Origin of the sequence: Amycolatopsis sulphurea, from assembly GCF_002564045.1 — a bacterium.
Classification (GTDB): Bacteria; Actinomycetota; Actinomycetes; order Mycobacteriales; family Pseudonocardiaceae; genus Amycolatopsis; species Amycolatopsis sulphurea.
Window position 1 is genome coordinate 4,529,317 of sequence record NZ_PDJK01000002.1, and the last position, 922,746, is coordinate 5,452,062.

General features: G+C 70.1%; 796 protein-coding genes, 5 tRNA genes, 3 rRNA genes, 30 pseudogenes, 2 CRISPR repeat arrays and 4 riboswitches (2 of these 840 cut by a window edge). Of the genes and pseudogenes, 518 read left to right on the forward strand and 316 right to left on the reverse strand.

Annotated features, from left to right (window positions below; translation table 11 throughout):
* From ATK36_RS26830 to ATK36_RS26840, 3 genes are all read right to left on the reverse strand, one after another.
* Positions 1-393: the 5' portion of an FAD-binding oxidoreductase gene (locus tag ATK36_RS26830; protein ID WP_098514010.1), read on the reverse strand. Its footprint begins 1,053 nt before the window's first position; only the first 393 of its 1,446 coding nucleotides appear in the window; it begins with the start codon at positions 391-393; its stop codon lies off the left edge, out of view.
* Between the two features lie 29 nt (positions 394-422).
* Entirely contained in the window at positions 423-1,205 is a 783-nt protein-coding gene (locus ATK36_RS26835; protein WP_170069919.1) for an SDR family oxidoreductase, read from the reverse strand.
* 793 nt (positions 1,206-1,998) lie between these two features.
* Complete coding sequence (locus ATK36_RS26840) at positions 1,999-2,796, reverse strand: MerR family transcriptional regulator (RefSeq protein ID WP_098514012.1); 798 nt, start codon at positions 2,794-2,796, stop codon at positions 1,999-2,001.
* 149 nt (positions 2,797-2,945) lie between these two features.
* Here ATK36_RS26840 and ATK36_RS26845 point away from each other — a divergent pair, with 149 nt between their 5' ends.
* Positions 2,946-4,853 carry a S9 family peptidase gene (locus ATK36_RS26845; RefSeq protein WP_098514013.1) on the forward strand — a complete coding sequence of 636 codons (1,908 nt, stop codon included), beginning with the start codon at positions 2,946-2,948 and terminating at the stop codon, positions 4,851-4,853.
* Between the two features lie 112 nt (positions 4,854-4,965).
* On the opposite strand, the gene ATK36_RS26850 is transcribed toward ATK36_RS26845, so the two are convergent.
* The 11 genes from ATK36_RS26850 to ATK36_RS34865 form a co-directional block, all read right to left on the reverse strand.
* Positions 4,966-5,730 carry a maleate cis-trans isomerase family protein gene (locus ATK36_RS26850; protein ID WP_098514014.1) on the reverse strand — a complete coding sequence of 255 codons (765 nt, stop codon included), beginning with the start codon at positions 5,728-5,730 and terminating at the stop codon, positions 4,966-4,968.
* Positions 5,727-6,773, reverse strand: a complete 1,047-nt coding sequence (locus ATK36_RS26855) for a 2,5-dihydroxypyridine 5,6-dioxygenase NicX family protein (protein ID WP_098514015.1) — start codon at positions 6,771-6,773, stop codon at positions 5,727-5,729. The genes ATK36_RS26850 and ATK36_RS26855 overlap by 4 nt, the downstream gene beginning before the upstream one ends.
* Positions 6,774-6,802: 29 nt before the next feature.
* Positions 6,803-8,305, reverse strand: a complete 1,503-nt coding sequence (locus tag ATK36_RS26860; RefSeq protein ID WP_098514016.1) for an isochorismatase family protein — start codon at positions 8,303-8,305, stop codon at positions 6,803-6,805.
* Positions 8,295-8,942, reverse strand: coding sequence for an SRPBCC family protein (locus ATK36_RS26865; protein ID WP_098514017.1), 648 nt, complete (start codon positions 8,940-8,942; stop codon positions 8,295-8,297). The genes ATK36_RS26860 and ATK36_RS26865 overlap by 11 nt, the downstream gene beginning before the upstream one ends.
* On the reverse strand, positions 8,939-9,445 hold the full coding sequence (locus ATK36_RS26870) for a (2Fe-2S)-binding protein (protein ID WP_098514018.1): 507 nt from the start codon (positions 9,443-9,445) through the stop codon (positions 8,939-8,941). The genes ATK36_RS26865 and ATK36_RS26870 overlap by 4 nt, the downstream gene beginning before the upstream one ends.
* Complete coding sequence (locus ATK36_RS26875; protein ID WP_098514019.1) at positions 9,442-11,838, reverse strand: xanthine dehydrogenase family protein molybdopterin-binding subunit; 2,397 nt, start codon at positions 11,836-11,838, stop codon at positions 9,442-9,444. The genes ATK36_RS26870 and ATK36_RS26875 overlap by 4 nt, the downstream gene beginning before the upstream one ends.
* Before the next feature lie 37 nt (positions 11,839-11,875).
* Positions 11,876-12,733 (reverse strand): FAD binding domain-containing protein, encoded by an 858-nt coding sequence (locus ATK36_RS26880; protein ID WP_098514020.1) that lies wholly within the window; start codon positions 12,731-12,733, stop codon positions 11,876-11,878.
* On the reverse strand, positions 12,730-14,121 hold the full coding sequence (locus ATK36_RS26885; protein ID WP_098514021.1) for an MFS transporter: 1,392 nt from the start codon (positions 14,119-14,121) through the stop codon (positions 12,730-12,732). The genes ATK36_RS26880 and ATK36_RS26885 overlap by 4 nt, the downstream gene beginning before the upstream one ends.
* Before the next feature lie 39 nt (positions 14,122-14,160).
* Positions 14,161-15,429 carry an FAD-dependent monooxygenase gene (locus ATK36_RS26890; protein WP_098515208.1) on the reverse strand — a complete coding sequence of 423 codons (1,269 nt, stop codon included), beginning with the start codon at positions 15,427-15,429 and terminating at the stop codon, positions 14,161-14,163.
* A gap of 450 nt (positions 15,430-15,879) precedes the next feature.
* Positions 15,880-16,380 carry a MarR family winged helix-turn-helix transcriptional regulator gene (locus tag ATK36_RS26895; RefSeq protein ID WP_387000202.1) on the reverse strand — a complete coding sequence of 167 codons (501 nt, stop codon included), beginning with the start codon at positions 16,378-16,380 and terminating at the stop codon, positions 15,880-15,882.
* A gap of 26 nt (positions 16,381-16,406) precedes the next feature.
* Positions 16,407-16,736, reverse strand: coding sequence for a sulfatase-like hydrolase/transferase (locus ATK36_RS34865; RefSeq protein ID WP_141544590.1), 330 nt, complete (start codon positions 16,734-16,736; stop codon positions 16,407-16,409).
* Between the two features lie 257 nt (positions 16,737-16,993).
* On the opposite strand from ATK36_RS34865, the gene ATK36_RS26900 reads away from it, so the two are divergent.
* From ATK36_RS26900 to ATK36_RS26915, 3 genes are all read left to right on the forward strand, one after another.
* On the forward strand, positions 16,994-18,025 hold the full coding sequence (locus tag ATK36_RS26900; protein ID WP_245915216.1) for a LacI family DNA-binding transcriptional regulator: 1,032 nt from the start codon (positions 16,994-16,996) through the stop codon (positions 18,023-18,025).
* Entirely contained in the window at positions 18,022-19,821 is a 1,800-nt protein-coding gene (locus ATK36_RS26905) for a glycoside hydrolase family 2 protein (RefSeq protein WP_245915217.1), read from the forward strand. Before ATK36_RS26900 ends, ATK36_RS26905 begins: the two co-directional genes overlap by 4 nt.
* A 283-nt stretch (positions 19,822-20,104) precedes the next feature.
* Positions 20,105-20,644: a phospholipase D-like domain-containing protein gene (locus ATK36_RS26915; RefSeq protein ID WP_170069921.1), complete on the forward strand. Its 540-nt coding sequence runs from the start codon at positions 20,105-20,107 to the stop codon at positions 20,642-20,644.
* Positions 20,645-20,657: 13 nt separating this feature from the next.
* Here ATK36_RS26915 and ATK36_RS26920 read toward each other — a convergent pair whose 3' ends face one another.
* Positions 20,658-21,401, reverse strand: coding sequence for a lysozyme family protein (locus tag ATK36_RS26920; protein WP_098514026.1), 744 nt, complete (start codon positions 21,399-21,401; stop codon positions 20,658-20,660).
* Positions 21,402-21,804: 403 nt separating this feature from the next.
* On the opposite strand from ATK36_RS26920, the gene ATK36_RS26925 reads away from it, so the two are divergent.
* The 4 genes from ATK36_RS26925 to ATK36_RS26940 all read left to right on the forward strand — a co-directional run bounded on the left by ATK36_RS26925 (position 21,805) and on the right by ATK36_RS26940 (position 27,273).
* A complete protein-coding gene (locus tag ATK36_RS26925; protein WP_098514027.1) occupies positions 21,805-23,337 on the forward strand; it encodes an acyl-CoA synthetase in 1,533 nt (510 codons plus the stop codon).
* Between the two features lie 32 nt (positions 23,338-23,369).
* Entirely contained in the window at positions 23,370-24,362 is a 993-nt protein-coding gene (locus tag ATK36_RS26930; protein WP_098514028.1) for an LLM class flavin-dependent oxidoreductase, read from the forward strand.
* 20 nt (positions 24,363-24,382) lie between these two features.
* Positions 24,383-25,138, forward strand: coding sequence for an SDR family NAD(P)-dependent oxidoreductase (locus tag ATK36_RS26935; RefSeq protein WP_098514029.1), 756 nt, complete (start codon positions 24,383-24,385; stop codon positions 25,136-25,138).
* Between the two features lie 188 nt (positions 25,139-25,326).
* On the forward strand, positions 25,327-27,273 hold the full coding sequence (locus tag ATK36_RS26940) for a potassium transporter Kup (protein WP_098514030.1): 1,947 nt from the start codon (positions 25,327-25,329) through the stop codon (positions 27,271-27,273).
* Between the two features lie 34 nt (positions 27,274-27,307).
* Here the strand turns inward: ATK36_RS26940 and ATK36_RS26945 are convergent, their stop codons facing one another.
* The 5 genes from ATK36_RS26945 to ATK36_RS26965 form a co-directional block, all read right to left on the reverse strand.
* Positions 27,308-27,634 carry a hypothetical protein gene (locus ATK36_RS26945; protein WP_098514031.1) on the reverse strand — a complete coding sequence of 109 codons (327 nt, stop codon included), beginning with the start codon at positions 27,632-27,634 and terminating at the stop codon, positions 27,308-27,310.
* Between the two features lie 13 nt (positions 27,635-27,647).
* Entirely contained in the window at positions 27,648-28,388 is a 741-nt protein-coding gene (locus tag ATK36_RS26950; protein ID WP_098514032.1) for a hypothetical protein, read from the reverse strand.
* Positions 28,389-28,514: 126 nt separating this feature from the next.
* Positions 28,515-29,201, reverse strand: coding sequence for a Crp/Fnr family transcriptional regulator (locus ATK36_RS26955; protein ID WP_098514033.1), 687 nt, complete (start codon positions 29,199-29,201; stop codon positions 28,515-28,517).
* 49 nt (positions 29,202-29,250) lie between these two features.
* Positions 29,251-29,796, reverse strand: coding sequence for a hypothetical protein (locus ATK36_RS33940; RefSeq protein ID WP_245915218.1), 546 nt, complete (start codon positions 29,794-29,796; stop codon positions 29,251-29,253).
* 1,835 nt (positions 29,797-31,631) lie between these two features.
* A complete protein-coding gene (locus tag ATK36_RS26965) occupies positions 31,632-31,892 on the reverse strand; it encodes a hypothetical protein (protein WP_141544548.1) in 261 nt (86 codons plus the stop codon).
* A 1,694-nt stretch (positions 31,893-33,586) separates the two neighbouring features.
* Here ATK36_RS26965 and ATK36_RS26970 point away from each other — a divergent pair.
* The 5 genes from ATK36_RS26970 (at position 33,587) to ATK36_RS31735 (ending at position 44,526) form a co-directional block, all read left to right on the forward strand.
* Positions 33,587-34,864: a pyridoxal phosphate-dependent decarboxylase family protein gene (locus ATK36_RS26970; protein ID WP_170069922.1), complete on the forward strand. Its 1,278-nt coding sequence runs from the start codon at positions 33,587-33,589 to the stop codon at positions 34,862-34,864.
* Between the two features lie 49 nt (positions 34,865-34,913).
* The gene (locus tag ATK36_RS26975) at positions 34,914-35,528 is read left to right on the forward strand and encodes a GNAT family N-acetyltransferase (protein WP_098514036.1); all 615 of its coding nucleotides are present in this window, start codon (positions 34,914-34,916) and stop codon (positions 35,526-35,528) included.
* A 54-nt stretch (positions 35,529-35,582) separates the two neighbouring features.
* Positions 35,583-35,846 carry a hypothetical protein gene (locus ATK36_RS26980; RefSeq protein WP_098514037.1) on the forward strand — a complete coding sequence of 88 codons (264 nt, stop codon included), beginning with the start codon at positions 35,583-35,585 and terminating at the stop codon, positions 35,844-35,846.
* 992 nt (positions 35,847-36,838) lie between these two features.
* Entirely contained in the window at positions 36,839-44,083 is a 7,245-nt protein-coding gene (locus tag ATK36_RS26990) for an RHS repeat-associated core domain-containing protein (RefSeq protein ID WP_170069923.1), read from the forward strand.
* A complete protein-coding gene (locus tag ATK36_RS31735) occupies positions 44,071-44,526 on the forward strand; it encodes a hypothetical protein (RefSeq protein ID WP_141544549.1) in 456 nt (151 codons plus the stop codon). Before ATK36_RS26990 ends, ATK36_RS31735 begins: the two co-directional genes overlap by 13 nt.
* Positions 44,527-45,677: 1,151 nt before the next feature.
* Here ATK36_RS31735 and ATK36_RS26995 read toward each other — a convergent pair.
* Entirely contained in the window at positions 45,678-46,502 is an 825-nt protein-coding gene (locus ATK36_RS26995) for an IS630 family transposase (protein WP_211292082.1), read from the reverse strand.
* Between the two features lie 165 nt (positions 46,503-46,667).
* On the opposite strand from ATK36_RS26995, the gene ATK36_RS27000 reads away from it, so the two are divergent.
* Positions 46,668-47,762 carry an IS701 family transposase gene (locus ATK36_RS27000; protein WP_170070059.1) on the forward strand — a complete coding sequence of 365 codons (1,095 nt, stop codon included), beginning with the start codon at positions 46,668-46,670 and terminating at the stop codon, positions 47,760-47,762.
* 5 nt (positions 47,763-47,767) lie between these two features.
* Here the strand turns inward: ATK36_RS27000 and ATK36_RS33945 are convergent, their stop codons facing one another.
* From ATK36_RS33945 to ATK36_RS27015, 3 genes are all read right to left on the reverse strand, one after another.
* On the reverse strand, positions 47,768-48,238 hold the full coding sequence (locus tag ATK36_RS33945) for a COG3415 family protein (protein WP_245915219.1): 471 nt from the start codon (positions 48,236-48,238) through the stop codon (positions 47,768-47,770).
* A gap of 136 nt (positions 48,239-48,374) precedes the next feature.
* Positions 48,375-48,965: a transposase gene (locus ATK36_RS27010; protein WP_098514040.1), complete on the reverse strand. Its 591-nt coding sequence runs from the start codon at positions 48,963-48,965 to the stop codon at positions 48,375-48,377.
* Positions 48,908-49,357: a winged helix-turn-helix domain-containing protein gene (locus tag ATK36_RS27015; protein WP_098514041.1), complete on the reverse strand. Its 450-nt coding sequence runs from the start codon at positions 49,355-49,357 to the stop codon at positions 48,908-48,910. Before ATK36_RS27015 ends, ATK36_RS27010 begins: the two co-directional genes overlap by 58 nt.
* Before the next feature lie 107 nt (positions 49,358-49,464).
* Here ATK36_RS27015 and ATK36_RS27020 point away from each other — a divergent pair, with 107 nt between their 5' ends.
* The 5 genes and pseudogenes from ATK36_RS27020 (at position 49,465) to ATK36_RS27035 (ending at position 53,645) form a co-directional block, all read left to right on the forward strand.
* On the forward strand, positions 49,465-50,427 hold the full coding sequence (locus tag ATK36_RS27020) for an RHS repeat-associated core domain-containing protein (RefSeq protein WP_098514042.1): 963 nt from the start codon (positions 49,465-49,467) through the stop codon (positions 50,425-50,427).
* Position 50,428: 1 nt separating this feature from the next.
* Positions 50,429-50,839, forward strand: coding sequence for a hypothetical protein (locus ATK36_RS31745; protein WP_141544550.1), 411 nt, complete (start codon positions 50,429-50,431; stop codon positions 50,837-50,839).
* A gap of 291 nt (positions 50,840-51,130) precedes the next feature.
* Positions 51,131-51,271, forward strand: a pseudogene (locus tag ATK36_RS27025) (IS5/IS1182 family transposase); the annotation flags it as partial.
* Positions 51,272-51,733: 462 nt separating this feature from the next.
* Entirely contained in the window at positions 51,734-52,486 is a 753-nt protein-coding gene (locus ATK36_RS27030) for a transposase family protein (protein ID WP_245914325.1), read from the forward strand.
* 10 nt (positions 52,487-52,496) lie between these two features.
* A complete protein-coding gene (locus ATK36_RS27035; protein WP_098514043.1) occupies positions 52,497-53,645 on the forward strand; it encodes a Dyp-type peroxidase in 1,149 nt (382 codons plus the stop codon).
* 128 nt (positions 53,646-53,773) lie between these two features.
* Here ATK36_RS27035 and ATK36_RS27040 read toward each other — a convergent pair whose 3' ends face one another.
* Complete coding sequence (locus tag ATK36_RS27040; RefSeq protein ID WP_170069925.1) at positions 53,774-54,229, reverse strand: MarR family transcriptional regulator; 456 nt, start codon at positions 54,227-54,229, stop codon at positions 53,774-53,776.
* A gap of 355 nt (positions 54,230-54,584) precedes the next feature.
* Here ATK36_RS27040 and ATK36_RS27045 point away from each other — a divergent pair, with 355 nt between their 5' ends.
* The gene (locus tag ATK36_RS27045; RefSeq protein WP_098514045.1) at positions 54,585-55,997 is read left to right on the forward strand and encodes an FAD-binding oxidoreductase; all 1,413 of its coding nucleotides are present in this window, start codon (positions 54,585-54,587) and stop codon (positions 55,995-55,997) included.
* On the forward strand, positions 55,994-56,491 hold the full coding sequence (locus ATK36_RS27050) for a DUF1059 domain-containing protein (RefSeq protein ID WP_098514046.1): 498 nt from the start codon (positions 55,994-55,996) through the stop codon (positions 56,489-56,491). Before ATK36_RS27045 ends, ATK36_RS27050 begins: the two co-directional genes overlap by 4 nt.
* Positions 56,492-56,623: 132 nt before the next feature.
* Here the strand turns inward: ATK36_RS27050 and ATK36_RS27055 are convergent.
* Positions 56,624-56,697 (reverse strand) — tRNA-Pro (locus ATK36_RS27055).
* Positions 56,698-56,782: 85 nt separating this feature from the next.
* Between ATK36_RS27055 and ATK36_RS27060 the strand changes: the two genes are divergently transcribed.
* Positions 56,783-56,856: transfer RNA gene (locus ATK36_RS27060), tRNA-Gly, on the forward strand.
* Here ATK36_RS27060 and ATK36_RS27065 read toward each other — a convergent pair.
* Entirely contained in the window at positions 56,808-61,322 is a 4,515-nt protein-coding gene (locus ATK36_RS27065) for a HAMP domain-containing protein (protein WP_245915397.1), read from the reverse strand. The two genes, ATK36_RS27060 and ATK36_RS27065, sit on opposite strands and share 49 nt — an antisense overlap.
* 383 nt (positions 61,323-61,705) lie before the next feature.
* On the opposite strand from ATK36_RS27065, the gene ATK36_RS27070 reads away from it, so the two are divergent.
* The 4 genes from ATK36_RS27070 to ATK36_RS27080 all read left to right on the forward strand — a co-directional run bounded on the left by ATK36_RS27070 (position 61,706) and on the right by ATK36_RS27080 (position 67,330).
* Positions 61,706-63,241, forward strand: coding sequence for a SpoIIE family protein phosphatase (locus tag ATK36_RS27070; protein WP_098514047.1), 1,536 nt, complete (start codon positions 61,706-61,708; stop codon positions 63,239-63,241).
* 418 nt (positions 63,242-63,659) lie between these two features.
* Positions 63,660-63,821, forward strand: coding sequence for a hypothetical protein (locus tag ATK36_RS32530; protein WP_170069926.1), 162 nt, complete (start codon positions 63,660-63,662; stop codon positions 63,819-63,821).
* Between the two features lie 1,494 nt (positions 63,822-65,315).
* Complete coding sequence (locus tag ATK36_RS27075) at positions 65,316-66,395, forward strand: sialidase family protein (RefSeq protein ID WP_098514048.1); 1,080 nt, start codon at positions 65,316-65,318, stop codon at positions 66,393-66,395.
* Positions 66,396-66,547: 152 nt separating this feature from the next.
* The gene (locus ATK36_RS27080) at positions 66,548-67,330 is read left to right on the forward strand and encodes an SAM-dependent methyltransferase (RefSeq protein ID WP_245915220.1); all 783 of its coding nucleotides are present in this window, start codon (positions 66,548-66,550) and stop codon (positions 67,328-67,330) included.
* A gap of 95 nt (positions 67,331-67,425) precedes the next feature.
* Here the strand turns inward: ATK36_RS27080 and ATK36_RS34305 are convergent, their stop codons facing one another.
* Positions 67,426-67,545 carry an amino acid--tRNA ligase-related protein gene (locus ATK36_RS34305; RefSeq protein WP_281259094.1) on the reverse strand — a complete coding sequence of 40 codons (120 nt, stop codon included), beginning with the start codon at positions 67,543-67,545 and terminating at the stop codon, positions 67,426-67,428.
* Positions 67,546-67,654: 109 nt separating this feature from the next.
* Here ATK36_RS34305 and ATK36_RS27085 point away from each other — a divergent pair, with 109 nt between their 5' ends.
* Entirely contained in the window at positions 67,655-69,115 is a 1,461-nt protein-coding gene (locus tag ATK36_RS27085) for an amidohydrolase (RefSeq protein ID WP_098514050.1), read from the forward strand.
* A gap of 17 nt (positions 69,116-69,132) precedes the next feature.
* On the opposite strand, the gene ATK36_RS27090 is transcribed toward ATK36_RS27085, so the two are convergent.
* Positions 69,133-69,681 carry a phosphoribosyltransferase family protein gene (locus ATK36_RS27090; protein ID WP_098514051.1) on the reverse strand — a complete coding sequence of 183 codons (549 nt, stop codon included), beginning with the start codon at positions 69,679-69,681 and terminating at the stop codon, positions 69,133-69,135.
* A gap of 158 nt (positions 69,682-69,839) precedes the next feature.
* Between ATK36_RS27090 and ATK36_RS27095 the strand changes: the two genes are divergently transcribed.
* From ATK36_RS27095 to ATK36_RS27110, 4 genes are all read left to right on the forward strand, one after another.
* Complete coding sequence (locus ATK36_RS27095; RefSeq protein ID WP_098514052.1) at positions 69,840-70,463, forward strand: maleylpyruvate isomerase family mycothiol-dependent enzyme; 624 nt, start codon at positions 69,840-69,842, stop codon at positions 70,461-70,463.
* 334 nt (positions 70,464-70,797) lie between these two features.
* On the forward strand, positions 70,798-70,992 hold the full coding sequence (locus ATK36_RS27100; RefSeq protein ID WP_098514053.1) for an HC3 family zinc finger protein: 195 nt from the start codon (positions 70,798-70,800) through the stop codon (positions 70,990-70,992).
* Positions 70,989-71,399, forward strand: coding sequence for a hypothetical protein (locus tag ATK36_RS27105; RefSeq protein ID WP_098514054.1), 411 nt, complete (start codon positions 70,989-70,991; stop codon positions 71,397-71,399). Before ATK36_RS27100 ends, ATK36_RS27105 begins: the two co-directional genes overlap by 4 nt.
* Positions 71,400-71,426: 27 nt before the next feature.
* Positions 71,427-71,927, forward strand: a complete 501-nt coding sequence (locus tag ATK36_RS27110) for a DUF2127 domain-containing protein (RefSeq protein WP_098514055.1) — start codon at positions 71,427-71,429, stop codon at positions 71,925-71,927.
* A 271-nt stretch (positions 71,928-72,198) separates the two neighbouring features.
* Here the strand turns inward: ATK36_RS27110 and ATK36_RS27115 are convergent, their stop codons facing one another.
* The 5 genes from ATK36_RS27115 to ATK36_RS27135 all read right to left on the reverse strand — a co-directional run bounded on the left by ATK36_RS27115 (position 72,199) and on the right by ATK36_RS27135 (position 79,751).
* Positions 72,199-72,906, reverse strand: a complete 708-nt coding sequence (locus tag ATK36_RS27115) for a PP2C family protein-serine/threonine phosphatase (protein WP_098514056.1) — start codon at positions 72,904-72,906, stop codon at positions 72,199-72,201.
* Positions 72,907-73,030: 124 nt separating this feature from the next.
* On the reverse strand, positions 73,031-74,875 hold the full coding sequence (locus tag ATK36_RS27120; protein ID WP_098514057.1) for a glycosyltransferase family 39 protein: 1,845 nt from the start codon (positions 74,873-74,875) through the stop codon (positions 73,031-73,033).
* Positions 74,875-76,158: a bifunctional glycosyltransferase family 2/GtrA family protein gene (locus ATK36_RS27125; protein WP_098514058.1), complete on the reverse strand. Its 1,284-nt coding sequence runs from the start codon at positions 76,156-76,158 to the stop codon at positions 74,875-74,877. Before ATK36_RS27125 ends, ATK36_RS27120 begins: the two co-directional genes overlap by 1 nt.
* Before the next feature lie 147 nt (positions 76,159-76,305).
* A complete protein-coding gene (locus ATK36_RS27130; RefSeq protein WP_098514059.1) occupies positions 76,306-78,177 on the reverse strand; it encodes a glycosyltransferase family 39 protein in 1,872 nt (623 codons plus the stop codon).
* A gap of 65 nt (positions 78,178-78,242) precedes the next feature.
* Positions 78,243-79,751, reverse strand: a complete 1,509-nt coding sequence (locus ATK36_RS27135) for a sensor histidine kinase (protein ID WP_098514060.1) — start codon at positions 79,749-79,751, stop codon at positions 78,243-78,245.
* A 179-nt stretch (positions 79,752-79,930) separates the two neighbouring features.
* On the opposite strand from ATK36_RS27135, the gene ATK36_RS27140 reads away from it, so the two are divergent.
* Positions 79,931-80,488: a hypothetical protein gene (locus ATK36_RS27140; protein WP_098514061.1), complete on the forward strand. Its 558-nt coding sequence runs from the start codon at positions 79,931-79,933 to the stop codon at positions 80,486-80,488.
* Positions 80,489-80,492: 4 nt separating this feature from the next.
* Here ATK36_RS27140 and ATK36_RS27145 read toward each other — a convergent pair whose 3' ends face one another.
* Positions 80,493-81,233: a fructosamine kinase family protein gene (locus ATK36_RS27145; protein WP_098515213.1), complete on the reverse strand. Its 741-nt coding sequence runs from the start codon at positions 81,231-81,233 to the stop codon at positions 80,493-80,495.
* A 281-nt stretch (positions 81,234-81,514) separates the two neighbouring features.
* Between ATK36_RS27145 and tig the strand changes: the two genes are divergently transcribed.
* The 5 genes from tig to ATK36_RS27170 all read left to right on the forward strand — a co-directional run bounded on the left by tig (position 81,515) and on the right by ATK36_RS27170 (position 86,323).
* Entirely contained in the window at positions 81,515-82,891 is a 1,377-nt protein-coding gene (gene tig, locus ATK36_RS27150) for a trigger factor (RefSeq protein WP_098514062.1), read from the forward strand.
* A 141-nt stretch (positions 82,892-83,032) separates the two neighbouring features.
* The gene (locus tag ATK36_RS27155; RefSeq protein ID WP_098514063.1) at positions 83,033-83,638 is read left to right on the forward strand and encodes a ClpP family protease; all 606 of its coding nucleotides are present in this window, start codon (positions 83,033-83,035) and stop codon (positions 83,636-83,638) included.
* Between the two features lie 25 nt (positions 83,639-83,663).
* A complete protein-coding gene (locus ATK36_RS27160) occupies positions 83,664-84,317 on the forward strand; it encodes an ATP-dependent Clp protease proteolytic subunit (protein WP_098514064.1) in 654 nt (217 codons plus the stop codon).
* A gap of 225 nt (positions 84,318-84,542) precedes the next feature.
* Complete coding sequence (gene clpX, locus ATK36_RS27165; RefSeq protein WP_098514065.1) at positions 84,543-85,838, forward strand: ATP-dependent Clp protease ATP-binding subunit ClpX; 1,296 nt, start codon at positions 84,543-84,545, stop codon at positions 85,836-85,838.
* 86 nt (positions 85,839-85,924) lie between these two features.
* Positions 85,925-86,323 carry a hypothetical protein gene (locus ATK36_RS27170; protein ID WP_245915222.1) on the forward strand — a complete coding sequence of 133 codons (399 nt, stop codon included), beginning with the start codon at positions 85,925-85,927 and terminating at the stop codon, positions 86,321-86,323.
* Between the two features lie 157 nt (positions 86,324-86,480).
* Here the strand turns inward: ATK36_RS27170 and ATK36_RS27175 are convergent, their stop codons facing one another.
* Complete coding sequence (locus ATK36_RS27175; RefSeq protein ID WP_245915224.1) at positions 86,481-87,392, reverse strand: alpha/beta hydrolase; 912 nt, start codon at positions 87,390-87,392, stop codon at positions 86,481-86,483.
* A gap of 385 nt (positions 87,393-87,777) precedes the next feature.
* Between ATK36_RS27175 and ATK36_RS27180 the strand changes: the two genes are divergently transcribed.
* Both ATK36_RS27180 and ATK36_RS32535 read left to right on the forward strand, forming a co-directional pair.
* On the forward strand, positions 87,778-89,136 hold the full coding sequence (locus ATK36_RS27180; protein ID WP_098514067.1) for an L-lactate MFS transporter: 1,359 nt from the start codon (positions 87,778-87,780) through the stop codon (positions 89,134-89,136).
* Positions 89,133-89,273 carry an MFS transporter small subunit gene (locus tag ATK36_RS32535; RefSeq protein WP_170069927.1) on the forward strand — a complete coding sequence of 47 codons (141 nt, stop codon included), beginning with the start codon at positions 89,133-89,135 and terminating at the stop codon, positions 89,271-89,273. The genes ATK36_RS27180 and ATK36_RS32535 overlap by 4 nt, the downstream gene beginning before the upstream one ends.
* A gap of 583 nt (positions 89,274-89,856) precedes the next feature.
* Here ATK36_RS32535 and ATK36_RS27185 read toward each other — a convergent pair.
* On the reverse strand, positions 89,857-90,531 hold the full coding sequence (locus ATK36_RS27185; RefSeq protein ID WP_098514068.1) for a GntR family transcriptional regulator: 675 nt from the start codon (positions 90,529-90,531) through the stop codon (positions 89,857-89,859).
* Positions 90,532-90,600: 69 nt separating this feature from the next.
* On the opposite strand from ATK36_RS27185, the gene ATK36_RS27190 reads away from it, so the two are divergent.
* Both ATK36_RS27190 and ATK36_RS27195 read left to right on the forward strand, forming a co-directional pair.
* A complete protein-coding gene (locus tag ATK36_RS27190) occupies positions 90,601-91,023 on the forward strand; it encodes a VOC family protein (protein WP_098514069.1) in 423 nt (140 codons plus the stop codon).
* On the forward strand, positions 91,020-91,763 hold the full coding sequence (locus tag ATK36_RS27195; protein WP_098514070.1) for an SDR family NAD(P)-dependent oxidoreductase: 744 nt from the start codon (positions 91,020-91,022) through the stop codon (positions 91,761-91,763). Before ATK36_RS27190 ends, ATK36_RS27195 begins: the two co-directional genes overlap by 4 nt.
* A 7-nt stretch (positions 91,764-91,770) precedes the next feature.
* Here the strand turns inward: ATK36_RS27195 and ATK36_RS27200 are convergent, their stop codons facing one another.
* On the reverse strand, positions 91,771-94,083 hold the full coding sequence (locus ATK36_RS27200) for an FdhF/YdeP family oxidoreductase (protein ID WP_098514071.1): 2,313 nt from the start codon (positions 94,081-94,083) through the stop codon (positions 91,771-91,773).
* A gap of 468 nt (positions 94,084-94,551) precedes the next feature.
* Positions 94,552-94,869, reverse strand: coding sequence for a hypothetical protein (locus ATK36_RS27210; RefSeq protein ID WP_098514073.1), 318 nt, complete (start codon positions 94,867-94,869; stop codon positions 94,552-94,554).
* Between the two features lie 60 nt (positions 94,870-94,929).
* On the opposite strand from ATK36_RS27210, the gene ATK36_RS27215 reads away from it, so the two are divergent.
* Positions 94,930-97,557, forward strand: a complete 2,628-nt coding sequence (locus ATK36_RS27215; protein ID WP_098514074.1) for a valine--tRNA ligase — start codon at positions 94,930-94,932, stop codon at positions 97,555-97,557.
* A gap of 149 nt (positions 97,558-97,706) precedes the next feature.
* Here ATK36_RS27215 and ATK36_RS27220 read toward each other — a convergent pair whose 3' ends face one another.
* Together ATK36_RS27220 and ATK36_RS27225 are read right to left on the reverse strand one after the other, a co-directional pair.
* Positions 97,707-98,582 carry an SGNH/GDSL hydrolase family protein gene (locus ATK36_RS27220; protein ID WP_098515215.1) on the reverse strand — a complete coding sequence of 292 codons (876 nt, stop codon included), beginning with the start codon at positions 98,580-98,582 and terminating at the stop codon, positions 97,707-97,709.
* A gap of 94 nt (positions 98,583-98,676) precedes the next feature.
* On the reverse strand, positions 98,677-99,318 hold the full coding sequence (locus ATK36_RS27225) for a class I SAM-dependent methyltransferase (RefSeq protein WP_098514075.1): 642 nt from the start codon (positions 99,316-99,318) through the stop codon (positions 98,677-98,679).
* A gap of 140 nt (positions 99,319-99,458) precedes the next feature.
* Between ATK36_RS27225 and folC the strand changes: the two genes are divergently transcribed.
* Positions 99,459-101,171, forward strand: coding sequence for a bifunctional tetrahydrofolate synthase/dihydrofolate synthase (folC, locus tag ATK36_RS27230; protein WP_098514076.1), 1,713 nt, complete (start codon positions 99,459-99,461; stop codon positions 101,169-101,171).
* Positions 101,168-101,584, forward strand: a complete 417-nt coding sequence (locus ATK36_RS27235) for a DUF4233 domain-containing protein (protein WP_098514077.1) — start codon at positions 101,168-101,170, stop codon at positions 101,582-101,584. Before folC ends, ATK36_RS27235 begins: the two co-directional genes overlap by 4 nt.
* A 370-nt stretch (positions 101,585-101,954) precedes the next feature.
* Here ATK36_RS27235 and ATK36_RS27240 read toward each other — a convergent pair whose 3' ends face one another.
* Together ATK36_RS27240 and ATK36_RS34870 are read right to left on the reverse strand one after the other, a co-directional pair.
* Positions 101,955-102,647, reverse strand: coding sequence for a GNAT family N-acetyltransferase (locus tag ATK36_RS27240; RefSeq protein ID WP_098514078.1), 693 nt, complete (start codon positions 102,645-102,647; stop codon positions 101,955-101,957).
* Positions 102,648-102,707: 60 nt separating this feature from the next.
* A pseudogene (locus ATK36_RS34870) lies at positions 102,708-103,470 on the reverse strand (enoyl-CoA hydratase/isomerase family protein).
* Between ATK36_RS34870 and ATK36_RS27255 the strand changes: the two are divergent.
* Together ATK36_RS27255 and ndk are read left to right on the forward strand one after the other, a co-directional pair.
* Positions 103,367-103,597 (forward strand): hypothetical protein, encoded by a 231-nt coding sequence (locus tag ATK36_RS27255; protein ID WP_281259095.1) that lies wholly within the window; start codon positions 103,367-103,369, stop codon positions 103,595-103,597. The pseudogene ATK36_RS34870 and the gene ATK36_RS27255 sit on opposite strands and share 104 nt — an antisense overlap.
* A 177-nt stretch (positions 103,598-103,774) precedes the next feature.
* Entirely contained in the window at positions 103,775-104,185 is a 411-nt protein-coding gene (gene ndk, locus ATK36_RS27260) for a nucleoside-diphosphate kinase (RefSeq protein WP_098514081.1), read from the forward strand.
* Between the two features lie 42 nt (positions 104,186-104,227).
* On the opposite strand, the gene ATK36_RS33950 is transcribed toward ndk, so the two are convergent.
* Together ATK36_RS33950 and ATK36_RS33955 are read right to left on the reverse strand one after the other, a co-directional pair.
* Positions 104,228-104,407: an SDR family oxidoreductase gene (locus ATK36_RS33950; RefSeq protein WP_245915226.1), complete on the reverse strand. Its 180-nt coding sequence runs from the start codon at positions 104,405-104,407 to the stop codon at positions 104,228-104,230.
* Between the two features lie 37 nt (positions 104,408-104,444).
* A pseudogene (locus ATK36_RS33955) lies at positions 104,445-104,833 on the reverse strand (SDR family oxidoreductase); the annotation flags it as partial.
* Here ATK36_RS33955 and ATK36_RS33960 point away from each other — a divergent pair.
* From ATK36_RS33960 to proB, 11 genes are all read left to right on the forward strand, one after another.
* Complete coding sequence (locus ATK36_RS33960; RefSeq protein WP_281259118.1) at positions 104,729-105,118, forward strand: MmyB family transcriptional regulator; 390 nt, start codon at positions 104,729-104,731, stop codon at positions 105,116-105,118. The pseudogene ATK36_RS33955 and the gene ATK36_RS33960 overlap by 105 nt on opposite strands.
* A 9-nt stretch (positions 105,119-105,127) precedes the next feature.
* Positions 105,128-105,859, forward strand: a complete 732-nt coding sequence (locus ATK36_RS27270; protein ID WP_098514082.1) for a maleylpyruvate isomerase family mycothiol-dependent enzyme — start codon at positions 105,128-105,130, stop codon at positions 105,857-105,859.
* Positions 105,860-105,979: 120 nt separating this feature from the next.
* The gene (locus tag ATK36_RS27275; protein ID WP_170069930.1) at positions 105,980-109,303 is read left to right on the forward strand and encodes a phosphodiester glycosidase family protein; all 3,324 of its coding nucleotides are present in this window, start codon (positions 105,980-105,982) and stop codon (positions 109,301-109,303) included.
* A 354-nt stretch (positions 109,304-109,657) separates the two neighbouring features.
* Positions 109,658-110,593, forward strand: a complete 936-nt coding sequence (locus ATK36_RS27280) for an ABC transporter ATP-binding protein (RefSeq protein ID WP_098514083.1) — start codon at positions 109,658-109,660, stop codon at positions 110,591-110,593.
* Positions 110,593-111,396: an ABC transporter permease gene (locus ATK36_RS27285; protein WP_098514084.1), complete on the forward strand. Its 804-nt coding sequence runs from the start codon at positions 110,593-110,595 to the stop codon at positions 111,394-111,396. The genes ATK36_RS27280 and ATK36_RS27285 overlap by 1 nt, the downstream gene beginning before the upstream one ends.
* On the forward strand, positions 111,396-112,205 hold the full coding sequence (locus ATK36_RS27290; RefSeq protein ID WP_098514085.1) for an ABC transporter permease: 810 nt from the start codon (positions 111,396-111,398) through the stop codon (positions 112,203-112,205). The genes ATK36_RS27285 and ATK36_RS27290 overlap by 1 nt, the downstream gene beginning before the upstream one ends.
* A 576-nt stretch (positions 112,206-112,781) precedes the next feature.
* Positions 112,782-116,090: a translation initiation factor IF-2 N-terminal domain-containing protein gene (locus ATK36_RS27295; RefSeq protein ID WP_098514086.1), complete on the forward strand. Its 3,309-nt coding sequence runs from the start codon at positions 112,782-112,784 to the stop codon at positions 116,088-116,090.
* Between the two features lie 163 nt (positions 116,091-116,253).
* Positions 116,254-116,568 carry a 50S ribosomal protein L21 gene (rplU, locus tag ATK36_RS27300; protein ID WP_098515217.1) on the forward strand — a complete coding sequence of 105 codons (315 nt, stop codon included), beginning with the start codon at positions 116,254-116,256 and terminating at the stop codon, positions 116,566-116,568.
* A 40-nt stretch (positions 116,569-116,608) separates the two neighbouring features.
* Complete coding sequence (gene rpmA, locus ATK36_RS27305) at positions 116,609-116,857, forward strand: 50S ribosomal protein L27 (RefSeq protein ID WP_098514087.1); 249 nt, start codon at positions 116,609-116,611, stop codon at positions 116,855-116,857.
* A 163-nt stretch (positions 116,858-117,020) separates the two neighbouring features.
* Entirely contained in the window at positions 117,021-118,547 is a 1,527-nt protein-coding gene (gene obgE / locus ATK36_RS27310; protein ID WP_098514088.1) for a GTPase ObgE, read from the forward strand.
* Positions 118,544-119,650 carry a glutamate 5-kinase gene (proB, locus tag ATK36_RS27315; protein ID WP_098514089.1) on the forward strand — a complete coding sequence of 369 codons (1,107 nt, stop codon included), beginning with the start codon at positions 118,544-118,546 and terminating at the stop codon, positions 119,648-119,650. Before obgE ends, proB begins: the two co-directional genes overlap by 4 nt.
* Before the next feature lie 136 nt (positions 119,651-119,786).
* On the opposite strand, the pseudogene argS reads toward proB, so the two are convergent.
* The 3 genes and pseudogenes from argS to ATK36_RS27330 all read right to left on the reverse strand — a co-directional run.
* A pseudogene (gene argS, locus ATK36_RS27320) lies at positions 119,787-120,791 on the reverse strand (arginine--tRNA ligase domain-containing protein); the annotation flags it as partial.
* A gap of 212 nt (positions 120,792-121,003) precedes the next feature.
* On the reverse strand, positions 121,004-122,296 hold the full coding sequence (locus tag ATK36_RS27325) for an MFS transporter (RefSeq protein WP_098514090.1): 1,293 nt from the start codon (positions 122,294-122,296) through the stop codon (positions 121,004-121,006).
* Positions 122,297-123,373: 1,077 nt separating this feature from the next.
* A complete protein-coding gene (locus ATK36_RS27330; RefSeq protein ID WP_098514091.1) occupies positions 123,374-125,482 on the reverse strand; it encodes a RecQ family ATP-dependent DNA helicase in 2,109 nt (702 codons plus the stop codon).
* A gap of 180 nt (positions 125,483-125,662) precedes the next feature.
* Between ATK36_RS27330 and nadD the strand changes: the two genes are divergently transcribed.
* Genes nadD through ATK36_RS27355 form a run of 5 tightly spaced genes read left to right on the forward strand, consistent with a single transcriptional unit; the run spans position 125,663 to position 128,920 of the window.
* On the forward strand, positions 125,663-126,262 hold the full coding sequence (nadD, locus tag ATK36_RS27335) for a nicotinate-nucleotide adenylyltransferase (protein WP_098514092.1): 600 nt from the start codon (positions 125,663-125,665) through the stop codon (positions 126,260-126,262).
* Positions 126,263-126,306: 44 nt separating this feature from the next.
* Positions 126,307-126,717, forward strand: coding sequence for a ribosome silencing factor (gene rsfS, locus ATK36_RS27340; protein ID WP_098514093.1), 411 nt, complete (start codon positions 126,307-126,309; stop codon positions 126,715-126,717).
* Complete coding sequence (locus tag ATK36_RS27345; RefSeq protein WP_098514094.1) at positions 126,714-127,328, forward strand: histidine phosphatase family protein; 615 nt, start codon at positions 126,714-126,716, stop codon at positions 127,326-127,328. Before rsfS ends, ATK36_RS27345 begins: the two co-directional genes overlap by 4 nt.
* Positions 127,329-127,332: 4 nt before the next feature.
* Positions 127,333-128,061 (forward strand): diglucosylglycerate octanoyltransferase, encoded by a 729-nt coding sequence (octT, locus tag ATK36_RS27350; RefSeq protein WP_098514095.1) that lies wholly within the window; start codon positions 127,333-127,335, stop codon positions 128,059-128,061.
* 4 nt (positions 128,062-128,065) lie between these two features.
* On the forward strand, positions 128,066-128,920 hold the full coding sequence (locus ATK36_RS27355; protein WP_098514096.1) for a DegV family protein: 855 nt from the start codon (positions 128,066-128,068) through the stop codon (positions 128,918-128,920).
* A gap of 107 nt (positions 128,921-129,027) precedes the next feature.
* On the opposite strand, the pseudogene ATK36_RS27360 reads toward ATK36_RS27355, so the two are convergent.
* Positions 129,028-129,753 (reverse strand): annotated as a pseudogene (locus tag ATK36_RS27360) (DUF3626 domain-containing protein); the annotation flags it as partial.
* A 141-nt stretch (positions 129,754-129,894) separates the two neighbouring features.
* Between ATK36_RS27360 and ATK36_RS27365 the strand changes: the two are divergent.
* Positions 129,895-130,647, forward strand: coding sequence for a ComEA family DNA-binding protein (locus ATK36_RS27365; RefSeq protein WP_098514097.1), 753 nt, complete (start codon positions 129,895-129,897; stop codon positions 130,645-130,647).
* A complete protein-coding gene (locus ATK36_RS27370) occupies positions 130,644-133,034 on the forward strand; it encodes a ComEC/Rec2 family competence protein (RefSeq protein ID WP_386998826.1) in 2,391 nt (796 codons plus the stop codon). Before ATK36_RS27365 ends, ATK36_RS27370 begins: the two co-directional genes overlap by 4 nt.
* A gap of 81 nt (positions 133,035-133,115) precedes the next feature.
* Here the strand turns inward: ATK36_RS27370 and thrC are convergent, their stop codons facing one another.
* Positions 133,116-134,381 (reverse strand): threonine synthase, encoded by a 1,266-nt coding sequence (gene thrC, locus ATK36_RS27375; RefSeq protein WP_098514098.1) that lies wholly within the window; start codon positions 134,379-134,381, stop codon positions 133,116-133,118.
* Between the two features lie 13 nt (positions 134,382-134,394).
* Positions 134,395-134,528, reverse strand: a riboswitch (SAM riboswitch).
* Between the two features lie 133 nt (positions 134,529-134,661).
* Here thrC and holA point away from each other — a divergent pair.
* Complete coding sequence (gene holA, locus ATK36_RS27380; RefSeq protein WP_098514099.1) at positions 134,662-135,633, forward strand: DNA polymerase III subunit delta; 972 nt, start codon at positions 134,662-134,664, stop codon at positions 135,631-135,633.
* A gap of 423 nt (positions 135,634-136,056) precedes the next feature.
* On the opposite strand, the gene rpsT is transcribed toward holA, so the two are convergent.
* Entirely contained in the window at positions 136,057-136,317 is a 261-nt protein-coding gene (gene rpsT / locus ATK36_RS27385; RefSeq protein ID WP_098514100.1) for a 30S ribosomal protein S20, read from the reverse strand.
* A gap of 387 nt (positions 136,318-136,704) precedes the next feature.
* Here rpsT and ATK36_RS27390 point away from each other — a divergent pair.
* Together ATK36_RS27390 and ATK36_RS27395 are read left to right on the forward strand one after the other, a co-directional pair.
* Positions 136,705-137,594 (forward strand): annotated as a pseudogene (locus tag ATK36_RS27390) (DMT family transporter).
* A 23-nt stretch (positions 137,595-137,617) separates the two neighbouring features.
* Positions 137,618-137,992: a VOC family protein gene (locus tag ATK36_RS27395; protein ID WP_098514101.1), complete on the forward strand. Its 375-nt coding sequence runs from the start codon at positions 137,618-137,620 to the stop codon at positions 137,990-137,992.
* Here the strand turns inward: ATK36_RS27395 and ATK36_RS27400 are convergent.
* Positions 137,989-138,576: a class I SAM-dependent methyltransferase gene (locus ATK36_RS27400; RefSeq protein ID WP_098514102.1), complete on the reverse strand. Its 588-nt coding sequence runs from the start codon at positions 138,574-138,576 to the stop codon at positions 137,989-137,991. The genes ATK36_RS27395 and ATK36_RS27400 overlap by 4 nt on opposite strands.
* Positions 138,577-138,692: 116 nt before the next feature.
* Here ATK36_RS27400 and lepA point away from each other — a divergent pair, with 116 nt between their 5' ends.
* Positions 138,693-140,543, forward strand: coding sequence for a translation elongation factor 4 (gene lepA / locus ATK36_RS27405; RefSeq protein WP_098514103.1), 1,851 nt, complete (start codon positions 138,693-138,695; stop codon positions 140,541-140,543).
* A 403-nt stretch (positions 140,544-140,946) separates the two neighbouring features.
* The gene (locus ATK36_RS33965) at positions 140,947-141,228 is read left to right on the forward strand and encodes a Uma2 family endonuclease (RefSeq protein WP_245915229.1); all 282 of its coding nucleotides are present in this window, start codon (positions 140,947-140,949) and stop codon (positions 141,226-141,228) included.
* A 612-nt stretch (positions 141,229-141,840) separates the two neighbouring features.
* On the opposite strand, the gene ATK36_RS27415 is transcribed toward ATK36_RS33965, so the two are convergent.
* Positions 141,841-142,287 (reverse strand): pyridoxamine 5'-phosphate oxidase family protein, encoded by a 447-nt coding sequence (locus tag ATK36_RS27415; RefSeq protein WP_098514104.1) that lies wholly within the window; start codon positions 142,285-142,287, stop codon positions 141,841-141,843.
* 53 nt (positions 142,288-142,340) lie between these two features.
* Between ATK36_RS27415 and ATK36_RS27420 the strand changes: the two genes are divergently transcribed.
* On the forward strand, positions 142,341-143,390 hold the full coding sequence (locus ATK36_RS27420) for an NAD(P)H-dependent flavin oxidoreductase (protein WP_098514105.1): 1,050 nt from the start codon (positions 142,341-142,343) through the stop codon (positions 143,388-143,390).
* Positions 143,391-144,119: 729 nt separating this feature from the next.
* Here the strand turns inward: ATK36_RS27420 and ATK36_RS27425 are convergent.
* The 3 genes from ATK36_RS27425 to ATK36_RS27435 all read right to left on the reverse strand — a co-directional run bounded on the left by ATK36_RS27425 (position 144,120) and on the right by ATK36_RS27435 (position 147,823).
* Positions 144,120-145,580, reverse strand: a complete 1,461-nt coding sequence (locus ATK36_RS27425; RefSeq protein ID WP_098514106.1) for an amino acid permease — start codon at positions 145,578-145,580, stop codon at positions 144,120-144,122.
* Positions 145,581-145,694: 114 nt separating this feature from the next.
* Positions 145,695-146,702, reverse strand: coding sequence for an alpha/beta fold hydrolase (locus ATK36_RS27430; RefSeq protein ID WP_098514107.1), 1,008 nt, complete (start codon positions 146,700-146,702; stop codon positions 145,695-145,697).
* Positions 146,703-146,857: 155 nt separating this feature from the next.
* Positions 146,858-147,823: a zinc-binding dehydrogenase gene (locus ATK36_RS27435; protein WP_098514108.1), complete on the reverse strand. Its 966-nt coding sequence runs from the start codon at positions 147,821-147,823 to the stop codon at positions 146,858-146,860.
* 59 nt (positions 147,824-147,882) lie between these two features.
* Here ATK36_RS27435 and ATK36_RS27440 point away from each other — a divergent pair, with 59 nt between their 5' ends.
* Genes ATK36_RS27440 through ATK36_RS27450 form a run of 3 tightly spaced genes read left to right on the forward strand, consistent with a single transcriptional unit; the run spans position 147,883 to position 148,897 of the window.
* Complete coding sequence (locus ATK36_RS27440) at positions 147,883-148,083, forward strand: hypothetical protein (protein WP_098514109.1); 201 nt, start codon at positions 147,883-147,885, stop codon at positions 148,081-148,083.
* Positions 148,084-148,094: 11 nt separating this feature from the next.
* The gene (locus ATK36_RS27445) at positions 148,095-148,532 is read left to right on the forward strand and encodes a guanyl-specific ribonuclease (RefSeq protein WP_098514110.1); all 438 of its coding nucleotides are present in this window, start codon (positions 148,095-148,097) and stop codon (positions 148,530-148,532) included.
* The gene (locus ATK36_RS27450) at positions 148,529-148,897 is read left to right on the forward strand and encodes a barstar family protein (protein WP_098514111.1); all 369 of its coding nucleotides are present in this window, start codon (positions 148,529-148,531) and stop codon (positions 148,895-148,897) included. Before ATK36_RS27445 ends, ATK36_RS27450 begins: the two co-directional genes overlap by 4 nt.
* 50 nt (positions 148,898-148,947) lie before the next feature.
* Here ATK36_RS27450 and ATK36_RS27455 read toward each other — a convergent pair whose 3' ends face one another.
* The 8 genes from ATK36_RS27455 to ATK36_RS34875 form a co-directional block, all read right to left on the reverse strand.
* Positions 148,948-149,721: an enoyl-CoA hydratase-related protein gene (locus ATK36_RS27455; protein ID WP_098514112.1), complete on the reverse strand. Its 774-nt coding sequence runs from the start codon at positions 149,719-149,721 to the stop codon at positions 148,948-148,950.
* Between the two features lie 142 nt (positions 149,722-149,863).
* Entirely contained in the window at positions 149,864-150,607 is a 744-nt protein-coding gene (locus ATK36_RS27460) for a sirohydrochlorin chelatase (RefSeq protein WP_098514113.1), read from the reverse strand.
* Positions 150,604-151,866, reverse strand: a complete 1,263-nt coding sequence (locus ATK36_RS27465; RefSeq protein ID WP_098514114.1) for a sulfate adenylyltransferase subunit 1 — start codon at positions 151,864-151,866, stop codon at positions 150,604-150,606. Before ATK36_RS27465 ends, ATK36_RS27460 begins: the two co-directional genes overlap by 4 nt.
* A complete protein-coding gene (gene cysD, locus ATK36_RS27470; RefSeq protein ID WP_245915232.1) occupies positions 151,866-152,849 on the reverse strand; it encodes a sulfate adenylyltransferase subunit CysD in 984 nt (327 codons plus the stop codon). Before cysD ends, ATK36_RS27465 begins: the two co-directional genes overlap by 1 nt.
* Before the next feature lie 10 nt (positions 152,850-152,859).
* Entirely contained in the window at positions 152,860-153,555 is a 696-nt protein-coding gene (locus tag ATK36_RS27475; protein ID WP_098514115.1) for a phosphoadenylyl-sulfate reductase, read from the reverse strand.
* The gene (locus ATK36_RS27480) at positions 153,552-153,710 is read right to left on the reverse strand and encodes an eL43 family ribosomal protein (RefSeq protein ID WP_098514116.1); all 159 of its coding nucleotides are present in this window, start codon (positions 153,708-153,710) and stop codon (positions 153,552-153,554) included. Before ATK36_RS27480 ends, ATK36_RS27475 begins: the two co-directional genes overlap by 4 nt.
* Positions 153,707-155,398, reverse strand: coding sequence for a nitrite/sulfite reductase (locus ATK36_RS27485; protein ID WP_098514117.1), 1,692 nt, complete (start codon positions 155,396-155,398; stop codon positions 153,707-153,709). Before ATK36_RS27485 ends, ATK36_RS27480 begins: the two co-directional genes overlap by 4 nt.
* Before the next feature lie 105 nt (positions 155,399-155,503).
* Positions 155,504-155,686 (reverse strand): putative leader peptide, encoded by a 183-nt coding sequence (locus tag ATK36_RS34875; RefSeq protein WP_098515220.1) that lies wholly within the window; start codon positions 155,684-155,686, stop codon positions 155,504-155,506.
* Positions 155,687-155,868: 182 nt separating this feature from the next.
* Between ATK36_RS34875 and hemW the strand changes: the two genes are divergently transcribed.
* Both hemW and ATK36_RS27500 read left to right on the forward strand, forming a co-directional pair.
* Entirely contained in the window at positions 155,869-157,077 is a 1,209-nt protein-coding gene (hemW, locus tag ATK36_RS27495) for a radical SAM family heme chaperone HemW (protein WP_098515221.1), read from the forward strand.
* A gap of 69 nt (positions 157,078-157,146) precedes the next feature.
* Positions 157,147-158,067, forward strand: a complete 921-nt coding sequence (locus tag ATK36_RS27500) for an NADP-dependent oxidoreductase (RefSeq protein ID WP_098514118.1) — start codon at positions 157,147-157,149, stop codon at positions 158,065-158,067.
* Here ATK36_RS27500 and ATK36_RS34485 read toward each other — a convergent pair.
* From ATK36_RS34485 to ATK36_RS34495, 3 genes and pseudogenes are all read right to left on the reverse strand, one after another.
* Entirely contained in the window at positions 158,057-158,206 is a 150-nt protein-coding gene (locus ATK36_RS34485) for a hypothetical protein (RefSeq protein ID WP_342752067.1), read from the reverse strand. The two genes, ATK36_RS27500 and ATK36_RS34485, sit on opposite strands and share 11 nt — an antisense overlap.
* A 24-nt stretch (positions 158,207-158,230) precedes the next feature.
* On the reverse strand, positions 158,231-158,392 hold the full coding sequence (locus tag ATK36_RS34490; RefSeq protein ID WP_342752104.1) for a hypothetical protein: 162 nt from the start codon (positions 158,390-158,392) through the stop codon (positions 158,231-158,233).
* A gap of 118 nt (positions 158,393-158,510) precedes the next feature.
* Positions 158,511-158,573: pseudogene (locus ATK36_RS34495) on the reverse strand (hypothetical protein); the annotation flags it as partial.
* 286 nt (positions 158,574-158,859) lie between these two features.
* On the opposite strand from ATK36_RS34495, the gene ATK36_RS27510 reads away from it, so the two are divergent.
* Together ATK36_RS27510 and ATK36_RS27515 are read left to right on the forward strand one after the other, a co-directional pair.
* A complete protein-coding gene (locus tag ATK36_RS27510) occupies positions 158,860-159,678 on the forward strand; it encodes a siderophore-interacting protein (RefSeq protein ID WP_098514119.1) in 819 nt (272 codons plus the stop codon).
* Between the two features lie 10 nt (positions 159,679-159,688).
* Complete coding sequence (locus tag ATK36_RS27515; RefSeq protein WP_098514120.1) at positions 159,689-160,918, forward strand: serine hydrolase domain-containing protein; 1,230 nt, start codon at positions 159,689-159,691, stop codon at positions 160,916-160,918.
* Positions 160,919-160,925: 7 nt separating this feature from the next.
* On the opposite strand, the gene ATK36_RS27520 is transcribed toward ATK36_RS27515, so the two are convergent.
* The 6 genes from ATK36_RS27520 to ATK36_RS27545 form a co-directional block, all read right to left on the reverse strand.
* Positions 160,926-161,924 carry a TIGR03842 family LLM class F420-dependent oxidoreductase gene (locus ATK36_RS27520; protein ID WP_098514121.1) on the reverse strand — a complete coding sequence of 333 codons (999 nt, stop codon included), beginning with the start codon at positions 161,922-161,924 and terminating at the stop codon, positions 160,926-160,928.
* A gap of 9 nt (positions 161,925-161,933) precedes the next feature.
* Positions 161,934-163,316 (reverse strand): dihydropyrimidinase, encoded by a 1,383-nt coding sequence (hydA, locus tag ATK36_RS27525; protein ID WP_098514122.1) that lies wholly within the window; start codon positions 163,314-163,316, stop codon positions 161,934-161,936.
* Positions 163,316-164,158 (reverse strand): nitrilase-related carbon-nitrogen hydrolase, encoded by an 843-nt coding sequence (locus ATK36_RS27530; protein WP_098514123.1) that lies wholly within the window; start codon positions 164,156-164,158, stop codon positions 163,316-163,318. The genes hydA (ATK36_RS27525) and ATK36_RS27530 overlap by 1 nt, the downstream gene beginning before the upstream one ends.
* Positions 164,109-165,635, reverse strand: coding sequence for an NCS1 family nucleobase:cation symporter-1 (locus ATK36_RS27535; protein ID WP_098514124.1), 1,527 nt, complete (start codon positions 165,633-165,635; stop codon positions 164,109-164,111). Before ATK36_RS27535 ends, ATK36_RS27530 begins: the two co-directional genes overlap by 50 nt.
* Positions 165,636-165,976: 341 nt before the next feature.
* Positions 165,977-166,348 (reverse strand): SSI family serine proteinase inhibitor, encoded by a 372-nt coding sequence (locus ATK36_RS27540; RefSeq protein WP_098514125.1) that lies wholly within the window; start codon positions 166,346-166,348, stop codon positions 165,977-165,979.
* Positions 166,349-166,375: 27 nt separating this feature from the next.
* A complete protein-coding gene (locus ATK36_RS27545) occupies positions 166,376-168,031 on the reverse strand; it encodes a PucR family transcriptional regulator (protein ID WP_098514126.1) in 1,656 nt (551 codons plus the stop codon).
* Between the two features lie 139 nt (positions 168,032-168,170).
* Here ATK36_RS27545 and ATK36_RS27550 point away from each other — a divergent pair, with 139 nt between their 5' ends.
* Positions 168,171-169,667: a CoA-acylating methylmalonate-semialdehyde dehydrogenase gene (locus ATK36_RS27550; protein WP_098514127.1), complete on the forward strand. Its 1,497-nt coding sequence runs from the start codon at positions 168,171-168,173 to the stop codon at positions 169,665-169,667.
* 618 nt (positions 169,668-170,285) lie between these two features.
* Here ATK36_RS27550 and ATK36_RS32550 read toward each other — a convergent pair.
* Entirely contained in the window at positions 170,286-170,432 is a 147-nt protein-coding gene (locus ATK36_RS32550) for a hypothetical protein (RefSeq protein ID WP_170069931.1), read from the reverse strand.
* A gap of 152 nt (positions 170,433-170,584) precedes the next feature.
* Entirely contained in the window at positions 170,585-170,854 is a 270-nt protein-coding gene (locus tag ATK36_RS33970) for a YbaB/EbfC family nucleoid-associated protein (protein ID WP_245915235.1), read from the reverse strand.
* Between the two features lie 168 nt (positions 170,855-171,022).
* Between ATK36_RS33970 and ATK36_RS32555 the strand changes: the two genes are divergently transcribed.
* The 20 genes and pseudogenes from ATK36_RS32555 to ATK36_RS27645 all read left to right on the forward strand — a co-directional run.
* Positions 171,023-171,169 (forward strand): hypothetical protein, encoded by a 147-nt coding sequence (locus tag ATK36_RS32555; protein ID WP_170069932.1) that lies wholly within the window; start codon positions 171,023-171,025, stop codon positions 171,167-171,169.
* Positions 171,170-171,354: 185 nt separating this feature from the next.
* A complete protein-coding gene (gene hrcA / locus ATK36_RS27565) occupies positions 171,355-172,380 on the forward strand; it encodes a heat-inducible transcriptional repressor HrcA (protein WP_098515222.1) in 1,026 nt (341 codons plus the stop codon).
* Between the two features lie 41 nt (positions 172,381-172,421).
* Positions 172,422-173,582: a molecular chaperone DnaJ gene (dnaJ, locus tag ATK36_RS27570; RefSeq protein WP_098514129.1), complete on the forward strand. Its 1,161-nt coding sequence runs from the start codon at positions 172,422-172,424 to the stop codon at positions 173,580-173,582.
* A 2-nt stretch (positions 173,583-173,584) separates the two neighbouring features.
* Complete coding sequence (locus tag ATK36_RS27575) at positions 173,585-174,337, forward strand: 16S rRNA (uracil(1498)-N(3))-methyltransferase (protein WP_098514130.1); 753 nt, start codon at positions 173,585-173,587, stop codon at positions 174,335-174,337.
* Between the two features lie 965 nt (positions 174,338-175,302).
* Entirely contained in the window at positions 175,303-175,659 is a 357-nt protein-coding gene (locus tag ATK36_RS27580; protein WP_098514131.1) for a histidine triad nucleotide-binding protein, read from the forward strand.
* 102 nt (positions 175,660-175,761) lie between these two features.
* Positions 175,762-176,487: pseudogene (locus ATK36_RS33975) on the forward strand (PhoH family protein); the annotation flags it as partial.
* Between the two features lie 342 nt (positions 176,488-176,829).
* Positions 176,830-177,246 (forward strand): annotated as a pseudogene (locus ATK36_RS33980) (LAGLIDADG family homing endonuclease); the annotation flags it as partial.
* Positions 177,247-177,498: 252 nt separating this feature from the next.
* Positions 177,499-177,831: pseudogene (locus tag ATK36_RS33985) on the forward strand (PhoH family protein); the annotation flags it as partial.
* Entirely contained in the window at positions 177,828-178,379 is a 552-nt protein-coding gene (gene ybeY, locus ATK36_RS27590) for an rRNA maturation RNase YbeY (RefSeq protein WP_098514133.1), read from the forward strand. The pseudogene ATK36_RS33985 and the gene ybeY, both read left to right, overlap by 4 nt.
* A gap of 9 nt (positions 178,380-178,388) precedes the next feature.
* Positions 178,389-179,720, forward strand: coding sequence for a hemolysin family protein (locus tag ATK36_RS27595; RefSeq protein ID WP_098514134.1), 1,332 nt, complete (start codon positions 178,389-178,391; stop codon positions 179,718-179,720).
* Complete coding sequence (locus ATK36_RS27600; RefSeq protein WP_098514135.1) at positions 179,713-180,051, forward strand: cytidine deaminase; 339 nt, start codon at positions 179,713-179,715, stop codon at positions 180,049-180,051. The genes ATK36_RS27595 and ATK36_RS27600 overlap by 8 nt, the downstream gene beginning before the upstream one ends.
* Positions 180,048-180,947 (forward strand): GTPase Era, encoded by a 900-nt coding sequence (era, locus tag ATK36_RS27605; protein ID WP_098514136.1) that lies wholly within the window; start codon positions 180,048-180,050, stop codon positions 180,945-180,947. The genes ATK36_RS27600 and era overlap by 4 nt, the downstream gene beginning before the upstream one ends.
* A 107-nt stretch (positions 180,948-181,054) precedes the next feature.
* Positions 181,055-181,504, forward strand: a complete 450-nt coding sequence (locus tag ATK36_RS27610; protein ID WP_098514137.1) for a DUF2752 domain-containing protein — start codon at positions 181,055-181,057, stop codon at positions 181,502-181,504.
* Between the two features lie 164 nt (positions 181,505-181,668).
* Complete coding sequence (locus tag ATK36_RS27615; RefSeq protein ID WP_098514138.1) at positions 181,669-183,111, forward strand: RDD family protein; 1,443 nt, start codon at positions 181,669-181,671, stop codon at positions 183,109-183,111.
* Between the two features lie 126 nt (positions 183,112-183,237).
* On the forward strand, positions 183,238-184,014 hold the full coding sequence (recO, locus tag ATK36_RS27620; protein ID WP_098514139.1) for a DNA repair protein RecO: 777 nt from the start codon (positions 183,238-183,240) through the stop codon (positions 184,012-184,014).
* A gap of 29 nt (positions 184,015-184,043) precedes the next feature.
* A complete protein-coding gene (locus tag ATK36_RS27625) occupies positions 184,044-184,865 on the forward strand; it encodes an isoprenyl transferase (protein WP_098514140.1) in 822 nt (273 codons plus the stop codon).
* On the forward strand, positions 184,862-185,281 hold the full coding sequence (locus ATK36_RS27630) for a YbjN domain-containing protein (protein ID WP_098514141.1): 420 nt from the start codon (positions 184,862-184,864) through the stop codon (positions 185,279-185,281). The genes ATK36_RS27625 and ATK36_RS27630 overlap by 4 nt, the downstream gene beginning before the upstream one ends.
* Before the next feature lie 803 nt (positions 185,282-186,084).
* Complete coding sequence (locus ATK36_RS27635; protein ID WP_098515223.1) at positions 186,085-187,101, forward strand: permease; 1,017 nt, start codon at positions 186,085-186,087, stop codon at positions 187,099-187,101.
* Positions 187,101-187,289, forward strand: a pseudogene (locus ATK36_RS27640) (TIGR03943 family putative permease subunit); the annotation flags it as partial. The gene ATK36_RS27635 and the pseudogene ATK36_RS27640, both read left to right, overlap by 1 nt.
* Before the next feature lie 282 nt (positions 187,290-187,571).
* Positions 187,572-188,105 (forward strand): annotated as a pseudogene (locus ATK36_RS27645) (TIGR03943 family putative permease subunit); the annotation flags it as partial.
* 518 nt (positions 188,106-188,623) lie between these two features.
* Here ATK36_RS27645 and ATK36_RS27650 read toward each other — a convergent pair.
* Both ATK36_RS27650 and ATK36_RS34880 read right to left on the reverse strand, forming a co-directional pair.
* Positions 188,624-189,046: a Fur family transcriptional regulator gene (locus ATK36_RS27650; protein WP_098514142.1), complete on the reverse strand. Its 423-nt coding sequence runs from the start codon at positions 189,044-189,046 to the stop codon at positions 188,624-188,626.
* Entirely contained in the window at positions 189,043-189,537 is a 495-nt protein-coding gene (locus ATK36_RS34880) for an ArsR/SmtB family transcription factor (RefSeq protein ID WP_170069933.1), read from the reverse strand. The genes ATK36_RS27650 and ATK36_RS34880 overlap by 4 nt, the downstream gene beginning before the upstream one ends.
* Before the next feature lie 1,189 nt (positions 189,538-190,726).
* On the opposite strand from ATK36_RS34880, the gene ATK36_RS27660 reads away from it, so the two are divergent.
* The 10 genes from ATK36_RS27660 to ATK36_RS27705 all read left to right on the forward strand — a co-directional run bounded on the left by ATK36_RS27660 (position 190,727) and on the right by ATK36_RS27705 (position 201,553).
* Positions 190,727-192,115 carry a glycine--tRNA ligase gene (locus tag ATK36_RS27660; RefSeq protein WP_098514143.1) on the forward strand — a complete coding sequence of 463 codons (1,389 nt, stop codon included), beginning with the start codon at positions 190,727-190,729 and terminating at the stop codon, positions 192,113-192,115.
* Positions 192,116-192,258: 143 nt separating this feature from the next.
* On the forward strand, positions 192,259-193,185 hold the full coding sequence (locus ATK36_RS27665) for an ABC transporter ATP-binding protein (RefSeq protein WP_098514144.1): 927 nt from the start codon (positions 192,259-192,261) through the stop codon (positions 193,183-193,185).
* The gene (locus ATK36_RS27670) at positions 193,182-193,922 is read left to right on the forward strand and encodes an ABC transporter permease (protein WP_098514145.1); all 741 of its coding nucleotides are present in this window, start codon (positions 193,182-193,184) and stop codon (positions 193,920-193,922) included. The genes ATK36_RS27665 and ATK36_RS27670 overlap by 4 nt, the downstream gene beginning before the upstream one ends.
* Positions 193,923-194,020: 98 nt before the next feature.
* The gene (locus tag ATK36_RS27675; protein ID WP_098515224.1) at positions 194,021-195,154 is read left to right on the forward strand and encodes a sensor histidine kinase; all 1,134 of its coding nucleotides are present in this window, start codon (positions 194,021-194,023) and stop codon (positions 195,152-195,154) included.
* On the forward strand, positions 195,151-195,756 hold the full coding sequence (locus ATK36_RS27680) for a response regulator transcription factor (protein WP_098515225.1): 606 nt from the start codon (positions 195,151-195,153) through the stop codon (positions 195,754-195,756). Before ATK36_RS27675 ends, ATK36_RS27680 begins: the two co-directional genes overlap by 4 nt.
* Before the next feature lie 194 nt (positions 195,757-195,950).
* Complete coding sequence (locus tag ATK36_RS27685) at positions 195,951-196,604, forward strand: YdcF family protein (protein ID WP_098514146.1); 654 nt, start codon at positions 195,951-195,953, stop codon at positions 196,602-196,604.
* Positions 196,605-196,645: 41 nt separating this feature from the next.
* Positions 196,646-197,941, forward strand: a complete 1,296-nt coding sequence (locus ATK36_RS27690) for a deoxyguanosinetriphosphate triphosphohydrolase (protein ID WP_098514147.1) — start codon at positions 196,646-196,648, stop codon at positions 197,939-197,941.
* Between the two features lie 112 nt (positions 197,942-198,053).
* On the forward strand, positions 198,054-199,127 hold the full coding sequence (locus tag ATK36_RS27695) for a serpin family protein (RefSeq protein WP_098514148.1): 1,074 nt from the start codon (positions 198,054-198,056) through the stop codon (positions 199,125-199,127).
* Positions 199,124-200,917, forward strand: coding sequence for a glycosyl transferase (locus ATK36_RS27700; protein WP_386998786.1), 1,794 nt, complete (start codon positions 199,124-199,126; stop codon positions 200,915-200,917). Before ATK36_RS27695 ends, ATK36_RS27700 begins: the two co-directional genes overlap by 4 nt.
* A gap of 69 nt (positions 200,918-200,986) precedes the next feature.
* Positions 200,987-201,553 carry a carboxymuconolactone decarboxylase family protein gene (locus ATK36_RS27705; RefSeq protein ID WP_098514149.1) on the forward strand — a complete coding sequence of 189 codons (567 nt, stop codon included), beginning with the start codon at positions 200,987-200,989 and terminating at the stop codon, positions 201,551-201,553.
* Between the two features lie 20 nt (positions 201,554-201,573).
* Here the strand turns inward: ATK36_RS27705 and ATK36_RS27710 are convergent, their stop codons facing one another.
* Positions 201,574-202,512 (reverse strand): sigma-70 family RNA polymerase sigma factor, encoded by a 939-nt coding sequence (locus ATK36_RS27710; protein ID WP_098514150.1) that lies wholly within the window; start codon positions 202,510-202,512, stop codon positions 201,574-201,576.
* 51 nt (positions 202,513-202,563) lie between these two features.
* On the opposite strand from ATK36_RS27710, the gene dnaG reads away from it, so the two are divergent.
* The 3 genes from dnaG to ATK36_RS27725 are packed head-to-tail and all read left to right on the forward strand — an operon-like array spanning position 202,564 to position 205,821.
* Complete coding sequence (dnaG, locus tag ATK36_RS27715) at positions 202,564-204,474, forward strand: DNA primase (protein WP_098514151.1); 1,911 nt, start codon at positions 202,564-202,566, stop codon at positions 204,472-204,474.
* Between the two features lies 1 nt (position 204,475).
* Complete coding sequence (locus tag ATK36_RS27720) at positions 204,476-204,997, forward strand: hypothetical protein (protein ID WP_098514152.1); 522 nt, start codon at positions 204,476-204,478, stop codon at positions 204,995-204,997.
* Between the two features lie 56 nt (positions 204,998-205,053).
* Positions 205,054-205,821: a trans-aconitate 2-methyltransferase gene (locus tag ATK36_RS27725; RefSeq protein ID WP_098514153.1), complete on the forward strand. Its 768-nt coding sequence runs from the start codon at positions 205,054-205,056 to the stop codon at positions 205,819-205,821.
* 103 nt (positions 205,822-205,924) lie between these two features.
* On the opposite strand, the gene ATK36_RS27730 is transcribed toward ATK36_RS27725, so the two are convergent.
* Positions 205,925-205,997, reverse strand: a tRNA-Asn gene (locus ATK36_RS27730).
* Between the two features lie 161 nt (positions 205,998-206,158).
* Here ATK36_RS27730 and ATK36_RS27735 point away from each other — a divergent pair.
* From ATK36_RS27735 to ATK36_RS27745, 3 genes are all read left to right on the forward strand, one after another.
* A complete protein-coding gene (locus tag ATK36_RS27735) occupies positions 206,159-206,341 on the forward strand; it encodes a hypothetical protein (protein WP_098515227.1) in 183 nt (60 codons plus the stop codon).
* 131 nt (positions 206,342-206,472) lie between these two features.
* Positions 206,473-206,549: transfer RNA gene (locus ATK36_RS27740), tRNA-Ile, on the forward strand.
* A 177-nt stretch (positions 206,550-206,726) separates the two neighbouring features.
* Positions 206,727-207,449 carry a MerR family transcriptional regulator gene (locus ATK36_RS27745; RefSeq protein ID WP_098514154.1) on the forward strand — a complete coding sequence of 241 codons (723 nt, stop codon included), beginning with the start codon at positions 206,727-206,729 and terminating at the stop codon, positions 207,447-207,449.
* Between the two features lie 74 nt (positions 207,450-207,523).
* On the opposite strand, the gene ATK36_RS27750 is transcribed toward ATK36_RS27745, so the two are convergent.
* On the reverse strand, positions 207,524-209,473 hold the full coding sequence (locus ATK36_RS27750; RefSeq protein WP_245915237.1) for an MFS transporter: 1,950 nt from the start codon (positions 209,471-209,473) through the stop codon (positions 207,524-207,526).
* Positions 209,474-209,564: 91 nt separating this feature from the next.
* Between ATK36_RS27750 and ATK36_RS27755 the strand changes: the two genes are divergently transcribed.
* Positions 209,565-210,032: a MarR family winged helix-turn-helix transcriptional regulator gene (locus tag ATK36_RS27755; protein WP_245915240.1), complete on the forward strand. Its 468-nt coding sequence runs from the start codon at positions 209,565-209,567 to the stop codon at positions 210,030-210,032.
* Positions 210,033-210,138: 106 nt separating this feature from the next.
* On the opposite strand, the gene mftR is transcribed toward ATK36_RS27755, so the two are convergent.
* Positions 210,139-210,759, reverse strand: coding sequence for a mycofactocin system transcriptional regulator (gene mftR / locus ATK36_RS27760; protein WP_098514157.1), 621 nt, complete (start codon positions 210,757-210,759; stop codon positions 210,139-210,141).
* 107 nt (positions 210,760-210,866) lie between these two features.
* On the opposite strand from mftR, the gene mftA reads away from it, so the two are divergent.
* From mftA to ATK36_RS27805, 8 genes are all read left to right on the forward strand, one after another.
* Positions 210,867-210,995, forward strand: a complete 129-nt coding sequence (gene mftA / locus ATK36_RS27765) for a mycofactocin precursor MftA (protein ID WP_098514158.1) — start codon at positions 210,867-210,869, stop codon at positions 210,993-210,995.
* On the forward strand, positions 210,985-211,284 hold the full coding sequence (gene mftB, locus ATK36_RS27770; RefSeq protein WP_098514159.1) for a mycofactocin biosynthesis chaperone MftB: 300 nt from the start codon (positions 210,985-210,987) through the stop codon (positions 211,282-211,284). Before mftA ends, mftB begins: the two co-directional genes overlap by 11 nt.
* Positions 211,284-212,468 carry a mycofactocin radical SAM maturase gene (mftC, locus tag ATK36_RS27775; RefSeq protein ID WP_098514160.1) on the forward strand — a complete coding sequence of 395 codons (1,185 nt, stop codon included), beginning with the start codon at positions 211,284-211,286 and terminating at the stop codon, positions 212,466-212,468. Before mftB ends, mftC begins: the two co-directional genes overlap by 1 nt.
* Before the next feature lie 5 nt (positions 212,469-212,473).
* The gene (mftE, locus tag ATK36_RS27780; protein WP_098515228.1) at positions 212,474-213,154 is read left to right on the forward strand and encodes a mycofactocin biosynthesis peptidyl-dipeptidase MftE; all 681 of its coding nucleotides are present in this window, start codon (positions 212,474-212,476) and stop codon (positions 213,152-213,154) included.
* Entirely contained in the window at positions 213,142-213,945 is an 804-nt protein-coding gene (locus ATK36_RS27785) for a mycofactocin-coupled SDR family oxidoreductase (protein WP_245915242.1), read from the forward strand. The genes mftE and ATK36_RS27785 overlap by 13 nt, the downstream gene beginning before the upstream one ends.
* A complete protein-coding gene (gene mftF / locus ATK36_RS27790; protein ID WP_098514161.1) occupies positions 213,942-215,360 on the forward strand; it encodes a mycofactocin biosynthesis glycosyltransferase MftF in 1,419 nt (472 codons plus the stop codon). The genes ATK36_RS27785 and mftF overlap by 4 nt, the downstream gene beginning before the upstream one ends.
* Positions 215,357-216,544 carry a pre-mycofactocin synthase MftD gene (mftD, locus tag ATK36_RS27795; RefSeq protein WP_098514162.1) on the forward strand — a complete coding sequence of 396 codons (1,188 nt, stop codon included), beginning with the start codon at positions 215,357-215,359 and terminating at the stop codon, positions 216,542-216,544. Before mftF ends, mftD begins: the two co-directional genes overlap by 4 nt.
* A 144-nt stretch (positions 216,545-216,688) precedes the next feature.
* On the forward strand, positions 216,689-217,378 hold the full coding sequence (locus tag ATK36_RS27805) for an AAA family ATPase (RefSeq protein WP_098514164.1): 690 nt from the start codon (positions 216,689-216,691) through the stop codon (positions 217,376-217,378).
* 36 nt (positions 217,379-217,414) lie between these two features.
* Here the strand turns inward: ATK36_RS27805 and ATK36_RS27810 are convergent, their stop codons facing one another.
* Entirely contained in the window at positions 217,415-219,034 is a 1,620-nt protein-coding gene (locus ATK36_RS27810) for a DUF2079 domain-containing protein (protein WP_098514165.1), read from the reverse strand.
* A 673-nt stretch (positions 219,035-219,707) separates the two neighbouring features.
* On the opposite strand from ATK36_RS27810, the pseudogene ATK36_RS27815 reads away from it, so the two are divergent.
* Positions 219,708-219,941, forward strand: a pseudogene (locus ATK36_RS27815) (NAD(P)/FAD-dependent oxidoreductase); the annotation flags it as partial.
* Positions 219,942-220,212: 271 nt separating this feature from the next.
* On the opposite strand, the gene ATK36_RS27820 reads toward ATK36_RS27815, so the two are convergent.
* From ATK36_RS27820 to ATK36_RS27860, 9 genes are all read right to left on the reverse strand, one after another.
* Positions 220,213-220,995 (reverse strand): enoyl-CoA hydratase/isomerase family protein, encoded by a 783-nt coding sequence (locus tag ATK36_RS27820; protein ID WP_098514166.1) that lies wholly within the window; start codon positions 220,993-220,995, stop codon positions 220,213-220,215.
* Positions 220,995-222,242 (reverse strand): CaiB/BaiF CoA transferase family protein, encoded by a 1,248-nt coding sequence (locus ATK36_RS27825; protein ID WP_098514167.1) that lies wholly within the window; start codon positions 222,240-222,242, stop codon positions 220,995-220,997. Before ATK36_RS27825 ends, ATK36_RS27820 begins: the two co-directional genes overlap by 1 nt.
* Positions 222,243-222,275: 33 nt before the next feature.
* Positions 222,276-224,420 (reverse strand): hydantoinase B/oxoprolinase family protein, encoded by a 2,145-nt coding sequence (locus ATK36_RS27830; protein ID WP_098514168.1) that lies wholly within the window; start codon positions 224,418-224,420, stop codon positions 222,276-222,278.
* A gap of 25 nt (positions 224,421-224,445) precedes the next feature.
* Complete coding sequence (locus tag ATK36_RS27835; RefSeq protein WP_098514169.1) at positions 224,446-226,503, reverse strand: hydantoinase/oxoprolinase family protein; 2,058 nt, start codon at positions 226,501-226,503, stop codon at positions 224,446-224,448.
* Positions 226,504-226,579: 76 nt separating this feature from the next.
* Positions 226,580-227,521, reverse strand: coding sequence for a hydroxymethylglutaryl-CoA lyase (locus tag ATK36_RS27840; protein WP_211291968.1), 942 nt, complete (start codon positions 227,519-227,521; stop codon positions 226,580-226,582).
* A 4-nt stretch (positions 227,522-227,525) separates the two neighbouring features.
* The gene (locus tag ATK36_RS27845; protein ID WP_342752101.1) at positions 227,526-228,941 is read right to left on the reverse strand and encodes a hydroxymethylglutaryl-CoA reductase, degradative; all 1,416 of its coding nucleotides are present in this window, start codon (positions 228,939-228,941) and stop codon (positions 227,526-227,528) included.
* The gene (locus ATK36_RS27850; protein ID WP_098514171.1) at positions 228,901-230,736 is read right to left on the reverse strand and encodes a helix-turn-helix domain-containing protein; all 1,836 of its coding nucleotides are present in this window, start codon (positions 230,734-230,736) and stop codon (positions 228,901-228,903) included. Before ATK36_RS27850 ends, ATK36_RS27845 begins: the two co-directional genes overlap by 41 nt.
* A 76-nt stretch (positions 230,737-230,812) precedes the next feature.
* Positions 230,813-231,313: a hypothetical protein gene (locus tag ATK36_RS27855; protein WP_245915245.1), complete on the reverse strand. Its 501-nt coding sequence runs from the start codon at positions 231,311-231,313 to the stop codon at positions 230,813-230,815.
* Positions 231,314-231,471: 158 nt separating this feature from the next.
* The gene (locus tag ATK36_RS27860; RefSeq protein WP_211291969.1) at positions 231,472-232,497 is read right to left on the reverse strand and encodes a bile acid:sodium symporter family protein; all 1,026 of its coding nucleotides are present in this window, start codon (positions 232,495-232,497) and stop codon (positions 231,472-231,474) included.
* 97 nt (positions 232,498-232,594) lie between these two features.
* Here ATK36_RS27860 and ATK36_RS27865 point away from each other — a divergent pair, with 97 nt between their 5' ends.
* The gene (locus tag ATK36_RS27865; RefSeq protein WP_098514172.1) at positions 232,595-233,458 is read left to right on the forward strand and encodes a LysR substrate-binding domain-containing protein; all 864 of its coding nucleotides are present in this window, start codon (positions 232,595-232,597) and stop codon (positions 233,456-233,458) included.
* Between the two features lie 641 nt (positions 233,459-234,099).
* Positions 234,100-234,372, forward strand: a complete 273-nt coding sequence (locus ATK36_RS27870) for a WhiB family transcriptional regulator (RefSeq protein ID WP_098514173.1) — start codon at positions 234,100-234,102, stop codon at positions 234,370-234,372.
* 132 nt (positions 234,373-234,504) lie between these two features.
* Here the strand turns inward: ATK36_RS27870 and ATK36_RS27875 are convergent, their stop codons facing one another.
* Both ATK36_RS27875 and ATK36_RS27880 read right to left on the reverse strand, forming a co-directional pair.
* Entirely contained in the window at positions 234,505-236,016 is a 1,512-nt protein-coding gene (locus ATK36_RS27875) for an MDR family MFS transporter (protein ID WP_211292086.1), read from the reverse strand.
* Positions 236,017-236,098: 82 nt separating this feature from the next.
* Positions 236,099-236,716, reverse strand: a complete 618-nt coding sequence (locus ATK36_RS27880; protein ID WP_098514174.1) for a TetR/AcrR family transcriptional regulator — start codon at positions 236,714-236,716, stop codon at positions 236,099-236,101.
* A 394-nt stretch (positions 236,717-237,110) separates the two neighbouring features.
* Here ATK36_RS27880 and dprE2 point away from each other — a divergent pair, with 394 nt between their 5' ends.
* From dprE2 to ATK36_RS27900, 4 genes are all read left to right on the forward strand, one after another.
* Entirely contained in the window at positions 237,111-237,797 is a 687-nt protein-coding gene (gene dprE2 / locus ATK36_RS27885) for a decaprenylphospho-beta-D-erythro-pentofuranosid-2-ulose 2-reductase (RefSeq protein ID WP_098515233.1), read from the forward strand.
* Positions 237,798-237,966: 169 nt separating this feature from the next.
* Positions 237,967-239,172 (forward strand): LCP family protein, encoded by a 1,206-nt coding sequence (locus ATK36_RS27890; protein ID WP_098514175.1) that lies wholly within the window; start codon positions 237,967-237,969, stop codon positions 239,170-239,172.
* 159 nt (positions 239,173-239,331) lie between these two features.
* Positions 239,332-239,703, forward strand: a complete 372-nt coding sequence (locus ATK36_RS27895; protein WP_098514176.1) for a winged helix-turn-helix transcriptional regulator — start codon at positions 239,332-239,334, stop codon at positions 239,701-239,703.
* A 317-nt stretch (positions 239,704-240,020) separates the two neighbouring features.
* Complete coding sequence (locus ATK36_RS27900) at positions 240,021-240,683, forward strand: pentapeptide repeat-containing protein (RefSeq protein ID WP_098514177.1); 663 nt, start codon at positions 240,021-240,023, stop codon at positions 240,681-240,683.
* A 7-nt stretch (positions 240,684-240,690) separates the two neighbouring features.
* Here ATK36_RS27900 and amcA read toward each other — a convergent pair whose 3' ends face one another.
* The 8 genes from amcA to ATK36_RS27935 form a co-directional block, all read right to left on the reverse strand.
* Complete coding sequence (gene amcA, locus ATK36_RS34310; RefSeq protein WP_281259096.1) at positions 240,691-240,816, reverse strand: multiple cyclophane-containing RiPP AmcA; 126 nt, start codon at positions 240,814-240,816, stop codon at positions 240,691-240,693.
* A 4-nt stretch (positions 240,817-240,820) separates the two neighbouring features.
* Positions 240,821-241,942, reverse strand: a complete 1,122-nt coding sequence (amcB, locus tag ATK36_RS27905) for a cyclophane-forming radical SAM peptide maturase AmcB (RefSeq protein ID WP_098514178.1) — start codon at positions 241,940-241,942, stop codon at positions 240,821-240,823.
* A 139-nt stretch (positions 241,943-242,081) separates the two neighbouring features.
* On the reverse strand, positions 242,082-242,360 hold the full coding sequence (locus ATK36_RS27910; RefSeq protein WP_141544552.1) for a hypothetical protein: 279 nt from the start codon (positions 242,358-242,360) through the stop codon (positions 242,082-242,084).
* A 359-nt stretch (positions 242,361-242,719) separates the two neighbouring features.
* Positions 242,720-243,073, reverse strand: a complete 354-nt coding sequence (locus ATK36_RS27915) for a hypothetical protein (RefSeq protein WP_211291970.1) — start codon at positions 243,071-243,073, stop codon at positions 242,720-242,722.
* A 33-nt stretch (positions 243,074-243,106) separates the two neighbouring features.
* Positions 243,107-243,316, reverse strand: a complete 210-nt coding sequence (locus tag ATK36_RS27920; RefSeq protein WP_245915249.1) for a DUF397 domain-containing protein — start codon at positions 243,314-243,316, stop codon at positions 243,107-243,109.
* A 28-nt stretch (positions 243,317-243,344) separates the two neighbouring features.
* Entirely contained in the window at positions 243,345-243,605 is a 261-nt protein-coding gene (locus ATK36_RS27925) for a hypothetical protein (protein ID WP_098514180.1), read from the reverse strand.
* The gene (locus ATK36_RS27930; protein WP_141544553.1) at positions 243,602-243,898 is read right to left on the reverse strand and encodes a helix-turn-helix domain-containing protein; all 297 of its coding nucleotides are present in this window, start codon (positions 243,896-243,898) and stop codon (positions 243,602-243,604) included. Before ATK36_RS27930 ends, ATK36_RS27925 begins: the two co-directional genes overlap by 4 nt.
* Before the next feature lie 2 nt (positions 243,899-243,900).
* A complete protein-coding gene (locus tag ATK36_RS27935; RefSeq protein ID WP_141544554.1) occupies positions 243,901-244,491 on the reverse strand; it encodes a hypothetical protein in 591 nt (196 codons plus the stop codon).
* 639 nt (positions 244,492-245,130) lie between these two features.
* On the opposite strand from ATK36_RS27935, the gene ATK36_RS27940 reads away from it, so the two are divergent.
* Together ATK36_RS27940 and ATK36_RS27945 are read left to right on the forward strand one after the other, a co-directional pair.
* Complete coding sequence (locus tag ATK36_RS27940; protein ID WP_479722929.1) at positions 245,131-246,450, forward strand: NsdA family TPR-like regulatory protein; 1,320 nt, start codon at positions 245,131-245,133, stop codon at positions 246,448-246,450.
* A 13-nt stretch (positions 246,451-246,463) separates the two neighbouring features.
* On the forward strand, positions 246,464-247,351 hold the full coding sequence (locus tag ATK36_RS27945; protein WP_098514183.1) for a phosphotransferase: 888 nt from the start codon (positions 246,464-246,466) through the stop codon (positions 247,349-247,351).
* A gap of 231 nt (positions 247,352-247,582) precedes the next feature.
* Here ATK36_RS27945 and ATK36_RS27950 read toward each other — a convergent pair whose 3' ends face one another.
* Positions 247,583-248,374: an IclR family transcriptional regulator gene (locus ATK36_RS27950; RefSeq protein ID WP_098514184.1), complete on the reverse strand. Its 792-nt coding sequence runs from the start codon at positions 248,372-248,374 to the stop codon at positions 247,583-247,585.
* Positions 248,375-248,542: 168 nt separating this feature from the next.
* On the opposite strand from ATK36_RS27950, the gene ATK36_RS27955 reads away from it, so the two are divergent.
* The gene (locus tag ATK36_RS27955) at positions 248,543-249,253 is read left to right on the forward strand and encodes a CoA transferase subunit A (RefSeq protein WP_098514185.1); all 711 of its coding nucleotides are present in this window, start codon (positions 248,543-248,545) and stop codon (positions 249,251-249,253) included.
* Positions 249,250-249,876, forward strand: a complete 627-nt coding sequence (locus ATK36_RS27960; RefSeq protein WP_098514186.1) for a CoA transferase subunit B — start codon at positions 249,250-249,252, stop codon at positions 249,874-249,876. Before ATK36_RS27955 ends, ATK36_RS27960 begins: the two co-directional genes overlap by 4 nt.
* A gap of 66 nt (positions 249,877-249,942) precedes the next feature.
* Here ATK36_RS27960 and fahA read toward each other — a convergent pair whose 3' ends face one another.
* The 9 genes from fahA to ATK36_RS28005 all read right to left on the reverse strand — a co-directional run bounded on the left by fahA (position 249,943) and on the right by ATK36_RS28005 (position 258,664).
* A complete protein-coding gene (fahA, locus tag ATK36_RS27965) occupies positions 249,943-251,109 on the reverse strand; it encodes a fumarylacetoacetase (RefSeq protein ID WP_098514187.1) in 1,167 nt (388 codons plus the stop codon).
* On the reverse strand, positions 251,106-251,939 hold the full coding sequence (locus ATK36_RS27970; RefSeq protein ID WP_098515235.1) for a hypothetical protein: 834 nt from the start codon (positions 251,937-251,939) through the stop codon (positions 251,106-251,108). The genes fahA and ATK36_RS27970 overlap by 4 nt, the downstream gene beginning before the upstream one ends.
* Complete coding sequence (locus ATK36_RS27975; RefSeq protein WP_098514188.1) at positions 251,939-253,138, reverse strand: homogentisate 1,2-dioxygenase; 1,200 nt, start codon at positions 253,136-253,138, stop codon at positions 251,939-251,941. Before ATK36_RS27975 ends, ATK36_RS27970 begins: the two co-directional genes overlap by 1 nt.
* A 113-nt stretch (positions 253,139-253,251) precedes the next feature.
* Positions 253,252-253,785, reverse strand: coding sequence for a MarR family winged helix-turn-helix transcriptional regulator (locus tag ATK36_RS27980; protein ID WP_098515236.1), 534 nt, complete (start codon positions 253,783-253,785; stop codon positions 253,252-253,254).
* A gap of 43 nt (positions 253,786-253,828) precedes the next feature.
* The gene (locus ATK36_RS27985; RefSeq protein ID WP_098514189.1) at positions 253,829-255,148 is read right to left on the reverse strand and encodes an MFS transporter; all 1,320 of its coding nucleotides are present in this window, start codon (positions 255,146-255,148) and stop codon (positions 253,829-253,831) included.
* A 9-nt stretch (positions 255,149-255,157) separates the two neighbouring features.
* The gene (locus tag ATK36_RS27990; RefSeq protein WP_098514190.1) at positions 255,158-256,594 is read right to left on the reverse strand and encodes an FAD-dependent oxidoreductase; all 1,437 of its coding nucleotides are present in this window, start codon (positions 256,592-256,594) and stop codon (positions 255,158-255,160) included.
* Complete coding sequence (locus ATK36_RS27995; protein ID WP_098514191.1) at positions 256,591-257,385, reverse strand: SDR family NAD(P)-dependent oxidoreductase; 795 nt, start codon at positions 257,383-257,385, stop codon at positions 256,591-256,593. The genes ATK36_RS27990 and ATK36_RS27995 overlap by 4 nt, the downstream gene beginning before the upstream one ends.
* Entirely contained in the window at positions 257,378-258,202 is an 825-nt protein-coding gene (locus ATK36_RS28000; RefSeq protein ID WP_098514192.1) for an SDR family NAD(P)-dependent oxidoreductase, read from the reverse strand. The genes ATK36_RS27995 and ATK36_RS28000 overlap by 8 nt, the downstream gene beginning before the upstream one ends.
* 27 nt (positions 258,203-258,229) lie before the next feature.
* The gene (locus tag ATK36_RS28005) at positions 258,230-258,664 is read right to left on the reverse strand and encodes a nuclear transport factor 2 family protein (protein WP_098514193.1); all 435 of its coding nucleotides are present in this window, start codon (positions 258,662-258,664) and stop codon (positions 258,230-258,232) included.
* Positions 258,665-258,770: 106 nt separating this feature from the next.
* Here ATK36_RS28005 and ATK36_RS28010 point away from each other — a divergent pair, with 106 nt between their 5' ends.
* From ATK36_RS28010 to ATK36_RS28020, 3 genes are all read left to right on the forward strand, one after another.
* Positions 258,771-259,493 carry an IclR family transcriptional regulator gene (locus tag ATK36_RS28010; protein ID WP_245915254.1) on the forward strand — a complete coding sequence of 241 codons (723 nt, stop codon included), beginning with the start codon at positions 258,771-258,773 and terminating at the stop codon, positions 259,491-259,493.
* A 301-nt stretch (positions 259,494-259,794) separates the two neighbouring features.
* Complete coding sequence (locus ATK36_RS28015) at positions 259,795-260,802, forward strand: aminotransferase class V-fold PLP-dependent enzyme (RefSeq protein ID WP_098514195.1); 1,008 nt, start codon at positions 259,795-259,797, stop codon at positions 260,800-260,802.
* An 86-nt stretch (positions 260,803-260,888) separates the two neighbouring features.
* Entirely contained in the window at positions 260,889-261,503 is a 615-nt protein-coding gene (locus tag ATK36_RS28020) for a hypothetical protein (protein ID WP_170070066.1), read from the forward strand.
* Positions 261,504-261,506: 3 nt separating this feature from the next.
* On the opposite strand, the gene ATK36_RS28025 is transcribed toward ATK36_RS28020, so the two are convergent.
* On the reverse strand, positions 261,507-262,430 hold the full coding sequence (locus tag ATK36_RS28025; RefSeq protein WP_098514197.1) for a ferritin-like domain-containing protein: 924 nt from the start codon (positions 262,428-262,430) through the stop codon (positions 261,507-261,509).
* A 135-nt stretch (positions 262,431-262,565) separates the two neighbouring features.
* On the opposite strand from ATK36_RS28025, the gene rimP reads away from it, so the two are divergent.
* The 10 genes from rimP to ATK36_RS28075 all read left to right on the forward strand — a co-directional run bounded on the left by rimP (position 262,566) and on the right by ATK36_RS28075 (position 273,393).
* Entirely contained in the window at positions 262,566-263,081 is a 516-nt protein-coding gene (rimP, locus tag ATK36_RS28030) for a ribosome maturation factor RimP (RefSeq protein ID WP_098514198.1), read from the forward strand.
* A complete protein-coding gene (gene nusA, locus ATK36_RS28035) occupies positions 263,078-264,124 on the forward strand; it encodes a transcription termination factor NusA (RefSeq protein WP_098514199.1) in 1,047 nt (348 codons plus the stop codon). The genes rimP and nusA overlap by 4 nt, the downstream gene beginning before the upstream one ends.
* Before the next feature lie 89 nt (positions 264,125-264,213).
* Positions 264,214-264,516: a YlxR family protein gene (locus ATK36_RS28040; protein WP_211291971.1), complete on the forward strand. Its 303-nt coding sequence runs from the start codon at positions 264,214-264,216 to the stop codon at positions 264,514-264,516.
* An 88-nt stretch (positions 264,517-264,604) separates the two neighbouring features.
* Entirely contained in the window at positions 264,605-267,565 is a 2,961-nt protein-coding gene (gene infB / locus ATK36_RS28045; protein WP_098514201.1) for a translation initiation factor IF-2, read from the forward strand.
* 409 nt (positions 267,566-267,974) lie between these two features.
* The gene (locus tag ATK36_RS28050; RefSeq protein WP_098514202.1) at positions 267,975-268,274 is read left to right on the forward strand and encodes a DUF503 domain-containing protein; all 300 of its coding nucleotides are present in this window, start codon (positions 267,975-267,977) and stop codon (positions 268,272-268,274) included.
* Positions 268,275-268,300: 26 nt separating this feature from the next.
* Complete coding sequence (gene rbfA, locus ATK36_RS28055) at positions 268,301-268,771, forward strand: 30S ribosome-binding factor RbfA (RefSeq protein WP_098514203.1); 471 nt, start codon at positions 268,301-268,303, stop codon at positions 268,769-268,771.
* 1,606 nt (positions 268,772-270,377) lie between these two features.
* Positions 270,378-270,518, forward strand: a complete 141-nt coding sequence (locus tag ATK36_RS32565; protein ID WP_170069637.1) for a hypothetical protein — start codon at positions 270,378-270,380, stop codon at positions 270,516-270,518.
* Between the two features lie 130 nt (positions 270,519-270,648).
* Complete coding sequence (locus tag ATK36_RS33035) at positions 270,649-270,837, forward strand: SAM-dependent methyltransferase (RefSeq protein ID WP_211291972.1); 189 nt, start codon at positions 270,649-270,651, stop codon at positions 270,835-270,837.
* Between the two features lie 67 nt (positions 270,838-270,904).
* On the forward strand, positions 270,905-272,542 hold the full coding sequence (locus ATK36_RS28070) for an FAD-dependent monooxygenase (protein WP_098514205.1): 1,638 nt from the start codon (positions 270,905-270,907) through the stop codon (positions 272,540-272,542).
* A 377-nt stretch (positions 272,543-272,919) separates the two neighbouring features.
* Positions 272,920-273,393 (forward strand): tellurite resistance TerB family protein, encoded by a 474-nt coding sequence (locus ATK36_RS28075; RefSeq protein WP_141544556.1) that lies wholly within the window; start codon positions 272,920-272,922, stop codon positions 273,391-273,393.
* Positions 273,394-273,400: 7 nt separating this feature from the next.
* Here ATK36_RS28075 and ATK36_RS28080 read toward each other — a convergent pair whose 3' ends face one another.
* On the reverse strand, positions 273,401-274,441 hold the full coding sequence (locus tag ATK36_RS28080) for a TRM11 family SAM-dependent methyltransferase (protein ID WP_170069934.1): 1,041 nt from the start codon (positions 274,439-274,441) through the stop codon (positions 273,401-273,403).
* 25 nt (positions 274,442-274,466) lie between these two features.
* On the opposite strand from ATK36_RS28080, the gene ATK36_RS28085 reads away from it, so the two are divergent.
* The 12 genes from ATK36_RS28085 to ATK36_RS28140 all read left to right on the forward strand — a co-directional run bounded on the left by ATK36_RS28085 (position 274,467) and on the right by ATK36_RS28140 (position 286,973).
* Positions 274,467-275,465 carry a DHH family phosphoesterase gene (locus ATK36_RS28085; RefSeq protein WP_098514207.1) on the forward strand — a complete coding sequence of 333 codons (999 nt, stop codon included), beginning with the start codon at positions 274,467-274,469 and terminating at the stop codon, positions 275,463-275,465.
* A gap of 73 nt (positions 275,466-275,538) precedes the next feature.
* Positions 275,539-276,876 carry an MATE family efflux transporter gene (locus tag ATK36_RS28090; RefSeq protein WP_098514208.1) on the forward strand — a complete coding sequence of 446 codons (1,338 nt, stop codon included), beginning with the start codon at positions 275,539-275,541 and terminating at the stop codon, positions 276,874-276,876.
* A gap of 140 nt (positions 276,877-277,016) precedes the next feature.
* Positions 277,017-278,324, forward strand: a complete 1,308-nt coding sequence (locus ATK36_RS28095) for an MFS transporter (protein WP_098514209.1) — start codon at positions 277,017-277,019, stop codon at positions 278,322-278,324.
* A 23-nt stretch (positions 278,325-278,347) separates the two neighbouring features.
* Positions 278,348-279,262 carry a tRNA pseudouridine(55) synthase TruB gene (gene truB / locus ATK36_RS28100; protein ID WP_098514210.1) on the forward strand — a complete coding sequence of 305 codons (915 nt, stop codon included), beginning with the start codon at positions 278,348-278,350 and terminating at the stop codon, positions 279,260-279,262.
* Positions 279,263-279,305: 43 nt separating this feature from the next.
* Entirely contained in the window at positions 279,306-280,274 is a 969-nt protein-coding gene (locus ATK36_RS28105) for a bifunctional riboflavin kinase/FAD synthetase (protein WP_098514211.1), read from the forward strand.
* Positions 280,275-280,400: 126 nt separating this feature from the next.
* Positions 280,401-280,868 (forward strand): helix-turn-helix domain-containing protein, encoded by a 468-nt coding sequence (locus ATK36_RS28110; protein WP_098515238.1) that lies wholly within the window; start codon positions 280,401-280,403, stop codon positions 280,866-280,868.
* Positions 280,869-280,876: 8 nt separating this feature from the next.
* Positions 280,877-281,386 (forward strand): 2'-5' RNA ligase family protein, encoded by a 510-nt coding sequence (locus ATK36_RS28115; protein WP_098514212.1) that lies wholly within the window; start codon positions 280,877-280,879, stop codon positions 281,384-281,386.
* Positions 281,387-281,546: 160 nt separating this feature from the next.
* The gene (rpsO, locus tag ATK36_RS28120) at positions 281,547-281,816 is read left to right on the forward strand and encodes a 30S ribosomal protein S15 (protein ID WP_098514213.1); all 270 of its coding nucleotides are present in this window, start codon (positions 281,547-281,549) and stop codon (positions 281,814-281,816) included.
* A gap of 234 nt (positions 281,817-282,050) precedes the next feature.
* A complete protein-coding gene (locus ATK36_RS28125) occupies positions 282,051-284,303 on the forward strand; it encodes a polyribonucleotide nucleotidyltransferase (protein ID WP_098514214.1) in 2,253 nt (750 codons plus the stop codon).
* Between the two features lie 95 nt (positions 284,304-284,398).
* Positions 284,399-285,763 carry a M16 family metallopeptidase gene (locus ATK36_RS28130; RefSeq protein ID WP_098514215.1) on the forward strand — a complete coding sequence of 455 codons (1,365 nt, stop codon included), beginning with the start codon at positions 284,399-284,401 and terminating at the stop codon, positions 285,761-285,763.
* The gene (gene dapB / locus ATK36_RS28135) at positions 285,760-286,509 is read left to right on the forward strand and encodes a 4-hydroxy-tetrahydrodipicolinate reductase (protein WP_098514216.1); all 750 of its coding nucleotides are present in this window, start codon (positions 285,760-285,762) and stop codon (positions 286,507-286,509) included. Before ATK36_RS28130 ends, dapB begins: the two co-directional genes overlap by 4 nt.
* Positions 286,506-286,973, forward strand: a complete 468-nt coding sequence (locus ATK36_RS28140; protein WP_170069935.1) for a hypothetical protein — start codon at positions 286,506-286,508, stop codon at positions 286,971-286,973. Before dapB ends, ATK36_RS28140 begins: the two co-directional genes overlap by 4 nt.
* 142 nt (positions 286,974-287,115) lie before the next feature.
* Here the strand turns inward: ATK36_RS28140 and ATK36_RS28145 are convergent, their stop codons facing one another.
* Positions 287,116-287,631 carry a YqaA family protein gene (locus ATK36_RS28145; RefSeq protein WP_098514217.1) on the reverse strand — a complete coding sequence of 172 codons (516 nt, stop codon included), beginning with the start codon at positions 287,629-287,631 and terminating at the stop codon, positions 287,116-287,118.
* A gap of 438 nt (positions 287,632-288,069) precedes the next feature.
* Between ATK36_RS28145 and ATK36_RS28150 the strand changes: the two genes are divergently transcribed.
* On the forward strand, positions 288,070-288,546 hold the full coding sequence (locus tag ATK36_RS28150; RefSeq protein ID WP_211291973.1) for a GtrA family protein: 477 nt from the start codon (positions 288,070-288,072) through the stop codon (positions 288,544-288,546).
* Here the strand turns inward: ATK36_RS28150 and ATK36_RS28155 are convergent.
* The gene (locus ATK36_RS28155) at positions 288,536-289,087 is read right to left on the reverse strand and encodes a GNAT family N-acetyltransferase (protein ID WP_098514218.1); all 552 of its coding nucleotides are present in this window, start codon (positions 289,085-289,087) and stop codon (positions 288,536-288,538) included. The two genes, ATK36_RS28150 and ATK36_RS28155, sit on opposite strands and share 11 nt — an antisense overlap.
* Before the next feature lie 51 nt (positions 289,088-289,138).
* Between ATK36_RS28155 and ATK36_RS28160 the strand changes: the two genes are divergently transcribed.
* Complete coding sequence (locus tag ATK36_RS28160; RefSeq protein ID WP_098514219.1) at positions 289,139-290,365, forward strand: winged helix-turn-helix domain-containing protein; 1,227 nt, start codon at positions 289,139-289,141, stop codon at positions 290,363-290,365.
* Positions 290,366-291,224: 859 nt separating this feature from the next.
* Here the strand turns inward: ATK36_RS28160 and ATK36_RS28165 are convergent.
* A complete protein-coding gene (locus tag ATK36_RS28165; protein ID WP_098515241.1) occupies positions 291,225-292,103 on the reverse strand; it encodes a DUF4097 family beta strand repeat-containing protein in 879 nt (292 codons plus the stop codon).
* Positions 292,104-292,540: 437 nt separating this feature from the next.
* Positions 292,541-293,062: a toxin-antitoxin system HicB family antitoxin gene (locus ATK36_RS28170; protein ID WP_098514220.1), complete on the reverse strand. Its 522-nt coding sequence runs from the start codon at positions 293,060-293,062 to the stop codon at positions 292,541-292,543.
* A 134-nt stretch (positions 293,063-293,196) separates the two neighbouring features.
* On the opposite strand from ATK36_RS28170, the gene thyX reads away from it, so the two are divergent.
* The 7 genes from thyX (at position 293,197) to ATK36_RS28205 (ending at position 300,906) form a co-directional block, all read left to right on the forward strand.
* Positions 293,197-293,949, forward strand: a complete 753-nt coding sequence (gene thyX, locus ATK36_RS28175; RefSeq protein ID WP_098514221.1) for an FAD-dependent thymidylate synthase — start codon at positions 293,197-293,199, stop codon at positions 293,947-293,949.
* Positions 293,949-294,344: an ACT domain-containing protein gene (locus ATK36_RS28180; protein WP_098514222.1), complete on the forward strand. Its 396-nt coding sequence runs from the start codon at positions 293,949-293,951 to the stop codon at positions 294,342-294,344. The genes thyX and ATK36_RS28180 overlap by 1 nt, the downstream gene beginning before the upstream one ends.
* Before the next feature lie 96 nt (positions 294,345-294,440).
* Entirely contained in the window at positions 294,441-295,682 is a 1,242-nt protein-coding gene (locus tag ATK36_RS28185; protein WP_170069936.1) for an Nramp family divalent metal transporter, read from the forward strand.
* A gap of 387 nt (positions 295,683-296,069) precedes the next feature.
* Positions 296,070-297,536 (forward strand): serine/threonine-protein kinase, encoded by a 1,467-nt coding sequence (locus ATK36_RS28190; RefSeq protein ID WP_098514223.1) that lies wholly within the window; start codon positions 296,070-296,072, stop codon positions 297,534-297,536.
* A gap of 103 nt (positions 297,537-297,639) precedes the next feature.
* Complete coding sequence (dapA, locus tag ATK36_RS28195; RefSeq protein WP_098514224.1) at positions 297,640-298,653, forward strand: 4-hydroxy-tetrahydrodipicolinate synthase; 1,014 nt, start codon at positions 297,640-297,642, stop codon at positions 298,651-298,653.
* Complete coding sequence (locus ATK36_RS28200; protein ID WP_170069937.1) at positions 298,650-300,347, forward strand: ribonuclease J; 1,698 nt, start codon at positions 298,650-298,652, stop codon at positions 300,345-300,347. The genes dapA and ATK36_RS28200 overlap by 4 nt, the downstream gene beginning before the upstream one ends.
* Before the next feature lie 49 nt (positions 300,348-300,396).
* Positions 300,397-300,906, forward strand: coding sequence for an amidohydrolase family protein (locus ATK36_RS28205; RefSeq protein WP_098514225.1), 510 nt, complete (start codon positions 300,397-300,399; stop codon positions 300,904-300,906).
* Between the two features lie 158 nt (positions 300,907-301,064).
* Here the strand turns inward: ATK36_RS28205 and ATK36_RS34315 are convergent, their stop codons facing one another.
* From ATK36_RS34315 to ATK36_RS28215, 3 genes are all read right to left on the reverse strand, one after another.
* Entirely contained in the window at positions 301,065-301,196 is a 132-nt protein-coding gene (locus ATK36_RS34315; RefSeq protein ID WP_281259097.1) for a hypothetical protein, read from the reverse strand.
* 197 nt (positions 301,197-301,393) lie between these two features.
* Entirely contained in the window at positions 301,394-302,014 is a 621-nt protein-coding gene (gene wrbA, locus ATK36_RS28210) for an NAD(P)H:quinone oxidoreductase (RefSeq protein ID WP_098514226.1), read from the reverse strand.
* A gap of 34 nt (positions 302,015-302,048) precedes the next feature.
* On the reverse strand, positions 302,049-302,870 hold the full coding sequence (locus ATK36_RS28215) for a lysophospholipid acyltransferase family protein (RefSeq protein ID WP_098514227.1): 822 nt from the start codon (positions 302,868-302,870) through the stop codon (positions 302,049-302,051).
* Between the two features lie 433 nt (positions 302,871-303,303).
* Here ATK36_RS28215 and ATK36_RS28220 point away from each other — a divergent pair, with 433 nt between their 5' ends.
* Complete coding sequence (locus ATK36_RS28220) at positions 303,304-305,649, forward strand: DNA translocase FtsK (protein WP_245915256.1); 2,346 nt, start codon at positions 303,304-303,306, stop codon at positions 305,647-305,649.
* 670 nt (positions 305,650-306,319) lie between these two features.
* Here the strand turns inward: ATK36_RS28220 and ATK36_RS28225 are convergent.
* Entirely contained in the window at positions 306,320-306,916 is a 597-nt protein-coding gene (locus ATK36_RS28225; RefSeq protein ID WP_098514229.1) for a class I SAM-dependent methyltransferase, read from the reverse strand.
* Between the two features lie 265 nt (positions 306,917-307,181).
* On the reverse strand, positions 307,182-307,721 hold the full coding sequence (locus ATK36_RS28230; RefSeq protein WP_098515244.1) for an amino-acid N-acetyltransferase: 540 nt from the start codon (positions 307,719-307,721) through the stop codon (positions 307,182-307,184).
* Between the two features lie 131 nt (positions 307,722-307,852).
* Between ATK36_RS28230 and ATK36_RS28235 the strand changes: the two genes are divergently transcribed.
* The 8 genes from ATK36_RS28235 (at position 307,853) to atzF (ending at position 317,367) form a co-directional block, all read left to right on the forward strand.
* Positions 307,853-309,898 carry an acyltransferase family protein gene (locus ATK36_RS28235; RefSeq protein ID WP_098514230.1) on the forward strand — a complete coding sequence of 682 codons (2,046 nt, stop codon included), beginning with the start codon at positions 307,853-307,855 and terminating at the stop codon, positions 309,896-309,898.
* 186 nt (positions 309,899-310,084) lie between these two features.
* On the forward strand, positions 310,085-311,524 hold the full coding sequence (rimO, locus tag ATK36_RS28240) for a 30S ribosomal protein S12 methylthiotransferase RimO (RefSeq protein WP_098515245.1): 1,440 nt from the start codon (positions 310,085-310,087) through the stop codon (positions 311,522-311,524).
* Positions 311,521-312,171: a CDP-diacylglycerol--glycerol-3-phosphate 3-phosphatidyltransferase gene (gene pgsA, locus ATK36_RS28245; protein WP_098514231.1), complete on the forward strand. Its 651-nt coding sequence runs from the start codon at positions 311,521-311,523 to the stop codon at positions 312,169-312,171. Before rimO ends, pgsA begins: the two co-directional genes overlap by 4 nt.
* Entirely contained in the window at positions 312,168-312,632 is a 465-nt protein-coding gene (locus ATK36_RS28250; RefSeq protein ID WP_098514232.1) for a CinA family protein, read from the forward strand. Before pgsA ends, ATK36_RS28250 begins: the two co-directional genes overlap by 4 nt.
* A gap of 100 nt (positions 312,633-312,732) precedes the next feature.
* Positions 312,733-313,173: a helix-turn-helix domain-containing protein gene (locus tag ATK36_RS28255; RefSeq protein ID WP_170069938.1), complete on the forward strand. Its 441-nt coding sequence runs from the start codon at positions 312,733-312,735 to the stop codon at positions 313,171-313,173.
* A gap of 264 nt (positions 313,174-313,437) precedes the next feature.
* Complete coding sequence (locus tag ATK36_RS28260; protein WP_098514234.1) at positions 313,438-314,292, forward strand: PspA/IM30 family protein; 855 nt, start codon at positions 313,438-313,440, stop codon at positions 314,290-314,292.
* Between the two features lie 31 nt (positions 314,293-314,323).
* Entirely contained in the window at positions 314,324-315,310 is a 987-nt protein-coding gene (gene pspM, locus ATK36_RS28265) for a phage shock envelope stress response protein PspM (RefSeq protein ID WP_098514235.1), read from the forward strand.
* A 308-nt stretch (positions 315,311-315,618) separates the two neighbouring features.
* Complete coding sequence (gene atzF / locus ATK36_RS28270; RefSeq protein WP_211291975.1) at positions 315,619-317,367, forward strand: allophanate hydrolase; 1,749 nt, start codon at positions 315,619-315,621, stop codon at positions 317,365-317,367.
* A 789-nt stretch (positions 317,368-318,156) separates the two neighbouring features.
* On the opposite strand, the gene ATK36_RS28280 is transcribed toward atzF, so the two are convergent.
* The 3 genes from ATK36_RS28280 to ATK36_RS28290 all read right to left on the reverse strand — a co-directional run bounded on the left by ATK36_RS28280 (position 318,157) and on the right by ATK36_RS28290 (position 321,831).
* Positions 318,157-319,188 (reverse strand): quinone-dependent dihydroorotate dehydrogenase, encoded by a 1,032-nt coding sequence (locus ATK36_RS28280; protein ID WP_098515247.1) that lies wholly within the window; start codon positions 319,186-319,188, stop codon positions 318,157-318,159.
* Positions 319,189-320,178: 990 nt separating this feature from the next.
* Complete coding sequence (locus tag ATK36_RS28285) at positions 320,179-320,979, reverse strand: Fpg/Nei family DNA glycosylase (protein WP_098514236.1); 801 nt, start codon at positions 320,977-320,979, stop codon at positions 320,179-320,181.
* A 3-nt stretch (positions 320,980-320,982) separates the two neighbouring features.
* Positions 320,983-321,831 (reverse strand): ParA family protein, encoded by an 849-nt coding sequence (locus ATK36_RS28290; RefSeq protein ID WP_098514237.1) that lies wholly within the window; start codon positions 321,829-321,831, stop codon positions 320,983-320,985.
* A gap of 112 nt (positions 321,832-321,943) precedes the next feature.
* On the opposite strand from ATK36_RS28290, the gene ATK36_RS28295 reads away from it, so the two are divergent.
* From ATK36_RS28295 to ATK36_RS28305, 3 genes are all read left to right on the forward strand, one after another.
* The gene (locus ATK36_RS28295; RefSeq protein WP_098514238.1) at positions 321,944-322,675 is read left to right on the forward strand and encodes a methyltransferase domain-containing protein; all 732 of its coding nucleotides are present in this window, start codon (positions 321,944-321,946) and stop codon (positions 322,673-322,675) included.
* Between the two features lie 99 nt (positions 322,676-322,774).
* Positions 322,775-324,091 (forward strand): DNA polymerase IV, encoded by a 1,317-nt coding sequence (dinB, locus tag ATK36_RS28300; RefSeq protein ID WP_098515248.1) that lies wholly within the window; start codon positions 322,775-322,777, stop codon positions 324,089-324,091.
* A gap of 478 nt (positions 324,092-324,569) precedes the next feature.
* Positions 324,570-324,980 carry a DUF3040 domain-containing protein gene (locus ATK36_RS28305; RefSeq protein ID WP_098514239.1) on the forward strand — a complete coding sequence of 137 codons (411 nt, stop codon included), beginning with the start codon at positions 324,570-324,572 and terminating at the stop codon, positions 324,978-324,980.
* Positions 324,981-325,432: 452 nt separating this feature from the next.
* Here ATK36_RS28305 and ATK36_RS28310 read toward each other — a convergent pair whose 3' ends face one another.
* The 3 genes from ATK36_RS28310 to ATK36_RS28320 form a co-directional block, all read right to left on the reverse strand.
* A complete protein-coding gene (locus ATK36_RS28310) occupies positions 325,433-327,964 on the reverse strand; it encodes a transglutaminase TgpA family protein (protein WP_098514240.1) in 2,532 nt (843 codons plus the stop codon).
* 679 nt (positions 327,965-328,643) lie between these two features.
* Positions 328,644-329,915 (reverse strand): DUF58 domain-containing protein, encoded by a 1,272-nt coding sequence (locus ATK36_RS28315; protein WP_098514241.1) that lies wholly within the window; start codon positions 329,913-329,915, stop codon positions 328,644-328,646.
* 30 nt (positions 329,916-329,945) lie between these two features.
* Positions 329,946-330,947 carry an AAA family ATPase gene (locus ATK36_RS28320; protein WP_211292088.1) on the reverse strand — a complete coding sequence of 334 codons (1,002 nt, stop codon included), beginning with the start codon at positions 330,945-330,947 and terminating at the stop codon, positions 329,946-329,948.
* 305 nt (positions 330,948-331,252) lie between these two features.
* Here ATK36_RS28320 and ATK36_RS28325 point away from each other — a divergent pair, with 305 nt between their 5' ends.
* From ATK36_RS28325 to ATK36_RS28405, 18 genes are all read left to right on the forward strand, one after another.
* A complete protein-coding gene (locus ATK36_RS28325; protein WP_098514242.1) occupies positions 331,253-331,612 on the forward strand; it encodes a hypothetical protein in 360 nt (119 codons plus the stop codon).
* Positions 331,605-332,150 carry a DUF3558 family protein gene (locus ATK36_RS28330; RefSeq protein ID WP_098514243.1) on the forward strand — a complete coding sequence of 182 codons (546 nt, stop codon included), beginning with the start codon at positions 331,605-331,607 and terminating at the stop codon, positions 332,148-332,150. The genes ATK36_RS28325 and ATK36_RS28330 overlap by 8 nt, the downstream gene beginning before the upstream one ends.
* Positions 332,151-332,221: 71 nt before the next feature.
* On the forward strand, positions 332,222-332,746 hold the full coding sequence (locus tag ATK36_RS28335) for a PPE domain-containing protein (protein WP_098515250.1): 525 nt from the start codon (positions 332,222-332,224) through the stop codon (positions 332,744-332,746).
* A complete protein-coding gene (locus ATK36_RS28340; protein WP_098514244.1) occupies positions 332,743-333,447 on the forward strand; it encodes an ESX secretion-associated protein EspG in 705 nt (234 codons plus the stop codon). Before ATK36_RS28335 ends, ATK36_RS28340 begins: the two co-directional genes overlap by 4 nt.
* Positions 333,448-333,984: 537 nt before the next feature.
* Positions 333,985-334,416 carry a division/cell wall cluster transcriptional repressor MraZ gene (gene mraZ / locus ATK36_RS28345; RefSeq protein WP_098514245.1) on the forward strand — a complete coding sequence of 144 codons (432 nt, stop codon included), beginning with the start codon at positions 333,985-333,987 and terminating at the stop codon, positions 334,414-334,416.
* Positions 334,417-334,600: 184 nt separating this feature from the next.
* A complete protein-coding gene (gene rsmH, locus ATK36_RS28350; protein ID WP_098514246.1) occupies positions 334,601-335,551 on the forward strand; it encodes a 16S rRNA (cytosine(1402)-N(4))-methyltransferase RsmH in 951 nt (316 codons plus the stop codon).
* The gene (ftsL, locus tag ATK36_RS28355; RefSeq protein WP_098514247.1) at positions 335,548-336,234 is read left to right on the forward strand and encodes a cell division protein FtsL; all 687 of its coding nucleotides are present in this window, start codon (positions 335,548-335,550) and stop codon (positions 336,232-336,234) included. Before rsmH ends, ftsL begins: the two co-directional genes overlap by 4 nt.
* Entirely contained in the window at positions 336,234-338,153 is a 1,920-nt protein-coding gene (locus ATK36_RS28360) for a peptidoglycan D,D-transpeptidase FtsI family protein (RefSeq protein WP_098514248.1), read from the forward strand. Before ftsL ends, ATK36_RS28360 begins: the two co-directional genes overlap by 1 nt.
* A 59-nt stretch (positions 338,154-338,212) precedes the next feature.
* The gene (locus ATK36_RS32575) at positions 338,213-338,359 is read left to right on the forward strand and encodes a hypothetical protein (RefSeq protein WP_170069940.1); all 147 of its coding nucleotides are present in this window, start codon (positions 338,213-338,215) and stop codon (positions 338,357-338,359) included.
* 344 nt (positions 338,360-338,703) lie between these two features.
* Positions 338,704-340,257, forward strand: a complete 1,554-nt coding sequence (locus ATK36_RS28365; protein WP_098515251.1) for a UDP-N-acetylmuramoyl-L-alanyl-D-glutamate--2,6-diaminopimelate ligase — start codon at positions 338,704-338,706, stop codon at positions 340,255-340,257.
* Positions 340,254-341,771, forward strand: coding sequence for a UDP-N-acetylmuramoyl-tripeptide--D-alanyl-D-alanine ligase (locus tag ATK36_RS28370; RefSeq protein WP_098514249.1), 1,518 nt, complete (start codon positions 340,254-340,256; stop codon positions 341,769-341,771). The genes ATK36_RS28365 and ATK36_RS28370 overlap by 4 nt, the downstream gene beginning before the upstream one ends.
* Positions 341,768-342,850, forward strand: coding sequence for a phospho-N-acetylmuramoyl-pentapeptide-transferase (gene mraY / locus ATK36_RS28375; RefSeq protein WP_098514250.1), 1,083 nt, complete (start codon positions 341,768-341,770; stop codon positions 342,848-342,850). The genes ATK36_RS28370 and mraY overlap by 4 nt, the downstream gene beginning before the upstream one ends.
* Positions 342,851-342,964: 114 nt before the next feature.
* Positions 342,965-344,368 carry a UDP-N-acetylmuramoyl-L-alanine--D-glutamate ligase gene (murD, locus tag ATK36_RS28380; RefSeq protein WP_098514251.1) on the forward strand — a complete coding sequence of 468 codons (1,404 nt, stop codon included), beginning with the start codon at positions 342,965-342,967 and terminating at the stop codon, positions 344,366-344,368.
* Complete coding sequence (ftsW, locus tag ATK36_RS28385; RefSeq protein WP_098515252.1) at positions 344,355-345,824, forward strand: putative lipid II flippase FtsW; 1,470 nt, start codon at positions 344,355-344,357, stop codon at positions 345,822-345,824. Before murD ends, ftsW begins: the two co-directional genes overlap by 14 nt.
* Complete coding sequence (murG, locus tag ATK36_RS28390; RefSeq protein ID WP_098514252.1) at positions 345,821-346,942, forward strand: undecaprenyldiphospho-muramoylpentapeptide beta-N-acetylglucosaminyltransferase; 1,122 nt, start codon at positions 345,821-345,823, stop codon at positions 346,940-346,942. Before ftsW ends, murG begins: the two co-directional genes overlap by 4 nt.
* Positions 346,935-348,371 (forward strand): UDP-N-acetylmuramate--L-alanine ligase, encoded by a 1,437-nt coding sequence (murC, locus tag ATK36_RS28395; RefSeq protein WP_281259098.1) that lies wholly within the window; start codon positions 346,935-346,937, stop codon positions 348,369-348,371. The genes murG and murC overlap by 8 nt, the downstream gene beginning before the upstream one ends.
* Entirely contained in the window at positions 348,368-349,249 is an 882-nt protein-coding gene (locus tag ATK36_RS28400) for a cell division protein FtsQ/DivIB (protein ID WP_098514253.1), read from the forward strand. The genes murC and ATK36_RS28400 overlap by 4 nt, the downstream gene beginning before the upstream one ends.
* Positions 349,250-349,412: 163 nt before the next feature.
* Positions 349,413-350,240, forward strand: a complete 828-nt coding sequence (locus ATK36_RS28405; RefSeq protein WP_098514254.1) for an NAD(P)H-binding protein — start codon at positions 349,413-349,415, stop codon at positions 350,238-350,240.
* A 138-nt stretch (positions 350,241-350,378) separates the two neighbouring features.
* Here the strand turns inward: ATK36_RS28405 and ATK36_RS28410 are convergent, their stop codons facing one another.
* Entirely contained in the window at positions 350,379-350,813 is a 435-nt protein-coding gene (locus ATK36_RS28410) for an OsmC family peroxiredoxin (RefSeq protein ID WP_098514255.1), read from the reverse strand.
* A 141-nt stretch (positions 350,814-350,954) separates the two neighbouring features.
* Between ATK36_RS28410 and ATK36_RS33995 the strand changes: the two genes are divergently transcribed.
* The 15 genes from ATK36_RS33995 (at position 350,955) to ATK36_RS28485 (ending at position 366,887) form a co-directional block, all read left to right on the forward strand.
* Positions 350,955-351,140: a hypothetical protein gene (locus tag ATK36_RS33995; RefSeq protein WP_098514256.1), complete on the forward strand. Its 186-nt coding sequence runs from the start codon at positions 350,955-350,957 to the stop codon at positions 351,138-351,140.
* A 303-nt stretch (positions 351,141-351,443) separates the two neighbouring features.
* Positions 351,444-352,754: a cell division protein FtsZ gene (gene ftsZ / locus ATK36_RS28420; RefSeq protein WP_098515254.1), complete on the forward strand. Its 1,311-nt coding sequence runs from the start codon at positions 351,444-351,446 to the stop codon at positions 352,752-352,754.
* Between the two features lie 27 nt (positions 352,755-352,781).
* Entirely contained in the window at positions 352,782-353,495 is a 714-nt protein-coding gene (gene pgeF, locus ATK36_RS28425; RefSeq protein WP_098514257.1) for a peptidoglycan editing factor PgeF, read from the forward strand.
* Between the two features lie 466 nt (positions 353,496-353,961).
* Positions 353,962-354,699, forward strand: a complete 738-nt coding sequence (locus ATK36_RS28430) for a YggS family pyridoxal phosphate-dependent enzyme (protein WP_098514258.1) — start codon at positions 353,962-353,964, stop codon at positions 354,697-354,699.
* Between the two features lie 74 nt (positions 354,700-354,773).
* On the forward strand, positions 354,774-355,361 hold the full coding sequence (locus tag ATK36_RS28435) for a cell division protein SepF (RefSeq protein ID WP_098514259.1): 588 nt from the start codon (positions 354,774-354,776) through the stop codon (positions 355,359-355,361).
* A 115-nt stretch (positions 355,362-355,476) separates the two neighbouring features.
* Complete coding sequence (locus tag ATK36_RS28440) at positions 355,477-355,752, forward strand: YggT family protein (protein WP_098515255.1); 276 nt, start codon at positions 355,477-355,479, stop codon at positions 355,750-355,752.
* 52 nt (positions 355,753-355,804) lie between these two features.
* Complete coding sequence (gene wag31 / locus ATK36_RS28445; RefSeq protein ID WP_098514260.1) at positions 355,805-356,656, forward strand: DivIVA-like cell division protein Wag31; 852 nt, start codon at positions 355,805-355,807, stop codon at positions 356,654-356,656.
* Between the two features lie 159 nt (positions 356,657-356,815).
* Entirely contained in the window at positions 356,816-357,373 is a 558-nt protein-coding gene (locus ATK36_RS28450; protein WP_098514261.1) for a hypothetical protein, read from the forward strand.
* A gap of 107 nt (positions 357,374-357,480) precedes the next feature.
* Positions 357,481-357,645 carry a hypothetical protein gene (locus ATK36_RS34885; protein WP_211291977.1) on the forward strand — a complete coding sequence of 55 codons (165 nt, stop codon included), beginning with the start codon at positions 357,481-357,483 and terminating at the stop codon, positions 357,643-357,645.
* 444 nt (positions 357,646-358,089) lie between these two features.
* Positions 358,090-361,260, forward strand: coding sequence for an isoleucine--tRNA ligase (ileS, locus tag ATK36_RS28460; RefSeq protein WP_098514262.1), 3,171 nt, complete (start codon positions 358,090-358,092; stop codon positions 361,258-361,260).
* Positions 361,261-361,394: 134 nt separating this feature from the next.
* A complete protein-coding gene (locus tag ATK36_RS28465) occupies positions 361,395-361,634 on the forward strand; it encodes a hypothetical protein (RefSeq protein WP_098514263.1) in 240 nt (79 codons plus the stop codon).
* Between the two features lie 536 nt (positions 361,635-362,170).
* Positions 362,171-363,649, forward strand: coding sequence for a potassium/proton antiporter (locus tag ATK36_RS28470; RefSeq protein WP_098515256.1), 1,479 nt, complete (start codon positions 362,171-362,173; stop codon positions 363,647-363,649).
* A 97-nt stretch (positions 363,650-363,746) separates the two neighbouring features.
* Positions 363,747-363,861, forward strand: a riboswitch (SAM riboswitch).
* A 38-nt stretch (positions 363,862-363,899) separates the two neighbouring features.
* Entirely contained in the window at positions 363,900-365,267 is a 1,368-nt protein-coding gene (locus ATK36_RS28475; RefSeq protein WP_098514264.1) for an aminotransferase class V-fold PLP-dependent enzyme, read from the forward strand.
* Between the two features lie 46 nt (positions 365,268-365,313).
* Positions 365,314-365,961 carry a signal peptidase II gene (gene lspA / locus ATK36_RS28480; RefSeq protein WP_098514265.1) on the forward strand — a complete coding sequence of 216 codons (648 nt, stop codon included), beginning with the start codon at positions 365,314-365,316 and terminating at the stop codon, positions 365,959-365,961.
* A complete protein-coding gene (locus ATK36_RS28485; RefSeq protein ID WP_098514266.1) occupies positions 365,958-366,887 on the forward strand; it encodes an RluA family pseudouridine synthase in 930 nt (309 codons plus the stop codon). Before lspA ends, ATK36_RS28485 begins: the two co-directional genes overlap by 4 nt.
* A gap of 7 nt (positions 366,888-366,894) precedes the next feature.
* Here the strand turns inward: ATK36_RS28485 and ATK36_RS28490 are convergent.
* Positions 366,895-367,725 (reverse strand): annotated as a pseudogene (locus tag ATK36_RS28490) (AsnC family protein); the annotation flags it as partial.
* Between the two features lie 972 nt (positions 367,726-368,697).
* Positions 368,698-368,916, reverse strand: a pseudogene (locus ATK36_RS34000) (AsnC family protein); the annotation flags it as partial.
* Between the two features lie 228 nt (positions 368,917-369,144).
* Between ATK36_RS34000 and ATK36_RS28500 the strand changes: the two are divergent.
* From ATK36_RS28500 to ATK36_RS28515, 4 genes are all read left to right on the forward strand, one after another.
* Positions 369,145-372,474, forward strand: coding sequence for a DUF885 domain-containing protein (locus ATK36_RS28500; protein WP_098514267.1), 3,330 nt, complete (start codon positions 369,145-369,147; stop codon positions 372,472-372,474).
* A 470-nt stretch (positions 372,475-372,944) separates the two neighbouring features.
* Positions 372,945-373,985: an LLM class F420-dependent oxidoreductase gene (locus ATK36_RS28505; RefSeq protein ID WP_098514268.1), complete on the forward strand. Its 1,041-nt coding sequence runs from the start codon at positions 372,945-372,947 to the stop codon at positions 373,983-373,985.
* Between the two features lie 130 nt (positions 373,986-374,115).
* A complete protein-coding gene (locus tag ATK36_RS28510) occupies positions 374,116-375,060 on the forward strand; it encodes a Ppx/GppA phosphatase family protein (protein ID WP_141544557.1) in 945 nt (314 codons plus the stop codon).
* 501 nt (positions 375,061-375,561) lie between these two features.
* Positions 375,562-375,864, forward strand: a complete 303-nt coding sequence (locus ATK36_RS28515; RefSeq protein ID WP_098514270.1) for a hypothetical protein — start codon at positions 375,562-375,564, stop codon at positions 375,862-375,864.
* A 571-nt stretch (positions 375,865-376,435) separates the two neighbouring features.
* On the opposite strand, the gene ATK36_RS28520 is transcribed toward ATK36_RS28515, so the two are convergent.
* From ATK36_RS28520 to ATK36_RS28535, 4 genes are all read right to left on the reverse strand, one after another.
* Positions 376,436-378,814, reverse strand: coding sequence for a glycoside hydrolase family 65 protein (locus ATK36_RS28520; RefSeq protein ID WP_098515257.1), 2,379 nt, complete (start codon positions 378,812-378,814; stop codon positions 376,436-376,438).
* Positions 378,815-378,849: 35 nt separating this feature from the next.
* The gene (locus ATK36_RS28525; protein WP_098514271.1) at positions 378,850-379,602 is read right to left on the reverse strand and encodes an HAD family hydrolase; all 753 of its coding nucleotides are present in this window, start codon (positions 379,600-379,602) and stop codon (positions 378,850-378,852) included.
* A gap of 160 nt (positions 379,603-379,762) precedes the next feature.
* Entirely contained in the window at positions 379,763-381,067 is a 1,305-nt protein-coding gene (locus ATK36_RS28530; protein WP_098514272.1) for a carotenoid oxygenase family protein, read from the reverse strand.
* A gap of 4 nt (positions 381,068-381,071) precedes the next feature.
* Entirely contained in the window at positions 381,072-381,650 is a 579-nt protein-coding gene (locus ATK36_RS28535; RefSeq protein WP_245915262.1) for a hypothetical protein, read from the reverse strand.
* A gap of 72 nt (positions 381,651-381,722) precedes the next feature.
* Here ATK36_RS28535 and ATK36_RS28540 point away from each other — a divergent pair, with 72 nt between their 5' ends.
* Positions 381,723-382,247 carry a PadR family transcriptional regulator gene (locus tag ATK36_RS28540; protein ID WP_098514274.1) on the forward strand — a complete coding sequence of 175 codons (525 nt, stop codon included), beginning with the start codon at positions 381,723-381,725 and terminating at the stop codon, positions 382,245-382,247.
* A 76-nt stretch (positions 382,248-382,323) separates the two neighbouring features.
* On the opposite strand, the gene mgrA is transcribed toward ATK36_RS28540, so the two are convergent.
* The gene (gene mgrA, locus ATK36_RS28545; protein WP_098514275.1) at positions 382,324-383,322 is read right to left on the reverse strand and encodes an L-glyceraldehyde 3-phosphate reductase; all 999 of its coding nucleotides are present in this window, start codon (positions 383,320-383,322) and stop codon (positions 382,324-382,326) included.
* Between the two features lie 77 nt (positions 383,323-383,399).
* Between mgrA and ATK36_RS28550 the strand changes: the two genes are divergently transcribed.
* Positions 383,400-384,281, forward strand: a complete 882-nt coding sequence (locus ATK36_RS28550) for an AAA family ATPase (protein ID WP_098514276.1) — start codon at positions 383,400-383,402, stop codon at positions 384,279-384,281.
* On the forward strand, positions 384,278-385,642 hold the full coding sequence (locus tag ATK36_RS28555) for a vWA domain-containing protein (protein WP_098514277.1): 1,365 nt from the start codon (positions 384,278-384,280) through the stop codon (positions 385,640-385,642). Before ATK36_RS28550 ends, ATK36_RS28555 begins: the two co-directional genes overlap by 4 nt.
* On the opposite strand, the pseudogene add reads toward ATK36_RS28555, so the two are convergent.
* A pseudogene (gene add / locus ATK36_RS28560) lies at positions 385,620-386,602 on the reverse strand (adenosine deaminase). The gene ATK36_RS28555 and the pseudogene add sit on opposite strands and share 23 nt — an antisense overlap.
* 134 nt (positions 386,603-386,736) lie before the next feature.
* Between add and ATK36_RS28565 the strand changes: the two are divergent.
* Complete coding sequence (locus tag ATK36_RS28565) at positions 386,737-386,937, forward strand: antitoxin (protein ID WP_098514278.1); 201 nt, start codon at positions 386,737-386,739, stop codon at positions 386,935-386,937.
* Between the two features lie 994 nt (positions 386,938-387,931).
* Here ATK36_RS28565 and recQ read toward each other — a convergent pair.
* Positions 387,932-389,773, reverse strand: coding sequence for a DNA helicase RecQ (recQ, locus tag ATK36_RS28570; RefSeq protein WP_098514279.1), 1,842 nt, complete (start codon positions 389,771-389,773; stop codon positions 387,932-387,934).
* Positions 389,774-390,709: 936 nt separating this feature from the next.
* Between recQ and ATK36_RS28580 the strand changes: the two genes are divergently transcribed.
* Positions 390,710-391,144, forward strand: coding sequence for a DUF6314 family protein (locus ATK36_RS28580; protein ID WP_245915266.1), 435 nt, complete (start codon positions 390,710-390,712; stop codon positions 391,142-391,144).
* A gap of 7 nt (positions 391,145-391,151) precedes the next feature.
* On the opposite strand, the gene ATK36_RS32580 is transcribed toward ATK36_RS28580, so the two are convergent.
* Positions 391,152-391,301: a hypothetical protein gene (locus tag ATK36_RS32580; protein WP_170069941.1), complete on the reverse strand. Its 150-nt coding sequence runs from the start codon at positions 391,299-391,301 to the stop codon at positions 391,152-391,154.
* 300 nt (positions 391,302-391,601) lie between these two features.
* Here ATK36_RS32580 and ATK36_RS28585 point away from each other — a divergent pair, with 300 nt between their 5' ends.
* Positions 391,602-392,108 carry a mycothiol transferase gene (locus ATK36_RS28585; protein ID WP_098514281.1) on the forward strand — a complete coding sequence of 169 codons (507 nt, stop codon included), beginning with the start codon at positions 391,602-391,604 and terminating at the stop codon, positions 392,106-392,108.
* Between the two features lie 202 nt (positions 392,109-392,310).
* Here the strand turns inward: ATK36_RS28585 and ATK36_RS28590 are convergent, their stop codons facing one another.
* Genes ATK36_RS28590 through ATK36_RS28600 form a run of 3 tightly spaced genes read right to left on the reverse strand, consistent with a single transcriptional unit; the run spans position 392,311 to position 394,909 of the window.
* Positions 392,311-392,814 (reverse strand): hypothetical protein, encoded by a 504-nt coding sequence (locus ATK36_RS28590; protein ID WP_098514282.1) that lies wholly within the window; start codon positions 392,812-392,814, stop codon positions 392,311-392,313.
* Positions 392,811-394,169 carry a sensor histidine kinase gene (locus ATK36_RS28595; RefSeq protein WP_098515258.1) on the reverse strand — a complete coding sequence of 453 codons (1,359 nt, stop codon included), beginning with the start codon at positions 394,167-394,169 and terminating at the stop codon, positions 392,811-392,813. Before ATK36_RS28595 ends, ATK36_RS28590 begins: the two co-directional genes overlap by 4 nt.
* 53 nt (positions 394,170-394,222) lie before the next feature.
* Complete coding sequence (locus tag ATK36_RS28600) at positions 394,223-394,909, reverse strand: response regulator transcription factor (RefSeq protein WP_098515259.1); 687 nt, start codon at positions 394,907-394,909, stop codon at positions 394,223-394,225.
* Positions 394,910-395,020: 111 nt separating this feature from the next.
* Between ATK36_RS28600 and ATK36_RS28605 the strand changes: the two genes are divergently transcribed.
* Complete coding sequence (locus ATK36_RS28605) at positions 395,021-395,950, forward strand: phosphatase PAP2 family protein (protein ID WP_098514283.1); 930 nt, start codon at positions 395,021-395,023, stop codon at positions 395,948-395,950.
* A gap of 96 nt (positions 395,951-396,046) precedes the next feature.
* Here the strand turns inward: ATK36_RS28605 and ATK36_RS28610 are convergent, their stop codons facing one another.
* Both ATK36_RS28610 and ATK36_RS28615 read right to left on the reverse strand, forming a co-directional pair.
* Complete coding sequence (locus tag ATK36_RS28610; RefSeq protein ID WP_098514284.1) at positions 396,047-397,021, reverse strand: pirin family protein; 975 nt, start codon at positions 397,019-397,021, stop codon at positions 396,047-396,049.
* A 24-nt stretch (positions 397,022-397,045) separates the two neighbouring features.
* On the reverse strand, positions 397,046-398,092 hold the full coding sequence (locus tag ATK36_RS28615; RefSeq protein ID WP_098514285.1) for a zinc-binding metallopeptidase family protein: 1,047 nt from the start codon (positions 398,090-398,092) through the stop codon (positions 397,046-397,048).
* Between the two features lie 97 nt (positions 398,093-398,189).
* Between ATK36_RS28615 and ATK36_RS28620 the strand changes: the two genes are divergently transcribed.
* Positions 398,190-399,086 carry a hypothetical protein gene (locus ATK36_RS28620; RefSeq protein ID WP_098514286.1) on the forward strand — a complete coding sequence of 299 codons (897 nt, stop codon included), beginning with the start codon at positions 398,190-398,192 and terminating at the stop codon, positions 399,084-399,086.
* 10 nt (positions 399,087-399,096) lie between these two features.
* On the opposite strand, the gene ATK36_RS28625 is transcribed toward ATK36_RS28620, so the two are convergent.
* Entirely contained in the window at positions 399,097-399,576 is a 480-nt protein-coding gene (locus tag ATK36_RS28625) for a MarR family winged helix-turn-helix transcriptional regulator (protein ID WP_245915276.1), read from the reverse strand.
* A gap of 167 nt (positions 399,577-399,743) precedes the next feature.
* Between ATK36_RS28625 and ATK36_RS28630 the strand changes: the two genes are divergently transcribed.
* The 3 genes from ATK36_RS28630 (at position 399,744) to ATK36_RS33045 (ending at position 402,505) form a co-directional block, all read left to right on the forward strand.
* A complete protein-coding gene (locus ATK36_RS28630; protein ID WP_098514287.1) occupies positions 399,744-401,723 on the forward strand; it encodes an FUSC family protein in 1,980 nt (659 codons plus the stop codon).
* Between the two features lie 269 nt (positions 401,724-401,992).
* Positions 401,993-402,118 carry a hypothetical protein gene (locus tag ATK36_RS34320; RefSeq protein ID WP_281259100.1) on the forward strand — a complete coding sequence of 42 codons (126 nt, stop codon included), beginning with the start codon at positions 401,993-401,995 and terminating at the stop codon, positions 402,116-402,118.
* A 3-nt stretch (positions 402,119-402,121) separates the two neighbouring features.
* The gene (locus ATK36_RS33045) at positions 402,122-402,505 is read left to right on the forward strand and encodes an SDR family NAD(P)-dependent oxidoreductase (RefSeq protein ID WP_281259120.1); all 384 of its coding nucleotides are present in this window, start codon (positions 402,122-402,124) and stop codon (positions 402,503-402,505) included.
* A 50-nt stretch (positions 402,506-402,555) separates the two neighbouring features.
* Here ATK36_RS33045 and ATK36_RS28640 read toward each other — a convergent pair whose 3' ends face one another.
* The gene (locus tag ATK36_RS28640) at positions 402,556-403,851 is read right to left on the reverse strand and encodes an aspartate aminotransferase family protein (RefSeq protein WP_098514288.1); all 1,296 of its coding nucleotides are present in this window, start codon (positions 403,849-403,851) and stop codon (positions 402,556-402,558) included.
* Positions 403,852-403,934: 83 nt separating this feature from the next.
* Here ATK36_RS28640 and ATK36_RS28645 point away from each other — a divergent pair, with 83 nt between their 5' ends.
* Positions 403,935-404,867 carry a LysR family transcriptional regulator gene (locus ATK36_RS28645; RefSeq protein WP_098514289.1) on the forward strand — a complete coding sequence of 311 codons (933 nt, stop codon included), beginning with the start codon at positions 403,935-403,937 and terminating at the stop codon, positions 404,865-404,867.
* A 382-nt stretch (positions 404,868-405,249) separates the two neighbouring features.
* Here ATK36_RS28645 and ATK36_RS28650 read toward each other — a convergent pair whose 3' ends face one another.
* Together ATK36_RS28650 and ATK36_RS28655 are read right to left on the reverse strand one after the other, a co-directional pair.
* Positions 405,250-406,233, reverse strand: a complete 984-nt coding sequence (locus tag ATK36_RS28650; RefSeq protein ID WP_342752069.1) for an LLM class flavin-dependent oxidoreductase — start codon at positions 406,231-406,233, stop codon at positions 405,250-405,252.
* 14 nt (positions 406,234-406,247) lie between these two features.
* Positions 406,248-406,949, reverse strand: coding sequence for an MBL fold metallo-hydrolase (locus tag ATK36_RS28655; RefSeq protein ID WP_245915279.1), 702 nt, complete (start codon positions 406,947-406,949; stop codon positions 406,248-406,250).
* A 164-nt stretch (positions 406,950-407,113) separates the two neighbouring features.
* On the opposite strand from ATK36_RS28655, the gene ATK36_RS28660 reads away from it, so the two are divergent.
* Together ATK36_RS28660 and ATK36_RS28665 are read left to right on the forward strand one after the other, a co-directional pair.
* Positions 407,114-407,614, forward strand: coding sequence for a TetR-like C-terminal domain-containing protein (locus ATK36_RS28660; protein ID WP_098514291.1), 501 nt, complete (start codon positions 407,114-407,116; stop codon positions 407,612-407,614).
* Between the two features lie 53 nt (positions 407,615-407,667).
* A complete protein-coding gene (locus ATK36_RS28665; RefSeq protein ID WP_098514292.1) occupies positions 407,668-409,128 on the forward strand; it encodes an alpha/beta hydrolase in 1,461 nt (486 codons plus the stop codon).
* 186 nt (positions 409,129-409,314) lie between these two features.
* Here the strand turns inward: ATK36_RS28665 and ATK36_RS28670 are convergent, their stop codons facing one another.
* The gene (locus ATK36_RS28670; RefSeq protein ID WP_098514293.1) at positions 409,315-410,619 is read right to left on the reverse strand and encodes an aminotransferase class I/II-fold pyridoxal phosphate-dependent enzyme; all 1,305 of its coding nucleotides are present in this window, start codon (positions 410,617-410,619) and stop codon (positions 409,315-409,317) included.
* Positions 410,620-410,697: 78 nt separating this feature from the next.
* On the opposite strand from ATK36_RS28670, the gene ATK36_RS28675 reads away from it, so the two are divergent.
* On the forward strand, positions 410,698-411,327 hold the full coding sequence (locus ATK36_RS28675; RefSeq protein WP_211291978.1) for an FMN-binding negative transcriptional regulator: 630 nt from the start codon (positions 410,698-410,700) through the stop codon (positions 411,325-411,327).
* Positions 411,328-411,733: 406 nt separating this feature from the next.
* Here ATK36_RS28675 and ATK36_RS28680 read toward each other — a convergent pair whose 3' ends face one another.
* From ATK36_RS28680 to ATK36_RS28700, 5 genes are all read right to left on the reverse strand, one after another.
* Entirely contained in the window at positions 411,734-413,305 is a 1,572-nt protein-coding gene (locus ATK36_RS28680) for an IS4 family transposase (protein ID WP_141544558.1), read from the reverse strand.
* Between the two features lie 175 nt (positions 413,306-413,480).
* Positions 413,481-414,374 carry a pyridoxal-phosphate dependent enzyme gene (locus ATK36_RS28685; RefSeq protein ID WP_245915281.1) on the reverse strand — a complete coding sequence of 298 codons (894 nt, stop codon included), beginning with the start codon at positions 414,372-414,374 and terminating at the stop codon, positions 413,481-413,483.
* A gap of 13 nt (positions 414,375-414,387) precedes the next feature.
* Entirely contained in the window at positions 414,388-421,194 is a 6,807-nt protein-coding gene (locus ATK36_RS28690) for a non-ribosomal peptide synthetase/MFS transporter (protein ID WP_098514297.1), read from the reverse strand.
* A 16-nt stretch (positions 421,195-421,210) separates the two neighbouring features.
* Complete coding sequence (locus ATK36_RS28695) at positions 421,211-422,194, reverse strand: aldo/keto reductase (RefSeq protein ID WP_098514298.1); 984 nt, start codon at positions 422,192-422,194, stop codon at positions 421,211-421,213.
* Positions 422,195-422,222: 28 nt separating this feature from the next.
* A complete protein-coding gene (locus ATK36_RS28700) occupies positions 422,223-425,468 on the reverse strand; it encodes a non-ribosomal peptide synthetase (protein WP_098514299.1) in 3,246 nt (1,081 codons plus the stop codon).
* Between the two features lie 123 nt (positions 425,469-425,591).
* On the opposite strand from ATK36_RS28700, the gene ATK36_RS28705 reads away from it, so the two are divergent.
* On the forward strand, positions 425,592-426,449 hold the full coding sequence (locus ATK36_RS28705; RefSeq protein WP_098515261.1) for a hypothetical protein: 858 nt from the start codon (positions 425,592-425,594) through the stop codon (positions 426,447-426,449).
* A complete protein-coding gene (menC, locus tag ATK36_RS28710) occupies positions 426,446-427,561 on the forward strand; it encodes an o-succinylbenzoate synthase (RefSeq protein WP_098514300.1) in 1,116 nt (371 codons plus the stop codon). Before ATK36_RS28705 ends, menC begins: the two co-directional genes overlap by 4 nt.
* 19 nt (positions 427,562-427,580) lie before the next feature.
* Here the strand turns inward: menC and ATK36_RS31785 are convergent.
* Positions 427,581-427,796: pseudogene (locus ATK36_RS31785) on the reverse strand (hypothetical protein); the annotation flags it as partial.
* Between the two features lie 64 nt (positions 427,797-427,860).
* On the opposite strand from ATK36_RS31785, the pseudogene ATK36_RS34005 reads away from it, so the two are divergent.
* Positions 427,861-428,016 (forward strand): annotated as a pseudogene (locus ATK36_RS34005) (helix-turn-helix domain-containing protein); the annotation flags it as partial.
* Positions 428,017-428,250: 234 nt separating this feature from the next.
* Here ATK36_RS34005 and ATK36_RS34010 read toward each other — a convergent pair.
* Both ATK36_RS34010 and ATK36_RS28725 read right to left on the reverse strand, forming a co-directional pair.
* Positions 428,251-428,658 (reverse strand): aegerolysin family protein, encoded by a 408-nt coding sequence (locus tag ATK36_RS34010; RefSeq protein WP_098514302.1) that lies wholly within the window; start codon positions 428,656-428,658, stop codon positions 428,251-428,253.
* Between the two features lie 299 nt (positions 428,659-428,957).
* The gene (locus ATK36_RS28725) at positions 428,958-429,398 is read right to left on the reverse strand and encodes an aegerolysin family protein (RefSeq protein WP_098514303.1); all 441 of its coding nucleotides are present in this window, start codon (positions 429,396-429,398) and stop codon (positions 428,958-428,960) included.
* A gap of 753 nt (positions 429,399-430,151) precedes the next feature.
* On the opposite strand from ATK36_RS28725, the gene ATK36_RS28730 reads away from it, so the two are divergent.
* The 3 genes from ATK36_RS28730 (at position 430,152) to ATK36_RS28740 (ending at position 433,286) form a co-directional block, all read left to right on the forward strand.
* Positions 430,152-431,309, forward strand: a complete 1,158-nt coding sequence (locus tag ATK36_RS28730) for an NAD(P)/FAD-dependent oxidoreductase (RefSeq protein ID WP_098514304.1) — start codon at positions 430,152-430,154, stop codon at positions 431,307-431,309.
* A complete protein-coding gene (locus ATK36_RS28735; protein ID WP_098514305.1) occupies positions 431,306-431,575 on the forward strand; it encodes a (2Fe-2S)-binding protein in 270 nt (89 codons plus the stop codon). Before ATK36_RS28730 ends, ATK36_RS28735 begins: the two co-directional genes overlap by 4 nt.
* Positions 431,576-431,672: 97 nt before the next feature.
* A complete protein-coding gene (locus ATK36_RS28740; RefSeq protein WP_098514306.1) occupies positions 431,673-433,286 on the forward strand; it encodes an FAD-dependent oxidoreductase in 1,614 nt (537 codons plus the stop codon).
* A 772-nt stretch (positions 433,287-434,058) separates the two neighbouring features.
* Here ATK36_RS28740 and ATK36_RS28745 read toward each other — a convergent pair.
* The 3 genes from ATK36_RS28745 to ATK36_RS28755 form a co-directional block, all read right to left on the reverse strand.
* Positions 434,059-434,331, reverse strand: coding sequence for a GlsB/YeaQ/YmgE family stress response membrane protein (locus tag ATK36_RS28745; RefSeq protein WP_098514307.1), 273 nt, complete (start codon positions 434,329-434,331; stop codon positions 434,059-434,061).
* Between the two features lie 224 nt (positions 434,332-434,555).
* Positions 434,556-436,403, reverse strand: a complete 1,848-nt coding sequence (locus tag ATK36_RS28750) for a glycoside hydrolase family 5 protein (protein ID WP_098514308.1) — start codon at positions 436,401-436,403, stop codon at positions 434,556-434,558.
* 222 nt (positions 436,404-436,625) lie between these two features.
* The gene (locus tag ATK36_RS28755) at positions 436,626-437,024 is read right to left on the reverse strand and encodes a VOC family protein (RefSeq protein WP_098514309.1); all 399 of its coding nucleotides are present in this window, start codon (positions 437,022-437,024) and stop codon (positions 436,626-436,628) included.
* A 362-nt stretch (positions 437,025-437,386) separates the two neighbouring features.
* Here ATK36_RS28755 and ATK36_RS34325 point away from each other — a divergent pair, with 362 nt between their 5' ends.
* Positions 437,387-439,591, forward strand: coding sequence for a TfuA-like protein (locus ATK36_RS34325; protein WP_098514310.1), 2,205 nt, complete (start codon positions 437,387-437,389; stop codon positions 439,589-439,591).
* The gene (locus tag ATK36_RS28765; protein WP_098514311.1) at positions 439,588-440,736 is read left to right on the forward strand and encodes a YcaO-like family protein; all 1,149 of its coding nucleotides are present in this window, start codon (positions 439,588-439,590) and stop codon (positions 440,734-440,736) included. Before ATK36_RS34325 ends, ATK36_RS28765 begins: the two co-directional genes overlap by 4 nt.
* Before the next feature lie 129 nt (positions 440,737-440,865).
* On the opposite strand, the gene ATK36_RS28770 is transcribed toward ATK36_RS28765, so the two are convergent.
* Positions 440,866-444,114 (reverse strand): AfsR/SARP family transcriptional regulator, encoded by a 3,249-nt coding sequence (locus ATK36_RS28770; RefSeq protein ID WP_141544560.1) that lies wholly within the window; start codon positions 444,112-444,114, stop codon positions 440,866-440,868.
* 41 nt (positions 444,115-444,155) lie between these two features.
* Entirely contained in the window at positions 444,156-445,193 is a 1,038-nt protein-coding gene (locus ATK36_RS28775; RefSeq protein WP_098514313.1) for an amidohydrolase family protein, read from the reverse strand.
* A gap of 1,186 nt (positions 445,194-446,379) precedes the next feature.
* Here ATK36_RS28775 and ATK36_RS28785 point away from each other — a divergent pair.
* From ATK36_RS28785 to groL, 9 genes are all read left to right on the forward strand, one after another.
* Positions 446,380-448,143, forward strand: a complete 1,764-nt coding sequence (locus tag ATK36_RS28785) for a sigma-54-dependent Fis family transcriptional regulator (RefSeq protein ID WP_098514315.1) — start codon at positions 446,380-446,382, stop codon at positions 448,141-448,143.
* Positions 448,144-448,251: 108 nt separating this feature from the next.
* Complete coding sequence (locus ATK36_RS28790) at positions 448,252-449,889, forward strand: ferritin family protein (protein ID WP_098514316.1); 1,638 nt, start codon at positions 448,252-448,254, stop codon at positions 449,887-449,889.
* Between the two features lie 59 nt (positions 449,890-449,948).
* Positions 449,949-450,992: a 2Fe-2S iron-sulfur cluster-binding protein gene (locus ATK36_RS28795; RefSeq protein ID WP_098514317.1), complete on the forward strand. Its 1,044-nt coding sequence runs from the start codon at positions 449,949-449,951 to the stop codon at positions 450,990-450,992.
* Positions 450,993-451,047: 55 nt separating this feature from the next.
* Positions 451,048-452,151: a ferritin family protein gene (locus ATK36_RS28800; RefSeq protein WP_098514318.1), complete on the forward strand. Its 1,104-nt coding sequence runs from the start codon at positions 451,048-451,050 to the stop codon at positions 452,149-452,151.
* A complete protein-coding gene (gene mimD, locus ATK36_RS28805) occupies positions 452,148-452,498 on the forward strand; it encodes a propane 2-monooxygenase effector subunit MimD (protein ID WP_386998654.1) in 351 nt (116 codons plus the stop codon). Before ATK36_RS28800 ends, mimD begins: the two co-directional genes overlap by 4 nt.
* Positions 452,499-452,567: 69 nt before the next feature.
* Positions 452,568-453,575 (forward strand): amidohydrolase family protein, encoded by a 1,008-nt coding sequence (locus tag ATK36_RS28810; RefSeq protein ID WP_098514319.1) that lies wholly within the window; start codon positions 452,568-452,570, stop codon positions 453,573-453,575.
* A complete protein-coding gene (locus ATK36_RS28815; RefSeq protein WP_098514320.1) occupies positions 453,572-454,303 on the forward strand; it encodes a metal-sulfur cluster assembly factor in 732 nt (243 codons plus the stop codon). The genes ATK36_RS28810 and ATK36_RS28815 overlap by 4 nt, the downstream gene beginning before the upstream one ends.
* Positions 454,300-455,325 (forward strand): NAD(P)-dependent alcohol dehydrogenase, encoded by a 1,026-nt coding sequence (locus ATK36_RS28820; RefSeq protein ID WP_098514321.1) that lies wholly within the window; start codon positions 454,300-454,302, stop codon positions 455,323-455,325. The genes ATK36_RS28815 and ATK36_RS28820 overlap by 4 nt, the downstream gene beginning before the upstream one ends.
* Positions 455,326-455,352: 27 nt before the next feature.
* Positions 455,353-456,999, forward strand: a complete 1,647-nt coding sequence (gene groL, locus ATK36_RS28825; protein WP_098514322.1) for a chaperonin GroEL — start codon at positions 455,353-455,355, stop codon at positions 456,997-456,999.
* Between the two features lie 206 nt (positions 457,000-457,205).
* Here the strand turns inward: groL and ATK36_RS28830 are convergent, their stop codons facing one another.
* Positions 457,206-459,434 (reverse strand): MMPL family transporter, encoded by a 2,229-nt coding sequence (locus tag ATK36_RS28830; RefSeq protein ID WP_170069942.1) that lies wholly within the window; start codon positions 459,432-459,434, stop codon positions 457,206-457,208.
* 300 nt (positions 459,435-459,734) lie between these two features.
* Here ATK36_RS28830 and ATK36_RS28835 point away from each other — a divergent pair, with 300 nt between their 5' ends.
* Both ATK36_RS28835 and ATK36_RS28840 read left to right on the forward strand, forming a co-directional pair.
* On the forward strand, positions 459,735-460,877 hold the full coding sequence (locus ATK36_RS28835) for a DUF418 domain-containing protein (RefSeq protein ID WP_170069943.1): 1,143 nt from the start codon (positions 459,735-459,737) through the stop codon (positions 460,875-460,877).
* A gap of 63 nt (positions 460,878-460,940) precedes the next feature.
* A complete protein-coding gene (locus tag ATK36_RS28840; RefSeq protein ID WP_245915284.1) occupies positions 460,941-462,824 on the forward strand; it encodes a S9 family peptidase in 1,884 nt (627 codons plus the stop codon).
* Here the strand turns inward: ATK36_RS28840 and ATK36_RS28845 are convergent.
* From ATK36_RS28845 to ATK36_RS28860, 4 genes are all read right to left on the reverse strand, one after another.
* The gene (locus ATK36_RS28845; protein WP_098514326.1) at positions 462,821-463,258 is read right to left on the reverse strand and encodes an SRPBCC family protein; all 438 of its coding nucleotides are present in this window, start codon (positions 463,256-463,258) and stop codon (positions 462,821-462,823) included. The genes ATK36_RS28840 and ATK36_RS28845 overlap by 4 nt on opposite strands.
* A 106-nt stretch (positions 463,259-463,364) precedes the next feature.
* A complete protein-coding gene (locus ATK36_RS28850; protein ID WP_098514327.1) occupies positions 463,365-463,901 on the reverse strand; it encodes a TetR/AcrR family transcriptional regulator in 537 nt (178 codons plus the stop codon).
* Positions 463,898-464,215 (reverse strand): DMT family transporter, encoded by a 318-nt coding sequence (locus ATK36_RS28855; protein ID WP_170069944.1) that lies wholly within the window; start codon positions 464,213-464,215, stop codon positions 463,898-463,900. Before ATK36_RS28855 ends, ATK36_RS28850 begins: the two co-directional genes overlap by 4 nt.
* On the reverse strand, positions 464,212-464,562 hold the full coding sequence (locus ATK36_RS28860) for a DMT family transporter (RefSeq protein ID WP_098514329.1): 351 nt from the start codon (positions 464,560-464,562) through the stop codon (positions 464,212-464,214). The genes ATK36_RS28855 and ATK36_RS28860 overlap by 4 nt, the downstream gene beginning before the upstream one ends.
* A gap of 398 nt (positions 464,563-464,960) precedes the next feature.
* Here ATK36_RS28860 and ATK36_RS28865 point away from each other — a divergent pair, with 398 nt between their 5' ends.
* The 6 genes from ATK36_RS28865 (at position 464,961) to ATK36_RS28890 (ending at position 471,095) form a co-directional block, all read left to right on the forward strand.
* Positions 464,961-465,899, forward strand: coding sequence for a PLP-dependent cysteine synthase family protein (locus ATK36_RS28865; protein WP_098514330.1), 939 nt, complete (start codon positions 464,961-464,963; stop codon positions 465,897-465,899).
* Positions 465,900-466,083: 184 nt separating this feature from the next.
* Entirely contained in the window at positions 466,084-467,343 is a 1,260-nt protein-coding gene (locus ATK36_RS28870) for a CaiB/BaiF CoA transferase family protein (protein WP_098514331.1), read from the forward strand.
* A complete protein-coding gene (locus ATK36_RS28875) occupies positions 467,340-468,461 on the forward strand; it encodes an acyl-CoA dehydrogenase family protein (RefSeq protein WP_098514332.1) in 1,122 nt (373 codons plus the stop codon). The genes ATK36_RS28870 and ATK36_RS28875 overlap by 4 nt, the downstream gene beginning before the upstream one ends.
* A complete protein-coding gene (locus tag ATK36_RS28880) occupies positions 468,458-469,516 on the forward strand; it encodes an acyl-CoA dehydrogenase family protein (RefSeq protein WP_098514333.1) in 1,059 nt (352 codons plus the stop codon). Before ATK36_RS28875 ends, ATK36_RS28880 begins: the two co-directional genes overlap by 4 nt.
* Entirely contained in the window at positions 469,513-470,304 is a 792-nt protein-coding gene (locus tag ATK36_RS28885) for an enoyl-CoA hydratase-related protein (RefSeq protein WP_245915286.1), read from the forward strand. Before ATK36_RS28880 ends, ATK36_RS28885 begins: the two co-directional genes overlap by 4 nt.
* On the forward strand, positions 470,301-471,095 hold the full coding sequence (locus ATK36_RS28890; RefSeq protein WP_098514334.1) for an SDR family NAD(P)-dependent oxidoreductase: 795 nt from the start codon (positions 470,301-470,303) through the stop codon (positions 471,093-471,095). Before ATK36_RS28885 ends, ATK36_RS28890 begins: the two co-directional genes overlap by 4 nt.
* Before the next feature lie 244 nt (positions 471,096-471,339).
* Here the strand turns inward: ATK36_RS28890 and ATK36_RS28895 are convergent, their stop codons facing one another.
* Positions 471,340-472,032 carry a GntR family transcriptional regulator gene (locus ATK36_RS28895; protein ID WP_098514335.1) on the reverse strand — a complete coding sequence of 231 codons (693 nt, stop codon included), beginning with the start codon at positions 472,030-472,032 and terminating at the stop codon, positions 471,340-471,342.
* A 275-nt stretch (positions 472,033-472,307) separates the two neighbouring features.
* Between ATK36_RS28895 and ATK36_RS28900 the strand changes: the two genes are divergently transcribed.
* The 16 genes and pseudogenes from ATK36_RS28900 (at position 472,308) to ATK36_RS28975 (ending at position 491,096) form a co-directional block, all read left to right on the forward strand.
* Positions 472,308-474,425 carry a hydantoinase/oxoprolinase family protein gene (locus tag ATK36_RS28900; RefSeq protein ID WP_098514336.1) on the forward strand — a complete coding sequence of 706 codons (2,118 nt, stop codon included), beginning with the start codon at positions 472,308-472,310 and terminating at the stop codon, positions 474,423-474,425.
* Positions 474,422-476,158 (forward strand): hydantoinase B/oxoprolinase family protein, encoded by a 1,737-nt coding sequence (locus ATK36_RS28905; RefSeq protein WP_098514337.1) that lies wholly within the window; start codon positions 474,422-474,424, stop codon positions 476,156-476,158. The genes ATK36_RS28900 and ATK36_RS28905 overlap by 4 nt, the downstream gene beginning before the upstream one ends.
* Positions 476,155-477,306, forward strand: a complete 1,152-nt coding sequence (locus ATK36_RS28910) for a pyridoxal phosphate-dependent aminotransferase (protein WP_098514338.1) — start codon at positions 476,155-476,157, stop codon at positions 477,304-477,306. The genes ATK36_RS28905 and ATK36_RS28910 overlap by 4 nt, the downstream gene beginning before the upstream one ends.
* Before the next feature lie 47 nt (positions 477,307-477,353).
* Positions 477,354-477,740 (forward strand): RidA family protein, encoded by a 387-nt coding sequence (locus ATK36_RS28915; RefSeq protein WP_098514339.1) that lies wholly within the window; start codon positions 477,354-477,356, stop codon positions 477,738-477,740.
* Complete coding sequence (locus ATK36_RS28920) at positions 477,737-479,353, forward strand: thiamine pyrophosphate-binding protein (RefSeq protein WP_211291979.1); 1,617 nt, start codon at positions 477,737-477,739, stop codon at positions 479,351-479,353. Before ATK36_RS28915 ends, ATK36_RS28920 begins: the two co-directional genes overlap by 4 nt.
* A 178-nt stretch (positions 479,354-479,531) precedes the next feature.
* A complete protein-coding gene (locus ATK36_RS28925; protein WP_098515264.1) occupies positions 479,532-480,515 on the forward strand; it encodes an alpha/beta hydrolase in 984 nt (327 codons plus the stop codon).
* 72 nt (positions 480,516-480,587) lie between these two features.
* Positions 480,588-482,165 carry an ABC transporter substrate-binding protein gene (locus ATK36_RS28930; protein WP_170069945.1) on the forward strand — a complete coding sequence of 526 codons (1,578 nt, stop codon included), beginning with the start codon at positions 480,588-480,590 and terminating at the stop codon, positions 482,163-482,165.
* Positions 482,166-482,263: 98 nt separating this feature from the next.
* Positions 482,264-483,199 (forward strand): ABC transporter permease, encoded by a 936-nt coding sequence (locus tag ATK36_RS28935; protein WP_098514342.1) that lies wholly within the window; start codon positions 482,264-482,266, stop codon positions 483,197-483,199.
* Complete coding sequence (locus ATK36_RS28940) at positions 483,196-484,047, forward strand: ABC transporter permease (RefSeq protein WP_098514343.1); 852 nt, start codon at positions 483,196-483,198, stop codon at positions 484,045-484,047. Before ATK36_RS28935 ends, ATK36_RS28940 begins: the two co-directional genes overlap by 4 nt.
* Positions 484,031-485,029, forward strand: a complete 999-nt coding sequence (locus ATK36_RS28945) for an ABC transporter ATP-binding protein (protein WP_098514344.1) — start codon at positions 484,031-484,033, stop codon at positions 485,027-485,029. The genes ATK36_RS28940 and ATK36_RS28945 overlap by 17 nt, the downstream gene beginning before the upstream one ends.
* Positions 485,016-485,789, forward strand: coding sequence for an ABC transporter ATP-binding protein (locus tag ATK36_RS28950; RefSeq protein ID WP_170069946.1), 774 nt, complete (start codon positions 485,016-485,018; stop codon positions 485,787-485,789). Before ATK36_RS28945 ends, ATK36_RS28950 begins: the two co-directional genes overlap by 14 nt.
* Positions 485,790-485,989: 200 nt before the next feature.
* The gene (locus ATK36_RS28955; RefSeq protein ID WP_170069947.1) at positions 485,990-487,024 is read left to right on the forward strand and encodes a sugar ABC transporter substrate-binding protein; all 1,035 of its coding nucleotides are present in this window, start codon (positions 485,990-485,992) and stop codon (positions 487,022-487,024) included.
* 22 nt (positions 487,025-487,046) lie between these two features.
* Positions 487,047-488,600 carry a sugar ABC transporter ATP-binding protein gene (locus tag ATK36_RS28960; protein WP_098514347.1) on the forward strand — a complete coding sequence of 518 codons (1,554 nt, stop codon included), beginning with the start codon at positions 487,047-487,049 and terminating at the stop codon, positions 488,598-488,600.
* 101 nt (positions 488,601-488,701) lie between these two features.
* Positions 488,702-489,400, forward strand: coding sequence for a FadR/GntR family transcriptional regulator (locus ATK36_RS28965; protein ID WP_170069948.1), 699 nt, complete (start codon positions 488,702-488,704; stop codon positions 489,398-489,400).
* Positions 489,401-490,309: 909 nt separating this feature from the next.
* Positions 490,310-490,683 (forward strand): annotated as a pseudogene (locus ATK36_RS34025) (DddA-like double-stranded DNA deaminase toxin).
* Positions 490,671-491,096: an Imm1 family immunity protein gene (locus ATK36_RS28975; RefSeq protein ID WP_098514349.1), complete on the forward strand. Its 426-nt coding sequence runs from the start codon at positions 490,671-490,673 to the stop codon at positions 491,094-491,096. Before ATK36_RS34025 ends, ATK36_RS28975 begins: the two are co-directional and overlap by 13 nt.
* Positions 491,097-491,200: 104 nt before the next feature.
* Here the strand turns inward: ATK36_RS28975 and ATK36_RS28980 are convergent, their stop codons facing one another.
* Positions 491,201-492,052 carry an FAD binding domain-containing protein gene (locus ATK36_RS28980; protein ID WP_098514350.1) on the reverse strand — a complete coding sequence of 284 codons (852 nt, stop codon included), beginning with the start codon at positions 492,050-492,052 and terminating at the stop codon, positions 491,201-491,203.
* A 180-nt stretch (positions 492,053-492,232) separates the two neighbouring features.
* On the opposite strand from ATK36_RS28980, the gene ATK36_RS28985 reads away from it, so the two are divergent.
* From ATK36_RS28985 to ATK36_RS29020, 8 genes and pseudogenes are all read left to right on the forward strand, one after another.
* Entirely contained in the window at positions 492,233-493,258 is a 1,026-nt protein-coding gene (locus tag ATK36_RS28985; RefSeq protein ID WP_170069949.1) for an ABC transporter permease, read from the forward strand.
* Complete coding sequence (gene hydA, locus ATK36_RS28990; protein ID WP_098514352.1) at positions 493,255-494,652, forward strand: dihydropyrimidinase; 1,398 nt, start codon at positions 493,255-493,257, stop codon at positions 494,650-494,652. Before ATK36_RS28985 ends, hydA (ATK36_RS28990) begins: the two co-directional genes overlap by 4 nt.
* On the forward strand, positions 494,645-495,526 hold the full coding sequence (locus ATK36_RS28995; protein WP_170069950.1) for a carbon-nitrogen hydrolase family protein: 882 nt from the start codon (positions 494,645-494,647) through the stop codon (positions 495,524-495,526). Before hydA (ATK36_RS28990) ends, ATK36_RS28995 begins: the two co-directional genes overlap by 8 nt.
* Before the next feature lie 19 nt (positions 495,527-495,545).
* Positions 495,546-497,231: a thiamine pyrophosphate-binding protein gene (locus ATK36_RS29000; protein WP_098514354.1), complete on the forward strand. Its 1,686-nt coding sequence runs from the start codon at positions 495,546-495,548 to the stop codon at positions 497,229-497,231.
* A gap of 22 nt (positions 497,232-497,253) precedes the next feature.
* Positions 497,254-497,730: a (2Fe-2S)-binding protein gene (locus ATK36_RS29005; RefSeq protein WP_098514355.1), complete on the forward strand. Its 477-nt coding sequence runs from the start codon at positions 497,254-497,256 to the stop codon at positions 497,728-497,730.
* Positions 497,727-500,084, forward strand: a complete 2,358-nt coding sequence (locus tag ATK36_RS29010; RefSeq protein WP_098514356.1) for a xanthine dehydrogenase family protein molybdopterin-binding subunit — start codon at positions 497,727-497,729, stop codon at positions 500,082-500,084. The genes ATK36_RS29005 and ATK36_RS29010 overlap by 4 nt, the downstream gene beginning before the upstream one ends.
* Positions 500,081-500,716 (forward strand): SRPBCC family protein, encoded by a 636-nt coding sequence (locus tag ATK36_RS29015; protein ID WP_170069951.1) that lies wholly within the window; start codon positions 500,081-500,083, stop codon positions 500,714-500,716. The genes ATK36_RS29010 and ATK36_RS29015 overlap by 4 nt, the downstream gene beginning before the upstream one ends.
* 86 nt (positions 500,717-500,802) lie before the next feature.
* Positions 500,803-501,138: pseudogene (locus tag ATK36_RS29020) on the forward strand (aldehyde dehydrogenase family protein); the annotation flags it as partial.
* Between the two features lie 60 nt (positions 501,139-501,198).
* On the opposite strand, the pseudogene ATK36_RS34890 reads toward ATK36_RS29020, so the two are convergent.
* From ATK36_RS34890 to ATK36_RS29040, 4 genes and pseudogenes are all read right to left on the reverse strand, one after another.
* Positions 501,199-501,291: pseudogene (locus tag ATK36_RS34890) on the reverse strand (hypothetical protein); the annotation flags it as partial.
* Positions 501,270-502,115: an endo alpha-1,4 polygalactosaminidase gene (locus tag ATK36_RS29030; RefSeq protein WP_098514357.1), complete on the reverse strand. Its 846-nt coding sequence runs from the start codon at positions 502,113-502,115 to the stop codon at positions 501,270-501,272. The pseudogene ATK36_RS34890 and the gene ATK36_RS29030, both read right to left, overlap by 22 nt.
* A 25-nt stretch (positions 502,116-502,140) precedes the next feature.
* On the reverse strand, positions 502,141-503,028 hold the full coding sequence (gene folP / locus ATK36_RS29035) for a dihydropteroate synthase (protein WP_098514358.1): 888 nt from the start codon (positions 503,026-503,028) through the stop codon (positions 502,141-502,143).
* Positions 503,029-503,088: 60 nt separating this feature from the next.
* A complete protein-coding gene (locus tag ATK36_RS29040; protein WP_245915287.1) occupies positions 503,089-503,592 on the reverse strand; it encodes a DUF2165 domain-containing protein in 504 nt (167 codons plus the stop codon).
* Between the two features lie 619 nt (positions 503,593-504,211).
* Here ATK36_RS29040 and ATK36_RS29045 point away from each other — a divergent pair.
* Complete coding sequence (locus tag ATK36_RS29045) at positions 504,212-507,064, forward strand: ATP-binding protein (RefSeq protein ID WP_170069952.1); 2,853 nt, start codon at positions 504,212-504,214, stop codon at positions 507,062-507,064.
* A gap of 310 nt (positions 507,065-507,374) precedes the next feature.
* Here ATK36_RS29045 and ATK36_RS29050 read toward each other — a convergent pair whose 3' ends face one another.
* The gene (locus ATK36_RS29050; RefSeq protein WP_098510205.1) at positions 507,375-508,805 is read right to left on the reverse strand and encodes an NF041680 family putative transposase; all 1,431 of its coding nucleotides are present in this window, start codon (positions 508,803-508,805) and stop codon (positions 507,375-507,377) included.
* A 238-nt stretch (positions 508,806-509,043) separates the two neighbouring features.
* Between ATK36_RS29050 and ATK36_RS33050 the strand changes: the two genes are divergently transcribed.
* The 21 genes from ATK36_RS33050 to ATK36_RS34035 all read left to right on the forward strand — a co-directional run bounded on the left by ATK36_RS33050 (position 509,044) and on the right by ATK36_RS34035 (position 534,276).
* Positions 509,044-510,501, forward strand: a complete 1,458-nt coding sequence (locus ATK36_RS33050) for an eCIS core domain-containing protein (RefSeq protein WP_098514360.1) — start codon at positions 509,044-509,046, stop codon at positions 510,499-510,501.
* A 75-nt stretch (positions 510,502-510,576) separates the two neighbouring features.
* The gene (locus tag ATK36_RS29060) at positions 510,577-511,338 is read left to right on the forward strand and encodes an AfsR/SARP family transcriptional regulator (RefSeq protein ID WP_141544562.1); all 762 of its coding nucleotides are present in this window, start codon (positions 510,577-510,579) and stop codon (positions 511,336-511,338) included.
* 65 nt (positions 511,339-511,403) lie between these two features.
* A complete protein-coding gene (locus tag ATK36_RS29065; RefSeq protein WP_098514362.1) occupies positions 511,404-511,622 on the forward strand; it encodes a hypothetical protein in 219 nt (72 codons plus the stop codon).
* A gap of 54 nt (positions 511,623-511,676) precedes the next feature.
* Positions 511,677-513,311: a phage tail sheath family protein gene (locus ATK36_RS29070; RefSeq protein ID WP_098514363.1), complete on the forward strand. Its 1,635-nt coding sequence runs from the start codon at positions 511,677-511,679 to the stop codon at positions 513,309-513,311.
* A gap of 12 nt (positions 513,312-513,323) precedes the next feature.
* Positions 513,324-513,845, forward strand: coding sequence for a phage tail protein (locus ATK36_RS29075; protein ID WP_098514364.1), 522 nt, complete (start codon positions 513,324-513,326; stop codon positions 513,843-513,845).
* A 4-nt stretch (positions 513,846-513,849) separates the two neighbouring features.
* Positions 513,850-514,572: a T4 family baseplate hub assembly chaperone gene (locus ATK36_RS29080; RefSeq protein WP_141544563.1), complete on the forward strand. Its 723-nt coding sequence runs from the start codon at positions 513,850-513,852 to the stop codon at positions 514,570-514,572.
* Entirely contained in the window at positions 514,569-515,297 is a 729-nt protein-coding gene (locus ATK36_RS32585; RefSeq protein WP_098514366.1) for a hypothetical protein, read from the forward strand. Before ATK36_RS29080 ends, ATK36_RS32585 begins: the two co-directional genes overlap by 4 nt.
* Positions 515,294-516,559: a Pvc16 family protein gene (locus ATK36_RS29090; RefSeq protein WP_098514367.1), complete on the forward strand. Its 1,266-nt coding sequence runs from the start codon at positions 515,294-515,296 to the stop codon at positions 516,557-516,559. The genes ATK36_RS32585 and ATK36_RS29090 overlap by 4 nt, the downstream gene beginning before the upstream one ends.
* Positions 516,556-518,490: an ATP-binding protein gene (locus ATK36_RS29095; protein ID WP_098514368.1), complete on the forward strand. Its 1,935-nt coding sequence runs from the start codon at positions 516,556-516,558 to the stop codon at positions 518,488-518,490. The genes ATK36_RS29090 and ATK36_RS29095 overlap by 4 nt, the downstream gene beginning before the upstream one ends.
* Complete coding sequence (locus tag ATK36_RS32590) at positions 518,487-518,756, forward strand: hypothetical protein (protein WP_170069953.1); 270 nt, start codon at positions 518,487-518,489, stop codon at positions 518,754-518,756. The genes ATK36_RS29095 and ATK36_RS32590 overlap by 4 nt, the downstream gene beginning before the upstream one ends.
* Complete coding sequence (locus tag ATK36_RS29100) at positions 518,753-519,994, forward strand: eCIS core domain-containing protein (protein ID WP_170069954.1); 1,242 nt, start codon at positions 518,753-518,755, stop codon at positions 519,992-519,994. The genes ATK36_RS32590 and ATK36_RS29100 overlap by 4 nt, the downstream gene beginning before the upstream one ends.
* Positions 519,991-520,620 carry a hypothetical protein gene (locus ATK36_RS29105; protein WP_098514370.1) on the forward strand — a complete coding sequence of 210 codons (630 nt, stop codon included), beginning with the start codon at positions 519,991-519,993 and terminating at the stop codon, positions 520,618-520,620. The genes ATK36_RS29100 and ATK36_RS29105 overlap by 4 nt, the downstream gene beginning before the upstream one ends.
* A 136-nt stretch (positions 520,621-520,756) precedes the next feature.
* Positions 520,757-521,074: a LysM peptidoglycan-binding domain-containing protein gene (locus ATK36_RS29110; RefSeq protein WP_098514371.1), complete on the forward strand. Its 318-nt coding sequence runs from the start codon at positions 520,757-520,759 to the stop codon at positions 521,072-521,074.
* Entirely contained in the window at positions 521,067-522,191 is a 1,125-nt protein-coding gene (locus tag ATK36_RS29115; RefSeq protein WP_098514372.1) for a hypothetical protein, read from the forward strand. The genes ATK36_RS29110 and ATK36_RS29115 overlap by 8 nt, the downstream gene beginning before the upstream one ends.
* A complete protein-coding gene (locus ATK36_RS29120; protein WP_098514373.1) occupies positions 522,188-522,724 on the forward strand; it encodes a phage baseplate assembly protein V in 537 nt (178 codons plus the stop codon). Before ATK36_RS29115 ends, ATK36_RS29120 begins: the two co-directional genes overlap by 4 nt.
* Before the next feature lie 15 nt (positions 522,725-522,739).
* Entirely contained in the window at positions 522,740-523,066 is a 327-nt protein-coding gene (locus ATK36_RS29125; protein ID WP_098514374.1) for a hypothetical protein, read from the forward strand.
* Between the two features lie 5 nt (positions 523,067-523,071).
* Positions 523,072-523,431 carry a GPW/gp25 family protein gene (locus tag ATK36_RS29130; protein ID WP_098515267.1) on the forward strand — a complete coding sequence of 120 codons (360 nt, stop codon included), beginning with the start codon at positions 523,072-523,074 and terminating at the stop codon, positions 523,429-523,431.
* Entirely contained in the window at positions 523,428-526,259 is a 2,832-nt protein-coding gene (locus ATK36_RS29135; RefSeq protein ID WP_098514375.1) for a putative baseplate assembly protein, read from the forward strand. Before ATK36_RS29130 ends, ATK36_RS29135 begins: the two co-directional genes overlap by 4 nt.
* A complete protein-coding gene (locus tag ATK36_RS29140; RefSeq protein WP_098514376.1) occupies positions 526,256-529,558 on the forward strand; it encodes a putative baseplate assembly protein in 3,303 nt (1,100 codons plus the stop codon). Before ATK36_RS29135 ends, ATK36_RS29140 begins: the two co-directional genes overlap by 4 nt.
* Positions 529,555-531,687, forward strand: coding sequence for a hypothetical protein (locus tag ATK36_RS29145; RefSeq protein WP_098514377.1), 2,133 nt, complete (start codon positions 529,555-529,557; stop codon positions 531,685-531,687). The genes ATK36_RS29140 and ATK36_RS29145 overlap by 4 nt, the downstream gene beginning before the upstream one ends.
* Before the next feature lie 9 nt (positions 531,688-531,696).
* A complete protein-coding gene (locus ATK36_RS34035; RefSeq protein ID WP_245915288.1) occupies positions 531,697-534,276 on the forward strand; it encodes a DUF6519 domain-containing protein in 2,580 nt (859 codons plus the stop codon).
* Positions 534,277-534,380: 104 nt separating this feature from the next.
* Here ATK36_RS34035 and ATK36_RS29160 read toward each other — a convergent pair whose 3' ends face one another.
* Positions 534,381-535,319 carry a glycoside hydrolase domain-containing protein gene (locus ATK36_RS29160; RefSeq protein WP_098514378.1) on the reverse strand — a complete coding sequence of 313 codons (939 nt, stop codon included), beginning with the start codon at positions 535,317-535,319 and terminating at the stop codon, positions 534,381-534,383.
* A gap of 472 nt (positions 535,320-535,791) precedes the next feature.
* Between ATK36_RS29160 and ATK36_RS29165 the strand changes: the two genes are divergently transcribed.
* Positions 535,792-536,733, forward strand: a complete 942-nt coding sequence (locus ATK36_RS29165) for a PLL family lectin (RefSeq protein WP_245915289.1) — start codon at positions 535,792-535,794, stop codon at positions 536,731-536,733.
* Between the two features lie 81 nt (positions 536,734-536,814).
* Here the strand turns inward: ATK36_RS29165 and ATK36_RS33055 are convergent, their stop codons facing one another.
* Together ATK36_RS33055 and ATK36_RS33060 are read right to left on the reverse strand one after the other, a co-directional pair.
* Positions 536,815-537,300 (reverse strand): hypothetical protein, encoded by a 486-nt coding sequence (locus ATK36_RS33055; RefSeq protein ID WP_211291981.1) that lies wholly within the window; start codon positions 537,298-537,300, stop codon positions 536,815-536,817.
* Positions 537,254-538,696: a hypothetical protein gene (locus ATK36_RS33060; protein ID WP_211291982.1), complete on the reverse strand. Its 1,443-nt coding sequence runs from the start codon at positions 538,694-538,696 to the stop codon at positions 537,254-537,256. The genes ATK36_RS33055 and ATK36_RS33060 overlap by 47 nt, the downstream gene beginning before the upstream one ends.
* A gap of 383 nt (positions 538,697-539,079) precedes the next feature.
* Between ATK36_RS33060 and ATK36_RS29180 the strand changes: the two genes are divergently transcribed.
* Complete coding sequence (locus ATK36_RS29180; RefSeq protein ID WP_098514381.1) at positions 539,080-540,447, forward strand: cytochrome P450; 1,368 nt, start codon at positions 539,080-539,082, stop codon at positions 540,445-540,447.
* Complete coding sequence (locus ATK36_RS29185; protein WP_141544567.1) at positions 540,447-541,544, forward strand: terpene synthase family protein; 1,098 nt, start codon at positions 540,447-540,449, stop codon at positions 541,542-541,544. The genes ATK36_RS29180 and ATK36_RS29185 overlap by 1 nt, the downstream gene beginning before the upstream one ends.
* On the opposite strand, the gene ATK36_RS34330 is transcribed toward ATK36_RS29185, so the two are convergent.
* From ATK36_RS34330 to ATK36_RS29200, 3 genes are all read right to left on the reverse strand, one after another.
* A complete protein-coding gene (locus tag ATK36_RS34330; protein WP_098514383.1) occupies positions 541,477-542,151 on the reverse strand; it encodes an ATP-binding cassette domain-containing protein in 675 nt (224 codons plus the stop codon). The genes ATK36_RS29185 and ATK36_RS34330 overlap by 68 nt on opposite strands.
* Positions 542,152-542,154: 3 nt before the next feature.
* The gene (locus ATK36_RS29195) at positions 542,155-543,264 is read right to left on the reverse strand and encodes a sugar ABC transporter substrate-binding protein (protein WP_170069955.1); all 1,110 of its coding nucleotides are present in this window, start codon (positions 543,262-543,264) and stop codon (positions 542,155-542,157) included.
* Positions 543,265-543,434: 170 nt separating this feature from the next.
* Positions 543,435-544,208 carry an IclR family transcriptional regulator domain-containing protein gene (locus ATK36_RS29200; protein WP_098514385.1) on the reverse strand — a complete coding sequence of 258 codons (774 nt, stop codon included), beginning with the start codon at positions 544,206-544,208 and terminating at the stop codon, positions 543,435-543,437.
* Positions 544,209-544,383: 175 nt separating this feature from the next.
* Here ATK36_RS29200 and ATK36_RS29205 point away from each other — a divergent pair, with 175 nt between their 5' ends.
* The 9 genes from ATK36_RS29205 to ATK36_RS29245 are packed head-to-tail and all read left to right on the forward strand — an operon-like array spanning position 544,384 to position 553,207.
* Positions 544,384-544,905 (forward strand): nuclear transport factor 2 family protein, encoded by a 522-nt coding sequence (locus tag ATK36_RS29205; protein WP_211291983.1) that lies wholly within the window; start codon positions 544,384-544,386, stop codon positions 544,903-544,905.
* Positions 544,906-544,950: 45 nt separating this feature from the next.
* Positions 544,951-546,126 carry a serine hydrolase domain-containing protein gene (locus ATK36_RS29210; RefSeq protein ID WP_098514387.1) on the forward strand — a complete coding sequence of 392 codons (1,176 nt, stop codon included), beginning with the start codon at positions 544,951-544,953 and terminating at the stop codon, positions 546,124-546,126.
* Between the two features lie 18 nt (positions 546,127-546,144).
* A complete protein-coding gene (locus ATK36_RS29215) occupies positions 546,145-546,975 on the forward strand; it encodes a mycofactocin-coupled SDR family oxidoreductase (protein ID WP_098514388.1) in 831 nt (276 codons plus the stop codon).
* A 24-nt stretch (positions 546,976-546,999) separates the two neighbouring features.
* Positions 547,000-547,824, forward strand: a complete 825-nt coding sequence (locus ATK36_RS29220; protein WP_098514389.1) for a cupin domain-containing protein — start codon at positions 547,000-547,002, stop codon at positions 547,822-547,824.
* Positions 547,821-548,795 (forward strand): fumarylacetoacetate hydrolase family protein, encoded by a 975-nt coding sequence (locus ATK36_RS29225; protein ID WP_098514390.1) that lies wholly within the window; start codon positions 547,821-547,823, stop codon positions 548,793-548,795. Before ATK36_RS29220 ends, ATK36_RS29225 begins: the two co-directional genes overlap by 4 nt.
* 20 nt (positions 548,796-548,815) lie before the next feature.
* On the forward strand, positions 548,816-549,652 hold the full coding sequence (locus ATK36_RS29230) for a mycofactocin-coupled SDR family oxidoreductase (protein ID WP_098514391.1): 837 nt from the start codon (positions 548,816-548,818) through the stop codon (positions 549,650-549,652).
* The gene (locus ATK36_RS29235; RefSeq protein ID WP_098514392.1) at positions 549,649-551,631 is read left to right on the forward strand and encodes an acetoacetate--CoA ligase; all 1,983 of its coding nucleotides are present in this window, start codon (positions 549,649-549,651) and stop codon (positions 551,629-551,631) included. Before ATK36_RS29230 ends, ATK36_RS29235 begins: the two co-directional genes overlap by 4 nt.
* The gene (locus tag ATK36_RS29240) at positions 551,628-552,398 is read left to right on the forward strand and encodes an SDR family NAD(P)-dependent oxidoreductase (protein WP_170069956.1); all 771 of its coding nucleotides are present in this window, start codon (positions 551,628-551,630) and stop codon (positions 552,396-552,398) included. The genes ATK36_RS29235 and ATK36_RS29240 overlap by 4 nt, the downstream gene beginning before the upstream one ends.
* On the forward strand, positions 552,398-553,207 hold the full coding sequence (locus ATK36_RS29245; protein ID WP_098514394.1) for an SDR family NAD(P)-dependent oxidoreductase: 810 nt from the start codon (positions 552,398-552,400) through the stop codon (positions 553,205-553,207). The genes ATK36_RS29240 and ATK36_RS29245 overlap by 1 nt, the downstream gene beginning before the upstream one ends.
* A 116-nt stretch (positions 553,208-553,323) precedes the next feature.
* Here ATK36_RS29245 and ATK36_RS29250 read toward each other — a convergent pair whose 3' ends face one another.
* On the reverse strand, positions 553,324-556,356 hold the full coding sequence (locus ATK36_RS29250) for an RICIN domain-containing protein (protein ID WP_098514395.1): 3,033 nt from the start codon (positions 556,354-556,356) through the stop codon (positions 553,324-553,326).
* A 538-nt stretch (positions 556,357-556,894) separates the two neighbouring features.
* Here ATK36_RS29250 and ATK36_RS29255 point away from each other — a divergent pair.
* The 4 genes from ATK36_RS29255 (at position 556,895) to ATK36_RS31820 (ending at position 563,395) form a co-directional block, all read left to right on the forward strand.
* Positions 556,895-557,761 (forward strand): hypothetical protein, encoded by an 867-nt coding sequence (locus ATK36_RS29255; protein WP_245915292.1) that lies wholly within the window; start codon positions 556,895-556,897, stop codon positions 557,759-557,761.
* 79 nt (positions 557,762-557,840) lie between these two features.
* Positions 557,841-562,148, forward strand: coding sequence for a DNA/RNA non-specific endonuclease (locus ATK36_RS29260; protein WP_245915293.1), 4,308 nt, complete (start codon positions 557,841-557,843; stop codon positions 562,146-562,148).
* A gap of 43 nt (positions 562,149-562,191) precedes the next feature.
* On the forward strand, positions 562,192-562,791 hold the full coding sequence (locus tag ATK36_RS29265) for an SMI1/KNR4 family protein (RefSeq protein ID WP_170069957.1): 600 nt from the start codon (positions 562,192-562,194) through the stop codon (positions 562,789-562,791).
* 385 nt (positions 562,792-563,176) lie between these two features.
* On the forward strand, positions 563,177-563,395 hold the full coding sequence (locus tag ATK36_RS31820; RefSeq protein ID WP_141544569.1) for an SMI1/KNR4 family protein: 219 nt from the start codon (positions 563,177-563,179) through the stop codon (positions 563,393-563,395).
* Positions 563,396-563,584: 189 nt separating this feature from the next.
* Here ATK36_RS31820 and ATK36_RS29275 read toward each other — a convergent pair whose 3' ends face one another.
* The 9 genes from ATK36_RS29275 to ATK36_RS29315 form a co-directional block, all read right to left on the reverse strand.
* Positions 563,585-564,349 carry a transposase family protein gene (locus ATK36_RS29275; RefSeq protein WP_098514400.1) on the reverse strand — a complete coding sequence of 255 codons (765 nt, stop codon included), beginning with the start codon at positions 564,347-564,349 and terminating at the stop codon, positions 563,585-563,587.
* 634 nt (positions 564,350-564,983) lie between these two features.
* Positions 564,984-565,280: an antibiotic biosynthesis monooxygenase family protein gene (locus ATK36_RS29280; RefSeq protein WP_245915294.1), complete on the reverse strand. Its 297-nt coding sequence runs from the start codon at positions 565,278-565,280 to the stop codon at positions 564,984-564,986.
* A gap of 80 nt (positions 565,281-565,360) precedes the next feature.
* Positions 565,361-566,395: a sugar ABC transporter substrate-binding protein gene (locus tag ATK36_RS29285; RefSeq protein ID WP_098514401.1), complete on the reverse strand. Its 1,035-nt coding sequence runs from the start codon at positions 566,393-566,395 to the stop codon at positions 565,361-565,363.
* Positions 566,396-566,403: 8 nt separating this feature from the next.
* Positions 566,404-567,402: an ABC transporter permease gene (locus tag ATK36_RS29290; RefSeq protein ID WP_170069958.1), complete on the reverse strand. Its 999-nt coding sequence runs from the start codon at positions 567,400-567,402 to the stop codon at positions 566,404-566,406.
* On the reverse strand, positions 567,392-568,936 hold the full coding sequence (locus ATK36_RS29295; RefSeq protein ID WP_098514403.1) for a sugar ABC transporter ATP-binding protein: 1,545 nt from the start codon (positions 568,934-568,936) through the stop codon (positions 567,392-567,394). Before ATK36_RS29295 ends, ATK36_RS29290 begins: the two co-directional genes overlap by 11 nt.
* Positions 568,937-569,172: 236 nt before the next feature.
* Entirely contained in the window at positions 569,173-569,784 is a 612-nt protein-coding gene (locus ATK36_RS29300) for a TetR/AcrR family transcriptional regulator (RefSeq protein WP_170069959.1), read from the reverse strand.
* Positions 569,785-569,794: 10 nt separating this feature from the next.
* Positions 569,795-570,373 carry a carboxymuconolactone decarboxylase family protein gene (locus tag ATK36_RS29305; RefSeq protein ID WP_098514405.1) on the reverse strand — a complete coding sequence of 193 codons (579 nt, stop codon included), beginning with the start codon at positions 570,371-570,373 and terminating at the stop codon, positions 569,795-569,797.
* On the reverse strand, positions 570,370-571,026 hold the full coding sequence (locus tag ATK36_RS29310) for a CoA transferase subunit B (protein ID WP_098514406.1): 657 nt from the start codon (positions 571,024-571,026) through the stop codon (positions 570,370-570,372). The genes ATK36_RS29305 and ATK36_RS29310 overlap by 4 nt, the downstream gene beginning before the upstream one ends.
* Positions 571,026-571,775 carry a CoA transferase subunit A gene (locus ATK36_RS29315; RefSeq protein ID WP_245915295.1) on the reverse strand — a complete coding sequence of 250 codons (750 nt, stop codon included), beginning with the start codon at positions 571,773-571,775 and terminating at the stop codon, positions 571,026-571,028. Before ATK36_RS29315 ends, ATK36_RS29310 begins: the two co-directional genes overlap by 1 nt.
* 167 nt (positions 571,776-571,942) lie before the next feature.
* Between ATK36_RS29315 and ATK36_RS29320 the strand changes: the two genes are divergently transcribed.
* From ATK36_RS29320 to ATK36_RS29360, 9 genes are all read left to right on the forward strand, one after another.
* Entirely contained in the window at positions 571,943-573,052 is a 1,110-nt protein-coding gene (locus ATK36_RS29320) for a 3-hydroxyacyl-CoA dehydrogenase family protein (RefSeq protein WP_098514408.1), read from the forward strand.
* A complete protein-coding gene (locus tag ATK36_RS29325; protein WP_098514409.1) occupies positions 573,049-574,479 on the forward strand; it encodes an aldehyde dehydrogenase family protein in 1,431 nt (476 codons plus the stop codon). The genes ATK36_RS29320 and ATK36_RS29325 overlap by 4 nt, the downstream gene beginning before the upstream one ends.
* The gene (locus tag ATK36_RS29330; RefSeq protein WP_098514410.1) at positions 574,476-574,949 is read left to right on the forward strand and encodes a nuclear transport factor 2 family protein; all 474 of its coding nucleotides are present in this window, start codon (positions 574,476-574,478) and stop codon (positions 574,947-574,949) included. The genes ATK36_RS29325 and ATK36_RS29330 overlap by 4 nt, the downstream gene beginning before the upstream one ends.
* Positions 574,937-575,743, forward strand: a complete 807-nt coding sequence (locus tag ATK36_RS29335; RefSeq protein ID WP_245915296.1) for an enoyl-CoA hydratase/isomerase family protein — start codon at positions 574,937-574,939, stop codon at positions 575,741-575,743. Before ATK36_RS29330 ends, ATK36_RS29335 begins: the two co-directional genes overlap by 13 nt.
* Positions 575,744-575,769: 26 nt before the next feature.
* Complete coding sequence (locus ATK36_RS29340; protein WP_098514411.1) at positions 575,770-576,567, forward strand: cyclase family protein; 798 nt, start codon at positions 575,770-575,772, stop codon at positions 576,565-576,567.
* Positions 576,568-576,583: 16 nt separating this feature from the next.
* Positions 576,584-577,531, forward strand: a complete 948-nt coding sequence (locus tag ATK36_RS29345) for a fumarylacetoacetate hydrolase family protein (RefSeq protein ID WP_098514412.1) — start codon at positions 576,584-576,586, stop codon at positions 577,529-577,531.
* Between the two features lie 125 nt (positions 577,532-577,656).
* On the forward strand, positions 577,657-580,065 hold the full coding sequence (locus tag ATK36_RS29350; RefSeq protein ID WP_170069960.1) for a xanthine dehydrogenase family protein molybdopterin-binding subunit: 2,409 nt from the start codon (positions 577,657-577,659) through the stop codon (positions 580,063-580,065).
* Positions 580,062-580,889: an FAD binding domain-containing protein gene (locus tag ATK36_RS29355; RefSeq protein WP_170069961.1), complete on the forward strand. Its 828-nt coding sequence runs from the start codon at positions 580,062-580,064 to the stop codon at positions 580,887-580,889. Before ATK36_RS29350 ends, ATK36_RS29355 begins: the two co-directional genes overlap by 4 nt.
* Positions 580,886-581,380, forward strand: coding sequence for a (2Fe-2S)-binding protein (locus tag ATK36_RS29360; RefSeq protein ID WP_098514415.1), 495 nt, complete (start codon positions 580,886-580,888; stop codon positions 581,378-581,380). Before ATK36_RS29355 ends, ATK36_RS29360 begins: the two co-directional genes overlap by 4 nt.
* A 113-nt stretch (positions 581,381-581,493) precedes the next feature.
* Here the strand turns inward: ATK36_RS29360 and ATK36_RS29365 are convergent, their stop codons facing one another.
* A complete protein-coding gene (locus ATK36_RS29365; protein ID WP_141544571.1) occupies positions 581,494-581,835 on the reverse strand; it encodes a hypothetical protein in 342 nt (113 codons plus the stop codon).
* Positions 581,825-582,037 carry a hypothetical protein gene (locus ATK36_RS31830; protein WP_141544572.1) on the reverse strand — a complete coding sequence of 71 codons (213 nt, stop codon included), beginning with the start codon at positions 582,035-582,037 and terminating at the stop codon, positions 581,825-581,827. The genes ATK36_RS29365 and ATK36_RS31830 overlap by 11 nt, the downstream gene beginning before the upstream one ends.
* Positions 582,038-582,075: 38 nt before the next feature.
* Here ATK36_RS31830 and ATK36_RS29370 point away from each other — a divergent pair.
* Positions 582,076-582,264: pseudogene (locus tag ATK36_RS29370) on the forward strand (tyrosine-type recombinase/integrase); the annotation flags it as partial.
* A gap of 123 nt (positions 582,265-582,387) precedes the next feature.
* On the opposite strand, the gene ATK36_RS29375 reads toward ATK36_RS29370, so the two are convergent.
* A tRNA-Leu gene (locus ATK36_RS29375) sits at positions 582,388-582,461 on the reverse strand.
* Positions 582,462-582,642: 181 nt separating this feature from the next.
* On the opposite strand from ATK36_RS29375, the gene ATK36_RS29380 reads away from it, so the two are divergent.
* The 6 genes from ATK36_RS29380 to ATK36_RS29405 all read left to right on the forward strand — a co-directional run bounded on the left by ATK36_RS29380 (position 582,643) and on the right by ATK36_RS29405 (position 588,729).
* On the forward strand, positions 582,643-583,245 hold the full coding sequence (locus tag ATK36_RS29380; protein WP_098514417.1) for an ANTAR domain-containing response regulator: 603 nt from the start codon (positions 582,643-582,645) through the stop codon (positions 583,243-583,245).
* Positions 583,246-583,681: 436 nt separating this feature from the next.
* Positions 583,682-584,857, forward strand: a complete 1,176-nt coding sequence (locus tag ATK36_RS29385; RefSeq protein ID WP_098515271.1) for a branched-chain amino acid ABC transporter substrate-binding protein — start codon at positions 583,682-583,684, stop codon at positions 584,855-584,857.
* Positions 584,858-584,950: 93 nt separating this feature from the next.
* Complete coding sequence (locus tag ATK36_RS29390; RefSeq protein ID WP_098514418.1) at positions 584,951-585,961, forward strand: branched-chain amino acid ABC transporter permease; 1,011 nt, start codon at positions 584,951-584,953, stop codon at positions 585,959-585,961.
* Positions 585,958-587,103, forward strand: coding sequence for a branched-chain amino acid ABC transporter permease (locus ATK36_RS29395; protein ID WP_098514419.1), 1,146 nt, complete (start codon positions 585,958-585,960; stop codon positions 587,101-587,103). The genes ATK36_RS29390 and ATK36_RS29395 overlap by 4 nt, the downstream gene beginning before the upstream one ends.
* Positions 587,100-588,029 carry an ABC transporter ATP-binding protein gene (locus tag ATK36_RS29400; RefSeq protein ID WP_098514420.1) on the forward strand — a complete coding sequence of 310 codons (930 nt, stop codon included), beginning with the start codon at positions 587,100-587,102 and terminating at the stop codon, positions 588,027-588,029. The genes ATK36_RS29395 and ATK36_RS29400 overlap by 4 nt, the downstream gene beginning before the upstream one ends.
* Positions 588,016-588,729, forward strand: coding sequence for an ABC transporter ATP-binding protein (locus ATK36_RS29405; RefSeq protein ID WP_098514421.1), 714 nt, complete (start codon positions 588,016-588,018; stop codon positions 588,727-588,729). Before ATK36_RS29400 ends, ATK36_RS29405 begins: the two co-directional genes overlap by 14 nt.
* Before the next feature lie 76 nt (positions 588,730-588,805).
* Here ATK36_RS29405 and ATK36_RS29410 read toward each other — a convergent pair whose 3' ends face one another.
* Positions 588,806-589,246, reverse strand: coding sequence for a PaaI family thioesterase (locus ATK36_RS29410; protein ID WP_098514422.1), 441 nt, complete (start codon positions 589,244-589,246; stop codon positions 588,806-588,808).
* Positions 589,247-589,308: 62 nt separating this feature from the next.
* Here ATK36_RS29410 and polA point away from each other — a divergent pair, with 62 nt between their 5' ends.
* A complete protein-coding gene (gene polA, locus ATK36_RS29415) occupies positions 589,309-592,044 on the forward strand; it encodes a DNA polymerase I (RefSeq protein WP_170069962.1) in 2,736 nt (911 codons plus the stop codon).
* A gap of 524 nt (positions 592,045-592,568) precedes the next feature.
* On the opposite strand, the gene ATK36_RS29420 is transcribed toward polA, so the two are convergent.
* The 5 genes from ATK36_RS29420 to ATK36_RS29440 form a co-directional block, all read right to left on the reverse strand.
* On the reverse strand, positions 592,569-593,141 hold the full coding sequence (locus tag ATK36_RS29420) for a TetR/AcrR family transcriptional regulator (RefSeq protein ID WP_098514424.1): 573 nt from the start codon (positions 593,139-593,141) through the stop codon (positions 592,569-592,571).
* A complete protein-coding gene (locus ATK36_RS29425) occupies positions 593,138-595,033 on the reverse strand; it encodes a YhgE/Pip family protein (RefSeq protein ID WP_098515272.1) in 1,896 nt (631 codons plus the stop codon). Before ATK36_RS29425 ends, ATK36_RS29420 begins: the two co-directional genes overlap by 4 nt.
* A 26-nt stretch (positions 595,034-595,059) precedes the next feature.
* Complete coding sequence (locus ATK36_RS29430; protein ID WP_098514425.1) at positions 595,060-595,764, reverse strand: P-loop NTPase family protein; 705 nt, start codon at positions 595,762-595,764, stop codon at positions 595,060-595,062.
* Between the two features lie 111 nt (positions 595,765-595,875).
* Positions 595,876-596,772, reverse strand: a complete 897-nt coding sequence (locus ATK36_RS29435; RefSeq protein WP_098514426.1) for a GNAT family N-acetyltransferase — start codon at positions 596,770-596,772, stop codon at positions 595,876-595,878.
* An 18-nt stretch (positions 596,773-596,790) separates the two neighbouring features.
* Complete coding sequence (locus tag ATK36_RS29440) at positions 596,791-597,642, reverse strand: class I SAM-dependent methyltransferase (protein WP_098514427.1); 852 nt, start codon at positions 597,640-597,642, stop codon at positions 596,791-596,793.
* Between the two features lie 406 nt (positions 597,643-598,048).
* Between ATK36_RS29440 and rpsA the strand changes: the two genes are divergently transcribed.
* Positions 598,049-599,542, forward strand: coding sequence for a 30S ribosomal protein S1 (gene rpsA, locus ATK36_RS29445; RefSeq protein WP_098514428.1), 1,494 nt, complete (start codon positions 598,049-598,051; stop codon positions 599,540-599,542).
* A gap of 680 nt (positions 599,543-600,222) precedes the next feature.
* Here rpsA and ATK36_RS29450 read toward each other — a convergent pair.
* A complete protein-coding gene (locus tag ATK36_RS29450) occupies positions 600,223-600,882 on the reverse strand; it encodes a TetR/AcrR family transcriptional regulator (RefSeq protein WP_245915297.1) in 660 nt (219 codons plus the stop codon).
* Between the two features lie 140 nt (positions 600,883-601,022).
* Here ATK36_RS29450 and ATK36_RS29455 point away from each other — a divergent pair, with 140 nt between their 5' ends.
* A complete protein-coding gene (locus tag ATK36_RS29455; RefSeq protein WP_098514429.1) occupies positions 601,023-601,463 on the forward strand; it encodes an OsmC family protein in 441 nt (146 codons plus the stop codon).
* A 50-nt stretch (positions 601,464-601,513) separates the two neighbouring features.
* Here ATK36_RS29455 and ATK36_RS29460 read toward each other — a convergent pair whose 3' ends face one another.
* Entirely contained in the window at positions 601,514-601,729 is a 216-nt protein-coding gene (locus ATK36_RS29460) for a hypothetical protein (protein ID WP_098514430.1), read from the reverse strand.
* A gap of 221 nt (positions 601,730-601,950) precedes the next feature.
* Here ATK36_RS29460 and coaE point away from each other — a divergent pair, with 221 nt between their 5' ends.
* Both coaE and ATK36_RS34510 read left to right on the forward strand, forming a co-directional pair.
* A complete protein-coding gene (coaE, locus tag ATK36_RS29465; protein WP_098515274.1) occupies positions 601,951-603,135 on the forward strand; it encodes a dephospho-CoA kinase in 1,185 nt (394 codons plus the stop codon).
* Positions 603,123-603,803 carry an aminoacyl--tRNA ligase-related protein gene (locus tag ATK36_RS34510; protein WP_342752074.1) on the forward strand — a complete coding sequence of 227 codons (681 nt, stop codon included), beginning with the start codon at positions 603,123-603,125 and terminating at the stop codon, positions 603,801-603,803. The genes coaE and ATK36_RS34510 overlap by 13 nt, the downstream gene beginning before the upstream one ends.
* Here the strand turns inward: ATK36_RS34510 and ATK36_RS29470 are convergent.
* The 3 genes from ATK36_RS29470 to ATK36_RS29480 all read right to left on the reverse strand — a co-directional run bounded on the left by ATK36_RS29470 (position 603,793) and on the right by ATK36_RS29480 (position 606,235).
* Positions 603,793-604,419 (reverse strand): response regulator, encoded by a 627-nt coding sequence (locus tag ATK36_RS29470; RefSeq protein WP_098514431.1) that lies wholly within the window; start codon positions 604,417-604,419, stop codon positions 603,793-603,795. The two genes, ATK36_RS34510 and ATK36_RS29470, sit on opposite strands and share 11 nt — an antisense overlap.
* Positions 604,420-604,964: 545 nt before the next feature.
* Entirely contained in the window at positions 604,965-605,420 is a 456-nt protein-coding gene (locus ATK36_RS34045; protein ID WP_245915298.1) for a class I SAM-dependent methyltransferase, read from the reverse strand.
* Between the two features lie 290 nt (positions 605,421-605,710).
* Positions 605,711-606,235 (reverse strand): DUF402 domain-containing protein, encoded by a 525-nt coding sequence (locus ATK36_RS29480; protein WP_098514432.1) that lies wholly within the window; start codon positions 606,233-606,235, stop codon positions 605,711-605,713.
* A gap of 102 nt (positions 606,236-606,337) precedes the next feature.
* Here ATK36_RS29480 and uvrB point away from each other — a divergent pair, with 102 nt between their 5' ends.
* From uvrB to ATK36_RS29495, 3 genes are read left to right on the forward strand one after another with little or no spacing between them, the layout of a single operon-like run.
* Positions 606,338-608,497: an excinuclease ABC subunit UvrB gene (uvrB, locus tag ATK36_RS29485; RefSeq protein ID WP_098514433.1), complete on the forward strand. Its 2,160-nt coding sequence runs from the start codon at positions 606,338-606,340 to the stop codon at positions 608,495-608,497.
* Positions 608,498-608,526: 29 nt separating this feature from the next.
* On the forward strand, positions 608,527-608,799 hold the full coding sequence (locus ATK36_RS29490; protein WP_098514434.1) for a type II toxin-antitoxin system VapB family antitoxin: 273 nt from the start codon (positions 608,527-608,529) through the stop codon (positions 608,797-608,799).
* The gene (locus tag ATK36_RS29495) at positions 608,796-609,197 is read left to right on the forward strand and encodes a type II toxin-antitoxin system VapC family toxin (protein ID WP_098514435.1); all 402 of its coding nucleotides are present in this window, start codon (positions 608,796-608,798) and stop codon (positions 609,195-609,197) included. Before ATK36_RS29490 ends, ATK36_RS29495 begins: the two co-directional genes overlap by 4 nt.
* A 31-nt stretch (positions 609,198-609,228) precedes the next feature.
* On the opposite strand, the gene ATK36_RS29500 is transcribed toward ATK36_RS29495, so the two are convergent.
* The 4 genes from ATK36_RS29500 to ATK36_RS29515 all read right to left on the reverse strand — a co-directional run bounded on the left by ATK36_RS29500 (position 609,229) and on the right by ATK36_RS29515 (position 615,395).
* Positions 609,229-610,632, reverse strand: a complete 1,404-nt coding sequence (locus ATK36_RS29500) for a S28 family serine protease (protein ID WP_098514436.1) — start codon at positions 610,630-610,632, stop codon at positions 609,229-609,231.
* Positions 610,633-610,747: 115 nt separating this feature from the next.
* Positions 610,748-611,464: an enoyl-CoA hydratase/isomerase family protein gene (locus tag ATK36_RS29505; RefSeq protein ID WP_245915299.1), complete on the reverse strand. Its 717-nt coding sequence runs from the start codon at positions 611,462-611,464 to the stop codon at positions 610,748-610,750.
* 45 nt (positions 611,465-611,509) lie between these two features.
* Positions 611,510-612,448 carry an ABC transporter permease gene (locus tag ATK36_RS29510; RefSeq protein ID WP_098514437.1) on the reverse strand — a complete coding sequence of 313 codons (939 nt, stop codon included), beginning with the start codon at positions 612,446-612,448 and terminating at the stop codon, positions 611,510-611,512.
* A 97-nt stretch (positions 612,449-612,545) separates the two neighbouring features.
* Entirely contained in the window at positions 612,546-615,395 is a 2,850-nt protein-coding gene (locus tag ATK36_RS29515) for an alpha/beta fold hydrolase (protein ID WP_098514438.1), read from the reverse strand.
* A gap of 326 nt (positions 615,396-615,721) precedes the next feature.
* On the opposite strand from ATK36_RS29515, the gene ATK36_RS29520 reads away from it, so the two are divergent.
* Both ATK36_RS29520 and ATK36_RS29525 read left to right on the forward strand, forming a co-directional pair.
* Complete coding sequence (locus tag ATK36_RS29520) at positions 615,722-616,687, forward strand: TerC family protein (protein WP_098514439.1); 966 nt, start codon at positions 615,722-615,724, stop codon at positions 616,685-616,687.
* A gap of 40 nt (positions 616,688-616,727) precedes the next feature.
* On the forward strand, positions 616,728-618,647 hold the full coding sequence (locus ATK36_RS29525) for a S9 family peptidase (RefSeq protein ID WP_098514440.1): 1,920 nt from the start codon (positions 616,728-616,730) through the stop codon (positions 618,645-618,647).
* Here ATK36_RS29525 and ATK36_RS29530 read toward each other — a convergent pair.
* Both ATK36_RS29530 and ATK36_RS29535 read right to left on the reverse strand, forming a co-directional pair.
* Positions 618,640-619,296, reverse strand: coding sequence for an RES family NAD+ phosphorylase (locus tag ATK36_RS29530; protein ID WP_098514441.1), 657 nt, complete (start codon positions 619,294-619,296; stop codon positions 618,640-618,642). The two genes, ATK36_RS29525 and ATK36_RS29530, sit on opposite strands and share 8 nt — an antisense overlap.
* Before the next feature lie 46 nt (positions 619,297-619,342).
* A complete protein-coding gene (locus ATK36_RS29535) occupies positions 619,343-619,924 on the reverse strand; it encodes a DNA-binding protein (protein WP_098514442.1) in 582 nt (193 codons plus the stop codon).
* Between the two features lie 923 nt (positions 619,925-620,847).
* On the opposite strand from ATK36_RS29535, the gene ATK36_RS32595 reads away from it, so the two are divergent.
* Complete coding sequence (locus tag ATK36_RS32595) at positions 620,848-621,222, forward strand: hypothetical protein (RefSeq protein ID WP_170069963.1); 375 nt, start codon at positions 620,848-620,850, stop codon at positions 621,220-621,222.
* A gap of 99 nt (positions 621,223-621,321) precedes the next feature.
* On the opposite strand, the gene ATK36_RS29545 is transcribed toward ATK36_RS32595, so the two are convergent.
* Entirely contained in the window at positions 621,322-622,299 is a 978-nt protein-coding gene (locus tag ATK36_RS29545; RefSeq protein ID WP_098514443.1) for a LacI family DNA-binding transcriptional regulator, read from the reverse strand.
* 94 nt (positions 622,300-622,393) lie between these two features.
* Here ATK36_RS29545 and ATK36_RS29550 point away from each other — a divergent pair, with 94 nt between their 5' ends.
* Positions 622,394-623,887, forward strand: coding sequence for an FGGY-family carbohydrate kinase (locus ATK36_RS29550; RefSeq protein WP_098514444.1), 1,494 nt, complete (start codon positions 622,394-622,396; stop codon positions 623,885-623,887).
* 324 nt (positions 623,888-624,211) lie between these two features.
* On the opposite strand, the gene ATK36_RS29555 is transcribed toward ATK36_RS29550, so the two are convergent.
* On the reverse strand, positions 624,212-624,958 hold the full coding sequence (locus ATK36_RS29555) for a helix-turn-helix domain-containing protein (RefSeq protein ID WP_098514445.1): 747 nt from the start codon (positions 624,956-624,958) through the stop codon (positions 624,212-624,214).
* A 39-nt stretch (positions 624,959-624,997) separates the two neighbouring features.
* Between ATK36_RS29555 and ATK36_RS29560 the strand changes: the two genes are divergently transcribed.
* From ATK36_RS29560 to ATK36_RS29570, 3 genes are all read left to right on the forward strand, one after another.
* Positions 624,998-625,396, forward strand: coding sequence for an NUDIX hydrolase (locus ATK36_RS29560; protein WP_098514446.1), 399 nt, complete (start codon positions 624,998-625,000; stop codon positions 625,394-625,396).
* A gap of 176 nt (positions 625,397-625,572) precedes the next feature.
* A complete protein-coding gene (locus tag ATK36_RS29565; protein ID WP_211291984.1) occupies positions 625,573-626,106 on the forward strand; it encodes an MmpS family transport accessory protein in 534 nt (177 codons plus the stop codon).
* Positions 626,107-626,131: 25 nt separating this feature from the next.
* On the forward strand, positions 626,132-626,890 hold the full coding sequence (locus ATK36_RS29570; RefSeq protein WP_098514448.1) for an ABC transporter permease: 759 nt from the start codon (positions 626,132-626,134) through the stop codon (positions 626,888-626,890).
* A gap of 59 nt (positions 626,891-626,949) precedes the next feature.
* Here the strand turns inward: ATK36_RS29570 and ATK36_RS29575 are convergent, their stop codons facing one another.
* Together ATK36_RS29575 and ATK36_RS29580 are read right to left on the reverse strand one after the other, a co-directional pair.
* Positions 626,950-627,639 (reverse strand): histidine phosphatase family protein, encoded by a 690-nt coding sequence (locus tag ATK36_RS29575; protein WP_098514449.1) that lies wholly within the window; start codon positions 627,637-627,639, stop codon positions 626,950-626,952.
* Positions 627,640-627,667: 28 nt separating this feature from the next.
* Positions 627,668-629,545, reverse strand: coding sequence for a Na+/H+ antiporter (locus ATK36_RS29580; protein ID WP_098514450.1), 1,878 nt, complete (start codon positions 629,543-629,545; stop codon positions 627,668-627,670).
* Between the two features lie 59 nt (positions 629,546-629,604).
* Here ATK36_RS29580 and ATK36_RS29585 point away from each other — a divergent pair, with 59 nt between their 5' ends.
* The gene (locus tag ATK36_RS29585) at positions 629,605-631,035 is read left to right on the forward strand and encodes a carboxylesterase/lipase family protein (RefSeq protein ID WP_098514451.1); all 1,431 of its coding nucleotides are present in this window, start codon (positions 629,605-629,607) and stop codon (positions 631,033-631,035) included.
* Here ATK36_RS29585 and ATK36_RS29590 read toward each other — a convergent pair.
* Both ATK36_RS29590 and rnhA read right to left on the reverse strand, forming a co-directional pair.
* Positions 631,017-631,388, reverse strand: coding sequence for a YchJ family protein (locus ATK36_RS29590; RefSeq protein ID WP_098514452.1), 372 nt, complete (start codon positions 631,386-631,388; stop codon positions 631,017-631,019). The two genes, ATK36_RS29585 and ATK36_RS29590, sit on opposite strands and share 19 nt — an antisense overlap.
* On the reverse strand, positions 631,381-631,857 hold the full coding sequence (gene rnhA, locus ATK36_RS29595) for a ribonuclease HI (protein WP_098514453.1): 477 nt from the start codon (positions 631,855-631,857) through the stop codon (positions 631,381-631,383). Before rnhA ends, ATK36_RS29590 begins: the two co-directional genes overlap by 8 nt.
* A gap of 92 nt (positions 631,858-631,949) precedes the next feature.
* Between rnhA and ATK36_RS29600 the strand changes: the two genes are divergently transcribed.
* The 4 genes from ATK36_RS29600 (at position 631,950) to ATK36_RS29615 (ending at position 634,801) form a co-directional block, all read left to right on the forward strand.
* Positions 631,950-632,732 carry a DUF1684 domain-containing protein gene (locus ATK36_RS29600; protein WP_098514454.1) on the forward strand — a complete coding sequence of 261 codons (783 nt, stop codon included), beginning with the start codon at positions 631,950-631,952 and terminating at the stop codon, positions 632,730-632,732.
* Positions 632,733-632,866: 134 nt separating this feature from the next.
* A complete protein-coding gene (locus ATK36_RS29605) occupies positions 632,867-633,145 on the forward strand; it encodes a type II toxin-antitoxin system Phd/YefM family antitoxin (protein ID WP_098515275.1) in 279 nt (92 codons plus the stop codon).
* The gene (locus tag ATK36_RS29610) at positions 633,138-633,542 is read left to right on the forward strand and encodes a type II toxin-antitoxin system VapC family toxin (protein ID WP_098514455.1); all 405 of its coding nucleotides are present in this window, start codon (positions 633,138-633,140) and stop codon (positions 633,540-633,542) included. The genes ATK36_RS29605 and ATK36_RS29610 overlap by 8 nt, the downstream gene beginning before the upstream one ends.
* 506 nt (positions 633,543-634,048) lie before the next feature.
* Positions 634,049-634,801, forward strand: a complete 753-nt coding sequence (locus tag ATK36_RS29615; protein WP_245914325.1) for a transposase family protein — start codon at positions 634,049-634,051, stop codon at positions 634,799-634,801.
* Here ATK36_RS29615 and ATK36_RS29620 read toward each other — a convergent pair.
* From ATK36_RS29620 to ATK36_RS29660, 9 genes and pseudogenes are all read right to left on the reverse strand, one after another.
* Entirely contained in the window at positions 634,786-635,721 is a 936-nt protein-coding gene (locus ATK36_RS29620) for an ALF repeat-containing protein (RefSeq protein ID WP_098514456.1), read from the reverse strand. The two genes, ATK36_RS29615 and ATK36_RS29620, sit on opposite strands and share 16 nt — an antisense overlap.
* Positions 635,722-635,768: 47 nt before the next feature.
* Positions 635,769-636,050, reverse strand: a pseudogene (locus ATK36_RS32600) (ALF repeat-containing protein); the annotation flags it as partial.
* A gap of 130 nt (positions 636,051-636,180) precedes the next feature.
* A pseudogene (locus tag ATK36_RS34050) lies at positions 636,181-636,876 on the reverse strand (IS3 family transposase); the annotation flags it as partial.
* A 216-nt stretch (positions 636,877-637,092) separates the two neighbouring features.
* Entirely contained in the window at positions 637,093-637,902 is an 810-nt protein-coding gene (locus ATK36_RS29640; RefSeq protein WP_245915301.1) for a Rossmann-fold NAD(P)-binding domain-containing protein, read from the reverse strand.
* A gap of 34 nt (positions 637,903-637,936) precedes the next feature.
* A complete protein-coding gene (locus tag ATK36_RS32605) occupies positions 637,937-638,098 on the reverse strand; it encodes a DUF6307 family protein (protein ID WP_098514459.1) in 162 nt (53 codons plus the stop codon).
* Positions 638,095-638,262, reverse strand: a pseudogene (locus ATK36_RS33070) (RGCVC family protein); the annotation flags it as partial. The gene ATK36_RS32605 and the pseudogene ATK36_RS33070, both read right to left, overlap by 4 nt.
* Positions 638,263-638,292: 30 nt before the next feature.
* Positions 638,293-639,120, reverse strand: coding sequence for a slipin family protein (locus ATK36_RS29650; protein WP_098514460.1), 828 nt, complete (start codon positions 639,118-639,120; stop codon positions 638,293-638,295).
* A 190-nt stretch (positions 639,121-639,310) separates the two neighbouring features.
* Complete coding sequence (locus ATK36_RS29655) at positions 639,311-639,709, reverse strand: DUF5994 family protein (RefSeq protein WP_141544574.1); 399 nt, start codon at positions 639,707-639,709, stop codon at positions 639,311-639,313.
* 67 nt (positions 639,710-639,776) lie between these two features.
* Complete coding sequence (locus ATK36_RS29660) at positions 639,777-640,829, reverse strand: fatty acid desaturase family protein (protein WP_098514462.1); 1,053 nt, start codon at positions 640,827-640,829, stop codon at positions 639,777-639,779.
* Between the two features lie 892 nt (positions 640,830-641,721).
* Here ATK36_RS29660 and ATK36_RS29670 point away from each other — a divergent pair.
* From ATK36_RS29670 to ATK36_RS29680, 3 genes are read left to right on the forward strand one after another with little or no spacing between them, the layout of a single operon-like run.
* The gene (locus tag ATK36_RS29670; protein WP_098514464.1) at positions 641,722-642,186 is read left to right on the forward strand and encodes a DUF5994 family protein; all 465 of its coding nucleotides are present in this window, start codon (positions 641,722-641,724) and stop codon (positions 642,184-642,186) included.
* Between the two features lie 45 nt (positions 642,187-642,231).
* Positions 642,232-642,474 carry a helix-turn-helix domain-containing protein gene (locus ATK36_RS29675; RefSeq protein WP_098514465.1) on the forward strand — a complete coding sequence of 81 codons (243 nt, stop codon included), beginning with the start codon at positions 642,232-642,234 and terminating at the stop codon, positions 642,472-642,474.
* A gap of 27 nt (positions 642,475-642,501) precedes the next feature.
* Complete coding sequence (locus tag ATK36_RS29680; protein WP_098514466.1) at positions 642,502-643,581, forward strand: IS630 family transposase; 1,080 nt, start codon at positions 642,502-642,504, stop codon at positions 643,579-643,581.
* A 73-nt stretch (positions 643,582-643,654) separates the two neighbouring features.
* Here the strand turns inward: ATK36_RS29680 and ATK36_RS29685 are convergent, their stop codons facing one another.
* The gene (locus ATK36_RS29685) at positions 643,655-644,332 is read right to left on the reverse strand and encodes an MBL fold metallo-hydrolase (protein ID WP_098515276.1); all 678 of its coding nucleotides are present in this window, start codon (positions 644,330-644,332) and stop codon (positions 643,655-643,657) included.
* A 274-nt stretch (positions 644,333-644,606) separates the two neighbouring features.
* Here ATK36_RS29685 and uvrA point away from each other — a divergent pair, with 274 nt between their 5' ends.
* Positions 644,607-647,468 carry an excinuclease ABC subunit UvrA gene (uvrA, locus tag ATK36_RS29690; protein ID WP_098515277.1) on the forward strand — a complete coding sequence of 954 codons (2,862 nt, stop codon included), beginning with the start codon at positions 644,607-644,609 and terminating at the stop codon, positions 647,466-647,468.
* Positions 647,469-648,000: 532 nt separating this feature from the next.
* Positions 648,001-648,468, forward strand: coding sequence for an SRPBCC family protein (locus tag ATK36_RS29695; RefSeq protein WP_098514467.1), 468 nt, complete (start codon positions 648,001-648,003; stop codon positions 648,466-648,468).
* Between the two features lie 273 nt (positions 648,469-648,741).
* Here ATK36_RS29695 and ATK36_RS29700 read toward each other — a convergent pair whose 3' ends face one another.
* The gene (locus ATK36_RS29700) at positions 648,742-650,121 is read right to left on the reverse strand and encodes a cation:dicarboxylate symporter family transporter (protein WP_098514468.1); all 1,380 of its coding nucleotides are present in this window, start codon (positions 650,119-650,121) and stop codon (positions 648,742-648,744) included.
* Positions 650,122-650,267: 146 nt separating this feature from the next.
* Here ATK36_RS29700 and ATK36_RS29705 point away from each other — a divergent pair, with 146 nt between their 5' ends.
* The 3 genes from ATK36_RS29705 (at position 650,268) to ATK36_RS31845 (ending at position 653,079) form a co-directional block, all read left to right on the forward strand.
* A complete protein-coding gene (locus ATK36_RS29705; RefSeq protein ID WP_098515278.1) occupies positions 650,268-651,890 on the forward strand; it encodes a sensor histidine kinase in 1,623 nt (540 codons plus the stop codon).
* Positions 651,887-652,555 carry a response regulator gene (locus tag ATK36_RS29710; protein WP_098514469.1) on the forward strand — a complete coding sequence of 223 codons (669 nt, stop codon included), beginning with the start codon at positions 651,887-651,889 and terminating at the stop codon, positions 652,553-652,555. Before ATK36_RS29705 ends, ATK36_RS29710 begins: the two co-directional genes overlap by 4 nt.
* Before the next feature lie 212 nt (positions 652,556-652,767).
* Positions 652,768-653,079 carry a hypothetical protein gene (locus ATK36_RS31845; RefSeq protein WP_170069964.1) on the forward strand — a complete coding sequence of 104 codons (312 nt, stop codon included), beginning with the start codon at positions 652,768-652,770 and terminating at the stop codon, positions 653,077-653,079.
* A 105-nt stretch (positions 653,080-653,184) separates the two neighbouring features.
* Here the strand turns inward: ATK36_RS31845 and ATK36_RS29715 are convergent, their stop codons facing one another.
* The 5 genes from ATK36_RS29715 to ATK36_RS29735 are packed head-to-tail and all read right to left on the reverse strand — an operon-like array spanning position 653,185 to position 660,038.
* Positions 653,185-654,564 carry a beta-N-acetylhexosaminidase gene (locus tag ATK36_RS29715; RefSeq protein ID WP_098514470.1) on the reverse strand — a complete coding sequence of 460 codons (1,380 nt, stop codon included), beginning with the start codon at positions 654,562-654,564 and terminating at the stop codon, positions 653,185-653,187.
* Positions 654,565-654,579: 15 nt separating this feature from the next.
* On the reverse strand, positions 654,580-655,704 hold the full coding sequence (locus tag ATK36_RS29720; protein ID WP_098514471.1) for a lactonase family protein: 1,125 nt from the start codon (positions 655,702-655,704) through the stop codon (positions 654,580-654,582).
* 31 nt (positions 655,705-655,735) lie between these two features.
* Positions 655,736-657,127, reverse strand: coding sequence for a GntP family permease (locus ATK36_RS29725; RefSeq protein ID WP_098514472.1), 1,392 nt, complete (start codon positions 657,125-657,127; stop codon positions 655,736-655,738).
* Positions 657,124-658,719 (reverse strand): N-acyl-D-amino-acid deacylase family protein, encoded by a 1,596-nt coding sequence (locus ATK36_RS29730; RefSeq protein ID WP_098515279.1) that lies wholly within the window; start codon positions 658,717-658,719, stop codon positions 657,124-657,126. Before ATK36_RS29730 ends, ATK36_RS29725 begins: the two co-directional genes overlap by 4 nt.
* Before the next feature lie 14 nt (positions 658,720-658,733).
* A complete protein-coding gene (locus ATK36_RS29735) occupies positions 658,734-660,038 on the reverse strand; it encodes an amino acid deaminase (protein ID WP_098514473.1) in 1,305 nt (434 codons plus the stop codon).
* A gap of 94 nt (positions 660,039-660,132) precedes the next feature.
* Here ATK36_RS29735 and ATK36_RS29740 point away from each other — a divergent pair, with 94 nt between their 5' ends.
* From ATK36_RS29740 to ATK36_RS29750, 3 genes are read left to right on the forward strand one after another with little or no spacing between them, the layout of a single operon-like run.
* Entirely contained in the window at positions 660,133-661,149 is a 1,017-nt protein-coding gene (locus tag ATK36_RS29740) for a sugar kinase (RefSeq protein ID WP_098514474.1), read from the forward strand.
* Positions 661,146-661,904 (forward strand): IclR family transcriptional regulator, encoded by a 759-nt coding sequence (locus ATK36_RS29745; RefSeq protein WP_098514475.1) that lies wholly within the window; start codon positions 661,146-661,148, stop codon positions 661,902-661,904. The genes ATK36_RS29740 and ATK36_RS29745 overlap by 4 nt, the downstream gene beginning before the upstream one ends.
* Positions 661,904-662,287: a RidA family protein gene (locus ATK36_RS29750; RefSeq protein WP_098514476.1), complete on the forward strand. Its 384-nt coding sequence runs from the start codon at positions 661,904-661,906 to the stop codon at positions 662,285-662,287. Before ATK36_RS29745 ends, ATK36_RS29750 begins: the two co-directional genes overlap by 1 nt.
* 47 nt (positions 662,288-662,334) lie before the next feature.
* Here ATK36_RS29750 and ATK36_RS29755 read toward each other — a convergent pair whose 3' ends face one another.
* The 3 genes from ATK36_RS29755 to ATK36_RS29765 form a co-directional block, all read right to left on the reverse strand.
* Positions 662,335-663,333: a 1-aminocyclopropane-1-carboxylate deaminase gene (locus ATK36_RS29755; protein ID WP_098514477.1), complete on the reverse strand. Its 999-nt coding sequence runs from the start codon at positions 663,331-663,333 to the stop codon at positions 662,335-662,337.
* Positions 663,330-663,977, reverse strand: a complete 648-nt coding sequence (locus tag ATK36_RS29760; RefSeq protein WP_387001331.1) for a GntR family transcriptional regulator — start codon at positions 663,975-663,977, stop codon at positions 663,330-663,332. Before ATK36_RS29760 ends, ATK36_RS29755 begins: the two co-directional genes overlap by 4 nt.
* Before the next feature lie 189 nt (positions 663,978-664,166).
* Positions 664,167-664,526 carry a DUF1844 domain-containing protein gene (locus ATK36_RS29765; RefSeq protein ID WP_098514479.1) on the reverse strand — a complete coding sequence of 120 codons (360 nt, stop codon included), beginning with the start codon at positions 664,524-664,526 and terminating at the stop codon, positions 664,167-664,169.
* A gap of 291 nt (positions 664,527-664,817) precedes the next feature.
* Between ATK36_RS29765 and infC the strand changes: the two genes are divergently transcribed.
* From infC to pheT, 6 genes are all read left to right on the forward strand, one after another.
* On the forward strand, positions 664,818-665,336 hold the full coding sequence (gene infC / locus ATK36_RS29770; protein ID WP_245915303.1) for a translation initiation factor IF-3: 519 nt from the start codon (positions 664,818-664,820) through the stop codon (positions 665,334-665,336).
* A 61-nt stretch (positions 665,337-665,397) separates the two neighbouring features.
* The gene (rpmI, locus tag ATK36_RS29775; protein ID WP_098514481.1) at positions 665,398-665,592 is read left to right on the forward strand and encodes a 50S ribosomal protein L35; all 195 of its coding nucleotides are present in this window, start codon (positions 665,398-665,400) and stop codon (positions 665,590-665,592) included.
* Positions 665,593-665,663: 71 nt separating this feature from the next.
* Entirely contained in the window at positions 665,664-666,041 is a 378-nt protein-coding gene (rplT, locus tag ATK36_RS29780) for a 50S ribosomal protein L20 (RefSeq protein WP_098515280.1), read from the forward strand.
* A complete protein-coding gene (locus ATK36_RS29785) occupies positions 666,038-666,850 on the forward strand; it encodes a TrmH family RNA methyltransferase (RefSeq protein ID WP_098515281.1) in 813 nt (270 codons plus the stop codon). The genes rplT and ATK36_RS29785 overlap by 4 nt, the downstream gene beginning before the upstream one ends.
* Positions 666,851-667,899: 1,049 nt before the next feature.
* Positions 667,900-668,955 (forward strand): phenylalanine--tRNA ligase subunit alpha, encoded by a 1,056-nt coding sequence (pheS, locus tag ATK36_RS29790; protein ID WP_098514482.1) that lies wholly within the window; start codon positions 667,900-667,902, stop codon positions 668,953-668,955.
* Entirely contained in the window at positions 668,955-671,507 is a 2,553-nt protein-coding gene (gene pheT, locus ATK36_RS29795; protein ID WP_098514483.1) for a phenylalanine--tRNA ligase subunit beta, read from the forward strand. The genes pheS and pheT overlap by 1 nt, the downstream gene beginning before the upstream one ends.
* A 56-nt stretch (positions 671,508-671,563) precedes the next feature.
* On the opposite strand, the gene ATK36_RS29800 is transcribed toward pheT, so the two are convergent.
* On the reverse strand, positions 671,564-672,253 hold the full coding sequence (locus tag ATK36_RS29800; RefSeq protein WP_098514484.1) for a DNA alkylation repair protein: 690 nt from the start codon (positions 672,251-672,253) through the stop codon (positions 671,564-671,566).
* 130 nt (positions 672,254-672,383) lie between these two features.
* Between ATK36_RS29800 and ATK36_RS29805 the strand changes: the two genes are divergently transcribed.
* From ATK36_RS29805 to rrf, 15 genes are all read left to right on the forward strand, one after another.
* Positions 672,384-673,961: an alpha/beta hydrolase gene (locus ATK36_RS29805; RefSeq protein ID WP_211291985.1), complete on the forward strand. Its 1,578-nt coding sequence runs from the start codon at positions 672,384-672,386 to the stop codon at positions 673,959-673,961.
* Positions 673,962-674,153: 192 nt separating this feature from the next.
* On the forward strand, positions 674,154-674,636 hold the full coding sequence (locus ATK36_RS29810; RefSeq protein ID WP_098514485.1) for a helix-turn-helix domain containing protein: 483 nt from the start codon (positions 674,154-674,156) through the stop codon (positions 674,634-674,636).
* A gap of 132 nt (positions 674,637-674,768) precedes the next feature.
* Positions 674,769-675,797: an N-acetyl-gamma-glutamyl-phosphate reductase gene (argC, locus tag ATK36_RS29815; protein WP_098514486.1), complete on the forward strand. Its 1,029-nt coding sequence runs from the start codon at positions 674,769-674,771 to the stop codon at positions 675,795-675,797.
* Positions 675,794-676,954: a bifunctional glutamate N-acetyltransferase/amino-acid acetyltransferase ArgJ gene (gene argJ / locus ATK36_RS29820; protein ID WP_098514487.1), complete on the forward strand. Its 1,161-nt coding sequence runs from the start codon at positions 675,794-675,796 to the stop codon at positions 676,952-676,954. The genes argC and argJ overlap by 4 nt, the downstream gene beginning before the upstream one ends.
* The gene (gene argB / locus ATK36_RS29825; RefSeq protein ID WP_387001324.1) at positions 676,951-677,886 is read left to right on the forward strand and encodes an acetylglutamate kinase; all 936 of its coding nucleotides are present in this window, start codon (positions 676,951-676,953) and stop codon (positions 677,884-677,886) included. Before argJ ends, argB begins: the two co-directional genes overlap by 4 nt.
* Entirely contained in the window at positions 677,883-679,088 is a 1,206-nt protein-coding gene (locus ATK36_RS29830) for an acetylornithine transaminase (RefSeq protein WP_098514489.1), read from the forward strand. The genes argB and ATK36_RS29830 overlap by 4 nt, the downstream gene beginning before the upstream one ends.
* Positions 679,088-680,014 carry an ornithine carbamoyltransferase gene (gene argF / locus ATK36_RS29835; RefSeq protein WP_098514490.1) on the forward strand — a complete coding sequence of 309 codons (927 nt, stop codon included), beginning with the start codon at positions 679,088-679,090 and terminating at the stop codon, positions 680,012-680,014. The genes ATK36_RS29830 and argF overlap by 1 nt, the downstream gene beginning before the upstream one ends.
* Positions 680,011-680,520, forward strand: a complete 510-nt coding sequence (locus ATK36_RS29840) for an arginine repressor (protein ID WP_098514491.1) — start codon at positions 680,011-680,013, stop codon at positions 680,518-680,520. Before argF ends, ATK36_RS29840 begins: the two co-directional genes overlap by 4 nt.
* Positions 680,517-681,599, forward strand: a complete 1,083-nt coding sequence (locus ATK36_RS29845) for an argininosuccinate synthase domain-containing protein (protein WP_098514492.1) — start codon at positions 680,517-680,519, stop codon at positions 681,597-681,599. Before ATK36_RS29840 ends, ATK36_RS29845 begins: the two co-directional genes overlap by 4 nt.
* Before the next feature lie 25 nt (positions 681,600-681,624).
* The gene (gene argH / locus ATK36_RS29850; protein WP_098514493.1) at positions 681,625-683,040 is read left to right on the forward strand and encodes an argininosuccinate lyase; all 1,416 of its coding nucleotides are present in this window, start codon (positions 681,625-681,627) and stop codon (positions 683,038-683,040) included.
* A gap of 44 nt (positions 683,041-683,084) precedes the next feature.
* A complete protein-coding gene (locus ATK36_RS29855) occupies positions 683,085-683,720 on the forward strand; it encodes a DNA-3-methyladenine glycosylase (RefSeq protein ID WP_098514494.1) in 636 nt (211 codons plus the stop codon).
* Between the two features lie 32 nt (positions 683,721-683,752).
* A complete protein-coding gene (tyrS, locus tag ATK36_RS29860) occupies positions 683,753-685,027 on the forward strand; it encodes a tyrosine--tRNA ligase (RefSeq protein WP_098515283.1) in 1,275 nt (424 codons plus the stop codon).
* A 360-nt stretch (positions 685,028-685,387) separates the two neighbouring features.
* A 16S ribosomal RNA gene (locus ATK36_RS29865) occupies positions 685,388-686,909 on the forward strand.
* Positions 686,910-687,192: 283 nt separating this feature from the next.
* A 23S ribosomal RNA gene (locus tag ATK36_RS29870) occupies positions 687,193-690,319 on the forward strand.
* Positions 690,320-690,411: 92 nt separating this feature from the next.
* Positions 690,412-690,528 (forward strand): 5S ribosomal RNA (gene rrf, locus ATK36_RS29875).
* Together the 16S, 23S and 5S rRNA genes form the textbook arrangement of a ribosomal RNA operon.
* Before the next feature lie 235 nt (positions 690,529-690,763).
* On the opposite strand, the gene ATK36_RS32610 is transcribed toward rrf, so the two are convergent.
* Positions 690,764-691,024: a hypothetical protein gene (locus ATK36_RS32610; RefSeq protein ID WP_170069638.1), complete on the reverse strand. Its 261-nt coding sequence runs from the start codon at positions 691,022-691,024 to the stop codon at positions 690,764-690,766.
* Positions 691,025-691,118: 94 nt separating this feature from the next.
* On the opposite strand from ATK36_RS32610, the gene ATK36_RS33075 reads away from it, so the two are divergent.
* The 12 genes from ATK36_RS33075 (at position 691,119) to ATK36_RS29930 (ending at position 704,352) form a co-directional block, all read left to right on the forward strand.
* Positions 691,119-692,993: a hypothetical protein gene (locus ATK36_RS33075; RefSeq protein ID WP_211291987.1), complete on the forward strand. Its 1,875-nt coding sequence runs from the start codon at positions 691,119-691,121 to the stop codon at positions 692,991-692,993.
* Entirely contained in the window at positions 692,951-693,592 is a 642-nt protein-coding gene (locus ATK36_RS29880; RefSeq protein ID WP_245915304.1) for a tetratricopeptide repeat protein, read from the forward strand. The genes ATK36_RS33075 and ATK36_RS29880 overlap by 43 nt, the downstream gene beginning before the upstream one ends.
* The gene (locus tag ATK36_RS29885; RefSeq protein ID WP_098514495.1) at positions 693,585-694,562 is read left to right on the forward strand and encodes an HAD-IIA family hydrolase; all 978 of its coding nucleotides are present in this window, start codon (positions 693,585-693,587) and stop codon (positions 694,560-694,562) included. The genes ATK36_RS29880 and ATK36_RS29885 overlap by 8 nt, the downstream gene beginning before the upstream one ends.
* 16 nt (positions 694,563-694,578) lie before the next feature.
* Positions 694,579-694,779 carry a hypothetical protein gene (locus ATK36_RS29890; RefSeq protein ID WP_098514496.1) on the forward strand — a complete coding sequence of 67 codons (201 nt, stop codon included), beginning with the start codon at positions 694,579-694,581 and terminating at the stop codon, positions 694,777-694,779.
* Between the two features lie 19 nt (positions 694,780-694,798).
* Positions 694,799-695,620 (forward strand): TlyA family RNA methyltransferase, encoded by an 822-nt coding sequence (locus ATK36_RS29895; RefSeq protein ID WP_098514497.1) that lies wholly within the window; start codon positions 694,799-694,801, stop codon positions 695,618-695,620.
* On the forward strand, positions 695,617-696,543 hold the full coding sequence (locus ATK36_RS29900; protein WP_098514498.1) for an NAD kinase: 927 nt from the start codon (positions 695,617-695,619) through the stop codon (positions 696,541-696,543). Before ATK36_RS29895 ends, ATK36_RS29900 begins: the two co-directional genes overlap by 4 nt.
* A gap of 102 nt (positions 696,544-696,645) precedes the next feature.
* Positions 696,646-698,457: a DNA repair protein RecN gene (gene recN, locus ATK36_RS29905; protein WP_170069965.1), complete on the forward strand. Its 1,812-nt coding sequence runs from the start codon at positions 696,646-696,648 to the stop codon at positions 698,455-698,457.
* A 391-nt stretch (positions 698,458-698,848) separates the two neighbouring features.
* Positions 698,849-699,982, forward strand: a complete 1,134-nt coding sequence (locus tag ATK36_RS29910) for a DUF1266 domain-containing protein (RefSeq protein ID WP_098514499.1) — start codon at positions 698,849-698,851, stop codon at positions 699,980-699,982.
* A gap of 96 nt (positions 699,983-700,078) precedes the next feature.
* The gene (steA, locus tag ATK36_RS29915; RefSeq protein ID WP_098514500.1) at positions 700,079-701,263 is read left to right on the forward strand and encodes a putative cytokinetic ring protein SteA; all 1,185 of its coding nucleotides are present in this window, start codon (positions 700,079-700,081) and stop codon (positions 701,261-701,263) included.
* Positions 701,260-702,207 carry a copper transporter gene (locus tag ATK36_RS29920; protein ID WP_098514501.1) on the forward strand — a complete coding sequence of 316 codons (948 nt, stop codon included), beginning with the start codon at positions 701,260-701,262 and terminating at the stop codon, positions 702,205-702,207. Before steA ends, ATK36_RS29920 begins: the two co-directional genes overlap by 4 nt.
* A 243-nt stretch (positions 702,208-702,450) precedes the next feature.
* Complete coding sequence (locus ATK36_RS29925) at positions 702,451-703,623, forward strand: acyltransferase (RefSeq protein WP_098514502.1); 1,173 nt, start codon at positions 702,451-702,453, stop codon at positions 703,621-703,623.
* Between the two features lie 57 nt (positions 703,624-703,680).
* Positions 703,681-704,352, forward strand: coding sequence for a GntR family transcriptional regulator (locus ATK36_RS29930; RefSeq protein WP_098514503.1), 672 nt, complete (start codon positions 703,681-703,683; stop codon positions 704,350-704,352).
* A 404-nt stretch (positions 704,353-704,756) separates the two neighbouring features.
* On the opposite strand, the gene aroA is transcribed toward ATK36_RS29930, so the two are convergent.
* The gene (gene aroA / locus ATK36_RS29935) at positions 704,757-706,043 is read right to left on the reverse strand and encodes a 3-phosphoshikimate 1-carboxyvinyltransferase (RefSeq protein ID WP_098514504.1); all 1,287 of its coding nucleotides are present in this window, start codon (positions 706,041-706,043) and stop codon (positions 704,757-704,759) included.
* 76 nt (positions 706,044-706,119) lie between these two features.
* On the opposite strand from aroA, the gene ATK36_RS29940 reads away from it, so the two are divergent.
* The 9 genes from ATK36_RS29940 (at position 706,120) to ATK36_RS29980 (ending at position 715,987) form a co-directional block, all read left to right on the forward strand.
* The gene (locus ATK36_RS29940) at positions 706,120-707,820 is read left to right on the forward strand and encodes a CTP synthase (RefSeq protein WP_098514505.1); all 1,701 of its coding nucleotides are present in this window, start codon (positions 706,120-706,122) and stop codon (positions 707,818-707,820) included.
* Positions 707,817-708,449: an NUDIX domain-containing protein gene (locus ATK36_RS29945; RefSeq protein WP_098514506.1), complete on the forward strand. Its 633-nt coding sequence runs from the start codon at positions 707,817-707,819 to the stop codon at positions 708,447-708,449. Before ATK36_RS29940 ends, ATK36_RS29945 begins: the two co-directional genes overlap by 4 nt.
* A 132-nt stretch (positions 708,450-708,581) precedes the next feature.
* On the forward strand, positions 708,582-709,484 hold the full coding sequence (gene xerD / locus ATK36_RS29950) for a site-specific tyrosine recombinase XerD (protein WP_098515285.1): 903 nt from the start codon (positions 708,582-708,584) through the stop codon (positions 709,482-709,484).
* Between the two features lie 121 nt (positions 709,485-709,605).
* Positions 709,606-710,607 (forward strand): ParA family protein, encoded by a 1,002-nt coding sequence (locus ATK36_RS29955; RefSeq protein WP_098514507.1) that lies wholly within the window; start codon positions 709,606-709,608, stop codon positions 710,605-710,607.
* Entirely contained in the window at positions 710,604-711,011 is a 408-nt protein-coding gene (locus ATK36_RS29960; RefSeq protein ID WP_098514508.1) for a cobyrinic acid a,c-diamide synthase, read from the forward strand. Before ATK36_RS29955 ends, ATK36_RS29960 begins: the two co-directional genes overlap by 4 nt.
* A 269-nt stretch (positions 711,012-711,280) precedes the next feature.
* Positions 711,281-712,099, forward strand: a complete 819-nt coding sequence (locus ATK36_RS29965) for a segregation and condensation protein A (protein ID WP_170070074.1) — start codon at positions 711,281-711,283, stop codon at positions 712,097-712,099.
* Positions 712,096-712,824, forward strand: coding sequence for an SMC-Scp complex subunit ScpB (gene scpB / locus ATK36_RS29970; protein ID WP_098514509.1), 729 nt, complete (start codon positions 712,096-712,098; stop codon positions 712,822-712,824). Before ATK36_RS29965 ends, scpB begins: the two co-directional genes overlap by 4 nt.
* Positions 712,814-713,566 carry a pseudouridine synthase gene (locus ATK36_RS29975; protein WP_098514510.1) on the forward strand — a complete coding sequence of 251 codons (753 nt, stop codon included), beginning with the start codon at positions 712,814-712,816 and terminating at the stop codon, positions 713,564-713,566. The genes scpB and ATK36_RS29975 overlap by 11 nt, the downstream gene beginning before the upstream one ends.
* A gap of 519 nt (positions 713,567-714,085) precedes the next feature.
* A complete protein-coding gene (locus tag ATK36_RS29980) occupies positions 714,086-715,987 on the forward strand; it encodes a Xaa-Pro dipeptidyl-peptidase (RefSeq protein WP_098514511.1) in 1,902 nt (633 codons plus the stop codon).
* Positions 715,988-716,010: 23 nt separating this feature from the next.
* Here ATK36_RS29980 and ATK36_RS29985 read toward each other — a convergent pair whose 3' ends face one another.
* On the reverse strand, positions 716,011-717,225 hold the full coding sequence (locus ATK36_RS29985; RefSeq protein WP_098514512.1) for a cation:proton antiporter: 1,215 nt from the start codon (positions 717,223-717,225) through the stop codon (positions 716,011-716,013).
* Complete coding sequence (locus ATK36_RS29990) at positions 717,225-717,707, reverse strand: cation:proton antiporter regulatory subunit (RefSeq protein ID WP_098515287.1); 483 nt, start codon at positions 717,705-717,707, stop codon at positions 717,225-717,227. The genes ATK36_RS29985 and ATK36_RS29990 overlap by 1 nt, the downstream gene beginning before the upstream one ends.
* A 480-nt stretch (positions 717,708-718,187) precedes the next feature.
* Between ATK36_RS29990 and ATK36_RS32615 the strand changes: the two genes are divergently transcribed.
* The 6 genes from ATK36_RS32615 (at position 718,188) to ATK36_RS30015 (ending at position 726,925) form a co-directional block, all read left to right on the forward strand.
* Entirely contained in the window at positions 718,188-718,355 is a 168-nt protein-coding gene (locus ATK36_RS32615) for a hypothetical protein (RefSeq protein ID WP_170069966.1), read from the forward strand.
* 89 nt (positions 718,356-718,444) lie between these two features.
* Positions 718,445-719,155 (forward strand): (d)CMP kinase, encoded by a 711-nt coding sequence (gene cmk / locus ATK36_RS29995; protein WP_098514513.1) that lies wholly within the window; start codon positions 718,445-718,447, stop codon positions 719,153-719,155.
* Entirely contained in the window at positions 719,152-719,808 is a 657-nt protein-coding gene (locus ATK36_RS30000; protein ID WP_211291989.1) for a lysophospholipid acyltransferase family protein, read from the forward strand. The genes cmk and ATK36_RS30000 overlap by 4 nt, the downstream gene beginning before the upstream one ends.
* A 15-nt stretch (positions 719,809-719,823) precedes the next feature.
* Positions 719,824-721,305, forward strand: a complete 1,482-nt coding sequence (gene der / locus ATK36_RS30005) for a ribosome biogenesis GTPase Der (RefSeq protein WP_098515289.1) — start codon at positions 719,824-719,826, stop codon at positions 721,303-721,305.
* Between the two features lie 278 nt (positions 721,306-721,583).
* Entirely contained in the window at positions 721,584-725,474 is a 3,891-nt protein-coding gene (locus ATK36_RS30010; protein ID WP_098514514.1) for a Pls/PosA family non-ribosomal peptide synthetase, read from the forward strand.
* Positions 725,475-725,566: 92 nt separating this feature from the next.
* Positions 725,567-726,925, forward strand: a complete 1,359-nt coding sequence (locus ATK36_RS30015; protein WP_098514515.1) for a M1 family metallopeptidase — start codon at positions 725,567-725,569, stop codon at positions 726,923-726,925.
* 6 nt (positions 726,926-726,931) lie between these two features.
* Here the strand turns inward: ATK36_RS30015 and ATK36_RS30020 are convergent.
* The 5 genes and pseudogenes from ATK36_RS30020 to ATK36_RS32620 form a co-directional block, all read right to left on the reverse strand.
* A pseudogene (locus ATK36_RS30020) lies at positions 726,932-727,345 on the reverse strand (DinB family protein); the annotation flags it as partial.
* Positions 727,346-727,434: 89 nt separating this feature from the next.
* Positions 727,435-729,345, reverse strand: coding sequence for a maleylacetate reductase and hydroxyquinol 1,2-dioxygenase domain-containing protein (locus ATK36_RS30025; protein WP_098514516.1), 1,911 nt, complete (start codon positions 729,343-729,345; stop codon positions 727,435-727,437).
* A gap of 679 nt (positions 729,346-730,024) precedes the next feature.
* Entirely contained in the window at positions 730,025-730,843 is an 819-nt protein-coding gene (locus ATK36_RS30030) for an NAD-dependent epimerase/dehydratase family protein (protein WP_098514517.1), read from the reverse strand.
* Positions 730,844-730,867: 24 nt separating this feature from the next.
* On the reverse strand, positions 730,868-731,680 hold the full coding sequence (locus tag ATK36_RS30035; protein WP_098514518.1) for an IclR family transcriptional regulator: 813 nt from the start codon (positions 731,678-731,680) through the stop codon (positions 730,868-730,870).
* Positions 731,681-731,778: 98 nt separating this feature from the next.
* Positions 731,779-731,925, reverse strand: coding sequence for a hypothetical protein (locus tag ATK36_RS32620; RefSeq protein WP_170069639.1), 147 nt, complete (start codon positions 731,923-731,925; stop codon positions 731,779-731,781).
* Positions 731,926-731,929: 4 nt separating this feature from the next.
* Between ATK36_RS32620 and ATK36_RS30040 the strand changes: the two genes are divergently transcribed.
* The 3 genes and pseudogenes from ATK36_RS30040 (at position 731,930) to ATK36_RS30050 (ending at position 735,812) form a co-directional block, all read left to right on the forward strand.
* Positions 731,930-733,186, forward strand: coding sequence for a glucarate dehydratase family protein (locus ATK36_RS30040; protein WP_098514519.1), 1,257 nt, complete (start codon positions 731,930-731,932; stop codon positions 733,184-733,186).
* 4 nt (positions 733,187-733,190) lie between these two features.
* A pseudogene (locus ATK36_RS30045) lies at positions 733,191-734,346 on the forward strand (hypothetical protein).
* 11 nt (positions 734,347-734,357) lie between these two features.
* Positions 734,358-735,812: an aldehyde dehydrogenase (NADP(+)) gene (locus tag ATK36_RS30050; protein ID WP_098514520.1), complete on the forward strand. Its 1,455-nt coding sequence runs from the start codon at positions 734,358-734,360 to the stop codon at positions 735,810-735,812.
* A gap of 227 nt (positions 735,813-736,039) precedes the next feature.
* Here ATK36_RS30050 and ATK36_RS30055 read toward each other — a convergent pair whose 3' ends face one another.
* The 6 genes from ATK36_RS30055 to ATK36_RS30085 all read right to left on the reverse strand — a co-directional run bounded on the left by ATK36_RS30055 (position 736,040) and on the right by ATK36_RS30085 (position 745,204).
* Positions 736,040-737,179, reverse strand: a complete 1,140-nt coding sequence (locus tag ATK36_RS30055; protein ID WP_098514521.1) for a VWA domain-containing protein — start codon at positions 737,177-737,179, stop codon at positions 736,040-736,042.
* Complete coding sequence (locus tag ATK36_RS30060) at positions 737,176-739,359, reverse strand: DUF5682 family protein (RefSeq protein ID WP_098514522.1); 2,184 nt, start codon at positions 739,357-739,359, stop codon at positions 737,176-737,178. Before ATK36_RS30060 ends, ATK36_RS30055 begins: the two co-directional genes overlap by 4 nt.
* Entirely contained in the window at positions 739,356-740,441 is a 1,086-nt protein-coding gene (locus ATK36_RS30065; protein WP_098514523.1) for an ATP-binding protein, read from the reverse strand. Before ATK36_RS30065 ends, ATK36_RS30060 begins: the two co-directional genes overlap by 4 nt.
* Positions 740,438-741,877, reverse strand: coding sequence for a DUF5691 domain-containing protein (locus ATK36_RS30070; protein WP_098514524.1), 1,440 nt, complete (start codon positions 741,875-741,877; stop codon positions 740,438-740,440). Before ATK36_RS30070 ends, ATK36_RS30065 begins: the two co-directional genes overlap by 4 nt.
* Before the next feature lie 31 nt (positions 741,878-741,908).
* Positions 741,909-743,924, reverse strand: coding sequence for an SWIM zinc finger family protein (locus tag ATK36_RS34055; protein WP_245915305.1), 2,016 nt, complete (start codon positions 743,922-743,924; stop codon positions 741,909-741,911).
* Between the two features lie 125 nt (positions 743,925-744,049).
* Positions 744,050-745,204: an NAD-dependent epimerase/dehydratase family protein gene (locus ATK36_RS30085; protein ID WP_098515290.1), complete on the reverse strand. Its 1,155-nt coding sequence runs from the start codon at positions 745,202-745,204 to the stop codon at positions 744,050-744,052.
* A gap of 180 nt (positions 745,205-745,384) precedes the next feature.
* Between ATK36_RS30085 and ATK36_RS30090 the strand changes: the two genes are divergently transcribed.
* A complete protein-coding gene (locus ATK36_RS30090) occupies positions 745,385-745,888 on the forward strand; it encodes a GtrA family protein (RefSeq protein ID WP_098514525.1) in 504 nt (167 codons plus the stop codon).
* Here ATK36_RS30090 and ATK36_RS30095 read toward each other — a convergent pair.
* Positions 745,818-747,992: a glycosyltransferase family 2 protein gene (locus tag ATK36_RS30095; RefSeq protein WP_098514526.1), complete on the reverse strand. Its 2,175-nt coding sequence runs from the start codon at positions 747,990-747,992 to the stop codon at positions 745,818-745,820. The two genes, ATK36_RS30090 and ATK36_RS30095, sit on opposite strands and share 71 nt — an antisense overlap.
* Entirely contained in the window at positions 747,989-748,930 is a 942-nt protein-coding gene (locus ATK36_RS30100; protein ID WP_098514527.1) for an NAD-dependent epimerase/dehydratase family protein, read from the reverse strand. The genes ATK36_RS30095 and ATK36_RS30100 overlap by 4 nt, the downstream gene beginning before the upstream one ends.
* Positions 748,931-749,139: 209 nt before the next feature.
* On the opposite strand from ATK36_RS30100, the gene ATK36_RS30105 reads away from it, so the two are divergent.
* From ATK36_RS30105 to ATK36_RS30115, 3 genes are read left to right on the forward strand one after another with little or no spacing between them, the layout of a single operon-like run.
* A complete protein-coding gene (locus ATK36_RS30105; RefSeq protein ID WP_098514528.1) occupies positions 749,140-749,583 on the forward strand; it encodes a transcriptional regulator in 444 nt (147 codons plus the stop codon).
* Entirely contained in the window at positions 749,580-750,188 is a 609-nt protein-coding gene (locus tag ATK36_RS30110) for a hypothetical protein (protein WP_245915306.1), read from the forward strand. Before ATK36_RS30105 ends, ATK36_RS30110 begins: the two co-directional genes overlap by 4 nt.
* A complete protein-coding gene (locus ATK36_RS30115) occupies positions 750,185-751,261 on the forward strand; it encodes a hypothetical protein (RefSeq protein ID WP_098514529.1) in 1,077 nt (358 codons plus the stop codon). The genes ATK36_RS30110 and ATK36_RS30115 overlap by 4 nt, the downstream gene beginning before the upstream one ends.
* Here the strand turns inward: ATK36_RS30115 and ATK36_RS30120 are convergent.
* Complete coding sequence (locus ATK36_RS30120; RefSeq protein WP_098514530.1) at positions 751,203-751,724, reverse strand: 2'-5' RNA ligase family protein; 522 nt, start codon at positions 751,722-751,724, stop codon at positions 751,203-751,205. The two genes, ATK36_RS30115 and ATK36_RS30120, sit on opposite strands and share 59 nt — an antisense overlap.
* Positions 751,725-752,676: 952 nt before the next feature.
* On the opposite strand from ATK36_RS30120, the gene ATK36_RS32625 reads away from it, so the two are divergent.
* The 3 genes from ATK36_RS32625 (at position 752,677) to ATK36_RS30130 (ending at position 755,658) form a co-directional block, all read left to right on the forward strand.
* Positions 752,677-752,838, forward strand: a complete 162-nt coding sequence (locus tag ATK36_RS32625) for a hypothetical protein (protein ID WP_170069968.1) — start codon at positions 752,677-752,679, stop codon at positions 752,836-752,838.
* Positions 752,839-753,233: 395 nt separating this feature from the next.
* Positions 753,234-754,748, forward strand: a complete 1,515-nt coding sequence (locus ATK36_RS30125) for a CehA/McbA family metallohydrolase (protein WP_098514531.1) — start codon at positions 753,234-753,236, stop codon at positions 754,746-754,748.
* Positions 754,749-754,827: 79 nt separating this feature from the next.
* Complete coding sequence (locus ATK36_RS30130; protein ID WP_245915307.1) at positions 754,828-755,658, forward strand: hypothetical protein; 831 nt, start codon at positions 754,828-754,830, stop codon at positions 755,656-755,658.
* A gap of 6 nt (positions 755,659-755,664) precedes the next feature.
* On the opposite strand, the pseudogene ATK36_RS30135 reads toward ATK36_RS30130, so the two are convergent.
* The 3 genes and pseudogenes from ATK36_RS30135 to ATK36_RS30150 all read right to left on the reverse strand — a co-directional run.
* Positions 755,665-755,907 (reverse strand): annotated as a pseudogene (locus ATK36_RS30135) (hypothetical protein); the annotation flags it as partial.
* Positions 755,908-756,014: 107 nt separating this feature from the next.
* Positions 756,015-756,776 (reverse strand): trypsin-like serine peptidase, encoded by a 762-nt coding sequence (locus ATK36_RS30140; protein WP_387000543.1) that lies wholly within the window; start codon positions 756,774-756,776, stop codon positions 756,015-756,017.
* Positions 756,777-756,978: 202 nt separating this feature from the next.
* Positions 756,979-759,252 carry a transketolase-like TK C-terminal-containing protein gene (locus tag ATK36_RS30150; protein WP_425427413.1) on the reverse strand — a complete coding sequence of 758 codons (2,274 nt, stop codon included), beginning with the start codon at positions 759,250-759,252 and terminating at the stop codon, positions 756,979-756,981.
* A gap of 174 nt (positions 759,253-759,426) precedes the next feature.
* On the opposite strand from ATK36_RS30150, the gene ATK36_RS30155 reads away from it, so the two are divergent.
* Positions 759,427-759,906, forward strand: a complete 480-nt coding sequence (locus ATK36_RS30155) for an Lrp/AsnC family transcriptional regulator (RefSeq protein ID WP_098514536.1) — start codon at positions 759,427-759,429, stop codon at positions 759,904-759,906.
* 57 nt (positions 759,907-759,963) lie between these two features.
* Here ATK36_RS30155 and ATK36_RS30160 read toward each other — a convergent pair whose 3' ends face one another.
* The gene (locus ATK36_RS30160; RefSeq protein WP_098514537.1) at positions 759,964-760,257 is read right to left on the reverse strand and encodes a DUF3040 domain-containing protein; all 294 of its coding nucleotides are present in this window, start codon (positions 760,255-760,257) and stop codon (positions 759,964-759,966) included.
* Between the two features lie 1,289 nt (positions 760,258-761,546).
* On the opposite strand from ATK36_RS30160, the gene malQ reads away from it, so the two are divergent.
* From malQ to ATK36_RS30210, 10 genes are all read left to right on the forward strand, one after another.
* Positions 761,547-763,523 carry a 4-alpha-glucanotransferase gene (gene malQ / locus ATK36_RS30165; protein ID WP_245915308.1) on the forward strand — a complete coding sequence of 659 codons (1,977 nt, stop codon included), beginning with the start codon at positions 761,547-761,549 and terminating at the stop codon, positions 763,521-763,523.
* A 30-nt stretch (positions 763,524-763,553) separates the two neighbouring features.
* Positions 763,554-765,683, forward strand: a complete 2,130-nt coding sequence (gene glgX / locus ATK36_RS30170) for a glycogen debranching protein GlgX (RefSeq protein WP_098514539.1) — start codon at positions 763,554-763,556, stop codon at positions 765,681-765,683.
* A gap of 68 nt (positions 765,684-765,751) precedes the next feature.
* Positions 765,752-768,034, forward strand: coding sequence for a malto-oligosyltrehalose synthase (gene treY / locus ATK36_RS30175; protein WP_098514540.1), 2,283 nt, complete (start codon positions 765,752-765,754; stop codon positions 768,032-768,034).
* Positions 768,031-769,749, forward strand: a complete 1,719-nt coding sequence (treZ, locus tag ATK36_RS30180) for a malto-oligosyltrehalose trehalohydrolase (protein ID WP_098515292.1) — start codon at positions 768,031-768,033, stop codon at positions 769,747-769,749. Before treY ends, treZ begins: the two co-directional genes overlap by 4 nt.
* A 168-nt stretch (positions 769,750-769,917) precedes the next feature.
* Positions 769,918-772,062 carry a glycogen debranching protein GlgX gene (glgX, locus tag ATK36_RS30185; protein WP_098515293.1) on the forward strand — a complete coding sequence of 715 codons (2,145 nt, stop codon included), beginning with the start codon at positions 769,918-769,920 and terminating at the stop codon, positions 772,060-772,062.
* A 210-nt stretch (positions 772,063-772,272) separates the two neighbouring features.
* On the forward strand, positions 772,273-774,252 hold the full coding sequence (locus tag ATK36_RS30190; protein WP_098514541.1) for an alpha-1,4-glucan--maltose-1-phosphate maltosyltransferase: 1,980 nt from the start codon (positions 772,273-772,275) through the stop codon (positions 774,250-774,252).
* A gap of 87 nt (positions 774,253-774,339) precedes the next feature.
* A complete protein-coding gene (gene treS / locus ATK36_RS30195) occupies positions 774,340-776,136 on the forward strand; it encodes a maltose alpha-D-glucosyltransferase (RefSeq protein ID WP_098514542.1) in 1,797 nt (598 codons plus the stop codon).
* Complete coding sequence (locus ATK36_RS30200; RefSeq protein WP_098514543.1) at positions 776,133-777,518, forward strand: maltokinase N-terminal cap-like domain-containing protein; 1,386 nt, start codon at positions 776,133-776,135, stop codon at positions 777,516-777,518. The genes treS and ATK36_RS30200 overlap by 4 nt, the downstream gene beginning before the upstream one ends.
* Positions 777,519-777,522: 4 nt before the next feature.
* Positions 777,523-779,703: a 1,4-alpha-glucan branching protein GlgB gene (gene glgB / locus ATK36_RS30205; protein WP_098515294.1), complete on the forward strand. Its 2,181-nt coding sequence runs from the start codon at positions 777,523-777,525 to the stop codon at positions 779,701-779,703.
* Positions 779,704-779,896: 193 nt separating this feature from the next.
* Positions 779,897-780,658 (forward strand): glycoside hydrolase family 16 protein, encoded by a 762-nt coding sequence (locus ATK36_RS30210; protein WP_245915309.1) that lies wholly within the window; start codon positions 779,897-779,899, stop codon positions 780,656-780,658.
* Between the two features lie 1,066 nt (positions 780,659-781,724).
* Here the strand turns inward: ATK36_RS30210 and ATK36_RS30215 are convergent.
* Positions 781,725-782,435 carry a S1 family peptidase gene (locus tag ATK36_RS30215; RefSeq protein WP_098514544.1) on the reverse strand — a complete coding sequence of 237 codons (711 nt, stop codon included), beginning with the start codon at positions 782,433-782,435 and terminating at the stop codon, positions 781,725-781,727.
* A 205-nt stretch (positions 782,436-782,640) separates the two neighbouring features.
* Here ATK36_RS30215 and ATK36_RS30220 point away from each other — a divergent pair, with 205 nt between their 5' ends.
* Positions 782,641-783,057 (forward strand): STAS domain-containing protein, encoded by a 417-nt coding sequence (locus ATK36_RS30220; RefSeq protein ID WP_098514545.1) that lies wholly within the window; start codon positions 782,641-782,643, stop codon positions 783,055-783,057.
* A gap of 773 nt (positions 783,058-783,830) precedes the next feature.
* On the opposite strand, the gene ATK36_RS30230 is transcribed toward ATK36_RS30220, so the two are convergent.
* Both ATK36_RS30230 and ATK36_RS30235 read right to left on the reverse strand, forming a co-directional pair.
* Positions 783,831-784,514 (reverse strand): DUF4232 domain-containing protein, encoded by a 684-nt coding sequence (locus tag ATK36_RS30230; RefSeq protein WP_098514546.1) that lies wholly within the window; start codon positions 784,512-784,514, stop codon positions 783,831-783,833.
* A 192-nt stretch (positions 784,515-784,706) separates the two neighbouring features.
* Positions 784,707-784,916 (reverse strand): CsbD family protein, encoded by a 210-nt coding sequence (locus ATK36_RS30235; RefSeq protein WP_098514547.1) that lies wholly within the window; start codon positions 784,914-784,916, stop codon positions 784,707-784,709.
* 197 nt (positions 784,917-785,113) lie between these two features.
* On the opposite strand from ATK36_RS30235, the gene ATK36_RS30240 reads away from it, so the two are divergent.
* From ATK36_RS30240 to ATK36_RS30270, 7 genes are all read left to right on the forward strand, one after another.
* Complete coding sequence (locus tag ATK36_RS30240; RefSeq protein WP_098514548.1) at positions 785,114-785,575, forward strand: Asp23/Gls24 family envelope stress response protein; 462 nt, start codon at positions 785,114-785,116, stop codon at positions 785,573-785,575.
* The gene (locus tag ATK36_RS30245; protein ID WP_098514549.1) at positions 785,572-785,871 is read left to right on the forward strand and encodes a hypothetical protein; all 300 of its coding nucleotides are present in this window, start codon (positions 785,572-785,574) and stop codon (positions 785,869-785,871) included. Before ATK36_RS30240 ends, ATK36_RS30245 begins: the two co-directional genes overlap by 4 nt.
* Positions 785,871-786,047 carry a hypothetical protein gene (locus tag ATK36_RS32630; protein ID WP_098514550.1) on the forward strand — a complete coding sequence of 59 codons (177 nt, stop codon included), beginning with the start codon at positions 785,871-785,873 and terminating at the stop codon, positions 786,045-786,047. The genes ATK36_RS30245 and ATK36_RS32630 overlap by 1 nt, the downstream gene beginning before the upstream one ends.
* Positions 786,034-786,435 carry an Asp23/Gls24 family envelope stress response protein gene (locus ATK36_RS30255; RefSeq protein WP_245915310.1) on the forward strand — a complete coding sequence of 134 codons (402 nt, stop codon included), beginning with the start codon at positions 786,034-786,036 and terminating at the stop codon, positions 786,433-786,435. Before ATK36_RS32630 ends, ATK36_RS30255 begins: the two co-directional genes overlap by 14 nt.
* Positions 786,432-786,956 (forward strand): DUF6286 domain-containing protein, encoded by a 525-nt coding sequence (locus ATK36_RS30260; protein ID WP_098514551.1) that lies wholly within the window; start codon positions 786,432-786,434, stop codon positions 786,954-786,956. The genes ATK36_RS30255 and ATK36_RS30260 overlap by 4 nt, the downstream gene beginning before the upstream one ends.
* The gene (locus ATK36_RS30265; protein ID WP_098514552.1) at positions 786,956-787,528 is read left to right on the forward strand and encodes an alkaline shock response membrane anchor protein AmaP; all 573 of its coding nucleotides are present in this window, start codon (positions 786,956-786,958) and stop codon (positions 787,526-787,528) included. Before ATK36_RS30260 ends, ATK36_RS30265 begins: the two co-directional genes overlap by 1 nt.
* 526 nt (positions 787,529-788,054) lie before the next feature.
* On the forward strand, positions 788,055-789,182 hold the full coding sequence (locus ATK36_RS30270; protein ID WP_098514553.1) for a S1 family peptidase: 1,128 nt from the start codon (positions 788,055-788,057) through the stop codon (positions 789,180-789,182).
* 477 nt (positions 789,183-789,659) lie between these two features.
* On the opposite strand, the gene ATK36_RS30275 is transcribed toward ATK36_RS30270, so the two are convergent.
* Both ATK36_RS30275 and ATK36_RS30280 read right to left on the reverse strand, forming a co-directional pair.
* Complete coding sequence (locus ATK36_RS30275) at positions 789,660-790,757, reverse strand: calcium:cation antiporter (protein WP_098514554.1); 1,098 nt, start codon at positions 790,755-790,757, stop codon at positions 789,660-789,662.
* An 87-nt stretch (positions 790,758-790,844) separates the two neighbouring features.
* Positions 790,845-791,210 carry an RNA-binding S4 domain-containing protein gene (locus ATK36_RS30280; protein ID WP_098515297.1) on the reverse strand — a complete coding sequence of 122 codons (366 nt, stop codon included), beginning with the start codon at positions 791,208-791,210 and terminating at the stop codon, positions 790,845-790,847.
* 984 nt (positions 791,211-792,194) lie between these two features.
* Between ATK36_RS30280 and ATK36_RS30285 the strand changes: the two genes are divergently transcribed.
* The 7 genes from ATK36_RS30285 (at position 792,195) to ATK36_RS30315 (ending at position 800,112) form a co-directional block, all read left to right on the forward strand.
* On the forward strand, positions 792,195-793,838 hold the full coding sequence (locus ATK36_RS30285; RefSeq protein WP_245915311.1) for a fatty acyl-AMP ligase: 1,644 nt from the start codon (positions 792,195-792,197) through the stop codon (positions 793,836-793,838).
* Complete coding sequence (locus ATK36_RS30290; RefSeq protein WP_098515299.1) at positions 793,831-794,091, forward strand: acyl carrier protein; 261 nt, start codon at positions 793,831-793,833, stop codon at positions 794,089-794,091. Before ATK36_RS30285 ends, ATK36_RS30290 begins: the two co-directional genes overlap by 8 nt.
* A 13-nt stretch (positions 794,092-794,104) precedes the next feature.
* Positions 794,105-794,422: a type VII secretion target gene (locus ATK36_RS30295; protein ID WP_098514555.1), complete on the forward strand. Its 318-nt coding sequence runs from the start codon at positions 794,105-794,107 to the stop codon at positions 794,420-794,422.
* Positions 794,422-797,577 (forward strand): WXG100 family type VII secretion target, encoded by a 3,156-nt coding sequence (locus ATK36_RS30300; protein ID WP_245915312.1) that lies wholly within the window; start codon positions 794,422-794,424, stop codon positions 797,575-797,577. The genes ATK36_RS30295 and ATK36_RS30300 overlap by 1 nt, the downstream gene beginning before the upstream one ends.
* 7 nt (positions 797,578-797,584) lie before the next feature.
* Complete coding sequence (locus tag ATK36_RS30305) at positions 797,585-798,013, forward strand: hypothetical protein (protein ID WP_245915313.1); 429 nt, start codon at positions 797,585-797,587, stop codon at positions 798,011-798,013.
* 177 nt (positions 798,014-798,190) lie between these two features.
* Positions 798,191-799,519 (forward strand): PepSY-associated TM helix domain-containing protein, encoded by a 1,329-nt coding sequence (locus ATK36_RS30310; protein ID WP_098514557.1) that lies wholly within the window; start codon positions 798,191-798,193, stop codon positions 799,517-799,519.
* Positions 799,516-800,112, forward strand: a complete 597-nt coding sequence (locus ATK36_RS30315) for a DUF5134 domain-containing protein (protein ID WP_098514558.1) — start codon at positions 799,516-799,518, stop codon at positions 800,110-800,112. Before ATK36_RS30310 ends, ATK36_RS30315 begins: the two co-directional genes overlap by 4 nt.
* A 15-nt stretch (positions 800,113-800,127) precedes the next feature.
* Here the strand turns inward: ATK36_RS30315 and ATK36_RS30320 are convergent, their stop codons facing one another.
* Positions 800,128-800,874 carry a zf-HC2 domain-containing protein gene (locus ATK36_RS30320; RefSeq protein ID WP_098514559.1) on the reverse strand — a complete coding sequence of 249 codons (747 nt, stop codon included), beginning with the start codon at positions 800,872-800,874 and terminating at the stop codon, positions 800,128-800,130.
* Between the two features lie 98 nt (positions 800,875-800,972).
* Here ATK36_RS30320 and ATK36_RS30325 point away from each other — a divergent pair, with 98 nt between their 5' ends.
* The gene (locus ATK36_RS30325) at positions 800,973-801,542 is read left to right on the forward strand and encodes a sigma-70 family RNA polymerase sigma factor (protein ID WP_387000496.1); all 570 of its coding nucleotides are present in this window, start codon (positions 800,973-800,975) and stop codon (positions 801,540-801,542) included.
* 5 nt (positions 801,543-801,547) lie between these two features.
* Here the strand turns inward: ATK36_RS30325 and ATK36_RS30330 are convergent, their stop codons facing one another.
* Positions 801,548-801,754, reverse strand: coding sequence for a hypothetical protein (locus ATK36_RS30330; RefSeq protein ID WP_098514561.1), 207 nt, complete (start codon positions 801,752-801,754; stop codon positions 801,548-801,550).
* Between the two features lie 475 nt (positions 801,755-802,229).
* On the opposite strand from ATK36_RS30330, the gene ATK36_RS30335 reads away from it, so the two are divergent.
* Positions 802,230-802,481, forward strand: a complete 252-nt coding sequence (locus ATK36_RS30335; RefSeq protein WP_098514562.1) for a hypothetical protein — start codon at positions 802,230-802,232, stop codon at positions 802,479-802,481.
* On the forward strand, positions 802,478-802,750 hold the full coding sequence (locus tag ATK36_RS30340) for a hypothetical protein (RefSeq protein ID WP_141544575.1): 273 nt from the start codon (positions 802,478-802,480) through the stop codon (positions 802,748-802,750). Before ATK36_RS30335 ends, ATK36_RS30340 begins: the two co-directional genes overlap by 4 nt.
* A gap of 145 nt (positions 802,751-802,895) precedes the next feature.
* Here ATK36_RS30340 and ATK36_RS34060 read toward each other — a convergent pair whose 3' ends face one another.
* From ATK36_RS34060 to iolC, 8 genes are all read right to left on the reverse strand, one after another.
* Positions 802,896-804,086: an ASCH domain-containing protein gene (locus ATK36_RS34060; RefSeq protein WP_245915314.1), complete on the reverse strand. Its 1,191-nt coding sequence runs from the start codon at positions 804,084-804,086 to the stop codon at positions 802,896-802,898.
* 16 nt (positions 804,087-804,102) lie between these two features.
* Positions 804,103-804,375 carry a hypothetical protein gene (locus tag ATK36_RS32640; protein WP_170069640.1) on the reverse strand — a complete coding sequence of 91 codons (273 nt, stop codon included), beginning with the start codon at positions 804,373-804,375 and terminating at the stop codon, positions 804,103-804,105.
* A gap of 6 nt (positions 804,376-804,381) precedes the next feature.
* A complete protein-coding gene (locus tag ATK36_RS30350) occupies positions 804,382-804,993 on the reverse strand; it encodes an AAA family ATPase (RefSeq protein WP_170069969.1) in 612 nt (203 codons plus the stop codon).
* Positions 804,990-805,835, reverse strand: a complete 846-nt coding sequence (locus ATK36_RS30355) for a hypothetical protein (protein WP_141544576.1) — start codon at positions 805,833-805,835, stop codon at positions 804,990-804,992. The genes ATK36_RS30350 and ATK36_RS30355 overlap by 4 nt, the downstream gene beginning before the upstream one ends.
* Before the next feature lie 294 nt (positions 805,836-806,129).
* Positions 806,130-808,004 carry a 3D-(3,5/4)-trihydroxycyclohexane-1,2-dione acylhydrolase (decyclizing) gene (gene iolD / locus ATK36_RS30365; RefSeq protein WP_098514566.1) on the reverse strand — a complete coding sequence of 625 codons (1,875 nt, stop codon included), beginning with the start codon at positions 808,002-808,004 and terminating at the stop codon, positions 806,130-806,132.
* Entirely contained in the window at positions 808,001-808,840 is an 840-nt protein-coding gene (gene iolB, locus ATK36_RS30370; protein WP_098514567.1) for a 5-deoxy-glucuronate isomerase, read from the reverse strand. The genes iolD and iolB overlap by 4 nt, the downstream gene beginning before the upstream one ends.
* The gene (locus tag ATK36_RS30375) at positions 808,837-809,706 is read right to left on the reverse strand and encodes a Cgl0159 family (beta/alpha)8-fold protein (protein WP_098514568.1); all 870 of its coding nucleotides are present in this window, start codon (positions 809,704-809,706) and stop codon (positions 808,837-808,839) included. The genes iolB and ATK36_RS30375 overlap by 4 nt, the downstream gene beginning before the upstream one ends.
* Entirely contained in the window at positions 809,703-810,662 is a 960-nt protein-coding gene (gene iolC / locus ATK36_RS30380) for a 5-dehydro-2-deoxygluconokinase (protein ID WP_387000487.1), read from the reverse strand. Before iolC ends, ATK36_RS30375 begins: the two co-directional genes overlap by 4 nt.
* A gap of 127 nt (positions 810,663-810,789) precedes the next feature.
* On the opposite strand from iolC, the gene ATK36_RS30385 reads away from it, so the two are divergent.
* A complete protein-coding gene (locus tag ATK36_RS30385) occupies positions 810,790-811,554 on the forward strand; it encodes a GntR family transcriptional regulator (protein WP_170069970.1) in 765 nt (254 codons plus the stop codon).
* On the opposite strand, the gene ATK36_RS30390 is transcribed toward ATK36_RS30385, so the two are convergent.
* Complete coding sequence (locus ATK36_RS30390) at positions 811,555-812,361, reverse strand: SDR family NAD(P)-dependent oxidoreductase (RefSeq protein ID WP_170069971.1); 807 nt, start codon at positions 812,359-812,361, stop codon at positions 811,555-811,557. It lies immediately after the preceding gene.
* 93 nt (positions 812,362-812,454) lie between these two features.
* Here ATK36_RS30390 and ATK36_RS30395 point away from each other — a divergent pair, with 93 nt between their 5' ends.
* From ATK36_RS30395 to ATK36_RS30450, 12 genes are all read left to right on the forward strand, one after another.
* The gene (locus ATK36_RS30395) at positions 812,455-813,156 is read left to right on the forward strand and encodes a TetR/AcrR family transcriptional regulator (RefSeq protein WP_098514571.1); all 702 of its coding nucleotides are present in this window, start codon (positions 812,455-812,457) and stop codon (positions 813,154-813,156) included.
* 375 nt (positions 813,157-813,531) lie between these two features.
* Positions 813,532-819,942 carry a type I polyketide synthase gene (locus ATK36_RS30400; RefSeq protein ID WP_245915315.1) on the forward strand — a complete coding sequence of 2,137 codons (6,411 nt, stop codon included), beginning with the start codon at positions 813,532-813,534 and terminating at the stop codon, positions 819,940-819,942.
* Between the two features lie 3 nt (positions 819,943-819,945).
* On the forward strand, positions 819,946-823,806 hold the full coding sequence (locus tag ATK36_RS30405; protein WP_098514572.1) for a beta-ketoacyl synthase N-terminal-like domain-containing protein: 3,861 nt from the start codon (positions 819,946-819,948) through the stop codon (positions 823,804-823,806).
* Positions 823,796-824,083 carry an acyl carrier protein gene (locus tag ATK36_RS30410; protein WP_098514573.1) on the forward strand — a complete coding sequence of 96 codons (288 nt, stop codon included), beginning with the start codon at positions 823,796-823,798 and terminating at the stop codon, positions 824,081-824,083. Before ATK36_RS30405 ends, ATK36_RS30410 begins: the two co-directional genes overlap by 11 nt.
* Positions 824,080-824,883 carry an alpha/beta fold hydrolase gene (locus tag ATK36_RS30415; RefSeq protein WP_387000480.1) on the forward strand — a complete coding sequence of 268 codons (804 nt, stop codon included), beginning with the start codon at positions 824,080-824,082 and terminating at the stop codon, positions 824,881-824,883. The genes ATK36_RS30410 and ATK36_RS30415 overlap by 4 nt, the downstream gene beginning before the upstream one ends.
* Complete coding sequence (locus ATK36_RS30420; RefSeq protein WP_098514575.1) at positions 824,877-825,134, forward strand: hypothetical protein; 258 nt, start codon at positions 824,877-824,879, stop codon at positions 825,132-825,134. The genes ATK36_RS30415 and ATK36_RS30420 overlap by 7 nt, the downstream gene beginning before the upstream one ends.
* Positions 825,131-826,252, forward strand: coding sequence for a glycosyltransferase (locus ATK36_RS30425; protein ID WP_245915316.1), 1,122 nt, complete (start codon positions 825,131-825,133; stop codon positions 826,250-826,252). The genes ATK36_RS30420 and ATK36_RS30425 overlap by 4 nt, the downstream gene beginning before the upstream one ends.
* 648 nt (positions 826,253-826,900) lie before the next feature.
* Complete coding sequence (locus ATK36_RS30430; RefSeq protein ID WP_141544577.1) at positions 826,901-827,143, forward strand: hypothetical protein; 243 nt, start codon at positions 826,901-826,903, stop codon at positions 827,141-827,143.
* Between the two features lie 119 nt (positions 827,144-827,262).
* The gene (locus ATK36_RS30435) at positions 827,263-828,810 is read left to right on the forward strand and encodes a cytochrome c oxidase assembly protein (protein WP_245915317.1); all 1,548 of its coding nucleotides are present in this window, start codon (positions 827,263-827,265) and stop codon (positions 828,808-828,810) included.
* Positions 828,811-828,829: 19 nt separating this feature from the next.
* Positions 828,830-831,073 carry a heavy metal translocating P-type ATPase gene (locus ATK36_RS30440; protein ID WP_098515304.1) on the forward strand — a complete coding sequence of 748 codons (2,244 nt, stop codon included), beginning with the start codon at positions 828,830-828,832 and terminating at the stop codon, positions 831,071-831,073.
* Positions 831,074-831,229: 156 nt separating this feature from the next.
* Positions 831,230-831,664 carry a hypothetical protein gene (locus ATK36_RS30445; protein WP_098515305.1) on the forward strand — a complete coding sequence of 145 codons (435 nt, stop codon included), beginning with the start codon at positions 831,230-831,232 and terminating at the stop codon, positions 831,662-831,664.
* Entirely contained in the window at positions 831,661-831,948 is a 288-nt protein-coding gene (locus tag ATK36_RS30450; protein WP_141544578.1) for a hypothetical protein, read from the forward strand. The genes ATK36_RS30445 and ATK36_RS30450 overlap by 4 nt, the downstream gene beginning before the upstream one ends.
* A gap of 132 nt (positions 831,949-832,080) precedes the next feature.
* Here ATK36_RS30450 and ATK36_RS30455 read toward each other — a convergent pair whose 3' ends face one another.
* From ATK36_RS30455 to ATK36_RS34070, 5 genes are read right to left on the reverse strand one after another with little or no spacing between them, the layout of a single operon-like run.
* Positions 832,081-832,926 (reverse strand): ATP-binding cassette domain-containing protein, encoded by an 846-nt coding sequence (locus ATK36_RS30455; RefSeq protein WP_098514579.1) that lies wholly within the window; start codon positions 832,924-832,926, stop codon positions 832,081-832,083.
* A gap of 28 nt (positions 832,927-832,954) precedes the next feature.
* Positions 832,955-833,335, reverse strand: a complete 381-nt coding sequence (locus ATK36_RS30460) for a GntR family transcriptional regulator (protein ID WP_211291990.1) — start codon at positions 833,333-833,335, stop codon at positions 832,955-832,957.
* A 49-nt stretch (positions 833,336-833,384) separates the two neighbouring features.
* Positions 833,385-834,365 carry an ABC transporter permease gene (locus ATK36_RS30465; RefSeq protein WP_098514581.1) on the reverse strand — a complete coding sequence of 327 codons (981 nt, stop codon included), beginning with the start codon at positions 834,363-834,365 and terminating at the stop codon, positions 833,385-833,387.
* Positions 834,362-834,805 carry an ATP-binding cassette domain-containing protein gene (locus ATK36_RS34065; RefSeq protein ID WP_245915318.1) on the reverse strand — a complete coding sequence of 148 codons (444 nt, stop codon included), beginning with the start codon at positions 834,803-834,805 and terminating at the stop codon, positions 834,362-834,364. The genes ATK36_RS30465 and ATK36_RS34065 overlap by 4 nt, the downstream gene beginning before the upstream one ends.
* Positions 834,806-834,817: 12 nt before the next feature.
* A complete protein-coding gene (locus tag ATK36_RS34070; RefSeq protein ID WP_245915319.1) occupies positions 834,818-835,252 on the reverse strand; it encodes an ATP-binding cassette domain-containing protein in 435 nt (144 codons plus the stop codon).
* A 566-nt stretch (positions 835,253-835,818) separates the two neighbouring features.
* Positions 835,819-835,877, forward strand: a riboswitch (cobalamin riboswitch).
* 58 nt (positions 835,878-835,935) lie between these two features.
* Here ATK36_RS34070 and ATK36_RS30480 point away from each other — a divergent pair.
* The 3 genes from ATK36_RS30480 to ATK36_RS30490 are packed head-to-tail and all read left to right on the forward strand — an operon-like array spanning position 835,936 to position 837,693.
* Positions 835,936-836,145, forward strand: a complete 210-nt coding sequence (locus ATK36_RS30480; protein ID WP_098514583.1) for a CbtB domain-containing protein — start codon at positions 835,936-835,938, stop codon at positions 836,143-836,145.
* Positions 836,146-836,152: 7 nt separating this feature from the next.
* Positions 836,153-836,998, forward strand: coding sequence for a CbtA family protein (locus ATK36_RS30485; protein WP_098514584.1), 846 nt, complete (start codon positions 836,153-836,155; stop codon positions 836,996-836,998).
* Positions 836,995-837,693 (forward strand): (2Fe-2S)-binding protein, encoded by a 699-nt coding sequence (locus ATK36_RS30490; protein WP_211291991.1) that lies wholly within the window; start codon positions 836,995-836,997, stop codon positions 837,691-837,693. Before ATK36_RS30485 ends, ATK36_RS30490 begins: the two co-directional genes overlap by 4 nt.
* A 64-nt stretch (positions 837,694-837,757) precedes the next feature.
* Here the strand turns inward: ATK36_RS30490 and ATK36_RS30495 are convergent, their stop codons facing one another.
* Genes ATK36_RS30495 through ATK36_RS30505 form a run of 3 tightly spaced genes read right to left on the reverse strand, consistent with a single transcriptional unit; the run spans position 837,758 to position 841,285 of the window.
* Positions 837,758-838,873 carry a bifunctional 2-methylcitrate synthase/citrate synthase gene (locus tag ATK36_RS30495; protein ID WP_098514586.1) on the reverse strand — a complete coding sequence of 372 codons (1,116 nt, stop codon included), beginning with the start codon at positions 838,871-838,873 and terminating at the stop codon, positions 837,758-837,760.
* Positions 838,874-838,910: 37 nt separating this feature from the next.
* Complete coding sequence (gene prpB / locus ATK36_RS30500; protein WP_098514587.1) at positions 838,911-839,804, reverse strand: methylisocitrate lyase; 894 nt, start codon at positions 839,802-839,804, stop codon at positions 838,911-838,913.
* On the reverse strand, positions 839,804-841,285 hold the full coding sequence (locus tag ATK36_RS30505) for an MmgE/PrpD family protein (RefSeq protein WP_098514588.1): 1,482 nt from the start codon (positions 841,283-841,285) through the stop codon (positions 839,804-839,806). Before ATK36_RS30505 ends, prpB begins: the two co-directional genes overlap by 1 nt.
* Before the next feature lie 168 nt (positions 841,286-841,453).
* Between ATK36_RS30505 and ATK36_RS30510 the strand changes: the two genes are divergently transcribed.
* The 7 genes from ATK36_RS30510 to ATK36_RS30540 all read left to right on the forward strand — a co-directional run bounded on the left by ATK36_RS30510 (position 841,454) and on the right by ATK36_RS30540 (position 850,128).
* Positions 841,454-842,641, forward strand: coding sequence for an IS701 family transposase (locus ATK36_RS30510; protein ID WP_211291895.1), 1,188 nt, complete (start codon positions 841,454-841,456; stop codon positions 842,639-842,641).
* A 244-nt stretch (positions 842,642-842,885) separates the two neighbouring features.
* Entirely contained in the window at positions 842,886-844,286 is a 1,401-nt protein-coding gene (locus tag ATK36_RS30515; RefSeq protein WP_098514589.1) for a short-chain fatty acyl-CoA regulator family protein, read from the forward strand.
* A gap of 34 nt (positions 844,287-844,320) precedes the next feature.
* Positions 844,321-844,504, forward strand: a riboswitch (cobalamin riboswitch).
* Between the two features lie 303 nt (positions 844,505-844,807).
* Positions 844,808-846,307 (forward strand): CoA-acylating methylmalonate-semialdehyde dehydrogenase, encoded by a 1,500-nt coding sequence (locus ATK36_RS30520; protein ID WP_098515306.1) that lies wholly within the window; start codon positions 844,808-844,810, stop codon positions 846,305-846,307.
* Between the two features lie 8 nt (positions 846,308-846,315).
* On the forward strand, positions 846,316-847,455 hold the full coding sequence (locus tag ATK36_RS30525) for an acyl-CoA dehydrogenase family protein (RefSeq protein WP_098514590.1): 1,140 nt from the start codon (positions 846,316-846,318) through the stop codon (positions 847,453-847,455).
* A complete protein-coding gene (locus ATK36_RS30530; RefSeq protein WP_098514591.1) occupies positions 847,452-848,489 on the forward strand; it encodes an enoyl-CoA hydratase/isomerase family protein in 1,038 nt (345 codons plus the stop codon). The genes ATK36_RS30525 and ATK36_RS30530 overlap by 4 nt, the downstream gene beginning before the upstream one ends.
* Entirely contained in the window at positions 848,486-849,364 is an 879-nt protein-coding gene (gene mmsB, locus ATK36_RS30535) for a 3-hydroxyisobutyrate dehydrogenase (protein WP_098514592.1), read from the forward strand. The genes ATK36_RS30530 and mmsB overlap by 4 nt, the downstream gene beginning before the upstream one ends.
* Positions 849,361-850,128, forward strand: coding sequence for an enoyl-CoA hydratase (locus ATK36_RS30540; protein ID WP_098514593.1), 768 nt, complete (start codon positions 849,361-849,363; stop codon positions 850,126-850,128). Before mmsB ends, ATK36_RS30540 begins: the two co-directional genes overlap by 4 nt.
* Before the next feature lie 234 nt (positions 850,129-850,362).
* A CRISPR array of direct repeats spans positions 850,363-852,406; the repeat unit is 28 nt; unit sequence GGACCATCCCCGCTCGCGCGGGGAAGAC.
* 159 nt (positions 852,407-852,565) lie between these two features.
* On the opposite strand, the gene ATK36_RS30545 is transcribed toward ATK36_RS30540, so the two are convergent.
* Positions 852,566-853,465: an AraC family transcriptional regulator gene (locus ATK36_RS30545; RefSeq protein WP_098514594.1), complete on the reverse strand. Its 900-nt coding sequence runs from the start codon at positions 853,463-853,465 to the stop codon at positions 852,566-852,568.
* Positions 853,466-853,557: 92 nt separating this feature from the next.
* Here ATK36_RS30545 and ATK36_RS30550 point away from each other — a divergent pair, with 92 nt between their 5' ends.
* From ATK36_RS30550 to ATK36_RS34515, 5 genes are all read left to right on the forward strand, one after another.
* Positions 853,558-854,319, forward strand: a complete 762-nt coding sequence (locus ATK36_RS30550; protein ID WP_245915320.1) for an acyl-CoA dehydrogenase family protein — start codon at positions 853,558-853,560, stop codon at positions 854,317-854,319.
* Entirely contained in the window at positions 854,319-854,597 is a 279-nt protein-coding gene (locus tag ATK36_RS34075) for an acyl-CoA dehydrogenase family protein (RefSeq protein ID WP_245915321.1), read from the forward strand. Before ATK36_RS30550 ends, ATK36_RS34075 begins: the two co-directional genes overlap by 1 nt.
* 12 nt (positions 854,598-854,609) lie before the next feature.
* Positions 854,610-855,407 carry a class I SAM-dependent methyltransferase gene (locus tag ATK36_RS30555; protein ID WP_098514595.1) on the forward strand — a complete coding sequence of 266 codons (798 nt, stop codon included), beginning with the start codon at positions 854,610-854,612 and terminating at the stop codon, positions 855,405-855,407.
* 343 nt (positions 855,408-855,750) lie between these two features.
* Positions 855,751-855,975, forward strand: coding sequence for a ribbon-helix-helix domain-containing protein (locus tag ATK36_RS30560; protein WP_245915322.1), 225 nt, complete (start codon positions 855,751-855,753; stop codon positions 855,973-855,975).
* Positions 855,976-856,161: 186 nt separating this feature from the next.
* A complete protein-coding gene (locus ATK36_RS34515; RefSeq protein WP_342752079.1) occupies positions 856,162-856,326 on the forward strand; it encodes a type II toxin-antitoxin system PemK/MazF family toxin in 165 nt (54 codons plus the stop codon).
* Positions 856,327-856,465: 139 nt separating this feature from the next.
* Positions 856,466-857,842: a CRISPR direct-repeat array (repeat unit 28 nt; unit sequence GGACCACCCCCGCACGCGCGGGGACGAC).
* 105 nt (positions 857,843-857,947) lie between these two features.
* On the opposite strand, the gene cas2e is transcribed toward ATK36_RS34515, so the two are convergent.
* The 9 genes from cas2e to ATK36_RS30610 all read right to left on the reverse strand — a co-directional run bounded on the left by cas2e (position 857,948) and on the right by ATK36_RS30610 (position 867,177).
* Positions 857,948-858,316 (reverse strand): type I-E CRISPR-associated endoribonuclease Cas2e, encoded by a 369-nt coding sequence (cas2e, locus tag ATK36_RS30570; RefSeq protein ID WP_098514596.1) that lies wholly within the window; start codon positions 858,314-858,316, stop codon positions 857,948-857,950.
* Positions 858,313-859,278, reverse strand: a complete 966-nt coding sequence (cas1e, locus tag ATK36_RS30575) for a type I-E CRISPR-associated endonuclease Cas1e (RefSeq protein ID WP_098514597.1) — start codon at positions 859,276-859,278, stop codon at positions 858,313-858,315. The genes cas2e and cas1e overlap by 4 nt, the downstream gene beginning before the upstream one ends.
* Positions 859,271-859,933: a type I-E CRISPR-associated protein Cas6/Cse3/CasE gene (gene cas6e / locus ATK36_RS30580; protein ID WP_098514598.1), complete on the reverse strand. Its 663-nt coding sequence runs from the start codon at positions 859,931-859,933 to the stop codon at positions 859,271-859,273. The genes cas1e and cas6e overlap by 8 nt, the downstream gene beginning before the upstream one ends.
* Positions 859,933-860,652, reverse strand: a complete 720-nt coding sequence (gene cas5e, locus ATK36_RS30585; protein ID WP_098514599.1) for a type I-E CRISPR-associated protein Cas5/CasD — start codon at positions 860,650-860,652, stop codon at positions 859,933-859,935. Before cas5e ends, cas6e begins: the two co-directional genes overlap by 1 nt.
* The gene (cas7e, locus tag ATK36_RS30590) at positions 860,649-861,770 is read right to left on the reverse strand and encodes a type I-E CRISPR-associated protein Cas7/Cse4/CasC (RefSeq protein ID WP_098514600.1); all 1,122 of its coding nucleotides are present in this window, start codon (positions 861,768-861,770) and stop codon (positions 860,649-860,651) included. The genes cas5e and cas7e overlap by 4 nt, the downstream gene beginning before the upstream one ends.
* Positions 861,771-861,799: 29 nt before the next feature.
* On the reverse strand, positions 861,800-862,423 hold the full coding sequence (gene casB / locus ATK36_RS30595) for a type I-E CRISPR-associated protein Cse2/CasB (protein ID WP_245915323.1): 624 nt from the start codon (positions 862,421-862,423) through the stop codon (positions 861,800-861,802).
* Positions 862,420-864,057, reverse strand: coding sequence for a type I-E CRISPR-associated protein Cse1/CasA (gene casA, locus ATK36_RS30600; RefSeq protein WP_098514602.1), 1,638 nt, complete (start codon positions 864,055-864,057; stop codon positions 862,420-862,422). The genes casB and casA overlap by 4 nt, the downstream gene beginning before the upstream one ends.
* A complete protein-coding gene (cas3, locus tag ATK36_RS30605) occupies positions 864,044-866,779 on the reverse strand; it encodes a CRISPR-associated helicase Cas3' (protein ID WP_245915324.1) in 2,736 nt (911 codons plus the stop codon). Before cas3 ends, casA begins: the two co-directional genes overlap by 14 nt.
* Positions 866,780-866,919: 140 nt before the next feature.
* A complete protein-coding gene (locus ATK36_RS30610; RefSeq protein WP_098514604.1) occupies positions 866,920-867,177 on the reverse strand; it encodes a hypothetical protein in 258 nt (85 codons plus the stop codon).
* A gap of 349 nt (positions 867,178-867,526) precedes the next feature.
* Here ATK36_RS30610 and ATK36_RS33080 point away from each other — a divergent pair, with 349 nt between their 5' ends.
* The 7 genes from ATK36_RS33080 to ATK36_RS30635 all read left to right on the forward strand — a co-directional run bounded on the left by ATK36_RS33080 (position 867,527) and on the right by ATK36_RS30635 (position 873,481).
* Positions 867,527-867,844, forward strand: coding sequence for a transposase (locus ATK36_RS33080; RefSeq protein WP_211291993.1), 318 nt, complete (start codon positions 867,527-867,529; stop codon positions 867,842-867,844).
* A 76-nt stretch (positions 867,845-867,920) separates the two neighbouring features.
* Entirely contained in the window at positions 867,921-868,190 is a 270-nt protein-coding gene (locus ATK36_RS33085; RefSeq protein ID WP_245915325.1) for a hypothetical protein, read from the forward strand.
* A gap of 259 nt (positions 868,191-868,449) precedes the next feature.
* Entirely contained in the window at positions 868,450-868,584 is a 135-nt protein-coding gene (locus tag ATK36_RS34335; protein WP_281259104.1) for a hypothetical protein, read from the forward strand.
* A complete protein-coding gene (locus tag ATK36_RS30620; protein WP_098514605.1) occupies positions 868,581-869,798 on the forward strand; it encodes a sarcosine oxidase subunit beta family protein in 1,218 nt (405 codons plus the stop codon). Before ATK36_RS34335 ends, ATK36_RS30620 begins: the two co-directional genes overlap by 4 nt.
* A 17-nt stretch (positions 869,799-869,815) precedes the next feature.
* Positions 869,816-870,118, forward strand: a complete 303-nt coding sequence (locus tag ATK36_RS30625) for a sarcosine oxidase subunit delta (protein WP_098514606.1) — start codon at positions 869,816-869,818, stop codon at positions 870,116-870,118.
* Positions 870,115-872,895: a 2Fe-2S iron-sulfur cluster-binding protein gene (locus ATK36_RS30630; RefSeq protein WP_098514607.1), complete on the forward strand. Its 2,781-nt coding sequence runs from the start codon at positions 870,115-870,117 to the stop codon at positions 872,893-872,895. Before ATK36_RS30625 ends, ATK36_RS30630 begins: the two co-directional genes overlap by 4 nt.
* On the forward strand, positions 872,888-873,481 hold the full coding sequence (locus ATK36_RS30635; protein WP_098514608.1) for a sarcosine oxidase subunit gamma: 594 nt from the start codon (positions 872,888-872,890) through the stop codon (positions 873,479-873,481). The genes ATK36_RS30630 and ATK36_RS30635 overlap by 8 nt, the downstream gene beginning before the upstream one ends.
* Positions 873,482-873,922: 441 nt before the next feature.
* Here ATK36_RS30635 and ATK36_RS30640 read toward each other — a convergent pair whose 3' ends face one another.
* Entirely contained in the window at positions 873,923-874,591 is a 669-nt protein-coding gene (locus ATK36_RS30640) for a GntR family transcriptional regulator (protein WP_245915326.1), read from the reverse strand.
* Between the two features lie 174 nt (positions 874,592-874,765).
* On the reverse strand, positions 874,766-875,341 hold the full coding sequence (locus ATK36_RS30645) for a TetR/AcrR family transcriptional regulator (RefSeq protein ID WP_098514609.1): 576 nt from the start codon (positions 875,339-875,341) through the stop codon (positions 874,766-874,768).
* 143 nt (positions 875,342-875,484) lie between these two features.
* On the opposite strand from ATK36_RS30645, the gene ATK36_RS30650 reads away from it, so the two are divergent.
* The gene (locus ATK36_RS30650; protein ID WP_098515309.1) at positions 875,485-876,948 is read left to right on the forward strand and encodes an aldehyde dehydrogenase family protein; all 1,464 of its coding nucleotides are present in this window, start codon (positions 875,485-875,487) and stop codon (positions 876,946-876,948) included.
* A 34-nt stretch (positions 876,949-876,982) separates the two neighbouring features.
* Positions 876,983-878,638, forward strand: a complete 1,656-nt coding sequence (betA, locus tag ATK36_RS30655) for a choline dehydrogenase (RefSeq protein ID WP_098514610.1) — start codon at positions 876,983-876,985, stop codon at positions 878,636-878,638.
* Between the two features lie 222 nt (positions 878,639-878,860).
* Here betA and ATK36_RS30660 read toward each other — a convergent pair whose 3' ends face one another.
* Positions 878,861-879,037 (reverse strand): hypothetical protein, encoded by a 177-nt coding sequence (locus ATK36_RS30660; RefSeq protein ID WP_245915327.1) that lies wholly within the window; start codon positions 879,035-879,037, stop codon positions 878,861-878,863.
* 76 nt (positions 879,038-879,113) lie between these two features.
* Positions 879,114-880,247 carry a M48 family metalloprotease gene (locus tag ATK36_RS30665; protein ID WP_098514611.1) on the reverse strand — a complete coding sequence of 378 codons (1,134 nt, stop codon included), beginning with the start codon at positions 880,245-880,247 and terminating at the stop codon, positions 879,114-879,116.
* Positions 880,248-880,749: 502 nt separating this feature from the next.
* Between ATK36_RS30665 and ATK36_RS30675 the strand changes: the two genes are divergently transcribed.
* Positions 880,750-881,106: a hypothetical protein gene (locus ATK36_RS30675; protein ID WP_098514612.1), complete on the forward strand. Its 357-nt coding sequence runs from the start codon at positions 880,750-880,752 to the stop codon at positions 881,104-881,106.
* Positions 881,107-881,135: 29 nt separating this feature from the next.
* Here the strand turns inward: ATK36_RS30675 and ATK36_RS30680 are convergent, their stop codons facing one another.
* Positions 881,136-882,566: an NF041680 family putative transposase gene (locus ATK36_RS30680; protein WP_098514613.1), complete on the reverse strand. Its 1,431-nt coding sequence runs from the start codon at positions 882,564-882,566 to the stop codon at positions 881,136-881,138.
* A gap of 305 nt (positions 882,567-882,871) precedes the next feature.
* On the reverse strand, positions 882,872-883,027 hold the full coding sequence (locus tag ATK36_RS32645; protein WP_170069974.1) for a hypothetical protein: 156 nt from the start codon (positions 883,025-883,027) through the stop codon (positions 882,872-882,874).
* Between ATK36_RS32645 and ATK36_RS32650 the strand changes: the two genes are divergently transcribed.
* From ATK36_RS32650 to ATK36_RS34340, 11 genes and pseudogenes are all read left to right on the forward strand, one after another.
* Positions 883,026-883,169 carry a hypothetical protein gene (locus tag ATK36_RS32650; RefSeq protein WP_170069975.1) on the forward strand — a complete coding sequence of 48 codons (144 nt, stop codon included), beginning with the start codon at positions 883,026-883,028 and terminating at the stop codon, positions 883,167-883,169. The genes ATK36_RS32645 and ATK36_RS32650 overlap by 2 nt on opposite strands.
* A gap of 41 nt (positions 883,170-883,210) precedes the next feature.
* The gene (locus ATK36_RS30685) at positions 883,211-887,368 is read left to right on the forward strand and encodes a tetratricopeptide repeat protein (RefSeq protein ID WP_098514614.1); all 4,158 of its coding nucleotides are present in this window, start codon (positions 883,211-883,213) and stop codon (positions 887,366-887,368) included.
* The gene (locus ATK36_RS30690; RefSeq protein WP_098514615.1) at positions 887,361-887,828 is read left to right on the forward strand and encodes a hypothetical protein; all 468 of its coding nucleotides are present in this window, start codon (positions 887,361-887,363) and stop codon (positions 887,826-887,828) included. The genes ATK36_RS30685 and ATK36_RS30690 overlap by 8 nt, the downstream gene beginning before the upstream one ends.
* A 1-nt stretch (position 887,829) precedes the next feature.
* Positions 887,830-887,988 (forward strand): hypothetical protein, encoded by a 159-nt coding sequence (locus ATK36_RS32655; RefSeq protein WP_170069976.1) that lies wholly within the window; start codon positions 887,830-887,832, stop codon positions 887,986-887,988.
* Positions 887,981-888,118, forward strand: a complete 138-nt coding sequence (locus tag ATK36_RS32660; protein ID WP_170069977.1) for a hypothetical protein — start codon at positions 887,981-887,983, stop codon at positions 888,116-888,118. The genes ATK36_RS32655 and ATK36_RS32660 overlap by 8 nt, the downstream gene beginning before the upstream one ends.
* A gap of 1,083 nt (positions 888,119-889,201) precedes the next feature.
* A complete protein-coding gene (locus ATK36_RS30695) occupies positions 889,202-890,041 on the forward strand; it encodes a geranyl diphosphate 2-C-methyltransferase (RefSeq protein ID WP_098514616.1) in 840 nt (279 codons plus the stop codon).
* 14 nt (positions 890,042-890,055) lie between these two features.
* Positions 890,056-891,174 (forward strand): family 2 encapsulin nanocompartment cargo protein terpene cyclase, encoded by a 1,119-nt coding sequence (locus ATK36_RS30700; RefSeq protein ID WP_245915328.1) that lies wholly within the window; start codon positions 890,056-890,058, stop codon positions 891,172-891,174.
* Positions 891,175-891,385: 211 nt separating this feature from the next.
* Positions 891,386-891,634, forward strand: a pseudogene (locus ATK36_RS34900) (ATP-binding cassette domain-containing protein); the annotation flags it as partial.
* A pseudogene (locus ATK36_RS34905) lies at positions 891,616-891,837 on the forward strand (hypothetical protein); the annotation flags it as partial. The pseudogenes ATK36_RS34900 and ATK36_RS34905, both read left to right, overlap by 19 nt.
* A 21-nt stretch (positions 891,838-891,858) precedes the next feature.
* Positions 891,859-892,008 (forward strand): hypothetical protein, encoded by a 150-nt coding sequence (locus ATK36_RS34085; protein WP_245915416.1) that lies wholly within the window; start codon positions 891,859-891,861, stop codon positions 892,006-892,008.
* On the forward strand, positions 892,009-892,140 hold the full coding sequence (locus ATK36_RS34340; protein WP_281259107.1) for a hypothetical protein: 132 nt from the start codon (positions 892,009-892,011) through the stop codon (positions 892,138-892,140).
* A gap of 8 nt (positions 892,141-892,148) precedes the next feature.
* On the opposite strand, the gene ATK36_RS30710 is transcribed toward ATK36_RS34340, so the two are convergent.
* The 6 genes from ATK36_RS30710 to ATK36_RS30735 all read right to left on the reverse strand — a co-directional run bounded on the left by ATK36_RS30710 (position 892,149) and on the right by ATK36_RS30735 (position 896,683).
* Complete coding sequence (locus ATK36_RS30710; protein ID WP_098514618.1) at positions 892,149-892,373, reverse strand: hypothetical protein; 225 nt, start codon at positions 892,371-892,373, stop codon at positions 892,149-892,151.
* Positions 892,370-893,155 (reverse strand): hypothetical protein, encoded by a 786-nt coding sequence (locus ATK36_RS30715; protein WP_098514619.1) that lies wholly within the window; start codon positions 893,153-893,155, stop codon positions 892,370-892,372. The genes ATK36_RS30710 and ATK36_RS30715 overlap by 4 nt, the downstream gene beginning before the upstream one ends.
* 187 nt (positions 893,156-893,342) lie before the next feature.
* Positions 893,343-893,684: an ArsR/SmtB family transcription factor gene (locus ATK36_RS30720; protein WP_098514620.1), complete on the reverse strand. Its 342-nt coding sequence runs from the start codon at positions 893,682-893,684 to the stop codon at positions 893,343-893,345.
* 114 nt (positions 893,685-893,798) lie between these two features.
* Positions 893,799-894,545: a hypothetical protein gene (locus tag ATK36_RS30725; protein ID WP_245915329.1), complete on the reverse strand. Its 747-nt coding sequence runs from the start codon at positions 894,543-894,545 to the stop codon at positions 893,799-893,801.
* Positions 894,546-894,654: 109 nt separating this feature from the next.
* Entirely contained in the window at positions 894,655-895,149 is a 495-nt protein-coding gene (locus tag ATK36_RS30730) for a pyridoxamine 5'-phosphate oxidase family protein (RefSeq protein ID WP_098514621.1), read from the reverse strand.
* A gap of 85 nt (positions 895,150-895,234) precedes the next feature.
* Positions 895,235-896,683 carry a CocE/NonD family hydrolase gene (locus ATK36_RS30735; RefSeq protein WP_245915330.1) on the reverse strand — a complete coding sequence of 483 codons (1,449 nt, stop codon included), beginning with the start codon at positions 896,681-896,683 and terminating at the stop codon, positions 895,235-895,237.
* 133 nt (positions 896,684-896,816) lie between these two features.
* On the opposite strand from ATK36_RS30735, the gene ATK36_RS30740 reads away from it, so the two are divergent.
* Complete coding sequence (locus ATK36_RS30740; protein ID WP_245915331.1) at positions 896,817-897,503, forward strand: TetR/AcrR family transcriptional regulator; 687 nt, start codon at positions 896,817-896,819, stop codon at positions 897,501-897,503.
* 64 nt (positions 897,504-897,567) lie between these two features.
* Here ATK36_RS30740 and ATK36_RS30745 read toward each other — a convergent pair whose 3' ends face one another.
* The 4 genes from ATK36_RS30745 to ATK36_RS30760 form a co-directional block, all read right to left on the reverse strand.
* Complete coding sequence (locus ATK36_RS30745; protein WP_098514623.1) at positions 897,568-898,566, reverse strand: helix-turn-helix domain-containing protein; 999 nt, start codon at positions 898,564-898,566, stop codon at positions 897,568-897,570.
* Positions 898,567-898,726: 160 nt separating this feature from the next.
* Positions 898,727-898,957, reverse strand: a complete 231-nt coding sequence (locus tag ATK36_RS30750) for a DUF397 domain-containing protein (protein WP_098514624.1) — start codon at positions 898,955-898,957, stop codon at positions 898,727-898,729.
* A 521-nt stretch (positions 898,958-899,478) separates the two neighbouring features.
* Positions 899,479-899,658 carry a hypothetical protein gene (locus tag ATK36_RS31860; RefSeq protein ID WP_141544579.1) on the reverse strand — a complete coding sequence of 60 codons (180 nt, stop codon included), beginning with the start codon at positions 899,656-899,658 and terminating at the stop codon, positions 899,479-899,481.
* A 2,310-nt stretch (positions 899,659-901,968) separates the two neighbouring features.
* Positions 901,969-903,135: a cytochrome P450 gene (locus ATK36_RS30760; RefSeq protein WP_098514626.1), complete on the reverse strand. Its 1,167-nt coding sequence runs from the start codon at positions 903,133-903,135 to the stop codon at positions 901,969-901,971.
* 375 nt (positions 903,136-903,510) lie between these two features.
* Here ATK36_RS30760 and ATK36_RS30765 point away from each other — a divergent pair, with 375 nt between their 5' ends.
* Complete coding sequence (locus ATK36_RS30765; protein ID WP_098514627.1) at positions 903,511-904,155, forward strand: phosphatase PAP2 family protein; 645 nt, start codon at positions 903,511-903,513, stop codon at positions 904,153-904,155.
* Between the two features lie 95 nt (positions 904,156-904,250).
* Here ATK36_RS30765 and ATK36_RS33095 read toward each other — a convergent pair whose 3' ends face one another.
* From ATK36_RS33095 to ATK36_RS32665, 6 genes are all read right to left on the reverse strand, one after another.
* Complete coding sequence (locus ATK36_RS33095) at positions 904,251-904,388, reverse strand: hypothetical protein (protein WP_211291994.1); 138 nt, start codon at positions 904,386-904,388, stop codon at positions 904,251-904,253.
* 97 nt (positions 904,389-904,485) lie between these two features.
* Positions 904,486-905,151 carry a CoA transferase gene (locus ATK36_RS30775; protein WP_098514628.1) on the reverse strand — a complete coding sequence of 222 codons (666 nt, stop codon included), beginning with the start codon at positions 905,149-905,151 and terminating at the stop codon, positions 904,486-904,488.
* Positions 905,152-905,184: 33 nt separating this feature from the next.
* Positions 905,185-905,781, reverse strand: a complete 597-nt coding sequence (locus ATK36_RS30780; RefSeq protein WP_170069979.1) for an LppA family lipoprotein — start codon at positions 905,779-905,781, stop codon at positions 905,185-905,187.
* A 20-nt stretch (positions 905,782-905,801) separates the two neighbouring features.
* On the reverse strand, positions 905,802-907,520 hold the full coding sequence (locus ATK36_RS30785; RefSeq protein ID WP_098514630.1) for an alpha/beta hydrolase: 1,719 nt from the start codon (positions 907,518-907,520) through the stop codon (positions 905,802-905,804).
* Positions 907,520-907,828 (reverse strand): type VII secretion target, encoded by a 309-nt coding sequence (locus tag ATK36_RS30790; RefSeq protein ID WP_098514631.1) that lies wholly within the window; start codon positions 907,826-907,828, stop codon positions 907,520-907,522. The genes ATK36_RS30785 and ATK36_RS30790 overlap by 1 nt, the downstream gene beginning before the upstream one ends.
* A gap of 131 nt (positions 907,829-907,959) precedes the next feature.
* Positions 907,960-908,112, reverse strand: coding sequence for a hypothetical protein (locus tag ATK36_RS32665; RefSeq protein ID WP_170069980.1), 153 nt, complete (start codon positions 908,110-908,112; stop codon positions 907,960-907,962).
* 57 nt (positions 908,113-908,169) lie between these two features.
* On the opposite strand from ATK36_RS32665, the gene ATK36_RS30795 reads away from it, so the two are divergent.
* On the forward strand, positions 908,170-908,571 hold the full coding sequence (locus tag ATK36_RS30795; protein WP_170069981.1) for a zinc-binding dehydrogenase: 402 nt from the start codon (positions 908,170-908,172) through the stop codon (positions 908,569-908,571).
* A gap of 152 nt (positions 908,572-908,723) precedes the next feature.
* Here ATK36_RS30795 and ATK36_RS30800 read toward each other — a convergent pair whose 3' ends face one another.
* Positions 908,724-909,686 carry a 2-hydroxyacid dehydrogenase gene (locus ATK36_RS30800; RefSeq protein WP_098515311.1) on the reverse strand — a complete coding sequence of 321 codons (963 nt, stop codon included), beginning with the start codon at positions 909,684-909,686 and terminating at the stop codon, positions 908,724-908,726.
* A 223-nt stretch (positions 909,687-909,909) separates the two neighbouring features.
* Here ATK36_RS30800 and ATK36_RS30805 point away from each other — a divergent pair, with 223 nt between their 5' ends.
* Genes ATK36_RS30805 through ATK36_RS30845 form a run of 9 tightly spaced genes read left to right on the forward strand, consistent with a single transcriptional unit; the run spans position 909,910 to position 917,533 of the window.
* Positions 909,910-910,653, forward strand: a complete 744-nt coding sequence (locus ATK36_RS30805) for an SDR family oxidoreductase (RefSeq protein WP_098514633.1) — start codon at positions 909,910-909,912, stop codon at positions 910,651-910,653.
* Between the two features lies 1 nt (position 910,654).
* Complete coding sequence (locus ATK36_RS30810) at positions 910,655-911,659, forward strand: 2-hydroxyacid dehydrogenase (protein WP_098514634.1); 1,005 nt, start codon at positions 910,655-910,657, stop codon at positions 911,657-911,659.
* Positions 911,656-912,405, forward strand: coding sequence for an SDR family NAD(P)-dependent oxidoreductase (locus ATK36_RS30815; protein ID WP_098514635.1), 750 nt, complete (start codon positions 911,656-911,658; stop codon positions 912,403-912,405). Before ATK36_RS30810 ends, ATK36_RS30815 begins: the two co-directional genes overlap by 4 nt.
* The gene (locus ATK36_RS30820) at positions 912,398-913,387 is read left to right on the forward strand and encodes a sugar phosphate isomerase/epimerase family protein (protein WP_211291995.1); all 990 of its coding nucleotides are present in this window, start codon (positions 912,398-912,400) and stop codon (positions 913,385-913,387) included. The genes ATK36_RS30815 and ATK36_RS30820 overlap by 8 nt, the downstream gene beginning before the upstream one ends.
* 10 nt (positions 913,388-913,397) lie before the next feature.
* Entirely contained in the window at positions 913,398-914,177 is a 780-nt protein-coding gene (locus tag ATK36_RS30825; RefSeq protein ID WP_098514636.1) for an SDR family NAD(P)-dependent oxidoreductase, read from the forward strand.
* Entirely contained in the window at positions 914,174-914,941 is a 768-nt protein-coding gene (locus ATK36_RS30830) for an SDR family NAD(P)-dependent oxidoreductase (RefSeq protein WP_245915332.1), read from the forward strand. Before ATK36_RS30825 ends, ATK36_RS30830 begins: the two co-directional genes overlap by 4 nt.
* Positions 914,942-914,966: 25 nt before the next feature.
* A complete protein-coding gene (locus ATK36_RS30835) occupies positions 914,967-916,001 on the forward strand; it encodes an alcohol dehydrogenase catalytic domain-containing protein (protein WP_098514637.1) in 1,035 nt (344 codons plus the stop codon).
* 9 nt (positions 916,002-916,010) lie between these two features.
* Positions 916,011-916,688, forward strand: a complete 678-nt coding sequence (locus ATK36_RS30840; RefSeq protein WP_098514638.1) for a 4-carboxy-4-hydroxy-2-oxoadipate aldolase/oxaloacetate decarboxylase — start codon at positions 916,011-916,013, stop codon at positions 916,686-916,688.
* The gene (locus ATK36_RS30845) at positions 916,685-917,533 is read left to right on the forward strand and encodes an NAD(P)-dependent oxidoreductase (protein WP_098514639.1); all 849 of its coding nucleotides are present in this window, start codon (positions 916,685-916,687) and stop codon (positions 917,531-917,533) included. The genes ATK36_RS30840 and ATK36_RS30845 overlap by 4 nt, the downstream gene beginning before the upstream one ends.
* Before the next feature lie 481 nt (positions 917,534-918,014).
* Here ATK36_RS30845 and ATK36_RS31865 read toward each other — a convergent pair whose 3' ends face one another.
* Entirely contained in the window at positions 918,015-918,959 is a 945-nt protein-coding gene (locus ATK36_RS31865) for a LysR substrate-binding domain-containing protein (RefSeq protein WP_170069982.1), read from the reverse strand.
* Between the two features lie 133 nt (positions 918,960-919,092).
* Here ATK36_RS31865 and ATK36_RS30860 point away from each other — a divergent pair, with 133 nt between their 5' ends.
* The 4 genes in view from ATK36_RS30860 to ATK36_RS30875 are tightly spaced (at most 6 nt apart) and all read left to right on the forward strand, a layout consistent with a single transcriptional unit that may run on beyond the window.
* Positions 919,093-919,875 (forward strand): LamB/YcsF family protein, encoded by a 783-nt coding sequence (locus tag ATK36_RS30860; protein WP_098514640.1) that lies wholly within the window; start codon positions 919,093-919,095, stop codon positions 919,873-919,875.
* Positions 919,872-920,594 (forward strand): 5-oxoprolinase subunit B family protein, encoded by a 723-nt coding sequence (locus ATK36_RS30865; RefSeq protein WP_098514641.1) that lies wholly within the window; start codon positions 919,872-919,874, stop codon positions 920,592-920,594. The genes ATK36_RS30860 and ATK36_RS30865 overlap by 4 nt, the downstream gene beginning before the upstream one ends.
* A complete protein-coding gene (locus ATK36_RS30870; protein WP_211291996.1) occupies positions 920,587-921,570 on the forward strand; it encodes a 5-oxoprolinase subunit C family protein in 984 nt (327 codons plus the stop codon). Before ATK36_RS30865 ends, ATK36_RS30870 begins: the two co-directional genes overlap by 8 nt.
* 6 nt (positions 921,571-921,576) lie before the next feature.
* On the forward strand, positions 921,577-922,746 hold the 5' portion of the coding sequence (locus ATK36_RS30875) for an aminotransferase class I/II-fold pyridoxal phosphate-dependent enzyme (protein ID WP_098514643.1). It continues 54 nt past the right edge of the window; the window shows 1,170 of its 1,224 coding nt (coding positions 1-1,170); it begins with the start codon at positions 921,577-921,579; its stop codon lies off the right edge, out of view.

The following is a 922,746-nucleotide window of genomic DNA, read 5'->3' on the forward strand; positions in this document are numbered from 1 at the left end:
CGCGCGTTCCTCCAGCATCCGCAGCGGAACCCCGCACTGCGCGGTCGCCAGCATGTCGACCGGATCGAGGTGCACGATCTCGTCCATTTCGGACCCATCGAGCACCACCGTGCGGTCGAAACTGGTCTCCAGCCCGCCTTCGGTGCCAGTGCGGCCGGTGCGCGGCACGATGTTGACGCCGTGCTCGTTCGCGAACGCCAGCACCGCGGCGACCTGTTCGGTGCTGCCCGCGCGCACGACGGCGATCGGGAACGGGCCGTCGTAGATGCCGTGCACCGCGGTGTATTTCTTGAACCGGTCGACGCTCGCCTCGCGCAGCAGCTGTTCGTCGGTGTCCACGCGGTCCGCGCCCACGAGGTCGCGCACCTGGTCGAGGATGGCGGTGGTGTCCATGATTTCCTTTGCTCCGTCAGGGTTTCGGTTCATCGGGTGAGGTAGCCGCCGTCGACGGTGAGGACGTGCCCGTTCACGTAGTCGGAGGCGCGGCCGGCCAGGAAGACCACCGCGCCCATCAGGTCGCCCAGCTCGCCCCAGCGCCCGGCCGGGATGTGCTCGAGCACGCGCTGGTTGGCGACCGGGTCCGCGCGGGTCTGCGCGGTGATCGGGGTGGCGAAATAGCCGGGCGCGATCGCGTTGCACTGCACGTTGTGGGCGCCGAGTTCGTCCGCGTAGGCGCGGGTGAAGCCGACGATGCCGTGTTTGGCCGCGGCATAGGCGGGGGAGCCCCGGCCGCCGAGGAAAGAGAACAGCGAGGCGATGTTGATGATCTTTCCGTGGCCCTGCGCGACCATGCGCGCTCCGGCCAGCCGGCCGAGTTCGAACGGCGCGGTGAGGTTCAGTGCGAGCATCGGATCCCAGTGCTCCCGGCCGAATTCGGCGACCGGCGCGAGCTTCGAGATACCCGCGGAGTTGACCAGGATGTCGACCGAACCGAGCCGGTCCACACAGGACGCGACGACCTCGGCGGGCGCGCCGGGGGCGGTCAGGTCGATCTCCAGCGTCTCCAGCCGGGCGCCGGCCTTCTCGACCAGCTCGCGGGTCTCGCCGTCGTCGTCGGTCACGGTCGGCGCGAAGACGTTCGCCCCGGCCTTGGCCAAGGCCACGGTGAAGGCGCGGCCGAGGCCGGTGTTGCCCCCGGTGACCACGGCAGTGCGGCCGTGCAGGGAGAACAGGTCGAGGGAGAAGTCCCGGATTTCCAACGCCAATCGTGCCTTTCTGCTCGACGCGCCCCGGAACGGTTTCTCGCCGCGGGTATTCCGGGAACAAAAAAAGAGAACAGTTTCCCCGTTTGTGCCAAGGGGTTACTGTTCTCTGCGTCTCTAGTAACATGATTTTCAGTTGTGGTCGGCAGCGTAACCACGGTCGCCGCCGAGTGTCAAGACGGCGCCGTGATTTCCGGGCGGTCGCACCGGCCTGGCCGGGCCAGGGGTCCCCCGGCCGTCTCGCCGCCTGCGCCTGCGGCCCGTTCGCGGGCCGACCGGGTGGGCGGGATGCTCGGGTGGTCCGCGCAGTTCGCGTTCGCAGTTGCTCGTGCCCCTGCGCCTGGTGCCCGCCTGGGGTGGTCGGCTCAACCCGGTGACGTCGATGGTCAGCGAGTACGCCTGGACTCCGGCGCCCGGCTGTGGGACATCGCGCTGGTGCTGGCCGGGGCGGGTTCGTTCGCGCTGCTGGTGCCGTTGCGGCGCAACGGGATCGGTCGCCGTCGCGGCCTTCGCACTGTGGTCTGTGAGCATTCTCGCGGTCGCGGTGTTCACCACGGCCCCGGCAAAGTTGGTCGAGGGTCCGTGATCAGCAGAGAGAGCCGTGGCTGCCCGACCGGTTTCGGGTCCGTGAAGGGGCCCTTCACAGCCCGCCGCAGCGGCGCAGGGCCTTGCGGCAGAGTGCCCCCGGTGCGCAGCCGGGAGGACGGGACGATGGCCGTGGCGGTGGTCGTGCTGCTCGCCCTGGCCGGCTACGGCTGGCACACCTTGCTGACCCGGGTGGAGGTGGCCCCAGTGCTCAGCAGGGCGGTGCTTCCGGGATTGCCTTCGGGACCGGGCGCGCGGCATCCGCTTCGGCTGAGTGCAGCGGGTCCGTCTGCTCGATCACCTTCTCCATCCGGCGGAGCACGTCGAGCTGGGCCGGACGGTAGAGGTCCTTGATCGCGCGCTCCACGGTCTGGGCGGCGAACGGGCCGCCGTGGGGCGGCTCGCGCCCGATCTCCCGCAGCTTCGGATGCCGTTCGACCAGTTCGCGGGTGACGAGGGCCATCCGCTCGGCGAGCGCCTGCCGGGTCGCTTCGTCCGCGTCCTCGGGCAGACTCTCGAACTCTGCCCGGGTGGGGTCCTCCGCGGTGTCCTGCAGCAGCCGGGCGAAGGCCTCCATGGCATGCTGGCCCAGTACCCGGGACAGGACCACGAGCAACGAGCGGTCGGCGTCGCTGAGGTCGGCGTCGAGGGCGGCGATGGCCAGCTCCGGGGGCAGGTCCGGGGCGGTCGACTCGCGCAGGAGGAACCCCAGCTCGACCCGGGCGCGCTGCAGCCGGGTGATGGTCGCGGAGAGCTCCGCGTCGAGTGCGTTCAGTGCTTCCTGCGGATGTTCGTCGTCTTCGCCCATCTCCGCGATCTGGGTGAGGGAGAAGCCGAGTTCGCTGAGCCGCTTGATCCGCAGCACCCGGACCAGGTGCGCGACGCCGTACTGTTTGTACCCATTGGGCCGCCGGGACGGCTCGGCGAGCAGGCCTACGTCATGGTAGTGCCGTACCGTACGCAGGCTCGTCCCGGCGAGTTCGGCTATCTCGCGGGTGCTCCAAGCCATGATCGTCCTCTCGTTCCGGTCATCCGGCCCCAGTGAAAACCATGCCGTTGCGGCATAGTCAACATGTGACCTCCGTCACGATAGGTTTCTCTTGAGTGTGCCCCGACGGCATGGACTCTGCTGTAAGCACCCAGCGGAGGGGAGACCGGATGACCGTGCAGACCTTGCCGAGGCTCATCGACGTCGCGGAGTTCTTCGCCGACCCGGTGTTCTCCACCGCGCAGCTGTCCCCGGACGGGGCGCGGGTCGCCTACCTCGCGCCGGCGCACGGCCGGATGAACGTGTGGGTGCGCGGGATCGGCGAGGAGCACGGGGACGCGCGATGCGTGACCGACGACGCCCGGCGGGGGATCACGGCGTTCTGCTGGAGCGACGATCCGGGCAGCCTGCTCTACCGCGGGGATGCCGACGGCAATGAGGGCTGGCACCTCTACCGCGTCGATCTGGACGTGCCCGGGGCGGAGCCGGTGGATCTGACCCCGCTGCCGCCCGGCTGCCGGGTCTCGGCCTTCACGCTGCTGCCGGGCCTGCCGGGCATTCTGCTGGTCGCGATGAACGGCGGCGCGCTCGCCTTCGGCTACTACCGGGTCGACATCGCCACCGGGGAAACCGTGCTGCACCAAGAGATCCGGGAGCCACGGAGCACGTTCCTGTTCGACGCCGCGGGCACGCCGGTCTTCCGGGAGGCGCTGACCGAAGAGGGCGTGCGCGAGTACTACGCGATCGACCGGGTGAGTGGCGCGGAGCGGTTGCTCCGGCGGGCCGGCGGGGCGGAACACCCGCTCGGCGTGCACCCCGTGCTCGCCGAGCCGGACGGGACGGGGCTGCTGCTGGGCAGCTACCAGGACACCGACGATCTGCGGCTGGTCCGCGTCGACGCGGAGACCGGCGAGGAGACCGTGGTCGCCGCGGTAGCCGGGCACAGCCTGTGCGAGCTGGGCACGGTCGCGGCCGGTGTCGCTCATCCGCCGTCGGTGCTCACCAGCCGGCACACCGGGAAGGTTCTCGCGGCACGGTTCGTCGGCGACCGGCCGCGGATCGAGGCGCTGGACCCGCATTTCGCCGAGGTGTACGCGGAGCTGGCGAAGCTGTCCGACGGGGTGCTGGCCGCGGTGTCCTCGGACCGTGCGGAACAACGATGGGTCGCGACGTTCAGCCACGACCGCGCACCGGACCTGACCTACTTCTACGACCATCGCACCGGTGAAAGCCGGTTGCTGTTCCGCCCGTACCCGCATCTGGATCCGGCGGAGCTGGCGCCGATGACCGCGGTCTCCTTCCCCGCCCGCGACGGCCTGCCCCTGCACGGATTCCTGACTCTGCCGGTCGGGGTCGAGCCCACCGCGTTGCCGTTCGTGCTGCTGGTGCACGGCGGCCCGTGGACGCACGACAGCTGGCGGTACGACCGCGAAGCGCAAGTGCTGGCCAACCGCGGTTACGGTGTGCTGCAAGTGAATTTCCGAGGTTCGACCGGGTACGGCCGCCGCCACCTGACCGCCGCGGTCGGCGAACTGGGCGGGAAGATGCACGACGACCTGATCGATGCCACCGAATGGGCCGTCGACCAGGGATACGCGGACCCGGACCGCCTCGGCATCTACGGCGGTTCTTACGGCGGCTACGCGGCTTTGGTCGGTGTCACGGTCACTCCCGATCATTTCGCCGCCGCGGTCGACCACGTCGGCATGGCCAACCTGGTGTCGTTCACCGACGCGATGCCGTCGATCCTGCGCCCTTACCTGTGCGCGAACTGGCACCGTTATGCGGGCGACTCGGCCGACCCGGTGCAGAAGAAGGAACTGCTGTCCCGCTCGCCGAGCACGATGGTCGACCGGATCCGCACCCCGCTGCTGGTCGTCCAGGGCGCGCGCGACGCCCGGGTGCCGAAAGCGGAATCCGACCGCATCGTCGGCTCACTGCGTGCCCGCGGGGTCCCGGTCGACTATCTGGTCGCCGATGACGAGGGACACGACTTCCGGAACCCGGAGAACCTGATCCGGATGTTCCGCGCGATCGAACGGCATTTCGCGGATCACCTCGGCGGCCGTTCCGGCTGAGCCGAACCGCGCGTTCTCACCCGCTCCAGCTGAAGTCTGTGAAGGGGCCCTTCACGGACTCAGAGTCTGTGAAGGGCCCCTTCACAGCATTTCCGGGCGGCTGGGGAGGGGCTTACGCCGGGAGAGTCTTGCCGCTGAGGAGCCGGCCCGCCCCGGGGACCTCCGGCCGGAGCCCGAGTTCGCTCAGGATCCGGAACGTCGTGGCCGTCGCCGCGGAGAGTACCGGGATCCCGACCGCGTCCTCGACCGGCTGGATCGAGGGCAGCGACGGCATCTGCACGCACGCCGAGAGCACCAGCGCGTCCGCCCGGGCGAGGTCGAGCTTCCGGTAGTGCTCCCGCAGATCGGCCGGATCGAGCCGGGCCACCGCGAGGTTGTCCGGCACTTCGAGGGACAGCGAATCGACCACCTCGACCCCGGCGTCCTCCAGGTACGCGACGACAGCCTGGGTGAGCGGCTTGAGATACGGCGTGATGATCGCGACCCGTTTCGCGCCGAGAGCGGCGATTCCGGCCAGCAGCGCGCCCGCGGACGAGATGACCGGCGCGCCGGCGCCCTCCGCTCGCAACGCAGCCGTGATCGCATCCTCGGCGGTGCAGTGATAACCGGGTCCCTGCGCCATGATCGCGACCAGGCACGCGGTGGCCACCACGTCGGGCCGGGCGTCGGCGAGTTCGGCCGCCGCGCGTTCGGACTGCGCGTTCATCGCCTTCAGCTGCTCGGGCGTGACGTGCTGCATCCGCGCCCGCGCCGCGTGGAACACGAAACGGTCCTCCGGGTACCGCTCCTCGCGCGCCCGCAGCATCCGTGGCAGCTCGGTCTCCATGGTGAGGTTCGAGCTGGGCACGATCAGCCCGACGTGGTGGTCCCGGCTCATCGCTGCGCCACCGGCCGCATCTCGGGCACGGTCAGCGCGCCCGCGTCCACGATCAGCTCTTCGTCGAGGTACAGGCTGTTGCCCCGCATCGGGATGTCGAAGTGGCAGGCGGTGTCGTTCGGCCCGCCCAGCTCGTTGTTCGGGCCGATGGAGAACATCACGTTGCCGTAGAAGCTGCGCAGCTCCATGCCCATCCCGCCGGGGAACTGGGTCAGCCCGTGCCAGTGCGCCCGCTCGTCGAGACCCCAGCCGACGTGCGACATGCCGTAGCCGCGCGGGTCGTGGAAGGACTCGATGTAGCTGCGCAGCAGATCCGCGTCCAGCCCGGAGGATCCGGCGCCACCGCGGATGTCGCGGATGAAACCCTGCTCGATGGTCAGCTCGACCGGGGTCTGCACATAGGTGTTGAACGGCAGCAGCACGTCACCCGGGGCGAGCACGATCTTGCCGTCCACCCCCTCGTCGGAACCGCCGGTGAAAACGAACGCGGCGGGCCAGTGGTCCCACCGGCCCGGCTGGTCGGTGTAGCCGTACTCGCTCAGTGTCGGGTAGACGCCCAGCTGGTAGGTGACGTCGGTGCCGTGCGGGCTGGTGATCCGCATGGTCTTCGCCTTCGCCAGCAGCTCCGCGCCGATCTCGACGCGCTCGCGCAGCTCCTTGGTCGGCATCAGCCGGGCCAGCAGCTCGGGCGGTTCGATCGCGGTCAGGATCCGGGTGCCCGCGGCCTGGATCGCGAACTGTTCCTCGCTGAAGAGCAGGAAAGTGCAGTCCACCACCATGTCCGCGGCCTTCAGCGCATCGACCGCGAGCGGCAGCCGGGCCAGCCCCGAGTCGCCGACCGCCCACGCGCCGGACGCGCTCGCGGGCGAGGGTAGCCGCACGTGATAGGTGGCTGCGCCGAGCTGCTGCGCGGCCCAGAGGAACGCGTCCGCGTACTCGGCGCGTTCGCCGCCGCGGGTCAGGACGACCACGGTCTCGCCCTCATGTACCGCGGAAAGCCGCAACTGCTGCAGGCAGATGTCGTTGAACAGGTTCTGATCCATTTCGGCCTCCAAGGTTATCCGAACACGTACTATTGGGCCGGCAGCAGCGCGCGGAGGGCGCGCAGGGCTGCCGAGGGCTGATCCCAGAACACCATGTGCCCGGCGCCTGCCACGCCGATCAGCCGGTGGCGCGGGTTGCTGCGGCCGAGTTCGGCCACGTCCGTCTCGGTAACGACCGGGCTTTGCGTGCCGAACAGCAGGGTCGTGGGCAGCGTGAGCTTTGTCCACAGTGGAAGGAACTGCTCGGACTCGAACCCGGCGTGCGTGCCCGCGATCGCGGCGGGGGAGCAGGAGGCCAGCCAGCGCGCCCGCAATTCCTGCTCCCGGCGGGGCCAGGTGGGCCAGTGCGTGGCCACCTCGTCCGCGTCCGTGCCCCGGCGGGCCTGTTCGAGCTGGGACAGGAACGTCGCCAGCGTGGTCGGGTAGGGCCGGTCCGGGCCGCTCATCGGCGGGTCCACCAGGATCAGGCCGCCGAGCGCGGGCCGGCCGGACACCGCGACCTGCGCAGCGATCCGCGCGCCCATCGAATGCCCGAGCAGGATCGGCCGCTGCAGGCCGAGTTCGTCGAGCACGGCCTCGACGTCCGCCGCGTACGAGGCGAGGTCGTACCCGTCCGGCGGGCCGTCGTCGGAAAGCCCGCGGCCCCGCAGGTCCAGGACCAGCGGCCGGACCAAATCGGTCAGCTCGCGGGCGACGAAATCCATGGTCACGGCCGGGCTGGTGATCCCGGGCAGGATGACCAGCGGTGTCGCGTGGTCCGGGCCGTAGTCGAGCAGATGCAGCCGCAGATCGCCGGATCGGACCCACACGCTGGTCGCTTCGAGGTCGGCCAGCGCAGAGGGCGTGAGCAGCCGTTCGTTGCCGGCGAACGCTATCCGGGCCGGCCTTTCGGGAGCGAGCACGGACCGGCCTTCGGCCAGCGAGACGACGTCGGCGTACTTGGCCTGCAGATCGAACAGCGCGGCGTCGTGTGGCCCCTGCGCGCGATCTCCGCAGGCCTCCGCGACGACGAGCGTGTCGAAGCCGGACTGCACGCTGTCCACCGCCGTCGCGCGGACGCAGCCGGACGTGGTGGCGCCGCAGACCACCACGGTGTCCACATGCAACGCGCTGAGCAGCGCGGCCAATCCGGTGCCGTGGAAGGCTGACGCGCCCTTCTTGACGATCAGCTGGTCCGAGTCCCGTCGTTCGAGCCGGGGGTCCAGGGCGACCTCTTCGCTGCCGTCGAGCAGGCTGCGCATGCCGGGTGCTTTGCGCAGCCAGGCAATCGAGTCCACTTCGGACGGTGCGTAGCCGATCGCGGTGTAGATCACCGGCACCCCGCTCGCGTGTGCGGCCCGGACGAGTTCACCCGCAGCGGCGACCTCGGCGGAAAGGTCCGCTCCGGTAGGGAAATCCGGTTCGGTGAAGCCGCGGGTCAGATCGACCACGACGAGCGCCGGCCGATCCCCGCGGGGTACCTTCGCGCCGAAGCCCGCGCGGGCGTATGTGCGGTCGGTCTCGGCTCCGTGGAGTCCTGGGTCATCGGTCACGGCGCAGCTCCTCGATCAGCTTGTCCTGGGTGCGGATCCGCCCGAGCAGCCAGCCCTGGAACAGCCCGAGCGCACCTGCCGCGGCTATGGCGAGATAGCGTTTCGCCTGCGGTGAAAGGAACATCGCCAGACCGTCGAGCGCTTCCGGGGCCGCGGTCGGTGCGGGGGCGGTGGTCGCCTGGGCCGGGCCGCCGCCGGGGTGCAACAGCCCGGCGAGGTTCCGCGCGAACTGGTCGAGGATCCGGTTCGACACCGCGCTGATCGCGCCCTTGCCGAACTGCGCGATCTTCCCGCGGATGACCAGATCGGTGTGCAGCTTCAGCACCGAACCGCCCGGCGCCGCCTCGATGGTGACGGTGACGTCCGCCTCGGCGTCACCGCTGCCGTGGCTGTCCGCACCGCGCGCGGACAGGCGCAGCCGGCGTTCGTCCCGGGCGACCTCGGTGAACCGGACCTTGCCCGAGTACGCCGCGCTGACCGGGCCGACCTTCACCTTCACCTTGCCGAGGTAAGCGTCGCCGTCCTGGCCGTCGAGCGTCGCGCCGGGCAGGCAGCCGGCCATGCGCTCGACGTCGTTGAGCAACGCGAACACGGTGTCCGGATCGCCCGGCAGGTCGAGGGTGTTCTCCAGGATCATCGGACTGCCTCCGGTTCGGGATCGGGCCGGTCCGCGCGGCGGCGGGCGGTCGCTTCGATCGCGTCGACGATGGTCTGATACCCGGTGCAGCGGCAGAGATTCGCCGACACCGCTTCCCGGATCTCTTCGCGCGAGGGTGCGGGCTGCTGGGCGAGGAACCCTTCGGCCAGCATCAGGAACCCCGGCGTGCAGAACCCGCACTGCAGGCCGTGTCGCGCGGAGAATTCCTGCTGCAGATCGCTGGGTTCGGCCGGCGTGCCGAGCGATTCGACGGTCCGGATCGCGTAACCCTCGGCCTGCACGGCGAACATCAGGCAGGCCCGCGCCGGTTCCTCGTCGAGGAGGATTGTGCACGCGCCGCACACCCCGTGCTCGCAGCCGACGTGCGTGCCGGTGAGTTCCACTTGGTGCCGCAGCACGTCCAGCAGCGTCCACCGTGGCTCGACGAGCAGCTCGTGTTCTTCGCCGTTGACGTTCAGGACGATCAAGTGCTTGCCGCTCATACCGGGGTGCCCGCCTTCTCCGTCCGGTCCGCGCCGGTGAGCGCCGTCAGCACCGATTCCGGGTGGATCGGTGTGCTCTCCAGCTGGACACCGGTGTGCCACAACAGATCGTTGACCGCGTTCAGCACGGCCGCGGGGGCGCCGATGGTGCCGCCCTCGCCCGCGCCCTTGGCACCGCTCTCGGTGAACGCGCACGGGGTTTCGAGATGGTCCACGGAGATGTCCGGGATCTCCGCCGCGGTCGGCACCAGGTAGTCGATGAAGCTCGCCGCGGAAGGCTCGCCGTTCTCGGCGTACCCGACCTCCTCGAACAGCGCGCCCGCGATGCCCTGGGCGATCCCGCCGCGCGCCTGTCCATCCACGACCTGGGGGTTGATCACCACCCCGCAGTCCTCGACACAGGCGTAGCGCAGGATCCTCACTCCGCCGGTGCCCGGATCGGCCTCGACCACCACGGCGTGCGTGGCGTTGGAGAACGTGCCGTCACCCGGGACGTCGAACGCGGCGGTGGCGGTCAGCGTCGGCGGGGTCTCCTTGGGCAGCAGGTGGCTGCGCAGGTAGGCGACGTCGGCGAGCTCCTCGAAGGTCATCCGCTGGGCGGGGTCGTCGAGCCGGATCACGCCGCCGTCGCCGTCGAGTTCCACGTTCTCCACGCGGGTGCCCAGCAGATGCGCGGCGATCACGCACAGCTGTTCGCCGAGCCGGGTGGCCGCGGTCGCCACCGCCGAACCGCCGATGGTCACCGACCGCGAGGCGAAGGTGCCCCAGCCGTAGGGGATCCGCTCGGTGTCGCCCTGGCGCAGCTTGACCTTGGCGATGTCGATACCGAGCCGTTCGGCGACGAGCTGGGCGAACGTCGTCTCGTGCGACTGGCCGTGGTTCATCGTGCCGCTGGTGACCACGACCGAACCGGTGAGGTCCATCCGGATCTCGGACAGGTCGAACCCCGGGACGACGGACATCTTGCGCTTGGCGAACGCTTCCGAACCGTAGCCGGTCCGCTCGGAGAAGCAGCTGTAGCCGATGCCGATGTGACGGCCCTCGGCGGCGGCCTGCTCACGCAGCTCGTACCAGCCCTCGTCGCGCAGGATCTTTTCGCCCAGTTCCAGGGATTCCAGGTAGCTGCCCGGGTCATAGGTGACGTTGTTGACGCCGTGGTAAGGGAATTCGGTGATCAGGTTGCGGCGGCGGATCTCCACCGGGTCGAGCCCGAGCCTGCGCCCGGCCAGATCCATGATCCGTTCCATCACCATCACGTACTGCGGCCGGCTGACCCCGCGGTACGGCGCGGTCGGCGCCTTGGTGCTGGTGATCGCCCGCGCACGCACCCGGTAGGCCGGAATCCGGTACACCGACGGCATTTCCGCCGCCGCCATCAGCGGCTCGATGCCGACGGTGAACGGGTAGCAGGAGTAGGCGCCCATGTCGCAGACGATGTCCGCGTCGAGTGCGATCAGCCTGCCCTCGGCGGTGAACGCCGCACGCGTGCGGTATCGCTGTTCACGCGCGAGGAAACCCGCGGTGAGCGCGTCTCGCCGGTCTTCGATCCATTTCACCGGACGGCCGAGCCGCTTGGCGGCCGCGGCCACCGCGACTTCTTCCCGCCCGACAACGCATTTCTGGCCGAAACCCCCGCCCATGTCCGGCACGGTGACCCGCACCGACTGCTCCGGAACGCGCATGGACCGCGCCACCACCGTGCGGACCTGGTGCGGTACCTGAGTGCAGGTCTGGACCAGCAGCTGCTCGTCGCGGTCGTCCCAGGAGGCGATCGCGCCGCGTGTCTCCAGCGGCAGGGCGTTCTGCCGGGCGCTGGTGGTGACGAGTTCGATCACGCAATCGCTGTCCTCGAACGCTTCGTCGACGCCCGGAGTGTCGAATGAGGTCACGTCGAGCAGCACGTTGCTCGCTGCCTCTTCGTGCACCAGGGGAGCATCCGGTGCCAACGCGGCTTCTTCGGTGACCACTGCGTCGAGTACGTCGTAGTGCACGCGCGCGGCTTCGATGCCGTCCTCGACCGCGTATGGATCCTTCGCGACGACGATGGCGACCGGCTCACCGACGAAGCGCACCTTGTCCCGGGCGAGGATCGGCATCGTGGTCGGCGTGAACTCCTCGGGCGGCCGTTCGAGGAGCGCGACGATATCACCGAGTTCGAGGTCGTCCGCCGAGTACGCAGCGACCACGCCTTCGACCTCGCGTACCGCGGTGAGGTCGATCTCGCGGAGCCGGCCGTGTGCGACGGTGGCCCGCACGAACCCGGCGTGCAGCAACCCGGGCAGGTGGATGTCGTCGAGGAATCGCCCGCGGCCGGTGACCAGACGCGGGTCCTCGCGTCGCCGCACCGGCGCGCCGATCCAACGGCCACGGCGGCCGTCGAACTCCGCGTTCACGTCGCCACCTCCGAAAGGAGGACGGACATGATGCTTTTCATGCGTTCCCTCCGTTCTGCCAGGCTCGGGTGAGGCTGCGCGTGACCAGTGTTCTCGTCAGTGCGCGGCGGTAATCCGCGCTGCCCGCCGCGTCGCTGGGCGGGTCGATCGCCTCGGCCGCGGCCCGTCCGCACGCGGCGAACAGGTCCGGCCCCGGCTCCGCCCCGGCGAGTACCTCTTCCGCTTCGGGCACCCGGATCGGCGCGGGTGCGACCCCGCCGAGCACCACCCGTCCGTCATCCAGCGACACCGCGGCCGCGACCGTGGCGAAATCCCCGGCCCGGCGGGCGAACTCGGTCAGCTCCGCCCGGGGCGACGGCCGGGTGAACCGCACCTGCGTGACCACTTCGTCCGGCTCGACGGCGGTGGTGTAGAAGCCGTGGAACATCTCGCTCGCCGGGATCTCTCTGCGTCTGCCCGGGCCTTCGGCGACCACCACCGCGTCCAGCAGCAGGGCGAGCAGGCACCACTCCGCGGTCGCGTCGCCGTGCACGAGACTGCCGCCGACCGTGCCGCGGGACCGGATCGGCAGGTGCCCGACGTAACGCATGGCCCGGCTCAGCACCGCGAACCCCGCTCCGAGCCCGGCCAGCTCGACCTGACGATGGGTGACCATCGCGCCGAGCCGCAGCCGCGCCCCGGTTTGCTCGATCGCGGTCAGCTCCGGCAGCTCCCGCAGCCGGCCGAGATCGACCAGATCGCTGGGCCGGGCCAGCCGGAAGTTCATCATCGGCAGCAGGCTCTGCCCGCCGGCGAGCAGCTTCGGCTCCCGCCCCCGCGCGGCGAGCCCGGCGAGCAGGCCCAGCGCGTCGGCGACGTCGTGCGCCCGGTGGTACTCGAAAGCGGCAGGTTTCACGGATTGACCTCGAGGACCGGGGCCGCCGGCTCGGCTTCGGTGGTGATCCGGTCCAGTTCGCGGCCGCGCGTTTCCGGCGCGGCGAAGAGCATGAACAGCACCGCTGCGACGACCAGCACACCCAGGAGCGCGAAGGTCAGCGGCAGCCCGAGCACCGGCCACAGCACACTGCCGAACAACAGCGGGGCGAATCCGGTTACCGCCCGGCTGGCCGAGGAGGCCCAGCCGAACCCGGACGCGCGCAGCTCCGTCGGGTACAGCTCGGAAACGTAGGCGTACATCACCGGGATCACCACCAGCGAGAATAAGCCGAACGCGGCGATCGCCGCCACCGCCGCCCCGGCCGAACCCAGCACCAGGGAGAAGATCACCAGCGTGACCGCGGTGAGCGGGCCGGCCACGGCGATGATCCGCTTGCGGCCCACCCGGTCCACCAGCAGGATCGCGATCGCCACACCGACCACTCCGAGCGCGTTCATCAGCGTGGTCGAGCCGAACGCGGCGATCTCGCCGAACCCCTGCGCCCGCAGGATCGAGGGCATCCAGCTCAGCGCGGCGTAGTAGACCAGCATGACCGAGACGAACAGCGCCCAGGCGACCCCGGTGATCCGCGGATTGAACGTCCACACGCGACGGAGCTGGTCGACCGCGGCGAACAGGCCGCGGCCACGGGTGTCCTCGACGACCGGCGGCGGGATCCGGTACGGCTCCGGCTTCGCACCGGTGCGGGCGACCAGATCGTTGATCACCAGCCGGGCCTCCGCCTCGCGGCCCTTGCGCACCAAGTACAACGGTGACTCCGGCACCCCGCGGCGCGCCCAGAACAACAGCAGCGCGGGCAGGATCATCAGCACCAGCATCCAGCGCCAGTTCCCGGAGACCGGCAGCAGCAGCGTCGCCGACGCACCGGCCAATGTGGTCCCGATCGGCCACCATCCGTCCATTGCGGACAGTACCCGGCCACGCTGGCGCCGTGGCGAGAATTCGCTGACGATCGCGTAGTCCACCGGAATACAGCCACCGAGCCCGACCCCGGCGAGGAACCGCAGGGCCAGGAACACCTCGATGTTCGGCGAGAGCGCGGCGAGCACCGAGAAGAAGGCGAACAGCAGCAGCGTGATGCTGAACGCGCGCTTGCGGCCGATCCGGTCCGCGACCGTGCCCCAGGCCACGGCGCCGACCGCCATGCCGATCAGGTTGGCCGTGGCGACCAATCCCTTTCCCCCGGCGGACAGGCCGAATTCAGTGCCCACCAACGGGGTCAGGAACCCGTTGAGGGCGACGTCCCAGGCATCGAACATGTAGCCGAGGCCACCGATCAGGAAGATCTTCCCTTGTACCCGCCATCTCCATGGCAGGTCCTGGACGACCTGGTCTCCGGTACGCATGGCTTGCTCCTTTGCGAAGTGTGCGTGGCCGTTTGCCGGTCAGCGGGCGAATTGGTAGTGGATGGATTCGTTGTCGGGGTCGCGCAGCGGGGTGCCGTTCCACAGCCAGTCGTAGGACACATCGGACTCGCCGTCGAAACTGCGCAGCTTCTCGTCGCGCTCGCGTTGCTCGGGACCGTCGGGCAGATGGTAGAAACGCATGTTCTGCAGGGAGGCGTCCTGCACCATCCCGGCGTGCTTGGCCCGGCGGTGCACGTAGCGCGCGAGTGCCGCGTCGATGCCGTCCCGGGTGACCTGGCCCAGCTCCTCGGCGAGCACGGCCGCGTCCTCCATCGCCTGCGAGGCACCTTGTGCCTGGTAGGGGAGCATCGCATGGCACGCGTCGCCGAGCAATGCCACGCGCTCGTCCACCCAGACCGGATCGCGCCGGCGCCGGTACATCGCCCAGACCGAGACGTCGTCCTTGGCCTTGACGAGCATGGTGGGCACCCGGTCGTCCCAGTCGGCGTACTCGGCGGCCAGCTGCTCCGCGGTGGCCGGCGCGCTCCAGTCCCGGGCGACGTTTTCGGTGCAGGGCACGATCGCGACCACGTTCAGGTACTCGCCGCCGCGGATCATGTAGTGCACGAGATGCTTGCCCGGCCCGTACCAGATCGTGGAGTGGTAGCGGTCGAGCAGGAACCGGGTGGCCGGGTCGGCGGCGATCAGATCGCCCGGGATCAGCGCGCGGTAGGCCATTTCCCCGGAGAACGCGAGCGTATCCTCGAAACCGGCGAGATCCCTTACCGCGGAACGGATCCCGTCCGCGCCCACCACGACGTCGCCGGCGAACCGCCGCCCGTCGGCCGTGCACACCGCGGGCCGCTGCGGGTCGGTCCGGTCCAGCCCGGTCACCCGGGCGTCGGTCGCCAGCTGCACCACCGGTCCCGGTCCGTCCGGGTCGACGCAGGCGTCCAGCAGCACGCTGTGCAGATCCGCGCGGTGGTAGTGCCAGTAGGGTGCGCCGTACTGCTCGACGACCCGCTGCCCGAGCGGCAGCTGCGCGATGATGCTGCCGTCCGCCCAGCGGCGCCGGACCTGGTCCTGCGGTTCGCACCGGATCCGCTCCAGCCGCGCCCGCAGCCCGAGCCCGAGCAGGATCCGGCTCGCGTTCGGCGCGGTCTGGATACCCGCGCCGATCTCGCCCAGCTGGGGCGCCGCCTCCACGACGGTGGTCCGCAGACCCCGCTGCCGCAAGGACAACGCCGCACAGAGACCGCCGAGCCCACCCCCGGCGATCACCACCTCGAAGGACTGCTTGGCCGTCACGAGCACCTCCCGTTCGCCGCCGTTACGCGGATAATCCGAACACGTATTATCCGGATGCGCAATAGTTGACGGGAAGTTTCCGGTGGGGCGGGCAGGTGGGGGATGTCCGGAGTGGAGGGCCTGCGCAGGTGCCGGGGGGGGGCTGTGAAGGGCCCCTTCACGGACTCTGAGTCCGTCAGGGGCACCTTCACGGACCCGAAACCGGTCGGGCAGCCACGGCTCTGTCTGCTGATCACGGGTCCTCGACCGACTTTGCCGGGGCCCTGGACTCTGAGTCCGTGAAGGGGCCCTTCACGGACTTGCCCGCGAGAGGTGGCTGGCGAGCTGCGTCGGGTCAAGGCTTTCGGGGCAACCGCGCTCGCCGGTGGCGGTGCGGGGGCGGGGCAGCACCACCGGGACCCTGGCCCGTCGGCCCCAGCCCCGCCGACCCCCCGGCCGCTCAGACCCCGGTCAGAGTTCAGGCTGTTCGGCGACCGCTTCCCACAGTTGCCCGAGGTCGTTGAGCAGTTCGGCGACCTCCTCGCGCCGGCCGGGCGGGCAGTGGCCGAGGAGGACCTCGTCCAGCCGGCGGGTGCGGTGGGTGACCTCGCGGAACGCCTCGGCGCCCTGGTCGGTGAGGGTGAGGACCTTCGCGCGGGCGTCGTGCGGGGCGGGGCCGCGGGCGATCAGGCCGCGTTTTTCCAGGCGGCGGCATACGTCGGCCATGGTCGAGGTGTCCAGGGCGACGGCGTTGGCCAGGGAGGTCTGGTCGTGGCCGGGGTAGGCGCGCACCGCGGAGAGCACCGCGAACTGCGGGCCGGTCAGCACCGGGTCGACATGGCGGTTCCACGCCGCGAGGTAGGCCTGGTACATCCGCCGGGCGCCGTAGCCGGGCGCGGTGGCAAGGTCGGGCGGCACCGGGGGACTGGCCCGGCGCCGTGGCCGCGCTCCGTGTTTCGCCGATCCGCCCACTGCTGTTGACATTCCTCGAACCCCCGTCACTCGCTGCGAACGCGCCCCTGACCGCTCCAATGGTACGCCTCCGGATCAACTGGCCGGATCCACCCGGTCACCGCTGGTATGTCCACATCGGACTTCCAAGGGTGCGGCCCGCATGGCAAGGGCCGGCGGGCGGGCCGGTACGGATACCGTGTCCGATCACCTGGGCTGCGGATGGTCAGCGGGACCCGGCAGAGCACCTCGGGAACCTCCGGCCCCTTGCGTACCAAGCCGTATTCGCCCACGGAATCCCCGTGGTCGGCAGTGGTTACCAGCAGCGTGTCGTCGAGCAGGCCGCGCTCGGCGAGGAACACCGTGAACCGCTGGATCTAGAGGCCGAAGTCGACCACTCGAAGGTCGCGCCGATGAAACCGGCGACGGCCACCCGTCGCAGGGGAGCGCCGGAGGCCGGGCCGTCCGCCGCGGCGGCGCGCCTCCAGCCGAGTGGAGAGCGGGGCGGCGGACCCACCACCGATTACAACGTTGTAAGCCGAACGGCGCCGAGAGTCAACCGTCCAGCAAAGATTTCCCGGGATGGTAGATGGTGTGTTGCGATCAGGTGGTACAACGTTGTAACCTTCCCGGCGTGGGTGGACGAGTCACGTTGCAGGACGTCGCCTCGCGGGCCGGGGTCTCGATCAAGACCGTGTCCAATGTGGTCAACGATTTCTACCGGGTGGCCCCCGGGACGCGGCTGCGCGTGCAGGCGGTGATCGACGAGCTGGGCTACCGGCCGAACCTGTCCGCGCGGCAGCTGCGGGCGGGGCGCACCGGCGTGATCGCGCTCGCCGTGCCCGATCTGACCGCACGATACTTCGCCGAGCTGGCGACCGCAGTCATCGCGCAGGCCCGGCGGCACGGCATGACAGTGCTGATCGAGCTCACGAATGGCGAACGCAGTGTCGAGCTGGCTATGGCGCGCGGCCTCGGGTCCACCTTGCTCGACGGCGTGATCCTCAGCCCGCTGGCGTTGAGCCAGGCGGATCTGTCCGGCAAGCCCGGCCGGGTTCCGGTGGTGCTGCTGGGCGAACGGGACTATGCGCACACCTTCGACCACGTGCTGATCGACAACGTCATGGCCGCTCGGGAAGCCACTGCGCACCTGCTGGCGACCGGCCGGAAACGGGTCGCGGCGATCGGCGCGCAGCAAGGCCCCGCTTCGGCGACCGCGCATCTGCGGCTGCGCGGCTACCGGGAGGCGGTGCAGGCGGCCGGCACGCCCGAGCTGGTCGCCCCGGCCGCGCAGTTCTCCCCGCAGGCAGGCTCCGACGCGATGCGTCGGCTGCTTGCGTTGCCGGAGCCGCCGGACGCAGTGTTCTGTTTCAGCGACATGCTCGCGCTCGGTGCGCTGCGGGCGGCGCACGAAGCCGGCGTCCGAGTGCCGCAAGACCTCGCGGTGGTCGGCTTCGACGACACCGAGGAGGGCCGTTACGGCGTGCCTTCGCTGACCTCGGTCTCGCCGGACAAGCCGGAGATCGCCCGGCAGGCCGTGGCCCTGCTGGCCGATCGCATCGAAACCGACGGCCCGGCGCGCAAACCCGTGCGCACCGAGGTCGGCTACGAACTCGTGGTGCGGGAAAGCTCCGCGCCCGCCCGGACGGCGAAAGGAACTCTGTGACTGACCCGGTGCACCCCCGCCCGCAGCTCGTCCGCGCGCACTGGACCGACCTTTGTGGACAGTGGCGGTTCGGCTACGACGACGCCGGCGAGGGGTGGGACGGGCACTGGTGGCGAGACCCGGCGCACTTCGATCGGACGATCACCGTGCCGTTTCCGCCGGAATCGCCGGCGAGTGGCATCGGGGACCGCGCCGAGCATCCGATCCTGTGGTACCGCAGGGAGTTCCGGGTCGCGCCGGGACTGGGGGAGCGGGTGCTGCTGCACTTCGGTGCGGTCGACTACCGGGCCACGGTGTGGGTCAACGGCCAGGTCGTGGTCTCGCACGAGGGTGGGCACGTCGGCTTCCACGCCGACATCACCGCCGCGTTGCAACCGGCCGACGAGGAACAGGTCGTGGTCGTGCGGGCTGAGGACGAGCCCCGTGATCCGGCACAGCCACGAGGAAAGCAGCACTCCGGCGACGCGCCGACCGACATCTGGTACCACCGTACGAGCGGGATCTGGCAGCCGGTGTGGCTGGAGACCGTGCCCGCCCGGCGGGTCGAATCCCTTCGCTGGACGCCCGAAGTGAGCGAAGGCAGTGTCGCATTGCGACTGTGCGCGCGGGGGAAGCGGAACGACCTGTTGGCGGCCCGGGTGGTACTCCGCCTCGGCGAGGAAATCCTGGCGGACAGCACGTTCCGGGTGCCCGAAGGCGGTGAGCTGACCGAACGTATCGCGTTGCCCGCGGCGAGGGACAGCAGGCGGAGCGGCCGGTTGCTGTGGAGTCCCGAGCATCCGGCGCTGATCGATGCCGAGATCACCCTGCTGCACGACGGCGCCGCCGCCGACACGGTGCGCAGCTACTTCGGTTTCCGCGAGGTCGGCACCGGAGACGGGCATTTCCTGCTCAACGGCCGCCCGTACTTTCTGCGCATGGTGTTGGAACAGGGCTACTGGCCGGAAAGTCACTTGAGCGCACCGAGCGCGGAGGCGTTACGCGAAGAGGTCGAGCTGATCAAATCGCTCGGCTTCAACGGGGTCCGCATCCACCAGAAGGTCGAGGATCCGAGGTTCCTGTACTGGTGCGATCGTCTCGGTCTGGCCGTGTGGGGGGAGATGCCGAGCAGCTTCGCCTTCTCGCCGGCCGCCATCGGCCGGTTCGGTCGCGAGTGGACGGAAGCCGTCGAACGCGATGCGAGCCATCCGTCGATCGTTACCTGGGTCCCGGTGAACGAGAGCTGGGGAGTGTCCGAAGTGGCCACTCGTGCGGACCAGCAGGACTATGTGGCCGCGCTGTACCGGCTCACCCGTGCTCTCGACCCGAGCCGCCCGGTCATCTCCAACGACGGCTGGGAGCACGTCAGCAGCGACATCTGGACCGTGCACGACTACGCGCCGACCGGGAATGTCCTCAAGCGACGCTACGCCGACCCGGCCACGATCGACGAGGTGCTGCGGACGATCCGGCCCGGCGGGCGGCGCCTCCACCTCGGCGACGTCCGGCGTACCGGACAGCCCATCATGCTCAGCGAATACGGCGGTGTCAGCTACGCGGCCGACGACGAGCTTTGGTACGGCTACAGCACCGCGCGCTCGTCCGAAGACCTCGTCGAGCGTTACCGCGACCTCACCGGCGCGCTGCTGGATTGCGCTGCGGTGGCCGGGTTCTGCTACACGCAGCTGACCGATACCGAGCAGGAGACCAACGGTCTGCTCACCGCCGCTCGCGAGCCGAAGGCCGATCCCGCCGTGCTGCGGGAGATCACGTCGCGGCCCGCGGTGGTCCGTGAAGGGCCCCTTCACGGACTCTGAGTCTGTGAAGGGCCCCTTCACAGACCCGAGACAGGTCCGGCGCACAGCGCGAGGTGGTCGCGTATCTCGAACGCCTCCGCTTCGCCCGCTGCCGGGCGCAATCGATCGAGAGGGCAGGTGTCGTCGACTATGACGCGCGGCAGCCACGGCTCACTCTGCTGATCACGGGGCCTCGACCCAACTTTGCCGGGACCCTGGGGAGCCGGATGAGAAGATCACGGGTACTGCTGCTCTTGTTCACCGTCCCGTTGTTCAGCACTTCGGTTCCGGTCGTGACTTCGGCGTGACCGACCACGATTCCGCGGAGGTCGCGGCGATCGAGAAAGTGTTCGGCGCGGATTTCACCGATACCGTGATCACCCCGCCTGCCGGAGCCGATCTGGTCTGGTCGCCGACGAACTCCCAGTCCGCGCTGCTCGCCCTGATCCACGGCGCCAGGACGAGCCTGGCCGTGGAGAACGAGGAAATGGCGGACCCGGACGTGGTGCAGGCTCTCGGCGACGCGGCGAAACGCGGGGTCGGCGTCGCCATCACGATGACCACCAGCGCCAGTTCGACCGAGAACTTCGACATCCTGGCCGCGGCCGGCGCGGACCTCGGCGTCTACGCGCGGTCCGCCGAGCTCTACATCCACGCCAAGGTGATCATCGCCGACGCCGGGCAAGCCGGCGCCTCCGCGTTCGTCGGTTCGGAGAACTTCTCCAACGCCTCGCTCAACGGCAACCGCGAACTCGGCCTGATCACCACCGACCCTGGCATCCTCGGCCCGCTGACCACCACGCTGAAGGCCGGCCACGCCGGTGCCACACCGTGGAAATCCTGACCGCCGGGGCGGTTCAGCCCCCGAGATTCGCGGTCGCACGGGCGTACCGGTCGGCCGCGGTGAAGACTTTCCGCGCGAACTCGACCGAATCGTCGTAGGAGAGCACCGCGGACCACCAGCCGGCCGCGGTGCTCAGATCGTGGCCGCCCGCGCACAGGTAGCGGGCCGCGGCCAGCGCCGCATTGTCGATCTGCTGCGGATCGCCGGTGCCCCAATGGGACCAGGTGCCGGGCATGAACTGCATCGGGCCGAGCGCACGGGCGTGGGTGCGGCCTTGGCTGCCCAGCGCGCCGGGCGATGGGGTGCCGACGATCGGGACGGTCGGACGGCCGTCCGAACCGAGCTTCGCCCCGCCGTACTGACCGTGGTCGGATTCGATGCGGCCGAGGCCCGCGAGGGTCGCCCAGGACAGTCGGCAGTCCGGGCGCGTCGCGCGGATTCGCAGCTCGCCGTTGCCGTAGGCCTCCAGCGCGCGAGCCGGGACTCCGGTCACCCGCGCCACCCGATGCGCCCAGCCGGCCAGACCCGCCAGGGTGGACGGCCGGGTCCCGGCGCTGTCCGCGGAGGCGGGCGTCGCCGAACCCGGTGCGACGCTCGCCGCGCTCACCTGCATAGGGGGCACCCTCGTGGTCGTCGAGCTCTTCAGCGGCTGCGTCAGTCGCGAGGCGAGCAGGACCCACCCGGCGGCCAGGACCAGAACTGCGAGCAAACCGGCGAACCGGAACGCCAGCGTCCGCCGCCGGGCATTGCCGGTCATTTCACGCACGGGATCCTCCGCCGCTGAGCGCGGAAAGCCCAGCCGTAGCCGGTCAGGGCGAGCGCCGGCGCCGCGGCCATGGCCGACGAAACCCGCCCGGCGAGCCTCGTCCGCCGCACGCGGGGCAGCCGCCCCGATCGATCGACTCTCACGCCCCCACCGTCGCGGATCGGCGCTGTGGGCAGGCTGAGAGCCGTTCACTGGAATGGGGGATCGAGGGGCTTTTCACCCTGCTGCCGGGTCTGCTCCGGTCCGAAATGGACAGACGGCGCCAGGTGGCGCGGCGGGCAGCGCCATCGGGCGGGTTCTGACCACTCGTCCAAGAAAATCTTGACATTCGTCCAAAAGGCGGTCAGGGTCGTCACCAGCCAGGGTGCGCTTGCCGGAACGCCGGAGGACGACGATGTCACTGTTCTTCTACCTGGAAAAGGGCGCCTCCCTCGACCCCGCCGCGCCCTGCCTGACCCTCGACGGGGTCTCCCGCTCCTACCGGGAAGTCCTCGGTCTGGCCGAGTCGGTCGCCCGCGCGCTGCGCCGCTCGGGGGTCGCGCCGGGGGACAAGGTCGGCATCCTGTCCGCCAACGACTCGACGGCGTTCACCTGCGTCTTCGGCATCTCCCGCGCGGGCGCGGTGTGGTGCCCGATCAATCCGCGCAACGCGGCGGGGGAGAACGCGGAGCTGCTCGACCTGTTCGACTGCTCGACCTTGTTCTATCAACCGGCGTTCGACGATCTGATCGCCCGGATCGCGCCGGACCTGCCGAAGCTGACCACGCTGATCCGGTTCGGCGAGGGTGACGAGCTCGCCCAGGGCTTCGACGAATGGCTCGCGTCCGCCCGCGACGATCCCGCGCTCGCCGCGGAACAACCCGGGGACGTGGCCGCGCTGGTCGGCACCGGCGGCACCACCGGACGGCCCAAAGGGGTCATGCTCACCGGGCGCAATCTGGAGACGATGTCGGCGATCACGCTGATGAGCTACCCGTTCGACGGCGCGCCGGTGTTCCTCGCGCTCGCCCCGCTGACACACGCGGCCGGGGTGCTGTGCCTGCCGGTCCTCGCCCGCGGCGGCGAGATCGTGATCATGCCCAAGCCGGACGTCGGCCGGTTCCTTGACCTGATCGAGCGGCATCGCGTCACGCACACTTTCCTGCCGCCGACGCTGATCTACCTGGTGCTCGGCCACGAAGCGCTGGACCGCACGGATCTGTCCTCCCTGCAGTGCTTCTGGTACGGCGCGGCGCCGATGTCGGTCACCCGGCTGGCCGAGGCGCTTGAGCGGATCGGCCCGATGGCGCAGCTGTTCGGGCAGTCCGAGGCACCGATGATGATCTCGACGATGTCGCCCGCCGAGCACCGCCACCCGGACGGCACCGTCCACACCGGACGGTTGTCCTCGGCGGGACGGCCCTCGCCGCTGGTCACGGTGGCGATTCTGGACGAGCGGGGTCAGCCGGTACCCGGCGGCGAACGTGGCGAGATCGGGGTGCGCGGCTCGCTGGTGATGGCCGGCTACTACCGCGATCCCGCGGCCACCGCCGAGGCTTCCGCGCACGGCTGGCACCACACCGGCGACATCGGTTTTCTCGACGGCGAAGGCTATCTGCACATCGTGGACCGCGCCAAGGACATGGTGATCACCGGCGGGTTCAACGTCTACTCCGCCGAGGTCGAGCAGGCGCTGCTGGCCCACGAGGCGGTCCGCGACTGCGCGGTGATCGGCCTGCCGGACGAGAAATGGGGCGAGCGCGTTACCGCGGTCGTCGAGCTGCGGCCGGGTGCCGGGCTGGACGCCGCCGAGCTGATCGCGTTCGTCAAGGAGCGCATCGGCAGCGTCAAGGCACCCAAGCAGATCGAGGTCTGGGCCGAGCTGCCCCGTTCCACGATCGGCAAGGTGCTCAAGGCCGACATCCGCCGGACGTTCTCCGGCACCTGAAAGACAACCCGCGACAAGGAGGCAGCCCCACCATGAAACTCGCGCTCTATCTGCCCAACTTCCGGGACAAGGTGACCGTGGCCGAGCTGGAGCAGCTCACCGCGCAAGCCGAGGACCTGGACTTCGATTCGGTCTGGACGCTCGACCGGATCATCGTGCCGGAGGCCTCCGACCGCGGCGAGCTGCAGTACGCCTTCGGCATGATTCCCGGCTTCCCCAAAGGACTTCCGGTCAGCTCGCGCGGGGAGTTCCTGCAGGGCATGCCCCTCATCCCGTGGCTGGCCGCGAAGACCTCGAAGGTCCGCATCGGGATGAGCGTGATCGACACGCCCTACCGTTCGCCCGGCGTGCTCGCCGCCGAGCTGGCCACCATCGATCACCTCGCGGGCGGGCGGCTCAACGTGGCCGTCGGGGCGGGCTGGATGCCCGAGGAGTTCGCGGCGGCCAGTGCTTCGCACATCTTTCCCAAGCGCAACAAGCACGTCCGCGAGACCCTGGAGATCCTGCAGGGCATCTGGACCAACGAGGTGTTCGAGTACCACGGCGAGTTCGCCGACTTCGGGCCCAGCGGGTTCGGTGCCAAGCCGGTGCAGCGGCCGCATCCGCCGATCTTCTTCAGCGGCCTCAAGGATCCGAAGCGCGCGGCCACCCGGATCGCGAAGTACGGCCTGTCCGGCTGGATCGGCATCCAGGACTCGCCCGAGGACATCCGGACCTGGCGCACCGAGATCCAGCGCGAGCTGGCCGAGCTGGACACCCCACGCTCGGTGGACGAGCTGGAGATCTCCAGCATGATCTGGTTCGTGATCACCGAGGAGGACGCCGACCAGAGCCCGCTGGGCAAGGGCAGCAACCTGCTGGTGGGCTCGGCCGGGCAGCTCACCGACCAGCTCAAACGCTACCGCGAGGCGGGGCTGACCATGCCGTTCCTCTGGCCGCCGTTCCAGGACGTGCCGGTGTCGAAGACGCTGGACGACATGAAGCGCCTCAAAGAAGAGATCCTGCCCAAGGTCGACGAGACCTGACCGAGCGAGAGGAATGCGACATGCCCGAACTTGACGGAAAACGGGTCTTCGTCACCGGATCCGGCGCCGGGATCGGCAAGGCGATCGCCGCGCTGTGCACCGAGCGCGGCGCGCGGGTCGTGGTGAGCGACAGGAACGCCGAAGCGGCCAAGCAGACGGCCGGGGAGATCGGCGCGGCCGGCGTCGCGAACTGCGACGTGACCGACGAGGCACAGGTCCAGTCCGCGGTGGCACAGGCGGCCGAACTGCTGGGCGGTCTCGATGTCCTGGTCAACAACGCCGGGATCGAGGTCTCGTCGCCGCTGCTGCAGCAGTCCACGGAGAGCTTCGACAAGATCTTCACGGTCAACGTGCGCGGCACCTTCGTGGCGATGAAGGCCGCGACCCCGTATCTGATGGAGTCCCAGGGAAACATCGTCAACATGTCCTCGGTCGCCGGGCTGGGCGGCAGCCCGCTGCTGGGGTCCTACTGCGCCACGAAGGCCGCGGTCGTCCAGCTGACCCGGGTCGCCGCGGTGGAGATGCGCCCGGCGGGCATCCGGGTCAACGCGGTCTGTCCCGGTTTCGCCGACACCGCGATGGTCGAGCGCCTGGTCCCCGATTTCGAGGCGGTGACCCAGGCCCCGTTCGGCGATCTCGTCGCGGCGAAGCAGGGCCGGCTGGGCACCCCGCGGGACATCGCCGAGGTGGTGGTCTTCCTGGCCTCCGACCGCGCTTCCTGGGTCACCGGCAGCCACTACGTCCTCGACGGCGGGCTGAGCGCTTCGCTCGTTTGACCGCCTATACACCCGAAACTCCTGGATGGGGACGGCCATCAGGCGTAGTCCACCCGGACGGAGCATTAAAAAAACGTCAAGAACCCACGATGCCCTTGGCGTCATACCCGGGCGGCGGGTGGTGATCGTCGGTATCGTCCGGCCCGAGGTGGGGTGCTGGCCCCGCCCGGGATCCGGGAGGACCGGGAGTGGCCGAAGTGCGTCAGGAAAGCGTGTCCGGTGGGCACGTGCGGGACGGCCGGAAGAAGGCGGTCCGGCTCGCGGTGATCATCGGCGCGCTCGGCGTCGTGTTCGGCGATATCGGGACCAGCCCGATCTACACGCTGCAGACCGTGTTCAACCCGTCCGACCCGCATCCGGTGCCGGTGAGCCCGGACAACGTGCTCGGCGTGGTTTCGCTGATCTTCTGGTCGGTGATGATCATCGTGACGGTCACCTACGTCCTGCTGGCCATGCGCGCCGACAACGACGGCGAGGGCGGCATCATGGCGCTGATCACGCTGCTGCGCCGGTTGCGCGGCCGGGGCGGGGCCAAGGCCGCGGCCTTCCTCGCCGGGCTGGGGATCTTCGGTGCCTCGCTGTTCTTCGGCGACAGCATGATCACCCCGGCGATCTCGGTGCTGTCCGCGATCGAGGGCCTCAAGGTGGTCTCCAGCGATCTGGACGATCTGATCGTGCCGATCACCGCGATGATCATCGTCGTGCTGTTCCTGGTGCAGCGCCGGGGGACCGCGGCGGTCGGCCGGGTCTTCGGCCCGGTGATGATCGCCTGGTTCACGGTGATCGGCTTGTGCGGCATCGGCGGAATCTCCCACGATCCGGGCATCCTCAAGGCACTGTCGCCGACTTACGCGCTGAGCTTCATCGCCGGAAACACCGACATCGCCTTCTTCGCGCTCGCCGCGATCGTCCTGTCGGTCACCGGCGCCGAGGCGCTGTACGCCGACATGGGGCATTTCGGCCGCCGGGCCATCACCCGCGGCTGGCTGTTCCTGGTCCTGCCCGCGTGCACGCTCAGCTACCTCGGCCAGGGCGCGCTGATCCTCGAAGACAATGCGAACATCAGCAGCCCGTTCTTCCTGCTCGTACCGTCCTGGGCCCGGTTGCCGCTGGTGCTGCTCGCGACCGCCGCCACGGTGATCGCGTCGCAGGCCGTCATCACCGGCGCGTACTCGGTGGCGGCTCAGGCCGCGCGGCTGGGGTACCTGCCGCGGTTGCGGGTCGTGCACACCAACGAGTCCGAGGCGGGCCAGATCTACGTGCCGTGGATCAACTGGCTGCTCATGGTCTCGGTGTTGACGCTGGTGTTCGCGTTCCGCAGTTCGGCCGCGCTGGCGTTCGCCTTCGGCATGGCGGTGACCGGCACGATCACCATCACCACGGCGTTGTTCTTCTTCGTCGCCGCTCGCCGGTGGCAGGTCCCGCGCTGGCTGCTGATCTCGGGTGCCGCGGTGCTGCTGCTGGTGGATCTGGTGTTCGTGGCGGCGAACCTGACCAAGCTGGTGCACGGGGCGTGGCTGCCGCTGCTGATCGGGCTCACCGCGTTCACCGTGATGAAGACCTGGGAGCGCGGCCGTGCCGTGGTGACCGCGCAGCGGGACCGGGAGGAGGGTCCGTTGCAGGCGTTCGTCGACGACCTCCGCTCCGGCAAGCTGGAGACGGTCCCGGTGCCCGGCACCGCGATCTTCCTCAACCGCGGCGTCGAGACGGCGCCGCTGGCCTTCCGCGCCAACGCCGAGCACAATCACGTCCGCCACGAGCACATCGTGGTGATGTCCGTTGTGACCGTGCAGGTGCCGCGGGTCCCGGACGCGGAGCGGTTCGTGGTCGACGGCCTCGGCCACGTGGACGACCGGATCACCCACGTCAGCGCGAACTTCGGGTACATGGAGAGCACCGACGTGCCGCGCGCGCTCGCCTTGCTGAAGCCCGCGGACACCGAGGGGCCGCTGGATCTGGAGGGGGCGTCCTACTTCCTGTCGAAGATCGAGCTGCGCCGCGGACCCGAGCCCACCATGGCCGGCTGGCGGAAGCGGTTGTTCATCGCGACCTCCTACATCACCGCCGACGCCGCCGAGCACTTCGCCCTGCCCCGGGACCGGACCGTGGTGATGGGTTCGCACATCGAGGTGTGACGCTCACCCGGACGTCCACTGTGGATGGCTGGGCTCAGTCACTCCGGTACCGCTGGAGTTCGGCCGTGAGCGCACGGCCGAGGCTGCGCAGGAAATCTCCGCGACAGCCCGGATCGCGGAGTTCCTGCCAGACCGCGAGGAAGATCTCGATGACGATGCGGTCGGTGTCCTCGGCTTCGGGGACCATCCGCTGCACCAGGTGGTGGACTGCGGAGGAATAGCGGCCCACCAGGACGCCGAAGGCCGCGCGGTCGCCCCGCGCCGCGCGGCCGGCGATCAGCTCGTCGTGGATCTGGACCTGGTCCGGGGGCGTACTCCGGAGTGGTTCGTGCGGTATCAGCTGCTTGCACTCGATGCGCATGGGGAATCCGGGCCTAGGTACCGGAGCTGAGCCGGGTGCCGTTGCGCGCGGGCTCGGCGAAACCGGGCGGCTCGCTCTGCGCAGGTTCGACGACCGCCGGGCGGGTGGCCGGCCGCGATCGCGGCCGGCTGCGCGCGAGCGTGTCCTCGGCGTCGAGGCCGGGCAGGTGGATCCAGGCTTCGCCGGTGAAATCCGGGGTGACCACTTCGATCCGCGTGCAGCGCGCGGGCGGTACCAGCGCGACGTTGAACGGTTCGATCACTGCCTGCCACAGGCTTTTCGAGATCACCAGCCCGGCCCCGAACCGCTCGCCGTCCGGGTCGATCTCGCACCAGTGCCGCACCACCTCGCCGAAGGGCGCCGCGTTCAGCAGGCGGGTCAGGGTGATGTAGGTGCGGTGGTAACGGTGGTGCTCGGCCATCGGCCCCAGATGCGCCGCGACGCGGGCGCGCATCGGGACGCGGTGGTACCGGTTGCGCGAACGCAGCAGGTGATCCAGGTAGAACACGGTCTCGGCGACCTGCCCGGCCTGGTGGTCGGGGTAGGCGAGCATCGAGCCGTCGCCGGTCTCCCGCACGTGGGCCGCCGCGTCCCAGGACAGGCCCACTGTGTCGAGCGCCTGGGACAGCAGGGATTCCATCTCGGTCTTCATCGGGTCCAGCAGGTCGTCACTGGCCTGCGAGGACCCGATGATGTCGACGGCGAGCACCGCCATGGTCCGGGCGTTGTACCGACTGGCCGTGAGCGTGGTCATACCGCTGTCCCCCTGCACTGGATGCACTGATCAGTGACAGACAGGAGTCTCGCGAGCACCGGACCGAGGTTCTGTTCACCCGCGAACAGAACCAGCGGCCGAACGGGCACGGCACAGTGAGATGGATCACATATCGGCCAGGATGAGCAGGCGTTTCAGGTCGAGAACGGCTAATGCGCGACGGCCGGTGCTGATGATGCCCTGCTCGCGCAGCCGGTCCAGCACGGTCGCCAGCGTGGTCCGGCCGAGCGGGATGAACGCGGCCAGTTCCTCCTGGCTGAGCGGGGCGTCCAGGCGCCAGCCGTGCCGGGTCTCGGTGGCGCAGACGTCCACCAGATAGGCCAGCCTGCGGGCGATCCGGGTGACGGCGTCGGGCACGCGGGTGTAGGTGCGTTCCTGCTGGGCGTCGAACAGCCGGCAGGACTGGAGCACGAGCAGTTCCAGCGTGACCGACGGGCGTTCGTGGAGGAAACGCCGGAAACTGCCGGCATCGATCCGGCGCACGGACAGCTCGTCCAGCGCCACCACGTCGGCCATCCGCGGCCGCCCGGAGAGCACCGCCGCCTCGCCGTAGATGTCACCCGGCCCGCCGACGTCGAGAATCACCTGCCGGGCCTGGAGATCGGCCGAGGCCACCTTGACGTGACCGGATTCGAGCACCACCACGTCGGTGCCGGGTTTTCCCACCGCCAGCACCGGTTCCCGCACGCCGAGGCGCTGGGGGCGGCCCAGTGCCAGCAGTGCGGCGCGGTCCCGTTCCGGCAGCCTGCCCAGGAACGACGGTTTCCGCCCGCCGCCCGCCTCGAACTCCAACGGATCCCTCCCGGCCGGTCGATCGTCCCCGAAGCGTAACCGTCCGTGATCACGGTGTCGCGGCGGTCGCCGGGTCGGTGAACACTCGCAGGCGGATCAGTTCTTCCCGGGTCCAGGTGGCCAGCCGGTCCAGGCTTGATTCGGCCCGTCGGCGGATCGGCGTGCAACGGGTCCCGTGGCGGGCCGCGAAGCACAGCGCTTCCCGGACCTCCCGCGCGGTCAACGGCACGATGTGCCTTCCCGGACCCGGCCGCACCATCGGCTTGGCCGCCATCACGGCCGCAGTGGCCTCGTCGAGGGTGAACTGGTGTTCCACGGACACCGCCACGAACTCGTACGGGTGCGGCCGCGGCACGGCCGCCGGGTCGGAGAACAGCCGGATCCGGACAAGCTCGGCCTGTACGTCGTCGGCGAGCCGGTGCCGGCGTGCGCCCGGCCGTTCCCTCGCCCGCCCGCTCACGACGTCCCGCAGCGCCGCGCGGACCCGGCGGACGGACAACTCGCCGATACCCCGGAGCGGGTCACCGTACCCGGCCGCAAGTACTCCGGTGACCGCTTCCTCCAAGGTGAACCGGTGTTCCACCCGCACTGCCACTCGCTCTGCACCATCGACCACCCGTCGCGCGAAGACCACGGATCGAGAGGACCACAACGGGCCGGGAGGTTCCGTTCACCGCTGAACGCACACCGTGCCCCTGCGTCGAGCGTTTCGCCATCGAATGGTCGCGCCGGCCGAAAATGTTCCTCTCTCGTGTCCGTCGCCGCGTAACCGGCAAAGCCGTCACCATGCCGTGCTGGTGGCCCAGCCGTCTGCGGCGCGACGGCCTCACTGCCACCAAACGGCTCGCTCGACGCCTGCAAGCCGTGCTCAGCCGAGACGAATCTGCCGCCCACGCTGCTCCACAGGTCGCCCACCCGGCTCGATTCGATGACCGGCGACTTCACCGGCCGAATCCTCTGTGCTGCCTTGCACAACGCTGTCTTCGCCATAAGCACTGCTTCGGCCGGCTGCCGTATCACCTGGCCATCCGCAGAGTGTCGGCAAAGTCGGTGTGAGGGGCCCTGCGCAGACCGCGAAGGCCCGTGAAGGTCTGTGAAGGGCCCCTTCACAGACTCGAAAACGGTCCGGAACACACCACGAGGTGGTCGCGCGAACACCTTCGCATCGCCCGCTGCCGAGCGAAATCGATGAAGAGGGCAGGTACCGCCGATAATGACGCGGCAGCCACGGCACTCTGCTGATCACGGGTCCTCGACCGACTTTGCCGGGACCCTGTGGCCATCCGGTCCGAGGATGCCGACCGCACGAGCGCCGAAGCGCACGAATCCGAGCCGACGTTCCTGGCCTGTCCTGTACCAACGTCTTCGTCCGCGAAGTACTACGTGTGCATCCTCCGGACTGATTGCTCGGCGGCAACACCACCACGGTCTCCCATCCCAGGAAATACCACCGCATTCTTCAGCCCATACCTCGTACGCTCGGACACCCGCTGGTGGTGCCGCCCAAACGATTCGACCCCGGCCGCGCTGGCTGACCTCACGCCTGCCGCACGCCCCGCCTGTCTTCCGTCCGGGGCGGGCTTTTGTGGCTGCCCAAGTGTCGTTATAAGACAGGGCGCGCATCTGGGGCGGGGGCGTTCTCAAAGCCGCCGGGACGCTTCATGTGTGTCGGATTTCTCGACGATGATGGCGGGCAGATATGGCTCGCGTCGGCGCAGAAGAGAGCTATCGAGGCTATTTCACGCGCCGTCGGCTGATCGAGTTCATCGAGGGCTCGATTTCACGGCATTGAGAATCCGGGCAGCGGTCCGGCAGGTCGACGGAATAGTTTTGATATTCCTTGAGAGGGGTGATGCCCGGTCAGTCGATCCGCGAGAGCTGGGCCTTCAGTGTTGCGTAGAGATCATAGAATTCGCGTGCCTGGCGCCGGGTGAACCTGATGCTCATAGGTTCCGACTCTCTGATGTGGACCTCGAATTCACCCTTGAACCATGCGTGTGGTGCGCGTGTGCATACCTGGACGATATCCCGCAGGGGAATGATGATCTCTTTTCGAGGCGCGGATATTCGCTGGATCGTGATACTGCCGCCATTGAGGACTATAGTGCAGCGGTGCCCTGCGGCATCGGTTCGATCTGTCATTGCCTCCGCTCCCACGTGTCAGGGGTCAGGGGTCGGCATTGAGAGGTGCGGCTAGCACCGATTCATGTCCGATTGATGCGCCATGTGGGTATTTAAGATGGTTTCGCCCGGAGGATTCCCTTGATCACCTGGTGTGCCGTGCTCGGTGTGCTCTGCGCACCGGCCCGGCGCCTCGGCCGGTCGCTGAACGCCGAGCGCGGGGCAGGCCGCCGTCGCGGTCGCGCGTTGACCCTGCTCACCCGTCTCGAACGCGGCCGCCTGAACCGAAAGCCGGCGAGATCACTTTGGTCAGTCCTCGGCGCCAGGGGGAACATAGGGAACGTTCTCCAGGGAAATTTTCAAGGAAGGTACGGTCCTCAGGTCTATCGGCACACCATCAGCGTTGGTAACCCGGATGTTGCCGATAACGTCGATGTTGATTCCCTTGTTGTCCGGAGTGGCGTCGTATACCGAGGGGGTCGGCGTGTCTGCGATAGCGAGGGCGGGACTGGAAAAGAGTCCGGCGACCGTGAATGCCGCCGCCGTGGCAAACCAGCGAGTGTGGCTCATGTCTACTTCTCCGATCGTCGACTTCTCCGATCTGATTTTGTCAAAGAAATGTATCACGCGGGTGGGGCAGCCAAGTTCACTCGTTTGGGTAATTATCGACGGTAGGTGATTATTCGCGTTCGGGCGGGATGGACTGCGCCGGATTTCGTCGGCACACTGTCCTGGGATGTACATCGAGTGGAATCGGCTGGAGCACGGTCGCGTCGCGGCAGAAACGTGAGCGAAACAATGAATTGTTCGTGTTGTGGATGGTGTCTCGGAACCCGCCGCCCAGGGCGGGCGGATACGTTCGGTAACGAGTTATTACGGGATGTGACGACATAGCGGGCTCGCTTCCCCATCGGACAAGGAGTAACGCATCAGAAAGGGAGAAAGAACAGGTGGCTCCTGGTGACGAGGACGACGGCATCGACGGGTTGCGTGAGCGGTGAAGGACGGTGCGCGTGGTAGCGGGGCGGAGGGACGATACGCACCGGTGTTCCCGTACTGGATCTGCAGGATCGGGGCGACACTCTGGAACTCACCCTGCCGGGGAGACTCTGGCCGCGACTCATGTGGTCCCGACCATTCCGATTCCGTTATTACGCGCGCTCGCCGGCGAATGGCTCACCGAGAGGATGCCTGCCCCCGGCCTGGCCTACCAGGGCGTAGTCACCGTGCTCTGCTTCCTGTGCCGTCAGCCCTCACCGGGTCGTCCGGCTACGGGTGGCCGCACCTTGCCTACCTGTCGCGGTACACAGGCAGCGATTCGGCGCTGTATACCGGGGACGGCCAGGCCATCGCCGAGCTGTCGCGATTCTGCTTGCCCGCCGCGGCGAGAGCCGGCGTTCGATGCTCCGACCGGTCGGGCCAGGTGTCCGGCCGCCGGGGGGAATCGCCGGCGCGGCCGGAGTCAGGATTTCCACAGCAAGCCTCGCATTCGCCGGCACAGACGACCATCCGACGCGATGACAACGCCAATGTTCCTTGCTGAAGCAATAGGCCGTTGGTGTTGTCCGACGCCAGGTTCTTTACTGCGCCGAGTCACCAGGCCCTCGACAGGGGATGTCCATTGGGGTGAAGTTGCCTGTGCACGGTCACCTGAAACGGCGAAATGGGATCCGAGCTCTTGGATAAGGCGCCGGCCGCCCCGAAACTCGATGATATTCGCCTCCGGCAGTGCGGAGACGGCACCGGCCTTGAGGCGGTGAGGCAGCGTGAGACAGGGTCGAACCCGCACCGTGGCCTGAGTATCGCATGGACCGCGCGCGAGTTGACGGCGTTCATATTTGCGGTTCCGAGAGGAATCGGACATTGATCGCACTACGGGATTGTGCGGAACTCCCGCCGATCAAGGATATTTCAGCGGACAGAGCGGAGGGTGAATCGCGCTGCTCGTAACCAAACTCGGGTGATCACTACATGCGCCGAAGCGCGGGCGTGCGAACCGGTGCTCGGATTCAGTGTGATCATCACACCAAAGTCGGCGCCCACCGTGGGGCGAATCACCGTGGCGTGGTCAAGGATGTGATCGTATTCCTCCGAACATCCCTCTCAACGATGTCTACCGGCGGCTCCTGACGGTTGCGCTCGACGGCGCGCTGCGCCACCTCGCCGACCTGCCTGATCAACCCGTCACCGTGCCCACCTCCGACACCATGCTCAGGCAGCTTCTTGGCGGGCCGGCTCCGTCAGCTCCCACGGAGCCGGAAGCTGTGTTGGACACGCTCCTGCGCGCGGCCGAACTCGGGCTCGGCCCGACCGGCAGCAGCCGCTACTTCGGCTATGTGGTCGGTGGTGTGTTTCCCGTCGCTCTGGCCGCCGACTGGCTTACCAGCGCATGGGATCAGGTCACTGCGACGTACGACACGTCGCCACTCGCCGCGGTCCTGGAGGACATCTGTCGTGGGTGGCTCGTCGAGATGTTCGGCCTCCCGGTGGGCACGTCCGCTTCCTTCACGTCGAGCTGCACACTGGCGAACCTGATCTGTTTGGCGACCGCCCGCGCCGCGCTGCTCGACCGGGTGGGCTGGGACCTCGTGACCCGAGGGCTCAACGGCGCTCCACCGATCACCGTCCTGGTGAACGAGCACGTACACGCCTCGGTGCTGCGGTCACTGCGGCTGCTCGGACTGGGCGGAGATATCCGCCCGTTGGTCACCGACGGCCAAGGGCGCGTGAAACTCGGCCCGCTGGAGAAGGAGATCTCGCGAACCAACGGTGGGCCGGTCATCGCGTGCGGCCAGGTCGGCGAACTCCACACCGGTGCCGTGGACCCGCTGCGGCCGCTGTGCGAGCAGATCCATGCCATCGGGGGGTGGGCTCACTTCGACGCGGCGTTCGGTTTGTGGGCCGCCACGACCGAGCTGCGGCACGGCTTGCTCGACGGCCTTGACCTGGCGGACTCGTGGTCCACTGACGCCCACAAATGGCTTAACGTCCCGTACGAGAGCGGTATGGCACTGGTGGCCGACGCCGAGGCGCATCGCCGTGCGATGGCCATCCACCCTGACTACCTGAACCAGGACGCCGGCCGGGTTCGTCATCCGATTCAGTGGGGCGTCGCCTTCTCCCAGCGTGCACGTGTCATTCCACTGTGGGCAACGCTGACCCAGCTCGGTAAGACCGGCATCGCCGAACTCGTCGGCCGGCACTGCGCGCTCGCCCGTCGTCTCGCGGCGTGTCTTCGGCGAGAGCCGGGAGTCGTGATCCTCAACGACGTCACCCTGAATCAGGTGCTCGTCCGTTTCGAACATCCCGGCGGCGATGGCGACCGGCACACGATGGCTGTGACGCAGGCGTTTCAGCGCGCCGGTGTCGCGTGGGCCTCCGGCAGCGGGTGGGGCGGCCGTGCCGTGCTCAGGTTCTCCTTTGTCAACTGGACGACAACCGGCGAGGACGTTGATCGGGCCGCGGCCTCGCTTCTCGAATGCCACCGGGCCCTGCGTTCCGCCCCCCTGCCCGGAGTCTACCGAGGTGGCGGTCACCGGTGAAACCAGAAGGTGGTCTCCGTGACCATCAGAAAGAAAGGATGCCGGAACCATGCTCGGTGATGCTCCGTCCGGTGAGATTCGCGTTGCTACCCGCGCCGACGAGGACCACGTCGTTGACGCGCTGACCTTCGGGTTCGCCGAGGATCCCATCCTCGCGGGCACGATGTTCCCTGATGACGAGCTGTACCCGACCTTCGCTCGCCGCTACTTCGGCGTGTGGACCGATCTGGCACTCGACCTGGGAACCATCTGGACGACTGGTGACACGGTGGGGGCACTTCTGACCTTTCCGTCGGAGTCCCTGCCCGCCCTCGACAACGAGTCGGACCTGCACGCCCGACTCATCGAGGCGTGTGGGCCCTACGCTGAGCGTGTCCTGTCCGTCCACAACGTACTCGACCTCCAGCACCCCGAACAGCCACCGCACCACTACGCGTTGTTCATGGGCGTCGCCCCCGGCCGTCGAAGCCGGGGACTGGGAACGCGGCTGGCCCACGAACTGTTCGCACTCGCGGACAGCGAAGGACGAGCTGTCTACGGTGAGGCCAGTTGCGAGCGCAACAGCCGACTCTATATCCGCATGGGGTTGCGACCGACTGGCGAGCGCATCACCGTTTTCGCCCACGACATCCTCCCGCTCTGGCGCCCATCGACACGGAGGTGATCCCGAATCACGGAAATCGATCGGACGAGAGCGAAGAGAAAGAGAGGCGGAGTCGTGCCGGGCGCAACCCTTGGTCGCGATCACCTCGCCCGTGACCTCGTCGACCTCCCGCCGTGGCAGCTCGGCGTGACGTTCATGAAACCTTGTGCCCGCAAGCTGTTCGCGGTGGCCGCGGTCCGCTTCGCGCACTCGGTGAAGTCGTTGGTGGGGCCGGTGAACACCTTCTCCCAGCTGCCTCGGGTAGGAGACTTCCTTTGCTCATGGCGTTTATGCCTCTTTCGCGTCTCGGTAAGCGGGGAGCGGGCGGCGGCCGGGTAGCGCCCCCGCTGTGGATCCTGCCTGCGAGGAGCGCCTCGCGGTACTGTTCAGCGGTCGTCGCTCCGGCCAATTGCCCCGTCGAAGCCGCGGCCCCTCGCCCACGCACTTGCGTTGAGCGTCGATATTGCCTGCATTGAAAATGCGGCGGGAAGCCAACGATCATCGGCGAAGATGAGACTGACGATGCGATCGTTTCAGGCGATCAGGAGTGCCGCTGTCGTAGGTGGGTGAGCCGATCGTGGTGCTGCCGCCGAGGGTCGGCACAAGCGGATGCGGGCGAAGCTGGCAGTGGTGAACGACCAACTCAAGCGACGCCGGCATCTGTCCATCCCCGAGCAAGGGCAATGGCTGGGAAGTTGTGGTGCGCGGGCACCTCGCCTACTACGCCGTGCCCGGCAATACCGACGCGGTAGCGGCATTCCGCACCCAGGCGACGCGGCATCGGTATAAGGCGCTGCGGTGCCGCAGCCAGCGCACGCGGATCAACTGGGGACGGATGAACCGTATCGCGAACCGGCGGCTACCGCCCGCCCGCGTGATGCATCCCTTCCCAGAGATGCGCTTCGCCGCTAGAACCTGAGACAGGAGCCCAGTGCGGTAGTTCCGCACGCTGGGAACTGCGCGGGGGCGTCCGCAAGGGCGGTCCCTACCGCGACCTCCCCGTGCTGTTGGTCAAGAACTGAAATTGCGGACTTCATGTCAATCGTGAACTGCGACCTTGGTTGTGGTTCGGTCAGGTGATTACTTCCGCTGCGCCGTCGTCTTTGTCCGGTTTTGCCGCCTCGGTGGCCCGTTGATACCTATCGCAGTGCCCGTTCGTACTCCGGAGCCCTGTGGGTGATCTTGTGCGTTTTGCGCCGGTTGATCTAGCGTCCTGATTCGGTGAGTTCGCCGTTTCAGGTGAGCCACGCCGTTCTTGCGGTTCGGTCGTGCGTTTCCTGTTCCATTCTGAGCTGTTCACCTGGTGTTTCTTTGGGGGGATCGTGCCTGCCTTGCGGCGTGCGTTCGTGCTGGGCTTGTCGGCGCTTCTGGTGTTGTCCGGTGTGCAGGTTCCGGCAGCGGGTGCGGCCGGGCCGGCCGCCGCTGCCGTTCCGTCGAATCCGGTCGACTATTCCTACGACGCCGCGGGACAGCTCAAGGGCGTGACCCAAGCGGGCGGGTCGACGGGCCGGTACAACTATGACGCCTCCGGCAACCTTGCCTCGATCGATCGGTACGCCTCGTCGTCGGTGTCGATCACCAGTGTGGTGCCCGCTCATGCGCCCGCGGGCGCGGCGGTCACGGTGTCCGGCACCGGATTCGCCACCACGGCCGGCGGGAACACCGTCTCCTTCAACGGAAAAGCTGCGACGGTCACGTCTGCGAGCGCCACGTCGTTGACTGTGACGGTGCCGGCCGGTGCGACGAACGGCGCGGTGACGGTCGCGACGCCGGCCGGGTCGGCGGGCAGCCAGCAGGCGTTCACGGTGGATGCCCCGGCGGGAGTTCCGGTGGTGACCGGCTTCAGCCCCGCAGTGGTGGCGGGCGGCGCGACGCTGACGATTTCCGGTTCCGGTTTCGACACCGTCGCCGCGAATGATGTGGTGTCCGTCGGTTCGGTGCGGGCGAAGGTGAAAACGGCCACGGCGTCGTCGCTGGCAGTCGAGTTGCCTGATTACGCGGCGCCGGGACCGGTGACGGTGGAAACGCCCGGCGGGACGGGCACGAGCACGGACGACCTGGTCGTGGCGCCGCACGGGTTCGCTGCGTCCGCGGTCGCGACGACGCCGAAGCTGAATGTCGACGGCGCGGCGACGGTCGTCACGATTGCGAACGCGGGCAAGATCGCGTTGCTGCGTTTTGCGGGGAAGAAGGACCAGCGGCTCACCCTGGGGTTGACGGGGTCGACCTTTCCCACGGATTTCGGCGTCGGTGCGTTCACTCCGTACGGGGCCAAGTTCGCGCGTGCGCAATATGATCAGTTCTGGACGGCTTCGAAGCTGAACGGGGGATACGAGCTTCCGCCGTTGCCCAGCACGGGCATCTATCAGATCGCGTTGACGCCCCCTGCCGCCGGCGCGGGTTCGGTGACGGCCACGCTTTCGAGCCGGATCGCCGGTTCGCTGAGCATGACCGGTGCGGGCACGAAGGTGAACCTGGCCAAGCCGGGCCAGCAGGCGGAACTGTCGTTCCCCGCGGTGGCGGGCCAGCATCTGGACCTGGGTTTCAGCGGTTCCACGTTCGCGCCGGGCTCGGCGGTGACGGCGGCGATCCGCGAGCCGTACGGGGTCGCGCTGCAGTGGTCGCCAGGCACCACGCGTGGTCAGATCCGGTTGGACGGGAACGGGAATCTCGATTTCACGGCGGCGGAGACCGGTACGTATTCAGTGTTGTTCGGTGCCGCGGATCAAAGCACCGGGTCGATCACCGTCACGGCTTCGGTCGCCGCGGAAGCGGGTCCGCTCGAAGCCGGTGTGGACAAGACGGTACAGATCGATCGTCCGGGCCAGGACGCGCGGCTGACCTATGCCGGTACCGCGGGGACGGCGCTGAGTCTCGATTTGACCGGCTATGGATTCGATTATCTTCCCACTCTCACGGTCACCGCACCGGACGGTTCGGTCGTGTCCTCGGGAATCGTCGCGGATTTCCACGTGGAAGTCCCGGCGCTCCCGGTCACCGGCAATTACACGATCACGCTGGACACGTATTCCGGTACCGGCGCGTTCAAGCTGCGGCTCACCACCATCCAATCGGCGGGAACGCTCAGCGCGACCGATGCCGCCACGACGGTCACGCTGGCTCAGCCGGGACATACCGCGGTGTCGTCCTTCTCGGCGACCTCGGGTCAGCCGGTGTCCTTGGCGTTCTCCGGCTGGACCTTCCCCGCGTCGTCGTCGTTGTGGGCGCAAGTGATCGGCCCGGACGGCAAAGTCGCGGCCCGCATCTCCGAGACCAGTTCACTGAGTTCGTTCTTCTTCACCCCGGCCGCCACCGGCACTTTCCGGCTGGAGTTCTCCCTGAACGACCCCACGAGCACCGGCGCGGTCACGGTGACGCTGTCGAACGAGAAGTCCGGCGGCGCACTCGCGGTGGGGGACACCAAGCAGGCCGTCGCCGGACGGGCGGGCCAGGGCACGAGGTTCACCATCGCGGGTACCGCCGGGCAGCACCTGAGCCTGGGTTTCGCCGCCATGGCGTTCGCCCACACCTTCCGTGTCCAGGTGATCGGTCCGGACGGCTCGGTCCTGCGTGACGGGAACCTGACCGAGTCCCAGGTCGACCTGGATCCGTTGCCTGCCAACGGGACTTACCAGGTCGTCGTCCACCCGTACGCGGAGACCGGCAGCACCCAGCTGACGCTGGAACAGCGCGTCGACGCAGGCGCCATCGCCGTCGGTGGCGCGGCCAAGATCCTCACGATGGGCAGCCGGGCGCAGCTCGGCGAGACCGCGTTCACCGCGGTCGCCGGTCGTCGGCTCAATCTCGCCCTGACCGGCTCGATGTTCCCGGCCGGGACCGCGCTGCGGGTCCGGGTGCTCGGCCCGACCGGGGCCGCGATTTTCGACGACCGGATCGAACAGGGCGGCGTGGGGGTCATCGTCCCGCCGACCGCGGGGCAGCACCGGATCGTCGTCACTCCCGAAGGGTTCGTCACCGGTTCGGTCACCGCGACCCTGTCCGAGCCGATCGACGCGGGCGCGCTCCAGCTCAACGCGGCCAAGACGCTGTCGTTCCCGCGGGTCGGCCAGGAAAACCGCCTCCGCTATTCCGGGACCGCGGGGCAGCGGCTCTCGCTCAACGTCACCGGCGGCACGCTGCCCTACTATCCGTACTACACAGTGTCCAAACCGGACGGTGCGATTCTCGCTTCCGGTCCGAGCGCGGCGTCGACCCCGCTGCCCGCGCTGCCGGTGACCGGCAGTTACGAGATCCTGCTCAGCCCGTACTCCGCCACCGGCACCGCCACGATCGTGCTCGCCCCGGCCACTGCCGCGGCTCGATCCTCGGCGCAACCCCGCGCTCCGGCACCGCCTGCTGCGACGCCGTCGCCCGGACCTGGCGCGCCGCTTCAGCGGCTCAACGCCGACGTGCTGCCGCACCGCGCACCGGGCGTGCCGTCCGGTTTCCAGCAGCCCGTGCCGGCCGCGGAAGCCGGCGGGCCGAGCTGGACCCCGGACAAGGCGAATCTGTCCGGCAAGGACTGGACCACTCATCGTGCCGCGGTGTCCACCGGACAGCCCGCCGCGCTGAACGCACCGGCCGGCACCACAGCGTTGTCCGGTCGCGTGCAGAGCCTGGACGGCCGCGGCCTGCCCGGCGTCACGGTCTCGATCGACGGCACGCGCGGCACCAGCGATTCCACCGGCAGGTTCCTGCTTTCCGGTGTCGGGGCCGGGCACCGCGTCCTGCGTGTGGACGGCAGCAGCGCGAACGGCCCGAAGGCGTCGTTCGGCCTGTACGACATCGGGGTCGACGTGGCGGAGGGCCGCACCACCGTGCTGTCCCACCCGATCTGGCTGACCGCGCTCGACACGGCGCACACCGTCAAGCTCGAATCGCCGGCCAAGCGGGAAACGGTCGTCACCAACCCCGCGATCCCCGGGCTCGAAGTGCGCCTGCCCGCCGGGGCGGTGGTCCGCGATGTGGCTGGGAAACCGGTGACCGAGCTGGGCATCACCGCGATCCCGATCGACCGTCCGCCGTTCCCGCTGCCGAACTCGCACGTCCCGGTGTACTTCACCGTCCAGCCCGGCAGCGCGTACGTGTTCCCGACCGGCGCCCGCGTGGTGTATCCGAACTACACCAACGCCGTGCCCGGCACGGTGATGGACTTCTGGCACTACGACCCGGCCGGGCGCGGCTGGTTCGTCTACGGCCACGGCAAGGTCACCGCGGACCGCAAGCAGGTCGTGCCCGACGCCGGCACCGAGGTCTACCAGTTCACCGGCGCCATGCTGATCCAGCCCGGCACCGCGCCGCCGCCCCCGGTCGCGTCGAAGCCCGGCGGCATCGTCAGCGCCGCCGACCCGGTCGACCTGGCCACCGGCCTGCTCACCGGCACCCGCACCGACCTCGCCGTCCAGGACACCCTGCCGCTGGCGATCAACCGCACCTACCAGCAGGGCGACACCGCGCCGCGCACCTTCGGCGTGGGCGGCGACTTCGACTACAACATGTACCTCTACTCCGACCGGCAATGGCTGGACGGGCAGCTGATCCTGCCCGACGGAGGGCGGGTGCGGTACCACCGGATCACCCCCGGCGGCACGGGTTCCACCGACTTTGTGGACGCGGTGTTCGCTGCGGACCCGACGCCGACGAAGTTCAGCGGATCCGTGCTTGCCTGGAACGGCAACGGTCTCGACGTCCGGCTCCGCGACGGCACCACCTACGTCTTCGGTGAAGAAGCGCCGCTGCAGGCGATCCGCGACAAGTTCGGCAACACGATCACCATCCACCGCGCGGCCGCGGCGGCCGATCCCGACGGCAAGGTCCGGAACAAGGGCCCGATCACCCAGGTCACCTCGCCGAACGGCAAATGGCTCGACCTGTCCTACAACAACGACCACGAACTCGCCCTGATCGGCGACAACACCGGCCGCAAAGTCTTCTACGGCTACGACTCTTCGGGCCACCTGAACCAATTCGTCGACGCGGACGGCAACAGCACCACCTACGGCTACGACGCGCAGGGCAGGCTGGCCACGAGCAAGGACGCGCGCGGCACCGTCTTCTCCACCAACACCTACGACGCGAACGGACGCGTCACCAAGCAAGCGAACGCCGACGGCACGTTCTTCAAGATCGACTACACCGCCGGCGCCGCAGGCAATGTCACCGAAACCCGGCTGACCGACCCACGCGGCACCGTTCGCCGCCTGACGTTCAACGCCGCCGGTTTCACCACCAGCGACACCGCGGCGTTCGGTACCCCACTGGCCCAGACCACCACGATCGCGCGCGACCCGGCCAGCAACGTCGTCACCAGCACCACCGACCCACTCGGCCGCCGGACCGACTTCGGCCGCGATCCCTACGGCAACCTCACCAGCGTCACCCAGCTCGCCGGCACCGGCAACGCCCGCACCGCGACCTTCACCCGCGACGGCCCGTTCGACCAGATCAGCCGCCGCACCGACTGGCAGAACGCCGCCACCGTCTACGGCTACCTGCCTAACGGCGCCCTGCACACCGTCACCGATCCGACGGCGCGCACCACCACCGTCGACACCCTGGAAAGCGGCCAGGTCAGCAAGGTCACCGACAACCTCGGCCACGCCACGCTGTACGGCTACACCCTCGGCGAGCCCACCAGCGTCACCGACCCACTGGGCCGGACCTCGAAACAGGCGCTCGACGGCCTCGGCCGCGTCACCAGCAGCCGAGACCCCACCGGTGCCGCCACGGTGGTCGGCTATGACCGTCTAGACCGGATCGCCGCTGTTACTGACCCACTGGGCCGCACGACCTCCTACAGCTACGACCCCAACGGCAACCTCCACACCGTCACCGACCCGCGCCAGCACACCACCACTTTCGAGTACGACCCGCTCGACCGGATCAAGTCCCATACCGACCCGCTGGGCCGCCAAACCACCTTCGGCTACGACGCCGGCGGCAACCTGTCCACCACCACGGACCCCCGTGGCAAGACAACGACGGCCGACCACGACGCCCTCAACCGCACCACCAACGTCCGCTACGGCGTCACCCCTTCCGGCGCGGAAAGCCAGACCACCTACGCCTTCGACGCCGCCAACCGCGTCACGTCAGTCACCGACTCGGCCACGACCACGTTCACCCCGAACGACCTCGACCAGCTCACCCAGACCAGCTCACCGCAGGGCCAGATCAGCTACACCTACGACGGCGCCGGCCGCCGCAAGACCATGACCGTGGCCGGCCAGCCACAGACCGCGTACGCCTACGACAACTCCGGCCGCCCCACCAGCGTCACCCAGGGCAGCAACAAGGCCTCCACCACCTACGACGGCGCTGGCCGCCGCGACACCGTGACTCTGCCGAACGGCGTTGTCGAAACCTACGGCTACGACAACGGCGACCAGCTCACTTCCATCGGCTATACCCGCGGCACAGCTATCCTGGGCGACCTCACGTATGCGTACGACAACTCCGGCCGCCCCACACACGTTGGCGGCAGCTACGCCCGCGCCACCATTCCCTCTGCGTACGGCCCAGCCACCTACGACGACGCCAACCAGCTCACCAGCCACACTTACGACAACGCCGGCAATCTCACCTCCGATGGCAGCACTGCGTACACCTGGAATGCCCGGGGCCAGCTCGTCGCTTCGGCCCGTTCCGGCCAGACCACCACCTACGCGTACGACGGCCTTGGTCGGCGTACGTCCAAGACCGCCGGTGGGAGCACGAAGGGCTATCTCTACGACGGTCTTAATACTGCTGCCGAGCTGTCTGGCTCCACCGTCACTGCTACGACCCTTACCGGTGGCCTGGATCAGGTCTTTGCGCGGACTGCTGGGGGTGGCACGCAGTCGCTGCTGACTGATCGTCTCGGCAGCACCGTCGCTGTATCGGATGGCAATGGCGCGGTGACGGGGGAGTATACGTATCAGCCCTTTGGCGGTACTACGCTCACCGGGACCGATGGTGCGAACCCGACTCGGTTCGCCGGCCGCGAGGATGAGGGGGGTGGGCTTTACTACAACCGCGCCCGGTATTACTCGACTGGTGAGCAGCGGTTCCTCAGCCGTGACCCGCTGGGGTTCGGTGGGGGCGATAGCAACCTCTACGCGTACGTTACGAACCGGCCGACTGATCTGGTCGATCCCTTCGGGACGAAGCCCCGGGACGGCCGGATCCCCATCTATCGGGGGACGAAGCTGTACTCGGAAAATTGGATCGCTGGCGATACTGGACTGATCATGAGCGAAGCAGCTAGGCAAGTCTTCTACTCGGGAGAAGGCTCGGTTGGTGACGCTCTGCGGGCTTCGGAATCGGCTCATGCGGCGGCGCTATCCGAATGGGGTGGCGTGGAGAACCTCGCTCACGCGCACGCCGAGTTTGGAACAGAAATGCGGAAGGCTTTCGGGCCCAGATCGATTATATCCTTCACCACCGACCCGGACCTTGCGAAATACTTCGCAGATGGCGGCTCGGTGTACCGCGCCATGATCCATCCGGGCGAAGGGATGTGGCAGACCTTGCCCGGCGCTGGCGAAAGTGAAGTTCTGATCCCGAATATAATCAAGGTGGAGCTGTGGGTGGAGTAAAGATAAGATTTCAAAAGTGGGAAGTCTTCTATTTTCCGGCTGGCCAATTGATCCAGCTTGAGGAGCCGATCGTCAACTTTGTTGAAGCTGAGGATCGCTTGCTTGTGGCGCATCCACGTCTGCGTCGATTTGTTATCAGGGTCGTGCCGAAAGCGCCGCTTGCTTGTTTCTATCTGCATTGGAGCGATGGGAGCGACCTAGCTGTAGCCGACGAACGCATCGTATCTGGTGCGGCCGGTGATTCAGACTTCGCCGGCGCCGTCGTTGGCGAAGCTGTCGGTAGCAGCCATCCGGCGTGCGGGGCACCGTTTAGGGTGGTGGACCTGAATCCGGACCTACAGTTGTTCTCCGACACACGTGCCCGCTGGGGCGCCCATGCATACCAGGAGACATGTCCTTCGTGTGGCAAGAAAATTTACGCAAGTATACTTGAATTCATTTGATTCCGATCTCTAATCGGTAGTCGGGGCAGTTCAGTGAGGCCGTGGAACTATGGAAGCGTTGAAGCTGAGATTTCTTGAGCGGGAAGTTAGGTACTTCCCAGCGGGGGCAGCTTATTCGGCCGGGCGAGCCGATCGGAAACTTCAATGAATCAGATGATCGGCTGCTTGTGAATCATCCCCGGCTGCGTCGTTTCTTGATCAGGATCTTGCCGAACCGGCCACTAGGATGCTTCTACCTTCATTGGAGCGATGGGACGGATCTGGCTGCGCTCGATGGCCGCATCCTTTCGGGTTCTGTGGAAGATTCTGACTTCGCTGGTGCCGTCGTCGGAGAAGCCGTTGGTAGCAGCCATATGGCGTGTGGAGTACAGTTTCGAATAGTCGAGAACAATTCGGTGGTGCCGCTGTTCGCTGACACTCTTTCCCGGTCTCGCGCTCATGCATACAACAAAGTCTGCCCGGCCTGTGGCAAGCAAATATACGCTAGCATACTGGAATTTATTGGGTCTTGATCCCAAGGGGTTCAGTGGGGGGGGCGGAAAGCAGATTATCTTTGCGTGAGGCAGGCCTCAAGAGTGGTCTCGGTGGAGAGGTTTTCTTGAGAGGTGAGATAATGGCACTGGGCGCTGTGGAAAAGCAGCACTCGTCAGCCATTTTGGTAGACGATGTCAGTAACCGGGATTCACGGTGAGCTTTAGTGGAGAACCAACAACTACTATGATCGCCTTCTGTCGTCACGACTCGGCGGCATACTGATGCAGAGAGAATCCATTGCTGGTGAGGTTCTTTTCGTTATTGAGTCGATCACAGGGGTTGTGTACATTGATCTGGCGATCGCGCACGGTGTCGAGGCCTATATTCCGGGAATTCGAGACAAGATCGTCCATTTTCTGCGGTTCTTCGCGGAGTAGGACCAATGGAGAAATTTCGTAAAACTCAGCAATCTTGCAGTTCATTTTAACCCGGAAGGTTTCGGTGATACCTTGGCCGCACCTCTGCGCCGCGAGGACATTGATGGTGATCTTGAAGATCTGGTGGATATACTTGGCGATCTTCGGTATGCGCCGGCCGACTATGCGGTTTTCAGCTATCTGAAGAGAGTTGTTCTACGGGAGTACTCGCCGTACTGCAGTACTAGTAGATCGTCGCCGTTAGGTCTTGGGGTATAGGTGGCGGTGTTTGATGCGGGCGTCGGTGGTGGTGAACTGCCAGTGGACTTGGCGTTGGTCGGTGTTGGTGGCGGTCTGCCATGCGGTGAGTTCGGTGTTGAGGGTGTCGAGGTCGTTGATGCGGCGGTCGAGGCATTGGCGGGCCTGTGCGGAGAGTTCGATTTCGGCGATGTTGAGCCAGGACCTGTGTTTGGGGGTGTGGTGGATCTCCAGGCGTTGGGCCAGCGCGAAGGCCTCGTCGGGTTCGAAGGCCTCGTAGAGTGATCCGATCGAATGGGTGTTGAGGTTGTCCATGACCAGCACCATGGTCTTGGCGTCGGGGTAGTCCACGGTCAGTAGGTGCTTGACCTGCCCGGCCCAGTCGATCTTGGTTCGCTGGGACAGGGCGTGGACGCGGCGCCATCCGCGCAGGGGTTCGACCCACACGAAGATCGAGCAGGTGCCGCATCGGACGTACTCGTTGTCTTCCTTGTGGTCATGTCCGGGCTCGGCGGGGATGGGGTCGCGGACCTGGCCGAGGAGTTGGTAGGGCTTCTCGTCCATGCAGACCACTGGCCTGGCTGGGTCGTAGGGCCGGGCGTAGACCGCGAGGACGTTTTCCATCGCTGCGGCGAAGGCCGCGTTCGCCTTCGGTGGGATGGTCCAGCACTTCTTCAGATGAGGACGCAGTTCCGTTTTTTTTAGGACCCGGCCGATGGTGGAGTGGTCCAGGTCAGGGATGTCCTCGGTGAGCACGGCGTGCTTTTCCAGCAGTCGTAGCGACCACCGGGCATAACCCTCGGGTGGCTGCGAGCACGCCAGGGCGATTAGTACGGCAGCCGCAGTGTGTGACCTTGCGGCGTGTCGTGGTCATGAAAGCGGCCACCGCGTGATCGGCTTCAAGGTGTGTTGGATCTCGAAGAGGACGCGGTGGCCGCGTCGTGGACTGTATCTGATGATCGTCTTGCTTGGTGGCGGGCTGGGTTTGATGACGTGTTCGCGCTGGTGGCCGGGCGTTTCGCTCAGGCGGACTCGCGGCGGCGGGCGCGGATGTATGTGCTGGGGCTGTTGTCTGGGGCTGAGCGGAAGAATTCCTGGACGCTCGCGGAGCAGGCCGGTGACCTGACTCCTGACGGGATGCAGCGTCTGCTGAACTTCTACCGCTGGGACGCCGATGCCACGCGAGACGACATTCGCTCCTACGTGCTGCGGCATCTCGGTGATCCCGGCGGCGTGGTGGTGGCCGACGAGACCGGTTTTCTGAAGAAGGGCACCAAATCTGCCGGGGTGCAGCGGGAGTACTCCGGCACCGCCGGGCGGATCGAGAACTGCCAGCTCGGGGTGTTCCTGACCTACGTATCCCCGCGGGGACGGGCGTTGATCGACCGTGAACTCTACCTTCCCAAGTCCTGGACCGACGATCGGACACGCTGCGAGGAAGCCGGAATCGGTGATGCGGTCGACTTCGCGACCAAACCCGAGCTTGCTCAGCGGATGCTGGAACGGCTGCTCGACGCCGGCGCTGACGTCGAGTGGTTCACCGCCGATGAAGCCTACGGCGACAACCCCGGCCTGCGTTCCTGGTGCGAGCAGGCAGGGCTGAACTACGTCATGGCGATCTCCCGCGGCCATCGTTTCGACACCACAGCAGGGAAAGCGCGAGCCGATGACCTCGCCGCCGCCGCGCCCCGCAAAGGCTGGCAACGACTGTCCGCCGGTGAAGGCAGCAAAGGACACCGGCTCTACGACTGGCTGCTGATCGACCCCGCCACCCCCGGTGGACAGCAGCTACTGGTCCGCCGCTCGATCAGCAAACCCACCGAACTGGCCTACTACATCTGCCACACCACCTACCCGGCCCCGATCGCCGAACTCGTCCGCGTCGCCGGAAGCCGGTGGGCAGTCGAGGAAACGTTCCAGTTCGCCAAGAACGAGACCGGCCTGGACCACTACCAGGTCCGCAAATACCACGCCTGGTACCGGCACATCACCCTGTCCATGCTCGCTGCCGCGTTCCTCACCGCCACCGCCCACGCCGAACGTCTCCGTGACGAAAAAGGGGCAGCGCAGCGCAGGAAGAACACCTAATCCCCTTATCCTGCAATGAACTCAGACGACTCTGGGCCACTCTCACCGACCCCGCCCACCCCGAAGCCCACACCGATCACTGGTCGCTGTGGCGACGACGCCACCAAACCCGCGCCCGCCACAGCCACTACCAGCGACAACGCACCAAACATCCCACACTGCGGCTGCCGTATTAGCCGGGCCTCGACCTCACCGGTGATCACCGAAGCCACCGGCGGATGCTCACGCTGCTTGCGCCCGATCGTGGCCAGCGCGTCGCCGTTGGTCTCGTCGAACCGCTTCGCGATCGCCAACACGGTGTTCACCGAGATCCCGACCCGATCCGCGATCACCGCCCGATCAGCCACCGAGCCTGCGTTCTCATCCAGTTCCAGCAACACCCGAGCCCGCATGATCATCCGTGCTGGGTGAGCACCGGACGTGGTCAGCTTGATCAGGAACTCACGATCAGCAGCCGACAAACCGATCGTGAACACCTTCGGACGAGGCATCGTGAGGACATCCTCTCAGCAGCAGTCGTGAACTGCTGAGAACTCCTACACCAAATACATCCAGACTTAGCAGCGACACACTACTAGTGTTAAAGATCTTTCGGTTTTTGGGTGATCTTGGTCAGAGGGAAGGGCCGGTATGGTCAAGGAAAGCGAAGCACAGCTCATAGCTGCTGCCCACCCGCTCCAGGCCGGTCACGGCGGCGGCCTGGGCCTCATCGATCGTGTCCGGGCACAGGTTGGCCAACTCGATCGCTTTCACGTTGCCCCACATCATTTCCATCGGGTTGAGGTCGTGCGCGTATCCGGGCGGTGGCTCGACCCGCAACCATCGCGGCTGGGTGGCCAGCCACGCCGTCATGGCCGCCGAGCGGTGCGCGGGCAGCCCGTCCCAGATCAACGTGGCCGGTTGCCCGCCCAGATGCTCCCGCAGGTCGGTGAGGAACTCGATCAACGATTCGGTGTTGTAGGCGCCGTGGCGGGTCTGGAACACGAACGTGGCCTGGCTGCGGTCGGGCTGGTAGGCCAGCACGCCGGCCATCGACATCCGCTTCCAGGAAAACCGGTGGGTCAACACCGGAGTCTGGCCGCGTGGCGCCCAGGTCGACCTGACCACCGGCAACAGCGAGAACCCGCTCTCGTCCTGAAAGCAGATCACGGCTCCCCGGCGCCGGGCGCTTTTTTTATGCGCGGCCACTCGGTCCTCGCCCATTTATCGATGGCTTCGTCATCGCGTTCGACCGCGCGGCGAGCAGGGCGCTGGCTGCTCCAGCCCAACCGTTCACGCAGGATGGCCCAGGTCTGGGTGATGGAGTACCGCACCCCGGTGACCTGTTCGATCACCTCGACTACCCGCGCCAACGTCCACATGTCGGTGGAAAACCCGTTGTCCTTCGGTCCTTTCTTCAGTGCGACGGCCACCTCGGCTATCTGCTTGTCGGAGAGCCTGGGCAACCGTCCGGCACGACCGGTGCCAGCCAGCGCTGGGCGCCCACCCCCGGCCCATGCCCGGTACCAGCGGGAGGCCGTTTGTGCCGAGACTCCCAGTTCCGTCACCACGTCGACCTGCCGCTGGCCGCGATCGAACATCGCCGCAGCCCGCATGCGGCGCTCTCGCAATGCCTCGAAGTCACGGCGGGCAGCTACTTTTCTGCTGCGGCGGGGTTTGTGGTCTCGGCTTGCTGAGCGTGAAGGTTCTGACACGTCCGTGATTGTCCTACCAGGCAAGAGAGATCACCCGCAACGACTCACCCTATTACCGAAAGATCTTTAATACTGCTGCCGAGCTGTCTGGCTCCACCGTCACTGCTACGACCCTTACCGGTGGCCTGGATCAGGTCTTTGCGCGGACTGCTGGGGGTGGCACGCAGTCGCTGCTGACTGATCGTCTCGGCAGCACCGTCGCTGTATCGGATGGCAATGGCGCGGTGACGGGGGAGTATACGTATCAGCCCTTTGGCGGTACTACGCTCACCGGGACCGATGGTGCGAACCCGACTCGGTTCGCCGGCCGCGAGGATGAGGGGGGTGGGCTTTACTACAACCGCGCCCGGTATTACTCGACTGGTGAGCAGCGGTTCCTCAGCCGTGACCCGCTGGGGTTCGGTGGGGGCGATAGCAACCTCTACGCGTACGTTACGAACCGGCCGACTGATCTGGTCGATCCCCTCGGGACGAAGCCCCGGGACCAATCGCTCTCCGGCGCAGGGCGATCCAGCATGGGGGGCTGGGATCCCACCGATGGTTTCGACGCAGGGCCGGCCGACAACTACACTGCGGCAGGGCACGGGGTCCGGTACGGAGCTGGCAAAACTGCAGTAGGGAGTGACCGTGCGACCATGAACAACTTTGCCAATGTCCGCAATATCGGAATGCACGACGTCTTCGGTCACGGTACGAGAAATGGGTTCTCGAGATTTGACGGAGAGACGACCAATGCTGGACAGTTTGTCGACGCTATTCGGGCGAACCCTTCCTATCAAAGCGGTCAATCATGTCGTCTAATCGTTTGTCATTCCGGTGTATCGGGCGTTGGACAGCAGGTATCCGACGAGCTCGGTGTCCCGGTGCTCGCGCCGAATGGCCGGGTCGGGATCAGTAAAGTAAGTGAGGCAGGGGTCGAGCCGCAGGTGCAATACAATGCTGGTTGGACGTGGATTTTCCCGAAAGGATGAAATGATGATACTGAAACCGGTTGGCTTTTTTTCCGAGCTAGAGGAGCAAGCTGAATTCGAGACCTTTTCAGGATCGATTTTCGAGGCCGTCCGCGATCGTTTGCAGCCGCATGAAACGAAGATCATCAATTACCTTAAACGGGGCATTGGCCTATTTGATATCATGGAAGGAACCGATGATCCAGTTGCAGACGATGGATCTGGTGTTTCAGGTGGATCGTCACTGTTGACTGATGGAGTGTGGGTATGGCGACTCGATCTCCCGTATCTTGTCGAAAAGCATCACCTGGCGCTGGACGGTGAGTTCATTTCTCATGCGAGAAGTATGAACTATGCCATTCCGGAAATTCCGGACGAGGTTGCCTGTGATTTAGCGATAGAAGCTGCTAGAGAGATATATCACATGTCCTAAGGAATCTGGTTTCGGCTGAATGGCCGGGTCCGGTGCGCTGGTACGCGGCCGTCGAACTTGAGATCGAAGAGGAGCTGGGTTTCTACGAGGAAGCCATGCTACGTGACACAAGCACATGACAGAGTGAGTCGTCGTGATCGTGAGGGCTTGCGTCGCTTACGCGGGTTGTCCCCAGGGGAGTGCTGTGGCGGACCTTGCTCGGTGCGGCCGGGAGTGAGGTTCTGATTCTGAACATGATTAAGAGCGTGATCTTACGTGGTGATCAACGGTTGATATACGACGATCTTGGTCGTGGTTGATCGTTTATCGGTGCGCCTGGTGCCGGGCGAGTTGTGGGAGCTGGTGGAGCCGTTGATTCCGGTGTTCGCGGTGCGTCCGCAGGGCGGGGGGACCGCGCCGCTGGAGCCGCGGCAGGTGTTCACCGCGATCGTGTAGGTGCTGACCAGCGGGTGTGCGTGGCGGGTCTGCCGCCGTCGTTCGGGGTGCCGTTCCATGTCGCGCGAATGCTGAAACGGGTTTCCATCAGGATCGAACGCTTCGTAGTGATACGATGCCAGAATTCCGGCAGGTGTTTGATGAGCTGACGTCCTGGGCTGCGCAGGGTAAAAGTGTAGAGCGGCCGCTCGAGAGTAAGTGGCGCAACTGTGGTTGAGTTCGGTGTCCGGCCGCGGGTCTGACCCAGTAATCTGCCGAGGGTCGCTCGAGAAATGTGGTGATCGAGTTATCACCAAAGCGAGGGGGTCGCCGGGGTAAAGTCATGAGCAACTTCGATGCCATGAGGCTTATTCACGGCACCTGAGATTGCCGTTTCCGGCGTGTCAACATGAACGGCGGCCCGTTTATTGAGAGAATTGGGTTTCCACACTCAGTACTCACAAAAACGGACCGCCTAACATGTATCATACCACTGGACTTACCATCGAGCAGATCACCGACCTGTGCGGGTTGGTCGACATGGATACCACAGCTGAGCAGCGTAGGTGGCCACCGATTCTGGGCCTGTTCAACTCGGCGGTGATCGCGCTGACATACATGCGATGCAATCGGGTTCAGGCCGAACTGGCGGAAGCGTACGAGGTATCTCAACCGACAATCAGTCGTGCGATCACCGGAATGACGCCTCTGATAGAACGTGTTCTCAGGAAGTTCGTGCCGACGGCGGACGAATTGGACGACCAGACGCAGTACATCGTGGACGGAACCCTGCTGCCGTGCTGGTCATGGGCCGATCGCCCGGAGCTGTACTCCGGCAAGCACAAGACGACCGGCATGAACGTACAGATCGCTTGCACCCTTGACGGACGACTCGCGTGGATCTCCGATCCCATCGAAGGACGCCGGCACGACACGTACTGCCTGAAGGAATCCGGGGCGCTTCTGACTCTGAATCCGGACAACTGGATGGGCGACAAAGGATACGTGGGAAATTATATGCTCACCCCGATCAAGAAGCCGAAGCACCGCAAGCTCTTGGACTGGGAGAAGGAATTCAACACCCAGATCAACAAGATTCGCTACGTCATCGAGCAGACCATCGCCAACGTCAAAACCTGGAGGATCCTGCACGCCGACTACCGACGGCCCATTGAGACCTTCGCGGAAACCATCTCAACGGTAATCGCTCTGCACTTCTATGCGGCTGCCTGAATAACCCTCCATGGCTTGGATTGCCGGGGAGCGTACCGTGTGGTGGAAGACCAAAATCTCGCGAAGAACCCTCCTGGGATCCTCGCTCACGGCGACTGCCGCCAGCGGGGCGGCGTGTTCACAGGCCGCGGTCGAGCCGCGCCAACGGCGGGTACGGGGGCAGGGTGGTGTGGTCACTCCTCCTCCCAAAGCGACAGTGCTCTCGGCCTTTGATCTGCAAGTGCCGGACAAGGCGGGTTTGGCAGAGCTGTTCGAGCGTATGAGCCGAGTACCGGCGACGAACGCAGAAGTGACCCTGGCAGTCGGCGCATCGCTGTTCGACGGCCGGTTCGGGCTCAGTAAACAGAAGCCGCGTCGGCTGAGTGAAATGCCGGGGTTTCCCAACGACGTCCTCGATCCTGCGCGGTGCGGCGGCGACTTGCTCGTGCAAGTGTGCGCCACGGACGCACAGACGGCGCGCGAAGCGGCCGAGCACATCAAGATGGCGGCAGGCGTGAGTCCGAAGTGGAGCATCAACGGATTCCGCGACGAGAACTCGAACACCGCCGACGGGCGGCCGTCGACACGTGACCTCTTCGGGTTCCGTGAGGGGGCGGGGAATCCGGATCCCCGAGACACTGAGCTGATGGACCGGCTCGTCTGGGTGCAGCCGGGCGGGGACGAGCCGGCTTGGGCGGTCGGTGGCACGTATCAAGTCGTGCGGCTGATCCGGTTCGCGCCGTCGTTGTGGGATGCGGAGTCGGTGGCGCGGCAGGAAGCGGTGATCGGCCGGCGGAGGAGTGACGGGGCGCCGCTGGGGCAAGCGGGGGAGACCGCGGCGTTCGACTACGCGAATGACCAGAGTGGACAGACGATCGCGCTGGACGCGCACATCCGGCGGGCCAACCCCCGGACGCCGGGCACCGAAGAACATCGCATCCTGCGCCGCGGGTACTCCTACCGTCTGGACGGCGCGGAGCGTGACGAAGGGCTGGTCTTCATTTGCTTTCAGCAAGACCTGGAACGGGGGTTCGCCACCGTGCAGCGGCGCTTGAGCGGGCAGGCGCTCGACAAATACGTCCTGCCGTTCGGCGGTGGCTACTTCTTCGTGCTGCCCGGCGCGTCCGGGCGGGACGGTGACCACCTGGGCAAGGCGCTCCTTGCCGCCGCCGACGCCTGAGGCGGGCAGGATCAGCCGATCAAAAGGCCCGCAGCTCGCGGCAGACGCCCCGCCTCGGTTGCGTGATACACAGGCGCGCGCGGACCGGGCGGAAAATCGTTGACAGCAAGCCTGCGGCGAGTGCCTGGTCACGAGGCGATGTCGTCGTGCGGTTCGGGTTCGGGGTCGAGCAGGCGGGTGCTGGCCGCCTGAACGAACTGCATGATCGCGGTGCGCTGGCGCAGGTTGAGCTGTTCGGCGATGGGTTCGAGCCGGGTGGCGAACTCGTCGAGGATGCCGGTGATCCGCGCGGTGCCGGCGTCGGTGAGTTCGATGCGCAGCATCCGGCGGTCTCGGGGGTGCGGCAAGCGCGTGATCAGGCCGAGGTGACTGAGCTTGTCGAGCAGTTCGGTCATCGACGCGGTGGTGATTTCGAGCAGCGCGGCGAGTTCGGTCGGGCTTTGCGGGCCTGCCAGCCGCAGCGAGGCGAGAGTGGTCAGGGCGCTGGGGCTCAGTCCATGCCGGCGACTGGCGCGGGCCCGGAACCGTTCGCCCGCCAGCACGAGGTTCCGCACCGCCAGGGTGAACTCCGGGTGCTCTTCCATGATCATGAGGTTACCACGTTGCATGGCTACCATGTGATCGGGAAGCCATGCTATAGTCGCACAAGCTTGGGTCGTCATTCGTGGCGGCAGCCGACGTACACGAGGTCGTCCGCCGGCATGACCGCGGTCATGCCCATTCGGCGAGGAGACGGTCGTGTGCGGCAGATCATGGTCGGCGGACTGATCGCCGCCGAGAGCAGGACGCGCGACCCGCGGCCGGAGATCCGCCCGGGTCGAGACCGGTTCGATTCATCGGGTGCGGGACGGGAAGAACGGCCGCCCAGGATGGAAGGGCCATCCCGGGCTTCGGCGATTCCGGGTGGTCCGGCGCATCCTGAGCGGAAGGAACGCCGCCATGACCCAGACTGTCCGCTCCGCCGCCGAGCTGCGGTCCGCGGTGAAGGGGCCGGTGCTGGGCCCCGTCGATCCCGGCTATGACGAGGCCCGCTCGCTGTGGAACGGCGACATCGACCGCCGTCCGGCGTTGATCGCCCGGTGCACGTCGGCGGCCGACGTGGCCGCGGCGGTCAAGTTCGGCCGCGAGCGTGGGCTGGAGATCGCCGTGCGCGGCGGCGGCCACGCCTACAGCGGCACCGCGGCCTGCGACGACGGCTTGATGATCGACCTGAGCCGGTTGAACGCCGTCACGGTCGACCCGCAGGCGCGGACCGCGCAGGTCGGCGGCGGTGCGACGCTGGCGGATCTGGACGCGGCCACCCAGGCGCACGGCCTGGCCGTCACCGGCGGGGTGATCAGCCACACCGGTGTCGGCGGATTGACCCTCGGCGGCGGGATGGGATGGCTGTCCAGCGCGCTGGGACTGTCGCTGGACAACGTCGTCGGCGCCGAGGTCGTGCTCGCCGACGGACGGATCGTGCACGCCGGACCGGAGTCGGAACCCGACTTGTTCTGGGCGTTGCGGGGCGGGGGCGGGAACTTCGGCGTGGTCACCGAGTTCGTGTTCGCGCTGCACCCGATCGGCCGCGAGGTCCAGGTGGGACTGTTCTTCTGGGACCTCGCCCAAGGCCCCGCCGCGCTGCGGTTCTGCCGCGACTACATTCCGTCCCTGCCACGGCGGGCCGGTGTGCTGATCGCGGCGGGGCTGACCGCGCCGCCGCTGCCGTTCGTGCCAGAGCCGTTCCACGGCGTCGCCGGGCACGCCCTCGTAGTCGTCGGACTGGACACCGCCGAGGCGCACGCAGAGCTGATCGATCCGGTCCGCCGGGCAGTCCCGCCGGGATTCGAAGTGGTCTCCCCGATGCCGTACACCGCGTTGCAGCAGCTGCTCGACGACTCTTCCCCATGGGGCATCCTCGGCTACGAGAAAGCCGCCGACCTCGACGAGCTGTCCGACGAAGCGATCGCGGTGCTGGTCGAGGCGGCGGCGACCAAGGCGTCCCCGATGTCGTTCATGCCGATTTTCCGGCTGTCCGGTGCGTTCTGCGACGTCGGCCAGGACGCGACCGCCTTCGGTGGATCCCGAAAACCGCACTACGTCTGCAATCTCAACGCCGTCGCGCCCAGCCCGGATCTGCTCGCGGCCGACCGGGAATGGGTCCGCCGCACCTGGGCCGCGCTGAAGCCGCTCGCCAGCAACGCCGGCAGCTACGTCAACTTCCTTTCCGAACCCGACGCGGACCGGGTGCGCGCTTCCTACGGCCCGGCGACCTACGACCGGCTCGCGGCGATCAAAGCCCGCTACGACCCGGAGAATCTGTTCCACCGCAACGCCAACATCCGACCAGCACGCCAAGGAGGCGCAGCATGACCCGCAAGATCGCCGACTGCCGCGACATGCCCAGTGAGAGCGGCTGCACCCTCGCCATCACCGGCGAGGAAGAGGAAGTGGTAGCCGCTGCCGCCGCGCACGCCGCTACGGTCCATGGTCACACCGACAACGAAGAGCTCCGCGCCGCGATCCGCAACGACCTCCGGGACGCGCCGTCCGAGGCCGCGCCCGGTGGGTTCGTGCAGCTCATCGAGTTCCGCGCGGATGCCCAGGGGATGGAGCGCTTCGACGAGCTCGCCCAGCAGTGGAAACACGACATCGGAAGCGATCGCACCGCAGGCTGGTACCTCGTCGGAGCCGACCGCGACGAACCGGGCCGCTACGTGCAGATTGTGGAATTCCCCAGCTACGAGGACGCTATGTCCAATTCCAAGCACCCGGCCACCGGTCGGATAGCCGCCGGGATGAGCGAACTGGTCGACGGAGAGCCCAGCTACCGCAACCTCGACGTGGTCCGCGCAGAAACCCCCTGAGTCACCGAGAAAGGGCTCTGCCGCAAGCGAAAACGCCGAGCGTTGCCGCCGCACGCACGCGGCGGCCAAGCCCGGTGCGGGCACCCGGCGGCACGGAAATGGGGCTGAACCCGCAGGTTCAGCCCCTTTCGGTCGGGATGACAGGATTTGAACCTGCGACCCTCCGCTCCCAAAGCGGATGCGCTACCAAGCTGCGCCACATCCCGGTCCCCGCGGCGTTCCCCGGGGGGTGTGCCGGTCAGCCTAGCGCGCACGCTAAGCTGGGTCCGCTCCCGGGTCACCGAGGGCGCTGCGGGTGTAGCTCAATGGTAGAGCCCTAGTCTTCCAAACTAGCTACGCGGGTTCGATTCCCGTCACCCGCTCCATTCCGGCCCGGATCGCCGGGCCGGGCGCTCGAAGCGGCGTCCGCCTCCAGGCGGGCCGCGATCACATCCAGCAGCCGGTCGGTGTCGACCGGTTTGGTCAGGTAGTCGTCCGCGCCCGAGGCGAGGGTGCGTTCGCGGTCCTCCTCGGTGGCCTTCGCGGTCACGGCGATCACCGGCAGATCCTCGTGGGCGGCTTCGGCGCGGATGGCGGCGATGGTCGCGTTGCCGTCCAGCTCCGGCATCATCACGTCCATCAGCACCAGCGCGGTGTCCTCGTGCCGCTCCAGCGCGCGGATCCCGGCCACCCCGGTGTCCGCGTAGATGACCTCCAGGCCGGCCTGTTCCAGCACCGCGGCGAGGGCGAAGACGTTGCGCAGATCGTCGTCCACGATCAGCACCTTCTCGCCGTCGAAACGCTTGGGCGCGCTGTCGGGCTCGGAGACGGTGATCGTGCTCGGCAGGACCGGCAGCTTCGGGGTGGGGCGCACCGGCACGGTGGGTGCGATCAGGTTCGCCGCACCGACCGGCAGGAACAGCGTGAACGTGCTGCCACGCCCGGGTGTGCTCTGCACCCGCAGCTCGCCGCCGAGCAGCTCGGTCAGCTCCTGGCTGATCGACAGGCCGAGACCGGTGCCGCCGTACTTGCGGCTGGTCGTGCCGTCGGCCTGGTGGAACGCGTCGAAGATGATCGCCAGTTTTCCTTCCGGAATGCCGATCCCGGTGTCCTCCACGGCGAACGCGATGATGCCCGCGGCCGCCTTCAGCGCCTCCTGCTCGACTTCCTCCGGCTCGGCGGTGCGGATGTGCAGCCGCACGCCGCCCTCGTCGGTGAACTTCGCGGCGTTGGACAGCAGATTGCGCAGCACCTGCTGCAGCCGGTGCTCGTCGGTGTGCACGCTGCCGGGCACCGGCGGGTCGATCCGCACCGCGAACTCCAGGCCTTTGTCCGCGGTCAGCGGGCGGCACAGCGATTCCACGTAGTTCACCAGCTCCTGCAGCGTCACGTCGGACATCTGCAGGTCCAGCCGGCCCGCCTCGACCTTCGCCAGGTCCAGGATGTCGTTGATCAGCTGCTGCAGATCGCTGCCCGCGGCGTAGATCGTCCGGGCGAACTGGATCTGCTTCTCGGTGAGATTGCCCTCCGGGTTCTCCGACAGCAGCTTCGCCAGGATCAGCGCGCTGTTGAGCGGCGTGCGCAGCTCGTGCGACATGTTCGCCATGAACTCGGTCTTGTACTGCGAGGCCACGGTCAGCTGCCCGGCGCGCTCCTCCAGTTCCTGGCGCGCCTGCTCGATCTCGATGTTCTTGACCTCGATGTCGCGGTTCTGCTGCGCCAGCAGCGCGGCCTTCTCCGCCAGCTCGGTGTTCGACCGGCGCAGCTCGCCCTGCTGGGCCTGCAGCTGCTCCGAACGCGCCCGCAGCTCCTGGGCCAGCCGCTGCGATTCGGTCAGCAGCGCCTCGGTGCGCGAGTTCGACAGGATCGTGTTCACGTTCACGCCGATCGTGTGCCGCAGCTGCTCCAGCAGATCCAGGTGCACGGGGGAGAACCCGTTCACCGAAGCCAGTTCCAGCACGCCCAGCACCTCGCCCTGGAACAGCACGGGCAGCACGATCACGTGCACCGGCGGCGCCGAGCCGATCCCGGAGGAGACCCGGGTGTAGTCCGGCGGGGCCTCGGTGACCAGGATCGTCCGGCGGTCCACCGCGGCCTGCCCGATCAGCGATTCGCCGAGCCGGAAGCGCAGGCCGGTCCGGGCCTGCGCGAGCCCGTAGGTGCCGATGCAGTCCAGTGACGGGCCGCCCTCGCCGCCCTCGTCCTCGTGCGCGATGAAGAACGCGCCCTGCTGCGCGCTCACCAGCGGGGCCAGCTCGGACAGGATCAGCGTGGCCACCGAGGACAGATCGCGGTGCCCCTGCATCCGGCCGGACAGCCGGGCCAGGTTGGTCTTGAGCCAGTCCTGTTCGCGGTTGGCCGAGGTGGTCTCCTTGAGGTTCGCGATCATCTGGTTGATGTTGTCCTTGAGCTCGGCCAGCTCGCCGGACGCGTCCACGGTGATGTGCCGGGTCAGGTCGCCCGCGGTGACCGCGGTGGCGACCACGCCGATCGCCCGCACCTGGGTGGTCAGGTTGCCGGCCAGCTGGTTCACGCTCTCGGTGAGCCGCTTCCAGGTGCCGGACACGCCCTCGACCTCGGCCTGCCCGCCCAGCTTCCCCTCGGTGCCCACCTCGCGGGCCACCCGGGTGACCTCCGCGGCGAACGCGGAGAGCTGGTCGACCATCGTGTTCATGGTGGTCTTGAGCTCGAGGACCTCGCCGCGGGCGTCCACGTCGATCTTGCGGGACAGGTCGCCGCGCGCGACCGCCGTGGTGACCTGCGAGATGTTGCGCACCTGGCTGGTCAGGTTGTGCGCCATGAAGTTGACGTTCTCGGTCAGGTCCTTCCAGGTCCCGGCGACGCCGGGGACGCGGGCCTGGCCGCCGAGGATGCCCTCGGTGCCGACCTCGCGGGACACGCGGGTGACCTCGTCGGCGAACGCGCGCAGCGTCTCGACCATCCCGTTCAGCGTCTCCGCGAGCGCGGCGACCTCGCCCTGCGCGTCGATGGAGATCTTCTTCGACAGGTCGCCGTTGGCCACCGCGCTCGCCATCGTGGCGATGCTGCGCACCTGCACGGTGAGGTTGTCGGCCATGACGTTGACGTTGTCGGTGAGGTCCTTCCAGGTCCCGGCGACGCCGGGGACGCGGGCCTGGCCGCCGAGACGGCCTTCGGTGCCGACCTCGCGCGAGACCCGGGTGACTTCGTCGGCGAAGGCCGACAGCTGGTCGACCATGATGTTGAGGGTGTTCTTGAGTTCGAGGATTTCGCCGCGGGCGTCGACGGTGATCTTCTGGGTCAGATCGCCCTTCGCCACCGCGGAGGTGACCTGGGCGATGTTGCGCACCTGGCCGGTGAGGTTGCTGCCCATCAGGTTGACGTTGTCGGTGAGGTCCTTCCAGGTCCCCGCCACGCCCGGCACGGTGGCCTGACCGCCCAGCTTCCCCTCCGTGCCGACTTCGCGGGCCACGCGGGTGACTTCGTCGGCGAAGGCGGAGAGCTGGTCGACCATCGTGTTCAGCGTCGTCTTGAGTTCGAGAATCTCCCCGCGCGCATCGACGGCGATCTTCTTCGTCAGGTCGCCGCGCGCGACCGCGGTGGCCACCTGCGCGATGTTGCGGACCTGCGCGGTGAGGTTGTTCGCCATGAAGTTCACGGAGCCGGTGAGGTCGCGCCAGGTGCCGGCGACGCCGGGGACGGTGGCCTGACCGCCCAGCTGGCCCTCTGTGCCGACTTCGCGGGCTACGCGGGTGACTTCGTCGGCGAAGGCGGAGAGCTGGTCGACCATCGTGTTCATGGTGGTCTTGAGTTCGAGGATTTCGCCGCGGGCGTCGACGGTGATCTTCTGGGTCAGATCGCCCTTCGCCACAGCGGTGGTCACGTGCGAGATGTTCCGCACCTGATCGGTGAGGTTGTCCGCCATCTGGTTCACGGAGTCGGTGAGCCCACGCCAAGTTCCGGCCGCGCCGGGCACCTCGGCCTGACCGCCGAGCCGTCCTTCGTTGCCGACTTCGCGCGCCACACGGGTGACTTCGTCGGCGAAGGCGGACAGCTGGTCGACCATCGTGTTCAACGTGGTCTTCAGCTGCAGGATCTCCCCGCGCGCGTCCACGTCGATCTTCTTCGTCAGATCGCCCGCGGCCACCGCGGTGGCCACCTGGGAGATGTTGCGGACCTGGTCGGTGAGGTTGTCCGCCATCAGGTTCACCGAATCGGTGAGGTCGCGCCAGGTCCCGGCGACGCCGGGGACGCGGGCCTGGCCGCCCAGGCGTCCTTCGCTGCCGACCTCGCGGGAGACCCGGGTGACCTCGTCGGCGAACGAGGACAGCTGGTCGACCATCGTGTTGATGGTGTTCTTCAGCTCCAGGATCTCGCCGCGGGCGTCCACGTTGATCTTCTGCGTCAGGTCGCCGCGGGCCACCGCCGTGGTCACCTGGGCGATGTTGCGTACCTGCTCGGTGAGGTTGTCGGCGAGGAAGTTGACCGAATCGGTCAGGTCGCGCCAGGTGCCGGTGACGCCGGGCACCTCGGCCTTCCCGCCCAGCCTGCCCTCGCCGGCGATCTCGCGGGAGAGCCGGATGACCTCCGCGGCGAACCGGGACAGCTGCGCGAGCAGGCCGTTCACCGTCTTCGCCAGCTCCGCGTACTGCCCGCGCAGCGGACGGCCGTCCAGCTGCAGCGCCATCGGCTGGGACAGATCGCCCTCGGCCACCGCGCCGAGCACCCGGTCCAGCTCCACCACCGGCCTGCTGACGTCCTCCACCAGGCCGTTCACCGTCTCCACCGCGGTGGCCCAGCCGCCGGGGCCGATCTCGGCGCGCACCCGTTCGGTGAGCCGCCCCTCCTGGCCCACCGCGCCGCGCACCCGCATCAGCTCGGTGACCAGCCGCTGGTTGCGCTCGGCGATGTCGTTGAACGCGGACGCGAGCCGGGCGGTGAGGCCGTCGCCGTGCGCGACGAAGCGGCGCCGGAAGTTGCCGTCCGCGAGGTCGTGCACCGCGGCCAGCAGCCGTTCCAGTGCGGCTTCCTCGCCCGGCGGGACCTCGTCCGCCCCGGTGCCGCCGGTCTGCCCTGGCGCCCGCCGCGAACTGCTTGTCATGTCTGCCGACCTTCCCACCACGCGTGTGCCAGCCATGGTCGTCGACCCAGCGTGCCACGGTTCGCCCTACACTTCGACCCAGTCCGCCCGCGCACGCTGTGCCAACCTTGAAGGACGAGGACCGCGAGGTCGACCCGGAGGCAGGAGGTTCGTGCATGGTGTCACGGCCCGCTCCGGCGTCGGCCCTGCCACCCGGCGCTGAGCTGCCCGAGCACGCCGGCTTCTGGCGTGCGGCGCTGGACGCCGTGCGCGACCCGGTGTTCGTGCGGGACCCGGCGGGGGCCCTGCGCTGGGCCAACACGGCCGGTGAACGGCTCGCGGCGGGGGCTTCCCCGGAGTTCGTGAACGTGACCGAGACCACGGGGAAGATAGGCGCCGGCGGCGTGCTGCGCCCGGCCCGGATCGGTGCGCTGCCCGGCGGCTGGCAGGCGTGGACGCTGCACGAGGGCGGTGGCCGCCGCCGTCCGGAGGATTTCCTCGCCGAGGCAGGACCGAAACTCGCCGCGGCGCGCGGCCGGCACGGCACCGCGCGGCTGATCGCCGAGCTGGCCGCGCCCGCGCTCGGCGACTGCGTGTTCGTGCTGCTGCCCACGACCCGTGGCCGTTGGGAGTGGTGGAGCAGCGGCGCCGGCACACCCGGGCACGGCCGGATCCGGCGGGTGCCCGCGCAGGCGGCGCCGGTGCTGGCCGGCGCCTTCGCGGCGACGTCGCGTCCCGAGGTCCGTGCGGTACCCGGCAGCGAGATCGACGCGCTGCCGTCGGTGGTCGCGGAGCAGTTCCAGGCGCACAGCGAGGTGTCGGTCACCTCGTTCGGCGGGCACGACGTGCCCGGCGCGGTACTGGTCGGGCGCCGGAGTGAGCCGGTGTTCGGCTCGGCGCAGCCGCGGGCGATCGAGGGCTTCGCGGAGGCGGCGGGCACCGCCCTCGCCAACGCGCACCGGTTCGCGTTGCAGGAGGAAGCGACCCGTGGGCTCGAATCCACGCTGCGCCCGTCCCCGCCGGCCCGGGTGGAGGGCGCGAACTTCGAGCTGTGGTACGAGCCCGCGGCCGGGGTGCTGGGCGTCGGCGGCGACTTCTACGACGTGCTGCGTCGCGAGGACGGAAGCGCGTTCGTGGTGGTCGGCGACATCTGCGGCAAGGGCGCCGAAGCGGCCGCGCTCACCGGCCGGGTCCGGCATTCCCTGGCCGCACTGCACCTCGTCGAGCGCGACGGCCGTACTCTGCTGCGGCTGCTGAACGAACTGCTCATCGCGGGCGGCAGCAACCGGTTCGCCACGCTGGTGCTCGGCTCGGTCGCCGCCGCGGAGTCCGGGCTCGACGTCACGCTCGCCTCCGGCGGGCACCCGGCGCCCCTCGTCCTGCGCCGCGGTGGCGGGGTCGAGGAGGTCAGCGTGCCCGGCACGCTCGTCGGCATCTCGCCGCAGGCGAGGTTCGCCGAAGCGACCACGCACCTGGACGAGGGCGACATCTGCCTGCTCTACACCGACGGCGTCACCGAAGCCCGCAACCGCACCGAGTCGACCGAACTCTTCGGCGACGAACGGCTGTTCACGGTGCTCGAATCCTGCGTGGGGCTGCCCGCACGGGAGGTGGTGGCCCGGCTGCGCGAGGCGGTGCGGGAGTGGCTCGGCAATTCCGGCCACGACGACATCGCCGTACTGGCTATCGAGGCGGCTCCGCGCGCTGAATGACGGGCACGGCTTGACGTGCTTTTTGATGCGGTGAACGACGCGGTTTGATGCGGTGAACGACGCGGTGATTGATCCGGTGGGTCAGCGGGTACCTCCGGGGCGTCCGGCAGGTGGTTCGGCCGGGCGGATGGTGTGGGGCTGGGGGGCTGCCGGTGCCTTTGTCGTTGTCCCTTTTGTCGTTGTCACCGTTGTTTGTTGCCGTGTCGATGGTGCCGCGTTGTCGTCGCGGCGCTGCCGTCGCAGCGTTGGTGCTGCAGTGTTGCTGCCGCAGTGTTGCCGTTGTGCCGGACGATGGTGTCCTGCGTGGTCGCTGGGGTCGTTTCCGGCGCTGTGAACCACCCGGTCGGCTGACGACGGACAACGGGCTGGCGTCGTTCGCCGCGGCGCGGCACCCTTGTGGGTGCTGGGAGGGGACCAGATGACCGCGAACGCGCGGCGGTATGGCCGCCAATGCCGGGAACAGTTCGAGCGCGGGGATGGGAAGACGCCGCCGGAATCCGTCGAGCCGGAGAGTCCGCGGGACAAGCCAGGGGAGGAGCCGGGGCCGGTTCCGGTGGCGGAGCCGCGCGGGGAGCAGTGACGTGCTGTGTGGTTGCGGGCGGTTGCCGGGGATGGCTCGGTGCTCGCCAGGGACGGTGGGCTTGGTACTCGCCGGGGACGGTGAGTCACGGACGCGTTGCCGGGCGCGGTGGTGCCGGGATTCAGGTGCGGTGGTGCCGGGGGTTTCAGGGGTGCCGGGTGGTCGTCGGAGGGCGTGAGGTCCGGTGCCGGTCGGGAAGCCGATCGTCGATGCACGGTGATGTCTCGCCGAGCCGGTGACGGTGCCCGGCGGAGTCCTGGCGCTGCCTGCGGTGGAGCTTCACCACAGCCTGCTGAGCAGCGCGATGAGCATCAGGAGCAGGAAGCCCCCGCAGCCTAGGCTGGTCAAGATCAGGAGTCCGCGCCAGGAGCACCCGCGCGGTCGACGGCGAGCCGGGAAGGTGCGAGCCGGGACGCCTGAGGATGGGACGTCGAGCCCCAGCACTGCGGGTGGCCGGTGGTCACGGGACGGGAAGCCGTGCGGCGGTACGCCGGGCGACCGGATGTCGCGGGACGGGATGCTGCGGGACAGGAGGTCACGGGACCGGATGTCACGGGACCGGATGTCACGAGACGGGATGCCGCGGGACCCGATACCGCGAGACGGGAAGCGGCGACCCGGGAAGCCGTGGGTCGGGCGCGATCGCCGGCGCGCGTGGGGTGGCAGGCGGGAGCCGTTGGACCGCCAGGCGGCATTGCATCCGGAGCCGTCCGGCCGCCAGGCCGAGCATCCGAGGAACGCGCCGAAGCGGCCGCTTGCCCGGCACACCTCACCCCGGCGGCACCACGGGCAGCGATCCCCGATACGGATCCGCACCATCGCCACTCTCTCCGCAAAGTTGCCGTACATGTACGGCAATTTTCTACCCGATATAGGTCGAGAACGTCGACGGAGATCGCGGCACAGGCGCGACGATGAGGAGGGACGGAAAGTGTCTTGGCCCGGCTGCGTGTGTCGGAGGCGAGGTCTGTTCGTCACGAGGGGCGCTGTGGGTGAGGTTCGCTCACCACGCAGTGGTTTCGAGGTGACGGTCACTCGCCGCGCGGGTCGGGAGTTGGTTCCTGGCAAGGGTGGCTGTTGGTCAAGGGATTCGTTTCACCGTGTGAGGCCTGGCAGTCAAGGGAATTGTCGGCTACGCGGACGTTGCCATGGCCGGGCGGCAGGTTCGCTTCAGGAGTGCGTTGGGAGAGTCTCCGCCACGGCGGGCGTCAGGGTGGAGTTCGGTCCGTGACATGGGGTGGGCGGCCAGGTGTCGCGGGCAAAGGGCGTGGGTTGAGGCGGGCGAAGGTCGGCCCGCCACCCCGAGCTCGCCCGCCACCTCGAACTCGCCAGGCACCCGAACTCGCCAGGCACCCCGAACTCGCCAGGCACGCAGAACTCGCCGAGCGCGCCGTCAGTGAGGAGGCTGGGCCGGTCGGGTGATCTTCGGTCCGCCGGTCGTCTTCTCCTGTCCGTGCCAGGGCAACCTGGGCGTGGCCGGAACGTCCCCGCGGCATGACAAGAGCCTTTCGGTGTGCTGCTGTGGTCCTGGCCGGGGCCGCGGCGATTTCCGTTGCTCCGCCGGGTGTTTCGGCTGCGGAGGGGTTCGAGCCGTCGTCGACGGGGTGGGTCGGTCCGGAGCGTGGGTTCGTGCTCGGGTACGCGCGGTGCGGTGGCGGGTGGTGCTCACAGCTGAAGGCGACCGACGACGGCGGCGCGCACTGGCGGTCGCTGCAAGCGCCGCCGGTGCCGTATCCGGACAACCACAATCGCGTACGCATTGTCGCGGCTGATGACCAGCATCTGTACGTCACCGACGGCATGCAGATCCGGGCGACTCGCGACCAGGGCGCGCATTGGTACCCGGTGGGGCTCGCGGGGGCGGCCGCGAAGCGGTACGTGGCGAAGGTCGTCGAGTTCGGGGGACGGAGTTTCGCGCTCGTCACGGGGGACGGTGGGGCGGCGAACGTGTACGCGGGGGCCGCCGGGGCGCAGGTTCTGACCCCGGTGCCGGGGCTCCGCATCGAAGGCGGGAACACCGGGGGCGACCTGTCGGTGCGCGGCGGGCTGCAGATCGTCCTCGATGCGGATCACCGCACCGAGCGGTACTGGACTTCCCACGACGGTATCCGATTCACCACCGCGCCTTCGCCGTGCCCGGCCGGCGAGACCGCGAGTCTAGGCGGGGTGCAGGACGGGCAGGTGACCGCCTTGTGCAACAGCGGACCGGCGGTACCGCAGCCGGGGCACATGATGCGTGAGCTCTGGCGTGCCCGGGGATTCGGCGGGATCTTCAGCGGGACCGCGGCCGCGCCGAACACCGGGATCACCCTGTCTTTCGGTGCGGCGACCGCGGAATCGGCGACGGTCGCGGCCGAAGGCGGCGCCGCGGAATTCCTCCACCACACCACCGACGGCGGCCGCACCTGGACCACCACGGTGCTCAGCGAGCACGGGTACGGGGTGGCGGACCTGGCCTTCCCGGACAACCGGATGGGCGTACTCGTGGAAGGCCAGCCGGACGCCGAATCGGGCGCCCGGCTGTACCGCACCACTGACGGTGGGTGTACTTGGCAACCGTTGGCCGTCGGTTGAGCCGCATGGGGGACTGGGGTCTCACCCGGGAACGCACTGTCGTAACCTGAACACTGTCCGTTGCCGACGGTGGCACGGAGCGGCCTTGGGTAGGGGGCAGTTTCAGGATGATCCGGGCGAACCTGAGGTCCGGTCCGGCGACGTTGTGGGATATGGACCGGCCCAGCCTCGCCCGGTTCGCCGACGCGCTGCTCGGCGGCCACGACCACTACGGCTGTGACCGCGCGCTGCTGCAACGGCTGCTGACCGTCGCCCCGTACGCCCGCGAAGTGGCCCACGAACGGCGGCGGTGGCAGCTGCGCGTGCTGCGGCACCTGATCCGCAGCGAGGGCGTGGACCAGTTCCTGGATCTCGGGTGCGGAATGCCGACCACGGACAACACGCACCAGATCGCGCAACGGCTGCTCCCCGGCGCGCAGGTGGTCTACGTGGATCACGATCCGGTCGTGCAGGTGCACGGGCGGGCCGTGCTGGAGGAGAACGAATGCGTGCACGTGACCGGGCCGGATCTCACCGATCCCGGTGCCACGCTGGGAGATCCGATCGTCTACCGGCACCTCGACTTCGAACGGCCGGTGGTGCTGCTGCTGTGTGACGTGCTGCACCACGTGCCGCGCCTGGAGCACGCGCAGTACGTCGTGCGCAGCTACATCGACCAGCTCGCGCCCGGGTCGTTCGTGCTGATCACGCATGATCGCCTGCCTCCGGACAAAGCTTGTGCGGCGCTGGCCCGCGATCTGGACCGGGTGCTCGGCGAGGCCGGGCTGGGCAGCACCCGCCGGGACCGGGCCGGGATCGTCTCCCTGTTCACCGGACTCGAACTGATCGAACCCGGCGTCGTCCCGCTGCACGAGTGGTGGCCGTGCGGTCCGCGGCTGCTTCCGGTGAGCCACCAGCATCTCCTGAGCCTCGGCGGAGTGGCGGCCAAACGCTGACCCGCCACCCCGGACCCGCGCGGGCGGGCCGAACCAAAGTCCGTGAAGGGGCCCTTCACGGACTCAGAGTCCGTGAAGGGCCCCTTCACAGCCGTTCAGGGCCGCAGGCGGTGCAGGTCGCGCGGGAAGAGCGTGGTGCCGCGGACGTTCGGCACGCCGAGTACCCGCGCGACCCAGCGTTCGAGGCCGATCGCGAACCCGCCGTGCGGCGGCATGATCGCCGATCCGGCTCCGTTCCTGGTCGGCTGACCCGCTCCGTGAGTCCTCTGTGGACCTACCGGTCGCCGCCTTCCCCGCTCGGCACGCAGCTGGCAGGCTGGGCGGATGGACGATCTTCTCCTCCGCCGGGTGCGGGTCGGGTTGCGCGGGCCGCTGGCCGAGGTGCGGGTCCGCGACGGGGTGATCACTTCGATCGAGGAACCCGGTGCCGGATCCGGGTTCGCCGCCCGGATGGTCGACGGGCACGGTGGCACGCTGCTGCCGGGGCTGGTGGACGCGCATGCCCATCTGACGCAGTGGTCGGATTTCCGGCGGCGGATCCCGCTGGGGGCCGCGCGGTCCGCGACGGCCGCGGTGGAGTTGCTGATGGCGCGGCTGCTCGTCGCGCCGGGGCGGCCGGGCGAACTGGTCGTGGGGGCCGGATTCCGCGACGGGCTGTGGCCGGACCGGCCGCACAAGCAGCTGCTGGAACGTGCGCTGCCGGGCCGGGCGGTCGCGTTGTTCAGCGCGGATCTGCACACGCTGTGGCTGAGCCCGGCGGCGCTGCGGCTGATCGGCCGGGACCATCCGACCGGCGTGCTACTGGAGAACGATTGCATGAGCGCGACCGCGGCGCTGCCTTCGGCGTCCGTGGCCGAGGAGGACCGGGCGGTCGCCGAGGCCCTCGCCGCGGCGGCCGCGCGCGGGGTCACCGGGGTGGTCGACTACGAATATGCCGACACCGTCGCGGACTGGACGCGGCGGGCCGCCCAAAAGCCGCCGCTCTTGCGGATTTCCTGCGTGATCGCCCGGTATCTGCTGGACCATGCCATCGCCTGCGGGCACCGCACCGGCGACGTCCTCGAAGCCGGGCACGGGCTGCTCACGGTCGGCCCGTTCAAGCTGTTCGCCGACGGTTCGCTCAACACCCGCACCGCCTGTTGTCACGATCCCTATCCCGAAGACGGCGGGACCGGGCTGCTCGAACTACCGCCCGACGAGCTGGTGCCGTTGCTGCGGCGGGCTTCGGCGCACGGGCTGACCCCGGCCGTGCATGCCATCGGCGATCGCGCGAACACCGTGGCGCTCGACGCGTTCGCCGAGGCCGGTTGTGGTGGCCGGATCGAGCACGCCCAGCTGTTGCGGCCGGAGGACGTGTCGCGGTTTGCTGCGCTCGGCCTCACCGCGGGTGTGCAACCGGCGCACCAGCCCGACGACCGGGACGTCGCCGATCGCCACTGGCCGGGCCGCACCGAGCGGGCCTACCCGTATCGCGCGTTGCTCGAGGCCGGTGCCCGGCTGGAGATCGGGTCGGACGCCCCGGTCGCGCCGCTGGACCCGTGGGATGGGATCGCGGCGGCGGTCGGCCGCACCGATGACGACCGGCCGCCGTGGCATCCGGAGCAGGCCATCCCGCTGGAGGACGCGCTCGCCGCGGCCGCGGGCGGACGCCGGGGCATCGCGGTGGGTGACGTGGCCGACCTCGTGGTCACCGCGGCGGACCCGAGCGGGCTGTCCCCGGCGCAGCTGCGCGAGCTGCCGGTCTCCGCGACGATCGTCGCCGGGAAACCGGTGTACCTGGCGTGAATCCGCCGCTGAACCGGTTACAGATCCCGCACGTGCAGCAGCGACCGCACACCCAGCCTGCGGCGAGGTTCGTTGCTGCGCAGGCCGTCCACGATCACCGCGGTGCCGAGCCAGGTCGCGCCGGCCTCGGCGACCAGCGACCGGGCGGCGCTCGCCTGGCCGCCGGTCTCGATCCAGTCGTCGACCAGCAGCACCCGGTTTCCGCCCGAGACGAGGCGGCGGCGGAAGCCGAGGGTCAGGTGGCGGTCTCGGTAGTCCGGTGCGGACGTGCGGTGCCGCCAGGGGTCCGAGTCCGAGACCGGGCGGCGGTTCTTGCGCAGCTCCACGAAACCGGCGCCGAGTGCGACCGCGACCAGCGGGCCGAGGAGACAGCCGCGTGATTCCGGGCCGAGGACCACGTCCGGCTGCTCGTCGGCGAACAGCTCGGCCAGGGCGGGACCCAGGTCGGCCAGCAAGCCGGGCACACGCCACCAGCTCGCCGGGTCGGGGTAGCGGCCGTCGTCCATCCGGTCCCCGAGCACGACGGTGGCTTCGCGGATCCGATCCGCCACGGTGCTGGTACGCATGCCTTCGATGGTCGCCTACGCTGGTCGTGGTGGCGAGCGAATTTCGGCCGGAGAGCCCGCTCTCCGTCGCTGTTTTGTCCACAGTGGACATATGGTGGAGTCGCCTGGTTTGCGCGTTCAGGATCGGCCCGCCACCGACGACCGGAGGGAGGTCCACCGTGGACCTGCGCCGATTCGCCCGCGAGGAGCGCGCCGACCTCGCGGAACTCCTGGAAAGCCTGACCACCGAGCAGTGGTCACAGCCGACGCTGTGCGCCGGATGGACGGTGCACGACCTCGCGGCCCACGTGGTGAGCTACGACGAGATCGGTGCCCGCGGACTGGTCCGGCGGCTGGCCGGCGCGCGATTCTCCCCGGATCGCGCGAACGCGCTGGGCCAGGCCGAATACCGCGCGCGGCCGCCCGAGGAGCTGATCGCCATCCTGCGGCGCAATCCCCAGCCGCGCGGCCTGCCCGCCGCGTTCGGCGGTCTGATCGGCTTTCTCGACGGGCTGATCCACCAGCAGGACATCCGCCGTCCACTGGGACTGCCCCGCACCATCCCGCCGGAACGGCTGCAAGCCGCCCTGCGCTCGCTGCGGTTCGCCGTGCCGGTCGGCGCCGCCCGCCGGCTGCCCGGCCTGCACGCGGTCGCCACCGACCTGGACTGGTCGACCGGGAAGGGCGCCGAGGTCCGCGGCCCGGCCGAAGCCCTCCTGATGGCCTTGGCCGGCCGCCGCGCGGCGACCGGGGAGCTGAGCGGGCCGGGGCTGGAGCTGCTGGTGTCCCGCACTCAGGGCTGAGCCCGGTCGTCCTGGGCCGGACGCAGCCGCTTCCGGCGCCCGCCGGGGCCGTGACCATGGCGGTTCCGGCCCTCCCGGCCGGGAATCCGCCGTGCGGCGGCCCGGTGCCGATCCCGCGTGGTGCTCGCGTCGACATCCGGTGACGCCCGGCCGGACGTCGGTGCACGAGCCGGCGGCCCGGGGGCGGGAATCCCGGTGTCGCCCCGGGATTTCGCCGCGGATTCCGCAGGTCTGCCGGGGGATTCGCGCTCGGCCGTGATCACCCGGACCGGGGCTTGCGTCGGCATCGGCGGACAGCCGGAATGGCCTTCCGCAGTCCAGGGGAGGAAATCCGGTGTTTCGATGGCAGCAGGCGGAGGGAAAGCGGCACGCGCTGGAGGGGCCGTTCCCGCCGCGGCCCGACGAGAGCTTCGTGGCGTTGTGCGGGGAGGAGGTGACAGTGGCGTGCAGCGACGTTCCGCAGCTTGGCGGGCATTGGTTCGATCCGACCTGTGCCGAGTGCAACGCAGTGTGGCTGAGCCGGGTATGAACGACCTCCGGCTGCTCGCGCGCATCCGTGACCTGCAGGTCTCGCTGGCCACCGAGCTGGCCTTCCTGACCCGCTCGGTGGACGAGCAGGCACCCCGCCCGGACGTGCTGCGCGACCTCGGCGAGCGGCTGCTCGACCTGGGCGGCGCGCTGGTCGAACGGGCCGACGAGCTCAACACCGCGGTACTGGCCACGTTGCCCGCGCACGGCTGGCTCCCGGAGGCGGGCACCCGGCAGCGGGCGCTCGGCGTGGTGCATCAGGTCGGCCCCCGGCCGCTGCGGTGCGGGCCGATCTTCCTGGCGCTGTGCGGGGCGGCCTGTTTCCCGTTCTACGGCCGGGACCCGGCCGGCCGCACCGCCCGGCACGAGCGGTGCCCGGCCTGCGCCGAACCGGGACGACGAGCGTGACCGGCGGTTTTCCGGTTTGCTGGAGGGATGAGCGAGAAACCACCGGCGAAGGCGCCTCGCAGCACGGAGCGGCTCTTCCGGATCGCGATCGCGCTGAAGGGGCTGGACGGCGCCCTCCAGCTGGTCGGCGCGCTGATCCTGCTCTTCGTCCCGGCCACCGTGGTGACCGGGTTCGCGCATGCGGTGATCACCCGCGACCTGCTCGGCGATCCGTCCGGCACGCTGGCCCGGCACCTCGAACTCGCCGCCGAGCATTTCGCCGCGGGCGGCACGAAGACGTTCGCGGTGGTCTACCTGCTGGCGCACGGCGTGGTCAAGCTCGGCCTGGTGTGGGCACTGGCCCGGAAGTGGCTGCGGGCCTACCCGGTCGCGATGCTGGTGCTGGCCGCGTTCGTGGCCTACGAGATCTATCGCGCGATCGAGACCAGCTCGATCGCGCTGCCGTTCTTCGCCGCCGTGGACGCGCTGATCATCGTGCTGGTGTACCGGGAATACCAGCAGCTCCGCCGGGAACGGGCAGCGGCCTGACACCGGTACCCGTGTGATCGGCACCGGCATTCCGTGACCGTGCGCGAAGATCGCCGCGCACGGTCACGGAGCGCAGGGTGTCGGCAAAGTCGGTGTGGAGGTCTGTGAAGGGGCCCTTCACAGACTCTGAGTCCGTGAAGGGCCCCTTCACAGCCCCGAAACCGGTCCGGCGCACGCCACGAGGTGGTCGCACACACCTCCGCAGCGCCCGCCGCCGGGTCCCCGACCAACCCTGGTCACGGAGCGGCCGAGCGCTCGCGCTCAGCGGGCCTCAGGCGGCCGTGCGAAACGGCTCCGTCGCGATCACGGCCGGGTCCACCGCGGGCGGTTCCACGAACAGCGCGGTCGCGTTGTCCCGTCCGCCCAGCTCGATCGCCGCGGCCACCAGCCCGGCCGCGCCGCCCGACGGATCGGCCAGGATCGCGTCGATCGTGGACGGCGGAACGACCTTGTGCACACCGTCGCTGGTCAGCAGCAGACCGCCGCCGACCACCTCGGTGGTGCCGATCTCGTCCGGCCGAGTGGTGCGCACGCTGGTGGTGACCACGTGCTCCATCCGCGCCGTGTAAGGCTGCCGCCGGCGGCGGAAGTACTCGGCCATGGTGTGGTCCTCGGTCACCTTGCGGACCATGTGGCCGTCCCAGCCGTACGCCCGGGAGTCGCCGACCCAGGCGATCCGGTAGCCGCCCTCGAACGGCATCGCGACCACCATCACCGCGTCGCCGGTGCCGCCCAGCTTCTGCACGGCCTGCTGGCCGTTCAGGATCGCGGCGACCGGCCCGTCCGCCACCGGGGTGCGGGCCGCGGCCGTTGCCGCGGTCCGCGCGGCCAGGCCCGCCGCGGGATCGTCCCCGACCCCGTCGGCGAGCGCGAACGTGATCCCGGGGGCGCCGGCCGCGGCGTAGGCGCTCACGGCGTCCGCATTGCGTTCGCGTGGCCCTCGCTCGCTGGCGGTGTGCCACGGTGGAAATCCGGTCATGATGACCTCCCCGACTTCTCTGAGGGGGAACCCTCGCCTGTACCCAGAATGCGCTCCATTCCTGGGAACAGGCTGAGGATTCCCGATCTTGCGGCTGTCTCTCCGGACACACCCCGGAAGATCGTCAGGAGATCAGCTTGTACACGGTCTGCCCGCCCACCGTGGTGGCGGTGAAATGCGCCGCGACCCAGTCGCCGATCTCGCTCGATCCGCCACCCGGGCCACCGCCGCGTCCGCCGTCCACGTAGTACGAGATCTTGCCCTCGGCCACGTACTGCTGGAACTGCGCCAGCGTGGGTGCCGGATCGCTGCCCGACCAGCCGCCGATCCCGATCACGCCCTTGCCACTGGCCAATTCCAGGCCGGCCGCGGATTGCGAGCTGGTAGTCGCCGCGGCCCACGTAGTGGTGGTCTGGGCGAGCAGAGTGCCGAGCGCGCTGCTCGTCTGCTCCATCCCGCCGCCGCCCATCCGGCCCATGCCAGTGGTCTCCGGACCGGAAGTCGGGATGGAACCGCTGTGCGGCAAGGAAACCGTCTCCACGCCGTAAGCCGCGGTGCCCGCGCCGAGGGTGACCATCGTGGCCACCGCGACGCCTGCGATCAGCGTGCGGATCCGGGGCAGGCCGACCACGACGAGCGTGGCGACGATCAGCCCGAGTGCCACGATCACCCAGCGCAGCACCGGAAGCCACGTCGAGGTGCGGTCCAGCAGGATGTAGTCCCACACCGCGGTCACGGCGATCATCGAGCCCAGCAGCACGCGCGGGACGAGGTGTGCGCGACCGCGCCACAGCGCGTGCCCGGAGATCGCGACCAGTGCGGCGATCGCCGGGGCGAGCTGCACCGCGTAGTACGGGTGGATGGTGCCGCCCATGAAGCTGAACACCAGCCCGGTCACCAGCAGCCAGCCGCCCCAGACCAGCAACGAGGCACGGGTACGGTCGGTGCGCGCCGCCCGCCGGGTGAACCACAGCCCGGCCACCAGGCCGAGCAGCGCGGCGGGCAGCAGCCAGGAGATCTCGGTGCCGAAGCTCTCGCCGAACATCCGGCCCAGCCCCGAGGCGCCGCCGAACATCGTGTTCCCGACGCCTCCGCCCCCGAATCCGCCGCCCCCGCCGTTGCCTTCGCCGCCGAAGATCCGGCCGAGGCCGTTGTAGCCCAGCGCCAGCTCCAGCAGGCTGTTCCCGGTGGAACCGCCGATGTAGGGCCGGGACGTGGCAGGCCACAGCTCGACCAGCGCGACGAACCAGCCCGCGGAGACGATCAGCGCGCCGGCCGCGGCGAGCAGGTGCAGCAAGCGTTTGCCCAGCGAGGTCGGCGCGGCGACCAGATACGCCAGCGCGAACGCGGGCAGCACCAGGAAGGCCTGCATCATCTTGGTCAGGAAGCCGAAGCCGACCGCGACCCCGGCGAACACCAGCCACTTCGGGCTCGCCTTCTCGATCGCGCGGATCGTGCAATAGGCGGCCGCGATCAGCAACAGGACGAGCAGCGCGTCCGGATTGTTGAACCGGAACATCAGCGCGGCCACCGGGGTCAGCGCGAGGGCCGCCCCTGCCAGCAGTCCGGGCACCGGACCGGAAACCCGGCGCACGGTCAGATACAGCAGCCCGACCGAGGCGACGCCCATGAGCGCCTGCGGGGCGAGCACGGTGAAGCTGGAGAAACCGAAGACCCGGGCGAACGCGGTGCCCACCCACAGCGCGGCAGGCGGTTTGTCGACAGTGAGCACACTGCCCGGGTCGAGCGAGCCGAAGAGCCAGGCCTCCAGGTTCTGCGTGCCGGATTGCACCGCGGCGGCGTAGAACGAGTTGCCATACCCCGAGGCGGTGAGGTTCCAGAAGTACAGCACCGCCGTGAGTGCCAACAGCCCGAGCGCCGCCGGGCGCACCCACGGCGGCGAATTCTCCTTGCGGTGCTGCGGATCCCGCGCCTGCGGAGTGGCAGGGCGGGCGGACAGGGCCGTCATCAGGACTCCTCGGGTGCGGTGCGGCCGCGGCGGGGGTTGAAGACCCAGCCGCGCAGCAGCAGGAAGCGGAGCACCGTGGCGGCGAGGTTCGCCAGCACGAGAACGGTGGTCTCCAGGACGACTCCGGGATGCGTGGTGTGGTTGAGCAGCGCGAGCGAACCGCTGGTGAGCACGAGTCCGAGGCCGAACACGATCAGGCCTTCGAACTGGTGCCGTCCGGCTCCGGCGCGGCCGCGTACGCCGAAGGTCACCCGGCGGTTGACTGCGGTGTTCGCGATTGCCGTCACCAGCAGTGCGGTGAAGTTCGCTGCCTGCGCGCCCACCATGGTGCGCAGGAGCAGGAACAGCAGCAGGTACGCGGCGGTGCTGGCGACGCCGACCGCGGCGAACCGGACGAGCTGCTTGACGAGGCTGGGGGACACGCCGGGTGCCTCCACTCCGATCGGTTCCCGGCCGAGCTGCTCTCGCAGCCGGTGTACCGGGATCTGCCCGGTGAAGGTTGCGCGTGTGATGCGTACGAGGCCCTTGAGGTCGGCGGTCGCGGTGGCGACGAGGTTGACCGAGGAGTTCGGATCGTCGACCCAGTCCACGGGTACCTCGTGGATCCGCAACCCGGCGCGCTGGGCGAGCACGAGCAGCTCGGTGTCGAAGAACCAGCCGGTGTCCTGTACGTGCGGCAGGAGGCGGTGTGCGACGTCCGCGCGAATCGCCTTAAAGCCGCACTGCGCGTCGGAGAACCGCACGGCCAGTGCGCCGCGAAGGACCAGGTTGTAGCAGCGCGAGATGAACTCGCGCTTCGGTCCGCGTACGACGCGGGCGCCACGCGCGAGCCGGCTGCCGATCGCGACGTCGGAATGTCCGGACAGCAGTGGCGCGACGAGCGGCCCGAGTGCGGCTAGGTCCGTCGATAGGTCGACGTCCATGTACGCGAGCACAGCTGCGTCCGAAGCGGACCAGACCGCGTGAAGGGCGCGTCCGCGGCCCTTCTCGTCGAGGTGGTGTACTTCTACTTCGGGGAACTCACGGGCGAGTCGTTCTGCGACCTGCAACGTGCGGTCGGTGCTCGCGTTGTCCGCGACGGTGATCCGGTACGGGTAGCCGACTCGCTCGGCCAGATAGGCATGCAGACGGCGGATGCACGGTTCGAGGTCGGCTTCTTCGTTGTAGACCGGGATGACGACGTCGAGCACGGGTTGCGGGCCGCCGAGGCCGACCGGGGTCGTCCCGGGCCGCGGTGCGGGCACGTCGCCGGCGCTGCTGCGGGAGGGGGCGGTGGCGTTCATGGCGTTCACCGTCGTCTGTGGGGCTTTGGTGACGTTGTGGCGTCCCTGTGCGGGTGCTGTGGGTCTGCCACTCGTCGATCGGCTTCGCCGGGCAGGACGAAACCCCTTGGACAACCCGGGTTGTCCAAGGGTTCGGTGTAGGTGGGATCAGGGGGTCAGGTCGTACACCACGACACCGTCCACTGTGGTCGATTGGTAGTTCGCCGCGACCCAGTCGACGATCTGCTGGGACAGATCACTGCCACTGCTGTTGCCGCCGAACACGGTCATCCCTTCGCCGAGTAAGTAGTGGATCTTCCCGTCGTGGACGTACTGCTGGAACTGTTCCAGCGTCGGGTACGGGTCAGTACCGTTGAACCCGCCCACGGCAAGCACGGGTTGCCCGCTGGCGAGCTGATATCCGGCCGCGTTGTTGGAACCGACTGTGGCAGCTGCCCAGGTGTACTTTCCGGTGTTCTGGGTCAGTAGCGCGGTGAGCGCCGTCCCAGGTGACGAGGTGCCGAGCAGCCCTCCGGCAGGTCCGCCGCCACCGCGCATTCCGCCACCGCCAGGCATGCCGCGGTTGGAAGATGGCCCTGCAGAAGGAATCGCGCCGCTATGCGGGGTCGTCGCTGTCGCGACGGCGTACGCGCCAGTGCCCGCGAGTAGCGCGACAAGCCCTACGACGGCAAGGGATCGCGCAGCGACGCGACTGAGGTGACTGGAGAAGAACAGCGCCACTGAGGTGAACAACCCGATGATGAGCACAGTGGGGGCGAGCCAGGGCAGCCACGACGATTCGCGCAATAGCAGCACGTACGTCGTGACAGCGCTCAAGGCGAGCCCACCGCTGAGCAGGCCCGAGGCGACGGGGTCGTCGCGTAGCCGCCACAGCTGAACGATGGCGGTACCGACGAGTGCGGCTATCGCCGGGGCGAGCGCGACCGTGTAGTACGGATGGATGATGCCGCCCATGAGGCTGAACACAGCAGCGGTGACGATCAGCCAGCCACCCCAGATCAGCAAAGCCGCACGGCTGTGATCGGTTCGCGGCGCGCGGCGGGTGAACCACAGTCCGGCGCCCAGCGCGAGTACGGCGGCAGGCAGCAGCCACGCGATCCCGCCCGCCATCTCGCTGCCGAACAGCCGGAACAGTCCGGTGCTGCCCCAGCCGCCGCCGGCCCCGCCGCCGACGCTGCCGGTCTCGTCGCCGGTGATCCGGCCGAAACCGTTGTAGCCCAAGGTCAATTCTAGCAGGCTGTTGTTCTGCGAGCCGCCGATGTAGGGCCGGTCCGCGGCGGGCCAGAGCGCGACGACGGCGAGGTACCAGCCCGCAGAGACGATCAGGGCGACCCCTGCGGAAAGCAGGTGCAGCAGGCGTTTTCCGGGTCCTGTGGGCGCGGCGACGAGATAAGCAAGGGCGAATCCGGGCACCACCAGGAATGTTTGCAGCATCTTCGCCAGGAACCCGAATCCGACGGCCATGCCGGCCAGGACGAGCCATTTCGGGCTGGCCTTCTCGATGGCGCGTACGGTGCAATAGGCCGCAGCTACGAGAAGAAGTACGAGCAGGGCGTCCGGGTTGTTGAAGCGGAAGATCAGCGCTGCCGCGGGGGTGAGGGCCAACACAGTGCCCGCGAGTAGCCCGGTCGCGGCGCCGGAAGTGCGCCGTACGGTCGCGTACGTCAGCCAGGTCGCGCCGACGCCCATCAGCGCTTGCGGTACGAGGATGCTCCAGCTGTTCACGCCGAACAGTCGCGCGGAGAGGCTCATCACCCACAGAGCAGCGGGGGTCTTGTCCACTGTGATGCCGTTGGCTGCGTCGCTGGAGCCGAAGAACAGTGCCTTCCAGCTTTGTGAACCCGCTTGTGCGGCAGCGGAGTAGAAGGAGTTGGCCCAGCCTGAAGCACTCAGGTCCCACACGTACAGCGCAGCGGTGGCGGCGAGGAGCGCAACGAGGGACAGCCGCATCCACCGCGGTTCTCGCCGTGGCGCGGCGGGACTGCTTGGCGGTGCTTCGGGGGTGGCGACTGCGGTCATACGGTCAGATTCCAGGGACGACCTGGGGCGGTGGTATGTCCGGCCTGTGCGCCTGCTGTGCGGCTTCACGCCTCTAGTCGCCGCGTGGTCTTTTCAGCGGTTACACGGCGCTGTGCGGGTACCGCTATAGGCAGCCGGACGGCGAATTCGGTACGCCCAGGGCGGCTGTGGACCTCGATGGTGCCGTGGTGCGCGACGAGGACTGCTGCGGCGATGGCCATACCGAGCCCGGTAGATCCGGCTGCGCGGGAACGGGACGAGTCGCCGCGCGCGAAGCGTTCGAACACTTCCGGGAGCAGGTGCGGTGGGATCCCAGGGCCGTTGTCGGTCACAGTCACGACGGCGCTGCCGTCAGCCGACTGCGTGAGAGCGGTGACCACTGTCGTGCCGGGCGGAGTGTGTACGCGCGCGTTCGCGAGCAGGTTGGCCAGCACCTGATGCAGCCGCTGTACGTCACCGAGTACAAGCACTGGTGCGTCGGGTAGCGACAGCTGCCAGTGATGCTTCGGCCCTGCGACGTGTGCGTCGCCGACAGCGTCCGCGACAAGCCGCGCCAGATCGATCTCGGCGACATCGAGCGGACGCCCGGCATCCAGCCGTGCGAGAAGCAGCAGGTCCTCGACGAGCGTTGTCATCCGGTCTGCCTCGGACTCGATGCGGGTCATGGACCGCGCGACGTCCGGCGGTACCAGCGCGCGCCCCCGCCCGGCCAGTTCGGCGTAGCCACGGATAGCCGCGAGCGGCGTACGCAGCTCATGGCTGGCGTCTGCGACGAACTGGCGGGCTCGCAGCTCGCTCGAATGACGCGCCTCCAGCGCCGACGAGATGTGCCCGAGCATCAGATTGAGCGCCGCACCGACCTGGCCCACTTCGGTCCGTGGGTCGGTGTACGGGGCCGGTACTCGTACAGACAGGTCGACGTCGCCACGGTCCAGCGGGAGCTCCGAGACCTGCGAAGCAGTCGCAGCCACCCGGTCGAGCGGGCGAAGCGTGCGACGCACCGCGAAAGCCCCCACGAACGCCGCACCGGTCACCCCGGCTGCAGCGACACCGAACAGAATCAGCCCAACCGTCAACAGCGTTTGCTGCATCTGGGCCAGTGGTACCCCGGTTACGACCACGCTGCCCGGGATCTGCATCGCGGTCAGCCGATAGTCACCACGGTCGCCGAGCGCGCGCGTGTACGCGCGCCCGTTCGGAGGAAGGCTCTGTAGCACGGCCAGCTCGTCCGAGGTCAGCGTGATGCGCTCGCCGTACGTCGACAGGGCGCCGCCATTCACCAGCTGTCCGCCGGAAAGCTGCACGTTGACGGTGCCCGCGCCTTGCCCAGGAGCGTCCAACGGGTTGTGTCCGCCGAGCGGACTGTCGTGCGTGGCGAACTCCTCGGCACGGGTTGCCGCCGCGTACAGCTGGCCGTCGGTTTGCGCCAGGAGGAACGCGCGCAGGGCGAACTCGCTCACGACACCGATCACCAGGCACACGAGTGACAGCAGCAGCACGATCGACACGATCAGCTTCACGCGCAGCGAAAGCCGCCCGAACCGGGAGGCAGCGAGCTTCGCGCGAAGTTCCATACCCTGAGCGTGCGAGGAGTCGGTGTGGCTGCGATGTGTGCTGCCTGTGAGTCCGCTGTGCGGTCCGTCGGGAGTGTCCGGAAAGCCGGTCACAGCATCGGCTGACCGATTCCACAGCGCCGCCACAGGCACCGTCGCCACGGTGGGAGCCGAACCGTCCACCGAACGCAGGAGTCACCATGACCGCCCCGAACCGCAATCCCGAACCGGCTACTCCGCAGCAGCCTGCCGCCGAATGGGGAGCCGCGCCGCCGACCTCACCCGCGCCGAAACCCCGTTCCGCACGGTCGAAATGGATCGCCGGCGGGGTGGCCGTGGTGATCGTCGCCGGTGGCGGCGCGGCGGTGTGGGCCGGGACCTCGTCCTCGTCGTCCGGCACCGCCGGCGGTGGCCAGGCCGGTCCCGGCGGGCAGCCGGGCGGCGCCGGCGGACCTGGGGGAGGGGCCGGGCTCGGCTCGGCCTTGCACGGCGAGTTCGTGACCTCTGACAACGGGATATACGTGACGAAGTTCCTGCAGACGGGCGAGGTCACCGAGCTGAGCAGTACGTCCTTGACCACGAAGAGTACCGACGGGTTCACCAAGACCTACACGATCGACTCGGCCACGGTCACCGGCATCACGAAGGGTGAGAGCGTCACCGTCGTGGCGACGGAAAGCGGCAGCACCGCCACCGCCACGTCGGTCACCGAAGCGGGCTCCGGTGTGACCGGCGCCCCGCCGATGAACCGCGGCTGAGGATTCAGCCGACAGACCGCGCCGCGGCCAGCGCCTGCGCGGCGTATGACCGTCCGAATAGGACAGTGTGCACCAGCAGCGGGAACAGCTGGTGCATCGGGATCCGTTCGCGGTAACCGTCGGCCAGCGGCGCGGCTTCGTCGTACGCGGCGACGATCCGGTCCAGATGTGGGCTGCCGAACAGGTGCAGCATCGCCAGGTCGGTCTCGCGGTGCCCGCCATGCGCCGCCGGGTCGATCAGGACGGCACCGTGCTCGCCCCACAGCACGTTGCCGTTCCACAGATCACCGTGGAGCCGAGCCGGCGCTTCAGCCGTCTCAGGGAACCGCGCGCAGGCTTGTTCGAGCGCTGTCGCTTCTGAGGCAGTCAGCACGCCGGAATCGACCGCCGCGCGCACGTACGGCAGCACGCGGTGTTCGGCGTACCACTGCGGCCAGCTGTCCCTGCGTACGTTCCGCATCGGCGCGAGCCCGATCCGTGCATCCACTGGGCCGTCCGGGGGAGGTGCGCCGAACGACGGTGCACCAGCGTTGTGTAGCGCGGCAAGCCCACGGCCGAAGGCCTCCGCGGCGGCGACCGTCGGCGACGCGGTCTCGACGACGTCTATTACGAGCCAGTCCGCGTCGGCTCCGTGTACCCGCGGGACCGCCACCGCACCGGCTTTGGCGAGCCAGCGCAATCCGGCGGCTTCGGCGGCCGCGGCACCCGGAGCGTGCTTCACCATCAGAGTGTCACCGTCGGTCATGGCCAGTGCGCTGAGCGTGCCGCTGCGCCCGCCGCGGGCGACCGTCCGGCCAGTGAGCCGCGCGGCCGCTTCGGCGGGTTCTTCGGGGCGCTGCCGGGAAACCACACCCGGACGCTACCGCCGCGGCCGCTCCCCGCCGCTGGACGGGCGGGGAGCGCGAAGGCCCCCGGGCCGGTGACGTCACACCGCTGGCCTAGACTCGGATGTCCCGGTCAGCAGGTGACCGGGGCCGTCCCGAGGGACGTTCTCACCCATATCTTTTACCGCTCGAGGAGAAGACCTTGAAGAGCACCGTCGAGCAGCTCAGCCCGACGCGAGTGAAGATCAATGTCGAGGTGCCGTTCGACGAGCTCAAGCCGAACTTCGATCGCGCCTACCGCAAGATCGCCCAGCAGGTGCGCATCCCGGGCTTCCGGCCCGGCAAGGCGCCCGCTCGCGTCCTGGAAAGCCGGATCGGCCGCGCGCCGGTGCTCGACGAGGTCGTCAACGAGGCCATCCCGGCCAAGTACATCGAGGCCGTCCGGGCCGGCGAGGTGCGCACGCTGGGCCAGCCCGAGTTCGAGGTGACCAAGCTCGAAGACCGCGACGTGCTGGAGTTCAGCGCCGAGGTCGACGTGCGCCCGGCCATCGAGCTGCCCGATCTCGCGGGCCTGGAGATCAGCGTCGACGACGTCGAGACCACCGACGAGGAGGTCGCCGAGCAGCTCGACGAGCTGCGGGCCCGGTTCGGCACGCTGACCGGCGTCGAGCGCGCGGCCGAGAACGGCGACTTCGTCTCCGTCGACCTGTCCGCCACGGTGGACGGCGCCCCGGTCGAGGAGGCCACGACCAGCGGCCTGTCCTACGAGATCGGCTCCGGCCAGCTCGTGGACGGCATCGACGAGGCGATCATCGGCGCGAACGCCGGCGAGAGCAAGACCTTCACCACCAAGCTGGTGGCCGGCGAGTACGCCGGGCAGGACGCCGAGGTCACCGTGACCGTGCAGTCGGTCAAGCAGCGCGAGCTGCCCGAGGCCGACGACGAGTTCGCCCAGCTGGCCAGCGAGTTCGACACCATCGAGGAGCTGCGCGCGGACCTGCGCGAGCGCCTCGGCCGGGTGAAGAAGATGCAGCAGGGCGTGCAGGCCCGGGACAAGGTCCTGGACATCCTGCTCGAGCGCACCGAGGTGCCGATCCCGGAGAAGGTGCTCGAGTCCGAGGTGGAGAACCGCAAGCACGACGCGGTGCACCCCTACGACCACGACGAGGCGAAGTTCGCCGAGGCGCTGGCGGCCGAAGGCCGCAGTGTCGAGGAGTTCGACACCGAGGTCCGGGAGGAGTCGGAGAAGGCCGTCCGCACGCAGCTGCTGCTGGACACCATCGCCGACAACGAGCAGACCACGGTGGACGACGGCGAGCTGACCGAGCGGATCCTCTACCAGGCCCAGCGCTTCGGCGTCAGCCCGGACGAGTACGTGCAGCGGGCACAGCAGTCCGGCCAGCTCACCGCGATCTACGCGGACGTGCGCCGTGGCAAGGCGCTGGCCTCGATCGTGCGCGGCACCACCGTCAAGGACGCCTCGGGCGCCGAGGTGGACCTGAGCGAGCTGTTCGGCGGCGACGAGGACGCCGAGCAGGCCCCCGCGACCGAGGAAGCGGTCACGACCCCGGCAGAGTAAAGCTGTAAGCGAACTTGGGCGGTGTCAGGCATTCTGCACCGCCCGAGTTCGTTAGGGTCGAAGACAAGGTTCCAGCACGGAAGAACGACAGCGGCGCACCGGCCTGCACCAGGGTCGGCGCCGGCGAAAAGGCAGGCACACGTGACGCAGCACATGCCCGAGGGGCGGACCGGCACCGCGGGGCTCACCCTCACCGACTCGGTGTTCGAGCGGTTGCTCCAGGAGCGCATCGTCGTTCTCGGTTCCGAGGTCAACGACGAGGTGGCCAACCGGCTCACCGCGCAGCTCCTGCTGCTCGACGCGGACGACGCGGAATCGGACATCCGGTTCTACATCAACTCGCCGGGCGGCTCGGTGACCGCCGGGTTCGCCATCTACGACACCATGCAGCTGATCAAGCCGGACGTGGCGACCTACGCGATGGGCATGGCGGCCTCGATGGGGCAGTTCCTGCTCTCCTCGGGCACGCCCGGCAAGCGTTACGCCCTCCCGCACGCGCGGATCCTGATGCACCAGCCCTCCGCGGGCGTCGGCGGCACCGCCTCGGACATCGCGATCCAGGCCGATCTGTTCAACAAGTGGAAGCAGGAGCTGGCGAAGATCACCGCCGAGCAGACCGGGCAGACCACCGAGCAGATCATCAAGGACGGCGACCGCGATCGCTGGTTCACCGCGCAGGAGGCGAAGGACTACGGCTTCGTCGACCACGTGCTGACCCGCGACAACGGTCTGAACTCCGGCAACTGAGTCCCGAAGCACACAGGAGAGCATCATGAGCAACTTCCGGCTCCCGGGTGACTTCCGGGCTCCGCGGACCCCGCAGTCGCGGTACATCCTCCCCTCCTACGTCGAGCGCACCAGCTACGGCGTGAAGGAGTCCAACCCGTACAACAAGCTGTACGAGGAGCGGACGATCTTCCTGGGCGTGCAGGTGGACGACGCGTCGGCCAACGACGTGATGGCCCAGCTGCTGCACCTCGAGCACGAGGACCCGGACCGCGACATCAGCATCTACATCAACTCCCCGGGCGGGTCGTTCACGTCGCTGATGGCGATCTACGACACCATGCAGTACATCCGCCCGGACATCTCGACCGTGTGCCTCGGCCAGGCGGCCTCGGCCGCCGCGGTGCTGCTGGCCGCGGGCACGCCGGGCAAGCGCATGGCGCTGCCGAACGCGCGCGTGCTGATCCACCAGCCGGCCACCGAGGGCACCTACGGGCAGGTCTCGGACCTGGAGATCCAGGCCAACGAGATCCAGCGGGTGCGGCGCCAGATGGAGGTCATCCTGGCCAAGCACACCAACAAGGAGCCGGACGAGATCAAGGCCGACATCGAGCGGGACAAGATCCTCACCGCCGAGGAGGCCAAGGCCTACGGCCTGATCGACGAGGTGCTCCCGTACCGGAAGGCCTCGGCGAACTGATCGGACGGGCCGGTGCGCGGGCAATCCTCGCCGCGCACCGGCCCGCTGGTCTACTGTCGGAACTTCGACGTGCCCGCAACCGGCCGGGGTGCTCCCGCTCACGGCTCCGGACGGGTACCGTCGGTGGCAATGCGTGCGGCCCGGGCGAGCCCCCGGGCCCGGGACCGCCAGAGAGAGAGTGCAGGTGCGCACCCCCGCGCACCGGAGGGGACGAGGTCAACGGCCATGGCACGGATCGGTGACGGCGGGGACCTGCTGAAGTGTTCTTTCTGCGGAAAGAGCCAGAAACAGGTGAAGAAACTCATTGCCGGCCCCGGGGTGTACATCTGCGACGAGTGCATCGACCTCTGCAACGAGATCATCGAGGAGGAACTCGCCGAGGCGGGCGAGGTCAAGCTCGACGAGCTGCCCAAGCCCGCGGACATCCACGAGTTCCTCCAGCAGTACATCATCGGCCAGGACGAGGCGAAGAAGACGCTCGCGGTCGCGGTGTACAACCACTACAAGCGGATCCAGGCCGACGACAAGAGCGGTCCCAAGGACTCCAAGGACGAGCCGGTCGAGCTGGCCAAGTCCAACATCCTGATGCTCGGCCCCACCGGCTGCGGCAAGACCTACCTCGCGCAGACCCTGGCGAAGCTGCTGAACGTGCCGTTCGCGATCGCCGACGCCACCGCGCTGACCGAGGCCGGCTACGTGGGCGAGGACGTCGAGAACATCCTGCTCAAGCTGATCCAGGCGGCCGACTACGACGTCAAGCGCGCCGAGACCGGCATCATCTACATCGACGAGGTCGACAAGATCGCCCGGAAGAGCGAGAACCCGTCGATCACCCGCGACGTGTCCGGCGAGGGCGTGCAGCAGGCGCTGCTGAAGATCCTCGAAGGCACCACCGCCTCGGTGCCGCCCCAGGGCGGGCGCAAGCACCCGCACCAGGAGTTCATCCAGATCGACACGACGAACGTGCTGTTCATCGTGGCCGGCGCGTTCGCCGGGCTGGAGAAGATCATCAACGAGCGGGTCGGCAAGCGCGGCCTCGGTTTCGGTGCGGAGATCCGCACCAAGGCCGAGATCGAGGGCAGCGACGTGTTCTCCGAGACGATGCCCGAGGACCTGATCAAGTTCGGCCTGATCCCGGAGTTCATCGGCCGCCTCCCGGTGGTGGCCACGGTGAACCACCTGGACAAGGAGTCCCTGGTCTCCATCCTCACCCAGCCGCGCAACGCGCTGGTCAAGCAGTACAAGAAGCTCTTCGAGCTGGACAACGTCGAGCTGGAGTTCACCAAGACCGCGCTGGAGGCGATCGCCGACCAGGCGGTGCTGCGCGGCACCGGCGCCCGTGGCCTGCGCGCGATCATGGAGGAAGTCCTCCAGCCGGTGATGTACGACATCCCGAGCCGCGACGACGTGGCGAAGGTCGTGATCACCGAGCAGACCGTCCGGGAGAACGTGAATCCCACGATCGTGGCCCGGCAGCCCTCCCGCCGCACGCGTAGCGAGCGGGGCGAGAAGTCGGCCTGACGCCGGGCCCGCCCCCCGGCACCCGCGGAGATTCTCAACAGGAGTCGGCTGTCACGGTGCGTGCGGCAGGCGCGATAATGGACAGGATGACGACCGTGCCGCTGACCGCACCCCCGGGGGATGACACCGCCAACCCGGCCGAAGCGGTGCTTCCCGAAGTCGCCGGGCCGAGGCCCACCCCGGTGGGCCTCGTCGAGCTCAGCGAGCGCGTGGTGGCGTCCATCCTGAACCGCTGCCCGTGGCTCTTCCGCGCTGTCGAGATCTTCCTGGCTGCCTGCACCGTGGTCTGCCTGATCGCGATCGCCACCCGGCGGTCCCCGCTGCCGCTGCTGCCGATTCCGCTGTTCGGGGTCACCTACCTGCTGTTGCGCCGGTTGCGGACCGCCGAGACCCGCGCGCACCGGTTCCGCTGGTCGATGCTCACCGCCCTGGCCGCCATGGCGGGGTTCTGGCTGGTCTCCGTGGTCGGCCGCTGGGTCTCCTGACCGGGCCGTGAAGGGACCATGCACGGCCTCAGAGTCCAGGGTGTCGGCAAAGTCGGTGTGAGGGCCTTGCGCAGACGGCGTAGGTCCGTGAAGGGGCCCTTCACGGACTCAGAGTCCGTGAAGGGCCCCTTCACAGACCTGGCGCGCACCGGACCCGCTAGACCGGTCGGGGTAGGTGCTTGCCGAGGAAGCCCACCATGCTCGGCACGACGCTGCGGAAGAACGTGTCGCCGTGCTTGCCCTTCGCGGTGTAGGCCACGGCCGGGTGAGTGGCGGCGATGTATTCGCGGACGCCGGTGATGAACGAGTCCTCTGTGCCGCAGTAGATCGCGGTGGGGATGCCGGCGAGCGCCTCGGTGTGCCGGAGCGGGTCCAGGTCCGTCCAGTCGGTCAAGCCGGTGAAGATGTGGCGCTTGGCCATTTCCGGCCAGGAGGTGATCAGCGCGGGGGAGATCGCGGCGAGCGCGGCCGGGGGCTGGCGGCGTTCGGCCCGGCGGCGGCCGTACAGCAGGGCGCCGAAGCCGCCCATCGACACGCCCGCGCAGCCGAAGGGCAGGCCGTCCGTGCCGCCGAACCCGCGCTGGCGCAGCCATTGCGGGACCTCTTCCAGCAGCATCGCCATCGGATCGTCGCCGGGGCGGACCTGGTGCCAGTAGTTGTCGCCGCCGTCCACGGCGACGTAGCCGTAGGCGGGCACGGACTTGCGCGCGACTTCGCTGCCGAGCTGCTTGAGCAGACCGCTCGGACCCGCGGTGCGGGCGTTGCCGTGCAGGCCGTGCAGGAGCAGCGACATCGGCAGCCCGCGCTTCGGCTGCTTGCTCGGCAGCAGGAACACCAGGTTCACCATGCGCCCGCGGGCGGCGGAGTACACCCGCTCCACCCGCATGCTGCCCAGCTGGGTGACCGGAGTGGATGATGCGACGCCGAGGGCGCGCTGCAACGCCGGGCTGAACGGGACGACACCGGTCGCGGTGCCCACCACGAGACCGGCCACGCCGAGCCCCGACGCGCCCGCGATCAGCAGGGAACGACGGCTCACTCGCCGCCGCTCTCCGGTTGGTTCGTCCACCTGAGCCTCCCTCTTCGCACAGGGTAGGACGTCAACCGGAGCAAGATCGTTGCGTCTGGTGATCTTTCTCGCGGATGTTAACCAAGTCATAACCGGCATCGGACAACGCGGGCGGTTTCGGGCGGCTCGGCCACTGTGGACGTTCCGGTGACTCCCATGTGGACTTTTGTGGACTTTCCACCGGGCCGGAATCCAATCGTGACATTCTCCCGGTACAAGCCCCGTCGAGCGCGGTGCCAGGTGCGCACATGCGCCCAGGGCGCCGGCGCTGCCCCGGCCGCGGAATCGTGGCGAGGCGAACCAGACATACGACATTTGGGCGGTGCGATGTCGACAGTTTGGTAATACATTTCGTGGGCACCCGACTGTTCGGAGGACTCTGACAATGGCCGTCCCCGGCTTTCTCGCCCGTGCCCGGATCGTGGCCCCGCCGGGGTGGACCCGCTGGCTGGTCCCGCCCGCCGCGCTGTCGATTCACCTGTCGATCGGCCAGGCCTACGCGTGGAGCGTGTTCAAGACGCCGCTGGAGAAGACGCTGCACCTGTCGGGTACCGAGTCCGGTCTGCCGTTCCAGCTGGGCATCGTGATGCTCGGGCTGTCCGCGGCCTTCGGCGGGACCCTGGTCGAGAAGAACGGCCCGCGCTGGGCGATGGCCGTGGCCACGGTGTGCTTCTCCGCCGGCTTCCTGATCTCCGCGCTCGGCGTCGCCACGGGGCAGTTCTGGCTCGTGGTGGTCGGTTACGGCGGGATCGGCGGCATCGGGCTGGGCATCGGCTACATCTCGCCGGTGTCCACGCTAATGAAGTGGTTCCCGGACCGGCCGGGGATGGCGACCGGGATCGCGATCATGGGCTTCGGCGGCGGCGCGCTGGTCGCCTCGCCGTGGTCCTCGGCGATGCTCGGCGGCCATCCGGAGACGAGCGACATCGCGGTGGCCTTCTTGGTGCACGGGCTGGTGTACGCGGTGTTCATGGCGCTCGGCGTGCTGCTGGTGCGCGTGCCCGCGGACGGCTGGCGCCCGGCCGGCTGGTCACCGGAGGCGGACGCGGCCAAGCCGCTGGTCTCCACCGCGAACGTCTCCGCGGCCAACGCCATCAAGACGCCGCAGTTCTGGCTCTTGTGGATCGTGTTGTGCCTCAACGTCACGGCGGGCATCGGCATCCTGGAGAAAGCCGCGCCGATGATCACGGACTTCTTCAAGGACACCTCGGCCCCGGTCGGCACGGCCGCCGCGGCCGGGTTCGTCGCGATGCTTTCGCTGACCAACATGCTCGGCCGGTTCGTCTGGTCCTCGCTGTCGGATATGGCCGGGCGTAAGAACATCTACCGGTTCTACCTCGGCGTGGGCGCGCTGCTGTACCTGGTGATCGCGCTGACCACGAACAGCTCGAAGCTGCTGTTCGTGCTGTGCGCCATGCTGATCCTTTCCTTCTACGGCGGCGGGTTCTCGACCCTCCCGGCGTATCTGAAGGACCTGTTCGGCACCTATCAGGTCGGCGCGATCCACGGCCGGCTGCTCACCGCCTGGTCGGTGGCCGGGGTGCTCGGGCCGCTGATCGTGGACGGGATCGCGGACAGCGAGAAGGCGGCCGGCAAGACCGGCCCGGATCTCTACTCGACGTCCTTTTCCATCATGATCGGCCTGCTGGTGGTCGGCTTCGTCGCCAACGAACTCGTGCGCCCGGTCAAGGCGCGCTACCACGAACCGGTCCAGGAGATTCCGGTGGGAAGTGAGGCCCGATGAGCACCTCGACCCCGGCCGAGGGCCGGTCCGCCGGACGTACCGCACTGCTGGTGTTCGCCTGGGTATGGGTGCTGGCCCCGTTCGCCTACGGCGTGGTCGAGCTGATCGCGAAAGTGGTCGACCTGTTCGGCGGCTGAGCACAGCGGCGCCCACACTGTCCTTTGTGGTCAGTGCGGGGCTCGCTGCAGCCGGGCGGTCAGGCCGTTCGCTGCGCGACCCGCTTGAGGTACCAGACGGTCCAGGCGGTGGTGACCAGCGCGACGACCGGCTCGATCAGGCCGGTCACGGTGGCCGCGACCGGGATCGGCAAGGAGCCGGCTTGAGCGCCGGGTGCCTCGGAGGCGGGGTGGGTGTCGGTGGCTGGTTTGAGCGCGTGGTTCGGTCCGGGTGTCTGGTGCGTCGATCGGGCTCTATCAAGCCGGTTGCGCTCGGAGGTGGTTGCTTGGCAAGGGATTCACCGCGTTTCCTGCTCGTGGAGCGTGCGTGGTCCTGGGCGGTGTGGCCGCGTTGTTCGATCCCCGGTGCGGATGAGTGCCGCCAGCTCGCGGTGCTCGGAAACGACGTGTGAGAGATCCGCTGTGTCACGGCGCACGGTCCCGGACGGAGCCTCGCTCGTTGATCAAGTCCGTTGCGCACGCAGGTGGTGGCCCGGCAAGACCTTCATCCTGTCACCTGGCCACACTGTCCTTTATGGTCAGTTCGGCGCTGATCCGCGGGCAGTTACCCGCGGAGTTCGGCGAGCAGGCTCTGCCGTGCGGAGTGTACGTGGTCCTCGGCGGCGCGGGCGAGCCGTTCGGTCTCCCCGGCACGGATGAGCGTCGCCAGCTCGCGGTGCTCGGCGACCACGCGCGCGCGGTAGTGGCGGTGGCTCAGGGAAATCCGCTGCAGCTGGAACAGGAACACCTGTGAGCGCACCGCATGCCACGCCTCGCGGAGCCGGGTGTTGCCCGCGGCGGCGTACACCTGGTCGTGGAACGCGATGTCCAGGGCCAGCAGGCGCGGGCCGTCGGCGTCTTCGCGGACCGCGGTGGTCAGCTCGGCGACGAGGGCGTCCAGCCCGGCCAGCTCGTCCGGCGTGGCGTGCGTGTGCGCGGTCGTGGCGGCCAGCCGGTCCAGTGCGGCGCGGACGGAGTAGACCTCTTCCACGTCCGCGGCGGTCACCTCGACCACGGTGGTCGGCCGGTGCCAGCCGCCGTGGATCAAGCCCTCGCGGGAGAGCAGCGCCAGGCCTTCCCGGACCGAACCGCGGCTGATCCCCAGCGAAGTGGCCAGCTCGACCTCGCGCAGCGGGGCGCCGGGACGGAAGTGACCGGCGAAGATCGCTTCCCGCACCCGGTCGGCGGCCTCCTCGGCGAGCCCGCGGCGGGCCGCCTTCCGGAGCTGGGTGACTTCCACGGGTTAATGTTGACATTTGGACATTCGCGAGTCAACGTGGGGTCACGAAGCCGAGCCCGAGGAGTGCGCATGTCCGTCCGCCCCGCGTTCCACCTGGCCGTTCCGGTCGACGACCTGGGCCGCGCCCGCGCGTTCTACGGCGGGGTGCTCGGGCTCGCCGAGGGCCGCTCGGCACCGTCCTGGGTGGACTGGAACTTCCACGGCCACCAGGTGGTCACGCATCTGGTGCCGGGAGCGCGGGCGGAGGCGGGCCGCAATCCGGTCGACGGGCACGAGGTGCCGGTGCCGCATTTCGGGCTGGTGCTCGACGTGGCCGGGTTCCACGAGCTGGCCGGGCGGCTGCGGGCCGCGGGCACCGAGTTCGTGATCGAGCCGTATCAGCGTTTCGCCGGGGAGCCGGCGGAGCAGTGGACCATGTTCCTGCACGATCCGGCCGGCAATGCCTTGGAATTCAAGGCGTTTCGTGACGAGTCGCAGTTGTTCGCTATATGAACGTCCTGGTCACGGGTGCCTCGCGCGGGATCGGGCGCGCCATCGCCGTCGCCTTCGCCACCCGGGGCGACCGAATCGCCGTCCACTGTGGATCGAACCGGGAGGCGGCCCGGGAGACGCTGGAGGCGTTGCCCGGTTCCGGGCATGTGCTGGTGTCCGGCGACCTGGGCAATCCGGCCGCCGCGCAGTGGCTCGCCGACATCGCGGAGAAGCAGCTCGGCGGGGTCGACGTGCTGGTCAACAACGCCGCGGTCGGCACTTCGGCGGAGACGGCCACCCCGATCGCGGACGTCTCCTACGAGCACTGGCAGGAGGTCTGGCGTTCCACAGTGGACGTGAACCTGCTGGGCGCGGCCAACATCTCGTTCCATTTCGCGCGGCATCTGATCGCCCGCGGCGCGCCGGGCCGGATCGTGAACATCGGCTCGCGCGGGGCGTTCCGCGGGGAGCCCGAGCATCCGGCGTACGGGGCGAGCAAGGCGGCGCTGCACGCGCTCGGCCAGTCTCTCGCGGTCGCACTGGCCCCGCACGGGATTTCGGTCACCTCGGTCGCGCCGGGCTTCACCGCCACCGAGCGGCAGGCCGGGCGGCTGACCGAGGAGATCCGCGAGCAGAGCCCGTTCGGCCGGGTCGCCGAGCCGGAGGAGGTCGCCGACGCGGTGGTGTTCCTCGCCTCGGCGGAGGCGACCTGGGCCTCCGGTGCGATCCTCGATCTCAACGGGGCCTCGCACCTGCGCTGAGAATCCGTCAGGAGTGGTGGTGGGGTTCCAGCCGTACCACGATCGCCTTGGATACCGGGGTGTTGGACTTCTCCGCCACGGAATCCAGCGGTACCAGCGCATTCGCTTCGGGGAAGTACGCGGCCGCGCAGCCGCGGGCGGTCGGATAGGACACCGCGCGGAAGGCCGGCGCCCGGCGTTCGCCGTCGCGCCATTCCGAGACCAGGTCCACGATCTCGCCGTCGGCGATGCCCAGCGCGGTCAGATCGTCCGGGTGCACGAACACCACGCGCCTGCCGTCCTCGATGCCGCGGTAGCGGTCGGACAGGCCGTAGATGGTGGTGTTGTACTGATCGTGGCTACGTACCGTTTGCAGCAGCAGCCTGCCTTCGGGCACCTTGGGATAGTCCAGTTCGGACACTGTGAACATGCCCTTGCCGGTGGCGGTTCCGGTGAACCGGCGCGAATCCCGCGGCGGATGCGGCAGTACGAACCCGTCCGGCTCGCGGACCCGGCGGTTGTAGTCCTGACAGCCGGGCACGACGGCGGCGATGCGGTCGCGGATCAGGTCGTAGTCCTGTTCGAAGGACTGCCACGGGACCGCATGCTCCGGCCCGAACAGCTGCCCGGCGAGCCGGCACACGATCGCCACTTCGGACAGCAGGTTCTCGCTCGCCGGGGCGAGCCTGCCGCGGGAGGCGTGCACTTGCGACATCGAATCCTCGACAGTCACGAACTGCCGTCCCGACTGCTGCTCGTCCCGTTCGGTGCGGCCGAGCGTGGGCAGGATCAGCGCGGTGCGCCCGGGCACCACGTGCGAACGGTTGAGTTTCGTCGACACGTGCACGGTCAGTGCACAGGAGCGCAGCGCTTCTGCGGTGCGCTCGGAATCCGGGGTCGCGGAGGCGAAATTGCCGCCCATGGCGAAGAAAACCCTGCCTCGCCCGTCGAGCATGGCGCGGATCGAGTCCACTGTGTCCCAGCCGTGCTTGCGTGGCACGGTGATGCCGAACTCGCGGTCGAGCGAGTCCATGAACTTCTCCGGCATCTTCTCCCAGACGCCCATGGTCCGGTCGCCTTGCACGTTCGAATGGCCGCGGACCGGGCACAGTCCCGCGCCCGGACGGCCGATCATGCCGCGGGCGAGCGCGAGATTGGTGATCTCGGCGATCGTCGGCACCGCGTGCTTGTGCTGGGTCAGGCCCATCGCCCAGCAGTAGATGGTGCGTTCGGACCCGGCGATCATCCGGGCGAGATGCTCGATCTGCGTGCGGGGCAGGCCGGTCGCGCGCTCGGTCTCCGGCCAGTCGATCTCACGCAGCTGCTCGGCCCAGTCCTCGAACCCGAGCGTCTCGTTCCGCACGAACTCGTGGTCGACGATCGAGCCCGGGGCCCCTTCCTCCCACTGCAGCAGCAGATGCCCGACCGCCTGGAACAGCGCGAGATCGCCGCCCACGCGGATCTGCGCGAACTCGTCGGCCAACGGGGTGCCCTTGCCCACCACACCGCGCACCTGCTGGGGATTCTTGAACCGCATCAGCCCGGCCTCGGGCAGCGGGTTCACCGCGACGATCCGCGCGCCGTCGCCCTTGGCCACCTCCAGCGCGGAGAGCATGCGCGGGTGGTTCGTGCCGGGGTTCTGCCCGACGACCACGATCAGGTCGGCCTGGTGCAGATCGGCCAGTGTCACCGAGCCCTTGCCGACACCGATCGCCGCGGACAGCGCCGCCCCGGAGGATTCGTGGCACATGTTCGAGCAGTCCGGCAGGTTGTTCGTGCCGAACGAACGCACGAGCAGCTGGTAGACGAACGCGGCCTCGTTGCTGGTCCGGCCGGAGGTGTAGAAGATCGCCTCGTCCGGACTCGCCAGCGCGCGCAGCTCGCCGGCCACCAGCTCGAACGCGTCCGCCCAGGAGATCGGCTCGTAGTGCGTGCCGCCTTCGCGCAGCACGAGCGGCTCGGTGAGCCGGCCCTGCTGACCGAGCCAGAAATCCGTGTGCCCGGCCAGCTCCGCCACCGGGTGCGCGGCGAAGAACTCCCGGCCGATGTGGCGTTTCGTGGCCTCCTCGGCGACCGCTTTCGCGCCGTTCTCACAGAATTCGGCGAGCTTGCGCTTCTCCCCGTCGACCTGGCGCGGCTCCGGCCACGCGCAGCCGGGGCAGTCGAACCCCGCCCGCTGGTTGAGCAACCGCAGCGTCCGCGCGGTCCGGACGACGCCCATCTGCTCGACTCCACGGGCCAGCGACACCGCGACTCCGGGGATTCCGGCCGCCCAGGTCTTCGGCTTGCCGACTTCGAGGTGGGCTTCGTCCACATCGCTCGTGGGCGCTTCACGGGTCATGTCCTCATCGTGCGCCTGATTGGCCGGTTACCCAAGTCGGCGCGGCGACTCCGCCCGCCGGAGGCCTCGATCAGCTGCCGCTACTACGAAAAGCAGCACGCTGACTACGACGAGTACTACCGCCAATCGGTGTAGTCCTCCGGAATCAGCCTGAACTGTGCTGCCCGGCCTGTGTATAGGGGCCGGAAAGCGGTGAAGGGCATCTTCACGGACTCAGCGTCCAGGGTGTCGGCAAAGTCGGCGTGGAGGGCCCTGCGTAGCTGCGGAGGTCTGTGAAGGGTCCCTTCACGGACTCTGAGTCCGTGAAGGGCCCCTTCACGGACCCGAAACCGGTCCGGCGCACGCCACGAGGTGGTCGCGCACACCTCCGCATCGCCCGCTGCAGGGTCCCCGACCAACTTTGCCGGGCCCCTGGACGCGGAGTCCGTGAAGATGCCCTTCACCGCCATGCTCGGGGGCGGCGCAGCGTCAGCCGGAGCCCACCTGGTACTCGATCGAGGTCTCGTTCACGCCGGGGCCGCGCACCTCGTGCACGGTGACCGCGGCGGCCACCAGGACCACCAGGCCGATCAGCGCGGCGATCCCCGGCCAGCGGCTCGGGGCCGCCGTGCCGTAGCCCGCGCCGTGGCCGGCGGAGCGCGCGCGGCGTTCGCGGCGGCGCTTCTTCTTCAGCTCCTTCTTCGCGCCGAGCCACGCGTCCAGCTCGGCGTGCTTGCGCCATTCCGGGTCGATCAGGTCCGGATGGGTCTCGATCGAGTAGTCGTCCGGATCCTCCGGCCGGGTCATCCTTGCCACCTCTTTCCCCCTGAGCGAGCCCGCGGCGGCGGGTTCGTAGACTTGTCCATTGTGACCGAGAACGCTCCGCAGCAGAAAACCGACCTTCCGGGTGCCTGGGACCCGGCCGCCGAAGAAGCCCCGATGTACGACCGCTGGGTAGCGGCCGGGTACTTCACGGCCGATGCCTCGTCGGACAAGCCGCCGTTCTCGATCGTACTGCCGCCGCCGAACGTCACCGGCAGCCTGCACATGGGCCACGCGCTCAACCACACCCTGATGGACGCGATGAGCCGCCGCCGCCGGATGCAGGGCTACGAGGTGCTCTGGCTGCCGGGCATGGACCACGCGGGCATCGCCACGCAGAACGTGGTGGAGCGCCAGCTCGCGGGGGAAGGGCTCTCCCGCCACGACCTGGGCCGGGAGAAGTTCGTCGACCGCGTCTGGGAGTGGAAGGCCGAGTACGGCGGCCGGATCCTCGGCCAGATGAAGCGGCTGGGCGACAGCGTGGACTGGTCGCGTGAGCGGTTCACCATGGACGAGAACCTGTCCCGGGCTGTGCAGACGGTCTTCAAGAACTTCTACGACGCGGGCCTGATCTACCGTGCCGAGCGGATCATCAACTGGTGCCCGCGCTGCCAGACCGCGCTGTCGGACATCGAGGTGGACCACAGCGAGGACGAGGGCGAACTCGTCTCCATCCGCTACGGCGGGGGCGCGGACGCGATCGTCGTGGCGACCACCCGCGCGGAGACCATGCTGGGCGACACCGGCGTCGCCGTGCACCCCGAGGACGAGCGGTACGCACACCTGGTCGGCACCGAGGTCGAGCTGCCGCTGACCGGGCGTCGCATTCCGATCGTCGCGGACCGCCACGTTGACCCGGAGTTCGGTACCGGCGCGGTGAAGGTGACCCCGGCGCACGATCCGAACGACTTCGAGATCGGCCGCCGGCACGACCTGCCCATGCTGACCGTGATGAACGAGCGCGCGGAGATCACCGTGGCGGGCCCGTTCGAGGGGCTGGACCGGTTCGAGGCGCGCCCGGCCGTGGTCGCCGCGCTGCGCGAGGACGGCCGGATCGTCGCGGAGAAGCGGCCGTACCTGCATTCGGTGGGGCACTGCTCGCGGTGCGACACCGTGGTGGAGCCGCGGCTGTCGCTGCAGTGGTGGGTCAAGGTGGCGGAGCCGGCCAAGGCCGCGGGCGACGCGGTGCGCGACGGCCGCACGAAGGTGCACCCGGCCGAGCTGGAGAAGCGGTACTTCGACTGGGTCGACAACATGCACGACTGGACGATCTCGCGCCAGCTGTGGTGGGGGCACCGGATCCCGGTCTGGTACGGCCCGGACGGCGAGGTCGTGTGCGTCGGCCCGGACGAGCAGCCGCCGTCCGGCGAGGGCTGGACCCGGGATCCGGACGTGCTCGACACCTGGTTCTCCTCGGGCCTGTGGCCGATGTCCACCATGGGCTGGCCGGAGCAGACCGCGGACCTGGCGAAGTTCTATCCGACCAGCGTCCTGTCCACCGGCTACGACATCCTGTTCTTCTGGGTCGTGCGGATGATGATGTTCGGCGTGCAGGAGATGGACGGCCGGCCGCCGTTCGACCACGTCTACCTGCACGGGCTGATCCGCGACGCGAACGGCAAGAAGATGTCGAAGTCGCGCGGCAACGTGATCGATCCGCTGGAGTGGATGGACGCCTACGGGGCCGACGCCACCCGGTTCACCCTCGCCCGCGGCGCGAACCCGGGCGCGGACATGGCGCTGGCCGACGAATGGGCCGCGGGCTCGCGCAACTTCTGCACGAAGCTGTGGAACGCCAGCAAGTTCGCCATGATGAACGGCGCGGACGCCACCGGTGCGCTGCCCGCGCCCGGGGAGCTGACCGAGGCGGACCGCTGGATCCTCGGCAGGCTGGCCGCGCTCGTGTCCGAAGTGGACGAACTGTTCGAGCAGTTCCAGTTCGCCAAGGTGGCGAACGCGCTGTACCAGTTCACCTGGAACGAGCTGTGCGACTGGTATCTCGAACTGGCGAAGGTGGCGCTGTACCAGGGCGACGAGGCCCGGGTCGCGGCCACGCGCGCGGTGCTCGGGCACGTGCTGGACGCGGTGCTGCGGCTGCTGCACCCGTTCATCCCGTTCGTCACCGAGAAGCTGTGGACCGCGCTGACCGGCGGGGAGTCGCTGGTGATCGCGGCCTGGCCGAAGCCGATCGAGGGCTACGCGGATCCGGCCGCCGCCGCGCGGATCTCGGATGTGCAGAAGCTGGTCACCGAGATCCGCCGGTTCCGGGCCGATCAGGGCCTGAAGCCGGGGCAGAAGGTGGTCGCGCGGCTCGCCGGGGAGGCGCTCCCGGCCGGGCACGAGGACGCGATTCGCTCGCTGGTCCGGCTCACCCCGCCCGACGATGGATTCGCGGTGAGTGCCTCGCTTGAGGTGGCGCTGGCCGGTGGCGTGGTCACCGTCGAGCTGGACACCTCCGGCACCATCGACGTGGCCGCCGAACGCAAGCGGCTGCAGAAGGATCTCGGTGCGGCACAGAAGGAACTGGCTCAGACCGAGGGCAAGCTCGGCAACGAGTCGTTCATCGCGAAGGCCCCCGCTCCGGTGATCGAGAAGATCAAGGTGCGCCGGGAGACCGCCGTGGCGGACATCGCCCGGATCGAGGCGCGGCTGGCTGCGTTGCCCGCTTCCTAGCGGGGGTCCAGCCGTCTTCCTTTCCGATGCCACGCGGCCCAGGCCGCGTGGCATCGCTTTTGTCCGTGCCTGCTTCCTGAGCGGTGGAGGGGCCTCGTGGTGGCTGTGCCGGAGTGGCCACCACGAGGCCCGACGCCGGCGGCGGTGACTCAGCCGCCCAGCTGCTGCCGGATCACCCCGGCGATCCCGGCCATTCCCGCGGCGAGCGGGTGGTACGCGGCCGCGGCGAACAGGTTCGTGTCCTTCCCGTTGATCCACGCCGCGTCGCCGGCGCAGGCATCGTGCCCGGCGGACGGGGTGTAGATGTCCACATAGGACGCTTGACCGTCGGCCCGTACGGCGTCTTCGATCGCCGAGTTCAGGGCTTCTTCGACGCTGGAGAGCCAGGCGTAGTCACCGTCCGCGAACGGCAGGACCTCCGGGCAGCGGCCGGATTCCGGGGCGATCCGGGGATAGCCGACGGCGAGTACCCGCGCCCGCGGCGAGCGCGCGTGGATCCCCGCCAGCACCTGCCGCACGCGTTCCCCTGTCACCGGGAGCAGCGCCTTGATCGTGTCCACCCCGTCCACCGTGAAGTGCTGCCGGCACGGGCTCCCGGTGGGATCGCCCGGTCGCAGCCCGGGGCAGGTGCCGATGAGCTTGCCGAACACCTCGGAGTCGTTGCCGCCGATGCCGAGGGTGACCAGGTCCGTGTCCGGGCGCAGGGCGGAGAACTGCGGCGGGTTGACGCCCAGCGGCACCTGCTGCGCCTGCGTCATGTGCGTGGTGTCCGCGCTGGAGCAGCTGACGTCGGTGGCGGAGTCCACGTGCAGGGCCGCGGCGACGCGCGCCGGATAGTTGCCTGTCGATCTCGCGCAGCCCAGCGGATCGAGCCGGAGAACGGGGATGAACGGCCCGGCGGTGTAGGAGTCGCCGAGCGCCACGTAGTGCCGGAAACCGGGCTGTGCGGCGGATGCGGCCGTCGCCGAGGTGCCGAGCAGTGCGAGCGCGGCCAGCATCGCGAGCACGATCCGGGTGGGGCGCATGGAGATCCCTTCGGCGGGGAACGCGGGACGGGCTCCACTTTCGGCCCGGATCGGGAGCGTTGCCTGCCGCCGTTCGGGTGGTCGGCCGCGAGGTTCACCCGGCAGCCGGGTGATCCGCGGATTCCCTTCCACCCCAGGGCTTCCGGTAGCTCAGGAGGTACCGCCAGAAGAGCAGTGGCCGCAGCTCGCTGCCGGGTAGCAGCCGGGCCGCATCGCGGCGTACGTCGGACAGGGCGGGGAACTCCATCCGCACGGGGGCCTTCGGCGCCGGGTCGGTGCCGCCGTTGAGCCGGTCTCCGGCCGCGACCACCAGCCGGGCCGCGAGGTTGGCCGGGGCCGCGGCGAGTTGCCGCGCGTAGTCACGGGGGCTGCTGGGCCGGGCGCACCCCAGCACGGCCAGTACCCCGCCGGGTGCGAGCGCGTGGCGGAACTTCAGCACCGTGTCGAACGGCACGTGGTGGAGCGACGCCAGGCAGGAGATGAACGCGTACGCGCCGGGTTCCAGCTGTACCTCGGTGACGTCCGCGTGCCGGTAGGAGACCGTGGCGGGGCTGGCGGCTGCCGCGCGGGCCACGAGGTCCGCGGCCTGGTCGATGCCCTCCACCGTCAGGCCCGTCGCGGCCAGTCGTCGTGCGAATCGGCCGTCGCCGCAGCCGACGTCGAGTGCCCGGCCCGGTCCCGGCGGTACCAGCCGCAGCAGCTGCGGGTGGTAGTGGTGGTTGTGGTCGAACGGCATGCCCCGACCCTGCCATGCCGGGCGGCGGGAACGGGCCGGGTAGGCTGGTCACGCCGGTTCGGCACAGGGCATACCGCCTGGTCGGCCGGGCTGGAGGCGCCGGTTCCCGGCGCCGTGCGACGTCGTCGAGGAGCAAGTGCGTGCCGCGTGGTGAGGGCGGCGGTCCGGAAGGGCCGTTCGGTGCCGAGGAATCCGAAGAGCCCGGCGGGCGGCCCCGGCGGCCCGATCTCGCGGATCCGGACAGCTTCGCCGGCGTGGACGAGCTGGGCGGGCCGTCCGGCGATGGCACTGACGACAGCACCGAGCCGGACCTGGACGCACCCGACGCGGCCTACACCGTCGGCGGCGGCGCCGGTGGCGGGATCGGCGGAATCGGACAGCTCGGCGACAACCTCGCCCTCGGTCCGGTACCGGACCTGGTCGCCGGTGAGGGTGCCGAACTGCACGAGCTGGACGACGAGGGCGTCCTGGAGACACCCGGCGACGAACACGGCCCGGAGGCCCGCCGGGCGTTGATGGCGGTCGAGGCGGAACTCAACCAGCGTTGGCCGGAGACGAAGATCGCCCCCTCGCTGGCCCGGATCCAGGCGCTGGTCACGCTGCTCGGCGAGCCGCAGCGCGGATACCCGGTACTGCACGTGGCCGGGACCAACGGCAAGGGCTCGGTCACCCGCATGATCGACTCGCTGCTCACCCGCATGGGCCTGCGCGTCGGCCGCTACACGAGCCCGCATCTGCAGCTGGTGACCGAGCGGATCGCGCTGGACGGGCAGCCGATCTCCGCGGCCCGCTACGCCGAGCTGTACGACGACATCGCCCCGTACGTCGCGATGGTCGACGGGGCGAGCGAAGACGGCGTGCCGATGAGCAAGTTCGAGGTGCTCACCGGGATGGCGTTCGCCGCGTTCTCCGACGCGCCGGTGGAGGCCGCCGTCGTCGAGGCGGGCATGGGCGGGGCCTGGGACGCTACGAACGTGGCCGACGGCCAGGTCGCGGTCATCACCCCGATCGGGCTGGACCACACCGACTATCTCGGCCCGGCCGCGGTCGACGCGGCTCGGGAGAAGGCGGGGATCATCAAGCCCGGCTCCGTCGCGGTCCTCGCCGAGCAGGACGCCGACGTGCTGAACGTGCTGTTGGAGCGGACGGTCGAGGTGGATGCCGCGGTGGCCCGTGCGGGCAGCGAGTTCGGCGTGCTGGAGCGGGAGGTCGCGGTTGGCGGCCAGATGCTGAAGCTGCAAGGCCTCGGCGGGGTGTACGACGAGATCTTCCTGCCGCTGCACGGCGCGCACCAGGCGGCGAACGCGGCGCTCGCGCTCGCCGCGGTGGAGGCGTTCTTCGGTGCGGGCAAGGACAAACAGCTGGTGCTGGAGGCCGTGCGCGAGGGATTCGCCGAGATCACGAACCCGGGCCGGCTCGAACGGGTCCGGGCCGCGCCCGCGGTGCTGATCGACGCCGCGCACAACCCGATGGGCGCGCGGGCCCTGGCCACCACCGTCACCGAGGAATTCGTGTTCCGGCGGCTGGTCGCGGTCGTCGGGGTGCTGACGGACAAGGACGCCAGGGGCATCCTGGAGGCGCTGGAACCGCTGGTGTCCGACATCGTGGTCACTCGCAACTCCTCGCCCCGGTCGATGCCGGTCGAGGAGCTGGCGCAGCTGGCGGCGTCGGTGTTCGGCGAGGAACGCGTGCTGGCCGACCAGGACTTGGGCACCGCGATCGAGACCGCGATCGGGCTGGTGGAACAGTCCGACGATCCGGAGGAGCCGCTGTCCGGTGGCGGGGTGCTGGTCACCGGTTCGGTGGTCACCGCGGGCGAGGCGCGTACGTTGTTCGGAAAGGAGCCGGCATGAGCGAGAACGACACTCCGGAGCCCGCCGCGGCGCCCCGGCCGCCGGCGAAGGATCCGATGAAGGGCTTCCGCGGGGTGCTCTCCGGAACCCTGATCATGGAGGCGATCACGGTCGCCCTCGCACTGCCGGTGGTGGCGAACCTCGGCGGTGGGGTCACCAGCTTCACCGGCTGGACGGTGATCGCGATCGCCGCCGCGCTGATCGTGCTGTGCGGGATGCTCAAGCACCGGTGGGCGGTGCCGGTGGTGCTGGTGCTGCAGGTGGCGCTGATCGCGATGGCCTTCGTGCTGCCCGCGGTCGCGATCCTCGGGGTGCTGTTCCTCGCCGCGTTCCTCTGGTTCCTGTGGCTGCGCCGCGATGTCGCCCGCCGGATGGCTGCCGGGACGTTGGCCAGCCAGCAGCCGCAGTCCTGACGCGTCGCCGGCCTGGCTGGTCTCGGTGTGGCGGCTGGGGTTTGACTGGCTGCCTTGGTGTGACTGCCGCGGTTCTGGCTGGCTCTGCTTTGACGGGGGTCTCGGCTTGACTGTTGCAGTCTTGACAGGTTGCAGCCCCAGGATTCCGGCGAAGTTGGTCGGGATCCGGCGGCGGGCGTTGCGGAGGTGTGTGCGACCACCTCGTGGTGTGCGCCGGACCGGTTTCGGGTCTGTGAAGGGACCCTTCACGGACTCAGAGTCCGTGAAGGGTCCCTTCACAGACCTCCACGGACCTCCACACCGACTTTGCCGATGCCCTGGGTCGCCATCCTGACCGGCTTCCGTCTTGACGGGCCGCCGCTGACAAGTCTCAGTCCTGACGGCTCAGCCTGACCGGCCACAGGTTTGGCAGGTCTGAGCGCGCCGGTATCGCCCGATGTGCCGCCGGGGCGGCGATCCGCCAGTGGCGTCCGCGCCGCCGCGTCCGCGCGCGCCGCTCCCATGCGGAGGGACGCGCGGCGAAGCTGTCGCCGGTGAGGCCCATCAGCACCGGATACCGGACTTCTCCCTGCAGCAACTCCGTATCCCGCGGCCGCCCTTCCTCCCGGAAGCCGAGTTCGCTGTGCAGGGCGAGCGAGGCGAAGTTGCCGCCGTTGATGCTGACCTCGCACTTGCGGTAGCGCCGCTGCTCGAACATGGACGACAGCAGCACGGTCACGGCGTCGGCCGCGTAGCCGCAGCGCCGGTGCTGCGCCCCGATTCCGACGCCATAGCTGAACCAGCCGGACGCCGGATCGGCCCGAACCCAGAGCGATCCGACCACCGTCCGGTTGCGCAATGTCTCGATCGCGAAGTGCCCGTCGTCGCCGGCCGGGGAGGTGCCGCGCCGGTGCGTCGCCCAGTGCCGGTAACCCCCTGCCCCCTGCGCCGCGGCCCGATCGAACCCGGCCAGGGTCCGGCGATCCGCGGGGCGGACTTCCCGCAACCGAACCTGCGAGCCGCACCGGCCGTCTCCGACGAGCGAGCCGTGCCGCGAACCGGACCGAGACACATTCGTGATCATCGGCAGCGATCGTACCCGTCGCGGTGCGGCGTTCCCGGGGGTGCCGGACGGCGAGGAGCCTCACCGGCCCACGAAGATCGGTGGTCTCCCCTTCGCCCGTGCGGCCAGGGCCTCCAGCGAGTCCGCGGTCGACATGGCGACGCCCTGATGCGATGCGATCGGATCGAGCGCGGACTTCAGGTCGCCGTGCTCGGACTGGCGGACCGCGGTCTTGATCATCTGGATCGCGGCCGGTGGCTGGTCGGCCAGGTGCCGGGCGAATTCGCCGAGCCGGTCGTCGAGATCGCCGGCGGGGCAGAGTTCGTCGACGATGCCCCAGTCCAGCGCGTGCCGGGCGGTGATGAACTCGCCGGTCCACAGTAGACGCAGCGCCCGGGACCGGCCGATCATGCGTGGCAGGTAGTAACAGCCGCCGTCGCCGGGGACGAGGCCGGCGCGGATGTAGCCCTCGGAGAACCGGGCCTCCTCGGACGCGATGCGGTACGCACATCAGGGCCAGGTCCATCCCGGCGCCGACCGCGGGGCCGTGGACCGCGGCGATCAACGGCTTCGTCAGATCGTCGACCGCGCGGGCGACCTGGTGGACGTGGTCGGTCATCAGCCGGCGGCTGGGCGAGCGGTCGAGCTGGTCCAGGGCGCCGAGGTCGACGCCGGAGCAGAAGGCCTCCCCGGCGCCTCGGACCACCACGACGCGGACCTGGTCGTCGGCCTGGACGCCGGTGATGAGCATCGACGAGGTCGCCAAGACCCCGCAGTTGGTCGCCAGCGGTCTGTTCGAGGCCGTCGACCACCCGGTGCTCGGGCTGCTCCGGCAGCCGGGCATGCCGGTGACCTTCGGCCGCACGCCATCGGCTCCGGCCACACCCGCCGTCGTACTGGGGGCGGATTCCGCGGCGATCCGGGACCGCTACGACCCGGCGGCGGAAGCCGGTGGTTCGCGGGCGGGGTGAGGTCGCGCGGGGCGGTGACCACACCCGTCCCCGCAGCACGGGTGATCGCACCGGATAGGCTCACGGGGCGAATACTGTGCTGTTCGTTACCCCTCCGGCGGGAAACAGTGTCCACGGGTACGTCGCCTGCTTCCGGCCGGATCGGTAACACCAATCCACCCAAGGAGAAACACCGTCGTGACTGAACGCACGCTGGTCCTCGTCAAGCCCGATGGCGTCGCGCGCGGCCTCGTCGGCGAGGTCGTCTCGCGCATCGAGCGCAAGGGCCTGAAGCTGGCCGCGCTGGAGCTGCGCACGGTCGAGCGGTCGCTCGCCGAGGAACACTACGCCGAGCACAAGGAACGCCCGTTCTTCGGCGATCTGCTGGAGTTCATCACCTCCGGCCCGGTCGTCGCGCTCGCCGTGGAAGGCCCGCGCGCCATCGCCGCGTTCCGTCAGCTGGCCGGCGGCACCGACCCGGTGGAGAAGGCCACCCCGGGCACGCTGCGCGGCGACTTCGCCCTGGAGACGCAGTACAACCTCGTGCACGGCTCGGACTCGCCGGAGTCCGCCGAGCGCGAGCTGAAGCTTTGGTTCCCGGATCTGTGAGCCGGAGCGGGTGCCGGGGACGGGCTCCCCGGCACCCGCGGTTCAGGCCGCCATCCCACCGTCCACCGGCAGCACCGTGCCGCTGACGTAGGAGGCCCGGTCGCTGAGCAGCCAGGCCGCCGCCTCGGCGATCTCCGCGGGATCGGCGCCGCGGCCCAGCGGGGTGCCCGCGATCAGCCGTTCGGCCAGACCCGGGCTGTCGCTCGCCCAGGTGCCGGACAATCTCGGTCACGGCGTAGCCGGGCGCGATCGCGTTGACCCGGATGCCTTCCGGCCCGAACTGCGCCGCGGCCGACGCGGTGAGGCTGTTGAGCGCCCGCTTCGTCGCCGCGTAGCCGGGCTCCCCACACTCGAGGTGTGCACGATCGCGCCGGTCCCGGCACTCGCCCGGATCGCGTCGGCTTCGGCGACCATGGCCAGCCACGGGCCGCGCAGGTTCACTTCGTAGAGCCGGTCGAAATCGGCCGGCGGCATCCGGTCCACCGGCAGGGGCGGGGTGAGCGTCGCCCCGTTGTTGAAGGCGATGTCGAGCCGCCCGAACCGGTGACGGTCCGGTCCACCGCCGCCCGCACGCGCCGCAACCTGGTCCGCCGGGGAGTTCGCGCGCTCGTCGGCGCTGCGGCCGCGGTCCGCTATCCCGGCGACCACGAGCTGACCGGGCTGATCGCGGACCTGCGCGCCGGGAGCGAGGAATTCGCCCGGCTGTGGGCACGGCACGAGGTCGCCGTGGAACCGACGCCGCGCAAGACATTCCGGCATCCGGCGGTCGGTCCGATCACGGTGAACTGCGACGTGCTGGAGATCTCCGACCGGGACCAGCAGGTCGTGTTCTACTCCGCTCCGCCCGGCTCGCCGGCCGAGGAGGCGCTGCGGCTGCGCTCGGTCCTCGGCACGCAGACGATCATGCTGGAGGACGGTACCGCCGCGCGCTAGTCTCGGCCCGTGCCGACTTTTCCGTTTCCTGCGCCGGATTACCTGCCGCACCTGCGGGCACTGACCGAGGCTTTCGCCGAAGAGGTGCGGGCCGGCCGGTTCGAGGCCGCGGTGCCCTGCTGCGGGGACTGGACCCGGCGCGATCTCGTGGCGCACCTGGGCGTCGTGCACCGGTCGGTGGCGACGATCGTGGAGACCGGGCAGCAGGTGCGTGTCGAGGCGGAGATGGGGGAGGATCCGGCGGGCTGGTATGCCGAAAGCGCGGCCAGGTTGCTGGACGTGCTCGCCGCAGCGGATCCGGACGAGCCGTGCCGGCAGTTCGTCGGCATCGAGATGACCAAGGCGTTCTGGTTCCGCCGTCAGGTGCACGAAACCGCAGTGCACCTGATCGACGCGCACGCCGCTCGTGGCGGAGTGGTCCGGCTGGAACCGCTGGTGGCCGCGGACGGGGTGGACGAGGTCCTCGGCAGGTTCCTGCCCGTGGCCGCGCGGTTCGTGGCCATCCCCTCCCTGGCCGCGCCGATCGCTTTGCACGCCGGCGATCTCGGGTGTTCCTGGACGCTCGTGCCCGGCGCACCGCCCGTGCTCGGCGAGGCGGAGCCCGTCGCGACGGTCGAGGCGACGGTCCAGGAGTTGCTGATGCTGCTGTGGAAACGGGGCGGGATCAGCCCGCGGATCACCGGAGCGGCGGAGGCCGAGGAGGCCGCTCGGGGGTTCCTCGCGGCCAAGCTCACGCCCTGATCGTCCCTGCGCCATTCAGGCGGCGTTCACCGGCTCGTCTTCCCGAAGCCGCGCCGGTCGACTTACCTGGCCCAAGCTGCTTCCTCGATCCTGGGGTTCCTTGTGAAGAAGTCACGCCTCGTGCTGCTCACGGCCGTCCTCGCGGTTTCCGTCGCCACTCCGGCCCAGGCCGATCCACTCGCCGCGCCGCTCGGCTCGCCCCCGATGGAGGGTGCTCCCGCAGCGTCTTCCGCCCGTGAAGCGCCGGTTTCCGCGGCCGCTCCGGCCGTCGACGACGGATTGGTGACCAGCAGCTCGTCGACCGAGGTCGCGCCCGGTCTGGGCCTCACCCAGTTCGACCGCTTCGACCCGAAGGGCTGGATCCGCGGCGACACCCTGAGCGTCGACCTCACCAGCAAGGTGCTGAAGCCGACCTACCTCAGTCCCGGCACAGTGTCCGCGCGGACCCCGCTTTCACAGCAGGTCGCGAAGGCGGGCGCGGTCGTGGGCGTGAACGGAGACTTCTTCGACATCAACGCGACCGGTGCCCCGATCGGCGTCGGGATCGACAATGGGAAGCTGCAGACGGCGCCGGCTGCCGGGCACAACACGACCGCGGCGATCACCGAGGAAGGCCGCGCGAAGCTCGCGGACATCTTCCTTGAGGCGTCGGTGACGATGCCGGACGGCCGTGTCGTCCCCGCCAGCAACTTCAACAGCCCCGTACTCGGTAAGGACGCGCTGGGCGTGTACACGCCGTTGTGGGGTGCTTCGGCGCGTGGGACTTCGGTAGCCGGAGCACAGCGTGTCGTCGAAGCGGAGATTCACGACAGCGTGGTTACGCAACTTCGCGCGAAGCCTGCGGACGGGCCTGTCCCGGCCGGCGCGATCCTCCTGCTCGGCCGGGAAGCCGGTGCGGACGCTCTTTCCGCATTGCGCGTCGGTGACCGGGTAGGTGTCTCGTACGCGCCGCGTACGGACGCTGGGAAGATCGCGGTCGCAGTCGGCGGCAACGAGGCGTTGCTGAAGGACGGACAGCTGCAACCGGTCAACGACACCGCTCTCGCGCCGCGTACGGCGGTCGGGTTCTCCGCGGACGGTAAGCGGATGTGGCTGATCACTGTCGACGGACGACAGGCCGACAGCCGGGGCATGACCGAGCTGGAACTGGCTCGGCAGATGAAAAGCCTCGGCGCCGACGACGCGATCAACCTCGACGGCGGTGGCTCCTCGACGTTGCTCGCCCGCGGTGAAGGCAAAGCCACGCCGACCGTGCGCAACTCTCCCTCGGACGGCGAGGAGCGCTTGGTACCCAACGGGATCGGCGTGGCGACGGTCCCCGGCAGCGGGCGGCTGACCGGCTTCGCACCGGCGCCCGCGCAACAGGGCGAAAACGCCGACCGGGTGCTGTCCGGCCTGACGCGTGTACTCACGTCGAACGGTCACGACGAGACCGGTGCCGCGGTCGCTGCCAACCCGGGTTGGCATGTCTCGAATCCAGCACGCGGCGCGGTGACGAAGAACGTCTTCACGGCGCACGAGAACGACGTGCGTACGGACGTTGATGTCACCGCTCGGCAAGGCCGCGCAAGTGGCCACACGAAGCTCACTGTGCTGGGTACGCCGGTTCGCCTCGGTACGAGCGCGAAGCAGGTCGCGTTGTCCGCCTCCGGTGCGCGCGGGACGTTCCAGGTCTACGGCTACGACGCCGACGGCTACGGAACCTGGATCGAGCCGTCGGACGTGAAGCTCGAGTACGACACGTCGGTCGTAAAGGTGGTTCCTTCGGGCAGCGGCTTCGCCGTCACGGCTCTGGCCTCCTCCGGTGCCACAGCGATCACCGTGCACGCTGCCGGGCTGACAGAGCACCTCGGCGCCTCCATCGGTGCGGTCTCGCAGGTGGCGTCTCCGCTCGACGGCCCGGACGGCTGGTCCGCATCCGTGTACCCGGCCGTGGTCGGCGCCGCGCTTTCCCCCGCCGAAGGACGCGACGGCGGCAAAGGCCTCGCCCTGGACTACCGCCTCACCGGCACCACCGCGACGCGCGCCGCGTACGTGAACGCAACCAACCCGATCCCGGTGTCCGCGGGTACGCAGAAGATCGGCCTGTGGGTCAATGGGGACGGCAAAGGCGCCTGGCTGCGCGCGGAACTGTGCGACGCGGCAAACGTGGCGTCCATTGTGGACCTTTCGCTGAGCGTCGACTGGACCGGCTGGCGGCACGTCACGGCCACGGTGCCTGCTGGGCTGCCGGACGGGCAGCGGCTGACCCGGTTCTATGCCGTGGAGAACGTGCCGGATCAGCAGTACTCGGGCCACCTCGTGTTCGACGACCTCACCTTCGAGGTCGCCCCCACCGCCCAGATCCCCGGCGACCCGGCCTACCACGACCCCGCGCTCGTCACCGATGGCACGCTGGGCACCGGCGGCCTGCGGATCGCCGTCGTCAGCGACGCCCAGTTCACCGCGGACGCGCCGGACGGCCCGCTCGTCGCCCAGGCGCGGCGGGCATTCCGGGAGGCAGTCGCCGCGAAACCGGACCTCGTGCTGATCAACGGCGACCTCGTGGACCGCGGCACGGCGCCGGACTTCGCGTTGGCGCGCAAGGTGATCGGCGAAGAACTCGACGGCCGCGTCCCGTGGTACTACGTGCCCGGCAACCACGAGGCCGAAGGCGGCGACGGGCTGGCCCGGTTCCAGGAGGTCTTCGGCCCGACCCACCGCGTCGTCGACCTCCACGGCATCCGGCTGGTCCTGCTCGACTCGTCGCGCGGGTCCCTGCGGGCCGGCGGCTTCGACCAGGTGCGGATGCTGCGCGACGCGCTGGACAGCGCCGCCGGAGACCGTTCGGTGCGCGGTGTGGCGGTCGCCATGCACCACCCGGTGCTCGACCCCAGCCCGGCCGGAAACTCGCAGCTCACGGACCGGAAGGAAGCCGCCCTGCTGCAGACCTGGCTGACGGGTTTCGCAGAGAAGTCCGGAAAACCGGCCGCCGCGATCGCCTCCCACGCGGGCGTTTTCGCGCTGTCCCGCACCGACGGCGTGCCTTACCTGGTCAACGGAAACTCCGGCAAGACCCCCGCCGCCGCCCCCGGCGACGGCGGTTTCGTCGGCTGGACACTGGCCCGCCTCGACCCGGCCGGCCGAGCCCAGCCGGTCCGCTTCGAAACCCGCCCGAACGTGGACACCCTCACCCTGACCGGCCCGTCCACCCTGCCCCGCGCCGCGACCGCCCGCATCACCGCCACCCTCGCCCAGGGCACCCGCAGCATCCCCGTGACCTACCCGGTCAGTGCCCACTGGACCGGCCGCGCCGCGCACATCGGCACCTGGCCACCCGGCCCGCGCGACGTGGTCTCCTTCGACCCGGCGACCGGCACGGTCCGCGCCCTGCGCCCGGGCACCGCGTGGATTTCGGTTGCGGTGAACGGGGTTTCTCGCACGACGGCGATCACGGTGACCTGAGTTGCCGGGTCAGTCCTTGCTCCGGTGCTCGGCCGCCAACGGCCAATCGGCAGGCCCGTGGCGTCCCCGCCGGCCCGTCGGACAGACACAGGAACTTGCACTGTTGGCAGGAACCGACGCACGCTTTCCGGTGGCTGTCTCCGGATGGTCCGCGTCTTCATCCGCCGACCAGGCAGCTGCCCGTCCGTACGACGGAATGCTTTGATGAGAGCATTCCTCGCGCACCGTCCGGTGTAACCGGGCAGGAAACAGGGGCGTCGGTGATCTCCCGCCCACGCTCCCTGCGGCCGCCCGCAACCGGTAGCCGGAACAAGTCGGTCGAAACTGTCGGTGCCGCGGCCTAGAGTCGGCGGCGTGGCAGAGATCGACTCGGCACTGGTGCGAGCCAAGGCCCTGGCAAAACGGTTCGGAGAGTTCGAAGCAGTACGCGGCATCGACATCGAGGTGCGGAGAGGGGAGGCGTTCGGGTTCCTCGGTCCCAACGGGGCCGGGAAGTCCTCGACCATGCGGATGATCGCGTGCGTTTCCCCGCGCAGCGAGGGGCAGCTGCGGGTCCTCGGCCTGGACCCGGAAGCAGACGGGCCGCGGATCCGGGCGCGGCTGGGCGTGGTGCCGCAGGAGGACAACCTCGACACCGAGCTGACCGTGCGGCAGAACCTGCACGTCTACGGCCGCTACTTCGGGCTGTCCCGGGCACACGTGCGGCGCCGGGCCGAGGAGCTGCTGGAGTTCGCGCAGCTCGCCGACCGGGCGGACAAACCGGTGGACTCGCTCTCCGGCGGGATGAAACGGCGGTTGACCATCGCCCGTTCGCTGGTCAACGACCCGGAGCTGCTGCTGCTCGACGAACCCACCACCGGGCTCGACCCACAGGCCCGGCATCTGCTGTGGGACAGGCTGTTCCGGCTCAAGGCCGAAGGCACCACGCTGATCGTGACCACGCATTACATGGATGAGGCAGAGCAGCTTTGCGATCGCCTGGTCGTCATGGACGGCGGCCGGATCGCCGCCGAGGGCTCGCCCGCCGAGCTGATCGCGCGGTACTCCACCCGGGAGGTGGTCGAGCTGCGGTTCGCGCCGGGGGACCAGGAGGCCGCCGCCGCGGGGCTCGCCGGGCTGGCCGAGCGCACGGAAGTGCTGCCGGACCGCGTGCTGCTCTACACCATGGCCGGCGAAGCCACCCTGGAACGCGCGCACGAACGCGGGGTACGCCCGGTGTCCAGCCTGGTCCGCCGCAGTTCGCTGGAGGACGTCTTCCTCCGGCTCACCGGCCGGACGCTGGTCGACTGATGGCGACCGCATCCGCCGCTCGGGTGGTCGGACCGCTCCGCGGTGCCTGGCTGCGCGTCGAAGGGCATTGGACCTGGTACCGGCGCCACTGGGTCAGCACGCTGTACTCCACCGGGCTGCAACCGGTGGTGTTCCTCGCCGCGATGGGCCTCGGCTTCGGCTCGCAGGTGAAGGCCGGACCGGCCACCGGCGGGGTGCCGTACCTGGTCTACCTGGCCCCGGCGCTGCTCGTGGCGGGCGCCGCGCAGCTGGGCATCGGCGAGTCCAGCTACCCGGTGCTGTCCGGATTCAAATGGCAGAAGGACTATCTCGCGGTCACCGCCACACCGGTGTCGCCTGGTCAAGTCCTCGGCGGGCACCTGATCTGGACCACCCTGCGGCTCACCACGGCCGGTCTGGTCTACGGGCTCATCGCGTTGCTGTTCGGCGCTTGGCCGAATGCGGGTGCGCTCATCGTCGTCCTGGTCGGCACGCTGACCGGGCTCGCCTGCGCCGTGCTGGTCACCGCGCTGGCCGCGTACACCTTCGATGAGGGCCAGCGGTTCGGGCTGCTGTTCCGGTTCGTGCTCACCCCGATGACGTTGTTCTCCGGCACGTTCTTCCCGATCACCCAGATCCCGGTGTTCCTGCGCTGGCTCGCCTGGCTTTCCCCGCTGTGGCACGGCACCGAGCTGGCCCGTGCGGCCACCCTCGGCGGTCTCGGAGCCGGGGCCGTGCTCGGGCACCTCGCGTACCTGATCGTGCTCGTGCTGGCAGGCTGGGCGATCGCGCATCGCGGGTTCTACCGAAGGCTGGTGGCGTGATGACCGCGCGGCCCGGGCTGCTGCTGCGCATCCTGCCGATCACCGGGTACCACGGCCGGGCCGGTGCGCTGATCGAACGCTCGCTGGTCGTCAGCGGCCGTTCGTGGCTCATACTGGTCTCCGGCGCGCTCGAACCGCTGCTGTACCTGCTCGCGTTCCAGATCGGCTTCGGCAAGCTGGTCACCACTGTGGCCGGGCCGGACGGGCGGCCGATGAGCTACGTCGCCTTCGTGGCCCCTGCGCTGCTCGCGGCTTCGGCGATGAACGGCGCGGTGTTCGAGAGCTACAACATGTTCTTCAAGCTGCGCTACGCCAACCACTACGAGGCAGTCCTCGCCACTCCCGTGGGGCCGCTGGACGTGGCACTCGGCGAGATCGGCTGGGCGATGCTGCGCGGCGGGCTCTACACCGTCGCGTTCATGGGCATCACCGGGGCGATGGGGTTGCTCACGTCGTGGTGGGCGCTGGCGCTGCTCCCGGTCGCGCTGCTGGTGTCGTTCGCCTTCTCGGCGATCAGCATGGCGCTGGTGAGCTTCCTGAAGTCCACCTCGCAGCTGGACTACATCCAGCTCGTGCTGATGCCGATGTTCCTGTTCTCCACCACGTTCTTCCCGCTCGCCGTGTACCCCGAGGCGCTGCAATGGCTGGTCCGGTGCTTCCCGCTGTACCACGCCATCGAGCTGATGCGCGGGCTCGCCGCCGGGTTCTTCTCCTGGGGGATGGCCGGCAACCTCGCCTACCTGCTGGCGCTCGCCGCACTCGGCGTGTGGGGCGCGACAAGGAGGATCGCGAAACTGCTGCTGACCTGAACCGCTCCGCCGGCCGGGCGGGGCTGCCGGGATGGAGGCAACTTCCGATCTGCCGGTTGCGCCCGGCGGATCGGATCACGACGGCCGGTTTCGGCGTAAGCGCAGTTCGCCGCCGTCTCCCCCCACGGTCGTCCTGCCGTAAGCGCTGGTCGGGGCGAATCCCGGCCTCTCCGACCAGCCGGAGAGTGGCTGCGGCGGCCGCACGCGGCGCGCCCGGACGCCTGCTCCGGGGCACCGACTCCACCGGGTGCACCCCCGGGTGTGGGATACTGACCTCGGCCGCCGCGCCGACGGGCATCCCGCTCGCGTCGTGAGCGGCCCGGTGGAGTGCCGGACCGGCACTACGCGCGTCGCCCCCGGGAGGCCGGGCCAAGGTCGACGTGCTGGCGGCGGTCCCGGGGGCACGCCGCCGAGCAGACCAGGACGTGCGCGGCCGCCGGTTCCGGAGGAGCGCACGGTCGCCAGCAGGATTCCCGCCGCTGGTCACCACGGCGGGCACGGAACGGAAAGGGCCCCTGTGCGGCCGCGTCGTGACCGGTGTCAACCGGCGGACGCGCCCGGGGGCGGAGGAGACACATGCCGAACGCGGACACACCCGCCGACCAGACCGGCGGGACTACCGCCGAACCCACCAGCCGCCTGGGCGAGCTGCCGCCGCGCATCCGCGTGCACGCACTGGCCAAGCTGCTCGGCCAGAGCAGCCGCGACCTGCTCGCCAAGCTCGCCGAACTCGGGGAGAGTCCGCGCAGCGCGGCCTCCAGCGTGACCCGCGAGGTCGCCCACCAGGTGGCCGAGGCACTGGACCAGGCCGCCGGCGCCACCCCGGCCACGGACACCACCCCGGCCGCCGACCCGGCTCCGGCGACCCCGGCCACGGACGAAGCCACCGCCCGCGCCGACCGGCCCGCCGAGACCCCGGCCCCCGAAGCCACGACCACCGAAACCCCGGCCCGCCCCGCCAGGACCCGGGAGCGCCGCCGCGGCTCGGCCGCCCGGACCGCCCCCGAGCCCGAGGCCGCCGCAGCCGAGCCCGCCGAAGACAGCGAAGCAAAGGCCGCCGCGCCTGGCCAGGCCGTCGTGACCAGCCCGTTCACCACCGGCCAGGCCCCGGCCGACGCCGCCGAGACCACGGGCGGCAAGACCGCGCGAGGCGGTTCCCGGCGCAGCCGCCGGGTGGTCGCCCCGGCGGTCCCGGCCGAGCAGCAGGAGACCGAGCAGGCCACGCCCGCCCGGGGTCCGGTGCACGTGCCGGTGTTCGCCGCGCCGTCGCCGGTCTTCCTGCCGCCGGAGCAGCAGGAAGCGCAGCCCGCGCGCAGCAAGCCCGCGCCCGCCGTGGCCGAGGCCACGGAGACCGCCGAGGACACCGCCGGCGAGGACACCGCGGCCGAACCGCGCGACGAGCGCCCGGACGAGGACGGCGAGGACGCCAACGGCCGCCGTCGCCGCCGCCGTGGCCGCCGTGGCCGTGGCCGGGGCAAGGGCGGCGAAGAGGGTGCCGACGTCGCGGAGCAGTCCGAGGACGCCGAGCAGCCCGCCGCCGACCAGAGCGGCAAGCGCGAGGACAAGGCCGAGCAGGACGAGGCCGATTCCGGCGACGACAACGACGCCGACGGAGGCAGCAAGCGCCGCCGCCGTCGCCGTCGCCGCAAGGGCGGGGACGACGACGCGGCCGAGACCACGGCCGGCGACGATCCGCCGAACACCGTCACCCACGTCCGCCAGGGCAAGTCCGAGTCCGAGCGCCCGGTGCGCGACGAGGTGCGCAGCGTCCGCGGCTCCACCCGGCTGGAGGCCAAGCGCCAGCGCCGCCGCGACGGCCGGGAGGCGGGCCGCCGCCGTGCCCCGATCCTGTCCGAGGCCGAGTTCCTGGCCCGCCGCGAAGCGGTCGAGCGCACCATGGTCGTCGCCGAGAAGGGCGACTCCACCCAGATCGGCGTGCTCGAGGACGGCGTGCTGGTCGAGCACTTCGTGACCCAGTCGGGCACCGGCTCGATCGTCGGCAACGTGTACCTGGGCCGGGTGCAGAACGTGCTGCCCAGCATGGAGGCCGCGTTCATCGACATCGGCCGCGGCCGCAACGCGGTGCTCTACGCCGGCGAGGTCGACTGGGACGCGGCCGGCCTGGAGGGCAAGGCCCGCAAGATCGAGCAGGCCCTCTCCACCGGCGACAGCGTGCTGGTGCAGGTCACCAAGGACCCGGTCGGGCACAAGGGCGCCCGGCTGACCACGCAGATCTCGCTGCCCGGCCGGTTCCTGGTCTACGTCCCCGCGGGCGGGGCCACCGGCATCTCCCGCAAGCTGCCGGAGAACGAGCGCCGCCGGCTCAAGGACATCCTCAAGCGGATCGTCCCGGAGGACGCGGGCGTGATCATCCGCACCGCCTCGGAGGGCATCTCCGAAGAGGAGCTGGACCGCGACGTGCAGCGGCTCAAGGCGCAGTGGGACGTCATCAAGGACAAGGCCGCGGCCGGGTCCGGCAAGAAGGGCGGCGCTCCGGCGATGCTCTACGAGGAGCCGGATCTGCTGGTCAAGGTCGTGCGGGACCTGTTCACCGAGGACTTCGCCCAGCTGGAGGTGCAGGGCGGCAAGGCCTGGGACACCATCCACGGCTACGTGCAGCACGTCGCCCCCGACCTGACCGACCGGCTCAAGCGCTACATCGGCAACGGCGACGCGTTCGCCGACCACCGGATCGACGAGCAGATCACCAAGGCGCTCGACCGCAAGGTCTGGCTGCCCTCCGGCGGTTACCTGGTCATCGACCGCACCGAGGCGATGACCGTGATCGACGTGAACACCGGCAAGTTCACCGGCTCCGGCGGCAACCTCGAGGAGACGGTGACCCGCAACAACCTGGAGTCGGCCGAGGAGATCGTCCGCCAGCTGCGGCTGCGCGACATCGGCGGCATCATCGTGATCGACTTCATCGACATGGTGCTGGAGTCCAACCGGGAACTGGTGCTGCGCCGGCTCACCGAATGCCTCGGCCGCGACCGCACCCGTCACCAGGTCGCCGAGGTCACCTCGCTCGGCCTGGTGCAGATGACCCGCAAGAAGATCGGCACCGGGCTGCTCGAAGCGTTCTCCACGCCGTGTGAGCACTGCAAGGGCCGCGGCGTGGTCGTCTCCACCGAACCGCAGCGCGGCAACGGCGGTGGCGGCGGCGGGCACAACGGCAACGGGCACAACCACGGCGGGGACACGAAGTCCTCCCGGCGTTCCCGCGGCCGCGGCAAGGGCGGCGAAGAGCAGCACACCGAGCATCAGGCGAAGAACGAGCCGGTGTCCGCGGGCCCGACGCCGGAGCAGCGCGAATCGGTGGCCTCCGCGGTACAGGCGATGGCCAACGCCTCGAAGGCCGCGTCCACCCGTGGTGAACACGACGAGCCCGCCGGGGAGGAGGCCGAACCGGACCGGCAGCCCCGGGAGGGCAGTGGCGAGTCCGCCGGGGACCAGCCGGTGACCGCCGAGGCCCCGTCCGCCGAGCCCGTCCGCGAAACCACCGGCCGCTCGGCCACCCGGTCCCGCCGGGTCGCGAGCCGGGCCGCCGGAAGGGCCGGTCCCGCGCGGGAACTCGCCGGCCAGCCGGTGACCACCGCGGCCGACGAGACCGAGGTGCGCCCGGCGGAGCCGTCCGCCGGGCCCGCCCGGGAAGTCGCGGATGCGCCGGTCACCACGTCGGCCGACGAAACCGTGGTGCCCCAGGCGGAACCGGCCGTGGCGCCGTCCTCTCCGGAACCGGAGCCCGCGGAAGCCCCTGAGGCCGCTGCCGGGGAACCCGAGGTCGAGGTGCCCGCTCCGGCCGGACGCAGCGGCCGCCGGCGCTCGCGGCGGGCGGCTTCGCGGCCGGCGGGCCCGCCGGTGCACGCCACCGACCAGAGCTGATCGAGCACAGGGGGACCCCGGGTGTAACCGAGCCCGGGGCCTCCCGTAACCTGGACTACGGCTCACCGCCAGAGTGAGTCGCTGCGCGAGCACCTGGACCGCCTCCCGGCGGGCCGGCCGCGCCAGCCCCTGAACCCATTGTCGAGTAATGCAGGAGACTTCCGTGTCGGCGTACGCGATCGTCAAGACCGGCGGCAAGCAGTACAAGGTGGCCGTCGGCGACGTCGTCGAGGTCGAGAAGCTCGAGGGCGAGCCGGGCACCGAGCACACCTTCACCGCCGTGCTGTTCGTCGACGGTGGCCAGGTCACCACGGACGCCGATGCGCTGGCGAAGGTCTCGGTCACCGGCAAGGTCGTCGAGCAGACCAAGGGTCCGAAGATCCGGATCCACAAGTTCAAGAACAAGACCGGCTACCACAAGCGCCAGGGTCACCGGCAGAAGCTGACCCGCGTCGAGGTCACCGCGATCTCCCAGTAAGACTTTCCGGATCTTCGCCAGAGCAAGAAGGGCTTGAACGATGGCTCACAAGAAGGGTGCGTCCAGCTCCCGCAACGGTCGTGATTCGAACGCGCAGCGCCTCGGCGTGAAGCGCTTCGGCGGCCAGCAGGTCAACGCGGGCGAGATCATCATCCGCCAGCGGGGCACCAAGTTCCACCCCGGCGTGAACGTCGGCCGCGGCGGCGACGACACGCTGTTCGCGCTGGCTGCCGGTGCGGTCAAGTTCGGTGCGAAGCGCGGCCGCAAGACCGTCAACATCGAGCCGTAACGGGCGATGTCGGGGCGACGTGTGTCCGCCGAAAGCGCGGACCACGTCGCCCGTTACTCGTGTTAGCCCCGGGGGCCCGAGCCCCCGGAACCCCCACGGTGCGGCCGCTGGAGACCCAGCGTGAGCCGCGCCGTTTTTCGTGTGCAGGGAAAGGTGCGACGTCATGGCGTCCCGGTTCGTGGACCGTGCGGTCATCCATCTGACCGCCGGTGACGGGGGCAACGGATGCGCCTCGGTGCACCGTGAGAAGTTCAAGCCGCTCGGCGGCCCGGACGGCGGCAACGGCGGCAACGGCGGCGACGTCACGCTCGTCGTCGACCCCAGCGTGCACACCCTGCTCGACTTCCACTTCCGCCCGCACGCCCGCGCCGGCAACGGCAAGATGGGCATGGGCAGCAACCGCAACGGCGCCGCCGGCCAGCCGCTGGAGATGCGCGTCCCGGCCGGCACCGTGGTGTTCACCGAGGACGGCGAGCTGGTGGCCGACCTGGTCAACCCGGGCACCCGGTTCGTCGCCGCGCAGGGCGGCCGGGGCGGGCTGGGCAACGCGGCGCTGGCCTCAAAGGCCCGCAAGGCACCCGGTTTCGCGCTGCTGGGCGAGCCGGGGGAAAGCCGCAACCTGGTGCTGGAGCTGCGTTCGGTGGCCGACGTCGGGCTGCTCGGCTTCCCGTCCGCGGGCAAATCCTCGCTGATCTCCGTGCTGTCCGCGGCCAAGCCGAAGATCGCCGACTACCCGTTCACCACGCTGGTGCCGAACCTCGGCGTGATCACCGCCGGGTCCACTGTGTACACGATGGCGGATGTGCCCGGCCTGATTCCCGGCGCTTCCGAGGGCCGCGGCCTGGGGCTGGACTTCCTGCGCCACATCGAGCGCTGCGCGGTACTGGTGCACGTGGTCGACTGCGCCACCCTCGAACCCGGTCGCGATCCAGTGTCCGATGTGGACGCGCTGGAGGCGGAGCTGGCCCGCTACACCCCCCGCCTGGGCGGCAAGCTCGAAGAGCGCCCGCGGGTGGTCGTGCTGAACAAGATCGACGTCCCGGAAGCGGCGGAGCTGGCCGAATTCGTGCGCACCGACTTCGAGGAACGCGGGCTGCGGGTGTTCGAGGTGTCCACCGCCTCGCGCAGGGGCCTGCGGGAATTGAGCTTCGCCCTCGCCGAGGTCGTCACGGCCTATCGCGAGGCACAGCCGGTGCTGGAGCCGGAAAAGATCGTTCTGCGCCCGCTCGCGGTCGACGACACCGGGTTCACCGTGTCGCCCGACCCCGAAGAGGAGGGCGCGTTCGTCGTCCAGGGCGCCCGGCCGGAACGCTGGATCCGGCAGACCAACTTCGCCAACGACGAGGCGGTCGGCTACCTGGCCGACCGGCTCAACCGCCTCGGCGTCGAGGACGCGCTGGCCAAACGCGGCGCGAAACCGGGCAGCCCGGTCACCATCGGCGACATCCAGTTCGAATGGGAGCCGTCCACGCCCGGGGCCGCCGTGCACCTGTCCGGCCGGGGCACCGACGTCCGGCTGGAGCGCAACGACCGGGTCGGCGCAGCCGAACGCAAGGAAGCCCGGCGGATCCGCCGGGACGGCCCGGACGAGCCCGAGGACGGCCCGGACGACGAGCCGGCCGGCCTCGCCGACGACCTCGGCGAGGTGTGGACCGACGAGGATCCGGCCGCCCCGGAGCAGGACCGGTGAACGGGACCCGGCAGGCGATCGCCGAGGCCCGCAGGCTCGTGGTCAAGGTCGGCTCGTCCGCGCTGACCACCGCGGGCAGCGGGCTCGACGTGGCCCGGCTGGACGCGCTGGTCGACGCGATCGCCGACCGGGCACGGCGCGGCGCACAGATCGTGCTCGTGTCCTCGGGCGCGATCGGCGCCGGTCTGGCGCCGCTGGAGCTGGGCAAACGCCCGCGTGACCTGGCCACCCAGCAGGCCGCCGCGAGCGTCGGCCAGCTCGCGCTCGCGCACGCGTACGCGGAGTCGTTCGGCCGGTACGCGCTCACCGTCGGCCAGGTCCTGCTGACCTCGGACGACGTGGTCCGCCGGTCCCACTACCGCAACGCGCAGCGCACTTTCTCCCGGCTGCTCGCCCTCGGCGCGGTGCCCGTGGTGAACGAGAACGACACCGTGGCCACCCAGGAGATCCGGTTCGGCGACAACGACCGGCTGGCCGCACTGGTGGCCCACCTGATCGGTGCCGACGCACTCGTCCTGCTGTCCGATGTGGACGGACTGTACGACGGGGATCCGCGCTCCGGCGCCACCCGCCGCATCGCCGAGGTGCACAGCGAGTCCGATGTAGACGGAATCTCGGTCGGCATGTCCTCCTCCGGCCTCGGCACCGGCGGCATGGTCTCGAAACTCGCCGCCGCCCGCACCGCGGCCGGCGCCGGCATCCCCGTCCTGCTCGCCGCCGCCGCGAACGCCGCCGACGCGCTCGGCAGGGCCGAGGTCGGCACCGCGTTCACCCCCGCCGACACCCGCCTGTCCGCTCGGCGTTTCTGGCTCGGCTACGCCACCGACGCCACCGGCAAACTCCGCCTCGACGAAGGCGCGGTCCAGGCCATCCTGCGCCGCCGCTCGCTCCTGTCCGCCGGCATCACCGGCCTCGACGGCGATTTCCAGGCCGGCGACGTGGTCGACCTCGTCGACCCGGCCGACCTCCCTGTCGCGCGCGGCGTGGTTGCCTTCGATGCGGCTGAGCTGCCTGCGTTGATCGGCCGTTCCAGCCATGAGCTTCCGGTGGAGCAGCGTCGTGAGGTGGTGCACGCGGATGATTTGGTGCCGCTGCGCCGCTGAGTCGTCGTGTGTCTCTCGCGGACTCGATGGGGGCTGCCTGCGTTGATCGGCCGGTCCAGTCATGAGCTTCCGGTGGAGCAGCGTCGCGAGGTGGGTCCAGCAGGTCGGCGAGCTTGATCGTCTCGCCTGCGCGCGTCCGCATCACCTTGCCGTCCGCACCGAGTACCGAGCCGAACCCGATGTGCTCGGCGTGTACACCGTCTAGCCAGCCTACTGCGCGGCATACCGCGAACAGCATCGCGAAGTGCTGTGCCTGCGGTGTGCCGACCACGTACAGCAAATCGGTGGCGCCACGTTCCGTGGTCCAGTACTTCGCTGTGGCGAGATCCGTGGCCGCATAGCCGTAGCCGCCGTCGCGTTTGCGGACGATCAGCGGAAGGCGGTCGCCTTCGCGGTTGTGGAAGCCTTCGGGGAATACACAGACCGCGCCGTCGCTGATCTCGGTGAGCCCGTCCGCTTCCAGCTCGTCGACGACCGTCGCGAGGCACGGGTTGTAGAAGCTCTCGCCGTAGATGTCGGCGTCGGTCAGCGTGATGCCGAGATTTCGGTAGACCTCGTTGAAGTGCCGAGCCGATTCGTCGACGAGTTCCTGCCACACCGCGAGGGTTTCGAGGCCTCCGCTCTGCAGCTTGACCACGCGCTCGCGAGATCTCGCGGCGAACTTCTCGTCGCTGTCGAACTTCCGCCGTGCAGTCTGGTAGAACGCGTTCAGGTCGCCGATTCCGTTGCGGGCCGCCGGTGGTTCGTCCAGCAGACGCTCGACGAGCATGCCGAACGGCGTGCCCCAGTCGCCGAGATGGTTGTGCGGCAGCACTTCGTGCCCGGCGAACCGCAGCAGCCGGGCAATCGCGTCGCCGAGCACCGTGGACCGCAGGTGCCCGACGTGCATTTCCTTCGCGACGTTGGGACTGCTGTAGTCGAGCGCGATGCGGCGGGGCTGTTCCTCCGGTGCCACGCCGAGCCGGTCGTCCCCGGCCAGTGCGTGCACGCGGTCTTCGAGCCAGACTCGGCGCAGCACGAAGTTGAGAAACCCAGGCCCGGCGATCTCCGGCGGTTCGAGCACGTCCCCGAGGTCGAGGTGTTCCAGGATCCGCCCAGCCACTTCACGGGGTGGGGTCGCGAGTCGTTTGCCCAGGCTCATCGCCAGGTTGACCTGGTAATCCACACCGTCGCGTGTGGACACTGCGAGGAGCGCGGGCCGGGGCCAGATCGAGACCGAACGCGCGGCCGACTGCGGCCACCACGCGTCGCGCCAGATCCTCGTTCACTTCGAGCTGCGGTTGCACAGTGTTCCTCCTTCGCGTCGGCGGATCGCCGCAGCACACCGACTTCGCGTGGACGGAATCGAACAGATTACTGCAGCTCAGTGCCCTTCGTCTCGGGCAGCCGCAGAATGACGAGGAACGCGATGGCCGCCGCGATCGCCACGTACCAGAAGAACGCCGTTCCGGCCCCGGCCGCGGACAGCGCGTTGAGCACCAGGGGAGCGGTGCCGCCGAACACCGCGACGGTGAGGTTGTACCAAGCGCCGATGCCCAGCCCACGCAGTTCGGTGGGGAACAGCTCACTCATGATCGCCGGGGCGAGCGAGGTCATCGCGGTGTAGAGCCCGAGCCCCACACAGAACACGACGAGCAGCCCGCCGAGCCCCGGCCGCACGAGGTACGACAGTGGGACGATCACCAGCGCCGTCGCCCCGGCCCACACGAGCAGCTGCGGTTTGCGCCCCGCCCGGTCGGCGAGCGCCCCCATCGGGTACTGGAGCGCGACGAACAATGCGGTGCCGATGGACAACGCGAGGAAGGTGTCGACGTCGTCCGCGCCCCGGTTCTTCACCGCGAACGAAGTGAGCGCGCTGAAGAACGTGTAGTAGCAAAGCGTCGACAGCATCGTGAATCCGACCAGCTGCCCGACTGCACGCGGGTGGTGCGTGAGCGTGGTGCGCAACGGCCGTTCGACGCGCCGGGCTTGTTCTTTTTTCCGTTGGTACAGCTCGCTTTCGGTGAGACTGTGGCGCAACCACAGCCCCACGACGCCGAGCACCCCGCCGAGCAGGAACGGAATCCGCCAGCCGAACGAGCTCAGCTGGCTCTTGTCCATCGTCCGCGCAAGCACGAACCCGAGCACCGTCGCGACCAGCACTGCCGACCCGGTCGAGATGTAGAAGAACGAGGAATACCGACCCCGCCGTTCGTCCGGCGCGATCTCCCCGAGGTAGGCGGAGGCGTTGGACACCTCACCCCCGAGCGAAAGCCCCTGCGCGATCCGTGCGACGAGCAGCAGCACCGGCGCCAGCCACCCCACCTGTTCGAACGTCGGCAGCACCCCGATCGCCACGGACCCGCCCGCCATCAACCCGATGGTGAGAATCATCGCCGGCTTGCGCCCGCGCACGTCCGCGAACCGCCCGAGCAGCACGCCACCGAGCGGCCGGAAGAAGAACGCGAGCGCGTAGGTGGCGAACGTGTTGATCAACGCCAGCGTGTCGTTCCCGGCCGGGAAGAAGGCCGCCGCGAAGTAGATGCTGAACGTCCCGTAGATCGTCCAGTCGAACCACTCCAGCGCGTTCCCCGCACTGGCCGCGAACAACTTCCGCACCGGCAACCGATGCCGCGCAGTCCCGTCGGCCACCGCCGGCTCGCCCATTCCCGACCTCCCCGTCTCACCCGAAGCAGGACGGCACTTTGCCAGAAACCGCCCGGCCTCGGTAGTTCCTGCCGAATCGGTTCCTGATCAGTTCCCTTCGAGTCCCGGGGCCGGCCTCCCCCTCGGTACCGGTCGTCGTGCCTGTCGGCCGGTTCGTGTTGGTCTGGCGTGCCTGCTGGCTCGTGCGGTCTGGTGTCCGTGGTGCCTGCCGCCCGTGGGGTCTGGTGCCGGTCGTGTCTGCCGCTGGTCGGGTTGGGTGCCCGTGGTGCTCGCCCGGTCGGGCTCGGTGTGTCTGCCGCTCGTCGCGTTTGGTGCCCGTGGTGCCTGGCCGGTCGGGGCCGGGTGTGGTGCCTGACCCGGTCAGGCCCGGTGTGCTGGGTCCGGCCGGGGCTTGGCGTGCTGGGGTCCGGCTCGTCCGGCGCCCGCGGACCCGCTTGTTGCCCGCCCTGTCCGGGCAATCGACGTGCGCAGCGGCTGCATACTCCTCGGCCGATGGGCCGCCGCCGAGACCGGGATTCCGGTCGGCAGCCAGGGAGCAGCCCAGTCGAACTGCCCACTCGCTCGCTCGGCTCTCGCCGTGCCTCTGCGCATCCGGGACGAGATGTGCGTTCGCCACAGCCCGTCTGCCAAGTCTTTCGCTCAGGCTACTCGGCCGCCTTACTGACCCGGATAGCCCTTACGGAGCCACGCATCAGGACGACTCGCCGCACGATTGTCCCGGCGCGCCAACGCCCTACCCGAGGCCGCACAAGCACGCCGCCGGTCCGGATTCGCCCACGTCGCGCGATCGAGGTCGCCGCCTGTTCACGCCGCCCACGTACACCGTCAAGCCGAGCTCACCAGATCGCTCGCCAGGCACCCGTGCTGGCGGACCGGGCCGCTCAAACGCTCGGTTCCCCCAGATCGCTCACTCCCCTCCGTCCGTTGGCACCATCGACCGGCGCCTTCCTTAACCAGCCTGCCGCCACTCACCAACGCCATCCACTTGACACGCCCCGTCGGTTCCGGATCCCCTCCTTCCTCACCCCTCTCTCCATGTCCCGCCCCCTCCCAGCCACGCGCACCCCGGGCCCCGGCTCAGGCCGTGCTGGCCAAGGCAAACGGCAACACCGCGTCCGCTCCCGCGGTACGGAGCAGACGGGCGGCCAGCGTCATCGTCCAGCCGGTGTCGATCACGTCGTCCACCAACAGGATCGGTCCATGCGTCCCGGCCAGTGCCTCGGCCAGCGGCTCCGGCAGGCTCAGCCGCCGCCACAGATCCGCCAGCCGCTGGGCGCTGTTCGCCTGCCGGGGCGGCGGGCCTGCCGACGCCAGGTCGCCGAGGTAGTCCAGTCGCCCGATCGCGGACAACCGCAACGCGAGGCTGTCGACCAGCTGTGGCCGCGTCGCCGAAGGGATCGCCACCACCGCCACCGGACGTTCCTTCCACTGCCACGAGGCGAGCACCTTGACGCATGCGTCGAACACCGAGTCCGGCACCTCGGTGTCGGCCGAGCCCGGCCCGACGAGCGAACGCAGCCGGCCACCCCAGCCGACGTCGGTGAGCCTGCCCAGCACCTGACCCGGTTCGGCCTGTTCGCCCGCCGCGATCCGGCCGGACAGCGGCACGTCGAGCCCGCTCATCCCGCTCGGCCACTGCTTGCGCGGCGCGATCTCGACGCCGGGCCGGTCGAGCCGTTCCCGCGTTGCGCCGGCGATCTCCTCGGACACCGCGGTGTCCCAGTGCTGCCCGGTGCAGTTGTCGCACCGGCCGCACGGTGCCGCCTCCGGATCGTCCAGCTGCTTGCGGAGGTACTCCATCCGGCACCCCGTGGTCGCCAGGTAGCCGAGCATCGCGTCCTGCTCCGCCACCCGCGCCGTGCCGACCCGCTCGTACCGCTCGCGGTCGTACTTCCACGGCTGCCCGGTGCTTTCCCAGCCGCCTCGCACCCGGCGGACCGCACCGTCCACATCGAGCACCTTCAACACCATTTCCAGCCGCGACCGGGAAAGCTCGACAGACGGCTCCAGCGCGGCTGTCGAAAGTGGACGGTCGGCGTAGGAAAGCGTGTTCAGCACCTGGGAGACCCGCAGCTCGTCCGGGAAGGCGAGCGAGCCGAAATAGGCCCAGATCGCCTTGTCCTCGCGGCCCGGCAGCAGCACCACCTCGGCCTTCTCCACCCCGCGCCCAGCCCGGCCGACCTGCTGGTAATACGCGATCGGCGAGGACGGCGCGCCCAGGTGCACGACGAACCCCAGATCCGGTTTGTCGAACCCCATACCGAGCGCCGAGGTGGCCACGAGCGCCTTCACCCGGTTGGCCAGGAGATCGTCCTCCGCAGCCTGCCGGTCGGCCGGATCGGTCTTGCCGGTGTACGCCGCCACCGGGTACCCGCGGTCGCTCAGCAACGCGGTGACGTCGTGCGCGGCCGCCACAGTGAGCGTGTAGATGATCCCCGACCCGGGCAGATCCGCGAGGTGCTCGGCGAGCCAGGCCAGCCGGGCCTCGTCGGTGGGCAGTTCAGCGACCGCGAGCCGGAGGCTCTCCCGGTCGAGCGGCCCGCGCAGCACCAGGGTTCCCGCCTCGTCGCCGATGCCGAGCTGCTCGGCGACGTCGGTGGCCACCCGGTCGTTCGCGGTCGCCGTGGTGGCGAGCACGGGCACGCCGTCCGGCAGATCGCCCAGCAGTGTGCGCAGCCGCCGGTAGTCCGGCCGGAAGTCGTGCCCCCAGTCGGAGATGCAGTGGGCCTCGTCGACCACCAGCAGCCCGGCCTCCGCGGTGAGCTTCGGCAGCACCCGGTCGCGGAAGTCCGGGTTGTTCAACCGTTCGGGACTGACCAGGAGCACATCCACCTCGCCGGTCGCCACGCTCGCCTGGACCTGATCCCATTCCTGTGCGTTGGCCGAGTTGATGGTCGCCGCGTGGATCCCGGCGCGGGCAGCCGCGGAGATCTGGTTGCGCATCAGCGCGAGCAGCGGCGAGACGATCACGGTCGGGCCCGTGCCCCGCTCCCGCAGCAGCGCCGTGGCCAGGAAGTACACCGCCGACTTGCCCCATCCGGTGCGCTGCACGACGAGCGCGCGCCGGTGGTGCGCGACCAGCGCCTCGATGGCGGTCCACTGGTCGTCACGGAGCTGGGCGGTCTCCCCGGCGAGCGCGCGGAGCAGCGTCTCGGCGCGGGTTCGCAGGGTCTCGGTGGTGTCCACATCCCACGTCTACCCCATGCCCCCGACAAACCGGGAGCCGGAGGCGGAGCGAACGGGCCGCTCACACTCGGAAACCCAGGGTTATGTGACTCATGTCACAATCTAGCCGGGTTCGGGGTTAGCCACGTCGCAGTCCGGAGGGGCAGCCGCCGCGCCTGCGCGCGTATAGGCTCACCAGCTATGTCACCACGCCGGATCGGGGTCATGGGTGGCACCTTCGACCCCGTGCACCACGGCCACCTCGTCGCGGCGAGCGAAGTCCAGTCCAGGTTCGCTCTCGACGAGGTCATCTTCGTCCCCACCGGCCAGCCGTGGCAGAAGGTGGGCCGCCGGGTCACCCGGGCCGAGGACCGCTATCTGATGACGGTGATCGCGACCGCCTCCAACCCGGTGTTCTCGGTGAGCCGGGTGGACATCGACCGCGGCGGGCAGACCTACACCGTGGACACGCTCCGGGATCTGCACGAGGAGTACCCGGACGACGAATTGTTCTTCATCACCGGAGCGGACGCGCTCGAGCAGATCCTCACCTGGCACAAGGCGGACGAGCTGTTCGACTTCGCGCATTTCATCGGGGTCACCCGGCCCGGGTATCGGCTCAATTCGCATCATCTGCCCAGCGGCAAGGTGAGCCTGGTGGAAGTCACCGCGATGGCGATCTCGTCCACCGCATGCCGCGAACGCGTCGAGCGTGGGGAGCCGGTCTGGTACCTCGTACCGGACGGTGTGGTGCGTTACATCGCGAAGAAGGACCTGTACCGCAAGGACCGCGACGGCTGACCGGGTACGCTCTTCCGGGCGTACCCCGAATCCGAAGGAGCACTGTGGCAGCGACGTCCGAGGCGCGGGACCTGGCGGTGGCGGCAGCGCACGCGGCCGCCGACAAACTGGCCAGCGACGTGGTCGTGCTGGACGTGTCCGACCAGCTCGTGATCACCGACGCCTTCGTGATCGCGTCCGCGCTGAACGAGCGGCAGGTCGGTGCGATCGTCGACAACGTGGAAGAGAAGCTGCGCATCGACGGGCACAAGCCGGTCCGCCGCGAAGGGGCTCGCGAGGGCCGCTGGGTGCTGCTGGACTACGTCGATGTCGTGGTCCACGTGCAGCACGTCGAAGAGCGTTCGTTCTACGGGCTCGAGCGGCTCTGGAAGGACTGCCCGCGGATCGAGGTCGAAGGGCTCAAGCCGGTACCCGCAGAGGTGCCCGGCGACGACGCGGAGGGCCGGCAGGCGTGAGCCCGGGGCGGCTGCTGCTGTGGCGGCATGGCGAGACGGATTACAACGCCGCCGGCCGCATGCAGGGGCACTTGGATTCCGCGCTGACCCCGGTCGGCTGGAACCAGGCTCGGTTCGCCGTCCCCGCGCTCGCCCGGTTTTCCCCGGATCTGGTGATCGCCTCGGATCTGCACCGGGCCACCGACACCGCGACGGTGCTCACCGAAGCGATCGGCGTGCCGTTGCGGATCGACAAGCGGCTGCGGGAAACGCACCTGGGCGAATGGCAGGGCATGACTGGCCCCGAGGTAGACGCGGCCTACCCCGGTGACCGCGCCCGCTGGCGTGCCGACGCCGCGTGGGCGCCACCCGGCGGCGAGTCGCGCGTGGACGTCGCCGAGCGGGCCACCGAGGTGGTCGAGGATCTGCTGGCCCCGAACTCCGAGGTCGGCGAAGCGGTGCTGCTGGCCACGCATGGCGGGCTGATCGTCGCGCTCACCGCCAAGCTGCTCGATCTGCCCGTCGGGGTCTGGCCGTCGCTGGGCGGGATCATGAACTGCCACTGGGTGGAGCTTGGCCGCCGAGACGGAAAATGGCGGCTGCACGCATACAACACGGGGATCACCGGCTGAGCCGATGGGCCCGCACCTGCTTGTCTTCGGCGATTCGCTGTGTTTCCACGGACCCGAAGGCCCCTGCGCCGCGGATGAACCGCGGTTATGGCCCAATGTCACCGCGAACGCCCTCTCCGGCCGCGCCGATCTGGTCGCCGGAATCGGCTGGACTGCGCGCGATCTCTGGTGGTCGCTCACCGGCGATCCTCGAGTCTGGGCCGATCTGCACCGCGTGGACGCCGTCGTGCTCGCCGTGGGCAGCATGGACACGTTGCCATCGCCGTTGCCTACCTATCTCCGCCAAGGTCTGCGGTACGTGCGGCCCGAGCGCGTCCGCCACGTCATCCGGGGCGCGTATCTGGCCGCTCAGCCGAAATTGTCCATCGCTTTGCGTGGGCGTCCCCGGGTCCTTCCGGCGCACTTGACGGTCAGCTTCCTCGATCAGTCCATCGAAGCGTTGCGCGCACTGCGTCCTGAGTTGCCGGTGTTCGGAATGGTGCCGTCGGTGCACCGCGCGGATGCGTACGGCCGGGTACACACGGGGCGTGCCGCAGCGGTTGCTTCGCTCACATCGTGGGCAGCGCAGCGCGAAGTTCCGTTGGTCGACACGCCCGGCGCTATTGGCGAACACGTGCTCAGTGGTGCGGGAAATCCGGACGGTATGCACTGGGGATGGGCCGGACATGAGGTGTTCGGCACCGCGATGGCGAAGCTGATCGCGCCGTATGTCGGCGCCGGCAACGTAGGCTGAGCGCGTGTCGGTCGCCGTGGTCACGGATTCCACCGCGCACCTGCCCGAAGGCTTCGCCGAGCGGCACGCGGTGCGGGTGGTGCCTCTGCATGTCCTGGTAGACGGTGTCAGTTCATTGGACGGCGTCGCCATGGGCCCGGCCGCGCTCGCGGAAGCGCTGGGCGAGCACAAGATCGTCACGACCTCCCGCCCCACGCCCGCGGAGTTCGCCGCCGAGTTCCGGGCCGCACTCGATGCGGGTTCGGACGCAGTGGTCTCGATCCACCTGTCCAGCGAGCTGTCCGGCACCTGGGAGGCCGCGGTGATCGCGGCCGAGGAGGTGGGTTCCGACCGGATTCGGGTGGTCGATTCCCGTACCACGGCAATGGGTCTGGGGTTTTCCGCACTGCACGCGGCGGTCGTCGCGGCAGAGGGCGCCGGCCCCGCCGAGGTGGAAGCCGCGGCGGTGAACGCGGCCAGGCGGTCCTCGACGCTGTTCGTCGTCGAGACGCTCGAACACCTGCGTCGCGGCGGGCGGATCGGATCCGCGGCCGCGCTGTTCGGCACCGCGCTGGCGGTGAAACCGGTGCTGCACATGTCCGAAGGACGGATCCTGCCGCTGGAGAAGGTCCGCACGATGAACCGGGCGATGGACAGACTGGTCGAGCTGTCCGTGCGTGCCGCCGGTACCGGGCCGGTCGAGCTGGCGGTACACCACCTCGCCTCGCCGGAACGAGCGGTCGAGCTGGCGAACCGGCTGGAGGAAGCGATTCCGGGCTGCGGCGGCGGGTGCGTGGTCTCGGAAATCGGTGCGGTGATCGGCGCGCACACCGGTCCCGGAGTGCTCGGCGTGGTCGTGCAGCGGGCCGCGGGTGAGTGAGCCCGTATCTCGGGACTTCCGAATCTCGCCACGTCGTGCCATACGCGTTTGAGAGCCTGTTCATCATGCTTCCCGGACCGGGAGGCAGCGCCGAGTACCGCCGGATCGAGCCGCCCGTCTTGTTCGACGGAGAGGCCGAGAGCGACGAATTCCGCGCCCCGGCACGTCGGATGGCGGCGGAGTTCCGCGACGGCAAGCGTAAAACCGCCGTGCCATTCGATCGGGCAGCCGAGGCGCAGCGCCGCGTTCTCCCTCGGAGTGCCCCGATGACTCGGATCGAGCACGCGCGCCTCGACATCCCGGCTCAGGTCCAGGCCACCGTGTACGTGCGCCTCCACGTAGTCGTCCCATGGGTCTTTGTCGTCTGCTGCAGCTTGCGCGATCAGGGGTGAGAGCCGGGCGGAAACCCCGACATCCGTGGGTTCGAAACCGCCGTCCGGATAGCAGAACGTGGTCCGAGCCAAGGTATCCGCAGCGAGCCGGAAGTGCGCCGAGCCGAACCGCGGTGAGGCGCCGACCCGACGCGCACGGAAATTGAGCGCACCGTAGACCGGCCGATCCACCGGTGGCGCGTTGTCGTAGGCGCCGGTGAAGATCCGGCTTTCCCAGCGCCACCGGTCGCCACCGGGATACGCGATCAGCCCGCCGTTGCCGGTACCGGTTTCGAACTGCGAGCGGTAACGACCGTCGCCGACCATGCGGTCGAGAATCGGTACGCCGTCGGCGAGCCGATCCGGGTGGAAGTGCAGGGTTACCGGCCAGGCCGGGTCCACCGGTTCGCCTGCGGACTGTGCGGTGACGTGAGCGAGTGCCCGCTCTGAGGGAGATGGCATGGAGGCAATAGTGCACGCCGGTCCGGCCGAACCGAGGCGATTAATGGCTTCGGGGGCCGAGTTGTCCACAAGGGGTGGGTTGTCCACAGCCCCCGCGGAACTTGCTCGCCGACGGCCGGTCCGGCCGCTAGCGTCGATCGTGTGTTCGAGCAATCCGCCCGTGATCCGGGCACTCCCGTCAACGCCAGGCTCGCCTGGCTGGCCGATCAGCTGGCCGCAGGCCCGCAGACGGTCGGGCCGGGTGGCCGGCTCGTCCGCCGCTGGCTGCCCGGAGGCAACGACCCCGGGCACCCCGGTCTGCCCGCGATCTTCGGCCGTCGAGGCGTGCTCGTCGGCATTTCCGCAGCGCTCGCTGCCGTGGTCGTGGTGGTCGGCTTCGCGGTGTTCGGCGGATCTCCGGCGGCGGAGGTAGCCCCACCGCTGCCAAGTGCTCGTGCTCAGGGGCACGCAGCGGGTGCGGCGTCCTCTTCGTCGGCGGCCCAACTCGTCGTCAGCGTCATTGGACGAGTACGGAATCCGGGGCTCGTCACGGTTCCGGCAGGTTCGCGCGTGGCCGATGCACTGCGCTCGGCCGGCGGCGCGGTCCCGGGCATCGATCTTTCCGGCCTCAATCTGGCGCGCAAGCTCACCGACGGAGAACAGCTCGCGGTCGGCCTGCCGGCGGCCCAGGCCGCTCCGGCAGGCGCCGGAGCCGCGCCCGGCAAGATCGACCTGAACTCCGCGACGCCTGAACAGCTCGACACACTTCCCGGAGTCGGCGAGGTCACCGCGCGGCGCATCATCGACTGGCGTACCCAGCACAGCGGGTTCACCAGCGTCGAGCAGCTTCGCGATGTCGACGGCATTGGGGAGAGCAAATTTGAAAAATTGCGCGATCATGTGGCGGTCGGATGACGATCGCCAGCCGCTCGGACCCACGGATGAATTCCTGGCGTGATCACGATTTCCGCCTCGTCCCGGCGGCGGTGGCGGGATGGGCGGGTGCACTTGGCGGGCTACAGCTCGGCTGGTGGGTCGCGGTTGTCACCGGAGTGCTCGCGGCAGTCGTGGCGCTGCTTCTGCTGATCCGCGGCCGTCGGCGGTTCGTCGGTGCCGGGGGAGCGTTGCTGCTCCTCGGATTGGTCGCCGCGATCCCGACTGCGGCGCGTATTCACGACGCCGAACACGATCCTCTCGCGTCGGCCGCTGTCCGCGGAACCACCGCGTCGCTCCGGATCGAGATCAGCGAGCGTCCGCGGCCCATTCACAGAGCGGGCTACGCCGATCAGCAAGCCGGTACTCGATCAGTCGCCGTCCCCGCGGTAGTGGAAGCGGCCACTGTGGACGGTCAGGCAGTCGACTCGATGGGGCGGGTACTCCTGCTCGCGCCGGTCGCGGAATGGGGAGCGTTGCTGCCTGGCCAAGAGGCGACGGCCACCGGGCGGCTCAGCTCCGCACGAGGCGGCGATCTGACGGCGGCGGTGCTCTCCGTGCGAGACCGACCGGTCGACGTCGGTCCGGCGCCATGGTGGCAACGAGCGGCGGAGACCTTGCGGAGCGGGCTGCACTCATTGTGCTCCGTGTTGCCCGAGGAACCGGCCGGCTTGCTGCCCGGTCTCGTCATCGGCGACACCAGCGCACTGCCGCAACAGGTGGAGCAAGAGTTCACGGCCTCGGGTCTCACCCATTTGATGGCCGTGAGCGGTGGCAACGTCGCGATCATCTGTGGCGCCGTATTGCTGTTGTGCAGGCTACTACGCGCCGGGCCGAGATTGTCTGCAGTAGCCGCCGGCGTGTGTCTGCTCGGCTTCCTGGTGCTGGTGGGACCGGAGCCGAGTGTGGTGCGGGCCGGGGTGATGGGCGCTGTCGGGCTGCTCGCGCTGGCGTTGGGGCGCCGTGGCTCCGCACTGCCCGCGCTCTCGTTCGCAGTGTGCGTGCTCGTCGGATGGGACCCGGCGATGGCGGCGGACTTCGGGTTCGCATTGTCGGTGTTCGCCACCGCCGGGCTGGTGCTGATCGCGCCGAAGTGGGCGGATTCCTTGGCTCGCCGAGGGATTCCGCCGGGTTACGCGGAAGGTCTTGCGGTCCCGCTGGCCGCTTTCGTGGTCACTGCGCCAGTGATTGCTGGGATGGCAGGTACGGTCAGCCTGGTCTCGGTGCTCACGAATGTGCTTGCGGCACCGGTGGTCGCGCCGGTCACGGTGCTGGGAGTGCTGGCCACCGTCGTCGGTCCGTGGTGGAGCGGTGCCGGGCACTTGTTGATCCGGCTGGCCGATCCTGAGGCGCGGTGGCTGATCACTGTGGCTCGCCACGGTGCGCGGGCACCTGGCGCGGTGTTCGGCTGGCCGGGTGGCTGGCTTGGGGGACTGTGCGCGGCCGGACTGATGATCCTCGCCGTGGTGGTGCTGCGGTTCCGTCGGCTGCGAGTGCTCGTGGCGGTCGGGCTGGTGGTGGTGCTTCTGGCGGTGGTGCCTGCCCGGGTACTGGAGCCCGGCTGGCCGCCGAAGAACTGGGCCGCAGTCGAATGCGACGTCGGACAGGGTGACGCCCTCGTATTGGCGACCGGTGAACCCGGGCGTGCGGTGGTGGTCGACACCGGGCCGGAACCGGGGCCGGTCGACGAATGCCTGAACCGGCTCGGCGTGGACAGGGTGCCGCTGATCGTGTTGAGCCACCTGCACGCCGACCATGTGGGCGGGCTCTCGTCGGTGTTCGAGGGGAGAGCCGTCGGCGCGGTCGCGGTCGGGCCGGGGCGGGCACCTGCGTGGGCGTGGCAGCAGATCTCGGTCGAGGCCGCGAAGCACCAGGTCCCGCTGGTGGAGGTGAACCAGGGCCAGCGGCTCGACTGGCCGGGCTTGTCTCTCGACGTCCTCGGGCCGCGTTACGCGACCACCAGATCGCCCGCCCTGCAAGACGGCACGATGATCAACAACAGCTCAGTGGTGCTGCGCGCCACCACGTCCGCCGGCCGGGTGCTGCTGAGCGGGGACGTCGAACTGGCCGCGCAGGCGGACTTGCTGGCCGGGGGAGTGGACCTGACCGCGGAGGTACTCAAGGTGCCACACCACGGTTCGAAATACTCCGTACCGCAGTTCCTTGCTGCGGTTCGGCCGCGCGCGGCCTTGATCAGCGTGGGTGCGGGCAACGGATACGGGCATCCGAGCAAGTCCACAGTGGACGTTCTGGGGACGTTGGGTGCGCTGATCACCCGGACCGATGTCGACGGGGACACCGCGGTGCTTCCCGGCGATGGTGGGCCGGTCGTCGCGCGACGGGGTGAGCCACGGGGACCACCGCACTAGCTGCTGCCAGTGCCCGGCGGCGTGCCGGTTCGTATCCGGTCACCGAACGGCGGCGACCGGATACGGCCGGACCGTCGTGGGTCAGTAGCCGAGTGCCTTGCTCACGGCCTCCGTGGACGGCGGCACCGTCGCCTTCGGGCCGAGGTGGTTCTCCACCGCGTCGAGGGTCTTGAGGCCGTCGCCGGTGATCAGGAGCACCGTCTCCGCGTCCGGGTCGAGCTTGCCGGTCTCCAGCAGCTTCTTCGCGGTGGCGACGGTGACCCCGCCCGCCGTCTCGGTGAAGATGCCTTCGGTGCGCGCGAGCAGCCGGATGCCCTCCACGACCTCCTCGTCGGTGACGTCCTCGATCGCGCCGCCGGTGCGGTGGACCACGTCGAGCACGTAGGGGCCGTCGGCCGGGTTGCCGATCGCGAGCGAACGGGCGATGGTGTCCGGCTTCACCGGCTGGACCACGTCGTGCCCGTTGCGGAACGCCGTCGACACCGGGGAGCAGCCGGTGGCCTGGGCGCCGAACACCTTGTACGGGCTGGCTTCCACGAGGCCGAGCTGACCGAACTCGCGGAAACCCTTGTCCACCTTGGTCAGCTGGGAACCGGAGGCGATGGGCACCACGATCTGTTCCGGCAGGCGCCAGCCGAGCTGCTCGGCGACCTCGAAGCCGAGCGTCTTCGAGCCCTCGGAGTAGTACGGGCGGACGTTGACGTTCACGAACGCCCACTTCGGGTGCTCGGCGGCCAGCTCGGTGGCGAGGCGGTTCACGTCGTCGTAGTTGCCGTCGACGGCGATCAGGTCGCCGTCGTAGACCGCGGTGGTGAGGATCTTGGCGCGTTCGAGACTCTTCGGGATCAGCACGACCGACCGCCAGCCGGCGCGCGCGGCGGCGGCCGCGGTCGCGTTGGCCAGGTTGCCGGTCGAGGGACACGCGAGGACCTCGAAGCCGAACTCGCGGGCCGCGGCGAGCGCCACCGCGACCACACGGTCCTTGAACGAGTGGGTGGGGTTGCCGGTGTCGTCCTTGACCCACACGGTCTTCAGACCGAGTGCCTTGGCGAGGCGGTCGGCTCGCACGAGCCGGGTACTGCCCGGTTCGGTGTTCGGGGTCTGCTCGACGGTCGAGGGGACGGGAAGGAGTTTCTTGTAGCGCCAGATGTTCTTCGGTCCCGCCTCGATGTCCTCGCGGCGCACGCGGCCGAAGTCGTAGGCCACTTCGAGCGGCGAGAAGTCCTCGGCGGACACGAATTCCGGGGCGAGCGGCTGCCGGTGTCCCTCTTCCTTCGACACCAGCTCGACGGCGGGGCCGAGATCGAGCGTGGTGCGGGTGGGGTCCGTGCCGAGGGATGCGGTCATCGCGAGGTTCCTTTCCTCATCTGTCCCGCCATGGCGGGCCGGAATTGGCACCGTGTTCGTCAGCTACCCCGCGATCGCGGGATGACAGGCTGTACGCCGGTTGCCGGGGCTTCGTCGGGCCGTTCCCTCTGCCCCTCTGGATGAGCGGTATTCAGTTGTGGGCGCACCGCAGTGGGTGCCGCCTGGGCCACACCGTACGGCACACCGATCACCTCATGCCATGGAGGCGGTCCAGATCACCGGAGCGGGCGGACTGCCGGCCGGGTGAGAGAATGGCCGGGTGACCACCGCACCCGCGCCGCTGCACCTCGTCACGGGCGAGGAAGAACTGCTCATCGAACGGGCCGTGCGCGCCGCGCTGGACGCGGCGCGGGCCGCCGATCAGACGGCCGACCTGACCCGGATTCGGGTGTCCGAACTCACACCGCCCGAACTGGCCGAACTGGTCAGTCCCTCGCTGTTCGCGGAGGGGCGGGTGATCGTACTGGAGTCGGCGCAGGACATCTCGCAGGACCTGTCCGACGCGGTGCTCGCCTACCTGAAGGCCCCGGCGGACGGGGTGGTGCTGGTGGTCGTGCACAGCGGCGGCGGGCGCAGCAAGGCGGCCAAAGCGCTGCCGGGCGCGCTGAAGAAGGCGGGCGCGGAAATCACCGAATGCCCGAAGCTCACCAAACCCGCCGAACGGGAATCGTTCGTACGCAACGAAGTCCGCCGAGCGGGCGGCAAGATCGACCCGGCTGGCGTGTCGGCTCTGCTCGACTCCGTCGGCTCCGACCTGCGCGAGTTGTCCTCGGCGGCGACCCAGCTGGTCGCGGACACCGGCGGCGTGGTCGACGAGCAGGCGGTACGCCGTTACCACACCGGCCGCGCCGACGTGACCGGGTTCGCGGTGGCGGAGAAGGCCGTGGCCGGTGACCGGGCCGCCGCGCTGGAATCGCTGCGCTGGGCCATGCAGCTGGGCGTCCCGCACGTGCTGGTCGCCGACGCGCTGGCCGACGCCGTTCGCACCATCGCGCGGGTGTCCGCCGCCGGCCGCGGCAACCCGAACCAGATGGCCGGCGAACTCGGCATGCCGCCGTGGAAGATCCGCAAGGCACAGGGCCAGTCCCGGGGCTGGGGCCAGGACGGCCTTGCCACCGCGATGCGCGTCGTGGCCAGGCTGAACGCCGAGGTGAAAGGCGCCGCCGCGGACGCCGACTACGCCCTGGAACGAGCCGTCGTCGAGGTGGTCATCGCGAGGGGCGACCGCTGACTGAGACCCGATCGTCCAGCCTTGCGACCGGCTCGGTGGCGTGGCGGAGCAGAGGCGAGCTGGGCGGGGAGAGCCTGGCTGCCAGGGAGCCATGCGAGACGTTCGGCGGCCCGAGGTCGGGCAGGTATGCGAAGGGGCTCGCGTCCCGCAGCCGGGTAGGCATGCGAGAAAGACGCGGCCGCCGGGCGGGCAAGTATGCACCTTTGGCGACCCGAGACCGGGACGGTATGCGAGGACCCGGCTGAGGCCGGGTAGGCGGGGGAAGAGCGCGACGTCCCTGACCAGAGGGGAACCCGGGCTGTCCGAGATCAGCCTGCGAAACCAGGGCCGGTCCCGCCCAGGAGCCCGGGCGGCCCGGAGGTTACCCGGGCATGCGAAAAGGCCCGGCGACCGAGGTCACCGGGCCTTCAGGCGAACTCCGGCTCAGAGCTGGTTCGCGCGCTTCGCGATCGCCGACTTCTTGTTCGCGGCCTGGTTGGCGTGGATGACGCCCTTGGTGACCGCCTTGTCGAGCTTGCGAGCGGCCTCGCGCTGCAGCTCGAGGGCCTTGTCCTTGTCGCCGGCCTCGGCGGCCTCGCGGAACTTGCGGATCGCGGTCTTCACCGAGGACCGGATCGCCAGGTTGCGCTGCCGCGCCTTCTCGTTCGTGGTGATGCGCTTGATCTGCGACTTGATGTTGGCCATGGAGGCGTCCTCATTTCACTCGATGAAGGTCGTCACCGCGACGTACTGGCTCCGGCAGCGCCCGCGAAGGCGACCGGGTTTCCTCCCTGACGGAATGCCGCACGGCGACGAGGGGAAAGCTTAACAGTCCAGCTCGGCGGTCCTGCGAGGTGCCCGGATTCCTCCGGCCCGGGTCTCGGCGCCGGCGGTCGTCCGGTACGTCCTTGCCGTCTCGGCTACCGTGGGATCCGGTAGTGCCTAGGGTTCCGTCGCCGGGCCGTCGTCCGTCTTGTGCGGGCGCTGTGACAACGAGGGCCGGCGGGGCTGGTCCGAGCGGCACCGTCGGCCGGGCAGGGTGCCGGTCGTTCATCTGACGGGACAAAAGCCTGGAGGAACCCGGTCTTCGGCATGCGCGGAAGACCAGAAGGGGTTCTCGTGAACGGCACTGCTCTGTCCATGGTCCTCGCCGCCGCGGTCGTGCACGCGGTCTGGAATCTCGCGGCCAAGCGGGTCTCCGGCGGGGGTGCGCAGTTCGTCTGGCTGTACTACACGGTTTCCGCGGTTCTCTTGCTTCCGTTCGTGGTGGTGGCGCTGGTCGTCGAGCCGGAGCGTCCACAGTGGAGCTGGCTGGGGGCGGCGGTCGTCACCGCGGCGCTCCATGTCGGGTACGGGATCGTGCTGCAGCGTGGTTACGACGTCGGCGATCTGTCGCTCGTCTACCCGCTCGCGCGCGGGACCGGGCCGCTGTTGTCGGTGCTCGTGGCGGTTCTCTCTTGCACGAGCGGCCCGGCGTGCTTGGCCTGATCGGGGCGCTCCTCGTGGTGGCGGGCGTACTCGTGATCAGTCTCTGCGGCAGCCACGCGGGCGAAGGGGCACGGCGGGCAGGCGTGTTCTACGGCGTGCTCACTGGCGCCATGATCGCGGCGTACACGCTTTGGGACGCGCAGTCGGTCACTACGGTGGGCATGCCGCCGCTCGTCTACTTCGGTGGTGGAGCGCTCCTACAGAGCATGCTGCTTGCGCCAACGGCCGTACGTGGCCGCGTTGAGGTCGGACGGCTGTGGCGGGAGCACCGTCGCGAGGCGCTGATCGTCGGGGTCGCGTCGCCGTTGGGGTACCTGCTGGTGCTGTACGCGCTGCAGATCGCTCCCGTGAGCCTCGTTGCGCCTGCGCGGGAGCTGTCGATCGTCTTCGGCGGGGTTGCGGCGTGGCTGCTGCTGGGTGAGCGCAACGCAGTGCGAAGGCTGATCGGTTCGGTCGTGGTGCTGGCCGGGATCGCTGCGATTGCGGTGGCCTGAGCCGCTCCGGTAGGCATGCAGCCATGGAAGTACTGAGCAGCCGGATGCTGATCCACCCGCGTGATCCGCAGATCTCGACGGCCTTCTATCGCGACACTCTCGGCCTGGCCGTCGAGCGCGAATTCCCCGGTGGCACGCGGTTCTTCGCCGGCGGCGGCTCGATCGAGGTGGTCGGCTCCGGGCAGACCGCGCCGAGCCCGGACGTCAACCTGTTCCTGCAGGTCCGCGACCTGCCCGCGGTGCTCGCCGACCTGGCCGTCCGCGGGGTCGAGCCGGTGCGCGGGCCGCAGCGCGAGCCGTGGGGGACGGACGAGGCGTGGATCACCGATCCGGACGGTCTGCGGATCGTGCTCGTCGAAGTCCCCGAAGACCACCCGTTGCGCCGCGACAGCCGTTAGCCTGGCTTTCGCGCTCGCAGTTGCGCGGCCAGCGCGGTGAAGCCTGGCGGCTCCCAAGTCCAGGTCTGCAGGTCGGTGAAGCCCGCTTCGGCGGCTTCGTCGGCCAGCTCGTGACGGGTAACCTGTAGCAACTTTTCGTGCGCAGACAGCAACAAGCGTCCGCCGGGGCGCAGCACGCGGAACAGTTCGGCGAACGCGGCCGGCCGGTCGTCCCAGAGCTGGACGTTGTTCACCGTGAGTACCACGTCCACGCTGGCGTCCGCGGATCCGGTGTGTGCGGCCGTGCCCGCGCGAAGTTCGACACGGTCGCCGCAGCGGGCACGGCACAGTTCGCGCATCTCGGCGGACGGCTCGACGCCGATCACCTCGCCGGCCAGCCGGCTCGCGGCGTCCAGGCCGAGCCCCGGGCCGGGGCCGGTGACCAGCACCGTTTCGTCGGGTTCGAGCTGGGCGAGGTCGACGATGCGCTGTTCGGTGGCCGCGTTGGCGAACGCCATCAGCCTGCCGCCGATGCGGCCGAGCAGGCCGCTCGGGTGGCCGAACGCCCGGTCCAGCGTGGCGCCGGGGGAGGGTGAAGTGGTCATACTTCGAGGTCACCACGAGCGCCGTGACCTCGCATCGGGGATGACCCCCACCCGCACCCGGAGGTCCATGGGAACATGGGAGCCGGACACTCCCGACCATCCCGAGGACAGCCCGAGTGACAGCGCCCAAGACGTTCGCCGACACCACCTTCACGCCGCCGGAGTTCATCCGCAACTTCTGCATCATCGCCCACATCGACCACGGCAAGTCGACACTGGCCGACCGGATGCTGCAGCTGACCGGCGTCGTCGAGGAGCGGGCCATGCGCGCGCAGTACCTCGACCGCATGGACATCGAGCGGGAACGCGGCATCACGATCAAGGCCCAGAACGTCCGGCTGCCGTGGCAGGTCGGCGGAGTCGATCACGTGCTGCACCTGATCGACACGCCCGGCCACGTCGACTTCACCTACGAGGTCTCCCGCGCGCTCGAAGCGTGCGAGGGCGCGATCCTGCTGGTCGACGCGGCGCAGGGGATCGAGGCCCAGACGCTGGCGAACCTGTACCTGGCGCTGGAGAACGACCTGCACATCATCCCGGTGCTGAACAAGATCGACCTGCCCTCGGCGGATCCGGAGAAGTACGCCGCGGAGATCGCGCACATCATCGGCTGCGATCCCTCGGACGTGCTGCGCGTGTCGGCCAAGACCGGCGTGGGCGTGGCCGAGCTGCTGGACGAGTGCGTGCGCCAGGTCCCGCCGCCGGTCGGCGACGCGGACGCACCCGCCCGGGCGATGATCTTCGACTCGGTCTACGACACCTACCGCGGCGTGGTCACCTACATCCGCGTGGTGGACGGGAAGATCACCCCGCGCGAGAAGATCCGGATGATGTCCACCGGGGCCACGCACGAGCTGCTCGAGGTCGGCATCATCTCGCCGGAGCCGAAGGTCAGCAAGGGGCTCGGCGTCGGCGAGGTCGGCTACCTGATCACCGGCGTGAAGGACGTGCGCCAGTCGAAGGTCGGCGACACCGTGACCGCGGAGCGCAACGGCGCGAAGGAGCCGCTGGCCGGCTACCGCGAGCCGAAGCCGATGGTGTTCTCCGGCCTGTACCCGGTGGACGGCTCGGACTATCCGGAGCTGCGTGAGGCGCTGGAGAAGCTGCAGCTCAACGACGCCGCGCTGACCTATGAACCGGAGACCTCGGTGGCGCTGGGCTTCGGCTTCCGCTGTGGCTTCCTCGGGCTGCTGCATCTGGAGATCACCCGCGACCGGCTGGAGCGCGAGTTCGGCCTCGACCTGATCTCGACCGCGCCGAACGTGGTGTACCGGGTGGTCCTGGAGGACCGCAGCGAGCTCGTGGTCACCAACCCGTCGGACTGGCCGACCGGGCTGAAGATCTCCGAGGTGCACGAGCCGGTGTCGAAGGTGAGCATCCTCGCGCCCTCCGAGTTCGTCGGCACGATCATGGAGCTGTGCCAGGCGAAGCGCGGCACCCTGCAGGGCATGGACTACCTGTCCGAGGACCGGGTGGAGCTGCGGTACACGATCCCGCTCGCGGAGATCATCTTCGACTTCTTCGACACGCTGAAGTCGCGCACCCGCGGATACGCCTCGCTCGACTACGAGGAGTCCGGCGAGCAGGCGGCCGACCTGGTGAAGGTGGACATCCTGCTGCAGGGCGAGACGGTGGACGCGTTCTCGGCGATCGTGCACAAGGACGCCGCCTACACCTATGGCAACCGGATGGCCACGCGGCTGCGCGAGCTGATCCCGCGCCAGCAGTTCGAGGTGCCGATCCAGGCCGCGATCGGTTCGCGGATCATCGCGCGCGAGACGATCCGCGCCATCCGCAAGGACGTGCTCGCCAAGTGCTACGGCGGCGACATCTCGCGGAAGCGGAAGCTGCTGGAGAAGCAGAAGGAAGGCAAGAAGCGGATGAAGACCGTCGGCCGGGTCGAGGTCCCGCAGGAGGCCTTCGTCGCCGCACTGTCCACTGAGGACAGTGGGAAGAGTAAGAAGTAATCCACTTTCGGGTGAACGGCGGCTCCGGGTTCTCCGGGGCCGCCGTTTCTGTCGGTGCTCTCTGGTGTGCTCTGGTGCGAACAGGGAAAGGAGAGCACCATGACGGACATCGAGCGTCCGGCCGGAGCAGGTCCTATGACGGTGCGCGACCTCGAGGGGATGCCGGAAGACGGCCGCCGTTGCGAACTCATCGACGGAGTGCTCGTCGTGAGCCCCGCGCCGGGTTTCCGCACCAGAAGATCACCTACCGGCTTTCCGGCGTGCTGGACGCGAGTTACCGGGAGGACCTGGACGTTCTCGGGGCGCCGTTCGCGGTGCGTTCAGGGGACCGGGTTGAGCTGCAGCCGGACGTCCTGGTGGGGCGGAGCGAGGACTTCACCGAAAGGATCTGCCCGCGCCACCCGTGCTCGCGGTCGAGGTGCTGTCCCGGAGCGCGGCGATCCACGACCTCACCACGAAGAAAGCCGTCTACCAGCGGCTGGACGTGCCGAGCTACTGGGTGATCGATGCGGCGGGCCGGATATCGCCGCGTTCGAACTCGACAGTGACGGGGTGTTGCCAGCAGGTCGCCAAGGCGGCCGGAGCCGAGCCGTTCGACGCGGTACGGCCGTTCCCGGTGCGGCTTGGTGCCGGACGAGCTGCTCGGACGGACGGTGACCGGTCGGGTGGAGTGGTGATCGGGTGAGTTCGGCTGGGTCGGGGCGGCTCTGCCCGGACGGGTGCTGGTGGATGGGTTCGGTTGGCGACGGGTGACGGGATGGCGGCCGGCTGGGTGACGTGGTGATGGGGTGGGCAATGGCAATGGGCGGTGACAGGCAGGCTGGGTAGTGACGGCGTGGTGGCTGAGCAGGCCGGGTGGTGATGGGGTGATGACGCGGTGGAAAGGCAGCGACGGGAGGGCAGGTGGGCGTGACGAAGCCGGTGTGGGTGTGAAGAAACTGAAGGTGGACGTGACCAAGCCGAGGTGGGCGTCACAAAGCTGAAGGATGTGATGCGGGCGGGTTGGGTGGTGATCGGGTAGCCGGGTGGTGATCGACTTGGCGGGAGGAAACGACGTCGGTCGGTCGACCCGTCCGGTTGAGGCTCCGTGTGCACCGGGCTCAGCGCTGGCAGTGGAGCGGTGTTTTTGCCGGATTTGCCGGTTTGGTGTGCCGCGGAGGGTGCCGTTTTGTGCGGTGCGGTGTGGCATCGAGCCTGCGGCGAACCGCAAGTCCGGCGGCATCGAGCCGTCTACGAACCGGGGGTCCGGTGGCGTAATCGGGCGGCGCCGCGGAGGCCCTGCCGGGCGGCGCCGGGGTCAGTTCACGCCGGTGATCCGGTCCGTGGTGATGAAGACCGCGGCGCGGCGTTCGGCGGCCATCACACGGTCGTACTCGGGCCAGTTGTCGTGGGTGCCGGTGGCGGACTTGAACACCTCGCGCAGCAGGGCCGGCAGGTCGGTGGCGGGGAAGGCCGGGTCCGGATCGTCGGGGCCGAGGATGTGGGTGCGGCCGGTGACCGAGGCCCAGTGCCAGCCACGGCGGAAGGTCACGGTCGCGTGGCCGGCGCGGCGGAGCAGGGTGAGTTTGCGGGCGTCACCGCGGGCGACGAAGGCGACGCACGGTGCGCCGGTCACCGGGTCGGGGTGGATGCCGGCGTTGACTACGGTGCTGTGCACAGTGCCGTCGGCGCGGGTGGTCGAGACGGTCGCGAGGCCGTTCTCCTGGAGGGACAGCGCGCGTACTGCAGCCAGATCTGAGGTCATGTCCCTTCTCAACGCCCGAGGGGTGCGAAATCTGCCGGGGTTAGGCTCGGGGGATGTTCGAAGATCTCGAGTTTCCGGTGATCGCGGCGCCGATGGCCGGTGGGCCGAGCACTCCGGAGCTGATCGGTGCGGTGACCGCGGCTGGTGGGCTCGGGTTTCTGCCCGCGGGGTACCTCGCGGCTGAGACGTTCGACGCCAAGCTCGCGCGCACGGCTGAACTCACCGGCGGCCGTTACGGAGCGAACCTCTTCGTCCCCGGCAACCGCTCCAGCGTCGACCTGACCGGGCACCGGGAGCGGATGCGGGCGGAGGCGCTGAAGTACGGCGTCGAGCCTGGTGAGCCAGTGTGGGACGACGACGAGTATGCCGCGAAACTCGATCTGGTCGTGCAGCGGCGGGTTCTACTCGTCTCGTTCACCTTCGGTGCCCCGGCTGCGGCCGAGGTGCAGCGGGTGCAGGACGCGGGCGGCCGGGTGCTGGTTTCGGTGACGAACCCGGATGAGGCCGGTCTCGCCGCGGCGCGGGGTGCGGACGCGCTGGTGGTCCAAGGGCCGGAAGCCGGAGGGCACCGCGCGTTGTTCACCGACGACCCGGCGAATCCGGCCGGTGGTGAGCAATACGGTTTGCTCGCGTTGCTCCGGCTGATCCAGGCGCGCACGGACCTTCCGCTGGTCGCTTCGGGCGGGCTGGTGCACGGCGCGGACGTGGCGGCGGTGCTCGCTGCCGGTGCCGCGGCCGCGCAGCTGGGCACGGCGTTCCTGCGGGCCACCGAAGCGGGGACGGCGGCGCCGCAGCGTGGAGCCCTGGCGAAAGGCGGGCGGCGGACGGCCTTCACCCGGGCGTTCAGCGGACGTCCGGCCCGTGGCATGGTAAACCGCGTGCTCCGCGACCTGTCTGCGGACGCCCCGGCGGCCTACCCGCAGCTGCACCACCTGAGCAAGCCGGTGCGCGCGGCGGCCGGGCGTGCGGGAGACCCGGAGGCGATGTCCTTGTGGGCCGGGCAGACCTACGAACTCGCCGGCGAGGGTTCCGCGGTGTCCATTGTGGAACGTCTGCGCGCCGAGGCGAAAGCGGCCGCCAGTCGGCTCGATCGGTTGCGCTGAAAGGGAAAGCCCGACGTGGGGTGGGCAGCTGCCCTGGCTGGTCGCTGGACCGGAGGGAAGGAGTAGAGGTGGGCGATCGTTTGGGGGAGCGCGCTGTTCGGCTGGGCCGGGATAGCTGACCCGGGGGAAACCGGGGCGCAGCCGCGCAGCGGCGCAGCCGCCGGAGAATGGTGGCGGGTCGCCCAGGGGAACGGAGCGAGCCGCCTGGGTGAAGGAACTTGGGCTGTCCGGCTGGAATCGGGGCCGCTTGCTGTGGTGGGGTGGGAGCTTGGCGGTCTGCCCGGAAACAGGGTGAGTCGCCTGGTCGATGAAGGGTCGGTTGCGAGGCTGGGATTGGAGCGGCTCGCCGCTGCGGAGAATGCTGGGTGGGCCGTGTGGCGGAGTGAGCCGCCTGGTTGGCGGAGCGCGGGCTGTCCGGCTGGAATCGGAGAAGTCGCCGCGGTAGAGCCAGGTGGGCCGCGCGGCGGAAACAGGGCAGTCACCGGAGAATGCTGGGCGGGGTGCGCCCAGGGAGACGGAGCGAGCCGCCCGGTAGCAAGGAGCGACGGCTGCCCGGCCGGAATCGGAGTGGCTCGCCGCTGCGGGAGAGAGACGGAAGCGAGCACAAGGAACGCAAGCGGCCTCCGAAACGGCCTGCCGCCCAGCGAAATCGAGACGGGCAGCCAGGTGGGGACAGGCCGTCCAGGTGCAACCGGGCGCTGGCAGCACCCGGACGGCCCGCCACCGACGTCAGTCCGAAGTGGACTCCAGCTCCGCCGAACCGGTCCGGTTGAGCAGGGAGTGCCGGCGGCTGTAAGCGAAATAGACCACCATGCCGATGGCGAACCAGATGGCGAAGCGCAGCCAGGTTTCCGGCTGCAGGAACGTGATCAGCCAGAGGGAGAAGACGATCCCGATGATCGGGACGATCGGCATGCCGGGAGTGCGGAAGGTTCGCGGCAGGTCGGGGCGGCGGTAGCGCAGCACGATCACGGCGATACAGACGACCACGAAGGCCAGCAGGATGCCGATGTTGGTCAGTTCGGCGGCCTCGTTGATCGGCAGGACGCCGGCGATGATCGCGGACGCGATGCCGAGTACCCAGGTGATGCGGCTGGGGACCTTGCGCACGGAATGGGTCTTGGAGAACCACTTCGGCAGCAGGCCGTCGCGGCTCATCGAGTAGCCGACGCGGGTCGCGCCGAGCATGAAGGTGAACAGCACGGTCAGGATGCCGATGATGGCGCCGGCCGCGATGACTGCGCCGAGCCAGCCGAGGCCGACCTTGGCGAAAGCGTCGGAGAACGCTGCGTCGGGGTCGATGTCGGTGAATTTCACCATGCCGGTCAGGACGAGGCAGGCCAGCACATACAGCACCATGGAAATGGCGAGCGAATAGATGATGGCCTTCGGCATGTGCTTCTGTGAGTCTTGGGATTCCTCGGCGGCAGTGGACATCGCGTCGTAACCAAACACGGCGAAAAAGACCGTTGCCGCGCCAGTGAAAGCGCCGCCGACGCCGAATGGGAAGAAGTTGCTGTAATTGCCGGTCTTGATGTGGAAAGCGCCGACCACGACCACCAATACCACCAGTGCGACCTTCACATACACCAGCAGCGTCTCGAACCGTGCGGCGTTTTTCATGCCCTGGTTGAGGACGAACGCGATCAGCAGGCACAGCACGACCGCGAACAGATTCACCTTGTACGAGCCGGAGGCCACGCCTGCCGGTTCGGTACCCGGCGCCCCGGCCATCCACTGCGGTAGTGACACATGCAGGAAGCCCAGCAAATCGTTGAAATAGCCGGAGATTCCGATCGCCACCACGGAGACGATCGCGGTGTACTCCAGCAGCAGATCCCAGCCGATGAACCAGCCGACGATCTCACCCAGTACCGCGTAACCGTACGTGTAGGCCGAGCCGGCCCGCGGGATGAGGCCGGCGAACTCCGCGTAGGAGAATGCCGCGGCGGCGCTGGCAATGCCCGCGATCAGGAACGAGATCAGCACCGCGGGCCCGGCGGTCTTGTTCGCCACCGCACCGGCGAGCGAGAAGATGCCCGCGCCGATGATGCCGCCGACGCCGATCGCGGTCAGCTGGCGCAATCCGAGGGTGCGCTGCAGGCCGCCCTCGGCGTTGCCTTCGATCTCGTCGATCGGTTTGCGCCGGAAGACCCCGGTTCCGGTACCCAGGCTGCGCGGAGCGGACATCGACTCTCCTCAAGCGGTCGTCAACGAACTCAGGCTGCGCACCGTACTAGCTTCGTCGCCGAGAGTTCCGCTATTCGCGGATCGCTGCCCGACCGTGACGGATCCGATGTCCGTTCAGCCCGTCGCGGTGTCCGCCACCGCCGTTTCGGGCGAGAAGCCAGTGCCGCGTATCACTCCGGCGCTGAAGAACGACAGCAGCTCCGCGACTTCCGGTGGATCGTCCAGCTGCGGGCAGTGGCCCCAGTCCTCGCGCACCAGCAGCCTGCTGTGCGGGACCAGGGTGTGCAGCCGTTGCCCGGACGCCGAGGTGACCAGCTTGTCCTTGCCGCAAGCCACAACCAGCAGAGGCACGCGCACCTCGTCGAGCCGGTAGGCGTCGCTCAGCTCCGCGACCAGCTGACGTGCTTGCTCCAGCCGACGGGTGGTGGCCCGGTAGTCCGGGAACAGCGTCGTGAACCGGCGTACCTGGCCGGCGTCGGCTTGGCGGGAGTCGGCGTAGAGGATCCGCGGCACGACCTGTTCGGCGACCGCGCGGACCAGGAATCCGGGTACCGGGACCGGCAGCGACGAATACAGGCGCAGCGGCAGGGGATTGCGCCCGACCGTGCGCACGAGCCACGAATCGACGAGGCCGGGGGCGGCGATCGACACCACGCCGGCCACCGGCAGCCGCGAAGTCTGCGCCGCACGCAGGCTCAGCGTGCCGCCGAGTGAGTTCCCGGCCAGCACCACCGGCCCCAGCACGGCCTGTTCCCGCACCACGGCGGCGGTGAACGCGTCGAACTGAGGCAGCATCGGCCCCGGGCGCAGAGACTGGGCGTCCCCGAATCCGGGAAGGTCGACGGCGGTCGCGGCGATGCCCTCGGCGGCGAGTTGGTCGAGTACCGGACGCCACGTGTCGGCGCTGTCGCAATACCCGTGCAGCAGCACCAGCCGCGGGGCGCGGGGCTTGCCGTCCGGGCGGCGGCGGGTGCGCCGGGGCGCCTCAGCGACCGGCGGCCCGGCTTCGAGCACGCGGGTCCGGACCCCGGCGAAGCGCCGGAACGATTCCCGGATCGGGTCCGGGTCACTGGGGTGCCGGCCGCCCTGGTCGGCGGGCGCGGGCCGCTGCGTCGCGGTCATGTTCTTCAGGTTAACTGTTCAAGGTCGAAAACCGGTCGAACTTCCGGGGTAACCATCGCATTGCGAAAGGCGGGGGTTGACGGGGCACCGGAGCCGGCGTACAAGCGGCGGCCCGGGTGCCCGCCGAGCGGGACGACCCGGGCCGGACCGGCCTGCTACCGGGTGAAGACGATCTTTCCGGCGGTCTCTCCCTCGGCCATCACACGGAAGCCTTCGGCGGCCTCGGCGAGCGGCAGCAGAGTGCCGATCTGCGGTTTGATGCCCGTCAGGGCCAAATACCCGAGTAGATCGGCCAGTTCGTCGCGGGTGCCCATGGTCGAGCCGAGGATGCGCAGCTGGAGGAAGAACACCCGCTGCAGATCCGCGGACGGGTCCGGACCGCTGGTCGAGCCGGACACCACGACCACGCCGCCGGGCTTGAGCGACTTGAGTGTGTGCGCCCAGGTCGCCTTGCCGACCGTCTCGAACGCCGCGTCCACCCGCTCCGGCAGCCGCGCGCCGGATTCGAAGGTCTGGTGCGCGCCGACCTGCTCGGCCAGCGCCCGCTTCTCCTCCGAACGGCCGGTGACCCACACCCGGAAGCCGGCCGCCCGGCCGAGCGCGATCAACGCCGTCGAGACCCCGCCCGAGGCGCCCTGCACGAGCATCGTCTGGCCGGGCCGCAGCCCGGATTTCACGAACAGCATCCGGTACGCGGTGAGCCAGGCCGTGCCCATCGTCGCGGCCTCGGGGAAGCTCAACCCGGCCGGTTTGGGCACGACGTTGCGCGCGGGCACCACGATCTGGTCGGCGAAGGTGCCTTGGTACTTCTCGGTGAGCAGGGTGCGCTTCGGGTCGAGGGTGTCGTCGCCCTGCCAGCCCGGTGCGTTGATCACCGAGTGCAGCACGACCTCGGTGCCGTCGTCGAGCGTGCCGGCGCCGTCGCAGCCCAGGATCATCGGGAACTGCTCGGCCTTGATGCCGACGCCGCGCAGCGTCCACAGGTCGTGCATGTTGAGACTGGCGGCCCGCACGTGCACCCGGACCCAGCCTTCGGGCACCTCGGGTTCGGGCCGCTCGCCGACGACCAGAGAGTCAAGCGGGGACTCGGCGTTGGGTTCCTTCGCGTATACGGCGAACATGGCAGCAACGTACCGCCCCTCGCCGTGCTCCCGCAGCAGACGCGCGTAGGCTCACAGTTGTGCTGAACGGGCTGGCCAACTGGTGGGACGGGGTGGAGCTGTGGCTCGCCCAGGCCTGGTTCCCGGTGCAGTTCGTGCTGGTCATGGTCGTTGTCGTGCCGCTGTGCCTGCTCGCCGCGTGGGCCATCGACAAGCTGGTCGGGCGCTGCGGCCGCTGGCTCGGCACGGCCCGTGACGACGAGCGCCCCGACGGCTCCTAAGCTGGCGCACCATGGTCAACCGTAGGCGGATCACCGCCGCGCTCGTCGGGCTGCTCGTGCTGGTGCTCGGGGGCTGGCTGGTGAAGGAGGCGACCGGCGGGCCGGACACGCCGCCCGCCGGGAACTCCGCGCCCGCAGCGGCCGCCGGTGCCGCCGAGTCGAAGCTGCCGGTGAAACCGCTGTCCGCACTGCCATCGCAGGCCAAGGACACCTGGCGGCTGATCCAGCAGGGTGGCCCGTATCCCTACCCCCGCAACGACGACGTCGTCTTCCAGAATCGCGAGAAGGTCTTGCCGAGCGAGAAAACCGGCTACTACCACGAATACACGGTGAAAACCCCAGGCAGTCCGGATCGCGGGCCGCGGCGGCTGGTCACCGGGCAGGCCAAGGAGCTGTACTACACCGGCGACCACTACGCGTCGTTCGTCGTCGTGGACCCGAGCCGGTGAGCGGGGGCGAGGACGCGAAGGCGGTCGCGGACCAGGCTTTCGCACGTGGCGCGTACCCGCACCTGGTCGACGGCGGCCGCACCGTGGACAAGGCGAGCACGCTGGACGCGATCGCCGCGGCGATGTCCTTCCCGGACTACTTCGGCCGCAACCTCGACGCGCTCTACGACATGCTCACCGACCTGTCCTGGCTGCCGCACGGCGAGCACGTGCTGATCTGGACCGGTTCGGAGGTGCTGCGTGGCGCCGAACCCAAGACCTACCTGGCGATCCGGAGCGTGCTCTCGGACGCCCAGCGGGCACTCGGACCCGGCGACGGCCGCATCGACGGCTGGCGGCTGACCGTAGTTCTCGCGGATTCCTGACCCGGGCGCCGGAAATGCTGCCGGAAACGCGGTGAAGGGACCCTTTGGCGTCATTCGGCGGGCACCCAGGAAGGTTTGCGCTTCTGGCCGAACGCCCGGATGCCCTCCTGACCCTCCTCGCTCGCGAAGAACCCGGCGGACAGCTCGTTCATCGCGGCGAATCCTTCGGATGGGGTGGCCGGGCGCGGGCGGCTGAGCAGCTCCTTGGTGGCGGCCAGGGCCTTCGGTCCGCCGAGGCTGAGCGACTTGAGATAACCGGCCACCTTGGCGTCCAGCTGTTCGGCCGGGACGCAGGCGTTGAGCAGGCCGATCTCCACCGCGCGGTGGGCGTCGAAGACCTCGCCGGTGAGGAACAGCTCGTGCGCGGCGCGGGCCTGCAGCCGGGGCAGCACGGTCAGCGAGATCAACGCCGGGACCACGCCGATGCGGACCTCGGAGAAGGCGAACGTGGCCTCGGGGACGGCGACCGCGATGTCGCAGGCGGCGACCATGCCGATGCCGCCCGCCCGAGCCGGTCCGGCCAGCCGGGCGACGACCGGTTTGGGGCTGCTCCAGAGCTGGTCGAGGATCTGGGGGAACTCGTTCACGCCCTGGTCGCCCGAGCCGGCGCCGCGGGCCTCCTTGAGATCCATTCCGGCGCAGAAGACCGGTCCGGTGTGGGTCAGCTGCACGACCCGCACGGCGTCGTCGGTCCGGGCGCTCTCCAGTGCGGCGCTCAGCTCCCTGCGCAACTGCGCGGACAGCGCGTTGCGGTTGTGCGGGGAATCGAGCGTGATCGTGGCGATGCCGCCTGTGACCGTGTAGTGCACCAGTTCGTCAGCCATGACGACACTCTGGCACACCGTGGCTGCAGTGTGGCCGTCTCGCGAACGCGGTCACACCGCAGGAGGGCGGAGAAGCTGTGAAGGGGCCCTTCACGGACTCAGAGTCCGTGAAGGGCCCCTTCACAGCCTTGATCCGGGTGGTTTACGCGGGTTGCGCGGAACGCAGCAAGCCGGCGACTGCCGCGGCGTAGCGGCCGATCACGACGTCGGCGACGCGTGGGTCGTCGGCCAGCGGGCCGGCCAGGAACACGCCGGGGTCGGCCTCGCGGGCCTGCGCGGCGATCCGGTCGGGGAGCAGCCCGGGGGCGAGGAACCAGGAGGCCACGACGAGGTGTCGCACGCCGCGCTCGCGCAGCCGGGCTGCGGCGGCCGGTACGTCGGGCTGGGCCGCGCTGGCGAACGCCTCGCTCACCGGGAGGCCGAGCCGCTGCTCCCACTGCCCGGCGAGCGCTGTGACCACGGTGTTCGCCTCCGGGTTCGACGAGCCGACCGCGGTGAGCAGGATCCCGGTGTCCTTGCGCCGGCGAGCCGGGGCGAGCCGGTCGAGCGCCACGGCCTGAAGCGCCGGGCCGGCTCCCAGTACTTCGGATACATCGATGCGGAATCCGGGGCAGTCCGCATGCACCGCGTCGATCAGCGCGGGCAGGTCGACCCGGGCGTGGAACGCGCGGCCGAGTAGCAGCGGCACGACGACCGCGCTTCGGTGCCCTTGCGCGTAGAGTCCGCGCAGCACATCGGTCACCCGCGGTTCGGAAAGGTCCAAAAAGGACTCGTGGACCGCGGCCCCCGGGGCCTGCGCGCGCACGACATCGGCGAGTGCCCGCACGGTCGCCGCCGAGCGGGGGTCGCGACTGCCGTGCGCGACGGCCACCAGGGGAGGGGTCACGAGAACCGCTCACCCACCAGCCCGGCGGCCAGGGTGTCGCCGTCCTTCGGGTCGATCACGAGGAACGCGCCGGTCCGCGGGCTGGTGCCGTAGTCGTCCACCGGCAGAGGTTCGGCCAGCTGCAGGGTCACGCTGGCGATGTCGTTGAGCTCCAGGCTTTCCGGAGCCTCCACCCGGGACAGCTTCTGCTCGTCGAACCGGGCGTGCAGCCCACTGGCCAGCCCCTGCACGGTCCGGGTGCCGTGCTTGACGAGCACTCGCGCACCGGGCTTGAGCGGCTTCGCGGACAGCCAGCACAACGTGCCGGTGATCTCGTCGATGACCTCCGGTGGCGAGTCCGCGGCCGCGATGAGGTCGCCGCGGCCGATGTCGATGTCGTCGGCGAGCAGCAGGGTCACGGAGGTGCCCGCGCCGGCTTCCGCGAGCGGTCCGTCAGCGGTGTCGATCCGCTCGACCCGGCTGCGGATGCCTTGCGGCAGCACGACGATCTCGTCGCCGGGACGCACAGTGCCTGCGGCGATCTGACCGGCGTACCCGCGGTAATCCGGATGCTCTTCGGTGCGCGGGCGGATCACGTACTGCACCGGGAATCGCAACGCCGAATCGTGCGGATCCGGCGCCACCGGCACGGTTTCGAGGTGCTCCAGCAGGGACGGGCCGTCGTACCACGGGGTCTGCTCCGAACGCGTGGCGACATTGTCGCCGCGCAGCGCGGAAACCGGGATGGTGACCACCGAGGCCGCCTCGTAGCCGAGGGATTCGGCGTGCGCGGTGAACTCCTTGGCGATCACGGTGAACGCGGTCTCGTCGTAGCCGACGAGGTCGATCTTGTTCACTGCCAGCACCAGCCGCGGCACGCCGAGCAACGCGAGCACCGCGGCGTGCCGGCGGGTCTGCTCGACGACGCCGTTACGCGCGTCCACCAGCAGTACGGCCAGCTGCGCGGTGGAGGCGCCGGTGACCGTGTTGCGGGTGTACTGCACGTGCCCCGGGGTGTCGGCGAGCACGAAGGACCGCTTGGGCGTGGCGAAGTAGCGGTAGGCCACGTCGATGGTGATGCCCTGCTCGCGTTCCGAGCGCAGGCCGTCGACCAGCAGCGAGAGGTCCGGGGTGGACAGTCCTTTGTCGACACTGGCTCGGGTGACCGCGTCGAGCTGGTCGGCGAGCACGGATTTGGTGTCGTAGAGCAGGCGCCCGACGAGGGTGGATTTCCCGTCGTCGACGCTGCCCGCGGTGGCCAGTCTGAGCAGGCTCGACATCAGAAGTAGCCCTCCCGTTTGCGGTCTTCCATGGCGGCCTCGGACATCCGGTCGTCGGCGCGGGTGGCCCCGCGTTCGGTGAGCCGGGAGGCGGACACCTCGGCGATCACCTCCTCGACGGTGGACGCGGTCGATTCCACGGCGCCGGTACAGGAACCGTCGCCGACGGTCCGGTAGCGCACCGATTTCGTGGTCACGGTCTCGTCCGGCCGAGGACCGCCCCACTGCCCTTCGGTGAGCCACATGCCGTCGCGCCGGTACACCGGGCGCTGGTGGGCGTAGTAGATCGAGGGCAGCTCGACCTCTTCGCGGGCGATGTAGTGCCAGACGTCGGCCTCGGTCCAGTTGGACAGCGGGAAAACCCGGACCTGCTCGCCGGGGCGGTGCCGTCCGTTGTAGAGGTTCCACAGCTCGGGCCGCTGCCTGCGCGGCTCCCACTGGCCGAACGCGTTGCGGAGGCTGAAGACGCGTTCCTTGGCCCGCGCGCGTTCCTCGTCCCGGCGGCCGCCGCCGAACACCGCGTCGAACTTGTTCTGCGCGATGGTCTCCAGCAGCGGAGTGGTCTGCAGCGGGTTGCGCAGCCCGTCCGCGCGCTCCTCCAGCCTGCCGTCGTCGATCCAGTCCTGGACCTTCGCCACGACCAGGCGCAGGCCGTACTTCTCGACCACGTGATCGCGGAAGTCCAGCACCTCGGTGAAGTTGTGCCCGGTGTCCACGTGCAGCAGGGGGAACGGCACCGGGGCGGGCCAGAACGCCTTGATCGCCAGGTGCAGCATCAGCGTCGAGTCCTTGCCACCGGAGAACAGGATCACCGGGCGGTCGAACTCGCCGGCTACCTCCCGGAAGATGTGGATGGCTTCGGACTCCAGCGCGGCCAGGTTGTCCGTTGCGATCGTGGTGGGGGGGTCCAGAGGGGCACCGGCTGGGGTCCGGGGCTCGGCCCCGGAGGGCACGGCATCGGCTGCCGGTTCGAGTGTGGTCATGCGTCCTTCCTCAGCCGTGCAGTCCGCATTCGGTCTTCGCCTGTCCGGCCCAGCGGCCGCTGCGCGGGTCGGCGCCGGCCTCCACCTTCGCCGTGCACGGGGCGCAGCCGATGGACGGGTAGCCCGCGGACACCAGCGGGTTCTCCAGGATCCCGTGGTCGCGGATGTAGCCGTTGAACTCCTCGTCGCTCCACGCCGCGATGGGGTTGATCTTCACCAGGCCGTTGCGCTCGTCCCAGGTGACGATCGGGGTGTTCGCGCGGGTCGGCGCGTCGACCCGGCGTACACCGGTGACCCAGGCCGAGTACCGCGCCAGCGTGCTGCGCAGCGGGACCACCTTGCGCAGGAAGCAGCACTGGGTCGGGTCACGGTCGTGCAGTTTCGGGCCGTACTCGGCGTCCTGTTCGGCGACGCTCTGTTCGGCCTGCGCGTTCACGATCTGCACGGCGGGATAGACCGTCTGCACCGCGTCGCGGGTGCCGATGGTCTCCGGGAAGTGGTAGCCGGTTTCCAGGAACAGCACGTCCACGTCCGGCTTGACCTTGACGGCCAGGTCGATCAGCACCGCGTCCTGCATGTTCGACGCGACGATGAAGTCGTCGCCGAAAGTCTCCGCGGTCCAGCGCAGGGCTTCCCCGGCGGTGGCCGAGGCCAGTTCTTTCCCGGCCCGTTCGGCCAACGTCCGGTAGTCCGCGGTGGCGGTCATCGGTGCGCCTCCTGAGGTAGGGACAGTCCGTGGAACTTCACCGAGAACCTCCGGCGGCAGGCGGCGCACAGCCACCCGCCCGCTTCTTCGGGACGCAGGTCCTCGTCGCCGCAGAACGGGCAGTAGTAGGGCACCGCCCGCTCGCCGGTGGTCACTGCAGCACGCTCTCTTCGGCCCGGACGACCCACTGGGCGAAGCGTTCCCCGGGCTCGCGGCCGGCGAGGTAGGCCCGGGCGAGCCGCTCGACGTAGCCGGTCAGCTCATCCGAGGTGACCTTGTGGCCGCGCAGTTTCCGGCCGAATCCGGCGTCCAGGCCGAGCCCGCCGCCCAGGTGCACCTGGAATCCTTCGACCTGGCGGCCGTCGGCGTCGGTGACGATCTGGCCCTTGAGCCCGATGTCCGCGGTCTGCACCCGGGCGCAGGAGTTGGGGCAGCCGTTGAGGTGCACGGTGATCGGCACTTCGAGCCGGGCGTTGACGTCGGCGAGCGACTTCTCCAGGTCCGCCACGAGCTGCCGCGCGCGGGCCTTGGTCTCGACGATCGCCAGCTTGCAGAACTCCAGCCCGGTGCACGCCATCACGCTGCGCCGCCACGGCGACGGGTCGGCCTGCAGGCCCTGCTCGGCGAGGCCGGCCTTGAGCCGGTCCACCTGCTCGGCGGGCACGTCGAGCACGATCAGCTTCTGCAGCGGGGTGAGCGCGACCCGGCCGGATCCGGCGCGTTCGGCCGCGTCCGCGACGGCCACCAGGGTGCTGCCGGAGACGCGGCCGGCGACCGGCGCGGCGCCGACGTAGCACCGGCCGTCCTTCTGCGGGTGCACGCCGACGTGGTCGATCGGGGCGGGCGGGTCGACCGGGGCCGGGCCGTCGATCAGCTTCCGCTTGAGGTACTCCGTTTCCAGGACCTCGCGGAACTTCGCCGCGCCCCAGTCCTTGACCAGGAACTTCAGCCGCGCCCGCGAACGCAGCCTGCGGTACCCGTAGTCCCGGAAGATCGAGACCACGCCTTCCCACACGTCCGGCACCTCGGCCAGCGGGATCCACGCCCCGAGCCGCTGCGCGAGCATCGGGTTGGTGGACAGCCCGCCGCCGACCCACAGGTCGAGGCCGGGGCCGTGCTCGGGGTGCACGACGCCGACGAAGGACACGTCGTTGAGCTCGTGCACGATGTCGGGCAGGCCGGAGATCGCGGTCTTGAACTTGCGCGGCAGGTTCGCGTACTTCGGGTCGCCGATGTAGCGGCGGCGGATCTCGGCGAGCGCGGAGGAGGCGTCGAGCACCTCGTCCGCGGCGATCCCGGCGACCGGCGAGCCGAGCATCCCGCGCGGGCTGTCGCCGCAGGCCTCCATCGTGGTCAGGCCGACTGCTTCGAGCCGGGACCAGATCGTGGGCACGTCCTCGATGCGGATCCAGTGGTACTGGATGTTCTGCCGGTCGGTGATGTCCGCGGTGTCGCGGGCGTGCTCCTGCGATAGCTCGCCGAGCACCCGCAGCTGCGCGGTGGTGAGCCCGCCGCCGTCGGTGCGGACGCGCATCATCAGGTAGCGGTCGTCCAGCTCCTCCGGCTCCAGCGCCGCGGTGCGGCCGCCGTCGATGCCCGGACGGCGCTGGGTGTAGAGGCCGAACCAGCGGAACCGGCCGCGCAGGTCGCCGGGGTCGATCGAGTCGAAGCCCTGCCGGGAGTAGATGTTCTCGATCCGCGCGCGGGCGTTGAGCGGGTGGTCGTCCTTCTTCGCGCGTTCGTTCGGGTTCAGCGGCTCGCGGTAGCCGAGCGCCCACTGGCCTTCGCCGCGCTTCTGCCGGGCGCGGCCCTTCCCGGGCGTGTCGCGCGTGGGTGCGGCCATGGAGGTCCTCCGGGCGGGGTGTGGTGGTGGCACCGGCCGGTCGTGGCGGTGCGGGGCACGGCCGTGCGCGGCACTGCGCCGCCGGTGGCCTGGTCGGGACGGGAGTCAGCGGACGTGACGGCAGAGCGCGCTCGCGACCCGGAGCAGGTCGACGTGGCGGCGCGCCACGAGAAGGACACCGGCAGGACTCACCGGTCCAGACTGCCACGTGGACAGAAGGTGGTCCACGGTGTCCGGATGGTGGGAGCAGACTTGCGCGCCGCCTCCGGAACCCCTCCGGCCAGGCATTTCCCCGCGCACGGCCGGGCCTGTTCCGGCCTGGGCCACTCCGCCGGGTCGTTCGGTAGCCGAACTTTTCCCCGCCGCAGGTCCGTGAAGGGCCCCTTCACGGAATCAGAGTCCGTGAAGGGCCCCTTCACAGACGTCCGGCCGGGGACCGGGGCGTGAGCGGGACCGGGGACAATGGGGTCGTGCCTGTTCCCGACGTCAGCAGTCCGCCTGCCGGGCTGCCCGAGAGTGCGCTGGCGGGGCTCGGTACCCGGCCCTTCGGCGTGTACGTGCATGTGCCGTTCTGCGCGACCCGCTGCGGCTACTGCGACTTCAACACCTACACCGCCGGCGAGCTGGGTACGGCCGCCTCGCCGCGGTCGTGGCTGGACGCGTTGCGCCGCGAGCTGGAGCTAGGGGCGCAGGTGCTCGGCAGCCCGCCGCAGGCGGAGACCGTGTTCGTCGGGGGCGGCACGCCGTCTTTGCTGGGGGCGGACGGGCTGGCCGAGGTGCTCGAAGGGGTGCGGTCGGCATTCGGCCTGGCGCCGGATGCCGAGGTGACGACGGAGTCGAATCCCGAGTCCACCTCGCCGGAGTTCTTCGCCGGGCTTCGGGCCGCCGGATACACGCGGGTGTCGCTCGGTATGCAGTCCGCGGCGCGGCACGTGCTCCAGGTGCTGGACCGCGTACACACGCCGGGGAGACCGGTCGAGGCTGCGCGGGAGGCACTCGCCGCCGGGTTCGAGCACGTGAACCTCGATGTGATCTATGGCACCCCCGGCGAGCGCACAGGTGATCTGCAGGCCTCACTCGACGCGGTGCTTTCCGCCGGGGTCGACCACGTCTCGGCGTACGCGCTGATTGTCGAAGAGGGCACCGCGCTCGCCCGCCGGGTGCGCCGTGGTGAGCTGCCCGCGCCAGACGACGACGTGCTGGCCGCGGACTACGAGCTGATCGATTCGGTGCTCGCCGCGGCCGGGCTGACCTGGTACGAGGTGTCGAACTGGTGCACCGGCGAAGCCGCGCGGTGCCGGCACAACCTCGGCTACTGGCGCGGCGGCGACTGGTGGGGTGCGGGTCCCGGTGCGCACAGCCACGTCGGGGGGGTGCGCTGGTGGAACGTGAAGCATCCGGGGAAGTACGCCGGGTTGCTCGCCGAGGGCCGCAGCCCGGAGGCGGATCGCGAGGTGCTCACCGACGCGGATCGGCACCTGGAGCGGATCATGCTCGAACTGCGCATTGCCGAAGGACTTCCGCTGTCCGCATTGGACGCCGAAGGGGCCGCGCAGGCCAGGGCCGCGGCTGCCGAGGGACTGCTCGATCAGTCCGCTTTGGACAGTCAGGGCCGGGCGGTGCTGACCGCTCCCGGGCGGCTGCTCGCGGACGGAGTGGTGCGCCGCCTGGCTGGATGACTTTGCGTCGCCGGGCATAATCTCGGCCGATCCTTCGTTGGCCGAAGTACACGAACGAGGGAGACGCGCATGCCGCAGGCGGTCAGGTACAGCGAACACGGCGGGGTCGACGTGCTGCGGGTGGCGGATGTGCCACGCCCGGCACCCGATGCCGGGCAGGTGCTCGTAGCCGTCCGCGCGGCCGGGATCAACCCGGGGGAGACGGGGATTCGCGAAGGCCGGTATGCGCAGAAATGGCCGTCGGCCTTTCCGTCCGGACAGGGCAGTGATCTTGCTGGGGTGGTCGCCGAGCTGGGTGCGGGAGTGTCCGATTTGGCCGTCGGCGACGAGGTGATCGGCTTCGTCGACAACCGTTCCAGCCACGCGGAGTACGTCCTGGTCGACGCCGGCGACCTGATCCCGAAGCCGAGCGGGGTGTCCTGGGAAGCCGCGGGCAGTCTCTTCATCGCGGGCACGACCGCGTACGCGTCAGTGCGCGCGACGTGCCCTCGCGACGGAGACACTGTCGTCGTCTCGGGCGCTGCTGGCGGAGTCGGTTCGCTGACGGTGCAGCTGGTGAAGCTCACTGGTGCCACCGTCGTCGGCATTGCCAGCGAAGCGAACCACGAGTGGCTTCGCGAGTACGGCGTGGTCCCGGTGGCGTACGGCGACGGTCTTGAAGAGCGGCTGCACGAAGTCACCGAGGGCAAGGTCGACGCGTTCATCGACACCTACGGCAGTGGGTACGTCGAGCTGGCGCTTCGCCTGGGCGTGTACCCGGGCCGGATCAACACAGTGATCGATTTCGCCGCTGCGGAGAAGTACCAGGTGAAGGCCGAAGGCAACACAAGCGCCGCTGACGCCGAAGTGCTGCGAGACCTCGCCGCGCTGGCCGACAAGGGCTTGCTGGACGTGCCGATCGCCGCCGTCTATCCGCTGACGCAGGTGCAGGACGCCTACCGAGAGTTGGAGCGCAGGCACACACGCGGCAAGATCGTGCTCAAGCCCTGACCAGCGCGCGCATCCCGGCCACGAAGGCCTCCAGCGTGAACTCCAACCGGTCCCTGCTCGTGCCGGCGTTGAATAACTGCCCGATCTGCAACAGATTCGGGAAGGCGCCCGCGGGCAGGGACTGCATGTACTCGGTCATCTGCCGGCTTCGTTCGGCGACGCGTTAAGCGCCGTATTCGCCGAGCGTCCAGCTGCTCGCTTCGTACGCGTACGCCTTCGCGTACGTGCTGAGCGCGTCACTCGCGAACGCTGCTTGCTTCAGGTCCAGTCCTGCGGCGCGTAGCAGCGCTTCGCCTCGGCGCAGCGAGTTGGGTGTGATCGGCACCGGCGTGTTCCACGCGACCGTCGCAATGCCGGGATAGGCCATCATCGCGGCGATCTGGAGCCGTTTTGCCGGAGACGTACGCGTAAAGCGACGCCGGCCCGGTTTCCAGCCGCTGTGCCACCCGCCTCATGGAGACCGCGGCGAGGCCTTCTTCGGTGAGCACCTTCAGTGCCGTCCGCATGACGAGTTCCTGTGACGGGAGCTGATCGAGCGCTCGCACCGCGAGCGGTTCGACGGGCCGTTGCGGGGCGAAGCTCCCCGGTTTCGGTTCAGCGGACGTCCGGTTCCCACTGGCCGAGGGGCGGGCGAGCACTCTGACCTTCGCGCTGGTCCGCGGTCCGGAGGGTTGGCTCGTCACGGCTTTCCAGAACACCCGGGTGACCGATCCGGCGGGGGCTGGGCAGAGCGGGTGATCAGCGCGTACGGTGGGTAGGGATTAGGCAAGCCTTACTGAATGGTGGTGTCCGATGGCCGAAGCTCCGGCACGCAAGGGGAGGCCGGCCGTGCGGCTCGAAGTCCTGCGCACGGAAAAGCTCACGCCGCACATGATCCGCATCGTCGCCGGGGGCGCCGGGCTGGCCGATTTCCGGCCGAACGAGTTCACCGACGCGTATGTGAAGGTGATCTTCGAAGTGCCCGGCGTCGAGTACCCGGAACCGTTCGACCTGCAGCGGATCCGCGAGGAGCTGCCACGGGAGCACGCCCCGCGGCTGCGCACGTACACGGTCCGTTCCTACGACGCGACGGCAGGCGAGCTGGTGCTCGACTTCGTGGTGCACGGCGACGAGGGCCTCGCGGGTCCGTGGGCGCAGCGAGCGCGGCCCGGTGACGAGCTGCTGCTGGCCGGCCCAGGCGGGGCGTACGCGCCGAGCCCGGAAGCAGGCTGGCACCTGCTGGTCGGTGACGAGTCGGCGTTGCCCGCGATTGCCTCGGCCGTGGAAGCGCTGCCCTCGGGAGTGCCGGCGCAGGTGTTCGTGCTCGTCGAAGACGCTGCCGAAGAGCAGCCGCTGGTCACGAAGGCCGAGGCGCAGGTGACCTGGCTGCACCGGTCCGCCGGCGCGGATCTGGTCTCCGAGGTGAAGGCGGCGCCGTGGCGAAGCGCCGAGGTGCAGGCTTTTGTTCACGGCGAAGCCGGGTTCGTGCGGGAATTGCGCCGGTACCTATTCGAGGAGCGCGGTGTCGCACGGGATGCGGTGTCGCTGTCCGGATACTGGCGCGAGGGCAAGGACGACGAGGCCTGGCGAGCGGAAAAGGCAGCAGAGCGCAGGGTGATCGAATCGGCGTAAGGTCGCCGTCATGACCGAGGTGGAAGTCACGGTCGATCCCGCGCAGGCGGGTTTCGACGAGGTGCGGCTCCAGCGGATCGATCGGCACTTCACCCGGTATGTCGAGGATGGGTTGCTTCCCGGTTTCCTCGCCGTGGTGAGCAGGCACGGGCAGATCGTGCACGTGGCCTCGGCCGGGAAGCGCGACGTGGAAGCGGGCGCCCCGGTCGAGACGGACACGCTCTGGCGCATCTTCTCCATGACGAAGCCGGTCACCTCGGTGGCCGCGATGACCTTCGTCGAGGAGGGCCGGATCGACCTCACCGACCCGATCTCCCGATGGCTGCCGGAGTTCGCCGAACCACGGGTCTACGTCAAGGGACCCGCGCTCGCCCCGGTCACCGAGCCCGCCACCGAGCCGATCCGGCTGTGGCATCTGCTCACGCACACCGCGGGCCTGACCTACGGATTCCACTACACGCACCCGGTCGACGCGAGGTACCGGGCGGCCGGCTTCGAATGGGAGAATCCGCCTGGTCTGGACCTCGCTGGATGCAGCCGCGAATGGGCCAAGCAGCCGCTGGTGTTCCAGCCGGGCCGCGAATGGAACTACTCGGTCGCCACCGACGTGCTCGGCAGGCTGGTCGAGGTACTCACCGGGAAGCCGCTCGACGAGGTGTTCGCCGAGCGGATCTTCGGCCCGCTCGGCATGGCCGACACCGGGTTCTGGACCGCGGAGCACGACCGGCTGGCCGCGTTGTACGTGCCCACGCCGAAGACCGGGCGGATCGTGCGCAGCGACCAGCTCGGCGCGGTCGGCACCCGGCGCCCGGACTGCTTCTCCGGCGGTGGCGGCCTGGTCTCCACCGCGGCCGACTACCACCGGTTCACGCAGATGCTGCTGCGGCGCGGGGAACTCGACGGGGTGCGGATACTCGCGCCGCGCACGGTCGACCTGATGACCGCCAACCACCTGCCCGGTCATGTGGACCTCGAAGCCTACGGGCGCCCGCTGTTCGCCGAGATGCCCTTCGACGGCTTCGGTTTCGGCCTCGGCTTCTCCGTGCTGATCGACCAGATCAAGGCGAAAACGTTGTCCACGCCGGGGGAATACGCCTGGGGCGGGGCGGCCTCGACCGCGTTCTGGGTCGACCCGGACGAAGACCTCACGGTGGCCTTCTACACCCAGCTGCTGCCCTCCAGCACGTATCCGATCCGTCAGGAGCTGCGGCAGCTGGTGTACCAGGCGCTTGTGGACTGAGCGCCGTTCACGCCGTGAGCTTCGGCAGCACTCGTTCCCCGTATGCGGAAAGGGTTTCCTCCCGTTCGTCGTGCATCAGGTACAGCGCGAACTGATCCACGCCCAGTTCCGCGAGTTCCTGCAGGCGCGCGACGTGCGCCGCAGGCGGGCCGAGCAGGCAGAAGCGGTCGACGATCTCGTCCGGGACGAAGCCGGTGGACGGGTTTCCGGCGCGGCCGTGGTGGGCGTAGTCGTAACCCTCCCGATCGCGGATGTAGTCGGTGAGTTCGTGGGGGACCGTGCTGTTCTCGCCGTAGCGGGCAACGAGGTCGGCGACATGGTTGCCGACCATCCCGCCGAACCAGCGGAGCTGTTCTCGCTGGTGTGGCAGGTCTTCGCCGACATAGGCGGGCGCTGCGACGCAGATGGTGATCCCGGCCGGATCCCGGCCCGCGGCACGGGCGGCGGCACGGACCGCACCGATCGTCCATCGGGCGATGGCCGTGTCGGCGCATTGCAGGATGAAGCCGTCGGCGTGCTCGCCCACGGTCTTGAGCGCTCGCGGGCCGTAGCCGGCCATCCACATCTCCAGCCGCCCGCCGTGGATCCAGGGGATACGGACCGCGGTGTCGCCCATGGTGACTTCGCGGCCCTCGGCCAGGTCTTTCACCGTCCGCATGCAGTCGCGCACGGTGGCCAAAGTGGACGGTGGTTTCCCGACGACCCGGTGTGCCGAATCGCCCCGCCCGATCCCGCACACCGTGCGATTGCCGTACATGTCGTTGAGGGTGGCGAAAGTGGACGCCAGCACCGACCAGTCCCGGGTGCCGGGGCTGGTCACCATCGGCCCCACCATCAGTGACGAGGTCTCCGCCAGGATCCGCGCGTAGATCACGAACGGCTCCTGCCACAGTACGGCCGAGTCGAACGTCCAGCCGTAGCGGAATCCTTGCTCTTCCGCGGCTTTCATCAGCCGGACGACCTCGGCGGCGGGTGGGTCGGTCTGCAGCACTATCCCGAAATCCATGCTCGTCCCTCAATTCAGGTACTGGTTGAGATCGCGGGAGAGGAACCTGCCGTGCCCGGCGGACCCGGCGTACCCGCTGGGAGAGACGACGATCCGGCCACGCGACAGTACTGTGTGGACTTTCCCGGTCAGCTCGAAGCCTTCGTACGCCGAGTAATCCACGTTCATGTGGTGCGTCGCCGCGGAGAGGGTCTGGGTCGCCGACGGATCGTAGATCACGATGTCCGCGTCCGAACCGGCGGCGAGCACGCCCTTGCGCGGGTACAGGCCGAACATCCGCGCGGGCGCCGCCGAGCAGGTCTCGACCCATCGGCCCAGCGAGATCTCACCGGCCACCACGCCTTGGTGCAGCAGGTCCATCCGGTGCTCGACGCCGGGGATGCCGTTGGGAATGGCACGGAAATCGTCCCGGCCCAGTTCCTTCTGGTCCTTGAAACAGAACGGGCAGTGGTCGGTGGACACCACGGCCAGGTCGTTCGTGCGCAGCCCGCGCCAGAGATCGCCCTGGTGGGACTTCTCCCGCAACGGTGGTGACGCGACGTACTTGGCACCTTCGAAGCCCGGTTTCGCCAGGTCCTCAATGGACAGATAGAGGTACTGCGGGCAGGTTTCCGCGAACACGTTCTGCCCACTGTCGCGAGCTTCCGCCACTGCGGCAAGGGCTTGTGCGGCCGAAAGGTGCACGATGTACAGCGGTGCCCCGGTCACCTGTGCGAGCCGGATCGCCCGCGACGTCGCCTCAGCTTCCAGCTCCGGGGGCCGGGTCAGCCCGTGCTGTACCGGCTCGACGCGGCCGGCTGCGAACGCCTGCGCGGCCAGCTGGTCGATCGCGATGCCGTTCTCGGCGTGCATCATGATCGTCGCGCCGATCTCGCGCGCCTGCTGCATGGCCAGCAGGATCTCCCCGTCGGTGGAGTAGAACACGCCGGGGTAGGCCATGAACATCTTGAAGCTGCCGACGCCCGCGTCCACGCAGACGCGCATTTCCTTCAGCGTCGAATCGTTGACGTCCGACATGATCATGTGGAAGCCGTAGTCGATCGCGCAGTTGCCGTCCGCCTTGGCGTGCCACTTGTCCAATGTGGACTGCAGCGAGGTGCCCTTGGCCTGGACCGCGAAGTCGATGATCGTGGTGGTGCCGCCCCAGGCCGCGGCGGCGGTGCCGGTCCCGAAGGTATCTGCCGACTGGGTGCCGCCGAAAGGCATTTCCATGTGCGTGTGCGCGTCGATACCGCCAGGCAGCAGGTACTTTCCGGCCGCGTCGATGCTTTCGGTACCGGTGAGCGTGCCAGGTGCGCCCACCGCGGTGATGGTCTCGCCGTCCACCAGCACGTCGGCAGTGACCGCGCCGGACGGCGAGACGACCTGGCCGCCGTGGATCAGCGTACTCATCAGGCCTCCGTCAGCGGTCCGTAGCTGTCCGGGCGGCGATCGCGGTAGAACGCCCACAGATCGCGCACCTCGGCGAGCCGGTCCATGTCCAGATCGCGCACCACGATCTCCTCTTCGGAGTCCGAGGCTGCCTCGCCGACCAGCTGGCCACGTGGGTCCGCGAAGTACGACTGCCCGTAGAAGTCGTTGTCTCCCAGCGGTTCCACGCCGACCCGGTTGATCGTGCCCACGTAGTACTCGTTCGCCACCGCGGCCGCGGGCTGCTCCAGCCGCCACAGGTACTCCGACAGCCCCCGGCTGGTCGCGGACGGGTTGAACACGATCTGCGCACCGGCCAGCCCGAGCGCGCGCCAGCCCTCCGGGAAGTGCCGCTCGTAGCAGATGTACACGCCGATCCGGCCGACCGCGGTGTCGAACACCGGGTAGCCGAGGTTGCCGGGACGGAAGTAGAACTTCTCCCAGAAGCCCTTGACCTGCGGGATGTGGTTCTTGCGGTGCATGCCGAGGTACTTGCCGTCCGCGTCGATCACCGCCGCGGTGTTGTAGTAGACGCCCGGCTGCTCCTGCTCGTACATCGGCACCACGAGGACCACGCCGTGCCGCTCGGCGATCTCCTGCATCAGCTTCGTGGTGGGGCCGTCCGGGATCGCCTCGGTGTAGGAGTAGTAGTCGGCGTCCTGCACTTGGCAGAAATACGGGCCGTAGAACAGTTCTTGCAGGCAGATCACCTGCGCGCCCTGCGAAGCCGCCGTGCCGATCGCCTCGACGGCATTGGCGATCATCGACTCCTTGTCACCCGTCCAGCGCTGCTGGATCAATCCGGCTCGGACCAGGTTGCTCACGGTTCTCCTCCTTCGTCGTGGGCAGGCTGAGCAGCAGGTAGCCGGCGAACGCGCCGGCCAGGCCGACCACCCAGTTGTAGTCGTAGAGCGGTTTCAGGAACGGAATCAGCCCTTCGGCAGGGAACGGGCCGCCGTGAGCGCCGCCGACTGCCAGCACCGCGCCGAGAACCGTGGCCACCACGGCCCGCCAGTGCCAGCCCGCGGTGAACCAGTAGGCGCCGCCCGGCAGATACAGGTCGGCGACCTTGAGCCGGGTGCGGTTGACCACCCAGTACCCGGCCACCAGCACCCCGGCGACCGCGCCCAGCACGCCGCCGTAGAAGCCGAGCCAGGCGTAGATGTAGATGTCCGGATCGGAGTACAGCCGCCACGGCTGGATCAGGATCCCGATCACCCCGGTGATGAGGCCGCCGAGCGCGAAGGTGATCCGCTTCGGGAAGGCATTGGAGAAATCGTAGGACGGGCTGACCACGTTGGCCGCCAGGTTCGCCGAAACGGTGGCCAGCACCAGCGCGATCAGCGCGACCACCACCACGACGGGGCTGTCGAACCGGTCCGCGAGCTGGGCGGGGTCCCAGATGTCCTGCCCGTAGAGCACGTGCCCGCCGGACGTGGTCAGGATGGCCACGATCGCGATGAACGTCATCGTGGTCGGTAGCCCGAGGATCTGCCCGCGCATCTGCTTGCGCTGGCTGCCGCCGAAGCGGGTGAAATCCGGCATGTTCAGCGAAAGCGTGGACCAGAACGCGATCATCGCCATCAGCGACGGCGCGAACACCTTCCAGAACTCCGAACCCCAGCCGAGCTTGCCGCTGTCGTGCAGGATCGGGCCGAGCCCGCCCGCCTTCACCAGCACGTAGCCCAGCAGGATCAGGAACCCGACCGACACCAGCGGCGCGGTCCAGTTCTCGAACCGGCGGACCGCCTCCATACCGCGCCAGATGATCAGCATCTGGCCCAGCCAGAACACCGCGAAGGACAGCCACAGCGTCCAGTGCTGCCCGGCGATGATCGCCGAATCCCGCCAGCCCGAGCCGGCCAGCCTGCCGACGATCACGTAGATCGCCTCGCCGCCGACCCAGGTCTGGATGCCGAACCAGCCGCAGGCGATGAACGCACGCAGCAGCGCCGCGAGATTGGCGCCACGCAGCCCGTAGAAAGCACGCGCGAACACCGGGAACGGGACGCCGTATTTGGTGCCGGCATGGCTGTTGAGCAGCATCGGGGCGAGCACGATCAGGTTGCCGATGGTGATCGTGAGCAGGGCCTGCAGCCAGTTCATGCCGAGTGCGATGAGCGAGGCGGCGAGTGCGTAGCTGGGGATGTTGTGCGCCATGCCCATCCACAGCGCGAAGTAGTTGTAGGTGCTCCAGGTGCGTTTTTCCGGTGGGACCGGGGCCAGCTCGTCGTTGTAGAACCGGCTGCCGCGCAGCTCCGGGTCGCCCGGCTCCTCGTGGCCGCGGGTGATCGGTTCCATTGCGGAATGGTGCGCGCCGCGCGGGTGTACTGGGCAGAGGCAGACTGTTCAAGGTTGACCTGCCCTTGGCGCAGTCTGTCGATTGCGGCCAAGCCACCCCTCGGTGCATGATCTGCGTCACACTTTGAGACTAATGCTCTCCACCGGCTCTCCACGGTTCACCCGCCTGGCCGCCCCGGCGGATGCCGACCATCCGAAGGCTCTGAAGGTGCCTTTCACGGGCTGCGGAGATCCGTGAAGGGTCCCTTCACGGACTCAGAGTCCGTGAAGGGACCCTTCACGGCCAGCCATCGCACCTTCGCGGTCGCCGGGGCCGGAGCACTCGGCCCGGTTCGCCGCGGTCAGAATGCGAACACGCCGTCGGATTGGCTGTCCGCCGCGCACTTGTTCGGGTAGGTGGCGCGGAAGGCCACCGGTTTGCCCTGCCAGGTGCCGGTCGCGGTGACGTCCACCGGGGAGTAGATCATCGTGCACTTCTGCTGCCGGGGCTTGATCTTGGCCAGGTCGCCGTGCACCTGGGCGAGGGTGGCACAGGCGGTGTCGCGGTGCAGGTGGGTGCCGCCGGTGGGCTCGCAGGTCAGCGAGGCGGTGACGACCCGGCCGGAGGTCTCGTGCAGGCTCAGTTCGAGGCTCGACGCGGGCTGCGGCGGTGCGGTCAGGCTGCTGAGCCCGACCAGGCAGGCGGCGATCGCCGCGAAGGTAGAAAAGACCATGGAACGGCTATCGGCAGATCGGACCCCTTAACTGTGCCCCTCTTCCCGGTGGCTTTTCTCCCTCGGACGTGTGGCCGTGGTCAGATCATGGGCAAGCAGCGCTACGTACAGTGACAGCATTGACTCCGGATCTTCCAGTCGCACTCCGAGTACCTGTTCGATCCGGGCCAGCTGCTGGTAGTACGCCGTACGCGACGTATGCGCGGCGGCTGCGGCGGCGGACTTGTTGCCGCCCTGCTCGCAGTAATGCCGCAACGCCGAGACCAGCCGGCTACCGGAGGCTGCGTCGCGCTGTAGCAGTGGTTCCAGCTCGCGCGCGGCGAAGGCGCTGACTCGCTCGTCGCCCGCCAACAGGTGCAGCAGCCCGCGCAGCCGTACGTCTTTGAGCCGGTGAAACGGCCCTTCGGCGCCTTCGTCGAGAGCCGCTGCGGCGACCTGCGCAGCCTCCACCAACGTGCGATGTGCTTCCGCAGGCGTTGTCACGACGGTGCCGACGCCGACCACTGCGGGGGCGCTGGCCCGAGCGTCGTGGATGTCGGCGGCCAAGCGGCTCAATACAGCGTCGACGTGGGCTTCGGGGGACAGCGACAACAGTGCGCGTACAGCCATGTCGTCCGTTGCCACGAGCGCGGACACCTTCGCCCGCCGCGCGGCCAGCGCGATCGCTTCGGACAGCTCACGCAGCAAAGGCGGCGTAGAGAGCGATTGCTGTGCTGTGGCAGCGATCCGCGGACGTACGGCCACTCCGACTAACCGTCGCGCGGTCAACGGCACGGCGAGCGCAGACGCACGTGCGAGGATTTCCGCAGACGGCGTCGGCGAAGCGATCAGCTCCGTCAGGACCGCGCGGTGCGCATGCCGTTCGAGTGTCTCGGAATCCCTTGCGACGAGTCTGTACACGGCCAGCGCCGACGCCGCCCGTTCGGCGACTACACGGTGCCGGTGAGGAGGTGCTTCGGGGCTTTCCGTGCACACGACGATCAGCCGTCCCCAGTCGTGCCCGCGCGCCCCGACCACGGTCACCAGCCAGCCTGAGCCCGGGTGGTAGCCAGTGCGCTCGCCGACCTGCACGACGCGTGAACGGCCGGGCCATCCGGTCAGCAGTTCACCCGGGTCGGAGCCGGCGGCGTCGTAGGCGAGGACTTCGTGGTCGAGCGTCTCCAGGACGACCGGGTGCTCCGTCAGCCGCGCCACCTCGCGTAGCACGATCTCAGGCTCGGCACCCGAGACGGTGAGCGAAGTGAACGTTTCGTGCACTCGTTCCGCCGCGCGCAGTTCGGCGACCTGGGCGTCGACGATCATCCCGTTGACGGCCTCGGTCACCGCGACGTAGCGCGTCTCGCGGGAGAGCGTGATCAGTGGCAGACCGCACTCTTCGGCGGCGGTGACCAGGGCGCGCGGCAGCCGGTCGTTCCAATGCCGCACCAGCTCCACGATCACCCCCGCAGCGCCGACTTGGGCGAGGTCGGCGGCGTAACGGGCCAGAGACGCGCCGTCGTCGGGCAGCGCGACCCCGGTGGTCAGCACCAGCTCGCCGCCACGCAGCAGCGGCGCGATCTCGGCGATCTCCGCCACGTGCGCCCAGCGCACCGGACGGTCCAGCCCGGTGTTGCCGGCAACCACGCGCGGGTTGCCGCCTCGGAGTGCGGGCAGCGCGAGCACCTCGGCGATCGTCGGGTACATCGGGTCCTCGGGTCTCCTTTCCGGCCGGCAGGCACAGACTGTACGGCCGCGCGGGGGAGTCCGTACACGTTGCGGATGGCGCGCGCGTGCCGTACGCCCGGAGACTCGGAGGCATTCCCGAGGAGAAGGAGCGGACGTCGTGACCGACCGCATCAGCCACTGGATCGACGGAAAGCCGGTGCCGGGCACGGCCGGGCGCACCGGCGACGTGTTCGACCCGGCGACCGGGCAGGTCCGCGCGCAGGTGGACTTCGCAGGGGACGCGGAGGTGGCGCGGGCGGTGGCCGCCGCCTCGGCCGCGCTGCCGGGCTGGCGGGGAACCTCGCTGGCCGGGCGGACCCGGGTGCTGTTCAAGGTCCGCGAGCTGCTGCAGGCCCGCAAGGACGAGCTGGCCAAGATCATCACCAGCGAGCACGGCAAGGTCGAGTCCGACGCGGCGGGGGAGATCGCCCGCGGGATCGAGAACGTCGAGTACGCGTGTGGCGCCGCGCAGCTGCTCAAGGGCGGCTTCAGCGAGAACGCTTCGACCAATGTGGACGTCTACTCGATGGCGCAGCCCCTCGGCGTGGTCGGGGTGATCTCGCCGTTCAACTTCCCGGCGATGGTGCCGCTGTGGTTCGTGCCGAACGCGCTGGCGTGCGGGAACACCGTGGTGCTCAAGCCGAGTGAGAAGGACCCGTCGGCGGCGGTGTTCCTGGCCGAGGTGTTCGCCGAGGCCGGGTTGCCGGACGGGGCGTTCAACGTGCTGCACGGCGACAAGGTCGCGGTGGACGGCCTGCTGGAACACCCGGACGTGAAGGCGATCTCCTTCGTCGGGTCCACGCCGATCGCGCGCTACGTCTACGAAACCGGCACCCGCAACGGCAAGCGGGTACAGGCCCTCGGCGGCGCGAAGAACCACATGGTCGTGCTGCCCGACGCCGACCTCGATCAGGCCGCGGACGCCGCGGTCTCGGCCGGATTCGGCTCGGCGGGCGAACGGTGCATGGCGGTGTCGGTGGTGGTCGCGGTCGACCCGATCGGCGACGAGCTCGTCGCGAAGATCGCCGAACGGATGCACGGTCTGCGTGTCGGTGACGGCCGTGATCCCGCCTCCGAAATGGGGCCGCTGGTCACCCGCGCGCACCACGCGCGGGTTTCGTCCTATGTGGACGCTGGAGTGGCCGAGGGTGCGGAGCTGGTCGTCGACGGCCGGGACGTGCGGGCCGCGGGTGGGGAGGGCGGCTTCTGGCTCGGCCCGACCCTGTTCGACCGCGTCCGCCCGGACATGTCGGTCTACACCGACGAGATCTTCGGCCCGGTCCTGTCCGTCGCCCGCACCGCCGGCTTCGACGACGCGCTGGCACTGATCGCCGCCAACCCGTACGGCAACGGCACCGCGATCTTCACCGGCGACGGCCGCGCCGCCCGCCGATTCCAGAGCGAGGTCGAGGTCGGCATGGTCGGCGTCAACGTGCCGATCCCGGTCCCGGTCGGCTACTACTCCTTCGGCGGCTGGAAGGACTCCCTGTTCGGCGACAGCCACGCCTACGGCCCGGAGGGATTCCACTTCTTCACCCGTACGAAGGTGGTCACCTCCCGCTGGCCCGACACCTCGCACACGGGGATCAACCTGGGCTTCCCGAAGAACTCCTGACCCGCCGGTGCCCCGGTCCCGCGCCGGGGCACCGCCGGATCAGGCGGGGAAGGCGTCCACGACGATCTTGCCGCGCGGGATGAGCACGACGGTGTTGGCGCGGTCCGGCTGGAGCCGATCGAACCACGCCTGGGAGATGTCGTAGGTCTTCCCACCCACCACCAGGTCCCAATGGGAGACGCGGGCCGCACCTCTGCGCGTTGAGATTGTCCAGCTCGTGGTCCGAGGACCCCATGCCGGTCATCGCGCCGGACGGCGACTCGGCCGTCGCGACCAGCGGGTTGCCGCTCATGCCGGGCTCTCCCAGGGTTCCGGCAAAGTTGGTCGGGGACCCGGCAGCGGGCGATGCGGAGGCGTGTGCGACCACCTCGTGGCGTGCGCCGGACCGGCTTCAGGTCTGTGAAGGGGCCCTTGACGGACTCTGAGTCTGTGAAGGGCCCCTTCACAGCCTTTCGGCGTCTTGTGAAGGGCCCCTTCACAGACCTCCACACCGACTTTGCCGACACCCTGCCGGGCTCTCCTTTCCGGTCCCGTCGATGGCACTGGTGGCGAGATCGTCGGCTGCCGTCGCGACCAGGCCGATGAAGACCCGGCCGAACCGGTGAACAGCTCCATGACCTACGCGAACGGCAGGCCGACGAGGCCGAACGAGAGATCGCCCACGGCACAGGCCGAGGCGGCGGCGTGCACGCCCTTGGCGATGTCCTGCACGTCGCCGCGGTGCTGCCGTAGCGAGCCCAGGTGGACCTGGTATCCGTCGGGCACCGGTCAGTCCCTCCTCGGCAGCGGGCCGTTGCCGAAGTAGCCGTCGTCCGTGGCGTGCGTGGCCGGTCTCGCACGGAATTGCGGATGGGTGTCTCCGGAGTCCGCCTCTTCTTCCGATTCTTCCGGTTTCGGAATCTGTTCTTCGAGAAATTTCATCGCCCGCTGTGCTCGCCGATGACCGGCGCCATGATGTCGCTGAGCCGCTCGGCCGCCCGGACCTGCGCACGGCGTGCGGTGGCGGCCGCTGCGGCGCGCGGCATCTCGTCCGCGGACGCGCCGAAGTAGAGTTTCTGCAGCGCACCGGCGGTGTTCACGGTGAGGGCGACCGCGCCGTCCGTGCTCGACGCGGTCGCGGCGACGTGTTTGAGGCGTTCCTGCGCTTCCGCGGCGCGCCGCCCGATTTCGGATTCCTGTGCGTCCATGGGGGAAACTGCTTTCGAATGGGGGACACGGTTTCTCCAGGAGGTAGAAAACCGGGTGGCGGCTCCCTTTCGGTCCGCCATTCTTGATCGTCGTTTACCCCTCGATTACCGGAGCCTGGCGCAGCCGGGGGGCCGGGTCAGGGTCCCGGCAAAGTTGGTCGAGGACCCGTGATCAGCAGAGTGAGCCGTGGCGGCCGCGTCATCATCGACGGCACCTGCCATCTCGATCTATTGCGCCCCGCAGCGGGCGAAGCAGAGGTGTTCGAGATACGCGACCACCTCGCGCTGTGCGCCGGACCTGTCTCGGGTCTGTGAAGGGGCCCTTCACAGACCCAGAGTCCGTGAAGGGCCCCTTCACGGACCTTCACGGACCTCCGCGGTCGGCGCAGGGCCCCTCACGCCGACTTTGCCGACACCCTGGGGGGCCGGGTTGGGTACGCCGCACCCGGGGTTTCCGTAAACTTGTCGTGAGCGCCCGGGACGACCAGGAGGAGGTGCGGGTGGCGAACACCGATGAACGACGCTTCGACGTGCTGCGTGCGATCGTCGCCGACTACGTCTCCAACCAGGAGCCGGTCGCGTCGAAGTCGATCGTCGAGCGGCACAACCTCGGGGTGTCCAGCGCGACCGTGCGCAACGACATGGCGGTGCTGGAGGAGGAGGGCTACATCGCCCAGCCGCACACCAGCGCCGGGCGGGTCCCCACGGATAAGGGCTACCGGCTGTTCGTCGACCGGTTGTCCGAGGTCAAGCCGCTCTCGGGGGCCGAGCGGCGGGCCATCACCAGTTTCCTGGACTCCGGCACCGACCTCGACGACGTGCTGCGCCGCTCGGTGCGGCTGCTCGCGCAGCTCACCCGGCAGGTCGCGGTGGTGCAGTACCCGATGCTGACCAACACCGTGGTGCGCCACCTGGAGATCGTCCCGCTCACCCCAGCCCGGCTGATGCTCGTGCTGATCACCGATTCCGGCCGGGTCGACCAGCGCACCGTCGACCTCGGCGACGTGATCACCGAGGAGGCCGTGCTGCGGCTGCGCACGGTGCTCAATGGCGCGCTCGCCGGGCGGCGGCTCACCGACGCCGCGGTCAACGTGGCCGACCTGCCCGAAGGGGCGCCCGCGGAGCTGCGCGACTCGTTGATCCGGATCTGCACGGCGCTGGTGGAGACCCTGGCCGAGCACCCGGAGGAGCGGATCGTGCTCGGCGGCACCGCGAACCTCACCCGCAACGTCGCGGACTTCCCGGGTTCGCTGCGCCAGGTGCTGGAGGCACTCGAGGAACAGGTCGTGGTGCTCAAGCTGCTCGCGGCGGCACGCAACCCCGGTGCGGTCACCGTGAGCATCGGCGAGGAAAATGAGGACGAGCAGATGCGCAGCACCTCGGTCGTGTCGATCGGCTACGGCCGGGACGACATGCTGCTCGGGGGGATGGGCGTCGTCGGGCCGACCAGGATGGACTACCCCGGCACCATCGCGGCGGTCCGCGCGGTCGCCAACTACGTGGGGCAGATCCTGTCCGGCCGCTGACCGGCGGCCAGTGCGGAAAGACGAAGGAGAAGGCAAGCAACGTGGCGAGGGACTACTACGGGATCCTCGGGGTGGCCAAGAACGCGAGCGATCAGGAGATCAAGCGCGCGTACCGCAAGCTGGCCCGTGAGCTGCACCCGGACGTGAACCCGTCGGAGGACGCCCAGCACCGTTTCGGCGAGGTCACCACCGCCTACGAGGTGCTCTCCGACCCGCAGAAGCGCAAGATCGTCGACCTCGGCGGCGATCCGATGGACTCCGGCGCGCGCGGGGGAGGGGGCGGCGATCCGTTCGCCGGGTTCGGCGGGCTCGGCGACATCATGGACGCCTTCTTCGGCGCCGCGGGCGGCGGCGGTGGTCGCGGGCGTGGTCCCCGCAGCCGCGTGCAGCCCGGTTCCGACGCGCTGATCCGGCTCGGGCTGACCCTCGAGGAGTGCGCCCTCGGCGTGGACCGCGAGATCGCCGTGGACACCGCGGTGGTCTGCGACCTGTGCCGCGGCGCGGGCGCCGCCGACGGCACCGGCACCAAGACCTGCGACACCTGCGGCGGTGCCGGCGAGGTGCAGTCGGTGCAGCGGTCCTTCCTCGGCCAGGTCGTCACCGCCCGGGTGTGCCCGGTGTGCCGCGGCTTCGGCGAGGTCATCCCGGACCCATGCCGCCAGTGCGGCGGCGACGGGCGGGTCCGGGCCCGGCGCAACGTCACCGCGAAGATCCCGCCGGGCGTGGGCGACGGAATGCGGATCCGGCTGTCCGGACAGGGCGAGGTCGGGCCCGGCGGCGGCCCGGCGGGCGACCTGTACGTGGAGATCGACGAGACCCCGCACGAGGTGTTCGTCCGCGAAGGCAACGAGCTGCACTGCAACTTCCGCATCCCGGTGACCACCGCGGCGCTCGGCGCGACGGTGCCCATCGCCACGCTGGTCGACGGCGACTACGAGCTGGACATCGAACCGGGCACCCAGCCGGCCACCGAACTCGTGCTCACCGGCAAGGGCATGCCCCGGCTGCGCTCGTCGGGCCGCGTCGACGGCCGCGGCGACCTGCACGTGCACATCGACGTCGTGGTGCCCACCAAACTCGACGAAGCCCAGCGCGAGCTGCTCGTCGAGCTGGCCCGCACCCGCGGTGAGGAAGTGCCCACGCTCGCTGCCAACGGCCGGCACGGCGGGCTGTTCTCCAAGCTGCGCGCCAAGAATCGCTGACCGTGCCGGACACCACGCTGCCGGTCTTCCTCGCCCCCGACGTCCCGGCGTCGGGCACCACACTGCTCGAAGGGGAGGAAGCCCGGCACGCGGCCACCGTGCGCCGGTTGCGCACGGGGGAGCAGCTCGTGCTGTCCGACGGTGCCGGTGCGATGGCGCGCTGCGCCGTCGCCGCGGTCCAAAGCGGGCGGGATGCCGCACTCACCCTCACCGTGCTCGAACACTGGACCGAGCAACCCCCGGCGCTGCGCGTGCACGTGGCGCAGGCGCTGGCCAAGGGCGACCGCGGGGAGCTGGCCGTCGAGCTGGCCACCGAGGCCGGCGCGGATGCCGTGGTGCCCTGGCGCGCTGCGCGCAGCGTGGCCCGCTGGGACGACGGGCCACGCGGCGGCAAAGCCCTCGGACGCTGGCGTGCCACCGCCCGCTCCGCGGCCAAACAAGCCCGCCGCGCACACCTGCCCGCCGTCGCCGAACCAGTGAGCACCGCCGAACTCGCCGAACTCGCCGCCACCATGTCGGCCACCTACGTCCTCGAATCCGCGGCCGGCGCCCAGCTGACTGCGCAAACCCTGCCGGCAGGCGGCGATCTGCTCCTGATCGTCGGCCCGGAAGGCGGCATCACCGACGGTGAACTCACCACCCTCGAAGCCGCCGGCGCCACCCCCGTCCGGCTCGGCCACACCGTGCTGCGCACCTCCACCGCCGCGGCGGTCGCGCTGGGCGCACTGGGCGCCCTCACCACCCGCTGGCACTGACCGATTCCGCCCGGTGGCCCCGGAGGCATGACGAACGGACCAAAACCCGGCCGGAACATGGCGCCGGCCGGTCGGGGACGGCTACGCTCCACGGCAACGCGCACAACGTCGAGGTTTCGGCGCGCCACTGGGTGGGCAGCCTCTACGAGCGTAATCGAGACCCCGCCGGGCACCTCCCCCTCGGTCCGGCGGAGCCGCGGCGCGGTGGGGCGACCCCCAGGCTCCACCCCGCCGCGGCGTCTTCGGAGCTTCGGTCCTTCGCGGAGGGGGTGTCGCGTGTTTTCCGGGGGCCCGAGCCCCCGGAGCCCCCACGGGGCGTAGGGGGCGCAGGGGGTGAGCTGCGGCTCCCGACGGGGCGATGGGGGCGTGGGTGGGTGAGCTGCGGTTCCCGACGGGGCGATGGGGGCGTGGGTGGGTGAGCTGCGGTTCCCGACGGGGCTGTGGGGCGTGGGTGGGTTTGGTGCGGCTCCCGACGGGGCTGTGGGGCGTGGGTGGGTTTGGTGCGGCTCCCGACGGGGCGTAGGGGGCGCAGGGGTGAGCTGCGGTTTCTCACGGGGCGGTGGGGCGTGGGTGGGTTTGGTGCGGTTGTGACTGTGGTGGGGCGAGTGGCGTTGTGGCTGCCGGTGGGGTGGGGCCGGCCGCAGGGTCCCGGCAAAGTTGGTCGAGGACTCGTGATCAGCAGAGAGAGTCGTGGCTGCCGCGTCATCATCGGCGACACCTGCCCTCTTCGTCGATCACGCCCGGCAGCAGGCGACGCGGAGGTGTTCGAGATGCGCGACCACCTGGTGGTGTGCGCCGGGCCTGTCTCGGGTCCGTGAAGGGGCCCTTCACGGACTCAGAGTCTGTGAAGGGCCCCTTCACAGACCTTCACGGACCTTCACGGACCTCCGCGGTCTGCGCATGGCCCCTCACAGACTTGGCCGACACCGTGGGGCCGGCCGGGCGCGTCTTTGTAGGGTGGTGGCATGACTTCTGCGGATACGTTGTTCGAGCGCATTATCGCCGGGGAGATTCCTTCCGACGTGGTGCATGAGGACGAGACCACGTTCGCGTTCCGGGACATCAATCCGCAGGCGCGGGTGCACGTGCTGGTGGTGCCGCGCAAGCGGTATCGCAACGTGGCGGAGCTGACCGAGGCGGATCCGCAGTTGCTGGCCGACCTGCTGCGGTCGTGCCGCCGGGTGGCCGAGATCGAGGGTATCGCCGAGAGCGGTTACCGGGTCGTGTTCAACACCAACGCCGAATCCGGGCAGACCGTGTTCCACGTGCACGCGCACGTGCTGGGCGGCGAGCAGCTGGGGCTGTTCGGGCGCTTCGGGTAGGAAACCGGACTGCGGGCGGGACCGGCGGCCAAGTACCATCGAAAGGGTCCGCAAGACCGTCCGTCAACGCAGCGAAAGCGCAGAAGGCAGGCCAGAGGCCACGTGGCCGGAACCGCACCGGGTGGAGCCGCCCGTCCTGACGTCCCCGACGACGCCCCGGCCACCAGCGTGGCCCAGTCCCGCTTCCCGATTCCCGACACGGCCGCGTTGAGCCTGCTCGGCTCGCGCGACGAGAACCTCCGCGTCGCCGAGGAACTGCTCGCCGCGGACGTGCACGTGCGCGGCAACGAGGTCACCCTCACCGGCACCCCGGCCGACGTCGCCTTCGCCGAACGCGTCTTCACCGACCTGGCCCAGCTCGCCGGCGGTGGCCAGCAGGTCGGCCCGGACACCGTGCGCCGCACCATCGGCATGCTCTCCAGCGGCGACGCCTCCCCGGCCGAAGTGCTCAGTCTCAACATCGTCTCCCGCCGCGGCAAGACGATCCGGCCCAAGACGCTCAACCAGAAGCGCTATGTCGACGCGATCGACAAGCACACCGTCGTCTTCGGCATCGGCCCGGCGGGCACCGGCAAGACCTACCTCGCCATGGCCAAGGCCGTGCAAGCCCTGCAGGCCAAGCAGGTCACCCGCATCGTGCTCACCCGCCCCGCGGTCGAAGCCGGCGAACGCCTCGGCTTCCTGCCCGGCACGCTCAACGACAAGATCGACCCGTACCTGCGTCCGCTCTACGACGCGCTGCACGACATGATCGAAGCGGAGTCGATTCCGCGGCTGATGCAGGCGGGCACGATCGAGATCGCGCCGCTGGCCTACATGCGCGGCCGGGCGCAACCGGTCACCACCCCGGTGCTCACCCCGGAGGGCTTCCGGCCGATCGGGCAGCTGCGGGCCGGCGATCTGGTGCTGGGCTCCAACGGTGAACCCACTCCGGTCCTCGGCGTCTATCCGCAGGGCGAGAAGGACATCTACCGGCTGACCGCGGGCGACGGCTCGTCGACCCTGTGCTGTGGGGACCACCTCTGGACGGTCAAGACCGCGTCGGGCAAACGGCGCGGCAAACCGTGGCGGGTCCTCGAAACCAAGCAGATGATCGGCAAGTTCCGCGCGCGGCGGTACGAGCTGCCGATGCTGTCCGGTCCGGCCTGCCATCCCGCCCGCCCGGTCCCGATGGATCCCTACGCGCTCGGCCTGTTGCTCGGCGAAGGTCGCCTGACCGGGTCCACGACCCCGGGCTTCGCGACGAACGATCCCGAGCTTCCGGGCGCCCGCGTGCGGCATCGCGCCGGGGCGAACGATGCCCCCGACCAGAACGCCGAAGCCGGGGACGTCATCACACTGGAAAACCCGGTCATCGACGCACTCCGCGAACTGGAGCTGCTCGGCACCCGGTCGAACACCAAGTTCGTGCCGGAGTGCTATCTGCGCAACTCGGCCGAAGTGCGGCTCGCCCTGCTGCAGGGCCTGCTCGACGTGGACGGCGAGCCGGTCGGGCAACGCCGCCGCACCTGCCGGATCCAGTACACGACCACCTCGCCTGGGCTGCGGGACGACGTCGTCGGCCTCGTGCAGTCGCTCGGCGGAACGGCCACCGAGCGAAGCCGCCGGGCGGCGGAGGATCAGCACGACGCGTACGTGCTGGATATCCGTCTTCCCGAGGACACCGAGCCGTTCCGGCTCGCCCGCAAGCAGGAGAGCTACCACGCGGCCGGCGGCGGTGGCAGGCCGACGCGGTTCATCGACCGGATCGAGCCGGCCGGGCGCGCGGAGGCGGTCTGCATCCAGGTGGCGGCGGCCGATTCGCTCTACGTCACCGAGGGGCACCTGCTCACCCACAACACCCTCAACGACGCCTTCATCATTCTCGACGAGGCGCAGAACACCACCCCCGAGCAGATGAAGATGTTCCTCACCCGGCTCGGGTTCGGGGCCAAGATCGTGGTCACCGGGGACGTCACCCAGGTCGATCTGCCCAGCGGGCAGCGCAGCGGGCTGCGGGTCGTGCGGGAGATCCTCGAGGGCGTGGACGATCTGCACTTCGCCGAGCTGACCAGTCAGGACGTGGTGCGGCACAAGCTGGTCGGCGACATCGTCGACGCGTACGAGAAGTGGCAGGCCGCCCACGACGCGCAGGAACCGCCGTCCGGCGGCCGGAAGGGCACCCGCCGATGAGCATCGAGATCGCCAACGAGTCCGGTGTCGACGTGGACGAGACCTCGATCGTCTCGGCCGCGCGCTTCGCGCTCGACAAGATGGAGGTCAGCCCGCTCGCCGAGCTGTCCGTCCTGTGCGTCACCCTGGACGTGATGGAAGACCTGCACCAGCGCTGGATGGACCTGCCGGGCCCGACCGACGTGATGGCCTTCCCGATGGACGAGCTGGACTCCTCCCGCCGGCCGGACGCGCCGGACGCCTCGCCCGCGCTGCTCGGGGACATCGTGCTGTGCCCGGCCTTCGCGAAGGACCAGGCCAAGGCCGCCGGGCACGGGCTGCTCGACGAGCTGCACCTGCTCACCGTGCACGGGGTCCTGCACCTGCTCGGCTACGACCACGCCGAGCCGGCCGAGGAACGCGAGATGTTCGGGCTGCAGAAGCGCATTCTCGGCGAATTCCAGGCCGCGGTGGCCGCGCTGGACGCCCGCGACGCACAGCGCAACATGGACGACCGCGTGCTCGGCGTCGCCGGGCTCGACACCCCGGCCCCCGGGGAAACGCCCTAAGGTTCCGACATGGGCAGTCCCACGGCACAGCTCGTGATCGCGATCGCGCTGGTGCTGCTCGCCGGTGCCTTCGCCGCCGCCGACGCGGCCATCGGCACGGTCTCGCAGGCCCGCGTCGACGGGCTGGTGCGCAGCGGCCGCGGCGGCGCGCGTCAGCTCGCCGCGGTGGTCGCCGAGCGCCGTCGGCACATCAACCTGTTGCTCCTGCTGCGGCTCGGTTGCGAGCTGACCGCCACCGTGCTGGTCACGGTGTCCTTCCTCGGCTGGGTCAGCAGGTTCTGGCTCGCCGTGCTGCTCTCCGCGGTGGTCATGGTGGTGGTCAGCTACGTGCTGATCGGCGTCGGCCCGCGCACCATCGGCCGCCAGCACCCCTACCGCGTCGGGATGATCGCGGCCGGCCCGGTCCGGGTACTGGGTTCGATACTCGGCCCGCTGTCGCGGCTGCTCATCGTGCTCGGCAACGCGATCACCCCCGGCCGGGGTTTCCGCGAGGGCCCGTTCACCTCCGAGGTCGAACTGCGCGAATTGGTCGACCTGGCGCAGGAACGCGGCGTGGTGGAGGACTCCGAGCGGGAGATGATCCACTCGGTCTTCGAACTCGGCGACACGGTGGCCCGCGAGGTGATGGTGCCGCGCACCGAGATCGTCTGGATCGAGCGCACCAAGACCGTGCGCCAGGCCCTCGCGCTCGCGTTGCGCACCGGGTTCACCCGCGTCCCGGTGATCGACGATTCGGTCGACGACATCTGCGGCGTGGTCAACATCAAGGACCTGATGTCCGCGTACCTGGACCCGGACGGGCCGGGCACGCCGGTCGGCGCGGTGATGCACCCGGCGAGCTTCGTACCCGACTCCAAGCGGCTCGACGAGCTGCTCAAGGAGATGCAGCGCACCCACCATCACCTGGCGATCGCGGTCGACGAGTACGGCGGCACCGCGGGCCTGCTCACGATCGAGGACATCCTCGAGGAGATCGTCGGCGAGATCACCGACGAATCCGACACCGAGGAACGGCCGGACGTCGAGGAACTCGACGAAGGCGCGGTGCGGGTTTCGTCCCGGCTGAGTGTGGACGACCTCGGCGAGCTGTTCGGCGTCGACCTGGAGGACCGCGACGTGGAGACCGTCGGCGGACTGCTCGCGCAGCGACTGGGTAGGGTCCCGCTGCCGGGGGCCGAAGCCGAGGTCGCCGGCCTTCGGCTGTTCGCCGAGGGGGGCAAGGACCGCCGCGGCCGGATGCGCATCACCTCGGTCGTGGTCCGCCCGGCCGGCGCCGACGTGCGGCGGCGCACCCGGGCACCCCAATCCGATGAAAGCAACAGGAGAGTCGACCATGCCTGACCTCGAGGCCGAGGACCAGAAGCTCGTCACGCTGGCCCGTTCCGCACGGGCCCGCAACGGTGCCGCCGAAGGTGCCGCGGTGCGGGACACCGACGGCCGGACCTACGCCGCGACCACCGTCGAGCTGCCCTCGTTCCGGCTCACCGCCGTGCAGGGGGCGGTGGCCGCCGCGCTGTCCAGCGGCGCCGAGGGGCTCGAAGCGGCCGTCGTGGTGACCACCGATGCGCTCGTGGACGAGGCGTCCGTGCAGGCGGTGCGCGACGTGGCGAAGCTGGCTCCGATCGTGCGGGCCGAGCCCTCGGGCGAGATCGCCGAGGTGCTCCAGCCGTGACCGAGCCACACCGCTCCGGGTTCGCCTGCTTCGTCGGACGGCCCAACGCGGGCAAATCCACGCTCACCAATGCGCTGGTCGGCACCAAGATCGCGATCACCTCGAGCAAGCCGCAGACCACCCGGCACGCCATCCGCGGGATCGTGCACCGCCCGGACGCGCAGCTGGTGATCATCGACACACCCGGCCTGCACCGTCCGCGCACCCTGCTCGGGCAGCGGCTCAACGATCTGGTGTACGAGACCTGGTCCGAAGTGGACGTGGTCGGATTCTGCGTGCCCGCCGACGAAACGGTCGGTCCGGGCGACCGGTTCATCGCCGAGGAACTGAAGAAGATCGCGCGCCGCACCCCGGTGCTCGGCATCGTCACCAAGACCGATCTGGTCAAGCCCGAGCAGGTCGCCGAGCAGCTGCTTGCCCTGCAGCAGGTGATGGACTTCGCCGAGCTGGTGCCGGTGTCGGCGGTGGACGGGTTCCAGGTGACCACGCTGTCGGACCTGCTGGTCGCGCGGCTGCCGGAAGGACCGCAGCTGTACCCGGGCGGCGAGCTGACCGACGAACCGGAGCAGACCCTCGTCGCCGAGCTGATCCGGGAGGCCTCGCTGGAGGGCGTACGCGACGAGCTGCCGCACTCGATCGCGGTCACCGTGGAGGAGATGCTGCCGCGAGAGGGCCGCGACGACCTGATCGACGTGCACGCGCTGCTGTACGTGGAGCGGCCCAGCCAGAAGGGGATCATCCTCGGGCACCGCGGCGAACGGCTGAAGGAGGTCGGCGCCACCGCGCGCCGGCACATCGAGCGGCTGTTGGGTTCAAAGGTCTACCTCGATCTGCACGTGAAGGTGGCCAAGGACTGGCAGCGCGACCCGAAACAGCTGCGGCGGCTGGGATTCTGACTCTTCTTCGTCGCGTCGAGATCGTTTCCGGGGGAGAAGCGCATGACCCGTCTGTACCCGTCATCTCGGCCCGACGAGTACCGCCTGGCGGGTAAGGGGTTCCGGCCGTGAGCACTGTCTACACGGGAGTGCCCGCGCGCAGTCCGCGTGCGATAGCCAGGGCTCTGGCGGGGCCTGCCGCGGTCGCCGCCGGGATCGGGGTGGCCTGCGCCGCGGTGTGGTTGGGAGATCCGACCACACCCGGCGGGCTGTTTCCGGTGTGTCCCACCAAATTCCTGTTCGGCATCGACTGTCCCGGCTGCGGTGGCCTGCGGATGGCCTACAGCCTGTTGCACGGCAACGTTTCCGCGGCAGTGCGCTACAACGCGGTGGCGCTGGTGTCGGTGGTGTTGTTCGCGTGGAGCGGGCTTGCCTGGACGGTGGGCAGGCTCCGCGGCCGCGCGGTGCGTTCGTGGCTGCACTGGCGGTGGACGCCGTGGGTGGCGGGCGTGGCGTTCGCAGCCTGGTTCGTCCTGCGCAACCTGCCGTTTCCGCCGTTCGCTGGGCTGTTCGTGTGAACTTGACAGTGGTGTGGACCACGTCCGAAGCGGATCCGGTTTCCCCTGCGGGCAAGAAAAAGCCTGGCTGAAATCGGCGTAGCGGACCCGAGTACGCTCCGTGCGCCGGTGCTCACGGAAGAGTGACAGCGCCGGTGCAACGACGATGCGAGGGGGAATTCCCGATGACCGATCCCTACGGCCAGCCGGCCGGTCCGCCGCAGGGTCCGCCGCCGTTCGGTGCCCAGCCGGGACAGCCGCCCGGCGTGCCCCCGGCCCCGGGCGGATTTCCTGCGCCGCAAGGAGGTTTCGGCCAGCCACAGCCGGGTTTTGGCCCGCCGCGGGGTGCCCACGGCGGTTTCGGCCAGCCGCCCGCCGTCGGCTACGCGCCGTCGCCGCAGCCCGGTTTCGGTGCCCCGCAACCGGGTTACGGCCAGCCCGGATTCGGCGGCCCGAACCCGTACGGCCCGCCGGGTGGTTACGCGAACTGGGGCCTGCGGGTGCTCGCGATGCTGATCGACTACGGCCCGCTGCTTGCGCTTCACCTGACCGCGATCATTGTCGGCACGATCGGGCTGGGCTCGATTGTCACCGCGATCTGCTACTTGCTCGCCGGTTTGGGGTCGATCGGCTGGGGCCTCTACAACCGGTGGCTGCGGGGCGGTAACACCGGGCAGTCGCTCGGAAAGCGTGTGGTCGGGATCAAGCTCGTCAGCGAGCTGACCGGGCAGCCGATCGGCCCGGCGATGGCCTTCGTGCGCGATCTGACGCACGTGTTCGACGGGTTCGTCTGCTCCGTGGGCTTCCTGTGGCCGTTGTGGGACGAAAGGGCGCAGACCTTCGCAGACAAGATCATCCGCACCGTGGTGCTGCCCGCGGACGCCCCGGTGCCACCGCAGGCGTTCGGCTACGGCTCGCCGCAGGCCGGTTTCGGGCCGCCGCCCGGCTTCGGGCACCACCCCTCCGGCGGGTTCGTCCAGCCGCAGGCGGCGTTCGGGCAGCAGCCCGGTTTCGGACACCCGGGACAGCCGCAGCCGGGATTCGGCCAGCCGTCCTCCGAGGGGTTCGCCCAGCCACAGGCGGGACTTGCCCAGCCGCAGTCGGGACTTGCTCAGCCGCAGGCGGGATTCGCCCAGCCGCAGGCGGGACTCGCCCAGCCACAGGCGGGATTCGGTCAACCTCAGCCGAGCGTGGGCCAGCCGGGCCAGCTCCAGCCGGGACTCGGCCAGCAAGTGCCGGGACTCGGCCAGCCGGGCCAGCCGCAGGCCTTCGGCCAGCCCCCGTTCGGCGGGTTCGCCCCGCCGCCCCTGCCCGGACAGCCCGCTGCCGATCAGCCTGCCGCCGGACTTGCCGCCGCAGGGCAATCCTCCACTGGACAGCCCTCTACCGATCAGCCCGCCACCGGGCAACCCGCGCCCGGACCGACGCCGTTCGAGCAACCCGAGCCCGCCCAGGTGGTCCGCCTGGGCGGAGCAGATTCCGTCGACCGAACCCAGATGCTCAAGGCCGGCGACCCCGCTCCCGAGCGCACCCAAATGCTCAAGCCGGGCGACCCCGCCGACCCGGCTCCCGAGCGAACTCAGACGCTCAAGCCCGACGTCGCTGCAAAGAGCGACCCACCGGCCTGATCGTCTTTGCCCGTAAGAAAAAGCACAAGCCGTGCGCACCCCGGCAGCCGCGGTGCGCACCGGCTCTTTCCGCCGAACCAGGGGTGTCACCGCCCCGATATCGCCCAGAAGTGGGACGATGCCGGGGTGGTGAACCTCTACCGCGACACCGGGGTGGTGCTGCGCACGCACAAGCTCGGCGAGGCCGACCGGATCATCACCCTGCTCACGCGGCGGCACGGCAAGGTCCGGGCGGTCGCCAAGGGCGTGCGCCGCACCTCGTCCCGGTTCGGCGCGCGGCTCGAACCGTTCGGTCATGTGGACCTGCAGTTCTATCCCGGGCGCACGCTGGATGTGATCACCCAGGTGGAGACCGTGGACGCGTTCGCGCTGCCGCTGGTCGCCGACTACCAGCGCTACACCGCCGCCAGCGCCATCGCCGAGACCGCCGACCGGCTCTCCGCGGAGGAGGGCGAACCGGTGCTCAAGCTGTACCTGCTGGTCGTCGGCGCGCTGCGGGCGCTGGCCGGTGGGCAGCGGGACGCCTCGCTGGTGCTCGACGCGTTCTTCCTGCGCGCGATGGCCTACGCCGGCTGGGCGCCCGCGATCACCGAATGCGCCCGCTGCGGGCTGCCCGGCCCGCATGCCGCGTTCAACGTCGCCGCGGGCGGGTCGATGTGCCCGGACTGCCGGATCGCCGGATCGGTGCACCCCGCGCCGGAGGTGCTCACTCTGCTCGACGCGTTGCTGCAGGGGGCGTGGACGGTCGCCGAGGCCGCGCCCGGAGTCACCCGCCGGGACGCGTCCGGGCTGGTCGCGGCGCATCTGCAGTGGCATCTGGAGCGTCAGCTACGGTCGCTGCCGCTCGTGGAGCGGCGTGCCAGGCAGGTGCCTACGCCGGGGCAAGTAGGGTCACCCGGGTAGGGAAGCCCACTCGGCAGGAGGACCACGAAGTGCTGCGCAGGGGACGCGAGACCCGGGCGTCGGGGTATGAATTGCGGGCACCGGACCCGCATCCCACCGGGGCGAAGCCGCCGGAGATCCCGCGCGCGCTGCTCCCGAAGCACGTCGCGCTCGTGATGGACGGCAACGGCCGCTGGGCCAATCAGCGCGGCCTGCCCCGGATCGAGGGGCACAAGCGCGGCGAAGCGGTGATGATCGACGTCGCGAGCGGCGCGGTCGAGCTGGGCGTGAAGTGGCTTTCGGTGTACGCGTTCTCCACCGAGAACTGGAAGCGCAGCCCGGAGGAGGTGCGCTTCCTGATGGGCTTCAACCGGGACACCATCCGGCGTCAGGTGGACTATCTCGGTTCGATCGGCGTACGCATCCGGTGGGCGGGCCGTCGTCCCAAGCTGTGGGCGAGCGTGATCAAGGAACTGCAGATCGCGGAAGAGAAGACCAAGAACAACACCGCGTTGAACATGACCATGTGCGTCAACTACGGCGGACGCGCGGAGCTGGGCGACGCGATGCGCCGGATCGCCCAGGACGTGGCGGCGGGCAAGCTGAACCCCGACAAGATCGACGAGCACATCATCGGGAAGTATCTGTACCAGCCGGACATGCCGGATGTGGACCTGTTCCTGCGTCCCTCGGGGGAGCAGCGTACGTCGAACTTCCTGCTGTGGCAGTCGGCGTACGCGGAGATGGTCTACCAGGACACGCTGTTCCCGGATTTCGACCGCACCCACCTGTGGCGTGCCTGCCTGGAATTCGCCAAGCGCGACCGCCGTTTCGGCGCGGCCGTGGACCAGGCCGAAGGGAGCAACGCATGAGTACCGCGGAAGCCGCCGAGACCGGCGCCTTGCTGACCCTGGCCCGCGAAGCGCTGGAACGCTACCTCGAAGTCCACGTGGACGACGACGGCGCGATCACCTTCTCGCACGGGGACGTCCCCTGCGTCATCCAGGCCACCCGCCTCGCCGACGGTCTCACCGTGCTGAGCCTGACGTGCGTCGTCGCCTGGGACCGCCCGGACGACCCCGCGCTGGCGATCGCCGTGGCCGAACGTGCCGGCCAGGGCCTGTTCGGCACCCTCGGCCTCGGCCACACGGACCAGGGCGTCGACGTGACCCTCCGCTACGCCTTCCCGGCGGAGGGCATGGACCCGTCCCCACTCGGGACGTTGCTGATGCTGGTGGTGTCGACGGCTTCACAGTTGCGTATGGAGCTGCCCGGCGTCCAGGACTGACTGGGTTTCTGGGCGTTCGCGGGGCGGTTCTTCGCCGGGGGACAAGGTTGCCGGGGCTGGCTGTTTGACGCGGACCTTGGTGGCTGGGGCGGCTTGTCCTACGTGGGAGCTGTTTTCGGCCCGGCCGGTGTCCTGGGGCTGCCGTCCGGCTGAGTTGCTGCCGTCGGTGATTGCTGGCCTGTCGACGTGCCTTGCCTGCGGGATGGTGCTGCCGGGTGGATGTCCTTGGGGCTGTTCTCCGGCTGAGTCGCTGTTTGTCGGGCGCCTGCTGCAGGTGGCTTGCCTGAAGGTGAGTTGTCGCTCGGGCTTGGCCGCAGTCGGGTGGATGTCGCTGGGCGAGTTCGCCTTGCCACCTCGCTGAGTGGCTGTCGTTTCGGCGGGCAGGTGGTGCGGCTGCTGGTGTTTGAGGGCGTAGCTGTCGTTGGGTTTGCCTTGTTCGAGGAGATCCCTGCAGCCGCTGGTGTTGTCCCTGCTCGATCGAGCTGATGTCGCAGGGATTTGCCTCGCCGTGCCTTTCGCGCTCGACGGGTGGATGGCGCTTTGCCTTGTCCTGCAAGGTGGTTGCCGCTGGTGTTCCGGCCGGCACGGCGAGTGGTTGCCGCTGGCCGCCCGCGACTGCGCCGCCCTCGGCCGGTCGGCTCGGTCGGCTGCCGCATCCTGGCGAGCCGGCACGGCGCAGCCTCGGCAGAATGACCGATTTGTCCGTCCCAAATGGGTGACTTCTGCGCGAAACCGTCGTGAGGGTCCCCTTCACTGCACCTGCGGGCGGCGTCCGGGCGGGGGTGGCTGGCATCATCGCGTTCGTGGAAACCATTCCCGGAAACGCCACCGAGGAGCGGCCGCGCACGCGGCGGTTCCGGATCAGTTCGATCGAGATCCTGTGCGCCGTGCTGCTCGTCGCGATCCTTGCGCAGAGCCGGCTGCAGGAGCTGTTCGACGTGCCCGCGTTGCGCACCGGCGCGACCGTGTTCGTCGCGGTGTGCGTGCAGGCGCTGCCCTTTCTGGTGCTCGGGGTGCTGATCAGCGGGGCCATCGCGGCGTTCGTGCCCGCGCGGGTGCTCGAGCGGGTGCTGCCGCGCCGGGCCTCGGCCGCGGTCGGGGTGGCCGGGCTGGCGGGCGTGGCCCTGCCGGGGTGCGAATGCGCGTCCGTGCCGGTCGCCCGGCGGCTGATCGGCCAGGGAGTGGCGCCGGCGGCGGCACTGACCTTCCTGCTCGCCGCGCCCGCGGTGAACCCGGTGGTGCTGGTGGCCACCGCGGTGGCGTTCCCCGGCCGTCCGGAAATGGTGCTCGCGCGGTTCGCCGGGTCGCTCGCGACGGCGATGGCGATGGGCTGGATCTGGGCGCGCTGGGGCAGGCTGTCCTGGATCACCGAACGCGCCCTGCGCCGGTTGCCCGACGTGCCGCCGGGCCGCCGCTGGCAGGTGTTCGCCGAGACCGCGCGCACCGATCTGGTGGAGGCAGGCGGATTCCTCGTGCTGGGCGCGCTGATCTCCGCGTCGCTCAACGTACTCGTGCCGGCGCAGTGGTTCGGTGTGCTGTCCGGGCAGGTGGTGCTCGGCGTGCTGGTGATGGCCGTGCTGGCCGTGGTGCTGGCGCTGTGCAGCGAGGCGGACGCGTTCGTGGCCGCGTCGCTGGCCGCCGTGCCGTTGCTGCCGAAGCTGGTCTTCCTGGTGGTCGGCCCGGCCATCGACGTGAAGCTGTTCGCCTTGCAGGCCGGCACCTTCGGGAAGTCCTTCGCGGCCCGGTTCGCCCCGGTGACATTCGTGGTGGCACTTCTCTGCGGCACGGCCGCGGGCCTGATCTTCCTCGGGGGTGCGTGATGAGGCGGGAAACCCAGAACGTCCTGCTGATCCTCCTCGGCGGCGCGCTGGTGAAGATCGCGATCAACGGCGACTACCTGCGCTATGTCAAACCGGCCCAGCAACCGTGGATCATCGCCGGCGGAGTGGTGATGCTCCTGCTCGGCATCGTCGCGATCGTTGCCGATCTGCTCCGCGCCCGCTCGGCGGCGAAGGCCGCCGCGCAAGCCGGGCCGGACGTCGTCGCGGCGGGCCATCAGCCGCCCGAAGCTGCAGACGGCCAGGGCTGCGAGACATCTGATGCCCAGGCCCGGGTGACGGCGGGCCACCACCTCGCGGACTCTGCGGGCGCTGGGCCGATCGATGGGCATGCGGAGGAGTCCGGTCAGCGCCAGGGCATCGAGGAGTATCCGGCCGGGTTCCGACAAAACAAGGACCCAAGCCTGGCTGACGGGCCTCCGCCATGGGGCGAGCCGGACAGCGCCGCCGGACATCCGGTGGGGGACGGGCACGGACACCACCACCCGGCGCGCTCGGCGTGGCTGCTCGTCGTGCCGGTGCTCGCCGTATTCCTCGTGGCGCCGCCTGCGCTCGGCGCGGATTCGGTCACCCGGACCGAGGCGAGAGTGCCCCAGAGCGCGGCGACCACGGCCGAGTCGGCTTTCCCGCCGCTGCCCGCCGAAGCAGTGGTGCCGATGGCGATGAACGAGGTCGTGTCACGGGCCGGCTGGGATTCGGGCGGCACTCTCAACGGCCGGACGATCGCGATCTCCGGCTTCGTCGTGCACAACGGCGGGCAGACCCTGCTGGCCCGCCTCGTCATCAGCTGCTGCGCGGCCGACGCTTCCCCGGTAACAGTGCACCTGAAAGGAGGTGAGGCGGACCGTTTCCCGAGCGACACCTGGCTTCGGGTCACCGGACAGATCGTTCCCGGCACCGCGAACGAGGCGAACAGCTACACCCCCGACTTCGTCCCGGCGACCGTCGAACGGATCACCGCGCCCAAGGACCCGTACGAGTACTGAGCTGTCCGGCCGGGTCTGTCCGGTGAGCGAACTCGGCGCCGAGAAGCGTGGCGGTGGGCGGCAAAGCCGAAGCTGCGCGGCGAACGGTCCGGTGCGGAGCGGTGCGGCAGTGAGCGGGCCGGGGCTGCGCGGGGCACGATCCGGTGCCGAGAGTCGGCTGCAGCCCAGGCCGGATCCGACAGCCAGGGCCGGTCGGAAGCACCTCGACGCTTCGCCGCCCGGCCTCTGCGCGCGGCGCCGCACTGGACTCGACGCCTGCCGCACTGGACTCGATGCCTGCTGAACCCAGCGCTTGGCCAGGTCGGCCGCCGACTGGCCCGAGGCGTGCGCAGGACCGGCGCCAGGTCGTACCCAGGACGGAGCCAGGCCGCACCCAGTGCCTCGCTGGACTCGGCGCCAGGCCGGACCCCTGCCTCGCTGGACTCTGCGCCAGGCTGGCCCCAACGTCCGAACGGGCCGAGGTCCGGCTCAGCCGGATGCCGGTCCCCGGGGGCGACCGACGGATCGGGATGCCGGGTTCAGCCTGCGGCGTGTTCCGCGCAGGTGCCGGTGATCTCCACGGTGTGGCTGATGTCGCTGAAGCCGTGTTCGGCGGCGATCTTCTCCGCCCAGCGTTCCACTGCCGGACCTTCGACCTCCACGGTGCGGCCGCAGACGCGGCACACCAGGTGATGGTGGTGGTGTGCGGAGCACAGCCGGTAGATCGCTTCGCCCGAGTCGGTGCGCAGGACGTCGATCTCGCCTGCCTCGGACAAGGACTGCAGGGTGCGGTACACCGTGGTCAGGCCGATGCCGTCGCCGCGCTTGCGGAGTTCGTCGTGGAGTTCCTGGGCGGAGCGGAAATCGTTGACGGTGGTGAGCAGATCGACCACCGCCGCTCGCTGCCGAGTGGCGCGGCGGCCGGGGACCGGGGCGGGTTTCGAGGCCCGGGACATCGTCATTTCCCTTCCTGCACGTGGGTCACCGCATCGACGACGATGTGCGCCAAGTGGTCGTCCACCAGCCGGTAGACGACCTCGCGGCCGCGGCGGTCACCGCGCACCACGCCTGCCGTCTTGAGCACCCGCAGGTGCTGGCTGATCAACGGTTGCGCGACGTCCAGCGCGTCCACCAGCTCGTGGACGCACCGGTCCGCCTCGCGCAGCTGCAGCACGATGGCGATCCGCACCGGGGCGGCGAGTGCCCGCAGCAGCTCGCCCGCGTCGGCTAGGGCGGCCGTCGGGACCGCGGATCCCGGGGGCCCGCCGCTCGGGCCGGGCTCGTGGCCGTCGGCCTCAAGCGCGGAACCTGCGGCGGCTGCGGAACCTGCGGCATCCGGGACTCCCCGAACGCCCGCCGCACCGGGATCGCTTGCGGTACCGGGACCATTCGCGGCGCTGGGACCACTTGCGGCACTGGGACCACTCGTCGTACCCGGACCGGCTGCTGCCACACCCAAGCCACTTGCCGCACCGGCACCGGCCGCCACACCCGAAGCGCCTCCGGCGCCGGCTGCCACACCGGAACCGCTTCCGGCGCCGGCTGCCACACCGGAACCGCTTCCGGCGCCGGCTGCCACACCCGAACCGCCTCCGGCACCGGCTGCGACACCCAAGCCGCGTGCCATACCGGCACCGGCTGCGACACCGGAACCGCCTCCGGAACCGGCTGCCACATCCGAAGCGCCTCCAGCACCCGAATCGCCTGGGGCGCCCAAACCGCGAGCGGCACCTGGGCTACCGGTGGCGGCAACACCCGCCGCACCCGGAACGCGAGCGGTGCCGGGGCTACCCGCAGCTGCCGGAGCGCCTGCCGCGCCCGCGACCCCGGCCGCGTCCGGAACACCTGTGGCGCCTTCGGGGTTCCCGGTGGGGCGGAGCGAGGCGCCGGAACGTCCCGGCGGGTCCGCGGCCGGGCCGGTCGAGAGGGCACCCGAACTGGCCGGTGTCATCGCCTGCCTCCAACTCGCGTCCTGCCGTCCTGCCGGGGCACCGTGAGGGTGGCGGTCCCGAAGGCGGATGTCATTGCCGATAACAGTCTGTTCCATCGTAGTGTTCCCGAACACCCGACCGGGCGGGTACGGGGGCACCGGGCCGGCGGTAGGACGACTGTGCTCCCCCTGCAGGGTGAGTTCGCTGCGAGGTGACCCGCCGGCTTTTCGCAAGCCCCGGGGCCGAGCTGTAGCGGCTGGGCTGTGGGGTGCCGATCCCGCGCATTGCCTCCCACGACGCCGTGTGGTGGGGCATCCGGCTCGGCGCTGCCCAAGGGCGTGCCTGTGCTGTCCGGTCACCTGCGACCAACGGACCGACGATCCATGGCGCGTACGCACCGGCGACAACGGCGAGTGTCGTCGAACTTCTCCGACGGTCGCTGGCCCTCCACACGGCGGTGCGGTCACCCTGTCAAGGTGGTTCCCCCGGCCCGGGGCCACACCGGCTCGTGTCATCACCTGTGGGGGCGGCCACCTCGACGGCCCCGGCGGGCTCGCCGAGAACCGGCTCGTCACGGCGGATCCGGTGTCCTGCCCCGGCCGACCGGGCCGCGCCCGCCGACGCACGGCCTGCGCGCAGCCGCGCCGGGCCCAGCGGATAGGCTGGACGTCTTAGTCCGATAACCGTCCCCGCATGCGTCCGGAGCGTGGAGTGCCCGCCAACACCATCGATACCGTCGTCAGTCTGTGCAAGCGCCGTGGCTTCGTCTTCCCGTCGGGAGAGATCTACGGCGGCACCAGGTCGGCGTGGGACTACGGGCCGCTCGGCGTGGAGCTGAAGGACAACATCAAGCGCCAGTGGTGGAAAGCCATGGTGCAGGGCCGCGAGGACGTGGTCGGCCTCGACTCCTCGGTGATCCTGCCGCGCCAGGTGTGGGTCGCCTCGGGGCACGTGAACGTGTTCACCGACCCGCTGATCGAATGCCTGTCCTGCCACAAGCGGTTCCGGGCCGACCAGCTCGCCGAGGACTTCGAGGCGCGCACCGGCAAGCCGACCGCCGAGGACGACCTGTCCGAGGTGCCGTGCCCGAACTGCGGCACCCGCGGCAAGTACACCGAACCGCGTGACTTCAACATGATGCTCAAGACCCACCTCGGCCCGGTGGAGACCGAGGAGGGCCTGGCCTACCTGCGCCCGGAGACCGCGCAGGGCATCTTCGTCAACTTCCTCAACGTGCAGACCGCCTCGCGCCGCAAGCCGCCGTTCGGCATCGGCCAGATCGGCAAGTCGTTCCGCAACGAGATCACCCCGGGCAACTTCATTTTCCGCACCCGCGAGTTCGAGCAGATGGAGATGGAGTTCTTCGTCGAACCGGGCGAGGACGAGACCTGGCACCAGTACTGGATCGACACCCGCACGGAGTGGTACACCGACCTCGGCATCAAGCCGGAGAACCTGCGGCATTTCGAGCACCCGAAGGAAAAGCTCTCGCATTACGCGAAGCGCACCGTCGACATCGAATACCGCTTCGCGTTCAACGCCGGGCAGGAATGGGGCGAGCTGGAGGGCATCGCCAACCGCACCGATTTCGACCTCACCACGCACTCCAACCACTCCGGCGTGGACCTGTCGTTCTTCGACCAGGCCTCCGGGCAGCGTTACCGCCCGTTCGTGATCGAGCCCGCGGCGGGGGTCGGCCGGTCGATGATGGCCTTCCTGATCGACGCCTACGACGAGGAAGAGGTGCCGAACGCCAAGGGCGGCACCGACAAGCGCACCGTGCTGCACCTGGACCCGCGGCTGGCCCCGTTCAAGGCCGCGGTGCTGCCCCTCTCGCGCAACGCCGACCTCTCGCCGAAGGCCCGCGATCTCGCCGCCCGGCTGCGCAAGCACTGGAACGTCGACTTCGACGACGCGCAGGCGATCGGCCGCCGGTACCGCCGCCAGGACGAGATCGGCACCCCGTACTGCGTCACGGTGGACTTCGACTCCCTGGAGGACCAGGCGGTCACCGTCCGCGAACGCGACAGCATGACCCAGGAGCGGATCGCGATCGACCAGGTGGAGTCCTACCTGGCCAGTCGTCTGCTCGGCTGCTGATCGCGCCGATTCTCCAGCGTCACGGCCCCTTTCCGCTCCGGCGGGAAGGGGCCGTCGCCTTGTCCTGCCCCTGACATCTGTCACGGGTAGGACATGACGCCCGCCCTGCGTACCGGGGCGGTTCCGGCGGCACGCTCGGGGACATGGAAAACACCGATGTTGTCGCGGCCGGGGCCGCGGTCCGGATGGCCGGGGTGCACAAGCACTACGGCGACGTGCCCGCGGTGGCCGGGGTCGATCTGACCATCGCACCGGGTGAGGTGGTGGCGCTGCTCGGCCCGAACGGGGCGGGCAAGTCCACCGCCGTCGACCTGATCCTCGGCCTGGGCGACCCCGATCACGGGACCGTCTCGATCTTCGGCCGGAAGCCGGGCGAGGCGGTGCGGGACGGGTTGATCGGCGCGATGCTGCAGAACGGCACGCTGCTGGACGACCTGACCGTGCGGGAGACCGTCGGGCTGGTCGGGCGGCTGCACCGGCGGCCGCTGCCGCTCGGCGAGGCGCTGCGCCAAGCCGGGATCGAGGACCTCGCCGGACGCCGGGCGAACAAGCTCTCCGGTGGGCAGAAACAACGCGTCCGGTTCGCGATCGCGCTGGTCTCCGACCCCGACTTGCTGGTGCTCGACGAACCGACCGCGGCGATGGACGTCGGCAGCAGGCGCGAGTTCTGGCAGTCCATGTACACCTTCACCGAGACCGGGCGGACGGTGCTGTTCGCGACGCATTACCTCGAAGAGGCCGAAGAATTCGCCGATCGGGTGGTCTTGATGCGCGCCGGCCGGGTGGTCGCCGACGGGTCGGTGGCCCAGGTTCGTGCCCTGGCGGGCGGCCGCACCATCCGCGCGGTGCTGCCCGGCGCCACCGCGCAGTTCCTCGCCGCGCTGCCTGCGGTCACCGCGCACGACCTGCGTGGTGACCGGATCTCCTTGTCCAGCACCGATTCCGACGCGACGCTGCGGGCGCTGCTGACCGCCGCCCCGGCCGCCCGCGAGGTGGAGGTCGGCGCGGTCGGCCTCGAAGGCGCGTTCCTGTCGCTGACCACCGACGAGCCCGAAGGAGCCCTCCGATGAACGTGGCATACCTGTCCACCGAGGTCCGCAGGCTGCTGCGGTCCCCGCGGTTCCTGATGCTCGTCGTGGCCTTCCCCGTACTGATGTTCCTGTTGCAGGCCACCGTGTTCACCTCATCGAGCGATCCGGATCACGGGCGTGTGGTGGCCCTGCTGATGATCAACATGATGGCGTTCGGCGCGTTCGGCGCCGGGCTGACCAACGGCACGAAGCTCACCGTCGAACGGGCCTCCGGCTGGCAGCGGCAGTTGAGGCTGACCCCGCTGACCGGTCTGCAGTACCTGGGTGGGAAGGCGCTGGCCGGGATGCTCGTCGTCCTGCCCGCGGTGCTGCTGGTGCCGCTGATCGCGTTCCTGGCCGAAGGAGTGCACCTCGCCCCGCTTGCCTGGCTGCGGATCATCCTGGGGGTCTGGCTCGGCGCGCTGCCGCTCGTCCTGCTCGGCCTGCTGCTGGGGCAGTTGTGCACTCCGGAGTCGATGCAGCCGGTGACCATGCTGCTGGTGCTGGGCGTGGGTTTCCTCGGCGGGCTGTGGCTGCCCTTGGAGGCGATGGCGGGCTGGATGCAGGGCGTGGCGCACGCGTTGCCGACGTACTGGATGATCAGCCTGGTCCGCCCGGTGGTGACCACGCAGCTGGTGGTCGGCTATCCCGCCGCGCTGCTCGCGCTGGCCGCCTGGACGGTCGGCTTGGGCGCGCTGGTGATCCGGCTCTACCGTAAGACCAGCGCCCGGGTCTGAGACCGGACGGGAGAAAAGGGGACACAGTGGCGCGTACCGAGGCCGGGAAGTTCCGCTTCCTGCTCAACGACCGGGCGTCGTGGTGGGAGGAACCAGGGATGGGGCCGATCGACCCCCGCCCGCGCAAGGCCCGTTGGCCGCTGTTCGGCGCGCTGTTCCTGTTGCCCTACCTGATCCCGGCCACCCGGGGCCTGGTCGAGGACCACGGGCCGCTCCTGCCGCGGATCCTGACCGCGCTGCTGGTGTACGCCTACGCGGCCTGCTACATGGGGTTCCCGCTGGTGTTCAACCGCTCCCGCCGGGTCAAGTTCGTCTTCGGCGGCGGGATGCTGCTCCTCGGGCTGGTGGCCACGGTGGGGTTCGTGTCCAGCCCGTACATCCTGATCTACGCCACCGCGACGATCGCGTTCGTCCTGCCGCCGGCGTGGGCGCTGATCCTGGACGGGGCGGCTCTCGGGCTGGTCGCGCTGGTGCTGCTGGGCACCGACCAGCTCTCCGGCGACGTGGGCGACCTGATCGCGGTCGTCTCGATCACCGCGGCGATGTTCTTCATGGCGAACCTGGCCCGCGCGATCCGCAGGCTGGAGCAGGCGAACCGCGAGATCGCGGTGCTGGCCGTGGCGAACGAGCGCGAACGGGTGGCGCGCGACCTGCACGATCTGCTCGGGCACAGCCTGACCACGATCACCGTGAAGGCCGGGGTGGCACGCCGGGTGCTGGAGACCTCCGCCGACATTCCTCGTGCGGTGCAGGAGATCCGCGAGGTCGAAGGGCTCACCCGGACCGCGCTGAGCGACGTGCGCGCCACCGTCTCGGAGTACCGGGAGGTGTCGCTGCCGGCCGAGGTCGCGGGTGCGCGGGCCGCGCTGCGGGCGGCGGAGATCGAGGCCGACCTGCCGAACGCGGTCGACAACGTCCGCGCCGAGCTGCAGAGCACTTTCGGGTACGTGCTGCGCGAGGCGATCACCAACGTGGTGCGGCATTCCGGGGCGAAGCGGGTGTGCGTGCGCCTCGGCGTGGACTGGCTGGAGATCGAGGACGATGGCCGGGGAGGCGAGGAAGCGGTGGCGGGCAACGGATTGCGCGGCCTCTCCGAACGGGTGGCCGCGGCCGGCGGGACCGTGTGCGCGCAGCCGCGGCCCGGGGGAGGATGGCGCGTCCGGGCCGAGATCCCGGCACCGGGCGGAACCGCCGCCGCGGTGCGGGGCGAAACCGCGGGAGGATGGACGTGATCCGGGTCCTGCTGGCCGACGATCAGGCGATGGTGCGCGGGGCGCTGGCCACGGTGCTCGGCCTGGAGCCGGACATCGAGGTGGTCGCCCAGGTCGGCAGCGGCGACGAGGTGGTCGCCGCGGCGCGGCGGCATGCCCCCGATCTGGCGCTGCTCGACGTGCAGATGCCCGGGATGGACGGGCTGAGCGCCGCCGCGGCGCTCCACGAGGCCCTGCCCGGCTGCCGGGTGATCATCTGCACCACCTTCGGCAGGCCCGGATACCTGGCCAGGGCGATGGCCGCGGGTGCGGCCGGGTTCGTGGTGAAGGACGCTCCGCCGGAACAGCTCGTGGCGGCCGTCCGCCGGGTCCACAGTGGACTCCGGGTGGTGGATCCGGCGCTCGCCGCGGAATCGCTGGCCACCGGCGCCAGCACGCTCACCGGCCGTGAGCAGGACGTGCTGCAGGCGGCCAGCGACGGCGCCACCGTCTCGGACATCGCGAAGAAGCTGTTCCTGTCGGAGGGCACCGTGCGCAATCACCTGTCCGCCGCGATCGGCAAGACCGGCGCGCGAACCCGCGCGGAGGCCGTCCGGCTGGCCGAGGAACGCGGGTGGCTCTAGCCGTCGTGCTGTGAAGGGGCCCTTCACGGACTCTGAGGCCAGGGCCCCGGCAAAGGTGGCCGAGGACCCGTGGTCGGCAGGGGGAGCCGTGGCTACCGGACCGGTTTCGGGTCCGTGAAGGGTCCCCTCACGGACCTCTGCGTGTCCCGGACCGCCTCCCGGGGCGGCGGCGCGGCTCTGCCAGGATGGCCGCCATGAGCGCGGCCGAACGGACTGGACCCACCGGGGCGAATTGGGCTCGCCGCATCGTTTTCGGCGGGGTTCTGGTGCTGGTGGCGGTCATCGCGGGGACCGGATTCCGCGTGTGGCAGGTGGCTCGGGACAACGACAGCGCGCGGGCCGACGTGATCGTCGTGCTGGGTGCCGCGCAGTACAACGGCAGGCCTTCGGAGATCTTCAGCGCTCGGCTGGAGAAGGCGCGGCAGCTGTATGCCGGAGGCGTGGCGAAGACCGTGATCACCGCCGGAGGCAAGAAGGCCGCCGACAACTTCACCGAGGCACAGGCGGGAGCGCGGTGGCTGACCCGCCACGGCGTGCCGGCTTCGGCGACCCTCCCGGTCGGCGAAGGCAACGACACGTTGCAGAGCCTGCGCGCGGTTTCCGTCGAGCTGACCGCGCACGGCTGGCGTTCCGCAGTGCTGGTGAGCGATCCGTGGCATTCGTTCCGCTCGCGCACGATGGCGCGGGACCTCGGGATCGACGCGTGGACCTCGCCGACGCACAGCGGCCCGATCGTGCAGGAGCGCGGCACGCAGATCCGCTACATCTTCCGCGAGACCGGCGCCCTGCTGTTCTACGAGCTGGCCAAGGCTCCCGCGGACGACCTGTTCGCCACGATGCTGGGCTGAACCGGGCGGAGATTGCCGGTCCGCGCGCTTAAGCTGGCCGGGTGGACGAGGGTTACCGCGAGCACGACCGCGCCCGGGTGCTGGCCGAGGCGGCCAAGGGCGCGGCGCTCGCCGGTGCGCGCCCGGACGGGCGCAGCGCGTTCGCCCGGGATCGCGCGCGGGTGCTGCATTCGGCGGCGCTGCGGCGGCTGGCGGGCAAGACGCAGGTGGTCGGCCCGGGGGAGGGGGCCGAGGTCAGCGGCGCTCCGCGGACCCGGCTCACGCATTCGCTGGAGGTCGCGCAGATCGGCCGGGGCATCGCCGAGGAGCTGGGCACCGATCCGGATCTGGCCGACACCGCCGGGCTGGCGCACGACATCGGGCACCCGCCGTTCGGGCACAACGGGGAGCAGGCGCTGGACCTGGTCGCGCAGCCCTGCGGCGGGTTCGAGGGCAACGCGCAGACGTTGCGGATCCTCACCCGGCTGGAGCCGAAGGTGCTGGCCGCCGACGGCGCCCCGGCCGGGCTCAACCTCACCCGCGCCTGCCTCGACGCCACCACGAAGTACCCGTGGACCCGCCAGGCGGGCAACCCGAAATACGGCGTCTACCCGGACGATCGGCCGGTGTTCGACTGGCTCCGGGCGGGTGCCCCCGGCCTGCGCCGCTGCCTGGAGGCGCAGATCATGGACTGGTCCGACGACGTGGCGTATTCCGTGCACGACGTCGAGGACGGCGTGCTGGCCGGCCGGATCCGGCTGCGTGTGCTGGCCGACCAGGAGGAACGCGCCGCGGTCGCCGAGGCCGCGGCGCGGCATTTCTCCACCCTGTCGGTGTCCACTTTGGAGGGTGCGGCGAAGGAGCTGCTCGACCTGCCGGTGGTCGCGGAGCTGGTGCACGCGCCCCCGGACGGCTCACTGGCGGCGCAGGTGGCGCTGAAACGGCTGACGAGCGAGCTGGTCGGCCGGTTCGCCTCCGCCGCGGTCACCGGCACCCGCAGCGCGTACGGCGAGGGCCCGCTCACCCGCTACGGCGCGCGCCTGGCCGTGCCCGATCAGGCGGCTGCGGAGGTCGCCCTGCTGAAGGCGCTGGCCCTGCGGTACGTGATGAGCGACCGCCGCCGCCTCGCCCTGCAGGACGGCCAGCGCGAGCTGATCACGGAGCTGGTCGCCGCCCTGTGCCGCCGCGCGCCGGAAGCCCTGGATCCGCTGTACATCCCGGCCTGGCACGGCGCTTCGGACGATGCCGCCCGGTTGCGCGTGGTGGTCGACCAGGTCGCCTCGCTCACCGATGCCCAGGCCTACGAATGGCATCGCTGGCACACCGGGCGGCACGGGACTCCGCCGACCGGCGGGTGATCGGCAGCGCACCGGGTGGACTGGCTCGATTCGGGTCAGCCGCAGAATCCGGCCCCGACGTCCCAGGTCAGGGGAATCGTCACCGGCGCCGGGCAGGAGGTACGGTCGCGGCATGGGTCTCGACAGTCACCTCGACCTTGTGCTCTCGGTGCAGCGCGCGGCTGCGGGCGATGGTGGGGACGCGTGCTTCTCGCCGTACTCGATCGCGGGCGCGCTCGACCTGGTGGCACGCGCGGCGAACGGGCGGACCGCGGACGAGCTGCGGGCGTTGCTCGGCGAAGGCCAGAACGAGCTGTTGCGCGCGGCTGCCGAGGTCGGTGATCGGGCGGAACTCGCCGTGGCGAACACCCTGTGGGCTTCGGACCGCATCACCGTCGACGACGCGTTTCTCGCCGACCTCGTCGCCCGGCCCGGTGGCAAGGCCGAGACCGCGCCGTTCGCCACCGACCCCGGCGGCGCGCGTGAGCTGATCAACGCCGATGTCGACCGGACCACCCACGGCCTGATCCCGCAGCTGCTGCCGGACGGCGCGATCCACGCGGACACCCGCGCCAGCCTGGTCAACGCGCTCTACCTCAAGGCCGGCTGGCGGCATCCGTTCCCCGAGCAGGCCACCGCACCCGCGCCGTTCCACTCCCCGGGCGGCCCCCGCGACGTGCCGACGATGCACCTGGTAGAGACCATCGGCTACGCGGACGAGGACGGCTGGCAGGTCGTGACGCTCCCAGCACAGGGCGGTGTCGAAGCCGTGATCCTCCTGCCCGGCGGAGACCTGTCCACGGCCGAAGCGGGTCTCGACGGCCGGTTCCTGAAGCGCCTGCTGGACAGCCCGAGACGGCAGAAGGTCCGGCTCTCGCTGCCGAAGATCTCCCTCGACGTGCGCACCGATCTCGACCCGGCGTTGCAGCAGCTCGGCGTGTGCGCGCTGTTCACCCCGGACGCCGACCTGACGGGCCTCAGCCCGGACCGCCCGCTGTGGGTGGACAGCGTGCTGCACCAGGCCGTGCTGCGGCTCGACGAGCAGGGCCTGGAGGGTGCCGCGGCCACCGCGGTCCAGATGCGCACCATGTCGCTGGTCGTGGCCGAACCGGTGGTGGTCATCGTGGACCGGCCGTTCCTGCTGCTCGTGCGGCACGCGGCCACCGGCGTGGTGTACTTCTCCGCCCGGGTGGTGCGCCCGGCGTGAGCCTGTTCCGCCCGGCGGTGCGGACCGAGCCGATCCCCGCCGCCGCACCGCGGATGCGCCGGTCCTGGGCAGACGCCGGCATCGTCGGCGGCTATCTGCTGTTCTCGATCGTGTTGTTCGGCGGGCTGTGGGTGAACCTCGGCCAGGGCTATCTGTGGAACAGCGCCTCGGACCAGAACCTGTGGGAGTGGTTCTTCTCGGTCACCGCGCATTCCGTGGCGCACCTGGAGAATCCGCTCACCACCGAGCTGCAGAACTTCCCGCTCGGCGTGAACATGATGGCCAACACGGCCATGCTCGGCGTCTCGATCCCGCTCACCCCCCTCACGCTGCTGTTCGGGCCTACGTTCACCTGGGCCGTCGTGCTGACCGGCAGCCTGGCCGGCAGCGCGGCCGCCTGGTACTGGGTGTTCTCCCGGCACCTCGTCCGGTCTCGCGCCGCCGCCGCGATCGGCGGGGCGGTCGCCGGGTTCGCGCCGTCGATGATCTCCCACGCCAACGCGCACCCGAACTTCGTCGCCTGGTTCGTGCTGCCCTTCCTGGCGCTCAAGGTGATCCACCTGGCCCGCGGCCACCGCCCGGTGCGCAACGGGAGCTGGCTCGGCGTGCTGACCGCCTACCAGATCTTCCTCGGCGAGGAACTACTGCTGATCTTCGTGCTGGGCTTCGCCGTCTTCGCGATCGCCTACTGCGTGTCCCGGCGGCGGGAGGTCCGGGCGATGCTGCGGCCGCTCGCGGTGGGCGGCGGGATCGCGCTGCTGGTCACGCTGGTGCTCGCCGGGTTCCCGTTGTGGTGGCAGTTCTTCGGCCCGCAGAGCTACGCCGGGTTGGCGCACGGGGAGGTCGGCAACGACACGGCCGCGTTCACCCGGTTCGCCACCCAGTCGGTCGCCGGGCAGCCCGAGGCGGCCGCCGCCGTGTCGATGAACCGCACCGAGGAGAACGCGTTCTTCGGCTGGCCGCTGATCGTGCTGATGATCGTGGTGACGATCTGGCTGTGGCGCGAGGCCGTCGCGCGTTCGCTGGCGATCTCGATGTTCCTGATGGCCTGGCTTTCCCTCGGCTCCGGCATCACCGTGGTCCAGAAGGACACCGGCGTCGCGGGGCCGTGGCGGCTGCTGGCGGACCTGCCGTTGCTCGATACCTTGCTGGCCACCCGGCTGGCCTTGGCGTGCGTGCCCGCGGTCGCCGCGTTGCTGGCCATCGCCACCGACCGGGTGTTCGCCTTCCGGCCCGCCCCGGATGCCCGCCCGCTGCCAGTGCGGTTGCTCTGGCTGGGCGCGGTGGCCGCGGTGCTGCTGCCGATCGCGCCGATTCAGCTCGTCGTGCACAACCGGCCGGTGACCCCGGCGTTCTTCGCGGACGGCACCTGGCGTGGCTACGTTGCCCCGGGTGGCACGGTGGTGCCGGTGCCACTGGCCAGCTCGGGCGAGTCCGAACCACTGCACTGGCAGGTCGAGGCCGGGCTTGAGTTCGCCATGCCGGAGGGATATTTCGTCGGCCCGAGCGGGCCGGACGATCGCCGTGGTCGCTACGGCGCCTACCAGCGGCCCACCTCGCTGCTGTTCGACCGGGTCCGCGATTCGGGGCAGGTACAGGGCGTCACCGAGGCCGCGCGGAACCAGGCGATCGCCGATCTGCGGTACTGGCACGCCTCCGTGCTGGTGCTGAGCCCACGCGACCACGCGGACGCCTACCGCGCCACCGTGGACCTGTTGCTGCGCAAGCCGGGCAGGTACATCGACGGTGTGTGGGTCTGGGACGTGCGGGCGCTCACCACCGGGAGCTGAGCCGGTCCTGTCACATCCCCGCCGCGCACTTCGTCCTCCCTGTGAACCCCTGGAAAAGGAGGACCCGACATGCCCCGTATTTCGGTCAAGCCGACTGCCGAAGCCGGCCTGCTGCTCAAGCTCGTCTACCGGATCGCCAAGCGGCGCTACGGCGCGGTGCCGGAACCGGTCACGGTCGCCGCGCACCACCCCGGCCTGCTGCGGACGAGCGTGGTGCACGAGCTGATGGCGGAGAAGGCCTCGACGCGGTTGCCGGTGAACGTGCGCGATCTCGCCGTATACCGCGTGGCCACCCGGATCGGCTGCTCCTGGTGCGTCGACTTCGGCACCATGCTGCAACGGCACGCCGGCCTGGACATCGACCGGCTCAAGCAGATCGACGACTACGCCACCTCGCCCGCGTTCACCCGCCCGGAACGGCTGGCGCTCGCCCTCGCCGACGCGATGTCCGGTGAGACGGTCACCGTCACCGACGAGCAGATCGCCGAGCTGGAGGCCGAGTTCGGCCGGGCCGGAGTGGTGGAGCTGACCTACCAGATCGCGCTGGAGAACTCGCGGGCGCGGATGAACAGCGCGCTCGGCATCGTCGACCAGGGCTTCACTTCGGGGGAGGCGTGCCGGGTGCCGTTGCCGTGAGGCGACACTGCCCGGCAGGCTCAGGACGGCCGGGTGATCCGGGTCAGCTTGTCCGGGTTCACCACGTCGTAGATGACGGCGATCCGCCCGTCCCGCAGGCTCATGCCCTGCACGTGCTCGTCCAGCGGCAGGAAACCTTCGCGGCCGGGCGACGGCGGCACCCACATGCCGAGGTCGCCGTTGACCAATACCGGTCCGCCGCGGGTGAGCGCGCCCGGTTCGTACTTGCGCAGCAGGCCGAGGAAGAACCGGGCGACCTTGTCCGGCCCCGCCACGCGCTGGCGTGCGGTGCGGCCCTTGCCGTCGGAGTCGCCGATGAGGACCACGTCCGGGTGCAGCAGCTCGGTGACCGCGGCGAGATCGCCGGCCAGCAGCGCGGTGACGAACTTCTCCAGCACCTGCTGCTGCTCGGCCAGCTCCGCGCGCGGCGGGGGATCGGCCTGTGCCAGCGCCCGCCGGCCGCGCGAGCCGTGCTGGCGGGCGGCTGCAGCGGTGCAGCCCAGGACGTCCGCGATCTCCGCGAACGGCACGCTGAACGCGTCGTGCAGCACGAAGGCCACGCGCTGCTCCGGGGTGAGCCGGTCGAGCACCACCAGCGCCGCCATCCGCAGGCCGTCGTCGCGCACCGCGGCCTCCAGCGGATCCTCGCTCACCGGCGTGCCGTACGGCGTGACCACCGGTTCCGGCAGCCAGTTGCCCACGTACCGCTCCCGCCGCGTGGCGGCCGAACGGAGCCGGTCCAGGCAGATCCGGCCGACCACGGCGGTCAGCCAGCCGCGCAGATCGCGGATCGCGGCGCGGCGTTCGTCGTCGAGCCCGGCCAGCCGCAGCCAGGATTCCTGCACCGCGTCCTCGGCGTCGGCGCGGCTGCCGGTGAGCCGGTAGGCCACCCCGGTCAGGTGCGCCCGGTGCCCGGTGAACTCGGTGGCGAACTGCTGGAGCGCGGGGGTGGCGGGCATGGGTCCGAGTGTGCCGCACGGACGCGGGAGGGGGAGAACTAAGGTGGACGCGTGGCAGGACGGATTCGGGAGAGCGACATCGCGGAGGTGCGTGAGCGCAACCGGATCGACGAGGTCGTGGGAGAGTACGTCGCGCTGCGGCGGGCCGGTGGGGGCAGCCTGAAGGGCCTCTGCCCGTTCCACAACGAGAAGACCCCGTCGTTCAATGTGCGCCCCACCCACGGGACCTTCCACTGCTTCGGCTGTGGCGAGGGCGGCGACGTCATCAAATTCATCCAGAAGATCGACCTCGTGTCGTTCGTGGAGGCGGTGGAGCGGCTCGCCGACCGGGTCGGCGTCCGGCTGACCTACGAGGGCGGCGGCGCCAGCGTGCAGCGCGACCGCGGCACCCGGTCCCGGCTGATCGAGGCGCACCGCGCGGCGAGCGAGTTCTACATCGAACAGCTGGTCACCGACGACGCACGGGCGGCCCGTGACTTCCTCTCCGAGCGCGGGTTCGACGCCGCGGCGGCCCGGCAGTTCGGCTGCGGGTTCGCCCCCGGCGGCTGGGACAAGCTCACCAAGCACCTGCTCAACCGCGGGTTCGAGGTCAAGGAGCTGCTCGCGGCCGGGTTGTCGAAGGAGGGCCAGCGCGGGCCGATGGACCGGTTCCACCGGCGGCTGGTGTGGCCGATCCGCGACGTCGGCAACGACGTGGTCGGCTTCGGCGCGCGGCGGCTGTTCGACGACGACCGGATCTCCGCGAAGTACCTCAACACCGCCGAGACCCAGATCTACCGCAAGTCCCAGGTGATGTTCGGCCTGGACCAGGCCAAGCGGGAGATCGCGAAACGGCACCAGGTCGTGGTGGTCGAGGGCTACACCGACGTGATGGCGATGCACGCGGCGGGCGTGCCCACCGCGGTCGCCTCCTCCGGCACCGCCTTCGGCGAGGACCACATGAAGGTGCTGCGCCGGCTGATGATGGACGACGACGCCTTCCGCGGCGAGGTGATTTTCACCTTCGACGGTGACGAGGCGGGCCAGAAGGCCGCGCTCAAGGCGTTCGAGGGTGACCAGACCTTCGCCGGGCAGACCTACATCGCGGTCGCGCCGGACGGGATGGATCCGTGCGAGCTGCGCATCGCGAAGGGCGACGGCGCGGTGCGCGATCTGGTGGCCCGCCGTACGCCGCTGTTCGAGTTCGTGATCAAGAGCATGCTCAAGCAGTTCGACCTGGACGCGGTGGACGGCCAGGTCTCGGCCCTGCAGAAGACGGTGCCGATGGTCGCCGCGATCAAGGACCGGGCCAGCCGCGACGGGTACGCCTCGAAGCTGGCCTGGTGGGTCGGCTGGCAGGACGTGGCGCAGGTGGTCAACCGGGTGCGGGGCGCGGCAGGCGCGGCGGCCCGGCGCGGTCCGGCCGAGCCTGCGCGGCGCCCGGCCGCCCGGCAGGAGGCCCCGGCACCCGCGCCGCAGGAGCAGGATCTGCCGCGGCCTGCGCCGAAGGACCCGCGGTTCCACGCCGAGCGCGAGGCCCTCAAGGCCGCGCTGCAGCAGCCGGCGATCGCCGGTCCGGAGTACGACTCGCTGCCCGAAGAGGCGTTCACGCATCCGGTGTACGTCGCGGTGCACCTGGCCGTGCTGAAGGCGGGTGGGGCGGCGTCCGGGCTGACCGGCCCGGCGCTGCTGGACGCCGCGGCGCAGCACTGTCGCGAAGGGACGGTCCGCCGGGTGCTCAGCGAGCTGGCGGTGGAACCGTTGCACGCCTTGGGGGAAGTGGACTCGCGCTACATCTCCGGGGTGCTCGCCGGGGTGCAGGAGAGCTTGGTGGGCAGGCAGATCGGGGAGATCAAGTCGAAGCTGCAGCGGCTCTCCCCGGTGGAGGCGCCGGACGACTACCGGGCGCTGTTCGGCGATCTGGTGGCGCTGGAGCAGTACCGGAAGTCGTTGCGCGAACAGGCTTCGAGCGGATGGGACTGACGTGGGACTGCTGAGCCGCTTCTTCGGCCGCGGGCTGCCCGAGGGTTTCCCGGGGGAGCTGGCCGAGGGCGAGGAGGTGATCGCCACGGCCGCGGTCGAGAGCGGCGGGCACCTCGTGGTGACGACGCTGGGCCTGTGGCTGCCCGAAGGCGGCGGTGCGCGGCGGGTCGGCTGGCACCTGGTGGCCAAGGCGAGCTGGGGCGAGCAGGGTTTCACGCTGATCGAATCGCAGGAGACCGGCCACAGCGGTGCGGTGGTGATGCTCGCCGACCGCGAGCCGGTGCGGTTCCGGCTGCCGGTGCCGGGCAGGGTCCCGCAGCAGGTGCGGCTGCGCGTGGACGGGTCGATCCGCGCCCGGCACCGCCAGGAATTCCCGGACGGTGGCGCCTGGTTCGTGCAGCGCAAGGTGCCCGGCCGCGATGGCACCGTGCTGCAGGTGCGTCCCGACCCGGGCACCGATCCGGCGCTGGCCGAGGCGGTCGCGGCGGAGGCCGCGGAGAAGCTGGCCAACCCGCCGAAGTAGCAGTACGCTCGTACTCAGTACGTTCGTACTGTTTGTGACCTCGCCAGGAGGCGGCGATGTGGGATCCGGCGAAATACCTCGGCTACGCGGATCTGCGGGCGCGCCCGTTCTTCGATCTGACCGGCCGGATCCCGGCCCGCTCGCCGCGGCGTGTGGCCGATCTGGGCTGTGGGCCGGGGAACCTGACCACGGACCTGGCCCGGCGCTGGCCGGACGCGGTGATCGAAGCGTTCGACAGCTCGCCGGAGATGGTCGCCGCGGCCCGTGCGCGCGGGGTCGCCGCCGAGGTCGCCGACGTGCGGACCTGGGTGCCGGAACCGGACACCGACGTGGTGGTGTCGAACGCCGTCCTGCAATGGGTGCCGGGTCATGACGAGCTGCTGCGCCGCTGGGCCGGGCAGCTGCCGCCCGGTGCTTACCTGGCCGTGCAGCTGCCCGGCAACTTCGGCGCACCTTCGCACCGGATCGTGCGGGACCTCGCGGCCGGCCCGGCGTGGTCGGCCGAACTCGGCGCGGCCCTGCTGCGGGAGGAGGACGCCGTCGCCTCCCCGCACGCCTACGCCGACCTGCTCGCCGACGCCGGATGTGCCGTGGACGCTTGGGAAACCACCTACACGCAACCGCTCACCGGCCCGCGCGCCGTGCTGGAGTGGATCACCGGGACCGCCCTGCGCCCGGTCCGCGCGGCGCTTTCGGACGAACGCTGGGCTGCTTTCCGCGCGGACCTGGCGCCGCTTCTCGACGAGGCCTACCCCACTCGCCCGGACGGCACGACCTGGTTCGCGTTCCGGCGGATCTTCTTCGTCGCGCGCGTCCCGGGGTGAGCGCCGTTTGCGGATCCGCTTGGCGGGGAAGGGAAAACCGTCGTAGCGGGCCGGGTTTCACCCCGGAACGCAACAAAGCCCAGGCCACTGGCCTGGGCTTGAGCTCCCCCGCTTGGACTCGAACCAAGAACCCTCCGGTTAACAGCCGAATGCTCTGCCAATTGAGCTACGGGGGAATGTCGCTCCAGCGCCGGATCTCTCCGGCTGATGGAAAGAACTGTAACGCATGCCTCGAAGCGTCCGCGCACGGGGGTGGGTCAACCGGCATCCCGCACGTGGCGGCGGTTTGCTGGACAATGGAGAGTCCGAAGCTCGACAGAGGAGAGGTGTGGCCGCCGTGAAGAAGTTCCTGTTGGGGGTGGGCGTGGGGTACGTGCTGGGCGCCAAGGCCGGCCGGGGACGGTACGAGCAGATCGTGCGCACCTACCGGAAACTCATCGATCACCCGATGCTCCAGGGGGCCGCCGGGGTGGCCCGCGCGAAGCTGGGGGAGTGGACCGGACGGGGTCGTCGAGGTTGATCGGTCTGGGGACGGGAGGGTGGCTCGGCTCGGTGATCGCGGGTACCGGCCGCGCATCGGGCCGGGCGGAGCGCTGTGATAAGTTGGATCGAACTGGGGCAGATGTGCATCTGCAAACGCGCCCCGGTCGCGGGCCGGTAGCTCAGTCGGTTAGAGCAGGGGACTCATAATCCCTTGGCCGCGGGTTCGAGCCCCGCCCGGCCCACCACCAGGGGAACCTTGAATTTCGTGTCCCTGGCAGCCGTTGAGATGCAAGGGATTCTGCGAGTAACGGCGGCAGACGTGAATCCCTGACCCGGACGCGACGCTCCCAGGACGGCACGCATGGCAGCCCCTGAACGTTCCTAGACTGACCGGTATCGTCGGAGCGGGAAGGGTCAGCATCATGACGTGGAGTACGCGACAGCTCGCCGAACTCGCCGGTACCACGGTCAAGACCGTGCGGCACTACCACGACATGGGGGTGCTCGAGCTGCCCGAGCGCACGGCCAACGGGTACAAGCAGTACCGCACGGCCCATCTGGCCCGGCTGCTTCAGGTCAAGCGGCTGACCGAATTCGGGCTGTCGCTGTCGGAGATCCGGGCGATGGGCGGTCAGGAGAGCCCGGACGACGCGTTCGACCGGCTCGATGCGGAGCTGGCGGAGACGATCGAACGCCTGCAGCGGATCCGCACGGAGCTGGCGGCTACGCGGTCGAACCAGGCGCCGCTGGACATTCCGGCGCGGTTCGGGTCGCTCGCGGAGCGGCTTTCGCCGGAGGATCGCGTCATGCTGACCGTGTTCTCGGGGGTTCTGCAGGAGACGGCGCTCGAGGATCTTCGGACGCTGATGACCGAGCACGCCGGCGAAGACGCCGATTTGGAGGAGCTGACGGCGGATGCGCGGGACGAGGAGATCGAGGCCGTCGCGCGCAGGCTGGCCGGGGCGATGGAGCGGGACCACGCCCGGTTCCCGTGGCTGGCGGACCCCGGCTCCGTGGCGCTGCGTGGCCGGGCGTCCGCCGAGTCCGCGCTCGGGAACGCGGTCGCGGAGCGGTGCAACGCGGCGCAGTTGAAAGCGCTCGCGCTCGCCAAGGAATTCATGAAAGAGGGCAGACAGGCTCGGTGAGCACCTGCGCCGGTACCGCGGCGAAGGCGGTTCCGGTGCAGGCGGGCGCGGAAGATCGCCGGATCGCGCGCTGATCAGTCCACTGTGGACCCCAAGCGCAGCAGGGGATCGACCTGTGCCGGGCCGTCGGCGGTGAGGTCCACCGGGGTCGCGGCGGGGGCGTAACTCGTCACGACGACCTGGTACTCGCCGGGGACGAGCCCGTCGACGGTGTAGCGGCCGGAGGCGTCGGTGACGGTCGTGCCCTGTACCCGGCCCTCGGCGTCGAGGACGGTGACCTGGGCTCCGTGGAACGGGCCGGGGCCGGCGTGCACGGTGCCCGCCAGGCGGGCCGATGCGGGGAGTTGGAGGTCTTCCCGGCTCGGCTCGGTGCCGAGGACGACGTGCCGGGCCACTGGGTCCCGACCGTCCACTTTGGCCAGCAGCACGTACGTGCCCGCGGGAGCGGTCAGCGCGAAGTCGCCGTCCGGGCCGGTGTTCGTGCGGTGCACCTGGTGGGTTTCCAGTGAGGTAAGGGCGATCGCGGCGGTTTCTTGCGGGGCGAGTCCCCGTACGCTGCCGGTCAGCGCGGGGCGTGGAGGTGGCTCGGCCACGGTGGTACGGGCCTTGCGGACGCGGGAAAGCACCACGTCGACGATGCCGACGAGCAGGGCGAGGGTGACCAGTCCGGTCGAGCCGAGCAGGCCGAGCGCCGCGGCGGAGTGGTAGTCGCCGTGGGAACGGCTCAGCTCGCCGAAGAACAGTGCGCCGCCCAGCGCCGTGCCGACGGCCGAGCCGATTCGCTGTCCGGTCTGCAGTACGCCGGCCGCGGTGCCGCCTTCGGCGGGGGAGATGTCCTCCAGTGCGAGCGTCGAGTTCGGGGCGATCACCAGCCCGCTGCCGAAACCGGCGACGAACAGCGGCGCGGCGAGCACGAGAGCGGCGCCGCTGCCGGTGTAGTCACGCACGAGCCAGGCGGTGCCGGCCAGCCCGAGTGCCGCGAGCAGGACGCCGGCCACGATCATCGGCCGGCCCAGCCGGTGCACCAGCCTGCCGCCCAGCACCGGCGAGATCGCCGAGCCGATCGCGAAGGCCAGCATGGCCGCACCCGCCTGCAGGGCCGAATAGCCCTGGCCCTGCTGGAAGAACAGCGTCAGCACCAGGAAGATCCCGGTGAACCCGGCGAAGTAGACCATCCCCAGCACCGAGCCCATGGAGTAACTGCGCACGGTCAGCAGCTTCAGGTTGACCAGCGGGTGCTTCCCGCGGTTGCCGAGCAGCCGTTCCCACAGCACGAACAGGACCAGCAGCCCGGCCGCGATGCCCATCAGCCACCAGCGCGGACTGCCGTTCTGCTGCTCCTGCTCGATCAGCGGCAGCATCACCAGCACCACGGCCCCGCCGAGCAACAGCGTGCCCACCAGGTCTGGGACGCGCTTGCGGCCGGTGCGCCCGTCCTTGGGCAGCAGCCGCAGGCCGAACAGGATGGCCAGCACGCCGATCGGCAGGTTCACGTAGAACACCCAGCGCCAGCCTTCGCCGATGCCGAAGGCCTGGATCAGCAGGCCGCCGAGCACCGGCCCGACCGCGGTGGACAGCCCGACCGTCGCCCCGAACGCGCCGAACGCCTTGCCTCGCTCCCGGCCGGAGAACAGCTGCTGCATCATGCCGATGATCTGCGGGTTGAGCAGCCCGCCCGCGATGCCCTGGCACAGCCGCGCGACGACCAGCCAGGTCGCGTTCGGCGCCACCCCGCACAGCACGCTGGTCACCACGAACAGGGCCAGCCCGAACAAGAACATCCGGCGGCGGCCGTAGTCGTCCCCGAGCCGCCCGGCCGGCACCAGCGCCAGCCCGAAGGTCAGCGCGTAGCCGGAGACCACCCAGGACACGTCCGCCGGGGTGGCCCCGATGCCGTGCTCCATCGAGGGCAGCGCGACGTTGACGATGCTCACGTCGAGCAGGGTCATGAAGCCCGCGATCAGGCAGACCCACAGGGCACGCCAGCGCCGCGGATCCGGCTCGGCGGGGACAGGCACGCTCACGGAACCACCCGTAGATTCGAGACCAGTAAGATAATGACCGGTGCTAGAGTAGCCGGTCATGCCGCCCCCGCGTGATCATGTCGACGGAGTCATGGCACAAATCACCGAGCTGACCGAGGACGAACGGATCAGCAAGGCGCTGAGCATGCGCCTGCTGCGGGTCGCGCGCCACCTGGAGAACGAGCTGCGCCGCGAGCTGGCCGCGTTCGGCATCGAGCTGTGGGAGCTGGAGCTGCTGGGTGCGCTGATGCGGTCTGGGCCGCCGCACCGGCTCTCCGCCGGGGAGCTGCTCACGTGCATGCACCTCACCTCGGGCGGGGTCACGAAGCGGGTCGCCGGTCTCGAAGCCAAGGGCCTGGTCCGCAGGGACGTCAACCCGGACGACCGGCGGCAGATCCTGGTCAGCCTCACCGAGGAAGGGCAGTCGCGCGGGAAAGAGGTCTTCAGCACCAAGACCCAAGCCGAGACCCGGCTGCTCGCCGCCCTGCCGGCGCCGGTCCGCAGCGGTCTCAACGATGACCTGCGGCGTCTGCTGCTGAAGTGGGGAGAGCCGCGGTAGCGCCGCGCGAGCCGGTCATTTTCGCGGTCGGCAGGTCTGTGAAGGGGCCCTTCACGGACTCAGAGTCCGTGAAGGGCCCCTTCACAGCCGTTGCGTGGGTGGGGGCTCACGTCGGTGGCTCGGCGCTGGTGTCCTGGAAGCCGGTGGCCAGTGTGCGGAGTGCGGCGTCGAGGTAGACGGTGAGGTCGGCGTCGGCGCGGGCGGACCAGCGTTCGTAGGCGGCGCGGCAGACCGCGAGTACCGAACGGCCCACCGCGAGCGCGTACAGGGAGTCCGCGGGCCGGCCGGTGCGCCGGGCGACGTAGGTGCTCACCGCCCGTTCCCACGCGTCGTAGTGCACGGCGGCGCTGGCGCCGAGTTCGGCGACCGTGCTGATCAGGTTCATCCGCATGCGCAGCTCGGGGACGTCCTCGGCGCGGTAGTGGTTCGCCGCCAGCACGGCCTCGCGTACGGCGTCGAGCAGGGGCAGCTTGTCGGAGGTGTCCGCGAGCAGCTTCTCCAGTGCGGCGACCTCGGCGTCGAACTCGTTCCACAGGACGTCGGATTTGGTTTCGTAGTAACGGAAAAAGGTGCGGCGGCTGACGCCGGCGGCGGAGGCGATGTCGTCCACCGTGGTGGCGTGGAAACCGCGCTCGTGGAACAGCTGCAGGGCGATGACTTCCAGCGCGCGGGCGCTCGTGCCGGGCGGCCGGCCGCGGCGGCCCGTGGCGGGGGTGCGTTCGGTCATGCGGGTGTCGTTCCGTCCCTGGGCCTTGTTTTCTGGCACGACGTGACGTTACTCTCCCTGTATTCGACACGCTGTGCCGAAATCCGCTACGTGCCCGAGGAGTCGAGATGAGCGAGCAGATCGCCGAGTCGTCCGAGCGTACCGAGCAGGTCGCGGTGTCCCGCGAGGATGCCGTGGTGGCCGAGGACCTGCTGGTCGAGGAGGTCTCGATCGACGGGATGTGCGGTGTCTACTGATGCCGCGGCGGCCGTCCGCCCGTTCGATCTGGACGCCGCCTGGTGCCTGGACGAACGGGTGGCCGTGCGGCCGGAGCGGTTCGGCGCGCTGCTGTACCACTTCGGCACCCGCCGGCTGTCCTTCCTGAAGAGCCCCGGCCTGCTGACCGTGGTGCGGTCGCTGGCCGAGCACCCGAGCGCGCGGGCAGCCTGCGCCGGCGCCGGGATCACCGCACCGGAACTGCCGCGCTACCGCAGCGCGCTGGCCGCGCTGGCCGCGTCGCGGATGATCCGGCCGAGGAGTGCCTGATGTCGCTTGTGGACGAATTCCAGTACGGGCTCGACGCCCCCATCTGCCTGACCTGGGAACTGACCTACGCCTGCAATCTGTCCTGTGTGCACTGCCTGTCCTCCTCGGGCCGGCGGGATCCGCGGGAGCTGAGCACCGCCGAGTGCAAGGCGCTGATCGACGAGTTCGAGCGCATGCAGGTGTTCTACGTGAACATCGGCGGCGGCGAGCCCACCGTGCGGGCCGATTTCTGGGAGCTGGTCGACTACGCCACCGAGCACCACGTCGGCGTCAAGTTCTCCACCAACGGGATCAAGATCACCGACGAGGTCGCGCGGCGGCTGGCCGCCAGTGATTACGTCGACGTCCAGATCTCGCTGGACGGGGCGACCGCGGAGGTCAACGACCACGTCCGCGGCCCGGGTTCGTACGCCACCGCGATCCGTGCGATGGAACGGCTTTCCGCCGCGGGCTTCGAGAATTTCAAGATCTCCGTGGTGGTCACGCGGCAGAACGTGAGCCAGCTCGACGCGTTCAAGGCGATCGCCGACCGCTACCGCGCGCAGTTGCGGATCACCCGGCTGCGCCCGTCCGGCCGCGGCGCGGACGTGTGGGACGAGTTGCACCCGACGGCCGCGCAGCAGCGGGAGCTCTACGACTGGCTGGTGGCCAACGGGGACAACGTGCTCACCGGCGATTCGTTCTTCCACCTCGCCGGTTACGGCGACGGCGGGCTGCCGGGCCTGAATTTGTGCGGGGCCGGGCGGGTGGTGTGCCTGGTCGATCCGGTCGGCGACGTCTACGCCTGCCCGTTCGCCATTCACGACACCTTCCTCGCCGGGAATGTCCGGACTGAGGGCGGATTCACCGGCGTGTGGCGGGAATCCGAGCTGTTCGCCGAGCTGCGCAACCCGCAGGGCGGTGGCGCCTGCACTTCGTGCTCGGCCTACGACGCCTGCCGGGGCGGGTGCATGGCCGCGAAGTTCTTCACCGGTCTCCCGCTGGACGGGCCGGACCCGGAATGCGTGCGTGGGCACGGGGAACTCGCGTTGGCCGGGGTCGCCGCGGGCAGCGCGCCGAAGCCGTCGCTGGACCATTCGCACCGCAAGCGTGCGCCGGTGCCGGTGACCATCGGGATGCGCCGCCCGCCGGACCGGGCGTGCGACGAGAACCCGCTCGCCGGGTTCACGCCGCCGGGGCGGTGACCGGTGTGCGGCTGGCGGATGCGACGTGGCCGTCCGTCGCGGAGCGTGCGGCGGACGGGGCGATCCTGGCCGTGCCGATCGGGGCGACCGAACAGCACGGCCCGCATCTGCCGCTGAGCACGGACACCGATCTGGCCGTCGCGTTGTGTGAACGGCTGGCCGCGATTCGGCCGGACGTGCTGGTGGCGCCGCCGGTGCCGTACGGCTCCAGCGGTGAGCACGCCGGGTTCGCCGGGACGTTGTCGATCGGCCAGGCGGCGACGGAGCTGCTGTTGCTGGAACTCGGCCGTTCGGCGGGCGAGACGTTCCGGCACCTGCTGTTCGTTTCCGCGCACGGGGGCAACACCGGGCCGCTCGCGCGGGCGGTCGCCCGGCTGCGCGCGGAATCTCGGGACGTCGAGGTGTATCAGCCGCGCTGGCAAGGGGATCCGCATGCCGGGCGGCCGGAAACCGCGATGCAGCTGGCGTTGCGGCCCGATGTGGTCGAAATGGACTGTGCCGAGCCGGGGGATCGGCGGCCGCTCGGTGAGGTGCTGCCGTTGCTGCGCGAGGGAGGAGTGCGTGCGGTGAGCCACAACGGCGTGCTCGGCGATCCGACCGGGGCGAACGCGGCGGAGGGCGAGGAGCTGCTGACCGTGCTCACCGTGGCCTTGGTGTCCCAAGTGGACGGTTGGTGTCCGCGGTGACCGCGCGGGTCGCGCTCGTCACCGGTGCGGCGCGGGGGATCGGGGCCGCGACCGTGCTGCGGCTGGCCCGGCAGGGGTACGCCGTGCTCGCGGTGGATCGTGCCTCGGATGATCCGGTGCTGCCGTATCCGATGGGTGGCGCGGACGAGCTGGCGGCCGTGGTGCGTGCTGCGCGGGAGCATTCGCCGGAGATCGGGGAGTTCGTCGCCGACGTCCGGGATCCGACGGCGATCGCGGCCGCGGTCGCGGAGGTGGAAAACCGCTGGGGCGGAATGGATGTGGCGATCGCCGCGGCCGGCGTGATCGCCGGTGGGGTGCCGTTGTGGGAGGTGCCGCCGGATCAGGAACGGGCGGTGCTGGAGGTGAATCTCCACGGCGTGCTGAACCTCGCCCGCGTCGCGGTGCCCGCCCTGCTGCGGCGCCCACGTCCGAGATCGGGACGGTTCCTCGCGATTGCTTCCGCGGCGGCCACCCGCGGATTGCCGATGTTGGCTGCGTACTGTGCGGCGAAAGCGGCCGTCGCCGGGCTGATCCACGCACTTGGGGTGGAGCTGGGCGATTCCGGGGTGACTGCGAACGCGGTGAGCCCCGGTTCGACCGATACCCCGATTCTCGCGGAGAGCGCCCGGCTGTACGACTTGCCGGACGCGGCCGCTTTCGCTGCGCAACAGCCGATGGGCCGGGTGCTCGATCCGGACGAGGTCGCCGCGGTGCTGGAGTTCCTGGCGGGGCCGGGCAGCAGCGCGATGACCGGCGCCGTGGTGCCGGTCGATGGAGGGCTAGCGCTATGAAACCCCCACTGCCCCAAGGCTTTCGCATCCAGCTGGACCGTGACACGCGGCAGCTGACCGAGACGCTCTGGTACGGCGGAGCCCCGGCCCGCGTTCTGTGGCTGACCGAAGCCGGTCAGCGGGCCTGGCAGGAACTCGCCGACGGCCCGGTGACCTCGGCTGCCGCGGGGGTGCTCGCCCGTCAGCTCACCGACGCCGGGCTCGCGCACCCGGTCCCGCCGGAGCCGGGGGAACCGGACGTCACCGTGGTGATTCCCGTGCACGACCGGGCCGTGCTTCTGGAACGTTGCCTCGCCGCGCTCGACGGACGGCATCCGGTGCTCGTCGTCGACGACGCCTCCGCCGACGCCGCGGAAGTGGCGGCCGTCGCGGCGAAGTACGGTGCGAAACTGGTGCGGCGTGACGTCAACGGTGGTCCCGGCGCTGCCCGAAACTCCGCGCTGGAACACGTCGACACCGAGCTGGTCGCTTTCCTGGACAGCGATTGCGTGCCCACCGAAGACTGGGCCGGACGGCTTGCCGCCCACTTCGCCGACCCGATGATCGCCGCCGTCGCGCCACGCGTGCGTGCGCTCGCCGAGGACACCTGGGCGGGCCGCTACACCCGGGCGGCAAGCAGCCTCGACCTCGGCGACCGTCCCGCCCGCGTGCTGCCCGGTGGCCGCACCTCCTACGTGCCGACCGCTGCGCTCGTCGCCCGCGTCTGCGCGGTGCGGTCCGTCGGGGCCTTCGACGAGCGGTTGCGAGTGGGGGAGGACGTGGACCTCGTCTGGCGCCTTCACGCTGCGGGACACCGGATCCGGTACGCGCCGGACGTCCACGTCGACCACCACGAACCGGACACCTGGCGGGCGCTGCTCGGCCGCCGCGCCCGTTACGGCACGTCGGCCGCGCCGTTGTCGGTGCGGCATCCGAAATCGTTGGCGCCACTGGGATTGCACCCGTGGCCCACGCTCACTGTCGCGGCCTTGCTCGCCCGTCGTCCGCTGCTCGCCGCGTTGGCGTTCGGCGGGGCGGCGGGCAGCATGGCCCGGCTGCTGAAGGCGCACGACGTCCCCACCCGGGACGTGGCGCGCACGATGGCCACCGCCGTCGGACAGACCTGGCTCGGCTGCGGCCGGTACGGCACGCAGTACGCCGCGCCGTTGCTGGCCGCGCTGATGATCCCGGGCGGACGGCGGAAGTGGGGCCGTCGCGCGGCGCTCGCCTCGCTGCTGTTCGGCCCGCCGCTGACCGCGTGGGTCAAGACCCGGCCCGCGCTCGATCCGGTCCGCTACACCGCCGCCGCGGTCGCGGACGACCTCGCCTACGGCGCCGGCGCCTGGTCCGGCTGCCTGACCCACCGCACTGCGACGCCGCTGCGCCCGGCGCTCGTCCGGCGTCCGCTGCGGTTCGATCCGAAGGGAAAACGATGAGCAACACCTGGTTCGAGTCCGTCGCGGAGGCGCAGCGCCGCGCGAAGAAACGTCTTCCCCGCTCGGTGTACTCCGCGTTGATCGCCGGTTCGGAGAAAGGCTTGACGCTCAACGACAATCTGGCCGCGTTCGACGAGCTGCGCTACGCCCCGCGCACCGCGGGGCACTCGGCCGAGCGTGTGCTGGGCACGCACGTGCTCGGCCGCGATGTCGCGCTTCCGGTGCTGATCTCGCCGACCGGAGTCCAGGCCGTGCACCCCGACGGCGAGGTGGCGGTGGCGCGCGCGGCGGCTGCGCGGGGTACCTCGATGGGCCTGTCCTCCTTTGGCAGCAAGCCGATCGAGGAGGTCGTCGCAGCGAATCCGAATACCTACTTCCAGGTCTACTGGACCGGCAGCCGCGAGGACATCCTGCGCCGCCTGGAACGTGCCCGCGCGGCCGGTGCCGTCGGGATCATCCTCACCCTCGACTGGTCGTTTTCCCACAGCCGGGACTGGGGTAGCCCGCATATCCCCGAACGACTCAATTTCCGCGAGCTGCTGCGGTTCGCCCCGGAGGGCGCGACGCACCCGCGATGGCTGCTGGATTACGTCAAGACGCGGAAGCTGCCGGACCTGAGCGTGCCGAACATGGCGCAGCCGGGCGAGCCCGCGCCGACGTTCTTCGGCGCGTACGGGCAGTGGATGCAGACCCCACCTCCCTCGTGGGAGGACGTGCGGTGGCTGCGTACGCAGTGGGACGGGCCGTTCCTGCTCAAGGGCGTGATCCGGGTCGACGAGGCCCGCCGGGCGGTGGACGCCGGGGTCAGCGCGATCTCGGTGTCCAACCACGGCGGCAACAACCTGGACGGCACTCCCGCCACCATCCGCGCGCTGCCCGCGATCGCCGATGCCGTCGGCGATCAGGTGGAGGTCCTGCTCGACGGCGGGATCCGACGCGGCAGCGACGTGGTGAAGGCCCTCGCGCTCGGCGCCCGCGCGGTGCTGATCGGCCGCGCCTACCTGTGGGGGCTGGCCGCCGGTGGGCAGGCCGGCGTGGAGAACGTGCTCGACGTCCTCCGCAACGGCATCGACTCCACGCTGCTGGCGCTGGGCAAGCGGAGCGTGCACGAGCTGAGCCGGAACGATCTTGTTGTCCCCCAAGGATTCGGCCTCGAGCTGGGGGACCAGGTGGTGGCTTCCTGAGGGGCCGCGCGGGGCTGGCCCAGCCGCTGCGGCGGAGGTAGGGCCGATTGTTCGGGCGACCTACACCCTGGAGGAAGTCAACCAGGGTTACGACGATCTGCTCGAGGGCCGCAACGTGCGCGGCGTCCTCGTGCACGACGCGGCGTGAGCGGACTGCACGCGGTGGCGGGGCCGGGCGCGGTGCCCGGCCCCGCGTCCTTCGCCGGCGCGGTCGTCGGCCGGGAGCGGGAGATCGAGCTGCTGCTCGCCGGGCTCGACGCGGGCGCGCACGTGGTGCTCGAAGGGCCGCCGGGCACCGGGAAGACCACGCTGCTGCGGGTCATCGCGTCGGCGGGCGACGCCGAGTTCGTGTTCGTGGAAGGCAATGCCGAGCTGACCCCCGCGCGGCTGATCGGCCACTTCGACCCGTCGCAGGTGCTCGCGAAGAGGTATTCCGCGGAGACCTTTGTGGACGGTCCGCTGGCCGAAGCGCTGCGCTCGGGCGGATTGCTCTACGTGGAGGAGGTGAACCGGGTACCCGGGGAGACGCTAGACGTGCTGATCACCGTGATGTCGGAGGGGGAGCGCCACGCCGAAACCCGAAGCCGTGAAGGGCCCCTTCACAGACTCCACTCGGCAGCCGCGACGCACCCGCCTGGCGAGTATTTCCGCCCCACGGACGACGAGGATCCCTTGCCGGCTGCGCGTTCTTGTGCGGAGCTGGTGATCCTGGCCCCAGCTGACGACTGCGCGGAGGCGGCTGGTTTCGCGCGGTGGGCCGGTGCTCGGTGGCGCCCTTTGCCGGGGCTGGCGGCGGCACCTGCGGCGTTGGCAAAGTTGCTTGACCGGTCGTGAGCGGGAGTTCTGCGAGGGCGGTTCCTGCCGGGTTGGCTACCCGCCGCTGGTGATCCGGTAGAGGTGATGGTCCCTCTCGGCGTAGACGGTGAGGGTCTCGTTGCCTGGGCGGGCGGTGGCCTGCCAGGTCATTCCGTCGGGGAGGCCGGGCGCGGTGGACGGCAGCCCGGTGATGCCGCCGCCGGTGATGGTCCCCGTGGCGTCGGCCAGCAGGATGCAGTCGGGTTTGGCGGCGTTGATGGTGGCCCAGCCGGTGACGAGGGTGTCGCCGATGATGCGCCTGGTGGTAACCGCACCGTGGGTGTCACCGGTGGCTTCGGGGCCGGGCAGGTCGGTGGCGTCGGCCGTCCGGAGGGAGTCGCCGAGTTCGTGGCCGTGGCAGCCAAGGGTGAATTCGGGATCGAAGGGGTAGGCGCCGAGCGCGCGGGCGGCGGGGATGACGTCGCGCTGGATGTGGAGCTGGGTGAGGACGGCAGGGGCGTTGACGCGCAGGGCGATCGCGGTGAGGGCGAGCGGGGCGTAGCCGCGGCGGGTGTTGTCGGCCTTGGTGGCGCCGATGGCGTGGGTGGCCAGCGAGACGGCGACGACGGCGACGACCATCGCACGGAGCGGCCATTGTGGACGATAGAGGGCGACGAGGACGAGCAGGGCGCTGGTGGCGAGCGCGGCAAGGACGACGTAACGGCTGATGAGCCCGACGTTGCCGATCGGGACCTGGCTGCTGGTACGGCCGAGTCCGATGAGGACAGCGAGGGCGAGACTGTAGCAGCCGAGCCCGATCCATCCGGCGGCTTGCGGTTCCGCGTGCAGGGTGGTGGACAGCAAAGCCAGCAGTGCCAGGGTGAGCGCTCCGGCGATGATCGCGGCGACGGCCAGATCTGCGGACCACAGGCCGCCGAGCGCGACGAGGATCACCGACAGCCGTCCGTCGGGGTCGAACGCCGAAGTGGCCAGGGACTGCTGCCCGACCGGTTTGGTGAGCAGCCATCCGGCGATGACGACGGCACCGGCGGCGGCGAAACCGAGCGCCGTGGTGCGCCGGCCGCGCAGCCCGAAAACGATTGCGACGACGAAAAGAACCGGTAGCCCGGCACCGAAGCTGAGGCATGCCAGCACGGATGCGATCGCGGCCGTCCACACGCGACCGTGGTGTGCCCGGGATATCGCCAGCGCGCTGAAGAACACCGCCGGGATCCAGCTGATTCCATTGGTTCCCTGCAACCAGATCTCGGCTGCGTGGGAGGTGAAAAGAAGCCAGGAGAACCCGGCGGTGAGGGCGAATTTACCTTGTGCTGAAAGGGATTTAGGCAGCATCGAATACAGGCAGGCGACGATACCGCCGACGAGAGCGACGGTGAGAACGGTCAGCGGCCGGTTGTCGCCGCCGAACCAGGCCGCGTCGGCATAGAACAGCAGCGACGGGAGGACGAACGGCTGTTCCAGATGGTAGGCGAACACCTGCCCGAACAGCAGGTTCCCGCCATCGTCGGTGATTCTGGCCAGGACGTGCCAATAGTCGAGCAGTACGTGGATCCGGGGCGCCCGCCATGCCGCCAGCAGCGCCAGCAGGGCCGGGATCACTCCGGCCACCGCAAGGACCGCGGTGGTGAAGTGTCTGCCGGAGCGGGCAGCGGTGGTGGGGACTGTCGCAAGCAAAGGGATCTCCCTGGCCGAGTTCGGGCGCCGTCCGCCCGGGGATGTCCCGGACGAGCTCGCCAGGGCTTCGAATCGGATTTTTTACCGTTCTTTTGTTCACTCGGCAAGCGTGATATTCGCCTCACGCAACGCTGTAACGATGATGGGTGGTTGCACCGATGCGATCTTCGCAAGCCCAGAAAGACGAGGCTTTCCGGGCGGCCCGGTCGGTGCTCTTTGGCGCCACGACCGGGTCGCGGAGCGCCACCGTGCTCCGCGTTCGGGTGGCGCGGGCGTGGACTCGTGCCGGGGGAGGGACTGACTGTGCGTCGGTTGTCGTGTGCTGCCCAGACGAGCGGAGTGCTCCGGGCCGTGCTGGTGCTGGTGATCGCGGTGCTGCTGGCCGGGGGATGGAGGCGGTCGCGCCCCCGGCATGGGCAGCTGAGCCGGAACGGGTTGCGCCCCATGATCTTCCGTTGTTGCCTGCGGTTCCGCCACGAGTTCCGCAATTGTCGAAGCCCTCGACGGCGGATTTCTCGGCGCAGTCGCATTTCGATCCGGGGAAGTCGAAGCCGGTGTCGCGGTCGATGTTCGCCACCGAATACGAGAACCCGGACGGCACCCGGTCGCTGCGGCAGTCGAACCAACCGCTCAACGTGCAGGACGGCAAAGGCGCGTGGCAGCCGGTCGACACCGCGTGGGTAAATGCTGGGGCCTGGGCTCGGCGACCACCAAGGACCCCGGCCCGTGGGAGGGCGAACAGCGCAACATGTGGAAGCCCACCCAGCAGCCGGGCCTGTGGTTCCACGGCGGCAACCTGCACCAGTCCCGGCACTACTCGCTCTACCTCGCGCTGCAGCTGAAGGCCCGCTACGAGGGCCTGGCGACCCCCGTCTACGGTCTGCCGGAAGTCCAGCACCTCTCCTGACCAAAGGCTGTGAAGGGGCCCTGGACCCAGAGTCCAGGGTGTCGGCAAAGTCGGTGTGGAGGGCCCTGCGCAGGTGTGGAGGGCCTTGCGCAGGTGCGGAGGGCCCTCCACAGGTGCGGAGGGCTGTGAAGGGGCCCTTCACGGACTCTGAGTCCGTGAAGGGCCCCTTCACGGACCAGAAACGGGTCGGCAGCCACGGCTCTCTCGGCTGATCACAGGCCCTCGACCAACTTTGCCGGGGCCCTGGACCCAGAGTCCGTGAAGGGCCCCTTCACAGCGTGCGGCGGGAGGGGAAGTCGGGCGGACGGCGCTCGGTGAAGGCGCGGAGGCCCTCGCGGGCGTCGGCTGAGGTGAACGCCTGCTGCCCGTAGTACGCCTCGTGGTGGAAGGCCTGGTCCTGCGGGAGATCGCCCAGCCGCAGCACGGCTTCCTTGATGGTGGCGAGCGCGGTGCCGCTGCGGGCGGCGAGCCGATGCGCGCGGGCCAGGGCGGAATCGAGCAGCTGCTCAGCGGGGACGACCTCGTTGAGCAGGCCATAGCGCAAGGCCTGCGCGGCGGTGATCCGGTCGCCCTGCAACATCAGCTCCATCGCCCAGGCGTACGGGATCTGCCGCGTCAGCCGGGTCAGCGTGCCGCCCGCGGGCACCACCCCGACCCCGCTTTCGGGCAGCCCGAATTCCGCGGTGTCGGCGGCGATGCGCAGATCGGTGGACAGCATGATCTCGAACCCGCCGCCGAGGCAGAGCCCGTTCACCGCGGCGAGCACCGGCTTGAACAGCTTGGTGTGCTTCTGGTGCGCCGGGTCCCACGCGGAGATGTCGAACCGGCCCTCGGCCAGCGCCGGGATCGACTCGGTCAGATCGGCGCCGACGCAGAACGCCCGCTCGCCCCGGCCGGTCAGCACCGCGACGGCGATCGAGTCGTCGTCGCGGACCTCGGCGAAGGCGGCGCCCAGCTCCTCGTACATCGCCAGGGTCAGCGAGTTCAGCTTTTCCGGCCGGTCGAACCGGAGCACCGCCACCGCGCCGTCGCGGTCGAGCGAGATGCCGGCCATCAGATCGCTCCCGTTGCCCGCAGCGCGGCGATGTCCTGCTCGTCCAGCCCGGCGAACGCACGCAGCACGGCCGCCGTGTGCTCGCCGGCTTTCGGCGCGAGCCCGCGCGGCTGGGCCGGGGTGGCGCCGAGCTTGATCGGGGAACCGAACATGCGCAGCTCGCCGAATTCCGGGTATTCGACGTCCACGACCATGTCGCGCGCGGCGATTTGCGGATCCTCGACGACTTCGCCGATGTCCTTGACCGCGCTCAGCGGCACCGCGTCGCCGGCGATCTCCTCCAGTTCGAGTTTCGTCTTGTCCGCGAACCATTCGTGCAGCACGGGGCGGACCCGGCGTTCATACACCTCGGGCACGAACCGCTTGGCCATCGTGTCGATCTCCGGGTCTTCGGCCAGCTCCGGCGAACCGAACAGCTCACACGAGATCCGCCAGAATTTGTCGGTGTATCCGCCGAAGAACACGAACCCGTCCCGACATGGGTACAGCTCATAGGGTTTCACGAACGGATGCTCGTTGCCGATCGGGCTGGGCACGTTGCCTTCGACGGTGTAGGACACCACGGCGTTCTCGGTCAGGCTCAGCACGGAGTCCTGCTGCGAAACGTCGACGAGCTGTCCTTCGCCGGTGCTTTCCGCGTGCCGGAGCGCGGCGAGGGTGCCGATGACCGCGTACAGGGTCGCGGAGAGGTCCCCGATGATGGTGCCCACTCGCGCCGGTGGGCGGTCCGGGAAGCCGTTCATCGACCACAGCCCGCCGGTCGCCTGCGCGCTGTTGTCGTAGGCGGGACGGCGCCGGTACGGGCCGGTCTGCCCGTACCCCGAAATGGCCGTGTACACCAGCCGCGGGTTCTCCTGCCGCAGCACTTCGTAGCCGACGCCCAGCTTGTCCATTGTGCCCGGCCGGAAGTTCTCGACCAGCACATCGGCGCGGCGCACCAGCTTCTTCAGCAGCTCCGTGCCCTCGGCGGTGGCTAGGTCGATGGTGAGCCCGAGCTTGTTCCGGTTGAACTGCGCGAAGAACGCGCTGAACCCGGTATCCCCGGCGCCGCGCAGCATTGGCGGGAAGTCCCGGGCGTAGTCCGGATCCCGCGGGTTCTCGATCTTGATCACGGTGGCGCCGAGATCGGCCAGCAGCATCGAGCAGAACGGCCCGGCCACGACGCGCGTGATGTCCAGGACCACGATGCCGCGCAATGCTCCTTCGGGCAGTCCGCCGGGTAGCAGCGCGCCTTCGTCGATCGTCATGGTGTGCCTCTTCGCTTCTCGGATACCGTCTGCTCAGCCTTGATCCACGCGGATCCCCGCTTCGAGCAGTGTGCCGCAGGCAGGGCTGTAGTACTCGTCGATCAGCACGCGCGCGCCGCCGGTGGTGCGGGGCCGGACCCGCACGCCGTGCTCGGCGAGACGTTCGGCAGCAACGCGGGTGAGCTTTCGCGCCGCGCCGTGCCAGTCCGCATCGTTGCCCAGCCGGGCGCCGCTCGCGGGTACGTACCAGCCGTGCTCGTCTCGGCGGGGTGCGGAGGCGTCGGCCGGGACAGTGTCCGGCACCAGCCGCTCAGGTGCGCTGCCGAGCCGTTCGGCGCGTACGGCGGCGCGGGCTTCCCGCGTGGCGGCTTCGTTCACAACGCCGTCGGTGAGCACCACACCGTAGGTGTGCAACGCAGTTTCCGCGGTGACGTACTGATCGCGGACGTCGGCGGCGACCAGTTGCGGGTCCCGCAACAGCGGGTCGCCGTATCCGCCACCACCGGCGATCCATTGCACCAGAACGTCTTCACTGCGGATGGTGACCGACTGCTGGTTGATCGCCAGCAGTTCCCGCGCCTCGGCGCCCAGCGTCTCCCTGGTCGGCACTCGGCCCGCGGAAAGCAGCTGTGCGACATCGGTTTCCCGCCAGACTTCGTGACCGCTGCCGCCGCCGGGGAGACCTCCGCCGAAACCGTCCGCGACGACCTGGGCGCTCGGTGCGAACACGGTCTGGGTCACCTCATCGGCGCCGTGCAGGGTCCACGCGAAGCGCAACCCGAGACCACCGCGGTGCGCGCCGTGGCCGGCGCTGTCGAGATTGAGCTGCTTCCACAGGTACAGCACCGGATAAAGCATCTCGTTCATCTCGACATCCGGCAGCATGTTGTTGACCTGCGTCATCATCCCGGCGCAGTCGAGCCCGTCGCGTTCGGGCTGGGCGCCCGCGCCCATCCCGCCACCGTCCATATTGAACAGTACAAAGTAGTCGCCGTCGCCGGTGGTGCCCGCGGAAATACCGCCGGTCCACGAATCGCCCCACACCCCTTGGGTGCGCTCGCGGATCTCTTCGTCGCTGCTGCCGCGACAGGCCTGGTTCAGCAGCTTGGTGACCACGCGGCTGACCCGGGCGCCGGTGGTGAGGTGCCCGTTGCTGATCGGTGCGGGCGGCTGGGGGTGCACGATCGAACCCGGCTCGGCGACGATGTCGAACGCGGTCATCACGCCCTCGTTGAACGGTACGTCCCAGGCGAGAATCGGCACCACGGCAGTCGCGACGCTGCCCACGAGCGCGCCGTAACTGCAGTTGACGAACCCGTCGGTCTGCTCGCTGGAACCGCTGAAATCAAAGGTTATCTGGTCCTCGCGCTTCGTCATCGTGCAAGCGACCCGGTACAGCTCGTCGTCATGCCCGTTGTGCTCGGTCCATTCCTCGGCGACGTAGCTGCCGTCCGGGATCCGCGCGATTCGTTCGCGCACCACCTGTTCGGCCAGCGCGAAGGAGAGCCGGGTGTAGTCGCGGAACACGTCGAAGCCGAATTCCGCGACGGTGCCGAGCAATCGCCGGATCCCGGTGTTGTTGCTCGCCACCAGGCTGCGCACGTCGTTCCAGAACAACGCGGGGACCCGCACGTTGTTGAGCAGGATCCGGCGCACCCATTCGACCGGCTCGCCGCGTTCGAAGACCTTCACGCCGGGTGGCAGGCGCAGTGCTTCGGCGTAGCAGTCGCGCGCGCCGGGGGCGAACCCGCCGGGGGTCATCCCGCCGACGTCGACCAGGTGCGCCTGCGACTGGGCCCAGCCGATCAGCTCGTCGCCGTGGAAGATCGGCGAGATCACGTTGGTGTCCGGCGGATGGCTGGCCCCGGCGGTGTGCGGGTCGTTGCAGATGAACGCGTCGCCGGGGGCCAGCGGCTCGCCCTCGATCGCCTTGATCAGGTTCTGCACGGCGACGCTGCCGGAGCCGATGTGGAACTGGACGTAGTCGGAGTAGGCGTAGATGCGGCCGGTGGGATCGAACAGCGCGGTGTTGAAATCGCCGGCCTCGGTGATCACCGGGGAACCCGAGGACCGGATCATCGCGATGCCCATCTCCTCCACGATGGAGTCCAGGCGCATCCGGATCACCTCCAGGGTGACCGGGTCGTAGCCCTCGGGCAGCTGGTGCGGGGTGCTCATGGGTCGTCTCCTTAGGCGGGTGGGCTCAGCGGGCGGCGAGGCGCAGCAGGAAATCGCCGCTGCCGGTCAGCTCGACGGTCGCCCCGGTGGGCACGTAGACGGTGGTGTCGGGTTCCTCCAGCAGGCACGGGCCGTTCGCCCGGCCGAGCGCGCCGAACCCGCGATGCACGTCCATTTCGACGCGCTGCCCGGTGAGCGGTTCGAGCACGCTGCGGCGGCTGTGTTCGTAGGGCTCGTCCTCGGCCCCGGCGAACTGCCGCACGGTCTGCACGTCGCTGCGGCCGATCGCCCGGACCCGCGAGTTCACCAGCAGGATCTCTGCTTCGGTCCAGGCGGTGCCCGCGCCGAACTCCTCCTCGTAGTCGGCGATGAACTGCGCGCGCAGCGCCTCCTTGCCGTCCTCGCCGAAGGTTCCGGCCGGCAGCCGGGTGGTGACCTCGAAGATCTGGCCGACGAACTTCATGTCGGCTTCGCGGTGGAGTTCGCGCCGATCCTGCGGGATTCCCTCGGCGGCGAACCAGGCCTGCGCCCGTTCTTCGAGCGCGGCGAACTCCTTTTCCAGCGCCGCCGCGGGCTGTGCGAGCGTCCATGGGCTGGTCTGCACAGCGGAGAAGACCGAATCCGCGTGCATCAGGCCGTAGGCGGAGAACACCGCGGCGTTACGCGGGATCACCACCTCGCCGACACCGGCTTCGGCGGCGATGGCGGCGGCGAACAGGCCGCAGGCGCCGCCGAACCCGACCAGGGTGAACTCGCGGGGATCGTGCCCGCGGTTGACGGTGATCTTGCGCAGTGCGTTGGACATCTGCGAAGTGGCGAGCCGGTACACGCCCTCGGCCGCGGCGTCGTCGGTGAGGCCGAGCGGCTCGGCCACGTGCTTGCCGAGCGCGGCCCTGGCCTGGTCCGGATAGAGCGGCACGGAGCCGCCGAGGTAGTAGTCCGGGTTGATCAGCCCGAGCACGAGCGCGGCATCGGTCACCGCGGGCCGGGTGCCGCCCTTGCCGTAGCAGGCCGGGCCGGGCACCGAACCCGCGCTGTGCGGGCCGACGCGCAGCAGGTTCCGCCCGTCCACCCAGGCCAGGCTGCCGCCGCCGGCGCCGATGGTCTCGATGTCGACGGCGGTGAGGCTGGTCGGCAGGCCGCCGATCTCGGCGCGGGGGAGCAGCCGGAACTCGTCGTCCAGGATCGCCGCGGCGTCCAGGCTGGTCCCGCCCATGTCCGCGGTCAGCACCCGGGCGCGGCCGAGCTGTTTGCCCAGCAGCCGTGCCCCGGTGACCCCGCCGACCGGGCCGGAGTTGAACATCGAGATCGGTGCCTTGCCGGTCTCCTCCACGGACAGGAACCCGCCGTGCACCTGCATGATCTGCACGCGCGTGCGCAGGCCCCGCCGCTGCAGCTCCTCGGCGAGGTGCTCGAAATGCGACGACACGATCGGCTTGACCGCCGCATCGAGGGAGGTGGTGACCATGCGCTCGTACTCGCGGTAGACCGGGGTGAGCGTGCTGGAGAGTGTGTAGGGCAGATCCGGGTGGTGCTTCGCGAGGTAGTCGCCGATCGCCTTTTCGTGCACAGCGTTGCGGAACGACCACAGCAGGCACACGGCGATGGTCTCGGCGCCGGTCGCGAGTACCGCGTCCACCGCGTTCGCGATCGCCGCTTCGGTGAGCGGGACGAGGACCTGGCCGTGCGCGTCGATCCGTTCGGCGACCTCGACGATCCGGCGGCGTTGCACGATGTCGGGCGGGGGCGCCATCTTGTGCGGATCGCGTTCGTCGGTGCGGGCCGAGCGCGCGATGCGCAGGGTGTCGCGGAATCCCTGGGTGGTCAGCAGCCCGACCGCCGCGTACTTCTGCTCGTCCACCGCGTTCGTGACGATGGTGTTGCCGAGGACGAACCGGTCCACCTCGGCGAAGAACTCCGCTTCCGACCGGCCGGCGCGTTCCTGCAGCACGGCGAGTGCGTTCAGGATGCCGGTGGTCACGTCCTTGGTGGAGAACGCTTTGCCGCGGATCGCTCGCCCGTCGGCGATCGCCACGGCGTCGGTGAACGTGCCACCGACGTCGATGCCCACGTGCAGGGTCATGATCGCTGTCTCCTTTGACTGCGTCGAAGTTCTCGTCGGTTTTCAGTGCTTTGTGGACGGTTGCTTTGTGGACGGTTCAGTGGTGCGCGGCCAGCGCCCGCGCGGTGCCCGAGGTGAGCGGCCGGCCGATCCGCCCGGCCAGCCAGACGCTCGTGTCCACGAGCTTGGCCAGGTCGATCCCGGTGTGGATGCCGAGGCCGGCCAGCTGCCAGACGAGGTCCTCGGTGGCCAGGTTGCCGGTCGCGCCGCCGGCGTACGGGCAGCCGCCGAGCCCGCCCGCCGAGGCGTCCACGGTGCGCACGCCGGCCTGCAGGGCGGTCAGGGTATTGGCCAGCCCCTGCCCGTAGGTGTCGTGGAAGTGCACCGCGATCTGTCCGATGTGGACATCCGCGGCGGTCAGTGCGGAGAGCAGCGCCGCGACCCGGCCGGGCGTGGCCACGCCGATCGTGTCGCCGAGGCTCAGCTCGGTGCAGCCGAGCCGGAGTAACCGGTTCGCCGTCGCGACGACCTGCGGGATCGGTACTTCACCCTCCCACGGATCGCCCCAGCACATCGACAGATAGCCGCGCACGTTCAGCCCGGCCTCGCGAGCGCGCGCGACCACCGGGGCGAACATCTCCAGCGACTCGTCGACGGTCCGGTTCAGGTTGGCCTTCGCGAAACTCTCGGTGGCCGAAGCGAACACGGCGATGTCGGTGACGCCGAGGTCGAGTGCCCGGTCCAGCCCGCGGCGGTTGGGCACCAGCACCGGGTACCGCACGCCGGGGCGCCGTTCCACCCGCCGCAGTACCTCTTCGGCGTCGGCCAGCTGCGGCACCCACTTCGGGTGCACGAGGCTGGTCGTCTCGATCACGGTGTGGCCCGCGTCGGCCAGCCGTGCCACCAGTTCGACCTTGACGTCGGCGGGCACGATCGCCTGCTCGTTCTGGAGTCCGTCGCGCGGGCCGACCTCGCAGATCGTCACCGAGCCGGGCAGACCGGGCAGCGGGTCGACGCCGTAGTGCGGCAGGGGGTTCATCCGATCACTCCTTGCCACGGAGTTCGGCGAGGACCTTCTCCGCGTGCTCGGCGCGCACGGCCCGGTCGGCGATGAGCCGGGCCACCACTGCGGGCACCTCGTCCGGCGTCGCGCCGATGGTGGTGGCGATGGTGCGGGCGTGCAAGGACATGTGCCCGCGCTGGATGCCTTCGGTGGCCAAAGCTCGCACGGCGGCGAAGTTCTGGGCCAGCCCGACCGCGGTCACGATCTGCGCCAGCTCGGCTGCGCTCGTGACCCCGAGCAGGGCGACGCAGGCCTGCGCGACCGGGTGCACCTTCGTGGCCCCGCCGACCAGGCCGACCGGCATCGGCAGCTCCAGCGTGCCGACCACGTTGCCGTCGGCGTCGGCTTCGAACCGCGACAGCGAGGTGTACTGCCCGGCCGGGGAAATCGCGTGCGAGTGCGCGCCCGCTTCGACCGCGCGGGTGTCGTTGCCGGTTGCGAGTACCACCGCGCTGATTCCGTTCATGATGCCCTTGTTGTGCGTCGCCGCCCGGTACGGATCGGCCTCCGCGAGCGCGGCCGCGTGCACCAGGTCGGCCACCACGGCAGGGCCGCCCAGCAGTCCGGCGTCGAACACTGCGCGCGCCCGTGACAGCCGCAGATCGGCCTTGTTGGTGAGGATCCGCAGCAGCGGACGGCCCGCCGCGATCTGCCCTGCCCTCGCGGCGACCGCCTCGGCCATCGTGTTGACCGCGTTGGCCCCCATCGCGTCGCGGACGTCGACCTGCAGGTGCGCCACCACGTAGCGGCCGGCACGGGAGTCGACGAGGCGGACCGCGAGGTCCCGGACCCCGCCGCCGAACTCGACCAGCTTCGGGTCCTGCGCGTTGGCCAGCGCGATGAGTTCCTCGCGGGCCTCCAGCAGCCGCAGCCGCCCGGCCTCCGGGTCGGCCACTTCGAGCAGCTGGATCTGCGCCTGCATGACCGGGGTGGTGGAGCTGGTGGCGAACCCGCCGTGGGCACGGGCGATCTTCGCCGCGTTGCTCGCCGCGGCGACCACCGAGGGTTCCTCGGTGGCCATCGGCACCAGCACCTCGCGGCCGTCCACCACGAAGTTCGTGGCCAGCCCCAGCGGGACGCCCAGCACTCCGACGACGTTCTCGATCAGCTGGTCGGCGAGCCCGGTGCCGAGGCCCCGCTCTGGATCCAGCACGGCCAGCACGGCCGGATCGAGGCCGGTGGCCGCCGCGGCCGCGGTGCGCCGGTCCCCGATCGCGAGATCGCGGAACCCCTGGATACGGCTGGTGCGCGTCATGGCGCCCCTTCCACTTCGACGTGGTGGTGGATACGGGGCCGACGTTAGGCGCGCGACGCCCGGTCCGGAATGGACCGATCGTCCAGCGCCGACCGGGATCTCATGGACCGTCCGGCAGCCGGGCCAGCCGGACCGCGACAGTCAGCCGGAACAACCGGTCGGGCTCCTGCCAATCCGGCCCGAGCAGCTCGGCGACCCGCTCCAGACGCTGGAGCACGGTGTTCTTGTGCACGTGCAGCGCACGCGCGGCGGCCACCGGGCTCATCCGGTTGCCGAGGTAGGCGGCCAGCGTCGGCAGCAGAGTGCCGCCGTGGCCGGCGTCCCAGTCCACGACCGGCCCCACCAGGCGGCGCACGAACGCCGCGACCCGCGTGTTGCCCGGACCGAACAGCGCGGCGTAGGGCAGGTACTCGTCCGTGGTGACCGCGGCGTCGGCGATGCCGAGCGCGGGCAGTGCGCGGGCACAGGCCCCGGCCGCTTCGACCTCCGCGCCGAGTCCGGCGGGCAGTTCGTCGACGGACGCGGCCACCGCGAGCACCGCCGTGCCGAGGGCTTCGCGGACCACCGCGTGCACGGCCCGCCCGGCCGCCTCGGGATCGCGGTCTTCGGTCAGCGCCACGACGTGCTCGGCGTGCTCGCCGACCAGCGCCGCCGCTCGCCGGGCCGCCCGTGCCGCTTGCCGCTGCCGGTCGGCGGGCACCGCGAGCAAGACGACCGAACGCAGCTCGTCGAGCCGGATCCCACGCGCCCGCGCCCGGTCCGCGATGTCGGCCAGGCGATCGGGATCGCCGGAGACCAGCTCGGCCAGCAGATCGCCGCGGACCCGCTGTTCGGCCTCGGCCAGCGCGTCCTGCTTGAGCCGCAGCAACGCGGTGATCTGCGCGGCGCGTTCGGCGGTGCGGCGTTCCACCGGCCCGAACTCGACCGCACCCTCCTCCAGCAGCAGCGCGCCGAGCAACGCCGACCCGGCCACCACGGCGACCGCGAGCGCCCCGTCGCCGGTGGCCACGCACCGTCCGCTGTGCCTGCTCTGGCGCACCGCGGGATTCTTCGCCGCGCTGTTCTCGTCCAAAATGGACACTCGGCAGCGCAGTGCCCGGCCGAGCGCGGTGGCCACTTCACCGGCGTCTCCGCCTTGCAGCACCAGGCTGGTCAGGTCGGTGTGCACGCCGCTGGCCCGTTCCATCGCCTCCACGTGCCGGGCCAATTCGCCGTAGGCGTGCCGGGTTTCCTCCGCGGCGGTCTGCGTGCGCGCCAGCAGCCGCGCGGTCTGCAGGACGACCGCGGCGTGGTCGGCGAAGGCGGAGAGCAGGGAGATCTCGTCGGGGGAGAAGGCGTGCTCGAAACGGTTCGCCGCGAACAGCACGCCGATCACCTCCTCACCGGCGAGCAGCGGGACCCCGAGCAGCGAGACCAGGCCCTCCGCGTGGACGGCGGCGTCGATCCCGGATTCGTGCGGCGCCTGGGTCATCGCGTCGTAGCTCGACGTCCAGCACGGCCGCCGCCCTTCCACGACCATGCTGGCCAGCCCCATCCCCGGGGGCACGCGCAGCCCCAGGAACGCGGGCGCGACCGTGCCGAGCGTGGTCCGCACTCGCAGTTCCCGGCTGTGCACGTCGAACTCGGACAGGTAGGTCACGTCCGTGCCGACCAGGTCGTGTGCACGCTCCACCAACCGGGACAGCAGTTCGTCCACATCCCGCAGCTGGGCCAGCTCCCGGGCCGAGGAGAACAGCGCGGACAGCTCCCGTCCGCGCCACCGCCAGCGCGCGACCCCGGCGTTGAGCCGGCGGACCTCGGCGGAGATCCGGGCCACGTCCTGCTCCGGCAGGCCGCTGCCGGACAGCAGCTCGCGCACTTCGTCGTCCGGCTCGGGATGTCCGGCCGAGGCCGCGCCGAGCAGGCCGACCACCACGTCGACCGGAACCGCCGCCATGTCCGCTCACCTCACCCCGTACCTGTGCCGATCGATGCACGATACCTACCTGCGGGGCTCGGTCACTCCGCCACGATCAGCCGGAACCCGGCGTCCCACTCGGTCCGGGTGAGCAGCTCACGATGGCGTTCCTGCCACCGCCCGGTCTGCCAGTCCTCGCCGAGGCGGGCGATGCCACGCTCGACCGCGGTGGGGCCGGTCTGCGCGAGCGCGGAGCCGGATCGGCGGACGGGGGTCGAGATAGGCGCCAGTGCGCGGGGAAGACTCCGTCGGTGAAATCCCACGGCACCGGCAGCGGAACGACGCGCGGGGCGCCGAGTTCCCCGGCGATGTCGTCCGCGGACGGGCGGCTGAGCTCCAGTTCGGCGATCTCGGGCACGTACTCGCGGACGAACCAGAATTCGGCGTGCAGCCGCGGATCGTAGGCGAGTACGACCTGACGCGGCGCGATCCGGCGCAGCCCGGCTCCCCAGCCGGTCCGGTGATGCACCGCGAGCACGGCGTGCCGGCACAACGGAAGTGCTTCGGCGACCGCGCGGACGACCGGGCTCGTGCCTTCGGGCCGCTGCCGGATCATCCGTTCGGACGGTTCGAGGGCGAGCACCGGCCGGTCGCGCGGCTCGCAGGAACCGGCGCCGGCGCCGGCTACCGTGCGCGCCTCGCCGAGCAGGGTTCAAGCCAGCGTGGATCGGTACGCCGGGTCTTCGCCGATGCGGTCATAGAGATCCGGCCGCGTCATCGGACGAGCGCCGGTTCCTCCGTGACGGACTGACGGGCGTAGCGGCGTGCCATGGCGGCGCACACGATCAGCTGGATCTGGTGGAACAGCATGAGCGGCAGCACGATCAGCCCGACCTCGCTGTGTCCGAAAAGGACAGTCGCCATGGGCAGGCCGCTGGCGAGACTCTTCTTCGAGCCGCAGAACACGATGGTGATCCGGTCCGCCCGGGAGAAGCCGAGCAGCTTCGCCCCGCCGCCGGTCGCCCCGAGCACAAGCGCCAGCAGCACCACGCACACCGCGAGCAGGACCAGCAACGGGCCGGGCTCCAGCGTGTGCCAGATGCCCTCGGCCATGCCCGCGCTGAACGCCGTGTAGACGACCAGCAGGATCGAACCGCGGTCCACGAGCTTCAACGGGGCCGAATGCTGCTGCACCCACGGGCCGATCCAGCGGCGCGCGAGCTGCCCGGCCACGAACGGCAGCAGCAGCTGCGCCACGATGTCCAGCACCGCCGAACCGCTCACCCCCGGCCCGTTCGCCGACAGCAGCAGCGCGACCAGTACCGGCGTCAGCACGATGCCGAGCAGATTGGACAGCGAGGCACTGCAGATCGCCGCGGCCACGTTGCCCTTCGCGATCGAGGTGAACGCGATCGAGGACTGCACGGTCGAGGGGAGCAGGCAGAGGAACAGGACGCCGGTGTAGAGCGGCTCGGTCAGCAGGCCGGGGGAGAGCAGCGAAGCGGCCAGTCCCAGCAGCGGGAACAGCACGAAGGTCGCGCAGAGCACCGTGGCGTGCAGCCGCCAGTGCCGGATCCCGTCCAGCGCCTCCTGTCCGGACAGCCGGGCGCCGTAGAGGAAGAACAACAGCCCCACCGCGACCTTCGAGGCGATCCCGAAGCCGGTGGCGGCCGAGCCGGTGGCGGGCAGCAGGGCGGCGATGCCCACGGTGGCCAGGATCGCCGCGATGAACGGGTCGATCCGCAGCTTGGCCAGCAGAGCGGAGACAGGGCGGGTCAGCGAGGCGAGGAGGTCGGTCATGGCACTCCTTTCGCCGCTCATTCTCCGGCGCGCCCCGGCCATTCGGAACCCCGATGACCGTACTGACTGACATCACGAATGACGATAAGATGGGTGTGTGCTGGACCCTCGCCTATGCCGTTCCTTCCTCGCGGTCGCGGAGACCCGTAGCTTCACCGCGGCCGCCCGGCGGCTCGGGGTGGGCCAGCCCACGGTGAGCCAGCACATCCGGCGGCTGGAGGACGAAGCGGGCGGGCTGCTGTTCGCCCGGGACACCCATACGGTCGAGCTGACCGCGCGGGGACAGGCGATGCTCGGCTTCGCCCAGACCATTGTGGACACTGAGGAGCGTGCGGCCCGGCACTTCCGCGGAACGCAGGTGCGTGGCCGGGTCCGGTTCGGCGTGTCCGAGGATTTCGCGCTCGGCGAGCTGCCGGAGATCCTGCGCCGGCTGCGGCGGAGTCATCCGCTGGTGGACGTGGAGCTGCACGTGGAGCTGTCCGACGTGCTCGCGCAGCGGCTCGCCGAGGGACGGCTGGACCTGGTGCTGGGCAAGCGCCGGACGGGTGTGCCCGGTCCCGGCCGCCGCCTGCGCCGGGAACCGCTGGTGTGGATCGGCTCCGCGGCCACCACGCTGGTGCCCGGCCAGCCGGTGCCGCTGGTGCAGTACCCGATGCCGTCGGTGACCCGCAGGCTGGCCGTGGAGACGCTGGAACGCGCCGGTCTGGACTGGCGGGCCGCCTGCCTCACCTCCAGCCTGACCGGCCTGCGCGCCGCGGCAGCCGCCGGCCTCGGCGTCACCGTGCACGCCCGCAGCCTCGTCCCGCCCGATCTCACCGAGCTGCCCGCGAGCCTCGGCCTGCCCGACCCGGGCGAGGTCGACTTCGTCCTGCTCTCCCGCGACCCGGCCGAAGGCCCGGTGGCCGCGCTGGCGGAGTTCGTCACCGACCGCCTCGGCGACAGCGGTGTGGCAAGGCTGTGAAGGGCCCCTTCACAGCCCTCAACGACGGTGGCGCCGGACATGCCGAGCGCGGCGGACACGGTGGCGGTCCCGAAGTCGGCCGACCGGTCCGCTGTGTCCCTTTCGGACGGTGACGCACGGGCGAGCCGCAAGGCGGCCTGTCGTACCGCGGCAGGGGGATCGTCGTTGGCCGGCCAGCCCGCGGCCGTCCGGGCGAACGCGTCCACTGCCGCTTCGCGGGCGGGGCCGGGCGAAAACCCGGCCAGGCACAGGAAAGCGACCAGCCGTGGGTAGTCGGCACGGAAGAACTCGTCGAAGCCTGCCATGCGCACCCCCTCCCGGACCGGACCCGCTGAAACAGGTGCGGTGGGGGACCCCCGGGATGTAACGATCGGGTCACGGCACGGTGCGTGCTGCCCTGGCTGCCCTGTGCGGAGGTGTGCATCGGGCAGACCGGTCCCCCGCAGGTGTGACCTGGATCGAAAATCCCCGCGCCGGCGGCCAGTGGTGGTAACTTGGACAGTCGGTCGCCACGCCGCCCCGGTCGCCGGGGCGGGTTCGGCCGAAAGCCACCGAGTGCCACGCGAAGCGGTTTTCGTCGTGCGCCCGGAGAACTCGATTGACCGTGTTCCGACAATGAAGACAGGAGGTGAAACGCGACAATGGAACTGACGACCACCGGCTGGCTCGCCCGCGCGGCGTGCCAGGACGAGGATCCGGAACTGTTCTTCCCGATTTCCGACGTGGGCCCCGGTGCCCGGCAGGTCGCCCAGGCGAAGGCCGTGTGCGCGCGCTGCCCGGTCCGCCAGGCGTGCCTTTCCTACGCCCTCGACAACGGCCTGAGCAACGGTGTCTTCGGGGGAACCACCGAACTGGAGCGGCGAAAGCTGGTCCGCACCACCGCGGGCGCGCCCGCCGGACATCGAGCCGCCTGACCCCCGGCCGGTGACCACTCCCGGCGGCGAAGGCGAAAGCTTCTTTCCCCGGAAACGGATCCGCATCCGGCCCCGGTACGCGTCCGGGCGGCAACCACACGGTTGCCGCCCGGACGTTTTTCGTGCGGTGGCTCAGCCGGCGGCCTCGTCGGCCAGCCGCTCCATCGCGCTGCGGTTGTTCAGCGGCATGTTCCGCAGGAACACCACGGTGAGGATCACCAGCACCGCGGCCGGTGCGCAAATCAGGAACACATCGCTGGTCGCCACGCCGTAGGCCTCGCGGATCACCGTCGCGACCGGACCGGGCAGGGTGGCCAGGTCGGGCACCTTGTCGCCGCCACCGGCGGCCGCGGCCGGACCGAGGTCGCGGGTGATCAGCGAGCTGACCCGGTTGGCCAGCACCGCGCCGAGCGCGCTCACCCCGATCGATCCGCCGAGGCTGCGGAAGAAGGACACCGTCGAGGTCGCCGCGCCCAGATCCGCGGGCGGCACGTCGTTCTGCACCACCAGCAGCAGATTCTGGTTCAGCAGCCCGATCCCGACGCCGAGGACGAACATGTACACGCTCACGGTGAGCACGCTGGTGTGCGCGTCGATCAGCCCGAGCAGCGCCAGGCCGCCGGTCATCAGTGCCCCGCCGGCCACCAGGAACGACTTCCACCGCCCGGTGCGGCTGATGAGCTGCCCGGACACCGTCGAGGACACCAGCAGTCCGAAGATCATCGGCAGGCTCATCAGCCCGGCCACCGTGGGCGATTTGCCGAGGGAGAGCTGGAAGTACTGGGACAGGAACACGGTGCCGCCGAACATCGCCAGCCCGACCAGGAAACTGGCGACGGTGGTCAGGGTGACGGTGCGCTTGCGGAACAGGCTCAGCGGGATCACCGGCTCGGAGACCCGGGATTCGACCCACACCGCGAGCGCGAGCACCAGCAGCCCGGCGGTCACCAGTACCGCGGTCTGCCAGGAACCCCAGGCGAACTGCTTGCCCGCGAGCGAGGACCAGACCAGCAGGGTGGAGACCCCGGCCATGATCAGGAACGCGCCGAGGTAGTCCACCTTCGCCTCACGGCGCACGGTCGGCAGCTGCAGCGTGCGCTGCAGCAACAGGATCGCGGCGAGGGTGAAGGGCACCCCGATGAAGAAGCACCAGCGCCAGCCGAGCCAGGAGGTGTCCACCATGAAGCCGCCGATCAGCGGCCCGGCCACCGTGCCCACCGCGAACACCGCGCCGAACACGCCGGAGAACCTGCCCAGCTCACGGGGCGAGACCATAGCCGCCATGATCACCTGGGCGAGCGCGGTCAGCCCGCCGCCGCCGATGCCCTGCACGATCCGGCTGCCGATGAGCAGCTCGATGTTCGGGGCCAGCCCGGCGATCAGCGAGCCGATCAGGAACAGCCCGAGCGAGATCTGGATCAGCAGCTTCTTGTTGTAGAGATCGGCGAGCTTGCCCCACAGCGGGACGGTGGCGGTCATCGCCAGCAGCTCGGTGGTCACCACCCAGGTGTAGGAGGCCTGCGAGCCATCGAGTTCGGAGATGATCCGCGGCAGCGCGTTGGCCACCACGGTGGAGGCCAGGATGGCCACGAAGATGCCCATCATCAGCCCGGACATCGCCTGCCGCACCTGGCCGCGGCTCATCGCGGCCGGGCTGGGCGGCCGGTCCTGGGAAACGGTCATCACTGTCCCTTTCGGAGTCTTCGGATCGGTCATGCGGGGTTGGTCATGCGGGATCGGTGAGGCTCGTGGCCAGCGCCGCCGCCTCGTCGAACAGCTCCGCCGAGGTGCGGGCACCGTCCATGGCGGACCAGAGCCGGAAAGCGGTGTCGAGGGTGCCGCTGACCAGCGAGAGCACCAGGGCCGGGAACAGGTCGGTCGCCGGGTCGGTCCCGCTGCGCCGGGCGATCGCCGCGACGAGTTCGGCGTTCGACTCCCGGTCGAGGGTCAGCGCGCGCAGGGCGAGCCCGGGATTGGCCATGACGATGCGCAACCGGGCCAGCCATTCCTGTGGATTCTCGTCGATCTCCGTCAGCATCGGCCGGATCGACGCGAGCATCGCGGGGAACGACCCCAGCTCGGCGGGCTGCGCGGCGAACCGCTCCAGTACCTCCTGCGTGCTCTGCTCCCGATCCGCGCGCGGGATCAGCACCGAGTCCTCTTTGGACGCGAAGTAGTTGAAGAAGGTGCGGGTGGAGACCCCGGCCTCGGCGGCGATGTCATCCACCGTCACCTGGTCCAGACCACGTTCGTCGATCAGCCGGATCGCGGTGGTGGCGAGGAGACGGTGGGTCTCGCGCTTCTTGCGCTCGCGCAGTCCGGGGGTGGCGTCGGAGGAGGACATGCGGCCAGGCTAACGCTGATCTTGCATGATCTGCAAACTTGCAGAGTGTGAAGCGAGCCACTCGCGACCTGGCTGAGCCTGGCTGGCAGACTCACCGACCGTGAGTGCAACGGTGCTGATACTCGGCGGACGCAGTGAAATCGGAACCGCGATCGCGGTCCGCCTGGCCCGCGAGGCGGCGGTCACGGGCGGGGTGCCGGAGGTCCCGCGGGATGCGAGTGGTGCGGATTCGGGGAACCTGGGTGCCGGGGCGCGGGGAAACGGCGGACCGGGCCGGGGCGACGGACCGAGTGACGGCGACGGGCCGAACAATGCGTCGCCCGACACCGGCGCCGAGCCTGCCCGGTCCGGAAATTCGCGGCCCGGCGCCGAAACGCCGGACCATGCCACGGGCCTGCCGCGGGTCGGCTCCGGAGGGCGCCGGTTCGTGCTGGCCGCACGGCCGGGGACCGATCTGTCCGATCCGGTGGCGCAGTTGCGGGCCGCCGGGGCGGAGAGCGTGCTGGTCGAGGACTTCGACGCGGACGATCTCGGGTCGCATCGCGGGCTGCTGGAGCGGGTCGTGGCCGCGCACGGGCCGCTGGAGATCGTGGTGCTGGCTTTCGGGGTGCTCGGCGATCAGGCGCGGGCCGAGACCGATGCCGCGCACGCCGCCGCGATCGTGCACACCGATTACGTCGCCCAGGTCTCGGTGCTCACCCACACGGCGGAACTGTTGCGGGCGCAGGGTTCCGGCAGCGTGGTGGTGTTCTCGTCGGTCGCCGGGATCCGGGTGCGGCGGGCGAATTACGTGTACGGCTCGGCGAAGGCGGGGCTCGACGGGTTCGCCTGCGGGCTGGCCGACGCGTTGCACGGCTCCGGGGTGCACCTGCTGCTCGTGCGGCCCGGGTTCGTGGTCGGCCGGATGACCGAGGGGATGTCGCCCGCGCCGTTCTCCAGCACTCCGGGTCAGGTCGCGGACGCCACGGTGGCTGCATTGCGCCGTCGTCGCGGGGTGGTCTGGGTGCCGGCGGTGTTGCGCCCGGTGTTCGCCGTGCTGCGCTTCGTGCCGCGGGCGGTGTGGCGCCGGTTACCCCGCTAGGACTCTTCGTGTCCGCGGCGGCACCGGCTGTCGCGGAGCACGGGAATGCGTTCGGCCGAATGGGCTCCCATCACGTCATTGAGACAGGTTTCTCAGGGTTTTCCCAGCTGGCGCGGCGATCCTCGAAGGAGGGCCGGTCAGGTCCACCGACCAGACGAGGGGAACAGTCGTGCTGCTCACCGCCCGGAGCCGCCGGATCGGCGGCCGAGTCGCGCTGGGGGTGGTGTCGGCGTTGGTGGTAGGGGTCACCGGATACGCGTGGGCGCAGCTGCAGCGGCTCGACGAGGGACTGGTGACTGCCGACGTCATCTCGCCGTCCGGGCAGCTGGCGGGCGAAGCGGGCGCCCCGCTGCCGGTCGCGCAGAACATCCTGCTGGTCGGCCTCGATTCGCGCACCGGCGCGAACGGGCTGCCGCTCCCGCAGAACCTGCTCGACAGCCTGCACGCGGGCAGCGGTGACGACGGCGGGAACACCACCGACACCATGATCGTGGTGCACCTGCCCGCGGGCGGGGCCGCGGCCACCGCGATCTCGATCCCCCGGGATTCCTATGTGGACATTCCGGGATTCGGCCAGCACAAGATCAATTCCGCCTACAGCCGGGCGCGCGCGGCGGCTCGCGGGCAGCTGGCGGCGAGCGGGCAGAGCGGGCCGCAGCTGGAGATGGCGGCGGACGCGGCGGGCGCGAAGTCCGCGATCGGCACCGTGGAGAAGCTGACCGGGCTCACCATCAACCACTACGCCGCGGTCAATCTGGCCGGGTTCGCCGCGCTGAGCCAGGCCGTCGGCGGGGTACAGGTGTGCCTCAACGCGCCGGTCCACGACACCTACTCCGGGGCGGATTTCCCCGCCGGGGAGCAGACCCTCAGCGGCGCGCAGGCGCTCGCCTTCGTGCGCCAGCGGCACGGGTTGCCGAACGGCGACCTCGACCGCATCGCGCGCCAGCAGGCGTTCCTGGCCGGAATGGCGAAGAACGTGCTCGGCTCCGGCACGTTCACCGATCCGGCCCGGCTGTCCTCGCTGATCGACGCGCTGCAGGGTTCGGTGGTGCTCGACCACGGCTGGGACCTGCTGAGCTTCGCCGGCCGGCTGCACGGGCTCAGCACGGGGTCGATCGCGTTCGCCACCATCCCGGTGCAGAGCCTGTCGCTGGCCACCCCGTCCGACGGCGACGCGGTCAAGGTGGATCCGTCGCAGGTCAAGAAGTTCGTGCAGCAGCAGCTCGGCACACCGGGGGTGGCCGCCTCGGGCGGGACCGGCGCGACCTCCGGCGGGGTGCGCCCGATCGCGGAGACGAAGAGCGCGGCACCGTCGTCTTCCGCGACGCCGCAGCAGCAGCCCAAGGCCACGGCCGCCACGGGCTGTGTCAACTGAGACGTTCGGTCGGTGACCCGCCCCGGTTCGGTTGAGCCGGCACGGGTGTGTGGCGGGGTGAGCGCGGAGTTGCCGTGGCTGTTCCCGTGCCGGCATCGCGGTCGATCGCTTGCAGTAGCCGCGGGCTGTTACTCTCCAGGGGAGAGTGAGGAGTTCGCCGTGCTGGGAAATCCGTACGACCGGGACTGCCCGACCCGTCAGCTGCTCGACCGGATCGGGGATCAGTGGACGGTACTGATCGTGGGTGCCCTGCGCGCAGGGCCCCTGCGCTTCACGCAGGTCGGCAAGCGGGTGGAGGGCATTTCGCAGAAGGTGCTGACACAGACCCTGCGCAGCCTGGTCCGCGACGGCATCCTGGTGCGCACCGCGTACCCGGTGATCCCGCCGAAGGTGGAGTACGAGCTGACCCCGCTCGGCCGGGACCTTGCCGAACCCCTCGACATGCTGGACCGCTGGGCGCGCCACCACATGGACCAGGTCACCGCGGCGCGCGCCGCCTTCGATGCGGAGAACGCCTCGGCTTCCGCCTGACCGCCGCCGTCCAGCCGACTCGGCCGCCCACTCCCTCCCCCCCCTGTCACCGTGCCGGCCAAGGCTGTGAAGGGGCCTTTGGCGACCCACCTTCTGTTGACCTACTGTCGTTGGCATGGGTGACGACGACTAGGTTACTGCTGGTCAGGGCGGCGAAGTGACGGCCACAAACCCTCTCAAACCAGGGGAAACGACACGTGTGACAGGTGACGGGGTCGAGCAAACCCCCTCCCCGTGGCCCACGACGGGGCAGGCTGTGCGGCCGTCGTGGGGCGTCCCGGGCTGTGTCACAGACGGGAGCAGATAAGGTTCTTGCCATGCTCGAATTCCGCGATGTCGTCGGCGTGAAAGTGCAGCGACCCTCGATTGATCGAGACGAGCTTGTGCCAGAACAGGCGCATTTCCGAGGTGAATTCGCGTTCGAGCATGTGCATATCAACGGCGGCGACCAGACCGGCGTCAACGGCGAAGGCACGCTCTCCCACGCGCTGGTCACCACGGTCAACCTAGCGGAGGCGCGTCTCGGCTCGCTGTCGCTATCGGACGTCGTGTTGGAAGACACCGACTTGTCGAACGCGGTACTCCAGGAAACGACCGTGCGACGTGTCGAACTCGTCCGCTGCCGTGGCATCGGCGTTCAGCTGTCGCTCGTGCAGGCCACCGACCTTTACGTGCAGGACACCCAGTTCGACTACGCCACCATCCGGATCGCCAAGGTCAAGAACAACGCCGTGTTCTCCGGCTGCTCATTCCGCGAGACGTTGTTCGTCGGCGATCTCTCGAACGTGGTCTTCACCGAGTGCGAATTCACCGGCGCGGAGTTCGAGGCGACTCGCGCGACCGACTGTGATCTACGGGGGTCACGACTGACTGGTCTTCGGGGTCTGCTCTCGCTGCGCGGCGCGAAGATCACCCACGAACAAGCGCTCTCGGTCGCGACCACGATCGCGACCGAGAGCGGGTTCATTGTCACCGACTAACGTCGGCCTACTTCTTGTTCCAGTTGTCCCAGCTGGGACGATTGTCGAACTTCGGACTGTTGTCCCACGTCGGCCGGTTGTCGAACTTGGCCATGCGCACCGGCCGCCAGTGCGTCAGAAGCGGTGCGAGCACAGGTTTACTCGCGCGAATCCGCTCCCGCAGCAACACCGTTCCTTCCGACACCGCGCAACACTCCTTCCAGGAGAGCAATCTTGCTGTTCCGGCAATAGTTGGTCTGTGTCCCGTCGAACCTCCCTTGCTCGAAGTACCGGTTGGCGGGCTGCCCGCCACCGCAGAACTCGAAGTAGGCGCAGCTATCCCGACAGGCCGATAGACCCGCGCTGTACTCCGCGACCCAGGCGCTGTCGGTACCGGAGCGGATCAGATCGTCCAGGCTGGATCGCAGAACGTTGCCGCAGGCGAAGTCACCGAACCTCGGCGAGGAGAACCCAGCCAACTCCGGCGAGATCAACGTGACCGACCCGTCGTAGCCCACGGTCGGCAGCGGATCCACGCCGCCCGCCAACCCTTCCGCCTCGCCATCGGCGCCGTCGCGTAGGACAAAATCGACATAGCCCAAGGCCCGGCTCAGTTCACGAACCGGCACGACCGGGTTGGCCTGCCACGCGTGCGCCAGCGCTGCCCAGAACGAAGTGACCGTGTTCATGTCGTGGGCGTTACTGGCCGCGTTGACGCCCTCCTGCTCCTCCACGTTCACTCCGAGCGACGCCACGCCGGCACCGGCCGCGAACTCATACAGCCGGCGGGCATGGGCGGGCGTGGGGTCGGACACGACGGCGATGATCGAGACATCGAGTCCGTGTTCCTTCAACTTCCGGATGCCACGAACGATCCGGTCATACACAGGCTTACCCGCCCGGTCGACGCGTGCGGCCGTGTCGGCACGAGTGCCGTCGATGCTGACTCCGACGTGGACATTGCGTTCGGTGAAGAACCGGCACCAGCCGTCGTCGACAAGCACCCCGTTCGTCTGCACGCCGTGCGCGACGTCCAGGCCCGCGAAGCAGTCGAACAACGCGCCGAGACGCGCCCGCCCCATCGCGAGTGGTTCACCGCCGTGCCAGCACACCTCCACGGCCTGCGCGCGCGTCCACGGCTCGATCGAGGCCGCGACCGCGCGCGCGACCTCGGTCGACATGGTCAGGTTCCGGCGGCGCAACGGCAGGTAGCAGTACCGGCAATCCAGGTTGCACAGCGTCGTCGGCTGCAGCACGACTGACGTCGTCGCATTGAACATCGGATCGAACCTCCTTCGGATGGCGAAACGATCCGCCAGAGGTCCCCGGCCGGGGGCCGGCCCCTGACGCGTCACGATGGACTCCTCACTCCTCTTTTCTTTGCGTACCAACAACTCCAATCCCTCTGCCCGGAGAGCTTCACTGCGGCGAAGGAGGAACGGGCGGTGAGGGGAAGCAGAGGCCCTGAACGACCGGGGCCATCGCCGGCCGGGTTTGACTTCGCTTCCGGCCGGCGGCGGCGGTCCAGCCCGGCGGCGGAGTGCCCGACGCCAACAGGGCATCGATCCGCCGGACCGCGCCCACCGTCAGCGTCAGCATCACCACCGGCGTGCCATCCGCGCTCAGCGACGGGACCAGCGTCACTGCCGGATCTGCCAGACCCGCGCGGGTCATCGCCTCGCCCAGCACTTCGGCCATCGCGACCGCGTCACGGTAGGCGGCCACTAGGGCAGGTGCCTGCTCGACCGTGGTGGCCTGAAAGGGAATCTCTCCGTCCCAGTTGGGGCCCGTTCAGTTCGTTGTGCGTGTCGTGTTTTCCCATGATGTGGTGGCCTTTCGGGTCGCTCTGCTGTTCACAGGGCGACTCGCGCACACACGACCGGTGATCTTCCCCGGCGCAGCACGGAGCCCCCCGATACTCTGGGCATCGGGGTTGCTCCGGCTTCCCCAGCCGGGCCACCCGCACTTCTTGCGGTTGGACGGGTGGCCCGGCCCTCCTGATCTCTTCTTACTCCCGGTAGGTCTTGAAGATCGATTCGTCTGGTTCGCTTGGCGCGCTAGCGGCTGCGCAACCGGTGCCGCGCTCGATCCGCCGCTAACGGGTCCTCCGATCCGGTCTTGGCCACTACCTCGGACGGGATCTGCCTGCCGGTGAGGCGGTGGTGCAACATGGCGTCGATCGAGTCCCGGACCTGCTCGAACGAGGGCTGACACGCGGGGTTGACCACGACCGTCAGGTCATGCCGGGGAATGGTGATGAACGCGACCGCCACGTCTTCCCGGTTGCACACCTCCTGCACGATCTCCCGCCACAACGCCGGGTCCGGGCCGGCGTGGCTCCACTGGTGATCGAAGATCAGCCACTCTCCGAGCAGCAGCTTGCCGACCACCTCACGCGCCGTTCCCGTCATGTACGGCCTGGCCACCCTGGACATGTCACACCCTCAATCCGTCCGGCGGTCTAGCCGCGCAGTCCCGTGATGAACGCGGCGAACGTGAACCGCGAAACGACCAGCACCGTCCGCACCGCGTCTGCTACCCCGTCCTGTTTTGGTGTCGCGGATGCCGACATAGCCCGGCGCCGTCCCGACCTGCACACACGCGTTCTCCTCGTGGTGCGTCTTCTGCGCTTTCTTCCAGCCGGTGAAGCTCATGCCCTGCTCCCTTCCTCGGGCAGGGCCGTCAACCCCGCGTAGTCGTCGAACTCTCCGTTGTGGACCCCGTCCAGGAACGCGGCCACTCGCGCGCGGTGTACACCAGAACCCGGCCTTCGCCGTTGCGCAGCAACGTGAAATCCCTTCCCTGGTAAGAAATCACGCCCCGGGCAAGATAGTCCCCAGGAGGCCCGTACACGGTCCAGCCGACCTCTCCCGACAGCGCCAACGCTGCGACCTGCCGAATCAACTCGGCGAGACCGTGATGCGTGTCAAGATCGGTCGTCACAGCCCCTCCCTCGCCAGGCCCCGCGCTGCGGACTTCTCGTCACTGCTCGGCGGGTCGGCGACCAGCACGAACCGCAGCGTGTACCCGAGCGCGGCGGCATAGGCGGCCAGATGCCGCACCAACGCGTCCGAGTACAGCTCGCTGCCCAGGTCCATCCGCGACACCTCCGAGTGCGATAGCCCCGCCGACCGGCCGACCTCCCGCTGAGACAACCCGCGCGCCGTCCGCAACTCCGCCCCGACCGCCGCCACATCCGTCATCACCGCGACCCCGCGCACCCAGGTGCCAGTCATCCTCAGCACCGCCCGTCCGTTCGCATCCCGTGCGCGGCCGCGCGCAGGGCACGTTGCACAGCGCCCGCCAGCCCCGGCCCGTGTGCGTCGCTTGGGTCGACCCACCAGGACCACTCGCCCTCAGCCGTCACCGTGGGCGGCAACGCGACCAGCGCGCCGACCGGCAGCAGCGTCACACCGCGCACGCCGTGCAACTCCCACCGCAACCGCGACCCCCGCCGGACCACCAATCGCGCCGAGGTCCGGTCCGGCGCGAGCATCACCGGACACGTCCGGACCACCGAACCCGGCAGCTCCAGCGCCACCGTCACCAGCTCGGCCGGGGCGGTCAGCACGTCGAAGTCCTCACCCGCACGGGCCAGCACCGCATACGGGGCGACCGACCACCACGACCACACCTCCCGCGCGATCCGCAGCGTCCGGCCCGACAACATCGCCGGCGCCAGCCCGTCCACCAGGGTCGGGGTGTGCCCGAGCGTGTAGCGCCGGCCGTTCCACACCGACCCCGGCAGCACGCCCCACCCGTACGCCGGATACTCGATCGCCGCCGCGCGCACCCGGTCACGCTCTGACCTGTTCACTCCGTCCGGCACGTCGACACACCCCGCCGCCATCACCGGCCCTCACCCCCAGCCAGGGCCGACCCGGGTGAGACACGGCGAGACCGGGCACCGCCGTCAGCCCGGCCCCGCCGTGAACTCGGTCCGGCCCCCCGGCGGGGGGCGTCGCGTCGGCGGAGGCAACTGCCGAACGCGGCCCGGGAACGGCCGGAGACTCAGACGCCTGCACGCCCGCCAGCAGGCGAGCAAACACGCGCGACAGGCCGCGCCGACGATGACGCGGTGCGCGCATCCGCTGCTCAACCGACTGCAACGACGCCCGCGCCACCGCGAACCGGCGGCAACTCGCACACACCGACCCCGGACCGGCGGTCATCGGCGCCGAGAAGAACTGAACACCGCACAAGCCCAGGTACACACCCTGCGAGGCCGTCCCCCTCGCCATGACGTCATCGGTCACCGCGTGATCCACCGGCGTTTCCGCCGACCTCACCCACGTGAGGTGCGTCCGGGCATCCGCTGTCATCGTCATACTTAGATCGTCGATCAATTGGCGCGTTGCCAAGAGGGCATTCTGGGGGGCATCGAGCGACGCCCCGGGGCAATCTGAGGGGCGTTCTCGCTGGTCACCGGGGTACACTCGGCGACGCACGCCAGGGAGGGCATCGAGAAGTGGCCACGCCGAACGCGCGACTGCGCGCATTGCGCGAGGCAGCCCCCTCGCGCGCAAGGTCCGGCGAATGCATGACCCGCGCTGAACTTGCCGACGCCGCGAATCTGTATCTCTGGGAGACCCGGAAACAGCGGTTCAACCTGGACGCGGACACCATCAAGCGCTACGAAAGCGGCAGGGTCGGATGGCCCGGCGAGGCGTACCGCGAAGGACTCCGCGCAGCACTTGGCGTCGCAACCGACGCAGACCTGGGATTCGCCCCGACTCGGCGAGGCAATGCCACCTCGGCACCGGCCGCCGTCGCCTTGCCCGTTGCGACCACGGATCTCTACGGACAGGTGGACCTTGGAGTCAGTCCCGCCGAATTCCTCGCGCGAACCTCGGTAGAGACCCCAGTTCCCCAGCGGATCGGCTGGACTGATGTCGAGCACGTCCGGGCGACCACCCGCGCCGTAGCCATGTCGGAAAACCTGTTCGGCGGAGGTCTGTCCTGCGAGGTTGCGACCGGCCAACTCCGCTGGGCTGGCCGACTGATCGACGCTCAAGCACCCAACGACGTACGCAACGCGATGTTCGAGGCAGTAGGAAACCTGAGCGGAGTCGTCGCATACTCCGCCTTCGACATCGCCAACTACGAAGCGGCAGACCGCTGTTTCCAATTCGCCCTGTGGTGCGCCGACCAGGGCAGCTCATGGGCACTCCGGGCAAACACGCTCGCGGAAATGTCACGCAAAGCCGCTTACCTCGGCAACCTGGACGACGCCCTGTCACTCATCGAGTTTGCGCAGGTCCGATCGGACCGCGTATCAGCGACGGCGCGAGCCATGCTGTGGACGATCCGCGCGCGCTTGCTCGCCCTAAGCGGCCGGTCAGACGAGGCGATCTCCGACGTCGACCGGGCCGATACGTACTTTGCAGACCGCGACCCCTCGGTAGACCCGCCGTGGCTGTGCTACTACGACGATGCCGAACACCAAGGCAGTACCGGAAAGGCGCTAATCCCGGTCGCGCAGGAGCGCAAGCGTCCTGACCTGGCAGCGCCCCGGCTGGAAACAGCCATCCGGTTGCAGAGCGCGGACTATCCACGGTCGCGGACGTTCTCCCGGACCCGCCTTGCGGCGCTGATGATGTCGACCGGCGACCCACGCGAAGCCGTATCGATCGGGCGACAAGCGGTTGTCGACGCGGCACCCTTGCGATCTCAGCGCATCGTGAAGGAACTCAACGGCCTGGCACGCGCCTCCGAGCGTCACGCGCGAATCGGTGATGTCGCCGAGCTGCGACAGGATATCGCTCTACTGGCCCTTCCGGGGACCTGAGACGATCGACGACGTGACAGCGAACCTCACGACCGCCGACGGCGTGCTTTCGGCCGCTGCCCGGATCGCTGGCCTGGACGTCACCGGGGCCGACTTGATCCGTGACGGCTCCAACGTGATGTACCGACTCCCCGGCGGGGTGGTCGCGAGGATCGGCCGACCTGGGTCTCAGGACACAGCCGAGCGTGAAGTGCTCGTGTCCCGATGGCTCACCATATCCGGACTGCCAGTCGTACAGGCCCTAGCCAACGTGCCCCAACCCGTCGTCATAGGCGGCCGGCCGGTCACCTGGTGGAAGCTGTTGCCCGCCCACAGGCCAGCAACGCCCGCAGAACTGGGCGCCGTGCTGCGCTCCTTCCACGAGCTACCCGCCCCGGAAGAGCTGAAGCTGCCTGAGCACGACCCGTTCGCCCACCTTGATCAACGCATCACGGACGCCCCCGGCGTGGACGATGGTGACCGTGCATGGCTGCGAGGCCACCTCGCCCAGCTTCGCCAGCGCTACCGGGACCTCATCGCCCCCGGACCAGACGGTGTGATCCACGGCGACGCGTGGCAAGGCAACGTCGCTGTACCTGACTCAGGCCCGCCGATCCTGCTGGACCTGGAGATGGTCTCTCTCGGCCGCCGCGAATGGGATTTGATCCAAATCGCCGTCGACTACACCGACTTCGCCCGGATCAGCCCCGAGGAGTATCGCTCGCTCGTCACCGCGTACGGCGGCTACGACGTAACCACCGCACCCGGCTACCTCACCTTCGCGGACATCCAAGAACTTCGGTGGGTCTGCTTCGCACTCAGCAAGGCAGACGCCCGTCAGGATGCCGCTGATCAAGCACGACACCGAATCGCGTGCCTACGTGGTGATCTACCTCGTCCCTGGAGTTGGGACGCGATCTAGGCGCGTGCCTGCCCTCGAACTCCAGGTCACGAGTGGGTGAGTTGCGGAGTGCTTCCCTTTTTCCGGTGTGCCCTCCCCAGTGGAAGGACGGCCTTATCGAGTGAGACACGGACCGGATAGGTTCGGCGTATGCCCAGGTCACGAGTTGATTAACAATAGAGAGATCGCCTTCACGGACTCAGAGTCCGTGAAGGACCCCTTCACAGCCCTTGCCTCGGTTCACCATGATCGTCAACCTAGAGCTATCGTCGGCCTGGTACGTCCGGTTCGCAGCAGATTCGTCAGGGTATGGGCCTCTTTCAGCAGCAGTGCGCCGAGTTCCGGGCGGCGGTCCGGGCGGAACCGGGATTCCACGCCGGTGAGCGAAAGCGCCCACCCCGGTTCGCCGGACGGGGTGAACACCGCGGCGGCCATGCCCCAGCTGCCCTCCACGACCAGACCCGGGTTCGTCGAGTAGCCGTCCCGGCGGGTGCGGGCCAGCCGGGCGCGGATCTCGGCCGTGCGGTGCGCCGGGCCCCATTCCGCGGCCAAGTCCACTGTGGACAGATAGGCCTCGGCCTCGCGGTCGGGCAGCATGGCCAGCACGACCAGACCGGCCGACACCACGCCGAGCGGGAACCGCGCGCCCTCGTAGAGCACGAAGGACCGGATCGGGAAGTCGCCGTCCTCGCGCAGCAGGCAGATGGTCTCGTCGCCGCGGCGGGCGGAGAAGAAGGCGCTCTCCCCGGTGGCGGCGGCCAGCCGGTGCACGCTCGCGCGGGCCTGCTGGGTCACGTCGTAGCGCGGCGCGGCCGCTTCGCCCAGCAGGTACAGCTCCGGGCCGAGGTGCCAGCGGCCGGTGTGCCGGTCGCGGTCCACATAGCCCTCCTCGGCCAGTGCGGACAACAGCCGGTGCACGGTCGGGCGGGCCAGCCCGCACGAGCGTGCGAGATCCGAGGTCGAAGCGCCGTCGCGCCGGGTGGACAGCGCGCGCAGCACCGTCGAGACACGGCCGACGACGTGGTCCGGAGGAGCCGGGGTCATGCCCCGAGGATACGTCCACTCAGTGAACGTCGGTACCGGGAATGTTCGGTGTACGAGAGCTTTGCCGGGAGTTCCCGCCATGACATTGACGGCTTTCCCGCCTACCATGTGGTATCGCGTTGCGACCATTCAACGAACGAAATGCAACGAACGAAAGGAGCGGATGCCGTGCCGGTGAAGTACCGCGCTGCCGCGGAGGCGCTCGACGGGACGCTGACCGACGGGATGACCATCGCCGTGGGAGGTTTCGGCCTCACCGGGAACCCGTTCGACCTGATCGAGGCGGTCCGGGACTCGGGCGTCCGGGAGCTGACCATCGTCTCGAACAACATGGGCGTCGACGGGATCGGCCTCGGCATCCTGCTGGAGAGCCGCCAGGTCCGCCGGGTCGTGGCCTCGTATGTGGGGGAGAACAAGCTCTTCGCCCAGCAGTACCTGGACGGCACGGTCGAGGTCGAGTTCGCCCCGCAGGGCACGCTCTCGGAGCGGCTGCGGGCCGGTGGCGCGGGCATCCCCGCCTTCTACACCCGGGCCGGAGTGGGCACCCCGATCGCCGAAGGCAAGCCGCACGCCGAGTTCGACGGCGTGACCTACGTGCAGGAGCGGGGCATCGTCGCCGATCTCGCGCTGGTGCACGCGCACACCGCCGACCGCGCCGGGAACCTCGTGTACCGCTACGCGGCCCGCAACTTCAACCCGCTCGTGGCCACCTGTGGCCGGGTCACCGCGGTGGAGGCCGAGGTCCTGCTGGACGGTTACCTCGATCCGGAAGTGGTCGTCACGCCCGGGGTGTATGTGAAGCGGCTGATCGAAGTCACCCCGAGGGAGAAGCCGATCGAGAAACGCACGGTGCGCGAGCGGGAAGGGGCGCAGGCATGAGCTGGACCCGGGACGACATGGCCGCGCTCGGCGCCCGCGAGCTGAGCGACGGCGACTACGTGAACCTCGGCATCGGCATCCCGACGCAGGTGGCCAACCACCTGCCGGACGGGCTGCAGGTCACCTTGCACAGCGAGAACGGCATCCTCGGCCTCGGCCCCTTCCCGTGGGCCGGCGAGGAGGACCCCGACCTGGTCAACGCGGGCAAGCAGACGGTGACCCTGGCGACGGGCGGCAGCTTCTTCGACTCCGCCGAATCGTTCGCGATGATCCGCGGCGGGCACATCGACCTGGCCCTGCTGGGCGCGCTGCAGGTCGGGGCGAACGGCGATCTGGCCAACTGGACCGTGCCGGGTGCCCTGGTCAAGGGCATGGGCGGGGCGATGGACCTGGTCGTCGGCGCCCGCCGGGTCGTGGTGCTCACTGATCACGTCGCCCGCGACGGCAGCCCGAAGATCGTCGAGAAGTGCACCCTGCCGCTGACCGGCATCGGCGTGGTGAACCGGATCATCACCGACCTCGCCGTCCTCGACATCACCGAAGACGGCCTCCGTCTCGTCGAGACCGCTCCCGGCGTCACCGCCGACGAGGTCCGCTCGAAGACCGGCGCCCCCATCGCCTGACCTTCAGCAAAGCTGTGAAGGGGCCCTTCACGGACTCAGAGTCCGTGAAGGGCCCCTTCACAGCTTTCAGCTTTGCCGCGCGGGCAGGACGCGGCCGCGGAGTTCGCCGAAGCCGAGCTTGGCGCCGGAGGCGGTGGTGGCCGTGCCTTCGAAGACGACCTCGTCGCCGTCTTCCAGGAACGTGCGGGGTTCGCCGTTCACGGTGAGCGGATTGCGGCCGCCCCAGGACAATTCCAGGAACGAGCCGCGTTCGGCCGGTTCCGGGCCGGAGATGGTGCCGGAGCCGTACAGGTCACCGGTGCGGGCCGAGGCGCCGTTCACCGTGAGATGCGCGAGCATCTGCGCCGGTGACCAGTACATCTCCCGAAACGGCGGGCGCGCGACCTCTTGGCCGTTCCACCGCACGGTCACCTCGATGTCCAGCCCCCACGGCCGGCTCTCGGCCAGATACGGCAGCGGCACCGGATCGGTCTGGCCGGGCAACGGGATCCGCGCCCCGTCGAGGGCCAGGATCGGCACCACCCACGGCGAGACGGACGTGGCGAAGCTCTTGCCGAGGTTCGGGCCGAGCGGGACGTACTCCCAGGCCTGGATGTCGCGCGCGGACCAGTCGTTGAGCAGGACCGCGCCGAACACGTGGCGCGGGAACTCGGCCGGCGAGATGGGGCTGTTCGCCGGCGTTCCGGCGCCGACCACGAAACCCAGCTCTGCCTCGATGTCCAGCCGGGTGCTCGGGCCGAACACCGGGCCGTCCGGGCCTTTCCGCTGGCCGCATGGCCGCACCACGCCGGTGCCGGACACGTAGATCGTGCCCGCCCGGCCGTGGTAGCCGACCGGGAGGTGTTTCCAGTTGGGCAGCAACGGTTCCGCGTCCGGGCGGAAGAGCCGCCCGACGTTCGACGCGTGGTGCTCCGAGGCGTAGAAGTCGACGTAGTCGGCCACCTCGAAGGGCAGGTGCAGGACGACTTCGCCGACCGGGTGCAGGGCTGCGGCGGGCGGTTCACCGGCCACGAGATCCTGGATCCGCCGCCGCACTTCGACCCAGCGGTCGTAGCCCTGTGCCATGAACGCGTTCAGCGCCGGCTCGGCGAACACCTCGTCGCCCAGCGCGACGGCGAGGTCGAGGACCTGATCACCGATGCGGACGCCGACCCGCGGGGCGCCACCGTCCGGGGAGAACACGCCGTAGGGCAGGTTTTCGGGGCCGAACGGGGAATCGGCGGGCAGGTTCATGCGGGGGCTCCGATCAAGCCTAGGTCGGTGAGGTCGGTCAGGGGGTCGCTGATGCTGCAGGTGCCGAACGAGGTGAACCGTTCCCGGGCGAGCGCCAGCCGATCCGGAGACAGCCGGCGGATCCGCGTAGCGATCGCCTTCCCGTCGCGCTCGGCGAGCAGTGCGACGACCTCGTCCTCCGGGGCGGAACGGGCCACGGCTTCGGTGGCGAGCAACAGATTCAGGAAGCCGTGCTGCTCGAAGCCGGTCTCCGTGTCGGTGTTGCGAATCGCGTGGTGCAGGCCCGCGGTCGCCTTGAACGCGACGCCCGCCTTCGCTGCTTCCCGGACGGCCGAGGCGAGTTCCGCTTCGTCCGGGTAGTACTCCGCGGACGTGCCGCCGGTGCGGAACTTCGCGCGGTGCGGCGTGCCGGAAAGCGCTTGCAGTAACGGGATTCTCCGGTCGTCCCGCGGGATCTCCACCGCGACGGGCGCGACGCAACCGTCCACAGCGGACCGGAGCGCGGACACGTCGAAGCCCAGCGGTATGGCGACCTCCAGGGCTGTGACGGTGACCGGCAGTTCGGCGGCTTTCGCGAGGACGCCGGGGATCCCGTCCGGACCGGCAGGCAAGGTGACCACGATCGGCAGCCTTGTCTTCCGTCCGAAGAGGATTGGACCGAGGTCGTTCAACGCCGCCGCGGAGACCACCAGCGGGCCGACCATCTCGGCATACCACGCGGCGGCGTGACGGTCGTGCGCGGCGACCGCGTCCGGCAGCGGGGCCAGCCCGGGCGGGAAGATCGCCGCGTCGTCGAACAGGCCCCGGGCCAGCGCTGGTACGGCGCGGATCACGAGAGCGGTCCGCGCCCGGCCCAGGTCCAGGCGTAGCCGGGGTCTTCGCCGGCGACGCCGCCTTCGCCGAGCGCGAGCGGGCGGAAGGTGTCGATCATCACGGCCAGCTCGTCGAAGAACTCCGCGCCGAGCGAGCGTTCCACCGCGCCCGGCTGCGGGCCGTGGCTGTGCCCGCCCGGGTGCAGGCTGATCGAGCCCTGCTCGATGCCGGACCCCTTGCGTGCCTCGTAATTCCCGCCGCAGTAGAACATCACCTCGTCGGAGTCCACATTGGAGTGATAGTACGGCACCGGCACCGCGAGCGGGTGATAGTCGACCTTGCGTGGGACGAAGTTGCAGATCACGAAGTTGGTGCCCTCGAAGACCTGATGCACCGGCGGCGGCTGGTGCACCCGCCCGGTGATCGGCTCGAAATCCGAGACGTTGAAGGTGTACGGGTACAGATGCCCGTCCCAGCCGACCACATCGAACGGATGCGCCGGGTACACGTACCGGGTTCCGGTCACGCCCTCCGCGCCGCGGTGCTTCATCAGCACCTCGACGTCGGTGCCTTCGGCCAGCAGCGGTTCGTACGGGCCGTGCAGATCGCGTTCGCAGTACGGCGCGTTCTCCAGCAGCTGGCCGTAGCGGGACAGGTATCGCTTCGGTGGCGCGATGTGCGAGTTCGCCTCGATCACGTACGCACGCAAGGGTTCTTCACCGGCCGGCAGCCAGCGGTGCGTGGTGGCGCGGGGGAGTAGCACGTAGTCACCGGCTCGGGCGGACAGCGCACCGAAGACGGTCTCCACGGTCGCCTCGCCGGACTCGACGTACACGCATTCGTCGCCGATGGCGTTGCGGTACAAGGGGGACGCCTCGCCGGCCACGGCGTAGGAGATGCGGACGTCACCGTTGCCCAGCACCAGCCTGCGCCCGGTCACCACGTCGGCACTCTTCCAGTCCTGGCCCGCGAACAGCGAGTGCAGCTTCAGGTGCCGTGGCTTGAGCGGGCGGTTCTCGGTGAGCGTCTGATCCGGCAGCTCCCACGCGGTCGCGTCGACGATCGCCGAGGGCACGCCCCGGTGGTAGAGCAGCGACGAGTCCGACGAGAAGCCCTCCTCGCCCATCAGCTCCTCGGAATAGAGCCCGCCGTCCGGGGTGCGGTGCTGGGTGTGCCGTTTCGGCGGGACGCTGCCCACGCTGCGGTAGTAGGCCATCGGGTCGCCTCCTCGGGCGAGTGTTCCCGCACCTGATCGGCGCGAGGAATATAGTTAAAGTGTGTACTAGTTTTCTGTCAGCGTAACCCACGGGCAGAGGGGAGGGAAGGGGGTCAGCGGCGGGTGGCGAAGCCGGCCCGGCCGGAGATCAGCTTGTCCAGCAGCAGCACGAGCACGCGCTGCTCGGCCTCGGTGAGCACCTCGACCCAGCCCGCCTCGCGTTCGTTCTGCGCGGCGAACACTTCCAGCATCTCGGCCTGCCCGGCCTCGGTCAGCGAGAGCCGCACCGACCGGCCGTCGCGCTCGGCCGGGGTGCGGGCCAGCAGCCCGTCGCCGACCAGGGTCTTGGCCAGGTTCGAGACCGCGGCCCGGCTCATTCCGGTGAGCCGGGCCGCGGCCGAGGGTTCCAGCGGCCCGGCCAGCCAGGCCACGAACAGCAGGCGGAACGCCGACCAGGAGCGGCCGCGTGGCCGGTGCACGGCCGCTTCCAGGTCGTAGGTGACCAGGTCCGAGGCCCGGTTCAGGGTGAGCAGCACCTCGGTGGCCAGGCCGTGGCGGAACCCGAACTCCCCGGACAGCCTGCGGTTGGCCAGCGCGATGAACGACCAGAAGTCGAGCGCGTCGGGATCCGGGGCGGGTTCGGTCATGCCGAGCACTCTAGTTGCGCCGGCGGGGTAGTCAATATCGAAACTACTTGCGGATCCCAGCCTCGCGCGGCACCTTCAGGAACGCCAGCAGCACCGCGGACAGGATCAGGCAGCCGATCGGGAAGTACAGCCCGACCGTGACGTCGGTGTCGGTGGCCGCCAGCCCGATCGCGTAAGGCCCGAAGAACCCGCCCAGCGCGGCGATCGAGTTGATCGCGGCCAGTCCGACCGCGGTGTGCTCCTTCGACAGCACCCGCGAGGCCATCGCCCAGTACGGCGCGAGGTAGCCGAGCACCCCGATCGCCGCCAGCGAAAGGCTGATCAGCGAAAGCGCGGGCACCGACTTGAACTGGATCGCCCCGAAGAAGCCCAGCGCGGCCGCCAGCACCAGCGTGATCACGTGACCCTTGCGTTCGCCGGTCCGGTCGGAGTTACGGGCCAGCAGCAGCATGCCGACCGCGCCCACCACGTACGGAATCGCGCCGAGCAGCCCGATGTTCGTGGCCGAGTACTTCGGATCCAGCTGTTTGACGATGAGCGGCAGGAAGAACGTGAGCCCGTACAGCCCGCAGGCGATGAACAGGTTCGAGACGGCCAGATGCAGCACCTTGCCGTTGCGCACGGCGCGCAGCTGGCCGAGGAACGTCTCTTTCTCCTCGGGCTGGTACTCCTTGTCGATCTCCTCCTGCAGCCAGCTGCTCTCCTCGCGCGTGAGGAACTTGGCGTCGGCGGGTTTGTTCGGCAGCCACAGGAAAGTGGCGACGCCGAGCAGCACCGCGGGCGCGCCCTGCAGGATGAACACCCACTGCCAGCTGCTCATCCCGAACCAGTGCACGTGGTCGAGGATCCAGCCGCCGAACAGGCTGCCGAGGATCAGCGCGATCGGCTGGGCGAGGGCGAGCGTGGCGATCGCGCGGCCGCGCTCCCGGCCGCGGAACCAGAACGTCAGGTACAGCAGCAGCCCGGGGAACAGCCCGGCCTCGGCCACGCCGAGCAGGATCCGCGCGATGATCAGGTGTGTCACGCTGGCCACGAATCCGGTCAGCACGGTCACGATGCCCCAGCTGATCGCGATCCGGCCGAGCCACAGCCGGGCGCCGACCTTCTTCATGATCATGTTGCTCGGGACCTCGAACACCACGTAGGCGAGGAAGAAGATCGCCGACGCGACGCCGAAGGTGGCGGCGGTGATGCCCAGCTCGGTGGCCATGCCGAGCTGGGCGTAGCCGATGTTGGCCCGGTCCATGTAGTTGAACACGTACAGCAGGCCGATCAGCGGCATCACGCGCAGCCCGACCTTGCGGATGGTGCGGCGCGCCAGCGGCGAATCCGCGGCTGTGGTGGTGGCGGCGGGGACGGTCATGGGGATTCCTCAGGCGGGAGAAGGGCGGGCGTGGCCCGCGGCGGTGCGGCCGGCGATCCGGCCCATGGTGACGGCGTTCGCGACGGCGTTGCCGCCGCCCACATAACGGAGGCCCAGCACCCCGGCACCGGCCTCACCGGCGGCGAACAGCCCGGGTACCCGGTTGCCGCGTGCGTCCAGCACTGCGGCACCAGCGTCGATTTCCAGCCCGGCGTGCGTACAGACCAACTCGGCGGGCAGCGTGCGTGCCGCGTAGAACGGCGCGGTGGCGATTTCGGCGGGCGGCTCGGCGACGCCCTTGGTGGCCAGCGTCTCGTGCCGGAGGAACTCGGTATCCTTGCCACCGTGAGGAAGTTCCCGGTTCCAGTGGTCCACGGTAGCCTGAAGCGCGGGTTCGGGCACGGCCATCTTGCCGGCCAGTTCGGTCAGCGATTCCGCGCGAAGGGTGCGCCCGGCGTCCGCTTCGGACTGAACGTGCTCGGCGCTCCAGTGCGCGTAACCCGGGGGCAGGTCGCGGCGCGCGCGTTCGTCGAAGACCATCCACACAGGACCGTCCTGGGCGGAGATGATCCCGCTCGACACGGCGTAGGAGGCGTCCTCGTCCATGAACCGGCGGCCGTGGGAGTTCACCAGGATCCGTGACCGTGGCGGGAATCCGGACTGCCAGTGGTGCAGGCGCTGGAAATACGCGGTGGGCAGCAGCAAACCCCTGCCGTGACCGGTGATCGACGCACCGACCTGCGTGCCGAAGGCGAAGTGGTCGCCACGCGAACCCGGTGCGGCGACGACGAAGAGGTCTTCCCCCGCAGCGTCCGCGTCCGGGTAGTACTGGCTGCGCAGCGCCGGGTCCTGCGAGAACCCCCCGGTGCACACGACGACCGCGCCCGCGCGGACCTCGATGCCGTCGGCGACCACACCGGTCACCCGGCCCTGCTCGACCAGCAGCCGTTCCACGCGAGTGTTCAGCACCGCCTCGGCCCCGGCCTGCCGCCGCGCCCGGTCGAGCACCTGCACCAGCCCGTAGCCCTGGTCCTTCGGCACGTGCCCGCGCCAGACGTCCTCGACGCCTGCCCGCGTCAGGCCCGGCGTATGCGCGTCGTGGGACAGCTTCGCCGGAATGTCCACGCCGAGCCCGATCAGCCATTCCACCGCGGCCCCGGCTTCGGTGCAGAACGCCTTGACCAGACCGGGTTTCAGCTGCCAGTGGTTGAGGTCGAGGTAGTGCTGGAGAAACCGGTCCGGGGAGTCCTGGACGCCGAGCGCGGCCTGCACGCTGGTGCCCGCGGCGGTGAGCATGCCCGCGGACAGCAGGGTGGAGCCACCGAGTTCCCGTTCCGATTCGAACAGCAGTACCGAGGCACCGTGTTCGGCCGCCGACACCGCCGCGGCCAGCCCGGCGCCGCCTCCGCCGAGCACGACGACGTCGGCCTGGTGCTGCGCGCTCATCCGAGCTCACCTCCGGCTTCGGCGAGAATCCGGTGGTACAGCCCGTTGGAGACCAGCCCGCCGTCCGCGGTGATCTCGCTGCCGGTCAGGTATCCCGAGCGGTCCGACAGCAGGAACAGCACCACGTCGGTGATCTCCTCCGGGGTGCCCATCCGTCCGAACGGGACACTGCCGAGTGCGGCGGTGACGAACGAGTCCGCCCCGGCGAGCAGCCCGGTGTCCACCAGTCCGGGGTGGACCGAGTTGACCCGGATGCCCCAGCTCGCGAAATTGCCGGCGGCCGATTTGGACAGTCCGGTCAGTCCCCATTTGCTCGCCGAGTAGGCGGGGGAGAAATAGCCGATCTGCCCGGAGATCGAGGAGATGTTCACGATCGAACCGCCGCCGGAGTCCCGCATCAGCGGGGCTGCCGCGCGCATCCCGTGGAACGGCCCGGACAGGTTCACCGCCAGCACCTGGTCCCAGATCTCCGGGGTGGTGTCCGGGAACTCCAGCCGCCGCGAGATCCCCGCGTTGTTGACCAGCCCGCCCAATCCGCCATGCGCCGAACGGATCCGGCTCGTCACGTCCGTCCACTGTGCTGGGTCCGTGACGTCAAGTCGATATGCGGTGGCCTGTCCGCCGGTCGCGACGATCTCCTCGGCCACCGCGTCGGCGCCGGCGAGGTCGGCGACGCACACGTGCACCCCGCGCCGGCCGAGGGCGAGCGCGTGCCCGCGGCCCATCCCGTTCGCCGCGCCGGTGATCAGCACGACGCCGGGATAGCGCACGGTCTCGACTGCGTCAGACATGCCGGGAACCACCGTCGACGGCGAGGCTGTGGCCGGTCACGTAGCGTGCACTGTCGGAGAGCAGGAACAGCAGCACGCCGAACACTTCTTCGGGCGAACCGATCCGGTGCAGCGGCACCGCGTCGAGTGCTTTCGCCAACGCCGGGGCGTCGTCCTGGATCCAGCGCGTCATCTCGGTGTCGATGTAGCCCGGTGCGATCGAGTTGACCCGGATGCCCTGGTCGCCCAGCTCCACCGCGAGCGATTCGGTGAGATGGGCGACGGCGGCCTTGGAACTGCAGTACGCCGCGCGCCCCTTCCGCACCCGGACCGCCGAGACCGAAGCCATGTTCACGATCGCGCCGCCCGGCTGCATCTGCGCGGCGGCGGCCTGCGCTCCAAAAAGGACGCCTTCGACGTTGACCGAAAGCGTGGCCCGGATCTGTTCCGGGGTGATGTCCGGGACCTCGGCGAACGGGAAGATTCCGGCGTTGTTGACCCAGAAGTCGAGCCTGCCGAACTCCGCCATCGCGCGCTGTGCCAGCGCGGCGTGCTCCTCGGCCCGCGTGACGTCCACTGTGGACGCGACAATCCGGCCGGCGCCCGGTTCCCCGGCCGGCGCGGTGTTCAGCTCGTCCGCGGTGGCGGTCATCGCGGCGATGTCCAGATCACCGGCCACGACGTGCACCCCACGGGTGGCGAGGCCGGCGGCGAACCGTGCGCCCATCCCGCGGGCCGCGCCGGTGATCACCGCTACCTTGCCCGGAAGTTCCGGGTACTGCGCGGTGATCGGCTGGTGCTGCACGCGGCCGGGGCCGGTCGGTCCGGGATTGCTCATGGTGCTCCTTGTTCTCCTTCTTCAGGCTCAGCCGTCGCGGCGCACGGTGCGGCGGCGGACCCGCCAGCCGTCCACGGTGTGGGTGAGCTCGTCCTCCAGCACGGTGATCCGATGCAGCCGGGGCTCGCCGCCGGAGGTGGTGCCCACGATCTGCAGATAAGCCCGCGCGCGCAGGGTTTCTACGGACTGTCCGGTTCGTACTTCCACTGTGGACACGACGTGTCGCAGTCGTTCCCCGGATTCTTCGCAGCCGGCGTGGAACCGCTCGGCGAACGCGGTCAGCTCCGCGGTGCCGATCGCCGGCTCCGGGTAGCTGGGCGAGTCGAACCGCCCGTCCGCGGCGAAGGTGGCGGCCCACTCGGCCGCGCGACCGGAGTCGATGGCGTGGCTCTGCCGTCCGTAGAGCTGGTGCACGGCGAGTACATCCGCGGCCGGGACCGCGTCGCGGGGACTGTCCGCCATGCCGGAACCTCCGTTGTCCCGTTCTGCTGAGTGTGCTATATTCGCACGCACCGTGCGATATGAACGAACAGTAGGTCGCGTGCCGAGCAATCGTCAAGGGAGTGCCGTGTCCGAAACCGCGGAAGCCGCGTCCGGGAACCCCGCGGCAGCGCCGTCCCGGCCCTCGCAGTCGAAGACGCTGCATCACGGGCTTCAGGTGCTGGAGCTGCTGGTGGACCATCCGCGCGGGCTCACGCTCACCGAGATCGCCGAAGGCATCGGAGTGCACCGCACGGTCGCGCACCGGCTGGTGCGCACGCTGGAGGCGCACCACCTCTGCCGGCGCGACCGGTTCAAACGGATCTCGCTCGGCACCGGGCTGGTGCACCTCGCCGAGCCGGTGGAACAGGATCTCCGCACCCTCGCCCGTCCGGTACTGGAAGAACTTTCTGACGCCGGGGGCGCCACCGCGCACCTGGTCGTGCGCGAGGACGCCGCGCAGGTGCGGATGCTGATGATCGTGGAGCCGCGGCAGGCGCGCATGCACGTGTCGTTCCGCAGCGGCCAGCTGGACCCGATCCACCGCGGCTCGGCCGGGCTGGCGATGCTCGCCGCCGAACCCCCGCAGCCCGGGGAACGCGAGGAGGTCACCAGCGCCCGCATGCGCGGTTACGCGGTGTCCACGGGCGAGATCGCCCCGGGCATCACGGGAATCTCCGCCGTGATCCCCGCCGGGCGCGACGCGGCGGCGAGGAGCATCGGGCTGTCCCTGTTCGAGGCCGCGGACGCCGACCGGCTCGGCGCGCTCGTGGTCGCCGCCGCCGGACGGCTGGGCGCATTGCTCAGGTGAGCCGGGGTGCGGTTCGTGCAGGTCTGCCCACCCCGCCGTCCGAAGTGGACGCTGGAGCCCGGCACCTGGTCACCCCCGCCGCCGCCCCTCGGCCCCACTCGCCCGGCGCCAAGGCTGTGAAGGGTCCCTTCACAGCCCCAGAGTCCGTGAAGGGACCCTTCACAGCCCTGCAATAGGCGGCCGTGGGTCGGCGGGCCGCTGCCGGTGCCGCCCCCGGCGTATTCGGAGGTCGCCCGATTGCGGCCGCCGCCTCGCCGGTAATCCCGATTGCGCCGGTAACCCGGCCGGTACTGTCGGCCGCGTGCCTGCCTTCGGAGCCGAATTCGCCGTCCCCGCCGGATATCTGAACACTCCCAGCATCGGCGTGCCGCCCGCGCCGGTGGCGGACGCGGTCGAGCGGGCGGTGGCGCGCTGGCGGACCGGGCAGGACACGCCGGGCGGGTTCGACGAGGCCGTGGCACGCTCCCGGCAGGGTTTCGCGCGGCTCGCCGGGGTTCCTGCCGACCGGGTCGCGGTCGGCGCTTCGGTGTCGCAGCTGGTCGCCTGCGTCGCGGGCGGGCTGGCGACGGGCTCGCGGGTGCTCGTCGCCGAGCGCGAGTTCACCAGCGTGACCTTCCCGTTCGCGCAGCGTGCGGAGGTCACCGAGGTGCCGCTTGAGGAGTTGGCCCGGCACGTCGAAGGACACGACCTGGTGGCGGTGAGCCTCGTTCAGTCCGCGGACGGACGGATCCTGGACACCGCCGCATTGCGCGCCGCAGCCGAGGCCGCCGGGGTGCCGGTCCTGATCGACGTCACGCAGGCGGCCGGCTGGCTCCCGCTGGACGTCGCGTGGGCCGACTGGATTGTCTGCGCGGGCTACAAATGGCTGTTCGCACCCCGCGGCTGTGCTTGGCTCGCAGTGCATCCGCGGGCACACGAGCGGACCAGCCCGGTCGCCGCGAATTGGTACGCGGGTGACGATCCGTGGTCCACTGTGTACGGAATGCCGCTCCGGCCGGCCCCGGACGCTCGCGCGTTCGACCTGTCACCGGTCTGGCTCGCGCACGTCGGCGCGGCCGAAGCCTTTGGCTGCTTCGGCACGCTGGACCTCGCCGAGGTCCGCGACCACAACGTCGCACTCGCCGACCTGCTGCTCACCAGGCTGGGCCTGCCGGAACAGGGGAGCGCGATCGTGGCGCTGGAGGCCGACGCGGCGCGGATCGCCGAGGTCGGCGTGGTCGCGAGCGTGCGCGACGGCCGCGTCCGGGTGGGTTTCCATCTCTACAACACCGCTGACGACGTCGAACGCGTTCTCCGCGCATTCGCCTGAGCGCCCGCACGACGGTGAACTACCGTAGGCCCGTGGTCAACCCGCAATCCCCCGCCAGCCCCTCGGATACGGCGCCGCTAGCCGCGGTGCCCGCCCGGCCCGCCCCACAGCCCGGTCCGCCTCCCGCCGGTCGCCGTACGCAGCTGCTACGCGGCGCCGGACTGCTCGGGATCGCCGCGGTGGCCGGACTGGTCTGGTACCTGATCCGGCACGAAAGCGCACCGGCAGCGCAGCCGGTCGCCCAGCCGCCCGCGACCAGGGAGGCGACGCCCTTCACTCTCGTCGAAGGGCCGGTCAAGTCCACTGACTGCGCGGCCAACGCGTACAGCGGCGCCAAGAAGTACTTCCAGCAGAACCCCTGCAGCTCGCTGTCGCGCGCGCTGTACACGGTGCCTTCGGGTACGGAGAAGGCCCTGGTGTCGGTCGTGCTGGTGACGATGCCCACAGCCGCCCAGGCCACCGAGCTCAAGCAGCTGACCGACCAGGACGGCACCGGGAACGTGAGCGACCTCGTACGCGACGGCACGTATCACGCCGCCGGAGCGCCGAAGCTCAGCGGTACACAGGCCGAATACGAATCCACGGTCACCGGCAACGACGTGACCATCGTGCTCGCCGACTTCTACGCCAAGCACCAGGACCCGGCGGCGCTGCAGAGCATCGCGAAGGACGCGCTGAAGCTTTCGGCGAAGCAGCGCTGAGCGTCAGGCCGGCTGTCCGGGCATCGCGACCGCCGCCGGCTTCTCGCCGGCTTCCTGACGCCACGGCGTGCCACGGCGCGCGGCCGCGATCAGCGCCTGCATTGCCATGATGCGCAACCCACTGTCGTCGGTGTGCGTGATGACACCCAGCCACGCGGCCGCGGAGTCCGCTTCGGAGCTCGCCAGGAGCGCGGCGGCGGACGCTGCGTCCGTGACCGGCTTAGGCGGCACGTACGCCGCTTCGGTGGCCACCGGCGTTTCTTTCGCCGAACTGATCAGCTGCGTCAATGTGTCGCGGCGTGTGGTGTGTTCGGCGTGCCCGGCCCTGAGCGCGCCGCCGTAGTCACCGGCCGGCAGGAACGCCGTGACCAAGCCGTACACCCACAACGCGGCGTGCTCGGCGGCGAGTGCCTTCTGCAGGGAATCGACGGCGCCGCCGGGCGCCCCAGCGGACGGTGCGGAGATCGGCTTCGCGTCGTTGCCCGGCCCGAGCGCCGGGTCGATCCGCTGCAGGGTTGCGCAGCCGGCGGCGACGGCCGCCACCAGCCCGGCCCGGTAGACGGGCAGCGTCGGCACCAGCTGCTCCGCCTGGCTTCGGGCGGCGGCCAGGCGATCCCGGAAGTCCGCCAGCTGGGTCACCGCAGGGGCGGCCGGAGCCTCCTGCTTCGGCCGGTTCAGCCGGTCCACTTCGGTCTTCAGCGCGGCTGCCTGCGCCGCGCGCGCTTCGGCCAGCTCGGCCGCCGCTCCGCCCAGCTTCCGGGCCGCGGCGGCGTCGGCGTCGGCCGCGGCCAGCAGCGGGGCGAGGGGATCGGGGCTCTCGTCTCCGCCGGAGCAGGCGGCGAGGGGCAGGGCCGTGGCGGCGACGGTGCTCAGGGCACCCAGGCGCAGCAGCCCGCGCCGGGAGTACTCGGTCGGTGATGCGGTCACGCCGCCCCATACTGCCAGGCCCGGCCGGGGCGCCGCCGCTCGCGCGTCCCGGCGGGAGTGCACGATAAGCTGGTCCCTCACCGTCCACAGTCGTGACCAGCCCGCGTCACCTCGGCCGAACAAGGAGTGCTCCACGTGCCCAACGAACTCGCCAGCCGGCTGGAGCCGATAGTGGCCGCAGCCGTCTCCACCGCGGGTTTCGACCTCGACTCGCTCGAGGTGCAGCAGGCCGGCCGCCGTCAGCTGGTCAAGGTCGTCGTCGACGCCGACGACGGAGTCGGGCTGGACGAGGTCGCCGAGGTCAGCCGCACGGTGTCGGCCGCCCTCGACGCGAACGAGCACGTGCTGGCCAGCGCCTACACGCTCGAAGTGACCTCGCCGGGCCTGGACCGGCCGCTCACCCAGCCGCGGCACTGGCGGCGCGCGCGGTTCCGGCTGGTGCGGATCACCCCCGCCGAGGGCGCCGAGTACGTCGCCAGGGTCGGGCCCGCCGGCGAGCACAGCGTGCGCGTGCTGGTCGAGGGCAGGCTGACCGACGTGGCCTACCGGTCGGTGGCCAAGGCGGTGGTGGAGGTCGAGTTCAAGCAACCGCCCGCCGAAGACCTGAAACTGCTGAGCGGGGACGAGACCGCGGGGGAGGAGCCGAAGTGAACGTCGACATCGCCGCACTGCGGGCGATCGAACGGGACAAGGACATCCCCTTCGACACGGTGATCGAGGCCATCGAGACCGCCCTGCTGACCGCTTACAAGCACACCGAAGGGCATCAGTCGCACGCCCGCATCGACGTCGACCGCAAGACCGGGCTGGTCCGCGTGCTCGCGCACACCCTCACCCCCGAGGGCGAGGTCGACGAGGAGTGGGACGACACCCCGGAGGGCTTCGGCCGGATCGCGGCCACCACCGCCCGCCAGGTCATCCTGCAGCGGCTGCGCGACGCCGAGCACGAGAAGACCTTCGGCGAGTTCTCCGCCAAGGAGGGTGAGATCGTGGCCGGGGTGGTGCAGCGCGACGCCCGGGCCAACGCCCGCGGCATGGTGGTGGTCCAGGTCGGCGACACCGAGGGCGTGCTGCCGCAGGCCGAGCAGGTGGCCGGCGAGTCCTACGAGCACGGCACCCGGATCAAGGCGTTCGTGGTCGGGGTCTCGCGCAGCAACCGCGGCCCGCAGATCATGCTGTCCCGCTCGCACCCGAACCTGGTGCGCAAGCTGTTCGCGCTGGAGGTCCCGGAGATCGCCGACGGCACCGTCGAGATCGCCGCGGTGGCTCGGGAACCGGGGCACCGGTCCAAGATCGCGGTGCGCTCCACGGTGGCCGGGGTGAACGCCAAGGGTGCCTGCATCGGCCCGATGGGTGCCCGCGTGCGCAACGTGATGAGCGAGCTGGCCGGCGAGAAGATCGACATCATCGACTGGTCCGAGGATCCGGCCCGGTTCGTCGGGAACGCGCTGTCCCCGGCGAAGGTCGTCTCGGTCACGGTGGTGGACGAGCGGGCGAAGACCGCGCGCGTCGTGGTGCCGGACTTCCAGCTCTCCCTCGCCATCGGCAAGGAGGGCCAGAACGCCCGGCTCGCGGCCCGGCTGACCGGCTGGCGGATCGACATCCGCAGCGACGCCGCACCCGGCGAGCCGCAGGGTGAGCAAGACCACGCCGGGCCGCCGCGGCCCGCCGCGGCCACCGGTTCCTCGGAGTGAGAGCACAGGCGCTAGACTCGACAGTGGTTCAGCGCCCGCGGCGGGTAAGCGTCAGCACAGCCGAGCACCAGCGTCACCGGTCCTTCCCGGTGCGCACGTGTGTCGGCTGCCGGCAACGGGCACTGACCGGTGAGCTGCTGCGCGTGGTCGCGGTGGACGGGCGGCTGGTCGTCGACGGAGGTCGGCGGCTGCCGGGCCGGGGAGCATGGCTGCACCCCGGGCCGGGCTGTCTGGCCCGCGCCGAGCGGAAGCGGGCGTTGTCCCGGGCCCTGCGGGTCCCGGGCACGCTCGAGACCGACGGCGTCCGCGAGCACCCGGCGTTCGCCGTGGACATCGGCTCCGGGACCTTCCCGGGGCCGTCGGAAACAAGGAAGCAGGTCGACCCGTCATGAGTCAGCCGTGAAGCTGAAGCCATGAACGCGCGACAATAAGGACGAGGTCAGCGGGTCACCGCCTGGCCTCTCTTAGATGAGGAGAGCTGTGCCAGGCAAGGCCCGTGTACACGAGCTCGCGAAGGAGCTCGGTATCACCAGCAAGGAAGTTCTCGCCAAGCTCAAGGAGCAGGGCGAGTTCGTGAAGTCCGCGTCGTCCACCGTTGAGGCGCCGGTCGCCCGTCGGCTGCGCGACGCGTACCCCGCCAAGGGCGGGAAGAAGTCCGGCCCGACGCCCGGCCCGCGGCCCGCGCCGCCGGCCCCGAGCGGCCCGCGTACCCCGGCCCCGGCGCAGGGTGGCGCACCGAAGCCGCCCGCGGCCCCGGCCGCGCCCGCGGTGAAGCCGGGGCCGCATGCGGCCAAGCCGTCCGGCCCCGGTGCCCGCCCGGGCCCCGGTCCGCGGCCCGGTCCGCGGCCGCCCGCCCCGGCGCAGCAGCCGGCCCCGGCCGCCGCGCAGGCGAACGAGGCCCCGGCCGCGAAGCCGGCGCCGAAGCCGCAACAGGACGCCGCGGCCGCCTCGGTCGTGCCGCCGAAGCCGCAGGGCCCCAAGCCCGGCGGCCCGAAGCCCGGTCCGCGCACCCCGCGGGTCGGCAACAACCCGTTCGGCGTCGGTTCCGGCGCCCCGGCCCCGCGTCCGCCGGCCCAGCGCCCCGGTCCGGGCCAGGGCGGTGACAACCGGCCGCCGCGTCCCGGTGGTGGCGGTGACCGTCCGGCCCCGCGGCCCGGCGGTGGCGCCGGCGGCAACCGGCCGACCCCGGGCAACATGCCCCCGCGGCCGAACCCCGGCATGATGCCGGGCCGCGCCCGGCCGGCCGGTCCCGGCGGTCAGGGTGGTCCGGGTGGCCGTGGCGGACCCGGTGGCGGTGGCCGTCCCGGTGGCGGCGGCGGTCGTCCCGGCGGTGGTGGTGGCGGCGGCTTCCGCGGCGGCCCCGGTGGTGGCGGCGGTGGCGGCGGTTTCCGTCCCGGTGGGGGCGGTGGCGGCGGTGGCTTCCGTCCCGGTGGGGGCGGCGGCGGTGCCCCGGCCGGTGGCGGCGGCGGCTTCCGCGGTGGCGGCGGCGGTCGTGGCGGCCCCGGTGGCCGTGGTGGCACGGCCGGCGCGTTCGGCCGTCCCGGTGGACCCTCGCGCAAGGGCCGCAAGTCGAAGCGGCAGAAGCGCCAGGAGTACATGGACAACATGCAGGCGCCCAGCGTCGGCGGCGTCCGCCTGCCCAAGGGCCAGGGCGAGACGATCCGGCTGCCGCGCGGTGCCTCGCTGACCGATTTCGCGGAGAAGATCGACGCCAACCCGGCTTCGCTGGTGCAGGTGCTGTTCCACCTCGGCGAGATGGTCACCGCGACGCAGTCGGTGTCCGACGACATCCTCGAGCTGCTCGGCGGCGAGATGAACTACCAGGTTCAGGTCGTCTCGCCCGAGGAGGAGGACCGAGAGCTGCTGGAGACCTTCGACATCACCTACGGCGACGACGCCGGTGGCGAGGAGGATCTGCAGGTCCGGCCCCCGGTCGTGACCATCATGGGTCACGTCGACCACGGTAAGACCCGGCTGCTGGACACGATCCGCAAGACCAAGGTCCGCGAGAGCGAGGCCGGCGGGATCACCCAGCACATCGGTGCCTACCAGGTGGAGACCCAGCTCGAGGGCAACCCGCGGCTGATCACCTTCATCGACACCCCGGGTCACGAGGCGTTCACCGCCATGCGGGCCCGTGGCGCCAACTCGACCGACATCGCGGTGATCGTGGTGGCGGCCGACGACGGGGTCATGCCGCAGACGGTCGAGGCGATCAACCACGCGCAGGCCGCCAAGGCCCCGATCGTGGTGGCGATCAACAAGATCGACAAGGAGGGCGCGAACCCGGACAAGATCCGGCAGCAGCTCACCGAGTACAACCTGATCGCCGAGGAGTACGGCGGCGACACGATGTTCGTCGAGATCTCCGCGCGGGAGAACATCAACATCGACGGGCTGCTCGAGGCGATCCTGCTGACCGCCGACGCCGCACTGGACCTGCGGGCCAACCCGGACATGGAGGCACAGGGCGTCGCGATCGAGGCACACCTCGACCGCGGCCGCGGCCCGGTGGCCACCGTGCTGGTGCAGCGCGGCACGCTGCGGGTCGGCGATTCGGTCGTGGCGGGCGACGCCTACGGCCGGGTCCGCCGGATGGTCGACGAGCACAACGAGGACGTCACCGAGGCGCTGCCCTCGCGTCCGGTCCAGGTCATCGGGTTCACCTCGGTGCCGGGCGCGGGCGACACCTTCCTGGTGGTCGACGAGGACCGCGTCGCCCGGCAGATCGCCGAGCGCCGCTCGGCCCGCACGCGCAACGCGCTCAACGCGCAGCGGCGCAAGCGGGTCAGCCTCGAGGACCTCGACTCCGCCCTGAAGGAGACGAGCAGCCTCAACCTGATCATCAAGGGTGACAACTCCGGTACCGTCGAGGCGCTCGAGGCGGCGCTGCTGCAGCTGGACGTCGGCGACGACGTGGAGCTGAGCATCGTGCACCGCGGCGTCGGCGGGGTGACCGAATCGGACATCGACCTGGCGACCGCGTCCGACGCGATCGTGCTCGGGTTCAACGTCCGGGCACAGGGCAAGGCGACCGAGCGGGCCACCCGCGAAGGCGTCGACGTGCGCTACTACACGGTCATCTACCAGGCGATCGAGGAGATCGAGCAGGCGCTCAAGGGCATGCTCAAGCCGGAGTACGAGGAGGTCGAGCTGGGCCGCGCCGAGGTCCGCGAGGTCTTCAAGTCCTCCAAGATCGGCACCATCGCCGGTTGCCTGGTGATGTCCGGCGAGATCCGGCGCAACGCCAAGGCCCGGCTCCTGCGCGACGGCACCGTCGTCGCGCAGAACCTGCCGATCAGCTCGCTGCGCCGGTTCAAGGACGACGTGGTCGAGGTCCGCGAAGGGTACGAGTGCGGTCTCACGCTGGGCTCGTACAGCGACCTCAAGGTCGACGACCAGATCGAGACCTACGAACAGCGCGAAAAGCCGCGTAGCTAGGAGGGGGTTGGGGCAGCGGTGTGCTCGCAGGCTGCGCTCGCCGCTGCCCCTCCTTCGCTGTGTCCCTTTGGGGGTCGAACCCCCAAACCCCCGCCAGGGGCGCGCCCCCTGGACCCCCGTCGTGGGTGGTTGCGTTTGTCGCTCCACGCTCGTGACGGGGGTGCTCACCCTTGCATCGCAGGGCTGTGAAGGGGCCCTTCACAGACTCGTGGTCGGGAGGTGCCGGGGTGGGTGTGGTGGTGGGGTCGGCTGTCGTGCCCCCGGTGGGAGCGGGGGGTGCGGGGGCTCTATCGTGATGGTGGCGTTCGGGTGCCGTGTCCTGGTCGGGTGGGGTACCGGACTGCTGTCGTGGTCGCGTGCTGCCGGGGGTTCCGGTGGTGGTCGGGTTCGGAGCCGAAGGTGCCTGGTTATGTTCGTCGGAGCTCTTGAGCTCGACCTGCTGCTCGAAGATGTGCATTCACTGAAGCAGAAACGGTCCCTGGTCCGGCCGGTGGTGGCCGAGCTGCGCAAGCGGTTCACGGTCGCCGTCGCCGAGGCCGGGCACCTGGACCTGCACCGGCGCGCCCTGATCGGGGTGGCCGCGGTCGCCGCCGGAGGCGACCATGTCCGGGACGTGCTCGACTCGTGCGAGCGGCTCGTGGCCGCGCGGCCGGAGTTCACGCTGCTCTCCGCGCACCGCCGGGTCCTCGGCCCGGACGATGAGAACTGAAGATTTCGAAGAAGGAGACCTCAGCCATGGCCGATCCCGCTCGGGCACGCAAGCTCGCCAAGCGGATCTCGCAGATCGTGGCCTCGGCGATCGAGCACGACATCAAGGACCCGAGGCTCGGCGCGGTGACCATCACCGACGCCCGCGTCACCGCGGACCTGCACGACGCCACGGTGTACTACACGGTGCTGGGTGAAAGCGTCGACGCGAAGCCGGACTTCGCGAGCGCCGCCGCCGCGCTGGAAGCCGCCCGCGGCGTCCTGCGCACCAAGGTCGGACAGGGCACCGGCGTCCGCTACACCCCGACGCTCACCTTCGTCGCGGACAGCATCCCCGACGACGCCCGCCGTATCGAAGAGCTGCTCGCCAAGGCCCGCGAGGCGGACGCGGAGGTGGCCCGCCAGGCGACCGGAGCCCAGCATGCCGGCGAAGCGGACCCGTACAAGCCACCGCGCGAAGCGGAAGACGAAGCCGCAGAAGAGGAGTCTCGGGGCTGAAGTACGGCAACGCGGGCGCGACGTACGCCGCGGCACCCTGCCGAGTGGTGCCGCGGCGTACGTCGCCGCCTGCGCCCGGCGCCCCGCCCCGATGGGTGCGCCGCCCCCGGCTGCCCCGCCCGCCCGGCAGCCGTCCCTGACTCGCGCGAAGACGCGCAGAATTACTAATCCGACCAAAAGTAGGCCGACCCCACCCGGCACGTAACCGTTGCTACGAAGCCATGAGGCCGTGACTGTGGTCGGATAGTAATGATCGGCACAGTACTCCGGAAATCGCGATCCGGGTTTCTCCTGCAATTCTCGACAGCCAGACCCATTCGGCCTTGTGTGCCGTCCCCGACGGTTTCTGCTTCGGGCGGCCTGACGCGTTTGTGACGTTTCCGCAGATCATTCGACGGCTTGTTCGGGAATGGTCACCGGACCCGCTCCAGGCATAAAGTTGCGCATATGCGCCGAGGCAGCGGAGTATCTCGGGTGCCGCCGAGCATGCACTGGACGGATACAAGACGGTGAAAGGGGATCTCAGCGCAGGACACGTCGCTTTCGGCTGGGTTCCCGACGCCGATCGCCGGACCCCGTGTTACGGCGGCGCTCGCTCCACCCCCGCGTGGCGGAGGTTCACGGGTGGGCAGCTGCGACTGTCGCAAGAGTGAACTGTTGCGCCGACGACGGGCCGGTGCGATGGCCATCACCCCGGCCCACGACGATCGCAAGACGTGGCCCTTTGCGGGCACTCCAGACCCGGTCGTCGCATGGGTCGCGCTGGTCGACACACCAGGGGAACGGGGTGCCGGTCGTGCATCCCGAGATCGCATCCGAGATCGGCGGCTGCGGAGGTGATGAGGACCGGCGGACGTGGGTCCACTGAGCTGCTGGTCTGAACTCGCCGACATGCCCCGTGGTCATGGTCCCGCTGCGAGGTGGGTCGGTGTCTCGGACCCGGACTTCGGCGGACTGCGGCCGGGCCGGCCCATGAACGGTCCACGGTTCCCCTTGGGATAAACCGTTTCCGTCGTCCAGTGTAACGCCGGAGCTGCCCCGGTCGAGAACCGGCACCCCGCAGGGTTCCGGCGAAGTTGGTCGGGTACCCGGCAGCGGGCGATGCGGAGGTGTGTGCGACCACCTCGTGGCGTGCGCCGGACCGGTTTCGGGTCTGTGAAGGGCCCCTTCACAGACCTCCACACCGACTTTGCCGACATCCTGCGGCACCCCGTCACCGGAACCTGAAGCTGAACCGTGTGCAGCGGGTTCGATTCTTGCCCGGGTGGGCAGCGGAACACGCCGGGCGTTCATTCTGTCCGACAACGCGTCGACCGTCAACCAGGCGAAAGTTCTTGGTCAGCGCAACGGCGTTGATCGCATGTTCCGCCTGATCTTCCGTATTGGACAACGGGGACGGGCCTTGGCATACTGTCGCTCGATGATCTCTTATTGTGGATACAGTTTTGATTCGCAATCCCCATACCGCCCGTACGCGAAGGTCATCCCTGCCGCCGGCCCCGGATGACACCTCGCGGGGTGGCTCCTGACCGCAACAATCGGTCGCGTCACATGATGATGTGGCCTTGGACGGTGACCGCAGGTGAGACCCGAAGGGACCGCCGTAATGACCACACCGGCTCGCCTCGACGCGATCGTCATCGGCGCCGGGTTCAGCGGCAGATCCAGGCTGCACAAGCTCCGCAACGAGCTCGGTCTCGACGCACGTGCCTTCGATCGGGCGGGCGGTGTCGGTGGCACCTGGTAGAGGACCAGCTGAACCAGGCCGACCATATCGCGACCGGACGGGCGATCCTGAATGGCGTGCGGGATGCCGCCAATCGGTGGATCTTCACCGAACTGCTCGCCGAGGGGTTCGAGCCGTGGGGTGGCGTGCGGTGGGTGTTCGTCGCGAACTCGCCGCCGGCCGGGCACGGGTCGACGTCACCGAGTTCCTTGACCGAGGGTTGTTCGACGGGTACGACCTGGTTGAGCCGGGAGTGGTCAGTGCGCTGGACTGGCGTCCTCGTCCCGGTGAGGCGCAGACGTCGTCCACAGCCATCTACGGGGGCGTCGGCCGCTTGTGACCTACCGGACGAAGTTTGTGACCTACCGGACGAAGAAAGCTGCATTCACCGATGAAAAAGGAGCGGTATGACTACGGGCAAAAACGGCGTCGTCATCGTCGGGGCTGGTCCGGTCGGGTTGATCACCGCGCATGAACTCGCCCGCCGCAACATTCCCGTCCGCCTCATCGAGAAACGCCCCGGCCCTTCGCGCCTGACGCGGGCCTTCACGCTGCACGCCCGCACGATGGAGATGTTCGAGCACATCGGTGTCGCCCATCGAATAGAAGAGGTGTCACTGCCCTGTCCGGGCAACCTCTACCACTTTCAAGGCATGACCGAAGAGGACAAGCCACGCACCGACTTTCGCGGCCTGCCGACACGCTATCCGTTCTACTACAAGATCAACCAGAACGAGTTCGAGCAGGTTCTGCGCGAGCACCTGCGTGCCTGCTACGGCATCACACCGGATTACAATTCCGAACTCACCGACCTTGTCCAGGACGAATCCGGCGTCACGCTGTCGATCGCGCACGGCGACAGCGGGGAGACCGAGACCTACCGCTGCGGCTGGGCCGTCGGCTCCGACGGAACGCACAGCCGGGTTCGGGAGCGGCTCGGCATCGACTTCCCCGGCGAGCAGATCGGGTGCATGGCGATGATGGACGTCGAGCTCGAGGACTTCGACCAGGACAACGCCTGGGTGAACTACTTCGTCGGCGAAGCACACTTCATGCTCGTGACACGCCTGCCGGGCCGCCTGTGGCGCGTCTGCCTGAGCGACGCCGGTGCGATGACCCGCTCAGACGATCCGCGCGGCTCGTTCCAGACTGTGGCGGACAGCATCGGTGCCGGGATGAGAATCGGCGAACCGCACTGGGTCACCCAGTGGGAGATATTCAACGGCCAGGCCGAACGCTACCGGGACAACCGGGTGATCCTCTGCGGCGATTCCTCCCACGTGCATTCCCCGGCCGGAGGTCAGGGGATGAACGGGTGCATGCAGGACGCTTTCAATCTCGGCTGGAAGCTCGCGGCGGTGATCGGCGGGGACGCCCCGGACGACCTCCTGGACACTTATGAGGCCGAACGCCGTCCGATCGGCGCGCAGATCACCGCCGGGGCGAAGGCCACACACGAGATCGTCATGGCCTTCGGAGCGGGGCTCGAGGACCGGATCGAGCTGACTCGGCAACCAGGATGGCAAGACCACATGGTCCGGTTGATCTCGGGCTTGGCACACAACTACCGCGACGTGGTGGCACAGCCACCGGTCACCCCCGTCGCCGGTCCGCAGGCCGGCGACCGCGCTCCCGACGCGCAGCTGAGCGCCGAGCCACTCAAGCGGCTCTTCCATGTGCTTCGGCACAGCGGCTTCACCCTGTTGCTGGTACCGGGCGCCGATGGACCTGCTGACCTCGTGCGGGCGCAGGAACTCGCCGACGCGATGCGGGCGGACTACGGCGAATGGGTGCTCTCCGTACTGGTCACCGGCGACAGGCACCCGGCCTTCGACGAGGATCACACCGTTGCAGACCAGCTCGGGGAACTGGCGCACCAGTACGAGATCAGCCCCGGTGAGGCACGGGCGATCCTGGTGCGGCCGGACATGTACGTCGGAGCTCACTGCCGGCTCGATGAGGCGACTGCTCTGGTGGGATACCTCGCACAATGGCTGACACCCAAGGCGCCAGGCTCGGCACCCGGGCCTGCCGGCGGTCGGTGAGGCAGCCGGTCTACGTCCGGGCGTAGACCGCGAGGACGTCTTCCCGCGCTGCGCCGAAGGCTGCGTTCGCCTTCGGCGGGATGGTCCGGCATTTCTTCAGATGACGGCGCAGTTCCGTTTTTTGCGGAACCGATGGTGGAGTGATGCAGGCTCGGGATGTCCTCGGTGAACGCGACGTGTTTTCCTGCAGCCGCAAGAACCAGCAGCGGCACGCTGCTGGTTCGTTCGCTGAATTGGGCGTATAGCTCGTCGTTGGATCAGGTGAACAACGCCGCCGAACGGCCGATATGCCGGTGAATTCGCCCAAGATCGGGTCGGCGCGGAAACCCGCGAGACCAGATCAGGAGGACCCCGTGAGTCAGGCGCGGATGATGCCGATGAGTGAGCTGTCCCAGGACTTGTACGGATTGTCGGCGGCGACCGAGGAGGCCTTCCTCAACTATGGCAAGGCCTTGCTGGTGATCGCGGGCGCGGACGGGGAAGTCGGCGAAGCCGAGTTCGCGTGGCTGGTCCGCCACCAGCGGAAGATGGGCGCTCCGGAACACGTCATCGACGAATATCGGGAATTCGACTACCGCGTGGCCGACCTCGCCACCCTGCTGCCGGCCATCCGCACCGACGTGGACACCTGGCAGGCCGCCCCGCATTTGGTGTACCACGCCATTCAGATGTCCGGCGCGGACGGCGTCTACACGGACGAGGAGCGAGCACAGGTACTGCGGGCCGCCCGCATGATGGGCGTCGCCGACGACATCGTGCTGTCCCTGCACGCCCTCGTCGACATGGAGCAGGCCGTGAACGACCTGCGCGCGGCGCTCTTCCACGTCAGCAGCCTGCCCGCCGACGTCTGACCGGGGATCAGGCCGCGGGTTTCGAAGCCACCACGAGATCGCGCACGATTGCTTGGTCGACGCGGTGGGCGAGTTGGTCGTACGGGCCGCCTTCGCGTACTTCGAGGCCCGCGCGGCCCAGGATCGTCACCAGTTCCTCGCGTGGCAGCACGTGGGTGTTCCACGAGATCCCCATCGCGCCGCCAGGGCGCAGTACGCGTGTCCAGACGGGTACTGCGGCGGCGAGGAGGTCGCGCGGGCTGCGAGTGAGACCCGCCTCGCGGTGGCTGCCGTGCTGGACGCCGTACGGCGCGTCGGTGACGACCAGGTCCATCGAGGACGGGCGTAGCAGCTCGTCTGCCGTGAGAGTGTCGGCGTTGTAGTAGGTGACGTGGCGGGTCCGGCCGGCCTTGTAGTCGTTCTTGTCGAAGGCGTACTCCACGTCGAGGCGACGGCCGAGGCGCACCTTGTTACGGCGCAGCTGTCCGGTGTCCGCGGTGTGCTTGACCCGCTTCGTACGCAGCCATGTCTTCAGGAACTGTTCGTACGCTTCGAAATCGCGGCTGTCGACGTCGAGGCCGGTCGCGTCGAAGCCGTACATCATCGCTTGGTTGAGCGTGGTCCCCCGGCCGCACAGGGGATCGAGTACGTGCAACGGCCGGCCAGGCCAGTCCGCGGGCGCCGCGGTGGCCAGCAGGGTGAGATTGAGCAGCAGCTTGGTGAACTGCTCGTTGGTCTTGCCCGGGTACTTCTGGATCGTGAGGAGGTCCGAGTCGGTCTCGGCGAGGGGCCGTACCGTCACCGGCGCCAGGAGACCTTCGCGTAGCTCGAAGAGCGCGTACAGCGACGACAGGTTCGACAACAGCGCGAGGTCGGTTTCGCTCAACGGCTCGGCGCAGGTGAACTTCACGTAGCCGACGCCGCCCAGCTCGACCTCCTCGACGTTCGAGACCGTGGCGGGCAGCCCGGTCATGCCGAACACCGCCAGCTCGGCGCGTAGCAGGGTCGGTGACGACGCGGCGTACACGCGGTTGGCAGACGGAAGGATAAGGATCACGTACTCAGGCATCCCGCAGAGCGTAGCGTGACGCACTGTGACAGCTTCTCTGGCGCAGGACATCGAGGCCGCAGCGACACTGCTGGCCGGGGCCACCGACGTGACTTTGCTCGGGCATGTACGGCCGGACGCGGACGCACTCGGCAGCGCGCTGGCCCTCGGCCATGTGCTGCACCGCCGCGGCGCTCGCGTACGCGTCTCCTTCGGGGAACCTGACGAGACCCCGGAAACTCTCGCTTGGCTGGACGTCGACGGCTTGCTGACCCGGGTTGCCGACCTACCGGCGACAGACGGTCTCCTAGTGGCTCTCGACACCCCGACACCGGCTCGGCTGGGCCGGTTGGCGCCGCGTGTGGCCGCAGCCGGTGCGGTCCTCGTCGTCGACCACCACGCGACCAACGCTCGCTATGGCACACATCACGTAGTCGACGAGACCGCTGAAGCGACCGCGGTGCTCGTCGCACGAATCCTCGACGCCATGGGCGAAGAGCTGGACGAACCGACCGCGCGCAGCCTGTACGCCGGAATCGTCACCGACACCAGTGGTTTCCGCCGAGCGAGTCCCGAGACCCACCGGATCGCTGCGCGTCTGCTGGAAGCCGGTGTCGATCCGACAGAGGTGACACGGCGGATCGTCGACGACCATCCGTTCGCTTGGCTGCCGATGTTGTCGGCTGTGCTCGCTGAAGCCTGCCTGGAGCCGGATGCCGCCCAAGGCTTCGGCTTCGTGCACGCAGTGGTCCGCGCCTCGGCCGCGGCCACCGTACGCAGCGAGGAGGTGGAGTCGGTGATCGACGTGGTGCGCGCGACCCGCGAAGCGGGCGTCGCCGCGGTACTGAAGGAATCCGGATCGGCCGACGACGGTCCGCTTTGGACGGTGTCGCTCCGTTCAGCGGGCACGCTGGACGTGTCCGCGGCGGCTGCGGAGCTGGGCGGGGGAGGTCATCGCCAGGCCGCGGGCTGCACCGCGACCGGTTCCGCGGAACAGGTACTGGACCGGTTGCGCGAGGCCCTGTCCCGCGCGCCGCAGCTTTAGCTTCCGGCCACTGCGAGGCAGCTCAGGACGTCCGCTCGGCGAGATTGTCGGGGGTGGTCGTTACGCTCGTGCCGTGTCCGAAAGCTCTCCCTCCGTCGTGACCTCAGCCGAGCGCGTCCCTGCTCGGCGGGTGCTCGGTCTCGCCGTGCCCGCGCTCGGCGTGCTGGCCGCCGAACCCTTGTACGTGCTGGTCGACACCGCGGTGGTCGGGCACCTCGGCGCGCTGCCCCTGGCCGGGCTCGCGCTGGGTGGCGTGGTGCTGTCGCAGATCTCCACACAGCTGACCTTCCTGTCCTACGGCACCACCTCGCGCACCGCCCGGCTGCACGGCGCGGGGCGGCGTTCCGACGCCGTGCGCGAGGGGGTGCAGGCGACCTGGCTCGCCGTGCTCGTCGGGCTGGTGCTGTTGGTCGCCGGGCAGGCGCTGGCCGGGCCGGTCGCGCGGGCGCTGTCCGGCAGTGACGAAATCGCCGAGGCCGCCGTGTCCTGGCTGCGGATCGCGTTGTTCGGCGCGCCGCTGATCCTGGTCACCATGGCGGGCAACGGCTGGATGCGCGGAGTGCAGGACGCCGCGCGGCCGTTGCGGTACGTGCTCGCGGGCAACGGGCTCTCCGCCGTGCTGTGCCCGCTGCTGGTGTACGGCGCGGGCTGGGGGCTGGAAGGCTCGGCGATCGCGAACGTCGTCGCGCAGGTCGTGTCGGCCGGGCTGTTCTTTGCCGCGCTGGCGCGGGAACGGGTGCCGCTGCGCCCGGATTTCGCGGTCATGCGGGCACAGCTGGGCCTCGGGCGGGACCTCGTGCTGCGGAGCCTGGCGTTCCAGGCGTGCTTCGTCTCCGCCGCCGCGGTGGCCGCCCGCACCTCCACCGAGGCCGTCGGCGCGCACCAGGTGGTGCTGCAGCTGTGGACGTTCCTGTCGTTGGTGCTCGACTCGGTGGCGATCGCTGCGCAGTCACTGGTGGGCGCCGCGCTCGGCGGCGGCGCGGCCCGGCAGGCGCGCGGGGTCGCCGGCCAGATCACCGGCTACGGCCTGATCTTCGGCTGTTTCCTGTGCGTGGTGTTCGCCGCGCTGTGGAGCACGCTGCCGCACGCGTTCACCTCGGACCCGGGCGTCCTCGGCGAGATCCCGCACGCCTGGTGGTTCTTCGTGGCCCTGCAACCGATCGCCGGCGTCGTCTTCGCCCTGGACGGCGTTCTGCTCGGCGCCGGCGACGCTGCCTTCCTCCGCACCGCGACGCTGCTCAGCGCGGCGCTGGGCTTCCTGCCGCTGATCTGGTTGTCCCTGACCTTCGGCTGGGGTCTGACCGGCATCTGGACCGGGCTGTCGCTGTTCATGGTGCTGCGCCTGGGCGCGGTACTGGTCCGCTGGCGCTCCGGCCACTGGGCAGTGACGGGCGCGGTGCGGCAAGCCTGACGGGGCGCGCGCTCCCGACCCCTTGTGGCGAAGAACACCGGGATAACGGGTAAGTCTCAAGGTTGCCGAGACGATACAACTCAACGAGACGGCAGCGTCGGCGTCCTTCCCCGTTCGACGCACCGCCCCTGGAGGAACCCTTGTCGCCCGCCGGTCGTACCTCTGTCCGGTCCTGGCTCATCTGGCTCACCGCCGTCGCCGTGTACCTGCTCGCAGTGTTTCACCGGACTTCGTTCGGTGTGGCTGGGTTGCAGGCGGCGGAGCGGTTCGGAGTAGGCGCTGCGGCGCTCGGAACGTTCACAGTGCTCCAAGTCGCTGTGTACGCGGCCATGCAGATCCCCACAGGGATTCTGGTCGACCGCTACGGTCCGCGGCGGGTCCTTCTCACCGCGGTACTCGTGCTCGGCAGTGGGCAGCTCCTCCTTGGCGTCGCGAACACCTACGGCGTGGGCCTGCTTGCGCGCGGCGTACTCGGGTTGGGTGACGCGCTCACCTTCGTCAGCGTGCTGCGACTCGTCGCCGCGCACTTTCCGGGGCGGCAGTACGCGCTTCTGATGTCCTTCACTTCGGCTATCGGCTACGTCGGCAACCTCGTCGCCACCGTCCCGCTCACGCTGCTTCTCAACGGTCCAGGATGGACATTCACCTTCGTCGCAGTCGGGGCGATCACGCTGCTGTACGCGGTCCCTGTCGCGCTACGCGTGCGTGACGTCCCGGCAGGCGCGCCGGAACCGGTGCGAGAGCCAGTGCGTGTGGCCCAACTCGGTCGGAGCGTCCAGTCTGCCTGGCAGGTGCCTGGCACCCGGCTGGGTTTCTGGGTGCACTTCAGCACGATGTTCGCGCCGAACGTGCTGACCCTCCTGTGGGGCGTGCCGTTCCTCGTACAGGGACAGGGAATTCCCCCGGCGACCGCGAGTGCGCTGCTGACCGTGTTCGTCTTCGGCTCGATGGCCGGGGGACCGGTGCTGGGCACGGTGATCGGCCGCCGCCCGTCGCTGCGGATGCCGTTGGTCGGTGCGTACCTCGGCGGGGCGGCCGTGGTGTGGGCGGTGTTGCTCGGCTGGAGCGGCCCGCTGCCGCTGGGCGTGCTGGTGCCGGGGTTCGCCTTCCTGGCGCTGGGCGGTCCGGTGTCGATGATCGGTTTCGCGCTGGCGCGTGACTACAACCCGCTCGACCGCGTCGGCACCGCGACCGGAGTGGTCAACGTCGGCGGATTCGTGGCGACCACGGTGACCGCGTTGCTGATCGGCGTTCTCCTCCAGCTCACCGGCGGGAACTTCCGGCTGTCCCTGCTGTCGGTGCTCGTGGTGCTGGCGCTGGGCACCTGGCGGATGCTGACCTGGTGGCGTCGCACCCGCGCGCAGCTGTTCGCCGCCGAGGCCCGGGGCGAGCCGGTCCCGGTCCGCATCCGGCGGCACCGCTGGGACCACGCCCCGGTGCCCGCCTGATCCCGATCGGTAGGGTTCCGGCCGTGTCTCGCCCCCAGAAACCGCGCCGTCCCGTTCCGCCGCCCGGATTGCTCATCGTCGACAAACCGGCGGGGATGACTTCGCACGACGTGGTGGCGCGGGCCCGGCGGATCATGGGCACGCGCAAGGTCGGCCACGCCGGCACGCTGGATCCGATGGCCACCGGGGTGCTGGTGCTCGGCATCGAACGCGCCACGAAGCTGCTCGGCCACCTCGCGCTCGACCGCAAGACCTACCTCGCCACGCTCTCCCTCGGCCAGGCCACGACCACCGACGACGCCGAAGGCGAGATCCTGTCCACGGCCGCCCCCGACGACGTCGCGGCCGTCACCGAAGCACAGCTCTCCGCGGGCGTCGCCGCGTTGACCGGGGATCTCCAGCAGGTGCCCAGTGCGGTATCCGCGGTGAAGATCGACGGCAAGCGTGCGTACGCCCGTGTACGCGCGGGGGAGGACGTGGTCATCCCGCCCCGGCCCGTCACCGTGCACCGCTTCGACGTACTGGGCGTACGCCGCGAAGACGACCGCATCGAACTCGACGCCGTCGTGGAGTGCTCCTCGGGCACGTACGTGCGCGCGCTGGCGCGTGACCTCGGTGCCGGCCTCGGTGTCGGAGGTCACCTGAAAGCCTTGCGCCGCACCACTGTCGGCCCGTTCACGCTCGCCAAGGCACGTACGCTCGACCAGCTGGAGGAGACGCCGGAACTCTCGCTGGACCTCGACGCCGCAGTCACCGCCGCCTTCCCGCGTCGCGATCTCGACGCGGCCACGGCGCGCGCGGTGCAGTACGGGCGGCGTATCCCGGCGGGCGGCATCGAGGGCACCTACGGTCTGTTCGCTCCGGACGGGCACGTACTGGCGCTGGCCTCCGACGCCGAGGGAGTGACCCGTTCGGTGGTAGTGCTGCTGCCCGCATAGGGTGGAGCCGACAAGGGGACCGGTGCAGGGAGAGTTGACGGCAGTGCAGCGGTGGCGTGGACTCGGGGACCTCCCGGGCGGCTGGGGACGGTGTGTGGTCACCATCGGCGTGTTCGACGGCGTACACCGCGGACACCAGGAACTGATCTCCCGTACGGTGGCCGCGGCCGCCGAACGCGGGGTGCCCAGCGTGGTGGTCACCTTCGACCCGCACCCGTCCGAGGTGCTGCGCCCCGGCAGTCATCCCGCGCAGCTGACTTCGTTGCGGCGCAAGGCGGAACTGGTCGAAGGGCTCGGCGTGGACGTGTTCTGCGTCCTGCCCTTCACCCTGGAGTTCTCCCGCCTGAGCCCGCACGAGTTCGTGCACGAAGCGCTGGTGGACCAGCTGCACGCGGCCGCGGTGCTGGTCGGCGACAACTTCACCTTCGGTGCCAAGGCGGCGGGCAACGTCGCACTGCTGCGCGAGCTGGGCCGCCGCTTCGGGTTCGTCGCGTACGGCGCGGAGCTGCAGGGCCGGTCGCTGGCCGAGCCGGGCGCGGAACCGCGAAGCGGTATCGACATCACCTTCTCCTCCACCTATGTACGCTCGTGCATCGACGCGGGCGACGTGGTCGCGGCGGCGGAGGCGCTCGGCCGCCCGCACCGGCTGGAGGGCATCGTGGTCCGCGGCGACCGGCGCGGCCACGAGCTGGGCTACCCGACGGCGAACCTGTCCACCCCGCGGTTCGCCGCGGTCCCCGCGGACGGCGTCTACACCGCGTGGTTCACCCGGCTTTCCGAACCGGAGCGGCGGCTGCGCGCGGCGGTGTCGGTGGGCACGAACCCGACCTTCTCCGGCCGTGAGCGCACTGTCGAGGCCTTCGTGCTGGATGTGGACGAGGACTTCTACGGGCAGCACGTGGCGCTGGACTTCGTCACCCGCCTTCGGGACCAGGAGCGTTTCACCACGTCCGCGGACCTGGTGGTACAGATCGACGACGACGTCGCACGCACCCGGGACGCGCTCGGCTGAGCGCGTGCCCCGGCCGGGGGCGGAAACGGACGTTCCGGCCCGCCGGAGCGGCCCGGATGGCAAGATGACCCGGGCGGCACGGGCCGCCGACGAGGGCCGGATACGGGGCGAGGGGGCATGGAACTGGTGGAGGATCAGAAGATCGTCCAGCGGAACATCACGCTGCAACGAGAGTGGTACGGCGAGCCGCTGGGTGATCGGGTACGCCGGCTGGTGGTGGCCTTCGACGTGTCCCAGGCCTTCCTGGCCGAGGTACTCGGGATCAGCGCGCCGATGCTGAGCCAGGTGATGAGCGGCCGCCGGGCGAAGATCGGCAATCCGGTGGTGCTCGCCCGGATGATCATGCTCGAACGCAAGATCCTGGTCCCCGCGGTCGCCGCGGGCGACCGCGACGCGATGCAGGCCGCGCTGGAGGACGTCCGCGACTCCCGGCCCACGGTCGGCCGCGACAACATCCCGCTGGGCTCCGACGAGCAGGCCGTGCTGACCACCCTGCGCGACGTCGCCGAGGACGAGGACCTCGTCGAGGCGGCGAAACGCCTGGACGAGGACTTCCCGGCGATCGCCGACCTGCTCCGCCGCGCCGGCCAGTAGCCCCGGCCATGCGGCTGTTCTCCGCGCTTCGCCCGCCTCCCGATGTGGCGGCCGCGGTGCGCGAGGCGCTCGGCGTCCCCGAACCGGAGGACGGCGTGCCCGGTGCGCTGCGCTGGACCGAGCAGGCGGGCTGGCACATCACCCTCGCCTTCTACGCCGAAGCCGACCCCGCCGACCCCGCCGAACGCGCCGAATTCCTGGCCGGAGCACTGCATGGGCGCCCGGCGATCGACGTCCGGCTACGCGGTTCCGGGACCTTCCCCGGCGTGCTGTGGCTGGCCGCCGAAGGCGAAGGGCTCGCCGGGCTCGCGCGCGCCGCCGGAGCGGGGAACCGGCCGTACCACGCCCACCTCACCCTGGCCCGGCATGCCCGGGAGCACCCAGGTCCGGCCGCGCGGTGGGCGGAGCGGCTGGCCGGGTTCGCCAGCCGGGACTGGACCGCGGCCGAGGTACTCCTGCTGGGCAGCGGAGGGACGCCGTATCGCACGGTGGGGCGGTTCGGCCTGCACCGTGTGTGAAGCGACGGTGCAGCCTGCACCGTGCGTGAAGACCGTTCTCACCCGGCTGGTAACCTCGGTGAACGGGTCCGGCTGCAGTCCGTGGCGGCCGAGACCGGCTACCCGGCCGCGTGGCGCGGTGCGGGCCCCACGGCACCTAGATGCACAAGGAGCACCACCAGTGGCGCTGTCCACCGAAGAGAAGAAGACGATCCTCGCCGAGTACGGCCTGCACGACTCGGACACCGGATCCCCCGAGGCCCAGGTGGCCCTGCTGACCAAGCGGATCACCGGCCTCACCGAACACCTCAAGACGCACAAGCACGACCACCACTCCCGGCGTGGGCTGCTGCTGCTGGTCGGCCGTCGCCGCCGGCTGCTCAACTACACCGAGAAGGTGGACGTGGCGCGGTATCGCGAGCTGATCAAGCGGCTCGGACTGCGCCGCTAGCACGGGCGAGGGGGAGTGACCGGAGCGGTCGCTCCCCCTCCGTGCAAGCACCACTCATTACAGCGCGGGCGCGCTGGAGGACCACCTTCGCCGGTCCTCGGTAGTGGTTCCCGGGTACGGACCCGGGGGCTTCGATCGAAGACCGGCCGACATCCTCGAGCGTCCTCGGGCGAACCGGGTCCCAGGGTGGGAGACTCGCGCTGCTACGAAGGAACCAAAGAGGAGATTGACCCTATGACCGACTCCACCGGAGTCACCGTGTTCGAAACCGAAGCCGTGCTCGACAACGGCCGGTTCGGCACCCGCACCGTACGGTTCGAGACCGGGCGGCTGGCCCGCCAGGCGGCCGGTTCCGTGGTCGCTTACCTGGACGAAGAGACGATGCTGCTGTCGGCGACCACGGCGTCGAAGCACCCGAAGGAGCACTTCGACTTCTTCCCGCTGACCGTGGACGTCGAAGAGCGGATGTACGCCGCCGGCCGCATCCCCGGCGCGTTCTTCCGCCGCGAGGGCCGCCCCTCCACCGACGCGATCCTCACCGCCCGGCTGATCGACCGGCCGCTGCGCCCGTCCTTCGCCGACGGCCTGCGCAACGAGATCCAGGTCGTCATCACCGTGCAGAGCCTCAACCCGGACGACCCGTACGACGTGCTGGCGATCAACGCCGCCTCCGCGTCCACGCAGATCGCCGGCCTGCCGTTCTCCGGTCCGGTCGGCGGCGTGCGCGTCGCGCTGATCGAGGACCAGTGGGTCGCGTTCCCGACCTGGCCGCAGCTGGAGAAGGCCACCTTCAACATGGTGGTCGCGGGCCGGATCGTCGGGGATGATGTCGCGATCATGATGGTCGAGGCCGAGGGCACCGAGCACACCCTCGACCTGATCGCCGCCGGCTCCAAGGCGCCGGACGAGGCCTCGGTCGCCGAGGGCCTGGAGGCCGCGAAGCCGTTCATCAAGGCCCTGTGCGAGGCGCAGCAGCGCCTCGCCGCCGACGCCGCGAAGCCGACCGGCGAGTTCCCGACCTACCCGGCCTACGAGCAGGACGTCTACGAGGCCGTCGCGGCGATCGCCACCGACGACCTGGCCAAGGCACTGCAGATCCCGGGCAAGCAGGACCGCGACGCCGCGACCGACGCGGTCAAGGCCGCCGTGATCGAGAAGGTCGGCCTGGGCGAGGGCGAGGCCTTCGAGGGCCGCGACAAGGAAATCGGCGGCGCGTTCAAGGCACTGACCAAGAAGATCATGCGCAAGCGCGTGCTCACCGAGAAGATCCGGATGGACGGCCGCGGGCTGACCGACATCCGGCAGCTCTCCGCCGAGGTCGCGGTGATCCCGCGGGCGCACGGCTCGGCGCTGTTCGAGCGCGGCGAGACCCAGATCCTGGGGGTCACCACGCTGAACATGCTTCGCCTCGAGCAGCAGATCGACTCGCTGTCGCCGGAGACGCACAAGCGCTACATGCACCACTACAACTTCCCGCCGTTCTCCACCGGTGAGACCGGCCGGGTCGGCTCGCCGAAGCGGCGCGAGATCGGCCACGGCATGCTCGCCGAGCGCGCGCTGCTGCCGGTGCTGCCGAAGCGGGACGAGTTCCCATACGCGATCCGTCAGGTCTCCGAGGCGCTGGGCTCCAACGGCTCCACCTCGATGGGCTCGGTCTGCGCGTCCACTATGTCGCTGTACAACGCCGGCGTGCCGCTCAAGGCGCCGGTCGCGGGCATCGCGATGGGCCTGGTGTCGGACGAGGTGGATGGTGAGACCCGCTACGTCGCGCTCACCGACATCCTGGGCGCCGAGGATGCGCTGGGCGACATGGACTTCAAGGTCGCGGGCACCAAGGACATCATCACCGCGCTGCAGCTGGACACGAAGCTCGACGGAATCCCCTCCGAGGTGCTCGCGGGTGCGCTGAAGCAGGCCAAGGACGCCCGCTACACCATCCTCGAGGTGATCGCCGAGGCGATCGACGCGCCGGACGAGATGAGCCCGTTCGCCCCGCGCGTGACCAGCGTGAAGATCCCGGTGGACAAGATCGGCGAGGTGATCGGCCCGAAGGGCAAGATGATCAACTCGATCACCGAGGAGACCGGCGCGGACATCTCGATCGAGGACGACGGCACGATCTACGTCGGTGCCGCGGACGGCCCGTCCGCGGAGGCCGCGATCGACAAGATCAACGCGATCGCCAACCCGCAGCTGCCGAAGGTCGGCGAGCGCTTCCTCGGCACCGTGGTGAAGACCGCGGCGTTCGGCGCGTTCGTCTCGCTGCTGCCGGGCAAGGACGGCCTGGTGCACATCTCCAAGCTGGGTGGCGGCAAGCGGATCGGCAAGGTCGAGGACGTGGTCAACGTGGGCGACAAGCTCCGCGTCGAGATCGGCGACATCGACAACCGCGGCAAGATCAGCCTGATCGTGGTCAAGGACGAGGACGCCGAGCAGGCCGGCGGGGACACCGCCGAGCAGTCCGGCGACAAGGCCGAGGCGAAGTAAGGCCCGGGGTTCTCGCCCGGCAATCCGGCAAAACCGCCCGAAGGCCCCCTCTCCGCCGGGAGGGGGCCTTCGGCGCACGTACCGAAAAGGTTCCCATGGCACGGCAGGTTTCCGGGCACGAACAGCCCGTCGGCAGCACCCGCACGCTGGAGTCCACATCGGACGGTGCGCTGGTCAGGCGGAGCGTGCTCCCGGGCGGGCTGCGGGTGATCACCGAGCACGTCCCGGCCTCGCGGTCGGCGACCGTCGGGCTGTGGGTCGGCGTCGGCTCGCGCGACGAGCCGCTCGCCGTCGCCGGTGCCGCGCACTACCTGGAACACTTGCTGTTCAAGGGAACCCGCACCCGCGACGCCACGCAGATCGCGGAGGAGATCGACGCGGTCGGCGGGGAGTTCAACGCGTTCACCGCCAAGGAACACACCTGTTACTACGCGCAGGTGCTCGACGCGGACCTGCCGCTGGCCGTCGACCTGGTCACCGACGTGGTGTTCGAAGCGCTGTGCACCGACCAGGACATGGCCACCGAACGCAGCGTGGTGCTCGAAGAGATCGCGATGCGCGACGACGACCCCGAGGATCTGCTGCACGAGACGTTCGTGAGCGCGATCCTCGGGGACCATCCGCTCGGCCGTCCGGTGCTGGGCACCGAGAAGTCCATCACCGAGATGGCCCCGGCGGCGCTGCGCGGCTTCTACCGCCGTCGCTACACGCTGCCGCGGATGGTGCTCGCGGTGGCCGGGAATGTGGCGCACGGCCAGGTGCTGCGCCTGGTCCGGCGGGCGCTGCGCGACCGCCTCGGCGGATCCGGCAGCCCCTTGGCGCCGCGGTCCGGCCGCGCCCGGCTTCGTACCGCGCCGAAGCTGGCGCTGCACCCGGACGACACCGAGCAGGCGCACGTGATGCTGGGCTTTCCCGCGCTGCCCCGGCACGACGAACGCCGGTTCACCCTGTCCGTGCTGAACGCGGCGCTGGGCGGGGGCATGAGTTCCCGGCTGTTCCAGGAAATCCGGGAACGGCGAGGGCTGGCCTACCAGGTGTACTCCTCGGTCGCGAGCTACGCCGACATCGGGCACCTGTCGGTGTACGCGGGCTGCCAGCCGGAGCGGCTGGGCCAGGTCGCGGGTGTGATCCGCGAGGTGCTCGACGGGGTGGCCACCGACGGCCTGACCGACGCCGAAGTGGCCCGTGCCAAGGGACAGCTGCGCGGCGGGATCGTGCTCGGGCTGGAGGACACCGCGGCCCGGATGTCCCGGATCGGCAAGAACGAACTGAACTACGCGAGCTACCTCGGCGTGGGCGACACCGTCGCGCGAATCGACGCGGTGACCACCGACGAGGTGTGTGCGCTGGCTCGCACTCTGCTGCGCCGTCCCGGTGGGGCGCCCGCCGCCGCGGTGGTGGGGCCGTACGCTCACGCCGATGACCTGCCCGACGATCTGCACGAGGTGATCGCGTCATGACCGAGTCCCCGATCCGCGTTGGCGTGCTGGGCGCGCGCGGGCGTATGGGCGCCACCGTGGTGCAAGCCGTGGAGGGCGCCGAAGACCTGCGGCTGGTGGCCGCGCTGGACGCCGGTGAGGACCTCGCCGGGCTGGGTGACGCTCAGGTCGTCGTCGACTTCACCCACCCGGACGCGGTGATGGGCAACCTCCGGCACCTGATCGGCCATGGCGTGCACGCCGTCGTCGGCACCACCGGGTTCACCGAGGAGCGGCTGGCCGAGCTGCGGGGCCTGCTCGCCGCGAAGCCGGAGCTGGGCGTGCTGATCGCGCCGAACTTCGCGCTCGGCGCGGTGCTGGCGATGCGCTTCGCCACGCAGGCCGCGCGGTTCTACGCCTCGGCCGAGGTCGTCGAGCTGCACCACAACCGCAAGGCCGACGCCCCGTCCGGCACCGCGGCGCACACCGCGCGGATGATCGGCGCGGCCCGCGCCGAGGCCGGGCTGGCCCCCGGACCCGACGCCACGACGTCCGAAGTGGACGGTGCGCGCGGAGCCGAGGTCGACGGCGTGCGGGTGCACTCGGTCCGGCTGCCCGGATTGGTGGCGCACGAGGAGATCATGTTCGGCGGTGAGGGGGAGACCCTGACCATCCGGCACGACAGCATCGACCGTTCGTCGTTCATGCCCGGCGTGCTGCTCGGCGTGCGCACGGTGGTCAGCCGCCCCGGCCTCACGGTCGGCCTGGAGAACGTGCTCGACCTGTGAAGGCCCGCAATATCGCGCTGCTGCTGACCGCGGCGTTGGTGGTCTACCTCGTCCTGCTGGCCGACCGGGCCGTGGCGCTGCTGCGTACCGGCACCGGGGCCGGTATCGCGCTCGGGATCGGCGTGTTCCTGCTGCCGTTGCTCGGCGTGTGGATCATCGTGGTGACCTGGCGCGCCGGCACCCAGATCCAGCGCCTGTCCCGGCGGCTGGACGCCGAGGGCGGCCTGCCCGACGTGTCCGGCCTGCCCCGCCGTCCGTCCGGCCGGGTCGACCGGGACGCCGCGGACGCGTGGTTCGAGCAGCGCCGCGCCGAGGTCGAAGCCGACCAGAACGACTGGCGCGGCTGGTACCGCCTGGCCTACGCCTACGACATCGCCGGCGACCGCCGCCGCGCACGGGCGATCATGCGCAAGGCCGTGGACCTCGAAGCGGCCGAACGCAAACAGGGGTCGGCCCCGAATTAGGGGTTGGGTCCCGTCCGCGCTGAAGGCTGTGAAGGGGCCCTTCACGGACTCAGAGGCTGTGAAGGGCCCCTTCACAGTCTTAGCCGTTGGCGCCCGTAGAAGGGCCATCGATGCTACGTAACGCCCTGACGTGGCATGGCACTCAGTGCGGCCAGCCGCCGAACGCCGCTGGTGCCGCCGCGAGCAGGCTGAACCGCAGCCAGCGTCCGGCCAGCCCGGCGGCGAGGAAGGTGCACAGCCGCATCCGGACCATGCCGGCGAGCACGCTGGTGGCCATGAACGGCGGCAGGCCCACCACCGAGCTGACCCCGTACGTGGTCGCCATCCAATGCGGATGCCGTTGGCAGCGTTCGCGCAAAGCTTCCACCTTCGTGCGGAGCACCTCGGTGCGCCGTTGCCAGCGGACCCGCCGCGGGGTGAGCGTGCGCTTCGCGTGCAGGCGGTCGTGCAGGACCTTCGGCAGCCGGATGCTGCCGCGCGCGGCCAGGTAGTACAGCAGTTTCCCCGCGATCTGGCCGATCGCGACCGCGCCGCCGAGCCACAGCCAGTGCGGGTTCTGCTGGCTGGCGCACAGCCCGATGACGAACAGTTCGGCGTTGACCAGGGGCACGATCGCGGAGCCGAAGGCGACGGCGAAGGTCACGAGCAGCCAGTCCATCGCGCCCCCTTCGAGTGATCGTGGAAACCACGCTAGCAGCCGTTACGAAAAGGTCACGGGGGTTGGCCCCCGTATCCGCCCGCAGGGTGTCGGCAAGGTCGGTGTGAGGGGCCCTTCGCCGACCGTGGAGGTCCGTGAAGGTCTGTGAAGGGGCCCTTCACGGACTCTGAGTCTGTGAAGGGCCCCTTCACAGACCCGAGACAGGTCCGGCGCACACCACGAGGTGGTCGCGCGTCTCGGGCTCCTCCGCTTCGCCTGCCGGGCGCAATAGATCGAGATGGCAGGTGTCGTCGATGATGACGCGGCAGCCACGGCTCTCTGCTGATCACGGGTCCTCGACCAACTTTGCCGGGCCCCTGGTATCCGCCCGGGGGTTACGACCCCGGATGATCATCTCCCGGACCGGTCCAGGACACCTTCCCCTGCAAGGATCGTCGCGTGACCGACGTGCGTTTCGCCGATCGCTTCGCCGGACTCTGCGCTGCGGTCGTCCGGATCCTGCCCTTCGGGCTTTCCCGGGTCGTCGCGCCGAGCTTCCTCGGCTTCGCGGTGATCAACGGTTGTACCTTCGGCGTCGACCTGCTACTGCTCACCCTGTTCCGCAGCGGCCTCGGGTTGCCGCTGTGGCTGGCCATCAGCCTGTCGTACGCGCTGGCGTTCGGGTTGAGCTTCGTGCTCAACCGCGCGCTGAACTTCCGTTCCCACGCCCCTGTCGGGCGCCAGGCTGTGCTCTACGCGGTGGCAGTCGTCATCAACTACGCGGCGTTCCTGCTGGGCGTGGGCACAGGGTTGTCCGCGCTGGGAGTGCAGTACCACCTGTCGCGCATCATCGCCGGGGCGTGCGAGGGCGTGTTCATGTATTCGGTGATGCGCTGGGTCGTGTTCGTGAAGCGCGAGGATCCGGTCAGCGCGTGAGTTCGAGTTCGAGTGTGCCGGTGAGGCGTACTTCGCGAAGCGTGCCACGGCCGGTGTCGAGAGTGCGTACGGTGCCGTCAGGCGCCCAGCCGGCCCGTCGGTAGAACCCGAGCGTCGCGTGGTCGGACTGTGCGACCCAGGTGATGCCGCGCGTCAGTCCGTCCGCGCGCAGGTTCTTCGCGGCGGTGGCCAGCAGCCGTCCCGCGTGGCCACGGCGGCCCCAGCGTGGTTCGACGACGAGCGAAGCGATCAGGGCGGTCGCGCGGGCGTCGTCGGGCAGGCTGCCGTCCGCCGTGGCTGCTTCGTCCTCCGGGGCCGGGCCTGCGACGCAGTAGCCGACCGTGAAGGAGCCCTCAGTGGCCAAGTACACCGCTGAGCCCGGGTAGTCGATCGTCTCCGCCCAGGTGCTTTCCAGGTCGAGGCCGTCGAGGGCTTCGGCGCCGAGCAGGTCGGTGTAGGCGGCCCGCCAGGCGATGCGCTGGATACGGGCGATCTCCGCGGCGTCGGACGGGCTCGCGGGACGGACTTCGGCGGCACTCACGCCGGGCAATGTACCGAAACTGTCGGGAGTGGCTGGCACGATGGCGGCACCATGCAGACGACCAGCCCGTCACTCAGCCTTTCCGCCGCGCGCCGCACCGCGCTGGCCGCACAGGGGTTCGCCGATCCGCGGCCGGCCTCCGCCCCGACCCGGCGGCACCTGACCAGGGTGTTGTCGCGAGTCCAGCTGCTGCAGCTCGACTCGGTCAACGTCGCGGTCCGCGCGCACTACATGCCGGTGTTCTCGCGGCTCGGTGCCTACGAGCCGGCCCTCGTCGACGACGCTGCCTGGGAGCATCGCGCCCGCCGTCCGCGGCTGCTCGTGGAGTCGTGGGCGCACGAGGCGAGCCTGCTGCCGGTCGAAGACTGGCCACTGCTGCGCTCGGGCGCGAAGCGGGACGGCTGGTGGCGGCACTACGCGAAGGTCGTGGAGGCCGCGCCGGAGCTGATCGAGGACATCCTGGCGGTGGTGAAGGAGCAGGGTCCGATCGGCGCCGGCGCGATCGAGAAGGCGCTGGAGAGCGAGTCGGCCGGGCGGGGGCCGGGTGCCTGGTGGGAGCGCTCGGTGGTCAAGAAGGTCTGCGAGTACCTGTTCGGCCTCGGTGAGTTGTCGACCGGCACGCGGCGGTCGTTCGAACGGCTGTACGACCTCACCGAACGGGTGGTGCCGCCGGAGATCCTGGCCCGGCGGATGAGCGTCGAGGAGGGTGCGCGAGGCTTGCTCGAACGGTCCGCGCGGGCGCTGGGCGTCGGCACCGAAACGGACCTGCGCGACTACTACCGCCTCGGTCCGGACGTGGCCCGCCGGGCGGTGGCCGAACTCGTCGAAGCGGGCACCCTGGAACCCGTCCGGGTCGAAGGCTGGCGCGCTCTCGCCTACCGGCACGTGGCCGCGCGCACTCCCCGCGCCGTGGCCGGGCGGGCGCTGCTGTGCCCGTTCGACCCGCTGATCTGGGAACGCAGCCGGACCGAGCGGCTGTTCGGTTTCCGGTACCGCATCGAGATCTACGTCCCCGAGCCGAAGCGAGAATACGGGTACTACGTGTTCCCGTTCCTGCTCGACGGCTCGCTCGCCGCCCGGGTGGACCTCAAATCCGACCGCGCCGCAGGGGTTCTGCGCGTCCCCGGCGCGTTCGGCGAACCGGGCGCCGACGTCCGCCGGGTGACCGCCGAGCTGGCCGGTGAGTTGCGGTCGATGGCGGAGTGGCTTGGTCTGGACGCCGTCGAGGTGGGGACGCGAGGTGATCTGGCGGAACCGTTGCGGCGTGCGGTTTCCTGATCTCGCGGGGGAGGTTTTTGGTGTGGGGCAACGGATCTGGTAGGTGTCGTGGGCGGCTGGACGGGGTGGGGGAGGGGGCGGGCCAGGTCACGCGGGTCGCCTCCTCGAGAAGGCGGCTGGTCGGTCGCGGGGCGCGGTGGGTGGTCGCGGAGACGGGGTAGGCGTGGGGGGACGGCCGGAGCTAGGAGCTGATGTGCGGGTTGGCTGGTGTGGCGAGGCGCGGGGCCGTCCCCCGGGGAGATGGGGTTCGGGTGGCGGTGGTCGCGCTGGGTACGGGCCTGTCGGTTGGGCTGGGGCCGCGTCGCCGCGCCACGCCGGGCATGCGGGTGGTGACCGGTCCAGCCGGCTCAACTCCCCGTCACCAGGACCGCTTCGCCACCAAGGCTGTGAAGGGCACCTTCACAGCCGTTGAGTCCAGGGTGTCGGCAAAGTCGGTGTGGAGGTCTGTGAAGGGGTCCTTCACGGACTCTGAGTCTGTGAAGGGCCCCTTCACAGACCCGAAACCGGTCCGGTGCACGCCACGAGGTGGTCGCACACACCTCAGCATCGCCCGCTGCCGGGTCCCCGACCAACTTTGCCGGAACCCTGGCCGCTGAATCCGTGAAGGGACCCTTCACAGCCTTTGGGCGGGTGAGGTGAGGCGGGTTGCCGTGGTGCGTTCGTTGTTCGGCCCGGCAGGAGCTGTCAAGTCCGATGTGGACGGTCGCCCGAGTCCGGCGGCGGGAGGGGGCCGATGCCGGGAAACGCGAAGCGGCGGGCCGCGACCGGATGTTCCGGTGCGGTCCGCCGCCTCCCCCTTGGAGACCGTCCGCGCGGCGCCGGCGGTGCCGGACGTGGTGCGGGCGGAGTCTGGGCCGGGTCAGCCCGCGGCGCGGGTGACCACGGCGTTGCCGGTGCCGGTGCGGGCGCGCACGTGCAGGGTGACCTCGCCTTCCGGCGGGGTGTCGGCCACCTCCAGCTCACTGGACACGCGACCCGCGGCGGAGGCCAGTTCGACCTCGGCGCGGACGCCCTCGCGGATGCCCACCCGGACCTCGCCGGAGCCGGTGATCAGTTCCAGCGAGCCGGACGCCCCGTCGGCCACGGACAGGTCGCCGCTGCCGGTGCGGGCCATCACCTCGCCGGAGACGGTGCCCAGCCAGACGTCGCCGGTGCCGGTCGCGACCGTGGCGGAACCGGTGACGGACGCCGCCTCCACCGAGCCACTGCCGGTGCGCAGCTGGAGCCCGGCCAGGGTCGGGCCCAGCTTCACCGCACCGGTGCCGGTGCGCACGATCGCCGCGCCGTCCGCGTGGGCCAGCGCCACTTCGCCGGAGCCGGTGAGGATGTCCGCCCGGCCCGTGATCCCGGTCACGGTGACGTCCGCCGACCCCGCGCGCACCTCGACGTGCGAGCCGGCCGGTGCGTGCACGGTCACCGCGATCGGCACGTTCCGCAGCTGCCACGCCTTGGCCGCGCGCACCACGAGCCGGTTGCCGGTCTTCTCGATCCGCGCCTGCCGCACCGCGTCCGCCGCGGAGGCCTGCCCCACCATGCCGAGCTGATCCCCGAACTGCTCGCCGACCCAGGACAACAGGCTGCTCACCCCGTTCACCCAGGACGGCTGGTCCCCGGTGTCGTGCTGCAACCGCACGGTGGCCCCGGTGTCCCGGTCGAGCACGACCTCCACTCGGCCGATCGTGACGCCCAGGTCCAGCTCCAGCGGCCCGTCCGCGTCGAAGTCCTGGAGCCGCACCAGCGGCCCCGGCTGCTCCCCCGAGCCCGCGACGGACTCGTCCGAGCCACCGGCGGTCGACGCGGATCCCGACGCCGTGCCGGGTTCTGCGGTGGCGGATTCGGCGTCCGAGCCGGTGGCGTCGGTGGTCGCCGCCGATTCCGCTGCGGTGTCGGCGTTTCCGGCGGATTCCACCCCAGAGTCGGCACTTCCTGCGGATTCGGCGGTCGTTCCGGTGTTTGCCCTGGTGCCGATCTTTTCGTCGGCCCCTGAGGCGCTGCCGGTCTGGCCCGTGGATCCCGAGCCCCCGCCGGATCCCGTCGTATCGCCGGTGGCCGATGCGGACCCCGTAGCCGAACCGGCTGTACCCGCCGATCCCGCGGCCTGCGCGGTCTCCGCCCCGTCCGCCGTGGTGTTCTTCCCTTGGTCTTCCCGATTCTCGCCCATGGTGATGCCCCCTTCTAGCCTTGGACCCAGCCGTGCAGCTTGGTCTCGGTGCGGCTGCCCTGGCGTCCGCGTTCGTGGCGCTGCTGGTAGTGCTGCGCCTGGCCGAGCGCCCCCTGCACGGCCTGCGCGACGAAGCTGTTCAGCGAAATCCCCTGCGCGGCCGCGGCCTGCTCGGCCTGGGACTTCATCTGCTCCACGAGCCGCAGCGTGATCCGCGAGATGTCCCCGCCGTCGATCAGCGGCGAAGCCGGCGGTGGTGGTGACGGCGGGGTGGGCCCGGACGGCGGCGGCTCCGCCTCGCCGGTCACCACCACCCGCACGTCGCGGCCGTCCAGCCGGACGTCCACCACCTGGCCGGGCAGCGCGGCGGTCACCTCGGCGGCGAGGTCGGCCAGCGCGTTCATCAGCACGAGCCGGGCCGAGGGTTCGAGTGCCGACGACAGCAGGGCGGCCGTGCGCCGGGTCTGCTCGTCCCCGGCGGAGGCCGTGTTCGCGAGGTCTTCGCGAAGATTCGCAAGGTACGGCGTCAAGTCCATGACACCACTATGGCGTCACCAATGACGTCATGTCAAGGCGCGGTGGTGTCACCCCTGCCCGGTGCCCGGCGACGGGTCCGGAGGCGGTTAGGCTGCCTGCGGAGTCGCCGAAGCAGGAAAGAGGGAGTGGTGTCGTGGCCGAGACCGTGTCGCCCAGGGTGCAGCTGATCGCGAAGACGGAGTTCTTCCCCCCGGAGGACGTCCCGTGGTCGACCGATGCGGACGGGGGCCAGGCGCTCGCCGAGTTCGCCGGCCGGGCCTGTTACCAGTCCTGGAAGAAGCCGAACCCGAAGACCGCGACCAACGCCGGCTATGTCGAGCACATCATCGACGTCGGCCACCTTTCCGTGCTGGAGCACGGATCGGTGACGTTCTATCTGACCGGTATCTCCCGGTCGCTGACCCACGAGCTGATCCGGCACCGGCACTTCTCCTACTCGCAGCTGTCCCAGCGGTACGTGCCCGAGCGCAACGCGGCGTTCGTCGAGCCGGACGTGATCGCGAACGACCCGGAACTGCACGAGAAGTTCCTCGCGGCCGCGCAGGCGAGCGTGGACGCCTACACCGAGCTGCTGGCCGGTCTGGAGGACAAGTTCGCCGACGCGCCGAGCGCCACGCTGCGCCGCAAGCAGGCCCGCCAGGCCGCGCGCGCCGTGCTGCCCAACGCCACCGAGACCCGCATCGTGGTGACCGGCAACTACCGGGCCTGGCGCCACTTCATCGCCATGCGCGCGACCGAGCACGCCGACGTCGAGATCCGCGCGCTGGCCGTGGAATGCTTGCGGGAGCTGCAGAAGGCGGCGGCCAACGTGTTCGCCGACTTCACCATCTCGACGCTGCCCGACGGCACCGAGGTGGCCTCCAGCCCGAAGGTGCTCGAAGGCTGATGAAGCGCCTGGCGATCGACGTCCGGCCCGGGGAGTACGCGGTGGTGCGCCTGCCATCGGACGCCCCGGTGCCGGCCGGGCTGCTGGAGCCCGGCCCGTTCCTGGCGTCGGTGACGCGGACCCCGGCCGAGCTGTCGATCGTTTGCCACGCCGGGGCGGCGCCCGAGGGCGCCGAGATCGAACGCGGCTGGCGGCTGCTCAGCGTGCGCGGGCCGATCAAGTTCACGCTCACCGGCGTGATCTCCGCGCTGTCGGCCGAGCTGGCCGCCGCCGGGGTCGCGTTGTTCTCCCTGTCCACGCACGACACCGCGCACGTCCTGGTGCCCGCCGCCGACCTGGACCGGGCGGTGCGGGTCTTCCGGGGCAGCGGGCACGAAGTGGGCCTTCCCGCCTGAATCTCCAGGGCACGTGGCGCAGCACACCCTTGCCCAGCAAAGTTCGGCACGCCTAAACTTTGAATTAGGACAGCCGACGACGGGCAAGGTGGCGAGATGGCAGTGGCAGAAGCGACCCGACCGCGCCGGCTTGACCGGCTGCGCGCGGGCAGTGGGCTGCTCGGCCCGGCATTCGTGGCTGCCATCGCGTACGTGGACCCGGGCAACGTCGCGGCCAACGTCAGCGCCGGCGCGGAGTACGGCTACCTGCTGGTTTGGGTGATCGTCGCCGCGAACTTGATGGCCGTGCTGGTGCAATACCTCTCCGCGAAGCTCGGCCTGGTCACCGGTCAGTCGCTGCCGGAGGCGCTGCGCGAACGGCTGCCCGGCCCGGCCCGGCTGGCCTACTGGGCGCAGGCCGAGGTGGTGGCGGTGGCCACCGACCTGGCCGAGGTGGTCGGCGGGGCGATCGCGCTGAACCTGCTCTTCGGGCTCCCGCTGCTGGCCGGCGGACTGATCACCGGGCTGGTCTCACTGGTGCTGCTGCTCGTGCAGGACCGCCGCGGCCAGCGCCCGTTCGAACGTATGGTGACCGGGCTGCTCGCGGTGATCGCGGTCGGATTCCTGGCCAGCCTGTTCGTGTCGCCGCCGTCGGCCGGCGGGATCGTGCACGGCCTCGTCCCGCGGTTCGCCGACAGCGGCAGCATCCTGATTGCCGCGGCGATGCTCGGCGCGACGGTGATGCCGCACGCGGTGTATCTGCATTCCGGTCTGGTGCGCGACCGGCACGGCGTGGTGCCCCCGGAGGGGCAGCGGCGGCTCCTGCGCGCCACCCGGTACGACGTCGGCTTCGCGATGCTGCTCGCCGGGGCGGTGAACCTCGGCATGCTGCTGGTGGCAGCGGCGAATCTGCAGGGTCGCGAAGGGGTCGACACGATCGCAGGTGCGCACAGCGCGGTCTCCTCGGCACTCGGGCCGGGGGTGGCGCTGCTGTTCGCGATCGGGCTGCTCGCCTCCGGGCTGGCGTCCACTTCGGTCGGTGCCTACGCGGGCTCGATGATCATGGAAGGCTTGCTGCGCAAGCGAATTCCGATCGTGCTGCGGCGGCTCGTCACGCTGATTCCCGCGGTGGTGGTGCTGGCTCTCGGTGCCGATCCGAGCATGGCGCTGGTGGTCTCGCAGGTGGTGCTGTCGTTCGGCATTCCGTTCGCGCTGGTGCCGCTGATCCGGCTTACCGCCGACCGCGCGCTGATGGGGGAGCAGGTCAACCGGCGCCTGACCACGGTGGTCGCCGGCGCGGTGGCCGCGGTGATCATCCTGCTCAACGTGGTGCTGATCTGGCTCACCTTCACCGGGTGAGCCCGCAGGGTCTCGGCAAAGTTGGTCGAGGACCCGTGATCAGCAGAGTGAGCCGTGGCTGCCGCGTCATCCATCGACGGCGCTTGCCTCTTCGTCGATTACGCCCGGCAGCGGGCGATGCGGAGGTGTTCGAGATGCGCGACCACCTCGTGGTGTGTGCCGGACCTGTCCCGAAGTCTGTGAAGGGCCCCTTCACCGACTGAAGGTCCGTGAAGGGCCCCTTCACGGCCCCTCACGGCCCTTCACGGACCTCCGCGGTCGGCGCAGGGCCCCTCACGCCGACTTTGCCGACATCCTGGGGTGAGCCCGTGCGGATCCGGTGGAACCCGGACCGCGGCCGGGTGGTCGGACTAGCATCTGCGCGAACCCGACCGAGGAGCCCCGCCCGTGACTGACGAACAGACCCGGCCCTCCGAGCCGGCCGCGGGCGCCCGCGTGGTCGCCGGCCGGTATCTGCTGCTGTCCGAACTCGGCCGGGGCGGGATGGGCGTGGTCTGGCGGGCCCAGGACCAGGTGATCGGCCGGCCGGTCGCGATCAAGGAGCTGCGGCTGTCCCCGGAGCCAGGCGGCGACGGGGCGGCGATCTCCGAACGCGTGCTGCGCGAGGTCCGGGCCGGCGGGCGGCTCAACGATCCGGCGGTGGTCACGGTGTTCGACGTGGTCAACGACGGCGGCGCCACCTGGATCGTGATGGAGCTGGTCGAGGCGCCCACGCTCGCGGACCTGGTGCGGCAGTACGGCCCGATGCCGGCCCAGCAGGTCGCCGTGATCGGGGAGCAGGTGCTGTCCGCGCTGCAAGCCGCGCACGCCGCCGGGATCGTGCACCGCGACGTGAAACCGGCCAACATCATGGTCGCCCATGACGGGCGCGTGAAGCTCACCGACTTCGGCATCGCGCATGCGATCGACGACCCGCGGCTCACCACCACCGGCACGCTCGTCGGCTCCCCGGCGTTCATGGCGCCGGAGCGCGTCGAAGGCCGCGAAGCGATGCCCGAATCGGACCTGTGGTCGCTCGGCGCAACGCTGTACTTCGCGGTGGAAGGCATCATCGCCTTCGAGCGCCCCACCACCGCAGCGACGCTGCACGCGGTCATGACCGAGACGCCCTATCCGACTCGCGCACAGGGGCCGCTCGCCGCAGTCGTGTCCGGGCTGCTCGTGGCACAGCCCGAAGCGCGGCTCACCGCTGCGCAGGTCCGCGCGCTGCTTGCCACCGCGGCCGGGCATGACCGGCGTACGCCGCCGCCAGGCACCGTCGCGATGCCACAGCCGCCAGCCCGGCAGACTCGGCGTGGGCGGTGGGTCGCCGCGGCCGTGGTGCTCCTCGTCGCAGGGCTGGTCGGTGGATTCTTTCTGGGTCTCCCGGTCTGGTCGCCGTCTGTGGACGCGCAGCGGCTCGACACCGTCACCTTCGGGCCGGACGGTGACGTGAAGCTGGCCATCTCCAGCAGCGATCACTGCTTCAACGCGACAATTCAGCCGGGCGTCGTACTCAGTACCGACAACAGCGTGAGCTGCGACAAGAACCACACGCTGGAGGTGTACGACGCCGCGAACGCGCTGCCGGTGGAGAGCTACAGCAGCGACGACGTGCCGCCGGCGCCGTACCCCGGGCGCGATCAGCTCGGGCAGCTCGCGGAGACGCGCTGCGGACTCACTTTCCACTCCGCCGTGGTGCCTGCGCAGCAGCGTGCAGACCTGCAGTACCGGGCGATCGTGCCGTCGCAGAAGGAGTGGGAGCTGATCCCCGAGAAGAGCAGCTCCAGCGGGCCGGTGCGGACGTTCTCCTGCGTGCTCACCCGGACCGGCAACGGGCAGATCCCGGCGCAGATCACCACCAAGGTCAAGTAGCCGCACGCGAGATGTTCCGCCGCCCGCGCGCGGCGGGCGGAAATTCTCCGTACCGGCCAGGTCCAGGCCAGGTTCGCAGGGCCGAAGGGGTACCGTCTTGGCCATGTCCACCCCACCTTCCGCCGCGCCCGGACGCCCGTTCGGCCGCGTGCTCACCGCGATGGCCACGCCCTTCGACCGCGACGGCGCGCTGGACGTCAAGCGGGCGCAGGAACTCGCCGAGCACCTCGTGGACCTGGGCAACGACGGCCTGGTCGTGAACGGCACCACGGGGGAGTCCCCGACCACCACCGACGCGGAGAAGGACACCTTGCTGCGCGCGGTCGTGGAGGCGGTCGGCGATCGGGCCACGGTGGTCGCCGGGGCCGGTACCAACGATACCGCGCACAGCATCGTGCAGGCGCGCGCCGCCGCCGCTGCCGGAGCGCACGGGCTGCTCGTCGTCACCCCGTACTACTCGCGGCCCAGCCAGGCCGGCGTGTACGCGCACTTCACCACCGTCGCGGACGCCACCGAGCTGCCGGTGATGCTGTACGACATCCCGCCGCGCTCGGTGGTGCCGATCGAGGTCGACACCCTGCTGCGGCTGGCCGAGCACCCGCGGATCGCCGCGGTCAAGGACGCCAAGGGCGACCTGATCGCCGGGTCCGAGGTGATCGCGAACAGCCAGCTCGCCTACTACTCCGGCGACGACGGCCTGAACCTGCCGTGGATCGCGGTCGGCGGGGCCGGCGTGGTCAGCGTGATCGGACACGTGGTGGCCGGCCGGATCGGCGCCATGATCGACGCCTACGAGAGCGGCGACACCTCCACCGCACGCACCAACCACCGCGGGATGCTGCCGGTGCTGCGGGCTTTCTCGCGGGTCGGCGGGGTCGCCTTCGCCAAGGCCGCGCTGCAGCTGCGCGGGTTCGGCATCGGCGACCCGCGGCTGCCGATCGTGCCCGCCACCGAGGAACAGCTGCAGCTGCTCGCGGCCGATCTCGCCCAGGGCGGCGTGCCGCTGGAGGACAGCGGGGCCTCGGACTGGCATGGTGCACGGGTGGCACAAGCGGATTCCCAGGCGGCCTACGTGGCCCCCACCTCACACACCAGCGTTGGGACCTTGCCCCGGTGAGCGAACTTCCCCCCGGACCCGGCCCGAGCCACCTCCCGCCCGCCCTGCCCGAAGGCGCCCTGCGCGTCGTCGCGCTCGGCGGGATCGGGGAGGTCGGGCGCAACATGACCGTCTTCGAATACGACGGGCGGATGCTGATCGTCGACTGCGGGGTGCTCTTCCCGGAGGACGACCAGCCCGGCGTGGACCTGATCCTGCCGGACTTCCGCGCGATCGAGGACCGCATCGACGAGGTCGAGGGCCTGGTGCTCACGCACGGGCACGAGGACCACATCGGCGCCGTCCCGTTCCTCCTGCGGCTCCGCCCGGACCTGCCGATCTACGGTTCGCGGTTCACCAACGCGCTGCTCGCGGCGAAGACCCGAGAACACCGGCAGCGGCCGAAGCTGATCGAGGTGCGCGAGGGCGAACGACGCCGGGTCGGCGCGTTCGACCTGGAGTTCTTCGCGGTCAACCACTCCATCCCGGACGCGCTGGCGGTGGCCATCCGCACCCCGGCCGGGGTGGTGCTGCACACCGGTGACATCAAGCTCGACCAGCTCCCGCTGGACGGCCGCCTGACCGACCTGGCCGGCTTCTCCCGGCTCGGCGACGAGGGTGTGGACCTGTTCTGCGTGGACTCGACCAACGCCGAGGTGCCCGGGTTCGTGACGCCGGAGCGGGACATCGGCCCGGTGCTCGACGACGTGATCCGCCGGGTCGGCCAGCGGGTGATCGTGGCCTGCTTCGCCAGCCACGTGCACCGCGTGCAGCAGGTGCTGGCCGCGGCGCAGCGGCACGGCCGCCGGGTCGCGTTCGTCGGCCGGTCGATGGTGCGCAACATGGGCATCGCGGCCGAGCTGGGCCTGCTGGACGTGCCCGAGGGCCTGCTCGTGGACATGGACCAGGCGAGCACGCTGCCGGAGAGCAAGGTGCTGTTCGTCTCCACCGGTTCCCAGGGCGAGCCGCTGTCCGCGCTGTCGCGGATGGCGCGTGGCGAGCACCGGCAGATCTCCATCCGGGCGGGCGACACCGTCGTGCTGGCCAGCTCGATGATCCCGGGCAACGAGACCGCGGTCTTCGGCGTGGTGAACGGGCTGACCCGGCTCGGCGCGAACGTGGTGCACCAGGGCAACGCGAAGGTGCACGTGTCCGGGCACGCGTCCGCGGGGGAGCTGCTCTACCTGTACAACGCGGTCCGGCCGAGCAACGTGATGCCGGTGCACGGCGAGTGGAAGCACTTGCGCGCCAACGGAGAGCTGGCGGTGCGGACCGGCGTGGCCCCGGAAAACGTGGTGATCGCCGAGGACGGCGTGGTCGTCGACCTGGTCGACGGCAAGGCTTCGCGCACCGGCCGGGTCGAGGTCGGGCACGTGTACGTGGACGGCCTGTCGGTGGGCGACGTCGGCGAGTCGACGCTGTCGGACCGGCTGGTGCTCGGCGAGGGCGGCTTCATCGCGATCACCATCGTGATCGATTCCAGCACCGGCCGCGCGATGAGCAGCCCGACCATCTCCGGCCGCGGGTTCTCCGACGACCCGAAGGCGCTCGACAGCGTCGTGCCGCTGGTGGAGATGGAGCTGGCGCGCACCGAATCGGAGGGCATCACCGACACGCACCGGATCGCGCAGGCGGTGCGCCGGGTGGTCGGGCGCTGGGTGGCCGACACCTATCGGCGCCGCCCGATGATCGTGCCCACGGTCATCCCGGTCTGAGGTCCTGTGCAGACCCGGTCCGACACGCTCGTGAGCAGGGGACGCGCGAATGTCTGACCGGGTCGCACCGGCCCTCCCGCAGCTGCCGCCCAGGAGCGAGCGGCCGGTCGCGATCGTGGGCGTCACCGTCATCCCGATGACGGGTCCGAAGAAGCTTGTCGACCACACCGTCGTGATCACCGACGGCCGGATCACTGCTCTTGGCCCACAGGAGCTCGTGGACACGCAAGGTGCCGAGGTGATCGACGCAACGGGACGCTCCCTCATGCCCGGGCTGATGGACTCCCACATGCACCTGAACGACGTCCACGACGCTGCGCTCTTCCTCGCGGCCGGCGTCACTCGCGTGCGGAACATGGGAGGCAGACCCGGACACCTCGCCTACGCCCGTCTCGTCGAGCAAGGTGGCTGGGCCGGTCCACGACTGCACAGCGCGAGCACGTTCATCGACGGGCTGACAGCGGCCGGAAAGCGACACACGCCGGGGGCAGTGGTCCTCACCGACCCCGCCGCAGAAGACGGCATCGAGAGCCTGTGCCCGATGCGCCGAACCCCTTGAACCCGCCCACGGTGCTCGCGGTCGAAGGAACCACCGTCATCGGTGGCATGGACTTGGTTACCGACTTGGGCGAGGCGCTGCCACGACAGCTCTCACTTCCACCGGAGCAATCCCCATGATCTCCCAGCCGTCGGACGAGGGTTCCCCGCCCGGGTGGGTCACCCGACGCCGCGCGGTCTGAGGTCGTCACGCCGCCCGGCCGCCAGCGCGAGGGCGAACACGATGCGGGCGGCCTGGCGGGCGAGTGCGCGCCGGGCACGGCGTTGTTCATTGCGGTTCGGCCTGGGCACGGCTGCCTCCTTCTCCCGTCGGTGTGTCAAGTGTGCCGCCCCGGCCGCGCTCGCACATCCCGCCGCGGTGGGTTTTGGCATCCCCCGAGAGGCTGAATCAGCCGTGTCCAGCGGGGCTTCGCGGTGGGCTGTGAAGGGGCCCTTCACGGACTCAGAGTCCGTGAAGGGCCCCTTCACGGACGTCGCCGGGACGGGTTTCACCGCTGCTGAGCGGAATCCGCCCCGGTGGCCAGTCGTGCGGTGATCGTCGCCAGCCGGTGACCCTGCCTGCGCAGCGCACCGAGCGCCAGCTCGTCCGGCGCGGCCGAGCCACGGGAGACGAACGATCCGCCGTACGGGTTGCCGGATTCCTTCAGGTGCGGGTCGCCGTAGCCGAGTGGCACCACGATCGCGCCCCAGTGGTAGAAGATGTTGTTGGTGGCCAGCACGGTCGACTCCAGCCCGCCGTGCGCGGTGGACGCGGTGGTGAACGAGGTCGCCACCTTGTCCGCGAGTTTCCCTTGCGCCCACAGGCCACCCGTACTGTCCAAAAAGGACTTCAGCTGGGCGGCCGGCCCGCCGAACCGGGTCGGGCTCCCGGCCGCGACGCCGTCGGCCCATGCGAGGTCTGCGAGCGTGGCGTACTCGTGGTGCGGGCCGGCGTCCACCCGGGCCTGCCACCGCGGATTGCTCGCCACCGCACCCGGCGGTGCGGTCTCCGGCACCGTCCGCACGCGCACCTCCGCCCCGGTTTCGGCGGCTCCCTCGGCCAGCGCGGCGGCGAGTGCGGCGGTGTTGCCGGTGGCGCTGTAGTAGACGACCAGGATGCGTGTGCTCACAAGGCGCGACTCTAGCCAGCCGCGCCCCGGGGTCTCAGGATCCGGACACCGGCTTCCACGGGCTGACTGTGTCCGTGGGCCGCGTCGGATCGTGGAACCGGGGACGGACCGGTTCGTCGCGGCGCAACGGCACCAGGCCGTCGGTGATCGCCTGCATGATCTTCGCGTGCGCGCGCACACCTGCGCCGGGCCGCTGCGGGTCGATCTCCGACAGGTCGACGGGCGTGCCGAAGTGCACCTTGAACCGCGGACGCCGCAGCGGGGCACTCAGCCCAGACCGGGCGATCGGTATCAGGTCCGCCGGTCCGTTGACCGTTTCGGAGCCCCAGTACACCGCCTCGTGCGCGCCCCACTGGCTGATCGGGAGCACCGGCACGCCCGCGGCCAGCGCGAGCCGTGCGGCGCCGGTCTTGCCGCGCTCGGGCCACAGGCCCGGATCGTGGCTGATCCGGCCCTCCGGGTAGACGATGATCGGCTCCCGGGTGGTGCGCAGCGCCTCGGCCGCCTCGGCGAACTGGCCGACCGCGGTGGTCGCCTGCCCGCGGTCCACCCGCAGATGCCCGCTGACCCGCAGCGCGGGCCCGAGCACCGGCATGTCCAGGATCCCGCCGGCCAGCATGAACCGCGGGTTGATGCCGATCCGCTTGCACGCGGCCATCAGCACGAAGGCGTCGAACACGCCGATATGGTTGGCCACCAGCAGCAACGGCCGCCCGCGCAGCCGGGCGGGCACCGCACCGGACACGGTCAGCTTCCCGACGAGATTCACCAGCCCGCGGTCGATGGTCAGCATCGTCCGCCAGATCGCGGGGGCACGGTGGCCGTCCAGGGAATCGTCCTGCTGCAACGCGAACATGAGCTGAGCATTTCACGCCGCTGCCGACCCCGGATCCCCTGGTGGCGAGCCCCTGCCGGCCGGCCCCGCCGGATCCGCCCTGACCTGCGCAGATCGTCCCCAACGCCGGATCAGCACCCCCTGACGTGCCGCCAATTGTTTCCGATGTGGTGCGAGTGGCGCATGGGACTCTCGCGATCCGCCCGTTACCGTGGGGGGTATGGCTGGGTCGGCGACGAGGAAGCGGAGCACGAGCAGCGGCGCGAAGGCGTCGTCGCGGGGGGCGCGTACCCCGGCGAAGGCGGGTGGCGGTCGTTCGTCCGGAGCGGCGAAGACGGCCGGGAAGCCGGCTGCACGGGGGTCCGGCGGGCGCGGGTCGGGTTCCTCCCGGGCGCGGACGTCGGCGGCTCGCGGTTCGGCGGCGAAGCGGTCGCCCGGGGCGTTCGGGCGGGGTGTGCGCGGGACCTGGAACCTGATGGCCAAGGGGCTCGGTACCCTGGCCCGCACGGTCGGGCGCACCCGGGAGCTGGAACCGGCGCACCGGCGGGACGGGCTGGGCCTCGGGCTGATCGCGCTCGCCATCGTGGCCGCGGTCGGGGTGTGGTGGCGGGGCGCCGGGCCGATCGGGTCCGGGGTGGAGACGGCCGCGCGGAGCGTGTTCGGGGCCGGTTCGGTGGCCGTGCCGCTGGTGCTGATCGTGCTCGCGGTCGCGCTGATGCGGTCCGAGCCGCGGCCGGAGACGCGGCCGCGGATGGGCGTGGGCACCGTGCTGGCGGTGCTGTCGGTGCTCGGGATGCTGCACATCTTCACCGGTCTCCCGGACACCAACGACGGCCGGATGTACGCCGGTGGCCAGCTCGGCGCGTTCTCCGGCGGGCTGCTCACCGACGGGGTCACCAAATGGGTCGCGGTGCCGCTGCTGATCCTCGCGCTGGCGTTCGGGGTGCTCGTGTTCACCGCCACGCCGGTGCGTGAGATCCCGCACCGGCTGCGGACCTGGGGTCTGGACGAGCAGGAACTCGCCGAGTACAACGCGGCGCACGGCCGGACGCCCGCCGAAGACGGCGAAGCACCCGACGAGGTCACCGAAGCCGAGCCGGCGAAGTCCGTCCGGCTGCGCAAGCCTTCCCGGCGGCGGCAGGCCGCCAGTGACGACGGCGCCGAGCAGCTCGACCTGGAGGCCGCGCTCGCCGAGCCGGCCAGGCCGATCCGGCCGCCGAAGGCCGCGGTCAAGCCCGCCGAGGTGCCGGAGAAGAAGCCGAAGAAGGAGCCCGAGCCCGCCCTGTCCGTCACCCGCACCGTCGAGGGTGATTATCGGCTCCCGCCGCCGGATCTGCTGCAGCTGGGTGCCGCGCCGAAGTCCCGCAGCAAGGCCAACGACGCCATGATCGAGGCGATCACCGGCGTGCTGGAACAGTTCAATGTGGACGCTCAGGTCACCGGCTTCACCCGCGGGCCCACGGTCACCCGGTACGAGGTCGAGCTCGGCCCCGGCGTGAAGGTCGAGAAGATCACCGCGCTGACCAAGAACATCGCCTACGCGGTGGCCACCGACAACGTGCGGCTGCTCGCGCCGATCCCGGGCAAGTCCGCGGTCGGCATCGAGGTGCCCAACTCCGACCGCGAAATGGTGCGCCTCGGTGACGTGCTGCGCGCGCCGACCACGGTCAAGGACAACCACCCGATGCTGATCGGGCTGGGCAAGGACATCGAGGGGCAGTTCGTCACCGCGAACCTCACGAAGATGCCGCACCTGCTGGTGGCCGGGTCCACCGGCTCCGGTAAATCCTCCTTCGTCAACTCGATGCTGGTCTCGCTGCTCGCGCGGGCGACCCCGGACGAGTGCCGGATGATCCTGATCGACCCGAAGATGGTCGAGCTGACCCCGTACGAGGGCATCCCGCACCTGATCACGCCCATCATCACGCAGCCGAAGAAGGCGGCTGCCGCGCTGGCCTGGCTGGTCGAGGAGATGGAACAGCGCTACCAGGACATGCAGGCCAACCGGGTCCGCCACATCGACGACTTCAACAAGAAGGTCCGCTCCGGCGACATCACCGCCCCGCCGGGCAGCGAGCGCGTGTACCAGCCCTACCCGTACATCATGGCGATCGTCGACGAGCTGGCCGACCTGATGATGACCGCGCCGCGCGACGTGGAGGACGCGATCGTGCGGATCACCCAGAAGGCCCGTGCCGCGGGCATCCACCTGGTGCTGGCCACCCAGCGCCCGTCGGTGGACGTGGTGACCGGCCTGATCAAGACGAACGTGCCCTCGCGGCTGGCCTTCGCCACCTCTTCGCTGACCGACTCGCGGGTCATCCTGGACCAGCCGGGCGCGGAGAAGCTGATCGGCATGGGCGACGCGCTCTATCTGCCGATGGGTGCCGGGAAGCCGGTGCGTATCCAGGGCGCGTTCGTCGGCGACGACGAGATCTCCGCGGTCGTCAACTTCGCCAAGGACCAGGCGCAGCCGGACTACACCGACGGCGTGACCGCGGCGAAGGCGGGCGAGAAGAAGGAAATCGACCCGGACATCGGCGACGACCTCGACGTACTGCTGCAGGCGGCCGAGCTGATCGTCACCTCGCAGTTCGGCTCCACCTCGATGCTGCAGCGCAAGCTGCGGGTCGGGTTCGCCAAGGCGGGCCGGCTGATGGACCTGCTGGAGAGCCGGGGCGTGGTCGGCCCGTCCGAGGGTTCGAAGGCCCGCGACGTGCTGATCAAGCCGGAGGAGCTGGACTCGGTGCTGTTCATGATCCGCGGCGGCGAGGCCCCGGCCGAGGGCGACGACGACTGATCACCCGGCCACGGGCGCACCGAGATCGAGCACGGTGCGCTCCGGGTTGTACCGCGCCAGAAGGTAAAAGGCTCCGCCCGGCCATGGTCAGGCTGGTGCGGGATTCCAGGCCCCGGTCCAGTGCCACGAGTTCCAGCTCGGCGCGGCCGGTCAGGGTCCCGGCAAAGTTGGTCGAGGACCCGTGATCAGCAGAGAGTGAGCCGTGGCTGTCGGCGTCATCATCGACGGCGCCTGCCATCGTCGTCGATCACGCCCGGCCGCGGGCGATGCGGAGGTGTTCGAGGCGCGATCACCTCGTGGTCTGCGCCGGACCTGTCTCGGGTCTGTGAAGGGGCCCTTCACGGACTGTCTGTGAAGGGCCCCTTCACAGACCTTCACAGACATCCGAGGTCGGCGCAGGGCCCCTCACACCGACTTTGCCGACACCCTGGCGCGGCCGGTACCCCAGCGTCGCGCGAACAGGTCCTGGATTTTCTCGTGCGACAGATCGTTCCTTTCATTTGTACTTTTCGGGGTTTTCCCCGGGTTGCCGGGGAAATTCGGAGGGGATATCGCGATCGCCCTGAGTGATCCGTTCGAGCACTGCGCCGTCGTGCCATTCCCGGTAAGCGGTGATCCGCGATGCGGCCGCGGCACAAGAACGAACGAGTTTTTCCTGATCCAGCAAGAGTCAGGGAAACCACGGGCCGGTGCGCGCACCGAGCCGGAATCGCATCCGGACGTCCCCGGGATAGCCGGGCGCGGCATCGAGGTGCAGCCGGCCCGGCGGGAACCGGCTCCAGCCGGACACGGTGAGCACGATCCGGCCGTCGGCGGTCAGCCAGGAGGCCAGCCTGGAGAGGAATCCGGGGAACGCCGCCAGGCTGCCGGCCATCCCGCCGTTGCCGCCCACCGCCAGTACCACGTCGACCGGATGCGGTGGGGTGTAGGCGAAAACGTCGGCCTCACAGCAGGACACGCCCGCCTGCTTCGCCAGTGCGATCGAGGCCGGGCTCACGTCTATGCCGTGCCCCGGCACCCCGCGCGCGGCGCGCGTCTCCAGGTGCCGCCCGGTGCTGCAGCCCACGTCGAGGATGTATCCGTGGTCAACCCAATCCAGTGCCGCGTGGTCGACCGGGTCCTCGGCCCCGGGTTCCCGCCGCCACCACGGCACAGGTTGTGGCATGCGCGGCAGCGGGCTGTGCTCGAATTCGACGGACAGCGCATCCGGTCCGAACGGTTGTTCCAGTGCCTGCTCGAGAAGGCCGGTATTATCCCCGGTGGTCATTGCGGAAAAGGATGAAAGTCGACCGAGGAAAATGGCAACCCAATCCTTTTCGGGCCGTATCGCCCGGCGGTTTCCGATTGTGCCGCCGCTTTCGGGGAAAGTTCCGGGAGCGGGGGTACGCGTGGGCGAGGTTTTTGCCCCGGCGTAAGCGAATTCCGTCCGCAGGCATGCGCCGCGAAGATCATCGGAGGATGCTGCTGCGCAGCACAGCCGGGCTTTCCGGACGACGTGGACCGGTCGGCGGAACCCACGGGGTGGGCCGCTCTCAGAGTTCCAGCAGCATGCGAGCGTTGCCCAGGGTGTTGGGCTTGACGTAGGGCAGGTCCAGGAACTCCGCGACCCCGGGGTCCACCGACCGCCGCATTTCCTCGTACACCTCTTGCGACACCGGGGCGCCGTCGATCTCGACGAAGCCGTGCCCGGCGAAGAACGAGGTCTCGAAGGTGAGCACGAACAACCGGCGGAGACCGAGTTCGCGGGCCTCCTCGACGAGCCGGGCGACCAGCGCGTGCCCGATGCCCCGGCCCCGGGCGGCCTTGTCCACCACGACCGTGCGCAGCTCGCCGAGGTCCTCCCACAGCACGTGCAGCGCGGCGGCGCCGAGCACGGCGTCGCCGTGACCGGTCACGACCCAGAACTCCGGCACCGCCTCATACAGCGTGACCAGGTCTTTTTCCAGCAGAACCCGGCCGGCGTCGGCGTCCACGAGGGCCTTGATCTGGCGGACGTCGGCGATCCGGGCACGGCGGATCGCCAGCGGAGCGGGGTCGAAGGGCACGGGTGTCAAGATATCCCGCCTCCCCATGCGGGTGAGCATGGTGGCACCGCCGGGGGACCCCCACGTGTCCGCCGTCGCGGCCGGTCACGTATAGGTAATGGGCCGTTCGTTCCCGCGCCCGCCGACGCCGGCCTGCCCCCGGCTTTTGGAGGAAGCTCATGTCCGGGACCACCGTGGCCGCACCGGAGCGGCCCGGCCGCCCGGCGTCGCCGGACGCTCAGGCCCGGTTCCGGCCCGAGCTGCAGGGACTGCGCGCACTGGCCTCGTTACTGGTCGTGGTCTACCACGTCTGGCTGGACCGGATCTCCGGCGGCGTCGACGTGTTCTTCCTGGTCTCCGGGTTCCTGATCACCGGCCAGCTCTATCGCGCGCTGTTGCGCGGGCGGATCCGGCTGCGCGACACCTGGGGCCGGATGATCAAGCGGCTCTTCCCGGCCGCGATGACGGTACTGCTCGCCGTCGTCGTGGTCTCCACCGTGCTGCTGCCCGAGGACCGCTGGTTCCAGACCATCCGCGAGGTGTTCGCCTCCGCGCTGTTCTACGAGAACTGGCAGCTGGCCTCGGACGCGGTCGACTACTTCGCCCAGCACAACAGCGCGAGCGTGGTCCAGCACTTCTGGTCGCTGTCCATCCAGGGCGAGTTCTACCTGCTGTGGCCGATCCTGTTCGTCGGGCTCGGCCTGCTCGTGCGCCGGCTCGGCTGGTCGCTGTGGCGCATCGTGAGCGTGCTGCTGGTGGTGCTGTTCACGGCTTCGCTGGCGTTCTCGGTGTACCTGACCGCCGTGGACCAGCCGCTGGCCTACTTCCACGGTCTGACCCGGGTGTGGGAGTTCGCGCTCGGCGGGCTGATGGCGATGTTCCTCGATTCGGTGACGCTGCCGCGGGCGCTGCGCGTGCTGCTCGGCTGGCTCGGCGTGGCCGGGCTGGTGCTGTGCGGCATCGTGCTGCGGGTCGACTCGGTGTTCCCCGGCTGGATCGCGCTGTGGCCGACCCTGTCCGCGGGCCTGGTGCTGGTGGCCGGACAGACCGGGACGCCCCTGGGCGCGGACCGCTGGCTCAGCTCGAAACCGTTGGGTTACCTGGGCAAGCTCAGCTTCTCGCTGTACCTGTGGCATTGGCCGGTGCTGGTGTTCTACCTGGTCGCCCGGGACCGCCCGGCGGTCGGTGTGCTCGGCGGCGCGGTGGTGATCGGGGCGTCGTTCGTGCTGTCGATCCTGACTTATCACCTGATCGAGAACCCCATCCGGCTGTCGAAGATCGGCACCGTCAAGCGGTGGGGTGCCTACCGGTTCGGGGTGCTGGCGCTGATCCCGGTGCTGCTCGCCTGCCTGGCCTGGAGCTGGGTGGGCACCGCGCAGGCCAACTTCGAGATCGAGGTCGGCGATCCGGACCATCCGGGCGCGGTCGCGCACAGCCCGGGCTTCATCTACGAAGGCTCGCCCAACCCGTCGCTGGTGCCGCCCACGCTCGCCCTGCCCGACGATTGGGCGGGCATCACCGACGACAAGTGCACGATGTCGCCCCGGAACAAGGAACTGAAGGTCTGCACGCAGAAGCCGCCGGGCCCGCCGGTGAAACGCGTGGTGCTGGTCGGCGATTCGCACGTCCAGCAGTTCCTCGGCGCCTACCTGGAGCTGGTCGGCTCGGCGGACTGGCAGGTCACCTCGATGCTCAAGGGCGCCTGTCCGTTCTCCACCGACTCCGAGCTGATGGCCGGCGACCGGGGCTGCCAGGACTGGAACAAGGCGGCCGCGGACGAGATCGTGGCCATGCACCCGGATGTGGTGGTCACCCTGGCCAGCGTCACTCCGCGCGCCGGGGTCACCGAGACCACCCCGCGGGGCTTGGTGAATCGCTGGGCGCAGCTGGGCAAGGCGGGCATCCCGGTGGTCGCGCTGCGCGACAGCCCGCGGTTCGGCTTCAACATGGCCTCCTGCGTGGCCCAGCGCGGCGCGGAAGACCCCGCGTGCAGCCCGGCGCGGGACACGGTGCTGCCGCGCACCCCGTCCTACGCCGACATCGACGACGTGCCGGACAACGTCTCGTTCCTGGACCTCACCGACTACTTCTGCGAGCCGCGCACCTGCCCGGCGGTCGTCGGCAACGTGCTGGTCTACATGGACGACAACCACGTCACCGCGACCTTCATGACCACCCTGGCGCCGATCGTCGAACGAGAAATGACCGCAGCCCTCCAGTGGTGATCCCGCCGCCGTTCCCGCCCAAGGCTGTGAAGGGGCCCTTCACGGACTCAGAGTCCGTGAAGGGCCCCTTCACGGACCGGAAGGCCGGGAGCGCGGCGGACGTGCCCGGCGGCGGGGAGCGGCGCGGCGGCCGCGGGGGTGCAGCCGTCGCCGGGCCGGACGGACGCGGCGGCTACCCTGAACGTCGTGCCTTCTCCCACCACAGAGCCAGCCGACAGCCGACGGGTTTCCCTCGTGACCTTGGGCTGCGCCCGTAACGAGGTCGACTCGGAGGAACTGGCCGGACGGCTGGCCGCCGGGGGCTGGGAGCTGTCGGCGGATCCCGAGGACTCCGCCGTCGTGGTGGTCAACACCTGCGGCTTCGTCGAGTCGGCGAAGAAGGACTCGGTGGACACGTTGCTCGCCGCGGCCGACACCGGACGCAAGGTGGTCGCGGTCGGGTGCATGGCCGAGCGGTACGGCACCGAGCTGGCCGACAGCCTGCCCGAGGCGGACGCGGTGCTCGGCTTCGACCACTACGCGGAGCTTTCCGACCGGCTCGACGACGTCGTCGCCGGCCGCGCGCTGGCCTCGCACACGCCGTCCGACCGTCGCAAGCTGCTGCCGATCAGCCCGGTCCAGCGGCCCGCCGCGAGCACCGCCGTCGAGGTGCCGGGACACGCGCAGCACGGCTGGGGCCCGCGTGTGCTGCGCACCCGGCTGGACGACTCGCCGGTGGCCGCGCTGAAGATCGCCTCCGGCTGCGACCGGCGCTGCTCGTTCTGCGCCATCCCGTCGTTCCGCGGGTCGTTCGTGTCCCGCACCCCGGAGGAGATCCTCGCCGAGGCGCGGTGGCTGGCCGAGCACGGCGTCAAGGAACTGTTCCTGGTCAGCGAGAACTCGACGTCCTACGGCAAGGACTTCGGCCGGGACGGCACGCGCGCGCTCGAACGGCTGCTGCCGGAGCTGGCCGCGGTCGAGGGCATCGAGCGGGTCCGGGTTTCGTATCTGCAGCCTGCGGAGACCCGGCCGCAGCTGGTCCAGGCCATTGCCGGGACCCCCGGCGTGGCGGACTACTTCGACCTGTCGTTCCAGCATTCCAGCGAGCAGGTGCTGCGCCGGATGCGCCGGTTCGGCTCCACCGATTCCTTCCTCGCGCTCACCGAGCAGATCCGGGAGCTGGCGCCGGGGGCGGGCATCCGGACCAACGTGATCGTCGGCTTCCCCGGCGAGACCGAGCAGGATCTGGCCGAGCTGGAGCGTTTCCTCACCGGCGCCCGGCTGGACGCGGTCGGCGTGTTCGGCTACTCCGACGAGGACGGCACCGAGGCCGAGACGTTCGAGGGCAAGCTCGACCCGGCGGAGGTCGCCGAACGGGTCGCCCGGATCTCCGCACTGGTCGAGGAGCTGACCGCGCAGCGGGCCGAGGACCGCATCGGCACCTTCGTGGACGTGCTGGTCGAGCAGACCGGCTCCGCGGAGGACGACCCGGTCGGCCGGGCCGCGCACCAGGCCCCCGAGGTCGACGGCGAGTGCGTCCTGCTGGACGCGTCCGGCCTCGCCGTGGGGGAACTGGTGCGCTGCGAGGTCGTCGACTCCGCCGGGGTCGACCTGATCGTCCGTCCGCTCCGGGACGCGGACCGGTGAATGCCGCCCCGAGCGACGCCGGCGAGGGCCTGCCCCACGCCGCCGCCGACGGAGCTGCCCAGGTGCCCGCGGCCACCCCGGTGCCCACGCTGAACCTGGCGAACCTGCTGACCATCTCGCGGCTGGTGCTGGTCCCGCTGTTCGTGTTCGCGCTGTTCCAGGGCAGCGGCGCGGACACCACCTGGCGGGCGGTCGCCACCGGGCTGTTCGCCATCGCCTCGGCCACCGACCAGGTGGACGGCTGGGTGGCGCGGCGCTACGGGCTGATCACCGATTTCGGCAAGATCGCCGATCCGATCGCGGACAAGGCGCTGATCGGTGCGGCGCTGATCGGGCTGAGCGCGCTCGGCGAGCTGCCCTGGTGGGTCACCCTGGTGATCGCGGTCCGCGAGATCGGCGTGACCCTGCTGCGGTTCTGGGTGATCCGGCACGGGGTGATCCCGGCCAGCCGCGGCGGCAAGGCGAAGACGATGGCCCAGATCGTCGCGATCGTGGCCTACCTGCTGCCGCTGCCGGCCGGGGTGGACCCGGTGCGCTGGACGCTGATGGGCCTGGCGCTGGCGCTGACCGTGATCACCGGGGTGGACTATCTGATCCGGGCGATCCGGTTGCGGGCGGCCGGCCGCCGGGCGACCGGTGCCCGATGACCGGCGCGCGCGAACTGGTCGCCGCGCTCACCCGCCGGAGGGAAACCGTGGCGGCCGCCGAATCGCTCACCGCGGGGCTGGTGTGCGCGACGCTGGCCGAGGTGCCGGGCGCGAGCGCAGTGCTGCGCGGCGGGCTGGTGGTCTACGCCACCGAGCTGAAGACCGCGCTGGCCGGGGTCGACGAGCGGCTGCTGGCCGAGCACGGCGCGGTGCACCCGGAGGTGGCCGCCCAGCTGGCCACCGGCGCCCGGGACCGCTGCGCGGCCACCTGGGGCCTGGGCCTCACCGGGGTGGCCGGGCCGAGCCCGCAGGACGGGGTGCCGCCCGGCACGGTCTACGTCGCGCTCCGTGGTCCAGGCACGGCCGTCGTGCGCGAGCTGGCCACCGGCGGTGACCGGGCGGCGGTCCGCGCGGCCGCGGTGCACGCCGCGTTCGCGCTGCTCGGGGAACATCTACACTGATCGGCGCGTTCGCCCTTGGCGTACGCACCTGTCAAGTCCTGCGTCCCGGCCGCGGCTCTGGGTAACGTAGGAGGTACCAGTTTCGGAAGGGAGGCGCGTGATGACCGTGCTGTTGCGCGAGGCGATCGGCGATCGGCTCCGGCATGCCCGCACCAACCAGCGTCGAACGCTGCGTGACATCTCCCGCGCCGCCAGGGTCAGCCTCGGCTACCTGTCCGAGGTCGAGCGCGGCCAGAAGGAGGCCTCCAGCGAGCTGCTGGCCTCCATCTGCGAGGCGCTGGAGCTTCCGCTCGGTGAGCTGCTGCACAAGGTCGCGGCCGACGTCTCGGCGCTCGACACCGTCGAGGTCACCCCGGTCGACGAGGTGGTCGAGGGCGCCGCGCGGGAGCGCGAGCCGGCCGGGTTCGAGGGCGGCAGGCTGCTGCCCGAGCTGGTCGGCGACGACCTGTCCGACCTGCGGTTGCAGCCCGCGCCGCGGATCAACACCACGCTGCGGACGACGATCGGCGCGCCCAAGCTCGCGTCCACGATCGCCGCGTAGCGCGCGCATCATGCGCACCGATGGCCCCGGGTATGCCCCGGGGTCCTTGGCGTGCCGGAGTGTCCCGGCGCGCCGCGCCGGGCGGCCTTGCGCGGGGTGCGCTCAGGGTTCGCCCCTGAATTCCCCCGGGGTCGCCTGGAACGGCCGGGGCCGACCTGACACGATGGAACCCGACGCCGGGGTCGGGACGTTGTGTACTTGGGGAGCGACGCCCCACCTCGAGGTCATTCAGGCCCGTGGGACGCAAGAAGGCAGGCGGAGGAGATGGCCAACCCGTTCGTGAAGTTCTGGAAGTACATGATGGCGGCGTTCTCGTCGAAGATCGACGAGCATGCCGACCCGAAGGTACAGATCCAGCAGGCCATCGAGGAGGCACAGCGCAATCACCAGGCGCTGACGCAGCAGGCCGCCTCCGTGATCGGCAACCAGCGGCAGCTGGAGATGAAGCTCAACCGGCAGCTCGGCGAGGTGGAGAAGCTGCAGGCGTCCGCGCGCCAGGCGCTGGTGCTGGCCGACGAGGCCCGCGGCAAGGGCGACGACGCCAAGGCGACCCAGTTCGAGACCGCGGCGGAGAGCTTCGCCGCCCAGCTGGTGACCGCCGAGCAGGGCATCGAGGACCTCAAGACGCTGCACGACCAGTCGCTGCAGGCGGCCGCGCAGGCCAAGCAGGCCGTCGAGCGCAACGCCACCATGCTGCAGCAGAAGCTGGCCGAGCGGACCAAGCTGCTCTCCCAGCTGGAGCAGGCGAAGATGCAGGAGCAGGTCTCCTCCTCGCTGAACCAGATGAGCCAGCTGGCCGCGCCGGGCAACACGCCGTCGCTGGAAGAGGTCCGGGACAAGATCGAGAAGCGCTACACCACCGCGCTGGGCTCGGCCGAGCTGGCGCAGAACTCGGTGCAGGGCCGGATGCTGGAGGTCCAGGAGTCGGCCACGCAGATGGCCGGGCACTCCCGGCTGGAGCAGATCCGCGCCTCCCTGCAGGGCAACTCGGTCGCGCAGGTCACCGACGGTGGCGCGGCGTCCTCCTCCTCGTCGTCGGCCCCGGCCGCCGCCGGTGCGGACATCCAGCGGGAGATCCAGGCCCGCGTGCAGGCCGAGCAGGGCAAGAACCCGGCCTGAGGCGGTAGGGGCACATCGGAGTGGGGGCTCGATGAACAAACGACGGGACTTCGACGAGTTCGGTGCCCGGATCGAGAAGTACGTCGAGCGACTGCCCGACTACGCGCAGCGAGCCCAGGAGAAGCTGCAGCGGTACTTCCCGCCTGCCGAATCGGAGGGCGGGAAGTCCGCCGGGGAGGCGGGCCGGTTTCAGCGCCGGCCCGCCCCGTCCACCCCGCCGGTCCCGCGCCGTCCCAGTACACCGGCTCCGTTCTCCTCGGTCACCGGGCCGTTCCCGGCGATGGCCGAGGCGCGGGCCAAGTGGCAGCGCTGGAACGAGCCGTCCGCCAAGCACCAGCGCCGGATCCGCCGGACCTCGCGAGTGCTCACCCTGTGGGTGCTCGTCACGATCCTGCTCGGTGTGGTCGCCGTGCTGATAGGCACCGGCCTGATCGGCGGTGTCACCGGCCCGGAGATCGGCCAGACCGTGCTCGCCGGCTTCGGCACCCTGGTGTTCGGCACGTTCAGCGTGCGGACCGGGCTGAAGCTGCGGCAGTTGAAGAAGGTGGAACTCCCGTCCGCGCCGAGCGCGCCGCCGCCGTTGCCGCCCGCCGGCTCGGTTGCCCGCGAGCCGATGGAGCGTTTGGCGGAATCGGAAGCCTCGCTGGGTGAGCTGCTGCGGCAGCTGTCCGTGCCGACGTCGCTGGGCACCTCCGCGGTACCGGAAGTCTCCGTCGCAGACGCCCGCCGCACCGCCGATGAGGCGGCGCAGGCGTTGCGGGCGCTCGCGGCGCGGATCCAGGCCATCGAGCGCGGCCGTAATTCGGCCCCGGAGCGCGAGCGTGCGGCGCTCGATACGGCGGTCGGCACTCTTCGCGAGCAATTGGACGACGGCGTGGACGGCTATGGCGGTTTGGTCGCTGCCGCGGGGCAGGCGGTCGCCGCGAGCAGTACCGGAATGGGGACGTCGCGGGAGGCGCTGACCGATGCCACCGATCGTCTGGCCGGGTTGGCGCTGGCGCTGAAGGATCTCGGCTGAATTTCCCCGGTTCCCCCGGTTTTGCACCGTGGTCCGGACAATGCCGTCCGGATGGCCGAGTTTCGGACTCCGGTCGGCCCACTGGCCTTGGTGCCTGCGCGACGGTCGGTGATATTTCCCCGATTCCCCGTCCCGTACCGAAACAATCGTGTAATCATCCGCATGTGGTGACGGAAACTCGTGCGGTCTAACGTTTTTCCCATGACGTCAGTGGTGGCACCCGCCAGGACCGGCGCCGTGGATTGAGGTTCCGCGGAGCCGGACGTACACAGTGGACTTTCTCGAATCGCCCGAGGAAAGGACGCCCCGTGACCACGCTCCCGCCGGAACCCGAACCGATTCCCCTCCCGCCACCCAGCGCGCACGAACGGGTGCGCTCCGCGTTCCGGCGGCTCGCCGCCGCAGAGCGCCCGGAGGCCTGGATCGGCTTGCGCACCATGGAAGAGGTACTCGTCGACGCGAAAGCGGTCGACGAACGCGTTCAGGCCGGAGAGGATCTCCCGCTGGCCGGGACGGTGCTCGCGGTCAAGGATCTCTTCGATCTCGCAGGTCTGCCCACCACCGCGGGCTGCCCGGGTTTCTCCCGGGTGCCGGTCACGAGTGCCACGGTGCTCACCCGGCTGATCGCCGCCGGCGCCGTGGTGCTCGGGAAGACGAACCTGGACCAGTTCGCCTCCGGGCTGGCCGGCACGCGCAGCCCCTACGGCGTGCCCGCTTCGGCGCTCGACCCGGCGAAGGTGGCCGGTGGGTCCAGCAGCGGATCGGCCGTGGCCGTCGGCCTCGGGATCGCCGATCTCGCGCTCGGCACGGACACTGGCGGCTCCGGCCGCGTACCCGCGGCGCTGAACGCGGTGGTCGGTCTCAAGCCGACGATCGGCCTGGTGCCGCGTACCGGCGTGCACCTGGCTTCGCCGTCGTTCGACTGCGTTTCGGTGTTCGCCCGCAGCCTCGCCCTCGGCCAGCGGGCACTTGCTGTGATCACCGGCCCGGACGGCGCGGACCCCGCTGTGCGTGCCTGGCCGGCGGACATTCCGCTGGGGCTCGGGGAACGGCCCCGCGTGGCGATTCCCGACCAGGCGGGCCTTTCCGCGCTCGGCGCCCCGGCGCGGCTCGCGTTCGACGTCGCTGTCGGCTCGCTGGAGGCGTCCGGGGCCGTCGTGACGCCGGTGGATCTCGCCGTGTTCTTCGAAGCCGGGAAAATGCTGTACGGCAGTGCATTGGTGGCCGAACGGCATGCCTCCGCGGGCGATGTGCTCGCTGCCGGTCCGGAAGGCGCGGACCCCACCGTCTCCGCGATCGTGGCCGCCGCCGGCCGCCACACGGCGCACGAACTCGCCGAAGCGTGGGCGAAGGTGACCGAACTCCGCGCCGCCGCACGGGCGGTGCTGGACGGATACGACGCACTGCTGCTGCCCACCGTGCCGGACCATCCGGATATCGAGGAGGCGCTGGCGGATCCGGTGGGCGTGAGCGCCCGGCTCGGCACCTACAGCACCTTCGTGAACGTCCTCGATCTCGCCGCGGTGACCGTCCCAGTGGCGCCGGGGGACCGGCGGCCGTTCGGGGTCACGATCGCGACCCGCGCGTTCGAGGATCAGCTCGGGATCGATCTCGCCGCGGTGCTCACCGGGGAACAGGAGGCCTCGACTTACCCGCCCGAAGGTACCGATGTCGTGGTGTTCGGGGCACATTTGCGCGGCCAGCCTCTGCACGACCGGTTGCGCGGCGCCCGGTTCTGCGGCGTGGTCCGGACCGCCGAGGCGTACCGCATGGTGCTGCTGGACGGGACGGATCCCGTGCAGCCAGGAGTAATGCCCGGCACAGCCGCGCTCGACGGGGAACGCTGGCGGCTTTCTCCCGCCGCGTTCGGCCGGTTCGTCGCGGAACTGCCTGCGCCGTTGCTGCTCGGGCGGGTCGAGCTGGAGGACGGCAGCTCGCCGTTCGCGGTGCGCTGCGACCCGGCCGCGGCCGACGGTGCCGAGGGTTTGGATCGGTACGCGTCGTGGCGTGGCTACCTGCGGTTCCTGAGCACGGCCGGGTTGCGCTCGGTGAGCTGACATGCTGTTCGGTGCGGGGTCGCTTGATGCCGGTCACGGGTGACGGGTGGCGTCGGAGGTTCGGTGGTTCGCCGCCTGCCCGTGCGAGGTGAATCGGTTGGAGCGCATGGCGTTGACGGCCTGGACCGGTGACCGTTGTGGCTTGGTCACCGCTGGCCACCTACGATTTCCAGGCTGGTTCGGCTGGTTCGGCTGGTTCGGCTGGTTCGGCTGGTTCGGCTGGTTCGGCTGGTTCGGCTGGTTCGGCTGGTTCGGCTGGTTCGGCTGGTTCGGCTGGTTCGGCTGGTTCGGCTGGTTCGGCTGGTTCGGCTGGTTGGTTCGTGTGCGGGATGCCGGTGCCGTCGGTGTTCGGCGGCTGGAGCCCGGAAAGTGGGCCGTTCGCGGTCCGGGTCGCTGCCGAACGTCTCGAGGGCTGCACTGGACGTGCGTTGTTGCTTGGTCGCCGGTAGTGACCAGTACGGGAGCTCGTGGCGGCCGTTCGTTGCGACGCGATTATGGCGGCGGGGGAGCGGTTATGCGGCGCTTGATTGCTTGCGGTTCGTGCTCAGCGCTGACTCGCGGTCTCCCCGCAGGTCCATTGTGGTCGGTGGAGTTGCGTGCGCCGTTCGTGCTCGGGCGGATGGTGCCATTCGCCGTGATCCGGCCGCCGGGGCTTTCCGCCTTGGGGCGTCGTTGCTTGCGGTCGGCGAGCACTGCACGCTTTGCGACCCCTCCGCGGCCATCGGCGAAGCGCCTGCGTACGCGGCGAGGACGCCAAGGGGTCCGTGCCACGATGCGGACCGTGGTTCGTCAGCCCGGCCGTCCCGCGATGCCCCGGCTGACGCGGCGGACCAGGCCCGGCCCGTGCAGGGCGAACCCGGTGTAGAGCTGCACGAGGCTCGCGCCCGCGTCGAGCATGCGGCGGGCGTCGTCCGGGCCGAGGATTCCGCCGACGCCGATGATCGGCAGGCGTCCGCCGGTCTGTTCGTGCACGAAGCGCACCACCGCCGCCGAACGTGCGGTGAGCGGGCGGCCGGACAGTCCGCCCGCCTCGGCGGCCAGCGCGGCCTCGGCCGGGGCGATCCCGGTGCGGGCGAGTGTGGTGTTCGTCGCGATGATGCCGGCCACGCCGTGTTCGAGGCAGACTTCGAGCAGCTCGGCGAGCGCGTCGTCGGTGAGGTCAGGCGCGACCTTCACCAGCAGCGGTGTGTCGCCGCCCAGCTCGTCGCCGGTCGCGCGGAGTTCGGCGAGCAGTCCGGCGAGGGCGGTCTTGTCCTGCAGCGCGCGGAGCCCTGGGGTGTTGGGGGAGCTGACGTTGATCGCGAAGTAGTCGGCGTAGGGATGCAGCGCACGCAGCGACCACCGGTAGTCTTCGACGGCCTCGTCCAGCGGCGTGACCTTCGACTTGCCGATGCTGATCCCCAGCGGCACCGGGGGTTTCCCGTGCGCGGCCAGCCGCGCGGCCAGCGCACCGGCGCCGTCGTTGTTGAAGCCCATCCGGTTCAGCACCGCGTCGCTGGCGGGCAGGCTGAACAGCCGCGGCCGCGGGTTGCCCGGCTGCGGATGCCGGGTGACCGTGCCGACCTCGACGAACCCGAACCCGAGCGCGGGCCAGGCGGCCAGCGCCCGCCCGTTCTTGTCCATCCCCGCCGCGAGCCCGACCCGGTTGGGGAACCGCAGCCCGAGCACGGTCACCGGATCGTCCGTGCGGTAGACCCGCCCGGCCGGCCCGAGCGCACCCCCGAACCGGCTCAGCAGCCCGACCGTGCGCTCGTGCACGAGTTCGGGGTCGTGATAGGCGAGCCGGTACAACGAAGGGCGCACGATCCGGTCGAAGAGCACGCACCCATGCTGCCGCATCGCCACGGAGCTGCCTGCCGCACCCACCTGTCCGTGTGGCCGGGATCGCGCCCGGCCCACGCTCGGGCTGGTTCGCGCCGGCCGGACCGCGCTGCGCCGCTCTTGGCCGTTCGTGCTGTCTGTCCCGGCTCACTTCACGGAGGCGACTCCACCGGCAACAGCGGTCGGTACGGATCGGCAGGGGAGAAGAAGCCGATCTCACCCCGGCGGTACTCCCGGCTGGCGGAATTGCTTCGAGCCGTAGCCGTGAAGGGGCCCTTCACGGACTCAGAGTCCGTGAAGGGCCCCTTCACAGCCCTCCGCAGCTGCGCCGGGCCCTCCACACCGACTTTGCCGACACCCTGGACTCTGAGGCTGTGAAGATGCCCTTCACCGCATGGCCGCAGGAAAGCAGGAAAGCAGGAAAGCAGGAAGTCACAGATCAACCTCGGTCGCGATCGCGAGACGCAGTTTTACTGCGCCAGCGTCACCCTGCGCAACCGTCCGGGCCCGCCAAACGCGCTGGCCACCGGCTGCCCGGCCGGCAACGAACTCATCGTGCCCAGTCCACCGCCCTGCCCTCAGCCCAGTACCGAGGCCATCCTCGGCCCCAGCGCCAGGCCAAACCCCGACGAGGGAAGTCGAACCCGGTGCCGGAAAAGGGAAACTCCCGGGGTGCCTCCTGAATGCCGTCATGCATCCAGGCCCGAGCCGGACTGGTGCTCGGGAACCCCGGGAGCCCGATGGCTGCCTGGTCTTCACTCTCAGGCAGCACGCGAAGCAGGCGATGAGCCGAAGGTGGCTCGGGTTGTATCCCTGCTCAAAGTCCCTTACGCGCGCCATCCGCTAGCGGACAGCCACCTCACGAGTCCTGTGTGAATACAACTTAGGACCACCTCCTTTCCCGTGTACTGCCACGCTAACCGGGAACCGCGCGGTCCGGCAACATCATTTCCCGGTCCGCACGTCCCCCGCCCCGAGGCCGCCGTGTGCTCACGACGGCGCCGGTCCGGGCTGGCAGCGCGGGCAGAACCAGGCGGGCCGCTGATACTCCCCGGCGCCCTGGGTGCGCACCAGGACCGCGCCGCCGCAGCGGAAACAGCCCTGCCGGGTGCGTTCGTACACCCAGGTGCGCCTGCCGCGGTGTGGATCGCCGGTGGTGATCTGCTCGTGCCGCCAGGCGTTGGCCAGCAGCAGCTTCCTCGCCAGCGCCACCGCCCGCGCGGAGTCCACTTCGGACACCGGTGTCCAGGGGGAGACGCCGAGCAGGAAGCAGATCTCGGTCTTGTACAGGTTCCCCACTCCGGCCAGCACCCGCTGGTCCAGCAGGGCGTCGCCGAGTTCCCGGTCCGGCCGGGCGGTCAGGTTCGCCGTGGCGGTTCCGGCGTGCTCGTCCGTCCACTGTGGATCGAGCAGGTCCGGTCCGAGGTGCGCGACGAGTCCGGCCTCCTCTTCGGTGGGCAGCAAGGCCAGGTCGTGCAGCCGGAAACCGACGGCCTCCACGTCGGCGGTCCGCAGTACCACCCGGGCGTGGTGCGCGGGCATCGGCCACTTCGCGCCCACGGGGTGGATCCGCCAGCTGCCGTCCATCCGCAGGTGACTGTGCAGGCTGAGGTCGCCGGAAAACCGGGTGAACAGATGCTTGCCGACCGTCCGGACCCCGAGCACCTGGCGCCCGCTGACGTCCGCGGTGGCCAGCGCGGGATGCCGGAATTCGCCGCGCACCAAGGTTTTCCCGGCCAGTGCGCGGTCGAGCAGCTTCCCGGTGAGGAAGACCGTGTCGCCCTCGGGCACGGCTCAGCCCGCGTTCTCGGACACTTCCGCGGGAGCGTCCTCTTCGCCGGCGACGCGGTGCCGTCCGGCGCGGGACGAGCGGAGGATCTTCGCCAGCACCATGTTGAACGTCAGGGCGATCTCCTGGGCGCCAGGGGAGTGCCACTCGTGGATCGGGCTGCACGCGCCCTGCGCCTGCTGCACGGCCAGCCGGTCCGGGATCGCAGTGGGCATCACCAGCGACCCGAAGTTCTCCCGCAGCTCGGCCACCCGGAACTGATGCTCGTACGAGCGTACGCGCAGCTTGTTCACCAGCACTCCCAGCGGACGCAGCGAGGGGTTCTGTTCCTGCTTGATCCGCTCGATCGCTTCCAGGGCACGCTGCGCGCCGGCCACCGCGTACATGGTGGGCTCGGTGACGATCACCGCGCTGTCAGCGGCCACCAGCGCGGACTTCGTGAGCCTGCCGAGCGACGGTGGGCAGTCGACGACCACCAGCTCGTACGGCTCTTCGCGAAGCGGGTTCTGGTGAAGCTCGTCGAGCGCGCGCGACAGATTCTCCAGGCGCCGCTCGTCCGCGTCGGGCTCGTTGAGCTGCTCCAGCTCCTCCGCGCCGACGAGTACGTCGATCTGATCGCTCCACACGCTGGGCGCGATGGCTCGTTCGAGGACGACGCGTGTGGGGGTCTCCAGCACGTCGGCGAGCGTCGCGTCGGTGTACGGCGGATCGAGCGAGGTGGTGGCGTTGCCCTGTGGATCGAGGTCGGCGACGAGGGCGTGGGTACCCCTACGGAGAGCGGCCGAGGCGATACCGAGCGCTACCGTCGTTTTGCCGACACCGCCCTTGAGGCTGAGAACCGCGACCGTGTGCACTCGACACAGCCTACGGCCCGCGCGGCCGGACGGTAGTCCGGAAGGTGGCGAAAGCCGCTACGACTCCCACGCGGATCACATCGCGTGACCGGCGGCCACTACCCTGTCGGCCATGAACACGGACATCGTGGCTGCCCGGGGCTCGGGTGCTGTTCGCCGCGCGCTCGAAGCGGAGCTGCGCGCGGCCCGCGCGCGCGGTGTGGAGCAGCCGGTCGTCGTCGATGTCGGCGGCGGGAGTGGCGGCTGGGCGGTGCCCTTCGCTTCGGCAGGATGCTTGGTCACTGTCGTCGAGCCGAATCCCAACGCGCGTGCGACGCTGCTTCGCCGGGCTGTGGAAGAGGGCGTCGCACAGCGGATCACCGTTGTCGCGGACGACTCCGACGCGCTGGATGCGCACGTACCCGCGGGCTCTGCGGACCTGGTGCTCGCCCACGGCCTCCTCGAAGTCGTGGACGACCCTCGCGTTGTCCTGGCCGCTCTCGCCGCTGCTGTCGCCCAGGGTGGGGCAGTGTCGGTGCTGGTCGCCAACCGCAATGCGGCTGTGCTGCACCGCGCGCTCACGGGCCGGGTCGCCGACGCGCATCGGCTTCTCACGGACGCCGACGGCGTTGTGCCGGGGGAGCGGGACATGGTGCTGCGCCGCTACGACAGCGCGGGCCTCACCGACGCGCTCGTCGCCGCGGGCCTGGAAGTCACGCTGTTGCAAGGCGACCGGGTCATCGCCGACATCGTGCCCGGCGAGGTGCGGGAAGAGGAACTCGCGGACTTCGAACTGGCTGCGGCCGCGATCCCGGCCCTGCGCGACGTCGCCGGGCGGTTGCACGCGATCGCCCGCCGGAGCTGATCCGGCTCTTTTCGGTCGCTGACCTGGTCTTCCCCGAAATTGTCGGGGGTGGCAGGTAGCGTCGCCGGGGTGGGGAGAAACACCGAACTGCCGAGCGGGATGGCCCGCTACCGCGTCGCTGCGGGTGCGCCCGCGCCGGACGACGCCGGATGCGTGATCCTGCACGTGGACATGGACGCGTTCTTCGTGTCCTGTGAGCTGCGGACCCGGCCGGAGCTGGTGGACCGGCCGGTGGTGGTGTCCGGTGGCGGGCCGCGCTCGGTGGTGGCCGCGGCGAGCTATCCGGCGCGGCGGTACGGGGTGCGCTCGGCCATGCCGTTCGCCACCGCGAAACGCCTGTGCCCGCAGCTGGTCTGCCTCCAGCCGACGCCCGGGTTGTACCGCGAGGTCTCGGACGGGGTGCTGGGGATCTTCCGGGAACTGACGCCGCTCGTCGAGCCGCTGAGCTTGGACGAGGCTTTCCTGGACGTCGGCGGGGCATTGCGGCGGCTCGGGTCGACCCCGGCGCGGCTCGGTGCGCGGATCCGGGAGCGGGTGCAGGCCGAGCACGGGATCACCTGCTCGGTCGGGGTGGCGAAGGTGAAATTCGTGGCCAAACTCGCGTCCGGCATGGCCAAACCGGACGGGATGGTGGTGGTCCCGGCGGCCGAGACGCTGTCGTTCCTGCACCCGCTGCCGGTGTCGGCGCTGTGGGGCGTGGGCAAGCGGACCGAGGAGGTGGTGCGGCGGCACGGCTGGGCCACCGTCGCGGACATCGCGGCGGCCCCGCCCGCCCGGCTGCGGCGCGCACTGGGCCGTGCCGCCGGCGAACACCTGTGGGCGCTGGCCAATGGGCACGATGATCGAGCCGTGGTCCCGGAAACGGCGGAGAAGTCGATCGGCGCGGAGCACACTTTCGAGGTCGACGTCGCCGACCGCGCCGAGCTGGCGGTGGAACTCTTGCGGCTGTCCGAGCGGGTCGGTGCCGCGCTGCGTTCCCGTGCCCTGCGCGGGCGGACGGTGTCGATCAAGGTCCGCTTCGCCGACTTCCAGACCATCACCCGCGCCCGCACCCTGCCTGTCGCCACCGACGTCGCCCGCGAGATTCACCACACCGCCGTCGACCTGCTGACCGAGCATGCCCCCACCGGTCCGGTTCGCCTGATCGGCGTCCGCCTGGAAGCCCTGGAAACCGACGCCGACGGCCAGCAGCTGTCCTTCGCCTCCCCCGAGCCCCGCTGGCGCGACGCGGAATTGGCCGCCGACGTGGCCCGCTCGCGCTTCGGCACCTCGGCGATCCGGCCCGCCTCGCTGCTGTCCCCGACGTCGCCGAGGTCCCCGATGTCGCCGTTGCCGTCGAGATCGCTGGGGCCGTCGAGGTTGCCGGGGGAGGGTGCGGTCGGGACACCACCTGCTCGTGGGACCTCGTCCGGGTGAGGTCGCCGGGGGCTTGGCGCCGGGAAGCGTGGGCTGGTCCGGGGTCCGGGCCGCCGCCGGCCCGCCCGGATTCTGTGCCGACCTGCTCAACCAGTCCGAATCCTGTGCCGACCCACCCTTCCCGTCGCTGGGCACCGTGCCCTCCGTCTCACTGCCGCACAAGCGAGCGGCACGACATGTCACCCACACTCCCTCGATTCGGTCACGAACAGTTACCGGAACGGTGCGAATGGGTGTCCCGGACACGCGTGGACGGTCAAGGGGCCCGTGGCAGAGGGTGCGAACGGGCACTGTGACCCAGCGCCAATCCTGGCCGAAGGGGATTTTCCCCGATTCGATCTGTTCCGGAACCGGGATCGGGTAGTCGGACGCGCGCGGGGCTCGTATCCTGGACAGTGCCACCCCGCCTGGGGTTGGTTATTGGGTCCAGGACGTTGCGCGGCCCGGCGCCCGCGACAGCTGTGCCGGAGGAGGAAAGATGCCACTCTCCGAGCATGAGCAGCGGCTGCTCGACCAGATCGAGCGCGAGCTCTATGCCGAGGACCCCAAGTTCGCATCCACGGTGCGTGGCACCCGGTTGCGCCGTCCCGCGCGCCGTCGGCGCGTCCAGGGAATAGCCCTCTTCGTCGTGGGGGTTGCGCTGCTGGTGCTCGGTGTGGTGCTGCCCGTGCTGCGGGTCGCCGACATCCCGGTGGTCAGCGTGCTCGGGTTCCTCGTGATGTTCTTCGGAGTCATGTTGGCCGTCACGTCGCTGCGCCACGGCGAGAGCAGCGGCAAGAACGCACCGAGCGGCGGGGGCGGGGGCAGCGGTGGGAAGCAGCCGAGCCGCAAGAGTTCGTTCACCCAGCGCATGGAGGAACGGTTCCGCCAGCGCTTCGAGGAGCAATAGCCTTCGACGTCCGGGATCCGCGCTTCGCCCACCAGGGTGGAGCGCGGTTTCTCATGCGTCCGAGCCGAGCCGAGCCGAGCCGAGCCGAGCCGAGCGGTCGGGCGGATGCGCGGTCGTCCGGACGGGCCAGGCGTTGGCTGCTCGATCCGGATGCGGGCTGAGCCGCGCGATCATTCGCACGGGTTGCCTGGAGGTGCGCGACCGTCCGGGCGACACAGCGGTCGAGTTGCGCGGCCGTCCGGAACAGCGCGGTGGCCGAGCCGCGCGGCGTCCGGCGGGGGCGCGGGCCGAACCAGGCGCCCGCGCCGAGAAAGCTGGGTGAGAACGGCGCGACCGCGCCACACGGCACAGAGCTGAGCCGCGCAACCGTCCGGACATCACGGAGTCCGGGGCCGCGCAATCGCCCGGACAGCGCGGAAGCCGAGGCCGCGCAACCGCCACAGGCAGGCCGGTCAGCGGTCCCGGCGCAGGACCGAGCGGGGGAAGAGCCGTCCGCGCAGCGAAAGCGGGGCAGTGCGGCGCAGGCCGGCGCGTAGCCGTTCGAAGGCCGGGGCCAGAGTCGGTTCAGGTTCGGACGTATTGCTGTACCAGCTGCGTTCGACCGCGCCGAGCACCACGCGCAGGTCTTCGCGGCCCTCGTCGTCGAGGTGGTTGCGGTCGGCGATCTTGCCTCCGGCCACACGCACCGTGTCGCTGCCGGGGATCGGCATGCCGCGGTCGGCGCATTCGGCCTTCAGTTCGCGCCAGGCGGCGTCGGCGGAATCGGGCGCGTGGGTGGCGATCGTCTGCAGACGGCGGCGGCGGAACAGGTCCCGCATCGCAGCCGGGCCGCCCACGGCGCCGAGCACCAGCACCACCAGCAGCGCGAACCACCAGGCGACGAGGCCGGCCAGGAACCCGATCGCGGCCACGAACAGCACCCCGGCGGCCGGCGGCAGCCACAGCACCGCCACCCGCGGCGGAGCAGGCGCTGCCGCCAGCAGATCGCCCGGCGGCGGTGGCAGCCCGGACACCGTGCCGCCGGCGGGTTCCGGACGGCGCCGCAGCAGGTACGACGTCACGACTGCGGCTCCGCCGATGACGGCCAGCGCCAGTGCCAGCCAGGCGAGCCAGCCGTCCGGCGAACCGTTGTTCACCGGGGATGCCGGAGCGGCCTGGTTCTGCCTCTGGTCCGGCGAGGCCCCGCTGGACGGACCGGCGCTGCGCGACGTGGTCGGCAGATCGTCCGTGGCGTTGGGCTGTTGCTGACCCTGGTTGTTCTGCTGCAGGTACGGCGGAACGATGCCACGCCCGTCGGCGAGCGGCGTCGGGTCGAAGGTGACCCAGCCCTGGTCGCCGAAGTACGCCTCGACCCACGCGTGCGCGTCCTGCGAACCGATCGACTGGTAGTCGCCCTTCTGCACGCCCGGCGTGAAGCCGATGGCAACCCGCGCGGGTATGTGTGCGACGCGCAGCATCACGGCCATCGCGGACGCGTACTGCTCGCAGTAGCCGCGCTTGCCGTTGAGGATGAAGTCCGCGAGAGCGTCGGAGTCGGTCGCGTCCGCTGTCTTCGTGTCGTAGACGAAGCCGTTCTGCGGGCTGAAGAACTGCCACAGCGCCGTCGCCCGGTCAAAGTTGTTCGTCTTACCTGCGATGAGCTGGTCGGTCTTGGAGATCACGCGCTTGTCGACGCCTCTGATCTCGCTGTAGAACGCGGGCACTTCGTCGGACTTCGGTGCCGCCTCGCGCAATTCGTCCGCTGTCGGCTGCTTCAGGGACGCAGTCTCCACGTACGTCGGCGCGGGCTCGCTCTTCGTGGTGAAGACGGCGCCGCTGATCCGGTCGTACAGCCACTGCGGCGGAACCCCGCGCAACGCTCTCGGCGCGCCGTAGATCGGCAGCCAGTTGTCGACCCAGCTGGTGGGCTGGATCTGGATCTGCCGGGATGTGCCCGTGCCGTCGTCGCCGGGTGCTGCGGGCAGCGTGCTGTTCGCCGCGACGCCCGTCTGGGCCTGGCCGCCGCTGCGCAGACCCCAGCCCTTGTTGGCGGCGTAGGAGTCGAGGGTGAACGCGCGCATCAGCCGGCGGTCCGAGCCGAGGCCGCGGACCTGGAACAGCTCGCTGTTCGCGCCTTGGTCGAGCAGCCCGCGCAGCTGGGTGAACGGCGCGATGCCGAATCCGCCGGTGCCGTCACCAGTGCCGGGCCCGGAGCCGAACGGGATCTTGCCGACCGTGCCGACCCAGCCGACCCCGCCGCCGAGCATGCCGAGCACCACGGCTGCGGCGACCACCGCCACCGGCGCCTGCAACGCGCGCCCGGCGGAACCGGGTGATTCGCGGTTGCGCCAGCTGCGATGGCGGTGGTTGCCGTCGAGCACGAGCAATCCGGCGAAGGCCACCGCGCCGAGCACGAACGTCCACCAGGGCAGCATTTCCTCGGACAGCGCGGCCGGCACGGCGTACACGCACAGCAGGACGAGCCCGGTGGCCGCCGGTGCGGAAGCGGCGACCGCGAGCGTGTCGACGAGGACTGCGACCAGCCCGATCGCGATGGTGATCAGGCAGAGGATCGGCTGGGTGCCGTCGATCGGCGGCAGCCCGGTGCGGATCTGCTCGGCCGAGGCCGCGAGCGTGGCCTGCAATTCGGCGAACGCGGTCGGCCCGGGGAAGATCGTGAGCACGCCCTGCGTGGTGAACGCCCCGGTGATCAGGAACAGCAGGACCAGCAGCTGCCCGAGCCCGGTCACCACGGTCGGCGCGCGCAGCGACCGCAGCGCCAGCCCGGTGGCCGCGACCAGCACCACCGCGACGACCAGGTAGCCGAACCACGCCCACCCGGCGACCATGCTGGTCAGGGACGTGGCCGCGCAGAGCGTGGCGACCCCGGCCGCGATCGGCGGGAGCAGACTGCCTTTCCACGCGGCAGGCGGTTCCGGCGCCCGGGGGACGGGCGTGTGCGGAATCGGCGGCGCCGCGGGGGGAGGGGGCGAGGTGGTGGTCATCGAAGCCCTCCGGCCGGGCGCTTCCGGCACCGGCGGCGCGGCCTCGGAACCACGACGGGGCCATTGTGGACGGTCGGGTCGGCGCGGACGCAGGGGTGCGGCGTGGGGCTTTCCCGGCGCGGCAACGACGCGTGGACGGCGGTATGGCGTTGGCCGTTGCGGGGGCGGTTGTGCGTGGGAAGCTGGGCTGAGTTCGCGATCGTTGCCTGCTGAGCACCGCGGTGAGCCGGTCGCGCTTGGCGACGGTGGTGCGCGGCCACCGGATCCGGTTCAGCCGGCGGGGCCGGTGCGGTACGTCGACCGCCGGGCCGGGTGGAGTGGTCGCTGTGCGGCGGGAGTTGCGCAGGTTCCGTGGATGCGGCCGGTGTGGTGGTGCGGTGGCCGGGCCGAGGCTGGTGGGTGGTTCGCCTTGTTCCGGCGATCGTTGCCGGCTGACCACCGCTGTGGGGTCGCGTGGTGTGGTGGTCGTGCACGGGAAGCCGCGTCGGTTCTGCACCAGCGATCGGCAGGCCGGTGCGGCGGCCGGGGCGAGGAGAGATGCGGCAATGACTGCCGGTGAGAGCCCGCTCCGGTTGGGCAGACTGTCCCGAATACGCGTGCCGCACAACTGGTCCCGCAGCCAGCACCGACGAGCCTCCGAGCCCGGCAGGCCGGTCGTCCCACCGGCCGGAAATCCCGGTCATGACGTGCCGCCGATCATCGCCGAGCGGTCGATGCCGGCGTGGCAGAGCTGCTCCCACACCTGGGCCATCGGGGTCTGCGGGCCGGCGATCACGACGCCCCAGCCGGCGGCGCGCAGCAGGCGGGCGGAGTCCTCGGTCGCGGCGGACAGGTGGTCCGTGGGCGTGGCGCTCGCCCAGCCCGGCGTGTCCAGCAGGACGGCGAGGCTGCGGATTCCGCGCGGGCGATACCTGGTCAGCTCGTGCACGGACGCCGCGCTCACCGTGCCGAGTATCGCGATCAGCTCCTGCCCATCCGCGGGGTCGTGGCCGAGGGTGACGTCGCGCTGGTGGGCGGTGGTCAGCGCGGCCAGGGCGTCGAGCACGACGTTGTCGTAGCCTTCTCCGCCCTCGCCGGGGAGGTCGGTGAGCGAGCGGCCGTGTTCGGTCACCAGGCGGACGCGATGGCCGGCGCGGCGCAGGTGCAACGACACCGACGCCGCGAACGACACCGCCCACTCCAGGCTCGCCGCCGGGCCGCTGCCGTGGTGGGCCGCGGCGCGGTGGTCCAGCAGCACCGTCGTGCCGCCACGCCACGGGCGTTCCTCGACGCGGACCATGATCTCGTCGCGCCGGGCGGTGGAGCGCCAGTGCACCTTCCGCATGTCGTCGCCGGTGCGGTAGTGCCGCACGATGACGTCCGGCTCGCCCTGCCCGGAGTGCAGCCGCACGCTGCCGTCGTCGCCCGCGCCGATGCCCGAGCCGCCGGGCAGGCCCCACAGTGACACCACCCTCGGGACCACCACCAGCCGCGAATGCCCGATCAGCTCCCGGTCGAACTCGCACAGCCCGAACGGATCGGTGATCGTCGCCCGCAACGGGCCGACCTGCTGGATCCCGCGCAGGCTCGGTTCGAGCGGGTAGCGCAGCAGCACCCGCCGGTCGTGCGGCAGCCGTTCGACGACGAACCGCGGCCGCGTGCCCAGCGCGTAGGGCACGCCGTCCTCCAGCAGCACTTCACCGCCCGGCAGCCGCCCGCTGCGCCACAGCTCCAGGTGCACCTCGCCGGGCGAGCCGACCGCGACCCGCTCGGGCCGTAGCGCCCGCGCCGCGCCCAGCCGCAGCCGGGTGGCGGCGATGTAGGCGGCGACCAGCAACGGCAGCGCGACCACGAAGATCGCCACGCGCAGCAGATCGCGCTCGTTGAGCACCAGTGAGCACACCGCGGCCGCGATCCCGGCGGCGAGCAGGCAACGGCCCCGGGTGGTCAGGCCGGACAGCGCGCGGAACATGCGATTTCTCGAATCGGCTAACGGGACGGCTCAGCGGGCCGAGCCCTGGGGAACGGGCACGCGGTGCAGCACGGCCTGCACCACGTCGGTCGCCGAACGCCGCGCGGCGTGCGCCTCGGTGGTCAGCACCAGCCGGTGGGCCAGTACCGGCACCGCGACGGTGTGCAGATCGTCGGGTACCACGTAGTCGCGCCCGGACAGCGCGGCCTGCGCCCGCGCGGCGCGCACCAGGTGCAGGGTGGCCCGCGGTGAGGCGCCGAGCCGGATCTCCGGCAGCTGCCGGGTCGCGGCGGCCAGGTCCACCGCGTATCGCCGGACCTCGGGCGCGATGTGCACCGTGCGGACCTTCTCGATCAGCCGCCGCACGGTCGCGCCGTCGGAGACCGGGGTCAGGTCCGCGAGCGGGTCGTGCCCGGCGTGCTCGTCGACCATGGCCAGCTCGGCCTCCTGGTCGGGATAGCCGATGGACACCCGCGTGGTGAACCGGTCGCGCTGCGCCTCGGGCAGCGCGTAGGTGCCTTCCATCTCGATCGGGTTCTGGGTGGCGATCACCATGAACGGCGCGTCCAGCCGGTAGGTGCTGGTGTCCACGGTGACCTGGTGTTCCTCCAGGCATTCCAGCAGCGCGGACTGGGTTTTCGGGGAGGCGCGGTTGATCTCGTCGCCGACCACGATGTTCGCGAACACCGGGCCGGGCCGGAACTCGAACTCCCCGGTCTGCCGGTTGTAGATGGACACCCCGGTGACGTCGCTGGGCATCAGGTCCGGGGTGAACTGCACCCGGCTGACCGTGCAGTCGATCGAGCGGGCGAGTGCCTTGGCCAGCGAGGTCTTGCCGACCCCCGGGACGTCCTCCACCAGCAGGTGCCCCTCGGCCAGCAGGGTCACCAGCGCGATCCGGATCACCTCGGGCTTGCCGACCAGCACCCGCTCCACGTTCGCGGCGATCCGCCGGGCCGTCTCGTGCAGCTCGTCGAGACCGGCCGCCGGGAGCTGCGCCAGCCCGTCCGTGGCGGCCCCCGCCGGGTCCACCGGCCCGGACCCGTTTCTCTCCGGTCCGGCCGCGGAAGCGGGCTGGATTCTCGACGTCACTCGACCTCCTGATTGCTGCCGGGGCGCCGACGGTTCGCGTGGCGCCCAGCCTGCCACCCAGTGTGTCAAACTCGGGAGAACTCGGCGGCAGAACCCCGGGAACCTGCGTTGATGACGCTCTGTCATGCAGTGGGCTCCGTCATCCGGGTGACAGGTTGGCGTCTTCGGGTGCTCCCGCTGACCCTGTGCGCTGTCGTAGGCTCCTGGTCCGAGGCCGTTCGAGCAAGGAGAGGCGGCACCCGCAGATGAGCGAGTCCACCGCGCCGCAGGGCGTACCGGGCCTGACCGCCGGCCGGTTCGCGGTGTCCCCGGAGCTGGCCGGGGCGACCTACGCGAACCTCGGCAAGCTCGGCGACGTGGTCGGCGAACTCGCCCGTGAAGCCGCGGTGCTCGGCCGCTCCGTACCGCTGGGCAGTGGCTACGCCGGGGAGATCGGCGTGTTCATGGCCAAGTACGGCATCGGCCGGGACGGCTCGGCGGCCGACGAGCTGTCCGCTTTCGGCCGGGAGATCGCCGCGCTGCGCGAACGCATCGCGGGCGCGCTGCGCAAATACCGCGCGCGAGACGAGGCCGCGGCCGACGGAGTGGACTGCGTCGGTGGCTGATCCCGTGGGCGCGCGCCCGGTCCGGTGGGGGCCGGTGGCCGGGGTGACGGCGTCGTTGTTCCTCCTCGCCGCGTGCGGCCGGGCGCCTGCCGCGCCACGGGCGAGTTCCGCACCCCCTCCGCCGTCGCCCTCGCCGTCCTCGACGGCGTCGCTGGCCGCGCTGGATCCGTGTGCGCTGCTGTCCCCGGAAGACCGGTCCACGTCCGGGATCACCGCGCTCGGCAAGGCGAAGACGATCGGCGAGGCCCGCGCGTGCGACTGGACGGTGCCCTCGACCTACGGCGTGACCATCACCCTCGACGAGGCCAACGGCCTGGCCAACCTCGACGTGTCCACCGGCAAACGGACCGCGAAAACGGTCGGCACGCACCGGGCGATGCAGGTCACCGGCCGCAACGGGACCTGCGCGGTGCTGCTGTCGGTGAGCGGATCGAGCAGCGTGCAGGTGGACGTGAGCAACGCGAACTTCGCCGACGTCCCGCTCGCCTGTACCCGGGCGGGGGCCGTGGCCGGACTGGTCGAACACAAGCTGCCCTGACCCCCGTGCGAGGAGGAAGTGCCGTGCCCGAAACCCCGGTCGTGCCGGAGCCGGTGGCCCGCTACGAGGCGATGAGTCACGCCGCGCTCGCCGCGCAGGTGCACGAAGGCAACGACCCCGCCGCCGCGGGCTCGGCCGGTGCGCGCTGGAGCGAGCTGTCCGGGAAGCTGCGTGATTCGATCGGCAGCCTCACCGCGCTGGCCGCGGACAGCCAGGAGAACTGGCAGGGTGAGACGGGCGACGCGATGCGCGCGGTGCTCGCCAAGGCGGCGGGCTGGCTCGGCGAGACCGCCACAGTGTCCACTGTGGTCGGTGACGCGGTGGCCGGGCAGGCCGAGGTCGCCGCGCGGGCACGGGCGGAGATGCCGGAACCGGTCGAGTTCGATCCGGCGGCGATGATCCGGTCCGCCGCGGCGAGCGGGGACGTGCTCGAACTGGCCGGCCTGTCCTTCGTCATGGACATTCGCCGGGAAGCCGCGGAGGCCGCCCGGCAGAAGGCGATCGATGTGCTGCGCACCCGGGACACCGCGTTGCGCGGGCTGGTTCCGCAGGCCGCTTTCCCGGCTGCCCCGGCGCTCGGCTCGGAGCAGGCTTGATCCGGCTGTCGGCGTCCGCGTTCGACATCGTCTGGGACGATCTCGGGCTGGGCCGCCCGCCCGTGCCGCTGGCGGTGCACAGCGTGGGGGAGACCTTTGCCGACCGGGCGGCGATCCGTGCCGAGGTGTACCGGAACCTCGGGGAACGAGGCCTGTTCGACGGCCGTCTCGACGCGACGCTGGAGAACCGGTTGCGGCTGCTGGCTTCCGGCGCCGTGTACATCTCTTGTGAGGTGCTCGCGGACATGACCGCGGACGAGCCGTTCCGCGCGGTGGCCGTGCTGCACGGCCGGGAGGCGGCGCTGGCGACCCAGCCGTCCCGCACCATCGGCATGCGCAAGATCGGCGAGAGCGAGCTGGCTTCGGCGGTCGTGGACGTGCTGCCGGAATTCGCGCCCGGCCCGGGGTATGGGGTACGGCTGCCCGCGGCCGGTGCCGAGACTCCGCTGCGCGGTCGTCAAGGCGAGGAGCTGCGGGCGATCCAGGACCGGCCGGTGTATTCCGCGGGCCAGTTCACCGTCCGGGTCCGCGACCGCGACGGCCGTCTCACCCGCACCGGCGGGGTGACCTGGTTCGACACCGACGCCGGCGCGTACTCGGCCGCGCAGCAGCCGGGCGCCGGTGGCGAGGACTGGGTGACCGTCGCCCCGGTCGACGCGCCGCGGCTGGCCGAACGCGTACTGGCGCTGATCCCGGCCTGACCGGTCACCGCGCCGCCGTCCGGATCCGGTGCGCGGCGGCGTGCGACGAACTGCCAGCAGAGAAAACCCAGCCCCAGCAAGAGATAGCTGTCACCGCGGCCCAGGCCCGGCTCACCTCGGGCGTAGGTCTGTGAAGGGGCCCTTCACAGACACAGAGTCCGTGAAGGGCCCCTTCACAGCCTTGCACCGAAGACGCGACACGCGAGCGTCGTGCGGGGGTCCCCACGACGCTCCACCGGGTTCCCCACGGTCCCCCACTTTTCGCTCAGCACCAGGGTGTAGACGGACGTTTCAGGGGCGGCGGGGTTGCCCGGGACCCCGGCTCGGGGGATCTTGCGCACGGTCCCCCCACCCGCACCCCACCTGGCCCCACCTTGCTGACCTGCGTAAACGGTGAACTCGACCGGGTGGCGGTGGCGCGGAACGCGTTGACTGTGGTGAAAAGTGGGGTACGGTGGTGCGCAGTGGGGCAGAAGGGAGCCCCGGCTCCGGAATCGGCTGGTTCGCCAGCCGGGCCCGGTAGGGAGGTGGAGGCCGGTGTTCCTCGGCACCCACACCCCGAAACTGGACGACAAGGGGCGGCTCACGCTGCCTGCGAAGTTCCGGGATGCCTTGGCCGGCGGGCTGATGATCACCAAGGGGCAGGACCACTGCCTCTTCGTCTTCCCCCGTGCCGAGTTCGAGCAGATGGCCAGGAAGGTCGCCGAAGCCCCGTTCACCAACGAGGCGGTGCGTGCCTACCAGCGCTACCTGTTCGCCGGGACCGACGAGCAACGCCCGGATGGGCAAGGACGTATCGCGATCGCGTCCGAGCTGCGCAGGTATGCCGGGCTGAACAAGGAATGCGTGGTGATCGGGGCGATCACCCGGCTGGAAATCTGGGATGCCCAGGCGTGGCAGGGCTACCTGGACGAACACGAGGACAGCTACGCACAGGCTCGAGAGGAAGTCCTACCGGGCGTCTTCTAGGAAGGCACGACCTGCGTCGTCGGGGGACGCGGGTACGCCGCCCTCGCGGATGCCGTGAGGCCTCTGTCCGCTCTTTGGCCCTGGCGCACCTTCCCCGGTGCCAGGTCAGCAAGCGGGCGGGCAGGGACCTGACGGCATCCGCCGTATCTTCCCTCGGCGCACCGCACGAAAGGGGGGAAGGGCCATGGCAGCCGAGCACGTGCCGGTACTGCTCACTCGCATCGTCGACCTCTTCACCCCCGCGCTCGCCGAACGCGACGCGGTACTGGTGGACGCGACAGTCGGGCTCGGCGGGCATTCCGATGCCCTCCTCGAAGCCTTTCCACGATTACGGCTGATCGGTCTCGACCGTGATCCCGCCGCCCTCGAACGTTCCGCCGAGCGGCTCGCGCGGCACGGAGACCGGGTCGACCTCGTGCACACTGTCTACGATGGACTCCCGGAGGCGCTCGCCGGGCTCGGACTGTCCACGGTGGACGGCATCCTGTTCGACCTCGGTGTCTCCTCGATGCAGCTGGACCGCGCGGAACGCGGCTTCGCCTACGCGCAGGACGCTCCGCTGGACATGCGGATGGACCCGACCACCGGCTTCACCGCGGCGGACGTGCTCAACACCTACCCGCCGGGCGAGCTGGTCCGGATCCTGCGCGACTACGGCGAGGAGCGGTTCGCGCAGCGGATCGTGCGGGCCGTGGTCACCGCGCGCGAGGCCGAGCCGTTCACGCGCAGCGGGCGGCTGGTGGAGCTGCTCTACGCGGCGGTGCCGGCGGCGAGCAGGCGTACCGGCGGGCATCCGGCCAAGCGCACCTTCCAGGCGTTGCGGATCGAGGTCAACGGCGAGCTGGAGGTGCTGCGCCGGGCGCTGCCCGCGGCGCTGGGCGCGCTCGCCATGGACGGCCGCATCGTCGTCGAGTCCTATCAGTCCCTTGAGGACCGGCTGGTCAAGCAGGCGCTGGCCGGGCTGGCGAAATCCCGTACTCCGGAAGGTCTTCCGGTCGAGCTGCCCGGGCATGGTCCCGAACTGCGGCTGCTGACCAGGGGAGCCGAGAAGGCGGGCGAAGGCGAGATCGAGCACAACCCGCGTGCCGCCTCGGTACGGCTGCGGGCAGCACAACGGATCGGAGAGCCGCGATGACCGCACCTGCGAAGTCCCGCCGTCCCGGCGTGGCGAACCGGCGGCGCGCCCAGGCGGAAACCACGGTCGAACCGGAACCACAGACCACGACCGCTCCGCCGGTACCCGCGCAGCGTCGCGCACCGCGCGGGCGCACCACCGCCGCGGAGCGGGCGTACGCACGCCGCGCGCAGCGTGCCGACCTGCTGCGCCAGCGCGCGCCGAAGAAGCCGGTGGCCGAGCCGGAAACGGTCGAGACCAAGCGGTTCCGGCTCAAGCTGCGCTGGCCGCGCTCGCGTGCCACGTTCGTGCTGGTCACGATGGGGCTGCTCGCCGCGGGGGTGGCCGTCACGCTGTGGCTGACCACGCAGGCGATCGCCGACTCCTACCGGCTGGAACAGCTGCGTACCACCAACTCCGGGCTCGCCGAGGCGAAGGACCGGCTCGAACGTGAGGTCGCCAAGGCCCAGTCGCCGGCCTCGCTGGCGCCCGCGGCCAAGCAGCTGGGCATGGTGCCCGCGGGTGACCCGGCGCGGATCGTGGTCGGCCCGGACGGCAAGACCCGGATCGTCGGTGACCCGCAGAAGGCGCAGGGGCAGACCCCGGACGTGGCCGCCCCGCCCGCCGCGCCCCCGGCCGGCGCGCCGGAGGGCGGCATCGAGGGCGATCTGGCCGGCACCCCGGCCGGTACCGGGGGGCAGTGATGGCGGCAGGCGGGCAGCGCCGGACCCAGGCGGCGGGCAGCGCGCGGCGTACCTACGCCGCGGGCACCCGCCGCGCGGTGGCGAAGCGGGGCAACGGCGGGCAGCGCAGCCGGTTCTCCGCGGTGCGCATCCTGCTGGTCGCGCTGATGGTCGTGGCCGGCGTGAAACTGGTGCAGGTGCAGTGGTTCGAGGCGCCGAGCCTGTCCGCCGCGGCGGAGCGGCAGCGCACGCTCACCATCGACATCCCCGCGCAGCGCGGGTCCATTGTGGACCGCGACGGCAACAAGCTGGCGTTCAGCGTGGAGACCCGCACGCTGTCGGTGAACCTCAAGGCCCTGCACAAGTCGATGGACGACTACGCGAAGAAGAACCCGCAGAAGGGCAGGAACTTCGAGACCGAGGTGACCGGGGCCGCCCAGTACATCGCCGCGAAGCTGCCGAACCTGACCACCGGGCCGGAACAGCTCGCCCTGCTGCACAAGCCGCAGTCGTTCACCTACCTGGTCAACGACGTGGAACCGTCGGTGGCCGCCGACATCGTGAAGAAGTATCCCTGGATCTCGGTGGAGAAACGCGCGAAGCGGGAGTACCCGGGCGACACTCTCGCCTCGAACATCGTCGGGCTGGCCAACTGGCGGATGGACGACCCGGAGGTGTCCAAGCACAACCTGCACGGCGTGATCGGGCTGGAGAAGACCCGCGACGGCGCCCTGGCCGGCACGCCCGGCCGGGAGATCGTGAACACCCAGAACGGCAACGACAATCTGTACCTGCCCGGAACCGAGCACGTGCTGCAGTCCGCCGTGGCCGGTTCCGATCTGGAGCTGACCCTGGACTCGGACGTGCAGTACGAGCTGCAGCGGCAGCTGAGCGACTACGTCGCGCAGTCGAACGCCAAGGGCGGCCAGGCGGTGATCATGGACGCCAAGACCGGCGAGGTCTACGGCCTCGCGGACGCGAAGACGTTCAACCCCAACGATCCGGCCACCCTGCAGGACGAGCTGCTCAACGACCGGCCGGTGACCACACCGTACGAACCCGGTTCGGTGAACAAGGTCGTCACCGCCACCGCGGCGATCGACAGCGGGATCGCCTCGCCCACCTCGACCCTGCAGGTGCCCGGCTCGATCAAGATCGCCGACCGGACGGTGCACGACGCGTGGGTGCACGGCACGCAGACCTTCACCACCACCGGAGTGTTCGCCAAGTCCTCCAACGTCGGCACCCTGGAGTTGGCCCAGCAGATCGGCCCGGACCGGTACCTGGACACGCTGAAGAAGTTCGGCATCGGGCAGAAGACCGGGATCGGCCTGCCCGGCGAGAGCGCGGGTTTCGTGCCGCCCCGCGACCAGTGGTCCGCCTCCACCTTCGGCAACCTGCCGATCGGGCAGGGGCTTTCCATGACCGTGCTGCAGATGGCCGGGATGTACCAGGCGATCGCGAACGACGGGCTGCGCGTGCCGCCGCGGATCGTGAAGGCGGAGAAGAAGCCGGACGGCACCGTGGTTCCGGAACCGGCGCCCAAGCCCGAGCAGGTGGTCAGCCCGCAGACCGCGAAAACGGTGCGGGACATGCTGCGCGCGGTGATGCAGAACGCCAAGAGCCCCAACGCGGGCACCGCGCCCTCGGCCGCGCTGGAGGGGTACCAGATCTCCGGCAAGACCGGTACCGGTCAGCAGATCGACCCGCGGACCAAGGCCTACAGCCAGAGCCTGGCCAACATCACCTTCGCCGGCATCCTGCCCGCCGACCAGCCGCGGTTCGTGGTCGGCATCCGGCTGGACGCACCGGACACCACGCTGCCCGCCGGGCATTCGGCCGGGCCGCTGTTCCACTCGATCGCCTCGTACCTGGCGCAGCGGTACCAGATTCCGGTGTCCGGCGTCCCTTCCCCGGTCGTGCCGCTGGTCCTGCCGTGAAGGGGCCCTTCACGGACTCTGAGTCCAGGCGGGGTTCCGGCAAAGTTGGTCGAGGACCCGTGATCAGCAGTGTGAGCCGTGGCGGCCGCGTCATCATCGACGGCGCCTGCCATCTCGATCTATTTCGCCCGGCAGCGGGCGATGCGGAGGTGTTCGAGATGCGCGACCACCTCGTGGTGTGCGCCGGACCTGTCTCGGGTCTGTGAAGGGGCCCTTCACGGACTCTGAGTCTGTGAAGGGCCCCTTCACGGACCTCCGCCGTCTGCGCAAGGCCCTCACGCCGACTTTGCCGACACTCTGGACTCCCGGTCCGTGAAGGGAACCTTCACAGCTTTCCGTGCGGCGAATGTCCACATGGGCTGGTGGGCGCGGGAAATGCTTTGTGTCACAACAGTGAGTGCCGGTCGCATAGCACACCGCCGGGACCGGAGCGCGTTCGCCGGACCGGCTTGGGGCGCCCCGAAACGGTCTCGGTAACCTCTCCGGCGTGTCCGTGTCCTCGTCCCAGCCCCCCAACGGGCCGGCCGCCGGTTCGCTGCCGGAGAGCCCGGTGAAGGCTGCCGCCGCGCCGCCGCGCCCGGCCCGGATCGAACCGATCGGTCTCGCCACGCTGCTCGCCCGCGCCGGTGCGCGGCTGATCGCCGACCGGCCGGAGGCCGCCGAGCTCACCGTCACCGGCAGCACGCTGCGTGCGCAGCACGTCCTGCCCGGTGACCTGTTCGCCGCCCTGCCCGGCGCTCGCGCGCACGGCGCCGACTTCAGCGACCAGGCGATCGCGGCCGGCGCCGCGGCGGTACTGACCGACCCTGCCGGAGCCGAGCGGCCCGTGCTGCGCGACGCCGGGGTGCCGATCCTGGTGCACCCGGACCCGCGCGACGCGCTCGGTGAGATCGCCGCCTGGATCTACGGCGAGCCCTCGCTGCAGCTGTCCGTGCTCGGCGTCACCGGGACCTCGGGCAAGACCACCACTTCCTATCTGGTCGACGCCGGGCTGCGCGCGGCCGGTCTGACCACCGGGCTGATCGGCACCATCGAGACCCGGATCGCCGGCGAGCGGCTGGTCAGCGGGTTCACCACGCCGGAGGCGCCGGACCTGCAGGCGCTGTTCGCGGTGATGCTGGAACAGGGCGTCACGCACGTGCCGATGGAGGTCTCCAGCCACGCACTGGCGCTGGGCCGGGTCAACGGCACCCGGTTCGCGGTCGGCGCGTTCACCAACCTCTCCCAGGACCACCTCGATTTCCACCACGACATGGAGGAGTACTTCGCGGCCAAGGCGAAGCTCTTCGACGGGCGCTCCACCACCGAGGTCGTGGTCGTGGACAGCGCGTGGGGCCAGGCGCTGCTGACCCCGCAGACGGTGACCGTGTCGATCGAGCCGGGCGCCGCCGCGCCGGAGGCGGACTGGCGGGCCGCGGACATCGCGGCGACCCCGGCTGGGGAGCAGACCTTCACCCTGCACGGACCGGGCGGTCTCGTCCGCGCCGCGAAGATCCCGCTGCCCGGTGCGTTCAACGTGGCCAACGCGGTGCTCGCGGCGGCCGTGCTGGACAGCGCCGGGGTCGGCGCCGACGACATCGTGGCCGGGCTGGCCGCGGTCGAGGTGCCCGGCCGGATGGAACGGGTCTACCTGGGCCAGGACTTCACCGCGGTGGTCGACTACGCGCACAAGCCCGCCGCGGTCGCGCAGGGCCTGGACGCGCTGCGCGCCCGCACCGAAGGCCGGATCATCACCGTGCTCGGCTGCGGCGGCGACCGCGACACCGCGAAGCGGCCGATGATGGGCGAGGCCGCGGTCCGCCGCAGCGACCTGCTGATCGTGACCGACGACAACCCGCGGTCGGAGGACCCGGCCGCGATCCGCGCCGCGATGCTGGCCGGCGCCCGCGGCGTCGGCCCGGCCCAGGGTGGCGAGGTGCGGGAGATCGGCGACCGGCGCGCGGCCATCGCGCAGGCGGTCGAGCTCGCCGCGCCGGGCGACATCGTCTTCGTCGCCGGCAAGGGGCACGAAACCGGCCAGGAGGCGCACGGGGTCGTGCATCCCTTCTCCGACCGGGACGAACTCGAGGCCGCCATCCGCAAGCGTCTCGAGGTGACCGCGTGATCGAGCTCAGCCTGGCCGAGATCGCCGGTATCGTCGGCGGCCGGCTGCACCGCACCGACGGTTCCCCGGTGGTCACCGGCAGCGTCGAATTCGACACCCGCCAGGTGGGCCCCGGCGGGCTGTTCCTGGCCTTGCCCGGCGAACGCGTGGACGGGCACGACTTCGCCGCGCAGGCGATCGAGTCCGGCGCGGCCGGCGTGCTCGCCGCGCGCGAGGTGGACGCCCCGGCCGTGCTGGTGCCGCCGCTGCCCGCGGGACAGGCGCACGAGGGGTCCGTGGCGCTGACCGGCGACACCGACGGATCCGGCGCGGCGGTGCTGGCCGCGCTGGCGAAGCTGGCCCGGCACGTGGTCGACGTGCTGGCCGCCGGCGGGCTGACCGTCGTCGGGGTCACCGGCTCCTCCGGCAAGACCTCGACCAAGGACATCATCGCCCAGCTGCTGGAGCCGATGGGCCCGACCGTGGCGTCGCCCGGATCGTTCAACAGCGAGCTGGGCCACCCGTGGACCGCGCTGCGCGCCGGCCGGGACACAAAGTACCTCGTGGTGGAGATGTCCGCCCGCGGGGCCGGGCACATCGCCGAGGCCGCCACCGTCACCCCGCCGCGGATCGGTGCGGTGCTGAACGTGGGCAGCGCGCACGTCAGCGAGTTCGGCTCGCGCGAGGCCATCGCGCAGGCCAAGGGCGAGCTGGTGGAGGCACTGCCGGCGGACGGGCTCGCGGTGCTCAACGTGGACGATCCGCTGGTCGCCGCGATGGCGAGCCGGACCCGCGCGCGGGTGGCCGGGGTGGGGGAGAGCCCCTCGGCGCTGATCCGGGCCGAGGACATCACCCTCGACGAGCAGGCCCGCCCGTCGTTCCGGCTGGTCACCCCGCACGGCGAGGCGCCGGTCACGCTGCCGCTCTACGGCGAGCACCACGTGGGCAACGCGCTGTCCGCCGCCGCGATCGCCCTCGAACTCGGCGCGACGCCGGCGGAGATCGCGCAGCGGCTGACCGGCCTGCAGCGTCGTTCCGGCAAGCGGATGGAGGTCACCACCCGCCCGGACGGCGTCACCGTGCTCAACGACGCCTACAACGCCAACCCCGAATCGGTTCGCGCCGGGCTCAAGGCACTCGCCTCGATGAGCAAATCCGCGGGGCGGCGGGCCTGGGCCGTGCTCGGCGCGATGGGGGAGCTGGGCGAGAGCTCGGTGACCGCGCACGACGAGATCGGCCGGCTCGTGGTGCGGCTCAACATCGACCGGCTCGTGGTGGTCGGCGCGGAGGCCGCGCCGATGCACCAGGGCGCCTCCCAGGAAGGCTCCTGGGGCGAGGAATCGGTACTGGTACCCGATGCCGGGGCCGCCACCGCACTCCTGCATGATCAGGTCCGTCCCGGGGACGTGGTGCTGGTCAAGGCGTCCAACTACGTCCGGCTGTGGCAGGTGGCCGACGCGCTGCTCGCCGCGCCCGGGACTTCCCCTTCCCAACCCTCGAATTCCTCCGAACCCTCGAACGGTGGTCACGCGTGATCAACATCCTGATCGCGGCCGGGGCAGGTCTGCTCGTCTCCATCCTGCTCACGCCGTACCTGATCCGGGTCTTCTCCCGGCAGGGCTTCGGCCAGGAGATCCGCGAAGAAGGCCCGCAGGGCCACAAGTCCAAGCGGGGCACCCCGACCATGGGCGGGGTCGCGATCATCCTCGCCACCCTGGTCGGGTACTTCGTCGCGCACCTGATCACCTGGCTCGGCAACTCGCGGTCCGCGGCGCCCTCGGCCTCGGGGCTGCTGGTGCTGCTGCTCGCGGTCGGCCTGGGCCTGGTCGGGTTCCTCGACGACTTCATCAAGATCCGCAAGCAGCGCAACCTCGGCCTGAACAAGACCGCCAAGCTGGTCGGCCAGCTGGTGATCACCGTGCTGTTCGCGGTGCTGTCGCTGCAGTTCGCCGACGAGCACGGGCTCACTCCCGCCTCGCAGAGCCTGTCCTACGTGCGGGACCTGGCGCTGATCACCTTCCCGTCCATCGTGTTCGTGATCTTCTGCTACGTGGTGATCTCCGGCTGGTCGAACGCGGTGAACTTCACCGACGGCCTGGACGGGCTGGCCGCCGGCGCCTCCTCGATGGTGCTGGCCACCTACGTGGTCATCTCCTTCTGGCAGGCCCGGCTCTCCTGCTCGGAGCAGCCGATGCCGTCGTGTTACGACGTGCGCGACCCGCTGGACCTCGCGGTGGTCGCGGCCGCGGCCACCGGCGCCTGTGTCGGGTTCCTGTGGTGGAACGCGGCCCCGGCGAAGATCTTCATGGGCGACACCGGCTCGCTGGCCCTCGGCGGCCTGGTCGCCGGGCTGTCCATGACCACCCGCACCGAGCTGCTGGCGATCGTGATCGGCGGCCTGTTCATGGTCGAGATGATCTCGGTGGTCACCCAGATCGCGGTGTTCCGCACGACCCGGCGCAGGCTGTTCCGGATGGCCCCGTTCCATCATCATTTCGAACTCGCCGGGTGGGCGGAAACCACGGTGATCATCCGGTTCTGGCTGCTGTCCGCGATCTGCTGCATGTTCGGGCTCGGGCTGTTCTACAGCGAGCAACTGGGGATCGGGACCTAGGGGCGCGAAGTCCGTGAAGGGGCCCTTCACGGACTCAGAGTCTGTGAAGGGCCCCTTCACGGACATCAGCGCCCCAGGGCCACGGGTGACGGCGGTAGAGGAGAAGACGTTCGGATGGATGTGACTGATCGCCCGGTGCTCGTCGCGGGCGCCGGGGTCACCGGGAAGGCCGTCGTACCGGCCCTGGTCGAGCTGGGTGCGCGCGTCACGGCGACCGACGGCAACGCCGAGCGGCTGGGCGAGCTGGCCGGGCTCGGCGCCGAGCTGGTGCCCGGCCTGACCGAGCCGCCGGAGGGCACCGTGCTCGTGGTGGCCAGCCCCGGCTGGCGGCCGGACGCGCCGCTGCTGGTCGCGGCCCGCGCGGCGGGCATCGAGGTGATCGGGGACATCGAGCTGGCCTGGCGGATCGGCCGGCTGCGTGAGCACCCGCCGGCCTGGCTGGCGGTCACCGGGACGAACGGCAAGACCACGACCGTCGGCATGCTGGAGTCGATCCTGCGGGCCGCCGGGGCGGACGCGAAGGCCTGCGGGAATGTCGGCTACCCGGTGGTGGACGCGGTGCGTGCCGGGCACACGGTGCTCGCCGTCGAGGTGTCCAGCGCCCAGCTGTACTGGTGGTCCACCGTCGCCGCGGACGCGTCGGTGGTGCTGAACCTGGCCGAGGACCACCTCGACTGGCACGGGTCGATGGCGGCGTACGCCGCGGCGAAGGGCGGGGCACACCACCGCTCCCGCACCGTCGTGCACAACGCGGAGGACGAGTGGTCCACCCGGATCGCGGGGAAGCACGCGCCGCCGGGCGCCCGCCGCGTCGGCTTCCGCCTGGACACCCCGGCGCCCGGCGAGCTGGGGCTGGTCGAGGATCTGCTGGTGGACCGCGCGTTCGTGGCCGACCCGGCGAACGCGGAGGAGCTGGCCTCGCTCGACGACGTGCGCCCGGCCGGGCCGCACAACGTGGCCAACGCGCTCGCCGCCGCCGCGCTCGCCCGCGCGCACGGGGTGCCCCCGTCCGCCGTCCGGGAAGGGCTGCGGACGTTCCGCCCGGCCCCGCACCGGGCCGAGGAGGTCGCCGAGATCGGCGGTGTCCGTTATGTGGACAACTCCAAGGCGACCAACCCGCACGCCGCGGCGGGCTCGCTGCTCGCACACAAGAGCGTGGTGTGGATCGCCGGGGGGCAGCTCAAGGGCGCCGCGGTGGACGAGCTGGTGATCGCGATCGCCGATCGGCTGCGCGGCGCGGTGCTGCTGGGCGTGGATTCACCCGTGATCGAAGCCGCTCTCGCGCGACACGCGCCGGATGTCCCGCTGAACCGCCTGCCCCCGGGTCACGATGAACCCATGACTGCGGCGGTGAATGCGGCCAGCGCACTGGCTCGTCCGGGGGACGTGGTGCTGCTCGCGCCCGCCGCCGCCTCATTGGACATGTTCCCGGACTACGGCGCGCGCGGCGACGCGTTCGCCGCGGCGGTCCGGAACCTGGCCGGTGGTGCGGCGGGTGCGGCGGATGACGCTGGTTGAGGAAGAGCAGGGCGGCGCCCGGCCGCGGCGGCGGCAGCGGCAGCGGCAGCGCAAGGAAAGCCCGTTCGTCGCGCTGCGCACCGCGCTGACCGCCTGGCTGTCGCGGCCGCTGGCCTCGTTCCACCTGGTGCTCGCGCTGACCGGGGTGCTCACCGTGATCGGCATCGTGATGGTGCTGTCCGCGTCCTCGGTGTCCTCCTACGATCCGAAGACCGGCAGCGGGGTGTACTCGCTGTTCTTCCGCCAGCTGATGTTCCTCGGGCTGGGCGCGGTCGTGTTCTGGATCGGGCTGCGGGTCCGGCTGGAGCGGATCCGCCGCATGTCGGCCACCATGGTGGTGATCTGCCTCGGCCTGCTGATGCTGGTGCTGACCCCGCTCGGGTCCACGGTGAACGGCTCGCAGGGCTGGTTCAAGCTCGGCGTGTTCACCTTCCAGCCGGTCGAGGCGGCGAAGGTGGCGCTGGCCTTCTGGGGCGCGCACATCCTGGTGATCAAGTACAACGTGATCCACCAGTGGCGGCATCTGCTGGTCCCGGTGGTGCCGGTCGCGCTGGTGATGTTCGCGCTGGTGATGATGCAGCCGGACCTGGGCGGCACGATCACGCTCGCGGTGGTGCTGTTCGCCCTGCTCTGGTTCGCCGGCGCGCCGAAACGGCTGTTCGGCGTGGTCGCGGCCGGTGGCCTGGCGGGGGTGCTGGTGCTGGCGATCATCGCGCCGTACCGGCTGCAGCGGGTGATGTCGTTCCTCTCGCCGGACGCGGACACCACCGCCGAGGGGTTCCAGGCCAACCAGGCCAAGCTCGCGCTCGCCGACGGCGGGCTGTTCGGCAAGGGGCTGGGCCAGGGTGCGTCCAACTGGGGCTACCTGCCCAACGTACAGAACGACTTCATCTTCGCGCTGATCGGCGAGGAGCTGGGGCTGGTCGGCTGCGCCGCGGTCCTGGCGCTGTTCGCCGGGGTGGCCGTGGTGGGCCTGCGCATCGCCACCCGCAACATCGACCCGTGGATCCGGATCGTGGCCGGCACGCTGACGGTGTTCCTGGTCGCGCAGGCCGCGATCAACATCGGCTACGTGGTCGGGCTGCTGCCGGTCACCGGGGTGACCCTGCCCCTGATCTCCTCCGGCGGCACCTCGCTGGTGATCACGATGGCCATCATGGGCGTGCTGGCGAACGCCGCGCGGCACGAACCGGAGGCGGTGGCCGCACTGCGTTCGCACGGTCCGGGTAAATTCGGACGCCTGCTGCGGTTGCCCGCACCGGATCCGTACCGCCCGCCCGCGCCCCGCAAGGGGGCGGCCCGCGGCGGTACCGGCGCGAAGGCGGCCCGGCCGGCGCCGCGCGCGACCCGGTCCGCACCGGCACCCGAACGCCGCCGGTCGGCCCGGCAGCAGACGGCGCGCACGACAGCGAACCGCGGTGCCCGGGGCACCGCGAACCGGAGAGGTCATTGGTGAGCAAGCCCGTCAAGGGATCCGAGCGGTCCGCTACCGGCCGGGCACCGGTGGTGGTGGTCGCCGGTGGTGGTACCGCAGGACACATCGAGCCCGCGCTCGCACTGGCCGACGCCGTGCGGCGGCTGCGCCCGGACGCGGAAGTGGTGGCGCTGGGCACCGAACGCGGGCTGGAGACCAAGCTGGTGCCCGAGCGCGGGTACCGGCTCGAGCTGATCCCGCCGGTGCCAATGCCCCGCAAGCCGTCGGCGGAGCTGCTCCGCCTGCCGCTGAAGGTGCGTGACTCGGTCCGCCGCACGCGTGCCGTGCTGGACCGCGTGCAGGCGGACGTGGTGGTCGGTTTCGGCGGATATGTCGCGCTGCCGGCGTATCTGGCCGCCCGCGGCCGCACGCCGATCGTGGTGCACGAGGCGAACAAGTCGGCCGGGCTTGCGAACAAGGTCGGCGCCCGCTTCGCCGCGCGGGTGGCCGTCGCGGTGCCGGGCACGCCGTTGCCGAAGGCCGAGGTGGTCGGCATTCCGCTGCGCCGGTCCATCACCACGCTCGACCGGCAGGCGTTGCGCGCGGAGGCGCGCAAGCATTTCGAGCTCGACCCGGACGCGCAGACGCTGCTGGTGTTCGGCGGTTCGCAGGGCGCGCAGTCGATCAACACCGCGGTCTCCGGCGCGGCAAAGGAACTCGCCGACGCCGGCGTCGGCGTGCTGCACGCGCACGGCCCCTCGAAGACCTTGGTGGTACAGGAGTTCCCCGGCCCGGCGTACGTGCCGGTGCCCTATCTCGAACGGATGGACCTGGCCTACGCCGCGGCGGACGCGGTGATCTGCCGGTCCGGGGCGATGACCGTGGCCGAGGTGTCCTCGGTCGGGCTGCCCGCGGTGTTCGTCCCGTTGCCGCACGGCAACGGGGAGCAGGCGAGCAACGCGCAGCCGGCGGTGGACGCCGGGGCCGCGCTGCTGGTGCCGGACGCCGAGCTGACCGCGCAGAAGGTCGCGGAGCTGGTGGTGCCGCTGGTCGCGGACCCGGAGCGGGTGGCGCGGATGAGTGCGGCCGCGGTCGGGCTGGGACATCGCGAGGCCGACGAGGCGCTCGCCCGGATCGTGCTGGAGGCTGCTCGTGGCTGACTCGACCCCTGGTGCGGCTTCGGCCGTGCTGCCCGCGCAGCTGGAGCGCGCGCACCTGATCGGGATCGGGGGGGCCGGGATGTCCGGGATCGCCCGGATCCTGCTCGCCCGTGGCGCGTTCGTGTCCGGTTCGGACGCCAAGGAGTCGCGCGCTCTGCTTTCCCTGCGCGCGCAGGGTGCCACGCTGTTCGCCGGACAGCGCGGGGAGAACTTCGACGGACTGGCCGAACCGCCGTCGGCGGTGGTGGTGTCCACCGCGATCAAGGAGACCAATCCGGAGCTGGCCGCTGCCCGCGCGCGGGGCATCCCGGTGCTGCATCGCGCGCAGGCGCTGGCCGGGCTGATGGCCGGGCATCGGGTCGCCTGCATCGCGGGCACCCACGGCAAGACCTCGACCACCTCGATGCTCACGGTGGCGCTGCAGCATTGCCGGCTGGATCCGTCGTTCGCCATCGGCGGCGACCTCAACGAGTCCGGGGCCAACGCGCACCACGGCGAGGGCGGCGTCTTCGTCGCCGAGGCGGACGAGAGCGACGGCTCGTTCCTCACCTACGCGCCGTCGGTGGCCGTGGTGACGAATGTGGAGCCCGATCACCTGGACCACCACGGTACGGCCGAGGCCTACGTACAGGTGTTCAGCGATTTCGCCGGACGGCTGGAGCCGGGCGGGCTGCTCATCGTGTGCGCCGACGACCCCGGCGCGAATCGGCTGGGCGACGAGGCTGCGGCAGCCGGGGTGCGAGTGCGCCGGTACGGCCGGGAGGCGACCGGCGAGGACGACGCGCACGTGCTCTCGTACTCGCCCGCGCCGGACGGCGGCGTCGTGCGGATCGCCGTGGACGGTGCTGAACACGGGCTGCGGGTCGCGGTGCCGGGGGAGCATATGGCGCTGAACGCGGTCGCCGCGTTGCTCGCCGGGCTCGAACTCGGCGCCCCCGTCGAAGGCATGGCCGAGGGGCTGGCCGCGTTCGGCGGCGTACGCCGCCGGTTCGAGTTCAAGGGCCGCGCGGGCGACGTACGCGTCTACGACGACTACGCGCACCACCCGACCGAAGTGGCCGCGCAGCTGCGGGCCGTACGCATGGCAGCCGGTCGTGGCCGGGTCGTGGTGGTCTTCCAGCCCCACCTGTACTCACGTACGCAGACCTTCGCGGTCGAGTTCGCCGAAGCACTGTCGCTGGCCGACGAGGTCGTCGTGCTCGATGTCTTCGGCGCGCGCGAGGAACCGGTGCCCGGGGTCACCGGCGCGCTGATCGCGGAGAAGGTGCGGGTGCCGGTGCGCTACCAGCCCGCCTTCGACGTGGCCGCCGGACTGACCGCGGATGTGGTCCGGCCGGGAGACCTCGTGGTGACCATGGGCGCCGGTGACGTGACGCAGCTGGGTCCGGAGATCCTGGCCGAGCTGGACCGGCGGACCGCGGACGCATGACTGGGACCCGGCAGCGTCGTCGCTCCTCCTCGGCCGGGCAGGCGGAGGAGGAGCGCGCCGCCCTGGCGCGCGAGCGGCGCGGTCGGCGTTCCGAGGAGGACCGCCGCCGGACGCGGTCGAGTAAGTCCACGGGCAGTGCGAAAGGTGTTGCGAAAGGCCGGAAGGCGCGCAAGTCGGCCCTGCGGTCGCGGCCGACCCGGGGCAAGGAGATCCGCCGTCGCTGGGTGGCGCTGCTGTTCGTGGTGACCTTGCTGGGGCTGGGTTATCTGCTGTTCTTCAGCTCTGTGCTGGCGGTCAAGTCGGTGTCGGTGTTCGGTGCGAAAACGGTGCCCGCCGAGCAGATCCGCGCTGCCGCCGCGGTGCCTCCAGGTGAGCCGATGCTGCGGGCGGACGTGGACGCGATCCGTGACAAGGTGGCGGAGCTGCCCGGGATCGCCACCGTGGACGTCTCCCGGTCGTGGCCGACCACGCTGGAGATCACGGTGACCGAGCGGACCGCGATCGCGTTCTTCGACAGCGGCCCCGGCGGCGACGGCGTGCACCTGGTGGACGGTGGCGGCGTCGTGTTCAAGACGGTGAAGACGCGTCCGGCCGGGTTGCCGGAGCTGAAGCTGCCGAAGGTGTCGGTGACCGATCCGGTGACCCGCGCGGTCACCGCCGTGCTCGGCGTGATCCCGGAGACCATGCTCAAGCAGGTCACCACGGCCACCGCGAAGACCCCGGCGAGCGTCGAATTCACCCTGTCCACCGGAAAAACCGTGCGCTGGGGCGACGCGGAGGACACCGAGCGCAAGGCGAAGGTGCTCGCCGCCCTGCTCACCCAGCCGGGCAAGGTCTACGACGTCTCGTCGCCCGAACTCCCCACCGTCACCTCCTGACCGGTCCGTGCGTTCCCCCGCCCCCAGTCGAAGGCTGTGAAGGGTCCCTTCACGGAATCAGAGTCTGTAAAGGGACCCTTCACAGCCTTTCACCGAGCGCTGGCGAGGGGCCTCCGTATGCCGTACGGTTGAATATCCGTACGGCATACGAGGTGGGTGGGGCATGACGATTCTGGTAACCGGGGCGACCGGCAACGTGGGCCGGCTCGTGGTGGACGAGCTGGTGTCACGTGGGGTGGCGGTGCGTGCGTTGACGGTGGATCCGGAGCGGGCGGCGCTGCCGTCCGGGGTGGAGGTGGCGGTCGGGTCGATCGCCCGGCCGGGCACGGTGCCGCTCGATGGTGTCGAGGCGGTATATCTCGCGCCGTACGCGCGGACGGCGTCGCGGGTCTGTGAGCTGATCCGAGAATCCGGGGTACGGCGCGTGGTCGCGTTGTCCGGCAGCAGCGTCGGGGACGAGCACGAGGGTTCGAGCGGGCACGACTTCGCCGCTGTCGAGCGAGCTGTCGACGCGGCTGGGCTCGCGCGTACTTTCTTGCGTCCCGGCGCCTTCATGGCCAACACGTTCGGCTGGGCGGAGGCGGTGCGCGAGCGTGGCGAAGTGCGTTCGGCCTATCCGGAAGCCGTTCAGACGTCGATCGATCTGGGTGATATCGCCGCGGTCGCAGCGCACACGCTGACCACCGAAGGACACGAGGGCCGCACGTATGTCCTCAGTGGACCGGAGGGGCTCACGATGCGGCAGAAGTCCGAGGCGATCGGTGCAGCGCTGGACAAGCAGCTGTCCTTCGTCGAACTCACCCCGGACGAGCAGGTGGCCGAATGGATGGCGCAGGGCATCCCGGCGACGATCGCGGGCTGGCTGATCGAAGGGTATGCGCAGGTCGCGGCGCAGCCGGAGGTGCCGACCGGGGTGGTGGAACGGCTGCTCGGGCGGCCCGGGGTCAGCTACCGCGAGTGGGCCAAGGCGAACGCCGCGGTGTTCGGCTGAGCGGGGCGTCTGCGTCCGGCCGTCCACCAGGCCGACGTGGCATGCCGAAACGCTCCATAGTCGACAGTCTTTTTCGTTGCCCGGCCGTGCTTCCGGGCGGCCGCGGAGGGCGTCGCAGGCCCTCCGCGGCGGGGCCGGTCAGGCGAGTGCGGCGTCCAGCGTGATCCGGGTGCCGGCGAGTGCCTTGGACACCGGGCAGGTCTTCTCCGCGGTCGCCGCGAGTTCGGCGAACTGCTCGGCGCTCACGCCGTCGAGCTTGGCGCGCAGGGTGATCGCGATCCCGGTGATCGCGAAGCCGCCGCCGGCGTCCGCGCCGAGCGTGGCCTCCGCGGAGACGTCGATGTACTCCGCCTCCAGCTGCTGGGAGCCCAGCACGCCGGACAGGTTCATGGCCAGGCAGGACGAGTGTGCGGCGGCGATCAGCTCCTCCGGGCTGGTCTGCCCGTCCGGGTTGCCGGAGCGGGTCGGGAACGACACGTCGAACGTGCCCGCCTTCGACGAGTCGAAAGCGACCGCGCCCTTGCCCTCCTGCAGTCCGCCGGTCCAGTTGGTGGTCGCGTTGCGGCTCGGCATGAATGCCTCCTGGGTGATCGGAAGTGGATGCCCATGAAGGTAGCCCACAATTACATTGTGCACAAGTTAACCGCCGGGACGGCTCCCGCTCGCCCGGAAAACCGGCTGTCCGTGCCGGGTCGCTCCGGCAGAATCCGCGCCATGCCGATCATCGCGAACACCCCGCCGCAGCGCCCCGAGCCGCCGATGGCGGGGGACGAGCGCACGCAGCTCACCGGCTTCCTCGACTTCCAGCGGGCGACCACCGAGCGCGAGCACAAGGCGACCTTCGAAGCCGCCCGCGGACGGCCGTTCGACGAGGTGGCCGAGTCGGTGGCGGCCCGGTGAAGGGGCCCTTCACGGACTCTGAGTCCGTGAAGGACCCCTTCACAGCCCTCCCGGGGCCGCTTAGCAGAGCGGGGTGGGGCTGGTGGAGCGGGGGTATCGGGTGGGCCGCCGCCTTGCGTCCGGGTTCGCGTTGTGGCAAAACACCTTTGTCGGCTACGGCGTGCCTACTGGATTAGCGCCTGCCCGGTGCCTACCGTCCTGCCTTGACGCTGGTGGTTGACATAACTCTCACTCTCGGCTTGAGGTTGAGGTTTCCGGCCCCGGCAGCAGCACGTGCACATCACGATCAGGAAGGCGGACCCGATGACGCCCCCGCACAACTACCTTGCGGTGATCAAGGTCGTCGGCATCGGCGGCGGCGGCGTGAACGCCGTGAACCGGATGATCGAGGTCGGCCTCAAAGGTGTCGAGTTCATCGCGGTGAACACCGACGCGCAGGCGCTGCTGATGTCCGACGCCGACGTCAAGCTCGACATCGGCCGGGAACTGACCCGCGGTCTCGGTGCGGGCGCCGCCCCCGAGGTGGGGCAGAAGGCGGCCGAGGACCACCGCGAGGAGATCGAAGAGGTCATCAAGGGCGCCGACATGGTGTTCGTGACCGCCGGCGAGGGCGGCGGCACCGGCACCGGCGGCGCGCCCGTGGTGGCGCAGATCGCCCGCAAGCTGGGCGCGCTGACCATCGGCGTGGTGACCCGGCCGTTCACCTTCGAGGGCAAGCGCCGCGGCAAGCAGGCCGAAGAGGGCATCCAGCAGCTGCGCAACGAGTGCGACACGCTGATCGTGATCCCGAACGACCGGCTGCTGCAGCTCGGCGACATCGGCGTCTCGCTGATGGACGCGTTCCGCTCGGCGGACGAGGTGCTGCTTTCCGGTGTCCAGGGCATTACCGACCTGATCACCACGCCCGGCCTGATCAACCTGGACTTCGCCGACGTCAAGAGCGTGATGTCCGGGGCAGGCTCGGCGCTGATGGGCATCGGCTCCGCCCGCGGGGAGGGCCGGGCGATCCAGGCCGCGGAGAAGGCGATCAACTCGCCGCTGCTGGAGGCCTCGATGGACGGGGCACACGGCGCGCTGCTGTCCATCGCCGGTGGCTCCGACCTCGGCCTGTTCGAGATCAACGAGGCCGCTTCGCTGGTGCAGGAGTCCGCGCACCCGGAGGCGAACATCATCTTCGGCACGATCATCGACGACTCCCTCGGCGACGAGGTCCGGGTCACCGTGATCGCGGCCGGGTTCGACTCCGGCGCGCCCACGCACAAGAAGCTCGACCCGCCCGCGTTCGGCTCCCGGGCCAACGGCGGCAGCACCGCCAGCGCCGCGGCGGGCCAGGTCAGCACGCCGTCCGCGGCGCAGCCGGCCGCACCGCCGACCGGCGGCGCCACCCCGGTGCCGCCCGCGAGCGGGAACGGCTACCCGCCGGTGCCGCCGCGCCCGCCGCTGCCCCAGCCCGGTGGCACCCCACCCGGCGGCCTGCCCCAGCCCGGGGGTGCTTCGCGCTACTCACCGCTTGGTTCCGGCTCGTCCTCCGGTGGGCTGCCCAGCCGTCCCACCACGGTGCACGACGACCCGACCGACGACGAGGTCGACGTTCCGCCGTTCATGCGCCGCTGAGTGCACCACCCCTGGCAGGATGACGGGGTGCGAGTACGAAGAATCGTCACGACGAGGGCGGGCGGTGCTTCCCGCCCGCCGTACGACAGTTTCAATCTCGGTGACCACGTCGGCGACGACGCGGGCGACGTGTACGCCAACCGTGCGCGGCTCGCGAAGGAGCTCGGCCTGGCCGAGGACCGGCTGTGCTGGATGGAGCAAGTCCACGGCCGCACCGTGACGGTCGTGGACGGCACCGAGACGAAGGCCGCCGAAGCGACCGACGCTCTGGTCACCGCCCAGCCCGGGGTAGCGCTCGTGGTGATGGTCGCGGACTGCGTGCCGGTGCTGCTGGCCGACCCGGTGGCGGGCGTCGCCGCCGCGGTGCACGCCGGTCGCATCGGTGCCCGCATCGGCGTGCTTCCCGCGGCCCTCGAAGCAATGCGCGACCTCGGTGCCGACCCGGCCCGTACGGAAGCCCTGCTCGGCCCGGCCATCTGCGGCGAGTGCTACGAGGTCCCCTCGGAGATGGCTGCCGACGTGGAAGAACACCTGCCCGGCAGCACCGCCCGGACCCGCACCGGGACCACCGGCCTCGACCTGCGCGCAGGCCTCTGGCGCCAGCTCGCCGCCCTCGGCGTCGGCCACATCGGCGCCGATCCCCGCTGCACCGCCGAGGATAAGACCCTCTTCAGCTACCGCCGTGACGGCACCACGGGTCGTCTCGCGGGCATCACCTGGCTTGAAGCGGACACGGCGTGACGGGGCCTTCGGTGCGGGGTGGTCGGCAGGTGCCAGACGCGCGAAGGTGCGGCCGGGCGCTGGGTGGAGCCGACGTGGGCGTGGTTCGGTTTGCTCAGGGTTCTGATGAGTTGGCGGCGGGCTGGGTCTGGTCGGAGTGGGGTGTTGGGTTGGTGTCGGTTGGGGCTTCCGGGTATCGCGTGTGGAGCTGCGTTCGGGCGCTGAGTTGTGCTGCTCCGGTCCGGGCAGGTCGAGCGCGGGCTGATGCCGGTCTGCGGCCGGCCCGGCTCGATCGGGCGCCGAGCGGTGTCGGTGTGGCTCCGGCTCGGCTCACCCATCGCTCCTGCAGGGAAGGCGCAGTGCCGTTCACCCACGCCACCGGCCAGGCATCGAACGCCGACCCGGCCCGGCCCAGCCGCCGTACTTTGCCGGTCACGCCGCCACACCGCGCCGGGTCGCCCGGAGGGCTGTCCACCGGAGCCGCCGCGTGACCGGGACCGATGAACGCCGGGCGGAACTCGCCGCTTCGCTGGCCGCCGTGCGGGCGCGGATCGACGCGGCCTGTGCCGTGGCCGGGCGGGCGTCCGGGGAGGTGCGGCTGCTCGGGGTGACCAAGACCTTCCCCGCCGCCGATGCGGCCGTGCTGACCGATCTCGGGCTGCTCGATCTCGCCGAGAACCGTGACCAGGAGGCCGGGCCGAAGGCGGCGGAGGTCGCCGGGCTGCGGCCGGACGCCGCGCCGCGCTGGCACATGGTCGGGCGGTTGCAGCGGAACAAGGCGCGGTCGGTGGTCCGCTGGGCCGACGAGGTGCAGTCGGTGGATTCGGCGCGGCTGGCCGACGCGCTCGGTCGCGCGGTGACCGCTGCCCGGGACGCGGGGGAGCGCACCGGACCACTCGATGTGCTGATTCAGGTGAGCCTCGACGCCGACCCGGCACGCGGCGGCGTCCCGGTCCCGGAACTGTCCGCGCTCGCCGACCACATCACTCATACGGGTGAGCTACGACTGCGGGGCGTGATGGCCGTTGCGCCGCTCGGGGAGGACCCGTCGGCGGCCTTCGCGCGGCTGGCGCGAGCTGCGCGGAAAATGCGTGCGGAGCATCCGGAAGCGGTGGAACTCTCCGCCGGAATGAGCCATGATCTGGAGTCGGCGATCACCTACGGTTCCACCTGTGTGCGTGTCGGAACCGCGCTGCTCGGCGGCCGCGGTTTAGCCTCGCCGTAAGGGAGTCCGCCTGCTGGTCACGGAACGCGACCGGCCGGGCGTGGAGCGGGAGCGGCTAGGGCAAAGGGAGAGGCATGAGCGCGCTGCAGAAGCTGAAGGCCTACTTCGGGATGGTGCCCGCGGACGAGGAAGGTTACGACCTCGAGGACGACAACTACCGCCGCGACTACGACGACGGCTACGACGGCTACGACGAGTCACCGGCCCGCTCGCGCGGCCGGTACCGCGAGCCGGCGGACACCTACGACGAACCCGGGAACCGGATGCGGTCACGGTCGGTGACCGCCGCCGAGCCCACCACGCACGGCGCGCTTGCCGTGGACCGGCAGCCGGACCCGGTGGCCCGGCTGCGGCCGGTCGCCGAGCCGGTGGTGCGCGATCCGCTCAGCCGGATCACCACGCTGCACCCGACGAGCTACGTCGAGGCGCGCGCCATCGGCGAGCACTACCGCGAGGGCATCCCGGTGATCATCAACCTCACCGAGATGGAGAACGCGGACGCCAAGCGGATCGTGGACTTCGCGGCCGGGCTGGCGTTCGCCGTGCGGGGCTCGATGGACAAGGTCACCAGCAAGGTGTTCCTTCTCTCACCGCCGGATGTCGACGTGACCGCCGAAGACCGCAGGCGGATCGCCGAGGGCGGATTGTTCCTGCGCGGGTGAAGCAGGTCCGACCGTTGAGCGCAGCCGTACGTGATTTTGTCGACTCATCGCCGCGCCAGGGCGGAGCCTGCGCACAGCGCGGCCGTCCCCCGCTAGAGTGGTCGCCGTGAATGCTGTGTGGCTGGTGGTCTGGTACGTGCTGTTCGCGTTCTGGCTTTTGCTGACCGCGCGTATCGTCATCGAGCTCGTGCGCACCTTCGCGCGCGAGTGGCGTCCCGCCGGAGGGGTTGCGGTGACGCTCGAGACCATCTACACAGTGACCGACCCACCGGTGCGGCTGTTCCGGCGAATCATTCCTGTGGTTCGCATCGGCGGGATGGGACTGGACTTATCGATTATGGTTCTGCTGCTGGTCGTGTTCTTCGGGATGCAACTGGCGACACCCAGGTGAACGGGGACACCAGGGTGAGTCCGGCAGGCCATGGAGTGCGTGAGGTGATCTGATGTCGTTGACCCCCGCTGACGTGCACAACGTCGCGTTCAGCAAGCCGCCCATCGGCAAGAGGGGCTACAACGAGGACGAGGTGGACGCGTTCCTCGACCTGGTGGAGACCGAGCTTGCCCGGCTGATCGAGGACAACAACGAGCTGCGCCAGCAGATGGAGCAGCTCGACACGGAACTCGAATCGACCCGGGCCGAGCTGGAGAACGCCAAGGTGGCCGGGCCGCCCCCGGTGCGCGAGGAGCCCTCGCGCCGGCTGGCGCCGGTGCCGCCGCCCGCCTCGGCGATGGAGCAGACCCAGGCCCACGGGATGGTCGGCGACAACAGCGAGCCGAACGTCCAGGCGGCCAAGGTGCTCGGCCTGGCCCAGGAGATGGCCGACCGGCTGACCGCCGAGGCCAAGACCGAGTCCGACGGTATGCTCGCCGAGGCCCGGACCAAGTCCGAGCAGCTGCTCTCCGACGCGCGGGCGAAGTCGGACTCGATGGTCAACGAGGCCCGCACCCGGGCCGAGACCATGCTGAACGACGCGCGGACCCGCGCCGAGACGCTGGAGCGCCAGGCCCGCGACAAGGCGACCACCATGGAACGCGAGTCGCAGCGCAAGTACACCGAGACGATGAACAACCTGAATGCCGAGAAGGGCGCTCTGGGCAAGAAGATCGAGGAACTGCGCACGATCGAGCGCGAGTACCGCACGCGGCTGCGTGGCTTCCTCGAATCCCAGCTGCGCGAGCTCGACGACCGCGGTTCCGCGGCGCCGGCCACCGCCTCCTCGTCCGGCTCGGGCCAGTCCTCCTCGTCCAGCAGCGGCCAGGGCTACTCCTTCGGCCCGCGCGCCGAAGCCGGCTGACCCGCCGGACACCGTCCCCGTCCGCCCCGCCGGGCCGTGCTGGCCCGGCGGGGCGGACGATGTGCCCGGCCACGTCCGGGTAGCGCTCCGGCACGGCCGGGAGTCGCCGCGGCAGGCGGGTCGCGCGCCGGGGCGGGTGCCTGCGTGCTCTAATTCAGCGTGCTCTACATCGTCCTCGTTCTGGTGGTAGCGGCGCTCGCGCTGCTCATCACGGCCCTCATCACGGCCACGTCGCTGTGGGCCTGGGTCTCGATCGGCCTGTCCGTGTTCGCCGGGGTGCTGCTGCTCGTGGACTGGCTGCGGCGCCGTTCCGCCGATCGGGTGCAGGCCGTACCGGAACCGGCGGACGCCGAGGACGGCCCGGACGCCGAAACCGGTGCCGAGTCCGATACCGAGCAGACCGAACTGCTGCCCGCCACGGGTGAACTGAGCGACCCGGCACCGGCCCCCGCCGAGGGGGCGAAGGCGGACGCGAAGGCCGTCCGCGACACGCCTCCCGGCGAGGAGGAGACCGCCGAGGCGGACCTCGAGGTGATCAAGGACCTGGCGGACGAGGTCGTGGTCGTCGACGAGTACCCCCGCTACCACCTGGTCGACTGCGGCTGGCTCTCCGGCCGCGACACCATCCCCATCGCCGTCGGCGAGGCACGCCAGCTCGGCTTCACCCCGTGCGGCCGATGCGGCCCGGACACCGTGCTGGCCGCCGCCCACCGCTGAAAAGCTGTGAAGGGGCCCTTCACGGACTCAGAGTCCGTGAAGGGCCCCTTCACAGCATTTCCAGGACGTTCGGCGGTCACCAGGCCTGCGGGGAGCAGTTTCGCCAGATGCGCGCTTACGCCCTGCGCCGGCAGCCCGGCGTCCCCGAGGACCGAGGCGGCCGGCGACCGCCCATCGCCCAGCGCGAGCAGGACCCGCACCCGGCCGGGTCGGCGAACAGCGCCGCGGTCCGCGCGATGTCGGCGTTTCCTTCGAGCACCTGCCCAGCATGATCCGTGGACAATTCCACCGCGACGGAAGTGTCCACGGGGTCCGCTGGAGGCATGCGTTCCGCGGTCCTGATCACCATGTGCGCCGGGATGTTCTGCACGGGCTGCACCTGCCCGCCCCGGTGTCCGCGGGACTGTGGCTCGCGGGGTGCCGGGGTGATCGCGGTGACCACGCGGGCACGGGCTGGCGGAAACCCGGTTGAGGCGGCGGGCTAACCTGGTGTCAGCACAGCGTCGATCCGGCCATCACCGGGGAGCTTCCGGAAGAACAGGGCCTCGCGCCCCCAGTAGAACCGGACGGGTGCGGCCCGTCATCGCCGCCGAACGAGTGGCCTGGGGCCTGCCCCGGGCAAGCGGGGTGGTACCGCGTGACGTGCGAGCGTCTCGTCCCCGTGGGGGTGACCGCCGGTCGCCCTTACGCGAGCGACGAACGCAAGGAGCACCCGGATGTACCCCCAGGTTTCCCTGGACGGGCAGGCCGCCGTCCCGGCCCAGCCGTCGTTCCCCGCGCTGGAGAAGCACGTTCTCGAATACTGGGAGAGCGATCGCACCTTCCAGGCCTCGATCGACGCGCGCCCCGCGGGCGAGCACGGCGACAACGAGTACGTCTTCTACGACGGCCCGCCCTTCGCCAACGGCCTGCCGCACTACGGGCACCTGCTCACCGGGTACGTCAAGGACATCGTGCCGCGCTACCAGACCATGAAGGGCCGCCACGTCGAGCGCCGCTTCGGCTGGGACACCCACGGCCTGCCCGCGGAACTGGAGGCGATGCGCCAGCTCGGCATCACGGAGAAGGCCGAGATCGAGGCGATGGGCGTCGCGAAGTTCAACGAGGCTTCCCGCGAGTCCGTGCTGCGCTACACCAGCGAGTGGCAGGACTACGTCACCCGTCAGGCCCGCTGGGTGGACTTCGAGAACGACTACAAGACGCTCGATGTGTCCTATATGGAGTCGGTGATCTGGGCGTTCAAGCAGCTGTGGGACAAGGGCCTGGTGTACGAGGGCTACCGCGTGCTGCCCTACTGCTGGCGCGATGAGACCCCGCTGTCCAACCACGAGCTGCGGATGGACGACGACGTCTACCGCACCCGCCAGGACCCCGCCGTCACGGTCGGATTCCGTTTGCAGGGCAACGGCAGTGACCTCGACGGCGCGTACCTGCTGATCTGGACCACCACGCCGTGGACTCTGCCGTCGAACCTCGCCACCGCGGTGAACCCCGAGGTGCGCTACGTCGTGGTCGAGAGCGAGAGCTTCCCCGGAAAGCGCTTCCTGCTCGCCGAAGCGCGCGTCGCCGCGTACGCGCGCGAGCTGGGGGAGGAGCCGACGGTCGTCGCCCGTTACACCGGTGAAGAGCTGCTCGGAACCCGTTACGCACCACCGTTCCCGTACTTCACCGACACGGAGAACGCGCACCGCGTGCTGTCCGCGGACTACGTCACCACCGAGGACGGCACGGGCGTGGTGCACATCGCGCCCGCCTACGGTGAAGAGGACAAGGCCGTCACCGACGCGGCCGGCATCACGCCTGTCACCCCCGTCAACGCCCAGGGTCACTTCGACACGACCGTGCCGGATTACGAAGGCCAGCTGGTCTTCGACGCGAACCCGAACATCGTCCGCGACCTCAAGAACGGCACCGGTTCCGCGGCCGAACAGGGCGCACTGCTGCTGCGTCACGAGACCTACGAGCACCCGTACCCGCACTGCTGGCGGTGCCGCAATCCGCTGATCTACCGCGCGGTGTCGTCGTGGTTCGTCGCGGTCACCCAGTTCAAGGACCGGATGATCGAGCTGAACAAGCAGATCACCTGGTACCCCGAGAACGTCAAGGACGGCCAGTTCGGCAAATGGCTGGAAAATGCGCGGGACTGGTCGATCTCGCGCAACCGCTACTTCGGCTCGCCGATCCCGGTGTGGCGCTCGGACGACCCGGCGTACCCGCGCCTGGACGTGTACGGCTCGCTGGACGAGCTGGAGCGTGATTTCGGGGTGCGGCTGGACAATCTGCACCGGCCCTACATCGACGAGCTGACCCGGCCGAACCCGGACGACCCGACCGGGAAGTCCACCATGCGCCGGGTCGAGGACGTGCTCGACGTGTGGTTCGACTCCGGTTCGATGCCCTACGCGCAGGTGCACTACCCGTTCGAGAATGCGGACTGGTTCGAGCACCACTACCCGAGCGACTTCATCGTCGAGTACATCGGCCAGGCCCGCGGCTGGTTCTACCTGCTGCACGTGCTGGCCACTGCGCTGTTCGACCGGCCGGCGTTCCGCACCTGCGTCGCGCACGGCATCGTGCTCGGCTCGGACGGGCAGAAAATGTCCAAGTCGCTGCGCAACTATCCGGATGTCAACGAGGTCTTCGAGCGCGACGGCTCGGATGCCATGCGCTGGTACCTGATGGCCAGCCCGATCCTGCGCGGCGGGAACCTGGTGGTGACCGACCGCGGCATCCGGGACGCGGTGCGCCAGGCCGTGCTGCCGCTGTGGAACTCGTACTACTTCCTGGCCCTGTACGCGAACGCCGAGGGCAAGCAGGGCGTCTGGCGCACGGATTCGAAGCACCTGCTGGATCGCTACGTGCTCGCGAAGACCCACGAGCTGGTCACCGACGTCGAGGCCGCGCTGGACCGGTACGACGTCGCCGGCGCCTGCCAGATCGTGCGGGATTTCCTTGAGGTGCTCACGAACTGGTACGTCCGCCGGTCCCGGGACCGGTTCTGGGCCGGGGAACAGGACGCGATCGACACCCTGCACACCGTGCTGGAGGTGACCTGCCGGGTGGTCGCGCCGCTGCTGCCGCTGACCACGGAAACGGTGTGGCGCGGGCTGACCGGCGGGCGCTCGGTGCACCTGACCGACTGGCCGAACGCGCTCGACCTGCCCGCGGACGCCGCGCTGGTGACCGCGATGGACCGGGTGCGGCAGGTGGCGTCCTCGGCGCTGGCGCTGCGCAAGGCGAACAAGCTGCGCGTGCGCCTGCCGCTGGCGAACCTGCTGGTGGCGGCCGAGGACGTGGCGCCACTGAGCGATTTCACCGACATCCTGCGCGACGAGGTGAACGTCAAGGCGGTCGAGCTGACCACCGACGTCGCCGCGCATGGCACCTTCGAGGTCGCGGTGAACGCCCGCGCCGCCGGCCCGCGGCTGGGCAAGGTCGTGCAGCAGGTGATCAAGGCGGTCAAGTCCGGCGACTGGACCACGTCCGCCGCCGGCGCGGTCGTCGCCGCCGGCGTGGAACTGGTCGAGGGCGAGTACGAACGCCGCCTGGTCGCCGCGGGTGGTGGCGCCGCGGCCGAGCTGCCGGGCGGGGCGGGTCTGGTGGTGCTCGACACCGAGGTCACCCCGGAGCTGTCCGCCGAGGGCGTGGCCCGCGACCTGATCCGCGTGATCCAGCAGGCCCGCCGCGACGCCGACCTCGACGTCGCGGACCGCATCACGCTGACCGTCGACGCCCCGGAAGACGTGCTGTCGGCGGCGCGCGAGCACGAGAAGTTCATCGCCACGGAAACGCTGACGACGTCGGTTTCCCATGGTGAGGTGGCCGGAGGCTTCGAGGGCACGGTCGGGGAGGGTGTGCCGGTCCGGGTGGCGGTCACGAAGGCGTGAGCGCTGTTTGGGGGCGCCGCCGATCCTCCCCGGCTCAGCCACCGCCCTCCTTCCGGTAACACCCGGCCCCCGTTGGCGATGAGCCAACGGGGGCCGGGTGTGGGCGCGCCACGTGGCCCGGAGGGGGAGCACAGGTGAGTCCTGCCGCGAAGAGGGGCGTCCTGATCGGGGGCGCGCTGGCGGTGGTCGACCGCGGCGGCAAGGCGGTCGTGCTGTCCGGCGCTGGCGGGCTGCGCCTGGCCGACGACAAGACGTTCCCCCTGCTGCGTTCCGCGCTCACCTCACAGGCGCAGGCGTCAGGGTGTCGGCAAGGTCGGTGTGAGGGGCCTGCGCAGACCGCGAAAGTCCGTGAAGGGGCCCTTCACGGACTCTGAGTCTGTGAAGGGCCCCTTCACGGACCCGAGACCTCCACGAGGTGGTCGCGCGTCTCGAACACCTCCGCTTCGCCTGCTGCCGGGCGAAATCGACGACGATGGCAGGCACCGTCGATGATGACGGGGCAGCTACGGCTCTCTCTGCTGATCACGGGGCCTCGACCAACTTTGCCGGGACCTGGGCGCAGGCGTCGTCCGGAGACGCGTTCGCGGTGGAGCGGGTCGACCGCGAAGGCAAGAGCCAGGAGACGCTGTTCGGACACGCCGGCGCCGAGCAGAAGCCGATGACGAGCAGCGTCAGTACGGCCATCCAGGCGGCCGCGCAGGCCGCGGTCGACGGCTATCACGGCAAGGCCGTCCTGGTCGCGCTCCAGCCGTCCACCGGCGGTGTGCTGGCGCGAAATTCCTCGCCGCCCTGCCCTGGCCGTCGCACCGTCCGAAAAGGACTGGAACATCCGTTCCGGGGACACGTGTCCGGCCGCGCCGGGCGCCTCACTATTCTGGACGCGCTGCGGGCCGGGGATGGGGAGGCGGACATGGACGGACTTCCGGTACTCCTCGGTGTCGGCGGACTGGTGCTGCTGTCCTCTGTGCTCGCGGTGCGGGTGTCCATCCGGCTCGGTTTCCCGTCGCTGCTGCTGTATCTCGCGATCGGCGTGGTACTCGGGGAATCCGGCCTCGGCATCCATTTCGACAACCCGGCGCTCACCCAGTCGCTCGGGCTGGCCGCGCTGGTGCTGATCCTCACCGAGGGCGGGCTCACCACCCGCTGGTCGTCGGTCAAATCCTCGCTGGGGCCCGGGATCGTGCTGTCCACAGTGGCCGTGGTGATCAGCATCGTGGTCACCGGCGCGGCGCTGCACTGGCTGCTCGGCCTCGATTGGCGGCTGGCGCTGCTGTGGGGCGCGGTACTGGCCTCCACCGACGCCGCGGCGGTGTTCTCCGTGCTGCGTTCGGCCGGAATCGGCAAACGGCTGTCCGGCATGCTCGAACTCGAGTCCGGGATCAACGACGCGCCCGCCTACATCGCGGTGATCGTACTGGCCTCCGGGGATGCGGTCGACTGGTCGCTGCCGCTGGTGGTGGTCTACGAATTGGCCGCCGGCCTGGCCATCGGGCTGGCGTTCGGCTGGCTCGGCACCCAGGCGCTGCGCCGGGCCGCGCTCCCGGCGACCGGGCTCTACCCGCTCGCCACGGTCGCGGTGTGCGTGCTCGCCTACTCCTCGGGTCAGCTCGCGCACGCCTCCGGCCTGCTCGCCACCTACGTCGCGGGGCTGGTGCTGGGCAATTCGAAACTGCCGCACCGCTCGGACACCCTGTCCTTCGCCGAAGGGCTCGGCTGGCTCGCCCAGATCGGGCTGTTCGTGCTGCTCGGCCTGTTCGCCTCGCCGAGCAGGCTGCTGGAGACGCTGGTGCCCGGCCTGGTCGCGGGCGCGGTCGTGCTGCTGCTGGCCCGGCCGCTGTCGGTGGCGCTGTCCCTGCTGCCGTTCCGGTTGCCCTGGCGAGAGCAGGCGTTCCTGTCCTGGGCCGGGCTGCGCGGGGCGGTGCCGATCGTGCTCGCGATGATCCCGCTGTCCCAAGGCCTGCCTGGTGCGCAACGGCTGGTGGACGCGGTGTTCGTGCTCGTCATCGTGCTGACCCTGCTGCAGGGGTCGACGCTCGGGCCGCTGGCCCGGCTGCTGCGGCTGGACCGCGCGGGCGAGGTGCAGGAGATCGAGGTCGACTCGGCCCCGCTCGACGAACTCGGCGCCGAGCTGCTGCAGGTGCGCATCCAGAAGGGCTCGAAGCTGCACGGCGTGTACCTGTCCGAGCTGCGGCTGCCCGCCGGGGCCACGGTCAGCCTGGTGGTGCGCAGCGGAGCCGGGTTCACCCCGCAGAAGACGAGCCGGCTGCAGGAGGACGACCAGCTGCTCGTGGTCGCCACCGAGCATGTGCGCGAGGCCGCCGAGCTGCGGATCCGCGCGGTGGACCGGGCCGGGCGGCTGGCCAGGTGGCGCGGGGAGTCCGGCCGCTGACCGGGATAGTCCATTGTGGACTGACCGGGTGACGGCCGTCTCAGATCACGGAATGGGGCTGGTGCCGCGCACTGGTGATCGGCTATCGTCTTCAGCAGGTCATGAGTGCCAGCGTCAAGCCCCGGCTTGCTGGCCGGCAACCCTCCTTCCGCGGTGGGGTGCCCCGGGTGAGGACCGGGCCGGTCGCGCAGTGCGGCGGGCAAGCGCGGGCCCCTCGCCGGGTCCCCCGGATTGCCGAGGAGGCAGCGTCATGACTGCTACATCCCCACCGAATACAGTCCTGCCGAACGCCCTTGCGTCGAACGCGCCGGAATCTGGCGAAACCAACGCCGTTCCGCCGGTGGCCGGTGCCGGCCTGCGCATACCGCTGGTGACCGGCGGCGACATCTCCTACGCGAACCTCGATCACGCGGCCAGCGCGCCGTGTCTGTCCGCGGTCCGGTCCGCGGTCGACGAGTTCCTGCCCTGGTACGCCAGCGTGCACCGGGGCGCGGGTTTCGCGTCGCAGGTCTCCACCCGGCTCTACGAGCGCACGCGGAAAGTGCTGCGCCGCTTCGCCGACGCCCGCGACACTGACACCGTGGTGTTCACCCGCAACACCACCGATGCGTTCAACCTGCTGGCGAAGGCGTTGCCGCACAAGACTTCCGTGGTCGTGTTCGACACCGAGCACCACGCCGCGCTGCTGCCGTGGCGCGGGCCGAACGTGCGCCGGGTGTCGCTGCCGCGCACCCGGCTGGCCGCAGTGTCCGTTGTGGACGAAGCGCTGGCCGCCTGCCCGCAGGGGCCGCGGCTGGTGGTCGTCGCCGGAGCGTCCAATGTGACCGGTGAGCTGCTGCCGGTGGCGGAGATCTCCGCGGTGGCGCGGAAACACGGTGCCCGGGTGGCGCTGGACGCCGCGCAGCTCGCACCGCACCGGCGGATCTCGCTGCGGGAACTCGACGTGGACTACGTGGCGCTGTCGGGGCACAAGCTCTACGCCCCGTTCGGCGCCGGCGCGCTGATCGGCCGCAGCGACTGGCTGCGCGCGGCCGTCCCGTACCTCGCCGGCGGTGGTGCGACGAAGCTGGTCACCGAGGAGGCCGTGGTCTGGAACACCGGGCCGGAGCGGCACGAGGCGGGCTCGCCGAACACCGTAGGCGTGTATGCGCTGAGCGTCGCCTGCGAACAGCTGGCCGCGAACTGGGACGCGATCGGTGCGCACGAGGCCGAGTTGCTCGAACGGCTCCGCAAGGGGCTTGCCGGGCTGCCCGGCTGCGCCGAACTGCGGCTGTTCGACGCCCCGGTGGACCGCGTCGGCACGGTCAGCTTCGTCGTCGACGGGTTCGACCCGGGTTGGGTCGCCGCCGTGCTGTCGGCCGAGTACGGCATCGGAGTGCGCGACGGCGCGTTCTGTGCCCACGTCGCCACTAGTCGCCTGATCCGCGAGACCGGCGGCGAAGGGCAGCAGGCGCTCCGCGTGAGCCTCGGGCTGGGCAGCACCGCCGAGCACGTCGACCGGCTCCTGCTGGCCTTGCGGCAGATCGTCGCGCGCGGCGCTCGGTGGGAATACACCAAGGTGGACGGCCGGTGGACGCCGGTCGGCGACCCGCGTGAGCTGCCACCGTTCTGTGCCTGACGGCGGTGCCGGGAGCGGGCCAGGGGCGAGCGTGGACAATGGGGGAGTGAGCACCGAGCCCTCGCCCGAATCCGACGTGTCCGAGCCCGCTGTGCCCGAGCCTGACGTGCCCGGGCCTGCCGAGCCGCGGCCCGGTGGGGACGCTGGAGGAGCCGAGGCGGCCCCCGCGCCGTCGCTGCCCAAGCGGCGGATCGGCCTGGTGTTCGCGGTCGCGGTGCTGATCTGGGTGATCGATCTGGTGACCAAGAACCTGGTCGCGGCCAATCTGGAGGGCAAGGAACCGGTCCGCATCCTCGGCGGGCTGATCTACCTGCAGGTGATTCGCAATCCAGGGGCCGCCTTCTCCATGGCCACCGGGATGACCTGGGTGCTCGCGCTGATCGCCGCGGCGGTCGTGGTGGCCATCGTGTGGCTGGCGCGGCGGCTGCGCTCGGTCGGCTGGGCGATCGGGCTCGGCCTGGTGCTCGCGGGTGCGCTCGGCAACCTGACCGACCGCCTGTTCCGCGCGCCAGGCCCGCTGCATGGTCACGTCATCGACTTCATCTCCGCCTTCGCGCCCAACGGCCAGGGCTTTGCCATTTTCAACATCGCGGACTCCGCGATCTGCGTCGGCGGTGCGCTGATCGTGCTGCTGTCCTTGCTGGGCAAGGACTACGACGGCACCTCGACACGTGCGAAGAAGGACGCCAAGTGAGCGCGCGCATGCTGCCCGTCCCGGACGGGCTCGACGGGATGCGCGTGGACGCGGGACTGGCCAAGCTGCTCGGCCTGTCGCGCACCGCGGTGGCGGATCTCGCCGCGGCCGGTGACGTGCTGCTCGACGGGCGTCCCGCCGGGAAGTCCGACCGGCTCTCCGCCGGCGGCCTGCTCGAGGTGACCCTGCCGGAACCGGCGCGGCCTGCCGAGCTCGTCGCGGAACCGGTCGAGGGGATGCGGATTCTGCACGACGACGAGGACATCGTCGTGCTGTCCAAGCCGGTCGGTGTCGCCGTCCACCCGAGCCCGGGCTGGACCGGCCCCACGGTCGTCGGCGGGCTCGCCGCGGCCGGGCTGCGGATCGCCACGTCCGGCGCCGCCGAGCGACAGGGCGTGGTCCACCGGCTCGACGCGGGCACCACGGGCGTGATGGTCGTGGCGAAGAGCGAGCACGCGTACACAGTGCTCAAGCGGGCGTTCAAGGAGCGCACTGTGGACAAGGGCTACCACGCCGTCGTCCAGGGGCATCCGGATCCGACGCGCGGCACCATCGACGCACCGATCGACCGGCACCCGCGGCACGACTATAAGTTCGCCGTCGTCGCGGGCGGGCGTCCCAGCGTGACGCACTACGAAGTGGTCGAAGCGTTCCGCGCGGCTTCGCTGGCGCACGTGAAGCTTGAAACCGGGCGTACGCACCAGATCCGCGTGCACTTCTCCGCGCTCCGGCATCCGTGCGCCGGGGACCTGACCTACGGTGCTGACCCGGTGCTGGCGCGCAAGCTGGGCCTTACGCGGCAGTGGCTGCACGCACGGACCCTCGGGTTCGCGCACCCGGCCGACGGCCGCTGGGTCGAGTTCGAAGCCGAATACCCGGACGACCTCGCGAACGCCCTGCAGATCCTGCGTGACGAATACGCCTGATCCCCGGTCACACCGTCCAGGTGAGCGTACGTTCGTCGGGCTCGGGGCGAGGGCTCCAGCGCACCGAGACGACCTGGGTGGCTTCCGGGAGCACGTACACGGTGTGCCCTCCCAGCGTCTCACCCGGCCGTACCCCGATCTTGTGCGGTGGCCGGGAGGTGAGCGAGACGGGTGCCTTGGCGACGGTGCCGCTGTCGGCGGTGAGCAGTTCGAGGTAGTTGTCCGGCAACGACGCGAACGGCACCGAGCCGCGGTTGGTGATCTCGGTGTGCACGACCACCGCGCGCTCGCCTTCCTCCAGCCGGTACCCCGCCGCGCCGAACAGGAAATCGGCCGGGTCCTGCACCTCCAGCAGTTGCACGGTGAGCAGCTCGCCCTCCAGCCCCTGCGTCTCCAGCTTCTCGCCGATTCGCCCGCGCTGTCCGCCGGCCGGGGCTTCCAGCCGGGGCTCGTCACCGCGCGCCCACGACGCGGTCTGCGGCACGCCCCAGGTGCTGACGGCCGGATCCGCCGTAGTGGCCGCTCCTCTCACGCCGTACGCGCCAGATGGCGCTCCGTACGGTCCGGACTGTGCGGGTTGCGCCTTGTACGCACCTGATGGCCCTGGGGTTCCGTGCGCGCCTGAATGTGCGCCCTGCACCGTCGCTCCGTACGGCCCCGATGATGCGTCCTGTAGTCCTGATGGGGATCCGTATGCCCCCGACGGTGTGCCCTGGACTCCCGACGGGGATCCGTACGCTCCCGGTGCTCCCTGGACTCCCGACGGGGATCCGTACGCTCCCGACGGTGTGCCTTGTACCCCCGATGGTGCTCCGTACGCTCCCGACGGCACACCGTGCACCGCCCCATATTGTCCACTGTGGACGTCGTTGCCCGCGGCAGCGTTCGGCTGTCCCGGTGCTGGGGAACCCGTTGCCGCCCAACCGGTCCCGGCTCCCGGCCTGCCCGCGAACCCCGGCGCGCCGCCGGACTGCGGTCCGGCACCCTGCGTCGCGGATCCGCCTCCTCCCGCCCACTGCGCGGCCTGTATCCCGCCCAGCCCTCCGTCGCCCGGTACGCCACTGTCTGGGCCTGCAGTGCCCGGCGTCGCCCAGTCCGCAGCGCCGCTTGTGGTTGTACTGCCTGGGGTTGCGCTGCCCGGTCCTCCGCCGCCGGGCGCTCTGCCATCTGGCACTGCGCTTCTCGTCGCTGCCCAGCCCGGCGTAGCGCTGCCCGGGGCTGCATTGCCCGGCTCGCCGCTGGGCGTTCCGCCCGGCACTCCACTGTGGGTACCCACACCGCCCGGCGTCGCCCAGCCCAGTGCACTGCCCGGGGTCGCGCCGCCCAGTCCTCCTCCGCCAGGCGCTCCACCGTCTTGCCCGCCGCCACTCGGCGTTGCCGAACCCGGCAGAACACCGCTTGGGGTTCCGCTGTCCGGCCCGGTGCCGTTTGGCGTTGCCCAGCCCGGAAGGACGCCGCTGGGGACTGCGTTGGCCGGTCTGCCGCCGGGTGCTCCACCGTCCTGTCCTGCGCCACCCTGCGTTGCCCAACCCAGCACTGCACCGTTGGGAGTCGGACCGCCCGGCCATCCGCCACCCGCTATCGCACCAGCCCCAGGCATCGCACTACCCGGCGCCACCCCACCCGGCACCGCACCGCCTTGCATCCCGCCACCACCGGGTACCGCCCCGGATTGCGCCCCATACCCCGGCGTCCCCCACCCGGTCCCCGGCCCAGCCCCATACCCCGGCGCCGCGCCCGGCCTGCCCGGCGACGGCATCCCGCCGGTCGGTGGCATCCGGCCGGCCGGCCCGCCCGGCCCCGGCCGCTGCCACGACGGGGGTACCCCCGAAAGGGCCGCACGTAGACCGTTCGGGTCACTTTCCACGCCGACCAGCAGTGGCAATCCGCTGCCGGACAGCGAGACCAGCCGGTAGGCCACCTCGCGCGGGTCCATCCCGACTTTCGCGGCGAGTTCGTGCACGGCCGTCTTGCCCAGCTCGGCCAGCGCGGCGAGCAGGCGGACATCGGCGGGATCGGACACGGCCACTCCGGCAACGCTACCGTCTCGCGGCCGCCGCGACGGGACGGACCAGCCGGGTGGCGGCGCCGTGTTCGCTGGATGTGAACGGGCCTCTCGCTCCGGAAACGGGCGGTGCGCGCCCTTGCTGCGTTAGGGTCGGCAGGGCATCGCAGCGGGCTACCGCCCGGCTGACCGCGATGCCGATCGGGCCACGCGCCGGTCGGACCACCGGAACCACGCAGGAGCCCCGCGCCCATGACCGCCGCCGCGCTCGCCGACGAATTCGTCGACGGAATGTTCGACTTCGACCCCCTCTACGCCGCGGTCTCCGGTCTGCGCCCGGATGCGCCGGGGCTCGGCGATCCCAGCGCCGCGGCCGAAGCGGAGCAGCGCCGCTGGCTGCTCGCGATGCGGGAGCGGGCCGAGGCGATCGACCCGGCCGGGCTCGGCGCGACCGACCGGGTCACCCGCGAGGTCCTGCTCAGCACGATCGCCGAATGGCTGGACCGGATCGACAGCCGGACCATCGAGTTCTCGGTGAGCAGCCTCTTCACCTCGCCCGCCTCGGGCCTGCTCACCATGCTGCCGATGGTCACGGTGACCGCGGGCGCCTCCGCCGAGGCGCACCTGGGCAGGCTGGCGGCGATCCCGGAGTACCTGCGGGCCTGCGCGCAGCGCCACCTGGCGGGGATCGCGGACGGGCTGCTGCCGGTCGAGCGCCTGGTACGCGGGGCCGTCGAGCACCTCGACCGCTATCTTGCCGAGCCGGAGAACGATCCGCTGCGGCGCCAGCCCGCGCCGGACGAGGAGTTCGCCACGCGGCGGGATGACCTGCTGCGCGACGTGGTCCGCCCGGGGTTCCGCGAATACCGCGACGTGCTGGCCGCCGAGGTCCTCCCGCACGGCAGGCCGGACGAGCGCGCGGGCGTGTCCTGGCTGCCCGGGGGTGCGGAGATCTACGCCCGGCTGGCCCGCCTGCACACCACCAGCGACCGCACCCCGCAGGAGCTGCACGAGACCGGCCTGGCCGTGATCGAGGGCCAGATCGAGCAGTACCGCACGCTGGGCGAGCGGGTGTTCGGCACGCGTGAGCTGCCGGAGATCTTCGAGCGGCTGCGTACCGACCCGAAGCTGCGCTGGGCGAGTGCCGAGGAGCTGCTGGAGACCGCGCGGGCCGCGATCACCCGGGCCGCCACCGAGGCGCCGAACTGGTTCGGGAAGATCCCGCAGCACCCCTGGGTCGTCGAGCCGGTGCCCGAGGACGCGGCTCCCAGTGCGCCGCCCGCGTACTACCTGCGGCCGGCCACGGACGGGTCCCGGCCGGGCACCTACTTCGCCAACACCCATCAGGCGACCGAACGGTTCCGGCACACCGCGGAGGCCACCGCGTTCCACGAGGCGATCCCGGGGCACCACTTCCAGCTGAGCGCCGCGCTGGACCTCACGGATCTGCCGTTGCTGCGCCGGATCAACGATTTCACCGCCTACGCCGAGGGCTGGGGTCTCTACACGGAGCGGCTGGCCGACGAGATGGGCCTGTATTCCGACGATGTCTCCCTGCTGGGCATGCTCACCCTGGAGTCGATGCGGGCGGGCCGGCTGGTGGTGGACACGGGGATGCATGCGCTGGGCTGGAGCCGGCAGCAGGCGGTGGACTACCTGATCGAGCACACCCCGATGGCGCCGGTGGAGATCGAGGCCGAGATCGACCGCTACCTCGGCTTTCCGGGGCAGGCCCTGGCCTATCTGGTGGGGCGGCTGGAGATCCAGCGGCTGCGGGCGCAGGCGGAGGCCCGGCTGGGCAGCCGGTTCGACATCCGCGGGTTCCACGACACCGTGCTCGCCGGTGGTTCGCTGCCGCTCTCGGTGCTGGACACGGTCGTCTCGGACTGGGTCGCCGGGCACGGCGACACCGTCAACTGGCTGGCCGATGAGCTGGTGGAGCTGGACTTCGAAGGCAACCCGCTGGACCGCACGATCTGGGGGCTGCCCGGTGACCACGGCACCCTGCCGGATCCGAGCCTCGCCGCGGCCGAACGGCACCGTGCGGCCTACGCCGAGCTGGTGCGCCGCGCCGAGGCGATCGACCCGGCCGGGCTGGACCGCACCGAGGCCGTGACCAGGCAGGTCGTCCTCGCTCGTGCCCGTGGCGCGCTCGACACCCTCGATTCGCAGCTGGCCGGGTTCGCGGTGAGCGACGGGCTCAGCTCGCCCGCGCTGCGCCTGCTGATCGAACTGCCTCAGCTGGTGCCGGACGACGCGGAAAAGGCCCGTGGCTACCTGAGCCGGCTGGGCGCGCTCGGCGGCTATCTCGACGCGGTGATCGAGCGGCAGCGCGCTGCCGCGGCCGAGGGTCTCGTGCCGCCGGAGTTCCTGGTGCGCATCGGGATCGACTACGTCGAGCGATACCTGGCCGCGGAGCGGGACGATCCCTTGCGGATCACGGCGAAGGCCGAGGTGGCGGGTTTCGACGAGGAACGCGATCGGCTGCTGGGCGAGGTCGTGCGGCCCGCCTACCGGCGTTATCGCGATTTCCTCGCCGGTGAGCTGCTGCCGATCGCGAAACCGGACACGCAGCCCGGGATCGGTCACCTGCCCGGCGGGGCGGAGAAGTACCAGGGCCTGATCCGGGCCCAGACCACCACCGATCGCGCCGCCCGGGAACTGCACGAGACCGGCCTGGCGATGATCGAGGCGCAGGCCGAGGAGTACCGCACGCTGGGAGAGCGGGTGTTCGGCACGCGTGAGCTGCCGCAGATCTTCGAGCGGCTGCGCACCGACCCGGCGCTGCGCTGGCAGGACGGCGAGGAGCTGCTGGCCGCCGCCCGCGCCGCCGTGGCCCGGGCGGAAGCCGCTGCGCCGCAATGGTTCCTGCGGATTCCCGCGAGCGAGTGCGAGGTCGCGCCGGTACCGGAGGCGGACGAGGTGAGCGGCACCATCGCCTACTACCTGCCGCCTGCCTTGGACGGCTCTCGCCCCGGCACCTACTACGCCAACACCTACGAGGCGAATGCCCGGCCGCGGCACACGAGCGAGGCGATCGCGTTCCACGAAGCCGTTCCCGGGCACCACTTCCAGCTCACGCTGGCGCAGGAGCTCAGCGATCTGCCGATGCTGCGCCGGATCGTGCTGTTCAACGCCTACACCGAGGGCTGGGGCCTCTACACCGAGCGGCTGGCCGACGAGATGGGCCTGTACTCCGACGACGTCGCGCGCCTGGGCATGCTCACCCTGGAGTCGATGCGGGCCGGGCGGCTGGTGGTGGACACGGGGATGCATGCGCTGGGCTGGACCCGCCAGCAGGCGGTGGACTACCTGATCGAGCACACCCCGATGGCGCGGGTGGAGATCGAAGGGGAAATCGACCGCTACGCCGCGAACCCCGGTCAGGCGCTCGGATACATGGTGGGACGTCTGGAGATCGAACGAGTCCGAGCGGAGGCGGAACGCGCCCTGGGCGACCGTTTCGACCTGCGCGGCTTCCACGACGTCCTGCTCGGCCACGGCGCGGTGCCACTGTCTGCTTTGGACACTCTGGTGGGCGAATGGGTTGCGGCACAACGAGAGGCGGCTGGGATGAGCTGACTTCACGCCGGTCGAAGCTTCGGCATCGAAGGTCCGGGCTGCGGCGGGAGATCGTCCTGCCTCGAGTCCGAGACGGTCCGTGAAGGGCCCCTTCACGGACTCTGAGTCTGTGAAGGTGCCCCTTCACAGACTCAGATCCCACCCGCTCCAGGGAGGAAAGCGAGGTCGGCGGTCGGGTCAGGCGCTGAACCGAGCCCAGCACCTGGCGGCCGACCGGGTGCTGCGTAACCGCATCGGGTGTCTCCGGCACGGTGAAGGACGGCGGGTGCGTCGCCGGGCCGCGCACGAACCGTTCCCGTCCGGCGCAGGCCGTCCCGGTTCCGTGAGGCCCGCGGAAGGCGGCCGTCTACGGTGGGGGATGACCGCCCGTATGTGACCCGCGCCGCAGCGGAGCGGACGGGGCCGACGCATAATGAGCAAGCGCTCAGTCGGCGAGGACTGCCCGCGGACCGGCACGGAATGAGGGATCGATGAGGATCGGCACCGGCATCAGCTACTCGGGCGGCTTCGCCGAGAGCGTCGAAGACGTGGTCGAACTGGAGAAGGCCGGGCTGGACATCGTGTTCGTCCCGGAGGCCTACAGTTTCGACGCGGTGAGCCAGCTCGGCTACCTGGCCGCGAAGACCGAGCGGATCGGGCTCGCCTCGGGCATCTTCCAGATCTACACCCGCACGCCGAGCCTCACCGCGATGACCGCGGCCGGGCTCGACTTCGTCTCCGGCGGCCGGTTCACGCTCGGTCTCGGCGCGTCCGGACCGCAGGTGATCGAGGGTTTCCACGGGGTGAAGTACGATGCTCCGCTGGCCAGGACCCGGGAGATCGTGGACATCTGCCGTCAGGTGTGGCGCCGCGAGCGGGTGCAGCACCAGGGGCGGCACTACACCATCCCGCTGCCCGCCGACCAGGGCACCGGGCTGGGCAAACCGCTCAAGCTGATCAACCACCCGGTGCGCGAGCGGATCCCGATCCTGCTGGCCTCGCTGGGGCCGAAGAACGTCGCGCTCACCGCGGAGCTGGCCGAGGGCTGGGAGCCGATCTTCTTCCACCCGGAGCGGGCCGCGGACGTGTGGGGTGCCGCGCTGGCCGAGGGCAAGGCCAAACGCGACCCGGCGCTGGGCGAGCTGGACGTGTTCGCCGGGCCGGCGCTGGCCATCGGCGAGGACGTCGATCACCTGCTGGACCAGCTGCGGCCGACGGTTGCCCTTTATGTCGGCGGAATGGGCGCCCGGGGCAAGAATTTCTACAACACCCTCGCCGTCCGCTACGGTTACGAGGCTGAGGCGAAGCAGATCCAGGACCTCTACCTCGACGGCAAGAAGGACGCAGCCGCCGCGGCCGTCCCGGAGGAGCTGCTCCGCGCGATCTCGCTGGTCGGCCCGGCGAGCTATGTGCGGGAACGAGCGGCGGCGTTCGCCGAGGCAGGCGTGACCACATTGGTGGTCAGCCCGCTGCAGCCCGGCCGTGCAGCCAGGGTGGCGGCGGTCTCGCAGCTGCGGGAGCTGATCGGGTAGCCCCCCCGGCCCCCACCGATCGGTGCCGTCGTCGAAAGCCGTCCACTCGCCGCATCGGGAGTACCGGTGGGTGTAGGAACGGTTCGCTGGGGAATCCGGGGGTGATGGCGAGAGTGAGGTAGGCAGGATCGTGGGACCGGTTGTTGGCGTCTTGGATGTCGGTTCGTTCAGCGCACGGCTCGTCGTGCTGGAACCCGGCGGATCGCCCCTGGACCCGGTGCTGACCCACCAGACGCGGCTGCGTCTCGACCGCTCGCTCGACGAGGAGGGCAGGCTGTCCTCCTGCGGGATCGCGGCCATCTCCGCGGCGGTCGCGGGCGGCATGGCGGTGGCGAAGGACCACGGTGTGCCCGAGGTGTTCCCCCTGGCTACGTCGTCCGTCCGGGACGCGGCCAACGCGCGCGAGGTGGTCGGCCGGGTCGCCTGCGACACCGGCGTGGAGCTGCGCTTCCTGTCCGGCCGACGCGAGGCGGAGCTGACCTACGTGGCGGCACGCCGATGGTTTGGCGCGGCGGCCGGCCCGCTGCTCGCGTTGGACATCGGCGGCGGCACGGTCGAGCTGTCCGCCGGTGCCGGTGGACAGGCCACCTTCGCCCGCTCGCTGCCGCTGGGCGCCCGCTCGGTGACCCGCGACTGGCTCCCGGCGGAGCCGCCCGTGCGGGGAAAACAGGTCCGCGCGCTGCGGGAACACGTGCTGGCCCAGGTCACCGAGGCACTCGGCGACGCCAAGGCGGAGCTGGCCGAGCACCGCGTGGTCGGCTGCTCTAAAGTCTTGCGGCAACTGGCCCGCCTTGCCGGCGACCGCGCCGGCAAGGACCGCGAACTGCTGCTGGATGACCTGCGCGCATGGATCCCCCGGCTGGCCGCGATGCCGTCGGCGCTCCGGGCGCAGCTGCCCGGCATCTCACGCCAGCGGGCACAGCAGGCCCTCGGCGGAGCGGTGGTGGCGGAGGCTCTGCTGACTGTTTCTGGTGGCGCGGTGGCGATTTGCCCGTGGTCCACTCGCGATGGTCTGCTGCTGACGCTGCTGGATCGGTTGCCTGGCAGTGGGAAGCACGCCCGTCCGGCGGCGTGACCTGCCTTGCTGCGGAGCGGTGGTGGCGGAGGCTCTGCTGACTGTTTCTGGTGGCGCGGTGGCGATTTGCCCGTGGTCCCCCTGCAAATGGGCTGCTGCCCATGCTGCTGGATCGCCTGCCCGGCGCTGGGAAGCGCGCTCGCTCGGCGGCGTGATTCGCCCTGGTGGGGAGTGGTGGCGGCGAAGGTTTTACTGACTGTTTCGGGGTGGGACCGTGGCGATCTGCCCGTGGTCGACCCGCGATGGTTAGTTGCTCACGTTGCTGGATCGCCTGCCCGGCCCTGGGAAACGCGGCGCTCGGCGGCGTGATCTGCCCTGGTGGGGGAGCGATGAGCGGAGGCTCTTCGGACTGTTTCCGGTGGCACGATGACGATTCCGTGGTCCACCCGCAATGGGCTGCTGCCCACGCTGCTGGATCGCCTGCCCGGCGCTGGGAAGCGCGCTCGCTCGGCGGCGTGATTCGCCCTGGTGCGGAGCGGGAAAACGGGGTATGCCGGAACCATGACCCCGCGCAGCGATCTGTTCCCCCGCGACCACCACGACGACGAGGACGACCCTCCGGCCGAGCCACGCCACCCGCGGCCGGGTAGCAGCGCACTCCCGGACGCGTCTGGGTCGGGTAAGGGTTCCGCGCCCCGGGACCCCGACGCGGCTCCGGACGCCTTCGCCGAGCCGGGCACCCCCGGCTTGCCGGAAGCCGACGACCTCACCGGCGAGGTGGCCACCGTTCCTGGACCGGACCTGACCCCGTCCCGCACCGAGGAGGTCGAACCGCCGCCGGGGACCCCGCGAAAGTCCCGGTGACCCAGCGAAACGAAACCGGTGCGAACGGCCCGGTGACACCGGCTTGGGGACCGCGCCACCGCCGGGCGGCCGTACGTGCGCCAGGTCCCCCGAACACACAGGCCGTCCCGAGTAATCGGCTTCATCCACCTGAGCCGCCATCCTTCACACAGGGGCTGCCCGCACCCGGGCGGCTGCTCGCGCCAGGCAGCTGCGTGCAGGCGGTGGGCCACCCGCGCTGGGTGGCTGCATGGGCCGGGTGGCTGCCCGCAGCAGGTGGCTGCGTGCATCGAGCGGCTGCTCGCGTCGGATGGCTGCCCCGCCGGACGGTGGTGTGCGCTGGGTGGGCTGCTCGCGTCGGGGCGGTGACCTTCCGCCCGGCGATCCCCACGACTTCGTGTAGACACTCTCATCGAGACGGTCACGCACCGAGCGGCAACTTCCCCGAGCAGCTACCGACTGAGCAGCTACCGACCATCCCCGTCGTAGGCGGCCATCAGCCACCGCACGCCTGAGGCTCGAACCCGTCGCCCGGGCGGCCACCTCCCACCGGGGGAGGCAGCCGCCTCGAGCCGTCCTGAATCGTCCGTCGTCAGCCGCCGTTGATGAACGGCCGGACCTTCGAAGCGTCCCGGCGGGCCGGGGCACGTCCCGCGGGCTGGCTGGGTGGTGGTCCGGCGTTCAGCACGGGGATCGGCAGCTGTTGTGGTTCCGCGGTCACCGTGAAGCGTTCGCCGTGGTGGATCAGGTCCAGGGTGGGGCCGTCGAGGACCTGGTAGGTGGCGTGGGTGTGCCTGATGGAGACCTGGAAACGGGTGCCGCGGAAGGTCAGGCGGAAGGTCAGCCGCCGTAGTGCTCCGGGCAGGCGCGGGGCGAACGACAGCTGCCCGCCGTGGTCGCGCAGGCCGCCGAAACCGGCCACGGTGCCCTGCCAGGCCCCGGCCAGGGAGGCCATGTGCAGGCCGTTGCGGACGTTGTTGTGCACGTCGTGCAAGTCCGTCAGGGCGGCCTCGGCCAGGTAGTCGTAGGCCAGCTGCAGGTGCCCGACCTCGGCGGCGATCACGGCCTGGGTTCCGGCCGACAGCGACGAATCCCGGACCGTCCGGGCCTCGTAGTAGGCGAAATCGCGGGCCTTCTCCTCGGGGCTGAAGGAATCCCCGCACAGGTGCAGGGCCAGCACGAGGTCGGCCTGCTTCACCACCTGTTTGCGGTACAGATCGAAGTACGGGTAGTTCAGCAGCAGCGGGTAGAACTCCTCCTCGGTACCGGCGAAATCCCACTCGTCGTGTTGCAGGAAACCTTCCGACTGCGGGTGCACGCCGAGTTCCTGGTCGTAGGGCAGCGCCATCATGTCCGCAGCCGAGCGCCACGTGTCGAGTTCCACCGTGTCCACGCCGAACCGGGCGGCGATGTCCGGGTGCCGCCGGCAGGAGTCGGCCGCGGCGGACAGGTTCCGCCGGGCCATCAGGTTGGTGTAGATGTTGTTGTCCGCCACCGCCGAATACTCGTCCGGGCCGGTCACCCCGTCGATCCGGAAGTGGCCGTGGTGGTCGAAGTGCCCGAGTGAGGCCCACAGGCGGGCCGTCTCCAGGAGCAGCTCGGTTCCGCAGTCGCGTTCGAACTCGATGTCGCCGGTGGCGTACATGTACCGGAGAACCGCGTCGGCGATGTCCGCGCTCACGTGGAACGCGGCGGTGCCGGCCGGCCAGTACGCCGAGCATTCCGCGCCGTTGATCGACCGCCACGGGAACGCCGCCCCGCGCAGCCCGAGCTGCGCCGCCCTCGCCCGTGCTTTGTCCATTGTGGAATGACGCCAGCGCAGGGCGTCCCGGGCGGCGTCCGGCATGGTGTAGGTCAGCACCGGCAGGACGAAGGTCTCGCTGTCCCAGAACGCGTGCCCGTCGTAGCCGGGTCCGGTCAGGCCCTTGCCGGCGATCGCCCTGGTCTCGCCGCGCGCCCCGGCCTGCAGCAGGTGGAACAACGCGAACCGGACGGCCTGCTGCAGTTCCGGGTCCCCGTCGATCTCGATGTCCGAAGTGGCCCAGAAATCGTCCAGGAACTGCCGCTGCTCGGCGATCAGGCCCTTCCAGCCGGTCTGGCGCCCGCCCGCCAGCGCGGCCTCCACCTGCGCGCGCAGGGCCGGCACGGACCGCTGCGCGGACCAGCCGTAGGCGAGGAACTTGGTGATCCGCAGCCGCCCGCCCTTGCGCACGTCCACCGCGGCGGTGAGCCGGGCCAGGTCGCCCTCGGCGTGGATGCGGGTGCGCAGCCCGTTGTCCACTTCGATCTTGTGGTCCATCGCGGCGGCCACTCGCAGCCCGGACGCGCGGGTCTCGTGCACCAGCACCGCCTGGTAGTCCGCTGCCTGGCAGAACTGCGGTACCAGCGGCGAATCGAGGGCCGCGGCCACCCGCGGGTCCCGAGTGTCGGATTCGATCGGCTCGTTCGCCAGCAGGTCGGATTGCACCACCAGCTGCAGATCCTCGTCCAGCGGCTCGACGTCGTACCGGATCGCGGCCACCGCGCGCTGGGTGAACGACACCAGCCGTTCGGTGGTCACCCGGACGCGGCGGCCGGTGGGGGAGGACCATTCGGTGACCCGGCGCAGTGTGCCGGAACGGAAGTCCAGCACCCGGTCGTGCGCGGTCGCCACGCCGTAGCGCATGTCCAGCGGCTCGTCCTCGACCAGCAGCCGCAGCACCTTCCCGTCGGTCACGTTGACCACGGTCTGGCCTTCTTCGGGGTAGCCGTAACCGCCTTCGGCGTAGGGCAGTTCGTGCTGTTCGTAGAACCCGTTGAGGTAGGTGCCGGGCAGCCCGCGCGGCTCACTCTCCTCCAGGGTGCCGCGCATGCCGATGTGGCCGTTCGACAGCGCGAAAGCCGATTCGGTGCGCTGCAACGCATCCACGTCGAGGCCGCGCCACCGCAGCTCCCACGGGGAGCACTCGTAGCCGAATCCCGTTTCGGTCACGCTGGTCCTTTCCACCGTCCTCTCCTCCGTCGTCGTCACCGGGCGGACTCCGGCACGTCGTGCCCGGTCAGGAGCTCGGCGAGATCGTCGACCACCACGTCGGCGCCGTGCGCGCGCAGTTCGGCGGCCTGGTTCGCACGGTTGACGCCCACGACATACCCGAATCCGCCCGCCTTTCCGGCCTGTACTCCGGATTGTGCGTCTTCGAACACCGCGGCCTGCGCCGGGGTGACTTCGAGTTCCTTCGCGCCGGCAAGGAACGAATCGGGGGCGGGCTTGCCGCGCAGCCCGTCGCGGCGGATCACCAGGCCGTCCACCCGCGCCTGCACGAACCGGGACAGATCCGCGGCGTCGAGTACCTTCGCGCCATTGGCCGACGAGGTGACCACGGCGATCTTCAGTCCGGCCTGTTCGGCCGCTTCGAGGTAGCGGATCGATCCGGGGTAGGGGTTGACGCCCTCTTCGTCGATGATCTTGAGGACCAGTTCGTTCTTGCGGTTGCCGATGCCGTTGACGGTCGGTGTGTCGACGCCGTCGTCCGGAGTGCCTTCGGGCAGTGCGATGCCGCGCGAACGCAGGAACTCGCGCACGCCGTCGGCGCGCGGGCGGCCGTCCACATAGGCCGCGTAGTCGTGGTCGGTGAACTCCTGGAAGGTCTCGCCATCGCGGGTGCGCAGAAACTCGTCGAACGTCCGCTTCCACGCTTCGCGGTGGAGCACGGCCGTCCCGGTGAGCACACCGTCCAAGTCGAACAGACAGGCGGTGATGGTGTCGGGCAGTCCGATCATGCCGTGCAACCTACCGGTCCATCGGCTGGTGCGTCGGTTCCGACGCGTACGGGCGGCGCACCCGATGGATGGGTCCGCACAGGCTGTGAAGGGCCCCTTCACGGACTCAGAGTCCGTGAAGGGCCCCTTCACAGCTTTCGGCCGGGGCGCGCCGCCGGGCTCAGCTTTCGGGGAGCCAGTTGCCGTGGAATCCGGTGGGCACCCGGGCGGGCAGGTGCACGGTGGCGACCGGGGCCGCGGCGATGTCCTGGGCGTCGAGCACGACCAGGTCGCTGCGATCCGTCGCGCCGTCGTAGACGTAGGTGAGCAGCCAGCCCGCGCCGCCGGGCTTGTCCTCGGCCGGGACGAAGACCGCCTCGCCGATCGTCTGGCCGGGCGCGAACACGTGCTCGCGCGACGTGCCGGTGTGCAGGTCGTAGCGGCGCAGCCGGTCCAGCATCTGGGCCTTGGTGGACCCCGCGACGTACCCGAAGCGGGCGTCGAGGCCGGCTTGGCGGTCGTCGATCCGCGGGAACTCGCCGGCCCGGTCGTCCAGCCGGTCCTCGGTCACGGTGCCCGAGGCGAGGTCGATGCTCCAGCGCCACAGCTGGCCGGGCGTTTCCCGGGAGTCTCCGAACATCTGGCCGTAGCGGACCACGTGCACCACGATCCGGCCGGCGGGGGTGTCATGCGCGTTGAGCGTGTGGAAGACGTAGCACGGGGCCACCTCGAACCAGCGCACCCCGCCCGCCGGATCGTCGCGCCGCAGCACGCCGAGCCGGGCGCCGTAGCTGTCGCTCCACCGGTAGGGCATGCCGCGGCCGACCAGCTCGTGGTCGAACACCACCGGCAGATCGAAGAACACCACGTGGTCCCGGGTGAGCGCGAAGTCGTGCATCATCGTCAGCCCCGGCACGTCGATCGGCTGGCGCACCACGAGGTTTCCGGCCGCGTCGGCGCGGTAGTAGCTCACGTGCGGGGCGGTGAGGCTGCCGTAGCCGAAGAAATGCAGCTCGCCGGTCTCCGGGCAGATCTTCGGGTGCGCGGTCATCGAATCGGCGAGTTCGCCGCCGAAATCGTAGGCGCCGACGGTTTCGAGATCGTTGGTGATCTCGTACGGCAGCGAGGATTCGACGAGGGCGAGCGTGCGGCCGGCGTGGTTGACCACATGCGTGTTGGCCGCGCTCGCGCGCAGGTTCCGGGTGCCGTCGGCCTGGTAGATCACGCGTTCCTGGTCCTCGAAGCTCTCCGTGCGGACCCAGCGGTTGCGGTACCAGGCGGCGCGGCCGCGTTCCAATCGGACGCCGTGGATCATGCCCTCGCCGGTGAACCAGTGCGCGTTCTCCTTGCGCGGGTTCGGCCCGTTGCGTAGGTACCAGCCGGTGAGTTCCGGTGGCAGGGAGCCGGTGATCTCGAGGTCGTAGGCGGTCAGCTCGTCGTGCACCGGGGCGTAGTGGCCGGCGAGGTGGTAATCGGTGGTGGCCATGGGATCACACTGCTTTCTGTGCGCGGGCCCGGACGGCTCGCGGGTAGCGGACGGTGAACGAGAGGGGAACGGCGAAGCCGAGCACCTTGAGCACGACCAGCGCGGCGGTCGCGTGCGGCGCGTAGTGCAGCAGCACGGCTTCGGCGAGGTCGGCGACGGTGAAGCTCGCCGCCCACACCGTGGTGAGGACCAGGTTGACCCGGCGGAACCCCGCGGTCGCGGCGATCTCCAGGGAGACCGTCGTCTTCGCGATCCCGAGGGTGAACGGGTGCCGGGCGAGGATCGAGCCCCACGTGGTCAGCGCCAGCCAGAGACCGGTGAGCGCGCCGACGTAGCCCCGCGCCGGCGAGCCCGGCTCGCTGAACGCCCAGATCGACAGGCCCGCGAAGAAGATGGTGGCGGACACCTCGATGAACAGCGTGTCCCAGCCCTTGCCGCGCCCGCGTCCGAGGGCGAGCAGCCCGCCCGCCAGCACCAGCCCGATCAGCGCGGACCACTGCCGGCCGGTCTGCGTGGACACGATCGCGAAGACGATCCACGGGAGGAAGCTCTTCGGGTAGCTCATCGAGATCCCCTCGGCCACCTTCCTATCTTGACAGGTCGAAATTAGAACGTTCTGGATGCACATGTCAAGTGTGGAAGGTAGGCTGCGGGGATGAGTTTGCGACACGCGGTGCTCGGGATGCTGGCCGATGCCCCCGGCAGTGGCTATGACCTGCTGAAACGCTTCGAGAGCAGGGAGAACAACGCGTGGTCGGCCACGCAGAGCCAGCTGTACGGGGAGCTGGGGAAGCTGGCGCAGACCGGGCTGATCGAGATGACGGTGGCCGGTCCGCGTGGCCGCAAGGAATACGCGATCACCGAAGCGGGCCGCCACGAGCTGCGGGAGTGGCTGCTCGATCCGGTTCCGCCGCAGCCCGCGCGCAACGAGACGTTGCTGCGGATGTATTTCCTCGGCGAGGTCGAGCCGGCGCAGGCCCGGGAGTACGTGCGGCGGCAGGGCGCGGAAGCCGAGGAGCAGGCCGAGCGGCTCGACGCGCTCGACGAGGCGATTCCGTGGGACGACAGTGATCGCTCCTTCTACGGCAGGCTCGTGCTGGAGTGGGGCAAGCGCTACGCGGCGATGCAACGGGAATGGGCGGACTGGGCGGAGCACCGGATCCGCGCGAACCGTGGATGACGCGGGGTTCACGCTGTGAAGGGGCCCTTCACAGCCTTCGAGTCCGTGAAGGGCCCCTTCACAGCCTTCGAGCCGCTCATCTCGGTGAGGCGGCGTACTGATCGATCTCGGCCAGCTCCGCGGTGCTGAATTCGAGGTTGTCCAGCGCGGCTAGGTTGTCCTCGAGCTGCCGGACGCTGCTGGCGCCGAGTACCAGCGAGGTCATCCGCGGATCCCGCAGCGCCCAGGCGAGCGCGAGCTGGGCCAGGCTCTGCCCGCGGCGGCGGGCGATCTCGTGCAGCGCCCGGATCCGGCCGAGCCGCTCCTCGGTGATCGCTGCCGGGTCCAGGGATTTTCCTTGCGCGGCACGGGAATTCTCCGGCACCCCGGCCAGGTACCGGTCGGTCAGCAGGCCTTGCGCGAGCGGGGAGAAGGCGATACAGCCCGCGCCTGCCTCGGTCAGGGTGTCGAGCAGGCCGTCGGATTCGGTCCAGCGGTCGAACATCGAGTACGACGGCTGGTGGATCAGCAGCGGCGTGCCCAGCGCGCGCAGCAGCCGAGCGGCCTCGATGGTCTTTTCGGAGCTGTAGGAGGAGATGCCCACGTAGAGCGCCTTCCCGGAACGGACCGCGTGATCGAGCGCGCCGACGGTCTCCTCCAGCGGCGTTTCCGGGTCGAACCGGTGCGAGTAGAAGATGTCGACGTAGTCCAGGCCCATTCGGCCCAGCGACTGGTCGAGGCTGGCCAGCAGGTATTTCCGCGAACTCCATTCGCCGTACGGGCCGGGCCACATGTCGTATCCGGCCTTGGTGGAGATCACCAGTTCGTCGCGGTAGGGCCGGAAATCGGTGGCGAGGTGCCTGCCGAAGTTCTCCTCCGCCGAGCCGTAGGGCGTGCCGTAGTTGTTCGCCAGATCGAAATGCGTGACGCCGAGGTCGAACGCGCGCCGGAGGATCTCCCGCTGCGTGGTCAGCGGACGGTCGTGACCGAAGTTGTGCCACAGCCCCAGTGAGAGCGCGGGCAGCTTCAGTCCGCTGCGCCCGCATCGGCGGTAGATCATGGCGTCGTATCGGGTGCTCGCCGCGAGATATGTCACGGGCCCGATGCTATCCGTGACGGCGTTCTACCGGCCAGTACAGTCGGGGTCACGCCGTATGCCGTGGGAGGTCGCAGGTGGGTACCGGGTTCTTCGCCGATGTCGACGACGTTTCGGCGCGGCTGGCCGGCGCGGGGTATCTCGCGTCGAAAGCGGTCGCGACCACGGTCTTCCTGGCCGACCGGCTGGGCAAGCCGTTGCTGGTCGAAGGCCCGGCCGGGGTGGGCAAGACCGAGCTGGCCAAGGCGGTCGCCCAGGTCAGCGGCTCGCGGCTGGTGCGGTTGCAGTGTTACGAGGGGATCGACGAGGCCCGCGCGCTGTACGAGTGGAACCACGCCAAGCAGCTGCTGCGGATCACCGCCGGCCGCGACGAGAGCTGGGAAGACGCGCGCACGGACATCTTCGGCGAGGAGTTCCTGCTCCGCCGCCCGCTGCTGACCGCCATCTCCGGCACGGAGCCGACCGTGCTGCTGGTCGACGAGACGGACAAAGCCGACGTGGAGGTGGAGGGCCTGCTGCTGGAGGTGCTCGGCGATTTCCAGGTCACCGTGCCGGAGCTGGGCACGATCACCGCGACGCGGACCCCGTTCGTGGTGCTCACCTCCAACGCCACCCGCGAGCTGTCCGAGGCGTTGCGGCGGCGATGCCTGTTCCTGCACATCGATTTCCCGGACGAGGAGACCGAACGGGCGATCGTGCGGCTGAAGGTGCCCGGGATCGAGGACGCGCTGGCCGATTCGGTGGTCCGGGTGGTGGCCGCGCTGCGGGCGATGGATCTGCGGAAGCTGCCGTCCGTGGCGGAAACCGTGGACTGGGCGCGCACTCTGCTCGAACTCGGCGCGGGTTCGCTGGGCGAGCAGGTCGTGCGCGAAAGCCTCGGCGTGTTGCTCAAGCACCAGGAAGACCTCGCGAAAGCCGGTGCCGGCCTCGATCTCGACCGGGTGCTGGACGCGTCGTGACCGTAACCGGCCGGCTCACCGGGTTCGTGCGCGCGTTGCGTGCCCACGGCGTCGCGGCGGGCCCGAGCGAGACGGCGGATGCCGCAGCCGCCTTGGCGGTGCTGGGTTTCGAGGACCGCGAGCTGGTGCGCGAGGGGCTCGCGGCCGCGCTCGTGCGACGTGGCGGGCAACGCTCGGTGTTCGACGCGGTGTTCGACCTCTACTTCCCCGCCGGGGTCGGCGTGCCCGAGCGGGCGCGCGAAGATCCACCGCGTAACCGTGAGCAGCTGCGGGATGAGCTCGCCGCGGCGCTGGCCGAAGGCGACGAACAGGCGCTCGTCCAGCTGGCCGGGCTCGCCGTGGACCAGCTCGGTCAGTACGGCGCGCCGAACGGGGCGGGCGGTGGGTTTTCCGCGCACCAGACGCTGGATCGGCTGCAACCACAGACGTTGATCGTGCGCGTGCTCGAAGCGATGCGTGCCGGTGGTTTCGGCGAAGGTGAGTTCACCGACCGGCTCGCCCGTGACGAAGTGCGCCGCCGGGTCGAGGATTTCCGCGGCCGGGTGCGCACCGAGGCACGGCGCCGGGCGGCCGAGGTCCGCGGGCGCGAACGGATCGCGCAGCACGCGATCGCCCCCGCCGCCGACCGGGTGGACTTCCTGATGGCCAGCCGGGCCCAGCTCGGTGAACTGCGCCGGACGATCCAGCCGCTGTCCCGCAAGCTTGCCACGCGGCTGTCCGCCCGTCGCAAACGTGCTACCCGCGGGCAGATCGACCTGCGGCGCACCCTGCGGCGATCGCTGTCCACCGGCGGGGTCCCGCTGCGCCCGGCGTACCGGCACCGGCGGCCCGGACGGCCGGAAATCGTGCTGCTGTGCGATCTTTCCGGTTCGGTGGCCGGGTTCGCGAACTTCACCATGCTGCTCGTGCAGGCGTTGCGGGACCAGTTCTCGAAGGTCCGCGTCTTCGCCTTCGTGGACAGCACCGACGAGGTCACCCACCTCGTCGACGCCGGCGCGGCCGACCCGGAACGGCTCGGCGCACGCATCCTCGGCGAGGCGGCCGTGGTCCGCTGGGACGGGCACAGCGACTACGGCGGCGCGCTCCGGCAGTTCACCGAGGAATGGCTCGACGCCGTCGGCCCGCGCACCTCGGTGCTCGTCCTGGGTGACGCGCGGACGAACGGGGGAGACCCGAACCTGGCCGCCGTCCGCGCGATCCGCGACCGGGCGCGGCACGTCCATTGGCTCAATCCGGAACGGCAGGCGCTCTGGTCCACCGGCGATTCCGCGGCGCTGGACTACGCCGGTCTCGTGCCGATGCACGAATGCCGCACGGTGCAGCAGCTCAGCGGGCTGGTCACGCGGCTGCTCCCAGGCTGAGCCACCCGCGAATCTCCTTGTGCAGCTTGGTTTTCCTGGCTTCCGGCGCGAACGAGGCGGTGACCGCGGCGGCGGCCGGCCGGGCGAGCAGCCGGTCGTCGAACCCGAAAACCTCCCGTGCCCGGCGGAATTCGCCGGTGAGCGTGGTGGCGGCGACGTCCGGGACGTCCGTGCTGAGCGTGACCGCCAGCCCGGCCTCGATGAGCCGGGGGAGCGGGTGTTCCGGCCACGACGGCACCAGCCCGAGCGTGACGTTCGACGACGGGCACACCTCCAGCGCGATGGCGCGCTCGGCGATCTCGGCCGTCAGTTCCGGATCGTCCAGGACGCGGATTCCGTGCCCGAGCCGCTCCGCCCGCCCCGGCCCGAGCGCCTCGCGGATACTGTCCGGCCCTTCCTCTTCGCCGGCGTGGTGGACCAGATGCAGACCGAGCTCCCGGTCCTGCGCAAGGACTTCGGTGAACGGCGCGAGCGAAAGCGCTCCTCGCCCGCCATCCCGATCCCGGCGACCTCCGGGTGCGCGGCGGCGAGTTCGACGGTCCGCCGGGCGCGTTCGACCGGTTTGCGGCGGGAATGGTCCAGCAGCAGCCGCCATTCCATACCGTGTTCGGCGCCGCCCTCGCGTAGTCCGGTGAGTACGGATTCGAGCGCCATTGCCAGGTCACCGAGGCGTTCCCCGTGTGCGGCGGCGGTGAAGGTGACCTCCGCGTACCGGGTGCCTTGCGCGGCTTCGTCCGCGCAGAACTCCCGCGCGATCCGGACGAAGTCCTCGGGACGCCGGAGGCAGGCACGGGTGGCGCTGTTGTATTCGGCGAACGCGCGGAACCCGTCGAACGCCGGTTGGCGCGCGGGCAGCCGGACCCCGTTGACCTCCGCGAGTTCCCGGCGGGTGTCCGGCCGGATGGTGCTTTCGAGGTGAACGTGCAAGTGGGCCTTGGGCAGGGCGGTCAGGTCGCGCACCCGGCCGATCCTGCCCTTTGCGCGCCCGTTGTGTCGCGGGGTTTTCTTTCACCCGATGGCGCTCGCGGTGGCGGGAACTCGGGCTCGGTGCTCTGCGTTGGACAGGGTGAAGCCACGAGCGCAGGAGGACCTCCATGGCGATGATCAAACGACTGACCGTACTGGCCGGGGCCGCGAGCGCGGTGAGTTCCTATGTGCGACGGAACCCGGAGAAGGTCAACAAGGCCGTCGGGAAGGCGGCGCACTTCGTCGACGAGAAGACGAAGGGGCGTTACCACACGCAGATCTCCGGTGCGGTGCGGAAGGTTTCGGACGTGACTCGCTCCGGGCGGTGAGCTGGGGGAGGTGTGGGTCGGTTTCGGTGCTCGGCTCCGGTACTTGGCTCCGGCTCCGCGATCGGTGAGTATGGGTGACGACGCGGAGCCTGCCCGATTCGGGTGGGGCGGGGTCGTCGGCTGGGCGGTGGGGAGGTGTAGGGAGTTCCGGCCTGGGGTGTTGCCGGACCTGGGTGTTGCCGGATACGCGGGTTCGTTTCGGGCGGACCGGTAGCGGCGGCGAAAGCGCGAGCGGATGGCGATTCCGCTGATGGTGGGGTTGTCGGTGCTTGTGGTGCTGTGAGTGGTCCTGGTGATGGTGGGGTTGTCCGGCTTGCGGTGCCGTCACTGGTCCTGCAGATGGCGGGCCGTCGGACTTGTGGTGCCGCGGCAAGGTCCGGTTGATGGGCTGTGCTCTGGACGGGGCGGCTCGGCAAGCTCCGGGAGAGGCTGCCCGAGGCCGGATCCGGTCCCGGGCGGAGGGTCTGTGGTCCGTGCGGTTGCGTGCCGGTGCCGCTGCCGCTGCCTGGCCTGGGCCTGGGCCTGGGCCTGGTCCGCCCTGGAATGTTGTGTCGCTGGTGCTGCGGCGGACTTCGCCCCGCCGCAGCAGATACCTTCGCCGCTGGCGTGGCGGATGGCTTGGGCATTCCATCGCAGATGGCTTTGGCGCGGCAAACGGCAGACGATCGGGCTACGAGCGACAGACCCGCCGGCACCAAGATACCGTCCGCCCGCGGCCACCGAATCGGGATGGCCCCGATCGTACCGATCGGTGAACCCATTGCCGCGTAACGGTTTCCAACTCCTTCGGTTCCCGACCCCCGGTTCCCGGCACCTTCGGTTCCCGCCTGCCCGGCTCCTGACTCCTTCGGTTCCTGGCGCCTTCGCTTCCCGACCGCTCCGGTTCCCGACCCCTTCGGCCTTCTGGCACCTTCGGCTTCCGGTACCTCCGGCGTTCGCCCGTCCCCGTCCCGGGGCAGGAGCCACCCACTCCTGTCCCGGGAATTCGCCGGACTCACTCGGCGGCCAGAGTGGCGAGCACTCCCTCCCCGTACTTCGCCAGCTTGTTCTCGCCGACGCCGTTGACCGTGCCCAGTTCCGACAGGGAGCCGGGGCGTTCGGTGGCGATCTGGCGGAGCGTGGCGTCGTGGAAGATCACGTAGGCGGGGACGCCCTGTTCCTTCGCGGTGGCGGCACGCCAGGAGCGCAGGCGTTCGAACACAGGGGCCGCTTCGGTCGGGAGTTCGGCGGCGGGGGCGCCGCGGCGTGAGGTTCGGGGGGCGCGGGCTGTGCGTTCGGGTTCGCGGCGCAGCATGACCTGCTGCGAACCGTTCAGCACGGCGGTGGAGCCCTCCGTGAGCACCAGCGAACCGTAATCGCCTTCCACCGCGAGCAGGTTGCCGGCCAGCAGCTGGCGCACCACCGCTCGCCACTCGGGCTCGCGCAGTTCGGTGCCGACGCCGAACACCGTGAGCTCGTCGTGGCGGAACTGGGTGACCTTCGGCGTCGTCTTGCCGAGTAGGATGTCGATGATCTGGCCGGCCCCGAACTTCTGCCGCCGCTCGTTGCGGAGACGGACCACAGTGGACAGTAACTTTTGCGCGGCCACGGTGCCGTCCCAGCTTTCCGGCGGGGTCTGGCAGGTGTCGCAGTTACCGCACGGCTGGGCGGACTGGCCGAAGTAGGCCAGGACCTGCTGCCGCCGGCAGGTGACCGTCTCGCACAGCGCGAGCATCGCGTTGAGGTGCCTGGCCAGCTGCCGCCGGTGCGCCTCGTCGCCCTCGGAGCTGTCGATCATCTTGCGTTGCTGCACCACGTCCTGCAGCCCGTAGGCCAGCCAGGCGGTGGAGGGCTGCCCGTCGCGGCCCGCGCGGCCGGTCTCCTGGTAGTAGCCTTCCACGGACTTGGGCAGGTCCAGGTGCGCCACGAACCGGACGTCCGGCTTGTCGATGCCCATGCCGAACGCGATCGTGGCCACCACCACGAGCCCGTCCTCGCGCAGGAACCGGGATTGGTTGGCGGCGCGGGTCGCCTTGTCCAGCCCGGCGTGGTAAGGCAGCGCGGGGATTCCGTCCTGTACCAGGAAATCCGCGGTCTTCTCCACGGACGCCCTGGACAGGCAGTAGACGATTCCGGCGTCTCCGGGGTGCTCGGTGCGCAATAGATCCAGCAGCTGCTTCTGTGGGGAGTTCTTCGGCACGATCCGGTACTGGATGTTCGGCCGGTCGAAGCTTGCCACGAAATGCCGGGCCTGATCCAGGCCGAGCCGGGTGGAGATCTCCCGGCGGGTGGCCTCGGTCGCGGTGGCGGTGAGCGCGATCCGCGGCACCTCGGGCCAGCGCTCGTGCAGCGAGGAGAGCATCAGGTAGTCGGGCCGGAAATCGTGGCCCCACTGGGAAACGCAGTGCGCCTCGTCGATTGCGAACAGGGCGATCTTCCCGCGATCCAGCAGCCGCACGGTCGCCTCCACCGACAACCGCTCCGGCGCGAGGTAGAGCAGATCCAGCTCCCCCGCGACGAACGCCGCCTCGACCTCCTGCCGCTGCGCGAAATCCTGGGTGGAATTGAGGAATCCGGCCCGCACGCCGACGTTGCGCAGCGCGTCGACCTGGTCCTGCATCAGCGCGATCAGCGGGGAGACGACCACCCCCGTGCCGGGCCGTACCAGCGCGGGAATTTGGTAGCACAGCGACTTCCCGCCGCCGGTCGGCATGAGCACGAGCGCGTCGCCGCCCGCGACCACATGCTCGACGATCTCCTCCTGATCGCCGCGGAACGAGTCGTACCCGAATACGCGGTGCAGGGTTTCGAGAGCAGGGGAACGGGTGGCCGGTGCGGCCAGGTCGGGGTGTGCCACCCGGCCGATTCTAGGCTGGAAGACGACCCGCGGGCACCGCCCCCCACCGCATTCGGCACGAACGTCGCGGTCACACCGCGCCTCTGCAGGGCGAATGGCGGACGAGGGTTGCCGAGAGTGAGCGACACGCCGGGGCGGTGGCAGGGGGACGGTGTCCGGTGGGGTTTGGCGGGTGGGGTGAACGGCCCGGTCGCTACAGCGTGGGGTGACAGGGCCGGGTGTCGGTTGTGGTGAGGCGTGGTGGGGTGCAGGGTGGTCGGTGGACGGATGAGTGGTGGCGGATGGGCCGAAGAGGGGAGGCGGCTGAGGTGAGAGGAAGCCGGGCGGCTGGGTGGCATAGTCGCCGGGCAGGTAACCACGTGAGCGGTGTGGTTGTGGGAATCGACGGGCCGGATCGGTTGGCCGGCGAAGTGGTTTGATCATCGGGTGGCCGGGTGGCCGGGTGGCCGGGTGGCCGGGTGGCCGGGTGGTGCGCGGAGAGAGGAGAGAGAGTTTGTTCGGGCCGCCAGCCGCCAGCCGCCAGCCGCCAGCCGCCAGCCGCCAGCCGCCAGCCGCCAGCCGCCAGCCGCCAGCCGCCAGCCGCCAGCCGCCAGCCGCCAGCCGCCAGCCGCCAGCCGCCAGCCGCCAGCCGGGCAGCCGGGCAGCCGGGCAGCCGGGCAGTGTGGTCGGGAGGGGTCGGCCAGGTCACCTGGAGCGGACTGCCCGGGGTGGCGAGGTGGACCGGTAGCCCCGTGGCCGGATCGACAAGGTCCCCGGGCTCAGGCGGGGGATCAGGGCGCGGGCGTCGGTGGACGGTGCGGTGCGCGGCAGCGGGGCCGAACGAGGGAGCATCGGCCGTGGCGCGGCGGCGATGGCGCCGGCCGGACGTCGCGCAGTGCTCCGGAGTCCGGAAGGCGCGGTGGCCGGGCATCGCCGGGGATGGCGCACAATGGGGTCGTGGCTTTCCCGATCACCGATCTCGCCGGGTACTTCTCCGGGGCGTGGCTGCTCGATCGGGGGATCGCCGGAATTGGCGGGGAGGAGCTGGGGCAGGCCGAGGGGCGGGCGACGTTCGCGCTTGAGGGTGAGGTGCTCGTCTACCACGAGGCGGGACGGTTGCGGCTCGGGGCGCACACGGGACCGTTCAGCCGCACCCTGCATTACCGGATCACCGGGGCCGGCCGGGCCGCGGTGCACTTCGATCACGGCGGGTTCTTCCACGAACTCGACCTGACCATCGGGGAGTGGGTGGCCGGGCATCCGTGCCAGGCGGACTTCTACCGAGGCAGCTACCACGTGCACGATCGGCGGGGCTGGCGGCAGGAATGGACGGTTCGGGGGCCGGCGAAGGAACACGTGATCACCAGCCGGTTCACCCGGGAAGACGGCTGAGGAGTGCTCAGCGCCGCCGGTTGCGCACGATCACCAGCAGCACCACGAGCGCGGACACCGCGCAGGCCACCACGATGACGGTGCCCGCCCAGCCGGGGATCGGGATGCCCGCGACGTCGCCGAAGCCGGGCATCAGAAGGTGGGTGCCGGTCGCCACGGGCCACTCCCTTCGCCGGGCGTGCGCTGCCGACGATACCCGATCGCGCGCGGACAGCCGGTGCGGCGAGGGGGATGATCGGGGCAGGCCAACCCGAAGAGCAGGCCAACCCCGAGGGCAGGCCAACCCTCCCCCGGAGGGCGAGCCAACCCCCGGAGAACAAGCCAACCGGGGAACAGGGCCAACCCCGGGAACAGGGCCGGACCCTGGGAACAAGGCCGAACCCAAAGAACAGGGCCGGACCCCGGGGGAACAGGGCCGAACCCGGGGAACAGGGCCGGACGCGAGGAGGAACGCGGCATGGACGTGGCGGGAGTGCTGACGGACGGATTCGCCCGGATCCGGGAGGTGGTGCACGAGACGGTCGACGGGCTCCCCGCCGAACTGCTCCTCGCCCGCCCCGGCCCGGACGCCAACTCGATCTCCTGGCTGATCTGGCACCTGACCCGGGTACAGGACGACCATATCGCCGGCGTCGCGGACACCCGGCAGCTCTGGACCGCGCAGGACTGGCACCACCGCTTCGCCCTGCCGCTCCCGGCTGTGGACATCGGGTATGGGCACCGCAGCGAGGACGTCGCCGCGGTCCGGATCGGCGACCCGGAGCTGCTGCTCGGCTACTACGACGCAGTGCACGAGCACACCACCGGCTGGCTCGCGGGAATCACCGCGGCGGACCTCGACCGCGTGGTCGACGAGCACTGGGACCCTCCGGTGACCCTCGGGGTCCGGCTGATCAGCGTGCTCTCCGACGATCTGCAGCACGCCGGGCAAGCCGCCTACCTGCGGGGTCTGCTGGGCGGCTGAAGGGCTGTCGGCCAGGCGATCGCGCGTTGCGGCGGATCCGGAAGCGGCTGCGGCACCCGGGAACGCAGCCCTGGTCCGTTCCGGCGGCAGTGTCCATTTTCGACTGTCAGGGTGTTCTCGTTGCAGTGCAATGGTTTCGCGCGGCACAGTCGTTCGCCCCACCGTATCAGGCCTCCATCGGCGCCAGCAGACGGTCGAGTGGTCAAGACGTCCCGCAGGTGATCGTGGTGGAACCGTCGGTGGAGACCACACGGACACCGTCGGTCCCGGGGGAATCGCCGGCGGCGGACAGGGCGGCCACGGTGGTGCACGCGATCTGGTTGAGGCCGCTGGAGGGGATCACCCTCATCGAGTACGGCAGGGTCACCACGACCGGATTGGCGGTGGCGTTCACCGAGGGGGGCGCGGCGTTCACGGGCAGCGCCGAGTAGTAGCCCTGCGCCGATTCGGCCGCGTCGGGGCCGCGGAACAGCGTGGTCAGCGCGCCGCTGGGGGTGATCACGTCGGACTGGTCCCGGGTGACCGGGGCGAGCTGGCCATCGAAACGGAAGTACAGCGTGAGCTGGGTGCTGCCGCGGCCGGAATCGTGGGCGTCCGGGGCTTCCCCAGCCGGGATCACGTCGGTCGGCTGGACTCCGCAGGCGGTGGCCGACAGGCCGGTTACCGCGCCGGCCAGGGCGAGCACGATCGCGGTGGCGCGGTTCATCGGGACTCCGGTGGGGTGCGGGGCAGCCGGAGCGTGAACCGCGCTCCGTCGCCGGTGTTCGCGGCTTCGAGTTCGCCCCCGTGCAGGCGGGCGTTCTCGCGGGCGATGGCCAGGCCGAGACCGCTGCCTTCGGACCGGGCGCGCGCCGTGTCCGCCTTGGTGAACCGGTCGAACACGTGTGGCAGCACGGCTTCCGGGATACCCGGGCCGTGATCGAGGACGGTCAGCGTGACCGTCCCTTCGTCCGCCGCCAGCCGGATGGTGACCGGCGGTGCGCCGTGCCGCAGGGCATTGCCCACGAGATTGGCCACCACCAGGTCCAGCCGGCGCGGGTCGAACGTGGCGGTGATGTCCTCGGGCAGCTCGGTCTCGATCCCGTCGCCGTCCGCCCAGCCCCGCGCGGCCATGCTGGCGCGGACGGCCAGCGCCACATCCGCTTCCTCGGTCCGCAACTCCGCGCGGCCGGCGTCGAACCGGGAGATCTCGACGAGATCCTGTACGAGCCGGGTGAGCCGGCGGGTCTCCGCCGCCACCAGCCGTGCCGCGACCGCGGTGTCTTCGGGCAGCTGCTCGGCATCCTCGTCGAGCACGTCGGTGACGGCGTTCATCGCGGCCAGCGGGGTGCGCAGCTCGTGTGACACGTCGGCGACGAACCGGCGCGCCTCCGCTTCCATCGTCCGCAGCGTGCCGACCGTGCGTTCCAGCTCGGCGGCGGTGCTGTTGAAGGTGGTCACCAGGTCGGCCAGCTCGCCCGAACCCTTCGCGGGCAGCCGCACGTCGAGCTGCCCGCGACCGAGCTTGCGGGCGGCGGTGTTCAGCGCGCGCACCGGCCGCAGCACCTGGCTGGCGGCCACCAGGGCGAGCGCCACCGCGATCGGCAGCGCGAGCGCGGCGGTCTGCCACGCCCGCGTGGCCAGCTGCGCGATCGCGGCCTCTTGCTGAGCCAGCGACAGCCGCTGGTAGACCTCGACGCCAGTGTGCTGACTCGAGCCGTCCCTGGCCGTCCGCATCACCGGCATGCCGATCACCAGCTGCGGGCTGCCGTCCGTGACGACACGCTGGAACTGGATCCTGCCGGTGCGCGCGACCTGGTCCCGCAGCTCGGGGGTGAGAGATCGCGGATCGAGGCCGGAGCTTTCGCTCTGGTCCCGGTACACCACCAGGCCGACGCCCTTGAGGTTGTCGGCCAGGCGCTTGAGCTGTTGCTGGTCCGGGGGGAAGGCCATCTGCGGGAGATAGGTGGTGACCTGGTCGCGCAGCCGGATCATCGCCGGGTCCTGCGCGGCGCCCAGGATCGTGTTGCGGGCCGAGACGTAGCTCGCGCCGGCCGCGGCCGCGGCGCCGACCAGCATCATCGCCGCGAACCACAGGACCAGCCGCGGCCGCAGCCCGGTCCGCCACCGCTTGCTCACGAGCGGCCGAACCGGTACCCGAACCCGCGCACCGTCTGCACGTGGCCGGGGCGGGCGGGCACGTCCTCGATCTTCGCCCGCAGCCGCTGGACGCAGGCGTCGACCAGCCGGGAGTCGCCGAGGTAGTCGTGGCCCCAGACCGCGGTCAGCAGCTGACGGCGGCTGTGCACCTGCCCGGGGTGGCGCGAGAGCTCCAGCAGCAGCTTCAGCTCGGTCGGGGTCAGCGCGACCGGCTCGCCGTGCCGGCGCACCTGCATCCCGGCCCGGTCGATCTCCAGGTCGCCGTGCCGTTCGGCGCCGTGGTCGCCGGCGCCGTGCTCGGCGACCGCCCGGCGCAGCACGGCGCGGATCCGGGCGTCCAGCACACGGGGCTCGACCGGCTTGACCACGTAGTCGTCCGCGCCCGCTTCGAGCCCGGCCACCACGTCGAAATCGTCGCTGCGCGCGGTGAGCATGATGATCGGCACCTGACTCAGCCCCCGGATCCGGCGGCAGGTCTCGAAGCCGTCCATGCCGGGCAGCATCAGGTCGAGGACGACGATCTCGGGTGGTTGCTCGCGCAACAGCGCCACGCCGTCCTCTCCGGACGCGGCGGTGCGCACGGTGTGCTGCTGCCTGCGCAACGCCAGTTCGAGACCCTCGCGCACGGCCGCGTCGTCTTCCACCACCAGCACTGCTGCCATCTCGATCATTATGCGGAAAGGCACCTGTCCGGACGAGCCGGGTGCGGTTTGTTGCAAAATCACGACATAGTGCGGACGAGATTCCCATATTCGGTGGCCATGCTCGGAGGCATGGGAGTGATGATCACCGACCGGACCCCGCCGACCGTCCCGATCGATGTTCCGCCCGCGCCTGCCGAGACCGCGCGGCACGCGCTCGCCGCCTCGCGGCCGTGGCGCACCGCGGTGCTCGCCGCCGCCACGGCCGGGTTCGCCCTGGCCTTCCTGGTCGCCTACCTGCTGTTCGTGCAGACGCCCGGCGGGCAGCGGGCCGAGGACGGCGTGGTCCACAGCGCTCAGTCGCTCACCCGGTCCGCGGTGGACTGGGCACAGCCGCTGCGGCAGCTGGACCTGGTGGTCGTGCTGGGTGCGGCGGGGCTGGCGGTGCTGCTGCTGGCGCTGGTGCGCCGCCGGTTCGCGCTCGGGGTGACCGCGCTGGTGCTGTTCCTCCTGCCGCTGGGCCTGGCGCAGCTGCTCAAGGTCTACCTGCTCGAACGCCCGGAGACGCTCAGCGGATCCGGTGCGCCGGGCCACAACAGCTTCCCGAGCGGGCACGTCAGCGCGGTGACCGCCGTGCTGTTCGCGCTGGCCGTGGTGCTGCCCGCGCGGTATCGGACCTGGGTGTTCGCCCTCGGTGCCCCCGCCGTCGCCTGGGTGGCCGCGTCGACCGTCGCGCTCGGATGGCATCGCCTCTCGGACACCGTGGGCGGCAGCCTGCTGGTAGCCGCGGTGGTGTGCGCCGGCGCGGTGCTGGTCTCGGCGCGTCGCCCGGACGGTCGGCGGATCCCGCCGCCGGCCACCGCGTTCGCGCTGCTCGGCCCGTCCGCGGTGGTGCTCGGCGGCTACGCGGTGCTCTCCTCGGGGACCTCGGATTCGGCTCAGTTCGTCGCTGCGATGGTCCTGGCCGCTTTCAGCGCCGTCGCGGTCGTCCTGCTGGCTGCATGGTCACTCCGCCGGGTCAACTTCGACCCGGCGGGGGCCCGGACCCGTCTCGCGCCATAGGCGGGCGGTTCACGGGCCGCTTGCACGGAGGCTGTGAAGGGGCCCTTCACGGACTCAGAGTCCGTGAAGGGCCCCTTCACAGCCCTTGGCCGCGGGCTAAGCGGGGTTGCCGCGGGGCTTGATCCGGACGGCGGGCAGGGCCGGGGCGGGCAGCCGCGCCGGGCCGCCCGGGTGCGCGGCGACCGCGCCGAACCGGTCCGAACCGGCCTCCCAGTCCGCGCGGAAGGCCACGATCTCCTGGTGGCTGCGGGCCAGGAAGTTCCACCACATCAGGATCTCCTCGCCGAACGGCGGGCCGCCGAGCAGCAGGGCGCGGGCCGGTTCCGGGCCGGGGTTGGCGATCGCCAGGCGGGACCGGCCGGTGCCGAGGTAGCCGAGCCGGGTGCGGCTCAGCGTGGTGCCGGCGAAGGTGATCTCGCCGAGGTCGGCCAGCAGCCCGTGTTCGAAGCCGGGGTCCACGTCCAGGGTCAGCTCGGCACCCGGTTCGAGCGTCAATTCCGCGCCCAGCAACGGGGTGTACGTGCGGACCGGTGAGGTCTCGCCGGCGAGCGTGCCGAGGAAGACCCGTGCGGTGGCGCCGGGCAGCGCGGTGATCGGGGGCGCGTAGTGCTGGAAATCGCGCGCGGCGTTCCGGTGCTCGTCCGGCAGCGCGACCCAGAGCTGGACGCCGTGCAGGGTGGTGGTCTGCGGGGTGGACACCTCTTCGTGGCAGATGCCGTGCCCGCCGGTCATCAGGTTCAGCTCGCCCGGCCGGACTATGGCGTGCGAGCCGAGGCTGTCGCGGTGCTCGATCTCGCCGTCGAACAGCCAGCTGACCGTCTGCAGCCCGGTGTGCGGATGCGGGCCGACCGACATGCCGCCGTGCACCGCCGGGTCGACCGGGCCGTAGTGGTCGGCGAAGCACCAGGCGCCGATGAGGGAACGCTTGCGCTGCGGCAGTGTCCGCCACACCGGCATCGCCCGCGGTCCGCCGAGCGGTACCGATCGTGCTTCCAGCACCTCGGCTTCGCCCGGTCCGCACGGACCGGTCCCGCAGGCGAGTTCGGCCGGTTCCGTCTCGACATTGCTCACACTGCCACGATAACCGGAGCCGGGTCAGTCCTGCCCGGCCTCGGCGGCGAACGCGTCCTGAACCTGGCGTACCAGCGACGGATGCGCGAGCAAGTCGACCGCGGTGCGGGCGAGCGCCGCAGCGGTGGCGAGCAGCGTCGAGCAGGCCCGCCGGGAGGCCGCCGCGACGGCGAATTCCGGGGTGCCCGCGACGTGCGCGGGATCGGCGATCGCAACGGACGGGTGCAGCGTGGGGACGCGGACGCTCACGTCGCCCACCTCGGACCACTCCGGCGGACGGTCGGGGCCGGGCGGCGTGGCGACGATGCCGTGCGCAGCCAGGTGCGTGGTGAAGCGGGCGGAGAGCACCGGGTTGTCGCGCAAGGGCGCGTGGTGCGGCCCGAGCCGTTCGACCACCGCCTTCGCGCCGGTGGCCAGCGCCGCGCCCTCGGCGCAGGCGGTCACGTCGGCGGCCAGCCGGTCCAGGTCCGCGGCGCCGGGAGCACACAGGCCGAACCGGGCCTCGGCGAACTCGGGCATCCGAGCGGTGGACTCGCCGCCGCGGGTGACGATGCCCTGCACGGTCGTGCCCGGCCGGGGCCGCAAGGCGGAAACCGCGGTGAAGGTCTGGACCAATCCGGTGAGGGCGTCGATCCCCGCGCCGGGCCGGCCGTGCATGCTCACCCGCAGTTCCGCGCGGGCCGCGAGCGGGGACGGGGACCAGGTGTGCCCGCCGGGCCGGAAGGTCAGCGCCGCGGTCACCCCGTCTGGTACCGGTACGCCCGCGACGACCACGATCGCGCCCGGCTGTCCGGCGGTCACCCGGGAAGTCGCCAGCGCCGCACCCAGCGCGGCCGCGGTGATCAGGCGGTGCCCCTGCTCCGGATGGCGCTCGCCGGGGGCGAGGAACGCCACGCACGGGCGGCCTTCGCCGTGGCGGGCGAGGAAACCCCGGTCCGCGCGGGTGACCGAGAATCCGGCCGCGGGGAGGCCGGCGTCCGCGGCGCCGTCTCTGGACAGCGCCCACAGCAGTTCGGACAGCCGCCCGATTTCCTGGTCGACCCGGTCGTGCCGGTTCTCGTCGGCCTCCATGCCGCACCAAATACCCAGCCGGACGGTATTTGATCCGGCCCGGCAGTGGGTAATTCGGCCGTGTGCGCTCCGCGTCCGCGCGGGCAGGGTCGGCGGTATGACTGCGGGAAGCTACCGGGTGCAGCCGGCCGAGGTGTCCTCGATCGTGAAGAACGTGGAGGGCCTCGGCGCGTCGGCGCTGGCGGCCACCCGGGACCTGGAAAACCTCGTGCTCGATGCGGTGTCCTTCGCCGGGATCGGCAGTGGCGTGGCGGCGGCGAGCACCGCGCTGCAGTCGAGGCTGGTGTCCTCGCTGAGCGGATTCGCGGACCTGATCGGCCAGGTGAACGGTAAAGTGCGGGCCGCGGCCCAGTCCTACGCCGATGCGGACACCGCGACCGCGCGGGGCTACGGGGGTTCGCCCACCGGGGGAGGCGCCGCACCGGCCGCCGTGCCCGTGCGGCTCGACGACCGCGTGGTCGATTCGATCATGCGTTCCGAGGGTGCCGGTGGTGAACAGGGCGGCATGCCGGAGGCGTACGGCTTCCGGCAGAACATGCACAACGGCTATGACCAGATCATGGCCGCCCGGCGGCAGTACGGCGTCGGCAGCGCCGGAGAACGGGCCGTGGTGGCGGATCTGATGACCGCGAACGCGCGGCGGGCGGGGGCGCTCGAATTCACCGATCCCGGTTCACAGGCGGCGGTCATGTCCGGCGCGCACATGCGGGGCGCGGGCGGCGTGCGGGCGATCCTCAACCACATGGCCGGCGCGGACATCGAGCGCAGCGCCCGCGCACTCGACCCGGGCACCGCGCAGCAGCTGCAAAGCCTTTCCCCGGACGAGTTCCAGCAGCAGTTCCACGACGCCCGCCTCGAGTACGACCGTCAGGTCTACGGTGGCACCACGACCACCCAGGGCGGCCACACACAGAACTGGTGGGACCGCTACGGCCACGGCCTGACCGAGCGCTACGACCGGGAGCAGCGGGAGTTCGGGCGCCTGTCCCGGTAACGCCCGCCGGTCACGGGGATTCTTCGTCCAGCGCGGACAGCCGGGTGGTCAGGTCGTCGACGAACCGGGCGAGCAGCCTGCCCAGTTCGGGCCGGTCCTGCGGGGTCCAGTCCGTCAGCGCCTCGGTGAACCAGCCGAGCAGCGCGCCGATGTAGCGCTCCGCCACCGCCTTGCCCTCCGCGGTCGGGGCGATCAGCCGGGCCCGCTGGTCGGCCGGGTCGGTCACCCGCTGCACCAGATCCCGTTTCTCCAGCGCCTGTACCTGCCGGGTGATGTGCGGCCCGGCCACGTGCGACCGGGCGGCGATCTCGCCGATCCGCAGGGGTTCGCCGGCCAGTTGCAGGCTGAACAGGATGGACATCGACGGCCGGTCCAGCTCGGCGCCGCTGCTGACCACCGCGCGCTCGAACAGCTTGCCGCGGCTGAACGACCGGCTCAGCTGGGTCAGCCGGGGCAGCAGCTGCATCAGCAGTGCGCGGTCGGGCTCCACAGTGGCTCATTACTGGCTCCTCAGCGCTCCTCGGGACGGTTCTCGGGGCGCCGGGTAGGGTTTTCGCGATCGTGGCACGGGGATGCCCGATCGCTCCGGAAAAGAATACCTACCGTAGGCAGATACCGCCTGGTCCGGGCGGGACCCGGGAACGGAAAAGGGTGGGCATGCGCGCTCTGGCACGTGGCGGCGGGATGCTCGCCGGGATCCTGGTCGTGGTCGGCGGGACGGCCGGGCTCGGTGCGGCGCTGGGCCTCGGCGGCACGGCGGTGCTGGCCGGGCTGACCGCGTTGTTCTGTTTCCTCGCCGCCTCCGGAGGACCGCTGCGGCCGGATCTGCGGCTGCTGGCCGCGTTCGCCCCGGCGGTCGTGGTGGGTGGTGCCGGGCCGCGGCTGCTCGGCGAGGTCTCCTCCGTCGCGGCGATCGCGCTGCTGGTGGTCACGGTGTTCGTGGCGGCTCTGCTGCCTGCGCTCAGCCCGCGGTTCGTGACCGTGGGTCTCGGTCTCGGCATGGCCTCGGTGTTCGGCTACGGCTTCCAGCTCAGCGGTTCGGCGTCTGCCGCGCAGATCATCGGCGCTCCCGCGCTGGCGGTGGGCGTGGTGTTCGTGCTGCGGCTGCTGATGGGCGTCGGGGACCCAGGCAAGCCGACTCGCGCCGCGCTCGCCGACACGATGGCCGGTCCGGATCGGGGCAACGCCGAGCGCGCGGTGCGTCTGTGGCTGGCCGACCGGCCGCGCGCGTGGCAGGCACAGGTGTTCATCCGGAGCATGCGCGCGCACGGCGTGGCGACGGTGCTGCGAAGCCGGCTGCGCGCGTTGGAACCACAGCAGGCCGAAGCGCTGACGCAGGTGCTCGACGCGGTGGACGAGCGATTCGCCGCGCTCGCCGAGACGGTTCGGGCGAAGCAGGTTCCGGCCGAGCTGCCCGCGCTGGACCGGGTGGACCCCCATGTCGCGCTGCCCGGCGACACCGCGGCCCGGCTGGACGAGCTGTGGGCGGCGCTGGACGGGATCCGCAGCGCGGCGGCCGGCCGCGATGAGTCCGAAGTGGACTATCCGCGGCATCTGGTGCGGGAGGTGCTGCGGCAGGAGGCGGGTGGTGCGCTGTCCTGGCGTTCCGCGCAGTTGCGGCACGCGGTGCGCTGCGCGCTCGGCATCCTGGTCGCCGTGGTGATCGCGACGCTGCGGCCCGGCGACCCGCTCACGGTGTCTTTTCTGATGACGACGTTCGCGATCATGCAGCCGGAATGGCGGGACACGCTGGCGAAGGCCTGGCAGCGTGGTGTGGGCGCGGTGTTCGGTGCGGTGGTGCTGGGAGTGGCGCTGGTGCTGTTGCCGCAGTCGGCGCTGTTGCCGCTGGGGATCGTCGCGCTGGTGGTCGGCGTTCCGTTCATGAAGACGCAGCCCATGGTGTTCAACGCCTGCATAGTGCTGATGTCGGTCGGCGTGAACGCGACCACGCGGCATCTCGACGCGGTGTCCACGCTCGTCGAGTACCTGCTGCTGGTCGTGGTGGCCGTGGCGATCGGCCTGTTGTTCGGGTTCGCCGCGGTGCCCGGAGTGCCGAAACCTTCAGTGGCGCAACGGTTTGCGGACGCGATCGGCGAGGCGGCTGCGATGCTGGGCACCGTCGCCGCGCGGCTGCGTGGCGAGAGCGATCCGCGTGCCGTGGGGCTTCGTTTCCGCGCCGCGGCACGCACGACGCAGGATTTACTCAGCCCCGTTCCCGGTAGCCGGGAACCCGCGCCGGAACACCAGGCGGCGCTTGAAGAGGTGGGCGATGGGCTGCGTGGCCTGATGGCCTCCTCCGGTGCTCTTTTGCAGCGCGGTGCGGGTTCCCCTGAGATGGCGGGCTTCGCCGATTCCGCCGCCCGCGCGCTGTCCGGCGCTGGGGAACCGCCCGCGCCGCCGTCGTCCGCGGACGAGGAGGACCGGCTTCTGGCCGACCTGGTGCTGGCCGACCTGTGGCGGGTGCGCGAGGGTGCCGGGGTGCTCGCCGCGGGGTGTCGGGTTGAGCTTCCCGTTGCCGCTCAACGGGATCACTCTGGTGGCGCTCGCGGTTCCGCACCCCGCTTGGCAGCTGTCGCCGCGCGAACGCCGAGACAGGCCGGGAGTCGATTGCGGTACCGCCGTTCCGGTGGTCATTGACTGTCCACGGTGGCTGGTTTCGGGTGTGACCGGACCTGTTCTGCTGGCCCGGCGCGCATTCTTGCCGCCGGGGCGTTGCCGCGGACCGGGCAGGCGAGGACGGTAGCGGGACCGGTGCGCACTCCGGAAATGACCCCCGGCCCACCCTAGGCGGAGGGTGGGCCGGGCCCGGTCGCCGTGCCCCCTCGCCAAGCCGGACCGCCCGCCCGCGGCACCTCACCGTGACCGACCGTGGGTCCGTGAAGGGCCCCTTCACAGACTCTGAGTCTGTGAAGGGCCCCTTCACAGCTTTGAAGACGGCCGCGCGAACGCGGGCGACTCCGCTGCTGGAGATCACCCCGGACGAACTCGCCGAAGTCATGGCGGTCACCTTCACCGGCACGTTCCAAGCCTGACAGATCTTCGGCGCGCACTTCGCCGGGCAGGGTTACGGCCGGATCGTCAACCTCGCCTCGCCGGCCGGGCAGAACGGCGGGACCGCCACCGGCGGGCACTATGCGTCGTCGAAGGGTGCGATGCTGTCCGCCACCAAGGTTTTCGCCCGCGAACTCGCCGCGCAGGGGGTGACCGTCAACGCGGTTTCCCCGGGTCCGCAGGACAGTCCGGCGGTGCGGGCGATCATCGGCGAGGAGCACCTCGCGGACTACGTCCGGCGAATCCCGGTCGGCCGGCTCGGCGACCCGGCGTTCATCGCCTCGATGGTCGCGCTGCTCGCCTCCCCGGCGGCGGCCTCGGTGACCGGCGCCTGCTGGGACGCCAACGGCGGCCTGCATCTGCGCTGAGATACAGGCCGCCGGAGGTCTGGTCGTGGGTGGTCCGGCCGCCGTCGGGCTCAGAGCCGGTCGGCCGCGTAGACCAGCGACTCCTCCAGGATCGCCGCCCCGCGGGAGAGTTCCTCCTCGGTCGCGGTCAGCGGCGGCGCGATCCGGAAGGTCCCGCCCATCCCGGGCAGCTGCACGATGTTCATGTGCAGGCCCAGCTCGTAACAGCGGCTGGTGACCGCGGCGCCGAGCCGGTCCGCGCCACCCGCGCCCAGCACGTCGTCACCGACCAGTTCCATGCCCAGCAGCAGCCCGCGGCCCCGCACGTCGCCGACCAGATCGTGGTTCGCGGCGATCTTTTCCAGCTCGGTGCGCAGATGCCGGCCCAGCTCTCGAGCCTGTACGTCCATCTTCTCGGCGGCCAGCACGTCGAGCACGGTGTTGCCGACCGCGGCCGGCAGCGGGTCGTTCACGTGCGTGGTGAAGAAGAGGAAGCCGCGTTCGTGTGCGCGCTGCTCGATCTCCGGGCTGGTCAGCACGGCGGCCAGCGGCAGCCCGGCGCCGAGGGTCTTGGACAGCGTGAGGATGTCCGGTACGACGCCCTCGTGCTCGAAGGCGTACCAGTCGCCGGTGCGGCACAGACCGGTCTGCGCCTCGTCGACGATCAGCAGCATGTCCCGCTCGTGGCACTTCTCCGCGAGCGCGGCGAGGTAGCCGGGGGGCAGCTCGATGATGCCGCCGGAGCTGAGGATCGGCTCCACCAGGCAGGCGGCGAGGCTGCCGACGGACTGCGCGTCGATCAGCTCGAAGCCGAGGTCGAGCTGACGACGCCAGTCCAGCTCGCCGTCCGCGTCGACGATGTCCGGGTGGAAGCGGTGCGGCACGGGCAGCGCGAAGTTGCCGGGCGCGGACGGGCCGTAGCCGCGCCGCCCGGCGCTGTAGGTGGCGTTCGCGGCGGCCAGCGTCATGCCGTGCCAGGATCGTGCGAACGAGACGATCTCGTAGTTGCCGGTGACGAGCTTCGCCATCCGGACCGCGGCTTCGTTCGATTCCGCGCCGGTGGTCAGCAGCAGCGCCTTGGACAGCTGGGCGGGCAGCGTGCCGGCCAGCCGTCCGGCCAGTTCGACCACGGGACGGCTGAGCATGCTGCTGTGCAGGTGGTCGAGCCGGGCGGCCTGTTCGCGGACGGTGGCCACGATCGCCGGGTGCGAGTGCCCGAGGATGCCGCTCATCTGGCCGGAGGTGAAGTCGAGCAGTTCCCGGCCGCTCTCGGTGTACACCATCGTGCCCTCGGCGCGGGTGATGATCTCTTCGCTGAAGCCGGCGTGGCCGGAATAACGGATCAGGTGCTGGTCGGGGGAGTCCATGTGATCACGGTAAGGACGGTCCGCTGCACGTGTCCATCGCACAGATCTGACCGATCTGTTCGACAGAACCGTACAATCGGGGCATGCTCAGTTCCTGGCGGTTGCGGTTGCTCAGTCAGCTGGAAACGCTCGGCACCGTCCGCGCGGTCGCCGAGACCATGCACCTGAGCCCGTCCACGGTGTCCCAGCAGCTGGCCGTGCTGGAGACCGAGACCCGGGCCCGGTTGATCGAGCGCAGCGGACGGCGGGTGCGGCTGACCCCGGCCGGGCTACTGCTCGCGCGGCGCGGCAGGGAGATCCTGGACCAGATGGCCGACGCCGAGGCCGAGCTGCGGGCGCTGAACGACGAGCCGATCGGCACCGTCCGGCTCGGCGTGTTCCAGAGCGCGATGTTCCCGCTCGCGGTGCCCGCCGTGACCCGGCTCGCCGGCACGCATCCGCACCTGCACGTGGAGCTGATCGAATCGGAGCCGCACGAGAGCGGGGCCGCGCTGCGGGCGGGCGAGGTGGACGTGGTGGTCACCACCACCGACTATCCGGGTCAGGCCTGGGGCGCCGATCTGGAGATCATCCCGCTGGGCACCGACCCGGTGGTGCTGGTGCTGCCGCCGGGCCACTGGCTCGCCCGCCGCCCGACGGTGCACCTGGCGACCTGCGCGGAGGAGATCTGGGCGTCCGACCGGCCGCGCTCCTACATGACGGAGCTGACCGAGCGGCTGTGCCGGGAGGCCGGGTTCGCGCCGCGGATCGCCTGCCGGTTCAGCAACGTCCTGATGCAGCTGCGGCACGTCGAATCGGGCCGCTCGATCGCACTGCTGCCCGCGCTGGCGGTCGAGCCGGAACACGCGGTGGTCACCCGGGAGCTGAGCGTTCCGGTGCACCGCAACATCACCGTCGTGGTCCGCCGGGGCGGGACGAAACGGGCCGCGGTCAACGCCGTGGTGGCGGCGCTGCGCGACCATCCGGAGATCTCGGCGCTGTCCACACCGGACGGTGATGGGGGATCGGCGGGGTGACCTTCCGGGGTGGATCCGCTGTGGCCTGGCGGAGGGCTGTGAAAGGGTCCCTTCACGGCTTTGCCGGTGGGTGTTGTGAAGGCTGGACGGTTGGCTGGGGTGCCAGTTCGGCGGTCAGTGTCCGTCTTGCGGGGGAGGGGTTTCCTGAGTGTCCGGAGTGGAGGGTTGAGGGTGTTGCGGTAAGTGGGGCGGGTTGGGTTGGGTGCTTGCCGTTGCGGCTCTTGCCTGTGCCGGAGTCCGGAGGACTTCCTCGGCCCGGCCGGAGTGACCGGCCGGGTGGGTCCACTGTGGCTGGTGGAGTTCTGTGAAGGGTCCCTTCACGGACGCTGAGGCTGTGAAGGGTCCCTTCACAGCCTTGCCGCACCCACCTTGCCGGGGGGTGTCACGAAGGCTGGACGGTCAGCCGCGGCGCCAGTTCGGCGATCAGCTCGGCGGACCGCCGCCGGTCGGGATGGCCGTGTACCGGTGTGGTGAACATCAGTTCCGCGGTACCGGTCTCGGAGAGGATTGCCTGGAGCCGTTGCCGCACGGTGTCCGGCGAGCCTGCGACGAGACCGTCCTGCGGTGGCAGGGTTTCCGGCCATGCGGCGGCCTCTTCCGGGGTGGGCAGCAGGATCCGTTCGCCCCGTCGTCGGAGCATGGTCTTGAGCCGGGTCGGGCCGGTCAGCCAGGCGGCCTGCTCGTCGGTCTCTGCCACGAGCACGGCCACGCTGACCACAGTGGACGGAGCCGGGATCCGGCCGGGCCGGAATTCCGTGCGGTAGGTGCGCAAGGCCGCGGCGGCTCCGCCGGGGTTCAGGTGCCGGGCGAAGGCGTAGGCCAGGCCCAGCGTCGCGGCCAGGCGTGCGCTCGCCGTGGTCGAGCCGAGCAGCCACACCGCCGGGGTGTTGCCGATCGCCGGGATCGCGCGGACCGGCTGTGTCTGGTCGAGGTGGCCGAGCAGTTCCCGGAGACGGCCGGGGAATCCGCCGACGTTCGCCTCCCAGTCCGGGCACACGGCGGCCGCCGCGCGGGGGGATCCGCCCGGGCCGCGGCCGATGCCGAGGTCGATCCGCCCGGGGTGGAACGCGGCGAGCGTGCCGAACTGCTCGGCCACCACGATCGGCGCGTGGTGGACCAGCAGCACACCGCCCGAGCCGATCCGCATCCGCTGTGTGGCGTCGGCGATCCGCGTGGCGAGTACCGCGGGCGACGTACTCGCCACGCCGGCCATCCCGTGGTGCTCGGCCGACCAGTACCGGAGGTAGCCGAGCCGGTCGGCCAGCACGGCGAGGTCCACGGTGCGGCGCAGCGCCTCCCGCGCGGTCGATCCCGCGACGATCGGCGAGGTGTCCAGCACCGAGATCCGCACCCGTTCCCCTGTCACCGGTGCATCGTCTCTCATCCGAAGCGCAGACCGGCACCGTCGGCGAGGACATGTCCCACGGTCGGGGCCGGGAAATGCGAGCCGAGCACCAGTGTGGGGGAGCCGGCGAGACCGGCGAGCAGCGCCCGGCGGGTGCGCTCGGCGAGGGCGGGGTCGATGTCCACGCAGCTGGTGATCTCCGGGTGCGCCACCTGCACCGGGTGGTGCACGCAGTCGCCGGTGATCAGCGCCGACCGGCCGCCACTGTCCAGCTGCACCGCGACCTGTCCCGGGGTGTGTCCGGGGGTGGGGATCAGCCGCACGCCGGGGGCGATCACGGTGCCGCCTTCGGCGACGTCGACCAGGTCGAGCAGGCCGTGCTCCTCGATCGGCAGCACGGAATCACGGAACATCTGCCGGCGCGGCTCGTCCATCGGGTGACCCGCCCAGAACTCCCGCTCGACCCGGGAGGTGAGGTACCGGGCCGCGGGGAAGGTGGGCACCCAGGCGCCGTCCACCTCTCGGGTATTCCTGCCGACGTGGTCGGTGTGCAGGTGGGTCAGCACCACCAGGTCCACCGAATCCGGCGGGAAACCCGCTTCGGCGAGGCGCTCGGGGTACTCGGTCCGCAGCTCGTGCCAGGCCGGGTTCGCCCGCTGCTTGCCGTTGCCGGTGTCCACCAGGATCCGCAGCCCTCCCGCGGAGACCGCGAAACTGTGGCTGGCCAGCCGCGGCACGTGCTGGCCGTCGGCGAAATCCGGGTGCAGCCAGTCGTGCCGGGCGACGACGTCCGGGGTGGCCGTGGGCAGCAGCCATGGCCCGGTGGCCGCCGGCCCATGGCTGCTGCACCTCGTCCACCCGTTGCACGGTGATCTCGCCGACGGTCCAGGACGGGACGGGCATGACCATCTATCGCCGCTGGGGCGATCTGCGCGAGCTGCTGTCCGACGTCGCCGTGCAGCGGTTGCGGCCGGAGGCGCCGCCGGCCGACCTGGGTGGGCTGTCCGCCGATCTGCAGGCGTGGGCCGAGCAGTTCCTCGACGAGATGTCCTCACCGCCGGGGCGGGCCTACATCCGCGACGCGCTGCTCGGCGACCAGGATAACGCGGGCCAGTGCTCGGCTTACGCGGCCGGGCAGATCGAGGTGATCACCACGCGGGCGGCGGCGCGCGGGGAGCGGGCACCGGAGGTCGAAACGGTGCTGGACCGAGTGGTCGCGCCGATGATGTACCGCATCCTGTTCCGGCCCGGGCCGTTTCCGCCGGGATACGCGCGGGAGCTGGTCGCCGGGCTGTTTTCCCGACGTCCGGGCGCGGTCCGGGTTCGGGCGGCCGGGTGCGTTCGGGCCGGATCCGTGCCGCTGAGTCCTTCTCCGGTGGCCGAGGTGCTGTGGTCCTGCTAGCCAGGAGCGGTGGTTGTCCGCAGTACCCCAGTCCACTTTGGAGGGATCGAGTGATGACAGTCGGGGCAGCACGCCTGGCCGCGACGGCCGGAGCAGTCGTCGCGGTGCTGGGTCTCGTCGCGGCACCGGCCGCGGCGACGGGTGGCGGGGTCAAGTGGTCCGCCTGCCCGCCGGAGGTGAGTGCCCCGCGCGGAACCGGGTGTGCCCGGCTCGCCGTGCCGCTGGATTACGCGGATCCGTCCGGAAAGCAGCTGGACCTCTTGCTCTCCGCGGCGGGTTCGCTGGACGCGCCGGAGGTGCTGGTGGTCAACCCCGGCGGGCCGGGTGAGTCCGGGATCGGCACGCCGAAGCAGGTCGTCGCCTCGATGTCGCCGGAGCTGCGCGACCGGTACCTGGTGGTCGCGTTCGACCCGCGTGGCGTCGGGGCCAGCTCGCCGGTGGACTGCGGGGACACCTCCGCGCTGCTGCCCGCCCCCATGCCGCCCGACGACCCGGCGGACGCCGGGCAGGAACAGGCGCGGGTGAAGCCGGCCCGCACGATCGCCGACACCTGCGTGCGCCGTGCCGGGGATCTGGTGCGGCACATCACCACCCAGGACGCGGCGCGGGATCTGGACCGGATCCGGGCCGCGCTGGGCAAGGACCGGCTGGACTACCTCGGCTACTCCTACGGGACGAAGCTCGGCGCCACCTACGCGACGATGTTCCCCGAGCGTGCCGGGAAAATGGTGCTGGACAGCGTGGTCGACCCCACCGTCGGCGGGTACCAGCAGGGGTTCGAGCAGGATCCGGCGCTGCAGCACCGTGCGGAGCAGTTCTTCGCGTGGGTGGCCCAGCATGATGCGACGTATCACCTCGGCGCCACTGGCGCCCACGTCTCGCAGTACTGGCGGGGACTCCGGGGAGACCTCACTGCGAAACCCGTCGAGGGCAAGGTGGGCGGCGCGGAGCTGGACAACATGCTGGCGTCCACAATGTACACCGACACGTCCTGGCCGACGTTGGCGTCGGCCGTTTCCCGTTACCACGCGGGCGAACCCGGCGGACTCACCGCCGCGGCCGCGCAGCTCGCACAGTCCGGAGTGGACGGACCGCAGCTCGCGTACAACTGCGCCGACGACAAGTGGCCGGCGGACTGGGCGACCTGGCACGCGGACACCACCCGGGCGGCGGCCAAAGCGCCCTTGTTCGCCTGGCTGAACACCTGGTTCTCCGCGCCCTGCGCGTTCTGGCGGGCACCGACCGCGCCGCCGCTGAAGATCGGCTCCGGGAAGGTGCCGCCGTTGCTGCTGGTGCAGGCGAAGGACGATCCGGCCACTCCGCTGACCGGCGCGCAGCGGATGCAGCAGGCCATCCGTGGTTCCCGGATGGTGCTCTCCGAGGGTGGCAACCACGGCCAGTTCCTCTTCGACGGCAACAGTTGCGTCGACCAGCCCGTAACCCAGTACCTGCTCACCGGGAAGCTGCCCGCGGCCGATGTGCGGTGCGCCGCGTCGCCCGCGCCGGACGCGTAACGGCCGTCCCCGCGCGGCGCCGAGGTCGACATCCGGCCCGGCTTGGTCGGCCTGCGGGAAGGGCTGTGAAGGGTCCCTTCACGGACTCAGAGTCCGTGAAGGGACCCTTCACGGAATTCCGGGGTTCAGGCGTCCGTTGTCCGGCCTGGTCGTTCGGGCGATGTCGGAATGTCCTGTATGGACTGTCTAGCTCCGGCGTAGTTCACCGAGGCATCGGGCGAACTCCCGGGTCTGCGGCGGGGTGAGGCGGGCGGCGGTGATCCGGAGCCCGGGCGTCGCGGTGCTTCCCGGTGGCAGGAACAGTGAGCCGTCGCGGACCGACCAGCCCGACTCGTGCAGGGCGGCGACCGTGGCGGCCGGGCCTTCCGGAATGGGCACCCAGACGTTGAATCCGTTGGTGGGGAACGGGGTTTCCACGCCTGTCGCGGCGAGTTCCGTGCGCAGTGCGTCGACTCGGTCGCGGTAGGCGTCGCGGGCGCGGGCGAAGGTGTCCGTGGAGGTTTCCAGCAGTTCCGCGGCCAGCTGCTGCAGCAGCCTGCTGACCCAGGTGGCGCCGGGGCGCAGCCGGGTGCCGAGCCGGTTCGCAGTGTCCACATCGGACGCGACGACGGCGACCCGCAGATCCGGGCCGAGGAACTTGGCCACGGAACGCACCAGCGCCCACCGCCGTGCCGTGTGCGGGGTGGGGCGGTGATATGGCGTGCGGGAGATCGCGGAGAAGTGGTCGTCCTCGACCACCAGCACGTGCGGGTGCCGGGCGAGGACGGCACGGAGTTCCGCGGCCCGGTCGGCGGTGAGGCTGACTCCGGTCGGGCTGTGTACGCGCGGGGTGATCAGCACCGCACGGGCTCCCGCGGCCAATGCGGCGTGCAGGGCCGCGGGCTCCATGCCCGCCGCGTCCACCCGGACCGGGGCGGCGCGGAAACCGTTGAGCCGCAAGGTTCCTTCGCTCGCGTAGAAGCACGGGTCCTCCATCGCGACGAGGTCGCCCCGGGTCAGGTGCGCGAGCAGCAGCCGCTCCACCGCGTCGACCGCGCCGTGCGTCACCGACACCTCGAAGGGGACGTCCACCTCGTCTGCCCAGGTCCGCCGCGCCCATTGCGCCAGCCGAGGTTCGACCGCCGCGCTGCCGTACATCTGCATCCGGTAGCCGAGCCTGGACAGCGCCGCGGGCACATCCGGCAGCAGTGCCGGATCCGGGTTGCCGCTGGAGAGATCCACCAGCCCGCGGTGCGCCTCGGCCTCGCCCGGCAGCTGCGGCAGGGCGGTGATCACCGTGCCGTGCCTGCCCCTGGTCTCCGCCACGCCCGCGCCGACGAGCATCCGGTACGCGGCCGCGACGGTATTGCGGTGCACGCCGAGTTCCGCGGCCAGCTCCCGAATCGGCGGCACCGGATCACCCGGCCGCAGCCGCCCGGCGCCGACCAGGTCGCGCACGCTCCCGGAGATCTCGCCCGCGGTCGCGCCCTGGATCGCCGTGCGGTCGGTCACCTGCCGAGTATGGCACGTGACAGCGCGGGCGCCGGTCGGTACGGTGTTTGTCACGTGACAAAGTATCGAGGAGGAGACGTGTACCTGCCGAAGCAGTTCGAGGTGCCCGCCGGCGACGCCGCGGCCGCGCTCAGCCGGGGCGGATTCGCGCACCTGGTCACACCGGTGCCCGATGGCGGGCTTGAAGTGACCTCGCTGCCCCTGCTCTACGACGCGGACAACCACGCGCTGATCGGCCACCTGGCGCGGCCCAACCCGCAGTGGCGCTACACCGGCGAGGCCGAGTCGGTGGCGATCATCCCGGGCGTGGACGCCTACGTGACCCCGTCGTACTACCCGAGCAAGCAGGACGGCGGGAAGACCGTGCCGACCTGGAACTACGAGACCCTTACCGTGCACGGCCGGCTGCGCGCGCACGACGATCCCGAGTGGCTGCTCGACCACGTCACCCGCCTCACCGACCGGCACGAGACCGGCCGCGCCCAGCCGTGGCGGGTCACGGATGCGCCGGAGCCGTTCGTCCGGGCGCAGCTACGCGCGATCGTCGGGATCGAGCTGGTCATCAGCCGCGTGGTGGCCAAGGCGAAGCTGAGCCAGAACCGGACCGCGCCGGACCGGGCGGGCGTGGTCCGGGGGCTGGCCGGGGGGAGCCGGCCGGAACAGGAGACGGCGGCCCGGATGGCCGGGCTTGGGTTGGACCGCGGCTGAATCCGGCGGGTGCGGTGGCGGCGGCCGGTGGAGTGCGGGAGCGTCCGGTGGTGCCGGGTGGGGTGCGGCTGGTGTGGTTGGTGGGCGCCTGGTGGTGCTGGGTGGGGTGCGGCTGGTGTGGTTGGTGGGCGTCCGGTGGTGCCGGGTGGAGCGCGGCTGGGGTGGTGTTGGGACTGGCTCGGCTCGAAGGCACCGGGCCTGATGGCGACCAGGCGTCGCTGAGCTTCCTGTTGCCGGGTGGGGTCACTCGGCACCAGGCAGGCGGTGGGTTCGCTTCGCACAACCCCCAGTTCGGGCAGCCGGTCGGCAGGCGCGGGGTTGGGTGCCGATGGGTTGGTGCGCGGTGGATCTGGGCACGCCTTCCCCGGGTGGGCTGGTGTTGGAGGCAGGTCTGTGAAGGGCCCCTTCACGGACTCAGAGTCCAATGCCAGGAACTTAGGTCGGTTCTGGGTTGGTGTGGTGTTGGTTTGGTTGTGGTGGGTGGTGTTGTTTCTGCTGTGGGCAGGATGTGGACCTGGTAGCTGGCTTTGGTGCTGGTCGGTTGCGGGGTTTTGCTGCGGTGGGGGTAGCGCGTGGTGGTGCGTTTGAGTGCTCGGGGGTAGACGCGGTGGTGGGTGTGGACGGTGATCAGCTGTCGGCATAAGTCCTGGGCCACCCATTGGAGGTGTCGGGATGTGTCGGCGGGTGTGGTAGTGATCGCGTGTTCGGCGGCGTCGCGGGCGGAGGTGAAGGAGATCCGGGACGGGTCGAGGTTCTGGGTGAGCGCTGCGTGGCTGATCAGCAGCCGGATGGCCTGGTAGACGATCAGGGTGGCCCAGAGTTCCTGCTGGGCGCGGATCGGGGTGTGGCCGCGCAGGGGCCGCTTGGCCAGCAGCGTGGTTTTGATCTCTTTGATGCCGGTTTCGGCGGTCCAGCGGCGGGCGTAGAGGGCGACGAGCTGGCCGGCGGGTGCGTGTGCGGGGTCGAGCAGGCTGGTGACCAGCCGGTATTTCTCGGTGCGGGTGACGCCGTCGACGGTGACGGTGATCAGTGCTTCGACCACCCGGACGACGATGCCGTTGATCGGGCGGGGCGTGGGCGGGCGGTGCCCGCGTTGCTTGTTGCGGCGCACGTTGCGCGCCCAGCGGCGGGCGTCGGCCGGGGCGTGGAGGGTGGACAGCCAGGACCCGTCCGGCAACGCGTGCTGCACGGGCAGCTTCGGGGTGTTCTGCTTGGCCCGCCACAGCAGATGCGCGCCCCGTTCCCGCGCCGCGGTCCACAGTGGATAGCCGAGGAAGCAGCGGTCGGCCAGCAGCAGCATCCGGTCGTGCAGCCGGGGCAGCAGCTGATAGGCCAGGGTGGGCTCGCCCTGGCTCAGCGGGCCGGTGACCGCGCCGAGCAGACGGCGGCTGCCACACGACAGCAGCACCAGCACCCGGATCTTGGACGGCCCGCGGGCCACGCCTGTGCGGTGATGGGGCGGGAAGTGTTCACGGTTGGCCGCGGTGTCGGCCGGCTCGACCTCGGTGCCGTCCCAGGCACACACCTCCAGCCCGAACGCGTGCGACCACGGCCTGTTCCGGGTAGGCGCCGCCCGCGCCAGCGCGCCGAACAACAACTGGAAGGGCACCACGCCGATCCGGTCCCGCAGCTTGGTCAGCGCCGTGCTGGCCGGCGGCCACCAGCCCAGCACGGACAACCGGGGCAGACTCTCCTGCGAGAACATCGCCCTGATCGTCGCGTTGCCGGACTTGGTGCGCAGCAGGCACAACGCGAGCACGAAGTACACGCCCAACCGCGACGGCAGTGCCCGGAACCGCCGTTCGTCCCGGCCGGCGACGGCCAGCGCCTCATCAACCAGCGCGGGCGGGACGACCCACGACAGCAACCCCAGCCCGGCCTGTGACAACAACCGACCCACCGGCGAGGACCAGCCCGAGGGCATGACACCATGAACGGACAACGAGGCTCCTGGCTTGCTGATGATCTCGACAATCACCAGCTCTAGCCGGAGCCTCGTTGCCTATCCACACCACCACGCCGATCACACCCAAACCGTGATCAACACCACCCACCAGACCTTAAGTTCCTGGCATTGGACTCAGAGTCTGTGAAGGGGCCCTTCACAGACCGCTGGGGGTGTTGCCGCTCGGGCTGCGGACCGCGCGTGCTGCTTACCGGCCGGTAAGCAGCACGATCTGCACGCCGTCCGGACGGGCGAACCGGGCGTGCGCGAGCAGGCCGGCGAGTCCGGCGGCGCCGGACGGGCTGGCGTATCGTCGGTGGCGGGCCAGCAATGCCTGTGCGGCAAGGAGATCGTCGTCGGTGGCAGCGTGGACGGCGCCGCCGGACGCGGTGATCACGGTCAGTGCGCCGGGGCCGTGCAGGGCGTCCCAGTTCACCAGCGGTTCGTTGTGGACGGTGGTGACCACCTGGTCCGCAGGCAGCGTCCGGTAGGGGCCGGGCCAGCTGGTCACGATCGGGTTGTTGCCGGGTGAGCCGACGCCGTGCACCGGTACCGGCCAGTCCAGCGCGGCGAGCTGCCGGCCGGCGGCGACGATGGTGGTGCCGTTGCCGGCTGGGATCCACAGCGCTGCGTCGGCTCCGTCGAGCACACGGTACACAGTGGACACGATCTCGCCGTGTCCACTGAGGACCGCGTCCTGGTAGGGGCCGTCGACGTTGCCGTCGGCGGCCCCTACGGCCAGGGCCAGCCGGTGGGATTCCTCGACGGCGTCCTCATAGCCGCCGTTCACGAAACGGACGTCGGCTCCGGTGGTTTCGGCGAACGAGCCGCCGTCGCCCCAGTCTGCGGGCAGGACCACGGTGCAGTGTAAGCCCGCGGCGGCGCAGGCGGTGGCCATGGCCCGGCCGTAACTGCCGCAGGAGCCGACGATGACCCGGTCGTGGCCGTCCGCGCGGGCTTTGGCGACTACGGCGCGGGCAGCGGGTTCCTTGTGGCTGCCGGAGGTGTACTGGGTCTCGTCGAGCAGGAGTACACGGACGCCGGGCACGAGGCCGTCCATCAGCTCCGCCGAAGCGGGGACGGGATGGGTCTGGGATAACACGGAAATGTCCTCTTTAGCGTCGGTGGGCAGCGAGTAGTTCGTCGGCCTCGCGCTGCAGGTCGTCGCGGGTGCCGATGGTGTCCGGGGGAACCGCGTCCGGCAGGTCGTCCTCGATCAGCCGGAGCCGGGCGTTGCGCCGGCCGAGCAACGCCCAGGCCAGCTGGAGCACGCCACTGAGCACGATCAGCAGGGCGAGCCCACGGCCGGGATCGTCGAACAGCGGCTGCACATAGCGTTCCGCCAGCGGGCCGACCACCAGGTAGCCCAGCGGCATGGTGAGCATCATCAGGGAGATGAACAGCGAGAGCACCCGGCCCTGCAGTTCGAGACCGACTTTCCCTTGCACGATCGCGATCCAGTGGCCGTCGGCCAGCGATTCGCCGAAGCCGACCAGGAACATGCCGAGCACGATCAGCGCCGGCACGGTGCTGACGCCGACGAGCACCATGGCCACGCTGCCGAGGGCCATCGAGATCAGCATGCCGTGCGTGCGCCGCTTCGTCCCGCCCCAGATGCCCATCACGACACTGCCGGCGAGGCCGCCGACGCCACCCGCGCCCAGCGCCATCCCCATCACCGACTCGGGCTGGTCGAGCAGCAGCATCGGCGTGATCACCGCGAAGCCCAGCGTGTAGAAGACGTGGTCGATGACGAAGAACCGGAGCGCGGCGCGCAGCCCGGGCCGACGCACGATGTAGCGCCAGCCGTGGCGGATTTCGGTGCGGAAGTTCTCTTCACGGCGGCGGAACAGCAGGTTCGGGAACCGCGTGAACAGGAGCGTGACCGCGCCGACCGCGAAGGTGGCCATGTCGACAAGCAGCACGCCGCCCACGCCGAGCGGGCCGAGTAGCGCGGCGCCGAGCATGGGGGAGAAGACCTGGCCGACGCCGAGACCGAGCTGTCCGATCCCGCTGGCGTGCCCGAGATACCGCTTCGGCACGAGCTGGGCGACCGCCGCGAGGTAGGCCGGTCGCTGGAACGCGCTGGCCACCGAAGTGACGATCACGGCGAGGTAGACATGCCACAGGTGCAGGCCGTCGCTCAGCATCAAGGTGGCCAGCGCGGCCATCGAAAGCCCGGCCGCGCTGTCGCTGGCCAGCATCACCCGGCGCCGGTCCCACCGGTCGGCGACCGCGCCGGCGAGTGGCCCGGCGAGGATGCCGGGCAGCAGGCCGATCGCGTTGACCAGCGCGAAATCGGTGGTCGACCCGGTCTGCCGGAACACCCAGATGCTCAGCACCAGGGTGCTCAGCCCGCTGCCGATCATGGACAGGAACTGCCCGAACGCGACCAGCGCGAACTTGCGCAGGTTCGGCGCGGCCGAGGGCACCGGGGCCGGGGCGGCGGACGGGCCGCCGGTGACGAACCGGGTCAGCGCCGCGGCGAGAGCTTCCGCGTGGGTCTTGAGGAAGAAGTGCCCGGCCTGGGGGAGCACGGCGAGGCCGACGCCGCCGTCGGTGAAGTGCCGCCATTCCGCCTGGCGTTCCTGGTAATGCTCGGTGACCCGGTCGCGGGCGCCGACGACCGCGAGGATCGGCGCCTGCACCCGCTCGAACGATCCGCGGTAGGCGGCGGTGAAGTACTCCTCGGCGTCGCGGGCGTCGTGCCGGACGTTGCGGAGCACGAACGCCCGCTGGTCCTCGTCGTCGACGTCGGTGAACCCGCCGCGGGCGCGCAAGTAGGCGAGGTACTCGCGGTCCGAAGTGAACCGGTCGACCGGCAGGTGCCGGTAGATCCAGTCGAAGACCTTCCCCGGCAATCGCGCGGTCGGGAATCCCGCGCCGAGCGCGACTCCGGCCAGCGTCACCCCGGCGGCTTCGGCTCGCCGGGCGACGTCCACGGCCAGCGCGACACCGAGGCAGTGTCCATAAAGGAGGATCGGGCCGTCGATTTCCCCTAGCTCGCCGACGATCCGATCGGCCACCACGGAGGCCGGTTGCAATGCCTCCGCGGGCCGGGAACGGTCGTGGCCGGGCAGTTCCACCGCCTGCAGCGCCCAGCCGTCGGGCAATGCATCCGCGAGCGGCTGGTAGGCGACGGCGCTGCCGCCGGAATAGGGGATCGCCACGACGGTGTGGCCATTCGTGGTCGCGTCGCTCGGGGTCAGCCGGTGGAGCAGACGATCGTCGCCAGGCCCGGCCGTGGCGCGTTCGTCGAGGTGGGCGGCGAGCCGGCGGATGGTGGCGTGCCGGTAGAACTCGACCAGGCTGGGCGAAGGCTCGATGCGGCGGACGACCTTGAGTGCGGCGAACGAATCCCCGCCGAGCGCGAAGAAGCTGTCGTCGATCCCGGGTTCTTCGACGCCGAGCACCGCCGACCATGCGGTGGCAATACGACGTTCGGTCGCGGTGCGGGCTTTCGCTCCGGCGGTGTCCCCATCGGACGGTGCTGGTAGCGCTCGCCGGTCAAGTTTTCCGTTGGGGGTCAAGGGAAGGGCGTCCAGGACGAGGATCCGGGCCGGGATCAGATGGCCCGGCAGGCTGTCCGCGAGCCCGTCGCGGAGAGTGGCCTCGTCGCTGCCGTCGCGGGTAACGACGTAGCCGATCAGCTGGGCGAGTCCGTCCGGTCGTTGATGGATGGCCGCGGCGGACGCGGTGACGTGGGGCAGCGTGCTGAGCGCGGCTTCGATCTCGCCGAGTTCGACGCGGTATCCGTTGACCTTGACCTGGTCGTCGAGCCGGCCGAGGAAGTCGACCGTGCCGTCGAAGTGGTACCTCGCCGAGTCGCCGGTCCGGTACATCCGCGCGTCCGGAGTGCTTGCGAACGGATCCGGCACGAAGCGTTCCGCGGTCAGTTCGGGCCGGTTGTGGTAGCCGGGGGAGACGCCGAGGCCACCCAGATATAGCTCACCGATTACGCCCGCGGGCACCGGTCGGCGGTCGGAATCCACTACGTAGACCCGGTTGTTCGGAAACGGCCGCCCGATCGGCAGTGGGGCGTCTGCGGCGAGATGCCCGGCCGGGCCTTCGAAGCGGACGTTGTCCACGGTGACTTCGGTGACGCCGTAGGAGTTCACCACCCGGTTGCCCGGACCGACCAGGCGGCGGGCGAGTTCGTACTCCCGCACGTGCCACTTCTCGCCGCCGCCGATCAGCAGGTCCACAAAGGACAGATCGGTGCCGGCGCGGTCGGCATGGTCGAGCAGTGCCCGAAGGACCGCGGGCACGAGTTCGGTGCAGTTCACCTGTTCGGCCCGCATCAGCTCGTACAGGCCGGCCGGGTCGAGCAGGGTTTCCCGTGGGGCCACGACCAGTCGGCCGCCGCTGAGGTGGGCGCGCAGGGTCTCGCCGACGAACATGTCGAACGAGAAGCTCGCCGCCTGCAGGTATGTCCACTCCGGACGGAGCCGGTAGTCCTGCTGCCACATTCCGGCCGCGTGCACCAGATTCCGGTGCGTGATCACGACACCCTTGGGCCGCCCGGTGGAGCCGGAGGTGTAGATGACGTACGCCGGATCGTCTCCCGTGTTGACGACGGGCAGCGCACTGTCGTCTTCGGACAGCCCGGTGGCCAGATAGGACTCGTCGATCACCGTTGCCGGGTCGCTGTCGGCGAGCATGTAGGCCAGCCGATCCGGCGGATAGGCCGGGTCCAGCGGGACGTAGGCGCCGCCTGACTTGAGTACCGCCCACATCGCGATGAACAGGTCGACGCCGCGGTCCAGGTTGATCGCGACCCGGTGGCCCGGTCGTACGCCTTCGGCACGCAGCCGCCGGGCGAGCCGGTTGGCGCGGCAGTCGAGATCGACGTAGCTGAGCGTGGTATCGCCGACAGTCAGCGAGGGGGCGTCCGGCGCCGCTGCAACGCGGCGTTCGAACAGTTCGTGCACGGTGGTCGCGTCCGGCACCGGGGCGGCGGTGTCGTTCCAGTCGTGCAGGATGCGGTGCTGCTCGGCTTCGGTGAGCAGTGGCAGCCGCGTGATCGGGGTTCGGGCGTCGGTGGTCGCCGCGTCGAGGAAGGTCACCAAGTGGTCCAGCAACGCTTCGATGCGCCTGCCGTCGAAGATTTCGGTGGCGTAGTCGGCGTGCAGAACCGCGCCGTCGTCCGGGAAATCGAGGGCGAGACAGAGATCGACCATGCTGGCCGCCGGAGCGAGTTCGCCCGCATAGCGGACGACGTCGCCGGGTGCCGGGGTGTTGTGCACGGTCAGCATCACCGGGCTCAGCCGCTTGCCCGCGCCGGACCGGGCCAGCGCGGCCACCAGGTCCGGCAGGGCCAGGTCCTGGTGGTCGAGATCGTTCAGCACGGCGGTCCGGACGCGGGTGACGAGTTCGGCGAACGACGGCTCGCCGGTGACGTCGCCACGCAACGGGAGGACGTTCAGCGCAGGCCCGATCACCGAGGCCAGCTCGCTGGTCGGCCGCCCGGCCACCGGTGACAGCACCGTCAGATCAGTCCGCCCGGTGTATCGGCGGAGCACGGCCTGGAGCCCGGCCAGCAGCACCATGAACAGGCTCGCCCGCTGCCCGCCTGCGTAGGTGCGCAGTCGCTCCAACAGGGCGGGGTCGAGACGACGGCCGACGCGCTCGGCGGCGTGGGAAGGCGCGGCCGGCCGGGTGCGGTCGGTGGGCAGTTCGAGGTCGAGATCCGCGCCGGAAAGCCTTTCCTGCCAGTACGTCACGAGTGCCGGGTTGGCATGGGCGCGGGCGCTCAGCGCGGAGAGATCAGGGACCGGACGGGCAAGGGGCAGCGAGTGTGTCGCGGTGCCGGATTCGGCTTGGTAGAGCACCGCGAGTTCCTGGCCGAACACCCCGGCGGACCAGCCGTCGAAGGCGAGATGGTGCACGATCAGGACCAGCTCGTCGCGGTCGAGGTAGGCGTGCGCGATCGGGCCGTGCCGGTAGTCGATTCCGGCGCGGTCCGGCTCGCCGAGGGTGAGCGGGATGGTCGCGTCCGGCTCGATGAGCAGGCTCGGCTCGGTCCCGTCGTCGGGGAAACGGGCTCGCAGCAACGGATGCCGGCGCGAGAGTTCGGCGAGAGCGCCAGTCAGGGCGGGTACGTCGACCGGAACTGTCCAGCGGTAGCGGATGCCCAGGGTGTATACCGGGAGATCGGCGCACAGCTGCTCGGCGATCCAGTAGTCGCGCTGCATCGGGTTCAGTCGCTGCGGGACCGCCTCGGCGAGCGTGGCGACGGAGGTCTCCGGACGTCCGGCGGCATCGGCGATCACCTGGGCCAGCGCGGCGACGGTCGAGTCGGCGTACCACTTCGTGAGCGTGAGTTCCGCGCCGTGCACGCGGCGCAGGGCGGCGATCAGCCTTACCGCGTCGAGCGAATCACCGCCGAGCGCGAGGAAGTCGTCCGCCGGATCGGTGACCGGGAGGCCGAGCACGTTGCTGAACAACGTGGCGGCGGCCTGTTCGGTGTCCGTCCACAAAGTATCCGAAGTGGACTCGACAGCGGAAACCCGGGCGGCCAGGGCGGTTTTGTCGATCTTGCCCTGCGGGTTCAGCGGCAGCCGGGGGTGCGGGACGAGCGCGCTCGGGACGAGGTGAGCGGGCAGCTGCCCGGTGAGATGCTCGCGCACGGTGGCGAGGTCGACCGTGCCGTCGGTGACGACGTGCCCGACCAGCCGGGCGCGGCCGGCGCGGTCGTCGGCCACCACGACGGCGTCGGTCACGCCGCCGATCTCGCGCAGGGCCGCCTCCACCTCCGCCGGTTCCACCCGGTAGCCACGGATCTTCACCTGCTCGTCGAGCCGGCCGAGGAACTCCAGCTGCCCATCCACGGCGCGGCGCACCCGGTCGCCGGTGCGGTACTCGCGGCCGTGCTCCGGCGTCGTGACGAATCGTTCGGCAGTCAGCTCGGGGCGGTTGAGATAGCCTTCGACCACGCCGATGCCGCCGATCAGCAGCTCGCCGTCATCGCCGATCCGGCAGGTCACACCCCGGTGCGGGACGCCGATCGGGACCACGTCGCCGGACCATTCGGTGACGTCCGCGACGGTGGCGCCGACGGTGGTCTCGGTCGGGCCGTAGGTGTTGTACAGCCGTACTTCGCGACGCACCACGGACTGCCACCGCCGCACTGCGTCCGGGCGAGCGGTCTCGCCACCGATGATCACGCAACGGATGCTGCTGGGCACCGCCGCCCCGCCGCGGTCCAGCTCGGCGACGAGTTCGTGCCAGTACGCGGTCGGCAGGTCCAGCACGGTGATCCCGAGCGCGGCGCAGCGGGCGAGGAACAGATCGGGACGGCTGATCATGTCGTCGTCGCGCAGGACCAGGGTCGCGCCGCGGATCAGCGGGCAGAAGATCTCCTCGACGCTCGTGTCGAAGCTCAGCGAGGCGAACTGCAGGATCCGGTCGCCCTCGGCGAAGGCGAACCGGTCCGCGAAGGCCTCGGTGAAGTCCGCCAGTGACTGGCGGCCGACGAGCACCCCCTTGGGCCGCCCGGTCGAACCCGAAGTGAAGATGACGTACGCCGGATTCTCCCGGGCAACGCTGTTCTCCAGCGGCTGCACGCCGTCTTCGGTGACGATCGCCCGTGGCCGGGTCTCCTCGATCATCATGGCCAGCCGGGCTTCCGGATAGACCGGGTCGAGCGGTATGTAGCCGGCCCCGGCCCGCAGCGTCGCGAGGATGGCCACGATCGCGTCCCGGCCTCGCGGCAGGCGGATACCGACGAGGTCGCCCGCGCGCACGCCTGCCTCGTCCAGCCGGCGCGCCATCTCGGCGACACAGCCGAGGAGGGTTTCGTAGTCCAGTTCGCCGGCCGCGTCCACCAAGGCCACCGCGCGAGGGGTCAGCGCGGCCTGCGCGGCCACGGACGACCAGATGTCGCTGTCCACTGTGGAGGGCGGGGCAACGGTTCGAGTCACTGGGTCTCCTCGGCTCTCACATCGACCATGGCGTGGGCGTGCGGTCCCAGCGGTGTGCGCGCAGCGCGTCCAGCAGCTCCGGCGGCAGCGGGTCGGCGCCGGAGACCTGCAGGTTGGCGCGGACGTGCTCGGGACGCCGCATCCCAGGGATGACCGCAGAAACGGCCGGGTGGTGCAGAATGAACCGCAATGCCAGCTCCGGCAAGGTGATTCCGTCCGGAATCAGCGCACGCAGCGCCTCGACCCGTGCGACGGTCGGCGGCAGATTCTCCGGTCCGAAGTAGACGGCTCGCCAGTCCTCGGCCGGGAACGCCGTTTCCGCGGTCAGGGTGCCGGTCAGCGAGCCTTCGTCGAACGGGACTCGCGCGATGATCGCGATGTCCTCTTCGAGCGCCCGGGGGAACAGCTCGTCCTCGGGGGCCTGGTCGAAGACGTTGTAGATGACCTGGATCGCGTCGATCAGCCCGGTGTCCAGCGCGGCGAAGCAGTTCTCCGGTTCCCAGCGATTCACGCTGATGCCGAACCCGTCGATCAGGCCGTCTTCCTTGAGCCGGGCGACCGCGTCCTGCCAGCCGGGTTCGGCGGCCCAGCGGTCCTCCCAGACGTGGAACTGCAGCAGATCGATCTTCGCCACGCCGAGGTTGTCGAGACTCCGCTTGGTGTAGTCCAGGATGTGCGCGGCAGGGAAGACGTCTTCGAGCGTGTCCTGCGGGCGCGGCGGCCATTCGCGGTTGAGCGGGGGGATCTTGGTGGCGATCCGCATGTCCGCGTCCGGACGGCGGCGCCGCAGCTCGCCGAGCAGGCATTCCGATGTGCCGCGGCCGTAGACCCAAGCGGTGTCGAAGAACGTGCAGTCCAGGTCCACCGCCAGATCGAGGGCGGTGGGCGCGACGTCATAGTTCCAGCCGGTGAATCCGCCCGGTCCGCCGCCGATGCCCCACATGCCGTACCCGACTTCGCCGACCTGCCAGCCGAGCCTGCCCATGGTGCGCTGTTTCATCCGCTTCTCCTGCTCCGGTCTTTTCGCCTCAGACACCGGCTCGTTCTTCCATCCGGCCGAAGTAGGCCGGGTTGTCCTGCAACAGGTTCTCCAGCACGGCACGCACGCTTTCCTCGTCGGCCGCGTCGCCGCCGCGGTGGTCGAGGACTGTCAGCAGCCTGCCCAGCTCGACGTCCCCGGCCGCGGCGGCGGTGCGAAGCTCGGCGAGGAAGTGCAAACAGGACACTCGGTGCGTGACCCCGGCCAGCTCGTCGAAGTTCACCGTCCCCGGGCAGTACACGTGCCGCGCGCGGGTTCGCTCGGGCGTGCCGAGTTCCGCGACGACGGCGGCGGCCACCGTGTCGACCGGGCTGTAGTCGGACCGGAGCACGGCCCGGGGTACCGCGCCGAGCCGCCGGAACGCGGTGAGCAGCAGATGGGTCACCGCGTTCGGATTGGGTACCGGGACATCGGTGGCGGGCATGACTTCGCCCAGCCGCAGCACCGTCGACGGCAGGTCCGTCGCGGCCCGGACCAGCCGCTCGGCCACCCACTTCGACAGGCTGTACCCGCTCGTGGGCGGGGTCACTCCGGTGATGTCGATGTCCTCGGGCACCGCCCGGCCGTGGGTCACCGCGTGGTCGTAGAGCACACCTAGCGTCGAAATGTGGTGCAGCGCAATGCCACCGGCTTCGTGGGCGAGGCGGATGATCTCCGCGGTGCCCAGCACGTTCGGCTCGCGGTGCATGCGGTAGTCGTAGACGAGATTGACCAACGCTCCACTGTGGACGATCAGATCGCATTCCCGGACGAGGGAACGCCAGCGGGCGGGGCTCAGGCCGAAACCCGGGCGGGCCAGGTCGCCGGCGTACACCGTCGTCCGGGTGAGGCAATCGGGATGGGTCAGCCGGTACTCGGCGAGCGTGGCGAGAAGCCGTTGCCGCGCATGGGCGTCGTCCCGGCCACGGACCAGGCAGATCACCCGGAGGCCGGTCCGGGCGAGGAGTTCGTGCAGCACCCGGGCGCCGACGAAGCCGGACGCGCCGGTGAGCAGCACGGTACGTGCCGTGTTCCGGCGAGACCCGGCCCGTGCGGCGGGTGTGCTGAGCGTAGCGAGGTCGGTGGCGACCAGCTCGGCCACCGGGGTGGGCGGCCGGTGGTGCGCGAGCACGGCGTGCAACGCGGTCGCGGTCGGATGCTCGACCAGATCGCGGACGCCGAGGTCTGCCCGGAACCGGGTGTTCAGTTCCAGCACCGCGGAGATCGCTTGCAGGGAATTCCCGCCGGTGGCGAAGAAATCCTCGTCCGCGGTCAGGTGCGGGCGCCGGAGCACGGTCCGCAGGATCGCCAGCACGGGATCGCCGGTGGCGGCCGGAACCGGCTCCAGCTGCCTGCCCAGTCGGCGGCGGTCGACCTTGCCCGCGTCGGTCAGCGGAAGCTCGTCCACGACCTCGACGCGCTGTGGCAGGCTGCCCCGCGGCAGCCGGTCCCGCAGGTGGGCGAGCACTTCCGGGGCACCGGCCGTCCCGGTGACGGCCAGCACCAGCTCGCGATTCGCCGCGGGCCCGGCGGCGAGCGCGACCGCTTGCCGGACGCCGGGGCAGGTCAAGGACACGTTCTCCAGCTCGCCCGGTTCCACCCGAACGCCGCCGATCTTGACCTGATCGTCGATCCGGCCGGCGAAATGGAAGCGCCCGGCCGGATCGAGATACCCGAGGTCGCCGGTGCGGTATTGCCGTCCGAACGGGGGCCGGGTGACGAACCGTTCCGTGGTGCGCTGCGGCTCGCGGTGGTACCCGGCGCCGACGCAGGCGCCGCCGAGAACGATCTCTCCGGTCGCGCCAGGCGGCAGGGGACGGCCTTCGGCGTCGACGATCACCGCGGTGCAGTTGTCGATCGGGCGGCCCAGCGGGATGTCGTCGCCATCGGCGGCGCGCACCTCGTGGAAGATCATTCCGATGGCCGCTTCGGACGGTCCGTAGGCGTTGCTGATCCGCAGGCCTGGCAGCAATTCCCGGAGACGGTGCACGTCGCGGGGGTTGATCTGCTCGCCACCGACCACGAGGTGCCGCAGGGAACGCAGCCGGGTGGCGGTGGCCGGGCGCTGTTCCAGCAGGCGCAGCAGAGCGTTCAGCACGGCCGGGACGAAGTCGGTGACGGTGACCTCGTGCGTTTCGATCAGGTCGACCAGCTGCGGCAGGTCGAGGTGGTCCCCGGCGGCGGGGACCACGGTCGCACCGCCGGTGGTCAGCGGCCAGAAGAGCTGCCAGAACGCCGAATCGAAGGTGTGCCGGGTGTTCTGCAGCACCACTTCGCGGCCGGGCGGTACACCGAACCATCGGTCCATGAAGGACAGCCGGTTCGCCAGGCTGCGGTGGAAGTTCAAGGCGCACAGCGGGGTTCCGGTGGTGCCCGAGGTGTACACGCCGTAGCAGATCGCGTCCGGACCGGGCAGGTTGCCGAGCGGGGCACCAGTGCCGCGAGCAGGGGCGGAGACGGCGCGATCGCGGTGGGCGGCGGGCACGGTCTCCGGATCCGTGCACACCACGAGCGGGCTGTCCAGGAGATCCAGGACGCGTTCGACGCGCTGCGCGGGCCAGCCCGGATCGATCGGTACGTAGCCCGCCCCGGCGAACATCACAGCCGCCCAGGACACCGGCAACGCGAGACCGCCGGAGACCAGGACCGGTACCAATGCGGAGCCGTGGATCCGGGTGGCCAGTGCCTCCGCGCGGGTGACGAATTCCCGGTAGGTCAGTGTGCCGTCCGCGGCATACACCGCGATGGCGTCCGGAGTGGACAGCGCGGCGGCGTGGATCCGTTCCGGGACACTCCGATACGGACCGTTCTCCGCGATCGTCCCGGCAAGCGGGCCGAGCACCGCGGCCCGGGTCGTCTCGGACAGCGCTGCCGTGGCTTGGAGGTCCAGACCAGGATCGGCGAGCAGAGCACCGAGGATCTCACCGTGCATCTCCGCGACCGCCGACGCCGCGCGTTCCCAGGGATCGCCTGGTGGGCAACTGATTTCGACGCACAGCCAACCCTGCTCGACGTGCACCCGGGCGACCGGCCCGGCGATACCGTCCGCGACGGTGCGGGTGTGTACGGTGATCACCGCGCCTCGATGGTCCTGCGCGGCGGCGGTTTTCGCCGACAGCGCCAGGTCCCGGTCGAGCCGCCGGGCCACTTCCGCGAGCGCCCGGACGGCAGCGTTCGCCGATGGTGCTTCGGTTGTGGCCGGGAAAGGGAGCCGGTGGGCTCCTGGGGTCGAGAAGACCCGATTGCCCGGATTCATACGGCCACCCAAGTGAATCCAGCGGTCCGGTGCGCGGCGGGCAGGCGACGGCTGCCCGAACTTGATCTGAACGGTGGGTGCGGACGCTGTCGCGTGATCGCCCGCAGTGCCGATGATGCCGTCATGGACACAGTCGTTACGACGATCAGAGCAAGGAAAAGCGCGGCGGCCGCCGCGAGCCGCGCCGGGGTCGTGCTCCGGCCACTCGACTCCACTGCGGACAGTTTTGCGTGCGAACGGTTTCTCAGCGCGGTCTGGCGGACCGGTCCGTCCCGTCCGCCGATCGCGGCCGATGTGATCAAGGCCATCGCGGACGCGGGAAGCTATGTGGCCGGGGCGTTCGACGAGCGCACGGACACCCTGCTGGGGGTCTGCATTGGACTGTGGGGCCCGCCGGATCGGCCCGGAATGCACAGTCACCTGGCCGGAGTGCTGGACTCCGCGCGGGGCAGGCACGTCGGTCTCGCGCTCAAACTGGATCAGCGCGCGCACGCGCTCGAATCCGGGGTAACGCGGATCACCTGGACCTTCGATCCACTGGTGGCTCGCAATGCCTCCTTCAACCTCGGCAAACTCGGTGGCACGGCAACGAAGTACCTGCCCGACCACTACGGGCGGCTCAGCGACGGGCTGAACGGCACCGACGACACGGATCGGTTGATGCTGCAATGGGATCTGCTCGATGACCGGGTGATCGCGGTGTGTGACGAAGGAATACCGAATGAGCACCACAGCCCGGCCCCGTATGTTCTGGCGGCGGTCGAAGGCCGGCCGGTTTCCCATCCCGTCAAGGTAAAAAAGGTCATGGTCGCGGTACCTTCGGACATAGAAATGGTGCGGCTGCACGATCCCGTGCTCGCCGGGCAGTGGCGGGCGGCCGTGCGGGAGGTCCTCGGCGGACTGCTCGCCGACGGCGCCCGGGTGCTCGGCTTCGTCCGTTCGGCGGAGGCCTATCTGGTCGAATCGGGGGAATGGCAGTGAAAATCGACCGCGTCGTGCTGCGGCGGATCTCGCTGCCGCTGGTCCGTCCGTTCCGTACCTCGCTCGGTGTCGAGTACGAACGTCCGGCATTGCTCGTGCACGTGACCACATCGGACAGTGAGGGCTGGGGTGAATGCGTCGCGGGCGCGGACGCCGGCTACTCCTCGGAGTACTTGGCGGGCGCTGAAGACGTCCTCGCCCGGCATCTGGTGCCTCCGTTGCTCGCGGCGGGGAACGTGACCGCGCCATCGGTGGCCCCGATGCTCGCCGGTGTCAAGGGACATCGGATGGCGAAGGCGGCGTTGGAGACGGCCGTGCTGGACGCGGAACTCCGTGGCTACGGCATGTCCTTCGCGACCAGCCTCGGCGCGGTGGCCGATCGCGTGCCGAGCGGCGTGTCGGTGGGCATCATGGATTCGGTGCCGGAACTGCTCGACGCGGTGGGCGGCTACCTCGAGGCCGGGTACCGGCGGGTCAAGCTGAAGATCGAGCCGGGCTGGGACGTCGAGCCGGTCCGCGCCGTCCGGGAGCGGTTCGGCGAGGACCTGCCGCTGCAGGTCGACGCGAACGGGGCGTACGCGCTGGGCGACGCCCGCCACCTCGCGCGGCTCGACGGTTTCGGCCTGCTGCTGATCGAGCAGCCGCTCGACGAGGAGGACCTGCTCGGGCACGCCGAGCTCGCCCGGCAGCTGCGCACCCCGATGTGCCTGGACGAATCGATCGTTTCCGCCCGTTCGGCCGCCGCGGCGATCACGCTGGGCGCCTGCCGGATCGTGAACATCAAACCCGGCCGGGTCGGCGGCTACCTCGAAGCCCGCCGGATCCACGATGTGTGCGCCGCGCACGGGGTCGCGGTCTGGTGTGGCGGAATGCTGGAGACCGGGCTCGGCCGCGCCGGGAACCTCGCGCTCGCGGCACTGCCGAACTGCACCCTCCCGGGAGACGTCTCGGCCTCCCGCCGGTACTACGAGACCGACCTGACCGAGCCGTTCACGCTGGTGGACGGGTACCTGCCGGTGCCGTCCGGGCCCGGCCTCGGGGTCACGCCGATCCCGTCGGTGCTGGCCGAGGTGACCACGGCGGTGCGCGAGCTGGGCGCCGCGGCGGGCTAGGGAGTGTCCGCTGATCGCGGACGCGGTGGTGGATGATCAAGCAGGCGAGGAGGCCGCCGCCGAGGTAGGTGGTGGCGTAGTTGTCGCGGCGGGTGGCGATGGCGCGCCACTGTTTGAGTCGGCCGAAGCCGCGCTCGATGGTGTTGCGGTCCTTGGAGATCTCGGCGTCGAACGCCCGTCCGGCTCCCGTTCCTGGATCACGGGGGTGTTCTCCCACGCTGCCGGACGGGCGGCGGTACCTCCACCCCGGAGTGCGCGCGAACCCGAAGGTGGCCTGATCCGCACGGAGACTGGCCACTATGGACGCTCGGCTGCCTCCTCGCGGTCGTCGGGCACGGGAGCGTGCCGGGGCGCCGTTTCGTGGCGCAGCCTCGCCGGCGCAGGCCATCCAGGCGCTCGAACGTGATCTCGGGCAGAACCTGTTCCACCGGATCGGTCGGCGCCTGGTGCTCACCGAGGCCGGGAAGGCCCTGATCGAGCCCGCGCACCAGGTGGTGCGCGGGCTCGCCGACGCGAGCGAGGCGGTGGCCGGGCTGCGGGCCGGGCGGATGGAGCTCGCGGCCATGCCCTCGCGGCCGGTCGATCCGCTGCCGCGGATGATCAAGGCGGTCACGGCCGCGCATCCGGGCCTATCGGTGACCGTGCGGGCCGCGTCCACCGCCTGCGAGGTGCTCGACCGGTCGGCGGACCTAGCGGCGGCGGGTGTCGGCGACCTCGATCGAGAGGGTCTCGCGCGGACCCGACCCTGCGAATCCGGTGACCTTGACGAGGATGTCCTCCTCGGAGGATTCCACCTTGATCATGTTCTTCGCCTCGTCCGGCCACGGCACCTCCCAGTAGATCGTGAACCACGCGGTCTTGTCGTCGCCGATCCGGTACGTGACCTCGCCCTCGGTACCCGCCGAACTCTGGTCCAGGCCGGTCGCGATGAATGCCTGCGCGGTCTGGTGCGCGGGAACGCGTTTGACCGGGCCGGAATCGAACTTGCCCCACTGGAGGGCCGTCGACTTCAGCATGAAATCCGAATCCGTGGCATTGCTGATAGTGCAGGCAAGCTGGAAAAGTTTCGTGTTCTTCTGGGTCTGTGTGGTCGTCATGTGCTCCAGGGTCCTCCCGGGTGGGCTCCGAAACCAGCAAGGTGATCGCGATCCACTCGGTATCGCGGAGGTTCACTCGTCGATTGCGGGGAACGGCTCCTGGCGGACACGGACCGGCGCGGTTCATCCGGCGAGGTCACCCATTCTCCGCCCGGGTCACCAAGGGGAATGTTCTCCGCGTCGTCAAGCTCACCGCGCGTTTGTCATTTCCTCCGGCGTTTCCTGGAATTACGAGAAGCGGAGCCCGGCGCTATGCCGGACTCCGCGCGAGTGTGCGTGGTCGACGAGGGCCGGGGCGGCTACGACTTGCGTCCGTCGACGACCTTGATGACGACGGCCTCTACCGACCCGGAGCCTTTCCAGCCGGTGACCTGGACCGCGATGTCGTCGTCCGAGGCCTCGGCCTTCAGGTGATTGTCGCAGCCGGCGCACCAGGTCACGTCCCAGTAGATGGTCACCACGGTTTTCGCGTCGTCCCCGAACTGATAGACCACCGTGCCCTCGGTCCCCGAGGAGCTGCCGGCCTTGCCGCTGGTCCGGAAGGCCGGAATCTCCTTCTTCGAGGGAATGGTTTCCACCGGTGAAAAGTTCGGGTCATCGTAGAACTTTCCCCATTTGAGTTCCTTCGACTGGAGCGTCAAGGCGACATTGGCGCGGTTGTCGATCGTGCAGATGAACTGAATTGTCTCGGATTCGACCTTGAGGTCGTCGTCTTTGGTTATGGTATTGGATTTGGTCATGGCTCGAGAGTCCTCCCGCGCCGAGCCTGAAACCAGGGCGGTAATCGCGATCTACCCGGCCGTGCCCGCGTTCACCCCGTTGCCCGGCGGAAACGACGTTCCCGGACACGGACGGGCAGTGACCACCGGGTCCGATCACCAGTGTCGGCGACCCGGCGGCCACGAACGGGAGACCCCTGAGGTGAGGAGGCCCCCGCGCGCACCGGATCTCGGCGGACGCTTGAATCGCGGGCCGAGCGGCCCCAGACTCTCTCCGACGATCCCGGCTGGAGGCCTGACGCAGGGTCTCGGCAAAGTCGGTCGAGGACCCGTGATCAGCAGAGTGAGCCGTGGCTGCCGCGTCATCATCGATGGCGCTTGCCCTCTCGATCTATTGCGCCCGGCAGCGGGCGATGCGGAGGTGTTCGAGATGCGCGACCACCTCGTGGTGTGTGCCGGACCGGTTTCGGGTCTGTGAAGGGGCCCTTCACGGACTCTGAGTCTGTGAAGGGCCCCTTCACAGCCCTTCACGGACCTCCGCGGTCGGCGCAGGGCCCCTCACGCCGACTTTGCCGACACCCTGGAGGCCTGACGCATGAGCCTGCCCCTTCCCGAATCCTTCGCCCGCCATCAGGTTTCCGCCGGCGGTCCGGTGACCGAGGCGCTCCGGGAGTCCTTCCGCGCTTGACCGGTGTTCCCCCTGGTCTATGCAACGTAATGTGTGACATTGTACAGTCGGGGGATGGGCCAGTATCGTCGCCGGAGGGTTCGTCGATGACCGACGTCGTGGTGATCGGCGGCGGGATGGTCGGCGCTGCGTGCGCGTACTACTGCGCCGAGGCGGGGCTGCGGGTCACCGTGGTCGAACGCGGCAGCCCGGGGGGTGGCTCGACCTCCGCGTGCGAGGGCAATCTGCTGGTTTCGGACAAGGAACCCGGCCCGGAGCTGGAGCTGGCGCTGGTCTCCTCGCGGTTGTGGCGGGAGCTGGCCGCGCGGCACGGTGCCGAAACCTTCGAATACCAGGCCAAGGGCGGGGTCGTCGTGGCGACCTCGGCGGAGACGGCCGTCGGGCTGGCCGAGCTGACCGCGGCGCAGCGAGTGTCCGGAGTGGACGCCGCGGACGTGACCGCGGCCGAATTGCGTGAGCTGGAGCCGAACGTCACCCCGGCCGCGATCGGCGGCGCCTACTACCCGCAGGATGCTCAAGTCCAGCCGATGCTCTCCGCGGCCCGGTTGCTGCAGCACGTACGCGCGAAGGGCGGGCGCGTGCTGACCGGCACCACAGTGACCGGTTTCGTCCGCGGTCCCGGCGATACCGTGCTCGGCGTGCGCACCGATTCGCCCACCGCGCCGCAGGTGCTCGGCGAGGCCACGGTGAACGCCGCCGGCACCTGGAGCGGACAGCTCGCCGAGCTTGCCCGCGCGCCGGTCCCGGTGTTGCCGCGCAAGGGTTTCGTCCTGGTCACCGAGCCGCTGCCGCGAGTGGTGCGGCACAAGGTGTACACCGCCGAATACGTGGCGAACGTCGCCAGCAGCGACGCCGGACTGGAGACTTCGGTGGTGGTCGAAGGCACCGGCGCCGGGACTGTCCTGATCGGTGCCAGCCGGGAACGCGTAGGGTTCGACCGGTCCTTCTCACTTCCGGTGGTGCGCCGGCTGGCCGCCCAGGCGATCGAGATTTTCCCTTTCCTGGCCGAGGTTTCACTGCTGCGCACCTACCTCGGCTTCCGGCCGTACTGCCCCGATCACCTCCCGGTGATCGGCGCCGATCCGCGTGCGCCCGGTTTGTTCCACGCCACCGGGCACGAGGGCGCCGGCATCGGGCTGGCGCCCGCGACCGGGTCGCTGATCGCCCAGCTGATCACCGGGTCCGCCCCGGTCCTGGACCCGGCCGCCTTCCGGCCGGAACGGTTCGAGGAGGCCACGCCGTGATCGAATTCCGCTTCGACGGGGAGCCGATCCGCGCCGAACCCGGCCAGACCGTCGGCGCCGCCCTCGTCGCCGCCGGACGGCGCCACTGGCGCACCACCCGCCGCGACGCCGCCCCGCGCGGCCTGTTCTGCGGCATCGGCATCTGCTTCGACTGCCTGGTCACCGTCAACGGCCACCCGAACCGGCGCGCCTGCCTGACCGAGGCGATCGCCGGCGACCAGGTCACCACCCAGGAGGGGCCCGGACGGGATGATCTTGCGTGCTGAGGCCGGGGAGGGGTGTCGTGACTTCACTTGCAGTGCTTGAGGATGACGTCGCCGTGCTGGATTCCCGGCCGGTGGCGGTCCGGGGACGGGAGCGGCCATGATGACCTCGTCTGCTGCTGAGCCCGGCTACGACCTCGCCGTGCTCGGTGCCGGGCCCGCCGGTCTCGCGGCGGCGGTCCGGGCGGCCACGGCGGGTGCCCGCGTCGTGCTGATCGATGCCGGGGCGCATCCCGGCGGCCAGTACTGGCGGCATCGCGGTCCCGCGGATTCCGGTGCGCTGCACCATGATTGGCGAACGTTCCAGACCCTGCGCGACAGTCTGCCCGGCCGGGTCGAGCACCTCGCGCGGCACACCGTGTGGCAGGTCGGCCGGTACGAACACGGGCTGGAGATCCACACGGTGCACGAAGGCACCGCGCACGGTGGCAGCAGCGACACCGTGCACAGGCGCGGTGCGGGCGAAGGCACCGTGGGCGACAACACCGTGTGCAGGGGCGCCACGTGTGATGAGCCCGCGCGCGAGGGCACGCTTTGCGGGGACGCCGGGCGGGGCGACCCCCTACGCGGGGACGCCACGCCCGACCACCCCACGCGCTGCGACACCGAACGCTGCCTCCGCGTGGCCGCACTCGTCGTGGCAACCGGCGCCTACGATCGGCAGTTGCCGTTCCCCGGCTGGACCCTGCCCGGGGTGTACACCGCCGGGGGCGTGCAGTCCCTCCTCAAAGGACACGGCGTGCTCGCCGGGCGGCGGATCGCCGTCGCCGGGACCGGGCCGTTCCTGCTCGCGGTGGCGGCCGGGCTGGCCGAATCCGGTGCCGAGGTCGCCGGGGTGTTCGAGGCCGGGCACCCGGCCGGGTTCGCCCGTTTCCCCGGTGCGCTGGCCGTCAACGCGGCGAAACTGGCCGAGGGCGCGGGATTCCTCGCCACGATGGCCCGGCACCGGATCCCGTACCACCCGCGCACCACTGTCCTCGCGGCGCACGGGAAGGGCGAGCTGAGCGGAATAACCACCGCCCGGCTCACCCGGTGGGGCAAGCTCGTGCCCGGCAGTGAGTCCGAAGTGGACTGTGACACGCTCGCCGTCGGCTACGGGTTCACGCCCCAGCTGGAGATCCCGCTGCAGCTCGGCTGCGAAACCCGGCTGGACGAGGACGGCAGCCTGGTCGCCGTCGCCGATCATCGGCAGCGCAGTACCGGCGATCGGGTCTACCTGGCCGGAGAGGTCTGCGGGGTGGCCGGTGCGGCCGCGTCCGTTGTGGAGGGTCACCTCGCCGGAATCGCCGCGGTGGAAGACATTCTCGGCATCGCACCGGATCCGCGCGAGCTGCGCGGGCTCCTGCGGCAACGTCGGGCACGGCGTGCCTTCGCCCGCGCGATGCACCGGACGTTTCCGGTCCCGCCGGGCTGGACCGACCGGCTCACCCCGGCCACCGTGGTCTGCCGCTGCGAAGAGGTCGACGCCGCCACGATCGCCGCGGCAGCCACCGAACTGGGCGCCACCGACCCACGCGCGGTCAAGCTCTACGCACGACCGGGCATGGGCCTGTGCCAAGGCCGCGTCTGTGGTTACGCGACCAGCTGCCTGACCGCCGCCCGCGAGAACCGGACGCCCACCGCCGAGGAACTGCGCTCCCTGGCCGCCCGCCCGATCGCGAGCCCGGTCACCCTCGGCATGCTCGCCAAGGGTGACCGTTCACCGGGTGAGTGAGTGCTGGCTGCCGGTCGTGGGCCGGGCCGGCTTCGCTGTGCTTGCCAGGAGTGACCGTCACGGGCTGCGCGCCGACCAGCGATCGTGGCCCCGCCCACGCGTGCCGGGGCCTTCGTCGGACGGTCCTGTTTCGGTGCGCCCCAGCGCTACGATGGCTACCGCGAGCGAGTCAGTCCCGGCACACCCGCCGACGTGGCGTAGGAAACAGGGCTGGTGGTCGGTGGTGCAGGTCCGCGCGCGGCTGCGGCCGGGTTGTCCAGCAGCCAACGGCGACCTCACCACGGAGGCGCCTTCGCCGTGACGTCCGCGCCGCCCCCAAGGCGCACCGCCGAGAATCAGGATGTCCACCCCGCGTCGCCTACCTGGATCCGCTCCGGTCGCCGGGCCGCGCATCGGGAAGGCAACGCCGGGCGCACTCGGTGATCGTGGGGCGGGCCGGTCCGTGCGAGCCGCGGGGAAGATGTGCAGCGCGGCCAGAAACCCGATCCGGGTCGCGGCGCCCGGCCGGTAGCAGCGGAGGTCGTGGACCGACTTCGCCGGCTAACCCGCCCGCCGGAGGAGCCCCGGCCCGACGAGCGGCGACAGGCACCCGAGTCCCGCCGAACGCGCCGCGTGCCTGCAAGATCCGAAAACCACGGCCGGGGAACCCCTCTGCCAAGGAGCCCGGCCCGGCGAACGATCAGCGGGATCAAAGCGTCCACCCAAGGCCGGTATGTAAGACCGGGCGCGCGGGCCGGGCACCCGTGCATCCGGTGCCCGGCCCGCGAACGGTTCAGTCCCTGCGGTCGCGGCTGCGGCCGAAGAGCAGCCGGTAGATGATCAGGATCACCAGCGAGCCGGCGATCGCCAGCCCCCAGGTCTTCAGATCGAAGAAGGTACCGACGTTGCGATGGAAGACCGTCTTGCCGATCCATCCGCCGAGCAGCGCGCCGCCGATGCCGAGCAGGATGGTGATGATGCAGCCGCCCGGGTCCTTGCCCGGCATCAGTATTTTCGCGATGACGCCGGCGACCAGGCCCAGCACGATCCAGCCGATAATGCCCACGACTGTCCTCTCCTTCGACTCACTGTCTTGGTGATCAGGATGTCATACCCGGCTGGGCCGAAGCTCGTCAGAGTGAGCCAGCGAGCAGGTGCCGGATGGTTGCCTCCGGCGCCCGTGACGTCGATCACGGGTGCCGTAAGGGGCATGGTTGTGGGCGGCGGGACCGGTTGCGGGCCTTCGGGTCCGGTGACGCACTGGACACTGTGGACCGCGCAGCGCGTCGGTCAGGAGCGGCAGAGCAAGGCGACCGGCTCCCCGTTCGATCCCACCCTTGTCGTGGCGGCGACACCGGCGACGTACTCGTCCGATGTGCACTGTCCTTTGTAGTGTCCCGAGGCGAAATCGCCACCGGGCTCGGCGCTGGGACGGTCGTCGCCGCGGTCGAACCAGACTGTGCGGCCGTGGTGGCCCAGGGGAGTGGCCGAGCGGCCGCACAGCACCGCCGACACGGCCGCGCCCTTGACGCTGTAGCCGACCACGGCGTGATCCGGTGGGCATTGCCGTTTCGTGTAGCCCCGCGCCCAGTCTGTGTCGACAGTGGACTCATCGGTGACGGTGATGTACTCGCCGGGAGTGGCCGGTGTGCCGGTGCAGAGGCCTCGGGTTCCGTTGTGTGCCAGTCCGGCGAGGCGCTGGCCGTCGGGGCAGGTCGCTTTGCGGGCGCCCGGATCCCAGTCCGGTTTCGCCCGCATCGCCCGTGACGCCGGGAAATCCCCGTAGTCGAGGTTGAGCAGCGACCAGTGCTCAGCGGGCGGGATTTGCCCGGTCCGCGATGGTGCGTCGATCAGTCTGCGCCAGGCCGGGCCGCGCCAGTCGGTGCCGTCGAGGATGTCGGTGCGCTCGCCCGCGCCGTCCCACGCGAGCAGGGACCAGCCGTCGTCCTTGCCTGCGGTCTGGAAGCCGACTGCGGGCCAATAGGCGAAATCGGTGTCGGTTTCGGCGAGGTATCCGAGGAAATTCTCGAACCAGGCGCGCGAGGCCTTGTCGGTGGTGCCCCGGCCTTCCCCGAATTCGCTGATCCACAGTGGAGCGCTGTAGTGCTTGCCGGTCTCTGCGGAGATGAAGAAAGCCTGCCGGTACAGCACATCCCGCAACTGTTGCGGGGTCAGGTCGCGGTAGCGCGGATCGTGCGTCTCGCCGATGCCGGTCGCCCCGGAATGATTCGGGCCGGTGTAGCCGTAGAAATGCGCGGAATAGACCAGTTTTCCGGAATCGACGAGCGTGTGCGACAGCGTGCGGGCCGGCTCCAGGGTGGGCCTGCCGTGCGGCAGTCCGTCCACCGGCAGCCCGGTCCAGTTGATCCCCTCGACGATCATCAGCAGATCCGGGTTCGCCTCGGTGAGGATCCGGTCGGCGACCTGCTGGCTCGCGCGCTGCCAATCCGTGCCGTTGCCCGGCCCCCAGCCGGGGTCCTCGAACACGGAGCGGCGGACCTCGTTGTACAGATCGGCGCCGACGACGCGGTTGTTCGCGGCATACCGGCGGGCCATGAACAGCCAGTCGTCCTGCCACTGCTGCTCGGTCTGCGAGGTGTTCCAGCGCTCGTTGCCGTCGAGCCCGCAGCACCAGCGCGAGGTGGTGGTGTGGTTGTTGAGAATGACCGCGAAACCGCGCGTGGTCAGCCGGTCCACTACGCGGTCGTAGACCTGCAACGGGGTCAGGCCGCGCAGGTGCGGGTTGGCGGGCAGTTCGGGCACCGGGTTCGCGTCGTGGATCATCGCGTTGGAGAACTGCAGGCGCACGCTGTTGAGGCCCAGTTCGGCCAGCCCGTCAACGATCGTGTCGATCGAGGCCCGGTCCAGCCCGAGCGGGGTCTGGTAGGCGATCTCGCCGCCGTGGTGACTGGCCGGATCGGCGGGGTCGCCGGAACCGTTCCACGTGCCGCTCGCGCCGTGCCAGTTGGCCGCCTTCAGCTTGAACCGATTGCCCTCGGCGTCGACGATGTACCGGCCGCGCGTGCTCAGCGGCGCCACCCAGCCTGCCGGATCCCTCCCGGCCGCCGCACTCGCGGGTGGCGCGGCGACGACACCGATGGTCACGAGGACTGCGCACAGCGCACCCAGGATCCGCATGCACAGAGGGTAGCCAGCCGGATGCCGGGTATGTACCGGCGAAAAGTAGCGTACGTGTACGGCAATTCTCCAGACCGAATCAGTCGCACAAAGCCTTGATCGTGACACGCGAACGCAGCCCTTCGCCGGACAGGTCGAACCCGATCGAGTCACCACGTTTCGCCCGGTGCGGGCAAACCGCTCTCTGCCCGGCAAGCTTGCTGCGAGGCGTCTCGGTCGCGGTCAGGCAGTCGTGTCGTCCGGTACCGGCTCGACCCGGCGGCGGAGCAGACAGAATTCGTTGCCTTCCGGGTCGGCCAGCACGTGCCACGATTCGCCGCCGCTCTGGCCGACGTCGGCGGTGCTGGCGCCCGCGGCCAGCAGCCGGTGCAGTTCCGCGTCCTGGTCGCGATCGGTCGGGTTCACGTCCAGGTGCAGGGGCAGCTTGCCGCGGCGCGGATCGGTGCTGTGACTGAGGATCAGGGTCGGTTGCGGGCCCCCGGAACCGCGGCCGGGCGGGCCGATCTCGATGTCCAGGCCCTCCCGGCCGAGTTCCACGTAGCCGAGGATTTCGCACCAGAAGTCCGCCAGCCGCTGCGGATCGGTGCAATCGAGGACGAGTTCGGTGATCCGGCAAGCCATGCGCCGACGCTACGGGGCGGCGGCGGGCGGGGAAAGCGCGTTTTCCCGGTGCTCGTGGTCAGCGGGAGTGACGGGTTTGTGGCGCTTCGTGGTATACCACCGGAATTCCTCTTCTCGAGATCCAGCCCCGGTCGGGACCTCGGGCAAACCGGCAGCTCAGCCGCTCGTGCTGTAGTAGGCTCCGCGCGTGATCGCGTTTCGGCGATCGCCGAGGAGGGGAGCAGAACATGGACGAGATCATCGAGCAGATCAAGACGGCTCGTCGCGACGTGACCGCGGCCGAGCTGTTCGACCCGTGGTCGGAGGTCGTGATGATCCTGGGCGGCCGGGAATTCAGCTGATCCGGCGGGCGTGATCGCACCATGCCGGTGCACGTGTTCCTCGGCCCCACCCTGCCGGGGCCGGAAGCGCTGAACTGCCTGCCCGGCGCGGTACTGCATCCGCCGGTGGCGCACGGTGATCTGCTGCGGCACGGCTTCACCCGTGGCGACGTGGTGGTCCTGGTCGACGGCTTCTACCACCAGAGCGCCTCGGTGCGGCACAAGGAGATCCTGGCGCTGCTGCAGTCCGGCGTGCGGGTGGTGGGGTGCGCCAGCATGGGCGCGATCCGCGCGGCGGAACTGCATCGCTACGGAATGCTCGGCCACGGCGTGGTCTTCGGGCAGTACCGGGACGGGCTGCTCGAAGGCGACGACGAGGTCGCGGTCCTGCACGGCGAAGCGCCGGAGTACCGCAAGCTCACCGTGGCGCTGGTCGCCGTGCGGCACGCCGCCGAGGCCGCGCGGCGGGCAGGCGTACTTTCCGCAGCGGCGGCGCAGTCCGTGGTCGAACTCGCGCGGCGCCGGCACTACACCGAACGCACCTGGCAGTCGCTGGCGGACGCGGGCGAGGATCTCGTCCGGCTGCGCGAGTTCCTGGCCGAACACCCGCACGTGGCGGACGTCAAAGCCGCTGACACCCGGGACACGCTGTGCGCGCTCGCGCGCGGCCTGCTGCCTGGTGCGGGCGGTCGCGGCGAGGGGGCTGCGGATGAGAGCTGCGCGGCGGATGCCGAGGCTGCGGATGCCCGTGGCACGGTGCCCGGTGCGGGTGGTGCCGCCGGTGACGTGGCGGACGGGGGTTGCGCAGCGTGCGAGGCCATCGATACCCGTGGCACGGTGCCCGGTGCGGATGGTCGCGGTGGCGGAGCGGTGGATAAGGGCTCGGCGGCGGAGGTCAAGGCTTCGACCGCCCCCGGCACGCTGCCGGGTAGGGGCGGTGTCGGTGATGGGGCTGCGGATGAGGGTTGCGCGGCGGATGTCGAGGTTGCGGTTGCCCGTGGCATGGTGCCCGGTGCGGGTGGTGCGGGTGGTGCGGGTGGTGCGGGTGGTGCGGGTGGTGCGGGTGGTGCGGGTGGTGCGGGTGGTGCGGGTGGTGCGGGTGGTGCGGGTGGTGCGGGTGGTGCGGGTGGTGCGGGTGGTGCGGGTGGTGCGGGTGGTGCGGGTGGTGCGGGTGGTGCGGGTGGTGCGGGTGGTGCGGGTGGTGCGGGTGGTGCGGGTGGTGCGGGTGGTGCGGGTGGTGCGGGTGGTGCCGCCGGGGTGACGGATGAGGGCTGGGTCGCGGGTGTCAAGGCCGCGGACATCCGCGACACGGTGCCCGGTGCGGCTGATCGCGGTGATGGGGCAGCGGACGGGAGTTACGCGGCGGGCGTTGAGGCCGTGAATACCCGAGGCATGGTGCCGGGCACGTACGGTCCCGGTGAGGGGACAGCGGACGGGGTTTGCCTGGCGGGCATCGAGGCCGCGAACACCCATGACACGGTGCTGGGCACGAGCGGTCTCCGCGACGAGACGGCGGACGAGGATCGCCCGGCGGACGTCAAGCCCGCAGCCACCCGCGACACCCGGCCCGGCACAGGCGATCCCGGCGACTGGACGGCGAACGACGACTGGCGCAACCGGTTCATCACCGAATGGCAGGTCGAGTTCTCCGTGTCCCCGGTGGAGGGCACCGACGTGTCGCTCGGCGCCACGATTCGCTACCAGCAGATCCATCTCGAAGACTTCCCGGCGCGCTGGCGCCGCTACGTGCTGGGACACCTCGCCGGGCCGGGCCCCGAAGACGAGCGCGAGGTCCGCGCGTTGCGGGTCGCCGCGCGGCACGGCTTGAGCTCGGAATCGCTCACCGTGGAGCAGACCGGGTACTGGCTCACCCCGGCGGAGGCGGCTGAGTTGCCGGGCGCGGAGGCGTTGCTGCGCATCCTGGTCCGGTCGTATCAGCCGCAATGCCCGGCCGGTGACCTCGCGTCGGCCGAGCCCGGCGTCGGGGCGGATCCGGCGGCGCGGCGGGCGGTGGCCGAGGCCGAGGTGGTCAACGCCGAGGTCGCGTCGTGGGCCAGCGGCCAGCACGTCGGCCAGCTCAAGCCGGCCGTGCTGATCGGGCACCTCGCTTCGGTCTGGCGGACCGGCGACGAGCCCGCGCTGCTTGCCGCCGCGCGTGATCGTGGCTTTGCCACCGTGGCCGAGGCGGCCGAGGCCGTGCGGCCGTTCTTCCTGCGCAGCCGGTTCCTGACCCGGGACGGCGCATGACGACGCCGGCCGGGGCGAAGGTGTTCTTCGCCGGAACGCACCGGGTCCGCCGCCCGGACGAGACCTGGGCGGTGATCGAACCACTGCTCGCCCGCTACGGGGTCACCCGCGTCGCCGACGTGACCGGGCTTGACGTGCTGGGCGTCCCGGTGATGATGGCGGTGCGCCCGCTGGCCCGCAGCCTCACCGTCTCCCAGGGCAAAGGACAGACCGCGGTGCTCGCCCGGATCTCCGCGGCGATGGAGTCGATCGAGCTGTGGCACGCGGAGAACGTGCCGAACCCGGTGCGCCACCACGCCACCCCGGCCGCCGAACTCGGGCTGCCCTACCGAATCGCCGGCGTCGTCACCGGGCCGGGCTCGCTGGTCACCGAGACGACTCCGCTCGACTGGGTCGAGGCGTTCGACACGGGCAGCGGCGCCGCCGTGCCGGTGCCGTGGCCGCTGGTGAGCCTGCCCCCGCCGGTACGGCCGTGGACCCCGCCCGGGTTCCTCTGGAGCAGCAACGGGCTCGCCTCCGGCAACAACCGCTCCGAAGCGGGCTTGCACGCCATCTACGAGATCATCGAACGGGATTCGCTCAGCCGAATCCCGCTGGGCGCGCCGTGGTCCTACATCGATCCCGGTTCGCTCGCCGACGACGTGTGCGCGCCGCTGATCGACCGCATCCGGTCAGCCGGTGCCACGGTCACGATCACCACCGTCGACGGCCGGTTCGGCGTGCCCTGCTTCGCCGCCCGTGTGTGGAGCCAGGACTTCCCGGTGGCCTGCGGCGGCTGGGGCACCCACTTGGACCCGCATGTGGCGCTGTCCCGCGCGCTGACCGAGGCTGTCCAGAGCAGGCTGACCGGCATCGCGGGCAGCCGCGACGACCTGCCCGCCGTGTACCAGCGGGTCCGCCTCTCCACCGAGAACCTCGTCGAGCCGGACGGCCCGCGCCTGACTTGGGCCGACTACACACCTCCGGGTCCGGGCGCCTTCGCCGACGTCGATGCCGAACTCGCCTGGCTGTCGGCCCGCGTCCGCGACATCGCCGGTACCGGCCCGCTCCTGGCCGACCTCAGCACCACCGACGAGTTCTCGGTGGTGAAGGTGACGATTCCGAAGACCTTGTTCGACACGGAGTATCTGCACACCGGAGCGTGAAGCCCCGCACTGTCCACAGTAGACTCCCGTGCCCCGGGCGGCCCACCCTGGACGGGCTGTGAAGGGGCCCTTCACGGACTCAGAGTCCGTGAAGGGCCCCTTCACAGCCCCGCCGACGTCGTGACGGGGTCACCCGGGTTGGTGTGGTGGCACAAGGGCGACGACGTCGGGCACCACCGGTGCCGCCTCCGCACGGATGCCGTCGAGCGCCGCGTCCGCCTGCCGGTCCAGGTCGTCCGCGGCGGCGGTGTCGCCTGCGGCGCGGCGGGCGGCTGCGGCGGCACGGCGGGCGTGGGCGCCGTCGAGCCGGTAGCCGTATTCCTCGGCGATCGCTTCCGCGTGCCCTGCGTGGTCGATCGCCTCACGGATCTCGCCCTGGGCCAGCCGGACGGCCGACAACTCGGCGTGCGCCTGGCCGCGGTCGCGGGGGAGTACCTCGTCGAGACCTTTCTTCGCCAGGCCGGCGGCCTCGGTCAGTTCGCCGGAACGGCGGTGTCCGCTCGCCAGGCCACGGTCGATCGCGGCCACCCAGTAGTCCGCGCCGCCGTGGTGGGCGAGGGTGCGGGCCTGGGCGAAGTGCTGCCGGGCCGCGCCGAAGTCCTGCTCGGCCAGTGCGGTGTCGCCGAGCAGGACGTGGGAGCCGGTGATCAGCCAGGCGACGTCGGCCGCCTGCGCCCAGGCCAGGGCGCGCCTGCCGAGGTCGTGGGCGAGATCCGGCCGGCCCGCCTCCAGACAGGCCTTGGCGATGTTGCGCGCGATCTCGGTGATCCCGGGGGAGAACTGGAGTTCGGTCCACCCCGCCATTGCCTCGCCGAAGGAGAGCAGCGCGGAACGCAGTTGCCCGGCCCACAGATCCCGGAAGCCGAACGCGCCGACACAGCGGATCTCCAGATGTCGTAGCTGCTGCTGCCGGGCCAGCTGCCGCGCCTCGGTGAGATTCTCCGACGCCTCGGCGACCCGGCCGAGGTGGATCTGCGTCATGCCCAGGTCGAACAACGTGGTGCTGCGCCCCGCGGTGTCCCCGCCGAGCCGCAGCGCCTCCTCCAGGTGCACCATCGATTCGTCGAGCCTGCCCAGCTCGCCGTAGATCGAGCCGAGCCCGGTGTGCGCGCGGGCCTCGCCGACCGGATCACCGGACTCCCGGAACAGCCGCGCCGCCTCCCGCATGTGCGCTTCGGACTGGTCGTAGCCGGCGTGGTGGAACAGCATCCGGCTGAGACCGCGGTGGATGGCGGCCTGCCCGCGCGCGTCACCGGCCTGTTCGGCGGCCCGCAATCCGGCGCCGAACGCGGACTGCCAAAGCGAATCCTGCCGTCCGCGCTGCAGATAGGGGAGCAGGGCGTAGGCGAGTTCCCAGACCGGCGCGCCGGGCGGCGGCGCGCAGATCAGCGCGACCAGGTTCTCCGCCTCGGCGTCCAGCCAGTTCAGCGCGGCCGCGGGGGAGGGCCACGGCGGGTCCTCCGCGACCGCGGAACCGAGCAGATGCGCGTCCGGGTAGAGCAGTTCGCACGCGGTGTGCGTGCGCTGCCGGTATCGGGCGAACAGCCGGGTGAGCGCCGCGTCGCGCTCCCCGGGCGGGTCCAGCTCGCGGGCCCGTTCCGCGGCGAACTCCTTGATCAGGTCGTGGAAATGATGCCGTCCGGGCGCGCCGGTGCCGATCAGGTTGGTCGCGGTGAGCCGGTCGAGCATGCGCTGCGCCTCGGCCGGCGCGGTGCCGGTCACGGCGGCCGCGGCGAGCACCTCGAAATCCGGCCCGGGAATGCTGCTCACCGTCCGGAAGAACTGTGACAGCGCGGGTTTCACCGTGCTGTAGGACAGATCGAAGGCCAGCCGCACGGCCGCCTGGTCGTCACCCTCGATCTCCATCGCGTCGAGCTTGGTGCCAGGACGCAGCCGCTCGACGTACTCGGCGATGGACCGGCCGCCTGAACCGGCGAGGTTGGTCGCGGCGATCCGCAGCCCGAGCGGCAGATAGCCGCAGGCGGCGGCGAACGCACCGGTCGCGGCGGGCTCCGCGGCGACCCGTTCGGCGCCGACGATGTTGCCCACCATCGCCCCGGCCTCCTGCGCGGACACCACGCCGACCGGCAGCCGCCGTGCCCCGTCGAGCGCGACCAGGCCCTGCAGATTGTCCCGGCTGGTGATCAGCACCGCGCAGGACGGGTCGGACGGCAGCAGCGGCCGGATGTGCTCCGGGCTGGCCGCGTTGTCCAGGATCATCAGCACCCGCCGCCCGCTCAGCAGCGAGCGCAGCACCGAACTCTGCTCGTCGATCTCGTGCGGGATGCGTTCCGGGGCGACCCCGAGCGCACGCAGGAACCGGGCCAGCGCGTCTGTCGCGGCCAGCGGCGGGCTGGTCGAGTAGCCGCGCAGGTTGACGTACAGCACGCCGTCCGGGAAATCCGCGCGCAGGGCGTGCCCGGCGTGCGTGGCCAGCGCGGTCTTGCCGACCCCCGGCGGGCCGGACAGCACCACCACCGGCACCGCGAGCCGGTTCCGGCCGGGCCGGGTGGTCAGCTCGCGGATGGTGGCGAGCAGCCCGTCGCGGCCGACGAAATCGGCCACGTCGGCGGGCAGCTGGAACGGGGCTGTCCACGCTGCCGCCGACGCAGGCCCTGTCGTCCCGGGATCGCTGCGCAGGACCTCCTGGTGCCTGCGGCGCAGCGCCTCGCCCGGGTCGATGCCCAGCTCCTCGCGCAACAGCGTGGTGACCTTGCGATACACCGCCAGCGCGTCGGCCTGCCGCCCGGAGCGGTGCAGGGCCTGCATCAGCTGGTCCCAGAAGTGCTCGCGGAGCCGGTTCTCCTCGGTCAGCGTGTGCAGCTCGCCGATCAGCCCGGCGTGCCTGCCCAGGCCGAGTTCGACGTCGATCAGCCGCTCCCAGGCCTGCAGCCGTTCCTCGGACAGCCGGGTGGCCTCCTGGGCCTGGAGCACCTCCGAGGGCACGTCGGCCAGCGGCACGCCCCGCCAGATCTCCAGCGCGGCCCGCAGCTCGCCGGCCTCGGCGGCGGGATCGCCCGCCGACTGCGCCCGCCCCGCGGCGGCGATCCGCAGCCGGAACCGGCCCAGGTCGAGCATCTCCGGCGTGAGTTCGAGCAGGTAACCCGGCGGCTGGGTGCGGATCAGCCCGCCCGCCTCGCCCAGCACGTTGCGCAGCCGCATCACGTAGGCCTGCGCCGCGTTCCGGGCGCCGCGCGGCGGTTCGCCGTTCCACAGCCGGTCGATCAGCTCCTCGACCGACACCACGTGGTTGGCCCGCAGCAGCAGGGTCGCGAGCGCGATCCGGGTCTTGGCCGAGCCCAGCGGCGCGGCCGTCCCGCCGACGACCGCGGACAGCGGCCCGAGCACACCGAACTCGGGCGCCTGGACTCCGGTCAAGGCCTCGCCTCCCACCTGCTCGGGCCGCCGTGGCGGAACGCTCAGCGGATCACCCGGCCGCCGAGGATGATCCGTTTCGGATCGGCGAGCACACCAGGATCGGTGACCGGGTCTGCCTCATAGACCACCAAGTCTGCCGGTGCGCCGTCGGCAAGGCCAGGCTCGCCGAGCCAGTGGCGCGCCGTCCAGCACGCGGCGCCGAGCGCGGCCTCGGCCGGCAAACCGGCTTTGCGCAGCCAGCCGACCTCGGTGGCGATGTTGCCATAGGGCGCGCAGTCTGTCCCAGCGAGCACTGTGACGCCCGCCTCATAGGCGGCCCCGACGATCGAGGGCATCCCGTCCCAGCCCGCGAGCAGCCAGTCGCGCAGGGCACTCGGCGCCTTGTCCCTGGTCCGTTCGGCGATGCCCGCGAAAGTGGTGAACGTGGGAACCAGCGCGGTGCCCTGCGCGGCCATCCGGTCCAGCATCTCCGGTTCGAGGTGCATCCCGTGCTCGATGCTGTCCGCCCCGGCGAGCACGGCGTTGCGGCCGCCCTCGGCGTTCTGGCAGTGCACCGCCACCCGGCCACCCGCTTCGTGCACCGCGGCGACTGCCTCGGTGAGCACATCGAGCGGAACGGTGGCCTCGGTGGGTTCCCAATCGCCGATGATCTTGCACCAGCCGCCGGCGCCCGCCTCCTCGACCGCGGCGCGGACCAGCTCGTCGTCGCCGATTTCCCGCCCGTATCCCGGGTAGAACGAGCCGTTCGGGGCGAGCCAGCGCCCGGCCGAGCGGACCCGGGGCAGCCCCGGTTCGGTCCCGGCCCAGTCCGGGAGCCGGACGGTCGAGCCCGGCACCCGCACCAGCAGCACCCCGGCGTCGCGGTGCGCTTCGAGATGGCGGCGCAGCTGCTCGTCGGAGAACGGGTCGTCCGGCCCCGTCGAACCCGGATGGGTGTGCATGTCCACCAGGCCCGGCAGGAGCCAGCCGCCGTCCGAGATCAACTCGTCGCAGCCGCCCTCGCGCAACCGGTCGCCGTCCACCGCGAACGTCCGGACCACCCGGTCCGGCAACGTGGTCCCGCGGACCCCGAAAACCACAGTCCGATCCCCTGTTCTCGTGCTGTCCCAGCCTCGCTACGCCTGCGGACCCTACCGGACATATGCCCTGCTCGGGGGCGGTTGACAGGGCGTTCTGTGCGCTGTCATCGAGCTGTCATCGGTGCTCGGTAAACCTGTAGTCACCGCTCGCGGAGGACCCGGTTCCCACCGGGAGCGGGCACGGCATGTCTTGGGGGTCCTGCCGTACCCGCGAAAGGTCCGGACGGACGCGTCTCCGACGCGGCCCGGCCCGCTTCCCCCGGCGAGCGTCTGGCGGGCGGCGGTGAGGTGGACGGCGGTCCGCCTCTCCTCGCCCTCGCCGGTCCCGGCCGGGGTGCGCGAACACCCGCCGGGACCAATCCGGGGTCGGGGATCCGGGGTCGGGTGTCGCGGCGGGGTGGGGGTGCTTGCCGGTCGGGTTCGCCGGGCGGGTGCCGGTCGGGTTTCGGCGTGCGGGTTTCGGTGGGTGGGTGCCGGTCGGGTTTCGCGGGGCGGTTGTCGCTGTCGGTCCGAGGCCGGTGGCGGCCGGTGGCCGGCCGGTTGTCGGCGGGGGTGGGGTCGGTGGTCGCCGATTGGTTGCGGGGTCGACGGTCATCGGTCGGTCGCGGGGTCACCGGATCGTGGGGCCATCGGGTCGTGGTTCGATCTTCGGAAGCCGTGAGCCGTGAGCCGTGAGCCGTGAGCCGTGAGCCGTGAGCCGTGAGCCGTGAGCCGTGAGCCGTGAGCCGTGAGCCGTGAGCCGTGAGCCGTGAGCCGTGAGCCGTGAGCCGTGAGCCGTGAGCCGTGAGCCGTGAGCCGTGAGCCGTGAGCCGTGAGCCGTGAGCCGTGAGCCGTGAGCCGGCGGGCAGGGTCCCGGCAAAGTTGGTCGAGGACCCGTGATCAGCAGAGTGCCGTGGCTGCCGCGTCATCATCGGCGGCGCCTGCCCTCTTCGTCGATTGCGCCCGGCAGTAGGCGATGCGGAGGTGTTCGAGGCGCGCGACCACCTCGTGGTGTGTGCCGGACCTGTTTAGGGTCTGTGAAGGGCCCCTTCACAGACCTTCACCGCCGCACGTCCAGACCGCTGAGGTGGCCCTTGCCGTCGGCCGCGAGCCTGTCTCACGATGAGACAGGGTGACGCGCGCCACGGGTGCACGATGACAGATCGTGGGTCGGCAGGACTCGGCACTGGACGTTAAAGGAGACGTGGTGGCGACTCGGGGTAACGAGACCATGCGTGACCTGCGGGAACGGTTCCTGTCACGCCACTTGCCCGAGGTGCCGGGAGTACGGGACGTGATCACCGCGTCGTGGCGGCGGGCCCTGGAGCACCAGGTCGCAGTGGCGCGGCCGGAGCCGCGCTACGTGTCCGACCGCGACGAGGAAAGCCTGCTCGCGCACAGCGCCGCTCCCGTGCTGGCGAACCTGTCCGAAGAGCTGGCCGGCCATCCGACGGCGATCGTGCTGACCGACGCGAACGGGCTGGTGATCGATCGCCTGTCGACCGATCGGACGCTCACCGCGGGACTCGATCAGATCTCTCTCGCGCCGGGCTACAGCTACGCCGAGGAATCGGTGGGGACCAACGGGATCGGCACCGCGGTGGAGTGCCAGAAGTCCGTGCTGGTGTCCGGGTTCGAGCACTTCAACGACGAGCTGACCGGCTTCGAGTGCGCCGGTGCGCCGATCGTGCACCCGATCCGCGGGCATCTGGCCGGAGTCCTGGACCTCACGTCGTGGGACGAGGCGTGCGGGCCGCTCCTGCTGACCCTGGCCCGCACCACGGCGAAGCGGATCGAGGAGGCGATGCTCGCCGGCACCGGCGCGCGCGAGCTGAGCCTGTTCCGGGAGTACCTCGCGGCGTGCCGGCGTGGTTCGGGGGCCGTGCTCGCCGTCAACAACGACGTCGTCATGGTCAGCAGCCAGGCCGAGGAACGCTACGACGTCACGGATCGCTCGGCGCTGATCACGCATGCGACGGATCTGGCCGGTTCGGCCAAACCGGCGACCGTGCTGGCCGATCTCCCGTCCGGGATCAGCGCCCGGCTCGAATACCGGCCCGTCTACAGCGGCACCACGCTCGCCGGTGGCGTCTTCCGCGTCAAGAACCAGACCTCGTCGCGGCGGAGCACCACCCGGACCGATCTCCAGCTGCCCGGACTGGCCGGGGCCAGCCCGCAGTGGCGGCAGGCGTGCGCGGCCGCGGACGCGAGTTTCGGCGGCGGGCAGTGGCTCGCCCTCAGCGGGGAGCAGGGCACCGGGAAGACCGAGATGGCCCGGGCCATCGCGCTCCGCCACGGCAGGCGGCCGCTGATCGTGGACTGCGCCGCCGTCGACGATCAGGACGCCTGGATTCTCGCGCTCGCCGACGAAGCGGCCTGCAGCGATCCGCCCGTCGTGGTGCTGCAGCACGTGGACGCGCTCGGACACAGCCGCCTGCCCGCGCTCACCGAACTGCTCGCGACTTGGCAGGACGTCCCGCCACGGCAGGCGCCCGCTTGGGTCGTGGCGACCCTCGGTTGCGAGCCGATCGAGCACGGCACGATCCTGGCTTTCTTCACTCGCAAGGTCGAAGTTCCGCCGCTGCGGCACCGTATCGAGGACCTGCACCGGCTCGTTCCGCATCTGCTGGCCCGCCGCGGCAGCCGCACGCCCGCCGTCTCCGATGCCTGCCTCCGCCGGCTGATGCGCCTGCCGTGGCCCGGAAACGTCCGGCAGCTCGACGCCGTGCTCGCCATCGCCGTGCACGGGGTGCACGGCGGCACCCTCGAACCCGCGGATCTGCCCGCCGAATGCCAGGCCTTCACCCGCCGCAGGCTGACCAAGCTCGAAACCCTCGAACGCGACGCGATCGTGCGCAGCCTGGCCGCCAATCGGGGGAGCAAGAAACGCGCCGCGCTGGATCTGGGCATGTCGCGCGCCACGATCTACCGCAAGATCCGCGCCTTCGGCATCGTCGACGACGCGTCGTGATCCGCAGCCCGGGTCTCACATTGAGATAAAAGCCGCCGGGCAGGAGCCCGACACTCGATCGGTCAGACGGACAGCGGGCATACGCCGCGGGGTTCCAGGAGGCCGACGTTGAGCAGGCAAAGTCTCACCCAAGCACACCGCAAGATCACCGAACTTTCGTGGGAGCCGACGTTCGCGACACCGGCGACGCGCTTCGGCACGGACTACACCTTCGAGAAGGCACCGAAGAAGGACCCGCTCAAGCAGATCATGCGGTCCTACTTCCCGATGGAAGAGGAAAAGGACAGCCGGGTCTTCGGCGCCATGGACGGCGCGATCCGCGGGAACATGTTCCGGCAGGTGCAGCAGCGCTGGCTGGAATGGCAGAAACTGTTCCTCTCGATCATCCCGTTCCCGGAGATCTCCGCGGCCCGGGCGATGCCGATGGCGATCGACGCGGTGCCGAATCCGGAGATCCACAATGGACTCGCGGTGCAGATGATCGACGAGGTCCGGCACTCGACGATCCAGATGAACCTCAAGAAGCTGTACATGAACAACTACATCGACCCGGCCGGGTTCGACATCACCGAGAAGGCGTTCGCGAACAACTACGCGGGCACCATCGGCCGTCAGTTCGGCGAGGGGTTCATCACCGGTGACGCGATCACCGCGGCGAACATCTACCTGACCGTGGTCGCCGAGACCGCGTTCACCAACACGTTGTTCGTCGCGATGCCGGACGAGGCCGCGGCCAACGGCGACTATCTGCTGCCGACCGTGTTCCACTCGGTGCAGTCCGACGAATCGCGGCACATCAGCAACGGTTACTCGATCCTGCTGATGGCGCTGGCCGACGAGCGCAACCGCCCGCTGCTGGAGCGCGACCTGCGCTACGCCTGGTGGAACAACCACTGCGTGGTCGACGCCGCGATCGGTACCTTCATCGAATACGGCACCAAGGACCGCCGCAAGGACCGGGAATCCTACGCCGAGATGTGGCGACGCTGGATCTACGACGACTACTACCGCAGTTACCTGCTGCCGCTGGAAAAGTACGGGCTGGTGATTCCGCACGACCTGGTCGAGGAGGCGTGGAACCGGATCACGAACAACTTCTACGTGCACCGGGTCGCCCAGTTCTTCGCCACCGGCTGGCCGGTGAACTACTGGCGGATCGACGGCATGACCGACGCCGACTTCGAGTGGTTCGAGGACAAATACCCGGGCTGGTACGCGCAATTCGGCAAGTGGTGGGAAGCCTACAACCGGATGCGCTACCCGGGCCGGAACAAGCCGATCGCGTTCGAGGACGTCGGCTACGAGTACCCGCACCGCTGCTGGAGCTGCATGGTGCCCTGCCTGGTGCGCCAGGACCTGGTGGTGGACAAGGTCGACGACCAGTGGCGCACCTACTGCTCGGAGACCTGCGCGTGGACCGACAAGGTCGCCTTCCGGCCGGAATACCAGGGCCGGGAGACGCCGAACATGGGCCGGCTGACCGGGCAGCGGGAATGGGAGACCCTGCACCACGACCGCGACCTCGCCGACATCGTCCGGGACCTCGGCTACGTCCGCGACGACGGCCGGACGCTGATCCCGCAGCCGCACCTGGATCTCGACGACCCGAAGAAGCTCTGGACCCTCGACGACCTCAAGGGCATCCCGTTCGCCAGCCCGAACGTGGCACTCAACAAGATGACCGACGCCGAACGCGAACAGTGGGCCGCGGCCTACCGCGCGAACCCGAACATCCCTGTCGCCTGAGGCCGGGTCCCGCGGCCGCGCCGGTCGCGGGACCCCGTTCGAGAAATCGGGAGAAACCCATGGGCGACAAGCACTGCATCCGTTTCGAGCCGGTCGGGATCGAGCTGGAGGTCACCGAGGACGAGAAGATCCTGGACGCCGCCTTCGGCCAGGGCATCCACCTCATGCACGGCTGCCGCGAGGGCCAGTGCTCGGCCTGCAAGTCCTATGTGCTCGAAGGCGACCTCCAGATGGAGCGCTATTCGACGTTCGCGTGCAACGACGCGGAGGTAGAGGAGGGCTACGTGCTGCTGTGCCGGGCGCACGCGTTCAGCGACTGCACGATCGAGCTGCTCGACTTCGACGAGGACGAGCTGCTCAACTCCGCGCCGCTGCAGGAAATCACCACCGAGGTCGTCGAGATCGTGGCGCACACCCACGACATCGTCGGCCTCATGCTCCGCCCTTCGGTGCCGCTGGAGTTCAAAGCCGGGCAGTACGCCGAGCTGACCATTCCCGGCACCGAGCAGTGCCGGTCCTTCTCGATGGCGACCACTCCGTCCGCGATCGGTCAGATCGAGTTCCTGATCAAGAAGTACCCGGGCGGGCGGTTCTCGGCGTTGCTGGAGGACGGCCTCGTGGCGGGGGATTCCCTGCCACTGCGTGGACCGTACGGCAATTTCACGCTCAAGAAAGGGCATGTGCTGCCGCTGGTGCTGATGGCGGGCGGCGCGGGCATGGCGCCTGTGCTCGCCCTGCTCCGGCATCTCGCCGAAACCGGTGACTCCCGGCGGATCCGGTTCTATTACGGCGCGCGCACGGTGGCGGATCTGTTCTACCTGGACGAGATCCGGGCCATCGGGGAAGGACTGGCGGACTTCGGGTTCGCCGTCGCGCTGTCGGAATCGGCCGACGGAAGCGGCGGCCTCGGAGTGGTGGCCGAACCGGGACTGGTCACCGACGTCGTCGAGGCCCGCGAACCCGAGCTGCATCGCAGCGAGGTGTACCTGTGCGGGCCGCCGCCGATGGTGGACGCCGCGCTCGCTCTCGCGGCCCGGCAAGGCGTTCCGGACGACCAGGTGTTCTACGACAAGTTCACGACCGCAGTCGGCGACGAACAGTGACGAACGGGGCTCTGCCACCCAGGCCCCCCGGGAAGACGTTGTAAAGGGAGAAAACATGGCGAACAGTCCAACCGGGACACGCAGCTTCCCGAAGGTGGAGTTCACCGACTCCGAGGCCGGGGCACTGGAGTTCCCCAGCTCGAAAAGCCGCAGCTACAGCTACTTCAAGCCGGCCAAGCTCCGGGCGACGGTGTATGAGGACGTGACCGTCGACGTGCAGCCCGATCCCGATCGGCACCTGACCCAGGGCTGGGTCTACGGCTTCGGCGACGGCCCCGGCGGCTACCCGCACGAGTGGACGCGGGCGAAATCCTCGAATTGGCACGCTTTCCTCGATCCCAACGAGGAATGGGAACAGACGCTCTACCGCAACAATTCCGCGGTGGTGCGCCAGGTCTCGCTGTGCCTGGACAACGCCAAGCGCGCCGGCGCGTATCAGGGCTGGAATCCGGCGTGGCAGAAGTTCATCGCGCGCAACCTCGGCGCGTGGATGCACGCCGAGAACGGCATGGCACTGCACGTGTTCACCTCGATCCAGCGGTCCGGTCCGACGAACATGGTCAACAACGCGGTGGCCGTGAACGCCGCGCACAAGATGCGGTTCGCGCAGGATCTCGCGCTGTACAACCTGGACCTGTCGGAGTCGCTGGAGATCTTCGACGGCGACGTGCACAAGGAGGTCTGGCAGTCGGCCGGGGAATGGCAGCCGACGCGGCAAGTCGTCGAGCAGCTGACCGCGACCGGTGACTGGGCCGAGCTGCTTTTCGGCGCCAATGTGGTGTTCGAGCAGCTGGTCGGGCAGCTGTTCCGGTCCGAGCTGATCATGCAGATCTCGGCGCGCAATGGCGATTACATCACCCCGACCATCGTCGGCACCGGCGAGCACGACTATCACCGCGACCTCGCCTACACCCGGTCGCTGTTCCATCTGCTCGCCCGCGACGCGGACCACGGCGAGGCCAACCGTGCGTTGTTCGGTGAATGGCTGGCGACCTGGGTGCCGCGCTGCCTGGACGCGGCACGCGCGCTGCAGCCGATCTGGTCGCAGCCCGCGGAGCAGGCGCGCACGTTCGCCGATTCGCTCGCCGCGAGCAAGGAGAAGTTCGCCCAGCTGCTCGACGAGATCGGGCTCGACCTTCCGGAAGGGTGGCAGATGTGAGTGCCGCGATGGAGTTCGGTTCGCAGGTGGGGGCGTCGAACAAGTGCGGGGTCACCCTGATGAACACCCCGATCGGCCGGGTGGTGGCCGACGTGATGGGCACGAAGGACGGGGTCGGGCTCGTCGAGTACCCGTCGATGATCCGGGTGGACGGCACGCGGCTGCTCGAATTCGACTACGCCGAGCTGACCGACGCGCTCGGCCAGGAGTTCGACGGCTCGATCTTCGAGGAGATCAGCTCCACCCACTACGGCCGCATGGTGCATCTCGACGAGCGCACCCTGCTGTTCGCCAACCCGGAGGACGCCGCCGAGTACATCGGCTTCGACCTGCCTGCCCAGAGCTGATTCCCGCGGTGGCGGGCCGGGCGCCCGCCACCGCGCACCCCCACCACGACCGAAGGGCGAGGATCTCCGATGTATGAAAAGGATGGCGAGCAGTACTACGTCGTCGACGGGCATGTCCACATCTGGGACGCGCGGGAGTCGAACCACCGGAACGTGCACGGCAAGCAGTTCATCGACTGCTTCTACGACTACCACCGCAACCTCAGCCCGGACGAGATGATCTGGGACTACGACACCTATACCTACTACGGCCCCGAACGGTTCATGAAGGACGTGTTCGGCGACGGCCACGTCGACCACGCGATCTTCCAGGCCACCCTGCTGCGGGACTTCTACCACCGCTGCTTCGGGCAGACCGGCGAGTGTCTCGACCTGGTGCGCCAGCATCCCGGCAAGCTCACCTACAACCACGCCTACGATCCGCGCGATCGCGAGGAGGGGCTGGAACAGCTTCGCCGCGACGCCGAGCAGATGCAGCTCAAGGGCGTGAAGCTCTACACCGCGGAATGGCACGGCGACTCCCGCGGCTACCGGCTCGACGACCCGTGGTCGCGGCGCTATCTGGAAGCGTGTCTTGAGCTGGGCATCAAGAACATCCACGTGCACAAAGGACCGACCATCCGGCCGCTGGACCGCGATGCGTTCGACGTGGCCGACATCGACCACGTCGCCACCGACTATCTCGACCTGAACTTCATCGTCGAGCACGTCGGACTGCCGCGGCTGGAGGACTTCTGCTGGATCGCCACCCAGGAGTCCAATGTATACGGTGGGCTGGCCGTCGTGATGCCGTTCATTCACGCCCGACCGCGGTACTTCGCCCAGATCATCGGGGAATTGCTGTACTGGCTGGGTGAGGACAAGATCCTCTTCGGCAGCGACTATGCACTGTGGACGCCGCAGTGGCTGGTGGAGCGGTTCGTCGACTTCCAGATTCCGGCAGACCTGCCGGAGTATCCGGAGATCACGGTGGCACAGAAGAAGAAGATCCTCGGGCTGAATGCCGCCTCGCTCTACGACCTCGAAGTGCCCCGGGCGTTGCAGCTGCCCGCCGAAGCGGACGCGGGGACCCGATGACCGCCGCCGCTTTGTCCCTGGAGGCCCAGGTCTTCTCGGCCTTGGCGACCGTGTTCGATCCCGAATTGGACCAGCCGGTGACCGAACTCGGCTTCGTGCGTTCGGTGACGATCGACGACGAGGGCGTGGAGGTCCACCTGCGCCTGCCGACTTCGTTCTGCGCGCCGAACTTCGCGTACCTCATGGTCTCCGACGCGTACGAAGCCTTGGCGGAGTTGCCGGACGTGGGTCGGATCCGGGTGCTGCTGGACGACCACCACGACTCGGCGAAGATCAATGGCGGCGTCGCGGCGGGTGCCGGATACCTTGGCACGTTTGGGGTCGAAGCCGAGCAGAATCTCGACGAACTCCGCCGTACGTTCCAGCGGAAAGCACATCTCGCCGCGGTGGAACGGTGCTGCCGCGCGGTGCTGGCGGGTGGCGTGTGGACGCTTGAGGAGCTGCCGATGCTGGAGCTGTTCGACCTGGCGGAGGGGCGGTTGAAGAGCGCATTGCTGAGGCGTCGGGAGGCGATCGGGCTGCCCACTGGCTCGCACGCGCGGGTCCTGGTGGATCACATCGGCCGTCCCGCCGGGACGCCGGACACCGCGCTGTGGCTGCGGCTGGCCGCCGCGACGCGCATATCCATCGAGGGCAACGCGCATTTCTGCCGCGGGCTGCTCGCCACCCGGTACGCGGATCCCGTGGGGGCCGCGCCGGTCGTCGTCAACACCAGGAGCCGATCGTGAAAGCCGTCCAGGTCACCGGGTACCACCGGAATCTCGAACTGCGCGACGTCGACGAACCGAAGCTGCAGGGGCCGTTCGACGTCGTGGTCAAGGTCGGCGCGGCCGGGGTGTGCCGCACCGACGTGCACATCCTCGAAGGGCAATGGGCGGAGAAGTCCGGCGTCGTCCTGCCCTACACGATTGGCCATGAGAACGCGGGATGGGTGCACGCGGTCGGCGACGCGGTCACCAACGTTTCGGTGGGGGACAAGGTGATCCTGCATCCGCTGATCACCTGCGGGCTGTGCCGGGCGTGTCGTCGCGGCGATGACGTGCACTGCGAGAGTTCCGATTTTCCCGGGATCGACACGAACGGCGGGTACGCGGAGTACATCCGCACCTCGGCGCGGTCGTGCGTGAAGCTGGCCGGCAGCCTCGAACCCGCCGACGTGGCCGCACTCGCCGACGCCGGGCTCACCGCCCAGCACGCGGCGGCGAAGGCGGCGAAACTGTTGCGGCCCGGGGATGTCTGCGTGATCATCGGCGCGGGCGGGCTCGGGCACATCGGCATCCAATGCCTGAAGGCGATGAGCGCGGCCACGCTCGTCGTGCTCGACCGGAACCCGGCGGCGCTGACCCTGGCCGAGGAGATCGGGGCGGACGTCACGATCGTCGCCGATGGGTCCCATGTGGACGCTGTGCTGGACCTGACCGGCGGGCACGGCGCGGAAGCGGTGGTGGACTTCGTCGGCGAAGGCGGCGCGACCGCCGAAGGCGTGCGGATGCTGCGCCGCGCGGGCAATTACTACGTCGTCGGCTACGGCGAGAACATCGACATCCCGACGATCGACGTCATCTCCACCGAGATCAACTTCGTCGGCAACCTCGTCGGCTCCTACACCGATCTGCAGGACTTGATGGTGCTCGCCGCGCAGGGCCGGGTGCGGCTGCACACCGCGCGTTACCCGCTGGGCTCGTTCCAGCGGGCACTCGACGATCTCCACGCCGGCCGGGTTCGTGGCCGCGCGATCCTGATTCCCTGAAACCGCTAGGAAAGGACCGGGAACACCATGGCGAAACAGCTGCAGTTCGGCGTCGACGCGCGGCGTCAGCTCGAACTCGGGGTCGACACCCTGGCCGACGCGGTGAAGGTGACCTTGGGCCCGAAGGGGCGTAACGCGGTACTGGAGAAGCTGACCGGCCCGCCGACGATCACCAACGACGGGGTGACCATCGCCCGGGAGATCCAGCTCGCGGAGCCGTTCGCGAACATGGGCGCCCAGCTGGTCAAGGAAGTCGCGATGAAGACCAACGGCGCGGTCGGCGACGGGACCACCACCGCCACCGTGCTCGCGCAGGCGATGGTGCGGGAGGGCCTGGCCGCGCTCGGCGAGGGCGCGAACCCGATGCGCGTGCGGCGGGGGATCGAGGAGACCGTCGAAGCGGTCGTGGAGCACCTGCGCAAGTCCGCGGTCGAGGTGTCCGGGGAGACCGAACTGGAGCGCATCGCGACGCTGGCGGCCGGGGACGACGAGCGGATCGGGCGGGTGATCGCGCAGGCGCTTTCGGCGGTCGGCCGGGCCGGCGTGGTGGAGATCGAGGAGTCCGACCGGACGGGGCTGGAGGTCGGGCTGGCCGACGGGATCGAGTTCGACCACGGCTACACCTCGCCGTACATGGTCACCGACCGGGACCGGATGGAGGTGTCCTTCACTGATCCGGTGCTGCTGCTGACCAACAAGAAGATCAGCCTGGTACAGGACCTGATGCCGGCCGTGGAGGCGGCCCGGCGGGCGGACCGGCCACTGGTCGTGCTCGCGGAGAACGTCGACGGCCCGGCCCTGCAGCTGATCGTCAGCGGCAACGTGCACGGCACCTTCCGGGCCGCGGTGGTCCGTGCGCCCGGTTTCGGGCACCGGCGGATCGCCGAACTGGAGGACCTCGCCGCAGCGCTGGGTGGCCGGGTGGTCAGCGAGGACTCCGGGGTGACTCTCGCCGAGGTCACCGAACGGGATCTGGGCCGCTGCCGGACCATCACCATCACCGAGGACTCGACGACCATCCTCGGCGGGTGCGGGGACGAAGGCGCCGTCCGCGCGCGGATCGGCCAGCTGGAGAAGCAGCTGGAGCGCGCCCGGATCGAACACGACCAGGACAACCTGCGGCTGCGGATCGCCCGGCTGACCGGCCGGGTCGCTGTGGTGCGGGTGGGCGCCGCGACGAGCGTGGAGCTCAAGGATCGGCTCCTGCGCGTCGAAGACTCACTGGCCGCAGCGCGAGCGGCGCTGGAGGAGGGTGTGGTCGCCGGCGGCGGCTCGGCCCTGGCGCAGGCGGCCCGGCAGGTGGAACTCGACCTGTCCGGCGACGCCGCGCTCGGACGGGACATCGTGCAACGGGCGCTGGGCGAGCCCCTGCACTGGATCGCGGCCAACGCGGGCTTCCCCGGGAAGGAAGTCGAGGCCCACGTGGCCGGTCTCGGCAACGGCCAGGGCTTCGACGCACTGACCGGCGAGTACCGCGATCTGTTCGCCGCGGGCGTGATCGATCCACTGAAGGTGACCCGCTCGGCCCTCGAAAGCGCGGCTTCCATCGCGGCACTGCTGATCACCACGGAGACCGCGATCGTGGAGGAGATCGTGGTCAACCCCGGCTCGATCCACGCGCCGGGGTTCGGTGATCTGGCCGAGGGGATGGTCCGTCCGTCCAATATCTACTGACCCGGTACGGTACGCCGTTCGGAAGGAAAGGCTGTGAAGGGTCCCTTCACGGACTCTGAGTCTGTGAAGGGACCCTTCACAGCCTTGACCCCGCGCAAAGCGAGAGCCCTGCTGCCCGGCCGGTGTGGCGGCGGGGAGCAGGGCTCTCGGGTACGTCCGTGGTCAGGCGAGGCTGCCGGGGCGGTGCATCGCCCCGGCAGCCTGGATCACCTGGCTACCGGCGCGCCACCGGCGACGTTGTTCGCCGGGGGCGCCTCGGGGGCGCGCAGCTTCTCGCCCTCGACGTCGATGTTCGGCAGGACCCGGTCCAGCCAGCGCGGGATCCACCAGGCCCGCTTGCCGAGCAGGGCCATGGTCGTCGGCATGATGATCATGCGCACCAGGAAGGCGTCGAACACGATCGCCGCGGCCATCGAGAAGCCCAGCAGTTTCAGGAACGTCTCCGAGGACAGCGTGAAGCCGGCGAACACCGAGACCATGATCAACGCGGCGGCGGTGATCACGCGCGCCCCGGCGCCGTAGCCGGTCCGGATCGCGTCGATCGGGGAGGCTCCGTGGTGGTATTCCTCCCGCATCCGGCTCACCAGGAACACCTGGTAGTCCATGGCCAGCCCGAACACGATACCGATCAGGAAGATCGGGGCGAACACCAGGATCGGGCCTTGATCCTCCGGTTTGATCCAGCCCAGCCAGCCCTTCTGGAAGATGCCGACGGTGGCGCCGAAGGTCGCCGCGACCGAGAGCAGGAAGCCGATCGAGGCGACCAGCGGGATGATCACCGACCGGAAGACGATCATCAGCAGGATGAACGCCAGGCCGACGACCACCAGCAGATAGATCGGCAGCCTGTTGGTGAGTGCGCTGGAGAAGTCCGCGTTGATCGCCGCCGAGCCGCCGACGCCGACGTAGGAGCCGGTCGCCTTGGCCACATCCGAGGCGGCCGACCGGATCTCGGCGAGCAGATCCTTGGTCTCCGGGGTGGACGGGCCGTTCTGCGGGATGACCAGGAACTGCGCGGCGTCCTGCGCGGTGTTCGGGATCGGGCCCACCACGCCGTGCTCGGCGATGTGGTCGAGGCCGCTGATCCGCTCCTGCACCTGCTTGGCCGCCGTGGCCATGCCAGTCGGGTCCTGCGCGCTCACCACGACGATCAGCGGCGAGGACTTCCCGGCGCCGAAGGCTTCCCGCTCGATCAGGTGCGCGGGCCTGTCCTGACTGGACGTGGCGTCCAGCCCGAGCTGAATCTGGGTCACCGGGATCGCCGCCACGATCAGCGCCGCCGCGGTGATGATCAGGTACGGCAGCGGGTGCTTGGTCAGCGCGACGCCCACCTTGTGCCCGATGGTCGGGCCCTTCGACCGCTCCGGAGTCCACAACAGCGGGATCCGGGGCTTGAACACGATGCCCTTGAACAGGCCGAGCAGCGCCGGCAGCACGGTCAGCGAGACCAGCACGGCCATCACCACCGTGACGGAGGCGCCGAGACCCATCTGTCCCAGGAAGGTCAGTCCGGTCAGGTTGAGCGCGACGAGCGCGATCACCACGGTCGCGCCGGCGAACACCACCGCGGAGCCGGCGGTGCCGACCGCGACGCCCGCCGCATGGGCCCGGTCCTTGGTCCTGGTCGCCTCCTGCCGATATCGGGAGATGACGAAGAGCGAGTAGTCGATGCCGACCGCGAGCCCGATCATCGTCGCCAGGCCGGTGGTCGAGGTGCCCAGGGTCAGGAACGCGGTGCCGATCGAGATGACCGAGGTGGACACGACGATGCCCATGATCGCCGCGCCGAGCGGCATCGCGGCGGCGAGCAGCCCGGCGAAGGTGATGATCATCACCAGGATCGCGACCGCGATACCGATCAGCTCGGAGGGTGGCTCGACCGCCTTCGCGCTCACCGGACCGGCGCTCTCGACGGTCAGCCCGGCGTCGCGGCCGATCTTCTTGGCCTCGGTGACGGTGTTCACCGTCGCGTCGCTGACGCCGCTCTCGGCGCCGTGCATCTTGGCGTCCAGCGTGAACTTGATTATCGCCACGGTGCCGTTGTCGGTCATCGACTGGGCGGCGGCCGGCCCGGTGGTCGGGTCGATGATCTTGGCGCGCTCGGCCGGGACGAGCTGAGGGATCTCCTGCAGCTTCGCGACCATCTTCTCGACCGAGTCATGGTGGGCGCCGGTGTCCAGGCGCTGACCGTCGTCAGCCTTCAGGATGATCTTCGCGGGCTGCCCCTCCGCCGCCTTGCCTTCGGGGAACTTTTCCGTGATGGTGTTCTGCGCGGTGACCGACGGGCTGTCCGGCAGCTTGAAATCGTCCTTGAAGGGCTTCTCGATCTTGTCCCCGAGTGCGCCGAGCGCGATGATCGCGAGTATCCAGAGGGCCAGTACCGCCCACCATCGCCGATAGGAGAACTTTCCTATCTTATATAAGAATGACGCCATAGGTGTCCTCCGTGTTTCCCGGGCGCGCTCGTGGAGAGAGAATCGCCTTGTGCCTGTGAGATCCTGGTGGCACGATACCCCGAGGTGAGCCGGGGCTACGCCGGGCATACCCTTATCCAGTTCGTGGTAAGCTATGCCCTTACGGCACACCTCAATAGTTGACCGTGCCGCTGGGGCAGGCCATAGCTTAGCCGCATGAATTCCCCGCTACCGCCGATTTCCGGAGAGTGTCACCCGGTCGTGGCACCGACTCCTGTTCGAGGAGGGCGCAGTACCGCCCCCGACCTAGCGCGCGGCCTGATGCTGGCGCTCATCGCGGTCGCGAACGTGCCGTATTTCATCCTGGGCCGGCCGCATGTGGCCGGAGCGCACGCTCAGAGCGACAACCCGGCCGATCTGGTCGCGCAGACGTTGACCATCGCCGGTGTGGACAGCCGTGTTTACCCGATGTTCGCCTTCCTGTTCGGCTACGGCATCGTCCAGCTCTACCGGCGCCAGCTCGCCTCCGGGGCCGAGCCCGCCACCGCGCGCAGGCTGCTGCGCCGGCGGCACTGGACCATGCTCCTCTTTGGACTCGTGCACGCGGCACTGCTGTGGCACGGCGACATCCTCGGCACCTATGCCCTCGCCGGGCTCGTGCTGGTATGGCTCTTCCTGAAGCGGAGCGATCGTTCTCTCAAGGTCTGGGCCGGGGTGTTCCTCGCCGTGCCGGCGCTGCTGGTGGTGGCCGCGTTCGTGGGCGCCGCGATGGGCGCAGGGTCCACTGTGGGCGGCGGCGGTATCGGCTCGAGTGGGCCGTTGGACACCAACGGGGCCCAGGGCTACTTCAACGCGATGGGTGTCCGGCTCGAAGCCTGGGGCTTCTACACCATTCCGGTCGCGCTGTTCACCATGATCGTCCCGGCCGCGATTCTGCTGGGCATGGTCGCTGCCCGCCGCCGGCTGCTCGACGAACCCGCCGATCATGTTCCGCTGTTGAAACGGATCGCGGCGATCGGGCTCACGGTCGGCTGGGGGACCGGGCTGCTGCAGGCTCTGCAGAATCTCGAAGTGCTGGGTCTCGATCGTACATTCGAATCGGTATTTACGCCGCTGCACATGCTCGGCGGGTTTTTCGGCGGAATCGGTTACATCGCGGTTTTCGGGCTGATTTCCGTTCGTCTCGAGCGTCTCCGCGAATCGCCGCGGCCCGGTTCGTTCACCTGGGCGGTCCAGGCGCTCGGAAAACGATCACTGACCGGCTATCTGTGCCAATCGCTGATCTTTTCACCGATTTTCGCCGCCTGGGGCCTCGGGCTGGGTGAACACCTGTCCAGCTGGTCCGCGGTGGTGCTGGCCTTCGTCGCCTGGCTGGTCGGCCTGCTCGTCGCCGCTAAGCTCGAAGGAGCCGGGCACCGCGGCCCGGCGGAATGGGCCCTGCGACGAGTCGCTTACCCCAAGTAGCAGTCCCGGTGCCGGCGGGGCCGCACGGTCCCGCCGGCACCGGCCGAGAGAGAGGTTCCGTTCATGGCCCTGCCCAGGTACATCCCCGCAGAGGAAATGCTGGCACTGCCCGCATTCAGCAGCCCGCAGGTCTCCCGTGACGGGACCCGGCTGGCCTATCTCGCGCCCGCCCACGGGTGTCTCAACCTCTGGATCCGCGGGATCGACGAGGAGCACGCGGACGCCGTGTGCGTGACGCAGGAAAAGCGTAGTATCTCGACCTTTTTCTGGTGTTCGGACTCGCGTACGCTGCTCTACCGCCAGGACACCGACGGCAATGAGGACTGGCACTATTTCCGGGCCGGCCTCGACGACCCGGATGCCGAGCCGTTCGATCTCACGCCCCTGGCGCCGGGCTGCCGGGTGATCGGCGCCAGCGAGGACGGGGGAACGGTGCGCGCGGTGATGAACCCGCGGTTTCTGTTCTTCGATGCCTTCGACATCGACCTGGCCACCGGGGAGACCACGCTGGTCCGGGAATCTTCGGACCTTGTGCGCAATTACACCGATATGGACGGCACACGCGGGTTTCTCAGCGGGCAGGCCGCCGACGGCACGCTGGAGTACTACGCGGTCGACGACCAGGAGACCGGGGCGATGCGCCTGGTGCACACCGAGGACGGTCCGTCCTTCGCGACCGGCCAGTATCCGTTCCACGTCTCGGCCGACCAGGAGACCCTGATCATGGCCTCGCACTGGGGCGGCTCGGACGCGCTGCGGCTGATCAGCATCGACCACGCCACCGGCGAGAAGACGGTGCTCGCCGAGAAGCCGGGGCACAGCGTGTGCTGCCTCGGCGTCTACTCGGACGATTTCGGCAAGCCGCCGTCGCTTTTCATCAGTCCGCGCACCTCGGAGATCATGGCGGTGCGCTTCGTCGGGGACCGGCCCGAGATGGTCCCGCTGACGCCGCACTTCGCCGAGGTCCACGCCGAGCTGATGAAGCTCGCCGACGGCGGTGAGCTGGGCTGGGTCACCTGTGACGACGACGAGCAGGTCTGGACGGCGACCTTCATCCACGACGACCGGTCCGGCCTGTCCTACCGCTACGACCACCGCACGCGGACCAGCGTGCTGCTGCACGATCCGGGCAGCGGCGAGGAGTTCGGGAAGACCCGGGCGATCACCTTCACCGCTCGCGACGGCCTGCCGATCCACGCCTTCCTCACCCTCCCGGTCGGTGTCGAGCCGAAGGGCCTGCCGCTGGTCCTGCGCGTCCACGGTGGTCCCTGGCTGCACGACTACTGGGGTTTCAACGGCGAGGTGCAGCTGCTGGTCAACCGCGGCTACGCCGTGCTGCAGGTGAACTACCGTGGCTCGACCGGCTACGGCAGCCGCCACATCAAGGCGGGTATCAAGGAGTACGGCCGCGGGATGAACGACGACCTCATCGACGCCTGTGAATGGGCCGTCGCCGAGGGGATCGCCGATCCGGCGCGGCTGGGCATCTGCGGCACTTCGCACGGCGGCTACCTGACGCTGACCGCCCTGTGCAACACGCCGGACTACTTCGCGGCGGCGGTCGACGACGTGGGCTTTTCCAGTATCCCTGCCCTGATGGGCGACCATCCCGACTGGATCAAGGCGACCCAGCTCAACAGCTTCCTCGCCTACTGCGGCGATCCGGCCGATCCCGACGACCTCGCGGACATGCTGAGCCGCTCACCGGCGACCATGATCGACCGGATCGAGACCCCGCTGCTGGTCATCGCCGGTGCGCAGGACCCGCGCGTGAAGCTCACCGAGCCTCAGGCGATCGTCGACGGGCTACGCGCGCGCGGCGTCGAAGTGGGCTACTTCGTCGCGGAGGACGAAGGGCACGGCTTCAAGAACCCCGTGAACATCAACCGGATGTGGCACCTCATCGAGGAGCACTTCGCGCAGCATCTCGGGGGGCGCCGAGGCTAGGCGAGCAGTTTCCGCAGTCCGGCGATGCCGCCGGCGTACACGTCCTCGGTGAACGTGCGATCGAGTTTCGCCACCTGGTCGGCGTCGGCGTCGTACTCGGCCCACCATTCGACGAAGGCTTCGCCGGTGTCGGTGACGGGGCAGACCCGGACTGTGGAAACGTATCGGCGTACCCCGAACGGGTTCGCCCCCTCGAACGCGTAGGTGAGGCTGCGGCCGGGGTCGTCCAGCGCGAGCAGCCGTTCGTCGAACGGGTCCCCGCCGGCGGCGAACGTCAGCCGCCGGACGGCCCCGACCTGACCGTCGACGCCTTCGACCAGTTCGGCGTGCCCGATCGCCGGGACGAAGGCGGGCAGGTCGGCGAAGGCGCGGATCCGGGCCCAGACCTCGTCGGCGGAGGCGGCGACGATGCCACTGGCGTAGGGGCGAGGCATGGGCACTCCAAGCTGTCGGTCCGGTGATCGGTTGTGCAGCATCAGTGTTCTCGGCTCCGGAGGGTCGCAACAGCGGCTCAACGGGGGATCAATGAGACGGGGCTCGTCAGGCCAGTACTGCGTGCAGGAGCCGCGCCAGCTCGGCCGCGTCGGGTGGGCTGCCGTCGGCGATGTGCTGCACGAAGTAGCCGTCCACGGCCGCTGCCCAGGCGGCTGCGCGGGCCGGGTCGGCGGTGTGGGTGCGGGCGGTGGCGGCGAGGAGGTCGAGCCAGAGGCGAGCGGATTCGCGAGTCTCCGGCTGTCGGCCGGCGCGCAGGTAAAGCTCGTAACGGGCCTTGACGGCGGAGCTTTCTTCCTCGAACAGGCGTACCAGTTCCCGGGCGAATCCGGGGACGGTCGCGGTGCCGGGGGACTCCATCGTGGTGACGAGTTCGTCGGTGCCGCTGCGCAGGGTGGCGGCGAGCAGGTCGCCGGTGGAGGCGAAGTGGTGGGAGACCGCGCTGCCCGGCAGCCCGGCCTCGATGGCGACGGACCGGTGGGTCACGCCGGTGACGCCGTCGCGGGCGATCACCCGCACGGTGGCGGCGATGAGCAGCGCACGCCGGCGTGCTCCGCGTTGTGCCCGGCCGTCTTCGGGATTCATGCCGCACCATAAACGGTGACGACCCCGGCCACGATCAGCCCGAGCCCGATCAGGTGGGTGCGGCTGAGCCGGTCGCCGAAGAACACCACGCCGCCGAGCGCGGCGCAGGTGATCCCGGCGCCGCTCCAGATTCCGTAGCCCACCGCCAGGGGCAGGCCCGCCCGCAACGCGCGGGACATCAGGGCCACCGACACCCCGATCCCGGCGAGCGCGGCGACCACCCAGCCCCGGCGACGCAGCCCATCCGCCGCGCGGATGGCCGTGATCCCGGCGACCTGCGCCACGACCGACGCGATCAGCAGCAGTACCGTCACGACGCGGTCTCCGGCCCCGGCCGCTGCAGGGCGGCGACCCCGGCGGCGATCAGGAGGATCCCGTCGGCCTGGGCGAGTGACACCGGCTCCCCGAACACGAACAGGCTCAGGAGGGTCGCCGCCGCCAGTCCGCACCCGGTCAGGATCCCGTAGGCGACCCCGAGCGGCAGGCCCGCCCCGGTGATCCGGGAGAACAGCAGGATCGACACCACGTAGCCGGCCAGCACGCCCAGTGATGGCCAGGGCCGGGTGAACCCGTCCGAGAGCCGGAGGCACAGCGTGCCGCCCACCTCGGTGACCACTGCGCCGCCGAGGAACACCAGTGCGGGCATTCTTTCGGGGCGCATGTCCCCATAGTAGTGAAAGGACGGTGCCGGGCAAGGGTCCGCGTCCGGTCAGCCGCTGCGCCCGGGATCGTTCGTATTTCTCCACCGCCTGCGCGTCGACGCCGTCACGCATCTCGAATTCTCGGACGTGGCACTGATGCCCGCGACGGCGCGCGCCGGGAAGCTGCCGGGCTCGGCAGGGTTGCCCGGCGAGCGCATCGTCGACCTTCTCGGCAGCCTCGTCACGGCGCGTTTCGAGGCACGCGTAGGCCCCGGGGAAGGCGGCCCCTCATGTGGTGACTTTAAGTAATCTCTGGACTCTTTTCGGTAACTTGACCACAGGATTGAATCCTCCTAGGATCGCAGAGGTGTCGGCGTACCCCGTCCAGCCGACCTCGAATCCGAGCCAGGGGAGTCCTATGAACACGCCACTGACGACCGATCTCGGCATCTTGAGCGCGGTCGGCAACACGCCGCTGGTCCGGCTGCGCGACAGCGGATCCGGTGCCGGTGTCCTCGTGAAACTGGAGTACCTCAATCCGTCCGGGTCGGTGAAGGATCGGATGGCTCTGGCGATCATCGAGGACGCGGAACAGCGCGGTGAGCTGAAGCCGGGGATGACCGTGGTCGAGTACACCGGTGGCAGCACCGGTCCCGCGCTCGCGCTCGCCTGCCGGGCGAAGGGTTACGAGCTGAAGCTGGTGACGTCGAGCTGTTTCACGCCGGAGCGGCTCGCCATGATGTCGGCCTTCGGGGCCGACCTGGAAGTGCTGCCGCGCAAGTCCCCGGACGGGATGACGCAGGAGGATGTCGCCGGCATGACCGACCGGGTGGCCGAACTCGCCGCGCTGCCCGACTACTTCTCCACCGACCAGTTCCACAACCAGGCCATGGTCGAAGGCTACCGCCGGACGCTGGGCCAGGAGATCCTGGAGCAGACGGACGGTCGTCTGGCGGCGTTCTGCACCGGGGTCGGCACCGGGGGCACGTTGATGGGCGTGGCGCTGGCGATCAAGGAGAAGGTGCCCAGCTGCCAGGTGGTGGCGATGGAGCCCGCGAGTTCGCCCGCGCTCTCCCAGGGTGTGGTGGGACCGCACCAGCTGCAGGGTCTCTCGGGCGGCAAGTCTCCGCTGGTGGACCTGAGCGTGATCGACTCCGTGGAGACGGCCGGCGACGAGGAGGCCATCGCGACGGCCGCGGCGCTGGTCAAGACCGACGGCATTCTCGCCGGGATCACGACGGGGGCGAACGTCGTGGTTGCGCGGCGGCTCGCGGAGCGTCTCAAGCCCGAGGACGTGGTCGTGACCATCGCGGTGGACAGCGGCATGAAGTACATGTCCACCGGCATCTTCGGGTAGCCACCCGGATACGGCACGCGCACTCGCCGCCAGGTGTCCTCATCGGACTGTCCGATGGGGACGCTCCAGAACTCCGCGCGGAACTCTGCCGGGACACTGTCCGGTGCAAGGCGGAGCCGTTTTATCTCCTATTCTCCTATGATATGAGGTATCGTAGGCTCATCCGGTCTCCAGGAGGACGCCGATGTCATCCCCGACGATCCCCGGCCATCCGGACTCCTCCGGGCTCGGGCAGGACCCACCCGGGACCGGCGCGGGGGCCTTGCGCGGGACGCGCGTGCTGGACCTGAGCCGGGTGCTGGCCGGTCCGTTCGCCGGGCAGATGCTGGCCGACCACGGCGCCGCCGTCGTCAAGGTCGAATCGCCCGCCGGGGACCAGACCAGGACCTGGGGCCCGCCCTTTCTCCCGGACGGGGGCAGCGCCTACTTCGAGGGTCTCAACCGCAGCAAGTCGAACATCTGCCTCGACCTCAAGAACGAGCAGGCGCGTGTGGTGCTGCTGAAGCTCATCGCGGAGTCCGATGTGGTGATCGAGAACTTCCGGCACGGCACCATGGACGCCTGGGGTCTGGGCTACGAATCCGTCCTGGCCGAACGGTTTCCCCGGCTCGTGTACTGCCGGGTCTCGGGGTTCGGCTCGACCGGCCCGATGGCGGAGCTGCCGGGCTACGACGCCGTGCTGCAGGCCTTCGGTGGCCTGATGAGCGTCAACGGCGAGCCTCAGCGTGACGCGCTGCGCGTCGGAGTGCCCATTGTGGACATCGTCGCGGCGAACCAGGCGTTCAGCGGGATTCTCCTGGCGCTGCACGAAGTTTCGGCTTCGGGACGCGGGCAGCTGGTCGACGTTTCCTTGCTGGACGCGGTCGTCTCCCTGCTCCATCCGCACTCGGCCACCTGGCTGGCCAGCGGGGTGACGCCGGTGCGGATGGGCGCCGCCCACCCGGTCATCGCGCCGTACCAGCTGTTCGCCACCTCGAACGGCCCGCTGTTCATCGCGGCGACGGACAACCGGCAGTTCGCCCGGGTCGCCGAGGTGCTCGGCCGCCCCGAGCTGTCGGCCGACCCGCGGTTTGCCGCCAACAGCGACCGGGTCGCGAATCTCAAGGCCCTGCAAGAGGAAATGGGGCGGCTGCTCGCGGACCGGGACCGCGACGAGCTGGCCCGCGCGCTGCTGGCCGCGGGGATCCCCGCGAGTCCGCTCAACGACGTGGGCGCGGCGTTGCAGTCGGAGCAGGTTCGCGCTCGCGAGATGGTGGTCCGCAGCGGCGACTACACCGGGATCGGGGTGCCTATCAAGCTCGGGGTGAGCGGTTCGCTCGCGCCGCGGCCGCCGGCCGGGATCGGCGCGCACACCGAAGAGGTGCTCGGGGGCGCGGGCTACACCGGAGACGAGATTTCCCGCCTGCGCGGGGCCGGCGCCTTCGGAAAGGCGGACGTGCGATGACCCCGGCCACCGACCTGGCGCAGTTGCGGGCGCGCGTCCGCGCGTTCACCGGCGAATGCCTGGCGGCGGGGGATTTCGTGCCCCGGTGTGACGCCTGGGTGTCCGGCTTCGACCTGGCCTTCAGCAGGGCACTGGGCGAGCGGGGATTGGTCGGCGTCACCTGGCCCGCCGAGTTCGGCGGTGCGGGGATGTCCAGCACGGCGCGCCTGGTCATCACCGAGGAACTGCTGCGGGTGGGGGCTCCGGTTGCCGCCCACTGGATCGGGGAGCGGCAGATCGGTCCCAGCATCCTCCGGTTCGGCTCGCGCGAGCTGCAAGCGGAGTTCCTGCCCGCCATCATGGCCTCGGACGTCTCCTTCTGCCTCGGGATGAGCGAGACCGAGGCGGGCTCGGACCTCGCCGCCGTCCGGACCACGGCGCGACGGGACGGTTCCGGCTGGCGGATCACCGGCGCGAAGGTCTGGACCACCAATGCGCACCACGCCACGCACGCGTACGTGCTCGCCCGGACCAGCCGCGGCGAACTCAAGCACGAGGGATTGACGGAGTTCATCGTCGACCTGAAAGCGCCGGGCGTGACCGTGCGCCCGATCCTCGATCTGGCGGGGGAGCACCATTTCAACGAGATGCTCTTCGACGAGGTCGCGGTACCGGACCGGTGGGTGATCGGCGAGGTCGGCGAGGGCTGGGCGCAAGTCACCGGGCAGCTCTCGTTCGAGCGGGGCGGCAGTGAGCGGTTCCTCAGCACATATCCGCTCCTCGCCGAGACCCTCGGGCACGCGCACCGTTCCGGCGACCGGGCGACCATCGAGCAGGTGGGCGCGCTCGCCGCTCGCGTGACCGCGTTGCGCAGCCTCGCGTGGGACATCGCCGTGTCCATCGACAACGGCGTCGCACCCGTCGCCGACGCCGCGAAGCTGAAATACCTCGGCCCGGCGTTCGAACGCGACGTCTTGACCACGGCGCGCTACGCCCTCGACGTGGGCGGGCCGAGTGACGACGGAACTCTGGAACGGCTGATCGCCGAAGCGCAGGTGGCCGTCCCCGGCATGTCGATCCGGGGCGGCGTGTCGGAAGTGCTGCTCACCCTCGTCGCACGTTCGGAGACCCGCTCGTGAAATGGAATGATGACGTCTACGACGTCGCCGACCAGGTGTTCGCCGAGCGGCGCGGCGCCGCTTCCGAGACGTCGCGAGGCGACGCCGCGCTGTGGCAAGTGCTGCTCGACCTCGGCTGGCCCTATGTCGCGATCGACGAGGACGCCGGTGGGGTCGGCGGGGACCTGACCGACCTGGCGGAGATCGTGCGTGCCGCGGGCCGGCACAACGCCCTCGTCCCGTTGGCCGAGACCTCGGTGGCGGCCTGGATCTTTGCGCACGGCGGTGGTTCCGCGGCCGATCTCGGTGCGGCGGCGGCGATTCTTGCCGGGGATAACCTCACGTGGACCACCTCGGGCGGCGGGGTGGTGGTGAACGGCTCGGTCAAGCGCGTGGCGTGGGCGGGAGCCGTGCCCACGCTCTTGCTCGTCCGGGAGGATTCGGGCACCACCACCGTCGGCGTCGTCAGGCCCGCGGAGGCCGAAGGGCTGTCGATCGTCCTGGGACGTACTCCGGCGGATGAACCGTGTGCGGATCTGCGGTTCGACTCGGTGTGTGTCGCGCAGGACAAGCTGTTCGAAGTACCGCTGACTGCCGCCCGTATTTCCGACCGCGACGGCGTGCTCCGCGCGGCCGCGATTTTCGGCGCGGTGGAGCGGGCCGTCGAGCACGCCGCGCAGCATGTGGCCACCCGGCACCAGTTCGGCCGGCCTTTGGTGAAGCTGCAGGCCGTTCAGCATCTACTGGCCTCGATCATCTGCGAGCGGGACCTGCTCGGCTCCGCGGTGCGGCTGGCCCTCGCGACGGGCGGTGCGCCGGGAGCCACGGCCGCGGCCGCGGCCACCGCGGGACGAGTCGCGCACCGGGTCGCGGCCGTGGCCCACCAGCTGCACGGGGCGATCGGAATCACCCGGGAACACGATCTGCACCTCTCGACCTCGCGGCTGACGACCTGGGCCGAAAGCCCGAGATCCCAGCGTTCCTGGGAATTGCGGCTCGGTGCACTCGCCGTCGCGCCGGACGACGAGGCCCTCTGGGAATTGACCACGAGCGGAAGCGAGCTGAGCACACCGTGAACGCCGGAGCGCACCTCACCTCGCTCGATGACGGAACCCGGATTCTGACGTTGTCGAATCCTGCTAAGCGAAATGCGCTCGACCCGGCGATGTGCGCGGCCCTGGCCACCTCGATCGCCTCGGTCGCGAACGACCGTGCGGCACGCTCGCTGATCGTCACCGGGGAAGGCGACGCGTTCTGTGCCGGGGCCGACCTGCCGGCCATGTTCGGCGACCTCGATCGTCCGGTGCCCGAGATCAGAGCGGGCCTGCGTGAGGCCTACGCGAGCTTTCTGGGCATCCGGGCACTGTCCATTCCGGTCATCGCCGCGGTGACCGGTCCGGCGATCGGTGCCGGTCTCAACATCGCGCTGAGCTGCGACCTCGTCATCGCGAGTCCTACTGCGACTTTCGGCGCCACCTTCGCCAGGATCGGGCTGCACCCCGGCGGAGGCGCGACCGCCTTCCTGGTGGAATCGCTGGGCAGGCAGCGGGCCACCCGGCTCCTCCTCGAAGGCGGCACGCTGAGCGCTCAGGACGCTTTGTCCTGGGGCCTCGTCGAATCCGTGACGGAGGACCCGCTGCGCGAGGCACGGACACTTGCCGCGAAGGTCGCCCTGCTCGAACCCGAGCTGGCGCGCAACATCAAAGAGGCCGTCCGGCTGGCCACCCAGGGACCGCTCGAACCGGTGGTCTCGTTCGAATCCTGGGCACAGGCGGCCAGCGCCAAGGGGGAGCGGGTCGCGGCTGCGGTGGCGAAGTTTCGCAAGCGTGGAGCAGTATCGACCGACGGAAGGGAACGGACATGAGCAGGCTCGCGGGAAAAGTGGCCGTGATTTTCGGCTGTGCCACCGGAATCGGGCGCGCGACGGCGGAGGAGTTCGTCCGCCAGGGCGCCACCGTGTACGGCTCCGACATCGTGGCGAAGCCGGGTGAACTCGGCGAGACCTACCATCACTCGGTAGTCGACGCGACGGACGAATCGAGCGTGGCCGGGTTCGTCGAGAACGTGATCGCCGCACAGGGGCGAGTCGACATCTGCTTCAACAACGTCGGTGCCGGCCTGCAGAAGAAGGTCAGCGAGACTTCGCTGGCGGAATTCGACCATCTCGTGCGCATGAACCTGCGCTCGGTGTTCCTCGGCACCCGGGCGGTCCTGCCGCACATGCTTGCCCAGCAGCGCGGAAGCATCGTCTCCACCTCGTCCAACGGCGGGCTGATGGGCCGTCCCAACGATCCGGTGTACAACGCGACCAAGCACGGTGTCGTCGGGCTGATGAAGTCCGTGGCGGTCGCACACGCGGCCCAGGGTGTACGGGCGAACGCGGTGAACCCCGGCCCGATCGACACCCCCATGCTGCGCGGGGTTCTCCCCGAGGGAGCGGAGCTGGAGGACCCCGAGATGATGCGCCGGATCGTGGCGAGCACCCCGGCCGCGCGCGTTGCCTCGGCCATGGAAGTGGCGAACGCAGTGCTTTTCCTCGCCAGCGACGAGTCGTCGTTCATCAATGGGGTCGCACTCGCGGTCGACGGCGGGAAGGCTGCGGGGGCGCTACTCGCCGACCGCTATCGCCTGGACTTCGACCTCGGAGTGTCCTGAAACCGGCCGGCCGAGCGCCGCGGAGGGCTGTGAAGGGGCCCTTCACGGACTCAGAGTCCGTGAAGGGGCCCTTCACAGACCCGAAATCGGTCGGGCAGCCACGGCTCTCTCTGCTGATCACGGGCCCTCGACCGACGTTGCCGGGACCCTGGACACGGAGTCCGTGAAGGGGGTCCTTCACGGACCTCCGCGGTCTGCGCAGGGCCGCCACGCCGACTTTTCCGGCACCCGAGCGGCGGGCCGGTCAGCTCGCGCTGTCGCTGAGCTGGCGGTGCCACTCGATCATCGCGCGCTCGCCCTTGTCCAGGTATTCGGCCAGCAGTTCGGCTGCTGCGGCGAAATGACCCTGCTCCACGCGGGCGAGGATGGCGCGCCGGTCCTCCTGGAACTCCGAACGCATCTGCAGGGCCTCGCGCACCGAAGAGATGGTCAGCCGCAGCTCGGCCATGAGCTGTTTCATGGTCACCGTGGCCCGCTCGCTGTGGCCGATCGAGATCAAGGCGCTGTGGAAGTCGGTGGTGGCCCGGCTCGACGCCGACCAGTCCCGGTCCGCGATCGCGTCGTCGCCGAGTGTGATCGCGGCGCGCAGGGCGCGGAGTGCCTCGGGGGGCACGGTCTGTGCGGTGCGCACCGTTCCCAGTTCCAGCAGCCGCCGCATCGCGTAGAGATCCCGGATGTCGGCTTCGGTGATGCGTGCGACGAAGATGCCGCGGTTGAGCTCCTGGTTGACCAGGCGCTCGTGCTCCAGCAGCTGGAGGGCTTCGCGGAGGGTGTTGGCCGAGACCCCGATCGACTGGCTCAGCTTCTCGACCCCGATCCGGGCGCCGGGCTGCAGCTCGCCGGCGGTGATCTGCTCGCGCAGCAGGTCGGCCGTGTGCTCCGGGGCGCTCTTGCGCCGGAGCACGGCGGGTGACTGCGAGGTGTTCCTGGGCGGCATCGCGGCGATCCTTTGCGTCCGGAAGATCCTTCAATTCTAGGCTACTTCAGCCCGCAGCGGTACGGCCACAGGGTGGGACGACGGGCGGATCCGGGAGTGGTTGACCGAGACTGTTGAATCATCCTAGAATCTGGAGATCGCAGAATGGGAGTCATGGCCGGAGGTCGTGACATCACTCTTAGGAGCCGCATGATGGAGCAGGGTCCGGCAGGCGAACGGTGGATGCCCGAGGCTCTGCGGCCAGGTGGTGCCGCCGCGACGCGGGGGGCCGGGCGATGAGCGGCCGGCTCGGGATCGGGGTCGATATCGGCGGCACGTTCACCGACATGGTCGTCCTGGACGACAGCGGCATCATCCACGTCGGCAAGGTGCTGACCACGCCGGACGAACCGGCGCGGGCGGTGGAGGACGTGATCCGGCAGACGCTGGGCCGGGCGGGCATCGATCCCGGCGACGTGTCCGGCTTCGTGCACGGCACCACCCTCGTCACGAACGCGTTGATCGAACGCCGCGGCTCGCGCACGGCGCTGCTGTGCACCGCCGGTTTCCGCGACATTCTGGAGATGGCTCGCGAGCACCGGTACGACCTCTACGACCTGATGCTCGAAATGCCCGACCCGCTGGTGCCGAGATGGCTCAGATTCGATGTGCCGGAACGGATCCTGGCCGACGGGTCGGTGCTGCGCGAGCTGGACACCGCCTACGTCGAGCAGCTGGTGACCGAGCTGGTCGACCACGGCGTCGAGGCGGTCGCGATCGCTTTCCTGCACAGCTACCGGAATCCGCGGCACGAACAGGAAGCGCGCCGGATCATCGAACGGATCGCGCCGCATCTGCGCGTCTCCCTCTCCAGTGAGGTCGTCCCGGAGATCCGGGAGTACGAGCGCACTTCGACCACCGTGGCCAACGCCTACGTGCAACGGCTCGTCAAGCGCTACCTCGACGACCTGAAGGAGCGTTCCGCGGCGATCGGGCTCCCTCGCCCGCCGCACATCATGCTCTCCAACGGGGGAGTGGCCACGCTCGACACCGCCGGCGAGTTCCCGGTCCGCATGCTGGAGTCAGGGCCGGCCGGGGGCGCGCTGGCCGCGGCGGCGTTCGGGAAGGCCAGCGGCACGCCGGATCTGATGGCCTTCGACATGGGCGGGACGACCGCGAAGCTGTGCATGATCGAGAACGGCGCGCCGATGGTCGCGCACGACTTCGAGGTCGACCGGATCTACCGGATGAAGCCGGGTTCCGGGATCCCGGTGCGGATCCCGGTGATCGACATGATCGAGATCGGGGTGGGCGGGGGTTCCATCGCGAGGATCGACGCGCTGGGACTGCTCACGGTCGGTCCCGATTCCGCCGGATCCGTGCCGGGGCCTGTGTCGTACGGGCGAGGCGGCACAGAGCCGACGGTGACCGACGCCGACCTGTTGCTCGGCTACCTGGACCCCGCGTATTTCCTCGGCGGCGAAATGGAACTGGACCTCGAAGGCGCTCGGTCGGCCATCCAGAAGCGCATCGCCGACCCGCTGGGCGTGTCGGCCGAGGAGGCCGCGTACGGCATCCACGACAGCGTGAACACCAGCATGGCCAACGCCGCCCGCGTGCACGCCATCGAACAGGGCAAGGATCCGGTGGGGCAACCACTGTTCACGTCGGGTGGTGCCGGGCCGGTCCACGGCGCGGGCGTGGCCCGGGCACTGGGTGCGACCACCGTGATCTGTCCCGCCGGTGCGGGGGTCATCAGCGCGGCCGGGTTCCACACCGCGCCCTTGGCCTTCGATTTCGTGCGCTCCACGCACGCCGCGCTCGACACCATCGACGGGCAGGCGATGCGGCGGGAGTTCGCGGCGATGGAGGCGGACGGCGAGCGGATTCTGCGCGATTCCGGTCTGCGCGGTGACGAGATCTCCCACCGGCATGCGGCCGAGGTCCGGTATGTGGGGCAGGGCTTCGAAATCCTGGTGCCGATCGCCCCGGACTCGGCGGACTGGCGCGTGGAGCTGAAGGAGAACTACCTGCGGCAATACGAGCTGCTCTACCGGCGCCAAGGCCCGGACGTGCCGCTCGAAGTCCTGAGCTGGCGGGTCGTGTCCAGCGGACCGGCGCCCGATCAGTCGCTACGCCGGCCGCAGAACGCGGGCAGCCGGCCCAAGGACGCCCGCAAAGGCACCCGGCCGGCGTACTTTCCCGCGTTGGGCGGGTACCACCCGACGCCGGTCTACGACCGGTATGCGCTCCTGCCCGGGACGCGGGTGAACGGCCCGGCGATCGTCGAGGAACGGGAGTCGACGCTGGTCGTACCGCCCGAATCGGAATGCGTCGTCGAGGACGACGGGACCCTGATCCTCCGGCTGCTTTCCCCCGCCTCTTCCACGTCCCAGGACGGAGCACCCCGATGAATCCCGCCAAGGCACTGGACCCCTTCGTCGTCGGCGCGGTGTCGAGCCGGCTCTCCTCCGTGCTGCAGGAGCAGCAGACCGCGTTGGTCAGCACGGCCTTCAGCTCGATCGTCCGCGAATCACTCGACCTCGCCTGTGCGGTGTTCGACTCGAAGGGCGACATGATCGGCCAGTCGGTCGGGGGCACGCCCGGCCACATCAACGCGATGGCGACCGGCATGCACCACTTCGTGTCGGCCTATCCGCCGGAGACGCTCGAACCCGGCGACGTGCTGTTCACCAATGATCCGTGGATGACCGCCGGCCAGATCAACGACATCTCCGTCGCCACGCCGGTGTTTCGCGACGGCGTGCTGGTCGCGTGGTTCGCGACCTGCTGCCACGCGCCCGACATCGGCGGACGGGTGCTTTCGGCGCAGGCTTCGGAGGTTTTCGAGGAGGGGCTGGCGATCCCGATCATGAAGCTCTTCCGCGCCGGGCGCCCCAACGCCGACATGATCCGCGTGATCCGCCAGAACGTGCGGACCCCGGACGAGACGATCGGCGACCTCTACGCGCAGGCGTCCGCGAACGCTGTCGGCGCGGACAGCCTGCTGCGGCTCATGGACGAATACGACCTGTCCGGCATCGACGACATCGCGGCCGAGATCATGTCCAGATCAGAAGTCGCGCTCCGGCAGGCGATCCGCGCGGTGCCGGACGGCGTCTACCGCGCGGAGATCGAGTGCGACGGATTCGACGGCGAAGGCCTCACGCTCGCGCTCGCCCTCACAGTGGCCGACGGCGAGGTCCACCTGGATTTCTCCGGGTCCTCCCCGGAAAGCAAGAGCGGCGTGAACGTGGTCCTCAACTACACGATGGCGTACTCGTCCTTCGCCATCAAGGCGGCCATCGCACCGGATGTGCCGCACAACGCGGGCTCGTTCCGTCCGGTGTCGATCGAAGCGCCGGAGGGCAGCATCCTGCACTGCCGCCGTCCGGCGCCGGTGGCCTCGCGGCACTCCGTCGGGCACTACCTGCCCAGCCTGATCTTCCGGGCGCTCGCCCAGGTCGTCCCGGACCGGGTCATGGCCGAAAGCGCGGACGCCGTGTGGATGACGGTGTTCCGCGGGAAACGGTCGAGTGCCGGGCCGTTCCTCTTCTCCCACTTCCTCTCCGGGGGCGCCGGCGCGCGCTCGGGCAAGGACGGGCTGTCCACCACGTCGTTTCCGAGCGGCCTGCGTGCCGTGCCGACCGAGGTGTTCGAGAACCTGACGCCGATGGTCCAGCTGCGCCGGGAGCTGCGCACGGACTCGGGCGGCGCCGGTGAATTCCGCGGCGGCCTCGGCCAAGTGACGACCTTTCACAGCCGGGATGTGGACAGCCTGCTGATCAATGCGAACATCGAGCGCACCCGGTTCGCGGCGCGGGGAGCTCTGGGGGGCCGCCCCGGACTTCCGGGATTCTTCGGCGAGGACTCGGGCCGCTCGCTGAAACCCAAGCAAGCGCTGACCGTCGACCCCGCCGTGCCGCTGGAATTCCGTCCACCGGGAGGCGGCGGCTTCGGTGATCCTCGCGCGCGCCTCGCGTCGGCGGTTCTGGCGGATGTCGCCGGTGGCTACGTGAGCCGGGAGGCCGCGCTGTCGGAGTACGGCGTCGTCGTCGAATTCCGGGGCGATCCGAACGCGATCGTCCGGCCGCCCGAAGCGTTCGTCCTCGATGAGGACGCGACGCGGGAGGCCCGGTCGTCATGACCACAGCGGCCCGCACCTGGGGATCAGAGCACGTCGAGTCGATGATTTCGGCCAGCCGCCGCGACGCGGGGGTCATGGCTTCGGGACAGTCGATCAATCTTGCCGTGGGGGAGCCGGATCTGGCGCCTCCCACGGAGGTCGTCGAGAGCCTCAAGCAGGCTCTCGACGCCGGCCACACGCACTATGTCGATCTGGCCGGCGACGAAGAACTCAGAACGGCGATCGCCGCGCTCGAATCCGCGAATTGGGGGAGGGAAGTGCGCCCGGCCGCCGTGCAGGTGACGGCCGGTGCCACGGCCGGGATCGCGGCCACGATCCTGGGCACCACCTCGGTCGGGGACCGGGTGGTCATGCCGGACCCGACCTACAGCCTGTACGCCGACGTCGTCCGGCTCGCCGGTGGGATTCCGGTGCCGGTCGCGTGCCTCCCCAGCCTGCATCTCGATCTGGAGGCCCTCGCTCCGGCGCTCAAGGGGGCACGGTCGTTCGTGTACTGCAGCCCCGTCAATCCCACCGGCGTCGTCTACCACCGGGAAGAACTCGAAGGGGTCGCCCGGCTGCTGGACCCGGGCACGATCGTCATCGACGACGGCGCGTACAGCTCCCTGGTCTACCAGCCACATCGGTATGTTCCTGCGGCAGTGATCCCCGGGTTGGCCGATCGCACGGTGTATTGCCAGACCTTCTCGAAGAAGTTCGCGATGACGGGCTTCCGTGTCGGGTATCTCGTCGCTCCGGAGGAGTTGCTCCCGCCGATCGCCGCCGTTCATCGGACGTTCAACGGATCCGTCAACGCCGCGGTGCAGAAGAGCGCGGTCACGGCGCTCGCGATGGGGCCGTCCTTCGCCGACTTCGCCCTGCGGACCTACCGGCGGCGGCTCGACCTCGTCCAGGAGCTGATGAAGTCCATTCCCGTGCTCGAAGCGGTTCCGCCCGAGGGCGCCTTCTATCTTTTCCCGAAGATCCTGACCGGGCATTCGTCGTCCGACACGGCTCGGCACCTGGCCAGGCACGGCGTGCGCGTCCGGTCCGGCGCGGAGTTCGGCGCCGGGGGAGAGGGCCACCTGCGCATCTCCTACGCCGCGTCCGAGGAATCCCTCGAAGCCGGTTTCGGCCGGATCAAAGCCGCGATGAATCTGCTCGGATAGCAGAGACCGGGAACCGTGTTCGGCAACGCATCGAGAAAGGACCAGGGATGAGCAAGGTGGAGCAGATCAATCCGGAATCGTTCGGCGTCAGCGGGCTGCTGTATTCCCAGGCGACGGTGGCCAACGGCTTCGTCTTCATCGCCGGGCAGGGCGCGGTCGACGAGAACTACCAGGTCATCGCCCCCGGCGACGCCTACCTGCAGGGCAAGAAGATCATCGAGCGGATCCGCGTCATCCTGGCCGAGGTCGGTGCCGGGCTGGAGCACATCGTGTCGGCGACGGTGTTCTTCGCCAGTCTCGACGATGCCGCCGGGTTCAACCGGGCGTGGGTCGAGGAGTTCGGCGACCACCGGCCGGCCCGCGCGGCGCTGGTCAGCCAGATGGTCCTGGACGGATTGGTCGCGGAGGTCATCGCGACCGCGGTCCTTCCTTGAGCGGGCCGATGCTGTTCCAGGACGCGATGTCGGCGGCGCTGGCCGAGCACGGCATCGACACGATCTTCGGTCTGGTCGGCGACGGGAACCTGTTCGTGATGGACAGTTTCCGGCGGCTGCCGGGGACGACCTACGTCGGGGTGGCGAACGAGGCGAGCGCCGTCGAAGCGGCCTCGGGCTACGCCAACGTCACCGGGCGGCTCGGCGTCGCGACGGTCACGCACGGCCCGGCTTTGACGAACACCGTCACCCCGCTCGTCGACGCGGTCAAAGCCAGGCTTCCTTTGCTCCTGCTCGCCGGCGACACCCGGCCGGACGATCACCTGCACGCGCAGAATGTTCCCCAGCGTGAAGTGGTGGCAGCAGCCGGGGCGGGCTTCGAACCCATCCGCGCACCTTCGACGGCGGCCGTCGACCTCGCGACCGCGATCCAGCGGGCGTACGCCGAACTGCGGCCGATCGTGGTGAACATGCCCGCGCATTTTCAGTGGTCCGAGACCGAGTATCTCCGCGCACCCTCGCGTCTGGTCGACGGCAAGGGCGTCCGGCCCGCGGACGACGCGGTCGAGGCCGCGCTGGGTGTCATCGCCGATGCGAACCGTCCTCTGGTGCTGGCCGGTCGCGGCGCGATCGACCCGGCGGCCCGTGCCGCGGTGCTGCGGTTCGCGGCCCGGATCGGTGCACCGGTCGGGACGACCCTCAAGGCACTTGACCTGTTCCGCGGCGAACAGCACAACCTCGGCATCGTCGGGACGCTCGCGCACGAAGTCGCGCAATCGACGGTCGCGGCGGCGGATTGCGTCATCGCGTTCGGCGCGAGTCTCAACCGCTACACCACCGTCAACGGGTCCCTTGCCGAAAAGCGGCGGGTCGTGCAGGTGGATGACGACCGCCGAAGTCTCGGGCGGTATGTCGCCCCGGACGCCGGCGTGCTCGGTGACGCCGCGTGGACGGCTGATGCTTTCGTCAGACTGCTGGACGAGGCCGAGATCAAGGCGACCAGGTTCGCCTCGCCCGAGCTGGCGGCCGAGCTCGCGCGCCCGATCGAAGCCCCGGATCGCAGCGACGGCGGGTATATCGACATCCGCACGGCCCTCCGACGGGTGGAAGAAACCGTCGCCGCGGACCGCACGGTGGTGACCGACAGCGGGCGCTTCGTCTACCACGCGTGGCCCGCCATCAGCGTCCAGAATCCGCGCCACTTCGTGCACACCGCCAACTACGGCTCGATCGGCCTGGGCATGGGCACGGCGATCGGGGCGGCCGTGGGCAGACCGGATCACCCGACCCTTCTGGTGACCGGCGACGGCGGGTTCATGCTGGGCGGCCTGAACGAGTTCAGCACGGCCGTCCGGCACCGGCTCGACCTGATTGTGGTGCTGCTCAACGACGGTTCGTTCGGCGCCGAGCACATCCAGCTCCTCCGGCGCGATCTCGACCCCGGGCTGTCGCTGTTCGACTGGCCCGACTTCGGGCCGGTGGCCGAGGCGCTCGGCGGGCGCGGCCACACCGTCCGCACGCCGGCGGAACTGGACGCGGCCCTGCACCGGCTGCCCGATCGTGATCGCCCGGTGCTGATCGACGTCCACATCGATCCGAACCAGGTGTCGTAACCGGCTTTCCGGGCGATCCAGGCCGCTGCGGCCGGGTACGCGTTGACAGATTCTACGATGATAGGTATCTTCAAGAATCCCGTTATCCGGGTACAGTGTCCCAGGAGTGCGGCAGCGGGGCGATCCTCCCGAGCCGGTGCGGCCCGGCCCCGGATTCCGACGGAACGAGGACGTGACCATGACGACCTTCCCGGCCATGGACCCCGAACTCGCGGCTGCCGCCGCCGGGTTCCCTGACCTCGACATCTCCGGCCCCGCCGGCCTCCTGGCCGCACGCGAGGCCGTCGAAGAGGGGAGCGCCGCGGCGATCGCGGGCTTTTCCTACGACGGCGTCGACGTCCAGGTCGTGGCGGCTCCTGGGCTGGGTGAAGCTCCGGACGTGCCCATCCGCCTGCTGAGGCCGGTGGGCACGCCGGGTCCACTCCCCGTGCTGCTCGCGTTGCACGGTGGTGGCTTCGTGCTGGGCAAAGCGCAGGATTACGAGTACTTCTGCCTGGACGTCGTGCGCGAGCTGGGCATCGCCGTGGCCAATGTGGAGTATCGGCTGGCCCCGGAGACCCCGTTCCCCGGTCCGCTCGACGACTGTTACGCGGCCCTGGAATACGTCTACGCGCGCAGCGAGGAGCTGGGCATCGACCGCACGCGGATCGCCGTCGGGGGATCGAGTGCCGGCGGTGGGCTCGCCGCGGGCACCGTGCTCCGGGCGCGTGACGAAGGCGGCGTCCCGATCGCGTTCCAGTTCCTCGTCAGCCCGGCGCTCGACGACCGCGGCGACACTCCCTCGGCCCGCCGGTTCGCCGACGGCCCGATCGTGACCCGCCGGTTCAGCGAACTCGTCTGGCAGAAGTACCTCGGCCCCGGCTATACCGGCCCCGGTGACACGCGGGTCTCGCCCTACGCCGTGCCGGCCCGTGCCACCGACCTGAGCGGCCTGCCGCCGACCTACCTCGTCGCCATGGAGCTGGATCCGTTGCGCGACGACAACATCCAGTACGCGCTCAGGCTTCTGCAGGCGGAGGTCAGCGTCGAGCTGCATGCCCATCCCGGGACCGTCCACGGGTCCACGGAGCTGGTCACCTCAGCCCGCAGCAGCATCCGAGCGACCCGGGGGATGCTCGATGCCCTGCGTCGAGGCCTGCGGATCGACGCGGAGGCACCGTGATTCGCCGTGCGGGCGGTGCCCGCGCCCTTTTCAGCCCGGCAAGCCCACCCCGGAAGAATGGATCGATCGGTCATGGCTATTGATCTCGGACGGCGCACATTCCGCGCCGCGTCATCGACGGCGCCCCGGCGGGTGGCGGCGCTGGCGCTCGTTTCCCTTCTGGCCGCGTCATGTTCGGCCACCACCGGCTCCGGTCCCGGTGGTCCCGGCGGCGAACCCGTCACCGGGGGGACCCTGAAAGTGGGCGTGACGAGTGACATCTCGTCGCTGAACCCCTACGACGGCGCCGGCGAGTCGACCAGCCTGGTCCTGGCCCAGCTCAACGCCGGACTGTTCAAGCGGTTCAACGACAAGGTCATGCCGGCCATCGCCGAGGGCCTGGCCCCCTCGGCCGACGGGAAGTCGGTGACGATCACGCTGCGCAAAGGCCTGAAGTTCTCCGACGGGAAGCCGATCACCCCGAAGGACGTGGTGTTCTCGCTCGAACAGGCCAAGCAGGGCGGCGTGGTCGGGTCGCTCTACAAGGAGACGATCACCGCGGAGAAGGCGCAGGGCGCCGATCAGGTTGTGCTCGACCTCGTGCGGCCGACCATCAATCTCGACGCGTTGCTGTCCTACACCCAAGCCGCCATCATCCCCGACGGCTTTGGTGGGGCCGGCAAGGACGAGTTCTACCGGAACCCGGTCGGGGCAGGCCCGTTCTCGTTCACGGGGCGCCGGCCGGGCACCTCGGTCTCGCTGACCAAGAACAAGAACTTCTGGGACACGAAGAAGCCGTACGTCGATGCACTCGACTTCCAGGTGTTCAACAGCGTCAACGCGCTGACTTCGGCATTCCAGGCCGGGACCGTCCAGGCCGTCCCGTTCGCTCCGCGGGAATCGGTCCCCAGCTTCGCCGGGGCGAACGTCGTGCACACGGCGGCCGCTTCGACAGAGCTGGTCTTCGTCAACGGCCGCACGGGTCCGCTGAAGAGCGTTCAGGTCCGTCAGGCCATTTCGGCGGCGATCGATCGCAAGGCCATCGTGAAGCAGCTCGGCAGCACCGCCGACAAGCCGACCGAAACGTACCTCCCGGTGACCGTTCTGGGGCAGGCCCACTCGGCGCCGGTCGGCGACCAGGATCTCGCGAAAGCCAAGCAACTGCTGGCCGGGACCCCTTACAGCAGCGGCGCGTCGATCGAACTGATCTACCCCACCGGCGACGCGACGCTCGCCATGACCGTGCAGGCGATCCAGGAAGACCTCGCGAACGCCGGGATCAAGCTGAACGCGAAGGCACTCGACCTGGGTGCCTGGGTCCAGCGCCTGCTGGCCGGGAACTACGAGCTGGCCTACCAGAGCATCAGTGCCGCGGGCAGCACCGCCGAAGCGCCCCTGGCGTTCTACGTGACCTCCAACGCCATCGGCGGCGGCTGGTCCACCCAGGTGGCCAAGGACACCCTCCAGCAGTACCAGGCGGCCAAGGACGCGGCGGGTCAGGCGCAGGCGCTCGACACGTTTCAGAACTGGATCGGCTCCGAACTGCCGGTGATCCCGACGGTTTCGGTGAGCCCGGCGCTGGTTCTGTCCACAAAGGTCGGTGGATTCCAGGGCATGCCTACGGTGACGCAGCAATCCCTGCCGATGGAAGAGCTGTGGCTGGCCAAATGAGCGACGCCGGTGCCGGTCGCGGGTGACCGGCACCGGCCGCACGGCCACCCGGTATCCCGTCCGTCGAGGAAGCACGGCCCAGAGAAAAGGAGCCCCTGATGGTGCTCGGTGTGGTGAGACGGCTGGCCAGCGTGGTGATCCTCCTGTTCGGCGTGCTGGCCGTCGTGTTCCTGCTGGGGCAGAGCGCACCCGGGGATCCCGGGCGTCAGCTCCTCGGCCTCGACGCGCCGCAGAGCGCCGTCGACGCCATGAACCACAAGCTGGGCCTGGACCGCTCGTTGTGGAGCCAGTTCTGGTCCTACGTCGGCAACGTCCTCCACGGTGACCTCGGCCGGTCCTACAGCAGCTCCGAACCGGTGATCGGGCTGATCTGGGACCGGTTCGGGGCCACCGCCTGGTTGCTGGTCGCGGGACTGGCGCTGTCGCTGGCCCTTTCCGTCACCCTCGCGACGCTCGCGGCCCGCTATCGCGGGACCTGGGTCGACACAGCTGTCCGGTTGTTCACCGTGACTTCCATTGCCATGCCTGCCTTTTGGAGCGGTCTGCTCCTCGTACTCGTCGTCGCGCTCCCCACCGGCTGGTTCCCCGTGGGCGGTTTCGGGGACACGACCGTCGAGCACTTCCGCAGCATCGTGCTCCCGGCGATCACGCTGGCGATCGCCACCGCACCCATCCAGGTAAGGGTGTTGCGTTCGAACCTGATCGAGTCGCTGGGCTCGGGTTATGTCGAAGCGGCGGCCTCCCGCGGCGTCTCTCGGCACCGGCTCTTGACGCGGCATGCGTTGCCCAACGCGGCGGTCCCGGCGATCGCGGTGGTCTCGATCCAGGCTGGCTACCTGCTGTTCGGCTCGGTGATCGTCGAGAACACCTTCCAGCTCCCGGGCCTGGGGTCCGGATTGGTCACGGCCATCACCCAGCGCGATTACCCGATGATCAACGGCATCACCCTGCTGTTCGCGGTCCTGGTGGTCTCGTTCAGCCTGATCGGCGACGCGTTGTCGGCGATCGTCGATCCGCGAGTGAGGGCCTCATGAGCGATATGACCGCCAATCTGCCGGCCTCCGTGACGGCGTCCGCCACCAAGACGACGGGCAGCCGGCTCGGTTTCCGGATCGGGCTCACGATCGTGGGCGTCGCGATCGTGGTGGCCATCGTCGGCCCGTATCTCGTGCCGCACGACCCCTATCAGCAGGATTTGATGAACCGCCTGGCCGCGCCTTCGGGAGAGCACTGGCTTGGCACCGACGCGCTCGGGCGGGACGTGTTCTCGCGCCTGGTCGCCGCCACGCGGGTCGACCTCGGGGTCGGCATCCTCGGAGCTCTGTTCCCGTTCCTGCTCGGCACGCTCCTGGGCTGCGTCGCGGCGTACTTCGGCTCGATCTGGGACGCCATCGTCATGCGGCTGACCGATCTGGTGCTCGCTTTTCCCGTCTACGTCCTCATCATCACGCTCATCGCGGTCGGCGGGTCGGGGACCAGGACGCTGCTCATCGCCTTCACCGCGGTGGGCTGGGTCGGGTACGCGCGCCTCGTGCGGTCGGTCGTGCTGCGGGTCAAGAACGAGGACTACATCTCGGCCGCCCGGCTCGGCGGCGTCTCGCACGGCCGGATCATGGTGCGCCACCTGCTGCCGAACGTCCTGCGCAGCTCGCTGACCCTGCTCGTCACGGACGTCATGTTCGTGCTGCTGGGCCTGGCCTCCTTCTCCTACCTCGGGCTGGGCATCCAGCCGCCCACGCCCGACTGGGGGGCGATGATCGCCGACGCCCAGCCGTACATGCAGCAGCAGTGGTGGCTCATCGCCGCGCCGGGGGCCATGGTCGCCCTGGTCGGTTCGGGTCTGATGCTGATCGGAGAACGTCTCGATGACCGCACTCACTGAGGCCCCCGTCGCCATCGAGGTCGACGGGCTCACCTTGTCGGGTCCGTCCGGCCCGCTCGTCACCGGCGTCGCGCTCGACGTCAAGGCCGGCGAGTGCCTCGGGCTCGTCGGCGAGTCGGGCTCGGGCAAGACCTTGACCGTCCGGGCCATCGCGGGGCTGCTGCCGCGCGGCATCTCGCGGGACGCGGGGCGCGTCGACACCGCGGACGCGCGGGTCGGGATGGTCTTCCAGGACCCGATGCGGTCGCTCAATCCGACGTTCACCATCCGGCGCACGATGCGCGAGCCGCTGGTCCAGCATCACGCGCTGTCCCGCAAAGCCGCGGACAGCCGTGCTCTCGAGCTGCTGAACGACGTCGGGATCACGGACGCGCAGCGCGTGGCGGACAGCTATCCGCATCAGCTTTCCGGAGGGTTGCGGCAGCGGGTGCTGATCGCGGCCGCGCTGGCCTGCGATCCCCGGGTTCTGTTGTGCGACGAGCCCACGACAGCGCTGGACGTGACCACGCAGGCGACGATCCTCGACCTTCTGCAGCGGTTGCGGGAGGAACGAGAGCTGGCGATGCTCTTCGTCTCGCACGATCTCGCCGTCATCTCCCAGGTCTCCGATCGCGTGGCGGTGATGTACGCCGGCCAGATCGTGGAGGCCGGGCCGACGAGCGAGATCCTGCGTGCCCCGCGCCACGCCTACACCGCCGGGCTGCTGCGGTCGAGCCCGTCCGCCGGTGACCCGGATGCGCCGCTGTTCGCGATCGGGGGCACCGCTCCGCAGCGGATCGGTGACCTCACCGGCTGCCGCTTCGCACCCCGATGTCCTTGGGCGGCAACGGAATGCACGGCCGGGCCGGTCGAGTTAACCCGCCTCGGCGAACGGCAGTCCGTCCGCTGTGTTCGTCCCGCCGATGTCGCGGCGAGTCTTTCGCTGCCGGCCGAGAGCGGCGGCTGGCCGCGCGTCACGGAGGTCCTCGATGGCGATTCTTGAGATCGACGACGTCACGGTGACCTACGGTGCGACCCGTCGCCTCACCCGGCGGATGAGCACCTCGCATCTGGCCGTCGATCACGTGAGCCTGCAGGTGGAACGCGGGCAGATCGTGGGCGTGGTCGGCGAGTCCGGGTCGGGAAAGTCCAGTCTTGCCAAGGCGGTGGTCGGTCTCGTCGCTCCGGCGTCCGGTGAGATCCGGCTCAGCGGCCAGGCGCTCCCGGCCCGGCGTCCGCGTGCGGTGCGGCGCCGGATGCAGATGGTGTTCCAGGATCCGTCCTCGGCCCTGAATCCCGCCCTGACCGTCGGGAAGGTCATCGTCGAACTGCTGGAGATCGACGGGCTGGGCCGCTCGGCGGCGCGCGGCCGGGCCGTCGACCTGATCGAGATGGTGGGTCTGCCGCCGAGCATGCTCGACGTCCGGCCGGGAGCGTTGTCCGGCGGGCAGCGCCAGCGTGCCAGCATCGCGCGGGCACTCGCGACGAATCCCGAGGTGATCGTCGCCGACGAGCCGACGTCCGCGCTCGATGTGTCGGTGCAGGCGACCGTCCTCAATCTGCTGCGCGAGTTCACCGGGTCGCTCGGGCTTGCGGTCCTGTTCATCACCCATGACCTCGGCGTGGTCCGGCGGCTGTGTGACGAGGTCGCCGTCATGCAGAAGGGACGCATCGTCGAGCGAGGACGGACCGCCTCGGTCTTCGACGCCGCGACCGATCCGTACACCCGGCAGCTCTTGGCCTCGATCCCGGTGATCGGCTAGCACCGCCCTGATCGGTATGACCAGTCTTGCTGGGAAGTCCAACTCCACCTGCGAGATGTCCCGCAAATGGTGCCGCTAAGGCGATCATGCTGGGAAATTGGTATGACAAGTCTGTTGACTGGTGTGACCCGGGTCATCCATACTTCGTCCCCAACGACGAGGCGTGACCGCAGTGCGGTCCTCGGAACCCGGAGGTGGACGTGGCACGCAAAGTGCTCATCGCGTGGGGAGTGGCGGCTGCCGTGCTGCTGGCCGGATGCGGGGGACAAGGGACGGCGAGCGACCAGAAGATCAAGGTCGGGCTGGTGACCCAGGCCTGGGACAACCCGGCGATCAAGGACATGTCCAACGCGGCCGAGGCGGCGGCCGCCGCGAAGGGCAACATCGAGCTGCTCTCCCAGGACAGCCGCGATATGCAGGACATGGTCACCAAGCTGCAGGCGATGATCGGCCGCGGTGTCAAGGCGCTCGGCATCGAGCCCTGGGACAAGCAGCAGATCATGCCGATCCTGAACCAGGCGAAGGCGGCGAACATCCCGGTCTTCATCCTGCAGTCGGAGATCGACGGTGCGCACGGCAAGGGCCTGGTCGTCACCTCGATCATCGGGGACGAGACGGCGGGCGGCACGGTCGCCGGCACCTGGCTCGGCCGGCAGCTGAAGGGCCCGGCGAAGGTCGCGGTGCTCGAAGGTGCCCCGGCCGACACACCCGGCATCGAGCGTGCGAACGGGTTCGTGCAAGGCCTGAGCGCGGCCAACCCGAGCGCGGCCGTCGTCGCCCGGCAGCCGGCGGATTGGGCGCGGGACAAGGCTTTGCGGGTGACGACCGACATCCTGACCGCGCATCCCGACGTGCACGCGGTGTTCGCCGACAACGACGAGATGGCCTTCGGGGCGATCTCGGCGCTCGAAGCCCGCAATCTCAAGGGAAAGGTGCCCGTCGTCGGCTACAACGGCACGTGCATCGGGCTCCGGGCCACCTATCAGGGCACCTTCGCCGCCGACGGAATCCTCTTCCTGGACCATGTCGGTGCGGAGTTCGTGAACTCCGTCGTCGCCCGGCTCGACGGGAAGACCGTGCCCGAGAAGGTCGAGCCGCCGATCACCCTGCTCACCACCGCCCAGCTCAAGCAGATCGCGGAGGGGGCGAAATCGGTCGAGGTGAACGGAAAGCCGTTCGCCGTCGACGCGGCTTTGGCCAAGCGCGTGAACGACGCGGTGGCCGGCCGGTGCTGACCACTCGACGGGAGGTGTCCTGATGATCCCCGCCACCGAACCGGCCGCGAGCCGGAAAGTGCTTGCCGCGCACCAGGTCGCCAAAACCTACGGCGGTGTCTACGCCCTGCGCGACGCCGACTTCACCGTCCACTCCGGACAGGTTCACGCGCTGCTCGGCGAGAACGGCGCGGGCAAGTCCACGCTGGTGAAGATCCTCACCGGAGTGCACTCGCCCGACCACGGGAAGGTGCTGATCGACGGCGAGCCGGTCGCCTTTCACTCGCCGCTGCACGCCGAGCGCCTGGGCATTCACGCGATTCATCAGCATCTGGCGCTGGTCCGGGGGCTGAGCATCGTCGACAACTTCCTCCTGGGCCGGACCCACGCGGGCGATCGGGCGGGGCGCTTCGGCTTCCTCGACCGGCGCGAGGCCGCCAAGGTCGCCGAAGAGGCGGTGGCCGCGGTCGGGCTGCACGTCGATCCGTTCACGAGGGTCTCCGAGCTGTCCTTGCCGCAGGCCCAGCTCGTGCAGATCGCGCGGGCGTTGACTGCCGAGGCCAAGGTGCTGGTCCTGGACGAGCCGACCGCTGCGCTGACTCCGGCCGATCGCGACAACCTGTTCGAGCGGCTCGATCGGCTCCGCGGCGACGGCGTCGGGCTGGTCTACATCAGCCACCGGCTCGACGAGATCACCGCGCTCTGCGACCGTGCGACGATCCTGCGGGACGGCCGGATCGTCCGCGAAATGGCCAAGGACGAGCTGACCGTCGACGCCATGATCGAGGCGATGCTGGATCGGCCGGTTCAGCAGCTGTACCCGCCGCGTGCGGACGGGCCGTCCGGTTCGCCGGTGCTGCGGGTCGAGAAGCTGACGGTCGCGGGGCAGCCGCCGGTGGGGTTCACGGTCGACGGCGGTGAGGTACTCGGCCTGACCGGTCTGGTGGACGCCGGGATGGTTCCGGTGGCCGAAGCGGTGTGCGGCAGCCGCCGGGCGGAATCGGGCGCGGTGTTCGTGGACGGGTCCGAGTCCTTGCCCCGCACCGCGTTGGAGGGCATGCGGCACGGCATCGCGCTCGTTCCGGCGGACCGTTCGCAAGCGCTGGTCGCCGGTCTGAGCATCGCCGAAAACCTGGCGCTGACCTCGTCGAGCCGGGCACAGCTCGCCTCTCGCACCCGGAGCCGGTTCCGCTGGCTCTCGCGTCGGCGGACCAGGGCCGACGCGGTGGGGGTGATCGATCGCTTCGCGGTCGACCCGCGCCGCCCGGAGCTGGCCACCGGTTCGCTCAGCGGCGGGAATCAGCAGAAGATCGTGCTCGCCAAGGCGGTTTCGCTGGCACCTCGCGTGCTGGTACTCGTCGAGCCGACGGCCGGCGTCGACGTGGGGAGCCGGGCGCAGATCTACCGCCTGCTGCGCGAGATCGCCGCCCAGGGCGTCGCGGTGCTGCTGGTGAGTTCGGACATGCAGGAGGTCTGCGGTCTGAGCGACCGGGTGTGCGTGTTCCGCGCGGGCGCGATCGTTGCGGAGATCCCTGGCCCAACCACCGAGCGGGACATCATGGGGCACGCGACCCGGCCGCCGGCGGGTGTGCAGTGAGCGAAAGCGACTCCCCGGACGGGTCGCGCTCCGCCGCCGCGAGCCGTCGCCGCCCGCCGCTCCCGGCGTCGCCGCGGCCGCTTCTCGGTATGCTTCGCCCCATGGCAGGCCCACTCAGCGGTGTTCGCGATCATGTCGTGTCGATGATCGTCACGGGCGAACTGCGCCCCGGGGCCGCGCTGCCCGCCGAACGGGAACTCGCGATCCGCCTCGGGGTCTCCCGCCCCCTGGTGCGCGAGGCCCTGCGGAGTCTCGAAGCGGTGAACATCGTCGAGTCCCGCCGCGGCGCCGGAACCTACGTCACGGAGCTGAGCCCGGAGCTGCTGCTCGCCCCGCTGAGCCACGCGTTCCGGCTCATCCACGGTTCGTACCTCGACCTGTTCCAGGTGCGGCGGTTCCTGGAACCCGCGGCCGCCGCGGAGGCGGCCGGCTCGGTCGGGGAAGACCACCTCGCCGAAATGGACGAGCTGCTCGCGGCACTCGACGAACTCGACGAGGACACGTTCCCGGAGAACGACCTGGCGTTTCACGAATGGATCGTCCGGCAGACCGGCAATCCGCTGCTGCTCAGCATCATCCGGGGCATCCGGGACCTGGAGTTCACCGTGCTCGAAGTGACCGCGGCGAGCGCACGGAACCGGGAACAGTCGCAGATCGAGCACCGCGCGATCGGCAAGGCGATCCGCGAGGGCGATCCCGAACGCGCCAAGGCGGCGATGCTGCTGCACCTTGCGCGGGTCGAGGATCAGCTGCGCAGTTCCGCGGCCGGGAGCCCGGAGCTGGCCGAAGAAACGCAGTGAGCTGTCCGGTCTCCGACGACGGACGCCCTGGCCGGTAAGCCTCAGCGGGTGGCGGAAGCTCTTCCCGCTCCGGCAACGTCGGCGCCGCAGGCCGCACCTGTTCCATCGGCACCTCGTACCGGGCGGGGATCTCCTGCGCATTGGCCTGGAAGTCGCAGATGATCGGCCATGGGTTTTCTGTCCAGTGTTTCGCACGACAGGTGAAGGCAGCTCGGATCGCAGTCCTTCGGCTTGCTCTCGAGTCAGGCGTTGGCCGTCCGGCGCCTCGGCAGCCGGCGCGGAAGCAGCCGGCGGCTGCGAATGTTGCCTGCTCACCGGTCTGGTGTCACGCTTCAGCTTGAAATAGGACGGCCACTGCGCTGGGGCCAATCCGGGAAACCGGCCTCACCTCAGACCAGCACGATCCCGGTAGACCTTGCTCCTGATCAGCCGGGCCGCTTCCCCGTATCCCAGCGAGTCGCCGACCGTGTGCACCAGTTCGCCGGACTTCAGGGACTGGGATATGTACGGGAGGGGGCGATCATGGCAAGCGTCGAGGAGTTGGCGGCAGCCGTCCGTACGGCACTCGACAAGCTGCCCCCGGCTGGGCTGGAGCAAGCTGCCACCTTGACCGACGAAGCCCGGCAAGCCCTTCTCCAGGTCGGCTCTGAGCAACCGCAGCTACAGCAGGCGGTCGGAGGGCTGGGAGAAACAGCCGAGAACATCGGTGTTCTCCGGCAGCTCGTTGAACGCACCGCCGGCCTGCTGACCGGCTACCTGGACAAGCTCGGCGTGAGCGCCCCGCCGTCGGAGAACTCGAGCACGGCGGGAAGTTCCACGCCCCGGGCCGACAATAGGCCCGCCGTAGCGCCCGCGAAGCCAGACGGCCAGAAGCTCAGCCGCGAGCACGCCGAAGCCTTGCAGGCCGACATGCCGCTGCCGGTCGTCAGCAACACTGGTGTCAAGACGCATGGCCGCTGGGTAGACGAGCACGGCCAGGCGCACGAGATCACCAGCGGCCGGGACGAAGACGCCGCCGAGGCCGCCCGGCTGCTCCAGGAACATGGCATACCGCCGCGTGGCGACCTGGCGGCGACGGCCGACGTTGAACAGAAGCTCGCGGCGCGCATGGTGCGGGAAGGCCGCAAGCACTTGGATGTGTCCTTGAACAACCGGCCGTGCAGGGTCCATACGGCTGTGACACGCTGGTGCCGATTATCCTGCCCGAGGGCTACACGATGACGGTGCACGCCCCGAACTACCGCAAGACGTTCACCGGAGGAGCCAAGCCGTGGTCACGCTAGAAGTCTGGTACAACCAGGAGCCGGACAACGACTATTCCGAGGGTGATCCGGCAATCGTCATTGAGACGCCGGAGGAACTCGACGCGCTCATTGCACGGGTGCAAGCCGAGACCAAAGATGTTGCGGTGCCGTCAATGGTGGAGTGCTCCGTGGCCGGCGACCCACAGCGCGGCGTGTTCGACATGGGCATCGGGCAGGCAAAGGGCTTTGTCATGTTCATGACACCGGAACCTGTGCAGACACACAGTGACGGCGACCCTGGTGAATACGTCATCTACGACTACATGGCGCACGTACGGGAAATACCAGCCAGTTACGAAGTGCCGATGGACGAGGTGCGACGTGTGGCACGCGAATTCCTGGCAACAGGAACCGTGCCGACGGGCTTGACGCGTAAAATCGACGTCAAGTAACGCCGGTTTCGGGGGAACCTGACCGCAGGCTGTGAAGGGGCCCTTCACGGACTCAGAGTCTGTGAAGGGCCCCTTCACAGCCCGCCGCGCCCACCGAACCCGCGCTACTCGACGACAACCCCCGCCGCCCGCAACGCACGCGCGACAAGGTGCGCACCCATTTCCCGCTTCTCGGCGGTAACCGTGCCGACGGCGTCGAAGTCGTTGCCGACCGCGCTGTCGAAAACCCTGCGAGACAGCCGTCCGGTCGACGAGGTGAGGAGCGTTTCGAGGCTGGGCAACCGGAACGGCCGATCCGCCACGCCGAAAGCGACGGCGCGGCCGCGCTCCTCGCTGTCCTCGGCCGGTAATGTCAGCGCGGCGCCGGCTTCCGCGAAGTCGCCGTGCCGGGGTGCGAATTCCTCGAAGCCCCAGCGTCCGCCGGTGTTCGGGACCTCGAAGTCCAGGTGGGTGAGGATCTCGTCCTCCTCGACGGTGGTGCTGAGGTAGCCGAGGAAGAAGTCGCCGGCCTGCTCCACGCGCTCGCCGCGGGTGGACTTCAGGGTGATCCGGGCGTCCGCGAGCAGCATCGTCGCCGCCATTTCGGCGGACGGGTCGGCGTGCGCCACGCTGCCGCCGATCGTGCCCCGCGAACGGATCTGGACGTGGCCCACCCAGCTTGCCGCCGTGGCCAGCAGCGGCCAGGCGGCCCGGACCTCCGCCGCCCGTGCGAGCCAGCCCGTGGTGGTCATGGCGCCCAGGCGGAAACCCCGGCCGGTGATCGTTCGCTCGGCCAGCTCCGTGACGGTGCCGAGGTCGACCAGGACCGGCGGGCGGACCAGGCGGTAGTTCAGCATCGGCAGCAGGCTCTGGCCCCCGGCGAGCACCTTGCCGCCCTCTTCGGCGCACTCCGCGAGGTCGTCGAGCGCGCGCCCGAGCGTGGCCGGTGCGCGGTACAGGAACGACGAGGGCTTCATGGGCCCAACTCTACGCGTTGGACTGACCAGTGTCACGATCTGAGGCCGATTTGACGGCGTGTTGACCAGTTTTGGTCGCGAGATCAAAAAATCGGTAAGGCCAATTCCTTGACGGCGGGGCACCGGCGTGGTGTTATTCGGGTCACCCCGGCTGTGCGTCCCCTTCGGAAGGAGGAGCTGGTGAGTGCTACTCGACTGCCCCCGGCGCAGACCGCCGAGCCGGTCCCGGCGCCGGTTCGCAAGCGCCGTCCCGTCTGGTCCCGCGTCCTCGCGTCGCCGATCGCGGGAACCTCGGTGGCGCTGATCGCGGTGTGCGGGGTCCTGGCCGCCATCGCGCCCGATTTCGCCACCGTCGGGAACGTGCTGAACATCCTGCTCGCGGCCTCGACCCTGACCGTCCTGGCCTGTGGTCTGACCGTGGCGCTGATCGCCGGCGAAATCGACCTCTCGGTCGGCTCGGTCGAAGCGCTGACGGGGTCGGTGGCCGCGGTCATGATCGTCACCTACGGCATCCCGTGGCCGCTGGCGATCGTCGGCGGGATCGCCGCCGGTGCCGCGGCCGGATTCGTGAACGGCCTCTTCCTCACGAGGTTCGCGGTGCCCTCCTTCGTCGCTTCACTGGCGATGCTGAGCATCGCCAGTGGTGCGGCCAATCTGCTGACCAACGGCACCTCGGTGTTCGGCCTCGGCAGCCAGTTCGGCTTCCTCGGCACCGGAAAGGTGTTCGGCATCCCGGTGCCGGTCCTCATCGCCGCGGTCGTCGCCGTGGTACTGGCGGTGACGCTGCGCCGGACCAGCTTCGGGCTCGACGTCTACGCTGTCGGCGGAAACCGTGAGGCGGCAAGGCTTTCCGGCGTCGGCATCGCGAGCATCAAGATCAAGGTGCTGGTGCTCAGCGGCGCGCTGGCCGGGCTGGCCGGGCTCATCATCGCCGCCCGGCTCGATTCCGGTTCGGGCACCGTCGGCACCCAGGACCTGATGGCGGCGATCGCGGCCGTGGTCATCGGCGGGACCTCGCTCAACGGGGGAGTCGGCAGCATCGGCGGCTCCGTCGTCGGCGCGCTGCTCATCGCCACCATCCAGAACGGCCTGGTGCTGATGAACATCACCGCGTTCTGGCAGCAGGTCGCGATCGGCTCGCTGATCCTCATCGCCGCTCTGCTGGAGCGGCTGTCCCGGCTCACTCTCGGAGGCAAGCCAGCATGACCACGCACCAGGAGTACGACCTCGTCATCCGGGGTGGCACCGTCGTCAACGCCGACACGATGGCCGCCGGTGACGTCGCCGTCCGCGACGGCAAGGTAGTCCGGGTCGGCACCGTCGAGGGCGCCGGAGCCGACGAGGTCGACGCCACCGGCTGCCTGGTGGTGCCGGGCGCCATCGACGTGCACACCCACTTCCACCACTACGTGGGCTACGTCGGCTCGCACAACGCCGACGACTACGACTCCGGCACCCGCGCCGCCGCCGCGGGCGGGATCACCACCATCATCAACTACGCCTTCCAGGAAGAAGGCGAAACGCTGATGGCCGCCATCGAACGCGACCTCGAACTGGCGAGGACGACGGCGAACATCGACTACGGGCTGCACGTCGTGGTCACCGACGACGCGGAGAAGGCCGTCGCCGAGTTCCCCCAAGTGGTCGACGCCGGGGTGACCAGCGTCAAGGTTTTCGGTGCCGTGTCGGGGTTTCAGCTACCGGACGCGGGAATTCTCGAAGTGCTCCGGGCGGCTCGTGACGCCGGCATGATCGTCAACGTGCACGCCGAGGACGGGGTGCTCATCGACTTCCTCACCCGCACGTTCGAGCGGCGCGGGGACCTGGGCGTCGAGTTCCTGCCCCAGGCGAGGCCGCCGCAGGCGGAAACGATCGCCACGCGCAAGATCGCCGAGTATGCCGCGCTCCTCGAAGCGCCGGTGTACTTCGTGCATCTGAGCACCGAGGGAGCGCTTGACGCGGTCCGCGACGCCCGCAAGAAGTTCGGCCGGATCTTCGTCGAGACGCGCCCGGTGTATCTGTTTCTGGAGCAGAGCGTCTACCAGTTGCCGGACAAGGAAGGCAACAAGTACGTGTGCCTCCCGCCGATCCGGTCTGCCACCGATTCCGCGGCGCTGTGGGAAGGCTTGCAGGGCGGCGAGATCCAGACGTATGCGACCGACCATGCGCCGTGGAAGGCCGAGCAGAAGCTCGCCGACGCACCGTTCTGGCGGATTCCCGCGGGCGTCTCGAACCTTCAGACCAGCGTGCCGATGCTGTTCTCCGAAGGCGTGCGGACGGGCAAGCTCGACGCTCGCCGGTTCGTGGCGCTCACGTCCACCAACCCGGCCAAGCTCTTCGGCATGCATCCGGCCAAGGGCGTGCTCGCGCCGGGTGCCGACGCCGACATCGCGGTGATCGATCCCGAGGACGTCCGGCGGCTCACCGTCGACGAAATGCATTCCAACGCCGACTACGACCCGTACGAAGGGTACGAGTGCCATGGCTGGCCGCGATTCGTCTTCTCTCGTGGGGTCCTGGTCGCCGAGCGCGGCAACGCCCGGCACAATCCGGGGCGCGGCCAGTACATTCGCCGGCAAGCCGGCAACTACGATGTCTGAGCCCCCGGCCGGCGACCTCACCGTGGGGGTCGTCCAGACGCCTGCCGGTGGCATCGAACCCGCGGCGGTCCTCGATCTGGGGCGCACCCTCGGGCGGCACGATCTGCTCGTCTTTCCCGAAATGGCGAACACGCCGTACTTCCCGCTGGCCGGAGTCGATCCCCGGAATCGGCCCGGACCACGGGCTCTTCCGCTGGAGGAGGTCGTCGATCCTTTTCGGACACTCGCCAAACGGTTGTCCGCCAACCTGGTCGCCGGCGTCTGCTTCACCGACGGGCGACGGGTGCGCAACGCCGCCGTCGTGCTCGACCGGGATGGCCGGATCGTTGCGGGGAGAGGCGTCACCAGCGGCGAATACCATGCTGTCTACGAGAAAACCCACCTCTGCACGGTGCGTGGCTACGGATCGACGTTCGTGGAGGACGAGCATTTCGAAGCCGGGCCGGAGCTGCTGACCTGGGACCTCGATTTCGGCCGCATCGGCGTGCTCGTCTGTTACGACCGGCATTTTCCTGGCGCATGGGCGACGCTCACCGCCAATTCGGCCGACATCGTCGCGGTCCCCACCGCGTCGCCGCAGGGGACTGAACCGACCTTCGCCGCCGAGATGCAGGCCATGGCGCTGCAGCAGAGCGCCGTCGTGGCGGTCGCGAACCGGCACGGCCGGGAAGTCCTCGGCGACAGCGACGTGACGTACCTGGGCCAGTCCATGGTCATCGGGCCGGACGGGCGGATCGCCCGGATCGCCGACGCCGGACCGGGCACCACGGCGACGGGGGCCTTCGCGAAGACCGCGATCGCGACCACGGCCCGCGCCATGGGCCTGCGCGGCGCACAACGACCGGACCTCTACACCTACCGCCCGACGAGCTGAGCGAGGAAAAACTACGACCATGACCACGACCCGAGTCGCCGACATCATCGGTCAGATCCTCGCGGACCAGGGGATCGACACCTTCTTCATGCTCACCGGTGGCGATCCCGCCCTGTGGACCGCGTTCCAGCGGCGCGGCATCCGGATGATCCCGTGCCGCAGCGAGCAAGGCGCCGTGTACATGGCCGACGGCTACGCCCGGATCACCGGACGGCCGACGTTCGTCTACGGCCAGCACGGTCCCGGATCGGCGAACGTGGCCGCGGCGCTGGCCGACGCGTATTGGGCGATGAGCCCCGTCGTCTCCCTCACCAGCTCCGTGCCCGCCGCCACCCGCGACCGGCACGAATACCAGCTGCTCGATCAGCTCGCGCTCCACCAGCCGGTGACCCACTGGGCGGGTGAGGCCCGCCAGGGCGACCACGTCCGGCGGATGCTCCTGCGCGCGATGCACGAGGCGGTTTCGGCGCCCGGACCGGCGCACCTCGATGTGCCCAGGGACGTGATCGCCGAGACGACCGAGCCCGAGGCGGCTGCCGCTGCGCCGACCACCCGGCTGACCGCGCCGATGTACCGGCCGCTGCCGTCCGCCGAGGTGCTTGGTTCGATGATCGACGCGCTGACCTCCGCGCGGCGGCTGGTCATCCTGGCCGGGTCCGGCGCACGTGTTTCCGGTGCCGGCGACGAAATCACCCAGCTCGCCGAGCTGCTTCAGGCACCGGTGGTGACCTCGATCGGCGGCAAGGGCAGCATCGCCGACAGCCATCGGCTCGGCGCCGGCGTCGTCGGCCGGTACGCGGCACCGATCTCCAACCGGATCGCCCGGGAGGCCGATCTGGTGCTGGTGCTCGGCAGCCGCACCGGCTCGGTGACCAGCGACTCCTTCACGCTGTTCGAGGAGGTCCCGCTGATCCGGGTCGACACCGCGACCGGTTCCCTCGATCCGGCGGCCGGGCTCAACGTGCTCGGCGACGTCAAGGCCACCGTCGCCGCTCTGATCGAGGCGCTCTCGACCGACCCGGCGCGCGGCACGGCCGCGCGCGACCGCACCTGGCTGGCCGAGTGCGTCGGCGAAATCGCGAACTGGCGGGCGCATGCCCTGGACACGGCCGACCCCGGCACCGAGCACATGCACCCTCGCGAGGTCGTCTCGACGATCGCGGACGCCTTGGACGGCGAGGACATCGTCGTCGCGGACACCGGCTACATGGCCGCGTGGGCAGGCGTGCTTTACCCGCAGCGGAGCACGGGCGCGACCTTCCTCCGTGCCGCCGGGTCACTCGGCTGGGCGATTCCGGGCGCGCTCGGTGCGCAACTCGCCGCCCCGGGTCGGCGGGTCGTGTGCATCACCGGCGACGGAGGCGCGGGCTACAACCTCGCCGAGCTGGAGACGGCCGCGCGCGTGGGCATTCCCGCCACGATCGTGGTCATGAACAACGGGACCCTGGCTTTCGAGTACCACCTGCAGAAGTACGTCGAGGGCAACATCATCCCGGAGATCAACGACTTCGGGGACGCGAGCTACGCCGGCGCCGCGGTCGCGCTCGGGGCACGCGGCGTCACCGTCCGGACCGCGGCCGAGCTGGCGAAGGCGCTGAGCGAGGCCGGCGGTGCGCCGACGCTGATCGACGCCCGGATCGATCCGGAAGCGATCGCCCCCGTGACCTCTTACGCTGCGAGTATGCCGATGCCGACCGGAGCATGAGCAGGAAAGGCGGGCAGCCGGAATGAGAATCACCGTCGAGGTCAACGGCCGCACCCGGGAGTCCGATGTGGAGCCGCGGATGCTGCTCTGTGACTACCTCCGGCACGAGCTGGGGCTCACGGGCACGCATGTCGGCTGCGAGCACGGTGTGTGCGGCGCGTGCACCGTGCTCGTCGACGGTGAGGCCGTCCGCTCGTGTCTCACTCTCGCGGTCCAGATGTCCGGCCGGTCGGTGCGGACCGTGGAGGATCTGGCGCCGGAGGGGGAGGAGCTGACCGAGATCCAGCTGGCGTTCCGGAAGCATCACGCCCTGCAATGCGGATTCTGCACGCCGGGGATTCTCATGTCGCTGACCGCCGAGCAGAACCGGCCCGCTCCGTCGCGGGAGGACGCGCTGGACAGCGTGCGCGGGCACATCTGCCGGTGCACCGGATACCGCGGCATCAAGCGGGTCGTCGAAGAGGTCTTCGCCGAGTCCGATGCGGAGAACCCGAGATGACGGGAAAGGCGACCGGCACACCGGTGGAGCGGGTGGAGGACGAACGTCTTCTGCGTGGTCTCGGCGCCTACGTCGACGATTTGGTCACGCCGGAGACCCTGCACGCGTACTTCGTGCGTTCGGTGCACGCCAACGCCCGGATCACCGCGATCGACGTCGAACAGGCCAAGCGCCTCAACGGTGTCCGTGCCGTGTGGACCGGACATGATCTCGGCGACCTGAACGGCCCGCTGCCCCTGCTCGCCCCGCACCCGGACCTCATCGCGCCGCGGACGCAGCTGCCGCTGGCCGTGGACCGGGTGCGGTATGTCGGCGAGGCGATCGTCATGATCGTGGCGGACAACCGGTACCGGGCCGAGGACGCGGCCGAGCTGGTCGAGATCGACTATGAGCCGCTCCCCGCCGTCGTCGAGTTCTCCGATAGCGGCCGGGGGAGGGTGCACGACGACGTCGCCGACAACGTCGCGGCGGTGGTCCACCAGTCTCGCGGCGATGTCGAAGCCGCGCTGGCCGCTGCACCGCACCAGCTCACGCTCGACCTGGAGATCGAGCGCAGCGGCGGCATGCCGATGGAGGGCAGGGGAGTGCACGCCACGTGGGATCGGCGCACGGGACGCCTGCACGTGTCCGACTCGACCCAGTCGCACGTGGCCATCCGGCAGGGCCTCAGCCGGATTCTCGGCCTGCCGCTGGACCGGCTCGAAGTCGTCGCCCCGGACGTCGGCGGCGGTTTCGGCACCAAGATCATGCTCTTCTACCCGGAGGAGGTGCTCGTCCCGCTCGCGGCCATGCGCCTCGAAGCGGCCGTGGCCTGGACCGAGGACCGGTACGAGCACTTCATCAGCGCCAATCAGGAACGCGGCCAGGTGCACCAGGCGACCGTGGGCTACGACGCCGACGGCAAGCTGCTGGCAGTGCGAACTGCGTTCGTCCACGACACCGGCGCCTACATTCCGTACGGGATCGCGGTGCCGGCCGTGACCGGGACGCACCTGCCCGGCCAGTATCACGTGCCGGACTACGAATTCACCGGCCGCGTGATCTACACCAGCAAGCCGCCGGTCAGCCCGTATCGCGGGGCCGGCCGTCCGCAGGGTGTGTTCGTGATCGAACGGCTCATCGGCGCGGTGGCGAAGTCGCTCGGCCTGGAGCCCAGCGAAGTGCGTCGGCGCAATTTCGTTCCTGAGGACGCTTTTCCTTACGACACCGGCCTGGATCTGCACGACGGAAGCCGCGCGATCTACGACAGCGGCCGATACGCCAAGGGTTTCCAGCTCGCGATGGGGCACGCTGACCTGCCTGCTTTCCGCGCCCGGCAGAAGGAGCGCCGAAACGAGGGACGATTCACCGGCATCGGGTCGGCCACCTACGTCGAAGGGACCGGCGTGGGCCCGTACGAAGGCTGCACCGCGGCGCTGAACCCGAACGGCAGGATCGTGGTCGAGGTTTCCGTGCCTTCTCAAGGACAAGGGCACGCGACCACGTTCGCGCAAGTGGCGGCCGACGTCCTTGGCTGCGATCCAGCCGACGTCGTCGTCCGGTCGACTTCGGGCGGCGCCGGCGCGGTGGGGCACGGGACCTTCGGCAGCCGCGCCGCCGTGATGGCCGGTAACGCCGTGGCTGCGGCGGCCACCACCCTGCGTCGGCAAATCCTTGACACCGCAGCGGAATTCTTCGAATGCGCCGTCGAAGACCTGACCATCGACCACGGACTCGTCCGGGTCGCGGGCACCGGCGCGGGCCTGTCCCTGGCGGAGCTCGCCACCGGCGCCAACCCGATCCGGTATCCGGCCGGACCTGCGGCACCGGGTCCGCGGGCCGGGAGCGACGCGCCGCCGATCGCCTTGTCGGCGACCGAGTACTTCCGCCAGCGGCAGTGGGTGTTCGGCTCCGGTGCGCACGTCGCCGAGGTGGAGGTCGACCCCGCCACGGGCAAGACGACCCTGCTCAACTACGTCGTGGTGCACGACTGCGGCCGGGTCCTCAACCCGCTCGTCGTCGACGGGCAGATCCTGGGCGGGCTGGTCCAGGGCATCGGGGGCGCGCTGCTGGAGCTGTTCACCTTCGACGACACCGGCCAGCCCACCACGACCAGCTACCTCGACTTCCGGCTGCCCACCGTCGACGACCTGCCCCCGCTCGTGCTGGACGAGCTGCAGACCCCCTCGCCGTGGAACCCGCTCGGGATCAAGGGCACCGGGGAGGCGGGCATCATCCCCGTCGCCGCCGCGATCGCCGAGGCGATCGAAGACGCGCTCGAACCCTTCGGGGTGTCCGTGCACCGCATGCCGATGACCTCGCCGCGGGTGCGGCACCTGATTGCCACATCCACCCCGCTACCAAAGGAATCGTGACCGTGGAACTCCTGCACGAGTTCGCCATCGCCGCGCCCCCGGACGCCGTGTTCGGCTTCCTGCTCGATGCGCCGGGTGTCGTCACCTGCGTCCCCGGCGTCACCATCGACCGGATCGTGGACGAATCGACGTTCGAAGGAAGCCTCAAGGTCAAAGTCGGCCCGGTGACGGTGCGCTACCGGGGAAACGGCTGCATCACCGCCGTGGACAAGGACAAACGGGCAGCCACGATCCGGGCCGAGGGCGAGGAACAAGGCGCGGCCGGCACGGTGGTGGCCACCATGGAGATGTCGGTGGCCGAGGCCGAGGGCCAGTCCCGCGTCACCATCCACACGGATCTCGCGATCGCCGGGCGGGTCGCCACGATGGGCCGCGGAGTGCTCCAGCAGGTGAGCAACCAGCTGGTCGGCCAGGCGGCCCAGCAGATCGAGAGCCGGATTCTCGGTTCCGCACCGGAAACCTCGGCCGAGGTGCGGACACCGGCCGCCGCCCCGGCGGCCGGAAAGCCGGAACTCGCAGTCGGCGCCCTGGTCAAGGGGATGATTTTGGGCTGGCTGCGCAAGGCACTCGTCGTGGTGCTGTTCGGTATCGAGCGGCTCGCCGCCCGTACCCGCGAAAGGATCAAGGGATGAGCACCACCGCGACGCACTGGAAGACGGAGCGCGATACGACGGTGACGGCCCGGACGAGCTGCCGATCCTGACCCGGCCGGCTACGCCTCGCCGGCAGCGCGGACGTCGAAGCCGTGGTTTCCGCGGCGGTGGCGGCCTTTCCGGCTTGGCGGGACACGTCGCTCGCGCGGCGCACTTCGGTACTGTTCGCCTTCCGTGAGTTGCTCAACAAGCGCAAGGAACAGCGCGCGGAGATCATCACGCGCGAACACGGCAAGGTACTCAGCGATGCGCCGGGGGAGGTCGCGCGGGGTCAGGAAGTCGTCGAATTCGCTTGTGGGGCACCGCATCTGCTCAAGGGAAGCGCCACGGTCAATGCGGGCACCCGGGTCGACGTGCAGTCCATCCGGCAGCCGGTGGGACCGGTCGCGGTCATCGCGCCGGTCCTCCTGGCCGCCGACCATGCCCCGCCGGCCGACCTCGACGAGGATCACGCGGGTGTCCAGGCCGTAGCGGGCAGCGCCCGCTACGGCCTGGCGGAGGAAGCTCGAATAGACGCCCGCGTAGCCCAGGCTCAGCAGGTCTTGCGTACGTATTCGGCGTTGCCCAGCGGCGCGACGCCGTGGTCGCGCCGGACGATGCTCAGCCGCCCGCCACCCTCGGCACAAGCTTTCGCGAGTCCTTCGTCGGTGTATTCGATGACGACCACGTGGTCACCGAACGCAGACATGTACTCGGCACAGTCGCCTTGTTCGCCGCATTCCTCCACGACGGCGAAATCCAGGCCGTTCGCGGCGTGGCGGGGAGCGAGTTCCGAGGTGTTCTTCTGTGCCACCGCGAGCCCCTTGCCGTGCGCGTGGGCGGACAGCAGCCGGACGAACTCCTGCGCCTCGGTGTCGGTGAGCAGGCCTTCCGAGCGGAGGAAGCTGTCGTAGTTGTCCGGCTCGACCGCCTGAAATCCCTTGTCCGCGCATTGGTCGATCCAGCCGTACACCTTGGCCGCGACGCGCTCCCGCTTTTCCGGCGTCCGCAGGTCCAGCAGGGTCTCGTGCCAGTCGTTGTCCACGACGAGCTTCCCGTCGCCGCCGCGCAGCAGCAGGTCGGCGTCCCATTCGGCGTCCGCGCCGGGCTGCGCCTGGAACGCGTTCACGTAGCAGATGTTGTAGAGGCCCGCGGCCGGCGCGACACTGTGGTCACGGCTGACCACGGTGACCCCTTCGGGCGGCGGATAGCTGCCGCCCAGCTGGTAATCGACCGGCGCGCCGGTCGGGGGCGCGTTCACCGGCCGAGGGGCGGCCGATCCGGTACTCGGCACGGCGGCAGGGGCGCTCGTGTCGGCGGCGTCCGGACCGGACTCCGAGCAGGCGCTAGCAGTGAACAGCAGGGCGGCCGCGAGCGCACCGCGGAGGAAACGACCCATGAATCTTGTCCATTCTTTCTGGTGATCACGTCTGCTGGTGCAGAAGACGGTGCGGCACTGTGAGATCACGGGGGATCGGCGTATCCCCGGTGATCGCGTCGAACACCGCGAGCAAGTCTACAGTGGACTGAACGTCGTGCACGCGGAGGATCTGCTCCGGCAGGTGACGCAGCGCCGCGATGGCGCCGAGCGTGCCCGCTGTGCGATCCACGGGGGAGCGTTGGGTCAACGCGCCGACGAAGTCCTTGCGGGACAAGGCAAGCAGGAGCGGCTTGCCGAATTCGGCGAAGCGCCGGGCATTGCGCAGCAGCTCGATCGTCTGCGCCGGGGTCTTGGTGAAGTCCGGGCCGGGGTCGAGGATGATCGCGTTCTCGGGCAGGCCCAGGCGCACCGCCAGCTCGCACTGCCGATCGAGGTACCGCATCGTCTCCATGGTCACGTCTTGGTACCGATCCGGGTCCTGGAGCTTGTGCAGCGGAGGAGCGCTGGTGTGCATGATCACCAGCGCGGCTGCATGCCGCGCGCAGAGTTCGGCGATCCGCTGGTTCCGCAGGCCGGAGACGTCGTTGATGATGTGCGCGCCCGCGTCGAGCACCGCTTCGGCGACGTCGTCCTTGAAGGTGTCGACCGAGATCAGCATGCCGGGCAGCGAGCGGGCGATCTCCCGCACCACCGGGCGCACGGCCGCGATCTCGGCCTCGGCCGGAACCGGCGCCCGGCCGGTGATGCCCGACTGGGCCCCGACGTCGATGATCGCCGCCCCCTCATCGGCGAACCGTGCCGCCCGGTCGAGCAGCTTGTCCAGGTCCCGCGGGCCGGGGTCGGAGAAGGAGTCGGTGTTGGCGTTGAGGATCGCCATGACGAGCGGCCGATCGGTCCGGACCTGCCGCCCCTTCACCCGAAGCTCGCCCACTCGAGTACCTCCTGCCGGATCGCCGATGCGGCGATCAGCTTATCGCCTGGGGTTTCGCCGTCACGGCGAAGCCGCCGGACGCCGGAGATACGCGAGGATCAGGCCGATCGAGGCGATCACCAGGTTCCGGAACGCGGGTTCGAGCCCGTTCCAGCTGCTGGACTGCCACATCTGGAACCATTCACCACCGATGACGATGAATCCGCAGCCGAAGAGCACCACCTGCATGAGCCACCCGATCACGGCGAGGCACCGGGCCGAGCCGCCCTGCCCGGTGCGGAACCACGCCGCGAGGCTGATCAGCAGGATCAGCGCGGTGAGCATCTCCCAGGCGATGATGGCGAGGTAGGCGGCGTCCACAAGCCCCGGCGCGGTGATCGCCCGCCACATCACGCCGGGCGAGGTGAACGTGGTGTCCATCGCCAGTACGTGGCGGACGAAGGCCCGGTTCGTCTCGAAGTCGGTGACATTCCCGACCGCGACGAGGGTCATCTGCAGGGCGGTGATCCCGGTCAGGACCGCCACCGCCAAGGATCCGTCGATGATCTTTCTGAAGCGTGGCACTCGGGCACGCTACCGACCGGCCCGCAGGCCAGGGTCGTATTTTCCGGCAGGTACTCGATCTGCGGGCGCAGCGGGATCGCATGCTCGGCCCGTTTCGGATCATCCGGATGCGGAGTCCGCAACAGGAGCCGCCGCCATGGTCGCCTCGGTGCCGCCGGGCAGCTGACGGCTGATCGGCGTCGATGTCCTCGACACCGGCCGCGCCGACGTACTGCCCGGGACGAGGGTCGAAATCCGGCCCGGCCGCATCGGCGGGTCATCGAGTCCGTGAAGGGGCCCTTCATGGACTCTGAGTCTGTGAAGGGCCCCTTCACAGACCTTGCCCGTGCGGAGCGCCCGGGTGGGCTGTCCGGGTGAAGCTTCCTGCCGGCCCGGCGGACCGGCGGATCGTGCGCACTGCGGCCGAGGGTCTGCCGAACGGCGGCTTTCACCGTCGTGGGTGTCCGTGCCGCACGGTGAGTGATCGCATGTGCGGCAAAAGAGAGGAATGCGCAATTCGCCGTCCTTCGGATGTATCAGTCGGAGAGTTTCGTTCTCTCGTCCCGAGGGGAAAAAATCCCTCCGGGTGCCGGACGGGCGACAGTATGATTCTTTTGTCTGTTCCCTGGGAGGCTGGGACATGAACACGGTAGCGGCCGGGCGGGCGGATCCGCCCCAGGACGAGCGGCGCCGCCCCCGCCCGGTGGGCGGCCGGCAGCGTGGCGCCGCGCTGCCGGTACCCCTGGTCGGGCGCGCTGCCGAGTACGCCGTGCTGGCCGACGCGGTCACCGCTGCCGGGTCGGGCCGCGGCGGCGGGCTGCTCGTGTGCGGGCCGCCCGGCATCGGCAAGTCCCGGCTGGCCGCGGAAACGGTCGGGCTGGCGCGGGACAAGGGGTTCACCGTCGTCGAAGGCCGGGCCGATCCGTTGCTGTCCGGGCTTGCCTACGCGCCGATCGTGCAGGCTTTCCGCGATCACCTGAGGGCGCCCTCCGGCGAGGGTATAGAGGAACTCGGCGTGCTGTTCCCCGACCTGCGGCCGGACGCGCCGTCCACCGGGGATCCGGCGTTGCAGCGGACCCGGATGTACGAATCGGTCCTGGCGGTCACGCGACGGCTCGCCGCCCGGAATCCCGTGCTGCTGTTCCTCGACGACGTGCACTGCGCCGACCGCGGGACGGTCGAGCTGCTGTACTACATCGGCCGCAACGCGGGGGAGCTGCCGGTGCTCGTGCTCGCCTGCTTCCGTTCGGGCGTGGCCAACGAAGCGCTCACCGCGATGGCGGCCGCGACCCGGCGCGATCCCACCGGCCGGCTGCTGGAACTCGCCCCGCTGACCGACCGGGCGGTGCGCGAGCTGGTCGGGCACCTGCTGGGCGCGCCGCCGTCGCCCGCGCTGCTGCGGGCGGTCACGTCGCGGGCCTCCGGGATCGCGTTGTTCGTCGTGGCGCTGACCCGGCATCTGGCCACCGGCCGGATGTCCGGCCCACTGCCCGAGGTGATCCGGGACGTGGTGCTGGAACAGGTGAACCAGCTCGGTGAGACCGAGCGCCGGCTGCTCGAAGTCGTCGCGGTGGCCGGGGTGCACGGCCGTCCGGCGGTGCTGGGCACCGTGGCCGGGCTGGACGACCCGGTGCTGCACGCCGCCTTGCGCCGCCTGGCCCGCACGAGGCTGGTCGTCGAGCACCGGTCCGGCGCCGAACCGCACTACCGGATCGCGCATCCGCTGTACGCGGAAGCGATCTACGGCGAACTCGGCATTTCCGAACGGCGTTCGCTGCATGCCGCGGTCGGCGCCGCGCTGGACGCGAGCGGGGCGGGCAGCACGGTGGCGTCCGCACCGCATTACGCCGCCGGTGGTGACCGTGTCCCCGCCGCGCGCGCGGTCGAAGTGTTCAGCGATGCCGGCCGGCGAGCGCTGACCGTGGGCGAGCTGGACGAGGCCGTTGACTATTTCCTCGCCGCGCTCCGCCGCGCCCGGGAGGTGCGGCCCGAAGCGGTGCCCGCGCTGCTGGTCGACCTGGCCCGGGTGGAGCAGGGGCGCGGCCGGCTCGGCGAAGCCGCCGCACTGCTCGACGGCGCGGTCACGCTCGGCGCGCGCCGGGGCGAGGAACCCGAGCGGTTGCGGGCGTGGCGGCATCTGCAGGCATTGCTGGAAGCGGAGCGCGGCAACGTGCGGGCCGCGGTCGATCTGGCCCGGGCCACCGGACGCCGGCCGGACCGCGATCCGCCGATGCGCCTGATGATCCACTGGATCATCGCCCTGCGCGAGGTCGACCTCGCGGAACTGGCGCTGGTGTCGAAAGAACTCGCCGAGCTTCCGTCCACACACGACACTCCGACGGCGCACGCGGCGGCCCGCCTGGGGGCCGGGGTGCTCGCCGCGCTGGCCGGCGATCCCGCGACCGCGTTCGCCGAGCTGTCCGAGGCGCTGGAGCTGGCCGGCCGCTGCGGGGGCGACGCACCGCACGTCGCGTTCCCGATCCGGATGCTGCTCAACGGGCTGGCCGTGGTGCGCGGCGACCTGGCCACCGGGATCCGGGTGGCGGACGTCGAGAGCACGGCCCCGGTCCGGCTGTGGCTGCCGGGCGCCACCTGTTACCTGGAGACCATGCTCGCGACCACCCGGTACTACGCCGGTGACCTCGCGACGGCGCTGACCCACCTGGATCACGCCGTCGCCGAGGCCCGCCGGGTCGGCGGCGACCGGCTGGAGAGCCGGACCCTGGCCACGCGGTCGTTCCTGCGAGCCGAGCGCGGCGACCTCGACGGCGCGGAGGCGGACCTGACCGCCGCGCGCCGGCGTTACGACCCGGAGCAGATCGACCTGAAGGACGCGGTCGAACTGGCCGCGACCGCGCTGGCGGTGCGCCGTGGTGCGCCCGCCGACGTTCCGCCGCTCACCGGCACGCTGCCGTTCGGCGACGTTCAGCTCAACTGCCTCCGCACCGCCTTCGCCGGGTACGCCGCCGTGCACTCCGGAGACGAGGACGAGGCCGATCGCATCACCGGCCTGCTGCGCGCGAGCGGGCACGATGCGGCGGTGCCGGCCGCGCTCGCGGATCTGCAGCAGGGACTCACCGCCATCCTGCGGGGCGCCCGCGCCGAAGCCGGGCGGCTGCTGCGGGATGCCGCGATCGCGTTGCGTGGCATGGGGGTGAAGCTGCTGGCGGCGCATGCGGAACTCGAACTGGCGGAGCTGCTGCCCCGGGCCGAGGCAGCGGAGCTGACCGGCGCCGCGACGGCCGTGCTCGCCGCCGCGGGCAGCAGCCCGTTCCCGGCGCGGGCCACGCGGCGCGGCCGGCCGATCGGCAAGGCGGGTGCGCTGACCCGGCGGGAGTCGGAGATTGCTCCCCTGGTGGGGCAGGGGTTGTCGAATGCGGAGATCGCCGCTCGGTTGTTTCTCAGCGAGCGGACGGTGGAGACCCATTTGCGCAACGTCTACCGGAAGCTGGGGCTGCGATCCCGGGTCAGCCTCGCGCGGTGGGTGCGCTGACCCCGGCGTCCGTGGTGACCTGGTTTCGGGTCTGTGAAGGGGCCCTTCACGGACTCAGAGTCTGTGAAGGGCCCCTTCACAGACTCAGCCGACAGCACCGTAGCACCAAGGTGCCGCAGCACCACAGCGCCACAGCCGCAGCACCGCCGCACCACAGCCGCCGCACCACAGCGGCAGTGCCGCAGCTCCGCAGCGCGGGGTTGCCGGGCGCCCCGGCCCGGCAGTGGCCCGCGCTAGACCCCCGTGAGTCCGTCACCTCCGCACGGGCAAGGTCCGTGAAGGGCCCCTTCACGGACTCTGAGCTTGTTGTTTAACCTGTGTGGTTGCGGTGCTGCGCGAGGGTGAGGTCGCGTTTGACGGTTTTGCCGACGTTGTAGCGGGTTGCGGGGTGGTGGTTGGTCGAGCCGGCTGGGCGTCCAGGACCAGGCCGGGAGGGTTTCGGTGCGGCTGCGGGGCGGGTTGTCGTCGCGTGCAGGTTGCGAAACCCCCGCCGAACCCGAGCCGGAGTCAACCGGCGGGGCTCGGTGACTGGTTTCTCCCACGGGCGGCGGTGATCCTCGGCCAGCGGGCGGGCCAGTCGCAGTTGCGTGTGGACGGTCAGGATCAGCCAGGTCCAGCGGTCAGCCGATTCCGGGGCGCGCAGCTTGGGACGGGTCCACCCGAGGGTCTGCTTGAACAGCCGGAAGGTGTGCTCCAGGTCGAAGCGGCGCAGGAACACCTGCCAGAGCAGGTCGACCAGTTCGGCACTGGCGCCGGTGACCGAGGACCACAGCCAGACCGGTTTGGGGTCGCGATCACCGGGCAGATGCTCGACCTGCAGGCGGATCACGGTGCCCTCCACCAGGGGAAGCTCACCGTCGTGGTCCAGCCAGGGGCCGCGACGGGTCAGGCGTGGGTGCAGCCGGTCCCATGCCTGGGCCTGGGCGTGTCCATAGCGGGTGGTGTCGGTGCCGGTGGTGTGCTCGGGGGTGTGCCAACTGGCGGGATCGGCCAACGTGAACACCCCACCGTGCTTGGCCCGGCGGCCGGGCGCGCCCGGCCGCCGGGGCGGTGCGGGCCGCAGCATCACCCGGCCGGAACGGATCCTGCCCACCACCTCGACGGGCAGATCAGCCAGCACGAACGCCAGCCGGGGCAGGTCGTAGCCGGCATCGGCCACGATCAGAATGCTCGGATCGGCGGGCTGCCAATGGCCGGCGTCGATAATCCGGCCCACGACCGCGCGTAGCTGGGCGGCGGTGACCGCGGTGGCGTCGTCGGCGGGTCCCAGCCGGACCGCGTCCAGGACCGCTGTCCACGAGGTGCGCCCGGTCTCCAGCGCCGCGACGAACGAGTAGGGCCAGCCGGGGATCATCTGGGCCTGGCCCTTGCCGCGGGCGTAGGTGTGGCAGAACAGCCGCTCGGGGCTGCACGCGGCGTCCGGGCGCAGCCAGTGCGACACGTCCACGCCCAATGCGATCCGCCCGCCCGCGGCACGAGGCAGGGGCAGGCGTGCCAGGGTGGTGCGTAACCGGCCGACCTCGATCGTGCCGTGGTTGATCGCGTCGTAGCCGGCGCCGTGCCCGCGCCGATGCTCCGGGACCAGCGACAGTTCGGCCAGGCTGGCGACCGGCCCGTCGGCGCACAGCACCGCGTCGGCCAGGTCGGACAAGGCGTCCGCCCGACTGGTCAGGCACTGGTGGAACCGCTCCCGGAACGCGGACAACTCCCCGAGTGCACCGGCACGGCCGGCGTCGTGCACACTGATCAACTGAGGCCCCTGGTTGTGATCTTCCTTCTGTCGCAAGAAGAATGATCAACCAAGGGCCTCACCCACGATCAACCGGGGTAGCGCGACAACGCAACCGGGTTAAACAACAAGCTGAGTCTGTGAAGGGCCCCTTCACGGACCTCCGGATGTGTGAAGGGGCCTGCGGTGACACGGTGGTGACGGCTTCCGGCCAGACTGCCTGGTGACCCAGCGATCGGGAGGGTTGCCGATGGAACACGTGCGGGTGTCCCGGGGTCCGGCGCCGCCGGTCCGGGATGAGGTGCCGGGCACCGGGCAGCCGCTCGGCGCGGAGGTCCGGCATTTCCTGGAGGGCCGGTTCGGGCAGGACTTCAGCCGGGTGCGGGTGCATACGGACCAGCCCACCGCCGGGCTGGGTGCGAAGGCCTACACCGTCGGCGAGAACGTGGTGTTCGGCTCCGGCGAGTACCGGCCGGGCACCGAAGACGGCCGCCGCCTTCTCGCGCACGAACTCGCGCACGTCGTGCAGCAGCGCCGGGGCGGTCCGCCGGCTCCCGGTTTCGCCGCCGGTCACGCGCTCGATCATCCGGCGGACACGGCGGCGGATGCGGTGCTCGGTACCGGTACCGGTACCGGACCGGTGGCGGTGGCCGGCGGCAGTGCTCGCGGGCTCGCCCGGCAGGCCGATCCGGCCGCGGACCCGCGGGTGGTGCTCGGGCAGCTTCCGCCGTGGGTGGCGGTCGCCGCGCGGTCGCTGGCCCGCTGGGTGCTCGTGCCGCTGCGGCTGGCCGGGTGGGCGGTGACCGGTGCGGCCATCGGGCTCCGGGTGTCGGGCACCGTCGGCGCGGGGCCTGGCGTCGGGGCCGGGCAGGACACGATGTTCTTTCTCGACACCGAGACCGGCGAGCTGACCGGAGACGTCTTCGGCTACGGAGAGCTGGGGGTCGGCGCGATCGCCGGGGGCAGCGGCGGGGTCGTCTTCGCGGTGCGGCTTGGCCCGGTCGGGAAAGCCGGCAGTGTGTCCGGCGCCTATGCCGGTGCCGCCGTGGGTGGTTCGGTGCAGCTGCTCGCCGGGGCCGGATTGTCGATCGGCACCGGCCTGCTGTCGGGCGAGGAGGGCTGGGCGGCGGCCGCGTTCAGCGTCGGTCCGGAGGCCGGGCTGAAGTTCTCCGAGACCTACGGGGTCAGTGTCGCCGGCACGGTCGCGCCGGCCGTGTCGGCCTGGGCCACCGGGCTCGCCACGAGACTCGCGGCCGGTACGCGGGCGATCGGGGCGGTCGGCGGGGCGATCACCGACGCGGTGGTGCAGAGCTTCGGCGGGGTCGTCGCGATCCTCGATCCGGACAACTGGAACCTCGCCGGGTACCGGCCGGCCGAAGCGCAGGCGATGCGCGAACTCGGCGGCTACCTGAAGCGGGTCATCCTCGCCACGAGCCTGGACCGGTTCCTCGCGGGGGAATCGCGCGGGGTTCCGGTGTCCGCGCGGATCGCCGGGGTCGGCGACGTCGGCGTGCTGCTGCGGGCCACCGAGGCGGTCAACGCGCGGTACCGCCGGATCAGCGGCACCGCGGTCCGGGCCGGCGACCAGATCTGGCCGGCCGACGCCTTCGCCCACCGAACCTACCTGCAGTTCCTTTCCTTCCTGCAGGAACAGCGGCTGCTCTCGGCGGCCGCGGGGTCGCGCGGCCCGGCGAAAGTTACGTGGTAGCACGGATGGCGCCGCGCCGCGCCGGATCGAGATCATCCAAGGGGGACGGCGTTGCCGCTGAAGGGGGAGAGACCGGTGGGTTCGCAGGGACTCGTGACGAGAGCAGAACCGGTGTGGGCGGACGCCGGCCCGGATGACGTCCTGATGCTGCAGATGCTGCCGACGTTCGCGGTCCGCGAGGCGGAGGACGATCTGCCGCTGTCGCGGGCCGCGCAACGGCTGGTGGTGTTCCTCGCCTTGCGTGATCACCCGGTGCGCCGCGCCGAGGCGGCGCACACCCTGTGGGGCGAGGCCTCGGGCGAACACAGTGCCGCGAGCCTGCGGACCACGCTGTGGCGCGTCGGGCAGGTCCACCGCGGCCTGGTCCGGGCGACACCCGAATGGCTTTCGCTGGCCGATACGGTCGCGGTGGACGTGCGGGCGGCGTCCGGCCTGGCGCGGTCGCTGGCCGCGCACGGCGAATTGCCGGCGGACAGCGCACCGGTCGCCGGTCTGCTGGCCACGGACCTCCTGCCGGTCTGGTGTGACGACTGGCTGTTCGCCTTCCGGGAACGCTGGCGCCAGCTGCGGCTGCACGCACTCGAACGCCTCGCCGAACGCCTTGCCGCGCAACGACGTTTCGTGGAAGCGGTGGACGTCGCGCTCACCGCGATCGACGGTGAGCCGTTGCGGGAAAGCGCGCACCGCAGCCTGATCCGGGTGCATCTGCTGGAGGGCAACCACGGCGAGGCGATCCGGGTCTACCGGGCGCTGGTGCGGCTGCTGCGCACGGAGCTGGGCGTCGCGCCCAGCCCGGGTGCGCGGGCCCTGCTGGGGGAGATCCGGCCGGCCCAGTGACGGCTGGCCCAGTAATGGTCGGCACGGTGACGGAGCCGTGACGACGGGCCGCTGTACTGCTCGGCATGTCCGGTGAGGCCGTGGAGCGCGTCGCTTTGCACGTCATGCGGGCGTGGCGCACGCCAGACGGGCTGTTGTGGGTCCGGGTCATGAGCACGACGGACGTGACCGCCGACGAGGTGGCCGCGGCCGTCGTGACCACCCGGGAACAGGTCCTGGCCTCGGCGGAGGCCTGGCTCCGCGCGATCGCCGAGGGCGGTGCGCCCGGAGTGACGCCGCGGTGACGGGACCGCGGGAAGCTGACGATCACGGCCGGAAAGCCGCGGAGGGAGACGGCCATGCCTATCACGCCCACGTATCCGGGTGTCTACATCGACGAGTTGCCCAGCGCGGTGCGCACCATCGTCGGGGTACCGACCTCGGTCGCGGCATTCGTCGGCACCGCGCCGCGCGGCGCGGTGGACGAGCCGGTGCACATCACCAGCTGGGAGGATTTCACCGCCGAATTCGGCGGGCTCGACTCCGGCACCGCCCTGGCGTACGCGGTGTTCCAGTTCTACGCCAACGGCGGCAGTGAAGCCGAGATCGTGCGGGTGGTCGCGAAGAACCACAACACCACACTCGACGACGCGGACGCGGCCGATGCCACGCCCGCCCGGAACTACGCCTCGGCGTCGGTGATCGCCCTGGCCGGCGGGGTGACGCTGCATGCCGCCAGCCCCGGCGGCTGGCCCAACGACCGGAACCTGCGGGTCCGGGTCGACTACGACACCGCGCCGGACCCCGCCGGGAAGCTCTACAACCTCACGGTCCGGGACGTGAAGAGCGGCATCACCGAGCAGTACCTCAACGTCAGCACGGACACCACCTCCGCGCGGGCGCTCAAGCACGTGCTCGCGTCGTCGAGCCTGCTCAGCAGCACGGTCGTCGAGGGCGACGGGTCGCGCCCGGCCGCGCACGACACGGTCACCGACGGCTCCGACCCGTTCCCGGACGATCCGCAGGGGAAGAACCTCTATTCGGTGGTGACCACCCCCGGCGCGGACGGCGACGCGCCGAACAACCTGGACTACCTCGGCGACGAGGAGACCAAGACCGGGCTATACGCGCTGCTGAAGGCCGACATCTTCACCATGCTCTGCCTGCCCGGCGCACCGGGCCTGATCGGCGGGGCCGACAACATTCTCAGCAGCGCGATGAAGTTCTGCGTGGACCGGCGCGCGATGCTCATCGTGGATCCGGACCCGAACTGGAAGAAACCCTCCGACGTCACCCGGGCGGTCCGGTCGACCAGTCCGGCCTTCGTGCTCAACGATCCCAACGCGAAGAACGCCTCGCTGTACTTCCCGCGGATCGTGCTGCCGGACCCGAACAAGGACAACTCGCCGCAGGAGTTCCCGCCGTGCGGGGCGCTCGCCGGGATCTGGGCCCGCACCGACGTGCAGCGCGGCGTATGGAAGGCGCCGGCCGGCACCGAGGCCGGGCTGAGCGGGGTCACCGCGCTCACGGTTCCGTTGACCGACAAGCAGAACGGCGTGCTCAACCCGCTCGGCGTGAACTGCCTGCGCGGCCTTCCGGTGGTGGGCAACGTGGTCTGGGGCGCGCGCACCCAGCGGGGCGCGGACGTGCTGGCCGACCAGTGGAAGTACCTGCCGGTGCGGCGGCTCGCGCTGTATCTGGAGGAAAGCCTCTACCGCGGCACGCAGTGGGTGGTGTTCGAGCCGAACGACGAACCGCTGTGGTCCTCGATCCGGCTCAACGTCGGCGCGTTCCTGAACACCCTGTTCCGCCAGGGCGCGTTCCAGGGCCGCACGCCGAAGGAGGCCTACCTCGTCAAATGCGATGCCACGAACAATCCGCAGAACGACATCGACCGCGGGATCGTGAACATCCTCGTCGGGTTCGCCCCGCTCAAGCCCGCGGAATTCGTGCTCATCCACATTCAGCAGCTCGCCGGCCAGATCCAGGTCTAGGAGACGCCAGCCATGTCCGACAGCAAGATCAAGCGGCGCGATCCGTACAAGAACTTCCGGTTCCGGGTGAAGTTCGCCGGTGGCGAGTACATGCTCGGCGTCAGCAAGGTCACCGGCTTCAAGCGCAGTACCGAGGTGATCAAGCATCGCAGCGGGGGCGATCCGGCGACCAGTTTCAAGCTGCCCGGCCGGACCGAGTACGACCCGATCACCCTCGAACGCGGGGTGACCACGGACAAGGTGTTCCAGCAGTGGGCGAACCGGGTGTGGAGTTTCACCAATTCCGGGCGTGGCCTGGAGACCTCCCTCAAGGATTTCCGCCAGGACCTGATCGTGGACGTGTTCGACGAAGGCGGCCAGAAGGTGCTGTCGTACCAGGTCTACAACTGCTGGGTCTCGGAGTGGCAGCCGGTGTCCGATTTGGACGCGAACGCCAACGCGGTGGCCCTCCAGCACGTCAAAGTCGAGAACGAGGGGTGGGTGGCCGAGGAGGTGACCGAGCCCGAGGACACCTCCTTCGAAGACCCGGCGTGACGTGATGGCCGCGCTGACCGAAGCCGGACTGCTGGGCACCTGGGAGGCCGCGCAGGCGCTCCCCGCGGTGCGGCGGGCGCTCGCGCTGGCGGTCGCGGGCGGGGCGCAGCCGTCGACGGTCGTCGATCTCGCGGTCGGCCGGCGGGACGGATTTCTGCTGGCGTTGCGGGAAAGCTGCTTCGGCCCGGCGTGGCAGGCACTGGTGACCTGCCCGGCGTGCGGCGAGGAACTCGAACTGGAGCTGTCCGGAGAGGACGTCCGGGCGCCCGCGCCCGCGGTACCCGCCGCGACGGTGACCGCCGCCGGATACGAGGTGGATCTGCGGCCGGTCACCAGCCGCGACCTGCTGGCTGTCCGGCGGGACGCCCCGGACGCGCGTCGGCGATTGCTGCAGCGGTGTGTGGTCGCCGCCCGGCAGGCGGGCCGGGAGGTGGCGACGGCGGAGCTGCCGGACGCCGCGCTGGACGCGCTGCCGGGCGCACTGTCCACTTGCGACCCACAAGCGGACGTACGGCTGAGCCTGGACTGCGTGACCTGCGGGCACCACTGGGCGGCACCGTTCGACGTCGCCACCTACCTGTGGACGGAACTGGACACCTACGCCCGGCGGCTGATGCACGAGGTGCACGCGCTCGCGCTCGGCTACGGCTGGTCGGAAAGCGACGTGCTCGCGGTGAGCCCGGCGCGGCGGCGGTACTACCTGGAACTCGCGGGGAGCACGGCGTGAGCGATTTCGTGGACCGGCTGCTCGGCCGGACCGGCAGCCCGCCGGTCCGGCCGATAGTGCCGACGCTTTTCGAGCCCGTCGCGCCACTGCGTACCAGCGCGGTGCTGCCGATGGGCACCTTCAGCGAGTCCGATCCACCGCATGAGCCGCCGGCCCCGTTCCCGGCGCCCCGGCCCGGGACAGTGCCCGGGACCGCGACGGTGTTCCACGAGAGCCGGGAAACGCACGAGACCAGGGTCGATATTCCTGCGCCGCACAAGGAATCACGACCGCAGCCGCAGCCGCAGCCAGAACCGGTGCGAGAGATCATCCGGGAGAGGCTGGAAGAACACACCGATCCGGCTGCCCCTTCGATCACCGTCACCTCGGTGACCGCTCCGGCCGTCCCCGTCGTCGCGCCGCCGGCGGCACCCGCCGTCATCCCGCCCGCGGCCTCGGAAGCCACCCCTCCGACGGTGGCTCCGCCGACCGCCGAACCGGTGTATGCGCATCCGGTCACCCGGGCCAGGCCGCGCCCGGTGGCGGCCGAACCACCACGTCCGCCGAAGGTACGGCGGCGGCCGGAACCGACCGAGCCGGACGTGCACATCAGCATCGGCCGGGTCGAGATCAAGGCCGTGCCCGCACCGGCACCGGCCACGCCGCCGCGGCCCGGACGATCCCGGCTGCCGGTGCTCGGACTGGACGAATACCTGAAGGAAAGAGCGGGAGGTGACCGGGGATGAGCGATGCGAACGCCGTCGAGGCGGTCACCGAGGCACTCGTGCAGCTGGTCCTGGAGGGCACCCGCGAGGTCGAGAGCGGGGCCAAGGTCGAGGCGAAACCACCGGACGCGAACCCGGATGCCGGCGGCGATCCGCGGGTGACCCTGTTTCTCTACGAGATCGACACCGATCCGGCGCTGCGCAACGAGGACCCGTCCGGCCTGCGGCCCGGTGAGCACGGCGATCCGGCGCTGCCTCTGGTGCTGCACTACCTGCTGACCGCGTTCGTACCGGGCGGGCACGACGTGACCGCGCACCGGATGCTCGGCGGCGCCCTCCGGATCCTGCACGAACATCCGGTGCTCAGCCGCGACCGGCTACGTCAGGTTCCCTCACACAGCAACGTTTCCGAACAGCCCGAGCTGATCAGGATCACCTGGCAGCCGCTGGAGGAGAAGGACATCTACTCGCTCTGGTCGGCTTTCCGGACCGGGTACCGGCTGTCCGTCGCGGTCGAGGTCGGCCCGGTGCTGATCGACAGCCGCCGTACGCCGCGTACGCCGGTGCCGGTCCTCAAACGCGGCCCGCAGGATCGGGGCCCCAGCGCCGTGGCGAGTGCGCGTTCGCCGCTGCCCGAGGCGGCCGCCGCGATACCGGTCGCGGTCGGGGCCGACGGACGCGAGCACGAACAGTCGTCCGCGCCGGTCGGGAGCCGGGTGCTCGTGCGAGGCGCGAACCTCGGTGGCACCACGGAGATCCGGCTCGCTCATCCGCTGCAGTCCGATCCGGTCGTCCTCCGCCCGCGGCAGGTGGGTGGCACCGAGGTGCGGTTCGACCTGTCCGGCGCGGCGGGCGGCTACCTGGCCGGGCTGTGGTCGGTCACGCTGGTGAGCACCGTGACCGTGGAGGGCGAGCAGATCACCACGACCACCAACGAGGTTTCGCTGGCCATCGCTCCGGCGATCACGAGCACGATGCCCGCGACCGTGGTGCGGACCGGGACGGCCGCGGTCGTCGGCCTCCGCTGCAGCCCGCCGGTGCGGGCCGGGCAGCCGGTGCTCCTGGCGCTCGGTTCCCGCGCGGTCCGGGAACGACGCGAGCTGTCGGCACGGCCGGAGGATCCGGTCGTGGGCACGGATCTGACCTTCGACGTGCCGGACGCGCCGCTGGGCACGCACCTTGCCCGGCTCCGCGTCGGCGGGGTGGACAGCCTGCTGATCGACCGCACCGGCGACGCCCCGCAGTTCGACGCCACGCAGACGATCACGGTGGTCGGCTCATGACCGGCCACGAGGGGTGGGAGGCGGCCAATGGGCGGTTCCTGGCCGCTTCCCTGGAGTGGCTGCGTCTCGTGCTTCGGGCTCACCTCGAATCGCGGGAGTCCACTGTGGACATCCCGGCGGACAAGGTGACCGCGGCCGCGCGGGAGGTGGCGGATGCGGAGGAGATCAGCCCGCCGCCCGCGCTGGCGGTCCTGGCCGCCCGGCTGGGGTTGTCGCGGTTCGAGCGGGACACCCTGCTGCTGTGCGCGGCAGTCGAGCTGGATCCCTCGATCGCGACGTTGTGCGCGCGGGCACACGGCGACGAGCGGATGGCCTATCCGACGTTCGCCCTCGCGCTGGCCGCGTTGCCGGATCCGGCGTGGGAAGCCGTTTCCCCGTACGGGGGCCTTCGGTTCTGGCGGCTCGTCGACGAGCCGCCGCAGGGCGTGGTGTCCACGGCACTGCGCGCGGACGAGCGTGTGATCAACTACGTGAAGGGCCTCGGTCACCTCGACCACCGGCTGACCCCGCTGGTGACCCGGCTCCCGCCGGATGCGGAACGCGGGCTGCCGCCGTCCCAGCAGGAGCTTGCCGACCAGGTCGTCCGGCACTGGCAGGCGGGGACCGGCACCGGTGCGGTGGTGCAACTGGCCGGTGCGGCCGACGCAGCGAAGCAGCTCGTGACGGCAGAGGCGGCCGCGGCCTGCGGGCTGCTCGCGTACCGGATCCCCGCGTCGCTGCTGCCCGCGCGGCCCGCTGAACTCGACCAGGTGGCCAGGCTGTGGCAGCGGGAAGCGATGCTGTTGCCGCTGGCGCTGTATCTCGACGTCGAAGCGACCGGCGAAGACGGTGCGGCGTCACCGGTCGCTGGGTTCCTTGACCGGGTCACCTGCCCGGTGGTCGTGGCCACGCGGGAGATCCGGGCGGACCTGGCTCATCGGTCCCTCGTGCTCGACGCGTGCCCGCCGACGCCAGCCGAACGGGCGGCGGCCTGGCGTGGCGCACTCGGTCCCGGAGCGGACATCGACGGGCTCGCCGCCCAGTTCGCGCTGGAGGTTCCGGCGATCGCGGAAGTGGCTGCAGAGGCGGGCGGCGATCCGGCCGTGGCGTGGCGGGCCTGCCGTGCCCGGACCCGGCCGCAGCTGGCCTCGCTCGCCGAGCGGCTGGAGCCGAAAGCCGGCTGGGACGACATCGTGCTGACCGAACCGGCCCGGCGGCAGCTGGGCGAGATCGCCGCCCAGGTACGGCAGCGGAGCACGGTGTTCCACGAATGGGGTTTCGGCGAGCGGATCACCCGTGGTCTGGGCCTGAGCGCGTTGTTCGCCGGGCCGAGCGGCACCGGGAAGACGATGGCGGCCGAGGTGCTGGCCAAGCAGCTCGCGCTGGATCTGTACCGGGTCGATCTTTCCGCGGTGGTGAGCAAGTACATCGGCGAGACGGAGAAGAACCTGCGCCGGCTGTTCGATGCGGCGGAGGGGGTGATCCTGCTCTTCGACGAGGCCGACGCGATGTTCGGCAAGCGCAGCGAGGTCCGCGACGCGCACGACCGCTACGCCAACATCGAGATCAGCTATCTGCTGCAGCGCATGGAATCGCATCCGGGGCTGGCGATACTGACCACGAACCTGCGCACCGCGCTGGACAGCGCTTTCCTGCGGCGGCTGCGGTTCGTCGTCGAGTTCGCCTTCCCCGGCCCTTCGGAACGGGAATCGATGTGGCGCCGGGCCTTCCCGGCGAAGGCGCCGCATACCGGACTGGATTTCGACCGGCTGGCACGGCTGCCGGTCAGCGGCGGCATGACCCGCAACATCGCGCTCAACGCGGCGTTCCTGGCCGCCGCGGACCGCGCGCCGATCACCATGCAGACCGTGCTGGATGCGGCCCGGAACGAGTTCCGCAAGCTCGAACTTCCGGTCAGGGAAAGGGATTTCACCTGGGAGGGGGCAGGATGACCATCGAGGTGCACATCGACCGCATAGTGCTGGACGGCCTCGAAGTGCCGCCGGGACAGTCCCGTGCGCTCGGCGAGGCAGTGCGGGCCGAACTCGCCCGGCTGCTCGGCGAGGCACCCCGCGGGACCTGGCGGGCGTCGCGGCATGCACGGCGGATCGACGTACCCGGACTGCGGCTTGGCGGGCACCACACGGTGTCCTCACTCGGCGAAGAGATCGCCCGGTGCCTCGGCACCGGCCTCAATGCCCCCGGAGGTGCCCGATGATGGTTCTTCCCGGACCACGCGAAGCGGCGCAGCCGATGGCGCCGCCGATCGTGCGTGCGGTGGTGCAGACCCCCGGCATGCCGCTGGATCCGGCAGTACAGCCGTTCGCGGCGGAACGCCCCGGCTGGGACTTCAGCCGGGTCCGGGTGCACACCGACGCGCAGGCTGCGGAGTCCGCCGAAGCGGTGCAGGCCAAGGCTTACACGGTCGGACGGCACATCGTGTTCGGACCGGGGCAGTACCGTCCGGAGACCGCGGCCGGCCGGAACCTGCTCCGGCACGAACTCGGGCATGTCCGCCAGCAGCGGTCGGTCGCTGACGCGCTGCCGTCGCGGCTGCCGCTGTCCGACCCGGGGGAGCGAGCCGAACGCGAGGCGTCGACCGGTGACGTTCACGAGCACGGGCAGCCGCGGGTTCAGCGAGAGCTGGCGGCGTATGCCAAGCCGCACACGGAGTACGCCCCGGGCAGCCTTTACGGCACGGCGAACCAGTCGGTCACCTCGACCGCGGACGCGCCGGGCATCCAGACCGCTCTCGCGCCGCTGATCGCCGCCCACAAGGTCGGCACCCGGACGGTCGGCGACGTCACCTATTTCTTCTCCCAGGGCGCCGCCGTCGCCGATGTCGAAGCCGCGCTGAACACGGCGGGGTACGTCAAGGCCAAGGACATGGCGGCCGCGCTCCTCTCCGAACACCAGGCATTCCTGTATGTCAAAGGCGAGGTCACCCGGATGTCGTCGCTGTTCGGCACGACGGAAGTGGGCCGCCGCAGCGAGAACCTCGCCCCGCGCGCGGCGCGGCCGCTCACCGAGGCCGAGCGGGTGGAGGCCCGGAAGGTGTTCGCCGGTTCGCTGAACCTGGACCGGATCACCCTGACCGAGGGGCAGCTCACCGCGATCGGCGGCTACGCGCGCACGCTGCCGGACTCGATCAACTTCCCGTCCGGCAGCGCGACCGGCAGCGGGTTCATGCCGTGGCTCATCCACGAGCTGACCCACACCTGGCAGTACCAGCACGGATACAGCGTGCTCAGGACCGGTTACCACGCGGTCGTCAGCACCTACGACTACGGCGGCGACGCCGAGCTGACCGCGCGGACGGCCCGGGGCCAGGGCTTCACCAGCTTCAACACCGAACAGCAGGGGGACATCCTGCAGGAGTACTACCGGCGGCTGGTGACGCCGGGCCGCGGGCCGCTGGCGCCGTTCCTGCCCTACCTCAAGGAGGTGCAGCGGTGAGCACGTTCCCGCAGAGTCTCAACCCCGTCCGCGGCGGCTTCGTGCTGATCGATCTCGCGACCGGGAAGCCGAAGACCATTCCGTTCCAGTACAACCCGGACACGCTGACCCGCACGCTGCAGCCGCAGGGCATCGGCAACGAACCGGGGGATCGGCTGGAAGCGTTGCGGCTCAAGGGACCGCCGCACGAGACCTACAAGTTCGACGCCGAATTCGACGCGGCCGCCGAGCCGGAGCGGTTTCCGGACGGCCTGTTCCCGCTCCTCTGCGCGCTGGAACGGAGCATCTCGCCGACCTACGACCAGCTGTGGTCGGAGAACGACGACGCGGGCAAGGGATTGCTGGAGATCGCGCCGGCCGAGGCACCGCTGACCGTGCTGGTCCTCGGGCCACGGCGGGTCGTGCCGGTCCGCATCACCGAATTCAGCGTCACCGAGGAGGCTTTCGACGCTTCGCTCAACCCGATCCGGGCGAAGGTCTCGGTCGGGGTGCGGGTGCTCACCGTGGACGACCTCGGGTACCTGCACAAGGGCGGTGGGCTCTACCTGACCCACCTGCAGCAGAAGGAGCGGTTCGCGGCCGCGGTCGACCATCCGGTGACCGACGTCGGCGTGCCCCGGATCTGAGGAGGCGGTTACTACCAGGGCTGTGAAGGGTCCCTTGAGGGACTCTGAGTCCGTGAAGGTGCCCTTCACAGCCTTCGGCAGGGCGCCGGCCACGTACCGGCACCGGCATCGGAGTACAGAATCCAAGGAGCCTGCCATGTTCTCCACCACCAGCCGCTACTACGACCTCGCGACCGAGGTCCACGAGCTGCCGGACGAGCGTCAGGTCCGCTACGCCGGCCGCCGCCTGCTGCCCCATCCCGAAGACCTGGCGCAGCTCGGTGAACACGTCGTCGGCCCGCGGGACAGGCTCGACCGGATCGCCGGGCAGGTGTTCGGCGACGCGGAACAGTACTGGCGCATCGCGGATGCGAACCGCGCGATGGACCCGGACGAACTGACCGCCGAGCCCGGCCGCCGGTTGCGGATCACCCTGCCGCCAGGCGTCGCGGGAGGAGGGATAGCGCGTGGCTAAGAGTTTCCAGCTGTTGCTGATGATGGGCAAGGTGGTGGCCTTGCCGGTACCCCAGCCATTGGTGGACGCGCTGCAGTCGGTGCAGATCACCTCCGCGGCCGGCGGGCCGAGCGGCTTCCAGCTCACCTTCGCGGTGAGCCGGGGCTCGGTCATCACCAAGACGCTGCTGCCGTTCGCGCTGCTCGATCCGCCGACGCGGGTGGTACTCGCGACGATCATCGGTGGGTCCCTCGAAGTGCTGATGGACGGCGTGGTCACCCGGCAGGAGATGAGCCCGGGTGACGCGCCGGGTTCGAGCACGCTGACGGTCACCGGCGAAGACCTGACGGCGCTGATGGACCTGCGCCACGAACAGCAGTCCTACCCGGGCCAGCCGATCTACGTCCAGGTGCTGCGGATCCTGGCGGGGTACGCGCAGTATGGCATCGCCCCGGCGGCGATCCCGCCGAAGTTCGTCGAGCCGTACCTGCCGGAGGACAACTATCTGGCGCAGGCGGGCACCGATCTGTCCTATCTCCGGGCGCTCGCGCGCAAGGCCGGCTACGCGTTCTACCTGGAACCCGGGCCGCTGCCCGGGGCGAGTGCCGCGTACTGGGGTCCGGAGGTGCGGACCGGGAAGCGACAGCCGGCGCTCACCGTGGACTCCGGCCCGGCGACGAACGTGGAATCGATGTCCTTCGGCTTCGACGGGATGGCCCGGACCCAGTTCACCATCCGGAAGGAGGAGCCGACCACGAAGATCGGCATTTCCATTCCGGTGCCGAACCTCTCGCTGCTGCGCCCGCCGCTGGCGTCGCGGCCCGCGGTGGCGCTCAAGGAGCAACCGCTGCCGGACCTGGCCGGCCTCTCCGCACTGGAGATCCTGCTGAAGGGCCTGAGCCGGACCGAAGCGGCCTCCGACGCGGTGACCGGGCAGGGCAAGCTCGACGTCCTGCGCTACGGCCACGTGCTCAAGGCCCGGCGCCTGGTCGGCGTGCGCGGCGCGGGGCTCGACTACGACGGCACCTACTACGTGACGCGCGTGACGCACGAGATCAAGCGCGGCGAGTACACCCAGAGTTTCAGCCTGACCCGGGACGCCTTCGTCCCCTTTCCTCCACAGCGGGTGGACGTATGACAAGCGATGGCAACAGGTTCGACGGCACCTATCAGGGCGTCGTAGTGTCCAATGTGGACCCAATCGGGCTGGACCGGCTGCTGGTCCGGATCGGCGACGTGCTTGGCGACGAACCGGTGTGGGCGAGCGCCAGCACCGCGGCGCCGAGCATGAACGTGGTGCCGCTGATCAATTCGGGCGTGTGGGTCGAGTTCCAGGACGGCGACCTCAGCCGCGCGGTGTGGACCGGCTTCCGCCGGGACGTGCGCCAGGAGGGGCCACCGGTCGCGAACAGCATCCTGCCCGGGGTCCCGCAGATCGTGCTCGGCACACCGCAGCCCGCGGTGGGCACGCTGCCGCAGAACTATCTGCTGATCACCGAGCAGCCCGGCCCGACCGGCGGTATCCAGCTGCAGATCCAGGGTCCGGCCGGGCCCTGCATCAAGCTCAACGAGACCGGGATCGAGCTGTCCTGCGGCCCCGGGCTCGCGTCGATCCGGCTGACCGGGACCTCGGTCGTGATCAACAACGGCACGTTCATCATTCCGAAGTAGGAGGGGGGATCGCCGATGCCGGGCTTCGTGCTGCACGCCGGCATGTCCATGAACTGCCCGCACCAGGGCGTCATGGTGCCGAAGCCGGCCGGTCCGCCGCCGGCGCTGGTGGAGGGGATGCCGGTGCTGACCGCGAAGGACCAGCTGACCATCGTCGGCTGCACCGCGGCCCCGTCGTGCGTCAGCGTGCAGTGGAACAACATGTCCCTCGAACTGGGCTACGCCACGCCGGTGCTGGTGCAGTCGAAACCGGGGGGACAGGGCGACGGGACGTGCGTCGGTTCGCAGAGTCCCGGCCCGCCGATCATCCTCGCCATGCAGCCGTTCGTGTTCGGGAGGTGACCGCGGTGGACTTCGATTTCCCGTTCCACATCGGAGAACGCGGCCGGACCGCGGACACCGGATACGCCGATCACGTGCGCGACCTGATCGAGCAGCTGCTGTTCACCACGCCGGGTGAGCGCGTGATGCGTCCCGATTTCGGGGTGGGACTGCTGGATCTGGTGTTCGAGCCGAACAGCCCGGAGCTGGCCGCCGCCTTGCAGGTCTCCGCGGAGGCCGCGCTGACGCGCTGGCTCGGTGATCTGATCAAAGTGGACACACTGGTGGTCACCGCCGAGGATGCCACGTTGCGGATCGAGATCGCGTACGTGCTCCTCGCGACCGGTGAGCGCCGGCAGGACGTGCTCGAAGGGACGGCCGCATGATCGACTGCACCGACGAGCGACGCCGCGCCGAAGTGCGGGCGCGCGAGCGCAACGGAATCGACGCGGTGAGCGTGAGCGACGACCGCCGCACCCTCACTGTGCTCTTCTTCGGCAAGGCGCCGGAGGGGCTGACCCCGGTGAACTTCCGGATCGACGGCGGGCGCCGGATCACCGGGATCGTGGTCGTCGCGGCCGAGTTGTGCGTGAGCGACGACCCGGAATTCGCGGACGGCGTCCGGCTGACCGTGGACCGCCCGGGAGACCTCTCGACCTACCGGCTGTGCGTGGTGGAAGCCGGGCCGGTCGGCAACCCGGGTACCAAGCCGTACCCGGGCTTCGACCCGCGGTACGCCTGCGTGGACTTCACCTTCACCTCCTGCGACGACCTCGATTGCGCCCCGGCCGATGACTGTCCACAACAGACTGTCCCCGAGCCGGAGATCGACTACCTGAGCAAGGATTACGCGAGCTTCCGCCAGCTGCTGCTGGACCGGCTGAGCCTGACCATGCCGGCCTGGACCGAGCGGCACGTCCCGGACATCGGGATCACCCTGGTGGAACTGCTCGCCTACGAGGGTGACCGGCTCTCCTACCAGCAGGACGCGGTGGGGACCGAGGCGTACCTGGACACTGCGCGGCTGCGGGTGTCCGTCCGCCGGCACGCCCGCCTTGTCGACTACTTCATGCACGAGGGATGCTCCGCGCGGGCCTGGGTGTGCCTCGAAGCCGACGAGCAGGCCGAACTCCCGAAAGGCGCGTTCCGGTTCGCCAGCCTGCCGGACGGGGTGCTGCTCGACGAAGGCCCTGCCTTGCAGGAGAGCGATCTCGACCGGACCGGTATGCCGCGGTACGAGATGTTCGAGCCGGTGCACACCGAACCGTTGCCGCTGCGTCCCGCGCACAATCGGATTTCGTTGTGGACCTGGGGCGACCGGGAATGCCGCCTGTCGAAAGGGGCGACCTCGGCCACCCTGGCCGATCCGGATCGGGACTTGCGGCTGACCGCCGGTGACGTGCTGGTCTTCGAGGAGGTCGTCGGCGCGAAGACCGGGCTGCCCGCGGACGCGGATCACACGCACCGGCAGGTGGTCCGGCTGACGTCGGTCACCGAGACCACCGACGAGCTGTACTGCCGGCCTCTGCTCGAAGTCACCTGGGCGCGCGAGGACGCGCTGGCGTTCTCGTTGTGTGTCAACGCTCGCGGCGGCGTCGACTGCACCGAATACGAGGTCGGGGTGGCGCGCGGCAACGTGGTGCTGGTCGAGCATGGCGCCCGGGTCGACTGGTGTGGCGGCGCTCCTGAGCACCACGACGTGCCGCCACCGGAGGGGACCGAGCTGGGATGTCCGGATCCGGTGGACTTCGGCTGTCCCGACGAGGCCCGCCCGGCACGGCGACCGGGCTACCCGCCGCTGCCGGTGCGGTTCCGGCCGGAGCTGAAGCATCGGCCGGTCACGCAGAGCGCGCCGTTCCCGCTGCCCGCCGACGTCGCGGCCGCGCAGGCGCGCCGGCTGGTCGCGTTGCCCGATCGCGTCCGTGCCAGGCTGACCAGGCTGTGGCGAGCCGGCGAGCCACCGTCCGATGTGGACTTCGAGTTCGTCACGAGGGTGTTCGGCGCGAAGCTGGTCGCGAAACTCGACCTTCGCAAGCATCCCCGGCGAGCGCTGCGGTACCTGCTCGCCCGGTTCGACGACCTGCTGGAGACCAAGTTGGCACGGGTACGTCAGCTGATCCACCGGGCGCACGCCGGATACGTGCTCACCGAGGCGAACGAGGGCTGGGAAATCGGCCAGAGCTGGGGTGTCGACGAGGGCGCTGCGCTCGACGAGAACAGTTCGGCGTTCCGTGGCGCGGCAGGGCCGGCGACGCAGCCGGATCCGCGGGCCGCGCTGCCTGCGGTCACGGTGACCGATCGCCACGGGGAGATCTGGCTGCCGCGCCGGGACTTGCTCGACAGCGGTCCGGCCGACCGTGATTTCGTCGGTGAACTCGACGACGACGGCGCCGTGGTGCTGCGCTTCGGTGACGGCCGCAACGGGGCCGAGTACCCGCTGGGCGGCACGCTGACCGCGTCGCTGCGGGTCGGTACCGGTGTGGCAGGCAACGTCGGGCGGGAGGCGATCAACCGGATCGTGCTCTGCCGGGTTTCGGTGGGCGGCATCCGCGTCGTCCGCAACCCGTTGCCCGCCGGCGGCGGCGCCGATCCGGAGCCGGTGTCGGAGGTCCGGACGCGGGCTCCGCAGGAGGCCCGGCACCGGCTGCTGCGGGCGATCACCGCGGAGGACTACGCGACACTCGCCGGGCAGACCCCGGGGGTGCAACGCGCGGCGGCCGATCTGCGGTGGACCGGCAGCTGGTACGAGGCGCAGGCCGGCGTCGACCCGCTCGGCGCGGAGGTCGCCCCGGAGTGGCTGCTCGACGAAGTCCGCGCGGGCCTCTACCCGTACCGCCGGATCGGCCACGACCTCGCGGTGTCGAGCGCGACGCTGGTGCCGCTCGACCTCGTGGTGCACGTCGAGGTCCGGCCCGAGTACCTCGCCGCGCACGTGCGGGTCGCGGTGCGGCGGGTGCTGGCCGGCTTCTTCGCGCCGGACAACCTGACCTTCGGCACGCCGGTGCGGATCAGTCAGGTGGTCGCCGTGGCGGCCGCCGTACCCGGCGTCCGGCACGCCGAGGTCACCAAGCTGCAGCGCCTCTTCGGCCCGCCCGGGATCGCACTCGACGCCGGCGTGCTGCCGATCGGGCCGCTGGAGGTAGCGCAGCTCGACGACGATCCGAGCCGGCCGGAGAACGGGTGGCTCACCCTCGACTTGGCAGGTGGGCGATGAGCTGTTCGTGCGGCTGTGGTTCGGGAACCGCCACGACGACCCCGGCTTCGACCTACAACCGGCCCGGGCTGCCCGCGCTGTCCTACCGGATCGGCACGCACAGCCGGTTCCGGGAGACGATGCTGGCCAGGATCGCGAGCAGGCCGGCCCTCGCGCGGCTGACCACGCGGGAACCCGACGATCCGGCCATCGCGCTGCTGGACTGCTGGGCGATGGTCGGCGACGTGCTGACCTTCTACCAGGAGCGTCTCGTCAACGAGGGCTACCTGCGTACCGCGATCGAGCCGGAATCCCTGATCCACCTGGGCAAACTGGTCGGCTACACGCCGCGGCCCGCGCTGTCGGCGAGCACTCACCTCGCCTTCACCCTGGACCCCGGCACGAAGTCGGTGATCCCAGCCGGCTCGGGTGCGAAGAGCGTCTCCGGGCAGAACCAGGTGCCCCAGACCTTCGAGACCACCGAAGACCTGATCGCCCGCGAGGAGTGGAACGCGCTGCAGGTCGCGCAGAACGAACCGGTGGACGTGAACGGGAACACCGCGCAGGGCATCCGGCGAATCGGCGTGGCGGGCACCTCGGCGAACCTCAAGACCGGGGACCGGCTGCTGTTCCTGTTCGGCTCGGACAATCCGGTGGTCCGCACCGTCGAGGTGGCCACCGCGGACTTCGCGGCCGGCCGGACCGAGGTCACGCTCACCGTGCCGGACGGACGGCGCAACGAGCTGAACCAGGCGATCGAGGATCTGGCGGACGTGATCGGCGAAGCACTGCCTGCGCCGGTGTCGCCGTGGACCGCTGATTCTGTCGCATTGCTGACGGCCGCGAAGAAGTACCTGGCCACTGTCGGTGAGGTGACCGTCGTGCCGTATCGGCTGTTGCGTACCGCCCAGCAGCTGAGCATGGACCTGCCCGAGCAGGCGGCGATCGCCGCGGCACACGCCGGGTGCGGCGTCCAGGATTGGTACGACTTGCGCGCGAAGCGGGTCATCGATGCCGCGGTGGCCCTGCTGAAGCTGATCCTTGAGACGACGCGCGACACCGATTACGAGACCGCGTACCTGAAGCAGCTCGCGCACGACTTGTTCTGCCCGTCGCAGGAATTGCTGGCCGACGGCCCGGTGCCCACGGCCGAGGTCCGGGACGGCGGGAAGCTCCCCTGCACGGACTGCTGCAACCGCGGCACCGCGCTGGTCGCGCTCACCCCCGTCCTGCCGTGGCTGCGCCGGGATCCGTCCCGGCCACCCCGCCGGGCGATCGATCTGCAGTCCACAGTGGACGATCTGTTCCGGGCCGATTCCGACGTGCACCCGAAGCTGCTCATCGCGGCCGACCCCCGGCTCGGCCCGAATCTGCACAAAGCCTGGGCGAACCAGCGGATCGCGCCGCCGCCCGCGTTGTCCGGCCTCCAGGTGCCCCGGGTCAAGGCGGTGACCATCGACCGTCCGGCGGGGACCACCGATCCGGACGGCACGACCGTGCTCTATCTGGACAACGTCTACGACGGAATCGCCCGGGACAGCTGGGTCGTGCTCGACCCGGGAGCGAACGCCACCTCGCCGATTCTCCAGCCTGAACCGGCGCAGGTCGTGTCGGTCACCCAGGCGACCGTCGACGTTACCGTGAAGGACGCCTCCGGCGCGGCGAAACCGGTGGGGACCAAGCAGGTCACCGTGCTGACCGTGCGGGAGACGTTCGTCCAGCCGCCACCGGCGGGCATCATCGTGTGGGCGCAGGGGGAATCGCTCACGGCGGTCGGCGACCCGATCACCACCGCCGTCGGCGGGACCGAGATCGAGCTGGGCCGGCTCTATGACGGGCTCCGGCCGGGCCGGTGGCTGGTGGTGTCCGGCGAACGCGCCGATGTCCCGCACACCAGCGGGATCCAGACGAGCGAGCTGACCATGGTCGCCGGCATCCGGCAGCGGGTGAACCCGGAGCAGCCGGGTGCGCATGTGCGTACCTACCTGGCGCTGGCCACCACACTGTCCTATCGGTACCGCCGGGCGACGGTGACCCTCTACGGCAACGTCGTGGCGGCCGACCAGGGGGAGACCCGCACCGAGGTGCTCGGCAGCGGCGACCCGGGTACCGCCGGGCAGACGTTCCCACTGCGGCAGATCACCGCGGACAACCCGCTCACCTTCCTGCCGTCGGCGAACGCCGAGGGCGCGGAAAGTACGCTCACCACCCGGGTTTCCGGGGTGCGCTGGCACGAGACGGACGGGCTGATCCGGTCCGGCCCGGCCGGGCACGACTACGAGGAGGTCGGCGCCCCGGACGGGACCCGCTCGGTCCGGTTCGGCGACGGTGTACACGGCGCCCGGGTGCCTGCCGGAGCAGAGAACGTCACCGCGGAATACCGGATCGGCGCCGGACACGACGGAAACGTCGATGCCGGGCAGATCAATCAGCTGTCCGGCCGGGCACCCGGGGTACGGTCGGTGCTCAACCCGCTGCCCTCGGGCGGCGGCGCGGACGGCGACGGACCGGCGGACGCCCGGGAGACCATCCCGCTGCGGATGCTGGCGCTGGACCGGTTGCTGTCGGTCCGGGACTACGCCGACTTCACCCGCGCCCGTGCCGGCATCGGCAAGGCTTCCGCGGTCCAGCTGTCCGACGGTGACCGCCAGGTCGTGCACGTGACCATCGCGGCGACCGGGGACGTCCGGATCGATCCGTCGTCCGGCCTGTTCACCACACTCGAAGACGCACTGGCCGCGTTCGGCGACCGCGGGGTCCCGGTGCGGGTCGCGGTGCGTGATCAGGTGCTGCTCGTGCTGCGGGCCGGGATCAAGGTCCTGCCCGACTACTCGTGGAACCTGGTGGAGCCGGCCGTGCGCGCCGCGCTGCTGGACCGATTCTCCTTTGCCCACAGGGAACTCGGCGAGCCCGCTTACCTCAGTGAGGTGTTCGCGGCGGTCCAGGCGGTGCCGGGCGTCGACTATGCCGACGTCGATGTGTTCGACGGGATCAGCGGTGATGTCACGCCGATCGAGCTGGCGACCATTGTGGACGGTCTGACCGAGGCGAAGGCCTGCGTTCCGGCACCCGGTGCGCGTTTCGCGGAGGTTTTCGACACGGTGGGTTATGTGAACGAGTTCGGCTGGGACACGCTGACCACGGTCGCGTTGCGGAATGGCCTGACGCTGGCTGAACTGGTCCGGCTGAATCCGCGGCTGGAGTCCGCGGAGTTGCCGGAGAACGGTCGGCTCACGGTGTTCCGCGGCATCCGCCCGGCCCGGCTCGCCGTGCTTCCCGGTGCCGTACCGGAGGCTCTGACCCTGGTGAGGATCCCATGACGCGCAACCCGGACCGGCTCTACGATCTGCTGCCCGCAGTACACCGGCGCTACGACGAGGAGAACGCCGGACCGCTGAGGGCACTGCTCGGCGTGATCACCGAACAGGCCGACCTGATCGACGCCGACCTTGACGCCCTGTATGAGGACTGGTTCGTCGAAACCGGACAGGGCTGGGTCGTGCCCTACCTCGGTGACCTGGTCGGATACCGGCTCCTGCCCGGTGCGGACGAGGCGCTGGCCGCCGATTCCGCGGCGGCGCGACGGCTGCTCGCCGCGCTGGCGCCGCGCCGCGATGTCGCGCACACCGTCGGGAACCGGCGCCGGAAGGGCACGCTGGCACTGCTGGAACAGCTCGCGATGGACATCGCGCAGTGGCCGGCCCGCGCCGTCGAGTACCGGCGGCTGCTCGGGGTCACGCAGGCGGTCCGGCTGCACGGCCGGGATTCACGCGCGGACCGGCGCCGCCTCACCCGCGGCCGGCTCACCGATCTGCACCGGACGGACGCGCTCGACCGGCTCGACGGGCCGTTCGACGAGCTGGCGCACACCGTCGACGTCCGGCGGATCGATTCCGCACGCGGCACCGGCCGGTACAACATCCCGGAAATCGGGCTGCATGTGTGGCGGCTCAAGCCGTACTCGATCACGCACGCGCCCGCGTACTGCGAGGATCGCGCCCGCACGCACTTCACGTTCAGCGTCCTCGGCAACGACACCCCGCTGATCACCAAGCCGGAGCGGGAACCGTCGCCCGCGCACGTCGCGGACGAGACGAACGTGCCCGCGTTCATCCGGCGGCACGCGTTCGCCGAGCGGACCGCGAGCTACTACGGCCCCGGCAAGAGCCTGTGCCTGTACACCGCGGACGGGAAACCGGTGCCGCTGACCCGGATCGTGCCCGCCGACCTGTCCGGCTGGCGTTACCGGCCGGCTCGCGGCCAGGTCGCGGTCGACCCGGTGCTCGGCCGGATCGCCTTCCCCTCCCGGCAGGCGCCGGAGGACGGCGTGTGGGCCACGTATCACTACGGGTTCTCCGCCGACCTCGGCGGCGGAGAGTATCCACGCCCGGTGGATCCGTTCTCCCCGAAGAAGATCTACTACGTCGGTCCCGGGCACCATGAGCTGATCGCGGACGCGATCGCGCAGTGGCGCGCGGACAAGGCGAAAGACCCCGCGCTGCGGGAGGGCGTCGTCGAGTTCACCGACAGTGGCGCATACCAGGAACAGCTGATGATCCCGCTGGACCGCGGTGACCGGCTGACCCTGCGGGCGGCGAAGGGCACCCGGCCCGTGCTGCGGCTGCTGGACTGGTCGAGCAACCGCCCGGACGCGTTGCGGCTCGTCGGGACCGGCGAGGGCGCGGCGGATGATCCGTTGCCCCGGGTCGTGTTCGACGGGCTGCTGATCACCGGGCGCAGCGTCCGCGTGGACGGGCCGATCGGGCAGTTCGTGGTGCGGCACTGCACCCTGGTGCCCGGCTGGGCGCTGGACGAGGACTGCTGTCCCCAGCACGCGGAGGAGGCGAGCATCGAGCTGGCGGACACCCCCGCGTGCCTGCAGGTGGAGCACAGCATCCTCGGCACGATCCTGGTCAACGCCGACGAGGTGCACCCTGAACCCAACCGGATCTGGTTGTCGGACAGCATTCTCGACGCCGCCGGTGAGTGCCTGGCCGCGGTGTGCGGCCCGGGTGAGGGGCGGGCGCACGCGGAGTTCAACGCCCGGCGCGTGACCGTGTTCGGCGCGGTGCTCGCGCACGCGACCGGGCTGATCGAGAATTCCGTGCTGGCCGGTCCAGTGCGCATCGCCCGGCGGCAGACCGGCTGCGTCCGGTTCTGCTGGCTGCCGGAGGGTTCCCGTACACCGCCGCGATTCCACTGCGAGCCCGAGCATTCCGGCGATCCGGCGCGGGTGCTGCCGCGGTTCACGTCGACCCGTTACGGCACTCCCGGCTACGCGCAGCTCGCGCTGTATTGCCCGGACGAGATCCGCCGCGGAGCCGAGGACAGCTCCGAAATGGGTGCCTTCCACGACCTGTTCCAGCCGCAGCGCGAGGACAACCTCCGGCTGCGTCTCGCCGAATACACTCCGGCCGGCAGCGACGCCGGCATCCTGTTCGCCACCTAGGAGACGCTCATGCAAGCCGACTTCTCGCGTCGCACTTTCGATCCGCTCAAGCACTTTTCCGCGGTCCTGGCCCAGCAGGGCCGGGTCCAGCTGGATGCGGACGCCAACGAGCAGGCCGCGATCCTGCTGCATCAGCTGCGCACCGTGGTGACCGACCTGGTCGGTCCGGCCGCCGCGGCCGACGGCGGATTCCGGATCGAGCCGGAGCTGGACGCCCGCAACGCCACGATCCTGGACCTGGACATCGCCGCCGGCCGCTGCTACGTCGACGGGACGATGGTGGAGAACCCCGCGCGCTCTGAGGGGACAACCTACTGGAACCAGCCCGACGGCCACCTCGACCCGGAGCAGGACCGGCTGCCCGAGACCGGGCCGTTCATCGTGTATCTGCGGGTGTGGGAACGGCTGATTACCGCCTTGCAGGACCCGGCGATCCGGGAGGTCGCACTCGGCGCGCCGGGACCGGACACCGCGGCCAGGGCGAAGACCGTCTGGCAGGTGGCCTGGTGCCCCGGAGACAGCCTCGGGGACTTCTCGAGTTTCCGGCGTTCGCTGAACCCGGCACCCGGGCGGCTCGCCGCGCGGGCGAAGCGGCCGGACGACGCGGACGACGACATTTGCCACCTTCCGCCGGAGGCGCGGTTCCGAGGTCCGGAGAACCAGCTGTACCGGGTCGAGGTGCACACCGGCGGCCGGGCTTGGCAGGACTCCGTACCGGCGAATGGCAAGACCCGCCGTGACGACTGCCCCGACCGCCTGTCCGGGGCGACCTTCAAGTGGTCGCGCGAGAACGCGTCGGTAGTCTTCCCGGTAGTGGCGGTGTCCGGGGCGACGGTGACGCTCGCGACGCTCGGCCGGGACGGCAAGATGGACCTGGACATCGGCGACTACGTCGAACTCGTCGACGACGCCACGGCCTGCCGGGTCGCCGACGACGTGCCGATCGTCCAGCGCCCGAACCCCGCGCCGAAGCTGCGGCAGGTCGTCGCGATCGATCCGGCCGACCGGCTGGTCACCCTGGATTCCGAAGTGGACGATCGATGCGGCCCGGGTACCGACCCGGACCTGCACCCCCTGCTGCGCCGCTGGGACCACCCGGCCACGGCCCGATACGAGGACGGCACCCGCGACGTCGCGGTGGACGGCGCACTGCCGCTGGTCGAGGACACCTGGATCGACCTGGAGGACGGAGTCCAGGTCTGCTTCGACGGCCCGTCCGCCAGCCTGGCGGTCGGCTTGGGCGGCAGCTACCGTCGCGGCGACTACTGGCAGATCCCGGCCCGCACGATCACCGGCGACGTCGAATGGCCCCAGGACGATGACGGCCCGCGCCCCCTTCGCCCGCACGGCGTGGAATACCACTACGCGGTGCTCGGCATCATCGGCGCGGGTGGCCAGGTGACCGACCGGCTGGTGTCCTTTGAACCGTTCTTCCCGAAACCGGGCGCGGTTCCCGGCACGGATCCCGCCGACCCGCCCGCGGCCGATTCCCCGAGTCCGGCGCCACGCGCTTTCCCGGGTTCCCCGGAAGACGTCCTGGGCCGAGAGACCGGGCCTTTCGAGCCGGAAGATTCGGCAGCCGGGGTCTCCCCGGACTTCCCGGCGACCGGCGGTGCGGGTGAAGAGGCTTCGGCCGGGTCTGGTGTGGTGGGGGGAGTCGGTGGAGATGTTGTTGCTGGGTCCCCGGAGGGTGGTGAGGCGGGTATGACGGGTGCGGCGGTACCCGACGGTTCCCCGATGCTGCAGCGGTCTGGTGCGGTTGGGGGCGGTTCTCCGGTGCTGCAACCTGTTGTGTCGGCTTCGGCCGGGTCTGTCGCGATGGGCGGAGTCGGCGGAGATGCCGTTGCCGGGTCCCCGAAGATTGGTGAGGCAGGCACGTCGGGTACTGCGGAGCGCGATGGTTCCCCGATACTGCAACCCGCCGTCCCGGCTTCGACCGGCGGCGGGACGCCCGCCCCGCCGGTGCTGGACGTTCCTCCTCCGGCCGTTCCCGGGCCGGTCGGACAGGCGGGGGAGGGGCCGGGCGCCCAGGTGGTGACGGAGCCGGAGTACTCGTCTGTCGTGTCCGGTCCTGCCTCGCGGCCGGATGGTTCGCGGCCGGACAGTGAGGCGGCAGACTGGTCAGGCAATCAGGTGGTGACCGAGCCGGAGAACGTGCCCGCCACATCCGCTCCCGTCCCGAATCCGGATCGTCCGCCCCGGACCCCGTCACCCGATTCGGTTCCCCGGCAAGAAGATCAGCTGTCCCCACCGGCCCCGACCACGGCCGTGTCCGCCGACGGAATACCGGGCGGCTTCCTTGGCAACCAGTTGACGTCCTGGCTGCGCACGGTGGTCCCCGGGATCTGGGCGGCGATCGTGGCCTGGCTGGTGACGCTGGGCCTGCCCGCCTCGGCCACCGACTGGCTGTCCGGCCTCGGCAACCAGGTGCTCGTGCCGCTCGTGCTCGCCCTTGTCTACGCGCTGCTGCGCGGGCTGGAGCCGGCCATGCCACCGTGGCTCACCCGGCTCCTGCTCGGCTCGAACCGGCCGCCGGCCTACGCCCCGGGCGGGACTGCGGCCGTTCCGCCCACGGTTTCCCCGCGCTAGCACCGGAATCACGGTGGGCGGGCAAGGTCCGCACCGCGGTGCGGACCTGCGGGAACCTCGGCCCGATGTCCCGCCGGTACCGCGGTGCCGGCGGGACATCCGGTTCAGCGGAAGGAGATCGAGCCCATCCGCTCCGGATTCGCCGGGCTGTAGGTGTAGATGATCGACCCCTGGGTGGCGCCGCCCGCCACCGCGATCTTCCACGGGCGGAGGCGGTCGATCCGGAAATCGGCCTCGTAGCTCCACCGGTAGTCGAATTCGTTGCCGGGCGGGAGGCCGTCACCGGCCTGCCAGATCCCGTGCACGGTCAGGAAATCGATCGGGCAGTTGACCCGGATCTGGTTCGTGCCCTGGGGAATGTCGAACGACAGGCTCCGATGGTCGCCGGACGGTAGCTGCATGGTCCACTCCTCGTCGTTCCTCGGCACGGCCGCGCCGCCCACCGGGGCGAACGGGATCGGCCGCTGGATCAGTACCCGGTCGACCGTGATGCCGCCGACCGTGGGCTGCACGTTGTTGTCCTGCCAGCCGTGCGCGAAACCGCGGAGCGCGGAGCGCGCGCCGCACTGGACGAAATAATCGACATGGCCGGCCGCCGCGTCGATGGCATCGGAGAAGCCGTAGGCGCCCGTACGGTCGCGGCCGAGAATGCTGACCGCGCCATCGAGGTAGGCTCCCCACACAGCCGGGGTGATGACCGGGAATCCCGGTGTGCGGAACCAACGGTCCGCACAGAAGAAGACGACTCCCGGGAAACCGAGGTAGTCCGCCCCGGCGAGCGCACGCCGGCCGTATTCCTGCCCGCGCGCGAAACCGCCCATCGGATCGTTCTTGCCCACCTCGAAGTACATCGCGAGGCCGAGGCCGGCGTCGAGCAGGCTGCGGTATTCGGTCCGGTCGGTGTGCTTGGTGACGAGATTGCCCGGCGCGTCCAGGTAGCGGATGGCGCCGGAGGCCCGCTCGCTGCCCGGGCCGACCGCGGCGCCGGCGATCGTGGCGCCGGACAACTTCGCCGCGCTGTAATCGATCCACCAGGTGGCCATGATCGTGTTCCCCCTTTCACAGACCGCTCCGGTCGCCCTCGATCGGCTGGGGGTGACCGAACCGGAGCCAGAGTTCCATGATGACCCCGAAGGCGTGGTTTGTTAATACCCGACGAGACCGCATGCCGAAAGGTTGCAATCCGCTACCCGGCCCGCCCCCGGGCAGCCAGATGGCGTTGCCGTGAAGGGCCCCTTCACGGACTCTGAGTCTGTGAAGGGGCCCTTCACAGACTTTAACGGTGGGCGGGGGAGGGTGCGGGCAGGGTCACGCGTCGCGGAACACGGACATGATGATCACGCACGTGGCTTGAGGTTCAGCCTAAAAGCCTATGCACTACGCAATTTGGAGGGAAAAGCCGCCGATCGTCCGGGACGGTGTGCGAGAAACGGCGCCACTCATCACCTCGTGGTGTGATTGGCCTGTTCACCCTATTCACTGTGGATCTAGCGGTGTCACCATCGAATCTGCAATTTGCACGCCACCGAGGAAAGGGGATGGATGGTGCGTCGCACAATCCTGGCGCTCTTTGCAAGTTTGACTCTACTGGGAGGGGCTCTGCTCGCGCCCGCTGCCACGGCCGCACCGGAGTCGAAGTCGTCCGTTGCGGCATGGTCGGGCTGGGAAGACCTGGGCGGAGTAATTGTCACCGGCCCAGCGGTGTCGTCGTGGTCGGCGAACCGGCTCGACGTCTTCGGCACCGGCACCGACAACGCCATGTGGCACAAGTGGTGGGATGGTGCCAGATGGTCGGCCTGGGAGAATCTCGGTGGTGTGATTATCGGGAATCCTGCGGCTGTTTCGTGGGGTCCGAATCGTATTGACACCTTCGCTCGTGGTACGGACAACGCTCTTTGGCACAAATGGTGGAACGGTTCGTCCTGGTCGGGTTGGGAATCTCTCGGCGGTGTGATTGTTTCGGGTCCGGCGGTGTCGTCGTGGTCGGCGAACCGGCTCGATGTGTTCGCGGCTGGTACTGATAACGCGATGTGGCACAAGTGGTGGAATGGCTCGTCGTGGTCGGGCTGGGAGAGTCTTGGTGGTGTGATTGTCGGGAATCCTGCGGCTGTTTCGTGGGGTCCGAATCGTATTGACACCTTCGCTCGTGGTACGGACAACGCTCTTTGGCACAAATGGTGGAACGGTTCGTCCTGGTCGGGTTGGGAATCTCTCGGCGGTGTGATTGTTTCGGGTCCGGCGGTGTCGTCGTGGTCGGCGAACCGGCTCGATGTGTTCGCGGCTGGTACTGATAACGCGATGTGGCACAAGTGGTGGAATGGCTCGTCGTGGTCGGGCTGGGAGAGTCTTGGTGGTGTGATTGTCGGGAATCCTGCGGCTGTTTCGTGGGGCCCAAACCGTATCGACACCTTCGCCCGCGGCACCAACAACGCTCTCTGGCACAAATGGTGGAGCTGACCCGATAGCTCCCTCGGCGGCTGACCCGCCCCGGTAATACCGTGGTACCCGGTCCCGATATGGGGCCGGGTACCACGGCATTCACGGCACCCGGCAGGTCGTGGCCGCATCGAGTGCCGGCGCGATGACGCGGTGCCGGCCGTCGTGGATCTCCCAGAGATCCCGGCGGTCCGTCACGCCGGATCGCCGGTGCCGCAACGGGTTCAGGGCTTTGTCAGCGTAGGTGCGGTGGCTGATCTTCACACCGTAGGCGTTGATCGCCCGCCAAGTCGCGGGCAGCAGCTCGACGTAGTCGTCGGCCGACAATGCGACCGGGACGTAGCCCGCAGTTTCCACATGCGCGGCGTATTTCTCGTTCGGGCTGAACATCCGTCCCGGATGGACGGGGTCGCGCAGCCCATCGTGGGGCCGGTTCTGCCAGGCCACGAGCCACTCGTTCAGCAACTCCTGCAACTCCATGAGCGACCACACCGCTTGCTGCTCGACGTGACGGCCCCGACACTCGGCGTTGAATCCGGCATCACCGGAGACGAACTGGGCGAACAGGGTGCCGGCCGAGCCCAGCATCCGCTCGATATGCCCTTTCTCCCAGCCCGACGCGTCGTGAACGGGCTGGAAGTTGATCCCCAGGAAGGCGCAGGGAAGCCCGGAAGTTGCGGGAGATGAACACCTTTCCCTGATCGACCACGATCGTCTTGGGAATGATGACCGGCCGGGCCGAGGCATGCTGCATGCGGGCATCGAGGTCCAGCAGCCGCTCGAACGGCAGCGCCGAACGTGACATCGCCGGCGCCCGCGACCAGCCCTGCCGGATCGGCTCGGATGTGACGGTGCGGGCCGGCAGCACGCTCGCGTCCACCGGCTTGATCGTGGGCTGCAGCACCGCCGCAGTCACGGACCTGGTCGCGACATCGATCATCCCGGTCAGGTCAATTCGGCCCACCACTCCGTCGTCCAAGCGCACCAGCACGTCCAGCGGGGTGGAGTCGATCTGCATCACCTCACCCGGCGCCCACGCATCGGACTCGCCGAACGGCCCGTCCGGGCGGTCGGCCAGCGACCGGCGGGTCCGCGCCGAGCCGGTGGTGTGCTTGCCCACCGTCAGCTTCTCCAGCAACCGGCCGAGGCTGCGCCGCGACGGCAACTCCACCGCTCCAGGCCCGTGGGTGGCGTCCAAGATCTGCCGCATGCGCCAGAACAGGAAGGTGGCCGTGCGCAAGAACTGCCCGGTGGCCTCCTCGACTGCCTGCCGCCTCGCCTCCACCCCCTCGGATCCACCCGCCCGTGTGGCGCGACGGGCTTGTCGGCCCGGCGATCGGCCATCCCGCCCGATCACGACAACGAGCAAACTGTAGTGGCAGAACCGGCTGCACGAGCAAGATTCACTGGCACAGAGCAAGAGTGACTGGCACAGGAAGTCACGTCGAGTAGCCGGCGGGGAGAGTGTCGACACGCACAGTGGTTTCCTGCAGGGTCTCGCCGTGCGTGACCTGTCGGTTTTGTGTGGCCTGCGGTTTCTTCGTTGTCTCACGGCCCTGTCACCCATGATCAGTCTCAGAATTCGTGGCATTTTCTTGCCGGACATCAGATGGGTCAGCAGTCGTCCAGCCCATCGTCGGCGCTGCTCCCCGCCGGCTGATCGGGAAGATCGACGCTGACCGGCACGTTCAGCCAACGCCTGTCCACCACGGTGGCACCCGCCGGGCGGCGTCGGGTCCTCGCGGTGGACGGCAAAGCCCTGCGCGGCTCCCGCCACACCGACCGCGGTGGCCTCGAGGTGGCAGGCCGGCACCTGCTCTCGGTGATCGAGCACGACACCCGTGTCATGCTCGATCAGGTCAACGTCGACGGCAAGACCAACGAAATCACCACGTTCAACCCACTGAACGTTCCGTTTCACCTCGGCGACCTCGGTGCGCAACGTGGTGTTGTCCGCCCGTAACTGCTCGATCAAGCTCGTCATATGACGGGCGCTCGTCCCCAGCCTGTACGCCATGATCATTTAATGTCGGCGATAAAATCCGGCAAATAGCCTAGTCACCAGTTGCCGTGTAGCGTAGTCTCCGTACCGCCAGGCCCCAGGAAGGTGGGTCAGGTGAAATAATGACCATCCACTCGCATCGCAGTGTGGCGATGATCTCTTCTTATCAACATTCCCCACCTCATCCCAGCAAATGATCAGACGGCCTTTGCTCGCGCTCTTGATTGTGCTCGCAGTCGGGTAGGTGCGCGCGCAAGTCGTCGTGCCGCCTGGAGCTGCATTCAGCTCAGGTGGATAAGCGCAGGGTCGCGGAGACTTCCTCGGGAGCCCTACATACTTTTGCCTCGATCGGAGACCCCACGAATATGGCAGTCGAAGCCGCAGGTCGGTGGCCATTGATCGGTCATGCCGTGCCCATCGCCGTAAAGCCACTGGATTTTCTCACTGCTCAGCGCGCATGTGGGCCCATCGTGCGGGTTCATCTCGGCAGGCGCCCGGCATACATCCTCAATGATCCAGAACTCCTTCAACAGATGTTGACCGTCGATGCGGGAAAGATCTCCAAGGGACTGCTGTTCGACAAGCTCCGCCCGCTGCTGGGCAACGGCCTGCTTAATTCCGAAGGCGCCTTCCACATGCGGCAGCGACGGCTCATACAGCCGGCTTTCCATCGGAAGCAGATGGAGCGCTACGTCGAGTCCGTCGCGGCCGAGGCCCAGGCTGCTTCCGCGAAATTGAAGCACAACCAGGCGGTCAGGCTGGAGCGCGAACTAAGCTCAATGGTGATCGGTTCGAACACCATGGCGCTGTTCTCTTCAGCCATCGGCGACCATGGTGTCAAGGCTATCCAGCGGTGTCTGCCGCAGGTGCTGGACGGCACTTTCCGCCGTCTCATCGCGTCCATGGTGTACCTCGACTGGGTGCCGACCCGGGCCGCGCGGAGGTTCGACGCCGCGGTCGCCGACATCCAGAAGGTGATTCGCGAGATCATCCGTTCCTTCACGGACGACACCGGCAACCGGGCGGATCTGGTGTCCATGCTGCTGGCTGCGCGGGACGAGGAGAACGGCCAGGGCATGACCGAGGAGCAGTTGGTCGACGAGGTGATGACACTGCTGATGGCCGCCACCGACACCACGACGGGCGCGATGAACTTCGCGTTCGACGGGCTCGGCCGCGAGCCCCGGGTGCAGGAGCGAATCCATGAGGAACTCGACCGTGTCCTGGCCGGCCGGACCAGTGTCCAGGCCGAGGACCTGCCGAGGCTGGACTACACCCGCAGGGTCGCCATGGAGGCGGCCCGTCTCGCCTCTCCGTGGCTGCTGACCAGGCGTGCCGAGGAGCCCCTGGAATTCGCGGGCGTGCCCATTCCCGTGGGCACCGACCTGATCTTCAGCCCGTTCGCCATGAACCGGGATCCCCGCTTCTACCCCGATCCGGAGCGGTTCGACCCGGATCGGTGGCTTCCCGAGCAGGTCAAGCTGCGCCCGCGGGGCGCCATGATCAGCTTCGGGATGGGCCGGAGGCAGTGCGTCGGTGAGTCCTTCGCCATCACCGCGATGACCATCCACCTCGCGACACTCTGTTCGAACTGGACCTTTCACGCCTTGGCCGACCGGCCGACCCGCCGAACGGTCACCGCTGGTATCGAGCGGACGGTCGAACTGACGATGATCACCACCTCCCGCACTGGAGCGGTTCAGCCGGCACGACAGCAACCCCGGGACGCGTGATGGCCGAGGACTACGAACTGATCGACGTACCGGCGGTGTGGTGCCCTATACCGGAAGGCATTCATCCACAGTGGCGGGCGCTGCACGCCGACGCGGTCGACTGGATGGATCGGCTGGGAATCTACCGCGACGACGATCACCGCGCGCGCAATGCGGCCAGCGGGGCGGGTGAGCTGGCCGCGCGAGTCGCGCCCGGCGGCACCGAGGACGCTCTGCGGGTGTATACCCGCTTCCTCATGTGGCTGTTCTCGTTCGATGACGGCTACTGCAGCGAAGGCATGTTCGGCAGACGGCCGCAGGATCTGGCGGTCGTCACGGCGCGGATGCTGCGCGTCGCGGAGACACCGGCTCCGGACCGGATGTTCGACGACGACCCATGGACGTCCGGACTCAGGGATATTCGCCTGTCTCTCGACTCCCTCGCGAGCCCAGCTCAGATCTCACGGTGGGTCATGGCGTTGCGCATGTACTTGTTCAGCCAGGTCTGGGAGGCATCTCACCGTTCCTGCAGTACTATTCCGGACCTGAACGACTACGTCGCGATGCGTATCTTCAGTGGCAGCCTCGACGTCTGTGCCTCTCTGCTGGACGTCGTGCATGGCTGCGAGGCCGGGGTGGACGAGCTATGCCGACCCGCGGTGCGTGCGCTGACCGAGATGATGTCGCTGCTGGTCTCGATCGACAACGACATCATGTCCTACCACAAGGAGATCAACCGAAGCGGCGATCCTCAGCGCGTTCTCGACCTGCTCATGCGCCGCGACGGCTGCACGCTGAATGAAGCGGTCCGCAGGACGGTGGGCATACGAGACCGCATTCTGCTCCGCTACCTGACCCTGCGGGACGAGGTGGCGGTGGCCGCCGACCCCCCGCTCCGGCGGTACCTGGCCGGACTGGACGGATGGATCCGTGGGAACCTCGACTGGGGCCGCAAGTGCGCCCGATATCTCCACCTGGACAACCCCATCTCTCTGCCCACGGACTTCGCCGAGACGCCCTCGGACAGCACCACGGGCCCCCTCCCGATCCCTACCGTTTCCTGGTGGTGGCAGGACTTCCGCCTTGGATCCAGGTGCCCCGCACCGGCGCTGAGCTGATCTCGTCAAGGGGCCCTGCGCCGCCGCGGAGGTCTGTGAAGGGGCCCTTCACGGACTCTGAGTCTGTGAAGGGCCCCTTCACAGACCCGAGACAGGTCCGGCACACTCCACGAGGTGGTCGCGCGTCTCGAGCACCGCAGCTTCGCCTGCTGGAAGTGATCCTCGAGTCGCGGCGGGTGGAATAGCCGGTCAGGACCTTGCCGCCCGGTTCGCCCGGAGCGAGAGGGTGACCGCCAGGATCAGTGCGCAGCCGTTGAACAGGCTCGAGATGAAGGACGGTGCTCCGGCGAGCTGGAGGCCGTATATGCACGAAACGCAGGCCCGCGCGTTCGCCGGCGCCGGCGTGCCGCGGCACCACCGGTTGCCCGTTCACCACGATGTGCGTGCCGGGATCGGGGGTGTGGTAGCCCGCCAGGATCTTGACCAGGGTCGACTTGCCGGATCCGTTTTCCCCGACCAGCGCGCGCATCTCTCCGGGTGCCACGCCAAGACTGACATCGTGGAGGACTCGTTGCCCGCCAAAGGTTTTCGACGCGCCCGTGACTTCGAGCGCCAGATCGGTCACCCCGTCCGCTAGTGCGCCGGTCGCGACGAGAGGCTCGGACATCGGCTAGCCGACCTTCCAGGCGTGCCGGAACTGGTTCTGGTAACCGGTAACCGCCACGTACTCACCGTTTTCGACGGCGAGGCCGGCGACGGTGTCCTTGGTGATGATCTGGCCGGGAAGGGGAATCGACACGCCCTCATCGACATGGGCGCCGGCGAAGTGCCGGGCGACCGCGTCGACGGTTCGCCATGCCATCATCTCGACCGGGTAACCGGCCCAGGCCGTCTCGGTGCCGCTCTTGACGGCCTCGAGATTCGCTTTGGACGGCGATTCACCGATGATGTTGACGCCCTGCAGTCCGGAGGTCTTCACCGCGGTGCTGACGCCGAGCGCGAGGTCGCCGTTGCCGAAGACGGTCCATTTCACGTCCGGGTGGCGCTGGAGGTACGCGACGACGTTCGCGGGTGTTTTCGTGCCCACATCGGACAGTTGCTGGTTGTTGTAGTCGACACTGCAAGCCGGGCACCATTGCTTGACCGCGGCCTCGAAGGCTTTCGTGAAGGCTTCCAGGATCGGGAAGGAGTTGAGGTTGAACACGGCGGCCTTGCCCGTGCCCGCCGAGCCGACGATGAACTCCGCGGCGACGAGTTTGCCATACAGTTCCTGCTGCGGTGCCCCGGCGACGTTGGCGAGCACGCCGTCGATCGGGCCGTCGGCGACGACGTTCTGGACGACGGTGATGCCGCGGCGTTTCGCCTCCGCGATCTGGTCCTTGAACACCATCGAAGAGGCGGTGCCGCAGGGGCAGATGACGTCCGGGTTCTGCGCCAGTGCCGCCTCGAAGGCGCGCACCGCTTCGGCGGGCGTGCCGCCTGCGTTGATCGTGGTGAAGTTCCAGTCCAGTGCGCCGGAGGCGGCTTTCATGCCGTTTGCGACACGCTGGGCGATCGCCATCGGGCTGACCTGGAGCATGATGAACTTCTTCCCCGCCGGTGGCCGGGCGGGCAATTCCGGCATCCCGATCGAGGTCGGGTTCCGCGTGTTCTGTGCGAGGTAGTCCTTGGCGGCCTGCAGACCCGCCTGGTCGACCTGAGTTCCGGAGCCGCCCGCCGAGGAGCCGCACGCTGCCGCCGTGAGGCCGAGGGCCAGGACCAGGCCTGTCGTGACGAGCACTCGCCTACGCTGGGGGATCATGACTTCGTTGTCTCCATCCATGCGATGTGGGCGCGACCGAGCAGCCTGTGCGCTAAACGCACGCTCGTGCGGTGATGGAGAAATATGACACGGCCCCGAAAGGGTGTCAATGACCCGCGCTGTCCAGATAGGACAGTCAGCGGGAATGATCAGTGGAGGACGGCGAGGTCCGACTCGATGTGCCCCGCGGTCTGCCGCAGTCGTGGAAGAAGGTCTTTGGTGAGTGTGCGCGCGGAGTAGGCGGCCGCCAGAACGCCGATCGAGATGGCGGCGAGGATCGTGCCGTTCCGATCGTGCACCGGCACGGCGATGGTGCGCAGCCCCATCTCGAGTTCCTCGTCGCCAAGGGCGTAACCCTGGTCGGCCACTTTGGCGAGCCGATCGCGCAGAGCCGGCTTCTCGGTGATCGTGTACCGGGTCACGGGCGTCAGTTCCACGCGTTCGAGATAGGCCTCGCGTGCGTCGGCCGGTTGTGCCGCGAGTAGTACGTGGCCGAGCGGGCTCTGGTACGCGGGTATCCGCAGGCCGACCCGGACGTTGACGCTGACGAGGCGCCGGGCCTGCACGCCGGCGATGTACACGATCTCGTCGCCGTCGAGGACGAATGCCATCGCCGTCTCGTGGATCTCGCTGGTGAGCTGGGCGAGGTGCGGCTGGATGACGTCCGGGAACTCCACGGCGCCCAGGTAGGCCTGAGCCAGTTCGAGAACTCTGGGGCGGACGAAGAAGTTCGAGCCGTCGACGCCGATGTATCCGAGCTCGGCCAGGGTGTGCAGCAGGCGCCGCGCGACGGCGCGGTCCACGCCTACCTCGCGGGCGACGTCGGAGATCGACAACCGCGTGCGGTCCTCGCCGAAGCACCGCAACACGGCCAGCCCGCGGTCGAGTGACTGGACATAGGGACCGTCGCCAGTGCGAGGCATGCGGGGCTCCTTTTCGCTTCTGATCGACGGCATCCGGGGACCGGCAAGCCTACCGCACACAAGTGCGCATGCTGCGCGGCTGCTCGGATGCCGTGTGTTGACACGCGCTCGATGGCAGTGGCACGCTGTGCGGTAACAGCTCACATATGCGATATGCGCACAAAGGAGTGCTGGTGTGACTGAGCGTCCCGTGTCCCGGCTCGCTGACCGAATCGAGATCGAGGACTGTCTCCATCGCTACGCGCGTGCCGTCGACAGGCTCGACTACGACGGCATCGCGGCCTGCTATTTCGATGACGCCACCGATACGCACGGCTCGTATGTCGGGCCGGTGGCCGGGCTGGTGGACGACATCCGGCACCGGCACCGGACAATCGACGCGGCACAGCATTTCGTGACGAACGTGCTGATCGACTTCGACGGGGACGACCGGGCCTTCGTCGAGTCCTACTGCCTGGCTTATCTGCGACAGCAGCCGGCCGACGGCGCCGCGTCCCAATCCGAAGCCATCACGCGGTGTCGCTACGTGGATCGCTTCGAGCGTCGCGAGGGGCGGTGGGCTATCGCCGACCGGGTCGTCGTGTTCGACGAATCTCTGTCGGTCGAGGTCGTGGACGCGCGTCAAAGCGACTGGGTCGCGTCCAGGCGGGACAAGTCCGACCCGGTCTATTGGTGGGGACGCGCCCCACAGCCGTGACCCGTATTCGTCACACCCCATCTGCCACGAGAATGGAACACTGCGATGGCCGTTCAGGGAAACTGGGAAGATCGTTTCGCCCCAGTCGCAAAGATTCTGGAGAGAAACCTCGCCTCTGGGGCGGATGTCGGGGCGTCGGTCGCCGTGATGCACGAAGGGCGGCCGGTCGTCGATCTCTGGGGTGGCTGGGTGGATCAGGCGCACACCAGGCCGTGGGCGCGGGACACGATCACGAACGTCTGGTCCAACACCAAAACCGTGACAGCACTGGCGGCGCTGATCCTCATCGACCGCGGCGAACTCGACCCCTACGCTCCCGTCGCGACCTACTGGCCGGAGTTCGCGGCGAACGGCAAGGAGCGGATCGAGGTCCGGCACATCCTTTCCCACACGTCTGGTGTCGCCGGCTGGGACATTCCGGTCACGATGGACGACGTCTACGACCCGGACAGGTCAGTCGAGTTGCTCGCCGCGCAGGCGCCGTGGTGGGAGCCCGGCACGGCCGGCGGCTACCACGGGCTGAGCATCGGCCACCTGGTGGGCGAGCTCGTCCGGCGCGTGACAGGACTGAGCTTGGGTAAGTTCGTCGCGCGGGAGATCGCCGGCCCGCTGAGCGCGGACTTCCACATCGGACTCCCGGAGTCCGAGGACCCACGGATCTCCCCGCTGATTCTCCCGCCGCCCGGCCCGGCCTTCGACGAAGCGCTGGTTGACATCGACAAGGACAGCGTGGGCTACAAGCTCACGGTCGCCGGGCTGGCCACCGACCCGGCGACCACCTGGGATGTGCAGTGGCGACGGTCGGAGATCTGCGGTGCGGGCAACGGTCACGGCAATGCGCGTTCGCTGGCGACCATCCAGGCGATCGTGTCGCACGGCGGCGAGTTCCAGGGTGTCCGGCTGCTTTCGCAGAAGACCTGCGATCTGATCTTCCAGGAACAGGCCAAGGGCGTCGATCTCTATCTGGGACTGCCCATCCGCTGGGGCATCGGTTACGCCCTGTCCTACCCGGAAGCCTTTCCTTATCTGCCGGACGGTCGCGTGTGTTTCTGGGCGGGTTGGGGCGGTTCGATGGTGATCAACGACCTCGATCGGCGGCTGACCTTCGCCTATGTCATGAACCGGATGGAGCCCGGCGTTCTCGGTACCTATCAGGGAATCGTCGGCGGTGTCCGAAGCGAGGAGCTGATCCGGGCCACTTATGCCGCGCTCGACGCGTAGCCGATCAAGGAGTCTTTCATGAGTAGCCTGGAGAACAAGGTCGCCCTCATCACCGGCGGCGCCCGTGGGCAGGGACGTTCGCACGCCGTGGCACTGGCTCGTCAGGGCGCCGACGTCGTGCTCGTCGACGCACCGGCTCCGGTGGCTTCCGTCAGCTACGGGCTGGGCACGGAGTCCGACCTGAGCGACACGGTCAAACTGGTCGAAGAGCAGGGCCGGACCGCACTTGCCGTCCAGGGCGACGTGCGGAAGCCGGCCGATCTGCGGCGTGCCGTCACGCGGGCCGTCGAGGAGTTCGGGCACGTGGACATCCTGCTCGCCAACGCCGGCATCACCTCCTACGGGAAACTGTCCGAAATGGACGACCAGCAGTGGCAGGACATGATCGACATCAACCTGACCGGAGTCGCCAACAGTATCCGCGCCGTACTGCCGCATATGCTCGACCGCTCCTACGGCCGCATCGTGGTGACCTCCTCACAGGCCGCGCGACGCGGAATGCCGAACCTGGCCCATTACTGCGCGGCCAAATGGGGCCTGATCGGGCTCGTCAAAACGGTGGCACTGGAGGTCGCGCCGTCGCTGGGCATCACCTGCAACGCCGTGCTGCCCGGCGGGGTGGACACGCCGATGATGCGCCACGACGAGGTTTACCAGGTCTTCGCGCCCGAGCTGGCGGCTCCGACCGTCGAGGACCTGGAAGAACGGTTACGGCGCTTCAATCCGATGCCGACGGCGTGGATCGAGCCGAGCGACATCTCTCACGGCGTGCTGTATCTCGTGAGCGACGAGGCGCGTTATGTGTCGGGGGCGACGCTCGATATCGCCGCGGCGTTCAACGCGTCCTGAAACTGAGGGAAAGGCAGAAACGATATGGACCGATTGCTGACGTGGAAGTCCGGCTGGGACAAGGAAAACCCGCTGGATATCCGAACAGGACTGGTCGGTAAGGACGACGGCGCGTGGGTCGCGGGTCCGGTGCCGGGCGCGCGGTACCGCGATCTGGGGCTGGCCGAGGCCACCGGCGGCCTGCTCGGCGCACGGCACGTCCGCGGCGCCGGCACAACCGATTGGCAGTTTCACGAACTGGACTTCCAGTGGTTCTTCGTGCTGAAAGGTGAGCTCAAGATCCGCACCGAGGACGGCCGGGACCTCACGCTCGGCAAGGGCGCCTCGGCCTACCAGCCACCGTTCTGGCGGCACGAGATCTACGCTGTGTCCGATGACTACGAGGCCATCGAGGTCACCGGTCCCGCCGGCTTCGAGACGGTCGCCGGCCGGGATGCGGTCAAGCCGGTGCGTGCCGAAGATTTCGCGCACTTGAAAGGGATCTACACCTTCGACGAGCCGGGCGAGTACGTCCGCGGTGACGGCCCGCGCGCCTGGTCGCTGTACCGCGATCTGGGTACGCGCGGACCCACGGACGGCCGGGTGCACATCCACATCATCAAGCTCGATTACGAGCAGCCTTCGCCGCCCGGCGGCACCGGCGAACACCGCCACACGATGGCGCAGTGGTTCCTGCCACTCCGGGGCTGGATCGACATTTCCGCGGAGGGACAACCAGATCGGCGCCTTCACGCCGGGGATTTCATGATGTTGTCACGGGGTGCGGCCCACAACGCGTTCGACGCGTCCCGGGATTACATGACGCTGGAATTCTGCGTACCGGCCGACTACGAGACGGTGGCGCCGTGATCCTGGCGACGCTGAAAGGCGGCGGGATCGACGGGACCCTGGTCGTGGTGAGCCGCGATCGTCGCCGCCTGGCGGTCCCCTCGCGCGGACCGCGCACGATGCAGCAGGCGATGGATGAATGGTCCTCGTGGGAACGCAGCCTCGAGGATCAGTTCGGACAGCTTGACGACGAGACGTACGGCTTCCCAGTGGATCAGGCCATTTTCGACGCACCGCTCCCGCGCGCGTTTCATTGGGCGGAGGGCAGCTGCTACCTCCAGCACATGGAACGCATCCGGGGCGGCCGTGGCGAGGCGCTGCCGGCCGAGCACCGCGACCGGCCGATTGTCTACCAGAGCGGCAGCGCGCGGAACATGGCTCCGTGCAGCGACATCGCGCTGCCGGACCCGGCGTGGGAGCTCGACATCGAGGCGACGGTGGTGGTGATCACCGGTCCCATCCCCGGCGGCGCGAGCGAAGAGGAGACTGCCGGACAGATCCGCTTGGTAGGCATGACGAACGACCTGACCTACCGGAAGCTGCTGGTGGACGAACGGCGGCAGGGGACCGGGGTCTACGCGTCCAAGCCGGGCCGGGCCTACGCGCCGTTCGTGGTTTCCCCGTCGAGCCTCGGCACGGCGTGGAGCGGATCGAACCTGCGCGCCGTCCTGCGCTGCGAGGTGAGTGGGGAAACCCTCGGCGTCCCGCGAGCGGACCGGGACATTGCGTTCGAGTTCCCGCGGATCCTGGCAGAGCTGGCGAAAACCAGGTCATTGGTGCCGGGGTCGCTCGTCGGCACCGGCACGGTGTCCAACGCTGATCCGGCTGCCGGATACGCCTGCATCGCCGAAAAGCGCGCTGTGGAGATCGCGAACGATGGCGCGGCCACGACACCGTTCCTGGGGGCGGGCGACACCATCGGCATCGAGGCCCTCGGCGACGACGGGACGTCACTGTTCGGGCGCATCGCTCAGACCGTCGTCGCAGCCTGAAGCAAAGGAAATTACCAGCTATGCCAAGGTTTGACGGAAGAGTCGTGTTCATCACCGGTGGCGCCCGGGGGCAGGGCCGCGAGCATGCCGTGCGTTTCGCCCAAGCAGGTGCGGACGTCGTGCTCGTCGACGTACCGGAGCAGGTCGAGTCGGTGCCCTACCCGCTCGGCACGTCCGGTGATTTGCACGAAACCGTTTCCCTGGTTGAGAAACAGGGCAGGCGTGCGCTCGCGATCGAGGCAGACGTGCGACGGTCGGACCAGATGAGGGCCGCGGTCGAGCAGGCGGTCGACGAGTTCGGCGCGGTGGACATCGCGGTGGCCAACGCCGGTATCGTGACCTACCGTCATCTGTCCGATATGGACGATCAGATGTGGCGGGACACCATCGATGTCAACCTGACCGGGGTGGCCAATACGGTGCGCGCGGTCCTGGGCCACATGCTCGAACGGCGATACGGGCGGATCGTGGTGACCTCATCGCAGGCCGGCCGGCGCGGGGTCCCGAACCTGGCACATTACTCGGCGTCGAAGTGGGGTCTGATCGGGCTGGTGAAGAGCATCGCGCTGGAGGTCGCGCCCGCTGGGGGAATTACCTGCAACGCCGTGCTGCCCGGAGCCGTCGACACGCCGATGATGCACCACGACGAGGTGTACGCCGTTTTCGCGCCCGATGTCCCCGCACCCACGCTGTCCGACCTGGAGGAACGGCTGGGGCGGCTCAATCCGATGCCGATCACCTGGATTGAATCGAGCGACATCTCCCATGCCGTGCTGCATCTCGCCAGCGAGGAAGCCCGGTACGTCTCGGGCACGACGATCGATGTCGCGGCGGCGTTCAATGCGAACAACTCATGAGCGCACCGAGGGTGCTGTGGGAGCCCACGCCTGATTCCATCGCCGGGACCCGGCTGCACCGGTTCGCTACCTGGGTCTCGGCACGCCGTGGAATCACCTTCGGCGACCCCACCGATTACGACGCCGTGTGGCGCTGGTCGGTCGACCACCTCGACCAGTTCTGGGCAGATCTGGCTGTCTGGACCGGCCTGCTGACGGAGCCGCCCGGCCCCGCTTTGGCGAACCCGGACATGCCGGGTGCCGTGTGGTTCCCGGACGTTCGGCTCAACTTCGCCGAACAGGCTCTCAAGAACGGCGCCGACCGGCATCCCGCCTTGGTCATGGTGGACGAGAATCTCGAAACCTTCGAGGTGACGTGGGCATCGTTGCGTGCTCGGGTGGGAGCCTTCGCCGACACGTTGCGACGCCTCGGTGTACGACGGGGTGACCGGGTCGCCGGTTACCTGCCGACCGGGCCCGAGGCGGTGGTCGCCTTTCTCGGCGCTGCCGCGATCGGTGCTGTGTGGACAGTGTGCGCGTCCGACTTCGGTCCCAGTGCTGTTCTTGCCCGGCTCGCTCAGGTCGAGCCGGTCGTTCTGGTGGCCGCCGACGGGTACCGGTTCAACGGGAAGGAGTACGACCGGCGCGAGCAGATCGCCGAGATACGGGCGGCGCTGCGCACTCTGCGTGCCACGATCATCGTGCCGGTGCTGCACCCGGCCGACGACCGCGACGGGACCACGCCGTGGGGTGCCGCGGTCGCGAACGAACAGGAGCCACGGTTCGAGCAGCTGCCCTTCGACCATCCATTGTGGATCGTCTACTCCTCGGGGACGACAGGGCTGCCGAAGGGCATCGTGCAGGGCCATGGCGGGATCGCCCTCGAACAGTGGAAGCAGGCCGCACTGCACAACGACATCGGCCCTGGTGACCGCTTCTACTGGTACGCGTCGACGGGGTGGATCATGTGGAACATCGCCACCTCGGCACTGCTGTCCGGGGCAACCGTCGTCGTCCACAACGGCAGCCCTTCCTATCCGTCACTGGACATGCAGTTCGCCGTTGCCGAAAAGACCGGGATCACTTATCTCGGGACCAGTGCCGGCTATCTGACCGCCTGCGAAAAAGCCGAACTTCGTCCACAAGACCGGTTCGACCTGTCCTCGCTACGGACGATCGGCTCGACGGGATCCCCGCTACCCGCGTCGACCTTCGAGTGGGTCTATCGCTCGGTCAAGCCGGATGTGTTTCTGAGTTCCTCCTCGGGGGGCACCGACATCGCCAGCGGTTTTATCGGTGGCAGCACGTTGCTTCCGGTCGTGGCCGGTGAGCTGCAGCGGCCGATGCTCGGTGTCTCCGTCGAGTCCTGGAACGACAGCGGTCAGCCGGTCGTGGGTGAGCTGGGGGAGCTCGTCGTGACCAAGCCCATGCCCTCCATGCCTTGGGGATTGTGGGGAGATGACGGCGGCGAGCGTTACCGGGCAACGTACTTCGAGCCCTGGCCGGGTGTGTGGCGGCACGGGGACTGGCTCGAGATCACCGACCGGGGCACCTGCCGGATCATGGGCCGGTCCGATTCGACACTCAACCGTGGCGGCGTCCGGATGGGCACCGCCGAGATCTACGCGGCCGTCGACACGATGCCGGAAATTTCCGACTCGCTCGTGCTGGGCGTGGAACAACCGGACGGTACCTACTACATGCCACTGTTCGTGCACCTCGTGGCCGGCGCCGAGCTCAGCGGCGCCCTCGTCGCCACCATCCGCGCGGCCATCCGGGCCAAGGCAAGCCCCCGCCACGTGCCCGACGAGGTCATCGCGGTGCCCGGTATCCCGCGCACCCGGACCGGTAAACGCATCGAAGTGCCCCTCAAACGGCTTTTCCAAGGCGTCGCCGCGGAAAAGGCGCTGAACGCCACATCGCTCGACAATCCCGCAAGCTTGGCCACCTTCGTCGAGCTTGCCGAAAACCGGTCCACATCCTGGAGGAAACCGCGGTGACAGGTTCGCGACTCGCCGGCAAGGTCTGCATCGTCACCGGCGCCGGCAGCGGTATCGGCGCGGCAACGGCAACAGTGTTCGCGCAGCACGGTGCGCGGGGGGTTGTCTGCGCCGATCTTTCCGCTGAAGCCGCGCGAGCGACGGCCGACGCGATCATCGCGGCCGGCGGCAATGCCTCGCCGTTCGCCATGGACGTGTCCGACGAAAAGGCTGCCGAGGCACTCATCGAGCACACGAGAGCGGTGTATGGGCGAGTTGATGTGCTGCACAACAACGCGGCGATGGCCATTCCGGGGTCGGTGCACGAAACGAGCCTCGAAGACTGGAACCGTGTGCTGGCGGTCACCATCACCGGCGCATTCCTGGTTTCCCGTGCCGCGCTGCGGGTCATGCTCGAACAGCGCTCCGGGGCCATCGTCAACACTTGTTCCAACCACGCCACCGTGGCCTCACCCCGGCTCGCTTCCTATCACGCGTCAAAAGGCGCGATCCGCGCGCTGACGCGACAGATGGCACTCGACTACGCCCCGGACATCCGGGTCAACTGCGTCTCGCCAGGGCTGGTCGACACGCCGGCCGCACGCGGGGTCAGGGGTGGGACTGACGCGGGGTGGGCCCGAAAGCAGGAGTCGAACCGCTACTTCAAGCGCGCGGCCCAACCTCAGGAAATCGCGTACGGGGCGCTGTTCCTGGCCTCGGACGAGGCCAGCTTCTTGACCGGACACGACCTGGTCATGAGCGGCGGCCAGGGGGAGGTGGCGTTCTGATGGCGGTGGAGGTCTCGCTGACCGGACGGGTCGCCGTGGTCGCGGGGGCAGGCCGCGGGATCGGCGCGGCGGTAGCCAGGCGGTTTGCCGATGCCGGCGCCGCGGTCGCCGTCGTCGACTCCCGCCTCGACCGCGCGGAGGCCACCGCCGAGGCGATTCGCGCCTCGGGCGGTACGAGTGTCCCGATCCTGGCAGACCTGCTCGACGCGCGCAGCGGCACGCGGATCGTGACGGACACCGTCCGGAACCTCGGCCGAATCGACATCCTCGCCACCGTCGCCGGAGGCTCGTGGGCCTACGTGCCCTACCGGCGGATGCACGAGGTGGCCGACGACGAGTGGGAGCTCATCCACCAGCTCAACCTCACCTACGTGTTCCGGCTGGCCCGGGAAACGATCCGCACCTTTCTGTCGCAGGGACATGGCGGGGCGATCGTCCACATCGGATCAATCGCCGGCGTCCTCAGCTCACCGAGCGCGGTGGCCTACGGCGCCGCCAAGGCGGGAATCGTCTCGCTCACCCGCAGCGTCGCCCACGAATACGGTCCCGACGGAATCCGCGTCAACTGTGTGGCACCGGGACGGATCGAGACTCCGGCGACCACCCCTGCCGCCGGAGAACGCATGGCCGACTTCACGAACAGCATCCCCCTGCGGCGCACCGGCAACGCGGGAGAGGTCGCGGATGCCGTGTTGTTCCTGGCCTCCGACCTCGCCCGGTACATCACGGGCCAGACCCTTCTCGTGGACGGCGGGGCCACGGCAACCCCAGGGCTGCTGCCCGCGAGTGACACGCCCACCCCATGCTGATCGCACTGGAATGGCACGACAAGGAATCGGACCGAACACGATCGACGTTGGCGGCGGCCAGGGCAGCCGGTCTCCGATCGGGTGTCGGTGACCGGCTCCTCACCTGTGTTGTGCGGTTAGACGGGGATGATGGTCCATTGCTGGTTGGGGTGGGCGAGGTCCATCCATTGCTGGACGAGTGTCGCGTTGCCGGTGTGGTTTCCTGCGGCTTCGATGACTTTGCCGGAGGCTACGTTGCGGAGTGCGACGGAGTTGCCGGGTGTGGTGGTGATTTCCCATTGCTGGGCTGCGCCGTTGTGGCAGGTGTACTGGGCGATGTTGGCGCCGTTGTCCGCGCTTGCGTCGTAGAGGTCGAGGCACTTGCCGGAGTTGCGGTTCTTGAAGACGTATTTGCTGCTGCCGAGGTCGACGACGTCCCAGATCTGTTTGGGTGCGGTGGTGAAGCAGTCCCAGAGTTCGGCTCCGGCGAAGTCGACTTTGGCGTCGTTGCCGGCTCCGGCGATCTGGATGCAGCGTCCGGATTGGACGCCCTTGAATTCGACGGCTTTGGCGGTCAGGTTGACGAGGGAGTAGGCGATGGTGAGTGTGCTTTCGCTGCTGTAGTCGATCCGTCCGCCGGAGAAGGTGCTGCGCCGGCCCTTGAGCACGGGCTGTTCGTCGCCGGTCGGGAAGCCGAGGAAGGACTTTTCCGCGCCGAGGGAGAGCCATGTGAGGCGGATGTCGCCGTAGACGGCGTGTGCTCCGGTGGCGGGGGACCAGTAGATCGAGGCGCCGTTGCTGAGGGTGATGAACTCGCCCTTGCCGTCGGCTGTTGTGGTGGTGTCGGCGACGGGGCGGCCGAGGAAGCCGGTTTCGTTGCCGAGTTCGGCGTACTTGGCTCCGATGGCTCCGTAGATGGCCATGGCTCCGTCTGCGGGGGTGTAGTAGATGGATCCGCCGTCGAAGCGCTGGACGAGGCCGCCGTTGGAGCCGAACGGGGTGGCTTCGGTGACCGGGTTGCCGAGGGGGCCGCTTTCGTAGTTCAGGGCGGCGTATTTCTTGTGGATCTCCCCGGTCACGGTGCGGGTGCCGGTGGCGGAGGTGTAGTAGATCGACCCGCGGGTGAAGCGGTTGTAGACGGCCCCGCCGGCGGGAGCGGCGGTTTCGTCGGTCGTCGGGTAGCCGAGTTCCAGCCGCATTCCTTGCCAGCGTTTGGCGATCTCGCCGTGGACCTCGTGCGCGCCGGTCTGTGGGCTCCAGGCGATCTGGAGGGTGAGATTGTCCGCCCGGCGTAGCACTTTGATCGCCTGGCCCTTGGTTCCGCCGATGTTGAGGTCGTACTGATCGTGCACGGTCTGCTGCAGCAGCGTGTTCCCGAAGACGGTGAGGAGCTTGTCGAGCATCGGGCCGTTGTAGACGGCCGCGACTTCCGCGTTGCCTTCTGCATAGGTCAGGTAGATGCGCCCCTTCTCGTAGGGGCGGTAGCCGGTGACGTCGGCGGTCAGGACCGGGTCGCCGGCCGGTTTCCCCAGCCTGGCCTGGAGTTGCTTGTCTGCGCTGTATTTCCGGTCGAACGGTGAAGGTGCTTGCGGGGCGTCGAATGCCCATTGGGCGGGCGAGCTGGTACCAGGGAGGTAAAGGTAGGCGCTGGGCTCGTCAACTGGGTTGATCGTCACTCCTGGCCCGTTGTTCCAGAGACGCACGCACCAGGTTGCTTCGTGCCGAAACGCGGTGGAGTCGTCGGTCGGGGTGACGTCGGCGAATGCCCGGGGGTCGCCGGCTCGTCGCCAGTGCAGATAGGAGTTGGGACGGGTGGTGGATTCGAAGGACACGCAGCTCGGATCGGTCAAGCCGGCGACGATCTTCCAGGTCATCTCCGGGTGGCTGCCCGGTGTCCACTTGACCAGGGTGGCGCTGCCGGCGGAGTCGGTGACGTAGGAGTCGGAGTCGTCGGAGAAGTAGGTGTGGATGGTCTGGTTCTGGTGTTCGTGCTGGCCGGTGGCGACGAATCGGACCCGGTCGAGGGGCTTTCCGGCGAGGGCCGCATCGGCTGCGGCGACGAGGTCGGGATGCACCAGGCTCTTGGCCGCCCGGGTCCGGATCTCGGTGATGGCCGTGATGTTGGCGTCGTCCTGTCTTTTCAGTTCCTTGTCGGTGTCGTGTTGCCAGGCGGCTTGTGCGCCGGTGTCGACGTAGGCTTTCCAGTCCGCCGGGTTGGTGCTGAGGAACGCTTCGTAGGCGGCGGTGTAGACCTCGGTGTCCTTGGCCGCGCGTTTGAGGACTTCGCGCAGGAAGTTCTGGTCGGGCAGCTTCGCCAGGTCGTCATCGACGGTGATGCTGAGCTGCAGCGCGTAGTATGCCGCGGTAACCCGTGCTTGGCGGGCCTTCGCCTCGGCCTTCTGTGCCTCGTCGCGGGTGGTGTCCTCGTCGGTCAGGCGCTTCGTGTCCTTGGCGTGCTCGGCGATGATGCCGTCGGTGAGGAAGCGCCATTGGTCTTCTGCGCTGCCTTTCAGCGCTGCGCGGGCGGCGGTTTTGACGGCGATGTCGTGGTGGTCGTCGGCTTTGAGGTCGAGCAGGACGATGAAGTCGTAGACGGTCTTGTTCAGGTCGGAGTCGGTGACGGCGACACTGATCAGTGCGGCGGCCCTGGCTTTCGCTTGGCGTTCTTTGCGCTGCGCTTCGCGGCGGTCCGTGACGATCTTCTGGTCGGCGGCGTTGGCCGCGGCCATGCCGGTCTTGACGTAGGTGGTCGCCGCGTCGTCGCCGGAGGTGATCGCGTCGATCGCGCGGTCGCGGACGGTCTGGTGCTCTGGCTCGAGAGGGTGCGGCTTGTCCAGGTCGTCGGCGGCCCGGTACATCGCCGAGACGAAGTCGCGGTCGGACAGGATCAGCAGCTCCGGTCCGGCGACGATACCCAGCAGCGCCGCGGCGCTGCCCTTCTCCACCTCGGAGGACTGCCCTGCCGGTGTCGGCGCTTTGGCCGGTGCCGGGGTCAGATCGCCGCCCACGGCGAGCCTGGTGTCCGGGTTGCGATGAGCGGGCCGGGGAGCGGAGGGGCTTACCGGTGCGGCTGGGCTCTCGGCGGAAGCGCCGCGGTGGTGCGGAGCGGCTTCGGCGGCGATCGGAGCCGCGGCGGCGGCGATCCCGGCGACGAGGACGACGGCGCCCAACCGGGCGAGATGCCATCGTGGTGGTGAATACGGAACGGATAGCAGATCGGATCGTGTCACAAGACTCCCCCTGACATCAGAATAATCGCGCACAAGAAATACGCACGTCGCCGCGCGCGAAATAGAGAAGGTTCGACGCTCGAAGAACGAACGGTCGTGAGGCGAGTAATCACACCTTTAACAAAGGGTGCGATCGCCCTGGGGTACCGCGGTGTTACTTTGAGTGATGGTCCTCACATGGGTGATTGCGAGTTACTGTTTCGTGCCATGCTTTCCACGATCGGGTGATACCCGGGTCAAGGGCAAGCAAATAAGGGGAGGGCATCGGGTGTTTTCGCGCGCGCTTGCTGCTGGTGTTGCGGTCACGGCATTGCTGACCACCGCTGGCGTTGCGGATTCCTCTGCAGATCCGCTCGCGGGCCGCGAAATTCGGGTTTTCCAACGGTCGGGGATTGAGGAATCGATTTGGTATCCGATGGTGCGGCAGATTGCTCTGTATAACCCAGCGGTATTAGTCCGAGTGGCCGCATGGAATGCGATGCGTACCCCGGACGGGGAGGCCGCGCTGAAGGCGTTCGTGCTGACGGGGTTCTCGGGGGCCCAGCAGCGTGCCCTGCAGAACGTGGCCCGCAACCGCGATTTCGCGCAACGGGTGCTGGCCTCCTTCAGCGCGGCGTACTCGCCGCGGGTACACGAGGCCGCGGACCGGGCGCTGCGTGGCACGGATGCTGATCGGGAAGCGTTCGCCCGCACGGGTTTCGCCGAGGCCAGGACGCTGGACATGCGGGACCGCGAGGCGGACGAGGCGCATCGGCAGGTGATCGCGCAGGCCGAGCGGGACTTCGTGGTCTCGCTGGCGCAGAAGGATCCGGGCGAGCAAGTGCGGCTCGCCGCGCAGCACGCGCTGCGTCAGGGCAGCACGGACGCCGACATCCGGGAGTTCTACGCGACCGGCTGGATGGCTGCGGCGGAGTTGGACATCGAGTTCTTCCGGCAGCACAGCCAGGAAGCAGGAATGCGTTACCTCGCGCTGATACCCGGGCTGATCGCCGACGCTCAGGAAGCCGAGAAGGAAGCGCTTGCCGCCGGTGGCGCGGCGGCGGCTCAAGCCCGTGCGGTCGCGGCCCGGGCGTGGACGAGGGCCAAGGACGAGGCCGATGCCGCCCGCATAGCGTGGGAGACCGAGCAGCTGCGGTGCGTCGAGCAGGCTCGCTACTGGCAGTCCGTTGTGGACCGTTACTCCGGGAAGACCGACCCGATCTGGGTCTCGATCACCGGAGCAGCGGACAAGAACCGCACTGTCTGGACCGGTGAAGACGCTTTCGCGTCCGGGCAGTCCGGGCATTGGGCCGAGGTTTCGAGCCGGGCTCAGGCCGGCGTCGACCGGATGTCGAACCCCGGCTGAGCCTGTTCTTCGCTGATCTTGCGCGGCTCCGCCGGGGCGGTGCCGTGTGCTCTGTTCCTTTGACGAGGGGTGCTTTGTTGTGCGCAGACTGTCCAGAAGACCGAGAAGACACCCTGCGGCGATCGCCGGATGGAATCGGGGCTTCGTCGTCGCGATGACGGCGGCCTTGCTGGCCGTGACCGCAGGGGAAGGCGCGGGCGCCGCCGTCGCGTCCGAGGCCAGGGCGGTTCACGGGCAGTGGCAGCCACCGGCCAAGAAGCCACCTGCTGTCGCCGCGCATGCCGCAGTGGAGCCGGACCCCGACGACGCCGCGCTGATCAAGCAGATGCAACGGGACTTGGTCACCGACATCGCCGACCATGACGAAGAGCAGGAAGTCCGGGACGCCGCGCGGGACACGCTGCGCCGCACCGACGCAGGCGACGCGGGCGCGATCGACGAGTTCTTCGCGCACGGCAACATGGACGCCAGGGCCAAGGCAAGGAAGCGGAAGGCTGATGCGGACGCGGCGAACCGCGCGCTGATCGAGCCGCTGGCCGGTCAAGGTGGTCCCGAGTTCAACGCAGCCGTGGAGCGGGCGTTGAAGGGCGATGCCCGGGCCCGGGAGAGCTTCCTTGCCTACGAGCGTGACATCGCGGCCGAGCGGGATCGCAAGAACGATGCTTTCACCAAGGAATACAACGCACGCCGTCGCGGGTACGTGCAGATGGTCGCCGATCTCGGCGGACCGGAAGTGTCGGCCGCGGCGAAAGCGGCGCTGGCACAAGGCGACGCCGCGATCGAGCAGTTCTTCGCCACCGGGTACCTCGAGGCGGCCAAACGCGACGCCGACGCCCGCGAGAAACAGGTAGCGGATCTGGAGCGGCAGCGCAAGGAGGCCGAGGCCGCGTCCGATCTCGCGCAGCGCACGGCGCGGGCGATGACTGCGCGCCGCAACCTTCTGTCCGCGCACGCCGACGGCATCCGCGCGCTGGAACGGGCCGCGAACGACATGACTGCCGCCGCGAACACCTCACGCGAGATCGCGAAAACCCTCGCCGCCGACCAGGCCGGCCACAGCTACCATCCGGAGCTCTACCAGAGGGCGAAGGACGAAGTCGCCCGCCACGTCGCAAATGCCGCCATCGACGCCCAGCGAGCCCAGAGCGCGGCCGGGGCCGCGGCCGCGCAGGCCACCATCCTGGTGCAGAACGGAATGCCGCACGGGTCCGAGTGGGCGACCGTCGTGCAGGCGATGGCCGCGTCCGCGACCGCCGCGAAACAAGCCGCGGACACCGCGTCGCACGCCGTGGACGCCATCTCCGCGGACGCCGCGGCCACCGACGCCAGCGAGAAAGCCAAGACACATGAGGAAAACGCTCGCCAGTGGCGCGCCAACGCCGAGGTGAACGCCGCTGCGGCACGGCAATTGGCCCAGGCTGCCGCAGACCAGGCCGCCGCCGCGGCCACCGCGGCCGAGCGGGCCAAGCAGTCCCACGCCGACGCCCTCACCGCGCTGCGCCAGGCACAAGAGCACGCGCAGAACGTCAAGGACTCCCGCGCCGCGGCCGAGCGCGAACGCGACACCGCCGCGGCCAAGCGCGCCGAAGCCGAGATCAACCGGCAGCAGGCCGCCGCCAAGCGCGCCGAAGCCGAGGCCAAGCAGCGCGAAGCCGCCCACCAACGCGATATCGCGGTGCGCCAAGCCAACGTCGCCGCTCAGAAGCGCCGCGAGGCCGAACGACAGGCCGATATCGCCGCCCAGAAACGCGGTTCCGCTCAGCAGCAGGAACAGATAGCCGCCGACCGGAACAAGGACGCCCGGCACCAGGAGCAGGCCGCTCTCGACGCTGACACCGACGCCCGCACCCAGGAACTCAACGCGAACCGGGCGCGCGACTACGCCGCCGAGGTCGCAAAGTCCGCCGAGACCCTCAACCGCAAGGCCCAGGTACTCGAAGGCCTCGCGCAAAAGGCACAGGGCATGGTGCAGGCCGCCCAGGGTGACAAGGACCGTGCCTGGGCTGCGGCGCATCAGGCCCGCGCCGACGCCGATCAGGCTGCTGCCGCGGCGAGGCAGGCGCGGTCGGACGCGGATGCCGCCGGCACCGCCGCAGTCAATGCTCGCAGCGCGGCCATCCAGGCGAACTCCGCAGCCAGCAACTCCCGCGCCGCTGCCGACCGTGCTCAGGCTGCGGCCTCCCAGGCTCGCGCCGCCGCCGACGCCGCCGAAGCCGCGGCTGAGCGCGCCCGCACCGCCGCCACCGAAGCGCAGGCCGCCGCCGCCCGCGCGGACCAGGACGCCACCCGCGCCGAATCCGAGGCCGCACTCACCCACCAGGCCGCCATGCGCGCCGAGGCCGCTGCCGCCGAGGCCACCGCTGCCGAAGCCCGGGCCGCGCAGAACGCCCGTGCCGCCGCCGACCTGGCCCAGCAGACCGCGGTCAAATCCGCGCAGGCACTGGAGGCCGCGCAGCGCACCCAGGACGAGGCCAACGCATCGGCTGTGGAAGCCTCGACCGCCGCGCTGCAGGCAGGCATCGCCACCCGCGCCGCGAGCGCGGCCGTGCAGTCCGCGTCCGGCATCGCCAACCCGGCCGACTCGGCGATCGGCATGGCCGCGCCGTTCGCCGACACCGACGTCGACGCCGACTTCGCGCAGAACGTCGCCAACCGGGCCCGCGACACCGGCGCCAGCCAGGTCGACACCGCCCAAGCTGCCGCCAAGGACGCCGCCGAACGGGCCCGTATCGCCGCCGAAGCGGCGAAAAACGCGTCCGGCGAGGTCGCCCCTGCCTACCAGGCAGCCTCTGACGCCGCCGAGTCGGCCTCAACCGCAGCCCGTTCCGCGGCCGACGCGCAGGCTTCGGCGGCCGAGGCCGCGAAGGAAGCCGCCGGTGCCCGTCAAGCCGCTGCGGACGCGAATGTCGTCGACACCCAGGCCCAGGCCGATGCCCAGGCCGCCCGTGCCGCAGCCAACCAGGCGGCCGCCGACGCTGCCTTGGCCGGGCTGTCGGCAGACCAGGCCGAAGCCGACGCCCGCGCGGCCCGCCACGCAGCCGACAACGCCACCCGGGCCGCCAACGAAGCCTCCGCAGCGGCCACCCGCGCCGCCAATGACGCCGCCGCCGCGCAACGGGCAGCAGCGCAAGCCGCCAAGGACGCCGAAGCCGCGCGCGCGGCAGCCGACCGGGCACAGCAGCACGCCGACGACGCCAACGACGCAGCCACCAACGCCGAAAACTACGCCCGCGACGCCGAAACCCGCGCAAAGAACGCCGCCGGCGACGCCAAGGACATCCAAGCCGAACTCGCCAAACTCCAGGACGAACTCCGCAAAGCCGACGAAGAAGAGCAGCGCAAAGCCGCGGAAGAGGCGATCAACGACGACAGCGATGTCCCCGCACTCACCGCGGACGAGGAAACCGCCCTCCGCAAGGCGAAAGGCCAGCAAGGAGTCGACGACTACAACACCAACCGTGCGAAGGCCAACGCCGGCCTCATGGGCTTCATCACCGAACAGGGCGGCCAGGTCCTGCTCGACCTTATCGGCTACACCGACGCGAAAAAGTGCTTCACCGAAGGCGACTTCATCAGCTGCATCATGACCGTCGTGAATGCCCTGCCACTGGCCAAGTTCGTCTCCGTGCTCAGCAAGATCCCGGACGCCGTATCCGCGACCGTCCGGATCGTCAAGGGAATCCGGTCGTTCAAAGACGCCATCGTCACCGCGCGACGCATCACGACCAACCTCAGAAACTACGTACGGCAACTCATCAATTGTCGTGGCCTCGCACGACGCGCCACCACGGCAAACGCCCCTTGCACCCCCATTGACAAAGAAGAAGAACTTAAAAAACCCACACCCAAAGTCGACCCCGCACCCGGAATCCGGCTCGACCCCACCAAAGACAAAAAGAAGCTCGACGACTGCGCCAACGGCACCATGCCCGCCGACACCACCATCAACGACCCACTCGAATCGTTCACCTACCTCGGCGACCCGGCACAACGTGCGCGAGGCGGCATCACCTGCATCGTGACACCTAAGATGGGGAGTGCATATCGAGCGGATCCGGCAGGGTTTGACCCGCGTACCATGCAGCGCGGTCACCTGATCCCCAGAAGGTTTAATGGACCCGGCACACTGGCCAACATCGTCAACCAATATATCAAGGTCAACCATCCGGTTATCAGTACCATCGAACGCGCCGTAGCCAAAGCGCTGAGCCCTGGAGGCGACACCGAGATTGTCTACCGCGTCTCTGTCCAGTACCCCAGTAACACGGCATGGGTACCGGAATGGATCTTCATCGATGCCATCGGCAACCACGGCTACTACTGCCGCGCTACCATCGAGAACGTTCCAGACGCCAATGGGAACATCGATACATCGGGCTGCTACTGATAGCGTCACCAGCACACCGACCACACCGAATCAGCGAGGAGTCATGGACCAATCACAAGGCCGGCGATCGATCGACGAACTTGCCGAAGCCGCAGGCTGGACCGGCAGTATCAACCAAGGTCGTGACTGGGATACTGTCGAGCGAGCTCTCGGTCTGACGCTTCCCGAAGACTACAAAGCCATGATGTCGCGGTTCCCGTCAGGGTTCTTCCGAAACGCCGTTTGGATAACCAACCCGATAGATGCCCGCGTTGACCTAGGCACGTTTCTGCGGGAGGATGTCCACGAAGTTGTCGAGTCCTTCAGTGGAGAGAATGGCGATTTTATGGAGGATACGAACTACGCATTATTCCCGGCTCCGGGCGGCCTCCTGCCATGGGGCAACGACCTTCAAGGAGGAAAATTCTTCTGGCTAACCAAAGGCATCGACCCAAATGAGTGGCCAGTGGTTTACTGGAGTCGCGACTTGTTTGAGTGGACAGAGCATGATTCCGGTGTCGTCGACGCCATTATGAAAATCCTCACCTGTGCTGGCGACGACAACATCATCCGCATGGACCTCGGTGAAGAAGAGTCCATCTTCCGGGTTCCCTCGACATATATGGGAAACGGCGGTTGGCTACCCCATGAGGAATACCGATAAATCTCTTGTGGCTGGAGGAGCCGACTTGCCGAAGTGGTAACCGGGCGGCCGACGTGGCCTCCATGACGGGTGTTTTGGTGCCTGTCGTCTTGTTGGGGTCGCATCTATTCTATGTCGAAACATTGGGAAATGATGAATCAATAATGGCCGAAGCCGGGTGCTTGATCAAACCCGGGTGTGTCCGTGCTTGACAAGGTGATGGTGCAGTACCCCAGTCCGACAGCAGCTATGCCAGCGTGGGTTTTCATTGATGCTGTAGGGCCCAACGGATTCAACTGCTCCGCGGAAATCCAGAACGTTCCTTCAGGAAACCAGACGAAGACACGATGCTGACACCAGGAGGTCAGGCGTCCTCGCCTGCTGCCGCCAGTCTCCGGGAGAGCCGATGACCGAAGCCTATGCCCCGTCCCTTGTCGACAAGATCGCTCGACTCCTCGATTGGCGCGAAGATTTCACGCCGGAAAAAGAATGGTCAGACGTTGAACGTGAACTTCGTATATCGCCGCCAGGCGACTATAAAGAACTCCTAAAAACGCTTCCCGGGCGGCGTATTCCGCGGGATAATTATTCGCAGCCCGGTTGTGAGTGGGCAGGTCTGGATTGAGTACAAGAATGATCTCGACGAACTCCTGGGAATACTCGGCGACGAGGACCTCGAATATCTCAAGTCGTCGACTACGGTCTCTTCCCCGAATCTGGCGGCTTGCTGCCTTGGGGAGCTGATGGTCAACGGAACCCTCTGCTGGATTACCGCATCGACCGACCCGGACACCTGGAGCGTTATTCACGATAGTTACCAGCCGAGTCGGTAGAATTCGAGCGCCGTGATGATACGGATGATGTTGGGAAGCTCGGCGAGTCGGCCTCGGTACCCGGTGGCGAGCATCTTCCAATTCTTCAGGTGGGCGATGCATCGCTCGACGGCTGATCGTATCGAGGAGATGGTCTTGTTGTTGGCTTTGTCGCTGGTTGACAGTTCCCCACCTTTTGGCTTCTTGCGCGGTGTGATGGCGTGAGTTCCCTGATAGGCGGGGTCGGCGATAACAGGGGTATCCGCAAGAAGGTCTTCCCAGCCGGACTCGGTGAACGCCCTGCGATCGTGCATGGATCCTGGCAGGGGTGCGGATATTCCCAAGAGGTGACCGTCCGTGTCGGCGGCAATCTGGATATTCAGCCCGGATCGGCGGCGTTTGCCCGAGTAGTTGTCCTCGTGACCAGCGCGGTTGCCGGTTGGGACGTCAGTGCCATCTACCAGGGCAAGCCGCCCGCGAATGGCTTCTTTGAGGTCTGGAATGTGCAAACACAGAGCCTGTCCGATCAGGGGAAGCATGGCTCGATGCACTCTCGATACGGTCGACTGGCTGACGTCGAATAGATCGCCCACCGCAGCCTGATTCAGATTTTGCCGGACGTACACCAAAGTGAGCGCGACAGCGCGATACAGTCCCACGATCGGAGGCCACGCTTGCTTCTCATGACATTGAACGATCTGCCTGATCCGTGCGACAAGCTCCTCGATCTGGTCGGTAGCAAGCCCTGTAGTAGACTGATAACGCAACGGCCCCGCCTGTAAGTCGTGTTCTCTGGTAGGAAAACGATCTTACTCGACTGGGGCCGTTGCCCTATTTTGAGGGTGATCAAGTCGCCAGAATAACGCTCCTGGAAGATCGCGTACCACGACCAAAGCGCAGACGAGTGACGCGAACATCCAGGACCAACCACGCAACTTCTCTGCGAAATCCTGGCAAACACCGGCGAGGTCAACCTGCTGAAGTGGGATTTCACCGGTCTCGCCGTGGATTTCATCCGATCGTCTACACCGAGGTGAATCCACCGGAGCGCATCTGCATTTCCAGATCGAGATCAACGGACAAGCAGTTGACCAGGTCGCGTTCTACCGCCAGCAGTCTGCACACCGCCACTTTGTCATTGACCCGGATTCACGCTAGCTCTTCCCCGACCAAGACGCGCCGTGGGTGTTCGCCGTGCACAACAGCTGTCCGCACCGCACGCTGCGATTGGACGGTGAGGCGGGGCTCGGGCGGTACCTGCGGTGCCCGTTCCCGCGGCCGTGAGTAGGACCTCACCAGGGGTGCCTGCCGCTCCGGCGACAGCGAACTCCCTTGGCCACATACCGGTGCCGGCTCGAGCGGTGACACCTGTTCGCAGCGCCGTCGGGGCCGGCTCAATGATCAGGAGAGCACGGTGGACACGTGTTCGACTTCAGGCGTGGCGGCGAAATGAGGCCCGGCGAGTTCCCGCCACCGCGCGAAATCCGGTGATTCGCGGAACGTCACCATGTGATGCTCGACTGTCTCCCAGTCCACCATGAGCCGGTACCGCTGGGGACGCTCCACGCTGCGGCACAGCCGCGCCCCGAGACAGCCCTGCGCCCGCTGGATCAGCGGCAGCGCTTCGGCGACGGCGCGTTCGAAGGACGTTTCCTGGCCGGCTTTGACTTCGATCTGGGCGATTTCGGTGACCAACACGGTCCTTTCCCTCATCGGATGTGACCCGGGCGGCCGGCATATGGTATCGGCCGCCCGGGCATCAACCGTGTGCGACGGGCTTAGGGGCGCGGCGTCGCGCACGGGGTCTTCAGGGAATTGGCGATGACGTCGTCCGTCGGCTCCCAGCGCACGGACTTCGTCGGCTCGGCCGGAGTGTCCACTGCGAACGGGGTCAGGCACAGCGGGGCCGCGGCGGGTGCGCCGCTGAAGTAGTCGCCGAGCCGCCGCGCCGACAGGACGCCCTCCTGGGTGGGCGACCAGCCGATGCTGGCCTTGATCAGTCCTTTCCGGAGGTAGTCGACGCCGTCCGGAGAGCCGTTCTGGGTGACGATCGCCACCTGGTTCGCGCGGGTGCCGAGTGCCTGGATCACGCCGATCGCCATGTCCTCGTTGTGCACGAAGATGCCGGAGATCTGTGGGTATTTGGTGATCAGGTCCTGGGTGGCCTTGATGGCGGTTTGGCGGTCGTAGTTCCCGTTGAGGGTCTCGACGATCCGCGAGTCGGCCCCGAGCGTCTGGCGGAATCCCGTGGTGAAGCCGTCGACGTCGGCGCGGCCCGGGGTACCGGTGATGATCGCGACCTGACCGTTGGGGGCCAGGGCTTTCAGCTGCTCCCCGGCGGCGGCGCCGGTGTCCTGGTAGCGAGTGCCCTGGAAGCCGACCGCGTCCTTCTCCAGCGACGGGTCGTAGCCGTACAGCACGACCGTCGGGATGCCCGCTTGGTCGAGCGCGCTCAGGTCGCTCTTCACGGTGGCATTGCTGAGTGGTTCGAGCACCACCCCGTCGACCTTGCTGGTGATGGCGTTCTGCACGTTCGCCACTTCGGCGGAGGCGTCGAGGTTCGAGTTGAAGGTCTTCGGCGTACCGCCCAGTAGTGTCACCGCCTTCTCGAAGCCCTGTTTCGTGTACTCGTAGTAGGGGATGCTGCCGGTCTGGATGTAGGCGATGGTCTTGCCATGCAGCGGTGCGTCAGGCGATGTCTTCTGCCCTTCCGAGGGGCCGTGGGTCGTGGTCGGGGTCGCGGTGGAGCAGGCGGCGAGCACGGTCAGGAACGTGGCGGCGGACACGGCCGCCAGCCGGCGACGAATGGTCATGGGAGGTCTCACTTCTCTCGTTGGGCCATGACGGCGACGACGATCACCGCGCCCTGCAGGACGTACCGCAGTTCACCGGGGATCGACATGAGGTTGAGTGCGTTGCCGATGAGGCCGAGCAGGATGATTCCGAGGATCGTGCCCGGAATATCGCCGCGACCACCGGCAAGCGGGGTGCCGCCGACGGCGACGGCCGCGATCGCGGTCATCTCGAGGCCGGTACCCATCTGCGCCTGAGTCGATGCGAGCTGCACCATGAGCAGGAAGGCCGCGACGCCGACGAGCAGGCCGTTGCCCGCATAGAGGCAGATCTTCAGTGCGCGCACCGGGATCCCGGCCCGGTAGGCGGCCGACGAAGACGCGCCGAGTGCGTAGATCCAGCGGCCGATCTTGCTGTACCGCAACAGGACGTGCACCGCGACCAGCGCTAGGAGCAGCGCCCACACCAGCGGAGGGAGCCCGGCGAACCGCTGCCGGCCCACGGCGAGCATGGAGTCGGGAATCGCCGTGATCGGCACGTTCGAGATCAGCAGGGCGGCGCCTTGCAACAGGGTGAGCATTCCCAGGGTGAGGATGAACGGGTGGGAGCGGGAGAACGCGGCCAGCACCCCGTTGCACAGCCCGACGCCGATCGCGGCGAGGATCCCGACTGTGACCGCCACCGTGGGCGACCAGTGATGCAGCAGCAGCGTTCCCATGATCATCGCGCTGAACGACACGTTCGAGCCGATGGACAGGTCGAGCCCGCCGGACACCATGAGCGCGGTGGTGCCGGCCGCGAGAATCCCGAAGATCGCCATCTGCTGAAGGACGTTCGCGAAGTTCCCCCAGGACAGGAACACCGGCGAACGCAGGGACGTGACGAGGACCAGAATGGCGATGACGCCCAGGAGAGCCAGATGTGAACGCCGGGCGGTCAGCAGGCCGCGCACGTGGTCCCAGGCCGTCGGCCCGGCTTGGGGCGGACCGGTTTGGGTCGAAGTCGGGGTGACGGTGCTACTGGACATGGGTGGGGTCCTCATCTCGGTCCGGCCGGTGGCTGCCACCGGTGACTGCCAGCTCCAGCACGCGGTGCTCGTCGATCTCGGCGGCGGCCAGTTCGCCGGAGATGCGGCCGCGCCGCATCACGAGCAGGCGGTCCACCACCGGCACGAGGTCCTGCAGTTCCGACGAGATCACCAGCACCGCGCAACCGTCGGCGGCCATCTCCCGGATGGCGTGCAGGATCTGCTGTTTCGCGCCGATGTCGACCCCCTGTCCCGGCTCGTCGAGCACGACCACCCGCGGGCGGGCCTGCAGCGCTTTCGCCAGCGACACCTTCTGCTGGTTGCCGCCCGACATCGCGCGGGGAACGGCCGCCGGGCTCGCCGGTTTCACGTGCAGGCGGTCCATCAACCTCTTGGTGGCGGTGCGTTCGGCTCGGCCCCGCAGCAGGCCCAGCCGGGACTCGGGGCGGGCGAGCATCACCGTGTGCGTGGACGCCAGATCCATCAGCAGTGAGTCGCGCTTGCGGTCTTCAGGCACCACGACGAGGCCGGCCCGCAAGGCATCGCCCGGGGTCCGCGGGCGGTAGGGCCTGCCGTCGACGGTCATCTCACCCGCCGTCGCCGGGTGCAGCCCGGCCAGGACGTTCGCCAGCCGGGTCCGGCCCGAACCGACCAGCCCAGTGAGACCGACGACCTCGCCGCGGCGCAGCTGCAGGTCGATGTCGGCGAGCCGCCCGTGCTGGCCGATCCCGCATAGTTCCAGGGCCACTTCGCCCGCCGTGCCGGAGGCCCGGCGGAGGCGTTCGAAGGCGCCGCCGACCATGCGCTCGACCAGGTCGTCGGGGGTGACCTGGTCGGCCGCGACGGTGTCCACGGTCCGGCCGTCCCGCAGCACGGTCACGCGGTGCGCGACCGCGAGGACCTCTTCGAGGTCGTGCGAGATGTAGACGACGGCCACGCCGTCGCGGCTCAATTCGCGTACGACATCGAGCAGGCGGGCCCGCTCCGTGATGCCGAGACTCGATGTCGGCTCGTCCATGAGCACCACCGACGCCCGGCGGTAGATCGCCCTGGCGATCGCGACGAGCTGCTGGTCGGCCGGGCTCAGGCGATTCACCGGCTCCTTCGGGCCCGCCTGAAAGCCGAGGCGGGCGAAAATGCCGAGCACCTCGGTGCGCTGGCGGCGCGGCGCGAGCATGCCGAGCCGGGCATGCTCCTGCCCGAGGATCACGTTCGCCACGCCGTCGAGCCACGGGGCAACGCTGAGGTCCTGGTAGATCGTCTCCAGCCCGCGGGCCTGCGCCGACCGCGGAGTGAGGCCCGATCCGCTCCACGCGCCCAGCCTGAGGCGGCCGCTGTCCTGGTGCTCGGCGCCGGACAGAATCTTGATCAGGGTGGATTTGCCGGCGCCGTTGGCGCCGACGAGGCCGTGTACCTCGCCCTGGCGCACGAACAACGAGGCGCCGGCCAGCGCCACGGTCGCGCCGTACCGCTTGGAAACGGCGTCGGCCGCGAGAGCGGGCAGTTCGGAGACCACGGAAACGGGGTCGGTCATGAGTACCTCGACTGTCACGTCGTTGTGAAATGCCGGGCGTTTGAGCGCTTGCGGAACTGGATCAACGATGCCCAAGGGGCGCCTACCGTCCAGACGGTAGGGTCAAGTATCTACAGGGAATCCGCGCCGTCAAGACCTGCCGAAACAAAAGCGAAGTGCGGCGATCATCAAGGCACGGGCAGCGCGACCGGCCGCCGGTAAGCAGTCCGGCGGCGCTGACGGTCACGTGTGGCGGCTCAGGGCTTCGGGGCCGCGCCGTCGATGAACAGCTGCCAGAAGTGCCGGGCGACCTGCTCCGCGGTCCAGCCCTCGCCGGGGTGGAACCACTGATACGTCCAGTTGCACATGCCGAGAATGGCGAAGCTCGTCATGCGCGTGTCCATGGGGCCGAACTCGCCCGTGCTCACCCCGGCTTCGAGGATGTCGATCAGGTATTGGTGGTACTGGTCCCGTTTGCCGGCGATCGCATTGCGGGCCTGCATCGGCAGTTCCCGGTAGTGCTCGAAGAAGACGCGCAGGTGCCCGGGGTGCGTCTCCATCAGGCCGACCAGGTCGGTCATCACGGCCAGCAGCATGTCCTTCGGGCCCAGTGCGGCGGCCGCGGCGCGCTGTTCCTGCCGCTCGACGATGAGGTCGATCATCTCCTCGTGGATCACGATGAGGATCTCGTCCTTGCTGGAGAAATAGTGGTACAGCGACGCTTTCCGAATACCCACGTGCGCCGCGATGAGGTCCATCGAGGTCTCGTGGTAGCCGCGCTCGTTGAACAGTCCGGCGGCCACACTGATGATCTGCATCTTGCGCTGGGCGCCCCGGCTGCTGGTGTTCACGGGGGCAGGCGTGGCCATGGACATTCTCCTAATCGTTGCGAAATTCCGGCGTGGTGTGATCGCGAAAGCGCGGGAGTCCCTCGGGTACCGGCAGGCGAAACGCGTTCGTGAGCATAGCGACCTTGTGGTACTGCGCGGTCACAGTGAGCAGTTCGACCAGCTGTCGCGACGTCCACACCGCCGACAGTCGCTGCCACAGGTCGTCGTCGATCGTCAGGTGCTCGCACAGCTGCTCGACCGCGCCCAGCAGCATGGTTTCCCTGGGCGTCCAGCATCGCGACTCGGTCGTCGGCGCGAGCGTCGCGGCGAGTTCCGCGGGCCCCAGCCCTGCCTGCCCGGCGAACAATGCGACGTGCACCGCCCACTCGGGCTCGGCCCCGGTCAGCGCACACACCCGCAGGATCACGATTTCCCGGTGCCGCACGGAAAGGTCCGTCTCTGCGAGACACGCCTTCGTGGCCCGACGCAGGTCGCCGAGCGCACCCGGGCTGTGTGCGAGCGCGGCGAAGAGCGGAATGATCGTCCCGCCCGGAAGCCGGTACGGGCGCAGGGTTTCCGCCTGCTCGACGGTCAGCGGAGCGGGCGGCACCCGGGCCGTGCCCGTCATCGGCCCGCCACCGTCTCATCGAGCGCCACGGCGAACTCGGTGCCGGTGGCCGCCCGCACGTCGGCGACGTCGACGTCGGGAGCGAGCTCGCGCAACACCAGCCCTTCCGTGGTGACGTCGAGGACGGCCAGGTCGGTGATGATCCGGTGCACCACACGGCGACCGGTCAGCGGTAGCGTGCACTCGTCGAGGATCTTGTGCTCACCGCGCCGCGTGGTGTGCTCCATCAGCACCACGACCCGCCGGGCCCCGTGCACCAGGTCCATGGCGCCGCCCATGCCCTTCACCATGGCACCCGGCACCATCCAGTTCGCGAGATCCCCGGTGGCGGAGACCTGCATCGCGCCCAGCACCGCGGTGTCGATGTGGCGTCCGCGGATCATGCCGAACGACAGGGCGGAGTCGAAGAACGAGGCACCCGGCAGCACGGTCACGGTTTCCTTGCCCGCGTTGATCAGGTCGGGGTCCACCTCGTCCGCGGTCGGATAGGGGCCGGTGCCGAGGATGCCGTTCTCGCTGTGCAGCACGACGTGCGTGCCGGGCCGGAGGTGGTTCGGGATCAGCGTCGGTAGTCCGATGCCGAGGTTGACATAGGAACCGTCGGCCAGTTCACGGGCGGCCCTGGCCGCCATTTCGGTTCTGGACAGGGCCATCACGACACCTCCATCGGCGCGCGCACCGTGCGCTTCTCGACCCGTTTCTCGACAGCGGGTGTGTGCAGCACCCGCTGCACGAAGATCCCCGGTACGTGCACGGCATCAGGATCGATCTCGCCGGCCCCCACGAGTTCTTCGACCTCCGCGATGGTGACCTGCCCCGCCATCGCGCACAGCGGGTTGAAATTGCGTGCCGACTTGGCGAAGACGAGGTTTCCCTCGCTGTCGCCGAGCGCGGCGTGCACGAACCCGAAGTCGGCCGTGATCCCGTTCTCCAGCACGTATTCGACCCCGTCGAACAGCTGCGTCGGTTTGGGCGGAGAGGCCACAAGCACGCTTCCGTCGGGCGCGTAACGCCACGGCATGCCGCCTTCGGCGATCAGCGTGCCGACCCCGGCGGCGGTGTAGAACGCCGGGATCCCGGCACCACCGGCACGCAGCCGTTCGGCCAGGCTGCCCTGCGGGCACAACTCGACCTCGAGCTCCCCGCCGAGGTAACGGCGCGCGAACTCCGCGTTGTCGCCGACATAGGAGGCCGTGACCCGGCTGATCCGGCCCGTCTCCAGCAGGATGCCGAGCCCCCAGCCGTCGGTGCCGCAGTTGTTGGAGATGACGTGCAGGTCTCGCACCCCGCGCCGCCACAGCGCGTCGATCAGCGCGCTCGGAATCCCGCAGGCGCCGAAGCCGCCGGCCGCGATGCTGGCGCCATCGCCGACACCGACGACGGCTTCGTCCGCATCGGCCACCACCTTGCTCCGCGGCCCTGGTCGGGTTGCTTCCACTGGCTCCTCCACAGGCTTGACCACAGTAACGCTACCGACTAGACGGTAGCGACCTGGGTTGACGTAACGACGGGACAAACCCTAGGCTACCTACCGTCCGGACGGTAGCCCGGTAGTTCGAGGAGAAGATCATGGTCGATCCAGTGGCGGCCCCGTCGTTGCCCGTTCACCTGCGCTTGCTGCGGGGAATGCTGGCCGACGCGGTGTCCATGCTGCGCTCGGGTTTCGCCACGGCCCAGGACATCGACACCGCCATGCGCCTGGGCGCCGGTCATCCGGTGGGACCGTTGACCGTGCTGCGCGATCTGGACGCCTTCGATCGGGAGGCGCTCGGGCTGTCCGAAGTCCCGGCGACCGAGGCCCCGGACGTGACCGCGACCTCCGCGGCGAAGGCATGGTGGGGAACCGTGGGGGTCGTCGGCACGGGCACGATGGCGACCGGAATCGCGGAGGCCATCGCGGCGTCGGGAACGCCAGTACGGGTGCTCGCTCGCTCGGTGCCCGCGCGGGAACGGCTCCACGCCGCAGTGGCGGCGAGCCTTGCGCGCGCAGTCAAGCGCGGGCGGCGGCAAGCAGACGAGGCCGACCGCATCCGCGCGAGAGTCCACTGTGTACTCGACGCCGCCGCGCTGGCGGACTGTGCCGTGGTGATCGAAGCGGTGGCCGAGCAGCTGGACGTCAAACGCGAGGTGTGCGCGCGACTCGACGCGATCGTGGCACCGGGCACGCCCATCGCCACCAACACCTCCTCGTTCCGGGTGGCGGAGCTGGCGGCCGTGGCTCCGGAACGGCCGATACTCGCGCTGCACTTCTTCAATCCCGCCCCGGCCATGAAGCTCGTCGAGGTCGTTGTGCCGGAAGGCGGCTCGCGTGCGCTGGCCACCGTGGGGGCCGCCTGGACGACCGCGATCGGCAAGACCGCGATCCACTGCGGCGACCAGCGGGGGTTCCTGGTCAACCGGCTGCTCATCCCGTACCTCAACGACGCAGCGCGGCGGTTCGACGAAGGTGATGTCACACCTGCCGAACTGGACGAGGCGATGACCACCGGCGCGGGCCACCCGATGGGCCCCCTCGCGCTGATCGATCTGATCGGTGCGGACGTGACGGCCGCGGCGTTGTCGGCGATGGCCGAGGCGTACCCCGACTCGCGCCTGGTGCCGGCGGCGTCGCTGCGCCGGATGATCGAGGCCGGGCATCTGGGCAAGAAAACCGGCCAGGGCTTCTATCTCTATCGATGAACGGAGAACGGGTGCGGTACGACAAGCTCTTCATTGGTGGTGACTGGGTTCCCGGTCACGGCGACGGTCACGACGAAGTGATCAACGCGGCCGACGAAACCGTCCTGGCCACCGTGTGCCGCGGGGACGCGGCCGATGTCGATGCCGCGGTGGCCGCTGCGCGCTCGGCCGTCGACTCCGGTGTGCTCGCCGATCCCGCGGACCGCGTCCGGGCGCTGCGGGCGCTGCGGGCTGCGCTGACCGAGCGGCAGGACCAGATCGCCGAGCTGATCAGCCTCGAAGTGGGTACCCCGGCCAAGATCTCCCAGCGGGTCCAGGTCGGGCTGCCGCTGGCCGTGCTGGACGCGTTCGCCGAGACGGCCGAGCGCTACGAGTGGCAGACCACGGTGGGCAACTCGACCGTGCTGCGCGAGCCGGCGGGTGTGGTCGGCGCGATCACGCCGTGGAACTACCCGCTGCACCAGCTGGTCGCCAAAGTCGGCGGAGCGATCGCGGCCGGCTGTGCTGTCGTGGCGAAACCGGCCGGCGTGGCGCCGTTGTCGGCCTTCGCGCTCGCCGAAGCGGTCCAGGCCGCGGGCCTGCCCACGGGAGTGTTCAACCTGGTGCCGGGCAGCGGGCGTGTGGTCGGCGAGGCCATTGCCGGACACCCTGGGGTGGACGTCGTGTCCTTCACCGGTTCGACGGCGGCCGGGGCGCGGGTCGCGCAGCTGGCCGCGGCCAACATCACGAAGGTCGCGTTGGAGCTGGGCGGCAAGTCCGCCAACGTCGTACTGGACGACGCCGACCTCGCGCGCGCGGTGAAGACCGGCGTGGGCAACGCGTTCCTCAATTCCGGCCAGACGTGCTCGGCCTGGACCCGGATGCTCGTCCCGGAACGGCTACAGGACGAGGTCGTGGACCTGGCGGCGCAGGCGGCGAAACGGCTCACCCTTGGGCATCCGCTCGAGGAGAACACCCGGCTCGGCCCGCTCGCCTCAGCCGCGCAGCGGGACACGGTTCGCGGCTACATCGACGCCGGCCGCAGTGAAGGCGCACGGCTCGTGTGTGGCGGGGCGGAACCGCCGGCGGGCCTGGACAAGGGGTTCTACGTCGAGCCTGCGATTTTCGCCGACGTCCGCCCGGAAATGCGGATCGCGCAGGAGGAGATCTTCGGCCCGGTGCTGGCGATCATGCCCTACACCGACGACGAGGACGCCATCCGGATCGCCAACGACTCCGACTACGGCCTGGCGGGCGGGGTGTGGAGCGCCGACACCGACCGTGCATGGGCGGTGGCCAGGCGGATGCGCACTGGCCAAGTGGACATCAACGGCGCCGCCTTCAACCCCGCCGCGCCGTTCGGCGGCTACAAGAAGTCAGGCTTGGGCCGCGAGTTCGGCGTGTTCGGCATCGACGAGTTCGTCGAGACCAAGGCGGTGCAGTCATGACCCACCTCGAGACGATCCGCCGCTATTACGACGGCTGCAGCACCGGCGACGTGGAGCTGATGTGCGGCACGCTCACCGACGACGTCGTGCACTACTTCCTCGCCCCCAACCCGGGCTCGAAACCCGTCGACGGCGGCGAGCACCTGGCCCGCTACTGGCGCAAGGTGCACCGCATGATCGACGCGCGCTGGATCGTCGACCACATCGTCGACGGCGACGAGGAGGCCGTGATCGAGTGGTCGATGTTCTGGCGACCGGAAGGTAGGGCCGAGAGGGTCGTCACCCGGGGAGCGGAGTGGTTCCGGTTCCACAATGGACTGATCAGGGAGATCCGCTCGTACTATCAACAGCGGGAGAGCACCACCGAGCTGGACGGGTTCCGCTACGACGAGCGCGGCTACTCCGTCCCGGCGCGGGAGACCAGTGCCCTCCACCCGGCGAGCGCAGGTGGTGCCCCGTGCCCGAAGTGATCTCCCTCCGTACGGACGCGGTGCTGACCATCACGCTCGACCGGCCCCGGAGCATGAACGCGCTCACCGAGTCCTGCCGCCGCGAACTACTCACGGCGCTGCACGGCGCGGCCGACCCGGCTGTCCGTGCGGTCGTGCTGACCGGCGCCGGGCGTGCCTTCTGCGTCGGCCAGGACCTGTCCGCGACCGACGAGCTGGTACGCGCCGACGTCACGGTCCGCGACACCTACAACCCGCTGGTGCGTGCGCTCAAAGAGCTGGACAAGCCGGTGATCGCCGCGGTCAACGGGCCCGCCGTGGGCGCCGGGACAGGGTTGGCGCTGGCCTGCGACCTGCGGCTGATGGCCGAGACGGCGTACTTCGCGTGTTCGTTCAGCAAAGTCGGCCTCGTGCCCGACACGGGGCTGTCTCACGAGCTGGTGCGGAGCCTCGGTCACGCGCGCGCCTACGAGCTGGCTGCGACCGGCCGCACCATCGGCGCGGCCGAAGCCGCACAGTGGGGGCTGGTGAACCGGGTCGTGCCGCTCGAGGCGCTGGCGAAGGAGGCCGGCGACCTGGCCGGCCAGCTGTCGCGGGGCCCCGGGCTCGCGCTGGCGCTGACGAAACGGCTGTTCACCGCGGCCGCGCACGCCGGCGGGGACACCATGCTGGAACGGGAGGCACTGAGCCAGGGCGTCGCGGCGGCGACGGCCGAGCACACCGAAGGCGTCGCCGCGTTCCGCGAGAAGCGCGCCGCGAACCACGACCGCGGCCCGGTCACGGTGCCGGCCACCGTACCCCTCGACGCGATCTAGATTCGGAGAAAGAAAGGTACGACCCCATGGAAACCTGGGTCAACGGAGACCTCCGGTACTCGGCGTACGACCTCAGCTCCCGTCTGTCGAACAAGACGAGCGACTTCGAGCCCAACCCGCACCACATCGAGTACATCCCGCACGACAAGACGATCGAGGACTCCGAGAAGCTGTTCGGCATCGGCAAGGAGGCGTGGCGGGGCGGCCGTGGCTGGGCCATCGAGCGCATCACGCTGACCACGCACTCCGGCACCCACCTCGATGCGCCGTACCACTACGGCCCCACATCGGGCGGGCGGCCGGCCAAGACGATCGACGAGGTCCCGCTGCGGTGGTGCTTCGGCCCCGGCGTCGTCCTGGACGTGACCGAGGTGGATCGCCGCAAGGGCGCCGACGAACACGACCTGCAGCGGGAGCTGGACCGGATCGGGTACACGCTCCAGCCGTTCGACATCGTGCTCATCCGCACCGGCGCGTCGCGGTACTTCGACGAGCCCGGCTACCAGTACAAGCACACGGGTTTGCGTGCCTCGGCGACGAAATGGCTCACCGAGCAGGGCGTCCGGATGATCGGCATCGACGCCTGGACGCTGGACCGGGCGTTCGACGTCATGGTCGAGGAAGCCAAGAACGGCGACACCGAGCAGTTGTGGGAGTCCCACTACCACGGGATGACCCAGGAGTACTGCCAGATCGAGAAGCTCAGCGGGCTCTCGGACCTGCCGCGCCCCCACGGGTTCGAGGTCTCCTGCTTCCCGGCGAAGATCGAAGGCGCGAGCGGTGGCTGGGCCCGCGTCGTCGCCCTGTTCACCGAACCCGCGTGACCAGGAAGGGAGCTCCATGAAACTCGTGACGTTCACCCGAGGGCCGGTACCCGAGGTCGGCGTGCTCGACGGCGGCGATCACGTCGTCGCGCTGCGCCCGGCCTATGCGGATCTGCTGCGCTCGCGCGGGATCGAGGCCGCACAGGCCGACGCCCTCAGCGAGACGATCTTCCGCGACATGGTCACGTTCATCGGCTTCGGCGAATGGGGCAAGGACGAGGCCCGCGCCGCGGCCGGGCACGCGGACGGCGGCCCACACCGGCTGCCGCTGTTCGAGGTGACGCTGCGCGCTCCGCTGCAGCCGGTCGCCCTGCGCGACTGCATCGCCTTCGAGACCCACCTGAAGAACTTCTACGAGAACATCAACCGTGCGGAGATTCCGCCGGCATTCTACGAGATTCCCGTCTACTACAAGGGCAATCCGTCCACTGTGGTCGGTCCGGGGGAGGACGTGCCGTGGCCGCACTACAGCCAGGAGTGGGACTACGAGCTGGAACTCGGGGTGGTGATCGGGCCCAGCGCGCACAACGTCACCAAGGCTGAGGCCGAATCGCACATCTACGGACTCACCTGCTTCAACGACTTCAGCGCCCGGGACGTGCTGCGCAAGGAGATCTCGATCGGCCTGGGCCCGGCGAAGGCGAAGGACTTCGCCACCGGTATCGGCCCGTGGCTGGTGACCAGGGACGAGATCGACGACCTGTACGACCTGGAGATGGTCGCGCGGGTCAACGGCGAGGAGTGGTCCCACGGCAACTCCGGCCAGATCCACTGGAGCTTCGCCGACATCATCACGCGCATGGCCGACTCGGAACCGCTGCGGGCCGGCGAGATCTTCGGCTCCGGCACCGTCGCCTTCGGCTGCGGGCTCGAGCTGGGCAAGTACCTCGAACCCGGTGACGTCGTCGAACTGGAGATCACCGGGCTCGGAGTGCTGCGTAACCGCGTGGTGAGCGGAGCCTGACGATGCCCTGGTCGCGCACGGTGCGCACCGGACTGGACACGAGGCGAGTTACCCCTTGACACCTACCGTCTGGACGGTAGAGGATCCTGTGATCCAGGTCATTTCGACTGTGACTGGAGATGAACGTGACGGCAACGAGGCCGCCGCCCGCCGACGCCGGGTCCCCGCAGTGGGACCCGACCGCGGATGCGGTGGAACAGACCCGGCGCAAGGACGGCGACCAGTTGCTCACCGGTCGCGCCACCTATCTCGACGACATCGAGCCGCCAGGCACACTGCACTGCGCGATCCTGCGCAGCCCACACGCCCATGCCCGGATCCGCTCGGTGGACGCGACCACGGCCCGGCAGTGCCGGTCGGTGCGAGCCGTGGTGACCGGTGCCGAGGCAGTAGCGCTGGCCGAGCCGCTTCCCCACTTCTTTGAACCGTCCATTGTGGGCGGTCGCACCACGACCGTGCGGGTGCTCGCGGTGGACAAGGTGCGGTATGTCGGCGACCCGGTCGCTGCGGTGGTCGCCGGCACGCTCGCCGACGCGGAGGCCGCGCTGGCGGCCATCGAGGTGGACTACGAGGTCCTGCCCGCTGCGGTGGAGGCCGAGCAGGCACTGGCCGAAGGTGCCCCGAAGGTGTTCGACGAGTGGGACGACAACGTGCTCATCCGCTTGCCGTTCGCCGAAGGTGACGCGGCCGCCGCACTCGCCGCCGCTGCCCACGTGCTCACCGGCGAGGCGCACATCCAGCGTTACCAGACCACACCGATGGAGCCGCGCGGCTACCTGGCGCACTGGGAGCGGACCGGCAAGCTGACGTTCTACGCCTCCACTCAGAACCCGCACCCGTTGCGCACCAACCTGTCCACGATCTTCGGGCTGCCTGAGGACCGGATCCGCGTGGTCGCCACCCGGCTCGGCGGCGGCTTCGGCCACAAGTTCAACGGCTACCCCGAGGAACCACTGGTCTGCCTGCTGTCCAGGATGACCGGCGCGCCGGTGAAATGGCTGGAGACCCGGGCCGACTCGCTGCTCGTCGGCGCCCGCGAGTTCTCGCACGAGTTCTCGGTCGGCTTCGACGACGACGGCCGGATCCTGGCGATCACCGACCGCATCGTCGGCAACGTCGGCTGCCTCGCCACCTGGGGCGGCTGGAGCATGACCTACCCGGCCGGCATGACGTTCCCCGGTCCCTACCTCGTGACCGACTACGCCATCGAGTCGGTCGCGGTGGTCACCAACAAGGCGCCGTGGAACGGCGCGCGCGGTTACGGCAAGGAATCCGCCACGCTGGCCTTGGAACGGATGGTGGACCTGGTCGCGCAGGAGCTTGGCCTGGACCCCGCCGAGGTGCGCCGCCGCAACTTCATCCCGCCGGAACGCTTTCCCCATTGGACGGCGGCCAAGCACCTCGACAGCGGTAACTACACCGGCGCGCTGGACAAGGTCATCGAACTGTCCGGCTACCACCGGCAACGGGACCTGCAGCGCGAGGTCCGCTCGCGGGGCGGGCTGCGCGGCATCGGGGTGTCGTTCGAGCTGACCCCCGAAGGCGGTGACTTCGCGGGCAGTTTCGTCCGCGGGTTCGACACCTCGACGGTGCGGGTGAGCCCGAAGGGCGCGATCACCGTGCTGACCGGCGTGACCAGTCCCGGCACCGGCAACGAGACGAGCATCGCCGCACTGGTCGCCCGCGAGTTCGGGGTGACCGTGGCCGAAGTGTCGGTACTGCAGGGCGACACCGACTCCTGTCCCTACGGCTTCGGCAACTTCTCCAGCCGCAGCCTCGCCGCCGGGGGCGGGGCCGCGGTCCTGGCAGCCCGCGAGGTGCGGGAGCGAATGGCGCTGGCCGCGGGGATCCTGCTCGAAACCAAGCCCGAGAGCCTCGTGTTCGCCGCGGGGCGGGTCCACGCCACCGACGGCGAGCGTTCGATGTCCTTCGGCGAAGTCGCCGAGCAGGTCTACCGTCGTGCCTACGCCATCCCCGGGCTCGACCAGCCACTACTGGAAGCGACCAAAGTGGGCGGTCCAGGCAACTTCCACCACGTGCCGGACGAGCAGGGACGGATGTCGGCGTACCCGACGTACCCGTACTCGACTCACGTCGCCGTGGTCGACGTGGACGGCGAGACCGGTCAGGTGCGGATTCTCGACTACACCTGTGTCGACGACTGTGGGGTGCAGATCAACCCGAAGTTCGTCGAAGGCCAGCTCTACGGCGGGATCGCGATGGGCATCGGCGGCGCCATGTCCGAGCAGCAGCCCTACGACGACGCCGGGCAGCCACTGGCCCGCACGCTCAAGCACTATCTCGTGCCACGGGCCAACGACCTGCCGGACATCCGGCTCGGCCACCAATGCACGCCCTCGCCCTACACCCTGCTGGGCACCAAGGGCGCCGGGGAAAGCGGGGTGGGTGGCGCGGTGGCCTGCCTCGCGAACGCCGTCAACGACGCGCTGCTGCCGCTCGGCGTCCGCGTCACCTCGATGCCGCTGTCCCCGCCCCACGTGTTGCGGGCGATCCGTTCGGGAGGCAACTCGTGATCCGCACCAGCCTGCGCTACCACCGGCCGGCCACGCCGGAGGAGACCAGCGCGATCCTCGCCGGCCATGCCGGGGACGTCGTCGTCCTCGGCGGCGGCACGATGCTGCTGCCGATGATGAACCGGGCGGAGGTCAACGCCGGTCACATCGTCGACCTGCGCGGGCTCGGCCTCGATACGATCACCGAGCACGGCGACCAGGTCCGGATCGGGGCGAGGGTCACCTACGACAACCTGTTCTCCTCGGACGTCGTCGCACGCACGGTACCCCTGCTGCGGCGGATGGCGAGCGGCATCACCGGTGGCGGCCAGCTGCGCAACCTCGCCACCGCCGGCGGATCCGCCTGCTACGGCAACCCGTCGTCGGATGTGCCCGCCGTCCTGGTCGCACTCGAGGCGACTATGTGCCTGCACGGCTCGGCGGGACAGCGCCGGGTGCCGGCCGGCGAGTTCTTCGTCGACGCGTTCCGGACCGCCCTCGGCGACGGTGAGTTCCTGATGTCGATGGAAGTGACACGCCGCGCCGCCCGGGTCGGCTATCACAAGCTCAAACTGTGCGAGGGAAGCTGGCCCATCGTCACCGCGGCGGTGGTGCGGGACGGCGAGCGTGTGATGGCGACCGTCGGCGCGGCCAGCCCGACTCCCCGCCGGTTCGACCTCACGTCCTACCTGGACTCCGGCAAGGACACGGTGGACGAGTTCGTCCGCGGCCACATCGAAAACCCGTGGACCGACGTGCTGGCCGACGGCGCCTACCGCAAGGACGTCTCCGGTGCCGTCGTTCGCCGTGCCGTCGCCGAACTGCAGGAGGCTGAGCGATCATGACCGGGACCGAACCCGCCGCGCCGGGGCGCACGATCACGGTGCGCGTCAACGGTGTCGAGCACACCACGGCGATCGAAGACCGTGACCTGCTCGTCGATGCGATCCGCAAGCGCCTGGGGCTCACCGGAACCCATGTTGGATGCTACAACGGCGACTGCGGTGCCTGCACGATCATGCTGGACGGCAAGATCGTGAAGTCGTGCCTGATGCTCGCGGCGAGTGCCGACGGGGCCGAGATCACCACGATCGAAGGGTTCTCCGGCAGCGACGAGCTCGACGAGATCCAAGAGGCGTTCTGGGCCGAAGACGGGTTCCAGTGCGGGTACTGCCTGCCCGGCCAGCTCTTCGCGGCGCGCGACCTGCTGGAGCACAACCCGGACCCGTCCGAAGCGGACATCCGCCAGGCGATCAGCGGGAACATCTGCCGCTGCACGGGATACGTCACCATCGTCAAGTCTGTGCAAGCGGCCGCCCAACGACGCGGCTCCTGACCACAGGTACCGGATCGCGCGCGGTTCCCGCCGCCGGTGGCCTTCGGGGGTTGCGCACCAGACTCGACGCCTTCACAGACCGCATCCTCCTGCGGGAGGCGATGCACGGCCTGCTACCCGCCCAGCTGCCGGCCCGCTACGGTAAGGGCGAGCAGACCACCACCTGGCAGCGCGCTCTGCGTGCCGACCTCGCGGTGGCGCGCGAGCTGGCCGCCGACGGCGCCTGCGCGGCCGCCGGGCTCATCGACCCGAAACCCGGCGCTGGCCGCGGTGACCACGGCCGCGCCACGCACACCGGGGCGACTGTGGTCGGCCTCCCGCACCTTCTTCGACTCGTACTTCACACCCAACAGGTCCCGCACGAACTGTCGGTACCGCTTCGCCGTGCGCCCCACAGCCGCCGCAACCGCGACATCCTCGCCCCGCTCGAGCTTGCCGCGCACCTCAACTACCACCGTCGGGCACCTCGGCCAGTCTCGGGAAACATCCGAGCCATTGGTAACACTTCAACCGGACGAGCAGCGCCGGAAAGCCCTGGGTGTTCTGCGTGCACCGCTGCGCCCACTCCACGTCGTTCGGGGTGAACGCGTCGGCCAGCTCCGGCGCCGACACCACCCGCTTGCACCGCGGATACGCGGCGCGGCCGATCGATGCCAACCCGGCACTCGAACAACGATTACGGCGGCGACACCCTTAAGCGTCCCTACGACCTCCGACACGCCTGTGTGTCGACCTGGCTGGCCGCTGGGGTGCCGTCCACGCAGTGCGCGGAGTGGGCCGGCCACTCGGTGGCCGTGCTGCACCAGATCTACGCCAAGGTGATCGCCGGCCTGGAGTCGGCGGCCCACGATCGCATCGAGCGGGCTCTCGGCTGGGAGAGCTGACGGCCGGTAGCTGGGGGCGCATGGGGGTGGAGGGCCGTAGGCGGCCGGACAGCCCCGGACCATACGACAACGGCCCCGGCCGCCCTGCTTGGTCAGGGGCCGTCTTCTGCAGGTGATCGCCAGTGCCCCCGGAGAGATTCGAACTCTCACTGGACGGGTTTTGAATCCGTTGCCTCTGCCAGTTGGGCTACGGGGGCGGCTGCCGGTGAACTTTACCGACCCCGTGCCCCGACGGTCCCGGCGGGTGCCGGGGTGCGGGTGTAGTGCCCGCCACTTCGTGGTGAACGCCATCGTGGGATGGGCGGTGGCCCCGGTACGCTTGCGGTTCGCGGGTGACCGTGACGTGAACCGTGCCGTCGAGTGCTCAGGAGGACAGCGGTGACCGAAGAGGCCGGCGGTGCCGAAGCCGTGCCGCAGCGCCGTGTGCTCGTCGCCGAGGACGAAGCGCTCATCCGGCTCGATCTGGTCGAGATGCTGCGGGAAGAGGGCTACGAGGTGGTCGGCGAGGCCGGCGACGGCGAAGAGGCCATCGCGCTCGCCACCGATCTCAAGCCGGATCTGGTGATCCTGGACGTCAAGATGCCCAAGCTGGACGGGATCGAGGCGGCCGCGCGGATCACCGGCGACCGGATCGCGCCGGTCGTCATCCTCACCGCGTTCAGCCAGCGGGATCTGGTCGAGCGGGCCCGGGACGCGGGCACGATGGCCTACCTGGTCAAGCCGTTCGCCAAGCGGGACCTGGTGCCTGCCATCGAGCTGGCGGTCAGCCGGTTCGCCGAGCTGCAGGCGCTGGAATCCGAGGTCGCCGGGCTCACCGACCGGCTGGAGACGCGCAAGGTCATCGACCGGGCCAAGGGGCTGCTGATGACCCGGCAGGGTCTCGCCGAGCCGGAGGCCTTCCGCTGGATCCAGCGGACCGCGATGGACCGCCGCACCACGATGAAGGCCGTTGCCGAGGCCGTGGTGGAGAGCATCGGCTAGCCGGCCCGCCAGGCCGGCGGCGAAGCGGGCGTGACCAGGGGGTCACGCCCGCTTCGCCGTATCCGCGGTCGCTGCGTGCTGCCCGAACGGGCAGAGTCGCTGCCCCTTTTTTCGGTACTCCTCGTGTGCGGCAGGGGCGTTCTTAGACTGTGCCGAATCGACTGGTTCGTCCGTCAAGGGGTCTGTTTCGGGCGCATTCTTATACCCAGCGTCATCACTCGATCGTCACTCTCCGACGTTCGAGGGTTCACCATGGGGCAACTTTGCCGCCACCGTCACGATGTGGATACAAGACGTGCTGTGACTCTGTGCAACGCCCTCACCGGCGGCTACGTTCAGCGGCCAGTCGAAGTCCCAGTGAGGGACCCGCCGCTCACCGAGCGCGCGGGCGGCATTTGGAGGAAGAGTGCACAGAGCACGACTCACGAAGGTCATCGTGCTGGCCGCGGCGGGAGCCATCTCGCTCAGCGCCTGCACGGCGCGCAACGACAGCGGCTCGGGTGGGGAAAGTGCCGGTTCGCAGGCCGCGGCGCCCTCGGCGGCCGCCGACGCGGCGGACCCCGCCGGGGACGGCAAAGCCCAGTGCTCGCCGGTCTCCCTCGCTTACGCGGGCACCATCAACGGCGCGAACGCGGCGCTGGGCCAGAACATCCTGGACGGCGCGAAGCTCGCCGTGGACCAGCACAACAAGGCCAACCCGGGCTGCCAGGTCAAGCTCGAGCAGTACGACACCGAGGGCACGCCGGACAAGGCGCCCGGCATCGTGAACCAGATGGTCAACACCCCGGCCATCCTCGGCGTGGTCGGCCTGCCCTTCTCCGGGGAGTCGAAGGCGGTCGGCAACATCTTCAACGGGGCCGGCCTGGTCACCATCACCCCGTCCGCGACCGGTCCCGGCCTGAGCCAGAACGGCTGGAAGACCTTCTTCCGCGGTCTGGGCAACGACAACACCCAGGGCCCGGCCGCGGCGAAGTTCATGACCGGTGAGCTCAAGGCCGGCAAGGTCTGCGTGATCAAGGACGACTCCGAGTACGGCACCGGCCTGGCCGCCGCGACCGTCCAGGCGCTCGGCGACAAGGTCGCCTGCCAGGACGACGTCAAGACCAAGCAGGTCGACTTCTCCGCGGTGGTGAACAAGGTCAAGAACGCCAACCCGGACGCGGTCTTCTACTCCGGCTACTACCAGGAAGGCGCCCCGTTCGCGCAGCAGCTGAACGACGCCGGCGTCAAGGCCAAGTTCGTCGGCCCGGACGGGGTCAAGGACGACGAGTTCGTCAAGGGCGCGGGCGACGCCGCGGCCAACGCGTACTTCACCTGCCCCTGCGTGCCGGCCGACCAGTTCACCAAGTTCACCGACGCCTACCAAGCGGCGTACCAGAAGGCTCCGGGCACCTACTCGCCCGAGGCCTACGACATCGCCACGATCTTCCTCAAGGGCGTCGACGCGGGCAAGAAGGACCGGGCCTCGATGCTCGACTTCGTGAAGAACTACGACGGCCAGGGACTCACCAAGCACTTCAAGTGGGACTCGCACGGTGAACTGGCGCAGACGACCGTGTGGGCCTACAAGGTCGACAAAGGCAAGATCGTCCGCGACACCGAGATCAAGTAACCCCTTCGGCCCTGCTCGGTACCGGGGTGTGCGCCCGGCGGCTTGATCCCGCCGCGTGCACACCCCGGACCCACTTGGAGAACTAGTGTGTCGATGACTCATGAGCTCGGCTCCCTCGTCCTGGCCCAGGGCGAGGGCTGGATCACCTTCGACGTCGATTCGTTCCTGAACCAGTTCTGGTCCAACACGATCGACGGTCTGTCCTACGGCAGCATCTACGCACTCGTGGCGCTGGGGTACACCCTGGTCTACGGCGTGCTCAAGCTGATCAACTTCGCCCACTCCGAGGTGTTCATCTACGGCGCCTACGCGACGTGGTTCACCTTCTACGGCCTCGGGTTCCGGCCCGGCACCACTCCCGAGCTACCGGTGTTCGAACTGGTCGGGTTCCTGTTACTGGCACTGATCGCGGCGATGGCCGTGTCCGGGGGCACCGCGGTGGTCCTGGAACGGGTCGCCTACCGGCCGCTGCGCAAACGCGGGGCACCCCGGCTGGTCTTCCTGATCACCGCGATCGGCGCCTCGTTCGTGCTGCAGCAGATCCTGTTCATCTGGCGCGGCGGCAACCCGGAGAACAGCATCCGGCTGCTGCGCAACGACGAGGTCTTCCAGATCTTCGGCGCGAGCGTCACCAACGTCACGATCATCACCATCCTCGCCGCGATCCTGCTGATGATCGGCACGGACATGTTCGTCAACCGCACCCGGTTCGGCCGGGGCATCCGTGCGGTCGCGCAGGATCCGGACACCGCGACGCTGATGGGCGTGAACAAGGAACGGGTCATCATGACCACGTTCCTCATCGGCGGCCTGCTGGCCGGCGCGGCCGCGCTGCTCTACATGATGAAGATCCCGCAGGGCGCCTCCTATCAGGGCGGCTTCATCCTCGGCATCAAGGCGTTCACCGCCGCGGTGCTGGGCGGGATCGGCAACCTGCGCGGCGCGCTGCTGGGCGGCCTGCTGCTCGGGGTCGTGGAGAACTACGGCCAGTCGCTGTTCGGCGGGCAGTGGCGCGACGTGGTGGCGTTCGTGCTGCTGGTGCTGATCCTGATGATCCGGCCCACCGGCATCCTCGGTGAGTCGCTCGGAAAGGCACGGGTATGACGGTGACCTCGACCCCGCCCGCGCGGGCCACGGCGCAGCGCCGCCGCCCGGTGTCGGACTGGTGGAACAACCTGCCCCGGGTCCAGCAGTGGGCGGTGCTCATCCCGCTGGTGGCGCTGGTCTATCTGCTGCCGGTGCTCAATCCGCCGCTGCTGACCACGCAGCCCGGGTACGATTTCCCGACCGCGATGTTCGAGGTGGCCCGCTACGCTCTGGTCGCCATCGGGCTGAACGTGGTGGTCGGCCAGGCCGGGCTGCTGGATCTGGGCTATGTCGGCTTCTTCGCGATCGGCGCCTACGTGATGGCGTTGTTCACCAGCCCGGACTCTTCCCTCTCGAAGCTGCCGTTCCTCGTCGTGCTGCCGATCGCGATGGTGGTCACGATGATCTTCGGGGTGATCCTCGGGACACCGACGCTGCGATTACGCGGGGACTATCTGGCGATCGTCACGCTCGGCTTCGGCGAGATCGTGCGGCTGCTGGCGGACAACGTCGCACCGCTGCGCGGCAACCGCGGGTTCCAGAGCGTCGGGCATCCGCCCGGCACGAACGCCGACGGCAGTCCGTTGTTCAGCAATACCAACGGAACCCCCTGGTATTGGCTCTGTGTCACGCTGATCATCGGGGTGCTGCTGCTGGTCGGGAACCTGGAACGCAGCCGGGTCGGCCGGGCCTGGGTGGCCATCCGCGACGACGAGGACGCGGCCGAGATCATGGGCGTGCCCACGTTCAAGTTCAAGATCTGGGCGTTCGTCGGCGGCGCGGCGATCGGCGGGCTCTCCGGCGCGCTCTACGCCGGGCAGCTGGGTTTCGTGAACAACCAGAAGTTCGACGTGGTCACGTCCATGCTGTTCCTCGCCGCGGTGATCCTCGGCGGCGCGGGCAACAAGGTCGGCGTGCTGCTGGGCGCGGTGGTGGTGGCCTACATCCCGCTGCGGTTCCAGGCGATCGCCGAGTACAAGTACCTGATCTTCGGCCTGGCGCTGATCATCCTGATGATCTTTCGCCCGCAGGGCCTGCTCGGTGCGCGGCAGCGGCTGCTCACCTACGGCAGACAGGCCTATCGCCGGCTGCTCGGCAAGGGCGAGCAGGTCAGCAGTGACGGTTCACTGGCCACCGAGAACCCGGGAGAGAAGGCATGACCGCCCCTGGCAACGGCAGCGGCCCCGAGGTCCCGGCCGAGGGCGGGCTGGTCGCCGAGGTCGCGCAGATGAGCGAGGCCGAACTCGCCGAGCACGAGGCCGAGGTCGCCGACGTCGTCGCCCCCGACCGCGACATCGACGTGGCGATGGGGGAGACCCTGCTGGCCGTCGACGACGTCACGGTGCGTTTCGGCGGGCTGGTCGCGCTGGATTCGGTGTCCTTCGGCATCCGGCGCGGCGAGATCCTCGGCCTGATCGGGCCGAACGGCGCGGGCAAGACCACCTGCTTCAACGCGATGACCGGGGTGTACCGGCCCACCTCCGGGCAGGTGCTGCTGGAGGGCCGCCCGCTGGCCAAGGCCTCCCGGCACGCCATCACCCAGCTCGGCATCGCCCGGACGTTCCAGAACATCCGGCTCTTCGGCGACATGACCGCGCTGGAGAACGTGGTGGTCGGCACCGATGCCCGGCATCGCACCAGCCTGCTCGGGGCGTTGCTGCGCAGCCCGCGGCACCACCGCGAGGAGAAGCAGGCGATCGAGAAGGGCATGGCGCTGCTGGAATTCGTCGGTATCGCGGACCGGGCCGCGGACCGCGCGAAGAATCTGCCGTACGGCTACCAGCGGCGCCTGGAGATCGCGCGGGCGCTGGCCACCGAGCCGAAACTGCTCTGCCTCGACGAGCCGGCCGCCGGGTTCAACCCGGCGGAGAAGGAGGAGCTCATGGGGCTGATCCGGACGATCCGCGACGACGGGTACACCGTGCTGCTGATCGAGCACGACATGAAGCTCGTGATGGGTGTGACCGACCGGATCGTGGTGCTGGAATTCGGCAAGAAGATCGCCGAGGGACTGCCTGCCGAGATCCGGGAGGATCCCGCGGTGATTGCCGCCTACCTGGGGGTGCCCGACGATGACGTTGCTTGAACTGTCCGAAGTGTCGGTCCACTATGGCCGGATCAAAGCGGTGTCCGGCCTGTCCATCACGGTGGACGAGGGCGAGATCGTCACCCTGATCGGCGCGAACGGGGCGGGCAAGTCCACCACCATGCGGGCGATCTCCGGGATCCGGCCGGTGTCGGCGGGCAGCGTCCGGTTCGACGGGGAGGACATCACGCGGCTGCGCGGTGACCTCCGCGTGGTGCGCGGGATCTCGCAGTCGCCGGAGGGCCGGGGGATCTTCCCCGGCATGACGGTGCTGGAGAACCTGGACATGGGCGCGTACGCGCGCAAGGACCGGAAGGATCTGAAGCCGGACTTCGATCGCGTCTTCGAGCTGTTCCCCCGGCTGGCCGAACGCCGGACCCAGGTCGGCGGCACGATGTCCGGTGGCGAGCAGCAGATGCTCGCGATCGGCCGCGCGCTGATGGCCAAGCCCCGGCTGCTGCTGCTGGACGAACCGTCGATGGGCCTGGCCCCGCAGTTCATCCAGCAGATCTTCCGGATCATCACGGAGATCAACCGCCAGGGCACCACGGTGCTGCTGGTGGAGCAGAACGCGCAGCAGGCGCTCTCCCGCGCGCACCGCGCGTACGTGCTGGAGACCGGGCAGATCACCAAAACCGGCACCGGCCGGGAACTGCTCGCCGATTCGAGCATCAAGGAGGCCTATCTCGGCGTCGGCTGAGGGCCCGTTTTCAAGGCTGTGAAGGGGTCCTTCACGGACTCTGAGTCCGTGAAGGACCCCTTCACAGCTTCCACGTTCAGGCGCCCGGCGGCCGGTCGCGGACGACGCAGGTGAGCCGGGCGGTGCAGGTGCGGCGGCCCTCGTCGTCGGTGAGCACGATCTCCGCGGTGATCGTGCCGCGCCCGACGTGCACCGGGGTGGCCACCCCGGTGACCGTGCCGGCGCGGACCGCGCGGTGGTGCGTGCAGGACAGTTCGAGCCCCATCGCGGCGCGTCCGGGGCCGGCGTTGAGCGCGGCCAGTATCGAGCCGAGCGCCTCGGCCACGGTCGCGTTCGCCCCGCCGTGCAGCAGGCCGTAGGGCTGCAGATTGCCCTCGACCGGGATGGTGCCGACGACCCGCTCGGGGGAGGCTTCGGTGACCTTCAGCCCGATCCTGTCGTTCAGCTGCTGCCCGGCGGCCGCGGGATCGATGCCCGCGAACGTACCCGGCGAGATTTCGGCGGCCTGTTCGGTCACTCAACGCTCCTCAACCTATGCGACCCGCAAGAGTGTCGGACCCCCACCCTAGACTCGCCCCCGTGAGCCCGAGCGAGAACCGAACCGTTGCCAACGCCACAGCCGCCACCACCGCCGAGCGGCCCCGGCTGCTGCTGATCGACGGCCATTCCATGGCCTACCGCGCGTTCTTCGCGCTGCCCGCGGAGAATTTCCGCACCAAGACCGGGCAGGTCACGAACGCGGTGTTCGGGTTCACCTCGATGCTGATCAACCTGCTGCGCGACGAGGCGCCCACGCACCTCGCGGTGGCCTTCGACCTGTCCCGCAAGACCTTCCGCTCGGAGGCCTTCGCCGGCTACAAGGCCAACCGCAGTGCCACCCCGGACGAGTTCCGCGGCCAGGTGGACCTGGTGCGGGAGGTGCTCGACGTGCTCGGCATCCCCTCGCTGACCAAGGAGAACTACGAGGCCGACGACATCATCGCCACGCTGACCACCCAGGCGGGCGCGGATTTCGACGTGTTGATCTGTACCGGCGACCGTGACGCGCTGCAGCTGGTCGGCGAGCGGGTCACCGTGCTCTACCCGAAGCGGGGCGTGTCCGATCTGGTCCGGTTCACCCCGGAGGCGGTCGAGGAGAAGTACGGCCTCACCCCGAGCCAGTACCCGGATTTCGCGGCGCTGCGCGGCGACCCCTCGGACAACCTGCCCGGCATCCCCGGCGTGGGCGAGAAGACCGCGACCAAGTGGATCCGCCAGTTCGGCACGCTGGCCGAGCTGATCGACCGGGTGGACGAGGTGAAGGGCAAGGTCGGCGAGGCGCTGCGCGCGAATCTGTCCTCGGTCACGCTCAACCGCGAGCTGACCGAGCTGGTGCGGACCGTGCCGCTGGAGACCACGCCGGCCGAGCTGGAGCTGCGCCCGTGGGACCGCGAGGCGGTGCACCGGCTGTTCGACGAGCTGGAGTTCCGGGTGCTGCGCGAGCGGCTCTTCGACACGCTCAGCAGTGCCGAACCGGAGGCCGAGGAAGGCTTCGAGGTGTCCGGCTCGGCGCTGGCGCCCGGGGCGCTGGCCGAATGGCTGGACGCGCACGCGGGGCCGTCCGCGCCGGTTGCGCTGGCGTTCCGCACGACCGGCACCTCTGTCCGCTCCGACCTGCGCGCGGTGGCCTTCGCGACGGCGGACGGCGAGGGCGCCTATGCCGACGTCACCACGATGGACGAGGCGGACGACCGGGCGCTGGCGGCCTGGTTCGCGGACGGGGAGATCCGCAAGATCGGGCACGATCTGAAGGTGGCGCTGCACGCGGTGCGGGCACGCGGCTGGACGTTCGCCGGGCTGGCCATGGACACCGCGCTGGCCGCCTACCTCGCGCGACCGGGCCAGCGCACCTTCGGGCTGGACGATCTGGCGCTGCGGTACCTGCACCGTGAGCTGCGCTCGGAAGCCGACGAGGGCGACGGTCAGCTGTCGCTGCTCGACGGTGGTGCCGAGGAGGCGGAGCAGAAGGAGATCTCCGCCGAGCTGGTACGCGCCCGCGCGGTGTTCGAGCTGAGCTGCGCGCTGGGCACCGAGCTGGAGGAGCTGGGCGGGGCGAAGCTGCTCGCCGAGCTGGAGCTGCCGCTGCTGGAGGTGATCACCGAGCTGGAGGCGGCGGGCATCGCGGTCGACGTCGACCAGCTGACCGAACTGGAGGCGCACTATCTCAGCCGGGTCACCCAGGCCGCGGATTCCGCCTACGAGGTGATCGGCAAGCAGATCAACCTCGGCTCCCCGAAGCAGCTGCAGGTGGTGCTGTTCGAGGAACTCGGCATGCCCAAGACCAAGCGCACCAAGACCGGCTACACCACCGACGCCGAGGCGCTGCAGGGCCTGTTCGAGAAGACCGAGCACCCGTTCCTGCAGTACCTGCTGGAGCACCGCGACGCGACCAAGCTGCGCACCACGGTGGAGGGGCTGATCAAGTCGGTCGCCGACGACGGGCGCATCCACACCACACTGCAGCAGACCATCGCGGCCACCGGCCGGCTGTCCTCGATCGAGCCGAACCTGCAGAACATTCCGGTGCGCACCGAGGAAGGCCGGCGCATCCGCGACGCGTTCGTGGTCGGCGCGGGCTGGACCGAGCTGATGACCGCGGACTACAGCCAGATCGAGATGCGCATCATGGCGCACCTGTCCCAGGACGAGGGGCTGATCGAGGCCTTCAACAGCGGTGAGGACCTGCACACGTTCGTTGCCTCGCGGGCGTTCTCGGTGCAGGCCGGGGAGATCACCGCGGAGCAGCGGTACCGGGTCAAGGCGATGTCCTACGGCCTGGCCTACGGGCTGTCCGCGTACGGGCTCTCGCAGCAGCTGCGAATCTCCACCGAGGAGGCGAAGGAGCAGATGGAGGCGTACTTCGCCCGGTTCGGCGGGGTGCGCGACTATCTGCAGTCGGTGGTCGGCGAGGCCGCGAAACGCGGCTACACCGAGACGATCTTCGGCCGCCGCCGCTACCTGCCGGACCTCAACAGCGACAACCGGCAGCGCCGCGAAATGGCCGAGCGGATGGCCCTCAACGCCCCCATCCAGGGCAGCGCGGCCGACATCATCAAGGTGGCCATGCTCAACGTGCACCGCGCGCTGGACGAGGCGAAGCTGCGCAGCCGCGTCCTGCTCCAGGTGCACGACGAACTGGTGCTGGAAGTGGCCGAGGGCGAACGCGCGGAGGTCGAGAACCTGGTCCGCGAAGGCATGGGCTCGGCCTACCACCTCGCCGTCCCTCTGGAGGTCTCGGTCGGCTACGGCCGCTCGTGGAACGAGGCCGCGCACTGACTTCTTTTTGCCGGTCGTGGCCCGGGTGCGGGTCACGACCGGCCGAGTGCTTCGCGTGGGTGCGGTGGCGTGCGCGCCCTGTCCGGCCGAACCCTGCCCACCTCATGCCGGTTCACGATGCCCGCCCGTGAGCAGACCTGCCGGGTTCACCGTCGCTCCGTGATCCGCCCGCTTCGGCCATCCGGACGCCTCGCCGTACTCCCCACGCCGCCGGACGGGTCCGCCCACCGGGCCATATGAGTCCTTTGTGGACACTTCGCATGCCGCTGCGCGAGCAGGAAACCGTGCAGCTCCACGGTTTCGGCCCGGCACACCCGCCCGGTCAGCGGTACCGGCGGCGCGCCATGGGCACCTAGCGTGACATGCGCACATGCCCATCTAATTCGGAGGACTGAGACATGTTCGAGCGGCTCTTCAGGACCTTCCTGCGTCACGGGTGCTGTTCCGCGTGCACCGGCAAGGGCTGTGGCTGCTGCGCCAACTGCCACTGATCCGCCCACACGGCTGCGCGAGGGGTGACCCGTTCACCCCTTGCCCAGCCCGCGCACCAGGACCATCACCGAGTCCAGCGCCTCGGCCCGGCTGCGCGCGGGCTGGAAGACCTGCCAGTCGAGCGCGACCACCAGCATGGTGCCGAACAGGCCCGCGGCCGCGGTCGGGATGCGCACCCCGGCGGGCAGCCTGCCGGCCGCGTCGAGCCGTTCCAGCTGGGTCTTCACGATCGCGATGATCTCCTCGCGCAGCAGGGAAAGCGTGTCGTGCCACCGGCCCGGCGCACGCCACAGCTCGCTCACCACGATCTGGGAGAACCCCGGGTACTCGCCGATGAACTCCAGCGTGGTGTCCACCTGCGCCTCGATCACGTCCAGCGGGTCGGCGTCCGAAGCGGCCGCGCGCAGCCGTCCGGCCAGCAGGTCGACGCCGAACCGGAGCAGGGCGTCGACGAGTCCGTCCTTCGACCCGAAGTTGTAGTACACGGTGCCCTTGGCCACGCCCGCTTCCGCCGCGATGTCGTCGACGGTCAGCCCCACCAGCCCCTTGCCGGCCGAAAGCCGCAGGGTCGCCTCGAACAGCTTCTGCTTCGTCGCCTCTCTCACAGGCTCAGCTCGGGCTTGAGCGCGGACACCGACCAGACCCGGCGCTTGCGCGCGGCGAGCGTGGACAGCAGGATCCCGCCGGCAAGGTAGGCCAGGAGCACCCCGACGTCCCCGAGGATCTGCATCGACGCGCCGGAGTAGAGCAGATGCCGGAACCCGTCGATCGCATAGCCCATCGGCAGCACCAGATGCAGCGGGTACAGCGCGTCCGGGATGGTCTGCCACGGGAACGTGCCGCCCGCGCTGACCAGTTGCAGCACCAGCAGCACCAGCCCGAGGAATTTGCCGACCGCGCCGAAGAACGCGTTGAGCGCGTGCACCACCGACGTGAACGTGAGCGACACCAGGAAAGCGAACCCGATCGCGCCGAGCGGATGCGCCACGTGAATCCCGACGAGCCAGGTCACCGCGGCGAACAGCACCACCACCTGCGCCAGCCCGAGCACGGCCGAGGACAGCCATCCGCCGATCGCGACCCGCAGCGGGGACGCGCCCGCGGTGAGTGCCCGGGTGGACAGCGGCCGGATCAGCAGGAACAGCACGAAGGCGCCGATCCAGGTCGCCAGGGCGATGAAGAACGGAGCGAGCCCGGCCCCGTAGGTGCCTGCGGAAGCGACGCCGTTGGAGGTGACCGCGACGGGGTCGGCGATCGTGTTCGCGGTCGCTGTCCGGGTCGGGTCGTCCGGGTTCGGGATCTGCGAAAGCCCGGCCGACAGTCCGTCACGCAGCTTCGTGGACCCGGCCGCGAGCTGGTCCGTGCCGGTCACCGCGGTCTTCTCGCCGTCGTCGAGTTCGGCCGCGCCGTCGCGCAGCTGGTTCGCGCCGTCGGAAGCCTTCGCGATCCCGCTCGCCAGCTGCGGCGAGGCCGAGGCGAGCTGGTGCGCGCCGTCGGAGACCTGGCGCGCGCCGTCCGCGAGCTTCTGCACCTGACCGTTGGCCGACTGGATCTTCCCGTTCGCCTGATCGACGGGAGAGCGCAGCGCGTCCAGCCGCGCGAGGACGTCGTTGACCTGACTGTCGGACAGCCCGGCGTCGTGCAGCTGCGTGTTCAGCTGAGCCCGATATCCGTCGAGCCGGCTCTGCAGATCGGACGAGGCCGAGGCGGCCAGCGACGCGGCGTCGGCCACTTTCTGGTTGCCATCGGCCACTTGTCCGGCGCCACTGGCGAGTTTCTGGGTCTGTGCGGGCAGATCCGCGGTGCTCGACTTCAGCGTGCCCAGCCCGGTGGCGAGCGTGCCTGAGCCGGCCGCCAGCTGATGCGCCCCGTCGGCGAGCTGGTGCTGGCCCGTCTGCAGTCTGGTCGCGCCGTCGGCGAGTTGCTTGGCGCCGTTGCTCGCCTCGGAGATCTTGCCGTAGATGGTGGAGAATCCGACGAGGAATCGGTCCGCGGCCTCGCTGCCCACCTTCTTGGCGATGGTCTTGCGGACCTGGTCGGCCACCTGCTTGGCGATCGTGCCGGACAGATAGTTGTTGGCGTCGTTGGTGGTGAGCGTGATGGTCGCCTGTTGCGGGGTGAAGTTCCCGGACGAGAGCAGCGCCGCGGAGAACCCGCTCGGAATGCCGATGGCGAACGAGTACTTGTCGTCGCGCACGCCGTCCCGGGCGTCCTTTTCGGACGTTTGATGCCATTGGAAGGTGCCGGACTGCAGCAGTTCGCCGGTCACCTCGTGGCCGATGTTGCGCTCCGCGCCGGAAGAATCCTTCGCCCCGGCGTCCTCGGTGAACACGGCCGCGGGCAGTTTGTCCAGCCGGCCGTAGGGGTCGTAGTTGGCGTAGAGGTAGAACGACGCGTACAGCAGCGGTACCAGCACGAGCGCGGCCATCGCCAGCTTCGGCAACGTCCCGGTGGACAATCGGCGCAGCTCGTTGCGCGCGATCCGGAACGCGTTCAGGCCACCGGTGCGCTTGTGGGGGGATGTCATGCCCGGTCTCCTTCGGCGGCCGCGGTTTCGGCGCCGGTCGCAGTGCTGATTTCCGTGCTTGCTTCGGGGGCGGCGTACCGCACCGGATCCGGCTGTTCGGCCGACCCGATCCGGGCCGGTGGCTGGGGGAGTGCCGAGAGCGGCGTGGTCGCGGTGAGCACGGCGACCGCGAAACCACGCGTCGCCTGCGTCCGGGCCACTTCGGCCCAGGTCGCGACGTCGCTGGTGTGCCGGTCGGGCGTGTCCAGCACCAGTACCCGCACGCCGGCCCGCTCGGCGGCCAGCTCCGTCAGCAGCCGAATCCGCAGCGTCGGCACGAGGTTCTCGAACCGGGTCTCGGCGAACGGTGCCGCGTCGTGCTCGGCCAGCCAGGCAGCCACATCCGGCTTGCCCGCCGGGCGACGCGCCAGCGCGAGTTCCTCGCCGACGACCACCCGCAGGGGGAGCGCCTCGTCCGGTTCGCTGACCCCGGGCGCGTCCACGACGGCCACCAGGCTCCGCAGCTCACCGGCGGGTTCGGCGGTCACCGTGCCGGTGGTCGGGCGCATCCGCCCGGCGAGCGCGAGACCCAGCGCGGTGACCCCGACGCCGGGTTCGCCGTGCACCACGGTGAGCCCGCCCTCCTCGACGATGACCGAGGTCGGCGGCAGCAACGGCCCGTGGGGCCCGTCGAGGGACACCCGGTCGGCGTGGACCCGCACGGTCGCACTCCTGTCTTTGAACTGACTGGTCAGTTCAAAACTTAGCCCGGTCCGTGAGGGCCGGGCAACCTGGGTGGTCGCACGTCACACAACCAGGTGGCGCGGGCTTGTTCAGCGCAGCGCGGAAGCCGGGTGTGCCTCCCACGACGTCCACAAGGGACGGTAGCCCTGCCGGTGCCAGAACACCGAGGAGAGCGGGTTGATCGGGTTGTAGTAGAGGTAGGTGCCCGCCGTTCCGCGGCCGTTCAGTTCGCGATGCGCTCGGGCCATCAGGGCCCGCCCGATCCCGCGGCTGCGGTGACCAGTCGCGGTGACCACGTTGTTCACGTACCCCCAGCGGCCCGTCGGCAGCAGCTCCGCGGCCGCGTTCCCCGGCTCGGACTCGACCCAGGCGCACTGGGCGAGGCCGACTGCCGCACCGTTCTCCTCGGCCAGCCAGGTGGCCGGTTCGTCGAGGGTGTGCCGCAAGGCCGGGCGGAGCAGCTCCGCGGTCTGCGCGCGGCGGCGGTGCGCGACCAGGCCGGTGTAGTCGAAGGTCGCCGTGCACAGCGCCAGGACGGTGTCCAGGTCCTCCGGTCCCGCGCTGCGGATGGCCGGGCCGTCCGGCTCGGGGGCCGGTGGCTCCTGCCCGGTGCGCACGGCCAGTGCGGCCATTGGGACCATGCCGTGGTCGAGGAAGGCCCGGATCGCCTCCGCGTCGCGGCTCGGCCAGTTGACCACGCAGGCCGAGTCCGGCTCAGCCTGCTCATTGTCCATTCGGGACCGCAGGGCGCCGAGCAGCGCGTCGAACCCGGCGGTGCCGGAGATTCCGGGATTGGGGAACAGCTGCCACACCTGCTCGGCCGACCACAGCAGCGCGACGTCCCCCGGACCGTGCCGATACCGTTGCAGCACACCGGAAACACGCTCGCCGATGGCGGTCACGGCCGTGATCCGCTCGCCGCCGGCCTCGGGCGGGGGCGGCGGCAGGAGCGGGTCCAGGGCGGTGAAGCGCTCGGTGGTGCTCACCTGGCGCAGCGTAATCGTTCAGGCGCGGCGAGTGCGAAAGATCGCCGTGCCGGGGAAGAGCCGGCCGCGCAGCGGGCTCCACTGGCCCCACGTACGGGTGTGTCCATCCGGCCACTCCGGTTCGAGCAGATCCTCCAGCGCGAAGCCGGTCGCATTGAGCGCGCGTACGTAATCGCCGACCGTACGGTGGTATTCGACGTACGTGGCGACACCGTCTTCGTCGACCTCCGCGTACGGCGTGCGGTCGAAGTACGGCTGAGTCACGGTCAGGCCTTGCGGCCCCGGGTCGTCCGGGAAGATCCAGCGTATCGGGTGAGTCACCGAGAACACCCACGGCGCGTCCGGGCGCAGCAGGCGGTGCACCTCCGTGAACACGGTCTCCAGCGAAGGCACGAAGGGCAGCGCGCCGAACGCGGAGCACGCAACATCGAAGCTGCTGTCCGCGAACGGCAGTCGCTCGGCGTTGGCCTGTACGAGGGGGACTGCCACGCCGGTGCGCTCGTTGCCCGCGCGGGCGTGGCGCAGCATCCCGCCGGACAGGTCGGCGGCCACCGCGTACGCGCCTTCCGACGCGAGCCATCGTGAGCACGCAGCCTGTCCGCAACCCACTTCGAGGACGCGACGCCCGCGTACGTCGCCAAGCAGCCGGGCGTTTTCCTCCCGGACGCCTTCGGGACACCAGACGAAGTCGGCGTCACCGAGGAAGCCGCCATGTGTGGCGTTGTAGTCGTCGGCGTCCGCGTCCCACCAAGCGAGGTTCGCCGCTTCGGCTTCCGCCCCGCCGACTTCGCGGTGCGCCACGCCGGTGGTGCCGAGCCGATGCTCGGTGCTCTCCGTCGGGTCCGCGGGCGGTGCGGCGGGCTCGGGCATGACAGGCTCCTCGTCGGGGGCGGCGGCGGGTTGGTCATCGGGGGCGGCGGCGGGTTGGCCCGGCCCGGGAATCGGCTGTACAGAGCCACTTTTCCGGACTCGCGGCGGGTGGCCGGGGCGGCCCGCCCACGGTAGCGGGGGCCGTTGCCGACCCTGATTGTGTCCGGTACCGGGGCCCGCGTACGATACGTGTTAGCGCAGTGGGTCAGCGCTGCCCGGGGCTCTACCAGCCGGGGCCGCGCACCGTCAGCGGGTCATGCCGCGGTCGTTCACTGGTGGAACGTTTGCTCGCCGGACGTTTGAGCAGGGCCGTCGCATGCCTCGTCATCGGGGTTCCGCCGTGCTTCGCCATCCTGGTAGCCGACCGACCACCTACGATACCCATCCCACCGGAGCAACCCGCCTAATGACCACCGACACCGCCACCGCCCCGACCGCACCCAGCGCGCCCCAGCAGGTCGCCATCAACGACATCGGGTCGGAGGAAGACTTCCTCGCGGCGATCGACAAGACGATCAAGTACTTCAACGATGGCGACATCGTCGAGGGCACCATCGTCAAGGTCGACCGCGACGAGGTCCTGCTCGACATCGGGTACAAGACCGAGGGCGTCATCCCCTCGCGTGAGCTGTCCATCAAGCACGATGTCGACCCGGCCGAGGTTGTCACCGTCGGCGATGAGGTCGAAGCCCTGGTCCTCCAGAAGGAGGACAAGGAAGGCCGTCTGATCCTGTCCAAGAAGCGCGCGCAGTACGAGCGCGCCTGGGGCACGATCGAGGAGCTCAAGGAGAAGGACGAGCCCGTCAAGGGCACCGTCATCGAGGTCGTCAAGGGCGGCCTCATCCTGGACATCGGCCTGCGTGGCTTCCTGCCCGCGTCGCTGGTCGAGATGCGCCGCGTGCGCGACCTGCAGCCCTACGTCGGCCGCGAGCTCGAGGCGAAGATCATCGAGCTGGACAAGAACCGCAACAACGTGGTCCTGTCCCGCCGGGCCTACCTGGAGCAGACCCAGTCCGAGGTGCGCAGCGAGTTCCTCAACGCGCTCGCCAAGGGCCAGGTCCGCAAGGGCGTCGTGTCCTCCATCGTCAACTTCGGTGCCTTCGTGGACCTGGGTGGCGTCGACGGCCTGGTGCACGTGTCCGAGCTGTCCTGGAAGCACATCGACCACCCGTCCGAGGTCGTCGAGGTCGGCCAGGAGGTCACCGTCGAGGTGCTGGACGTGGACATGGACCGCGAGCGCGTGTCCCTGTCGCTGAAGGCGACCCAGGAAGACCCGTGGCGCCAGTTCGCTCGCACCCACGCGATCGGCCAGATCGTGCCGGGCAAGGTCACCAAGCTCGTCCCGTTCGGTGCGTTCGTGCGCGTCGAGGAGGGCATCGAGGGCCTGGTGCACATCTCCGAGCTGGCCGAGCGCCACGTGGAGATCCCGGAGCAGGTCGTGCAGGTCAACGGCGACGTCATGGTCAAGGTCATCGACATCGACCTGGAGCGCCGCCGCATCTCGCTGTCGCTGAAGCAAGCGAACGAGGGTGTCACGCCGGACACCGAGTTCGACCCGACCCAGTACGGGATGGCCGCCGAGTACGACAACGAGGGGAATTACATCTACCCCGAGGGCTTCGACCCGGACACCCAGGAGTGGCAGGAAGGCTTCGACAAGCAGCGCGAGGAGTGGGAGCGCCAGTACGCCGAGGCGCACACCCGCTACGAGGCGCACATGACCCAGGTCAAGAAGGCCGCCGAGGCCGACGCCGAGGCTGCTGCCGACGCTGCCACCGGCATCGAGGGCGGGGACCAGAGCTACACCTCCTCCGCTCCCGCCGAGGCGAAGAGCGGCGGCACGCTCGCCAGCGACGAGCAGCTCGCCGCCCTGCGCGAGAAGCTCTCCGGCGGCGCGTGAGCCCGTTCGGCGCCAGCTGATCCACCCCCGTGGCCCCGGTCCCTTGCGGACCGGGGCCACGGGCCCTTTTCCGGGCCTTTCCGGGGTTTGCTGCCGCTCCGGGGGATGGTGCGAGGCTTGCCGCGGTCGTCGGGCCGGGGCTCGGCTGGGTCGCCGTTCGGTTCGGAGCGCCAGGCCCGGACGGCCGGGCTGGGTTTCGGCCACGGAGTGCCGCGGCGGGGCGGCGGTGCTGAGGCTCGGCCGGAGCGGGTGCGGTGTGGGTGTTGGTCAAGATGTCCGGACGTCCGGCTCAGGCGGCACCAGGGCCGCCGTGGGCTCTGCGGGCGGGTGAATATATTGGGCGAAGTGGCTCGGCGTTCGGGTGGACCGGGCCGGGGCCGCAGACGTCGGTCGGCGGCACCGCCGCCCGCCTACGCCTGGCTTTCGTGGGCTGTGAAGGGCCCCTTCACAGACTCAGAGTCCGTGAAGGGGCCCTTCACGGACCTCCGCCAGCGCGGCGGGACGGCGATCTCGGTGAGGCGCATCCGGGGTGGCAGTGAGCGATGAGGTAGCCGCGCCGTGGGCTACTCCAGCGACTCAGTCGACTCAGTTGTGTAAGCCGGCCGGACTTGGGACGGCGCAAGCCGCGACCGGCCCAGCCATGCCCCCAGGACGGCCACGACCCGCCCAGCCCCGGCGGCTCAGTTGCGAAGACCCAGCCCCGTGATCATGGCCAGCACCCCGTGCCGGTACATCCGGCCGTGGGCTTCCGCCGTCGGGTCGAGGAACCAGTCTTCGATGTGGGTCTGGGAGCGGATCGTCAGCTCCACGCTGACCAGGCCGTGCATGGACGTCCAGAGCAGGTAGGCGCAGTCCCGGGCGCTCACGCCGGGTGGGCTGACCCGGCCGATTTTCGTGACGAATTCCACGAAAGTCGTGGCGACCACGCCTGCGCGCAGGGCCGGGTCCGGGTCGTAGTCGTGGATCGAGCGCTCGAACATGAGCCCGTACCGGGCCGGGCTCGCCATTGCGAAGCGGCGGTAGGCCTGTGCGACCTCGAGGACGTCGGCGATCCCGTCGTCGGTCTCCGGCGGGACGGCCCGCAGGTCCTCGCGCAGCAGGTCGAATGCGCGTTCGTACAGCGCGTCCAGCAGTCCGACCCGGCCGCCGAAGCGGGTGTACACCGTGATCGTCGACGCGCCGGCGCGTTCGGCGACGCCGCGGACGGTCAGCCCGGCGACGCCGCGGTCGGTCAGGACCGCCAGGGCCGCGTCGAGGAACCGCCGCCGGTGGTGCTGCTCGGCCGGTTGTGTCGAGAGATGGCGGGTGGCCACGCTCTCCACCCCCTTCACCCGTGCCACGCGGGAAGAGCATCCGCGTCTCGAAGCAGAAGATACGATATCCGTGGCGTCTTGGGAACGTCGGCCAGTGCCTGGATTCCTCCGGCACCGTCCACACGCGACGCCGGGACCCCGGCGCCAGGCCGGAGGGAGCCCCCGCAATGACCCAGCCGGAGCCCGGCACCGTCGTCGTCACCGATGCCGGCAGCGGCCGCTACACACAGCATGTCGGCACCGCGACGCACGAGTTCCTCGCCGACGAGCCGGCTTCCGCCGGTGGCGGCGACGCCGGACCCACCCCGTACGACCTGCTGCTCGCCGCACTGGGCACCTGCACCGCGATGACGGTGCGAATGTACGCCGACCGCAAGGGTATCCCGCTGGTCCGCACCGAGGTCCGGCTCCGGCACGACCGCGTGCACGCCCGCGACTGCGAACGCTGCGAAACCGAGACCGGCATGCTCAGCCGGATCATCCGGGAGATCTCCTTCCTCGGCGACCTGGACTCGGCCCAGCGCGCGAAACTGGCGGAGATAGCGGAGAAATGCCCGGTGCACCGTACGCTGAGCCACGAAATCATGATCGAGACCCACGCGGTGTGACGAGATCAGTCCGAACCGGACGGCCGCCACGGAGGGACGCGGCAGCCGGTTCAGGAGGGGGACACCGCAGGCACCCAGGCGCGCTCCGCGGCGGCGGCCAGTGCGCGGCGGCGGAGCCCGGCCAGGCTGTGCTGGGCCGGGACGAGCAGGGCACTCAGCCATGTACGCCGGTGTTCCGCGAGTGCGTCGGCGACCTGACGGTAGGCACCGCAGTGCACCAGTCCGGGGGTGCCGAGCCGGTGCTTCCCGACGTGCTTGTCCGCCATCCGTTCCTCCGTGTGGGCTGAGTTTCCGCAGCACAAGCTACGCAACCGCGCCCGGAAAACGGCGGAACCTCGCGGCGTGTCACCCGGATCGGTTCCACATTACGGCGGAATGTACTTGCGTTTCCCTCCTGGATGTGCGACCACCCGTGCTGGTGCACGTGCAGCGGGTGCCGGGCCGTTCGCCGCACGGGGTGCGAGGCGCGCTGGTTAGGGTGTGGCTCATGTTGCGAGTGGGCCTGACGGGCGGAATCGGTTCGGGCAAGTCGACGGTGGCGAACCGGCTGGCCGAGCACGGCGCCGTGGTCGTGGACTCGGACCGGATCGCGCGTGCCGTGGTCGAGCCGGGCACGCCGGGGCTTGCCGCGATCGCCGAGGCGTTCGGCACCGGAGTGCTCGCCGCGGACGGGTCGCTGGACCGGGCGGCGCTGGGCGCCCGCGCGTTCGCCGACGAGGAGTCCCGCCAGCGGCTGAACGGGATCCTGCACCCGCTGATCGGGCAGCGCACCGGCGAGCTGATGGCCGAGGCCGCCGCCGACGCGATCGTGGTGCACGACGTGCCGCTGCTGGTGGAGAACGACCTGGCCCCGGCCTACCACCTCGTGGTGGTCGTGGACGCGCCGGTCGAGGTCCGCGTCCGCCGCCTGGTCGAGGCCCGCGGGATGACCGAAGAGGACGCCCGGGCGCGGATCCGCGCGCAGGCGACCGAGGACCAGCGCCGGGCGGTGGCCGACGTATGGCTCGACAACGGCGGCCGGCGCGACGCCGTGCTCGCCGAGGTGGACGAGCTGTGGGCGGACCGGCTCGTGCCCTTCGAGGCGAACCTGCGGCTGCGCAAACCGCGGCCCCCGGCGTCGCCGGTGCTCTCCGCATACGATCCGAGCTGGCCGCTGCAGGCCGAACGCCGGCTCGCCCGGCTGCGTCAGCTCGCCGGGCCGCGCCTGGTCCGCGCCGACCACATCGGATCCACCGCGGTGCCCGGACTGCCCGCGAAGGACGTGCTCGACCTCCAGCTCACAGTGTCCACTTTGGACGACGCGGACGCGCTCGCCGAGGCGCTCGCGGACGCCGGGTTCCCGCAGCGGGAGGGGGAGTGGGTGGACGACCCGCAGGACGGCGGCACGCCGTGGCCCAAGCGGCTGCACGTCGGCGCCGACCCGAAGCGGGCGGTCAACCTGCACGTCCGGTCCGTCGAGACCCCCGGGTGGCGGCTGGCGTTGCTGTTCCGTGACTGGATCCGCGCGCACCCCGGGGAGCGGGAAGACTACGCGGCGGTGAAGCAGCGGCTGGCCGGCGAGCACGCCGGGGACGGCACCGTCCAGTACTACGCCGAGGCGAAGCAGGGCTGGGTCAACGAGGCGTTCACGCGAGCCGAAGCGTGGGCCGCGGACAGCTCATGGAAGCCGTGACGCGGGGCAAGTACGCGGGATCGCCGAAAGACTGGGCCAACGCCGAGCATCTGCTCGCCGAGGCGCAGGAGGGCGTCGAACACGAACGCGCACCGGGCGAGGCCGCGTTCTACAGCCCGAAGATCGACATCCAGTTTGCCGACAGCGCTGGTCGGGAGTGGACCCTGTGCACCGTTCAGGTCGGCTTCCACCAGCCGGCACAATTCGGTCTCCAGTACCTCGGACCGGACGCCCGCGCGCACCGGCCGGTCCTGGTGCACCGCAGTATCCTCGGCAGCCTGGAACGCGTACTGGCCCAGCTCGTCGAGGAGCACGGGGGTGCATTCCCGCTTTTGCTGGCCCCGGTCCAGGTGGTTGTGTTCCTGGTGGGTGACGCCGAATCCCGGCCGACGCGACGCTGGTGCTGTGGTGCCTGGACGCCGGCTGCGTGCCGGGGCCGTGTCCGCCGACCATGGCAGCCTCGCCGCGCGAGTCCGTGCCCACCGGCTCGTGCCGTACCAGGCTGTCCTCGGCGCGAGGGAAGCCGCCTCGGGTTCGATCGCGGTGCGCCTGCGCGACGGGCGGCGGCTGGATCCGTTGTCTGCCGGGGATTTCCTCGCTGCGGTGACCGCGCGGGTGGCGGCTCGCGGCGGGGACCTGTGGCTAGCCGCGGCTGCGTCAAGTGCTGAGCAACCCGCGCCCCAGTGCCACCGCGACTGCTGCGGCCCGGTCTTTCACGCCGAGCTTCGCGTACGCGTGCAGCAAGTGGGTCTTCACCGTGGCCTCGCTGATGAACAGCTGTTTCGCCGCTTCCTTGTTCGTGGAGCCGCGGGAAACCAGGGTGAGTACCTCGATTTCGCGCTGGGACAACGGTTCCTGTGCCGGCGCGCGCAGCTGGCCCATGATCCGGCTGGCCACTGCGGGGGAGAGCACCGACTCACCACGGGCGACTGCGCGCACGGCGCGGAACAGCTCCTCGCGAGGTGCGTCCTTGAGCAGGTAGCCGGTGGCCCCGGCCTCGATCGCGGGCAGCACGTCGGAATCGGTGTCGTACGTGGTCAGCACGAGTACCCGGGCGGGGTTGCCGAGCCGGGCCAGCTCGGTGATCGCGGCGACCCCGTCGGTGCTGGGCATGCGCAGGTCCATCAGCACAACGTCCGGGTGCAGCGCTTGGGCGAGGGTGACCGCCTCGGCGCCGTTCGCGGCTTCGCCCAGCACGTCGAAGCCGTGTTCCCCGGTGAAGATCCCGCGAAGACCGTCGCGGACGATCGGGTGGTCGTCGGCGATGATCAGGGTGACGGTCATCCGGGGGTCTCCTCGTTGTGGGTGCTTCCAGTGTGGCAGCCGGAACGGCGGGCAGGTCGACCGAGATCGCGGTGCCGCCGCCTGGCCCGGCGCCGCACGCCGGTTTCCCTGGCCTGGCGCATCGGCTGTGAAGGGGCCCTTCACGGACTCAGAGTCCGTGAAGGGCCCCTTCACAGCGTTCAGGTAGCGGGTTCACGGCTCCATCCTGTGCTCTGTCCACGGTCGGGGCGATGCCCGGCGCCACCCCCAGCGGCGCCGGGCATCGCCCGCCGCTGTCACGTGGTGAACAGCTTCTGCACCGGCGTACGCGCGAACACCGCCGTGCCCGATTCCGCGGCGGTGCCACGCTGTTTCTCGATGACCGACATCTGCGCCCCCCTTCCCGCCGGCTGCTTCCGAGAATCCCGCGAGAGAGAGGCGGAACGGATCGTCGGAACGGTCGGAGGTGCATCAACCGATCGGTGGATGCGCGAGTGCCGCTCAGCGCTGTTCGGGCACGCGGAAGAACAGCATCGGGTCGTTCCGCCCGGTGTGCACCGGTTCGATCAGGCCCAGTTCCCGGCGGAGTTCGCCGAGCCGAGTGTGGGTGCGCGGGCCCGGGCGCGGGCCGCGGTGAAGTACGCGGTCCCGGCGCGGTCGAGCCAGCACAGTACCTCGACGCCTTCGGTGAACGGCAGCGGGACCGCCCGGTGGAACACGTCGTGCACGCTCACCGGGATGCCCGGCCGCAGCGCCGGGGAGACGTCGGCGAGGTACCAGCGCGCGAAGCGGGCGCGGTGATCGGCGTCGATGAACAGATAGTCCACATCGGACAGCCAGTCGCCGGTGAGGGTTTTCGCGTCGCCCTTGCGGAATTCCCAGCGGCCGTCCGACAGCGACTTCGGCACGGTCTCGGTGGCGCGGTCGATCAGGTCGGCGGTGACCAGCCGTCCGGTCTCGTTGTCGACGAGCGTGTGCAGGAGCCAGCTCGTGGACCAGCCGTGCAGGGAGCCGATCTCCACCACCTTCTCCGGGCGGAAGTGACGCAGCAGCAGGTAGGTGATCTCGGCTTCGACGTCGTCGAGCCGGGTCTTCGTCGACGGGTGGGCACTGCGGTGGGCCTGTTGCGCCTCGCGGGCGGCCCGCAGCGCGTCATGTGCTCACGGTAGAGCCGTTCGACGAAGTCCAGCGTCACCGGCTCGGCGAGACGTTCACGTTCTCGTTCACGTTCATAGTGATCAGATCGTGGCCGGACGGCGGCGCGCGGGTAATGCGGTTGCCCGCCGGACAGGGTGGGATTTCCCCCGGTGGTTCACCGGGTGGGGTGCCGCCGCCAAGTCGTCGTGATGCCCTTCGCGGACAGCCAGCCGGACAGGTCGTAACCATGCGCGGCGATGCCCTCCAACGCGGCGTACGCGGCTTCGAGCGCGTACTCGCCTTCGGCTTGAGGAAGCAGTCCTGCCGCCACTGCGGCGAGCAGCTCGTCACTGTCGATGACCCGGATCGAGACTTTGTCCTTGAGCACCAGATCGAGGTACAGGTCCGTGGCCACCCAGCGCGGCCCGTCGCGGTGTACGCGGACGACGTCCAGATAGAAGTCCTGATCGCGTTCGTGGCCGGGGGAAAACCAGAAGTCGGTGATCCGCAGCCCGAGTCCGGGCAGCAGCCAGGACTCCAGAAAGTGGAACTGCGCGCGCCCGGGGGCGGGCCGGGCCAGGTACAGCCCGAACGGCTCCTCGCGGAACTCCTCCACCTCCCGGCGGATGCCCTTGTTGTCCACGTTCAGGCGGGCGGGCGGGTCGAAGATCTCCACCTTGGGCGGGTGCACGTCGGTCACCCGCTCATCTTGCCCGCTGCCCCACGCGGGGTCACGGAGGCTTCGCCGCAGGTCGGACCGGGTGCACCGGAAATTGTCGGGGGTGGCGCCTACCCTGGGGACGTGGCTTTCGCAACCGAACACCCCGTCCTCGCCCAGTCCGACTTCCGCCCGGTCTCCGAGGTGCCCCGCAGCGGCGGCCGGTTCGAGGTGGTCAGCGAGTACCGGCCGGCCGGCGACCAGCCGGCCGCCATCGACGATCTCGAGCGCCGGATCACCGCGGGAGAGAAGGACGTCGTGCTGCTCGGGGCCACGGGGACCGGCAAATCGGCCACCACCGCGTGGCTGATCGAGCGCGTGCAGCGCCCCACGCTGGTGATGGCGCCGAACAAGACGCTGGCCGCGCAGCTGGCCAACGAGCTGCGCGAGCTGTTCCCGCACAACGCGGTCGAGTACTTCGTCAGCTACTACGACTACTACCAGCCCGAGGCCTACATCGCGCAGACCGACACCTACATCGAGAAGGACTCGTCGATCAACGACGACGTCGAGCGGCTGCGGCATTCGGCCACGATGAACCTGCTGTCCCGGCGGGACGTGATCGTGGTCGCCTCGGTGTCCTGCATCTACGGTCTCGGCACCCCGCAGTCCTACCTCGACCGGTCCACCAAGCTGACGGTCGGCGGCACGGTGGACCGCGACGTGCTGCTGCGCGCCCTGGTCGACGTGCAGTACACGCGCAACGACATCGCGTTCGCGCGCGGCACCTTCCGGGTGCGCGGCGACACCGTGGAGATCATCCCGGCGTACGAGGAGCTGGCCATCCGCGTCGAGCTGTTCGGCGACGAGATCGACAAGCTGTACTACCTGCACCCGCTCACCGGCGACATCGTGCGCGAGGTCGAGGAGGTGCGGATCTTCCCGGCCACGCACTACGTGGCCGGTCCGGAGCGGATGGAGAAGGCGATCCACGGGATCGAGGCCGAGCTGGAGGGGCGGCTGGCCGATCTGGAGAAGCAGGGCAAGCTGCTGGAGGCGCAGCGGCTGCGCATGCGCACCGCCTACGACATCGAGATGATGCGGCAGGTCGGTTTCTGCTCCGGGATCGAGAACTACTCGCGGCACATCGACGGCCGTTCCGCCGGGTCCGCCCCGGCCACCCTGATCGACTACTTCCCGGAGGACTTCCTCCTGGTGATCGACGAATCGCACCAGACCGTGCCGCAGATCGGCGGTATGTACGAGGGCGACATGAGCCGCAAGCGCAACCTGGTCGACTACGGCTTCCGGCTGCCCAGCGCGGTGGACAACCGGCCGCTGACCTGGGAGGAGTTCTCCGACCGGATCGGGCAGACGGTGTACCTCTCGGCCACCCCCGGGCCGTACGAGATGGGGCAGACCGGCGGGGAGTTCGTCGAGCAGGTCATCCGGCCCACCGGCCTGGTCGACCCGAAGGTGGTGGTCAAGCCCACCGAGGGGCAGATCGACGATCTGGTGCACGAGATCCGCGAGCGGGCGGAGAAGGACGAGCGGGTGCTGGTCACCACGCTGACCAAGAAGATGGCCGAGGACCTCACCGACTACCTGCTGGAGCTGGGCATCCGGGTGCGGTACCTGCATTCGGAGGTGGACACCCTGCGCCGGGTCGAGCTGCTGCGGCAGCTGCGGGCCGGGGATTTCGACGTGCTGGTCGGCATCAACCTCCTGCGCGAGGGCCTCGATCTGCCCGAGGTGTCGCTGGTCGCGATCCTCGACGCGGACAAGGAGGGCTTCCTGCGCAGCGGCACCTCGCTGATCCAGACGATCGGCCGCGCGGCCCGGAACGTCTCCGGTGAGGTGCACATGTACGCGGACAAGATCACCGACTCGATGCAGTACGCGATCGAGGAGACCGACCGCCGCCGGGCCAAGCAGGTCGCCTACAACACCGAGCGCGGGCTGGACCCGCAGCCGCTGCGCAAGAAGATCGCGGACATCCTGGACCGCGTCTACAGCGAGGCGGAGGACTCCGCGGAATCGGTCGCGGTCGGCGGTTCCGGCCGCAACGCCTCGCGTGGCAAGAAACCCGAACAGGGCGACCGTGTGCGCAGCTCCGGGGTGCTGACCGAGAAGAACGTCTCGGCCATGCCCCGCGCGGAGCTGGCCGACCTGATCCAGCAGATGACCGACCAGATGATGCAGGCCGCCCGCGACCTGCAGTTCGAGCTGGCTGCCCGGCTCCGCGACGAGGTGTCCGACCTGAAGAAGGAGCTCCGCGGCATGGACGCGGCGGGGATTAAGTAGTTACACCATACCCTGGTACTCTTACACCCATGGCCATGAACATCAAGGACGCCGAGACCGAGCGGCTGGCCGCCGAGGTCGCCCAGTTGACCGGCGCCAGCAAGACCGGCGCCGTCCGCGACTCTCTCCGGTTGCGGAGAGACCAGCTCAGGCAGCGCGAGAACACCGACGAGCGGCTCAAGCGGATGCGCCGTGTGCTGGAAGAGGAGATCTGGCCGTTGATCCCGCCGGAGGAGCTGGGAAAGCCGATCTCCAAGGAAGAGATCGAAGACATCCTCGGGTTCGGGCCGGAGGGCGTGTGATCGTCGACAGTTCCGCCATCGTGGCGATCGTGCTCCGGGAGCCCGGGCACGAATCGCTCGAGGAAAAGCTCGCGGAGGCGGTTGCGCCCCGGATCGGTGCGCCGACTCTCGTGGAGGTCGGCGTGGTCTTGACGGCGAAACTCGGCGGACGGGGCCGGTTGGTGCTTGCCCGGTTCCTCCAGGACAACCACATCACGACGATTCCCTTCACCGAGGAACACAGCGAAGCGGCGATCGACGCGTTCGGCCAGTTCGGAAAGGGGCGGCACCCGGCCAGGCTCAACCTCGGCGACTGCTACTCCTACGCCACCGCCACGATCGCCAGGGAACCGTTGCTTTATATCGGCGACGACTTCCCGCACACCGACCTTCCCCTGGTCGAACTCGGCGAGAGCTGACTCGCCGGGAGTCCGGCCCGGAGCGATCCCGCTACAGCCGGGGCCGCTCCGTCAGCACCTGATCGGTGTCGAAGTCCGGGAAGCCCGAAGGCGCGGTCCCCGCGAACGAGCGGGCCGAAGCGGGCGACTCCGGCAGACCCGCCCAGCGCCGGATCGCCGAAGTGGCTTCCGCGGCCTGCGCGGGCGGCAGCTGCGCGATGGACGACCCGTGGTTACCGCCCGAAACGAAGTAGCGGTGGGAATCCCTGCTCCCGAAGCCGAGCTGGAACGGTTCGGCGCTCCACGGGTCGTTCGAGCCGTACACGAACAGCAACTGCCGTCCCTGCGACTTCACCCAGAAGTCGATGTCCGGCATGGCCAGGTAGTCGAACCGCGGCAGCCGCACCGAGGCGGGCACGAAGGTCCGCGGTGTGTCGGCGCCCGGATAGCGCAGCAGGTCGCGCAGGTAGCTGTCGTACGCCTCGGGGGAGCCGAGCTGCACCGCGGCCTGGTAGTAGTACGGCACGACCGAATCGAGTTCCTGGTCGGAATAGCTGTTGAGGCTCTCCACCTTCTCGAACCAGTTCCACACCGTCGCAGCCGGTGCGCCGGGCTTCGGCACCGATGCGCAGTCCGAGGCCTTCTGGTACTGCCAGAAGCCGAAGTACGAGTCGATCACCGCGATCTCGAGGGACTTGTCGAGCGAGCCCACCGTCTTGAAGGTGTAGCCCTTCTTCGCGGCCGCCGCCTTCGCCAGCTCGCCCAGCTCGTCGCGCCGCTTCAGCGCGTCCCGCTGGAGTGCCTTCAGCGAGGCGCGGCACTCGGGGGTGCCGACGTTCGCGAGGAACCGGTTGTAGTTGTCCACCGGGTCGATGACGTCGTTCGGCGCGACGTAGGGGATCGTGCCGTTGACGTCATCGGGGAAGAACCGGCGGAAGTACGTCGCGGTCATCCCGCCCTTGCTGCCACCGGTCGCCAGCCACCGGCCCCGGTAGATCTTCTTGAGCGCCTGCACCGCATCATGCTCGTCGGCCGCCGCCTGCCAGATGGTGAGATCCCGGGACCAGTCCGCCGGTTCCGGGCGCGACGGGGTGAAATAGCGGTACTCCATGGACAGCTGGTTGCCGTCGACGATCCGGGTCGGCTCGCTGCGATTCGGCGTCTGGGACACGTCGTAGCCGCTGGTGTAGGCCACCGTCGGGGCGGAGGAATCCCGGTGCAGCAAGGTGAACCGCTGCTCGAACGTGCGCCCTTCCGGATGCCGGTGATCGACCGGCTGCGTGAAGGTCAGCTTGAAGAACTGGAATCCCGCGGGTGCGGGGTCCTTCGAGACGACGGTGAGCCGCGGGATCGCCGCCAGCTCGGTGGTGATGTCGCTCGCGCTCGCCGCGGGCGCCGCCGTGACGAGCCCGGCGGTCACGAGGAGAACGGACGAGAAAGTGAGCAGCCTGCGCACGCGGTCCCTTTCGACAGCGGAAGATCAACAGGCCGAGGTTATCGGCTCGCCGACAACGGCCACACCGGCCGAAGGTAGGGACGCGGCGCTCAGCTCCGGTCCATAGAGGACTTGATCACTTCGAGGGTTTTTCCGCGCACCACAGCCGTTCCACCCGGGCGTCGTCGGACACCCGGTTCTCGGCGATCCGTTCGTGATAGGGGCGGCGCAGCTGGGCCTTGGTGTGCGCGAACGCTTCGGCCGGGAGCCCGGCCAGCCGCGTCGCCAGCTCCACGGCCCGGAACCTCAGCTCCTCGGCGGGCGCGACCTCGTCCACCAGCCCCCGCGCCAGCGCGTCCGCGATGGTCAGGGCCGCGCCGCTGTAGGCGAGTGCGGGCAACGGGGTCGTGCCGTAGGCGCACCGCAGGATTTCCAGCGCAGCCAACGGAAACGGCACCCCGCGGTGCAGCTCCGGCATACCGAGCCGGCCCTCGCCGTCAGCGGCCACCCGGTGGTCGCACGCGGCGGCGAGCACCAGCCCGAAGCCCGTCGCGTGCCCGTTGACCGCGGCCACCACCGGACGCGGGAAACCGAAGACGGCCAGCAGCGCGTCCGACAGCTCGGACAGGAACTCCTCGATGCGGCGTGCTCCGCCTTCGACGATCCTGGCGAGGTCGGCGCCGGGGGAGAAGGTGTCCCCGGTGCCGGTCAGCACGACGGCGCGGGACTCCGCCGCGTCCGCCTCCTCAAGGCCGAGCACGAGCTGGCGGCAGGTCGCGGTGTCCAGGCCCTGCTCCATCTTCACCAGGGCGATGCCCTCGGCGCCTGCGGAGAGTTCCAGTCGGATCGTCACGCGCAGCACCGTACCGCCGTCCGGCCCGGTTCGTCGGGTGAGGACTCAGCTGGTGATGTCCTTGCGGGCGAACCGGCGCCCGGCCAGCAGCAGGAACACCGTCGCGTAGACCAGGGCCGAAAGCACCCCGCGGACGAGGTTGTTCCAGTCGATGTCGGTGGAGATCAGGTCGATCCAGGCGAACGAGTAGTGCGTGGGCAGGTAGTTCCGCAGGTCGCCCAGCGCGGTGATCTGGTCGAGGATCTGCGACAGGATCGCCACCAGCACCGTGCCGCCGACCGCGCCCAGCGGCGCCTCGGTGGACACGCTCAGCAGCAGCCCCAGCCCGGCCACCCAGGCCAGCTGGATCACGATGTACCCGATGGACAGCAGCAGCGCGAGCAGACTGTCGCCGAAGGCGATCGCGTCGCCGGTCGGGCTGATCGCGTCGCCCGAACCGTAGAAGATCACGCCGACCAGCAACGACATCAGCGGCAGCAGCACCAGCGCGCCGATCGAGAGCAGCCCGGACACCACGGCCTTCTGCCGCAGCAGCCGGTGCCGCGGCACCGGGATCGCCAGCAGGTATTTCAGGCTCGACCACGAGGATTCGCTGGCGATCGTGTCCCCGAAGAACAGCGCCACGATCATCGGCAGCAGAAAGGTCCCGGACACGAACAGCGCGAGTACCACGAAGTTCGGCGCACTCGCGGTGGCCAGGTCCACGAACCCGCCGGAGCGCCGGTTCGGGCTGGCCTGCCCGATCTCGAAGGCCAGCACCAGGATGAACGGCAGCACCGCGACGAACGCGAGTACCAGCTGAGTCCGGCGTCGGCGCAGCTGCCGCCTCAGCTCCACGCCCAGCCGTAGCGTGCGCGCGGCCCGGTACCCAGCCACCGCGCCGTCGGGGCCGATCTCCGCCGGCTCCGCGGTGGCCAGGTCGCTCAGCTCCTGCAACGCCGCGGGGTCGGTGTGCACCCCGCTGGCACCGTCGGTGGTGTTCATGCGACCTCCACAGGAGTGGTGTTCATGCGTCGCCGGTGGGCGCCGATGGTGGACAAAGCGCCGTCTTCGCAGGCGGAGATACCTCGCCGGGTGCTCATCAATCGTCTCCCACCAGCTGCAGGAACGCGTCTTCCAGCCGTCGCCGCGGCCCCGCCTGTGCCACGGCGACGCCCGCGCGGACCAGCGTGGCCACCGCCTCAGCCCGCGGGAGCCCGCCGAGGTTCGCGTGTACCAGGTCGTCCTCGGTCTCGAGGTCCGAGACGCCGCCGATTCCCTTCAGCGCGGCCGCGGCGGCCGCCGGGTCGTCCACCCGGAAGGTCGCCTCCCCGCTCGCCGCGGCCAGCTCGCCGACCTCCCCGGCGGCAACGAGCGTGCCGCGGTGCATGACCACCACGTGCGTGCAGGTCTGCTCGACCTCGGCCAGCAGGTGGCTGGACACCACGACGGTGCGCCCGGTCGCGGCGTAGCGCTGCAGCACCTCGCGCATCTGGTGGATCTGCGGCGGGTCGAGCCCGTTGGTCGGTTCGTCGAGCACCATCAGCTCCGGCAGGCCGAGCATCGCCTGCGCGATCGCCAGCCGCTGCCGCATGCCCTGGCTGTAGGTCTTGACCCGCCGGTGCACCGCGTCGCCCAGCCCGGCGATCTCCAGCGCCTCGGTGAAGTGCGCCTTCTCCGCGGGCCGCCCGGTGGCCGCCCAGTACAGCTCCAGATTCGCCTGGCCGGACAGATGCGGCAGGAACCCGGAACCCTCCACGAACGACCCGATCCGCGACAGCACCGGCGCCCCCGGCGTGATCCGGTGGCCGAACACCCGGATCTCACCCGCGGTGGGCGTGATCAGGCCCATCAGCATGCGCAGCGTCGTCGTCTTGCCCGCGCCGTTCGGCCCGAGCAGGCCGAGCACCTGGCCGGGCTCCACCCGGAAGGACAGGTCCCGCACCGCGACGAACCCGCCGCCGTAGTGCTTGCGCAGCCCGGAGATCACCAGCGGCGTCGAGGCCAGCTCCGGGTCGACGTCGTGCGCCCGGCGGCGCCGGAGGGCGACCACGGTCAGCACGGCCGCACCGGCCAGCAGGGTCCCGCCGATGCCGATCAGCTGCCCGGTGGGCAAGGCCGCCCCGGCCGAAGTGCCCGGCACGACCGGGACCTGCAGCGCGCTCCCGGACGCGAGGCCGATGCGGAACACCCCCGGCTGTGGCGGGACCGAATAGGACTGGTCGGTGGTGCCGACCACCAGCCGCAGCGAGTGCCCGGTCTCGACCGGCCGCACGATGCCCGGCAGGGTCACCGTGACCTCCACGGGGGTGCCGTCCGCGGGCAGCCCGGTCACCCGGAACGGGGCCACCGCGTTCGCGGGCAGCGCTCGGTTGCCGTCTTGGCCGACGTCGTAGAGCTTCGCGAACAGCACCGCTTCCGGCAGCGGGTGCGCCGGGTCGGTGGCGACCTGCAGCCGCACCGTGCTCGCCCCGGCCACGACGACCTGCCGGTCGAACGGCTGGGTGCCGAACTGCGCGCCCTGCCCCGGCGGATCCGTCCCGAACAGCTGCGACAGCCGTGACGACGAACTGGAGGCGAGCCCGTTGAGCCCGGGGATTCCGCTCACCGCGGCCGGATTCGCCCCGGCAGGCCGCACGGCCTGCTGCGCGGGACCAGTGAGCGTCAGCTGCTGCCGTTCGGTGTTCCCACCGGCGAGCCCTGGGTAGGCGTCCGCGGAGACCGTCCGCACGGACGGGGTCCCATTGGCGCGCAACGTGCCCTGCACGTCGTAGCTGAAGCCGTGGCCGGGATCGCCGTCGCCGGTGAGCGCGGACCACAGGAAGTCGCCGATCTTCCCGCGCAGCTGCGGGCCAGGCGTGCCGCCGTCGTGCCCACCGGCGTACCAGATCGTGCGGACCGAGCCGCCCGCCGCGGTGATCTGCCGCGCCGTCGCGTCGGACTGGTCGAGGCCGAACAGCGTGTCGTTCTCGCCCTGCACGAGCAGTGTCGGCACGGTGATCCGGTTCGTGACCGACGCGGGGGAGATCCGGCGCAGCAGGGCTGTGGTCTGGGCGCTCGCCTTTCCCGTGGTGGAAAGCTCGGTGTAGGCCTGGCAGACCGCAGCGGTGAACCGGCCGCACGGGTCCGCGGCCGGCTGCTGCGCGCGGCCCGATGGACCGGCCGCCTGGGGCGAGGTGCCGCTGCCGCCTGCCGTGCCCCCGTTGTCGCTGCTTTTCTGTCCGGCCTCGGGGGCTACGGCCGACGGCGCGCCGCCCGTGGCTCCCGAGCCAGCCGAGAAGAGGATGCCTGCCCAGCTCTTCTTGAAGACACCGTCCTGGGCGAACGCACCGGCCGCCGGAGTCTTCGCCGTTGCCGTCCGCGCGGCCGTGTTCGGCACGAGACCCTGCGCGAGGTCGTTGTAGGTGATCACCGGGGCGACCGCGCGCACCCGGTGGTCGGTGCCGGCCAGCAGCAGCGACAACGCCCCGCCGTAGGAAGCGCCCGTGACCGCAAGCTCGGGCGCGCCACCGGGACCGGTGGCGACGTCGTGCCCGGACAGCAGCCGGTCGATCAGCCGGCTCGCGTCGGCCACCTCGCCGTCCGGATCGTTCAGCCCGATCTGGCCGGTGCTGCGGCCGAACCCGCGTGCCGACCAGGTGAGCACGAGGAACCCGCGCTGAGCCAGCTCTTCGGCCTGTGCGCCCACGTCCGTCTTGTCCGCGCCGAACCCGTGCGTGAGCAGCACGGCGGGCGCGGGGGTGTGCTCGGGGTAGTAGGTCGTGGTGTCGATGCGGACCTGCTCGGCGGAGCCGGGCGCGGCCGGCACCGCGACGAAGGCGTCCTGGGTCCGGATCGCAGGCCGCCCGGAGCCACTGGCGGTCCAGACCACTGCGGCTGCGGCGATCACCACCACCGCGGCCAGCGCGAGGAGCCGGGTGGTGCGCGTGCGGGGGAGTGGGAATCGGGGCACGTGCCGACGTTAGGCGAGCTTTCCTGAGAATGCCGCCCCGGCTTTACGCGGATCAGACACCGTGCTCACTCGTTCGCGTGGTCAGTGAGGTGGCTAACACGGCCGTCCCGGTGATGCGGGCTACCCCCGCTGGCATTCGCCGCCGGTAACCGGCAAACTGGACGCGCTGTGAGGGGAGTATTCCTTCGCGGCGGTGTCGTCAGCACGGCGGCCGGTCCCTTCCGCTTGCGGTGAGGTTCGGCCCCCGGCACCGTCGGCCGCGCGTCCGCGTGGCGGGAGAGACCTCCGGTTAGTTGCTGCTGCGCACTATCCGGAGGTTGCGTTTCATGATCGTTCCCGTGTGGCTGTGGTTCGCCACGGTCGGTGGCCTGCTCGCTCTGATCGCCCTCGACCTGGTGATCGTCGATCGCAAGCCGCACGCGGTGACCACCGGCGAGGCCGCGCGGTGGGTGATCTTCTACATTGCCTGCGCGGTGCTGTTCGGCGCCGGCGTCTGGTTCTTCGCCGGGCACGACCCGGGGGTCGAGTTCTTCACCGGGTACATCACCGAGTACTCGCTGAGCGTGGACAACTTGTTCATCTTCATGATCATCATGGCCTCGTTCAAGGTGCCGGCCATCCACCAGCACCGGGTGCTGCTGGTCGGCATCCTGCTCGCCCTGGCCATGCGCAGCGTGTTCATCGCCGTGGGCGCCGCGCTGATCAACCAGTTCGTCTGGGTGTTCTTCCTCTTCGGCGGGGTGCTGATCTGGACCGCGATCAGCATGTTGCGCAGCAAGGGCGAGGAGGAGCAGTACCAGGAGAACGCGCTCACCCGCTGGGTGCGGAAGCTGTTCCCGGTCACCGACGACTACCACGGCCACAAGTACCTGGTGCACCACCAGGGCCGGCGGATGATCACCCCGATGCTGCTGGTGATCGTCGCGATCGGCTCGGCCGACCTGCTCTTCGCGGTGGACTCCATCCCGGCCATCTTCGGCATCACCCAGGACGCCTTCCTGGTGTTCACCGCCAACGCGTTCGCGCTGATGGGCCTGCGGCAGCTGTACTTCCTGCTCGGCGGGCTGGTGAACAAGCTGGTCTACCTCAGCTACGGGCTCGCGGTGATCCTCGCCTTCATCGGCGCCAAGCTGGTGCTGCACGCCCTGCACGAGTATCACGCCGCACCGGACTGGCTGGACATCGACAACTGGGTGTCCCTCGGCGTGATCGTGGTCGTGCTGACCGTGACCACGGTGACGAGCCTGGCCAAGGCGCGGCGCGACGAGCGGGCCGGAGTCGAGGCGAATTAGGTCGTTCGCTTTGCTAAAGGTCTCGGGTACGGTCTTCGGCATGCGTCCTGCCGACATCGAAGACCTCGTCGTCCCCGGCCCGCCCGCCGTGCGCGGTGACCTGCTGCTGGCTGCGGTGAGCAGGCCCGATCTGGACGCCGATCGGAGCCACAGCACGCTGCGGCGGGTCTCGCTCGCCGGGGGCGGCGACGTGCCCTGGACCTACGGCCCGCGCGATTCGTCCCCGGTCATCTCGCCGGACGGCCGCTGGGTCGCTTTTCTGCGCGCGGCCGAGGAGGGCGGTCCGCAGCTGTACGTGATGCCCGCCGAGGGTGGCGAGGCGCGGAAGCTCACCACGTTCGCGCTCGGTGCGGAAGAGCCGGCGTGGGCACCGGATTCGCAGCGGCTCGCCTGCACCGCGCGGGTGCCCGAAGCCGGCCGGTACGGCACCGAGGACGCAGACGGCCGCACGCCGGAGTCGCTTGCCGAAGCACCCCGCCGGATCACGCGGTTCGACTACCGCTTCGACGACCTCGGCTTCCTGCGGGACCGGCCGAAGCGTCTGTTCGTACTCGACGTGTTCGGCGAAGGCGAGCCCGAGCCGCTGTCCCCGGCGGACTACGACGTGAAAAGCCCGGTATGGGCGCCGGACGGCGAACGCGTCGTGGTGGTCGTGCCGCAGGAGTACGACCGGGTCGAGACGCTGTCGAACGACCTTGTGGCGTTCCCTGCCGGTGGTGGGGAACCGGAGCTCCTGGCGTCGTGCCCAGGGAGCGCGGATCATCCGGTATTCGGTCCCGACGGCACGCTGTACTTCACCGGTACGTCCCACACGGACGGAGTGGTGGTGGCGGCCAACTGTGGGCTGTACGCGGTCGTCGCGGGCGCTGAGCCGCGGCGGCTCACCGACGTGGAGACAGCCGACGTCGAAAGTGCCGCCGGGACTGCTGTTCCTCTCGGAGACGAGATCTTGGTGGCAGTACGCAACCGTGGCGCGGTGGAGCTGCGCGCGGTGCCTGCTTCGGCGACGGACGCGAAGCTGGACAGCCTGCGCGTACTGCACGGCGGGCAGGTTGCGGTGCACGGTTTCGCGGCCGACGGTGACACGGTGGTCGTGGTAGCCGCGACGGTGGAGACGCCGGGCGAGGTCGTAGTGCTCGGCGCCGATGGTCCGCGGGTGCTCACGGACTACGCGAAGACGTTGCGGGACAAGGGAATCCGCCGCGTCGAAGAGCTGAACACCACGGCTCCGGACGGCTACCCGGTGCACGGCTGGCTCGTTCTCCCCGAAGGCGACGGGCCACATCCGGTGCTGCGCGTGGTCCACGGCGGTCCGTTCGCCCAGCAGGAGTGGGCGTTCTTCGACGAAGCGCAGGTCTACGCGTCAGCCGGCTACGCTGTTGTGGTCGGCAACCCCCGTGGCTCGGCGGGCTACGGGCAGGCGCACGGCCGTGCGATCGTGCAAGACCTCGGCACCGTCGATGTCGACGACGTGCTCGCGCTGCTCGACAAGGCGCTCGAACGACCCGACATCGACTCTTCCCGCGTCGGCATCATGGGCGGCTCGTACGGCGGGTTCATGACCGGCTGGATCGCCGCGAAGCACCCCGAACGGTTCCGCGCCGCATGGAGCGAGCGGGCCGTCAACGCGTGGGACTCCTTCGCGGGCAGCTCGGACATCGGCTACTTCTTCGCGGCGGGCTACGTCGGCTCCGACCCGGAGGAGCTGCGCAAGCGCAGCCCGCTCACCTATGCCGCGGACGTGCGGATCCCGTTCGCCGTCGTGCATTCCGAACACGACTGGCGCTGCCCGCTGGAGCAGGCGCAGCGGCAGTTCGTCGCTCTGCGGCAGGCGGGCGTCGACACGGAGTTCCTGCTCTTCCCCGGCGAGAGTCACGAACTGACCCGCTCGGGTCGCCCGCGCCACCGGGTCCAGCGGTTCGCGGCCGTGCTGGACTGGTGGTCGCGGCGGCTCAGCTGAGCAGCGTGTAGTTCAGCTCCTCGCACACCCGGCCGAGCGGTACGTCGAGCCCCGGATGGTCCAGCGGCAGCAGGACGTCCGGGGCGATCGGCAGCGCCGCGCCGGCCGGCGGGTCCCACAGGCACAGCGAGGGGCCGCCGGAGTCCATCGAGGAGCGGTACCAGAGCCCGTCCAGCTCGGGCATCGCGGTGCGGATCGCGCGCGCCCAGGCCTGGGTGAGTTTTTTCGGGCCGCTGGAGATCTCCTGCGAGGCGCCGACCCGGGTCGGCCACAGGCCGCTCAGGTCGAGCAGCCGCAGCGTCCGGGTCGGGCGCACCACGACCAGCCGCGGCCCGCGGGTCGTGCGGTCCACGGTGGAGGTGGTCTGGAAGACCTCGGCGATGCTGGTGCGCACGGTCAGCGCGAAGTACAGCACGCCGTTGGCCGGGTCGGTGACCGGACGGCCGCCTCGTCCGGGCGGCTGCTGGTCGAACCGCCCGTGCGGGAGCGGGCCGGTGTAGCGGAACGAATTCCACTGTTGCGGGTGGTTGCCGTGTGCGGTGAAGATGCGGACCAGTCTGGTCTCGGGCTGGACGGCCACCACGTCGTGGGCGCGATCCAGTTCCTTGACCAGTACGGACCGCGCCGGGGGCTGGGGGAGCCGGGCCATGCGTCGGGGGTCGTCCGTCCTGTGTCGGTGATCTTGCCGGCTCAGCCTAGAACGGCGAGCCGAGCATGGCGACCAGGCGCGCGACCTGGCCGGGCTCGCCGCCCGCGAGCAGCCACTGCCGCGGGGTCGCCGGCCGGTCGCTGATCACCAGGTCGGCCTGGGGTGTGTTCATGAACGCGGCCACCACGAGCGCGGGCTGGTCCGCGGGCACCGAGCGCAGCACGACCTCCAGGCCGGGCAGCACCCCGGAGCCGCTGAACTGCCAGGCGGGCAGCCGCCACCCCTGGTCCTTCCAGCCGGTCAGCCTGCCCTCGTTGAGCCGGTGCCGGATCCGGCTGTCGTCGACGTTGAGCAGCTCGGCGGCCTGCCCGACCGACAGTGCGGAATCGGCCAGCACCGCGTGCACGGCGACGGTGCGCGCGCGGAAGTCGGGCTCGTCCTCGCCCCGCGGGCTCAGATCGAGCCCGGCCTCGGTCAGCGCGGCCACCTGGTCGGGGGAGAAGTAGTGCGCGGGATCGGGGTTCGGCGGCGACAACCGCCGCGCCGCGTCCTCGACAAGCGTGAGGAAGGCGTTCGCATCGGCCTTGAGGCCGGCTCTGGCGAGGACGTTCTCCAGCGCGACTGACATGCGCTCAGCCTAGCGCGTGTGTGCGGGTTCGTGCGGTTTCTCACCGAACTGTGCGGCAATTCACCAAAGATCGACACGCATCGCACATAAAACAACACGATGAGTAGGCGATTTCCGGCCAGTCTGCCCTCGGCGAACGGCCTTGTCCAGGCTTTCGTGTCCTTGACACTGTCTGGTGGCGCCCTTACGTTCGATGTGGTAATCGATTTCCCCGCCTGGGCGCATGAGGGCTTCCGGCGACAGCCGGACCTGAGTCCTGGGGGGACAGGGGGTGGGACGTGCCTGGGGGCCGGCCGGGGTGCCGGCCCCCAGGCACGTCGTCCGGACGGCGGTGGGACTGTCCGGAGGTGAGTGGCGGCGTGGGGTGTGGCGGGGGGCGGTTCGGCGGGGGGCGGTTGGGGTGAGGTGAGGCGGTTGGACGGGTGGCGGTTGGGGTGAGGTGAGGCGGTTGGGTCAGGCTGGTGACCTTGGGGTGAAGCCGGTGTCGCGGTCCGTATCGCCGGGTTCGGCGAGGCCGGGTGTGGTTCGAGCCGGGTGCAGGGTTCCGGCAAAGTCGGTCGACGACCCGTGATCAGCAGAGTGCCGTGGCTGCCGCGTCATCATCGGCGGTACCTGCGCTCTCCGTCGATTGCGCCCGGCAGCGGGCGATGCGGAGGTGTTCGAGATGCGCGATCACCTCGTGGTGTGCGCCGGACCTGTCTCGGGGTCTGTGAAGGGGCCCTTCACGGACTCTGAGTCTGTGAAGGGCCCCTTCACGGACCTCCGCGGTCTGCGCAGGGCCCCTCACACCGACTTTGCCGACACCCTGGAGCCGGGTGCGTCAGGAATCGGCATCGCCTGCGGTGCGACGGAAGCCGGGTCCGGCAGAGGTAGCGCACGGCTCCTCGCGGCAGGCTTACCGGGTCTCCGTATCGCGGGCCGGCATGGCCGATGGCGGCGGCCGCGTCCGGTTCGAGTCGGCCGTGCCGCGCCCAGCAGGGCGCGGCACCGGCGAGTCCGGCACCGGCGAGTCCGGCACCGGCGAGTCCGGCACCGGCGAGTCCGGCACCGGCGAGTCCGGCACCGGCGAGTCCGGCACCGGCGAGTCCGGCACCGGCGAGTCCGGCACCGGCGAGTCCGGCACCGGCGAGTCCGGCACCGGCGAGTCCGGCACCGGCGAGTCCGGCACCGGCGAGTCCGGCACGGCGAGTCCGGCACGGCGCGTCCGGCACCGGCGCGTCCGATCCGGCGCGGCAATGATGCGTGCACGACCCGGCCGCCTGCGCGCTGGGCCACCTCGACCGTCGTCCCGGCCATGAGCCCACCCAGCGCAACCATGCCGCCCAACGAGCGACCTCCGGAGAGCCGCCCGCAGGGAGCTCCGGCGTGCGATCCCTCACCAGCGGCCGCACCGGTCCTCAGCGGTGGGAACTCTCCCGGACGATCAGCCGGGCGTCCATGGTCGTGGTGACGACGGGGCGGGTGTGGTCGGCGATGCGGGCGAGCAGCAGCTGCGCGGCGGCCCGGCCGAGTTCGTAGGCGGGCTGGGCCACGACGGTCAGCGGCGGGTCGATCAGCGTGGCCCATGGGGCGTCGTCGAAGGAGACCAGGCCGACGTCGCGGCCCGGGCGCAGAGCGCGGGTGGCCAGTGCCTCCAGGACGCCGATGGCCATCGTGCTGTTCGCGATGAGCAGGGCGTCCGGCGGAGTGGCAAGGTCCAGCAGTTCGCTCGCGGCCAGCCGGGCGCCTTCGGCCCGGTACGACGCGCGCCGGTAGAGCGCGTTCTCCTCGCCCACCGCGTCCAGGTAGCCGGCGAGCCGGTCGTCCGCGGTGCGCACGCCCGCGGGGCCGCTGAGGCAGCCGATCCGGTGGTAGCCGCCGGCCATCAGGTGCCGGGCCGCGTCCCGGGCCGCGAGACGGGTGTTGACCAGCACCTGGTCACCGTCGGTGCCCGCGAGTGGCCGGTCCACCGCCACCACCGGCGTGCCCAGCCGGCGCAGCAGGGCCACGTCCGTGGCCGGGCCGGTGGGGGACAGCACCACGCCGGCGACCCGTTCCTGCAGGGCGACGTCGAGGTACCGGCGCTCCTTGTCCACGTTCTCGTCCGCATTGCACAGCACCACCGAATACCCGGAGGTCTGCGCCAGATCCTCCACTCCGCGGGCGAGCGCGGTGAAGAACGGATTCTCCACGTCCGAGATGATCAGCGCGAGCACCGCGGTCTCCTGACGGCGCAGGTTCCGGGCCAGCCCGTTGGGCTGGTAGCCGAGCTCCTCGGCGGCGGCGACCACCCGGGCGGCCAGCTCCGGGTCCACAGTGGACTTCCCGTTCAGCGTGCGGGAGACCGTCGCCGTGGACACTCCCGCACGGGCGGCGACATCGCTGATGGTGGCCACCGTGCCCTCCTCGTCCTGTCGTGCTTGACACCCCGGTGACCGAAAGAATAGCGTCCTCGGTAATCGTTTACCTTCCGCTCACCGGAGGCGCCGCGTGCAACCGGGCCCGCTGCTCGGCATCGACATCGGCACGGCCAGCGCCAAGGGCGTCCTGGTGGGCGTGGACGGCACTGTACTGGCGCGCGCGAGCCGCCCGCACCCGACCTCCCGTCCCCGCCCCGGCTGGTTCGAGCACGACGCCGAGACGGTCTGGTGGGCCGGGTTCACCACGCTGGTGCGCGAGCTGCTGACGGCCGCCGGGGACCGCCGGCCGGCCGGGCTCGCGGTGAGCGGGATCGGCCCGGTGCTGCTGCCCGCGGACGAGGACGGCCGGCCGCTGCGCCCGGCGATCCTCTACGGCGTGGACACCCGGGCGGGTGCGGAAATCGCCGAGCTGACCGCGGAGCTGGGCGAGCAGTCCATTGTGGAGCGTTGCGGCAGTGCGCTGTCGAGTCAGGCGGCCGGCCCGAAGTGGCGGTGGCTGCACCGGCACGAGCCGGCCGTGGCCGCGCGTGCCCGCCGGTTCCTGATGGCGAGTTCCTACCTGGTGCAGCGGCTCACCGGCGAGTACGTGCTGGACCACCATTCGGCCAGCCAGTGCGATCCGATGTACGACCTGCGCGCCGGTGACTGGGCGGCGGACTGGGCCGCGCTGGTCGCGCCGGGGGTCACGTTGCCCCGGCTGGCCTGGCCGAGCGAGGTGGCCGGCTCGGTCACGGCGGAGGCCGCCGTGCAGACCGGCCTGCCCGTGGGGCTGCCGGTCACCTGCGGCACGGTGGACGCCTGGGCCGAGGCCGCCAGCGCCGGCGTGCGCGAGCCGGGCGACACGATGCTCATGTACGGCAGCACCATGTTCCTCATCCGGCAGACCGCGGGGCCGCGCCCGGTGCCCGGGCTGTGGGCGACCCGCGGGGTGTTCCCCGGCAGTCATTCCCTGGCCGCCGGGATGGCCACGTCGGGCGCGATCACGGACTGGCTGCGGGAGCTGTTCGGCGGTGACTTCGCCCAGCTGGTCGCTGAGGCGGGCAAGGTGCCGGCCGGCAGCCGGGGCCTGCTGATGCTGCCCTACTTCGCAGGCGAGCGGACACCCGTGCCGGATCCCGCGGCGCGGGGTGTGCTCGCCGGGCTGACCATCGGGCACGGCCGCGCCGAGCTGTACCGCGCGGCGCTGGAGGGGACCGCGTACGGCGTCCGGCACAACCTCGCGGCCATGGGTGGCCCGGCCGGGCGGCTGGTCGCGGTCGGCGGCGGCACCCAGGGCCGGGTGTGGACCGGGATCGTGAGCGACGTGACCCGCACCGACCAGCAGGTGCCTACCGAAACCATCGGCGCGGCGTTCGGTGACGCGCTGCTGGCGGCCTTCGCGATCGGCTTGGACCCGGACATCGAAGCGTGGAACCCGGTCGCTGAGGTGGTGCGTCCGGATCCGGCTCGCGCGGACACCTACGACGAGTTTTACACGCGTTACCGCGCGCTCTATCCGGCCACGGTGGATATCGCGCATTTCCTTGCCGCGCAACAGGAATTGGCGGCGGATCGGGAGAGGTAGGCGGGGCGGCAGTCTGGGCACGGCAGCGGCGGGTGCGGTGGCCGGGGCCAGTGCGATTGCCCTGCTGGAGCCGGGGTACCCGCAGGTAGCCGTAGCCGATCGTGAGGGTGGATTGGCCGCGAATCAGGTGACGTAGGTGCGTGGTGGCAGTTCCGTGAGCGTCCGGCGTTCCCGCGAGAGTGTGGTCGGTTGGCGTACGCGGTGGCATAGCGAGTGTGGCGATGTCTGGGGCGGTGTGATCGCCTGGAGGGGCCGGAGAACCGCCGAGAGGTGGCTGCCCGCGCCGCGGCGCAACTGCCGTCGTTATCCTGCTCGCGAGGACGCCTACAACGAGTCCTCTGCCCGCTGCCGCGCTTTGCCCGGCCACCCAGGTCTCGCGCATTTCCTTGCAGTGCAACGGGAATTGCCGCCGAATAAGGAGAAGTAGGCGCGCGGCGGCAGCCCGGTGAGCGCCCGGCATTCCCGCGAGAAGTGCGGCTGGTCGGCGTATCCCGCGGCGACGGCGAGCGTGGCGAGATCCGCGACGCTCGGGGCCAGCGCTATCGCCCGCTGGAGCCGGAGCACCCGCAGGTACGTGGCCGGGCCGTAGCCGACCGCGAGGGTGAATCTGCGGCGCAGCTGCCGTTCCCCGAGACCGGGCGGCGGCGCACCGACCCGCGACGGTGCCCGGGCCAGCCGGGCCAGCAGTTCGTCGACGGCGGGGTCGTCGGTCGCTGTGGCAGCGACGCAAACCGCGTCGGACAGCTCCCGCCCGTCGAGGATTTCCTCGGCGCGCGAGGCGTTCCACAGCCGTGCCAACGGCACCCGCTGATCGCGCAGCTCGTCCGCCGCGACGCCGAGTACCGCGGCCGCGGCACCCGGGCGGAGCCGCAGCCCGCGCAGCTGCGTGCCAGGTGTGAACGAGGACGTCCACGCCGCGGTGTCCGGCCCGGCCACGAACGCCTCGCCCCCGCCGACGACCAGATCGACGCAGCCGTCGGGCACGATCCGCTTCGGCCCGTGTTCCACCGAACGCCACCGGCAGCGCACCGTGCCACGCGGCGCGTCCGGCGGCCGGAGTTCCTCATACACAGCGATGATTCTGCCTGCCGGGTACGACAGAATGCGGCCATGACTCCGATCGACGCCCTCGCCTGGGTGCACGTCCGCGACCGGCGGCTGCTGTCCGTGCGGACCACCGGAAAGACGAAGTTCTACCTGCCCGGCGGCAAGCGCGAGCCCGGTGAGGGGGACGTGGAGGGGCTCTGCCGCGAGATCCGGGAGGAACTCGGTGTGCGGCTGGACCCGTACAGCTTCCGGTTCTTCGCGCTGCTCGACGAGGAGGCGGACGGGTTCGCCGACGGCCGCCGCGTCCGGATGACCTGCTACACCGCCGGGCACCGAGGGCAACCGGAGCCGTCCGCCGAGATCGCGGAGGCGGCCTGGCTGGACTCCTCGGATGCCGCCGCGTGCCCGCCCGCGGGGCAGCGGGTCCTGCGGATGCTGGCCGAGGCGGGTCTGGTGGACTGAGCACGGACCCCGGCCCGGCGAGCATCGTGCGCGGACCACCGGACCTGAGCTACCCATTAGGGTGAATTACCGCCTGATTTGGCGAGCTGGCTAACGCCGAGTGACGGTCCGGCGAGATACCGGATGTCCTGCTCAGTCGTACTCACCGAGTGCGCTCGAGGAAGCGAAGCCTCGCCATGGGTGTTCTTCGCACGGCCCGGCCCACGGCGGTCCGGGGGAGGTCTTGGCCGTTCGGCGGCCTCGCCGTCGTGCTCGCCGCTGCGGTGGCCGCTGCGGCCGTGGCCTGGTACACGATCCCGCCGACCGGCCGGGCCGCACCCGCGATTTCCGGGGTGGCGGCCCAGCCAGAACCCGGCGCCACCGCGTACACCGGCCACCAGGACGATCGGACCACCCCGGACGGCCGGAACGCGAAGCAGGCGGTCTCGCAGAGTGCTCTGGTCGTCGTGTACGAGCTGACCGGCGCGGGCGGCGCGCGCAATCTCACGTACGTCGGCGAAGGCGGCAGTCTCCGGCAGCAGGATGAGGTCGCCACGCCGTGGGCGGTGTCCGTGCAGCGCGCCGCCGCCGCGGACGCGCCGTCGTTCTCCAGCCTGGTCGCGCAGAACGTCGGCGACGGGGAGCTGGGTTGCCGCATCCGGGTGAACGGTGCGGTTGTGGCACAGCAGTCCGTGACCGGCGTGGGGGCTCGGCTCAGCTGCGTGTCCTGACGGCGGGTGGGGCAGGATCCCGTTCGTGAACGCAGCGATCGGGTTCGGGCCCGTCCTGATAGCGGTGCTGGTCGTGCTCGCACTCGCCGGGTCCGTGGTGGTCCGGTACGGCGAACTCGGGCAGGGCCGCGCGGTGCTTGTGGCCGCCGTGCGGGCGGTCGCGCAGCTGGCGCTGGTCTCCCTGGTGATCACCGTGATCCTGCGTTCGGACTGGCTGACCGCGCTGTTCGTGCTCGTCATGTTCTCGATCGCGACCGGTACCTCCGCGGCGCGGATCGGGGTGCCGCGCCAGGCGGGCTGGATCGCGCTCGCCCTGGCCGCGGGCGTGCTCCCGGTGCTGGGGCTGGTCCTCGGCTCGGGGGTGGTGCCGCTGCGGCCGATCGCGCTCGTGCCGGTCGCCGGGATCGTCATCGGCGGCACGATGACCGCCACCTCGCAGGCCGCCCGCCGGGCCCTCGACGAGCTGAAGACCCGGTACGGCGAGTACGAGGCGGCGTTGGCGCTGGGTTTCCTGCCCCGGCACGCGGCGCTGGAGATCTGCCGTCCCTCGGCCGGCCAGGCGCTGATCCCGGCGCTCGACCAGACCCGCACGGTCGGGCTGGTCACGCTGCCCGGCGCGTACGTCGGGGTGCTGCTCGGCGGGGCGAGCCCGCTGCAGGCCGGGACCACGCAGGTGCTGGTGCTGCTCGGCCTGCTGGCCGCCGAATCGATCGCCGTGCTGGTGACCGTGCAGCTCGTCGCGGACGGCCGGATCCACCGGGCCGGCGAGGTTCGGGCGTTCTGAACCCGGCTGCTCCGGCCGCGCCCCCGCGTTGGCTCCAAACCTTGCCGGGGCCGGGCGGCTCAGCCCAGCGGCGCGGCGAGGTGAGCGGTGTCGTTGAACCGGCGCACCAGCCAGTTTTCCCCGTGCAGCACCAGATGGGACACCGAGCCGTTGTCCGCGCCGAGGAAGGCGAACCGGTCGAGCGCCCGGGTGGCCTGGGCGAAGGCCTCGCCGATCACGCCGCCGTGGGTGAACACCGCGACCCGCCGGTCCGGGTTGGCCGCGGCGATGCGGGTCAGCGCGGCCCGGATCCGGCAGCCGAACGCCTCGTCCGATTCCGCGCCGGGGACCACGTCCCAGCGCTGCTCGGTCCACAGTCGTCGCACGATCGGGTGCCCTTCGGCGGTGTGCTTGCGGAAGAGCCCGTTCTTCTCCCAGTGGCCGAGGTAGATCTCCCGCAGGTCCGGCTCGACGGCGGGGGTGATGCCCAGCTTCTCTGCCAGCGGCGCGGCGGTCTGCACGGTACGCCGCAACGTGGTCACGTACAGCGCGTCGAGCCGTTCACCGGCCAGCCGCCGTGCTACGCGTGCGGCGTGTTCGCGACCCTCGGGGGCGAGATCGGGATCGGCCTGCCCGTCGAGCAGCTCGAACGGCGCACTCGCCTTCGCGGGCATCGATTCCCCGTGGCGCACCAGGAAGATCTCCGTCGAGCCGGGCGGCGGTGTGAAGCGGTGCTGGCGGTATTCGATCTCCTGCTCCGGGGTGGTCATGCCTCCGACCCTAGCCACGCGCCGCGATTCAGCCCAGCTGCTTGTCCACGAAACACCACCGCCAGGACTCGCCCGGTTCGAAGCTGCGCATCACCGGGTGCCGGGACTCGTGGAAGTGCCGCGAGGCGTGCCTGGCCGGCGACGAATCGCAGCAGGCGACGTTGCCGCATTTCAGGCAGATCCGCAGGTGCACCCAGGTGGTGCCCTCCGCGAGGCATGCTTCGCAGCTGTCCGGCGAGCTGGGCGTCTTGCCGGGCCATTCGTGCGCGAGGTGCTTGCACGAACCGGCGGTCGCCGCGGGAGTGCTGAGTTCCCGGCCTTCCTGCGGGGGTTCTTCGTCGTCGCGGTCGAGCATCGACTCCTCGATATCGAGGCGGGCCAGAATGCGGCGCAGCACGGTGTCGTCGGCGGTGCCCTGGTCGCGGGCTTCCAGGAACCGTTCGCGTTCGGCCTCCAGCAGCTGCACGCGCAGCCGACGGTACGCGTCGCTCGGCGTCTCCGCCAAGGCGCTCTGCCTGCCGAGCTGCTCCCACGCGGAGTCCGAACGGGACTGCAGCCGTTCGCGCAGCCGCTGGATCACTTCGGGCGGGTCTTCAGGCCGTTGCAGCTCGTCCAGCCTGCGCAGCGCGACGCGCGTCATGTCGTGCAGCACGGCCGCTTCCTGCAGCGCGTCCTCCGCCGGATCGGGCCGGGGCAGCCGCAGCCGCCGGATCAGCGGGGGCAACGTCATGCCCTGCACCACGAGTGTCCCCGCCACCACGACGAAGGCGGCCAGCACGAGGACGGCGCGCTGTGGGGTGTCCGCGGGCAGCACGAACGCGGCGGCGAGGGTGACCACGCCACGCATCCCGGCCCACGAGATCACCGCCGAGTACCGCCACGGCCAGATCTTGCCGCGGCTGACGCCCAGCCGGTGCAGCAGCCGCGTCACCGTGCCGATCCCGATCATCCACAGCACCCGCGTGAGGATGGTCGCGCCGAGGACCGCCGCGCAGATGCCGATCAGCGCCCACAGCGACAGCCCGCTCTTGCCGACCTCGGTGAGGATCCGCCGCAACTGCAGGCCGATCAGCAGGAAGACCATGTTCTCCAGCAGGAACTGCACGGTCTGCCAGTTGAGCCTGGTGGCCAGCCGGGACGGGCCGGACTGGATCTGCGGGGCCTTGTGCCCCTGGATGAGCCCGGCGACGACCACGGCCAGCACGCCGGACCCGTGCGCCAGTTCGGCGAGCAGGTACGCGGCGAACGGCACCGCGAAGGACAGCGCGGTGTCCGTGATCGGTTCTTCCAGCCGGGCACGCAGGAACGCCACCGCGATGCCGACGACGAAGCCGATCACCAGCCCGCCGACCGCCGCGAGCACGAAATCGAGGCCGACCTGCCACAGGCTGACCGCTCCGGCGATCGCCGCGATCGCGGTGCGCAGCGCGACCAGCGCGGCCGCGTCGTTGAACAGGCTCTCGCCCTCCAGCAGCCGGACGAGCTTGCGCGGCATGCCGACCCGCCGCGCGACCACGCTCGCGGCCACCGCGTCCGGCGGGGCGACCACCGCGCCCAGCGCGATCCCGGCGGCGAGCGGCAGGCCGGGCACCACCGCCCAGGCGACCAGGCCGACGCCGAAGGCGGTGAATACCACCAGCCCGACCGACAGCAGCGCGATCGCCCCGCGCAGGCGGCGGAACGCGACCAGTGAGGTCTGGATCGACGCCGAGTACAGCAACGGGGGCAGCAGTCCGATCAGGACTACCTCGGGATCGAGGTCGTACTCCGGTACCCCCGGCACGAACGAGGCCGCGACTCCCACCGCGACCAGGCACAACGGTGCCGACCAGTCCCATCGACGCGCCCCGACCGTGACGATCAGGACCGTGAGGACCAAGCCGACCAATTCCGCCGCTACGTGCACGGGACAATCATCACCCGGGGAACCCGGATCGCGCGCGTGGGCCGCACTACGCTGGCGTCGTGACGACTGTGGACACGCTGGCCGGGGCCGTGAGGGGTGCGGCGCAGGACGGCGTACGAGTGTTCCTCGGCGTGCCGTTCGCGGAGCCGCCCGTGGGGGAGTTGCGGTTTCGCGCACCGGTGTCGGTCTCACCGTGGGCGGGGGTACGCGACGCGACTGGCTTCGCCGAGAAGGCTCCGCAGCCCGCTCTCACCGGTAAGGGGTTCGTCGGTGACGAGGACTGTCTGTACGTGAACGTCTACGCCCCTGAGGAGCCCGGGCCGCACCCTGTGTTCGTGTGGATCCACGGCGGCGGTGGGGTGCTGGGGTCACCGCATCAGTTCGACGGCTCCGCGTACGCGCGCCGTGGGGTGGTCGTGGTGACGGTCGCGTATCGCCTCGGCGTACTCGGGCTGCTTCGCCTGCCTGGGGTGTCCGAGGGGAACTTATCGCTGCAGGATCAGGTACTCGCGCTGGAATGGGTACGGGACAACGTGGCAGCGTTCGGCGGTGACCCGGGCCGTGTCACGCTCGCCGGGCAGTCGAACGGTGGGCGCATCGTGGGCACGTTGCTCGCGGTCCCCGCGGCGCGTGGGCTGTTTCAACAAGCCATCGTGCAGAGCGGGACCGGCGTCGGATCCGTGGTACACACTGCGGCCGAAGCCGAGACGGTGGGCAAGTCCGTGCTGGAAGACCTCGCTGTGCCCGCCGAAGCGCTCATGACGATGCCTGCGACGCAAATCCTTGCCGCGCAGCAACGCGTCACAGCCGCGCTCGACACGCTTGTGCCGTACCGGGTCGTGGTCGGCAGCGAACAGTTGCCGCGCAACCCGGGCGATGCGATCGCAGACGGCGCGGCACGCGATGTACGGCTGCTCATCGGAACCACCGCCGACGAACAGGACCTGTTCTCCTGGCTGCAGAGCGGTGGCGCGAAGCTGCTCGGCACCGGCTCGACGATGCTGGACTCCGGCGCCATCGAGCGCGCCATCGTCGCGTACCGAGAGCTGTTCCCGGACTGGCCCGAAGACCAGCTGGCGAACCGCGTACGTACGGCGGGCGACTGGTGGCTGCCCGCGATCCGCTGCGCCGAAGCCCAGCACGCGGCGGGCGGCGCGACCTGGATGTACCGGCTGGACTGGCGGATCGCCCCACGCGGCCGTGGGCTGGGCGCGGCGCACGGAGTGGACCTGCTGTTCATGTTCGACGACATCGGCAACCCGAATTGGCGCTTCATGCTCGCCGCCACCCGCCCCGATCCCGCGCGGCTCCAGGCGATGGCGAGCGAGATGTTCGGCGCGTGGCACCGCTTCGTCGTCACAGGCGAACCGGGATGGCCGCAGTACTCGCCGCAGGATCGGGTGACCCGGCTGTTCGACGACGTGAGCCGTACGGCGTCGGACCCGGACGCCGCCGAGCGTCGGGTGTGGGATCAGAGCGCAGCGACGTAGTACCAGCGGCCTGCTTCGCGGACGAAGCGGCTGTTCTCGTGCAGCACGTCGTCCTGTCCACGGTGGCGGTAGTACGCGCGGAACTCGACGGTGCCCTCGTTGGCGAGCAGCGAGCCGCCGGTGTGTCCCAGTACCTCCAGCCGGAGCCACTCCTGTCCCGGATCGAGCCGCAGCCGTCGCGGCCGGGTGTCCGGATGCCAGGTGTCCAAGAGGTAGTCCCGGTCGCCGACAGCGAACGCGCTGTAGCGCGAGCGCATCAGGCGCTCGGCCGTCGGCGCGTGCTGTTCGCCGCGGTGAAACGGGCCGCAGCACGCGTCGTACGTCTCGGGTAGACCGCAGGGACAGCTAGCCACGGGCGCGCTTCACCCCGGCTTCGGCTGCTTCCTTCGCACCCTTCACCGCGAGACGGTCCGCGCGCTCGTTCTCCGGCAGCCCCGCGTGTCCCTTTACCCAAAGCCACTCGACCTCGTGCCGCTCGCCCGCCGTGTCCAGACGCTGCCATAGGTCGGCGTTCTTGACCGGCTGCTTTGCCTGCGTCTGCCAGCCGTTCTTCTTCCAACGCGGCATCCACTGCGTGACTCCGTTGCGGACGTACGTGCTGTCGGTGTAGATCTTCACCACCGACGCCCGGGTTAGGCTCTCCAGCGCACGGATCGGCGCCATCAACTCCATCCGGTTGTTGGTCGTGACGGTGTCCTCGCCGCCGTACAGCTCGCGTTCGTGCCGCCCGTACCGCAGCAGGGCGCCCCACCCGCCGGGGCCGGGATTGCCACTGCATGCGCCGTCGGTGTAGATCTCCACCACCTGGTCCGTCTCCGCCACGTCGGCGACCCTACCGTTCTCGTATCCTGGAACCGGGAATGCCGCTGCGGTCGCCGCGTTCCCCCTGGTGACTTCGAGCGGAAGGAACCGGGATGGATTTCACTCAGGCCTGGCAGGAATGGAAGGCCGGACGCGAGAAGACGCTCGCCGACCCGCACGGCTGGCTTGCGCTGGTGTCGCTGGATTGGCTGGAGACCCACCCGCGCAGCTACCCCGGGCTGCCCGGCCTCTGGTGGCAGGACGAGGACGTTGCCTACGTCGACCCGGCCGGCGCCGACCTGCGACACGAGGGAACCCCGCTGTCCGGCGTACGCCGCTTCGAGCTGGTCAACAGCGGCCCCGGCGCCCGCGTGACCGCCGGCGACCGGGAGATCGAGATCGCCCGCCGATCCGGCTACCTGATCCGCGTACACGACCCGAAGTCGTTGGTACTGCGCAACTTCCATGGCGTCCCTGCGTACGAACCCGACGCGGCGTGGGTGTTCGTAGGCACGTACGAGCCCTTCGCCGAACCCCGCCCCACCACCGTGGGCGCTGTCGTCGAAGGCTTGTCCCACGTGTACACGGTCCCCGGCCTTGTCCACTTCACCCACAACGGCACCGAACACACCCTGACCGCGTTCAACGGCCGTGACGGCGGCCTGAACATCCTGTTCACCGACAAGACCAGCGGCGTGACGACGTACGCCGCGAACCGCTCCCTACCGGTCTCTGCACCTGCCACGGACGGGACGGTGACCCTGGACTTCACCCGCGCGGTGAACCTGCCGTGCGCGTTCACCGACTTCGCGACCTGCCCCTTGCCGCCTGAGGGGAACCACTTGCCGTTCGCGGTGGAGGCGGGGGAGAAGCTGCCGTTCGAACGGCAAGGGTGACTCAGTCCGGGACCCGATCCGCCTTTGCGATGCTGCCCGCTTGTGGGCCGAGGTCCTCCACCCATCTACAGTCCAGGATCGACAAGAACCAGGCGGATGTAGCTCACGGGGCTACGTGGGGCTACACTGGCCTCGTGAAGGTGATCACTCAGCGCGAGTTCCGCAACAACTCTGCTGCCGTCATGGACGCCGTCGAGGCGGGCGAGACCTACTACGTCACCCGCAACGGTGTCGAAGTGGCTGAGTTGCGGCCGACACCACGCAGGCGTCGCCTTACTGCCGAGGAGTTGGTACTGCGACATCGGAGGTTGCCCACGGTTGAGGCTGCGCAGATGCGGCGGGAAGCCGATGAGTTCTTCGGCACTGAGGATCGTGTGGATTCCGACGACATAGGTGAGCTGTCTCGTGACTGAGCGCCACGAGGCAGGTGTGCTCGACACCTGCACTTATATCGACCTTGGTCTGCTCGATCCCGCGGCATTGCCCAAGATCCCGGAACTCACTGCCGTCACCATGGCCGAGCTGCATCAGGGAGTCGCGATGGCCAAGGCTCCCGCCGTCCGGGCGGCGCGCACCGAGAAGCTCGGTGCCGCCATCGTCGACTTCGTGCCGCTGCCCTTCGACGGCGAGGCGGCCGCCCGGTACGGAACTCTGGTCGCACTGGTCCTTGCGGCGAAACGGAATCCGCGACCTCGGCGCATGGATCTGATGATCGCCGCCATTGCGTCCTCGCGCGATCTGCCGCTTTACACCCGAAACGCTGACGACTTTAAAGGGTTGGACGGCATGATCGAGGTCATCGCCACCTGAGCGATCTGTTTCGTGCGAAATGTGGCCGCCTCGGGCCTGCTGACAAGGTCGAGTGTCGCGATCTGTCGTCTACCGGTGGAGAGTTTCGGCGGTTAGTGGCTCAGCGTTCTGTCGGTTAGGCGTGGGCGGAAGGCGGGGAAGACTACGCTGGTGCGAGATCTGCTCGATCCGAGTCGAAGATCCTATTCTCGACATCGTCCAGAGTTCGATGAATCTCAATACCTTGTCAAAATACTGTTGGTTGTACGGGGTATCGGCAATCAGCGTGCCCGGACCATACTTGTTGCGGAGCTCTTCAACGTAGGCGATACCGGTCTTGTCGGTTACCTGGGAGAGCTTCCGTGACACGATTTCCTGGTCCGGGATGTAGGAGTCGAGTCGTTTGTAAGGAGGCTTATTCACGGCACCTGAGATTGCCGTTTCCGGCGTGTCAACATCAACGGCGGCCCGTTTATTGAGAGAATTGGGTTTCCACACTCAGTACTCACAAAAACGGACCGCCTAACATGTATCATACCACTGGACTTACCATCGAGCAGATCACCGACCTGTGCGGGTTGGTCGACATGGATACCACAGCTGAGCAGCGTAGGTGGCCACCGATTCTGGGCCTGTTCAACTCGGCGGTGATCGCGCTGACATACATGCGATGCAATCGGGTTCAGGCCGAACTGGCGGAAGCGTACGAGGTATCTCAACCGACAATCAGTCGTGCGATCACCGGAATGACGCCGCTGATAGAACGTGTTCTCAGGAAGTTCGTGCCGACGGCGGACGAATTGGACGACCAGACGCAGTACATCGTGGACGGAACCCTGCTGCCGTGCTGGTCATGGGCCGATCGCCCGGAGCTGTACTCCGGCAAGCACAAGACGACCGGCATGAACGTACAGATCGCTTGCACCCTTGACGGACGACTCGCGTGGATCTCCGATCCCATCGAAGGACGCCGGCACGACACGTACTGCCTGAAGGAATCCGGGGCGCTTCTGACTCTGAATCCGGACAACTGGATGGGCGACAAAGGATACGTGGGAAATTATATGCTCACCCCGATCAAGAAGCCGAAGCACCGCAAGCTCTTGGACTGGGAGAAGGAATTCAACACCCAGATCAACAAGATTCGCTACGTCATCGAGCAGACCATCGCCAACGTCAAAACCTGGAGGATCCTGCACGCCGACTACCGACGGCCCATTGAGACCTTCGCGGAAACCATCTCAACGGTAATCGCTCTGCACTTCTATGCGGCTGCCTGAATAACCCTCAAGGGAAACGGTGCGCCGACGTGGAGTTCGTTGATCGGGTAGCGGCCCCGGTTGTCCTGGTTGAACTGGATGCCGTCCTGGAGGCGTGACTTGAGCCAGTCCGCCCTACCCCCGGAGCTGGACTGGTCCGGCGGGTCGAGGGTGGCCTCGCCGTTGATGCCGACCCGGAAAGGCTGGGAGAGACGACCGCCGTCGGCGATGGAGGCCAGGGCATCGGCCACGTCGAGGGCATTGTTGAAGCCGTTGGCCAAGCCGCTCAGGTACCGGTCGAACGTCTCGTTCAGCAGCCAGTCGAGTTGTTCGGTGGTGGCGCAGCGAGGGTTGTCCCGGCACGCCTTGGCGATCTGCACGACGATCGACTCGCTGACACCGGGCTTGCCGGCGACGCAGACCAGCGCGCCATCGGCGCCGTCGCAGGCCGGCGCCACCCACGAGGAGATGAGTTGCTTCTGTTCCTCCGGGGTCAGTGGCTCCCCGGGCCTCTTGTCGGGGATGCCGCTGGCCTTTCGCCACTCGTCCAGTTCCTGGCGCTGGAGATCGGACACGGCCCGCCAGGCGTCGGCCTCGGCCCGATCAGCGGAAGCCTGCGTGGAGTCGACCGAGGTGCGGGCCTCGGCGGCATAGCGGTCTGCGTCGTTGGCCGACGTGCGCGCCTCCGCGGCATAACGGTCGGCGTCGGCGGCTGCTTTACGTGCGATGGCCGCGGCGTTCGCGGCGTTCTGTGTGGCGCTGGCCGCGCTGGCCGAGATCTGCGCCGGCAGGGACCGGATGGCCTCGTCGTGGCTGGTCGCGTCGGCATCGCGCTGGACGGCCTGGAACCGGCCGACCTGCACGAAATCGCGGCGCCACAACGCGGGACCCTCCAAGGCCACCTGTGCCGCGGCCTTGACCTCGGGGCCACCGTTGGCCAGCTGCTGGGTCGTGTTACCTCATCGTCGGCGTCGCGCGCGGTGTACTGGCCGGTCCGGAGGAACTCGGCGCGATCCGCCACGCTGCCGTCCAGCGCCTTCTGGGCTGCGCGCTGGACCTGGGGACCGCCGTTCGCCAGCCGCTGGGTGACCGCGATCTCGTCGTCGATGTCCTTGCCCGGGGTAGTCGCGGGTGCGGAAGAACTCCCGTACCGCTTCGGCGGGACGGGACAGCAGAGCCGGGATGGCGGCACGAAGCCCCGGCGGCCCGGCCTGGGCGAGCACGTCCAGAGTCGCGAGGTCGTCCTGGTCGGCGGCGGCCAGGCGCCCATCCCCCGACGTAATCGGCAACGTCCGCGTCGGTGCCGGTCAACGCGCGGGACGCGGCCTGCTTGGTCACGGGCCGCCCACGGTCATCAGCCGGGCGGCGACGGGCCTTGCCCCCGGATGTTGGACACGGGGTTATGCGGCTTCGGGCAGCGTAGCTGATGTCGGAATCAGTCTGTTCTCGTAGGTGATCGGGGATCGCTGTCCGAGGTAGGAATGTCGGCGGCGGGTGTCGTAGCGGTGGCACCAGCCGAACGCGGCCAGCCTCGCGTCGCGTTCACTGTCCACCACCGGGCGCCTTGAAGGGTTCGGCGTTTGAAGGCCGCGTTGAGGCTTTCGGCGGCGGCGTTGTCTGCGGAGCTGCCGATCGCGCCCATGGACTGGGTCACGCCGAGCTCAGCGCACATCTGGGCGTAGGCCTTGGAGGTGTAGACCGAGCCGTGGTCGGAGTGAAAGATCGCCCCGTCGAGGCTGCCTCGGGTGCGCTGGGCGCCCATAGGGCGTCGATGACCAGTTCGGTGCGATGTGATCGGCGATGGCCCACCCGACCAGCCGACGCGTACACAGGTCCATCACGGTCGCCAGATAGCAGAACGTGCCGTCGGCGACCGGCAGGTAGGTGATGTCACCGACATAGCCAGTGTTCGGCGCTTGTGCGGTGAAGTTCCGACCGATCAGATCCGGGGCCTTGGCCGCGGCGGGGTCACCGATCGTGGTGCGATGCCGGCGCCGCAGCCGAAGCCCGGACAGTCCGATCCCGCGCATGATGCGGGCGACCCTCTTGTGGTTGACCAGGTGCCCGGCCTTGCGCAGTTCGGCGGCGATGCGGGGGACGGACCTGGAGTACTCTTCACCTACGGAGTGCCTTCCGCTCGGCACTACTTGCGACTTCGCAATCCCAAGTTTGCCGGGCAGGACAGGCACTTCGTGCATCTACTGGCGCATGTCGCCGACCAACACATGAAATCTCGAGGCTAGCTCCTGCTGTGGGGGTATTCCGCCGAGCGTCGTTGGAAGGCCAGGATCTCCGGGTTCACGATCACGCCGTCACGGATTTCGATCGCGCGCCCGATGGTGTCCTTGATGTCCCATGCGGACGGACCGGCCAGCAGCGGCCGCAGCAGGGGGATGAGCGCCTCGCTGATCTCCCAGGTCGCCGAGTTCCACAGGTAGGACGGGCTGTGGTCGACGGCGTAGTAGGTGATTCCGTCGCCGACGGTGAAGGTCGGGTCGGCGAACGTTGTGGACCGGGCCCAGCTGAAGCCCATGCCCTCGTCGCACGAGACGTCGACGTGCCGTGATTGCGCCCCGTGCGGTCGCGCCGAAACCGATGACGGCCGCGCGCAGCCGGCGGCCGTAGTCTCCGGTCGAGCCGGCCAGCTGCAGGGCGTGCAGTATCGAGCAGTAGCCGGCCAGCTCGTTGTTCTTGTGGAACACGTGCAGCCCGAAGGAACCGTCACGGGTCCAGTGGTTCATCGCTTCGAACGCGATGAGAGTCAGCTTGCGGTCGACGGCCAGCTGGGTCAGTTCGGGGGCCTGGACGCAATGCGGCCAGCCCCACAGTATCTGGCCTGGTCGCAGCTCGGCGACGTCGGTAAGCAACGGCTTGGCGAGCAGGATGATGTCGCATTCGGCGATGAGTTCGGCGCGCGTGCGCACCCCGGCGACGGTTCCCTTCAGCTGTTCGTCGGGCACGCCGAAGTCCTCGCCGTAGCCGTGTTCGAGGTAGATGCGTTCGAGCAGGTCGGCGTCGATCCGGTGGAAATGGTGCGGGTGGATGGGCAGGCGGCGTTCGTCCGGTTTTCGCGAACGCGCGACGACGCCGAGAGTGAGCTGAGGCAATGCAACGGACCCCACTGCCGGAATGTGGTTTCGACACCGCGCCAGGGCGTCAGCGCCGCAGCTGTTCGGGTGCTTCGTCGAGCAGATGCAGCAGGCGCACCGCCAGCGCACGGCAGGCGGCGTCAGTGAGCTTGGTGTCGTGTTTGAGCAGGTCTCGTACTTGGGCGACCCGTTGTTCGTAGCGCGACACGAAGTCGATTCCGGTGGTCATGGGTTGTTCCTCTTTCTGGTTTGGCGGCTGCCTGTGGCGCAGGCGCAGCGGCGGCGTAACTCGCCGGCCGCGGCCGCGGCCGCGGCGCAGAAGCGGGTTGCGATCGCGTCGTGCGCATCCATCTCATGTGGACAGACGGGGCAGCCGGGCGCCGCGTCGGTGCTCGGCTCGGAGCGCGATGGGCGCCGGGATGTTCATTGCCCGGACGCCGGCGAGCCGTTGGGCGTCACGGCGACCGATGGGGGTGGTAGGGTCGCGGACGCGTTCTCGCGGGCCAGGAAGGCACCCAGTTCGCCGATGGTGCTCATCAACGGCGCGGGGAACACCACGGTGGTGTTCTTGTCCACGCCCAGTTCGACGAGGCTCTGCAAATTGCGCAGCTGTAGGGCTAGCGGGTGGGCCATCATCGTGTCGGAGGCGTCGCCCAGCGCGGCGGCGGCCAGCGACTCGCCTTCGGCACTGATGATCTTGGCGCGCTTTTCGCGTTCGGCTTCGGCCTGGCGCGCCATCGCCCGTTTCATCGTGTCCGGCAGCTGGATGTCCTTGAGCTCCACCAGGGTGACCTCCACGCCCCAGTCGAGGGTAGCGAGGTCGAGGATTCCCCGGATGTCGATGTTGATGCTGTCGGTTTCGGACAGGGTTTCGTCGAGCGTGTGCTGTCCGACGACCTTGCGCAGCGTGGTCTGGGCGATCTGGTCGATCGCGGCGTAGACGTTCTCGATCGCGACGACCGATTTCACCGCGTCCCGCACCCGGAAGTATGCTACCGCGGACACGTCGACGCTCACGTTGTCGCGGGTAATGATGCCCTGGGACTTGATCGGCATCGTGATGATCCGCAACGGAACCCGGCGTAGCACGTCCACCACCGGGACGATCAGCCGCAGCCCTGGCTCGCGCACCCCGATCACCCGGCCGAGCCGGAACAGGACCCCGCGCTCGTACTGCTTGACGATCCGCACCGCGCAGGCCAGCAGGGCCAGCACCGCGACGACGGCCGCGATGGTCAGAAAGACGGCCATGACGCTCCAGTCTCCGGCGACTACCGGAGGCGGAGGCGAAAACACCGGCGTGCCGAGGTCGTGACCACGTGGCGCGCAAAGACCTGGCGAACTACGAGGCGCCGGGGACGGCGCCGACTCGGTAGCCTGCGCACGGGATACTCCCGGGCACCCCCGACACTACACGCATCCGGATCGCCGAAGGTCACAATCAGGCATCTGGAAGCCCGTCAGTGGCGCGGGGAGGCCGTTGCCGGCCAGGCTTTCCGAGACCGTGGCGGTGGAATCCGCGGTCCGCGGCCGAGCGGAGCACCGCCCGTGCCATTCCGCCGGGGGTTTCCGTCGGCACCACGAGCATGCTGACCCGCCGCGAGTCCGGGCCGAGCGCTGTGATCGTGTTCGGGTCGGTGGAGCGGACGCCTTCCAGCCGTACGGTCCGGGTTTCGGCCCGTGCGATGCGGGCGGTGGGCCCCCAGGTGTCCAGGTGGTAGGCGACGCGGCTGAGCGGTTCGACCGCTTCGCGAAGCGCCGCCGCGACGGCCGGCAGCTGCTTGGCGAGATCCGCTGAACGCGGCCACCAGCCGCCGTCCACCTGCCCGCGGCTCGGCACCGGCCGGCTTCAAGCCAGGCGCGCCACAGCAGGCCCGTTTTCCGGTGTTTTCGCTGCTCCGAGACGGTCATTCGGATGTTCCTTTCGCATTGGCGCGAAGCGGGGCCCCGACCTCGTGCAGGTGCCGTAGCACCTGGGCGTAAGTGTGGAAGAGGCCGCCCTGGCTGTAGCTGATTCCCCGTTTCGCGCAGAAATCCCGGACCAGGGGTTGTGCTCGCCGCAGCTTGGCCATCGGGACGCTGGGGAACAGGTGGTGTTCGATCTGGTAGTTCAGCCCGCCCATCGTGAAGGTCATCCACCGGCCACCGTTCAGATTGTGCGAGGTCATCACCTGGCGGCGCAGGAAATCCAGTTTGTGGCCCGGTTCCAGATGCGGCATGGCCTTGTGGTTGGGTGCGAACGAGCAGCCCATGTAGACGCCCCAGGCCGCGTGGTGGACCGCGATGAACACGAACGCGATCCCCGGCGGCAGCAACACGAACACCGCTGCGAGGTAGACGACGAGATGCCCGCCCAGCAGGCCGGCCTCCAACCGCCGGCGTCTCAGGTCGCCGCGCCATACCGCCTTCGCTCCCGACCAGTGCAGGTCGAGACCTTCCAGCAGCAGCAGTGGAAAGAAGAGAAATGCCTGGTATTTTGCCATCCAGTGCAGGAAACCGGCTTTGGCACGGCTCTGCCGGGTGTTGAACGCCAGCGCTGGGATGTCGATGTCCGGGTCGACGCCGTCGACGTTCGGGTGGGCGTGATGTCGGGTGTGCTTGCCGACCCACCAGCCGTAGCTGATCCCGACCAGCCCGGCCAGCCCGGTCCCGATCGCGTCGTTGGCGCGGCGGCTGTGGAAGATTTGCTTGTGCCCGGCGTCGTGGCCGAGAAACGCCAATTGGGTGTAGGCCACCGCCAGCAGCACCGCGGTACACACCTGCCACCAGCTTTTCCCGCCGAGCGCGAGCACCGCGCACGCACCGCCGAACGCCGCGACAGCGATCCCGATGCGCAGCGCGTAGCGCACCGGTCGTCGGCGGAACAGCCCGGCTGCTTTCACCAGCGCCGACAGCTCGGCGAAGTCGCTGCCGGACGGGTGTCCGATGTCCCGTGCGACAACGGTTTTCCGTTCGTCCATGATGGGGTCCTCCTTTAACCAGACTGCAGGGGGAAGCCCGGCGGGGACAAGGCCAGGGCACGGATCCGGCCTCGTGCGAGCGCATCGGAACCTGGCATCCGCGTAATCGTTTCGCCGCCAGGCGGCACTCGATGACAGGCCTATGGCTCCGCGAACCTTCGGCCGGGCCCAGGCCTCCGCCGACAGCCGGGGTCGGGTTGCAGTCGGTGCGGGAAGAGGTCTCCGACACTACACCCGCCAGGGGATCTCGGCAGGGTGCCGGCGTGCCGGACGAAGCCGTCGCCTGGCCGCGTTTCCGGAGAAGCGGCGACGTCAGCGGCCCGAGGGTGTACCGTCAGTGGTGTCCGAGAGCATTTCGTGTGTGGGCGTTCGAGCCCACACCGTCCTCGGTTTCTTGTCCGGTCACCTGAGCCGGGGGCGGGAGCACGGCATGTAGCCGGCCTACGGCACACCATCGTCATCCCAGCGGCAATTATGCCGCAGAGCCGCTCCGGCCGGGTCTGCACTCCGCCGTCAGCGCTCAACCGGGAAATGGCGATGGTGCGGCGTGGCTCGTCCCGTGCCACACCTGCACCGGTCGTGCGGAAGGAAGAACTTATCAGAACCGCCGAACAGCCGTTGTTCAGCCATCCGGCCGTTGCCCAGCCGCGGCCCGATGCACTGACCCGCCCGCAAGACGACCGCTACGGCGGGTTGTTCCGGCAGCCCGCGGTTCCCGACGGCGGCAAGCCGGACGAGCGGCCGATTCCGCGCCCGCCACGCGGCAGCCGCGGATCTCGTCGGTGAGCGCCGCCGCCGCGCCCGGCTTTCGGCGTAGCCTGGCGGTATCGGCCCACCTCCGCAGGAATACGCCACCAGGACGGTCTCGGACCGGCCGGGCGGGAGCATTGCGATGACGTTCACTGCGAATGGCGGTGCCGCGGGTACTGTCATCGACTCATTGCCGGTCGGCCGTCGCTTGCGACTCAAGGGACCGGATGCCGAGAAGGGCTGCTTCGATGGTGCCTGGTGGCCACGCTCCCGGGAACCGGTCACAGAATTCAGCGCCCTCGTTACCGCGCTGGCCGAGCGTTCTGGGCGGGTCGACCGCATCGGGTTCAACCCGGTCTCCTGGGATCTCGCTCCTTCCCGGCTCCGCCACGGGCCGGATCTGGTGCGCCTGGCGGGTTTCTCCAGTCTCCAGCAGCACACTGTCGTCGTGGTCGGCCCGCGCATCCACCACTTGACGCTGCTGATGATCCCGCCGGAAGCCGATCCGGTCGCCGCGCGCGGCGCTCTGGTTGCCGCGGCCGCGGCCGAAAGCATCGGGACCGCATGGGAAATCCTTGCCCGTAACGGAGTACTCGCCTCGTCCTAGTGTGTCGCGTCTGAAATTACGAGTATAGATGTCTATAGTGTTTCTATGTCCCGTCGTGGTCCGCAGGCTGTCGAGATCGTGTTGTCCGAGCAGGAACGTGTCGAGCTGTCGCGCTGGGCGGGCGATCGAGCGGGTCCGCGCGTGGCGGAACGAGCGCGGATCGTGTTGGCGTGCGCGGACGGGGAATCGAATACCGCGGTGGCGGCCGGGCTGGGTCTCACGACGATGACGGTGGGCAAGTGGCGCTCCCGGTTCGCCGCCGATCGGCTGGCCGGCTTGGTCGAGTAGCCGCGGCCGGGCCGGCGCAAACCGGACCTGGTGCTCGACGAGCAGGAGCGCGCGCAGTTGACGCGGTGGGCGCGGCGGGCCAAGATTGCCCAATTCCTCGCGCTGCGGGCGAAGATCGTGCTGGCCTGCGCGCAGGGCGGGACGAACAAACAGGTCGCCGCCGACCTCGGGGTGGCTCAGGCGACGGTGAACCGCTGGCGCTCCCGCTTCGTCTCCGCCCGCTTGGACGGCCTGCTGGATGAGCCCCGGCCAGGGCGGCCCCCCTCGATCCTGCTCGACCGGGTGGAGGACGTCGTCACCGCGACGTTGGAGTCCGCACCGGAGGATGCGACCCACTGGTCGCGGGCATCCATGGCCAAGCGCACGGGGCTGTCCAAGTCGACCATCGGGCGGATCTGGAAGAAATTCGACCTCAAGCCACACATGCAGGACTCGTTCAAGCTCTCCACCGACCCGCAGTTCGTGGACAAGGTCGTGGATGTCGTTGGCCTGTACCACAATCCGCCTGAGAAAGCGGTGGTGCTGTGCGTGGACGAGAAATCCCAGATCCAGGCCCTGGACCGGTCCCTGCCGATGTTCCCGATGATGCCAGGCACACCCGAGCGTCGCACCTACGACTACCTGCGCCACGGCATCACCAGCCTGTTCGCCGCGTTCAACATCGCCGACGGCACCGTCATCAGCGAACTGCGCCACCGTCACCGCGCGGTCGAGTTCAAGAAATTCCTTGTCACGATCGACAAAGCCGTACCCGCCAACCTTGACGTGCACCTCGTCTGCGACAACTACGGCACGCACAACACCCCCGAGATCAGAGCGTGGCTGGCACGCCACCCGCGTTTCCGCATCCACTTCACCCCAACCGGATCGAGTTGGATCAACCAGGTCGAGCGATGGTTCGGACTCCTGACCGACAAGCTCATCCGCCGCGGCATCCACACCTCCGTGAAAGCGCTGGAGAAGGACATCACCGCGTGGATCGAGAACTGGAACCAGGACCCCAAACCCTTCACCTGGACCAAAACCGCCGACGAGATCCTCAACTCCCTCGCCGACTACCTCGCCAAGATCACCAACACCAGCAAAGATACGAACTTAGACACGTAATTTCAGGCGCAGGACACTAGTCGCCCTGCCGCGACGCTGGGCCGCCTGACGTCTCAGGCGGCCCCGGTCCGACTTACCAGCCCCGCTCGCGCCATTCCGCCAGCTTCGGCCGCTCCGCGCTCAGCGCCGTGTCGTCCCCGTGCCCCGGATACACCCACGTCTCGTCCGGCAGGACCCCGAAGATCCGCTCCGACACGTCGTCGATCAGCGAAGTGAAGTCCTCCGGCGAACCCGTCTTCCCGACCCCGCCCGGGAACAGCGAATCCCCGGTGAACAAGTGCGGCGGCCCAGCCGGATCGCGGTACAGCAGGGCGATCGACCCGGGTGTGTGTCCCCGCAGGTGGATCACCTCCAGCGTCACCTCGCCGAACCGGAGCGTGTCGCCGTGTTCGACCAGGAAGTCCGGGGGGATCGGCAGGGGGCCGGCGTCCAGCGGGTGGGCCGCGGTGTTCGCGCCGTTCGCGCCGGCCACCGCGCCCAGGGCCTGCCAGTGGTCGTGGTGCTGGTGGGTGGTCACCACGGTGCGCAAGGCGGGACGGTCCGGGCCGTGGCCGACGAGGTCGGAGATGCGGTCCGGGTCGTTCGCCGCGTCGATCAGCAGTGCCTCGTTCTCGGCGCGGCACACGAGCAGATACGTGTTGTTGTCCATCGGGCCCACGGAGAGCTTCGTGATGGTGAGGCCGTCCAGCGTGCGGCGGGCAGCGTCGCCGCCCGGTTCGACGTGCCCGGTATAGGTCTCGGCGATGTTCACGAGGTCCCACGGTAGCCGGGGCCGCCACACCGGTTCCACCCGTGCACGTACCGGTCCGGTCCCGGCGCGCCGCCTGTATCGTGGAGCGGGTCCCGCCCGCGTCCGGCGAACCGCCGGATTCCGGTCGCGGCACGCGCCCGGCCGGCCCCGGAAAGTCCACAGAAAACCAGGTCAACGACGTGCGTCGCGGTTTTTGTCGGTGGTCCTCCCTACCCTGGGCGGCGTCCGCCGGCGGCGGACAGACGAAGCTGAGAATGACTGAAGGGACGTGGGCGTGGCTGATCGCCTCGTTGTTCGCGGTGCGCGCGAGCACAACCTCCGCGGCGTTGATCTCGACCTGCCCCGCGACAGCCTGATCGTGTTCACCGGCCTGTCCGGTTCGGGCAAGTCGAGCCTCGCCTTCGACACGATCTTCGCCGAGGGGCAGCGGCGCTACGTCGAATCGCTCTCGGCCTACGCGCGGCAGTTCCTCGGCCAGATGGACAAGCCCGACGTGGACTTCATCGAGGGCCTCTCGCCCGCGGTGTCGATCGACCAGAAGTCCACCTCGCGCAACCCGCGCTCCACCGTGGGCACCATCACCGAGGTCTACGACTACCTGCGGCTGCTCTACGCCCGCGCCGGCAAGGCGCACTGCCCCCAGTGCGGCGAGGCGATCAGCAAGCAGACGCCGCAGCAGATCGTGGACCAGGTGCTGGAGATGGAGGACGGCATCCGGTTCCAGGTGCTCGCGCCGGTGGTGCGCGGGCGCAAGGGCGAGTACCTCGATCTGTTCCAGAACTTGCAGCAGCAAGGCTACGCACGCGTGGTCGTCGACGGCACGGTGCACCCGCTCACCGACCCGCCGAAGCTCAAGAAGCAGGAGAAGCACCAGATCGGCGTGGTGATCGACCGGCTGACCGTCAAATCCGGCTCCCGCCAGCGGCTCACCGACTCGGTGGAGACCGCGCTGCGGCTCGCCGACGGGCTGGTCGAGCTGGAGTTCGTCGATCTGGACGCGGCCGATCCGCACCGGATCCGCGGCTTCTCCGAGAACCTCGCCTGCCCCAACGGGCACCCGCTGGCGATCGAGGACCTCGAACCGCGGTCGTTCTCCTTCAACTCGCCCTACGGCGCCTGCCCGGACTGCACCGGCATCGGCATCCGCAAGGAGGTCGACCCCGAGCTGGTAGTGCCGGACGACGAGCTGTCCCTGGCCGAGGGCGCCATCGCGCCGTGGGCGGGCGGGCAGAGCGCGGACTACTTCCTGCGGTTGCTGGAATCGCTGTCCGAGGCGGTCGGGTTCCGGATGGACACGCCGTGGCGGCGGCTGCCCGCGCGGGTGCAGAAGGCCGTACTCCACGGCGTCGACGAGCAGGTGCACGTCCGCTACCGCAACCGGTACGGCCGGCAGCGCTCGTACTACGCGGCGTTCGAGGGCGTCATCCCGTTCCTGGAACGGCGCATGGAGCAGACCGAGTCCGAGTACATGCGCGAGCGGTACGAGGGCTACATGCGCGAGGTGCCGTGCCCGGCCTGCCAGGGCAGCCGGCTCAAGCCGGAGATCCTCGCGGTCACCCTGGAGCACGCCACTCAGGGCGAGCGGTCCATCGCCGAGGTGTGCGCGCTGTCCATCGCGGAGTCCTCGCAGTTCCTCGACGAGCTGGTGCTCGGCCCGCGCGAGGCGATGATCGCCGGCGCCGTGCTCAAGGAAATCCAGGCACGGCTGCGGTTCCTGCTCGACGTCGGGCTCACCTACCTCTCGCTCGACCGCGCCTCGGCCACGCTGTCCGGCGGCGAGGCGCAGCGGATCCGGCTGGCCACCCAGATCGGCTCCGGGCTGGTCGGTGTGCTGTACGTGCTGGACGAGCCGTCCATCGGCCTGCACCAACGCGACAACCACCGGCTGATCGAGACGCTCACCCGGCTGCGCGACCTCGGCAACACGCTGATCGTGGTGGAGCACGACGAGGACACCATCCGGTCCAGCGACTGGGTGGTCGACATCGGCCCCGGTGCCGGTGAACACGGCGGGCACATCGTGCACAGCGGGCCGTACAAGAAGATCCTCAAGAACAAGGAGTCGCTCACCGGCGCCTACCTGTCCGGCCGCCGCGAGATCGAGGTGCCCGGGATCCGCCGTACGGTGGACCGCAAGCGGCAGCTGACCGTGGTCGGCGCGCGCGAGCACAACCTGCGTGGCATCGACGTGTCCTTCCCGCTCGGCTGCCTGGTGTCGGTCACCGGGGTGTCCGGCTCGGGCAAGTCCACCCTGGTCAACGACATCCTGGCGCAGGTACTGGCGAACAAGCTCAACGGCGCGCGGCAGGTGCCCGGGCGGCACACCCGGGTCAACGGGCTGGGCCAGGTGGACAAGCTGGTGCGGGTCGATCAGTCGCCGATCGGGCGCACCCCGCGGTCCAATCCGGCCACCTACACCGGTGTGTGGGACCACGTGCGCAAGCTGTTCGCGGCGACCACCGAGGCGAAGGTGCGTGGCTACCAGCAGGGCCGGTTCTCGTTCAACGTCAAGGGCGGCCGCTGCGAGGCCTGCGCCGGCGACGGCACGATCAAGATCGAGATGAACTTCCTGCCGGACGTCTACGTGCCCTGCGAGGTGTGCAAGGGCGCCCGGTACAACCGGGAGACGCTCGAAGTGCACTACAAGGGCAAGACCGTGTCCGACGTGCTGGACATGCCGATCGAGGAGGCCGCGGAGTTCTTCGAGCCGATCAAGGCGATCCACCGGCACCTGCAGACCCTGGTCGACGTCGGGCTCGGCTACGTGCGCCTCGGCCAGCCCGCGCCGACGCTGTCCGGCGGTGAGGCGCAGCGCGTGAAGCTGGCCAGCGAACTGCAGAAGCGCTCGACCGGCAAGACGGTCTACATCCTCGACGAACCCACCACCGGTCTGCACTTCGAGGACATCAGCAAGCTGATCGGCGTGATCAACGGCTTGGTGGACAAGGGCAACACGGTGATCGTCATCGAGCACAACCTGGACGTGATCAAGACGTCCGACTGGATCGTGGACATGGGCCCGGAGGGCGGATCCGGTGGCGGCACCGTCATCGCCGAGGGCACCCCGGAGGAGGTGGCGGCGACCGAGGGCAGTTACACCGGTGAGTACCTGCAGCACGTGCTGAACCCGGCCTGATCCCGTTCCCTGCCGACCGGGCCCGGTCCGGGCGGGGGCGGGACCGCGGTGCGGAGAAGCGTGGGCTGCGGTGCGGACCGGGGGAGCCTGGGCGGAAGGCCGCGATCCGGCCGGTGTCCGGACCAAGGCTGTGAAGGGGCCCTTCACGGACTCTGGCGGGGCACCGGCAAAGTTGATCGGGAGCAGGGAGAGTTGTGGCTGCCGCGCTGTCATTGGCGGTGTCGCCGGCTCGATCGATTGCGTCCGGTAGCGGGTGATGCGGAGGTGTACGAGGTGTGTGCCGGACCGGTTTCGGGTCCGTGAAGGTGCCCCTGACGGACTCTGATTCCGTGAAGGGGCCCTTCACAGCCTTGCCGAAAGGTTAAAGGCGGACTCACGGGCCTGCGCTGCCGACGTGGCCGGCGCGGCGGAGCCTGGGGGCGGGGCCGCCTGAGGCCTGCCGGGGAGCGCGATCCCCGCGGAGCAGTCCGAAGCGGAAGCCGGGCCGCGCCGTCCGCTTTACCATGCGGAGGACGACGGAAGGCGGGCGCAGGTGGACCAGGACGGCCCGGCGAGTGCCGAATACCGGTTCCGGAGCAGCTGGTGGCTGCCCGGCGTGCCGGTCCCGCGGGTCTTCGACGCAGTGGTCGACCTGGAGTCCTACCCCCGCTGGTGGCCGGACGTGCGCTCGGTCCGGCGGATCGACGACGACACCGCCCAGGTCGTCTGCCGGTCGAGCCTGCCCTACCGGCTGGTGATCTCGATGCACCGGGAGCACCAGGATCCGGTCGCGGGCCGGGTCCGCGTCCGGATCGGCGGTGACCTGGACGGGGTGCTCGCCGGGTTCCTCCGGCCGGCCGGAGGCGGTACCCGGCTGGACATCACGCAAGAGGTCCGGGCCCGGAAACCCTTGCTGCGCCGCCTCGACGTGGTGGCCCGGCCGTTCTTCCGGGCGAACCACACGTGGATGATGCGCCGGGGCCACCGGGGCCTCGTCGCCTACCTCCGCCCGCCGGCCTGATCCGGCCCGCGCCACGCGCGACGAGGCGCACCCGGCCGGTCGCCAAGTCTGTGAAGGGGCCCTTCACGGACTCAGAGTCTGTGAAGGGCCCCTTCACAGCCCGTGGCCCGGAGCGAGCGGGGTCGGGTCGGGCGAGCACGTCGCCTGCCAAACGCCGTTCCGGTTGCCGGGCAAGAAAAAGTGCCGTGTTCGTGAGCACGGGGGACGCTCACGAACACGGCACCGAACAATCCGTTCCCCGGCTGGAGAGGCGCCGGGGAACGGATTCCGGCCTCAGCTGCCGGAAGCCACCGGCACCGGCTCTGGCTCCGGCTCCTTCGGTTGCTCCACGGGCGTGGCAGGCGCGTCGTCGAGCAGGGTGGCCTCGTCGAACGGTGCCTGGCCGGAGAACACCTGCTGTGAACGGCCGCGGTCGAATTCCTTCATCCACGACCCGATGAGGACGGTCGCGACCGCGTTGCCGGCGAAGTTGGTCAGCGCGCGGGCCTCGGACATGAACCGGTCGATGCCGAGGATGAACCCGACGCCGTCGACCAGTTCCGGCCGGTGCGACTGCAGCCCGCTGGCCAGCGTCGCGATGCCCGCACCGCTCACGCCCGCCGCGCCCTTCGAGGCGATGATCATGAACAGCAGCAAGGTGATCTGCTCGCCCAGCGCCAGCGGCTGATCCTGCGCGGTGGCGATGAACAGCGTCGCCATCGTCAGGTAGATCGCGGTGCCGTCCAGGTTGAACGAGTACCCGGTGGGCACCGTGATGCCGACGACCGGCTTGCTCACCCCGAGGTGCTCCATCTTCGCGATCAGCCGCGGCAGCGCCGATTCCGAGGAGGAGGTGGACAGGATCAGCAGGAACTCGCGGCCGAGGTAGCGCAGCAGCTGGAAGATGTTCACCCGGGCGCCGAGCCAGAGCACCGCGCCGAGTATGCCGAACACGAAGATCAGGCAGGTCAGATAGAAGCCCAGCATGATCACCAGCAGGCTGCGCAGCGCACCCCAGCCGGTCGCGCCGACCACCGCGGCGATCGCGCCGAAGGCACCGACCGGGGCCGCCCACATGATCATCGACAGGATCCGGAACACCAGGCGCTGCACGTGCTCGATCCCGCGCAGGACCGGCTCGCCGCGTTTGCCCAGCTTCTGCAGCGCGAACCCGGCCAGCAGCGCGACCAGCAGCGTCTGCAGCACCTGGCCTTCGGTGAAGGCCGAGACGAACGAGGTCGGGATGATGCCGAGCAGGAAGTCGACCCCGCCCTCGGCGCCCTTGGCCGCCTGGTCGTGCACCTTCGACACGTCGGCCGGGTTCAGGTGCAGCCCGGTGCCCGGGTGGATCAGGTTGCCGACGATCAGGCCGATGGCGAGCGCGAAGGTCGACATCACGATGAAGTAGACCAGCGCGGTGATGCCGACCTTGCCGACCTTCGCCGCCTTCGCGACCGAACCGATGCCGAGCACGATGGTGCAGAAGATGATCGGCGAGATCATCATCTTGATGAGGTTGACGAAACCGGTGCCCAGCGGGGCGAGGCCCTTGCCGAACGACGGCCACAGGAGCCCGACCGCGACGCCGAGCACGACGGCGGCGATCACGGCCAGGTACAGATAACGGGTCCGGTCGCGCTTGGGCGCGGCCGCTACGGGGGTCGGTGTCGGCACCGTTGCCTCCAGCTCGGGATCAAGTGGAACGCTGGTCACTATGCGGGCCGGATATGACCAGCGTCACTGTTGTGTTCATTGAGTTCGCACGGTCGTGTCCGGTGTGGACTCCCGCGCCGCGTGCCGCGCTGTCCCCGCCGGGCCGAATGTGCTGGTATGGACGGGTGCCCTCGACGCCGCGGATTCGCACGAGCCGCTGGAGCCTAGCCCGTCAGCTGCTGGCCCTGCAGCTGACGGTCCTGCTCGTGCTCGTCGCGGGCGGGATCACTATCGCGTATCTGGACGCGAAGCGCAGCACGACCGACCGGGCGCGCGAGCAGTCGCTGGCCGTCGCCCGGACCACCGCCGACGCGCCGGACGTGGTGCGCGCAGTGTCCACACCGGACCCGACGAAGACGCTCCAGCCCTACGCGCTGCGGGTGATCGCGGATACCACCGTGGACTTCGTGACGATCATGTCGCCGCAGGGGATCCGCTACACCCACCCGAATCCGGCGCTGATCGGCGGTCGGTTCCTCGGGCACATCCGCGCCGCGCAGGGGGGCGGGGTGGTCACCGAGACCTACACCGGTTCGCTGGGGCCGTCGGTGCGCGCGGTGGTGCCGGTGCTCGGCCCGGGGCACCGGGTGGTCGCGCTCGTGGCGGTGGGCATCACGATCGCCGCGATCAGCGCGGAACTGCAGGACCGGGTGGTGCCGCTGCTCGGGGTCGCCGCGGCGGTGCTGCTGGTCGGCGCCTGTGGCGGCTGGCTGATCAGCGTCCGGCTCAAACGCCAGACCCGCGGGATCGCGCCGGACGAGCTGAGCAACCTGTTCGAGTACCACGAGGCCGTGCTGCACTCGGTCCGCGAGGGCGTGCTGCTGGTCGGCCGGGACGGCGTGATCGGGCTTTGCAACGACGGTGCGCGCACGCTGCTGGGGCTGACCGGCGACCCGGTCGGGCGGCCGGTGTCCGAACTCGGGCTGCCGCCGGAGCTGGCTGCCTCGTTCACCGCACCGGAGACCCGGACCGAGCAGCTGCACCTCACCGATTCCCGGATCCTGCTCGTCGGGACCACGCTGGTGAGTTCCGGCGGCCGGGCGCAGGGCACCGTGGTGATCCTGCGCGATCACACCGAACTGCGGGCCCTGACCGGCGAGCTGACCACCGCGCGCAGCCTGTCCGAGGCGCTGCGTTCGCAGGCGCACGAGGCGGCGAATCGGCTGCACACCGTGGTTTCGCTGGTCGAGCTGGGCCGTCCGGAGGACGCGGTGGAGTTCGCGACCGCGGAACTCGCGCTGGCCCAGGAATTGACCGATCGGGTGATGAGCGCGGTCGCCGAACCGGTGCTCGCCGCGTTGCTGCTCGGCAAGGCCGCGGAGGCCAGCGAACGCGGGGTCGAGTTCACCATCACGCCGGACACCGTGATCGACGATCAGGGCCTCGGTGTGGCCGGCCGGGATCTGGTGACGATACTGGGAAACCTGGTGGACAACGGCATCGACGCGGCGGCGCGGGGCACGGGCGGACGGCCCGCGGTCGTGGTCACCGCGCGCTCCGGGGAGGACGGCCTGCTGCTGCGGGTCGCCGACAATGGGCCGGGAGTGCCGGAGGACGCGGTGGAAAACCTGTTCCGCCGGGGCTGGTCCACGAAGGCGGACGAGGGACACGGGCTGGGGCTGGCACTGGTGGCGCAGGCCGTCCGGCGGTATGGCGGCAGTATCGACGTGGGCTCCGACGGTGGCGCGGTGTTCACGGTCCGGTTGCCGAGGCAGGAGGTGGCGCGGTGATCCGGGTTCTGGTGGTGGAGGACGAGCCGGTGGCGGCCGATGCGCATCGGCTCTACGTCGAGCGGCTGCCCGGCTTCGAGGTGGCCGGGGTGGTGCACTCCGGCGGCGACGCGCTGCGGTTCTGCGAACGCGAGCAGGTGGACCTGGTACTGCTCGATTTCTACCTGCCCGACACGCACGGGCTGGCGGTGTGCCGCTCGCTGCGCGCGGCCGGTCTGCCGATCGACGTGATCGCGGTGACCTCCGCGCGGGACCTGGCGCTGGTGAAGACCGCGGTGTCCGTCGGCGTGGTGCAGTACCTGCTGAAGCCGTTCACTTTCGCGTCGCTGCGGGAGAAACTGGAACGCTACGCGGCATTCCACCAGGCCTCCGGCGAGGTGACCGGCCAAGCCGAGATCGACCGGGCGCTGGCCACCTTGCGCACCACCGAACACACGTCCCTGCCCAAAGGCATGAGCGCCCACACCCTCGAAGCGATCACCGAAGCACTCGCGGGCGCCGTCGAGGGGCTGTCGGCCGGCGGCGCGGCCAGCGCGATCGGGGCCTCCCGCGTCACCGCTCGCCGGTACCTGGAGTACCTCGCCGACAACGGTCTGGCCCACCGTGAACCCCGATACGGCCAGGTAGGGCGCCCCGAAGTCTGGTACCGCCTGCGTTCCGGATAGCAACCCGGGTGTATAATGACCTATACGACTCATTCTGAGGCGATTCCTTCGGCGCGGGACCGGTCTCGCGCCGATCGCGCTACCGTTCCCGCGAGCGCGAGGGCCACCTGCGACGTCTGGGCAGCTACGGTCTCTTGGCGGCGGGGCTGATCGCCGCAGCCGGGTGCAGCGCGGGAGAAGCGCCGCCGTCGCCGAAGCCGAGTCTCGCGCCCGTGAGCGTGCGGGAGGCCGACCCGTGTTCACTCCTCGAACCGTCCGCGGCAGCGGCCAACGGGCTCGGGCAGGGGGCGCAGTCCAAGGGGTCGACGTACCGCAACTGCTGGTGGACGGCGGATGCCTTCGCGACGGCGATTTTCGTTCGCTGGGACCGTGACGCGCTCGTCGACCTCACCACCAACTACCCGGTGTCGCTCGGTGAAGTGGAAGTCGGGGGCGAGAAGGTGATCAGGGCAAGACGACGGTCACGCCCGCCTGTACTGCGCTGTACCTGTCCGGGCAGGGGACGGTCGTCGCGATCGTCGTGAGTACAAGCGGCCGGCCTGTGTCGACGGCCTGCGAACGCGTGAAGTCCGTTGGCGCGCCGGTGATTCAGCATCTGCGTGCGCTGCATCTGCGGCCCACGCCGTGATTCAGCGTGGCCGTCCGGGAACGCCGGGCCGGGTCTGCCATGGGTGCGGTCCGTCGAGCGGACGGTATTCCACCCCGAGTGCGTCCAGCCGGGGCAGATGGTGTTCGCGCAGCCGGGCGAGGAACTCGGCGAAGTCCCGTGGTCCACTGCTCCACGCGACCTCCGCGAAGGCGCACAGCCGGGGGAATGCCGCATAGTCCACCCGTCGCATGCTGTCGAGGTGCTCGCTCCAAAGCTGTGCCTGCACTCCGCGCAGCCGCGGCCCGGCCAGGTCGGGTTCGTACCGGTAGACGTCTTTCAGCGTGCGGCGGTAGCCGACCGGAATCGGCTCGTCGGGATGGTCGCTCTGCCGATGGTCCAGGTAGAGCCGGTCCTCCGGGCAGAGGACTACGTCGTGGCCGAGTTCCGTGGCGCGGGCGCCGTGCGCGCCGTCGCGCCACACGCCGATCACCATCGGCGGCAGGGGGCCGGTATCCAGCACCTCGTCCCAGCCGAGCGGGGTCCGGCCGCGGGCGGTCAGGTGCTCGGCGATCGTGCGTACGAGCCTGCCGTGCGCCTCGGTCGCGCCGGGCACTTCGTCGCCGCCGAGGCCGATCACGGGGGAGGGGAAGATGTCCAGCACGTGGTCGAAGACGGCGCGGAAGAAGTCCACTGTGGACTCTGAAGGGTCGAGCAGTGCGGTGCTGATTCCCCATGCGGTCCAGACTTCCCAGCCGGCGGCCGGGTCCGGGCCGAGTTCCGGGTAGGCCGCGATGGCTGCCCTCGCGTGCCCGGGGAGGTCGATTTCCGGCACGACGGTGACTGCGCGCTCGGCCGCGTAGGCGACGATCTCCCGCAGGTCGGCGGTGGTGTAGAAGCCGCCGTGTGGACGGCCGTCGCGTTCCGGGCCGTCGTGCCTGCCCACCATCGACGAGCGCCGCCAGCCGCCTGCCGACGTCAGCTTCGGGAACTGTGGCACCTCGATGCGCCAGCCCTGATCGTCGGTGAGATGAAGGTTGAGTACGTTCAGCTTGTGCGCGGCCAGCAGGTCGACGAAACGCAGTACCTCGGCTTTCGTACGAAAGTGCCGGGCCACGTCCAGCAGGCAGCCGCGCCTCGGACTGTCCTCGACCACGCCGCACGGCAGGACGAGTCCACTGTGGAGGGAGGCGGCGCGGAATGCGTCCGGCCCGGCGAGCTGACGCAGTGTCTGACGGCCGTGGTGTTCCCCGGCCGAATCGGCGGCGGACAGCGTGATCCCGCCGGGTGTGATCGCCAGCCGGTAGCCCTCCGCGGGCAGATCCGGGTCGGCTCGCACCGCGACCGGCGCGGGCCACGGGCAGCTGCCCGGCGCCTCGGTGACCGAGACCGGACGGGGGAGCAAGGTCGCGAAACCGGGCATGCTCGGCCTTCTGGATCAGGCGAAGAAGACCGAGTTGACGCTGGGCACCGCGAGCGAGCCGGCGGCTTTGCCGGGCAGCCCGGTCGAAGCGTCGCGGGGCAGCCAGGTGATCGTGCCGGAACGTTGGTTGGATACGTAGAACCACCGCTCGTCAGCGTCGAGCGCGAAGTGCCTCGGCCAATTGCCGCCGGTGTCCACACTGGACGCCAGCGTCAGCTTGGAACCGTCGACGGTGAAGGTGGCGATGGTGTTCGGTCCGCGTACGGTGGCGTAGACGAACTTCCCGTCCCGGGAAACGGCGATCTCACCCGGGAAGAGGTCGCCGGTGCTGCCCGGCGGCACTGCCGGAACGACCGTGTGCGGGGTGAATTCGCCGTTGCGGGAATCCCAGCTCGCCACGGTGATCTCGGGCCGGAGTTCCTGCGCGAGATAGGCGTGTTCGCCGTCCGGGTGGAAGGCCAGGTGTCGCGGCCCCGTGCCGGTGGGCAGCGTGACCTGCTTGTGCAGCGCCAGTTTCCCGGTGGCGACGTCGAGAGCGTAGACATAGACCGAGTCCGCGCCGAGGTCCACCGACAGCACCCACTTGCCGGACGGATCGGTTACCACCTGGTGCGCATGCGCTTGACGGTCCTTGCCGGTGTGCTGCTGGAGATCAGTTGCCGCGCCGAGCTTCCCGCCGTCTTCGATCGGCAGGACGACCACGCTGCCGGAGCCGTAGTTGGCCGCCAGCACGAACTTCTGGCTGGCGTGCACCGACAGATGCGTTGGTGCAGCGCCCTGCGACGGGCTGGACCCGAGCGGCTTCGGGTTCGCCGCGTCGCTGATGTCCAGCGCGGACACTGCGCCGTCCGGGTCGCCTTCGTTGGTCACGTACAGCGTGCGGCCGTCGTGGCTGCTGTCGAACCACGACGCGTCCGGTATTCCGGTCACGGTCCGGACCGCCGACAACGCCGGGTCGTCGCCGGTCCGGCCGACCACGTCGAGCCCGTGCCCGGCGGGCGGGGTGCTGGTGTAGCTGCCGACATACGCCGTGGTACCTGCCGGCCACGGCGTGGCTCCGGCGAGCCGCGAGCCGAGCACGGTGGCTGCTCCGGCCGCGCCTGCCGCGCCGAGGAACGTGCGACGGGATACTGCGGTCATCGGGTTCTCCCTGCTGTCGCGCCCAGATGGTTCAGACCACTGTCATGGCCAATGCTGCCACGGCGAAACCGCTCAGGGAAAGGACCGTTTCCAGCGCGGTCCAGGTCTTCAGCGTCTGTGGCACGGTCAGCCCGAAGTACCGGGACACGATCCAGAACCCACCGTCGTTCACATGGGAGGCGATGATCGAGCCCGCAGAGATGGCGACCACGATCAGTGCCAGCTGTGGTTGCGAATAGTGCAGATCGAGCACGGTCGGCGCGACGATGCCGCCGGTGGTCACGATCGCCACGGTGGCCGAGCCCTGTGCGATGCGCAGACCGCAGCTGATCACGTACGCGGCGAGGATGACCGGCAGTCCGGCGTCGCCGAGCGAACCGGCGACCGCCTTGCCGATACCGGTCGCGGACAGTACCGCGCCGAAGAACGAGCCCGCGCCCACCACCAGCAGGATCATCGCCACCGGGCGCAGGGCGTTGCCCGACAGCTGGGCGAGATCGGCACCGGTCATGCCCCGGCGGCGGCCGAGCAGCCACGAGGCGAGCAGGGTGGCGATGGTCAGCGCGATCGCCGGGGTGCCGAGGAACGCGGCCACGCCCGCCCCGGTGGAGTTCTTCGGCAGCAGGATACTGCCGAAGGTGCCCACCAGGATCAGCGCCAGCGGCACCGCGATGATGCCGCCGACCAGCGCCAACGACGGCGGGGTGCGGCCGTTGTCCTCGTCGTCCCCGGCCAGCGTCGCGAACTCCTCGGCCAGCGGCACGTTCACCCGCTTGCCGATCCAGGTGGAGTAGAGGATGCCGCCGACGAACCAGGCGGGGATCCCGCAGATGGCGCCCATCAGGATCAGCCAGCCGAGGTCCACGTGCAGCAGTCCGGCCGCGGCGACCGGCCCCGGGTGCGGCGGGATGAACGCGTGCGTGATGGAAAGCCCGGCCAGTAACGGCATCGCGTACAGCACGATCGACCGGCCGCCCTGCTTCGCCGCCGCGTAGACCAGCGGGGCGAGCACGAAGATGCCGATGTCGAAGAACACCGGGATGCCGAAGATCAGGCCGGACAGGCCCATCGCCAGCGGCGCCCGTTTCTCGCCGAAGGCCCGCAGCAGCGCCGCGGTCAGCACCCGCGCGCCCCCGGATCGTTCCAGGATCGAACCGAGCAGGGTGCCCAGCCCGATGATCGCGGCGATATGCCCGAGAATGCTGCCGAAACCCTTTTCCAGCAAGGAATCCGAGGTCTTCTGCGCGGTGCCGACCAGGGTGCCCACCGGCAGCCCCGCGGCCAGCGCGGTGAGCAGGCCCACCACGATCAGCGCGATGAACGGTTCGACCTTCACCTTGATGATGAGCACGAGCAGCACCGCGATGGACAGCGCGGCAAGGGTGAGCAGACCGCCGGTGCTGGTCTGCAGCCAGTGGATCATCGACTCCTCCCGGGGTGACGAAGGGCGTGCCCGGCGAGCGCGCCTGTGGGATGGGTGTCTTCAAGCGCGGCGACGCCGTTCACAAAGACGTGGGAGATGCCCGTGGCGGGCTGCCGTGGGTCGTCGAAGGTCGCGGTGTCGGAGATCGTGTCCGGGTCGAACAGCACCAGGTCGGCGGCGTACCCGGGGCGGATCAGGCCACGGTCGGCCAAACCGAGCCGCCGTGCCGCGCGTCCGGTGAGGTGCGCGATGCAGTCGGCCAGATCGAGCACGCCCAGCTCGCGCACGTACCGGGCGAGGTAGCGTGGGAACGTGCCCCAGGCGCGGGGATGCGGCCGGTCGCCGACCAGCAGCCCGTCCGAACCACCGGTGTGCGTGCGGTGGCGCATGATCGCCAGCACGTTCTCCTCGTGCCCGACGTGCAGCAGGCAGGAGGTGCCGAGCCGCTCGTCGAGCAGCGTGTCGAAGTACAGTTCGGACGGTGGTTTTCCGGCCGCTCGCGCGGAATCGGCGACACTGCGGCCGACAAGCGCGCAGTTCTCGCTCCGGCGGACGCCGTTGATCTCGATGGTGTGCCAGTCGACCGGCACGCCGTGCGCACCGTCCGAACCGGACTCTTCCAGCGCCACGCGGATCCGCTCGCGAGTGTCCGGATCGGACAGCCGTGCCAGCGTCGCCGCCGTCCCGCCCTCGGCTGCCCAGCTGGGTAGCAGTGCGGACAGGTAGGTCGCGCCCGGCAGGTAGGGGTAGCTGTCCAGCGTGATGTCGCAGCCCTCGTCGAGCGCGTCGTCGAGCAGGCGCAGCAGTTCCGGCGCTTTTCCTTTGTTGACGGAGAAGTTCATCGTGGCGTGCGCGAGGTGCAGCGGACAGCCCGAACGGCGGGAGACCTCGATCATCTCCGCGAACGCCTCCAGCGCACCGGCCCCGTAGCTGCGGTGGTGCGGGCTGTAGTAGCCGCCGCGCTCGCCGACCACCCGGCACAGCTCGGTCAGCTCGTCGTTGCTCGCGTACATCCCCGGCATGTACGTGAGCCCGGACGACAGGCCGAACGCGCCTTCGGCCATGCTGGTCGCGACCAGCTCCTTCATCCGCGCCAGCTCGGCTTCGGTGGCCGGCCGGTCGTCCCAGCCGACGGCCAGCATCCGCACGGTCCCCTGGGGAATCAGGTAGGCGGCGTTCACCGCGATGTCCCGGTCGAGCCGGTCGAGGTACTCGCCGACCGACCGCCAGTTCCAGTCGAACCCGGCCGGATCGTCGTTCCAGCCCGCCAGCTGTCCACGCAGCGCGGCCAGCACCTCGTCGTCCACCGGTGCGTAGGAGAGCCCGTCCTGGCCCAGCACCTCGGTGGTCACGCCCTGGCTCACCTTGGCGAGATGGTCCGGCGCGACGAGCAGTTGCAGGTCCGAATGCGAGTGCATGTCGATGAACCCGGGGGAGAGTACTTGCCCGGTGGCGTCCAGCACGCGGGCCGCGGTGAGCGTGCCCGGTGCGGCGACCTCGGCGATCCGGCTGCCGGCCAGCCCGACGTCCTGGCGGACCAGGGGTGCCCCGGTGCCGTCGGCGACCTGCGCGCCGCGGATCACGGTATTCAGAGAAGTACTGCTCATCAGAACCACGTCCGTACGAAGTCGATCACGGTCTCGCCGTCGGCGTCCACCACCGGCAGCAGCGGCCATTTGTCGAAGGTCGTGCAGGGATGGGACACGCCGAGCCGCACCCAGTCGCCGACCGCGACCGGCGAATCCGCGGGCAGGGTGAGGAAAGTGTGCTGGTCGTTCATCTTGGGCACGGTGTGCCCGGTCAGCGTGGTGACCACGCCGTCCTTGCGCAGCAGCTGGGGTTCGGGCATCCCTTCGTCGTAGGGCAGGTCGCGCTTGCCCGCGGTCAGCAGGGCCAGTTCCGCCGACGGCTTCGAGGTGACCTGCGCCCAGGCGTGGAGCGCGGGGTGGAACGTCTCCACGCCGTTGATACGGGGATGCGCGCCGAGCGGCGAGATTTCGCGGTAGAAGCCGTCGTCGTGCGTCAGGTAGGCGCCGCTGCGCAGAATCGGGAGCACGTCCAGTCCGTCCGGCCATGGCTTGGTCAGCTCGTCCACGATGCGGTCGAAGTAGGCGCTGCCGCCTGCCGTCACGTACACAGGGCCGTCGGCGAGCAGGCCCATTTCGGCGAACGAGACGGCGAGGCCGCGCATGCTGTCGATGTAGGAACTGATCTTCGCCAACGCTGTGGCGTCGCTGTGGTGCGAAAGCGCTCCTTCGTAACCACCGGCGCCCCTCAAGCTCAGAGCGGGGCTCTTCGCGACGGCTTCGGCGACCGCGTACGCCGTCGCCGAATCGCGTACGCCGGTACGCCCGCCTTCGCCGCCCAGCTCTACGAGGACGTCCACCGGCCGGGGTGCCTCCGAGAGCGCGTCGGTCATCAGCTCGACACCACGGACCGAATCGACCCAGCAGACGAACTCGAAGTCCGGATCCGCCGCCAGCTCACCGGCCAGCCAGCGCAGGCCCGACGGGTCCACGAGCTGGTTCGCCAGCAGGATCCGGGAGACCCCGAAGGCACGGTAGATCCGTACGTGCCCGGCGTTCGCCGCGGTGATGCCCCACGCGCCGTACGCGAGCTGCCGGGCGAACAGCTCGGGCGCCATCGTGGTCTTGCCGTGCGGCGCGAGCACGACCCCGCGTTCGGCGCACCAGCGCGCCATGGTGCGCAGGTTGTGCGCCAGCTCCGCCGCGCCGACCACCACGAACGGGCCGAAGAACCCGTCGCCGAACAGGTTCGCGCGGCGGGTCGCGGCCTCGTCGAGGGTGAGCCCGGCGAGTGCGGGCGCGATCGAACGGAACCGCCAGTCGATGCGTTCCCCGCGCCCGGCGCGGACGGCGGCGTCCAGGGCGGTCTTACCGGAGCTGGTCATCTCGGCACCTCGGTTGCGTATATTGCAACGAACGTTGCGTAGAATGCGCTGATCAGGTGTAGCATCCCAGTCGCTACCGGTCAACGGAAAGAGAATGGGGAGTACCGCTGTGACGACCAGGGCGAGCGGTCCGGGCGGCCCGCCGGAGGTGCTCTGCGTGGGGGAGTCGATGGCCTTGTTCGTCCCGGCCGGACCCGGCCCGCCGGACGAGGTCCGCACCTGGCTGCGCACCGTCGGCGGAGCGGAATCGAACGTCGCCTCGCACCTGCCCGCCCTCGGGGTGTCCAGCGCGTGGGCGAGCGCGGTCGGCGACGATCCGTTCGGCCGCGCGATCGTGCGCGAGATCGCCGCCGCGGGCGTCGGCGTCGAAGGCGTGGTCGTGGACCCGGCGCGGCCGACCGGGCTGTATCTCAAGGAGTCCGGGGCCGGCGGCAGCCCGGTGCGGTACTACAGGAGCGGGTCGGCGGCGTCCGCGATGGGGCCGGATCTGCTTGCGCGGCTGGATTTCTCGGGGGTACGGGTGCTCCACCTGTCGGGCATCACCCCGGCGTTGTCCGGCAGCTGCGAGGCGCTCGTACGGGCGCTGCTGGACCTGCCGCGCGACGAGCTGATCGTGTCCTTCGATGTCAACCACCGTCCGGCGCTGTGGGCTGGCAGAGACCTGTCCGTGCTCCGTAAACTGACCGCCCGCGCGGACCTCGTGCTGACCGGGGACGACGAGGCGGAGCGCGTGTGGGGGACCGGTGATCCGGCGCGGTTGCGGGAATTGCTGCCCGATCCCCGCGCGCTGGTGGTCAAGCACGGCGAACGCGGAGCGACCCTGATGGAGGGCAGCGCGGACCCGCTGTTCGCGCCCGCGCTGAGCGTCGACGTGGTCGAGCCTGTCGGCGCCGGCGACGCCTTCGCCGCCGGTTTCCTGGCCGCTACCCTGCGGGGCGCGGACCCGCTCACGCGCCTGCGTCGCGGTCATCTTCAGGCAGCTGCGACGTTGCTGACCCACGACGACGTCGGCGCGCCGTTGCCGGAACAGGTCGTGACCGAGTTGCTGAAGGCGGACGCCGAAGGCTGGGGCGCGGCGCGGCTGACCGTCGGGGGTGTGCTGGCTACGTGAGTCAAAGCCTGGACCGCGCCCTGACGGTGCTCGACGGTCTCGCGCGCGGCGCGCGGACACTCGACGAGCTGGCCGAAGAGATCGGCGTGCACAAGACGACCGTGTTGCGTCTCCTGCGCACCCTGGAGTCGCATCACTTCGTACGGCGCGAAGACACCCGGCATTACCGGCTCGGCAGCGCGCTGTTCGATCTCGCGAACCAGGCGTTGGAAGAACACGACGTACGCCGTAGCTCACATGAGGCTCTCGCGGCTCTCAACGCGCGTACGGGCCACACCGTGCACCTCGCGTCTTACGAAGACGGTGAGGTCGTGTACATCGACAAATACGAAGGCCGTCACTCGGTTCGCATGTACTCGCGCATCGGGAAACGCGCGCCACTGCATTGCACAGCAGTCGGCAAGGTTCTCGTCGCAGCGATGCCACCGGCAGAGCGTCGCGAGCTGGCGTACGCCCTGGACTACCTGGTCATGACGCCCAATACGATCACGACGCCCGAGGCGTACCTGGCGGAGCTGGATCGCGTCCAGAAGCTCGGGTACGCAGTGGACAACGCGGAGCACGAAGACTTCATCCATTGCATCGCGGCTCCGATCCGCGGCGCCGGAGGCGAGGTGCTGGCCGCGGCGTCGATTTCGGTGCCCAAGATTCTGCTCGACTACGACGGCCTGCTGGCACTTGTCCCCGAACTGCGCGCGGCCACCGGGGAAGCTTCCGTCCACAGTGGATGGACGGGGAACGGAAAGGGGCACTGATGGGCAAGACGGCGTTCACCACGAAGGACGCGCCGCAGCCGCCGGCGAAGTTCTCGCAGGCCGTCCGCAAGGGGAACATCCTCCAGGTGGCCGGGCAGGTCGCCTTCGACGCGGCCACCGGCGCCGTGGTCGGCGACGACGTGGCAGGCCAGACCCGCCAGGCGTTCAAGAACCTCGAAACGGTCCTCGCCGAAGCCGGGTCGAGCCTGGCCGACGCGGTGATGGTGCGCGTGTACCTGACCGACACCAGCCACTTCGCCGCGTTCAACGAGGTCTACGACGAGCTGATCGGCGAAGCCCCGTACCCCGGCCGTACGACGGTGTACGTCGGCCTGCCCGCCGGGCTCCTCGTGGAGATCGACGTCCTCGCGGTTGTGGACTGAACGACTCTGTTGCCCGGCCTCGGAAACCGTGGCCGGGCAACAGCTGGTCAGCCGAGCACGCTCGTGTACGCGTTGATCGTGGGTTGCCCGCCCAGATGCGCGTACAGCACGTTCGCTCCGGCCGGAATCTCCCCGCGCCGCACCAGATCGATCAGCCCGGCCATCGACTTCCCCTCGTACACCGGGTCGGTGATCATCCCCTCCAGACGGGCGGCGGTGCGGATCGCGTCCAGCGTCGATTCGTCCGGGATGCCGTAGATCCCCGCGTGGTAGCGCTCGTCGAGCAGCACCTCGGCAGGCTGCCCGGCGCCGAGCAGGTCCGCGGTGCGCCCGGCGATCCGCCCGATCTGCGCCCGCGTCTCGGCCGGTTTCGCCGAAGCGTCGATGCCGAGGATCCGCCGCGGCTTCCCGCTCACCGCGACCCCGGCGAGCATCCCCGCCTGCGTGCTGCCGGTGACCGAACAGACCACGATCGTGTCGAAGAAGACGCCGAGTTCCCGTTCCTGCGCTTCGAGTTCCAGCACCCAGTTCGCGAAGCCGAGCCCGCCGAGCCGGTGGTCCGACGCGCCGGCCGGGATCGCGTACGGCCGTCCGCCCGCGGCTTCCACCTCGGCCAACGCCTGCTCCCAGCTCTCCTTGAACCCGATGCCGAACCCGGCCTCGACCAGCCGCACCTCTGCGCCGAGGACCCGGGAGAGCTGGATGTTGCCCACCCGGTCGTGCAGCGGATCGTGCCAGTCCACCCAGCTTTCCTGGATCAGCACGGCCCGCATCCCGGCCCGCGCCGCGGCCGCCGCGACCTGCCGGGTGTGGTTGGACTGCACCCCGCCGATGGAGACCAGCGTGTCCGCGCCCTGCGCGAGCGCGTCCGCGACCAGGTACTCCAGCTTGCGGGTCTTGTTGCCGCCGAACGCGAGCCCCGAATTGAGGTCCTCGCGCTTGGCCCACACCGAGGCGCCGCCGAGGTGCTCGGTCAGCCGGTCCAGCCGGTGCACCGGAGACGGCCCGATCAGGAGGGGGAAACGGGGGAAATCGGCCAGGCTCATGTGTCCTCCAGGAGCGCTTCGAGGTCGGTCCAGATGGTCGCGGTGATCCGGGCGGCAGTGGCCTCGTCGCCGCCTTCGAGCGCCGCGATCAGCTCGTCGTGCCGCTTCACCGAACGCTGCGCGGGCAACGAACTGAAGCGCGCGTACTCCAGCCTTCGCAGCAACGGCGTGTACCTCCCGAGCGTCACGGCGACGGCACGATTGCCAGCCACGCGCACCGGTACGTCGTGCAACTCGTCGTCTGCTTCGATCGCTGCGCCCACGTCGCCCTTCGCGACCGCCACGGCGAACCGCTCATTCGCCGTACGCATCTCGGCGATGTGCGCGCGCCCGAGCCGGGGGAGCGCCTCGCGTACGGCGAGTTCGTGCAACGCGCGCACCAGCCGCACCGCATCCCGCACGTCATCCGCGACGAACTCCGCAACCCGCGTGTAACTCTGCGGCTTGGACGCGACGAGCCCGTCCTCGGCCAGCCGGAGCAACGCCTGCCGCACCGGCGCCCGGGAAAGGCCGAGCTGCTCGGCGAGATCGGCGTCGCGCAGCGGCGTGCCCGGCGCGAGGCTGCCGTCGATGATCGCGTGCCGGATCCGCTCGTACGCCTCATCACGCAGCAACGGCCGGGAAACACGGGGGAGTGCACTCACATCTAACATGTTAGATGTGGCTGAGCGCTTTGTGCAACACCGCATGGTCTGGCTGTCGCTGGGGCGCCTGGTCGCGAGGTTGTGGACCTGTCTTCCGGCCTCGCCGGAGTTGCCCGCTCGGCGGGCCGGGTCACGAGTCGGCGGGCGGGCGGCGATCCGGTCCGCCCGCCCGGGTGATCGCAGCCGGGCTCAGTACACCGGTCCGGTGTACTTCTCGCCCGGTCCCTGCCCCGGCGGATCCGGGACGACGGACGCTTCGCGGAACGCCTTCTGCAGGGACTGGAGTCCGTCCCGCAGTGGTGCGGCGTGCAACCCGAGGTACTCTGCCGACGCGGTGACCAGCCCGGCCAGTGCGGTGATGAGCCGGCGGGCCTCGTCGAGGTCGCGGTGCGGCGAGTGCTCCGGATCGGCGTCGGCCAGCCCGAGCCGTTCGGCACCCGCGGACAGCAGCATGACGGCCGCGCGGCTGATCACCTCGACGCTCGGGATGTCCGCCAGCGCGCGGTCGTCGGGGGAATACGGGGGCGGTGGCGAAGGTTGTTCTGACACGTCTGGTACCCTTCCACGAGCGACCAGCCCCTGAGCGATCGGGGGCGGCAAGTGGAGCCCCGCTCCCACCCGCGTCACCGACCGAGGTGTCCGGGTCCGGTCTCGCCGAGATACTGAATGCCGTTGCAGGCATGGCGGTATTCCGGCGATCGGAGACAGAGCGGGCCCCGTACACCGGCAACAGCCGGCGGCGGGGCCTCAGTCTTGTGGGCACCAGGTCGAACGAGAAACTGATACTCGGACCAAGGAGGCCCCATCAGCTCCGAGACACGCATCAACGAACGCATCCGGGTGCCGGAGGTCCGGCTCGTCGGCCCGAACGGCGAGCAGGTCGGCATCGTCCGGATCGAGGATGCGCTCCGGCTTGCCCAGGAGGCGGATCTCGACCTCGTCGAGGTCGCCCCGCAGGCGCGACCGCCGGTGGCCAAGCTCATGGACTTCGGCAAGTTCAAGTACGAGAGCGCGCAGAAGGCCCGCGAGTCCCGCCGGAACCAGCAGCTGACCGTCATCAAGGAACAGAAGCTGCGTCCCAAGATCGACCAGCACGACTACGAGACCAAAAAGGGTCACGTGTCGCGGTTCCTGGCGGCCGGCAACAAGGTCAAGGTCACGATCATGTTCCGCGGGCGCGAGCAGTCGCGGCCGGAGCTCGGCTACCGGCTGCTGCAGAAGCTCGCCGACGACGTCACCGAGCTCGGTTTCGTCGAGTCCTCGCCGAAGCAGGACGGCCGCAACATGATCATGGTGCTGGCCCCGCACAAGAACGTGAAGCCGAAGGCGGCCAAGGCCGAGACGGCACCCGAGGCGTAACCAGCACAGTTCAGCGGCACACCGGGGCACCGGTGTGCCGCCGCACGGAAGAGGAACAACCATGCCGAAGATGAAGACGCACAGCGGGACGTCGAAGCGGGTGCGCGTGACCGGCTCGGGCAAGCTGCGCCGCCAGAAGGCCGGCCGCCGCCACCTGATGGAGAAGAAGTCGAACCGCCTCACCCGCCGGCTCGAGGGCACCACCGAGGTCGCCAAGAGCGACGTGGGCCGCCTGAAGCGCCTGCTCGGCCGCTGACCTTCCGCTCCCCCACACTTTCCCGACCACCCCGGGGTCTGTGAACCCCCCGAACCCGACAGGATGAACCAGTGGCACGCGTCAAGCGGGCGGTCAACGCCCAGAAGAAGCGTCGCGCGACTCTCGAACTGGCCAGCGGCTACCGCGGCCAGCGCTCGCGGCTGTACCGCAAGGCCAAGGAGCAGACGCTCCACTCGCTCAACTACGCCTACCGCGACCGCCGTGCGCGCAAGGGTGACTTCCGCCAGCTGTGGATCACCCGGATCAACGCGGCCGCCCGTGCCAACGGTGTGACCTACAACCGGTTCATCCAGGGCCTCAAGGCCGCGGGTGTCGAGGTGGACCGCAAGATCCTCGCGGACCTGGCCATCACCGACGCCGCCGCGTTCACCGCGCTCGCCGAGCTGGCCAAGGCGAACGTGAACACCGGCGAAGCGAAGTCGGCCTGACCGGCAGCCTTTTCCGGCCCGGGGCGGTCCCGTTCACCGAACGGACCCCCCGGGTCGTTGCCGCGCGCAAGCTGACCCGCCGCGCGGAACGCGAGAAGACCGGCCGTTTCCTGGCCGAGGGCACGAACGCCGTCGAAGCCGCGGTGAAGTACGGGACGGTGCACGAACTGTTCGTCACCGAACGCGCCGCCGCCGCATACCCGGCCCTGACGACCGCGGCCGCCGACCGTTCCGTGCCGGTCTCGCCGATCACCGACCGTGCCGCCGCGGGGTTGTCGGAAACCGTGACGCCACAAGGAATCGTGGCCGTCTGCACAGTCGTCGACCGTCCTTTGGAGACGGTCCTGGCCGCGGCCCGTCTGGTGGTCGTCCTCGTCGACGTCGCAGAGCCGGGCAACGCCGGCACCGTGATCCGCGTGGCCGACGCCGCCGGCGCTGACGCCGTGATCCTGGCCGGCGACACCGTGGATCCGCACAACGGCAAGAGCGTCCGATCCGCCGCAGGCAGCACGTTCCACATCCCGCTGGCCCGCACCCGCGACGTCCCCGCCGCGCTCACGGCCTTGCGCGCGGCCGGCCTGCGCACCCTCGCCGCTTCCGGCTACGCCACGACGTCCCTGGAAACGCTGAGTTTCGACACCCCCGTGGCCTGGCTCTTCGGCAACGAGGCCCACGGCCTCCCCGACGAGATCCTCACCGCAGCCGACGAAACGGTACGCATCCCGTTGTACGGCAAGGCGGAAAGCCTCAACCTGGCCACCGCGGCCGCCGTCTGCGTCTACACCACGGCGATGGCCGCACACCGCTGATCTTCTCGTCGGCCTTTGTCTCGTCGGTCCTTGTGCCTTCGGTCCTTGTCTCTTCGGCTCTGGTCTCTCCGGCTCTGTCTCTTCGTGTGGGTTGTCGCTTCAGCGCCGTTTCCGCGTGGGTTGTCGCTCCGGCGCGGTTTCCGCGTAGGTTGCCTCCTCGGCGCGGTCTTCGCGTGGCTTGGTGTCCAGCTCGTGCTTCTCCGGCCCGCCTGGTCCTTCGCCCGCGCGGATTTCTCCGGTCTTTCGCCAGGCTGCCCTCTGACCCGTCGGACCTTCGAGCTGTCCAGGCGAGCCTGGACAGCTCGCTTGGCTGATCCTTCACCCGTCCGATTTCTCGCCTGCCGGATCCCCTAGCCCAGTCCACCCGGTCTGTTACCCGGCTGCTCCCTTATTCGGCCGACCAGGATCCTTCTGTCTTCGCTCGCCCTTTCCTCCACTGGCATGCCCGGACGGCTTGCCGCGGTGCGCCAACTCGATGAGTCGCCGTCTGCCAAACCCGCTCGCCGCCGCATCCGCGGCCGTCTTTCCCTGCCCGCCACCGAACCTCTTGCCCCGAACTCCTCCCACCCGAACTCCTCCCACCGTCGAACCCCGCCCACCGCCGAAAGACCTCCGTCACCCACCGCTCACACCACTAAGCGAATCTCCCGGCCCAGCCCGCCCCTCTCCGTCACTGCGCGTACCGAAAACGTCGGCAGGCGCACCCCCGTCCCCACTCGTCCCGTCGATCACCACACGGCCGTGGCCCGGACACCACTCCCGCTCCCGGCATCCGGGAGCCGAGGCCGAGTCCCGAGCCCGGCCGCGACACCACCCCCGCGCCCCCCGCCCCTCACCCGATGCGTTGATCATGGCCGAGGTCACCGGCGTGTTCGACCGGCGCCGGCACCGGCCGATACCGGAGCCGATCCGGCGCGGCCACTCCGGAAGCGGAGGGTGACCGGCCGGGGCCGACGCCCGATCCCCTAGACTGAGCTGCCCGATGAGCACGTGCGGCAGCCTGCCCGCGTGCCGCCGACCAGACCAGTCCGAGCGGACGCCGAGGAGTCATGTCCGGAGCCACAGAACAGCCGGTCGACGTGCTCGCACCGGAGACCCTGCGCGCGGCGATCAAGGCGGCCGAAGAGGCCTTCGCCGGCGCGGCCGACCTGGATGCCCTGGCCGCCGTCAAACCGGCCCATCTCGGGGACCAGTCGCCGCTGCTGCTCGCCCGCCGGGAGATCGGCGGCCTGCCCAAGCAGGAGAAGGCCGACGCCGGCAAGCGGGTCAACGAGGCGCGCCAGGCCACGCAGTCCGCATTCGACCAGCGCCGCGCGGCCCTGCAAGCGGAGCGTGACGAGCGGGTGCTCCGCGAGGAGGCCGTCGACGTCACGCTGCCATGGGACCGCGTACCGCGCGGCGCCCGGCACCCGATCAGCACGCTGTCCGAGCGGATCGCCGACGTGTTCGTGGGCATGGGCTACGAAGTCGCCGAAGGCCCGGAGCTCGAGGCCGAGTGGTTCAACTTCGACGCGCTGAACTTCGGCAAGGACCACCCGGCACGCCAGCTGCAGGACACCTTCTACGTCGGCGAGGAGGACTCGGGCCTGGTGCTGCGCACGCACACCTCGCCGGTGCAGGCTCGCAGCCTCCTGCACCGCGACCTGCCGGTGTACGTGGTGTGCCCGGGCCGCACGTACCGCACCGACGAGCTGGACGCCACGCACACCCCGGTCTTCACCCAGGTCGAGGGCCTCGCGGTGGACAAGGGCCTCACCATGGCCAACCTCAAGGGCACCCTGGACGCGTTCGCCCGCGCCATGTTCGGTGACCGGTCGAGGACCCGGCTGCGTCCGCACTTCTTCCCGTTCACCGAGCCGTCCGCCGAGGTGGACGTGTGGTTCGAGGAGAAGAAGGGCGGCGCCGGCTGGGTCGAGTGGGGCGGCTGCGGCATGGTCAACCCGAACGTGCTGCGGGCCTGCGGCGTCGACCCCGAGGTGTACTCGGGCTTCGCGTTCGGCATGGGCATCGAGCGGACCCTGCAGTTCCGCAACGGCATCCCGGACATGCGCGACATGGTCGAAGGCGACGTCCGGTTCACTCTTCCCTTCGGAACGGAGGCGTAGTGCGAGTCCCGGTGAGCTGGCTGACCGAGCATCTCGATGTAGGTGCCGAGGTCACGCCCCAGGACCTGGCGGACGCCTTCGTGCGGATCGGCATCGAGGTCGACGAGCTGAGCGGGCTCGGCCCGGTCACCGGTCCGCTCGTGGTCGGGCGGGTGGCCGAGATCGAGGAGCTGACCGGCTTCAAGAAGCCGGTCCGGTTCTGCCGGGTCGAGGTCGGCGAACAGCCCGATCCCGAACCCGAGGAGTCCGAAGAGGACGACGAGGACGGCCCGATCGAGAACGAGGGCCCGCACGGCATCAAGACCCGCGGCATCGTCTGCGGTGCGAGCAACTTCGCCGAGGGTGACCTGGTCGTGGTCGCGCTGCCCGGCGCGGTGCTGCCCGGCGATTTCGCGATCGCCGCGCGCTCGACCTACGGCAAGGTCAGCGACGGGATGATCTGCTCGGCCAAGGAGCTGGGTCTCGGCGAGGACCACACCGGCATCCTCGTGCTGCCCCCGGGCGCGGCGATCCCCGGCGACGAGGCCCGCGAACTGCTCGGCCTGGACGACCACGTCATCGAGGTGACGCCGACGCCGGACCGCGGCTACGCGCTGTCCGTCCGCGGGCTCGCCCGCGAGCTGTCCACCGCGCTCGACGTGCCCTTCGGCGATCCGGCGTCGCTGGAGGTGCCGGCCGCCGAGGGCGAGGCGTGGCCGGTGCGGGTGGACGACCCGCAGGGTTGCCCCCGGTTCGTGCTGCGCCGGGTCACCGGGCTCGACGCGACCGCGCCGACGCCGTGGTGGATGCGCCGCCGCCTGCTGCTGGCCGGGATCCGGTCCATCTCGCTCGTCGTCGACGTGACCAACTACGTGATGCTGGAGCTCGGGCATCCGCTGCACGCGTTCGCGACCGGCGCCATCCAGGGCGGACTGGTGGTGCGCCGGGCCGAGGCGGGGGAGAAGCTCACCACGCTCGACGACGTCGAGCGCACGCTGGACGCCGACGACATCGTGATCGCCGACGACAGCGGCGTGATCTCGCTCGCCGGCACGATGGGCGGGGCGAGCACGGAGATCACGCCGGAGAGCACCGACGTGCTGCTCGAAGCGGCGCACTGGAATCCGGCGTCGATCAGCCGGACCGCGCGCCGGCACAAGCTGTTCTCCGAGGCAGCGAAACGGTTCGAGCGGTTCACCGACCCGGCGCTCTGCGCGGCCGCGGTCGAGCTGGCCGCACGGCTGCTGCGCCAGTACGGCGAGGGCTCGATCCAGCCCGGCCGCACCGACGTGGGCGGTGTGGCCCCGAACCCGCCGGTGACCATGCCGATCAACCTGCCCGACCAGGTTGCCGGGGTGCGCTACCAGCGGGGTGTCACGGTGCGCTGGCTCGGCCAGATCGGCTGCAAAGTCCAGGTGAGCACCACCGACGAAGGGGTCTCGGTGGTCACCGCGGTGCCGCCGAGCTGGCGGGCCGACCTCGTGCAGCCGGCCGACCTCGTCGAAGAGGTGCTGCGGCTCGAGGGCTACGACAGCATCCCGTCGGTGCTGCCCGCCGCCCCGGCCGGCCGCGGGCTCACCGACGCGCAGCGCCGCCGCCGGGCGATCTCGCGGGCGCTCGCGGAGGCCGGCTACGTCGAGGTGCTGCCGTTCCCGTTCGTGAGCGACAGGGTGTGGGACGCCTTCGGCCTGCCCGCAGACGACGTGCGCCGCAGGACGGTGCGCGTGCGCAACCCGCTCGAGGCCGATCAGGACCGGATGGCCACCACCCTGCTGCCGGGCTTGCTGGACACCTTGCAGCGCAACGTTTCCCGCGGGATCAAGGACCTGTCGCTGTTCCACATCGGACAGGTCGTGCTGCCGAAGCCGCATCAGCTCGCCGTGCCCGACCCCGGGGTGGCGCACCGGCCGAGTGACGAGGAGCTGGCTCTGCTCGAAGCGGCGGTGCCGGCGCAGCCGGTGCACGTCGCCGCGGTGCTCGCCGGGCAGCACAGCCGGGCCGGCTGGTGGGGCAAGGGCGAACCGGCCGGCTGGGCCGATGCGGTGCAGGCCGCCCGGCTCGTCGCCGAGGCCGCCGGGGTGACCCTGACCGTGCAGGCGGCGGATCTTCTGCCGTGGCATCCGGGCCGCTGCGCGCAGCTGCGCGTCGGGGACTGGCCGGTCGGGCACGCGGGTGAGCTGCACCCGAAGGTGGTCGAAGCGCTGGGGCTGCCGCCGCGCACGGTCGCGATGGAGCTCGACCTCGACGCCGTTCCGCTGCCCGATTCCCGCCCGGCGCCGAGCATTTCGGCCTATCCGCCGGTGTTGCTCGACGTCGCGCTCGTCGCGGACGCCGAGGTGTCGTCGGCCGAGCTGGCCGACGTGCTCCGGACCGGCGCCGGTGATCTGCTCGAAGAGATCACTCTCTTCGACGTGTACACCGGGAAACAGCTGGAGGACGGCCGGCGTTCGCTCGCCTACAAGCTCCGCTTCCGGGCGCCGGATCGCACTCTCACCGTGGACGAGGCCATCAAGGCCCGTGACGAAGCCGTCACGGCCGCAGGCGAGCGCTTTGGCGCCACGCTGCGCGCCTGACCACCGCCGCCCCCGTCCGCCGACGCACTCTCCGGTGGCGGGGGCGAGCCGATGGTTCAGCCGAGGTGCTTCAACGCCTCCCGGGTGGACAGCGGCGACAGTGCGGGATGGTCGCGGACGAACGCTCGCACCCAGTCCGGCGCCAGCCGGGCATGATCGCGCAGTGCCCAGCCGATTCCCTTGCGCAGGAAGAAATCCGGATCTTCGGCAGTGGCTTCGACTGCGGCCGTGAGCAGCTTGCGATCGACCTCGTGCTTCGCCCCGATCTGGCAGATCACCGCCGTGCGCCGGCGCCAGCGGTCGGCGTCGGTGGCCCAGGCCAGCAGGAGCGGGGTGACCTCCGCCCGGTGCGCCCGCAGGATCGGCCCGACCCGCCGGATCGCCAGCTCGTCGACGTAGTCCCACCAGGCCCCGGTGACGATCAGTTCCTCGTACATCGGCAGCAGCCCCGGGTCCTGCCAGCGCCGGTAGGCGCGGTATCCGGAAAGCGCGATCGCGGCGTAGCGTTCCTCGCGGTATTCCGCGTCCCGCCACAGTGCGAGCACGGTTTCGGTGAACGTCACCCGATCCGGCAGAGGATGGTCGGCGAAGACCGCCTTCGTGAGCCCGGCGCGCGCCGGGCTCGGCACGCCGCGGAACGGCATCTCCGACTTCATGTAGGCCCGCATCGCCAGTGCCCGGTCCGCATCCGCGAGCTGGGAAAGTCCATTTCGGACTGCGGAGATCAGCTTGCCGTCCACACCCATTCATGATCACCTCGATCAGGTCGGTTCCCCGTACCGGGAGAGCGGCGCCTTCCGGCCCCGAACTGGTGCCGGTGCGGGGCCTTCGATAGCTTCGTCGAATTCTGCTGATCTTCGGAAGAAAAGGATCACCGTGAGGAGCATTGCCGCCGTACTGGCCGCCACGGCTTTCGGGGCCACAGCCCTGACCGCTGTGCCCGCTGCCGCGGAGCCGGCCGCCGCGCCGGGATACACCCCGCCTCCGATCACCTGGGGGCCGTGCCACACGAGCGGCCTCGGCTCCGCCGAATGCGGATTCCTGGTGGTGCCGATGGACTACGCCCGGCCCGGCGCCGAGAAGGTGCGGATCGCGGTGTCGCGGATCAAGCACACCGCGGCCGAGTACCAGGGCGTGATGGTGGTCAACCCCGGCGGTCCCGGTGCCTCCGGGCTGGGGTTTGCGCGGCTGGGCCGCTCGGTCCCGCACCAGGCCGGAGCCGGCTACGACTGGGTGGGCTTCGACCCCCGCGGGGTGGGCGACAGCGAGCCGAAGATCACCTGCGACGGGAACTACACCTCCTACGCCCGCCCGCCGTACGTGCCTTCGGCTCCGGGCGTGGAGAGTGCGTGGCTGGCCAAGACAAAGGGTTACGCCGACGCGTGCGCGAAGAACGGCGCGATCCTCGAGCACGTGAAGACCGTCGACGTCGCGCAGGACATGGAAAGCCTGCGCAAGGCGCTCGGTGAAAAACAGCTCAACTACTACGGCTTCTCCTACGGCACCTACCTCGGCCAGGTCTACAGCACGCTCTACCCGGAGCACGTGCGGCGCATGGTGCTGGACGGCAACGTGGACCCGCAGCGGATCTGGTACCGGAGCAACTTCGACCAGGACGCCGCCTTCGACCGCACGATCAAGGTCTACTTCGACTGGCTCGCCAAGTACGACGGGATCTACCACCTCGGCAAGACCGGCGCCGAGGTCCAGCAGCTCTGGTACGACCAGCGGGCGCGGCTCGACAAGGCCCCGGCCGACGGCAAGATCGGCGGCTCCGAGTGGACCGACATCTTCCTCAAGGCCGGTTACTACGTGTTCGGCTGGCAGGACATGGCGGACGCCTTTGCCGGCTGGGTGCACCGCGGCGACTGGCAGCCGCTCAAGAAGCTCTACGACCAGGCGAACCCCCAGGGCGACGACAACGGTTACGCGGTCTACGCCTCGGTGCAGTGCACGGACGCGCCGTGGCCGAAGAACTGGCACCGCTGGCGTTCCGATTCCTGGCGGACGCATTTCCGCGCGCCGTTCGAAACCTGGGGCAACACCTGGTTCAACGCGCCCTGCGCGAACTGGCCCGCCACATCCGGGCACCCGGTGCGCGTCGACGGCAGCAAGGTTGCCGGGGCGCTGTTGATCAGCGAGGAACTGGATGCCGCGACGCCGTATGAGGGCAGTCTCGAGGTGCGCACATTGTTCCCCCGATCGAGTCTGATCAGTGCCCCCGGCGGGACCACGCACGCCGGGTCTCTTTCCGGTGTCGCGTGCGTGGACGACAAGGTTGCCGCCTACCTTGCGACCGGTGCGCTGCCGGAGCGCACCGCGGGCCCCGGATCGGACGTCCAGTGCGAGCCCGTGCCGCCGCCGGTGCCCACCGCCGGCGAGGCGAAGCCAAAGGCTGATTCCCCAGCACAGCAGCCGGTTCAGCGGGTGCTCGCCGAGCTGCCGCGGTTCTGATCCGCCGGTGGTGCCCCGGTCCGGTCCGCCCGGCCGGGGCACTGCCCGTCTTTGCTCTCGCACCGATCCCCCTCGGTCGTCTTTCGTGGTCGCCGGAGACGCTACGACGGGGGTCCGACAATTTCGGAGAGCGGTCACCCGATCGCGCTAAGTGAGTGAAATGTGTCGGGGGTCGCGGCTACCTTCGCCGCCATGACGATCATCCATGAGCACCGGACCGAGATCCGGGCAGGAGACATTCAATATCAGGTCGCCGTGATCACCCGGACCGAAGGCGGTGAACCGGACCGGGTCACCGTCACGATCGGGGCGGAGCGGCCTGATGGCGAACCGGTCGCCGAGGGCCGGCTCGACCTCGATGTGGCGTCGGTCCCCACGGTCGCCGAGCTGCTCGGCACGAGCCTGCGCTCGTTCACCGGCGGCGCCCGGAGAAGATCCGGCAACCGGCCCGCCCGGCAGGGGCAGCCGTGGACCGACGAGATGGAAGCCGAACTTGAAGCCCGCTGGCTCGCCGGGGAGTCGGTGGTGGACATCGCCCGGCATTTCGACCGGACGCCAGGCGGGATCCGGGCCCGGCTGCCTCGCGTCGGCTGCGATCCGGAGCGGCCGGGCAATCACCTGCCGACGCCGCCCAGCCTGCGGGACGGGGACGAGACGGAGCAAGGGGCGGCCTGAGGCATGCCGGGCCGCTGGGTCTGCGGTTCGGTGCAGGTGGTGGCGGGTCCGGGGAAAGACGCCAGGGGAGGGGCGATCGAGGTGGGCAAACCCTGTTTGTTTGAGCTTGCACGCTCGTGCATAATCATTCGTATGACAGTGAAGATCGCGGTGGCCGGCGCGAGCGGGTACGCCGGTGGCGAACTGCTGCGCCTGCTGCTGACCCATCCCGAGGTCGAGATCGGCGCACTGACCGCGGCGAGCAGCGCGGGGACGAGGCTGGGCGCGCACCAGCCGCACCTCGTGCCGCTGGCCGGGCGAGTGCTGGCCGAGACCACCCCGGAGACGCTGTCCGGTCACGACGTGGTGTTCCTTGCTTTGCCGCACGGGCATTCCGCGGGGATCGCCGCGCAGCTCGGCCCGGAGGTGCTCGTCGTCGATCTCGGTGCCGACCATCGGCTCGCCGATCCGGGCGACTGGGCGCGCTGGTACTCCGGCGAGCACGCCGGGCAGTGGCCCTACGGGCTGCCGGAGCTGCCCGGCGCGCGCGAGAAGCTGGCCGGTACCAAGCGGATCGCGGTCCCCGGGTGCTTCCCGACCGGCGGGTCGCTCGCGCTGGCGCCCGCGTTGGCCGCCGGGCTGGTCGAGCCGGCTGTCACCGTGGTCTCGGTCACCGGCACGTCCGGGGCGGGCAAGAGCCTCAAGCCGAATCTGCTCGGTTCGGAGGTGATGGGCAATGCCAGCGCCTACGGGGTCGCCGGCGCGCACCGGCACACGCCGGAGTTCGCGCAGAACCTCTCGGCTGCCGCGGGCAAGCGGGTGGCGGTGTCGTTCACCCCGGTACTCGCCCCGATGCCGCGCGGCATCCTCACCACGGCGAGCGCGCCGCTGACGGCGGGTGTGGACGAGCCCGCGGCGCGTGCGGTCTACGAAAAGGCCTACGACGCCGAGCCGTTCGTGCAGTTGCTGCCGCCGGGCACCTGGCCGGCGACGGCGGCGACGGTCGGTTCCAACAACGTCCAGCTGCAGCTCGGGGTGGACGTGGACGCGGGCAGGCTGGTCGTGGTCGCCGCGATCGACAATCTCACCAAGGGCACCGCGGGCGGTGCCGTGCAATCGATGAACCTGGCGCTCGGTTTCCCCGAGGCCACCGGACTTTCCACCGTGGGAGTGGCACCGTGACCGTCACCGGCCCCCAGGGCTTCCGCGCCGCCGGCGTCGCCGCCGGCATCAAGGCATCCGGCGCGCTCGATCTCACCCTCGTCGTCAACGACGGACCGCTCGATGTCGCGGCGGGCGTGTTCACCCGCAACGCGATCAAGGCCGCGCCGGTGCTGTGGTCGCAGGAAGTACTCAAACAGCAGCGGCTGAAGGCGGTCGTGCTCAACTCCGGCGGCGCGAACGCGGCGACCGGCCCGGCCGGGTTCCAGGACACGCACGCCACCGCCGAGAAGGTCGCGCAGGTGCTCGGCACCGGGGCGATCGAGGTGGCGGTGTGCTCCACCGGCCTGATCGGCGAACGGCTGCCGATGCCCGCCGTCCTGTCCGGTGTGGACAGTGCGGTCCAGGCGCTGGACACCACGCCCGAGGCCGGGCTGAACGCGGCCACAGGGGTGATGACCACCGACAGCAAGCCGAAGGAATCCTTCGCACGCCACGAGAACGGGTGGAGCGCCGGTGGTTTCGCGAAGGGCGCGGGCATGCTCGCGCCCAACCTGGCGACGATGCTGTCCGTGCTGACCACCGACGCCGTGGCCGGCAAGGAAACCCTCGACCGCGCCCTGCGTGCGGCCACCCGCCTCACCTTCGACCGGCTCGACGTCGACGGTGGCACGTCGACCAATGACACGGTGCTGCTGCTGGCCTCGGGTGCGAGCGGGGTCGAGCCGTCCGAAGCCGAGCTGACCGAACTCCTCACCGCGGTCAGCCTCGACCTCGTACAGCAGCTGCGTGCGGACTCCGAGGGCGCGACCAAGGACGTCGACATCACCGTGCGGGGTGCGGCCTCCGAGGCGGACGCCATCGTGGTGGCGCGCACGATCGCGGAGGACAACCTCGTCAAGACCGCGTTCTTCGGTTCCGACCCGAACTGGGGCCGGATCGCCATGGCGCTCGGCCGAGCACCTGCGCGGCTGGCCCCGGAGACGCTGTCGATCACGATCAACGGGGCCACGCTGTTCGCCGCCGGTACCACGGCCGAGGACCGCTCGGCCGCGGATCTCTCCGGGCGGGCCATCGAGGTGGTCGTGGACCTGGGGGTCGGCAGTTCGTCGGCCACGATCTACACCACGGACCTGTCGCACGGGTACGTCGAAGAGAACAGTGCGTACTCGTCATGATGAGCACAGACGGGCTGGTCCCCGCGGACGAACGGCTCGCGACCGCGGCGGAGAAGGCCGGGGTGCTGATCGAAGCCCTGCCCTGGCTGCAGCAGTTCCGCGGCGCGACGGTGGTCGTCAAGTACGGCGGCAACGCCATGATCGACGACGAGCTGAAGGCGGCCTTCGCCGAGGACATGGTGTTCCTGCGGCTCGTGGGGCTGCACCCGGTCGTCGTGCACGGCGGCGGTCCGCAGATCACCGCGATGCTCGCCCGGCTCGGCGTGCCGGGGGAGTTCAAGGGCGGCCTGCGGGTGACCACTCCGGAGACGATGGACATCGTGCGCATGGTGCTGGTCGGGCAGGTCAGCCGGGAGCTGGTCGGCCTGATCAACGCCCACGGCCCGTACGCGGTGGGCATCTCCGGTGAGGATGCCCGGTTGTTCACGGCCGAGCGCAAACATGCCACTGTGGACGGTGAGCCGGTGGACATCGGCCTGGTCGGCGAGGTGGCCGCGGTCAACCCGGACGCGGTCCTCGACATCGTCAACGCCGGGCGCATCCCGGTGGTGTCGACCGTGGCCCCGGATGTCGATGGCGTGGTGCACAACGTGAACGCCGACACCGCGGCCGGGGCGCTCGCCGCCGCGCTCGGGGCGGAGAAGCTCGTGGTGCTCACCGATGTCGAAGGCCTCTACGCCAGCTGGCCGGACCGTTCCTCGCTGATCGGCCGGATCTCCGTCGACCGCCTTGAGGCCATGCTGCCGGACCTGGCCAGCGGCATGATCCCGAAAATGGAGGCCTGTGTGCGCGCGGTGCGCGGCGGGGTGCGCGGCGCGCACGTGATCGACGGCCGGCTCGCGCATTCGGTGCTGCTCGAAGTCTTCACCTCGCGCGGCGTCGGCACCATGGTCCTGCCCGAAACCTCCCTTTCCGGAACGGAGCACCCGTGACCACCCTGAAGTCCAATGAGGACGGCCGGCAGCACTGGCGGTCGGCCGTGATGGACAACTACGGCACCCCCGGCCTGACCCTGGTCCGTGGCGAAGGAGCGCGGGTCTGGGACGCCGACGGCGCGGAGTACGTCGATCTCGTCGGCGGTATCGCGGTCAACGCGCTCGGCCATGCCCACCCGGACGTGGTGCGTGCGGTGACCGAGCAGATCGGCACCCTCGGGCACACGTCGAACCTCTACGTCAACCCGGTCACGGTCGAGCTGGCCGAGGCCCTGCTCGACGTCGCGGGGCTGGCGGGGCAGGGCAAGGTCCTGTTCGTCAACTCCGGTGCGGAGGCCAACGAGGCCGCGCTGAAGATCAGCCGGCTCACCGGGCGCAGCAAGATCGTGGCCGCCGAGGGTGCGTTCCACGGCCGCACCATGGGTGCGCTCTCCCTCACCGGGCAGCCCGGCAAACGGGACCCGTTCGCACCGCTGGTCCCCGGGATCACACACGTGCCGTTCGGCGACCTCGAAGCGCTGCGCGCCGCGGTCGACGGCGAGACCGCCGCGGTGTTCCTGGAACCGGTGCTCGGCGAGGCCGGGGTGATCCCCGCGCCGGACGGGTACCTGCAGGCCGCGCGCGAGCTCACCAAAGCCGCCGGCGCGCTGCTCGTGCTCGACGAGGTGCAGACCGGCATCGGCCGCCTCGGCACTTGGTTCGCCTTCCAGCAGACCGGGATCGTGCCGGACGTGATCACGCTCGCCAAGGGCGTCGGCGGCGGGCTGCCGCTCGGCGCCGTGATCGGCGTCGGCGCCGCGGGCGATCTGCTCAAACCCGGGCAGCACGGCACCACTTTCGGCGGCAACCCGGTGTGCTGCGCGGCCGGGCTCGCCGTGCTCCGCGCGATCAGCCGGGACAATCTGCTCGACCACGTCTCCGCGCTCGGCAAGGACATCGTCGCCGGGGTGGAGGCACTCGGCCACCCGCTCGTCACCGAGGTGCGCGGCAACGGGCTGTTGCTGGGCATCGGCCTGCGCGAGCCGGTCTCCGCGGCGGTGGCCCGGTCCGCGCAGCAGGCCGGGTACCTGGTCAACCCGGTTGCCCCCGACGCCATCCGGCTCGCCCCGCCGCTCGTGCTCGACGAGCAGCAGGTTCACGGATTCCTCGCCGCCCTGCCGGGCGCGCTCGACTCCACCACGACGAAGGACACCGACTGATGCCCCGCCATTTCCTCCGCGATGACGACGTCACCCCCGCCGAACAGGCCGCTCTGCTCGATCTGGCCGACCGGCTGAAGGTCGATCCGCTCGGCACCAAGGCGCTGGCCGGACGCACCGTGGCGGCGATCTTCGAGAAGAACTCCACCCGCACCCGGTTCTCCTTCGAGGTCGGCATCAGCCAGCTCGGCGGCCACCCGGTGATCGTCGACGGCCGCTCCATGCAGCTGGGCCGTGAGGAGACCATCGAGGACACCTCGCGGGTGCTCTCCCGCTACGTCGACGCCGTCGTCTGGCGGACGTTCGCGCAGAAGCGCATCGACTCGATGGCCACGGTCGCCTCGATCCCGATCGTCAACGCGCTCACCGACGAGTTCCATCCTTGCCAGGCCCTCACCGACCTGATGACCATCCGCGAGCGGAAGGGCAAGCTCGCCGGTCTGACCCTGAGCTACCTCGGCGACGGGGCGAACAACATGGCGCACTCGCTGCTGCTGGCCGGCTGCACCGCCGGTATGAACGTGCGGGTCGTGTCGCCCGAGGGATTCCGGCCCGATCCGCAGGTGGTGCTGGACGCCGAGCGGCGGGCCGCCGAAACCGGCGGCAGCGCGGCCCTCTGCACCGATCCGCACGAGGCGGTCGAGGGCGCGGACGTGCTCGTCACCGACACCTGGACCTCGATGGGGCAGGAGAACGACGGGCTCGACCGGGTCGGCCCGTTCCGCGCCCTGCAGGTCAACTCCGCGTTGCTCAAGCGGGCGGCGGACGAGGCGATCGTGCTGCACTGCCTGCCCGCGCACCGGGGCTGGGAGATCACCGACGAGGTGCTCGACGGCCCGGCCAGCGCGGTGTGGGACGAGGCGGAGAACCGGTTGCACGCGCAGAAGGCGCTGCTGGTCTGGTTGTTCGGGCAGTCCGGCCGATGACCGGCAGCCGGGTCGGCCGCCAGGCCAGGATCACCGAATTGGTGTCCACCATGGCCATCCGCAGCCAGACCGAGCTGGCGAGGCTGCTCGCCGCCGAGGGCATCGAGGTCACCCAGGCGACCCTGTCGCGCGATCTCGATGAACTGGGCGCGGTCAAGCTGCGCGGCGCCGATTCCGGAGCACCGGTCTACGTCATCCCCGAGGACGGCAGCCCGGTGCGCGGGGTCCAGGGCGGGACCTCGCGGCTGGCCCGGCTGCTCGCCGAACTGATGGTGTCCGCCGACTCGTCGGGCAACCTGACCGTGCTGCGCACCCCACCGGGGGCCGCGCAGTTCCTGGCCAGCGCCATCGACCGCGCCGCGCTGGAGGAGGTCGTCGGATCCATCGCCGGGGACGACACCGTCGCGGTGATCGCGCGGGAGCCGCTCAGCGGGCGGGATCTCGCCGAGCGATTCACCGCGCTCGCGCAGCGGTCCGCCGAAACACTCGAAGGAGGAGCGCCGTGACCAGCCGGGTCGTGCTCGCCTACTCGGGCGGGCTCGGCTCTTCGGTCGCCCTCCACCTGCTCGCCCGGCAGGCCGAGGTCATCGCCGTCGTGGTCGATTTCGGCACCGGCGACGTCGACCTCGATGCGGTCCGCCGGCGGGCTGTCATGGCGGGAGCCGCGGAGGTCGCGGTGATACCGGCCCGGGACGAGTTCGCGGACCGGTACTGCCTCGCGGCGCTGCAGGCCAACGCTGTCCTTTTCGGACGGTATCCCTTGGTCGCCTCGCTGGCCCGGCCGGTGCTGGCCGGCCATGTCGTCGCGGTGGCGGAAAGCCTTTGCGCGTCGGCGATCGCGCACGGTGGGGACGGCCTGTTCAGCAAGACGGCCGGGGACCTCGCACCCCGGCTGCACGTGCTCGAACCACTGTCGGAATGCGCTGTTGCCGCGGACTACGCGCGTGCGCACGGTTTGCCCACCGGCGGTCCTCAAGTGTCGATCAAGCGCACGGTGTGGGGCCGCGGCGGGGCGGCCCAGGCACCGCTGTTCTCCTACACCGAGAACGCGGCGGTGCACGCCGATGCTCCGGACGAGGTCGTGGTGAGCTTCGAACGCGGCGTGCCGATCGCGGTCGACGGCGAGACGGTGTGCGTGACCGAGGCCGTCCAGTGGCTCGGCTATCGCGCAGGGGCGCACGGGATCGGCCGCTTCGATCCGGCCGGGGACGGCCGGGAAGGCTACGAGGCACCCGGCGCGGCCGCGCTCATCATCGCGCACCGGCAGCTGGAAGCCCGCACCCTCGATCGGGACCTGGCCCGGTTCAAACAGGGGGTCGATCGCCGCTGGACCGATCTCGTGCACGACGGCTCGTGGTTCTCGCCGCTGCGCGAGCCGCTCGACGCGTTCATCCGGCAGGCGCAGGAACGCGTCACCGGTGATGTGCGGCTGCTCCTGCACGCAGGCGCCGCCGCGGCCCCCGGCGCACCCGAAACCCCCGGCGCCGCCGGGAGACGCCTTCGCCCGGCCGGGGCGCGGTACCGTCCGGTGACCGGACGGAACCCGCTGGGCCAGGCCTGGCATCCGACCACCCAGGCGTCCTGAGACGCCGGATCGAGAAAGGCAGAACGTGAGCGGGAAAGACCAGCCGGTGCAGCTGTGGGGCGGCCGGTTCGCCAGTGGACCGGCCGAGGCGATGGCGGCGCTGAGCGCCTCCACCCATTTCGACTGGCGCCTGGCGCCCTACGACATCGCGGGCTCGCGCGCGCACGCCCGCGTGCTGTGCAAGGCGGGCCTGCTCACCGACACCGAGCTGGCCGGCATGCTCGACGCGCTCGACACGCTGGCCCAGGACGTGCAGTCCGGCGTGTTCACCCCGACCGTCGCCGACGAGGACGTGCACACGGCGCTGGAGCGCGGCCTGCTCGAACGGGCCGGCACCGAGCTGGGCGGCAAGCTGCGTGCCGGGAGGTCGCGTAATGACCAGGTGGCTACGCTGTTCCGGATGTGGCTGCGCGACGCCGCTCGCCGGGTCGTGGCGGGCACGCTCGACGTGGTCGACGCGATCGTGGCGCAGGCGAGCCGGCATCCGGAGGCGATCCTGCCCGGCCGCACGCATCTGCAGCATGCGCAACCGGTTCTGCTCGCGCACCACCTGATGGCCCACGGCCAGGCGCTGCTGCGCGACGTCTCCCGGCTGCGTGACTGGGACGCGCGCACCGCAGAATCGCCGTACGGGTCCGGGGCACTCGCCGGATCGTCACTCGGGCTGGACCCGGAGGCCGTGGCCACCGAGCTGGGCTTCGACACGAGTGTGGAGAACTCGATCGACGGTACCGCCTCGCGGGATTTCGTGGCCGAATTCGCCTTCGCCGTGGCGATGCTCGCGGTACACCTGTCCCGGATCGCCGAAGAGGTGATCATCTGGAACACCGCCGAGTTCGGCTACGTCACCCTTGACGACGCGTGGGCCACCGGCAGTTCGATCATGCCGCAGAAGAAGAACCCGGACGTCGCCGAGCTGACCAGGGGCAAGGCGGGCAGGCTGATCGGCAACCTCACCGGGCTCCTCGCGACGCTGAAGGCGCAGCCGCTGGCCTACAACCGCGATCTGCAGGAGGACAAGGAGCCGGTCTTCGATTCGGTGGAACAGCTGGAGCTGCTGTTCCCGGCGATCGCGGGCATGCTCGCCACCCTCACCTTCCACACCGAACGGCTGGCCGAACTCGCCCCCGCCGGGTTCACCCTCGCCACCGACATCGCCGAGTGGCTGGTGCGGCAGGGAGTGCCGTTCCGGGTGGCGCACGAGGCCGCGGGGGAGAGCGTGCGCGTGGCGGAGTCCCGCGGAGTCGGCCTCGACGAGCTGACCGACGAGGAGTTCCAGGCGATCAACCCGGCGCTGACCCCGGCGGTACGCGAGGTGCTGACCGTCGAGGGTTCGGTGCGTTCCCGCAACGCCCGCGGCGGTACCGCGCCGGAGCGAGTCGCGGAGCAACGCGAGCGGCTGGCCGAGCGGATCGCCGGGCATCGGCAATGGCTGAAGTGAGGCCGCCGGGCGTGCCTGGCTAGGCTGCGCGGTGGACGAGGGGAGTGCGCGTGGACCGGTTGTTCCGGCGCGAGGAGCTGGCACTGGATCCGGTCGAGCTGGCCCGGCTGCTGCTCGGCGCGGTGCTGGAGGCCGAGACGGCCGAGGGAACGGTCGGGGTCCGGCTGGTCGAGGTGGAGGCCTATCGGGGTCTCGACGATCCGGCGTCGCACTGCTATCGGGGCAAGACCCCGCGCAACGCCGTGATGTGGGGTCCGGCCGGGCACCTCTACGTCTATTTCGTCTACGGCATGCACTTCTGCGCGAACGTGGTCGGCACCGAGGACGGCCGGCCCGGTGCGGTGCTGCTGCGCGCGGGTGAGGTGGTCGGGGGTGCCGACCTCGTGCGTGCGCGGCGGCCGAATGCCCGCGGCAACGGCGAACTGGCCAAGGGGCCGGCGATCCTCACCTCGGTCCTCGGGCTGGACCGGCACTGGAACGGGGCCGACCTCACCGATCCCACGTCGCTGGTGCGGCTGCGGATCGGGGAACGCGTGCCCGCGGACCGCATCCGGGTCGGGCCGCGGGTTGGAGTGGCCATGGCGATGGACACGCCCTGGCGGTTCTGGGTGGACGGCTCGCCCGCGGTGTCCACCTACCGCCGCGGCGGGAAACGGCGCCCGGTACGCCCCGCCGGATAGTCGCTTGACCTGGTGCGGGAGGATCTATGACCGTGAGCGAGCACATCCTTGACGAGTTGTCCTGGCGCGGTCTGATCGCGCAGTCCACCGACCTAGGCGCGCTGCGCCGGGAACTCGACCAGGGCCCGCTCACGCTGTACTGCGGCTTCGATCCGACCGCGCCCAGCCTGCACGCGGGCAACCTGGTCCCGATGCTCATGCTCAAGCGTTTCCAGCGCGCCGGGCACCGGCCGATCGTGCTGGCCGGCGGCGCGACCGGGATGATCGGCGACCCCCGGGACACCGGTGAGCGCACGCTCAACACGCTCGAGGTCGTGTCCGAATGGGCCGGCCGGATCCGCGGCCAGCTCGAACGGTTCGTCGATTTCGACGATTCGCCGACCGGGGCGATCGTCACGAACAACCTGAACTGGACCGGGCAGCAGAACGTGCTCGAATTCCTCCGGGACATCGGAAAGCACTTCCCGGTGAACACGATGCTCAACCGGGAGACGGTGAAGCGCCGGCTCGAATCCGACGGCATGTCCTACACCGAATTCAGCTACCTGCTGCTGCAGTCGCAGGATTACCTGGAGCTGCACCGGCAATACGGCTGCAAGCTGCAGGTGGGCGGCTCGGACCAGTGGGGCAACCTGGTCGGCGGGGTCGACCTGATCCGCCGGGTCGAGGGTGGTACCGCGCACGCGCTGACCGCGCCGCTGGTCACCGACGCCGAGGGCCGCAAGTTCGGCAAGTCCACCGGCGGTGGGAACCTGTGGCTCGACCCGGAGATGACCTCTCCCTATGCCTGGTACCAGTACTTCGTGAACGTCGGCGACGCCGACGTGCTCCGGTACCTGCGCATGTTCAGCTTCCTCGGACGCGAGGAGATCGACGCGCTGGCCGAGGACACCGAACAGCGCCCGCACCTGCGGGCCGCGCAGAAGAAGCTTGCCGAGGAGTTCACCAACCTGGTGCACGGCGAGGATCAGACGCGGCAGGTCATCGCGGCCAGCCAGGCGCTGTTCGGCCGCGGTGAGCTGAGCGGACTCGACGAGCGCACGCTGGACGCGGCGATGGCCGAGGTCCCGAGCGGCAAGATCGGCACGGACGGCGCCGCGACGATCGTCGACCTCCTGCTCGCCGCGGGGCTGGTGGACAGCAAGGGCGCCGCGCGCCGCACCGTCAAGGAGGGCGGCGCGTACGTGAACAACGTGAAGATCGGCGACGAGGAGTGGCGGCCCGCGGCGTCGGACGCTCTGCACGGGCGCTGGCTCGTCGTACGTAAGGGCAAGCGGAACGTGGCCGGCGTGCGCCTCGGCGGCTGACTCCGGGTCCACCCCCTGGAACAGGCCTCTGACCTGCGGTGATGTGGTTAAGGGACCCCCGTGTTTCGGGGGGTTGTGGGGCGTGTAATGTTCTCCAGGTCGCCAGGGAGACCGGGTGGCTGCGGGACACGAACCAAGCTCTCACCTTGAGGGTGATTGAGTGGGTGTTCTGCTTTGAGACTGCTAGGTATGACTGCTTCGGTTGTGGTTGCCCTTGGTGGGGTTGGCTGTGACTGTGGGTGTGTTGCTTGAGAACTCAACAGTGTGCTAGTGAACTAAGCCAGTAGAGCTTTATGTTTGAAACCCCTCGTTGGGGTTTCCTTTGAGATTATATTTATATAGTCTGGATTGGACAATTCATTGTTGGAGAGTTTGATCCTGGCTCAGGACGAACGCTGGCGGCGTGCTTAACACATGCAAGTCGAACGCTGAAGCATCTTCGGGTGTGGATGAGTGGCGAACGGGTGAGTAACACGTGGGTAATCTGCCCTGTACTTTGGGATAAGCCTGGGAAACTGGGTCTAATACCGGATATGACTACTGCGGGCATCCGTGGTGGTGGAAAGTTTCGGCGGTACGGGATGAGCCCGCGGCCTATCAGCTTGTTGGTGGGGTGATGGCCTACCAAGGCGACGACGGGTAGCCGGCCTGAGAGGGTGACCGGCCACACTGGGACTGAGACACGGCCCAGACTCCTACGGGAGGCAGCAGTGGGGAATATTGCACAATGGGCGGAAGCCTGATGCAGCGACGCCGCGTGGGGGATGACGGCCTTCGGGTTGTAAACCTCTTTCGCCAGGGACGAAGCGAGAGTGACGGTACCTGGATAAGAAGCACCGGCTAACTACGTGCCAGCAGCCGCGGTAATACGTAGGGTGCGAGCGTTGTCCGGAATTATTGGGCGTAAAGAGCTCGTAGGCGGTTTGTCGCGTCGGCCGTGAAATCTGGAGGCTTAACCTTCAGCGTGCGGTCGATACGGGCAGACTTGAGTTCGGTAGGGGAGACTGGAATTCCTGGTGTAGCGGTGAAATGCGCAGATATCAGGAGGAACACCGGTGGCGAAGGCGGGTCTCTGGGCCGATACTGACGCTGAGGAGCGAAAGCGTGGGGAGCGAACAGGATTAGATACCCTGGTAGTCCACGCTGTAAACGTTGGGCGCTAGGTGTGGGCGACATTCCACGTTGTCCGTGCCGTAGCTAACGCATTAAGCGCCCCGCCTGGGGAGTACGGCCGCAAGGCTAAAACTCAAAGGAATTGACGGGGGCCCGCACAAGCGGCGGAGCATGTGGATTAATTCGATGCAACGCGAAGAACCTTACCTGGGCTTGACATGCGCCAGACATCTCCAGAGATGGGGCTTCCCTTGTGGTTGGTGTACAGGTGGTGCATGGCTGTCGTCAGCTCGTGTCGTGAGATGTTGGGTTAAGTCCCGCAACGAGCGCAACCCTTATCCTATGTTGCCAGCGCGTCATGGCGGGGACTCGTGGGAGACTGCCGGGGTCAACTCGGAGGAAGGTGGGGATGACGTCAAGTCATCATGCCCCTTATGTCCAGGGCTTCACACATGCTACAATGGCTGGTACAGAGGGTTGCGATATCGTGAGGTGGAGCGAATCCCTTAAAGCCGGTCTCAGTTCGGATCGCAGTCTGCAACTCGACTGCGTGAAGTCGGAGTCGCTAGTAATCGCAGATCAGCAACGCTGCGGTGAATACGTTCCCGGGCCTTGTACACACCGCCCGTCACGTCATGAAAGTCGGTAACACCCGAAGCCCATGGCCCAACCCCGTAAGGGGAGGGAGTGGTCGAAGGTGGGACTGGCGATTGGGACGAAGTCGTAACAAGGTAGCCGTACCGGAAGGTGCGGCTGGATCACCTCCTTTCTAAGGAGCACAACACATCCCAGCCCACGGGTTGGGGGTGGCCTGAGTTTGGAAGCCGACTGTGTTTCTGCTCGGGTTGCTCAAGGAATTGTGGAACTACTGGTTATCGCCGGTCACGGTGAATGTGTTCGATGTCTAGTACTGCAGGGTTTTCTCTGTGTGGAACGGGTTGGGCGTGTTCGGGTGGTGGGTTGTTCACTGTGCACTGTTGGGTTCTGAGGCAACGCACTGTTGTTTCTGGTGTGGTGTTTGAGAACTGTAGAGTGGATGCGAGCATCTTTGTGGTCAAGTTGTTAAGGGCACATGGTGGATGTCTTGGCTTCAGGAGCCGATGAAGGACGTGGGAGGCTGCGATATGCCTCGGGGAGCTGTCAACCGAGCTGTGATCCGAGGATTTCCGAATGGGGAAACCCAGCACCAGTGATGTGGTGTTACCTGCCGGTGAATATATAGCCGGTGTGGAGGGAACGCGGGGAAGTGAAACATCTCAGTACCCGTAGGAAGAGAAAACAACCGTGATTCCGTGAGTAGTGGCGAGCGAAAGCGGAAGAGGCTAAACCGTTTGCATGTCAAGCTGTCAGGCGTTGTGCAGATGGTGTTGTGGGGCCCGCCTTGAAGATTCTGACAGGTCTTCGGGATGACGCATGCGTTAGTGGAACGCCTTGGGATGGGTGACCGGAGTGGGTGAGAGTCCCGTACGCGAAAACGTGTGTTGTTGTTCTTGGTGGTGTTCCCGAGTAGCAGCGAGCTCGTGGAATTTGCTGTGAATCTGCCGGGACCACCCGGTAAGCCTAAATACTTCCTGGAGACCGATAGCGGACGAGTACCGTGAGGGAAAGATGAAAAGTACCCCGGGAGGGGAGTGAAAGAGTACCTGAAACCGTGTGCCTACAAGCCGTCAGAGCCCTGTCGTGGGGTGATGGCGTGCCTTTTGAAGAATGAGCCTGCGAGTTAGTGCTGCGTGGCGAGGTTAACCCGGGTGGGGTAGCCGTAGCGAAAGCGAGTCTGAAGAGGGCGTTCTAGTCGCGTGGTCTAGACCCGAAGCGGAGTGATCTACCCATGGCCAGGCTGAAGCGCGGGTAAGACCGTGTGGAGGGCCGAACCCACTTAGGTTGAAAACTGAGGGGATGAGCTGTGGGTAGGGGTGAAAGGCCAATCAAACTCCGTGATAGCTGGTTCTCCCCGAAATGCATTTAGGTGCAGCGTCGCATGTTTCACCACGGGGGTAGAGCTACTGGATGGTCTAGGGGCCTTACCGGGTTACCGAAATCAACCAAACTCCGAATACCGTGGTGTGAGAGTGTGGCAGTGAGACGGCGGGGGATAAGCTTCGTCGTCGAGAGGGAAACAGCCCAGAACACCAGCTAAGGCCCCTAAGTGTGTGCTCAGTGGGAAAGGATGTGGGATTGCCCAGACAACCAGGAGGTTGGCTTAGAAGCAGCCATCCTTGAAAGAGTGCGTAATAGCTCACTGGTCAAGTGGTCCTGCGCCGACAATGTAGCGGGGCTTAAGCACACCGCCGAAGCTGTGTCACTCACACGATACATCGGCTCGACTCTTCGGGGTTGTGTCTAGTGGTGTGGGTGGGTAGGGGAGCGTCCTGCATCCGGTGAAGCCGCCGTGGAAACGAGTGGTGGAGGGTGTGGGAGTGAGAATGCAGGCATGAGTAGCGAATGCAGAGTGAGAAACTCTGCCGCCGGATGACCAAGGGTTCCTGGGCCAGGCTAATCCGCCCAGGGTAAGTCGGGACCTAAGGCGAGGCCGACAGGCGTAGTCGATGGACAACGGGTTGATATTCCCGTACCCGAGCATGTGCGCCCATGGCGAGGCGGTTGATACTAACCACCTGAAGCCACGCTGGATGCCCTTCGGGGTGGATGGTGTGTGTGGAGCGTGGGATCTGATTCCGTAGTAGTCAAGCGATGGGGTGACGCAGGAAGGTAGCTCCGCCAGTGAGTGGTTGTACTGGTGTAAGCGTGTAGGCCGTCAGGTAGGCAAATCCGCCTGGCAATGGGCTGAGACGTGATGCGTAGCCGTTTGAGGTGAAGTGGGTGATCCTATGCTGTCGAGAAAAGCCTCTAGTGAGTGCATGCACGGCCCGTACCCCAAACCAACACAGGTGGTCAGGTAGAGAATACTGAGGCGATCGGGTGAACTGTGGTTAAGGAACTCGGCAAAATGCCCCCGTAACTTCGGGAGAAGGGGGGCCAGGCACTGTGATACCCCGTGCGGGTGGAGCGGTGTGTGGCCGCAGAGACCAGCGGAAAGCGACTGTTTACTAAAAACACAGGTCCATGCGAAGTCGCAAGACGATGTATATGGACTGACGCCTGCCCGGTGCTGGAACGTTAAGAGGACCGGTTAACTGCTTTTCGGAGTGGTGAAGCTGAGAATTTAAGCGCCAGTAAACGGCGGTGGTAACTATAACCATCCTAAGGTAGCGAAATTCCTTGTCGGGTAAGTTCCGACCTGCACGAATGGCGTAACGACTTTCCGGCTGTCTCGACCACAGGCCCGGCGAAATTGCATTACGAGTAAAGATGCTCGTTACGCGCGGCAGGACGGAAAGACCCCGGGACCTTTACTATAGTTTGGTATTGGTTTTCGGTTCGGCTTGTGTAGGATAGGTGGGAGACTGTGAGGCTGGCACGCTAGTGTTGGTGGAGTCGTTGTTGAAATACCACTCTGGTCGGATTGGGAATCTGAACCTACGCCCATGATCTGGGTGAGGGACAGTGCCTGATGGGTAGTTTAACTGGGGCGGTTGCCTCCTAAAGGGTAACGGAGGCGCCCAAAGGTTCCCTCAGCCTGGTTGGCAATCAGGTGTTGAGTGCAAGTGCACAAGGGGGCTTGACTGTGAGACTGACAGGTCGAGCAGGGACGAAAGTCGGGACTAGTGATCCGGCACCTCCTGGTGGAAGGGGTGTCGCTCAACGGATAAAAGGTACCCCGGGGATAACAGGCTGATCTTGCCCAAGAGTCCATATCGACGGCATGGTTTGGCACCTCGATGTCGGCTCGTCGCATCCTGGGGCCGGAGTAGGTCCCAAGGGTTGGGCTGTTCGCCCATTAAAGCGGCACGCGAGCTGGGTTTAGAACGTCGTGAGACAGTTCGGTCCCTATCCGCCGCGCGCGTAGGATACTTGAGGAAGGCTGTCCCTAGTACGAGAGGACCGGGACGGACGGACCTCTGGTGTGCCAGTTGTCACGCCAGTGGCATGGCTGGTTGGCTATGTTCGGAAGGGATAACCGCTGAAGGCATCTAAGCGGGAAGCCTGTTCCAAGATGAGGTATCCCACCCCTTTGTGGGTTAAGGCCCCCAAGAGACGATTGGGTTGATAGGCCAGAAATGGAAGCACAGTAATGTGTTGTCGAGTTGACTGGTACTAATAGGCCGAGGACTTGCCCACGAAGAGGCTACGCATCCACTCTACGGTTCTGAAACACCACACCAGCATCATCACCGTGAGGTGGGTGGTGGGTGTGTGTTGTTTCGGAGTGTTTCGGTGGTTTTAGCGTCAGGGAAACGCCCAGTCCCATTCCGAACCCGGAAGCTAAGCCTGACAGCGCCGATGGTACTGCAACCGAAGGGTTGTGGGAGAGTAGGACACCGCCGAACTCACCATGAACAGGCGAGGCCCCGGTCGAGAACCCCCACAGGTTCTCCCGGGGCCTCCCTGCATGCCCGCACCCCCCTCGGGTCACCGGCCGACCCCCACGCACCTCAGACCACCCCGTAGGATGGACAGCCGGTCCCCTAGCGGACCACCCGTGAGAATTCAAGAGTTTCGATGGCAGGAGGCCAGGTGTCCGAGTTCGGTCGACGGGACTCAGCAGATGATGGGTCCGGACGGTCAGCTCGCCGCGACCAGGACTCCCGCGGCGGCCGGTCCGACGCGCCCCGGGGAGACCGGCGCGGCGCGCGGCAGGACCGCGGCGGACGGGACAGCGGCCACCAGGGCCGGCCCCGCCGCGACGATCGGGGTGCCCGTGGCGCCGGCGGCTTCGCCGGCCGCCCGGGTCGCGGTGACGGACCGCGGGACAACCGCGGCTACGCAGGCAAACGTGACGACGACCGGCGCGGTTACGACAACCGCTCCGGTGGTCGGCCGCACGGCAAATCCACCTCCGGCGACCGTTCCCCCCGCCGCTGGGACGATCGCGACGACCGGCGGGGCAACAGCGGATTCCGCAGCGACGACCGGCGCGGTGACAATCGCGGTGACCGCGACTCGCGAGGGTTCCGCGACGACCGCGGTTCCGGCGGGTTCCGGCGCGACGACCGGAATTCCGGTGGCTCCCGCGGCGGACAGCGCGAGGACCGCGGTTTCGGCGGCTCGCGCGATCGGCGCGACGACCGTGGGCCGGGTGGCTCGCGCGGCCAGCGAGACGACCGCGCGGCGGGTGGCTTTCGCGGAGACCGTCCGGACGATCGAGGGAACAGCGGGTTCCGCGGAGACCGGCGAGACGACCGCGGAGACAGCGGATTCCGTGGCGACCGGCGGGATGACCGCGGCAGCAGCGGTTTCCGCGGCGATCGTCGGGACAATCGTGGCGACGGTGGATTCCGCAATGACCGGCGGGATGACCGCGGCAGCGGTGGGTTCCGGGGGGATCGTCGGGACAACCGTGGTGAGGGCGGATTCCGTAACGATCGCCGGGATGACCGTGGCTCATCGAGCGGATTCCGTGGCGGGCAACGGGATGACCGTGCCGGCGGTGGTCCCCGTGGGGACCGGAATGATGGCCGCGACGCCGGTGGCTTCCGCAATGATCGGCGAGACGAGCGTGGCGGCAGCGGATTCCGTAATGATCGTGCGAATAGCGGTTATCGCGGCGACCGGCGGGACGATCGCGGGAGTGGTGGTTTCCGCGGGGAGCGCCGGGATGACCGTGGCGGCAGCGGATTCCGTAGCGACCGTGGGTCGAGTGGATATCGCGACGACCGCGGGGGCGCCCGTGGCGACCGGCGCGATGACCGCGGCTCGAGCGGGTTCCGGGACCGGCGTGAGGACCGTGGGCCGGGCGGCTACCGGGGAGATCGTGGTGACGACCGTCGGTCCGGCGGGTTCCGCGATCGGCGGGACGACGGGGATTCCGGCGGACACCGTGGGGATCGCGCCGGTGGGTCCCGTCCGGGGTCTCGGGATGACCGCGGTTTCCGTAAGGACGACCGGCGCTCTTCGAGTGATCGTGATGGTGGCGCGCGGTCGGAGCGTGATTTCCGGAACAACGAGGGAGGCTTCCGGGACCGGCAGGGTGCTGGTGAGGACCGGAGCGGTGGGTTCCGTGACCGGCGCGACGAGCCTGGCGGCCAGAGCGATGAATTCGAGGACCGTCCGGGCTCCGACGGCGGATTCCGTAGCGGAGAACCCGGCGATCGGCCGGACGACCGCGCGCTGGGTGGCTCGGGTGACGTACAACGAGACGACCGCGCCTCGGGCGGCGTTCGCGAAGGCGGCCGGGACTCTCGGGACGAGGATGCGGCTGGGGACGACGGTGTCGCGGCGGGCGGTCGCGAGGACGTCGAAGCGGTCCGTGGCGGTGGCGAGCTGGTCGCCGGTAGCGCGAAAGGCGTTGCGGGTGAACAGGAATCGGGCGACGGCTCGGCTGACGACGGTGACGCTCGTGATTTCGGGGACGACGGTGGCTCCCGTGACGAGCGTGGCATCGATAACCGGGACGACCGGGACAGCCGGGATTCCCGGGATAGCAGCGACAGCAGCGGCCGGGACAGTCGAGAGCGCCGCGAAGGCCGGGACAATCGTGACAGCTGGGGAAGCCGGGGCAACCGCGATTCCCGTGACAGCGGGGACCGCCGTGACAGCCGCGAAGGCCGGGACAGCGGGGACCGCCGCGAGAGCCGCGAAGGCCGGGACAGCGGGGACCGCCGCGAGAGCCGCGAAGGCCGTGACAGCCGTGATGACCGCGGCAAACGCGACGACCGAGGACCGCGGCCAGGCGCGAGGGAAGGGCGCGAAGCGCTCGGGGACGCGGCCCTGGCCCGCGAGTTGCTCGACGCGCCCGAGCTGCCCGAGGACGTGGAGTTCTCCGACCTCGACGAAGAGGTCCGCCGGGAGCTGAGGACGTTGCCGAAGGGGCTGGCCGAGACCGTCGGCAAGCACCTGGCGGCTGCGGGCGGGCTGCTCGAGGACGACCCCGAGGCAGCGCTCGCGCACGCCCGTTACGCCAAGACCAAGGCCTCGCGCGTGCCGATCGTGCGGGAGGCGCTCGGGCTGGTCGCCTATCACTCGGGGAATTGGCAGGAAGCCCTGTCCGAGCTCCGCGCGGTGCGGCGGATGACGCGCAGCGACGAGCACATCGCGGTCATCGCGGACGCCGAGCGGGCGCTGGGGCGGCCGGAGCGCGCTCTCGACCTGGCCAAGGAGACCGACAAGGAGCGGCTCGCCAAGGCCACCCGGGTCGAGCTGGCGATCGTGGCGGCCGGGGCGCGGCGGGACCTCGGGCAGGTCGACGCGGCGGTGGTCTCGTTGCAGGGGCCGGATCTCGAGGCGGGGCGGCGTGACCCGTGGAGTGCGCGGCTGTTCTACGCGTACGCGGACAACCTCGTCGCGGCCGGGCGTACGGAAGAAGCGGCGCGTTGGTTCCTCAACGCTGCCGAGGCCGACACCGAGGACGAGACGGACGCTGCCGAGCGGGCCGCGGAGCTTGCGAATGAGTGATGCCCTGCTCGCCGGGTACGACGCGGTGCTGTTCGATCTCGACGGCACCGTGTACCACGGCGCGCAGGTCATCGAGGGCGCGCCCGAGACCGTGGCGGCCGTACGCAGCCAGGGCACGGCCGTGCGGTTCGTGACCAACAACGCCTCGAAGGCGCCCGAGGACGTCGTCGCGCACCTTTGTGAGCTGGGGCTGTCCGCAGAGGTCGACGAGGTGCACACGAGCGCCCAGGCCGCTGTCGCAGTGCTCGGTGAAAGGCTCGCGAAGGGCGCCGAGGTTCTCGTCGTCGGTACTGCGTCCCTTGCGAACGCAGTCGCCGCGGCGGGGTTGACGCCGGTGCACAAGGCGAGCGACGCAATCGCCGCCGTCGTACAGGGTCACTCGCCGGACAACGCGTGGGCAGACCTCGCCGAAGCGTGTCTCGCGATCCGTGCGGGTGCGCTGTGGGTGGCGTGCAACGTCGACGCGACGCTGCCCAGCGAACGTGGGTTGTTGCCGGGCAACGGTTCCATGGTCGCTGCGCTGCGTACGGCGACTGACACCGAGCCGGTGGTCGCCGGGAAACCGCAGCCGTTGCTCTTCGAAACGGCCGCACGGTCTGAGCGCGCGCTGGTTGTCGGGGACCGGCTCGACACGGACATCGCCGGTGCCGTCGCGGCAGGGCTCGACGTGTTGTGTGTACTCACCGGCGTCGCCACTCCGGCCAGCGTGCTGCGTGCCGTGCCTGCCGAACGGCCGACGCACCTTGGCGCGGACCTCACGGCGCTCACCCGCCCCGCGGATGAGCTTCGCATCGGCCCGCGGCCCGGCTGGGAGATCGGCGAAGGCGACGTACTCACCGTACGAGGCGAAGGTGCGCCACTCGACCTGCTTCGCGCGCTCTGCGCCGCCGCATGGCGTACCGGAGTGACCACGGTCCAGGCCGAAGGCGAGGCGTCCGGTGCCGCGCTGACGGGGCTGGGCCTGGCCTGACTGGTAGTTTGGGCAGGTGCATCCGAACGTCCCGCGGCCCGTTTCCGGGCCCCCGCCGATCCCTGGCCCGCAGCAGACCGACCCGCGGGCCGGTATCGAGGAGGCCGTGGCCGGACTCGACGACCTGGACACGCTGCCGCCCGCCGAGCACGTGGACCGCTTCGAGGCCGTGCACACCGAGCTGACCGTCGCCCTGTCCAGCATCGACAGGGTCTGACCGGAAAGGTCTGATCGGAGTGCCCCGAAGGGCCCGCCTCGACGCGGAGCTGGTACGCCGTGGTCTCGCCCGCTCCCGGGAGCAGGCTTCGGCGCTCATCACCGGTGGCAAGGTCACCGTACGCGGCATGGTCGCCAGCAAGCCCGCCACCGGCGTGGAAACCGACGCGCCGATCGTCGTGAAGGACGAGGACAACCCCGGCTGGGCTTCGCGTGGCGCGCACAAGCTGCTCGGCGCGCTGGAGGCGTTCGGCCCGCAGGGGCTGGCCGTCGAAGGCCGCCGCTGTCTCGACGCGGGCGCGTCCACCGGCGGTTTCACCGACGTGCTGCTGCGCGGCGGCGCGGCGACGGTGATCGCCGCGGACGTCGGGCGCGGCCTGCTCGACTGGCGGCTGCGTACGGACGAACGGGTGGTCGTGCTCGACCGCACCAACGTGCGCAACCTGACCCCGGAAGACCTGGGCGGACCGGTCGACCTGGTGGTCGGGGACCTGTCGTTCATCTCGCTCAAGCTCGTGCTGCCCGCGCTTGCCGCCTGCGCCCGCGAAGGCGCGGATCTGGTGCCGATGGTCAAACCGCAGTTCGAGGTCGGCAAGGACCGGCTCGGCAGCGGCGGGGTCGTGCGGGATCCGCAGCTGCGCGCGGAATCCGTGCTGGGCGTGCTCGCCGAGGCCGCGAAGCTCGGGCTCGAACTGCGCGGGGTGACGGCGAGCCCGCTGCCCGGGCCGTCGGGCAACGTCGAATACTTCGTCTGGTTGCGGCGCACAGCGGCGCGCAGCGGTGGCACTGTGGACGATGCCGAGCGGCTTGTCCGGGCCGCCGTGCAGGAAGGACCGCAGTGACCAGCGAACGTGAAGTACTGCTCGTGGCGCATCCGGACCGGGAGACCACCCGGGACGCGGCCCGCGAGGTGTCCCAGCGATTCGCCGAAGCCGGGATCCGGCTGCGCGTGACCGACGGGGACCTGCTGAAGCTGATCGACCCGCACGGCTGCCTGGCCATGCCGTGCACGGTGGTCGCGCCGAAGGACGATCCGGCCCGGGGCGCGGAGCTGGTCTTCGTGCTCGGCGGCGACGGCACGCTGCTGCGCGCGGCGGAGCTGGCCCGGCCGGCCGGGGTGCCGGTGCTCGGCGTCAACCTGGGCCGCGTCGGTTTTCTGGCCGAGGCCGATTCGGAGGCGCTCGGCGACGCGGTGCAGCGGGTGGTCGCGCGCGAGTACCACGTCGAGGAGCGGATGACGGTCGACGTCACGGTCACCGACGCCGACACCGAGCTGTACCGGACTTGGGCGCTCAACGAGGTCAGCGTCGAGAAGTTCACCCGGGAGCGGGTACTTGACGCGCTGATCGAGGTCGACGGGCGGCCGGTGTCGTCGTTCGGGTGTGACGGCGTGCTGTGCGCGACGCCGACCGGATCCACCGCCTACGCCTTCTCCGCCGGCGGACCGATCCTCTGGCCGGACGTCGAGGCGCTGCTGGTGGTGCCGAACAACGCGCATGCGATGTTCTCCCGGCCGCTGGTCGTCTCGCCCTCGTCGGTGATCTCCGTCGGGATCGACCCGACCGGCCCGAAAGCCGTGCTGACCTGCGACGGGCTGCGCAGCTTCGATCTGCCGCCGGGCGCGCTGGTCGAGGTGGTGTGCGGGCATCGGCCGGTCCGCCTGGTCCGGCTGCGCGAGGGCGTGTTCACCGATCGGCTCGTGCACAAGTTCGGCCTGCCCGTGCGCAGCTGGCGGGAACGGCGCAGCGGCGGCCGCTCGGTCTGACCCGGTCCGCGACGCGCCCGCACAGGTGTTCGACCAGCGGAAAGAGGAGTTACCGGGCCTCGCGCGCACGGAAGGTCGGTGGGGGCGGCTACGGTATGCCTCGTGCTGGCCGAGATGCGCATCCAGGGCCTCGGAGTCATCGAGGACGCCCTGCTGGAACTGCACCCGGGCTTCACCGTCGTGACCGGTGAGACGGGCGCGGGAAAGACCATGGTCGTCACCGGCCTGCACCTGCTCTCCGGCGGGCGGGCGGAGGCGTCCAAAGTCCGCAACGGAATGCTCAAGGCGTTCGTCGAAGGCCGGTTCGCGCTCACCGGGGGCGACGCGGCGAGCCGGATCGTCATCGACGCGGGTGCCGACGTGGACGAGGACGGCAGCGTGATCGCCGTGCGCTCGGTCGCGGCGGACGGCCGTTCCCGCGCGCATCTGGGCGGCCGTTCGGTGCCGGTGGGGGTGCTGGCCGAGCTGTCCGAGCAGGTCATCGCCGTGCACGGGCAGAACGATCAGCTGCGCCTGCTGCGTCCCGCCGAGCAGCGCGCGGTGATCGACCGCTTCGCCGGTGACGCGGTGGCCGAGCCGCTGGCCGCCTATCGCGAAGCGCGCGGCGCCTGGCTGGACGTGCTCGCCGAGTTGCTCGAACGCTCCACCCGTTCGAGGGAACTGGCGCAACAGGCCGACCTGCTCAAACACGGCCTGATCGAGATCGACGCGGTCGCTCCCGAGCCGGGCGAGGACGTGGAGCTGACCGAGCAGATCAAGCGGCTGGCCGCCGTCGACGAGCTGCGCGAGACCGCCACCGGCGCGCATGCTGCGGTATCCGGCTCCCAGGACGGCGACCCGGACGCGCCGGGCGCGCTCGGGCTGGTGGGCGAGGCGGTGCGGCGGCTGGCCTCGGCCGAGGACTCCACGCTGCGCGACCTCGTGCCGCGGCTGGAGGAGGCCTCCGTGCTGCTCGGAGACGTGGGCGCGGAGCTGGGCGGCTACGTGGAGGGCCTGGACGCCGATCCGGCGCTGCTGGAGAAGGTGCTGGCCCGGCAGGCGGATCTCAAGCGGCTGACCCGCAAATACGCCGCGGACGTCGACGGGGTGCTCGCGTGGGCGGAGGACGCCCGTCGCAGGCTCGAATCGATGGACACCTCCGAGGAGGCGCTGTCCGCGCTGGCCACGCGCCGGGACGAGCTGGCGGAGCAGCTGGTCGGGCACGCCACCGAGGTGTCCGCCGCCCGCGGCAAGGCGGCCGCCGAACTGGCCACCGCGATCACCAAGGAGCTGTCCGGCCTGGCGATGGGCCAGGCCGAGCTGGAGATCACCGTCGAACAGCGCCCCGCCGAACACGGCGACCGGCAGGCCCTCGCCATCGACGGGCACGCGGTGCACGCCGGGCCGGACGGGGTGGACGAGGTCGAACTGCTGCTGCGGGCGCACAACGGCGCGCCGCCGCTGCCGGTGCACAAGGCCGCCTCGGGCGGGGAGCTGTCCCGGGTGATGCTGGCCATCGAGGTGGTGCTGGCGCACGCGGACACCGTGCAGACGCTGGTGTTCGACGAGGTCGACGCCGGGGTCGGCGGCCGGGCCGCGGTGGAGATCGGCCGCCGGCTCGCCCGGCTCGCCCGCACCCACCAGGTCCTGGTGGTCACGCACCTGCCGCAGGTCGCCGCGTTCGCGGACCAGCACCTGGTGGTGGACAAGGGCACCAGCGGCGGGGTCACGCGCAGCGGCGTCAAGCTGCTCGACCAGGGCGACCGGGTGCGGGAGCTGGCTCGCATGCTGGCCGGGATGGACGGCACGGAGACCGGCCGCGCGCACGCCGAGGAACTCCTCGCGGCGGCGGAGAAGGACAAGAAGGACAAGACCGCCGCACCCGCGGCGAAGTCCGGGGGCGCGGGGAAACGGAAGCGCGCCAAGAAGTCCTGAGGAGCGGGCCGGGTTTGCGGGCGTTGGTGCCCGGGGAAACGCTGAGTCTCGCTCGACGGGAGTGTGCCGGGTGTGGTCCGTGGGGCAGGAGGGGCGCTGGGGTCCGGGGCAGGCAGGCGTGATGAGGGTGTGAGGCGGCGTTCGTGCCGGTTCGGGTGGCGCGGTCGTTGACGTTCGGGCGCCAAGCAAAGGGGAAGTGTTCTGGTCCGCATGCGGCGGTGTCCAGACGCCGGTCGGTTGGGCGGATGCGTGGGGCCGGTGTCAATGCTGTGAAGGGACCCTTCACGGACTCTGGGGCTGTGAAGGGTCCCTTCACAGCGAGGGGTGCCGTCGGCGGCGGTGCGGCTCGCACCGGAAAGGACTGGCCCGCCCGTATGACCTGGACGCTCGCATGACCCGGACCGCGGACGTGGAGGCCGAGCTGGCGCTGGCCCGGCGGGACGGGGACTTCGACCGGTTCCTCGGACTGCTCGGCGCCGAGGAGCTGTTCGTGCCGATCCACCGGGACGAGGCGCAGCGGCTGGCCCGGCAGCGGGTGTGGTCGCCCGCGCGGGTCTGCTGCGCACACGGTGGCGAGCCGTCCCTGCAGGTGTTCACCCGGGGTGCGGTGCCCGACCTCGGCGACGGCGTGGTGTTCCTCAGCGGCGACCTCGACTGGGCCACGTGCGGGCTCCGTAACGGTGCGCAGATCGTGTTCAACCGGGGTACTCCGGGGGAGTGGCGGGTCGGCGCGTCCGCCGTGCAGCCGTGGCTGGAGGCCAATCCGCACCGGGTCACGGTGGCCGAGCAGCAGGTCGAGCGGCTGCGCACCGCGGCCTACGGGCATCTCGAAGGCCCGGTCGCGCACGCGCTCGCCTGTGGTGCGCCGCAAGCGGTTCTGGTCGGGGAGCCGTGGAACGTGCTCGACGCGCGACGGCACGACTACGTCGCCGAGGTCCGTGGGCTGCAAGACTGGTGGGACGTCTCGGACGCGGCCGGCTGGCGGGCTGCGCTCGACGGACTGCTCGGCGACGAGCGTCCGCTCACTCCGGCCGCCATGGTCCTCGCGTTGCGGGAGGGACCGGACCTCGATCCGCTGTCGTGGGCGGAACTCGCCGTGCAGTGGTGCGGCGGGTCCGGGCAGGCCGGGCTGCTTGTCCAGACGGTCCGCCGGATCGTGCGGTGCGAGCAGCGGCTGCGGGCGGACGGGGTGCTGGCGCCAGGAAGCGCGGTGCGGAGCACTTGGGGCTGGGATGTGGGCCGCGCGGTGGACCTGGTGCGCCGCGGTCTCGCCGTCGGGCACTGCGATCCGCTGACCGCCGAGCTGCACCTGCTGGAGGCCGGCGCCCTCGCCCGTCGTCACTGCGAGTCATGGCCGGAGCTGGCCGCGGGCTGGTTGCTCGGCCGGGTGCTGGACCTGGACGAGGAACGCTTCGGCGAGCACTACCGGACCTCGGTGCGAGTCTGTCACCTGCTGCTTGATGATCTTGGGAGCCCCTGGTGGACCCTCGATTCCGCGGGCGCCCAACCCGACAGCAAACCCTGAACGGGGGATTGCCGCCCGACGGCTCACCACAACGGGTCACGTCGGCCTCGGCGCGTCGGAGGTATTCCCGGGCACAAATTTGTCACCATCAGCCCCATGAAACTCACCGGTCTCCTTGCGCGGAACCAGGAAGCCCTCCCCGGCGTCACCGGTGTCGCGCGGGTCGACCGTCGCACCCGTGAACTGCTGCGACGGGTCAGCGTGGGCGACATCGTCGTACTCGACCAGCTGGACCTCGACCGGGCCACCGCCGACGCGCTGGTGGCCGCGGAGGTCGCCGCGGTGCTCAACGCCTCACCCTCGATCTCCGGCCGGTTTCCCAACCTGGGACCGGAGATCCTCGTCGCGGCGGGTATCCCGCTGATCGATTCCGTGGGCGGCGAACTGCTGCGCACGGTCAAGGACGGCACCAAGCTGCGTGTCCACGAAAGCGCGGTGTACCTGGGGGAACGCCAGCTCGCCTCCGGCGTCGAGCAGACCGCGGAGAGCGTCGCGGACCAGATGATCGAGGCCAAGGCGGGGATGTCCACCCAGCTGGAGGCCTTCTCCGCGAACACCATCGAGTTTCTCCGCCGCGAGCGCACGCTGATCCTCGACGGCGTCGGCGTGCCGGAGCTGACGGTGCCGATCCGCGACCGGCACGTGCTCGTGGTGGCCGGGGGCACCGGGCACGCCGAAGACCTGAAGCGGCTCAAGAAGTACCTCGGCGAGCACCGTCCGGTGCTGATCGGCGTGGACGCCGGTGCGGACACCCTGCGCGCGCAGGGCCACGCCCCGGACGTGATCGTGGGCGACCCGACCGGGATCGGCACCGCCACACTGCGCAGCGGGGGCGAGGTCGTGGTCCCCGCGCAGCCGGACGGGCACGCCCCGGGCGTCGAGCGGATCCAGGACCTCGGCATCGGCGCGGTCACCTTCCCGGCGTCGGGCAACGCCGAGGACCTCGCGCTGCTGCTGGCCGACGCGCACGGCGCGAGCCTCGTGGTGACCGTGGGCTTCCAGGCCACCCTGCGCGAGTTCCTCGACCACGGCCGGTCCGGGTCCAATCCGTCGACTTTCCTCACCCGGCTCAAGCTGGGCACCAAGCTGGTCGACGGCAAGGCCGTCGCGACGCTGCACCGCAGCCGGGTGTCGCTGGGCGCCGTCGCGCTGCTCGTCCTCGCCGCCGTCGCCGTGGTGGTCGCCGCGCTGCTCGTCTCCGACGTCGGTTCCGTCTACCTGGACTGGATCCAGCACACCTGGTCCACGTTCACCAGCTGGGTGAAGGGGCTCTTCGCGTGATTTCCCTGCGCTACCACATCGTCTCCATCACCGCCTGCTTCCTCGCCCTCGCGGTCGGCGTGGTGCTCGGCTCGACCGCGCTGAACGGTTCGCTGCTCTCGGGCCTGTCCGACGAGCGGAAGGATCTGGGCACCCAGGTGTCGGATCTGGAGGCGCAGCGCAACGTGCTGAACGCGCGGCTGGCCGACGCGGACGCGTTTGCCGGTGCGATGGGCCCGAAAATGGTGGCCGGCGCGCTGGACAAGCGCACCGTGCTGCTGGTGACCACACAGGACGCGCGCCCGGCCGACCGGGACGCGCTCAAGAAGCTGGTCGGCCAGTCCGGCGCCTCGGTGACCGGGGAACTGCAGCTGACCGACGCGTTCACCGATCCGGCCAAGACCGATCAGCTGCGCGACGTGGTGACCCGGCTGCAACCGGCCGGGGCGAAGTTCCCCACTGCGGGTGATTCCGGCACGCTGGCCGGTGCGCTGCTGGGCTCGGTGCTGCTGCTGGACAAGAGCACCGCCAAACCGCAGTCCGGCCCGGACGAGCTGGCCGCCGCCCTGAGCGGGCTCACCGACGGCGGGTTCGTGAAGCCGACCCAGGGTGCGCAGCCCGCACAGCTGGCCGTCGTGCTCACCGGCGCGCAGCAGACGGGGGAGGGCGCCGGTGACCGGGCGGCCTCCATCGCGCGGTTCGCCACGCAGCTCGACCGTTCCGGCGCGGGCACGGTGCTGGCCGGCGATCCGGGTTCGGCCGAGGGCAGCGGCCCGCTCGGCGTGGTCCGCGCGGACACCTCGGCGACCTCCATTCTGTCCACTGTGGACAATGTGGACTCCCAGGCGGGCCGGGTGGCCACCCTGCTCGCGCTCAAGGAACAGCTGGACGGCGGCGCGGGCCGCTACGGGATCGCGGGCAACGCGCAGTCTCCCGCGCCCGGGGTCGGTTCCGCGGGCAACTGAGTCCTCCCGCGCGTCGGCGGCGGAACGGGGATCCCTTCTGAGGGTGAGGGAGCCCCGCACCGCCGCCGATTCCTGTGCGCGGACCCTTTCGTGGCCGTTCTCACAGCCGGGCCGTAACCGCCGGTCACGCCCGGTTCGCTTGGCCCGCCTCAGGTTTCCCGCAGCGACTTCATGGGTGATTCACAGCCGCACACGCAAATCTGGCACGATGATCGGCACCGACCCCGGGAGTATGCCGCGACGATGACGACCACTGAGAGTCCGCATGTGCACGCGGAGGAACCGGCCCCCGCGCAGGCGGCGAAGGCACGGCATCTGCGCCAGCTGGACCTGTACCGGGTCATCACCTTCGCCCTGGTGATCTTCATCCACGTGCTGGTCGCCACCACCTACCCGGACAACGTGATCTCCGCCGCGATCGAGGCGCCCCTGCACTTCGCCCGCGCCGCGTTCTTCGCGCTGACCACCTTCGTGCTGCTGTTCCAGTACCGGAGCAGGCCGCTGGAGGCGCGCCGGTTCTGGCGCCACCGGATCCCGCTGGTCGCGGTGCCCTACCTGGTGTGGTCGGTGCTCTATTGGGCCTACGGCATGCTGACCTCGCCGAACCCGGTCGGGCCGCTGAGCGGTCAGCTGTGGGCGCTGCTGATCCAGATCGCCACCGGCAGCGCCTGGTACCACCTGTACTTCCTGCTGGTGACCTTGCAGGTGTACCTGGTGTTCCCGCTGCTGGTGAAGCTGGTCGAAGTGATCCGGCGGCGGCCGTGGACGGTGCTCGCGGTCTCCGCGCTGGTGCAGGTGGCGGTGATGAGCCTCCTGAGCTACCCGCCGGGCTCCGTGGACTACACCACCGTTTCCCGGTTCTTCGCCACGCTGCTGCCGTACCAGTTCTATTCGATGCTCGGCGCGGTGGCGGCGGTGCACCTGGAGACGATGCACGGTTGGCTGCGGGAACACCGGGGCTGGGTGCCGGCGGGGCTGGCGGCCGGGCTCGCGGTGCTCGAAATCGGGTACCTCGTGAGCGTGGGGCACGGCGCGTGGCCGGAGATGGCCGCGGACGCCTACCGGCCGTACCTGCTGCCCTGGGTGGTGGTCGCGATTGCCGCGCTGTACATGGCGGGCAGCCGCTGGGCCGCGGGCAGGCAACGGGCCGGGCGGTTCATCTCCTGGGCGGTCGACCGGTCGTTCGCGGTGTTCCTGTGTCATCCGTTCGCGCTCGCCCTGCTCGGGCCGTTGATCGAGTTCGTCGGCAACCGCTATGGCTCGCCGTGGACGACCATCGTCGTGTACCCGGTCACAGTCCTGCTCACCTTCGCGATCGTGCTGGTGCTGCGCAGGCTGCCGTGGAGCAAGGCGCTCACCGGCCGCGCTCCCGTGCGAGCCCCGGCACCGGCCGTACCCCGATCCGTGCTCGGGTGACCCTCGCGGCGATAGGCTCGGTGGTGCGCCGGGTTCGGCGGCGGGGAAGGGGAAACGGTGAGCAGCGCGCAGGAGCATCGGCCACTCGCGGCGACCCGCGAGCGGGTGCGCGAGGCATTGCGCGAGCGGATCCTCACCGGCGTGCTGAAGCCGGGGGACCGGCTGGTGGAGCGCGAGCTGGCGGAGGATCTGGGGGTGTCCCGGGTCCCGGTGCGCGAGGCGATCCGCAGCCTGGAGGCTGAGGGGTTCCTGGTCGTGCAGTCGCCGCGGCGGGTGGTGGTGCGACAGCTCGCGCGGGTCGACGTCGAGGAGCTGTTCGATGTGCGGGAGGCGCTGGAGAGCCTGGCCGCCGGGCTCGCCGCGGAGCGGGCCGGGAAGCCCGAGCAGCGCCGGCTCGAACGGCTGCTGGCCGAGTCCGCGCGGGCCACCCAGCGGGGCGACGGCGCGCGGATCACCGTGCTCAACAGCCGGTTGCACGACGAGATCGTCGCCATCGCGGGCAACGGCCTGCTCTCCCGCGCGATTCAGCCGCTCGAAGGCCGGTTGCGCTGGCTGACCAGCCAGAACGAACACTGGAGCGATCTGCTCGACGAGCACCGGAAGCTGGTCGGGGCGGTCACCTCCGGCGACGCCGGGCGGGCTCGCGAGTACGCCGCCGAGCACGTCCGGGTCAACCGCGAGGTGACCTTGCGGGCGCTGTTCGGCGAGGGCGAACGCCCCGCTGGCTGATCCGGTGTAAGCCCCGGGCGGCGCGGCGGCGCTATGTCCCCTGGGAGCCCAGCGGGACGAAGGCTGTGAAGGGGCCCTTCACGGACTCAGAGTCCGTGAAGGGCCCCTTCACAGCCTTCATGGGTGAGTGCTCGCGAGCAGTTCAGCGGAACCCCTGCGCGCCCAACCCCCTGGCAAACGCGGGGCGTTTCCTGGCGTACGGCGCGGGGTCGGCCCCTGGTGTCCACAGTGGACTGATCCGTCGGTGCGCCGAAGTGGTGCGGATGCCGGTGTTCCGAAGTGGCTGTCCACAACGGACGGTCGGTGACGGGACGCGGAGCGGTCCGTTCCGGGCGGGTACCGGCGTGGCAGACGCTGCGAGGCCGGGCGGGTACCGACGTGGCGGGACACCGCGGGCCGGGGTCTCAGCCGACCAGCCCGGTCCAGGTCGAGGTGAATCCGGGGAAGGTCTTACCGACCGTGCCCGGGTTTTCCACCCGCATGTCCGGCACGCGCAGGCCGAGCACCGCGGCGGCCATCACCAGCCGGTGATCGTCGTAGGTGTGGAAGACGCCGCCGTGCAGCGGGGCCGGGGTGATGCGCAGGCCGTCGGCGGTCTCGGTCACGCCGGCGCCGAGGCCGGACAGTTCGGTGGCCAGCGCGGTGAGCCGGTCGGTCTCGTGGCCGCGCAGGTGCGCCACGCCGGAGATCACCGACGGGCCTTCGGCGAAGCACAGCATCGCCGCGATCACCGGGGTCAGCTCGCCGACCTCGTGCAGGTCCAGCTCCACGCCGGGGATGGCCGGACCACCGGTGACGGCGAGGCCGTTGTCGTCGAGAGCCACCTTCGCGCCCAGCGCGGGCAGGAGGCTGCGCAGCCAGTCGCCGGGCTGCGTCGTGTGCTTCGGCCAGCCCTGCACGCGTACGGTGCCGCCTGCCACCACAGCCGCGGCGACGAACGGCGCGGCCGTGGAAAGGTCCGGCTCCACCACGTACTCCGGGCAGGACAGCTTCGAGGGCGACACATGGAACTCACTGCCGTCACGCTCCACAGCGGCCCCGAAGCGGCGCAGCATGTCCAGCGTCATCGCGATGTGCGGCTCGCTCGGCGGCGCGTCGCCCACGAGCCGGACGGTGACGCCCTGGTCGAACGACGGTCCCGCGAGCAGCAGCGCGGAAAGAAACTGACTCGACGCCGACGAATCCAGGTCGACCTTGCCGCCGCGCAGCCCGCCGTCACCGTGCACAGTGAACGGTGGCGCGCCACGGCCCTCGTCGTCGATCCGCGCGCCCACGCGACGTAGCGCGGTCAGCAGCGGCCCGATAGGACGGCGGCGGATGGCTTCGTCGCCATCGAACCGCACCGGGACGTTACCCAGCGAAGCCAGCGCCGGGGTGAACCGCGCGACCGTGCCGGCGTTGCCCATCGTGACGGTCACCTCGTCGCCGCGTACGCCCGCAGCGTCGAGCGGGTGCACGAGGAAACCGTCCGCGGTCTCTTCGGACCGTGCGCCGAGGGTGGCCAGAGCGCTGAGCATGAGACGGGTGTCGCGAGAGTCCAGCGGCACGCGTACGCGGGTCGGCGCGGTCGCCAGCGCGGACAGCACGTACGCGCGGTTGGTGATCGATTTCGAGCCCGGGACGCGCACTGTCGCGTCGAGGGCGGCGTTCGCCACCGGGGCCGTCCAGTGGTCTTCGTGCGCTTCCGTCACGCGACGCAGCCTAGCGCGACGCGCTTTCGCTCGGGCTGCCGAGCGGTTCCGCGTGCGTGGGATATGCTGGCGGCCCGTGGGACTTCAGTCGCGGGCTACCAAGTATGTCTTTGTCACCGGAGGCGTGGCCTCCTCTCTGGGTAAGGGTCTGACGGCGTCGAGCCTCGGGCAGCTGCTCACCTCTCGCGGGTTGCGCGTCACGATGCAGAAGCTCGACCCGTACCTCAATGTCGACCCCGGGACGATGAACCCGTTCCAGCACGGCGAGGTCTTCGTCACCGACGACGGTGCCGAGACCGACCTCGACATCGGGCACTACGAACGCTTCCTCGACCGCGATCTCGACGGCAAGGCCAATGTGACCACCGGTCAGGTCTACTCCGAGGTGATCGCCAAGGAACGGCGTGGCGAGTACCTCGGGGACACCGTGCAGGTGATTCCGCACATCACCGACGAGATCAAGAAGCGGATCACCGCCGCGGCCGAGCCGGACGAGCACGGGGCCACCCCCGACGTGGTGATCACCGAGGTCGGCGGCACGGTCGGCGACATCGAGTCGCTGCCGTTCCTGGAGTCGATCCGGCAGGTCCGCCACGACGTGGGCCGGGATCACTGCTTCTTCCTGCACGTGTCGCTGGTGCCCTACCTCGCTCCCTCGGGCGAACTCAAGACCAAGCCGACCCAGCACTCGGTGGCCGCGCTGCGCAACATCGGCATCCAGCCCGACGCGCTGGTCTGCCGGGCCGACCGCGAGATCCCCGAGGATCTCAAGCGCAAGATCGGCCTGATGTGCGATGTGGACTCCGAGGCGGTCATCGCCTGCCCGGACGCCCGGTCGATCTACGACATCCCGAAGGTGCTGCACGGCGAGGCGCTCGACGCGTACGTGGTGCGCCGGCTCGGCCTGCCCTTCCGGGACGTGGACTGGACGGTGTGGGGCGACCTGCTCGACCGCGTGCACAACCCGGCCGAGATCGTGCGCGTGGCCGTGGTGGGCAAGTACATCGACCTGCCGGACGCGTACCTGTCGGTCACCGAGGCGCTGCGCGCGGGCGGATTCGCGCACCGCGCCAAGGTACAGATCAAGTGGGTCGCCTCCGACGACGCGGAGACTTCCTCCGGCGCGGCCGCCGTGCTGTCCGATGTGGACGGTGTGCTGATCCCCGGCGGGTTCGGCATCCGCGGGATCGAGGGCAAGGTCGGCGCGATCGAGTACGCGCGCACCCGCGGGGTGCCGCTGCTCGGGCTGTGCCTCGGCCTGCAGTGCATGGTGATCGAATCGGCGCGGAACCTGGCCGGGGTCGCCGAAGCCAACTCCGCGGAGTTCGACGAGGCCACCCCGCACCCGGTGATCTCCACGATGGCCGACCAGCGCGACGTCGTCGCCGGTGAGCGCGACATGGGCGGCACCATGCGGCTCGGCGCCTACCCGGCGAAGCTGAAGTCCGGGTCCCAGGTGGCCCGCGCCTACGGCGGCACCGAGGTGTCCGAACGGCACCGGCACCGCTACGAGGTGAACAACGCCTACCGCAAGCGGCTGTCCGAGGCCGGGCTGGTGTTCTCCGGCACCTCGCCGGACGACCGGTTGGTCGAGTTCGTGGAGCTGCCCGCGGACGTGCACCCGTTCTTCGTGGGCACCCAGGCGCACCCCGAGCTGAAGAGCCGGCCGACCCGGCCGCACCCGCTGTTCGCCGCCTTCGTCAAGGCGGTGGTGGATCGCAAGGTGGCCGAGCGGCTGCCGGTGGAGCTGCCCGAAACCCCGGTGGCGGCACGGTGACGGAGCCCGGTACGCACGAATTCACCGTCGCCGGCAGCGAGGCCGTCCACATCGGACGCGTGGTCGGGCTGCGCATCGACGACGTGGTGATGCCCGGCGGCGGCACCGCGCGGCGCGAGGTGGTGGAACACCTCGGCGCGGTGGCGATCCTCGCGCTCGACGCGGACGGCGCCGTCACCCTGGTCCACCAGTACCGGCACCCGCTCGGGCGCCGGCTGTGGGAGCTGCCCGCCGGGCTGATCGACCACCCGGGGGAGGAGCCGGTGGCGGCCGCGCGCCGCGAGCTGGTCGAAGAAGCCGGGCTCACCGCGCGTGACTGGGTGACGCTGGTGGACGTGGCCGCGTCGCCGGGGTTCACCGACGAGGTGGTCCGGGTGTTCCTTGCCCGCGAATTGTCCGAAGTGGACCGTGAGGTGCTCGGCGAGGAGGAGGCCGACCTCGTGGTGCGCAGGTTCCCGCTCGCCGAGGCGGTGCGCATGGCGCTGGCCGGTGAACTGGTGAACGGGGCAACGGTGTCCGGGGTCCTCGCCGCGCACGCGGTGGTCACCGGCGCCGTCGAGGCCCGCCCGGCCGATGCGCCGTGGCAGGACCGGCCCACCCGGTTCGCCCGCCGGCTCGCCGAAGCGTGATCGCAGGCTGTGAAGGGGCCCTTCACGGACTCAGAGTCCGTGAAGGGCCCCTTCACAGACCTCCCCGGTGAGCACGGTGGCAGGTGGTCGCGGAGCTAGAGTGGCCTCGTGACGAGCCAGGGCGTGACCGACGTGATCGCCGCGTACCTCGACCACCTGGTGGTGGAGCGGGGCACGGCTCGCAACACGCTCGACAGCTACGCCCGCGACCTCCGCCGGTACGCCGCCCATCTGGCCGCGGAAGGCGTCGAGCGGCTCCCTGAAGTCGTCCCGTTGCACGTCACCTCGTTCGGCGCCGCCCTGCGCGAGGGCGATGCCGAGCATCGTCCTCTGGCTGCTTCGTCGGCTGCGCGGGCGTTGGTGGCGGTGCGTGGGCTGCACAAGTTCGCCCACGCCGACGGCATCACCGAACACGACCCGGCTCGCGACGTACGTCCTCCTGCAGCAGCGAAGCGGCTACCCAAGGCGCTGCCGGTCGCCGATGTGCTGAAGCTCCTCGACACCCCACCTCCGGACGGTGAGCGTCCGTTGCGTGACCGTGCGCTGCTGGAGCTGCTCTATTCCACCGGGGCCCGCATTTCCGAGGCCGTCGGGCTCGATGTGGACGATGTGGACGATGGCGAACGAACCGTGCTGCTGGACGGCAAAGGCGGCAAACAGCGCCTCGTCCCGATCGGCCGTCCGGCGCTGGAAGCTCTGCACGCCTACCGCGTACGCGCCCGCCCCGCGCTTGCCGCGCATGGGCGTGGCACCTCCGCGCTGTTCCTCAACGCCCGGGGCAGCAGGCTTTCCCGGCAGAGCGCGTGGCAGGTCTTGAAAGACACCGCAGAACGCGCGGGGATCACTGCTGTCGTGTCGCCGCATACGCTGCGACATTCGTTCGCTACGCATTTGCTTGAAGGCGGTGCGGACGTACGTGTGGTGCAAGAGCTACTCGGCCACGCGTCGGTGACCACGACGCAGGTGTACACACTCGTCACCGTGACGACCCTTCGCGAGGTGTACGCGACTGCGCATCCGCGAGCCCTCGGTTGAGCGCGAAGGGCATTCGCACGCTGCGGTGACTCGGCCCCAGCGGTCCGGCGCGGCGCTTTGCCGGGGCTCCTGACCGCCGCATAGGCTGCCGGGGACCACGCCGAAGAGGAGCTTTCCCGCCATGTCGACACCGAGCCAGCCGGAGTACCCGGCCGCGTCCGCGGGGTCGGCCGCGGCGCACCTGGGCCGTGCGGAGATCGCCACCCCCGCCGAGCACGAGGGCGACGAGCCGGACCGCACGCCGAAGACGCGGGCGGAGCGCGCCCGGGCGCGGGCCAAGGAGCGCGCGGAGAGCGGGATCGGGCCGACCGGGCGGCCGTGGCGGGAGATCCCCGAGCCGCCGCCGCTGGAGCGGCACGGCCCGGCCAAGGTGCTCGCCATGTGCAACCAGAAGGGTGGCGTCGGCAAGACCACCTCGACCATCAACCTGGGTGCCGCGCTCGCCGAATGCGGCCGCCGGGTGCTGCTGGTCGATTTCGACCCGCAGGGCGCGCTGTCGGTCGGGCTCGGCATTCAGCCGCACGAGCTGGACCAAACGGTCTACAACGTCATCATGGAGCGCTCGGTGCGCATCGAGGACGTGCTCCGCAAGACCCGCGTGGACGGCGTTGACCTGCTGCCGAGCAATATCGACCTGTCCGCGGCGGAGGTCCAGCTCGTCGCGGAGGTAGGGCGCGAGCACACGTTGTTACGGGTCCTTCGTCCGGTGCTGGAGGACTACGACTATGTTCTTGTCGACTGCCAGCCCTCGCTCGGCCTGCTCACGGTGAACGCACTGACCGCCGCGGACGGTGTGATCATCCCCCTGGAGTGCGAGTTCTTCAGTCTCCGAGGCGTTGCGCTCCTGATCGACACCATCGAGAAGGTGCAGGAACGCCTCAACCCCAAACTGGACATAGTGGGGATTCTCGCCACGATGTACGACCCGAGAACCCTGCACTCGAAGGAGGTCATGGCTCGCGTGGTGGAGGCATTCGGCGAGACCGTGTTCGACACGGTGATCAATCGCACCGTGCGGTTCCCCGAGACGACGGTCGCGGGTGAACCGATCACGACCTGGGCTCCCAAGTCCGCCGGCGCGGCCGCTTATCGCGCGCTGGCCCGCGAGGTGATCGCTCGGTGAGCAGGCGCGCTTCCCTGCCCGGAGCGTCGGAGCTGTTCCGCCTCACCTCCCCAGCCTCCAGTCCCGCACTCGACCGGCCGTCGGCACCGGCACCGGAAGCGGGCCCGGCTTCGGCCGAGCCGCCGGCGGACGCCGATCACCTGACCCGCAACGCCGCGCGCAGCGGGTCCGGCCGGACCAAGCACGACGCGAAGATCACCGTGTACGTGTCCGGTGAGGAGCTGCTCGCGATGGAACAGGCGCGGCTCACACTGCGGGCCAAGCACGAGCTGATCGTCGACCGCGGCCGCCTGGTCCGCGAGGCGGTCGCCGTGCTGCTGGCCGACCTCGACCAGCGTGGCGACGAATCGGTGCTGGTACAACGACTGCGCGCGGTTGACGAGGACGGCGGAGCCGAGAGCTGATGGACGAACCGGCATCGGCCGCGCAGCCGGAGCCGGAGCCGGAACCGGCGGCCCCGGGTCCCGCCGAGGACGCCCCGGCCACCGGGCCGGTCGATGCTGTGGCCGCCGAGGGGGCCGCGGGCGACGAGGCCGGAGACGCGGGGGCAGACGAGGCGGCTGCCGAGGGCGTTGTGGCCACCGGACCCGTCGAGAGCGGTCCGGTCGGCGCCGCGGATCCCGAGGCGCCGGAGCCACCCCAGACCGTGCACGGCGGCACCATCCCCGAGGGCATGGCCGCGGACCTGAGCACCTCGAAGTTCAAGGTGCGGCTGCGCAACTTCGAGGGCCCGTTCGACCTGCTGCTGCAACTGATCTCGCAGCACCAGCTCGACGTCACCGAGGTGGCCCTGCACCAGGTCACCGACGACTTCATCGCCTACACCCGGGCGCTGGGCGCGGACTGGAACCTCGACGAGACCACCGAGTTCCTGGTCATCGCGGCGACCCTGCTCGATCTCAAGGCGGCACGGCTGCTGCCCTCGGCCGAGGTCGAGAACGAGGACGACCTCGCCCTGCTCGAAGCCCGCGACCTGCTGTTCGCCCGGGTGCTGCAGTACCGCGCGTACAAGCAGGTGGCCGCGTTGTTCGGCGAGCTGGAACAGAGCGCGCTGCGGCGGTATCCGCGGTCGGTGGCGCTGGAGGAGCGGTACGTCGGGCTGCTGCCGGAGGTGATGCTCGGCGTCACCCCGCAGCGCTTCGCGGACATCGCGGTGGCGGTGTTCCGGCCGAAGCCGCCGCCGACGGTGTCCATCTCGCACATCCACATGGGCCGCGTGTCGGTTCGCGAGCACGCCGCGCTGCTGCGGGTGCGGCTCGCGGAGGCCGGGCAGGCCACGTTCCAGGACCTGGTCGCCGACTGCGAGCACACCGTGGAGATCGTCGCCCGGTTCCTCGCGCTGCTGGAGCTGTACCGCGAATCGTCGGTGCAGTTCGACCAGCTGGAGGCACTGGCCGAACTGCACGTCCGCTGGACCGGCGGCTCGGTCGCGGAGGCGTCCGCCGCCGCCGAACACGATCGCGCGGCCGCCGAAGAGGAGGAGTACGGGTGAGCACCGAAGGCCACAACACCGCGGAACCCGTTGCGGCGCAAGCGGATTCGCCCTCGGCCGAGGAGCCGCCACCGGCTGCCGGGACCGAACCGGAGGCGCCAGCCGGGGACCCGTCGGAACCGCCGGCCGCTGACACGTCCGAACCGGAAGAGGACGAGGAGGCGGGCAACGGACTGCCCGGCGTCGAGGACGACGAGGCGCTGGAAGCCGCGCTGGAAGCGTTGCTGCTGGTCGTCGATTCCCCGGTGAGCGAGGAATCGCTGGCCGAGACGGTCGGGCAGCCGGTGGCCAGGGTGAGCGTCGCGCTGAGCACGATGGCGCAGAAGTTCACCGACCGCGTCAGCGGGATCGACCTGCGGCGCGTGGGCGAGGGGTGGCGGTTCTACACTAGGGACACTTACGCCCCGTTCGTGGAGAAGCTCCTGCTGGACGGCCAGCGGTCGAAGCTGACCAGGGCCGCGCTGGAGAGCCTCGCCGTGATCGCGTACCGGCAGCCGGTGACCCGGGCACGGGTCGCGGCGGTGCGCGGCGTGAACGTGGACGGCGTGATCCGGACGCTCCTGGCCCGTGGGCTCATCGAGGAGATGGGCACCGACCCGGAGACGACCGGCACGCTGTATGTGACGACCGAGCTGTTCCTGGAGCGCCTGGGGCTGTCGTCGCTGAACGACCTGCCCCCGATCGCTCCGCTGCTACCCGAAGTGGACACCATCGATGACATCTGACGAACACCCCGACGGCGTCCGGCTGCAGAAGGTCCTGTCGCAGGCGGGCATCGCCTCCCGCCGCGCGGCCGAGGACCTGATCGCGGCCGGCCGGGTGGAGGTGGACGGCGAGGTGGTCACCGAGCTGGGCCGCCGCGTGCACCCGGACGAGGCGGTGATCCACGTCGACGGCACGCGGGTCAACCTGCGCGACGACCTGGTCTACCTCGTCTTCAACAAGCCCAAGGGCGTGCACTCCACGATGTCCGACGACCGGGGCCGCCCGTGCGTGGGGGACTACCTGCGCGGCCGCTGGGAGGAGACGCCCGGGGTGGTGCACGTGGGCAGGCTCGACGAGAACACCGAAGGCTTCCTGCTGCTCACCAACGACGGCGACCTCGGGCACCGCCTGATGCATCCGTCCTACCGGGTGCTCAAGACCTACTTCGCCGAGGTCGAGGGCCTGGTCCCGCGCGGGCTCGGCAAGCAGCTGCGGGCCGGCTGGGAGCTGCCCGACGGCGTGGTCAAGGTGGACCAGTTCCGGGTCAAGGACATGCACTCCGGCCGGACCATGGTGGAGCTGGTGATCCACGAGGGCCGCAAGCACATCGTGCGCAGGCTGCTTGCCTCGGCCGGGCATCCGGTGCGCAAACTGGTCCGCACCGCACTCGGCGACGTGCAGCTCGGCAGCCAGCGGCCGGGCACCATCCGCAGGCTCAACCGCGGTGAGGTCGGCGCACTGTACCGCAACGTCGGGCTCTGACCCGCCGGCCGGGGAGGAGTCCAGGGAACCGTCCGATGTGGATTCCGGCGGGCTCCGATCCGGCCGGGTGGGCGGGTATTCGCCGAGAGGTCGTCTGGTAGGGGCCTGTCCGGCGTTCGAGGTGAGGACGTTCTGCGGCTGTCGGCTCGATCGCCCGCAGCAGGACGGGGCGGCCTGCCCGGAGATCAGGGTGGCGCGGCATGCCGGTGCCGAGCGGACCGGCACGACGGCGGGCACCGTGGCCGGTGTGGTCAGCACGCCGATGCCGCGGCCGTGCTGCTCGGCTCAGGTGGCGAGTGGTGGCAATCCGTTGTCCGGTCAGGAGAACGGTCGTTGTGCGACGCCCGGCGCCCGCCGACCGGACCATCGGTGGCGGCGAGTGGCCGCATGCCGTTTTCCGCTGCGAGTATGGCCAGGCAGTCCACACCGGTCCGCCGGGCAAGACCCGACTTTCCGCCGTGGCGGCCGGAACCGGCTCGCTTCTAGCGTTGGCGCCCCAGAACGCGGGGAGGCAACGGGATGCGTGCAGGTATCGGATGGTGCGTGGCTGCGCTGCTCGCGGCCGGGCTGGTGGCCACGCCGGCCACAGCCGCGGCTTCGGCTTCGTCGGGCAGCGGGCCGCAGTACGATTTCGCCGGAGCGATCCGGGAAACGGTGTGGGTGGACACCGGCCGTGACGGGGACGGCGACGGGCAGCCGGACCGGGTGGCCGCGGACATCGTCCGGCCCGCGGAAACCGCGAAAGCGGGCGCGAAGATCCCGGTGATCATGGACGCCGGCCCGTACTACTCTTCGGTCGGGCGCGGTAACGAAACCGAGTTCAAGACCTACGACGACCAAGGCCGCCCGGTCGGTTTCCCGCTGTACTACGACAATTACTTCGTCCCGCGCGGTTATGCGGTGGTGCTCGTGGACCTGGCGGGCACCAACCGTTCCACCGGGTGCGTGGACGTCGGCGGCGAGTCCGATGTGAACTCGGCGAAACGGGTCATCGACTGGCTGAACGGCCGGGCGACCGGCTACGGCGCGAAGACCGGCGGCGGCACCGTGACCGCCGGCTGGACCAGCGGTGCCGTCGGCATGATCGGCAAGTCCTACGACGGCACCATCGCCAACGGCGTGGCCGCGGCCGGCGTCGACGGGCTGAAGACGATCGTGCCGATCTCCGCGATCAGTTCCTGGTACGACTACTACCGTTCGGACGGCGCCACCTTCGGCTTCGACCCGGCCGAGCTCGCGGCGACCGTCGAGGCCCGCAACGGTGGTCAGGATTGCTCCGCGGAGAACGGGAAACTCGTCGAAGGCGCGACCGCGAACGGGGATTACGGGCCGTTCTGGTCGGAACGTGACTACGTCGCGAAGGCGAAGAACGTTCGCGCGAGTGTGTTCATTTCGCACGGCGTCAACGACTTGAACGTCCGCACGATCAACTTCGGCCAGTGGTGGGATGCCCTCGCGGCCAATGGCGTACAGCGCAAGATCTGGCTGTCGCAGACCGGTCACGTGGATCCGTTCGACTATCGGCGCGCGGAATGGGTCGACACGCTGCACCGCTGGTTCGACCACTACTTGATGGGCATCGACAACGGCATCGAGAAGGATCCGATGGCGACTGTCGAGCGGCAGCCGGACCAGTGGGCGGATCAGGCCGCGTACCCGGCGAAGGACGCTTCGCAGACCACGATGCACCTTCAGTCGGGCAACACCCCCGGAGTCGGCACCCTGGGCACTGACGCTGCGTCGGGGACCACCTCGTTTACGGACAACGCGAAGGTCGGCGAAGTCGGCTGGGCGGCGAACCCGTCGGCCATGTCGCCGAACCGCGTGCTCTACAGCACGGGCGAGCTTGCTTCGCCGGTGCAGGTCTCCGGTACTTCGTCGATCACCGTGACAGCGACGCCGAGTACGTCGTCCGCACGGCTGTCCGCGATGCTTGTGGACTACGGTCCGGCCACGATCCGGAACTTCTCCGCCCGCGGCGAGGGCATCACCACCGGCAGCCAGGAAACCTGCTGGGGAGACAACGCCCCCGGAGACGACGCTTGCTACAAGGTGACCGCTGCGAACACTACGAAGGTGGACTACACCGTCCTCAGCCGCGGCTGGGCGGATCTGGCGAATTACCAGTCGCTGAGCCAGGAATCGCCACTGACTCCGGGTCAGCCGTACACGATGACGTTCCGGCTGGCGAGCACCGACCACGTCGTCCCGGCGGGCCACCGGCTGGCCCTGATCGTCGGCGGGACCGACGTCGACGTGATCACGCCACCGGCGCAGACCACGAAGGTGACCCTCGACCTGGCGAAGACCTCGGTGCGCATCCCGCTGTCCGGCGCGTCGCCCGCGCATCCTCAGGCGGGCGGGCTTCCGGCCGGTCCGCTGGCGCACGTCGCTACGCGGGTGGAGGCCGATCTCCGGTGAGGAAAGCGGCGTAGGGGAGTGGTTCAGCTGCTGCTCTGCACGGCCTCCGCTTCGGTTTCCTCCTTGACGACGGGCTTTCGCTTGCGTTGCAAGGCCTTCGCGATCGGTTCGACGACGCGGGCGGCGGTCGGGCCGACCACTGCCATCAGCAGCACGTAGGCGGTGGCGAGTGCGGCGAGTTCGCCGTCCACCGCGCCGGCCGTGACCGCGAGGCCGGCGATCACGATGGAGAACTCGCCGCGGGCGACCAGGGCCGCCCCGGCGCGGGCGCGGCCCAGTTTGCCGATGCCCTGGCGGCGGGCGGCCCACCAGCCGGTGGCGAGCTTGGTCACCGTGGTGGTGACCGCGAGCACCACCGCCCAGCCGAGCACCGGCGGGATCGACTTCGGGTCCGTGTTCAGGCCGAACACCACGAAGAACACCGCCGCGAACAGGTCGCGCAGCGGTTCCAGCAGCCGGGTCGCGTTGTGCGCGGTCGAACCGGACACCGCGATGCCGAGCAGGAACGCGCCCACCGCGGCGGAGACCTGCATCGCCGAGGCGAGCCCGGCCACCAGCAGGGCCGCGCCGAGGATCTTGAGCAGGAAGACCTCGCGGTCGTCGCTGTCCACCAGCGCGGAGACGTAGCGGCCGAACTTCAGCGCGATCACCAGCACCACGGTGATCACCAGCAGCGAGATGCCGACCGCCTCCAGCCCGCCGAGCAGGCTGACCCCGCCCAGGATCGCGGTGAGGATCGGCAGGTACAGCGCCATCACCAGGTCCTCGAACACCAGGATGGACAGCACCACCGGGGTCTCCCGGTTGCCCAGCCTGCCCAGATCGCCGAGCACCTTCGCGACGATCCCGGAGGAGGAGATGTAGGTGACCCCGGCCATCACGATCGCACCGATCGGCCCCCAGCCCAGCAGCAGCGCGACCGCCGCGCCGGGGGCCGCGTTCAGCACGATGTCCAGCAGCCCGGCCGTCCACGACCGGCGCAGCCCGGTGAACAGCTCAGCCGCGGAGTACTCCAGGCCGAGCAGCAGGAGCAGCAGCACCACGCCGATCTCGCTGGCCAGATGCGTGAAATCGCCGATGTCGGTGAGCGGGATCAGCCCGCCGGAGCCGAAACACAGCCCGCCGAGCAGATAGAGCGGGATCGGGGAGAGCCCGATCCGCCCGGCCAGCCTGCCCAGCACCCCGAGCACGAAGAAGACGGCACCCAGCTCGATCAGGGACAGCGCGGTGTGCCCCATCAGCCGTGCTTCAGGATCTTCGCAGCGGCTTCGAGCCCCTCCGAGGTGCCGACCACGACGAGCAGATCACCCGAGGTGAACAGGAAGTCCGGCGTGGGCGAGGGATGCACCTGACCGGCCCGCATCACCGCGACGATCGACACGCTGGTCCGGGTCCGCATCGCGGTGTCCCCGAGCGTGCGGCCGTCGAACGGGCTGTTCTCGGCGATCGGCAGCTGCTTGGTGTTGATCCCGGGCAGCTCGCGGTGCTCCTCGTTGAGCTGTCTGACCAGCTGCGGCGCACCGAGCAGATTGGCCAGCACGCCGGCCTCCTCCGCGCTCAACGGCAGGGAGGCGAGGCAGGCATCCGGATCGTCCGATTTGGACACGATCAGCTCGATCTTGCCATCGCGCTGGGTGACGACGCCGATACGCCGTCCGGCACGGGTCGCGAAATCCTTGCGGACACCGATACCGGGCAGGGGGGTGACTTCCACGTTCACGCCCGCCACGGTAACTCATCGAGTCTATTGTCCGATTCGCGGCGTTCGCGGGAGCAAAGCCCAAGCTGCAGGGCTGAAGGGAGGCGGACGGCGGGATTTGGCAAAAGCTCGCGGCCGGAGTGCCCCACCGCCGCCTGGTGCGAGGCCCGGTTCGGCGACTGCGCGGCGGAAGTTCATGGCAGTGCCAGCAACAGTGAAGTGGTCACCACGCGGCGGCCGACGGCGTTGATCGAATACAGCCAGCCGGTGCTCTACAGCCATTTCACGGGCAAGGACGTGATCATGCGGAGGGGTTCGCCGAGTTCGGCGAGGAGATCAGGGCGGCGAGGGGTGGCGGAGTGCGCGCCGTCGCGGAGGCCTATGTCGCCTTCGCGGACGAAAAACCCGCGCTGTACGACGCGATGTTCACCCTCGCGACCGACCCGCCCTTCGGCGGGGGCTCCGCCGGCGCTCAGGGATGCCTTCGACGCCCTGCTGGAGGTGCTGGACCCGATCTGCGTGGGGCTGCACACGACCGCGATCGCCGAGGTGTTCTGGGCCGCGCTGCACGGCCTGGTCGTGCTGGATCGCGGCGGACGGCAGCCGCATGCGAACCGCGCGGAAAGGCTGGCGCTGCTCATCCCGCGGTTCGGCGGGATGCCCGCCTGACCCGGCGGGACATGCGCCGGGCAGAATGAACGTCGGCCGAAAGTCAGGACGACGCGAGGAGAGAATCGGTGACCGGAGCCCTACGCGGGGTGGTGGCGCTGGACGGGCCGTCCGGAACCGGCAAGACCACGGTGGCACGCACGCTCGCCGGCCGGCTGAGCGCGCGCTACCTCGACACCGGCGCGATGTACCGCCTGGTCACGCTGGCCGTGCTGCGGTCCGGTACGGATCCCGGGGACCGGGCCGCGGTCGCGCACCTCGCGCACGATGCCGAGTTCAGCATCGGCACCGACCCGGAGCGGCCGGAAGTGCGGCTCGGCGGCCAGGACGTGGCGGCCGAGATCCGCGGGCCGGAGGTGACCGGCGCGGTTTCGGCGGTGTCGGCGGTGCCGCAGGTGCGTGAGCTGCTGGTGGCGCGTCAGCGCCGGATCATCGCGGACGTGCTCGCCGAGACCGGCGGCATCGTGGTGGAAGGCCGCGACATCGGCACCACGGTGGCTCCCGACGCGCCGCTCAAGGTCTACCTCACCGCTTCGGCGGAGGTCCGCGCCGCACGCCGGAACACCCAGGACACCGCCGCCGGGCGGCAGACCAGCGTGGCCGAGGCGCGCGAGTCCGTGCAGCGGCGCGACCGGCTCGACTCCAGCCGCGCCGCCTCGCCGCTGCGCGCGGCCGGCGACGCAGTGCCGGTGGATACCTCCGAACTCACCATCGACCAGGTGATCGTGGCGCTGGCCGAGCTGGCGCGGCGCCGTGGCCTGCTGGCCGGTTGCCCATCCGATGTCGAGGTCGGCTCGTGAGCGGCGCGCTTCCCGAGGGTGCGAACGGGCTGCTGCACGACATCGGGCGCTTCGCCGGTCGGTACTATCTGCGCCCGGCGTTCCGGATCCGGGTGCACGGCCGCGACCGGGTGCCTGCCGACGGGCCGGTCGTGGTGATCGGGAATCACAGCTCGAATGTCGATCCACAGCTGATCATCGGAATGTTGCCGCGGCGCAGTGCGTTCCTGGCCAAGGCCGAGCTGTTCACCGGCGTGGGCGGCTGGTTTCTCCGGGCGATCGGCCAGATCCCGGTGCGCCGGGGGGAGATCGACCGCACCCCCCTGATGACCGCGGTGGGCGTGCTGAAGGCCGGGGGAGCGGTCGGCGTCTTCCCGGAAGGGACCCGCGGCGCGGGTGACGTCGGCGCGGCCGAACGCGGCGCGGCCTGGCTGGTGCGTGCTTCCGGTGCCAGGGTGCTGCCGATCGCGACGCGCGGCACGCGCAAACCGGCGGACGGCCGCCGGCGCTGGCGTCCTCGCGTGGACGTCCTCGTGGGGGAGCCGTTCGCGCTGAAGGTCGGCCCCGGCCGGAAGGGGCTCGACCAGGGCACCGAGGAACTTCGCGAGCAGCTGGCGGCACTGGTGCAGACGTTGGACGAGTGGCGGGGCGAACACGGGTTCGCCACGCCGTAGGTGAAGTGGGAAACGATGACAGGGTTTGATGCCTCGGCCGACACCGAGGCAGGGCTGGGCGAGGTCGACGGGACCTGGTCCGACGAGTCCGAGTTCGCGGCGCTGGACGCACGGATCGAAGCGGAGGCCGCCGCGGGCGAGGCGGAACTCGCCCAGCCGGTGCTGGCCGTCGTGGGCCGGCCGAACGTGGGCAAGTCCACGCTGGTGAACCGGATCCTCGGCCGCCGCGAGGCGGTGGTGCAGGACGTGCCGGGGGTGACCCGGGACCGGGTCGCCTACGACGCGTTCTGGAGCGGGCGCCGGTTCACGCTGGTGGACACCGGCGGCTGGGAACCGGACGCGACCGGGCTGCAGGCCGCGGTCGCCACGCAGGCCGAGCTGGCCATGCAGACCGCGGACGCGGTGCTGCTGGTGGTCGACGCCACGGTCGGCGCGACCGCCACCGACGAGGCCGTCTCGCGGGTGCTGCGGCGGTCGAAGAAGCCGGTGCTGCTGGCCGCGAACAAAGTGGACGACGACCGGCTGCTGGCCGACACCGCTTCGCTGTGGTCGCTCGGCCTCGGCGAACCGCGGCCGGTGAGCGCGCTGCACGGGCGCAGCTCGGGTGATCTGCTCGACGCGATCATGGCCGCGCTGCCGGTGGCGCCGCGCGAAGCGGGCACGGTCACCGCCGGCCCGCGCCGGGTCGCGCTGGTCGGCAAGCCGAACGTGGGCAAGTCGAGCCTGCTCAACAAGCTGTCCGGGGAGCAGCGTTCGGTGGTCGACTCGGTCGCCGGCACCACGGTCGACCCGGTCGACTCGCTGGTCGAGCTGGACGGCGAGACCTGGCGTTTCGTGGACACCGCGGGCCTGCGCAAGCGGGTCAACTCGGCCAACGGCGCGGAGTACTACGCCTCGCTGCGCACGAAGACCGCGATCGACGCGGCCGAGGTCGCGATCGTGCTGCTGGACGCCGCCGAGCCACTGTCCGAACAGGACCTGCGGGTGCTCACCATGGTGGTCGAGGCGGGCCGCGCGTGCGTGCTGGCGTTCAACAAATGGGACCTGGTCGACGAGGATCGCAGGCACGCCATGGTGCGCGAGCTGGACCGTGGCCTGGTGCGGGTGCCGTGGGCGGAGAAGGTGAACATCTCCGCGCTCACCGGGCGGTCCGTGCGCAAGCTCGCCCCGGCGCTGCGCACCGCGCTGCAGTCGTGGGACCAGCGGGTGCCCACCGGACGGCTGAACGGCTGGCTGTCCGATCTGGTCGCGGCCACCCCGCCGCCGGTGCGCAGCGGCAAGCAGCCGAAGGTCCTCTTCGCCACCCAGGCCGGGATCCGGCCGCCCACGCTGGTCTTGTTCACCACCGGGTTCCTGGAGGCGGGTTACCGGCGGTTCATCGAGCGGAAGTTCCGTGAGGAGTTCGGCTTCGCCGGTAGCCCCGTCCGGGTGAACGTGCGGGTGCGGGAAAAGAAGCCGAAACCCAAGGCCGGGGGCAAGGCGGCCCGCCGCCGCTGACCGCCTTCGAGCTGGAGTCCGTGAAGGGTCCCTTCACGGACTCCGAGGCTGTGAAGGGACCCTTCACAGCCTTTGCCACGCGGGTGACTTCGAACACCAGCTCGTTACCCTTGCGCGACCTGGAGTACATCACCGCGTAAAGTGGACGGTCGCTGCGGGCGCCTCACTGGGAGAGCAAGCCCGAACAAGGCTCCCGAGAGGTGAGTGATGGGCTTGCACGCCCGCCGTCCGTTGTCCTCCATCCGTCGTAGTGCGGACTCCGCCGGCGGGGTGATCCGGTGACGCTGACTGCTGATTCCGGCAGTACCAAGCTGGTCAGGGCCGTCGAAGCCGCTCTGGCGCCGGCGCTGTTCCACACCGAGACCGCGACGACCCGGCGCACCCTGCTGGACGTGCTCGCGGCGACCGCCGAGCGGCACCCGAACGCCCCTGCCCTCGACGACGGTACCAGCACGCTGAGTTACCGTCGGTTACTCGACGAGATCGAGGACTACGCCCGCCGCCTGCGTGCGCACGGCGTCGGCCTCGGCGACCGCGTGGGCGTCCGGATTTCCTCCGGCACCGCCGAGCTGTACGTGGCGATCCTGGCGACGCTGTCGGTCGGCGCGGCCTACGTACCGGTCGACGCGGACGATCCGGACGAACGCGCCGAGCTGGTGTTCGGCGAGGCAGGCGTGGCGGCGGTCGCCACCGATGGCGAGATCACCGCCACCGGCGTCCCGGGCTGCGGCGAAGGCCGTCCCGGCCCGGACGACGACGCCTGGATCATCTTCACCTCCGGTTCCACCGGCAAGCCGAAGGGCGTCGCCGTCACCCACGGCTCGGCCGCCGCTTTCGTGGACGCGGAGGCGCGGCTGTTCCTCACCGACGAGCCGATCGCCCCGGGCGACCGCGTGCTCGCCGGGCTCAGCGTGGCCTTCGACGCCTCGTGCGAGGAGATGTGGCTGGCCTGGCGGCACGGCGCCTGCCTGGTGCCCGCGCCGCGCGCGCTCGTGCGCACCGGCGTCGACCTCGGCCCGTGGCTGGTCTCACAGGGCATCACCGTGGTGTCCACGGTGCCGACGCTGGCCGCGCTGTGGCCCGCGGACGCGCTGGAGGACGTGCGGCTGCTCATCTTCGGCGGCGAAGCCTGCCCGCCGGAGCTGGCCGAGCGCGTCGCGGTCGAGGGCCGGGAGGTATGGAACACCTACGGCCCGACCGAGGCCACTGTGGTCGCCTGCGCCGCACAGATGACCGGGGATGGCCCGGTGCGGATCGGTCTTCCGCTGGCCGGCTGGCAGCTGGCCGTGGTGAACGAGGAGGGCGAGCCGGTCGCCATGGGCGAGACCGGCGAGCTGGTCATCGGCGGGGTGGGGCTCGCCCGGTACCTCGACGCGGAGAAGGACGCGCAGAAGTTCGCGCCGCTGCCCGCGCTGGGCTGGGAGCGGGCCTACCGCAGCGGCGACATGGTCCGCGCGGAGGAGGAAGGCCTGCTGTTCCTCGGCAGGCTCGACGAGCAGATCAAGCTCGGCGGACGGCGGATCGAGCTGGGCGAGGTCGACGCGGCGCTGCAGGCGCTGCCCGGCGTGCTCGGCGCGGCCGCCGCGATCCGCCGCACCAAGGCGGGCAATCAGGTGCTGGTCGGCTACCTGGTGCCCGAGGACGACGCACCGCTGGATCTGGACGACGCGGCCACCCGGCTGCGGGCGCAGCTGCCTGCCGCGCTGGTGCCGCTGCTCGCGGTGGTCGGCGACCTGCCGACCCGGACCTCGGGCAAAGTGGACCGGGCCGCGCTGCCCTGGCCGCTGTCCACTGTGGACGCGAGCGCGGCCGGTCTGTCACCCACCGAGGCGTGGCTGGCCGAAGGCTGGAGCGAGATCCTCGGCGTGTCGGTGAGCACCGCGCGTGCCGACTTCTTCACGCACGGTGGGGGAAGCCTCACCGCGGCGCAGCTGATCGCGCGCATCCGCACCCGGTACCCCGAGGTGTCGGTCAGCGACATCTATCAGCTGCCGAAGCTGGGCGAGCTGGCCACGAAGCTGGACGCGCTGTCCGGGCAGGAGACCGAACGCCGCGACATCGTGCCGACCCCGCGCCGTGCGGGCGTGCTGCAGACCGCGCTGATGGTCCCGTTGATGGGGCTGGTGGGGCTGCGCTGGCTGACGCTCGCCGCGGTCTGCTCGAATCTGCTGGCGTTGTCCGGGTTCTCCTGGGCGCCCACGCTCCACTGGGCGTGGCTGCTCGTGGCCTGGCTGGCGCTGTTCAGCCCGGCCGGCCGGATCGCGATCGCCGCGGGCGGGGCCCGGATGCTGCTGTCCGGCGTGCGCCCGGGCAGCTACCCGCGTGGCGGCAGTGTCCACTTGCGACTGTGGACGGCGGAGAAGCTGGCCGAGTTCAGCGGTGCCGACAGCGTGGCCGGCGCGTCCTGGATGACCACCTACGCGAAGGCGCTCGGCGCGCGCATCGGCAAGGACGTGGACCTGCACTCGCCGCCGCCGGTGACCGGCTTCCTCAAGCTCGGCCGCGGTGCCGCGGTGGAGCCCGAGGTCGACCTGTCCGGCCACTGGGTGGACGGCGACCTGGTGCACATCGGCAAGGTCCGGGTGGGTGCCGAAGCCCGCGTCGGCGCGCGCACCACGCTGTTCCCCGGCGCTCGCGTCGGCAAGGGCGCGGAGATCGCCGCCGGTTCGACCGTGCGCGGAGCGGTCCCGGCCGGGCAGCGCTGGGCCGGTTCGCCCGCGGTCCGGGTGGGCAAGGACGACAAGGACGCGCTGAAGTGGCCGTCGAGCCGCCCGCCGCGGTCGCGGTTCTGGGCCACGGTCTACGGCGCGACCTCGGTGGCGCTGGGCCTGCTGCCCGGCGTCGCGGCGCTGGCCGGCGTCGCGGTGCTCGGCTTTACGATCTCCGGTGCGCCGACGCTCGGCGACGCCGGGCTGCGCGCGCTCGTCGCGGTGCCGGTCGCCACTGTCGCCTACTTCCTGGCGTACGCGCTGCTCGTGCTGATCGGCGTCCGCTCGCTGGCGTCCGGGCTGGTCGAGGGCTACCACCCGGTGCACGGGCGGGTCGCCTGGCAGGTCTGGGCCACCGAGCGGCTGATGGGCATGGCGCGGGAAGGCCTGTTCCCGTTGTACGCCAGCCTGTTCACCCCGGTGTGGCTGCGGCTGCTCGGTGCGAAGGTGGGCCGCAACGTGGAGGCGTCCACCGTGCTCGCGCTGCCCAAGATGACCAAAGTGGACAGTGGCGCGTTCCTCGCCGACGACACCATGGTGGCCACCTACGAACTCGGCCACGGCTGGCTGCACGTGGCCCCGGCGCGGATCGGCAAGCAGGCCTTCCTCGGCAACTCCGGGATGACCGCGCCGGGCCGTTCGGTGCCCAAGCGCGGCCTGGTGGGCGTGCTCTCCTCCACCCCGGCGAAGGCGAAGAAGGGCTCGTCCTACCTGGGCATGCCGCCGCTGCCGGTGCGTCGCGCGGTCGGCGACGCGGACACCAGCCGCACCTACACCCCGCCGCTGCATCTGAAGGCCGCGCGGGCGCTGGTGGAGCTGTGCCGGATCGTCCCGGTGATGTGCGGGGTCGCGCTGACCGTGGGCGTCGCGGTGACGCTGCTGGCGCTGGCGTCCTGGGCCGGGTTCCTGGTCGCCGCGCTGCTGGCCGGCCCGGTGCTGCTGGTGGCCGGGGTCGTCGCGGCGCTCACCGCGACCGCGGCGAAGTGGCTGCTGGTCGGGCGGTTCCGCGAGGTGGACCATCCGCTGTGGAGTTCCTTCGTGTGGCGCAACGAGCTGGCCGACACCTTCGTGGAGGCGCTCGCGGTGCCGTGGCTGATCGGTTCGCTGGGCGGCACGCCGCTGCTCACCGCGTGGCTGCGCACGATGGGCGCGCGGATCGGCCGCGGGGTATGGCTGGAGACCTACTGGCTGCCGGAGTCCGACCTCGTCTCGCTGGGCGACGGCGCGACGGTCAACCGCGGCTGCGTGGTCCAGACCCACCTGTTCCACGACCGGATCATGACCATGTCCGGAGTCGAGATCGCCGAGGGCGCCACCCTCGGGCAGCACGGTATCGTGCTGCCCGGCGCGAGCATCGGGGCGCGCACCACGGTCGGCCCGGGTTCGCTGGTCACCCGCGGGGACGCGGTCCCGGCGGACACCCGCTGGCTGGGCAACCCGATCTCGGCCTGGCGGAAGTAGCGGCATGCGCAGGACGCCCGGACCGGAGCATTGCGGCTCCGGCCCGGGCGAGCGATGCTGGAATCAGCACGGCAGGCGAAGGGTTTTCTCGGGTGATGACGAAGGCAGCCGCACCGGCGCCCGGTGCGGAAACCTCCGGTGACACGTACCTTCCGGCGCACGGCAACGGCGGCTATCGGGTCCGGCACTACGACCTGGATCTCGATTACCGCATCAGGTCCAACCGGTTGGCGGCCACCGGGGTGCTCACCTGCGTGGCGACCCAGGCGCTGTCCCGGTTCTCGCTGGACTTCGGCGAGTTCCGGATCTCGCGGGTGCTGGTGGACGGACGCGCCGCGAAGTACACCCGGCGCGGGCTGAAGCTGCAGGTCAAGCCGGCCCGTTCGATTCCGGCCGGGGCGAGTTTCGGGGTGGAGGTGCGGTACGCGGGCAATCCGCGGCCGGTGCCGAGCCGCTGGGGCGACCTCGGCTGGGACGAGCTGACCGACGGCGTGCTGGTGGCGAGCCAGCCGGTCGGTGCGCCGTCCTGGTTCCCGTGCAACGACCATCCCGCGGACAAGGCGACCTACCGGGTCACGGTGACCACCTCCTCGCCGTATCTGGTGGCGGTGACCGGGAACCTGGTCTCGCGCTACCAGTCGGCGAGTACCACGCGGTGGGTCTACGAGCGCCCGGAGCCGACCTCGACGTACCTGATGAGCGTGCAGATCGGCCGGTACGAGGACAGCGAGCTGGCCGGCGGCGCCTGGGTGCCGGAGTCCGGCTCGGTGCCGGCGGGCGTCGTCCAGCGGGCCGCGGTGCCGCCCCGGTTGCGGCGGCAGTTCGCGCACGATTTCGCCCGGCAGGGCTGGATGATGGACCAGCTGCAGGGATGGTTCGGGCCGTATCCCTTCGGCGAGTACGTGGTCGTGGTGACCGACGACGAGCTGGACGACCCGATCGAGGCGCAGGGCATGTCGATCTTCGGTGCCGGCCATGTGGACGGGCGCCGCACCCACGAGCGGCTGGTGGTGCACGAGCTGGCGCACCAGTGGTTCGGCAACAGCCTGACCGTGGCCGACTGGCGGCACATCTGGCTCAACGAGGGCTTCGCGACCTACACCGAGTGGCTGTGGTCGGAGGAGTCCGGCGGCCGGTCGGCGGAGGCGCTGGCCCGGTACTGGTACGCGCGGATGCAGGCCAAGCCGGCCGACATCGCGATCAGTGACCCGGGCGTGGCGCGGATGTTCGACGAGCGCGTGTACAAGCGCGGCGCGCTCGCCCTCCACGCGCTTCGGGGCGAGATCGGTGATCCGGTGTTCTTCACCTTGGTGAAGGCGTGGGCGGTGGAGCATCGGCACGGCACGGTGACCACGGCGGATTTCCGGGCGATGGCGGAGGTGTACGCGGGCCGTTCGCTGCGCGGGTTCTTCGAGCGGTGGCTGGGGAAGGCTCCGCTGCCGCGGCGGTGACGGCCCTCAGTCGGCGAGGAGCTGTTCGCGCAGGATGTCGGCGTGGCCGCTGTGGTGGGCCAGTTCCCGCAGAACCTGCAGGTATACCCAGCGAAGCGTGCGTGGTCCGGACCGGTGGCCGGTCACGACGGCGTCCAGCGGCAGCCCCTCGGCCGCCTTCCGGGCGGTGGCGCAGGCTTCCCGATGGGCGGCGACGACGGAGGCGATGGTGTCGCCTTCGGTGAGCTGAAAGGATTCGTCCGGGCTGGTAACCAGGCCGAGGTCCCGGCGGGAGGTGCCGCCGACGCACTCCTCGAACCACACCCGCTGCATCCACGTGACGTGCTTGAGCAGCCCGAGCACCGTCGTCGCCGACGGGACGAGCCGGTGGCGGGCCTGCTCCTCGGTGAGTCCGTCGAGCGTCTTCTCGAGTTCCCTGCGGCGAAGCTGTGAAGGGGCCCTTCACGGACTCAGAGTCCGTGAAGGGCCCCTTCACAGACTTGGCCTGGACAGCGTAGTGCGCCGCAGTGTCAGGCGGGGGCGATGCGGAAGGTGAAGTCGAGGCGGCGCCAGCCGGAGTCCGGGGTGCTGCCGTCCGGGGCTGGTCCGGTTTGCTCGGCGAAGTCGACGATCAGCCCGTCCTTCACCCCGAACACGGTGTCCGAGCCGAGGTACTCGCCGCCGCGCACGAACAGCTGGGTGACCAGGGTCCGGTAGCCCGGTTTGGCGATCATGAAGTGCAGGTGCGGTGCGCGGAACGGGTGGCGGCGCGTTTCGGCGAGCATCCGGCCGACCGGTCCGTCGTCGGGGATCGGGTACGGCGAGGGCAGGATGGTCCGGAATCGCAGCCTGCCTTGCGGGTCGGTGCGGAATCGGGCGCGCAGCACCGGACCGTCCACATCGGGCAGCTGCACGTCGTAGAAGCCGTCCTCATTGGACTGCCAGACGTCCACTGTGGCTTCCGCGACCGGCGTGCCCGCGGTATCCGTTACTCGTACGTCCGTCCATAGTGGAGTTCCTGGCAGCCCGTCCGCGAGGTTCGCGCCCTGCTCGGTTTCCGGTGGTCCGGCCACGTAGAACGGGCCGAGCACGGCCGAGGGGGTGGTGTCCGGGGTTCGCGAATTGGTGAGCACGTCCACCACGCTCGATACGCCGAGGGTGTCGGAAAGCAGGATGAACTCCTGTCGGGTGTCAGAGCTGATCTGCCCCGCCTTGGTGAGGAAATCGATCGCGTGCTGCCACTCCTGCTGGGTCAGATCGGTGCGCAGCACGTACGAGTGCAGCGTGCGGACCAATTCGGACAGCAGTTCCCGCAGTCGTGGATCCGGTGTGGCGGCGAAGCTTTCCACGACCTCGGCCGTCAATCCGCGTAGATCGGGTGGTGTGCCCTCGGCGGGTGCGGGGCGAGCGCCGGACCACGCGGCGTGCAGCAGGTTCTCGATGCCGTCACGGGTGAGCGTACGAGGGTTCGGATACGGCGCGGCAATGGCCAACTCGGCTGCCTTGTCGAGATCCGCCTCGGCCAGCCCGAGTTCGGCGAGGGATTGCGGCACCGGCAGGGTGGCGACCAGGTCGTACACCGCGGTCGGTGCGTCCGGGGCGCCGAGGGCTTCGGCGATGCGCCGCATGGCTTCCGGCGCGCCCGATGCGTTGTACGCCATTGCGTGCGCCAGTACGACGGTGTGGGTTTCCGCGTGGGGCAGGCCGAAAGTGCCTCCGAGCGTGTGGCAGAGTTTGTGGTGCAGGCCCATGCCGACCGAACCGAGGCAGGAACCGGCCAGCCAGGCGGCCCGCAGTGCCGCGGTTCGTGCGTCCACATCGGACGGATCGGCCGCGATTCGCGGCAGTGCCGAGGCGAGCAGCCGGATCGATTCCAGGGCGAACTGGTCGATCACCGGGTTGGCGTCGGCGGAGTAGAGCGCTTCCACCGCGTGCGCGAGCGCGTTGATCCCGCTGGTCATCGAGAGCCGGACCGGGAGCCCCATGGTGAGTTCGACGTCGTACACGACCACCTCGGGCAGCACCTTCGGAGACGACCGGGTGGTCTTGCGCCCGCCGGTGGTCTCGCCGAGCACCGGCGTCATCTCGGAACCGGCATAGGTGGTGGGCACGATGATCTGCGGCAGATCCGTGCGCAGCGCGATCGCTTTCGCCAGCCCTGTTGCCGAGCCGCCGCCGATCGCGACCACACAATCCACCCCTGCTGCGGCTTTGACCGCCCGCTCGGTGACCTCGACCGGCGTGTGCATGGCGGCGCCATCGAACCGGACGGCCAGCGCCGCACCGAGCGACTCGGCGGCGCGGTCCACCGGACCGGTCAGCGTCGGCCCGCCGAGCAGCAGCACCCGGCTCGCCCCGAGCCGGCGCACTTCGGCGGGCAGGGCGTCCAGCGTGCCCCGGCCGAACACGATCCGGGCCGGGTTGGCGGTGTAGGTGAACATCGTCGATTCCCTCGGGTTGGTGGCGTTCGCGGTCGGTGGTCGGGATGGGGCGGTGGTGGGGTGATCGTCTCGGTCGGGTGGGTGACTCGGTACGGCGGTGCGGGTCACTGCCTCGATGGGGGTGGCTGGCCGCTTCGGCGGGGATGGGTGACCGGTGCGACGGGTCGGCTGGCTTGCGCGGTGGATGACCGGCGCAGTGGGTGCTTGGTGGGTTCGGCCGGTGCAGTGGGTTTGATGCTGGGTGCGGTGGCTTGCCGCCAATCGCGGCGGAGTGGTTGTCTGCGTGGTCGGTTGGCGGCCTGGGCGGTGGGTTGGCTTCCCCATCGCCCCGCTTCCCTGCCGCTCCGTTGAGGCGGCGATCGGCCCGTAGGCTGAGGCGGGTGTTCTCGATTCTGCCCGGAATCACTCTTTTGCCCGGCATTGCCGTGTCCTGCCGCCTGGTCGACCTGTTCTGGGAAGTGCACACCGGCCATGTCACGGTTCGCAACCGAAGCGACATGACTTCATCATTCGGATTCTTCCGCATGTGTCCCGAATATCCGCATAGCGGGGGACCGGATTACTGTGCGACCACGCGGCATGGTACGTGCGGCGGCGAACGAACGGCCCTGAAGGGGTGGCCCTGGACGGGCGGCACCCGAACGCGTCGTTGTAGGCGCCCAGCGTCAGCATCGGCGCGTCACAGCGGGTTGAACTCGCCCAGTGACGCCGTACAGAACGAACCGCCGACGTACTCCGCTTCGGTGGGCGTCGGCTTCGTGGGCAGCTGTTCGGCGAAGGTCTCGGCGTTGTCGTGTGACTGGTAGCCCAGCGCTTCGGCTTCGGCTAGGGAGTAGATCCGGCGGGTGTTGTCCGAAACGCCCCAGACGAGGCGATAACCCGGCGAAGGCGCGCTCAGGCAGGCCTCGAACAGTCGTGCACCGTCGTCCGGTGAAAGCCACGTGATCAGCCCGCGGGGGCCGAGCGGTATGGGCGTCTCGAAGCACGAGCCGATCCGCACCACGATGACGTCCATGCCGAAACGTGAGGCGTACAAGCTGCCCAGCGCCTCGATGACGGCTTTGCTGACGCCGTAGTAGGTATCCGGGCGTGGGCTCGAATCGGCGGGCAGGCCGGCGTTGCCCACCTCCTCCGTCTTGCGGAAGCCCACTGCGTGGTTGCTGGACGCGAGGATCACGCGCTTGATCCCGGCTTCGCGGGCGGCTTCGAGCACGGTGTGTGTGCCGTCGATGTTGACGTCGAGCGTTGCTTTCCACGAGTTTTCGCGGCTGTGGCCGCCGAGATGGATCAGGGCGTCGGTGCCTTCGCAGGCGGCGGCCATGACGGCCGGGTCGGTGACGGAGCCGGTCATGATCTCGACGGCCTCGTCGGCGCCGGCCGTGGGCTGCTCGGCGAGGTCGAGCAGCCGCAACACTCGCCCGGAGCGACGCAGCCGTGGCCGCATCAGAGTGCCGACGACGCCGGCCGCTCCGGTGATCAGCACACGCTCGTCGGGCATCTGGTTCCCTTCCGGAGCGAGAGGTCAGCGGATTCCGGCTCGACGCAGCTGCTGCCCGAGTTCGGCGGTGGTCTCGGCCAGCAGCGCGCCCACGCGTTCGGCGTCTGCGTCGGTGACCTGGTCGGCCGGCATCGAGCAGCTCATCGCGTCGGTGCCGGGGATGCGGTACGGGATCACTGCGGCGACACAGCGTACGCCAGGGGTGCCTTCTTCGAGCTCGGCCGCGTACCCGCGATCACGGGTGCGCGCGAGATCGGCATGCAGCTCTTCGCGACTGGTGATGGTGTGCGGGGTGAGTGGTGACAGCTTGGCCGGTAGCAGGTCTTCGATCTCGTCGTGGGTCAGCTCGGCCAGCAGTGCCTTGCCGAGCGCGGTGGCGTGTGTGGGCAGGGTGCGGCCGACCCGTGAGACCAAGTGGGTGGAGCGCTGCGCTTCGCGCGTCTCCAGGTACACCACCTCGGTGCCGTTGCGGCGCGCGAAATGCGCGGTGAACCCGGTCTTCTCGCGGATGCGTTCGAGCGCTTCGGTGGCGAAGGGCACGATCGCGTCGCGGTCCAGGTACGCGGTGCCGCAGATGAGCGCGCGTACGCCGAGCCGGTACCGCGTGGAGTTCGCATCCGCCTCCAGCCAGCCCGCTTCCAGCAGGGTGCGCAGCAGGCCGTGCAGGCTGGATCGCGGGAACCCGGTGCGTGCGTGCAGATCCGAGAGCGAGAGCCAGACGTCGTTCGCGGCGAAGGTTTCGAGCAGGTCGATGGCGCGCCGGGCGGATTTCACTCCCGATGCGCCCGTGCCGGCGGCAGCGGGGTCCGGGGCGTCGGGAACGGCGAACCGCGCCATAAGGGGCCTCCGACCGGCGGTTGACCTGTGAGCCCGGCCATATTAGCGTCCGGAACTTCGTTCTTGTGCATGAAGATGGTCACGATAGCAGACGCAATTCAAGAATGTGAACATTGGAGCACGTGCTGATGCCCCGGACCGAGATCGAGCTGGACGGCCTGCTGGCGTTCCCGCTCACGCCGTTCGCCGCCGACCTCGAAGTCGACCTCGGCGTAATGATCGGCACAGTAAGCGAATCGAGGCACGCTGATGAAGATTCGGGACGTGGTACTCACCCCGGTCGCATTCGCGGATCCGCCGCTGCTGAACGTGATGGGCGTACACGAGCCGTACGCGTTGCGCAGTGTGGTTCAGCTGGTCTGCGAAGACGGCGTTGTGGGTCTCGGCGAGTCGTACGGCGACGAGGCTTTCCTCAGCGAGGTACGCAAGGTCGTGCCGGGGCTGGCCGGGCACGACGTGTTCGACCTGCCGGGGCTGAAACGGCTCGTCGCGCGCACGCTGGCCGGCACTGTTGTGACAGATGAGCACGGCCTGATCGGCGGGTTCTCGATCCGCAAGACGATCGCCAGTGTGTACTCGCTGTTCGAGGTCGCCTGCCTGGACGCGCAGGGGCACGCCCTGGGCCGTCCGGTGGTGGACCTGCTCGGCGGCAAGGCCCGCGACGAGGTCGACTTCTCCGCGTACCTGTTCTACAAGTACGGCGCGCATATCGGTGCCGACGAGGACAGCTGGGGTGAGGTCGTGACGCCGGAGGCACTCGTCGGCGCGGCGAAGCGCATGGTCGACGAGTACGGCTTCCGCTCGATCAAGCTCAAAGGCGGCGTTTTCGAGCCGTCGCAGGAGATCGCGGGCATCTGTGCGCTCGCCGAGGCCTTCCCCGGGTACCCGTTGCGGATCGACCCTAATGGGGCGTGGACCCCGGAGACCGGCGTACGCGTGGCAGGGGAACTTGACGGCGTACTGGAGTACCTCGAAGACCCCACGCCCGGTATCGAGGGCATGGCCCGGGTTGCGGAGCGAGCAAGTATGCCGTTGGCCACCAATATGTGCGTGGTGAACCTCGGTGACATCGAACCGGCGTTCCGTGCGCGCGCGATCGGTGTGCTGCTGTCGGACCACCACTTCTGGGGCGGTATGCGTGACACCCAGGCGTTGTCGATCACCTGCGAGAGCTTCGGCGTCGGGCTGTCGATGCACTCCAACAGTCACCTCGGCATCAGTCTCGCCGCGATGGTGCACGTGGCCGCCGCGACACCGCACCTGACGTACGCGTGCGACACGCACTGGCCGTGGAAGACGGCCGACGTGATCGCACCTGGCGCGCTGGAGTTTCATGGCGGCGCTGTGACAGTGCCGGAACGGCCGGGCCTCGGTATCGAACTGGACGCCGACGCACTCGCGGTGGCGCACGAGAACTATGTCCGATGTGGACTGATGAAGCGGGACGACGTCACGTACATGCGGAAGTACCGGCCGGAGTTCGAGCCGAACACGGCGAGGTGGTGACGCGGTGAAGGTGACCGGCTACGCATATCCGTGGGACGTGCTCGGTGACCCGGGCTTCGTTGACCGCGTACGTGATCTCGGCGTGGACGAGGTCGCGGTGGCGTTGGCCTACCACAGCGCCAGCGCGGCCACACCGTGGTCGCCCGACCGTGCTTCGGTGATTGCGCGGACCGCGACGAGTTACCGTTCGGTGCGCGAAGAGGCGTGGGCAGGCCGCGAGCTGGTTCCGGCTACTCCGGACTGGGTCGCCCAGCCGGACAGCGGCGGTGACGCCGTGCGGCTGCTGAACGCAGCGGGTGTGCCGTGCGCGGCATGGCTCGTGCTGACCCACAACTCTCAGCTGGGAGCCGCGTTTCCGGGGTACGCGGTGCGAAATTGCTTCGGCGAGACGTACCCGTGGGCGTTGTGCCCCTCGCAACCTGCAGTCCGCGAGTACGCAGCGACGCTGGCTTCGGAGGTTGTGACGGGGCTTGATCTGTCGTCGGTGATCCTGGAAGCGTGCGGCCCGCTTTGGCGCCGTACACCAGCATCAGCACGAGAAGACCGACGGTGTGTGGGCGCCGGCGGTCGCGCGGGTGCTTTCGATTTGCTGCTGTACGGCGTGTGCCGAAGGCTGGATCGGGTGGAACCCGGAGGAAGTACGCGAGCAGCTGTGTACCGAGGTACGCAGGCTGGTGGCCACCGCCGACCTCACAGTGACCGAGGACGCGCTTCCTGCGGCGCTGAAGGAAATACTGCTGGGCGGACGGCAGAACGCCACCGATGCCCTGCGTGGTGCAGTGCTCGCGGAGCTGAAGCCCGGTACGCGGATTGTGTTGCACGGTGCGCTCGATCCGTGGGCCACCGGTGCGTTGCCTGGGCTTACGCCGAATGCTGCCGACGACGCTGCCGTTGTCGTGGTGCAGAACTGGGCGTCGGGGCAGGGAAGCGTCGATGCTGTGGCTGCAGCGCGGAAGGCGTTGCCTCAGGAGGTGGCTGTGGGCAGCTACGTCACTGCCGTCGCAGCAGAGCCGGTGTCGGACATCGAAGCGTACGTGGGCGAACTCGGCCGCGCGGGCGCTACTGAACTGCACCTCTACCATCTGGGCTTGGCAGGCCCTGCGCGGTGGCCGGATCTGCATACTGCGGTCGCCGCTGCACACCGAGTGTCGCGAAACTGAACGAGGAGATCATGAGTCTGGAAACCTCCGAAGCGGACCTGGAACGAGTACTCGGCGCGGCGGCTGCGGCTGCGCGGCCCTTTGCCGCGAGTACGCCCGCGGAACGCGCAGGCTGGCTGACGGCTGTGGCCGACGCGCTCGACGCGGAGGCCGAGGAGCTGATCGCGCTTGCGCACGCCGAGACCCACCTGCCGGCCGCTCCGCGGCTGAAGGGCGAGCTGGCCCGCACCACGTTCCAGCTGCGGTTGTTCGGCGAGGTGCTGCGTGACGGCGCCTACCTCGGCGCCACCGTCGACCACGCCGATCCGGGATGGCCGATGGGGCCGCGTCCGGACATCCGCCGCGTGCTCGTGCCGGTCGGGCCGGTGCTGGTGTTCGCGGCGAGCAACTTCCCGTTCGCGTTCAGCGTGGCGGGCGGTGACACCGCGTCCGCGCTCGCCGCCGGGTGCCCGGTGGTGCTGAAGGCGCACCCGGGGCACGAGGAGCTGTCTACGCGTACCGGGGAGATCGTGGCCGCCGCGCTCGTCGCGGCCGGTGCGCCGGAGGGCGCGTTCGCCGTGATCCACGGGGTGGAGCAGGGCGTGGCCGCGTTGCGGGACCGGCGGATCGCGGCGGCCTCGTTCACCGGCTCGGTGCCCGGTGGGCGGGCGCTGTTCGACATCGCGATGGCTCGGCCGGCGCCGATCCCGTTCTACGGCGAGCTGGGCAGCGTGAACCCGGTGATCGTCACGCCGGGCGCGCTCACCGCGCGGGGCGAGGCCGTGGCCAAGGGGTACGCCGGGTCGTTCAGCCTCGGTGCCGGGCAGTTCTGCACCAAGCCGGGCCTGCTGCTCGTCCCCGAAGGGCACGGCCTGGAGGACACCCTGCGCGAGGCCGTCGGCGGCGTCGCCCGGCAGGACATGCTGAACGAGCGCATCGCCGCCGGTTTCGCGAACAAGCTGGCCGAGCTGCGTGCAGCGCCGGGCGTCTCGTCACTGGTGGAGGGCGACCGTCAGGATCTCGGCTGCACGCCGAGCCTGCTGACCACCACCGCGAAGGAGTTCCTGGCCGGCGGTAATGCGGTCCGCGAGGAACACTTCGGCCCGGCGTCGCTCGTCGTCACCTACGCCGACCAGGCCGAGCTGATCGAGGTCCTCGACACGCTCGAACCCGGCCTCACCGCGACTGTGCACGGCGAAGAGGACGAAGCCGAGTACGTGCGCGCGCTGCTGCCTTCGCTCACCAGGCTGGCCGGGCGGCTGCTGTGGAACGACTGGCCCACCGGTGTCACGGTGAGCTGGGCACAGCAGCATGGCGGCCCGTACCCGGCCACAACGGCACCGACCACCACTTCGGTCGGCACCGCGGCCATCGAGCGCTTCCTGCGCCCGGTCGCCTGGCAGGGCTTCCCGGACGCGTTGCTGCCGGAGGCGCTGCGTGAGGGCAACCCGTGGCAGCTGCCTCGGCGTACGGACGGGGCGCGCTGACCGTTCGCGCCTGATCCTTTGCCCACGGCTGCTCGGCGGCAACCCCGTTCGCGGCTCCTGCGTCCGGGACCACGCTGTGAAGGGGCCCTTCACGGACTGATTCCGTGAAGGGCCCCTTCACAGACCTCCGCGGTCTGGCCCGGCGGGGCCAGACAGCACGGCCGCGTACGCCCTCCCTCGCGCCGTTATTCCCGGGCCGCCGTGGGGGAGCGACGTGGGGAGCGGCGTCAATCCTCGCCTGCCCAGCGGGCCAGGTCCTCGTGGCGCAATGCGGCGGCCAGCAGGTCCGGGAACCGGTCGGGCGTACAGGCGAACGCCGGTACGCCCAGCTCCGCCAGCGCGGCGGCGTTGTCGTGGTCGTGGCTCGGTGTGCCCGCGTCGGACAGCGCCAGCAGGGTCACCACCTGTACCCCGGCGCCGGTCAGCTCGGCGACCCGGCGCAGCAGGTCTTCGCGGACCCCGCCCTCGTACAGATCGCTGATCAGCACCAGCAGCGTCTGCTCGGGGCGTTCGACCAGGCCCTGGCAGTAGGCCAGCGCGCGGGCGATGTCCGTGCCCCCGCCGAGCTGGGTGCCGAAGAGCAGCTCGACCGGATCGTCGAGATGTTCGGTGAGGTCCACGACTGCGGTGTCGAAGGCGACGAACTTCGTGCTCAACGCCCGCATCGAGGCCAGCGCCGCGCCGAATACCCCCGAGTAGACCACGGATTCCGCCATCGAGCCGGACTGGTCCACGGCCAGCACCACGTCCCGGCGCACGCTGTTCTCCCGGCGGCCGTAGCCGATCAGCCGTTCCGGCACCACGGTGCGGAGGTCGGGGGAGTAGTGCCGCAGATTCGCCCGCACGGTCCGCTCCCAGTCGATGTCGCCGCCGCGTGGCCGGCGGGTTCGTGCGGCGCGGTCGAGCGCTCCGCGCACCGCGGACCGGGTGCGTTCGGCGAGCCGCTCTTCCAGCTCGGCGACCACCTTGCGCACCACCTCGCGGGCGGTCTCCTTGGTCTCTTCCGGGAGCACGCCGTTCAGCGACAACAGCGTGCCGACCAGGTGCACATCCGGCTCGACGGCGGCGAGCAGCTCCGGCTCCAGCAGCATCCGGGTCAGGCCGAGCCGGTCCACCGCGTCGCGTTGCAGCACCTGGACCACGGAACCGGGGAAGTACTGCCGGATGTCGCCGAGCCACCGGGCCACCCGCGGTGCCGAGGCACCCAGCCCGCCGCGGCGCCGATCGCCCCGGCGGGTGGCGCGTTCGTCGTACAGCTGCGCCAGCACACCGTCCACTCCACTGTCCTGTTCGGACAGCGCATGGCCGGTGCCGTCCTCCTCTCCGCCGAGCACGAGCCGCCAGCGGCGCAGGTTTTCCGGCGTCATCGGGCGGCTCCCAGCAGGGTGGCGAAGACCGGCAGGACGGACTCGCCGCGTTCGAGGTCGCCGAGGTCGTCGGTGGCCCGCGCGGACGGGGCGATCCGGCCGGACAGGGTCGCGGCACGTTCGCCGATGGCTCGTTTCTCCGGCCCGGCGAAGGCGCCGAAAGTCCGGCGCAGCAACGGAAGCACCTCCGGGAACACGGCCGGCGGGATGTCGCCGAGCCAGGTGTCCACGACACGCAGCATCCGCTCGTCGTGCACCAGCAGCAGTGCGCCGCCGGCGAAGAATCCCTCCACGTACGCAGCGCCGTCGGACGGGGCGACGCCGGCCGTCAGTACTCGGCCCAGCCGCACCTCGACCTCTGCGCTGCCGAGCAGGTCCGCGTCGTGGAGCAGCCGCGCGACCCGGCCCGCGAGCAACGGAGGTAGCGCGCTGCGCTCGACGAGGCGGGTCAATGCGGCGAACCAGCGTTCCCGCGCCGCCTGGCCGAGCAGGTCGGCAGCTGTGTGGACTTCGTCGACCAGCTCGCAGAATCGCGCAGCGGCTGCTTCGTCCGCGCCGTGCACTGCCGGTGGCAGCCCGGTGCAGACGCGCGCGAGGATGCGATCGGCGACCGCGTGCAGTTGCGTGGTCTCGGTGCCGCGTACGTCGCCGTAGCGAGTCGCGCGGGCCAGCGGGGGCAGCGCGGCCATCAGATGCGCGACGTCGGCATCAGCGGCGGCGCGGGTGTCGAGCGCGGCGAGTACTTCCGGCAATGCGTCGCCGAGATCGGCCAGCAGGCAATTCTCCACCGCAGCGGTGATGTCGGCCAGCAAAGGGGCTTCGGCCACGGTCTCGCGCACCACCGCGCTCGCCGCGGCGGCCACCGTGGTGCCGTGTGCGGCGGCGGCGACCAGATCGACTTCGAACCCCGGTTCCCAGCACAGCGTCCAGGTCTCACGGAACGTGCCCTTGCCGCGGATCGACGAGATTTCCGGCTCGCCCCAACGGATGTCGAGTACCAGCAGACGGTGCAGCAGCCGCGAGCGGTCCAGCCCGCCCGGGGTACGCAGGTCGAGATCCAGCTCCCGGGCGACCGGCGTGCGAGGGAGCCGCAGCCGCCGGGCGGTGGCGGTGAGATCGGCGGCCAGCGGCGCCTGCGGCACCGATTCCGGGACCTCGCCCAGCGCCTCGCCGACCACCAGCCGCCGGGTGACCAGATCGGCCCGCACGTCGTCCCCGCCGCACAGCACCGCGCGGGTGGCCGCGTCGACCTCGGCGAGCCCGGCGGACGCCCGTCCGCGCAAGGCGGCCAGCGTGTCCGCGAGCCGGACCGCCTCGATCACGTGCGCCGTCGAGACCGGGAGATCCTCATCCCGCAGCACCCCGGCGACCGCGGTGAGCCAGCGCGTGGTGACGTCGCCGGTGATGGTGAACAGGTGGTGGTACCAGCCGGGGGAGCGCACGCCCGCGCCGTATCCGGTGGCCGTGGCGAGCCTGCCGTGCGTCCACGGCACCCAGGTGCACACCACCTTGCGCTTCGGCAGTCCTTTGAGGACGGACCGGTCCGCGGTGGCGGGCGGCAGCGGATCGGCCAGCGCGGGCACATGCCAGGCACCGCACACCACGGCGATGCGTTCGAAGCCCTCCTTGCGGGTCTTCCGCAGCACCGTGCGCATGTACGCCTCGCGCTGCTGCTCGTGCGGATCGGGCGGCCGTTCGTCCTCCCGCAGCGCGGTCATCGCCTCGGCGATCACCTCGAACGGCGATTCGCCGCCGCGGCGCGATTCGACGAAGTCGTCCCACCACCGTTCGGGATCGTCGTAGCCACCGGCTGCGGCGAGTTCGGCGAGCGGATCGGCCTGTGGCGCCTTCGGCTCCGTCTCGGCGGCGAATTGGTGCGCGGCCGGCAGATCACAGAACCGCACCGGGATGCCGGCGCCGGTCGCGTAACGCAGCGCCTGCCATTCCGGGCTGAACACGGCGAACGGCCAGAACGCCGCCCGCGCGACCTCGTCGGCGGCGTAGGCCAGCAACGCCACCGGCGGGCGCAGGGCTTCGTCGGCCGCGAAGTCCACCAGCCGGTCGGCCTCCGGCGGGCCTTCGATCAGCACGACGTCCGGCGCCAGCTCGGCCAGCCGCGCGGCCACCGCTCGCGCCGAGCCCGGCCCGTGATGGCGGATGCCGAGCAGATGCGTGCTCATCCGGCGATCTCCTGGCCCGCCCGGTAGAAGTCGGCCCAGCCCTCGCGTTCGCGGACCACGGTCTCCAGGTATTCGGCCCAGATCGCGCGGTCGGCGACCGGGTCCTTCACCACCGCGCCGTGCAGGCCGGCCGCGACGTCGTGGGCCCGCAGCACCCCGTCGCCGAAGTGCGCGGCGAGCGCGAGACCGCCGGTGAGCACGCTGATCGCCTCCGCGGTGGACAGCGTGCCGGACGGCGTCTTGACCGCCGTGCGCCCATCCTCGGTACGGCCGGAGCGCAACTCCCGGAACACGGTGACCACCCGGCGGATCTCCGCGAGATCGGCGGCGCCGGCCGGCAGCGACAGCGCGCTCCCGAGCTGCTCGACCCGGCGGCGGACGATCTCCACCTCGGCCTCGGCGGTGCCGGGCAGCGGCAGCACGACGGTGTTGAACCGCCGCCGCAGCGCGCTGGACAGCTCGTTCACCCCCTTGTCGCGGTTGTTGGCGGTGGCCACCAGGGTGAACCCCGGCCGGGCCTGCACCTCGGTGCCCAGTTCCGGGATCGGCAGGGTCTTCTCGGACAGGATCGTGATCAGCGAGTCCTGCACCTCCGCCGGGATCCGGGTGAGCTCTTCGAGCCGGGCGACCTTGCCCTCGCGCATCGCGCGCAGCACCGGGCTTTGCACCAGCGCCCGGTCGCTCGGGCCCTCGGCGATCAGGCGGGCGTAGTTCCAGCCGTAGCGGATCTGCTCCTCGGTGCTGCCCGCGGTGCCCTGCACCAGCAGCGTCGAGTCGCCGCTGACCGCCGCCGCGAGATGCTCGGACACCCAGGTCTTCGCGGTGCCGGGGACGCCGAGCAGCAGCAGCGCCCGGTCGGTGGCCAGGGTGGCGACGGCGACCTCGATCAGCCGCCGCGGGCCGACGTACTTGGGCGAGATCTCGGTGCCGTCGTCGAGCGTCCCGCCGAGCAGGTAGGTGACCACGGCCCACGGCGAGAGCCGCCAGGACGGCGGTTTCGCACGGTCGTCGGCCCCCGCGAGCGCGGCCAGCTCCGTGGCGTATTCCTGTTCGGCGTGCGGCCGGAGGACGGCGGACGTCATGAGAGCTCCTCGTGCATTTCGCGGCGGAAGAGAAGGGTTTCGGCGACGGTGCGGCGCCACGGGACGGCCTCGCCGAGCGGCGGGACCGCGGCGAGCGGGTGATCGAGACAGGCCGGGGGGACGGCCTTGGCGACGAGCGTCGCCGCGTGCGCCACCAGCCGGTGGTCGGGTTGTTCTGCGACCCAGCCGAGCAGCACCCGCCCGAGCTGCGGCGACCACGGGCGGGGCAGGTCGAGGATCAGCCGGGTCAGCGTTTCGATCGGCAGCCCACGGGTGAGCTTCGCGACCGTGGCGGCTTGGCCGTCCGGGGAGAGCACGCCGACCAGCTCGGCGGTGGCCCGGCCGCCCGGCTCGGCCTCCACCAGCGCCTGCGCCCAGCCTTCGTCGCGCTGGCGAAGCGCCGCGGTGGCCCAGCCTTCCCGCACCGGATTCCGCGGCACGCCCTCCACGAGCATCCCGGCGAGTTCGCCCGGGGTGCCGAGCCGGTCCCAGAAACGCAGCGGCGTGGCGGCGATGAGGGCTCGCAGCCGCGCGGTGCCCTGGCTCGGGCCTGGCGGTATGCGGATCCCGTCTCCGGGCAGGGTGTCGTCCGGCTCCGGCAGGGTGAACCGGAGGACGTCGGCCCGCAACGTCCGGGTGTGCACGGTGACGCAGCCGGCCAGCCGCGCGGCCATCCGTTCGCCGACCGCGGAGCGGGGGAACCGGCCGGACAGCCGCAACGCGATGTCGCGGACCCCGGCCGCGCGATCGCCGAGCGCAGTTTCCAGGAACGGTTCGTCGGATGCTGCGAGGTGCTCGCCGAGCAGGGTGAGGAAGGCCGCGCGCAGCTCGGCGGGTTCGGTGGACCAGGTGCCGTGCAGTGCTTGCCTGGCCTGCTCCGGATCGGTGCGCAACGCGCGGGCGAACCAGGCCTGGCGTTGCGCGGACGTGCCGAACTGCCAGGCGCCGGCGGTGTCGTCCTCCGCGGAGGCGAGGAACGCCCATTCGGGATTGTGGCCGCCGAGCCAGGCTCCCGTGGCCCCCGCGACCTCGGCCAGCGGGACGCGCAGGGACACCCGCGACCGCGCCGCGTCGGCCAGCGCGGGCAAGTGCTCGGCCGGCACCCGCAGACGCCGCGCGGCGACCGCGTGCAGCCACTCTTCCAGCAGCTCGGGACGGTTGGCCGGCAGCAGCCGGACCAGTCGTTCGCGGGCTTGGGGCGACACCATTTCCCGGCCGTCCGGCGGGGCCGGTTCCAGCGGGTGCACCGCGGCGTGGGCGCGTTGCCCGGCCCGGCGATACCCGGTGACCACTGCGGCCGCGACGAGCGCCTGCTCGGCCGGGGTCTCGCGGCGCCGGGCGAGTTCCCGGATCCCCTTCGGCAACCCGGTCAGGTCGGCACTTCGCCGCCGGGTGCCGAGCAGCACCGCGCCGACGACCTCGTTCCAGGACGTCATCGGATCCCCTCGTTTCGGGTGCCGAAGCCGGTCACAGCCGCACCATCCGCCCGTCGCACCAGCAGGTGAGCGGCCGCAGCCCGGCCCCGGTCCACTCGGCCGCGACGGTCACCGGCCCCTCGGCCGCGACGGCGAGCAACGGCCACGGGTCCACCTCGTCCGCGAGCGGCAGTGCTTGTCCGTCCACATCGGACAACGCCAAGCCGTCCGGCAGCCGCGCCGGGGCGACCGCGGTGAGCAGCACCGGCCAGCGTTCGAGCCACGGATCCGCGGCGACCGCGGCGGCGTAACGGGCCAGCATTCCGGCGATGGTGCCTGTGTCCTTTGTGGATGGTTCGGGGGGCTCCGGGTGTGGCGGTGCGGAGTGGGCCGGAGCTGCCGGTCGGTGTGGCGGTGGCGTGCGGTCCGGCGGGGGATGGGGGGTGTCTCGGTCGGTAGGCGGTGTCGTGCCGTGCTCCGGACTTGATCGGTGGGCGGGAGGTGCTGTGGTGCCGGGTTCTGGGGCGCGGGTTGCCGGCGGGGAGGTGGGGCAGGGTGTCGGGGGACCGGCTGGGTGGTCCGGTTGGGCTTCGTCCCGTTCGCCGGACGCGGCGGGTGCCGGGCCCGGTCGTGATTGGTGGTTGTGGTCGCAGATGGGTGTTGGGGTGTCCGGGTGGCTCAGGCTGTGGGTGGTCGGGGGTTCGGGTGCTGGGGCATTCACCGAGGGGTCTGGTCCCGATCGGTCGGCGGGCGCGGTCATGTGGGCGCTCGGGTGGTTCGGGCCGTGGCCGGTGGGGTCGGGTGCGTGGCTACTGGCTGGGCGGTCGTGGCGAGTGGGCGCTGTGGCACCGGTTTCCGGGTGGTTCAGGCCGCAGGTGGTCCGGGATTCGGGCGCGGGAACGGCACGTAGGTCCGGAGTCGGCCGGTCGCCGGTGAGGGTCCTGGTGGGCTCTCGGTGATCTGCCCGGGATCCGGACGGTGGGGCGTCGAGCAGATTCGGCGTCGAGCGGACGGCAGCTGTCCCGTGGAGGCCAGGACCACCGTGGCCGTCCGAGGCCAGGATGCCGGTGAAGGAGACCGCCTCCGCACGCTCGGTGAACACCGCGCGCAACGGGACGGCGCCCGGATGGAAGGCCAGCTCGCCGGCCACCTCGTGGCCCGGGGGCAGGGTGTTGTCCAGCGGACGGCCGGGCGGGGCGAAGGACAGCACCAGCGCGTCACGGCCGGTGTGCCTGCCGCGCAGCCAGGTGCGGCGGGTGCGCAGCGTGTCCTGGTCCTCGTCGGCGGCGCCGGTGATCAGCCACTGGTCGGCCACGCGTTCGCCGGACTCCAGGACCTGGGCGGTGCTCACCGGCAGACCGACCCGGATCCGCACCGTGGCGGCGAGCGGCGCGGGCAGCTCGGCCAGCCGGGTCACCGCGTCCGCGAGCAGGTGCAGCAGGGACAGTTCGGCCAGCAGCCGGTCCGGCCAGCCCCGGCCGCGGCCGACGAGCGCGGCGGCCCGGTGCAGGCCGCTCGCCAGGCCGGGGGCCTGCGCGTCGATCATCCGGGCGGCGACCGTGCGCAACTCCTCGCCACCGCCGCGTTCGAGGCCGGCCAGCCCGGCGGCGACCCGGTCGGTGAGCCAGCCGCGCAGCTCCGCCGCACCGGCGGTGACGCGGGCGAGCCGTTCGCGCGCCCGCTTCTCTGCGGCTTCGGGGTCCTTCGGCGACTCGGCCCGCGCTGCGCGGCCGGCCTTCTCGGCAGGCCAACCGCGCACCCACTCCGCTTCCTCCGCCGCGGGCAGCCGCCCGGCCGCCCACAGCAGCAGCAACGCCAGCACGTGCTTGCAGGGGATCTTCCGGCTCGGGCAGGTGCACCGGAACGCCGGGCCCGCCGGCGCCACCGCGGTCCGGTACGGCGTCTTCCCGCTGCCCTGGCAGGCACCCCACACCACACGCTCGGACGCGCCTGCGCCGGACCACTTCGCGGGCACCGCCAGCCCGCGCGCGGCTTTCGCCGACGCCGGGTCCGGCGCGAGCCCGCGCACCCAGTCCGCGCTCCAGCGCGCCGCCACCTCGTTCGCCACGTTTCCCTTGCCACTCGGTCGTTCACGTCCCTTCCCGGGGCTGACCGGAGAAGCATCGCATCCGGCCCCGACAATTTCGGCGACCGCGCAGGTCGGAAGTGGATCAGCCGTGGATCAAGGATGGATCAGGACTCGACGGCGCCCCGCCAGCGCACACCCGGCAGCAGCCGCTTTTCGTCCACTCGCTGCTTGTTCGCGCCGACCAGGTCGAACATCGACTCGATCAGGGTGTCGGTGAGCAAATGCGGCTGCAGGCCCAGCTCGACCAGCCCGGTGTGCTTGACGTGGTAGTAGTGCTCGGCCTGCTCGACCCGCGGGTTGTCCAGATGCTCGATCTGCACCGGGCCGGGGAAGGTGTTCGCCACGATGTTCGCGATCTGCCTCACCGAGTAGCTCTCCGTCATCTGGTTGAACACCCGGAACTCGCCGCGCTCGGCGGGGTGCTCCACGGCCAGCCGGATGCACTCCACGGTGTCCCGGATGTCGAGCAACCCGCGGGTCTGCCCGCCCTTGCCGTACACCGACAGCGGCTGCCCCAGCACGGCCTGGATGACGAACCGGTTCAGCACCGTGCCGAACACCGCGTCGTAGTCGAACCGGGTCGCCAGCCGCGGGTCGAGCGCGGTCTGCGGGGTCTGCTGGCCGTACACCACGCCCTGGTTCAGATCGGTGGCGCGCAGGTCCCAGATCCGGCAGGCGAACTCGATGTTGTGCGAATCGTGCACCTTCGACAGGTGATAGAACGAGCCCGGCTTCTTCGGATACAGCATCCGGTCGCGGCGGCCGTTGTGCTCGACCTCGAGCCAGCCCTCCTCGATGTCGATGTTCGGCGTGCCGTACTCGCCCATTGTGCCCAGCTTGACCAGGTGGATCGCCGGGTCGATCTCGGCGATCGCGTAAAGCAGGTTGAGGTTGCCCACCACGTTGTTGTGCTGGGTGTAGACGGCATGCTCGCGGTCGATCATCGAATACGGCGCGGACCGCTGTTCGGCGAAATGAACGATCGCGTCGGGCCGGTACTCCCGCACTGTGTCATAGACGAAGCCGGCGTCCAGCAAATCACCCTCGTAGGCGTCGATCCGCTTGCCGGACACCTCCTGCCAGGCCCCGATCCGGGTCGCCAGGTTTTCGATCGGGACGAGACTCTCGGTGCCCAGCTCGACGTCGTAGCGGCGTCGAGCGAAGTTGTCCAGAACGGCCACGTCGTGCCCGCGGTCGGACAAATGCAATGCCGTGGGCCAGCCTAGATACCCGTCGCCACCGAGAACCAGCACACGCATGAAGGAGCCTTTCTTTCGTTTCTGCACCGGGTCCGCCGATTTCACGACGTACCTGATGCTTTGACCGACTTCCGAACCTAATGCCGGGGTGCTGATCGGCGCCTGGCAGCAAGCTGTGAATTCTCTGTGTGACCGGGGGTCGCTCGGCATGTCGTACGGCGCGAGGGGGAGACTGGGGGCATGACGACGGTAACCAGCCCGGCCGAACCACGCACAGCGGAGGATTCGCCGCCGCGGCGCCGGGGCCTGGTGCGGTTCGTTCGCGCGGCGACGAGTTCCGTGGCCGCGACGCTGCTCAGCCAGGTCGCGCTGATCACCGTGCTCGGGGCAGGCGGGGAGCCGCGGCTGGCCAGTGGCGTCGCGTTCGCCGCGGGCGCGGTGCTGAACTACTTCCTCACCCGCCGCTGGGTGTGGGGCCGTCGTGGCCGGCCCGACGTGGCCCACGAGCTGGCGCCTTACGTCGCGGTGATCTCGCTCGGCGGGCTCGCCTCGGTGGGCCTGACCACGCTCACCGGGCACCTGCTCGCGCCGCTCTCGCTGCCGCACTTCTGGTGGGTCGTCGCTCTCGACGCGGCGTACGTGTTCAGCTACGCGGCGGTGTTCGTCGTGAAGTTCACGCTGCTCGATCGCTTCGTTTTCGCCCGCGGCGCAGCACGTACCCCCGCCACCACGTCCCCGTCATGACGCGCGCGTAATTCGCGCCGTACACGAGGCTGCCGCCCTTCTTGCTCTTGCCAGCCTTGCGCAGCCGCATACTCATCGGTCGTTCCAGTACCCGTGCCCCGCGCGCGGTGACGCCCAGCAGCAGCTCCGAGGACTGGTACTGCGGTTCGTTCAAGGGGACCGCAGTGGCGAGTTCCGCGTGCATGCCGCGGAATCCGAACGACGTGTCGGTGATCCGGCGCAGCGTCAGCAGCGAAGCGAGCCACGCGAACACGCGCACCCCGACCCACCGCATGCGGTTGGCGGCTTCTTCGTGGCCGAGCCTGCGCGAGCCGGTCACGAAGTCGGCAGCGTTCTCGATGAGCGGGCGTACGAGCTCCGCCATCTCGCTGTTGTCGTACTGCCCGTCACCGTCGGTGGTCACGATGTACTTCGCGCCGTACTCGGCGGCGAGGTGATAGCCGAGTCGTAACGCCGCGCCCTGCCCCCGGTTGGTCGGTGCGACGCACACGTACGCGCCATGCTTCTCGGCGATGGTCGCCGTGTCGTCTGTACCCCCGTCGACGACCACAAGAACGTCCACGGGCAGCCCCAGGCACGTTTCGGACATGTCGTCGAGGACCTGGCCGATGCCGCCCGCTTCGTTGTACGCAGCGATCACCACGGTCAGCTCGGAAAGCTGCATGCCCGAATGCCGCTGGCGGAAGCGGGCGGCGGCGCGTTCGTCGGTCGCGTCGGGGTAGGCGGCGAGCCGACGCCGGCTCGGCGAGGTGAGCGTGGTGAAGCCGAGCGCACCGGCCATCGGCAGCAGCACTAGCGCGGGCAACTGGTACCTCCAGGAGAACTCGAAGACCGCGCACGCGAAGAGCAGAAACAGCCCGGCGCCAGCGGCGAAGAGCGCTCCGCTGCGCGCGGGGTCGTGCGGCCGTTTCCGGCGCAGCAGAGTGGACAACCCGAGAAGCGCGAAGAAGCCGAGCACCGTCCCGGGTGCGAAACCGCCGTTGAGCTGGTAGTTGCGCAGAACCACCGCGATCGGCTCGTCGACGCTCGGGCCGACGCCGTCGTACTGCGTCGTGTAACCCGAGATCACCGGTGGATCTGCCCACTGTGGATAGGTCAGCTGGAACTGCCACCGTTCGACCTCGACGTCATTGACCGCGTTGGTGCGGGTGAAGCGGAAGCTCTTTGCGAAGTCCCCGATGATCGCCTTCGCGACGTCCCACCACTGCGCCTTGAGCACGGTGACAGCGAACTCGTGCGCGAGCGCCGTCTTGTCCGTACCGGGCGGCAGCGGGCCCGGCCACGCCGGGTCGAGGTCTGCGTGGGTGTAGTCGTCCACGCGGCGGAGGCCGATCTCCTGGGCCGGGCAAAACACCTTTAGCACCAGATCCAGCTTCAGGTTCGGACAGTCGGCCACCGCCGCCGTACGCCCATACAGCATGTCCCCGGACGGGCCGGTCAGTCCCCACTTCCCGGTCTGCGCCTTGACCTCCGCGGCGTAGGGCACGACCACCACGAGCATCGCCAGCAGCCCGATGCCCGCGTTGCGCCAGCCTCGCCACCTACGCCACGCGCGGCCGGCGGCGAGCACGTACAGCAGGAAGGGCGCCGCGAGCGCCACTCCGACCAGCCGCACCAGTACGGCGAACCCGACGATCAGCCCGGCGAGCGCGATCCGCCGCCAGTTCGGCTTGCCTTTCGCCAGCAGCAGCCACAGCAGACCGAGCAGCAGTGCTTCGAAGAGCACCTCGGACATGATGTTCTGCTCGATCTGTACCTGGTAGGCGTCGAGCAGCAGGGGAGCGGCGGCGAGCGCGCTCACCCAGCGACGGGCGCCCAGCCGCCGCGCCAGCGCGTACAGCCCTACTGCGACGGCCATTCCGGCCAGATGCTGTACCGCGGCGACGAAGGCCAGCCCGCCGACCGCGAGCAGCGGGCGCAGCAGGAGGTCGTAGCCGATCGGGTTGAGCTGATCGGCGCGCAGCGCGTGCAGGTTGTCCAGGTATCGGAACGAATCGATGTACAGGATGGCCGGCCGGTAGGCGACCCAGGCCAGCACTCGCAGCGTGGCGCCCAGCGCCAGCAAGACGAGCAGGAACGCGTGGCGGCGGAGGAACCGGCTCACCGGCTGGTGGTCTCCTGGTCCGAGAAGTACTTCCAGGTGGTGGCCAGCCCGTCGGCCAGCGAGGTCTCCGGGCGGTAGCCGATGGTGCCCGCGCTCGCCGAGACGTCGACGATCACCGCGGGCATCTCACCGGCCGGCGCGGGCACGTGTTCGATCGGCAACGCGGCGCCAGTCACCTCGCGCACGGTCTCGATCATCTCCAGCACCGACACCGACCGTCCGGCGCCCACGATCGCGCGGCCGCTGTGACCGCCTTCGTAGGCCAGAACGATCGCGCGCACCACGTCGTCGATGTGGACGAGATCGCGCATCTGCTTGCCGGTCCCGTACACGCGTACGCCTTCGTCGTTGAGCGCGGCGCGCATCATGCGCGGGACGAAGCTGTCCTTGTGGGACATGCCCGGGCCGTACACGTTGGTGAAGCGCAGCGCGCAAGTGGTCATGCCGTACGCGCCGGTGTAGCCGGACAGCAGCATCTCGCACGCCGCCTTCGTTGCTCCGTACGGCGTCAGCGGTCGCGTGGGCAGATCGAGAGTGATGGTCGACGTGCCGACGTCGCCGACGACCGCGTTGGTCGACGCGAGCACGAACCGTGGCACTTCGCGCGTACGGCACAGCTCCAGCAGCTCGTGGGTCACCGCCACGTTTTCGGCGTACGTCTCACGCGGCAGCTCGACGGACTTGAGCACGGAGGTGAGCGCGGCGAGGTGCACGATCCCGCCGGTGCCCTCGGCGATCGCGGCTTCGCGGATCGCCGCGTCCTGCAGATCGCCGGTTACCACGCGTACGCCTTCGTCGGCGGTCTCGTAGCGCACCCGGTCGACGACGGTCACCGGGTAGTCACGCTCCCGGAACGCGGCGACGGTGGCCCGGCCGATGAAGCCGCTGCCACCGGTGACGACTACCGGTGTCCCTTCCGGGCTGTTGGGGTGCACCATGGCGGACAACCTACCGCCGCATCCTGTGCGGCCGGTATGCGAGTCAGCGGGTCCCGCGTGTGAGCACCCCCAGTGATCACACGCGGGACCGGTGTTTAGTTTTCTTGACAGCGCTCGGCAGGAGTGTAGCCGGAACGACACGGGTAGTGTCAAGTTTACGGGACAGTTATGCTGGGTATTGTCGCGGAACAGGGACGGTTGGGGGCGGCATGGCCGGGCAGGACGAGAAGCGCAGCTTCGCGCATCGGCTCGCGCACCTGATCGGCACGGTGCACCCGCCCGACCGCAAGCCTTACTCCTATCGGGAGATCGCCCAGGGCGTCGCGGAGCTGACCGGGGTCACCATGTCGGCCACGCACGTGCAGCAGCTGGCCGTCGGCGCGCGCCGCGATCCGAAGCGCTCGCACATCCAGGCGCTGGCCCGGTTCTTCGGCGTGCCGGTCACGTATTTCTTCGACGACGAGGTCGCCGCGCGCGTCGACGGCCAGGTCGCCGACGTGGTCGCCTGGCGCGACACCGAGGCCCGTGATCTGGCGCAGCGCGCGATGCGGCTCTCCGCGCGGGATCGCGAGACGGTCACCGCGCTGATGGATCAGCTCAACAGCTACGCGTCCGGGCGCGAACGGGCCCGCCGAGGACGTAAACCGGAGTGATCAGGACCGCTATGCTGACGGTCGCCGGTGTGCCCGGAACCCCGTGGTGCCCTCGGCTGGTCCTGCCGCCGATCACTTCGGGAGGGGTCATCGATCCGAGCCTGCGTACGCGTGCCCGCCGGGCAGTGGGGGAGTTGCTGGCCGCTGTGCCGCCGCCGCGGCCGTGGTCGATGAACGCCTGGATCGACCGGCTGGAACGCCACCGTGACCGTGACATCGACCTGCTGGCTGTGGAATACGTGCCGGGACAACCGTCCGGCGCCTGGCAGCGGCACGAGGACTACGACCTGGTCGCGTACGCGGCGGGTACGTCGAGCCTGCACCAGGATCACATCATCGCGCACGAGATCGCGCACCTGCTCTGTGAGCACCGCGGGGACTGCGTGCTGTCCGAGGCCGACGCGGCGCGCGTCGCCCCGGACCTGAGCGCGCACCTGTTGTCGCACCTGCTCACTCGCGTCACGACGGATTCCGACGAATACGAGGCGGAGCTGATGGCTGTCCTGTTGATGAGCGCCGCGACCTCCGACGACGCACCGCTGCGTCCGGGTGCGTCCGGACGGGCGGCCGAACGCGCGCGGCGCTTTGCGTCGGTGCTCGGATGATCGACGCGCTCTTCTTCGGGGTAGGGCTGCTCGCGGTCGCCATCGGGATCTGGCGCGCGGTGCGCGCGCGGCGGACCGGCGCCGGATCCGGTCTGGCGATCTCGCTCATCGCGCTCGGTCTGGCGTTCTGCTTCCTGGCGAACAGCGCGCAGGAGATCGAGAGCCGGCTGTACCCGAGTCTCGGGCGGCTGTTGTCCAATCTCGCGACCATGGTCGCCGCGTACGGCATTTCGGTCACTGTCGCAGAGATCGGTGGTGTGGCGCATCGACGGCGGCGTACACGGTTGATCGTCCTGCTGGTTGCGGTGGTGGTCCTTGCGGGGTCGTTCTTCGCAACCCGTGGGTTGCCGGCCGGTGTGGGACTGTTCGACGAGCTGTACCGCTCGAACCCGACGCTGATCGTGTACATCGTGGTCTACACCTTGTACCTGGGCTACGCGGTGGCGGAAATCGCCGTGGTATCGGTTGGTGCGGTGCGTACGGGGACCGGTGCGTTCCGGGTCGGGCTCGGGTTGGTGTTCGCCGGCTGTCTGGTCGCTTTCGCTTATCTGACCGGGAAGATCGTCGATCTGATTCGCGACGTGGCGGCCGAGCACCCGGTAGCGGCCGTCTGCCGGGGCGCGTTTTCGAGTCTGGACTGTGCGCTTGCGGTGGGGTTCCCGGCGATTGCCGTGCTGCTGCTCGTGATCGGGTTGACGGTGCCCGCGTTCCCGGCCGCGGTCCGGGCGCTGCGTGACTCACGGACGCGTGCGGAGCTGCGCCCGTTGCGTACGCACCTCGCCGAGCGGTACCCGGACGTCGTGCGTCTCGCTGACGTACGCGGGAGTGGACGGGAACGACTGTTGACCATGATGAGTGAAATCAGCGACGGTCTTCTTCTCGCCGGCGTCGGACCGCAGTTGACTCCGGCCGCCGCCGCGCAGGCACTGAGGGACGGCGAAGGCCCCACAGCCGGCGACGCCGACGAAGCCCCTGCGGAGACCGCCTTCGCCGCCGACGTGACGCGGCTGCGGGCTATTGCGCGAGAGTTCCGAGCGGAGCCGACAGCCGGAGCTGCCAGCCCTGCTCGGTGAGCACCACGAGATGCAGCGTCTCGGCACGGTCGGTCACCGGGAGTGCCGCAGCCGCACGTTCGGCGACGGTCGCGCGCTGCTCGTCGGTACCGCCCATCGCGATCGTCAGGTGCACGGGCGGGCGAGGGCCGAACCGTCCGCCGTAGGGCGGCACCTCCGGCCAGCGCGCGCACACCGCGTCGGCCAGCGGCTGCAACGCGGGTGCCGCGGCCGCGACGAACCCCGGTGCAGTCACCACCTCCGCCAGCCGGACCTCGACCGGCTCCTGCGCGCGGGCGAGGGCGCGCACCGCCTCGTCGACCGCGTCGGTCAGGTGCGCGGCGGGCAGAAACGGATACAACGCCGTGACATGCGGCGGCAATCCGGCACGGACGAGCCCCGGCTCGACCTCCGCGGCCAGCGCGAGCAGCTTCGCGGCGGCAGGCAGTTCGACGACGAGGGCGCTGGTTCCGGGAGCAGGCACCCCACGATCTTGCCGGACGGTGAGGATCGGGGGCGTGCGGGGGCGCTTCGGCCGGGTGCGGGGCGGGCCGGGGTGGTTCTGGGACGGTTTCGGGCCGGGGTGGGATGCTCCGAAGCCGAAGCCGAAGCCGAAGCCGAAGCCGAAGCCGAAGCCGAAGCCGAAGCCGAAGCCGAAGCCGAAGCCGAAGCCGAAGCCCCGAGACCGAAGCCCCGAGACCGAAGCCCCGAGACCGAAGCCCCGAGACCGAAGCCCCGAGACCGAAGCCCCGAGACCGAAGCCCCGAGACCGAAGCCCCGAGACCGAAGCCCCGAGACCGAAGCCCCGAGACCGAAGCCCCGAGACCGAAGCCCCGAGACCGAAGCCCCGAGACCGAAGCCCCGAGACCGAAGCCCCGAGACCGAAGCCCCGAGACCGAAGCCCCGAGACCGAAGCCCCGAGACCGAAGCCCCGAGACCGAAGCCCCGAGACCGAAGCCCCGAGACCGAAGCCCCGAGACCGAAGCCCCGAGACCGAAGCCCCGAGACCGAAGCCCCGAGACCGAAGCCCCGAGACCGAAGCCCCGAGACCGAAGCCCCGAGACCGAAGCCCCGAGACCGAAGCCCCGAGACCGAAGCCCCGAGACCGAAGCCCCGAGACCGAAGCCCCGAGACCGAAGCCCCGAGACCGAAGCCCCGAGACCGAAGCCCCGAGACCGAAGCCCCGAGACCGAAGCCCCGAGACCGAAGCCCCGAGACCGAAGCCCCGAGACCGAAGCCCCGAGACCGAAGCCCCGAGACCGAAGCGGCACCCGACCCGTTTCCGCCCCGCCGTCCGCCGGTCACTCCGGCCGGAAAAGATCAGGCAACCCTTTCCCTTTCCCCCGGGAATTCATCGCCCCGAACAATGCGGAGGGCAACCCTAATTCTTTCCCAAGTTCCGCGCGGCCGATTCCCGTGGGTTCTACAATCAGTGAATGAAGATCGTCCTGTGGACCGCATTATGCGGATTGTGTGCCCTCGCCGGCCACGCGCTCCTGGGCGTCATGGCGGCATTTCTGCTCCTGGCCTGCGTGCCGGTCGCGCGTGCGGCCGGGCGGCCGGTGCCGGAAAAGGAATTGATCGGCAATCGCGGCTGATCTTTTCCGGCAATTCCCGCCTGCCGGTCGCCGAGTGTTCACGTGCGCGTCGTTGCGGGGGCCGGAGTGCTCCAGAGTGTCGGCAACGTCGGTGTGAGGGGCCCCGCGCAGACTGCGGAGGTCTGTGAAGGGGCCCTTCACAGACTCAGAGTCCGTGAAGGGCCCCTTCACAGACCCGGGACAGGGCTGGCGCATACCGCGAGGTGGTCGCGCGTCTCGAACACCTCCGCTTCGCCCGCTGCCGGGCGTGATCGACGAAGATGGCAGGTGTTGTCGATGATGACGCGGCCGCCACGGCTCTCTCTGCTGATCACGGGTCCTCGACCAACTTCGCCGGGACCCTGCGGAGTGCTCACCTTAGCGTCGGCGCGTCAGTCGAGTGCGGAGGTGCGCAGATGTCCACTGGGGAACTCAGACGACGCACCATGCTGCGGGCGGGCGGGGTGGCCGCGGCAGGCGTGGCGATGGGCATGCTGCCCGGGGTGGCCTTCGCGGCGCCCGCGCCGGGGGCCGGACCGGAGACCAGGACCGTCACCGGCACCTTCCGTCCCGACGTGCCGGACTGGTACTACCTGCCGGTCGACGTGCCGCGCGGGGTCCGGCAGATCGACGTCGTCTACTCCTACGACCGTCCGTCCGTCCCGCCGGGTGTGCGCGGGAACGCCTGTGACATCGGCATGTTCGGGCCGGAGGGGCACGAGCTGGGCAACGCCCGCGGCTTCCGGGGCTGGTCCGGCGGGTTCCGCGACCGGTTCTCGATCAGTGCCGCGCAGGCCACGCCCGGCTACCTCGCCGGTCCGATCGCCCCCGGCCGCTGGCACGTGATCCTCGGCCCGTACACGGTCGCCCCGCAGGGCATGAACTACCGCGTGGACATCACGCTCACCTTCGGCCGCGACGACGCGAAGCCGTTCCGGCCGAACCCGGCGCCGGAGCGTGCCCCGGCCCGCGAGCGCGGCCGGGCCTGGTATCGCGGCGACTGTCACCTGCACACCGTGCACTCCGACGGCCGGCGTACGCCGGAGCAGCTGGTTGCCGACGCGCGTGCGGCCGGGCTGGACTTCATCGCCTCCACCGACCACAACACCCCGAGCGCACAGCTGATCTGGGGCGACCACGCCACCGACGACCTGCTGATCCTCAACGGCGAGGAGGTCACCACCCGTTCCGGGCACTGGCCCGCGATCGGCCTGCCCGCGGGCACCTGGATCGACTGGCGCTACCGGGCCGCCGACCCCCGCGTCTTCCGGCGGTTCACCGACCAGGTGCACCGGGCGGGCGGCCTGGTCACCGCGGCGCACCCGTTCGCCAACTGCTTTGGCTGCACCTACGAATTCGCTTACGAGATCGCGGATCTCGTCGAGGTGTGGAACGGCCCGTGGACGCCGGACGACGAGGCCGGCGTGACGCACTGGGACGGACTGCTGCGTGGCGGCCGCTGGATCCCGGCGATCGGCGATTCCGACGCGCACAACCCGGACCAGATCGTCGCGCTGCCGCACACCGTGGTGCTGGCCGAGCGGCTGGGCCGGGCCGAGCTGCTCGCCGGGCTCAAGGCGGGCCGTTCGTGGCTGGCCGAATCAAAGGCCGTGCAGCTGGACTTCTCGATCTCCGGGGGCGGCCGGACGGCGGGGATCGGCGAACGGCTGGCGGCGGGCACCGGCACGCCGGTCACCGTGCGGGCGAGCGTGTCCGGGGTACCCGGCACCACGGTGACCTTCCTCGATCAGCTCGGCCCGGAGCACACCGAGACGGTGCCGGATTCCGGCAGCGCCACCGTGACCTGGCAGACCTATCCACGCTACAGCCGGTGGGTGCGGGCCGAGGTGCGGCGTCCTTCCGGCAGCCCGGGCACCAGCACGCCGAACGCGATGGTGGCCATGACGAACCCGGTCTTCCTGGGCGGATGACCGCCCCGCGGTCCCGGCGGAACCGGCACCCGGGCAGACTGGGCGTCGGCGAAGGCGTGGCTGAAGGGCAGGGGCAGGAGTGCGCGGATTCGGCGTGCGGGCGGCGATCGTGGCGGTCGTGGCGGTGCTGGCGGCGGTGGTCGTGGTGGTGGTTGTCTTCCGGGGTAACGAGGTGAAGACCCCGGGATGCACGGTGACCCTCCCCCAAGGACCGTCGGATCAGCAGGCCCCGCAGTACACCCTGCAGCCGCAGCAGATGGACAACGCCGCGGTGATCGCCGCGGTGGCCGGCAAGATGGGCCTGCCGCCGCACGCGGTCACCGTGGGGCTCGCCACCGCGTTGCAGGAATCCAAGCTGCGCAACCTTTCCGGCGGCGATCGTGATTCGGTCGGCCTGTTCCAGCAGCGCCCGAGCCAGGGCTGGGGCAATCCGGACCAGCTGCAGGACCCGGTCTACGCGGCCACCGCGTTCTACAAGAAGCTCGCGAAGCTGTCCGGCTGGCAGACCATGCCGGTGACCGAGGCGGCGCAGGAGGTCCAGCGCTCCGCGGCGCCGGACGCCTATGCCCAGTGGGAGAACGTGGCGGCCGCCGCCGGAGGCGCGCTGACCGGCCAGTACCCGGCCGCGCTGACCTGCCGGAACATCACGGTCGGCGCACCGCAGGTGGACCTGGTCGACACGGCGAACGCCGAGCTGGGCAACGCCCGGCTCAGCGGCGCCCACCCGGCGGAGGAGGGGTGGCGGATCGGCAGCTGGCTGGTGGCCCGCTCCGTCGCATTGGGGGTGGACAAGGTCAGCTTCGCCGGGCAGACCTGGACCGCCGAGTCCGGGGCGTGGGCGGCCGATTCCGGTGCGGGGCAGGATCTTTCCCTGCACCAGGTCCCGGCCGCCGCGGCCGTCTCGCGCTGATCAGCGGGCGAACGTGGCGACCTCCGGGCGCCGGGCCGGAACGAGCACGTGAGCGCCGGCCACGGCGAGCGCGCGGATGGTCTCCAGGCCGATGCCGGAGTAGCCGCCGGTGACCGCTGCGAGCCGGCCGGAGAGATCGAGACCTTCGAGGACTTCGGTGGCGGTGCTCTCGGCGCCGAAGCCGGAGCCGATCGGGTGCTGGGACGTGTGCGTCGGCCCAGGCTGAGGAGACGACCTCGCAAGCGCCAAGACGGGTCGACGTCGACCGGACAGCACCCACAAGTTTCCCCAAGACCACGCCGACCCGCCAGGGCCACGAATAGCCAGGAGCTGGAGTGTGCTCCAGCGCAAGCGGTTCAGGCAGTGGCCTGGGCGTAGAGCTCCTGGATGTCGGTGTCGAAGTAGGCGCTGTAGGAGACGTCCGCGGTGTCGCCGCCTTGCTGGTAGCCGCCGATCACGCCGAGTACGGTGCCGAGCCCGGTCAGCGGGTCCGCGCCGGTGATCCACGGGCCGCCGCTGGTGCCGTCCGGGAAACCCGGGCAGGCGATGCGCTGCTGGTAAGTGTCGGACTGGGCGGTGGTACCGGTGCAGACGACGGGTTCTTCGGTGGCGTCGGGATATCCGGTGAGGGTGACGGTGTGGGAGAAGCCCTGGCCGGTGCCGAGCGTGTTGCCGCCGGTGAGGCTTTCCAGCGTGGCACTGGTGCCGGGCTGGGCGACGGTAAGGAACGCGAAGTCGAGATCCTGGTCGGCGGAATCCTGCCAGCCGGCCGGAATCGTCTCCGAAGTGACGTTCCAGCTGCCGTACGGGGCGGCGCCGTCGCGGTAGCCGGGGACGAAGGTGAGCCCGCTGATGCCGTCGCCGAGGCAATGCGCGGCGGTGAGTACGAGGTCGCCGCCCGGGCTGTGCACGACGCTGGCGGTGCAGAAGTGCTTGCCGCCGGACACCAAGGTGCCCACCGCGCTTCCGGCGGCCTGGGCCGGTGAGGGCGCGGTCTGCGCCACGGCGGCGGTGTTCACCACACCCCCGGGCGCGATGTCGACCGCGGCCGCCGCGGCGCTGCTGGCGATGAGCGCGGCAGCGGCGACGACCACGAGCCCGGTCCGGAAAACCACGATCTTCACCGCTCAAGGTGACCACGCCGCCCGGCCTCGCGCACCTCCGGAGCCAAACGCACAGCAACCTCACAGCGCCGCTGATGCTGTGCTGGGAGGCGGTCGCGGGCTTCACTGACCGCTCCCTCCGGGCTGTGAAGGGGCCCTTCACAGACTCAGAGTCCGTGAAGGGGCCCTTCACGGACTCCCGCCAGGCCCGGTCGGGTCAGCCGGCGACGTCCAGGGCCGCCCGGATGATGCTGTCGGTGTCGATCCCGTGGTGGTGGTAGACGCTGTCCAGGTCGCCCGACTGCCCGAACTGCGTGACCCCGAGGTGCGCCGCGCGGACCCGGTGCACCGTGGCGAGGAACGCGAGCGTGTGCGGATGCCCGTCGAGCACGGTCACCATCGGCGCGCGGCGGTCGGCGGGCAGGGCCGATTCGAGGATCCAGGTGTCCGCGGTGTCCTGTCCCGCCCGTGCCCGCACGGCGCGGAACAGCAGCCCGGGGCTGGTCACGCAGACGACGTCGGCGTGCTTGCCCAGCGCGTCCAGCCGGTCGGCCGCGGTGAGCGCCTCGGTGACCATCGCGCCCATCGTCACCAGCGTGACGTCGGGCCGGGCGACCGGCGCGGTGCGGATCGGGTAGGCGCCCGCGACGACCTGGCGGCGACGGCGTTCCCGCGCGGCCGGATCGTCCGGCACCGCGGCGAGTTTCTGGTCCACCGGGCGGGTGGACAGCCGCAGGTAGGCCGACGTGCCGTCCGGCCGGCCGAGCCGGGCCAGCGACGCGAGCAGCGTCCACTCGACGTCGATCGCGAACGCGGGCTCGTAGGTCACGCACCCGGGCTGCTCCAGCCCGACCGAGGGAGTGGTGACCGACTGGTGCGCGCCGCCTTCCGGCGCGAGCGTGACCCCGGACGGGGTGCCGACGAGGATCGACTGCCCGCCGCCGTAGATCCCGAACGACCACGGCTCCAGCGCCCGCTCGACGAACGGGTCGTAGAGCACCCCGATCGGCAGCAGCGGACGGCCCCAGCGCGACCACGTGGTGCCCAGTTCGCCGAGCGCGCTGACCAGGTTCACCTCGGCGATGCCCAGTTCCAGATGCTGACCGGTGGGCCGCTCGCGCCAGTGCAGGATGGTCTCCGGGTCGTCGGCGAACCAGTCCACCCGCTCCTGCGGCGACCACACGCCGACCTTGTTCACCCAGCCGCCGAGGTTGGTGCTGGAGGAGACGTCCGGGCACAGCGTCACCACGAGTTCCGCGGCCTCCGGTGCTTCGCGGGTCAGATCCAGCAGTGCCCGGCCGAGCGCGGCCTGGGTGGTGGCACGCCCGGTCGGGGTCCGGCCGATGTCCACCGGGATCGTGGGAACCTGTTGTGGCGCAACGGTTTCCCGCTGCAGCCGGTGGGCCGTCTCGGCGCACAGCCGGGCGGCCGCGGAGCCGTCGGGGAACTTCTGCCACGGGTGGTCCGGCGCGGCGCCGACACGGCCGGCCAGTTCGCCGATCTGCTCGGCGGTGAGCAGGGACGAGTGGTTCTGCGGGTGGCCCTCGCTGGCGAGACCGAATCCCTTGACGGTGTAAGCGAAAACGACGGTCGGACGGCTGTCGTCGATGGCATCGAACGCGTCCAGCAGGGCCGGCAGGTCGTGCCCGCCGAGGTTGCGGATGGCCGCGTGCAGGGTTTCGTCGTCGAGGGTGTCCAGCAGCGGCGCCAGCTCCGGGGAGCCGAGCCGTTCCCGCAGCTGCGCCGGCGTGCAGCGCAGTAACCGCTGGTACTCCGGGTTCGGCATCTCGTCGATGCGCCGCCGCAGGGCCTCGCCGCCCGGACGGGCGAACAGCTCCTGCAGCAGTCGGCCGTACTTCACGGTGAGCACCTGCCAGCCGGCCGCGGCGAACATGCCCTGCAGCCGGGTAGCGCCGATGTTGGGCACGACGCGGTCGAGCGACTGGCGGTTGAGGTCGACGATCCACACGACCTCGCCCAGCTCCGCCACCGTGGGATCGAGGATCGCCTCCCAGCAGGCGCCTTCGTCGAGTTCGGCGTCGCCGACGAGCGAATACTGCCGCCCGGTGCCCGCGCCGCCGCCGTGCGACTCGACGTACCGGCGCGCGAGCGCGCCCCAGAGCGGCGCGGTGGCTCCGATGCCGACCGAGCCGGTGGAGTAGTCGACCTGGTCCGGGTCCTTCGACCGGGACGGATAGCTTTGCAGCCCGCCGAATTCCCGCAGCGAGGTCAGGTACTTCTCGTCGAGATCGCCGAGCAGGTAGTTGATCGCGTGCAGCACCGGCGAGGCATGCGGTTTCACCGACACCCGATCCTGCTCGCGCAGCCGGGCGAACCACAGCGCCGTCATGATCGAGACCATCGAGGCGCTGGACGCCTGATGCCCACCGACCTTGAGCCCGGTCGGGTTCGGCCGCACCCGGTTGGCGTGGTCGATGATCGCGGTGGACAGCCAGAGCACGCGGTCGGCCACCTCGCGCAGGACGTCCACGGTGTCGTTCTCCCGGATGCGGCCGGGGGTGGTGCTGGTCACGTCGACGGAACCTCTCTTGGGCGGAACGTTCGCACCAGTCCACCAGGTGTGGTTAGACTGCTCAACCAACCCCGGACGGATTGAGCACAACGCCCAAACCGGAGTCATGCGGCTCGGAGAGGACTGCGCACCATGCCCAGTGCCCGGCGGCTCGACGCCACCGACGCCCGGATCCTGCTCGCGCTCGGCCGTACCCCGCGGGCCACCGCCGTGGCGCTCGCCGAGGAACTGGGCCTTTCCCGCAACACCGTGCAGAGCCGGCTGGCCCGGCTGGAACAGGGCGACGTGCTGCGCTCGCCCGAACACCGGATCGACCCGGCCACGCTCGGGTACCCGCTGTCGGCGTTCGTCACGGTGCAGGTCACCCAGCGGATGCTGGACGAGGTGGGGCGCTCGCTCGCCGCCGTGCCGGAAGTACTGCAGGTGCACGGGCTGACCGGCCCACAGGACCTGCTGGTGCACGTGGTCGCCACCGACGCCGAGGACCTGTACCGGATCGCCGGGCAGATGCTGGAGATCCCGGGCGTCGAGCGCACCAGCAACGCGCTGGTGATGCGCGAGATGGTGCCTTACCGGCTCACCCCGCTGCTCGAACGCGCCGCCAGGGACTGAGCCGGGGCCGCCCGGTCGGGCTTGCTCGGTCAGGACCGTTTGGTCAGCGTCGGTTGGTCAGGGGTGTTCGCCGGGATCGTCCTCGCGGGTGCGGGGGGTCAGGATGCGGTGTGCCCAGACCAGGCCCGGCGCCGCGGCCAGGCCCCACAGGAACAGGCCGGTCTCCCCGGTGACGAGCCCGAGGATGATCATCAGCAGGGTGGTGAAGTCGGCCAGGATCAGGGTGATCAGGCGGAGCCGGGACCGCATGGGTGGCGCGCCCTGGCTCAGCACTGCCGCGAACGCGGGGTCGCTCGCGGCCAGTTCCTCTTCGATCTTCCGCAGCGCGCTGCGGTCGCGATGGGGCAGCATGACCCCCTCCTCGGGCGGGACGGGCCGGTGATCGCACCTCCTTAGTGGAGTACCCGGGCAGGGGTGCCGTCAAGCCTCGGTTTTGCCGGAATAATCGCGAATTCGCGTGCGCGGCGGGGGATGGGGCGGTTGCCGGGGTCCGGCGTGCGGCCTGCCCGTGGTGTGCCGGGCCGGTGGTGTGGTGGGAAAGAAACCGCCTGTGCGGGAAGGGGGTGGTGGGTGGTGCTTCGGGTAGGTGGCCGGGGAGGGGCTTGCGGGGCCGGGTGACGGGCTCACGGGCCGGGGTGGGCCGGTTGGGAGGGTGCGCCGGGGCTCCGGGTTTGGGGTAGTCGACCCGGGCGGGTCGGCCGGGGAGGGCGGTCGGTTGTGGGGCTGGGGCGGGTTTGTGTGGGTGGTGTGTGGTCGGGTGTGGCCTGGGTGGGGATGCCTGTGGCGGCGGTCGGTTGTGGGGACTGGAGCGGGCTCGTGCGAGTTGTGTGCGGTCGGGTGGGGAGGCGGGCTTCTGGCGCTCGCGTGTGGGACCGTCGTTCGGGGCAGGGTATGCGGCCGAACTGGCCTGCGCGGGCGGTGACGCTCGGCCCGGCCGGGGCTCGGGGAGGGCGTGTCTCTGAAGGCTGTGAAGGGGCCCTTCACAGCACTTACCTTCGTGCGTGGTGGGGTCCGAGCGTGCGGGTTTGCGGCGTCGTGGAGCTTGCCGGGGCTGGAACGCGTGGGGTGGGCGGATTCCGGGGCGTGAGTGTGCGGTGCGGTTGTCGGGCGTGGTGGGGTAGGGGTTTTTCGGGCGGTCGTCGGGCTCGCCGGGTCGGGAGCGTGGGGCTGGGGCTGGGGCTGGGGCTGGGGCGCCGCGGGGCCGTCGGGCCGGAGCGTGTGGTGCCGTGTGGACGCTCGGTTCGGCAGGCCGTGGCGGCGGGGTGCACGGCCGGGTCGCCCGACGTGACTCGTCGGTGGTATGCGGGAGGATTGCCCCGGAATGGCGACGCGGTCGCCGGGCGCTCCGGACTGTCCACTGAGGACGAATGCGGCCGGGTGGGAAACATGCGCGGCCGGGCATGCGGAGGCGCCTCCTGTCGGCTCCTCTACCGGCGCCGGGCGCGCACGCCCACCCGAAAACGGGAAACCAACTCAAAAGAGTGAAGTCCGCCGCCACGCGTCATTTTCGGGGCGAGGGGCCCTCTGTCGGTGTGGGCGGTGACCGGCCGGCACGCCCCCCGACCGGCCGGTCGCCGCTTCGCCTTCGCGATGCGGCGGGGCGAATGGCGGGCAGGCCCCGTGGCCGGGAGACTGGACCGGTGCAGAGCCCCGCTCCCGGACCCCCGAACCCGCTCGTATCCCCGGAACTGGCCGAACTCGCCGCCGCGCACGGGGTGGCCACCCGATACGAGAACTCCGACCAGATCGAGGTGGCCGTCGAAGCCGACGTGGTGGTCGCCGTGCTCGCGCAGCTGGACGTGGACGCCGCGACGCCGGAGGCGCTTCGGCGGGAGCTGGCCGCGGTGCGGCGGGCGCGTGCGCGAGGCGGTCTGCCGGACACGCTGATCGTCCGTGCCGGGCGGGCGCGTGAGCTGGGCGTGCCCGCCACCGTGGAGCTGGAGGACGGGACGAGCCGTGACGTCGGTACCACGGTGCCGGCCGACCTGCCGCTGGGCTGGCACGAGGTGGTGACCGCGGACCGGCGGATCCCGCTGGCGGTGGTCCCGGACCGGCTGCCCGCGGTGCCCCCGGCGTGGGGCTGGATGCTGCAGCTCTACGCCCTGCACTCGCCGCAGTCCTGGGGCATGGGCGACTTCGGCGACCTCGCCGTGATGGCCACCCGGTCGGCCGCGGAACTCGGCGCGGGTGTGCTGCTGGTCAACCCGGTGCAGGCGATCGCCCCGGCGCATCCGGTGGAGCGCTCGCCGTATTCGCCGTCCAGCCGCCGGTACGCGAACCCGCTGTACCTGCGCGTCACCGACACAGCGGCGTACGCGCGGGCCGACACGGAGACCCGCGCGAAGCTGCGTGGTCCGGCCGCAGGCGAAGGCCTGATCGACTACGACGCGGTCTGGACGGCCAAACGCGCGGCGCTTGAGCTGCTCCGGCCGTTCCACCCGCACCCGATCGTCCTCGACGACGACCTGCGCGAGTTCGCGACGTTCTGCGCGCTCGCCGAGGTACACGGCCACGACTGGCGGGAGTGGCCGGAGCCGCTGCGCGATCCGGGCAGTGCCGAGGTCGCCGCGGCGCGAAGGGAGCTGGCAGGGCGGATCGAGTTCCACGGCTGGCTGCAGCAGCTCTGCCACGAGCAGCTCGACGCCGCGCGCCGCGCCGCGCGTGAGGCCGGGATGCCGGTGGGCGTGGTGCACGACCTGCCGGTCGGCGTCCATCCCGGCGGCGCGGACACCTGGGCCGACCGCGACGTGTTCGCCCCGGGTGTGCGTGTCGGCGCGCCACCGGACGCGTTCAACCAGCAGGGCCAGGACTGGAATCTGCCGCCGTGGCGGCCGGACCGGCTCGCCAGGGCCGGGTACCGGCCGTTCCGCGACGTCGTACGCGGGGTGCTGCAGCATGCCGACGGCATCCGCGTGGACCACGTTGCCGGGATGTGGCGGCTGTGGTGGATCCCGCCCGGCGAACCGGCCGGCCGAGGGACGTACGTGCACTACGACGCCGAAGCGATGCTCGGCGTGCTGGCGCTGGAAGCACACCGCGCCGGGGCTGTGGTGGTGGGCGAGGACCTCGGCACCGTCGAAGACGTCGTCACCGAGACCATGCACGAGCGGGGGCTGCTCAGCTCTGCGGTGCTGTGGTTCCAGCGCGACTGGGACGCCCCGGACCAGCCGTTCGTCCGGCCGGAGAAGTGGGATCCCGCCGCGATGGCGAGCATCTCCACGCACGACCTGCCGACAGTCTCCGGCTGGCTCGCCGCGGAGCACGTACGCGTGCGCTCCGAGCTGGGCCTGCTTACCCGCACCAGCGAAGAAGAATACGCCGCTGCTGAAGAGGAGCGGCGTACGCTGCTCGAACTCGTTGCCCGCGAAGGAATCCCGGGCGACGACCCGGTACTCGCCCTGCATGCGCTGCTGGCGTCGGCGGCTTCGCGGCTGGTGCTCACCTCGCCCGCCGACGTGGTCGGCGAGCGGCGTCAGCCGAACCTGCCCGGCACCGTGGACGAGTACCCCAACTGGCGGATTCCCCTGCCCGTCACCATCGACGAGTTCTTCGCCGACCCGCGCGTGCGGGGGGCGATTGCCCCGCTCGCCGCAGCCCGTCCGTTGCCCAGCAGCTGAAGCCCGACCCGAAGTCCCGAAGGAGTGCCCGTGCGGCCCTGGCCCGGAAAGCCCTACCCCCTCGGCGCCACCTACGACGGCGTGGGGACCAACTTCGCGTTGTTCTCCGAGGTCGCCGAGTACGTGGAGCTGTGCCTGTTCGACGAGCAGGGCACCGAGACCCGGATCCGGCTGGAGGAGGTCGACGGGTTCGTGCACCACGGCTACCTGCTCGCCGTCGGACACGGGCAACGGTACGGGTTCCGCGTACACGGCCCGTACGAACCCGCGAAGGGCTTGCGCTGCAACCCGAACAAGCTGTTGATCGACCCGTACGCGAAGGCGCTCTCGCGTGGGATCGACTGGAGTGAGGCGTTGTTCAGCTACCGGTTCGACGACCCGGAGCAGCGCAACGACGACGACTCCGCGGGCTACGTGCCGTACTCGCTCGTGGTGAGCCCGTTCTTCGACTGGGGCAACGACCGTGCGCCGCGCACGCCGTACCACGAGACGGTCATCTACGAGATGCATGTACGCGGGATGACGATGACGCACCCTTTCGTCCCCGAGCGGCTACGTGGTACGTACGCGGGGCTGGCGCACCCGGCCGTCGTGGAGCACCTGCAGAAGCTGGGCGTGACTGCGGTGGAGCTGATGCCGGTGCACCAGTTCGTCACCGACCACGCTCTCGACGGGCGGGGGCTGCGCAACTACTGGGGCTACAACACGATCGGCTACTTCGCGCCGCACAACGCGTACACCGCCATGCCCGGGCAGGGCGGTCAGGTACCGGAGTTCAAGGGCATGGTGCGCGCCCTGCACGAAGCCGGCATCGAGGTGATCCTCGACGTGGTGTACAACCACACCGCGGAGGGCAACCAGCTCGGCCCGACGCTGTCCATGCGCGGGATCGACAACGAGGCCTACTACCGGCTGGTGGAGGACGATCCGCAGTACTACATGGACTACACCGGCACCGGGAACTCGCTGAACGTGCGCAACCCGCACACCCTGCAGCTGATCATGGACTCGCTGCGCTACTGGGTCACCGAGATGCACGTGGACGGTTTCCGGTTCGACCTCGCCTCCGCGCTGGCCCGGGAGTTCTACGACGTGGACCGGCTGTCCACCTTCTTCGACCTGGTGCAGCAGGACCCGATCGTGAGCCAGGTCAAGCTGATCGCCGAGCCCTGGGACGTCGGGCCGGGCGGCTACCAGGTGGGCAACTTCCCGCCGGGCTGGACCGAGTGGAACGGGCAGTACCGCGACACGGTGCGGGACTTCTGGCGCGGGGAACCGTCCACTTTGGGCGAGTTCGCCTCCCGGATCAGCGGCTCCTCGGACCTGTACCAGGACGACGGGCGGCGCCCGTTCGCCTCGATCAACTTCGTCACCGCGCACGACGGGTTCACCCTGGCGGATCTGGTCTCCTACAACGAAAAGCACAACGAGGCCAACGGTGAGGGCAACCGCGACGGCGCGGACGACAACCGCTCGTGGAACTGCGGAGTGGAAGGTCCCACCGAGGACGCCGCGGTGCTGCAGCTGCGCGCCCGCCAGCGCCGCAACCTGCTGGCCACGCTGCTGCTCTCCCAGGGCGTGCCGATGCTGCTGCACGGTGACGAGATGGGCCGCACCCAGGAGGGCAACAACAACGTCTACTGCCAGGACAGCGAACTGTCCTGGATGGACTGGGGCCAGGTCACCGAGAACGCCGATCTGGTCGCCTTCACCGCCGCGCTGACCGCTTTCCGCAAGGCGCATCCGGTGTTCCGGCGCCGCCGGTTCTTCCAGGGCAAGCCGGTGCGCACCGGCGCGGAACTCGGCGACATCGCCTGGTTCACCCCGGCGGGCGTGGAGATGACCGAGCAGAACTGGGACGACGGCTTCGGCAAGTCGATGGTGATCTTCCTCAATGGCGAGGGCATCCCGGACCTGGATCCGCGCGGGATGCCGGTGTCCGACGATTCGTTCCTGCTGGCGTTCAACGCCTACTGGGAGGATCTCGCGGTGACCCTGCCGGGCAACGGCTACGGTCGCGAGTGGACGGTCGTGCTGGACACCGCCACCGGCGAGGTCGGCCGCACCGGCGCGGAACCGGTCGAGGGCGGCGGCAAGTTCACGCTGGCGGCGCGTTCGCTCGTGGTGCTGCAGCGGACGGCTCGGGAGGAGGACGTATGAGTACACAATCGCGTCAGCTTGCTCGTGCGGCCGACTGGGTGCGGGTATCCCGCAAGGCACAGGGACGTATGAGCACGCCGTCTTCGACGTACCGGGTGCAGCTGAGGCCGGAGTTCGGCTTCCTCGAAGCTGCGGGAATCGTCGGCTATCTCAGGGAACTGGGCGTCGGCGCGTTGTACGGCTCGCCGATGCTCGACGCCACCCCCGGGTCCACGCACGGCTACGACGTCACCGATCCGACGCGGGCACGCCCGGAACTCGGCGGTGAGGAAGGCCGGAAAACTCTTGCGACGCAGCTGAAAGACGCCGCGCTGGGGTTCGTGGTCGACATCGTGCCGAACCACATGTCCGTCGAGGTGCCCAAGGCGAACCGCTGGTGGTGGGACGTGCTGCGGCACGGCCGTGATTCGGCGTACGCGGCGTTCTTCGACATCGACTGGAGCCGTGGCAGGCTGCTCCTGCCGGTGCTCGGCGACGACGCGGCGGTGAACGAGCTGACCGTGGACGGCGACGAACTCGCCTACTACGAGCACCGTTTCCCGATCGCGCCCGGCACCGGCGAAGGCACGCCGCAGGAGGTGCACGCGCGGCAGCATTACGAACTCGTCGGCTGGCGGCGCGGCAACCGCGAGCTGAACTACCGGCGGTTCTTCGACATCACGAACCTGGCCGCGGTGTCCGTGGAACGTCCCGAGGTGTTCGCCGAGACGCACGGCGAGGTGCTGCGCTGGGTGTCCGAGGGCGACGTCACCGGGTTGCGGGTGGACCATCCGGACGGTCTCGCCGATCCCGGCGGCTACCTGCGCCGCCTGCGTGCCGGGGCGCCGGACGCGTGGCTGGTGGTGGAGAAGATCCTGCACCCGGGCGAGGCGCTGCCGCAGAGCTGGCCGGTCGACGGCACCACCGGCTACGACGCGCTGGGCGAGATCGCGGGAGTGTTCATCGATCCGTCCGCCGCGCCGGTGTTCACCCGGCTGACGGCGGAACAGGGCGCGCGGACCGGGTACGCGGAGGTCGAGGAGCGTTCACGACGCCTGGTCACCGACGAGATCCTGGTCGCCGAGGTGCGTCGGATCGCCGCGCTGCTCGGCGGGGTCGACCCGGAGGCGGCGCGCGCGGCGGTCGCCGAGGTGATGATCGCGTTCGGCGTCTACCGCTCGTATCTGCCGGAGGGCGCGGGCACGTGGGCCGCTGCGGTGGAGCGGGCGCGGGGGCGCCGTCCGGAGCTGGCCCCGGCGTTCGACGCGCTGGACAGCCAGGTGCGGGGCGCGCCGCACGGCGAGCTGGCCACGCGGCTGCAGCAGACCTCGGGAATGGTCGTGGCGAAGGGCACCGAGGACACCACGTTCTACCGGTTCACCCGGTTCGCCGCGCTGAACGAGGTCGGCGGCAGCCCGGACCGGTTCGGCCTGGCCGTGCGGGATTTCCACACACTGGCCGCGGGCCGCGCCGCGGCACAGCCGGCCACCATGACCACGTTGACCACGCATGACACCAAACGGTCCGAGGACACCCGGGCGCGGCTCGCCGCACTGTCCGAAGTGGCAGAGGAGTTCGCAGCCGCGGTACGCCGGTGGACCGCCCGTCGTGGGCTCGGCGAACCGGCGCTGAATCTGCTGGCGTGGCAGACCCTGGTCGGTGCCTGGCCGATCTCGCCGGAACGGCTGCGCGGCTACCTGGACAAGGCGGCCAAGGAGGCCAAGCTCCGCACCGGCTGGACCGACCACGACGAGGAGTTCGAACGGGCCGTCGCCGCGTGGCCGGACGAAGTGCTCGCCGACGCCGAGCTGGCCGCCGACGTGGCGGCGTTCGTCGCCAGGGTGCGTGGTGCGGGCTGGTCGAACTCGCTCGGCCAGAAGCTGATGCAGCTGGCCGGACCTGGTGTGCCGGACGTCTACCAGGGCACCGAGCTGTGGGACCACTCGCTGGTCGACCCGGACAACCGGCGCCCGGTCGACTACCTGTCCCGCCGGGAGATCCTGGCACGTGTACAGGCGGGGCAGCAGCCCGCGATCGACGCGTCCGGGGCGGCGAAACTCCTTGTCGTGCACCGGGTTCTGACCCTGCGCCGGGATCGGCCGGAGCTGTTCACCGGGTACCGTCCGCTGCACGCCGAGGGCGTCGCCGCCGACCATCTGCTTGCGTTCGAACGAGGGGAGCGGCTGGTCGTGGCGGTGACCCGGCTGCCGCTCGGGCTCGAACGCGCGGGCGGCTGGCGGGGCACCGTCCTGCCGCTGCGCGATGGTGAGTGGACCGACGTGCTCACCCGCCGCGCGGTCGGCGACGCACCACGCGCGGCCGCGCTGTTCGACCGCTACCCGGTGGCCCTGCTGGTCCGGGAGAGATCCTGATGTTCACCGTTTGGGCGCCTGCAGCCGACCGGGTCCGCGTACGCGTCGACGGCATCGACCACGAAATGACCGCCACCGAGGGCGGCTGGTGGCGCGCCGAGGTCACCGGCAGCGACTACGCGTTCCTGCTTGGCGATGACGAACGGCCCCTGCCCGACCCTCGTTCGCTACGGCAGCCACACGGCGTACACGAAGCGTCGCGCGTGTATGACCACAGCGAGTTCACCTGGACCGACCACGCGTGGACCGGACGACAGCTGCCCGGCGCGGTGATCTACGAACTACACCTTGGCACCTTCACCGAGGACGGCACGTTCGACGCGGCGATCGAGCGGCTGGGCCACCTGGTCGACCTGGGCGTCACCCACGTGGAGCTGCTCCCGGTGAACTCCTTCGACGGCGTCGCCGGCTGGGGCTACGACGGTGTGCTGTGGGCCGCCGTGCACGAGCCGTACGGCGGACCGGATGGGCTGAAGCGGTTCGTCGACGCCTGTCACGCGCGTGGGCTCGCCGTGGTGCTCGACGTGGTCTACAATCACCTCGGCCCGTCCGGTGCCTATCTCGACCGGTTCGGCCCGTACTTCGCCGGTCGTACCGACTGGGGTGCCGGCCTGAATCTCGACGGCGCAGGCTCGGACGAGGTGCGTCGTTACGTCCTGGACAACGCGCTGGGCTGGCTGCGTGACTTCCACGTGGACGGGCTCAGGCTCGACGCGGTGCACGCGCTGGTCGACAAGCGCGCGACGCATCTGCTGGAGGAGCTTGCCGTCGAGGTCGAAGCGCTGTCGACCACGCTCGGCCGCCCGCTGCCGTTGATCGCCGAGTCCGACCTGAACGACCCGAAGCTGGTCACCAGCCGTGACGGCGGCGGTTACGGGCTGGACGCGCAGTGGTCCGACGATCTGCACCACGCGCTGCACGTCCGGCTCACCGGCGAGACCACCGGCTACTACCCGGACTTCGCTGCGCCGGACGCGTTGGCGAAGACACTGCGCGAGGTATTCTTCCATGCTGGTACCTGGTCCTCGTTTCGTGAGCGTACGCACGGCCGTCCGGTGGACACGCGCGTGCTGCCGGGCCACCGGTTCCTCGCCTACCTGCAGGACCACGACCAGATCGGCAACCGCGCGGCCGGTGACCGGCTGTCCGCGACAGTGCCCGCGGGCCTGCTCGCCTGTGGGGCCGCCGTCGTGTTCTGCTCGCCGTACACGCCGATGCTGTTCATGGGAGAAGAGTGGGCGGCGAACACGCCGTGGCAGTTCTTCGCCTCCTTCCCGGACCCGGAGCTGGCCGAAGCGGTCCGTACGGGGCGTCGCCGCGAGTTCTCCCGTCACGGCTGGGTTGCCGGGGACGTGCCGGACCCGATGGACCCCGCCACCGTCGCCCGGTCACGGCTGGACTGGTCCGAGCCGGGCCGCGACGGCCACCGCGAGATGCTCGCCCTGTACCGGACGCTGATCCGCCTCCGCCGCGACCGCCCCGAACTGGCCGATCCGCGGCTCGCCGGGCTGGTCGTGGAGACCGCGGCCGACGGCTCGTGGCTGGTCCTGCACCGCGGCGCACTGCGGCTGGCCTGCAACTTCGCCCCAGACCCGGCCACCGTCCCGCTGGCCGGCACCCCCGGCGAGGTCCTCGCTTCCTGGGGCGAGGCTCGCTTCGCAGGTTCATCCGCCCTTTTACCGGGCCACTCCTTCGTCCTCACCGCCCCGGCCTAAGGCTGTGAAGGGCCCCTTCACAGCCTTGGCGCGCCCGGAGGGTGGGGCGGGGTGGGTGGGGGTTCGTGCTGGTCGGCGTGGTGCGATCGGGCGGGGGCGGGCGGCCGGGGCGGGAAAGAGCCCCCGGTGGCGGAGCCGCCGCGGCGCCGGGACTGGAAGGATCTGCGCATGGCTACCCGACCCGCACCCGACAACCAGGTCCTCGCCGGCCGCCCGTTCCCGCTCGGTGCCCACCCGGAGGCGGGCGGCGTCCGCTTCGCGGTGACCTCGGCGGTGGCCGACTCGGTCGAGGTCTGCCTGATCGGCGAGGACGGGACGGAACGGCGGATCGAGCTGACCGAGCGCACCTTCGGCGTGTGGCACGGGCTGGTCCCCGGCGTCACGGTCGGTCAGCGTTACGGCTACCGCGTACACGGCCCGTACGACCTGGCGCGCGGGCTGCGCTGCAACCCGGCGAAGCTGCTCGTGGACCCGTACGCGCGCCGGATCACTGGCCGGCTGACCGACCTGGTCGCGGCGCAGGGCTTCGTCGGCGACCCGGACCGCGGCCCGAAGTCCACTGTGGACTCGCTGGGCAGTGTGCCGCTGTCGGTGGTCACCTCGCCCGGCGGCCCGGAGACCGGGATCAAGCCGGAGGTGCCGTTCGAGGAGTCGGTGTTCTACGAGCTGCACGTGAAGGGGTTCACCGCGCAGCACCCGTTCATCCCCGAACCGCTGCGCGGCACCTACCTCGGCCTGGCCCACCCGGTGGCGATCGAACACCTGACCCGGCTCGGGGTGACCGCGGTGGAGCTGCTGCCGGTGCACGCCTACGCCGACGAGCCCGCGCTGATCCGCGCCGGGCGGCACAACTACTGGGGCTACTCGCCGCTGGGCTACTTCGCGCCGCATCCGTCCTATGCCAGCGAGCCCGGCCGTGAGGTCGAGGAGTTCCGCACGATGGTGGCCGCGCTGCACGGCGCGGGCATCGAGGTCATCCTCGACGTGGTCTTCAACCACACCTGCGAAGGCGGTCCGGACGGGCCGACGCTGTCCCTGCGCGGGCTTGACGCCCCCGCCTACTATCTGCACACCCGCCGTGGACACATGGCCGATCTGACCGGCTGCGGCAATACCCTGGACGCCGGTTCGCCCACGGTGGTCCGCCTGGTCACCGATTCGCTGCGGTACTGGACGCAGGAGCTGGGCGTGGACGGTTTCCGGTTCGACCTGGCGAGCACGCTCGGCCGGCCGGGCGGGGGCGGCTTCGACCGTGATTCCGCGATGTTCACCGCGATCACCACCGACCCCGTGCTGGCGCGGTGCAAGCTGATCGCCGAACCGTGGGACGCGACCGCCGGGGGATACCAGGTGGGCGGCTTCGGCCCGCAGTGGGCGGAGTGGAACGGCCGCTACCGGGACACGGTGCGGGACTTCTGGCGCGGCGCCACCGGCGTGCGCGATCTCGCCTACCGGCTGTCCGGCTCGTCCGACCTCTACGACCACAACCTGCGCCGCCCCTGGCAGTCGGTCAACTTCATCACCGCGCACGACGGGTTCACCCTGCGGGATCTGGTGTCCTACAACGAAAAGCACAACGAGGCCAACGGCGAGGACAACCGCGACGGCACGACCGACAACCGCTCGTGGAACCACGGCGTGGAGGGCGAGACCGGCAACGAGGCGATCACCAAGCTGCGCGCCCGGCAGGCACGTAACCTGCTGGCAACCCTGCTGTTGTCCACCGGTACGCCGATGCTCACCGCGGGCGACGAAATGTGGCGCACCCAGCAGGGCAACAACAACGCCTACTGCCTCGACGACGAGACGTCCTGGATCGACTGGACGCCGCCGGAGGAAGCGGTGCCGATCCTCGCCTTCACCCGGCGCGTGGTGCGGCTGCGCGCGGAAAGCCCGGCGCTGCGGCAGCCGGAGTTCTTCGAAGGCCGCACCACCCTCAGCGGCAAACCCGATCTGGTGTGGTTCCGGCCGGACGGCGAGGAGTTCGACGAGGTCGACTGGTTCGACGAGGACCGGCGCACGCTGTGCCTGTGGATCGACGGGTCGAACAGCCAGGCGCGCAACCGGGAGGGCGCGCTCGTCACGGACCATTCCTGGTTGCTGATGTTGCATTCCGGTGACGAACCGGTGGACGTCGTGTTGCCCGGACCGGAATACGGCGAGACGTTCAAGCCCACTTTGGACACTGGGACCGCGGACGGCAGCCCGGCGAACCCCGGCGTGCTCGAACCGAAGTCGACGATCCGGATGACCGCGCATTCCCTGCAGCTGCTGCGTGCGCCGCGCGACCACCTCACCACCCCACTTCCCTGACTCCGCCCCGGTTGGGTTCGTGAAGGGGTCCTTCACGGACCCAGAGTCCGTGAAGGTTCCCTTCACAGCCGCCCGGACGGTGGTGCGTTCGCTCGACCGGGTGGCGGCGAGGGATGTAAAAGGCCCCGCTGTCAAGGGCTTTGCGGGAATCAGGCACACTGCAAGTGCTCGCGTCCGCACTGTCCGACCACGGGAAAAAGGGGCGTTGCCATGTCCGGCAGGCTCGGGATCGACGACGTCGCACCTACCGTCAGCTGTGGCCGCTATCCGGCCAAAGCCGTTGTGGGAGAACACTTTCCGGTCACCGCCACGGTCTGGCGCGAGGGACACGACGCGGTCGCGGCCACGGTGTCCTGGCGCGGGCCCGGCGACCGCGCCGCCCGGCAGGCCCGGATGACCGAGCAGGGCAGCGGGCTGGACCGGTTCGGCGCGGTGCTGGTGCCCGACGCCGAGGGCATGTGGACCTACCGGGTGGACGCGTGGAGCGATCCGTGGGCCACCTGGGAGCACACGGTCGAGGTGAAGATCGGTGCCGGGCAAGGGGCCGGCGAGCTGGCCAACGATCTGGAGACCGGCGCCCTGCTGCTGGAGCGCGTGTCGCGCCGGCCGGACCGCCGGGCCGAGCGCGCGCTGCTCGCCGGTGCCGCGGCCGCGCTGCGCGACGAGGACCGCGCGCTCGCCGAGCGGGCCGGACCGGCGCTCTCGCCGGAGGTCCGCCGGATCATGCACGAGTTCCCGGTGCGGGAGCTGGTCACCAAGGGCCGCACGCTGAAGCTGTGGGTGGATCGCCGCCGCGCCGCGTTCGGGTCCTGGTACGAGTTCTTCCCGCGCTCCACCGGCGGCGTGGACGAGCAGGGGCGCCCGGTGCACGGCACCTTCGCCACCGCCGCGCGCGAGCTGGACCGGATCGCGGGCATGGGCTTCGACGTGGTCTACCTGCCCCCGATTCACCCGATCGGCCGGGTGAATCGCAAGGGCCCCAACAACACCCTGGACGCCACCCCGGACGACACCGGCTCGCCGTGGGCGATCGGCGCGGACGAGGGCGGGCACGAGGCGGTGCACCCGCGGCTGGGCACGATCGAGGACTTCGGCGCCTTCACCGCCCGCGCCGGGGAGCTGGGCCTGGAGGTCGCGCTCGACCTTGCGCTGCAGGCCGCGCCGGATCACCCGTGGGTGCTCAAGTATCCGGAGTTCTTCACCACCCGCCCGGACGGCACCATCGCCTACGCGGAGAACCCGCCGAAGAAGTACCAGGACATCTACCCGATCAACTTCGACAACGATCCGCGCGGCCTCTACGAGGAGGTGCTGCGCGTGGTGCTGCACTGGGTCTCGCACGGAGTGCGGATCTTCCGGGTGGACAACCCGCACACCAAGCCGCCGGACTTCTGGACCTGGCTGATCCAGACGGTCAAGGACGCGCATCCGGACGTGCTGTTCCTGGCCGAGGCATTCACCCGCCCGGCCCGGCTGTGGGGACTGGCCAAGCTCGGGTTCACCCAGAGCTACACCTACTTCACCTGGCGCACCACCAAGGACGAGCTGACCGAATTCGGTGCCGACCTGGTCGAACACTGGCCGGAGGGCCGCCCGAACCTGTTCGTGAACACGCCGGACATCCTGCACGCATCGTTGCAGCACGGCGGTCCGGGCATGTTCGCGCTGCGTGCCGCGCTGGCCGCCACGATGTCGCCGACCTGGGGTGTCTACTCCGGGTACGAGCTGTTCGAGAGCGAGCCGGTCCGCCCGGGCAGCGAGGAGTACCTCGACTCGGAGAAGTACCAGCTGCGCCCGCGGGACTTCGCCGGCGCGCTCGCGCAGGGCCGTTCGCTGGAGCCGTGGCTGGCCCGGCTGAACGCGATCCGCCGCGCGCACCCGGCGTTGCAGGGCATGCGGTCGCTGCACTTCCACCACGTGGACAACGACGCGCTGATCGCCTACTCCAAACAGGATCCGGCGACCGGCGACACGGTGATCGCCGTGATCACCCTCGATCCGCACAGCGCCCGGGAGGGCACCCTGCGGCTCGACCTGCCCGCGCTCGGTTTCGACGGGGCGGAGCGGCTGATCGCGCACGACGAGGTCACGGGCGACACCTGGGACTGGAGCGCGGAGAACTTCGTGCGGCTCGAACCGTGGCGGGCGGTGGCGCACGTGGTCTCGCTGCGCCGCCGGCTCGCGGACTGACCGGCGGATCCCGCCCGCCCACCGTGCACGCGCGCGCCGCGGCAGGGACGATCGAACGTACCCGGGGACAAGACTGAGGTGGAACGGATGGACGAGGAGCGCCGGCTCGACCCGGCACCGGGCCTGGCGGGCGTGCCGCACACCGGCGAGGCGGTGACGGCGGACGGCCTGCTGGTGGAGCCGCAGGCGGACGATTTCGGGCACGCGCACGCCGCGCCGCGCGATCCGGAGTGGTTCAAGGGCGCGGTGTTCTACGAGGTGCTCGTGCGTGCGTTCGCCGACTCGAACGGCGACGGCACCGGCGATCTGCGGGGTCTGGCCGGGCGGCTGGATTACCTCGAATGGCTGGGCGTGGACTGCCTGTGGCTGCCGCCGTTCTACGCCTCACCGCTGCGCGACGGCGGGTACGACATCAGCGATTTCCGTGCCGTACTGCCGGAATTCGGCAGTGTCGAGGATTTCGTGTACCTGCTCGACGAAGCACACCGGCGGGGCATCCGGGTGATCACCGATCTGGTGCTGAACCACACCTCGGACCAGCACCCGTGGTTCCAGCAGTCCCGGCACGATCCGGACGGTCCGTACGGCGACTACTACGTGTGGGGCGACGACGATTCGCGGTACGCGGACGCGCGGATCATCTTCGTCGACACCGAGACTTCGAACTGGACCTACGACCCGGTGCGCGGCCAGTTCTACTGGCACCGCTTCTTCACGCATCAGCCGGACCTCAATTACGAGAACCCGGCCGTGCAGGAGGCGATGATCGATGTGCTGCGGTTCTGGCTGGACCTGGGCATCGACGGGTTCCGGCTGGACGCCGTGCCGTATCTGTTCGAGGAAGAGGGCACCAACTGCGAGAACCTGCCGCGCACGCACGAGTTCCTCAAGCAGTGCCGCAAGGTGGTCGACGACGAGTTCCCGGGCCGGATCCTGCTCGCCGAGGCGAACCAGTGGCCTTCGGACGTGGTGGAGTACTTCGGTGATCCGGCGGCCGGCGGGGACGAATGCCATATGGCCTTCCATTTCCCGCTGATGCCGCGGATCTTCATGGCCGTGCGCCGCGAGTCGCGGTTCCCGATCTCGGAGATCCTGCTGCAGACGCCGCAGATCCCGTCCGGCACGCAGTGGGGCATCTTCCTGCGCAACCACGACGAGCTGACGCTCGAAATGGTCAGCGACGAAGAGCGCGACTACATGTATGCCGAGTACGCCAAGGATCCGCGGATGAAGGCGAACATCGGCATCCGCCGCCGCCTGGCGCCGCTGCTGGACAACGACCGCAATCAGCAGGAGCTGTTCACCGCGATGTTGTTGTCGCTGCCGGGTTCCCCGGTGCTGTACTACGGCGACGAGATCGGCATGGGCGACAACATCTGGCTCGGCGATCGCGATGCGGTACGCACTCCGATGCAATGGACGCCGGATCGCAACGCGGGGTTCTCCTCCTGCGATCCCGGCCGCATCTACCTGCCGGTGATCATGGACCCGGTCTACGGCCACCAGGCGCTGAACGTGGAGGCGCAGGCGGAGAACGCGTCGTCGCTGCTGAACTGGACCCGCCGGATGATCGAGGTGCGCAAGCAGCATCACGCTTTCGCGCAGGGCGATTTCCTCGATCTCGGTGGCTCGAACCCGAGTGTGCTGGCCTATCAGCGGCAGTGGCGTCGTCCGGACGGGCGCCAGGACGTGGTGCTGTGCGTGAACAATCTGTCGCGCTTCCCGCAGCCGGTGGAGCTGGACCTGTCCGCACACCAGGGGGCCACGCCGGTAGAGCTGACCGGCGGCGTGCGGTTCCCGGACATCGGCGAGCTGCCGTATCTGCTGACCCTGCCCGGACACGGGTTCTACTGGTTCCAGCTGCTCGGGCCGGACGACGCGTGACCGGCGAGCACGGGATTCCGGCCGGTCGGCTGGCGCAGTGGCTGCCCACGCAGCGCTGGTTCGCGGGCAAGGACCGGCCGGTCGACGTGGTCCGCCCACACGAACCCACCGTGCTGATCGAGGGCGATCCGGCGCTGTGGCACGTCGTGGTGGACGTGGTGCAGGGCGAGCGCATCGAGCCGTATCAACTGTTCGTCGGATGGCGTTCCGGCACACCCGAGATCGCGTCGTCCGCCTTGTTCGGCGAGGGCAGCGATCGCTACGAGGCCTGCGGCGACGCGGACCTCACCGCGATGCTGCTGGACGCGATGGCGGCCGGGACCCGGATCGACGGGCTGAGTTTCGCCGCCGAGCCGGGGGAGCAGCTCATCGGCGGGTTGCGCGCGCGGCCGATCACCACCGAGCAGAGCAACACCTCGCTGGTGTACGGCGGGCAGTACATCCTGAAGCTGTTCCGCAAACTCAGCCCGGGCATCAACAAGGATCTGCTGCTGCACCGCGCCCTGCAGGCCGCGGGGTGCGCGCACGTGGCCCGGGTCGTCGGCTCGATCACCGGTGAGCTGGCCGGGGAACCGGTCACTATCGGCATGCTGCAGGAGTACCTGCCCGACGCCGTCGACGGCTGGGCGATGGCGAGCACGAGCGTGCGTGACCTGCTGGCCGGTCCGGACCTGCAGCCCGACGAGGCGGGCGGCGATTTCGCCGCCGAAGCCGAGCGGCTGGGCGCAGCCGTCGCAGAGGTGCACGCGGATCTGGCCAGGGCGCTCGGCACCGAACCGGTGGACCGGGCCGAGCTGGCCCGCACGGTGCAGGCGATGCACGAACGGCTGGATCAGGTCGCCGCGGCGGTGCCACAGCTCGCCCCGCAGGTCCCCGCGCTGCGGGCGGCGTTTGACGCGGTGGGCGCCGCGGATCTGCCGCCGGTGTCGAGGCAGTACATCCACGGCGATCTGCACCTGGGACAAGTGTTGCGCACCGTCGGCGGCTGGCTGCTGCTGGACTTCGAGGGCGAACCCGCCGCGCCGGTCGCGCAGCGGCACGCGTTGCAGTCGCCGCTGCGTGACGTCGCGGGCATGCTCCGGTCTTTCGACTATGCCGCGCAGCAATTCCTGGTCGGCGAAGCCGAACACGGGCCGGAGACGGCGGCGCGAGCGCAGGAGTGGGCGTGGCGCAACCGCGCCGCTTTCTGCGCTGGGTACGCCGAGGCCGATGGCCCGGCCGGTGACCCGCTCGCGCACGCGGTGCTGCTGCGGGCTTTCGAACTCGACAAGGCGGTCTACGAGGTCGCCTACGAACACGCGAACCGGCCGGACTGGCTGGCCGTGCCGCTGGCGGCGATCGCCCGCAGCACCGAAGAAGGTGAGGGATCCCGTGACCAGTGATCCGATGCACGCCGTTCCCCGGGAGCTGCCCGCGGCGGCCCCGTCCCCGCAGGACATCGACCGGCTGCTGGACGGCTCGCATCACGACCCGCACACCGTGCTCGGCGTACATGCCGTCGACGGTGGTGTCGCAGTCCGCGCGCTGCGGCCCGGCGCGGAGGCTGTCACGGTGCTGGCCGGGGACCGCCGGTACCCGCTGGAGCGGGTCGCGGACGCGCTGTTCGCCGCGATCCTGCCCGAGCACCCGGGCGACTACCGGATCGAAATCACCTACCACGGGCAGACCGTGGTCACCGACGACCCGTACCGCTGGCTGCCCACCGTCGGCGAGCTTGACCTGCACCTGATCGGCGAAGGCCGGCATGAACGGCTGTGGGACGTCCTTGGCGCGCATGTACGTTCGTACGACACGCCGAACGGCGCCGTCCGCGGAGTGTCCTTCGCGGTGTGGGCGCCGACCGCGCGTGGCGTACGGGTGATCGGTGACTTCAACGGCTGGGAAGGCCGTGGGCACGCCCTGCGGTCGCTCGGCTCGTCCGGCGTGTGGGAGCTGTTCGTACCCGGTGTGGAGACCGGCGCCTGCTACAAGTTTCGCATTCTCGGCGCGGACGGGCAGTGGCACGAGAAGGCCGACCCGATGGCGTTCGCCACCGAGGTACCACCCGCGACCGCCTCGAAGGTGACCGAATCCGCCTACGCCTGGAGCGACGCGGAGTGGATTGCCCGGCGCGAGGCGACCGAGTGGGCGGACGCGCCGATGAGCGTGTACGAGGTGCACCTCGGCTCGTGGCGGCCCGGCCTCGGCTACCGCGAGCTGGCCGACCAGCTCGCCGATTACGTGCAGGACACCGGGTTCACGCACGTGGAGTTCCTGCCGGTGGCCGAGCATCCCTTCGGCGGTTCCTGGGGCTACCAGGTGACCTCGTACTACGCGCCCACCTCGCGGTTCGGTTCGCCGGACGATTTCCGGTATCTGGTCGATCATCTGCATCGCCGCGGGATCGGCGTGCTGGTGGACTGGGTGCCGGCGCATTTCCCGCGCGACGCCTGGGCGCTCGCCCGGTTCGACGGCAGCCCGCTCTACGAGCACGAGGATCCGCGCCGCGGCGAGCAGCCGGACTGGGGCACCCTGGTGTTCAACTTCGGGCGCAACGAGGTACGCAACTTCCTGGTCGCGAACGCGTTGTTCTGGCTGGAGGAGTTCCATCTCGACGGCCTGCGCGTGGACGCGGTCGCCTCGATGCTGTACCTGGACTACTCGCGCGGCGAGGGGGAGTGGCTGCCCAATGAGTACGGTGGCCGGGAGAACCTCGACGCGGTGCGGTTCCTGCAGGAGCTGAACGCGACCGTCTACAAGCGACACCCGGGCGTGGTGCTGGTGGCCGAGGAGTCCACCGCCTGGCCCGGCGTCACGCGCCCGACCCACTTGGGCGGCCTGGGTTTCGGTTTCAAGTGGAACATGGGCTGGATGCACGACACGCTCCGCTACCTCGGCCACGAGCCGGTGCACCGGGCCTACCATCACAACGAGATGACCTTCTCGCTCGTCTACGCCTGGAGTGAGAACTTCGTGCTGCCGCTCTCGCACGACGAAGTGGTGCACGGCAAGGGCTCGCTGTGGGAGCGGATGCCCGGCGACGACTGGAACAAGGCGGCCGGCCTGCGGGCGCTGCTGGCCTTCATGTGGGCGCATCCGGGCAAGCAGCTGCTGTTCATGGGCGGGGAGTTCGGCCAGATGCGCGAATGGTCGGAATCCCGCGCGCTGGACTGGGAGCTGCTGGAGATGCCGCTGCACCGCGGGGTGCGGGACCTCACGCGGCAGCTGAACGCGCTGTACCGCGAGTCCCCGGCGTTGTTCTCCCAGGACGTCCGGCCGGAGGGCTTCCGCTGGATCGACGCGAACGACTCGGGCGGCAACGTGCTGAGCTTCCTGCGGCTCGGCGCGGATGGCTCGCGGCTGGCCTGCGTCGCGAACTTCGCCGGGGTGCCGCACCGTGACTACCGCGTCGGGCTGCCCGCCGCCGGCCGCTGGACCGAGGTGCTCAACACCGACGCCGAGGCGTTCGGCGGGTCCGGGGTGGGCAACCTGGGCGCGGTCGAGGCCACCGCGGAGCCGTGGCACGGGCTGCCGGCGTCGGCCGTGCTGCAGCTTCCGCCGAGCGGGGTGCTGTGGCTGGCCGGATAGTGGTCGCCGGCATCAGGTCGGAAAATATCTCACGTTCTGTCTTGCCGATGGCCGGTCCCGCGTTCATACTTTGTTGCCAACCACAACAAACCCCCGGGGTGGCGCCGCCGGGCCGCTCCTCGAGTAATCAGGGATGCAGACGATGAAGTCTCCTCGGTCGCCCTTCAGATGGCGGCTGCTCACTGTCCCCACGGTGCTGTCGCTGCTCGGCGCGCTCGTCTTCGCGCCGATGGCCATCTCCGCCTCGGCCGCGTTCTCCGACGATTTCACCGGCCCGGCCGGTGCGGCGGCCGACGGGGCGAAGTGGAATTACGAGACCGGCGACAACCACGGCAACAACCACGAGCGGCAGTGGTACACCGCCGGCGCGGCGAACGCGGCGCTGGACGGCGAGGGCCACCTCGTGCTCACCGCGAAGAAGCAGGACTCCGGCCACCACTGCTGGTACGGCCCGTGCCAGTACACCTCCGCCCGGCTCAACACCAGCGGCAGGTTCGCCACCGGTGGCGGGCACATTGAGGTCCGCATGAAGCTGCCGCGCGGGCAGGGCATGTGGCCCGCGTTCTGGATGCTGGGCGGCGGCAACTGGCCCGCGGACGGCGAGATCGACGTGATGGAGAACATCGGCCGGGAGCCGAACACGGTGCACGGCACCATTCACGGCCCCGGCTACTCCGGCGCGGGCGGCATCGGCGCGCCGTTCCTGGGGCCGAATTTCTCCGACGGCTTCCACACCTACGCGGTCGACTGGACGGGCGGCAAGATCGTCTGGTCGGTGGACGGTCAGGCCTACCAGACCCGCACCCCGGCGGATCTGCACGGCAATCGCTGGGTGTTCGACCACCCGTTCTTCCTGATCCTCAACCTCGCGGTGGGCGGTGACTGGCCGGGCGATCCGGACGGGAACACGCAGTTCCCGCAGCAGCTCGTGGTCGACTACGTGCACGCGCGCTGACCATTTCTGGTGTCCGGCTCGTTGATCGCGGGTCGGACACCGGTTTCCCGGAGGTCACGCTTGCGTGAGCCGGACGCCCGGGTGCGCGATCTTCGGTGGCGGGCCGTCGGGGTGGTATTCGGGGTGTCATCATTCGTTGTCGTGCACGCGATGCGGCCCGTGTCGTCCACTGTGGACGAAGTGCGCCTGGTGCGGGTGGTGCGCGTGGTGCCAGTGGTGCGGCGCTGAAGGCTGTGAAGGGGCCCTTCACGGACTCAGAGTCCGTGAAGGGCCCCTTCACAGCGCTCGCCGTTCAGGTGTCGTGGGGGCGGAGCGTGCGGGCGGGTTCGTAGGCGCCCCGGTCGGAGCGGGTTGGCTTTCGGGACTGGGGCTCGATAGCGGTCGTGCCCTCTAGCAGGCGATTTCTGTCCGTGGGCGCCTGATCGGTTCGGGCGCTGAGGGAGCCCGGGGCTGTCGAGCTGGTTCGCTGAACCTGCCGGATGCGTGGCCAGAATCTTCGGGTCGGGCGATTTCCGCCCGGGGCCTGTGCGGGTTGCTTTCGGGAGATTGGGCTTTGAGCGCATTCCTCGCCCGCCGCCCCGCCGCCCCGCCGCCCCGCCGTGCCGCCGCTCCGTCCCGCTTCGCTGTGCCGCCGTGCCGCCGTCCTGTCCCGCTTCGCTGTGCCGCCGTGCCGCCGTCCTGTCCCGCTTCGCTGTGCCGCCGTGCCGCCGTCCTGTCCCGCTTCGCTGTGCCGCCGTGCCGCCGTCCCGTCCCGCTCCGCTGTGCCGCCATGTCGTGCCGTGCCGTGCCGTGCCGCCGCGGCCGTCACCGGGTCCGGATGCCGCTGCACCATTTCGCCCGCCTGTTCTGCGCCCCGACTCCGTCCCCCGAGGACCTGCTCCTGGCGATCATGCCGAACAGCGGGATCGTCGCGGCGAACCCGGTGTGGCGACGCTGGGGGTGCGGGTCGCCGGCCCGCCTGAGCACAGGCCGGGTTGAGGTCGGTGCCCTGCGCCAACGGCTCGTCTCACTGCACTTCGGACCGTGCCCGGGCCCGGCGGACCGCCGCCGGACCCGGGCACGGGGCTCAGACGCCTGCGACCGACTTGATCCAATCGCGGTACTGGGTGACGTTGATGTAGGCCGTGGTGGTCGACCGGTCGCTGGTCGAGGCGACGCCTACCTGCTTGCCGTTGGCGTACATCGGGCCGCCGGAGTCGCCGCCGGCGGTGATGCCGTCGCCACGTTCGGCGCAGACCGATACGCCCGCCGCGCCGTCGGCGCAGTCGACCGAGTCGACCTTGACCTTGGCCACTTTCAGCACCGGCGACTGGCAGTCCCGCTCCGGCTTGTCGGTGCAGGTCGCGCCCCAGCCGTAGACCTCCGCCTGGTCGCCGACCTTGACGTCGCCCTCGGTGCCGAGCGGGGCGTAGTCGGTCTTGACCTTCTGGTCGATCTGCACCAGCGAGATGTCCGCGTTGCCGGAGTCGTGCACCGAGGTCGCGCTCACCTCGGTGCCCTTCGACTGGTCGAGATCGCCGACGTGGAAGGTGATCTGCTTGCCCTCGGCACCCTGGGTGCAGTGCCGGGCGGTGAGAATCCAGTCCGGCGCGACGATCGTCGCCGAACAGATCTCCTTGCCACCGGCGAACATCCGGGCGGCCGCGTGCGTCGAGTCGGCGTTGCCGCCGTCGATGATCGCGGGCGCCGAACCGGGGGCGGCAGCGGCCGGCAACGCGGCGGCCAGTGCGGTGAACGCGATGCCGGACACGACGGCGGCGGTACGGGCTATGCGCACTCGAAATCAGCTCCAACCGATGGGGACTCGGGGTGGTCAGTGAAGAACCCACCGTCGCGACTATCGGTGAATTACGGAACCCGACGAAGGTCGTGCAAGCGGCAGAACCCGACTTTCGTCGTGCTCCCGCCGAGGGCGTGCACGTGGCCCGCCCGATCGCGGAGTGTGCGCGCGCTCACTACGGGTGGCAGGACAGAATGGGACAATGGCAGCCGGCTCCGAGGGATCGGCACGGCTCAGGTCGTCCTACCGCTACGACGACCTGGACGTGCTCACCGTGCTGTTGTCCGGCGAGCTGGACGACGGCACGGCGCTCGTCGTGGTGCGCGCGGTGACCTTCGCTCTGGACAAGCGTCCGCAGGCCCTGGTCCTCGACCTCACGGGCCTGACCGCCCTGAGCGCCGCGGGGGTGCATGTCCTGCGCGCCGCGCAGGATCGGGCTGCGACCGAGGGCGTGGCGCTGCGGCTGGTCGCCCCGATCGCGGGCGTGGCCTCCCGAAGCCTCGCCGAGGCAGGCGTGTCGGGGGTCTTCGACGTCTACCCGAACCGCGTCGCGGCGCGGGTGGAGAACGATCGCACTGCCTTCCTGCGCCGCATGCGCTGGCGCCTCGGCGGACGGTGACCGTTCGTCGCGCTCAGTCGCCGAGACTGGTGTGGTGGTCCCGTTGGCTGTGTTGTCGCGGTGCGAGGGTCCCTTTCGCTGCCCTGCCCTGCCCTGCCCTGCCCTGGTCCGCTCCGCAGTGAGTGTCCCCTTCGCTGCGCCGCTTGGGTGCGAGTGTCCCCATTGCCGCACGACCCGGCGCGAGTGTCTCCATCGCCGCGATATTCGGTGCGAGGGTCGCGATCAGTTCGCGATCCGGGTGCCAAGTGAGGTGGGAATGGCTGGATCGGGTGGAATTCTCCCGACGTTGAGTGCACGCTCCCAGAAGCGGGAAGCGGGAAGCGGGAAGCGGGAAGCGGGAAGCGGGAAGCGGGAAGCGGGAAGCGGGAAGCGGGAAGCGGGAAGCGGGAAGCGGGAAGCGGGAAGCGGGAAGCGGGAAGCGGGAAGCGGGAAGCGGGAAGCGGGAAGCGGGAAGCGGGAAGCGGGAAGCGGGAAGCGGGAAGCGGGAAGCGGGAAGCGGGAAGCGGGAAGCGGGAAGCGGGAAGCGGGAAGCGGGAAGCGGGAAGCGGGAAGCGGGAAGCGGGAAGCGGGAGCCGGGGTGTGACAAGCGGCCAGGTCGCGGTGCGGTGGCTGGCCGAGGGGCCGAGGTGCGGACCCCAACCCCAACCCCATCACCGAGCCGGGCCAGGCCGGGGTGCGGTGGCCGGCCGGGGAGCCGAGGTGCGGACCCCAACCCCATCACCGAGTCGGGCCGGGCCGCCCTGTGGCCGCGCCGGGTACCTCGAAGCGGCCCGTCAAGACCCGGCGTTCGCCGCGCCCGCCCGTACCGAGTCAACCGTCAGGTACGGGCCGCCATCGCTGCACGTCGTGGTGGGCAGGGGAACGAAGGCCGCTCCGGTGTTGCCCGGCGGGTAGATTCGCAGGCCCCTCGCCTGGACCTGGTGGCAGTCGCTCTTCTGCGGCGCGCTGGACAGGAACAGTGCCGCCGAAGCGCTGGCGCCGGGAGCGAGGGTGACTTTCGCGCCACCGGGGTACCGGGTCGCCGGGGCGCCCACCTGCTGTCCGCTGTCACCGGCCACATAGGACACTCCGGGGGCGGACCGCAAGGTGCACGAGCGGGAACCGGTGTTGGTGAACACGAGGGGCAGGTGCGAGCCCTGCATGTCGGCGTCGCCGGCGGACTTGTTCAGGGTGACTCGCAGGTTCGCGGTGGGGCACAGCGCAGCGGATGCGGCACCGCCGGGTGCGCTGGACGCCGACGCGGCAGGCGCCGAAGTATCCGGGACATCGGCGACCGACGTGCCGGCCGGAGAGGAACTCGGTGGCACGGCGGTGCCGAGGTCGGCGGCCGGTGCGGCACCCGGCGTGGCCGAGCCGTCGATGCCGGAGCCGCAACCACCAAGGGTCACGGCAGCCACGATCGCAACACCTGCCACAGCGGTGCGGGTGAGTGCAGTACGCGTCAGGGCGGTGCTCATCGTCTGCCACCTCCGTCTGCCGGCTCCCTGCCGGGCGAAGGAAAGATGCCCCGTGGTAAGGAAAAGATGCGAATCGGAGAGAATGCCCACGCTGGCGCAACCTTTGCCGCACCCAGACGTCTGCCCGGACAAGAGAACGGGTGCGCGCCACCCGTGCGGGGCAGCGCGCACCCGAATCTCCACTGTGGACGGTCAGTCCTTCTTGAAGGCGCCCTTGATCTTGCCTGCGGCGTCACCGACCGCGTCCTTGACGTTCTCGGCGGCCTGCTTGACTCCGGCCTTCGCCTGGTCCGCCTTGCCTTCGCCGGTCAGCTCGTCGTCACCGGTCGCGCGGCCGGCCGCCTCCTTGGCCTTGCCGCCGAGCTCGTCGGCCTTGTTTCCCATCTTGTCACCCAGGGACATGCGTGCGCTCCTTCCGGTCGGCACGGGCACGGTGCCCGTCGATTACCCGACCCGGGGCACCCGGAAACCACACGCACCGGTTCGGGTGAACCGGATCTCACCCGAACCGGTGCGTGCGGATTGCCCGGCGGCCGTGTCGGACGGGGTAGTGGCGATCAGCCGATCGTCCCCATCGGCAGCTGACGACAGGAGAGACCATGGCCGACTCGACTGCCACCAAGTCCCGTCCGCAGAACGAGGTGGAGCAGCCCAGACGGGGCACCCTCGCCACCAAGGAGGGCCTGACCACCATCGCCGACGTCGTGGTGCAGAAGATCGCCGGACTGACCGCCCGCGAGGTCCCCGGCGTGCACGCGCTCGGCGGCGGCGCGGCACGGGCGTTCTCCGCGCTGCGCGAGCGCATCCCCGGCGCGACCGCGTCGGCCGGTCAGGGCGTCTCGGTCGAGGTGGGGGAGAAGCAGGCGGCGGTCGACCTGCAGGTCGTCGTCGAATACGGCGCTTCGATCGCGGATGTGTCCCGGTCCATCCGGCGCGGGGTGATCGCCGGGGTGGAGCACATGACCGGCCTTGAGGTGGTGGAGGTCAACGTCGAGGTGGTCGACCTGCACCTGCCCGGGGACGACGAGGGAGCCCCGGCCGACTCCGGCCGGGTGCAGTGACGCCGGAGGCCACCGCGGACCGGATCGCCGCCGCCGTGACCGCCCTGCCCGCGGTGGCCGGGCTGCACGGCGGGCGGTTCGGGGAGGTCGTGACGCTGGGTATCGCCCACCGCGTGCCCGGCGTGCGGGTGGGCGAGGAGGCGGTCACCGTCGCGGTCACCGCGCGGTTCCCGCTCGTGGCAGGCGAACTGGCCGAGGCCGTCCGCGTGGCCGCCGGGATCGGCGACCGCCCGGTGCACGTGGTGGTGGCCGATCTGGCGCTGCCGGAGGAAACCGCGGTGAAGGAGAAGGACTGATGAACGCGACACAACTGGGACTGCTCACCGGTCTCGCACTCGGCCTGGCCGCGGCGTTCGGCGGCTTCGGCGCGTTCGTACTGGTGCTCGTGCTCGGCGCACTGGGCCTGCTCGTCGGCCGGGTGCTCGACGGCAAGCTCGACCTGTCGCAGCTGACCGGCCGTGACCGCGGCTGAGGCGGCTGTGCGCGAGACGGCACTGACCACTGTGGACGCTGCGGAGCGTGGCGCGCTGACCATCGAGGACTCCGTCGTGGCGGCCATCGCGGCCCGAGCGGTGCGCGAGACGGACGACGTCGGCGGAGCCGCGGGCCGGGTCCTCGGCATCGGTTCCGCCGGCCCCCAACGCCCGGCGAAGGTGACCGCCCGGGTGGACGGCGGCCAGGTGACGCTGGATGTGCGGCTTTCGGTGGCCTATCCGGCCTCGGTGTCCCGCACCAGCGAGCGCGCGCGGGACCACCTCACCGAGCGGATCGGTGAGCTGACCGGGCTCACGGTGTCCAAAGTGGACATCACGGTCGGTGCACTGCAGCGCGCCGTGGAGAACGGGCGGAGGGTGCGGTGAAGCGACGTCCACGCCGCGCCACCGCGGCCGCGCTGACGGCGCTGGTCCTGCTGGCCGCCTGCGTGCTGGTGGCGGTGGTCGCGATCCAGCTGATCATCGGGGAACGGCCGTGGGTGAGCTACTCCTCGGTCGCCAGTGCCCTGAACCGCACGCCGTGGACCAGTGGGTGGCTTGAACTCGGCTCGATCGTGGCCGTGGTACTCGGGTTGTGCCTGCTGCTGGCCGCTGTCCTGCCGGGCCGTCGTACGGTGCTGCCGTTGCACGGAGCGCTGGATTCGGGTGCGTCGCGAGCCAGCTACCGTTCGACGTTGCGCGCCGCCGCTTCCGGCGTCGACGGCGTCTCGGCGGCCAAGGTGCGGCTCGGGCGTCGACGGGTCCGGGTTCGGGTCCGTACCCACCGTACGCGGTCCGAAGGGCTCTCTGAGGCCGTTGAGGCGGCGGTGACGCATCGGCTCGACGAGGTCGGCCCGGTCGAGCAGCCTGCGGTCCGGGTGGCCGTTTCGGCGACGAGGAGTTCGTGATGACCAGCCTGAACCGCCCGGTCCGGCTCAACCGCTGGCTGCTGGCCGTCTTCGGCGTGCTCCTCATGGTCGCCGGGGTGTTCGCGTTCGCCACGCACATGCGGTGGCTGCGGGTACTGGACCCGGGCGCGCCGCTCGTGCCCGGTACCGCCCTGCCGCCCACCTGGGTGCTCTACGTCGTCGCCGGCGGTGCGGTCGTGCTCGGGCTGCTGTGTCTGCGCTGGCTGCTGGCCCAGCTCGCGCGACGGCCGAAGACGCAGACGTGGCGCTATGAAACCGATCCCGATCGGGGTCGCACCGAGATGGCCGCCGACGCGGCGATGCTCCCGTTCACCGAAGAACTGCGCGCGAGCGAGGGCGTGCACGCGGCGCGCGCGACGCTGGCGGGATCCCGTGCGGAACCGGCCCTGGCGCTCGTCGTGACGGTCGAGCAGGACGGTGACCCACGGCGGATCCGTGAGCGGCTTGCCGAGGAGACCCTGCCCCGGCTGCGGCAGGCGCTGGACCTCGATGAGCTGCCGGTCACCATCGAGTTCCGTTTCAGCACGGCTCGGGGCGCCCGGACCCACTGAACCCGGTGGCCGCGGTTGTCCTGCGAACCCAGCGGCCTCGACGATGCCCTGGTCTCGTCTGTCCACATCGGACCAGGTGGGGTCCGCGCTTGTCGACGGCCGAGTTCGTCCACGGAGACCGGCATCGGTTCTCGGTGGCCGGTACGAGCGCGCTGCACGATATCGCCAGGACCAACCGGGTCTACGCCCTATGCGATCACACGACCTCAGCCGTCGGACGCCTTCGTGCGGGTGGGTTTCCGCGGGCTGGGACGCTCAACCCGGTCTGCTGGGTTGCCCTGGGCTCTGTCGACGTGCGGTGGTGCTCGCAGGCTGATCGCCCGACCGGGCTAATCGTTGCCGTCCTGGGGGAAGCAGCGGACCGGCGCGGGCTCCGGGTGGCTGGCGGCTGGATGCCCGCGCCGGTGCCGGTGGTGTCGGGAAACGGACAAAAACCCGGTCTAGGTCTGGACCATTTCGGCAACCCGGTCGCACACTTCTGCACGCAGTGTGTTTCTTTCTCCCCCAGGTCCCCGGAGGAATTGCCATGCGTCGAAGAATCACCCTTTCCCTCAGCGGCACCGCGTTGCTCGTGGCCGGTCTCGCCACCGCGGCGCTCACCCCGGCGGCCGCGCAGGCCTCGCCAGGGCTGCTCGCGGCCATGCAACGTGATTTCGGCCTGACCGCGAGCCAGGCCCAGACCCGGCTCGGTCAGGAACTGGCTGCCGCGAAGGTGCTCCCGGTCGCCGAGAAGGCGGCGGGCGCGGCTTACGGTGGCGCCTGGTTCGACCCGAAGCTGGGCAAGCTCGTCGTCGGTGTGACCGATTCCGCGGTCGACGGTGCGGTCCGCGCCACCGGTGCGGAAACCACGCCGGTGCGGACCACTGCCGCGGCGCTCGACGCGGCGAAGCAGAAGCTGGACGCGACCACCAAGACTCATCCCGCGCCGGCGTCGGTGAGCGGCTGGCGCACCGATCTGCGTACCGGGAGCGTCGTGGTGTCGCTCGTACCCGGTGCGCACGGGGCGGATGTCGACGCCTTCCTGGCTCGCGCCCGCGAGGCCGGCCCGGTGACCGTCGCGACCGCGGCCAAGCCGAGGACTCTCGCCGCGGGTACCGTCGGCGGGGATCCGTACTACATCAACGGGAACGTGCGCTGCTCGATCGGATTCTCCGTGCAGGGCGGCTTCGTGAGCGCCGGGCACTGCGGTCGCGCCGGCAGCTCGGTGGCCGGCTGGGACGGCTCCGCGATGGGCTCGTTCGCCGGTTCTTCCTTCCCTGGCAACGATTATTCGTTCATCAGCGTCGGCGACGGCTGGTGGACCACCCCGGTCGTGCTCGGCTGGGGGACGGTGGGCGACCGGCTGGTGCGCGGTTCGGAGGTGGCTCCGGCGGGCTCGTCGGTCTGCCGCTCCGGCTCGACCTCGCACTGGCACTGCGGCACCGTGATCGCGCTGAACGAGACGATCAACTACGCGGAGGGCGCGGTCTCCGGCATGACGCACACCGACGCCTGCGCCGAACCCGGTGACTCCGGTGGTTCGTTCATCACCGGCGACCAGGCACAGGGCGTCACCTCCGGTGGCTGGGGCGACTGCAGCTCCGGCGGCGAGACCTGGTTCCAGCCGGTGAACGAGATCCTGCAGACCTACGGGCTGTGGCTGGTCACCGCCTGATCCGTTACTGAACTGGGCAGGCGCCGCGTTTCCCGCGGCGCCTGCCCTCGTCCGGTGTGGCTCGCCCTGGTTCCCGGCGGTCCGATGTGGACGGACGGTCATCGTTGCCGCGAAGGCGGACGGCGAACAGGGCCGGCGCAGTGCTCGTCGCTCCGCCAGGCAGGTGTGACGCACCTGTTCGAGAAAACGCGACGGTCAGGGACACAACGGGCAGCGACGACACACCTGGCGGCGTGGGCCCGCCGGTCAGCAAGGACCGGAAGGGCGGCAGAGGCAGGAGAGACGGCAGGGGCAGTAAGGACGGCAGCGACTCCGGGCAGAACGGCGCCGGGAAGCCGGTTTTCCAGGGTCCGCCGGACCCTGGAAAACCGGACTGGGGGCTGGTGGAACATCACCCGGCCAGGATACGGACGAGCACCGACAGAAACCGTCGTCCGCGAGGTCGGCGGGGAGATCGCAGGGGAGCAGGGGCGAACGTCAAGGGTTCATCGCGAGGACCAGGAACCCGGCGAGCAGCACCAGGTGCACGCCGCCCTGCAGGCGGGTGGCGCGGCCGGGGACCACGGTCAGGACGCTCACCACCACGGTCAGCGCGAGCAGCACAATGTGCGTCGGGCCGAGGCCGAGCTGCAGCGGGCCGGGCATCCACACCGAGGCCAGCGCGATCGCCGGGATGGTCAGGCCGATGCTGGCGATTGCGGAACCATAGGACAGGTTCAGGCTGATCTGCATCCGGTCGTGGCGCGCTGCGCGGGCGGCGGCGAGGGTTTCCGGGGCGAGCACCAGCAGGGCGATCACCACGCCGACGAACGACTGCGGCAGCCCGGCCGCACGCACCCCGGCCTCGATCGCCGGGGACTCCACCTTCGCCAGCCCGACTACGGTGACCAGCGCGATCAGCAGCAGAACCAGGCTCACCAGGGCGTTCCGGCGGGCCGGCGGCACGGCGTGCTGGTCTTCGTCCTGTGCCTGCCCGTCTGCGCCGACGGGGAGGAAGAAGTCGCGGTGGCGCACGGTCTGGGTCAGCACGAACATCGCGTACAGCACCAGCGACGCGATCGCGGCGAAGGTCAGCTGCGGGCCGGAGAACTCCGGGCCCGGCCTGCTCGTGGTGAAGGTCGGCAGCACCAGGCTCAGCCCGGCGAGCGTGGCGACGGTGGCCAGCGCCGCGCCGCTGCCCTCCGGGTGGAACCGGGTCTCGCCGTATCGGCGGGCGCCGATCAGCAGCGAGAGCCCGACGATGCCGTTGGTGGTGATCATCACCGCGGCGAAGACGGTGTCCCGCGCGAGAGTGTCCGCCTTCTCGCCGCCGGAGGCCATCATCGTCACGATCAGCGCGACCTCGATCACGGTGACCGCGACCGCCAGCACCAGCGAGCCGAACGGTTCCCCCACCCGATGCGCCACGACCTCGGCGTGATGCACCGCGGCCAGCACCGTCCCGGCCAGCATGAGCGCGACGACCGTGACGGGCACCGGCCCGAGCTCGCGGCCCCAGGTGAGTACCAGCAGGACCACGGCGATCACCGGCAGCACGGTGGTCCACGAAGTCACGAAGGAACGCACGGTGGCCATGCCCTCAGCCTCGCACAACGGTGTTCCGTCCGCCCGGCGTTCGGCCGGTGTGCTCCGGCTGACCCGTCCACAGTGGACCGTTCGGGGTCAGCCGGATTGCTTGCGGAACTCGTCCAGGACGCGGCGTTCGCGCTTGGTCGGCCGCCCGGCGCCGCGTTCGCGGCGGGCCACCGGGATCGCCGCCTCCGGGGGCGGGGCGGGGGTGCGGTCGATCAGGCAGGTGGCCGCGATCGGCGCGCCGACCCGTTTCTGGATCACCTGCACCACCTCGACCACCCGGGTGGTCGTGCCGATCCGGGCGCGAACCCGGTCACCGGCGACCACGGTGGTCGCCGGTTTCGCCGGACGGTCGTTGACCCGGACGTGCCCGCCACGGCAGGCCGCCGCGGCGTCCGCGCGGGTCTTGGCCAGCCGGACCGCCCACAGCCAGCGGTCGATTCGGGTGGATTCCATGCCCACCATCATGGCCCGGGTGCCCATCCGCGCGCCGCCCGACTCGGTTCCGGTCGGGACCCAAAGCCGTGAAGGGGCCCTTCACGGACTCTGAGTCTGTGAAGGGCCCCTTCACAGACCTCCACACCGACTTTGCCGACACCCTGGACTCTGACCGTAAATAGGTACCAAATCACCCTTTTGGGGCGCGTGGTTCCTATGGGACTGCTGAGGCACTCCCTATTTGCACCCCGAACCAGGCGCCCCAGCGGGGCACAAAGTCTGAGTCCGTGAAGGGCCCCTTCACAGACGTGCGCCGAGGGTAACGGCGGGTGCGAGGCCGGTGCGGAACGGCGGGCCACAGGAGACTCCACGGGTGGCGGTGCAGCCCTGCCGGGCGCAAGGCCGTGGGCGGGCCGACGCCGACGGCGCACCGAACCGGGGAAGCCCGGCCGGGATGGACCTGTGCGGAGCGGGCCGGGTGGCGGGCAGGCCCCCTGCGCCGACCCGCCACCCGGTGGTCCCCTCGTCCCCCGACGAACGAGGGGACCGTGGCTCCCGTGAACGGAACCCGGCACCGCGGCGGCCGTGACGCAGCTCCTGTCGAAACTCGCCCATTCGGGTGACCCCGCCCTGCATGTGGGGGTGTATTGGGTTGCCGAGAGCCGCGAGGCGGTGTGACCACAGCGCTCGCACGGACGTGCCTGCACCAGCCGCGGGGCACGCTGTGCCGCGGGCGTGACGGGGTCCCACGCCATGCGACCGGAACGACCCCGCCTCCGCCGCGCACCAGCCACGCGGGTGTGCCGGCCCGCCGCCCGACCTGTCCGAAATGGACAGAGATCCACGCGGGGATCTGCCGCCAGTGGAAGCCGTTCGGGCGGCAGCCGCGCCTGGCCACACGGTCCGCCCGGGCGGTAGTGTTGATCACCTATCGTGGCCGGCCGGGTGGGGGAGCGCCGGGCGGAGCGCGTCCGTATCTGCTCCCGGTCCGGAGTGAGGCCGTTGCGCACTTCACCGTCCGATCAGGGCACGGTGCCGGACGACGTGCTGCGCGTCTCGCTCGTGGAACGGCTCTTCGCCCGGGCCGATGACGAACGGCCCGCCTACACCCACCAGGACCACCTCGCCGCCATCGAGGACACGGTGAGCTGGGCCGAGCTGGTTCACCGTGCCGGTGTGGTGGCCGCGCACCTGCGCGCGGCCGCGCGTCCCGGGGACCGGATCGCGATCGTCGCCGCGCAGGAGATCGCCTATCCGGTCGCGTTCTTCGGGGTGCTGGCCGCCGGGATGACCGCGGTGCCGCTGATGGACCCGGCCGGGAGCGGGCTCGGCCGGCGGCTCGCCGTGATCCTGGACGACTGCGCCGCCACGCTCGTGCTGACCTCGCGCCGCGCGGTGGACCGGGTGCGCGGGTTCGTGCCCGCGGACCGGCTCGTGATCGTCGACGAGCTCACCGGGGCCCCGGCGGAACCGGTGCGGCCCGGGCCGGAGGATCCGGCGTATCTGCAGTACACCTCCGGGTCCACCCGCGACCCGGCCGGGGTGGTGATCCCGCATCGGGCGGTGGCCGCGGCCTGCTGGCAGGCGAGTCTCGCCTACGAGGTCGGCCCGGAAACCACCTGCGCCGGCTGGATCCCGTTCTTCCACGACATGGGGCTGATCCAGCTGCTGTGCCTGCCCGCGTTCGCCGGCTGCCGGTCGGTGTTCATGGCCCCGCTGGAATTCGTGCACCGCCCGCAGCGCTGGCTGCGGCAGCTGGCCGGATATCCGGAAGTGTTCACCGCGGCGCCGAATTTCGCGTTCGACCTTGCCGCCGCGGAGCCCCTGCCGGAAGGTCTGGACCTCTCCGGTGTGCGCGTCGCGCTGAACGGGAGCGAGCCGGTGCGCCCGTCGACCGTCGCCCGGTTCCAGGAGGTGTTCGGCCCGCTCGGGTTCCGCCGCGAGGCGCACCGGCCTTCCTACGGGCTGGCCGAGGCCACCGTCTACGTCACCAGCGCCGGGCCGGAGGGGCCGGTGAGCGCCACCTTCGATCGTGCGAAGCTCGCCGCGGGGAAGGCCGTGGAAACCGAAGGTGGGCAAGAAATCGTGTCCGTCGGACGGCCGATCGGGCAGCGGGTGCGCACGGTGGCCGAGGGCCGGGTGCTCCCGGACGGCGTGGTCGGCGAGGTCTGGGTGCACGGCCCGCACGTGGGCACCGGGTACTGGGCCCGCGCGGACGACACGTTCGACGCCTGGCTCGAAGGGCACGGCGGCTGGTTGCGCACTGGTGATCTCGGCGTGTGGCACCGGGGTGAGCTGTACCTGACCGGGCGGCTGAAGGACCTGATCGTGGTGGACGGCCGGAACTACCACCCGCAGGATCTGGAGGCGACCGCCGAACAGGCCCATCCGGCGCTGCGGAGGGGCCGCGTTGCCGCGTTCGCGGTCACCGGCGAAGCGGGCGAGGGCGCGGTGGTGGCGGCCGAATGGACCGGCGAGGCGGACCCGGTCGCGGTACGCCGGGCGATATTGCGCGCGGTGTCCGCCGAATACGGCCTGACGCTGCGTGCGGTCCGGCTGGTCGAGCGGGGTGGTCTCCCGCGCACTTCGAGCGGCAAAGTCGCGCGGGCCGCCGCGCGGGCGCGGTACGGTGGCGGCCGTGGTTGATCTTTGTGCCGACGTCGTGAAGATCGTGTGCGGCACGTTCCTGCTCGACCCCGCGGACGTGCACGAGGACAGCCTGCTGGAGGAGCTGGGCGTGGACTCCAAGGGCCGGGTCCGGCTGCTGGCCGCGCTCGAGGTCCACCACGAGGTGACCATCGGCCTGGAGCGGCTCGACCGGTTCACCGACATCGCCGCCGTGGCGGGGGTACTCGCGGACGCCTTGAACGAACGGACCGGCGCCGGCCGGGCCAGCTAGGAGAGCAGCGCAGATGAGCGGCAACGGGGGATACACCGCCTCCACCCAGGCAATGAGTGACGCGTCGAAGAAGCTCACCCGGTACGCCCAGGACCTTCTCGACGGCAACCCGGACCTGGCCACGCCCGCCGTGGCGGAGAAGGACTTCGGGAACGCGCACACCGCGCACGCCAAGCAGTATCTCGACGGGGCCAAGAATCTCTCCGAAGCGGTCACCGGCTACCAGGCGAAGCTCGCCGAACTCGGCACGAAGCTCACCTCGGGCGCGAAGGCCTACGACGACAACGAATACGACCAGAGCGGCCAGATCGACCAGGCGGGGACCCTCTGATGGCGCAGCCCTCGTGGGAGGACATCAAGAAGGTCCTCGACGACCCCGCCGTCCCGCACGATCAGAAGAGCAAGCTGATGTCGGCGTGCATGTTCAACGGGATGGCCATCCCGAAGGAGGACGCCGCCAAATACAGCCACGCCTATGTCTCCAACAAGGAGATCAACTACGCGTTCGGCCCGCCGTCGATCGAGGACACCTACAACGAGGCCAAGCAGGCCGGCGATCAGGCGTCCTACAACGACGACGAGCACAAGAAGGCCGTCGACGAGGGCAAGAAGAAGCTCGACGAGAAGAAGCCGCCCGCCCCCGACGACACCAGTGGCACGAAGACCTCCGACGAGCTGCTGGACACCGCCAAGCCCGCGCTGAAGCTGTTCGAGACCTTCGGTTCGCTGTTCAAGGATCTGCCCGACGATTGCAAGGGCAACACCACCGAACTGAAGATGGACGAGATCACCAAACGCTTCGACGAGCAGCGCGCGATCTCCTTCGAGCACTTCATGAAGGACGCCACGCACTTCAAGACCGGCGCGGACACCGTCGACCAGGCCATCAAGGACACCGGCTCGACGCTGACCACGTTGATGCAGACCTGGAAGGGCGCGGCCGCCGACGCGGCGTGGGACCACTACAACGACGATCTGGTGCCCAAGGCGACCAAGCTGCAGCAGTCGCTCGGCAGCGCCGCCGAGGCCACCAAGACCACCGCGGCCACGGTCTACTCCCTGGTCCAGACCAAGGCGCGGCAGATCATCGAGCTGTACAACAAGAACCTGCTGGTGGCCTGCGCGGACTTCCCGATGGCCAAGCTGGTCGTGAAGGTGGCCAAGGGCAGCGACGTCAGCGACGACGATCTGGCCGCCATCGCGGGCTGGATGGACGCGAACTTCCACACGAACCTCTATCAGACGCTCAACGATCGCGGCTGCTGCGACAAGACGGACATGAAGAAGGAAGGCCAGAAACTCGCCAAGCAGTGGATCCAGCAGCACTTCAACCCGGTGATGTGGGACCGGATCTATCAGCAGGGTTTCGTCAAGAGCTGCGACGACGCCAAGGAGTTCACCGACAAGGCCTATGACGAGCTGGACAAGGTCATGGGCAAGGTGAAGAACGAGTTCGGCAAGGTGGGGGACCACGGCGGCGCGGGCGGGACGGGTGGTTCCGGTGGCGGCCGCGGCGGTGGCGGCTACGGGGGCGGCGGTTATGGCGGTGGCGGTTATGGGGGTGGGCACGGCGGCGGTCGCAACGGCGGCCCGGGGGGCCAGTACGCCGGGCCCGGTGGTCCGAACGACCCCGGCGGCGGTCAAGGCGGCGGGGTGCCGGACACGAATCTGCCCAGTGGGGGCACGGGTGGCGGGTCCGGAAGTGGCGGTACGAGTGGTGGTTCCGGTGGTGGTGCGCCGCCGCCGACCCCGCCGCCGGTTCCGGATATCGATCTGCCGCAAGGGAATACGCCCGGTGGGTCCGGTCCCGGTGCCGGTGGGGGCGCGCCTCCGCCTGTGCCGGATACGAACCTGCCTGGCGGGGGTACCGGTGGTTCCGGTGGTGGTGCGCCGATTCCTCCGCCCGTGCCGGACACGGATCTGCCGCCGGGCGGCTCACCGGGTGGCGGTACGGGTGGTGGCCCGCCGATCCCGCCGCCGGTCCCGGACACGAATCTGCCCCCGGGCGACGACCCGGCCGGGCAGGGCGGCGACCATCCCGGTGACGACAAGGGCGGCGGTGGCAAGGACGACGGCAAGCCGGGCGAGGACGGCGGTGGTGGTTCCAGCGGTGGCGACCCCACCGGCGAGCACGGCGGCGAGGATGGCGAGGGCGGCGAGGAAGACCAGGAGACGCTGAAGGTCGAGCAGAACGGCAAGACCTTCGAGATGACCGAGCCCGGCGAGGACGGGCGGATGGACATCAAGGTCGGCGACGGTGAGGGTGATCCGAAGGACTTCACCCTCGACTGGTCGTCCGGGGACGAGAACGGCGACGGCTCCGGGGACGAGAACGGCTCCGGGGACGGGACCGGCGGCGGCCAGGATGGCGGTCACGGTGGCGGGGACGGCCCGGACGGCGGGCACACTTACCGCCCCGGCCCGGACGGCAAGATCCACATTCAGGACGGCGACCTCAAGATCACCGCGGAACGCCCGGACGGTCCGGACGGCCCGACCAAGGTCACGGTCGACGACGGCAGCGGCAACCCGACCACCTACACCCTCGGCGAGCACCACTCGGCACACGATGGCTCCCACCCGGGAGACACCGGCCCGGCACACGACGGGTCCCCCAAGCACGACGAGCCCTCGAAACACGACGAGCCCTCGAAACAGGGCGGCACCGGCACCGGCCCGTCGCACGAGGGGAAGCCGGGGGACACGTCTCCTTCGCCGGTGGGCGGCGCGAGGGGCATCCCGGAGCCGGTGGACACCACGCCCTTGGCGGACGATCCGCGTCTGCGGCCGTTCGACGGCACCCGGATGCCGGATCCGGCCGATGATCCGTCGCCGGCGCATCCGGTGGAGCACGGCGTGCCCACCGGTGGCACCGGGCACGGGCCGGGCCTTGGGGACACGCCGCTGGAGCACGGATCTCCCGCTGGTGGCACTCTGCCGGATCATGGGTCTCCCGCCGGTGGCACTCTGCCGGAACACGGGTCTCCCGCCGGTGGCACCTTGCCGGGGCACGGGCCGAGTCTCGGGGATACGCCGCTGCAGCACGGGTCTCCTGCCGGTGGCACCCCACCGGAACGCGGGACTCCGCTCGGCGACACGCCCTCGTCGGCCGGGCCGCACCATGCCGGTGCACCAGGCGTGGCGCCGACCGATACGCACCTCGCCGGTGCGCCGACCGGACACCAGCTGGGCGCGCCGACGATGAGCGGCGGGCTGCCCGGTGTACCGGACAGCGGGACACCGGAGACCGGCCCACAGCAGCCCGGGGCCACCCCACCCGGCCACCCGATGGGTGGCGGGATGCCGATGGGCGGCTCCGGCGGTGGTGGAGGCGGTGGTGGCGGCGGCGAGGACCACGACCGCAGCCGCACCTACCGGGTGGAGGGCAACGGCCTGTTCGAATCGAGCGTTGCCTCGGGCCAGCGGATCACCGGTTCGCTCGATGACGACGACGATCTGTCCCCGGTTCACCGGGCGCGGAAGTGAGGACACAGTGGACGAACTCGAAGGCCTGAGGACCCGGCTGGCCGCTCTCGTCCGGGAGCAGTCCGACCGCGCGACGCTGCGTGAACAGCACACCGACGAGGTCAAGGCGCAGGGGCTCGCGTTCATGACGAAGCAGGCCAAGGCCGCCGAACGCTACGTCATGTACCGCCGCGAGCTGGGCAAGCGCGAGGACGAGAAGGGCCGGGTACAGCCGGAGGAGGTGCGGGAGTTCGACTTCGAGCCCGAAGCCCACCAGGCCGAGAACGGTTCGCAGGGGCTGGACTTCGAGTCCTCGCCTCCGTCCGGCCGTCGCCCGGAGCCGGCTCCGGGCGTATCGCCGTTTCGCGCCGAGCGCCCCGCCCGGCGGGCCCGGATGAGTTCGGACGAGATGGACGACGAGGACGACGCCTTCATGAACAACCGCTGGCGAGGCTGACGCGGCGGCGAGGAACCGGGCCGCGCTGCCCGGTTCCTCGGAGGCGGGTGGGCACTGTCCTTTGTGGATACTGGGTACCGGGGATCGCCCGCGGTGACCGCCGTCACGAAAGACCGGGGAACCGGCCACCCCCGCGCTTCGACTCCTGGGAAGGCGGAATCTGCGGGAGGAGCGCCTATGTCACTGCCGACTTCAGAGCCGGCTGCCTCGAATCTCACCCCGGACCCGGAGCCACCCCGCGCGAACTGGGCGGCGATCCGGCCATTACTGCTGCGGCTGCACTTCTACGCCGGCGTGTTCGTCGGGCCGTTCCTGCTGATCGCGGCGGTGACCGGGCTCGCCTACATCTGGACTCCGCAGGTGGAGCAGGCGGTCTACGCCCGCGAGCTGCACGTGCCGGCGGCCGCCAGTGCGATACCGCTCGACCGGCAGATCGCGATCGCGCGCGCCGAGGTGCCGGACGGCAAGCTGGCCCGGGTACGCCCGGCGCCGTCCGCGACCGACACGACACAGGTCGTCTTCGATCGGCCGGCGCTCGAGCCGAGTTACCACTACACGGTGTTCGTCGATCCCCACACCGGCGAGGTGCGGGGTGCGCTGGAGACCTACGGATCCGGCCAGGCACTGCCGATCCGCGGGTGGATCGACACCCTGCATCGCAACCTCCAACTGGGCGATTTCGGCCGCCTGTATAGCGAATTGGCGGCGAGCTGGCTGTGGGTGGTGGTGCTCGCGGGGCTCGCGTTGTGGTTCGGCAGGCGCCGGTCGGTCCGGCGTGCGCGCGGGCGGCGGCGGTTGCTGTCCTGGCACGGTACCGCCGGGCTGTGGACCGCGGCCGCGCTGCTGTTCCTGTCCGCCACCGGGCTCACCTGGTCGCTGCACGCGGGGGCGAACATCACCGACCTGCGGTCCGCGTGGGACTGGACCACTCCGTCGGTGACCGCGAGCGCGCCGGCTACTCCGGGCGACGTCGGGTGGCAGTCGGTGCGGGAGGCCACGGTGCGCGCGGGGCTGGCGGACCCGGTGCAGATCACTCCGCCGGCCAAGCCCGGCGACAACTACGTCGTGGCGCAGGTCGGGCGGAGCTGGCCGGAGAAACAGGACTCGATGACCGTCGACCCGGGCACCGGGCAGGTCGCCGGGACGCTGCGATTCGCCGATTATCCGCTCGCCGCGAAGCTGAGCCGTTGGGGCATCGACGCGCATATGGGTCTGTTGTTCGGAGTGGCCAACCAGATCGTGCTCACCGTGGTCGGGGTGGCGCTGATCTGCCTGGTGGTCTGGGGATACCGGATGTGGTGGCTGCGCAGGCCTGTCCGGGACGCTGCGGGGTTGCCCCGCCCACCGGCGCGCGGGGCCTGGCGGCGGATCCCCGGCCGGGTGCTCGCGCCGGTGCTGCTCGGGATGGCGGTGCTCGGGTGGTTCCTGCCGGTGTTCGGGGTTTCGCTGCTCGCCTTCCTCGCCGTGGACGTGCTGCTGGGCCTGCGCCGGGAGGTGACCCGGTGATCACGGACTCCGGATTACGCTGGATCCTCACGCTCGTTTTCGCCATGGCTGCGGCATTCTGCCTGTATCGCTGCGTGCGCCGGGCACAGTTCACCGGCTCGGTTTCGGAAGTACTGCACACGCTGATGTGTGCGGGCATGGTCAGCATGGCGTGGCCGGCGACGATGAGTTTCGCGCGGCTGCCGCAGATCATTCTCTTCGCCGCGGCGGCGGTGTGGTTCGCGGTGACGGCCCGTGGGCACGGCTGGTTCGCCTGGACGCATCACACGCTGATGATGGCCGGCATGGCGTGGATGGTCTTCGCGATGCCATCGGCGATGGCGGGGATGACCATGACGATGACCGGCGGTGAGCACGCCGCGATGGGCCACGCCGGTATGGACCACGCCGGAATGACCATGAACCGGCCGACGCATGTGGTGATCGTCGCGGTCGTGCTGACGGTGTTCTTCGTGGTGGCCGGGCTGGTCTGGCTGTCTCGCGCGATCGATGCGGCCCGGGGTGAGCGGCGGCCCGGCCAGCGCACGACGGGGCTCGCGATGGAAGGCGTGATGAGCCTCGGGATGGGCGTGATGACGCTCGCGATGATCTGACCGCGCGGCGCCGGGTCAAGCGGCCCGGCGCCGTCCGGTGGGCCGTTGCGCCGTACGCCCGCGCTTTCCCTGCGGACGGACCAGCCCGAGTGCACCTCGTTGCTGCACCGAGGTTTCCTCGCCGGTGTCCACCGCGTCGGTGAGATCCGGACCCGGCTGGTGTTGCGCGCGATGCTGGCGGTGCACGGCGAACAGCAGCATCAGCCCGAGCACCAGGAAGGTGTGGGACAGCACCCTCGCGGCGGTGACGCGATCACCGATCAGGTCGCCGGTCGTGAGCACGCCCAGTACGACCACGAACCCGGTGATCATCGGTAACAGCCCGGAGGCGGCACGCGTGCGCAGCGCCGCCCACAGCAGGCCGACGCCGACCGCCAGGTTCCACGCCGCGCTCTCGTTGAGCAGGTGCCCTTCCATGACCCCGCCGTGCGCGTCGTGCATGCCGGTGTCCATACCCAGCAGTTGCGCGAAGGCCAGCCCGCACTGCACCAGCCCGACCAGCGCGAGCGCGACCCGCAGCCCCCACTTCTCCCGCGGCGGGGGCGGGGTCTCCGCCATGATCCGCGCGGTCAGATCGGGGACCGCGGGTGCGGCGCGCACCAGCATCGACCGGCGGAGCGAGGCGCTGCGCTCGTACCAGCTCCGGCACGCGGCGCAGGTTTCGAGGTGCGCGTCGACCTCGTCCTCGGGCACCGGCCCGGCCTCGCCGTCCAGCCGTGCCGAAAGGGCTTCACGGAAGATTTCACAGCTCACGTTCTCCATAGTCGCCGGTACCCCGGCGCGAGTTCCCGGTGTCCGGGAACTTTCTCGCCGCGCGCCCGGGAACTGCCGGTGATCCGCCATGTACTAGCGTGATGCGGGTGTCCATCGGCCGTGGCAGCGACGACGAGCGGATCACCGCGCTCGCACTCGCTGGTGGCCGCGGGGATCGGGCCGCGCTGGAACGCTGGGTCCGCGAGACCCAGGCGGATGTGTGGCGGTTCCTCGCCCACCGCACCAGCCCGGCCGAGGCCGACGACCTGACCCAGGAGACGTACCTGCGGGCGTTCGGTTCGCTGCCCCGGTTCGCCGCCCGGTCCTCGTCACGGACCTGGCTGCTGTCGATCGCCCGGCGCGTGGTCGTGGACCGGATCCGCGCGCGCTCGGCGCGGCCGCGCGAATCGGCCACCGCGGACTGGCAGCACGCCGCCGAGGAGCAGTCCGCACGCAGCCGGGCGGCGGGGTTCGAGGACCTGATCGAGCTCGGCCTGCTGCTGGCCGGGCTCGACGACGACCGGCGGGAAGCGCTGGTGCTGACGCAGTTTCTCGGCCTGTCCTACGCCGAGGCCGCCGAGGTGTCCGGCTGCCCGGTCGGCACCGTCCGCTCGCGGGTCTCCCGCGCGCGCGAAGATCTGCTGCGCGCGCAGGAGGAAACCGACAGCGCGATGTGAACGGCTCAGGCCAGCACGCTGTCGAGCGCGCCTGCCTTCACGTCGTCGACGAGGACGCGGAGCTGGGCGACGCTCATCTCCACCCGCTGCCCGAAGTCATCGGTGAGCACCACGCGGCGCTCCGGCGGCGCGGATTCGGCGAGGTGCAGCTCTGGGCAGCCGCAGTCGCAGTTGCCGCAGAAAGTCGCGATGTGACGCAGGTTCTCGGGCATGGGGCGCTCCTGGTTGTTCACTGATCGATCGTCATCGCAGAAGTCGGGACATCCCGGCCCGCGGTTCCCGGCTCACCCGATCCGGTATCCCGGGTGTATAACGCCCTATACCGACCCTGGTATCGCGACCTGGTGTTTCACTGGTCGATTTGCCACGCAACCCCATCACAGCCGTGGATCAGTCGTGGCTCAGGAGTGGGGGTGGTTTTCCCTCATTTCCCCCGGCGTAGCCGGGCCTCCGGGCGCGGTCGTGACCGAGTTGGCGGTGCCTGCGCGAACGGCCGGCGAACCGCTCAGCAGGCGTGCCCGCCGACGAGGCGGGCGACCTGGTCGACCCGTTGTAGACGACGGTAGACGGCAAACCCCTGTTGATCGTGCCTGCCGTTCCGATGGTGGAGGGAACGGAACCGGTGATCGCGGCCCCCGACCGGTCGCCGGTTCCGTGATCCAACGCCAGCGGAAGGGACGGTCAGCGGTGACGGCAGACGAGCAGACGCGGCACACGGCGCTCTCGCGCCTGGTGTTGTGCGGGTGGGAGGGGACACCGATTGGTGACCCTAGCGACCCGGCGGCGCTGATCTATGTCCGCGAGCGTGGCGCCGTCTCGGACGCCGCGTGTGTCCAGTCCTACAACGACGCGGTAGCCACCCGCGAGGTTCGGGGCACCACGACGCGCGCGGGCAACGGGACGGTAGCCGACGTGGTGCACGAGGTCTTGTCGTGGTGACCCCGCGCGATGATGAGCGGATCACGGTTGAGGTCACGCAGGAAAGCTCTTCGCGGTCGGTGATCTACCGGGGGCAGCTTCCGGCGCTGATTATCGGCGACGGCACCGACGAGGTTGTGTTACTGGCCGGTCCCAAATTTCAGGATGCCTCGCTCGCGAAAGAATTTGCTATCGCGCTCGCGCACAACGCGCTGACCTTCTCCGGGGCAGGTAACCGCAGGATGCAGGATTTCCAGATCTGGCCTGGCGACGACCCGGAAACGGAATAAGGGGTGAACGTGGATATTTTCGAAGCCACCGGATTCGGTCATCATGCAGCCGGGAAGCGCGTGCAATCTGGACTGCGTTCACTAGGCAAGCCGGGTGTCGGAACCGGGGTTGTCGGATCGCGTTGACCGTTCTGGGAGATCGCGGTCAGGATGTCCGGGGCGGGCCGAGGAGCTCGATGCCGATGGCGACAACGCCGAGGGCTTCGCGCTCGGGGGGATAGATCTGGCGGATGTTCGCGAGCTGGTCCTCGCGGGTGGCCAGCGGGTTGACCGAAGCGACGGTCTCGTGGGCGAACATGTCGTCAAAGGTGGCGTAGCGGGCGATGCGCGTGACGCGGGTGAGGATTTCGTCCCCCTGGCAGCGGAACCGGATCAGCGAGCCTTCCTTGATCTTTTTGCGGCTGGAGTCGTTGACCCGGATCTCGGTGGTCTTGCGGCCGGCGGCGATGAGGTCGAAGTAGCGCTTGTAGATGCCCATTTCGTGGGCGCGCACCAGGGGCTCGGTGGGGCGTGCGGTCATGAGCCTGCCTAGTTCCTTGACGGTGAACGAGCGGAAGAAGTGCTTGGGGTCAGTGAGCAGTTCGCCGACCAGCCAGACCAGCGCGTCGACGTAGTTGTCGACGTCGGCGGGCCAGGCGGTGGTGTCGAGCATCCAGGGCTCGACATCGGCGGGCAGGACGTCCTTGCCGTGCTCGCGTAACAACGACTTGGACAGTTTCGCCCCGGTCGGGGCCAGCACCTGGGGCGTGAAGATCCTCGATGGCATCCGCGCCGGCGGCGTGTCCAGGGCGCCGAGGGCGCCGTCGACGAGCTGGCAGCCGAAAGTCCAGTCGCCGCCTTTCATCATCACGTGCAGCGTGCGCTCGTCACGGCCCAGCGCGCGTTCCTTGACCAGGTTCCGATAGAGCGTGGCCAGGTCCAGGTAAGGTTGATCGTCTTCGGGGTCAATGTGTGCCTCGTAAGGGCCGTGGTCGAAGCAAGCGGCGGTGGAGGTGGCGCCGTCCTCGTCGAGGTGGGCGAGTTTGGTGCGGTCGGCGCGTTTCTCCGCCCAGCCGCAGTCCGGGCAGGGAATCCTGATGTGGACGACGCCGTGGCTGGGCGCCATCCACCAGCGGATGTCTTCCAAGTGTTCAAGGGTGCGCAGGAACTCGGCTCGGAAGCCGGGGCCGGCTTGCTGGTCGGCGTAGGTCTCCACCGCATAGTCGGTGTCGGTGGCTTCGGACAGTGAGTCGAAGAACGCCCGGTAGTAGCGCTCGATCAGCTCGCCGACGCCGTCCTTGCTCAGGGCGTGGTAGTAGGTCTGCTGGTAGGCGCTGTGTGTTTCCGGGTCGAGCACCACGTCATAGGGCGCGTTATCGAGCGCGCCGAACCGGACGATGGTGTCGATGGAGAACTCCCGCCGGGCGATCTTGGCGAGCAGAAACGCCCGCCGTGGTCTGGACCAGGTTCGTCCCGAGGTGCGGGGCGCCGTTGATCTGGGTGCCGACCACGAACTCGATCCGCGCCGGCCGCGCGGCCAGCACTTCGGGGCGCAGGATGTCGATCGAGCGCAGCAGTGCGTTGGCCAGCACGCTGTTCGGCGAGAGCAGCAGCCCGGATGTTTCTGGTTTTCCGTTGCGGGACAATGCGGTTCACGCTCCTCGGCTGGGTTTGGGCAGGCGCAGGTTGGAGCAGATGAAGTCCAGCCGGGCGGCTGCGGCGTCGGGGGCGACGAACACCGGTTCGTAGCCGGCGTCGTAGTAGCCCTGCACGATCAGTTCGTGCACTCGGCGGATCTCGCGGTCCTTGGCCCAGACGATGTCGTCAGGGTCCTCGAAGGTGTCCAGCGGGCCGAGTACGAAGATCGCGTCGTAGCGATAGAGCCGGGTGGCCTCCTCCAGTTCGGCGGTGGGGCGCAGCCCGAAGAACGCGTCCCAGCCGTAACCGTCGGGGATGCCGCGGTTGTAGAACCTGATCCCGTGCTTGTGCGCGGTGTATTCGGCGACGAACGCCTCCAGTACCTCGAGCGAGTAGTCGCGCCGGTCTTCCCGAAGCAGGTGCCGGCCGAGCCGTTCCCGGTGCTTGCGGTAGATCTCCCGGCCCGGTTCCTCGGCCATGCAGGGAATCCCGGCGGCGTGGATCGCCGTGATCAGGTCGTCCTTGCCCGACGAGGGGCCGCCGATGATGACGTAACGGCGCGGGTCACCGCCTGCTGCAGCCTGAAGGGCGGCGGTCAGGGCGGGGTTGGTGGTTGTGCTGGTCACGACGCTGATCCGTTCTCCTGCTCGATGCTCTCGATACTGCTGTCGGGGGATGCGGGGCGGGCGAAGAACCCCTCGACCCAGGCGTTGCCCAGCCCGGTCTCACCGTGGAGGGCGGCGACAAACTGCTCGCGGCTGGCGCCGCCGGCGGCCGCCTCGGTGAGCCGGGACGTCTGCGCCGCGGTCAGAGCCGGGGTCCAGCCGGCGAGGGCGACCAGCTCGTCGGGGCCGGTGTCGCCGCCGGGGGCGAACGCCGTGGTGTAGCTGATCGCCTCGGCGCGGGCGGCGGCCCACCGCCAGGCCGCGGTCACCGCGGTGGTGGTGATGTCCACCCGGCCGGCCTCCAGGCTGATCACCCGCTCGACGGCCAGCAGTTCGGCGCGGGCGGCGTAGAGGGCCGACCACAACCTGCTCAGCTGCTCCTCGTGCTCGGCGACCTCCCAGGCGAACGGGTCCGCCGGAACCGGCTGCCGCGTCGTGGCCGGGGCCAGCCGCGGCGCGATCATCGCCAAGCGGGTGAACCGGTCCGCGTCTGCCAGCAGCTCCCAAGCGACCTTCTCGACCAGCTTCGGCTCGACCCGCTTGCGGAAGTGATGGACCTCGTGCCCGGCGGCCGCGGCGGCGAGTTCGCGGCGGACGGTGAGGTTCTGCCCCGGCTCGGCCGGCGGCAGCCCGAACAACGCCCGCGCCGCCGGCGCGTAACGGGCATCGTCGAACCGAGCCAGCAGCCCCCGCAGGGTGCCATCCAGCGCCGCCGTGCAGCTGGCTCCGTCGGCGGGGTCCACCGCCCTGGCGACGATACCGTGCAGGTCGAGCAGGGCCGTGTCCGCGCTGGCCGGGGTCACCGGCAAGCCGCGCCGTAGAAGCCGCTGCAAGCCAGCAACTACGTCATCCCTTGCTGGGCTTTTTCTGGGCATGCCCGTAGTGAAGCACAATGCCCAGAAAAAGCCCAGTGATGCGCCTGGGTTTACGCTCATGAGCGGGTGGGCTCGGCAGGCTACTCGGCCGGTTCCCGGATCCGGCGCTGGCCATCGACGTCACCGAGGTGCGCTGGCAGCGCGGCCGCCGTCAGCGTGGCCCGGTTCGCCTGCCGCTGACCTGGACGACGGCGTTGCCCGCGCGGTGACGTTCGCCGGAATTCAGAGGTACGGCCGCTGGGCGCGTTTGGCCGCGCGGTAGGTTTCCCGGGCCCGTCGGGTGGAGTCCAATTCGGACACTTCGCCGACCGGGACGTCCCACCAGGCCGACCCGGGTGGGACGGGGCCGCGGGGATCGGTTTCGACGTGCACCACGGTGGTCGTGGAGTTCGCCTTGGCCTGCGCGAGCGCGGTGCGGAATTCCTCCACTGTGGACGCTCGGAGCACGGTGGCGCCGAGGCTGGCCGCGTTCGCCGCCAGATCCACCGGCAGCGCCGCGCCCTCGATCAGTCCGGAATCCGGGTCGCGATACCGGTAGGAGGTGCCGAACCGTTGTGAGCCCAGGGATTCCGACAGGGCGCCGATCGAGGCGAACCCGTGGTTCTGTACCAGCACCACGATCACCTTCAGCCGTTCGGCGACGATGGTCACCAGCTCCTGTGCCATCATCAGGTAGGAGCCGTCGCCGACCAGCACGACGACCTCGCGGTCCGGGGCGGCCAGCTTGACCCCGGCCCCGGCGGCGATCTCGTAGCCCATGCAGGAGTAGGCGTATTCCACATGATAGGCCTTCGGATCCCGGGCACGCCAAAGCATCTGAAGATCGCCGGGCATCGAACCGGCGGCGTTGATCACCACGTCACGGTCGTCGAGCATGCGGTTGAGCGCGCCGAGGATCTCGGTCTGCGCGGGCAATGGGCCATGACCGGCGTCGAAACACGCTTCGGTGGTGCGATTCCAATCCTCGGCGAGCAGCCGCGTGCGAGCCCGGTACGTTTCGTCGACCTGCCAGCCGGTCAACGCTTCGTGCACCGCGAGGATGCCACGCTTTGCGTCCGCGAGAACCATTTCGGCGGAGTGCTTCGCCGCGTCGAGCCGCGCGATGTTGAGGTTCACGAACCGGACGGCGGGATTTCCGAACACGGTGTGCGAGGCCGTGGTGAAGTCGCTGTAGCGGGTGCCGATGCCCAGCACCACGTCCGCCTCCGCGGCCAGCGCGTTCGCTGTCGACGTGCCGGTGGAACCGATTCCGCCGACTGCGCACGGGTGATCCCACGGTACGGCGCCCTTCCCCGCGTGCGTGTCCGCGACCGGAATGCCGGTCGCCTCGGCGAACGCACGCAGCTCCCGTTCGGCTTCGGAGTACACCACGCCGCCACCGGCGACGATGAGTGGCTTCTTCGCGTTGCGCAGCAAGGAAACCGCGCGGGCCACCGCGGCCGGATCGGGCGCCGGCCGGTCGACGTGCCAGACCCTGCGGCGGAAGAACTCCTCCGGCCAGTCAAACGCCTCGGCCTGCAAGTCCTGGGGGAGCGCGAGAGTGACGGCGCCGGTTTCGGCCGGGTCGGTGAGCACACGCATCGCGGCGAGCGCCGCCGGGATGAGCTGCTCCGGCCGGGTGATCCGGTCGAAGTACTTCGACACCGGGCGGAACGCGTCGTTCACCGTGAGGTCGCCGCCGCGGGCGTCTTCCAGTTGCTGCAGCACGGGATCCGTCACCCGGGTGGCGAAGACGTCGCTGGGCAGCAGCAGGACCGGGATCCGGTTCGTGGTGGCGAGCGCGGCGCCGGTGATCATGTTCGTCGAACCGGGGCCGGTCGAAGCGGTGCAGGCAAAGGTCTGCAACCGATTGCGCATCTTCGCGTACGCGGCGGCCGCGTGCACCTGGCCTTGTTCGTTGCGGGACAGGTAATACGGTAGATCCGCCTCGCCGGTACGGGCGGCCTGCAGCAGCGCCTGCCCGATCCCGGCGACGTTGCCGTGCCCGAAGATCCCCCAGACGCCGGGGATCAGCCGCTGCTCCGCGCCGTCGCGCGCGGAGTACTGAGTGGACAGAAACCGCACGAGGGCCTGCGCGGTGGTCAGCCGGACGGTCATTGCGCGCCTCCGAACGGCAGCCGTGGGTCGATATCCTGGGCCTCCCAGGTCTGCCGGACCCAGGCGTGCGCCGGGTCGTCGCAGATCAGCCAGGCACGTTCCGGCCCGGGACCGGCCATCACGTTGAGGTAGTAGAGGTCGTAACCGGGCGCGGCCATCGACGGCCCGTGCCAGCCGTGCGGGATCAGCACCACGTCGCCGGTGCGGACCTCGGCGAGGACTTCGATCGGCCGTTCGTCGGTGCCGTACACGCGCTGGTATCCGATGCCTCCGCGGGCCACCTCGAAGTAGTAGATCTCTTCGAGTTCGCTTTCGCCCTCGCGTGCTTCGTCGTGCTTGTGCGGCGGGTAGGACGACCAGTTTCCGCCGGGCGTCAGTACCTCGCAGACGAGGAGCTGATCGGCTTCGAAAGTGTTTGGCAGGCAGTAGTTGTTGACCTGACGGCTGCAGTTGCCGGCTCCGCGCAGCTCGCGCGGCACGCCGGACGCCGGGCCGTATCGGGCGGGCAGCCGCTTCGCGGTTTTCGCCGAGGGTAGGGCGAACCGGCCGGTCCCAGTGATCTCGGCGACGGAATCCCTGGGGAGATAAGCGAAATCGGTTACCGAATCGAACACGCCGGTACGTCCGATCAGGGCGAAGGGCTCTCCGTCGACGCGTACGGTGCAACTGCCCGAAAGCGGCAGGACGAGCGCTTCGGAGTCCGAAGTGGACACGGTATGGGTGCCGTCGAATTCGAGGATCCGCAGGCCGGAGAGACCCCAGCCGGCCGATTCCGGGGTGACGACCACGCTGAACGGTGCGTCGGCGGTGCTGCCCGCCTTGCGGTGGAGGTTCACAGCAGCCCCACCGCCGTGTCGACCGCTTTCGCCACATCGCCGTCCTGCGGGTAGAGCAGGGCGCGGCCGACCACCAGCCCTTGCACGGTCGGCAGCGCGAGCGCTTCCTGCCACGCCGCGAACGTCGCATCGGCGTCGGCGACTTCACCGCCGAGCAGCACGGCCGGCAGCGTCGAAGCCGCCAGCACGCGCGCCATGTCGTCGACCACAGGAAGCTTGAGCCAGGTGTAGGCGGACGAGCTGCCGAGCCCGGAGGCGATGGTGATGGCGCGGATCACCGCGTCGGGGGAGAGGTCGTTGCGCAGCCGCCCGCCGGCCCAGACGGACAGGAACGGCTCGACCATCGCGATCAGGCGATGCCCGGCCAGCTCGTCGACTGCTCGCGCGGTGTTCTCCAGCACCGTGGGCGTGACCGGGTCGTCGAGGCAGATGCGGGTGAGCATTTTACCGCCGTCGAACCGCATCCGCGCCAGGGCGTCCGCGTCGTAACTCGCGAACCGGTCGTCGATCTCGAAGCTCGACCCGGCCAGCCCGGTACGGTTCATCGAGCCCAGCACGGTCTTGCCGTCGAGCACGCCGAGCAGCAGCAGATCATCGATCACGTCGGCGGTGGCCAGCACCCCGGTGACCCCGGGCCGTTCCAGCGCGAGATAGAGCCGCTCCAGCAACTCGCCGCGGTCGGCCATGGCGAGCGGGTCCCCACCGGCCGCGTGCGCCCCGCGGGCCGGATGGTCCGCGGCGATGATCATCGTCCGGCCTTTGCTGTTGAACGGCGATTTCGCGCGCACGCGGGCCGCCGCCGCCTCGGCGATCGCCTCCGGGTGGTGCACCCGCCGGGAGACGATGCCGCGCACCGTGTCGATCACCGGTTCCCTCCGAGCTTTCGCAGGACTTGTTCCTCCGTGGGCATCGCGTCGGAGCAGGCCAGCTCGCCCGCCACGTGCGCCCCGGCCGCGTTCGCGAACCGCATGATCCGCTCGGTGTCCCATCCGGACAGCAGACCGTGCACGAGGGCGCCGCCGAACGCGTCGCCCGCGCCGAGACCGTTGACGACTTCGACCGGTATCGGCGGTACTTCGACCTCGCCGGAATCGTCTGCCGCGAGAACGCCCTTCGGGCCTTGCTTCACCACCGCGAGGGAGACTCCCTTTTCCTGCAATGCCTTCGCCGCCTCGTGCGGGTCCTGTGTGGCCACTGCGGTATCGCATTCGTCGAGATTGCCGACCGCGACGGTGACCTGTTCCAGTGCCTTGCCGACCCAGCCGCGGGCTTGTTCGCGCGAATCCCAGAACATCGGCCGGTAGTCCAGGTCGAGCACGGTGATCCCGCGCCGCCCGCGGGCTTCGAGGGCGGCCAGCGTGGTCGTGCGGCTCGGCTCCCGGGACAGCCCGGTGCCGGTCACCCAGAAGACCTTCGCCGCCCGGATCGCGTCGAAGTCCACTTCGGACTCGTGCAGATCGAGGTCGGGGGCCAGCGGGTGGCGGTAGAAGTACAGCGGGAAGTCGTCGGGCGGGAAGATCTCGCAGAAGGTGACCGGCGTGGGCAGGCCGGGGGAGGTGCCGACCCACCGGGTGTCGACCCGGTACCCGGTCAGTGCCCGCCGGAGGAAGGTGCCGAACGGATCGGCCCCGGTCTTGGTCACGACCGCGGCCCGTCGCCCGAACCGCGCCGCCGCGACCGCGACGTTGGTGGCGCTGCCGCCGAGGTACTTGCCGAACGAGGTCACCTCGGCGAGCCCGACGCCGATCTCCAGGGGGTAGATGTCCACCCCGATCCGGCCCATCGTGATGAGGTCGAACGCGGGTGCCGTGCCTGTGCTCACCGTCGTCCTCCTGGTTGCCGCGGCGCCTACCACGGTACTGGCGGATCGACCCTGCCAGCGGCTTCGCGACTTTGTCAAGACATACGGACATTATGTCACTGTGACCGCGGCCGGTAGGCTGCCGCGGGTGAACAGCAGCCCGGCCTGGGATCCCGCCCGCGAGATCGTGGTGGAACCGGCCCGCCCCGAGCCGTTGTACGCGCAGGTCGCGCGGCAGTTGCAGGCGGCGATCGAGGACGGCCGGCTGCCCGCGGGCACGCGGCTGGCCAACGAGATCGACTTGGCGGCGGGTCTGCGGCTGTCCCGCCCGACCGTGCGCCAGGCCATCCAGACCTTGGTCAATCAGGGCCTGCTGGTGCGCAAACGCGGTGTCGGCACCCAGGTCGTACGGACGAAGGTGGCTCGCCCGCTGCGGCTGAGCAGCCTCTTCGACGACCTGGCCGGGCTGGGCGGGACGCCGGGCTCGGCGGTCCTGGTCAACCGGCTCGAACCGGCCGGGCCGGACGCCGCCGCCCGGCTGGAATGTCCCGGGCTCGGCGAGGTCCGCCGCCTCCGGCGGATCCGCACCGTCGACGGTGAACCACTGGCGGTGATGAACAACTACCTGCCGCCCGACCTGCCGGCCCCGGCCGACGAGGAGCTGCGCGGCCACGGTCTCTATCAGCTCCTGCGCACCGCGGGCGTGCGGCTGCACTCGGCACAGCAGTCGATCGGCGCCCGGCTGGCCACGCCGGAGGACGCGGACCTGCTGGGGGAGCAGCCCGGCGCGGCCCTGCTGACGATGGCCCGCACGACCTACGACGAAACGGGCCGGGTCGTCGAGTACGGGTGGCATGTCTACCGGGCTTCGCGGTATTCGTTCAATCTGTCGCTGACGAATGGGCCGGCCTGATCACACTCCGGAGAGGGTCTTGCCCGTGATCCGCCGCATCAGCGCCAGCGTCGTCCGAGCGGGCAAGCGCTGGGTCAGGCCGGTGAACAGCGAGTAGCGGCGGCCGTCGACCACCGAGAACTTGCGCGAGCCCAGCGCACGGAAAGCAGTGGTGACGACGTGCTCCGGCTGCCGCAGGCCGCAGAATTTCGCCATTACGCCCAGGATCTCTTCGGACCGCTGCCCGGTGACGGTCACGCCCGGGTGCACCGCCAGCACCCGGACACCCGAGCCGGCGACCTCCTCGCCGACTGCCTGGGTGAAGGACTGCACCATCGCCTTGCTCGCGGCATAGGCGGCCAGGTACGGCGTGGGCTGGAACGCGGAAGCGCTCACGACGTTCACGATCGCTCCGCGACCACGGGAGACCATGCCCGGAAGGAAGCGAATCATGCTGTCCACCACGGCATGCGAGTTCAGCTGCACCATCGCCGCGACGCCCGCCGGATCGGCTTTCGCCGCCGGCCCGCCCACCCCGCCGCCCGCGTTGTTCACGAGGAAGCCGATCTCGATCCCGTGCTCGACGGTCTGCTCGAACAGGTCCCGCGGCGCGTCGGTCTCGGACAGGTCCAGCTTCTCCGTCCACACCCGGACTCCGTAGGCCGAGCGCAGGAACGACGCGAGAGTCTCCAGTTTGTCGCCTGAGCGCGCCACGATCACGAGGTCCGCACCGCGCTGGGCGAGCCTGCGGGCGAACTCGGCGCCGATCCCGCCCGATGCCCCGGTAACCAGGGCCGTAGTGCCGGGCAGGCGTGCCAGGTCGTACATGATTCTCCTTGTGCTCAAAGGAAAAGATCTTGATGCACGCATGCTAACGTCGTAACTGGAAGCACTCGACCACTTGGCCCGAAGTGAGAAACATTGCTTGATCAGGATTCTCATAACACTGCCGATCCCACCCCCGAAGAGCCGCCCGGCCCGCCCGGCGCGGAACTGCGCGCCGACGCCCGCCACAACCGCGAACGCGTCTTGAAGGCCGCGCGCGAGGTGTTCGCGGCCCACGGCGTCGACGCCCCGATGAGCGCGGTCGCCCGCCGGGCCGGCGTCGGCGTGGCCACCCTCTACCGCCGCTTCCCGAACCGCTCCGCGCTCGTCGTCGCCGCCTTCGACGATCAGGTCGTCACGTGTACAACCGCCCTGGAGGAGGCATTGGCCGACCCCGATCCGGGGCACGGCCTGTTCGTCTTCCTGAAGACGGTCTGCACCACGCTGGTCACCGACCGCGGCTTCGACATGGTGTCCATGACCGGCTTCCCCGAGGCGGTGGACTCCGGCGGGCAGCGCACCCGCGCGGAGGAGGTCGTGTCCACCTTGATCCGGCGCGCCCGTGACGCCGGGCAACTCCGCGCGGACTTCGACCCCGCGGATATCCCCCTTCTCCTGCTGGCCGTCAGCGGCTTGGCCCACCATCCGCCCGAGATCGCCCTGCCCGCCGCGCTCCGCCTCCTCACCTACCTCTTCCAGTCCTTCCTGGCCCACCCGCCGTCCCGCCCCGGCACGCTTCCTCCCGCACCACCGATGGATCTGACCGGACTGCGCCGCCCCCGCACCACGGACCGGTGACCTCGGTATTCAGAAGCTGTCCGAGGTTTTTGCCCGATTATCCTTGCTCCCCGCGTGCGCTCATTTGCCCCGTCCGTGGGACGCGGCCCCGCACTGCGAATGCGGACCGTCCGCGCTCGTGATAGTCGTGTTCCCGGCGGAGTAACCGGGAACGCATCGTGGCGGTCCGGCTCCGCCGGTTTTCGCGCGCCCAGGGTGCGCCGAATTCACCGGAATTGATGAAGTGTGACCGGCCATATTTCACCCGCTGGACGGATATTCACTTCACGAACCCGGGAAAAGTTGATCCGCGCCATTCGCTGGGCTAACTTGCGGAGCCGGTTTTAGCCCGATCGGGGACATCCCCGGTGTACTCGAGACGGAAACGGAGGACCGGTGGGGACTTCATCGGGGACGGCGCGGGAGGAGCGCGTGCTGGTGCTCGGGCTCAGCCCGGCCGGGGCGCCGGACGCGCGGCTGGTCGCGGCGGTGGCCCGCGGCGGCGGGCTCGGCGTGCTCGACCTCGGCAGCGGCGACGCGCAGGCCCGGCGGGCGCTCGAACTGGCCGCGGCGTGGGCCCCGGGTGGCTTCGGGGTCCGGGTCGGCCCCGGCTGCCGGCTCGGCCCGGCCGATCTGCCCGCGGCGGTGGACACCGTGGTGCTCGCCCGCGGCGCGACGTGGTCCGGGCTCACCGCGTACCGCGTGCTCGCCGAAGTGACCAGTCTCGACGAAGCCCGGGCGGCGGCCGGATACGACGGTGTGCTCGCCCGCGGGCACGAGTCCGAGCTGAGCTCTTTTGTGTTGCTGCAACAGCTTGTGGCGCAGTCCGGCACCCCCGTCTGGCTGGCCGGTGGGCTCGGCCCGCGCACCGCCGCGGCGGCGGTCGTGGCCGGGGCGAGCGGGGTGGTGCTCGATCGCGAGCTGACCCTGCTGTCCGAAGTGGACATTCCGGGAACGTCGGACGAACTGCTGGCGCCGTTGTTCGCGGAGCGGTTCGGGGACGTCGATCGCGCGGTCCGTGCGGTGCGCGAAGCGATCCTCGCGGTCCCCGCGGCGGCGCCCGCGCCGCTGGGCGCGGAGTCCCCGCTGGCCAGGGCGACCGGGGTGGCGCTGCCGGTCGCGCAGGGGCCGATGACGCGGGTGAGCGACCGGCCCGGGTTCGCCGCGGCCGTCGCGGAGGAGGGCGCGCTGCCGTTCGTGGCGCTCGCGCTGGCGGACGCCGAGCAGACCAGGGCGTTGCTGGAGGACACCCGGCGCGCGATCCCGGATCGCCCGTGGGGCGCGGGCATTCTCGGCTTCGCCCCGGAAGAGGTGCGCGCCGCGCAGCTCGCGGTGATCCACGAGGTCAAGCCGGCGTGCGTGATCGTGGCGGGTGGCCGTCCCGCGCAGGCGGCGGCGCTGGAGGCGGAGGGCATCCAGGCGTTCCTGCATGTCCCTTCTCCCGTGCTGCTGCGGCAGTTCCTCGAAGCCGGGGCGCGCAAGTTCGTGTTCGAGGGCGCCGAATGCGGCGGGCACGTCGGCCCGGCCGAGAGTTTCCCGTTGTGGGAAGCGCAGATCGACGTGCTCCTCGCTCATCTGAAGGACCACCCGGGCGACCAGGTGCACGTCTACTTCGCCGGTGGAGTGCACGACGCGCGTTCCGCGGCGGCGGTCGCGGTGGCCGCGGCGCCGCTGGCCGAACGCGGCGCCGGGGTCGGCGTGCTGATGGGCAGCGCGTACCTGTTCACCCGCGAAGCGGTCGAACAGGGCGCAGTGCTCCCGGCTTTCCAGCGTCAGGTGGTCGAAGCCGAGCGGACGGAGCTGCTGGAGACCGCGCCCGGCCACGCCACCCGGTGTGTGGCCAGCCCGTTCGTCACCGAATTTCGCGAGCTGCGTGCGACGCTGCGCGCCGGTGGCCTGCCCGAGCGCGAGGTGTGGGAAGAACTCGAACAGGCCAACGTCGGTCGCCTGCGGATCGCGAGCAAGGGTGTGCGCCGCGAAGGTGCGCGGCTGGTCGACGTGGACGAAGCCGCGCAGGTCGAAGCCGGTCTCTACATGGCCGGACAGGTGGCTGTGCTGCGTTCGTCGGTCGGCACGGTCGGCGCGTTGCACTGGTCGGTGACGGACGGGGCGAAGGACTTCCACGAGTCGCGTGCCGCCCAGTTGCGGTGCCGGTTCGGCCTGCCCGCACCGGCGAGCGCCGAGGCGCCGCCGCCGCTGGACGTGGCGATCGTCGGGATGTCCGCGATGTTCCCGCAGGCACCGGACCTGGCCGCGTTCTGGGCCGGGATTCTCGCCGGGACGGACGCGGTGACCGAGGTGCCCGCGCACCGCTGGGCACCGGAGATCTACCACGGCGAGGGGCCGGGCCGGACGCCGTCGAAGTGGGGCGGGTTCCTGCCGGAGATCCCGTTCGACCCGCTGGCGTACGGGATTCCGCCGTCGTCGCTGGCCGCGATCGAGCCGGTGCAGCTGCTCGCGCTCGCCGCGGCCGACCAGGCGTTGCAAGACGCGTCGCTGGGCGCGTTCGACCGCGCTCGCACCAGCGTCGTGTTCGGTGCGGAAGCGGGTAGCGACCTGTCCAACGCGACCGTGCTGCGCACCGTGCTGCCCAGTTATCTGGGGCAGCTGCCGGAGGAACTCGGCGAGCAGCTGCCGCGGATCACCGAGGATTCGTTCCCGGGCATGCTGGCCAACGTGATCGCCGGGCGGATCGCCAACCGGCTGGATCTCGGCGGCGCGAATTACACCGTGGACGCGGCCTGCGCCTCGTCGCTGGCCGCGGTCGACGTGGCGTGCAAGGAACTCGTCAACGGCACCAGCGACGTGGTCCTCTGCGGCGGCGCGGACCTGCACAACGGGATCAACGACTACCTGATGTTCTCGTCCGTGCAGGCGCTTTCCCCGACCGGCCGCTGCCGCACGTTCGACAGCTCGGCGGACGGGATCGCGCTCGGCGAGGGCGTGGCGTGCGTCGTGCTGAAGCGGCTGGCCGACGCCGAACGCGACGGCGACCGGGTCTACGCGGTGATCAAGGGCCTGGGCAGCGCCAGCGATGGCCGTTCGCTCGGCTTGACCGCGCCGCGGCCGGAAGGCCAGCGCTCGGCGCTGGAACGGGCCTACCGCAATGCGCGTCTTTCCCCGGCCTCGGTCGGGCTGATCGAGGCGCATGGTACCGGCACCGTGGTCGGCGACCGCACCGAGTTGACCACGCTCAGCGCGGTGTTCACCGAGGCGGGCGCCGAGCCCGGCGGCTGCGCGATCGGTTCGGTCAAATCGCAGATCGGGCACACCAAGTGCGCGGCCGGGCTCGCCGGGCTGATCAAGAGCGCGCTGGCCCTGCACACCGGGACCCTGCCACCGACCCTGCACGTGCGCTCGCCGAACCCGGGCTGGGGCGAGGACAGCCCGTTCGCCTTCCGGGACCAGGCGCGCCCGTGGGCGGCCGCGCCCGCCGACCGGGTGGCCGGGGTGAGCGCGTTCGGCTTCGGCGGGACGAATTTCCACGTCGTACTCACCGCGGGCGCTCGCGGTCCGGTGCCCCGGCACGCGGCCGATGAATGGCCCGCCGAGCTGTTCCTGTTCCCGGACTTACGGATGGACTGGTTGCAGGAGCTGATCCGGTCGGGTCCGGTGCGGCTGCGGGACCTCGCCGCGACCGCGGCCCGGCGCGCGGCCCGGCGGGGCGGGCCAGTGCAGGCGGCACTGGTTGCGTCCACTGTGGACGAACTGGGCGAGCTGCTGCCGCGGCTGGCGGCCGGCGAACACGACCCACCGGCCGGGCTGTTCCAGGCCGACGCCGTGGTGCCGGGCAAGCTGGCGCTGCTGTTCCCGGGCCAGGGCAGTCAGCGGCCGGGCATGCTCGCCGAGCTGTACGTCACCTTCCCGGAGGTGCAGCACTATCTGCGGCTGCCGGGGGCGCCCGCGGCGGAGCTGTTCCCGCCCGCCGCGTTCGGCGCGGAGGCCGAGCAGGAGCGGCGGCTGCGGGACACGAGGGTGGCGCAGCCCGCGCTCGGGGTGACCGGGCTGGCCGTGCACCATCTGCTGACCCGGCTCGGTGTCCGGCCGGATTTGCTGGGCGGGCACAGCTACGGCGAGCTGGTGGCGTTGTATGCGGCGGGTTCCTTCGACGCGGCCACGCTGCTGAGCCTTTCCCGCGCGCGTGCGGAAGCGATTCTCGACGTGGCGGGTGCCTATCCGGGCACGATGGCCGCGGTCGCCGCCTCCGCGGACGAGGTACGCGCCGCGCTCGGCGACCTCGATGTGGTGATCGCGAACCACAACGCACCACGGCAGGTGGTGATCTCCGGCCCGGAACCCGCGGTGGACGAGGCGTGTGCGATCCTGCGGGGAGCCGGGATGAGCGCGCAGCGGATCCCAGTCGCGTGCGCGTTCCACAGCCCGGTGCTGCACGGCGCCGGGCGGCGGTTCGCCTCGGCGCTGGCCGGGGCCGAGGTGCGCGCGCCGGAGCTGCCGGTCTTCGCGAACCGGACCGCCGGGGAGTATTCCGGTGCGGTACGGGCGGAACTGGCCGCCCAGCTCGAGGCGCCGGTCGCGTTCGTCGCGCAGATCGAGGCGATGTACGAGGCCGGGGCGAGGGTGTTCGGTGAGGCCGGTCCGGGGCGAGTACTGTCCCGTCTGGTCGGTGCGATCCTCGGTGACCGTCCACACACGACGGTCGCCTGCGACGGCGGGCTTCGCGGCTTCCTCGGCGCGGTGGCGATGCTGGCCGTGTCCGGCATCCCGCTCGACGCGGGCTGGCTCTTCCGGGGCCGGGACGTGCGGGACGCGGCGAAGGAGCCGCCGAAGCGTCCGAAGTGGACCGTGGACGGGCAGGCCGTGCGCACCGCGGACGGGACACCGCCGGCGGGCGGGCTGGTCCCGGCGCGGCGGATCGAAGCGTTGACCAGGGGTGAAAGGCAGACGGCGCCGATGAGTGAACGGGAAGACCTGATCCGCGAGTTCCTGCGGACGAGCCGGGAGCAGGTCGCCGCGCAACGGGACGTGCTGCTGACCTACCTCGGCGCACCGGCTGCGCTGCCTGCGCCCGTCGTGGTGGAGCAGCCGCCGGAGCAGGCGGCCCCCGCCGTGAAACCGGAGCCGGAACCGGTGACGGACGTGCTGGACGTGCTGGACGTGGTGGTCTCGGTGGTCGCCGACCGGACCGGGTATCCGGCGGACATGGTGGAGCCGGAGCTGGATCTGGAAGCGGACCTGAGCGTGGATTCCATCAAGCGCACGGAGATCGCCGGGGAACTGGTGCGGCGGCTGGCGGTCCCCGCGGGTGCGGACGTGGAGGAGCTGTCGGCGCTGCGCTCGGTGGGGGCGATGGCGGAGTGGTTCGGTGGCGCGCAGCAGCCGCCCGCCGCAGTCGCCGACGTGGCACCGCCGGTGCCGGTGCCGGCCGTGGATACGCCGCGCGGGACCGCGCCACGACGGTACGTGCTGGAGCCGGTTCCGTTGTCCGGCGCCGGAATCGTGGTGGGAGAGCACGAGCTGGACGGGATGACCGTCGCCTTGGCCGGTGGCGATGCGGAGCTGCACGCTTCGCTCGGCGCAGCGCTCGCCCGGCACGGCGCGGAGGTCGCGGCCGGCGGCGCCGACACCATCGTCCACCTCGAACCGCTCGCCGACACCGACGCGACGTTGCCGGACCTGATCCCGAGCCTGCGCGAAGATCTGGCGCGGGCGCCCCAGCGGCTGTTCGTTCTCGCGCGGCCGGACACGACGGCGTTCGCCGGGCTGCGCGGGCTGTTCCGGTCGCTCGCGCGGGAGTATCCGGACACCGACCTGCGGGCCGTCGAGCTGGACGGGCCGGTCGAACTGCTGGTCCGGGAGCTGGCCGTGAGCGGGGCGCCGGTGGTGCAGGTCTCGGCCGGTGCGCGAGCCGAACCGCGGCTCGTGCCCGCGCCGTTCGGGGCGCTCGCGGCGACCGGCGCGGGGCCGGCCGGTGACGGCGCGGCCGAAGCGGCCGCACTCGGGCTCGGCCCCGATGCGGTGGTGCTGCTCGTCGGTGGCGGGCGGGGGATCACGGCGCACGCGGCGCAGGCGTTCGCCGCCGGTGGCTGCGCGATCGAGCTGGTCGGGCGGACGCCGTTGCCGTCCGGTCCGGAGGACCCGGCCGTGCAGGCCGCGGCCGATCTGCCCGCGCTCCGGCGTGTGCTGGCCGGCAAGGGGGTGGGCGGCCCGGCCGAGGTGGCCCGCGCGGCGCGTCTGGTGCTGGCGCAACGCGAGGTCACCGCGACACTGGATACGTTGCGGGGCAAGGCATCCAGCGTGCGTTATCACGCCGTCGACGTGCGCGACAGCGAGGCGCTGCACCAGGTGGTGAAGGAGATCCACGCCGAGCACGGCCGGCTGGACGGCGTCGTCTACGCCGCGGGCGTGATCGAGGACCGGCTGTTCGCGGAGAAGGCCCCCGAATCGTTCCGCCGCGTCTACAGCACCAAAGTGGACGGTGCGCGGGCGCTGCTGGCCGCGCTGGACACCGTGCCGCAGCCGCCCGGGTTCGTCGTCCTGTTCGGCAGCATCGCCGGGGCGCTGGGCAACCGCGGGCAGACCGACTACGCCGCGGCCAACGACGCGCTGGAGACCCTCGGCGCCGCCTGGGCGCAGCGGAGCGGGCAGCGCGCGCTGACCGTCCACTGGGGACCGTGGGCGCCGGACGCCACGCACGGCGGCATGGTCTCGCACGAACTGGCGCGCAGCTACGCCGGGCGCGGGATCGAGCTGATCGACCCGGAGGAGGGCACCGCCGCGCTGCTGCGGGAGCTGGCCTGGGGCGACCCGGCGCTGACCGCCGTCGTGCACACCGCCTCCGGCTGGTGAGGCGTGACTGAGCGGACGCCGGTCGCGATCGTCGGCATGGCGGTGCTCCTGCCCGGGGCGCCGGACCTGGCCCGGTACTGGCACAACCTGGTCACCGGGGTGGACGCGGTGACCGACGTGCCCGCCGGGCGCGGGCTGCCCGGCGGCCGGGGCGGGTTCGTGGCGGCGAGCGCCGAACCCGCGCTGTCCGGGACCGAGCCCGAGCAGCTGATCGCCGTGCAGGTGGCGGCCGCCGCGGTGGACGACGCGGGCGGCGAGGGAAGGCTCGGTGACCGGTCGCGGACCGGGGTCGTCCTCGGCCGCGGCGGCCATCTCACGCCCGGGATCGCGCGGCTCGACCAGCGCGTGCGGACCGCGCGGCAGCTCGTGCACACCCTCGCCGAGCTGGTTCCCGGCCTTTCCGCCGGCCAACTGTCCGAAGTGCACACTGCGTTCACCAGCGCACTCGGCGAGGACCGGCCGGAAGAGACCCTTGGCCTGGTGGCCACTCGCGTGGCCCACCGGCTCGGCCTCGGTGGCCCGGCCTACACCGTGGACGCGGCCTGTGCCTCGTCCCTCGTCGCGGTCGACCAGGCGGTGACCGAGCTGAGCATCGGCCGGTGCGACACGATGCTCGCCGGCGGCGTGCACCATTGCCACGACGTCACGTTCTGGAGCGTGGTCGAACGGCCGCGCGCGCTTTCGCCGAGCAAGCGCATCCGGCCGTTCGATCGCGGTGCCGATGGCATCGTGCTCGGCGAGGGCGCCGGCGTCGTGGTGCTCAAACGCCTCGCCGACGCGCAGCGCGACGGTGACCGGATTTACGCCGTGGTGCGGGGTTCCGGCGTCGCCGGGGACGGCCACGGCGCGGGTCCGGCCGGGCAGGTCCGCGCGGTCGAGATGGCCTGGCGCGCAGCCGGTCTCGACCCGGCCGCCCCCGGCTCGATCGGACTGCTGGAGGCGCACGGCAGCGGCACACCGGCCGGGGACGAGGCGGAACTCGCCACGCTGCGCCAGGTTTTCGGTGAGGGCGAGCCCGCCGCGCTGGGCTCCGTCACATCGATGATCGGGCACACCATGTCGGCCGCCGGGGTCGCGGCGCTGGTGAAGGCGGCGCTCGCGGTCCACCACGGCGTGCTGCCGCCGACCCTGCACTGCGACGATCCGCACCCGGCGCTGTCGGGCACCCGGTTCGCGCCGGTTCGCGAGGCCCGCGAGTGGACCGGACCGCGCCGTGCCGGGGTGAATGCGTTCGGGTTCGGCGGGATCAACGCTCACGTCGTGCTGGAGCAGGCGCCCGGTGCCGCCCCGGTTCCGGCGCCCGTGGTGACCGAACCGGACCGCGTGCTGCGGTTCGCCGCGGACACCACTGCAGACCTCGCCCGCCTGCTCGATGCTGCCGATGGCGACCTGCGGGCCGCGGCGCCGGGCACCGGCCGGATCCGGCTCGCGCTCGTCGCGCCGACGGCGAAACGTCTTGCGCTGGCCCGGAAAGCGGTCGCCAAGGGTCGGCCGTGGCGCGGCCGGCAGGACCTCTGGTTCAGCCCCGCGCCGCTGCTTGCCGATCCGCGGGCGAAGGTGGCGTTCGTCTTCCCCGGCCTGGAGGCCGAGTTCGCCCCGAGTCTCGACGACGTCGCAGTCCACTTCGGACTGCCGAAGCCGGTGGTGTGCACCGACGGGGTCGGCCGGCACGGGCTCGCCGTGCTGCAGGTGGATCGGTTGCTGGACACCGCGTTGCGGGGCCTCGGCGTGGTGCCGGACGCGGTCGCCGGGCACAGCGTCGGCGAATGGGCCGCGATGGTCTCGGCCGGGGTGCACTCTGCGTCCGAAGTGGACACTCTGCTCGCCCGGTCCGATCCGGAGTCGCTGCAGGTGCCCGGGGTGGAGTTCGCGGTGCTCGGCTGCCCGGCGGACCGGGTGCGGGCCGCGCTGCCGCCGGAACTGGTGGTCTCGCACGAGAACTCGCCGTTGCAGACGATCGTGTGCGGCCCGGCGGAACCAATCGCGCAGCTGCTCGGCGAGTTCCGCGCGCAGGGCGTGCTGTGCCAGGTGCTGCCGTTCCGGTCCGGCTTCCACACCCCGATGCTGGCGCCCTATCTCGCGCCGTTCCGCGTTTTCGCGGAGACGCTGGCCGTGCACGAGCCGTCCGTGCCACTGTGGTCGGCGACGCTCGCCGCGCCGTTCCCGCGGGACGAGGCGGCGGTGCGCGAGGTGTACTTGCGGCATCTGCTGGAGCCCGTGCGGTTCACCGAGCTGATCCGCGCGCTCTACGCCGACGGCGCACGGGTGTTCGTGCAGGCCGGGCACGGCCAGCTCGGCTCCCTTGTGGACAGTATCCTCGATCGGGACGAGCACCTCGCGATCGCCGCCAGCTCGGCACACCGGAGCGGGCTGGACCAGCTGCGCCGGGTCGCCGCCGCGGTCTGGGCCGAAGGCGGGGAGCCGGACTTCGGCGTCCTCACCCGGCGGCCCGGCACGGTGCCGATCGACCTGTCCGCGGGCCTGGTCAGCCTTTGCCCCGAGGCGGCGGGACTCCTGCCCGCCAGTGCGCCCCGGCACCCGCTGGCCGCGGAGTTCGACGATCTGCTGCGCGAAACCGCCGAGTCGGCCTCCGCCGTACTGGCCGCGAGCCGGCCACCGGAGCGGATGCGATTCTCCCTGGAGACCATGCCGTATCTGCTGGACCACACGTTCGCGCCGCAGCGGGAGGGCTGGCCGGACGACACCGACCGGCGGCCGGTCGTCCCGGCGACCACGATCGTGCGGCACCTCGCCGACGCCGCGGAGAAGGCCGCGCCCGGGGCACGAGCGATCGCGGTCCGCGACGTCCGGCTGCACCACTGGCTCGTCGCGGCCCCGGCCGTGGAGGTCGCCCTGACCGTCCGCCCGGCCGGTCCGGGGCAGCTCGATCTCGAACTCGGCGACTACGCGCGGGCCAGGGTCGAGCTGGCCGCGGACTACCCCGAACCGCCGGCACTCTGGCCGATGCCGGCCGGCCGGGCACCACGGCTGAGCGCGCAACGGTTCTACGGCGAGCGCTGGATGTTCCACGGCCCGCGTTTCCAGGGCCTGACGGAGACGATTTCGGTCGGTGCCCGGCATGTGGCGGCCACGATCACCGTGCCGCCCGCGCCCGGTGCGCTGCTGGACAACATCGGCCAGCTGTTCGGCCTGTGGGCGGTGGAGACCCAGGAGCACTACCGGGTGGCGTTCCCGGTGGAGATCCGGGAATTCCGGTTCCACAGCGAGGAACCGGTCCCGGGTACCCGGCTGCACTGCCTGGCGCGGGTGACCGAGGTGACCGGCACCGGGATGGAGTTCGAGGCGCAGCTGGTCCGCGACGGCCGGGTGCACGCCGAGGTGCGTGGCTGGCGTGACCGCCAGTTCGACTGCCATCCGGACATCGAGCCCGCCTACCTCGTCCCGGAACGGAACCTGATCGCGCAACGGCAGCCCGGCGGCTGGTACGCGGCGTTCGAGCGCTGGCCCGGGCTCGCCTCCCGCGAGCTGTACCTGGGCAAGTACCTCAGCGCGGCGGAACGCGCGCAGTACGAACGGGTCCCGGTGCGGGACCGTCGGCACTGGGTGCTCGGCCGCATCGCGATCAAGGACGCCGTGCGCGGCCTGTTGTGGGAGCGTGGGGCCGGTCCGATCTACCCGGCCGAGATCCTCGTCCGCGAGGACGGCACGGTGACCGGCTGCCACGGCTTCGCGCTGCCGGAGCTGAAGGTCGCCTTCGCCTGCCACGGCGAGCTGGGTGCCGCGATCGCCGGTACCGATCCGTGGATCCGCGTCTCCGGGGACGGCCCGGCGACGCTCGTCAATCCGCCCGGGCTGCCGCCGCGGCAGTACCGGGTGAGCTGGAAGGAGAACAGTGAGCAGTGAACCGGCCGTGGACACCCCGGCCTTCGAGACCGTCTGCGCGATCCTGCGCGACATCCTCGGCGAATACGAGGCCGAAGACGTCGAGATCGTTCTGGACTCGTCGTTCCACGAGGATCTGCAGCTGGAGAGCATTGATCTGGTGGCGCTCGCCGGGCGGCTGCGCGAGCATTACGGGGAGCGGATCAACCTCGCCGAATGGCTGGCGGACAAGGACTTGGACGAGGTGATCGAGCTGACCGTCGGGCAGCTGGCCGGGTACGTCGAGAGCCGCCGGTGAGCATGCTCGTCGCCAACGGCATCCGCATGCACTACGAGCGGATGCCGGCCGGGGATTCCGCGCGCCGCCCGCCGCCGCCGGTGGTGTTCGTGCACGGCCTCGGTACCGACAGCCTGGCCAGCTTCTACCTGACGCTGGCCGCCCCCGTCGCCGCTTCGGGCGTCGAAGTCCTCGCCTACGACCTGCGCGGGCACGGCCGCACCGAGCAACCCGCCAGCGGGTACCGGGTCGGCGATTTCGTGGCCGATCTATGCGGCCTACTCGACGAGCTGGACCTGCGCCGCCCCGTGCACCTGGTGGGCAACAGCTTCGGCGGCACGATCGCGCTCAGCTTCGCCGCGCAGCATCCGGATCGGGTGGCCACGGTGGTGTCGATCGAATCCGAACCGGCCACCGCGGTGTGGGCCGGCAAGATGGGGCGCACCCTGGCCAACATCATGAAGGAACTCAGCCGTGAGGAGTTCTTCGACTGGCTGAGCGCGACCTTCGGCAAGCACCACGCCCGGCTCGCGCGCGCGACCGGGAAGCGCCTGCGTGCGACGACGATGGCGGAGGAGATTCCGCTGGGTCCGCTGCTGGATGCGGATGGGCTGGCCGAAATTCGGTGTCCGGTGTTGTCCATTGTGGGCAGTGAGGGATTCCAGCGGGACGATCCGTATGCGGTGGGTGGGATGCTGCCGGACTGTCGCACTGAAGTGCTTCCGGGGCAGGGCCATTCGGTTCTGGTCGAGGCGCATCGGACGGTGCGGGGGCTGTTGCTGGACTGGGTGGCGGGGCATGAGCTGGTGGACGCGTGCTGAGCGCGGCCGTCGGTAAGCGCCACGTCCGCGCGGCGGAGGAATCCCGGCCGGCGGAGATTCGGTGTCCGGTGTTGTCCATTGTGGGCAACGAAGGATTCCGGCAGGATGATCCGCACGCGGTCGGTGCGTCGCCGAGCTGCCGCACCGAAATTCCTCCAGGGCAAGGTCATTCGGTACTGGCCGAGGCACATCGGACAGTGCGCGGGTTGCTGCTGGACTGGGTCGACGGGCACGAACTGGTGGACGCGTGAGGTTCCTGTTCGTGGTTCCGCCGTTTCCGGGGCACGTGAACCCGCTGGTCGCGGTCGCCGCCGAACTGCGCACGCGGGGACACGTGGTGGCGTGGACCGGCGCGCCCGAATCGCTCGCGGGGGAACCGGTGCTGCCCTGCGGGACGATCCCGTTTCCGCCGCGCCCGGACGGGTTGCAGGGCTTCGCCGCGTTGAAAGTCCTGTGGGAGAAGGTTCTTGTGCCGCTCGCCGAGGCGATGGCGCCGGGCGTCGAAGCGGCGATCGAGCAGTTCCGTCCGGACGTCGTAGTGGCCGATCAGCAGGCCTTCGCCGGAGCGTTGGTGGCGCAACGGCTGGGCGTGCCGTGGGCGACGTCCGCGAGTACGTCGTCGGAGCTGGCCGATCCGCTGTCCGCGTTGCCGAAGGTCGCGCAGTGGCGGGCGGATCTGCTCGCCGCGCTCGCGCAGCGGCTGGGCGCACCGGTGGTGGATCCGCGGTTCTCGCCGCGGCTGGTGCTGGCGTTCACCACCGCGGCGCTGGCGGGGGAGTGCCCGGCCGGGGTGACGTTCGCCGGTCCAGCGCTCGGTGCCCGTCCCGAGGTCGATTTCCCTTGGCAGGACCTGGATCCCGCGCGTGCGCTGGTGCTGGTCACGTTGGGCACGGTCAACACCGGCGCGGTCTTCCTCGCCGAATGCGCCGCCGCCCTGCGAGAACGATCCGACCGGGTGCAGGCGGTCATCGCCGACCCCTCCGGCACGCTGGACGCGCCGGGGGCGCTGGTCCGGCGATCGATCCCGCAGCTGGACGTCCTGGCCCGCGCTGCCGCGGTGATCTGCCACGGCGGCCACAACACCGTGTGCGAAGCACTCGGACACGGCCTGCCGCTCGTGGTCGCGCCGATCCGGGACGACCAGCCGATGATCGCAGACCAGGTCGTCACGGCCGGTGCGGGCGTCCGGCTGCGCTTCGGCCGGGCGAAGGCCGCGCAGCTGGGCAAGGCGGTGGATCAGGTGCTTGACGATCCGCGATACCGGGCGGCGGCCGGGCGCGTGGCGGAGTCCTTCCGCGCGGCCGGTGGCGCGCCGGCCGCGGCGGATGCGCTGGAGGAGGCGTGCACGCCGTTGGCCGTAAGCTCCTGACCGGTTGGACGCTGAGTCTGCCGGGGCCTGCATGTCCGTGAAGGTGCCCTTCACGGACCTCCGTGGTTGTGCAGGGTCCTTCACGCCGACTTTGCCGACGCCCTGGATCCAGCGTCCGTGAAGGGCCCCTTGACGGACTCAGAGTCCGTGAAGGGCCCTTCACAGCCCCAGCCGCAGGTCCCGGCGAAGTTCGTCGAGGGCCTGTGATCAGCAGAGAGCGGTGGCTGCCGCGTCATTATCGGTGGTGCCTGCCCTCTTCATCGGTTTCGTCCGGTAGTGGCGATGCGGTTGTGTTCGGGGTGCGCGGCCACCTCGTGGTACGTGCCGGACCTGTTTCGGGTCCGTGAAGGACCCCTTCACAGACTCAGAGTCCGTGAAGGGGCCCTTCACGGACCTCCGTGGTTGTGCAGGGCCCCTTCACACCGACTTTGCCGACGCCTGGATCCAGCGTCCGTGAAGGTGCCCTTCACGGACTCACAGTCCCTGAAGGGCACCTTCACAGCCCCAGCCCCAGCCCCAGCCCCAGCCCCAGCCCCAGGGGCAGGGGCAGGGGCAGGGGCAGGGTGCGGACCGGCCATTGTGGACGAGTGTCGGGGATCACGCCGGGCCGCCGGGAACCGGTGCGGGGGAGGATCCGACCGGTGGGGGGTGAGCAAAAGGAGGTTCCGCGGCGCACTGGTGGCCGCGGTGGTGGCGGGGCTGGCCCTGCTGCTGATCGTGGTTGCCACCGCAGGCGACGTCTACGCACCGCTGGGCACCGCCGATCCCGGGCCGTGGGTGACCTTCGGGTTCGCGATCGTCCGGTTCGCGGCGGTGGCGGCGGGCGCGGGCTGCGCCGGCGGGCTGGCCTTCGCCGCGTTCGTCGCGCCAGGGCGGCGTGACGGAAGCTGACCGCGGAGTCGTTCGCCGCGGTCCGGTTCGCCGCGGGGAGTGCCGCGTGCTGGCTCGCCGCGGCGATCGCGGCGGTACCGCTGTCCGCCGCGGCGGCGTCCGGTCTGCCACTGGGCACTTTGCTCGGCAACGGTGCCCTGCTGTCCACGATCGGCGCGACCGAAGAACCCAAGGCATGGCTCTGCGTGGTGGTCGTGGCGGCCGTTGTCACCGCCCTGACCTGGCCGGCGATGGCCTGGCGCACGACGGTGCTCGCGCTGGCCGTCTCCTTCGCCGGTTTGCTGGCCCCGGTGGTGATCGGGCACGCGTCGGTCGGGGCCGGACACGACTTCGCCACCGGCGCGCTGGTCTGGCACGTGCCCGCGGCCTCGGTCTGGCTGGGCGCGCTCTTCGCGCTCCTCGCCCATCTCCGCCGCCGCGCTCCCGACAAGCTGGTCCTGCGCCGTTACCACCGGCTGTCCCGGCTCTGTTTCGTGGTCGTACTGGTGTCCGGGGCGGTGGGCGGTCTGGTCACGGCCCGGCCGGACGGCCTGATGAGCCGGTACGGGCTGCTGCTCGCGGTGGAGGTGGTCCTGCTCGCGGCGGCCGGTGCGATGCTGGCGGCCGCACGCGGTGTCGCACCCCGGCGGGTCGCCGTGGTCGAGCTGCTGTTGCTGATGCTCGCCGCCGGCGGTTCGGTGGGGCTCACGGTCCTCGTCCCGCCGTCATTCGTGAACGATCCGGCGACCGTGCAGGAGACGATCCTCGGCTACGAGCTGCCCGACCCGTCGTCGTGGCTGCGATTCCTCACCGACTGGCGCCCGGACTTGATCATTGGGTCGATCGCAGTGCTCGCGTGCGTGCTGTACGTGCTCGGTGTGCGGAGGCTGCGCCGGCGCGGCGACGCATGGTCCACCGGCCGGACCGCCGCGTGGCTGCTGGGCTGGCTGATCGTGGTGATCGCGACCTCGTCCGGGCTGGGCACGTACTCGCCCGGCACCTTCAGCCTGCACATGGTCACCCACATGGGGCTCAACATGTACGGCCCGGTCCTGCTCGTCCTCGGCGGCCCGGTCACGCTCGCGCTGCGGGCGCTGCCCGCGCGGTCCGGGGTGCCGGGCGCGCGGGAATGGCTGGTGGACCTGCTGCATGCCCCGGTCACGCGGTTCCTCGCCCATCCGGCGGTGGCCGCGATCCTGTTCGCCGGATCGTTCTACGCGCTGTACTTCTCGGGCCTATTCGGGCAGGCGATGCTCTTCCACTGGTCGCACGAGCTGATGCGGCTGCACTTCCTGATCACCGGGTACCTCTTCGCCTGGGTGGTGGTCGGCACCGACCGCACGCCCCGCCGGATCCCGCACCTGGCCCGCCTCGGCGTGCTGTTCGCGGTGATGCCGTTCCACGCGTTCTTCGGCGTGATCGTGATGAGCAAGCAGACCGTGATCGCCGCGACCTACTACCACTACCTCGCCCCGCCCTGGGCCGGTGACCTGCTGGCCGACCAGCGCCTCGGCGGCGGGATCGCCTGGGCGAGCGGGGAGATCCCGCTGGTGGTCGTCGTCGTGGCGCTGCTCGTGCAGTGGTCCCGCGACGACGAACGGCGCGCCAAGCGCACCGACCGCACCGGCGAAGCCGATTTCGACGCCTACAACGCCATGCTCGCCCAGCTCGCCGAGCGTGGGCGATGACCGGAACACGGAGCCGTACATGACCATCACCACCCCGGCCGGTCCGTCGGTGCGCACCATCGAGCTGAATGTGAGCGGCATGACCTGCGCCGCCTGTTCCGCACGCGTCGAGCGGACCTTGAACAAGATCGACGGCGTCCGTGCCTCGGTCAACTACGCCACCGAACGCGCCACCGTGCACGTATCGGCGGACGTCGGTGACGAAGTCCTGCTCGAACGCGTGCGCAAGGCCGGTTACCAGGCCAGGCTGCGCGGCGAGGATTCCCCGGACCTGACCACGGCGCGGGTACGCGACCTCCGGCGACGGCTGATCGTGGCCGCGGTGCTCGCGGTCCCGATCGGAGACCTGTCGATCACGCTGGCGCTCGTGCCGTCCCTGCGGTTCCCCGGCTGGCAGGTGCTGTGCCTGGCGCTGGCGATGCCGGTGGTGTTCTGGGCCGCGTTGCCGTTCCATCGAGCCGCGCTGCGAAACCTGCGTCATCGCTCGTCAAGCATGGACACGCTCGTTTCGCTGGGTGTGCTCGCTTCGTTCACCTGGTCGGCATGGACGACGCTGGCTGGCAGCGCGGAGCCCGGCTACTGGGTCGGCTTCGGCCCGACCGCACCCGGCGCGGACGCGGTCTACCTCGACGTCGCAGCCGGAGTCACCACCTTCCTGCTCGCCGGGCGCTACTTCGAAAGCCGCTCCCGGCGAAGCGCGGCCGGTCTGCTGGCGGCGCTGGACGCATTGGCCGCCAAGGAGGTCCGGGTCCTGCGCGACGGCGTGGAGCGGCTGGTGCCGATCGGGGAACTGGCCGTGGACGACCGGTTCGTGGTCCGGCCCGGCGAGGCATTGGCCGCGGACGGGATCGTCACCGCCGGACGGTCCACTGTGGACACCAGTGCGCTGACCGGGGAACCGGTGCCCGCCGAGGTGACCGAGGGGGACCGGGTGCTCGGCGCCGCGCTGAACCGCGAGGGCCGGCTGGTCGTGCGCGCCACCGCGGTCGGCGCGCACACGCAGCTCGCGCAGATGACCGCGCTGGCCGAGCAGGCGCAGGCACGCAAGGCGTCGGTGCAACGGCTGGTGGACCGGATCTGCGCGGTATTCGTCCCGGCGGTGCTGGTGCTGGCCGTGCTGACCGCCCTCGGCTGGTGGTGGACCGGGCACCCGGTGCGGGACGCGTTCGCCGCGGCGATCTCGGTGCTGATCATCGCCTGCCCGTGCGCGCTCGGGCTGGCCACCCCGACCGCGCTGGCCGCGGGCGTCGGGCGGGGCGCGCAGCTGGGCATCCTGATCAAGGGCCCCGAGGCGTTGGAGGCGAGCCGCCGGGTGGACACCGTCGTGCTGGACAAGACCGGCACCGTCACCACCGGCCGGATGACCTGCACCGCCGCGCACCCGGTCGCCGGCCGGACCGGGGGCGAGCTGCTGTGGTTCGCCGGCGCGGTCGAGTCCGGCTCCGAACACGCCGTGGCCGCCGCCGTGGTGACCGCGGCCGAAGCCGAAGTCGCCGGGCTGCCCGAGGTCACGGAGTTCGCCGCGTTGCCGGGCCTCGGCGCGGAGGGCACGGTCGACGGCCACCGGGTGCTCGTCGGCAGCCCGCGGCTGGTCGCCGAGCGGGCGATCGTTCTGCCGCACGAGTGCGTCGAACGGATTGCCGCGGCGCAGGCCGACGGCGCCGTAGCCGTGGTGGTCGCCGTTGACGGCGAAGCCGCCGGGGTGCTGGTCGTGCGGGACGTGGTCAAGCCGTCCGCCCGCCGCGCGGTCGCCGAACTGAGGAAGCTGGGCCTGCGCACGGTGCTGCTCACCGGCGATCACCGGATCGCGGCCGAGACGGTCGGCGCGGAGATCGGCGTCGACGAGGTGCTCGCCGAGGTGCTGCCCGCCGAGAAGGCCGCGGTGATCGACCGGCTGCGGGCCGGGGGAGCGCGGGTCGCGATGGTCGGCGACGGCATCAACGACGGCCCCGCGCTCGCCGGCGCCGACCTCGGCCTGGCCATGGCGCACGGCAGCGACATCGCCCTGCGCTCGGCGGACGTGGTGCTGGTGCGGGAGGACCTCGGCGTGGTGCCGGACGCGATCCGGCTGGCGAACCGCACCCTCGGCGTGCTGCGCGGCAACCTCGTCTGGGCCTTCGCCTACAACGTCGCCGCGCTGCCGCTGGCCGCGCTCGGCTTGCTGAACCCGCTCATCGCCGGGGCGGCGATGTCGCTCTCGTCGGTCCTGGTCGTGTCCAACAGCCTGCGGCTGCGGTCCTTCGGCGGGCACTCGCCGGACTGATCCGGGCGCCGTGAGGTCCACAGTGGAGGATCCATTTCGCGCCCGATGAGTTAACCTTGAAGGCCGGCGGGGTTCAGCTATGCTTCCGCTCTCCTTCAAGTGGCGGGCTCGCAGGGCAGCAGCGGACGAGGCAGCGGCGGACAGGCAGTGGCGACCATGTACGTGATTCCGGTGACGGCGACCATGCAGCGGTGGTCGGTTTCGATCGAAGCCGGCAAGGCGGTCTTCGCGTGTGCTCCGGCAGTCGAAGACCACACGGCGGCCCGGGTGCTGCCCCGGATGTGGCCGGGCCACGGCCTCGGCGTGCTCGGCGCCGACGTGCCGGGCCTGCTGGCCTCGGTCGGCGAGGTGATGAAGGCCCCGCTCTACTGGATTTCCCGGTACGACGGGGCCCGCGCCTGGGACACGCAGCCGTGGACGGTCGTGCGGGAAGACCCGGACGACGGGTTCGTCTACGTCGGCGGTCCCTGCGGACCGGCCGACAGCTCGGTCGGCTACCGGCCGGTCTATCACCTGCCGGTCGCGCTGACCGACGTCCGCGGGCTGCGCATCCGGCTGGGCGCGTACCTGCGCGCCGCAAGCCGGGTATGAGCGTGCCCGAACGCGGCACCGGCGTGCCGCGCAGCGTGACCGACCTGGCCCGGTTGCCCGGCTGGTCGGTCGCCGTGCACGCGACCAGCCGCCGGTGGGAGCTGGCCGAGTATCCCGGAGCCGACGGCGACGACGAGGTACTGGTGGGCCTCACCCCGGTCGCCCGCGGCCTGGTCGCGGTGATCGTCTGGCGCAACGGTACGGTCGAGCAGCACCGGCGGCTACCCGAGGAACAGGCCTGCCTCGCCGCGTGGCGGTTCGCCCTCGGGCTGCGGCCGGGCTGAGCGCGCCGGGCTGAGCGCGCCGCGTTCCGGCAAGCTGTGAAGGGGCCCTTCACGGACTCAGAGTCCGTGAAGGGCCCCTTCACAGCCTTGGTCTGGGCGGCCCGAGCGGGGGCGGCGTTTGCCGGTCGCCGCTCAGTCCGCCGCGACCCGGGAGGCCCGCAGGTACGCCAGCACCAGCTGCTCCACCTCCGGCACGGTCGCCTTCCACTCCGGTCCGACGGTGCCGGCGTGGCGGACGAAGTAGCTCGCCTGCCGCCCGGTCCGGCCGGTCTCGATCACCTGCCCCGCCTCCGGGGCCGCAGCGGCGGCCGGGCCGACCAGCAGCCGGTGTTCCTGCAGCGTTTCCTCGACGTCGCCGGCCAGCCGCAGTTCGCCGCGGTCGAGCAGGAGCAGGTGATCGCAGACCGGGGCGAGGTCGCTCAGCAGATGCGAGGACACCAGCATGGTGGTGCCCCGTTCCGCCGCGTCGGCCATCAGGATGCGCAGGGTCTCGTCCCGGGCGAGCGGATCGAGGTCGGACAGCGGCTCGTCGAGCAGCAGCAGCTTCGGCAGCCGCCCGAGGGCGACGGCGAGCGAGACCTGCGTCCGCTCGCCGCCGGACAGGTGCCGGACCCGGCGGTCCGGTGCGACGCCGGAGAGCAGGTTCAGCATCTGCCGGGCGTACTCCGCCGACCAGCGGTCGTTGAGTTTCTCGCCGGCCCGCAGCGTCTGCTCGACGGTGAAGTCGCCGAACATCGGCCGGTTTTGCGCGACGAACGCGACATCCGGGTGCATCCGGCCGCGCACCGGGGCGTCGGCCACCTCGATCGTGCCCTCGCTCGGCCGGATCAGCCCGGCGATCAGCGAGAGCAGCGTGCTCTTGCCCGCGCCGTTCGGCCCCACCAGCGCACCCACCCGGCCCTCGGGCAGGGTGAACGAGCAGCCGCCCAGCGCTCGCGTCGAGCCGAACCGCTTGCCCAGCCCGTGCACGGTCAGCATGCCGCTTGTCCTCTCTTGCCCGCTTCGTTCACGCCTGCCGGTCTCGCCGGACGTCCTGATACAGCGCGTCGATGTCCTCGAGGCCCAAGCCCTCGCCGAGCGCGCGGTCCATCCACTCGGCCAGTTCGCCGCGCAGCGGAGTCTCCCGCCCGCCCGCCTCGCTGCCGAGGCTGCCGGTGATGAACGTGCCGACCCCGCGCCGTCCCTCGGCCAGCCCCGCGTGCTCCAGTTCCCGGTAGGCCTTGGTGACCGTGTTCGGATTGACCGCGATCGCCTCCACCACCGCGCGCGCGGTGGGCAGCCGGTCGCCGGGCTTGAGCAGCCCGAGCCGCAGCGCCTGCTCTACCTGCTGGACGATCTGCAGGTAGGTGGAGACCCCAGATCGCCGGTCGATCCGGAACTCGATCACCTGCGGGAGCATAGCCGCTGCCCGGCCGGGACCTGGGGAAGCCGTGCGGTCACACCCGCCGGTGCAGGGCCTGGCGGGCGATCGGCAGGCACAGCAGGGCCAGCCCGGTGACGATCGCGAACTCGGTCCAGTGCACGGCCGGGGCGGCCGAAGGGGGGAGCTCGTCGATGTAGAGCTTGGCCAGTCCGTGCTGCCGGTAGCAGTCGGCCAGGCCCGGGGTCACGGTGCCGTTGGTGTGCGCAGGGCACTGCGCGATCAGCGGCTCGGCGTCCGCCTTGCTGATCGTCTCGCCCTGGGGGGAGAGGTATCCGCTGTCCAGGTATTCGGAGTACTGCGAGCCGGACCCGGGCTGGGCCGTGGTGGGGTCGTCCGAGATCACCCGCTCGCTGCCGACCAGTCCGTATGCCTGTCCCAGCAGCGACCGCAAGACCACGAAGGTGGCCAGCGTGCCGGCCATCGCGACGAGACTGCGCCGGGTGAGCACGCCCAGCATCAGCCCGAACGAGAGGCAGAACAGCACATAGGACAGTGGAGCGACACTGGTCGTGCCGAAGGTGGTCCCCTGATACGGGCCGGCCTCGCGCGGGTTGAACTTGCCCGCGAGATCCAGCCAGGAGCTGACGCCCTGCTGCATCAGGAGCAGCACGGCGATCGCGGGCACCGCGGCGACCGCGAACTTGGTCAGCATCCAGCGGGTGCGCCCGATCGACTGGGTGAAGGCCAGCAGGTGCGTACCGTGCTCGATCTCCCGAGCGATCAAGGGCGCCGTGCAGAACATCCCGAGCAGCACCGGAAGCGCGGTCACCACCGTCTCGGCGCCGGTCATCAGGCCGAACCAGCTGTTCTTGAACGCGGAGACGAGCGAGGAGCACGCCTTGCTGGTCCATTCCTCGTTCAGGCAGCCGCCGAGCGCCGTCACGTCCGACTGCATGGCCCCGCGCAGGAGCAGCACCGTGACGTAACCGGCCACGAGCAGGCCGAGCAGGACGAACACTTGGGCGCGCTGCTGGCGCCAGGCCACCCAGATCATGCCACCTCCTCATGCGCGGCGCGCAGATATCCGAGAGCGAGCTGGGTCAACGTGGGCGGACGGCGGTGCCAGGACCGGTCCACCGGGGTACCGGGGCCGGTCGCGACGAGCAGGTGCGTGCGGCGATCATGGTGCATCGCGTCCACTACCGCATCGGCCGGGACGGGGAGGCACCCGCGGGGCGGACCGGACAGGACGGCGTGCCCGGCGATCAGCTCGCGGACATCCCCGGCGAGCCGGACCTGCCCGCCGGCGAACAGCAGCAGGTGATCGCACACCTGCTCGAGTTCGGCCAGCACATGGGAGGACAGCAGGATGGTGGTGCCGTGCCGCTGCCGTTCCTCGGCCAGCGCGGCGAGCACCGAACCGCGCGCCACCGGGTCGAGGTCGGCCAGCGGTTCGTCCAGCAGCACCAGCCGCGGCCGGGTGCCCAGTGCCACCGCGAGTGCGACCTAGGTGCGCTGGCCGCCGGACAGGGTGCCGATCCGTGCGCCCGCCGGGACCCGGCCACGGGCCAGGTAGTGCTCCGCATGCGCCTGGTCCCACTCCGGGTTCGCCGACCGGCCGAACCGCAGCTGATCCTCGACGGTGAACTGCGGGTAGAGTGGTTTTGCCTGGGACAGAAAGGAAACCCGGTGATCCGGGCGGCGGCCGGACGGGGTCGTCCCGCACACCCGCACCTGTCCCTCGCTGGGTGCCAGCAGCCCGGTGAGCAGGCCCAGGAAGGTGCTCTTGCCCGCGCCGTTCGGCCCGACCAGCCCGGCCATCCGCCCGGCCGGCACGGTCAGCGAGCAGTCTCGCAGTGCCCAGCCGCGGCGGTAGTGCTTCCCGAGCCGTTCGGCCCGGATCGCGGACTGCTCGTCCGCGTTCGTCCTGTCCCCGGTCATATTCCCTGTTCCTGTTTCCTGGTCACGATAGAGCTTCGGTTCCGGTCAGTACTCGCAGGTCACCTGCGGCCCGGAGAAGGTGCAGGTGAACGTTGGGCCGGCGGTGGTCAGTGGGTAACTGACCACCGGTGCGCCGGTAGTGAAAAAGATGACTGCGCGCCGGCCGTCCGAGGGCGCCGGATAGTCCCGGCTACGGCCGGGTTCCTGCCGCGCGGAGAAGCCGTCGCCATTCCTGCCGGCCAGCCGGACTTCCAGCGGAAACCCGCCTGTGTGCACTCGAAGCAGAGTGGTGACCGGCCTGGCTCCGGTGTCCCCGGCGAAGGCGGTGCCGGCGAGCAAGAGTGCCGCGGCGGCGGTGAGCGCGGCACCCGCGTGAGACCGCGTACCGCGCGGCGTTGGTTCGGAGTGGACACGCTAACCTACTTTCACTAGTTAACTAGTGAAAGTAGGTTAGCAGGAATATCGATCTTTCCTGCGCCCGGGGTCGCAGCGGCTGCCACCGGGCGGCGGATTGACGGGCGGGAAGGCTGGTCGTACGGTTCAGCTCGCGCGGCGGCTTCGCGGAAGCCGGTGGGATTCCGGCACGGTCGCGCCACTGTGAGCCCTCCCCGGAGGGCGAGTCAGGTCCAGGAGCCGCCGGCAGTTCCACCCGCAAGGGACGCGTCATCCCGAAGGAGAGCTCGATGACCAGCATTCCCGCCGATCGGTCCACCCCGGTCGTCCTGCCCGTCTCGAAGGCCGCGCTGTGGCTGGGGCTCACCGTCTTCGGTGCCCTGCTGCTGTACTACTTCATCGGGATCGACCAGGGCGCGGTCTCCGTATTCGGCAGTGACACGCACGTGCACGAGTTCGTCCACGACGCGCGGCACTTCCTCGGCTTCCCCTGCCACTGACACGCACATGGAGCGCAAACTCATCCTGCGCGGCCTGCTGGCCGGCGCACTCGGCGGGCTGTTCGCGTTCGTCTTCGCGCGCATCTTCGCCGAGCCGCCGATCCAGGCCGCCATCGACTACGAAGCCGGTCGCGACGAGGTCCAGTCGGCATTGGACAAGGCCGCCGGAATGCCGATGGATTCCGAAGGCCCGGAGCTGTTCAGCCGGGCGGTGCAGGGCAACCTCGGCATCGGCCTGGGCATGGTGCTGTTCGGCGTCGCGATGGGCGCCTTGTTCGCGGTCGTCTACACGGTGCTGCTCGGCCGGGTAGGCCGGGTCCGCGCCCGGGTGCTCGCCCTGCTGGTCTCCGGGGCCGGGTTCGTCTGCCTGTACCTGGTGCCGTTCCTGAAGTACCCGGCGAACCCGCCGGCGGTCGGCAACCACGCCACGATCGGCGCCCGCACCGGGCTGTACCTGGTGATGGTGGCCGCGGCGGTGTTGTTCCTGGTGGCCGCGCTGCTGGTGGGCAAGCGACTCGCGCCGAAGCTCGGCAGCTGGAACGCGGCGCTGGTCGCCGGTGCCGCATTCGTGGTGCTGACCGGAATCCTGATGGCCCTGCTGCCCTCGCTGGGGGACCTGGCCGGCAACGTCGCGGAGCACGGCGCGCAGGGCACCGAAACGCCCCTGCCGCTCAAGGACGCGGCGGGTCAGATCGTCTACCCGGGTTTCCCGGCGGACACGCTCTTCGAATTCCGGCTCTACTCGGTGCTGTCCCAGGTGGTTCTCTGGGGCACGATCGCACTCGTGTTCGGCCCGCTCGCCGAGCGGGTGCTGCACCGCGGCCGTCCGGCGGAAGCCGTCGCCGCGGCGTGAATCCGCTCGCCGGGCTCGGCCCGTTCTTCGCCGTGGAAACGCATCCGCCGGATGCCGCTCCGCCCGGGCCGTGGCGGCCGCTGGCGGAGGTGCTCGACGACGGTCCGCCGCTGCGGCACCGGGTCGGGCAGGTCCGTGAGGTGCTCGCGGCCGGGGGCGGTGACGTGGAGCTGCGGGTCGCCGCCTCGGTGGCGCACCTCGGGATGGCTGCCCGGCTGTGCTCGCCCGCGCTGGCGCTCGCGGCCGGGCACCACATCGTCCCGGATTTCGCGGACGCCTGGTGGCAGCCGGTGATCGGCGGGGCGATGCCGTTGTCGCTGCGCGCGGATGCCACGCCGGTCGCACCGTCCGAAGTGGCCGGTGCGTTCGCGGAGCGAGTCCTCAATGGACCCATGGCCCGGCTGGACCGGGCCGTGGGGGCGTTCTCCCTGGCCGCCAAGGTGCGGCAGGGCAACCTCGCGTCGGCGTTGAACGGCGCGGCCGTCGTGCTCGGCGGCGAGCGTCCGGAGTGGACGGACGCCGTGTCGGCGCTGCTGGCCGCGCTGGAGCAGTCCCCGCCGCTGGCCGGTGCGGCCACTCGGACCGGCGGCCGGTTCCGCCGCACCAGCTGCTGTCTGATCTACCGCGCCGCACCCGGCCGCGCCGGACCCAAGTGCGGCGACTGCGTCCTCACCGGCCGACCGACGACGCTGTGAAGGGGCCCTTCACGGACTCAGAGTCCGTGAAGGGCCCCTTCACAGCCCTTTCCAGGCGGCTGGGTCAGCGGCTGAGGGCGCGCTGCGCCGGTCCGGAGTAGACGCTGGACGGCCGGATCAGGCTGTTCGCCGCCAGCTGCTCGGAGATGTGCGCGGTCCAGCCGGTGATCCGCGAGGCGACGAAGATCGGTGTGAACACCGGGGTGTCGAAACCCATCAGGTGATACGCCGGTCCGGCAGGATAGTCGAGATTGGGGTGCAGGCCCTTCTCGGCGTACATCGCGCGGGCGAGCGATTCGTAGAGATCCAGCAGCCGGTGGCCGTCCCGCAGTTCGGCCACGGTCTGCAAGGCCCGGCGCATGGTCGGCACCCGGGAATCCCCGTTCTTGTACACGCGGTGTCCGAAGCCCATGATCTTGCGCTTCTCGGCGAGCGCGGTCTTGAGCCAGGCTTCCGCGCTGCTCGGGTCGCCGATCTCCTCGAAGGTGGCCATCACGGCTTCGTTGGCGCCGCCGTGCAGCGGCCCTTTGAGCGCGCCGATCGCCGCGGTGACCGCACTGTAGAGATCGGACAGCGTCGAGGTGACCACCCGCGAGGTGAAAGTGGACGCGTTGAAGCTGTGCTCGGCGTACAGCACCAGGGAGGTCTCGAAGGCGCGGACGATCTCCGGTTCCGGGATCGAACCGAGGGAGAGATAAAGGAAGTTCTCCGCGTAACCGAGGTCCTCGCGCGGGGCCAGCGGCAGCAGCCCGCGCCGGCGGCGCTGGGTGAGCGCGACCACCGAAGGCAACGCGGCGAACAACCGCAATGCCTTCGCCTGGTTGGCTTCGGGGCTGTTGTCGTCCTCGTCCGGGTCGTTCGCGCCGAGGATGCTCACCGCGGTGCGCAGCGTGTCCATCGGATGCGCGGACTCGGGCAGGGCCAGCAGCGTGAGCACGAGGTCGTGGGGGAGCGCGCGGTGTGCGCGCTCGGCGGCGTTCTGCTCGGCCAGCTGTGCGGGCGTGGGCAGTTCGCCGTGCCACAGCAGGTAGGCGACTTCTTCGAACGTGCAGTTCGCCGCGAGATCCTGGACCGGGTACCCGCGGTAGGTCAGGGAGTTGGTGTCGGGGTTGACCATCGAGACCGCCGTGCGGTCGACGACGACCCCCGCGAGTCCTTTGTGGATGGTGAGTGCGGACATAGTGGTCCCCTTGTCGGAATTCGGCGCGCCGTGCTGCTCAGAGGCGGAAAGTGAAAACGTTCTCGTCGAATGCGGTGTAATCGGCGTAGTCGAGCAGTTCGTAAAGCTCCCGGCGGTGCTGCATCCGGTCCAGCAGCGGGGCCTGTGTGCCCTGTTCGGCAAGGGTGCGCAGGCCGGTCTCCGTGGCGTGCATGGCCAGCCGCAACAGGGTGACCGGGTAGATGACCAGATTCACCCCGGCCGATTCCAGGGTCTTGGCGTCGAGCAGTTCGCTTTTGCCGAATTCGGTCATGTTCGCCAGGATCGGGATGTCGACCGCGGCGCGGAGCCGCGCGAAATCCGCCGCGTCGGCCATCGCTTCGGGGAAGAGCAGATCGGCGCCCGCGTCGGCGAACTCCTTGGCCCGGTCGACGGCTTCGGCCATGCCGTGCACGGCCTTGGCGTCGGTGCGGGCGGCGATGATGAAGTTCGGATCGCGGCGGGCCTGGACGGCGGCCTTGATCCGGCGGACCGCGGTCTCCCGGTCGACCACGTCCTTGCCGTCCAGGTGCCCGCAGCGCTTCGGATTGACCTGGTCTTCGAGGTGCATGCCGGCCACCCCGGCGTCTTCGAGCAGCTGGACGGTGCGCGCGGCGTTCATCGGTTCGCCGAAGCCGGTGTCGGCGTCGACCAGCGAGGGCAGCGAGGTCACCCGGGCGATTTGCTGCGCGCGGCCGGCGACTTCGGTGATCGTGGTGAGGCCGATGTCGGGCAGGCCCAGGTCGGCCGACAGTACGGCGCCGGAGATGTAGACGCCCTCAAAGCCCTGCCGTTCGATCAGCTTCGCGCTCAGCGGGTTGAACGCGCCCGGAAAACGCTGCAGCTCGCCGGAATCCAGTGCGGCCCGGAACGCGGCGCGCTTCTCGGCGGCGGTCGGCGTGGCGTGCAACATCAGAAGATCCCCTTCGTGGCGGGTGTGGTGGCCAGGCCGGCCGGCAACGCGAGCGCGCGGACCTCGTTGGCGTCCAGCTCCGGCAGCCGGGCGACCGTGTCCAGGAAACGGTCCTGATCCGCCTTCGCGATGACGCCTTCGGCGAGGGTGCGGAACTTGGCCACGTACTGCTCGCGGGCGAAGGGCCGCGCCCCTGCCGGGTGCGCGTCGGCGACCGCGATCTCGTCGGTGATCACCGTGCCGTCCGCGAGCGTGATCTTGACACGGCCGCCGAAGGCAGGCTCCGGCTCGTGGTAGCGGCGAGTCCACTCGGGATCCTCGACGGTGGTGATCTTCTGCCACAGCTCCACGGTGTCCGGCCGGGTCGCGCGCTCCCGGGCGTAGGAGGTCTCGTGGTGCCAGCTGCCGTCCTGGAGTGCGACCGCGAAGATGTAGGGAATCGAGTGGTCCAGGGTCTCGCGGCTGGCCTGTGGGTCGTACTTCTGCGGATCGCCCGCGCCGGACCCGATCACGTAGTGGGTGTGGTGGCTGGTGTGGATGACGATCCGCTCGACCTTGCCCGTCTCGCCGATCCGCGGGCCCAGCCTGCGGGCGAGGTCGATCAGCGCCTGGCTCTGGTACTCGGCCGAGTGCTCCTTGGGGTAAGTGTCTAAAATGGACCGTTTTGGCTCGCCTGGCGCGGGCAGCGGCACGGTGTAACTCGCCTCCGGGCCGCCGAGCAGCCAGGCGATGAAGCCGTCCTCGCCCTCGTAGATCGGGCTGGGCGCGCCCTCCCCGCGCAGCGCCCGGTCGACCGCCTCGATCGCGGCCTTCCCGGCGAAGGCCGGGGCGTAGGCCTTCCACGAGGAGATCTCGCCCTTGCGGGACTGCCGGGTCGTGGTCGTGGTGTGCAGTGCCTGCCCGATCGCCTGGTACACCGTCTCCGTCGGCAGGCCGAGAAGCGCGCCGAGACCACCCGCGACGGACGGGCCGAGGTGCGCGATGTGGTCGATCTTGTGCTCGTGCAGGCAGATTCCCCGGACGAGGTCGACCTGCAGCTCGTAACCCGCGGCGAGGCCGCGCACCAGCTCGGCGCCAGTGCGCCCGGCGTGCTGGGCGACCGCCAGGATCGGCGGGATGTTGTCGCCGGGGTGCGAATAGTCCGCGGCCAGGAACGTGTCGTGGTAGTCGAGTTCGCGCACCGCGACCCCGTTCGCCCAGGCGGCCCATTCCGGGGCGTAATGGCCTTCGACGCCGAACACCGTCGCGCCCGGGGTCGCCGGATGCGCCAGCGCCTGGTCACGGGCCGCGGAGACCGGCCGCCGCGCGAGCGAGGCTGCGGCCACCGCTGCGTTGTCGATGGCCCGGTTGATCACCATCTCGGTCACCTCGGCGGTGACCGGCACCGGATCGGTGGCGACGGCGGCGAGCTTCCAGGCCAGCTGCTGCTCGCGGGGCAGCGGCTCGGCGGAACGGTAGGTACGGACGGTGTGGTCGATCATCGACTTCCTTCGTGGACGGATAACGGGCACGGCATATCTGGCATGGTGCCGAGCTGCTCGCGCGCGCTCAACCCCGAAGGGCTGTGAAGGGTCCCTTCACAGCCTCAGATAGGGCTTTGTCAGGAGTTGTTGATCTTGTGGTGTGATTCTGGTGTGGATCTTGCTGTGGTGGGGGCGTTGAATGGTGAGCTGGAGCGGTTCGTGGGGGAGGTGTTCGTGCCGGGGCAGCCGGTTGCGGGTGCCGAGCGGCGGGCGGATATGTGCGTGCATCATCTGCGGGGTTCGTTGCTGACCGACGTGAAGCGCAAGACCGCGACCGGGATGGGGCGGGTGCTGGGGGTGTCTGCGCAGAGTTTGAATCATCTGGTCACGGACTCGCCGTGGCGGTGGGAGCCGGTGCAGAACCGGATCGCGGCGCGGGCGCAGCGGTTGCTGCGCCCGGCGGTGTGGGCGATCGATGACACGACGTTCCTCAAAGACGGTCACGACAGTGTCGGGGTGGCTCGTCAGCATTCCGGGCGGGTCGGTGGGCAGGCCAACTGTCAGGCCGCGGTGTCGGTGACCGCGTGCGGCAGGACCGGTGTGGTGCCGCTGGCGTGGCGGTTGTTCATGCCCGAGTCGTGGAACCCGGAACTCTCGGGCGAACGTCGGGGACCCGCCCGGGTCCCCGACGACGTCCGCCATCGCCCCAAGTGGCAACTGGCGCTGGACGCTCTCGACGAGCTGGCCGAGCAGAAACTCACACCACCTCCGGTGGTGGCTGATGAAGACTACGGCCGGGCCGGTGAGTTCCGGGACGGTCTCGCCGGTCGTGGTCTGGGGTTCGTGGTGCAGGTCAACCACGACATCAGCCTGCTGCCCTGGCGTCGGGAACCCGACACCGCGTGGGCACGCGAAGGCAAACACCTGCCGGCTACCGGCATCGCCGCCGGTGCCACCAAGACCCCGGTGTCCTGGCACACCGACGACGGTGAACGGGTGGCCCATTTCAGCCTGCTACGGGTACGTGAGGCCGGAAGGCCGGTACGGCAACGAGCGTCCGCGGCGAAAACCTGCCTGCCCGACCGGTGGCTGCTGATCCAATGGGACACCAAGAAACCAGACGAGCCTGCCCACGTATGGCTGGCTCACCTTCCCGGCGTTGCCCGCCCCACCATCACGCGCCTGGTCCGGCTCGCCAAAGCCCGGTGGGCCATCGAGACCAGCTACCGCGAACTCAAAAACACCCTCGGTATCGACCACTTCGAAGGCCGCACCTGGCCAGGCTGGCACCGCCACGTCACGCTCGTCACCGCGGCCTTGCTGTTCCTCACCGAATACCGCGCCCGCACACTAAAAAACGCGGCCCCGGCCTGACACTCGGACAGGTCGCCCTGCTCCTGCAGAACCTGCTCACGTGCTGGACCGGGGCCTGCGCCCTCTGCCAACGAGAACTACCCCCATAACAAAGCCCTATCAGAGTCCGTGAAGGGACCCTTCACAGCCTTCAAGTCCGCATGGGGACAAGCGTGGCAGCAAGGGCGGGGTGGGGGCCATCGTGGCGGCTGTGAAGTGTTGTGCAGGTTTCCCGGGGGCTTGTAATAGTTGTTAAAGTCGGGGGATGGAGAAGGTGTACGCCGGTGCGCGGGTGCGGCAGCTGCGGGAGGACCGTTCCCTTTCGCAGTCCGAATTGGCCAGGGCGCTCGGCATCTCGCCCAGTTACGTCAACCAGCTGGAACACAACGGCCGCCCGCTCACCCTCGCCGTGCTGCTGAAGCTCACCGGGCAGTTCGGGGTGGACGCGGAGTTCTTCGCCGCGCAGGACACCGCGCGTCTCGTCGCCGACGTGCGGGAAGTGTTCGCCGACGACACTCTCGACGGAGCGGTCTCGCCCGGCGCGGTGGACGAGCTGACCACGAAACTGCCCGACGTCGCGCGGATGGTGGTCGCGCTGCACCGGCGTTACCGGGAATCGGTGGAGAACATCGCCGCGCTCACCGCGGAGCAGGGCATGGACCAGACCGCCGCGCAGCAGCCGCACGAACAGGTGCGTGATTGGTTTTACACCCGTAATAACCACGTCGCGGCGCTCGACCGCAGTGCCGAAGAGCTGTCCGCGCATCTGAGGCTGCGTCCCGGCGAGGTGCGTTCGGGGCTGATCACCGCGTTGCAGGACCGGCACGGCGTCCGGGTGGTCAGCGAGCCGCTGGGTACCGGACGGCACGAATTCGACGGCCGCCGCAAGGTGTTGCGGCTCGCGCCCGCGTTGCGGCCGGGGCAGGCCGCGTTCCGGCTCGCCTCGGAGCTGGCGATGCTGGAATCAGGAGACGAGATCACGCGGCTGGCCGAGCGGGCCGGGTTCGGCGACGAGACCGCCCGGCGGCTGCTGCGCATCGGGCTGGCGAACTACTACGCGGGCGCGCTGGTGTTGCCGTATCGGGTTTTCCTGGGCGCGGCCGAACGGCTGCGCTACGACGTCACCCTGCTGTCCGGCGAGTTCGGCGTGGGCTTTGAAACGGTCTGCCACCGGCTGTCCACATTGCAGCGTCGCGGTGCACGCGGCGTGCCGTTCTCCTTCGTGCGGGTGGACCGCGCGGGCAACATCTCGAAACGCCAGTCCGCCACCGGGTTCCACTTCTCCCGGGTCGGCGGCTCGTGTCCACTGTGGATAGTCTACGAGGCGTTCGCCGCGCCCGGCCGGATCCTCACCCAGATCGCCGAGCTGCCGGACGGCAAGAAGTACTTCTGGCTCGCCCGCACGGTCACCGGCAGCACCGGCGGGCACGGCGAACCGGGCAAGACCTTCGCCATCGGGCTCGGCTGCGAACTGCGGCACGCCGTGCGCCTGGTCTACTCCGACGGGCTGGCGCTGGGCGCCGGCGCCGCGGTGACCCCGATCGGGATGGGCTGCAAGGTGTGCGAACGCCCGGCCTGCCCGCAGCGGGCGTTCCCGGCGATCGGCCGGCCGCTGCGGGTGGACGAGCACGCCAGCGGGGTGCTGCCCTACCCGCCGGCGCCGTGACCGCGCGATGAGGGCTGCGCCACTCTCGACATAGTAGGACTTCCTACTTTATGGTGTCACCAAGGTCCACGGTGCAGGGAAGTCCGGTGCGAATCCGGCGCGGTCCCGCCACTGTGACCGGGGAGCGGTCCCCGAGGCAAGGCCACTGGCGCGAGCCGGGAAGGCCGGGGCGCCGCAGATCCGGGAGCCAGGATACCGGCTGTGGACGTCCGTGTTCGTCCACGAGGATGGAGCAGAACGCATGCGGATTCTTCCTGCCTGCGCGAACGCCGCCGGTCCACCCCAGGTGCCCCGGTAGCGCCGCCGCGCCCGTCCGGCGGGCGCGGCAGCGGTGGCGTGCCCGGTGCCTGCCGTGCCGGGGCCGTGCGCTGTGACGGGCCGATCGGCGCCCGGGCAGTGGTGTGCGGTCCCCGGTGCCCGGGGTGACCGCGCTCGTCATCCGGTGCCTGCGCCCTGCCGGTCGTCGCGGCTCGCTGCCGTGCGCCCCGGCCTCCTCCTGCGTGCTTTCCGAAAGGCTGATCATGATCCCCGAACTCACCCACTTCATCGGAGGCAAGCCGATCCCCGGCACCTCCGGGCGGTTCTCCGACGTCTTCGACCCCAGCACCGGCGCGGTGCAGGCACGAGTACCGCTGGCCTCCGTCGATGAGGTCGCCGCCGCGGTGGACATCGCCGTCGAAGGGCAGCGGGAATGGGCGCGGTGGAACCCGCAGCGGCGCGCCCGGGTGCTGATGCGCTTCCTCGACCTGGTGCGCCACGGCGAGGACAGCCTCGCGCAGCTGCTGTCGTCCGAGCACGGCAAGACCGTCGCCGACGCGCACGGCGACATCCAGCGCGGGCTCGAAGTGGTCGAGTTCGCGCTCGGTATCCCGCACCTGCTCAAGGGCGAGTACAGCGACAGCGCGGGCACCGGCATCGACGTCTACTCGATGCGGCAGCCGCTCGGCGTGGTCGCCGGGATCACCCCGTTCAACTTCCCGGCGATGATCCCGCTGTGGAAGGCCGCGCCGGCGATCGCCTGCGGCAACGCGTTCGTGCTCAAGCCGTCCGAGCGGGACCCGTCCGTGCCGCTGCGGCTGGCGGAGCTGTTCCTCAAGGCCGGTCTGCCGCCGGGCGTGTTCTCGGTGGTCAACGGCGACAAGGAGGCGGTCGACGCGCTCCTGACCGAGCCCCGGGTGCAGGCGGTCGGTTTCGTCGGGTCGTCCGACATCGCGCAGTACGTGTACGCCACCGCGGCCGCGCACGGCAAGCGGGCGCAGTGCTTCGGCGGTGCGAAGAACCACATGATCGTGATGCCCGACGCCGATCTCGACCAGGTCGTGGACGCGTTGGTCGGCGCCGGTTACGGGTCCGCGGGGGAGCGGTGCATGGCGATCTCGGTCGCCGTCCCGGTCGGCGAGGCCACCGCGGACGCACTCGTCGAGCGGCTCGCCGAACGGGTGCGGAACCTGAAGGTCGGCCCGGCGCTGGCCGAGACGTCCGACTTCGGGCCGCTGGTCACCGCCGCGGCCGCACAGCGTGCCCGGGATTACGTCCGCGTCGGCGTGGCGGAGGGCGCCGAACTGGTGGTGGACGGCCGCGACCTGACCGTGCCCGGTCACGAGAACGGCTTCTTCCTGGGCGGCTGCCTGTTCGACCGGGTCACCCCGGACATGCGGATCTACCGGGAGGAGATCTTCGGCCCGGTCCTTTCGATCGTGCGGGCCGACACGTACGAGGAGGCCCTGCGGCTGCCGAGCGAGCACGAATACGGCAACGGCGTCGCGATCTTCACCCGCGACGGCGACACCGCGCGGGACTTCACCTCGCGCGTCGACACCGGCATGGTCGGGGTGAACGTGCCCATTCCGGTGCCGATCGCCTACCATACCTTCGGCGGCTGGAAGCGGTCCGGCTTCGGCGACCTCAATCAGCACGGCCCGGACTCGATCCGCTTCTACACCAAGACGAAGACGGTCACCTCGCGCTGGCCGTCCGGCATCAAGGAAGACGCCTCCTTCGTCATCCCGACGATGGACTGAGGCCCGCCATGCATCTCACCGACGAACAGCGTGCGGTACGCCAGACGGCGGCGGAGTTCGCCGCGGAGCATCTGGCCCCGCACGCGGTGGACTGGGACCGGAACCGGCATTTCCCGGTCGACGTGCTGCGCAAGGCGGCGCAACTCGGGCTCGGCGGCCTGTACCTGCCCGAGGACGTCGGCGGCTCCGAGCTGGGCCGGTTCGACGGCGTGCTCGCCTTCGAGGCGCTGGCGACCGGCTGCCCGTCGATCGCCGCGTACATCTCGATCCACAACATGGTCACCGCGATGATCGACCGCTTCGGCGATACCGCGCAACGGCATCGGTACCTGCCCCGGATGTCCACAATGGAGGCTCTGGGCAGCTACTGCCTGACCGAGCCGGGCGCGGGTTCGGACGCGGCCGCGCTCACCACGAAGGCCCGCCGGGACGGCAGCGAGTACGTGCTGGACGGGGTCAAGCAGTTCATCTCCGGCGCGGGAACGGCCGAGGTGTACGTGGTGCTGGCCCGCACCGGCGGCCCCGGTGCGCGCGGGATCTCCGCGTTCATCGTGGAGCGGGACACCCCCGGTCTTTCCTTCGGCCCCAACGAAAGCAAGATGGGCTGGCACGCGCAGCCGACCCGGCAGGTGATTCTGGACGGAGTGCGGGTCCCGGAGAGCGCGCTGCTCGGCGAAGCCGGGAGCGGGTTCCGGGTCGCGATGGCGGCGCTGGACGGCGGGCGGCTGAACATCGCCGCGTGCTCGCTCGGCGGGGCGAAGACCGCGCTGGACAAGGCGGTTCGGCACCTCACCGAACGCAAAGCCTTCGGCAGCCCGCTTTCCGAGGCGCAGGCGCTGCAGTTCCGGCTTGCCGACATGCGCACCGAGCTGGAAGCGGCGCGGACCCTCCTGTGGCGCGCGGCCGACGCCTACGATCGGGGTGATCCGGAGGCGACCCCGTTGTCCGCGATGGCGAAGCGGTTCTGCACCGACACCGGGTTCGCCGTCGCGAACGAGGCGCTCCAGCTGCACGGGGGCTACGGCTACCTCACCGAATACGGCGTGGAGAAGATCGTGCGCGATCTGCGCGTGCACCAGATCCTGGAAGGGACCAACGAAATCATGCGGGTCATCATTTCCCGCCGGATGCTGCAGGAGGCCTCGTGAGTGAAGTCGAGTTCATCGTCCACAGCGGACTCGGCCGGATCACGCTGAACCGGCCACGCGCGCTCAACGCGCTGAACCACGAGATGGTCCGCGCCATCATCGCGCAGTTGCAGTCCTGGCGGGACGACGCCGGTGTCCGCGCGGTGCTGGTCGAGGGCGCCGGCGAGCGCGGCCTGTGCGCGGGCGGGGACATCCGGTCGATTTACGAGGACGCCAAGGCCGGCGGTACGGACTCGCTCGAGTTCTGGGCCGACGAGTACCGGATGAACGCGCTGATCGGCCGGTACCCGAAGCCGTACCTGGCGATCATGGACGGGATCGTGATGGGCGGTGGGGTCGGCGTTTCCGCGCACGGCAGCCACCGGGTGGTCACCGACCGGACCCGGCTGGCCATGCCGGAGGCCGGGATCGGTTTCGTGCCCGACGTCGGCGGCACCTATCTGCTCTCGCGTGCACCGGGTGAACTCGGCACGCACGTGGCGCTGACCGCAGGCAGTGTCAGCGGGGCGGATGCGATCCACTGTGGACTCGCCGACCACTACGTCCCGGCCGCCCGGCTCCCTGACCTGTTCGACGCACTGGCCACCCGGACCCCGGACGAGGCACTCGAACTCGTCGCGGAACCTCCGCCGCCGAGCGTGCTTGCCGAGGCGCGGGAGTGGATCGACCACTGCTACGCGGCCGAGACCGTGGAGGAGATCCTCGTCCGGTTGCAGGACGGCGGGGAGGCCGCCGTGGCCGCGGCCAAGGAGATCGAGGGCAAGTCGCCGACCTCGCTGAAGGTGACGCTGCGGGCGTTGCGCGAAGCCGCGCGGCTGCCGGACCTGCCGAGCGTGCTGAAGCAGGAGTACCGGATCTCGCACCACGCGTTCCGTTCCGCCGACTTCGCCGAGGGGGTGCGGGCGCAGATCATCGACAAGGACCGTTCGCCGCGCTGGTCCCCGGCGACGCTCGCGGAGGTGGGCGACGACCTCGTCGCCGCGTACTTCGAAGACCTGGGCAACGACGAACTGACCGGGGTGACGCCGCGATGACCGTCGCGTTTCTGGGGCTGGGCAACATGGGCGGCCCGATGGCCGCGAACCTGGTGGCCGCCGGCGAACAGGTGACCGGCTACGACCCGGTGGCCGAGGCCGCCGCCACGGCGGGCGAACGCGGGGTCACGGTGGTCTCCTCGCCGGCGGTTGCGGCCGAGGGGGCGTCGGTCGTGATCACCATGCTGCCCAGCGGGAAGCACGTCCTCGACCTGTACCGCGAGATCGTGCCCGCCGCCGCGCCGGGCACCCTGTTCCTGGACTGCTCGACGATCGAGGTCGCCGACGCGCGAGCGGCCGCCGAGCTGGCCGAACAGGCCGGGCACCTGGCCGTCGACGCCCCCGTCTCCGGTGGTGTAGTGGGAGCCCAGGCGGGCTCGCTCACGTTCATGATCGGCGGCCGGTCCGCTGCCTATGACGCGGCCGAGCCCTATCTGCGCCACCTCGGCGCCCGGTTCGTCCACTGTGGAGAGTCCGGAGCCGGGCAGGCGGCGAAGATCTGCAACAACCTGATCCTCGGCGTCTCGATGGTCGCGGTCAGCGAGGCTTTCGCGCTGGGGCAGCGGCTCGGGCTCACCGACCAGGCGTTGTTCGACGTCGCCTCCACGGCGTCCGGCCAATGCTGGGCGCTGACCACCAACTGCCCCGTGCCCGGCCCGGTGCCCACCAGCCCCGCGAACCGGGATTATCAGGGCGGGTTCGCCAGCGGCCTGATGCTCAAGGACCTGCGCTTGGCGCAAGCCGCCGCGGAGGCCACCGGCGCGGACACCGCACTGGCCCGGCACGCCACCGAGCTGTACGCCGGGTTCGTCGCCGAGGACGGCCCGGCCCGGGACTTCTCCGCCATCGTCACCACACTCCGGGAGCACGGATGACCGTTACCGTCGAACGCCCCGCGTCGCGGGTCGCGCTGATCACGCTGAACCGGCCGCAGGCGCTCAACGCGCTGAACCTGGAGACCATGCGCGAACTGACCACCGCGGCCGCCGAGCTGGACCGTTCGGCCGAGGTCGGCGCGATCGTGCTCACCGGCTCGGACCGGGCGTTCGCGGCCGGCGCCGACATCAAGGAAATGGCCTCGCGCACGTTCAGCGAGATGCATGCCGAGGATTGGTTCGCCGGCTGGGACGCGCTGACCCGCGTCCGCACCCCGCTGATCGCCGCCGTCGCCGGCCACGCCCTCGGCGGCGGCTGCGAACTCGCGATGATGTGCGACCTGCTGCTCGCCGCGGAATCCGCGCGATTCGGCCAGCCGGAGATCACCCTCGGCGTCATCCCCGGCATGGGCGGTTCCCAACGCCTGACCCGCGCGATTGGCAAGGCGAAGGCGATGGACCTGATCCTCACCGGCCGCACCATGCGCGCGGACGAGGCCGAGCGCTGCGGCCTGGTCTCCCGGGTGGTCCCGAACGAGCAGCTGCGCGCCGAAGCGATCGAGGTTGCCGCGAAGATCGCTTCGATGTCCCTCGTCGCGGCGCGGACTGCGAAGGAAGCGGTCAACCGTTCCTTCGAGAGCAGTCTGGCTGAGGGGGTGTTGTTCGAGCGGCGGGTGTTTCACGCGCTGTTCGCTACGGAGGATCAGAAGGAGGGGATGGCGGCCTTCACGGAGAAGCGGAAGCCGGACTTCCGGCACTGCTGATCTGGGGTTGCCCCGGCTCCGCCGCTCCGCTCGGCTTCTGTGCGGGGGTATCAAGGCTGTGAAGGGAACCTTCACGGACGCTGAGTCCGTGAAGGTTCCCTTCACAGCCGATGAACGCTGGCGCGTTGCCGGGGCGCGGTGTTTGGCGGGCGACTCGGGCGCCTCGGCTCGGTCCACCCGGGTCGTGATGCGCCGGTCTCGCAGGAAGGCTCGCGGATCTGGCGGCCGGGGTCGGGACCACCCCCGCTCGCGCGGGGAAGACGCGGTGCGGGACGATCGCGAGCGCGTCTGGCCAGGACCACCCCCGCTCGCGCGGGGAAGACGCAGCGCGTCGAGCAGTGGCGCGCGGCGCCGCCAGGACCACCCCCGCTCGCGCGGGGAAGACTGCTGTGGGACGTGCCGGCCACCAAGGCCACCGGGACCACCCCCGCTCGCGCGGGGAAGACTGTTCTTCGTCGTCTCCTTCGATATGAAGCGGCGGACCACCCCCGCTCGCGCGGGGAAGACCGAAGCGGCTGCGGCGTTCGCGCAGTCCCAGGCGGACCACCCCCGCTCGCGCGGGGAAGACTCCTGGCTGAGGACTTCTGCTGAAGCCCACCGAGGACCACCCCCGCTCGCGCGGGGAAGACCTGGGTATCGGGACCTAGGGGCGCGAAGTCCGTGGACCATCCCCGCTCGCGCGGGGAAGACTGAACATGCCCGCTTCTCTTGACTTCGCGGCCGGGACCATCCCCGCTCGCGCGGGGAAGACTGCCTGAACTACGCACTGGATCACCGGGAGCGGGGACCATCCCCGCTCGCGCGGGGAAGACCGGGCGAAGAGCACGTCGTCCTCGTCGAGCACCGGACCATCCCCGCTCGCGCGGGGAAGACATCAGCTCGCGGTAGAAGGGCACGCGCTCGGGCGGACCATCCCCGCTCGCGCGGGGAAGACCGGCGGCCTGACCGGCATCCTGCTGACCGCGCCGGACCATCCCCGCTCGCGCGGGGAAGACGGGCTCGGCGGGTGCCGGGCCGAGAGGGGGTGCGGACCATCCCCGCTCGCGCGGGGAAGACTCGCCCGCGCTACCGCCGAGTGTGCACGGTTTGGGACCATCCCCGCTCGCGCGGGGAAGACCATGTCCGGCTTGATCTCGCGCACCGCGATCCGGGACCATCCCCGCTCGCGCGGGGAAGACCGGTGCTGGGACCCGGGCCAGCACCGGGAACCGGGACCATCCCCGCTCGCGCGGGGAAGACCGCCGGCGAAGGCGGCCTCGTCCTCGAAGCCGACGGACCATCCCCGCTCGCGCGGGGAAGACCATGTCCGGCTTGATCTCGCGCACCGCGATCCGGGACCATCCCCGCTCGCGCGGGGAAGACCGGTGCTGGGACCCGGGCCAGCACCGGGAACCGGGACCATCCCCGCTCGCGCGGGGAAGACCGCCGGCGAAGGCGGCCTCGTCCTCGAAGCCGACGGACCATCCCCGCTCGCGCGGGGAAGACTTCGAGGCCGAGAACGGGGCCGTGCTCGCACAAGGACCATCCCCGCTCGCGCGGGGAAGACCGACTGGGCCCTGATCGAGCGGCACTGGACGGAGGACCATCCCCGCTCGCGCGGGGAAGACTGGCCGCCTTCGCCCGTGACGACACACGCCAGCGGACCATCCCCGCTCGCGCGGGGAAGACAAACCGGAGCAGCGGGACGGCATCGAGTACGAGGGACCATCCCCGCTCGCGCGGGGAAGACGCGTTTGGTGGGGGTGGTGCGTGCGCGGTGGCGGGACCATCCCCGCTCGCGCGGGGAAGACCGGTGCGGCGGCTCGGCCTGGTAGCCACCCTCGGGACCATCCCCGCTCGCGCGGGGAAGACGGCACCCCGCCATGGCTGATCGAGAAGGGGAACGGACCATCCCCGCTCGCGCGGGGAAGACAGCTGGCGCGGGTGCTCGACGCCCCGCTGGCCAGGACCATCCCCGCTCGCGCGGGGAAGACGGTGGTGTCCACGTCAGCGGACGTCGCCCGCTCGGACCATCCCCGCTCGCGCGGGGAAGACACCTGGGCCCGTTTCCCGGACCCGACCCACAACGGACCATCCCCGCTCGCGCGGGGAAGACTCCAGTCCTCGGGCTACGCGGCGACGCAGACCGGGACCATCCCCGCTCGCGCGGGGAAGACCGGAACGGCGACGATACTGGCCGCGCGTCCTCGGGACCATCCCCGCTCGCGCGGGGAAGACTCGCATGTCGGGCACGCGGGGTGTCTGGTCACTGGACCATCCCCGCTCGCGCGGGGAAGACACACTTCTTGACCTGCAAGTTTACCCCCGCCGTGCCCAGTTTTGCTTCACTTTGCATCCCCGCTCAGCACGAACCGGCCAGCCTCGCCCTGGCAGCGCCCCACCCGGCCCACCCACAGCCACCCCACCGAAGCGACCTCCCCACCAGACACCCACCGCCCTACTCAACCACCGCCGCAACCTGCCCTGCAGTCCGCCGAAACCGCCCGGGCGCCACCCCGTAATGCCGCCGGAACGCCCCGGAGAACGCGAACTCCGTCGAGTACCCGATCTGCCGGGCGATCGCCGCCAACGGTGCGTCGGTCTCGCGGAGCAGGCGGGCGCCGCGGCCGAGCCGCCAGCCGGTGAGGTAGCTCATCTGCGGCTGGCCGACCTGGGCGGTGAATCGCCGGGTGAACGCGGTCCGCGGCAGCCCGGCGATCTCGCTGAGGCCCGCCACGTTCCACGGGTGCTGCGGGTGCTCGTGGATCCGGCGCAGTGCGGCGGCGATCCCCGGATCGTCGGTGGCGGGCAGGCCGGTGTCCTGGTCGTGCCACAGCCGAAGGATCTTGACCAGGATCAGGTCGAGCAGGGACCGCACCGTCGCGCCGCGGCCCGGCCGCGCCCGGCTCGCCTCCACCTTGAGCAGCTCGATCAGCGCCCGCATCTCGGGGTATCGGTCGTAGTCAGGCGACACCACGATGAGGTCCGGCAGCGCGCGGAGGTACTGCGGGACCGGGCCGTGCTGGAGCTGGTAGGCGCCGCAGAGGAACTCGAACTCGCACGGTCCCGGCTCGGGCGGGAACCCGCCCATCTCCATTTCGGGCAGTTCGGCGAGCGGGCGCGGGGTCGTGGCGAGCCCGTGCGGCGCCCCGGCCGAGGTGAGCACGATGTCGCCGGGACGCAGCGGCACCGGGTCGCGGTCCGGGGTGATCAGCCAGCAGGTACCGCCGAGCAGGACGTGGAACCCGCTGCCCGAGAACTCGGGGAACCGGACCCCGCGCGGGTCGACCTGCCGGATCAGACGGCTGCCGTCACTGCTGACCCGGGCCATGCGGATGACCTCGCTCAGCATGTCCATTCCGCCAGTGTAATGATCGCCCGCACAGTCCCGTATGGATCGGAGCCGCGCACGCATGGCCGCCCGGTCTCGTCCGTGCTGAACTGGGGCTCATGATCGATGACACGACCAGTGTGGTCCTTCGGGCGAACGCCGACAAGAGCGAGCAGAGTGGTCGTCCGGCCGCGGAAAGCCTGGAGGCCCTGCGCCGAGGTGGCTTCCTCGCGCTGCGGGCGCCGCGGGAGCACGGCGGCTCCTGGTCGGGCACGGAAGCCGCCGCGCGGTGCCTGACCGATCTCGGCCGTGCGTGCCCGTCCACCGCCTGGGTGGCCGGGACCTGCCTGACCTCGAAGAACGGCGCCGTCACCGGCGGGCTCGGGACGGCCGAGGTCTTCGCCGATCCGCACGCGCTGTGGTGCGGTTCGGGCTCGCCAACAGGACGAGGAGAGCGGGTCGACGGCGGAGTGCGGGTCCGTGGCCGCTGGCGGATGGTGTCCGGCTGTGAGGACGCCGTGTGGGCGATGCTGGGGTTGATGGTGGGCGAGGTGTTCTCACTGGCTGTGATCCCGGTGGCCGATCTCGCTGTCGAACGGACGTGGGACGTCGCCGGCATGCGCGGAACGGGCAGCCACACCCTGGTCGCCGACGATGTGATGGTGCCAGATGGCCGCATCACGCCGATGTCGCCGTTCACGGCCAACGATTTGGTGCTGTACGCAATGACGGTGCTCGCTCCGTGCGTCGGGGCCGCACTCGGTGCGCTGGACGTGACCCGCGAGATGTTCGAATCGGACCGCAAGCCGTTCCCGAGCGCCTACTCACGGATGGTGAGTCACCGGGCGCCCGGCAATGGCTGGCCGAGGCGACCCATCTAGTGCACCGCGCCGAGGCCGCGATGCTCGAAGCGGCCCGTGAGGCCGACTCCGCCGAGCTGACCGACGACGACGGTATCCGCCTGCGCCTGATCGTCGCCGAGTCTGCCCGTGACTGCCGTTCCGCAGTGGAGCGGATGCTGGACCTCGATGGCGCCAGCGGTTTCGCCGTGACTAACCCGCTCCAGCGCTACTGGCGCGATGTCGCGGTCGGCACCCGGTATCCGCACCTGAACCCGTACCTCGCAATGGAGCGCTACGGCGCCGTGCTGACCCGCTGATAGCGTGGCCGGATGGCTGACGACACCTGGGCAGGCCTGGCCGACCGTTTCGCGGACGAGGCCTACGCGTCGGTCAAGGGTTATGTGCGCACCTACGTCATCCACCACCAGCTCCTCTCACACCTGCCGCCGCCCGCGACAATTCTCGACGTCGGCGGCGGCGCAGGACACCAGTCCTTTCCCCTGGCTGAGGCCGGGTACGAGGTCACCCTGCTGGATCCGTCGCCGGCGATGCTCGACAAGGCCCGGCACCGGCTCTGCCAGCTCCCCGCCGAAACCCAGCGCCGAGTCCGGTTCGTCGAGGCGAGCGGCGAACAGGCAGCCGAAGCCGTCGACGGCCGCCGTTTCGCGGCCGTCCTCTGCCACGGCGTGCTCGGCTACCTGGACGAGCCGGGCCTCGTCCTCGACCAGCTGTGTCTGTGCACTGTGGACGGTGGCGTAGTCTCGATCATGGCAGGCAACGCCACCGCGGCCGCGTTACGCCCGGCGATGCAGCAGCGATGGGCCGACGCCCTCGCATCTTTCGACACCCGGCACGAGATCGGCGTACTCGGCTTGCCCACTCGCGTGGACACTGTGGAGGAACTCAGCGGACTGCTGCGGGAACGGGGCGTCGAACCGCAGGAATGGTACGGCGTCTGGCATTTCGTCGACTGGCTTGATCTCGGTGGCGTCACTCTCGACCCTGCCGACCGTGAGAAACTCACCGCTGCGGCGGCCGTCGAACTCGAAGCCGGGCGGCGGGATCCGTATCGGGGGCTGAGCCGGATCTTCCATCTTGTCGGGCGGAAGGTTGGGGATCGGTTCTGAGGCTTGGGTTTGGCCTGTCACCGCCGCGGAGCGCATTCGGCTGCGGTGGAAACCGTGCTACTGAGCTATCGATGGTAGGCGAGGCAGTCGGTGATCACCGATGAAGGAGGCGCTACTGGACGCCCCCTGCTCGCGCCGGGACGACAGACCGGAGCCGCGCGACACGGGACTCGGCGAGGGACTGCCTCGCTCGCGATGGGCCGGCGCGCTCTACGGCGCTGGCCAGGTCATCGGATCGTTCGGCAGGCTGCGCGACGGGGCGGCACGGCATAGCGACGCGCCGGGGAGAACTGACCAAGTCGAGCCCGCCTTGGTCGAGAAGGTGCTACCAGTGGTGGGATGGGTGGCAGAAGGTAGTGTGAGCCTGCCGGAGGAGGATCTCCGGTTACTGGATAGGTACGCGGCGGAGCAGGGAATCGAGTCGCGGTCGGCGGCGCTGCATGCGGCGGTGGAGGCGTTGCGCGCCGGGCAGCTCGGCGGCGCGTACGAGGACGCGTGGGGGTCCTGGGACACGTCGGGTGAGGCTGATGCGTGGGACGCGATCGTCGGCGACGGCCTGAAGGCGTGATCCGTGCGACGCGGTGAATCCGGTTCGTGAATCTGGACCCGGCGCGGGGTTCGGAGGCCAGCAAGACCCGGCCCGCGGTGATCGTCAGCAAACGATACGGCGAACGCGACGGCCGAGCGGCTCGTGCGGGGCGTGGCGATGGTCGTCCCTGTGACGTCCAATATGGACAGTGTGTAGCCGTTTCAAGTGCTGTTGCCTGCGGACGGAACGGGGCTGCATTGCGATTCCAAAGCACAGGCGGAGCAGGTCCGGACGGTGGCTGTCGAGCGCATCGGCCGCCGTTGCGGACGGCTCGACGCAGACCGGATCCGCAAGCTGGCCACGGCTTTGCGGCTGGACCTCGGACTCTGAGCCGGGACCGGGTTCGCCGCGTACCCGGGGCAAGACGGGCTAATGACGCCGCCCGACGGCCGTGCAAATGACTTCGGGGACCACCCCTCGCTCGCGCGGGGACGACATCAGCCCTTTGGACGGGGTTCCCTTCCGGGCGGGACCACCCCCGCACACACGGGGACGACGAGGAGGTCGCCGGGATGCCGGGTCGCGGCGTCGGACCACCCCCGCACGCGCCGGGACGACGGTTTGTGCGCGCAGGTCGACCCGGACACCTGGGGACCACCCCCGCACGCGCGGGGACGACCGGCGGCGGATCGCGGACGCGTTCGCGGTGGGACCACCCCGCACGCGCGGGGACGACAAATGGGTCGGTGGTGCTGCCGTTGATGAGGTGGGACCACCCCCGCAGGCGCGGGGACGACTGACCTGCTGGGCGCGGGAGTGGCGGCGGAGGAGGACCACCCCCGCACGGGACCACCCCCGCACGCGCGGGGACGACGCGCAAGGACTTGCTCAGGAGCGGCTGGGACCACCCCCGCACGCGCGGGGACGACGGGAAGTTCGGCGGTCAGCCGGGTGAGCAGGAGGGACCACCCCTGCACGCGCGGGGACGACGCAACCGGTTCGGGCCTCGATGCCCAGATCATGGGACCACCCCCGCACGCGCGGGGACGACAATTTCACCGCGCCAGCCTTGTGCCCGCGGAACGGACCACCCCCGCACGCGCGGGGACGACGTTTGGCGGCGCGGGGCCACCCGTCGGCGCAGCGGACTACCCCCGCACGCGCGGGGACGACTCGGCGCAGTCGCGGTTGGGTAACCCGATCACGGGACCACCCCCGCACGCGCGGGGACGACTCCATCTGCGCAGCGCTGAACGTGCCGCCCGAGGGACCACCCCCGCACGCGCGGGGACGACGCCACCGAGAGCGACGACGCGACCGGCGACCTGGGACCACCCCCGCACGCGCGGGGACGACCACAGGTAGCGCGCCCGGGGCCAGGGGAAGAGGGACCACCCCCGCACGCGCGGGGACGACGTGAGGGGAGCCCCGAGTGAACGCCATGTCCAGGGACCACCCCCGCACGCGCGGGGACGACGACGGGCTGGCGCACGAACTCACAGACGAAGCGGGACCACCCCCGCACGCGCGGGGACGACGCGGGTATGCGTTGAGCCAGCTCGCGGGATCTCAGGACCACCCCCGCACGCGCGGGGACGACACCAGCTCGGGGCAGCCTGAGGTGGAGCAGACCGGACCACCCCCGCACGCGCGGGGACGACCGCCACCACGGCGGCCCAATCGAGTGGGGCGGCGGACCACCCCCGCACGCGCGGGGACGACACGGACACGGCGGGCGGCGCACGCCCTGTGACCGGACCACCCCCGGCACGCGCGGGGACGACGCAGCATGCGCGCGGTCCTGGATCGGGCGGTCAGGACCACCCCCGCACGCGCGGGGACGACACTCGCCGGCGGCCGCCCGTTCGGCGCGGCCTGGGACCACCCCCGCACGCGCGGGGACGACACTTCTTGACCTGCGAGTTTACCCACGAGGTGCCTAGTTTTGCTTCACTTTGCTTCGATCCCTTCGCCGACTCTGCCAACGGGGGCCGCCGCGGGGTCGGGTCGGTCAGCGCCGCCCGTAGCGGCGGAGGCGTCCGGCGGTGCTCCAGCTTCGAGTAGGCGCGGCGCCGGGGGTGGTGTCGGATCCACTATCGGCCGGCGGTGTGGTGGGGCGGAGCATGAGCTGGATGCCGTCATAGTCAGTGGGGTGCCAGGTGTGGTTGTGGACGTGAAAATCCATGCCTTGTTCGTTGTCCGCGTGAAAAACCATGATGGCCCGGCCGTTCTTGACCATCTCGACGACCCGGTTCCACAAGAGTTCACGGACGCGGGTGGTGATGGTGCCGATGAATACGCCGGGTGAGATTTCGAGGAGCCATCGGGTGAGGTGTCCGCGGAGTCCGGCGGGGCAGGCGGCGATGACGAGGACGGTCACAGGTCCTCGTCCCGGTCGTCGTAGTTGGTTCCGGCGGCGACGGCGTTGCCGCGGTCGTCCCAGAGCATGACGACGTTGCTGGGGTCGTCGAAGGCTTCGGGGCCGTATTCGACCTCCTCCTTGTCGTGCAGGAGGGTTTTGATGTCCTGGACGCAGGTGTCGAGGAAGGTGGTGGCCCGAATGTGGTCACGGACGGCGCGCCGGGTTTCGGTTCCGATGTCGGCGACGTCGCGGGCGGCGATGTCGAAGGCGATGGGGATGGTGATGTCGGCCTTGTAGAGGTCGGCGATGTCGTAGACGAACGATTTGGCGTGTCCAGTGTGGACGAAGCCGAGTCCGGGGGAGCAGCCGAGGGCGACGATGACGGCGTGGACGGCGCCATAGAGGCTGGTGTTGGCGGCGGAGAGGGCTTGGTTGACCGGTGTGCCAGAGTCGAAATCGGCAGTGTCGTAGTCACGGCGTTCCCACGTAATGTCGGTGCGTTTGGCGTGCTGCTGGTACAAGCGTCGTACGCGGGCGCCTTCTCGGCCGCGGAGCTGCTGCATGGTGAGGGTGTCGATGTTCTCGCCGGGGAAGCGCATGGCGTACATCTCGCGTGCGACGCGCAGCCGGCTGCGTCGGTTGGTGACAAGGGCGGCCTGCCGTTGTAGCAAGTGTGTGGAGTTGGCGAGGGAGCGGCCGTGGGCGTAGTAGCGGACGCCGTGTTCGCCGACCCAGACGGCGGTGGCACCGCTTTCGGCGAGTAGCACCATGGCTTGCTGGCTGACGGTGGTACCGGGTCCGAGCAATAGTGCGCCGAGCGTGGCGGCAGGGATGTGGACGGTACCGCGTTTGTCCGTGGCGGTGATGGCGTTGTCGTCGCGGTGGATGACGCTGTGTTCGAGATAGAGGAACGACAGCCGGTCTTGTGCGCGCACGAGGTACGAGAGGGGCACTGGTGGTGCGCCTGGGATGTCAGGCATGGCGAATGGGGGCGAGGGTGAGCAGTCCGCAGCCGTAGGCTTTGGCGGGGCCGATTCCCTCGGTGAGGGCGGTGCGCAGCGCATCGGGGTCGGTGATGCGGAGGTGGCCTTCGTAAGTGGCGGTGGTGAGGGTGACGGTGCGGCCTTGCCGGGCGAAGGCGAGGTTGTCGCGGCTGCGGATGGCGACGTCGGGTTCCTTGTGTTCGCCGACAGGGATCGTGAAGCCAAGGCGTTCGGTGCGGGTGAGCAGCCACACGGTCTGCTGGGCGACGGTGACGTGGCCGAAGCGTTGCGAGCGAGGGGAATCGGGAGCTTTCCGGCGGCTGGCGGTGGGGTTGGCCGTGAGCCGGAACGCCCACTGCTGACCGATGTCGAGGCGGTCGAGCAGAGGTTGGTAGTCGCGGGTGTCCCACGTGCGGTCGCTGGTAGGCCAGCCGGCTTGCTCGACGAGATGGGTGAGGTCCGGGCGGTGCGGGCTGACGATGAACAGTGTGGCGCGGGGTTCGGCGCGGTCGATCCGCCACAGCACGCGTCCGGTTCCGTCGACGATCGGTGGGAACGAGGCCAGCACGGCGGCGTGGAGCTTCTGAGGGGAGGCCAGGAGCGCGCGGGAGTCGCGCCGGGCGGTGTTGATGTCGAATCGGGTGAGGTGCATCAAGCGATTCCTTCGAAGGCCGCCATCGGGTCGTGCGGCTCGGCGGCACCAGCGCGGGCGGGCTGGTAGACGGGATTGGGGATCGTGACGTGTCCGATGTGGATTGTGCGCCAGCCGTATCGGCGGTGTTGGGGGTCGAAACTGATCGGATCGTCCTGTACGAGTTCGGCGCCGTCAGTGCCGGGAGCGCAGTCGGTAACGATGTCGAGGTCGACGGTGGGACGCCGGTGGCTCTTCTGCACCCACGGTGAGGCCAGCCACCGGTGTTGCGCCAGCAGTTCGGCGGCGGACTGCTGATGGATGCCGTACAGGAGTTCCCCCGCGGGCGGGCAGGAGCGGCGTCCGAGGTAGAGGGGGAACACGGGTCTACGCAGCGCCTGCTGTACACCTTCGAGCAGCGCGTATTCGCCCTCGATGGCAACGGCGAACACGGCGTCGGCCAGGTAGAAGCGGTAGGACAGCGGCATGGAGGTCGCGCCGTCCCGGCTGCGGGCGGTGTGGAAGTCGCGTTCGAGCTGGCCGGGCTGGTCGATGCGGACGCCGATGCGCAGGTCGAGCAGTTCTTCCAGGGGATCCGTGCGGCGGCGTCCCTGGGCAGCGGCGAGCAGGCCGAGAATCCCGCTGCGGCTGGGTGCGCGGTCGGTATTGCGCCGCACGAAGCGGCTGGTGGTGCCCCAGGACTGCAGCGGGGCACCCAGCCGCAGCAAGAGGGTGCTCACTGTCCCAGCCGTTCGCCGACCAGCGCTCCGAGGGCCGTGATCGCGGGCTCGAAGGTGGTGCGCTGCGCGAGTTCGGTCAGCGGGGCAACGCGCTCGTCCCCGACGCCGAACGCCCATGCGGCGACGGGCTGTTCATCGAAGGCAGTGTGCAGTTCACGGGCGTGCCCCGCGAGGTTACCGATGGCGGTCGCGATGCGGTTGACATTGTCCTTGATGGCATCCTCGAAAGCCCCGACGAGGTTGATCGGCTGGGTCTGACGAGCCACGATCAACACGGCGTCGGGAAGGGTGCGGTTGGCGAAGGTGTTCTGCTTGCCCGTGGGCATGCTGGCCACGAACGCGCGGGTGAACGTTTCCACCGCACGGGTCGTGGCGTCGTCGTCGCCGAGATTGTCACGTAGCCGGTCGACGTCGATGGTGGCGTAGCGGTAAAGAGTGGAGGAGTTGAACTCGACAGTGCCGATCATTCCGGCGCCGGCGTCCTCCTCGTCGTCCTTGTCCTTGTGGTCGTCCACAGCGGTGAAGTAGTCGTACTCGGTGTCCACCGCATGCACGCTCAGGGCGTGTGCGACCTGGCAGGCGGCATCGACGTTGAGGTCGGTGGCGTCGGCGACCATCCGCCCGAACAATGCCACGTCCACAGAATGCTCTCGATCGGCGCGGGCGCGGGCAGAGGCCTTGTCGATGGCGGGTTTGCCCTCGGCGTGCCCGGCTTCGACGGCGAGTTCGGCCAGGCCGGTGATCTGGCGTGCGGAGAGGAACAACAGGAATTTCGACTCGTTCGCCGCACCCTTCTTGCGGGGTGCGGCGAGCGGGATACCGGCGGCGGTGAGTACGGCCTCGGCCAGTTCCGCGGCGCGGTCGGCGAGTGCGGCGTCCTGGCGGGTGATTTCCTCGGCGAGCAGTTCGACGACCTGTTTGGTGCGTACACCGAGTTCGCTGGGGTCGAGCAGTTCGCCGAACGCATTGCGGGTGGCGCGTTTCCACGCCTGGCTGGACACTCGAGCGCGCCGACGTCCGCCGTAGACGGCGGTTTTCGGACTGCCGTTGTCGTCGCGGTTGAGGTTGCTCGGCGGGACGGTCTGGATGACATGAATGTCGACGATGGTGCGCGCCATGGTGTGATTCCTTTGCAGCATAAGCGGATTCAGGGTGTGTCGGGGGTCTGGTCGGCAGTGTCCGGGGCCGGGGTTCGGTAGAAGCCGCGGCCCCAGCGCATGCGCACGGTCGATGCGCCGCCGGGTTTCTGCCAGAGCACGAGTTCGTCGGCCAGCAGCGCGTAATCCAGCGGCTGGCCTTGCCCTCGCAGCAGTTGCACGGTCCCGCGTAGGCGGTGCACGAGTTCGTCCACGCTCTCCGTGCTGCCCAGCGTGCGGAACCGGAGCAGGATCGGCGGGACCTTATCGCCGAAGTCTTGTGGGTGCAGCTGTCGCACCGCTCGCCCAAAGCCCCAGCCGCGCTGGTGCATGCGTTTCCGTTGGGACTGCTGGTGCACCGCGTAGAGCGTCAGCGCGGTGTGAGCGGCGATCTCCCCGACCGTGGGAGCGTCGGCCGAACCAGACGGGGCAAAGGCTTCCGACATCGTGTACTGGAGAATTTCCTGGACACTGCCGAAGGGTTTTCCCGCACCACGGCGAAGGCGGGCCAGCCCGGCGACCGCGGCCGGCCGGTTCGCCAGCATGCCTTCCTGAAGTGCCTGGATTCGAGTGTGGATTTCCTTGCCCACCGGGGATAAGGACAGCCAGCGGTCACTGGTGGCTTGCTGGGTCACGATGCCGCCTCGGAGTCGTCGTTGTAGGCGAAGGGGAACGCGTCTTTCACTGCCTTCCGGAAGTACCGGTCGGCGTGCGCGGAGGTCAGGAGATTCCCGTTGACGATCCGGCCCGCCCACGCTGTCATCGGCGCCTGCTCCAGTAGTTCGGCACCGAGCGCCCGGATTGACCGGTTGGCGGTGGTATGCCACGCCCTGGCGGCCTCGATCGGGTCGGTGCCGGCCCTCATGCCGCGCAGCCAGGTCCGGAACTCGATGTCGAGTGCGGCGTAACAGCGTTCGCTCGCTCGCGCGCGCGGCCCGTCCCGATCGTCCTTCCCGGCACCGGCCGCCGCGGCGAGGTTCGACGCCAGCCGGCTCACGGCCAGTGCGCCGTTCTCCGCTGCGGCGACACTGTCGAGCGCGGTCTGTACCAAAGCCCGGGCGCCACGGCTGATCAGGACCGACCGCAGTTCGATGTGATCGTCGAGGATGTCGGAGGTGGTGGAACTCTGTGCCCCATAGGTCATGCCGACGGTGTGCAGGCGCAGCGGTTGATCGGGGCCGACGATGTCCGCGACCTCGGCGACCCACTCCAGCACACCGGGGGACAGAAACGCAGCGGCTTCGCTGCCTTGCCCCTTTTCCGCGCCGGGCAGCAACGACTGCAGTCCACGCCATACCGCTCGCTCGGGCAGATGCTCTCGCGGCATGTACACCAGCGGCTGGCGCAGCTTCTTTTCCTGGGCTTGGCTGCGCCGCCAAGCCGTATGCGGCTCGACGAGATTCTTGTTCTGCGGGGTGGACCGTTCGCCGTTGCAGATCAGCACCGCGGTCACCGCGTTATCCTCGCGTACGAGCCGGATCCGCCGTGACTGCCATGTGTACAGGTCCACCGGGCCTTCCGGTGCGCGCCCGCCTTCCTGCTCCTCGGTCACGCCCGCGGGTTTTCGTTCCCACACCGGCAGGTCGATGGCGGGGTCGCGATGGAGGGAGACGGAATCGGCGGCGATCAGGTTCAGCAGCAAGGTTTCGCGCAGGGTCCGGCCTTCGGGCAATACTCCACCGAGGTTGCCCGACCAGCCCGTGCCGATCGGATATCCCTTGCCTCCCTTGACTCGCGGATCGCCTTCGGCGCCGGACTTGATGCCGGAGGGGTCGAACGCGTGGCAATGCACCAGCCACCGTGCCGCCTCGGCATAGGACAGCCGCAGCGGACCGCCGATGCGGGTGGTGAAGAACGGGTGGCCGTTGGGAACGTCGGCGATGAGCTTGTTCAGCTCCGACACCTCACCCTTGGCGGTGCGCAGTCCCGCTACCTGAAGGAATGGCGTCTGCGGGTGGAACAGGTCGAACCGGTCGCGATGTTTGGCCAGATAGGACACTATGGCGTCGGCAGGGAGCGTGTCCTGGGACCAGAGCTGCTCCCAGTGGTCCACGTCGCGCGGGCCGTCGATCGCGCCGTGCAGCACCGCCAGCAGCAGTCGTGTCAGCGCGAACATCTGCGTTCCGACCTCGCACGTCAGTCCGGATAACGTGTGGGCTTGGACCAAGACGTCCACAAGCGACAGTTCGAGCGGCTCGCCGGCCAGTGTCCGGACCGGCAGCCATGGCTGGTCGGTCAAGTCGAACGTAACGGGTTCAGCGTCGTTCATGGATCAGTCCTTCACTCGGGCTGTAGACCACCCGGAAGTCCGCCTTACCGTGTTTCACGATCGCGGTGCGATCCGGATCGAGTACCAGCACGAGCTGCCCACGGAGCAGCGGCGACGCCTCGAAACCAGGGAAGTGGTCGGCCTCCAGGGCGGTGATGACGTCGAGATCGACCCCGGGATGACTCATCCCCACCGGCAACCGCAGCGCGCAGGCTGCGACCACCTTGGCCTGCGCCGCCTCGATCGGCAGGTCCACCGGCAACGGCTGCCCGCCGCCACGCTCGATCCAGTCCGGAGTGGACACTCCACCTGCGCCGTCGCTTTGCACGACAAGAACTTCCAGAGACTCGGCGCCGTCGCGAACCTGCGCCACACCGCGGGGATCTTCGTCGGTGTCCCCGACTCCCGCGCGTACCCAGCCGACCAGTGAATGCCGGGTCGAGCCGACTTCGTCGAGCAGGAACGCCCGCGCCGCCTCCATCCGCCGCTCGGCACGGGTCTGCGCCTCGGCCGCGGCCTGTTCCATGGCCGGTTGCCATGCGTCAGGTCCGAGCGGATCCGGGCCGTAGGCCCGCTGTACCAGCGGAGCTATGTCAGCCGGTAGCGCCACCGTGTTCCGTTCGCTCAGCAGGGCCGACGACCGCAGCAGCAGATGCTCGCCGTAGACCCGCCGCGACCCCGCTACCGCCCGCACCGGCGTGCCCGCCCAATCCTCCACGCCGACGACCGCGCACCGCGGCAGCGTGACGCGCGGGGGCCGGGACCGTCCGTGGCGGTGCAGCCGCCCAAGCCGCTGCAACACCAGGTCCACCGGGGCGAGATCGGTGACCATCAGGTCGAAGTCCACGTCGAGGGACTGCTCCACCACTTGCGATGCCACCACGATGTGCCGTGCGGGCCGCTCACCGTCCGGCCCGAAACGTCGCAGCAGGTCCCGGTCGATTCGTGCCCTGTCGCAGGCCAGGAACCGCGAATGGTTCACCGTCACCTGGTCTCGGCCGAACTCCGCCTCCAGTCGTGCCGCAGTCTCCTGCACCCGCCCGACGGTGTTGCGCACCACGACCGCGCAGCCTCCTTCGGCAAGATGCTGCCGTAAGAACCGCACCAGCGTGTCCAGATCGTCGTCGAGACGGTCCAGCTGTACGCGCGTGCCCGGCTCCGGCAGCGGCAGGACCCGCGGCTGTGTCCCAGACGCGACGATCACCGGATACCCCAGCGCCGGCTCCGCCGGCACCGCACGATGTTCGTAGGCGGCCATCAGCTCGGCTCGGCGCTGCGCAGGCAGCGTCGCCGACAGCAGTACGACCGGCACCCCGTACGCACCGAGCCAGTGCAGCACTCGTTGCAAATATTGCGACATATAGACGTCGTATGCGTGTACCTCGTCGATCACCACGACCTTGCCCGCCAACGCCAGATGGCGCAGCATCAGGTGCCGGCTCTTCAAGCCCGCGAAGAGAACCTGGTCGATCGTGCCCACCACGAACGACGCCAGTACGCCTTTCTTCCGCCCTCGCAGCCACTGATGCGCCACAACCGGCGTCTCATCGCCGCGACCTGTCGCCGCGAACCAACCCTGGCGGACCAGCCCGTCGAACTCGTCATTCAACGAGGCTTTCCCGTGCGCGAGCGTCACACTCACCGCACCGTCACGGCCCGGCAGCGCGTCGAGCCACCGTCGTACCCGCGAGAACATCGCATCGGTCGTCGCCTGCGTCGGCAATGCGACGAACACCCCGTCTGCACCGGACTTCGCCGCCAGCTCCTCCGCCGCCAGCAACGCCGCCTCTGTCTTCCCGATCCCCATCGGTGCCTCGATGATCACCAGCCCCGGCCGTTCCAGCCCCGCCGCGATCTCGACCATGGCCTGCTGCACCGGCCGCGCCCCGGCCGACTCGGGCCGGAACCGTGCCCGGAAGGCACTGTCCACATCGGATCCAACTGGCAGCGCCGACCACCGGCGCGGGAGATCAAGCAGCTTCCAGCCCTGATCCACTCGCGCGGTCAAATCCATCTCAACCGGATCCTCGTGCGCCTCCATCAATGGAAACAGCTCGGAGTTCGACGCGATCCAGTCCGCGAGGATCACCGCGGCGGTCAGCAACGACAACACCGGCCGGCTCAACCGCTTTTCGCTGTAGGCAGCCAAATTGATGTCCCCGGCCGCGCGATCGAGAAAGAACCGCCGCGCTTGCTCCCATGCCCCGTCACCGACGAGTTCGGGATACTCCGCGACCGTACGCAGCACCGTCAACTCCGGCGGAACTCCGTGATGACTGCCCACCACGCTGCCCAACTGCTCCGCGATCACCCGGCTTTCCGGACCGCAGACCGCGAGCACGTGATCGCGGACCACCAGATGCCCCACCAACTCGTGTCGCACTCGGCTTCGCTGAGGATGCGTCAGCAACCCGGGCGCTGCGACAATACCCGCGCGCCGCATCCGATCCGCCAACACTGGCACTTGAACGGCAAACGCCGGGCTGGCCTTGCCGACGTCGTGGACCCGCGCCAGCCACACCAGCAGCGCGCGAACTCCGTCGTGTCCGCCCGGGACTTCGCGTGCCAACCTGCTGATGGTCTGCTTCGACAGCCACTCGTCCACCAGGCGGGCGGCGACCGCACCGGAATCGTCCAGGTGCTGTCGCAACGGCAACCAGTGCGTGACCCGGCCATGCTCATCCAGCACAGACTTCGCCCACACGACACGGGGATCCACCACGTCGCCTAACACCCCCTCGAAGTCGAGATGACACCACGGAACTCTTTGGACAAGAAACGGATCGGACGGAGAAGCCGTTACAGGCCTCACCCGCCGGTGTGATTGCTGAAGGCGCCCGGCCGGGTGGCCGGGCGCGCTGATCACTCGATCAGTCGATTAAGGAACTGGGCAGTCTTCATGATCAGCGGGACGAAAGCGGCTGCTCCCGCGATGATCGCGGTGGCCATCGCCTTCGCCGGTGACAGTGCGGCAGATGCGAGCATCCAGGTGAGCACCGCGACGCCGATGGACGGAACCGCGCTGATCACGGCGGCGGAGATCGCGATGAGCAGCGTTCGGGCGGACATGAACGCCGGTGGGCGGTCCCGCTGCGGAGGCTTGGCGGGGCTCGTTACCATAGGGGTACTTCCTCTCCTGGCAAGGTAGGGAAGAAGAGCGGCCCCCGCTCCAACGGGGGTCGCTCGCTTTATGCGCGAGCGACTTCGCCACTCTCCTTTCGATCGATCCAGCACCCTGCTCACGCAGGGAAGACGCTCTGCTGCACTGCAATGCTGCACGCAGGGCAATGGAACACCTCCGCGGAGCCGTGGAGAACCATCGTCGGAGCCGTGGAGAACCATCGTCGAGGAGAGTAGCGGTTAGTGGGTCTTGGTTGCAAGTTATGAGCTGAACTCAGGGCAAGTTTCCTAGACCCGAGAGGTCCCGCCGGACGCGGAGCGAGGCCGACTGTGCTGAGCACGGGCGTAGGTGCACGGTCACGAGACCGTCCGCGTCACCCGAGGACCAACAGCGCTGACCGGGAACTTCGGAGAACACCACGCCTTCCTCTGCCGGATACACCTGCAACGCATCGATCAACTCTCCACCGCGATCGTGGCGTTGTCGGCGCGGATCGAGGAGGAGATGCGCCCTTTTGCCCGCCAGCTTGAGCAGTTGGCCAGCATCCCCGGAGTGGGGCAGGCCACCGCTGAGGTGATTATAGCCGAGACCGGCGGCGACATGACCCGCTTCCGCACTGCCCGGGCATCTTGCTTCGTGGGCTGGGCTCTGCCCCGGGCACTATGAATCCGCCGGGAAACACAAGAGCGGCAAGACCCGGCACGGCAACCGGTGGCTTGGTGCCGCGTTGGGCACTGCCGCCATGGCCGCCTCCCGCACCAAGGACAAGACCTACCTCGGTGCCCGCTACCACCGCCTGGCACCCCGGCTGGGTAAGAGGAAAGCCTTGGTCGCCGTGGAACATTCGATGCTGACCGCTGTGTGGCACATGCTCACCAACAACGCTGACTACCACGACCTCGGCGGTGACTACTTCGCCCGGCTGGACCCCGAACGCGCCATGCGCCGTATCACCCGCCAAGCCAACGCCCTGGGGTTCACAGTCCGCTTCGACCCCATCCCGGCAGCCTGACCGCATCAGCCAAGACACAGGTGACCACCGGCTGTAGGCCGGTGGTCACCCCGACGTGCCCCAGTCACGCCTTCGGTCGCCGGTAATTTTCGGGTCAGAGTCCGTGAAGGGACCCTTCACGGCTTGCCCCGGGCTGGGGAGGTCTGTCGGGAGCTTCCCGGGTGACCGATCGGCTGTTGACTCCGCCGGACCGGCGCTCTAGCCTCGAATCCAACTGATATATCAGTCCGTCGAAGTGTGATATACGAAAGGTGGCCGCATGTCCGCACCGGTTGACCGTCCGGGCGTCGCCGATGCCGGGCCAGGGCTCGGGGTGCCGCTGGCGGTGGCGGATCCGGAGATGCACGTGGTGCCGCCCGAGCGGCACCCGCTCTACCCGGGGGTGGCCGGATGACCACGCAGCTGCCGGACCACCCGGACTTCCTGTGGCGCAACCCCGAACCGAAGAAGACCTACGACGTGGTGATCGTCGGCGGCGGCGGGCACGGCCTGGCCACCGCGCACTATCTCGCGAAGAACCACGGCATCACGAACGTGGCGGTGCTGGAGAAGGGCTGGCTCGCGGGCGGCAACATGGCCCGCAACACCACGCTGATCCGCTCGAACTACCTGTGGGACGAATCGGCGGCGATCTACGAGCACTCGCTGAAGCTGTGGGAGGGGCTGGAGGAAGACCTCGGCTACCCGATCCTGTTCTCCCAGCGCGGCGTGCTCAGCCTGGCGCACACCGAACAGGAGGTGCGGGACTCGGTCCGCCGGGCGGAGGCCAACAAGCTCAACGGGATCGACGCCGAGTGGGTGACGCCCGAGCAGGTCAAGGAGATCTGCCCGATCGTCAACATCTCCGACGATATCCGCTACCCGGTGCAGGGCGCGACGTACCAGCCGCGCGCGGGGATCGCGAAGCACGACTACGTGGCCTGGGGGTTCGCGCGCCGCGCCGACGAGGCGGGCATCGACCTGATCCAGGACTGCGAGGTCACCGGGTTCACTGTGGACGGTGACCGGGTGACCGGCGTACGCACGAGCCGTGGCGACATCGGCGCGGGTACGGTCGCGTTGTGCGCCGCGGGGCATACGTCCGTGCTCTTGGAGATGCTGGGCGTGCGTACGCCGCTGCAGTCGCATCCGTTGCAGGCGCTGGTGTCCGAGCTGTTGCAGCCGGTGCATCCGACCATCGTCATGTCGAACGCTGTGCACGTGTACGTCTCACAGGCGCACAAGGGCGAGCTGGTGATGGGCGCGGGTATCGACACGTACAACGGTTACGGTCAGCGTGGCGCCTTCCACATCATCGAGCGGCAGATGGCCGCCGCCGTCGAGCTGTTCCCGGTGTTCGCTCGCGCGCACCTTCTGCGGTCGTGGGCCGGAATTGTGGACGTCACGCCCGACGCGAGCCCGATCGTCGGGCACACGCCGTACGAGAACGTGTTCCTCAACTCGGGTTGGGGCACGGGCGGGTTCAAGGCCACGCCCGGCATCGGCTGGTGCTACGCGCACACCATCGCGCACGGCACGCCCCACCCGTACGTCGCTCCATTCGCCCTTGACCGCTTCGAGACCGGCGCGCTTGTGGACGAGCACGGCGCGGCCGGTGTCGCCCACTGACCCCAGCGAGGACAACCATGCAGCTGATCGATTGTCCGTGGTGCGGCCCCCGCGAAGAGGTCGAGTTCCACTACGGCGGCCAAGCCAGCGTCGCGTACCCGGAGACGCCGGCCGAGCTGTCGGATCGGGAATGGGCCGAGTTCGTCTTCTACCGTGACAACCCGAAGGGGCCGTTCACCGAGCGCTGGAGTCACGCGGCCGGTTGCCGCAAGTGGTTCAACGCAGTGCGTGACACCCGCACGTACGAGTTCCTGGCGACCTTCCGCCCCAGCGACCCCGAACCAGCCGTCCTGCGCCGCGACGAGGAGGTGTCGGCATGAGCCGCGTCGCGGGGTACGGCCGCGTGGATCGGGACCGGACGCTCACGTTCACTTTCGACGGCCGCACCTACACCGGTCATCCTGGTGACACCCTGGCGTCCGCGTTGCTGGCGAACGGCGTGCACTTGGTGGGCACCAGCGTGAAACTGGGCCGCCCGCGCGGTATCGGGGCGGCCTGGACCGAAGACCCGACCGGGTTGGTGCAGATCGAAAAGCCTTTCCCTGAGCCGATGCTGCAGGCCTCCGTGGTCGAGCTGACCGACGGCCTGGTTGCGTCCGGAGTGGACGGTCACGGCTGGCTGGCCGATACTGCGGACCCGGCGCGGTACGATCGCAAGCACGTGCACACCGACACGCTCGTCGTGGGCGCAGGCCCGGCGGGTCTGCTCGCGGCCCGCAGCGCCGCGAGAGCGGGGGAGAGCGTGGTGTTTCTCGACGACCGAGTGGAGCCTGGGGGCACGCTCACCGGCACTGAGGTTATCGACGGGCGGCCGTCGCGCGAGTTCACCGCGGACGTCGTCGCTGAGCTGGCGGCGAATCCGCAGGTTAAGTACCTGCCGCGGACTACAGCGTTCGGCCACTACGACGACGGCTTCGTACTTGCGCTCGAACGCCGTACGGACCACCTGGGCGCCGCAGCGCCCGCACACCGCGCGCGTCAGCGCGTACATCGGATCCGCGCGCTGAAGGTGGTTCTCGCGACCGGGGCGATCGAACGGCCGGTGGTGTTCGACGACAACGACCGTCCGGGCATCATGCTCGCGTCGGCCGCGCGGGACTTCTTGCACCGGTACGGCGTGCTAGCCGGGCGTGAGGTGGTGGTCTTCACGACCGACGACGCGGCGTACGTCGCCGCCTGCGACCTCGCGGACGCTGGGGCCGCAGTAACCGTGCTCGATGCGCGTGACCGCACTCCGCAGGAGCGGGAAGCCAGCTGCGTCGCCAAGGGGATCACCGTACGTCCGTCCACGGTCATCACCGGCACCGAAGGCGCTGAACGGATTACCGAGGTGCTCGCGCGCACTCCGGATGGTGATCTCCGGATCTCCGCGGATCTGTTGCTCGTCTCCGGTGGCTGGAACCCCGCAGCGCATTTGTTCAGCCACATCAAGGGAGCGCTCCGCTACGATCCCGCGCTCGGTTCGTTCCGGCCTTCTGGGACGCTTCCCGGAATCACCGTGATCGGCGCCGCCGACGGCACTTTCGACCTTGCCGACGTACTGCGTGACGGCGCGGGAGACGAAGCCCCGACCGCCGCGCCGGAACCAGCGCGTACGCCGACGAAGGTGCTGTGGCGGACCGAAGGGGACCAGACGCAGCAGTTCGTGGACATTCAGCGCGACGCCACCGTCGCAGAGCTGGCGCGCGCTGTCGGGGCCGGTATGCGGTCAATGGAGCACGTCAAGCGCTACACGACCGTTGGCACTGCGCATGACCAGGGCAAGACCTCCGGCGTGCTCGCGTCGGGCATAACGGCGGAGCTGCTCGGTACGGACATCGCTGAGCTGGGTACGACGACTTTTCGCCCGCCGTACACCCCAGTCGCCTTCGCGGCCTTGGCCGGTCGTGAGCGCGGCGCGCTGTACGACCCGGTGCGGGTCACAGCGCTGCACGCCTGGCACGTCGCGCGAGGCGCGGTGTTCGAGGACGTGGGGCAGTGGAAGCGCGCCCGCTACTACCCGCTTCCCGGCGAAGACATGGACAGCGCAGTCCTACGCGAGTGCGCGGCCGTACGTGACGGCGTCGGCATCCTCGACGGTTCGACGCTCGGCAAGATCGACGTACAGGGTCCCGATTCGGGCGTGTTCCTAGACCGCATGTACACGAACATGATGAGCACGTTGAAGGTCGGCCGGGTGCGGTACGGCGTGATGTGCCACAACGACGGCATGGTTTTCGACGACGGCACGGTGCTGCGCCTGGCGGAGAACCGGTTCTTCGTCACCACCACGACCGGTAACGCGGCCCACGTGCTCGATTGGATGGAGGACTGGCTGCAGACCGAATGGCCGGACCTGCGCGTGTACCTCGCGTCGGTGACCGAGCAGTGGGCGGTCTTCCCTGTCGTCGGCCCGCGCGCACGGGACGTCATCGGCACGGTGTTTCCCGACGTGGACGTGTCGAAGGAGGAGTTCCCCTTCATGTCCTGGCAGGACACCACGCTCGACGGTGTCCCGGTGCGGCTCGCGCGCATCTCCTTCTCCGGTGAGCTGGCGTGGGAAGTCAATGTGAGCGGCTGGTACGCCCCGGCGCTGTGGGAGCGGCTGATGGCTGCGGGGGAGCCGTACGGCATCACGCCGTACGGTACGGAGGCGATGCACGTGCTGCGTGCGGAGAAGGGCTACCCGATCATCGGGCAGGACACCGATGGCACGGTCACCCCGCAGGATCTCGGGATGAGCTGGGTGGTGTCGAAGAAGAAGGAAGACTTCCTCGGCAAGAGGTCGTTCTCCCGGGCGGAGAACCGGAATCCGCTGCGCAAGCAGTTCGTCTCCCTGCTGCCGACCGACCGGCGTACGCGGCTGCCCGAAGGCTCGCAGATCGTCGAGCGCTGCGACGACGGCCGGCTGCCCGCACCGCCGGTGCCGATGCTCGGGCACGTCACTTCCAGCTATCACAGCGCCGCGCTCGCCCGGCCGTTCGCGCTCGCGCTGGTGAAGAACGGTCACGCCCGCGTCGGCGATCTCGTGCACGTCCCGGTGGACGGCGTGCTGGTCGAGGCGGAGATCGGCGCGACCGTGCTCGTGGACCCGGAAGGAGCCCGCCGCGATGGCTGAAGTCCTGTACCCGGCACATCCCCTGTCGGCCTGGGCTGAGGCGCTGGACGAGCTGTCCCGCGCCGGGCTCGGCCTGACCGTCACGCCGGAACCTCCCGTGGCCGCCGTGGACGTCCGGCTCGAAACACCCGGCCCGGGCGGGGACGCGCTCGGCCGGGCGCTCGGCACAGCGCTGCCCCTGATTCCGAACACCTGGACACATACGTCAGATGGTCAGCTCATATGGCTGAGTCCGGACGAATGGCTGGTCACCGCCGAGGACAGCAGGCCCGACGAGCTGGAAAGCGAACTACGCTGGATCGTGTCCGCCTACGACGGCGCCGCTGTCGACGTTTCCGCGCAGCGAACCACCCTCCGGCTGCGCGGCCCGCGTGCCCGGGACCTGCTGACCTTCGGCTGCGCACTCGACCTGCGGCCGTCGGCCTTCCCGGCGGGTTCGGCCGCGCAGACCACGGTCGGGCGGGCCGGTGTGCTGCTGCTCGCGCTGGGCGATGAGGACCTGCGGGTGTTCGTACGCCCGTCTTTCGCGGGGTACTTCGTCGAGTGGGTTCTCGATGCGGCGCAGGAGTATCGGGCGGCGGGCTGAGTCTGGTTTGTGGTCTTAGCCGGGGTTGCCGAGGAGTGCCTGCCTCATCTGGGTACGCATTTGACGCGGGTGTTCGTGCGTTGCCCTCGGGCGGAGCGATGGGCGAGGTCGCGCCGTTCATGTCGGGTGCTCAAGCTGTGAAGGGGCCCTTCACAGACTCAGAGTCCGTGAAGGGCCCCTTCACAGACCTTTACAGACCTTCCCGGACCTCCGCGGTCGGCGCAGGGCCCCTCACACCGACTTTGCCGACACCCTGGACGCAGTCCGTGAAGGGTCCCTTCACAGCCGGTGGCGCGGCTGGGGTGGAGGGCCGCCGCTGGTGGTGGCATACGCTGCCGTGCCGGACCGGCGTACGCGCTGACGCGGGTGTTCGTGCGGCCGCCACTGTCGGGGGCAGGACGGATCGACAGTGGCGGACGGGGCCGTCGGTTGGTGGCGCGGTCAGATGATCGCCCGGACCGCCTTCTCGAACCCGGTCACGTGCGCCAGCGCCAGCCGCGCGGACTCCTCGGCCTCCCCGTCCGCGATCGCGCGGAGCAGGCCGACGTGCTCGCCGATGTGGCGGTCGAAATGCACCATCCGCTCCAGGAACAGGCAGAAGATCCGGGTCGCGAGGTTGTGGTAGCGGACCAGGCTGTCCTCCAGATGTGGATTGCCCGACGCCCGGTACATCGCGCGGTGCACCTGCAGGTCCCATTCCATCAGCTCGCGGCGGCCCATGGCGCGCACGTCGCCGTCCTCGATCCGGTCGGCGAGGGTGGCCAGGTCGAGCCGGACCCGCTCGGTGGCGCTGACCGCGGCCCGGCGCGCGGCGAGTGGTTCGAGCTGGACGCGGATTTCGGAGATATAGGCGAGATCGGTGATGTCCACCGCGGTGGCGAACGTGCCGCGCCGCGGATACGAGATCACCAGCCGGTCCAGCTCCAGCCGCTTCAACGCCTCGCGCACCGGTGTGCGGCCGATGCCGATCTGCTCGGACAGCGCACTGTCCTCGATCGGCGCCATCGGCGGGATGTCGAGCATGATCAGCTGGTCCTGGATCTCCCGGTAGGCGCGGTCGGCCAGCGAGCGCGGCCGCGAGTCCGGATCGGCGGCGGGTGCCTTGGTCACCCGATCATTCTAGCGCACTGAAAACCAACCGATGTGCCACTCGCCCCCATGCCGGATATGAGTAGTACAAGACTCATATATTACACCTGCCTTGGCGGTGTGAACCGGTTCCCGTGCCTCGCGTCAAGGCTGTGAAGGGCCCCTTCACAGCTTTTACTGACAACGGAGCGGAGGCTATTCCGCGAAGGGGCCATGTACCGCGCGCCGGAACAGAGCTTCGACTTCGCCGGCCGACGGTGCGGGGTCGGCGAGCGCGGTCTGGATCAGCAGCCCGCAGAAGAGCCCGGCGAGCATCCGCCCGGTGAGCGGGTCGGTCCAGGAGCCGAAGAGGTCCACCAGCGCCTCGTCCCACGCCGCGCTCGCCGGGCGGAGGCGCGGACGGTGCAGGGCGGCCACGTAGAGGTCGTACTCGACCACGGTGCTGCTCTGCTCGTCGCGAAGGTAGCTCATCACCAGATTCGCCAGCGCCACCGCGAAATCCTCGTCCGGCGAGAGGGACGCGGCCCAGGTCCGGAGGCGTTCGACGTTGGCCGCGGCGGCCTGTTCCAGTGCCACCGCCAGCAGATCGTCCAGAGTCGAGAAGTGGTAGGTCGTCGAGCCGAGCGGGACGCCGGCGGTGGCGGCCACGGCGCGGTGCGTCAGGCCGTCGATCCCGCGCGCGCCGACCACCTCGATCGCCGCGCGGGCGATGCGTGCGCGCCGGTCCGGGTCGTTCGGGCCGCGCCGGACCCGGGAAGTGCCGGAGGTCATCGCGGGGATTCCCCTTTCTGCCGGGCGTGATCCTACCGGGTCCGCGTGGACAGCTGTACATACTTTAATGTACAAACGTACTTACTGTTTCGGGCCTACTGTCGCCGGGCCTGTGCTGCGCGACGAACCAGCTGGTGGAGCCGATGACCGACCTTTTTCTCGACGGGGTGTGGAGCGCGGGCAGCCGTGGCAGCACCGAAGTGCTCAACCCCTTCGACGCCTCGGTGCTGCAGCAGGTGGCGCTCGCCGGGCAAGACGACGTGGACGCCGCCGTCACTGCCGCGCGGCGAGCGTTCGGCGACCCTGGCTGGTGGGCCACCGGCGCCGGTGACCGCGCGGCGCTGCTGCACCGGATCGCGGACCTGCTGCAGCGCGACCGGGACGAGCTGGCCAGGGTGGAAAGCCTCGACACCGGCAAGACGCTGACTGAGGGCGGCATCGACGTGGACGATGTGGTGGCGGTCTTCCGCTACTACGCGGCGGCAATCGCGGCGGACGCGGGCCGGGTGGTGGACACCGGCGATGCCTCAGCAGTGAGCCGGATCGTGCACGAGCCGGTCGGCGTCTGCGCGCTGATCGCGCCGTGGAACTACCCACTGCTGCAGATCTGCTGGAAGATCGCGCCGGCGCTGGCCGCGGGCAACACGATGGTGCTCAAGCCGAGCGAGGTCACCCCGCTGTCGACCATCCGGCTGGTACGGCTGCTGGAAGAGGCCGGGGTCCCGGCCGGGGTGGTGAACCTGGTGCTCGGCCCCGGCGACGTCGGCGCGATGCTGACCGGGCACCCGGGGGTGGACCTGATCTCGTTCACCGGCGGGTTCGCCACCGGCGAGAAGATCATGGCCGCGGCCGCGCGCGGGGTGCGGCGGGTCGCGCTGGAACTCGGCGGCAAGAACCCGAACGTGGTCTTCGAAGACGCGGACTTCGCCACCGCGGTGGACTACGCGCTGGCCGCCGCGTTCGTCCACTCCGGACAGGTCTGTTCCGCGGGCGCCCGGCTGATCGTGCAGGAAGGCGTGCACGACCGGTTCGTCGCCGAGCTGGCCGCGCGTGCGGACCGCATCCGGCTCGGCAGCGGGCTGGACCCGGCCACCGAGTGCGGGCCGCTGGTGTCCGAGCCGCACCGGGCGAAAGTGGAGCGCTACATCGCCGGTGCGCTTGAGGACGGCGCGGTGCTGCGGGCCGGCGGGGGCCGTCCGCCGGAACCGGAGCTGAGCAAGGGATTCTTCTTGCGGCCCACGGTGTTCGACCGCTGTACCCGGGACATGGCAGTGGTCCGCGAGGAGGTGTTCGGCCCGGTGGTGACGGTGGAGACCTTCCGCACCGAGGCGGAGGCGATCGAACTGGCCAACGACACCGACTACGGCCTCGCCGGCGCGGTCTGGACGGCCGACGCGGGGCGGGCGCAGCGGGTGGCCGGGGCCTTGCGGCACGGCACCGTGTGGATCAACGACTACCACCCGTACCTGCCGCAGGCGGAATGGGGCGGGTTCGGCAAGTCCGGGGTCGGCCGCGAGCTGGGACCGTCCGGTTTGGACGAATACCGGGAGAGCAAGCACATCTACCACAACATCGACCCGGCGCCGCAGCGCTGGTTCGCCGGCTGACCCCGTCCGCGCAGACCACCGAGGAGAAACGCTCGTGAGCAACGAGAATTACGATTTCGTCATCGTCGGCGGGGGTTCGGCGGGGTGCGCGCTGGCCAACCGGCTGTCCGCGGATCCGCGGAACAAGGTGCTGGTGCTGGAGGCGGGCCGCAACGACGCCAAGTGGGACGTGTTCATCCACATGCCCGCGGCGCTGACCTTCCCGATCGGCAGCAGGTTCTACGACTGGGGCTACCGCAGCGAGCCGGAGCCGCACATGCACCGCCGCCGCGTCTATCACGCGCGGGGCAAGGTGCTCGGCGGGTCCAGCAGCATCAACGGGATGATCTTCCAGCGCGGCAACCCGATGGACTACGAGCGCTGGGCCGGCGACGACGGAATGTCCACATGGGACTACGCGCACTGCCTGCCCTACTTCCGGCGGATGGAGAACTGCCTCGCCGACGCCCCGGACGGCAAGTGGCGCGGCCACAGCGGCCCGCTGGAGCTGGAGCGCGGCCCGGCGACGAACCCGTTGTTCCAGGCGTTCTTCAACGCTGCCGAGCAGGCGGGCTATCCGCGTACCGACGACGTCAACGGCTACCGGCAGGAGGGCTTCGCGGCGTTCGACCGCAATGTCCGGAAAGGACGGCGGCTGTCCGCGGCCCGTGCCTACCTGCATCCGGTGATGCACCGGCCGAACCTGACGGTCAAGACGCACGCGTTCGTTTCGCAGATCCTGTTCGAGGGCAAGCGGGCGATCGGCGTGGAGTACGCGCAGGGCCGGTCGGCGCCCAGTGAGGTGTACGGCAGGGAGATCATCCTGTGCGGCGGCGCGATCAACACGCCGCAGCTGCTGCAGCTGTCCGGCATCGGCAACGCCGCCGAACTGGAGCGGCTGGGGGTGGACGTGGTGCACGATCTGCCGGGGGTGGGGGAGAACCTGCAGGACCACCTGGAGGTCTACATCCAGTACGCGTGCAAGCAGCCGGTGTCGATGCAGCCTTCGCTGGCGAAGTGGAAGCGCCCGCAAATCGGCGCACAGTGGTTGTTCCTGCGCTCCGGCCCGGCGGCCACGAATCACTTCGAGGGCGGCGGTTTCGTCCGCAGCAACGACGAGGTCGCGTACCCGAACCTGATGTTCCACTTCCTGCCGGTCGCGATCCGCTACGACGGCTCGGTACCTGCGGGCGGGCACGGCTACCAGGTCCACGTAGGACCGATGTACGCCGACACGCGCGGCACCGTGAAGATCACCTCGACCGATCCGCGTAAGCACCCGGCGCTGCGGTTCAACTACTTGTCCACCGAGAACGACCGCCGCGAATGGGTCGAGGCGGTGCGGGTGGCGCGCAAGATCCTCAACCAGCCCGCGATGAACCCGTTCAACGACGGCGAGATCTCGCCTGGCCCCGAGGTGGCCACCGACGAGCAGATCCTCGACTGGGTCGCCAAGGACGCGGAAACCGCCCTGCACCCCTCGTGCACGGCGAAAATGGGCTCGGACGCGATGTCCGTGGTCGACCCGGGCTCGATGCGGGTGCACGGCACCGAGGGGCTGCGCGTGGTCGACGCGTCGGTGATGCCCTACATCCCGAACGGCAACATCTACGCGCCGGTGATGATGACCGCGGAGAAGGCTGCGGACTTGATCCTGGGCAACACGCCGCTTGCGCCGATCACGGAGCCCTTCTACCGGCACCGGGGCTGATCCGGCCCCGGGAAATGCTGTGAAGGGGCCCTTCACGGACTCAGAGTCCGTGAAGGGCCCCTTCACAGCGACGGTTCGGTGGGCTTACGCCGAGGGTGGCCTGCTGGCGCGGGAACTCGGTGCGTGGCAGACGGTTTCGTGTGCGCTCGTGGTCGCCGCGCCGGGCGGCGGTGCGCGTCCTGTCCGGTCCGCCGAACCGGTAGGCGGTGAGTGCCTCGGGGTTCAGGCCGGTTCGACGCGGAACACCGCGATCCGGCTCGCCGCCGCGGCCACCGCGTCCGGCGTCGCCGCTTCCGCGAGCCCGGTGGTCACGAAGCGTTGCCCGACGCTGGCCGGGCTCGTGGCCACCAGTTGGCCCAGCACCAGACCGCGGTCCTGGCGCTGATTCCGGCCACGCATCGCACTGTCCGAAGTAGACGGTGTGTGCCGAAGCGAGGCGGGCCGCCTCCGTGAATGGAGACGGCCCGCTGAGGGTTCAGCGGCGGGCCGCAGCGGACTTGTCGCCGGTGTCCCGGACCAGCTTCGGGTACTCCTTCTGGAACAGGTCGATCATCGTGGCGGACGGGACGATCTGGTTCGGGTTGTCCTGACCGGTCGCCTGCCCGCTGCCCCAGGCGCCGGCGGCGCGGCGCTGATCGGGCGTGCCGTGGCTCTGCATGCAGTCGCCGATGGAGGCGTCGAGATAGCTGACCTCCTGCTGGGCGCGGGCGTCCCAGGCCTCGCCCTTGGCGTGGGCGACGAAGTAGCTGCTGTAGGCGTCCGGGCCCATCTCGCCGGATTCGTTGCGCGGGCGGTTCTTGTTCGCGAAGTCGACCTGGTGGCCGTACTCGTGGCCGATCACGGACTCGACCGAGACGTCGTCGAAACCGAGGATGCCGGTCACGTCGAGCAGTCCGTCGCCCAGCGCCACGCGCTTGCCGCCGGGGCCGTTGCCCGGCGAGGAGAACGCGTTGAGCGTGAGCAACGAGTTGCGGCCGCCCTGCAGGACAGGGAGTTCGTAGAGCACCTTGGCGGTCAGCGCGGCGGCCTTGGCCACCTTCGCCGGTGCGAGGCCGAGGCCGAAGGTCTGCTTCATCTTCGCTTCGCTGCCGAGGTCGGTGCCCTTCCAGGCGACCAGTTGGATGTTCCAGCTTTCGATGTTCCAGAACCCGCGCAGCTTGCCCATCGCCGCGGCGGCCCGCGGGGTGTACTGGCCGTCGGTGCCGAACACCTGCGGCGTCTTATCGCTCGCGACATTGTCGACGTAGAGCTCGCCGAGCGCGGACAACGCGCTCAACGCATCGCTATCCACCGGTCTGAGCTGTGCGGAAAGCTTGTCCGCGTACGTCAGCAGCGAGCCCGGGGTGCAGTCCTGGATCGACGCCTGCTGGGTGCGGGGGTGCCGTCCGATCTGCGGGACCGGCGACTCGAAGAGCCGGTCGACGCCGTTCACCGCGCTCGCGGGCATCCCGGCGTAGAGTTCGGACACGTACTTGTTCAGCTGCGCCACGTCCTGTTCGACGGTGGACGGCGCGGTCGCGGACGCCGGTACGGCAGTGGCGAGGCCGAGCGCGGTCAGTGTTCCCGCCACGGCCAGCGTCCTACCGAGGAATCCGGTCCGGTTTCGCATGGGTGTTCCCCTGTTCTCTCCGATTCAAGATCGCGAAGTCACCGTAGGTCCGGGCGGGAGCCGGAATCGGTCCCGGACCGAGATCGCCCGGGATGGCCTACGTCTTTCGGCGGTTCCCGCTCAGCGGAGACCGGCCGGACCGGGGCGGTCCGGCAAGACCGTTCGGTCCACTGTCCATTGCGGACCGAAGTCCGCGGATCACGGTGCGCCGGACGCGGAATGCCTGGTGTGATCACGATTCACGGCTGCACTCGTCCACAGCGGAAGCTCTTGTGGCAATACCGGAGTCACTACATCGAGGAAGGACCATGGGTGACCGACAACGCCGAGCTGCCGACCAACTGGGGCCGCTGGGGTGACCGCGACGAGCGCGGCACACTGAACCTGATCACCGACGAGGTGCGGGCCGCGGCAGTCGCCGAAGCACGCAGCGGGCGGACGTCTCGCTCGCGCGGCCGATGCCGACCTCGCCGATCGTGGCCGGGCCGATGGCGCCGCTGGGGTGGAATTGCTCGGCGCGATGCAGGCGCAGCTGTTTACCGGCATGCCGGTGCCGGGGACCGCCGAGCTGGTCATCATGCTCACCCACCACCCGGAGGTGACCCACTTCGACTCGCTGGTGCACCAGGTGCTCGACGGCAAGGTGTACCCGGGCGTCCCCTACGCGGAGGCGGGCGACCTGTCCGGCTATCGGCACGGGTCCACGGCGGTGTTCGGCCAGGGCGTGCTCACCCGTGGGGTCCTGGTGGACCTGGCCGCGGACGGGCCGCTGCCCGAAGGGCACGGGGTGACCGGCGAGGCTCTCAGGGTGTCGGCAAAGTCGGTGTGGAGGGCCCTGCGCGGCTGTGGAGGGCTGTGAAGGGCCCCTTCACGGACTCAGCTTGTTGTTTAACCTGTGTGGTTGCGGTGCTGCGCGAGGGTGAGGTCGCGTTTGACGGTTTTGCCGACGTTGTAGCGGGTTGCGGGGTGGTGGTTGGTCGAGCCGGCTGGGCGTCCAGGACCAGGCCGGGAGGGTTTCGGTGCGGCTGCGGGGCGGGTTGTCGTCGCGTGCAGGTTGCGAAACCCCCGCCGAACCCGAGCCGGAGTCAACCGGCGGGGCTCGGTGACTGGTTTCTCCCACGGGCGGCGGTGATCCTCGGCCAGCGGGCGGGCCAGTCGCAGTTGCGTGTGGACGGTCAGGATCAGCCAGGTCCAGCGGTCAGCCGATTCCGGGGCGCGCAGCTTGGGACGGGTCCACCCGAGGGTCTGCTTGAACAGCCGGAAGGTGTGCTCCAGGTCGAAGCGGCGCAGGAACACCTGCCAGAGCAGGTCGACCAGTTCGGCACTGGCGCCGGTGACCGAGGACCACAGCCAGACCGGTTTGGGGTCGCGATCACCGGGCAGATGCTCGACCTGCAGGCGGATCACGGTGCCCTCCACCAGGGGAAGCTCACCGTCGTGGTCCAGCCAGGGGCCGCGACGGGTCAGGCGTGGGTGCAGCCGGTCCCATGCCTGGGCCTGGGCGTGTCCATAGCGGGTGGTGTCGGTGCCGGTGGTGTGCTCGGGGGTGTGCCAACTGGCGGGATCGGCCAACGTGAACACCCCACCGTGCTTGGCCCGGCGGCCGGGCGCGCCCGGCCGCCGGGGCGGTGCGGGCCGCAGCATCACCCGGTCGGAACGGATCCTGCCCACCACCTCGACGGGCAGATCAGCCAGCACGAACGCCAGCCGGGGCAGGTCGTAGCCGGCATCGGCCACGATCAGAATGCTCGGATCGGCGGGCTGCCAATGGCCGGCGTCGATAATCCGGCCCACGACCGCGCGTAGCTGGGCGGCGGTGACCGCGGTGGCGTCGTCGGCGGGTCCCAGCCGGACCGCGTCCAGGACCGCTGTCCACGAGGTGCGCCCGGTCTCCAGCGCCGCGACGAACGAGTAGGGCCAGCCGGGGATCATCTGGGCCTGGCCCTTGCCGCGGGCGTAGGTGTGGCAGAACAGCCGCTCGGGGCTGCACGCGGCGTCCGGGCGCAGCCAGTGCGACACGTCCACGCCCAATGCGATCCGCCCGCCCGCGGCACGAGGCAGGGGCAGGCGTGCCAGGGTGGTGCGTAACCGGCCGACCTCGATCGTGCCGTGGTTGATCGCGTCGTAGCCGGCGCCGTGCCCGCGCCGATGCTCCGGGACCAGCGACAGTTCGGCCAGGCTGGCGACCGGCCCGTCGGCGCACAGCACCGCGTCGGCCAGGTCGGACAAGGCGTCCGCCCGACTGGTCAGGCACTGGTGGAACCGCTCCCGGAACGCGGACAACTCCCCGAGTGCACCGGCACGGCCGGCGTCGTGCACACTGATCAACTGAGGCCCCTGGTTGTGATCTTCCTTCTGTCGCAAGAAGAATGATCAACCAAGGGCCTCACCCACGATCAACCGGGGTAGCGCGACAACGCAACCGGGTTAAACAACAAGCTCAGAGTCCGTGAAGGGTCCCTTCACGGACCCGAAACCGGTCGGGCAGCCACGGCTCTCTCTGCTGATCACGGGCCCACGACCAACTTTGCCGGGACCCTGGGCGAGGATCTCGACCGGGCGTGCGAGCGGGCCGGGGTAGAGGTGCGCAGCGGCGACGCGCTGGTGATGCGCGGCGGCTGGGACTACGCGCACAGCAGCGACCGGCGCATCCCGAGCATGAGGCGGACGCGATCCGCTGGATGCACCGGCACGAGATCGCCTTGTACGCCGGGGACATCGGCGACGCGAAGCCGCCGCTGGATCCGGCCGCGTTCGCGCCGCTGCACCACGATGGGCATGCCGCTGATCGACGTCGCCGATCCGGCCGCGCTCGCCGCAGCCTGCGCCGAGGAAGGGCGGTCGACGTTCCTGTTCGTCGCGGCACCGCTACGGCTGGAGACCGCGAGCGGGGTGCCGGTGAACCCGTTGGCGGTGTTCTGAAGTCCCGGTGCGGGTAGGCTCCCGGCAGGGGGTGCCTGCTGGTGAGCACACTGGTGATCGGGTCGGACGAGGTCGTGCTGCGCGCCGGGGGCGAGGTCGCCCGGCATCGGCACGACGGCCCCGACGACCGGCTCCGGGAGCTGGTCCGGCAGCTGGCGAACCGGCCTTCCGCCGCGGTGGCCCGGGAACTCGGTGAGCTGCTGGGGCAACGGTTCCTCGGCGGTGCGATCGGCCCGGCGCTCACCCGGGAGCGTGGTGGGCTGGCCGTCGAGGCAGCTGGCGAGGAGCTGGCCGATCTGCCGTGGGAGGCGGCCATCCCGCCCGGGTGGGCCGTTCCGCTGGCGGAGCGGCTCGACGTGTGCCGTGCGGTCGCCGTGCCCGCGGCGGCCGCCGGGCAGCGTCCGTCCGGTCCGGTGCGGATTCTCGCGGTGATCGGCAGCCCGGACGCCGAGGGCGGCGAGCTGCTCGACCACGAACGGGAGCTGGCCCGGATCCTCGACTCGGTGGATCCGGGCCGGCGGCGCCGGGCCGAGGTCCGGGTCCTGGAATGGGGCAGCACCGCGGCGATCGCCGCCACGCTCGCCACCGAACCCTGCGATGTGCTGCACCTGTCCTGCCACGGCCGTCCCGGGTACCTCCTGCTGGAAACCCCGTCCGGCGAACCGGACCACGTGGACGCCGCCCGGTTCCTGGCCGAGGCGTTGCCGCCGGGCGCGCCGGTGCCGCTGGTGGTACTGACCGGGTGCGCGACCGCACTGGCCACCCCCTTCGACCCCGCCGGGCTCGGCCGGGGCCTGGTGCGGGCGGGCATTCCCGCGGTGCTCGCCATGCGCGGACAGGTCGGCGACCACTACGCCATCGCACTCTGCGGGGCGCTGTACGAACGACTGGCCGACGGCCTCGATCCGCGGACGGCGGTGTCGGCAGCGCGACGCGAACTGGCGGGTGAAGCCGCGGAATGGATTGCGCCGGTGCTGTTCCTCGCGAATGGGAACCCTCCGGTGCTCGTTCCGGGTGTGGTCGGCGGACCTCCGGCATGGGGAGACGGTTCGACGGAACCATCCGGGCCTGCCGATGCCCCGGGCAGCCATAGCACGCACGACACGGCGCCAGGCAACGAAAACAGCTCGCCGACCGAACCGCACCAGCCCGCCGGTGCCCTGGGCTGGCGTGACCGTCCACCGGGCTACTTCGTCGGCAGGCGGGCGGCCATCCGGCGGCTGGGCCGGGAACCGCGCGGCGTGCTGCTGCACGGGATCGGCGGGGTCGGCAAGACGAGCCTCGCCGGAGAGCTGGCGAGCCGCGCGGAACGGGACGGCGCGGTCGTCGTGGCGCTGACCGGACAGGTGACGGTCGACGCGATCGTCGACGAGACCCGGGCGTCACTGAGCCGGTACTGCACCCGCAACGGGCTCGCCGCAGACCATCCGGCTCGGCGCGTGGTGACGGAGCTGTCGCGGCCGGGCCGCACCGGAGCGGAGGCGGTGTCGCTGGTCGGCGAGTGCGGGCTGCCGGTGCTGCTGGTCCTCGACAACGCCGAAGACGATCTGGCGTCCTTTTCGGACGGTGAGCTGACGGAGTTCCTCACCGGCTGGCTCCGTCGCGGCCGGGTGGTGCTCACGTCCCGTGTTCCGTTCGAGATCGCGGGCCTGCCCGCCTATCAGGTCGGGCCGCTGAACTGGCCGGAGACCCGCAAGCTGTGCTGGCGCCTGCCCGGCCTTGCCGCGTTGCCCGCAGCATCCCAGCGGGTGGCCTGGCAACAGCTGGGCGGGCACCCGCGGGCACTGGAGTACCTGGACGCGCTGCTCCGTGCGGGAAACGCCCGGTTCGCGGACGTCAGTGCGAGGCTGGCGGCGGCGCGCGATCGGCTGCCGGCGGGCTTCGCCGGTGCGGTGGCGGAGGCCGGTGCGTTGATCGCGGACGACGTGCTGCTTCCGGAGTTGCTGGCCAGAGTCGACGGCGATCCGCTCGCCCGCCGGTTGCTGCTCGGCGCGTCGGTGTACCGCAACCCGGTGGACCGGACCGGGCTGGCCTGGCAGGTTGGGCAGCTGAGGGAAGCGGATGCGCCGGAGCAGAGCGAGATTCCGCCGTTGACTGTCCCGAGTGGACTCGACGCGGCGATCTCCTCGCTGGCCCGGCTCGGGCTGCTCGCACCAGCCGAAGGCGGGCAGCTGGTCCATCCGGTCACGCGCGGCGCGTTGCACCGGGATGTCGTGCCGGGCGAGCTGGCCGGGGCGCATTTGCGTGCCGCCGGGTACTGGATGTGGCGCCTCCGCCTCCGTGGCGCCGATGACCCGGTCGACGTCGGCATGCTCATCGAAGCCGTGCACCACTACTTCGCGGGCGGCGATCTGGCGCAGGCGGCGGAAATCGTGGAGCTGACCGTCGGCGAACTGGACACCCGGGGCCGCTGGGCGTGGGCCGAACAGCTGGGCACGCAGGCACGCGAATGGGTGCCGGAATCGGAGATCGCCGCGGTGCTCACCTTGAGCCTGGCCTCGGTGCGGCACATGCGGGGCGACAGCGAGGGCGCCGAGCAGTTCGCCGCCGACGCGCTGCAGCGGTTCGAAAGACTGGGGCAGCGGGAAAACGTGGCCGCGGCCCGGCATCAGCTGGGCATCATCGCGCATCAGCGGGGCGAGCATCGCCGCGCCGGCCAGCTGTACCGCCAGGGTTTGGCGACCTACGAGGAACTGGGCGACGGCAACGGGATCGGGACCGCCTGCCATCAGCTCGCGCAGCTGGCGGAACAAGAGGGCGACACCGCGCTCGCGGAGCAGTACCTCGAACGTTCCCTGGCCGGCGCTCGTGGGGCAGACGATCTGTCCGGCGTCGCGCGGGCCACGCACGAACTCGGGCGGTTCGCCGCGAGCCGGGGCGACTACGTGAAGGCGGAGTCCTGTTATCTGGCCGCGCGCAACGGTTTCGCCCGGCTCGGGGACCGCGTTCTCGTCGCCAACACCGAGACCGTCCTGGCCGCGATCGCCCGGCGGCAGTGGCGGTTCGACCAGGCCGGGGAACGGCTCCGGTCCGCATTGGACGTGTTCGAGGAGATCGGCGCGGCCGACCGGATGGCCGAATGTCACCTGTCGCTCGGCAAGCTCGCCAGGGACCGGCAGGACTACCCCTGGGCGGAAACGTGCTTGGTCACCGCCGCCGGGCTGTTGGACGAAGCCGGGGCGTGGCTGCTGGCGGCCGAAGTGCTCGGGCTGGTCGGCGAGGTGCGCACGCTCGGCGGGAACCTTCCCTCGGCCGTGCTCGCCACGACGGAAGCCCTCGCCCGCTTAGAAACGGCGGGTGAGCCGCCGCGCAATCTCGATCTCTGGCACGCGATCCAGTACGCCGGGCTGGGGGAGGCCGCGTTCTCGGACCTGGTGTGTCAGGCGTTGGGCCCCGAGGAAGGCCAGTACACAGTGGAGAATGCCGGGCAGGTCCTCGCCATGAGCAGCGTCGCGGGGCTCTACCACAGTCTCGGGATGGACGCGGCCGAGCGCGAGCCGGGTGCCGCGTGGGGGTACTTCCACGCGGCGTTGCCCGGGTACGAGGCGGATGGGAATCTGCCGGGCGTCGTGCACACCCAGGAACAGCTCGGGGTGATCGCGATGGAACAAGGCGAACTGGACCACGCCGAGCGGTACCTGACCCGGTCGCTGGCTGGGCACGAGCAGCTGGGCGACCCGGGCAACGTCGCGATCGGCCACCATCTGCTCGGCCTGCTGCTGCAACGGCGGCGGTCGTGGGCGGCGGCGGATGAGCACCTGAGCGTGTCCATCGCGATCAAGCAGCGGATCGGTGACCGGGCCGGCGAGTCGAACAGCCGGTTCCACCTCGGCCGCAGCGCCGAGGACCAGGGCCGGCTGGACCGCGCGGAGGAGATCTATTACGAGTGCCTCGCCGCGGACATGGCCTCGGGCGACCGGGCCGGCCAGGCGGTGACCGAGGCGCAGATCGGCATCGTGCTGGGCAAACGCGGGCTGGCCGCCGAATCGGTGCCGTGGCTGGTGCGTGCCCTGCTGGTGCACCTCGAACTGGGCTCGCGCCAGGCGGCGCGGCAGCTCACCGTGCTCCGCGAACGGCGGCGCGCACTCGGCGAGGCGGGCTTCCGTGCGAAACTGGGGGAGTGCGCCGACGGTGCCGCGGCCGAGCAGGTGCTGCGGCACACCGAACTGCTGCCGGGTACGGAGGACGTGGATGGCTGAGGACGAGGACGAGCCCTACCCGTCCCTGCCGGTGGTGCGGGCCGAACTCGACGTGGAACTCGGCCTGCTGGAACGACGTTCGACCGCGGTGGACACCAAGGCCGGGCTGGTGCTCGGGTTCGCCGGGGTGCTGGTCGGCCTGACCAAGGACGTCCAGACCTGGATCACCGTGGCCGGGCAGGTGCTCGCCGTGGTCGCCGCGGTGCTGGCGATCCTCGGTTTCCTCCCGCGCTACGGCGGCGCGGTCAACCCGATGACGTTGCGGCAGAAGTACCTCACCACGGACAAGGCGGCGACCGAGCTGGCCGTGCTGGACACCCGGCTGCTGCTCAAGGAACAGGACGAGGCCGCGCTGCGGGTCAAGGCCCGCCGCGTGCGGGCCGCCGTGGTACTGCTGGTGCTGGCGATCGCGGTGGTGGTGGCGAACTCCGCGGTGCACCTGGTCCGGGCGGGTGGCTGAGATGCCCGCCGAGCCGGACCGCCCGCCGGTGCCCCCGGTGCGTCCCGACCCGGAGCTGGTCTGGCAGGTCGAGGGGGACGAACCGACCATCGGCCAGTACCGTGACCGAACCCGCGAGGCGGCCGGGCGGACCGGCCGGGAGGAGCCCGACCATGAGTGACGACCCGCAGCCCCCGGCCCCGGCGCCGCAGTCCGGCACGGACGCCCCACCCCCACCGCCGCTGCTGGAGGACCCGGCGCTGATCGCCGAGGTGGTCCGGGAAGCCCCGCCGGAGTCCGGGAAACGCTGAAGCCTCAGCGGTACCCGCCGCGCCGGGCGGTGCCCAGTGACCACGTGCCCATCCCGCAGATCGGCCTCACGATCCACAGTGGACACACGGGAACCCCTTCCGGTTCTGGTCTGGCTATCCACTGTGGACATTATGACCGTCGCGAAAGCGGTCACTTGTGCGCGCGGCAGGAACGCATAAGGAACTTGACGTAGCGGCCGACGCGGGCGGACCGGCTCGGACCGGCTCGGACCGGCTCGGACCGGCTCGGACCGGCTCGGACCGGCTCGGACCGGCTCGGACCGGCTCGGACCGGCTCGGACCGGCTCGGACCGGCTCGGACCGGCTCGGACCGGCTCGGACCGGTGCCCATCATTACCAGTCAGGCGCGGCTTTCGCCACCATAAAGGCGATCCGAATCGTGGCCGGGCGTGTCCGGGGCGCTGAGCTGCTGAAAAACAGGTGAAACGGAACCCGGGCATGTCCCCAGGGTCCCGGCAAAGTTGGTCAAAGGGCCTGTGATCAGCAGAGAGCCGTGGCTGCCGCGTCATCATCGGCGGTACCTGCCCTCTTCGTCGATTTCGCCCGGCAGCAGGCGATGCGGAGGTGTTCGAGGCGCGCGACCACCTCGTGGTGTGTTCCGGACCTGTCCCGGGTCTGTGAAGGGGCCCTTCACAGACTCAGAGTCGGTGAAGGGCCCCTTCACAGACCTTCACGGGCCTCCGGAGTCTGCGCAGGGCCTCTCCGCCGACGTTGCCGACAACCCGGGCGTGTCCCCTTGTCGTGTCCGATGGCGGATCCGTCCACTACGGACGGTGTTATACCGTCATCCGGACGTGGCAGAAGCCTCCACTTTCGTGGTTCAGGACCTCGCCCGCTCCTACCCGTTGCAGGAGTGCGTCTAGGCCAGAAGAGCCACGCGGAAACGGATTGCTCGTCCGGCGAGTGAACCGGCCTGGCGCATCTTGTCCGCGGAAAACATTCCTCGCTAGCGTTCTGTCCCGAAAGGAGGCCCGGTCACCGCCCCCGGCGGCGCACCGGGCCACCCGTTTGCTTCCCTCCGGGGATGTGCTCTGCAAGTGCCGTGGAAAAAGGAGCTACCAGATGACGTCTGTCGACCTGCCGGTCACCCGCACCGCGTATCAGCGATCGATCGCCGATTACTGGAATGCGGAGAAGGATCCGGTCAACCTCCGGCTGGGTGACGTCGACGGTCTTTATCATCACCATTACGGGCTCGGTGACTACGACCCGGCCGTGCTCGCGGCCGGCGACGAGGCGATCATCGCGGAGATGCACCGGCTGGAGAGCGCGCAGGCGGACGTGCTGCTCGATCACCTCGGCCCGATCCCGGCCGGGGGCAGGCTGCTCGACGCCGGATGCGGGCGCGGCGGTTCGAGCGTGATGGCGCACCGCCGGTTCGGCTGCCAGGTGGACGGGATTTCGATTTCCCAGCAGCAGGTGGAATTCGCGAATACGCAGGCACAGAATCTTGGCGTTGGTGATTCCGTGCGCTATCACCTGCGGAATATGCTCGACACCGGATTCGAGACCGGCGCGTTCGCTGGAATCTGGAACAACGAGAGCACCATGTACGTGGATCTGCACGAGCTGTTTGCCGAGCACGCGCGCCAGCTCGCGCCCGGCGGCCGGTACGTGACGATCACCGGATGCTACAACGATGTCACCGGCGGCCGTTCGCGTGCGGTGAGCCAGATCGACCAGCACTACATCTGCAACATCCACGCCCGCGGCGACTACTTCAAGGCCTTGGGCGATAACGGATTCGTGCCGATCAGCGTGGTCGACCTGACCGCGGCCACCATTCCGTACTGGGAGCTGCGGGAGAAGTCCTCGGTCGCCACCGGGATCGAGGGGCCGTTCCTGACCGCCTACCGCGAAGGCAGCTTCCACTACCTGCTGATCGCCGCCGACCGTATCTGAACCGGGAGATGACCATGTCCGCAACGGCCGCCGGCTGCTCGCAGCCGGCGCCGGCGGTCCCGGCCGGGCTTCCGGCCGGGCCGCTGGGCCTCGGCACGTCCGCCGCCCGGATCGCGGCGCAGTTCGCGCCGCCGACCGGGCACGATCCGGCCTACACCCACCGCCAGTGGGGGGACGGCAGCGGGCCCCCGCTCTACATCCCGGTGGTGGCCCGCGTCGACGACGCGCTCGCCGAGGAGGTCGACCGGCGGCTGGTCGTCTGGGCCGCCGAGTGCGGGTTCACCGGCAAGGGGCTGGACCAGATCGCGCACGCCGGGTTCGGCAGACTGGTGATGCTGGCCCACCCCGACTGCCTCGATCCGGACCTGCTGCTGATCGCGGCCCAGCTCAACGCGGTCTGGTGGGCCGCCGACGACTACTACGCCGACGACAGCTCGCTCGGCGCGGCGCCCACCGAACTGCCGCCGCGGCTGGCGCTGGTCATGTCGGCGATGGATCCGGTCGCCCCGGCCGGGGAGTTCTCCGAGCCGCTGGCCAAGGCACTGCGCGCCGACCCGATCCGGGTGGGCCTGCACGCCGCGATCGAGCACCTGGGCAAGCACGGTTCGCCGGTGCTGACGCAGCGGGTGTGCTACTCGACCTTCGCCATGTTCGTCAGCTGGGACGCGTACGCGGCGTGGCGATACACCGGCAACTATCCCGCAGCATGGGAATACCTGGCCGCCCGGCAGCACGACAGCTTCTACACCTCGATGACGCTCATCGACGCTGTCGGCGGCTACGAGGTGGACGCCCCGTTCTACTACGACCCGCGGGTCCGCGAGGCGATGATGCGGGCGGGCACGGCCTCGGTCCTGGTCAACGATCTCTTCTCGGTGACCAAGGACGCGGCCGACGAAAACCCGGTGTGCAACATGGTCCTGCAGATCGCCGCGGACAAGAAGTGCTCGGTCGAGCAGGCGGTGGTGGAGACCGTCGAGCTGCACAACCGGATCGTGCACGAATTCGAGGAAGGGCACCGCGCGTTGCTCGCGGTGCCCTCCCCGGAATTGCAGCGGTTCCTGATCGGCGTCCGGTCCTGGATGGGCGGCAGTTTCGAGTGGCACGCCACCAACCCCCGCTACCAGTCCTGAACCCCGGTCAGCAGGTGGTTCAGTCCACCGGCCAGGCAGGCGGAAACCGCCGCTGGCCGAGCTGGCCGGGGAGCGGAGTTCGGCGTGCGTGCGGCTTTCGGAGATCGAGGACGAGCCGGCGGACACCGTTGCCGGGCAGGCGGCTGGTGCGGCGGCCCCTCGGCCGGCTCCGGCACGCGACGCGATCGTCACCGTGACCGGGCTGGGCAAGGTGTTCAAGACGAGCCCGCTGATCGGGCGGACCCGGACCACCGTCGCGCTCGACGACGTCGGGTTCACCATCGCCCGCGGCGAATCACTAGGGCTGATAGGGGAAACGGGCTCGGGCAAGACCACCATCGCGCGGACTTTGCTGGGGCTCGTCACGCCGGACGCGGGCCGGATCGAGCTGGACGGGATCGACTCGAGCAACTACCGCAAGCTCTCGCGCGCGGACCGCAAGTGCGTCCGCCGGTTCGTCCAGGTCGTGTTCCAGGACCCGTACGCTTCGCTCAACCCGGCGCTGCGGATCGGCTCGGCCTTGCAGGAGGCGATCGACCAGCGCGGGACGAAGCCGCCGACCCGGCGGCCGAAATCGCCCAGCTGCGCGGCAAAGTCGGCCTCCCCGCCGAGTACGCGGAGCGGTTGCCGTCCGCGTTGTCGGGCGGGGAGCGGCAACGGGTCGCGATCGCCCGTGCCGTCGCGATGCGGCCCGAAGTCCTGATCTGTGACGAACCCGTTGCCGCACTGGACGTTTCGGCGCAGGCGCAGGTGCTGGAACTGCTGCGCGAAATCCGCCGCAGCGAGGGGATGAGCATGCTGTTCATCACCCACGACCTGGCCGTCGTCCGGTAGATGACCGACCGGGTGCTGGTGCTGTTCCGTGGGAAGGCGGTCGAAACCGGGCACACCGAAGAGGTGCTCGCCGATCCGCGCGACGACTACACCCGGCGGCTGCTGGCGGCGGTCCCCGGAGGACCGGAATGATGGTGCGCCTACTGTTCCAGCGCCGCGCGGTCCTCGGCCAGGGCTGTCCGTACCTCGGGCAGCAGGAGGTCGCCGGCGTCGACTTCGTGCCGTTCGGCGAGTTCCAGGAGTTCGGCCAGCCGGGCCCGGTGCAGGTAGGCCTCGTACGGATGCCCGGCCGCCATCGCGGTGACGGTGGCGGCGTGGGCGTCGGTGAGTCCTCGCCGTAGCTCGGCGGCGAAATGGCCCGTCATGGCGCCGCCAGCGTGGTCGGTTCGCAGACCGCGAGCACGGCCGCGGCGACCCGATCGGCCAGCACCCGTGCGGCGGTCGCCATCGGCGGCCGGCCGACGGGTTCCACGTCGGCCAGCGCGGCTGTCGCGGCGAGGCGCACTTCGATGTCGAAGCACGGCCGGGGTGCCTTCGCCGCGGCACGCATGATCCCGGCGACCGCCGCGGACGCAGTGTGCACGTGGTCCCGGGTCAGCACGGTCAGGCGCGGATCGCCGGTGTCCTCCGGCAGCGCACCGAGCAGGTCGAGCACCACGTCCGCCCCGAAAACGGCCTGGTGGAGCGGGAACACCGCGGCGTCGCTGAGGTTCCACAGGGCGAGGTCCCGGGTCCCGCCGGCGATCAACAGCGTGGTGACCGCGGGCAGCATGCGCGCGCCGGCCACCAGGACCCGGGTGTCCTCCGGCGTCCGGCCTCGCCCGGCGAGCACGGACCGCACCGCGGCGGCGAGGGCGATCGCGGTCGCGTCCTGATCGGTCAGTACGCAGTGCCCGGCGCCGAGTCCCTGCTGCGCGGTACGGGCTCGCGCGGGCTCGGTGTGCGTCAGCAGGATCGCCGGGTGGTCCCGGGCGATCCGCAGCAGCTGCGCGGAATCCACCTTGCCGAGCACGATCGTGCGGGCGGGAATCCCGGCCAGCCCGCTGATCACCTCGACGCAGTCCCGCAGCACCACCTCGACGTCGTCGCCGGATACGAGCGCGGATCCGTCCGAGACCACGGCGATGGGCTGGCGTTCACCCGGCATCGGCAGCTGTCCTCCCTGACTCGACCATGGTGGCCATGATCTGCGCAGTTAAAGAATTTCGCAAGTGCCGTGTTGTGCGAGTAGGGCCACAGTAAGTCCTCGGGTGGCTACCGGTCGTTGCCCGGCGCGGTGCGCGATGCGGCCGTTGCCGGTGTGGGGAAAGCCCGGTGCGACCGGGTGTGCGGGGTCAGGAACTCCGGGCGGCCGGGCCACGCAGGCCGTCGAGCAGCTCCATCTGGCCGGACAGCACCTCGGTGAGGATCCGGCGGGCGACGGCGAGCAGCTCGGCGACATCGGGGCTGGTCAGCGTGTAGATCACGCTCGCGCCCTCCTTGCGGGTGGTGACCAGCCCGGCGCGGCGCAGCACAGCCAGCTGCTGGGACAGGTTGGCCGGTTCGATGCCGACCTCCGGGAGCATCTCGGCGACCGCGTGTTCCCGCTCGGACAGCAGTTCGAGCACCCGGATACGGGCGGGATGGCCCAAGGTCTTGAAGAACTCTGCCTTAAGCTGGTACAGCGGCCTGCTCACCGCGCGCTCCCTCCGGATACTCCGTCAGGGCTCACTATTTCAACAGTTGCGAATCTTGGCAAACCCGAAAGAGCCCCGCGCCGGGTGGCGCGGGGCCCAGGTCCGGGTGACTCGTTACGGGATCACGCGGTTGCGCAGGTTGTTCGGGTACGGCCCCTCGCCGTGCGCACGCAGTTCGGCGCCGACGTCGAAGGTGTAGAACGGGTGCGAGGTGAAGTACCCGTTGAGGTCGGCGATGTTGCCGAGGAAGCAGATCCCGTCCGCGCCGCCCGCCGAACGCGGGCCGTTGCAGAGGGTCAGCGTCGGGTACTTGAACCCGTCGAGCGGGCGGAGCCCGGCCCCGCCCGGACCGGGCACCGGCAGTTTGCCGATCAGCCCACCGGGGTCGCCGGGCCAGTTGGACTCGCCGGACTGCCGGCGGCCGTCGGAGAACAGCACGCCCTGGATGTTGCGTCCCGGCGGTTCGGTCTCCAGTACCGTGCCCGCGACGAGCGCTCCGAGGCTGAATCCGACGATGTACACCTTTGTGTTCAGGTCGCAATTCGACTTGACGTACAGGTTGTACAGCGCGGTGCGCAGATTCGCCACGCCGGCGTCGACGTCGGCATAGAGATTGATGTCCTGCTGCGCGTTCGGGAAGGGAATGCGGACGGGGTTTGCGCCATTCGGGGCGAGTTCCGGCTTGAGGAGATTGAACGCGCCGCCGTCCTGGTAGCCCGGAAGGACGAACATCACCGGCCCGCAGGCGTTCGCCGTTCTCGCGGGCGCGGCCACGGCCGTTCCCCCGGCGGTGAACAGGCTGCAGAGCACCAGCACCGCCGCCAGCGGCCGCCACCTTCGCTTGAGATCCACTTCGCGCACTCCGTTTCCTCGTCCGGAAGATCACTGGGATTCTCCGACGGTAGGGGAACCGGAGAAAATGTCCAGAGCAGCGCGGCGATCCGGCGTTCGGAGTGCCGGAATGGGGTAGTCACGCATTCCGCGCGGCGCGCTCGCGGTCCAGTTCCTCGATGGCGCTCGGCAGGGTCGTTTCGAAGTCGATGAGCTTGGCCCAGGTCGGCGTGATGACGATGCGGACCATGCCGCGGTAGAGCGAGCGGATCTCGGCCTCCCAGGCGGTGCGCTGCTCGGCGGTCATCGTGTAGGTGCCGTTCATCCGCAGGTATTCCCCGGGAATGCCGTCGACCTCGTCGAGTTCCGCGCGGCCGCGCAGGAGCAGGATCCGCGGCGGGTGCACCTCGGTGTCGATGGTCAGCGCGACGTCCGGATTCACCCGCAGGGCAGGCAGTTTCGGCGCGTTGGTGGTGGTGCACAGGACGATCCGGCTGCCGTTCCAGGTGAACGCGATCGGCACGCAGCGCGGGGTCCCGTCCACGGCGGTGTAGGCGAGCCGGGTCAGGTCGCGGGCGAGCAGCTCCCGGCTGAGCGGGCGGTTCAGGATCCCGGCGACCTCTTCGGCGTACATGGTGTTTCTCCGCCCGGACGGGCTGTGGACACAGCGGGAACGGCGCGGGCGGGGCGGATTCGACGCCCAGTTTAGGTGAACTGGGTCACTCCGGAATGATCGGCAGGTACAGGTGGGAGGCGTGCGCCCCGCCGAAATGGAGGGTCGCCGTGCGGTCTCGCTTGCGGTCGGCCGGATCGTTATGCGCGAGCCGGCCGAGATTGTCGTCGTCCGCCCGGACCTGCAACCGCAGGCGCTGGCCGGGTTCCAGCGTGAGCGAGGTCGGCCAGATCTCCACTTCCAGCAACGTCGGCACACCGGGTTCGAGCGGCCTGATCCGTTCGTGGCGATGCCATGGGCGGTGCGGCAGGGTGCGCGCGGGATCGAGCTCGCGGTGGGAGGCGCGCAGCCAGCCGAGCGCCATCGGCACCGGGGTGGCGGTACCGCCGGGGCCGATCGCGGGGATCCGTTCGCCATCGGCGCGGTACTGATCGAGCTGCACGAAGACGTCCACGTCCTCCGCGGGGGAGGAGATCCACAGCCGGAGCGCGAGCGGGCCGGTGATCTCGATCCGTTCTGTGGCAAGGAAATCGAAGGCGGCTGGATACGGCTTGCCGCCCTCTTCGGGTGGCTCCCAGCCGAGCCTGTCGTGGCCGAGATAGAGCCGTTGCCATTGGGTGCGGGGGAGCGGCCAGCCGGCTTCGTCGCGCCACTGCGCGTCGTGGCCGCGGCGGATCGCGAGCCGGACTGGTGGCACGCCGTCCATCGCGGCCTCGTCGCCGTCGAGGAAGCGCCGCAGAAACCGCAGCTGGAGTTCTTTGGCCCAGTCCGCGTAGTAGGGATCGACGTGCGAGCCGACGTGCACCACGAGCCACTTGTGCTCGGACGCGGCACGCTGCCAGCCTTCGATGTTCCCGCGCAGATGCAGGTGGAGGGAGCCCCAGTTGCCCGCGGACAGTACCGGGACCCGTACCCGGGACAGGTCTACGGTCCGCTCGCGGTACCAGTCGTCGAGCAGCTCGCGGGAGCGAAGCTCGGCCGGCATGTCCACCGGGTCCTCGCCGCTCAGCTGCGGGACGAGCTGCCGCTGCCACCAGTCGTCCGTGGCGCTGGTGTGGATGCCGCCCTGGCGTCCCCAGTCACGGTAGAAGTCGGTGCAGCCCTCCCAGACCACGACTGCGGCCAGATGCGGCGGCTGCAGCGCGGCGACGCGCCAGCCCATCATCGCGTACCAGGAGATGCCGCTGGTGGCGACCTTCCCGGTCGACCACGGCTGCGCGGCGCACCATTCGATGACGTCGTAGCAGTCCTCGGCGTCGGTGCGGCCGAAGACGTCGAGCCGCCCGCCGGACTTGCCGCTGCCCCGCGCGTCGGCCCGGACCACCGCGTAACCGCGTTCGGTCCACCACTGCGGATTCGGGGTCTCCCAGACCATGTGCTCGTTCTGGTCGACCAGTTCGTAGAGCGGGTAACGCTCCGGCCAGTGGACGTCCTTGCCATACGGGCCGATCGACGCGAGCACCGGCACCGGCCGGTCATGATCGGGCCGGAACACGTCGAGAACGAGCGGAATGCCGTCTCTGGCGGGACGACCACGTCACGGTCGATGCGCATCGGCTTCCCCCTCGGTCGTGGCCTGAATGCGAACGCAGATTATCATTCGAATCTGGCCGCGGTACAGTCCACCGGTGAGCTCGCACGCCGTTCCCGCCTTCCGTCCGCCGCAGCAGGCCCGCAGCCGGATGTCGTTGCGGAAGGTGCTCGACGCGGCCGAACAGGTGCTGGCCACCGGCGGCCTTGCGGAGTTCACCGTGGCCACGGTCGCCGATCGGGCCGGGGTGTCGGTCGGTGCTATCTACCGGCGGTTCGCGGGTAAGGAACAGCTGCTGCACGCGGTCAAGGACGAGCTGCTCGGCAGGCTGGAAACCGGTGTGGCGGAGGCACTCCGCGGCGCGGAGTCCGGAGCGGACGGTGTGCTCGCCGCGTTCGCGCACGCGCTGGCGGGCACCTTCGCCGGCCATGACCGGGTCTTCCCGGAGCTGCTCGGCGGGCAGCGCGCGGACGCCGTCGAGCGTGGGCTGCGGACCCTCGCCACCGTCCAGGACGCGCTCGCGGACGCGTTGGCGCCTTACCGGCGCGAGATCCGGCGCGCCGAGCCCGACCGTGCGATCCGGGTGGCCGCCCGGACGATCGCCGGCTCCTGCGTGCACCGCGCGGCCACCTGCCGGTCCTGGCCCGACGGGCTGACCTGGCCCGGCTGGGCCGACGAGGTCGCAGCGATGGCCGGGGCCTATCTGGGCACGCCGGGCGGCTACGCATTCCGTGGTGCCGGCTCGTCCTCGCGATCGGGGGACGATCAGCGGGAAAGCCGATGACTCTTGGTCACCGAATCGACGGCCGACCGGGTCACCGAGGTCAGGGTGCGCACCCGCGCTTTGCTCACTTGAGCGATTCCCGCAAAGAATCCTCCCGGGAATCGGTCGTCGGCACATTCATTTCCCGGGTGCGGCGCGCACCGGCATTACCGGGTTCGGGCGGTGTCACCTCGGGCACCGGGGTGTTCGCCGATTCGGTCCGGCACTGGTGCGCGAGTTCGGTGAACCAGGCCAGGGAATCCTTGCGCGGCAGGGCGACGGCCAGGAGCGCGGCCCAGGACTCCTCGTAGAGGGCGAAGGTGTCGTCGGTGGCGCGGGTGACGTTGAGCCGGTCCGGATCCTCGGTGTAGGCGAAATCGGGTACCTCGCCGGGGTCGAAGCGCAGAATGGTGAAATCGGTGTCGACGTGCGCCGCCGCGGAGAACGGGACGACGCGCAGGTCGATGCTCTCGTGCTGGTGCAGCAATGCGGTCAGATGCTCGAACTGGTCCCGGGCGACGGCTGGGGCGAGGTGTTTCCGGGTGCGCAGCACGCAGCCTTCGCTGATCAGGAACACGTAGCGTGCGTCCGGGCGGCGGCCGAAGATCTGCTGCCGGCCCAGCCGTTCGGCGACGCGTTCGGCCACCCGGTCCCGGTCGCGCGAGCGGAACTGCGCGCGCATGTAGTCCTCGCTCTGCAACAGACCGGGCATGCGTTCCCCGGTCCAGCTCAGCATCTCCACCGCGTCCGCTTCCTGGTAGAGGATCGGCCGGAACCACGAGGGGGCGGCGAAGCGCCGGTCGGTCCGGCGGCGGCCGGGGGTGCCGGAATGGTTGAGCCGGCGCAGTTCCGCGGCGGTGTCCAGGTCGATGCCCAGCGCCCGGATGATGTTCTCCAGGTCCGGCTGCGGGGTGCCGGTCTTGCCCGCCTCGATCTTCTGGATCTTGGGCTGGCTGCAGCCGACCTCGGCGGCCAGTTGTTTCTGCGTGACCCCGCGATCCTCGCGGCAGGCACGGATGCGGATGCCCAGCCGGGTGCGCTGGGTCCGGTCGGACAGCGGGGGACGGCGTGCAGAAGGGATCACCTGGGCTCCACAACCATTTCGGGCGGGGTGAGGACCCGATCAGGGTAGTGAACCCGGGCGGCCCGCGCCGCCCGGGCGATTCAATTCCCGACGGTGTTCACCCGTTTACCGGAGTGCGCTGCGGAATGTGGATCAGGTGTGCACGGAATGTGATGAGACGTCAAAAGGCGAACTGCCCCCGCCGGACGGCGCCGGTGAAGGACACCCACTCTTCCCGGTCGAAGACGAGCACCGGCGAACTGGGCAGCTTGCTGTCCCGGATGCCCACCCGGCCGTCCCGGCCGAATGCCACTTCCACGCAGTTTCCCGAGTTGGTGTCGCAGGCAGCCGGACGGTGCCAGGCGGCCTCGGGGAAGAGTTCGGCGGTTTCGTTCGGATCGTAGTAGTTCACGGCTCGCCCCTTGGTGTGTGCGGAACTGCGGAAATATTCCCGCTCAACCCTGTGCCGGGGGATATTCCACGCGCAAGGTGTGCCGGAATACTACTTGTCAGTAGAATGACAATTCACTCGGACGGGCAGGGCGGGGGTATTACCGGACAATTCCGTAGCGGATCGGGTTCCGTGCTACCCGGTCCGGTGATTTTCGTGGTGTCTCCCGGTGACGGATTCGGGTAATTCCCGGCGCCGGATCGTGCGCGCGCCGAATAGCTCCGCCGTGGGGGGCGGTCCGGTCAGGGTTCCGGCAAAGTTGGTCGGGGACCCGGCAGCGGGCGATGCTGAGGTGTGTGCGACCACCTCGTGACGTGCACCGGACCGGTTTCAGGTCTGTGAAGGGGCCCTTCACGGACTCAGAGTCTGTGAAGGGCCCCTTCACGGACCTCCACACCGACTTTGCCGACACCCTGGCGGTCCGGTATTCCGGAAAGGGCGCACGGGCGGGTCCGGGTGCCGCGCCTGACCCGCCCGTGCGGCTACTTGCGGCCGCTCCCGGCGCGCCGCTGGTGCAAGGTGTTCGCGAGCAGGATCGCCGCGCCGGAAGTGCCGATGCCGCGCACCGCCGCGGTCGGCGCCGCGGTGATGAGCAGCAGCGCCAGCACCAGCAGCGCGCCCAGCCCCACCACGACGGCCAGGACCAGCACAAAGGCCCGCACTGTCGTCGCCGAGTCGCTGAGATTCTTCGAGCGCTGCGCACCCCGGGTGCGTGCCTTCTTCGGCCGCCGGTGGGCCCCCGTGGCACGGCGCAGGGCCCTCGGCCGGCTCGGTTCGGGACAGTGGATGCCCGGTTCGGGGTGAAGCGACCCTGGCTCGGGAGGTGTTTGCGGCTCGGAGTGGAGCGATTCGTGGAGTGTTCTCGGCGCGGGGTAGACAGATCCCCGCTCGGGAATTCTCTGTTCGGTATGGAACGGTCCCGGCGCGTAGGGCGTTTTCGATTCGGCGTGGAGTGCTGCCGGTCCGCCCTGGAGTGATTCCAGTTCGCCCTGGAGTGATTCCGGTCGGTGGTGGAGTGTCGCCGGTTCGCCGTCGGGTGTTTGCGAGTGGTGGCGGGGTGATCCCGATTCGGGGTGGAGTGCCGCCGGGGCGGTGTGCGGCTTTTTCCGTCGGGGGAGGGATTGTGGTTCGGGGTGGCGTGTCCTGGGGTTGTCGTGGGGTGTTTCCGGTTCGGGTTGGGCTGCCGCTGGGTCGTCGTGCGGTGCGTCCCGTCGGTGACGGGGCGTTCGAGGCTGGGCGTGGGGTGTTTCCGGTTCGCGGCAGGGCGATCCCGGTTCAGGTTGGGCTGCCGCCGGGTCGCTGTGCGGTGTTTCCCGTCGTTGGCGGAGCGTTCGCGGTTCGCGGTGGGGTGATCCCGGTTCGGGTTGGGCTGTCGCCGGGCCGTCGTGCGGTGCTTCCCGTTGGTGACGGGGCGTTCGCGGCTGGGCGTGGGGTGTCCCTGGCTCGCCGGGGAGTGTTTCCGGCTGGTGGCGGAGCGATCCCGGTCCGTCCTGGAGCGGTTCCCGGTGATGGCGGGGCGATCCGGGGCCGGGGTGGCGGACCCCCGGTGCGCCTGGGGATGCTTCCGGCTCGGAGGACAGCAACCGCGATTCGCCGCGGAGCACCGCCGGTTCGTCGTGGCATGTTCCCGGCTCGCCGCAGCGTGCTTCCGGTTCGTCGCGCGGGACTCTCGGTTCGTAGTGGATGGATCCCGGCTGGCTGCGGAGGGCGCGCAGTTCGGGCCGGAGCGGCTCCGGTTCCGCACGGTGCGGCTCAGGACGCGGCGGTGCTTCGCGGTGCGATGCCTGTCGTCGGCAGCCGCAGGTCACCGGTTCGTCCTGGCGTGGCCCGGATCGGTGGTCCGGGGGCTGTGCTGAGCGGCGGAGCGCGCCGCCTTCGCGCAGGAGCGCCTCCGGATCGTTGCTGAGGGCGCCGAAGCCGAGATCGAGCCGATTTCGCCCGTATCGGGGCGGCGCGGACGGCGTCAGCGGGGTGGCGGCCGCGTGAATGGTGACCGTCACCCGAGCGGGAGGCCGGCTGGGGGCGACCAGATACGTGTCGTGACCGCGGTGGGGCCGCTCGGGCGGCGCGGCGCCCAGCGGTGCGCGGGACTCCGCGCCCGGTTCGGTCATCGTGTGGTCCCTTCGTGATGACAACCAGGAGTGCGCAACGGGACTTCCGTGCCGTGCCCGAGTCCCGTTCCGCCGCCGCGCACTCCAGGTGATTCCAGAATGGAATATTCCGTACAGAATATGCCCCCGACCAGCGGTACGGCTCATTTTGGCACGACCGGACTCGGCTCTGCATCCCTGCCGCCGAAATATCCTGCACCGCGGATTCCCCGGTCCGGACAAAGAAATCCGCTGGCCAGCGGCGGTGGACACGGCTCGCGGCCGCCGGCGGCGAGAGGGGCGGTCGTGCAGGTTTTTCACGTCTACCTGCAGGTTTACCCTGGGAGAGTGAGTGTCGTCATTCGATAAGGTGATTATGCTACTGACGGTATAAGTTACGGTCGATTCCCGCCTGCGCCGGGCGGGAATCACCGGCCCGCCGACCACCGCGGAAATCGCAGCGAATCGCGCCCTGAAATACGGGTATCGACGCGTCGGCGCGTTGTGTCGGCGGATTCCGCTTCGGTGTCCGGCGGAGCCCGGCGTGGTGCCGCGATGCCCGCGCGGAGAGGGTGCGGTTTTCGCCGCCGGGCACCGCGTCGCCGAGCCGATCCGGCTGACGGCTTCGCCCCCATGGCCGGATTCCGACGCGGCGGGCGGGGTATTCCGCGTTCGGCTTTCGGGCGGCACCGTTTCGGACCGGCGTCGCGTGCTCGGCCGCGCGCCGGATGCCCAGCGCCGGGGGACTCTGCACCGGGCGACTCTGTGCCGAGCGACTCTGTGCGGCGCGATCCTGTCCCTGGCGGTATTGCCCTGGACGACCCTGGTCAGGGCGGCTCTGTGTGGCGTGACTCCGTGGTGGGCGGCTTCGACGCCGGGCGGTCAGCGAAGGGCCAGCTCCAGCCCGGTCAGCTCGTAGGACTCCATGTTCGACCGGATCCGGATGCGCGGCGCCCGTGCCATCCGGATTCCGGGCAGCGCGAGCAGTGCGGTGAGGAACAGATCGGTCTGCTGCAGCGCGATGGGTGCCCCGGGGCAGCGGTGCGGGCCGTCGCCGAAGGTGAGTCCTTCGGCGATGTCGCGGGGCACTCGCAGCTCACCGGCGTCCGATCCGGCGGCCGCCGGATCGAGGTTGGCCGCGGCGACCCGGATGTCGATCTTCGCGCCGCGCGGGATGGTGGCGTCGCCGACCTCCAGTTCGGCGGTGGTCCGCCGGTAGAGATCGGACACCACCGGTTCGAGGCGGAGGATCTCCTGCAGGATCGCCTGCCTGCCCGGTTCGTCGGCCGTGGTGTAGGCGGCGCGCAGGGCGTCGTCGCTGAACAGGTGGAACGCGGCGAGCGTGATGAACTCCCGGGTGGTGAACATCCCGGCGCCGGCGAAGGTGACGCATTCGCCGAGCACCTCCAACGCCGTGCACCCCTCGTCGAGCAGGTGCGAGACCAGGTCTCCGCAGCGGTGCTTACGCCGCTTCCGCATCGAGGGCAGGATGTTGAACAGGAAGACCGACAGCGCGCGGCCGCGTTCGTAGAGCAGCCGGCCGATCGCGCGCGGGCTGCCCCACCCCGGTGCGACGGCGGCCTCGGTGAAGAACCGCTCCAGCCGCCGCGCGAGTGCGGCCCGCGACCCGTCGAGCCCGATCACCTCCGCGACCACCCCGACCGAAACCGCGAGCGCCAGTTTGGACAGATCGGCCCGCCCGACCCGGCGCAGGCGATCGCACTGCTGCTCGACGAGACTGCACATCAGCCCGCGATACTCCTCGTCCACGCGGCGGGGCGTGAAGTACTGCGCCGTCTGGCGGCGGTGCTCGCGGTGCTCCGGCCCGTCGCGATAGAGCACCGGACGGCGCATCTTCCGCGGCAGATTGTCGTAGGCCTCGATGCCCAGCCCGGCCTGGCAGGTGTCGATGCTGCGCAGCACCGCCCGAGCGCCGGCGTAGTCCTGGACCAGCCACACCCCGTCCGCCCCGGCCCGCACCGGGCAGCCCGGGACCTGCGGCCCCCGATCCACCCTGCGTCCGATCCCGGCGGGCACCTCGGCTGGCATCTACGGCTCCTCGCGATTCGGCGGCTGTCCCGCCCATTGTCGACCACGGCGGCAGGCCCGTCGACGGACTTCCGTCGGGATTTGGCGGCGGATCGTGTGGCGAGTCCTCAGTGGACAGACTGGCGCGGCTCCGGAAGCCAGTGCACGCCGCGTTCGTGCACCGCGAGGAGGGGAGCAGGTGCCGGCGAGGCCGGTGAACGGGACCGATTCGGCGTCTGCGCTGCTCGCGGAGGGTCGTGCCGGCGCTCCTGATCTGCACCGGCCGCCGCGGCACCAGTGGACGCCCCACCCGCGGGGAACAGCCATCCGGCGACTGGCAAGATCGAGATTTCCAGTTCGTCCATCGGTTGTTCATCGGAAAGGGGTTGCCGGACCGTGCTGTTCGATGTGGTCAACGGTCTTGCCGGGCACAATGCCGCGCTGGACGCGGTGATGAAGTTCGTCGCCGGGCCGTTGATCTACGTGCTGGCGGTCGCGGGGGCGCTGGTCGTGCTGGCGGCGATGCGCGGGCGGACGCGGGGGAAAAACCTGTGGCTCGCCGGGCAGGCCGGGGCGACCCTCGCGCTGGGCTTCCTGGTGAACCGGGTGCTGCGGGCGTTCGCGGTGCACGGGCGGCCGTTCGAGAGCCGTCCGGTGCACCAGCTCGTCGAGCACGAAGCGGGGGTCTCCTTCCCGAGCAACCATGCCACCGCGGCGCTGACCATCGCGTTCGTGGCCGGGTTCTTCGTCTCCCGGCGGTGGGGCTGGACGCTCGGCGTGCCGGCCGCGCTGATCGCGATCTCCCGGGTGTACGTGGGGGTGCACTGGCCGTCCGACATCATCTGCGGCGCGCTGGTCGGGCTGCTGGCGACGCTCGTGGTCCGCTGGGCGGCGCCCCGGGTGCGTAAATGGGGCGAAGCACGGTTCGCCAAGGCTGGTCCTCCGCCCACAGAGGACACTGTGGACGACACCGTGGTGATTCCGCGGGTCCGGGTTCGCCGGTCGGAGGCGGAGACCGAGGTCTTCGAACGGGTAAGGTAGCGAAACGGCGGCGCTACGCCGGGCGAGTTCGGCCTTGGTCTGCACCACGTGCTGCTGGCCATCCCGCCGGGCGGGGAAGACGCGTGCCGGCGCTTCTACGGCATGGTGCTCGGGATGACCGAGCTGGTGAAGCCCCCGGCGCCGGCCGCGCGCGGCGGGCGGTGGGTGCGCTCGGATCGGCTGGAGATCCACCTCGGGTCGACGAGGATTTCCGGCCCGCGCGCAAGGCGCATCCGGGCATCCTCGTCGCCTGGATGCGCTGGCCCGCCGGTTGGCTGCGTACGGGATCGCGGTGACCTGGGACGAAGGCTTTCCCGGCTACCGCCGGTGCTACGTCTTCGACCCCGTCGGCAACCGGCTGGAGTTTCTTTCCCCGCAACGGTGATCAGTCCGGCAGCCGCAGCCCGGCCGGATCGGACAGCCAGCCGCGTAGCGCCGCCGAGTCCGCGCCGAGGGCGGGCGGCGCCCGGTGGTAGCGGACGGGCGTGTCGTGCAGGCGCAGCGGGTTCGCGAGGGTCGCGATGCCGGGACGTCGTCTTCGGTGGACGGCAGTGTGACGACCGGATCCAGGCCCAGCTCGGTGGCGAAACCGATCGCCTGTGCGATGTCGTTGACCTTGCCGCAGGTCAGGCCACGGGCACGGAATTCCGCGGTCCACTCGTCGGTGGTCCGGGCGCCGAGGAGGTCCTCCAACGTCGTCACCAGTTCGGTCCGGTGCAGGACGCGGGCGTGGTTGGTCGCGAACGCCGGAGCCTCGGCGAGCGCGGGACGGCCGAGCGCGGTCGCCATCACAGCGAACTGGCGGTCGTTGCCGATCGCCACGGCGAGGCTGCCGTCCCGGGTCGCGAGCGTCTCGTACGGCGCGATGCTGGGGTGCCGATTGCCCATCCGGGACGGCACCCCGCCCCGTTGAGATATCCGCTGCCTGGGCGGGAGCGCTGACGTCTCGGTTCGGACCGGAGACGCCCGGCGGAGCTTGCACCGCCTGCAAATCATGCGTTGGACCCCGAGGTGGCCCGTACGGATACCTTAATACGAAGGGAGGGGTGCGAGGCTTCCTCGGTTCCTGGCTTCTGCAGACAGGTGGCAGCCGGTGCGAACCAGTAGCGTCGTATTGACGGCTGAGCCGAAGTTGAGCGCAGCCCGGTACTGATCCCGAAAGACGATCTCGTTGTCGTTGTGTCGTTTTACGGTAACTTTTCCAGTGTCGAAACCATAGCTTTGAGCGATTTCACGAACATCGGCCGCAGCTTGCTGCCATTCTGAGTCTGGCAGATTTCCTGGCGCTGTCCAGATGGGAAAGCTGCGGGTCTCGGCGTCGGCGCGTCCGGAGACATCGATTGCCGCGAATTCTTGGCTACAGCCAGCCCGGCCGGGCTGGTCTGTCTGCTTCCATCGGAGTGCGGGGAATTTGGCTGCCAGTTGTTCCCGAACGTTCCGAAACATCTCGTCGTACCGCGCTGCTGCCTGGTCGATATCCGGACGTTGCATGAGTTGGCTGAACTGCTGGCTCGCTGTCTTCTCGTCTGTGTTCATGGTTGGCTCCTGCGCGCCCGGGTTAGTGCAACTGGTCAGGGCGAGAATGACGATGCCGCTGGCCAGTGCTCGAATGACGTGGTGTTTCATGCGATCGATGTGACCCTTTGTCATCGGTGGGTGGGCTGTTGCGGCGGGGGCGGCGGTGGGGGCGCGACGTAGTTGACGCGCAGATCAGGGCGGCCTGCCGTGATCGCTGCCATGTTGTACTGCGACGTCGAGCCGTCGTCGAGGTACTGGCCGTGGGTGTGGGTCGCGTGCGCTGGTGTGCCGTCCACCGTGACTGCGTCTCCGGTGCTCAGGCGGTCGATGCCGGGCATGTCGTAGGGGGAGACGCCGAAGTGGTTGGCGACGTCGAGTTTCGGAACTGAGTCCTGGTCAGCCCCGGCAGAGAACAGGTGTCCTTGCGGCACCTGGAGGTCACCGCGTTGCTGGGCGTCGAGGCCCGGTGATCCGAAAATCACCGCGTCGTTCACGGGGGTGGATTGTTGCAGGGCAATGCCTGTGGTGAGGCTGCCGTACGAGTGGCCCAGCGCGGTCAGGTGCAGCGGTTGGTTCTGCATTTCATGGGAAGCGCCGATCCCGTTGAGGAAGCCGTCGAGCTTCTTGGCGCCAGTCTGTGCGATATGGTCGGATGCCACTGATTGGTTGCCGTTTATCACATCGTCGTTCTGCGGTGCCTCGTAGCCCAGCCACGCGACCGTGGCGGCCTGAGCGCCGTCACCGTACCTAGACGAGATCAACTGCGTGTGCTTCTGGAGATTCTCCATATCGGTGTCATATCCAGCCAAACTGTGATCCACTGTGGACGTAAAGCCCGGCGTGAACACGGCCACGTGCTTCGCAGTATCGACATTGCCGACTGCGATCGCCGATTTTAGCCGGTCTCCTGATGCGTCTAGGGTAAGTAGCTGCCGGTCACCCTTTGCAAGAGTGGTTTCGATCGCGGTCAGGGACGCGAGCTTGGCTTCGATTTTGCGGATGTCGGCCAACGCGTCGGGCAGCATGTTCGGCGGCCGGTAGGGCTGGTCTTTGACCAGTTCGAGCCGTTTCTTTGCCTCGTCGAGCTGGTGTTGGAGGTCAGTCCGCTCGCTGGGGATGCGGGCGATGTTCGCTTTCGAGCGGACATCGCCGGGCAGGCCGTCACGGTTGCCCAGCCAGTCGGGATGATCTCGCAGGAGGATGTTCCGCCCCGCTTCGGACAGGGTGGCCCACCAGGCGGAGTTTTGCGAGGGTGTCGCGTTCGGCGGGGGTTCGGGCAGCGTGAGGCCGGGGTCTTTCATCCCGTCGGCTGCTGCTGCGGCGACGGTGGATTCGTTCCCGGTGCCGAACTGACCGGCCGCCGCGCGGTCGAGCACTGATGCGAGATCGGTGTCGATGTCGTTCGCGGTGCGCAGGATCTGCGCCACCTCGTCCACCAGTTGCGCGTGCGTCCGTTCCCGGTCCTCGGGATGCATCTCCGGCGGTGCTTCTTTGCCCGCGTAGGTGTCGGTGATGCCGCCTGCGTCGGTGATCTGGAATCCGTACTTCCGGGCCAGCTCTTCGGCGTTGGTCAGGGCGTGATGGACACCGGTAATGGCGTCGGACGCCTGCCCGATCGCCTTGCCAATCGCGGCGGCCCCGGCGGCGATCGTGTCCAGTTGCCGCATCAACGCGTGGTGCTGCCCGGCCGCGTTGTCGGCGGCCGGCCCACTCCAGCCCTCGACCGGCAGGATCTTCCCGTAGTCGTCCCCGTCGTGGACGAGGACCTGCGTCCGGGCCTGCAAGAGTGAGCAGATCTCGTCCAGCGTGCCGGGATTCCAGGCCCGGACATCGGCCAGCGACACCATCAGCGCGGCCCCCGCATCCCCGGCGCGGCCGGGAACGCCCCGGCCGCCGCGTGGTCGCCTTGCTGATACCGGTCGGCCGCCACGCCGAGGCGGTCGCCGAAGCGCTGCGCCTCGGCGCACCACTCGGTGAACGTCGTCGCCAACGCCTCCCGGCAGCGCCCGGCAGCCGTCGCGGCGTTCCCGCCGCGCACCGCACCCGCCACCCTGCCTACCGGCTCCGCACAATCCGCGCCGCGAAGGCCGCCCACCTTCTCGCCAGCGGACCTGCCCGCCGCGCGCAACGCTCCGGGCATCGTCTCGAAACCCATGCGATCCCTCCCCGTGATCAGTTCGTCACAGGCTACGGGACCGTCCCCGGCCGATCCACGCCTTCCTGGCTCAAACGGGGGAACCCACCCGCCGAGACACGCACAACTACGCACACGGCGGTTAGGTAGTTCTACTCACCCGCACCCGTATCGCCCGAATCTCCGGACTCCGGCAGCCGGACAGCGAGAGCGTCCAGACACGCCGCGATCGACGCCGCACTCCGGGGCGGCACCTCGCCCGCGTCGGCCGCCCGCCGCAGCTTCCCCGCCGCGTCGTCCGGCATCTCGCGCAGCTCGGCCGCGCGTTCCTCGGCACGGCTTCAGCGGCGGTCGCCGGGGAGGTGCGGGAGCTGGGTGCCGGTGAGGTCGTGGTCCAGGGCGGCGAGCCTGTCGCGGAGGCGCTGCGCAGGCTGGTTCCCGAAGGCGTCGACGGAATTCTCGACGCGGTCGGCGATCGAGCGGCGAACCGCGCGCTGGCCGCGGTGGTGCGCGACGGCGGTGCCTTCTGGTCGACCGCGTTCGGGCTGGCTGACGAACCCCTGGCCGACCTGCGCATCCGGACGGACAACTACCGGCTGGACCGCAAACCCGAACGGCTGGCGGAGATCGGCGCGCTGGTCTTGTCAGGCACGGTCCGTCCGGTCGTCGGGGCGACGATCGGTCTCGACGCCGGGGTCGCGGCATTGTGCGGCCGGACCGAGGTCGCGGGGCTGCGTGGCAAGACCGTGGTGAAGGTGCGCTGACGGTCGGTGGCGCGATCCCTCTGCGAGACCAGGCAGAGGCCGGTCGTGTAAGCCAACCGCAGGAGCGTTCCCGGTCATCGCCTTCGGTTCGCCCTCGGTCAGTCCCATGTGGACGTTCGGGCGGTTCGCTTACGTCACCTGCGCGAAGAAGATCAGCCGGGTAGCGGAGTGCGGGCCGGTTCGCCGGCGAGTACTGCCAGCAGGTTGGCCACGGCGAGGTCGACCATGGCGGCGCGGGTCGCCTCGGTGGCCGAGCCGACGTGGGGGAGAGCCACCAGCCGGGACGCCGCGATCAGGTCCGCTACGTCCTCGCCGCGCGGCTCCTGTGCGAAGACGTCCAGGCCCGCGGAGTGCAGTGTGCCGTCGCGCAGCGCGGTGAGCAGGGCTGCTTCGTCGACAACACCGCCGCGAGAGGTGTTGACGAGCGTGGCGGTCGGCTTCATCGCGTGCAGTTCCTTCGTGCCGATGAGGTGGCGGGTCGTGTCCGTCAGCGGCACGTGCAGCGAGACGATGTCCGATTGGGCCAGCAGGGACTCGAAGCCGACCGGTTCGGCGAGGCCGTCCGCGGGAGCCGAGTACGGGTCGTGGCACAGCACGCGCACGCCGAAGCCGGTGGCGCGCCGGGCGACGGCGCGGCCGATCTGCCCGTAGCCGACGAGGCCGAGCGTCGTCCCGTGCACGTCTAGGCCCAGGTGGTCGTCCATGCGGAAGGTGGTCCAGGTGCCGGCGTGCAGCCGGTCCCGGGCGGTACCGAGACGGCGGCGGGCCATGAGGATCAGCGACCACGCGAGGTCGGCGGTGGTTTCCGCGAGCACGCCCGGGGTGTGTGTGACGACGACGCCGCGTTCGGCCGCCGCGGTCTGATCCACCGCGTCGAAGCCGGCGCTGGCGAGGCTGACGACCTGCAGTTGCGGTCCGGCGGCGTCCAGGAGTGCGGCGTCGACGACGTCGTTGCCGAGGCAGAGGATGCCCGCGGCGCCGGTGGCGAGTGCGTGCAGCTGCGCGGGCGTGGGCTTCTCGTCGGTGGGTCCCCTGACCAGGTCGACATACCCGGCCAGCCGGTCCAGGCCCGCGCCCGGCAGGGTCCCGCGGGTACTCAGCACGCGCTTTCCCATGGTCTGCTCCTCTTCGTGCGCGGAACCGTGCGCGGGCACGGTATCCGGGCCGGATCGCGGCGGGCCAACAGCGAATCGTGCTGGCGCGATCGGCGTTCCGGATGACGGGCCGGTGACCGGCGGACATAAGCAGATCCGATCGCTCCAGCGGGAAACGCTGTTTGCCGGGCCGGTCCGCGGCGGCTTAGGTTCGGCCGGAGACCGCCGAAAGGAGCCGCACACCATGCCCTTCTCCGACTACCGCACTGCCCTGGTCACCGGCGCGTCGACCGGGATCGGCGCCGTGGTCGTCGAGCGGCTGGCCGCGCGCGGGCTGAAGGTGCACGCGGTGGCCCGCGACGCCGAGCGCCTCGCGGAGCTGGCCGAGGCCACCGGCTGCCGGGCGCACGCGCTCGACCTCACCGAGACCGGCGCACTCACCGATCTGGTGGCCGGGCTGGAGATCGACGTGCTGGTCAACAACGCCGGGGTGTCGCGCACCGGGAACATCCTGACCGCCGACGAATTCGCCGTCGACGAGCAGATCGCGGTCAACCTCCGTGCCGTGCTGCACCTGGTGCGGCTGGTCATGCCGGGCATGGTGGCGCGCGACCTCGGGCACATCGTGAACATCAGTTCCATCGCCGGGGTCTACAACTTCGGCGGCAACACGATCTATCACGCCACCAAATCCGCGGTGCACACCCTTTCGCGGCAACTGCGGGTCGACGGTTTCGGCAAGCGCATCCGGGTCACCGAGATCTGCCCCGGCCGGGTCGAAACGGAGATCTTCGGCCGGATCCTCGGCGATCCGGAGAAGGCCCGGCGCGAGTTGTTCGACGGGTACGAATCGCTCAAACCGGCCGACATCGCCGCCGCGATCGAGTTCGCGATCGAGTCGCCGCGGCACATGAACGTCGGGCACATCGAGATCCTGCCGACCTTCCAGGTGCCCGGCGGTCTCGAATTCGAGCGGAGGGCGAGCTGACGTGCCCGGCTACCAGGTCGTGATCACCTGTGGCTACGCCGAACCCGGCGGCAGCACCGTTTTCGGGGACATCGGGCTTTCCCGGCTCACCGAAGCAGGGTTGTCGTGGCGGGTACTCGACGACGCGGTGGAGGAGCTGCGACCGGAGCAGCTCGACGGCGCGGACGCGGTACTGGTGCTGGGGCACGAGCGTGTCACCGCGGCCTCGATCCCGGCGTCCGGACGGCTGCGCCATGTCGCGCGGTTCGGCGCCGGGTTCGACGCGGTGGACGTCGACGCCTGCACCCGGCGTGGCGTCGTCGTGACCACGACGCCGGAGGCGGTGCGCGGGCCGGTCGCCGATTCGGTCGTCGCGCTGCTGTATGCGTTGTCGCACAACCTGGTCATGAAGGATCGGCTGGTTCGTGAGGGCCGCTGGGGCGAGCGTGGCGCGTGGCAGGGTCCTGGTCTCGAAGGCGCGACGGTGGGCATCGTCGGGTTGGGTGGGATCGGGATGGAGACCGCGCGCCGCGTGCGGGCGCTCGGGTTGCGCGTGCTCGGGTACAACCGCAGCGACCGCGGCCGGGCCGCGGCGGAGTTGGGCGTGGCGACGCTGCCGCTCGCGGATGTGCTTGGGCAGAGCGACTACGTCGTGGTCACCGTCGCTGGGAACTCCGGTACCAGGAACCTGATCGGCGAGAAAGAACTCGCCTTGATGCGACCTTCGGCGCGGCTGATCAACGTCGCGCGGGGGTCCGTGGTCGACGAGGAAGCCCTCATCGCACGGCTGCGTGACGGGAAGCTCGCGGGCGCGGGACTCGACGTGTTCGCCGAGGAGCCGCTGAAACCCGGCAGCCTACTGACCACTTTGGACACTGTCGTGCTCGCCCCGCACTCCCTCTGCTGGACCGACCGGTTCAGCGCCGCGGTGTCCGCGAGCGCCCTGGACTCGCTGATCGCGGTCAGCCGCGGGCAGCAGCCGGGCACCGCGCTGAACACCCCGGAAAGCGAAAGGACCACACGATGACAGGCACCGCGATCATCACCGGCGCGGCGTCGGCACGCGGGATCGGCCGTGCCCTGGCGGAGCGGCTCGCTCCGGCCGGCTGGCACCTCGGGTTGCTCGACCTCGACCCGGCGGTCACGGACGTCGCGGCGGAGCTGGCCGCCCGGCATGGTGTCTCCGCGCGCGGGGCGACTGCCGACATCGCCGATCCCGAGGCCGTGGACGCGGCGGTGTCGACGTTCGAAAGCGCGCTGCCGCCGATCACGGCGCTGGTCAACATCGCGGGCGTCAGCTCGCCGGTTTCCTTGCTGGAAGCGGATCTCGCGACGTGGGAGCGGGTGATGCGGATCAACGCGACCGGTGTGTTCGTGATGTGCAAGCGCATCGTGCCCGGCCTGGTGGAACGCGGCTACGGCCGGGTGGTCAGCCTCGGTTCGACCGCCGCGCAGAACGGCGGCGGTACCTACAGCAAGTCGACCTACGCGGCGTCCAAGGGCGCGATCGAGGGCTTCAGCCGCGGGCTGGCGCTGGAGGTCGCGCCGAACGGGGTCACGGTCAACGTGATCGCCCCGGCCACGATCGACACCGACATCATGGGCGGCCGCATCACCGACGAGCGCAAACCCGCCTTCCTGGCGCAGCTGCCGGTGGGCCGGCTGGGCACTACGCGCGAGGTCGCCGCGCTCGCGGAGTTCCTGATCGGCGAGGACGCGGGCTACATCACCGGCGCGACCTACAACCTCAACGGAGGAATCCGCATTGGCTGAGCCCGTGACCGTGCACGAAGAACGGCCGTCGCTGGTCTGTTCCGGCGCCGTCGTGCCGCCGTATCCGCCGGAGGAATGGCCGATCGCCGCGGCCATGTTGCAGTTCCCGCCGCACCACGCGGACGGCACGCCCGTGGCCGAGCTGAACCCGGTCGAGTGGCGGGCGCAGCTGGAGGCGGTGGTCGACGCCGGGTTCACGCACCTGGAGCTGTCCACGGCGTGGCTGCCGCTCGGTGATCTCGAACCGGCGCGGGTGAAGGAACTGGCCGCGGTGCTGGACGACGCCGGGCTGTCCGTGCCGGGCGTCGGCGTGGTGCGGCAGAGCGTGATCCATCCGGAGCGCGGGGAAGCAAACCTCGCGTTCACCCACCGCACTGTGGACGCGGCCGCCGAGCTGGGCGCGGACGTCGTTTGCCTTGGCCTGCACGATGTCCTGACTCCGGACCAACGGCGCGTGTTGTGGTTCTGGACCTTGCCGCAGGACGAGCGCCCGGCAGATCCCGAGGTCTACGCCCTGGCCGTGCGCCGGTTCCGCGAGCTGGGCGAGCATGCGGCGTCGCTCGGGCTGGAGATCTCGCTGGAGCTGTACGAGAACACCTACCTCGGCAGCGCCGACGAGGCGATCCGCTTCCTGGACGAGATCGGCCACGACGCGGTGGGGCTCAACCCCGACCTCGGGAACCTGATCCGGCAGCAAGGCCCGGCGGACTCGTGGGAGTACCTCGTCTCGGTCACCGCACCGCACACGAACTATTGGCACGTCAAGAACTATGCCCGCCTGGAGGACCCGGCGACCGGCACTGTGCTTACGCATCCGACGTCGCTCGAACTCGGTGTCATCGACTATCGGGTGGCGGTGCGGTACGCGATCGTGCACGGCTTCCGTGGCGCGTTCGTCACCGAGCACTACGGCGGGGACGGGCTGAGCGTGGGCGCCACGAACGCCGCCTACCTCCGCCGGATTCTCCCGCGCACGAGCTGACAGGAGCACCATGAGCACGTCTGCCGCCGAATTCCCCCGGGACCGCACCGCGATCGTCACCGGGGCGGCGTCCGAACGCGGGATCGGCCGCGCGATCGCCGGTTCGCTCGCCGCCCAGGGCTGGTCGGTCGCCGTGTTCGACGTCGACCACGCGGCGAGCGAGGGCCTGGCTGCGCGGCTGCAGGAGGAGTACGGCAGACCGTGCTTCGGCGCGGGAGTCGACATCCGCGACCGGGACGCCGTGTTCGCCGCTGTGGCGCAGGTCGAGCAGCAGCTGCCGCAGCTGACCGGGCTCGTGAACAACGCCGGCGTCAGCTCGCCGGTCCCGTTCCTGGAGGTCACCGACGAGGAGTGGCGTCGTGTGATCGAGGTGAACCTGCACGGCACCTTCCACGTCACGCAGGCCGCCGCGAGGGTGATGGCGCGGCATCGTGTCGGCCGGATCGTGCACATCTCGTCGACCTCGGCCGAGCGCGGCGGGGGCGTGTACGGCCGGGCCGCGTACTCGGCGGCGAAGGCGGCGCTGCTCGGCTTCGCCCGCACGCTGGCCCGTGAGCTGGGACCGGTGGGTATCACGGCGAATTCCGTCGCTCCGGGCTCGATCGACACCGACATCATGGGCGGGCGTCTGTCCGAGGAGCGCAAGGCCGGGTTGATCGAGGATCTGCCGGTCGGGCGGATCGGGACGGTGCACGACGTCGCCGCAGTGGTCTCGTTCCTGCTGAGCGAAGCCGCGGGCTACCTGACCGGCGTGACGTACGACGTCAACGGCGGATCGCACATCGCATGACCACCGAGCAGAAGGGCAGCACCGGCATGGCCGCTCCGTTCACCGCCGACCTGACCGGCAAGACCGCAGTGGTGACCGGGGCCAGCTCCGGCATCGGCCGCGCGATCGCCGAGGAGTACCTGCGCAACGGCGCCACCGTCGTCGGCCTGCACCGCCGGCCGGTCACCACCTTCGGCGGGAAGTACGTGCCGGCGCTGGCCGATCTCAGTGACCCGGCGCAGGTGCGGGCCGCGGCGGCGGGGGTGCTGCGAGAGCACCGGGTGGACATCCTGGTGAACAACGCCGGGCTCAACCTGCGGCACCCGTTCGAGGATTTTCCGTTCGAGGACTGGGATCGGGTGCAGCAGCTCAACGTCAGGACCGTGGTCGAGCTGACCCAGCTGTTCGGGCGCCCGATGCTGGAACGCGGGTCCGGGGTGATCGTGAACCTCGCTTCGATGCTCTCGTTCACCGGTGGGTTCACCGCGTCCGCGTACGCCGCCTCGAAGGGCGCGGTCGCCCAGTTCACCAAGTCCGTCGCGAACGAGTGGGCAGGGAGGGGCGTGCGCGTCAACGCGATCGCGCCCGGCTTCATCAGCACGGAGATGAACGTCGCGCTCGTGGCGGACGAGACCCGCAATCGCCAGATTCTCGAACGCATCCCCGCGGGCCGGTGGGGATGCGCCGAGGACATCGCCGGGGCCGCGCTCTTCCTCGCCTCGGACGCGGCGGGCTTCGTGCACGGCACGGTGCTGCCCGTCGACGGCGGCTACCTGGCCCGCTGAACTCCTTGCGAAAGAAGGGATTCCTGTGAAAGCAGTGGTCGTCCACGGCGCGAAGGACCTGCGCGTCGACGAGGTGCCCGCCCCGCGTCCGGCGGACGATCGGGTGACGGTGCGGATCGTCTACGGCGGGATCTGCGGTTCCGACCTGCACTACGCGGCCGACGGGCAGAACGGCCCGTACCGCGTGCGTGAACCGCTGGTGCTCGGGCACGAAGTGGTCGGTGTCGTCGCCGAATCCGTCGCGGGCGCGCCGAAGGCGGGGACCCCGGTGGCGATCCACCCGGCGACGCCGTGCGCCCCCGCCGGGGCCGCCGGGCCGACCGGCCTGCACCTGCGGCCGGGAACCTATCTCGGCAGTGCCTCGACCGAGCCGCACACGCAGGGCGGTTTCGCGGAGATCCTGGCCGTCCAGCCCGCGCAGCTCCGCCCGTTGCCCGAAGGACTGCCGTTGCGACGGGCCGTGCTGGCCGAGCCGTTTTCGGTGGCGCTGCACGGGATTCGGCGACTGGGGGAGCGGGTACGCGGTGCGCGCGCGTTGGTCAGCGGCGCCGGGCCGATCGGCGCGCTCGCCGTCGCCGCGCTGCGACACGCCGGAGCCGCCGAGATCGTGGCCGCTGACTTGCAGAGTTTCCCGCTGAAGATCGCGGCCGTGGTCGGTGCCGGGACGACGGTCAACCTGGCCGAAGGTGGCGAGATCGAGGAATCCGCGTTCGACGTCGTGGTCGAGGCAGCGGGCGCGGTCGCGTCCCTGGGCGCGGCCGTGACCGCCGCGCGGCCCGGCGGCGCGGTGCTGCAGCTGGGGATGCTGCCCAGTGGACCGGTGCCGGTGGCGATGTCGTCGGTGATCGCCAAGGAGCTGACCGTGTTCGGCTCACAGCGTTTCGACGTCGAGCTGGACGAGGCGATCGCGCTGCTGGCCGTCGACGAGTCGCTGGAAACCGTGGTGAGCCACGAATTCGCGCTGGACGACGCGGTGGCCGCATTCGCCTGCGCGACCGACTCGTCCCGTTCGTCGAAGACCGTGCTGCGCGTGTCCGCCGATCCGCAGCGCCAACCGTAGGGAGCACCGATGATCCACGTACGCACGAAGATCGACCGGCCGTCGCCGGAGGTGGTGGCCGCGCTGGGGGAGTTCTCCGCCGCCACCATTCACGAGGCGCAGGGCCGCAAGGGCGCGCTTTCGCACCGGTTGAAGCCGGTCGACCCGGCGATGTCGTTCTGCGGACCGGCGTTCACCGTCCAGGCGCAGGCCGGGGACAACATCATGGTCCAGGTCGGGATCTCCTACGCGCGGCCCGGGGACGTCGTCATCGTCGCCGCTGGGGAGTTCGCACAGGCCGGCGGGTTCGGGGACGTGCTCGCCACGGCGTGCCGGAGCAAGGGGCTGGCGGCGTTCGTCACCGACTCGGGGGTGCGGGACAGCGCGGACCTGAAAGCGCTCGGGTTTCCGGTGTTCTCCGGCTCGATCTGCATGGAGGGCACGGTGAAGGAGACCCTGGGGCCGATCAACCGGCCGCTCGCGGTCGGCGGGCAGATCGTGCGGCCCGGTGACATCCTGCGCGGTGATGCCGACGGCATCGTGGTGGTCGATCCCGCGGAGGCCGAAGACGTCGTCCGCCGCTGCCGGGAGCGGGAGGACCACGAGGCCGGGGTCCGCGCGGAGCACCGCCGCGGCGAGCGGACCCTGATCGAGGTGCACGGCCTCGTCGAGAAGCTCAAGGCGAAGGGTCTGGTCGTCGAAGAGTGAGCACACCGGTGGTGGGGGTGATCGGCCTCGGCCCGATGGGCGCGCCGGTCGCCGGGCACATCGCCCGAGCCGGATTCCCGGTGCGGGTGTGGAACCGCACTCGTGCGAAGGCCGCGGCGTTCGCCGCCGCCGGCCATCCGGCGGACCTGAGCGCCGAGGTGGTGCTGTCCGCTCTCCCGGACGTCGACCACCTGGAACGGATCGCGCCCGACTCGGTGCTCGGCACCTGGGCGAGCCGGGGCACCACGCACCTGGTGGTCCTCAGCACGACGTCCCCGGACAAGGTCCGAGACCTGGCGGCCCGGCTCACCAGGTTCGGCATCGCGGTCGTCGACGCCCCGATGAGCGGCGGCGACGCCGGGGCGCGGGCGGGCACCCTGAGCCTGATGGTCGGCGGCGCTGCGGAGGATGTCGCCGTGGTGGAGCCGGTTCTGCGGACCTTTTCGTCCACTGTGGAGCATATGGGGCCGGTCGGCGCGGGCACGGCGGCGAAGCTGTGCAACCAGATCGTCGTGGCCACAACGCTCGTCGGGCTCGCCGAATCGCTGGACCTGGCGCAGCGCGCCGGGCTGTCCGGGCCACAGCTGGTTCGCGTGCTCGAAGGCGGTCTGGCGTCGAGCGCGGTGCTGGACGCGAAGGCGGCGAAGATCCTGCACCGCGAGTACAGCCTGGGCGGGAGCACGGACAACCAGGTCAAGGACCTTCGCTACGCCGTCGCCCTGGCCGATCGCCTCGGCGCCCGGCTGACCCAGACCCGCGAGGCGGCGGCGCTGTTCGAGGAGACCGTCCGAAGTGGACTCGGTGGGGCTGATCACTCGGCGGTCTTCGAGACGGTGAGGCTGTGAAGGGACCCTTCACGGACTCTGAGTCTGTGAAGGGACCCTTCACGGACCCGAAACCGGTCCGGCGTACGCCACGAGGTGGTCGCACACACCTCCGCATCGCCCGCTGCCGGGCCCCCGGCCAACTTTGCCGGAACCCTGGACGCTGTCCGAAGATCGATATCCGTGCACGCCGCCCGTCTGATCCCGGGTGGCTCGGCGGGACGGGTGCACCGTCCGGAGTGGACCTCGGGGTGGCCGGTCACTAGGTGGTCCAGGTGCCGTGGTCCGCGGCCTCGTATCCGCGCTGCCCGTCTGTGACTGGTTCTCCGAGACTTGGGCACTGTCCGGAGTGGACCTTTCGGCTGGCTGGTCGGCTGGTGGTCTAAGGTGCCGTGGTCTGCGGACTCGGCATCCGTGCGCGCCGCTCGCCGGCCTGTGACGACTTCGGCTGGCGCTGCGGAACAAGAGAAACGTCCAAAATGGACTATGTGCACTCCGCTGTCTACGAGCCGCCGTCCGTCGACCGATACCCGCGTACGCCACCTTCCTGAACCTCGGCCACCAGCCCGCGCAACACCCCCGCCACGACCTCCGCCGGTTCCGACAGGGGCTGCACCTCGGAGGTGCACAACGCCATCCCGGTCCGCATCCGCGCGTCGCTGAACCGGTACGCGCGCACCTCGTCCGGCGCGAAATACGCCCGGACCGCCGACAGGGGCAGGATCGTCGCGCCCAGCCCGGCCACGACCGCTTCCCTCAGCACCATGCTCGGCTCGATCTCCGCGGCGATCGAGCAGTGCAGCCCGGCCGTGTGGAAGGCGGCGTCGGTGATCCGCCGCACCGTGTGCACCTCACTGGGCAGCAGGAAGTCCAGCGCGGCCGCCTGCCGCAGCGTGACCTCGTCGCCCCGCGGCGTCACCCGCGGCGCCCGCGCGCCGGTGATCAGGTGGAAATCCTCCTCCACCATCCGCTCGAACGCGACGCCCTTCACGTGGCCGGGGTCGTAGATCAGGGCCATGTCGACCTGCCCCAGCAGCACGGCCTGGCTCATCACCACAGTCAGGTTCTGGATCAGCTGCAGCTGGATGGCCGGGAACCGCCCCCGCACCGCACGCAGCAGCGGGATGGCCACGCCCGAGGCCATGCTGTAGGACGCGAGCCCGACCGTGACCAGCCCGGCCGGCGAGCCGCCGCCGTCGCGCAGGTCGATGCGCGCGGCCTTCTCCAGCCGCAGGATCCCTTGCGCGTAGCGGTAGAGCGACCGGCCCGGCCCGGTCACCGTGACGCCGCGCCCGGTGCGTTCGAGCAGGCGCGTCCGGAACTCGCTCTCCAGCCCCGAGATGTGCTGGCTCAGCGCGGACTGCGTGATGTGCAGTGATTCCGCGGCCCGGGTGATGTTCCCGATGTCGACCACCCGCACGAAGTAGCCGAGCCTGCGCGTGTCCATTGTCCCTCCCGGCGGAGATCCCATCGGCAAACCCGATGAGGCCATGGCCCTTCCTGATGAGGCTTCGCCCCGGTCCGCGCCGGAACTACCGTCTCGCTGGAGAACATAACCCGTTATGGGGGAAGGAGTCCCGATGGTGCCTGCGGTCGATCTGGTGGCCGATCTCGGCGAGAGCTTCGGCGCGTACACCATGGGTGACGACGCCGCGCTGCTGGACCTGCTGACGTCCGCGAACGTCGCGTGCGGGTTCCACGCGGGTGATCCTCGCGTAATGGACACGACGGTGCGTGCCTGCGTCGAGCGCGGCGTCCGGGTCGGCGCCCACCCCAGTTTCCCGGACCTCGCCGGCTTCGGCCGCCGGGCGATGGACCTGACGGAGAACGAGGTCCGCACGGACGTGCTGTACCAGCTCGGCGCGCTGTCGGCGTTCACCCGGGCGCACGGCACGCGCGTCGCGCACCTCGCGCCGCACGGCAAGCTCGGCAACCTCGTGGTCACGCGGCGTGACTACGCCCGCGCGGTGGCCGACGCCGTGGAGGCGTTCGACCCGGAGATCGTGATCTTGCTGCAGGAGGGCGAGCTGGCGGCGGAGTGCCGGGCCCGCGGGCTGCGGATGGCGATGGTCGGCCTGGCCGACCGCGCCTATGAGGACGACGGCACGCTCGTGCCGCGCTCCGAGCCCGGTGCCGTCCTGTCCGACCCCGACGAGGTCACCGCCCGGACCGTCCGCATGGTCACCGAGGGCGTGCTGACCAGCCGGCACGGCCGTGACCTGCCGGTGCGTACCGACTGCGTGCAGCTGCACGGCGACGGGCCGGAGGCGCTGCGGCTGGCCACCCGCATCCGCGCCGAGCTGCAGGCGGCCGGGGTCCGGCTGGCGCCGCTGGACCAGGTGCTGGACGCACCCGCCGCATGACGGGTGTCCGGACCGCGGCGAAGCTCGACGTCTCTCCGTGCGGCGACGCGGCCGTCCGCATCACCGTCGACGGCGCGGGCACCGAGGAGGTGTGGGGCACCGTGCATCACCTCGCACGGCGCCTCAACGACGGTGAGGTGCCCGGAGTGCTCTCGGCCGTGCCCACCTACGACGCGGTCCTGGTCGAGTTCGATCCGTGCGTGACCACTGCGGACACGGTGATGTTCCAGCTGCTGTCCTGGGAAGCGCCCGACGCGCTGGCGCCACTGCCGTCGCGCGTGCTCGACGTTCCGGTGCTCTTCGGCGGCGAGGCGGGGCCGGACCTGATGTGGGTAGCCGAGGTCGTCGGGCTCCCGGCAACTCGCGTTGTCGAGCTGATGTGCGAGACAGAGCTGTTGATCCGGTGTCTCGGTGGCCCGGCCGCATCGGCGATGACCGACGGCCCGGACTTCGGCGAGCCCGTGCCACGCCTGGCCACGCCGCGGTTGCGCGTCCCGCCGGGCGCGGTGTCGCTGGCTGGGCGGCAGGCGGTGCTCGGCCCGGTCGCCGCGCCCAGCGGCTGGCGGCAGATCGGCCGGACTCCGCTCACCGTGCTGCAGACCGACACCGAAGCAGTCGTGCCCTACCGGCCCGGTGACCGGCTTCGCTACTACGCGATCGACGAAGCCACGTACGCGCGCCTGCGCGGCCAACCGATGCGGTACCGGGCTGATGACTGAGCGTCCCCGCCTCCTCGTCGACGCAGCCCGCGCTTGCGTGGTCACCGACCTTGGCCGCACCGCGGGACCTGCCCGTGGCCTGGCGATCAACGGCGCGCTCGACCAGTTCGCGGCCCGCGCGGCCAACGCACTGGCCGCCAATGTCCCGAACGATCCGCTGCTTGAGGCCACCGGATTCGGCGTGACCTTCCGGCCCACCCACGACGTCCTGATCGCCGTCACCGGCGCGCCCGCACAGCCCTCGATCGACGGCCGCCCGCACCCCGCGTGGTCGCCGCTGTCGGTGCGCGCCGGCCAGACCGTCCACGTCGGGGTGTCCGAGGCCGGGCTGCGGGCGTACGTGGCCGTCCACGGCGGGTTCGCGGTGCCGAGCCTGCTGGGCAGCGTCGCTCCGGATTCGATGATCGGATTCGGCACCGAAGCCGTGCCCGGCACCGGACTTCCGCTGCTGCGGTCCCGGCCGCCGCTGGTCAACCCGGTTTTCGGGGCCACGATCTTCCACTTCGGCGTGCCACGGCAGCCCCGGGTGCCGACCGTGCTGGACGTGATCGATGGGCCGGATGCGGGCGAATTCGGCGACGAGCTGGAGAAGCTGTTCGCCTCGCCGTACTGCGTCACGCCGCGGATCAACCACGTCGGCATGCGGGTGGCCGGACCGGTGCCGCAGCGTTCGGTCACCGGGGAGGTGCTCTCTCGCGGCGTGCCGGTCGGGGCGATCGAGGCGCCTGCCGGTGACGAGCTGCTGGTGCTGATGCGGGGCCGGGGTATCACCGCGGGTTACCCGGTGCTCGCCGTGCTCACCTCGGCCGCCCAGGACGTCGCCGGGCAGTTGCGGCCCGGCCAGCGGATCCGTTTCCGCCGCACCACGGCCGCCGCCGCGACGGCCGTCCATCTCGAACGACGGCGGCAGCTCGACCGGATCGCGACCCGTGCGCGGTCCGCCTTCGCTGCTCACGCATTTTTCACGAAAGGATAGGGAGCCATGACCGTTACCGAGACGCCGCTGCTGGCCGAGCGGATGTCGTGGGTCGAAGAAAGTCCCAGCTCGCGCGTCGCCGACCGGGTGCGTGCCTTCCAGGCGGCCGGAAAACCGGTGCTCCCGCTGACCATCGGCGAGCCCGATTTCGACACCCCCGAGCACGTGAAGGAGGCCGCGATCGCGGCAATCCGGGCAGGGGAGACGAAATACACCTCGGCCACCGGCACTCCCGCGTTGCAGACCGCGATCCGGGCGCGGCTGGCGCGCAAGACCGGCCAGTCCTATGGCCCCGGCGAGATCGCGCTGGGCGGTGGCGCGAAACAGCTGATCTTCCTGGCGTTCCTCGCCACGCTCGACGCGGGCGACGAGGTGATCGTGCCCGCCCCGCACTGGGTGTCCTATCCGGACATGGTGGCCCTCAACGGCGGCCGCCCCGTACTCGTCGCGGCGGGCGCGGACACCGGGTACAAGCTCACCCCCGGGCCGCTGCGCGGCGCCGTCACCGACCGGACCAAGTGGCTCGTGCTCAACACCCCGAACAATCCCACCGGCGCCGTGTATAGCCGCGACGAACTGGCCGCGCTCGCCGAGGTGTTGCGCGAGTATCCACGGATTTCCGTGCTGTGCGACGAAATCTATGACGAGATCAACTTCGGCACCGAGCCCGTGCCGAGCCTGGTGTCCGTCGCGCCCGACCTGCGGGAGCGGATCTTCCTGGCCAACGGCGTGTCGAAGGCCTACGCGATGACCGGGTGGCGGATCGGCTACGCGGCCGGCTCGGCGACGTTGTGCGCGGCGATCTCCACGCTCCAGTCGCAGAGTTCGTCGTGCCCGTCCTCGGTCAGCCAGGCCGCCGCGGCCGCCGCCCTGGACGGGGACCAGTCGTTCATCACCGAAACCGTCGGGGTGTACGTCGAACGCCGGGAGCTGCTCGTGTCCGGTCTCGCAGCGATCGACGGGCTTCGCCCGGTCCGTCCGGACGGCGGATTCTACGTCTGGACCGACGCGTCCCGGCTGATCGGCGCGATCACGCCCGAGGGACGGCGTATCGCCACCGACGCGGATCTGGCCGAGCATTTCCTGGAAACCTCCGGGGTCGTGGTGATCACCGGGGAGTCCTACGGCTGCCCCGGTCACTTCCGGGCGAGTTTCGCCCTGGATTCGGAGACCATT

Excerpts from the sequence above, each read along its gene's own strand:
- ATK36_RS28590 (WP_098514282.1), bottom strand. The coding sequence starts at position 392,814 with ATGAACCGCGCCACCGCGATCGTGCTCGCCCTGGCCGGCGCGGTAACC.
- ATK36_RS30155 (WP_098514536.1), top strand. The coding sequence starts at position 759,427 with ATGCCCAGTGCCCGGCGGCTCGACGCCACCGACGCCCGGATCCTGCTC.
- ATK36_RS34085 (WP_245915416.1), top strand. The coding sequence starts at position 891,859 with ATGCGGCCCGAAGTCCTGATCTGTGACGAACCCGTTGCCGCACTGGAC.
- mftA (WP_098514158.1), top strand. The coding sequence starts at position 210,867 with ATGAGCGAGCAGATCGCCGAGTCGTCCGAGCGTACCGAGCAGGTCGCG.
- ATK36_RS30025 (WP_098514516.1), bottom strand. The coding sequence starts at position 729,345 with ATGTTCACCTACACCGCCAACCCGGCCCGGATCGTGTTCGGCCGGGGC.
- ATK36_RS26935 (WP_098514029.1), top strand. The coding sequence starts at position 24,383 with ATGCCCGAACTTGACGGAAAACGGGTCTTCGTCACCGGATCCGGCGCC.
- ATK36_RS28935 (WP_098514342.1), top strand. The coding sequence starts at position 482,264 with ATGGTGCTCGGTGTGGTGAGACGGCTGGCCAGCGTGGTGATCCTCCTG.
- ATK36_RS29345 (WP_098514412.1), top strand. The coding sequence starts at position 576,584 with ATGAAACTCGTGACGTTCACCCGAGGGCCGGTACCCGAGGTCGGCGTG.
- ATK36_RS28005 (WP_098514193.1), bottom strand. The coding sequence starts at position 258,664 with ATGGCGGACAGTCCCCGCGACGCGGTCCCGGCCGCGGATGTACTCGCC.
- obgE (WP_098514088.1), top strand. The coding sequence starts at position 117,021 with ATGGCGTCCCGGTTCGTGGACCGTGCGGTCATCCATCTGACCGCCGGT.
- ATK36_RS28225 (WP_098514229.1), bottom strand. The coding sequence starts at position 306,916 with ATGACCACCGGGGATAATACCGGCCTTCTCGAGCAGGCACTGGAACAA.
- ATK36_RS29265 (WP_170069957.1), top strand. The coding sequence starts at position 562,192 with ATGGACCAATCACAAGGCCGGCGATCGATCGACGAACTTGCCGAAGCC.
- ATK36_RS27930 (WP_141544553.1), bottom strand. The coding sequence starts at position 243,898 with ATGACTGGCACCTGGGTGCGCGGGGTCGCGGTGATGACGGATGTGGCG.
- ATK36_RS27695 (WP_098514148.1), top strand. The coding sequence starts at position 198,054 with ATGGGTCTCGACAGTCACCTCGACCTTGTGCTCTCGGTGCAGCGCGCG.
- glgX (WP_098515293.1), top strand. The coding sequence starts at position 769,918 with ATGGCTACCCGACCCGCACCCGACAACCAGGTCCTCGCCGGCCGCCCG.
- ATK36_RS30190 (WP_098514541.1), top strand. The coding sequence starts at position 772,273 with ATGTCCGGCAGGCTCGGGATCGACGACGTCGCACCTACCGTCAGCTGT.
- ATK36_RS28205 (WP_098514225.1), top strand. The coding sequence starts at position 300,397 with ATGTCTGACCGGGTCGCACCGGCCCTCCCGCAGCTGCCGCCCAGGAGC.
- ATK36_RS34875 (WP_098515220.1), bottom strand. The coding sequence starts at position 155,686 with ATGCCTGGCCGGAGGGGTTCCGGAGGCGGCGCGCAAGTCTGCTCCCAC.
- cas7e (WP_098514600.1), bottom strand. The coding sequence starts at position 861,770 with ATGGCGCGCACCATCGTCGACATTCATGTCATCCAGACCGTCCCGCCG.
- dapA (WP_098514224.1), top strand. The coding sequence starts at position 297,640 with ATGTCCACCCCACCTTCCGCCGCGCCCGGACGCCCGTTCGGCCGCGTG.
- ATK36_RS32630 (WP_098514550.1), top strand. The coding sequence starts at position 785,871 with ATGAACGCGACACAACTGGGACTGCTCACCGGTCTCGCACTCGGCCTG.
- ATK36_RS26925 (WP_098514027.1), top strand. The coding sequence starts at position 21,805 with ATGTCACTGTTCTTCTACCTGGAAAAGGGCGCCTCCCTCGACCCCGCC.
- ATK36_RS27685 (WP_098514146.1), top strand. The coding sequence starts at position 195,951 with ATGAGCGCGGCCGAACGGACTGGACCCACCGGGGCGAATTGGGCTCGC.
- ATK36_RS29110 (WP_098514371.1), top strand. The coding sequence starts at position 520,757 with ATGTTCTCCACCACCAGCCGCTACTACGACCTCGCGACCGAGGTCCAC.
- ATK36_RS28725 (WP_098514303.1), bottom strand. The coding sequence starts at position 429,398 with ATGACCAAATCCAATACCATAACCAAAGACGACGACCTCAAGGTCGAA.
- ATK36_RS29800 (WP_098514484.1), bottom strand. The coding sequence starts at position 672,253 with ATGGGTGTGGACGGCAAGCTGATCTCCGCAGTCCGAAATGGACTTTCC.
- ATK36_RS32605 (WP_098514459.1), bottom strand. The coding sequence starts at position 638,098 with ATGACCACCGGAATCGACTTCGTGTCGCGCTACGAACAACGGGTCGCC.
- ATK36_RS29980 (WP_098514511.1), top strand. The coding sequence starts at position 714,086 with ATGCGTGCAGGTATCGGATGGTGCGTGGCTGCGCTGCTCGCGGCCGGG.
- ATK36_RS28695 (WP_098514298.1), bottom strand. The coding sequence starts at position 422,194 with ATGAAACAGCGCACCATGGGCAGGCTCGGCTGGCAGGTCGGCGAAGTC.
- ATK36_RS29755 (WP_098514477.1), bottom strand. The coding sequence starts at position 663,333 with ATGAGCCTGGCCGATTTCCCCCGTTTCCCCCTCCTGATCGGGCCGTCT.
- ATK36_RS27040 (WP_170069925.1), bottom strand. The coding sequence starts at position 54,229 with ATGGAAGAGCACCCGGAGTTCACCCTGGCGGTGCGGAACCTCGTGCTG.
- ATK36_RS26855 (WP_098514015.1), bottom strand. The coding sequence starts at position 6,773 with ATGGATCAGAACCTGTTCAACGACATCTGCCTGCAGCAGTTGCGGCTT.
- ATK36_RS30525 (WP_098514590.1), top strand. The coding sequence starts at position 846,316 with ATGCATCTCACCGACGAACAGCGTGCGGTACGCCAGACGGCGGCGGAG.
- ATK36_RS27170 (WP_245915222.1), top strand. The coding sequence starts at position 85,925 with ATGACGACCGTGCCGCTGACCGCACCCCCGGGGGATGACACCGCCAAC.
- ATK36_RS28620 (WP_098514286.1), top strand. The coding sequence starts at position 398,190 with ATGACTGCGGGAAGCTACCGGGTGCAGCCGGCCGAGGTGTCCTCGATC.
- ATK36_RS29075 (WP_098514364.1), top strand. The coding sequence starts at position 513,324 with ATGTCCGACAGCAAGATCAAGCGGCGCGATCCGTACAAGAACTTCCGG.
- ATK36_RS28530 (WP_098514272.1), bottom strand. The coding sequence starts at position 381,067 with ATGGCCACCACCGATTACCACCTCGCCGGCCACTACGCCCCGGTGCAC.
- ATK36_RS29565 (WP_211291984.1), top strand. The coding sequence starts at position 625,573 with ATGGGTGTTCTTCGCACGGCCCGGCCCACGGCGGTCCGGGGGAGGTCT.
- ATK36_RS30070 (WP_098514524.1), bottom strand. The coding sequence starts at position 741,877 with ATGACGTCCTGGAACGAGGTCGTCGGCGCGGTGCTGCTCGGCACCCGG.
- ATK36_RS29005 (WP_098514355.1), top strand. The coding sequence starts at position 497,254 with ATGAGAATCACCGTCGAGGTCAACGGCCGCACCCGGGAGTCCGATGTG.
- ATK36_RS27200 (WP_098514071.1), bottom strand. The coding sequence starts at position 94,083 with ATGACCCGTGAAGCGCCCACGAGCGATGTGGACGAAGCCCACCTCGAA.
- ATK36_RS32655 (WP_170069976.1), top strand. The coding sequence starts at position 887,830 with ATGCCCGCCGAGCCGGACCGCCCGCCGGTGCCCCCGGTGCGTCCCGAC.
- ATK36_RS28740 (WP_098514306.1), top strand. The coding sequence starts at position 431,673 with ATGATGACCTCGTCTGCTGCTGAGCCCGGCTACGACCTCGCCGTGCTC.
- ATK36_RS27725 (WP_098514153.1), top strand. The coding sequence starts at position 205,054 with ATGTGGGATCCGGCGAAATACCTCGGCTACGCGGATCTGCGGGCGCGC.
- ATK36_RS27900 (WP_098514177.1), top strand. The coding sequence starts at position 240,021 with ATGCTCGAATTCCGCGATGTCGTCGGCGTGAAAGTGCAGCGACCCTCG.
- ATK36_RS34340 (WP_281259107.1), top strand. The coding sequence starts at position 892,009 with ATGACCGACCGGGTGCTGGTGCTGTTCCGTGGGAAGGCGGTCGAAACC.
- ATK36_RS28895 (WP_098514335.1), bottom strand. The coding sequence starts at position 472,032 with ATGCCGCCCAGGAACACCTCGCAGTCACCCGCCGTGCTCCGGCGCAAG.
- ATK36_RS34885 (WP_211291977.1), top strand. The coding sequence starts at position 357,481 with ATGCGCGCTTACGCCCTGCGCCGGCAGCCCGGCGTCCCCGAGGACCGA.
- mftD (WP_098514162.1), top strand. The coding sequence starts at position 215,357 with ATGAGCAACACCTGGTTCGAGTCCGTCGCGGAGGCGCAGCGCCGCGCG.
- cas1e (WP_098514597.1), bottom strand. The coding sequence starts at position 859,278 with ATGCCTGACATCCCAGGCGCACCACCAGTGCCCCTCTCGTACCTCGTG.
- ATK36_RS27675 (WP_098515224.1), top strand. The coding sequence starts at position 194,021 with ATGGGGCCGATCGACCCCCGCCCGCGCAAGGCCCGTTGGCCGCTGTTC.
- ATK36_RS29510 (WP_098514437.1), bottom strand. The coding sequence starts at position 612,448 with ATGAACACCACCGACGGTGCCAGCGGGGTGCACACCGACCCCGCGGCG.
- ATK36_RS34485 (WP_342752067.1), bottom strand. The coding sequence starts at position 158,206 with ATGACCGAGTACATGCAGTCCCTGCCCGCGGGCGCCTTCCCGAATCTG.
- ATK36_RS29670 (WP_098514464.1), top strand. The coding sequence starts at position 641,722 with ATGACGTTCACTGCGAATGGCGGTGCCGCGGGTACTGTCATCGACTCA.
- ATK36_RS30660 (WP_245915327.1), bottom strand. The coding sequence starts at position 879,037 with ATGCGTGGCCGGAATCAGCGCCAGGACCGCGGTCTGGTGCTGGGCCAA.
- ATK36_RS28950 (WP_170069946.1), top strand. The coding sequence starts at position 485,016 with ATGGCGATTCTTGAGATCGACGACGTCACGGTGACCTACGGTGCGACC.
- ATK36_RS30310 (WP_098514557.1), top strand. The coding sequence starts at position 798,191 with ATGTCACTGCCGACTTCAGAGCCGGCTGCCTCGAATCTCACCCCGGAC.
- ATK36_RS30390 (WP_170069971.1), bottom strand. The coding sequence starts at position 812,361 with ATGTACGACCTGGCACGCCTGCCCGGCACTACGGCCCTGGTTACCGGG.
- ATK36_RS28875 (WP_098514332.1), top strand. The coding sequence starts at position 467,340 with ATGACCCCGGCCACCGACCTGGCGCAGTTGCGGGCGCGCGTCCGCGCG.
- ATK36_RS28645 (WP_098514289.1), top strand. The coding sequence starts at position 403,935 with ATGCTCAGTTCCTGGCGGTTGCGGTTGCTCAGTCAGCTGGAAACGCTC.
- ATK36_RS29340 (WP_098514411.1), top strand. The coding sequence starts at position 575,770 with ATGGAAACCTGGGTCAACGGAGACCTCCGGTACTCGGCGTACGACCTC.
- ATK36_RS32535 (WP_170069927.1), top strand. The coding sequence starts at position 89,133 with ATGAGCACCTCGACCCCGGCCGAGGGCCGGTCCGCCGGACGTACCGCA.
- ATK36_RS27705 (WP_098514149.1), top strand. The coding sequence starts at position 200,987 with ATGCCCCGTATTTCGGTCAAGCCGACTGCCGAAGCCGGCCTGCTGCTC.
- ATK36_RS27600 (WP_098514135.1), top strand. The coding sequence starts at position 179,713 with ATGCCTGACCTCGAGGCCGAGGACCAGAAGCTCGTCACGCTGGCCCGT.
- ATK36_RS27115 (WP_098514056.1), bottom strand. The coding sequence starts at position 72,906 with ATGACCGGATTTCCACCGTGGCACACCGCCAGCGAGCGAGGGCCACGC.
- ATK36_RS27455 (WP_098514112.1), bottom strand. The coding sequence starts at position 149,721 with ATGGCTGACGAACTGGTGCACTACACGGTCACAGGCGGCATCGCCACG.
- ATK36_RS30695 (WP_098514616.1), top strand. The coding sequence starts at position 889,202 with ATGACGTCTGTCGACCTGCCGGTCACCCGCACCGCGTATCAGCGATCG.
- ftsL (WP_098514247.1), top strand. The coding sequence starts at position 335,548 with ATGACCGCACCTGCGAAGTCCCGCCGTCCCGGCGTGGCGAACCGGCGG.
- ATK36_RS34325 (WP_098514310.1), top strand. The coding sequence starts at position 437,387 with ATGCCGGTGCACGTGTTCCTCGGCCCCACCCTGCCGGGGCCGGAAGCG.
- ATK36_RS29395 (WP_098514419.1), top strand. The coding sequence starts at position 585,958 with ATGACGGTGACCTCGACCCCGCCCGCGCGGGCCACGGCGCAGCGCCGC.
- ATK36_RS27465 (WP_098514114.1), bottom strand. The coding sequence starts at position 151,866 with ATGTCGAGCCTGCTCAGACTGGCCACCGCGGGCAGCGTCGACGACGGG.
- ATK36_RS29955 (WP_098514507.1), top strand. The coding sequence starts at position 709,606 with ATGTCGACACCGAGCCAGCCGGAGTACCCGGCCGCGTCCGCGGGGTCG.
- ATK36_RS27485 (WP_098514117.1), bottom strand. The coding sequence starts at position 155,398 with ATGGCCGCACCCACGCGCGACACGCCCGGGAAGGGCCGCGCCCGGCAG.
- ATK36_RS28475 (WP_098514264.1), top strand. The coding sequence starts at position 363,900 with ATGACTGCTACATCCCCACCGAATACAGTCCTGCCGAACGCCCTTGCG.
- ATK36_RS27630 (WP_098514141.1), top strand. The coding sequence starts at position 184,862 with ATGAGTACCGCGGAAGCCGCCGAGACCGGCGCCTTGCTGACCCTGGCC.
- ATK36_RS27160 (WP_098514064.1), top strand. The coding sequence starts at position 83,664 with ATGAGCAACTTCCGGCTCCCGGGTGACTTCCGGGCTCCGCGGACCCCG.
- ATK36_RS30540 (WP_098514593.1), top strand. The coding sequence starts at position 849,361 with ATGACCGTTACCGTCGAACGCCCCGCGTCGCGGGTCGCGCTGATCACG.
- ATK36_RS29140 (WP_098514376.1), top strand. The coding sequence starts at position 526,256 with ATGAGCTGTTCGTGCGGCTGTGGTTCGGGAACCGCCACGACGACCCCG.
- ATK36_RS29180 (WP_098514381.1), top strand. The coding sequence starts at position 539,080 with ATGGCAGTCGAAGCCGCAGGTCGGTGGCCATTGATCGGTCATGCCGTG.
- ATK36_RS30240 (WP_098514548.1), top strand. The coding sequence starts at position 785,114 with ATGGCCGACTCGACTGCCACCAAGTCCCGTCCGCAGAACGAGGTGGAG.
- ATK36_RS28260 (WP_098514234.1), top strand. The coding sequence starts at position 313,438 with ATGGCCAACCCGTTCGTGAAGTTCTGGAAGTACATGATGGCGGCGTTC.
- rpsT (WP_098514100.1), bottom strand. The coding sequence starts at position 136,317 with ATGGCCAACATCAAGTCGCAGATCAAGCGCATCACCACGAACGAGAAG.
- casA (WP_098514602.1), bottom strand. The coding sequence starts at position 864,057 with ATGAACGACGCTGAACCCGTTACGTTCGACTTGACCGACCAGCCATGG.
- ATK36_RS30100 (WP_098514527.1), bottom strand. The coding sequence starts at position 748,930 with ATGGTGCACCCCAACAGCCCGGAAGGGACACCGGTAGTCGTCACCGGT.
- ATK36_RS27015 (WP_098514041.1), bottom strand. The coding sequence starts at position 49,357 with ATGCGGGCTGCGGCGATGTTCGATCGCGGCCAGCGGCAGGTCGACGTG.
- ATK36_RS29320 (WP_098514408.1), top strand. The coding sequence starts at position 571,943 with ATGGTCGATCCAGTGGCGGCCCCGTCGTTGCCCGTTCACCTGCGCTTG.
- ATK36_RS30760 (WP_098514626.1), bottom strand. The coding sequence starts at position 903,135 with ATGCCAGCCGAGGTGCCCGCCGGGATCGGACGCAGGGTGGATCGGGGG.
- ATK36_RS29290 (WP_170069958.1), bottom strand. The coding sequence starts at position 567,402 with ATGTCCAGTAGCACCGTCACCCCGACTTCGACCCAAACCGGTCCGCCC.
- ATK36_RS26950 (WP_098514032.1), bottom strand. The coding sequence starts at position 28,388 with ATGACCACGCTCACGGCCAGTCGGTACAACGCCCGGACCATGGCGGTG.
- ATK36_RS27140 (WP_098514061.1), top strand. The coding sequence starts at position 79,931 with ATGACCGCCCCGAACCGCAATCCCGAACCGGCTACTCCGCAGCAGCCT.
- ATK36_RS33970 (WP_245915235.1), bottom strand. The coding sequence starts at position 170,854 with ATGGACGCACAGGAATCCGAAATCGGGCGGCGCGCCGCGGAAGCGCAG.
- ATK36_RS28850 (WP_098514327.1), bottom strand. The coding sequence starts at position 463,901 with ATGAATCCCGAAGACGGCCGGGCACAACGCGGAGCACGCCGGCGTGCG.
- ATK36_RS29470 (WP_098514431.1), bottom strand. The coding sequence starts at position 604,419 with ATGACCGTCACCCTGATCATCGCCGACGACCACCCGATCGTCCGCGAC.
- ATK36_RS30455 (WP_098514579.1), bottom strand. The coding sequence starts at position 832,926 with ATGCTGACCGTGCACGGGCTGGGCAAGCGGTTCGGCTCGACGCGAGCG.
- groL (WP_098514322.1), top strand. The coding sequence starts at position 455,353 with ATGGCGAAACAGCTGCAGTTCGGCGTCGACGCGCGGCGTCAGCTCGAA.
- ATK36_RS28890 (WP_098514334.1), top strand. The coding sequence starts at position 470,301 with ATGAGCAGGCTCGCGGGAAAAGTGGCCGTGATTTTCGGCTGTGCCACC.
- ATK36_RS30275 (WP_098514554.1), bottom strand. The coding sequence starts at position 790,757 with ATGGCCACCGTGCGTTCCTTCGTGACTTCGTGGACCACCGTGCTGCCG.
- ATK36_RS27870 (WP_098514173.1), top strand. The coding sequence starts at position 234,100 with ATGGAACTGACGACCACCGGCTGGCTCGCCCGCGCGGCGTGCCAGGAC.
- ATK36_RS27210 (WP_098514073.1), bottom strand. The coding sequence starts at position 94,869 with ATGACCCGGCCGGAGGATCCGGACGACTACTCGATCGAGACCCATCCG.
- rsmH (WP_098514246.1), top strand. The coding sequence starts at position 334,601 with ATGGCAGCCGAGCACGTGCCGGTACTGCTCACTCGCATCGTCGACCTC.
- ATK36_RS27225 (WP_098514075.1), bottom strand. The coding sequence starts at position 99,318 with ATGCCGTTCGACCACAACCACCACTACCACCCGCAGCTGCTGCGGCTG.
- ATK36_RS27580 (WP_098514131.1), top strand. The coding sequence starts at position 175,303 with ATGACTTCTGCGGATACGTTGTTCGAGCGCATTATCGCCGGGGAGATT.
- ATK36_RS30630 (WP_098514607.1), top strand. The coding sequence starts at position 870,115 with ATGAGCCGCGTCGCGGGGTACGGCCGCGTGGATCGGGACCGGACGCTC.
- ATK36_RS29615 (WP_245914325.1), top strand. The coding sequence starts at position 634,049 with ATGTATCATACCACTGGACTTACCATCGAGCAGATCACCGACCTGTGC.
- ATK36_RS28665 (WP_098514292.1), top strand. The coding sequence starts at position 407,668 with ATGACAGTCGGGGCAGCACGCCTGGCCGCGACGGCCGGAGCAGTCGTC.
- ATK36_RS28500 (WP_098514267.1), top strand. The coding sequence starts at position 369,145 with ATGACCGCCGCCGCGCTCGCCGACGAATTCGTCGACGGAATGTTCGAC.
- ATK36_RS28410 (WP_098514255.1), bottom strand. The coding sequence starts at position 350,813 with ATGCCGAGCCGCAACGCGACCACCAACTGGACCGGCGGACTGCAGGAG.
- ATK36_RS26885 (WP_098514021.1), bottom strand. The coding sequence starts at position 14,121 with ATGCGTACCGGAGACCAGGTCGTCCAGGACCTGCCATGGAGATGGCGG.
- ATK36_RS29675 (WP_098514465.1), top strand. The coding sequence starts at position 642,232 with ATGTCCCGTCGTGGTCCGCAGGCTGTCGAGATCGTGTTGTCCGAGCAG.
- ATK36_RS29000 (WP_098514354.1), top strand. The coding sequence starts at position 495,546 with ATGACCACGACCCGAGTCGCCGACATCATCGGTCAGATCCTCGCGGAC.
- argC (WP_098514486.1), top strand. The coding sequence starts at position 674,769 with ATGACAGTGAAGATCGCGGTGGCCGGCGCGAGCGGGTACGCCGGTGGC.
- ATK36_RS26930 (WP_098514028.1), top strand. The coding sequence starts at position 23,370 with ATGAAACTCGCGCTCTATCTGCCCAACTTCCGGGACAAGGTGACCGTG.
- ATK36_RS30790 (WP_098514631.1), bottom strand. The coding sequence starts at position 907,828 with ATGGGTTTCGAGACGATGCCCGGAGCGTTGCGCGCGGCGGGCAGGTCC.
- ATK36_RS28630 (WP_098514287.1), top strand. The coding sequence starts at position 399,744 with ATGCGCGCTCTGGCACGTGGCGGCGGGATGCTCGCCGGGATCCTGGTC.
- fahA (WP_098514187.1), bottom strand. The coding sequence starts at position 251,109 with ATGAACCTGCCCGCCGATTCCCCGTTCGGCCCCGAAAACCTGCCCTAC.
- ATK36_RS26965 (WP_141544548.1), bottom strand. The coding sequence starts at position 31,892 with ATGAGCCACACTCGCTGGTTTGCCACGGCGGCGGCATTCACGGTCGCC.
- ATK36_RS27515 (WP_098514120.1), top strand. The coding sequence starts at position 159,689 with ATGACCGAGGTGGAAGTCACGGTCGATCCCGCGCAGGCGGGTTTCGAC.
- ATK36_RS30785 (WP_098514630.1), bottom strand. The coding sequence starts at position 907,520 with ATGGTGTCGCTGGCCGATGTCCGGGCCTGGAATCCCGGCACGCTGGAC.
- ATK36_RS29490 (WP_098514434.1), top strand. The coding sequence starts at position 608,527 with ATGGCCATGAACATCAAGGACGCCGAGACCGAGCGGCTGGCCGCCGAG.
- rpsA (WP_098514428.1), top strand. The coding sequence starts at position 598,049 with ATGACCACCGACACCGCCACCGCCCCGACCGCACCCAGCGCGCCCCAG.
- ATK36_RS28295 (WP_098514238.1), top strand. The coding sequence starts at position 321,944 with ATGAACACGGACATCGTGGCTGCCCGGGGCTCGGGTGCTGTTCGCCGC.
- ATK36_RS28910 (WP_098514338.1), top strand. The coding sequence starts at position 476,155 with ATGACCACAGCGGCCCGCACCTGGGGATCAGAGCACGTCGAGTCGATG.
- ATK36_RS29210 (WP_098514387.1), top strand. The coding sequence starts at position 544,951 with ATGGCCGTTCAGGGAAACTGGGAAGATCGTTTCGCCCCAGTCGCAAAG.
- ATK36_RS29535 (WP_098514442.1), bottom strand. The coding sequence starts at position 619,924 with ATGTCAGTCGCGCTGGAGAACGTCCTCGCCAGAGCCGGCCTCAAGGCC.
- ATK36_RS27960 (WP_098514186.1), top strand. The coding sequence starts at position 249,250 with ATGAGCTGGACCCGGGACGACATGGCCGCGCTCGGCGCCCGCGAGCTG.
- ATK36_RS28050 (WP_098514202.1), top strand. The coding sequence starts at position 267,975 with ATGTTCGTCGGAGCTCTTGAGCTCGACCTGCTGCTCGAAGATGTGCAT.
- ATK36_RS29440 (WP_098514427.1), bottom strand. The coding sequence starts at position 597,642 with ATGCCCGAGCCCGCCGCACCGCCCGCGGACCCGACGGAGAGCACCGAG.
- ATK36_RS28310 (WP_098514240.1), bottom strand. The coding sequence starts at position 327,964 with ATGACCACCACCTCGCCCCCTCCCCCCGCGGCGCCGCCGATTCCGCAC.
- ATK36_RS30515 (WP_098514589.1), top strand. The coding sequence starts at position 842,886 with ATGGAGAAGGTGTACGCCGGTGCGCGGGTGCGGCAGCTGCGGGAGGAC.
- ATK36_RS28505 (WP_098514268.1), top strand. The coding sequence starts at position 372,945 with ATGAGGATCGGCACCGGCATCAGCTACTCGGGCGGCTTCGCCGAGAGC.
- ATK36_RS30035 (WP_098514518.1), bottom strand. The coding sequence starts at position 731,680 with ATGGCGCGGTTCGCCGTTCCCGACGCCCCGGACCCCGCTGCCGCCGGC.
- ATK36_RS29455 (WP_098514429.1), top strand. The coding sequence starts at position 601,023 with ATGACCCAGCCGGAGCCCGGCACCGTCGTCGTCACCGATGCCGGCAGC.
- ATK36_RS27545 (WP_098514126.1), bottom strand. The coding sequence starts at position 168,031 with ATGTACCCGACGATCGCCGAGGTGCTCGCGCTGCCCGCACTCCGAGGC.
- ATK36_RS30450 (WP_141544578.1), top strand. The coding sequence starts at position 831,661 with ATGAGCGTGCCCGAACGCGGCACCGGCGTGCCGCGCAGCGTGACCGAC.
- ATK36_RS28540 (WP_098514274.1), top strand. The coding sequence starts at position 381,723 with ATGAGTTTGCGACACGCGGTGCTCGGGATGCTGGCCGATGCCCCCGGC.
- ATK36_RS28435 (WP_098514259.1), top strand. The coding sequence starts at position 354,774 with ATGAGCGCGCTGCAGAAGCTGAAGGCCTACTTCGGGATGGTGCCCGCG.
- ATK36_RS30715 (WP_098514619.1), bottom strand. The coding sequence starts at position 893,155 with ATGCCGGGTGAACGCCAGCCCATCGCCGTGGTCTCGGACGGATCCGCG.
- ATK36_RS29065 (WP_098514362.1), top strand. The coding sequence starts at position 511,404 with ATGTCCGGTGAGGCCGTGGAGCGCGTCGCTTTGCACGTCATGCGGGCG.
- octT (WP_098514095.1), top strand. The coding sequence starts at position 127,333 with ATGGGCCCGCACCTGCTTGTCTTCGGCGATTCGCTGTGTTTCCACGGA.
- ftsW (WP_098515252.1), top strand. The coding sequence starts at position 344,355 with ATGACGCTGGTTGAGGAAGAGCAGGGCGGCGCCCGGCCGCGGCGGCGG.
- ATK36_RS28965 (WP_170069948.1), top strand. The coding sequence starts at position 488,702 with ATGGCAGGCCCACTCAGCGGTGTTCGCGATCATGTCGTGTCGATGATC.
- ATK36_RS29715 (WP_098514470.1), bottom strand. The coding sequence starts at position 654,564 with ATGCCCGGTTTCGCGACCTTGCTCCCCCGTCCGGTCTCGGTCACCGAG.
- ATK36_RS27820 (WP_098514166.1), bottom strand. The coding sequence starts at position 220,995 with ATGGCCGGCATCTCGCTCGACCGCGACGGCGCGGTGGCGGTGCTCCGG.
- ATK36_RS27145 (WP_098515213.1), bottom strand. The coding sequence starts at position 81,233 with ATGACCGACGGTGACACTCTGATGGTGAAGCACGCTCCGGGTGCCGCG.
- ATK36_RS27840 (WP_211291968.1), bottom strand. The coding sequence starts at position 227,521 with ATGAACCCCCTGCCGCACTACGGCGTCGACCCGCTGCCCGGTCTGCCC.
- ATK36_RS27220 (WP_098515215.1), bottom strand. The coding sequence starts at position 98,582 with ATGCGCCCCACCCGGATCGTGCTCGCGATGCTGGCCGCGCTCGCACTG.
- ATK36_RS27830 (WP_098514168.1), bottom strand. The coding sequence starts at position 224,420 with ATGAGCACCCCGCACCAGCTGCCCGAGGGCTACGACCCGGTCACCCTG.
- ATK36_RS27045 (WP_098514045.1), top strand. The coding sequence starts at position 54,585 with ATGACCCAGACTGTCCGCTCCGCCGCCGAGCTGCGGTCCGCGGTGAAG.
- ATK36_RS30445 (WP_098515305.1), top strand. The coding sequence starts at position 831,230 with ATGTACGTGATTCCGGTGACGGCGACCATGCAGCGGTGGTCGGTTTCG.
- ATK36_RS28235 (WP_098514230.1), top strand. The coding sequence starts at position 307,853 with ATGTCCGGGACCACCGTGGCCGCACCGGAGCGGCCCGGCCGCCCGGCG.
- ATK36_RS27745 (WP_098514154.1), top strand. The coding sequence starts at position 206,727 with ATGACGTGGAGTACGCGACAGCTCGCCGAACTCGCCGGTACCACGGTC.
- ATK36_RS30060 (WP_098514522.1), bottom strand. The coding sequence starts at position 739,359 with ATGAGCACGCATCTGCTCGGCATCCGCCATCACGGGCCGGGCTCGGCG.
- ATK36_RS27920 (WP_245915249.1), bottom strand. The coding sequence starts at position 243,316 with ATGAGCTTCACCGGCTGGAAGAAAGCGCAGAAGACGCACCACGAGGAG.
- ATK36_RS34330 (WP_098514383.1), bottom strand. The coding sequence starts at position 542,151 with ATGTCCGAGCCTCTCGTCGCGACCGGCGCACTAGCGGACGGGGTGACC.
- ATK36_RS30610 (WP_098514604.1), bottom strand. The coding sequence starts at position 867,177 with ATGGTAACGAGCCCCGCCAAGCCTCCGCAGCGGGACCGCCCACCGGCG.
- ATK36_RS29255 (WP_245915292.1), top strand. The coding sequence starts at position 556,895 with ATGCGTACCCCGGACGGGGAGGCCGCGCTGAAGGCGTTCGTGCTGACG.
- ATK36_RS28170 (WP_098514220.1), bottom strand. The coding sequence starts at position 293,062 with ATGGACTTGACGCCGTACCTTGCGAATCTTCGCGAAGACCTCGCGAAC.
- ATK36_RS34305 (WP_281259094.1), bottom strand. The coding sequence starts at position 67,545 with ATGCCGCCGCACGGCGGGTTCGCGATCGGCCTCGAACGCTGGGTCGCG.
- ATK36_RS34510 (WP_342752074.1), top strand. The coding sequence starts at position 603,123 with ATGGAAGCCGTGACGCGGGGCAAGTACGCGGGATCGCCGAAAGACTGG.
- ATK36_RS30485 (WP_098514584.1), top strand. The coding sequence starts at position 836,153 with ATGGAGCGCAAACTCATCCTGCGCGGCCTGCTGGCCGGCGCACTCGGC.
- ATK36_RS29310 (WP_098514406.1), bottom strand. The coding sequence starts at position 571,026 with ATGGCCCTGTCCAGAACCGAAATGGCGGCCAGGGCCGCCCGTGAACTG.
- ATK36_RS29245 (WP_098514394.1), top strand. The coding sequence starts at position 552,398 with ATGGCGGTGGAGGTCTCGCTGACCGGACGGGTCGCCGTGGTCGCGGGG.
- ATK36_RS30860 (WP_098514640.1), top strand. The coding sequence starts at position 919,093 with ATGGTGCCTGCGGTCGATCTGGTGGCCGATCTCGGCGAGAGCTTCGGC.
- ATK36_RS28705 (WP_098515261.1), top strand. The coding sequence starts at position 425,592 with ATGGACACAGTCGTTACGACGATCAGAGCAAGGAAAAGCGCGGCGGCC.
- ATK36_RS27475 (WP_098514115.1), bottom strand. The coding sequence starts at position 153,555 with ATGACCGCCACCGCGGACTACCGGACGTTGGCCGAACGGGCCGGGAAA.
- ATK36_RS27105 (WP_098514054.1), top strand. The coding sequence starts at position 70,989 with ATGAACGACCTCCGGCTGCTCGCGCGCATCCGTGACCTGCAGGTCTCG.
- ATK36_RS27540 (WP_098514125.1), bottom strand. The coding sequence starts at position 166,348 with ATGGTCTTTTCTACCTTCGCGGCGATCGCCGCCTGCCTGGTCGGGCTC.
- ATK36_RS27880 (WP_098514174.1), bottom strand. The coding sequence starts at position 236,716 with ATGTCCTCCTCCGACGCCACCCCCGGACTGCGCGAGCGCAAGAAGCGC.
- ATK36_RS30625 (WP_098514606.1), top strand. The coding sequence starts at position 869,816 with ATGCAGCTGATCGATTGTCCGTGGTGCGGCCCCCGCGAAGAGGTCGAG.
- ATK36_RS28115 (WP_098514212.1), top strand. The coding sequence starts at position 280,877 with ATGCGGCTGTTCTCCGCGCTTCGCCCGCCTCCCGATGTGGCGGCCGCG.
- ATK36_RS29720 (WP_098514471.1), bottom strand. The coding sequence starts at position 655,704 with ATGACCGCAGTATCCCGTCGCACGTTCCTCGGCGCGGCAGGCGCGGCC.
- pheS (WP_098514482.1), top strand. The coding sequence starts at position 667,900 with ATGTCCGGAGCCACAGAACAGCCGGTCGACGTGCTCGCACCGGAGACC.
- ATK36_RS28250 (WP_098514232.1), top strand. The coding sequence starts at position 312,168 with ATGACCGGCGCGCGCGAACTGGTCGCCGCGCTCACCCGCCGGAGGGAA.
- ATK36_RS28615 (WP_098514285.1), bottom strand. The coding sequence starts at position 398,092 with ATGGAGGCCGACGAGAACCGGCACGACCGGGTCGACCAGGAAATCGGG.
- ATK36_RS30800 (WP_098515311.1), bottom strand. The coding sequence starts at position 909,686 with ATGGGAAAGCGCGTGCTGAGTACCCGCGGGACCCTGCCGGGCGCGGGC.
- ATK36_RS30645 (WP_098514609.1), bottom strand. The coding sequence starts at position 875,341 with ATGACCTCCGGCACTTCCCGGGTCCGGCGCGGCCCGAACGACCCGGAC.
- ATK36_RS28335 (WP_098515250.1), top strand. The coding sequence starts at position 332,222 with ATGAGTCACGCCGCGCTCGCCGCGCAGGTGCACGAAGGCAACGACCCC.
- ATK36_RS33050 (WP_098514360.1), top strand. The coding sequence starts at position 509,044 with ATGGAACACGTGCGGGTGTCCCGGGGTCCGGCGCCGCCGGTCCGGGAT.
- ATK36_RS29460 (WP_098514430.1), bottom strand. The coding sequence starts at position 601,729 with ATGGCGGACAAGCACGTCGGGAAGCACCGGCTCGGCACCCCCGGACTG.
- ATK36_RS28925 (WP_098515264.1), top strand. The coding sequence starts at position 479,532 with ATGACGACCTTCCCGGCCATGGACCCCGAACTCGCGGCTGCCGCCGCC.
- ATK36_RS33085 (WP_245915325.1), top strand. The coding sequence starts at position 867,921 with ATGGCCGCCTCCCGCACCAAGGACAAGACCTACCTCGGTGCCCGCTAC.
- ATK36_RS30730 (WP_098514621.1), bottom strand. The coding sequence starts at position 895,149 with ATGTACGCCGAAGAGGTCGCCGGGATCCTGAACCGCCCGCTCAGCCGG.
- ATK36_RS29390 (WP_098514418.1), top strand. The coding sequence starts at position 584,951 with ATGACTCATGAGCTCGGCTCCCTCGTCCTGGCCCAGGGCGAGGGCTGG.
- ATK36_RS30830 (WP_245915332.1), top strand. The coding sequence starts at position 914,174 with ATGACCACCGAGCAGAAGGGCAGCACCGGCATGGCCGCTCCGTTCACC.
- ATK36_RS29965 (WP_170070074.1), top strand. The coding sequence starts at position 711,281 with ATGGCCGCGGACCTGAGCACCTCGAAGTTCAAGGTGCGGCTGCGCAAC.
- ATK36_RS28070 (WP_098514205.1), top strand. The coding sequence starts at position 270,905 with ATGACTACGGGCAAAAACGGCGTCGTCATCGTCGGGGCTGGTCCGGTC.
- ATK36_RS27835 (WP_098514169.1), bottom strand. The coding sequence starts at position 226,503 with ATGACCCTGCACGTGGGCATCGACGTCGGTGGCACGTTCACCGACGCC.
- ATK36_RS27825 (WP_098514167.1), bottom strand. The coding sequence starts at position 222,242 with ATGACGATCGACGAAGGCGCGCTGCTACCCGGCGGACTGCCCGAAGGA.
- ATK36_RS30055 (WP_098514521.1), bottom strand. The coding sequence starts at position 737,179 with ATGACGCCGGAAAACCTGCGCCGCTGGCGGCTCGTGCTCGGCGGAGAG.
- ATK36_RS28730 (WP_098514304.1), top strand. The coding sequence starts at position 430,152 with ATGACCGACGTCGTGGTGATCGGCGGCGGGATGGTCGGCGCTGCGTGC.
- ATK36_RS27990 (WP_098514190.1), bottom strand. The coding sequence starts at position 256,594 with ATGAGCGCGCAGCACCAGGCCGACGTCGTCGTGCTCGGCGGAGGCGGC.
- ATK36_RS27190 (WP_098514069.1), top strand. The coding sequence starts at position 90,601 with ATGTCCGTCCGCCCCGCGTTCCACCTGGCCGTTCCGGTCGACGACCTG.
- ATK36_RS27665 (WP_098514144.1), top strand. The coding sequence starts at position 192,259 with ATGGAAAACACCGATGTTGTCGCGGCCGGGGCCGCGGTCCGGATGGCC.
- ATK36_RS29235 (WP_098514392.1), top strand. The coding sequence starts at position 549,649 with ATGAGCGCACCGAGGGTGCTGTGGGAGCCCACGCCTGATTCCATCGCC.
- ATK36_RS29300 (WP_170069959.1), bottom strand. The coding sequence starts at position 569,784 with ATGGCCACGCCTGCCCCCGTGAACACCAGCAGCCGGGGCGCCCAGCGC.
- ATK36_RS29230 (WP_098514391.1), top strand. The coding sequence starts at position 548,816 with ATGCCAAGGTTTGACGGAAGAGTCGTGTTCATCACCGGTGGCGCCCGG.
- ATK36_RS28585 (WP_098514281.1), top strand. The coding sequence starts at position 391,602 with ATGGACGTGGCGGGAGTGCTGACGGACGGATTCGCCCGGATCCGGGAG.
- ATK36_RS29045 (WP_170069952.1), top strand. The coding sequence starts at position 504,212 with ATGAACACGGTAGCGGCCGGGCGGGCGGATCCGCCCCAGGACGAGCGG.
- ATK36_RS27370 (WP_386998826.1), top strand. The coding sequence starts at position 130,644 with ATGACGATCGCCAGCCGCTCGGACCCACGGATGAATTCCTGGCGTGAT.
- ATK36_RS29525 (WP_098514440.1), top strand. The coding sequence starts at position 616,728 with ATGCGTCCTGCCGACATCGAAGACCTCGTCGTCCCCGGCCCGCCCGCC.
- ATK36_RS29725 (WP_098514472.1), bottom strand. The coding sequence starts at position 657,127 with ATGATCCACTGGCTGCAGACCAGCACCGGCGGTCTGCTCACCCTTGCC.
- thrC (WP_098514098.1), bottom strand. The coding sequence starts at position 134,381 with ATGACCGCATCCCTCGGCACGGACCCCACCCGCACCACGCTCGATCTC.
- ATK36_RS30865 (WP_098514641.1), top strand. The coding sequence starts at position 919,872 with ATGACGGGTGTCCGGACCGCGGCGAAGCTCGACGTCTCTCCGTGCGGC.
- ATK36_RS27615 (WP_098514138.1), top strand. The coding sequence starts at position 181,669 with ATGACCGATCCCTACGGCCAGCCGGCCGGTCCGCCGCAGGGTCCGCCG.
- ATK36_RS32590 (WP_170069953.1), top strand. The coding sequence starts at position 518,487 with ATGACCATCGAGGTGCACATCGACCGCATAGTGCTGGACGGCCTCGAA.
- ATK36_RS26865 (WP_098514017.1), bottom strand. The coding sequence starts at position 8,942 with ATGATCCTGGAGAACACCCTCGACCTGCCGGGCGATCCGGACACCGTG.
- ATK36_RS32595 (WP_170069963.1), top strand. The coding sequence starts at position 620,848 with ATGGCCGATGGCGGCGGCCGCGTCCGGTTCGAGTCGGCCGTGCCGCGC.
- treY (WP_098514540.1), top strand. The coding sequence starts at position 765,752 with ATGAGCACGCCGTCTTCGACGTACCGGGTGCAGCTGAGGCCGGAGTTC.
- rpmA (WP_098514087.1), top strand. The coding sequence starts at position 116,609 with ATGGCTCACAAGAAGGGTGCGTCCAGCTCCCGCAACGGTCGTGATTCG.
- ATK36_RS30870 (WP_211291996.1), top strand. The coding sequence starts at position 920,587 with ATGACTGAGCGTCCCCGCCTCCTCGTCGACGCAGCCCGCGCTTGCGTG.
- ATK36_RS29840 (WP_098514491.1), top strand. The coding sequence starts at position 680,011 with ATGACCGGCAGCCGGGTCGGCCGCCAGGCCAGGATCACCGAATTGGTG.
- ATK36_RS29135 (WP_098514375.1), top strand. The coding sequence starts at position 523,428 with ATGATCGACTGCACCGACGAGCGACGCCGCGCCGAAGTGCGGGCGCGC.
- ATK36_RS30775 (WP_098514628.1), bottom strand. The coding sequence starts at position 905,151 with ATGATTTGCAGGCGGTGCAAGCTCCGCCGGGCGTCTCCGGTCCGAACC.
- ATK36_RS29360 (WP_098514415.1), top strand. The coding sequence starts at position 580,886 with ATGACCGGGACCGAACCCGCCGCGCCGGGGCGCACGATCACGGTGCGC.
- ATK36_RS27080 (WP_245915220.1), top strand. The coding sequence starts at position 66,548 with ATGGACCGGCCCAGCCTCGCCCGGTTCGCCGACGCGCTGCTCGGCGGC.
- ATK36_RS30620 (WP_098514605.1), top strand. The coding sequence starts at position 868,581 with ATGACCACGCAGCTGCCGGACCACCCGGACTTCCTGTGGCGCAACCCC.
- ATK36_RS27985 (WP_098514189.1), bottom strand. The coding sequence starts at position 255,148 with ATGACCGTCCCCGCCGCCACCACCACAGCCGCGGATTCGCCGCTGGCG.
- steA (WP_098514500.1), top strand. The coding sequence starts at position 700,079 with ATGAAACTCACCGGTCTCCTTGCGCGGAACCAGGAAGCCCTCCCCGGC.
- mftR (WP_098514157.1), bottom strand. The coding sequence starts at position 210,759 with ATGACCGAACGCACCCCCGCCACGGGCCGCCGCGGCCGGCCGCCCGGC.
- ATK36_RS28865 (WP_098514330.1), top strand. The coding sequence starts at position 464,961 with ATGAACACGCCACTGACGACCGATCTCGGCATCTTGAGCGCGGTCGGC.
- ATK36_RS29975 (WP_098514510.1), top strand. The coding sequence starts at position 712,814 with ATGACATCTGACGAACACCCCGACGGCGTCCGGCTGCAGAAGGTCCTG.
- ATK36_RS27980 (WP_098515236.1), bottom strand. The coding sequence starts at position 253,785 with ATGACCGAACCCGCCCCGGATCCCGACGCGCTCGACTTCTGGTCGTTC.
- ATK36_RS29910 (WP_098514499.1), top strand. The coding sequence starts at position 698,849 with ATGACCCGGACCGCGGACGTGGAGGCCGAGCTGGCGCTGGCCCGGCGG.
- ATK36_RS27180 (WP_098514067.1), top strand. The coding sequence starts at position 87,778 with ATGGCCGTCCCCGGCTTTCTCGCCCGTGCCCGGATCGTGGCCCCGCCG.
- ATK36_RS31745 (WP_141544550.1), top strand. The coding sequence starts at position 50,429 with ATGATGATACTGAAACCGGTTGGCTTTTTTTCCGAGCTAGAGGAGCAA.
- ATK36_RS29885 (WP_098514495.1), top strand. The coding sequence starts at position 693,585 with ATGAGTGATGCCCTGCTCGCCGGGTACGACGCGGTGCTGTTCGATCTC.
- ATK36_RS27975 (WP_098514188.1), bottom strand. The coding sequence starts at position 253,138 with ATGGCCTACTACCGCAGCGTGGGCAGCGTCCCGCCGAAACGGCACACC.
- ATK36_RS27295 (WP_098514086.1), top strand. The coding sequence starts at position 112,782 with ATGCCGAACGCGGACACACCCGCCGACCAGACCGGCGGGACTACCGCC.
- ybeY (WP_098514133.1), top strand. The coding sequence starts at position 177,828 with ATGAGCATCGAGATCGCCAACGAGTCCGGTGTCGACGTGGACGAGACC.
- ATK36_RS28945 (WP_098514344.1), top strand. The coding sequence starts at position 484,031 with ATGACCGCACTCACTGAGGCCCCCGTCGCCATCGAGGTCGACGGGCTC.
- ATK36_RS29740 (WP_098514474.1), top strand. The coding sequence starts at position 660,133 with ATGGGGAGTACCGCTGTGACGACCAGGGCGAGCGGTCCGGGCGGCCCG.
- ATK36_RS27400 (WP_098514102.1), bottom strand. The coding sequence starts at position 138,576 with ATGACCACTTCACCCTCCCCCGGCGCCACGCTGGACCGGGCGTTCGGC.
- ATK36_RS28830 (WP_170069942.1), bottom strand. The coding sequence starts at position 459,434 with ATGGCGTCATTCTTATATAAGATAGGAAAGTTCTCCTATCGGCGATGG.
- dinB (WP_098515248.1), top strand. The coding sequence starts at position 322,775 with ATGGCCCGCTACCGCGTCGCTGCGGGTGCGCCCGCGCCGGACGACGCC.
- ATK36_RS28515 (WP_098514270.1), top strand. The coding sequence starts at position 375,562 with ATGACCCCGCGCAGCGATCTGTTCCCCCGCGACCACCACGACGACGAG.
- ATK36_RS29070 (WP_098514363.1), top strand. The coding sequence starts at position 511,677 with ATGCCTATCACGCCCACGTATCCGGGTGTCTACATCGACGAGTTGCCC.
- ATK36_RS34070 (WP_245915319.1), bottom strand. The coding sequence starts at position 835,252 with ATGACCGGGGACAGGACGAACGCGGACGAGCAGTCCGCGATCCGGGCC.
- ATK36_RS28980 (WP_098514350.1), bottom strand. The coding sequence starts at position 492,052 with ATGAAGCCCTCGTCGTTCCTGTACCGCGCACCGGCCACGCTCGGGCGC.
- ATK36_RS26845 (WP_098514013.1), top strand. The coding sequence starts at position 2,946 with ATGACCGTGCAGACCTTGCCGAGGCTCATCGACGTCGCGGAGTTCTTC.
- ATK36_RS30230 (WP_098514546.1), bottom strand. The coding sequence starts at position 784,514 with ATGAGCACCGCCCTGACGCGTACTGCACTCACCCGCACCGCTGTGGCA.
- ATK36_RS30815 (WP_098514635.1), top strand. The coding sequence starts at position 911,656 with ATGACAGGCACCGCGATCATCACCGGCGCGGCGTCGGCACGCGGGATC.
- ATK36_RS27135 (WP_098514060.1), bottom strand. The coding sequence starts at position 79,751 with ATGGAACTTCGCGCGAAGCTCGCTGCCTCCCGGTTCGGGCGGCTTTCG.
- amcB (WP_098514178.1), bottom strand. The coding sequence starts at position 241,942 with ATGTTCAATGCGACGACGTCAGTCGTGCTGCAGCCGACGACGCTGTGC.
- ATK36_RS31865 (WP_170069982.1), bottom strand. The coding sequence starts at position 918,959 with ATGGACACGCGCAGGCTCGGCTACTTCGTGCGGGTGGTCGACATCGGG.
- ATK36_RS33055 (WP_211291981.1), bottom strand. The coding sequence starts at position 537,300 with ATGCTGGGCTCGGCCGGCACCCTGTTCGCCCAGTTCGTCTCCGGTGAT.
- ATK36_RS29750 (WP_098514476.1), top strand. The coding sequence starts at position 661,904 with ATGGGCAAGACGGCGTTCACCACGAAGGACGCGCCGCAGCCGCCGGCG.
- ATK36_RS28565 (WP_098514278.1), top strand. The coding sequence starts at position 386,737 with ATGGCGATGATCAAACGACTGACCGTACTGGCCGGGGCCGCGAGCGCG.
- ATK36_RS28405 (WP_098514254.1), top strand. The coding sequence starts at position 349,413 with ATGACGATTCTGGTAACCGGGGCGACCGGCAACGTGGGCCGGCTCGTG.
- ATK36_RS28185 (WP_170069936.1), top strand. The coding sequence starts at position 294,441 with ATGGCAGTGGCAGAAGCGACCCGACCGCGCCGGCTTGACCGGCTGCGC.
- ATK36_RS30030 (WP_098514517.1), bottom strand. The coding sequence starts at position 730,843 with ATGCCCGACGAGCGTGTGCTGATCACCGGAGCGGCCGGCGTCGTCGGC.
- ATK36_RS27235 (WP_098514077.1), top strand. The coding sequence starts at position 101,168 with ATGAGCGAGAACGACACTCCGGAGCCCGCCGCGGCGCCCCGGCCGCCG.
- ATK36_RS28130 (WP_098514215.1), top strand. The coding sequence starts at position 284,399 with ATGGCACGGCAGGTTTCCGGGCACGAACAGCCCGTCGGCAGCACCCGC.
- ATK36_RS28315 (WP_098514241.1), bottom strand. The coding sequence starts at position 329,915 with ATGTTCCGCGCGCTGTCCGGCCTGACCACCCGGGGCCGTTGCCTGCTC.
- nadD (WP_098514092.1), top strand. The coding sequence starts at position 125,663 with ATGTCACCACGCCGGATCGGGGTCATGGGTGGCACCTTCGACCCCGTG.
- ATK36_RS27125 (WP_098514058.1), bottom strand. The coding sequence starts at position 76,158 with ATGAACGCCACCGCCCCCTCCCGCAGCAGCGCCGGCGACGTGCCCGCA.
- ATK36_RS29120 (WP_098514373.1), top strand. The coding sequence starts at position 522,188 with ATGACAAGCGATGGCAACAGGTTCGACGGCACCTATCAGGGCGTCGTA.
- ATK36_RS33095 (WP_211291994.1), bottom strand. The coding sequence starts at position 904,388 with ATGCGCCTTGCGCGCGGGCCGGAAATCCTCGTCGACCCGAGGTGGATC.
- ATK36_RS34010 (WP_098514302.1), bottom strand. The coding sequence starts at position 428,658 with ATGACGACCACACAGACCCAGAAGAACACGAAACTTTTCCAGCTTGCC.
- ATK36_RS29215 (WP_098514388.1), top strand. The coding sequence starts at position 546,145 with ATGAGTAGCCTGGAGAACAAGGTCGCCCTCATCACCGGCGGCGCCCGT.
- argF (WP_098514490.1), top strand. The coding sequence starts at position 679,088 with ATGCCCCGCCATTTCCTCCGCGATGACGACGTCACCCCCGCCGAACAG.
- ATK36_RS27065 (WP_245915397.1), bottom strand. The coding sequence starts at position 61,322 with ATGCGGGTGCGCGGCGCGGTGGGCCAGGAGGGGCGGCTCACCGAACGG.
- cas6e (WP_098514598.1), bottom strand. The coding sequence starts at position 859,933 with ATGCACCTCACCCGATTCGACATCAACACCGCCCGGCGCGACTCCCGC.
- ATK36_RS26945 (WP_098514031.1), bottom strand. The coding sequence starts at position 27,634 with ATGCGCATCGAGTGCAAGCAGCTGATACCGCACGAACCACTCCGGAGT.
- ATK36_RS27010 (WP_098514040.1), bottom strand. The coding sequence starts at position 48,965 with ATGGGCGAGGACCGAGTGGCCGCGCATAAAAAAAGCGCCCGGCGCCGG.
- ATK36_RS30105 (WP_098514528.1), top strand. The coding sequence starts at position 749,140 with ATGGCCGGGCAGGACGAGAAGCGCAGCTTCGCGCATCGGCTCGCGCAC.
- ATK36_RS30495 (WP_098514586.1), bottom strand. The coding sequence starts at position 838,873 with ATGTCCGCACTCACCATCCACAAAGGACTCGCGGGGGTCGTCGTCGAC.
- ATK36_RS27240 (WP_098514078.1), bottom strand. The coding sequence starts at position 102,647 with ATGATCACGAATGTGTCTCGGTCCGGTTCGCGGCACGGCTCGCTCGTC.
- ATK36_RS29530 (WP_098514441.1), bottom strand. The coding sequence starts at position 619,296 with ATGGCCCGGCTCCCCCAGCCCCCGGCGCGGTCCGTACTGGTCAAGGAA.
- ATK36_RS32650 (WP_170069975.1), top strand. The coding sequence starts at position 883,026 with ATGCCGCTGATCGACGTCGCCGATCCGGCCGCGCTCGCCGCAGCCTGC.
- ATK36_RS30160 (WP_098514537.1), bottom strand. The coding sequence starts at position 760,257 with ATGCTGCCCCATCGCGACCGCAGCGCGCTGCGGAAGATCGAAGAGGAA.
- ATK36_RS30270 (WP_098514553.1), top strand. The coding sequence starts at position 788,055 with ATGCGTCGAAGAATCACCCTTTCCCTCAGCGGCACCGCGTTGCTCGTG.
- ATK36_RS26850 (WP_098514014.1), bottom strand. The coding sequence starts at position 5,730 with ATGAGCCGGGACCACCACGTCGGGCTGATCGTGCCCAGCTCGAACCTC.
- ATK36_RS28640 (WP_098514288.1), bottom strand. The coding sequence starts at position 403,851 with ATGGACTCCCCCGACCAGCACCTGATCCGTTATTCCGGCCACGCCGGC.
- ATK36_RS30040 (WP_098514519.1), top strand. The coding sequence starts at position 731,930 with ATGAAGATTCGGGACGTGGTACTCACCCCGGTCGCATTCGCGGATCCG.
- ATK36_RS32565 (WP_170069637.1), top strand. The coding sequence starts at position 270,378 with ATGACCACACCGGCTCGCCTCGACGCGATCGTCATCGGCGCCGGGTTC.
- ATK36_RS34335 (WP_281259104.1), top strand. The coding sequence starts at position 868,450 with ATGTCCGCACCGGTTGACCGTCCGGGCGTCGCCGATGCCGGGCCAGGG.
- ATK36_RS28145 (WP_098514217.1), bottom strand. The coding sequence starts at position 287,631 with ATGGACTGGCTGCTCGTGACCTTCGCCGTCGCCTTCGGCTCCGCGATC.
- ATK36_RS28905 (WP_098514337.1), top strand. The coding sequence starts at position 474,422 with ATGAATCCCGCCAAGGCACTGGACCCCTTCGTCGTCGGCGCGGTGTCG.
- ATK36_RS28960 (WP_098514347.1), top strand. The coding sequence starts at position 487,047 with ATGATCCCCGCCACCGAACCGGCCGCGAGCCGGAAAGTGCTTGCCGCG.
- ATK36_RS33060 (WP_211291982.1), bottom strand. The coding sequence starts at position 538,696 with ATGACGAGCTTGATCGAGCAGTTACGGGCGGACAACACCACGTTGCGC.
- ATK36_RS27090 (WP_098514051.1), bottom strand. The coding sequence starts at position 69,681 with ATGCGTACCAGCACCGTGGCGGATCGGATCCGCGAAGCCACCGTCGTG.
- ATK36_RS27075 (WP_098514048.1), top strand. The coding sequence starts at position 65,316 with ATGACAAGAGCCTTTCGGTGTGCTGCTGTGGTCCTGGCCGGGGCCGCG.
- ATK36_RS27425 (WP_098514106.1), bottom strand. The coding sequence starts at position 145,580 with ATGTCCGCTCCGCGCAGCCTGGGTACCGGAACCGGGGTCTTCCGGCGC.
- ATK36_RS27070 (WP_098514047.1), top strand. The coding sequence starts at position 61,706 with ATGGTGTCACGGCCCGCTCCGGCGTCGGCCCTGCCACCCGGCGCTGAG.
- ATK36_RS27415 (WP_098514104.1), bottom strand. The coding sequence starts at position 142,287 with ATGACCTCAGATCTGGCTGCAGTACGCGCGCTGTCCCTCCAGGAGAAC.
- ATK36_RS28000 (WP_098514192.1), bottom strand. The coding sequence starts at position 258,202 with ATGAGCAATCCCGGACCGACCGGCCCCGGCCGCGTGCAGCACCAGCCG.
- ATK36_RS27915 (WP_211291970.1), bottom strand. The coding sequence starts at position 243,073 with ATGACGGGAACGGCGCGTGAGGTGGTCGGCAAGCTGCTGCTCGGAGAG.
- ATK36_RS30505 (WP_098514588.1), bottom strand. The coding sequence starts at position 841,285 with ATGATCGACCACACCGTCCGTACCTACCGTTCCGCCGAGCCGCTGCCC.
- ATK36_RS28360 (WP_098514248.1), top strand. The coding sequence starts at position 336,234 with ATGGCGGCAGGCGGGCAGCGCCGGACCCAGGCGGCGGGCAGCGCGCGG.
- ATK36_RS27130 (WP_098514059.1), bottom strand. The coding sequence starts at position 78,177 with ATGACCGCAGTCGCCACCCCCGAAGCACCGCCAAGCAGTCCCGCCGCG.
- ATK36_RS29295 (WP_098514403.1), bottom strand. The coding sequence starts at position 568,936 with ATGACCGACCCCGTTTCCGTGGTCTCCGAACTGCCCGCTCTCGCGGCC.
- ATK36_RS27995 (WP_098514191.1), bottom strand. The coding sequence starts at position 257,385 with ATGTCTGACGCAGTCGAGACCGTGCGCTATCCCGGCGTCGTGCTGATC.
- ATK36_RS27290 (WP_098514085.1), top strand. The coding sequence starts at position 111,396 with ATGACCGCGCGGCCCGGGCTGCTGCTGCGCATCCTGCCGATCACCGGG.
- ATK36_RS30710 (WP_098514618.1), bottom strand. The coding sequence starts at position 892,373 with ATGACGGGCCATTTCGCCGCCGAGCTACGGCGAGGACTCACCGACGCC.
- ATK36_RS27395 (WP_098514101.1), top strand. The coding sequence starts at position 137,618 with ATGGAAGTACTGAGCAGCCGGATGCTGATCCACCCGCGTGATCCGCAG.
- ATK36_RS29125 (WP_098514374.1), top strand. The coding sequence starts at position 522,740 with ATGCCGGGCTTCGTGCTGCACGCCGGCATGTCCATGAACTGCCCGCAC.
- ATK36_RS28600 (WP_098515259.1), bottom strand. The coding sequence starts at position 394,909 with ATGGCAGCAGTGCTGGTGGTGGAAGACGACGCGGCCGTGCGCGAGGGT.
- ATK36_RS29030 (WP_098514357.1), bottom strand. The coding sequence starts at position 502,115 with ATGGGTCGTTTCCTCCGCGGTGCGCTCGCGGCCGCCCTGCTGTTCACT.
- glgB (WP_098515294.1), top strand. The coding sequence starts at position 777,523 with ATGCACGCCGTTCCCCGGGAGCTGCCCGCGGCGGCCCCGTCCCCGCAG.
- ATK36_RS28900 (WP_098514336.1), top strand. The coding sequence starts at position 472,308 with ATGAGCGGCCGGCTCGGGATCGGGGTCGATATCGGCGGCACGTTCACC.
- ATK36_RS29145 (WP_098514377.1), top strand. The coding sequence starts at position 529,555 with ATGACGCGCAACCCGGACCGGCTCTACGATCTGCTGCCCGCAGTACAC.
- ATK36_RS29330 (WP_098514410.1), top strand. The coding sequence starts at position 574,476 with ATGACCCACCTCGAGACGATCCGCCGCTATTACGACGGCTGCAGCACC.
- ATK36_RS30805 (WP_098514633.1), top strand. The coding sequence starts at position 909,910 with ATGCCCTTCTCCGACTACCGCACTGCCCTGGTCACCGGCGCGTCGACC.
- ATK36_RS29090 (WP_098514367.1), top strand. The coding sequence starts at position 515,294 with ATGAGCGATGCGAACGCCGTCGAGGCGGTCACCGAGGCACTCGTGCAG.
- ATK36_RS28815 (WP_098514320.1), top strand. The coding sequence starts at position 453,572 with ATGACCGCCGCCGCTTTGTCCCTGGAGGCCCAGGTCTTCTCGGCCTTG.
- ATK36_RS30440 (WP_098515304.1), top strand. The coding sequence starts at position 828,830 with ATGACCATCACCACCCCGGCCGGTCCGTCGGTGCGCACCATCGAGCTG.
- ATK36_RS30050 (WP_098514520.1), top strand. The coding sequence starts at position 734,358 with ATGAGTCTGGAAACCTCCGAAGCGGACCTGGAACGAGTACTCGGCGCG.
- ATK36_RS28160 (WP_098514219.1), top strand. The coding sequence starts at position 289,139 with ATGCAGACGACCAGCCCGTCACTCAGCCTTTCCGCCGCGCGCCGCACC.
- ATK36_RS27500 (WP_098514118.1), top strand. The coding sequence starts at position 157,147 with ATGCCGCAGGCGGTCAGGTACAGCGAACACGGCGGGGTCGACGTGCTG.
- ATK36_RS27195 (WP_098514070.1), top strand. The coding sequence starts at position 91,020 with ATGAACGTCCTGGTCACGGGTGCCTCGCGCGGGATCGGGCGCGCCATC.
- argB (WP_387001324.1), top strand. The coding sequence starts at position 676,951 with ATGATGAGCACAGACGGGCTGGTCCCCGCGGACGAACGGCTCGCGACC.
- ATK36_RS30665 (WP_098514611.1), bottom strand. The coding sequence starts at position 880,247 with ATGCGAAACCGGACCGGATTCCTCGGTAGGACGCTGGCCGTGGCGGGA.
- ATK36_RS27325 (WP_098514090.1), bottom strand. The coding sequence starts at position 122,296 with ATGGGCGAGCCGGCGGTGGCCGACGGGACTGCGCGGCATCGGTTGCCG.
- ATK36_RS32530 (WP_170069926.1), top strand. The coding sequence starts at position 63,660 with ATGACCGCGAACGCGCGGCGGTATGGCCGCCAATGCCGGGAACAGTTC.
- mftC (WP_098514160.1), top strand. The coding sequence starts at position 211,284 with ATGTCGCTTGTGGACGAATTCCAGTACGGGCTCGACGCCCCCATCTGC.
- ATK36_RS29095 (WP_098514368.1), top strand. The coding sequence starts at position 516,556 with ATGACCGGCCACGAGGGGTGGGAGGCGGCCAATGGGCGGTTCCTGGCC.
- ATK36_RS28915 (WP_098514339.1), top strand. The coding sequence starts at position 477,354 with ATGAGCAAGGTGGAGCAGATCAATCCGGAATCGTTCGGCGTCAGCGGG.
- clpX (WP_098514065.1), top strand. The coding sequence starts at position 84,543 with ATGGCACGGATCGGTGACGGCGGGGACCTGCTGAAGTGTTCTTTCTGC.
- ATK36_RS32660 (WP_170069977.1), top strand. The coding sequence starts at position 887,981 with ATGAGTGACGACCCGCAGCCCCCGGCCCCGGCGCCGCAGTCCGGCACG.
- ATK36_RS30635 (WP_098514608.1), top strand. The coding sequence starts at position 872,888 with ATGGCTGAAGTCCTGTACCCGGCACATCCCCTGTCGGCCTGGGCTGAG.
- ATK36_RS28700 (WP_098514299.1), bottom strand. The coding sequence starts at position 425,468 with ATGAATCCGGGCAATCGGGTCTTCTCGACCCCAGGAGCCCACCGGCTC.
- ATK36_RS27110 (WP_098514055.1), top strand. The coding sequence starts at position 71,427 with ATGAGCGAGAAACCACCGGCGAAGGCGCCTCGCAGCACGGAGCGGCTC.
- ATK36_RS29985 (WP_098514512.1), bottom strand. The coding sequence starts at position 717,225 with ATGGGGCACACCGCGCTGTCCCTGATCGAGCTGGGTGCCGTCTTCTTC.
- ATK36_RS28660 (WP_098514291.1), top strand. The coding sequence starts at position 407,114 with ATGACCATCTATCGCCGCTGGGGCGATCTGCGCGAGCTGCTGTCCGAC.
- ATK36_RS30480 (WP_098514583.1), top strand. The coding sequence starts at position 835,936 with ATGACCAGCATTCCCGCCGATCGGTCCACCCCGGTCGTCCTGCCCGTC.
- ATK36_RS28180 (WP_098514222.1), top strand. The coding sequence starts at position 293,949 with ATGAAGCGCCTGGCGATCGACGTCCGGCCCGGGGAGTACGCGGTGGTG.
- coaE (WP_098515274.1), top strand. The coding sequence starts at position 601,951 with ATGTTGCGAGTGGGCCTGACGGGCGGAATCGGTTCGGGCAAGTCGACG.
- ATK36_RS28845 (WP_098514326.1), bottom strand. The coding sequence starts at position 463,258 with ATGCCTCGCCCCTACGCCAGTGGCATCGTCGCCGCCTCCGCCGACGAG.
- ATK36_RS29560 (WP_098514446.1), top strand. The coding sequence starts at position 624,998 with ATGACTCCGATCGACGCCCTCGCCTGGGTGCACGTCCGCGACCGGCGG.
- ATK36_RS27420 (WP_098514105.1), top strand. The coding sequence starts at position 142,341 with ATGTTCGAAGATCTCGAGTTTCCGGTGATCGCGGCGCCGATGGCCGGT.
- ATK36_RS33995 (WP_098514256.1), top strand. The coding sequence starts at position 350,955 with ATGCCGATCATCGCGAACACCCCGCCGCAGCGCCCCGAGCCGCCGATG.
- ATK36_RS29400 (WP_098514420.1), top strand. The coding sequence starts at position 587,100 with ATGACCGCCCCTGGCAACGGCAGCGGCCCCGAGGTCCCGGCCGAGGGC.
- ATK36_RS30320 (WP_098514559.1), bottom strand. The coding sequence starts at position 800,874 with ATGGAGAACGTGAGCTGTGAAATCTTCCGTGAAGCCCTTTCGGCACGG.
- ATK36_RS30220 (WP_098514545.1), top strand. The coding sequence starts at position 782,641 with ATGGCAGCCGGCTCCGAGGGATCGGCACGGCTCAGGTCGTCCTACCGC.
- ATK36_RS28795 (WP_098514317.1), top strand. The coding sequence starts at position 449,949 with ATGGGCGACAAGCACTGCATCCGTTTCGAGCCGGTCGGGATCGAGCTG.
- ATK36_RS30780 (WP_170069979.1), bottom strand. The coding sequence starts at position 905,781 with ATGAAACACCACGTCATTCGAGCACTGGCCAGCGGCATCGTCATTCTC.
- ATK36_RS30825 (WP_098514636.1), top strand. The coding sequence starts at position 913,398 with ATGAGCACGTCTGCCGCCGAATTCCCCCGGGACCGCACCGCGATCGTC.
- ATK36_RS28755 (WP_098514309.1), bottom strand. The coding sequence starts at position 437,024 with ATGGCTTGCCGGATCACCGAACTCGTCCTCGATTGCACCGATCCGCAG.
- ATK36_RS28325 (WP_098514242.1), top strand. The coding sequence starts at position 331,253 with ATGAGCGAGTCCACCGCGCCGCAGGGCGTACCGGGCCTGACCGCCGGC.
- ATK36_RS28840 (WP_245915284.1), top strand. The coding sequence starts at position 460,941 with ATGGCCCTGCCCAGGTACATCCCCGCAGAGGAAATGCTGGCACTGCCC.
- ATK36_RS27950 (WP_098514184.1), bottom strand. The coding sequence starts at position 248,374 with ATGACCCCGGCTCCTCCGGACCACGTCGTCGGCCGTGTCTCGACGGTG.
- ATK36_RS27085 (WP_098514050.1), top strand. The coding sequence starts at position 67,655 with ATGGACGATCTTCTCCTCCGCCGGGTGCGGGTCGGGTTGCGCGGGCCG.
- ATK36_RS30650 (WP_098515309.1), top strand. The coding sequence starts at position 875,485 with ATGACCGACCTTTTTCTCGACGGGGTGTGGAGCGCGGGCAGCCGTGGC.
- ATK36_RS29185 (WP_141544567.1), top strand. The coding sequence starts at position 540,447 with ATGGCCGAGGACTACGAACTGATCGACGTACCGGCGGTGTGGTGCCCT.
- ATK36_RS28595 (WP_098515258.1), bottom strand. The coding sequence starts at position 394,169 with ATGATGCTGGTCGGCGCCGCGGCCGCGGCCGGCGCGAGCTACGTCTCG.
- ATK36_RS29650 (WP_098514460.1), bottom strand. The coding sequence starts at position 639,120 with ATGGCCGTCTTTCTGACCATCGCGGCCGTCGTCGCGGTGCTGGCCCTG.
- ATK36_RS27285 (WP_098514084.1), top strand. The coding sequence starts at position 110,593 with ATGGCGACCGCATCCGCCGCTCGGGTGGTCGGACCGCTCCGCGGTGCC.
- ATK36_RS27430 (WP_098514107.1), bottom strand. The coding sequence starts at position 146,702 with ATGACCGCGACGCAGCGGCCCGCGCCCGCCGACCAGGGCGGCCGGCAC.
- ATK36_RS27030 (WP_245914325.1), top strand. The coding sequence starts at position 51,734 with ATGTATCATACCACTGGACTTACCATCGAGCAGATCACCGACCTGTGC.
- ATK36_RS29660 (WP_098514462.1), bottom strand. The coding sequence starts at position 640,829 with ATGGACGAACGGAAAACCGTTGTCGCACGGGACATCGGACACCCGTCC.
- ATK36_RS27850 (WP_098514171.1), bottom strand. The coding sequence starts at position 230,736 with ATGGCGGCGGTTCCGGTCGACGTGGTGGTCGGCCTGCTCGGCGCGGCC.
- ATK36_RS28525 (WP_098514271.1), bottom strand. The coding sequence starts at position 379,602 with ATGATCGGACTGCCCGACACCATCACCGCCTGTCTGTTCGACTTGGAC.
- ATK36_RS28400 (WP_098514253.1), top strand. The coding sequence starts at position 348,368 with ATGACTGGGACCCGGCAGCGTCGTCGCTCCTCCTCGGCCGGGCAGGCG.
- ATK36_RS29160 (WP_098514378.1), bottom strand. The coding sequence starts at position 535,319 with ATGGCCACCTGGTGGATCGATTACAGCGCGGCGAAGTTGTCCGGCGCC.
- mftF (WP_098514161.1), top strand. The coding sequence starts at position 213,942 with ATGAAACCCCCACTGCCCCAAGGCTTTCGCATCCAGCTGGACCGTGAC.
- ATK36_RS28870 (WP_098514331.1), top strand. The coding sequence starts at position 466,084 with ATGTCATCCCCGACGATCCCCGGCCATCCGGACTCCTCCGGGCTCGGG.
- der (WP_098515289.1), top strand. The coding sequence starts at position 719,824 with ATGACAGGGTTTGATGCCTCGGCCGACACCGAGGCAGGGCTGGGCGAG.
- ATK36_RS28125 (WP_098514214.1), top strand. The coding sequence starts at position 282,051 with ATGACCGACTCCACCGGAGTCACCGTGTTCGAAACCGAAGCCGTGCTC.
- ATK36_RS26840 (WP_098514012.1), bottom strand. The coding sequence starts at position 2,796 with ATGGCTTGGAGCACCCGCGAGATAGCCGAACTCGCCGGGACGAGCCTG.
- mmsB (WP_098514592.1), top strand. The coding sequence starts at position 848,486 with ATGACCGTCGCGTTTCTGGGGCTGGGCAACATGGGCGGCCCGATGGCC.
- ATK36_RS30330 (WP_098514561.1), bottom strand. The coding sequence starts at position 801,754 with ATGCCCGAGAACCTGCGTCACATCGCGACTTTCTGCGGCAACTGCGAC.
- ATK36_RS30700 (WP_245915328.1), top strand. The coding sequence starts at position 890,056 with ATGTCCGCAACGGCCGCCGGCTGCTCGCAGCCGGCGCCGGCGGTCCCG.
- ATK36_RS27050 (WP_098514046.1), top strand. The coding sequence starts at position 55,994 with ATGACCCGCAAGATCGCCGACTGCCGCGACATGCCCAGTGAGAGCGGC.
- ATK36_RS29080 (WP_141544563.1), top strand. The coding sequence starts at position 513,850 with ATGGCCGCGCTGACCGAAGCCGGACTGCTGGGCACCTGGGAGGCCGCG.
- ATK36_RS29010 (WP_098514356.1), top strand. The coding sequence starts at position 497,727 with ATGACGGGAAAGGCGACCGGCACACCGGTGGAGCGGGTGGAGGACGAA.
- ATK36_RS29285 (WP_098514401.1), bottom strand. The coding sequence starts at position 566,395 with ATGACCATTCGTCGCCGGCTGGCGGCCGTGTCCGCCGCCACGTTCCTG.
- ATK36_RS28605 (WP_098514283.1), top strand. The coding sequence starts at position 395,021 with ATGGGAGTGATGATCACCGACCGGACCCCGCCGACCGTCCCGATCGAT.
- ATK36_RS30265 (WP_098514552.1), top strand. The coding sequence starts at position 786,956 with ATGACCAGCCTGAACCGCCCGGTCCGGCTCAACCGCTGGCTGCTGGCC.
- ATK36_RS28750 (WP_098514308.1), bottom strand. The coding sequence starts at position 436,403 with ATGCGGATCCTGGGTGCGCTGTGCGCAGTCCTCGTGACCATCGGTGTC.
- ATK36_RS29100 (WP_170069954.1), top strand. The coding sequence starts at position 518,753 with ATGATGGTTCTTCCCGGACCACGCGAAGCGGCGCAGCCGATGGCGCCG.
- ATK36_RS32625 (WP_170069968.1), top strand. The coding sequence starts at position 752,677 with ATGAAGATCGTCCTGTGGACCGCATTATGCGGATTGTGTGCCCTCGCC.
- ATK36_RS30520 (WP_098515306.1), top strand. The coding sequence starts at position 844,808 with ATGATCCCCGAACTCACCCACTTCATCGGAGGCAAGCCGATCCCCGGC.
- ATK36_RS29325 (WP_098514409.1), top strand. The coding sequence starts at position 573,049 with ATGAACGGAGAACGGGTGCGGTACGACAAGCTCTTCATTGGTGGTGAC.
- ATK36_RS31820 (WP_141544569.1), top strand. The coding sequence starts at position 563,177 with ATGACCGAAGCCTATGCCCCGTCCCTTGTCGACAAGATCGCTCGACTC.
- ATK36_RS30295 (WP_098514555.1), top strand. The coding sequence starts at position 794,105 with ATGAGCGGCAACGGGGGATACACCGCCTCCACCCAGGCAATGAGTGAC.
- ATK36_RS27435 (WP_098514108.1), bottom strand. The coding sequence starts at position 147,823 with ATGTTCGCCGTATACGCGAAGGAACCCAACGCCGAGTCCCCGCTTGAC.
- ATK36_RS27710 (WP_098514150.1), bottom strand. The coding sequence starts at position 202,512 with ATGCCCGCCACCCCCGCGCTCCAGCAGTTCGCCACCGAGTTCACCGGG.
- ATK36_RS28835 (WP_170069943.1), top strand. The coding sequence starts at position 459,735 with ATGCTGGCGCTCATCGCGGTCGCGAACGTGCCGTATTTCATCCTGGGC.
- ATK36_RS29810 (WP_098514485.1), top strand. The coding sequence starts at position 674,154 with ATGACGATCATCCATGAGCACCGGACCGAGATCCGGGCAGGAGACATT.
- hydA (WP_098514352.1), top strand. The coding sequence starts at position 493,255 with ATGACCACGCACCAGGAGTACGACCTCGTCATCCGGGGTGGCACCGTC.
- ATK36_RS30115 (WP_098514529.1), top strand. The coding sequence starts at position 750,185 with ATGATCGACGCGCTCTTCTTCGGGGTAGGGCTGCTCGCGGTCGCCATC.
- ATK36_RS27520 (WP_098514121.1), bottom strand. The coding sequence starts at position 161,924 with ATGGATTTCGGGATAGTGCTGCAGACCGACCCACCCGCCGCCGAGGTC.
- ATK36_RS27445 (WP_098514110.1), top strand. The coding sequence starts at position 148,095 with ATGGTCAACCGTAGGCGGATCACCGCCGCGCTCGTCGGGCTGCTCGTG.
- ATK36_RS30065 (WP_098514523.1), bottom strand. The coding sequence starts at position 740,441 with ATGACGTCCGCCGTCCTCCGGCCGCACGCCGAACAGGAATACGCCACG.
- ATK36_RS27510 (WP_098514119.1), top strand. The coding sequence starts at position 158,860 with ATGGCCGAAGCTCCGGCACGCAAGGGGAGGCCGGCCGTGCGGCTCGAA.
- ATK36_RS26870 (WP_098514018.1), bottom strand. The coding sequence starts at position 9,445 with ATGAGCGGCAAGCACTTGATCGTCCTGAACGTCAACGGCGAAGAACAC.
- ATK36_RS34035 (WP_245915288.1), top strand. The coding sequence starts at position 531,697 with ATGCAAGCCGACTTCTCGCGTCGCACTTTCGATCCGCTCAAGCACTTT.
- ATK36_RS28470 (WP_098515256.1), top strand. The coding sequence starts at position 362,171 with ATGGACGGACTTCCGGTACTCCTCGGTGTCGGCGGACTGGTGCTGCTG.
- ATK36_RS27860 (WP_211291969.1), bottom strand. The coding sequence starts at position 232,497 with ATGACCGACCTCCTCGCCTCGCTGACCCGCCCTGTCTCCGCTCTGCTG.
- hydA (WP_098514122.1), bottom strand. The coding sequence starts at position 163,316 with ATGAGTACGCTGATCCACGGCGGCCAGGTCGTCTCGCCGTCCGGCGCG.
- ATK36_RS32665 (WP_170069980.1), bottom strand. The coding sequence starts at position 908,112 with ATGCCGGACGACGCGGCGGGGAAGCTGCGGCGGGCGGCCGACGCGGGC.
- ATK36_RS30690 (WP_098514615.1), top strand. The coding sequence starts at position 887,361 with ATGGCTGAGGACGAGGACGAGCCCTACCCGTCCCTGCCGGTGGTGCGG.
- ATK36_RS29405 (WP_098514421.1), top strand. The coding sequence starts at position 588,016 with ATGACGTTGCTTGAACTGTCCGAAGTGTCGGTCCACTATGGCCGGATC.
- ATK36_RS27650 (WP_098514142.1), bottom strand. The coding sequence starts at position 189,046 with ATGACGATGTCCCGGGCCTCGAAACCCGCCCCGGTCCCCGGCCGCCGC.
- ATK36_RS27595 (WP_098514134.1), top strand. The coding sequence starts at position 178,389 with ATGGGCAGTCCCACGGCACAGCTCGTGATCGCGATCGCGCTGGTGCTG.
- ATK36_RS28075 (WP_141544556.1), top strand. The coding sequence starts at position 272,920 with ATGAGTGAGCTGTCCCAGGACTTGTACGGATTGTCGGCGGCGACCGAG.
- ATK36_RS29735 (WP_098514473.1), bottom strand. The coding sequence starts at position 660,038 with ATGACCAGCTCCGGTAAGACCGCCCTGGACGCCGCCGTCCGCGCCGGG.
- ATK36_RS30300 (WP_245915312.1), top strand. The coding sequence starts at position 794,422 with ATGGCGCAGCCCTCGTGGGAGGACATCAAGAAGGTCCTCGACGACCCC.
- ATK36_RS26975 (WP_098514036.1), top strand. The coding sequence starts at position 34,914 with ATGCTCGGTGATGCTCCGTCCGGTGAGATTCGCGTTGCTACCCGCGCC.
- ATK36_RS30280 (WP_098515297.1), bottom strand. The coding sequence starts at position 791,210 with ATGGAATCCACCCGAATCGACCGCTGGCTGTGGGCGGTCCGGCTGGCC.
- ATK36_RS28810 (WP_098514319.1), top strand. The coding sequence starts at position 452,568 with ATGTATGAAAAGGATGGCGAGCAGTACTACGTCGTCGACGGGCATGTC.
- ATK36_RS29705 (WP_098515278.1), top strand. The coding sequence starts at position 650,268 with ATGTGCTGGTATGGACGGGTGCCCTCGACGCCGCGGATTCGCACGAGC.
- ATK36_RS29925 (WP_098514502.1), top strand. The coding sequence starts at position 702,451 with ATGACGACCACTGAGAGTCCGCATGTGCACGCGGAGGAACCGGCCCCC.
- ATK36_RS30550 (WP_245915320.1), top strand. The coding sequence starts at position 853,558 with ATGATCGATGACACGACCAGTGTGGTCCTTCGGGCGAACGCCGACAAG.
- ATK36_RS28255 (WP_170069938.1), top strand. The coding sequence starts at position 312,733 with ATGACCGTGCTGTTGCGCGAGGCGATCGGCGATCGGCTCCGGCATGCC.
- ATK36_RS28800 (WP_098514318.1), top strand. The coding sequence starts at position 451,048 with ATGGCGAACAGTCCAACCGGGACACGCAGCTTCCCGAAGGTGGAGTTC.
- ATK36_RS28930 (WP_170069945.1), top strand. The coding sequence starts at position 480,588 with ATGGCTATTGATCTCGGACGGCGCACATTCCGCGCCGCGTCATCGACG.
- ATK36_RS26920 (WP_098514026.1), bottom strand. The coding sequence starts at position 21,401 with ATGACCGGCAATGCCCGGCGGCGGACGCTGGCGTTCCGGTTCGCCGGT.
- ATK36_RS28765 (WP_098514311.1), top strand. The coding sequence starts at position 439,588 with ATGACGACGCCGGCCGGGGCGAAGGTGTTCTTCGCCGGAACGCACCGG.
- ATK36_RS29600 (WP_098514454.1), top strand. The coding sequence starts at position 631,950 with ATGGATTTCACTCAGGCCTGGCAGGAATGGAAGGCCGGACGCGAGAAG.
- ATK36_RS27120 (WP_098514057.1), bottom strand. The coding sequence starts at position 74,875 with ATGACGGCCCTGTCCGCCCGCCCTGCCACTCCGCAGGCGCGGGATCCG.
- ATK36_RS29520 (WP_098514439.1), top strand. The coding sequence starts at position 615,722 with ATGATCGTTCCCGTGTGGCTGTGGTTCGCCACGGTCGGTGGCCTGCTC.
- iolD (WP_098514566.1), bottom strand. The coding sequence starts at position 808,004 with ATGACCGTCCGGCTGACCACCGCGCAGGCCCTCGTGCGGTTTCTGTCC.
- ileS (WP_098514262.1), top strand. The coding sequence starts at position 358,090 with ATGTACCCCCAGGTTTCCCTGGACGGGCAGGCCGCCGTCCCGGCCCAG.
- ATK36_RS27670 (WP_098514145.1), top strand. The coding sequence starts at position 193,182 with ATGAACGTGGCATACCTGTCCACCGAGGTCCGCAGGCTGCTGCGGTCC.
- ATK36_RS29220 (WP_098514389.1), top strand. The coding sequence starts at position 547,000 with ATGGACCGATTGCTGACGTGGAAGTCCGGCTGGGACAAGGAAAACCCG.
- ATK36_RS29200 (WP_098514385.1), bottom strand. The coding sequence starts at position 544,208 with ATGCCTCGCACTGGCGACGGTCCCTATGTCCAGTCACTCGACCGCGGG.
- ATK36_RS30085 (WP_098515290.1), bottom strand. The coding sequence starts at position 745,204 with ATGCGTGTGCTGGTTCTCGGTGGCGACGGGTATCTAGGCTGGCCCACG.
- ATK36_RS30465 (WP_098514581.1), bottom strand. The coding sequence starts at position 834,365 with ATGATCTGGGTGGCCTGGCGCCAGCAGCGCGCCCAAGTGTTCGTCCTG.
- ATK36_RS28215 (WP_098514227.1), bottom strand. The coding sequence starts at position 302,870 with ATGTTCGCGTTGCAGCAGGACGATTCCCTGGACGGCCACCGTGCCCCC.
- rpmI (WP_098514481.1), top strand. The coding sequence starts at position 665,398 with ATGCCGAAGATGAAGACGCACAGCGGGACGTCGAAGCGGGTGCGCGTG.
- ATK36_RS28940 (WP_098514343.1), top strand. The coding sequence starts at position 483,196 with ATGAGCGATATGACCGCCAATCTGCCGGCCTCCGTGACGGCGTCCGCC.
- ATK36_RS28860 (WP_098514329.1), bottom strand. The coding sequence starts at position 464,562 with ATGCGCCCCGAAAGAATGCCCGCACTGGTGTTCCTCGGCGGCGCAGTG.
- ATK36_RS30555 (WP_098514595.1), top strand. The coding sequence starts at position 854,610 with ATGGCTGACGACACCTGGGCAGGCCTGGCCGACCGTTTCGCGGACGAG.
- ATK36_RS29305 (WP_098514405.1), bottom strand. The coding sequence starts at position 570,373 with ATGACGGGCACGGCCCGGGTGCCGCCCGCTCCGCTGACCGTCGAGCAG.
- ATK36_RS30125 (WP_098514531.1), top strand. The coding sequence starts at position 753,234 with ATGTCCACTGGGGAACTCAGACGACGCACCATGCTGCGGGCGGGCGGG.
- ATK36_RS27875 (WP_211292086.1), bottom strand. The coding sequence starts at position 236,016 with ATGAGCCGCGGCCAGGTGCGGCAGGCGATGTCCGGGCTGATGATGGGC.
- ATK36_RS29575 (WP_098514449.1), bottom strand. The coding sequence starts at position 627,639 with ATGACCACCCCGGAGCAGGAGATCGAATACCGCCAGCACCGCTTCACA.
- ATK36_RS28305 (WP_098514239.1), top strand. The coding sequence starts at position 324,570 with ATGCCACTCTCCGAGCATGAGCAGCGGCTGCTCGACCAGATCGAGCGC.
- prpB (WP_098514587.1), bottom strand. The coding sequence starts at position 839,804 with ATGTTGCACGCCACGCCGACCGCCGCCGAGAAGCGCGCCGCGTTCCGG.
- dapB (WP_098514216.1), top strand. The coding sequence starts at position 285,760 with ATGACCGAGTCCCCGATCCGCGTTGGCGTGCTGGGCGCGCGCGGGCGT.
- cysD (WP_245915232.1), bottom strand. The coding sequence starts at position 152,849 with ATGACCACACTCGAACCGGCAGCCGATGCCGTGCCCTCCGGGGCCGAG.
- ATK36_RS28080 (WP_170069934.1), bottom strand. The coding sequence starts at position 274,441 with ATGCCTGAGTACGTGATCCTTATCCTTCCGTCTGCCAACCGCGTGTAC.
- ATK36_RS28995 (WP_170069950.1), top strand. The coding sequence starts at position 494,645 with ATGTCTGAGCCCCCGGCCGGCGACCTCACCGTGGGGGTCGTCCAGACG.
- ATK36_RS27910 (WP_141544552.1), bottom strand. The coding sequence starts at position 242,360 with ATGGCCGAAGTGCTGGGCGAGGCGATGACCCGCGCGGGTCTGGCAGAT.
- ATK36_RS30235 (WP_098514547.1), bottom strand. The coding sequence starts at position 784,916 with ATGTCCCTGGGTGACAAGATGGGAAACAAGGCCGACGAGCTCGGCGGC.
- treS (WP_098514542.1), top strand. The coding sequence starts at position 774,340 with ATGGACGAGGAGCGCCGGCTCGACCCGGCACCGGGCCTGGCGGGCGTG.
- ATK36_RS28230 (WP_098515244.1), bottom strand. The coding sequence starts at position 307,721 with ATGGGGAGGCGGGATATCTTGACACCCGTGCCCTTCGACCCCGCTCCG.
- wag31 (WP_098514260.1), top strand. The coding sequence starts at position 355,805 with ATGTCGTTGACCCCCGCTGACGTGCACAACGTCGCGTTCAGCAAGCCG.
- ATK36_RS27535 (WP_098514124.1), bottom strand. The coding sequence starts at position 165,635 with ATGGAACCGATCACCCGCGGCCACGAGGAGCCGGGCGACCCGGAGCTG.
- ATK36_RS32645 (WP_170069974.1), bottom strand. The coding sequence starts at position 883,027 with ATGCCCATCGTGGTGCAGCGGCGCGAACGCGGCCGGATCCAGCGGCGG.
- ATK36_RS30545 (WP_098514594.1), bottom strand. The coding sequence starts at position 853,465 with ATGGACATGCTGAGCGAGGTCATCCGCATGGCCCGGGTCAGCAGTGAC.
- ATK36_RS27035 (WP_098514043.1), top strand. The coding sequence starts at position 52,497 with ATGGCTTGGATTGCCGGGGAGCGTACCGTGTGGTGGAAGACCAAAATC.
- ATK36_RS30090 (WP_098514525.1), top strand. The coding sequence starts at position 745,385 with ATGACGACGGTAACCAGCCCGGCCGAACCACGCACAGCGGAGGATTCG.
- rbfA (WP_098514203.1), top strand. The coding sequence starts at position 268,301 with ATGGCCGATCCCGCTCGGGCACGCAAGCTCGCCAAGCGGATCTCGCAG.
- ATK36_RS27855 (WP_245915245.1), bottom strand. The coding sequence starts at position 231,313 with ATGATCCGGCAGCGGCCCGAAGGCACGAGCCCGGTCGTCCGCGCGGTC.
- ATK36_RS27755 (WP_245915240.1), top strand. The coding sequence starts at position 209,565 with ATGGCACAAATCACCGAGCTGACCGAGGACGAACGGATCAGCAAGGCG.
- ATK36_RS30840 (WP_098514638.1), top strand. The coding sequence starts at position 916,011 with ATGATCCACGTACGCACGAAGATCGACCGGCCGTCGCCGGAGGTGGTG.
- murD (WP_098514251.1), top strand. The coding sequence starts at position 342,965 with ATGGATGTGACTGATCGCCCGGTGCTCGTCGCGGGCGCCGGGGTCACC.
- pspM (WP_098514235.1), top strand. The coding sequence starts at position 314,324 with ATGAACAAACGACGGGACTTCGACGAGTTCGGTGCCCGGATCGAGAAG.
- ftsZ (WP_098515254.1), top strand. The coding sequence starts at position 351,444 with ATGACGCCCCCGCACAACTACCTTGCGGTGATCAAGGTCGTCGGCATC.